The sequence below is a fragment of the Paenarthrobacter sp. AMU7 genome (assembly GCF_041200195.1).
GTDB lineage: Bacteria > Actinomycetota > Actinomycetes > Actinomycetales > Micrococcaceae > Arthrobacter.
In genome coordinates this window covers 3,552,245-4,463,793 of sequence record NZ_CP165735.1, presented here as the reverse complement: position 1 = coordinate 4,463,793, position 911,549 = coordinate 3,552,245, and the positions used below count along the sequence as shown (strand labels likewise).

Sequence of the window (911,549 nt, the reverse complement as noted above, 5' to 3'; positions counted from 1 at the left end):
CTGAACTGGGGGAGGACCGCGCTCTTTCCCCTTACACGGGGTGGAACCGGCAACACCTAGCGGTACTCGCCGATGAACTGCTCATGGCAGTGCGGCCGTACGCCAACGCCACGCACTCCCACATACTGATACCTGCCCGGGATGGGCGGAAGATCAGTCCCATCGACGGCCTGGAAGGATTTGCCAGGAGCTTCATGCTGGCAGCTTTCCGCCTGACGGGGGAGAAGGGCAACGATCCTCTGGGCCTCATCCCGTGGTATTCCCAGGGCCTGGTTGCGGGCGTTGATCCCGGCAACCCGGACCGTTGGCCGCTGCCGGACGAGCAGCCGCAGGCAAAGGTGGAGGCCGCGGCTTTGGTTGTCGGCCTGCACCTGACGCGGAAGTGGCTATGGGACCACCTCGACGACGGCGACCAGCGCAACGTGGTGGACTATCTCGCCCGTGTGATCGGTACCGTTGGGCCCAATACCAACTGGGTGTGGTTCCGTCTTGTGGTGGAGCAGTTCCTCGCCAGCGTTGGCGGTCCCTATGACGACGGCGAAATCACCGCTGATCTCCAGGCTCACGAATCATTCGTCAGGGAAGGAGGTTGGTACGCCGATGGAGTTACACGCGCCTTCGACTACTACAACTCCTGGGCATTGCAGCTGTATCCGTTCCTTTGGTTGGACATGCTCGATGCAGACCACCCGGATCGAAGCCGGTTCACGGCGTACAAGGACCGGTTTGACGCGTTCCTTAGCGACGCCGCCCGCTTGGTGGGAGGCGACGGTGCGCCCCTTGCCCAGGGGCGGAGCCTCATCTACCGTTTCGCCGCCGCAGCCCCCTTCTGGACCGGAGCCCTGGTGGAAACAGACGTCATGTCCCTGGGGGAACTACGGCGCGCCGCAATGGGAACGGTGAAGCACTTCGTTGATCGGGGAGCTCCTGACGAGCGCGGGCTGTTGACGTTGGGTTGGTTCGACGAGTGGCCGGACCTGGCCCAGGACTACTCGGGAACCGGCTCACCGTACTGGGCCGCGAAAGGCCTGCTAGGCCTGGTCTTTCCGGAAGAGCATCCCCTCTGGGCAGCAACCGAGGAACCCTTGCCGATCGAACGGCTTGGGGGAGTGGACTGGTTGCAGGCACCGGGTTGGTTGCTCAGTTCAACAACGCAGGATGGCATTGTGCGCATCTACAACCACGGTACGGACCATGCACTTCCCGGAAACGAACTCTCGGACGTTGATGTCTACGCGCATTTGGCCTATTCCACCGCTACGTTCCCCCTGATCACCAAAGCGGGCGATCCGCTGCCTGATTCGTCAGTGGTTGTAGTGGACCGCAATGGCCACTCGAGTCAGCGGTCGGGGTTTGAACTCCTCAGCGGTGGAACGGACCACGAAACTGCCTTCGCGTTTTCGCGGTGGCGTGCCCGTTGGATGGACATTGCCGAGGGCCAGAGAGACTACGGCAACGGCTTTCTTGGGACCAACACGTACGGTCCCACGCTGATTGTTGGATCGATCATTCGCCGGGAGTGGGAAGTTCGTCTTACCCTGGTTGAGCCGAGCGCCGATGCCTCTGTGCCTGTCAGCGTGGTGGTGACCGGCTGGCCCGTGACGGGCCAGGTGGAGATCGATGCCGAGCAAGCAACCGCAGCCAGTGGCGTTCTCCGAAGCAGGATAGTGGGGCTCGCTGGTCTACCGGAGACCGGCGTTCAACGCAGCCATGATTCCACTCCGCTGCCAGGCGAAACAGGTACGCCCTGGGTGGCTGTTGATGCCGCGGAGGCGGGCCGATGGCTCATTGCCGCCAGCGAGCTAAGCGGGGTCGCTCCAACAATTCCGCCATCGGTGCGCATCATGGGCGATCGCGTCACGATCGAATGGCCCGATGGATGTGTCAGCACAACCAGCCTGCCGGAACCAACGGGGCTCTAGGAGTGGCGTCATGAGCAGCGTCGGGCCGGCGGCTCCTCGAGCCGGCAGAAGCGGTACATTTACTCCATGGTGACTTTGCAGACCGTGGCCGAGCGCGCGGGGGTCTCAGCTGCCGTGGTTTCGGCAGCCGTATCCGGTAGTAAATCCGTCCGGATGAGCCCCAGCACGCGCAAACGGGTAGAGGAAGCGATCCGTGAATTGGGGTATGTCACCAATCACGCAGCCAAGGCCCTGAAAACGTCCCGGACCGGGCTGGTGGCAACCATTACGCCCAATCTTTCGAACCCGGTGTTCGACGAGGCGTTGCGCGGTGTGCAGGATGCTGCTGACGCCAATCGGGGAGCCATCCTCCTCTCTGATTCGGACAGGGTTTCCCCCGGCAGCAACCTCTTGAGCCGGCTGGTGGGTACCGGCATGGTGGACGGCTTCCTGGTCCGTTTCCTTACGGCAGCGGAAGAGAACATCAGTATCTTTCAGCAACGAAACGTTCCGTGCGTCGTTCTGAACGGTCCCACCGACGGCGTCAACGTATGCGTGTGGGTGGACGACTACCGCGGAATCTTCGTTGGGACCACTCATCTCCTGAAACTTGGGCATCGGCGCATAGCGATGCTGGGAGGACCCCCCACGCCTTTCACTGAAGATACCCGAGGCGCCGGGTTCCGTGACGCGTTCTCGGCCCGGGATCTTACGCCGCCCCCTGCCGACGCAGTTGTCCGTGGCTACGACCCCACGGCCATACGCTCCACGGTTTCGCAGCTCATGCAGTCCTCAGAGCCTCCCACTGCCATCATCATCGACAACATCGTGGCCGCCCGCGGGCTGATCGCAGCGGTGGCGGATTTGGGCCTGCGCCTGCCGGATGATCTTTCCGTTGTCGCGTACCACGACATCCCGCAAGCGGATTACTATCGGCCGGCGCTGACCACCATAAAGATGCCGCTGTATGAGGCTGGAGTGAAGGGTTATGAGGTTCTCCAGCGCATGATTGCGGGCGAAAAGGTCAAGAGCCACATCGTTCGGCGACCAGCTCCGAAGATCATCGATCGCGGTTCCACGGCAGCGATCTAGCCGTCCCTGTTACGCCTCCCGCCGGTGAGTGGGATCACAATAATTCCCCCCAGTTTTGGATTTCCTATTGATTTTGCGATTAATCAATGCGAGAGTTGCTCTGCCGGATGTTTCGGCACCTTAAGCCCTAGCAAACAACGGAGTTTTTGATGGATGCCAACCTTGCGTCTCCTCCACGCCGCTGCCGAGTGCTTCTTGCCTCAACGCGGCGAACATTCAACCTCGGAGGTGTCGCCTCTATACCTGGCATCGACCAGAAGATCACCGGCGTCGCTTCCAGTGCATTCCTTGCCACAAGGTCAGGAGTGCAATCATGACGGTGATTGCGCGTAAAGCTGCGGACTCCGCGGCCCCGGAAAAGAAGGACCCAACTCCTACGGCACCCAAAGCGAGCCTGGGGTCGCGGTTCAAGAAGGACAAAGTTCTTCTGCTCCTGGCGGTGCCGGGAATTCTGGCTCTGTTGGTTTTCCAGTACATTCCGCTCCTGATGAACGTCATCGCGTTTCAGGACTTCCAGCCGTTCCTGGGAATTACGTCCAGCCCGTTTGTTGGCTTCGACAACTTCCGGGTCATCTTCAACGGCGATCCAGCCTTCCTGTCAGCCTTGAGTAACACCCTGATCTTGACCCTGATTCAGGTTGTCTTTGTCTTCCCGCTCCCTATCGCCCTGGCGCTGTTGCTCAACAGCTTCATGAGCGAGAAGTGGAAGCAGACCATCCAGTCGATTCTGTACCTGCCCCACTTTCTGTCGTGGGTGATTGTGGTTGCGCTGTTCCAGCAGATGCTGGGTAACGCCGGACTGGTGAACACGTGGCTGCGGCAGGCGGATATGTCCACCTTCCAGATCATCGGTGTACCAGAGCTCTTTCACGCGCTCCTGACATCCCAGATCATCTGGAAGGATACCGGCTGGTCAACCATCATCTTCCTTGCCGCGATTTCCAAGGTGGACGCGTCCCTCTATGAGGCCGCTGCCATCGACAGGGCGCCGGCTTGGCGGAGGATGTGGCACATAACCCTGCCGGCCATCCGTCCCGTCATTGTCCTTCTCCTGATCCTCCGCCTCGGTGACTCGCTCACCGTAGGGTTCGAGCAGATCATCCTTCAACAGGTGGCGGTGGGAACACAGGTCAGTGAAGTGCTTGATACCTATGTGTACAACAACGGCATCCTGGGCGGGAACTGGGGCGTCGCCGCCGCCGTCGGACTCGTCAAGGGCATTGTCAGCGTGGCTCTGGTACTGGGAGCGAACAAAATAGCCCACCTCTTCGGTGAAAGGGGAGTGTACTCCAAATGAGCCTTCTTGAAAGCAAAACCGAGTATCGGGCGAGGAAGGCCCAGAGAGCCAACAAGGCGAAGGCCAATCCCCGGCCCGCGTGGATGGGCAAGCCCAGCCCCCTCTTCCTGATCTTCCGGGCAGTGGTACTGGTAATTGCCTGCTCCGCCGTCCTGGTGCCCTTCGTTGCGGTGTTCATGACGAGCCTGGCCGGACAAGACGAGATCACGGCCAGTGGCGGGTTCGTCCTGTGGACGTCGTCGCCGTCGTTCGAGGCGTACCAGGCTGTGCTGGCCGGTGGTGTGGTTACCCGCGCCATGTTCGTCAGCATCGGCGTTACCGTGATCGGCACCCTCCTGAGCTTGCTGACCACCATAGCCCTGGCCTACGGGTTGTCCCGCCCGGGTTCACTCGCACACAAGCCTCTGCTGCTGGTGACGTTGTTCACGCTGCTCTTCAGCCCCGGCATCATCCCCATGTACCTGATCGTGCAGCAGCTGGGCCTGATCGATAACCTCGCCGCACTGGTGCTGCCGGTTCTGATCAACGCCTTCAACGTGATCATCATGCGGGCGTTCTTCCTGGACATCCCGGCAGAACTCATTGAAAGCGCCAGGATCGACGGCGCAGGTGACTTCAGAATCCTTGTCTCCATCGTCTTGCCGATGTCCAAAGCCGCCATTGCCGTCGTCGGACTCTTCTATGCAGTCAGCTACTGGAATGCCTTCTTCTCCGCACTGCTCTACCTGAACTCCCCGGATCTTTGGCCCATGCAATTGGTGCTTCGCACCTTCGTGGTCAACCAAACGCCCATGGGAACCGAAGACCTCAGTGCAGGAGCCGGTGCCCTTCCTCCGCAGCTCTCCATCCAGATGGCAATCCTGGTGCTGTCCATGATCCCCATCCTCGTGCTCTACCCGTTCATCCAGAAACATTTCGCCAAGGGCCTCATGGTCGGTGCAGTCAAGGGCTAAGACCCCGGGCTACACCACCACTCGGTTCACATTTACGTCGTAAGGAAGCCGTCATGTCCATGACATTTTCACGCCGCAATCTCCTCAAGGCCAGCAGCCTGGCCGTTGCTGTAGGTTTTGTCGGCAGCTCAATCAGCGCCTGCAGCACAGGCCCCACAGGAAGCACCTCCGGCGGAAACACCGTCAAACTTCCCACGTTCAAAGACTTCTCCGCCGTCAAGCCGGATCTGGTCAGTGCCAAGGAAGGCATGCCGGGCTTCCTGAAGTACCCGGCCAAGCCGGTAGCGTCAGTCAGCAAGACTCCGTTGTCAGGGGGAAGCGTCACCGCGTTGACATACAGCTTCGATCCCGTGGCCCCGGGCCTTGACTCCAACCCGCTCTGGCAGGCTGTCAACGAGAGCCTCGGTGGAAAGCTCGACATCGTCTACACGCCCTACGCGGACTATGGCCAAAAGTTTGCCACGACCATTGCCGGCGGGTCCCTTCCCGACCTCGTTGCAGTACGGCAGCCTGTCCAGCAACTGCCCGCCCTGCTTCAGTCCAAGTTCGTAGATCTGACCGATCACCTTTCCGGCGACGCCGTACTGGAATACCCCAACCTTGCAGGGCTTCCCACGGTTTCCTGGGCCGAATCAGTAGTCAACAACCGCATCTGGGGCGTCCCGATGCCCCGCCCCGCCATCGGTGCCGCAGTCATCGTCCGACAGGACCTTTTCGACAAATACTCGGTGACCACAGCCCCGAAGGACTTCAAGGAATTCAAAGAAGTTCTTGTCGGCTTGACCAACGACAGGGAAGGCCGATGGGCTCTGGGCGACTTTGTAGGCGCCTTCGACTTCCTCCGCAGCACCCACGGCATTCCTGGTCCGTGGATCGAGAAGGACGGAAAGCTCACTTCCGAGTACGAGCTCCCCGAGTACGAGCAGTCCCTGGCCCAGACCCGTGAACTTGTGGAACTGGGAGTCATGCACCCCAACATGGTGGGTTCCTCCAATACCCAGCGCAACGACTGGTTCCTCAACGGAGCAGCTCCGATCGCCGCCATCGGGTTCACCGGCTGGTCCAAGTACACGCAGTGGGGCAAAGCTGTCCCGGGCTTCAAGTTCACCGGCATGCTCCCGTTCAGCAACGACGGTACGGTCAAGCCTGCCCACATGGGTGCCGCAGTCGCGCCGCACTTCACTGCCATCACCAAGGCGGATGAGCCTCGGGTCAAGGAACTCCTCCGGGTTCTTGACTGGCTGGCAGCTCCCTTCGGCAGCGCCGAGTACACCCTGCGGAACTTCGGCGTCGAAGGCAAGACCTTCGCGCTCGAAGGAACCAACCCCGTAGTCAACAGCGCAGGCCAGAACCAAAAGCTTGTTCCGTTCAAATACGTCACCGATTCATCGCAGGTGATTTTCCAGCCTCTGGACGAAGGCGATGCCAAGCGCCAGTTCGAGTACCAGGAGCAGGCACTGGCCCTGGTGACGCCTGATCCCCTCGCCGGTCTCTACTCTGAAACCGAGGCGGCCAAGTCCTCACAGCTCGCGTCCAAGGCGGCAGAAGTTCGTGCCGACATCATCCTCGGCCGGAAGCCGGTCAGCGCTTGGAAGGACTTCGTCACCACCTGGAAAGCCGACGGCGGCGACAAGATCCGGGACGAGTTCCAGAAGGGACTCGAAGAGAAGAAGGTCTAGCCCTTCCTTTTGCACAGATGCCCCTGCCGCCAGCGCGGCAGGGGCATCTGTGAAGTACCCATTTTGCCGGACTTCCCTGGCGTCCGGATGCGGCAACAACCGCGCCCCAGAGTTAGAAGCAGTGCTCCCTCAGAGAGATAGGAAGACATGACTCACGTAAACATTTTCCCAGCAAATTCAGAAAACCCCTTCAGTGCTCCCGCCCGGCGGGATGTGTTGCGGTTGATGGGGGTCGGCGCCGTGGTGGGTGCTGTTGGTTTTGGTGTGGGGGAAGGTGTTCTGGGGGCGGGGTCCGCGGTGGCTTCGTCCGGGCGGAAGCTTTACGTCAGGGCCGACGCCGGTACAGGACCCGACCATGACGGCAGCTCCCCGGAGCGGGCGTTCAACACCTTGCAGGCGGCCTCGAACGTGACCGAACCCGGAGACACGGTCCTGATCATGAACGGCACGTACATCGATGACGGCACCCCGGGCAACCAGGGCACACTGAACATCACCCGCTCAGGCACGGCCGGGCAACCGATCACCTACACCGCGTTCCCGGGCCACCGACCGGTGATCACGGTGACCCGGAACTCCTGGACCGGAATCAGGATCACCAGTGCCAGCTACATCACCATCGAGAACCTGACCCTGAGCGGACTGGCAGCGACACTGAACTACGAGGACGCTTACGCGGTGCGCCTCAAAGCAACTCCCACGTACTGCGCCAACGGCATCTTCGTCGGGCCGCCTCCCGGCTCGGCTCCCTACGCCGGAGCGCACCACATCACCGTGCGCAACAACCTCGTCCACCACTGGCCCGGCGGCGGGATCGGGGCAACCAAGGCGGACTACTTCACCGTTGACCACAACACGGTGCACTCCAACGCCTGGTACTCGATCTTCGCCAACAGCGGCATCACCACGCTCACGCCGATCAATGCCGATGATGGCACCGGGTACAAGCACTTCTTCACCAACAACCTGGTCTACAACAACCAGTCCTTCATCCCCTGGCGGCAGTACGGGAAACTCTCCGACGGCAACGGCATCATCGTCGACTCCACCCTGGGAACCGAAGCCGGCGGAACCCGGTACAAGGGCCGGACACTGGTAGCGAACAACATCGTGATCAACAACGGCGGATCCGGGATCCACTCCTACAAAGCCAACGGCGTGGACATCATCAACAACACCGCCTACCTTAACGCCGCCAGCCCCGCCCTGGACTACGGAAGCATCGGCGCCTGGGTCAGCGAGGACTGCAACGTCCTGAACAACATCTCCTACGTCCGGGCCGGGAAGTCCACCAACTCCACCTACAAAAACATCAACGTCCTCTACGACTACAACATCTACTACAACGGCACGGCCCCCGCAGTCGCAGGACCGCACGACCTCATTGCCGACCCCCTGTTCGTTAGCCCGGCCCTAACCCCAGCCGACGCAGACTTCAGGCTGCAAGCCGGCTCCCCCGCCATCGCCAGCGGCACCAAGAACCTGGCTCCAAAAGACGACTTCACCGGCAAAACCCGCCCACCAGGACTCACCCCCGACCGCGGCGCCTACAAATACCGCAACCCCCACAAGGGCTACTAACACCTCACCGGAACCCCGGTGAAACACCCTGCCACCGCGCCGTTTCCCCTGAAGACGGCGCGGTGGTTCCGGCGTCGGACTTTCTACGTGGCTATTCTGCAACCCTGACGAGCGTTTCGATGCCCCTGACTTTGAGGTAGTCGTGGTTCAGGGCGTTGCCTTCGAGCACGATCGCGGGCTTCTTGCCGTCATCGATAAGGGCGAAGAAGGTATCCGCGAAGTCCAATCCCGGCGTTTGTCCCTCTGGAAGCACTATGGCTACGGTGCGCTCGGCGGGGCCGGAAAGCCGGCCCTGTTTGAAGGCTTCGATGACGCTCTTCAAGCGTTGACCAGTGGGTTTGAGCTGGTTGTCTGTGGTGAAGAGACCGAGGTCGTATTCCAGCTCCACGAACGCCCCCAGCTTGCGGTCGATGTCATGCGAACACCACCAGGTGATGCCCCACAAGCCATCCACGGAAAGGGCTGAGAGCGCCGCTTTTTCTGCGAAGTCGTCGTGCTCAAGGTCCTTTGCCCACTGATTAGCAATGCCGAATTCCTGCAACCAGACCTGTCGGGTGGGCTCCGGGGAATAGGCCTTGGCCAGTTCCAGCATGTATTCGGTGAGATGAAGCGTTCCGGTCCCGAATTCCCCGTAACGTTCCAAGGCGCCGGTGAAGAAGATCCATGCATGGAGCGGGGTGGCGGAGCCCGTTTCGGCCAGGACGTCCCGGCTAAAGGCGTGCTCGCTAAGCCAGGGGACATGGTCCATGCCGATGGTGTGGAACTTTCCAGGAGCCACCTCCTCACAGTGGGACAGGATGTCCCTGGCCCAGGCGTCCGCTTCCGTCCGGCTGGTGACGTTCTTTGTCTCCGAGATGAGTACCGAAGGTTCGTTTGCGACGTCGAAACCGAGGAAGCGGGGGTGGGCGCCGACCCGTTCGGCAATGGCAGTGAAGAGCAGCTTTTCTGCGGCAACCACTTCCTGGTCGCCAAAGATGCTTGCCTTTTCCGGGATCCAGGCGGGGCGGAAATCGAACCCGCTCAACCAGCCGTTGAGCACGGTCACGATGACATCAAGGCCCACGTTCTCTGCAATGTCGAGGAGTTGCTCCAGCCGGGTGAGCATTGTCCGGCTGACGGCGCGGGGATCGGGTTGAAACAGGGTCCAGAGGCAATGGATTCGCACATGGTCACAACCCAGATCGGCGATGGCCTGCAGATCTTCGGTGATCTCCGCTTCGTTCCATTCCACCCATGAGTGCCACCAGTTCTTGCTCGGTACGTAGTTAACTCCGAAGCGGGTCATGATCTTCTTTCGTGGGGTTGATGGCCCGGATTGTTCCGGGATGCAGGGGATTTGCGGTGCCAACAATGATGCTAGCCCTTGATTTTGCGTTAAATCAATGCCAATCTAGAACTTACTCACCCCTTGCCGTTGAATATTGGAGAACCATGCCGGCCCACAGTTCGTCATTTCCAAACACGTTGGAAGCAGCCCTTGATGCGGACGGAACGCAGTCGCAGCACAGCGCTTCCACCCCGGGGCGCCACCTGATCCTGAGGTCCGGGTGGCAAATCGAAAACATCGGCGATGTCGCCCACACCCCCGGCGCATTGGCTTTGCTGGAACAATATCTGCCCGAGGTCGAGGTTACTTTCTGGCCCTTCTATTCGGTCTTGCCCCAGTTCGAAATCGACATGTTGATGAAGCGTTTCCCGCGCTTAAACATTGTCCAAGGTTCCTTGGATGAGCGAGGCGTCGCCTCCACTCCCGAGCTGGAAGCGGCCATCGCGTCTGCAGACTTCATGCTGCACAATTCCGGCCCGTTCGGACTTGCCTGGAAAGACCTGGTTGCCTTCCGGGAGCGGACCGGCAATCCCTTCGGGTTCTACGGCATCACTTATGGACACTGGGTCTTTGGCAATGCAGAAAGGGAGGCCCTCAGTAACGCGGAGTTCGTGTACTTCAGGGATTCCGTGTCCCTTGAAAGGGCGCTCCAGGACGGCGTCAGCGCCCCGGTCATGGAATATTCCCCGGACGTAGTGTTTGCACTGGATATTGCCGACGACGAGGCTGCCGAGCGCCTGATGAAAAAGTATGGCCTGGTGGAGGGGAACTTCATGTGCTGTTTTCCGAAGCAACGCTTCACGCCCACCTGGCTTCATAAAGCGAAGAACCGCCCGTTTGATTCCCGCCTTCATCAGCGCAACGAAGAGATGAAGGAACACGACCACATCCCGTTGCGGGAGGCGATTACCGCCGTCGTGCGTGAAACAGGCATGAAAGTCCTGATCTGCAATGAGGACGAGACGGAATTGCCCATCGGCAAGACCTGGGTTCTGGACCATCTCCCCGAGGACGTGAAAGAAAATGTCGCTTGGCTTGATCGCACGTGGTTGCTGGAAGAAGCAGTAGGAGTCTACAAGCGGTCGGCGGGGCTGTTCAGCAACGAGATGCACAGTCCCATCATGGCGATCGCCAATGGTGTGCCGGCGATCGTGAATCGCTGGGTTGAGCAGAGCAGCAAGGGCCGGATGTGGGAAGACATCGGCCTGGATGACTGGCTGTTCAACTTCGATGACGACAAGGACGTTGCACGCTTCCCCGGGGTAGTCCTTGAAATGGCTAAGGAACCGGAGAAGGCTCGGCTGAAGGCCGTTGCCGCCAGGGATGTGGCTCGACGCCGGCTTGAGGAGACAATCGCTGTGGTCAGCGAACGCAGTGGGCTGAAGTCATAGTTCGGCTCTTGCCGAAGGCAAAGTCCGGCGGTTGCCGGCCCTGCTGGGCCAATAAGGCCTCAGGGACGGCAACCGCCGTCACGACGCTTCCTCAGCGCTCCTCATCAGGAGAGACCTCATGACAGCGAAGGCCTCGTCAGGCGCCCGCCGCTGCACCGCCGCTGCCGCATCGGCGTGCAGCTGCAGCGCGATGGGGTGAGGATGCCCGGGACCTAGTCCGCGGGCATGCCAACCTTCCAGGAATTCGCTGATGATGGCTTCGAGCTGGGCAAACATAGGGTTGCCTGACGCGGCGAGGATCAGTGCGTGGAACTGGAGATCGAGCTCGTGGAAGGCGTTGTGGTTGTTCTCCTCGCTCGCTGCCCACATCCTGCCGGCTATTCCCACCAACTCGGCGGCCTGGCTGGCGGACGCCTGCAGGGCTGCCAGTCGTGCAGCTTCAGGCTCAATAGCGAGACGGAGGCCGATCAGGGCATCCAGCTGCGCCTGACGCTCGGGGGACTGCATGCGCCACCGGATGACCCTGGGTTCGAACTGGTTCCATTGGCTGGACTCGAGCACCATGATGCCAACCCTGCGTTTGGAAACGAGGAGTTGCATGGACTCCAGGACGCGGACGGTTTCCCTGACGACTGATCGCGAGACGCCATGGGTGCGTTCGAGTTCTTCCAGGGTCAACGTGCTCCCCGGTGCCCGTTCTCCGGAGCAGATCTCCATTCCGAGCCGGTCGAGCAGTTGATTGTGCAGTCCCGGCGCCGTGCGCGGGTGTTGATTCATGCGATGCTCGACGGCGTAACTTGGGTTGCGCTGGTGTTCTCGGCCCCCGCAGCGGTTGCCATAGCTTCGTAGGCCTTCGCTGGAATTTGGGTAGCCAGCTTGCCGCCACTGACATCAATCAATGTTCCGGTGATGTAGCGGGAAGCGTCGCTGGCCAGGAACAGGAGGAGATCGGCTACTTCCGCGGCTTCTCCCCATTTCCGTAGTGTCAGCGTGCCGAGCAGACGGTCTTGTGCCTCTTTCGGCATCTCCGCAAAGCCGTTCATGCCGGTGGGGATCATTCCCGGAGCATAGGCGTTGACCGTCACGTTCCAGGGCCCAAGTTCTCCTGCGAGTACCTTGGTGAACTGCACGACGGCGGCCTTGGAAGCCGCGTAGGCGGCGCTGCCTATGCTGGGAACGATTGCGGCGAATGATGCCGCGTTGATTACCCGGCCATGGTTGCTTTCCTTGACGTAGGGAATAGCTGCTTTGCATACGCGGACGACGCCAGTGACGTTGACATCGAAGCAGCGCTGCCAGGCGGAATCTTCGAGTTCTTCGACCGTTCCTTCCACATTGATGCCTGCGTTGTTAATGAGGACGTCGATGCCTCCGAAATGATCCGCGACCGCCGTAACTGCCGCGCGCACAGACTCTTGGTTGGTGACATCGCAGGAAAGCCCGATCGCTTCGGCGCCGCCCGCCCGGAGTTCTTCCGCCAGATTTTCGACGCCGTCGTGAAAGACATCCAGGGCTGCCACCTTGGCGCCATGACGGGCAAACGTCTCTGCGATGACGCGGCCGATCCCGCTTGCCGCACCGGTCACGATCACCACGCGGCCCCGGAGGCCCCACTGTACTGCCTGGTCAATAGTCATACGATTAGATTACACTCAGATTAAAGATCATACTATTGATGCGGAGTAAGTTATGGGCGCGCGCAAGGTCCTTTGGGTCATCGGAGGCGGCAGCGGCATGGGCCGCGCTGCTGCGAAGGTGGCGGCGGAAGCCGGCTGGCACGTAGCAGTAACCGGCCGTCGCCCGGACGCCCTAGCAGAGACAGTAGGTCATATCGTCAAAGCCGGCGGTGACGGCCTCGAAGTGCCGGCGGACGCAAACGAAGCGGGTTCCCTGGAGGAGGCCCACTCAAGGATCGTGACGCAATGGGGTCCCGTGACCGCCGTCGTTCTTGCTGCCGGCCTGAACACTCCGGACCGAACCTGGGCCGATCAGAACATTGAAGAATTCGCATCGATCGTAGAGACCAATCTGACCAGCGTCGCCCGGGCAATCCATCTGGTCCTTCCAGGGATGAGACGCGCGGGCGAAGGCAACATTGTGGTCGTTTCTTCCCGCGCTGCCTGGCGGTTCTCGCCTGGTTCGGGGGTGGCCTACATGACGAGCAAGACCGGCCTGTCGGCGCTGGTGGCGTCCCTCAATGACCAAGAGGGAGTCAATGGCGTCAAGGCCTGCCATCTCTGCCCCGGCGACGTCGACACTGACTTCCTGTCCATGAGACCGGAGGTGCCGGACGAGAATCAGCGTGCCAGAATGCTCAGCGCCGAGGATATTGCCCGCTCCGTTCAATTCATCCTTGATAGCCCACGCCACGTCCGGATCGACGAGTTGGCCATAAGTCCCATAGGTCAGAAGTAAGCAGAAGAAGCCCGTCGCGCTTGCAAGGCCGGCACCCACCATAGGGCGCCGGCCTTGCAATTGACTACGGGCTCATTGACTACTTGGTCAAGGGAGCCAGTGAGGGATTGGCTGCATAGGCCTCTGCCGCGTCCTCCTTTGTTACGATGACGGGCTCCAGAAGATAAGACTCGAGTACCTTGGCACCATTGTTGTAGGACTTGGTGTCATTGAGCTCCGGGGCCTCGCCCTTCTGCAGGGACTGGGTCATTTTGATGACCTGGGCCACCAAGAGGCGTGTGTCCTTGTATATGGTGGAGTACTGCTCTCCGGCCATGATGGACTTCACGGATTCAGCCTCGGAGTCTTGTCCTGTAACCACCGGAATCGGCTTGCCTGCGGCCTTGACTGAGGTAAGGATGGCACGCGCCAGCGTGTCATTGGGGGACAGGACGCCGTCGAGCTCTTTTGAACCGTAGGTGCCGGTGAGCAGCGAGTCCATGCGGCTTTGGGCGTTCTCGGCCTTCCAGCCCGCCGTTGAGGTCTGCTTGATGTCTTTCTGACCGGACCCGACGATGATCGTCCCGTCTGCGATGAGCGGTGTCAGAACGCTCATCGCGCCGTCAAAGAAGACGGCGGAGTTGGCGTCGTCGGGAGAACCCGAGAACAACTCGATGGTGTACGGGCCTGAGGGCTTCTTGGCCTTCAACGCCTCCATCAGTGACTCGGCCTGAAGCTGGCCGACCTTCTTGGCGTCGAAGCCAACGTAGTAGTCCACGTCCGGGGTGTTGGTAATGATGCGGTCATAGGCGATGACCTTGGCGCCGGCGTCGCGGGCCGCCTTGAGTTGGGTGGCGAGCTGACCGGCGTCGGCGGCTCCGACAACAATAACCTTGGCACCTTTGGTGACCATGGCATTGATTTGGTCCTGTTGGTCTTTGACGGTGGTGCTGGCCCCGGCGTACTGGACATCACCTTTGAACCCTGCGTCTTTAAGCCCGTTAGAGAACAGGTCACCGGCCAGGACCCAGTTCTCCGAGGTCTTCGAGGGCAATGCCACACCAATGGTGGAATCGGCTGCAAAGCCGGATGCCGCTGAAGCGTTACCTGCCTCGGTTCGGCTGCTGCTGCCTCCGCAACCGGTGAGGGCCAGAACAGAAGCCGCAGCCAGTGCGGTGGTCGCGAGAAGAGCTTTTCTTATCGTCATTGATTCATTTCTTTCTCTGGGGATATCTAAGGCGTATGCCTCGTTGTGGGGATATTCGTTGGGGTGGTCCGGGGAAAGGGGGTCGGGTGAGTCAGCGGTTCTGTTCGCCGGCCGGAACCGGCCGCGGCACTTCTTCCGTGATGGTTGGCTCGGGTGCCGGAACCGTGTTTGGGGAGTGCAGGTCCTGAGGCGGCTTGCGCTTCTTCGTGAAGAAGCCGATAACTGACGGGCGGCCCTGGGTCTTGTTCCAGACGTCCAGTCCCACGGCCACCAGAAGCACGATTCCCTTGATGACCTGCACACGGTCCGCGCCGACACCGAGCAACTGGAGTCCGTTGTTCAGGACGGCCATGATGAGGCCTCCGATGATCGAACCAGCGACGGTTCCGATGCCACCGGCCACTGCCGCTCCGCCGATGAATACTGCGGCGATGGCGTCCAGTTCCCAGCCGAGGCCGTCCTGGGGTCCGGAGGCTGCCGACCTGGCCACGAAAATCATGCCGGCGAGTCCGGCAAGAATGGACATGTTCATCATGACCAGGAAGTCGATGCGGCGGGATTTGACGCCGGAGAGCTCGGCAGCGTGCTTGTTCCCGCCCACTGCGTAGATGTGGCGGCCGGTGATGGTGTCTGTGGCGATGAACGAGTAGAACAGGACCAGCACGCCCAAAATGACGCCGGAGATGGGGAAGCTGGTGCCTACACGACCGCCGGCGAACAGGATGGTGGCGTAGAGAACCACGCCGGCCAGGACGATCACCTTCACGGCACTGACCCACAGTGGAGCTTCAGCTGAGCCCATGGCCGCCTGCTTCTTGCGGGTCCGCCATTCGGCCACGACCACTGCGACTGCCAGTACAGCACCCAACAGCAGCGTGAGATTGTTGTAGCCGGTATCCGGGCCGATTTCCGGGAAGTACCCTGCCCCGATGAACGTGAATTCACCAGGCACAGGAACGGTGTTCGCATTACCGATCATTTGGTTGCCGCCGCGGAAAATCAACATGCCTGCCAAGGTCACGATGAAGGCCGGCACTCCCACATAAGCCACCCACCAGCCCTGCCAGGCACCGATAAGTGCTGCAACTACAAGTCCCAGGATGAAAGCCAGCGGCCAAGGAAGGCTCCACTGCTGCATTGCGGTGGCGACGACGATCCCGGTGAAAGCAGCGACAGAGCCGACCGAAAGATCGATGTGTCCAGCGATGATGACCAGAACCATGCCGATGGCGAGGATCAGGATGTAGGAGTACTGGCTGACCAGGTTGATCAGGTTCCCCGACGACAGAGTCAGACCGTCCGTGAGGACCTGGAACAGGACAACAATGGCGATGAGGCTGAAAAGGATGCCGAATTGGCGGACGTTGGATTGTCCGGATCCGAAAACCTTGGTGATGTCCTTTAAGGAGTTGCGTGATCTTGGGGCGCTGGTTTGTGTGCTCATTACGTCGTGACTTTCTTCCTCATTGAAGTCATGCTCTTCATTAGGGTTTCCGGGTTGGCTTCGGCCGCCGGGATGCAGTTGGTGATGGAACCTTCAAACAGGGTGTAGATCCTGTCCGAGACACCCAGGAGTTCAGGCAGTTCGGAGGAGATCATGATGACGCCCTTGCCCTGGTTGGCGAGGTTGCGGATGATCGTGTAGATCTCTGCCTTGGCGCCGACGTCGATGCCGCGTGTTGGTTCGTCAAGAATCAGCAGATCGGGGTCACTGAACATCCACTTGGCCAGGACAACCTTTTGTTGATTCCCTCCGGAAAGTTTCCCGACGCCTTCGTGGACCGTGGGTGCCTTGATGCGCAGGGTCTGGCGGTATTCCTCGGCGATCTTGAATTCATCCACGTCATTGACCACCTGGCCCCGTGAGATCTTGCCCAGTTTGGCTGAGACGACCGAGCGTTTGATGTCATCGAGCAGGTTAAGCCCCAGGGCTTTGCGGTCTTCGCTGACGTACGCAAGTCCGTGGCTGATGGCTTCACTAACTGTTCGCAGCTGGATTTCCTTGCCGTCCTTGATCACCTGCCCGGAAATGAAGTTCCCGTAAGACCGGCCAAAGAGGCTCATCGCGAGCTCGGTGCGGCCAGCACCCATGAGCCCGGCGAATCCCACCACCTCGCCGCGCCTCACAGTGAAGCTGGAACCCTTCACTACCAGTCGTTCCGGCACTTGGGGGTGCTGCACCGTCCAATTCCGCACCTCGAAAAGCACCTTGCCAATCTTGGGGTGCCGGTCCGGGAAACGGTTCTCGAGTGTCCGCCCCACCATGCCCCGGATGATGCGGTCCTCATTGACCCCGTCAGCCTTCACATCCAGGGTCTCGATCGCCTTGCCGTCCCGGATGATGGTGATGGAGTCGGCGATCTGTTCGATTTCATTGAGCTTGTGGGAAATGATGATGGAGCTGACGCCCTTGCTTTTCAGGCCCAGGATGAGGTCAAGAAGGTGTTGGGAGTCCGTTTCATTCAAGGCGGCTGTGGGCTCGTCCAAAATGAGGAGCTTGACCGACTTGTTCAAGGCTTTGGCGATCTCCACGAGCTGTTGCTTACCTACGCCGAGGTGCTTGACCTGGGTATCGGGGTTGTCCGAGAGGCCCACGCGGGCGAGGAGTTCAACGGAGCGCTTTCTGGCCTCGATCCAGTCGATCCGCCGTCCTCTCAAGGGCTCGTTGCCGAGGAAAATGTTCTCGGTGATTGACATTTCCGGGATGAGCGCCAACTCCTGGTGAATGATGACGATCCCGGCATGCTCGCTGGAACGGATGTCCTTGAAACGGCATTCCTCGTTCCGGAACACTATCTCGCCCGTGTAAGACCCGTAGGGATAAACGCCCGACAACACCTTCATCAAGGTGGACTTGCCGGCACCGTTCTCTCCGCAAATTGCGTGAATCTCATCGGCGCCCACTGTGAGGGAAACGCCGTCGAGAGCCTTAACCCCGGGGAATTCTTTGGTGATGGAGCGCATCTCAAGGATGGCCGGGTGAGCCGATGTCATGCTTGCCACCCCGGCGACGAGACACAGGGGTAGTCAGTGCCGGAAATGAATGAATACATGTGGCGACTTCCTTGTCGTTTGGAGGAGGACGGCGAATTCTTTGGGGCGATGTCCTCGCTGTTGTTGGCGAATCAGGCTGTTGTACCTTTCACCATGAAAGGTATGTACCTTAGAAAGTAAATGTATAGGGTGCTTGAGCGATGTTGTCTACTATAGGCTGGAGTGCATGGAAGTACAACCCTCTGTCAGGAGCTCCCGGATGAGTGATCGGAATGACTGATCAGGCCGTTCAAGCCTTGTATATGGAGATCGAGCAGTGGCTCCGCGCCAAGGTCATGGCGGGTCGGGAGGGTGATCCCTTGCCGTCCGAAGCCGAGCTTGCCACCCAGTTTGGAGTGAGCCGGATGACCTCCAGGCAAGCCATGCAGAACCTGGCGGCGGAAGGTCTGGTTCGGCGAAAGCGCGGATCAGGAACATACATCGCTCCGCGGCCGATGCACCGCCATGCGGGTCCACTCATGAACTTCACCTCGGACATGCACCGCCGAGGACTGACGGCGTCGTCGCAATTGATGTCAGCGGAACTCCGCGAGGCAACGGCTGCCGAGCTGGATGCCTTGCGCCAGGAACCAAAAAGTCGCGTGGTGGCCATTCACCGGCTCCGCCTCGCGGATGGAACTCCGATGGCGATTGAGACCACCAGCCTCACGCCCGACTGTGCTTCGGTTCTGGCTGAGGATCTTGAAACCGGCTCCTTGCATGATGCTTTGCGGAGTCTTGGGCGTCAGCCGACCACCGCCTTGTCCTGGATCAGCGCCCGTACCGCGTCTCCTGCGGAAGCGAACCTGCTCAATCTTCCGCCTAAGTCACCGGTACTTGTTGAACGCCGGATTATTTCTGACCAAAACGAGAAACCGCTTGAATTCACCACGACGATTTACCACCCTGAGCGTTACGTCATTGATGCGGTGTTCACGCTCGCACCCGCGCCGGAGGCGGACGAGGCTAAGTAGGGCCCGTCCGGCCCTCCGGCGCACGCCGGATCAAAGCTGGGTGCCGGCTCCCATAAGGGCGGCCCCGATGGCTCCGGCGTGCCTGCCGAGGGATGCGGGAACCACGTGAATGTCCGTGCCCGGTGCCACGCGGATGCGGCGGCGGATCTCTGCTTCCAGGGGGGCTATAAGCTGTTTTCCCGCCCCGGCGACGCCACCGCCGATAACAAAAGTGTCCGGTGCCAATGTGATGAAGACGTTCGCCAGGCCTGCGCCAAGGGCTTTGATGGCCCGGTCTATGGCAACCTGTGCTCGGGTGTCACCAGTGGCGGCTGCAGCGAAGACGGCCTGCACGGACTCTTGTCCGCCGGCCGTCGAGATCGCTGCGGAACTCGCAAAGGACTCAACGCATCCATTGTTGCCGCATCCACAGGGCGGTCCATCCAGTTCAACCGTGAGGTGGCCGAGCTCGCCCGCGGAGCCGAGCCCCTTCCATACTTTGCCGCGATGTACAACGCCGCCGCCGACGCCGGTACCCAGCACCACGCATACGACGGTTTCCAGGCCGGCTGCAGAGCCCACTACGGATTCGGCCAGGCTGAATGCCTTGGCGTCATTGACCAAGGCAATTTTCTGGCCCAAGTTGCCTTCCACTTCCTGCCGAAAGGGGAAGCCCTTCCAGGAGATCGGGAAGTTGGGTAGCAGCGTAGGGGTTCCTGCGGCCTCGTCAAACATGCCCGGAATGCCCACACCCACGGAAGCGATCGGTCCGTATTGGGTCCGCAGTTGAGTGGTGATCCTGGCGAGTTCCCCCACCACTAAGCCCGGTTCCCGTGACTGGTCCAGGTGGAAGAGATCGGTATTCACGGTCTCCGGAGGGGCTGAACCGTCAATACGCAGCAATGCTGTCTTTACGGAGCTGCCACCTATGTCCAACCCCAACGCCAAATGCCCAACAGAAGTACTCACTGAGATCTTGCCACCGCCTTCTTCAACGCTTCCCAACGTACAGGGATCTCGTGCGGCGGGGCTCCAGTCAACCAGCCCCCTACCCCGGCGGCTACTGCACCGGCGTCGATAAAACCACGCACGTTCTCAGCAGTCATACCGCCCGTAGGCATCAACGGAATATGTCCCAGAGGGCCGCGCAATTCCCGAATGAGCTGTGGTCCTGCCACTGAGGCGGGAAAAACCTTCACTGCGGCCGCCCCCGCATTCCACGCCCTGACTATTTCGGTGGGAGTCAGCGCGCCGGGGGAGACCGGTATGCCTTGGGCGGACGCCCATCCCACCAGGTCTTCGTCAAGGTAGGGCGACACCAGAAATTCCGCGCCGGCATCAAGGGCGGCGGCCGCTTGCTCCTTGTCCAGGACAGTGCCGGCTCCGACTGTGGCTCCGGCGTTGCGGAGCTTGGTGATGTCTGCCACGGCGGTTTCCGAGTCCATGGTGATTTCAAAGACGACATCCCGGGGGGTCTGCGACAAGGACATCAGGGATTGGAGTGTCTGGTTGCCAAGGCGACGGGCCACAATGACGAGTCTGGACTCTGTGACTGCTCGGGGAAGAGTAGGCCGGCTCATGAGGTGGAAGTCACCGCCCAACCACCATCGACGGCAAGGACCTGGCCGGTGACCCCATCAGCGTCGACGAACCAGCACAATGCTTTGGCGATCTGCCCGGCGGTCAACATCCCCGGGGCTACGGGCTGCTTGCGTTCGGCGAAGCTGACGATCGCGGGGTCTTCTGCTGCCCTGGCGGCCATGGGAGTTCGTACGAGTCCGGGGGCAACACAGTTCACGCGCACCTTGTCCTTGGCGTAGGCCGCGGCGAGAGGAACCGTCCAGCCTGTGATGGAGGCTTTGGCCGCGGCGTACCCGTGGGTGGTGAAGTTGTCCGGTTGGGGCGAGGTGGCCAGGACACTTGAGGTCATGACCAGGGAACCGCCGTTGCCTTGCATGTGGCGGATGGCTTCGCGTGCTGTCAGGAACATGGTGGTGAGATTCAAGCTGATCGAGGCGTTCCACGCATCCAGGGTCATTTCGTGCAGCCAGCCGTCACCGAATCGACGTGCACTGCCGCCGGCAACGGCGACGACGGCATCAATGCCGCCCATTTTTTGCGCCGCTGCCGCGAAGGCGGCCACTGTGGCCTCTTCATCCCGCAGGTCCGCCGCGTACCATCCGGCGCTCCCCGCACCGAGGCTGTTCGCCAAGGCGGCACACGACTTGGGGTCGCGGGAAATGACAAAAACTGCATCTCCCGCCTCCGCTAGTTGCCGGGCTGCCGCGGCGGCTATGCCCGAGGCTCCCGTAATGACTACGGATCGGCCGGTTCCATCCATTTCGCATCTCCTCAAATTTGACAGTGCACGTGCTGGAAAATGCTTATCAATCAACCTAGGCATTGGCCAACAACCAGTGTCATAGTAGTATATACAAATACCAACAAGTTCGTAACTACTTGAGGAGACATGTGGCAACCCCCGCAACCGCTTGGTCCGCCGCCGTTCCGTCCATCGGCCACTTCGGCGTCGTCGTGGTCGGCTCCGGTTCGGCTGGCTCCACCGCAGCCATCGCTGCATCCCGTCAGGGAGCCCGCGTGCTGCTCATCGAAAAGCTTCCCTTCCTGGGAGGCAACAGCACCGCCGTGCTGGATACCTTCTACGGCTTTTACTCACCGGGCTCGCGCCCGTTCCGGGTGGTGGACTCCATTCCCGGCGAGGTCGTCGAGAAGCTGCGTACGCTCGGCCCGGTCATTGAACGGCCCAACACCTACGGCGCCGGAACAGGCGTCACCTACAATGCAGACCACTTGAAGGTGGCCTGGGAGGATCTGGTCACGAGTGCCGGAACGCGGGTCCTCCTGCACAGCTTTGTGCAGGAGGTTAAGGTCAGCGACGGTCGGGTCACGGACCTGTTGCTCGCGACCAAGGCCGGTTTGCGGCAAGTCTCCGCAACGACGTTCGTTGACGCCTCCGGCGATGGGGACCTTAGCCACTTCGCCGGTTTCGGGTACGAGGTTGCCGGTGAGATCGCTCCGGCTCAGACCCTGACCACAACGTTCCGGATGATCAACGTCGATCACGCCGCCCGCAAAAAGCTGACGAAGGAAGACCTGCGGGAGCTCATGCTGGCTGCCTCAGCTGAAGGCTACCTCCTTCCCAGGACTGACGGCAGCGACCACATCACACCCATCGAGGGCATGACGGCAACAGTTATGACCCGCCTCGATTCGGCCACCCGCGACGCCGATGGGACGCTGCAGACCGTGTTGGACCCGGAGAACCTCACCAAGGCCGAGATGGCAGGTCGGCGCCAGGTTCTGGAGTACGCCCGCTTCCTGACCGACAAGGTAGCCGGGTATGAAAATTCGTCCCTGGTGGGTCTCAGCACCCAGATCGGCCTGCGCGAAACCCGCCGGATCTATGGTGACTACCGCGTCACCCGCGAGGACGTTCTGGGTGCCAACCAGTTCGACGATCAAATCGCCCTGTGCGCGGCACCCATCGAGGATCACCACTCGGGAGATGGAACCGCGTGGGCGTACCTCCCGGAGGGAAGTGCCGCGGGTATTCCCCTGCGGTCCCTGATCGTCAGGGACGCGCAAAACGTCATGGTCGCCGGACGATGCTTCTCGGCAACTCATGATGCCCAAGCCAGCATCCGTTCCATGGCCCAGACGATGGCCATGGGCCAGGCCGCCGGAACAGCGGCTGCCATGGCCGCGGCCGCCGCAGGGGGACTCGTCCGCGACGTGCCCGCCACCGCGATTCGTGAAACGTTGCGGGCTGCCGGCGCCATCCTCGAAGTGCAGCTCCAACCACAATCGGCGCGCTGACCATGATGCAACCACATAAAGCAGGATTCATCCGCACCGTTCTGGGGGACCGGGAAGAACTACCAGCGGGTTCGGTCTTCGGACATGAACACCTGATCATCGACTCCCCTCTGATCCATGACAGGTTTCCCCATATTCACCTTTACGACGTCGACACGGCAGTTGATGAGGTGAGCGCATGCCGCGATGCCGGCGCAGCCCTCATGGTCGACGCCATGCCGGTCGCCGCAGGAAGGGACGCGATCAGGCTGGCTGAGATCTCCCGGCGAACCGGGGTGGACATCATTTCCGCCACCGGGCTGCACCACGACCGCTACTACGGGCCCCTTCACTGGAGCAACCGGGTGGATATGGACGACCTGGTCAAATTGTTCGTTGCCGACCTCGTGGAAGGAATCGACGAATTCGACTACACGGGACCTGTAGTCCGACGCAGTGCCTACAAGGCGGGCATCGTGAAGGTAGCCACCAGTGGGCAGACGCCGGATCAGCGGGACCTCCGCAATCTGGAAGCGGCAGCCCACGCGAGCAACCTCACTGGGGCGCCGATCCTCACGCATTGCGAGGGTGGGCTGGGAGGGCTCGCCCAGGTGGAGTTCCTCCTTGCCATGGGCGTCCGGCCCGGCTCGATCATTCTCAGCCACGTGGATAAGAGCCACGCTCTGAACTACCTGAAGGAGTTGGCGTCCAGTGGCGTCATCCTGGAGTTGGACCAGGGACTGCGGCAGCGGGAGCGCGGACTGTCCTCCGTCACCGTCTGCGCGGTCTACTCCCTGGTGGAGGAGGGCTTCGGGCATCAAATCATCGTGGGCACCGACGGCGCACGGCGGGACCTTTGGGCATCACTGGGCGGAGCGCCTGGCCTTTCCTGGCTGGCAAGCGAGTTTCCGGTCCTCCTGAAGTCCGCTGGCCTCACCGACAATGCGATCCAGGACATCATGCGCAATAACGCGATCAGTGCTTTGTCTTGGAGGCCACCTGCCTCGGAGCGTGCAGGCGACTTCGCGGAAGAACTGACCCGTTGACCATCGGCTGCGGGATGCTTCCCGCGGCCCCACTACTACCTCAGCTGTATCGGAACCGCTGGTATGGCTAATGACAAATGTGAAAGGACCAATCTCATGAGTTGGATCGCGGAAGCCCGCAACGTCCTCGACCGCATCGAGGCGACGCAAACCGAGGCCCTCGAGACCGCTGCGGCCATTGCAGCGGAGGCCATTGGTGGCGGCGGAGTCGTCCACACTTTCGGCACGGGACACTCTCGTATTCCTGTCGAGGAAATGTTTCCCCGCTACGGTTCATACCCCGGCTGGCACCCGATTGCAGAGCTGTCGATGACATTCCACACTGAAATCGCAGGGGCCAACGGGCAGCGGCAGGCCATGTTCATTGAACGTGTTCCGGGGCTGGCAGAAGTGATCTTCTCCAACTTCAAGCTCCGTCCCACCGATGCCATCCTGATCTTCAGCGCGACGGGCCGCAACGCGGTCCCGGTCGAGACTGCCATGATCGCCAAAAAGGCCGGCCTGAAAGTCATTGCCGTCACCTCCATCAGTGAGGCGCGATCGGTTCCCCCGACGCACGCCTCAGGCACCATCCTGGCCGACCATGCCGACGTCGTCATCGATATTTGCACGCCCCTGGGCGACGCAGCCGTCACCATCGATGGCTGGGCCAACAAGGTAGGCCCGGTCAGCAGCATCTCCAACATTGCGATCGTCAACACCCTCAAGGTCCTTACTGCGCAAAAGCTCGCGGATCAGGGAATCGAGCTGCCCGTCCTCACGGGTGCCCAGATCGTCGGCGCCGAACAATCCCACCACTTGTTCGAAAGCGCCTACTTGGAACACGCCCGTCGCAAAGCCGACGTGCTCCGCGTCAGTGAGGAATTGGTTGCCACTGCCGACCAGAGCTGACCACCAGATGCGCCGCGGGGGCCAGGACAAGCTGTTCCGGTCCCCGGGCTGCGGGCCATCCCGGAACGGATAAAGGGCATGATCACCACAACAATTCCTGCCGTACAAGCGGTTCTTTTCGACATGGACGGTACCCTGATCGACTCCACCGCCAACAGCCATCATTGTTGGTCCCGGTGGGCTGACCGGCGAGGTATTGCGGACCGGTCCTTCCAGGAGTGGTACGAAGGCATCCCCGCACGCCAAATAGTGGAAGCACTTGTCCCGGCGGTGGAAGTGGACGCCGCACTGGCGGAAATCGTTCGGATTGAGGCGACGGAAACCCACGGCATCACTGCGTTTCCCGGCGTGCCCGGACTCCTGGCCAGCATCCCTGATACCCGGAAAGCAATCGTCACCTCCAGTGTCAGGACCGTCGCCGCCGCCCGGCTGGACGCCGCGGGCATCATCGCGCCTACCGTGCTGGTCACTGCCGGCGAAACGAGCCGCGGGAAGCCGGACCCGGCACCTTTTCTCCTGGGGGCCCAAAGATTGAAAGTGGACCCGAGGAAGGTTGTTGTTTTTGAAGATGCCCCCGCGGGAATCGCCGCTGCACGTGCAGCAGGATCATTCGTCGTTGCCATCGAAGGAACACGGCGCGCGCCGCTGACCTCGCCGAAGCGGATCTGGTCATCAGCGGGCTCGACGCCGTTCGGGTGGAGGTCATCGACGGCGGCCTTCAGTTCTACGTCCGAGCAGCCTGAAAGGCGCCGATGCAGATCCGTATAGGCAATGATCAGCTCAGTGCAGTCATCGACAGCACCGGTTCAGAGCTCATTTCCCTTCAAAGTCGAGAGCAGGAACTGCTCTGGGAGGCAGGGCCCGAATGGGCTCGCCACGCCCCTATTCTCTGCCCGGTCATCGGCCGGGTTGCAGAGGATGTCATCCGGCACAACGGCCTACGCTACCCAGTGACCCAGCACGGCTTCGTCCGGGACAGCGGCTTCACAGTGGTCCGGTCCGCTCCGGACTCCACCCACCTGCGCCTGGACCACCATCCGGAGGACGCTACAGGGTTTCCGTTTCCCTTCGCGCTGGAAACACAGTGGCATGTTGCGGCCAGGCAACTGACCGTGACGTTCATCCTCACGAATTCCGGCCATTCCCCCCTGCCGGCCTCGCTGGGCTGGCACCCCGCATTTGGCTGGAAAAGGGATGAGGATTTGGACTTGGTTTTTGAACGTCCCGAAACGGGCTCTACCCGGAGGGTCAACAGCGAAGTGCACCTCACGCATGAACGCTATGACTCTCCGCTCAAAGGCAATTCCCTGAGGTTGACGGAGGAACTGCTGAGCGAAGGGGCATTGATCTTCGAGTCACTGAACAGCCGCACCGTCAGGCTGGTCTCCTCCGATGGTCCGGTACTCAGCATGGCTTTCCGGGGATTTCCCCATTTGGCGGTATGGAAAAAGCCCGGGGCGGATTTCGTTTGCCTGGAACCGTGGTCGGACCTGCCGCATGAAGAGGGAGAACGGCGCGAACTCTCTTCGGTCCCGACTGAACTGCTGATGCCGGGAGCAAGCAAAGAGCATTCGTGCCGTTTACGCATCCACGGCAAGTAGCAGTTTAGCCGGCACCACCCCGATACGACTTCTCAGCGAAGATGCCGCCCTGCCAGTCGGCGCCGGGCTCGGCGTCGTCGTCGGGTATCTCATGGCGATGGTGTCCCGGGACCCTTCCCGGCAGGGACCGCGAACCACATGACTCTCTCCGCCGGAGTGGCTTCCCAAGCTCCTCATGCGGCCCCGGCCATGACGCTCGTCAAGTACCTCGCGTCCCGAACCGCCCTTCGCGCCTACCAAGGGGTAGGCCTTGAAGCTGTGGGAACGGGTAGCGGGTAAATCATCGGTGCAGCTTGCCAGATTTCCAAGGACGCGCGACGCCCCTTGGACTCGACCTCCCTGCACACGGTGGGCTAGTGGCCGGCGCCCGGGAGCGGGTCAGAGTGCAAGGCGGTGCGGGCACTTGTCTCCCGCACCCGCACCGCCGTCGGCCTTCACCGTTATTGCTTGGCTGATGAACGTCGGGTCATCAGCCGAACCCGGGCGCGGTGCAGCTGTGGCATGAGGCCGTAGATCACGATCGGCACCGCAATGGTGGCGAGGATGAAAGTACGGAGGACGGGAGTCAGCGTCCCAAGCCATTCGCCGAGCACCAGGTTGATGACCACCAGGGTCGGAAACACGGCAAGCCAGATCATGATGGCGAGTTGGTGCTTGGTGGGAGGCGGGACTTTTGCGGAGGTGGTGGGGTTGGTCATGAGTACTCCTGGGTTGTGTGGTGATGAGGGGGCGGTAGAGGGTCAGTGGCCAAGGGCGAAGGCGTCCACGGCGATCCGAATGTCCTCGGCAACGAGGTCGGCGTTGATGGCGATGGCCGAGGCGGAGCCTTCACCCGCGGCGGTAATGACTTGGGCTCGTGGGTTGGCCACGTTTCCGGCCACCCAAACTCCTGGAACGGACGTCAGCCCTTGGGAATCCTTGACGGGCCAACCGTCGCCGTCTGTTTCGCAGCCGAGGCGAAGCAGCAGATGGTTGTTGGGTACAAACCGTGGGGGCACGAACAAGGCGGTACGGGGGATGACGCGCCCGTCTTCCATGCGAACTCCGCTGAGGTGGTTCTCCACCAGGACACGTTCCGGCGTGCCTTCCACGATGCCGATGGACCTGGCGACGAGTTGGGATCGCTGATCAATCGAAAGACTATCAGTCGGCGTGAACAGCACAACGTCGTCGCTCCACTGACGAACGATCTGCGCATAACGGACTGCGTCCGGCGATCCGCCTATAACGCCCAAGGCTTGGTCGCGAACCTCGTATCCATGGCAGTAGGGGCAGTGCAGAACATCACGGGCCCACCGATCCTGAAGCCCCGGTATGTCCGGCAGTTCATCGATGAGACCCGTCGCGATCAGCAGCCTCCGGGCGGTCATCCGCCGGCCGTCGGCGAGCAGGACCGAGAAGGATGACTTTCCGCACTGCACGAGGTCGCTCACCGTGGCGTTGAGGATTTCGCCCCCATACGCCTCCACCTCGTTCCGACCGGTGGCCAGCAGTTCGCCCGGTGGCATGCCGTCTCGGGACAGGAAGCCATGCAGATGCGCGGCCGGGGCGTTGCGCGGTTCCCCGGTATCCATGACCAGGACACGTCGGCGTGCCCGGGATAGGACCAGCGCCGCGGCCAGGCCGGCGGGTCCTCCGCCGACAATAATGACCTCGTAGTTGCTCATGCCTTCAAGGCTGTCCGGGCTTCCCGGTTTCGACAACAAACGTTGCTGTTTCCGGGAATCCCGCGTTGGATTGGGCTATGGACCCTACTGCAGCAGTGATCGCGTCAGCCTTGGATCAGGTGGGTCCCAGGCTGAAACGGTTGCGTAACCAGCGACAGGTAACTCTGACCAGCCTTGCAGCTGCGACCGGCATCTCCAAAAGCACCTTGTCCCGCCTGGAGACCGGTCAACGCCGCCCCAGCCTGGAACTGCTCCTTCCGCTGGCGCAGGCCTACAACGTCCCTTTGGATGATCTAGTGGGTGCTCCGGAAGTCGGCGATCCCCGGACTCGTCTTAAACCACGGGTGGCGAACGGGCGGACAGTTGTTCCGCTGACCAGGCACCCCGGAGGCGTCCAGGCGTGGAAGATCGTGATCCCCGCTTCCAAGAAGGAGCCCGAACTCAAGACCCATGAGGGCTATGAGTGGCTTTATGTCCTGTCCGGGCGTATGCGCCTTGTCCTTGGAGACAATGACCTGACGCTTGGGCCGGGCGAGGTGGCTGAGTTCGACACCCGCGTCCCGCACTGGTTCGGCAGTACGGGAGGGCATGGGGCTGAAGTTCTGAGCCTCTTCGGGCAGCAGGGGGAGCGGCTGCATGTCAGGGCCAAGTCCAGTAAGGAGTACAAGCACTAGCCTGCGGCGGGTTGCCCTTCCATGGCTTCGGCCAGACGGTCCCGGGCACGGCCCAGATGCTCATCCAGCAGCCCAGCAGCGGCGTCGGGCTCCCCGGCTTCAATCAACTCAAGGATTTTCTGGTGTTCTGCGTGAATCAAGGAAGTATCCAAGAGGTTCAGGGTCTGTACCCGGACCATGCATAGCCGGACCTCGCCCACCAGGGAACGGTACATCCGGCTGATACGTTCGTTTCCCACTGCGTCAATCAAACTCGTATGGAAGCGCATGTCGGGCTCCACCACGTCCAAAGGGGTGCCGCTCTGCAGCGCGGCGATGTCGCGGTTGGCCTGGACGGCAGCCTCGGGCACTTTTTTCCGGAGGGCAAGTTTTTCCGGAGGGCAAGCCGCCGCTTGCAGGATTGCTGCGCGCCAGTGCAGCCCGGGGCGTGTCGCTGACATTCAGGTCCGGAGGAATCAAGCCACCCAATACAGCGGCGCGGGCTGTCCTGGGGGCCAGATGCTGTACCCCTGTACTCCACGGAGCTTCCAGACGGAGGTTCACCGCGGAAACGCCCTGCTCCTTCGGGGCATGTTGATGCCGTCTATTTCCCTTCCTGCGTCAACACCATGTTCGGTCCGGCAGGGGCATTACCTGAAGCCGGCGGACGCGGCGTGCAGTGCAGCTTTGAACAACTGTCTGCCCGGGCAGGGCTAACGCTCCTGGTTCCACAAGGTATTGACGGCCTGTGCTGCGGGACGCCATGGTCCTCCAAAGGGATGGCTGACGGCCAGGAAACCATGGAAGCGAAAACAGTTGCAGCGCTCCGGCACGCCACCCGTGACGGCGAGTTGCCCATCGTCTGCGACGCCTCGTCCTGCACGGAGGGCCTCCGCCATGCCGTGGAATCCGACGTCCCCGCCGAGGGTCAGCTTCCCCTGCGCATCGTTGACGCCGTGGACTTCGCCGCAGAACGGATACTGCCCCTGCTGCCCGAGCACGGAAAACTTCAAACACTGGTGCTGCATCCCACCTGCTCATCAACGCGGATGGGACTCAATGATGCGCTGGGCGTGGTTGCCGGTGCAGTGGCGGAACGCGTGGACATTCCCGGGAACTGGGGTTGTTGTGCGTTTGCCGGTGACAGGGGCATGTTGCATCCGGAACTGACGGCGTCGGCAACAGCGCGTCAGGCCGCGGACGTAGCGGACCTGAACGCTGCTGCCCACGCCTCCTGCAACAGAACCTGTGAGCTCGGCATGACACGGGCAACAGGTTCCCGAAACCGGCACGTACTGGAGCTCCTTAAAGAGGTCACCCGTTAAGGGGCTTGGTGCTGGCAAGCCACGCCGGCGGAAACCTCAATTTGCGTGACGAGCATCGACGGTGGCCGGGTCAACCGGCACATGCGTGCGGGCCGAATGCAGGGCAGCAAAGCAGAGCCGCAAGCCGGCAAGGGAAGTCTCCGCAGAGTTTCGAGCGGAACGGCCCGTCTCCACAGCGTCCATCAGTTCGGCCATGGTGCCGCGCATTCCGTTGCTCCACCAGTCTCCCTGGAGATCAATGGCTGAGGAGCCGTCTTGGCGCGTCAAGGTCACCACCTCGCCGCCAAGGCTGTGCCCCTCATGTGCAACGGTGCCCTCCGTGCCTTCGATACGGTACATGCCCTTTTCCGCCAGCGGGGCCGAAGCCCGGAAGGAGATAGTGGCGCGCGCCGCCGCGTACTCAATAACGACGTCGGCATCTGTTGCTACCGGAACCTTCGCACCGCGGCGATGGCCAACACTGGCATAAACGCGCTGGGCGTCGCCTGCTTTGCTCATCAGCTGGGCCACAACATCGAACCAGTGGATCCCGAAGTCATAGAGGATCAAATCCTCCATGGTGGAAAAGTGGGGATCATGTTCGAAAGCCTGATCATGCGGCCAATAAACAGTGAAGTCAGCCGACGTCGGTTCGCCCACAGCACCATCGGACACCAAAGCCAGGGCGGCGGCGAAATGCGGCGCCCACCGGCCATTATGGTTGACCGCGAGGGTCCTGCCGGTCGTCCGCGCTTCCTCGACAAGGCGCTCGCCGTCGGCGATGCTGCTGACGAACGGCTTTTGGCTCAGCACGTGCTTGCCGGCCCGCAGCGCCCGGCGGATGAGTTCCGGGCGGCCGGGAACGTGGGTGGCGATGTCCACAATGTCCACGGCCGGATCCGAAAGGACGTTTTCGACGTCGGTGGTCACCCGGGACTGCGGGGCATACGCTTCTCGCCGGGCTTCTGCCTTGGCGAGGGTGCGGTCACACAGGACCACGACGTCGAACCCCGCCTCTTGGTATGCGGCCAGTTGCGCTTCGCTGATGAAGCCGCAGCCTATCAGCCCAACTCCGTGCCCCGCGGTCCGGGGAACAGGGGGGAGGTACCGGGCTGCCGAGGTGAAGGCTTCCGCGCTGTTGGTGGTTGCAGTGCTGTTGGTGGTCACAGTGTGTCCAATCGAACCGGCGTCTGATCAGCCGCGCTTTGAGCAGCTGCTTCGACAATCAGGTGGCCCGCCATGCTGACTTCCAGCGACACCGGGCCCTCCAGAGGCAGCCCGTGATCCAATGCGTGGATCAGGTTGGGCACTCCGCCGGTATCACCCGGTGCAAGCTCGTCCACCGGAATGGCCTGTCCCTCAGGATGCGCGTTGTCCTGAACCTGGACGGCTTCGGCGTAGTCGAAACTGGCGATGGTTCCGGCGCTGCCGACGATCACGAAGCCGCAGCGTGGATAGGGCTGGTGGGTCCACGGGTCGGTGAAAGTGCCCCAACGGGTCTGGAAGGTGGACAAGCCTGAGCGATAGGAAGCAATCACCACCGACTGTTCGTCCACCTCATCCCCGGGGCTGATGTGGGTGCGGGCCGTAACATCCGTGGGAAGTTCGCCGTCACGGAACCAGGTAGCAAGAGTAGCGCCGTAGCCGAGGTAATCACGCAGGGAACCACCGCCTTCAGCGGCCGAGTACCACCACGTTGAAGCTTTCGCATTGGCGACCTCTGCGTCGTCCACCTCATGCTTGCCATGGGTGTGGAACAAAGGGCCCCTGTTGCCGTCGTAGTAATGCACTTCGAGAACGGAACCGATCACGCCTTCGCTGATAAGGCGCCGCGCTGTTCTGTGGACGGGGTACCACGCCAGCGGCCAATTGACCCCCACCAGGACGCCCGGAGCCGAGGCTGCCGCACCCACGATTGCCCTGGCGTCGTTCACGGTGGACGCCAAGGGCTTCTCGAGGAGCACGTGGATCCCCCGCTCCACAAAGTAGTCCACGTACCGGCGATGGTCCGCCGTTGTGGAGCAGACCACGGCGATCTGCGGAGCTGTCTCTGCGATGAGGGCGTCCAGGTCACCGTATTGAAGGTGGGGCGGGACCTCGAGTTCCGCGCACACCTGCTGCATTCGGTCCGGGTTGCTGTCCCAGGCTCCCACCAACAGGGCGCGGGGATGGTCTTTGATAACGCTGATCTGATCGCCGGCGTGCATATGGTCGAATCCGACCACGGCGATGCGCCAGGGATCGATCTGCTTAGAACTGGGGGATGCGGCGTCCATCCATGACTTCCTTTTGAATTGTTTCCAAGGTTGCGGGGTCGAAGAGCCCCGTGATGATTCCGCCCACAGCCGCATCATGGCTGCCCCAGATGATCGAAGCCCTATCGAGGGCTTCATTGTCCGAGGTGGGCGGGTGTTGCAAGGCGTGGATCCGGATGCCGGCGGCCACCAGCAGCGGGCTGGAATTTGATTGATGCCAGACTGCGGCGTCAAAGTTTCCGTTGACTACTGATTCGGGAATGAAGGCATAGGGAGTATCAACCATCTCAGCGTTGGGAAACTCACGCTGCGTGAGGGTCACATGGTCAGTGGAGTTTCGGTCCACGGGAACCCGGGCAGGGATCCCCACCTCCTGGCCCGTGCGGGTGATCACCACCACGGACTGTTTACGGTAGAAGGTGTGGGGGCCCAAGGTAAGGCTGGTGGTCTGCTCGCCGATGGAATGGGCGACGGCGGCCGACGCCACTGTGAAATCCACCCGCTTGCTTTCCAGGAAGCGAAGACGCACCGCGCTGCCTTGCCGGAAGAGAAGCTGAAGAGGTATGCCTGCGCGCTCGGCCGCCTCGCTCAATCCGGTGGCAAGGCCGGTGAACTCGCGGGTGTCGGGCAGCGGCAGGACTCCGGTCAGGATGCCGCGGCCACTTGCAGCCCAAAGGTCAGGAAGAACCTTGGCCGTCAGGCGCCTCCCCGAGCTCCCGTGTGAGGAGGTCTGGATGGCGCCTGACAGTTCAAGGGTTCGCAGCGCTGCCTGTACAGTTCCCGCCCCGGTGCCGGCCATGCGGGCCAGCTCCGCAGTGGTCGGAACCTGTGCGCCCAGCGGCAGCGAGAGCGCCGCGTTGGCCAGGACGCTGACAGCGTCAATCGATTTCCCCATTGTTCTCCTGGTTCCTGCCTGGTTCAGCTAGTCCAAGCGAGAACCCGGCGCTTGCTCTCAATGACCTCCGGAGTGGGGTCGTAGGTGTCGGGCTCGTGCTCGATGCTAACCGGGCCGTTGTAGCCCATGGCGGCCATTTCCTTCAAGCAACCCTCAATGGGAACCACTCCGTCGCCCAGTGCGCACGACTCGTGAGCGCCCTCGGCCTTGATGTCCTTGAGATGGACGTGCTTCACCGTAGCACCCAGTTCGCGGATGGCGTCGGCAGCGCTGTAGCCCTGGGTACCCCACCAGCCGGTGTCCACTGCCGTGCCCAGCACATCCTGGTCATCGCCGATTTTCTCAAGAACTTCTGCGGGAGTTTTCTCCGGGTGGTTCTCTATGGCAAGAATGCGGCCGGAGCCGCGCAGGATCTCCAGCGTGGCATGGCGGTCCGTGGTCAAAGCCTCGCACATTCCACCAAGGATGGTGGTTTCCAAGGCCACGGCAACGCGGCAAGCGCGCTGGAAGTCATCGGGTGTTTTTCCAAAGGTTCCAGCGTAGCTGGCGACCCCAACGCCCCGAGCGTCCAGCACGCGGCGGGCAGCGGCGAGATGGGCTTCAGTGGCCCAGGTCCAGTTCAGCTGGCCCGTCCACACATCGATGGTCTTGAAGCCCGCATCAACCGCGACGTCGACGAAGGCCTCAAAGCGCTCTTCGAACGTTTCGATCGGCCGGTAGTAGGCGTTGGCGGCGTCGTCGCCCTGCATCCAGCCTTCGGTCATGTTCCAGCCAAGCTGTTGGGCAACGAGGTTGGCGCCCATGTAGGACAGCTCGTATGTTTGTGTGCTTGCCATGTGGTCAGAGTCCTTTCAGTTATCCGCGAAAGCGGGTGTGTTGGAGGGGTCGCCGGTGTCCAGTGGCGAAACGAAGGTGGAAGCAACGGCAACACGGGTGCCGGCCTGAGCGGAAGACTTGATGGCTTCCAGGACCTCCACTACGTGTGCAGCATGCTCGGCTGTGACGAGGTGGTGGCGGTCTTCCCGGATGGATGCGGCAAGGTCAGCCAGCCCAAGGCACCAGTCAACATCCGCAGTGCCTTCGCCGGGGACAAGCTCGGCAAATTTCCTGGCGTACTCTGCCCGCTGAATCCCTGCATCCGCCCGCAACCAATCATCCAGTCGCAGCGAACCGTCCACGCCATGAAATTCCACGGCCCGGGGGATGGTCGCGGAGTCAACAAAGAACGTACATGTCAAGCGCAGGATGGCGCCGTTGCCAAAACGTGCAACCACTACCCAGCCGTCAGGGGTGGGTACCGCGAGCGTTTCCCCGGACAGGGTAGTGCGCTCCGGGAGCATACTCACCGAAGTGGCAGTGACCTCGACGATGGGACCCAAAACCGCGGTGGCATGTGGCCGATGCCTGGACGGCCCTGTTGCCGCTGCGTCAAGTGTTCACTGCAGAACGAGCCGCGTACATCAATATCACCAATGGCCTGACGGGCCCGGACATTGCCAATTACCGCAATCCCTACCGTGAATGGATCGGCGCCCAAATCCGTGGTGATGTGTATGGCTATGTTTTCCCCGGAGACCCGTGGAAGGCGGCCGAGCTGGCCTTCCGGGATGCGTCACTGTCACATGTGGCAAATGGGGTCTACGGCGAGATGTGGGCTGCTGCCCTCATCTCTGCCGCCTTCACTTCCAACGATGCCACCGACGCCATCAAGGTATCGCTGTCGGTGGTTCCGCCCGGATCCCGGCTTGCCGAGGCCATCCACGCCGTGCTGCAACTGCACAAGGATGGCCTTGATTGGGACCAGGCCCTGAAGCAAATCCAGTCACTGTATGGGCACTACTCCTGGGTGCACACGGTCAATAACGCGGCCCTGGTGGTCGCCGGACTCCTGTGGGGCGAGGGTGACTACACCCGATCGGTGGGACTGACTGTGATGGGCGGTTGGGATACCGATTCCAACGGCGCCACCGTCGGCTCCGTAGCCGGAATCCTCGCGGGAACGGCGAAGCTGCCCTCACACCTTATCGATCCCCTGCAGGACAGGGTCCGGTCCGCGCTGTTCGGCTTCGACAACGCACGGATCTCCGACCTCGCAGAGCGCACGTTCAGCCTCGCCGTGAACGGCCTTAAGTGACCGAACTTTCCCTGATCAGCGCAGCGGGCATCATCATGATCGCACCGATGTTAATCCTGTTCCCGATACTTCAGCGTCGCTTCATCGACGGACTTGCCTCGTCGGGATTAGGAGGTTCATAGCGTGAGCAGCAACAGCACCGTGCTGGTGGTGGGATCGGCGAACATGGATTACATCGTCAAGGTCGTGGTTCCACCAGCACCCGGTGAAACCGTCCTGGCCAAAGCACTGGTCAAGCACGCAGGAGGAAAAGGCGCCAATCAGGCCGTGGCCGCTGCCCGCATGGGCGCCAAGGTCCGGTTCGTCGGATGTGTCGGGGACGACAGAGACGGCGAAAACCTGTTGCGTGCCTTACGCCAGGAAGGCGTCGATACGGGAGCCGTGGAAATAGCGGCACACGAGCAAACCGGGCTGGCCCTGGTTTCCGTGTTCCAGAGCGGCGAAAATTCCATCACAGTAGTCCCCGGCGCGAACTACGCCTTGCATGCGAACAGGGTCCGCCGGGCGTTTGGGTCAGACACCCTGCCACCCGTGGTGGTCCTGCAGGCGGAGATCAGGCCGGAGGTCATCCACGCGGCCATCGATGCGGCGGCGGAGGCGCACAGTCGTATTGTCCTTAACCTGGCTCCCTATCAGGCGATGCCGGAGGCGACCCTCTCCTTCTGCGATCCACTCATCGTCAACGAATCCGAAGCCGCCGCTATGGTTGGCTTTCCCGTGAGCGATCTTGACTCGGCACAGCGTGCCCTGAAAGTCCTGCGTGATTCAGTGCGCTCGGCTGTGATCACCATGGGTGCCCAAGGAGCCTGCTGGTCCGACAGCTCCGGGGAAGGACTCGTTGGAGCCCCCACCGTGGACGCCGTGGTGGATACCACCGGCGCCGGCGACGCTTTCGTGGGGGCTTTGGCTGCGGAACTGTCAGCCGGCGCAAGCCTCGAGCAAGCAACTACCGTGGGCGTTGAAGCAGGAAGCTTCGCTGTGGGCCGGTTCGGCGCGCAGTCTTCCTACCCGATGCGTGATGAACTGGGGTCGGTGACAGCTGGTCATTCTTAGAAGAACTGGGTCAAAAAGGAGCAGGACATGGTGACGCGAGCAGACGTTGCGTCACTGGCGAATGTTTCGCCGGCAGTCGTCAGCTACGTCATCAATGGTGGCCCCAGGCCGGTATCCCGGGAAGCCCGGGCACGGGTCAACGCAGCCATCGAAGCACTGGACTACCGGCCGAACGCAGTGGCATCCGCTCTCCGGGGAGGATCCACTAAGAACGTGGGCCTCCTTATCCCCAGCCCGGTCAACCCCTACTTCGCGGAGCTGGCCGAGGTCATTGAGCACGAGCTTCTGCAAGCCGGCTATCTGCTTTCCATCGGGATCACCCACGAGGATGCCAAGCTGCAAAGAACCCATGTCCGCTCCTTGATTGACCGAAGGGTGGACGGACTGCTCCTGATCTCTTCGGACGCTCTGGCGAAGATCCGTGAACACAAGGAACAGCTGCCGCCAATTGTGGTGGTTGACCGCGTAGACGACACAGATTCCACCTCTTGTGTCCACGTGGACAATATCCAGGGTGCGGCCACCGCCGTCGAACATCTTCAAAGCTGGGGCCACAGGCGTATCGCCTGTATCAGCGGACCTTGGCCCCTGAGAACCAGCAAGGACCGGGTGCAAGGGTGGCGGGAACAGCAACGGCGGGCCTCGGCGCCCCATTCACCGGATCTGGTGGCCCAAGGGGCGTTTACTCCTCAAGGCGGCGCGGAGGCAGCCACCAGCCTCCTGAGTCCGGAGCATCGGATGCCTGGATACGACGTTCCCACTGCCGTTTTTGTCAGTTCCGACGCGCAGGCCCACGGGGTCCTGCACGCCTGCAGCAGTCTGGGACTGCGCGTCCCCGAAGACATTTCCATTGTCTCGTTCGACGGAACCCAGTCCGCGCGCTTCACGCAACCGCCGCTGACCACCCTGCGGCAACCCCTCAAAGACATCGGAGCCAGCGCAGTGCGGCTGTTGCTGGCGAGGATCGCATCACCCAAGGAGCCAAAGGAAACCCTTGTTTTCCAAGGAAATTTGGTGGTAGGCGGTAGTTGCGCCCCGCCTAAGGGGTGTCCAGGAACCGTTCCCTAAGTCCAGTCGGTGTTGATGGGGTGTTGGGGATCAATGAACGTTCCGGCGATGAGCTCGGTTTTAGGGTCCTTGGGGTCATCCTTGGGAGAAGAAGCCATGCTCTGGAGGTGGTCTTCGGCGTCGTCCTGCGGGAAGAACCCGATTGCTTCTCCGGGTCCCAAGGGTACGGTCCCTTTGCTGTTCCGTGAGCTTCCCCAGACGATGTGGAAGCCCGGTTCTGCCAGTTGTATGGCTGCTTCTACAAGGCGTGCTGCGTCGTCGTGGGAAAACCAGGTGAGCCGTTGCCGTTGCCCGGACGGATGTTCACCGAATTCCATGATCCGTGCTGCTACCACACGCATGCTGAAGCGGTCGGCGTAGAGGCTGCCGATTGCTTCTCCTGCCGCTTTCGTCACGCCGTAGAGGGTGTCAGGTCGTGGCGGAGCAACCGGGCTTTGGCTTGCGGATTCGAACGTGTTGTAGCCGACGCAGTGCAGTGAGCTGGCGAAGAACACGTTGGGGACGCCGGCTGCGCGCGCACTTTCAAAGGCCGTGTATGTTCCGGTGATGTTCGTGTCCACAAGCTCGGCCCAAGGCCGTTCCGAGGGGTCCCCGCCCAGGTGCACCAGGGCCCGGGCTCCCAAGCATGCCCTGGTGGTGCCGTCGAGGTCGGTGACCGGAATATGGTGGAATTCCTCGTTGACGTCCAGCGGTCCCTCCGGTGCGGTCACATCCAGAAGCCGGATGGTCCGGCCGGGTTTCCTCAACCGTGGGCGCAGCGCGGTAGCGATGCGCCCAGCACCGCCAGTGATGACGATCGTTTCCGGTGGCATTGTTCCTCCTTCTGCGGGACCTGCTGAGGTCTCGATGCCGGGACTTGAGCTTCTTCAGGGCAGCATGCCATTAAACTATGGCGGTGATCCCGCGGCTGGCCAGGTAGCGGTCATCGTTGGCTTTACTTCTGAGGATGATCGCCGGGGACTCGCCGGAGTCGATGACGGCGAAGAAGCGGTCCGCGAAGGTCAGGTCCGGCGTCTGGTCGTCGTCAAGGATAAGTGCCGTATTGCGTGGTTGGGGTTCGGCCACGCTTCCCGCTTTGACTTCGGCGATGATGCTCGCGAAACGGGCGCCGGTGGGTTTGACGTGGTTGTCCCCGGTGAGGAGGCCGAGGTCGTATTCGAGTTCGACGAAGCCTGTGAGCTCTCTGTTGATGTCGTGAGAACACCACCAGGTAATGCCCCATAGATTTGCGACGCTGAGCGCGGATCGGGTTGCTTTGTCGACGTATGTTTCGCGTTCTTGAGCTGTCATCCAGTCGTTTGCGACGCCGTATTCCTGAAGCCAGACGGGCCGGGTGGGGTCGTCCTGGAATGCTTTGGCGAGTTCGAGCATGAATTCGGCCAGATGGAGTGTGCCGGTACCGAGCGGGCCGTACTGCTCGAGTGCACCGGTGAAGTAGCTCCAGGCGTGGATGGGCGTGAGCCCACCGGTGTTGGCCAGCGTGGGCCGACCAAAGGGAACGTCGGCTGCCAGCCACGGTGCGTGATCCATGCCAACGGAATGCAATTTTCCAGGGGCAAGCTGCTGGCAATGGTCCAGGAGGGTCCGGACCCACGCGTCCCCTTGCGGCTGGGTTGTGACATTTTTTGTTGAAGTGGCCAGGACGCAGGGTTCGTTGGCGACATCGAAGCCCAGGAAACGCGGGTGGGTACCTACCCGCTTCGCCAGCGAATCGAGGAGCGACAGCTGAGCGGTTATGGCGGCCTCGTCGGTGAAGATGTTGACGTTGTCGTGCAGCCACGAGGGGCGGAAATCGAATCCGCTAAGCCAGCCATTGAAAACCGTCACGATGACGTCCATGCCGTTGGCCTCGGCCAGATCCAGAAGGCGGACAAGGCGATCAAGCATGGTGTTGCTCACCATCCCCGGGTTCGGTTGCAGCAGCGGCCAAAGGCAGTGCACGCGTACGTGGTCGCATCCGAGCTGGGCTATGGCCTGGAAATCGTCCTGGAAATCTTGGTCGTTCCAGTCACTCCACGAGTACCACCAGCCTTTGCTGGGTACGTAGTTGACCCCGAAACGGGTTGCCTGCGTCATGTCGATCTCTTTCGCGGTGTCTAGGTTCCCGGAGTGGGATTAGGAAGTGCCCGGTCCGGCGGTGGGGCTACCTGCCGGACCGGGCATCGGCGCCGGTAAGGTCAGGACCCGTAGCCGTTTGCCCTGTAGGCGCCTCGGTCGATTCCACGTCCTGGCGGACGCGTCTTGCCCGTGAAATCGTCTTTTGGAGCCAGGTTCTTGGTGCCGCTGCCGATCGCGGGGGAACCGTCTTGCAGCCTGAAGTCTGCGTCGGCTGGGGTTAGGGCCGGGGTAACTAACAGGGGGTCCGCAATGAGGTCGTTGGGACCAACGACCTCCGGGGCCCGGCCGTTGAAGTAGATGTTGTGGTCGTAGAGGACGTTGATGTTTTTGTAGGCGGAGTTGGTGGATTTACCGGTCCGGACGTAGGAGATGTTGTTCAGGACGTTGCAGTCCTCGCTGACCCAGGCGCCGATGTTTCCGTAGTCCAGGGCCGGGCTCGCAGAATTGAAATAGCCGGTGTTGTTGATGATGTCCACGCCGTTGGCTTTGTAGGCGTGGATGCCCGAGCCGCCGTTGTTGACCACGATGTTGTTCGCCACCAATGTCCGGCCTTTGTACCGGGTGCCGCCGGCTTCGGTGCCCAGGGTGGAGTCGACGATGATGCCGTTGCCGTCGGAGATCTTTCCCTGCTGCCGCCACGGAATGAAGGACTGGTTGTCATAGACGAGGTTGTTGGTGAAGATGTGTTTGTACCCGGTGCTGGAGTCGAAGTTTGACGGGACCAGGGTGGAGATGCCGCTGTTGGCGAAGATCGAATACCAGGCGTTGGAGTGCACCGTGTTCCCGTGCACGGTGAGGTAGTCCGCCTTTGTTGCTGCGATGCCGCCGCCTGGCCAGTGGTGCACGAGGTTGTTGCGCACCGTGATGTGGTGGGAGCCGGCTCCGCCGGCGTTCCCGGCGGCCGGTTGGATGGCGATGCCGTTCGCGTTGTAGGTGGGGGTGGCTTTGAGGCGCAGTTCGTAGGCGTCTTCGTATTTCAGTCCGGCGCTGAGTCCGCTCAGGGTCAGGTTTTCGATGGTGATGTAGCTGGCGCTGGTGATCCTGATGCCGGTCCAGGAGTTCCGGGTCACTGTGATCACGGGTGTGTGGTTCGGGAACGCGGTGTAGGTGATCGGTTGCCCGGCCGTGCCCGAGCGGGTGATGATCAGTGTGCCTTGGTTCCCCGGGGCACCGTCGTCGATGTAGGTGCCATTCATGATCAGGACAGTATCCCCGGGCTCGGTCACGTTCGAGGCTGCCTGCAAAGTGTTGAACGCCCGCTCCGGGGAGCTGCCGTCATGGTCAGGGCCTGTACCGGCGTCAGCACGGACGTAGATCTTACGTCCAGCGGAGGCCATGGCCGCTTTGGTCAGCAGCGCACCTTCCTCAATGGTGAAGCCCACCGCTCCCACGGCTGCACCAATGCCCATCAACCGCAAAACATCCCTCCGTCCGGGACTCATCTTCGTTGACGTGTCGTTCGAGATCTTTTCCATGCGTAGTCCTTTCGGGCAGCCACAAGTGACTGCACTTATTCATTGATTCAAGGAGCAGTTCGGAATGTTTGGTTGGTTGGAAGGGGTTACTTGCCGGATTTCGCCGGCGTTTCCTTGAGGAGCCGCGTCAAGGGAAGCAGAACCTTTGTATGGTCCGGCAGTCCCAGTTCTATGCTGCCGTCGGCCTGGGCGTAGGCGTGCCAGTTCTGAATCTGTGAGTCGTGGTCCATGATGATGATGTACACGGCCCGGTGACGGGTGCCGGCAGTGGCCGTGGAGAAGGTGTGCACGTGGCCGCTGCCTTCCTTGCCTTGCCCCGGGGCATTCGGGTGGGGGTCATAGACGTCATGCAATGCCGAGAGCTCTGTTTCCACGGGGGCCGCAGACGCCAGCCCATCAGTTTCGCCGCTGAGCTGGAAGAACTTCACTGCAGCATCCCCGCGCCGGAAGACCAGCCGGGTATCAGTGGCGCGATTGGTCCGTAGTTTGTTGTCCCGGTTGTTCAGGACGAACTGGGAGTTGACCACCATGGGCCTTGCGGTCTCGATGTCGTCAACGATCACCGCCACATGAGGCAGCCAGGTTACCCACGTCCGTTGTGCACGCGTCACCGGCTTTCCGTAAGCGTCCGCGATGTCGGCGCCGAACACTGAAGCTGGGCCGGGAAAGACGTTCTCCACAGTTTCCGGCGCACGGCGAAGGCCCAGGGCATCAATACCGAGGCTCTGTTTCTGGTGCATGGTTTGTCCGGATGCCGGGTCCGAGAAGGACCAGGTGCTGTGGGCGCTACTATCTTTGGCGTCTTGGTAGGCGCGCAGCCGGTAGCAGCAGTGACCGGGATCAGTGAAGAACACTTCGCCGCCATGACCAGCGATAAAGCTGCCCTGATCGCGCTGGCGATGTGACGCCGTCGGCAGTTTGTCGTGGCCGTTGCGGACCGCAACGACAGTTCGGGTGTCCGTCCAGTTGTCCCGCGCAATCACCGTTCCTTCTGCGAAGCTCTGAACCTCAGGCAGGCCTGCTGCCACCGGCGACACGGCATCCGCCGCATCCGCCAGATGAGACAAGCTGATCCAGCTGATCTGATTGAAGAACCCGAACGAGGCAAGATCGGTAGGAGCCAACTCAAGATCGGCGTAACCCTGTTCGAACAGCCAACGGGCCAGGCCAGCTGCTTGCGGGTCCTCAAGATGGTGTGCCATGCAGAGTAGTGAGTCTGCCGGAGGCCGGCCGGTCATGGCCGAGTCACCGAAGTTGAGCAAGGTCAGGTGCTTGCCTTCACCCCAAAGGCCTTCCTGGGTGGAGAACATGACCGAATGGGCCACCCAAGGTAGGCTGCGGGCTGCTGGAACCAGTAGCCCAGGATCGGTTCCTGGAAGCCCGGCTGCGCTCATCAACTCGTAAAGGTGGGTCAGATGAAGAGTCGCGTAGCCCCAATACTGCAGGGATTCCGGGTAGCTGTCCCTTTGGTACAAGGTTGCAGTCTTCTTGAAGCGATCCGGAAGCGTCGCGATGTCCTGGTCCGAACCGACGGCGAGGGCCATGGCTGCGTAGCCATCCAGCAGCACCATGTACCAGTTGTTCAGTTCCCGGCCGGGTTCAGCCCCGAGGACCGGAAGCCGATCCTGCGCTTCGAGCCAGCGTCGGCTGGGTTCCAAGCCCTTGGTGATCACAGCCTCTTCAATGGTTTGACGCTCAGCCGGGCTGAAGATTTCCGGGCAGAGCTCCAAAGCGATGGCAACAGCCAGCCCTACGTGCGCGGTCTCGAGGTAGGCAATGGTGGGGCGTGTTTTAGCCCGGAAGGACGGGCCCACCCATTCATCGGGGCTCAGGGCGCAGATTCGCAGCACTTCGCCCCGAAGCCAACCTTCAAGAACGGGATCGGGCCGGTACGCGTGGGCAAAAGCCACGTCACTGATCCGTTCCCAGCAGACATGCCACCACTCGGCCAGCTCGCCCGGGTCACTAACTGTCTCTTGGGATGACCATTTGGTGGCACGGGCAAGGAGAACGTCCACCATCCGGGCGGCGCGGGGGCTCGAAGCGCACGAGGCGGCGATCTTTTCCACATCGAGTCGACCGGTCAGGCGAAAGGTAGGGGCGGGATCGATTACAAATGACATTCTGCCAAGGTCCTATACAGGTTGATGGGGTAGCTGGCCGGAGCTGGCTGATACAGATCGGGGGGTGTTCCGCCCTCTTGCTAGGCGTCTTTCTGGTCGGCGTACGCTTTGGCCAGTTCTTCCCGGATCTTTTTTCCACTTCCGCTGTTGTAGACCTCGATTGCCGAGTCCCAAGCGGAGATGTCCGAGCGTCCCGTGACGACCGCATTGCTGACGTCCGAAAGTTTGCGCAGGATGTCAGACTCTTCGCGCTCCATGGTTTCGGAGTCCAGGCCGAGCGCAGGATTCGCGGTTCCGTTGGAAACGATCTTTTCGTAAACCTCGAAGGCACGTTTGGTGGCTTCAGGCTTATTGGGGACCTGGATGAATTCCTGGGCTTTGGCAATGTAGGAAACAGGGGTGGTGTTCGCGTTTTCGGTGGACGCCAGTTTGGTCATTTCCAGGCCATCAGGGGTGCGCTTGAAGTGCTGGCCCTCAACACCCTTCTGAACCAGTTCCCATTCCACGGTGCCGTACGGGGCGGCCATGTAGTCACAGAGGCGCAGAAGCATCTTGATACGCTCCGGATCGGCCTTCTTGAACACGGTGTAACCGAAGATTCCAGATCCAAGCCAGCTCTGCATCTCCGTACCGAAAGGAACTGCGATGTCGGTCCGGAAGTTGCCCCCGACCCGGTCGAAGAAGGTACCGTTGCCGTAGTTCATGAAGTTGCCCGGCACTGCTGCGACATTCTTCGCATAGTACTGATTCATCATGTCGTTCTGGGACGCCGTGTTGGAGCTGGGGTGGTACAGCCCCTCCTTATAGAGATCGCGTGCCAACTCAATGCCGGACCTGAACTCTGCTGTCTGGCGGGTGGCCGTGAACTCTCCGTTCTCTTCCTTCCACTGGTTCGGTGCTCCGAAGGGACCGGCCATCGTGTCCAGGGAGAAGTCCCAGCCGGCAAAGGCACCAAGGCCGTAGGTGGAGCCCTTGGTGATGTCACGCAGGGACTGGGTGAACTGTTCCTTGGTCCACGGTTCAGGAGCACCGGCTGCGTCGAACAGGTCCCGGTTGACGTGCAGGACCCCTCCGGCCCTCGCGCGCGGGTTGGGGATACCGTAGATGCCGCCGTCAATGCGTCCCATGGCTTCCCAGGCGTAGCGGGGAAGTGCTGCCAGGTTGGGGTACTCCAGGATGTTGTCACCGCTCAGGTATTCGGTGAGGTCCTGGCATTTGGCCTTCACAAACTGCTTGGCCCGCGGCATGGGCGGTGAGGCAGGAATCAACATGGTGTCCGGCAGGTCATTGGACGCCGTGATGGTGGATAGTTTCTGGGTGTACTCGGAGGCCGGAACGATGTTGAGCTGAATGTCTGTGTTCGTGGCTTTGTTAATGGCCGCCCAACGGATGTTCTGGGGAGCGGGGTTGGGCGGCGGGCTGTAGCTAAGGATCAGCGATGAAACCTTGCTGCCGTCACCCACTGTTTTTGTCACTGACTGGGCCAAGTCCGTTGGGTACTTGAAAAAACCATCAATGCCGTTGGGGCCCAAGGTGCTGGGAAGGTCAGGTTTAGGTCCAACCGCCTTGGCGAACGTAGGCCATGGGGCCACGTTGGAACTGCTGGCAGTTGACCCGCCACCGGTGGAGCAGCTAACCAGTGCGGGGCCAAAGGCTGCACCCAGGGCGCCGGCGCCGAGGAACTGCAGAACGCTTCTACGGGAGGGCTGATTCATCGAAATCTCCTTTGATGTGATTCATCCGAGTACGTGGAGAGGGCAAGTTAAGCTCTCAACGCGAGGTTGTGAGTGAAGTGGAATGTGGGTCAGGACTTGATGGCGCCGGTCAGGACGCCTTGGGTGAAGTGACGCTGCACGAAGGGGAAGACGCACAGGATGGGGATCATGGCCAGAACCACGACGGCCATTTGGATGGATGTGGGGGAGCTCAGCATTGCCTCGGCGCTGGACACGTTGCCGGCAAGGGGTGAGCCTTCCAGCACGTACTGGCGCAACACCACTTGGAGCGGCCATCGGGTTGAGTCGTTGAGGTACAGGATGGCGCTGAAGAACGAGTTCCAGTACCCGACGGCGTAGAAGAGTCCCACCACAGCGATGGCGGCCTTGGACAAAGGGAGGGCGACGTTCCACAGCGTACGAAGTTCGCCTGCGCCGTCGATGCGCGCAGCCTCGTACAGTTCCTCCGGGATGCCTTGGAAAAAGCCGCGCAACACAATGAGGTTGAAGGCATTGACCAGCACGGGAAGAATCAGGGAAGCGTAGTTATCGATCAGTCCGAGGCTTTGGACCACCAGATACGTCGGGATAAGGCCGGGCGTAAACAGGAAGGTCAGGAGCACCATCAGCAGGATCGGTTTTCCGGCGAAAAGGTGGGGGCGGGCCAGTGCGTAGCCCATGCCGATCGTCGCGAGCAAGGACAACGCTGTTCCTATAACCGTGATCCCCAAGCTGACCATGGTGGCCCGGGAGACGACGCCGCCGGACAAGATGGTTGTATAGGCTTCGAAGCTGATGGACTGCGGCCAAACAACCCAGCCGCCGCTGGAGATCACTTCTTCCTTGCTGGCAAGGCTGGTTGAGACCACCACCAGGAAGGGGAAGATGATCAGCGCTGCGATGATCAGCAGCGATATTCCCTTGAGCGCCACGATGGCGGGATGCGGCTTTTTCATCCACGCGGGTCGCTCGCTTCTTGCAAGGATCGTCCGGCTCAGCAAGGCTTTCATCGGTACAGCCCCTGTTCTCCTAGTTTGTGGGCGGCCTTGTTGGCCAGGTAAACGAGCACTGCGGCGATGATGCCCTTCAGCAGTCCTACCGCCGTGGCATAGCCCCAGTTGCCGTCAATGACGCCGGAGAAGTACACAAAGGTGTCCAGGACTTCGGCAGCTTCGGGGCCAACGGCGTTGCGTTGGAGGAAGATCTGCTCGAATCCGACAGTGAGGATGTCCCCGAGTTTCAGGATGAAGAGCAGGACGATGATGGGGCGCATGGACGGGAGGGTGACGTGCCATAGTCGCCGCCACCAGCCGGCTCCGTCGATCGCGGCAGCTTCATACAGCTGCTCATCCACGCGGTAGAGGGCGGCGAGGAAGATGATCATGCCCCATCCGCAGTCTTTCCAGATCAACTGTGCGACCATCAGCGGCTGGAATGCCGAGGGGTTGCCGATGACGTCGATGGTTGAAAGGCCTGCGTCGGACAGCCATCCGTTGACAACGCCTACAGGTCCCAGAACCTGCTGGAAGAGCGCCACCACGATCACCCAGGAGATGAAGTGCGGAAGGTAGACGATGCTCTGGACAATTTTCCGCGCCCAGTCGAATTGAACGCTGTGGAGGAAGATCGCCAGTGCGATCGGTGCCGGGAAGAAGAAGATCAGCTGCAGTGCCGAGATCTGCAGCGTGTTCCTGACTGCCTGCCAGACGGCCGGGTCGCCGAAGAACGCCTGGAAGTTCTCCAGGCCCACCCAATCGGAGCCTTCAATTCCAAGGAACGGGACGTAGTCCTGGAATGCGATGACGTATCCACCGAGCGCCCAGTACTGGAAGATGAGGAAGAACAGCAGGCCGGGTGTGAGCAGCAGGAGTAGCGTCAGGTCCCGCCGCAGCCTTTTACGAACAGAAATTTTCGGCTGCTGGGTGTTCTTTGCTGAGGGCCCGGGGCGCCTGGTTTTAGTCTTGTCTACTGGCGGGAGTTCTTCTTTGGCCATGGTGGAGGCTGTTTTCTGGAGGCTCATGACGTCATCGCCGGAAGGTAGGCGGTGCTTTGCGGAGTGGCTCTCAGCTGAAGATCTTCAACGCCCACAACCGGGGCAACGGATAAGGCCAGGATCAGTGCGGAGAAACTGTGGTGCTCATCCTGGTGGGGTACGGGCAGCTCCACGTAGGCCTGGACGGTTCCCTTGCTGTCCCCGGTGCCGGGACACAGGGTTCCTGGACAGCTGTTTTCGGTGGAATAGTCCTGGTTGATGCACCATTCGCTCAGGCCGTTGAGGCCGCGGACCACGGCGTCGGCCCACGTCGTGCCAGTAAGAATCCCTTGTTCGATGCCTACGCCGAAGCTGTAGAGGATGAGTCCGGTTCCGGAGGCTTCCTCCCAGGCGCTCTGAAGCGGAATCTCTTGACGCCACAAACCACGAAGGGTCTGGTGGGGGAGGAGAGCGGTGCATAGGGCAACGAAGCGGCTCTCAACCTCAGAGCGGCGGGGGGCATCGACGGGAAGCCCGCGGAGCAGTTCCGCAAGGGCGAAGATGCCCCACCCGTTGCCGCGTCCCCAGTGATCCTGGGAAAGCACTCCCGGGGCAACGAAGCTCCGGCACTGATGCAGGAGGCCGTTGTCCTTGTTGAGGAAGGCATCGTACATCTTGACGGACTGGGTGATGGCTTCGTCAACGTACCGGGGTTCATCAAGTGCCAGGCCCGCATACAGGAGGAACGGCGAGGAAGCCATGGCGGCGTCGATCCAGATTGAATCATCTGTACCGGGGAGCTTGATGATCCCTTCAGCGTTCCGCGGTGCTGTCATGAGTTCTTCTGCGAAGTCACGCAGCAGCACCGCGCGGTCCGGTGTCCGGCCGATGGAGCTCAGAAAAGCCTGGGCGATTCCGCCGATGCTGTAGCTGGGAAAGTTGTAGTGAGGATGGGACACTTCGTCGGGGAAGCGCCGGACGATCTCTTCAACCCTGTCCAGCAGGGCCTCGTCAGTGGCTGCAACTGCCGCACGGGCCAGGCCGTAGATCGCCAATACACCGTAGTAGGCCTTGATTTCCTCAATGTCGTTGTAGTGGTTGTAAAGTCCGACGGCGATCTGGTGCGGTGTCTTGGACGCGGCGTCAAAGCTCGTTAACCGCTCGGTTGGGAGTTTAGAAGTAACCTCCACGCTCCACCACCTCCCTCGGAGCAATGCCGTCGGTGATCATCTTCTTGAGGCTGATTTCGTCGAACTGGATCCGTTCCGCTTCAACCAGCGTTTCCTCGGCGAGGGCGCGAGGGACGATGATCACTCCATCGATGTCGCCCACAGTGATGTCGCCTGGATGGATGGTGACTTGTCCGATGCGGACCGGCACCTGCCAGGCCGACATTCGGAAACGGCCGAGCATGCCGTTGGATGTGCGGTAGCGGCAGAAAACGGGGAAGTCCAGTTCCAGGATCTTGTCGGTGTCGCGCACTCCGCCGTCTACAATGGCGCCTCGGCATCCCTGCCGTTGCGCCGCCATGGTCATGACTTCGCCCCACTGGGCCGATTCGTCGTCGTTGGACGTATCCCAGACACAGACAGCGTCCTGCGGAATGGCCTCGAGCATTGCAGCCCGCTCTTCCATCTCATTTGCCAGCTGAAGGTTCTTTGACCCTTTGATGGTGAAGGCAATGCCGGCCACGCGCATGCTGGGTTCAAGCCCCTCAACGCTGGGCGGAAGGACCTGCTGGATGAGGCCCTTGCTGCGAAGCACATCGTTGATGGCTGCAGTAGGGATGACTTCAAAACGATCGCAAAGTTCGCGGTCCGACAGTGCGGTCGTGGCGGCCGGCTTGGCGGAGCCCGATCGTTCCGAGTCCGTCCGTTCCATGACGTGTACTGGGTCGGTGCCCAAGGTGTTCGGGGACATGCTTGTCCGCCTTTCGTCGTTGATTGCGGTAGCCGAATGTGGATTCACTCACCCCGCCGGGGCGTGCTCCTTGGGTATCAACTCTAGGAAGTCGGGGTGGGTTTTCCCATTCCTCCCGTGCCGTAAATTTGCACTATTCGACGACGCTCCAGCTTCTGCGGGCAGCATGCTAATGTACAGGCCAGTCGCCCACATGAGGGTTGGAACAAAGCCATTAGAGACGAGCGTATGGAAGAGCTTCAGGAAGGTCCTGTCAGTGGCATCGCCATGTCCTACGACTGCGCAGTTACCGGCGTGGACTACGTGATCAATCGCACCCCCAACCCTGCTTGGGGAATCAAGGATTTCGTCAATTCCCGCTCGCACATTCTTGCCTACTGCGTGTCCGGTAAGGCCTATTACCGGGTGAATGGCACCTCTCACCGTGTAGTCTCCGGGACCCTGATTTTCCTGCCCGCAGGCATGCCGCACACGGGCCGCAGCGACCGTGATGACCCGTGGCACTTTGTGTCTGCTGCCTTCCAGCTGGCAGCCTTGGATGAGGAGTCGGCCAATCTGCTGAAGGACCTTCCCCCCATCACGCATAACGTGCCGGCCGAGGTGGGAAGTTTGTTCTATCAGATGAGAGTGGCCTGGGAGGCAAAACAGCCGGGGCATCAGCTTCAGATCCGGGGCCTCCTCTCACTTGTTCTCTCGAGGGCCGTTGAAGAGTACACGCGTCCTGCACTGTCGGCGCCGCATGCCCGTCGCGTAGCTACAGTCACCGCCCACTTGCTGGAGAATTACCACAGCGTCTATTCCGTCGAGGAACTGGCACAAATGAGCGGACTGAGCCCCTCGCATTTCCGGGTGGTTTTCAAGAAAGTGACGGGCATGACGGCGACCAACTACCAGCAGCACATAAGGATCACCAAGGCCACGGAGTTCCTAAGCAGCGGCGAACACAATGTCACGGAAACTGCCCGGCTGTTGGGGTTCCGGGATGTCTACTATTTCAGTCGCCTCTACAAGCGGGTCACAGGAATCAACCCCTCGCGCTTGGCGAAGGGCTGACATCGCTTTCCGATCAGTTGCCATCGGACTTTATTTTGCACATTCCGCTGATGCCTCTGGCAACAGTGGCCTGAGTGGCGCAACCTAGGAAACGACGCCGTCGCCCACCGCCGGGGCAAATCCTCACCTCCTTCGGGTTGGGACTTGCGCTCCCCCGCGACGGCTCGTCCCAACACTCCTGTACCCCCAAGGACACAACGTCATGTCAAAACAAGCTGCGCCCAAATGCCGCACGATTTCTGAAGAGCAGTTACGACTCTTGCCTGGCCACCCACGAATCTTGGCTGATGCGGCGCGATTTGCCACCCTGAAGACCCAGGACGACGACGTCTCCCGCGCGATCAAAGCGCTCATCTTTCAGATAGCCGAAAAGGTCCTGATCGCGAGTCCAGTGGAGTATGAATCCGTCCCGATCCTGTTGTATCCCGTGCGTGAAGTTCAGGGCCGCGTCCTTGCTTTGGCCATGGCTTACCGTCTCAGTGACGATGCCCGGTACCTGGCACGGGCGCGGGACGAGCTTCGCAGGTTAAGCGCTTTGAAGAACTGGGGGACCGGCCACTTCTTGAGTGTTGGGGAAGCTGCGGTGGCCGCGGGCATCGGCTTGGACTGGCTTTACGACGAGATCCCGGAGGAGGAAAGGGATCACATAGCCTCCGCGATCAGGACGAATGCCCTGGAACCTTCGCTGGATGCGGTGGAGGGGACTAACGGTTGGGTTGATGGAGACTACAACTGGAACCAGGTCTGCAACGCCGGCCTGAGCGTGGGCGCCTTGGCTGTGGCGGAACGTGATCCTGACCTCGCCGCAAGGATCGTAAACCGGGCTATCAGGAACGTGCCGATCGCTGGAAAGGTTTACGCTCCGGATGGGTCTTACCCGGAGGGTGTCAGTTACTGGGCTTACGGGACTTCGTTCCACGTCATTCTGATCGAGGCCCTGCGTTCTGTAACAGGAGACAGCCGGGGCTTGGAACAACTGCCGGGATTCCTTGAAACCGCCGACTTCAAACTCCACATGTCCGGACCGACGGGTCTCGATTTCACTTACGCCGATTACCACCTTGAGAACCAGAACGAGCCTATTATGCTGTGGTTTGCCAGCGAACTGGGTCGCTTGGATCTGGCGGTCGACGAGCTGGCGGTGATTCAACGTCTGTCCCGGTCGTCAGAGGACGAGATAGCACTCCGCCCCAACCGACTTCTGCCATGTGAACTTCTATGGTGGAAACCAGAGCTGACCGGCCCGGGAAAGACGCGCTCGCATCATTGGACAGCCGGTGGAGTCTTGCCAGTAGCGGTGATGCGGTCAAGCTGGACCGATCCACGGGCCACCTTCGTTGCGGTCAAGGGTGGTTCCCCTGACCATTCTCATGCTCACATGGACGTGGGGAGCTTCGTTTTAGATGCAGACGGAGTTCGCTGGGCAGTGGATCCGGGAACGGAGAGCTATGACAGGATGCGGGCTGCCGGGATCACCCTTTGGGACTATTCGCAAGGCAGTACCCGCTGGGATACCTTCCGCGAGGGCCCTGAAGGGCACAATATCCTCCGGTTCAATGGTGCGGCCCAGGATGTTGCCGGCAAAGGTGAAATTGCTGAGATGGCCACTCAGTCAGGAGCACCGGCAAACGTGGTGGACCTGACGTCTCTCTACACCGGGCAGGTCGCTCGGGTTGAACGGACGGTATTGCTGGATACTGACAACTCGGTCCTTATCAGTGATGAGTGGACGACCGGCCCCCAGCCCGTCCAGGCAGCCTGGCAATGGCTCACCGAGGCCGAAGTGAGTGTGACCCCACAAGGACTGCTGCTCAGACAAGACGGCGAGTCGTTGGCGCTGACGGTAGAACCTTTGGCGAATACTACGGTTGCGGTGGAGGACGTTTCCGGAGCCCGTGAGCTCCAGGATTCGTCCAATCCAGGACTGAGCCGCATCGTCATCCGCTTATCAACGCCCGCCGGCACAACCGCCAAGCTACGGGTCCGGGCTATTCCTGGCAGCGCGGAACATCGAACCAATCAAGGGTTTGCGTTGCCCCGCCACCAGCAGTAGACGCTGTAAGAACTACCCGACGTAATGAATCACCCCCTCACGGCTTGCGAGGGGGTGATTCATTACGGTTGGTTCTTTGCAGTTAGTGCGGAAGGCCGGTGGATTCGAAGCTGAGTTCACGCACGACGACGTGTGGCGGGGTGCCGAGGACGAACAGTATTGCCGAGACCACGTCAGCGGCAGACATCAGCGCTTCGCGCTTGACAGGCCGGTCACCCCAGAAAGGTGTATCTGCTCCTCCAGGGGAAAGATTACTCACCCTGAGGTTTCGGTCCTTGATCTGCAACCCCAACGCATCACTGAACATGGAGACGGCGGCTTTCGCTGTGCAATACCCTGGCGCCGTAGCATTGGGGCGTGAGCCAGCCAACGAGCTGACGTTAATGACAAGGCCTTTGTTATCGGTAAGTAGCGGGATGGCGTACTTGCAGGCCAGGAACGTGCCGAGCACGTTGACTTCCAGCATTTTCATGAAGTCGGCAGCCGGCATTTCCTCTACCTTGCCTGGTATTGATGCCCCGGCGAGGTTGATGACGGCATCGACGCCGCCCCAACGTGACCGGATCTCCTTGAAGAAGCCTTCCACGTCAGCCTCGGACGTGATGTCTGCCGCATGCGTGAATAAGCCGTCCTGGCTGCTGCCCAACTCGGCCAGTCGCTCTTCCGAGGTACCTGTGGCGGCCACCACGGCGCCGAGTTCCACTAGGGCGGAAACCAGCTCTCTTCCGATGCCGCCGGTTGCTCCGGTGACGGCCACGCGAATTCCCTTGAACTGATCCGAGCGCACTGATAACTCCTGTTTAGTGTGAATAGTCCCGTCCAGTCTCCCCTTGGGAACAGGCATGGAACCATTGCCCGCGGCACTTTCTTTTGCACAATCCGACGATGCATCTAGTTGACGAGCGCGTTTTCCGGCGCACCCTCAGCCGTTGATTGCTGCAAGCGGATGAACTGAATGACGGCGCCTAAGGCAGCAAATGCCAAGAGGGTCACTGCATAGGCCTGGAGTGTAGGAACCAGTCCCCACACGGGAACCAGCAGGCCGGCAATGACGACCGGGACGCTGAACGCGAGGTATGCGGCTGTATAGATGCTGGCGAATACCCCCGCTTGTTGCTGCGGTTCAATCAAGGGTGCAATCAGGCGAAGTTGGCCGCCAAAAGATCCACCGAAGCCGATGCCTCCCAGCACCGCACCAATCCAGATGGCAGGCAACCATGGTGCGCTGAGTCCTATCAGGACCACAACGATTCCGGCGAGGATCAGGGACGCTCCCGCCAGGGTGCTGTGACGGGCGGGATGCCGGGCGAAATAAAAGCTTGCCACCGCTGCGGAGAACGGCCCCAGAAAAGCCGTGAAACCTGCGATGAGTCCGCCTTCCAGTCCGAATTGAAGCCGGAGCAAAGCGGGCGAGAGCCCCAGGAACAGTGCGGGAAACATCCAGCCGGCGATGTGGACGGGCAGGCCGGCTCCGAATTCGCGACGAATCGACGCAGGCAGACCAAGCCGCGGGGCGAGTGACCGCAGGGCGCCCGGCCTGGTGATGGCGGTTTCCGCCGTAAGGCTCACGTAAACCACTGCGATGATCATGACCACAGCAAGGATGGCGAAGATCAGCGTGTTGGCGTCCGGCGTGAATTGAACCGCAGCTCCTGTGACCAGGGCCCCGATGCCCAGGCCGCCGGCTACGGATGCACCCGTAAGCCCTCCGGCCAGCTTCTTGCGGTGAGGAGGTGCGTGTTCGGCGATGGCGGCATTGAAGGCGCTGGTTGCCAGCCCCGTGGCCACACCCTGCAGTGCCCGGGCCGCGATCACCCAGGCGATGTTGGGGGCAAAGATGAAGGCGGCCATGGAAAGCAGTTCGCCGTAAAGGGCCATGAGCATGACAGGACGGCGTCCCAAATGGTCGGATAATGACCCGCCGATGAGGAGCGCTGCCAACAAGCCGATCGCGTAGATGGAGAAGGCGATGCTCAGCGCGGCGGCCGAAAAGCCCCACTCCTGTTGGCGAAGGGAGAGTAGGGGTGTGGGCGCTCCTGCTGCAAAAAAGAACGCTGCGAACACCAGGGCCAGCCCGATGAATGTCGACTTTGAGGAGGCGGAACGAGTCAAGAGAAGGCTCCTTGAGTGGTGTTGTCTGGAATCTTTAGTTAGACAGGTCTGTTCAATAAAGTCAAGATAATTTAGACAGACCTGTCTGATATGCTGTTTCCATGGCTACCTCTAAGGTTCCCGCCCGTCAGCGACTTCTCGAGGCTGCGGACCGGTTGTTCTACTCCGAGGGCGTCCACACTGTGGGAATTGACCGGGTTATCGAAGAAGCGGGAGTCGCTAAAGGCTCGCTGTTCTATAACTTTTCCGGCAAAGACGATCTCATCGCCGCCTACTTGGCGGGCCGTGACCAGCGGCGCCGCGATCGAATCGCCTCATTCCAGCAAGGCTTGGACAACCCCGTCCACAAGCTGCTGGCCATCTTTGAGGCCCTTGGCGAAGCCGTAGCGGAGCCGGGCTACAAAGGCTGCCCGTTCGCCAACGCAAATGCCGAAGCCCGCCCCGGCAGCGTCGAGTCCGCTGCGCTGCGCACATTCCGCGACTGGCTGGCCGACGCCATGCTGTCCCTTTGCCGGGAGGCCGGCTATGTCCACCCGGCTGACGTGTCAGCCCGCCTGTGCCTCCTGTACGACGGAGCGGTCGCCAGCTCAAACCTCGATGCACAGCCTAGCGCCGTTGGTCTGGCCAAGGAGTTGGCATCAATGGTGCTGGAGACTGCACCGCGCGCCGATGAGCCTATGCCGACCGTCCCTCAACCCCTATCCGTGTGACCTGGGCATTTGGGGAGCATTTTCCTTGCCGGGCTCCCCTTCACCGGGCGGCGTAATGACGCCACCACCTGCCTCCCCACCAGGCTCCGATCGGACGTGCCAGCGTTGACCCGTTGCTCGATGCGACGTTGACAGGACGCTGGGAATCAGGCCTCGACGTCGGCGGTGACGCGCTCGCCGTTGAAGTACTCCAGCTGCCAGCCGTCGGTCACGTGGTGATGGGCCAGATTCAGCACCGCGTTCTGGACGCTGTCCAAGGTGCGGCCGATGGCGCGGCTGAGGGTCAGCCGGATCAACGTGCCGTGCGCGACCACGAGGACGCGCTTGCCGGCGAATTCTTGAGCCAATTCTTCCAACGCTGCGATTCCTCGATCGGCTGCGGCTTCATCGCTTTCGCCGCCGCGGAAACCGCCCGGGATGCGCAGGGCCTCCAGTTCCGGGCCGGCCTGTAATCCTTCGGCGGGTCCAAAGCTGCGCTCGGTGAGCTCAGGAACCAGCCGGGCAACCTTCAAGCCAAGCCCTTCGGCGATGATCTCCGCAGTTTCGGCGGCACGGCCCAACGGCGAGGACACCACGGCGTCCCACGGCTGGTCCGACAGGAAGGCGACGGCTTCGCGCGCCTGGCCGCGACCGACGTCGTTCAGCGGAATATCGGTGGACCCTTGCAACCGGCGCTCCGCGTTCCAGTCGGTCTGGCCATGGCGGACGAGGGCGAAAGTTGTGAGGGTCATGCCTTCCATTGTGCCCTGCGTACCTGCGGGACCGCAGTTCCGTACGTCACGTAAGGAAGCGCACGACGGCGGGAGGTCGCCGTCGGGCGTTCAGCGGTGCCGCAGTTCGTCCAGCAGTTCCCTGACTAGGGTGGGTTGCTCGGCAATCGCGAAGTGGCCGCAGTTCGGCACTGTCATGGTCCTGACATGCGGCCCAATGGAGGCCAGCTGATCAAGATCGGATGGGGGAGTGAACGCATCGCTGTCCCCGCGGATTGCAAGGATGGGACACCTGATGCCGTTCCACTGGGCAAAGTCGTACTGCGCCACGGCCCGCGTTGCTGCGCAGAAGGCCCGTGGGCGGGCGTTGTGTCCCAACCCGCGGATGACGTCCGCCGGAATGGCCGCAGGGTCCGCGAAGAGGGGCGACAACAGCAGCCGCATCAGTGGAGTGGCGCCGACACCCCGGATCAGGGCCAGGCCCCAGGCGCCCGGGGCTGCCATGGCACGCATGAGCAGGAGCATCCCGACAAACCACGGCAGCGTCGCGAGCCCGCGCCACGGATGCCGGACAGAGTGGGCAACGCCGAAGGCCGTGGGCGATATAGCCGCAACGCTGCGTGTTTGTTCAGGCCACGCCGCAGCAAGATGCAAGGCAATGACGCCACCCATGGAGTGGCCCACCAGGTTCCACGTGCGGTAACCGAGGCTGTCCAGAACCTCGACCACGGCACCCGCCATGGCCTCGACGGTAGCGGACTCCAGCCGCGCACTTACGGTGGAGTCACCCCAGCCGGGCAGGTCCAGGAGGATTTGGTCGCGTTCAGGGGAGCCGGGGAGCAGTGGTTGGAAGGTCGTCCACGATCCCGCGGCGCCGTGGAGGTAGACGTCGGCGATGTGGTCACGCCTCCTCGGGGCTTCCTGAACGCGTACAGCGCACGGACCCAGTTGGGTGGGAATCACCTCCCGCCTAAAAACTGCGCTGCCCGGTAGGGACGCTTCCTGTTGAACTTCCGTGGTCACCCGCTGCTCCTGGTCTTTGCCAGTGATTCGGAGCAGCGGGCGTTCTGGATCGGCGCGGTGGTTTCAGGCGGGTGATGGGTCCTGTTCGTAAACCGTGCGCCCGCCCACCACTGTCCGCAGGACCTTTGCGTCCAGGAGCGCACGCGGGGCTTCTGCAGTGAAAACGTCGGTGTCCAGGACCACGAAGTCCGCGTACAACCCAGCCGCCAGGCGGCCGATGTTGTGTTCCGCCCCGCACGTCCAGGCCGAATCACGGGTGGCGTGTTCGATCGATTCGGCCAGTGGCAGCGCGAAGTCCGGGACGTTGGTTCCGACCGTGGCATCCAAGGCTGAGGCCCGCGTGGTGGCCACGTACATGTTGGGCAGCGGCGCGTGCGGGGAGGTGGGCGAGTCCGTGCCAAAAGCCAGCCGGGAGCCGGCAGCGGTGATCCAAGGCCATGGGAAGCCGCGTTCCACGCGGTTATCGCCCAGCTTGGCGCACCAGTTTTCGCTGATGGCGGGATCAGCATGGACCGGTTGCATGCTCGCGGTAATACCCAGTGCGGCGAGGCGATCGACGTCGGCCCTGTCCACCAACTCCAGATGCTCAATGCGGTGACGGCGTTCGCGGGGGCCGTTCTCCGCCACTGCGTGTTCCACGGCGCCGATGGCGATCCGCACGGATTCATCGCCGATCGCGTGCATGGCAACTTTCAAACCGGCAGCGTCTGCCGCGGCAACCACAGGCGCGAGTTCTGCAAGGCTCCAGATCGGTTCCGCATTCGAACCATCGGCGTAGGGCATCCCGAGGGTGGCAGTGCAGCCATCGATGGTGCCGTCGATGATCACCTTGATGCCCACCACGCTCAGGAAAGGAGATTCATGCTCGACGGCGAGCGCGGCCGCCCGCTGGACCTGGGCGATGTTCTCCTCGGCCGATCCCGCGTTGTTCACCCTCCAGTAGGCGATGAGCCGGCTGGTCAGGGTGCCGTCTTTGTCCGCACGCTTAAAGGCCTCAAGGTCGGTCTCGTTGAAGCCCATGTCGCAGGCGGTAGTCACGCCTGTTTCGCGGTAGGCCTGCTGGACTGCGGCGATGCTGGCCTCGTGTTCGTTTTCGCTGACCTGGGCATCGAGGTAGGGGAGCACGATGTCGTAGAAGGCGTTCTCGTCGATGTAGCCGGTGGCGTTCCCGCGGGAATCGCGCTTGATGGTGCCGCCGTGCGGGTTCTCGGTGTGGTGGTCGATGCCGAGTTCAGCCAGCGCCGCAGTGTTGACCCACACGGAGTGGAAGTCGTAGGCGAAGGCGTACACGGGCTTGTCTCGAACTACGGCGTCCAGCATCGCCGCGTCCGGCACGCCGCCCGGAATGGCGCCGTGCAGCCAGCCGGTGGCCAGGATCCGGTCAGCGTCCGGGCGTTCTGTGGCCCTTGCCTTGATGCGTTGCTGGATGTCCTCCACGGATTTGGCTCCCCACAGGCTGACCTGTCCCAGGGCTTCTCCAGTACCTACGACGTGCGCGTGACCGTCCACGAATCCGGGGACCACCAGGCGGCCTCCAAGGTCCACCAGTTCGGCGTCCGGGCAAAGGCGTTCGGCGGTATCGGTGTCGCCGACGTACAGGATGCGCCCGCCCTGGACGAGGATGGCCTCGGCCCAGCGGCGGGTGTCGGAGGTGAAGATGCGGGCGTTGGTGTAGAGCTGGGTGGTCACGCTGCGTTGTCCTTGCTTTCGGGTGCTGTTTCGGCTGCTGCTTCGTCCGTGGCGGCTGCTTCTGCCGCAATCCGGCTGTCCAGGGAATGGCTCACGTCCAGGAGCAACTCGTTTTGGAGTTGGTGGAGGTGCTCGCTTTCGGGCTCAGGCCAGGTGGACATCTTCACGATCACGGTATCGGTGGCGGGGTCTATCCAGAGGTACTGACCGTATATGCCGATGCCGGTGACGTTGCCTCTCCCGTTGCCCGTGCACCACCACTGACGGGTGTAGGAGCCCTGCGGGTGGATGGCTGTGAAAGAGGAGTCTGCCATGGCTTCACGGTCCCCGCCGTTGAGGATGCTCCCCACCCATTCCGGGGAAACCACCCTGCCAAGGGGACCTTTGCCGTCGTCGAGCATTAACTGCCCCACCCGGGCGAGGTCCCGGGCGGTGCAGGAGACCCCACCGTTCGCGAAGCCGAAGCCGGCGGAATCCACGGTGATGGTGGCATCCCGGTCGGCGTCGAGTTTGGACCACAGATACGTGGACAGCGCCTCGGAGTAGCGCAGCCCTGTGACGCGTTCGATGATCCAGGCAAGAACATCGGTGTTGGCCGAGCAGTACTGGAATTCGGACACTGTGCCGTTGCCGGTGAGCGTGGTCAGGAACGCGTAGGTGTCCTGGGGATCCTCGGGACGACGGGTGCGCCACCCTGCGGAGCGGTCATGGGTTTGAACCTCGGACGCTGGGTCCACATAGTCCTCGCTGTAATTGAGGTGAATGGCCATATCCAGCACGTGCTGGATGGTGGGCCCGTCGTAGGCGGAGCCGGCCAGCTCTGGAACGTAGTCCACCACGCGGGCGGACGGGACAATCTCTCCCGAATCGATCAGGGCCCCTACCACCAGGCCACACATGGACTTGGATACGCTCATCACCAGGTGCAGGTCATCCGGTGCGAAGCCGGGGCGGTAGTACTCTCCGATGACCTGGTTGTGATGCAGGACCAGAAAGGCATCGGTATAGGTCTCTTCGAGCCGGCGCTTCAGGCCCGGGAGCCCCAGGCCGTCCAGGCTGTCAGCAGCCGCAACGCGGTTGTCCCGACGGCGGCGGGCAACTACCGCCGTCGGGACTATCTCGCCAAGGTGCGCGAACGTCCAACGGTTGTGCGGTCCTTCCTGCCAGGTGTCCAGCGTCGGCTGGCCGGTGGCGCCGGGATAGCGGTCAGGGTGGTGGCCGGTGGGGGCGGTCATGAGTGCGCTCCTTGGATGACGGATGGTGTGGTGGTACTGCGGCGCAGGGAAGGGGTCAAGGCGACGTACGCGCCGGCGGTGACGATCATGGAAACGGGTACGGAGAGATCCAGGAAGCCCATGGCTGCCGAGACGGGTCCGGTCCATACGGCGTTGGTGAGGAAGAGCGAGGCCACGGTGGCGCCGAGGACCACCGCGAGCAAGCCGGGGATATGCCAGCCACGGCTGTACCAGAACGGGCCGCCCGGTTTCTCGTTGAAAAGGTCTTCACCTTTGTATCGATTGCGGCGAAGGATGACGTCCACGGCGAAGATGGCCATGGTGGGGCCGGAGATCAGGACCAGCAGTTGCAGCATCAGGTTGACGGCGTCCAGGAGGCTGGTGGACATGACGAGGTAGATGGTCAGTGCTGTGCCGATGGCCCCCACCACGATGGCCGAAGGGATGCGCCTGATCGGGACGCCGATGGACTGGAACGCCATGCTGGCGGTGTAGGTGGTCATGCCGTTGAGCGAGATCGTGTTGATGATGACCCCCACCACGAAGATTGGTCCCAACCAGGCAGGGAGCAGGGCCAGGAGTGCCGACTCGATGCCGAGGTCCATGGCTGCTGGGCTGATGCCGGTGGCCAGCAAAGCTCCCACGGCCGTGAAGAACATGCAGGGCAACGCGCCGCCAAAGGCCGTGGCCGCGATGATGTGGGAGCGTTTGGTGGCCTCCGGGAGGTAGCGGGCCAGATCCGGGCTGTTGGTGTAGGAAAGCGGGGTGGAGGCCAGAATGGCGATCCCAATGGTCACGGCAGACCACAGCGGTGCTCCTTCCAATGGTGCCGGAGCCGCATATCCCCACTGCACGTGGGGCAGGACGAACACTGTGACCAGCAGGAAGATGGCCAGCAGCACCGAGGCCACTACGGGGTAGCTGCGGAGGATCAGGCTGTGGCCGAAAACAGCTACCAGCACGGTAACCGCGGCAACAACGATGGTGACGATCACCGGGCCGGCTACGGGATCCGTGAAGCCAAGCTGTGCCAGGAGTTCAGCGCCCATGAAGGAAGAGGCGAGCCAGTTCAGGGCCAGGAAGACGGCGGAAATGAACCAGCCGAAGAAGGCGACGACAACCCTGTTGCCGCGGATTCCGTAAATGGCGCGGGTGATGACGGAGCCGGATGTTCCTGCGGCCGGGCCGCTGGTGGCCACGATCCCGGTGAGGATCCATGGGAGGCTGCCGGCAACAATGACCAGAAGGGCCTGCCACAGTTCCAGGCCGAGCAGGATCAGCGAGGCACCCACGGTGAAATTCAGGACGCTGACGTTGGGGGCCGCCCACACGGGGAAGAGGTCGCGGGCGCGGCCGTGCCGTTCGGAGGCTTCGATGAGTTCGATGCCGCGGGTTTCGGGATGGGCAAGGGGTTCCGGGTAGCTGACCGGATCGGTGACATGGGGCTGGGACAACGCTGTTCCTCTCGGGCAAGGTCCGGCTCACGACGATGGGATACCGGGCCATTGATGCTATTGGTCATGCGACCAACGTGCTATTGGTCACTAATCCAATAGACTGAGGAGCATGGTGTCAAGCCCCACATCCCAACGAGTTCGAAAATTACCCGGCGAGCGCCGTGCCGAAATCCTCGCCGAGGCCGCGTCGATTGCCCTGAGTGAGGGGCTCGAGCGGATAACCCTCCGTGCTGTCGCGGACCGATTGGGTGTGCGACCCGGCCTGATCAGCCACTACTACCCCGCTGCCGAGGATCTGGTGGTCGCAGCCTTTGTTCTGGCGGTATCGGAAGAGCGGGAAGAGTTGTTTCCCGACGGCGGAACGCCGCTCGCCCGGATGGCCCACCTGATTTCCCGCATTGAGGGCGGCGGCGCCTTGGAGCTCACCCGGCTTTGGCTCAATGCGAGGCACCTCTGCCGCTTCACGCCAGCGTTGGCGGATGCCATGCTGGCCCAGGAATATCTGGACCGGACACGGCTTACAACCCTCATTGAGCATGGCGTGACGTCCGGTGACTTCGTCGTGGATGACCCCTTCGCGGCCTGCATCCGGATCTGGGTGGCGATCGACGGTGTCGGCTCCTACGTCAACAACCCCGGAACCTTCGACTATGAAGCGTTCACTCGGTTCGTCGCCGATGTTGCCGAATGGTCCCTTGGCGTGCCCGCGGGAACGCTGCGGGCGGCGGTGGATCAGGTGCGCGAGGCCTGATTCCCGCCGTAACGCAGCACTCCGCATTGTCCTTCCAGCTCCCTAATCAGTATCCTGATGACTTATCTGGTGAAACCGGATGATGCTGTTCGGGCTCCTTGCCTGGGCCGCACGTGGCTGAAGCAGTCGGCCGCGCGGCCATCGTGAAAGTTTGATTGACGGCATTGCTTGGTGACGCAAGGACAGCGTTTGGGTCCGGGGCTCCAGGTTTGCCTGAAGGACGTGACATTCGTGGGCACCATTGACGAGGCTGTGGACTCCCCCGTCCCTGATTCCATCGACGACACACTTGACGGCCGCTACCAGCTGGGGCCCGTCCTTGGCCGTGGCGCCATGTCGGCTGTCTACCGTGCGACAGATCTGCTGCTGGGCCGCGAGGTGGCCATCAAGATCTTCCTGCCCGGCTCAGGCGACGAGTCATTCCGGGCCCGCCAGGAAAACGAGATGCGGCTCCTCGCCGCCTTTGACCATCCAGGGCTCGTGGCCGCATTCGATGCCGGCGTGGACACCAGGAACGATGAAGAGCGCGCCTATCTGGTCATGGAACTGGCGGAAGGCCGGGACCTGCGGGCCGTGCTGTCGGATGGACCGCTCACCGTTCCTGAGACCGCCCGCATAGGGATCCGGCTGGCCGGGGCGCTGTCCCAGGTTCACAAGCAGGGCGTCATCCACCGTGACATCAAGCCTGCCAACATTCTGGTATCCGACGACGACGCGCTGGGGGAGTCGGTGAAGTTGGCGGACTTCGGCGTGGCGCTGGTTATGAACGACAACCGCCTGACCGCCACCGGATTCACCGTGGGCACGGCACAGTACCTGAGTCCCGAACAAGCCCAGGGTTTGCATCTGACCCCGGCGAGCGACATCTACTCTCTGGGCCTGGTGCTCCTTGAATGCCTCACCGGCAAGGCAGAATATCCGGGGACGCCCATTGAAACGGCGTCAGCGCGCCTGCATCGAGCGCCACAGGTCCCCATGGAATTGCCCGCCCCGCTGAGGGAGCTCCTGGAAGCCATGACGGACATGGATCCCGACAAGCGTCCCAGCGCCCACCATGTGGAACAGTCACTGGCCAAAGAAGGCATCCAGTCCGGCCGCAGGACTGCGTTGCTGCCGACCGTGCTGCCGACCGTGCTTCCGAAGCGTCCGCTGCGTTCGTCGACCCGGAAGCAGGCGACGGTTACCAGCATCCTTGACTTCGGCAGGCGCCGGCCCAAGACGGTCAGGGGTGTGGCAGCAGCCGCCGTCACCATCCCGCTGGCGCTGCTGATTTTCTCGCAGGGCATCAATCCGTCCGGCAACAACACTGCCGATCCGTCACAGCCCGCTGATCCCGGCGTATCGCAGGCCGAGCCGCAGCCAAGCAGTCCTGCCGCCCCGGCCGCGCCCGTGGATCCGGTAATCGCGGATCCGGTCCCTGCGGAGACTGCGCCAGGTGGGAGCGCGCAGGCGGAAGTGGTGGACCTCTCGGAGGCAACCCGCCCGGAGCAGGTTCCAGCGCCCGCCAACCCGCCCGCCGTTGAGCAGGCGCCCCTCACGGGCAAGGACCTCGCAGGCCAGAAAAGCGAGGGCAAGAACGACAAAAAGTCCGAGAACAGCAAGGGCAACGGGAAGTAGTCCAAGCGCTGGTGGCCAACGCACGACGGCGACCTGCCGCCGTCGTGCATCAACTTCCGGAGGGAAAGCTCACTGCCACGGTGGTTCCGCCGCCCGGGGTTTCCGCGAGGGTGAGGTCGCCTCCGTGGGCTTTGGCGATGCTGCTGCAGGTGGCAAGTCCCAGGCCGGAACCCGGGCCATCGCCCTGCCTCCGCAGGCGTACCAACGGTTCCAGGACCTTGGCGCGGTCCTCGGGGGCGATGCCCTTGCCGTTGTCAGCAACGTAGATGGTGGCCCCATGGTAGTTGGAAACGCCGCTGATCCGGATGCGGAGGTCGCGGTCCGGGCTGCGGTAGTTCATGGCGTTGGACAGGAGGTTCTGCAGCAGGGTGCGGAGCTGGCCGCGGTCCGCGTGGAGCCTGAGCTCCTGGACCTCCACGATGCCATCGTTTTCGATGCCAAGGTCCCGGGCAACCTCCTGGGTGACCTCGTGCAGGGAGACGTGGGTGGGCTGGATGCCACCGCCCACGCGGGAGTAGCTCAGGACATCTTCGAGCATCCCGAGCATCCGGCGGCCGCTGGCACCGATGCGGTCCAGGTACCGCGCAGCAGTGCTGTCGGGTTCCACGTCCGGATCATCCTCCACCAATTCCACGTAGCCGAGGATGGTGGTCAACGGGATGCGGAGATCGTGGCTGACGCGGCCCGCAAATCCGGCGAGTTTGGCGTTGCTGTCCCTCAACTCGGTGTAGGTGCGGTCCAACTGGACGGTGCGGTGCTGCAGCTCGAGCAACTCCACTACTTGCTTGGCCAGGACCTCCAGCATGCTGACCTGTTCGGGGCGGAGCTCCTGGGTCTTATCAGAGAAAACACACAGGGTCCCGGGGACGAACCCGGACTCTGTTTGCAAGGGAACCGAGGCATAGAAGCGGACTTTGCCGATTTCCCCCGTGACAAAGGGATTGTCCGCGAAGCGCGGATCCTTGGATGCGTCCGCCACCACCGTCCTCTCGCGGGAGAGGAAAACCTTGGCACACATGGAGTCTTCGCGGGAGCAAACCCCCGGGTCCACGCCCCAGGCCCCTATCTGGTGCTGGTACTCGGCGCTGATGATGTTGACCACGCCAAACGGCGCCCCGCACAGCTCCGTGGCCAGCCTCACGAGGTTCTGCAAGGCGCTCATGACGGCGGCATTGGGCAGGAGCGTCGAATCCATGGCGGGGTCGAGCCCGTATTCCTGGAGTTCCAAGTCCCTGCCGGCGTCCTTGGTGAAGGACAGCTGCCCCTGAATTTCCGTCATAAAAACAATCCCCCCAGCGTCTCGTGAATTCCCTGCCGATACTACCGGGAGGTTGGACCCGGTGGTTTACTGGAACGCATGACCGAGCAGGAACCGGCCACCGCCGCGTCTACTGACAACATCGATCTCTCCCTACGGACCCCGGCACAAAGATCCCGCACGTTCACCGGGATCCTGGTCAATACAGCCATGGCCAACATCACCACGAGCTATCTCTGGTTCGCGTTGACCTTTTGGGTGTACCTGGAGACCCGCAACGTCATTGCCACGGGGGTAATCGGCGGCGCCTACATGCTGTTGATTGCCCTCTCCAGCATCAGCTTCGGAACCTTCGTGGACCGTTACAGGAAATTGGCAGTGATGCGGTTCGCCGCCGCGTTCACCCTTGTGATGTTCGTGCTGTCCGGGGTCATGTTCCTCCTGACACCGGAGGAAGCCCTGCTTGACCTGACACAGCCCTGGTTCTGGATCTTCACCATGATCATCCTGATCGGCGCGGTGGTGGAGAACATGCGCAACATCGCGCTGTCCACCACGGTCACCATCCTGATAGAGCCTGACCGCCGGGCCAACGCCAACGGGCTGGTGGGTATGGTGCAGGGGCTCATGTTCATTGTTACCTCGGTGCTGTCCGGGTTGTCCGTGGGGCTGCTGGGCATGGGGTGGACCGTGGTTGTCGCCCTGGTGCTTACGGCGTTGGCCTTCGGGCACCTGCTGACGCTGCGCCTGCCGGAAGAAGTACGGGCAGCCGCCTCCGACGCCGAAGGTGGATTCGACCTGCGCGGCTCTTGGGCTGCCGTTATGGCAATTTCCGGACTGTTCGCACTTATTCTCTTCTCCACGTTCAACAACTTCATCGGCGGCGTCTACATGGCGCTGATGGACCCCTACGGCCTGGAAATGTTCTCCGTGGAGATGTGGGGAACCGTCTTCGCGATAGGAGCCACCGGGTTCGTGGTGGGCGGCGCGCTGATCGGCAAGTTTGGCCTGGGACCCAACCCCTTGCGGACCATGCTCATCGCGGTGGGGCTGATGGGCCTCATCGGTGCCGTGTTTACGCTGCGGGAATGGGCCTGGCTCTACATTGTGGGGATCTGGCTGTACATGGCGTTGGTTCCGGTAGTGGAAGCAGCCGAGCAGACAGTTATCCAGAAGGTGGTTCCGCTGCCCCGCCAAGGAAGGGTGTTCGGCTTCGCCATGGCATTCGAGTCGGCGGCCGCACCCATCACCGCCTTCCTCATTGCCCCGATCGCCCAGTTCTGGATCATCCCCTACGCCCGTTCGTCCGAGGGGGCAGCACAACTGGAACCGCTGCTGGGTGAGGGCATTTCCCGTGGTATCGCCTTGGTATTCCTGGTGGCCGGCCTCATCATGATTGCCGTGGCGCTGCTTGCCTTCCTGACCCCGGTCTACCGGCGTGTCTCGGCCTCGTATGCGCAGACAGCATCGGAGGAACCCGAGAACGCGGACTCTTCAGCGGCAGGTTGAGGTGTTGATTCCGCCTGACTGACCCGAAACCAGGGCAGACGAGCACCCAAAGATCACTCTTTTCGGATGAGAGGGCATGATTGTCCCTGGGTGCAGGGTTGAGTCAGACCGTGGCGCCGGGGGCAGCGCCACAGAGAGGGAGGTACTTCCATGGAGGAGAAGGATCCCTGCGACTACGTCATTGGCTTTGAACCGGACGACGTGATGTTTTTGGTGTGGAATTCCGGGGTCCGCATCGAAGCTGCCAACGCGCGGGCCGCCGTCGAGGCTGTGAACGACCTCGCCGCAGGCAGCAGGTACCCCCTCTTGGTGACCATGGCCGAGACCGCGCATCTTAGCCGCGCAGCCCGCGACGTCTTTGTTGAACCCTGTGCTGCCTCGAGGATTGCTTTGCTGGGGAACAATCCCGTGGACCGCATGCTCGCCGACTACCAATTGGCCGTCCAAGAACCGCCCTGCCCCACGCGCTTTTTCACCTCCCACACGGAAGCTCTCTCCTGGCTCCGGGAAACCTCCGAGGGGTCTTAAAGCGCCCAACGCCTAGCCAAGAATGACGCGCGCTGAGCCGGCCACCAGCAAAAGCGGCAAACGCACGACGGCGGGAGGCCGCCGTCGTGCGCTGTTTCGGTTGCGCTGTGGTGCGGTCAGGCTGTGAACGCCAGGTCTTCCAGCCTCACCGGGAACCGCAGCGTTTCCCCGCGGGACAACCCCAGGGCCTCGTTCACGGCGCTCGCCGCCATGCGCTCCAGCTCATTGCCCAGCGACCCCGCCACATGCGGGGTGAGCAGCACGTTGGGATGCGTGTAGAAGCGGGATTCGGCGGGCAGCACCCACGGGGTGGTCACGTCCAGGACCGCGTAGAGGTCGCCGCGTTCTATCCGTGCGAGCAGTGCATCCTGGTCCACCAGTTCGCCGCGGGAGGTGTTGATGAACGTGGTGCCCCGCTGCATCCGCTCGATCAACCCCGCGTCCATGAGGTTCCTGGTGGAGGGCAACGACGGCGCATGGAGGCTGACCACATCGCTGCCTGACACCAGCTCCTCCAAACTGACGAGCCCGACGCCGAGGACGGCCGCTTCCTCGGGGGATAGGTAAGGGTCGGCCACCACTACCTCCAGCTCGTACGGAGCCAGCAGCCTGATCACGTGCCGGCCGATCTTCGAGGCCCCAATGATGCCGACCCGCTTCCGGTAGTTGCCCATGTCCGGGAAGAGTTGCTCAGCCAGGACGTCGGTCCGGGTGGTGTGCAGGGCGCGGGCGATCTGGAGGACGCGCTTGTTGGCGAGGATGATCATGGCCACGGTGTACTCGGCCACCGGGATGGCGTTGGCGTCCGCGGCGGAGCTGACCTGGATTCCCCGTTCCCAGCAGGCGTCACCGATGTGGTGTTTGACGCTGCCCGCGGCATGCAGGACATAGCGCAGCCGGGGTGCGGCATCCAGGACGGTGTGGTCGATCATCGGACACCCCCAACCGGTGATGAGGATATCGGCCTCCGCCAATACGGCGCGGCCTTCCGCAGTGGTGAAGTCCTGAATGGGGTCACGGCTCAGCAGCGTCAGTGCTGGCTCCAAGGGATCCAGGCTCCTGGGCGGGAACACCGCCCGTGCTGTGTGGGACGGCATGGCCAAGGCAACGTTCAAGGTCACTTGACGCTCCCTGCTGTGAGGCCGGACTTCCAGAACCGCTGCAACATGACGAACGCGAGCAGCAGCGGGATGATCGAGAGCAAGGAACCGGTAATGACCATGGGTGTGAATTCGGGCTGGGGGATGGAATAGCCCTGCCAGATGGAGATGCCCACACTGACGGGCAACAGCTTCTGGTCCTGGAGCATCACCAGCGGGAGCATGAAGTTGTTCCAGACGCCCACAAACTGGAACAGGGCGATGGTGATGTACCCGGGCATCATCATGGGAAGGCCCAAGGAGAAAAAGGACCGGATGGGCCCGGCTCCGTCAACGCGGGCTGCCTCCAGGGTCTCGGCAGGAACGTAGGCCGCCGAATACACCCTGGCCAGGTACACCCCGAACGGGTTGCAGAGCACCGGGATGAGGATGGCCCAGATGGTGTTGGTGATGCCGAAAACGGAGGCCAAGAGATACATGGGCAGAACCGTGGCCGTGTTGGGAATCAGCACGCCCACCAAGACGATCCCGAAGAACGAATCCTTGCCGCGGAACTGGAATTTGTCGAATGCGTAACCGGCCATGACGGAGATGAGGCCGCCAAGAATTGCTCCGAAGGCGGCGTAGAACATGGAGTTGGCCATCCAGCGGAGGAACATCCCGCCGTCCTGGTTCACGACCGCCAGGACGTTCTCGAAGAAGGCCGGTTCACCAAAAGCGTAGGCGGCTGTTCCGTAGAGATCCGCAGTGTTTTTGGTGGAGGCGAAGAACAGCCACACCACGGGAAGCACCATGTAGGCGCAGCCCAGGATGAGCAGGGCATTCACGGTGAACGTGCTCGCGAAGCCGCCGTTGCGGGCGTGCCGGCGCCTGCCCTGTGACGGCGCGGGGGCTTCGGCTGGGGTGCGGGACATCGTGGCGGTGCTCATGCTGTGTTCCTTGAACTGAAGCGGGTCACGGCCCAGGACAGGACTGCGGCCATGAGCGCGATGATGATGGAGGCAGCCGCGGCCTGGTTGAGGTTGTGGCGGTTGAACGCGGCGTCGTAGGCCCACATGTTGGGGACCCACGTGCTGGTTACTGATGCCGTGGCCTTGGAGATGATGTTCGGCTCGGTAAAGAGCTGCAGCGTGCCGATCACGGTGAAGAGCATGATCACGCTCAGCGCCGGGAGAATCAGGGGCAGCTTGATGCTCATGGCTGCACGGATCTCTCCTGCGCCGTCCACACGGGCAGCCTCCAGGATTTCCCGGGGCACTGCCTGCAGGGCAGTGAAGAGCACAATGACGTTGTAGCCTGTCCACTCCCACACGGCGATGTTCACGATGGACGGCAGGATCAGCTGGTTGTCCAGGAAGTTCAGTGAGATTCCGCCGGTTTCCAGGACTGAGACGATCGGGCTGACGCCGGGTGTGTAGAGGTAGGCCCAGATCAATGCGGCGATGACGCCGGGCACTGCGTGGGGGAGGAAGACGAGCAGTTGGAACAGTTTCCTGGCCCGCGCGACGGCCGAATCCAGCAGCAGCGCAAATGCCAGGGCGCCGCCCATCATCAAGGGGATGTAGAGCAGGCAGTACAGGACAAGGCGTCCGATGCCGCCAACGAAGCTCTCGGACTGCAGGACCTGGACGTAGTTTTCGAAGCCCACAAACGCGGTCTTGGCCTCACCGAAGCCGAGTCCGGACTTCTGCTGGGCGAAGAAGCTGAGCACCATCGCGTAGATCACTGGCGCAACCATGGCGAGGGCGAAAATGGTGAAGAACGGCGTCAGGAACAGTGCAGCCGTCCGGCCCCCGGTTCCGGACATTGCACGGGGTTTCTTCGGTTTTCGAGGCTCGACGGCGTTGGCTGCCTTGGGCGGTGTGAGTGAAGTGGTTGCTATGGACGGTGTGGCACGGTCGGCCATGATGATTCTCCTCGCTGGCAGGGCGGCTCCGTAAGTGCGGAGCCTCCCTGCCGTGCGGGCCTACTCCTTGACGGAGAGGCCGTTCTGCTTGAGCCCGGCCACTGTGGCGTCCTGGGCGGTATCGACGGCGTCCAGGACCTTGCCGCCGCTGGTCAGTGTGCCGTAGGCGTCCTTGAGCGCGGTGTTGGTGATGTCCCAGTTGGGACCCCACTGCCAGCCCGGCGTGATGGTGGAATATGCCTTGTCGAAGACCTCGTAGATGTCGTTGCCGAAGTAGCTGGCATCGAAGGCCTTCTGCGCCACGGGGGTCAGGCCCGGGTAGGCAAGGAACGCAGAGCCGGTGTTGCCGCGGGCAGAGATGGCCTCTTTGCTGGTGGCAAGGAACTCGATGAATTTCGCCGCGGCGGCCGGATTCTTGCTGCTCTTGGTGATATTGAAGCTGGAGCCGCCGTAGAACGCGTCCGCCGGAGTGCCCCAGTTGGGCACCTCGGCAGCGATCCACTGACCCTTTTGGCCGCTGGCCTCCGTCCGCTTCTGGATACCGGTGGCACTCCAGTTGGCACCCAGGACTCCGACGACGGCGCCGCTCGCCAGGTCTGCGGACCATTCGTCACTGAAGGACTGCTGGACTTTGACGATCTTCTGGTCGATCAGCTTCTGCCAGTACGTGGCGACTTTCCGGGTGGCTTCGTCGTTAACACCCACCTTCCAGCTGTCGCCTTCGGTGCCGAACCACTTGCCGCCCGCCTGCCAGGACAGCGCAGCAGTCAGCGCAGCCTCGTTCGGGTTGAAGCTGGCCAAATGCGCTTCGGGGGCAACGGCCTTGAGCTTCTTACCGGCCTCCTCGAACTCCTGCCAGGTCTTGGGTGTGGAGACTCCGGCCTTGTCCAGCATGTCCTTGCGGTACCACATGATCATCGGCGCGGCATCGTAGGGGAGTGCGTAGGTCTGCTCGCCAAACTGCACCAGGGCCTTGGTTTCATCCGTGAGTTTGTCCACGGTTTCAGCCTTGTTGATGTAGCCGTCAAGAGGCTGTAGCTGGCCGTTGCTGACAAATTGGGGCAACTGCGGATATTCGATGGTGGCGACGTCCGGGCCGTTGCCTGCAGTGATGGCAGTGGAGAGCTTGGCATAACCGCCGGCTCCGCCGTTGGGGATGGTTTCAAACGTGACTTTGATCTTGTCCTGGCTGGCGTTGAACGCTTCCGCAACCTTGTCCATACCGGCCATGGAGGACCAGAACGTGATGTTACCGCTGGGGTCTTCCACCGGGGTTGGGGCTGGCGTGGCGGCGGGGGTGCTGCCACAGCCGGTGACGAGTGCAGCGCTGGCCATGAGGCTGGCTGCTCCAAGCAGAAGCTGGCGACGCTTCATTCTGTTCTCCTTTGAAGTTCACGATGCGAAAGTCGTGGTGCTCTGGGGGCACTTTCGGACTAGGCACCATGAAATCCACAAAAGTGAACATCATCAACAAAATGAACAGAAGTAAACAGTCGAATCGCAGGTATGGGCAGGCTACACCTGCGTGGAGCCGCGCACCTCCAGCGCCGGGGACAGGTTCACCCGTTGCAGCGCGGACGTGCTTCCGCGCCGCGCCCCGATGCGGCTCAGGCACATCACCAAAGCCTGGTGGCCGACGTCGTATTTTGGCGGTGCCACAGCGGTAAGCGGGACGGCGCCGAGGGCGGCGATCTCGTCGTCGTAGGAAACGATAGCGAAGTCCTCCGGCACGCGGATCTGCCGTTCCAGGCAGGCACTGACGAACTGGAGCGCGTCCTCGTCGGTGTGGACAACAGCGGCCGTCACCTCCGCCGATCCGCACCAATCCAGGATCCGGTCCACCAGTTCGCGGTGGGCTTGGGGATCGTTTTGGGCGCGGGACATGGCACGCACCATCGAGTCGTCGCGGGCATGTCCGGCACGATGCATGGCCAGGTGGAAGCCATCGATGAGTTGTGGGGCGGTGGGGCTGTTTTCACGGAGGCAAATGGCGATTTTCCGGTGGCCCAGGCCCAACAAGTGGTTCACGGCGATTTCCGAGCCGCGGACATGGTCGCTCCGCACGGCTTCGAGCCGGCCGTGGTCCAAGGCGTCGTCGATGGACCGTTCCACCACTACCACCGGCACCTCTGCCTCGGCCAGCAGGTCCAGTGTTTCGGTACCTGCCAACGATTGCCCGCTGGGCGTAATGAGGATTCCATCCACGCCGTGTTCGTAGAGCCGCCGCAGCTGCCGCCGCTCTTCTGCGTCTGAATAGTTGGTGACGCCCAGCACCAAGCGGACGCCTGCTTCCTGCGCGGCGGCTTCGGCGCCGCGAATGACACCCGGGAAATAGTACGACGCCGACGGCACGATCATCCCGATGGTGGCCAAAGGCCGCCTCCCGCCAGGACGCCAGGACGTGGAGGGCTGTGTAGCGGGTCCTGCCGACGGCTTGCCGCCCACCGGGATGGCGCCGCCGTGGACCCGTTCGAGCAGGCCCTGTTCAGCGAGCACTGCGAGGTCCCGCCGCACGGTCATCCCCGAGGTGCCCAGTTTCGCCGCGAATTCGCTGGCATTGAGGGAACCGTTCAGGGCGAGTTCCCTCAGGATGAGCTGTTGACGATCCTCGGTCAGCATGCAGGTGTCCGCCTATCAAGTTCACTTGTGTTCAGTTTGTTCATTATGAACCAGAACCCGGCTGCGTGGACCCTGTCGGCTAACTGCCCAGCTTCACCACGGATATCTCGACGACGGCGGCCCGGGGGAGAAGGTGCCTGCGGATCGCGGAGGCTGCTTCGCGCGTCACAGCCGGAGCAGGACGGGAAGCATCCACGCCAATCCTGACTTTCACTGCCAGTGTGTCGGCGGTCCCGACCAGGCCGATCAGGGGAAGTGTCTCTCCGGTGACCGCGGCCATGGCGGCGCCGGCTATGGACTGCCACAACGGCTGCGCGGGATAGACCGAGTGGACCCCTTCTACCGCCTGGACGAGCACGAGCAGTTCCTCAGCCAGGGTGGTTGACGCGGCTGCCGACCCGCCTGAAGGGGAAGTGTTCGCGGCTTCCAAAAACTCCGTCATGGCTGGTCCTCCGTGCTCAGCGGTCCGGTGGTGGTGGGTGTATCTGTGGGCTGGGCCGGCGGTGCCGGCGGCTCAAGGACGTCCGTCACGGTGATATTGATGGCTTGGATGTTCAGTTCTGTCTGGGCTGCCAGGGTCCTTGCCAGCTCGTCGCGGAGGGTGGCTGCGCGTTCTTCCATGGGGTGTCCGTACACCACGGCCACTTCCACCTCCACGGTGATGGGGGCTCCCATGGTGGTCACCTCTCCCTGCAGCCGGCATTTGCCGGCGGCTGTTCCAGGGAGTGCGTCGGCCACAGACCGGATCAGGGCGGAGATGGCTCCTTCGGATTCCCAGAGCGTGTCATCCGGGTGTTCCGCCTGCAAGGGAATGCTCCGTCCGGGCCGCAGTTCCAGGCGCAGGTTGTCCAGGATGGACTGCATCCAGTCGTCATTGCCTGAGCCCGCGTCTGCTACATCGGACCGGAGCAACTCTCCGCCGAGTTGGGAGAGATGGCGCAAGGAGGCCAACGCGGCCTGGCATTCGGGGCACCTCTCCAGGTGGGCGGGATCATCAATCTGTCCCGTGTCCAGGTAGGCACTGAGATCCGCAAGGCTGTGCCCGCATTCGAGGGTGTCGCTGGGGGTGTTCATCGCCATTCCTCCATGGTGCGTGCGAGCGTGATCCGTGCCCGGGCCAACCGGCCGCGGACACTGGCTGGGCTGATGTTCAACGTCAGCGCAATCTCTTCGTAGCTCTGGTCATTGAACTCCTTGAGTACCCAACAGCGTCGTTGTTCCTCGGGGAGTGCGGCCAGTGCGGCCTTAAGGGCTTCCACCCGGGAGGCATTGACTGCGTTGTTTTCCGGATCTTGGGTTCTCGTCCGGGGGCTGTCATCGCGCTGGTTTTCCACGTCGTCCAGATCCATGTGGTGGCGTCGTTTCCTGAGGTGGTCGATGCTGCGGCTGCCAAGGATCCTCAACAGCCAGCCTTTGACGGCGGCAGGCTCCCGGAGGGTGTCCAGCTGTTTCCAGGCCTGCACCAGTGTTTCCTGGACCACGTCATCGGCGTCCGCCAGGCTGCCGGTCAACCGGCGGGCGGTGGCCCGCATCAGAGGGCCGTGGCGACGGGCAAGCGCTTCGAAAGCTGCCGTGTCACCGTCTGCTGCCCGGCCGGCCAGCAAGGCATCCGGAACGAGGTCCAGTTGGTGCTGCGCCACGGGTGAACCAGTCACGTTCTGCCTTCCCAGTGGGGTCGAGGTTAGTGGTGGAAAGGGGCCGGCCCCCCATCGGTAAGGGGCCGGCCCGGGAGGGGCCTACTTCCCGGTGAAACCCTCTTTGAGTTTCCGGGCCGCATCTTTGATGTTGTCTCCGATGTCGGCGGCAGCGTCCTTGACCTTCTCGCCTGCCTGCTGGAGTTTTGCCTGGGCTTGATCGTGCTGGCCTTCGCGCTCCAGTGACTGGTCGCCGGTCAGTTTTCCGGCACCTTCCTTGGCAGCGCCGAGGTGTTCGGTGGCAGCGTTGCTGATCTTGTCGTTGATTCCCATGGTGTTCCCTTTTCTTTCAGTGCGCGTGCTCTGTGGTGCCGCGCATGGTTTGAGTGGAGAGAAGTGCGTTCCAGCGGTTAACGTGCACGTCGGGATCCTGACACCTGGGTTCGGGCGCCGCTGGTAATTCGGATCAGGACGGGGATGGGATGTCCCAGCAGGGCATCTATTTCGCGGATGAGTTCTTCGGCGGTGTCGGCAAGTTCGCGTGGCGAGCTTCCCTTGCGGGCTTCCACGCGGAGCCGGAGGGCGGTTCCCCGCCGTGACTCCCACGCCGAAACGGACGTGGCAAGGACGTCGCGGTTCCCGCCTAGGGCTTCCCGGAGGGCTCTGGAGACCAGGCTGACATCCACCACTGTCCGGCCCCGGGCCCCGCCTGTCCCCGGGGGGCCGTTGCCTGCGACCGTCCCGTCCAGTTGCTCGGCGAGGCGAGGAGTGCGTCCTCCGCCTTGGGAGGCGAGCCAGGCTGCGTTGAGGGCGATCCCCACAAGCAACACGGCGATTCCTGCCACCAGCCACCAACTCCGGACGGGGTCCGGTAGAGGTGCGGCGCCCACGAGGTTCCTGGCGGATTCGCGGACGGACGATGCCACTGCTGTCCAGGTATCCGCTGCTCCCGGCATGGTGCCAGCTGCAATGACTGCGCCACCGGCTCCCAGCAGTGCAAGGCCCAGGAGCGCAAGCAGGATACGGTTCAGTGCACGGTTTGTTTGCCTCATTGCCCCACTGCTCCTTGGTTCAATACCTGGACATCAGATGAGGTCCGGCGGTCCAGCGCAAAGGCGGCCAGTTCGCCGTCGACCACTGTTGTCACGGACTCAAGGTCCAACGGAACGCCCGACGTCGGACGCACCCGGACGCGTACGGACCGTCCACCGACGGTGGTGGTCACCTGCCCGGGGCCAGGCCGGCGGCGAGCCGGGTGGTGTTGGAGAGAGCTGCGGCGATCACGTCGTCGTCCACCACCACGGCGGCGCGCCGGCTCGCCAGGGAGCGTCGGGCCTTCCGTCCCCTGCCCACGGCAAGTCCCAGCAACAGCAGGCCCAGAATTCCAAGGCCCGCTCCCGCAGTTGCCATTCCCACCGGGAGTGTGGTGACCGGAAGGTCCACGAGCCACTGGAGCATCTGTGCGGGGCTTGCCAGCAACGCCTGGTCCTTAAGGATCCACAGCACGGCTTCCACTGCGAGCCAGAGGAAGACGACCATGAGGATGCAGGCGGAAAGGATGGACGGAAGAGCCCGCGAAGAGTGCGTTTCCCGACGGATCATCCGCCGTTGGGTTCGGTCCTGGTTCACAGCACCCTCCTTTCCTTGAGTCGTTCCGTGGAGTGTTCCTTGGTACGGGGCTGCTCCTTGGCTCCGGCGAGGCGGATATCCACCCGGCCGATCTCGAGCCCGGTCAGCTCCAGGCCGCGGGACACCAGTTGTGTTCGTGCTGTTTGAGCCTGCTGAAAGACGGTGGCTGTGGTTTTCCGCGGGCCCGGAAGCGGCGCGAGCGACAGCTTGACGGAGAGGCTTACTCCGAGCTTGCCGGCATCGTCCTCCAGCTCGGCTGCCACGTTTCTTGCTCCCACCCGGAACGCCTGGGCGGTGACGGCTTCCAGGGTTTTCCGGAGGGCGTGCTGGGTGATGCGGGTATGTCCGGCGCGGTTCGTTCCGGCGCGGTTCATGATGAGGAGCGCTTGCCCCGCAGTGCATCCAGCACGCCACGCAGGTCAAGCTTTCCCTCGGCGGAACGGCCCAGCACAGCCCCGGCACCCATGAACAGTGCCGTCAGCAGGAGGCCCCAGAAACCAAAGGCCAACCCTGCCAGGGCCAGGACAGCTCCGATGGCTATGCCGGCGATGGTGGGGTTCATGCGACCCTCGGCTCGCGCCCGGCGTCGTCTGCGTCTTCATCCTCGGAAGGAACGTGGATGTCGGTGATGGTGATGTTGACCTCGGTCACTTCCATGCCCACCAGGTCCTCGATGGCGGTGTAGACGGCGTCGCGGGCGTTGTCCGCTACTTCCTGGAGCGGGTGCGGGTACTCAACAACCAGGGTGACATCGACGGCCACCTGGGTTTGGCCCACTTCAACGCTGACGCCCTGGGTGAGGTCCTTCTGGCCCACCTTCTCGCGCAGGTTGCCGATGGCGCGGGCAGCACCGCCGCCGAGGGCGTGGACGCCCGGGATTTCCTGGATGGCGATGCCGGCGATTTTGGCAACGACGCCGTCGGCAACCGTGGTGGCCCCGCGGCCATCCTTGCCCTTATTCAGTGCAGGAGTGGTGGTGTCATGGGCCGCTGTGGGGTTGTCGCCCCCCGTGGTGTTCCTGGCCGGGACATCTGCGGGGGTGTGCGTCTGGATCGTCATGGCGATTGCTCCTGTCCGTTGGTTGCAGCGCTTGTTGTGCGCCGTCATGAATAAGACGTGCAGATGCAGGGATTCCTCACGCTCGAGTTTTAGTGATGTGCATCACCCCCACCGCAACTCGCCAATTTAGCTAGATTCACATATAACTAGTTTGTCGAGACACATTCTTACACGGGAAGGCACCAAGTGACTGCAGTAGTTGTGAGGGAATCGCAAGGTGGGGCTTCCCTCGAAGTAACGCCCCCAGTACTGATCACCGAGGCCGCTACGGCCCGAAGAACCGGAGTGTTGGACGAAGTGTGGACAGCTGCCGCCCGGGTGGAGGGGTTGCAGTGGGAAATGGACCAGGCTGAGGATTGCCTGGTACGGGCCATGCGAAACGCGACGGCGGCGGGAGCGGGCCTTCCGGACCTTGCGATTGCCTCGGGCCTGGGCTTTGCCGACATCGAGCGCCTCATGCAGTAGGCCTGGCGTCGGGTTCACTATTGTTCAACTCGCGTCATGCGAAGGATGGAACTCCTACTGTGGTGGGGCTACTACTACGTGCCCCTGCAGGAGAATCATGGCAACCGCAATCACCATGCCCGCCCCGGATTTTAACCTCAGCCCCATCACGGGCTGGACCCGGGAACACTGGGTAGCCTTCGCTGATCAGCAGTTACTCGCGGTGCGCCCCCACTTCTCCCCGCTGAAGGCGGCCATCCGGCTGGGTGGCCGCCCGTCGTCGTCGGGAGCTGTGTCCGATGGCCTGGAGGGCTTCGCGCGGACGTTCCTGCTGGCGGCCTTCCGGGTGGCGGGGGAGCAGGGCAGCGACCCCTTCGGGCATCTGGACTTTTACCGTGAGGGCCTGCTTCACGGCACGCAGAACAACGGGCCTGAAGCGTGGCTGCCCATCACCGACCGCTCCCAACCCATGGTGGAAGCCGCCTCCGTGGTCCTGGGGCTCCAGCTCACCAAGCCCCGGTTGTGGGACACGCTGTCCGCTGCGCAACAGGATCGGGTGGCTGCCTGGCTGCGGGGTTCCTCGCGCAGCACCTGTGTGGACAACAACTGGGTGCTCTTCCAAGTGATGATCGCCGAATTCCTGGCCGGTGCGGGCTTTGAGTACAACGCAGCCCAGATAGGGCATGGCCTGGACAGGCTGGACGACTGGTATGCGGGCGGAGGTTGGTACCGGGACGGAGACAACGACGGCACCGGCGACTTCTTCGACTACTACTGCGGTTGGGCCATGCACTTGTACCCCATCCTGTGGGCCGAGTTTGCTGCCGGCCGGCATCCACAAGCCGATCACCGGCTTGAAATCTCCCGCCGCCGCCTCGCCACCTTCCTGGAGGACCATGTCAGGTTCTTCGGCGCCAACGGTGCCCCGATGTTCCAAGGCCGCTCCCTGATCTACCGTTACGCCGCCGTCGCGCCCCTCTTCATGGGAGAGGCGATCGGCGCAACGCCGCTCGCCCCCGGCCAGACCCGCAGGATCGCCAGCGGTGCAGCAAAGTACTTCCTCGACAACGGAGCCTACGACGACGGCCTGCCGTCACTGGGATGGCTCGGCGCTTTTGAACCGATGACCCAGGAATACTCCGGGCCGGCCTCGCCGTACTGGACCTCCAAGGCATTCGTCGGGCTGCTCCTTCCCGCCGACCACCCGGTGTGGACCGCCGTTGAGGAGCCTTCGCCCCTGGAAGCCGCAGACGGCCTAAAGCATGCCGAAGCCCCCAACTACCTGCTCCACTCCACTGCTGCGGACGGCATCGCCCGCCTCCTCAACCATGGCAGCGACAAGTACTATGCGCCCGGCCCGGATGATCCCCTCTACCGCCGCCTCGCCTATTCAAGCCATACGGCGCCGCTGTTCACGGAGCACCCCGTCGACAACCACTTCGCCCTCCTCAACGATGCTGGGACGCCAAGTCGGCGCTCGCGGATCCACCGGCTGCCTGCGGGGCCGGGGCAAGCAGCCAGTTGGCACGCCCCGGTGTGGAACGATGCCGAGGATCCCGCTGATTCGGACTGGCGCGCCGCGACGGGGACCGCCGCTGCAGGCGGATACGAACTACGGGTGCACGCAGTGGAGGCGCCGGACAGCTCCATCCTCGCGGTCCGGGACGGCGGATATGCGCTCGCGGGTGATCAGCCGATGCCAAGCAGCGGCGTCCTTGCTGACGGCCGGCTGCACACAGCCATCTGGCCGCTCCACGGCTACACGGACAGCGGCACGTATCAGGCCCAGGGGGTGTCCCCTTTTGGCGCCTTTGCCAGCTGCCGCTATCTGGAGGGCAGGCTGTCCGGGGAGCGCAGCTGTTTCGCCTCCCTGGTGTACCTCGGCGGCGAGCCGCCTGCCTGGGTTCCTCCCGCCGTCGGGCCTCCTCCCGCTTTTGAGCTGTTCGACGACGGCGCCAGCGTCAGCGCCCGCCTCGCCTTGGGCCCGGACCAAGTGCTGGAAGTGGAGTTCGCCCTTGAAGTGCCGGCCCGGAATCTTGAGCGAATCTTGAGATGACCCGGCGCCCTTCTTGAGGGCTCCGTCCGATGGTTGAAACATCAGCCAACCGCTGACGGAGCTTCCAGGAAGGACCACCCAAATGACTGACCAGATCTCCACCCAGTCCCAGAACGCCAGCGTCGTTCATGACGCCCTGTCAGGCACCGCAGAGGCCGTCCGGCATGCCGGCGAGGTTCTCGGCCAGACGCGTGTGGCCGTCCGTGAGCAGTTCAACCCGCTGGGCGTAGGACTGCGCAGCATCTGGCCGCAGTCGGTGGTCGGTTTCTAAAAGGGTCGTACTGACCCAGAAACCTGGAGCTTTAAAGCGGGCAGGCACCTCCCCCATCCGGGAGGTACCCTGCCCGGCTTCCTTTAAGGGACGATGGATGCAGCTCGATAAATAAGGAGGCTTGTCATCAAGGAAGAGATGAAGAAGGCCGCCGAAGTGGCTGAGGAAGCGTCGAATTCGCAGGCCTTTGCCGCTGTTGCACGCGGCGGGTATGTGGTCAGCGGAATCCTGCACGTGCTCATTGGCGTCATTGCCCTCCAACTGGCGTTCGGAAGCAGCGGCGAAGCCGATGTCAGCGGGGCCGTGACGTCCCTCGCCAGCCAGCCCTATGGGCCGCTGCTGCTCTGGGCGTGCTTCGCTGCCTGCGCCGCGCTGGCACTGTGGCAACTGGGAAACGCCATCCTTGGCCACCGGAACGGCTCGGACAAGATCACCAAGAAGCTGTCCGCCATAGGGCAGGCGATCGTCTTCGCCGCCCTCGCCACCACCATCGTCTCCTTCATTGCCGGCAAGGGCCAGAACAGCCGGGAGTCCAGCAGCGACTTCACCGTCACGCTCCTCAAGGCCCCGTTTGGGGTGTTCCTGCTGGTCGCCGTTGGTGCCGGCATCGCCATCACGGGAATCGTTTTCGCCGTGCGGGGATTCCGCCGGAAATTCACCAAGGACCTGACGTTGTCCTCCAACAGTTCGGTGAAGAAGTTCCAAATGGGGGTAGGCGTGGTGGGGTACATCGCCAAGGGGATCGCCCTCTTCCTGGTGGGCCTGCTGGTGGTCATCGCGTCGGTGCGGGCCCAACCCGAACAGTCAACCGGGCTCGACGGCGGTTTGAAGGCGCTCAGGGAGCAGCCCTACGGGGTGTACCTGCTGGCTGCCGTGGCAGTGGGGCTGATCGCGTACGGCCTGTTCCTGATGGTCAAGGCGCGGACCCTGCGGACCTAGTTTTTCCGGACTGTTATGGCGGGAAGGGCGGATACGGATTCAGCGGTAAGTGCGAGAAGCGGTCAGCGCGGTTAGGCGGCGCCGAATACGGGTAAGGAACAATCATGACTCATCATGATCCGGACAACTCCGGCCAGCCACAGAACCGTCTCACCTCTCCGCCGGCGGACCCCCGTCGCGGATACCACTCCGGCGAGTTCCCACAACAGGAGCAGGAACAACCGGGCCTGACCCGGCCCTTGGATCCGCAGCCGGACCACGGCGAGAAGAGTTACGTGGGACACGGTCGGCTGCAAGGCAAAACCGCGCTCATCACGGGCGGAGACTCCGGGATCGGCGCCGCTGTGGCTATCGCCTACGCCCGCGAGGGCGCGAAGGTAGCCATCAGTTACCTGCCGGAGGAAGAAGAAGACGCAAGGTCGACGGCGGAATGGATCCGCGAGTGCGGCTCGCAGGTGCTCCTCTTGCCCGGTGATGCGCGGGACGAGGCGTTCGCGGCCGAGATCGTGGAGCGGACCGTGCAGGAACTCGGCGGTCTCAACGTGGTGGTGTTGAACGCCGCTTACCAAAAGAACCGTGAAGGCCTGGAAACCATCCCCACGGAGGAGTTCGACCGCGTCTTCAAGACCAACCTGTACTCACTCATCTGGACTGCGCAGGCGGCCATTCCCCACCTGAGGCCAGGAGCATCGATCATTGTCACGGCCTCTATCCAGGCCTTCAACCCCTCCGCCCAGTTGGTGGACTACGCCATGACCAAGGCTGCCCAGGTGGCCTTCACCAAGGCCATGGCCGAAGAACTGGGGCCCAAGGGAATCCGGGTCAACGCCGTGGCCCCGGGACCCATCTGGACTCCGCTGATTCCCGCTACGGAATGGCCGGACAAGCTTCCCACGTTCGGGCAGGACACGCCGCTGGGCAGGGCTGGGCAGCCTGCTGAGCTGGCCCCGGCCTACGTGTTGCTTGCCTCGGATGAAGGCTCCTACATTTCCGGGGCCGTGCTTCCTGTGACGGGAGGCAAGGGATTGTGAACCGCTTGGCCGGAGGGCGCCCATGATTGCAGTGCTGGTCATCGACATGCAGAACGCTTACTTCGAGGACCCCGCATTGAAGGCGCGCCAGGAAGAAGTTGTTGCTGCCTGCAACTCCCTGACCAGCGCAGCGCGTGAAGCGGGCGCATACGTGCTCTTGGTGGGAACCGTGCATGAACGGGACAAATCCACGTGGAGCCTGAATATGCTGGACGACGATCAAGGTTTCATCTTCCGGGGCAGTGGGCAGGCAGAGTTCGTACCCGGCCTGCTCACTGCCGACCTTCCCCGGCTCTTCAAGACCCGGGACAGCGCCTTCTTCGGGACAGACCTCGCCATGCGGCTCCGGAACTGGGAGGTGGACACTGTGATCCTGGCCGGAATCTCCGCCCATAACTGCATCGCGCAGACTGCGGCCGACGCCTTCGCCCACAACATCAGGGTGATCTATGCTGCAGAGGCCACCGGCACGGAGAACGCCGAGGCCGCCGAGTCGGTGTTGCGGGTCTTCACCCGCGAATACCGGCAAGCCGTGCTGCCGCTGGAGGAGATCCTGCGGTTCCTCGAAGCCGGGCCCCCAGCCTGGTCCTAGCGATCGCCTGGTTCTTCCCGCTCCACCGGAATCCAGAGCTGTCCGCGGCCGCGGTTGCCCCCTTCCTCCGCCTGGACGCTGAGCAATTCCGGCCCCGGTGCCCACCTGTACGGGTTGGCCGGAAACCACTCAGTAGCAGCGTCCGCCCACATGCTTTGCAGGACCTCCGGGAAACTCCCCTCGGTTTCGAAAACCACCCACAGGCCCGCTGGAATGTCCAGGACGTCAAACCCCTCCGGTGCCGGCTGGCTGGACGCCACGGCATGCCAGTAGTCCAGCCCGCTTCCCTCGCTCCGCTGCTCATCGATGTTGTCAGTGACGGACAGCGGGCCCGCCGGCTCCATGTCTGACAGCCCCAGCAGGCGGTGGGTGACAGCGGGATCCAGGCCCCGTTGAAATTCGATGATGGCCTGGTTGGGTCCTTCGTGGACCAGGGGGACGCGGGCTTTCAGGCCAATGAGGCGGAAAGCGGATTTGTCTTCTATACGGTGTTTCATGTCGGTATTCCCTTCGACTCGCAGGTGGAACCTCAGCTGAGGTTGGGAATGAAGCACGGCGCCGGCCTGCCTCGCTTCAGACGGCGTGAGGCCGTGCATGGCCTTGAACGCACGGGTGAACGCCTCAGCAGAGGCATAGCCGTAGCGGACAGCAACGGCCAGGACTGTGCCGCCGTCGATGATCTCCGCCGTGGCCGCTGTCAGGCGGCGCCTCCGGATGTACTCCGAAACCGGCAACCCGGCCAAGGAGGAGAACATCCGCCGGAAGTGATACTCGGACGTCAAGGCGATCCTGGCCAAAGTCGCCACGTCAATGTCTGCCGTGAGGTCCTGCTCGATTGCCTCTATTGCCCGGTTCCACTCCTGCATGCTGACCTGTTCCTCGCCTTGTTTCCCTACCGTGTCTTCATTCCTGCCCTTGACACTACGGAGGGCTTGGGACCGATGCCCCACCTATCCTTGCCCGAAAATATCAGCCCGCTTCGATGGCCCGTTGCGATCAGAGCCGATCGGACGGCACGCCGCGCAGCGAAGCCCCGAAACGGGGCCACCTCCGCTGCCGGAATCCGATGCAACGCAAGGACCCGGAGGCTGCGGCTGCAGCACTCCGGGTCCTTGGTGTTATTCAGTTACTGCCGGTTAGGTGACAACCGGTTCATTCTTACGGGCGACTGGAGCCAGATGCTTCTTCATCCGGTTCGGATGAGAAGGGCCGGTCCTCAGGGATGTCTTCCGTGTTGTGCTCGTCCAGCTCTGCGTCGGCCGAGGGTACCGTCTTCTCGGCGTAGTCCCCTGCGGTGTAGTCGCCTCCGGCGTCTTCTTTCAGGGTTTCCGGGGATACCCCGGAATCGCCGTAGTCGCCCTCGGAGTACTGGCCTTCGAGGTCGTCGCCGTTGGCGTCGCGGTTCTGGTTGTTAGCCATGGTGGGTCCTGCGGCTGGTGACCAGGCCGTAGATCAGCAGCACGATGATGGAGCCGCCGATAGCCAGGAGCCAAGTGGTCAAGGAGAAGAATTCCTGCAGGCCCGTACCGAAGATCAGGCCACCGATCCAGCCGCCCAGAAGAGCGCCGACGACGCCCAACAGGAGGGTGATCAGCCAGCCGCCACCCTGGCGGCCCGGAAGGATAAGTTTAGCGATAGCGCCGGCCAGAAGACCGAGCAGAAGAAAACCAAAGAAACCCATTTTTGGTCCTACTTTCTTGTTGATGGAAATTCCATGAACGTGATGAAGCGAGTAAGTTCACCGGGTGCCTGTTCCGAGGTATAGGCACCGTAATGGGGCCCCTGGAGGCCCTATGGAATGTGGGGATTGGAACTGTTTATGCAACCCCGATGAATTTATGAAAAGCAGCCAATAAAGCACTCCTGCCGATTGGGTCGGTCTCGGTACTACACCAGTAACGCTAGCGGCTCCCGGGGCTAGTAGCAAGTAACCTGACTATTAGCTCAGCCTTGCTTGCGGGCCCGGAATGCCGGGGATCCGCGCCCCAGTGGCCCTCGGGGGAGTCCACTACGCCCTTAATGGCAGCCTCGATTTTCCCACCCGACTGCTGGAGGTCTGCCTGAGATGGCCCGCCGCGCCCCGGCCTGGAGGCCGCCGTCACCGGTGTTGCTTCCCGGGGTTACCCGCTGGCTGGCTTTGCGGTTATTCCAAATGTTCTATTTCGGCAAATTACTATTGAGCATGCCGTAATCAATGGGCAGGTGACAGGTCATGCCCGCCGGGACTAGTGTCGAAGAATACCGCCTCGAAAGGAGTGATTCCTGTGAAAGGGAAAGCATTGTTCGCCGTTGGAGTGGCCGTTGGCTACGTCTGGGGATCCAAGTCCTGGCCGGAGGTGTATCGGCGCCTCCGCGGAGGCACTGAAAAGGTCTGGAAGAATCCGGAAGTCCAGGAGAACGTCCACCATGCAACTGAAGCTGTCCAGGAGTCGGTTCCGGACATCTTGGACAACCTCTATGAGGCCGGCAAAAAGCTGATGGAGAAGGCCGAAAGCATGTTCCCCGGCATTACCTCGCCGAAGGCGGACCAGCGGTCTGGTCCCTCACATACCAGCAACTCTTCCACTGGCCCTACTGTCACCACCGTCCCCACGGTCACGTCCGACGTCGTGTCGGACCCAGCCCGTGATGACACCACCGGAAGTGACTGGGCGGATGAGGGTGGCGCAGTGCCGGAGGGGCCCGCCACGAACACGCCGCCCAAGGCCTAAATCCCTCGAGCGTAGTACCCCTCACGTTGGACGGCCCCGGTCCCTGGGCTTCGGTGTCAGGGGAGGGCCGGCGTCGGGGGCTGCTTGGCGTGCTCCGCAGCGGTCAGGATCGCCTCTCCCAGTTCCTTCGGCTTGGTGAATTGCGGCCAGTGGCCCGTGGGAAGGTCGATGTAGTCCACGTCCCGGATCCGTGCGAGTTCGGCGGTGAATGGGTGCCCGGCGTCCATCCATTCCTTGAGGAGCGACGACGGGAACTGGCACGCGATGATCGTGGCCGGAACGTCGTACCTGCGGACGTCGCTCAGGTGCTGTTGGTCGAGTGCCACTCCCTTGGGCTCGGGGATGGCGCGGGCGCGGAAAGTTTCCTTCAGGTCATCGGTGAGGTCAACCAGGTCTTCGTCTTCGAACGCTTCCCATGGCGGCAGCGGGATGTCGTCGCCGTCGTCGGGCAGCTCATCATTGATGACCCCACCCTCGCCAAGTGGTCCGCTGTCCACATAGATGGCGCGGGCCACACGGTCCGGGCGGGCGTCGACTGCGCCGTGGATGATGGCGCCGCCGCCTGAGTGGCCCACCAGGATAACGTTGCCCTCCAGCGAGTCCACTTTCGCCACCACCGCCTCGATGTGCGTCCGAAGACCGATGCCGGCGCGTGGAGCATCGGCAGATTCCAAGCCGGGCAAGGTCAGTGGGTGAACTGTATGGCCGGCGGCAACCAGCGGGGGAGTCACCTCCTCCCACGACGATGCGTCCAACCAGAAACCGGGTACGAGGATGATGTCCATGCCGGTACCCTACGGGAGGCCTCCGACAGGATGTAAGGGTGGTCGGCTAAGCGGCCTCCCACTGCCCCCACCAAGGACCAGCATTCCCACCCGCTTGGGCGCGGAAAGGGGGGTTGACGCGGGTCACATATCGGGTTCATAGTTATCGTATACGATTTCGTACCTGATGCAGCTCGAGGAAGAGGAGGCGCCGTGACAGTGGAGTTCCGGACCCAGGAAGTCAGCCAGGACATGCTGGCCCGGACGCGCAAAGTCATTGCCGTCCACATCAACTACCCCAGCCGCGCGGCCCAGCGCGGGCGCACTCCCGATCAGCCGTCGTACTTCCTGAAACCGCCGTCGTCGTTGGCGCTCGGCGCCGCCGACGCCCCGGGCACTGTTGAGCGTCCCGCAGGTTGCGAACTGCTTGGCTATGAGGGCGAGATAGCGCTGGTGATTGGCAAGTCCGCCCGTCGCGTGGGTCTCGAGGATGCATGGAGCCACGTCGAGTGGGTCACGGCGTCCAACGACCTTGGTGTGTACGATCTCCGCTATGCGGACAAGGGCTCCAACGTCCGGTCCAAGGGCGGCGATGGTTTCACCCCCGTTGGCCCGGCGCTGATTCCGGCCGACGCCGTTGATCCCGCTGCTCTAAGGATCCGCACCTGGCACAACGGCCACCTCGTCCAGGATGACACCACCGAGGACCTGCTCTTCCCTTTCGCGCAGCTCGTTGCGGACCTTTCGCAGCTGCTCACGCTCGAGGAGGGCGACATCATCCTCACCGGAACACCGGCAGGCGCCTCGGTGGCCAAGCCGGGTGACGTCGTCGAAATTGAGGTCACCGGCGGTGACTTCAGCAGTGGCCGCCTGGCCACCAAAGTCACGCAAGGCACGACGCCGTTCGCGGACTTTGGTGCCCGCCCCAAGACTGATGATACTCAGCGTGAGGAGGCCTACGGATCGCGGGAAGCGGCCGGTCTGGAGGCTTCGGGACCGGCAGCTGCCGAGAGTGTCCTGACGCCGGAGTTGAAGGCGAAATTGGAGTCCGTCGCCACCGCCACCCTGTCCTCCCAGCTCCGCAAGCGAGGGCTGAACAATGTGAGCATCGACGGCCTGCAGGCCACCCGGCCCGACCGCAAGGTAGTAGGGCTGGCCCGCACCCTGCGCTATGTGCCCAACCGTGAAGACCTCTTCGCAACCCACGGCGGCGGATTCAACGCCCAGAAGCGGGCCATCGACTCCGTGAACGACGGCGAAATCCTGGTCATGGAAGCCCGCGGCGAGAAAGGCACCGGCACCGTGGGTGACATCCTGGCGCTGCGTGCCCAGGTCCGTGGAGCGGCGGCGATCATTACCGACGGCGGCGTCCGCGACTACTCCGCTGTGGCCGATTTGGAGATGCCCACCTACTTCGCCAATCCGCACCCGGCAGTCCTCGGACGCCGGCACATCCCGTGGGACACGGACATCACCATCGCCTGCGGTGGTGCAACTGTCCAGCCCGGCGACATCATCGTGGCCGACTCCGACGGCATCCTGGTGATTCCCCCGGCCATCGCCGAGGAACTGGTGGACGACTGCATCCAGCAGGAAAAGGAAGAGACCTTCATTTTCCAGATGGTCCAGGAAGGCAACAGCGTGGACGGGCTGTACCCGATGAACAAGGACTGGCAGGCACGCTTCCAGGAGTGGCAGAGCCGGCAAGGAGCCCACAGTGACTGAAACCGCCGTCGGAAGCACCGCCGTCGAAAACGCCGGAGCCCAAAGTAAGTCCCAACAGGCCTATGCCGCTGTAAAGGCGCGCATCGTGGAGGGCGCCTACACACCGGGTTACCGGTTGGTGCTCGCCAAGATCGCCGAGGACCTGGGCTTCAGCGTGGTCCCGGTGCGGGAAGCGATCCGCCGCCTTGAAGCCGAAGGGCTGGTGAAGTTCGAGCGGAACGTGGGCGCCACGGTGTCCGGGATCGATCCCACCGAGTACCTGTACACCATGCAAACGTTGAGCATCGTGGAAGGTGCGGCGACGGCGTTGTCCGCACCGCTGATCGATCCGGTTTCCATTGCCCGGGCGCGTGCGGTGAACGAGGAGATGCGCGAGTGCCTGGAGCACTTTGATCCCGTCCGTTTCACCGCGCTCAATCAGGACTTCCACAGCGTCCTGTTTGAACACTGCCCCAACCCGCACATTCTTGACCTGGTCCACCGGGGCTGGAACCGGCTGGCCTCCATCCGGTCCTCGACCTTCCGGTTCGTCCCCGGCCGCGCGCAGGAATCGGTACGCGAACACGAAGCTTTGCTGCAGCTCATCGAGAGCGGTGCAGACGCCGACACCATCGAAAAGGCCGCCCGCCAGCACCGCGCTTCCACCCTGGACGCCTACCTGGCCCAAGCCAAGCAATAACTACCAACCACTGATCGCTAGTTAGGACTTCAACGATGACGACCTCAGTAGAGACCGCCAAGCACTACATCCCAGAGAACCTGCCGTCCCACATCCAGCACTTCATCAACGGCGAGTTCGTTGATTCGGTATCCGGCAAGACCTTCGATGTCCTGGACCCGGTATCGAACGGCAACTACGCCACCGCTGCCGCCGGCCAGAAGGAAGATATCGACCTCGCCGTCGCCGCGGCACGTGAGGCATTCGTCAATGGCCCGTGGCCGAAGATGAAGCCGCGCGAACGCGCCCGGGTGCTGAACAAGATCGCCGATGCCGTCGAGGCACAGGAAGCCCGCCTCGCCGAGCTGGAGACGTTCGATACCGGTCTGCCAATCACCCAGGCCAAGGGCCAGGCACTCCGGGCTGCCGAAAACTTCCGCTTCTTTGCTGATCTGATCGTGGCGCAGTTCGACGACGCCATGAAGGTCCCCGGCTCGCAGATCAACTACGTGAACCGGAAGCCGATTGGCGTCGCAGGCCTGATCACGCCGTGGAACACCCCGTTCATGCTTGAGTCCTGGAAGCTCGCCCCGGCGCTGGCCACCGGCAACACTGTGGTGCTGAAGCCTGCCGAGTTCACGCCTTTGTCCGCCTCGCTCTGGGCGCAGATCTTCAAGGATGCGGGCCTGCCCGACGGCGTGTTCAACCTGGTCAACGGCCTGGGCGAAGAAGCCGGCGATGCCCTCGTGAAGCACCCGGACGTGCCGCTGATCTCCTTCACCGGCGAGACCACCACGGGCCAGACCATCTTCCGCAACGCCGCCGCCAACCTCAAAGGCCTGTCCATGGAGCTCGGTGGCAAGTCCCCGTGCGTCGTGTTCGCCGATGCCGATCTGGACGCCGCAATCGATTCGGCGCTGTTCGGGGTGTTCTCCCTCAACGGCGAACGCTGCACCGCCGGCTCACGCATCCTCGTGGAACGTGCCATCTACGACGAGTTCTGCGAAAAGTACGCCGCCCGGGCCAAGAACATCGTGGTGGGCGATCCCCACGACCCCAAGACCCAGGTGGGTGCCTTGGTTCACCCGGAGCACTACAACAAGGTGGCGTCCTACGTGGAGATCGGCAAGTCCGAAGGTCGGCTCCTCGCCGGCGGCGGCAGGCCCGACCACTTGCCCGAAGGCAACTACATCGCACCGACGGTGTTCGCCGACGTCGCGCCTGACGCGCGGATCTTCCAGGAGGAAATCTTCGGTCCCGTCGTGGCCATCACGCCGTTCGAGAACGACGACGAAGCCCTCGCCTTGGCCAACAACACCAAGTACGGCCTGGCGGCCTACATCTGGACCCAAAACCTGACCCGGGCCCACAACTTCTCCCAGAACGTGGAAGCCGGCATGGTGTGGCTCAACAGCCATAACGTCCGTGATCTCCGCACCCCGTTCGGCGGCGTGAAAGCCTCCGGACTGGGCCATGAGGGCGGCTACCGCTCCATCGATTTCTACACCGACCAGCAGGCCGTGCACATCACCCTCGGAGCTGTTCACACTCCCAAATTCGGCGCCTAGCGCTTCCCACCAGACCTTTCAACGAAGAGAGAATCCCATGAGCAACTTCACCGGCCCCATCCCCACCCCCACAGTCCCGGCACCGGACATCGTCCGCTGCGCCTACCTGGAACTGGTGGTCACGGACCTGGCCAAGTCCCGCGCGTTCTACGTGGACCTCCTCGGCCTGCACGTCACCGAAGAGGACGAGAACACCATCTACCTGCGCTCCTTCGAGGAGTTCATCCACCACAACCTGGTCCTCCGCAAGGGACCCGTTGCCGCAGCCGCTGCCTTCGCCTACCGCGTAAAGTCCCCGGCGGAGGTGGACGCCGCCGAGGCGTACTACCGCGAACTGGGCTGCCGGGTGGAGCGCCGCAAGGAAGGCTTCACCAAGGGCGTGGGCGACTCCGTCCGCGTGGAGGACCCGCTGGGCTTCCCATACGAGTTCTTCTACGACGTGGAGCACGTCGAACGCCTCACCCAGCGCTACGACCTCTACTCCGCCGGTGAGCTGGTCCGCCTGGACCACTTCAACCAGGTCACCCCGGACGTCCCACGCGGCCGCAAGTACCTGGAGGACCTGGGCTTCCGCGTCTCGGAAGACATCAAGGATTCCGACGGCGTCACGTACGCCGCGTGGATGCACCGCAAGCAGACCGTGCACGACACCGCCCTGACCGGTGGCAACGGACCCCGCCTGCACCACATCGCCTTCTCCACGCATGAGAAGCACAACATCATCCAGATCTGCGACAAGATGGGTGCCCTGCGCATCTCCGACAGGATCGAACGCGGACCCGGACGCCACGGTGTGTCCAACGCGTTCTACCTCTACATCCTGGACCCGGACGGCCACCGCGTGGAGATCTACACCCAGGACTACTACACCGGCGACCCGGACAACCCCACCGTCACCTGGGATGTCCACGACAACCAGCGCCGCGACTGGTGGGGCAACCCCGTCGTCCCGTCCTGGTACACCGAGGCCTCCTTGGTCCTGGACCTCGACGGCAACCCGCAGCCCATCATCGAGCGGACTGATGCTTCTGAGATGGCTGTCACCGTCGGCGCCGACGGCTTCTCCTACACCCGGCCCGAGGGCGCTTCAGATACGGCGGAGGGCTTCAAGCTGGGAGCCCAGGTCTAAACCATGCTGGACGCGAAGACGATCGAAGCCATTGCCGACGAGCTCCTCGAAGCCGGCCGGAACCGTAAACCGGTCCCGCGCCTGACCGCGCGCTACCCCGACATGACGGTGGAGGACTCCTACGCCGTGCAGCAGCTGTGGATGCGGCGGAACGAGGAAGCGGGGCGCACGTTGGTGGGGCGCAAGATCGGCCTCACGTCCAAGGCCATGCAGGCCGCCACGGGCATCACCGAGCCGGATTATGGTGCCATTTTCGATGACATGGTCCTGGAAACCGGCTGTTCCGTGGAGTGGGACAAGTACACCCACCCCCGGGTTGAGGTGGAACTGGCCTTTGTGTTGAAGTCCGGCCTTAAAGGGCCCGGCTGCACGATTTTCGATGTCCTTAACGCCACCGACTACGTGGTTCCGGCCCTCGAGATCCTGGACTCCAGGATCGAAATGGAGGGCCGGACCATCGTGGACACCATCTCGGACAATGCCGCGATGGGCGCCATGGTGGTGGGTGGCCGCCCGGTTCGGCCCGACGCGGTCGACCTCCGTTGGGTGTCCGCCATCCTGTACAAAAACCAGACCGTGGAGGAGACCGGAGTCGCCGCCGGGGTGCTGGATCATCCGGCCAACGGCGTGCACTGGCTGGCCAACAAGATCGCCGCGCACGGGGATTCCATGAAGGCCGGAGATATCATCCTGGCGGGCTCGTTTACGCGCCCACTCTGGGTGTACAAAGGTGATACCGTGCACGCTGACTACGGACCGTTGGGAGTTGTGACATGTCACTTCAGCTGAGCCCCACCTTCTATTCGGCCCTCTCCGAGGCTGGCCGTCCGTTGGCCGGCATGTGGGTTTGTTCCGGTAGTCCCTTGGTTGCGGAAATTTGCGCCGGTTCCGGCCTGGACTGGGTCCTGATCGACGCCGAGCACAGCCCCAACGGACTGGAATCCATCCTTGCCCAGCTTCATGCCGTGAGCGGATACCCAGTGCAGGCCATGGTCCGGCCACCCGTCAATGACACCGTGGTCATCAAGCAATACCTTGACCTCGGCGTGCAAAACCTCCTCATTCCCATGGTGAACTCGGCTTTCGAGGCCGCGTCCGCCGTCGCCGCTGTCCGCTATCCGCCGCATGGTGTCCGCGGTGTTGGCTCGGCACTCGCCCGGGCTTCGCGCTGGAACCGGGTCCCCGACTATTTGGCGTCGGCGTCGGAATCCATCAGCCTCACGGTCCAAATCGAATCCGAGGCTGCGGCGTCGGCTGTGGAGGAGATCCTGGCCGTCGACGGTGTCGACGGCATTTTCCTCGGGCCCTCGGACCTCGCCGCTTCCATGGGCCTGCTGGGACAGCAGGAGAATCCCTTGGTGAGGGCCGTCGTCGAGCATTGCCTGGCAGCCGCCAAAGCGGCCGGAAAGCCGGCGGGCGTGAACGCCTTCAACGAGACAACCGCGCGGGCGTATCTCGACGCCGGTGCCTCCTTCGTGCTGGTCGGCGCGGATGTTGCTGTGCTGGCCCGCGCGTCGGAAGCGTTCGCGTCCACGTTCATTCCTGTGTCCGAAACGGCTGACCGCGAAAGCTACTGACGTACCACTGTCCGGGGAAGACCATGGGCTAGGCTCGATGGAACGAGAGCCTGAGGGGGCAGAGCCGTGAATCGTCGTGGGTTTGCTGTAGTTGCCGTAGTTGCTGTGCTCGGACTGGCCGGTTGTTCGTCACCGACCGGCCCGGATGTCCTGGCACGGGAAGCGACGGCGGAGGACGAGCTTCCGGAGACCGTGAGCCTTATCAGTGCGGGTGCGGACATCAAAGCGGGGTCGGCCCGGTTGCTGACAACGTACGACGATGTGGAGTACTTCGCGGCCAAGAGTTCCACCGGCGGGACCGCCTGCCTGATTTCGGTGCCTGTAGGACTCCCGGGGCGGTGGCGGGCAGGTTGCGCAGCGGTAGCGACAGGCGAGGAAATCATCACTCTGACTGGCTTTGACGATTCACAAGCGACGCTCATCAACGATGGTGTGGATGCCGGCCAGCCGAAGTACGACGGCTGGACCCAGATCCACCCCAACGTCCTGTACAAATCCCGCTAGCTATGTGCGGGCCATGTACCACTCCGTGAATTCGCGGGCGCGGCCGTCTTCAGCGAATCGGATGACCCACAGGTTGTCGTAGGTGGGGTCACCGTTCAGGTACGTGGTCAGGCCTTGGACGAACGCTGTGTCACCGTCCTTGCCCAGGAGCGTCCATTCGAAGGTCCAGTCCTCCGGCTTGTCACCGGCGTCGGCCCACGCCTTGACGATTTCCTCGTGGCCGTTCCATGGTTTCGCCGTGTTGGGGCGGTCGTTGTAGACGGCGTCCTCGGTGAAAAGTGCCCTGATTTCTGCAGGGTCATTCGAGGTCCACGCGCGTTCGTACTGGTCCATCCAAGAGTTCACGTCGCTCATTCCTCCGTTCTACCCTGCTGCTGGGCCGGGTTCAACGGGTGGGCACCCAGCGGGTCCTGGTCTGCCCGCGGATGCCCTGCGCTGCGCGGCGGATGTAGTCCGGGATGAGGCCGGTCGGGTCAGTCCTCGTCCAGGGTTTCAGTCAGGTGATGCGTGGGGATGCGGTCCCGGTCGTAGGTGATTTCCGTGTAGCCGTGCGGCTGCGGCCGTCCGTCGGTGCCCAGGTTCACGAAGACTATTTCCTCGATGGTCAGGATGGCCTGGCGGGTGATCATGTTGCGCACTTCGGCGCGCATGGTCAGGGAGGTGCGGCCGAAGCGCTTGGCCGTCAGCCCCATCTCGATCAGGTCGCCCTGCACAGCCGAGCTCACAAAGTTGATCTCGGAGATGTACTTGGTCACGGCCCGGCCGTTGCCAAGCTGGAGGATGGCGTAGATCGCTGCCTCTTCATCGATCCACTTCAGCAGGCTGCCACCAAAGAGTGTGCCGTTGGCGTTCGGGTCCTCGGGCCGCACCCATTTGCGGGTGCGAAAGGTGATGTCTGCTTTTTCCATAATCCGAGATTATCGAACTGCGGCGGCGGCCGCTTGATGTTGCGCCACCGAACAGCCGCCGGCTCCGACGCTGCCGTGTTCACAACGCCCAGTGGGGGCGTCCCGGCGCGGAATTCGCAACCCCGTACACCCCCGCTCCAGCCACGCCGGCCTTGCTACGCCATGGCGGTATGCGAAGCGCTGTGGGAGTCGATCCTCTTGGAGTAGCAATACGATTCGGTGACGCCAACATATGGGCCAAAATTCGGTACCGCTGCAAAACCGGCGCTCTCGTAGAAGCTTCGACCGTCAGACTGGGCCGAACCCGCCTCCGCTGCGATGACGCTGAACCCGTGGGAATGCGCCTGGGCTTCCAGCGCGGCAAGGATGGAGCTCGCGACTCCCGAACCACGGGCATAGGGAACCACGTACAGCCTCTTGATCTCCGCAGTCTTCTCGTCGAGCATCCTGAGTCCGCCGCACCCCAGCGGTTGACCTGAGCATTTCTCGTACGCCACAACAAATACGGCGGTATCTGCTTCCGACGGCGGAGGCCCCGGCTCATGGTCCGTGCTGCCGAACCGGGCATCGAGTTCAGCCTGCTGTGCGGCCCGGAGGTCAGCACCCACGGGGTTGGCCCATGTGACCTGCCGGATGTTGAGCCGTGGGTTGGTCTGCATCTTGCCTCTTTTCGCCGGTTTTCGGGGAGGTGTCTATGCCTCTCAAGCCTAGGGAGCTGTGGTTACCGCGGTGTTTCCTGCGCGTAAGCGTCCGGAGAATTGCCGGCCTTTCCCGCGTTGTGGGGCCCGCTCTGCGCGCTCCGGAGGCGTTATGGGGTGCAGAGCAGGCCTCACAACGCCAAGAATCAGAATTCGCCCGCAGCGGACTCGCGCCGATCAGGGCTGACGGGCCTCGCCCGTGGGATCCTCCGCGGTTCGGTCGGCCAAGGCCATTCCGCCCACGGGGACCTGGTCCCAGTGCAGCACTTTCCAGCCATTCCGGGGGTCGCCTTCGAGAGCCACGATTCCGGTATTCGGGAGTTGATGGGTTTGAGCGAAAACAGTGTCGATGTCCGTCGCCCGGCGTCCCGCCCAGCAGCGGATCGCGGCACCATGGCTGACGATCGCGGCCGTGGAGTGTCCAGCGGCCGCAACTTCCTCCACGGACGCATCGAACCGGGCGAAGAAGTCATGTCCAGTGAAAGCGCCCGGCATCCGGACGTCCAAGTCGCCGTCCGTCCAGGCAAAGACTGTGCTCATGTAGCGGAGGTGCGACTCATGGTCTGTTTTCTTCTCCAAGGCGCCCGCCTCAATCTCGTGGACCCCCTCCAGAATGGCTGGCTTCAAGCCTGTGGCCTTCGCCAAAGGAGCGACAGTCCGTTGGGTGCGCAGCAGCGTGGAGGTGTAGAGCACCTCGATGGCATCGTCCGCCAGCGCATCCGGGAGGGCCGCTGCTTGGCGCTCACCGAGTTCTGTCAGTCCCGGTCCTGGAAAAGCTGTGTCCAGTTGGCCGGCAACATTTCCGGGCGTTTGTCCGTGCCTGATCAACAGGAGCTTCATGAGTGCTCCGCTCCTTACGTCGTCACTGATCCTTTTCCAGAGAGGGTCGCGCGGTCACATGAACCGCCGCACTGGCTGCGCCGGCTGTGCTGGTTTCCACTGGCTGCACCGCGAGTTTCCTCCAGTCTTCCCAGCCAATCAGCCACTCAAGCACCGGAGGGACCCGACACGCCGTGGCCCGGAATTCCGCGCTCGATCCCGGGAGGGAAGCTGGGAGAAAGCACGATTAACGCCGACGGCGGGCCGAGGCACCAAGCCCCGGCCCGCCGTCGTCGTACTTCTGTTCTTATTGCAGGTGGTCCACCAACTTGTCGGCGATGCCCGTGTACTTGCCCGGGGTCAGGGCGAGCAGGCGGGCCTCGGCGTCGGCGGAGAGGCCAAGTCCCTGCACGAATTCCTGCATTCGGGCACCGTCCACTCGCTGGCCGCGGGTGAGGTCCTTCAGCCGTTCGTACGGGTTTTCCATGCCTTCGACGCCGGCAATGGCCTCTGCGCGCATGACCATCTGGATGGCTTCACCCAGGACTTCCCAGTTGGCGTCGAGGTCGCCTGCGAGGACTTCCTCGGCGACGTCGAGGGCTTTGAGGCCCTTGGCGACGTTGGAGATGGCCAGCAGCGAGTGGCCGAAGGCAACACCGATGTTGCGCTGCGATGAGGAATCCGTCAGGTCGCGCTGCCAGCGGGAGGTCACCAGCGTGGCACCCAAGGTGTCCAGGAGACCGTTGGAGATTTCAAGGTTGGCTTCCGCGTTCTCGAAACGGATCGGGTTGACCTTGTGCGGCATCGTGGAGGAACCGGTGGCGCCGGCAACCGGGATCTGGCGGAAGTAGCCGATTGAGATGTAGCTCCAAATGTCCGTGCAAACGTTGTGCAGGATGCGGTTGAAGCGGGCGATGTCGGCGTAGAGCTCGGCCTGCCAGTCGTGGCTTTCGATCTGGGTGGTGAGTGGGTTCCAGGTGAGGCCCAGGCCTTCAACGAACGTCTTGGCGACGGCTTCCCAGTCAGCATTCGGGACCGACGCGACGTGTGCGGCGTAGGTGCCGGTGGCGCCGTTGATCTTGCCCAGGAACTCGGTCTTGGCTATGCGTGCAAGCTGGCGGTTCAGGCGGTGGGCGATGACCGCCAGTTCCTTGCCGAGTGTGGTGGGGGTGGCGGGCTGGCCATGAGTGCGGGACAGCATGGGCACAGCGCGGTTCTCTTCCGCCATGGCCTCGATCTGCTGGACGAGGGCGGCGGCGTTCGGGAGCCACACGTTCTCCACTGCGCCCTTGATGCCGACGGCATAGGAGAGGTTGTTGATGTCTTCCGAGGTGCAGCCAAAGTGCACCATGGCGGTGAGGTTCTCGATGCCAATGGCGGGCAGGCGGCGGCCGATGTAGTACTCCACGGCCTTGACGTCGTGGACAGTGACAGCCTCGATCTCGGCGAGTTCGTTGACCGATTCGGCATTGAAATCGGTAACGATGGCACGCAATTGCGCGATCTGCTCGTCGGAGAGAGGACCGGCACCTGGCAGTACTGACTGGCTGGTCAGGTGGATGAGCCACTCGACCTCGACGTGAACGCGATCGCGGTTAAGTGCAGCCTCGGACAAATAATCCACGAGGGGCGCGACGGCGGCACGGTAGCGGCCGTCAAGGGCGCCAAGGGCGAGGGGTTCGGAAGCGAGGGACACGCGAGGGGATTCAGCCATGGTCCCTATTCTTTCATGTTCCGCAATGGTGCCCGAGTCGGTGACGACGCTATGTGGACGACCCCCGGGTTATCCACATACGCAACGTCGGCGCTTTCGTCGGGCTCTGGCACTCCGTAGCGTCGAACCTACCGATCAGCAGAACAATCAATGGAGTATACGGACATGAGCGTCGGCTTGATGCCTGCAGCCAACTCGCCCACTTTTGACCCCCTGGAGTGTGCGTCCAGAAGCCACGAAGTCCAACGGCTCGCTTGGCGCCTCAAGACGTGCGTGGACCAAGTGGATGCTGTTCTGACGTCCTTGCGAAGAACCCAAATGGATGACTGGCAGTCTCCCGCCGGACGCGCCTACCGGACAACCGTTGCCCTGCATGCTTCAGCGCTGATGCGTGCCCGTGAGGCCATGGACGCCGCAGCTGCCTTGGTGTTGCGTCATTCCCGGAACGTTTCAGTTTCCGGTGAGAGGGGCCGGTAATGGCCGATTCAGCTCCAGTGGGAGCCGGGGAAGCGCCACGACCCTTACCACCGGCGCCGGACGGAATTCTCACCATACGGGGCGGGGTGGGAGGGATGTCTTTCCAGTTGGAGGAACTTCTGCGGGGCGCAACCCAACTCGATGACGTGGTCCAACAGCTCCTTGGTATCGAAGACGAGGCACGTCGGGTCCAAGACGATCTGGAACCGTATCTATACGAGTCCCTCGACTCGGGCCGCAGTGCCGCCGACGCCATTGCCGGGAGCAGGAGGGACGTGGCGCAAGTGCGTCAGGAGTTGATTGAGGTCAGCGCGGGTGTTCGGGCCAGCCACCGGGATTACGAGGTAATGGAAGCAGGCAACGGCTTCCGGCAGCAACTGCGTCTCGATGAGCTAAGGGTCTCCGGAACAGGCTGGTTCCCTGGCCGCGACATGACGCACAACGTCCTCAGGGGTGTCGTGGTTCCACCTTGGACGAACACGAGGGATACCCTTCACGGAATTCTGGAGTCGCCGCTCCTGGAAGTCCTTCAACCCAGAGACGTCAGGGTCGGAAAAGTTGAGCAAGCAGTAGAACATGTGGAGCCTTCAATGGCAGAAAGCCTTCGCCGGCTCGAGAGGCTTCACGCCCGGAATGACGGCGAGATCGAGGTCATCCAGTTCGAACAGGACGGCACGTCGTCCTGGATGGTGCTGATACCTGGAACCCAACCCAACTCTCCCAATACGAACCCGCTCGATATTCAAGGAATCGGCGAGGCTGTTGCCTACGATTCGGAGGAAGTGATCCCGGCTGTTGGCCAGGCCCTCCGCGAAGCCGGAGCAGAAGCCGGAGACCACGTCGTAGCGGTGGGGCACAGCCAAGGCGGTATACACGCCATGAACCTCAGTCGGAACCAGGCCTTTCTCAGCGAGTTCGACCTCAAATACGTGTTGACAGCCGGAGCCCCTGTCGGCGGCATTACCCCCGAGCCAGGCATTACCTCACTCCACCTGGAGCATGTGCAGGACTGGGTCCCGGGAATAGACGGCCAAGTAAACGCCGATACGAAAGACAGGGTGACGGTGTCGCTGACAGACGAGGTCAGGACGCCCGAAGGCCAGGACTCTGGCCTTGGCCCGGGACACGATCAGGAGAATTACGCGGCAGGTGCAGAGTTGGTTGCCGCGAGCCACGACGAGTCACTGGTCGCTTCGACCGCCGTATTCGCGGGGGTTGTGGGGGCCGGTGGGGTAGCAAGAGTGACGCGGTTCAAGATGGAAAGGGCGCCGATGCCGGTCTCGCGGTTGGCAGTTTTGCCGTTGGCGGTGAAGCCGGATTCGCCGCCGACAGTCCAGGACACGAGGAAGGGGGCCGGAACGCGGTAGGTGCGCTGCTCCTACCGCTTGCGGGCTCCAGGTATCAGGCCCGCCACCATCGAAATGATGCTGATGATGAGCGAGGCCAGAATGGCTGTCCAGAAGAACGAGTCGAGGGTGAGGTGCACCGGCGTGAAAGAGCTCAGCCAGGCAGTGAGGTACAGCATCGCCGCGTTGATCACGATGGTGAACAGACCAAGCGTGAGGATAGTTACCGGAAGGGACAGCAGCCTGACCAGAGGGCGGACGACTGCGTTCACTACACCAAAAATCAGTCCTATGAACAAGTACGCCAGGATGATGCCGGCGGTGTCTGCGCCCTGGGTGAGTCCTGCATTGGTGGCGGCTGTCTCGGTGGCACTTGTGGTGATATCCATGCCTTGCAGGAGCCAGGTGGCCACCCACAGGGCAAGCCCATTAATGAGGACGCGAATGATGAATGAACCCATGGGCCCATGCTTTCACACGGAGCTGTTAATCAGCTCAGCATTAGCCATAAGCAGCCAAGTAGGCTTGAAGCCATGACTACTACTGACAACGCACCGGAGGGCGTACTCCCTCGACCGGTCGTGGACAGGCTACCGAAGTACGCGGCAGGTAAACCCCCCGCTGCGATTGAGGGCCTCACCAGCTACAAATTGTCGTCCAACGAAAACCCGCTGCCTCCGATTCCTGCAGTGTTGCAGGCAATTGCTGACCAGTCCGATATCAACCGTTACCCGGATCCACTCGCTACCAAGTTGCGAACCGCGCTTGCCGGCTTCCTTGATGTCCCCGCCGACGATGTCGTCACTGGTGCGGGCAGCCTTGGGGCGCTGAACCAGATTCTCGCAACGTTTGCCGGGCAGAACGACGACGGCAAGCAGGACGAGGTCATCTACGCCTGGCGTTCTTTCGAGGCATACCCCATCTGTGTCGGCCTTGCAGGTGCCGCCAGTGTCCAGATCCCATTGCTGGCCGACGGACGGCACGACCTCGAGACCATGGCCTCGGCCGTCACTGTCCGCACCAAGGTGATCCTCCTGTGCACCCCGAACAACCCCACAGGGCCCATCCTCACGGCAGAAGAAACTGAGCGCTTCATCCAGTCTGTACCCCCACACGTGGTGGTGGTCATCGATGAGGCGTATCAGGAGTTCGTTCGGGATGCAGACGCGGTGGACGGCATCAAGTTGTACCGCGATTATCCCAATGTGGTGGTACTGAGGACCTTCTCCAAGGCACACGGACTGGCCGGATTGAGGGTTGGATACAGTGTCTCGGGCCCCGCGCTCACGCAGCACCTCCGCGTCACCGCCACTCCTTTTGCAGTTTCCCAAATCGCAGAACGCGCCGCCGTTACCTCCCTCGAGAATTTCGATCAGGTTGTGGAAAGGGTACAAAGCCTGGTGGACGAGCGGGACCGTGTCACAGCCGGTCTGCGGGACCTTGGGTGGTTTGTTCCTGAAGCCCAGGGCAACTTCATTTGGCTGAATCTTGGTGAGCACAGTGGCGAGTTTGCGGCCTTGGCGGCAGAGCAAGCATTGTCCGTGCGGGCCTTCGCCAATGAGGGTGTTCGGGTGAGCATCGGTGAGGTCGAGGCCAACACCCGATTCCTGGAACTCTGTGCAGGTTATACAAAGGCGCCGCTGGGTTCCTAGCGGTTAACAAATGCGCCAACCCAACTTACTGCCGATAAAGTAAGGGACGAAAGCCAATAATATGCCCGTTCCGGAATACATTCCGGAACGGGCATATATCCCAGCGACAGACATTGCCCGGCACCCGCCATGGCAAGCAAGGAGACGGAATGGGCTCGACACAACTGCCCCCCGGGACGGAAGACACTCTCGCGGCAACCTCCGCGGCAGCAGCCGCGCCAGGCGAACCGGTGGAAATGGTTCAGTTGCTAGGCCCTGACGGAAAACTGGGTTCAGATCCAGTGTTCTCGGATTACGCCAAGCGCATCGATCCGGAGAAGTTGCGTGTTTTCTACACAGATATGGCGAGGATCCGTCGTTTTGACCAGGAAGCCACCGCCTTGCAGCGCCAAGGTGAGTTGGCGCTGTGGGTGCCGCTGACAGGCCAGGAAGCTGCGCAGATCGGTTCCGGCCATGCAAGCCAGCCCCAGGACTACATCTTCCCCACCTACCGCGAACACGGTGTCGCGCTCGTCCGCAACGTGGACCTTGCCGAACTGCTCAAGCAGTTCCGCGGCGTGTCCAACGGCGGCTGGGATCCCCGTGAGAACAACTTCCACCTGTACACGCTGGTTCTTGCAGCCCAGACGCTGCACGCAGTTGGCTATGCGATGGGTATCCAGAGGGACCAGAAGCTCGCCGCAGCAACTGACTCCACAGACCCCAAAGCCGCAGTCATCGCTTACTTCGGTGACGGAGCCAGCTCAGAAGGCGACGTCCACGAGTCCATGGTCTTTGCAGCGTCCTACGACGCGCCGGTCGTGTTCTTCTGCCAGAACAATCACTGGGCCATTTCCGTGCCCACCGAAGTCCAGACCAAAGTGCCGCTGGCCAATCGAGCCAAGGGCTACGGCTTCCCGGGAATCCGTGTGGACGGCAATGACGTCATCGCAGTTCACGCCGTCACCGAGTGGGCCTTGGAGCATGCCCGTGAGGGCCGCGGCCCGGTGCTGATCGAGGCGTACACCTACCGGGTGGGTGCGCACACCACCGCTGATGACCCCACCAAATACCGCGAATCCGCCGAGGAAGCTGCCTGGCGCGAGAAGGATCCCCTGGACCGCCTGGAGACCTACCTGCGCGCCGAAGGGCTTGCGGACGAAGCTTTCTTTGACCAGGTCAAAGCCGACGGCGATGAGCTGGCCAAGTATGTCCGCAGCACCACGCATGGCCTTGAAGTTCCGGACATCCGGGATGCGTTCGCCAGCGTCTACGCCGAACAACACCCTCTGATTGCGGAGGAACTGGCCTGGTTCGAGGAGTACTCGGCCGGATTCGAAAGCGATGAGGAGACAGCTAACTGATGGTAACCATGACCATTGCGAAGGCCATCAACGAGGGTCTGCGCGCATCGCTGACGGATAATCCCAAGTCCCTGCTCATGGGTGAGGACATCGGCCACCTTGGCGGCGTCTACCGCGTCACCGATGGCCTCATCAAGGAATTCGGCGACGAACGCGTCCTGGACACGCCGTTGGCCGAATCGGGCATTGTAGGTACGGCAATCGGCTTGGCCCTGCGTGGGTATTCACCGGTGTGCGAGATCCAGTTTGATGGCTTTGTCTACCCGGCCTTCAACCAGATCACCACGCAGCTTGCCAAGATCCATGCCCGCAGCCTCGGCAAACTCACCGTGCCTGTTGTCATCCGCATTCCGTACGGCGGCGGCATCGGCTCGATCGAGCACCACTCCGAGTCTCCGGAAGCGCTGTTCGCACACACTGCCGGCCTGCGCATCATCTCGCCGTCCAACGCCCACGATGCTTACTGGATGATCCAGAAAGCCATTGAGTGCCAGGACCCTGTCATCTTCTTCGAACCCAAGCGCCGGTATTGGCTCAAGGGTGAAGTGGACGTCGAGAATGCCGGCCTCTCGGAGAATCCCTTCAAGGCGCACGTTGTGCGCGAGGGGACCGATGCCACCATCGTGGCTTACGGACCGCTGGTGCCTGTGGCCTTGGCAGCCGCCAACGCTGCCACCGAGGACGGACGGAGCATCGAGGTGATCGACCTCCGTTCCATCTCGCCCCTGGACTTCGACACCGTGGAAGCCTCGGTCAAGAAAACCGGCCGGCTGATCGTCGCCCATGAGGCCCCCACCTTCGGCGGCATCGGAGGTGAGATCGCGGCACGTATCAGCGAGCGGGCGTTCCTGCACCTTGAAGCTCCTGTGATCCGTGTGGGCGGATTCCACATGCCCTATCCCGTTGCCAAGGTGGAAGAGGACTACTTGCCGGACATCGACAAGATCCTCGAAGCGCTCGACCGCTCCCTGGCCTACTAAAGCCCAGAGGCCTACCAGCGCCCACTGGCCTACCAAACCGCCCTGATCCTGCCCGGCTTCGCTGCCAGGTAACCGGAAACCGAGGACCACTGTGACTGTAAAGAAATTCAACCTGCCGGACGTAGGCGAGGGCCTGACCGAGGCCGAGGTAGTGGCTTGGAAGGTCAAGCCCGGCGACGTTGTGGCGATCAACGATGTCCTGTGCGAGATCGAGACCGCCAAGTCCCTCGTCGAGCTGCCGTCGCCCTTCGCGGGCACAGTTACCGAGTTGCTGGTGGAAGAGGGCATCACAGTGGAGGTCGGCACGGCAATCATCGCTGTTGCCGAAGGCGTGGAAGGCACAGAGGGTACAGGCGATGTCGCGCCGGCAGCTCCCGCTATCGAGATGCCGCTGTACGGCAAACTGCCCGCCGATGACGACCACGATGACAACCGTCCGGCCGGTGGACCGCTGGTCGGTTCGGGACCGAAGGCCGACGCCGTCAAGCGCCGCGTGCGTAAGCGGCCGGCAGGTTCGGTAGAGGCAGCCACGGTCGCCGAGAATGCCGAAGGTACCGTTCAGGACCACCAGGCAGTTCTTGAAGCCAAGGCGGCCGAAGCGCCGGCTTCCCACCGCACGACGCCGGCACGCACCGTCGTCGCGCCTGTCTCCGAAGCGCCTGTCGCCGAAGCGCCTGTCGCCCAGGCGCCGGTTATCCAGGCGCCGTCCGCACCAGCAACCCAGCCCGCGGGCACGCCGACGGCCGCTTCCCGGGGCGCAGCCATCAGCGGCACCATCAGTGGCCTGGTGAACAAGGTCCTTGCCAAGCCTCCTGTTCGCAAGTTCGCCCGGGATTTGGGCATCGATCTCGCCGACGTCGTGGCCACGGGCCAGCGCGGCGAGGTGACCCGTGAGGACCTGGTCAGCTACCAGGCGCAACGCGATGCCGAACACGATCAGGCTGACTCGTTCTGGGGCGCGTCCAAGAAGCCGCAGGACCAGCGCGTTGAGCGTCTACCCGTCAAGGGTGTGCGCAAGGCGACCGCCAAGGCCATGGTGGAGTCAGCGTTCTCAGCTCCCCACGTCAGCATTTTTGTGGACGTGGATGCCAGCCGCACCATGGAGTTCGTCAAGCGGCTCAAGGTCTCGCGCGACTTCGAAGGCATCAAAGTTTCGCCGCTGCTCATCCTGGCCAAAGCGGTTATCTGGGCCGCTGCCCGCAACCCCAGCGTCAACGCCACTTGGGTGGACAATGCTGACGGGAACGGAAACGCCGAGATCCAGGTGAAGCACTACATGAACCTGGGCATTGCAGCCGCCACCCCGCGCGGCCTCATGGTCCCCAACATCAAGGACGCCCAGGACCTCTCGCTCAAGGAATTGGCCTTGGCGCTCAACGAGCTGGCCACCAAGGCGCGTGCAGGCAAGACCCAGCCGGCGGAGATGCAGGGCGGAAGCCTGACCATCACCAACATCGGTGCACTGGGCATTGATACCGGAACGCCAATCATCAACCCGGGCGAGGTTGCCATCATCGCGTTCGGAACCATCAAGCAGAAGCCCTGGGTCCTGGACGGCGAAGTCATTCCCCGCTGGATCACCACGCTGGGCGGTTCGTTCGACCACCGCGTGGTGGACGGCGACCTGTCGGCGCGCTTCATGGCCGATGTTGCAGCCATTCTCGAAGAACCGGCGCTGCTGCTTGACTGACAGGCACGCCTCACCGCGTCCGGACGCCGCGCCCTACCCGGACGCCGCGCCCTACCCCGACGCCGCGCCCTACCCCGACGCCGCGCCTGTTGCTGAGGTGGCCGCCAACGTCCCAGGGCACGTGCCCCCTCAACTGGTGTCGGGGCCGTGGCGCACGGTTGCCCGTGTCCTGACGGAGGTGTTCCAGCCGCCGGTTGTGGTGTTTGGGCTGTTATTGATCAGCCCCGCGATCGAGCCCGGATTTCCTGGAACCATGTGGTTCGGCCTCCTGGCCGCGTTGTTCGTTTGTGTCCTCCCGCTGGCCTATGTGCTGGTGATGGTCAAATTGGGCAGGATCACGGACCACCATGTCAGCGACCGGCGCCAACGGCCGGCCCTGCTGCTGATGGCCCTGGTGTCGGTGGTGGTTGGCCTGGTGGTGCTGCACCTGATGAATGGTCCGGTCAGCGTCTTGGTAATGATCATCGCGCTCATCGGTGGTATCGGGATACTGGCGGTGGTCAGCGCCTTCTGGAAGATGAGCGGGCATGCGTCTGCCCTTGCCGCGGCGGCCGTCATTGTGGTCGCCATGTTTGGGCCCGCATGGCTGCCTGTACTTCTCCTGGTGCCAGCAGTGGGCTGGTCACGACTGGTCCTGCGTGCCCACACCTTGGGCCAGGTCATCGTCGGCTCGCTGTTTGGTGGCGTGGTGATCGCCGGCCTGTGGTGGTTGTTGCAGGACATGATGCTCTAGCACTGCTGGCTTGCCGCCTAGATCACCACTTGTTGCCCATCCCGGATAACCCTCAGCGGTGATGGCCGGTCGACCACCAATTCGGGGATTGAGTTTGCTGCGAATTCGAGACGGTCACCTGATTCCGCACCGGAGAAATCGCTAACAGCCGCCGATCCCACAAGCTCTGCGCCTGCAACCGTAGCGATCCTGAAGCAACGTTCCAGTTCAGCATCGGTGGAAGCACCAGTGCGGTATCCGAGCAGATGCGCGCGGTCCATCATGCTCCCCGTACCAAAGGGTGACCACGCGTCCCGGACTCCGTCGGAGCCGAGCGCAACTTTGACCCCGTGTCTTTCCATGACGTCCAGAACAGGGACCGGATCGGCACCCAGGGCACACGTCGCCATCCACATTCCGGCCTCGGCCATGGCATCAAGGGTGGCTTCGAGCCCGGGTTGCGCAGGGTCACAAAGAGCAAAAGCATGTCCGATGGTGACGCGGCCCTGCATGCCTTCAGCCCGCGTGCGCTGTGCGATGTCCCGCAATTGTGCCAGTCCGTCCGGTCCGGCGTCGTGGAGGTGGATGTCCACGTCCCTGCCATGCTTGTTCGCCAGTCCGAAGACCGCCTTCAGATGGCCATCCAGATCGCCGTCCAGCGAAGCAGGGTCAAGGCCGCCCACCAGGTCTGCCCCCTCAGCCAATGACGCTTCCATGAGGTTGAGCGTCCCCGGATTACTGAGGAGGCCGAACTGCGGGAAAGCGACGATTTGGACGTCGAGGAAGGGTGCAAGGCGTTCCGCGGCCGCCCTGACGCCGTGAATGTTCCTGAGCCCGATCTGGGTACCGACGTCAACGTGCGCCCGCATCGCCATGGTCCCCTGGAGGACAGCTTGCCTCATCAACGCGAAGGAACGTTCCTCCACGCTGTCCTGGAACGAGAGCTGTGCACGGAGATCGTTTTCGATGAGGTCGGCCAGCGTGGGGGCGGATCGGCGGGGCAACCATCCAGAACCCACTGTGGTCTTATCCGGGTGAATGTGTGCGTCCACTAAGCCCCGCGTCGTGAGGAGAGACGGGCCGCCGGACCAACGGCTTTGGCCTACTTCGCGGGTTGGTGAATGTGTTGTCATAAGGCCTCCCAAGTAATGTCTCCACGGTATACCAAAGCGCCACCACGATGGAGTTTTGCAGGAAAAACGCCTGAAAACCAGCTTACAAAAGAACGAGAAGCGCTTTTTGGAATACCAAATCTATACAGAACTCGGTCGAGCGCCTACTCTAATGATCACCATTCATTTATGTGATGTGAATCGCATCGAGGAGAAGCCCATGGACACTACCCCAGCAAGTGCTACCCAAATCCCGCCCTCTGGGCCAACGCTCAAGAGGGTCCTTGGCTTGCCGTCATTGGTCGCCTTCGGGTTAACGTCCATGGGTATCTTGTCCGTGGTGGCGGTCTACGGACCCGGTACGGAGATCAGTGATGGACATCTTCCAGCAGCCTACATAGCTGCCCTGGTAGCCATGCTCTTTACAGCTCATAGCTACGGACAAATGGCACGCAATGTTCCTGTCACCGGTGGCGCGTACGCCTACGCGTCAAGGGCTTTTGGCAAGCCTGTGGGCTTCATGGTGGGTTGGGCCATGATGCTGGACTACCTGTTCCTGCCCATGGTCAACTTCCTGCTCTTCGGCCTCTATCTCAACAGCCTGCTGCCTGCCATACCATCACAGCTCGCAGTCCTGGCTTGTCTGCTGGTGGTGGGCCTCTTCAGTGTGATCGGTGTTGCGTGGATCAAGAAGATGAACTTTGTAGTGGTGGCGGCGTCCGTCGTCGTCATTCTTGTCTTCCTCGTGCTGGCGGTCCTCAACGCTCCGGACCTGACTGTGGAGAACCTCATCCGGCCCCTCACTCTTGGGGAGGGTGGGCTGGCGCCGGTCATGGCCGCCGCTGCAATGGTGTCCTTTGCGTTCCTGGGGTTCGACGGCGTCTCCACGCTGTCCGAGGAAGCGCGCAACCCGAAGAGGGACGTGCCGCGGGGCATTATCTTGTCCACGCTGTTCGCAGGTGTTGGTTACGCGCTGTTTTCCGTAGCCGGCAGCCTCATCGCTCCCGAGTGGAGGGCCATTGAGAACCTTGATGCAGCAGGAACGGAGCTCATGCAACGTGCCGGCGGCGATGTCCTGATGGTGGTCTTCGTGGTGGTTAACCTCGGCGGACTTGTTCTCTGCGGCACGGCGGCCCAGATGAGTGTCAGCCGGGTCATCTATGCCATGGGGCGGGACAACATCCTGCCCGGGGCCTTCTCCACGCTGAACCTGCGCTTTCGCACGCCGCATGTGGCGGCGCTGCTGGTATCCGCAGTCTCACTGGTTGCTTTGTTCATCACCTTGGAACAGGCGGTCTACATGATCAACTTCGGGGCTTTGATTGCCTTCGCCGCGGTCAACCTGGCCACCATCAAGGTGCTGTTCTTTGACTTGCGTAAGCGCGGTCCCCAAAACGCGCTGCGGAACCTGATCATGCCGCTGCTGGGATTCGCCTTCATCGCGTGGCTGTGGACGTCACTCGCCTGGTTCACGTATCTGCTGGGAGCAGCGTGGCTTGCGGTGGGTGCAACCATCTACGTGGTGAGCCGCAGGAGGGCCGGAGGCAATATCGCCCTGGATTTCGACGACGCGACCCCTCTTGAGGAGCCGCATCCCGTCTCAGCTAAAACGCCGGGTAGCTGACCAGCAGCGCCTGGAGTTCGGTGGTGGACATGTGGTTGGCCATCTCGACGCTGATGCCCATGGCAACAGCGGCGACGGTGAGCATGGCAACGCATGCCACGGACAGGAAGCGCCAGTCCTTACGGAACACGCTGCCGAAAGTCTCCGGCATATCAAGTCCCGGAGTGATCATGTTGGGGGCGCTGTCCCAGGAGCCGTCGTCGAGCATCGCGATGATGCGATCGTTACTGCGGTCGTAGCGCATGGTGCTGATGTTGTTGCCGTGGCGGGCAAGCAGAATGTCGTGTCCCACGCGCTGGCGCGGCTGCAAAGTAAGCAAGAAAATGATCCCCTGAAGTCGGATGGTGGAGGCGGCACGCGCCATTGGGGGCATCTCGATTTTATAACGATGACTTCAGGGGAATGGCTCGAAAGACGCCAAACGCCGGGTGAGGCTCCCCACCCGGCGGCGTGATTCAGCTCGCTTTACGGCTGGTCGGTCTTGGCGATGTAGACATCGCAGGGTGCCGTGTGGGCCACGGTGTTTGCCACACTGCCCAGAACCCTGCCCAGGCCCTGCATGCGCCGGTTGCCCACCACGATCAGCCGGGCATCCTGCATTTCGGCTTCCTTCACCAAGGCTTCGCCGGGCTTGCCACGCGCCGCGGAGTAGGTGATGTCCAGGCCCTCATGGGTCAGTCGCTCCGCCACGGTACGGGCTACGGTCTCCGCTTCGGCGGCGTCTGACACGATCCACTTGTCGGTGCCGATCTCAACCACCTCAGTACGGTTGCTGTCGAAAGCGCTGACAACGCGCAGGCTGGCTCCGAGTCCGATGGCCAGCTGCTGGGCGGCCTGTGCTGCCCTCATCGCCGTCTCGCTGCCGTCTACTCCGACAATCACAACTCCGGTCATTGTGCTGCTCCTTCATTGGTGGCTGTGATGGCTTCTGCCAAAACTGGGGCCAGGCGGCGGACGCCTTCGGCAATCGTATCGGGCGGCACTGCGCTGAAGGCCAGGCGGAGCTTGTTGGAGGGGCCGTCGGCGGGGGAGAAGGCTGCGCCGGGGATGAAGACGACGCCGGCGTCGATGGCCTTGGCGAGCAAGGGGTACGTGTCCACGCCTTGGGGGAGGGTGACCCAGACGAAGAAGCCGCCGTCGGGGCGGGTCCATGTAAGCCCGGCGGGCATGTACTCATCCAACGCGGAGAGCAGGGCCTCGCACCGCTCCGCGTACAGCGTGCGGTACGTATCGATCTGGCTTTTCCAGTCATAGTCGCGGAGATATGCCGAGACGATCATCTGGTTCAGTGGCGGCGGGCAGAGCGTCACGGCTTCGGAGGCCAGGTAGAAGCGGCGCTGCAGGTGCGCGGGAACCAGTGCCCAGCCGATCCGGAGGCCGGGAGCGAAGATCTTGGAGAAGGAGCCGAGGTAGATGACATCGTCCGGGTTGGCCGCGCGCATCGGGGCGATGGGATGGCCATCGAAACGCAGGAGTCCGTAGGGGTTGTCCTCCAGGACAATGATGTTCGCGTCCCGGCAAATATCGACGATCCGTTGCCTGCGTTCGGCGGCCAGGGTGATCCCGGAGGGGTTGTTGAAGTTGGGGATCGTGTAGAGGAATTTGATGTTCTTTCCCTCTGACTGGAGCGCCGCGATCCTGGCCTCAAGAAGCTCAGGTACCAGGCCGTCGTCGTCCATGTCGATCGGTGTCACCTCGACTTGGAATGCCTCGAACGTGTTCAAGGCCCCCACGTAGGTGGGGTTTTCCACCAGGACCACATCGCCGGGGTTGCAGAAGACCTTGGTGGCCACATCCTGCGCCGACTGTGAGCCGGCGGTGATGACCACATTGCCGGGATCAGCGTCGGTGATGCCCTCTGCCGCCATGATGTCGCAGATCTGGGCACGGAGCTCTTCGGTGCCCTGGCCGCCGCCGTACTGCAGGGCCGTCATGCCTTCCTCGGCGATGATGCGGGCTGCGGTCTGGCCGAGCTTATCCAACGGCAGCGACTGCAGGTAGGGGTTGCCCCCGGCGAGTGAGACAAGGCCGGGCCGCATCGAGATGTCGAAGACATCGCGAACGGCGGATTGCTTGATGTTGGCGGCCCGCGCGGAGAACAGTTCCTCGTGCGGGTGGGCGGCCGTGGCGGCCCGCTCAATGGCGTCGATGGCTTCAGCGGGCAGCGTTGCGCCGGCATCCAATGTTTCGTGGGTCACAGTGACAGGATACTCCTCGATGTTGCTAATGAGGCAACAGTTGTTTTCAGATCTCTCCCAGTTTGGCACTCCCCGCTTTACGTCGCGATCGGGAAGGGCTGGAATGTAGCTATGACAGCGCACCGGGGATCCGTGACCAAGGCCGAACAGTTCCACAAACTCCATGATGCAGGGCCTGTGCCGCTGGTGCTGGTGAACGTGTGGGACGCCGCTTCCGCCCGCGTTGTCCAGGAAGCAGGGGCGACGGCGATTGCCACTTCAAGCTCGGCCGTCTCCTGGAGCCTGGGCTTCCGGGACGGGGACCATGTGCCGTGGGGGCTGGCCATGGCCGCGTTGGGTCGCGTTGTTGGCGCCACCACCCTGCCGGTGACCGCGGACATCGAGACGGGCTACGGACGCACCGATGATGAACTGCGGGCAACCGTCCACGCCGTCCTGGACGAGGGTGCTGTGGGCATCAACATCGAGGACTCCGCGGCCGAACCGCTCACCGACATCGCCGAGCAATCGCGTCGCATAGCCCTCATCCGCGCCGTGGCCGATGACCGCAGGATCCCACTGTTCATCAATGCCCGCACGGACACTTATCTGTCCGGACGGTTTCCGGAGGAGGCTTTCGACGAGACGCTGCGGCGTGCCGAGGCCTACCTCACTGCCGGTGCCGATGGCGTCTTCGTGCCCGGCGTCCTGGATCTGCATGTCCTCCATGAACTATCCAGCCGCATACCGGCGCCGCTGAACGCGCTGGCGGGCGTAGGGGCGCCGTCGCCGCTGGAACTGCACGACGCCGGCGTCCGTCGCGTCAGTATCGGCGGCAACACCGCGAAGGCTGCCTACGCCAAGGTGGCCCGGGTTGCGAAGGAGATCCTGGGCGACGGCAACTGGGCCGGCCTCGCCGGCACGCGCAGCCACGACGAGATGGATGCACTCTTTGCGGAGGGGCCCAAGTACAGCTTGTGAACTGATGCAACGCACGACGGCGGAGCCCGCCTTTAATGTCGGACCTCACCGATAGCTTGGGATCTGTAGCAAAGGCCACCACGGCAGGGGAGTACGGATGGCACGACGCAGTGTGCAGTTTTGGCGGATCGAACAGCTGAACGGTGATGAGCTCAGCCGTCCCTTTCCGGCGCGCCGGGTAGTGGAGGTCCTAAAGAAAGCCCAGGATTCCGCGACGGACCGGCATTTCACCAGTGTGGACGGGACTGTGTTGCTCGCGCAGGCGGTGGCATCCTCGCCTCATCCTGTGCTGTTGCTGGACCGTGTCCGGGATACCAACCTACCGAGTGTCGGCGACGCCCTTGGCCGGCGTAAACCACTCCCGCTGGCTCCCGGCGACCACCTCCTGGAGACCACCTATTTCGCTTTCCTAAAAAGGAACGTCATCGCCGTGCTCACCAGCGGTAACGGGCCCCGGGCATCCCGGATGGGGGAGTACCTCGGAGGGATGCTGGGACTGGAACCCGCCCTGGTTCCTGTGGTGAGGGAGGACATCGAGGAAATCCTCACCCGGCTTGAAGTAAGCCGTTTCGAGTTTGCGCTTCCCGCGGAGCGCCTTTCAGGGAAGCTGATGGAAGGTGAATGGGCCGACGTCCTGGAGAGCGCCTCGCGCCTCATGAACGAAGGAACGTTCCGCATTTCCCTGAGCGTGGGCCGTTCCGGGAGGGCGGAGGATAAGCAGCGGATCCGGGATCGTATTCAGCAACTCATCGACCTCTTCCGCCGGGCTGGGTCCGTGGAGCACTTTGACTACGTGGTGGCGGAGGGCAAGGACTCGCTGACAGGTGACCGGGAGGTGGTGGATCTCCTGAAGGAACGGTTCGTTTCACACATCGAGGTTGACCCGGACGTGTTCAACGATCCTCAGAAGTCAGTGGCCGAGGCCATTGCCATCCTCAACAAACAAGCCCGGGACAACGAGGCCTTCTTTGCCAGGACCCTGCCGGACGTCAAGGGCCCTGCTGACTCGAGCCTGGTGCCGGACATCGTTGCGGGCGGAATGACTGCTGTGCGCGATGCTCTCGCCGCCGCGGCACTCGCTGATGAAGCCGCGGCAGGCGGTGCCGGCCATGAGCTTGTACGAGGTTGATATCGAACGCTCCGGAAGGCGACGGACCCTGTGGCGGTGGTTCCTGCTGCATCCCACTGCCGACTACCTGTGGGCGGTTCTTGCCGTCCTGATCTGGTGGGGCATTACATTGCTGGCGCGTCAGCCGTTGTTGCTGGAAGGGGTTGATGCCGGAACCCGGCGAACCCTCTTCCAAACGCTCGCCACCTTGGCCGGCGCCACGGCCGGGCTGACACTCACCAGTGTTTCCATGCTTATCAACGTGCTGGGCAAGAAAGCCGCGCCGGGCCAGCGGGAACTTCCCCTGGAGAAATTATCGGCAACCCATCGCCGCCAGATCGGTGAGGTGTTCCTGTTCGCCATCCCCGGGCTTGGCCTGTTGCTGATCGCTGCGCTGGTCACCATGGTGCTGGAAGGAGGCGCGCCCACTGGCTTGTGGATTCCTGAGGGTGTGGTGTTCGTGCTGGCGTTCGCTTCTGCCTTGGCTTTGTTGCGGGTGGCCTGGGCCCTCCGGAGGGTGCTGGCGATCGCGACTGCGTGATGAAGGTGGCTGATTCTTCGAGGACCGGTCCGGCTCCTTACCACCGCGACCACTTCCACGGGTTCCAGCACCCTGAAACTGAAGAAATGTGCGGTAACCAGCACCCGATCACCACGAGACACGGGATTCGGTGAATCGACGGAGAATCCGCTTGCGGTCTTCACTCCCCACCGCAGCACCTGTTCGTCAGGACATGTCATCAAGCGTTTTCCCCCAAAGAGTTGCTCTCCAAAGACTCTGCTCACCGTACCGCTGCTCACCGTACGCTGAGGGCCTCCGTCAACGTCCTGCCGTTCACATAGATCTCGGCCCGCGACGCACCGCTGGCCGCCACGATGGTCTGCGTCAGTTGCGCCTGGATGCGTGGAATGTCGCATACACCCCCGGGCCGCAGCGACCCGCTGAGGTTCACCACCACGGTGGCCCCGCTCATGTAGCCGGACAGGTAGCGCAGGGAGGAACCGGCCAGGGCATCGTAGAGGGCTGCATCGCTGTCCACCGGCATTCCTGCCTCCAGCAGCCGGCCCAGCGCCACGGTCAGCGGATCCCCGGGAACGGCCATGCCGCGGACGGGAACAAGGCTGTCGTTGCAGCCGAACCGCACGCCGCGGGCGCCGCCGTCGTCGATTGCCACGTAGTACACCGCCGGACCGGAGGCATCCACGGTCTTTACCGTGCCGGTTTCTGCAGGCTCCGGAGCGCTGGTGCCCGGTTCGGGTGAAGGCTCGACGGCGGCACGCGGCTGGGTAGGCGCGGCTGCGGAAACGTCCGGGGTGCCCGGGGGAGCGGATGAAAGTGCCGGCGGTGTTGGTGTTGCCGGCGAGGGCGGCGCGGCGGATACGGAAACGGACGGCGTGCCGGGGACTACGGGGGCAGAAGCCGAGGCAACAGGGCGCGACGCAGAAGGCGTTGCACTCTGTGAGGGTGCCGTCGGCGTCACGGAGACGGTCGGCAAAGGGGCTGCGCCTTCGGGGACAGCAGGATCTGCGGGGACAGTGGTGCAGCCAGCCACTCCCAGGCTGAAGAAGAGGCAGGCAGCCGTGATCGCCGTCGTACTTTTTAGTCCCCGTCCGGCATACATGACAGCCCCGCGCTCCTGTCCACCTGTATCTCCAACGTTAGGCCGGGTGGACGGAACACAACATGCCGCTACGGTGACGGTTCGGACAAGAGTTGGTCACGTTGGGGCTGTCCGGCAGGCCAACAGTCGGCAGGAACGCGAAGGCCCCCGCCCCGCACAAAAGCGGAACGGGGGCGTTGAAGGCGAAAGACTAGGCTGCTGCTTCTTCGTCCTGGGCGGCCGTCAGCGGCTCGAAGATGCCCTTGATCTGCTCTACGACCTCGGCGTCGTCCTTCGGGTGCAGTTCGGCGAAGCGGATCATCGAACCCGGGACGGCCAGCTTGACGTCTTCCAGGACCTTGGCACCTGCGATGCCGGCTGCTTTGCGGGCCTCGTCCTGGGCCCACACGCCACCGAACTGGCCAAAAGCGGTTCCGACGACGGCGGTCGGCTTGCCGGAGAGGGCGCCGGCGCCGAACGGGCGGGACAGCCAGTCAATGGCGTTCTTCAGCGAGGCGGGCATGGTGCCGTTGTGCTCGGGGGTGACCAGCAGGATGGTGTCGGCGTCGGCTGCTGCGGCGCGGAGTGCGGCGGCTTCGGCGGGGACCTGACCTTCGACGTCGATGTCCTCGTTGTAGAACGGGATGTTGCCCAGCGAGCCGTGGATCTGCACATCAACATTCTCAGGCGCGTTCAGCTGGATGGCTTCGGCGAGCTTCTTGTTGTGGGAATCGGCGCGGAGGCTGCCGACGAGGGTAAGAACGGTGCTCTTGGACATGGTGTCTCCTTGTGTCTGGCCGGGTACCTTGCGGAACCCGACCTGCGGTATCTGGGCTTTGGAGCCTTCATCGATACTAAACGGACTATGGTCCGCTTTCTATTCCCGGGGTCTAGAATATTTCTGTGAGCTCCATCCCTCTTCGGCCGGACGTGCCCCTGGGCGCGCCCCACGAGCGCAGCGATGCCGCCCGAAATCGTGAGCGCCTTCTCAACGCTGCCCGGGACCTGGTGGCCGAGTTCGGCGCGGAAGCACTCACTATGGACGCGCTCGCCTGTAAGGCCCATGTAGGCAAGGGCACTGTCTTCCGCCGGTTCGGCAGCAGGGCGGGGCTCATGATGACTCTGTTGAGCGATTCTGAATCCGAGTTCCAACACGGCTTCATGTTCGGGCCACCACCGCTGGGTCCAGGCGCCGCCGCAAAGGAACGACTGATTGCGTTCGGCGAAGGGCGGATCTTCTTCGTCCTGGAAAACGGCGAACTCCTGAAGGCGGCGGGTGCTGCCACCCGCAACAGGTTCGATGTCCCCGCAACCAAGCTCTCCCACCGCCACATGGAGATCTTGCTCCGCGAGGCCGGGATTGCTGATCCCTGGGTGATGGCCATGTCCCTGACCTATGCCCTGGACCCTGAGCGCATTGTGGATGACGTCCGAGTGCGCGGCATTTCACCCACGCGCCTCACGGACTCCTGGCGCGAACTGATCACGCGGCTGCTGCCCGCCACCTGACTGCCCGCGGGTGGGCCGCGCTCCGCTGCTGCCGGCCGCGCAACCCGCCGCCCCGCCTGTTAGCGCCCCCATTGCCGCTACTTCAGGCGCATAAGTGCCATTGGCGTCGGTAACGTGACGCAGTCTGCACATAACAATCTGGCTGCAGGCGGGAAACTGGACGCGAGGAAGCAAAACGTGAAGCAGTTATTGTGGTAGTTTCCTCTTGAATGTGACGCATGCCATACAGGGCTGGTGGTCACTGAAGGGGTGTGGGGGACCCAAGAACCCGCTGCATCAATTCGTAGCTGACGCCGGCCACAGCCGGGAACCGCGGAAGGACGAGCATTGAGTTTTGCCACGATTCGGGGCAGCCGCCCGACATGCTGAAATATCTGATGAAGCGGTCGGGCATCTACCTGATCATGATCTTCCTGACCACCAGCGCCGGGTATTTCCTGGCAGTCTCCTCGCTCAAGCCGGCGGTTCTGGAGCAAGAGAAAATTCCGCGGCCAACCCCGGAACAGGTAGCAGCGTCATTCCGTGGACTGGGACTTGACCCGGAGTTAAACCCCTGGGAACGGTACATTCAGTGGCTTGGCGGCATCGTCACCCGCTGGGACTGGGGACGCAGCCCGAACGGCGCGTTCGTCAACGCCGAGTTCGCGGACCGCGTGATGGTCTCCACCCGGCTGTTCATCGCCTCCATCATCCTGACCCTGGTCATCGGCGTCGCACTCGGTGTCTATTCCGCCGCACGCCAGTACAAGTTCCAAGACCGTGTCATCACGTCCTACAGCTACCTGGTCCACATCCTCCCAGCGCCCATCGCCTACTTCCTGGTGCAGCTCGGCGCCATCAGCATCAACGAGGCCGTTGGGGAGCGCATCTTCTTCGTGACGGGAATTTCGACGCCGGGAATCGACCCTGGCTGGCCGGCTTTCGTGGACCTGGTTGCCCACTACGCCGTGCCCACCTTCGCGATGACCATCTTTGGTTGGGCCGGTTACCAGATAGCCCAGCGGCAGTATCTCCTGGACAACGTCAATGCCGACTTTGTCCGCACAGCACGGGCCAAGGGGCTCACCCGCAACCAGGCCATCCGAAAGCACGCCCTGCGCGTCTCCTTCATCCCGGTCGCCCAGAGCATCGCGTTCACCATCCCGGCGATCTTCACCGGCGGCTTCTTCGCCGAGGCCATCTTCGCGTGGCCGGGCATCGGCCTCTGGAGCATCCAGGCCATCAGCCTGCAGGATGTCAACGTCGCCACCGCCACGCTGGCCTACGGCTCCGTGATCTTCGCGATCGGGGCCATCCTTGCCGACTTCGCCACCACGCTGGTCGATCCACGAGTGAGGGTCCAGTCATGACCAACATCATCGATCCCATTGCGGAAATCGACGAATCCCGGGTCGGCGACCAGGATGTCGTCATCGGCAAGTCCCGCATCATCTTCCGTCGCTTCATGCGGAACCGTACCGCCGTCGCCGGGTTGTTCATCTTCCTCGCATTGTTCCTCTTCTCGATTTTCGGCGGGTTCCTGACGTCGTGGGACAAAGACACGCTTGATCCGTTGAACATTGGTATGCCGCCCTCGCCGGACCACCTGCTGGGCACCACGCAGGCCGGCATCGACCTCATGGCGCTCATTGTGGACGGCACACGGACTTCCATCCTCATCGGCTTGATCGTGGGCGGCATTTCCGTGTTGATTTCCGCGGTGTATGGCTGCACCATGGCCTTCTTCGGCGGCAAGGTGGACGCCACCATGCTGTTCATCCTCGAAGCACTCATCATGATGCCCGCCATCCTGGTGGTGGCCGTTGCAACCAGCGGCAGCGGTGGTCTGAAGGACCTCCCCAGCTGGCTCCTGCTCGTCGTCGTCCTGCTGTTCTTCAGCTGGATGGGAACTGCCCGCCTGGTGCGTTCGCTGTCGTTGTCGCTCATGCAGCGCGATTACGTCAAAGCCGCCAAGTACATGGGCGTCCCGTCCCGCCGCATCGTGTGGCGCCACCTGGTTCCGAACATTGGCTCATTGCTGGTGCTCGATTTCACCCGCGGCATCACCGGCGCAATCCTGGCCGAAGTTGCGTTCTCCTTCATCGGCATCGGCATCAAACTTCCAGACGTCAGCCTGGGTGTCCTGATTGGCCAAGCCACGGGCCAGGTGTCCTCCTTCCCGTGGATGTTCTGGGTACCGCTGACTGTCATGTTCCTGCTGACCGGTTCGCTGGCCATGATGAACGACGGCCTCCGCGACGCCTTCGACCCCAGCTCCAGCTCCATCGGCCGGGCGAAGACCAAGACCGCAAAGAAGGTCAACAAATGAGCACCAACATCTCCCACACGCCGGCCGAACGCCTCCGCGACGCTGGACTTTACGCTCCCGGCGACGCCGTCCTCAGCGTTCGCGACCTCAACGTCCGCTTCAACTCCGAAAACGGTGTGGTCCACGCTGTCCGCGGAGTGGATTTCGATCTCATGCCCGGGAAGACCCTGGGCATCGTGGGTGAGTCCGGCTCCGGCAAGTCCGTGACGTCCATGGCCGTCATGGGGCTGCTCCCCGAAACCGCGGACATCACCGGCTCCGTGCGCTTCAAGGGCAAGGAGCTCCTTGGCCTGTCTGACAAAGCCATGTGCAAGCACCGCGGCAGTGACATTGCCATGGTGTTCCAGGATCCGCTGTCCTCGCTGACGCCCGTCTACACGGTGGGCAACCAGATCATTGAGGCGCTGACGGTCCACAACCCCACCATGAGCAAGCAGGCCAAAGAAGCCCGCGCCGTCGACCTTCTACGCATGGTGGGCATCCCGAGCCCTAAGGACAGGCTGAAGGCCTTCCCGCATGAGTTTTCCGGTGGCATGCGCCAGCGCGTCATGATCGCCATCGCGATTGCCAACGATCCTCGGGTGCTCATCGCTGATGAACCCACGACGGCGTTGGACGTCACCATCCAGGCGCAGGTGCTGGAAGTCCTGCACACGGCGCAGGAGGAGACCGGCGCCGCCGTCGTCATGATCACCCATGACCTCGGTGTCGTAGCGGGCATGGCCGACGACATCATGGTGATGTACGCGGGCAAGCCGGTGGAGACCGGCACTGTGGAGGACATCTACTACAACCCCCGGATGCCATATACCTTGGGCCTGCTCGGGGCCGTGCCGCGTGTGGATACCTCGGGCAAGCAGTCGCTGGTGCCCATCGAAGGGACCCCGCCCAACCTGGCGTTGCCCGTCACTGGATGCTCCTTCGCCGCTCGGTGCCCGATGGTGAGCGATGCCTGCCTTCAGGGCGAACCGGAACTGTTCCCGGTGCCCGGAGTTGAAGGTCAGACTTTGGGTCACAAGGCAGCCTGCATTAAGGCAGACCAGCTCAGCGGCGACGCTGACGCCCACAAGATTTTCCACGCGCCGCCCAAGCCGGTGTCAAAGTTCGACGGCGTTGCCCGCGTCGAGCGCGACAAGGTCCTGGAACTCAAGGATGTAAAAAAGCACTTCCCGCTGCTCAAGGGTGCCCTGATCAAGCGGCGGATCGGCACGGTCAAGGCCGTGGACGGGCTGAGCTTCGACATCCGCGAGGGCGAGTGCGTCTCCATCGTGGGCGAGTCCGGTTGCGGTAAGACCACCACGCTCCTGGAGATCATGGAATTCCACCCGGATCAGATGGGCGAAGTCATCATCGGGGGCGTCAGCAACAAAGTGGCTACCGACCACAAGACCAAGATGGCCATGCGCAAGGAAATGCAGATGGTTTTCCAGGACCCCACCGGCGCCCTGGATCCACGCTTCACCGTGTATGAAGTCCTGGCTGAGCCCTTGGAAAACCTCGGGATGCCCAAGGCCGCCATCAAGAAACGCATCATGGAACTCATGAAGCTGGTGGGCCTGCAGCCTGACCACGTGAACCGCTTCCCCAACCAGTTCTCCGGCGGTCAGCGCCAGCGTATCGGCATAGCCCGGGCTCTGGCGGTCAATCCCAAGCTCGTGGTCCTGGACGAGCCGGTTTCTGCCTTGGACGTCTCCGTCCAAGCCGGAGTCATCAACCTGTTGGACAAGCTCCGGGCCGAGTTGGGGCTGAGCTACCTGATGGTGGCCCACGACCTCTCCGTGGTCCGCCACATTTCAGACCGGGTTGCCGTGATGTATCTGGGCAAGATCGTGGAGACCGGCGACGTAGACGATGTCTTCGACAATCCGCGCCACCCTTACACCCGGGCGCTTTTGTCCGCCATCCCGGTGCCCGACCCGAACCTGGAACGTACCCGCGAACGCATAATCCTGCAGGGTGACCTTCCCAGCCCGCTTGATGCTCCCAAGGGATGCAATTTCGCCACCCGTTGTCCCGTGTTCGCCGCACTACCTGCCGCAAAGCAGGAGAAGTGCCTTACTCTGGAGCCGCCATTGGCTTCTGAGAAGGAAGGCGCGCAGGACTTCGCCTGCTTCTTCCCGGACGGAGAGCTGGATGCCGACATGCTGGTGGTGCATGCCTGACGACATATGAAGCATTGAATACATCCCTGGTCTCAACTCGCAAAGATATTTCAGTCGTAAACACGAAGGGCAAACCATGAAGAAGTACACGACGATTGGCGGCGTAGCGCTCGTAGCAACGCTCATGCTGACCGCTTGCGGCGGGGGAACGCCGTCGGGTCCGGCCTCGCAGAAGGCAGAAGAAAGTGGCGGCGACATCAGCAAGCTGATCAGCGTCAACGCCAAGGAAGCAAAAGATCTTGAGCAGGGCGGCACTGTCACCCTGGGCGTGGGCAGCATTGGACCGGACTTCAATGGTTTCTCCAATGTCGGCAACAGCGCGGATACTTCTGCACTGCTGACACCGGTCAACCCGGCTGCCATCAGCAGCGGCGGCATCGGTGGCTGCTGGAAACTGGACTTCAGTGGCAAGGCAGAGCCCAACAAGGACTTCTGTGAAGAGGTCAAGAGCGAAGTCAAGGATGGCAAGCAGACCATCACCATCAAGGTCAACGAGAAGGCCACCTGGAACGATGGCACACCGATCGACGTCAAGACGTTCCAGAACACTTGGAACATGTTGAAGGGTGAAGACAAGGCCATCGACATTGTCACGGCAGGCAACTACGCCTTCGTTGATTCGGTCGAGGCCGGCGCCAACGACAAGGAAGTCGTTGTTACCACCACCCAGCCTGTCTACCCGCTGGACTCACTCTTCTTCGGATTGATCCACCCGGCCAATAACTCCGCGGAGACCTTCAACACCGGTTTCGCGGGCAACATGCACCCCGAGTGGATGGCCGGCCCGTTCAAGGTTGAAAACTACGACACTACCGCCAAGACGGTCACCATGGTTCCGAACGAGAAGTGGTGGGGCCAGAAGCCGGTCCTCGAGAAGGTCATCTGGCGCCAGATGGAGCCGAGTGCAACCATCGCCGCTTTCAAGAACGGCGAAATCGACGCAGCCAACGGCCGCACCCTGGGGCGCTACAAGCAGCTCGAAGGGACCACCGACTCCGAGATCCGTCGTGGCCAGCGCCTGTTCGCAGGTGGCTTGAACCTGAACGCCAAGCGCCCTGCCCTCACCGACGTTGCCGTGCGTAAGGCGATCTTCACCGCCGTCGACCGCAAGGCCATCCGCGATGTCCGCTTCAACGGCCTGAACTGGTCCGAAGAGAGCTCAGGTTCCATGATGCTCATGCCGTTCTCCGAGTACTACCAGGACAACTACCCCGTGAAGGACACCGGAGCAGATGCAGCCAAGAAGGTCTTGACCGACGCTGGCTACACGGCCAACGACAAGGGCATCATGGCGAAGGATGGCGTCCCGGTCGCCTTCAAGATCACCAACTTCGGTGACGACCCCACTACCGCTGCCACCTCCCAGACCCTGCAGAAGCAGCTCCAGGCCGCCGGCATGGATGTTTCCATCGACCAGCGCGGCGACGCTGACTTCGGCAAGGTTGTTGGCTCACGCGAGTTCGATGTCACCATCTCCGGGTACACCGTTGGCCCGGACGCTACCGACGCTGTGAAGCAGTACTACGACTCCGAGACCAACGAAAATGGCTTGGGCGACGCTGAACTTGATGCCGAGATCAAGCGACTTTCGAGCATCGCGGATGACGCCGAGCGCAACAAGGCCGCCATGGAGGTAGAGAAGAAGCACATGGAGAAGTACTTCTCCATGGGCGTCGTGATGAACGGCCCGGAGATCCAGTTCGTGCGCAAGGGTCTGGCCAACTACGGCCCGTCCCTGTTCCAGAGCCTCTCCAACGTTCCGGACTGGACCACCCTCGGCTGGGAAAAGGGCGCCAAGAAGTAGCCTCCCCGCTGTAGTTGTCCAAGATGTAGTTTCCAGAAGGCCGGGAACATCCCCAACCTGTTCATCGGGTCGGGGAGGTTCCCGGCCTTCGCCGTCCCCACGCTCTCTCACGTCCCGCGTGCTTGGGTCGGACGCTCTCTCACCCGGTGATAGAGGGTTGGCGTGAAAGGGCTGTTATGTGAGAGAGGGTCGGTAGCCTAGGGTCATGACTTCCCAGCCGATCCGTACCGCCGTGGCAGGTTTTGGCCTGTCGGGCAGCGTCTTTCACGCGCCCTTCATTGCCAGCAACCCTGCATATGAGCTTGCCGTCATCTCCACCTCGGACGAGTCGCGCCAAGCCAAGGCCAAGGACCGCTACCCGCAGGCCACCATTGTCAGCACGCCGGAGGACATCCTGGCGCTGGCTGACCAGCTGGACCTCATCGTCCTGGGCACACCGCCCGCAACCCATTTCCCGCTCGCGAAAGCCGCGCTGGAAGCCGGGCTCGACGTCGTCGTGGACAAACCGTTCACGGTCCGCAGCGCCGAGGGCGAGGAACTGATCCGACTGGCGGCGAAATTGGGCCGGGTCCTCACCGTGTACCAAAACCGGCGCTGGGACGGCGACTCGCTCACCGTCAGGAAATTGCTCGACGCCGGAACGCTGGGGACAGTGACCAGGTTCGAGGTGGGAATGGAGCGTTGGGCGCCGGAGATTGCCAAAGCCTGGAAGGCCAGTGCTACTGCGGAAGACGGCGGCGGTGTCCTGTTCGACCTCGGCACCCACGTTCTGGACCTGTGCCTGCAGTTCTTTGGTCCAGCCACCGTCACCTACGCGGAAATCCAGGCGCGCCGTCCCCAGGAAAGCGTCGATGACGATGTCTTCCTGGCACTCCGGCACCAGTCCGGCGTGGTCAGCCATGTCACCATCAACCTGACCAGCCACCTGCACGGCCCGCGCTTCCGCGTCCTCGGCACCGAGGGTGGCTTCGTGAAGTTCGGCACCGACCCCCAGGAGCCCTACGTGCTGGGAGGCGGGCTCCCTACGGACGCGCGGTACGGCGTCGAACCCGCAGAAAACCATGGCACGCTGGAACTGAACGGGCAGCGCATCCAGGTCCCCACAGAGCGTGGCGCCTACCCCGAGTTCTACCGGATTCTGGCGGAAAAGCTCGACGACGGCGGCACAGCCTCGGCGCTTCCCTTGCCTGTTGATCCGGACGGCTCCGTTGCGGTGCTGAAGCTGATTGAGCAGGCTAGGACGCTGGCGTAACGTCCGCGCTGGCAACCAGCGAGTAGATGGCCTTGAGGTCGTCGTTGCCTTCAGTGGGCTGGCAACTGCCCGTCAGCTGGACAATATCCGCTGCGGTCTCGTGGTGAACTACCGTGACGGCGGTGAACTGGGCCAGCGAGCCGGCCTGCGGATGCGTGTAGCGTGCTTCGCGTACGTGCCAATCCCGACCATTGATCACCACCGGCTCCGTGCCCAGCAGAACTGCATCCGGCAAGGCGTCCAGGAACGAGTCCACGGACGCGGCGATGTCCTGGAGCTGATAGCCGGGCAAGCGGCGCGACACGGATATCACCACATTCGCCGTGTAGCGTCCTTCCGCAGCGGGTGCCATCAGGGCGCCCACCGCATCGGGGACAACTTGCTGGGACCATCCCGCGGGCGCGTTGAGTTTGATGGAGGGGTAGGCGGGGAACTCGGCGGATGGGAAAACCTGGTGCGATGTCATGGGAGCCCTTTCGGAGCGCTGTCAGTGCAGGAAGCTATTTGCTGAGGAAGTCGACGAACCCGGTCACTGAATCAACGAACCCGGACGGGCTGATGGTGATCTGGCCACCTGCTCCCAGTCCCAGCTCCGCAGTGATCTTGGCACCCGCGCCGAGGGTCAGTCCGTCTTCGTCCATGGAAGCCGTAAAGAAGTGACCCTCCCCGGCTCCTGCGGCAACTGTTGCGTTGAGGGTCAGCGTCTGGCCCAAAACTTCGACGTACCGGCTTCCGGTCAGTTCCGCTCCGGCACCTGCGCTGAAGGCTGTACCAGTTGTCTCGCTGCCCTTGACGCTCAGCTCGCCTTCGCCGGCGCTTGCCCAGGCACCGGCGCGCAGTTCTCCGCCTTGCCCCAGGGAGAACAGCCCTCCGGCGAAGTCGGTCTTGTTATCCATGGTGACCTTCTGACCGGCAAAACCCTCACCGCCCGCAGAAAACAGGAATGGGCTGGTCGCTTCGGCGTGTGCGCTGGCCTCTACTCCGGTCATCATTCGCGTGGTAGAGGTGTTGGTGACCCAGCCATCGAAGAAGTCGGACCGCACGGTGGTGGTGTTCTCGGCCCCTGCAAAAGCTTCGCCGGTGGCGCTGGCATGGGGGAGTCGCAGCCCGGAGGGCACACTTGCATCGAACTCGCCGTTGGCACGCGCTCCGATGAATGTTTCGTTGGTGACAGTGGTGTCCACCGGCCCGTATCCGGATTCCGCTGTCCACGTCATCTCACCGCCAGTGGACGCATCACCGGAGCCACCAATCGCGATTCCGCCCGGCCCCATGGATCCGTGCGTTTCGCCCGATGCCTGACTGTCGAATCCGCCATTGCCTTCCACAGTGACAGGACCGAAGGTGGTGGGATCAAAAGTGAATCCCAGCGGCCCTGAGGGGCCTCTGCCCTTTCCGTCGCCAAGCCCCCGTCCCGCCCCGCCCAGCGAGGCTTGCTCCTGCTGGTCGGCATTGAGTTTCAGGGCGCGGGCGTTGTCCTTGAGGCAAACCGCTGCCGCACCGAGCCGTCCGTACAGCTGGCTGTGCCAGTTGCTGCGGAATTGCTCGGCATCGTTTCCCCGCCAATAGTGGCCATTCTGGATGAGCACATTGAGCTGCTGTTGAAGTGTGGTGATCTTCTCAGCTTCGGAGTCCATCACTGCCGAGAGTCGGCGGAGATCACCGACGTCGGCGCCTACCAGTCCCTGCCCCATTATGTACTCAGCCCCATCACGCATCCCCTGAACGTAGCGACATTGGTAAAAACCTGCGGACCAGTCGTGGCACCAGGCGTCTCCCGAGCATAACTACTGCGGAACAGGGCTGCCATGGGGAGAACTACCGGGGTGGATAACGTTGCGGGTTAAACCGCGACGGCGGGGTGCGGCTTCGTGTGGAAGCCGCACCCCGCCGTCGTGTTTGTTAGGCCTTGGAACTACGCGGAGACCAGGGTGTGCCAGTCGTTGACGAGGGGCAGGTTGTGCGCCTCGGAAACGGAGTGGTGTGCCACGTGGCCGGCGGCGATATTGAGGCCGGCAGCCAGCGCGGGGTCGCGGTCGAAGGCAGCCTTGACGCCCAGGTTGGCCAGTGCCACGGCGTAGCGCAGGGTGACGTTCGTCAGTGCGTACGTGGAGGTGTTGGGAACAGCGCCAGGCATGTTGGCAACGCAGTAGAAGATCGAGTTGTGGACCTTGTACGTCGGTTCCTGGTGGGTGGTGGGGTGCGTGTCCTCGAAGCAGCCGCCCTGGTCAACAGCGATGTCCACCAGGACCGAGCCCGGCTTCATGCGGGCAACGAGCTCGTTGGTGACCAGTTTGGGAGCCTTGGCGCCCGGGATCAGGACGGAACCGATGACGAGATCTGCATCGATGACTGACTTCTCGATCTCGTAAGCGTTGGAGGCAACGGTCTTCAGGCGGCCCTGGTAGAGGGCGTCAAGTTCACGCAGCCGGTTGATGTTGATGTCCATGATGGTGACATCAGCACCAAGGCCCAGCGCCATGGCAGCGGCGTTGGTTCCTGCAACGCCGGCGCCGAGGACAACAACCTTGGCCGGGCGGACACCCGGTACGCCGCCCAGGAGGACGCCCTTGCCACCGGCGGGAGCCATCAGCGAGGAAGCGCCCACCACGACGGACAGGCGGCCTGCTACCTCGGACATCGGAGCGAGCAGCGGAAGGGTGCGGCCTTCCTGCACGGTTTCGTAAGCGATGGCCGTGACGCCGGAGTTGATGAGCTCGGCGGTGAGCTCGGGTTCTGCGGCGAGGTGCAGGTAGGTGAAGAGGATGAGGCCCTTGCGGAAGCGGTGGTACTCGGCCGCGATGGGCTCCTTGACCTTCATGACCATGTCCGCACGGCCCCAGACGTCGTCAGCTTCGTTGACGATTTCGGCGCCGGCGATCGAGTATTCCTCGTCGGTGATGCCCGAGCCGAGGCCTGCGCCACGCTCAACCAGAACGGTGTGTCCATGGGTGCGGAATTCGTGGACACCTGCGGCCGTGATGGCTACGCGGAACTCGTTGTTCTTGATTTCTTTGGGGACGCCGATGATCATCTGTGGGCTCCATCGTTAGCGGCCTTTTCGGCCGAAAATGTGTTGCGGGCTGTGATTCCAGAATAAATCCGGCTGTGAGGCAGGCGACATGGGTTTTGCCGCGCACAGGCGGAGGCGCCCCGGAAACTCAAGGATCTTCACCTCTGCATCTCGACATTTGTCGAGCCCTGGAGCGTCAGGTGTCGCCTGCTGTTGGTACGCTTTCCTGATGCAGCAGGACGTGGAACAGATCGTTGAACGCGTGGCGTTGAAGCTGGGCCGCGGCCTGTCCCTCGAAGACCTCGACGGCGTCCTCCTCGCGTACAGCTCCAACCAGTCGCACGCCGACCGCGTCCGCGTGAACTTCCTCCTCAGCAAGCGTGTCCCCAGCGACGTCAGCGCGTGGCAACTGTCCCACGGCATCGCCACGGCGGTGCGTCCCGTCGTCGTTCCCGCCAACGAGGAACTCGGAATGCTGGGCCGCGTCTGCGTGCCGCTCCTGGTGCGCGGCTTCCGCGTGGGCTACTTGTGGGTCCAGCTGGACGTTGAAGAACAAAGTCCGACGGCGATACTCGCCGAGTTGCCCGGCGTGCGTGATGAGTTGGACCTGTTGGCGGGTTTGCTCCTCGATTCAAACACTGCAGAGTCGGAATTCCGGCGCAGGCGCGAGCAGGAGTTCCTCTCGGCCTGCAGTGGCGAATCGAATGCCGTGGCGGCCGTGGCCGGGTGGAAGGAGATCCAAGGCCGCGGTCCATGGCAACTGGTGACCATCCTGGACGCGGACGGCGCGAGGTCCGACGTCGATCCCCTCGCCGCAACCCTTACGCACCGAACAGCTGCACTGCAGTCCACCATCGGCGTCAACGCTGCGTTGTTCAGCGCCGGAACGGAGACGCATTCCGTGGTCCTGTTTCGAGAGTCCGGTGGTCGGGCGGACCACGCCCAGGTGCTGGTCCACTATCAACTGGAACTCGCCAAGCGCTCCGGCAGGGCGGTGGACCGGGTGATCCTGGGCATCAGCGAGCCGTTCCAGGTGATCCGGCAGCTCGCAGGAGCGTACCGGCAGTCCAAGGTTGCAGCGCAGGCTGCCGTCGTCGATCAACCCCTCGGCGAGCTCGTGGACAGCCGGTCCGTAGGCGTCTATCAGCTCTTCGACCGCTTGCTGGCACCCGGAGGTTGGGACGACACAGGTTCCGTGCACTTCCGAACGCTGGAGGACCAGGACAAGAACGGCGAACTCCTGCCCGTCCTGGAACTCCTCTATGACAGTGATGGTTCAGTGCAGGACGTCGCGGCCAAACTCCATCTCCACAGGAGCAGCATCTACAACAGGCTCGGCCGGATCCGGCAGCTCATCGGCGCTGACCCGTTGAGCGGAGCGATCCGCGTCGAATTGCACGCTGCCTTGAAAGCTCGCCGCTGGGCCGGCCGGCCGCGGATCTGAGGTTGTCAAGAACAATGAGCAGGCGCCCGGTGCGGGCGCCTGCTCATTGGCACGGTCTTGCTTTACGGCCGCCTCAGGCGCTGGCAGCTCCAGCGGCCCAATCGACGCCGGAACGTGGCCGTCCGGCTGCTGCTGCAGTACCGGCTGTGCCATCCCACATGCGTGGTGGTGCGTGGCAAGCGGGTGCTCATTTGAGGGTGTCCTTTGCCGCGTCAAGGATTTCTTCAAGTGCCGTCCCGGAGGGCTGCGGCGCGGTGGCCGCACTGGGCTTGCCCGAGGGCTTGGGTTTGGTGGTCTGCGTGGGAGTCCCCGTCGGCGTGGGGGTAGGAGCCGGCGTGGGTGTGACCGTCGGTGTGGTTGTGGGCGTCGGAGTCGTGGGTGGCGTGGTGATCGTGTCCGACGGCGCCTCGCTGGGTGCCGGCGCCGGCTGGGTGGGGATCGGGCTGGCGGTGGCCGGGTCCGCGGCGATGGTTGACGGCACTGCGGACGGGACCCATACGGGGTCGGCCAAGGAAACTTTCGGGGTGGGAACCGACGACGGCGACCCTGGTGCGGGTGCCTCCGGAACCGTGGCCGGTTGGCCGCCTGCCGACGTCGCAGCAGCTGACGCGGAGGGCGATGATGCCCTTGAGTAGGAGGCGCTGGGCGCGGGAGTCGCCGAGCCTGAATTCCGGTCGGCGCCGCTGGCTTCCTGGGAGGGGGTCTCCTGGCCGAAGAATGGCAGCTCGAGGGCCTGCCCCAGGGTACCGGCTGTCAGGAGCAACCCGAGAGCGCCGGCCACCACGGCCATGCGCTGGCTCATGTGTTTGACGGATGCAGCTTTCCGCAGGACCGTATGGGGTTCCCGGCCTGGCGAAGAGCCACCAAAGCCCGGCTTGGCGGCCGTGGGCGCAGCTGCAGGTTTGCGGAGATCCTTGCGGCTCGCCAGTGCTGCCGAGGCCGTTGCGGCCGCCGCGACCTGGGCAGGGGACTTGCCCCGCGGTGGCTCAGTGCGGGCGGACTCGGCCACCACCGGAATGGCGGCAGTTACGGGCTCCGGGGTGTCGGGTTCCTGAGAACCGTGGTTCGGGGCGGCCTGCTGCACGATGGGAATGGCCGCGGTAGGAGGCCCTGGCGTAGTGGAGGCCGGAGCTGCAGCCTGTGCTGCCTCCACGACGGGAATCGCCGCAGTTGCGGGTTCCTCCTGTGCGGCCGTTTCCGGGGCCGGCTGCGAGGCCGATGCTTCAGGCGCGATCACGGCCCGTGCCGCACGCTCCCGCTCGGCCGCGCGCGCGGCTGCACGCGTGGTATGTGTTGCGACGGCGGGGATAGCCGCAGTGGCGGCCTCCGGCGTCGTGCTTGTCGTTCCGGGTGCGGCCACAGTGTCTGGCTGCGCGCTGAGGGGGGATCCGCTGGGGTGGGCCCGACGGCGTCCGGTTGGCTTGGTGCGCCCGCGTTCAGTCTCGGCGCGGCGCGGCTGATCCATGGTTGGGGACATGGTGGTTGCCTCTCAACGCCTTCGAGGTTAGCTGTCGGGTTCGGACGAGGCCGTCCGGCCGCCGTAGCGGCTTCACCCCAAGGACTTGGGAAAGTCCGGGAACTTTTGGGTCCCCCGCCTCTGCCGCGGGTCTGGCGGATTCCGGAATGCGGCAGAGCTCGGCGTCATTCCGGAAGCGGCCCAGCGGAGATACGGGTCGCCCTACGACGGTACATGAGCCGGAAAGTAAAGTCACATTAATATAACGGACGGTAGGCCTCCCCGGATGAGAGGGTCCTGGCACTTAGGCTTCGGGGCCGGCGCTGGGAGCTCCCGGTGCGGCAGCCACCACGGCCAAGATATCCATCGCCTGGGACTAGCTTCCGCGTGCACCGGCAGGTAGACATTGTCTATGGACCTGCCTGTGATGCCACCCGTCTCGCCCATGCTCGCCAAATCCGTTCCGGCCATCCCCGATGTTGGGCACTACGAGCCCAAGTGGGACGGCTTCCGGACCATAGTCTTCAAGGACGGCGATGAGATCATTCTGGGCAGTCGCAACGAGAAACCCATGACCCGCTACTTTCCCGAACTGGTGGAGGCGCTGCGGAAGAACCTTCCGGACAAATGCGTGATCGACGGCGAGATTGTCCTGATCGAGGGCAACCGGCTGGAGTTCGAGGTGCTGCAGCAGCGGATCCACCCCGCGGACAGCCGGGTCCGGATGCTCGCCGAGAAGACTCCGGCGTCCATGATCGCGTTCGATATCCTTGCCCTCGGCGATGACGACCTGATGGGCACTCCCTTTTCGGAGCGTCGGGCCATCCTGGAACATGCGCTCGCCAAGGCGGAGCCGCCCGTTTACGTCACCCCTGCAGTCACGGACCTTGAGCGTGCAAAGGAATGGTTCGTGCAGTTGGAAGGCGCAGGCCTGGACGGTGTGCTGTCCAAGCCCTTGGATGGGACGTACTTGCCCAACAAGCGCGTGATGTTCAAGACCAAGCACGAGCGCACTGCGGACTGCGTGGTGGCCGGCTTCCGCTGGCACAAGACCGCGAAAGTTGTGGGGTCCATGCTGTTGGGTCTTTATAACGACGCCGGCCGGCTCCAGCATGTGGGGGTGGTGGCCTCCTTCCCCATGGCCCGCAGGGAAAGCCTGGTAGCTGAGCTCGAGCCGTATCAGGTTGAACTGGGCGAGCATCCCTGGGGTGAGTGGGCCAGCCAGGGCGACGGAGCCGGCGGTTCCAGGATGCCCGGTGCCCAAAGCCGGTGGAGCGCGGGCAAGGATTTCTCGTTTGTGCCCCTGCGTCCCGAGCTGGTCATCGAGGTGGCCTACGACTACATGGAGGGCGAGCGGTTCCGGCACACCACGCAGTTCAGGCGGTGGCGGCCGGACCGAACGCCGGAGAGCTGCACTTACTCCCAGTTGGAAGAGCCGGCGGATTACGATCTTGGGGAGCTCCTGGGGCTGCCGTAGCTTGGCGCCCGCAGTTGCTTACTCCTCGTGTCCTTGGTCGCTGCTCATGCTGCCCTCGGCCGGCGGGGTTTCTCCCGGGGGCACTCCTCCGCCTGGTTCCAAGCCCGTGACGTTCCCGTCGAGGGGATCGGGGTTGGAGGATGCGGCGGGGTCCTCGTCTTCGTCCTGGCGCAATTCGGGGTCGGCGTTGACGTCATTCTTGGTGGTGGCCGGGGGCGTTGCGGCACCGTAGGGGCCAGTGGCGCCGGTTGCGCCGAAGCCTTGCTCGTCCTTGTTATCTCCAGTGGTCACGATCAGCCCTTTCATAAGCAAACTTACTAATGCGATGGCTTCGCCAGCCTAGCCGGGACGCGTGGACTCATCAAGGCGCCTGGCCGTGAAGCGCTGTCGCTGCAACGAAACTCCGGATGGCGTCCGCCACAGCCTGGGGCCGCATGTGTTGCGCTACATGCCCGACGCCGGGGATCTCCACCAAGCGCCCCTGGTCAACGGCCCTCGAAAGCCGAAGCGACCAGTCCGGGCCGGCCACGTTGTCGCGGCTTCCCCTTAGGACCAGCACAGGGACCTTGATACCAGCCAAGCGTTTCTCGGTGGGGTACGTCATCATCACCGGCAGTTCAGTAAGGTACCAGCGCGGACCGCAGCGGAGATAGTCCGACGTGACGATCAAATTGGAGGAGGGGCTTTCGCGGAGCATCCCGTCAAGGAGAAGAGCCACGGACTGGCGCCTCACGTTTTTGTGCCGCGAATCAACCACTGGCCCCATCAGCACCACCTGGCGGACCCGATCCGGTGAATGCAAAGCCGCCTCGATAACAAACTGCGCACCCATCGAATGGCCCACCAAAACGTACGAACCGATGCCGCGGGAAGCGAGGGCCTCCGCAATGAAGGCGCCGTAGTCCTCCACCGAAAGCTGTCGATCAGGCTTTGGAGTCCCTCCAAACCCCGGGAGGTCCAAGGAGTAGGTGGGTGCGCTCGCTGCAAGGACTGTGTGCAGCCGGGCCAAATAGCGGTGTGAGACTCCGATGCCGTGAACCAGGACATAGACGGGCCCGGTGGGATCGGCCTCAGAGCCGGCAGCGGGGACAGCGGCAGGCTCAGGCGTGCCCCCAGCCCACAGGATCCGCCCCTTCAATCCCAGAACTTCTACGTCTGCAGACAGCATTGCTGCCGGCCTGCTCCGCGCCCTCATGATGGTGTCCGCCGCAAGAACACCGGAGCCCCGGGGCCACTCAGCTCGTCCTCTGCTATTGGTCGGCCGGACACCGCCAGCAGCAGGGCAATGGCCGGCCCTTCCACAGCAGGGCCATCCCCGTGATCGAAGGATGCATCGGTGGCCACCAGGCGCCAGCCTCCTGCCACCTCCTTGCCTCCGCCCATCTTGGTGCTGGTCCGCACCTGATAGTGCAGGGCAGTGGCCACGTGCGCGGCGGGGTAGTCGCGGCGCATCCCCAGCGGACGGCGGATGTCCTCGCCGTGGACGAACGCCTCCACCAACCGGGTCCCCAGGCCTGCAGGCGGCCCGGATGTCCGGGAGAGCACGGCTTTCAACTGACTCAGGGTCGTAGCCGGGTCAGGGGTCCTTTCGCGCTCAACACCTACGGCGTTGTCGCGGTCAAAGTTCAGCCGGGAGGCAATCATCCGGCGAATGAAATTAAGGCGCGTGGTTTTGGCGCTGTCGATCACGTGCGCCAGGACATCATGGACGTCCCAGCCAGGGCACAGTGACGGGGTCCTCCATTGGGAGGGCTGAAGTGGTTCAAGGTCCCGGATCAGGGCGCGACGTTCCTCATGCACCACGGGCCACACAACGGAGGGGGAAGTCGAAGCCATACCGCTATTGAACCCCATGCCTACTCCCTTGTGGCGTCGTCGGACCTTGTGGCGTCATCGGATTCGTTGGGGTCGCCTGCCGGGCGTGCCGATTCGGCGGCGGCGGACGCCTCAGCCGCGTCCCGGCGTCGTGCAATTTTTGATTCCGTCCACATCGCAACGGCCACGAACACTGTGCACGCGAACATGAAGGTTGCCACAAAGTTCAATCCCATGGCAGAGCCCAAGGGTGCGGCAAGGGCCATTGCGGCCAACCCGGCCACGATATGCCACCCTTTGAAATTGCCCACCGATCAAGCGTAACCCCGGCTTTAAGGGGTGCCCGCCTGTTGGCTGGGATCGTTGCTTGATCCTTATCACTGTCGACCCTATGAGTCGGCGTCGGCGTCACTTTCGCCGGCTTGGTCCTCCGCCGCGGCAGCCTGTTTCTTCTTCTGGGATTCCAGCCAAGCGATGATGGCAGCTTGCCGGATCCGACGATGTGTTCCGCGGTATTCCACGGGGATTTCGCCGCGGTCGGTCATATTGCGCAGATAGGTGTGCGAGATCCCGGCGAGCTCGGCGGCCTGCGAGGTGGTGAGCATTTCCTCAACGCTGCTGACCGTCACCGTTTCGCCCCGGCTCAGCCGCGCGAGGAGGTCGACGACGGCATCCCTCGCCTCATCAGGCAGGCGGTGGACTGTGCCGTCCACGAACACGGTGATGTCGTCGCTGTCCTGGAGGGAGCGCGCCAGATTCCGGGCGTCGTCGGCGGGGAGTCCTGCGGTGACGCGGGGAGCTATCAATGCCATGGCAGAAGCCTAGCGTGAGCCGTGCGTTTGAAAGCGCTACCCATTTCGATGGTTCGCTGCGCGTTGGGCGACTCCTGCCGTCCAACACGCAGCAAACCATCTAACCGGGACAGCCCAGCTAAAACTACTCCGCGTCCAGGTCCGTCTCCAGCAGCTTCACCAGTGCGTCCAGCGCAGCGTCGGCACCGTCACCCTCCGCCCGAAGCACCACGACGTCGCCCTTCGCGGCGCCGAGCGTCATGAGCGAAAGGATGCTGGCGGCGTCGAGCGCGTCATCGGCAGGGTCACCCTGCATGGCGATGGTGACCTCAACCGGCTGCTCGCCTGCGGCCTCGGCGAACAGCGCGGCGGGGCGGGCGTGGAGGCCGGAGCGGCTGGCGATGGTGGCTGTGCGTTCGGGCATGGTTTCTCCTAAGGTCGGAAGTGAAAATTAGAGGCCGAGCTCTTCGAGCACGGGGAGCTTGGCGCGGACCCAGTCGCGGGCCTCGGTGGCGCTGGGCGCGGAAAGGGCCAGGCGGGCGAGTTCCTTCGCCTGCTCCAGGGTCACGGTCTTCAGGACAGTCCCGACGGCGGCCAGCGACCGGGCGGTCATGGACAGCGTCGTGACACCCAGCCCGGTAAGAACGACGGCGAGGGCCGGGTCGGCAGCTGCTTCACCACAAACACCCACGGGTTTGGCGTCACCTTCACGGCCCGAGCTTTCCTGCGCCGCGCCTTCCACGGTGAGCTGCACGAGCCGCAGTACGGCGGGCTGCCAAGGGGTATTGAGTTCGGCGAGGGGGCCGAGCTGGCGGTCGGCGGCCATGGCGTACTGGGTGAGGTCGTTGGTGCCCAGGGAAGCAAACCCCACCTCGCGCAGCACGGTGGCGGCGGTCAGGGCGGCAGAGGGAACTTCCACCATCACGCCGGGCGTCCGGATTCCGGCAGCTGCACACAGTGAAGCGAAGCGTCCGGCTTCAGCAGCCGTGGAGATCATGGGTGCCATGACCCAGACATCAGCGTCGGAATCGGAGGCAGCCCGGGCGATGGCTTCAAGCTGGCGCTCCAGGACCCCCGGCGTGGTGAAGTCGGTGCGGTAGCCGCGGACACCCAGCGCAGGGTTGGGTTCGGTGGCGTCCGTGAGGAACGGCAGGGGCTTGTCGGCGCCGGCGTCCAGCGTGCGGAGGACAACTTTCTTGCCCGGGAACGCGTCAAACACGGCCTTGTACGCTGCGGCTTGCTCGTCCACGGAGGGCTCGGTGTCACGTTCCAGGAAGCAGAACTCGGTACGGAACAGGCCAACGCCCTGGGCGCCCAAAGCGGCGGCCGCCACGGCATCCTTGGCTCCACCAACGTTGGCGAGGAGCGGCACCAAGTGCCCGTCCGCCGTCGTGCCGTTTCCGTCGAATTCGGCGAGGGTGGCTGACGTTTCGGCCCATGCGATGGCAGAAGCCCGGTGCTCGTCAGAGGGCGAAGCCGCCACGAAGCCGGCCGCACCATCGACGTAGATCTCGGTTCCGTCGGCGATGTCGTCAACGCCGTGAGCCGCGACCACTGCAGGCAGGCCGAGCGAGCGCGCGATGATGGCCGTGTGGGACTGCGGTCCTCCACCGGAAGTCACCAGCGCCTGCACCACCGCGGGATTCAGTGTTGCGGTGTCTGCCGGCGCGAGGTCCTCTGCCACCAGGATGAAGGGCGTGTCCGAAGCGGGAATGCCGGGTGCGGGCACGCCGCGGAGTTCAGCCACGATGCGGGCGCGCACATCCAGGACGTCAGTTGCGCGTTCGGCCATGTAGCCGCCCAGGTTGTGCAGCATCTCGGAGACGGACGCGCCGGCTTCCCAGATGGCACGCTCAGCAGAGGAGCCGGCGTTGATCAGCTTCGCCGCCGACTTCAGGAGCATGGTGTCCTTGGCCATGAGGGCGGTGGCTTCGAGCACGGCCTTGCCGTCGCCCGAAGCGCTCTCCGCACGTCCCTTGAGCTCGTCATGGACGGACTGCGCGGCAGCCTTCAAGCCTGCGACGGCGTCTTCCGGGGCAACGTCCGCAGCCAACCGTTCTCCCGACGGCGGTTCGCTCACCGGCTTGGGCATCTGGCGGACGGAACCAATGATGCGGCCAGGGCTTACCCCTACTCCTTGGAAATTCTGCACTGAATCCTCTGTTCCTGCTTGTTGGTTCAGACCCGCCGGCGACGGCACCGGGAGCCTCGAAAACTAGCCTACAAAAATCCTTTGTGAGCCACTTCATATAGCAACGCTATAGGTGCTAGGGTAGCGGTTATGAGTTTCGATGACCAGCTTCCGCCTAAAATTCGGTTGCTTCGCGCAGCTGCCGAGTTGCTGGCGAATTCGGAGGGGTCAGCGGTCTCAACGCGCCAGATCACCAAGCTGGCCGGGGTCACCGCACCAACGCTTTACCACCACTTTGGCGACAAAGAAGGCTTGTTCGACGCCGTCGTTTCAGCCGGATTTGAAGAGTATGTGGCGGGGGAGCGGGATTTTGCGCCGTCCGGGGAGCCTTTGGAAGACGTCCGGCGGATGTGGGATAACCATGTCCAGTTCGGGCTGAGCCAGCCGCATCTGTACCTGGTGATGTTCGGCAACATCAGGCCGGAAAGCCGCCCTGCAATCGTGGCCGATGCTGAAGCGCTTCTGGAGGAAATGCTGAACAAGGCCGCAATTTCCGGTCAGATCAACGTGCCGCCCCGCGAAGCGGCCCGTAGCATCCTGGCGGCCAACGTGGGCGTCACGCTCATGCTGATCGCAGAACCGGTGGAAGAAAGGAACCTCGAGCTCTCAACGATGACCCGGGATTCCATGATTTTTGCCGTCTCCACGGACACCGCCCGTGGCGCCGCAGCGGACGACTCCGGTAAATCGTCCGTGGTTGTTGCGGCAATCGCCCTGAATGCGGCACTGCAGGCCTCACATTCGGACCAACTTTCCAGCTCTGAATTGAAGCTTTTCCTTGAATGGCTTCACCGCATTTCCAGCAGCTCCTAAGGCTGCGTTCTCTCGATCTTTATCGACTGACCCCGCGCCGCCGCGGGACACACGTTAGGAATTCACATGGCAACAGAGACAGTTGCGAAGCCCCGCACCAGCGTGCGCGTTGGTGTTCAGAAGTTCGGAACATTCCTGTCCGGCATGATCATGCCCAACATCGGCGCCTTCATCGCCTGGGGCCTCATCACAGCCCTCTTTATCGAGAAGGGCTGGATTCCAGTCGCTGAACTGGGTGGGTTCGGTACCAATGCCGAGGGCGATCCCAACGTCGGCATCGTTGGCCCTATGGTCACGTACCTCCTGCCAATCCTGATTGCCTACACGGGCGGCCGCATGGTCTATGACGTCCGCGGCGGCGTGGTCGGCGCCATCGCAACCATGGGCGTCATCGCAGGTACGGACGCGCCAATGTTCATCGGGGCCATGATCATGGGCCCGCTGGGTGCTTGGACCATGAAGAAGATCGACGCCCTGTGGGACGGCAAGATCCGCCCCGGTTTCGAAATGCTGGTCAACAACTTCTCCGCGGGTATCTGGGGTGCGCTGTTGGCTTTGGGTGGTTTCTACGGCCTTTCCTGGGTGGTCCAGCGCTTCACTGACGGCGCCGGGGCCGTGGTCGGGTTCCTGGTCAACAACGGCCTGCTGCCTCTGACCAGCATCTTCATTGAGCCGGCCAAGGTCCTCTTCCTCAACAACGCCATCAACCACGGCGTGCTGACTCCGCTGGGTATTCAGCAGTCCCTGGAACAGGGCAAGTCCATCCTGTTCCTGCTGGAAGCCAACCCGGGCCCGGGTATGGGCATCCTGCTGGCGTACATGTTCTTCGGGCGCGGCGCGGCCAGGGCTTCGGCCCCCGGTGCAGCGATCATCCACTTCCTCGGTGGCATCCACGAGATCTACTTCCCGTACGTCCTGATGAAGCCCATCCTCATCCTGGCTGCCATCGGTGGCGGCATGACCGGCATCGCTACCCTGGCCATCACCAACTCCGGCCTCGTTGCTCCGGCCGCGCCAGGATCCATCATCGCCGTGCTGGCACAGACTGCCCGCGACAGCTACCTTGGCGTCATCCTGGCGGTTGTCTTGGCCACTGCCGTTTCCTTCCTGATTGCCGCGGTCATCCTGCGCACGTCCAAGAACAAGGGCGAGGATGATCTCTCGGCAGCGACATCCCGCATGGAAGCCATGAAGGGCAAGAAGAGCTCCGTCTCCTCCGCGCTTGTTGGTGACCGCGCCGGCGAACCGGCAGGCTCCCAGCCCGGTACCGTGCTCACCCGCCCGGTCCAGAACATCGTGTTCGCCTGCGACGCAGGCATGGGTTCCAGCGCCATGGGTGCCTCGGTCCTCCGCAACAAGATCAAGGCCGCCGGCTTCCCGGACGTCAAGGTCACCAACTCGGCCATCGCCAACCTCAACGACAACTACGATGTGGTGGTCACGCACCAGGACCTCACAGAACGCGCCCAGCCGCGCACGTCCAGCGCAGTGCACTACTCGGTGGACAACTTCATGAACAGTCCCAAGTACGAAGAGATCGTTGAACTGGTGCGGAGCAGCAACAGCACTACCCCCGCAGCCAGCGCACAGCCCGCGGCCGCAGCAGCCGCCACCCACGGTGCGCATGCCGCTGAACCGGCCCCCGCCGTCGATGGTCAGGCAGCCGGGGGCAAAGGTGTCCTCCTCCGCGAAAGTGTGGTCCTGAACGGCACGGCCACTGACCGTGACGCGGCGATCGACGAGGCCGGAAAGCTCCTGCTGGACCGCGGCGCCGTGGATGTCAGCTACGTCCACGCGATGCACGAGCGCGAGGAATCCGTATCCACCTACATGGGCAGCTTCCTGGCCATCCCGCACGGCACCAACGATGCCAAGGAACACATCAACCACTCGGCCGTGTCCATCATCCGCTACCCAGAGGGCATCGACTGGGGCGGCAAGCAAGTGAAGTTCGTGGTCGGTGTCGCCGGCGTCAACAATGAGCACCTCCACATCCTGTCTTCCATTGCCAAGATCTTCACCAACAAGGCACAAGTTGCCCAGTTGGAGGAGGCCACCACGGTTGACGAGGTCCTGGAGCTGTTCAGAAAGGTTAATGCATAGTGAAGGCAGTCCATTTTGGGGCAGGAAACATCGGGCGCGGCTTCGTGGGGCTGCTGCTTCATGAAGCCGGCTATGAGGTGGTGTTCGCGGATGTCGCGGACGCGCTGATCAGCCAGCTCGCGGTGGCCGGCAGCTACGACGTCCACGAGGTTGGTGAGAATCCAGCGGTCAAGACCGTCACTGGTTTCCGAGCTTTCAACTCCGCGTCGCAGGAAGCCGCTGTTGTGAAGGAAATCTCGACGGCGGATGTGGTCACCACGGCGGTGGGGCCGCACATCCTGAAGTTCGTGGCACCGGTGATCGCCCGTGGGCTGGCGGCCCGTCCCACAGACCTGCCGCCTCTCCACGTGATGGCCTGCGAGAACGCCATCAACGCCACGGACCTCCTGCACACGGCGATCCTGTCGGCTTGGGACAATTCCGCAGGTGATTTGGACGCCATCGCGGTTTTTGCCAACACGGCTGTGGACCGCATTGTCCCCAACCAGGCTCCGGGCCAGGGCCTTGACGTCACGGTGGAGACCTTCTACGAGTGGGTCATTGACCGCACGCCGTTCGGTGACAAGGTGCCCACGATCCCCGGCGCCACGTTCGTAGACGAACTGGGCCCGTACATTGAGCGCAAGCTGTTCACGGTCAATACCGGGCATGCGTCGGCAGCGTATTTTGGTTACCAAGCCGGGCTGGAGAAGATCTCCGATGCCATGGCCGATCCGTCCGTGGCCGCGAAGGTCCGGGCGGTTCTGGAGGAAACCAAGGAACTGTTGGTGGCCAAGCACGGCTTTGTCGAGGCCGAGCAGGAAGCGTACGTGCAGAAGATCCTGTCCCGCTTTACCAACCCGCACCTGCCGGACACGGTGGTCCGCGTCGGCCGTGCCCCGCTGCGGAAACTGGGCCGGCATGAGCGGTTCGTTGGTCCTGCCGCGGAGCTCGCTGAGCGCGGTGTCACCCCAGTGGCACTCCTTGAGGCGATGTCCGCAGCGCTGCGTTTCGACGACGGCAACGATGACGAAGCCGTGGAACTTGCCACGCTGCTGTCCGAACTGGACGCGGCTGCCGCCGTCGAACGCATCACGGAACTGACGCCGTCGCACCCGCTCTTCCCGGCGGTCCAAAAGCTCGTGGAGGATCGGCAGGCCGAGGCGTAAGCGCCACCAGAAAGTAACAAAGGCTCTCCAGCGGGAGAAAAAAGGGTGACTTCTGTCACAAAATCCCACTGGAGGGCCTTTCGGTTTTGAAGTTAGCCTCACCTTACTAATAGAGTCAAAAAGCAATTAGGCAACACATCTATGACTTATTAGTGAGTGGAGTACTGGCGTGAAAAAGAGGCTGTCGAGCTACATTGGGGCATTGGCTGCAGGCGCTGCTTTGCTGGCCGTTACGGCCTGTGGAGGCGGGGCAACGGCGTCTTCGCAACCCGAGGAGGCCAGCACCATCACCATCGAGCACGCCCAAGGTTCAACCACCAACGTTCCCGTGAATCCGGCCAAGGTTGTCACCTTCGATCTCGGCGTCCTGGACACCATGAACGCGCTCGGCGTCGAGCCCACCGGTGTTCCCGAGGCCAGCTACCCGGAGGCCCTCAAGAAGTTCTCCGAGGCCAAGTACGCCAAGGTGGGTTCGCTTAAGGAACCCGACTTCGAAGCCGTCAGCTCCGCAGCCCCGGACCTCATCATCGTCTCCGGCCGAACTGCCGGCGCCTATGGGGAACTGAGCAAGATCGCCCCCACCATCGACCTCTCCGTTGATGCGGCCAAGCCCATGGAAAGCTTCAAGGCACAGACCGAGAAGCTCGGCAAGATCTTCAAGAAGGAAGACGAGGTCGCGTCCAAGCTCGCAGAAGTGGACAAGACCGTTGCCGACACCAAGACCAAAGCCGCTTCGGCCGGCAAGGGCCTGATCGTTTTGACCTCCGGTGGCGAAGTCACCGCATACGGCGCGGGCTCACGCTTCGGCATCATCCACGATGTCCTGGGCGTTCCGACGGCCGCTGACGTCAAGTCCGAGGGATCCCACGGCGAGGCTGTCTCCTTCGAATACATCAAGGAAACCAACCCGGACATCCTCTACGTCATCAACCGCGACACCGCGATCGGCACCGCAGGCTCCACCGCCAACCCCATCCTGGACAACGAGCTCGTGAAGTCCACCAACGCCGCCAAGAACAACAAGATCATCAACCTGGATCCCGCAGGCTGGTACATCGTGGGCTACGGCCTGAACAACGTCCAGGCCATGGTCACCGCAGTGGCCGACTCGGTCGCCTGACAACCGCTCCACCTGAAATCCTGACGTGACAACTACCGCCGTGCGCCCCACGGTGCCAGCAAGCCGCAACCGGACTGGCGAAACTGCCCGCCTGGTTGTTGCCGCTGCCGTTGTGGTGGTGATCGCCGTGGCCAGCATTTTTGTGGGTGTCAGCGATGTTTCACTGCCCGCTCTGTTGGCGAACGACGCCGGTGCCTGGGAAATCTTCTGGGTCTCGCGGGTGCCGCGCACCGTGGCCGTGGTCCTGGCCGGCATGGCCGTCGCCGTTGCCGGGTTGATCATGCAGCTCATGGCCCGGAACCGATTTGTTGAGCCGTCCACTGTGGGCACCGTGGAGTCGGCGACACTCGGGATCCTGGTGGTCACCGTGCTGGCTCCCGACTCTCCGATTCCCACCAAGATGCTGGTGGCTTCTGTGTTCGCCGTTCTGGGCACAGCCCTCTTCCTGGCGATCCTGCGGCGCCTTCCTGCCCGTAACACCCTGCTGATTCCGCTGGTAGGCATCATGCTGGGTGGCATCATCGCAGCCGTCACCACATTCTTCGCTTACCGCTTCGATCTCCTCCAGACCCTGAGTAACTGGATGATCGGAGACTTCTCCGGCGTGCTCCGCGGGCGGTATGAACTGCTGTGGATCGTGGCTGTCCTGGTGTTGGTGGGCCTCTTTGCTGCCGACCGCTTCACCGTGGCCGGCATGGGGCAGGACTTCACCACCAACCTTGGTCTGAACTACGCGCGCACCATGCGGTTGGGGCTGATGATCGTTTCGTTGATCTCGGCCGTTGTGGTTACCACGGTGGGTGCCGTGCCGTTCCTCGGCTTGGTAGTGCCCAACATTGTGTCCCTGCTCTTCGGGGACAACCTCCGCCGGGCTGTTCCCTGGACGGCGTTGTTCGGAGCAGCGTTCGTGCTGGTCTGCGACATCATCGGCCGGACCATCCGGTTCCCCTACGAAGTGCCGGTGGGCATGGTCATGTCGGTCCTGGGAGCCATCCTGTTCCTCTTCCTGCTGTTGAGGAAACGCAATGCCTGAAACACTCCTGACCGCACCCCGCCTGTCCGCCCGCACCCGTTGGCGCGACGCCATCCGAAGCACCCCGCCGGGACGGGTGATCGCCGTGTTGGCGATTGCCGCCGTCGTGCTTGTTGCCGTTTTCCTGACCATCGACCTCAAGGGCAACATCGCCTACGTCCTGCCGCGGCGGGTTATCAAGGTTTCGGCAATGCTCTTGGTGGCCGCGGCGGTGGGTGTTTCCACGCTGCTGTTCCAGACCGTCACGGCCAACCGGATCCTGACGCCGTCCATTATGGGCTTCGATTCGCTGTACATCCTGGTGCAGACGGCGCTGGCGTTCGTGGCGGGTGCTGCGACGCTGGCCACGGCTCCGTCCACGCTCAAGTTCGGGCTGGAAATCGTACTGATGGTGGGGTTCAGCGTGCTCCTTTACCGGTGGATGTTCACTGGGGCCACGCGATCACTGCATTTGCTGTTGCTGGTGGGCATCGTCCTGGGGACGCTGTTCCGTGGCTTCTCCTCCCTGCTGCAGCGGCTCATGGAGCCCAGCGAATTCATCATCCTCCAGGATCTGTTCTTCGCCAGTTTCAACAACGTAGACCCGGGACTCCTGGGTGTTTCTGCGGTGCTGATCGCCTTGGTGTGCGTTGGGGTGTGGCGGATGCGGCACACGCTGGACGTGCTGGCGCTGGGCCGGGAAGTGGCCATCAACGTGGGCGTCGACCACAAGCGCGTGGTGATGCGGGTGCTGCTCGCGTGCTCGCTGCTGGTGGCGGTTTCCACCGCCCTGGTGGGGCCGGTGACGTTCTTCGGGCTGCTGGTGGTCAGCCTCGGTTACCAGCTCTGCCGCGGTTTCCGGCACGCTTGGCTGCTCCCCATGGTGGTCCTGATTGGCGCCATCGCCTTGGTAGGTGGCCAGTTGCTGCTGGAACGCGTGTTCGGGTTCGCCACTGCCCTCAGCGTGATCATCGAGTTCACCGGCGGCATCCTCTTCCTTTACCTGTTGCTGAAAGGCTCACTGAAATGATTGGGAAGTGCCCATGATTACCGTCCGGAACGTGACCAAGCGCTACGGCGGCACCACCGTGCTGGACGACGTCACCTACGAGATCCCCCGCGGCGGCATCACGTCCATCATTGGACCCAACGGTGCGGGCAAGTCCACTCTGCTCTCCCTGATCAGCCGCCTCCAGCCCATGGACGGCGGGGGAGTGTCGGTGGCTGGCTTGGATGTCACAGCGACGCCCAGCGAGGAACTGGCCAAGACCATGGCCATCCTGCGGCAGGAAAACCACCTGACCATGCGGCTCACGGTCCGCGACCTCGTGGCTTTCGGCCGCTTCCCGCACAGCGGCGGCCGGCCCACGGTGGAGGATCTTGAGCACGTGGACGAGGCCATCCGGCAGTTGGATCTGACGTCCATGGCTGACAAGTTCGTGGATGAGCTGTCCGGCGGGCAGCGCCAGCGCGCGTACATCGCAATGGTCCTGGCGCAGGACACCGAATACTTGCTGCTCGATGAACCGCTCAACAATCTGGACATGAAGCACTCCGTGGAAATGATGCGGCTGCTGCGCCGGCTGGCCGACGAGCTCGGAAAGACGATTGTCCTGGTGGTCCATGACATCAACTTCGCGTCCTGCTACTCGGACACCATCCTGGCCATGAAGGACGGCCGGCTCATCCATCAAGGCACGCCCTCGGAGATCATGCGCGCCGGGATGCTGCACGACGTTTACGACATCGACATCCGCATTGAGGAAATCGACGGGAACCGGATCGGCGTGTACTTCGCCTGACCCTCGCTCACCTTTCGCGGGGTGGGGCCGGACGCTCTCTCGCTTGCATCAAGAAAGCCCGACGTCGGCACCCAGGGTGGGTGCCGACGTCGGGCTTTACTTTTGAAGCGTTAGCGCGCTTCCGCGGTTTCGGCCTCTGACATGGCCTTCCATTCGGCCACGCGGGCCTGGTGGAGCGGGGACTTGCGGACCACGGCGTAGGCGATACCGAGAATCGCGAACCAGATGGGCGTCACCATAAGCGCGGTGAGTGTGTCCGGCTGCGTGGTGAGCGCCCAGACGAGGAACGCGAAGAACGCGAAGACAACCCACACCATCGGGATGCCGCCGGGCATCTTGAACGGCGAGGCCGCGTGCTGCCCGGGCCGGCGCTTGCGGTACACGAGGTAGCTGGCCAGGATGATGGACCAGACGAACATGAAGCAGACGGCGGATACGGTGGTCACCATGTCGAACGCCACGCCAACGTCCTTGCCCGCGTAGAGAAGCGCGACGCCGGCCAGCAGCAGGACGCAGGAGAGGAACAGTGCGTTCTGGGGTACTTTGCGGGTGGACAAGCGGCCGAAGAGCTTGGGTGCGTCGCCGTCGTTGGCCAGGCCGTAGACCATGCGGGACGTCGAGTAGATGCCCGAGTTGGCCGATGACATGGCCGAGGTGAGCACTACGAGGTTCACCACGGTGGCTGCCATGCCCAAACCGGCCAAGGAGAACATGGCAATGAACGGGCTCTGGCCTGCCTTGAATTCGGTCCACGGCGTGACGGACATGAGGATGATGAGTGCGCCTACGTAGAAGAGCATCACGCGCAAGGGGATGGCGTTGATGGCGCGGGGCAGGTTGTGCTCCGGGTTCTTGGTTTCGGCTGCTGCGGTGCCAACAAGCTCGATGCCCACGAACGCGAACACGGCAATCTGGAAGCCGGCCACGAAGCCCATGAATTCCTTGGGGAAGAATCCGCCATGACTCCACAGGTTGGTGAAGCCGGCCGTGGCTGCGTTGGACTGGAAACCAGTGAAGATCATCACCAGGCCCACAACGATCAGCGCCACGATGGCGATGATCTTGATGAGGGCGAACCAGAATTCGGTCTCGCCGAACGCCTTAACGGTGGGCAGGTTCAGGAGGAGCAGGATGATGATGGTGGCGATGCCCGGGATCCAGAGTTGGATTCCCGGCCAGAGTTCGTTGGCGTAGCCCGCGATCGCGATGACGTCTGCCACGCCGGTGACTACCCAGCAGAACCAGTAGGTCCAGCCCGTGAAGAAGCCGGCCCAGGGGCCAAGGAGGTCGCCTGCGAAGTCGCTGAAGGACTTGTAGTTCAGGTTGGAAAGCAGCAACTGTCCCATGGCCCGCATGACGAAGAAGAGCATGAAGCCGATGATCATGTACACGAAGATCACAGAGGGCCCGGCGACGGAAATGGTTTTGCCGGAGCCCATGAAGAGGCCGGTTCCGATGGCGCCGCCGATGGCCAGGAGTTGGATGTGGCGGTTGCTGAGCGAGCGTGACAGGTGGGGCTCGCTGTCCCTGCTGGAGGCGCGGAGCTGCCCCTGTGTTGTCTGGTCGGACATTAGTTCAAGAACCCTTCGAAGGATCCGCCATAATAGTGACGGCCGTTACAAATCTGTTCGATAAAGCTATAGCTAATGCCTGACGAATGGCGAATCGGTCTGAATGGCGAAAGCTCCCGCCCTGATGAAGGGGGAGCTTAGGCCTTTGTTGGGCGCTGGTCCTTATGCTGCGGTGACTAGGCGATCTGGCGCTTGTAGGCGGCAGTGGCAAAGGCGTAGGAGACAACCAGGATCCCCAAGCACCATGCGAGGGCTACCCAGATGTCGCCGCCCACCGGACGCTGCGCGAAGAGATCCTGGATGGTGTTCACAATGGAGGTGACCGGTTGGTTCTCTGCGAACCAGCGGACCGGGCCCGGCATGGTCTCCGTCGGGACGAAGGCCGAGCTGATGAATGGCAGGAAGATCAGCGGGTAGGAGAACCCGCCGGCGCCATCCACGGACTTTGCCGAAAGCCCCGCGATAATGGCAATCCATGTCAGTGCCAGGGTGAACAACGCCAGAATTCCCGCGATGGCCAGCCAATCAAGTATGTTGGCTGACGTCCGGAACCCCATGAGGAGCGCCACCAGCACAATGATCACCAGCGAAAGTCCGTTGGCCACCAAGGACGTCAGCACATGTGCCCACAGAACCGAGGAGCGTGCAATCGGCATGGACTGGAACCGCTCAAAGATGCCACTCTGCATATCCGTGAACAACCGGACTGCCGTGTAGGCGATGCCCGAAGCGATGGCGATCAGCATGATGCCGGGCAGTAGGTAGTTCACGTAGTTTTCAGTGCCGGTCTTGATGGCGCCGCCGAAAACGTAGACGAACAGCAGCATGAGCGCGATCGGTGTGATGGCCGTGGTGATGATGGTGTCCACGCTGCGGAAGATGTGCCGCATGGAACGGCCCAGCAGCACGGACGTGTCTGCGAAGAAATGGGTATTCATGACTTGTCCTTTACTGACTCGTTACCAGCCTTTTGGGAGCCGGTGCCGGTGCCAACCAATGTCAGGAAAATGTCCTCCAGGCTCGGTTGTTTCTCGACGTATTCGATCTTGGCCGGCGGCAGGAGTTGCTTCAGCTCGGCCAGCGTGCCGTTGGCGATGATGCGGCCCTCATGAAGGATGGCGATCCGGTCTGCCAGTTGCTCGGCCTCATCGAGGTACTGCGTCGTCAGCAGGACCGTGGTCCCCTGATGGGCGAGGTTCTTGACGATCTGCCACACCTCAAGCCGCGCCTCCGGATCGAGGCCCGTGGTCGGCTCGTCCAGGAAGATCACCTTGGGGTTGCCGATCAGGCTCATGGCGATGTCCAGCCGGCGACGCATGCCGCCTGAGTAGGTTGCTACCTTGCGTGCCCCGGCGTCGGTGAGGCTGAACTGGGCCAACAGCTCGTCCGCGATCTGTGCCGGGTCCTTGAGATGGCGCAGCTTCGCCACCAGGATCAGGTTCTCCTTCCCGGACAGGACCTCATCCACTGCGGCGAACTGTCCGGTCAGACTGATGGACTGCCTCACCTGGAGCGACTCGGTGGCAACATCAAAGCCCTCGACGGCGGCATGCCCGCCATCCGCTGTGAGCAGCGTGGAGAGGATCTTCACCATGGTGGTCTTGCCGGCGCCATTCGAGCCGAGAAGGGCAAAAATGCTGCCCGACGCCACCTCGAAGTCAACGCCACGCAGGACGTGGAGATCCTTGTAGGACTTCTCAATGCCCTCCACCCTGATTGCTGCAGCGGTCATGATTCCGCCTCCTTCGCTGTGTTGATGGCCTTGTTAAGGCGATCGCGTTCCTTGTCGATCCAGCGCTTTCCGCCGTAGGCCTGGGCAAAGCTTTCAGCGAATTCGATGGGGTCTTCGCCCACGATTTCGCTGACGGGCGTGCCGTCGATTGCGGCGCGTTCCCAAAGGTCTGCGAGGTCCGTGAACATCTGAACCATGGTGTCGCCCTCGGTGACGCCGCCGTAGTACATCAAGTACCGGTTGAAGGCGGCGGCCACGGTCAGGTAGGGCTCGGGCAAGGAATCCAACCGCGCCTTGGCTTGCTTGTACTGCTTCTTCTGTTCGAGTGATCCGGTGACCAGTTCGATCCATTTTGCTGCCATGTTAATTTCCTTCCTTGCGGAGCTGTTCAAGCCGTTCGGACAAGAAGCTCCAGGTGTTCCAGAATTCATTCAGTTCTTTTTGGCCCTGGGGGTTGAGCGTGTACACCTTGCGGGGTGGTCCTTTTTCGGAAGGCCGCTTTTCAACGTCCACCAACCCCTTTTGTTCGATCCTGACCAGCAGCGCGTAAACGGTGCCCTCAGCAATCTCGGTGAAGCCCTGCTCCCGGAGCAACGTGGTGATCTCGTATCCATACGCTGCCTTTCCGGTCAGGAGGGCCAGCACAATGCCCTCCAGTGTGCCTTTGAGCATCTCCGTCATCTGCTTGCCCATTGGACACCTCCTTTAGTACTCAGTATTACTAGCTACCACTACATAGTAGAACTAAGTACCGGTACTTAGCAATACTGAGTTCTGGTCTAAATGGCATGCTGGGGTGGTGACTGCAGAATCTGGTACCTCGCCCACGTTGATGACCGCCGACGTCGGGCTTGGTGCCTTCAGCCTTCGACGCGCCACCAAAGCCGACCTGCCGCGGATCCTCGCGCTGCTCGCAGATGATCAGCTGGGTGCCACCCGCGAAGATGCCGCCGATTTAGTGCCCTACCAGAAGGCTTTTGACGCGATCGACGCCGACCCGGCCCACCTCCTGGTGGTGGGCGAGCTCGCGGGCGAAGTGGTGGCCACGTTCCAGCTCAGCTACCTGCCCGGCTTGTCCCGTAAGGGTTCCTGGCGTGCCCAGATCGAGGCGGTTCGGGTGTCCGACGTGCTGCGTGGCCAAGGCGTCGGGGCGCTGATGATCGAGTGGGCACTTGAGCAGGCCCGGGAGCGGGGTTGCTCCCTGGTGCAGCTCACCACCGACAAATCCCGTACGGCAGCGCACCGTTTCTACGAGCGGCTCGGCTTTGTAGCCAGCCATGAGGGCATGAAGCTGACGCTCTGAGGGGGACGCGCGCCTGCGGTAGTTTGCTGGACCCGGGATGCGGTTGTTTTCCACATAGGGAGATTTCGGCCTTATGGCGCCCGTAGCCCGCTGGAAAAGTTGGGCCATGGAGAAGATTCGGGAGCGGCCAGCGATTGATTCGGACGCACATGCCCTGCTGTTGGGGTTTCGCTCTGACGGCTCCGTGCCCAGTGTCTCCGCCCTCACGGGGCTGCTGAAGGCTCTTTGCCTCGGGTCGAGCAGCGGTGAGCTGATTGACCAACTGCGTGGTTTGGAGGATATGAAGTCCGCTATCGCAAGTGTCCAGGCCAGGGCGGCCGTAGCCTTCGACCTCGCGCAGCGCCGCGAGCAAGCGTCGGCCGGCATTCCCATCTCCGAGCAAGGGCAGGACGCAGGGGCGCAGGTTGCGTTGGCTCGTCGCGAATCACCAAGCCGGGGCTCACGTCTCCTTGGGTTGGCGAAAGCGTTGGTGACGGAGATGCCGCGCACCATGGCTGCGTTGGAATCCGGACAGCTCAATGAATGGCGCGCCACTTTGCTCGTGAAAGAGACGGCCTGCCTCTCCTTGGAAGATCGGCGCGCCGTGGACGAGGAACTCGCACCTGACGCAGGCACCTTCGACGGTGTCGGCGACAAAACCCTCATCGCCGCAGCGAAAGCCGCCGCTTATCGGCGCGATCCCCGAACTGTTGCCCAGCGCGCCAGCCAGGCTGCCACGGAGCGGAACGTCAGCCTGCGCCCCGCGCCGGATGCCATGACGTACCTGACCGCCCTGCTTCCGGTCGCCCATGGGGTTGCCGTCTATGCTGCGCTCACCCGGAAAGCAGATTCTGTGCGTTCCGCTGGTGAATTACGGAACAGGGGCCAAGTCATGGCAGATACCCTCGTCGAACGCATTACCGGCAGGCGCGGCGGAATCAGTGGAGTCGACCTCGAGATCATCATGACGGACCGCACGCTTTTGCAGGGGGACAGTGAGCCAGCCCGTCTCAAGGGCTACGGAATCGTCCCGGCGGCATGGGCGAGAGCCTTGGTTGGCGCCGGAACAGCCGCGTCGGACGAGTCCCGTGGGGGGTGCCCGTCTGCAACGGGCGATAGTCCGCCGCCAACGAAGGATCCGGAGTTCACTGTCTGGCTTCGCCGCCTCTACACGGTGCCGTCCACAGGGGAGCTCATCACCATGGACTCCAAGGCGCGGCTCTTTCCCCCTAGGTTGAGGCGTTTCATCGAAGTCCGGGACGATACCTGCCGCACGCCCTATTGCGACGCGCCCATTAGGCATATCGATCACATCGTCCCTTGGCAATCCGGTGGTACTACCACCGTGACCAACAGTGCGGGACTCTGCGAAGCCTGCAACCACACCAAGGAAAACCCTGGCTGGGCGGCGAAGCAGTTGCCTGGCGACGTCCACACGTTGGAAATCAGCACGCCAACAGGCCATAGCTACCGATCAACAGCGCCGCCCCTCCCAGGGCACAGCCGATCAGTGAAGTTGCCGGACTTCGAATCCGGGGCTGGGCGGGAGAATTTGGCTCAAGCAGACCACTGTATTGACTCTTAGGGTACCTAACTATTAGGATACCTAAATATGAGTTCTTTTGATCCCCCGTTACTTGATCTCGCACAGGAATTTCGCGAGTCACTACGACTCGGCGTCTACATGTTCCGCCGCCTCGATCCTGAAGGCGACCTTACCGCCGCGCAGCTCAGCCTGCTGTCCATGATCTCCGACGGTGGCCTCCGAGTGGGCGACGTCGCCAAGAACCTGGGCATCAAGGTCCCCAGCGCCACCGAGCAAATCATCAAGCTTGAGCGAACCGGCCTGGTCACCCGCCAGCAGGATCCGGACGATTCGCGAGCAGTCCAGGTGGTCATAACCGAAGCCGGGGCGTCCGCCGTCGAGTCTGCCAATCAGCGGCGCAACGCCATGGTGGCCGAACTGCTTCAGGACCTCAGCAGTGAGGAAATCGAGCGTCTCGCCTCGGCATTGCCCGTGATCGCCAAGCTCAACAGCTCGTTCCAGAACTAAGAAAATCCAGCACCACCAGAAAACCAGCACCGACAAGGAGCCATTGAATGTCACGCCAGTTGGCTGACGCTTCAGCAAGCGCCGAAACAACCCTCGAAACCACGCTGGAGGCTGAAAAAGCCTCCTTCCTCAAGCAGCCAAAGGCCGTGTGGGCCACCGCGCTCGCCGCCGTTTTTGCCTTCATGGGCATCGGCCTGGTGGACCCCATCCTGCCGGCAATTGCCAAAAACCTTGAGGCGTCCACCAGTGAAGTGTCGCTGCTGTTCACCAGCTACTTCCTGGTGACGGCCATCGCCATGTTGATCAGTGGTTTCGTGTCGTCAAGGATCGGTGGCAAGAAAACGCTGCTGATCGGCCTGGCTATCATCGTGGTGTTCGCATCGTTGTCCGGCTTTTCCGGCAGCGTTGAACAATTGGTCGGGTTCCGTGCCGGCTGGGGTCTCGGTAATGCCCTGTTCGTTGCGACAGCCCTTGCCGTGATCGTCGGTGTGGCCAGCGGTGGAACCGGTACGGCCATCATCCTTTACGAAGCAGCCCTGGGCCTGGGTATCTCGCTCGGCCCACTGTTGGGCGCAGTCCTGGGCGGGTGGCAGTGGCGCGCCCCGTTCTTTGGTACTGCGGTCCTCATGGCGGCAGCCTTCGTGGCACTTCTGGCCCTCCTGCCAAAGACGCCCGCCCCGGCAAAGAAGTCCCGCTTGCGTGACCCGCTACTGGCATTGGGCCACAAAGGACTCCGCACCACAGCAGCCAGTGCGCTCTTCTACAACTACGGGTTCTTCACCATTCTTGCCTTCACACCCTTCATCCTGGGCATGGACGCTTACGGAATTGGGGGAGTGTTCTTCGGATGGGGTGTCGCAGTCGCCGTATTCTCGGTATTCGTTGCTCCCGTTCTGCAGAAGCGCTTTGGCGCCGTGAAGGTCCTGACCGGCACGCTGGCTGTCCTCATGCTTGACCTGATCGGGCTGGGACTTGCTGCGGGGCAGTCGGTGACTACCGTCGTCGTGCTTGTCATCGTGGCGGGTGCCCTGCTGGGCATCAACAATACGGTCTACACGGAACTGGCCATGGGCGTTTCTGATTCGCCACGTCCGGTTGCTTCCGCGGGCTACAACTTTGTGCGCTGGATGGGCGGTGCACTGGCTCCCTTCGCGGCTGCGCAGCTCGGTGAGCACTTCGGAACGCAGGTTCCGTTCTTTGCCGGCGCGCTGGCCATGGTGATCGCGATCGTCATCTCCGTCAGTGGTCGCGGGTACCTGACATCGCACGAGCCACACCTGGTGTAGTGGCCTGCGCTTCAACGAAAATCCCAGACACGGAAAGGCCCGGCGGAATCAATCCGCCGGGCCTTTTGTGCGTCTATTGGGGTTCGTCGGAAGCGACAGGCAACGGCGCCACTGGCGCGCCTTTGGGAACGAACAACGTTTCGGCCTGCTCCAGCGACATGCCGTTCGTCTCAGGGACCTTGAACATTACAAAGAAGAACGACGCCGCAGCGAACGCAGCGTACATGGCGTACGTCAGGGGGAGTGAACCTGCTGCCATGATGGGGAAGCTGAGCGTAATGGCGAAGTTCGCGATCCACTGAGCGGCGGCAGCAAGGCCGAGGGCGCGGGCGCGGATGCGGGATGGGAAGATCTCACCCAACAGCACCCACACGAGCGGACCCCACGAGGCGCCGAAGCTGATCACGAACACGTTGGCGGCAACCAGGGCAACAGGGCCCCAAGCGCCGGGAAGAGTAGTCTCCGAGCCGGAACCGGTTGCCGAAGAGAAGGCCAGCGCCATGACGCCCAAGGAAGCAGCCATGCCGATGGAGCCGGTGAGCAGGATGGGTCGTCGTCCAATGCGGTCCACCAAAGCGATAGCCACGAGGGTCACCAGGATGTTGGTCACGGATGTGGCGACGGAGATCGTGAGGGAGTCCTTTTCCTGGAACCCGACAGCCTTCCACAGCGTAGTGGAGTAGTAGAAGATGACGTTGATGCCGACGAACTGCTGCAGCACGGACAGGATGATGCCGATCCACACGACTGGCAGCAGGCCGAACCTGTTGCCGCGCAGGGAGCCCTTCTTGGTGGACAGCTTTTCCTGCTGGATGGATTCGCGGATCTCGCGGATGTGCCGCTCGATGTCGTCGCCGGGGATCAGCTTGTTGAAGATGGTACGGGCCTGGTCTTCCTTGCCGTTGAGCACCAGGAAGTGAGGGGACTCGGGCAAACGGTAAGCGATCCAGCCGTAGACGGCCGCCGGAAGGGCGCAGGCGATAAACATCCAACGCCACGCCTCGATACCAAACCACAGTGTGCCGCCGGCGCCGCCTGCCGAGTTGGCAAGAACTGCGTCAGAGAGCAGCGCAGCGAAGATGCCTGTGGTGATGGCGAGCTGCTGGAGCGAAGCCAGACGCCCGCGCACGTGGCGGGGCGAAATCTCGGAGATGTAGGCGGGAGCAATGACCGAGGCAAGGCCGATGCCCAGACCGCCGACGAGCCGCCAGAAAATCAGGTCCCATACGCTGAAGGCGAGGCCCGTGCCGACGGCGCTCACCAGGAAGAGCAGGGCGCCGATCTTCATGGCCGGGATGCGTCCGTAGCGGTCGGCGATCTTGCCGGCAAAATAGGCGCCGGCGGCGCACCCCAGCAATGCAACAGCAACGGCGAAGCCGGTTAGTGCCTCGCTCATGACGAACTCGTCCGCCATCGCGTCCACGGCGCCGTTGACCACGGAGGAATCGAAGCCGAAGAGGAAACCGCCCACCGCGCCGGCGACGGCCAGGCCGATCACTTTCCGCGAAACGGGGGGCGCGCCTTCGGTGCTGGAACTGGACATGGGTCTCCCTTGGGGAATGGTGTTGTGGGAGCGAGGTGCGGGACGTCGTCGGCTGTTCCGACGGGGACGCCGGTGCACTCGCGCTACACAGTGTGGCACGTCATATCGCTCCAGTTCCAGTCAAGTGACCGACGTGACATGCATTCAGGTAATTAACGTATGTGCGCCTGTTTGGTGGCTGTGTGTTTGCTGGGCGGCTCCTCCGAGTGCCCTTTGGTCCGAAAAAGGGCGCTATTGGCGGAACTACTTGAACGCAATGCGCGACGACGGGCCGTCCCCTTATGGGGCTAATGACGCCCCGCCGTCGCCACCTTCCGGACGTACCGGCGGCGTTAGGAGAACTCCTTAAGTGCTTCAGTCAGGAGGGCCCCTGGAGCCCCAAGGCGTGTGTGCACCCCGGTCGAGGCGATCAGTTCGCCACCGATGACTACCTGCGTGACATCACTCGCCGTCGCACTGAAAGCCAGTTGCATGGGCCGGGATCCCGCGGTCCGGGTGGAGGCGGGATTGATGACCATGATGTCGCATACCCCACCCACTTGAAGGGCCTGCGGGGCTACGGGGGTGGCCATGGAACGAGTGGCTCCTTCAGTGGCCGCGCCCAGCAGTTCCCCGGGCGAAAACCTTCCGCGCTGCCCGCTGCCCAGCCGTTCCCCATGTTCCAAGGTGCGCATTTCAATCCAGGGGTCGATCACTGCATGCTGACCAGTGCCCAGGGCGATGGTGGCTCCGGCGTCGCAGAGTTCCCGGGCAGGGCCGATCCCATCTGCGAGATCGGCTTCCGTGCTCGGACACATCACCACGGTGGTGGATGCTCCGCCGAGCAAGGCTATGTCTTCCTGGGTCAAGTGCGTGGAATGGACAGCTGAAAGTCTGGAAGACAAGAGGCCGTGGCGTTCCAAGAGTCCGGTCGGAGTGGTGCCATAGGCCGCCATGCATGCGTCATTTTCAGCGGGTTGTTCGCTCAGGTGGATGTGAAGCGGAATGTCCCTGGGCAGATGCTTGGCAACGATCCTCAGGGCCTCTTCCGGCACCGCCCGGACGGAATGCAGGGCAGCGCCGACGCCCACCACGTCGGGCGGAAACTCCTCTGCCATCGCAGTCCGAAGGGAAGCCAGCCGGTCCAGCCAGGCCTGTGCATCCGCGTCCCCGAACCTGGCTTGGTCGGGACTCAGGGGGGTGCCAATTCCGCCCGTCAGATACAGCGTGTCCAGAAGGGTCAGGCGGATCCCGGCAGACACGGCCGCCCGGGCAAGGGCCAGCTCCATGGCATGAGGCTCCGCATAGGGCGTGCCTCCGGGTTGGTGATGAACGTAGTGGAATTCGGCCACGCTGCTGAATCCGCTGACCACCATTTCGGCGAAGACGGCAGTGGCAAGCTTCTGGTACTTCACCGGAGTCAGCTCGGACGCGCTCCGGTACATTTGCTCCCGCCACACCCAGAAATCTCCATGTCCATCATGGGTTCTTCCGCGAAGGATCCTGTGGAAGGCGTGGGAATGCGCATTGGCTGCTGCGGGAAAGGCGACGCCCGCCAGAGTTGTGTCACCGGGCAGGGGCTCAACGCCGGTGTGGATGGCAGAGATGCGGCCATTGCTGGTTTCGACACGTACGCCGGTGGCAACCTCTGGAAGTCTACGGCCGCCGTCGCTGTTGCCGTCGTCGCTTGTGGTGATGGCGGTCTCGCACCAGAAGGCGTTCACAGGAGTCCCTCCAAAACATCAGCGAGCGCGACGGCACCGGCTGAGGCGTCCTCATCGGCCACGTATTCCTCAGGTGAATGCGAAATGCCGCTGGGATTGCGGACAAAAACCATGGCGGAGGGAACGTAGCCGGCCAGCACACCTGCGTCGTGCCCCGCGCCGGTTGCCAGGACGGGTGCGCCTGGCAGTAACTCGGTGATGCGACGGCTTAGGCCGGCGTCAAAGTGCACAGTGTCGCTGTACGACTCTTCCGTCAGGGTTACGGTGCAACCTTCCGCGGCTGCGACATCCTGGGCTGCACGGTAGATTCCCTCGATGAGTTGAGCAGTCACGGCGTCGTCGGGATGACGGGCGTCCAGCCAAAGATCCACGCGCGAAGCAATGACGTTGGTTCCGCCCGGAACCGGCGTCAAGCGGCCTACGGTGGCTCGGGCGTCCGGCTGCCTGGCTGCCGTTTCGCGAATGGCGAGGACGATCTGCGCGGCCGCGACCATCGGGTCGGCGCGGTCCGTCATAAGCGTGGTCCCGGCATGGTTTCCTTGACCGCTGACACTGATTTTCCAGCGACCGTGCCCCAGGATGGAACTCCCTACAGCGATGGCGGGGCCATCCTGCCCCAGCCCCTTTCCCTGTTCGACGTGGAGTTCGACGAAGTCGCCGATGCGCGCCATGGCGTCCGGATCCGGGCCCATGTGACGGGGATCCAAGCCGTTGGCGCTGGCGACGTCGGCAAAGGTGTCACCGTTGACGTCCCGCAGGTTCAGGGCCTTGTCAGTATCTATCGCACCCGTGAGGAGTCGCGATCCCAGGCAGGCAACGCCAAAGCGTGATCCTTCTTCTTCAGGAAAAACGGTGACTGCCAGCGACCTTGGGGGCTGGAACCCCCGGGATTTGAGGATATCGATGGCGGCCAATGCTGAGGCGACGCCGAGAGGTCCGTCGAATGCTCCGCCGCCGGGTACTGAATCGAGGTGGCTTCCAGTGACAAGTGCGCCCTCTTGGGGTTGGCCCCACCAGGCCCACAGTATCCCGTTGCGGTCCGTCTCGACGTCGAGGCCGCGGTGTTGCGCTTGTTCGACGAACCACTGCCTGAGGTCCAGTTCAGGCGTCGTGAAGACGGCCCTTGAGTATCCTCCGCGCACCGCGTCGCGGCCCACATCCTGGATTGAGGACAAGAGTTGATTGACGGTTTCCACGTTTTCCTCCGATTGAAGACTGCCACCAAGTAAAAACCAGATGCCAACCCATGGCAAGGGCTCGCGCGAGTATTTACACCGCGGAAACATGCCCCGCCCTCCTGCGGGGCATTCGGCGTCATGTAACCGGCCCTGTCTCTCATTTTTCAAAAAACTCTTGCCATTTGATGAAAATTGATTTTTACTAAGTGGCAAGACATGGTGATGTAGACCACTTGAAAGCAGGTCAGGCAGTGGCAGCGGATTCTTCCACCCGAACAGTCGAGAGGGCATTGGCCCTCCTCAGTGCAGTCTGCACTGACGGCTCCATCAGCCTGAGTGACGCAGCGCGAGTGGTTGATCTGTCAGCCAGTACCGCGCTCCGCCTCCTCCGAACCCTCGAAGGCAGCGGATTCGTGACGCGGGATCCCGGGGGCAATTTCCGCCCGGGAGCAAGTGTCATTCAGTTGGGAGCGCTGGCTTTGGGGCAGGAGTCCCTGGTGTCGCTCTGCACGCCGCACATGAAGCGGCTTGTGGCTGAAACGGGCGAATCCTGCTACTTGAGCATTCCCGGTGCTGGGGACACCGGAATCTACATCGCCATCGTAGAAGGTACCCGCTCTGTCCGGCACACCAGCTGGGTCGGCAGGAGCATCCCGCTGGAGGGCTCCGCCGCCGGCAAGGTGCTGACCGGCGGGCAGAACGGCCGCGGCTACGCGATTGTGCGGAGCGGCGTTGAAGACGACATCACGGCCGTCGCCGCACCCATTGTGATCGGCGGCCGAACAGTGGCAGCCCTCAGCATCGTGGTGCCCAGCTACCGCTTGGACGAGGCGAAGGCGCAGACATTTGGCGAGGAACTGGTGAAGGTTGCCGACAACATCCTCGTGGAACCCGACGGAAACCATGAAGTGCCCCAGGAAAGCATGGAAAAGAAATGATCAAATTTGAAAATGTCACCAAGGCGTACCCTGACGGTACGGTGGCAGTCGACGGCCTCAACCTGGAGGCTCCCACCGGAAAGTTGACCATTCTTGTTGGCCCTTCCGGATGCGGCAAGACCACTTCCCTGAGGATGATCAACCGCCTCATCGAACCCACCAGCGGCACCATCTACCTCGATGATCAGCCGACTTCCGGCATGGACGCAGCGTTGCTCCGCCGCAGGATCGGTTACGTCATCCAGCACGCCGGACTCTTCCCGCACAAGACCATCGTTGACAATGTGTCCACCATGCCGCTCCTTCTAGGGGAAAGCCGCCAAAAGGCCCGCACCAAGGCGCTCGAATTGATGGAGCGCGTTGGATTGCCCGCCAGCTTCGCCAAGCGTTATCCCTGGCAGCTCTCCGGCGGACAGCAGCAGCGCGTTGGTGTTGCCCGGGCGCTCGCCTCGGACCCTGCGTTCATGCTGATGGATGAGCCCTTCAGCGCAGTTGACCCTGTAGTCCGCGCCCAGCTCCAGGAGGAGTTCCTTCGCCTGCAGCGCGAGATCGGCAAGACCATCATCATGGTCACCCACGACATCGACGAGGCCCTCAAGCTCGGGGATCAGGTTGCCGTCATGCGCGTGGGCGGCAAGCTGGCGCAAATGGCGTCCCCCTCCGAACTGCTGACCGCCCCCGCTGATGAGTTCGTGGCCGACTTCGTAGGCCGTGACCGTGGCTACCGATCGCTCGGATTTACGAAAACAGCAGGCACGGTGACCATTGGCGAGGAAGCTGTAGTTCAGCTCGGTGCTTCCGCGGATGAAGCCCGCGCCAAGGCGCTGGGTGCTTGGGTGTTGGTAGTCGACGGCGACCGGAAGCCTCTCGGTTGGGCTCAGCCGCAGCTTCTCAACGGTGAGGTGAAGCGGGAGAACCTGAATCTCAGCGGGATCCCGGCAGCAGCATCGGGCACCATGCGCCAGCTGCTGGATGCCGCCCTTTCCTCCCCGAGCCGCCGCGGTGTGGTTGTCAACGAGCATGGCGAACTGGTTGGGACCGTTTCTGCAACAGACGTGGTCAAAGCCATCGAGGCCGAGCCCCACCTGGAGACGATCTGATGAACTTCGAGTGGCTGGGCCGCCAGTTCGACAACATCGTTTTCCTGCTCGGCTGGCATGTCCTGCTGGCCGTCACCCCGCTGATCCTGGGGCTTCTCATCGCGCTGCCCCTTGGCTGGTGGGCGCACCGAAGCCGGCGTATCTACCCACTCTTGGTGGGTGTCGCCGGTCTGCTGTACACCGTTCCTTCCCTTGCGCTGTTTGTACTGCTCCCGCTGGTCCTGGGTACCAAAATCCTGGACCCGCTCAACATTGTGGCTGCACTGACCATCTACACTGTGGCACTGCTGGTTCGCGTAGTCGCCGATGCCTTGGATTCCGTTCCTGAAGACACCGTCCAGGCAGCCAAAGCCATGGGCTACCGGGGCTATCAAAGCCTCCTGAAGGTTGAACTTCCCGTCGGTGTCCCGGTGATTTGCGCAGGATTGCGTGTCGCCGCCGTCTCCAACGTCAGTCTCGTCTCCGTGGCTGCGCTGCTGGGCATTCCGCAGCTTGGTTCGCTCTTCACGCAGGGCTTCCAGCTCCGTTTCTACACCCCGATCATCGCCGGCATCGTGCTGTGCGTGGTCCTGGCCATGATCCTGGACGGACTGATCATCCTCATCAACCGGTGGCTGACACCGTGGACCCCCAAGGTGGTGGCATCGTGAACTACTTGTTCGACCCCGCGCACTGGAGCGGCGCAGACGGCATCCCAACGTTGATCGCTGAGCATCTCCTGTACTCGCTTATTGCCTTGGCCATTGCGGCCATCATCGCGGTGCCCTTGGGTATCTACATTGGAGTGACAGGCAAGGGTGTGTTCATGATCGCCGGCCTTGCCAACGCCCTCCGGGCACTTCCAAGTGTGGGTCTGCTGATCCTGTTGGTCCTGCTCATTTCGCCCGCCTTCCCTTCCCGCATGGGCTACGTCCTTCCCAGTCTCATCGTGCTGGTCTTGCTGGCAGTTCCGCCCATCCTGACCAACACCTATGCCGGCGTCCGCGCAGTGGATGCTGCCGCCGTCGACGCCGCAAAGGGCATGGGCTTCCGCACCATGAAAATCCTGACGGATGTCCAGTTGCCGTGTTCCCTTCCGCTGGTTTTGTCCGGTGTCCGCAGCGCGCTGTTGCAGATCATCTCAACGGCAACCATCGCCGCGTACATTTCGCTTGGCGGCCTGGGTCGCCTCCTGATCGACGGCAAGGCCCAGAACGATTACGGCCAAATGGTGGCCGGGGCCGTCCTTGTCGCCCTGCTGGCATTGTTTTTCGACCAGCTTCTCGCTTTCATCACCCGCCGCGTTGTCTCACCCGGATTGACCCGGCGCACCATTAAGTCGGCCGCTGTGGCCGAATCCGTGAAGACCCCCGTCACGGTCTAATCAACACCCGCGCGCGTGGTTCCGCGCGGATTCACCTCCACCCCACCCCATCTGGCCGCTGCATGCCTTGCAGCACCCATCCCAGGAGAGTTGACATGAAGAAGTACCTCACCGGATTCACCCTGGCAGCCGTTGCTGCCATCACCCTGAGCGCCTGTGGCGGCGGGGACCCCATGAGCTCGTCAAATACCGCCGCAGCGGGTGCTTCGGGGGACAGCATTATCGTCGGTTCCGCGGACTTCCCGGAAAGCCAGCTGATCGCCAAGATCTACGCCGAAGCACTTAAGGCCAAAGGCGTCGAGGTCACCGAGAAGCCGAGCATCGGCAGCCGCGAGGTGACCATCCCCGCACTGAAGGACGGTTCCATCGACCTCATGCCGGAATACGGCGGCGCACTCCTGCAGTACCTCGACTCCGCCACCAAGGCCGTTTCATCCGAGGATGTCGCCAAGGAACTGACCACCAAGATCCCGGCCGGCCTGACAGTACTGACTCCTTCCGAAGCGGAGGACAAGGATGTCCTCACGGTTAAGAAGGAAATCGCCGAACAGTACAAGCTGAAGACCATCGAAGACCTCCAGCCCGTTGCCAAGGAACTCGTTTTGGGCGGCCCGCCGGAGTGGAAGACCCGCCTCAACGGCGTTGCTGGCCTTAAGTCTGTCTACAACCTGGAGTTCAAGGAATTTTCAGCGCTCGACGCCGGTGGTCCGCTCACGCTGAACGCTCTCCTTTCCGGTCAGGTACAGGTAGCCGACCTCTTCAGCACCGATCCTGCACTGGCGGAAAACAACCTCGTGGCGCTTGAAGACAACAAGAACCTCTTCCTCTCTGAAAACATCGTGCCGGTCATCAACGAGAAGAAGTCCACGGACACCATCAAGGAAACGCTGGATAAGGTCTCCGCTGCGTTGACCACCGAGGATCTCATCAAGATGAACGGCCGTGTGGCCAAGTTCGAGGACATCGGCGAAATCGCCAAGGAATGGCTCAAGACAAAGAACCTGGGCTAATCCAGCTGTTCGCTTTTGCCGGTTGCTTTTAGAGGAGTAAAGAATGACTGCCGATTTCACTACTGGAGCCCGCCCGGTCAAGGCTGCCCGGGGTACGGAGTTGACTGCCAAGTCCTGGCAGACCGAGGCGCCGCTGCGCATGTTGATGAACAATCTGGATCCTGAGGTCGCTGAGCGTCCTGATGATTTGGTGGTTTACGGTGGCACGGGCCGTGCAGCGCGTTCCTGGGCTGCGTTTGATGCGATTACCCGGACGCTGGAGACCATGGAGAAGGACGAGACGCTGCTGGTGCAGTCGGGGAAGCCGGTGGGTGTTTTCCGCACGAATGAGTGGGCGCCGCGGGTGTTGTTGGCGAACTCGAACCTGGTGGGGGATTGGGCGACGTGGCCTGAGTTCCGCCGGCTCGAGGCTGAGGGTTTGATGATGTATGGGCAGATGACTGCTGGGTCATGGATTTACATCGGCACCCAGGGCATCCTGCAGGGCACGTACGAAACGTTCGCTGCTGTCGGAAATAAGCTCGCCGCGGAGGGCCGCCACCCGGCACCGGCGGCGGAAGGTTCCACGGAAGGGCCGCTGGCAGGGACCCTGACGTTGACTGGTGGTTGTGGTGGCATGGGCGGGGCGCAGCCGTTGGCGGTGACGCTCAATGATGGTGCGTGCTTGATTGTTGATGTGGACGAGTCCCGCCTGCGTCGGCGTGTGGGTAAGCGGTACCTGGACGAGGTCGAAACCGATTTGGATGCTGCGATCGCCAAAGTCCAGACCGCAAAGGACGAGCGCCGCGGCTGGTCCGTCGGTTACGTGGGCAACGCCGCGGAAGTCTTCCCCGAATTGCTGCGCCGCCACAAGGCCGGCGAAGTCACGTTCGATGTGGTCACGGACCAGACCTCCGCTCATGACCCGTTGTCCTACCTGCCGGAGGGCATCACGGTGGCCGAGTGGCACACCGAGGCTGAGGCTGATCCGGAAGGGTTCACCAAGAAGGCCCAGGCGTCGATGGCCCGCCAGGTCCAGGCGATGGTGGAGTTCCAGGACGCCGGAGCTGAGGTCTTTGATTACGGCAACTCGATCCGTGACGAGGCCCGCAAGGGTGGGTATGACCGTGCGTTTGAATTCCCTGGCTTCGTCCCGGCGTACATTCGTCCGTTGTTCTGCGAGGGCTTGGGCCCGTTCCGCTGGGTTGCGCTCTCGGGCGATCCGGAAGACATTGCGGTGACGGACAAGGCCATCAAGGAGTTGTTCCCGGAGAACAAGCACCTCCACAAGTGGATTGACGCTGCGGCCGAACGGGTTGAATTCGAAGGCCTGCCGGCCCGTATTTGCTGGCTTGGGTACGGTGAACGCCATAAGGCTGGTCTGCTCTTCAACCAGCTCGTCGCCGAGGGCAAGGTCAAGGCTCCGATCGTGATCGGCCGTGACCACCTGGATTCGGGTTCCGTGGCGTCCCCTTACCGGGAAACCGAGTCGATGAAGGATGGCTCGGACGCGGTCGCGGACTGGCCGTTGCTGAACGCACTGACTGCTGCATCCTCGGGCGCTACCTGGGTGTCCATCCACCACGGTGGTGGGGTTGGTATTGGCCGGTCCATCCACACTGGCCAGGTTTCCGTCGCTGACGGCACGGAACTGGCAGCCCAGAAACTGGAACGGCTCCTGACCAACGACCCCGGTATGGGCGTCATCCGCCACGTCGACGCCGGCTACGACCGCGCCATCGACGTCGCCAACGAACGCGGCGTCCGCATCCCCATGAACGAGGCTGTTGGCACGCGCTAGCGGATCTCGCAGGAATCCCAGGGCGGCTATGCACAGCATTTTGCGTGGCCGCCCTGGGACAAACCGCAAGCATCAGCTTGTATGCAAAGTCCAAACACACTTTCTGAGAGCGAGGAGACGCACCATGGACAGGCAAAGCCCGGCGGTGTGGGCATCAGCCGCTATCGGAGCACCGGTGACCATGACAAAACAGGGCCACCATCCGTTTCGGGGGATTGTCGCTGACAGGACCGCCGATGGAACCATTCTTTGGGTCCTTTCCAGTACTGGGATTCGGAAGCTTTTCCACGCAGGGGATGGGTTTCATCTGACCCCTGGTGGACGATGACAGCACAACTTTCGCCTCTGGCCCTCCAGCCTGATGCCGGGATTCATGTTCGGGATCGGGAGGAATACCCGCACCGAGCCAATACAGGCGTAGGACAAACCCAGTTATCTTGTCCGGAGGACTGCTTCTACTGCACTGCGCCGGAAACTGATTAGTGCACGAGGCTGATGAGCCCACGCAACTGAAGAGAAAGGATCGGTTCATGATCGTGATCGATGGCTTGACACTGGACTTGGCTGACGTCGCCGCAGTAGCCGACGGCGAGAACGTCACCTTGGCTCCGGAAGCCATGGTCCGAATGGATGAATCGCGGAAGTCTGCGGAAGCTACGGCGCTGCAGCGTCCCGTCTATGGCCGCTCCACCGGCGTCGGAGCGAACCGCGCGGTTTCCCTGATGGAAGCCGACGGCGGGGACACTCACGGACTGAAGCTTCTGCGCAGCCACGCTGTAGACGCCGGCAAGCCTCTTGCCCGCAGGACCGTCCGGGCGATGTTGGTGGTCAGGCTCAGCCAGCTGGCGGCCGGTGGATCTGGAATCAACCCCGTCATTGCCGAAGCCTTGGTGGAACTCATCAACTCCGACGTGGTTCCTGAAATCCGGGAGTTCGGTGGAATCGGAACTGCGGACCTGCAGGCACTAGCCGGAACGGCGCTGACGATGCTGGGCGAACGTCCCCCCTTGGGCAGGGGTGAGGTTCCGGTTCGCCTTAAGGGGTGGGCCACGGCTGATGCCCTGCCCTTCATCAGTTCCAGTGCGCTGACCATTGCTCAAGGGGTCCTGGCGCAACAAAAACTGTCGACGCTTTTGGACAACGCAGCGTCGGTGGCCGCACTCTCGTTCATTGCGATGTCCGGCAATTCCGAAGCTCTGAGTCCGGCCGTGGCAGCAGCGGCCGACACGTCCGCCGTAGCCGATGCCGCACACACTCTTCATTCAATGGTCCAAGGCAGCGGCCAGCCAGCCCGGATCCAAGATCCCTATTGCTTGAGGACGCTGCCGCAGGTCTTCGGGTCCCAAACAGAGGAACTCAAGTCCTTGGGTGCTCTGCTGAGTCGCCTTGTCACAGCAGGACATGAGAATCCGCTCGTACACGGCTCGCCGTCCGACGGCAGCAATGATGTGGCCCACCACGGGCTCTTCCAAATGACCAACCTCGCCCGCCGGGTGGACGCGTTGCAACTGGCTATCGGCGCGGCGTGTGCAACCCACTTGCGGAGGATCGACCTCCTGTGCGACCCCAAATACACGGGCCTGCACCCGTTCCTGGCTGAGGACGGTTCAGGTCAGTCAGGGCTGATGATGCTCGAATATGTGGCCGCGGCCGCCGTCGGCCGGATTCGTGCCGACGCCCAACCGGTTAGCCTGCAGACCGTGGTGCTCTCGCTAGGCGCTGAGGAGGATGCCAGCTTTGCAAGCGTCGCCACAGCGCGGTTGGAGTCGACGGCGGACGCACTCGCCACTGTCGCCGCCAGCGAGCTTGTGTGCGCTTCACGGGCTCTTCGCCTGCAGGGGCGGCGGCCCGAAGAGTTTGCCAGCGGCCGCCTGCGCGCCATGATGCGGGCGGGTTTCACCCTGCCCTCCGAGGTGGAGGACCGCGACCTCCGCGGGGATCTGGAGCAGGCCATCGAGATCATGAGGGCTTCGCACTAGAAGCAATCGACCGGAGTAGACGAATCCGGTAGCTCAAGGAAAACGGCAGGCAGTCCGAGGACTGCCTGCCGTTCTTCGCGGACCAACTCGTGACCGACCAACTCGTGACCGACCAACTCGTGATGAGCCGGCAATTAGTGTGCGGGCACCGATTCCTTGGCTGCAGCCTTCGGGTCGGTGAGTTTCTTGTTGGGCAGCGCGAAGCTGATCAGGAACGCGATGAGCATGAGTCCGGCTGCCGTGAGCATGACGATATCGATCGCCTGGGCAAAGCCCTCGGTGATGGGCCTGGTCAGCGTGCTGTTGGCAGTGTGGAGCCAACTGGTGTCGTTCAAGGACTCGTTGTTGGCGCCGTTCTTGAAGAAGTCGAACAGCTTGGCGTTGGCGGGGTCGGATGCCACGGCCGGGTCCTTCATGACCGCTTGGTAGTCCGGGCTGGAAGCAGCGGTCTTCATACCGTCGGCGATCTTGTCGGCCGCGACGCTGAACAACATGGAGATGAATACGGCAGTGCCTACTGCGCCACCCATCGAACGGAAGAAGGCGGCCGTGGACGTGCCTACGCCCATGTCCTTGGGCGGAACGGACACCTGCATGGCGAGGGTGAGCGGCTGCATGCAGAATCCCAGTCCCACGCCGAAGAACACGGCGATCAGGCCCGGTACCCATAAACCGGTATCGACGCCGAGCACCAAGCCCATGACGGTGGCAGCGCCTGCCAGGATGGCTGTGCCCATGATCGGGAAGACCCTGTAGATGCCGGACGACGAGATGGTGCGGCCGGCCGAAATGGAACCGAACAGGATGCCCACGGTAAACGTGATCATCATCAGGCCGGCCTCGGTGGGTGTGAGGCCCTTTACCAACTGCAAGTACATTGGCAGCATGGCGATGGCACCGAACATGCCAATGCCGATAATGAAGTTCAGCAGCGATGACAGACCGAACGTCATGTTCTTGAAGAGACGCAGCGGAATGAGCGCGTAGTCACCTGCCCGCTTCTCTGCGAGCAGGAACGCCACGATGCCGATGACGCCGAGGCCGTAGCAGAGCCAGGACGCAGCCGACGCCCAACCCCACACGCGGCCCTGTTCTGCTACCAGCAGCAGCGGCACAATGGCCAGCGTGATAGCGGCAGCACCCCAATAATCGATCTTCTGCTTTACGTGCCTCGCAGGCAGATGCAGATACATGAAGACCACCACAAGAGCGGCCAGCCCAATGGGCAAGTTGATGAAGAAGACCCAGCGCCAGCCGTCGAAGCCCAGAATGTTGGACGTGCCGGCGAAGGCTCCACCGATCACAGGGCCCAGTACGGAGGAAATGCCAAAGACGGACATGAAATAGCCCTGATATTTGGCTCTGTCCTTCAACGCCACGATGTCGCCGATGATGGTCAGCGCCAAAGCCAGCAAGCCACCGGCTCCCAGGCCTTGGATGCCACGGGCGATGGCAAGCTCCGTCATGGAGTGGACGGATCCCGCGTACAAAGACCCCACCAGGAAGATCACGATGGCCACGAGGTAGAGCGGGCGGCGACCGAAGATATCGCTGAGCTTGCCATACAGGGGCGTGCTCACCGTTGAGGTGATGAGGTATGCGGTAGTGGCCCAGGCCTGAAGCGAGAGGCCGTCGAGATCGTTCGCAATGGTGTAGATGGACGTGGACACGATGGTCTGGTCCAACGAGGACAGGAACATGCCGAGCATGAGTCCCACCATGACGGTGAGTGTCTGACGGTGGGTCAGAACCTCGCCGGCGGCCCGGACGGGCGTGGTTTTGGACATATCTTCTCCAGAGGTGGCAGAAAAGTGGATTAAGCAGGATAGTTGCTTTCAGTAACTATCTTACGACCAAGTTGATTCCCGCCGGGAGAATATTTCTTCCACTTTTGCTCTAAGTCGGGCCCCACCGAAGAGTCAGCGCTCGATCAGGATGCCGTCCGGGTCACAGTAGATCATCACGCCGGGTTGGATGCGGACGCGATCGATCACCAGCTCTACGTCCACTTCGCCAACTCCCGTCTTGGCGCTCTTCTTCGGGTTGCTCCCAAGTGCCTTGACGCCAAGGGGCAGGCGGGCGATGGCCTCCCGGTCCCTGATGGCACCATTGATCACCACACCGGACCAGCCGTTGGCCACAGCGCTCGCGGCAATGAGGTCTCCCATGAGTGCCGTCCGCAGAGATGCCTGGCCATCAATGACCAGCACGGCACCCTCACCGGGTGTGTTGAGGACCGTTTTCACCAGCGCATTATCCTCAAAGCACCGGATAGTGCGGACCGGCCCACTGAAATGGGTTTGGCCTCCCAGATTGAGGAACTGAACGGCTATGGACTCCAGTTCCTCGCCGCGCTCGTCGTAGAGATCGGCCGTATTTATTTGCTTGCTCACAGTGCTTCTCCTCGATTGCTGTGAGGCCACACTAGCGCTCGCGAGGGGGCTAAAGCAGCGCTGGCAGCGGCCTATGTGGATAAAGGGCATAACGGCGGTTCAGTGTCGCTTCGCCGCGCTAGGCTGAATCCAAACATTCAATGAGGGGGAACCTGCCATGAGCTTGTCTGACCTGCCGGGTCCTGTGCCGGATCCTGCAATCGTCCGCGGTGGAAACACCACGGCGCTTGCCGAACCTGTTGCCAGGGTAAGGCCGATCTGGGTTACCGGCGTTGTGCTGGTCAACCTCGGCATCAACGCAGCGTTCTTTGGCCCCCTCCAAGTGCTCCTGGGCCTGCAGGCAGCCCACTTTGATGAAGGCCAGAAAGAAGCGATCCTTGCCTTGGTCACTGGCTGTGGAGCGGCCGTTTCCATGGTGGCAAACCCACTTTTCGGGGCGTTCAGCGACCGCACGACGTCCCGGTTTGGTCGCCGTGTTCCTTGGGTCCTGATGGGCGCCATCCTGGGAGCTGTTGCGCTCGTTGCTTTGGCCGGTGCTCCCAACGTTGCAGCAATGACTTTGCTTTGGTGCCTTGTGCAGGCCGGAGCCAACGCCATGTACGCCGCTATTACGGCCGCCGTACCTGACCGCGTCCCGGTGCCACAGCGCGGAACTGTAGGCGGACTCGCCGCCATGGGACAGACAGTAGGCATTTTGATCGGCGCGGTGATCGCAGCGGTCGTCGTTGGGAACTTTGCGGCCGGGTACTGGCTGTGCGCTGCGGCGTTGCTGGCCGGCGTCGTGCTTTACCTTTTCAAGAATGACGATCAGCAGCTTCCACCAACTGAGCGCCCGCCCTTCAATCTGGCAGACTTCCTCAAGGGCTTCTGGGTCTCGCCCAAACGGTATCCGGATTTCGCGTGGGCTTGGCTGACCCGTCTGCTGGTAAGTACAGGCAACCACATGGTCACGTTGTACTTGTTGTTTTTCCTGAGTGATGCTGTGCGGCTCAAGGAAACTGAGGGAATCGATCCCTCCTTTGGTGTCCTCATTCTTACGGGGCTGTACGCGGTCTCGGTCATCATTACCAGCGTGCTTGGTGGCCGGCTAAGCGACAAGATGGGCAAACGGAAACCACTGGTGATCGCGTCGTCGGTCATCATTGCGCTGGCCTCGCTGATCCTCGCCTTCGCACCAACGTGGATCGGCGGGCTTGCCGGTGCAGTGGTGTTGGGGATCGGGTTTGGAGCCTACCTCGCCGTCGACTTCGCCCTCATCACGCAGGTCCTTCCCACGGGAATGGACCGCGGCCGGGACTTGGGCGTTATCAATATTGCCAACTCTTTACCGCAGGTGATCGCCCCGTTGATCGCCTCTCCGTTTGTCCTTTACTGGGGCGGCTACGTCTCGCTGTACGTCGCCGCCGCGGTCATTGGGCTCCTGGGAGCGGTGTTTGTGGTGAAGATCAAGAGCGTTGACTAGGCCTAGAAGACGGCAGTAAAGCCACCCCAGCCCCACCCGACGGTGGATTGTCCGTACCATCGGATGTCCGGGCGGCCGCTGTTCAGGTACTCTGCGCCCTTGTTGTAATACATCGTCAGCCGTCCTGCGGTGTCAACGCTGAAGATGTCCACCGTGCCATCGCCATTAAAGTCACCCGCTGAACCCACGAACGGGAAGTCATTGAACCCCCATCCGATATCGGTACGGCTGCCATCCAGACGGCCGCTCCGGCTGGCTTCATAAAGCCGGAGATAGCCGTAGTTTCGGCTGACAATTCCCAGGTTGTTCGTCCCGCCGAAGTGGCCCACTGTGAAGATCGGATCGCCGTTGACCCAATAGGTGTCAACGCCGTAGGGCTGAAGGAAGCCACCCCTGCCGTTGCCGGGGTAGAGGATGGCTTGGTACCAGCGGTCCACAACAATGAGGTCGTTGCTTCCATCGCCGTTGAAATCACCCGCCGAGGACACGGTCCGGAAATCCTGCCAGCCTTGGCCGATCTGGAAGGCACTCTTCCAGCCGCCGGTTCCGTTGCCCTGGTAGAGGAACAACCGTCCCTGTCCATCGCGGCCAATGACGTCCACTGTGCCGTCACCGTCAAAGTCGCCCGGAGAGAACAGGGTGTTGAAGACATTCCATCCTGTTCCGAGTACTTGGGCTGCACGCCAGTTGCCCAGGCCGTCAGTGGGGTAGAGGAGCAGGCGGCCTGCGGCATCGCGGGCAAAGATGTCCAGGGTGTCGTCGCCGTTGAATCCGCGTGCCCGGGGTTTGGCGGCGATCCTCAGCGGGTAGTCCGCCTGCAGGGTGAGCCGTGACTCGGCGTCGTAGGAGACCGTGACGAAGACGGCGACTACCCTGCCGCGGTCCCCTGGGGTGGCCCGGTAGGTCGAGCCTGTGGCGCCTGGTATGGCTTGACCGTCCCGGGTCCACTTGTAGGTGAACGAAGGCGTGCCACCCTCGGGGATGACGAACGGAGCGTATCCGCCAAGTTCCGCTTTGAGGAGGCCCCCTACGGTGGGGTCGCCAGTCAGTTTTGGCTGCCCCATGTAGACAGTTCGGGCAGCAGCTGGCTGCACCATGAGTTCCTGGCCGGAGTTCTGAAGGTCCGGCGCTGCATCGGCAGGAGCCGCCAGCAGCGCACTGCTCAGGGCGCCCACCAGCAGGGAAGCGGTCAGCAGCCGCCGCGCAGGGTTGGGCGCGGTCCACCGCAGGGCAGTAAGAAGGTCCAAGGATTCCCCCAAGAAGTGACTGGCCGGAGGGCCAGCAGAGATCAATTGAGATGACACTACATTTTCGGCTTTGCCCGGTAAATGGTTCCGTGAAATCGAAGTCATTGTGAAGGAGGGCCTCCCCGAAGAAACCCGGAGGAGGCCCTCAATCAAAAGCCGTGAGGAGGGCCTAGAAGACCGCGTTGAACCCGCCCCAACCCCATCCAACAACTCCGGAGCTCTTCCAGCCTCCGGAGCCGTTGCCGTAGTACATGCGCATCTGGCCTGAGGTGTCGATGCCCCAGACATCGTTGGCGCCGTCGCCGTCGAAGTCCCCGGCGCCGCCCAGTTTGGTGATGGCGTTCCACCCCTGGCCGATCGTGCCGCTGGTGGTCCATCCTCCGGAGCCGTTACCGCCGTAGAAGTGCAAGTTGCCTGCCCCGTCGCGGGCCAGGACATCGGGCTTGTGATCGCCGTTGAAATCGCCGGGGGAGAAGACGGACGTCATGCCGCTCCAACCCCAACCAATGGTTGTCGCCCCCAGGAAGCTGCCGGACCCGTTGCCCGGATACAGGACGAGTTCGCCGGAAGGCTTGCGTGCGAGGAGGTCGTTGTTGCCGTCGCCGCTGAAATCGCCGGCAGCAAAAACGGACGTGAAGATACCCCAGCCCCAGCCGATTTGCTGGCGGGGATACCAGCCGCCCTGCCCGTCCGCGGGGTAGAGGAAGAGCGACCCCGCGCCGTCACGGGCAATGACGTCGTTCTCTCCGTCATTGTTGAAGTCTCCGGCCGAGAACATCAGATTGAAGATGTTCCACCCGGAACCAACTTCGTAGGCCTGCTTCCACGTCCCATTTCCACCCGTGGGGAAGAGCCCCAGGCGTCCCCAGGAATCACGAATGAAGAGGCTCATGGTGTACGGATCCCAGTACTCGGCGCGGTAGGAACCGGAAGTATGGGGCCGGTCCAGGTCCACCGGAGTGATGTAGTTGAAGTCCAACGCATTCAGCGCAACAGCGGCAGTGCCGGAGTCTGGCAGGTTGCCTGGATTGTGGATCAGCGAACCGTCGCGCCAGTATCCGAACTCCTGGCCTGCGGTGGTCTGGATCTGCAGGTATTGGGCCAGGTAGGTTCCCGGCGGAGTGCCCTGGGCAAAGAAGATCTCGAACGTGTAGGTCGAATCAGCCGCGCTGTAGGAACCCTGGGTCATCTGTGTGTGCAGCTTTCCAGTGGCCGTGTTCCTGAATAGGACATAGACGTCGCTGATGGGGCCGGAGGCTTGGAGGGTAACCCTGGAGGAGGCCTGTCCTCCGGCAGCGATCGAATGGGGCGTCGTGGAGACCGCTACCGGAACCGGTGCAAAAGTGTCGTCAGCCTGCACGGCAGGAGCCAGTCCCAGGCCAACAACCACAACGATGCAGCTAGTCAGTGCGGCGAGCCAGGTGCGCACGCGGCGCATAGGAGTGATCCCCATTGTTCCCCCAAATCAAGCCGGTCCCGGATGGCCGGCGGGTATAAGTGTCTTGAGGGTACAACGCGGGAACGACAGTCTGGGAATTTGCTGGCAAATGTTCAACGAAAAGACAAGTCAAACCCTGAAATCAACCGAAATCAGCTTAGAAAACGGCAGTGAGGTAACCCCATCCCGTCCCCGCCTGGCTGGTCTGGCGATAGTAGCTGTTCCAGTCGCTGCCCATTGCCTCGGTGGTGAACACGCCTTGGTCAGAGACGCTGAAGAAGTAGTTGTAGCGGTCGGAATGATTAAATCCGCCCAATCCACCCAGGTAGATGCTGGATGAGTAGTTTCCTGTCAGCGTCCTCGACGACAACCATCCACCCTTACCGTTGGGGTAGTAGGCGCTGAGCTTCCCGTCTGTCCCGCGGGCGAGGAAATCGGAGACTCCGTCGCCACTGAAATCGCCGGGAGTGAAGACCTTGTTGAAGGACTGCCACCCCTGTCCAACCTGCGTTGGGGTAAGCCATCCGCCCCTCCCGTTGCCGGGGTAGAGGAAGAGGCGCCCCTGAGGGTCACGCGCCAGGACATCGCTGGTCCCGTCACCGTTGAAATCGCTGGCCGGAATGATCTCGCTGAAACCTGCCCAGCCGGTCCCGATGACAGAAGAGCCGCGCCAGCCGCCGGATCCATTTCCGCGGTAAAGCCACAGCTGACCGGACTTATCGCGGGCCATCACATCCATTGCGCCGTCGCCATCGAAGTCACCGGGAGACATCAGCGCAGTGAAGCCGGCCCATCCCCAGCCGATGTCCTTGGTGGCGCTTTTGAACTGGCCATAGATGTCCCCTCGGAAAAGGGTCAGTGTGCCGTTGGGTTTTCTGGTGATGACATCCGGTTTGGCGTCGCCGTCGAAGTCCCGGAGGAGTGACTGATGCTTGACCATCACATCAGCGCTGCGGAAGAGGCCTACGACGCTGCCGTCGTAGCTGACAACGGCCGTCACCCCGAGTTTCTTGCCGGCATCTGAGGGCTTGGGGCTGTAGCTTGCCCCTGTGGCCGAAGGGATGGGATCGGCAATGTTCAGGAGCCATTGGTAGCTGACAGTTGGTTTCGCTCCCGCGGGGAGTCCCTTGATGGTGGAGGGATCAAACACTGCCTTCACGGACCCCCGCACCCCTGGATAACCGGCGATCACAGGGTCCGCGGCGGCCGCCAGGTAGAAGGGTTTGGTCTCGACGGTCTCGGGAAGGTGCCCGGCTGCCAGGGCGGTGAGTTTAAGCGTGAGCCCGGACCCGGTTCCGGCGTACTTGCCCGAAACATCGAACCAGTTGCTGCCGGAGGACTTGAAGACGCCGTCGCGGAACCATTCGTACGTATAGGACGACGGCGGCGCGGACCACGTTCCGTGGTTGACGTCGAAGGCAGGATAGGAGTAGCCCGCTTCTTTCCGGATCCCGAGAGCCGGCAGGGTGATGTTGTCGTTGGGAACAAGGACGTTGGCGGGATTGCTGACCGTGAAGTCCAGGGTTTCCCAGGCAACAGGGAGCACCTCTTCGTAGGTGGAGCCACGGTTGTAGGTGAGCATTCGTTGGCCGTAGGTGATGATCACACTCTGCAGCGTGTGGGTGCCGTTGAAGTAGGTATCGGCTGCCACGGCGGCCGAGGCGGTCGCTGTCAGTGGCCCGGCTGCGGGTGTCCCCGACCAAATGACGCGGTGTTCGGTGACATGGGATTCGTCGGTGTAGCGGAACTCGACGCGTTGGGCCCGCTGCGCCAGGGTAAAGGCGATCTTCACGGTGGCCCCCACAGCAACCGTGGGGGTGGATACCCGTTGGGCGGCAACGATTTTTGGTACAGGGTCTTCAGCCGCTTCCGCAGGCTGGAGCGAGGCCGGCGCCAACAGCATCGCAGCCAGGAGGACTCCCAGCAAGGCAGCAAGAGGGCGGAGTTTGGTGGGGCTTAGCCCTGCAACGGTGCGAGTGGTCATGACGTCTTCCCCCGAATGGTGTGAAGTGGTTGTGGGCATGGCTAGAAGACGGAGTTAAAGGAGTTCCAGCCCCAGCCGATGGTCGCTTGGCGCTTGAGGGCGATATGGCCCAGCCCGTAGAACATGGTGAGCCGTCCATCGGGGTGGATCCCGTACACCTCAGGGACCCCGTCACTGTCAAAATCTCCGGGTGCGCCGATCCTGCTGAAACCTTCCCAGCCATAGCCCGCATAAGCGCCGAAGACGTTGGGCGTCCATGCGTTTTCGTGGAAGTATCCATTTCCGGAGCCGCTATAGGACCGGAGGTTGCCTGAGTTGTCACGGGCGAAGATGGAACGCGACGACGGAGAGATGAAGGCATTAAAATCGCCCCACCCGCCACTGAGTGTGTAAGGGGTCAGGAAGCCGCCACGTCCATTTCCGGGATACATCACCATGGTGTTCGAAGCATCCCGGGCAATAAGGTCTGCGGTGCCGTCACCGTTGAAGTCGCCCGGTGCCACGATGTCCTTGACCGACCCCCAGCCTTGACCGATCTGGAAAGATCGAAGCCAGCCGCCCTGGCCATTGCCCTGGTAGAGGAAGAGTCGTCCGGCACCATCGCGGGCCATGACGTCAACGTTTCCGTCGCCGTCGAAGTCGCCAGGGGAGAAGAGCGAGTTGAACCCGTTCCAGCCTTGGCCGATTTTTTGGGAGGGCAACCAGCCGCCGCTGCCGTTGCTGGGGTACAGCCACAGGTTACCGCCGGTATCCCGGGCGAAAATGTCCCCCGTGCCGTCTGCGTTGAAGCCCTTGCCGCGGGTCTTGTTTGCCAACGGTCCCACAAGGTCAACAACCTCGGTAATGGCCGAGCCTGCATCGAAGCGGGCTGTTACCCCTGCAGTGATGATGTTTCCCTTGTCCGCCAGGGTGGTCCGGTAGTCCCGGGAGGTGGCGCCTGGAATAGGAGTGCCGTTGCGTTTCCAGACGTAGGTGTAGCTGGCCTGGCCGCCCTCGGGGTCGACGCCGGCGGCACCATGCTCCAAATGGAGGACGCCGCCCACTGACGCGTCACCGGTGATGCGCAGGTTGCTGACCCAGACCCGGCGGGGCATCGGCCCGAATGCCAACGTTGAGACGCTGGTGGGGAGGTATCCGGCAGCCCGCGCGGTCATCTTGACCCAGATCATGTTTGCGGGATCGTCGTACATGTTGGACTGGTAGGTGTCCTTGGTGGCGTAGTCGATGGGAGTGCCGTTCCGGTACCACTGGATTTCCGAGAATGACGGTTCTACGGGCCACGTTCCTGGCTGGATGGTCAGGATCGTATTGGGAACCAGGTCCCCCGCGACACGTGGCGCCACCGAGGGACTCAGTTTCTGCAGCACCTTGGCCGGGTTGCTCACCGTGATGTCACCTGTTGCCAGTCCTGCCCGAACGGCCGTGCCCAACGGCACCGGTGAGGTCCGCTCCATCGTCCCATCCCGAAGGTAGGAGTCCTTGGCCAGACCGTCAAAGTAGGAGATTTCCACACGCTCCAGGGTGTACTTTCCCGAAGCCTGCGCTGCCGTGATGGCCCCGGTGGCCGTGATGGTCTGGGGGCCAGGCGCTGGGTTACCCGCCCACGTCAGCTCGAAGGGGGTGACCTCTGAAGCATCCCGGTAGACCATCCGGACCGCCTGGGCAAGTTGGGAGAGCTTGACCTGCACCCCTGCGGTCTGTCCTGGCGCGAACGTGGCTTTGGCCGGCAGGAACGATGTAGGAACGGGCGCTGCGTAGGGCAACGAAGGGTTCCTGACTTTGAAGTCCTGTGCGGCGGGGTCACCAAAAGGCGCGGCGCCGGTGCCCGGTGGATAGACGCCGCCACCGCGGTAATACACCTGCGAAGCACCCGCCGTGGTGACGACCTGGACGTAACTGACCTCGATCGCGCCGTTGGGCCAGGACGACGGGGAGGCGACGCCTGCAACAGTCCCGGCGCTCGCGCCAGCAGCCGCGGCACCGCCGGCACCAGCTGTCCACGCCAACGTATGCTTCCCGGCAACACTGTGCAGCCCCACCTCAACACGCTTGACCGCGACGGAAGTCGTGAAGTTGAAACTGACAGGAGCCCCGACGTCGACCGTTGCAGCGGAGGTCTGCACGAACGTGGCGAGGACCGGTGTGGCGGCTACGGCGGGTGAAACGGGCGTCACCACCACCGCTGCAAGAACGAAGGCCAGCGTCAGCAGGAGCGCCCGGACAGCGGTGGACGCAGCACGAAAGCGCAGAGCAGGATGAGACCCCAAGATTCCCCCAAATGGTGCAGACCAGAGCGGCCTGTGGAGGCCAATTGAAATGACAATACAGCCCCGTGATCCCGGTAACACTTATTGGGTTTGGAATATCGTTATTTGCAGGAATGTGTCGCACGTCAAACCCAAAACTCAACCAAAATCGGCTTAGAAAACCGCAGTGAATCCGCCCCAGCCCCAACCAACAACGCCAGCGCCCTTCCAGCCGCTGCTGCCACTGCCGTAGTACATGTTCAGCTGGCCCGAGGCGTCGATGGCCCAGACATCGTTTAAGCCATCGCCGTTGAAGTCTCCCGCGCCGCCGGTGCGCGACATGACGTTCCAGCCGGTGCCGATGGACCGTGCAGTGGTCCAGCCGCCGCTGCCGTTGCCGCCGTAGAGACGGAGGTTCCCGGCATTGTCGCGGCCCATGACGTCGGGGTTGCCGTCACCGTCGAAATCGCCGGGGGAGAAGACCTGGCTGAGGGCATCCCAACCTTGGCCGACTGCGCCCGGGGAGCGGAAACCGCCCACGCCGTTCCCGGGGTAGAGGACCAGAGCTCCTGAAGGGGTGCGGGCCAGGAGGTCGTTGGCGCCGTCCCCTGAGAAGTCGCCGGCTGCGATGACGGAGTCAAAGATGTCCCAGCCCCATCCGACTTCCTTGCGCGGCAGCCAGCCGCCGGTCCCGTTGCCCGGATAGAGGAACAGGGTGCCGGCATCATCCCGGGCCAGTACGTCGTTGAAGCCGTCGCCGTTGAAGTCGCCGGCGTTGAACACGAGGTCGAAAACATCCCAGCCATACCCGATGGTCTTCGCCGCTTGCCATCGTCCGGCGCCGTCCGTCGGGTAGAGCAGAAGGTTCGCCGCGGCGTTCCGGGCGAACAGGTCCAAGGAGGCACCGGCGTCGAAACCTGCTGTGTGGGCTTTGTTCCGCACCACAGTGCGGCTGTAGACCGTGAACGGGCGAGTGGCCGTGGCCGGATTGCCGGCCTGGACCACTGCGCGGAAGCCGACGACGGCGCCACGGTCGGCAGCGGTCAGCGTGTAGGTTTTGGCGGTGGCCCCGTTGATCGGGGTACCGTTCCGCACCCATTCGTACCGCACGCTGACGGCGCCGCCGGCCGTCCCGGTGGAGACGCTGCCCTCGCTGAAAGCACCCGTGAGTTTTTCTCCCACGGTCAGCTTGCCTTGGAGCGCCGGGGCAGTTGCGGTAATGGGGGAGGTGGGGGTGAGCGGCAGGGAGGATGCCGACACAGCCCGGTACCCTGCCCGGGTGGCCGTGACGCGGACGGACAGGGTCTGGTCCAGGTCGGCTTCGGCTACCCGGTAGCTGTTGACGGTAGCGCCGGGGATGGGTTGGCCGTTCCGCAGCCACTGGTAGGCGAAGCCAGTGGGCGGGTAGGTCCAGGTGCCGTTGTCAGTGGTCAGTACTTGGTCGTAGCGGGCCACTCCGGACACCACTGGTGTTTTGGTATTGGGGTTGTCGATGAGCGGGAAATTGGGGTTGTTGACGGAGAAGTCGACGCCGTCCAGGGTGCCGGGCCGTTGCGTTGGCGCGTCGAGGCCTTGGCTCAGGAAGAGGATGTTGCCGTCACGGCCGTAGCGCACGGATCCCTGCCCCGCAGGAAGCACAATGTTGACGCTGAGGAGTTTGTACCGGCCCGTGCGTTTGAACGCGCTTCCGTTGACCGGCACCTTGGCCTGCGCACTGTATGGTCCCGGAGCCGCGCTGGTGGGTCCATAGAGAATTGCCTGCTCCAGCGTGTCCTCGTTGACGAACGCGAATCCCACTTCCCGGGCCGGCCCGCTCAGGGTGAAGGAGAGGGAGATGGTATTGCCGGGGACCACGGTGGCGGGTGAAGTCCGCGTCACCACGGTAGGCAGCGGCGCCGGTCCTGCTGCGTTGGCACCCGGCGGCGGAACCGCGATGGCGAGGGCGGCGCACAGGAGAATGGCCAGAAGGAGGTGGAAACCCAGCCGCAGCGGACGTCCGGAAGCCAAGGCGGAAGAATGAAATGTCATAAGATCCCCCAAGTCTTAGAAGACTGCGTTGAAACCGCCCCAGCCCCAACCGATGGCACCGGCGCCGTTCCAGCCGCCGTCGCCGTCGCCGTAGTAGGCGAGCAGTTGGCCGGAGCCGTCCACCGCGTAGACGTCCACGTTGCCGTTGCCGTCAATATCGCCGGCCGCGCCGATGGTAGCCATGCCGCCCCACCCTTGGCCGACCACCGTCATACCGGCCCAGCCTCCCGCGCCGTTGCCCTTATACAGGCGCAAGGCTCCAGCTGCGTCGCGTGCCAGGATGTCCACGTTGTGGTCGCCGTTGAAGTCGCCGGGGGTGATGATCCTGTTGACCACGTTCCATCCGCTGCCCACCACGGAGCGGGTAAGCCAGCCGCCGTTTCCGTTGCCCGGGTAGAGGTAGAGGAGGCCGCCGGCGTCGCGGGCCAGGAGGTCATTGGTGCCGTCGCCGTTGAAGTCGCCGGGGGAAACGATCGAGTTGAAGGCGTTCCAGCCGCTGCCTACCTGGCGCCCGGCGAGGAAACCGCCGTTGCCTGTTCCCGCGTAAAGGAAGAGATTGCCGGCCGAATCCTTGGCCAGGATGTCGTTGGCACCGTCGCCGTTGAAGTCGCCGGGGGACACCACAGCTCCGAAGCCGTTCCAGCCCGGCCCCACTGTCCTGGCGGATTCCCAGGCGTTGTTGACGCGCGGATACATCATGAGGGTGCCGTCGGTGCGGCGGGCGAGTATCTCAAAAGCACCGCGCCCGGTGAAGCCGTTCGCCCTGTTGGAAGCGGAGATCGGGGCGGTCTCTTCGCTGGAGACTTCCAGCGGCTCGCACCCATTCTGGCTGGCCACGACATGGGCTGCGATGGTCTTGCCACGATCTGACTCATCGAGCGTATAGGTCCACCACGCCCAGTGGTCCTGGGCTCGAACGCCGTCGCGGGTCCAGTAAATGCCGTAGTCCGGGCCGGCAGCGGCGCCGCAGCCACGGTAGGAAGCAGGATCGATTTCAAGCGTGAGTGTTGAGCCAACAAAGGGCGCACCGTGAACCACGGGATTCGAGGGATCCATGGTTGCCATGGCGGGTGCCGGCGCGAAGGCGAGTGAGGCGACGACCGCCGCTGCAATGCCAGCCACCACCCGGCGCACACCTGACGTAGGGCGCGTTGGTGCGTTCATGATGTCCTCCCCAGACTTTATGGGGCTAATTCTACCGCGCAGGGGTTTTCTCTAGAAGATCGCTGTGAATCCGTTCCAACCATGACCGGCGATCTCAGACCCGCGCCATCCGGTGCGCCCGTTGCCGTAGTAGATCACCAATCGACCCTGCTGATCGACGCCATAAACATCGTTGAAACCGTCATTGTCGAAGTCCCCGGCGGCACCCGCTGCTTTCAGCGCGTTCCAGCCGACCCCGATCAACCATGACCTCGTCCATCCGCCGGCACCGTTGCCGCCGTAGAAGTAGAGATATCCGCTGCGGTCCCGGGCCAGTACGTCCACGTTGCCGTCGCCGTTGAAGTCCCCCGGCGTCAGCAGCGCATCCATCATCTGCCAGCCCTGCCCGACGGCGGTCCTCGCCAACCAGCCCCCCGAACCATTGCCCGGGTACAGGTAAAGAGCGCCGCCGGGTTCGCGGGCCAGGACGTCGTTGTGGCCATCGCCGTTGAAGTCTCCGGGGCTCAGGATCGTGTCGAAGACGTTCCAGCCCTTACCAATGGTCTGTGCCGGTTTCCATCCACCGGTTCCGTCGCCGGCATAGAGATACAGGGTTCCTGCAGAGTCCTTGGCGATCACATCGCCCTTGCCGTCGCCGTTGAAGTCGCCCGGCGAGAAGGTCAGGTTGAAGATGTTCCAACCCCAGCCCACCGTCCGTGCCGCTTCCCATGCGCTTCCCTTGCGGCCGTAGAGTTGCAAGGCGCCGTCGGTGCCGCGGGCCAGCAACTCGTAGCTCCTGCCCGTGAACCCGGCCGCCCGGTTGGCGGCGCCCACGGGTTTGGTTTCGTCGCTGTGCAGGGAATCGCCGCTGCAGGCCGTCTTGCTGGCGGTGACATGGGCGGCCATCCGGGCCCCGGTGTCGTCGGGCTGCAGCGCGTAAGTCCGGGCTGTCTCGCCAGCCACCAGGAATCCGTCCCTGGTCCAGTAGATGGTGAAGTCCGTTCCCTTGCCGCCGCCGCAGCCGTAGAACGTGTACGGGCCGATGTCTACGGTGAGCTTGCCGCCGACGAACGCCTCTCCACTGAGGACGGGATCGGGTCCGCTGCTTTGGGCGGCCGACGCCGGGAGCGGACTCAGTGCCATGGCCGCCACAGCTGCGGTCAGCAGCGCTGCTGCCATCCGGCGTCGAAATGTCCCCATATGCGTTCCTCCCGTGATCCAGACCTGCCTGCAGTGTATGTGCGCGGAGCGCCAATGGCAGGGAGCGGCATGCGCGCTTTCTTGGCTGGAGAGCTCTCAGGAAACGGTCATATAGCTCCCGTATCATTGATGCGATCGGCCAGCCGAGGGTCTATGACCCCAGCCGGCCGCTTCCTTGTCAGCCTGCCAAGAGATCGCCGGAAATGCCCGCCTCAAACTCACTGGAACCGTATTCCCTTGACCTGACCACGGGGTTGCCCCGTATGGCTGCCGCGCCCACCACCCCGCGGCAGCAGCTGCGTTATGCCCGCATCCTGAAGACTGCTGCGGGTTTTGCCCAAAGGCAGTTCGATACGCTGAGCCTTTCCGACGTCGCGGCCAGGGCTGATATCCCGCTCGGCACGCTGTACCGCTACTTTCCCTCCACAGCCCACCTGATGCTGGCCGTGTACAGGCAGCAGCTGCGGGAGCTCCGGGATGGCGTCCGTCGCCGCGAAGGTAAAGGTCACGCGCTCGCGGGTTTGATGATGGAAATCTTCCATCTGAGGGTCATGCAGCCGGGGGTGGAGCACTGTTTGATCCGTCCTGCAGGCAAGGACGACGACACCGCACAGTTGCTGCGCGAGATCGATGCCTTGTCCGAGGAGGTGGTGGGTTCGCTCAGCAAGGACACCGGCCAGGATTCCGTGCGTGCCAGGATCCTGCTCCACCTCGTTAGTGGACTTGTCCAAGCCGTTCGATGCCGACGGTTGTCGCTCTTTGAAGCCGAAAAAGATCTGAAGAAAGCCTGCTCGCTGCTGACCGGAGAATGACGGAATGTGGACTCTGGTCTAGACCAGCAGGGCTTCTGAACACGGTTTTTCGCATGACGTGGATCACAATTGGAGCTGGTTGAACGTTTTACTCTCGAATCGTCTCTCTTGGTATTGAATCTTGTACCTCCTCAGGCTCCCTAGGCTGGAAACACCGAAGCGGCTAGCAGCCCCCTACCTGCAGAAGCAACGCCGGACCAGCCATCCTTGGTCCGCTACAGCAGTTCTGTTCCTGCCCGAACCATGCCGTGGGTCCACGGCTAGCCTGAGGAGACAAAGACGTGTCCATTGAGACAATTGCTACAGACAACGACGCCCTGGTACTGACCGAAGAAGAGATCTTCGCAGCCCACGAAGGCGGCAAGCTGACCATTTCCAGCACCGTGCCGCTGAACAACAAGCGCGACCTTTCCATCGCCTACACCCCCGGAGTCGCGCAGGTCAGCCGCGCAATCCACGCCAACCCCGAGCTTGCCCGCACCCACACCTGGGCCGAGCGCCTGGTTGTTGTAGTCAGCGACGGCACCGCGGTCCTTGGCCTCGGCAACATCGGCCCCAGCGCCTCCCTGCCGGTCATGGAAGGCAAGTCTGCCCTGTTCAAGTCCTTCGGGGACCTCGACTCCATCCCGCTGGTCCTCAACACCACCAACGTGGACGAGATCATTGAGACCCTGGTCCGCTTGCGCCCCAGCTTCGGCGCCGTGAACCTTGAAGACATCTCCGCTCCCCGCTGCTTCGAACTCGAAGAGCGCCTCATCGAAGCCCTCGACTGCCCGGTCATGCACGATGACCAGCACGGCACCGCCGTCGTGGTTCTTGCAGCCCTGACCAACGCCGCCAAGGTGACCCAGCGCGAACTGGCCGGGCTCAAGGTTGTTGTTTCCGGTGCGGGCGCCGCCGGCATCGCCATTGCCGAAATTCTTCTTGCTGTTGGCATCAAGGACGTCATCCTGCTCGACTCCAAGGGCGTGGTCAACGCTGACCGTGCCGATCTTGCGGCAGACCCCGGCAGCGTCAAGGCCCGCATGGCCCAGCGCACCAACCCCCGTGGCATCACCGGCGGCCCGGGCGAGGGACTGACGGGCGCAGACGTCTTTGTGGGCGTCTCCTCCTCCAAGTTGGACGAAGAGCACTTGAAGCTCATGAACGATCAGTCGATTGTGTTCGCGCTGTCCAACCCGGACCCGGAAGTTCTCCCCGAGGTTGCCCAGAAGTACGCGGCCGTTGTTGCCACCGGTCGCAGTGACTTCCCGAACCAGATCAACAACGTTCTGGCCTTCCCCGGAATCTTCCGTGGTGCACTCGATGCCAAGGCCCGCCGCATCACGCCCGCCATGAAGATCGCCGCAGCCAACGCCATCGCTGAGCTGGCCGCTGAAGACCTTTCCGCGGACTACATCGTGCCGAGCCCTCTGGATGCCCGCGTGGCACCGGCCGTCACCGCGGCAGTTGCTGCCGCCGTGGCTGAATAGGGGTTACCCGGTAGCGGTTTCCACCGCAAGACCGACGACGGCGACGCCTCCCGTGCTGGGGAGCGTCGCCGTCGTTTGTGGTTAAGGGCAACGCGGGGTCACTTACGTGCCGCCATGACGCGCTCAAGGGGCCATAAGTGACCCCGCGTTGCTGTGCATAGACTGAGGGGCATGAACGCCGAACTGATCGTGACCATCCTGTGCGGCCTGGCCATTGCGGTAGGTGTCGCCGGGACCATCATTCCTGTACTCCCGGGCAGCATCCTCATCGGTGCGAGCCTGCTGGCCTGGGCCATCTGGGGAGGCGCCGGTCCACTCGGCTGGGTGATCTTCGCCATCGGCATGGTGTTTGTGGTGGCCGGTATGGCCGCCAGTGCCGTGCTCACGGGACGGAAGCTCAAGCAACACGGCATCCCCAACCGGTCGGTGCTCATCGGCGTGGTGCTGGGCGTGGTGGGCATGTTCGTCATTCCCGTAGTGGGGCTCTTTGTGGGGTTTGCCGTAGGGCTGCTGCTCAGCGAAGTCCAACGGACGCGGGACTTCCGTACAGCCGTCCGATCCAGTGGTGCCGCGCTCAAGGCAACGGGCATCGGGATCCTCGTGGAGTTCGGGTTGGCGTGTGCCGCGGCGAGCACGTGGATTATCGGCGTTTGGATCAACGCGGTGAACGGCTAAGCCCTTAAACGCCAATTCGACGGCCCGCTGCGGGTTGGATGGTTGGAACCATCTATCACGCAGCAAGCCGTCGAATCGGGTATGCAAGCCCTATTTCAACACGATTGTCCTGTTCCCATTCAGGATGATCCGCCCCTCGCAGTGCCAGCGAACGGCGTTGCTGAGGGCTTTGCATTCGGTGTCCCGGCCGGCGGCTACGAGATCGTCCGGCCCGAACGTGTGGTCCACCTCCACTACCTGCTGGGCGATGATGGGACCTTCATCCAACTCACCATTCACGTAGTGGGCGGTGGCACCCACAGTTTTCACACCACGCGCGTATGCCTGGTGATAGGGCTTGGCACCCTTGAAGCTGGGCAGGAACGAGTGGTGGATGTTGATCGCGCGGCCATCCAGTTTGCGGGCCAGATCATCACTGAGCACCTGCATGTAGCGGGCCAGGACAATGAGTTCAACGTCCAGTTCATCGATGATCTCCAGAAGGCGCCCCTCGGCGTCCGGCTTGGTAGCCGCGGTGACCGGAACGTGGAAGAACGGGATCCCGTGCCACTCCGCCAACCCCTGGTGGTCGGTGTGGTTGGACACAACGCCCACCACGTCGATGGGCAGCTCGCCGATCCGTGCGCGGAACAGGAGGTCGTTCAGGCAGTGCCCAAACTTGGAGACCATGATCAGCACACGTCGCTTGTACCCTTGGGGCTGCAGCTGCCAGTTCATGCTGTACTTATCACCTACCGGGGCGAAGTCCTCCCGCAAGGTATCAACCGTGGAGGCATCGCCGTCGGACGCGAAATGCACGCGCATGAAGAAGTGGCCCTCGGCACGATCGCCGAACTGCTTGTTGTCGATGATGTCGCAGCCGTGGTCCAGCAGGAAGCCGGACACAGCGTGCACGATGCCCGGACCTTCGGGGCAGTCGAGGGTGAGAACGTGTTCAACAGTCGTCTCCGGGGAGGCGGCGGCAGCAGTTTCAGTTTGGATGGCAGTCATGGCTAGCACTCCACTACGTTGACGGCGAGGCCTCCACGGGAGGTCTCCTTGTACTTGGATTTCATGTCGGCGCCGGTCTCGCGCATGGTCTTGATGGCCTTGTCGAGGGACACCTTGTGGCTGCCGTCGCCGTGCAGGGCAAGGCGGGCGGCATTGATGGCTTTGACGCTGGCGATCGCGTTGCGTTCGATGCAGGGGATCTGCACCAGCCCGCCCACGGGATCGCAGGTGAGCCCCAGGTTGTGTTCGATGCCCACTTCGGCGGCATTTTCCACTTGCCCAGGCGTTCCGCCCAGGACTTCGCAGAGGCCGGCGGCAGCCATGGAGCAGGCGGAGCCAACCTCACCCTGGCAGCCGACCTCGGCACCGGAAATGGACGCGTTGATTTTGAACAGGATTCCGACGGCGGCCGCCGCCAGCAGGAACCGCACGACACCGTCGTCGTTGGCTCCCGGAACAAACTTGGTGTAATAGTGCAGCACGGCCGGGACAATTCCGGCAGCACCATTGGTGGGTGCGGTGACAATCCGGCCGCCCGCGGCGTTTTCCTCGTTCACGGCCAGGGCGAACAGGTTGACCCATTCCATGGCGAGCAGCGGGTCCGAAGGATTGGAGGCAGCGCCGTCGGCCTTGTTGGCGGCGTCAGTGGCGGCAAGCGTTTTGAACAGCGACGGCGCCCGTCGCCTGACCTTCAGTCCTCCCGGCAGGATTCCCTCGGCAGAGCAGCCGTTGTCCACGCACTCCTGCATGACGGCCCAAATCCCCAGCAACCGTTCGCGGAGTTCTTCCTCGGAACGCCATACGAGTTCGTTGGCCAGCATGATGTCCGAGATGGACTTGCCTTCGCGTAGGCAGATGGCCAGCAGTTCATCTGCCGTGGTGAAGGGGTAGGGCAGGACGGTGTCATCGGCTACCACTTTGTCGGCTCCGGAGACGTCACCGTCCACTACGAAGCCGCCCCCGATGGAGTAGAAGCTGCGTTCCCGGAGTACGGTGCCCGTGTGGTCCAGCGCCCGGAAGGTCATCCCGTTGGGGTGGGCGGGCAACGACTTGCGGCGGTGCAGGACCACGTCCTCGTCCCAGTTGAAGTCCACCCGGTGGTTGCCGGCCAGGTGCAATTCCGCGTCGAGTGCCGCGGCCGCAACCTGGTCATCGGCTGTGTGGGTATTAACGGTTTCAGGGGAGTGGCCCTGCAGCCCCAGCACCACGGCCTTGTCTGAGCCGTGGCCCCGGCCGGTGGCGCCCAGGGAGCCGAAAAGCTCTGCCTGGACGCGCACCGTAGCCGGAAGCTGGCCGGACGATTCAAGACCGTCCGTGAACTGCTTTGCCGCGCGCATGGGGCCTACCGTGTGTGAAGACGACGGTCCGATGCCAACAGAAAACAGATCAAGCACACTCAGTGCCATCAGGGGACCTCAGGCGAGGCGTACTCCCGCATGGCGTCGAGGAGCCAGCGTCCCAGGAAATCGGCAAACGAGGCCCGGGGAAAGATCCGGTACGACTCATCCGAGGTCTTCCAGAGCATCACCGGGATGTGCGCGAGCTCAGTGGAGACAGCCGTGCCGGCCTTGAAGACCCGTGGATGCAGGTCCAAGGCGCAGGTCTTCTCCAGCACTGCGCGGGCGTGGCTGCCGGAGAGCTCAAACGTGGTGCGGTTGGCGGACAGGTCCACCACCTGGCCGGCGTCGCCACCCAGCGCCGAGGTCAGATCGCTGACCAGGGAGCCACCCAACGAATCGTGGGCTTCCTCCGGAGCTACCACCAGGAACTCGGTGGGGCCGAGCCACAGGGTGTTGACGGAACCCTTATCTGAAACCGCACCGCCCGTCACTGCACCGCAGGTGGCAGGCAAGCCGCCGGTCACGGACGCAACGCGGGCACCGGCGTCGGACGCTGGGTGAACCCGGATGCCCACCATGGCCTGGTAAGGGATTTCGGTGAGCGTCACCGTGCCCGGCACGGAGCCGGAGGTGAAGGCCTCAGCCAAGTGTTCGGCCGGGCTGCGGCGGGCGCCCCGGACGCGGTCGACGTGTGCGGTTTCTGCTGGTGTTGCTGTTTCAGCCATCTTTGCGGGTCCCTTCAGCATCGAAAAGTACGGTTTCGCCAACAACCACGTCCACCAATTGGTCTCCCAGCGAGGCCACCAGGGTCTCGCCGATGCGGTTGCGGCCGTTGTGAATGAGTGCCAGGGCGAAGGAACGGCCCAGCGCGGCGCTGTGGTAGCTGGAGGTCACGAAACCCTCCATGGGGACGGGTCCGGAGGCCGGGTTGAGCGGGATGCCCTTTTCCACCAGCTGCGTACCTTCCGGCAACCTCAGCGAGTGGTCCACGGGAAGGACGCTCACCAGGTGCTTGCGGTCCTCACGGCTGGCGTCCTGCCGAAGGTAGGAGCGCTTGCCGATGAAGTCCTTCGCTTTGGAGACGATCCAGTCCATGCCGGCGTCCTGCGGGGTGACCGTGCCGTCGGTGTCCTGCCCAACGATCGGGTAGCCCTTCTCGGCGCGGAGCACGTGCATGGTTTCGGTGCCGTACGGGGTGATGTTGAACTCCGCACCTGCGGCAGCAACAGCTTCCCAGGTGTTGAGTCCGTACCAGGACGGGATATTGATTTCGTAGGCCAGTTCGCCGGAGAAGGAGATGCGGCAAACGCGTGCCTGCACTCCGGAGGCCAGAGTGGTCTCGCGGAACGTCATGAACGGGAAGGCTTCAGCGTCCAGGCCACCGTTTTCGGCGAGCTGGGGAGCAACCTTGGCGATCACTGCGCGGGACTTCGGGCCAACCACGGCGATGGTGCTCCACTGCTCCGTTACGGACGTGCAGACCACATCGAGCTCCGGCCACTCCGTCTGGTGCCACTCTTCCAGCCAGTCCAGCACCTTGGCTGCGCCTCCGGTGGTGGTGGTCATGAAGTAGCGGTCCTCGTCCAAGCGGAGGGTTACGCCGTCGTCGAAGATCATGCCGTCCAAGGTGCACATGACACCGTAGCGGGCGGATCCCGGGGCGAGCTTTTTGAACGCATTGGTGTACACGCGGTTCAGGAATTCGCCGGCGTCCTTGCCACGGATCTCGATCTTGCCCAGAGTGGTGGCGTCCATGAAGCCCACGGAGTCGCGGACCGCTGCGCACTCACGCAGGACTGCCGTGTCCATGTCTTCCCCGGCCTGCGGGTAGTACCAGGGGCGCTTCCACTGTCCAACATCTTCGAACAGTGCGCCCTGGGCAACGTGCCACGGGTGGATGGAGGTGACGCGGGCGGGGTCGAACAGTTCGCCACGCTGGCGGCCTGCCAACGCTGCGAAGGCCACCGGCGTGAACGGCGCACGGTAAGCGGTGGTGCCAATTTCGCCGACCCCCGGAATGTTCTCAGCTCCGCCGAACTTCAGCGCCGCGGCGATGACGCCGATTGCGTTGACGCCGGAGGTCTTGCCCTGGTCATTGGCCGTGCTGATGGAGGTGTACCGTTTGACGTGCTCCACGGAGCGCATGCCGGCCCCGGTGGAGCGGAGGACATCGGCCACGGACTGGTCGCGCTGGAAGTCGACGAAGTGGTGGTGCCATTCGCCGGGCTCACCGGTTTGGCCGGGGACCAGCCAGAGCTGGCGGCTTGGAGCGCTGGCCACAGGTGCCTGCAGTTCCACCGGGGTGGTGGCGGATTCGAAGCCAGCGGCGATGGACGCTGCCGCTCCCGCCGAGATGCCTTCTGCCAGGCAGTCCTGCAGTTCAAAGCTGCCACGGCCGGCGCCAACCACCTGCTGGTCACGGACCGGCTTGGTGGGAATGAAGGCAGCGAGCTCATCATCCCAACGCAGCTTGCCCTGGCGCTGGCTGTGAAGGTGGACCACCGGGCTCCAACCACCGGAAACGGCGAGCAAATCGGCAGCGAGCTGTTCGACGCCTGAGGTGAGGTCGCCGTCGTCGTTAATGCTGCGGACGGTGACGCCATTCAGGCGGCCATTCTCGTCCGCCGACGTGTCAGCCACGGCGCTGCCGATCAGGACCCGGATACCGGACTCGACGGCGGCGGCTGCCTTTGCGCTGATCTGCGGACGGGCATCGACGACGGCGGCAACCGCCACGCCTGCTGCCTTCAGGTCTGCGGCAAGTGCGTAAGCGGAATCGTTGGTGGTGGTGATGACCACGCGTGAACCGGCCGCCACGGCGTAACGGTTCAGGTAGGTGCGGGCAGCCGAGGCGAGCATGATGCCGGGGCGGTCGTTGTTCTCGAACACCAACGGACGCTCGTGGGCGCCCGGAGCCAGGACAACCTGCTTGGCACGGATGTGCCAAATACGCTGGCGCGAGACACCCGATGCTGCCGGGACGCTGAGGTGGTCCGTGCGGTTCTGGGCTGCGATGAAGTAGTTGGAGTCGTAGGAACCGAAGGCAGTGGTGCGGTTCAGCACCGTGCATTCGCCGGCGGAAACCAGTTCGGCTTCGACGTCAGCAACCCATTCCAGGGCCGGCTTGCCTTCGATCTGTTCGGCCAGCTCCGGGGCGGTGGAACCGGAGAGCAGGGAGCCTCCGAGCTCGGGCTGGTCGTCGATCAGGATGACGCGGGCCCCGGTGCGGACAGCTTCGCGGGCGGCTGCCAAGCCGGCGATGCCACCGCCGACGACCAAGACATCCGTGTGGACATACTTCTTGTCGTACTCAGCCTTGTCCTCGTTGGGATCAAGCTTGCCAAGGCCGGACAGGAGCTCAATGTTCATGCCGTCCACCAAGGACACTGCGGTGGCGGGAAGCATGGACTCGGCAACGTGTCCGCGGAAGCGGGGCGCGATCTTGACCAAGGCATTGGACTCTTCCACGCCGGCGGCCATGATGCCGCGGGGGCGGTCCTCGTAGAGGGAGTTGCCGGCGTTGATGTGGCCGTTGGCGAGCAGCGCCGAAGCGATGGTGTCGCCAGGGTGGCCGGTGAATTCCTGGCCGTCCACGGTGAAGCGCCAAGAGATGCTGCGATCGATGCGTCCGCCGGTGGCGAGGCGTGCGTTCTTGTTGGTCACTTCTAGACTCCTTCCGAGGAGATGGGGGTGGTTGCCGTGGGGGCGGTGGCTCCGGCGGCGAGCCCGGGTTCGCCGGCCTGCCCGAAGTCCCCGGACTGGGTGAACTCCCCTGGTTTGTCCGGTTCGCTCTTCGGGCTGTTCACTGTGAGGTCCGGGCGGGGCTGGCCCATCCCGTAAATGGAGTGGATTTCGTAGCTCACGGTGTCGCGGAGCATGTTGAACCACTGGCGGCAGCCAGTGCTGTGGACCCAGCGCTCGGCGAAGGTGCCCTTGGTGTTCTCGCGGTAGAACAGGTATTCAGCCCATTCGCGGTCCGTGAGGTCGTTCGGGTTCTCCGGGTAGGCGATGTGTGCTTGGCCGCCGTAGTGGAATTCGGTTTCGTCGCGTGGCCCGCAGTTGGGGCATGAAATGAGGAGCATGTCTTTTCAGTCCTGTCCTGGCTAGTGGGCTACGGCTGCGGCGCCGTGTTCGTCGATCAAGGCGCCGGTTTCGAAGCGTTCCAGCGCGAACGGCTTGTTCAGCTTGTGCGGTGCGCCCGTAGCAATGGTGTGCGCGAAGGTCAGGCCTGCCGCCGGAGTGCCCTTGAAGCCGCCGGTTCCCCAACCGCAGTTGACGAACATGTTCTCCACGGGGCTCAGCCCCACGATCGGCGAGGCGTCCAGTGTGGTGTCCACAATGCCGCCCCAGGTCCGGAGCACGTGGGCCCGGGCGAAGATCGGGAAGAGCTCAACAGCTGCTGCCATCTGCTCCTCAATCACGTGGAACGAGCCGCGCTGGCCGTAGCCGTTGTAGGAGTCCACGCCGGCGCCCATTACCAGTTCGCCCTTGTGGGCCTGGGACACGTACACGTGCACGTGGTTGGACATGACAACTGTGGGGTGGACCGGCTCGTGCAGTTCGGAGACCAAGGCCTGGAGCGGGTGCGACTGGATCGGCAGGCGGAAGCCGGCCATTTCTGCCAGGACTGAGCTGTGGCCGGCGGCGCAGAGGCCCACCTTTTCGGTGTTGATGGTGCCGCGGGTGGTCTGGACTCCAGTGACGCGGTTGCCGTCCTTGATGAAGCCGGTGACTTCGCAGTTCTGGATGATGTCCACGCCCAGTTCGTCGCACTTGCGTGCAAAGGCCCACGCCACGTGATCGTGCTTGGCAATGCCTGCGCGTGGCTGGTACGTGGCGCCCATGACGGGGTAGCGGATGTTGTCGCTGATGTTCAGGATGGGGCAGAGTTCTTTGACCTGCTGAGGGTCCAGCCACTCAGCATCCACGCCGTTGAGCCGGTTGGCACCCACGCGGCGAACGCTTTCGCGGACATCGCCCAGGGTGTGGGCCAGGTTCATGACGCCGCGCTGGCTGAACAGGAAGTCGTACTCCAGCTCTTCCGGGAGGATTTCCCAGAGCTTGAGGGCGTGCTCGTAGATGGCGGCGCTCTCGTCCCAAAGGTAGTTGGAACGGATGATGGTGGTGTTGCGGGCCATGTTTCCACCGGCCAGCCAGCCCTTTTCCAGGATGGCGATGTTGGTCATGCCGTGGTTCTTCGCCAGGAAGTACGCGGTGGCCAGGCCGTGCCCGCCGCCGCCCACAATTACGGCGTCGTAGCTTTTCTTCGGGTCCGGGTTGCGCCAGAGGAAGTCCGGGTGTTCGGGGAGGTGGTCTGCACTCACTGGGCTGCTCCAATCAGTTCTGCTTCGGTTGCGGCGCCATTGCCGTTGTTGTTCAGGTGCGGGTAAAGCGGGAACTTGTCTGCCAGCGCGGTCACGCGGCGGCGAAGTTCGACGGCGGTGGCCTCGTCCAGGGTGACGTCACCTTCGGTGCCTGTCTCTGAGCCTGTGGCCTTGGTGCCGCTGTTCGCTGCGGCGATCAACGCCGTCGCAATGATGTCCGAGACTTCGGTGAAGTCCTCAGCTTTGAAACCGCGGGCGGCGAGGGCGGGAGTGCCGATGCGCAGGCCCGAGGAAACCATCGGCGGGCGGGGGTCGAAGGGAACGGCGTTGCGGTTGACCGTGATGCCGATGCGGTGCAGCGTGTCTTCTGCCTGCTGGCCGTTGAGCACTGAATGGCGGAGATCGGCAAGGACCAGGTGGACGTCGGTGCCGCCGCTGACAACGGAGATGCCGGCTGCAGCTACGTCGTCCTGGAGGAGACGCTGGGCCAGGATCTTGGAGCCTTCAAGAACGCGGACCTGCCGTTCCTGGAACTCCGGCTCAGCGGCCATCTTGAAGGCCACGGCCTTGGCGGCGATCACGTGCTCCAGCGGACCACCCTGCTGGCCGGGGAAGACTGCCGAGTTGACCTTCTTGGCGATGTCGGCATCGTTGGTCAGGATCACGCCACCGCGGGGACCGCCGAGGGTCTTGTGCGTGGTACTGGTGACGATGTGGGCGTGGGGCACCGGGCTGGGGTGCAGACCCGCGGCTACGAGACCCGCGAAGTGGGCCATGTCCACCATGAGGTAGGCACCCACCAGGTCGGCGATGCGGCGGAACTCGGCGAAGTCCAACTGGCGGGAGTAAGCAGACCAGCCGGCGACGATCAATTGCGGCTTGCTCTCAAGAGCCAGGCGCTCGACCTCAGCCATGTCTACAGTGTGGGTGTCCTCGCGGACGCCGTAGGGGACAACCTTGTAGAGCTTGCCGGAGAAGTTGATGCGCATGCCGTGGGTCAGGTGGCCACCGTGTGCCAGGTTCAGGCCCATGATGGTGTCGCCGGGGGTGATCAGCGCGTGCATGGCCGAGGCGTTGGCCTGGGCTCCGGAGTGGGGCTGGACGTTGGCGAACTCTGCACCAAACAAGGACTTCAGACGGTCGATGGCCAGCTGTTCGATCACGTCTACGTGCTCACAGCCGCCGTAGTACCGCTTGCCCGGGTAGCCCTCGGCGTACTTGTTGGTCAGCACCGATCCCTGGGCCTCCATGACGGCCGTGGGGGCGAAGTTCTCAGAGGCGATCATTTCCAGCGTGGACTGCTGGCGGATGAGTTCCTGGGCGATCGCCTGATCGACCTCCGGGTCCGCCTGGGCGAGCGGGCGGATCAGCGGTTCAACCATGGTGTTCTCCTTCAAAGCTTGTCTAGTGGCCGACTGTTAGGCAACTGATATATTAGAATTATTGCCATAGTATGTTGGAGATCACATAGTCGTCAACAGGTCAGCGGTAACTCATCCAGCAGACTATGTATGCGACTAACGGGAGAGACTAATGAGCGCAGCACTGGAAGCACTGGAATCAGTTCCGCAGGGCACGTCCCTGGCGGAGAACGCCTACTTGCTGCTGCGCGACCGGCTTATCATGCTGGACATTAAGCCCGGCGACCCCATTAATGACGGCCAGATTGCTGCAGAACTGGGAATCGGGCGCACCCCCGTCCGCGAAGCCATCAAACGCCTTGAAAGCGACCATCTCGTGGTGTCGTACCCGCGGCGCGGCACCTTCGCCACCGGCGTGGACATCACCCAGCTCGCCGAAGTCTCCGAAATCCGCGAGCTCCTGGAACCGCTTGCCTCCAGGAAGGCTGCCCGCATGGCCAGCCCCGCCATGCGTTCCGAGCTTCGCGGCGTCGCAGCGGCCATCCGTGATCTTGAAGGCCAGGACAATTCCTCCCAGGAACTCATGCGCTATGACATCCAGGTGCACCGGCTCATCTACAAAGCCTCCGCCAATGCGCACCTCGAAGACGTTCTGATCCGATACGACAACCTCGCCACCCGCATCTGGTGCCACATGCTCGAGAAGATGCCCTCCGTGTCCGGTCACATCTCCGAACACGCCGACCTCCTCACGGCCATCGCCGACGGCGACGAAGACCGCGCCGCCGAGCTCGCCCTGCACCACGTGGTCAGCTTCGAAGAGACCATCCGCAAGGTCCTCTGACCCTCTCTCACGTCCCTCGTCTTTGGGTGCGTCCCTCTCTCACGTCCCTCGTGCTTGGGTGGGTCCCTCTCTCACATCACTCGTGCTTGGGGGCGCTGCCGTGGCCGCCCCTGGCTGCGGCATTGGCACTTGTTGGGTTGCCTAACGGTGGGCGGCCTTCTTCAGCCAAGTGAGAGAGCGTGCGGGTGATGGGCTAGGGATATGAGAGGGGGACGAAAATGGCCTGGATGTGTAAAGAAAAACGGCGGCCGTCCCCTCAGGGGGAGCGGTCGCCGTCGTTTGTTCACAACGCGTGCGGGAAGGTTTACATCTTCCGTCGGGCCGTTGTTGTTTCGTCCATGGCATCCCTGCCCAGCCAGGCGCCCAAGCCGATCATGGCAACGCCGAGGATCAGGTGCAGCCAGTTGTCAGCCGTGTTGAACGGGACAAAGTTGGCAGCTGTTTCCTGGTTGATGACCAGGCCGTAGATCCAAAGAACGATGTACACGGCGCCGCCGCCCAGGAGGAACAGGCGGGCCATGCGTGCGTTCCTTGCCATGGCCAAGCCGGCCACGCCAAACAGCAGGTGAACGATGTTGTGGAGTATGGACACTTGGAAGATTCCAAGCAGCATGGCGCCTGACTCATGTCCAGCAAAGGTCATGGCGCCGAAATTGGTGGTGATTCCCGGGATGAACCCCAGGACGCCTACCAGCAGAAATACAATGCCAACGCCCATGGCGGTGTTGCGAAGCGTCAACCCCATCATGTGGTGGTGTTCGGCGGGGTGCGAAGCGGTGGTCATCAGTCCTCCCTTTCACGCGGTTACCCGGCTCTTCTCATGGAGAGCCGACCTGCGGCAAGGGGTGTGGCAAAACCTTGCCGACGCCGCCATAATACTCCTGAAATGCCTCCGATAGCAGGGGATGTGCCCAGTTCAGCGGCGGTTAGCATGGATTTATGAGCCAAGCTCCGAACGGACGTGTGCACACGATCTTCCACGACACCCGCGATCTCACGCCCTTCCGCGAGGGCTGCGTCCGCACCCCGGTCCGTGGCCTGGCCGACGGTGTGAATGACGTGCTGTCCGGCGTGCTGAGCGGACGTGACCACGCGAGGTTGTCCGTGGTGGGCAACGTACCGCGGTTGAAGATGCTTTCCTCCAAGACGGCCAAGGCGATGCACGAAGCCGTGTTCACCTCCACGGAGCCGGATGGGCTTCTCGCTTTTGGCCGCATGAATCCGGGGTGGGCCGGCTTATGCCACGTTATGGCAGGCCTGCTCGCATACAAGCATGGCGGGTTCCTGCGGGCTTCGGAGCTGCTGCAGCGCGGTTTAACAACAAGGATCGACGACGACGCCAGCCAGTTCTCGGCTTCGTACCTGGGGCAGGTGGTCACCAAAGTCGAGGTAGCCGAACGCATCGAGGTTCCGGTTCTGTTCAGTGAGGAATCCGTGTTCCTGGCGCTGGCCCATTGCCTGCGGGAGATGGGGATGACCGAGTCGGCATTGGAAGCAGTGGTCGGCTTGCCGCCGTCGTTGCCTTCTGCCCTGGCGCGCTGCACGGCGGCGTATTCGCTGGAGCGGCACCGGGACGTGGTGCTGTGGACCGAAGGTTTGCTGAACACCGACGACCTATCGGCTGCCTTGTTGCTGATCCGTGCGCGTTCCCAGCGGGCCCGGGGTGACATCGAATCCGCGCAGCTGGCCTTGAAGGAAGTCCTCCGGCGGCGGAAGACCAACCTGGCGTTGAAGAACGATGCACTGACAGACAGGGCACTCCTCGCGCTTGACCAAGGCCGCCGAACCCTGACTCCGCGGTCCAGGCGTCCTGCCCCTCCGGCTGAGCTGGAGACGCTGGAGGTCATCCGGAAAGACGCTGAAATGCGGCGCCTTTGGGAGAACGACTTCAGGCAGCTGGGCGGCGAATAAAAAACCATTGCGTCCTCGGGGGAGGAAGCGTATTCTCTTAATCAACCAAACAGTTGATCAATGAATTGATTGAATTAGGTTTGGTTGAGGACGAAGGGTTGAAGCGGCGATGGAACACGATGCCCCGGGGTCGGACACCCTGGACAGGGCTTTTATGGCGTTGGCGGATCCGGTGCGGCGGGCCATGGTGGCCCGGCTGTCCCGGGGAGATGCCACTGTCAATGAGCTCGCGGAACCATTCGCCATCACCAAGCAGGCGGTTTCCAAGCACATTCAGGTCCTGGAGCATGCGGGCCTGGTGACCCGATCCCGGGATGCCCAGCGCAGGCCGGTTCATTTGGATGCAGCAGCTTTGGAGAGGTTGACGGCTTGGATTGACCAGTACCGGCTGATCGCCGAATCCCGCTTCCGGCAGTTGGACGAACTGCTGGGTGCGGGCATCTCCCACCAAGAACACGAGAACACAACAGCAAAGAAGAAAGAGGAACTGAAATGAGCAATCCAACAACAATCACCGCTGACAGCGGCGTCCCGTTCGTTGATACAGTCCGCGAATTCGATGCTCCCGTCAGTGCGGTCTTCAAGGCCCATGTTGACCCGGACCTCTTGGCCAAATGGCTGGGCCCGCGCAGCACGGTCACCAAAATTACCGAGTACAACGCCACCACCGGCGGCAGCTGGCGCTACGAAAGCGGTGACGACAACGGAATGTATGGCTTCCGCGGCGTCTTCCACACCGTTGAAGCCGACGCACTGATCATCCAGACAGTGGAGTTCGAGGGCGCACCCAACCAGGTAGTCATCAGCACCACCACCTTCGAGGAAATCGACGGCAGGACCCGGATGGTCGCCCACGAGGTCTACCCCTCCGTGGAAGCCCGCGACATGGCCCTTGCAACGGGAATGGACTACGGCGTGATCGAAGGATACGAGCGGCTGGACGAACTGCTTGCTGCCTAAGCGCCCGCCGGCTGCAACTGCAGCAGCAGCGGGAGGAGTTGCTCGGACAACAGCACTGTTCCCAGTCCGATCATGATGATCCCGCTGGTCAGCGTCACAACCCGCGCGGCACCCGGCCGGGAAGCCAGCAACTTCCGGGACGTCAGGGCCACGCCGGTGTAGACCGCCCCTGCCAGGATCACGAAGGTTAGGCCCAGCAAACCTGACTGGATCGGAACGGGCAGTGCTGCCTCGGGGCTGACGAACTGCGGTACCAGCGCGATAAAAAAGAGCAGGCCCTTGGGGTTGATGCCGCTGGTACCCATGCCTTGAAGGAAGGTGCGGAGCTGGTTTCCGGACTGCACGACGCCGGCTTCCGCGCTGAAGCTCGCACCTCGCCACGAGCGGATGGTCGAGCCGCCGAGCCACAACAAGTAGGCCGCACCGGCGATGGTCAGCCATCCCAGGAGTCCCGGGACTCCTGCCAGCAGAGCGGCCAAGCCGGCCACCATCAGCAATGTGTGGATGACATACCCGCTGCACAGGCCCGCCACTGCGGGAACGAAGCTGCGTTGGCGTAGGCCGGCCGAGATTGAATACGCCCAGTCGACGCCGGGGGTGCACGCCAAGCTGACGGCCACCAGCATGAAGGCGAGGAACAGCTGCGGATTCACGATCTCTCCAGAGGTAGTTGGTAGGAAAACTCTAGGAAAAATCCGCCCATAAGTGTTCCCGGATTTAGCCCTTAATCCGGCATTTTGGGTAAGATTCTTGCGTGATTGACGGAATCGATAGAAGTATTTTGCGCCACCTTAAAGAGGATGGCCGAATGACGTCGACAGCCTTGGCCTCCAAGGTGGGTTTGACCGTGGCTCCATGCCATCGGCGGCTGAAGGACTTGGAGTCGTCAGGGGTGATCCGCGGCTATCGTGCCGACATCGATCCTGCTGCCGTGGGGCTGGGTTTCGAAGCGATAGTATTTGTCACCCTCAAGCAGGTGGAGCGCACCATCATGGCCGAATTCGAGGAGCGCGTGACAGCCAGTCCCAACATCGTGGAGGCGCAGCGGCTGTTTGGCTCCCCCGACTATCTGTTGAAGGTCATTGCCGCAGACTTGCCTGCCTATCAGCGCTTCTACGACGACGAACTCGCGGCTCTTCCAGCCGTGGAACGACTGACGTCAACCCTGGTGATGAAGAACTTGAAAACCAACATCGGCCCGCCCGTATAGTCCCGGCCTACTCGGCAAGCAACCCAGTTGTCCGGTAGGGAATCACTTCGCGGAGGAACATGCTGGTGGACGTGCGCACGATTCCGGGGCATAGGCGGATTTCCTCGGACACGCGGTAAAGATCGTCCGGGCTCTTGGCTACCACCCTGATGATGAGGTCGGTATCGCCGGCGGGTGCGTGGCACTCGAGGACTTCGGGGATGTCCCGGAGTGCGGCGATGGCTTCATTCAAGTGGCTTTGGTCCAGTTCGGCGCTGACCGCAGCCGCGACGCCACGCCCCAAGGCCGCCGGCAGGACGCGGCTGCTGTTCGGTCGCAGGGCTCCGGCGGCCGTCATCCGTTCCAAGCGGGACTGCACAGTTCCCCGCGCGAGATGGAGCTTCTGGGCCAGCACCATGATGGGCACACGGGGATCGTTGTCGAGGGCGGCCAGGATTCGCCGGTCCGTCGCGTCGAGTTCCTGCAAAGTGACCACTTCCTGTCCAAGTTTTCCGAGCAGACTGGTCAGATCGACCATTCTTTTTTGTGTCCGTTGCACCAACTGTATGTCTCCTGCTCAAATGGTGACAACGAAGCAGGGCAAGGCTACCGCCGGACCCCGCAGGCACCAGGCATCCGGAACACCACCCGGATCCCTGCACAGGTTTCCCGCAAGGAAGCAGCCGCTGATTGACTCTTGTTCACAGCATTGTCATTCTGCACTCGCCCGTATCGTGCGGGCAGCACAGTAAGAGCCCCTGAGCCACCGGATCGTTGCGGTAGCTGAGGGGCTCTTGCATTGCCCCGTCCCGGCGGACGCCGCGGAGCACGGCCACATAGGCTTGGAGCATGACTTCAGCTGGCCGTTTCGCCCCGAGCCCTTCCGGCCAACTACACGTCGGCAATCTCCGTACGGCCATCCTGGCCTGGCTCTTCGCGAAGTCCAGCGGAAGGGACTTCCTGCTGCGCGTCGAGGACCTGGACCGTGCCCGGTCCGGCGCCGAAGCGGAGCAGCTCCGCGATTTGGAGGCCGTCGGCGTCAGGTGGGACGCCGGCGTCGTGCGCCAGACTGAACGCGCGGCGTTCTACGACGAAGCGATTGCGCGCCTCACTGCTGAGGGCCGCACCTACGAATGCTTCTGTACCCGCCGGGAAATCCAGGAAGCAGCGTCGGCGCCGCATGCGCCGCAGGGCGCGTATCCGGGGACCTGCCGGCGGTTGTCCCACGCTGAACGGGAGATCCGGCGCGCGTCACGCCCGGCGTCGATACGCCTCCAGGCGGACGTTGTTGAGTGGGCTGTTGAGGACCAGTTGTGCGGCATCTATAGGGGCATGGTGGACGACTTTGTGCTGCGTCGAAATGACGGAGTGACCGCCTACAATCTGGCAGTTGTGGTGGACGACGCCGCCCAGGGAATCGACCAGGTGGTGCGCGGCGACGACCTCCTCCCTTCCACCCCGCGGCAGGCCTACCTGGCGACGCTGCTGGGCCTGCCCGTTCCCGAATATGCCCACGTGCCACTGGTGGTAAACCACGACGGCGCCAGGCTGGCAAAGCGCGACGGTGCGGTCACGCTGGGCGACCTCGCCGCCGTCGGAATTCCTGCCGGAAGAGTCCGTGACCTGATCCTTGAATCGGTGGGCCTGCCTGCCGGAACCCTGGAGGAGGCGTTGCCGCACTTCCGCCCCCGGAGCCTCCCCAAGGAGCCGTGGGTGTGGAAAACCCCCCGGCCCTGAAACGCCCACCACGTAGGCTGTCTGGATGCATGCAAAGGTGATCGCCCCAGGTTTCGAACCCGTCGCCGAGCTCTTCGGCAGTTTCCTCGATCAGGATCCGGAGTATTCGGCGCAAGTCGCGGCCTACCATCGCGGCGTCAAAGTGCTGGACCTCAGCGGCGGACCGCATATCCGCCCGGATTCGGTTACGGGCGTCTTCTCCTGCTCCAAAGGCATGGCGGGCCTGGTCATGGCGTTGCTGGTTCAGGACGGCACCTTGGACCTTGATGCCGAGGTGACCAAGTATTGGCCGGAGTTTGGTGCCGAGGGGAAAGCTTCGATCATCGTTGCCCAGCTTCTTTCGCATCAGGCCGGGCTCCTTGGAGTGGAAGGCGGCCTCACCCTCCACGAGGTCAACAACTCCGGGCTCGCAGCCGCCAAGCTCGCCAAACTGCCGCCGCTATGGAAACCCGGCACTGCTTTCGGCTACCACGCACTGACCATCGGTATCTTCATGGAGGAGCTGTGCCGCCGCATCACCGGTTCCACCCTCCAGGACGTCTTTGAACAGCGGATCCGGGCCGCAACCGGAGCACACTTCTACCTTGGCCTGCCTGACGCCGAAGAGGCCCGCTTCGCTCCCTTCCGCTGGGCGGCCGATCCGGCGTGGCCGTGGGTGGATCCTGCCAGCCACGCCGGACTGGCGGCCAACTCTGCCGTGGGCGACATCCTGGACTTGCCCAACATCCGGGAGGTGCGGGCCGCGGGGTTGAGCTCGGCTGCTGGAGTGGCGAGTGCGGATGGGATGGCAAGAATCTACGCTGCAGTGCTGACAGGGTTGGAAGGCGAACCCGCCGTTCCCCCTCTCCTGACGGAGGAGACCATTCGTGCGGTAACCCGCGAGCAGGTTTTCGGGATCGACCGCGTCTTTGGAGAGACCGGCTGCTTTGCCACGGTGTTCATGAAGTCCCACACTCGGATGCCGTTCGGCAGCTACCGCGCATTCGGGCACGACGGCGCCAGCGCATCTCTGGGATTCGCGGACCCTGTGTATGAACTCGGCTTTGGGTACGTGCCGCAGCAGGCGGAGCCCGGGGGAGTGGGCTGTCGCAACTTCCAGCTGAGCGCGGCGGTGCGGGAAGTGATCGCTGGGCTCCCGGCTTAGCTGGGCTGGGCAGCCGGGACTCCGGCCGCCATGCCTGCCCATAGGGTGTCGGTGGCAGCGGTAACTACGTCATCCACTGAAGTGCCGTCCAAGTGTCCGCCGGCCGCAAGGAGGGCAGTCCCATGAAGGCTGACGAAGCACACCATGGCCAGTGTCCCGGGGTCGCCTTCGGCCAGGACGCCGGCTTCCTGGGCCTCGGCGATCATGGCTTGGGCAACATGTATTCCCTGGGCGCCAGTGTTCCGCAGTTCCTCGCTGGAATCGGGGTGGTGTTTGGTGGAGTACATCACCGTCAGCAGGGCGGGGTGCTCAACGGCAAAATCGACGTATGCCTTGCCGACGCGGACGAAACGGCCATGGAGGTCATCGCTGGACTGGGTGGCATCCCGGATCAGGCGGTTCATCGACTCAAAGCCAGCCAGCGCCACGGCGTCGATCAGGGCTTGCTTGTCACGGAAGTGCTTAGCCGGAGCGCCGTGGCTGACGTTGACATCACGGGCCAGCTGCCGCAGGGAAAGTCCTTCCACGCCGGCTTCCTCGATGGTCTCCATGGCGCGCTCCAGGAGCGCCTCCCGGAGTTTGCCGTGGTGGTAGGGCTGGTCAGTCATGACTCAAGTCTAAGCCAATGTAGTCATTGACAACAAAGTAGACACTGCCTACCATGTAGACAGCGACTACATCAGTCTCTTACTCAACCGATGGGATTCCGCCATGACCATGACCTACGCAGGTACCACTGCACTCATTACAGGTGCCAGCTCCGGCCTCGGCGCTGAGTTCGCCGGACAATTTGCTGCCCGGGGCTCCAACCTCGTCCTGGTGGCCAGGCGCGCAGACCGTCTGGAGAAGTTGGCCCAGGACTTGCGCTCCCGCCACGGGGTCACCGTGACCGTGCTCCCCATGGACCTGGGCTGTGCAGGGGTGGGGCGCGAGCTCTTCGATTCACTGGCCGGCCGCGGGATCACCGTGGACACGTTGATCAACAACGCGGGCTTCGGCACCCATGGGCCTTTGGTTGAGGAAGATCCGGACACTATTGCGTCTGAGATTTCCTTGAACGTGACCGCCTTGGTGGACATCACCCGGGCTTTTCTGCCGCAACTGCTCGACTCCGGAAAAGGTGCCCTGGTGAACGTGGCCAGTACTGCCGCTTTCCAGCCCATTCCCGGCATGGCCGTTTACGGTGCCACCAAGGCCTTCGTCCTGAGCTTCACTGAAGCCGTGGCCCACGAAACCAAGAACTCCGGACTTAACGTCCTGGCCCTTTGTCCCGGCGCCACTCGCACTGAGTTCTTCGACGTCCTCGGTGGCGAGTCCGCCGCGGTGGGCAAGATGCAGACCTCCGAACAGGTTGTTGGAACAGCGATCAAAGCCCTGGGTCGCAAGGACACGCCCGGCAGCGTTGTCTCCGGGTGGGTCAACCGGGTGACGGCTGGGTTTGCGCAGCGCTTGCCCAGGGCAGTCACCGTCGCCATCGCCGCACGCGCCGTACAGGACTGGTAGATCCCCCCACGCGCTTGCCGTCCCGGAACAACCGATAGCCTGAACATGGGATCGATCGCCGTTGATCCCATGTTCAACCCGGAGGCCAGCATGACCGAACCACACTTCACTGTAGAAACAGCCCAGGTCCTGGCGGAGGTGGCCCACAACCGGCAGAAGGACAAGCTCAAGCGCCCCTACCGCGAGCACGTCCTGGCAGTGGGCGATGCTCTGGCCGACTTTGATGAGGACATCCAGATCGCCGGCTACCTTCATGACATCGCCGAGGACACTCCCATCACCCGGCAGGCACTGCTGGAAATGGGCGTGTCCGAGCGTGCGGTAGACATTATCGAGCGTGTCACCCGCCGCTTCCACGACGACCCGGATGACTACGACGCCGGCATCCGTTTTGTTGCGGAGGATCACGACGCCACGTTGGTGAAGATCGCGGACAACGCCCACAACTCGCTCCCGGAACGGGTTCAGGCCCTCGCGGAGAAGTGGCCGGACAAGCCGCCGGTCACCCGCTACGCCGATGCCCGACCTGTGCTGTACACGGCCGTTCCCCGCGACGAGGTCAGGATGATCTTGGAACGGATCAACCCATACCTGCTCCAGGAACTGGACGAGATCGTTCCCGAGTAACCCCTCCGCGCCCGTTGTGGGGCCTGCTCTGCGTGCCTCGGGGACGAAAAGGCGCGCAAAGCGGGCCCCGCAGCGACGGGATTTGGCGCAAAAGCCCCAGCAATGCCCTGTAACGCGAGCTCCTAGCCCGCGGCGTTTTCCAGCCTTCGGAGCGCGGCGGCCCGACCCTTGTGGCCGCGTCGTTCGTCGTAGGCGATCGACAGGCCCAGAACAAGCATCATCTCCAGCATGCACACCGGGACTGATGCTCCGGCGGCAGCCAGGGCTATGCTTCCAGCCAAGCCCAAAACCACCAAAGCTGAGCTCACGAGGTGTTCGCGTTCCAGCCCGAGCATGATGCTGTACAGCGTTGTGAGCGAGATCTTGAACAAGATAATCGGCAGGGCAATCGAGGCAACAGCGGCAGCCGCGGGAATGTGTGCTTCATGATCAATGAAGTACGCGGCAACGTGCAGGCCCGCACCTGTGGCGGCAATGGCGGCAAAGACCGGCATGTGCCCATAGCCAAACACCCACGAACGATGCCGCTGGACGTGCAATGCCGGGCCGGAGGGCAGGATGAAGTAGATCCACCACATGGCGAAGGCCAACCCGGTGCCACTCAGCCCGACCAGTGCTGCATCCACGGACCACTGATGGGTAGCAACAATGGCACGCAAGGTTTCAATGGCGCCAATCAAGCATTCGCCCAAGGCGATGATGGCCAGGAGCCCGTACCTTTCCGCGATGTGATGGGCGTGCCACGGGGTACGGATCTCCCGTTCCGCGAAGTAGGGTGCCGCCATCTCCATGATGAACAGCGGAGTTGCCACAAGGAATGTGGTGAGGACACTCGCGTCCACCAACAGCACAACAACCCAGCCGATCTGGACGATCGCCACGTACTTTGCATAGCGCAAACAGGTATCCCGGCGTTCGGGATCCTGGCGGGCAGCGCGAAGCCATTGGAAGATCAGGGCCACCCGCATGATGATGTAGCCCAGCACGATGGTGACATTGTCCACGTGCCTGCCCTCGATGATCGAGTGGAACATCGGCTCGATGCCCATGGCCAGGATGAGCACGCCCACCATCTGGACCATGGTGACCACACGGAACACCCAGTCATCGGTGTCGTAGGCGCTGGCGAACCACGTGAAGTTGATCCAGGCCCAGATCACCGCGAACATGGCGAACGAGAAGGCCAGCAGCCCAGGCCAGAAGTGCGCCTCCGCCACCGCATGGGCGAACTGGCTGCCAGCAACACCGAAGGCAATGACAAAGGTCAGGTCAAAGAATAGCTCCAGCGGGGTTGCTGTGCGGTGCTTTTCATGGGGATCGCGGCCGCCCATGCGGGACAGCGCATGGCGAAGGGGATTCGAGGACATGGCTCAAAGATTACCGCTGCCCCTGCCTTCACGCCGAGACCGCCGCAACGCGTCGAGACCGCCCGGAAAGTTCCGGCGAACCCGCAGCGTTCCGGCGATCTCGCGGGAAGGAGTTACACCCGCCCCAGCACGTCGATGTCCTCGAGGAAGTCCTGGTGCACTTCGGGACTCACGGTGGTGCGCGTGTCACCAATCGCGTCGAGGTAGTCCTGCGTCACGGGTCCCTTGCGCCCGTTGGACCCGGCCCCGGACGAAGCGCCGGCTGAACCGCCCAAAGCAGCGCCGTCGTCGTACACTGCTTTTTCCAGGGCACGCTGGGAGGCGCTGCGGGCCGCGAACTCGATGTCGGCGGGCGAGAAGCCTTCCGTCCGTTCCACCAGCTGGGCGATGTCCACGGAGTCCACCACTGTGGCGGGGATGAAACGCTGCCACATGGCTTCGCGGGCGTGGACGTCCGGGAGGCCGATGGGGATGACGTAGTCGAACCGGCCATGGCGGAGGAATGCGGTGTCCAGGGCGCGGATGAAGTTGGTGGCGCACACCAGGAGGCGGCCCGGTTGTTCGCGGAAGGCCGGGATGATCTTGAGGAGTTCGTTGGTGACGCCCTGCAGCGGCGACGGCGGATCCCCGGCACGCTGCGACGCGATTTCCTCCACCTCGTCGATGAACACCACGGCGTGCTCCAGTTCGGCGATTTCCAGGAACGTCTCGCGCAGCGCACCGGCCAGGCCCTTGGGGTCAGCGGCCAAGCGCGACGGGAAGACCTCTACGAACGGCCACTCCAGCCGCGACGCAATGGCCTTGGCGAACGTGGTCTTTCCAGTACCTGGCGGGCCGAACAGCACAACAGCCCGGGGCGGCACCACGCCGTATTCGTCGGCGAGGTCCGCCTCGGCCAGGGGAAGCACCAGGCGGCGTTCCAACAGTTCCTTCTCGCGGCGCATGCCAGCCACGTTCTCCCACAGATCCCGTGCAAGGATGCGGCCACCGAGCAGGCTCAATGGCTCCAATTCCTGCCGCTGCACAGGGATGGTGCGCTCGAAATAGCGCAGGTTCTTCTTGACCACAAAGCCTCGCCCCAGGAAGGCTTCCACCCGGGTTTCAGTTTCAGGCATGAGTGCAGACAGCTTGTTGAGGCCGTGCGGGGCCATGCGGTTCTCGACGGCGGACAGCAGCGAGGTGCCGATTCCGCGGCCGCGGAACTCCGTCAGCGTGGCCAGGAACACGATCCAGCCTTGGTCGTGTGCGGCGCGTCCGACGGCGGCGCCCACCACTTGGTCGCCCTGCACCGCCACCACGGCGTGGTCCTTTTCGCACGATGCCAGGACCTCGGACAACGCGTACACCGGCTCCACGCCGTCGGCTTTGAGTGACTCCCAGAGGTGGAGGATGCCATCGAGGTCGGATGAGTGGAAGTCCCTGATGCGCCAGTTGCTCATGGGTAATGCTCCTGAGTTTGCTAAGTGAGTCGCCATTGATTCCTTGAGGTTGAGCATAGGCGAACCACCGGTGCCGGACGTTGCAGGCCCGTAGCGTTACGAAACTCCTACTGAACCGGACGCAACCGCAAACCCTGCATGCCGCCGTCGACCGCCAACGAGGTTCCCGTCGTGGAGCCTGACAGCGGGCTCGCAAGGTACGCGACGGCGCCGGCCACCTCAGCGGCGTCAACCAGCCGGCCGTGGGGCTGCCGGGCGTTGAGGGCGGCGCGCTCGCTGGCGGGGTCGGCAGCGGAATCCAACAGACGTCCCACCCAGGGAGTGTCTGCGGTGCCGGGATTGACGCAGTTGACGCGGATCCCCTCACGGACGTGGTCTGCTGCCATGGCGAGCGTCAGGGACAACACTGCACCTTTCGACGCCGAGTACAGCGCACGTTGCGGCAGTCCCCCGGTCGCTGCGATGGAGCAGGTGTTGACGATCGCTGCTGCCGGTGACTCACGGAGGTAGGGCAGAGCTGCGCGGCTGACGCGGGCGATGCCCACCACGTTGACGTTGAGGACGCGCAGCCACTCGTCGTCGTCGTTAGCGGCAATGTCGCCTTGGGCGCCGATTCCGGCGTTGTTGATCACGATGTCCAGCCGGCCAAATTGCTCCACAACGGCGTCGACGGCGGCACGCACCGATGCATCATCGGCCACATCGCACTGGACACCAAAGTACGGGCTGGCTTCCGGGGCGAGGTCCAGGACGGCGACCTGCGCGCCTCCGGCAGCGAGGCGGTCCGCGATGGCCGCCCCGATGCCGGACGCGCCGCCGGTGATGAGGGCCGTGAGGCCCTCAAAGTCGTTGCCCACCGAGGGCGCTGCGGCTGCCATCAGGCGTTGACGTGGGCGGGAGCGGCTGCGCCGGCCTGACCGCCTGTCGCGGAACCGGCCTGCGCCCTGAAGTACTCCTGGCGCTGGCGTCCCAGTCCCTCGATGTCCAACTCCACGACGTCGCCGGGCTGGATGAAGGGGAAGCGGCCGGACAGTGCAACGCCCTCGGGGGTCCCGGTGATGATCACATCTCCGGGCTCCAAAACCATGTATTGGCTCAGGTGGTGCACGATGGTGGCCGGGTCGAAGATCATGTCCGACGTGCTTGAATCCTGGCGGGCTTCACCATTGACCAAGGTCTGGAGGCGCAGGTTGCTTGCGTCGATCTCGGAGGCCGGGACCAGCCACGGGCCCAGGGGAGTGGAGCCGGGCAGGGATTTGCCTTTGGTCCACTGTCCCGCAGCACCGGGAATTTGGTAGTCGCGCTCGGAGAGGTCGTTCGCCACGGCGTAACCGGCGATGCAGGCTTCGGCCTCCGGGACAGATGAAAGGTATGACGCTTCCCGGCCGATCACGATGGCCAGTTCCACTTCCCAGTCGTACTTTTCCGACGACGGCGGGATGGGAGCGGCGTCGAACGGTCCGGCGATGGTGTTGGTGGGCTTGAGGAAGACAACGGGAACCTCGGGCGGTGTGGCACCGGACTCGGCAGCATGGGCGGTGTAGTTGAGGCCGATGGCCACTACTGCACCCGGGCGGGCAACCGGCGCACCGATGCGCAGGCCCGCAGGGGAAATTTCGGGAAGATCCCCGCTGTTCAGGGCTTCCCGGGTGCGCTCGATGCCATCCGAGGCGAGGAATCCGCCGTCGATATCCTGGGTCAAGGGCGTGAGGCTGAAGTATTTCTCGGTGCCGTCGGCGTCCTGGGCGATGACGGCCGGTTGTTCGTTTCCGGCCGTACCCAGCCTGGCGAATTTCAAGGTCATGGCTTCCTCCGTGTTCGGGACTAACATCCGAGCTCTAGTGTGGTGTTTCACCCCATAATACGGAAATGTGACCCATTGACAAGGGATACATCGGATGTTTAGGCTCGGTGGAGAATCGTAACGGACTTCAGGAGCCGCATGAGCGCCATCACTGCAATGGATACGTTCGATATCCGCTTTCCAACATCCCTTGAGCTGGATGGCTCTGACGCCATGAATCCGGACCCGGACTACTCTGCGGCATACCTGATCATCCGCACTGACGCCGGGGACGGACACGAGGGCCACGGCTTTGTGTTCACCATCGGCCGGGGGAACGAGGTGGAAACGGCGGCGATCAACGCGCTCCGCGATCACCTCCTCGGCGCTGATGTGGAGACGCTGCTGGCCGACATGGGGGCCACGTGGAAGCTGCTGGCCCACGATTCCCAACTCCGCTGGCTGGGTCCCGAAAAGGGCGTCATGCACATGGCCATCGGAGCCGTGGTCAATGCGCTGTGGGATTTGAAGGCCAAACGTGCCGGGCTGCCACTCTGGGAACTGTTGGCAGGAATGACGCCCGAAGAGCTCGTGGCCCTGGTGGACTTCCGCTACCTCACGGACGCCCTTACTCCCGCGGAAGCGCTGGGCATTCTTCGGGCGGCCGAACCTGGCAGGGAAGCCCGGAAGGCGGCACTTCGCGCCGAGGGTTACCCCGCATACACCACGACGCCGGGCTGGCTGGGGTACAGCGACGGGAAACTGGCGCGGCTGGCCAAGGAAGCCGTTGCAGATGGTTTCACCCAGATCAAGTTGAAGGTGGGGGCCTCCCTGGAGGACGACATCCGCCGTGTACGGACTGCCCGTGAAGCAGTGGGTCCCGACATCAGGATTGCCCTGGATGCCAACCAGCGCTGGGATGTCCAGGAAGCCATCGAATGGATGGCCCACCTTGCCCCGTATGACATTGCCTGGATTGAGGAGCCCACCAGCCCGGACGACATCCTGGGCCACGCCGCCATCGCCCGCGGGGTAGCCCCGATTCCCGTGGCCACCGGCGAACACGTGCAGAACCGGGTGGTGTTCAAACAGATGCTGAAGGCCGGATCACTGCAGGTCCTGCAGATCGATGCCGCCCGGGTAGCAGGGGTGAACGAGAACATCGCCATCCTCCTGCTCGCCGCGAAGTTCGGCGTCAGGGTGTGCCCGCATGCCGGTGGCGTTGGCCTGTGTGAGGCCGTTCAGCACCTGTCCATGCTGGACTTCGTTGCCGTGTCCGGCACCAAGGAAGGCAGGACCATCGAGTTCGTGGATCATCTCCATGAACACTTCACCACTCCCGTGGACGTCCACAGCGGCGCCTACTGGCCGCCGTCGAACCCTGGCGCCGGAAACGAAATGCTCCGTGAAACACTGGCCGCGTACAGCTTTCCGAACGGCCCCGTATGGAAGGAATCCCGTTGATCCAGCAGGCACCTTGGTTCGAGGAAGCACGCTTTGGCATGTTCGTGCATTGGGGCCTCTACGCCCTTCCAGCACGCCACGAGTGGGTGATGAACCAAGAGGAAACAACGGCGGAGGAGTACTCCAAGTACTTCCGGCGCTTCGATCCGGACCTTTACGACCCCCGCGAGTGGGCCCGGGCCGCCCGCAACGCCGGGATGAAGTACGTGGTCCTCACCACCAAGCACCACGACGGCTTCTGCCTGTGGGATTCCGCCCTGACGGACTACAAAGCCACCAACACTCCCGCCGGCCGCGACTTGATCAGCCCCTTTGTTGAAGCGCTCCGGGCCGAGGGATTGAAGGTCGGTTTCTACCACTCACTCATCGACTGGCACCACCCCGACTTCACTGTGGACGGGGTCCATCCCCAACGCAACGCGGCCGACGTCGAAAGCTTGAATGCCGGACGCGACATGGACCGATACCGCCAGTACCTGCATGGCCAGGTGCGTGAGCTCCTCACTAATTACGGCACTGTCGACTACCTCTTCTTCGACTTCTCCTATACAGGCGGACACCAAGAGGAATATTGGGGCGGCAAAGGCCGGAAAGACTGGGACTCGGAAGCCTTGCTCGCCATGGTGCGGGAGCTGCAACCAGCCATTGTGGTCAACGACCGGCTGGAAATCCCGGGAGACCTGGTCACCCCTGAGCAGTACCAGCCAGCCGGTCCCATGATGGTCGACGGCGAACCGGTCACCTGGGAGGCCTGCCAGACGTTGAATGGCAGCTGGGGCTATGACCGGGATAACCTGAATTACAAGCCCGTTGACTTGTTGATCCGCATGCTGGTGGATGGCGTGTCCAAGGGCGGCAACCTGTTGCTCAACGTGGGCCCCACAGGAAGGGGCAGCCTGGATCCGCGGGCGCTGGGTTCGCTGGAGGGCATTGGCGAATGGATGAAGCTGCACTCGCGCGCCATCTACGGGGCCGGAGCTTCGTCCTATCCCGCACCGACGGATACCCGCTACACGCAGCGTGGTGACAAGCTGTACGTCCATCTCTTTGCGTGGCCCTTCGAATACGTCCACCTGCCGGATCTCGCCGGCAAGGTGGAATACGCCCAGTTGCTGAACGACGCCTCGGAGGTGTTCCTGCGGGAACTGGATCCCGCCCAGCAGGCCATGAACATGACCCCGGGCGGCCAGCCACCCGGAACGCTCACCATCAAGCTGCCCGTTCAAAAACCCGACGTGGCGGTGCCAGTGCTGGAACTTTTCCTGAAACCGTCAGCCCTCCGGCAAGAGTCCGCCCATGGCTGAGAGCATCGCCCTTCACACCAAGCTCAAGCCGGGAACCGCGGACGAATACGCCGACGCCCACGCACACATCCCGCCCGAACTGGTGGCAGCCCTTAAAGAGGCCGGGGTTAAGAACTGGCGAATCTGGCGAAGCGGTCTCGATCTCTTCCATGTGGTGGACGTCGAAAACTACCAAGCCATGCGGCACGCGCTCGCCGACCACCCCGCAAACGTTCCGTGGCAGGCACGGATGGCTGAACTTTTAGCGGTCCAGGATGATTACTCGGGGGAGGATGCGGGTATCCAGAAGGTATGGGAACTGCCATGAACTCACTTGAGCTGGGCAAGCTTGGCTTCGGCGGTGCGGGCATTGGGAACCTGTACCGGGCCATTCCGGACGGTGAAGCGCTCGCCACCGTTCTGGCCGCTTGGGACGCCGGCATCCGCTACTTCGATACCGCCCCGCACTACGGGCTTGGCCTCTCCGAACAGCGGCTGGGCGCGGTCCTTCGGGACAAACCTCGGAATGAATTTGTCATCTCCACCAAGGTAGGCCGGCTGTTGGAACCGAGCTCCGGCGGCGGGCAGGACCCTGAGGGGTTCGATGTTCCCGCTGCTGCACGTCGAGTGTGGGACTTCTCCGAGAAGGGGATCCGGCGCAGCATCGAGGACTCACTGGAACGGCTTGGCCTGGACCACGTGGACGTCGCCTACCTTCACGATCCTGATGTCCACGATCTCCAAGCCGGCATCTCCGAAGCGTTGCCCGTGTTGGAAAAGCTGCGCTCGGAGGGACTGGTCAAGGCCATTGGCGTGGGTATCAATTCAGCCGAGGCTGCCCTGGAATGCGTCGACGCAGCTGACCTGGATCTGGTGATGTTGGCTGGCCGATACACCTTGCTTGAGCAGCCCGGCGTTCCGCTGCTTGACCGCTGTGTGGAGCGCCGCACCGGCGTCGTCAGCGTGGGTGCCTATAACTCGGGCCTCCTGGCCCGGCCCGATGTCGCCGAGGACGCGCACTACAACTACCAGCAGGCACCGCCGGATGTGCTGGAGCGTGCGCGTCGCCTTGCGGCGGTCTGCCGCGACTTTGGCGTGGAACTTCCGACGGCGGCCCTCCAGTTCCCGCTGCGGCATCCCGCGGTGGTGAACGTGACCGCCGGGGCCACTTCTCCTGAACAGGTGGCCACGAACGCATCGCGGATGGAAGCGCCTGTGCCGGAGGAGCTCTGGGACGCGTTGGAGGCAGCCGGCCATGATTGATTCGCATCTGCACCTCTGGACGGTGGATTCCTTCGTCACTGGCGGAGTGCGTCCCTATGGATGGCTCGGCCCGCAGCACGGTGCGCTCTACCGGAGTTTCGGCGGAGATGAAGCCCGCGAGACGCTGGAGGCCGCCGGTGTTCGGGGAGCGGTGCTGGTCCAGGCCGACGATACCCTTGCCGACACCGAAGCCATGCTGGCGGTAGCTGCGCAGAATCCTTGGGTGCTGGGTGTGGTGGGCTGGGTCCGGTTGGATGCACCCGATGAAGCAGCAGAGCAGCTGCACCGCTTCACAGCCCAGCCCGTCTTCAGGGGAGTGCGGCACCTGGTGCACGACGACCCCCGGTCCGACTTCCTGGACCTCCCCGCAGTTCGCGAGTCCTTGATGATGGTGGCAGAGCGCGGGCTCACCTTTGATGTTCCGGATGCCTTCCCGCGGCATCTGGGATCTGCGGTCCGACTTGCCCGTGAGATGCCGGAACTGACAGTGGTGCTGGATCACTTGGGAAAACCACCGCTGGCTGACCCTCAGCTCGTGGACTCGTGGCGCGCCGACTTCAGCGCGCTTGGGCGGGAACCGAACTCGGTGGCCAAGCTTTCCGGGCTGCATCTGCCAGGCACTGAATACACCGCGGATGCGTTGCGGCCGCTGTTCGAAGCCGCGTTGGAGGCTTTCGGGCCAGAGCGCTTGATGATCGGCGGCGACTGGCCGGTCAGTACACTCGGGGCTCCTTATGGCAGGACGCTGGATGTGTTGTTGGAATTGGTGTCGTCCCTGAGCCCGTCAGAGCAGGACGCCGTGCTCGAAGAGACCGCGATCCGGACCTACGGCCTGGCAGTCACCCCTCTGGCCGAGGGTTAGAGCGCCTGCCGCAGCCAGTTCTCCACGCCACTGATGTGCACTGTCACCAGCGCGCGCACCAGTTCGGCATCGCCCCGCTCCAGCGCGTCGGCGATTGCGTGGTGCTCCGCCAAGGTGTGGGCCACTGCTTTTTCCTGTGTCAGTCCGCGCCAGATCCGTGCCCGGACAGTGCTGCTGGACAGGGCCTCCAAGAGACTACCGAGGTAGTCGTTTCCCGCGGCTTCGGTGATGATGCTGTGGAATTCGAGGTCATGGGCCACAAGTTCCTCGACGTCCGTGTTCTCGTCGATGCCGTCCATGGTGCTCCGGAGGGCCAGTATTTGCTCAGGCGTCATTTTGCCCGCTGCCAAGTGTGCGGTGGCCGGTTCCAGTATTCGTCGGACCTCGAAGAGTTCCAGAATGGACCTGTCCTGGTGCAGGTCCACAACGAAGGCCACGGCTTCGTTAAGCAGCTTGGCGTCGAGGCTGGTCACATAGGTTCCGTCACCGCGGCGGACGTCCAGCACACGGATCAGTTCGAGGGCTTTGACCGCTTCGCGCAGGGAACTTCTGGAGAGGCCAAGCCGCTCGCTCAGTTCCTTTTCCGGCGGAAGTCGATCGCCGGCCTTGAGTTCCCCGCGGATCAGCATGCCTTTGATCTTGCTGATCGCCTCGTCTGTGACAGCCATGGACCAATAGTAGCCACGAATGATCCGATGTCTGCCTCCGCCCCGCCCCCACCCAACTGAGTAACAGCACATGTTCTACTGAGCAGTCATTGGGACGTTTGCTGTTACTCAGTTGGGGGCGTTAACCGACGACGGCGGCACCCTGGGTCCGATTGTTACGGAACCCGGGTGCCGCCGTCGTGATTCAGCGGCTGTTGCTTGTTACTTGTCGCCGCCGGGCAGCGGGCGGTTGGCGATCACGGGCGCGCTGCCGGTGTAGCCGTCGCGGGTGGCAGCAAGCTCGTGGATTTGCTTGCGGCACAGGAACCAGCCCCAGACCATGAGTCCGCAGGCAATCGCGGTGACCAGCATGGTCAACGGGGACTCGATGAACACCATGATCAGCACGGCCGCCAGGAAGATCAGGGACAACCAGCCAGTGTAGGGGGCGCCGAACATCCGGAAGGACGGGCGCTTGAGCCACCCCTTGTCGGCCCAGCGTTTGAGTTGCATCTGGCACAGGACGATGGTGGCCCAGGTGACGATGATGCCCACGGAAGCGACGTTCAGCACGATCTCGAAAGCGTCGGCCGGGACCAGGTAGTTCAGCGGAACACCGAGGAGGGACACGCCGGCCGTGATGGCGATGCCACCGTAGGGGACGCCTGCCTTGTTCATGCGCTGGGCGAACTTCGGGGCAGAGCCGGCCACCGACATGGAGCGGAGGATGCGGCCCGTGGAGTAGAGCCCGGCGTTCAGCGAAGACAGTGCTGCGGTGAGAACCACAAGGTTCATGATGACGTCCACGCCCTCCACGCCGATGGAACCGAAGAACGTCACGAACGGGCTGACGCCCTTCTCGTAAGAGGTGTACGGCAGCAGCAGAGCCAGCAGGATCACGGAGCCAACGTAGAAGAGGGCGATGCGGATGACCACGGAATTGATGGCCTTGGGCATGATCTTTTCCGGGTTGGCAGTTTCGCCGGCTGCAGTGCCGATGAGTTCAATCGATGCGTAAGCGAAGAGCACACCCTGCATGAGGATGATCATGGGAAGCACGCCGTTGGGGAAGACCCCGCCGTTGTCTGCGATGAGGCTGAAGCCGACTTCCTGGCCCTCCACCGGGGTGCCGAAGATGACGAAGTAGGTGCCCACCAGGAGGAAGGCCACCAGTGCTGCCACCTTGATCAGCGCGAACCAGAACTCCATTTCACCGAAGACCTTCACGGAGACCAAGTTGAGGCCGAGCACCACAACCAATGCAATGAGCGCCCACGCCCACTGCGGAACGGCGCCTATCCATGCGACATATTTGCCGAAGAACTCCATGTAAAGCGCTGCCGCGGTGATGTCCACGATGGTGGTGGTGGCCCAGTTGATCCAGTAGAACCAGCCCGAAACGAAGGCTGCCTTTTCGCCGTAGAACTCGCGGGCGTAGGAAACGAAGGAACCCGACGACGGGCGGTGCAGAACCAGTTCACCGAGGGCGCGGAGGATCAGGAAGGCGAAGAAGCCGCAGATTGCGTACGCGATAACGAGGGAGGGGCCAGCTGCGTTGAGCCGGCCGCCGGCGCCCAGGAACAGTCCGGTACCGATTGCGCCGCCGATCGCGATCATCTGGATCTGGCGGGGCTTGAGGTCCTTGTGGTAGCCGGAGTCCTCCTTGTGGAGGGCTTTCTCGCTGGCGTGCGCTTGGGCCGGGACCGTGTGGTCCGTGATGGGGTTGGTCATTGGAATCCTTAGGGGTGTCCTGTTGGGGGTGTCCTGGGCCCGTCCGGTTGGAAGTCCGGGCACGCAGAACAAAGCCTCGTGGGGGTATGCCTCATGGGGCGGGACGGCTGGTTGGAGGATTTACAGGCCAGTGTCGGCCTATTTGCTGAGATTTGCCAGACGCTCGGGGCTCAGCAGTTCCTCCAGCTGGGTGGCGGTCAGAAGACCGTGCTCCAGCACGAGTTCCGCAACGCCCTTGCCCGTTGCCAGCGCTTCCTGCGCGATAGCGGTGGCGGAGGCGTAACCGATATGGGGGTTCAATGCCGTGACGAGACCGATCGACTGCTCCACGGTAAGCCGTAGCCGTTCGGTGTTTGCAGTGATGCCCCGGACGCAGCGCGCCGTAAGGGTGCGGCACGCTGCTTCCAGGTGGGAGATGCTCTTGTGCAGGCTGTGCACAATGATCGGTTCGAAGGCGTTCAGCTGAAGCTGGCCGGCCTCCGCGGCCATGGTGACGGTGACATCGTTGCCGATGACTTCGTATGCCACCTGGCTGACCACTTCCGGGATCACCGGATTGATCTTGCCGGGCATGATCGACGAACCGGACTGCACGGCCGGAAGGTTGATCTCGCCCAAACCCGCACGCGGTCCGGAAGACAGCAGGCGGAGGTCGTTACAAATCTTGGAGAGTTTCACTGCCACGCGCTTCAGCACGCCGGACAGGTGAACAAACGCGCCCACATCCTGAGTTGCCTCAATGAGGTCAGCGGCTGTGAGGAGGGGAAGGCCGGTGATTTCGCCCAGATGGCGGCAGGCAGCCTCGGCGTAGCCCGCCGGGGCATTCAACCCTGTGCCGATGGCTGTGGCGCCAAGGTTGATCTCGTGGATCAGCATGTGGGACTCGTCCAGCCGCGCCCGGTCCTCACCGATGGTCACGGCGTAGCCGCCGAATTCCTGTCCGAGGGTCATGGGAACAGCGTCCTGCAGCTGGGTGCGGCCCATCTTGACGACAGTCCGGAACTCGCGGCCCTTCTCAGCGAAGGCCAGCTCGAGTTCTTCGAGGGCTTCCAGGAGTTCCTTGACTGAGAAGATCGTGGCCAGATTAACCGCCGTCGGGTAGACGTCGTTGGTGGACTGGCTCAGGTTCACATGGTCGTTCGGGTGCAGCTTGGAGTAGTCGCCCTTGGGGTGGCCCAGGATTTCCAGTGCACGGTTGGCGATGACCTCGTTGGCGTTCATGTTGGAGCTGGTGCCGGCGCCGCCCTGGATTACGTCCACCATGAACTGCTCGTGGAGCATGCCATCCATGATGTCCTGGCAGGCCTGCACAATGGCGTCCGCCTTCTCAGCATCCAGGAGTCCGAGTTCCTGGTTGGTGCGGGCCGCGGCCTGCTTCACTGCGGCCAGTCCACGGACCAAGTGCTTGTTGGTGGAGAGGGGTTGCCCTGTGATGGGGAAGTTTTCGATTGCGCGGAGGGTATGGACGCCCCAGTAGGCATCCGCGGGGACATTACGGTCGCCCAAGAGGTCGTGTTCGGAACGGAGGGGGATCGCCTGATCGACGGTGGTCATAGCTGTCCTTGGTTTAGTTGCTGAAAATTTGGGCTGCCCGGAGCTCGCCGACCGGAAGGCCGCCGCCCAGCACGGGTGGGCTCTGAAGTGTGTCCAGGCTGCCGCCGTCGACGCCCAACCGGCGAAGAACCTCAACGGTGACAGGCATGCGGGCACGATCGCCGCCGTCGGAAATCTTGACGGCCACACCGGTGCCGTTCGGGAGGCCCACCAGCTGTAGGCCCTCAAAACCGTCCTTCGCCAGAAGCCCGGGTACGGCCCGCATGAGGGCGGTGACGTCGCGGCCTTCGCCGGCCACCATCTCTGGGAAGCGGCGCATGGCGTGGGCGACTTTGCCCTCGTTGGTGCTTTCGTCGGCGGCGGCGAGGCGGCCATAAGCGCGGGCCATGCCGTGCAAGGAGTGCGCAAAGAGCGGGGTCCCGCAGCCGTCGGTGCTGACCGCTGCTGCATCCTCGCCGGTGAGGTCCGTGATGGTGTCGCGGACCAGGACCTGCAAGGGGTGCCCGGGGTGCAAGTACCCCTCCACAGGCCAGCCGTTGATGACGCAAACTGCGGCCATGGAAGCGTGCTTGCCGGAACAGTTCTGTGCAATCTGGGTGGGACCGTTACCGGCACGGAGCCATTCTTCGCGCTCCTGAACGCCGTACGGCAGGTCCGTGCTGTTGGCCAGTGCGGCCTCGGTCAGGCCGTGCAGCTTCAGGATTTCAGTGGCGCCGTCGCGGTGCATCTGTGCGCCCGAGTGGCTGGCAGCGGTGAGTGCCAGAAGGTTTTGGGGGATGTCCAAACCGGCCTTGAGCAGCGCTACAGCCTGCAGCGGCTTCAGGCTTGAACGCGGGTACATCGGCGCGTCCGGTTCGCCGGCTTCCACGGCGGTGGTGCCGTCTTCTGTGAGGGCAATCAGCGAGCCGTAGTGGATGCTCTCCACCAGGCCGTCGCGGGTTACCTCGACGAGGGGGACGTGGTGCGGCGCTTTGAGGTTTTGTGCCGCGGTTTGGTGGGCCGGTGCTGCGGGGGCGGGCATGGTGTCCTTTGGAATATTCATTTGCTGAGGATCGTGTCCAGTGCCACGCTGACGGCCTGCAGGTGGGCGGCCATCGCTTTGCTTGCGGCTTCAGAGTCTCCGGCTTCGATCGCATTGAGCACGGCGACGTGTTCCTCGTCCGAACGGTGTTGCCGGTCAGCGACCAGGTTGAGGGTCTCGGACTGGTGGGCCAAAGCCTCACGGATGTCCGAGACGACGCTGGCGAACACCCGGTTTCCGCTGGCGCGGGCCACGGCGGAGTGGAAGCTCGCGTCCAGGTTCACCCAGGCCTCGGGGTCGTTCTCGCTGAGCATTTCCTGGACGATCTCCTTGAGGTGCTCAAGTTCCTCGTCCGTCCTTCGTTGCGCGGCGAGCCCGGCTGCCGGGATCTCGATGTGCGGGCGGGCTTCGTTGAGATCACGCGCACTGTACTGACCCAAGGTAAGGTCATTAGCGACCTTGTTGGCCACAATGAACGTGCCCTTGCCCGTTTTGGTCACGGTGAGGCCCAGGGTGTTGCAGGATCGCAACGCTTCCCGGATAACGGAGCGGCTGACGCCGTACTGGCCCGCCAAGGTCGCCTCCGAGCTCAGCTTGGTGCCGATATCGAACTGGCCGCCCTCGATCGCACGCCTCAGCGCCGCGAAGACCGCTTCAGCTGCGGAGATGCGGGAAATGGGCATATGCCCGCCCTGGGGCTCTTGCTGTCCGGCTGTCCGGCTGTCTGACAGGTTCACGCTTTGAATATGGCACGGGTCACAAGGGGCTGTCAACGCTGAAACAACCGCTTCACGGTTTGGGGGTCGACGGCGGCACTGCCAGCTCCATGTTCAGCCCACCTTCGCGTGGTTCTCTATGGAGCGGAGGATGCTGATCAACTGCCCGATCTTGTCATCGCCGAACAGCACATCCGGGCCGGACGGAGCCAGCTCGTTATATGGGGACTTGAACAAGGCTTTTGGGCTGACCTTTCCATTTTCCATCAGGTGATTGGTCAGAACTTTGAGGAAGTTGAGCTGCTGGGCAGTGAGCGTAGTACCAGCCACAAACTCTGACAACGCTTCCTCGACGGCTTCGCGGTCCAAACCAATCAAGGAACGGACAAAGAGACCGAGCCCATCATTGGCGGCACGATTCAAATCTTCCAGCGAACCCAGCCCGCTTTCGAGGAGGATACGTTCAAGCTCGGCGAGGTCCAAGGCCGTGAGTTGCTTGTTACGCCGGAGCCGTTGGATGGTTGCGTGCTCCTCATATTGCGCCAAGTACGAACGCATTTTCTCTTTGTAACGAGGGAGGTCCACGAAGCCATTTGTTGCCCCCGCGAGTTCGATTTCTTCAAGCACGCCGAGCTCGTCCTGGAAGTTCGTGTAGACCACCTTGCGTTTCCGCTTCTCGATGAGATGGACCAATGCCCGGAGTCGGCGTCGGATTTCTTCCAGCCATTCCAATGAAACGGATTCCCATTCGTCGTCGTGGAGGATGGTGTCCAGCAACGGCAATTGAGCGGCGATGGCCGGGATGCTCTGTTGGTCCTGCAGGGCGGAGGCGATTGTCTGGATCTTTATCCGGAACGGCCCGATCGCCGATCCTTGCAGCGACGCCAACTCTGTTTGGAGCATGAGGTAGTCGAAGCGCTTGGCCTCTTCCGTGTCAGCTGGCGCACCGATGGACGCGAGCTTGGCGATCTCGGTTTGCAAAGCTTGGAAGTCCTCGGCCGCCAAGGTTGTCCACGCTGCTTCGTCAGTAAACCTGTCCACCCATTTGCGAGCCGGCTTGACGAGGAAGTTGTCGAGCGGAAGCCGGTCAACTGTGTGCTTCAGCGTTTTCCGAAGGTCGGCAATGACAGGCGCTTGAGGATCCCATTGAAGATCGGTGAAAGTCTGGAGGAGCTGCACGCGCGCCGCAAAAGTGGTCTCTGCGAGTGACCTACCCAAGGACCCTTCATTGCTGGGCATACCTGCATTGAAAAACTCGGCATTGCGGCAGAGGTCGAAGATGAAGAAGTCCTTCTTGTCCTCGCCCGGCCCGTACAGTTCCGGGCGGAGACGGGTACCGCGTCCCACCATCTGCCAGAACTTGGTCTTGGACCTGACCATTTTGAAGAAGACCAGATTAACCACGTCCGGCACGTCCACGCCGGTGTCCAGCATGTCTACTGAGATGGCGATGTGTGGGTCGCTCTCGGTGTTCGAAAACTGGTCGATGAGATTCTGGGCGTAGTTCACCTGGTAGGTGATGACGCGGGCAAACTGGCTCTTGTATGCCGGGTAGTTCTTGTCGAAGCGTTCGGCAATGTACTCGGCATGCCGGTTGTTCTTTGCGAAGATGATGGTCTTGCCCAAGCGATCCCCGCCTGCAACTTTGTGGCCGCGGGTCATGAGGACTTCCAAGGCCTTGTCCACTGTGTCTGCGTTGAAGAGCCACGTATTGATCGCGGTGGCGTCCACGGAATCCGGGATTTCGCCGTCTTCATCCCACTCGAGCTCGTCCCACTCTTCTTTGGCAGCTTCAGACAGGTCCTCGTATGAGATGCCCTGGTCAGGAAACTTCAGCGGAACCGGCACGACTCGTGGCGGCACGAGGTATCCGGCCTCGATGGCCTCGCTGAGCTCATAGGCGAACGTGGGAACGTTGTCTTCGATGCCGAAAAGGCTGTAGGTGTTGCGGTCCACTTCTGACTGTGGCGTGGCTGTCAGCCCGATCAGGAATGAATCAAAGTACTGGAAGATAGCCCTGTACTTCTGGTAGACCGACCTGTGGGCTTCGTCGACGATGATGAGGTCATAGTGGCCAATGCCAAAGGTGCGCTGGCCCAGCTTTCCCTCAGTCCTGTTGATGAGGTTCATCATGGTCGGATAAGTAGCCACGTGGATGCGGCTGTCCGCCTCCTCACCCGAGCCGAGGATGACAGGGCTCGAGCCCGGCAGGTGGGCCTTGAACGCATTGGCCGCTTGCTTGACCAAGGCAACGCGGTCCGCCAGGAACAGAACGCGCTTGGCCCAGTTGGCTTCCTGCAGGAGCTTGGCGAGGGCGACGACGGTGCGCGTCTTGCCCGTGCCGGTCGCCATGACTACAAGCGCCTTGCGTTCGAAGTCCTTCTCGTAGGCTTCCGTGACGGCCCGAATGGCATTGTGCTGGTAGGGACGTTCGACGATTGAGTTGTCGATTGCCTGTTCAGCCAACGGCTTTCGGCTTTGCCTGCGGTTGACGAGCAGTTGCAGTTGATCCCGCGTGTGGAAACCCTGCACCGCACGCTCCGGGTACATGGTGTCGTCCCAAATCCACGTCTCGTAACCGGAGGTGTAGTAGATGATGGGGCGGCGGCCGTATCGACGTTCCAGGCAGTCGGCGTAGAGCTTGGCTTGTTGCTTCCCTACATGGGGATCCTTGGTGGTCCGCTTCGCTTCGACCACCCCGAGAGGCAGTCCGTCAGCGCCCCACAACACGTAGTCCACGTAGCCGACGCCGCTCAGCGTGCCGCTTGCCGTGGGCATGGTGTCGACCTTGAACTCACGGTCTTCTGTGTTGCTGAGCGGCCAGCCGGCCTCGTTTAGCTCAAGATCGATGAGGTGCCTGCGGGTCAGGGCCTCGTCATAGTCGTGGTGGTCGGGGACGGTCTGATTCTGTTTTTTGGCCTCGGCGACTTCGGCTTGCAGAATCTCCAGCTGGGCCTTGAGGTCCGCCGAGTCGGCAGCTGCCTGTGCAAGGGCCTCGTTTTTGGCTTTGAGTTGACTCTCGAGGGCCTGGAGCTCTTCCGGCGATTGCTGCTGGACCGGGGCCTTCGTCTTCGGGGTCAGGGCCGCGGCATCAAAAGCCAGCGACGGCGGCAGCTGGCTACCTGTTTTGGCGTAGTTCCTCGCGAGCCAATAGCAGACGTGGTGCAGCTCGCGGAGCACGAGTTCAGCGCCTTGAACGGTGGGGCCAACGGAATTGTGGACCGCATTGTTGCCGGCTTTGCGAATGATCGTGAGCTTGTTGGCAATAGGACCACCCACAAGATTCTTGAAGGTGGGCTCGTTCAGGAGGGCGTTGAGGTCTTCCTTGTAGGGGGTCACCAACCCTGGCTCCACTTGGTAAAGCCATTCAACAATACGTTCGATGGTGTAGCGGGCGTAGAACACGGAAGCTCGGGGATCGACCCGGGCAAATTGTTCGGCCCGACGAGCTTGCTGGGCCAGTTCTGGCCACTCGCCCAGCATGAACCCAAAGTTGCTGGTAACTGCCCCCATGCAGCCGTCTCCGATCTGTTGATGTCCTGAAGGTAGTCAATCATGGGACTGCGACGGTTTAGGCCTTATTTCGGGCTGGTGACCTCGACCAGTGGCAGCAATCGTATTTTCGCAATGGTGTCGTCGGCGATTTTCGGGAGGGATCCCAGCTGGGATTTCAGCTCTTCACTGGCAGCTTCAAATGCTTCTACGATGCCCCCACAATAGTGTTCAACTATTTCTCTGGCAGCTTCTGCATCAACGCCAAATTGCGTGCTTGTGGAGATCAACATCTGCTTACTGATTTTCTGAAGTCTGTACTCGCCTTTCACACTCATGGCCAAGTCGATGCTTGAGTTCTCATCCCAATAGGGGGCATAGGTGGCGAGGTCATAAAGCGGAGACAGCTGGGCCCTGTTGCCGTTGAGGAGTACGGAGTAGTTTTTTGCGTGCGCGTCGGTGCAGCCTGCCACGGTGTTGAAAACGAAGGCCCTGTACAGTCCATCTCCTGCTTCCCGACGGTCTGCTTCAAAAGGAAATGACCGAACAAGGGCGGCCATATCGCTCGCTCCCGGCCCGCCATCACGGTGCTGGTACTTCTTGGCTGGAGAAACGCTCAACGCCTGGCAGAAGTCTTCTTGATGGATGCGGCGCCACGTTCCATCCACTTTTTGGCGGTCATAGCGACGTGTCACAAATACGTCCCAGTCACCGATGCGGGCGAGTTCGGACGTGGCCACTTCGAGCCCCAGAAAAGCTGCTGCCCTCATGGTCAGCTGTTCCACCACATCCAGACGACTGAAGCTGCCTGCTGCCGGTTTAAGGATGTGCGTAGTGGGAGTGGCGTCTTCGGGTACGGCCCACTCGCCGTTCGGAAGTTGATGCAGGGCAATTTTCGGCTGTGCCCCAGCAAGGCTAAAACGTCCTGCTGAGTCATCGTAGGGCGTGCCGTCCTTGTATTCCGTCACCACATGATCCAGCATTTCCGCCACGTCGGCGTCCGAGACCGGCTGCGCAGCTGTTCTGGAGAGGGTGCTATCTGAGGAAACGCTGCCGGGTGTCATGAATTGCAGCGCGCCCGCGACATCGGCCCCGATATGTTCGAGGATTGCGAAGGGGTTCGAGGGGGACACTCGGAACCGTCGGGCGATCGTCTGGAGGGCCCCTTCACTGTCTGGCAGGAGTCCTTGCAGAAAGGGGAGCACACTGCGCTTCTTGTGCAGAGTGGCTGCCAGCGGCATGGACAGCGAAAGCGGCGTCGCGTTCTGGACGGCTTGGTATCCGGGATCGTAGCGGAATGTCAGATTTCCGGAGGGCGACTGTTCAACGCGACCGCAGAGCGTCCCGTCCATAAAGACATCAAGAGCGCGGGTATTCACCAACGTACCGCGCCCGTTTCGCTGTCGCGTATGGCGATCTCGAAACCGAGGGCCTGGAAAACGTCCATGAATTTCGACGTCTCCACCGAGGCTTTACCGGATTCAAGATCGATGACAAAGGTGCGCGAGACGCTGGCTCGTCGGGCCAACTCTGCTTGGGACCACGCTCGCCCTTCCCTGAGTTCCCGGACCAAGGGCCCTGCCTCTCGGACTGTACGCATGAGCTGCTCCTGTCGCCGTACGCCAACTTTCCCTAATGTCGCCGTACGCCGACTTTAGCATGTGTTGCCGTACGGCGACAGGACTAGGTGCGCGCCGGGTTACTGCTCAGAGCTCTCCCTTGAATGCACGGCTTTGGAGGGACGCGAAGAGGGCGTCTAGTTCGGCTAAGTGCTTGCGGTGCGTTTCCTTCAAGCGCTCGACGGCGGCAACCCGGGTCGCGAAGGCCTGCTGTAGTTCGAGCGGGGGGAGGGCTATGTCAAGATTTCCAACTATCTTTGTGTTCAAGTTCAGCATAGTTGCGCCCTGCGCGACCTCCTCAAGTCTGCGACGCGTCGACTTGCTGGAGAGGATTGCACTTAAATACGTAGGCGAAACACTTTGACGAGACGGGCGCACTATCAGCGACCCTGTCCCACAAAGTAGCGGGCCATCGGATTCAAGTACTTCTGCGCACCTTCCTAGTTCGCCGCGTCTGCCCAAGACTATGTCGCCCGGTAGAAGTCTGTAATTTTTGAGTTCACTGAACTTGCTTTCGGTAACTGAGAAAGAGGTGTCGGCCGCCACTTTCCCATCTCTAATGTGCATGGGGTTTACCAGTGGGATGCCGCCGTCGATGTAGTCTTCCTTGTGCAAAAGAGAGCCAAAGGGGCCGGTCTGAATCTGAGAGCAAACGTTTGAAAGCTTGGTTCTTGCCGATTTGTTTGCCAGTGACTCCGCAACATGGAAGATCGACTGGGTGAGTGCGTCCAGGTGGGCGATGGCTTGGCGGCGCTTGGCGCGGAGCTCATCGGCCTTGTCCAAAATCGCCGCAATCCGCCGCTGCTCCTCAATCGCTGGGAGCGGTACTAGAACCTCTGCGAGTACTGATTTCCTGATTGATGGCACGGTGGTGGAGGAAGCTAATGCGTAGAACCTTTGCGTCTGTAGAAATCTATATAAGTACTCGGCATCAACTTCAGAACGAGGACAGGCCGCCATGGCGTTGTTGTCGATGAGCATAGGACGAGCGGAGATAACTCGGTGTTCATGACGAATTGCCTCGCCAATTTTGGCAAAGAGTGTGCTTCCCGGGGGTACAAGGGTGCCTTTTAGGGCGGGAAGGGCATCCTCGTTTACGTAGTGATCAGCAGCTCCAAGATACTTGCTTCCCGAACGGCCAGCTCGGGAGATGTCGCCAACTTTGGCAAAAGGGTAAGTGCCAGTTTTGTTGCCTTGAAACTTTAAGGGAAAGCCGATACCAGCTTTTAGTTCAGTTATGTCTCCGAGTCGAGCGCGCTTCACTTCAGCAACTCCCGCAGCTCGCTCATGCTCTCGGTGATCTCAGCCTCAAGCCCCTCGAGCGCAGCCAGGATTTCCTCAGGGGCAGCATGGGCGACCTCTTCGTACTCGATTTCCTTGTACCTGTTGAGGGATAGGTCGTAGTCGTTCGCCACGATCTCGGAAAGCGGAACACAGAAGGACTGTTCCGTGCGCGCCCGCTCGAGTTCCGCCGTCGTGCGTTCATTCCAACGCGAGAGAACGTCCTCAAGGTCGGAAGAGCCGAGCGGCGTGCGTTTGTCGTCAAGGCTGAAGCCGTCGGACTTTACGTCGTAGAACCAGACGCTGTCCGTGCCGCCGGAGTTGGTTTTCGTGAAGAAGAGGATAGCGGTGGAGACACCGGCGTAGGGCTTGAAGACGCCGGACGGGAGTTTGACGACGGCGTCGAGCTTGTGCCCTTCGACCAGTGTCTTTCGGAGTGACTTGTGTGCGCCGGTGGAGCCGAAGAGGACGCCGTCGGGAACGATGACGGCAGCCCGGCCGCCTGGCTTGAGCAGCTTGATGAACAGCGCCAGGAAGAGGAGTTCCGTCTTCTTCGTTTTGACGACGTTCAGCAGCTCCTTCGACACATTCTCGTAGTCCAAGCTGCCGGCGAATGGCGGATTGGCGAGGATGACGTTGTACTTTTCTTCCTCGATGGAGTGCAGGTCGGCAAGTGAATCGCGGTAGGAGACGTCCGGGTTCTCGACCCCATGGAGGAGCATGTTCATGGAACCGATGCGAAGCATGGTGGAGTCGAAGTCGAAGCCGTGGAACTGCTCGTGGTGGAAGAACTTGCTCGTCTCGTCATTGGTGAGGAGATTGCTGTTGTTCTTACGGAGGTATTCGCCGGCCTGAACCAGGAAGCCGCAGGTGCCAGCGGCCGGATCGCAGATGGCTTCGAGTGGCTGGGGTGCTGTCATCGCGACCATGAGGTCGATGATGTGCCGCGGGGTTCGGAACTGTCCGTTGGTACCCGCCGATGCCAGTTTCGAGAGCATGTACTCGTAGAGATCGCCCTTGGTGTCGCGACCCTCCATGTTGATGGAGTCGATGACATCCACCACCTGCTTCAAGACACCCGCGTTCGGGATCTTGAACTGCGCATCCTTCATGTGGTGGCTGTAGGTGGAATCTTCACCGTTGGACTGCTTGGTCAGTTCAGTGCGGAGGAACGGGAAGATGCTCTGCTGGAAGACCGTAAACATCTCTGTTTGGCCGAAGTCCCTGAACTTCGACCAGCGGAGGTCCGAGTAGGGGCGGCCCTGAGGATCAACGCCTTGGGGAAACACCGCGTTCTCAATCGGCTCGCCCAAGAGGTTGGCCTGTGCCTCTGCCCGTGTGTGGTTCTCGTCGAGGCGCTTGAGGAACAGGAGGTAGGTGATCTGTTCGATGACTTCCAGAGGATTGGAGATACCGCCGCTCCAGAACGTATTCCAGACTTTGTCTACTTGGGACTTGATTTCACCTGTGATCACTCATGCGAGTTTAGTGCGTTGCCACGAGTGCCCGGCCCAATGACAAGAAAGCCTGGTATCCCCATCGCGGGGATACCAGGCATTCACGCGAGCCGCTTGTCAGCAGGGACGCCAGGACTTGCCGCCGGGAGCATAGCAGCGGGGACCCGTATACCCGGGGTAGGGGTTCGACTGGGCAGGTGGGGCCACATTTTGTGGGGCCGGCGGAACGTACTGCTGGGCCGGCGGCACATAGGGTGCCGGCACAGGGAGGTTCCGAATCCGTTCAGCCTCGGCGGCCGCCGCGGCTGCTCGAGCCTGCTCTGCTGCTGCGGCCTCGTCTGCAGCCTTCTTTGCAGCTGCCGCGGCTTCCTCGGCAGCCTTCTTTTCAGCCTCTGCACGCGCAGCAGCAGCCACTCGTTCCTCCTCCGCCTTCTTCTCCGCTGCGGCCAATGCTTTCTCTTGGTCCTTGAGCTGGCTGTGGGCAGATTCGGCCGTGGATATCACTGCTGTTAAGGCAGACAACTTGGCTGCTGATTCGGTGGCTGAGTACGCCGCCCAAAGAATCGAGTGCTCGGTGTCCCTGGCAGCGGACAGAAGGTCTTTGGCTGTCTTCGCAGAAGCGATGGCAGTCGCAAGCCCAGTGGCCGATGCTCCCGCACCCGTCGACGTCGTGGCTGGCGCCGCGCTTTGGGCTGCCGTTATTGCTTCCGTGGCAGCTGTCAGTTGTGCGGGGAGTGTGCATTCGATGTCTTCTGCGAACAGGCCCGCCTTCGCCGTACGCGCTTCCTCGAAGGCTTCCTCAACAGGCGGAAGGAACTTGCGGTTCGGCTCCACCACCATGGGAACCCCGAGGCCTCGTCGTGCGATTTCTGCGTTCACCAATTGATTGCTGGCGTTGAAGACTCCAGCCAGTGTTCTGCCGTATTTGTCGTGGCGTTCAATGTCGAACTCCAAACGAACCTTGCTCCCCACGGGAAGCACGTCCTTCAGATGGTCCGCGGCCTCCGGGCCAAGACATTCGGTGGGTTTGTTTGGGTCTTTGGTTTCAGGAGTGTTGATGTTCAACAGGCGGATCGTCTGGTCGTTGTTGTTGATCGATACAACCACGGTGTCGCCGTCGATGACCCTGACGACTGTTCCAGAGTCAGCGTTGGCAGCCGTGGCGACTGCCCAAGTGGTTGCGGCCAGCACTACGGATGTGGCCGCAGCGATTGCTAGCTTCCGCACGTGAGCGAACCTCCCGGGACAGAGAAATTGAGTGGACAAAAGCTGTGGGGCAGCTTGATGTGGGCGCGCAAATAGTCCCCCTATGACGCGAATGGAGTGATGAGTCGGCTGTTGGGCAGCCGAGAACACTTTAAGCTACAAGTCAAAATTCATGTGCCTACCCCGCGGCACGGGGATTTTGTGACTTCCCCTTGACACAATGGACCATGCTCTTCACCAAAAAGTCCCTCACGCAGGACGGTTTCACCGGATTCCGGCCGCTCGACGAACTCGATCCCATGCGGATTCCACAAGGCCCCGGCGTCTTCGCCATCCTGTGCCCCGCTGATTTCGACCCCGTATTCCTCAGCAAGAGCACTGCCGGCACGTTCAAGAAGAAGGACCCTTCGCTCAAGCGGGAAGCCTTGGAGGCCGAGTGGATTGCGGATGCTTCCGTGCTGTACGTAGGCAAAGCAAGCGCCGGCAGCCAGGGTAACCGAGGGCTTCGCAAGCAGATCCAGGAATTCCTGGACTACGGCCGCGGACGGCCCACCGTTGTCTGGGATGCACGGCTCATCTGGCAACTACGGGATGCTTTGGACCTCATTGTTGCCTGGAAAGAGTTTCCTCCGTCCGAACTGAATGCGGCCGAAGCCGGCTATCAAGCGGCCTTCGTTGCAGCTCACGGGAGGCTTCCGTTCGCCAACCTGGTCCAGGCCCGCCCCAAGAAGTAGGGAGCAGGGCACGACGGCGTTAGGCGAGTACCGCCGTCGGCCTCCCGCCGGCTGGGCGTTCGGCGCATAATGGCAACCATGACGGCCGGCAAACCAGTTGGAAGCAAACCGGATGGGCCTCGCGTCACAGTTGAGGTGCCCGTTCTGCGTGTTGGCGACGGAGCCTCCGACTATGACGGCCTGGCCCGGTTCGTTGATGCCCTCCGTAAACCTTCGGGGTTGCACCTGACACTGCTTCACGTCGGGATCCTCGACGACTTGGCCCAGGACATCGTGGCGTGGACCAAAGGTTTGTCATCTCCTGAAAAGACACTTCCGGAGATCGCCAGCTGGTTGACCGAGCTGCCGGTGTTGCAGGGCTTTCTGGGCAAGTCGGAAAAGTTGATCCCGTTGGGCGGTGGCCGCCTGACGGGGCTCGAGGTGGATGTGCCGCAGGAAGTGCACGACTATCAGGCACTTTTGGTGCAAGGGCTTCACACACTTCTGGACAATCTGGGCCTGGACAACATTGACGACTTCATCCTGAGCTCACCCGCACTGGGTTACAGGTCACCCCGCTGGTTGCCTCACATCGCCGTCGGCAAAGCCCGGACCCGTCATGAACCTGAGATGGAGATCGCGCCCGTTGCCATCGAGTTTGGCGATTCCCGCATCCGGAACCGGCAGGCACTGCCCTCGGCAAAGTGAATTGTTGCTGGGAGGTGACGCACGGGAAGTTCTACAGCCGGTAAAATACGACGTGTCTCCCGTTTCCTACCTGAGGACTTCCATGCAGCCCCGCACTTTGTTCCGCACCGTTGCTTTTGCCGAGGCCGTGACTTGGACGCTGCTGCTGATCGGGTTGTTCCTTAAGTACGTCACACGCACAACCGACGTTGGCGTGAGCATCGCGGGCGGCATTCACGGCTTCGTCTTCCTTTGCTACGCAGCGACGGCCGCCTTCACCTGGATCAACCAGAAGTGGTCAACGCGTACAGGTCTTCTCGCCATCGGTTCAGCAGTAATCCCCTACGCCACCATCCCGATGGAGAAGTCGCTGGACCGCCGGGGCCTCCTCGCCGGCGGTTGGCGTTTGGCAGCCGGGGGAGAATCGCCGCGAGGTGGATTCGAGAAAGTCCAGGCTTGGGTCCTGCGGAACCCGATCCTTGCCGTTGTCGTCACGTTGGTGGCCGTGGGCGCAGTGTTCAGCTTCCTCTTGTTCATGGGCCCTCCGGGGACCTGGTTCTCCTAACCCCCACCTGCGCTCACGCGCTTAGCGCACTCACCTCATTAGTCGGTCTTCGCGCCTGGGCAGCCCCAGGAGTTGGGGTTTTCCTGGCAGGTGTCGGCGACGAGTGCTCTTTCTGTTTTCCAGACGTGGATGGTTTTGGCCGGTGTGGTGATGTGGAGGGTTCCGTTGATGGGTAGGGGCGGGCCGTTGTTGACGGAGTAGGTGCCGGTGAAGCTGGTGGTGAGGGTGGCCTGGTAGTTGCCGGTTTCGGTGTAGGTGTGGCTGGTGCGGGTCTCGTTGTTGAGCCAGTCGGTTTCGGGGATGGAGTAGCCGGCCACCGGGGTGGGTCCTAGTGTGCTGCCGTCGCCGTAGGTGTAGGTGTAGTTGGCTGGTGTTGCGGTGATGTGGACTGCTTGGCCGAGGATGGTGATGTCGAAGCCTTGTTCTGCGGTGGTGGTGTAGAAGTTGGTGGGTCCGCCTTTGAGGGTGTGCGGGAAGGGTTGGGCTTCGAGGGTTCCTGGGTTGACGGGCAGTTGTTGGAAGTCGGTCAGGATGCGGGCTGCGATGTTGGCCAGGACGTTCTGTGGTTGGGGGTCGTAGAGGCAGGTGGGTCCGCTGACGGCTGGGTAGTCTGTCCATGTCGGGTTCGTGATGGACTTCGGTGCCTGTCTCCAGATGACGGGTGTGCCTTCTTCTCCGTCGGGTGTCTTGGCCGGGCATTCCATCGTGAGGCAGCCCTTGTCCGGTGTGTCAGTTCCGCCGGACCGGCAATGAACATCGGCCATGTACTGATTTGGATCCTCCGTGGCCGGGGAAGTACCCGCTGTTGACTCAGATTTACCGGTCTCTGGGTTGAATACGAATGTGGCCCCAACTTCTATCTGCCGGTCATGCCTGTCAGCGCTGACTCTTGTGTCATCGGCTTTCGCAGCCGCGGAGGCGAGGACGAGTTGCGACAAAACAAGAAGCAGAATGCCGAAGCGGAAGTTGAATGCCCGCATGACTAACCCACAATCGTTCCGTAGTTCGTGACCTTCCACGCTCCACTCATATAAGTAGTGAAGAGCGCGTCGGCAGTATTAGTGCCTACAGAGTCACTTTGGCCCTTAGTACCGTCAGCATCGAAGTACTGGATTGCTTCCTGAATCACCTGGACCTTTGCTGATGAGACGCCGCTCCCAGATTCATTCCAGACGACGTCTATCACTGGGGTCTCAAGGGTGCCGCCGGCCATCCATCTGCCGTCCGTGTAGTTGAGATACACCGACTCTTCGTGGGCGACGGCAACGGGGATCGTTGTGTCGGTGACCTTCTTCCATGCCGCTAGATCACCTGTTTCGATCGCATAGGAGTACGTCGCGTACCAATACCCAATAAACGCCTCCAACCCAGCCTTCGAGTTCTCCTTCGCCAACTCCGGCATCACGGGAACAGGCACATTCTCGGCCTTCCCCTTGGCGTCCGCGGGTTTGTACACGGCGGATGTCGGCGGACTTTCCGGAGTAGCCGAAGCCGCCGGAACCGAAGCGCTGGTGGTGGGCGACGCCGTCGTCGAACTCGGTTCGGAGGGTGGCGCGCTGGGTGTGGTGCCGCCCTGGCAACCCGTGAGGAGCAGCGCCAGTCCAACTGCTATAGCTCCCGTCCGGGCCAGGACTAACGGAAAAGTGGCAGACGAAAGGCGTGGCATGACAGGCTCCCCAGCAGCTGTTTTGGCGGTGTGCCGGTCAGTCTAAGCAGCGGGCTGGGAAAGTTTCATGTCAGAAAGAGCGACCTGTGGATAAGTGCCAGCTGCGGCCCGCGAGAGTCATCTACCCGCGCAGTTTCTCCATATCCCTACGGTCCTTCTTGGTGGGCCGACCGGCGCCGCGGTCGCGCTGGGGAAGGCCGAGTTTGGGAGCGACTGGGCGCGGGGGAGTGTGGTCGGTGAAGCAGTGTGAGGCGGCTTCGGCTCCGACGCGCTTGGCGATGAGGCGCCGGACTTCGAGGATCCGTTCCCAGCCTGATTCCCGGACCCGGATGGTGTCGCCAATGATCACGCTTTGCGACGCTTTGACAGGGTTCCCATTGATGCGGATATGTCCGGCACGGCAGGCGGCCGTGGCGGCGGAGCGGGTTTTGTAGGCGCGGATCGCCCACAACCAGGCGTCGACGCGGACGTTCGCTGGGGAGGAAGACGGGATACTCATGATTGGAACGAGTCTAACCGGGGTCCGCCTGCCCCGCGAGAACACACGAAAGCGGCGAGATCGTAGGGAAAGTTCCGGCGATTACGCAGCGTTCCAGCGTTCTCGGCGCGCCGGAGCTCGGAGCGCTCGGAGCGGGCCCACGAGGAACAACTACCGAACCGTCACCTCAACCCGTTGTGCCATGTTGTTCCCGATGCCCTGGTAATTCCACACTTGGTCGGTGGGCTGCAGCGCGCCGGACGTATCCATAGCCCGGCAGCGCAGCACGTGCTCGCCCGGACTCGCGACCCACACCATGGACCACGACCTCCACGCGAAATCACCCACGGGCGGGTCCACATGGGCGGGCATCCACTCGCCGTCGATCCCTACCTCCACCCGTTCCACCTCGCCATGGCCTGACCAGGCGCGGCCGTGCAGCATGACCGGACCGGAGTCGACAATGCGGCGCCGGGTGAAGAAATCAGGAATCCCGGGAGGCACCATCAGCGATCGAACCCGGATGTGTGTGACGGGCAGCCCAGGCCCATCGGGCCCTTGCAGATAGTGGTAAGCAACCGCCTGCTGGAAACCCATGAACCGCGACGTCACAGCCTCGATCGACGTCAACCACTTCACACTGGCCATGCCATACCACCCGGGCACCAGCAGCCTGAGCGGGAAACCGTGCTGGATTGGCAGGGGACTTCCGTTCATGGCGTAGACAAGCATGACCTCGGGATGCATTGCCTCTGCGATCGAAAGACTGCGTGCGTACGGCTCTTCGACGCCGCCCTGGACACCGACGTCGGCGCCGGTAAAGACCAGCTCGACGGCGTCACTCGCCAAACCTGCCTCCTCCAGCAGGGGTGCCAAGGGAGTTCCTGTCCACTCCGCGGTGCCCACAGCGCCGAGGACCCACGGCTGACTCAACGGCCGCGGTTCCAAGAGGGACCGGCCGTTCCCTGCACATTCCATGGTCACTGGCATGGTGACGGCGGGCCTGGCCTTGATGTCCTCAAGGCTCAGTTCGAGGTTGTGATCCACAGCCCCGCCCAGCCTTAACCGCCACGAGTCGGCGGGAACGTGCGGGATGTCGAAATGGATCAGCAGGTAGTGCAGCCCGGCCGGCGTGATGTCGTCGTGCAGGGCCTCCAACGGCATGGAATGGTTCCGGCCGGAGAGTTGCAGTTCTTCGTGGGTCAGGGGACCTTCGGTCGGCTGCCCTGGAGTGGCGGCTTTCGCTGCACTTTGCTTGAGATGGTGCTTGGACATGGGACGGCGGCGTTCTACTGGAAGCTAGACGCTGCGGAGTGCCGCAGCACTTAGGACAAGGATCACGCCGCGGCCGAACCCCGTCAAGAGTCTGTTGCGAGGCCCGCTCTGCGCACAAAAGGAAGCCCAAAGCATGCAGAGCGGGCCTCACAACTGAAAGAGGCTACCGGCGTCGTAGTTCCGGGTACTCAAGGTGCGGGGCAACTGTGCCGGCGTCGCGTTCAAGGAAGTTCACGGCCGGTGCGACGATGTCGTCGATTTCATCCAGAACGGCCTCGCTCAGGACCACGTCTGCGGCCTTCAAATAGTCCGTCAGATGTTCTTCGGTGCGCGGCCCGATTACGACGCTGGTGACGGCCGGGTGATTCAGGGCGAAAGCCACAGCGAGCTGGATCAAGGTCAGCCCATGCCGGGACGCGAGCTGCGCGAGGGCGTCGGCCGCGTGCAGCTTGCCCTGGTTGAACGGCGCATTCACGTCGAACCGGCCGGGAAGAGCGGAGAACCGCGAACTTTCAGGCTGGCCCGCACCCACGCGGTAGCCGCCAGCCAGCCAGCCGCCGTCGAGCGGTCCATAACTCAGAACCCCGACGCCGTACTGCTGGGTGATGGGGAAAACGTCACGTTCGTTGGCACGCACCAGAAGCGAATAGGGCACCTGGTCAACTACGGGCGGCGTGAGGTGGTTGGTGTTGGCGATCCACTGGGCCTCAACAAGTTGGGCGGGGCTGAATACGGACGTGCCGTAGTACAGGATCTTTCCCTGCCGGATGAGGTCGTTCAGCGCAGTGATGGTTTCCAGGAGATCGGTGTTGTAGTCCGGACGGTGCGCTTGGTAGAGGTCGATCCTGTCGGTGTTCAGCCGCCGCAAGCTGTCCTCAACAGCCCGGACAATCCAACGGCGCGAGTTGCCTGCATGCGCCGGGTTGGAACCCATCTGACCGTGGAACTTGGTGGCGAGGAAAACGTCGTCGCGCCGGCTGTGAATGGCCTGGCCAACCACTGTTTCGGCCTCGCCCTGGGAATAGATGTCCGCGGTGTCGACGCTGGTGATGCCGGCGTCCAGCGCCGCTTTGATTATGCGGATGCTCTCGGCGGGACCCGTTGGTGCGGCGCCGGTGCCGAAGTTGAGGGTGCCCAGCGTGAGCGGGCTGATCAGGGCGCCAGTGCGTCCAAGCGTTCGTAGCTCGTTGAGGCTCATGTCGGCTTCCTGTGGTGGGACGGTGCTGATGGGCGGTGCTGGTGTCCAGGCGTGAGTCGGTGGCCACGGACGGGATGTTCAATCGAGGCTACACACGGCCGTCTGCGGCATAAATGCAAGCGGTAGAACTTCTTCGTTTTTCGTCTTGCGGAGTAACGGAAGAGGCCTTACTTCGCGACATTTCTTGACACGCGGCAACACAAATGTCTTTCAAATCAACAAATATTGCTGTTCCCGGAAGCAGGTGAATTATGGGAAAGGAACTCAAGCAACGCACGAATAGGGGACAGCGGAATGACACAGACCACAGTGGAAGAAACGGCGGCCATCAAGGCTGCATTTGCGCAGTTCCCGTCCGGAGTTGCTGCCTTCAGCGCGATGGTGGACTTCACGCCGGAAGCCTTGGTGGCCTCGTCCTTCACCGTGGGTGTCTCGTTGGAACCGCCGCTGGTGATGTTTGCCGTGCAGAACTCCTCCACAACCTGGCCGAAGCTCCGCCAGGCCCAACGATTGGGTGTCTCGGTCCTTGCCGAGGGGCAGGAAGGCGCCGCACTCCAGCTGGCGTCGAAGACCCGCGACCGTTTTGCCGGGCTGGACACCAGCGTCAGCGACTCAGGAGCAGTGCTGATCGACGGCGCCGTGCTGGGCTTCGAATGCGAAGTTGTCTCGGAGACGCCCGCAGGGGACCACGCGATCGTGGTTCTGGAGGTCAAGGCGACCACCATCAACCCGGAGTCCAAGCCGCTGATTTACCACGGCGCGTCTTTCCGGCAGTTGGCCGCGTAGCCGTAACTAGGAGTTGCGGCTGGCGCTGCTGAGCGAACCTTTTCGGATCGGGCTCGGAGACTTCCCATTCTTGGAAGTGTTCGGGCCCGATTTCTTTGCGCCGTTGCCGGTGCCACCTCCGGTGGAGCCGCCACCGTCGTTACTGGAGCCGTTTTTGTCGCTGCCACCGCCAGCCGGTTTTGCCGAAGCATCCGGCGTGTTGGGGTCTGGCGTTTTCCCACTGGACGGCGACGGCGTGGGCTCGCCGACGTCGCGGACAGTCACCTTGATGGCGGGAGGCTGCTGAGCCTGCGCGCGGGCGGCTGCACGGCGGTCGGCCTCGGCCACGGCATCAGCCCAGTCTTTCGCCAAAACCGGCGGTTCCTTGGTGGCTGCCACGAGAATCGGATGGTGGGCGGCCTGGTTTTCGACCACCGACTTGACCTCCGCCGGCTTGGGAAGGTTGCGGGGGTCTACCTTGGCCTTCCACGCGCCGTCCTTGACAGCGGTTGACGCACCCGAGAGCCGCCGTCGAACATCTCCCAGGAGGTCGCGCTTTGGGGCGGCGGGCTGGGCAGGAGCGGAAGGTGCGGCAGGGGTGGCGGCCTCGGCGGGCTTCGCCGCTGGCGGAGCTGCCGGCGCAGAGGCAGCAGGCTTTGCCGTAGCGACCGCCGTGGGAGCCTGCGCCGCGGTGGATCCAGTTTCAAGATAGGCGAGGTCATCCAGAGGCGATGCAACAGCTGCTGGAGACTCGACGCCGGTCACAGGATCAGGGACGCGCGCCGGGCGTGGGGGCAACTGGACGATGGGAGTGGTTTCCTTCTTGGGGAAGATCCCCACCATGGCCAGGAGCACAATCGACAGCAGTCGCCCAACTCCGGCTATTACCAGAGTGATGATGATGATCAACCCGAGACCCAGGAACATGAGGACAGCGAGTCCCAATGTTCCCAAATACGTCAGGTTGATGGCGAGTGTTGTCGGATCCTCCACGTAGCCTCCCCTGGCTGTCGTTTTGTGATGCGCGCATTGCCCACCCAGCTTGCGTATCCAGCCTAAGGTCCAGCACCGACGGAATCACGCGCCGCCCCCTACTCTGGCGGGGTTGTTTCAAAGCTGTTATATGGCGTGGGAAAATATGTTGCCCAGCTCTCATTTACAGCCCCAGATTGGGACCTCGTGACCCCTGACCTTGCCAGACTCCACAACAGCGCCTGCCCCTGCCTCTCCGGGGATCAATACGTCGATTGCTGCGCCCGGTTCCACCGCCGTGACGCCGATGCGCCCACCGCCGAACAACTCATGCGTTCGCGCTATTCGGCCTTCGTTGTCATGGACCCCGATTACATCCTGAGTACCTGGCACGCCTCTACCCGGCCGGAATCCATCGACCTCGATGCGGACATGCTGTGGCGCAGGCTGGACATCGTCTCGACGTCGGAGGGCGGCCCCTTGGACACCACGGGCACCGTAGAGTTCGCTGCGCACTACAGGCTCGACGGCGAACGCGGCGTCCAGCGCGAAGTCAGCCGCTTTGTCCGGGAAGGCAAACGATGGTTCTACGTGGACGGGGACGTCCGCTAACGCGTCACCGATAGTTGCGGTGCAGGTTCTCCTTGGTTGAGGCCCCGGGCGACGCATCGCCGATCCACGGTCCGGTACCTTCGGACTGGTCCATGACTCCGGCCTCCAGCCAGGCGTAGTCACCGGCGAGGACTTTGCGCGAGAGACCGTGATCGCCGTCGTCAGTATTCCTCCACAGTTGGTCGAAGTATTCGTCCACCCGCACACGGGCCTGCTCACAGAAGGCCTCGGCCAGTTCGAATGCGGTGGCACCTTGTTCCGGGTGCTTGCGGAGCAGCATTTCAGCCCGCGAGCAGCACGCGGCCATAGCGAACAACTCGGCGCCGATGTCCACGATCCTGCCCAGGAACGCCTGCTTGTGCTCGAGCTTCGCCTGCCACCTGCCCATGCCGTAGAAGGTTTGCCGTGCAAGCCGCCGCGAGGACCTCTCGACGAAACGCAGCTGTTTGGCCAAGCGTCCGAATTCCGCATAGGACCGGGGATCCATGCCGGCGCCCGCCACGAGTTTCGGCAGCCATTTCGCGTAGAAGCCAGAGGCCCCGACGGCGGCCCTCGCCTTGTCCTGCAGGCTCGCATCCGCTGAGGCGAGGTCGCCCGCGGCGGCAAGGTGTGCGTCCACGGCTTCGCGGGCGATCAGGAGTTTCATGATCTCGCTGGAACCCTCGAAAATCCGGTTGATGCGGAGGTCCCGGAGCTGTTGCTCAGCGGCAACAGCACGCTCGCCCCGGGCCTCAAGGGAGTCCGCGGTTTCGAAGCCCCGGCCGCCACGGATCTGGACAAGGTCATCGGCGATCCGGCAGCTCAATTCCGTGGACCACAGCTTGGCCAGCGCTGCCTCGATGCGCACATCCTTCTGGCCGGCGTCGGCCATCTCGGCGGACAATTCGAACACCGCTTCCAGTGCAAAAGTGGTGGCGGCGATGAACGCGATCTTTTTGCCCACTGCCTCGTGTTGGCCAACTGGACGCCCCCACTGGGTCCGGGCGTTGGACCATTCGCGGGAAATCTTCAGGCTCCACTTTCCGGCAGCAACACACAGGCCAGGGATGGAGAGCCGTCCCGTATTGAGAGTGGTGAGAGCAATTTTGAGTCCTTGGCCTTCGCGGCCGAGCCGGTTGGCCGCGGGGACCCGGACCTGGTGGAAACGGGTCACGCCGTTTTCGATTCCACGCAGCCCCATGAAAGCGTTGCGGTTCTCCACCGTGATGCCGGGGGAGTCCATTTCCACAACGAACGCAGAGATCCCGCCCTTGTGCTCGGTCCCGTCAGTATCGGTATGTGCCGGGACACGGGCCATGACCACCACCAGTTCGGCGATCACACCGTTGGTGGTCCACAGTTTGACGCCGTCCAAAAGGTAAGAACCGCCGTCGTCGGACAACACGGCTGTGGCGCCCATACGGGCGGGGTCACTGCCGACGTCGGGCTCTGTGAGGAGGAAAGCGGTAATGGCGCCGGCGGCGCAGCGGGGCAGGTATTCCTGTTTCTGTTCCGGTGTGCCGAATTCCTTCACAGGCTCAGGGACGCCGATGGACTGGTGTGCAGAAATGAGGGCGCCGAGGCTTGGATGTACCGATCCCAGCAGGGCGAGGGCGCGGCCGTAATAGACAAGGGACAAACCCAAGCCACCGTATTCGCGCGGAATTTTCATACCGAAAGCGCCCAGATCGGCGAGCCCCCGGAGGTACTCGTCGGGAATTTTGGCGTCGCGTTCAATCACGCGTCCGGACATGGTCTTGGCGAACGTGAGGAGCCGGCCCATGAATTCCTCGCCCCGCTCCACATCGTCTGCCCGTGCTTGAGGCCACGGGTGGATCAGGCTGAGGTCGAAGCTGCCCAGGTAAAGCCCCTTGGCGAAGCTGGGCCGGTTCCATTCGGTTTCCCGCGCGGCCTCGGCGACGGCGCGGGCTTCTTCTGCGGTGGCGTTGACGCTTGCGGCGGCGAGACTGTTGTCAGTGGCGGACGTCATGGAATAACTCCTCTAGCCGGTTGTACCGGATGGAGCCAGGGTCCGCCGTGGGTGGGAACCCTTCAGCTGTCCCTCAATGCTACCCGCGGGTAGCTACCCGTGCCAGAGGAAATCTGGGGCTGGAATTCGGCCGGAATTTCCACTTGTCCTGCGTGGTGGACCAGACGGTCCCACGCGAAATTAATGCCATGGACAAGGCCACCCAGAATGCCTTTGACGGCATACCAGACCATACCCATGGTGCCAACGAGAATGATGGTGGCCATTGCTGCTGCTGCGATGAATGCCACCAACAGTGCAGCAAAGACCAGCGTTCCAATAACTACGTAGGTGCCTGTTTCCAGCGCAGTGAAATCGAAATCCATGGTTCCCCCCGGAGCGACGGTGCGTGGGTCGGCGCGGCGTGGCTGCGTCGATGTTCTGACACTAGGGGTGGGCGGGCTTTCCGGCCAGAGGCGAAACGCCTCCCGAAGCCGTTGATACGGGATCGAAACCATACCGCACGGTAGGTTACGAAATGGTTGCGGTGGGGAGGCTCTGACGCTCTGCGTTAACCTTGTACGGGGCAGTTTCCGCTGCCAGCCAGGTTTCGCAGCAGCTGAAGGAGAGTAGTTGTCCCGTTCAGCCATGTCCTCCGCCGACGCCATCAGCGCGAGGCTACGTGACCTCGAACAGCTGACCAAAGGCCCTGCGTGGGCTTTGACCCGATCGGCGCCGTGGGTGATCGCCGTGCTGCAGGCATCCTTTACCCGCACCCGGCCGCAGCTTCCGCTCGAAGAGTTCCATGCCGACGTCGACGCTTTCCTTGAGCAGCTTCGGCGCCAGGACCCGGCCTTGGGCGGTCAGCAGAACGGCAAGCTGTTCGGCGACGAATGGACGCGCAAGCAGTTCCTGACCCGACGCAACCAGTCCGGCCAGATCGTCTACGAAGTCACAGAACCCGCCGCCCGCGTGCTGGCGTTCCTGGACAGCCTTTCCAGCGAGCGTTCCACGCTGAATGGATCGCGGCTCGGCACGCTTCTGGGAGATGTGGAGAAGCTGGCCAACGAAACCAATCCGGACCAGAGCGCGCGGCTGGAAGCCCTGGAGGAGGAAATCCGGGAGCGGCAGCAGTTGGTGGAGGACATCAGCTCGGGCGAATTCGATGGCCTTCTGGACGACGAAGATGCTGTGGAAGCTGCCGGCAACATCCTGGACCTCGCCGCCAGCCTGCCCGCGGATTACAAGAAAATGCGTGACCGCATCGAGGAATTGGTCGGCGAGCTCCGCAACCAGATCATTGAGGAGTCCCTGAGCAAGGGTGCCACCATGGCCCAGGTTTTGGAGGCCGACAAGCGGCTGCGCCAAAGCCCCGAGGGCCGCACCTTCCGGTCGTTCACGGCCTTCCTGGAAGACCCGCAGCAACAATTGCGCTTCCGCTCGGCGATCGGCGAAGTGCTGAGCAGGCAATTCGCCGACGACCTCTCCCACGAAGACCGCGAGACGCTCAAGAACCTGGTGGCTGAACTGCGAACGCAGCACAGCCAGATCCAACGTATCTACGGCAAGCTTTCCGAGAGCCTGAATACGTACATCCAGAGCGACGATGTCCGGCAATCCGTCAGCCTCCGCAAGGTGCTGGCCGAAGCCGAGCAAGCCATCCGCTCCATGCCGTACGAACGGGACCGACCCGGCCTGATCCCAGGGCCAGTCCTGTTCAACGCCGGGTTCGAGTCGCTGGCAATGGTCAAACTGTTCGACCCCGACGAATTCGCCACACCCCCGCGCCTGGCCGACCCCATCGCGTTCAGCGACTCCGACCGCGTGCGGTCTGCGCGCACCGGCAAGGCCAAGCCTGCCGTTATCCGTGCAGCCATGGCCGGCGCGGCCACCCTGGGCGACGCCTGGGAAAACCTGCCCGCCGAGGAACGGCACATCAACACAGTACGCACACTGCTGTCCATGGCATTACAGGGCGGCGCCGCCTTCGACCGGGCCGCCTGGGAACACATCGACTTCGAACAAATCGACGGCAGCATCCGCACGGCATACCTGCCCGTCGTCACGCTGAATGAGGATTCTGATGACTGAGGAAATCACAACAGAGGAAATCACGACGGCGGATGGCGCCGAAGCGGACGAGGTCACCGAGGAGGTGGCTGAGGTTGGTGTTGAGACGGCTGAGCCTTTGACCGGGCCGGCAGAGTCCGCTGAACCGGCGGCCGAAATAAGCCATGCGGATCCGTTCCGGGTAACACCGCGGGACTCCTTCGTTGACGGTGCAGCGCTGTTCCCCGGCGACACCGGCGTGCTCCCCATGAAGGTGCGGCATGCACTGGTGAAGCTTCTCAAGGGCCCGTACATCGACGGCGGTCGCGACGAGAAATTGTGGACCACCCTCTTGGACAACCAGCTGATCCTCCGCAGTCGCCTGTCCGAACTGTTCCTCACCCTCCAGCTTGATCACGACCGCAAAATTGCGGTCCTCCGTCCCGTCGATCCCGACATCATCGGTGCAAGCTCCCGGTCGAGCATCCTCCGGCAGCAGCGTGCCCTGAGCCGCGTGGAGACCATCGTCCTGCTCCGGCTTCGCCTGCTGCTGGATCGCCACGTCACTGCCCAGACGGACCCGACGATTACGCGTGAAGAAATCTCGGACCTGGTGGCCAACTACACCCCGGCCGGCCAACAAGACGCCCTCCGAGACTCCGACGTGGTCACCCGCACCATCACCAAACTCCTGGCCCGACAACTCCTCCTTCCCACGCCGCTGGACGACAGCTACACCATCAGCAACGCCCTGCCACTGGCCCTCCCATTCGAGAACATCGGCGACATCCCAGCCCAAATCGAGGCCCTGATAGCAGTAGCCGCCGACGAGTCCGGAACAGAACCCCTCCTGGACCTGGACTCCGACTCCGACTCCAGCGACGACGACTCTGGGAACGACGCCGAGGCAGGGGACCGCACAAGCGGCGACGCCGGAGACATGCGGCAGCATGCGTCTAAGGGAGGAACGACCGAGCATGCCGAGCATGTGTCTGGTACCGCCGCGGACGCAACAACTGAAGGACAAGCCAAGTGACCATCGCAAGCATGCTCCCGCTCGGTGAGCTCACAAACCCGGGCCAAATGCGTTTGGCACTTGTGCAGGTGGTCAACTGGGGCACCTTCCACGGGGCCCACACTATGCATGTGGACCGCAAAGGTACCCTCCTGACGGGTAACTCGGGCGTAGGTAAGTCGACGCTCTTTGATGCGATGCTTCGCGTGTTTGACGCCCGTCCGCGCTCGAATGAGGCTGCTGCCCAGCGCTCCGGCGGTGCTGTGGAGGACAAGAGGACCACGTTCACTTACATGCGCGGCAAGGTGGGTGATAAGGCGGTGGGCGACAGCTCGGCCAGTGCCTTCCAGCGCCCGGGTGCCACGTGGTCCGCCGTCGCACTGACGTTTGATAACGCGGCCGGCACGAAGGTGACGGTGTCGGCGCTGTTCGATCTTCCCAAGAACGGCACGGAGTCGAGCGTCGGGCGCTTCTATGTGATCGACAGCAAGCCGTTGGACCTTGAAGCCATTGAAGGGATCGCGCAGAAGCGGTTCACCAAGGGCGCGCTGGAATCGATCTTCCCGGATGGCCAGGTTTTCGACGTCCACAAGGCGTTCGCCGAGCGTTTCCGGAGGCTCCTGGGTATCAACTCGGACCAGGCGCTGCCACTGCTTCGCGTGATCCAGGCCGGTAAGGGTTTGGGCGGCAGCGTGAATACGTTCTTCCGCGATCAGGTGCTTGATGCTCCGGCCACGTTGGCTGCCGCTGATGATGTGGTGGAGGAATTCAGCAACCTGATGTCCATCCGGCAGCGGTTGGAGGATGTGCGGCAGCAGCGCGACCAGTTGGCACCCGTTCCGGGGCTGAACAAGGAGTATGCACAAGCTCTGCTGGACGCGAATCGTCTCCGGGAGTTGGCCGGCGAGGAGTTCGAGGCCTACAAGCAGCAGCTCGCGGTTACTGTTCATGCCAAGACGCTGGCGCGGTTCAAGGAGCTGGCCCAGTCCAAAGCGCAGGAACTCGCTGCCGAACGCACGGTGCGTGACGCCCTGGCCAAGGACCTCCGTGATCTTGAACTGGATTACAACAACCGTGGCGGCAACGCGATTTCGGCCATTGAGCAGTCGTTGGAGAACGCCAGGGTTGGGCTGAAGCTCCGTCAGCAGGTGGAGGATTCGGCCCGGAAGGCGCTGGCCGATGCCGGGTTGAACCTGGAGTGGTCCAGCGAAGGGTGGGACCAGGCACACGAGCAGGCAGCTGCCCGATCGGCAGAGCTGAAGGACGATTCGGAGGCCCTTAAGGAGCTTCGTTTTGAGGCGTTCGACGGGCACGCCACCAAAAAGCGTGAACTCGCAGCGGCCCAGCAGGAACTCCTGTCGTTGCGGTCGCGCAAGTCCCTGTTGCCGCCGTCGAGTATTGAAAACCGCGCTGCCATCGCGGCCGCAACCGGCGTCCCGGAAGAGCGGATGCCGTTTGGCGGCGAGTTGATCGACCTTGCGGAGGGTCAGGACCAATGGCGTCCGGCCGCCGAGCGAGCCCTCCGTAACCTTGCCACCACGTTGCTGGTTCCGGGTGAGCATTTCGCCGCAGTCACTCGGTACCTGAACGACAACGCCGTCCGTGGCGCCCTCCGCGCCGTTGATGTGTCCAAGCCGCTGGCCGGCGGCGCGTTGGCTGTGGAGGACGTGTCCGACGGCGACCTCTTGACGAAGTTGAGCATCCTCACCTCGGGGGTCAACGCCGACGCCGGGGAATGGATCCGTGAGCGGATCGCCCTGGATTTCGCGTACCCGTGCGTGGAGGATCCCGACCAGCTTGCGTCGATGGACAAGGGCCTGAGCCTTGGTGGCGTAGTTAAGCGCAACCGTCACACCGTTGAGAAAGACGACCGTTTCACGAGCCGGCAGGATTACGTCCTGGGCTTCGACAACGCTTCCAAATTGGAGCTTGTGGCAGCCCGCGTGGGCGAATTGGAGAACGAGCTCGCGAAAGCTGCGGAACTTGCGCAGAGCCGTGAGGATTCGCACCAGGGTATGGCCCGGCAGCTCGAGGCGCTCCGCCGTGTGGCTGAGGATGAGCGGACGTGGGAGCAAGTTTCCGCAGCGGTCGCAGCGGACGAACTTGCCAGGATTGAACAGCGCCTGACGGATGCTTTGGCCGCGCAGGCGGACCTTGAGCCTTTGCGTGCCAACATCGAAGCCGTGCGGGAGAAGCACCAGTCCTCCACAGGTACGGCCGCCGTCCTGCAGAGCGAATACAAAGCACTCGACCACAAGATGACCACGGCTGACGGCCTGCTCGACGCGGCGAGGCTGAAGCTCGAGCAAGCACCGCCGTCGGCCTCTACCGTCACCGCGCTGGAACCGTACTTTGAGGGTGTCGGTGAGGTCTCTGAACTGTACGAGCTCGACAACCTGGCCAACAGTGTCCGCAACAAACTGCTCGACGAACTGCATTCCGCGGAATCGCGCGGACAGGCGACGGCCGAGCGGTTGACCCGCTTGTTTGAAGCCTTCGTGCGGGACTGGGGAAGTGCCATCAGCGCCGACCACGGTACGTCGATCGGTGCTGCCGGAGACTTCGAATCCCGGTATCACGCGATTGTGAGCGATGGCTTGCCCTCGCAGGAGGCCGAGTTCCGGCTGTTCTTCAACCAGCGCACCCACGAGTCGTTCAGCACGCTCCTGCACTTGTTGGACGAGGAACGCCGCAGTATCACCAGTCGTATCCTGCCCCTCAACGGCATTCTGTCGCAGGTCAATTTCCACGAGGGCAGCTTCCTGGAACTCGACATCAAACAGACGCTCCCGGCCACCGCCAAACAGTTCAAGGATGCGATTCAAAACGCCTTGAAGGCGAAGCACGCTCGCCCCTCGCGTGGCGCTGCTTCAGCCACAGAAATGGACGACGACGCCGAACTCACCGCGCGTTACAAGTCGTTGGAAACGCTGGTGAAGCGGCTTGGATCGCAGACGCCTGAGGATCGCCGTTGGCGTGCCGAAGTGCTGGACGTCCGAGGGCACCTGTTCATCCAGTGCAAGGAGCACCGTGAAGTTGCTTCGAAATCGGGCAAAGCCGGCACCGGCAAGGCAGCCAAGCGGAAGACCGAAGTCTTCATGCATGCCGATACCGGCTCCATGTCCGGCGGTGAGCGCCAGCGTTTCACGGCGTTCATCATGGCCGCGGCCTTGAGTTACCAGTTGGGCATCGCCGAGCAGGGCTTCACGACGTACGGCACGGTGATGATGGACGAAGCCTTCGTATTGGCTTCCGAGGAATTCGCGGGTGCAGGCATCAAGGCGCTTCACGAATTCGGGTTCCAGTTGTTGCTTGCTGCCCCCGAAAACGTGATTGACCTGTCCCGACACCTTGGATCCGTCACGGAAATCCTCCGCGACAAGCGCACCAACCGTTCCGGCGTGCTGACGGCTCCGGTGATCGCCGGACCGGCCGAGCCTGGTGCATGGCGGTCCGAAGCCAACCCGGTGGACATCGTCCTGCGCTAGGCGCGCTATGCGACGACGCCAGCCCAACTGACTGGCAGTAGTGGTTGGTATGAGCTCACATAGCAACCACTACTGCCAGCTGGATCGAGTTACTTAGCCCGGACGCGGTCCAGGAACTGTTCGGTCCTGGACTCCAGCCCGGCGATCTGCCGAACAACGACGGCGGCCGGGTCCGGGTTGATCTCGTTGACGGGCGGTTCTTTGCGTACATTGGTGCTGCAGCCGAACTCGGCGCAGATCAATGTCCCCACGGTGTTGCCGTCCTTGCCGGATTGTCCGGCCTTCTTGGCAACCCACAGGTAGACGTCGTCTTTGGAGAAAACGTCACGGCATAGTTCGCAGAGGACAACGCGCCTCTTGCCGGAACCACCTTCAGGAGCCCGGAGCAGGATCCCCGTGAGCTTGCCCCGATGTGGAACCACGAGGTAGCCGCGTTGGGGCATCTTTTCGTCCCGCCACCCCAGGAACTCCAGGTTGTCCCAGTCGAGGATTTCGAAGTCGCGGGGGAGCTTGACCTTGGCAGCCTCTGAGCGACTGGCGTTGATGAACGACGAACGGATTTGTTGGGCAGTGATTTTCTGCATGGCAAAGCTTCTTTCGGAAATGGTCGACGTCCGCGCGCTACTGGAGGCGCGCGGGAATGGGCAGAAGACGTCGGTCATCGGAGAAAGAGGGCACTGCAAAGAGACCCCAAAATGAGGGCTGGGTTAGTGCCTAAAAAGATGCCGACGTGTGGGGGAGTGCCAAGCAGGCCAATGCGGCCACCTCGCCAACCATGGCTGCAGCAACTGAAACAGTGCGCACGCTCATCCCCTCGTTCATATCCGTAAGAAGCGGTAGTCCGCTGTCGCCCATACTTTCAAAATTTTCGGGCAGCTGTCCACTGCGAGAGCGTTCGGTTGAAGGACGCGGGATGTGAGAGAGCGTTCGGTTGAAAGACGCGGGATGTGAGAGAGCGTGTGATCTGCGTCCCAATTCAGAAGGATGCCGGATTAGGTGACGCAAACGTTTCTTAATTATCGACAGGCTAGGCTAGCCTTACTTAGGTTCGCATCACTTACTTAAGGAGTCCCGTGGCTTCCCTTCTCCCACGCCGCGCCCTGCTGAAAACAGCAGGAACCGCGACGGCCGCTTTGGCCGCCGTCGCTCTTACCCTCACCGGCTGCTCCACTGGTCCGGCAACGTCCGCTCCGGCTTCTGAGCAGGCAGCGTCTTCGGCGTTCCCCGTGACCATCAAGAACGTCTTTGGTGAGACCACCATCAAAGAGCAGCCCAAGCGTGTAGTCACTGTCTCGTGGGTCAATGACGATATCGCGATCGCCCTGGGCGTTGTTCCCGTAGGTGTCCCGAAGAACGAATGGGGCAACAACGAGCAAGGCTCCACCCCGTGGAAGGACGCAGCGCTGGAGAAGCTCGGCGCCGGCTTTGGCACCGACAAGGCTCCGGTCCAGTTCTCCGAAGCTGACGGCATCAACTTCACCGAGATCGCCAAGCTCAATCCGGACGTTATCCTGGCTGCATACTCGGGCCTTGAAGAAGCTGACTACAAGAAGCTCAGCGAAATCGCCCCCGTCGTGGCACAGCCGGAGCTCGCCTACGGCACCCCCTGGCAGGAAAGCACCACCTTGATCGGGAAGGCACTGGGCAAGGAAGCCGAAGCCAAGAAGCTGATCGAAGACACTGAGACCACCGTCAAGGACAAGGTCTCCAAGTTCCCGCAGATCAAGGACAAGACCTTCATCTACGGCAACCTCGAGCCCGCCAAGGGCGACGGCGCCAACGTTTACACGGCTATCGACAACCGCCCCCGCTTCCTCTCCGAAATCGGCATGAAGCTGGCTCCCGTGGTTGAACAGAACACCAAGTCGACTACTGAGTTCTTCATCCCGTGGTCCGCTGAGAAGGCCAACGAGCTCGAGTCCGACATCTTCGTCACCTGGGTTCCGGACGCCACCACGGCAGATGCCATCAAGGCTGATCCGCTGCTCGGACAGATCCCGGCCATCAAGAAGGGCGCCCTGGTTGCCGATTCGGACAACACTCTGACGCTCTCCATCTCCGCCTCATCGCCGCTGAGCTTGCCGTGGGCACTGGATACGTTCCTGCCGCAGCTGGGTAAAGCAGCAGACGCAGCGGGCAAGTAACTGCAATGAAACTGAGTACGACGACGGCAGTCCAGGGGCGGGGCAACGACACTTCGGTGCCGGGCCCGGGAGGCATCGCCCCTGAAACTGCTGGAACCGGTTCCCGCAGCACCGCAGGCAAGCGCACCGCTTGGCTGTTGGCGGCCGTCGTCGTACTCGCCGCTGTCTGCGCCGCATCCTTGGCGATCGGCGCCCGCGGGCTTCCGCTCACCACTGTTTGGGAAGCACTCACCGACTTCAATCCGGCAGACGGCAACCACGCCGTGGTCATTGCCCGGATTCCCCGCACCGTCCTGGGCCTGCTTGCCGGAGCGGCACTTGGCCTTGCCGGCGCAGCCATGCAGGGCGTGGCCCGCAACCCGCTTGCCGATCCCGGGATCCTGGGACTTAATGCCGGCGCTGCCTTGGCCGTGGTCGTGGGGATCTACGTTTTCGGTATCGGGTCGCTGTCCGGCTACATCTGGTTCGCCTTCATCGGCGCCGCGGTGGCCGCCGTCGTGGTTTACGCCGTTGCTTCCCTGGGACGTGATGGTGCGACGCCGCTCAAACTCGCCCTCGCGGGTGCGGCCCTGAGCGCAGGCCTGTTCTCCCTGATGAACGTCATCCTGGTTTCGAGCCAGGACACGTTCGATCGTTTCCGCTTCTGGCAGGTGGGTACCATCGGCGGACGTGACTGGTCCGTCCTCCTTCCCGCGCTGCCGTTCCTCGCCACCGGGGCCCTGATCATCCTGGCCGGCGGTCGCATTTTGAACAGCCTGGCACTGGGCGACGACATTGCCCGTGGCCTCGGCCAGAACGTTGCTTTGGCCCGTGGCATCACCGGGCTGGGCATCGTCCTGCTTTGTGGATCCGCCACTGCCGTGGCCGGACCGATCGCCTTCCTGGGCCTCGTCATTCCGCACGCCGTCCGCTCGCTGACCGGGCCGGACTACCGGTGGATCCTGCCGTTCTCCGCCGTTGTGGCCCCCATCCTGCTGATCAGCGCCGACATCATTGGCCGCGTGATCCTTCTCCCCGGCGAAGTCCCCGCAGGAATCATGACGGCCATCATCGGGGCCCCTGTGTTCGTGTGGCTCATCCGCCGCGGCAAGGGGGCCGGGCTGTGACAACTGTTCATAAATTACCCACCGAGCTGGCACTTAATGCCAATAATGCCGGCAAACATAACCATCAATTGTCACTTCGGCGGGTGCTGGGCCCCACCTTTGTGCTCGGGCTCGCTGTAGTGGTCATGTTCGCGGTCTACGTGCTTCTGGGCAGCTACACCGTGACCATTCCGGACTTCTTTAAGATCGTCATCAACCACCTGACCGGTGGGGAGAAGATCCCCGGTGCAAGCTTCATCGTCATGGAGCACAAACTGCCCCGCGCTGTAGTGGGAACCATGATCGGCATTGCCTTCGGCTTGGCAGGTGCGCTCTTCCAGACCATGCTGCGGAACCCGCTGGCCAGCCCGGACATCATCGGCATCAGCTACGGTGCCAGCGCGGCAGCCGTGACGGCCATCGTCATCTTCGGCGCTTCCGGGGCCGTCGTTTCGGGGGCTGCGCTCGGCGGTGCGCTGGGGGTCGCAGCCATCATCTACGCAATCTCGCGCGGTGGTTCGGGCGCCGGTGGAGGCAGCCGCGGCAATGCCGCCGGCAACCGTCTCATCCTGGCAGGCGTCGGCATCGCCGCAGCCCTGCACGCAGTGGTCAACTTCCTCATGACCCGCGCTGACATCCGTACCGCAGCCGATGCCCTCATCTGGCTCAACGGATCTTTGAACTCCGCAACCTGGGACAGGGCAGGTGTCCTGGCGGTCTCCTTGCTGGTCCTGATTCCCGCCGTCATTGCCCTGGCAGGCCCATTGCGCATCCTCGAGCTTGGCGACGACGCCGCTGCGGGCCTTGGGATCAAGGTCAATGCCGCCCGGCTGGGACTGGTGTTGACCGCCGTCGGACTTGCCGCCGTCGCAACCGCCGCCGCCGGTCCCGTTGCATTCGTCGCGTTCCTTGCAGGTCCGATCGCCCGCCGGCTCGTCCGCAAACCGAGCCTCCCGGCGTCGGCCCTTACCGGTGCGCTGATCGTGCTTCTGGCCGACTTCTTCGCCTCCAACATCGCTCCCGTCATCCTCGACGGAACCGTCCTCCCGGTCGGCGTCATCACCGGCGCCCTCGGTGCTCCCTTCCTGCTGTGGCTGCTGGTCACGTCGAACCGAAAGGAGGCCTGACATGGCCATCCTTAATGCCCAGGACCTGACGCTCCAATACGAGGCACGCAAAGTGGTGGAGGGACTCTGCACCGAGATTCCCGAGGGCAAAGTGACCATGATCGTGGGAGCCAACGCCTGCGGAAAGTCCACCCTCCTGCGCGGACTGTCCCGCCTGCTCAAGCCCGCCGGCGGCGCCGTGACCCTCGACGGCAAGGACATCCACACCCGCCCCGCCCGCGAACTCGCCCGCACGCTCGGCCTGCTCCCGCAACACCCCACCGCTCCTGACGGCATCACCGTGCGCGACCTCGTGGGCCGCGGCCGGTACCCCCACCAAGGCTTCTTCCGCAGCTGGAGCGCAGCCGACGACGCCGCCGTGCAGCGCGCGCTCGACGCCACCTCCACGCTGGAACTCGCTGACCGCAGCATCGATGAACTATCCGGCGGACAGCGTCAACGCGTATGGATCGCCATGGCCCTGGCGCAGGAAACGGAAGTCTTGCTGCTGGACGAGCCCACCACCTACCTGGACCTCGCGCACCAAGTGGAGGTCCTGGACTTGATCACGGACCTCAACCGCAGCCGGGGAACCACCGTGGCAATCGTGCTCCACGACCTCAACCTCGCAGCACGGTACGCGGACCACGTCATCGCCATGAAGGGCGGGTGCATCGTGGCCGAAGGGCCGGCGCCCGTCGTTGTCACCGAAGAACTCGTCTACAACGTGTTCGGACTGGAATCCCGCGTGGTTCCGGACCCCATTTCAGGCACACCGCTGATCGTCCCCATCGGACGCCACCACGCACGCCCCGCTTCAACCAACGAACTGGAGATCGCCTCATGAGTGCACAACCGACCCAGGCAAAAGCAAGCGCCGCCGTGGAGCCCATGACCCTCGCCTTCGACGTCACCGTGACGGCAGTGCAGGAATTGAGCCCGAACTTCCGCCGCATCACCTTCGGCGGTTACTCACTGCGCGGCTTCGGCGTTGCCGGAGACACGCTGGATCTCCGCGTGAAGCTGATGATCCCGTCCTTTGACGCGTCCGGAAACGTCATTCCGCTGCCTCCCTTCAAAATGGAAGAAGCCGGCTGGTACCAGGAATGGCTCGCCATGGACCCCTCCGTCCGCGGTGACATGCGCACCTACACCGTGCGTTCCGAGCGCCTCGACGCCGTGTACCCGGAGATCGACATCGACTTCGTCATGCACTTCGACGACGCCGGCCACGGCGGACCAGCCGCCAATTGGGCTCTCGCCGCAAAACCGGGAGACGCCCTCACCATCATCGGCCCCAACAACCGCGCGGCCCAGTGCACCACAGCCGGTGCATATGGTGGCATCGAATGGCGTCCGGGCATGGCCCAGCGCGTGCTCCTGGCCGGCGACGAAACCGCGGTCCCGGCCATCAGCGCCATCCTCGAGAGCCTCCCCGCGGACATGACCGGCCACGCCTTCCTCGAAGTACCAGAAGCCGGCGACTTCCAGGACATCAACACCGCAGCCGACATCGAAATCACCTGGCTTGCACGCGGTGCGGCCATCGGACGCGCACGTCCTCACGGAGAACTCCTCAAGGAAGCCGTCGCCAAGGCCGTTCCCGTGCCGGGCTGGGTAGGCATCAAGGGTGCCGGGACCGCAGCCGGACCCGAGCCCGAAGACGTCAACGTGGACCAGGACATCCTCTGGGAAACGCCGCAGCGCATGGACGCTGCAGCCATCGAAGCAACCAAGAACCCCACCCTTCCCGCTGGTGCACTGCCGTTCTATGCCTGGATCGCCGGTGAAGCGTTTGTCATCAAGGAAATGCGGCGCTACCTGGTGCGGGACGTTGGCATCGATCGTAAGCAGGTGGCTTTCATGGGCTACTGGCGCCGGGGCAAAGCGGAGGGCTAAGGCCGGCTTGATCGCTTAGTCCGCCACTGGGTGGCCGATGGCCGGCCATCCTCGGCGTGCTGCTCCTTCGTCGCTCTCTCACATCCCTCGGGTTTGGGGGGTGATCCTCTCTCACATCCCTCGGGCTTGTTCATTTGGGGTTGGTTCTGGTGTAACCGGGAGCGGGTAGCTTCGGTGGGGTGCGGGAGGAATTCGGGGACGGAGTTAAGGCTCGACGGCGGTTTGTCGCCATCGGGGATTCCTTCACCGAGGGCGTAGGGGACCCGAGCAAGGTCCTGCCCAACGGGGTCCGCGGATGGGCGGACAGGGTGGCCGAGAAGTTGGCGAAAGCAGAGCCGGGCTGGGAGTACGCCAACCTGGCAGTGCGCAGCAAAAGACTCCGCCACATCATTGACGAACAACTCGAGCCTGCGGTGGCCATGGAGCCGACGCTCATCACGCTCTACGCGGGCGGCAACGACATTCTGGACTTTGGTACGGACATGGAGGCGCTCCTCAACGACTATGAGCTGCTGGTGGCCCGGCTGAGTGAAACCGGGGCAACGCTGGTGCTGTTCACTGGGTTTGACGTGAAAGTCTCAGCGGTTTTGGAGCCTTTCAAAAAGCGCAACACCCTCTACAACCAAAGGGTCCGTGAGGTCGCCGCCAAGTACGGCGCAGTCCTGGTTGATTACTGGTGCTTTGACGCTTACAAAGACCAGCGGATGTGGGCCCCGGATCGCCTCCACATGTCCAAAGCGGGCCACAAGTACCTGGCCGCGCAGGTGTTGGACCATCTCAACGTCCCCCACAAATTCTCGCCCAAGGATTGGGACCCGCCCACGCGTTTGTCCATACGCGAATGGGAACGCCGGCAGCGTCGCTGGGTCAATGACTGGGTGGTCCCGCTCTTCGGACGGAAACTGCGGGGCGTCACGCTGGGCGACGCGCTCAGCCCACGCTGGCCCCAACCTGTGAAGGTCCCGCGCAAGGGTGGCTTGAAGAAGCTCATGGAAAAGGCCACCCAGTGAAGGAACAAACCAGATTCGTGGCGCTCGGCGATTCCTTTACTGAGGGTGTTGGTGACAACGACCTCAGGCTTCCCAACCATTGCCGGGGCTGGGCAGACCGGGTGGCAGAAGAACTGGCACGGCACGACGAAACAGTGCGGTACGCCAATCTGGCCATCCGCGGCAGGCGCCTCCAAAGGATCGCCGACGAACAAATCCAGCCCGCCCTCGCCATGAATCCCACGTTGGTCAGTTTCTACGCCGGCGGCAATGACCTTCTGATGGCCCGGCCCAACATGGCCAAACTGATCAAGGACTATGAAGATGCCGTCCGACGGATCACAGCCAGTGGGGCCACGGTGCTGCTGTTCACGGGTTACAACGTTCCCTTGTCACCCCTGCTGGAGCCGCTCAAAGTCCGCACGGCAATCTACAACCGCAATATTCGGCGCATCGCCGCGAAATACCAGGCGCTTCTGGTGGACTACTGGTGCTTCGAGAAATTCCAGGACCCGCGGATGTGGGCACCCGATCGCCTGCATATGTCCACGCGCGGCCACAGCTACATGGCCAAAAAGGTCCTCGAAGTGCTCGGAGCGCGGCACTCACTCCAGTCGCCCAGGCTCGCGGCTCCCCGTCCGCGGACCCGCACCGAAAGCATCGCCGACGACGTCGCCTGGCTGAGGCGCGACGTCGGACCTTGGCTTTCGCGTCGGCTTCGCGGCGTATCCAGCGGCGACCACGTGGAAGCGCGCTGGCCGGAACTCATGCCGGTGGTGCTGCCCGAACGACTGGGTACTGCGAAGGCGCAGGCGCCTCAGCTGTCCAGCAGGTTTTCGTAACCCTCAGCAACGCTGGTTGCCGTGAATTCGATGATCTCGAACTCGGCCACACCATTGCTGTAGAACGGGTCCTTGGCCAACGATGCATCCAACGTGGCCCGGTCCACCTTGGACAGCAGCACGCCGCCCGTGGCTGGGACGCGGCGTCCGGACGCAAGGAAGATGCCGCCGTCGAAAGCGTCCTTAAGCCAGGCCATGTGGCCCGGACGGTGGAAGTCGACAATTTCGTCGGGAACTTTGTAGGTCAACGAGACTACGAACATGCCGCCAGCCTATCGGTTGGGCCGCTGCCCGGACCTAAGGAGGCTGTGAATTCTCCTAAGATGGGTTCATGACTCAACCCCGCTGGCTGAACGCCGACGAACGCCGTGCCTGGCTGGCCCTGCTGAGCATCAACACCCTGCTTCCCTCGGCGTTGGACACCCAGCTTCAGTCGGTCGGCAAACTGTCTCTTTTCGACTACAACGTTTTGGCGATGCTCTCCGAAACCGAAGGCCGATACCTTCCCATGAGCGAGCTTGCTGCGCGAACGAGTGCCTCCTTGTCGCGCCTGTCGCATGTGGTGACCAAGCTGCAGAAGCGTGGCTGGGTAGAGCGGCAGGCGCACCCCGGCGACGCCCGTGTGACCGTTGCGCACCTCACCGAGGCCGGCATGTCCACCATTGTTTCCCTTGCCCCGGGACACGTGGAATCCGTGCGTACGCTGATGCTTGATTCGCTGACCCCGGACGACGTCGCAGACCTCGCCCGGATCGGTGAGAAAATTGTGGCCCGCCTGGACAACAACCACTGGATCCTTCGGGACTCGTGAGGGTGCTTTGTGGCCTCGGGCGTTGAGGTGGCAGACTGACGGCATGGATTTTTCTGCCCGTTACGTTGCCCTGGGCGACTCCTTCACTGAGGGCGTCGGCGACGACGATCCCCACCGCCCCAATGGCGTTCGAGGGTGGGCCGACGTCGTAGCCGGGCAGTTGGCAAGCAGCAACGAGGACTTCGGCTACGCGAATCTCGCGATCCGCGGCCGGAAGCTCCGCCAGATCATGGCAGAACAGGTGGACGCCGCCATCGCCATGAATCCAACGTTGGTGACCCTGTACGCAGGGGCGAACGACATCCTGCGGCCCAAGATCGATATTGACTCGCTTCTTGAGGAGTACGACGCCGGTATCGCCAAGTTAAGCGCGGCGGGCGCCACCGTTGTCCTCTTCACCGGCTTTGACGCAAAGGGCTCCAAAGTCTTCAGCGCCATGCGCGGCCGAACCGCGATCTACAACGAACTGGTGCGCGAAATAGCCGAGAACCACGGCGCCTTGCTGGTGGACTATTGGCGCTTTGACGAATACGACGATTGGCGGCTTTGGGGCGAGGACCGGATGCACATGTCCACCGCCGGCCACATCAACATGGCGAAGCGGGTGCTTGATGTCCTTGAGCACGAGCACGTCATCGAGGTCCCCGAACTGGCGCCGGCGCGTCTGATGAACCGGGTTGAAGCACTCAAGGCCAATGCACGCTGGTTCCGGGAATCCGCGGCGCCGTGGGTGGCCCGCCGCGTCCGAGGCGTCTCCTCCGGCGACGGTTTGAGCCCTAAGTATCCCGAATTGATCAGGCCGCTCTAGCCCGGTCTTGCGGGCGACCCGCCAGTGTTGGCGCGGTGGTCCGGGCGGTGGGCGCGGAGGGCTTATGATGCCGGATTGGTCTTAATTTGGCCTGGCCCGTAGAATAGTTAGGCGCTAGGTAGTGCGGTTCGTGTGCAATTGCTCCGGTTGGTGGTGACTGTCGGTTTTTCCGACATCCCGGTGGCCGGTAGTTAGGGGCTCAAGTTGCGTGCATTCCTGTATTCGCCCGGTATCCCAGGACCTGTTCCAGTGTTCGTCACTGCCCGGTCCTGAGGCCAACCTTCTTCGCCGCACTTGCTGCGGAAACTACCGAAATGGTTTGGAATCGGATGCGGACGCTGCCTGTCGCACGGTAACGCAGGAACATCTGCACGCCGTTACATTCAATCTTTGGAGGAGAGTCATGGCAGCACACTGCCAAGTGACCGGAGCCGAGCCGGGCTTTGGACACAGCATTTCGCACTCGCACCGTCGCAACAAGCGTCGGTTCGACCCGAACATTCAGAAGAAGCGCTACTGGGTTCCGTCCCTGCGCCGTAATGTCACGCTGACCCTGTCAGCCCGTGGCATCAAGACAATCGACGTCCGCGGCATCGACTCAGTCGTCGCCGACATCCTGGCACGAGGAGTAAAGCTCTAATGGCAAAGGACAAGGACGTACGTCCCATCATCAAGCTGAAGTCCACCGCGGGCACGGGTTACACCTACGTAACCCGCAAGAACCGTCGTAACGACCCGGACCGTCTGGTCCTGAAGAAGTACGACCCCAAGATCCGCCAGCACGTCGAATTCCGAGAGGAGCGCTAAACACATGGCAAAGAAGTCAAAGATTGCTCGCAACGAGCAGCGCAAGGTCATTGTTGAGCGTTACGCTGCCAAGCGTCTCGAACTGAAGAAGACCCTGGTTGACCCCAACGCGACTGACGAAGCACGCGAAGCTGCACGCCTCGGCCTGCAGAAGCTGCCCCGCAACGCCTCCCCGATCCGTCTGCGTAACCGCGACCAGATCGACGGCCGTCCCCGCGGCACGCTCCAGAAGTTCGGTATCTCCCGTGTTCGCTTCCGCGACATGGCTCACCGCGGTGAGCTCCCGGGCATCACCAAGTCTTCCTGGTAATCACGAAGCTCTGAAAAGGCCGGCAACCGTCATGGTTGCTGGCCTTTTCTGCGTTTAAGCCTGCTTCCTGGCGTGTGGCGAAGACTGCATGGCTGGGTGCGGGCGTTGGCTGGGGTGGACGCTCGCTCACTTCCCTCGGGTTTGGGGTGGACGCTCGCTCACTTCCCTCGGGTTTCACGCTGTCGCTCTCTCACTTCCCTCGGGGTTCACGCTGTCGCTCTCTCACTTCCCTCGGGGTTCACGCTGTCGCTCTCTCACTTCCCTCGGGTTCGGTCGAATGTTCGACGGCGGTTGTCGGCTTTGTGTCGGGGCGGAGGCCTTGGCGGATCTTGATGGTGTGACGGGCTTCACTCGGGTTGTTTCCGGCGGATTTTGGTTGGTTTGAGGCCTCGATGGGGCCTTTTGGCCCGTGTGGGCGGGGTTTTGGCTGGTACCGATGGTGATTTGTGCCGGGGCCGGTGGGCGTGTAATGTCTTCTGAGTCGCCGCGGGTGAGACAGCCTGGAGCTGAGAGCCGCGGAGGCCGAACCCCTTTGATAACAGCCTGAAAAATGGTTCGCTTTCGAGCGTTCCTGTGCAGGGTGGGGCCGAAGATTGGATCGGGAATCGCGGGAACGATGATTTGCCAAGATCTGGTTGTTCGGGTAAGTTTGAAAAGTTGCTCCGGAGCGATCCTGGACCCTTGTGGGTGTGGGTGGTGCCGGTAGTGTCTGTTGTTTGAGAACTCAATAGTGTGCCAAGTTTGTTGATACCGATTGTTTTATTGATTGGTTGAAATTATGGCTGGATCATTGCGCACCCCCGTGTGTGGTGGTCTGGTTTTCAGCTGGTTTCGAATTTTGTGCAGCCGTGCCGGCCGTTATTTCCGGTGGGTGTGGTTGTGTCTGTTTGATTTGTTTTACTTCAACGGAGAGTTTGATCCTGGCTCAGGATGAACGCTGGCGGCGTGCTTAACACATGCAAGTCGAACGATGATCCCAGCTTGCTGGGGGATTAGTGGCGAACGGGTGAGTAACACGTGAGTAACCTGCCCTTGACTCTGGGATAAGCCTGGGAAACTGGGTCTAATACCGGATATGACCGTCTGACGCATGTCAGGTGGTGGAAAGCTTTTGTGGTTTTGGATGGACTCGCGGCCTATCAGCTTGTTGGTGGGGTAATGGCCTACCAAGGCGACGACGGGTAGCCGGCCTGAGAGGGTGACCGGCCACACTGGGACTGAGACACGGCCCAGACTCCTACGGGAGGCAGCAGTGGGGAATATTGCACAATGGGCGCAAGCCTGATGCAGCGACGCCGCGTGAGGGATGACGGCCTTCGGGTTGTAAACCTCTTTCAGTAGGGAAGAAGCGAAAGTGACGGTACCTGCAGAAGAAGCGCCGGCTAACTACGTGCCAGCAGCCGCGGTAATACGTAGGGCGCAAGCGTTATCCGGAATTATTGGGCGTAAAGAGCTCGTAGGCGGTTTGTCGCGTCTGCTGTGAAAGACCGGGGCTCAACTCCGGTTCTGCAGTGGGTACGGGCAGACTAGAGTGCAGTAGGGGAGACTGGAATTCCTGGTGTAGCGGTGAAATGCGCAGATATCAGGAGGAACACCGATGGCGAAGGCAGGTCTCTGGGCTGTAACTGACGCTGAGGAGCGAAAGCATGGGGAGCGAACAGGATTAGATACCCTGGTAGTCCATGCCGTAAACGTTGGGCACTAGGTGTGGGGGACATTCCACGTTTTCCGCGCCGTAGCTAACGCATTAAGTGCCCCGCCTGGGGAGTACGGCCGCAAGGCTAAAACTCAAAGGAATTGACGGGGGCCCGCACAAGCGGCGGAGCATGCGGATTAATTCGATGCAACGCGAAGAACCTTACCAAGGCTTGACATGAACCGGTAATACCTGGAAACAGGTGCCCCGCTTGCGGTCGGTTTACAGGTGGTGCATGGTTGTCGTCAGCTCGTGTCGTGAGATGTTGGGTTAAGTCCCGCAACGAGCGCAACCCTCGTTCTATGTTGCCAGCGCGTTATGGCGGGGACTCATAGGAGACTGCCGGGGTCAACTCGGAGGAAGGTGGGGACGACGTCAAATCATCATGCCCCTTATGTCTTGGGCTTCACGCATGCTACAATGGCCGGTACAAAGGGTTGCGATACTGTGAGGTGGAGCTAATCCCAAAAAGCCGGTCTCAGTTCGGATTGGGGTCTGCAACTCGACCCCATGAAGTCGGAGTCGCTAGTAATCGCAGATCAGCAACGCTGCGGTGAATACGTTCCCGGGCCTTGTACACACCGCCCGTCAAGTCACGAAAGTTGGTAACACCCGAAGCCGGTGGCCTAACCCTTGTGGGGGGAGCCGTCGAAGGTGGGACCGGCGATTGGGACTAAGTCGTAACAAGGTAGCCGTACCGGAAGGTGCGGCTGGATCACCTCCTTTCTAAGGAGCTGCTAGCAGCTGTTCCGTGTTCTGTGTATGCAGTTCGTGGTGGTTGTCAGTGTTGCCCATTGCGCAGGCGTCTGTTCTGCGGTGGGTGCTCATGGGTGGAATATCAACGAATCAAACTTGTTTGGCATGGCCTTTACCGGTTGTGTCCTGGTGCCAGTACGGCAGCATGTGTCTCTGCTTTTTGTGGGGGTGGGTGTTGTTGGGAACGCTGCCGGGGTGCATGGTTTGTGGGGGTTGTGTTTGGCGCACTGTTGGGTCCTGAGGCAACAGGACCTTTTTGCAGCAATGCAGAGGGCATCGTTCTGGTGTTTCTTTTGTTCCTGCTTCCGGTTCTGCCGCGTGTCCCTGTGTGGGGTGGTGGTGGTCTGGTTGATGGGGTTGTTGTTTGAGAACTACATAGTGGACGCGAGCATCTGAGACATGCATGGCTGGCCTTTCGGGGTTGGTGTGTGTGTTTCTACAGCAATTTCTTATGAATGAACCTGGCCCTTGTGGTCGTGGTTCTCTCGAGTAAGTTTTTGATCTTTGTGTGGTCAAGTTTTTAAGGGCACACGGTGGATGCCTTGGCATTAGGAGCCGAAGAAGGACGTAGGAATCTGCGATAAGCCTGGGGGAGTTGATAACCGAGCGTTGATCCCAGGATGTCCGAATGGGGAAACCCCGCACAACGCTGCAAGGTGATTGTGTGACCCGCATCTGAACACATAGGGTGCGTGGGGGGAACGCGGGGAAGTGAAACATCTCAGTACCCGCAGGAAGAGAAAACAATAGTGATTCCGTTAGTAGTGGCGAGCGAACGCGGATCAGGCTAAACCGTTCCATGTGTGATAGCCGGCGGGCGTTGCATGGGCGGGGTTGTGGGACTTTCCGTGATGGTTCTGCCGGACCGTTGGGGTGATGTGCAGGCATAGGTGAACGGTCTTGAAAGGCCGGCCAGAGAGGGTGGGAGCCCCGTAACCGTAATGTTGTGTGCAGCCTGGAGAGTATCCCAAGTAGCACGGGGCCCGAGAAATCCCGTGCGAATCTGTCAGGACCACCTGATAAGCCTAAATACTTCCTAATGACCGATAGCGGACCAGTACCGTGAGGGAAAGGTGAAAAGTACCCCGGGAGGGGAGTGAAACAGTACCTGAAACCGTGTGCTTACAATCCGTCGGAGCAACCGCGAGTGATCGCATAGTAGTTGTGACGGCGTGCCTTTTGAAGAATGAGCCTGCGAGTTAGTGTTACGTCGCGAGGTTAACCCGTGTGGGGTAGCCGTAGCGAAAGCGAGTCTGAACAGGGCGAGTGTAGTGGCGTGATCTAGACCCGAAGCGGAGTGATCTACCCATGGCCAGGTTGAAGCGACGGTAAGACGTCGTGGAGGACCGAACCCACTTCAGTTGAAAATGGAGGGGATGAGCTGTGGGTAGGGGTGAAAGGCCAATCAAACTCCGTGATAGCTGGTTCTCCCCGAAATGCATTTAGGTGCAGCGTTGCGTGTTTCTTGCCGGAGGTAGAGCTACTGGATGGCCGATGGGCCCTACAAGGTTACTGACGTCAGCCAAACTCCGAATGCCGGTAAGTGAGAGCGCAGCAGTGAGACTGTGGGGGATAAGCTTCATAGTCGAGAGGGAAACAGCCCAGACCACCAACTAAGGCCCCTAAGCGTGTGCTAAGTGGGAAAGGATGTGGAGTTGCGAAGACAACCAGGAGGTTGGCTTAGAAGCAGCCATCCTTGAAAGAGTGCGTAATAGCTCACTGGTCAAGTGATTCCGCGCCGACAATGTAGCGGGGCTCAAGTACACCGCCGAAGTTGTGGATTTCACACATTGCCCTAGCCTTCGTGGTTCAGGGGTGTGGAGTGGTAGGGGAGCGTCGTGTGGGCAGTGAAGTCGCGGTGGAAACCAGCGGTGGAGCCTACACGAGTGAGAATGCAGGCATGAGTAGCGAAAGACGGGTGAGAAACCCGTCCGCCGAATGATCAAGGGTTCCAGGGTCAAGCTAATCTGCCCTGGGTAAGTCGGGACCTAAGGCGAGGCCGACAGGCGTAGTCGATGGACAACGGGTTGATATTCCCGTACCGGCGAAAAACCGCCCATGCCAAGCGGGGGATACTAACCGCCCGGAGCCTGCCCGCTCACCCTTGTGGTGTTGTGGGTTTTGGCCGAGCGCGGGACCTGATCCCGGGAGGTAAGCGTATTAACAGGTGTGACGCAGGAAGGTAGCCGGGCCGGGCGATGGTTGCCCCGGTCTAAGGATGTAGGGTCAGGGATAGGCAAATCCGTTCCTGTGTGCTTCGAGCACGTTCCTGAGATCTGATGGGACTCCCGTATGGGGGGATCCGGTGATCCTATGCTGCCTAGAAAAGCATCGACGCGAGGTTTTAGCCGCCCGTACCCCAAACCGACACAGGTGATCAGGTAGAGAATACCAAGGCGATCGAGAGAATTATGGTTAAGGAACTCGGCAAAATGCCCCCGTAACTTCGGGAGAAGGGGGGCCTGCCCCGTGATGGAGACTTGCTCTCCGTGAGCGGGTGTGGGCCGCAGAGACCAGGGGGAAGCGACTGTTTACTAAAAACACAGGTCCGTGCGAAGTCGCAAGACGATGTATACGGACTGACTCCTGCCCGGTGCTGGAAGGTTAAGAGGACCGGTTAGCCACCTTGTGTGGCGAAGCTGAGAATTTAAGCCCCAGTAAACGGCGGTGGTAACTATAACCATCCTAAGGTAGCGAAATTCCTTGTCGGGTAAGTTCCGACCTGCACGAATGGAGTAACGACTTCCCCGCTGTCTCAACCATAAACTCGGCGAAATTGCAGTACGAGTAAAGATGCTCGTTACGCGCAGCAGGACGGAAAGACCCCGAGACCTTTACTATAGTTTGGTATTGGTGTTCGGAGTGGCTTGTGTAGGATAGGTGGGAGACGTTGAAACCCGGACGCCAGTTCGGGTGGAGTCATCGTTGAAATACCACTCTGGTCACTTTGGACATCTAACTTCGGCCCGTGATCCGGGTCAGGGACAGTGCCTGATGGGTAGTTTAACTGGGGCGGTTGCCTCCTAAAAAGTAACGGAGGCGCCCAAAGGTTCCCTCAGCCTGGTTGGCAATCAGGTGTCGAGTGTAAGTGCACAAGGGAGCTTGACTGTGAGAGAGACATCTCAAGCAGGGACGAAAGTCGGGACTAGTGATCCGGCGGTACATTGTGGAATGGCCGTCGCTCAACGGATAAAAGGTACCTCGGGGATAACAGGCTGATCTTGCCCAAGAGTCCATATCGACGGCATGGTTTGGCACCTCGATGTCGGCTCGTCGCATCCTGGGGCTGGAGTAGGTCCCAAGGGTTGGGCTGTTCGCCCATTAAAGCGGTACGCGAGCTGGGTTTAGAACGTCGTGAGACAGTTCGGTCCCTATCCGCTGCGCGCGCAGGAAATTTGAGAAGGGCTGTCCTTAGTACGAGAGGACCGGGACGGACGAACCTCTGGTGTGTCAGTTGTACTGCCAAGTGCATCGCTGATTAGCTACGTTCGGATGGGATAACCGCTGAAAGCATCTAAGCGGGAAGCTCGCTTCAAGATGAGATTTCCATACACATTTATGTGTGAGAGGCCCCCAGCCAGACCACTGGGTTGATAGGCCGGATGTGGAAGCGAGGACTAAAGACTCGTGAAGCTGACCGGTACTAATAGGCCAACAACTTACACCACACAACACACTGCACGCGTCCACTATGTGGTTCCCGAACAACAACCCGCACCAAGGGTTGCCGGAACCAACAACTAAATAACAACACCACAGTTGTAACCACAAGTCTTCCCACCCACCCCCACCAAAAAGGGGCCGGGACGGGTAACAGAGTTACGGCGGTCATAGCGTGGGGGAAACGCCCGGTCCCATTCCGAACCCGGAAGCTAAGACCCACAGCGCCGATGGTACTGCACCCGGGAGGGTGTGGGAGAGTAGGACACCGCCGGACAACCATTAAGGCAAGAGCCCCGACCACAGGTCGGGGCTCTTCCCCTTTAACCACCACCCACACACCCCACACACCCCACCAGGGCCTACCCCGGGCCAGCCCCTGCAGCCCGGAGCATTCCCAGATAGTGGTCAACGCTGCCGGCATCAACCACACCACTCCCGGCTGCTCGTTCTCCGCTGGCTGGCGTTAGTGCCGTAAGGGCCCGGCCGATCATGGATGGTTCACGCAGTTCGCAGGCAGTCTGGGCCATCACACACCAAGTTGCCTCCAACAAGAGGTCCCGGGGCGGATCCGATAGCTGCCGAAGTGCGGTTGCTGCCATGGTTTGGTGACCGGAGCGCAGCAACAGAAGGGGACGCACCCATGGTTCGTAGGGGCCGAAGTCCCCGTCAACCAGTTCCTCCCCGTTGCGTAGTTGTCGGGTGAACGACGCAAACGCAAGGATTCCCTCGCTGAAGCCTGGCATTTCCTCAGGTACAGGAGGCGTCGCACCGCCGTCGAGGAACGTCCAGCGGAACCATTGGGTGAAGACCGCTGCCAAGGGGCGCTCGTGCCGCACGGCCAGTTGATCCACTGCATTGGCTTCACGAAGGGCGGAATCAACGTCGGACAAAGCGCACAGGGCCTGCATCCGAATCAGGCGCCCGTTAATCTCAAAGGTGGGTGAATCGGCGTCGAACGCTGTTGCTATCAGCTGCCGGCCGATGTCATCGCGGTGCTTTGCCAGGCCTGCGTAGGCGAATGCCTGCATGAAGTGGGCGCTCAGGGCAAAGCAAAGAAGGTGGCTGTCGCCTACATTTCGGGCTAACGCAACGGCCTCGGCCGCTTCGGCCTGTCTGCTCGCCGTTCCGCGGGACTCCATGGCGATCGTCGCGAGAAGGCGGGCCCGGCTGCGGTCGCTGAGGTGGGCGGGTGGAGCCAACGCAGCCTCAGCTGCGGCGACCACAGCGGCAGCAGCCGCGGGATCGTCTGTTCGAGTCCATATCCCGGGGACGTCGTAACCTCCGATGATTCTCGCGGCGAGTTCGGGATCGTTGAGGCCGGCGGCCGCCTTGATGGCAGCAAGACGTTGCTGACGGGCTGTCTGGAGATCGCCGGCGACCGCAAGGCTGCCCAACACCGCATTCGAAGCCTCCAGTTGGGCCCGCACGCCGCCACTGGAATAGGCGCTGGCAATCGGGGCCAAATTGGCTGGCTCTGGCCGATCCAATTGTGGGTCCCGGCGGAGAATCCGGGTCTCCAGATCTGCGAGGGCGGGGCTGAGGTCCAGCCCGAGTTCGTCGGACAGCTGACGTCGTGCCTTGCGAAGCACGGCAAGAGCGTCGCCTTGGCGGCGGCTCCGGTACAGAGCCAGAGCCAGCAATCGCCATCCTTCCTCGCGCCACGGGTTGGCCGTGACATGCGTTTCCAGGATGGCCGCAGCCTCGTTTGGCCGGGCGTCTGCGAGGCGGGCTTCGGCACAGCGTTCGACGGCGGTCTGCCGCAGCCCGCTCAGCCGCGTCGCCTCAGGTACCGCCCAGGGACGCTCGGAAAATTCCTGGTATGGGCTTCCGTTCCACTCCGCGAGGGCAGCAGACAAACGTGAATCAGCGTCGGCGGGATCGGCCCCAACTGCCCTGGCTACGGTCGTTTCAAAGCGCCAGGCGTCCACCGCGTCGGCGTCGAGCCGCAACGCGTAGCCGTCAGCAACCGTGACCAGGACGGAGGCCAAGGTTCGGGGCTTCCGGTGTGGTTCAAGGATTCGCCGCAGCTCGCCAACGAAGCTTCGGATGGCTCCCACTGCTCCGTTCGGTGGCATGCCATCCCATAGTTCTTCGGCAAGGTCCGCGGTGGGAATGGCCCGGCCCCGCAGCGCGACCAGGATCGCGATGATCTCCCGATGCCTGCGCTTGGACAGTTCCAACCGGACCCCGTCAACACTCACCTCGATGGGGCCGAGGACTCGGATCTGCGGCGTACTCACGGGTCAATCGTAGTCACGGGCCCCGACAAGCAACCGGCAGAGTCGGCTGATTCGCCGCTGATTCGGTGGCGGGATAGTAGGGGAACACATCCGGAGAAGGAGACCCCCATGACGTTGAAATTGCTGCCTGAAGCTACCTACCATCGCGTCCCTGCAGCACCCCATGTGGAACTGAACGTTGCCGTCGCGGGGAGTGGACCCGCCGTCGTACTTTTGCATGGCTTCCCGCAGACGCATCTGATGTGGCGTCACGTCGCCGCCGACCTGGTGGCGGATTACACAGTCATCTGCCCGGACCTTCGAGGATACGGTGCGAGTGATAAGCCCCTGGAGGACGGAGAAGAGACCTACTCCAAACGCACCATGGCGGCTGACGTCGTTGCAGCAGCACGGGCCCTGGGCCATCAGCGTTTTGCCCTCGCCGGTCATGATCGCGGTGCGCTGGTTGCCATTCGCGCTGGGCTGGATCACGTTGACGCAGTGACCCATCTTTTGTCACTGGACGTGCTGCCAACCTTGGACATGTGGGACATTCTCCGGGGTGCCGATGCCAAGGTGGCGTGGCACCTGTACCTCATGGCCCAGCCTGCCGGAATCCCGGAGTCCATGATTGAAGCTACGGCCGATGCGTTTTTCGCCTCATTCCTGGATGGGTGGACCGCTGACCCTGACGCGATTCCGGAGTCTTATCGGGAGGAGTATCTGAGGGCATCACGTGGGGCTGTGGCATCGATCGTTGCGGACTACCGCGCTTCTGCCGGCATCGATGTAACGCATGATCGGGCCGACCGTGAGTCCGGACGCACTCTGGAGATGCCCGTCACCGTGATGCAGCAGGATTGGGGAGCTGTGCTGGGCTATGACGCTGCCGCTCTCTGGGGCGCCTGGGCGCCTGACCTCCGTCACATGACCTTTGACGGCGGCCACTTCATGGCCGAGGAAAATCCCGGTGCCGTCAGCGCTGCGTTGCGGGAGCTGATGACGCGTTAGGAGCCAGCGCCCGACGGCGGTTTGGTGGGGTTTTGGGGGTGGGTTTGGTGTGGGTGGGGTGGGGTGTGGGGGTGGATTTGCTTTGGGGGTTGGGGGCGTGTATTGTTTTCTGAGTCGCCGGGTGCGAAACGGAAAGCCGGAAGGTGTGTACGGTTCGGTAGGCGGCCAAAAATAACTCTTCTTTTCCAATGGCCCTGTTGGGTGCGCTGCTTTGTGTGGTGTGCTGTGGGTGATGTTTTGGGGGGTCTGTTGTTTGAGAACTCAATAGTGTGCCAAGTTTGTTGATACCGATTGTTTTATTGATTGGTTGAAATTATGGCTGGATCATTGCGCACCCCCGTGTGTGGTGGTCTGGTTTTCAGCTGGTTTCGAATTTTGTGCAGCCGTGCCGGCCGTTATTTCCGGTGGGTGTGGTTGTGTCTGTTTGATTTGTTTTACTTCAACGGAGAGTTTGATCCTGGCTCAGGATGAACGCTGGCGGCGTGCTTAACACATGCAAGTCGAACGATGATCCCAGCTTGCTGGGGGATTAGTGGCGAACGGGTGAGTAACACGTGAGTAACCTGCCCTTGACTCTGGGATAAGCCTGGGAAACTGGGTCTAATACCGGATATGACCGTCTGACGCATGTCAGGTGGTGGAAAGCTTTTGTGGTTTTGGATGGACTCGCGGCCTATCAGCTTGTTGGTGGGGTAATGGCCTACCAAGGCGACGACGGGTAGCCGGCCTGAGAGGGTGACCGGCCACACTGGGACTGAGACACGGCCCAGACTCCTACGGGAGGCAGCAGTGGGGAATATTGCACAATGGGCGCAAGCCTGATGCAGCGACGCCGCGTGAGGGATGACGGCCTTCGGGTTGTAAACCTCTTTCAGTAGGGAAGAAGCGAAAGTGACGGTACCTGCAGAAGAAGCGCCGGCTAACTACGTGCCAGCAGCCGCGGTAATACGTAGGGCGCAAGCGTTATCCGGAATTATTGGGCGTAAAGAGCTCGTAGGCGGTTTGTCGCGTCTGCTGTGAAAGACCGGGGCTCAACTCCGGTTCTGCAGTGGGTACGGGCAGACTAGAGTGCAGTAGGGGAGACTGGAATTCCTGGTGTAGCGGTGAAATGCGCAGATATCAGGAGGAACACCGATGGCGAAGGCAGGTCTCTGGGCTGTAACTGACGCTGAGGAGCGAAAGCATGGGGAGCGAACAGGATTAGATACCCTGGTAGTCCATGCCGTAAACGTTGGGCACTAGGTGTGGGGGACATTCCACGTTTTCCGCGCCGTAGCTAACGCATTAAGTGCCCCGCCTGGGGAGTACGGCCGCAAGGCTAAAACTCAAAGGAATTGACGGGGGCCCGCACAAGCGGCGGAGCATGCGGATTAATTCGATGCAACGCGAAGAACCTTACCAAGGCTTGACATGAACCGGTAATACCTGGAAACAGGTGCCCCGCTTGCGGTCGGTTTACAGGTGGTGCATGGTTGTCGTCAGCTCGTGTCGTGAGATGTTGGGTTAAGTCCCGCAACGAGCGCAACCCTCGTTCTATGTTGCCAGCGCGTTATGGCGGGGACTCATAGGAGACTGCCGGGGTCAACTCGGAGGAAGGTGGGGACGACGTCAAATCATCATGCCCCTTATGTCTTGGGCTTCACGCATGCTACAATGGCCGGTACAAAGGGTTGCGATACTGTGAGGTGGAGCTAATCCCAAAAAGCCGGTCTCAGTTCGGATTGGGGTCTGCAACTCGACCCCATGAAGTCGGAGTCGCTAGTAATCGCAGATCAGCAACGCTGCGGTGAATACGTTCCCGGGCCTTGTACACACCGCCCGTCAAGTCACGAAAGTTGGTAACACCCGAAGCCGGTGGCCTAACCCTTGTGGGGGGAGCCGTCGAAGGTGGGACCGGCGATTGGGACTAAGTCGTAACAAGGTAGCCGTACCGGAAGGTGCGGCTGGATCACCTCCTTTCTAAGGAGCTGCTAGCAGCTGTTCCGTGTTCTGTGTATGCAGTTCGTGGTGGTTGTCAGTGTTGCCCATTGCGCAGGCGTCTGTTCTGCGGTGGGTGCTCATGGGTGGAATATCAACGAATCAAACTTGTTTGGCATGGCCTTTACCGGTTGTGTCCTGGTGCCAGTACGGCAGCATGTGTCTCTGCTTTTTGTGGGGGTGGGTGTTGTTGGGAACGCTGCCGGGGTGCGTGGTTTGTGGGGGTTGTGTTTGGCGCACTGTTGGGTCCTGAGGCAACAGGACCTTTTTGCAGCAATGCAGAGGGCATCGTTCTGGTGTTTCTTTTGTTCCTGCTTCCGGTTCTGCCGCGTGTCCCTGTGTGGGGTGGTGGTGGTCTGGTTGATGGGGTTGTTGTTTGAGAACTACATAGTGGACGCGAGCATCTGAGACATGCATGGCTGGCCTTTCGGGGTTGGTGTGTGTGTTTCTACAGCAATTTCTTATGAATGAACCTGGCCCTTGTGGTCGTGGTTCTCTCGAGTAAGTTTTTGATCTTTGTGTGGTCAAGTTTTTAAGGGCACACGGTGGATGCCTTGGCATTAGGAGCCGAAGAAGGACGTAGGAATCTGCGATAAGCCTGGGGGAGTTGATAACCGAGCGTTGATCCCAGGATGTCCGAATGGGGAAACCCCGCACAACGCTGCAAGGTGATTGTGTGACCCGCATCTGAACACATAGGGTGCGTGGGGGGAACGCGGGGAAGTGAAACATCTCAGTACCCGCAGGAAGAGAAAACAATAGTGATTCCGTTAGTAGTGGCGAGCGAACGCGGATCAGGCTAAACCGTTCCATGTGTGATAGCCGGCGGGCGTTGCATGGGCGGGGTTGTGGGACTTTCCGTGATGGTTCTGCCGGACCGTTGGGGTGATGTGCAGGCATAGGTGAACGGTCTTGAAAGGCCGGCCAGAGAGGGTGGGAGCCCCGTAACCGTAATGTTGTGTGCAGCCTGGAGAGTATCCCAAGTAGCACGGGGCCCGAGAAATCCCGTGCGAATCTGTCAGGACCACCTGATAAGCCTAAATACTTCCTAATGACCGATAGCGGACCAGTACCGTGAGGGAAAGGTGAAAAGTACCCCGGGAGGGGAGTGAAACAGTACCTGAAACCGTGTGCTTACAATCCGTCGGAGCAACCGCGAGTGATCGCATAGTAGTTGTGACGGCGTGCCTTTTGAAGAATGAGCCTGCGAGTTAGTGTTACGTCGCGAGGTTAACCCGTGTGGGGTAGCCGTAGCGAAAGCGAGTCTGAACAGGGCGAGTGTAGTGGCGTGATCTAGACCCGAAGCGGAGTGATCTACCCATGGCCAGGTTGAAGCGACGGTAAGACGTCGTGGAGGACCGAACCCACTTCAGTTGAAAATGGAGGGGATGAGCTGTGGGTAGGGGTGAAAGGCCAATCAAACTCCGTGATAGCTGGTTCTCCCCGAAATGCATTTAGGTGCAGCGTTGCGTGTTTCTTGCCGGAGGTAGAGCTACTGGATGGCCGATGGGCCCTACAAGGTTACTGACGTCAGCCAAACTCCGAATGCCGGTAAGTGAGAGCGCAGCAGTGAGACTGTGGGGGATAAGCTTCATAGTCGAGAGGGAAACAGCCCAGACCACCAACTAAGGCCCCTAAGCGTGTGCTAAGTGGGAAAGGATGTGGAGTTGCGAAGACAACCAGGAGGTTGGCTTAGAAGCAGCCATCCTTGAAAGAGTGCGTAATAGCTCACTGGTCAAGTGATTCCGCGCCGACAATGTAGCGGGGCTCAAGTACACCGCCGAAGTTGTGGATTTCACACATTGCCCTAGCCTTCGTGGTTCAGGGGTGTGGAGTGGTAGGGGAGCGTCGTGTGGGCAGTGAAGTCGCGGTGGAAACCAGCGGTGGAGCCTACACGAGTGAGAATGCAGGCATGAGTAGCGAAAGACGGGTGAGAAACCCGTCCGCCGAATGATCAAGGGTTCCAGGGTCAAGCTAATCTGCCCTGGGTAAGTCGGGACCTAAGGCGAGGCCGACAGGCGTAGTCGATGGACAACGGGTTGATATTCCCGTACCGGCGAAAAACCGCCCATGCCAAGCGGGGGATACTAACCGCCCGGAGCCTGCCCGCTCACCCTTGTGGTGTTGTGGGTTTTGGCCGAGCGCGGGACCTGATCCCGGGAGGTAAGCGTATTAACAGGTGTGACGCAGGAAGGTAGCCGGGCCGGGCGATGGTTGCCCCGGTCTAAGGATGTAGGGTCAGGGATAGGCAAATCCGTTCCTGTGTGCTTCGAGCACGTTCCTGAGATCTGATGGGACTCCCGTATGGGGGGATCCGGTGATCCTATGCTGCCTAGAAAAGCATCGACGCGAGGTTTTAGCCGCCCGTACCCCAAACCGACACAGGTGATCAGGTAGAGAATACCAAGGCGATCGAGAGAATTATGGTTAAGGAACTCGGCAAAATGCCCCCGTAACTTCGGGAGAAGGGGGGCCTGCCCCGTGATGGAGACTTGCTCTCCGTGAGCGGGTGTGGGCCGCAGAGACCAGGGGGAAGCGACTGTTTACTAAAAACACAGGTCCGTGCGAAGTCGCAAGACGATGTATACGGACTGACTCCTGCCCGGTGCTGGAAGGTTAAGAGGACCGGTTAGCCACCTTGTGTGGCGAAGCTGAGAATTTAAGCCCCAGTAAACGGCGGTGGTAACTATAACCATCCTAAGGTAGCGAAATTCCTTGTCGGGTAAGTTCCGACCTGCACGAATGGAGTAACGACTTCCCCGCTGTCTCAACCATAAACTCGGCGAAATTGCAGTACGAGTAAAGATGCTCGTTACGCGCAGCAGGACGGAAAGACCCCGAGACCTTTACTATAGTTTGGTATTGGTGTTCGGAGTGGCTTGTGTAGGATAGGTGGGAGACGTTGAAACCCGGACGCCAGTTCGGGTGGAGTCATCGTTGAAATACCACTCTGGTCACTTTGGACATCTAACTTCGGCCCGTGATCCGGGTCAGGGACAGTGCCTGATGGGTAGTTTAACTGGGGCGGTTGCCTCCTAAAAAGTAACGGAGGCGCCCAAAGGTTCCCTCAGCCTGGTTGGCAATCAGGTGTCGAGTGTAAGTGCACAAGGGAGCTTGACTGTGAGAGAGACATCTCAAGCAGGGACGAAAGTCGGGACTAGTGATCCGGCGGTACATTGTGGAATGGCCGTCGCTCAACGGATAAAAGGTACCTCGGGGATAACAGGCTGATCTTGCCCAAGAGTCCATATCGACGGCATGGTTTGGCACCTCGATGTCGGCTCGTCGCATCCTGGGGCTGGAGTAGGTCCCAAGGGTTGGGCTGTTCGCCCATTAAAGCGGTACGCGAGCTGGGTTTAGAACGTCGTGAGACAGTTCGGTCCCTATCCGCTGCGCGCGCAGGAAATTTGAGAAGGGCTGTCCTTAGTACGAGAGGACCGGGACGGACGAACCTCTGGTGTGTCAGTTGTACTGCCAAGTGCATCGCTGATTAGCTACGTTCGGATGGGATAACCGCTGAAAGCATCTAAGCGGGAAGCTCGCTTCAAGATGAGATTTCCATACACAGTTATGTGTGAGAGGCCCCCAGCCAGACCACTGGGTTGATAGGCCGGATGTGGAAGCGAGGACTAAAGACTCGTGAAGCTGACCGGTACTAATAGGCCAACAACTTACACCACACAACACACTGCACGCGTCCACTATGTGGTTCCCGAACAACAACCCGCACCAAGGGTTGCCGGAACCAACAACTAAATAACAACACCACAGTTGTAACCAAAAGTCTTCCCACCCACCCCCACCAAAAAGGGGGCCGGGACGGGTAACAGAGTTACGGCGGTCATAGCGTGGGGGAAACGCCCGGTCCCATTCCGAACCCGGAAGCTAAGACCCACAGCGCCGATGGTACTGCACCCGGGAGGGTGTGGGAGAGTAGGACACCGCCGGACAACCATTAAGGCAAGAGCCCCGACCACAGGTCGGGGCTCTTCCCCTTTAACCACCACCCCTAAACCAAGACCCCTGCAAAGCATCCATCAACCGGGAAGATCCGGTGAGCTCCAGAAATCGGCCACATGGGGCGCCAGCGCTTTGCCTTGCTGAAATCCTGCTCGGGCCGCTGACGGACGCAAGGACAAATCCATCGCCCTGACGCCGAACATGTACTGGGATTCGTTGTGAGGAAAGATTGTTTCAACCTGGCTGCCGTTGGCATGCAGCGCGTCCACCTGCCCAGCGAGGTGCATGCCCCACTCCAACGGAGTCCGCGTACGGCCGCCGAAAGGGGCCAACACCAGCACCCGTGAGTACCCAGTTGCCAGATCTGCGTTCTCGGCGTTGGCGCGGTATCCGCCGTCGATGTACTGGTTGCTGCCGATGCTGTAGGCGAAGCCGCTGGCGCAGCTGGCGGCAACTGCGTCTACCAGATCCACTCCGCTGTGGCGGTGGAATACCACCGGATCACCCGTCCGGGCATCCACCGCGGTCAGGAGGATTGTCCGTTCCGGCCACTGCGCTTGGGGCAAGCGGGTTGCCACTGTGTCACGCCATCGTGCGCTGCAGCCTTCCAGGGCTTCGGCCATGTCAATGGCTGCTGCCCCCAATCGCCGGCGCATATCGGCCATGTCCGTGGAAGCACTCATGATGTTGCCGGTCCGTTCCATCTGGTCCGCTACTGGCCTGGCGCCAGACCCAACCACGCCAAACCCGGCCACGCCAGCCCCAACCCGGCCAGCCCGTACATTCTTCGCCGGTTCCGGCGGGGATGCGGCAACGATGGCATCGAACAGCTCGGTTGGGGTGGCGCCGGCGAGTTGGGCTGCGGCGGTGGACCCTGCTGAGGTGCCAATGGTCAGGTCTGCCGTGGTGACGTCCAGCCCAGCGTCGAACAGGCCGGCGATAATTCCGATCAGCCACGCGTTGCCGGTTGAGCCGCCGCCACCGAGGACCAAGGCCCGTCGGGGCGTTGCCGGTCCCGTGACGGCCGAATCGGCGTCGACATGTGGCTGGGACTGGACGGGCGCCGGTAACCCGGGCGCCGTCGTCGGGCCGGCGTTAAGTGATGAAGTAGTTGATGTGTCCATGGGAGTCGCCTTTCGCGAAGTGCGTGACGGACGCTCCCACTCGCGACCAGCTCAGTCGCGGGATCGTGGACTGCAGGGAGCGCCCACTATGGATACTGCGTTCATGGGTCTCACCTCCTGTCGAAAGTTCACGATCACGCGAAAAGTTATCACTCTGTAGGCACCTGCGCAATTGTTGGGCAGGCGCCGGTAGAGTCTGGGGATGAATCTCACACGATACGTCTCCCCAGGCGCGGGCAGAGCGGGCGGCGAACGGGTGAACCTGCGCCCTGTTGAGCTTTCAGACGCGAAAGACCTGGCTGCTGCTTATCTGCGTAATCGAAGGCATTTGGAGCAATGGGAGCCCACCCGTGGAGATGACTTCTTCACCGTGGGAGGCCAGGAGGCTTCGATACAGGCCAAGCTCGGCCTCTATGCCGCTGGCAGCGAAGTGCCATGGGTCGTCACCGGCAGCCGGGGCATTCAAGGAATGATCACACTGACCGGCATTGTCCGCGGTCCTTTCCAGAACGCCAATCTGGGCTATTGGATTGATGCGGAATGCACCGGCAGGGGTTTGGCGTCGTGCGCGGTTGCCGCCGTCGTGAATATGGCAACAGAGGAGCTCGGCCTCCATCGGGTCCAGGCCGCGACACTGCTCCACAACACAGCGTCCCAAGCTGTCCTCAACCGATCCGGCTTCGAACGGATCGGCGTTGCGCCCGCCTACCTGCACATCGCGGGGGAATGGCAGGACCACCTTTTGTTCCAGCGCGTCCTGTTCTGATGGGGCACAGCGGGAGGTCTGATGGGCAGCATGGGGGGCACGGGCCAATGCCGTAGGGTACGCCAAGGGCGTAAAGCACCCCTAAAAACCCCGAAAATCCGGTGATTTTGGTCAAAAAGGCGCGGAAACACGCGGAATTTGCTGGCCATGCCAGCCCAAGCTGGTAAGTTTTCGAACAGTGGCTTGCTCGCATTCCGCTTGAAAGCTCAAAAACGTATGAGTCCAGGAGGACGTAAATGGCTAAGAACCGTAGTGAACTCGTTGCAGAGGTAGCAGGCAAGGCTGGCACCAGCCAGGCAGCAGTCAACTCCGTGCTCGATGCACTGTTCGAAGTTTTCGAGACTTCTGTCGCCGCCGGCGAGAAGATCACCATCCCGGGCTGGCTCGCAGTTGAGCGCACCGACCGTGCAGCCCGCACCGGCCGCAACCCGCAGACCGGCGAGACCATCCAGATCGCAGCCGGCCACAGCGTCAAGCTGACCGCTGGCTCCAAGCTGAAGGCTGCTGTCGCAAAGAAGAAGTAATTACTCTTCGGCGAACGCCTGGAAGGGACGGCAACCTGACGGTTGCCGTCCCTTCTGCTTTTTACATATCCACATAGCACCCGTGATGCACATAGCACCCTCCCGATTCGCAGCCTTGCGACAGGTAGCGGACAATGGATGAGTGCCATCAGCAAGAAATTCCGCAACTGCCCCTTCGCCTGTTCCCACGCCGGGAGCGCGGGGAGGCACTACAGTCGCGGGGATTTCCGTACCGTGGCAATTGGCCGGTCTGGCGGCGCTGTTCCTGACGCTCGCCGCGGCACTCATCTTCTCAGGTGCTTCCGCAGCACGGCAGGTCTCGGACCCCGGCGAGTTGGTCCGGTGGGGCCTTCCGGTCGCAAAGGCCATCCACAACGTCTCCGTGGCAACTGTGGTGGGCGGTTTGATTTTTGCAGTCGGCATCTTGCCCAAGAACCTCGGTGGCTCGCGGTCCCGCGACAAGAATGTTGAAGCACCCGAACACCCCGCTTTTGCCCGGGCCCTCGCCGTCGCTGCAGCCGCGGGAGCAGCATGGACATTGTCCGCAGTGGCAGTCCTCGTCCTGACCTACGCAGACGTAGCGGGCCAAGGGCTCTCCGGCGACGCCGAGTTCACCCGTTCGCTGGTGTACTTCATGACGGACATCGAGACGGGCAAGGCCTGGCTCGCCGTCACCATCATCGCCGCAGTGGTCACTACCGCGCTGTTCGGGGTGCGCTCCTTGACCGGGCTGGCGTTCACTCTGCTGCTGGCCCTGATCGGGCTCATTCCCACCGCATTGATCGGACACTCGTCGAGTTCCAGTGACCACGAAGGCGCCATCAACTCACTGGGACTTCACCTCGTAGGGGTCTCTACGTGGGTGGGCGGAATCATCATGCTCGCTGTCCTTTCCACGATCCTCACGGGTTCCCGGAGCAAGGGAACGCCGGACATCACCGAACAAACCCTCCGGCGGTTCTCGGCACTGGCCGGCTTCGCCTTTGTGCTGGTGTTCGCCTCCGGCGTCATCAATGCTGCCATCCGCGTGACAAACCCCGCGGACCTGTTCGGCTCACCGTACGGCCAACTCATTGTCGCGAAGTCCTTGGCCACGCTCGTGCTGGGTGGCATCGGGTTCATGCACCGCCAGTGGGTCATTCCCCAGCTCGGCAAGAACGGTTCCATGTCTGCCCGCCGCGTGCTATGGCAACTGGTTCTGGTTGAGCTGCTGGTCATGGGCGCGACGTCGGGACTTGCCGTTGCGCTGGGCCGATCGGCTCCGCCGCAGCCCACCACCTATGCGCCTGATGCATCGCCGTCGTTCATCCTCTCCGGCTACGAGCTCCCACCGGAGCTCACTCCGGAACGCTGGTTGACGGAATGGCGATTCGACTGGCTGTGGGTGGGAGTGGCGCTGTTTGGTGCGGTCACCTACATCATGGGCATCATCAAGGTCCGCAGGCGCGGAGACAAATGGTCCTGGTTCCGATCGGTGAACTGGCTGATCGGCCTCGTGGTGCTGACGTACATCACCTCCGGCCCGCCTGCCGTTTATGGCCGCGTGCTGTTCTCTGCGCACATGGTGGACCACATGGCCCTGACCATGGTTGCCCCGATCTTCCTCGTTTTGGGCGCACCCGTCACGCTTGCCCTGCGGGCACTGCCTTCCAGGGGAGAGGGAGCCCACGGCTCACGGGGACTTCGCGAATGGCTGCTGGTGTTTGTGCATTCCAGGTTCTCGCAGATCGTGACACACCCGTTGTTCGCCGCAGCCAACTTCGCAGGTTCCATCGTCCTGTTCTACTACTCGGACCTTTTCGGCCTCGCGATGCGAGAGCACGTGGGCCACGAGCTCATGAACGTGCACTTCCTCCTGACCGGCTACATCTTTGTGCTGAGCATGATCGGCAGCGATCCTCTGCCCCGCCGCGCGCCCTACCCGATGCGCCTGCTTCTCCTGCTGGCCACCATGGGCTTCCACGCGTTCTTCGGCGTGGCCATCATGGGTGGCACCGGGCTGCTGGCAGCCGACTACTTTGGAAACCTGGGCCGCGCCTGGGGTCCGTCGGCCATTGGAGACCAGCAACTGGGTGGCGCAGTTGCGTGGGGAATCGGCGAAGTACCCACATTGCTGGTGGCGATCGGAGTGGCCGTGATGTGGTCACGCTCGGATGAACGGGAGACCCGTCGCGTTGATCGTGCCGCGGACAGGAATAACGACGCCGACCTGAGCGCTTACAACGATATGTTTGCCCGGCTCGCTGACCGCGATGCCAAAATGGCAGGCCGCACTGCCCAGCCTTCCAGGACGGTCGAACCATCCCGGACCGCCCAGGCCGAACGTGGCGACGCCGAGAGCAGCAATGCCGAACGCGGCGACGCCGAACGCAACAATGTCGAACGCCCAGACTCTGCAGTGCAGACTGAACCGAACACCAAGCTGGAAGGACGCTGATGAGCGAAACCGTACGCACCCAACTCCGGGTCCGGGCCTCCGAACTGGAGGGCCGCGGCTGGCTCAACACGGGCGGCAAATCCTTGGACTTGGAGTCCTTGCGCGGCAAGATCGTGCTGCTGGACTTCTGGACCTTCTGCTGCATCAACTGCCTGCACGTTCTTGACGAACTGCGCCCCCTCGAGGAGAAGTACTCCGACGTCCTGGTGACGGTGGGCGTACATTCGCCCAAGTTCGAGCACGAAGCGGATCCCGTAGCGCTGGCATCGGCCGTTGAGCGCTACGAGATCCACCACCCGGTCCTGGACGACCCGGAACTAGCCACGTGGAAGGCCTACACGGCCCGTGCCTGGCCCACGCTGGTGGTCGTCGATCCCGAGGGGTACATCGTGGCCCACCTTTCCGGCGAAGGCCATGCCGACGGCCTGGCTGTCCTGCTGGAAGAACTCGTCGCCGAGCATGAAGCCAAGGGAACCCTCCATCGCGGCAACGGCCCCTACGTGGCTCCCGTGCCGACGTCGGGCACTTTGCGTTTCCCGGGCAAAGCCACGCAGCTGCCGAACGGCAACTACCTCGTAGTCGACTCCGGCCACCACCGTCTGGTGGAGCTTCGACCGGACCTGGAAACCGTAGAGCGCGTCATCGGCTCCGGCACCAAGGGGTACCTGGACGGCCAAGCGGAGATCGCACAGTTCAATGAGCCCCAGGGCGTCGCGCTGCTCCCGTCGGAGCTTGCATGGAAACTGGGCTACGACGCCGTGGTGGCCGATACCGTCAACCACCGCCTCCGTGGAGTGACACTCAGCTCCGGTTACGTGCAGACGGTCGCCGGGAACGGTGTGCAGCGGTTGCTCGACGCCGGACCCGCCCGAGTGACGGACACGGGCGCCGGTACTTGGTCTGAACATCACGACGCCGGCCCTGCTGACTTCGCGGCCGACGCCATCGATGTGGGGGCGCTGGGTCTGGGCACCGAGGTTTCCCTGTCCTCACCGTGGGACGTGGTGTGGAGCGATAAGCTGCAGCGTGTTGTTATCGCCATGGCCGGCACACACCAGATCTTCGCCTTCGACCCCCTGGGCAACGAGGTTTCCATCCTGGCCGGCTCCGGTCTGGAGGGCCTGCTGGACGGCAAGGCTGAAGAGGCCTGGTTCGCCCAGTCCTCCGGCCTGGCGATCGACGCCGATGGCAACATCTGGGTTGCGGACTCGGAAACGTCGTCCCTTCGCCGGTTGGTGCTGAGCGACTCGGGCGTCACCGTGGAAACCGCGGTGGGCAAAGGGTTGTTCGATTTCGGCTTCCGCGATGGCGAGGCCGCTGAGGCCCGGTTGCAGCACCCCTTGGGTGTCACCGTCTTGCCGGACGGTTCTGTAGCCATCGCAGATACTTACAACGGCGCCGTCCGCCGCTACGACCCCGCTACCAAGTCGGTGTCCACGTTGGCGAGGGGCCTCGCTGAGCCTAGTGATGTCGTGGTGGTCCAGGTGGAAGGCAGTGAGCCGCTGCTTGTCGTGGTGGAGTCCAACAAGCACCAACTGGTCCTGGTTCCGATCCCCAAGGAAGCCCAGCAAGTGGACGAAGGCGCTTCCCAGACGCACCGTCCCAAGAGCCCGGTGACCCCCGGCCCGTTGGAACTGGCCGTCCGTTTCACTGCGCCGACAGGCCAGAAGCTGGACGACCGATGGGGCGATCCCACGCAGATGAAGATCTCTTCCACGCCGCCGGAACTCCTGGTCTCCGGAGGTGGAACATCGGTGGGCTTGCTGCGCACCCTGGAACTCTCCGCCGACGTTCCCGAAGGCATCCTTCACATCACCGCCCGTGCGGCTGCTTGTGATGGACCTGAAACTGAGGACGGCGAAATCCCGGACCACGCCGCCTGCCACCTCTACCAGCAGGATTGGGGCATTCCGGTAGTCCTGCAGGCCGACGGTGAGTCCGAGTTGGTGTTGGACCTGCGCGGCATGGACTAACCCACTGACTGAAATGGCCCGGGCCCACTTTTCAATAGGTTGGCCCGGGCCTTTTTCATGCCCTGGAACTGCTCGAAGGCGAGTGAATGCGGCGGGCCGGTGCAGCAGGTGAGTGCGGCCGACGTGCCAATGGCAGGCCTGTGCGGCGAGCCGGGGAAGCTTAGAAGGTCAGCATCGGGGTGACTGTCACAGTGTCGGCGTTGACATCCAGTTGGGTGGTGAAGCTGAAATCGTGCTCAACGCTGAGGTCGTTGACGTACCCGGTGAACAGGTTGATTTCCCGGGCGGTCAGGGTGGCCTTGCCGTTCAGGGGAGCCACCACCCATTTGCCGCCGAAAGGTTCGATAGTGATCTTGGGGTATTCCGTGATGGCCCACTTGATGGTTCCGTCCACCACACGGGCGTTGCTGGCGTGGTAGAAGGGGCAATCGGGCTGGAGCCGTTGCTGTTCGGTGGCCTGCGCCGCGCAGCTGTCCAGGAATTCGCGGACCTTCCCGGCGACTGCCTCGTTCATGGACTTGGTGGAACGCGTCTGCAGGTTCAGGGGAGCCTGGCCGCCGTCGCGGGTTGAGACGAGGGCCGAGGTGGGCGGCGCCTCGAAGAAGGTCCCGTTGAGGCTGGCCTCGTACTTACCGGGGAAGAAGACAGCGAAGGTGTTGCGGCCATTGGGCATATTGACGGGCACACCGTTGAGGGTGGCTTCGCTGGCATTGACCACCGTGACCTCAATGGTGGGCAGCGTGGTGGGCACGAACGCCCACTTGGCGAAGAACAGCCACTGCGTCCCGGTCCGTTCCATCAGGAACTCGGTGTGGAGTTTGCTGCCGTCCAGGGTGTAGTCGACGGGGACTGCCACGCGGTTGCTGCCCCGCGATTCAGGGTTCCCCACTGTGACGTCGGACATCTTGGAAGCGGCTGTTTGCAGGGCGGTGCCATCCAGCATGGCGGCGTTCGAGCTGGGCACTTTGGCCCGCAGGAGGCCCAGCGCTTCTTCGCCCTCGCCCTTCTGCAGCGCCGCCAGGTACTCCTTGACGGGCTGTTGTGGGCTGGCCACCGACGAGCTCACCAAATTGATGCAGACGATGGCCCCGGCGGCAGCAAGCATCAGACCGAGCAGCCATCCGGCTGCGGTCTTGACGAACGCTTGACTCAACTGCACGCCCTTTACGTTACCTGCCGCGGCAGCGATCACTGTGCAGGAAGGCGCCGATATGACGTATGTCCACCGATTGGAGAAGGCTCGACGGCGGGCGGCAACAAGCGTTGTTGCCACCCGGCGTCGTACTGGTGCCCGTCAGGCGGGACTAGCGGCGGCGCCGTGAGGAGGTGCCGAAGACGCCGCGCATGAGGTCACGGCCCAGCTGCGTGCCCATGGACCGGACCATGCTTTTCAGCCCGCCGCCCAGCGCACCACCGAGGGCGCCGGCGATGTCTCCGAACATGCCATCCTGCTGGGCCGGAGCCTGCTGCGGAACTGGAGCAGGCGCGGGAACCGGGTAGGGCTCAGGTGATGAGGACCGCGAGCTGGGGCGGCCGAGGATCTCTTCCTCGATCCGGCGCGCTTCGGCGTCGATGTCGGACTGGGAAACCCCGGAACCCCCGGATGATGCGGAAGGCACCGGTGGCAGTCCCGGAGCAGCATCGCCGGTGGATACGGCGGCCTGGCCACTCAACTTCTCGTACGCGGAGAGGTTGTCCACGGCGGTGCCGTACTTCACCAACAAGGAGGACCCTGCCACGGTGCTCTTGATGAGGTCGTCCGCGCTGGGACCCATGACGGACTCCGGGGCGCGGAGCCGGGTCAACGCAACCGGTGTGGGCGCACCCTTCTCATTCATGACGGTGATGACGGCCTCGCCGATGCCCGCGGACGTGAGCGTTTCTTCGAGGTCGTAGTCACTGACGGGGAACGTGGAGACGGTGGCCTTCAACGCTTTGGCATCCTCGGGGGTGAAGGCGCGCAAGGCGTGCTGGATGCGGTTGGCGAGCTGGCCCAGGACGTCAGCAGGAACATCCTTGGGTGTCTGCGTGACGAAGAAGATGCCCACCCCTTTGGAGCGGATGAGCCGGACGGTGGTGGTGATGGCGTCGAGGAAGGCCTTGGAGGCGCCGTTGAACAGCAGATGGGCTTCGTCCAGGAAGAAGACGAGCTTGGGCTTGTCCAGGTCGCCGGCTTCGGGGAGGTCCTCGAAAAGATCAGCCAGGAGCCACATGAGGAACGTGGAGAACAACAGGGGCTTGGTCTGCAGCGTTGGCAATTCAAGGCAGCTGATCACGCCCCGGCCATCCGGCGCTGTGCGGAGCAGTTCGGCGGTATCGAACTCGGGCTCGCCGAAGAACTTCTCCATCCCCTGGGCCTCAAGGGTGACCAGTTCGCGGAGGATCACGCCGGCTGTGGCTTTGGAAAGCCCGCCAAGGTTTGCCAGTTCGGTCTTGCCCTCGTCCGAGGTCAGGAACTGGATGACCGCACGGAGGTCCTTGAGGTCGATCAGCTCCAGGTTGTTCTTGTCCGCGAAGTGGAAAATCAGTTGGAGGCTGGATTCCTGCGTGTCGTTCAAATCCATGATGCGCGAGAGCAGGATTGGCCCGAACGAGGTGATGGTGGCACGGACGGGAATACCGTGGCCATCCCCACCGAGCGAGAGGAACTCAACGGGAAAATTCTTCGCAGACCACTCCTGCCCCAGCGCCGAGGTGCGTGCGGTCAGCTTCTCACTGCCGGTGGCGGGCGTGGCCAGTCCTGAAAGATCACCCTTGATGTCCGCGAGGAAAACCGGGACACCCGCCGTACACAGTTGTTCGGCCATCATGTGCAGCGTGACCGTCTTGCCGGTGCCCGTGGCGCCGGCCACCAGTCCGTGCCGGTTCATCATGGCGAGCGGGAGCCGGACCTGGGCCTCTTTGTGGATCTCACCGTCCACGATCGCGGCGCCCAGCTCGATGGTGGCACCTTCCAGGGTGTACCCCTGCTGGATGGTGGCGAGTTTCTCGGCAGTTGTTGCAGTGGGTTTCTTGGCCATGCGCATAGCTTAGCTGTGCACGGCAAGATCCTTGCTGAACGCCAAATGCTTGATGTCCTCGGGGTCTGCGGCGAGGTCGAACAGCGCCTTGTAGCCCGTGGCAAGGTAGAGGTTTTTCGCCTCCGGCTGGCGCGGGCCGGTGGTGAGGTAGAGCTTCCGGTAGCCGCGTCGTCGCGCCTCATTTTCCAGTTCCGTCAGGACCAGGCGTGCCAAGCCGCGACGTCGGTGGGCCGAGTGCGTCCAGATCCGCTTGAGTTCGGCAGTGTGGTCGTCATAGCGCCGGAACGCGCCGCCGGCCACTGACTCGCCATTCTCCTGGATGATGATCAACGCGCCGTGCGGGGCAGCGAACTCTTCGGCAGGGTACCGGTTCAGTTCCTCCGCGGCCCCTTCGCTGCTGAACAGGTCGCCATAGCGGGTGTTGTATTCGACGGCGAGCTCGTCCAGGAGGGGGCGAACGCGGGGATCGCGCATGGGCAGGCTGAGGACGGTCAGGCCCGACGTCGGCAGGGTTGGCGTTGTTGTCATGTCAGGCCTTTCGTAGGTGGAATCCAAGTAGGTAGCAGTTAATGCCGTTTTGAGGGCTCATAACGGCGTTAGCTGCGACTCAGTTGGGCGGGCGGCAGCAACAGTGGACAGGATCCTCCGCGCCAGGGCGTCGTTCTCCCGGAAGGGTGCTGCGTTGGTGTTGGGCCGTGCAAAAGCCCCGGCACCCCACCCGGACGTCCACGGGCCCACCGCGAACAAACCCCTCTGAGGAGTACCAACAGGGGACAGGACCTCGTGATTCCCGGAGACCAGCAGCTTTCCTGTGGAGTGGGCACCGTCGGAGGTGAGGAGCCGTTGTTCGGTGCCCCATCCGGCGTCGTGCAGGTCAAACAACGCGGGGTTGGCGGAACGTTCCACCGAAGCGGCAGGCAGTCGCGCCTCAATGTACGCGGCGGCGTCCACCACAACGGGCGATTGGAACGAGCCGGCAACGAACCTGCCCATGGAATCGTCGGCACGGACCCACATGCCCGGACCCAGGAACTTCAGGAACCCGGCCCGGTGAAGTGCCAGCATCTCGCGGAGGCGGTGGGAGGGCGGACCGGAGTCGACGAAGCTGAAGAAGCCGTGCCACCACCCGTGAATGGCCTGCTGGGAGCGGGCATTGAGCCGTTCCTGCGGGACCAGGCGGCCGAGGTCCATGTAGACAAACAGCAAGGCGGTGAAAAGGGCCAGGGTCTCGGAATGGTCAGGGCTGGTGCGGAGATCAAGGTCGCGCTGGATATACGCGGCCACCGAGCGTTGCACTGAGTCATGGTCGGCGAACGCGCATCCGCTCAGGGGATGGTCCAGCTTCTCGAGGTCCAGGCGCAGCGCCGGATCCGGCACGGAGAAGTTGACCAGTTCTTCGCGGGCAGCGCTGTACCAATCGAGGGCCTCGAAACGTGACTCAAAACTGGTCCACGTCCCCAGTACCCGCTCCGGGTAGCCGGTGAAGAGCTCGCGGTAGTAGGCGTACCCGGCGTCCTTGGCGATCAGCGGCCACAGGTGCTTGCGGAAATCGAGTTCCTGATGCTCGGCGAGGAGCGCATCAATGGCCTCTGCGGTGAAGTATCGCGGGCGGGCGATTGGCTCGCCGCGCATCGTGGAGGAGATCTTGGAGTGGAAAGGTACACCGCGCCGGGACCCCGCCCAGACCCGCGGTTCGGCGCCGGAGGCTACGTAGTCCAGGTGGCCGTCGGGCGTTTCTTCGAAGCGGCCACCACGTCCCTCGAACAACAACACCAGCAGGTCCACGAACGCCAGGCCCATCCCGGAAACGATCACGTCCTGGCCGGGTTCAATCGCGGAGTAGTCCACGTCCGTGGTGTACGACGGCGGCGCATGGAACCCGCCGTGCCGGGCAGCGAACTCGCTGAGGCGGGCGGACTCGGGGTCGGGAACGGAATCTGTGTGCCCCAGCGCATACACCACGACGTCGGCAAGTACCTCCGCACCGGAAGCCAGCCGCACGCGGTGAGGACCGTCGTCGAGCCCGCCGTGAGACCCAGCGGAGGCGCCGTCCGCAACCGAACGCTCGACGGCGGTGGCCGTGTCCCGATGCACGGTGACCGTCGCGTCGGAGCCCAAAGCGCTGACGGCCCGGCCGAAGAACCATTCAAGGTACTTGCTCTGAAGTTGACGGGTGGGAAACGACCCCGGAGTCAGCGAGCGAAGCTGTTCGAGCAGGTGCGGCTCCAGCGAAGGAACATCCCGGATGCTGCCGTCCAGCACGCCCGACGCCCACGTGGACAATCCCGGCCCCTCCACCGACGGGCCGTCGCAGGCTACGGAGGCGTCCGTGAACATGGTGACGTCCGCAGCCGTGGAGTTCAGCAGCAGCCCGGGATCCTGGTCATAGCGCCAGATCCTCCCGGAACCGGGTTCATGGGGTTCGATGACGTGGATGTGCAGGGGACCGAGGAACAGCGCAGGACGGTTGGCGGCAAGTCGTTCCAGGACGCCGGCGGTGCGCGGGCCGCCGCCAATGAAGGCGATGGCTGGAACTCGTGACGGCATGGGATCTCCTGAAGAGCAGTGGTGTTGTGATGCCCAATCTAGGGACGAACCGGGCCGCTGGTCGAGGCGGTGGTCACGGCCGTTCACCACGCGTCACGTCACGTTAAGGCGCGCAAAGAAGGGACGCATATGGCGCCTGATGACATCGATTATGACGTTGTACGAACCCTTGCGAAGCCGCGCGAAGTCCAGTGAAGAAGTGCAAATTCCCGCCTTGCTGCGGGGTTTCGCACGCCCATAGATTGGCAGCCATCCGATAGACAACAACCGATCTGAAATGAGGTGGCGCATGAGTGCAATCGCACCGCCTGCCACGGCGGACACTGCACCGCCCACCCCGGATTACTCCGAGTACAAGCTGGTCCCTGCCCGTCACCCGTGGCGGTGGGTGGGCACCGTGCTGGTGGCTGCCGGCGTGGCCGCCATCGCGTGGTCGCTGGTCACCAACCCGCGCTGGGAGTGGGGCGTCGTGGCCGAGTGGTTCACCGCCCAGTCGGTAGTCAACGGACTCATCGAGACCCTCAAACTCACGGCCATCTCCGGTGTCCTTGGCTTCGTCCTCGGTTTCATCCTGGCCCTCATGCGCCTGTCGGCCTCGCCGCTGCTGGTCTCGGTGTCCTGGACGTTCTCCTGGATCTTCCGCTCCACGCCGCTGCTGGTCCAGCTCCTCCTTTGGTACAACCTGGGGTACCTGTACGAGAAGATCAGCCTGGGCATCCCGTTCACGGACGTCCGCTTCTTTGAAGCCCAGACCACCACGCTCATCAGCCAGTTCGCCGCAGCGGTCCTGGGCCTCACCTTGAACCAGGCGGCCTACTCCGCCGAAATCATCCGCGGCGGCATTCTCTCCGTCGACCAAGGCCAGCTTGAAGCCGCCTCGGCCTTGGGCATCCCGGCGTGGAAGCGTTCCACCAGGATCGTGCTTCCCCAGGCGATGCGGGCCATCCTGCCCAACGCGTTCAACGAGATCATCGGCCTGGTCAAGGGCACCTCGATCGTTTACGTCCTGGCCTACTCGGAGCTCTTCTACACGGTCCAGGTCATCTACAACCGGACCCAGCAGGTGCTGCCACTGCTCCTCGTGGCGACGCTCTGGTACGTGGTGATCACCTCCGTGCTGAGCGTCTTCCAGTACTACATCGAACGCCACTTCTCCAAGGGCGCCCTGCGGACCCTGCCGCTCACCCCGTTGCAGAAGGCCCGCAAGTTTTTCACCGCACACGTTGCTGTCTCTCCCACCAAGGACGCCCGATGAGCATCATTGCTTCACGCAAGGAAAACACGACGACCGCGGCACAGCCTGACGCTGAAGCTCCGGCCCGCGATTCGGCCGGCACAGTCCCGGCCGGCAAAGCTCCGGCCGGCGCAGCCAAGGCCGCCACCCGCGGCCAGGTGGACATCACCAACGTCCGGAAGTCCTTCGGCGCCACAGAGGTGCTCAAGGGTGTTTCCTTGTCCGTCCCACCGGGCGGTGTCGCGGTGATCGTGGGGCCGTCGGGCTCGGGCAAGTCCACTCTGCTGCGCACCATCAACCACCTGGAAAAAGTCGACGGCGGCTACATCACCATCGATGGCGAACTGGTGGGCTACGAAGTCCGCGGCAACAAGCTCCACGAACTGCGCGAGAAGGACATTCTCAAGCAGCGCACCCACATTGGCATGGTGTTCCAAAGCTTCAACCTGTTCCCGCACCTCACTGCCCTGGAGAACGTTATCGAGGCGCCCATCGTGGCCCAGAAGCGTTCCAAGGCCGAAGCCCGGAAGCGAGGATTGGAACTCCTGGATCGGGTGGGCCTGAAGGACCGTGCAGACGCCTACCCGCGCCAGCTGTCCGGAGGCCAGCAGCAACGCGTGGCAATAGCCAGGGCGCTGGCGCTTGATCCCAAGATCCTCCTTTTCGACGAGCCCACCTCAGCACTGGACCCCGAACTCGTCAACGAAGTCCTGGACGTCATCCGCGAACTCGCCAAGTCCGGTACCACGCTGATTGTGGTCACCCACGAGATGGGCTTTGCCCGGGACGTCGCAGACACCGTGGTCTTCATGGACCAGGGCCAGATCGTCGAATCCGGCACCCCGCAGGATATCTTCGCGAACCCCCGCGAGGAACGTACCCGCAGCTTCTTCTCCAAAGTCATCGAACCAGCTTTCAACATCTAGGACACTCCATGCTTCGCAAGACCCGCACCTTTGCCACGAATAAGAGCAAGCTCCTGGCGCTCGCAGTACTTCCCGCCGTCGTGCTTCCTGTGCTGGCCGGGTGCTCCGATCCCGGGGCGTCGGCAGCCAAGCCGGAGTCCGAAGCTGCCAAGAACGGCGTTGTCTACAACACCTCCGTTGACCAGAACCGTATCCGCGGCGAGAAGGACACAGCTGCCGCAGCGGCCGTCCCCGCAGCGATCGCCAAGGACGGCAAACTGACGGTGGCTACCACCGCCGGTTCCATTCCGCTGTCCTTCCACGCCACGGATGACAAGACGCCGATCGGTGTGGAGGTGGACATTGCCCAGCTCGTTGCTGACAAGCTCGGCTTGGAGCTGGACCTTCAAGTGACGTCGTGGGAGAACTGGCCGCTCAAGACCCAGTCCGGTGACTTCGAAGCCGTCTTCTCCAACGTGGGCATCAACGCAGCCCGCGTGAAGCTGTTCGACTTCTCCACCTACCGCGCCGCGTACATGGGCTTCGAAGCGAAGAAGAGCTCCACATACGACATCAAGGGTTCAGACGACATTTCCGGGCTGAAGATCTCCGTGGGCTCCGGCACCAACCAGGAGAAGATCCTGCTGGCCTGGAACAAGGAACTCGAGGACAAGGGCAAGGCGCCGGCCACCCTGCAGTATTACTCTTCTGATGCCGACACCATTCTGGCGCTCTCTTCGGGCCGCACGGACTTGAACCTGGCACCGTTCCCGTCCGTCACGTACCGCGAAAACACCCGCGACGACCTCAAGGTAGTGGGCAAGGTCAACGCCGGATGGCCGGCCGAAACGCTGGTAGCCGCCACGACGCTCAAGGGCAACGGATTGGCTCCGGCCATCACCGACGCACTGAACTCCACCATCAAGGACGGCTCCTACGGCAAGGTCCTGGAACGCTGGGGCCTCTCCGAGGAAGCCCTGCCGGAGTCCAAGACCGTCACCGAAGCGACGTTTGGGACCCCGGCCGGGACCACCAAATGAAGTTCCAGGTCCTTGACATCATTCCGCACCTGAAGAATCCGGTGACCGGAGAGATCGTCTCCACCGCCGACCGGCTGAACCAAGTGGTGGAAACGGCCCGCCGGGCCGAGGAGCTCGGTTTTGACAGCTTCTCCGTGGGGGAGCGTCACGCCGGCGAGTTCGTCTCGTCGTCCCCGACGACGGTTCTCGCCGCGATTGCCGCCGTCACCAGCCGCATCCGCCTGCAGACCGGCGTCACCGTGCTCTCCGTCCTGGACCCGGTACGGGTGGCGGAGGACTACGCCACCATCGACCAGCTGAGCCGAGGCCGCCTGGAGCTCGTGATCGGCAAAGGCAACGAAGTCCTGCAGTATCCGCTCTTTGGCCTGTCATTGGATGACCAATGGGACCTGCTCGCCGAGAAATACGCGCTGCTGCGCACGCTCTGGCGCAAGGAAAGTGTCACGTGGTCGGGTCGCTTCAGGCCCGCGCTCACCGAACCAACCACGACGACGCCCCGCCCCTTTGCGGGGTCGCCCCGGTTTTGGCACGGCTCGGCTACAACCCTGACGTCCGCTGCGCTCGCCGCCAAGTGGGGCGACCCGCTGTTCACGGCCAACGCCATCCAGCCACGGGAGAACTACAAGGTCCTGATCGACCACTACCGCGAAGAGTACGAGCGCCACGGGCACGATCCGCGGCACCAGTACCTCGGCTCGGGCAGCGGCGCCGGCGGAGTGTTCATCGCGGACACCACACAGGAAGCCATCCGCCAGTACGGACCGGTGTACGAGGGGCTGACCGCGGGGCGCAACGTCCCCGGCAACAACTCACCGTTCCGGGATATCCAGCACGCCGTGGCCGAGGGACCGGCACTGGTTGGCAGTCCGGAGCAGGTCATCGACAAGATCCTCAGCTACCACTCGCTGTACAACCACGATCTTCAGTCAGTCTCCTTGCCTACTACGCTGCCGTTCGACCAGCAGCTGGAGATTCTGGAACGCTTCGCCCTCGAAGTCATCCCGGCCGTTCGCGCTTCCGCACCCAGCACCCTCTGGGAAACCGGGGATCCCTTTGCGGGCCGACCCGAATTTGCCGGGGCCACCGAGCCGGACGCCGCAGCAACCGTGACAGCAGACCATGCCTTCAACAGGAGTGATACCGCACATGTCTACGCACACTGAAACAGCACTCGAAGCCTTCGACGAGGAGTGGCAGGAGTGGCACGAGGCCCATGAGCGTCACCGTGCCCACCCGCACGGCTTCCTCGCAGTGACCCACCTGCACTGGCTCGGCAGCGAAGCGACCCGGCTGGAAGGTGCGCCGGGCACGTGGAGTGTGGACGCCGACGTCGTACGTGTAGTCCTGGAGCCGGGCGAAAGCCTGCAGCAGGATGGGGTGGAATTGAACACCGGCTCGGGCAAAACGCTGGAGCTGGGCCCCATCGAGGAACGCGGCGGGATCAACCTGGTCTCCGGCGACACCGTGATCGAGGTGGCCAAACGTGGCGGCGAGTACATCGTTCGGCCTCGAAATCCGCAGAATCAGCTGTTACAGGAGTACCAGGGAACACCTGCATACACCCCGAACGCTGCGTTCGCCGTGGCAGGTACCTTTGTTCCCTTCGATGCTCCGCGCCCCACCACGGTGGGTGCCGCCGTCGAGGGTATCCAGCATGTTTATGAAGCACCGGGTGAGATCCGCTTCAAGCTGGCCGGTGAAGAACTTGCACTGACCGCGTTCAACGGCCACGCACCCGGCTCACTGTCCGTGCTGTTCACAGACCAGACCTCCGGCAAGACCACGTACGCGGCCAACCGCTCGCTCTCCGTGGTTCCCGCAGCTGATGGCTCTGTGCAGCTCGACTTCAATCGTGCCGTGAACCTGCCGTGCGCCTACACCGACCTCGCAACCTGCCCGTTGCCGCCTGCCGAGAACCGGCTTCCGGTGGCCATTGAAGCCGGCGAAAAGATCCCCTACGAACGTCAGGACCAGAAGTGAGCTCCTCCGAAGAAAAGAAGGCCGGATTCCTGGCCATTGAACTCGATGGCGCCGGCTATGAGAACCTTGCAACCGCCGTCCTCGCCGCCGAGTCCGCCGGCTTCCACGCGGCAACCTTCACGGACGAACGGGTTCCCGGCCGCGCCAACGCCCTGCAGCGTGCCGCGTTCGCCGGTCCCGTCACCCGGAACATTGCCGTGGTCCCTGAGGTGGACACCGTCTACACGGAGCCCTTCCATATCTCCACGCAGCTCGCGAGCCTGGACTACGTGTCCGGCGGCCGTGCCGGGTGGATTGTCACAGCCGCTGAGTCGCCCGAGGCCGCTGCCGCCGTCGGACGTTCGTCGGTGGAAGGCGCCGCGCTGGCACACGAGGCCGCAGCGTCCATCGAGGTAGGCCGCCGACTGTGGGACTCCTGGGAGGACGACGCCGTGATCCGGGACGTCGCCACCGGCCGCTACATCGATGTGGACAAGCTGCACTATGTGGACTTTGAAACACCCTCCGATTTCCCGGGTCCGGGCTATTCCGTGAAGGGTCCCTCCATCATTCCGAGGCCGCTGCAGGGCCAGCTGCCGGTGCTGGCCGCGGCATCGCTGGTGGGCGATGGCTTGGTGCCTGCTGATGCCGTTGATGCTGTGCTCGTCTCTGCCCCTACTCCGGAGCTGCTCGCTGGGGAGGTTCGCGACGTGCGGGCCCGCCTGGGTGCGTCCGTGGCGATTGTCGTCGAGCTCGACGTCGTCCTGGACGCGCGCGGCGAAGCTGCGGCTTCGCGCTCCGGGTCCGCTGAGGAAACCGGACGGGCGCGGTTTATCGGCTCTGCCGCGGCTCTCACCGATCTTCTCGACTCGCTCCTCCAGGAATCCGACGGCGTCCGTCTCCACCCTGCCGTCCTGGACGTGGAGCTGGATGAACTTTCACGGGCAGTCCTTCCGGAACTTCGTCGCCGCGGTTCCCTGCGGGCGCCCATCCAGGACGGCACGTTCCGGGACCTGCTGGGCCTGGGGCCGGCGGAGAACCGTTATGCAACCACCGCTACCGGCGCAGGAAAGTAAAGGAACACCATGACACGCGACATTTTCCAGCCGAGCGGCCAGATCCAGTTCGGTATCTTCTTCCAGGGCGTCAATTCCGGCACCATTTGGAAGGCCCCGGAATCCGGTTCGCAGACGGACTTCGAGTCGTTCCGCCGGCTCGTCCAGACCGCAGAGCGCGGCAAGTTCGCTGCTTTCTTCCTGGGCGAAGGGCTGCGACTTCGCGAGCACTTGGGCCGCCCGCACGCACTGGATGTGGTGGGCCGTCCGGACGCGCAGACCATGCTGGCCGCGCTTGCTGCAGTAACCACGAACATCGGTTTGGTGGCCACCCAGAACGCCACGTACAACGATCCCGCGGACCTCGCGCACCGTTTGTCCTCCCTGGACCTCATCTCCGGTGGCCGCGCTGCGTGGAACATCGTCACCACGGACAACGCCTGGACCGGTGCGAACTTCCGCCGCGGTGGATACCTGGACCACGCCGACCGCTACCGGCACGCAGAAGCCTTTGTTGAGACCGCCAAGAGGATCTGGGATTCGTGGGAAACGCCGAGCGGTCCAGCGCGGAGGGTCCTTCACGAAGGCCAGCACTACACCGTGGACGTCACCCCGTTGTTGCCCCGAAGCGCCCAGTACCGCCCTGTCCTCTTCCAGGCCGGGGACTCACCTGAAGGGCGCGACTTCGCGGCCCGCCAGGCCGACGTGATCTTCTCCGCACATCCGAAGTTCGACAACGCCGTGGAATTCCGCCGCGACATTGTTGCCCGCTCGGTTGCCGCCGGGCGTGGGGCCAACGCCGTCCAGATCATGCCGGCCAGCGAATTTATCCTCGCTGCCACTGACCAGGAGGCCCAGGACAAGAAGGACTGGGTCCGCAGCCTCCAGATCGGCCCGCAGCAAGCCATTGCTTACTTGGAGCAGTTCTGGGGCCGCGAGCTCTCCTCGTACGACCCCGATGGGCCCCTTCCGGAGATCGATCCCGTGGTGGAAGAAACCTCGGAGACCCGCGGCAGCGGATTCCACGGCGCCAAGGCCCGGCAGCTCGCTGATCAGTGGAGGGCCGAGGCCAAGGACAAGGGCCTTTCCATCCGCCAGTTCGTCACGTCGAAGACGGCACGCGTCGACGCCACTTTCACCGGCTCCTACACCGCAGTGGCGGACCACCTGGCGGAATACGCCCGGGTTGGTGCCGTGGACGGCTTCAACATCTCGCCGTGGCTGGTCCCCACCGGCCTGGATGACATCGTGAACCATCTGGTGCCCGAACTCCAGGAACGCGGCGTCTACCCCACGGAATACCGAGGCACCACACTTCGCGAAAACCTTGGGCTGGAGACGCCGGTGCGCTCGGAAGAACCGGCGCGGGTCCGATGAGCATGGGCCGACTGTTGCAGCTCTGCCGGCGCTGGTTTGGTTTCACACCGGACCAGCACGGCAGAGCGCCCGACGGCGGCGGGCCGGATGCCGCCGTCGTCGACGGTTCGCGCGGGACCGTCAGCCTGCAGTTGACGGTGTTGGGGCAGCCGCTTTAGAGCAGTTCCTTGAAGACGTTCCAACCCTGGCCGATGGGACCATACGGGCCATACAGCCCTGTGCTTGATGCGCCGGTAAGGTAACTGAGAAGGTTGCCGTTGGCGTCTACGGCAGAGAGCTCGTTGTATTTCGAGTGGCCGGAACTGCCGAGTCCGGCCACTTGGGAGAACGACTCCCACCCGACGCCAACCTGCGCAGGTTCCTCCCAGCCGCCATGGCCGTCGGAGGGGTACTGGTGCAGCTGGCCATACTGGTCGCGACCGAAAATATCCACGGCACCATCGGCGTTCATATCGCCACCGGTGATGATCTTGTTCATGACCTGCCAGCCCCACCCCACCTGCTCGGGGTTGAGCCAGCCGCCGTCTCCATCGCCGGGGTAAAGGAAAAGGCCACCTGCTGCATCGCGTGCCAGCACATCGTTGGTGCCGTCGCCATTGAAGTCGCCCGGGCCCACGATGGCATTGAAGACGTTCCAGCCCTGGCCTACCTGCTCGCGATCAAGCCAACCACCCTCACCATCGCCGGGGTAGAGGAAGAGTTTGCCTGCGGCGTCCCGGCCGAGGAGGTCGTTGAAGCCGTCGCCGTCAAAATCGCCGGGGGAGAAGACGATGTCAAAGACGTTCCATCCTTGCCCTACCTGCCGGGGTTCGTCCCATGAACCCCAATACGCAGGGCAAGGGCCCTCGCACATGCCTTTGTAGTACGTGTAGGTCCGTGGGTAAAGGATGAGCCTGCCGTCGTTGGTCCGGGCGAGGGGCTCAAAGTTGCCCCTGCCGGTCCACCCCATGGCCCGGCTGGAGGCTTTCACGGGCAGGGATTCCGCGCTCAGTTGCGTGCCGGTGGGGCAGCCTTGGTTCCCGGGTGTCAAGGGATGTACCCGCATCGAAATGCGGCTTCCTTGGTCCTCTGGGAGGATCCGCAAGGTTTCCCCTTGCCGTTCCTCCGGAAGCGTCTCGCCGTCGCGCAACCACTCCAAAGTAATGGCGTCGCCCCCACCGTCCGGATTCCTGCAGCCCCAATAGCTGTAGTCGTACTGTCGGCGCAGCTCGGCACCCACGTACGGGGCGCCGTCGATGATTGGCGTCGGTTGGTTGTCCGCAGTGGCAGGCGGTGCCCCCGCGACCAAAAGTCCAGCTGCCAAAGCTATCGCTGAAAGCGTTGAAAGCCGTGTGGTGCGTGCTCGAACGTTCCCCATGATGTTCCCCCCGGAAGCCTGCATTGACGTTTGTGCTGAGGCTACCGCATGGGCGGCCGGCGGTCAGGAGGCGTGGGGATTCGGGGCCACCATGAAGACGTCGATCGGATCCTCGGATTCCAGCATGAAACCATGCCGCTCATACAAGTGGCGGGCGGCGCTGCCCTGAAGCACGTTCAAACGGAACGGGCGTTCGTCAACGGAGGCAGCCATGACGTGACGCAGCACGGCACCGCCCAGGCCCCTGCCTTGATGGGTGGGAGCAACATAGAAATGCTCGATCCACCTCGCGTCGGGCTCCGGACGAACGGCAATGACACCGGCATCCACGCCGTCGGTATGGATGATGTAGGTGTACTCCGGCTGGAAACCGTTCAGGAACCGCTCGCGCACACGGACGGGATCGAAACGGTCCAAGCGTTCAAGGTCCGGGCGCATCACCACAGCGCGCAGTTCCGCTATCCAGGCAGCATCCGAGGCAACGGCAGGACGGAGGGCAAAATCGGCAGGCATGGAACAAGCCTATTCCGCCGGACCCAGCACACCCGCGCAAACCATAGGATGAAACGGACGGAAAGGTGCAGCCACGATGGTCACACGCGAAGAAGTAGAAGCAGCGTACTCACGGACAGCGGGCTGGGTCCGCCACACGCCCCTCGCCGAGAGCGGCGACCAAGAGCCGTACCACCTGTGGTTCAAATGCGAATACATGCAGCACACGGGCTCGTTCAAAGCACGGGGTGCCTTCAACCGGCTCCTCACAGCGAAGGAGAACGGCGAGCTGGACCCGACAGCCGGCGTCGTGGTGGCGTCCGGCGGCAACGCAGGCCTGGCCAACGCGTACGCGGCAGCCAAACTCGGAGTCCCGGCAACGGTGTTCGTCCCGGAGTCCGCGCCGGCGAACAAAGTCCACAAGCTCTATGCCATTGGCGCCACCGTGGTCCAGGGCGGGGCTGAGTACGCCGAAGCCTATGCGGCTGCCGTGCGCTTCGCCGAGGAGAAGGGTGCGGTCTACTGCCACGCCTACGACCAGCCGGAGATCGTGGCCGGCGCCGGTGGAGTGGGGCTTGAACTGCTGGATGAACTGCCCGACGTCGACACCATCCTCGTTGCTGTTGGCGGCGGCGGATTGATGGGCGGCATTGCGGCCGCGGCAGAGGGCAGGGCGCACGTTGTGGGGGTCGAACCTGAAACTGTTCCAACTTTGCACACGGCGTTGGCCAAGGGTGAGCCCGTGGATGTGGCTGTCTCCGGGATCGCCGCGGACTCCTTGGGAGCCCGGCGGATTGGTGGGATCGGCTTTGGAGTTGCCCGCCGCACGGGTGTCGAGAGCGTCCTGGTCACGGACGAGGACATCATCCAGGCGCGTCGTGCGCTTTGGGAGAAGCACAGAATAGTGGTGGAACACGGCGCTGCCGCAGCCTACGCTGCGTTGCTGTCCGGCGCCTACACCCCTCGGGCGGGCGAAACCGTGGCAGTGATCCTGTGCGGCGCCAACACGGACCCCGCCCACTTCTAACGGCACCCAACTGGGTCACAGCAAACGCTCCACTGAGCGGTCATTGCGACATGTGCTGTCACCTACTTGGGTCAGAGGCGCAAAGAATCCCCGCCGGTGATGTCCGGCGGGGATTCGGCGTCGGCAGGTCTGCCCTGCCATAGCGGTTCCTACTTTTTGGGCAGGCCTGCCGGGTTCAGTTCGGACGCGGGAATGGCCTCCGAAGAGAGACCCCAGCGGTCCAGGATCTTGCCGTAGTTGCCGTCCTTGATGAGGGTGTTAAGCGCGGCCTGGGCAGCCACGGCCAAGCCGTTGCCCTTCTGGGTAGTGAAGGCGATTTCGGCCTTCAGCGGCCAACCACCTTCGAGGGTGCCCACTTCCTTGGTCTTGCCATCCTTGGCTGCCTTGTAAGCTGCCGAAGCGTTGGGCCCGAACGTGAGATCCGCACGGCCTGACTGGAGGGCGAGCTGGGAGGCGGAGTCGTCGTCGTAATACTGGAACTCAACGGGCTTCAAGCCGTTCTTCTTGTTCTCCTCATCCCAGCGGACCAGGATGGCTTCCTGGTTGGTGCCCGAGCCGACGATGATGCGCTTGCCGGCTACGTCCTTGGGTTCCTTGATGGGAGAGATGTCGGCGTCGGACTTGGCATAGAAGCCCAAGAGGTCGTTGCGGTAGGTGGCAAAGTCGAACTTCTCCTTGCGGGCCTCGGTGACGGTCACGTTGGAAAGCACAGCCTCGTACTTGCCTGACTCGACGCCCAGCGGCCAGTCAGCCCAGGCCACGGGAAGAACCTCAACCTGCAGCCCCAAACTCTCACCCACGGCATAAGCGATGTCCACTTCGCTGCCGATCAGGGTCTTGTTGTCTGTGGCGAAGGTGCTCAACGGGGGAGTGCCGCCGGTGGTCACCACGGTCAGCTTGCCGTCGGCCTTGATGGCGTCCGGAACCAAGGCAGCCGCGGCGGAGTCCACCGTCACCTTGATGCGGTCCTGCTGCGGGGTCAGGTTGAACTCTTTGGTGCTTGAGGAGGCGTTCGACGCCGGAGCGGACGCCCCTGTCGCCGCCGTCGCACCCGGGTCCGAGCAGGCCGCGAGCCCGAGCAAAGCGGTGGCGGCCAGCGCCGCGGTGACGCCGGTCTTGGCTGCAAAACGTGCCATTGGTTCTCCTTGGTATGCCCTCTTTGGGAAGTCTGATGCGTACTTGTGGCTGCAACTATCCGGCAGCCCACTGATACAGGTCAAAGTGCTCTGAAACGCTGGGATACAGGGGTTCATGGCGGTTAATCGGGCGTCGAACGGGGTCACAAAAGCCTCCCGACAGCGGGTGGAAACCAGCGCGCGACGCAACTCACAGAAATAAGCCGGGTGCCGCCGTCGTTGTCGCTTAAGTGCCAGGCAACCAAAGCAGGCACCGCCAACAAACCGAAAGGCCTTCCCGTGACTGTTCCTCTTTCCATCCTCGACCTGGCAACCATCGGCAAGGGCCAGACGGTGGCGGAAAGCCTCGCGGGCAGCGTGGCCATGGCGCAGAAGGCCGAAGAGCTGGGCTACCGGCGGGTCTGGTATGCCGAGCACCACAACATGTCCGCGATCGCTTCCTCGGCCACGAGCGTTTTGATCGCCCACGTCGCCGCCCACACCAACACCATTCGCCTGGGGGCGGGCGGCGTCATGCTGCCCAACCATTCACCGCTGACCATCGCAGAGCAGTTCGGCACGCTGGAGACGCTGCACCCGGGGCGGATCGACCTCGGACTGGGCCGCGCACCGGGCAGCGACCAGAACACCATGCGGGCACTGCGCCGCGACCACACATCCTCTGACAGGTTCCCGCAGGACGTCCTGGAACTTCAGGGCTACCTCACCGGACCCACCCGTATCCAAGGTGTCGAAGCGACGCCGGGCAAGGGCACCAACGTGCCGCTCTACATCCTGGGTTCATCGCTGTTCGGCGCCCAGTTGGCCGCTCAGTTGGGCCTTCCCTATGCGTTTGCTTCACACTTTGCGCCGGCTGCCCTGCAGGATGCAGTTGCCCTCTACCGGCGCGAGTTCACGCCCTCAGAGCAGTTGTCGGAGCCCCATGTCATCGCGGGCGTCAACGCTACTGCAGCGGATTCCAACGCCGAGGCCCAGGCCATCCACCTTGCTGTGAAGCGTGCCCGCGTTTCATTGTTCTTTGGTGGTGGCCGCGAGTTCACGGACGACGAAGCGGACATGGTGCTCGACTCCCCGCAGGGCCAGCACATCGCCCAGATGATGAAGTTCTCAGCTGTGGGAACCAAGGACGTGGTGCGCGATTACCTGGACGAGTTTGCGGCGTTCGCTGATGCCGACGAGCTGATCGTGGCGCACCAGAGCGTCGGCACCGAAGAGCGCTTGCGGTCCGTGGAACTGGTGGCCGAGGTCGCGGGCCTGGTTCCCGCATAAATCCAAGGAAAAGCTTTACGCGTTTGCAATCTACTAGGTAGTCAAGCGAAACCGTCCGGGCAGACACTGTAGGTATCCGCCCCGGAAGGATCTGCCATGCCCACGCACTTGAATCAATCAGTTGCCGATTCCGCGCTGCTGATGAAATCGCTCCCGCTTGGCCTGCTCCGGACTGTGCTCCAATCCGACGCGGAGAACGGCATCAGCCCGCAGTTATTCGCGGAGCTGAGGGTCCTTGCCCGGGTTCCTGGTTTGCTGGTGGCCTGCAACTACGGCGGCACCCTCTGCTCGGCGGAGGGCGTATCCACGGAGACCTTGCCCCTGGACAGCGCAGCCGTGGCGCTCCGCGCGCTGGCTGCGCTGCCGAACACCCACACGGCCATCATTTCCGGCCGGTCCCTCAGGGATCTGGCCGCAGTGTCCCGGCTGCCGGCGGAGGTCCACCTGGTGGGGTCGCACGGGGTGGAGTTCGACATGGGCTATGCCTACACGCTCTCCCTCGCCACGGAACAGTTGCTTCAGCAGGTGGCCACCGCGCTGACGGAAGCCGTCGGTTTCGAAAAGGGCATCAGCGTTGTCCGCAAGCCGGTGGGTGTCGCGGTGCACACCCGGCCGGCGACACCCGAAGTGGTGGACAGGGTGGTCTTCGCTTCGCAGAAGATCGCCATCGAGTTCGGGCTCTACTTCATCATTGACGGAACGGTGCTGGACCTGACCGTCGAAGAACCGGCCAAGGGCCAAGCCCTGGAACAGCTCCGTGCGAGGCTTGGCGTCAGCGCCGCTCTGTACGCAGGTGACGCCGAGAGCGATGAAAAGGCGCTCGCCACCCTGCGTGGACCGGACCTTGGCCTGCACGTCGGACCGGGGGATACGACGGCGGGACACACCATTCCGGACCCGGAAGCCTTTGCACACGTGCTGGCTTTGTTGTTCGAACTGCGCCGGGCGTGGCTCTTTGGCGAAGACGCGGTAGGCCTGGAACGGCATTCGATGATCGGCAACGGAAGTTCCACAGCGCTGCTCACCCCGGATGCAAAGGTCTGTTGGATGAGCCACCCCCTACCGGATTCCGGCTCGCTTTTTGCCCACATCCTGGGCGGTGATCCCGCCGGCCACTTCAGCATTGAGCCCGTAAAGCCATCGCCGGTACTGGCCCAGCGTTACGTGGAAAACACCATGATCGTGGAAACCCGCTGGGCCGATGTCACGGTGACTGACTATCTGGAGCCCGCACCCGAGGGCATCACCAGCCTGGTCCGTGTCCTGTCCGGGACGGGTAACGCGCGTGTAGTGTTCGCGCCAAGGCCTGACTACGCCAATGCGCCGTTCAACATGGAGATCCGCGGCGATGAGGTCCACATCATCGGGACATCGGATCCCATCATCCTCTCGGCGCCGGGCGTTGTTTTCACCATCACCAGCGACGCCAAGTACGCCACGGCAACGGCAGAGGTCGCATTGGGTGATGGTCCCGTAGTGCTGAATATGCGCTGCGGTGACACTGAGCCGCCACCCGCAGACCCGGCCGGCGAACCTCACCGGCGTGCCGCCGTCGGGCTGGCAGCACGTGAGTGGGTCAAGGCGCTGCAGGTGCCCACCATCAAGACCTCGCTGGTGCGGCGCTCCGCGCTGGTGCTGAAGTCGCTGGTCCACGAGCCCACCGGTGCCGTCCTCGCCGCGCCCACCACGTCCCTGCCTGAAGGCATCGGCGGCACGCGTAACTGGGATTACCGGTATTGCTGGCTGCGGGACGGGTCCATGACGGTGAATTCGCTGGTGTCGTTGGGATCCACGGAAGAAGCCGACGGTTTCCTGGGGTGGCTGGGCCGGATTCTGGAGAACGCGCCGGGACCGGAATGGCTGCACCCCCTCTATTCGGTGACGGGCGCGCCGCTGTCCACGGAGGCCATTGTGGAGAGCCTTCCCGGGTATGCGGGATCGCGGCCGGTGCGGATCGGCAACGCCGCGGACCACCAGGTGCAATTGGACGTGTTCGGGCCCATCGCCGAGCTGATCCACGATCTTGCCGAGCGGCGCGGATTCCTCCCGGACCAGCACTGGTTCCTCATGGAGCAGATGGCGCATGCCGTGCTGGCCCGCTGGCACGAGCCCGACCACGGGATTTGGGAAGCCCGCCGGCCTCCGCGGCACCACGTGTACACCAAGGTCATGTGCTGGATGACGCTGGATCGGGCGCTCCGGGCTGCCGCTTTGCATGGCCGGGTTCCTCATGCGGACTGGTCACCTACCGCGGACACCATCCGCACGGAAGTCCTGCACGAAGGGTGGGATGAGTCCGCCGCTTCCTACACCGTGGCCTACGACAGTCCGGACCTCGATGCCGCCGTCCTGCACATCGGATTGTCCGGCCTGCTGGACGCCCAAGACCAGCGTTTCCTGGATACCGTGACTGCCGTTGAACGCGAACTTCGCGTGGGGCCCACCGTTTTCCGTTACAGGTACGACGACGGCTTGCCGGGTTTGGAGGGCGGCTTCCACATCTGCACTACCTGGCTGATCGAGGCGTATCTGGCAGTGGGACGCCTGGACGATGCGCTGGAGTTGTTTAACCAATTGGTGGCGCTGTTTGGCCCCACGGGCCTGCTGCCCGAAGAGTACGATCCCGGCACCGAAACACACTTGGGCAACCATCCCCAGGCGTACTCGCACCTGGGCTTTATTCGCTGTGCGCAGCTCCTGGACCACTATCTGGCCAGCGCGGACGTGGAGTAACCCAAGTAGGGTGCAGGTGCGGTTAGGCGAGCAGCAGCGCCACCGCGATCATGGCCGGCACGGCCACGATGGTGGTGATGAGGACGGTGTCCTTGGCTACGGTGATACCGGCCTGGTAGCGGTTGGCCGCGACAAATACATTCTGGGCCGTGGGCAATGCGGATGTCACCACCACAGCGAACAGCGCGTGCCCGTCCATCCCCAGGGCGAAGCGGGCGAACAGGTACGCGATCAACGGGTGCACAATCAGTTTGAAGCCACTGGCCAACAAGGTGTCCAGTCTCCGCCCGGCGTCCTTCTGCAGGGGTTTGGAGCCATTGAGGCTCATGCCGAACGCCATCAGCATGGCCGGAATCGCTGCTCCGCCGATCAGGTGGATGGGCTCCAGGATCAGCGTCGGCACTTGGAATCCGGTCCCGGCCACAAGCAGGCCGAGCGCCGAGCCCACGATCATGGGGTTCCTCACGATCATCAGCAGGAAGCGCAGGGGAGTGGTGCGATGCGAACTGGTACTGGCGTCCAGGGCCATCAAGTACATCGGAGTAAAGAACGCCAGTTGGAAGATCAACAACGGCGCCACGTAGCTCGCATCGCCCAGGACAAACACAGCGATGGGGATGCCCAGGTTGGCGGAGTTGGCCAGCGATGCGCTCATGGAGGACATCAGGGCTTCCGGCATGGCCCGTTTGAGCCAAAACTTTACGATCAGGAAGAACAACAAACCGGTGAGGATGGCACCCACGGCGGTGACCAGGAGCGGGGCGGCAAAGACGTCATGGAGCTTGGCCTTGCTCAAGGTTTCGAACAGCAGGGCAGGACTTGCCACGAAGAACGTCAGTGAACTCAGGACCGACCGGGCGTTTTCGCCCAGGATGTTGCGCCGTCCAACAAACATGCCCACCAGGATGATGGCCCACACTACGAAGAACCCCTGCAGTACGCCGATCACGAGGCTGCGCCGAAGGGGAATCGTTGGATCACGAACAACAGCCTAGCCAATGCCTCGCCGCGAGTAAGCGTTTTCTCGCGAGAGTTCCGTCATGCGGACACTGGAGCTGTTGAAGAACAGGCGACCTTCTGGCGCGTTGTTGTGGAACCTTAGCTGAGGTGCGCCGCGTTGCTCAGGGCGTGCGGCGGGCGCATCAGCCCGGGAGTGTGCCCCTCTGCGGGGTCGTTGCCGAGCTGCAGGATCGTGTTGTCCTTGCCCACGTGGACCACCCGGGGCTCGTAAGTCCTGGCTTCCTCCGTGGTCATTTCGGCGTAGGTGATCAGGATGACGGTGTCGCCAACATGGACCATGTGGGCCGCCGCGCCATTGATGCCGATTACGCCGGAACCGCGCTCGCCGGCAATCGTGTACGTCTCCAGCCTGGCGCCGTTGGTGACGTCCACAATGGAGACGAGTTCGCCGGGGAGGATGTCGGCCGCGTCCAGGAGGTCCAGGTCGACAGTGACCGAACCGACGTAGTGGAGGTCGGCGTGGGTCACCGTTGCGCGGTGGATCTTGGACTTGAACATTGTGCGGATCATAATGCGATCAGTTTAGCGCGGCACCCTCATCCTGCGCTGTGACGTACCAGACGTTCAGCCGGCTCGTAGCGTTCCAGGCTCGTGCCTGCCACCACCAGCTGCCGCAGCCCGGCCAGCCCGCCGGCCACCACTCGGGCAGCGCGCGCTTGGACCAGGACATTGCCCTGAGCTGTCGCCTCAACGGGTCCTGCAATTACGGGCTTTCCCGTGGCGTCCGCGGTCAGTTGGCACAGGAGCCGGTTTTGCGAACCCCCGCCCACAATGTGCACCACGCTGGTGCTGCGGCCCGTAAGGCGCTCGGCGTCGGCCAGCGTTCGGGCGTACCCGGCGGCGAGGCTGTCCATGATGCACCGCACGACGGCGGCAGGTCGGTCCGGGAGCACCGCGCCGGTGTTGCGCACGGCTGCGCGGATACGGTCCGGCATGTTGTCCGGGGCAGTGAACGCAGGATCATCGGCATTGATCTGCGGACCACCGGCGGGAAGTGCGGCCGCCGAGTCCAGCAGCGCCGGGAGTGCCTGAGTGTAGCCTTCCGCTGCCCACGAACGCTGGCATTCACTGAGGAGCCACAGACCACCCACGTTGCGGAGGTACCGGATGGAGCCGTCCACGCCGCGTTCGTTGGTGAAGTTTGCTTGGCGGCTGGATTCTGTGAGGACGGGTTTGTCCAGTTCCACGCCTACGAGGGACCACGTCCCCGAGGAGACGTAGGCAAAGTCTTCATGCTCAGCTGGTACCGCTGCCACGGCCGAGGCGGTGTCGTGCGAACCCACGGCAACAACTGTGGTGTCCGCTGGGAGCCCCGTCTGCTCAAGGATCCCGGGCAACAGTGTGCCCACGGTTTCCCCCGGCTGGATGAGCTCAGGGAAGATGTTCCGGGGCAGCCCCAAAGCGTCCAGGAACTCGGTTGCACACTCGCCGCCCACGGCATCGAACAGGCCGGTGGTGGAAGCATTGGTGGATTCCGTCCGGCGCTCACCTGTCAGCAGGAAAGCGATCAGGTCCGGAATCAGCAGGGCCTGCACACCGTCAAGGTTCGGCTCCGCTGCGAGCTGGTACAGGGTGTTGAACTGCAGGAACTGCAGGCCCGTGGTGGCGTACAAAGTTTCAGGAGAAATTGTTGAGTGCACCCGCTGCACGGTGGCCCGGCTGCGCTCGTCCCGGTAGCTGAACGGCACCGAAGTGAGGTCGCCGGCGTCGTTCACCAAGCCGTAGTCCACCGCCCACGTGTCGATGCCGATGCTCACGATGCGCTCGCCGTTCCCACGCGCCACCGCAGCGGCAGCCGCCAAGCCCTTGAGTACCTCCGCGAACAGGGCGTCGAAATCCCAGTGGAGGCCGCCGTCGAGCTCTATGACGCCGTTGGGGAAGCGGTGGATCGTCTCGAGGGACACCCCGGCTTCAGGTGAGACGCGGCCCAGCATGACACGGCCGGAGGACGCTCCGATGTCGATGGCGGCGAACGCTGCGTTGGGGCCGGACACCGCCCCGGCGCGTGCCGGGACGGTGCCTGCGGTGGTTCCGTTGTTCACTGTCAGTCCTAGCGGAGGAATGCTGCCGCGACGCCGGCGTCCACGGGGATGTGGAGGCCGGTGGTGTGCGAGAGTTCGTTGCTGGTCAGCACGGACGCCGCGTTGGCCACATGCTCCGGGAGGACTTCGCGCTTGAGGAGCGTGCGCTGGGCGTAGTACTTGCCCAGTTCCTGCTCGTCCACGCCGTACACGGCTGCGCGCTTGGCGCCCCATCCGCCGGCGAAGATGCCGGAGCCGCGGACCACGCCGTCGGGGTTGATGCCGTTGACGCGGACACCGTACTCGCCCAGTTCAGCGGCGAGGAGGCGGACCTGATGCGCCTGGTCCGCCTTGGTGGCGGAGTACGCGATGTTGTTCGGGCCGGCGAAGACCGAATTCTTGGAGGAGATGTAGATGATGTCTCCGCCCAAACCCTGATCGATCATGACCTTGGCCGCGGCCTTGGAGACCAGGAACGAGCCCTTGGCCATGACGTTGTGCTGCAGGTCCCAGTCCTTTTCCGTGGTTTCCAACAACGGCTTGGAGATGGACAAGCCGGCATTGTTGACCACCAGGTCCAGGCCGCCGAACGCGAGCACGGCTTCCTGGATGGCAGCGGCGATCTGGGCTTCGTCGGTGACGTCAGCCTGGACGCCGATGGCGACGTCGGTACCGCCCAGTTCCTCGGCGACCTTTTGTGCGTTCTCAAGGTTCAGGTCGGCAATCACTACGCACGCGCCGTCGGACGCCAAACGCGTGGCGATCGCCTTGCCAATGCCCGACGCCGCACCGGTCACCAGTGCGATGCGGGTGGCGTGCGACTTCGGCTTCGGCATGCGGGCGAGCTTGGCTTCTTCCAGCGCCCAGTACTCGATGCGGAATTTCTCGGATTCTTCGATCGGGGCGTAGGTGGAGATGGCTTCGGCGCCGCGCATGACGTTGATGGCATTGAGGTAGAACTCGCCGGCCACGCGGGCGGTCTGCTTGTCCTTGCCGAAGGAGAACATGCCCACGCCCGGGACCAGCACGATGGCCGGGTCAGCGCCGCGCAATGCCGGGCTGTTCTCGTCGGCGTGGCGGTCGTAGTAGGCCTGGTAATCCTCGCGGTAGGCCGCGTGCAGTTCCTTCAAGCGGTTGACTGCCTGTTCCAGCGGGGCGTCGGCCGGCAGGTCCAGGACCAGCGGCTTGACCTTGGTGCGCAGGAAGTGGTCCGGGCAGGACGTACCCAAAGCGCCGAGGCGCGGGTGCTCTTCCGAAGCAAGGAATTCAAGGACGACGGCGTCATCGCTGAAGTGCCCCAGCTGCGGTTTGTCCGTGGAGGCCAGGCCGCGGATCACGGGAGCCAGGGCGGCTGCCTTGGCTTTACGCTCAGCCTCCGGGAGGGCGCTGTAGCCGGGGAGCGCGGCGCCGAAGGGCTCGGCCTTGCCGTTGTCCCTGATGTACGCCTCGGCCTGGTCAATGATCCAGAGCGAGTTCCTTTCGGCTTCTTCGCTGGTGGCGCCCCACGCCGTGATGCCGTGGCCACCCAGGATGGTGCCGATGGCCTGCGGGTTGGCTTCCTTGATCGCCGCGATGTCCAAGCCGAGCTGGAAACCGGGACGGCGCCAGGGAACCCAGACCACTCTGTCGCCGAAGACCTTGGAGGTCAGCGCTTCGCCGTCCACCGCGGTAGCTATGGCGATGCCCGAGTCCGGGTGCAGGTGGTCAACGTGCGCAGCATCGACGAGGCCGTGCATGGCGGTATCGATGGATGGCGCAGCGCCGCCCTTGCCGTGCAGGCAGTAGTCGAACGCGGCCACCATCTCGTCTTCACGCTCGACGCCGGGGTAAACGGACTTGAGCGCCTGCAGCCGGTCCAGCCGGAGTACTGCGAGGTTCTCCGCCTTCAGGGTGCCGAGGTCGCCGCCGGAGCCCTTGACCCAAAGAAGCTCTACGTCCTGACCCGTCACCGGATCCTTCTCAGTGCCCTTGGCGGAGGTGTTGCCGCCGGCGAAGTTGGTGTTCCGCTTATCCGCACCGAGGCGGTTGGAGCGGGAGATCAGTTCTTCAACAGTTGCGTTGGTCTCTGGCATGGTCATGCTTATGCGCCCCATCCGGCTTGCTGGCCGCCTGCGCGGTCCTCGTTGATCTTCTTCTGGTATCCGCTGGCCTTGTAGGCGGCCATCGGGTCGGCGGGCAGGCCGCGGGACTCGCGCCACTCGGCCAAGGCCGGGCGGACATCCGTGTAGAAGGCATCGTTGAAGATGCCGTTGGCGGCCAGGACATCGCCGGCACGCTGGGCTTCGGAGAGCGCTGCGGTATCTACGAGCAACGCGCGGGCCGTCATTTCCTGGACGTTGAGCACCGAGCGGATCTGGCCCGGGATCTTCTCTTCAAGGTTGTGGCACTGGTCCAGCATCAGGGCGACACCGGAATCCTTGCCGAAACCGCCGCCACGGATGACCTCGTGCATGATGCGGAACAGCTGGAACGGATCAGCCGCGCCCACGATCAGGTCATCGTCGGCGTAGAAGCGGGAGTTGAAGTCGAACGAACCCAGCTTGCCCAGCCGCAGGAGCTGCATCACGATGAACTCGATGTTGGTGCCCGGGGCGTGGTGGCCGGTATCCAGGCAAACGAACGCCTTCTCACCCAGGGCGAGGGTCTGCGCGTACGAGGTACCCCAGTCCGGAACATCGGTGTGGTAAAAAGCGGGCTCGAAGAACTTGTACTCCAGAACCAGGCGCTGCTCGTCGCCGAGGCCTGCGTAGATCTCCTGGAGGGACTCCGCCAGTCGGTCCTGACGGCCACGGATATCGTCCTGGCCCGGGTAGTTGGTGCCGTCGGCCAGCCAGATCTTCAGATCCTGGGAACCGGTGGCGTGCATAATCTCAATGCATTCCAGGTGGTGATCGATGGCGCGGCGACGGACGGACTCGTTGGAGGAGGTCAGGGAGCCGAACTTGTACTCGTCATCCTGGAAAGTGTTGGAGTTGATAGTGCCCAGTCCAACGCCCAGCCCCGCAGCGTACTCACGCAGTGCTGCGTAGTCATCCACTTTGTCCCACGGAATGTGCAGGGCCACAGTGGGGGCCAGCCCGGTGAGCTCGTGGACCTTGGCGGCGTCGGCGATCTTTTCCTGGACGGTGCGTGGAGTACCCGGGGTGCCGAAGACCTTGAACCGGGTCCCGGAATTTCCGTAGGCCCAGGACGGCACTTCAATGGCCAGTTCTCCCAGACGGCCCAGGGCCGATTCTGTGGTGTTCATGCTTGTTCCTTTTGCTTGGCTGGGTCTTTGTCTATGTGTGTGGCACCGGGCGTATCTGTGACGATGCCCACGGCCGCAAGCTGGTCTTCGAGGTTGAAAACTTCTTCGACGATTTCAAAACCCTGGTCCGGCGGGACGTCGCTGTTCGCGAAGAGGGTTGCCATTTCCGCCTGCCAGCGGGCGTTGACCTTGGTGAGTGCCATGCGGGCCTGGGCTGCCTCGTAGTCTTCGCATTCCAAATAGCCGATGAGTTGGCCGTCCGGAGCGAGGAACAGCGAGTAGTTGTTCCACCCTGCTTCTTTCAGTGCGGACAGCATCTCCGGCCATACGGCGGCGTGGCGCTGCTTGTACTCGGTCATCAGTTCCGGCTGGACTGAAGAGCGGAAACAAACCCTCATGTGCGGTTCTCCAGGGTCACTCGTCTTTGAATCGTTTCATTTGTTACGATTCAAATTACCCTCGGAAACGGGAGGGTGTCAAGGCGTTTCCAGCACATTGACGTCAGCCAACGGAGATCGGAAAGCATGTCCCAGACAGCCAGCATCAAAGACGTTGCAACCCACGCCCAGGTAGCAGTGGGAACTGTTTCCAATGTGCTCAACTATCCGGATCGTGTGTCGCAACGAACCAAGGAACGTGTCCTCAAGTCCATCGCGGAACTGGGCTTTGTGCGCAATGACGCCGCCCGCCAGCTCCGCGCCGGGCAGAGCAGGACCATCGGCCTGATTGTGCTGGACGTGGGAAACCCCTTCTTCTCCTCGGTGGCCCGTGCCGCGGAAGATGCAGCTACGGCGCTTGGGAGTGTGGTGCTGGTGGGTGACAGCGGGCAGGACTCCTCCCGCGAAGCGCATTACATGGACCTTTTCCAGGAGCAGCGCGTCCAGGGCCTGCTCATCTCCCCCGTGGGTGATGTGCGGGAGCGCATCGACACCCTGCGCGAACGCGGCGTCCCCACTGTGTTGGTGGACGAACTTGCAGACACCGATCGTTGCAGCTCAGTGTCCGTGGATGACCAGGAAGGCGGGTATCTGGCCGCCAAGCACCTGTTGGAGCTGGGCCGTCGTCGTCTGGCTTTTGTTGGCACGCCCTCCATCCGCCAGGTGGCGAGCCGGCTCAAGGGCGCACAGCGTGCCGTGGCCGAGGTGCCGGGGGCCAGCGTTGAGGTGCTGGACTCCGCCGGGCAGACCGTCCTTGCAGGCCGACAGGTGGGTAACGGCCTGGTGGAACGCGCCCCGGAGCTTCGGCCTGAGGCGGTTTTCTGCTCCAACGACCTTCTGGCGCTCGGCGTCATGCAGTCGCTGACCATGTTGCGCACGGTGAAAATTCCCGAGGACATCGCGCTCATTGGTTACGACGACATCGACTTCGCCATCTCCGCAGTGGTGCCGCTGTCTTCCATCCGGCAGCCCACCGAGGCGCTGGGCCGGACGGCGATCGAGTTGCTCGCCGAGGAGCAGGACAACGGCGGGACCAAGCACCGGGCAGTGGTGTTCACTCCGGAATTGGTGGTTCGCCAAAGCACGGCCGGTTCACCCAACTGAGTCGCATTTAAGCGCATTCTGACCGCTCAAAAAGCGCCTAACTGCGACTTAGTTGGGGTAGCTACAGGGCGTACATGCTCCAGGACGCCTTGTGGGACGCGCCAGGTTCCAGTCGGATCAGGTCCGTGCCGCTGTTGAAGGCATCCGGAGGACAGGTCATGGGTTCCACGGCAAGGCCGATCCGGCCCGGGATCGGGTCCGGCTTGTCAGCCGTGTGGATCTGCAGCCACGGGCAGCTTTCGTCCCACGACATTCCGACGCCGGTGCCCGCCGGGTCCCGCACGGAAAGCCGCGCCAGCCCGCCGTCGAACGTTATTCCGGTGAAGGCGTGGTCGATTTCGGTGCTGCCGATGGCGCGCGCTGAACGGAAGTCGAAAGCGTGGCCGTCAACTGGCAGGACGCCAATGGGCAGGAGCCTGTCCGGGGTGACATCCAGGAAAGAGTCGGCTGAAAACTCGAGAAGCCACTCATCCAGCGGTGAGGAACCTGCCACCAAGTAAGGGTGCGGGCACACGCCGTAGGGAGCAGCGACGTCGGCGGCGTTGCGGGCTGTGACCGAGGTGTGAAGCCCGGCGTCGTCCAGCGTGTACTGCGCCCCAAGTTCCAGCACGAAGGGGTAGCCCGCCGTTGGCCCCACCGTGCACGTCAAGGTGAGCGAACCGGCGTCGGACTCTTTCAACGTCCAGTCGAGCGGGAAGGCGAGGCCGTGCAGCGCTGTTTCCCGCTCAGGTTCGTTGACCGGCAAGTGATGCTCGACGCCGTCGAAGCTGTACTTGCCGTCAGCAATCCTGTTGGGCCACGGCGCGGCTATGATGCCGCGGTAATCCGGGATGGGGCCGCCCTCAGGAAACGGGACCACGAGGTCCCGGCCTTCAAACTGCAGGATGCGCAGCGCGGCCGCGCGGGCGGTGACAACTGCCGTGTAACCGCCCGCGCTCAGCGTGAATTCAGTGCTCACAGGCCGCCGGCCAGCTTGTAGTATGCGGCGTTCCAATTGAGCTCTTTCTTGAACTGTTTAATGGTGGTGCTTTCGTCGATGGTGAGGAGTTCGGTCTTGGCAATTTCGGCGAAGTCCTCGAACACGTCCAGGCCCACCTGGGTGGACAATACCGTGTGGTGCGCCGCTCCGGCGGTGAGCCACGCGGCGGCCGAGGTGGAGAAGTTGGGTTTCGGCTTCCACAGCGCACGGGCCACCGGCAGGTTGGGCAGCGGCTGGTCGAGGTCGACAACGTCCACCACGTTGGCCACCAGGCGGAACCGATCACGCATGTCGGAGAGCGCAACCACGATGCCGGGACCGGCGTCGGTGTCGAACACCATGCGGACGGGGTCTTCCTTGCCGCCGATTCCCAGCGGGTGGATCTCAACGCGCGGCTTTGAGGCGGTCAGCGAAGGGCAGACCTCCAGCATGTGGGCGCCCAGGATCTTCTCGCTGCCCGGTTCCAGGTGGTATGTGTAGTCCTCCATGAGCGACGCGCCTCCGGGCAGGTCGCCACCCATGACCTTGGCGGCGCGTACCAGGATGGCGGTCTTCCAGTCGCCCTCGGCGCCGAAGCCGTAACCGTCGGCCATGAGGCGCTGGACGGCCATGCCGGGGAGTTGGCGCAGTTCGCCCAGGTCTTCGAAGGACGTGGTGAACGCTGCAGAACCGTTGGCTTCCAGGAAGCTGCGGAGGCCCAGTTCGATCTTGGCGCTGTACCGCAGCGACTCGTGGCGGTCGCCGCCGGTCTTCAGCTCGTCAGCCACCTCATAAAGGCGCTCGTACTCGGCAACCAAGGCGTCGACGTCGGACTCTGCGGCGCCGTGGACAGCCTCGGCGAGCTCGTTCACGGACCAGGTGTTCACCGAGACGCCGAAGCGCAGCTCGGCTTCGGTCTTGTCGCCCTCGGTGACCGCGACGTTGCGCATGTTGTCGCCGAATCGGGTCAGCTTCAGCGTGCGGACGGCGGCCCAGCCGGCCGAAGCGCGCTGCCAGGCCCCCACTTGGCGGGCAACCTCAGGATTGGAAACATGCCCGACGACGGTCTTCCGCGGCACGCCGAGGCGTGACTGGATGTATCCGAATTCCCGGTCGCCATGTGCTGCCTGGTTCAGGTTCATGAAGTCGAAATCGATGTCAGCCCAGGGGAGGTCCCTGTTGGCCTGCGTGTGCAGGTGCAGCAACGGCTTGCGGAGCGCGTCAAGGCCTTGGATCCACATCTTGGCCGGGCTGAACGTATGCATCCAGGCGGTCACACCGATCACGGAGTCGTTTGAGTTGGCTTCCAGGGCGGTGCGTCGTATGGAATCGGAATCGGTGAGGACCGGCTTCCAGACGAGCTTGACCGGGACATCGCTGCTGGCGTTCAGGGCGTTGGCAATCTCCTGCGACTGCGCTGCCACCTGCTTGAGGACATCCTCGCCGTAGAGGTGCTGGCTGCCGGTGAGGAACCAGACCTCGTACTGACCCAGGGACGTGGTGTTGGCGGATGTGGTGTTGGCGCTGGGCATTGTGGTGGCTCCTGGGTGCTCTTGGGTTTTCGAGGTGGCTTCTGGTTGACCGCGTCAGCGGCCGTAAACGTTCTGGTATCGGTCGTAAAGGGACTCGATCTTGGCCTGGTCGATGGGCAGTGGCTCACCGAGTTGACGCGAGATATGGACTGTCCGGGCCACTTCCTCACACATCACCGCTGCCTTAACGGCCTCGCGGGCGGTCTTGCCGATGGTGAACGGCCCATGGTTCTGCATCAGGACCGCGGGGGAGTTGGAGTTCTTGAGGGTTTCCACGATGCCTTGGCCGATGGAGTCGTCTCCGATCAACGCGAACGGCCCCACGGGAATGGATCCGCCGAATTCGTCGCCCATCATGGTCAGTACGCAGGGGATTTCTTCGCCGCGCGCAGCCCAGGCCGTGGCGTAGGTGGAGTGTGTGTGGACAACGCCGCCTACCTCTGGCATGTGCCTGTAGACGTAGGCGTGGGCAGCGGTGTCGGAGGACGGCGAGAGGTCCGGGTTGCCCCAGTCCACGGTTCCGGCACTTCCGGTGTTCATGCCCCGGACCGGGGTGCCATGGAGGTCCGTGACCACCATAAGCTCTGGCGTGAGGTCATCGTAGGAAACGCCCGATGGCTTGATGACCATGAGGTCGTGCCCGGGGATCCGGCCCGAGACATTGCCGGCCGTCCAGACCACCAGTTCGTAGCGGGTCAGTTCTGCATGCAGCTCGCAGACCTCCCTGCGAACTCGCGCAATGGATTCCAGGAGGGTGCTCATGCGGAGGCTCCTTCCAAAGTGCTGGCCTGGGCCGCTGGGCCATCGTGTGAGGAGCCCTGGATCGCGGCGCGTTGGATGGCTTTGAGGCGGTGCATGACGTTGTTGGTGCCGCGGCCGAAGTAGTCGTGCAGGGTTTTGTATTCCTGGAAGAGGACCTCGTAGGCCGCCACGTTTTCAGGGATGGGTGTGTAGACCGCGCCGGGAGCTGCTGCCATGGAGGCTGCAGCTTCGCGGATGTCTTTGTATTTCCCGGCTGCGACAGCTGCGTGGATCGCCGAGCCCAGCGCGGGACCTTGCTCGGAACCGATGGTGGAGAGCTGCAGGCCAGTGATGTCGGCGTAGACCTGCATCAGGAATGTGTTCTTCAAAAGCCCGCCGGCCACGATGAATTCCTTGACCGGAACACCCGAATCGCGGAACGCGTCCACGATGGTGCGGGTGCCAAAAGCGGTGGCTTCCAGCAACGCCCTGTAGGTGTCCTCAGGCTTGGTAGCCAAGGTCTGGCCCACCACCACGCCGGAGAGCTCGTGGTCCACCAGCACTGAGCGGTTGCCCGAATGCCAGTCCAACGCGATCAGGCCGTGCTCGCCGATCGCCTGCTTCTCCGCGAGTTCGGTCAGGTACTCGTGGATACCCAGCCCCTTGTCTGTGGCGGCCTGGTGGTACTCCGGCGGGACGCCGTTCTTGGTGAACCAACCGAAGATGTCGCCAACTCCGGACTGGCCTGCTTCGTAACCCCAGAGGCCGTCCACGATGCCGCCATCCACGACTCCGCACATGCCGGGGACTTCGCGCAACACGTCGCCGTTCATGACGTGGCACGTGGACGTTCCCATGATGGCTACGAGCTGTCCTGGTTCCACGGCGTTCGCGGCCGGGGCGCTGACGTGGGCGTCAACATTTCCCACGGCCACTGCGATCCCGGCCGGAAGCCCGGTCCAGCCGGCCGCTTCCTCGGTCAGATAACCTGCAGCGTCGCCCAAACGGCCGATGGTGTGTTCCAGCTTTTCGGACACGAACCCCTTGAACCCGGGGTTCAACGCTGCCAGGAAGTCTTCGGACGGGTACTTTCCATCCTGGTAGATGCCCTTGTAGCCGGCGGTGCAGGCGTTGCGGACATAGCTGCCGCAGAGCTGCCAGACGATCCAGTCCGCTGCCTCAACCCAGTGGTCCATGGCGCCGTAGACTTCGGGATCCTCTTCAAGGAGCTGCAGCCCCTTGGCAAACTCCCACTCCGAGGAGATCAGGCCGCCGTAGCGGGGAAGCCAGGACTCGCCGCGTTCTTCAGCGAGCTTGTTGATGCGGTCAGCCTGCGGCTGGGCTGCGTGGTGGCGCCACAGCTTCACGAAAGCGTGCGGCCGGTCAGCGAAGCGGTCCAGTTCGTTCAGCGGCGTGCCGTCCGCCGTCGTCGGAACCATGGTGCAGGCGGTGAAGTCGGTGGCGATGCCCACCACCTTGGCCGGATTGATTCCGGCGTCGGCGACGGCGGCCGGGACAGCATTGCGCAGGACGTCGCGGTAGTCGTTGGGGACCTGAAGCGCCCAATCGGCGGGGAGTCGTTGGCTGCTGCCGGGGAGGGTTTCCGTCACGACGGCGTGCGGATATTCGAACACGCCGCTGCCAAGTTCTGCCCCGTCCGATACACGGACGACGACGGCGCGCCCGGACAAAGTGCCATAGTCCACGCCAATGACGAACTGCTCGTCCAGCGGGAGGAATTCAGAGGTATTCATGGGGTCTCCATCCGGCTGGCCAGGGCCTCATTGCCGGGGGTCGGGGTGGAAAAGTGAAGAAGGTCTGATGTAATTGTTAGCGCTCACAACTTTGATGTCAAGAGCTGTCCCGTGGTTGGGTTCAGTAGCGGGACTCGTTCGTTAGCCGGCGAGCGGCGCCGTGGTGGCGCGGATGACCAGACGCGGTGTCACGGTGGCGGCTGAAACGGTGTCGCCGTTCTCCAAGCGGTCCAGCAGCAGGCCGATGCACCTCTGGCCCAGTTCCTCAAAGTCCTGAGCCACTGTTGTCAGCGGCGGGATGAAGTAGGCGGACTCGGGTTGGTCATCGAAGCCCACAACGCTGATGTCGCCGGGTACCTGTACGCCGGTCTCGTTGAAGGCGCGAAGGACGCCGAGGGCCATTTGGTCGTTGGCCACGAACAGTGCCGTCAGGGAACGGTCGGCGGCGATTTTCAGTCCTTCGCGGTAACCGCACTCAGCGCTCCAGTCGCCTTCGATCAAGGATCCCGGTTCACGTCCGGCCTCATTCAGTGCCTCGTGCCAGCCGTCGATACGGGCAGCGGCGTCAATCCAGTCGGCCGGCCCGGAAAGATGGCCGATCCTCTGGTGGCCTAGCTCAAGGAGGTGCTCGACGGCGAGCTTGGCGCCCTGCCGCTGGTCGACGGTGGCGCCGCTCAAGTGTTCGTCGCCGACTGAGCCTACGGCCACCAAGGGCACTGGAACGGTGATGTCCCTCAGGACATCGAAGGTGCCGGGGTGGGGCACGGTCACCACAATGCCGTCAACGCCCTGATCCATGAAGTGGGCGACGGCGTCCTTGATGGTCTCGGGCGTCACTTCGCGCAGGGCTGCGACACTGACGAAATAGCCCGCATCCCGTGCCGCCTGCTGGACGCCGAGGAGCGTGTGGGATGGACCGTATTGGGCCATCTCGCTGCCGAGGACTCCAATGGTTTGGGAGCGTCGGGTCACCAGGCTGCGTGCTGCCGTGTTTCGGCGATAACCCAGCTCCGTGATGGCTTGCTCAACGCGCTCGCGGGTCTTGGCACTCACGTTGGGGTGGTTGTTCAGCACCCGGGAAACGGTCTGGTGGGAAACCCCCGCCACGCGGGCAACGTCCTCCATGACAGGCGGACGGGCTGGTGCAGATTGATCTGAGCTCACCCTGTCACGATAGAGCACCGACAGCCACGATTACCTCATGGCCGCCGTGGCAGCGTACTGGCGATACCTGGTCAGGAAGGGGGCCGTCCCGCCGATTTCCCGGGGTTTCACGTCCACGCCATCCAATGGCCATTCAGGGAGCTGGCCCGTGAGGACGCCTGCCGCTTGGCGGGCAGCGCCGTCGGCGACATACTCGCCGGGCCGGGGTACGAATACCGGCAGTCCAAAGGCCGAAGCAGCCACCTGTTGGACGGCCTCTGACTGAGCGCCTCCACCCACCAGGATGATGCGCTGAGCGGAGACGCCCTGTGCCTGCAGCGCAGCCAACCCGTCCGCCAGTGAACACAGCACACCCTCCACGGCGGCCCGGGCCAGATTGGCCGGCGTGTAGTTGGAGACCGTGATGCCGTGGAGTGAGCCCGTTGCATTAGGCAGGTTGGGTGTCCGTTCACCTTCGAAGTACGGCACCAAAGTAAGCCCATCGGCGCCCTCGGGAGCGGAGAGGGCCAGGGTTCCCAGTTCCGCGAGAGACACCCCCAGGAGAGCAGCTGTGGCATCAAAGACCCGTGTTGCGTTGAGCGTGCAGGCGAGGGGAAGGAAGTTGCCCGTGGCGTCGGCGAAACCGGCAACCAGTCCACTGACGTCCTGCGCCGGAACGTCCGACACCGCGAACACGGTCCCGGAAGTTCCAATGGAGATAACAACGTCCCCGACGGCGGCGCTGACGCCCAGGCCTGCTGCGGCGTTGTCACCGGCTCCGGGTCCGATCAAAGCGCCGCCAGGCGTCTTGCCCGCAACGTCCAAAGGTCCGACCACTACAGGCAGGATGGGGACATGGCCGAGCGTGCTTTCGAGTACGTCGGGAAGATACTCGCCGTTGCTGGCCGAGAAGTAGCCCGTACCTGAAGCGTCGGACCGGTCGGTGCGCAGGAGTTCCAGCGATGCGGGTCCGTCTCCGGGACCGTGGCCGGCCAGCCGCCAGGACAGCCAATCGTGCGGCAGGCACGCCGCGGCAGCGCGCCGGGCGTTCTCTGGTTCGTTCCGGGCCAGCCAGCGGAGCTTGGTGGCGGTCAACGATGCCACCGGCACGGTTCCGGTGCTGGATGCCCAGTATTCTGCACCGGCAGTGGCGTCGCCATAACCGGCTTCGAGGACCAACTCCTCGGCGTCGGGCGCGGACCGGGTGTCGTTCCATAGGAGAGCTGGACGTACAACGTTTCCGGAATCGTCCAGGCACACCATCCCGTGCTGCTGGCCGCCCACGGAAACGGCGTCCACGTCGTCCAGTCCGCCTGCCTCCCTGATGGCTTCCTGGAGGGCTGTCCACCAATGATCGGGGTGGACTTCCGTGCCCTCTGGATGGGGCGCCCGGCCTTGGCGAACCAAGGCGCCGGTGGCAGAGTCCCGGATCACCACTTTGCACGACTGGGTGGAGCTGTCGATCCCGGCTACGAGAGGCATGCGTTTGTTCCTTCGGCGACCCGGCGCCGGGCCCTGCAAGGAGACCTTGCGGAGCCCGGCGACGGGACTGTGGTGGGTGGGGGGATTTAGCGCGCGCCGAGCAAGTGCTCGATGGCCAGCTGGTTGAGGCGGACGAAGGCGAACGAGCGCTCGGCGGCGTGATCGGCGTCGAACGTTTCGAAAGCACTGGCGTCAGCCAGCAGGTCAGCGGTGGTTTCTCCGGCGTTCAAGGTGGGCTGGCCCAACTCGAAGACACCAGAGGTGGCGAGGGCTTCCTGGACTTCCGGATCTGCACGGAAAGCGAGGGCGCGTTCCTTCAGCAGGAGGTACATGGACATGTTGGACTTGGCTGATTCCCAGACGCCGTCGTAACCGTCGGTGCGGGAAGGCTTGTAATCGAAGTGGCGGGGGCCGTCGTACCTGGGTCCGCCGTTGGGGAAGCCGTTCTCCAGCAGGTCCACCGTGAAGAAAGCGCTGGTGAGGTCGCCGTGGCCGAAAACCAGATCTTGGTCGTACTTAATGCCGCGCTGGCCGTTCAGGTCGATGTGGAAGAGTTTGCCTGCCCACAGGGCCTGGGCGATGCCGTGGGTGAAGTTCAGCCCCGCCATCTGCTCATGGCCGGTCTCGGGGTTGAGGCCCACAATGTCGCCGTGTTCCAGCTGGGCAATGAATGCCAGGCCGTGTCCAACGGTGGGGAGGAAGATGTCGCCGCGGGGTTCGTTCGGCTTCGGTTCCAGCGCAATCCGGAGCTCGTAGCCCTTTTCCTTGATGTAGCCGGCGGCGGTGTCCACGCCTTCCTTCATGCGGTCCAGTGCTGCCGACAGGTCCTTGGAACCGTCATATTCGCTGCCTTCGCGGCCGCCCCACATCACGAACGTTTCGGCGCCAAGCTCGGCGGCGAGGTCGATGTTGCGCAGGATCTTGCTCAGGGCGAAGCGGCGGATCGAACGATCGTTCGAGGTGAAGCCGCCATCCTTGAAGACGGGGTGGCTGAACAGGTTGGTGGTGACCATCGGCGTCTTCAAGCCGGTCTCAGCCAAAGCGGCCTTGAAGTTCTTGAGGATGAGGTCGCGCTCGGATGCGCTGGCATCAAAAGGAATCAGGTCATTGTCGTGGAAAGTGATGCCATATGCACCAAGTTCGCTGAGCTTGTGCACTGCTTCCACCGGGTCCAGGGCTGGGCGCGTGGCAACACCGAAGGGGTCGGCACCGGTCCAACCGACAGTCCAGAGGCCAAAGGTGAAGCGGTCCTGCGGGGTGGGCTGCGGGGTCATTTTGCTCCTTTGCAAAGCACTGGGGGAGGAGACGAAGAAAGGCGCTCCAATTAGTTTTCAATCTGAACTATATGGGGGATGATGGATCATGGTCAATGGAAGCCAGCAACAATTTTTCAGATCCGCAGGGAGTCCCACGCCAGTGAACGAGTCAGCAGCGCCCGGCCGCGTCGGCGATGTCCGCCGTCGAAATCTTTCGCTGGTCCTGGACTCCATTGCGCGGACCGGCGATGCGAAGCCCAGCCGCGCGCAGCTCGCGGCCGGCACGGGGCTCACCAAGGCGGCGGTCTCCAGCCTGGTGGCGGATCTGGTGGAATCGGGACTTGTATCTGAAGTGGGCCTGTACCGCGATGGCGAGCGGGGAAGGCCCGGCCAAGGGCTGGAACTCAGCTCACGCCGTGGCGTGGTGGGGATGGAAATCAACGTTGACTACCTGGCCGTGGGGCTGGTGGACCTGCGTGGCAATCTCCGCTTCCACACCACCGTTGAGTCACGGAACCGGGGGATGGCACCCCGGGAAGTCATGGAACGCCTGCGGGATCTGGTGTCCGAAGCAGTTGACACAGCGGCGGCCGAAAAGGTCGCCATCCTGGGTGGCGGACTGGCCGTCCCTGGCCTGGTGGATGAGCGGCGGAACATCGTTCTTTCCGCCCCGAATCTGCATTGGGAGAACGAGCACTTGGACCCGGGCTCGTTGCTCAAGGGCGCGCCGCTTGGCGTCCGGCTGTCCAATGAGGCCAACAGCGCCGCTCTTGGCGAGCTGTGGTACGGCAACGGCCCTGCCGACTTTCTCTATGTCTCCGGTGAAGTGGGTGTAGGTGGCGGTGTCATCATCGGCTCGGACCTGTACCTGGGGCCCGGAGGATCGGCGGGCGAACTGGGCCACATTGTGGTCCACCCGGAGGGGCCTGCGTGTTCCTGCGGTGGGGCGGGATGCCTTGAAACGTTCGCCGGCCAGGAGGCCATCTTCGAGGCGGCCGCCATTCCCGAAGGCTCCCTGGCCGAACGCACGGAACAGCTTCTCGCCGCTTTGGCCGCCCAGGATCCGAACGCACTGAAGGCAGTTCACGACGCCGGGCGGTACTTGGGGGTCGCGCTCGCCTCCTCAGCCCGTTTGATGGATATTGACGCCATAGTCCTCGGTGGGCACTTTGCGTTGCTGGGGGAGTGGCTGAGGCCGGCGTTGCTGGCCAGTTTGGATCGCTACGCGCCTGGGCTGCTGGACCCGAAAAACCTGACCGTGTCCGGCCTTGAACATTCCGGCACGCTCCTGGGCGCTGCCGGCCAAGTGATCCGGTCTGTGATTGAGTCGCCGTTCGAGTTCCTTTTGGCGAGCAAGCTGGCGTAGTCATGTCCGGGTTTGCCGGCGGTAATTCGGCGTGGGTTCTTCCGCATGATTCATCAGCATGCTTACTATTGATGGGTCAGTTGTTCGCGAAAACCCAACCCCACGGACGAGTGCCCCATGACTACACAAGACTCAGCTCACACCAGCACAGCCAAGGCTCACACCGCACCTTCCCCCGAAGACTCGCGCAAGCCTGACAGTCCCAATGACCTGGCCAAACCCACGTGGATGTACATCGCCAAGCGGACGCTCCGCGAGTTCAGCAAAGACCAGTGTCCGGACGCTGCAGCGGGCCTGACGTATTACGCAGTCCTTTCCCTGTTTCCAGCCCTTTTGGCGCTGGTTTCCCTGATCGGCATCTTCGGAGATGCCGGCAAGACGACGTCGTCATTGCTGGATATAGTCCAACAGTTCGCGCCGGGGCCCGGCGTTGACGCCATGCGCCAGCCGATCGAGGAACTGACGCAGTCCAACACGGCCGGGCTCGCGTTGGTTTTCGGTATTTTGGTGGCGCTCTGGTCCGCCTCGGGCTACACCACGGCGTTCAGCCGGGCCATGAACCGGGTCTATGAAGTGGACGAGGGTCGCGGCTTCATCAAGCTGCGGGGCACTATGCTCGCCGTTACCATCGTTGCGGTAGTTGGTGCGGCACTCGCAGCGGCCATGCTGGTCTTGAGCGGCCCCGTTGCAGAAGCCATAGGCGGAGCCATCGGTTTGTCGGAGACCTTCCTGACCGTCTGGAACATTGCCAAATGGCCGGTCCTCATTCTGGTAGTCATCGTCATTATTGCGGTGTTGTACTACTTCACTCCCAACGTCAAGCAGCCCAAGTTCCGGTGGATGAGCATGGGCTCCCTGATCGCCTTGGTGATCTTCGCCCTCGCGTCGCTGGGCTTCGGCTTCTACGTTGCCAACTTCAGCAACTACAACAAGACCTACGGCGCCTTGGCCGGCGTCATCATCATGCTGCTGTGGCTCTGGATCCTGAACATGTCCCTGTTGTTCGGTGCGGAGTTCGATGCCGAGATGGAACGCGGACGCCAGTTGCAAGGAGGCATTGAAGCTGAAGAAAGCATCCAGTTGCCGCCGCGCGATACCAAGAAGAGCGACAAGATGCAGGAGAAGGAAGACCAGGTCATCCGGGATGGCGAAGAAATCCGTGAAACCCACGGCGACGAACCGCAGAAGAAATAGCGCATTGGAGAATCAACGGTGAACGCTGACGGCAGGAACAAGAAGCTCAAAGCCATCCGGCATGGGGACAGCGTCCGGATCAGCGGTGAGGTTTTCCGGGTGGGCTCCGTGCAACCCCTCGAAGGATCGCGGAACATCAGCCTTGAACTGCAAGGGCCCGACGGCGGTTCGGTCACCTTCATCGGCCTGCCGGGGGCCAAGGTTCAGCTCGCTGCGCGGGCTTCCTGACCTGACAGCTCAGGCTTCCGCAGGGAAGCCTTGGTCGGCGTCGTCCCACCAGCCTTCCCAGGCGCTGGAGGTCAGGCGCTCGGTGGCGAAAACGGGGTAGTGCTCGGGGCTGGAATCGCCGGTGGGGCCGCTGTGGGTGCCGCTGGCATCGAGGAAAAAGTTAAGGGTCTTCAAGAGCATCATGGTGGTGTCCTTTCAGTGGCTTGGTGAACGCCTTTGTTCAGGTAAAACCAGCGTAGGTGCCCATTGTTTCCTCCCATCGACGCAATGTTTCAGCTGTGTACCTTCTATCTCACCGGCTCCTTCCGCGACTCACAGCCGACACAAAACGGAGGGCGCGGTAGCAGCAAAAAGCGGGCCCCTGCCGTGACCGTGGCAGGAACCCGCTGGTTTTGGAGTGATCCTCCCGCGGAGCTTAGGGCATCCGCGGGAGGACCACGGTGTTACGCGAACGGGAGAACGAGCTCCGCGTAGCGCTGCTTCATGGTCTCCAGGACGGTGTCGCCGTCGGCGTCCCAGATCTCCTGGTTGAAGATTTCAACCTCGATATCGCCCGTGTACCTGGCGTCCCTGACCCAAGTGCCGATGGTGGCGAAGTCGATGACGCCGTCGCCCATCATGCCGCGGGACAGCAGCGCGTCAGCGGCGATCGGCAGGTTGAAGTCGCACACCTGGTAGGAGGCGATGCGGTTTTCGCGCCCGGCGCGGTCAATCTGCGCCTTCAGCTCGGGGTCCCACCACACGTGGAAAGTGTCGACGGCGACGCCAACAGCCTTTGCGTCGTACGGCGCGGCAAGATCGAGTGCCTGGCCGAGGGTGGAGATGAGTGCGCGGTCAGCGGCGTACATCGGGTGCAGTGGTTCCAGCACCAGGCGGACGCCGTTCTCGGAAGCGAAGGGCACGAGTTCCTCGAGTCGGTCGGCGACGCGCTGGCGGGCAGCCACCACGTCCTTCTCGCCGGGAGCGAGCCCGCCGACCACCAGGAAAAGTTCCTGGGTGTCCAGCGCAACGGCTTCACGGACGGCCTCGAAGTTGTCGGCCAGGGCAGCAGCCTGTCCCTCAGCGTCGGCTGCGGTCAGGAATCCACCGCGGCAGAGCGAGGAAACCCGGAGACCCGCGTCCTTGATGAGCTTGGCTGCCTTGTCCAATCCGGCCTCGGCCACGCGGTCACGCCACGGTCCGATTGCGGGGATGCCGGCTCGGGCACAACCATCCACGGCCTCGGACAAGGTCCATTTCTTGGTGGTGGCGCTGTTCAGTGACAGCCGGGAAAAGTCGCTCATGCACCCACCCCGTTGATCCGCAGGAAGTCAGACATCCGGAACGCGGCCAGCGATGGGTCCTTCAGCAAGCCGGCCTGATCTGCCAGTTCAAAGGTCTTGGCCAGGTGCAGGACCGAGCGGCCCGAGTGCAGGCCGCCCACCATCTGGAAACCGGGCTGCTTACCGTTGAGCCAGGACATGAAGGCAATGCCGGTCTTGTAATAGAACGTGGGTGCGCTGAAGATGTGCTTTCCCAGCTCACGGGTGGAGTCCAGGATGGCGCGCCCTTCAGCACCTTGGCCGGCGTCGTACTTCTGCAACGCGGCCGAAGCGGCCGGGTAGATGGCAGCGAAGATGCCCAACAGGGCGTCCGAGTGGTGCGTCTCGTCGCCGTCGATCAGTTCCGGGTAGTTGAAGTCGTCACCGGTGTAGAGGCGGACGCCTTCCGGGAGGTCGGCGCGGAGGGCGACCTCATGGGAAGCATCCAGCAGCGAGACCTTGACGCCGTCAACCTTGTCCGAGTGCTCGCGGATGAGGCTGAGGAAAGTTTCGGTGGCGACAGAGACGTCGTCGGAACCCCAGTATCCTGCCAGCGCGGGGTCGAACATGGTGCCCAGCCAGTGCAGGATGACCGGCTGGTCAACTTCCTGAAGGAGCGTCGAGTAGACGTGCAGGTAGTCGTCGGCCCCGTTGGCAACCTTGGCCAGCGCCCGGGAGGCCATGAGGATGACCTTGGGTCCGGCTTCACTGACGACGGCGATCTGCTCGCGGTAGGCGTCGATGACAGCCTGGATACCTGCAGCCCCCGCAGGGAGTGCAGCGATGTCCAGCTGGTCGGTGCCGGCGCCGCAGGAAACAAGGTCGCGGACCGACTTGCCCGTAATGGCGGCGTTGCCCGCGGCCACCACGGAGGCGGCTTCCGCGCCCGTGCGCTTGATGAGCTGCTGGGTGGCTGGCCAGTCAAGGCCCATTCCGCGCTGCGCGGTGTCCATGGCGTCGGCAACGCCCAGGCCGTAGGACCACAGCTCGTGCCGGTACGCCAGGGTGGCGTCCCAGTCGAGCTGGGCGGGGGCGCCGGGGGTGTTGTCGGCTGCAACCTCGGGGATGACGTGTGCTGCGGCGTAGGCGCGGCGGGCCGTCAGCGGAGCGGTCGGCTTGACCCAGGAGGTGGCGGGCTGAAGGCGGTACTCGCGGGTGCCGCCGTCGTCGGTGGGAAGAATCAGTGACGTCATTAGAGGGTGATCTCCGGGATGTCGATGGTGCGGCGCTCTGCCGAGGACTGGAGGCCGAGTTCGGCAAGCTGCACGCCCCGGGCTGCGGAGAGCAGGCCGAAGCGGTGCTCACGGCCTGCGACGACGTCGCGCAGGAATTCTTCCCACTGCAGCTTGAAGCCGTTGTCCAGTTCAGCGTTGGCGGGGACTTCCTGCCACTGGCTGCGGAAGGATTCGGTGACCGGCAGGTCCGGGTTCCAGACGGGCTTGGGGGTGTGGGCGCGCTGCTGCGCAACGCACTTGTTCAGACCGGCGACGGCGGAACCGTGCGTGCCGTCGACCTGGAACTCCACCAGTTCGTCGCGGTAGACACGGACGGCCCAGGAGGAGTTGATCTGGCCGATGACGTCATCGCCGCCCGGGGTTTCGAGCTCGAAGATGCCGTAGGAGGCGTCGTCTGCGGTGGCCTTGTATTCCTTGCCGGCCTCATCCCAGCGTGCGGGGATGTGCGTGGCGGTCTTGGCGTTGACGCTCTTGACCTTGCCGATGATGCCTTCAAGGACGTAGTTCCAGTGGCAGAACATGTCCGTGGTCATTCCACCGCCGTCTTCCTTGCGGTAGTTCCACGACGGACGCTGGGCAGCCTGGACGTCGCCTTCGAAGACCCAGTAGCCGAATTCGCCGCGGATGGAGAGGATGCGGCCGAAGAAGCCTTCGTCCACAAGACGGCGGAGCTTCACCAGGCCGGGGAGGTACAGCTTGTCGTGCACCACGCCCGCGGTGACGCCGGCGTCCTTGCCGATCTGTGCCAGTTCGATGGCCTCTTCCAAGGTCTCGGCCGTCGGCTTCTCTGTGAAGATGTGCTTGCCGGCGCGCATGGCCTTTTTCAGGGTGGCGGCGCGGAGGCTGGTCATGGAAGCGTCAAAGATGATGTCAACGGTGGGATCGGCGATGACGGCGTCCAAGTCGGTGGTCCATTCAGAGACCTTGTGGAGTTCGGCGAGTTCGCGGATCTTCGCTTCGTTGCGGCCAACGAGGATCGGCTCCACCTGAACCTTGGTGCCGTCTTCCAGGGTGAAACCGCCGGCGTCGCGGATGGGGAGGATGGACCGCAGCAGGTGCTGGCGGTAGCCCATACGGCCGGTGATGCCGTTCATGGCGATGCGGATCGTCTTTGTTTCGTAGCCCATGTTTTCTCCAGTGCCTTGTGTGCCGGTCGCGGTGCGGAAGCCGGTGCTTGCAGTTCGTGTGGGAAAGCGCATTCCCGTTGTCATCGATCATGCACCATGACTCGCCGGATTGGCAAGCGCTTTCCCATAACTCGCGGAAGACTGACATAATTTCCCTAGCGCCAGTCCCGACGCTTGCAGACAAGGAGGGCCCCGTGGCCGCCAGCACACTGAGTGAAGTTGCCCGTTTGGCCGGGGTTTCCCTGGCCACCGCATCCAGGGTCCTCAACGGCTCGTCCCGTAAGCCCGCCGAGGACATTGCCGAACGCGTCCGCGAGGCCGCCGACAAGCTCGGCTACGTGCCCAACGCACAGGCGCAGGCGTTGGCCAAGTCGAGTTCGGGCCTGATCGGACTGGTTGTCCATGACATCGCCGATCCCTATTTCTCTGCGATCGCCCGCGGAGTCCAGGAAGCTGCCCGCCAGCAGAACCGCATGGTGCTCCTGGCCACCACCTCCGGGGCTCCTTCGGATGAAAAGGAAGCCGTCGCAGCCTTCGCTGCGCGCCGCGCCGACTCGATTGTCATTGCCGGTTCGCGTTCCGTGCGGGCTGAGGACAAGCAAGGAAATGCCGAGCTGGCCGCCGAGCTGGACCGTTATTGCCGCAATGGCGGTCATGTGGGAGTTGTCGGCCATCCGGTGGTGGGCGCGTCCACGAGCGAGGGCTACCATGTGGTGAAAGTCCCCAACGAGGAACTGGCTGCCGGCCTCGCTGCGGAATTGGCCGCCACTCATGATGGTGCTTTCCTGATCATTGCCGGACCCGAGGGTCTCTACACATCGGACGACCGTGTCCGCGGTTTCCAGCGCGGGCTCGCGGACGCTGGGAGGCCCGCCGCCGAGGTGATCCGCACTGGATTCAACCGGGCCGGCGGGTATGAAGCCGGTCAGGCGCTTGCCGAACGGATCAAGTCCTCCGCGGAACGCCTCTGCATCTTTGCCGTCAATGACGTCATGGCCATCGGCGTTACCGCCGCCCTTCGGCCGGAGGGCGTGTGGATTCCCCGCGACGCCACCATCGCCGGTTTCGACGACATCGAAACCCTGCGCGACTTCCGGCCCGCACTGTCCACCGTGCACCTGCCGCTCGAAGATATTGGCCGGCTCGCTGCGGGAGATCCGGATACTCCTCCCGTCAGTGGCGCGGTCAAGCTCCGCCGCAGCACCGAAACTCCGGTGGAATCACAGGTATGACGACGGCGGGGCCACCAGCGCAGGCGCCCCGGGCGCTGACGGTGATTCCCGCCGTCGAGCGTTCCACTCAAGCTGCGCCAGCCATCCTGGTGCTTCCCGGCGGGGCATACGCCAAGCAGGCAGACCACGAGGCCGAGCCCGTGGGTGAATGGCTGGCTTCATTGGGAATCCACGCATTCGTGCTGCGGTATCGGGTGGCGCCGGATCAGCACCCGGCCCCGTTGGTGGATGCCAAGCAGGCGATGCTGTGGATCCGCAACGGCGATCACGGACTTAAAGTGGATGCGTCGAGGGTTGGCGTCCTGGGATTTTCAGCCGGCGGACATCTCGCGTCCACGTTGTCCGTGGAGGTAGCCACCGGTGATCCTTCGCTGGATACCGTGGAGGCTGTGCCGGACCTCAGCATTCTCTGCTATCCGGTCATTTCGTTCGTGAATTCGGTCCATCAGGCGTCTGTGGACAACCTCGCTGGAGCGGGTGCCGCCCCTGGGGTCCTGCGGGAGCTCTCAACGGATCTTCACGTCACGCCGAGAACGCCGCCCGCTTTCCTCTGGCATACGGCCGACGACCAATCCGTCACCGTCAGCCACAGCCTTGCTTATGCCGGCGCGCTCAGCCGGGCCGGCGTCCCGGTGGAACTGCACCTCTTCCCGCACGGCGTCCACGGTATTGGCCTGGCTTCGGGAACGGCCGGGGCTGATCAGTGGCCGGCGCTCTGCGCATCATGGCTCGGCCGGTGGGGCTGGGCTGCGTAACCGCGTTACGTAGTTGGCCTCAGTCCTCGCCCAAGGTGATGGTGTGGAGGAACGAGGCATCGTTGATGACGTTGTCCGGAAGGTCGTCCTCGACGAACTCCAGCATGATGTCCAGGTCCTTGCCGTTTCCGCGCAGAACGTCAGTGACGGTCTGCCACAGCAACTTCCGGTTCCGCAGCGGGAAGCGTTCGGCAACCGGCCCCCAGGAGAAGCAGTGCACCCCCACCACGTGGGGGAGGACTTCGTGGAGGGACTCCAGCGCCTGCTGGTCTGAGAGTCCGACGGCGGGCTGCCAGTAAGTGCCGACGTTGGCATGGTTCACCCTGTTCAGTAACTCCAAGGTGGTGGCGGGGGAGTCGGTGAGGGTGTTGCCGTGATACTCAAACGCGATGGCGACACCCCGGGCGGCCGCGAGATCCGCAATCCGCTGAGTGTCCTTCACCACCGCGTCCCAGTGTTCCTGGCCGGCGCCGGCCGAACCCTGTTCGCCGGCCCACACCCGGATTCGTGGGGCGCCGAGCGCCGTGGCGAGGTCCAGGACACGATCGAAATCCCCGAAGGCGCCGCAGCGGTAGTACGAGCCGAGCGAGAGAACCAAGAGTCCCGCTGCTTCAGTTGCTCCCTTTGCGTGCGCCGCGGACTCCGCATCGCTGACGTGCACATCAGTGCCCCACTCGATGCCGGCCAGGCCCGCATTCGATGAAATGCGGACCACCTCGTCAATCCCGTGGGAGCGGAGAGTCACGGAACAGATGCCAGGCGTGAGGTCAGCCAGAGTGGTGAGGTCGATCATGCTACACAGGATACCGGGAATGCGCTTACCCAGTAAGGGTGTATCGCCAGCTGAACAGAATGAACGCTGGGCTAGAGCGTGATCCAATAACGCCGGATCGCTTCGGTGACTCCGAGGTCCGCAGCGAAACTCTCCGGAGGCCGGACGCTTTCAAGAACGCCGCCGCACGCCTCGATGGTGCGGGCGGACGCCACGTTCGGCTGCTTGCACGTCACCAGCACGCGATCCATGCCGAGGGAGCGACCCTCCTGGAGGGCGCCTTTCAATGCAAGCTTGGCGAGCCCCCGCCCCCGCGCGCTGGGCCGGATGCCGTAGCCAATGTTGCCTCCTACCTCAGTGAGATAGTCATTGGCCAACGAGTGCCTGAGGCTGGCTGCCCCCAGGTATGCGTTGTCATCGACAACCCAGATGGTGCTCTGGTTGGCCAAGCCTTCAGGGGGTTGGAAGCCCTTCTTGGGCAACTCGTGCAGAAGGTGAACCCACTCCGCGAAGTCGCTGTTGTCGCGGAGATCCAGGTCGTATCTCGCAGCCACAAAAGCCGCTGAGCCATCCTGGTTAAGGGTGCCCCACTCGTCGTAGCTTTCCAGCCAGGACTCATGGAACTTTGCGGACGGCTGGACGAGCTTGGCGTGAGTCATGGGGTGAGCGTACTACGGCTGCTTCCGGGGCCCGGTGGCTAGTTCGACTTACTCAGCGTCCGGCCCATGATGGCCTGTGTCAGGGCGTCGATGACCTCGGCGTTGGCGAGTGGATTCCGGATCAAGGTGAAGTCCACGTCGCCCACCGGCGGCAGGCCGAATCGCTGGGTGATGACCTTCAGGTCCTCGGGCACCAGCGATGCCGGCATTACGGCGACTCCAATCCCGGCCCGGACGGCCGCGAGCACCCCGCTGATCTGTTTGGTGCTGCAGGTGATCCGCCATGTCCGGCCTTCCGCTTCCAGGGCATCGATGGCAAGCTTCCGGCTCAAACTCGGTGCCGGGTACGCAATCAGCGGCACGGGGGCGCCCGGTTCCAGCACTGTCTGCTCCACGCCGACCCACGCGAAGTTATCGTGCCGGACCACCGTGCCTTCCTTGGCCCCGGCCACCCATTTCACGAACACCAGGTCCAGTTGCCCGGCGTTGAGCCGCTTGTACAGCTGATCACTTTGGCTGACAGTGAGCTCGAGGTTGATCTGTGGGTAGAGCTGCCGGAACTCCCGGAGAATCCGGGGGAGGCCGGTGATGGCGAGGTCGTCGGCTGTCCCGAAGCGGAGGCGTCCCCGCATGGCCGAGCCGGAAAAGTAGCGGGCCGCGGAATCGTGGGCAGCAAGGATGTTGCGGGCAAAACCAGCCATGGCATCACCGTTGTCAGTAAGCCTGACTTCACGGGTATCCCGGGCCACGAGTACGCGCTTGGCGGCGGCCTCGAGCTTGCGGACATGCTGGCTGACCGTGGGCTGTGCGAGGCCCAGCCGCTCGGCTGCCTTGGTGAAACTCAGCGTTTCCGCGACGGCCAAAAAGGAACGGAGCTGGACAGGTTCAAACACGGAACTCCTCTAAGCGCGGGTCAACGCCGGGCCGGAGTACTGCGCCGTTTCCCCTCGTGCTGCAAGCAGCTCATTGCATTCCGCAATGCTAGTTATAGGCGCAATACGCTTCCATAATTGCTGCTGGCAACCATAGCGTTAAACGCATCCCACCGAAACTCTCGATCCGAGGACTACTTTTGGCACCCCCACCGCCTTCAGCGGCAAACGTCAGCCAGCCCGTCATCGATTCCCTGTCCGCTCGCCCGCTGCCGGATACAGACAAGCCGAACACCAACCAGCCGGACACCGTCACCCAGCCACTCGCCGTCGTGAGTGAAAAGCTGCCCTGGCGTCATACTTTCATCTCCCTGAAGGTCCCCAACTTCAGGATTTTCGCGATCGGCCACTTCATTGCCGTCATCGCCATCTGGATGCAGCGCATCGCCCAGGACTGGATGGTGCTGCAGCTGTCCGGTTCCGTCACCGCAGTCGGCATTACGGTGGCGTTGCAGTTCATGCCGTCACTGTTCCTGGGACCATGGGGCGGCATGATCGCCGACCGCTTTGCCAAGCGCAAGATCCTCATCATCTGCCAATCGGCGGCGGCCGTGCTGGCTGCAGTGTTGGCGGTTCTGTCCCTGAGCCAGCGCGTTGAAGTCTGGCACGTGTACGTCATTGCCTTGGCCCTGGGCTTCGTGACGGTCCTGGACCAGCCGGCCCGGCAGGTGTTCGTCAATGAACTCGTCGGCCCCAAGTACCTCCGGAATGCCATCAGCGTCAACTCCACCACCTTCCAGCTGGGCGGCTTGATCGGGCCTGCCTTGGCGGGTGTGCTGCTCACCGCTGTCGGCGCAGGCTGGGCCTTCGCTGCCAACGCTGTGGCCTGCTGTACCACTGTGGCCATGCTGCTGATCCTTCGCAAGGACCAGCTGCACCTCAGCCAGCCGACGCCCCGCAAAAAGGGGATGCTGCGTGAAGGCCTTAACTATGCGCTTAGCAAGCCCACCATTTACTGGCCGTGGTTGATGGCCGGGTTCGTGGCCGTTTTCGCCATGAGCTTGCCTGTGTTGCTGGCCGCCTTTGCGGACCACGTGTACGACGCCGGTGCCGGAGGCTACGGCCTGCTGAACGCCATGGTTGCGCTCGGTGCACTGATGGGAGCGGTGGCGTCCACCCGGCGTCGACAGCTGCGGTTGCGATCGGTGGTGGCGTCGGCTGGTTTGTACGGGCTCATGCTCTGTGTCTCATCGCTGATGCCGTCCATGGTGTGGTTCAGCGTCACCATGGTCCTTGCCGGATTCTGGTGCCTCATGTTCCTCACTGCGGCCAACCAAATGGTGCAGACCAGCTCCAACATGAGCATCCGCGGCCGTGTCATGAGCCTCTACCTGGTGGTGCTGATCGGCGGACAGGCCATTGGCGGCCCCATGATGGGCTGGCTGGCCGAGCACTTTGGTCCGCACCTTGCTGTCCTGATTTCGGGTGGCGTGCCGGCCATCGCCGCTGCGGTGGTCGCCGTCGTCCTTGCCCGGAAGTCTTCGCTGCACCTGAAGGTGGACCTGCGTGACCGGCGCCGGGTGCTGCGGATCGTGCAGGAGACCCAACCGGCATAGCCGCAGTCCCCGACGGATTAACAGGTGAAGCGCCCGCGGCAGGACCGCGGGCGCTTCCTGGTGGGCGTCTTTATGCCGTTGGCAAGTGCGGGTACTCCGCTGAGCGTCCTTGGAATTCCAGGACATCCGGGTTGCGGATGACGCCGTCGCGGATTTCGATGGCACGCGAGATGGTCTCGTTGGCATCCCATCCCGCCGGGCCGGCCGCAACAGCGTCCAGGAAAGGAAGCAAGGCTTCGCTGATTTCCCAGCTGGCTGAGTTCCAGAGATACGACGGACTGTGGTCCACGGCGTAGTAGTTGACGTGCCCGCCCACACGGAACATGGGTTCGTCGAAGGTGGTGGTGCGTGCCCAGCTGAACCCCATTCCTTCGTCGCAGGAAACGTCCACAATCAGGCTGTCAGCCCGGAATTCCGTCAAATCCTCCGTGCGAAGGTACGTCAGCGGGGCGTTGGGGTCCTGAAGAGTGCAATTGACCACGATGTCCGCGGCGGCCAGGAACGGCGCCAAGGGCTTGCGCCCCTTGTCCGTGATGACTTCGCTGAGGAAAGGTGCGTTGCTGTCATGATCGAACTGCACAATCCGCACCGAGTGAATGGGTGACCCGACGGCGGCGACGCCACGGTTGGTCAGGACCTGGACGTCGTGGACGCCGTGGGCATTCAGTGCAGTGACGGCGCCACGCGCAGTGGCCCCGAAGCCAATGACCACGGCGCTCAGCCGGCGGCCGTAGTCGCCCGTGGAACCCGTGAGTGCCAAGGCGTGAAGCACAGAGCAGTACCCGGCGAGCTCGTTGTTCTTGTGGAAAACATGCAGGCCGAAGCCACCGTCGCCTGCCCAGTGATTCATGGCCTCAAACGCGATGAGCGTGAGCTTCTTGTCGATGGCCAGTTGCGTGATGGCCCGGTCCTGGACACAGTGCGGCCAGCCCCACAGCGTTTGGCCGTCGCGGAGTTCGGCCAAGTCCTGGGCCTGCGGCTTGGGCAGGAGGATGACGTCGCTGCCGGCGATCAATTCCTGCCGTGTACCGAGCCCACCCACCAGCGATTCCAGCGTGCTGTCAGAGACGCCGAACCGCTCGCCATAGCCGAATTCAAACCTGAGCTGTTGGCGCACTTCCGGATCGATGCGCTCCAGATGCTGGGGATGGATGGGGAGGCGGCGCTCATTGGGCTTCAGCGAGGAAGCGAGGACGCCTATGCTCAGCTGGGCGGTTGGCGCGGTCACTTCTTGTTGCCGGTAGAGGGCTTTGCGGCCTCGGTGGCGGAGGACTCGGAAGCCCTCTTATCCGCACGTTTTTCCTTGATGGATTTACTGGATTTCTTTGATGCGGTTTGGCGCGGTGATTTGTCGCCCATGATTGCTCCCTAGAGCGGAACCGAAATGGCTCCTGACTCCTGACGATACACCTCGCACGGAAAAGCAGTGGCCGCGGTCACTGCCCTTGGGTCACTGCGCCGGCTCGGCCGCCGGACGGCCATGGGTGACGCGGTGGGTCACACGATCGGCGGTATCGTCCAGTGCTGCCGTCTTTTCCACCGGCTCCAAATAGAAACGCGCGCTGCTGATGATGCCCTCGTCCACGCCGAAGATGATGACGCCCGTCATTTCGTGCGGCGTACCATCGCGCCACGCACCCTTCAGGTGCAGCTCGGTCCAGATGGAGCTGCCGTTGACGCTGTGCGAGAGGAGATGAGCCTTGATGTCAGGGACACCCGTGAAAAGTTGCTCCCAATTGCTGCGGATGGTGTCCCGCCCAGTGAAGCCCCTGGTGGGATGCGCCGGCGTTTCGTTGACGTAGCCCGGCGCAAAGCAGGCCGCCAGGCCTTCCAGGTCGTGCTTGTTCGTGGCTTCCAGCAGGCGGTTGATGACGGCGAGCGGGCCCGCCTCACCAGCGTCGGTGAGAGTCATTGGAGGACCTCCCGGATAGGTGGATGTACGTATGAGTTTAGGCTCGTGAGACCCTCCGGTCGACGGGTGCGCGGCCCTGTTTGGTGAGTACCGCCGTCGGGCATTTGGGTCCCTGGACGCAAAGAAACCCCGGATCGTGGGATCCGGGGTTTTCCTTGAGCGGGCGACGGGAATCGAACCCGCGTATCGAGCTTGGGAAGCTAGCGCTCTACCATTGAGCTACGCCCGCGCTGCCCGGGAATTTTCGCCCCGAGCGAGTCCTAGCTTAGCGCAGTTGTGGGGCTGCTCATGACAGGCGCGTCGGCCGCCTACTTGAACAGTTTCAGGCCGTTCCATCCGGAACCCACCTGACGGTACGTTGTCCACTGTCCCCGGCCCAGGCCGTAGTTGTACAGGTTGCCGTCGGCGGTCTGTGCAGTGATGCCGCGGGTGCCCGCGCCAGTCAGCCCAAAGCTGGGGGCCAAGACGCGGATGTACTGCCAGCCGGTGCCCACGGTGGTGGCCGGTCCGTAGAAGCCTGCCCACCCGTCACCGCGGTAATTAATCAGGGCACCGGAACCTGTCCTGGCCAGGATGTCGTTGGCGCCGTCGCCTTCCCAGTCGGCGATGGTCAGTTCCATGCCGTTCCAGCCCCTGCCAATGATTTGCGGTGCGCTCAGCGCACCACCAAAGGTGTTGGGGTAGTAGCGCAGCACACCGTCCGGGAAGTATCCGACGACGCCGGGCCGGCCATGCTTGTGCGTCCACTTACCCACGGTGATGGTCATACGCTCCCAGCCGCCGTTGCCCACCACAACCTGGTTGGCGAATCCACCGTCCGGAAGACCTCGATAGACCCCCAGGACGCCGTTGTTCCACTGCGCCAGGATGTCGTAGACGCCGTCGATGTCCCAGTCCACCACGAAAGCCTGCTTCAAGCCGGTCCAGCCCGAACCGATCTGGACTGCACCCGCGTAGCCGCCGGCCGCCGTCGCGGGGTAGCGCAAAAGACGGCCCGACGAGTCGGCAGCCACCAGGTCGGCGCCGGACTTGATGCTTGCTGCGGCGGCGGTGTTGCCCGCAAAGTAGTGCTCCAGCGTCGGGAACCCGCGCCGGTTCATGTCGGTGGCCAAGGCTACGCCCACGTAGCGCAAGTGCCACGGTTCGTAGCTGTAGCCTGTGGTGCCCGTGTAACCGTTGGGGTAGCGGACTATGAAACCGTATTTATGGGCATTCGCAGCTACCCACTTGCCGGCCGCGGTATCGCCGAAGCAGGTGCTCAGGCCACAGCTGCCGGCTGCGTTGCCGATGTCCATGGCGAGCCCTGTCTGGTGCTCGCTGTATCCGGGGCGGGCCGAAATAGTGTCCGCGTAGGCCTGGCCGTAAGCATTGACATAGCCCCAATACACCTGGTTTTGGGTTGCGTAGGACCGGTAGCCGCTTACGATCGACAAGCCGCCCGTGCCTGCGTCTGCCGCCCCCTGGAACAAGCCGTTGAGCCACGCCGCAGCTTCCGCACGCATGTACTGGCCCGAGCCACGTGCGTTGACAAGGTCCGACGGCGCGTAGCTCGCCGGATTCAGCGGCCGCGATTTATTGACCAGGACCGAAATGTTGGCAGGGTCACCGATGGGGTCAACGCTCGGCAACGGGTTCGCTGTGGCGGGGACCTTTGTGGTTGCTGCTGTTTTTGCTGCAGAAATTACCGTCGGTCCTGCCGCCGTGGCGGGAACCGCCGTGACAACTCCGCCAGCCACTGCCACGGCGAGGAAAACCGCGCACGCAGCCACCCGTCGTCGTGCCTTCACTGCAAAAGCTTGATGTCCCAGAACCCGCATAACGCCCCCAAATCGGTTTTAGCCAGCCTCGGGAACTCTACCCCGAGGTGCCATGCTCTGTCAGTCGTAACTTTGTGAAGGGCCAGATAACCATTCGGTCAAGGCTCGCCGCTTATATGCCCCAGTGCCGTGCGTGCTGACTATTCTGAAGGTGTTAGCTGCAGCGTATGGGGAACCGGGCTAAGACATATCGAACCGTACGCCGAAAGAGGTTTCCGTGGCATTTGCAGACTACGAAGTGGTGATCAGCCGGGACGCCATGACCGTGTACGGATTCCTCATGGACGGGATGAACAACTCCCTGTGGCGGTCCGGGATCCGCAGCATCTCACTGCGATCAGGTCTCCGCGGCCACAAAGGTGCGCTCTACCAGCAGACCATCAATGGTCCGGGCGGCCGCCCCATCGCTGCCGATTTCCAGATCACCGAAGCCCGGCCAGGAGCGGAAGTGCGCTTCGCCGTCGTTGCGGGACCCGCACGTCCTACCGGCGGCTACTACCTCAGCACCGAAGGCCAAACCACCCGGCTCAGGTTCGCCCTTGAATACCACCCCAAGGGACTGCAGAAACTGATGAACGGCATGATCCAGAAAACAATGGAAAGCGAAGTTGCCCAGTTGGAGCAGCTGAAGACCGTGATGGAGTCACGCTCGGTGGTGTGAGCGCGACTGTTTCTGCTCTTTTGTCTGGTCGGCTATTGGGCGAGCTTGTAGCCGGTCCAGCCGCCACCCACCGCTATGGGCGTCGTCAGCCTTCCTGAGGTGAGGTCCCAGTACTCCAGGACTCCGTTGGTACCCAGGCCCGCAACGCCGGTGGTGTTGGCCCCCGTGACGCCCCGCAAGGAACGCAGTCCGGAGTAATCCGTCCACGCAGCGCCCACAATGGGCCGGGCTTCCTGCTTGGGCGTAGCCAGACCGCTGCCCCGGTACAGGCGCAAGGAACCATTGGGCTCAACGGTAAGCAGATCCTGGAAACCATCCGCGTTGTAATCCACCATACTGAGCCGGACGGCCTTGTTTCCCGTGCCGATCGCGGCCTGCGACCGGATGTACGTCATCCCTGCGTTTTTGTAGAGCCACACCCCGCCGGATGCGTCCATCGCGACAATCTGGGGCAGCCGGTTGTTGGCGCACCAGTTTCCCACAGCAATGTTCAAAGACTGCCAGCCGTGGCCGAGCACTCCCGGCGAACCGAAGCCACCCGACGGCCTCCCCGGATACACCAGGAGTGCCCCGTCGGTGCGCTGTGAAATGAGGTCGAAGACCCCGTCGCGGTCCCAATCGCTGACGAACAGTTCCTTGAGCCCCGTGAAACCGATGCCGATCTTGCGGGCTGCGCCGTACTTCGCGTTCCCCAAGGAAGCGTAGGAATACACCGTTCCGTCCGCCGCGATGGAGACGAGATCTGCGGCACTCCTGATGGAGGCGGAGCTGAGATTGACCGTGGGCGGCTGGTATTTGTCGCCCGGCTGGCATGCTCCGATGGGATCCGTGGGAGGGGTGACGGTTCCGCCGGGTGCATTTGTGGTTCCGGCCGGCAGCGAGGTGTAACCAAAGAAATTCACCACACCCCACAGCGTGTAGCGGTTGGGCGTGGTCTGCCAGTTGCCGTCCGTGTAGGTGATGCCGATGCCCATGACGTTGAACCGGGGATCACGCAGCAGCGCATCATGCCCTGGGGAACCCTTCCACCACTCCACCAACTGCGCGGCGTCACGGTCCCAGCGAACAGCAATGACCTCACCTGCGCCGTTGTTCGGATTCAGCGCACGCGGATCGGTCCAGAAATTGGCGCGGTGTTGGATCACTTCCCGGGTCGCGATGTTGTTCGACCAATCCTGGGCAAGGCTCGCTACTGTCGCGTGGTACTTCACAGGGGCCAGGCCCAGGGATGCGCGGTAGCTGTTGATCGCGTTGAACACCGTCAGGATTGCGGCGGTGTTGCTGTCCGGGAGGAGGGCAAGTGCGCCGTTGTCCGGATCTGCCTCACCGCTGGGGGCTTTGCCTGGGAAGGGGGTGCTTGGTGTGGGGGACGGGGTTGGCGCCGTGGGTGCGGCGGAGGCCGTCTGGGGTGGTACTCGTGTCGGCGTGACAGTGGGTGATGCGGACGCTGTCGGGGCCGCGGTGGCTGTTGGGGACGGCGGCGCCGTGGGGACAGCCGTCTGGGTTGGGGTCACCGACGGCGTCGGGGTGGCTGTAGGCGATGCCGACGGCGTTGGGCTGGCTGGCTGCGAGGGCGTACCTGAGGGGAACGGGCCCATGGCAGGTGCTGACGGGGACGGAGCCGCCGACGATGAGGACTGCGGGGGCGTCGGCTCCACGGGATCGGGAACGGTGGGTTCCGTGGCGCCCGGATTTTCCGGGTTTTCCGGGGTCGTGCCTTCCGTGGACGGGCCATCCGGACCCCAGGAAGGCCCGATGTTCGGTACCGGAGGCGGTGTCTCGATCACCGGATCTACCGCGATGGGTCTGCCCGGCATCGGGCTTTCTGTTTCAGTGTCCGGGGTTGGCACTGTCGTGGGGTCCACGACGTCGCCAACCGCGGGGGTATCCGCGGAAGGTGCGGCGTCCGGCGTCGTGCTTGACTCAGGTGCCGTCAGACCGGACTCGACGCTGGAGGAGGGGGTGGTGCTGCCGCTTGGACCCGCGTCCGTGGCCGGCAGGATCTGGCTGGAGGCGGCGACGCAAAGGGCCAGCGCCCCGGCCAGCACAATGGAAGCCGGCACTGCCAGTTTTTTCACAATTACCCCGCGAATACTCGTTGCCCCCAGGTACGGGCGCGGTTCTACATGTCCGGGAACTATAGTCCCACGGGGCCGCCCCGACAATGCATGGGGACTTGGACGCATGGGGTATTTTTGATGCTGTGCTGATCTCTGACCGCGACATACGTGCCGAAATAGACTCCCAACGGATTGTTCTTGAGCCGTACGACCCCGCGATGGTGCAGCCGTCTTCCGTGGACGTCCGGATTGACCGGTTCTTCCGGTTGTTCGACAACCACAAATATGCCCACATCGACCCCGCAGAGGAACAGCCCGAGCTGACCCGGTTGGTGGAGGTGGAAGGCGACGAGCCCTTCATCCTGCACCCGGGCGAGTTCGTCCTGGGCTCCACGTACGAAACAGTCAGCCTCGCCGACGACATTGCTGCCCGCCTCGAAGGCAAATCGTCCTTGGGCCGGCTCGGATTGCTGACGCACTCCACCGCCGGCTTCATCGACCCCGGATTCTCGGGGCACGTGACGTTGGAACTCTCCAATGTTGCCACCCTGCCCATCAAGCTCTGGCCCGGGATGAAGATCGGCCAGCTGTGCTTCTTCCGGCTGACGTCCTCGGCCGAGCACCCCTACGGTTCCGGTGAATACGGAAACCGCTACCAGGGCCAGCGCGGACCCACCGCCAGCCGCAGCCACCAGAACTTCCACCGGACGTCCATCTAGCTTCGGCTGCCCCCTCTGTCCGCGCCGAGGGGTGAGCTCTCGCCTCTTTCCCTTGCGTCGAGGGGTTAGCTCTCGCCTCTTTGGGTGGCTTTTTCGGTCGAGACGTCGCCCCTCGATGAGGCCTTCTCAGCTCCACTAGTCCTCCACACTGTGGGTAACCTCTCAGCGCACCTTCAACCATGCCAACAATGGCTGATGAGGATTTCCCCACCGCTCCCGGTCGAGATCCGGGGCCGTTCATTCACGCTCGCCGAGCAGCGGGCGGCCGGCATCCCGGATCATCGTGCCTGGAATAACGATCTTCGCGTTGCCAGCAGGGGAGTCCGGGTTCCTTGGGGCGAGCAACAGGACCCTGCGCACACTGCCCGCCTCCTTACCGGCATAACTGAGGGAGCCATCTGTTGTCGGGAGACAGCTGCGATGCTGTGGGGATGCCCTTTGCCGTGGGACGCCCAGCAGGATTTCCTGGTTCATCTGACGAGGTCCGACGGCGCCTTTCGGCCTCAACGCCGGGGAGTCAAGGGACATCGAATGGTGCTCTCTGTGTCGGACATCAGTTCTGTGGGCGGGATTCCCGTGACCGGCCCCGCCCGCACGTGGCTGGACCTAGCTGCGGTGCTGGCCTTCGAGGACTTGGTCGCTGCCGCCGACTACTTCATCTGCAGTCAAACCCGAAGCTTCGGTCATAACAGGGTTCCCCTCTGCTCTGCTGAGGATCTCAAAGCACAAGTCGATCGACATGCCGGCATGCGTGGCATTCGGAAGGCACGTGCAGCGCTGGAGTTGACCCGCGTGGGCGCCGACTCTGTCCCCGAGACGAGGCTGCGACTGGCCATGGGTCGCGACTTCCTGCCGGAACCTGTCCTGAGCTACGTGGTGCGTGATCCTTCGGGCCGCGAAGTGGCGTGGCCGGATCTCGCCTACCCCGACTTCAAAGTGGCGATCAATTACGACGGCGGCCATCACCTAAATGCCGTTCAGAAGGAGTCCGACATCCGACGCGAGGCGGCGCTCGCAGCAAACGGCTGGATCTCTGTCGTTGTTACCGCCGAGCATGTAAGGGAACGCGGCTACGACGGCGTTGTCCGCCGCATCCGCGAGGCGCTGGTACGGGGTGGATGGCCATCGACGGGTTAGGTCTCGACCCTTTGGGTGGGCCTTTTCGGGCGAGATGTCGCCCCTCGGCGCAGGGGTGGATGGCCATCGAGGGGTTAGGTCTCGACCCTTTGGGTGGGCCTTTTCGGGCGAGACGTCGCCCCTCGGCGCAGGGGAGGGTGGAAGTTGGGGGCGTTGCTAGGCTGGGGCGCGCTCCGGGGTCCGGGGCGGGGCGCCAGGGGTTCGCCGGAGGGCCTTGACCACTGGTTCCACGAAGCGGGCGGCCAGCGGACCCAGGATGGCCATGATGAGGACGTAGGCCGTGGCGAGTGCGGCGAGTTCGTCGGGAACTGCCCCCGAAGCGACGGCCAAACCCGCGATGACGATGGAGAACTCGCCGCGGGCGATCAAGGCGGCCCCTGCACGGAAGCGGCCGGGCACAGCAATTCCGGCGCGTTTGGCGGCCCAAAAACCCGTGAGCATTTTGGTTGCTGCCGTGACGACGGCCAGAACAAGCGCCCAGCCGAGGACAGGCGGAATCGACGTGGGATCGGTGTTGAGTCCGAACGCCACGAAGAAAATTGCCGCGAAAAGGTCCCGCAGTGGCTCAAGGATTCGAGTGGCATTGTGGGCCGTTGCGCCGGAGATGGCGATGCCCAACATAAACGCGCCAACGGCCGCGGAGACCTGAAGTGCAGAAGCGATGCCGGCTACCAGAAGCGCCAGCCCCAGAACGTTCAGCAGGAACACCTCGGAGTTCTCGCTATGAACTGCCTGCGAGACGCGGTGGCCGTGCCTGAGTGCGATGACCAACACCACGGTGACAACGGCAAGGGCAATGCCTACGGTCTGCAGTCCGCCCAGGAAACCAACCCCGGCAAGGATGGCGGTGAGGATGGGGAGGTAGATGGCCATGGCCAGGTCTTCGAAAACGAGGATGGAGAGAACCACAGGCGTTTCGCGGTTACCAATCCGGCCCAGGTCGGTGATGACCTTGGCCGCGATGCCTGACGAGGAGATATAGGTGACGCCACCCATGACGATGGCGCCTACCAATCCCCAACCCAGAAGGACGGCCAATCCCGCCCCCGGCAGGAAGTTGAAGACAAAATCCATGACACCGGCTTGCCATGATCGCCGGAGCCCCGTAACCAGCTCGGAGGCCGTATATTCCAATCCGAGCATCAGCAGCAGGAGAATGACGCCAATTTCGCCGGAAAGATGGGCGAACTCGTGCATGCCGTCCAGCTTGACGAACCCGCCGGCGCCGAAGGCCAGTCCACCCACGAGGTAGAGAGGGATGGGGGACATGCCGATTCGGCCCGCTAGTCGAGCCAAGAGGCCGAGGCAGAAGACGACGGCCCCCAGTTCAACGAGGGCTAATGCGAGCGGGTCCATCCCGCTCAGCCGTTGCGAAGGATGTCGGCTGCCGAGTCAAGCCCTTCCTGGGTGCCGACCGCTACGAGCAAATCGCCGGTGTGAAGTACGACGTCGGGTGCGGGCGAGGCGACAACCTCGCCTTCGCGCATGATTGCGACGATGGAGACACCACTGCGGGTGCGGATCTGCGCCTTGCCCATGGGCTGGTTGACGAAGGGCGAATCAGGAGTGATGGAGAACTGGCGGGTGACAATGCCGGGTATCTCGCGATGCTCTTCTGCCAAGCGCATGGCAATGTGCTGGCCGCCCAAGAGGTTCCCCAACGTTGACGCTTCGTCGGCAGTCAAGGGAATGGACGCCTGGCACGTGTCAGGATCGTCCCACGTCGAGACGAAAAGCTCTGTTTCGCCTTCCCGCAGCTCTACTACACCGATGCGGCGGCCCGAAGCCGTGACGAAATCCTTGCGGACCCCAAGGCCCGGGAGTTCGGTCTCATCCACGTTCATAGCTCCACCCTAAACTGTCCTGAACCGGTCCGGTACGGCCCTCGCACTTCAGCCGGTACTTAGTAGTTAACGCTCAGGGACCACAGCTATTTCCACTTTCGCCGGCGGCTTGACCGGCAGGATCACCAGGAGGCCGGCCAGCAGGACCACCATGATTCCGAGGATGCCCCAACGTTGGGCTTCGCCCTCGGCAACCAAGGGAGAGGCGATGGCGATGCACAGGGTGAAGAGGGTGGGGGCCAGGAAGCTGACCGCCCGCCCGGTGGTGGCGTACAAACCGAAGAGTTCGCCGGCCTCGCCTTCCGGTGCAAGCCTGGCCAGGTAGGCCCGCGAGGACGATTGCGCAGGGCCTACGAACAGGCAAAGCAGCAGGCCGAAGACCCAGAAGGTGTTGCTCCCTGGCCATTCGTTACCGAGGAAGACGTAGTCGCCGTTGCCCAGCACCAGGATGAAGGTGCCGGCGATGAGGAGGCCGACCAAAGACAGGACGATCACGGTTTTGGGTCCGATCCTGTCATCCAGGAAGCCGCCGATGATGGCCCCGACGGCAGCGACCACGTTGCCGAAGATGGCGAAGAAGATGACTTCCTTGAGTTCGAAACCGAACGTCCCTGCAGCAATGACACCGCCGAAGGTAAACACAGCAGCGAGGCCATCGCGGAAGATTGCGCTGGAAAGCAGGAAGTAGATGGTGTGGGGGCTGGTTCGGTAGATGGCGCCGATACGGCGGATCAGTAACTTGTAGGAGGCCAGGAACCCCAAAGAAGCGGTGGCCTTCCTCGCCGGAACTTCAGGGACGGCGAACATCACTGGCAGGGCAAAGATGAAGAACCACAGCGCAGAGAAGACCGCCACGAGCCTGATGTTGAGGGAGTCCTGTGTTGAGGCACCAAACCAGTCGAAGGACGGCTGGACGAACAGTTGCAGAACCAGCAGAAGGGCTACGATTCCGCCAAGGTATCCCATGGCCCAGCCAAAGCCGCTGACCTTGCCGATGTTCTTGGGTGTGGAGATCTGGGCCAGCATGGCGTTGTAGTTGACGCCGGCGAACTCAAAGAAAACGTTGCCCAGTGCGATGAGGCAAACGCCCAGCAACAGGAACTCGGGCTGGGGAAAGACAAAGAAGCAGAGCGCAGTGAGCACGGCGGTGGCGGCTGTGTTGACCCCGAGCCACAGCTTACGACGGCCGCCGGCGTCCGAACGCTGCCCGGTGACCGGAGCGAGCAGGGCAATGGCCAGGCCCGCTATGGCCAGGGCAGCACCCAGCGCCGCCGAGGCAGCGTCCTCCCCGCCGAAAGCATTGGACGTGAGGTACACCGTGAAAACGAACGTGGTCATGACCGCATTGAATGCAGCCGAGCCCCAGTCCCAGGAAGCCCACGCAAGGATCTGGCCCTTCTTGGAGGCGACAGGTCCTGAGGCGAGCTCGGAGGTCGGTTGGGAGGCTTCGGGAACTGCGGCCGCGTTCATAGCTCGATGCTATAGCGGAGGGGAGAACGGCGGGCGGATGACAGACCGCTATGTGGAGAACAGGGATTGAAACGTAACCTGCAGCCCGCTTCTTTGGCGAAAAACGGTCCGTCCCCCTTGATAAACTGGCTCAACCGAACCCAACGTATGACCGCCTGCTCCAACTTTGACAATTCGTTCCTGACTTTGCGGAGAAAACAGTGATCACAGTTCTCGCCATCACCTTTGCAGCGGCAACTGTGGCGCCATTGATCTTCAGCAAACTCGGCAGGAACGCCTTCTACGTCCTGGCAGCGGTACCGGCGGCGGCCTTCATTTGGCTGGTCTTCCAGTACGGCCCTGTATATTCCGGTGGCGGCATAGAAGAAATCCTTCCGTGGATACCCAGTTTGAAACTGGAGCTGGCCTTCCGCATGGATCCGTTGGCGTGGATCATGTCCCTCCTGATCCTCGGAGTCGGTTCCCTGGTACTGGTCTATTGCGCCCGGTACTTCAAGAACAAGGACGCGGACCTCGGCGGCTTCGGCGCCCAATTGCTGGCCTTCGCCGGAGCCATGTTCGGCTTGGTGACCTCCGATGACCTCCTCATGCTGTTCATCTTCTGGGAGCTCACCACCATCCTGTCCTACCTGCTGATCGGCTACGCACGTACCCGTTTGGCAGCACGCCGCTCCGCACTGCAGGCACTGATGGTCACCACCGCTGGTGGCCTCGCTATGCTCGTTGGCCTCATCATCATGGGCCAGGCAGCGGGAACCTACCGCATCTCGGCTATTTTGGACCAAGCCCCAGCCCTCATGACCGGGCCCATGCAGGGTGCGGTGACGGCCGCCGTCGTACTTATCCTGACCGGTGCGGTGACAAAATCGGCGCTGGTTCCGTTCCACTTCTGGCTGCCGGGCGCCATGGCAGCCCCCACTCCCGTCAGTGCGTACCTGCACGCAGCGGCGATGGTGAAGGCCGGCATCTACATCGTGGCGCGCCTGGCGCCGGGCTTTTCCGAGTCGGAATTCTGGCTGCCGCTTGTCCTGGGGCTCGGGTTGGCCACCATGCTTGTGGGTGGGTACCGGGCCCTCCGGCAGACTGATATCAAGCTCATCCTGGCCTATGGCACCGTCAGCCAACTCGGCTTCCTCACCATGGTGGTGGGGCTCGGACGCCCGGATGCGGCGCTGGCCGGACTCGGGCTGCTCCTTGCCCACGGCTTGTTCAAGGCCGCGCTGTTCCTGGTGGTTGGCATCATTGACCACCAGTCAGGAACGCGCGATATCCGCAAGCTTTCCGGCGTCTTCCGCTCATCCCGCGCCCTTGGAGTAGTGGCAGCGATCGCCGCAGCGTCCATGGCCGGAGTGCCTCCTTTGGCTGGCTTCGTTGCCAAGGAATCAGTCTTTGAAGCATTCGTTCACTACGGCACGGGCAATGACGCACCTGCCTGGGGCGTCTGGATTCTGGTGGGCCTGGTGATCGGGTCCATCCTGACGTTCGCCTACAGCGCCCGGTTCATGTGGGGCGCGTTCGCCAGCAAACCGGGCGTTGACCCTACGCCGTTCAAACCCATTAAGCCCGCGTTCCTGGCCGCGCCTGCCATCTTGAGCCTGCTCACCATTGCCTACGGAGTGTGGCCGGCCCCTGTGGACACCTGGATCCAGCCTTATGCGGCGCTGTTCGCCGATGGGTCGGACGCGGTCGACGCCGGGCACCTGGCTTTGTGGCACGGCCTCACCCCCGCACTGGGGCTGACAGCGGTGACGTTCGCGGCAGGCGCTGCGATGTTCTACGGACGCAACATCGTCTCCCGGGCGCAAAGCCTGGTTCCGGACTGGATTGATGGCGACCGGGCATACCAGCACACCATCGGCGCGCTGGACGACATCGCTGTCTGGGTCACTGGCCGTACGCAGCGTGGTTCGCTCTACTTCTACTTGACGGTCATCCTCACCGTCGCCTTCGCTGTACCGCTGGCCGCCTTGATTGCGGCCAACAAGCCCCTCCCGGAAGGCATCTACTTCATCGACCCCAACTCTCCGCTGCAAATGGTTGCCGGAGCGGGAATCGTGGTGGGTGCGTTGGCCGCTGTCCGGGCCAACAAGCGTTTCCTTGCGGTCCTCATGGTGTCCGTGACGGGCTACGGCATTGCCCTCATGTTCGCTTTGCAGGGCGCTCCGGACCTGGCACTGACACAGATGCTGGTGGAGACCATCGTCCTGGTGGCGTTCGTGCTCGCCATGCGCAGCCTGCCGGCAGAGCTCCGGGACAGGACCGGTGGCAGGCTTCGGGTGATCCGCGTGATCATCGGTGCGGCATTCGGCATCACCATGATCTTCGTAGCGATTTACGCCATGGGCGCCCGCGTGGCCACCCCTGTTTCCTTGGACTTCCCCCGGCTGGCGTACGAGGGCGGTGGCGGGCTGAACGTCGTCAACGTGACCTTGGTGGACATTCGCGCCTGGGACACGTTCGGCGAAATTTCAGTCCTCGCCATCGCGGCCACGGGCGTGGCCAGCCTGATCTTCGTCCGCAGCCGCGGCGATCGGATCAAGACCTCGGAGGCCGTGCCGGAAGGCAGCGTGGGGCGCCGCACCGGCGTCGACCGTGACTCCCGGGACGGTGCCACGCTGGCCGTGGCCAAAAAGTTCACTGACGTCAGCCGCGACGCGTGGCTGGTGGCGGGCCGCACCTTGGCTCCGGAACGCCGCTCGATCATCTTCGAAGTGGTGACCAGGCTGATTTTCCACTCGATGATCGTCTTCTCCATCTACCTCCTCCTTGCCGGCCATAACCTTCCGGGCGGCGGTTTCGCCGGTGGCCTCACCGCGGGCCTCGCCCTGACCATCCGGTACCTTGCGGGCGGCCGGTTCGAGTTGAGCGAGGCTGCGACAGTCAGCGCCGGAACTCTCTTGGGGACGGGACTCGCGACGGCGGCAGCCTCGGGCCTGGTACCGCTCTTCCTCGGCGGACAGGTGTTCCAGAGCGCGATCATCGAGTTCTGGCTGCCGGTCTTCGGAGACGTCAAGTTTGTCACCTCCACCATCTTCGACATCGGCGTGTACATCGTGGTGGTGGGCCTGGCACTCGACGTTCTCCGCAGCCTCGGTGCCGAAATCGATGAACACTTTGAGGGCCAGGGCGCGCCCCTGGCAGAGGAAGACGCCGCCGACCTTGCAGGCGAAGCCGCTGAATCCGCCGCATCCGGGAAAGGTACCGCATGAGCATCAACCTGACCCTGCTGATCGTCATGGGCGTTTTGTACGCCTGCGGCATCTACTTGCTCCTGGAGCGGAGCCTGACGCGCGTGCTGTTGGGCTTGATGTTGCTGGCCAATGCCACCAACATCCTGATCCTGACCACCGGCGGATACGCCGGATTGGCACCCTTGTTCACCAAGGAAACCAGCCCGGACGCCTATAGCGATCCTTTGCCCCAAGCTCTGATCCTCACCTCGATCGTCATTTCCTTCGCCGTGACGGCCTTCATGCTGGGCATCATCTACCGCACGTGGGTCCTGGCACGGCAGGACGAAATCCAGGATGACCTTGAGGACCGTCGCGTAGCCAAGACGCCCAGCTTCGATGCCGAGGACGACGCCATTGTGCCCTTGGAAACCTCGGAGTTCGCCGTCACCCCTGCCACCACCTCGGACCACACCCACCCCGAAGCAACCGAAACCCCGAGCAAGGCACCGAACCAGGAAGGAGGCAGCGCGTGAATCTCGCAAACCTGTCGCCGCTAGCTGTCCTCCTGCCGATTCTGGGTGCCGCTCTTGCGTTCCTGCTGATCCGGCACCACACCGCGCAGCGTGTGGTGAGCATCGGCATCCTGAGTGCGACGCTGTTGCTCGAGTGCCTCCTGTTGATTTCCGTATGGGACGGCGGGACGACGTCGGTCACTTTGGGCGGATGGCTGCCGCCGTGGGGCGTGGTCCTGGTAGTGGACCAGTTCTCCTCGCTCATGTTGGTTGTCTCCACCGTGGTGAGCCTTGCGGTGTTGATCTACGCCACCGGACAAGGCATGGCCGACGGCGACCAGGAAGCACCCGTCTCGATCTTCCACCCCACGTACCTGATCCTGGTGGCGGGCGTGTCCAACGCGTTCCTCACCGGTGATCTCTTCAACCTCTACGTAGGGTTCGAGATCCTGCTGACGGCGAGCTACGTGCTCATGACGTTGGGCGGCACGGGGCCGCGCATCCGGGCGGGCGTCACCTATGTGGTGGTGTCAGTGGTGTCATCCGTGTTGTTCCTCATCGCCATCGCCATGATCTACGGGGCCACGGGGACCATCACCATGGCGGACCTTGCCATCAAATTGGCGGAACTGGACCAAGGCACCCAAAACCTCCTCCACGTCATGCTGTTGGTGGCCTTCGGCATCAAGGCCGCCGTGTTCCCGCTGTCCTTCTGGCTCCCTGACTCCTACCCGACGGCACCGGCGCCGGTTACGGCCGTGTTCGCGGGCTTGCTGACCAAAGTAGGTGTCTACGCCATGGTCCGTACGGAAACGCTCTTGTTCCCCGGCGACACACTGAATGTTCCACTCATGGTGGTGGCATTACTCACCATGGTGGTGGGCATCTTAGGTGCCCTGGCCCAAAGCGATATCAAGCGTCTGTTGTCGTTCACCCTGGTCAGCCACATCGGGTACATGGTGTTTGGCCTGGCCATGAGTTCCGTGGCAGGGTTGGGCGCCGCCGTCTTCTACGTGGCGCACCACATCACCGTGCAGACAAGCCTGTTCCTGGTCACAGGTCTCATAGAACGCAGGGGCGGCAGCTCGTCCATGGACCGGTTGGGTGGTTTGGCCAAGCTTTCCCCGTTACTGGCCTTGCTGTTCTTCGTCCCGGCCATGAACCTCGCAGGTATTCCGCCGTTCTCTGGCTTCCTGGGAAAGTTGGGCCTCCTGCAGGCCGGCGTGGACTTGGGAACACCCTTGGCCATCACGCTGGTGGTGGGTGGCGTGGTCACCAGCCTCCTGACCCTGCTGGCCATCGCCCGCGTGTGGAACAGGGCCTTCTGGCGCAAGCCCGAAGACGCTGAGTATCCGGACCCAGCTCTCCTGAATCCCCGGAACGTGGGCGTCCTGCCGCGGACCATGGTTGGTTCGACGGCGGGACTGGTAGTTTTCGGTGTCGCGCTGACGGTCTTCGCCGGTCCGCTCTTCCAGGTGGCTGACGGTTCCGCAGGAATCATGCTGGATCGTTCGGCCTATATCCACTCGGTCCTGGGCGACTCGGTCGAGGTGCCACCGCTTGGGCCGTCCGGGGAAACACAGACGGGTGATGCCAAATGAGCCGTAAGCCCATTTCGTTCCGCACCGAACTCCCGCTGCTCATTTGGTTGGTCATTGTCTGGGGCGCATTGTGGCGGGACTTCAGTCCCGGAAACCTGCTGTTCGGTGCGCTGATAGCCGTGCTGGTAGCCAAGCTGTTCTACCTTCCACCAGTGGAACTGAGCGGCAGGTTCAACATCCTGCGCGCCATTCCCTTCGCCCTGATGTTCCTCGCCAAAGTGGTGGCAGCGAGCTTCCTGGTGTTGTTCCTGGCCGTGGTCAAGGGACCCAAGGTGCGCAGCGCCGTCGTCGCCGTTCCCTTGCGCAGCCACTCTGACCTGATGGTGACGGCCACGGGGCACGTCATCTCGCTGATTCCGGGCTCGCTGGTGGTGGAGGTGGACCGGTCGACGTCCACGCTTTACCTGCACGCGCTCAATATCTACGAAGAAGCGGACATCGACAAAATTCGCGAGGAAGTCCAGATCATTGAAGCGCGGCTGATCCGGATCATGGGCACGCGCGAAGAAGTAGAAGCCCTCAACGCTGAAGTACGTCCGGGAATGGAAGGGGCAGCACGATGAAGGAGATCATCCTTGTGGTCACGGCGGTGATCCTCAGCCTGGCTGCCGCGGGCGCGATTGTCCGCATCGCGATCGGCCCTTCCCTGCTGGACCGCGTCCTGGCATCGGATGTCTTGCTGGCCATCCTGGGTGCTGCACTGGCGATCGACATGGCGATGAACAGGCACCTCAACAACCTGATGCTGCTGGTAGCCCTCGCGGTGATCGGATTCATCGGATCAGTGACCGTTGCACGTTTCGTGGCTGAACGGAGGGAACAGAACAATGAGTCCTGATGCCACCGGCGTGGATGTCGTGATCGATGCTGTCACCGCAGTTTTCCTGGTGGTGGGAGCCTTGATGTCCTTGGGTGCCGCCATCGGTTTGCTGCGATTCCCGGATCTCATGAGCCGCATGCACGCAGCCACCAAGCCCCAAGTGCTGGGACTGTTCCTCATGCTTGCTGCTATTGGCCTGCAGATGCGAACGTGGTGGGTTTGGCCGGTTCTGCTGGTGGCATGGATTTTCCAGTTGTTGACGGCACCTGTGTCCGCCCATATGGTGGGTCGCTCCGCCTACCGCACCAAACATGGCCACCGCGAGATGCTCACCAAGGACGAACTCGAGGCTGTTGTGCAACGGGCGGCTGCGGGGCAAGAACCCCGCAACGACCGCTAAAAGTCCCGGTCACACAAACGCGGAGTCGCCTTGCGTCCAATGGTTCATTCCATCAGGTGGAGGCAAAAGCGACCCCGCGTTGCTGTCTGTGGTTGCGGGCTAGACGATGTCGTGCGACTTAGCGAAACGTGCAATGGCACGCTGTGTGCCACGGCTGGCCAACACCTGAATCAAGGTGCTGACGAAGGCTGAGATCAGCGCAAAAGTCAGTGCTGAACGCAAGCTCGTTTCCATGTCGTCGTTGCCGAGGGGTGGTTTGTTGCCAGTTGCCTTTTCCCACCCTTTGTTGACGAGTTTGGTGCCTACGAAGCCCGCTCCGAGGCTTACTCCGGCACCGATCAGCTTGAAGAAGAGGTTCATGCCCCCAGCCTAGCCGTCCGTGGGCCGACTCCAGAGTCAGCGCCGGCTTTCGCGCTCTTTCAGGAACGCTGCCAAGGACCCAACAGGGGCCAGCACGGGAACAACGGGGTGCTCTGCCGACCAGGCAGCATCCACGGAATCAAACTCAGCGATTTCCTTGAGCAGGTAATAGGTGGGCGGCATCAGCTTCAGGGTCCCGGCCGCTTCCGCTTCCAGGATTCCGTCTACTGGCATCCACAACGATTGCCAGGCCTCCGTGGTTTGATGCTGCGGCTCGGCTCCCGGGGAAGGCCTGGCAACGTAGAAGTAGGTGTCAAAGCGCTTCGGCATGTCCGTAGGCGTGATCCAGTTGGCCCAAGGGCGGAGATCCGCGGCACTGATGCTGAGCCCGGACTCCTCCTGGACTTCGCGGATTGCGGCGGTGAGGACCGTCCCTGCGTTGGTTTCGGCCTGCGTTGAGGTGGCGCCGGTGGCGATGGAACTCGAACGCCAGGCGGCAGTGTGGCGTTGAAGCAGGTCCGCTGGGTAGTCCCAGCCTGACTCGTCCGCAGCATCCACCCGGCCGCCCGGGAAGACCACCATTCCGGCGGCGAAGTCCATGGTGCTGACCCGGTGCTGGACGAACGCCTCTATCCCGCCCGGGGCATCACGGAGCAGGATGACACTGGCAGCAAGCCGGGGCTCGGATATGGTGCCCTCGCCGGCAGGGTGATCCTGAATGGGTAGGTCCGTCATGAAAGTGCCCCTTTGCCGCGGTCGAGTCTGCTGGATCATTCTCTCAGGTCTCGTTGTGGGGCCGGGTGTACAGGCCAAAACCGGCGCGAGGGGTGCAGAGCGGGCCCCGCAACGCACGCAACCCCACGCACGGGCCCCCCGATCGCCCGATTGTGACCACCGGCCGGCATCGGACAGTCGCCCACAACACGGGCAGGTGTAAACTGAACCAGCCCATCAGGGCAGATTTGATAACGACAGGGGAGCGCCGCCGTCGGACCTTGCAGAGATGCAGGAGACGCGAGGGCGCTGAGAGTGCGGACAGCCGCAGACCCTCGAACCTGATCCGGTTAGTACCGGCGCAAGGGAGTCGAGCTTCTCAGAGTGTCCGGATCCAGGCGGCGCAGGCCGATGGGAAATCCGGGGAGCACTTTCCCCTCCTGTAACCTCAGGAGGCAGAAAATGACCACGGTAAACGTGAAGAAGACCAGTTATAACTGGCGTGTTGTAGACATCGTTGTGGCGGCATTGATCGCCATCGCAGGCGGCGTGATCTTCTGGGCCTGGTCCCAGGGCGCCGCGCTGGTATCCATCCCCATGAACGCGACGTATCCGCCGCTCACCGGCCTGATCGCCGGCGGCTGGATGATCCCCGCAGTCCTGGGAATGCTCATTATCCGCAAACCGGGCGCAGCGTTGTTCTGCGAAGCTGTCGCGGCCACCGGTGAGCTGATTATGGGTTCCCAATACGGCACCACCGTCCTGATTTCCGGTGTCCTGCAGGGTCTGGGCGCAGAGCTCATCTTCGCCGCTTTCCGGTACAAGAAGTTCAACCTGCCCACGGCCCTCCTAGCCGGCGCCGGTGCGGGCCTCTTCTGCGGCCTGAACGACTCCTTCCTCCCGTGGGGCTGGAACATCGCCTACGAGGCAGTGGACAAACTGGCGTACATCACTTTCACCACCATCTCGGGTGCCATCATCGCCGGCGCCCTGTCCTGGGTTGCCACCCGCGGCTTGGCTAAAACCGGCGTCCTGAGCTCCTTCGCATCGCGCAAGGCCGCGTCGGAGCCCGTCTTCAGCTGATGCCCGCCACGCAGAGCGGCAACAAGAACAGCAGCCCGGTGAGGCCTGCCGCCATCTCCGCCGAGGGCTGGGGTTGGCGGCATGCCGGCAGGTCCGCTCCCGCCATACATGGGCTTGACCTCCGGATTGAACCGGGCGAGCGGGTGTTGCTGCTGGGGCCTTCAGGCGCCGGCAAGTCCACACTGCTGCACGCCCTCGCGGGGGTGCTGGGTGACGAGGAAGACGACTCGGACGAGTCAGGTTCCCTGCTGATCGACGGCGTTGCTCCGCGGGAACAGCGGGGCCGCGCCGGTCTCATGCAGCAAGACCCCGAGACGCAGGTGGTCCTGTCGCGGGTTGGTGACGACGTCGCTTTCGGTGCGGAGAACCTTGCCGTGCCGCGAGAGGAGATCTGGGCCCGCGTCCATGAAGCGCTCGACGACGTCGGGTTGCGTACCGCCGCGGGCGGCGGATTGGCATTGGACCACCCGACGGCGGCGCTCTCCGGGGGGCAGAAGCAGCGCCTTGCGCTGGCGGGGATTCTCGCGATGCGTCCCGGCTTGATCCTCTTGGACGAACCCACGGCCAACCTGGATCCGGCCGGAGTGCTGGAGGTTCGGGATGCTGTTCGGCGTTGCCTGGACAAGACCGGCGCAACGCTGGTGGTGGTGGAGCACCGTGTGTCGGTGTGGAAGGACTTGGTGGACAGGATCGTGGTCCTGCAGCCGGGCGCCCTGGCGGCGGCGGGAACAGGCCAGGCAACGGGCGGGGTCCTTTTGGACGGCCCACCGGACAAGGTCCTGTCCGAGGCCCGCACCCTGTTGATGGCTGCCGGCGTTTGGGTGCCGGGGTACGTACCGGCCACCCGCCAACGACGCAGCCAACCCCACACCGCCCCACTGCTCCTCGCGGCCCAGGACCTCGCAGTTTCCCGGGAAAAGCCGCGGCGCAAGGGCTTCAAGACCATCCCGCCCGTCCCGGTTCAAACGGGAATCACCGCGCAGGTCAGGGCCGGCCAAGCACTGACCATCACTGGAGCCAACGGAGCTGGAAAGTCCACGTTCGCGCTTACGTTGGCCGGCCTTTTAGCGCCGGTGGACGGTACAGTGAGTGCCGCCGTCGAGCTTTCCAAAGGGGCAGGTATTGACCCGTTCAAGTGGAAAGCAGACCAGCTGATTTCACGGATCGGGACGGTGTTCCAGGAGCCGGAGCACCAGTTCGTCACGGGCAAGGTCCTGGACGAGCTCATGTTTGGGCCCAGGCATTTAGGCCACGGCGAAGAACGGGTGGACGAACTGTTGGAGCGGCTGCGGCTGACGCATTTGGTGGACGCCAACCCCTACACCCTTTCCGGCGGTGAGAAGCGGCGGCTCTCGGTGGCCACCGTGCTTGCCGCGCACCCCGAAGTCCTGGTGCTCGATGAACCTACGTTCGGCCAGGACGCCAACACGTGGGCGGAGTTGGCGTCGTTCCTTTCAGAGTTGCTGGACGCCGGAACGGCTGTGGTCTCCGTGACCCACGACCAGGAATTCAGCGCAGTGCTCGGCGGAACGGAGCTGCGGCTCGGCCCGGTACAGCACGGTGAAGCCACGCATCAGGAAGCTGGTGCAGCATGAGGGATGCACTGAACCTCCGCGGGAATCGTGCCCTGCTGACCCGAGCCAACCCCTTGGCAAAGTTCGTGTCCGTTTTTCTGATTTCCCTGGTGCTGGCCCTGTCCATCGACTGGGTATCGGCGTCCACGGCGTTGGTTGCGGAGCTGGCGTTGTTTCCGTTGGCCGGGCTTACGTTCAGGCTTCTGTGGCAGCGCGCCTGGCCGCTGATCATCGCCGCTGCGATCGGCGGCTGGAGTACCGCGATTGTGGCGGCGGACAGCGGCGCTTTACTGCTCGACGTCGGACTCTGGTCCATCAGCGAAGGTTCCCTTGAGCTGGGGCTGGGTTTCATGCTGCGCGGTTTGGCGATCGCGTTACCGGCAATCCTGCTGATGACCTGCACGGATCCCACTGATTTGGCAGATGCGCTGGCCCAGAAGGCCAAGTTGCCGCACCGCTTTGTCCTAGGATCCTTGGCTGCCATGAGGTTGGTTGGGCTCATGGCAGAGGAGTGGCAGACCATCGGCATGGCCCGCCGTGCCCGCGGAGTCGGTTCCCAGGGCAGTCCGTTCCAACGGCTGAAGGCCACGCTGGGCCAGAGCTTTGGGCTCTTGGTCCAAGCCGTGAGGAGGGCTTCGCGGCTGGCAGTCACCATGGAAGCGCGCGGCTTCGGCGGCGGTCAACGGACCTGGGCGCGCGAATCCACGTATTCGCTTCTGGACGCCTGGGTGGTCCTTGGCGGTGTGGTCATCGCTGCGGGTGCAGTCCTGACGGCACTCGGCGCTGGAACGTGGAGCTTCGTCTGGCGTTAGGGAGCCTGCTGTTCCTGGATCTCGTCGAAGCCTGCCCGGGTCAGGAATCCGAGTTGGGCTTCCTTCTCGGCAAGCTGGATGATGGGTCCCAACTCGAAGCATGTCGCCTCCAAACGGCGCAGGGCCTTGGCGTTGCGTGAGTCCGGCTCCACCACGATCCGGTCCTTGCCGGGCAGGCTGAACATGTACTTGATCAGTGCTGTGCCGAGCCTCGGCGTGAAATGCGGGATGGGCCGGGTGGCCGGGGCCAACAGCAAATGCATGCCAATGTCAGCCTCGCGTGCGGGGTAGGCCTCGCCCACGGGGTCGTGCAGTGGTTCGTACGTCTGGAAAAGGGCCAGCGGTTCGCCATCAAGGACGGCCAGGAACGCGTGGTGGGTCTCAAGGGAATCAAGGAATTCGTAGATCCCCTGGACTTCTTCGCGGGAATTCTCCATCATTCCCCAAAACCTGGCGCGGGGCTGGGTGACCCATTCGAAGATGAGGTCGATGTCCTCGGCGGGAACAAGCGGCACAAGCCGCAGCGCGCCCCATCCTTCGAGGTCTTCGGAGTAGACGGTGGTACGGACAGAGAAGTCCTGGGTGGCGGTGGTCATGGCTTCCTTCGGGGCTGATGCGTGACTGATGGGATGCGGGAGCAGGATGAGTCAGGGATTGTCTTTGATCAATTCAGGCCAGTCAGTGACTACCGGGGCGAGTTCCCCTGCAGTCCAGAGCGGGAGTTGGTCGGCAAAGTGCTGGTGGCCGGGCGTACCGGAGGCACCGAAGGGCACGATCCAGCGGCTGTTGCGCCGCTCGGACAAGTCCCAGATGTAGCGGGCCACTGGACCACGGAAGCTTCGGTCGTCAACACCGGGGAGGCTCTCGGTGCAGAGCACACAGCCCGTATCTCCGCTGAGGGCCACCGTGGGTGCCGCTGACGCGAGTGGGCCGGGGAGGACGTGGACGGCCAACAATGTGTGCCGGTCGCCCCAGGAGCGCAGCCCGGACTGCTCCAACGCAGCGTCCTCAAGCGCTGTGGCGGCTTCTGTATCGACGCTGATGCCGAGTTCTGAGCCGCGTACCAGCAGGGTCTCAAGCGCAAAGCCGATCCGGGATCCCACTGACAACCACGGTCCGAACAAGGGCGAGTAGCCCGTTGGCTCGTTCAAAGGGACAAATGCGGGATGGTTTGCCAGGCGCTGGACCAATGAGCCCCGCCACTCCGCAAACACTGCGGCATGATGGCTCCCGGCATCCATGTGGCCGTCCCACTCCAGCAGCAGCGAACGCAGTCCCGCGGCTTCCCGGGACAATTCATCAGCGTCCAGGCCTGACAGCACCGACCGGAACAACGGCCACGGACCCAGGAGCGTGTCCGTATGGATAGCCTGCATGTCATCCACGGACAACGGCCCCGGAGCCGACTCGAGCAACCCACGGATGCGCAACGCCCGATGCGCGGGGGCGAACTCCATGGCCACGGCGTCGCCACCTCCCGCCGCGCGGTCGTTCGCGCTCACGGCGTACTGCTCCACCTCCGTGCGGGGCAGGATGACGTACTGACCGTCCCACTCATGACGGGCTGAAAAGGCCGGGGCAGGCAACCTCCTGTTGGCGGGATTGCGCTGCGGAACAAGCCCGGCAACAAAGTGCCGCACTGCTCCGGAAGTGTCCCCGGCCACCACGCTGTTGACGGGCTCCACCCAGGCGTCGAACGCCGTCTCCACCTCGGAGACGCTCCGGCTCCGAAGCAGCGGCAGGAGGGCCTCAAAACCAAGCCGCCCCTCAACGCGGGCAGGGAAGCGCAAACTCAGCGCCTCGCCGTCGGGCGCTTCAGAGATCACGGAACCTCGCGGGGTCTCGATGACCTCCACGGTGACCGGCTCACCGTCGCGAACGGTGATGGTTTGGGCACTCACGACGGCGGTTTCCCAACCTGCCGCTCCGCGCGCCTCGACGCGTTCCCCTGTGGCGTCCGTGACCCGGCGCAGTTCTTCCTCGAAGAGGTCCTGGTAGTCGGCCATGGCGTTGGTGATGGCCCAAGCGGTATGCCCGGTGTGGGCGAAATGCGGGAGGCCGGGGACACCCGGGAACGCGAAACCGATGGCGTCGAAGTCCGGGCAGGCAAGCCGTATCTGCTGGTACACGCCGGGGAGTTCCATGAGGCGGTGGGGGTCGCCGGCGATCAGCGGGAGGCCGCTCGCCGTCGTCGAGCCGTGCGCGGCCCAGGCGTTGCTTCCTGACCAGACGGGAGCCTCGATGCTGAACAGGCTCACGGCGTCGTCGCCCAATGTCCGCGCGATGTGGGCCCTGAACAGTTTGTTGGGGAACGTGGAAAAGAGGATGTGATGGACCAGGAAGACGCCCAGCGGCGTCCACGGACTCCATGGCTCCGGCGTGCAGGCGGACTCGTCGAATTCGGGGCCGCCGCGGAGTCCGTCTGCCAGCGCTTGGTTGATGCCGGCCACGTACTGTCCGCACCAACGCTGAGTCTCGGCGTCGAGGTTCTCGAAGCAGCGGCGCGCGGTGTCATCCAGCCGGGCCTGCCGTGCGAACCGGTCCCAGACCACAACGTCGGCACCCAGGACCTCAGCTGTGCGGCCCTCGGAGCGCCACCGTTCCAGCTCGATCTGCCAGGAGCGGTCAGTGGCTGCGTTCATGCCTTGGAGGAAGGCGAGATCGTCGGAGGAATCCGCCCACAAATGGGGGATTCCCCACTGATCACGGTAGGTTCCGGGGCCGCCTGCCGGGGCGGAAAGGTGCGTCGGGGCAGGCGTCATAATCTCTGGCCGCTTTCGAGCTTAGGTTAGGCTTACTTAAGCTCAAGATAAATGGCTTTGGCCCCGTTCACAAATCGTGGCCGTTCGTGAAGGAGTGTTGCTTGAAGCGCAATTGGGAAGGCGTCGTGCTCAAAGTCATGGGCGCCAAGGATTTCACGCTGGAAGTCACGGGGAAGGAAGAAATCACCCCGGACTTCCTCCGCGTGCACGTGCGCGACGGTGGACTGCTGGAGCGAAGCGGGCTGCATCCCACCATGTGGATCCGGCTGTGGTTCGATGATTCCGGAAAGGCCCACCAGCGTGCCTACACCCTGGTCAACGCTTCCCCTGCGGACGGCACATTCAGCATGGACTTCGCGATGCACCACGGGGTTGCCGCCGACTGGGCCCGCTCCGTCCAGGCCGGCGACACCATCGACGCCACCGTGCAGGGCAGTTCCTTCACGTTCCCGCAGCCCGCTCCGCGCCGGATGTGGGTAGTGGGCGATCCCGCCTCCATCCCGGCCATCAACTCGCTGCTGGACGAGCGGGAAGTTACGGCCGCGGGCTCGGCTGTGGTGACCGCCTGGCTTGAATACCAGCACGACGCCGACCCCTCGATTGAGGTGCGGACGTCAGGGTCCGACGTCGTCAGCTGGGTTCCGCGCAAACGCGACGGTGCCGCATTGGTTGACGAAGTGTGCGATGCGCTCACTGCGGAGACTGTGTCCGTGGATCACGACTTCTTCTGGATCGCCTGCGAAGCCTCCAGCACCCGCGCAATCGTGAAACACCTGCGGAAGACGCTGGGCGTGGACAAGCACCGGATCGATGCCCTGGGATACTGGCGCGTCTAGAACAGCGCGGCGTTCGTGTCGCGGTGCCTGGCGCTACTCGCGCCAGTTGAGGAAGCCCTTTTTTCCCTCCGGCGGGGTGAGGACTACGTCCCGGCCATACTTCTTTTGTGCGTCAGCGCCGAAGAAGGCATCCGGGACGATGCGGATTGCCTTGGCTACTTTCCCGTCCTTAAGGAAGACGAACAACGCGGGGGACGCCGTGTAGCGGTTCTCCTTGGTCAGAGGCTCGCCGAAGGCTGCTTCGATGTCCTTGGCCGGCGTTCCCTCCGTTACGAAACCCGCCTGGTCCCACTCGAAGTCCGTGGCATCAGCCAGTTTCAAGGCCGTCCCGTTCTTCGCGGACTCGAGCACCTGGCTGTTGAGCTTCTCATTCGATTCGGGCATGACGGATCCTCCTAGTGAACAGGCGGCCAGGGCGCAGGCCAGGATGGCAGTGAGCAAGCCTGCGACGGCGGCGCGGCCAGCAAGGGTGGCGCGGCCAGCGACGGTGATGCGGCCAGCGGAAGTCCGCGGCCGTCGTCGGGTGTTTGATTGGCGTTGGAACCTCACGACGTAGTCCTCGACTCGTCATTGAACTCCGGATCCTCGCCCGGGGCGGGCTCGGCATTGTTGGCGTCGCCGGTCTGGTCCATGGGGACCTCGTTGGAAGGGTGGGGCAGCAGGTCCTGTCCCACCACCACAGTGTCGCCGTTGTTCACGGCTTCTTCGATCAAGTCCGCAAGCTCCTCAGCGCTGGCATCCGGGTTGGCTATGGCCACGTTGCGGCCCACCTCATTGTTGTACAGATCCATGGCTTCGCGGGGCGCGGGGTTGCCGGGGAGTTGCTCGTGCGCCGTGGCGTAGTCCTCCGCCCAGTCCGCGCCGAACTCCTTGACCATGAGTGCGTTCCAATATGCGTGACGGAAGGCATCGTTCTGGTCATCGTTGCGGTCGGCGCTGGGGAAGCGGTCGTCGGCAGTGCTGAAGGCGTCATCATGAATGTCTTTGAAGGCGTTCATCTCGAAAGGACCCAGCCCGTTGAGGAGTTCCGCTTCCTTCTCGGTGACCTCCCTTTGGTCAACCACGAAGCGCAGGGGGTCCCAGTCCCCGGGCCACATGGTGGTCTCGGCGTCGCTGACCTGGTATTCGTCCAGGATTTCCTGCGGTGTTGGCTGGTCGGGGTTCGGGTTGGCCGAGGTTTTGGTGGTGGCGTCGTTCCCGGGGTTGGTGGAATTGGCGGAGCTGCTGCCGGAACCGCCCGAGCTGCTGTCTGAACTGCCTGAATCAGCACTCCCCTCCGTGGACGCGGAGGACTGCTGGTTGGCATTGGTGAGCGCGGACTGTGATGCCTCTTCCAGGCCTCGCGTAGTCCTCTCCAGCAGCGGCCGCAGGCGGCCGTGCCAATCTGCGGCAAAACGCTTGGCATCCTGGCCCTGCCAGCCGCCGCCTTGGCCGGTCATGCCATGGCCGATCAAGGAGTCGAGTTCCCGGGCCCGGCTGGTCAGCAATGACGCACCGTTGGCCAAGGCCTTGGAGAGTGCTTTGAGTTGGTCGACGTCGGCGCCGTAGAAAGGCATGTTTCCCCCTGAGCTTTCCCTCCATGGTTTGGTATTGTCCCCCGGGCCGCAATGGGGACTTCTGCCCGGTGGCGCCTGAGGGAAAGCGTTCGCCTGCGGCGACCGGTCGCCGTCGTGCCCTATATCTCACGGATCGGGTATGGTGTGACGTTTACCGCTCAAACGGCGTTTTGTGTGGGACTTCTAGCTCACCTGTGATATTTCTTGGATATGACGCAACCTACCGCTGAACACGTAGGCCTTCTGCTCCGCAACGCCCGTGGCGAAAAAGGATGGACGCAGGGGCAGTTGGCTACCGCGCTGGGAACCAGCCAGAGCGCGATCGCCCGGATGGAGCAAGGTAAACAGAATCTCAGCCTCCGGATGATCGAACGGCTTGAGGCAATATTCGGCCGATCAATCGTCAAAGTGGGCAAGCCACAGATGACCCACCTCCGGGTGGAGGGCGGCAGGACCCTGTCCGGCGAAGTGGATGTCAACAGCAGCAAGAATGCCGGCGTGGCGCTTTTGTGCGCCAGCCTCATCAACCGCGGAACCACCACGTTGCGCCGCTTGGCCCGCATCGAAGAAGTCAACAGGATTGTTGAAGTACTGACCTCCATTGGCGTCGAATGTACCTGGCTCAACGGAAGCGACCTCCGCATCCGCAGGCCCGAAGTTTTGGACCTTGGGTCCATGGACGTGGACGCCGCCCGCCGTACCCGCAGCGTCATCATGCTGCTGGGGCCGCTCCTGGACGAGACCAGTGAGTATTTGCTGCCCTACGCTGGTGGCTGCGACCTCGGAACGCGCACAGTGGAGCCGCATATGCAGGCCCTGCGCCAGTTCGGGCTTGAGGTCGAAGCGAAGTCCGGGTTCTACTCCGTAGCTGCGCCCCCGGCCGATGACCACCACCGTTCCTTCGTCCTCACCGAACGTGGCGACACCGTTACTGAGAACGCCATCATGGCCGCCGCGCACCGCGAGGGCACCACCGTGATCCGCAACGCCAGCCCCAACTACATGGTCCAGGACCTCTGCTTCTACTTGCAGGGCCTGGGCGTTGAAATCGAGGGCGTCGGCACCACCACCCTGAAGATCACTGGCCGTTCCGCCATTGATGTGGAGATCGAGTACTTCCCGTCCGAGGACCCCATCGAGGCCATGAGCCTGATCACCGCGGGCATCGTGACCAACTCCGAGGTCACCATCCGCCGGGTTCCCATCGAATTCATGGAGATCGAGCTGGCTACGTTGGAGCAGATGGGCCAGAACCTCGAAATCTCCGGCGAATACATGGCACGCAATGGCCGGACCCGTTTGGTGGACGTCACCACCAAGCCTTCCGAGCTCCGCGCGCCGCAGGACAAGATCCACCCCATGCCGTTCCCGGGCCTGAACATCGACAACCTGCCGTTCTTCGCTGTGATCGCGGGCAACGCCGAGGGCCAGACCATGATCCACGACTGGGTCTACGAGAACCGTGCCATTTACTTGACGGAACTCAACAAGCTGGGCGCCCAGGTGCAACTGCTGGATCCGCACCGGATTTACGTCAACGGACCCACTAAGTGGCGCGCTGCCGAAATCGGCTGCCCGCCTGCCCTGCGCCCTGCCGCCTGCTTGCTCCTGGCAATGCTCGCTGCCCGGGGCACGTCCGAGCTCCGCAACATCTACGTCATCGAGCGTGGCTACGAGGACCTGGCCGAGCGGTTGAACACCATCGGCGCCAAGATTGAGTACTTCCAGGACTAGGCTCCACGCTTAGCCCGCGCGCCCGTTCCCGCCATCCGCCCCAGTTCGCTCTGGTGCGGATGGCGGGAAGGTGCGGCCCTCGCTGCCCTTCCAGCCACTGTCCTCCACCGGCCTCCTGACGCAGAATGGAGCATGCGGACTTTCGGGGTCGAGGAAGAGCTGCTCATCGTCCATCCTGTGACGGGAGAGCCCCTTGCCCTCGCGGATGCGCTGCTTGCGGGCCGCCACCAACCCGCATCCGCAACGAGTCTCAGCCACGAACTCAAGCTGGAGCAGATCGAAACCCAGACCCGCCCCTGCCACAGCTACGGTGACCTTCTGCATCAGATCCGCCGCGGCCGGGCTATGGCCAACGAAGCAGCCCGGCAGCACGGAGCGCGGGTTGCTGCAATTGCTACCTCTCCGCTGGATTCGAACACCCACACCACCCCGGATCCCCGCTATGTGGCGATGCTGGATCGCTTCGGAATCATCGCTACGGAACAATTGACGTGCGGATTCCACGTGCACACCTCTGTCGAATCCCCTGAGGAAGGCGTGGTGGTGCTGGACCATATCCGGGACAAACTTGCCGTGCTCACCGCCCTCACCGCCAACTCACCCTATTGGCGCGGCCTTCCCACCGGGTTCGACAGCTACCGCACCCAGGCATGGAACCGCTGGCCCACTTCTGGACCGTCCGGCGTGTTCGGATCACTCACTGCCTACCGACGCATCGTGAATCGGCTGTTGGAAACAGGCGTGATCCTGGATGAGGGCATGATTTACTTCGACGCCCGCATCTCCCGGAACCACCCCACCGTGGAGGTCCGCGTAGCCGACGTCTGCCTGCGCGCCGAGGACGCCGCGTTGATTGCGGTACTGGTGCGGGCTTTGGTGGAGACCGCTTCCTTGGAAATGCTCGACGGCGTTGAGCCCACCGCGGTGCCCACGGCACTCCTGCGGATGGCGAGTTGGCAGGCCAGCAATGCGGGGTTGCGTGGAGATCTCCTGGACTTCGGTGATTTCCGGCCCCAGCCGGCGGCGGACGTCGTCTGGGCGCTGGTGGATTATGTGAGCCCAGTGCTGGATGACCAAGGCGAATTGGAGCTGGTCAAAGCGGGGATCTCAGACCTGTTGGAGCGGGGGAACGGCGCGGACGAGCAACGGGAAGCGGCGGTGCGTTACAACAACAGGCAGCGCGGCAGCCAGAACCAGCCGGGCAGTCCACCCACCAGCGCAGCCCTGGCCGCCGTCGTCGGGCATGCAGCGAAGGTGACGGTTCGCGGAACCTCCGCCGACGCGCACAAGGAGCCCGCGCCGATGCTGACCCGGGTCAGGAGGCCTTAGGATTGGCCGGCCGGTTCTTCCCACGCCATTAAGTAGGCGCCAGTGAGACCCTCCACCAAGTAGAAGCAGAACGGCGGGATGTCCTTTTTGGCTACCAGAATGGCGCCGTAGATAGGCGCGCTGACCGAAGCTGTGACGCCGATCCAGCGTTTTGTGGGTAAGGAAAGAAGACTCCCACCCAAGGCGGCCAACGCCACCACGTGCAACCCGGAATACGCCAGGAAGGGCGCGTTGGATCCCCGGCGATAGGCAAAACCTTCGAGGTCTGAAGCCCGCCGGGCGAGGCTGGAGACGAAGAATGGGGCGCCGGCGAGCAACGCGGCGGCGGCAGCGTAAGCCCACTTCTTCGCTTTCCCACGCGTTGCGCCGGTGTCCGGGACGGAGTGCGTACCCGGTACGGCGTCCTTTCCCGGAACGGCGCGGGCAAAGGCAGCGAATCCAACCGGCACGGCGACGGTCCCCACTGCGGTTAGGTGCTGGCCCACGATCCAGCCGCGCCGTCCGGAGGTCAGCATGCGCAGGCGTTCGGCATCGTCCGGTGTGATGTAGACGCGTGAGACCGGCGAGATTCCCACGAACCACACCACCGTGCCGGCAACGATGACCGCTCCGGCACGGCGATAGGGATGAATCCCGCTCATGGCAGCAAGGTTAGACCTGTTTGAGGGCCTTCTCCAGATCCAGGATGAGATCGTCCACGTCTTCCAGTCCTACCGACAAGCGGACCACACCGTCGGTGAGTCCGATCGCGGCCCGGCCCTCAGGCCCCATGGCCCGGTGGGTGGTGGTGGCGGGGTGGGTGATGAGGGATTTGGAATCGCCCAGGTTGTTGGAGATGTCAATGACGCGGAGGCCATCGAGCAAGGCGAAGGCGGCCTCTTTGGCTGAGCGCCCGGCCGAAGGAGACAGCTCGAAGGTCAGCACAGTGCCGCCGGCCTTCATCTGCTTCGCGGCAAGCTCGTACTGCGGGTGGGACGTGAGCAGCGGGTACTTGACCCAGCTGATGGCAGGCTGCTGCTCGAGCCACTCCGCGATCTTCAAAGCGGATGCCGAGCTGTGGTTCACCCGCAGTCCGATGGTCTCCAAACCCTTGGTCAGCACCCAGGCGTTGAACGCGGAAAGGGAAGGGCCGGTATGGCGCATGAGTTGCTTGACGGGACCATCGATGAACTCTTTGGTGCCCAGGATCGCGCCGCCGAGGACACGGCCTTGGCCATCAATGTGCTTGGTGCCGGAGTACACGATGACGTCCGCGCCCAGATCACCGCAGCGCTGCAGGAGGGGAGTGGCGAAGACATTGTCCACCACGACAGTCGCCCCGGCAGCATGCGCCAGTTCGCTGACGGCGGCGATGTCCACGATCTCCTGCATCGGGTTGGAGGGCGACTCAAAGAACACGGCGGTGGTCGGTTCCGAGAGGGCTTCGCGCCACTGCTCCAGATCCGGGCCGTCAACGAACACCGTCTCCACACCCCAGCGGGGCAGGATCTCGTTGAGGATCACGAAGCAGGAGCCGAACAGCGAGCGCGCGGCCACCACGCGGTCGCCGGCAGCCAGCAAGGCACCCAAAGCGGTGAAGACCGCGGACATGCCGGAGGCTGTCGCAAAGCACGCCTCGGTTCCTTCGAGCAGCCGCAGCCGCTCCTGGAACGTGGCGACGGACGGGTTGCCGTAGCGGGAGTAAACGAAGCGTTCGTCCTCGCCGGTAAAGGCACGTTCGGCAGCGGCAGCCGATTCGTAGACAAAGCCGGAGTTCAGGAAAACGGGCTCGGACGTTTCCTGGAAATTGGTGCGGTCAAGGCCACCGCGAACGGCCTGGGTGTCAGGGCTCCAGCCGGCGGCGTCGGGATTGAAAGTCACTTACTCGGTCCCCAGATTCGTAGGCAGGCCACGGTTCTTCCAGCCGTTTACGGTGCGCTCACCGTAGCGGTCCGGTTCGCCTTCGAAGCCCTCAAGGACGTTGTACGCCGTGAAGCCGGCCTGTGTTGCGGCAATGGCAGCGGAGATGGAGCGCTGGCCGGAACGGCAGATGAACACGAGCTCCACGGCGTCATCCTCGGGTGCCTGCTGCTGCAGGTCCTCGATAAAGCGGGAGTTCGGGATACCGCCAGCCAGGTTCCACTGGATGAACAGGGGATCGTTCTCGGTGGCTTTGGTGTCCGGGATGCCGATGTGGGCCCACTCGGCCTCGGTGCGCACATCCACCAGGATCGCGCCTTCTTCGAGCTTGGCCCACGCGTCCTGTGGGGTCAGGTCACCTGCGTAGCTCATGCGTGGCCCTCGAACGCTTCTTCATCGTCGTAATTCTCAAGTTGGTCCACTGCGTTGGCGACGGCGGCATCAGCATTGGCGATCGCCGCAGGCAGCACAATGGCTTGGGCCACGATGACGTCCGTGCCGTTGAAGGTGGCTGCCGGGCTGCCATGGAGCACATAGCCTTCGGCGAGGGAGTTGTGGATACGCTCGCAGAAATCGCGGTTATCCGGGCCTGTAATCAGGCGGTAGGAGAGTTTTTCTTCAGTGGGTTCAGGCATTGCTGGTGCTCCTCAGTCACGCTTGCAGTTCGAGTTGTCGATACGCCGAGTAGTCACCTGAGGCACCCCGCCGGAGAGAGGGTTGCCGACCAGCAAGTCAGGGCTTTGCGCTGGTACTCATTACTCAAGAAAAACGTAACATCCACGGGCGTCGGGCTGCACTTGCGGGCGGCTGCACCGTCGTCATGTTGCGTAATCGGAGGCTGATCCACTATCGGTCCTTGAGCTCCCGCACTGCCGCGCCGACAGTGGGGTAGAAGTGGTCCGGCGTAAAACGGGCCGCCGTGCCGAGGCGGATCAACTTGTCCTTCACGGGCCCTTTGAGCTCGGCAAACACCAGATCCACTCCTTTTCTGGCCAACCATTCGTCCAGGGTTACCAAGTCATCCAAAGCTGTGGTGTCGATCCCGGTGATCGGTTCGGCGGCAAGGATGATGTGGGTGACGGGCTCCGCGGACTCGTCCGGGGCCTCGTCGAGTTGCTCCCTCACGAAGCTCGCCAGGACCTGTCCGTTGCCGAAGAACAGGGGTGCATCAAACCGGAGGATCAAGAGCCCGGGGATGCGCTTGCCCTCGGGGTGGCGTTCAAGGTCGTGATACCCGGGAAGGCCTTCCTCTGCGCCGAGTTCGGTTCTGTACGGATCCCATGCCCTGCGGACAAAGTCCAGGAGTGCCAAGGCGATGGCCACCACGATTCCCTGGAGGACACCCACCGTCAGCACTCCCAGGAACGCAGCCAGCATCACCACGGACTCGCTGCGGCTCAGCCCCAGGAGCCGCCTGACGCCGGCAGGATCTGCGAGGGCAATGGCCGCGGCGATGACGACGGCGGCCAGGGTTGCCGACGGCAGGTACTCGGTTACTCCCGGAGCCAGCAGCATAAAGGCCAGTACCAGCACGGAGCCCACCACGCCTGTCATCTGGGATTTTGCGCCTGCATCCACGGCTACCGGTGTCCTGGAGGTACTGCCTGAAATGGGGAACCCACCCAAGAGGCCTGTAGCGGCATTGGCTGCTCCAAGCGCTGCCATCTCCCTGTTTCCGGAGACCTTCTTCCCTTCCTTGGCTGCCAATGTTTGAGACAACACGCCAGTGTCAGCGAAAGCCATGAGCGCGATGCCCGCGGCGGCGGGGAGCAGCATCAGGGCGTCGGCCCAGCCAATACCCCCGAGTGCGGGCATGGGCAGGCCCTGCGGCAGGACCCCGGTGACCTTCACGTCGTCGTTGAGCCCGAAGACCGCCGTCGCCACGCACGAGCCAACCACCGCCAACAGGACGCCGGGTACCTTCCACTTCAGGAGCCGGGGGATCCAGATGAGCGCCAGCGACCCCACTCCCAACAACAGCGCGGTGATGTTGACCTCGCCGCCAAGTAACCCGGTAGTGACCTTCGCGAGCTTTTGCCAGACGTCGCCGTCGGCCTCAATACCCAGAAACGCCGGGAGTTGCGAAAGGGCCACCAACAGTGCGATTCCGTTGAGGTACCCGAGCCGGATGGGTTTGGACAGCAGGCCCGTGATGGCTCCCAGTTTCAGTGCCGAGCCCGCAAGCATGAGCGCCCCGATCAACACGGCCAGCAAGCCGGCCAGCGCCACGGATTTTTCGCTGCTTCCCGCTGCCAGCGGCACAATGGCCGCGGCGATCATAGGGGCCAGGGCAGAGTCGGGTCCCAGGACCAGAATGCGGGAGGGCCCCACCACCGCATAAACCAGCAGCGGGACCACTGTTGCGTAAAGCCCGGTGACCGGGGGAAGCCCTGCTGCCTGTGCATAGGCCATCCCGGCGGGCACCAGCAAAGCAAACAGCGCAGCGCCCGCAACGAGATCGTGCCGCAGCCATTCACGCTTGTAGCCCTTGAGGGCCCAGGCGCTGGACAGCCGCTCCTTGGCGGAGGGGCGGGAGGTTGCTGCACTCATACAGCGATCATTCCCGACCCCTACTGATTGTGGAACACGACATACGCCTTATGTGGAAAATACGGACCGTCTCCGGCCGCGTTCAAATGTGACGCCCCGGGAGCATAATTGACCCAGTACGTCCTCCTGTAACTTCGCATGAAATCAGGTCGCGGTGAACGGACAGAGCAGTTCTACACTCAAGCCCATGCTGCATTTTGGATGGTTTGTGGGCCATGGATTCGGTGTCCAGGGGTGGGGGACGCCCGGCTACGGCCTGGGTTACGACTGGAAGAAGCCAGCCCTGTACCAGGACGCAGTCCGGGCGTTCGAACAATCCGGGTTGGACCTCTTCATCATCGAGGATTCCCTCACCGTGCCGGACACGTATGGCGGATCGGCCGAAGTGTCCCTGGCTCATGCCTCCTTTGCGCCGAAACACGATCCGCTGGCGCTGGTCCCTTACCTGCTCTCCGCCACCGAGCACCTGGGAATCGTGCCGACCGTCAGCGCCTCGTTCTACCCGCCCTTCACGGCCGCCCGGCTTTTGGCAACGTTGCAGCACTTCTCAGAGGGCCAGTTGGGCTGGAACGTCGTCACGTCCGGCAGCGACCTCGCCGCCCAGAACTACGGGTTGGATCAACAGATTGAACACGACCTTAGGTATGAAAAAGCGGAGGAATTCGTCGACGTCGTCAGGCGGCTCTGGCGGAGCTGGGAACCGGGCGCGGTCCTTGAGGACGTGTCCGCAGGGGTGTTTGCCGACCACAAAAAGGTGCACCCGATCAATCACCAGGGTGACTTCTTCAAGGTCCGCGGTCCACTGAACACGGCGCCGTTGCCGGAGGAACCCGTGCTGGTCCAGGCTGGTGCGTCTCCCCGGGGCAAGGCGTTCGCCGGTGGTCATGCTGATGTGGCCATTGCGTTGGCCCGTGGTGTTGACGGAATGAAGTCCTACCGTGACTCGATTCGCGCGGAGGCCGCCAAAGCCGGCAGGAACCCCGACGACGTCAAGGTGCTTTTTGTCCTGAAGCCCACAGTGGTTGGTTCTGCTGCCGAAGCCGAGGAGTTGCGTGCCCAGCGTCGTGAGCTCACCCAGCGCGATATCGACAGCCAGCTCAACTCCATCTCCTACCTCTCGGTGATCGACTTCAAGCAGTTCGACCTGGACGCACCCCTCCCGGAGCTGAGCACCAACAGCAACCAGGGGACGTTGGAACACTTCGCCAAGGCGGCGCCTCCCGGGTCCACGCTGCGCGAGATCCTGCAGGCCAGGAGCGGTGGGGCGGGGGATTCGATCATCGGCACGGTGGGGGAGATTGCCGACTATCTTGAGTCGACCGGCTCCGAGGTGGGTGGTGACGGGTTCCTCTTCTCCGGCTTCGTGGACCCGGTGACAGTGCACGGTGTCCTGGATAAGCTCACCCCTGAACTGCGGCGGCGGGGCCTGTTGAGGAAGAGTTACGGCAACGGCGGGTTCCGGCAGAATCTCCTGGACTTCTGATGGTGTCTTCCGAACCGCCGACCTTGGTTATTGGAACGGCTCCGGTGCGTGCTGCCGACGTAGCACTGGCCGCCTCCAACCCTGCGTTTCACGTGGAACTCAACCACGATGCGTTGTCTTTGATCGGTCGCTCCCGCGACGTACTGGAACGCACTGCCGCCTCCGGGCAGCGGGTTTACGGACTCAATACGTTGCTCGGGTCCGGTCGGGACACCGCTGTGGAAGAGAAGTCGCTCCTGGCCTATCAGGTCCAGGTGGTCAGGTATCACAACAGCGGAGTGGGCTCGTATCTGGACCGTCCCGCTGCCCGCGCAGTGATCCTGGCCCGACTTGTCGGTTTCAGCCGCGGCGGTTCCGGTGTGCGGCCCGAAACAGCAAACTTCTATGCAGGACTCCTCAACCGCGGCGTCCTGCCCGCCATCCCGCGCGAAGGGTCGGTGGGATCGTCGGACCTCACCCAGCTGGCCGCCGTCGCCGCCGTCGCCATCGGTGAGGGCGAAGCCTTCAACGCCGACGGCACCTTGGTTCCAGGAGCCAAAGCGCTCGCCGATGCCGGCCTTCAACCCCTCGTCCTCGCGCCCGGCGAGGCGCTTGCCTTGGTGAGCGCCAACGCGTATTCCGTCGGCGCCGGGACCCTGGCGTTGCTGCAATTGCAGCAGCTGGCCCGGCTGGCCGACGTCGCGCTTTCCCTCTCGCTGGAGACCATCGCAAGGTACGACGGCGGCGGGAACCTCAGCCCGTTTTCGCCGGCCATCCAGGCGGCCAAGGCTGTAAACGGCCAGGGTGATTCGGCGGCAGCTGTGCGTCACCTGCTCAGTGGTGGCTGGTTGGAGGATGTGCGGCCCGAGGTGTCGGTGCAGGATGCATTGTCCTTCCGGGCCGCACCGCAGACGCACGGGGCGTTTCGATCCCTGGTGGCGCAGTTGAGTGCTGCGCTGGAGGTGGAACTGAATGGTCGCGGCGACAATCCGTTGGTTGATGTCGAATCCGGGCTCATGCTGTCCGGCGGGAACTTCCAGCCGATGCAGCTGGCTCTCGCATTCGAAGGTCTGAGGGTTGCGTTGGCGCACATGGGGATTTCCAGTGAGCGGCGCATCGCCAAGTTGTATCCGCCGCAACGGGCCATCCGGGCCAAGCACTTGCAAGCAGCATCGACCCAAGCCTCGGCTGAGCAGTCCGGGGCCGGAGCGGAATTCAACCCGGCCTCCGCGCTTGCCCAAGAGGAACTGCCCGGGCTGTTGTGGTACTCCGCGGCCGGGCTGTTGGCCGAACTCAAGTTCCTGGCTGCCCCGGCCACCCTTGGCGCCCCAACCTTGTCCGCCGACGTCGAGGACCATTCAACACTGGCCCCCTTGGCCCTCCAGCAACTCGAAAGGTCGGTGGAGGTGCTGGAAAAGCTGTTGACGATCGAGGCCCTGACGGCGTCCTATCTGCTGCTCGAAGCTGGAGCTGCACAACCGCTCGGGAAGGGAACAGGCGTCGTCGTGGGTCGACTCGCTGATGTACTGGCCGACAGGCCATCGGCGCCGGATCTTGTGGAACGGGCGCGGACTGAACTGCGCGGCGCCGTGGATCAGGTTCTACTGGAGGCTGAGGAATGGGGTGGGGCGTGGTGAGTACGGCGATTCGTCGGCAAGGAGCTCACGCAGCGGCCCGGCTGCCGGACGGGTTGGATGCCTCGGTCCTGGACAAAGTGGGCAACACCCCGCTGGTGAAGCTGGATTCGCTGGGCCGTGGACTGGGCAGCGCCATCCATATCAAGCTTGAGTCCGAAAATCCCGGCGGTTCCATCAAGGACCGCACCGCACTCAGCATGGTCCGGGCGGCTGAGAGGTCCGGGGAGCTGAAGCCGGGAGCCACTATCGTGGAGAGCACTTCGGGCAACACCGGGATCGGCCTGGCGCTCATCGGCCACCTGACCGGACATCCCGTGGTGGTGGTGACAGGCGACACGATCTCCGAGGAGAAGCTCGCTGCGCTGCACAACTACGGCGCCCGCGTGATCCTGACCGATTGGAATGCCCCGTCGGAATCGCCGGAGAACGCCCGGGCTGTTGCAGCGCGGATTACGGCCGAGACGCCCGGTGCGTGGCGGCCCATGCAGTTCGACAACCCCGCCAATCCCTTGGCGCACTATGAAACCACCGGACCCGAAATCTGGGAGCAGACGGGTGGCCTGGTCACGCACTTCGTCGCGGGCATCGGAACGGGCGGGACCATCAGCGGGAACGGGCGGTTCTTGAAGGAACAGGCAGCTGCCCTGCGCCCGGGCGGCCACCTGGAAGTCGTTGGCGCCGACCCCTACGGCTCTGCCTACAGCGGCGGCCATCCCGGCGAGATCCTGGTGGACGGAGTTGGTAACTCCTGGCCGGAACCCGAGTGGCCCAAAGCTTTCGACCGTTCCATCGTGGACCGATTCCTCCGCATCCCCAACGACGAGGTTTACACCACCGTTCACCGGCTCCTCGAGGAGGAGGGGCTCGCGCTCGGCCCGTCCTCAGGGCTCGCTGTCGCCGCCGCCATTCGGGTGGCGCGCGCCGCGCCTCACGGCTCGGTGGTGGTTGCCATAGCGCCCGACGCCGGAACGAACTATATGAGCAAGGCCTTCAACCCGGTGTGGCTGGCAGAGCACGGCATCCGGCTCGCCGCCGACACTCCCGCGGCCCGCGAGTAGGACCCTCTCTCACGTCCCTCGGGTTTGGGGCGGACCCTCTCTCACGTCCCTCGGGTTTGGGGCGGACCCTCTCTCACCGTCGGGTGCCCAGTCCCTTTTGCGTTAAGCTCCAACCATGCCCGAACAGGAATCAAAACCACGTCTGGCCGGCTATCTGGACAAGCAGCAGCCGGACCTCTATGCGACTCTAAGCCACTACTCCCAGCAGCTCGTAGACGAAGCTGACCGGCTGGGTATTTCACGCCGGACCCTTGAACTCATCAACTATCGCTGCTCGCAAATCAATGGGTGCGCCTTCTGTCTGGACCTTCACCATCGTCGGGCCCTGAAGTATGGCGAAACGGAGCAGCGTCTGTCATTGGTGGCTGTTTACAAGGAAGTGCAGCTCTTCGAGCCCGCGGAAGTGGTCGCGATGGAAATTGCAGAGCAGATCACCCGGATGAGTTCATCGCGGCCCAGCCCCGAGCTCTTCGAACAGGCCCGGCAGCACTACAACGACCAGCAGATCAGTGTGCTCTGCATGGCGGCCATCGGAATCAATGCTTTCAACCGCCTGTCCATTTTGAGCGAGCACCCGGTCCGCGCAGCCAAGAAGTAGGCCCGGAAAATACAGGCCCACTGAACAGAGGGGCGTGCCTCCACCACCAACTTTGGGTAGCCGGGCCTGTTCAACACCCTCCTTGCACGGCGTGTCTGGGCTCCCGGGTTTCAAATTGGGTGGTGGCGGGCGCGGAGTGTTGCGTCCCGACCCTCTTTGAGACGGAATCAACCCCTGGTCAACCACTAAAGGTTGTCCAGGGGCTGATCTGCTCCTAAACCAAGTCAGGACGCCACGGAACAAGGAGGCCTAGGCGTCCACTGCCTTCTTGAGCGACCGTCGTCGGCCGTACTTGAAGTAGAAAACGGCGTAGCAGGCCCCCACGAACGGAATACCGAACAGCAGCGCCGCTACCTGGTTGGGGTCGAAGGCGATACCGATCAGGGACACCACGCATAGAGCGAAGGCCAGGATCGGGACCAACGGGAACAGGGGCGCCTTGTAGGGAAGCGTGCTGAGGTCGCCACCGTTCTTGATGAAGGTCCGGCGGTAGATGAAGTGCGAGGCCACAATGGACATCCAGACGCCCACGGTGGCAAAGCCGGCCACCGAGACGAGCACAAGGTAGACGGTGGCAGGTGCCACAACGCTGCTGATCAGGGAGGCCAGGCCGCCAAGCATGCTCACGCAAAGCGCCACCATGGGGATGCCGCGCTTCGTGAGTTTCTTGAAGACCTGCGGTGCGTGGCCTTCGTCAGCCAACGAGAAGAGCATGCGGGCGCAGGAGAAGAGGCCGCAGTTGCCTGCGGAGAGCAGCGCCGTGATGATCACGAAGTTCATGATGTCCGCGGCGTATGGGATGCCGAGCATGGAGAAAACGGTGACGAACGGGCTTTCGTCCACGCTGACTTGTTCGTACGGAATGGTGGCTGCGATGACCACGATCGCGCCGACGAAGAAGATCATGAGCCGGATGACCGTGGTGCGCATGGCTTTGGGGATGTTCGCGCCGGGGTTGGCCGTTTCGCCCGCGGCAACGCCGATCAGTTCCGAGCCGGAGAAGGCATAGAAGACGGCCAGGCAGGTCACGAACACGCCGGTGAAACCGTTAGGGAACAGACCCTCCGGTGTGCTGAAGTTCTCGCCAAAGGAGGGGTACCCGCCCGCGGCGAGAGGGTGGAAGCCCGCCAGGGCGGCGCCACCAAGGATGATCAGGCCGACGACGGCGGCGACCTTGATGAGCGCGAACCAGAACTCCGATTCGCCAAAGACACGCGATGAAATGGCGTTGAGTGTGAACAGGACGGTGGCGAAGATGAAGCACCAGATCCAGACGTCGACGCCCGGGAACCAGCGCTGCATGAGGAGGCCGGCCGCAGTAAATTCCGAGCCCAAGGCTACGGCCCAACAAAGCCAGTAGAGCCAGGCAGTGGCGAATCCCGTGGCGGGGCCGATGGTCCTGGCGGCATAAATGTGGAAGGCACCGGAGACGGGGAACGCTACAGCGAGCTCCCCGAGGCAAGCCATCACCAGGTAGACCACCACGGCGCCGATGAGGAACGCCAGGACGGCGCCCAGCGGGCCGGCAGTGGCGATCGTGTATCCCGAACTGACGAACAGGCCTGAACCGATAACGCCGCCCATGGCGATCATGACCAGGTGCCGGGCCTCCATGGACCGGCGCAATCCTGTCTGTGAGGCCTCAGTGCGGGACTGTGCCTCGGTTGCCGATGCTTCGGCTTCTGTGGGGGAGCTGAGTCCCATATTCCCTCCGGGAAGTTAGCCAGCAAAGTCTGAAGTAGTACCAGCCGGACGTGATCCAACTAACACGAGTACAAGATTCATCACATGACGAATGACCATTTCAAGGAGGATAAGGAGCGTGATTGAACACGCCAGCGGCTCTTGGCTGAGGCTAAGAGTTCCTAATCATTAAGTCACGCGAGCGATTACTCTGCTTGTTATCTGTTAGGTTCCATGCGGAGCTCCATAAGGCGGGTCCGCAGAAATGCGACTTACTCGATTCCCGCAAACAGGTGGTTCAGCTCAGCAGTGAGCTGTTTGCGCACCTCGGGCGTGCCCACCTCTTGGCCGTTGATGTGGTTAACGGGGGCGATCAGCCGGATGCTGGAGATCAGCCAGACGGCATCGGCATCGAACAAGTCCTGCGGCTCCAAGGGGCCATAACCAAGTTCCCAGCCAGCGGCCTTCGCGGCGGCGAACAATGCGCCCTGCGAGGTGCCCGGGAGGATGCCGCTGTCAAGCTGGGGAGTGATGAGGCGACGAACCGTCCTGACGGAACCGTCGCCGTCGTCGACCGTTTCAAGGTGCGCCAGCAACACGGTGGATGTCGGGCCTTCCAGGACCCGGCCGTCAGTGGAGGTGAAGATGGCGTCATCAGCACCCTGCTTGTGGGCGTAGCGAAGTGCGGCCATGTTCACGGCATAAGACAGCGTCTTCGCGCCCAGGAGCAGCCATGGCGCGCGCTCGCCGGCTTCAGTGTCGAAGCCACGGTCCAAAAGTACGACGTCGATGCCCGTCTGCCGCTGACGGCGGCTGCCTGCAGGTGAGGGCGAAGCCTGTACCCAGCACGTCGGGCTGGCGGCGCCTTCAACGCCACGGGTCACAATCAGCTTGATCACTACCTCGTCCTCTTCAGGCGTGGGGGCAGGGTGAACATCGCGGAATTCGTTGATGGCTGTCTCGATGGCGCGGCGCCAGACATCCTGCCCAGGAAGCGCAAGGTCCAAGGCTGCCGCAGAACTGCCCAATCGGTTCAGGTGAGCCTGAACTTTGCGGGGTCGGCCTTGCACAGCGAGGAGTGACTCGAAGACGCCGTCGCCGCGGGTGGCACCCAGATCCGTTGCCATGAGTTGCGGTTGGCTGGAGTCGGCAATGCGACCATTTTCGAAGGCGGGGTCCAGGAAAACGAGGACCGTGGGGGCAGGTGAAGTCATGGTCCCAGCTTAGTGCGGACGCACTGGAGGGGACTTTGCCGGATAGGCTGTGGTCACTGTTGTTCATGAACTGTGGGGGTTTGTCGGGTGTTCTTTCCTTTTCCGTTTGGCCAGGAGTGGACCTGGTTGCTGGGTGCTTGGGTCATTGCGGAAGTCATCATGCGCATTGTGCTGCTGGGAGTCATTCCCGGCAACCGGCGTCCCACCACCGCCATGGCTTGGCTTTTGGCTGTGTTCCTCATCCCATCTGTTGGGTTCGTCCTGTTCCTGCTCTTCGGCAACTTCAAACTGTCGCGGCGCCGGCGGGAGCAGCAGGAGGAGGTAAACCGCCGGGTTCGTGCGGTGACCTCCGATCTGGCTGATCCTGTCAGCGTCTATTCCGGGCCGGAATGGGTGAAGTCGGCGGGCGAGCTGAACCATCGGCTTGGATCGTTGCCCATGGTCGACGGCAACAAGGTGGAGCTGATCCCCGGCTACGAAGAGTCCATCAAAGCCATGGCTGAAGCAGTCAAGGGCGCCAAGAGCTACGTCAACGCCGAGTTCTACATCATGAGCAGTGATTCCGTGACGAATGAACTGCTCACTGAACTGGAGAACGCGGCTGAACGGGGTGTGACCGTCAGGCTGCTCTTCGACCACATCGGAACGTTGCGCGTCAAGGGCTACCGCCGGCTGATCCGCCGGCTGAAGGCGGGCAAGATCCAGTGGAAGCGAATGCTGCCGCTGCTGCCTATCCACGGTCAATGGCGGCGCCCCGACCTCAGGAACCACCGCAAGATCATGGTGATCGACGGCGAGATTGCGTTCACCGGCTCGCAGAACTTGATTGAGCCTTCCTACAACAACCCCAAGCACCACAAGGTGGGCCGCAAATGGGTGGAGCTCATGTCCCGGTTGGAAGGCCCGATCGTGGCGACGCTCAACGTGGTGTTCGCCACGGACTGGCTCAGCGAAACCGACGAATCGCTGGAAGACCAGCTGCGCCTGCCTACCCAGCCGGCGCCGGGCCAGGTCACCGCCCAGGTAGTGCCGAGTGGCCCCGGGTTCGCCACCGAAAACAACCTGCGCCTGTTCAACACGCTGATTTACTCGGCGCAGCACCGGATCTCCATCTGCAGCCCGTATTTTGTCCCGGACGATTCCCTGCTGTACGCCATCACCACAGCTGCGCAGCGAGGTGTTGACGTGGAACTCTTCGTCTCCGAGAAGGGCGATCAGTTCCTGGTCCACCACGCCCAACGCTCCTACTATGAAGCCCTATTGGGAGCCGGTGTCCGAATTTACCTGTACCGGGCACCGTACGTCCTCCACGCCAAGCACTTCACCATCGATGACGAGGTAGCCGTTCTCGGTTCCAGCAACATGGACATGCGCTCCTTCTCCCTGAACATGGAGGTCTCGGTGATGCTCCTTGGCGCCGAGACCGTGAACCTCATGCGGGCTGTAGAGTCCACGTATCGCGAGGTGTCACGTGAGCTTATGCTGGACGATTGGATGGATAGGCCCCCGCTGGCCAAGTATGTGGATAACGTGGCCAGACTGACCGCGACACTCCAGTAGTTTCAGTACAGCTGACGCCTTTAGAGGCGGTCTTAGGGGCATTGGCTGTACAAAACTCAGCCCGGGAAGTCGGCGCCCAACGTGGACAGCACGCCGTACGCTTTGGTTCGGATCTCCTCGTACTCGTCGTCGGCTACGGAGTCCGCGGTGATGGCCCCACCCACGCCAAGGGAGAGCGTGCTGCCGCCGTTGGCGTCAGGGTTGACCACCAAGGTACGGATCACCACGGCGAGGTCCGTGGCCGCATTCAGGGAAAAGTAGCCAATGGCGCCCGAATAAATGCCCCTCGGTCCCGACTCGAGCTGGTCCAGGATGTCCATGGTGCTGATCTTTGGCGCTCCCGTCATGGAACCGGCGGGGAAAGCCGCAGCCAAGGCTTCCGCGCGGGGTGCGCCCGGCTTCAGGTGGGCGTCAATGGTGCTGACCATTTGGTGGACGGTGGCGTAGCTTTCGATCGCGCACAAGCGGCTGACCGTCACGGAACCAGGGATGGCAAAGTGGCTGAGGTCGTTGCGCAGCAGGTCCACGATCATGATGTTCTCGGCGCGGTCCTTCAGCGACGTCTCAAGGTCGTGCCGCAAAGCTGCGTCCTCGGAGGCGTCGGATGAGCGGCCCCGGGTGCCCTTGATCGGCTCGGCGCGCATGCCGCCATCGGACAGAATCCGGAGGAAGCGTTCAGGCGACGTGCTCGCCACCACCAGTTCGCCGAACCGGAGGTAACTGGCGAACGGTGCCGGGTTCCGGCGTCGAAGGTTCAGGTAGCTGCGCCACGGGTCCAGATCCCCGGCGGGGGCTTCAAGAGTGGTGGTCAGGCAGATCTCGTACGAGTTTCCCTCGCTGATTTCGTGCTGGGAGTCCGCGATCTTGCGCTTATAGTCCGTTGCGGAGTCCCGGCTCACGAATGACGGGACGGCACCTGATGCGGCGGCGCCGGAATATTCGGCAGCAGGAGCGGAACCACCCACAGCAGCCCCGACGGCGGTGCGGGCCGCGCGCAACCACTCGTCGGCGTCGGGCGCTTCCAGGGCAAGCAGCCAGACGGTCCGTTCCCGATGGTCCAGAACCACAGCCCGTCCGGCGAAGAGCAGAGCCGCGTCCGGGGTGTGGGAGGCGACGTCATTGCCGCCGGTTTCGCGCTTGAGTTCGTAGCCGAGGTAGCCGAGCCAGCCGAGTGTGAATTGGCCGTCGTAGCCGCGGGGCGCGCGGACCGCCTTGCGGCCCCAGACAGTATCCAGCCATCGGAAGAACGGCCCGGAGATGGTGACCGTGGCTGTGCCCGCGGTGATGTGCGTGGTCCCCGACACGTGGCGTACCGACTGTCCGTACATGCCGCTGTCGTCCGCCAGGATGCTGAAGCGGCTGCGTGCGGCGGCCTGGGACCTGCCGGCGACGGCCGAGGCGTTGGAGGAATCGAGCCAGACGGCGTTGCCGGAACGGGCATAGAGGGATTCGAAGAGCACTGCAGCGTCAGGGACAGCTTCCAGGCGCTCGGACCGTAGTTGAAGGCCACGCCGTGCACTGAGCTCGGGTGACAAAATCGAAGCAACTGAGGGCAGGTACATGAGAGCTTGCAGAACATCTTCCGGGGCATTGCCGTCGGCAAGGTTTTGCACGCGAACATCGGCGGCCCCGATGACCTGATCAGAGGAGAGCCACTCGTCCTCTTGGGCTGCCCAGCTGTCCCAGTATGGTTCGTAGGTGCTTCCGTCCCGCGCCAACGCACGACGACGGCGATCGTCACCGGGCGCTTCCACCCACACCACGGCGTCCAGCATGGGCCGGGCAGCGTCCGCCGCAGCGCCAACGCCCTCAACAATCACGATCTCGGCGGGCAGCGTGACGTTCAGTCCGCCGTCGTAATGCCGTTCCCAGTCCCAGCTGGTCCACTCCGCGGCCTGGCCGGAGCTGAGCGGCGTCAGGACTGTGCCGACGTAGCGCTCAATGCCGGGCATAAGACCGTTCCAGCCGGGGTAGATGTCCTCCAAGTGGAACAGCGACACCTTGTGGTGCTGCCGCAAACGTGCCGCCAGTTCAACGGCCAGTGTGGTTTTTCCTGCACCGGACCTGCCGTCAACAGCGATGATCACGGGTGCAGGGGTCATGTCATAGAGGTTACCTGCTGGTGGTCGTTGTCAGCGGCGGCCTCCGCGGAGGCGATCGCTGCTTTGACGTACTCCACGATTCCGGGGATGGCGGCTTTGATGAGCGTCCAGGTGTTGTCGAAGTCGGTGTGGCCGCCATACCAGGGGTCTTCGATGCCCAGGTCCAGGGAGCTGCGCCCTTCCATGCGGGGATCGAAGCTGCGGAACATTCGCACCTTTTCGAGTGAAGCCCGGTCCGGCGCTCCTTCTTGGAGCCAGCCGAAATGGTCAACGTCCAGCGCGAGGATCAGGTCCCGTTCCGCGAACCATTCATGCCGCCATTTACGGGCTACATGGTCCTCGGAAGCGATGTGCTGGGCTGTGAGGACGCGGGCGGCGCGGGGGTCGATCGGATGCCCCACCTCGTACCCTGTGGTGCCCGCGGAGTCCACCGCTACGAGCTGGCCGAGCCCTTCCGCGTCGAAGGCTTCGGTGAGCATGAGGGCTGCCATGGGCGAGCGGCAGATGTTTCCCGTGCAGACCGTGATGATGCGGTATGGGCTCGTCGTTGAGTACATTCTGCAAGCATGATTGATGGCACCCCTTCTTGGCTAGGGGCCACTTCACAACTAAGTCACTTTTTGTGTCAAAGCTGTCACAGAGTCCGCGGAACGTGCCTGGGTGATGAGGGCCGGATCAGCGTTGGAGGCTTCGGCAGCCAGCGCTGCAGCGGCCAGGTAAACGGTGCGTACGACGGCGGCGCGTCGCCTTTGCGCGCGGCCGGGGTCATTGCCGGCCATCAGTCCATCGAGTGCCGGCAGTACGGGTGCGGCGTCGCAGAGGCTCACGATGGTGATGAGCAGGTCTCCGGCGTCTTCCCTGGAGATGCCGGGGAGGGCGGCGATGGTGCTGTTGACCTTCGATGCGCAGTTGGCCATCCGCTTCGGCAGCCCAACAACCTCCGCGCCGCGTTCCAGACCTTCCCAGAACAGGAGGCGTGGTGCCGTTGCGTCTTTCTGGTGGTGGTCGAAGAGTCGGCCGGCGTAGTCTGCCATGGCCTCTGGCCCGTTGCCTTCGATGGGTACTTCATCCATGAGGGAGCTCAGGGCGGTGACGATCACGGCGTCGAAAAGCGCATTCTTATTGCCGAAGTACTGGTATATCCGCTCTTTGTTGACCCCGGCTTCTGCGGCAATACGGTCGATACGGGCTCCTGCAAGTCCGCGCGCGCAAAACTCGGACGTGGCTGCTTGGAGCAGCAGTCCCTTGGTTCGCTCTGTGTCCCACGCCATAGGGTCATATTACCAGTTTCCAACTGAATGGTTGTAATTGTGGGCGAGTGGGGATAGTGTGATCCCAAGCCAAAAGCAACCGTTTAGTTGGAGAATGCCATGACCACCCAAACAACCTCCCAAACCGCCGTAGAACCCACAGCGTCGACGGCCCGCCCGCAGGGACCCTCCGTTCACATGCGGGCGCTTATTACCTGGCTCGCCATCTTCCCGCTGGTGTCCATCGGCATGCTGCTCCTCGGCCCCATCATGGAGCCACTGCACCCGGTCCTTCGCGCGCTGCTGCTCACGGCACTCGTGGTTCCCGCTGCTGTTTACGTCGTGGTTCCCCGGCTGATGGCCGGCCATGGCGCACTGTCCCGCAAGGCAGTGGAGCGCTCAGCACAACGGGCAGCCCGCAAGTCCGCCTAGATCAAGTAGGTAACAGCACATGTTCCACTGAGGGCTCAGTGGAACATGTGCTGTTACTCAGTTGGGTACGACGCTGGGGCTAAGCGTCCCGCAGTTGCTCGACGTCGGCGATCCCCGGGTACGCGGCCTGCGTGCCCTTCCTGGTTGCAGCCAACGCGGCGGCAACCGAGGCGAAGGATGCGGCATCGGCGAGGGTTTCCCCGGCCGCCAGACGCGCGGCGACAGCGCCCGTGAAGGCGTCTCCGGCACCCGTGGTGTCAATCGCTGAAACACGTGTCGGGGCAATGCGGGTGATCTGGTCTTCAGTTCCACCCGCCAACGAATCCAGCACCACGGAGCCATGTGCGCCGAGGGTCACCAGGACCCGCTGCAGACCGCGGTCCGCGAACTGGCTCCGGACCGGCTCCCACGCTTCGGGTTCTGCCGCGGCGTCCGGAATGTCCGCTTCGGCGCCAAGGAACAACGACGCCTCGTGGGCATTGACCAACAACACGTCGCTCAAGCCAGCCAGGACTTCCGGTACCTCCGCGTAAGGCGAGAGGTTGAGCAGAACGGTTGCGCCGGCGTCGTGCCCTGCTTGGGCTGCGGCGGTCACCGTATCGATTCCCACTTCCAGGCAGAGGCACACAACAGCCGCATCCTGGAAGGCGTCCGGCGTGACGTCGGAGGGCCTGAGGGTGCCGTTGGCGCCGGCCGAGATGATGATGCTGTTCTCACCGCTCGCGTCCACCGAAATGACGGCTACGCCGGTGGCGACGTCGGAGCGTCGGACGCGTGACACGTCCACTCCGGCGCTGGCTGTCGAATCCAGGAGCATGGTGCCGTTGGGGTCCTCGCCTACTGCGCCGATCAGGCTGACCTGTCCGCCGAGCTTGCTGGCAGCCACCGCCTGGTTGGCACTCTTGCCGCCCGGATTCACCGCGAAACCATTGCCGTGAACTGTCTCGCCGGGTTGGGGGAGACGGTCGCAGTAGATGGTGAGGTCTGCGTTCAGGGAGCCGACGACGACGATTCCCGCCTTGGGTGCGCTGGTCATGCGGTCACCTTCTGGTCCTCGGTCACTTCTGCGTCCACGGGCTTGGGGATCAACAGTGAGGCGGCGAAGGCAGCGAGGGTGATGGCCAGGCCCACCACCACAACGGTCAGGTACGAAGCCTTGGGATCGTTGAGCGATGCCGTGGCCACCAGGACCGCCGGGAGGACAAGGAAGCTCAGCCCGGCGCCGAGGTTAAAGGCGCCCGCGTTCATGCCCGGCAGGAAGCCCGGGTTGCCCTGCGGCGAGAGGACCACGCCCAATCCGTTCAGCATGATGTTGACCGTACCGGCGTACATGATGCCCAGCAAGGCTGTGCCCACGATCATCATGGGAAGGTTGTTCAGGCCGAAGAACGCGATGATGGCCAACGCCACCAGGCTGCCCAGCAGGCCGATGCGCAAGACCTTGGTGTAGCCGAGGACGGGCGCCAGGCGGCCGCTGATCGGGCCGAACAGCCAACCCAGCAGGGCGTACGGGGTGAGGATGATCAGCGACATCTCGGTGGGACCCACGCCGAAGCCTGGATCTGCAGCCTGAACGTAGGCGGGGACGATGCCGTTGATGACTGCGAAAATGCCCGTCATCGTCAAGGTGGTAGTCAACAGCGGTGCCCAGGTGGAGCGGTGGCGCAGGTGCACGGTTTCCACCATGGGCTGCTTGGCGCGCTTCTCCACAGTCCAGAAGGCGAAGAACGCGACGGCGGCGATCACCGTGAGCACGATCGCGAGAGTCAGCGTCCCGGCGTCGAATGCTGTGGCCAGCTTGGCGCCCTCGTTCAGAGCCGTCAGCAGTGCACCCACGGCGATGACGATGAAGAACACGCCCAGCCAGTCCATGGTGGTGCCGGCGGCAGGCTTGCTTTCACCGGCAAGGACGGCGATCAGGACGGTAGCCACCAAGGCCAGTGCAACCATGAGCCAAAAGATGCTGCGGAAGCCGAAGTTCTCGGCGAAGTAGCCGCCCACGAACGAGTCGACGCCGGCCACGCCGCCGTTGACTGCTGTGATGAGGCCCATGAGCGTGCCGTACTTGCGGGGGTTGCTGACTGCTGAGCGGAGCATGATCAGGCACAGCGGAACCGTGGGGCCGCTGACGCCCTGAATGATGCGGCCCACGAAGAGCCACGTGACGTCCGGGGCCATCGCTGCGATGACCGAACCAACAGCCATCAGGAGCATCATGCCGACCAGGATCTTCTTGCGGCCCACGATGTCGCTCAGGCGCGGGAGGAACAGCGAGAAGAGCGCTGCGGCCGTGAAGAACCACGTCTGGGACAGGCCGATGGTGGCCTGGTCCGTGTTTAGTTCGTTGCCCATGGTGACCAGGGCAGGGCTAAGCATGGAGGCGTTGAGCTGGAAAGCCACGCAGGCCGCCAGCAACGCGACCATGAGGGCTGTGACGTTGCCGCGGGTGGACTTGGCTTCGATTGCGAGGGAGGACATTACTTTGCCTCTCCTGCCAGGATGGCCTCTGCGGTGGCGTTTACGTCAGCGGTGGCGGCAGCGACGGCGTCGTGCGTTGGTTCTCCGATCCGTTCAATCGCATCGGTGACCAGGTCCCAGAACTTCTTGTGGTCGAGGTCGACGGCGACCGACGTGTGGCAGTCCTCGGGGGCCGGTGCGCGGAAGTCGGCAACGGTCATGCCAAGAGTGAGCTTGCCCTGGAGCTCTATGTCCACGGGGACCTTGCGGGTGGTCATGACGGTGGGGTCGATGACGTAGGCCACGGCGCAGGGGTCGTGGACCGGTGGGAAATCGAAGCCCTGGGCGTCCTTGTAGGTCTTCTGGAAGAAGTCCATGAGCTCCATGACGAACTTGGCCGGCTTGGTGCCGATCTTAGCTATACGGTTCACCACCTTGTCCGTGGCCAGCGCCTGGTGGGTGAGATCGAGGCCGACCATCACTACGGGCCACTTTTCGTTGAAAACGATGTGTGCGGCTTCGGGGTCGATGATGATGTTGAATTCCGCCACGGCGCTCCAGTTGCCCACGTGGTAGCCGCCGCCCATGAGGACAACTTCCTTCACGCGCTCCACGATGCGCGGTTCCTTGCGGGCGGCCATCGCAATGTTGGTAAGGCCCGCGGTGGGGACCAACGTGACAGTGCCCGGCTCGTGTGCCATGACAGTTTCAATGATGAGGTCGACGGCGTGGCGCGGGTCCAGCTCGATGATGGACTCGGGCTGCTCCGGGCCGTCCATACCGGAATCGCCGTGGATGCTGGGGGCCGTTTCGATGGTGCGGACCAACGGGCGGTCGCAGCCGGCGGCGAAAGGGACGCCGGTGATGCCGGCAATGGTGGCTACCGAGAGGGCGTTCCGGGTGACCTTTTCCAGGGTCTGATTGCCCACCACCGTCGTTACGGCCAGCAGTTCGATGTCCGGATTGCCGTGCGCCAGCAGCAACGCCACGGCGTCGTCATGGCCAGGGTCGCAGTCAAGAATGATCTTCTTGCGTGCTGGTGTCATGGTGTTGGGATCCACGTTTCTCTCCACGTCATTGGGGCCTGCCTGGAACTTGCCCGGGGCAGGGCGCTAAGCATTCAGGGGAATTCTGGCACTGCTTTGTGGGCTACGTCAAACGCTTAACGTTGTGCCGGGGTTCGCTGCTGTCCTCGCAACGTCAAGCGCTTGATGCCTTCTCGCAGGTCAACGCGGTATGGGACCGATACGATCGATGCATGGAATCCCTGGATCGGCGCCAAGGCAGCGCGCCCCGCTCACCTCGCGTGACGGCTGCGATGGTAGCCGCCCGTGCAGGCGTTTCGACGGCGACCGTCTCCCTGGTGGCGAACGGAAAAACCCAGGGGCGCGTCTCTGAGGACAACATCTCCAGGGTCCGCTTGGCCATTTCCGAACTCGGCTACGTGGTGGACAGCATCGGCAGTTCCCTGGCCCGCGGGGTCAGTTCGATTGTCATATTGGTGACTCCGGACGTTTCCAACCCCTTCTTCGCCAACGTGATCGCCGGGGTGCGGGAATCCTTGGGGTCCCAGTACCAGTTGCTGCTTTCCGTGACCGACGCTGGTGAGTCGCCCCAGGCTGACGATGTCCGCAAACTTCTGGCACTGCGCCCTGCCGGTTTGCTGGTGGGGGCGCCCAGTGCAGAGTTCCTGGAAGATCTGTCCGCGGCCGGCCCGTTGGTCCTGTTGGATGCACCCGGCCTTGAGTCCTACGCGCCATCCGTGAACCTTGACGTTGCCCAGGGCGCGCGGGAACTTGCCCGGCATTTGGCGTCTTCCGGTCATACCCGCGCCGCCTATGTGGATGGCGTGACGGGAACAACCACGTTCCAGTTGCGCCGCGAAGCCTTTCTCGCGGAGGCTGCTTCGTGCGGACTTTCCGTGGCCCCTGGCCATGTCATCAGCACCCCGATCGACGTCGGTGCTGCCGCCGCCGCGTTCGCCGACGTCTGGCCGGAGTGGCAGCGCGAGGGGGTCACCGCCGTCGTCTGCGGGACGGACACGCACGCTTATGGCGTTCTGCAGGAAGCTCGGGTGGAAGGTGTCCGGATCCCCGAGCAGCTGGCTGTGGCAGGGTTTGATGACTTGCCCTATTCGGCCACCAGCAACCCCAGCCTCACCAGCGTGCACCTGCCGGCAACGCCCTTGGGCCGTAAAGCGGGGGAGCAGCTGCGGGGCCTGATGGAAGGCCTGCCGCTGGGCGAAACCCACGTGACGCTCGAGAGCTCGCTGGTGGTTCGGGGATCTACGTCTTAGCCAGGGGAGAGCGGGCGAAGCTGTGCTTCCGAGACGGGGTTCGACACGGTGAAGTAGATCTGTGGAGCGGTCATATCGCCCCAATCTTCCTTTTTCACTCGCACCAGGGACGGAGTGACTTCCGCTATCCGGACGCGCAGCCAGTCGCCGTCGTCGAGCAGCAACTCGTGCGGATCGGCGAGGTAGCGGAGGCCGAGGTCATCGAGTGTTTCTTCGGCAGTGAACCAATCCACAACGTCCGTGCGCGGGCGTCCCAGCAGGTCAATTGCTACGAATCCGTCGTCAACGGGCTTCATCCATCCCACGTGCTCGCCATCGTCTGTGCGTCGGTGTTCGATCCAGTCCGGCTCCATGGCCTCGACGGTAGCACCAAGCGTTGTCGCCGTGGCTAGTGGATGACTGCCAGCAAGATGCCGACGAGGACGAACAGGCAGCCAAAGATGCGGTTCAGAATTGTTTGGCCGCGTTGGTCGTGGGTGAACCGCTGGAAGGAACGCGCAGCCAGGGCGAAGAAGAACCACATCACCAGAATGTCGATAACCAGGACCGTGGCGGTCAGCACGGCATATTGCTGGAGCAACGGCTGGTCCGGCCTGATGAACTGCGGCATGAACGCCAGGAAAAAGACGATTGCCTTGGGGTTCAGCAGGTTCACCCAAATGCCTCGCTGGAACATGGACAAGGCCGACTCGTTCTTTTGGCTGTCCACCTTCTCTTTGTCCAGGTCAGGCTTGTGCAGGAACTGCCGGATGCCGAGGTACACAAGGTACGCGGCGCCCGCGTAACGAATGACGTTGAAGATGACGGGAGAGTTGGAAACCAGCACGCCGACGCCCAAGGCAACAATGACGATGTGGATGACCAGAGCCACCTGTTGTCCGAGAATGCCCCAGATGGAACGACGGAAGCCGGAATTGAGCGAGTTGCTCATGGTGAAGATGGCTCCGGCGCCGGGAGTGAAACTGATCAGGGTGCCGGCACCAATCAGGGCCAGCCAAAGAGAAAATTGCACACCTCAGCTTATGCCGGTGAGGTGGGCTCTTCCGACGCGTTGCTTCCTGACCTCTTTTGGCGGCTGACAAGGCCTAATGCACCCGGAATGGGTTGTTTTCCGAGCTCCCGCGGATCAAAGAGGGTCAGGAAGCAACGCCGTAGGGCAAACTGGTGCCGTGAGCGGAATCCCGTGGGTGCTGCACGTCGATCTGGACCAGTTCATTGCCGCTGTCGAGATACTCCGGCGGCCCGAGCTCGCGGGCAAACCGATCATCGTCGGTGGCCGGGGTGACCCCACGGAACGGGCTGTGGTGTCCACCGCATCTTACGAAGCCAGGGCGTTCGGCGTCGGCTCGGGGATGCCGCTCAGGATTGCTGCCCGGAAAGTGCCCGACGCCATCATCCTGCCGGTAGATCAAGAGGCATATCTGGCGGCCTCGGACGTAGTGATGACCACGCTGCGCGCCCAGCCGGGAGCCACGGTTCAAGTGCTCGGCTGGGATGAGGCTTTTGTCGGCGTCGAAACTGACGACCCGGACGCATATGCCCGGCAGATCCAGGCCGCCGTCCTCGAGCAAACCCAGCTGCATTGCAGTGTGGGCATCGGTGACACGTTGGTCCGCGCCAAGAATGCCACGGATTTTGGCAAGCCCGCAGGAATTTTCAGGCTGACCAAGGAGAACTGGCTCGACGTCATGGGTGAAATGCCCACCAAGGAATTGTGGGGCGTCGGGAGCAAGGTGTCACAACGGCTGGCGAAGCACGGAATCACCACGGTGGCAGAGCTCGCCGCAACCGACCCCCAGGCCCTGGTCCCGGAGTTTGGCCCCAAAATGGGCCCTTGGTACGCGCAGTTGGGTCGGGGTGAGGGCTCCAGCGAAGTGGATGACACTCCGTGGGTCGCCCGCGCCCATGGCCGCGAGACCACCTTCCAGCAGGACCTCACAGAGCCCACCCAGATCAGCGACGCCATCAAGGAACTGACCGCCCGCGTCCTGGAAGACGTCGCAGCGGAGGGGCGCCCCGTAATTGGGCTGACGTTGAAAGTCCGCTACGCACCGTTCTTCACCAAGACCTACGCCAGGAAGATTCCTGAGACGTTCGACAGGGAAGAAGTCCTAGCGCAGGCCTTGGACCTCACCGGAAAAATGGAGCCGGACCGTCCCATCCGGCTCCTCGGACTGCGTGCAGAAATGTCCATGCCCGAGGAAGCCCGTAAGGGACACACACCGACGCGCAGCGGCTGGTAGCAGCCAGCGCCCGACGGCGGCCCAGCAACTACCAGCGCGGGTGGATCGCTTCGCGGAAGTACCGGTCGTAGATGTCCAGGACACCGTCCGTGAGCCCGGCCCCCACAGCCTGCAAACCACCGGCTTCGGCATTTGCCGCTGCCTGCGAAGCGGAGCGCGCACCGGGAATGACCGATGTGACGCCATCCTGGGCGATGACCCAGGCGAGGGCCGCCTGGGCGGTGCTGACGCCGTCGGGCACTAATCCGCTGAACTCCTGCGCCGCCTTGACGCCCGTTGCGAAATCGACGCCGGAGAAGGTCTCGCCGACGTCGAAGGAAGAGCCGTCGCGATTGTAATTGCGGTGGTCGTTCTCAGGGAACTCGGTGTCCGGCGTGTACTTCCCGGACAGCAGACCGGAGGCCAGCGGCACCCTGGCAATAATGCCAACGCCCCCTTCCTTGGCTGCGGGCAGCACCTCATCCAGCGGTTTCAAGCGGAAGGCATTGAGGATGATCTGCACGGAAGCGGTGTTCCCGCGCCTGATGGCTTCGAGTGCCTCATCCGTGCGCTCGACGCTGACGCCGTAGTTGCGGATGGCGCCCTCGCTGACCAAGGTGTCCAGTGCATCGTAGACTTCGTCGCTGCTGTACACGGACGTGGGAGGGCAGTGCAATTGAACGAGGTCCAGGGTGTCCTGCTGCAGGTTGCGCCGAGAGCGGTCGGTCCAGGCCCGGAAGTTCTCCAGAGTGTAATTCCCGTGGACTTGATCCACCCGACGGCCCATCTTGGTGGCGACCGTGATGTCCAGGTTCGGATTGGCGCGAAGGAAGCGGCCAATGAACTGCTCACTGCGGCCGTCACCGTAGACGTCTGCCGTGTCGAAGAAGTTGACGCCGCCTTGTACGGAGGCTTCCAGGACGGCAAAGGCGTCTTCTTCGGTGACTGAACCCCAGTCGGCTCCGAGTTGCCAGGTTCCCAGTCCCACGGTGGAGACGGATCGGCCGGTCTTGCCAAGTATGCGCTGTTCCATGGGTTCGACTATATGGGCTTAATGCTCGTCCATCCGCGCTGCTTTCCCCATTAAGTACTTTCGTTCCTGCAGGCTTCCGGTCTTCTTGGCGGCCGAGAGGTAGGCCGCGCGGGCCTCACTGTACGAGCCGGCCATCTCCAGGAAGTGGCCCCGCACGGCGTCCAAGCGGTGCGTCCGACCCAGCGCCGTATCCAGTCCGACCAACAATTCCAGGCCAGCGACCGGCCCATGCACCCTGGCCACAGCTACAGCGCGATTCAGTGTGACCACGGGACTGGGTGCGACGGCGTCAAGGACTGTGTAGAGGGCTAGAATCTGTGGCCAGTCAGTCTCTTCGTCGGAGGCGGCCTCTGCGTGAACGGCAGCGATGGCCGCCTGAAGTTGATACGGCCCGGCCGCCCCACGCCCCAGCACGGAGGACAACAGCGCGATGCCCTCCTCCATCTGTTCCCGATTCCAAAGGCTTCGGTCCTGCTCGGCCAGTGGCACCGGTGTTCCGTCCGGCAGAGCACGCGCCGCCCGCCGGGAATCCGTGAGCAGCATCAGCGCCAGCAGGCCGCTCGCCTCAAGCTCATGTGGTGCGGCGCCCACCAGCAGGCGTGTCACCCGGATCGCTTCCGTGGTGAGGTCCTCGCGCCGGAGGGATGGACCGGAACTTGCCGCGTAACCTTCGTTGAAGATCAGGTACAGGACATGAAGTACGACGCCGAGCCTCGCCTTCCGCTCGGAGGCCGGCGGCATGCTGAACGTGGCTCCCGCCTTTTGAATCCCCTGTTTCGCGCGGCTGATGCGCTGTCCCATGGTCGCTTCCGGGACCAGGAAGGCCGAGGCGATTTCCGCCGTCGTGAGTCCTCCAACTGCGCGAAGCGTCAAGGCGAGTTGCGATGGTGCGGACAGGGCTGGATGGCAGCACAGGAACATGAGGGTAAGGGTGTCGTCTGCCTCCGGGACTGGACCTGCTTGGAAATCGATGGCTGTGGCGCGTTCCTCCCGGACGCGCCGGGCGCTTTCGCTCCGCCAGATGTCCACTAAACGGCGGCTTGCGACGGCGATCAACCAGGCCCGCGGGTTGTCCGGCAAGGCCGTTGGCCACTGCAGGGAGGCTTCAAGGAGTGCTTCCTGGACGGCGTCCTCGCACACATCGAACTGGCCGTGAGTCCTCGCCAGCACGCCGAGGACCTGCGGAGCCAAGGTGCGCAGCAGGTCCTCGATTCGTGCTTCCGATGAAGGTTCGGTCAAACGCTAGACCTCCGGCGGTCCGTTCGGGATGGCGCGAAGCTCAACTACCTGCGCGTACTTCACAATGCTTGAACAGATTTCCACCGCGCGCTCCTCGCTCGCGACATCAACCACCCAGTAGCCCACCAGTGATTCCTTGGACTCGGCGTAGGGGCCGTCAGTGGTGATGACGCCGTCCGGGGTCTGCTTGACGAGTTTCGCGGTGCTGCCGTCGGCCAGCCCGGCGTTGAAAACGAGCTCACCGGACTCGGTCAGGTCCTTATCGATCTGGATCATGAACCCGATCATTTCCTTGATCCACTCCGGATCGGCAGTCGCCATCATGCCCTCGGCAGACCCGAACATCATGATCATGTATTTCATCTCAAACTCCTTGTGAGGGGCGCCCATTGTGGGTGCCTTCACTCATGGGTCGGAACTGCAGTGGACTTTTCTACATGGCTCGGGAAATTCTTTTCAAAAGTTTCAGGCCCGCGCAATGACCTCGCCGTTGGGGATGAGGAAGTACCCGTCGTCGGTGGCTCCCCAGCGGTGCCAGCCCGCGGCGATCCGGGCGAGGTCTGCTTCGTTGGCGAAACCGTACTCCAACGCCTGCTCGGCAAATGCGGAATGCAGCACCCGCTCGCTCCAGACCCGGGACTGCCAGGCGCGCTGCTGCGCCGTGGCGTAGAGCCAGTTGCTGCTGGTGGGAGCCACCTGGGTGAATCCAGCCTGCTGGGCCCACGAAACCAGACGTCGGCCGGCGTCGGGTTCTGCTCCGTTGCGGCGGGCGATTTTCTGGTAGAGCTCCATCCAGTCGTCGAGCTCCGGAACTTCCGGGTACCAGCTCATGCCGTGGAAATCAGCGTCGCGCACAGCCACGATCGCACCGGGCTTGGCCACCCGCCGCATCTCGCGCAAGGCGGCCACGGGATCGGTGAGGTGCTGGAGGACTTGGTGGGCATGGACGAGGTCGAAGGACTCGTCCTCGAAGTCGAGATCGTAGATGTTGCCGGTCCGGAAGGTCACGTTGTCAACGCCACGCTCAGTGGCCAGCTCTGTGGCCTGGGCGACGATATCCGGCGAACGGTCCAAACCGATCACTTGCCCTGGCGCAACGAGCCCGGCGAAATCGCAGGTGATGCTCCCCGGTCCGCACCCGACGTCGAGTACTGAAGTCCCGGCGGTGAGATGGGGAATCACAAACGCGGCCGAATTCTCGACCGTCCGTGAGGCGTGGGCCCGGACAACCGACTCGTGGTGTCCGTGGGTATAGACATCTTCAGGCTGCTGCGCGTTCATAGGGAAACGCTACAACTTGGAAGGTGGATTTAGGTGGAGCGCGGCGCCTCGGGTTGGGATGCTTCCTCGCGCGCGGCGAGGGTTGCTTCCACCATGTCCGTCATGAAGCGGGTGACAAGCTCCAGTTCCTCGGAGCTGTAGGCAGCCATGGCCTTGCCCATGCGGATGGCCAGTGGCATGAACATGGCGCTTCCGTCCCGATACGCCTTGGGTGTCATCTGCAGCTGGACCTGCCGGCGGTCCGTGCCGAGCCGTTCGCGCACCACGTGCCCGGAGGCATGCAGGCGATCAACCAATGCCGTGGTGGCGGGGGAGCTGAGCCGGAGTTCGGCGCGGAGAACACCCGGCGTGACCACTTTGCCGGCCGCGGAGTGGCGCATGATGACGGCGAGTGCGTTGAGGTCCGTACGGTGCATGTCGTTCCTGCCACCTGCTGCGTCAACGTAGTGGTTGGCTTCGAGGGTGAAGTCCTGGAGGAGCCGCACCAGTTCCTGGGGGGCTGCGTTCTCGGGGCGCGTGGCTGGTGTGTCCGACATATCCGCCCTCCTGCCAGCGTTTGTCTGGTGATTACTGCCTTCCGGATATTACTCCCAGCAGTGAAGGATTTTGGCATCCGATGGAGCCAACCCTTGGAATAGTTCCATCATAGAGATAATCTGTGATGGAATAAAGGCAACAAGCATCCCCACAGAAGAAGGACTCATGAACTCGCGGAAAGTACCTTTCTGGCTGCGCTGGCTGATCCCCGTGGTGCTGGTCATCACGTGGCTCGGCATCGCCGGCATTGGCGGCCCTACCTTCGGGCGGCTGGAAGAGGTTTCCTCCAACGACCAGGCCTCGTTCCTCCCCGCAGGCGCCGAAGCCACGGAAGCGGGCGACTGGCAGGCCAAGTTCCGGGACTCTGAAGAGATCCCCGCCGTGGTCATCGTTGAGAGCGATGCTGCGTTCACCCCGGCCCAACTGGGCGAAGCAGCCCAGCTGAAAGCCGACATTGAGGCACTCAAACTGGGGAGTGCCGTCGTCGGGCCCATTCCTTCGGAAGACGGCAAAGCCGTCCAGTTCATCGTTCCGATGGCGTCCTCTGATGAACTCCGCGAAAAAGTCCAGGAACTGCGCGACGTCGTCCAGCCCGGAGCGCCCGACGGTATGAAGGCCTTTGTTACAGGACCCGCGGGCCTGACCGCCGATCTCGTCAACGCTTTCGGCGGGATCGACGGCATCCTGCTCCTGGTTGCCTTGGGAGCCGTGTTCGTGATCCTGCTGCTGGTGTACCGCTCGGTGGTGCTGCCACTGGCGGTGCTGTTCACCTCGGTCTTTGCGCTGTGTGCCGCTATTTTGCTGGTGTTCGGCATGGCCAAGGCTGGCTGGATCCAGCTCAACGGCCAAAGCCAAGGCATTCTGTCCATCCTGGTGATCGGTGCGGCTACCGACTACGCGCTGTTGTACGTGGCCCGGTTCCGGGAGGCGCTGACCCATACCGCCAACCGCACGCACGCCGTGATCACGGCGTGGAAGGCATCGTTTGAGCCGATCCTCGCTTCCGGGGCCACCGTGATCATCGCGCTGCTCTGCCTGCTGTTCTCCGATCTGAATTCGAACAAGGCGCTGGGCCCGGTGGCCGCCGCCGGCATCCTTTGCTCTTTGTTCGCTGCGCTCACGCTCCTGCCCGCGCTGATGGCATTGCTTGGCCGTGCAGCCTTCTGGCCCTTCCGGCCCAAGCTGCTGCCCGACGACGAACGCGAACCTGAGATTGTCACTGGACTTGAAGGGCAAAAGGGACTGTGGCGCGCCACGGGTCGTCTGGTCTCCAAGCGGCCGCGCGTTGTGTGGGTGGCTTCAGTGCTCCTGCTCCTTGCGGCCTCCACCGGCCTGATGCAGTTGAAGGCCAACGGTGTTCCTCAAACGGACGTCATTCTCTCCGCTTCCGACGCAGTGGACGGACAGGAAGCATTGGCCCGCCACTTCGACGCCGGCAGCGGCAGCCCCGCCGTCGTGGTCGCCTCGGAAGGTTCCGCCCAGCAGGTGCTGGACAAGGTCAAAGCCGCCGACGGCGTGGGCGACGCCTACCTGCTGGCCGACGGAAACGTGCCCATCACCGGCGCTCCCGGTGCTCCTGCTGACCCGGCCGTGCGCGAGGGCAGGGTCCTGATCAATGCGACGCTGAACTCGGCCGCGGACTCCATTGAAGCGGAAGAGGCGGTGAAGTCGCTGCGGGTGGCCGTCAAGGAAGTTGACGCCGACGCGTTGGTAGGTGGAGTCACGGCCACCGCCCTGGACACGAACACCACGGCGCAGCGCGACCTTGTGGTCATCATCCCGATTGTGCTGGTCGTCATCCTGTTCATCCTGATGCTCCTGCTGCGATCCGTAGTGGCGCCGGTGTTGCTGGTGCTGTCCGTGGTGCTTTCCTACGGCGCCGCCATGGGTGTCTCGGCGTGGGTGTTCAACGGGGTCTTCGGATTCTCGGGTGCCGATGCCACGGTGCCGTTGTTCGGCTTCGTGTTCCTGGTGGCACTGGGCGTGGACTACAACATCTTCCTGATGAGCCGTGTTCGCGAAGAGTCGTTGAAGCATGGGACCCGCCCGGGAATCCTGCGGGGGCTGGCTGTTACTGGTGGTGTCATCACGTCCGCCGGCGTGGTCTTGGCCGCTACCTTCGCGGCCCTTGGGGTCATCCCCATCATGTTCCTGGTGCAGCTCGCCTTTATCGTGGCGTTCGGTGTGTTGCTGGATACCGTGTTGGTCCGGTCTCTGCTGGTACCTGCCCTCGCGTACGACATCGGCAGCAAGATCTGGTGGCCGAGCAAGCTGGGGCGTTCGGCTTCGGCGGCCCCGGTTGAGCTTCGCGAGGAAGAGGCACCGGTGGGTCGCTAGGTGTTAGCCGTCCACCGGCGAGCGGCGCTCCAGCAGCAGGGTGTCGCGCCATTGTCCGGCGGCGGGTTCGGTGCTCATGCGAGCAATACGGTTCCCGCCGCCCGACGATGGCAAAAAAGGTGGCCTGATGGTCAACGGCGCCCCGCGGGCACCTTGTTCTGTTTCTGTTTGTCCCGCGACCGGCGTACCTTTTTGCGCTTACGACGCCGTTTCTCCTGGCTGCTGAACGGTGGCCGGGGTGTGCCCCGAAGCGGGCCGCTCCAATAATGCCCTCCCAAGAGGACACCAGCCAGGGCACCGTACGTCCACACGAACGGAAGAGCCATCTGGCTGGTATTACTTCCCAGGAATGCCAGCAAAAAGAACTCCACCGGGATGATCAAAAGGAGTGCGTTCCTGGTCGCGGCCGATGGTGGAAACCGGAACAACGCCCAGCCGCAGATCAAGGCGCCTGCCAAAACGGCGCCGACTGCCGCCGTCGGGCTCTGGAAGATGAAGTGGGCAAGGCCGGCCCCCATCAAGACGGCCGCGCAGGATCCATTAATTAGCGCCTGACGCCGGCCTCCAACGGATTCCTTGCCGGCTTCGATGCTTCCACTGGGTTTCTTCCCCGCCGGACTCCTTCTTCCTGACCACGGGTATCCACTTGCAATTCCCCCGGCGATGACACCCAAGAACCACGATGCGGCGGCAGGAATCCCTAGACCGTCTTCAAACGAAAGCGCTGAATAGGATGCCAAGGGCAATGCACAGAGCATCAGCATGGAAGCGCGCGATGACTGGGGCAGTACCCGAAATAGGAGAAAGGTGTAAGTCGCCCCTGGGGCGAAGAACAAGGATGCCCCAAGCAAGGTGCTGTGGGCCATCCACACAAAGGTGGCCAAAATGACCGCGATCATTCCGCCGTAGAGGATCCGTGGATCCCACTGTTTTGACTTCTTCTTCACGTCAGCATTTCCCCCGGTATCAAGGGTAGATCAGACGGTGACGGTGTTCCGTTCCCGGTAACCGTCCGCGGCGTAAACACCCAGAACGCGGACCTCGGTAGTGAAGAACTCCAGTTCTTCCAAGGCCCGGCGGAGACGGGCGTCTTCGGGGTGGCCTTCGACGTCGGAGAGGAACATGGTGGCAGCGAACTCGTCGCCCACCATGTAGCTTTCCAGCCGTGTCATGTTGAGGCCATTGGTCGCAAAGCCACCAAGTGCTTTGTACAGGGCCGAGGGAACGTTGCGGACCCGGAAGACGAAACTGGTGATCGCAGGGCCGGGCAGCTCTTCCTTGGTAGGGAGCTCGCGTTCCCGGGCCAGGACAACAAAGCGGGTGGTGTTGGTGGGATCGTCCTCGACGCCGGAAGCCAGGACTTCGAGACCGTACAGGCCAGCGGCGAGAGGCGGAGCCAGGGACAGCTTGTGGGGATCATTCCAGTCCCGGACCTCACGGGCTGATCCTGCAGTATCGCCGGCGATGACGGGCTTCAGGCCCGCTTCCCGGATGATCCTGCGGCACTGCCCCAGAGCGTGGATGTGGCTGTGAACTTCGGTAGCTCCCTCGATGGTGCTGCCCGGAATGCCCAAAAGGTCGAAGCGGATCGGCAGGAAGTACTCGCCAACGATCTGCAGCTTGGACTGCGGGAGCAGGACATGGATATCGGCCACACGCCCGGCGATGGAGTTCTCAATGGGAATCATGGCCAGATCGACTTCCCCGGTGGACACCAGCTCGAAGGCGTCCTCAAAACTGGCGCAAGGCACGCTCTCGAGTTCAGGGAACATTTCCTTGCACGCGAGATCCGAGTTAGCTCCGGGCTCGCCTTGGTACGCAATCTTCTGGGCCATGATGCTCATGGTTACACGCTGAGCGCCCGGCCTCCCAACCGCGTCCACCCTGTGACTGGACAAGTGGGTGCCACCGACCCTAGGTTCGCAACAAGGATTGGGGGCGGCCGATGACGACTGCGACAGCGTTCAGAAGTAGCGCAACAAACACTGTCAACGAACAGCGGGTTGCAAGGTTTGCGGGCACGACGATCGGCCTGTTCACGCTCTTTTGGGCCATCCTGCTGGCAGGACCACCGGGACAGAACGTGCTGGCATCAGAGCCGTGGCAGCTCGCGTCCCATGGGTTGAGCCTTCTTTCAGCGCTCGCCGTCTACCTCTGCTGTCGGAGGCTGGCTCACCGGACCAGCGCCTCCGGGCTGCTCTGTTTCGCAGCCGTAGCGTTCTTCGTCGCAGACGTCGCCTTGGGCTTCCTATACAGCCCGTTCTTCGGGATCGCGCTCATCGCATGGGCTGCCAGCGCCCGCCGCCCGTTCCTGGCCGGATCGGGAGTGCTGGCCTTGGGAGCAGCTGTATTTGCCAGACTAGAACCGGGGCTCGACGCCGTTGTCATAGCCGCATCCGGCGTCCTTATCCTAGCGATCGCAGCCTGGCCAGCGCGGAGCACTGGGAAAGCAAAAGTAGGTGACAGATAACGTCACTATGAGGGCTCATTGCGACGTTATCTGTCACCTACTTGGGTAAGCGCAGCGGGGTTAGCCGTTGATGACCTGCGGAACGCCGAGTGCTTTGAGGCCCTCGGCACCGAACTCCAAGCCGTAGCCGGACTGCTTCGCACCGCCGAACGGGACGCGGGGATCCACGGCTCCGTGCTTGTTGATCCACACGGTGCCGGCCTGGATGCGGGATGCTACTTCGCGTGCAGCGTTCAGGTCTGAGGACCAGACCGAGGCACCGAGTCCGACGTCGAGCGCGTTCGCCTTGGCGACTGCCTCATCAACGGTGCTGTATTTGATGATCGGCAGTGCCGGACCGAACTGTTCCTCGGCGACGAGCGGGTTGTCGTTGTCGATGTCCGCCACGAGAGTGGTCGGGTAGAAGTTGCCCGGCTGGTCGGCGTCGGGGTTGCCGCCGATCAGCACCCGGGCACCGGAATCGCGAGCGGCTTCCACCAGGCGGGCCACGATGTCGTATTGCTGCCGGTTCTGCAGTGGGCCCAGAACGTTGTTCTCATCCAGGCCGTTACCCATGGGCATAGCCTGAGCCACGGCGACAAGTTCGGAGCACACGGCCTCGTACTGCGACTCGTGGACGTACAGGCGCTTCAGGGCCGCGCAGGTTTGGCCGGTGTTGATGAACGCACCCCAGAACAGGCCCTCAGCAATCGCCTTGGGGTCGGAGTCCGGAAGGACGATGCCGGCGTCGTTGCCACCGAGTTCCAGCGTGAGCCTCTTGACCGTGTCGGCCGACGATCGAATGATCGCCTTGCCCGTGGCGGTGGAGCCGGTGAACATGACCTTGCCGATCGCGTCGTGCGAGGCCAGCGCTTCACCGACGTCGCGGCCACCGGAGACCACGGACAGCAGGCCCTCGGGCAGCTCCTCGTTGATGATCGAGGTCAGTGCCAGCACGGACAGCGGGGTGTATTCGGACGGTTTGACCACCACGGCGTTGCCCATGCGCAGGGCCGGTGCGATCTGCCAGACGGTGATCATCATGGGCCAGTTCCACGGCCCAATGGCACCCACGACGCCGATGGGCCGGTAATGCAGTTCAGCGTGGGTCTCGCCGTCGTCCACCACTGTTTCAGGGTCGAGCGGGGTAGCGGCGGTGGCACGAAGCCAAGCTGCGCACGCGCCGACTTCGAAGCGGGCGTTCGGCCCGTTCAGCGGCTTGCCTTGCTCGCGGGAGAGCAGTTGGGCGAGTTCTTCCGCGGAGCGTTCGACGGCGTCGGCTGCTTTCATGAGCGCAGCTGACCTGGCGTCGTGGCCCAGGGCAGCCCAGGCAGGTTGCGCTGCCGTGGCGGCGGTGATGGCTGCTTCAAGATCCTGGACGGTGTGCACGGGGGCTTCGCCAACGGCTTCACCCGTAGCAGGGTCAAGGATGGTGCGGCTGTTCTGGCCGTTGGCCGGGGTGATCGAGGCCAGCAGGGCGTCGTAAGTCTCCATTGGTACTCCGCTCGGGTAGTAAGTCTTGGCGGCCGGTGAGGCGCGCGCCGGTGTTTCCAGTGTGGTCGGCGTCACGCAGTTGGGCCTTGTCTATGCACGAACAGCCATTGACGGGAAGCGAACGCTTTCCGTGCGTGCCGCCGTGCCTGATAATCGAGCTTGTGACTCTTGCTTCCCTTGCGGCCTTCGCCGGTCTCTGCCTCGTCCTGTCCGTCACTCCCGGTCCGGACACATTCCTTGTGCTGCGGATCGCGCTGAACCGGCCCAGCGCTGGTATCGCTGCGGCTGCAGGGTCTGCCGTTGGTGCGATTGCCTGGGCTGCGTTGGTGGGCGTCGGTCTGGCCGCCATCCTGGAGCAGTCCGCGGAATTGTTCCGTTGGGTCAAGATCGCCGGCGGCCTGTACTTGCTGTATTTGGGCGTCTCTTCATTCATCAAATCCCGGAAAGCGGCAAAAGCAGGTGCCGACGGTTCTGCACCTGAGGCGGCCCTCCCGTACAGCAGGCTTTCCGCGCTGGGGGCAGGGGCACTGTCTACGCTCCTCAACCCCAAGGTCGGCTTGTTCTGCCTGGCCGTGGTCCCGCAGTTCATCCCGCACGGCGGCGACACCATGGGTACCTCGCTTATTCTGGGCGTCGTCGTTGCAGTGATCGCCTTCGCGTACCTCTCGATGATCGCCGTCGTCGCATTCAAGGCGATGCGGTGGCTCAAACGACCCAAGGTGAGCACCGTCGTCGAGCGTGTCAGCAGCGGTGTCATCGCCGGTCTTGGCGTCGGCGTGGTGGCCTCGGGCGCCACCAGCTAGCTGGCAAGCAGCGCGAGGTAGTTATCCAGCTGCCCCGCAAGATCCTGCGAGAAATGTTCAGCAGGGGACAACGCCACAACAATTTGCGCGCCGAGCATCATGTTCAGCATGTGGTCAGCGACGGCGGCGTCCCCGATGGGGGCTTTGATCTCACCGGCCGCGCGGGCTGCTGCGGTGTGCGCGGTGATGGTGGTGTGCCACTGGCTCATGGACTCGCTGTGGAGCGCAGCCATGTCAGCGTCGTTGAGCGCCTTCTGCCAGAACGGAATCACAATCCGGGCCTCGTTGACGCGTTCCTCGTCCAGGGGCAGGACTTCAGCGCAGAACGCGCGAAGCGCAGCGACGCCTGACAGCCCCTCGGTCATGGTGGCGATGCGCTGGTTGGTGCGGTTGAAGACGTGCCCGAAAGCGGATGTCAGCAGCAGGTCCTTGGTGGGGAAGTAGGGCTTGAGGGCGCCGTTGGCGAAGCCTGCTTCCTCGGCAATCTCCCGCATGGTGGCACCTTCCATGCCGAGCCTTGCGATGATCCGCCACGTTGCGTCAACCAGTTCGAGGCGTCGTTGATCGTGGTCCACAATCTTTGGCACTGAGTGGGCTCCCGGAAAAAAATATTTGGCAGAAAGGTCTTGTGACCCATCTTACGTTTTGGTTATTCTCTACACCTATAGAAAATAAATCCTGACCCATCATAGGTCCCGGAACACTAGGCAGCCATGACGCCCACAGCAACTGAGACAGTAAACCAGTACGGCCTGGCAACAGGGGCCGAAATCTCCCAAGTGCAGGGGATTCTCCAAGCCGCCGGCCTCCTTGGTGACGGACACCGGATCGCCTACCTTGGGCTGGTGGACCCTTCCCGCGGTGCCAGTGAGGAGGACCGCCGATTCCGCGTCTTCATCCACGACATCTCGGGCGGAGCTCCCACGGACGTCCTTGTTTCGGTGACCCGCGGCGAGCTGGTGTCCGCCAAGGAACTGGACACCAAGGTTTCCGGCGAACTGCCCGTGCTCGAAGAAGAATTCGAGGTTGTCGAGACGCTCCTCGCTACTGATGAGCGCTGGCTGACCGCGCTGGCAGCCCGGGACCTGGACGTTGAAAAGGTCCGCGTGGCTCCGCTGTCCGCGGGCGTCTTTGAGTACGCCGAAGAGAAAGGCCGCCGCATCCTCCGCGGTCTTGCGTTTGTGCAGGACTTCCCGGAGGACAGCGCCTGGGCCCACCCCGTGGACGGCCTGGTGGCTTACGTGGATGTGGTCAACAAGGAAGTCACCCAGGTCATCGATCTTGGGGTGATGCCCATCCCCGCGGAGCACGGGAATTACACGGATCCCGAACTGACGGGCCCGCTTCGCACCACGCAGAAGCCCATCAGCATCACCCAGCCTGAGGGTCCGAGCTTCACGGTCACGGATGGGAACCACGTGGAGTGGGAGAAGTGGAGCGTGGACGTCGGCTTCGATGTCCGGGAAGGAGTTGTCCTCCACAACCTGTCGTTCAAGGATGGCGACAAGAAGCGCCCCATCATCAACCGTGCCTCGATCGCCGAGATGGTGGTTCCCTACGGCGATCCCTCTCCCATCCGGTCCTGGCAGAACTACTTCGACACCGGCGAGTACCTGGTGGGCCAGTACGCCAACTCCCTGGAACTCGGTTGCGATTGCCTGGGTGACATCACCTACCTCAGTCCAGTCATCAGCGACGCTTTCGGTAACCCCCGTGAAATCCGCAACGGCATCTGCATGCACGAGGAAGACTGGGGCATCCTCTCCAAGCACTCCGACCTCTGGACTGGCATCAACTACACCCGCCGCAACCGCCGCTTGGTGATCTCCTTCTTCACCACCATCGGCAACTACGATTACGGCTTCTACTGGTACCTCTACCTGGACGGCACCATCGAATTCGAAGCCAAGGCCACCGGCGTCGTGTTTACCAGCGCCTTCCCGGAGGGCGGTTCGGACAACATCTCCCAGCTCGCTCCCGGCCTCGGTGCCCCTTTCCATCAGCACCTCTTCAGCGCCCGGCTGGATATGGCCATTGATGGCTTCACCAACCGTGTGGAGGAAGAAGACGTGGTCCGGCAGGCCATGGGCGAGGGCAACGAGCGCGGCAAGGCGTTCTCCCGCAAACGCACCGTCCTCACCAAAGAGTCCGAGGGCGTTCGGGAAGCCGATGCACGCGCGGGCCGCACCTGGATCATTTCCAACCCGGAATCGAAGAACCGGCTGGGCGAACCCGTCGGCTACAAACTCCACGCCGAGAACCAGCCCACGCTGCTGGCCGACCCCGGTTCCTCCATAGCGAAGCGCGCGGCCTTCGCCACCAAGGACGTATGGGTCACCCGCTACGCCGACGAGGAGCGCTACCCCACGGGCGACTTCGTGAACCAACACTCCGGCGGTGCCGGTTTGCCGGCCTACGTTGCCCAGGATCGCGACATCGACGGCCAGGACATCGTCCTATGGCACACGTTCGGCCTCACGCACTTCCCCCGCGTGGAGGACTGGCCGATCATGCCCGTGGACACCGTCGGCTTCAAACTGCGCCCCGAAGGGTTCTTTGACCGCAGCCCGGTCCTGGACGTCCCGGCCAACGCTTCGGGTTCGAGCTGCCACACCGAGGCCGCCGCTTCCACCGAAGAACACGGCGAGCCCGCCGGGCACTGCCACTAAAGCGCATCGGGACACCCATAATGGCAATCGTCGCGGGACAGGTCCGGGCGTCCGGGCCTGTCCTGCACCCCCGGATGTGCGCGGCCCTCACGGCTGTCTCTTGCCTGGTGCACCTGTGGCTCGCCGCCTCGGGACACCACGACCCTTGGGTGGGCATCCTCATGATCGGGTTGGCGGCAGTCTGCGTCCCGTGCACGGTCCACATTTGGCGGCACAGCCGGGTTGGTGCCCTGCATCAAGTGACCATGTCGGCCGTGGCCATGGTGGGACTTCACGCTGTCCTGCTCTTCGGAGCAGGCGGTGCCGGCCACGCCCACGGCGGCAGGCCGTCGTCGAACGTTGGTGACACGTCCGGCACAGTTGTTTCCTCCGGCACTGCCGGGTTGTTGCTGGTCATCGGACTGGAAATCACGACGGCGTTACTCGCCGCCACGCTGGTAGCACGCCTGCGGCGCCGGGCAGCTGTGGCGTCCTGACCCTGTTTGCCGGAGTGGCCGCGGGAACTCAACCAGAGCAGGTTGAGAACACTCAACACGGAATCCAAAGAAGGTCAGGAAGCAACGCCTGAGCTACCCGTCCAGCGAGACCCGCGTCAGCTTGTCCGGGTTGGACACCTGACGCAGCTCACGGATGCTGCCATCCGGGGCGGTGTCGATCACCAGGATGTCGGAGCGGCCATGATGCCTGAGCACCAGGGCCGCATCGCTGTTGACCTCGATGACCCAAGCACGTACCGGCTGCGCAGGATCGAAAACCGCCGCCTTGCCGAGGATGCCAGCAAAAAACCGCGCAATCCTGGCCGCCCCGAACAGCGGGTTCATGGCGCTCTTGACCTTGCCGCCGCCGTCGGCCCAGAGGACGGCGTCCCGATCCAGCATGGCGACAACCGTGTCGATTTCACCCTGCTCGATGGCATGAACCAGCTTCTCCAAGGCCGCGCGATCCTTGGGCCGGGGAGCGGGGGCTTCAGGATCGATCTCCAGGCGACGTTCGGCCCGTGAAATCATCTGGCGGATGGCGGCAGGGGATTTTTCCAGGATGTCCGCAATTTCCGGGGCGGACATTGCGAAGGCCCGGTGCAACACGAGCGCCGCCCTGGCCTCAGGCGCCAATTGTTCGGCCAGATGCAGCAGGGTCAAGGACAGGAGCTCGCGGTTGGCTATGGTTTCTTCCGGAAGTTTGGACACATCCACTGGTTCGGGCAGCCAAGGCCCGGTGTACTCCTCGCGCACTGCGGCGAGTTGCCGTACCCGATCAACAGAGCGCCGCACACACACCGTTGTCAGCCACGCCGGCCAGGAATCCACGCCGGCCGCTTCGGATTTGCGTTCCCGCTGCACGGCGTCGATCGCCACCTCGGAAACCACGTCCTCCGCATGCCCGAAGTCGCCCAGCATTCGGTAAGCGATTCCGAGGAGGCGATTCCGTTCACTCTGCCACGCCGACGTGGCTGACACCGCAAGAGTCATGCTGCCAACGCTACCTTTCAGACGATCGGGTTCTTCTCATCTACCGGCGGTTCCATCTGCGTGCTGACGGCAATCCTGTTCCACACATTGATGGTGGAGATGGCGAGAATCAGGCCGCCCATCTGGCTGTCGTCGAAGTGGGTGGCAGCAGCGTTCCAAATCTCGTCCGTGACTGTCTCCGGGCCCAGCTGGGTTACGGCATCCGTCAGGGCAAGTACGGCCTGTTCGCGGGCGTCGAAGAACACTTTCGAATGCTGCCACGCCGCCACGGCATGCAGCTTCCTCTCCGGAATTCCGCGCTTCCGGCCGTCCGTGGCGTGCATGTCCACACAGAAGCCGCAGCCGTTGAGTATTGAGGCGCGGAGCTTGATCAGTTCATACAGATCTGGATCGACTGACTTGCGGGCATAGCCTTCCAGCCCGATGACGGCGGCGTAGCCGAGTTTGTTGCTGCGGCCGATATTGATGCGGGTCATGCTGACGTCCCTTCAGAGATGGTGCCTTACATCAGGGATGTCGGATGCTGGACCGAAAGTGTGACAGCTGCGGCACATTGTTAGAGTCGATCGATGCGCGCCGTAGTTTTTGATGAGGTCCGGACCCAGCCCGACGTCAGGGAAGTAGCCAAGCCCCAGGCTCCCGTTGGAGGCGTGGTGGTGAAAGTGCTGGCGACAGGCATGTGCCGCAGCGACTGGCACGCTTGGGCCGGCCACGATGACATCGCAATGCCCCACGTGCCGGGTCACGAGCTCGCAGGTGTCATCGACGCGGTCGGGGAAGGCGTCCAGCATTGGAAGGTGGGCGACCGCGTCACCGTGCCCTTCGTCTGCGGATGTGGCACGTGCGAATGGTGCTTGGCCGGCGATGCCCAGGTTTGCCCGGACCAGCAGCAGCCCGGTTTCACCCATTGGGGTTCCTTCGCCGAATTTGTGGCACTGCACGCCGCCGACAGCAACCTGGTTGCCATTCCTGACAGCATTGAATATACGACGGCGGCAAGCCTCGGTTGCCGCTTCGCCACGGCATACCGAGCGTTGGCAGCCCGTGCGCAGGTGAAAGCCGGTGAATGGGTCACTGTGGTTGGCGCGGGCGGTGTGGGGCTGAGCGCTGTGATGATCGCCAAGGCCATGGGCGCACGGGTGATTGCCGTGGACCGGAACCCCGAGGCTCTGACCGTCGCTGCACGCTTGGGCGCCGAACATACTGTCCTCGCTGATGGTACGGATATTCCGGCCGCAATCAATGCCCTTTCCGGCGGAGGCAGCCACGTGGCGGTGGACGCCGTCGGAAGTGAACAGACCTGCGCCGACGCGATCCTCAGCCTCCGCAGACGAGGCCGGCATGTGCAGATCGGCTTGTTGCCGTCCATCGACGGCAACCCGCAAGTGCCCATGGCCCGTGTGATCGGTTGGGAACTGGACCTCTTGGGTAGTCACGGCATGGCTGCGGTGGATTATCCGGGCATGATGTCGCTCATTGAACAGGGTGCCCTCCAGCCGCAGATGCTCATCGAACGCACCATTGGCTTGGAAGAAGCTGCTGCACTGCTGCCGGGCTTCGACAAGGCCAACCCTGCCGGCATGACCATGGTGGACCCTGCCCGGTAAGGGGCGCGGGCGCCCAAGGAAGTAGCAGCAGAGCGCGTTTTGAGCGATCAGAACGCGCTTAATTGCGACTTATTTGGGAGCGTCCGCAGGGCGGTTCCGGTAGGCGGAGAGGAAATGGTCGATCCGGCGCACTGCTTCCTCGATGTCCTCCACGGCGGGCAGGATCACGAAGCGGAAATGGTCCGGCGTGGGCCAGTTGAAGGCGGTGCCGTGTGAGACCAGGATCTTCTGCTCCTGCAGGAGTTGGAGGACAAACTTCTCGTCGCTCTCAATGGGGTAGATCTCCGGATCCAGCTTCGGGAAAAGGTACATGGCGCCGGCTGCCGGAACGCAGCTGACGCCCGGGATCGCGGTGAGGAGTTTCCATGCCAGATCCCGCTGATCGCGGAGCCGGCCGCCGGGACGAATGAGCGCTTCGATGCTTTGGTATCCACCCAGGCAGGTTTGGATGGCGTGCTGGGCTGGGACATTGGCGCACAATCGCAGCGAGGCCAGCAGCTCCAAGGATTCCCGATAGGCCGCGGTGGCCGTCAACGGGCCGGTGACGGCAACCCAACCTGCCCGGTAGCCGGGCATGCGGTACGCCTTGGACAACCCGCTGAACGTCAAAACGCAGACGTCGTCAGCGACAGCCGCCGTATGAATATGGGGTGCGTCCACGTACCGGATCTTCTCGTAGATCTCGTCCGAAAACAGGACGAGGTCATGCTTCCTGGCAAGCGCGGCGAACTGCTCCAGAATGTGGCGCGGATAGACGGCGCCGGTGGGGTTGTTCGGGTTGATGATGACGATGCCCTTGGTACGGGGGGTGATCTTGGCTTCGACGTCGGACATGTCCGGCCACCAGTTCTCATCCTCATCGCACAGGTAGTGCACGGGGTTGCCGCCGGTGAGCGTCACGGCCGCGGTCCACAAAGGGTAGTCCGGGGCAGGGATGAGGATCTCGTCGCCGTTCTCCATGAAGGCCTGCAGGGTCATGGAGATGAGCTCGCTGACGCCGTTGCCAATGAAAACATCCTCGACGCCGATGGTCATCAGTCCGCGGGTCTGGTAGTACTGCGAGATGGCGGTGCGGGCGGAAAAAATGCCTTTGGAGTCGCTGTACCCCTGGGCTCCGCGGAGGTGGTGGATCATGTCCACTACAACGGACTCCGGCGCCTCCAACCCAAACGGCGCCGTGTCCCCAAGGTTCATCTTGAGGATACGATGCCCCTCGGCCTCCATGGCCTTGGCCGCTTGGAGGATGGGTCCACGGAGTTCGTAGCGGACATTCTGGAGTTTGCTGGAGTGCTGCATCGGACGCATGGTTGATCATTTCATGGCACCGGCCCGGGCGGGCAAATGGTTTCAGACAACCCAGCGAATGATGACAGGAAGTATCTTTGTGCTGGCCGAAACTTCCCGCTCGGTGCCGTCCACCGCAACAGCGAAGTGTTGAACCTCCTCAGCGGACGCCAAAACCTCAAAGTGCCCTGTCGCATCGCTGACGGCGGCCGTAGCCGATGAATGGGCATGGATATAGGCGTCGGGGATGCCCTTGTTGTGTGAGTCCACCAGCCGTCCCCGGATCCGGCGGCCAGCAGCTGGTTTGCCCGGGGCAGGTTGGGCGGGAGGGTCGGAAGGTTCTTCGAACCGGAGGGATACCGGGATGCGTACCAGGAACCCCAGACCCTGCTGGATGGCCCCGGAGTATTCCTCGGGCCGGAATTCGCCGTTGGACACTACGGAGTACTGGCTGTGGAGTTCCACGGCCAGCAGCAATTGCTCCATGTTGTCCAGCTGTTCCGGACCGTGGCATTCCACCGCCACCCTCAGCTCAAGGTCCAGGACAGGCCCTTCGCGCCGGGACCTGCCCACGCGGTTGAGCGTGACGGCCCGGACGGTGACCGGAGCGTCAGGTGGGGGAACGACGGCGGTGGGGGAGCCGTCGTCGAACCTTACATGCTGAGGGGCGACGGCGTCGGAAAGTACCCCCAGGAGGTCGGACAGCGACGAACGCACATGGCCCACGGCAGAACCCCAGCCGGACAGAGATCCACTACTTCAACTGGAACTAGGCTACTCCCGCAATTCCCCGTAGTCACTGGGATTCAGGGGTAACTCCAATCGATCGACCGTGGCCCCGCCTGTTCCGGAAGAGGCGCTGCCGCCAAGAAGGGATGCGGCTGCTCTTGGATGCTTCTCCTCAACGAACGTTCGCGCCGCCGCCCGGATGCTCTGCCGATCCAGCAGGTCAGATTCTTTCGCCGCATGTATTTCCATGACGCCAGTGTTCCAGATCCCGGAAAGTGGGAATCCTCAATTCTGGACGGGCCTGGTTTTCAGCTAAGCGTATTTCGAGCATGCGCCCAGGTGGTTCTGACTGCCTGCACGGCGAGGACCACGGTGAACGATAGCGTCATCAGGACTGCAGCTGAAAAGACGAGGAGCACTACCCCGATGCTGTGAACCAGCAGGACGGCAGAGATCACTACAGTGTGCGTGTCGAAAAGTTCCATGGTTCATTTCCCGGGATGTAGGTTGCTGCTGGTTCTACGAAAGGGGCCGGCAGAGCTGTTCGGGCCTGCAGCGGCCCAGTATGGCGGTGCTTGTTGGAGCGTCCTTACCGAGGGGTGTTGTTACGGGGTGCCGGACCAGGTTGGTGCCGTCGGTCCGGCACCGACCAGCTGGGTCCGCAACCGAACTGGAATGCCCTTATCCGCGAACTCCTTGTCCATGCCCTGCTGCACGGTAGCGAACTGGCCGTTCTGGACGGCGTAGCCAAGGGATTCCCAGTTGTAAATGCTGGCCCACAGTTGCCCGAATTCGGTCAGGTATCGGCCGTTGGCCTGCAGCTTGCCCACGTTGTACCAGGCGTTGCCGCCGTCGAGGCCGATGGCCCGGATGCCGTCGTCGGAAATGGAGTACGCGACCCAGCCCTCAGCGCAGCCGAGCACTGTGTAGTACTGCTCATGCTCAGCCGGGATGGGCTTGATGGCCCGAACCTGGTCGTTCCGCTGAATGTCAATATTGGCTACGGTGCACGAGCCTGCCGCCGGTCCTGCGCCGACCAGCTGGGTCCGCAACCGAACTGGAATGCCCTTATCCGCGAACTCCTTGTCCATGCCCTGCTGCACGGTAGCGAACTGGCCGTTCTGGACGGCGTAGCCAAGGGATTCCCAGTTGTAAATGCTGGCCCACAGTTTCCCAAAGTCGGTCAGGTATCGGCCGTTGGCCTGCAGCTTGCCCACGTTGTACCAAGCGTTGCCGCCGTCGAGGCCGATGGCCCGGATGCCGTCGTCGGAAATGGAGTAAGCGACCCAGCCCTCAGCGCAGCCGAGCACTGTGTAGTACTGCTCATGCTCAGCCGGGATGGGCTTGATGGCCCGAACCTGGTCGTTCCGCTGAATGTCAATGTTGGCCACGGTGCAGGAGCCTGGCGCGGGCGCGTTAGCCACTGTGCTGGTTGGTGCCGGAACGGTTGCCGGGACGGAATGACGGGATTCGGGAGGCTCTCCTGGGGAGCGGTGACTGCGGGTTCGGCAGGAGCGGGTGGTTCTGCCGTCGTGGAAACGGGTGCCTGCCTTACAGGAGCGGCAAGGACCGGGGCCATGACAGCCGGTACAGGAACAGTGACCTCGGCCGGTTCCCCATCCTGGGAGGGAGCGCTGACTTCAGGGGAGGGGAACCCAAGCCCCAAAGGCGCGGCAGGTGGTTGCGCGGGAATCGAGACTTCCGCTGAAGCTGCGGGTGTGAACGAAGTACTCGCCTCCGGGCCGACAGGTGTGCAGGCGACGAGAGTGAGCGCCAGAGCAATCGATGCGAGAGTCGCATACTTGGCATAATCGGATCGACGGTACTTCATGGTTGGGTTCCTTCCCCCTAGGACTGATAAAGCAGATCGCCTGCTCATACATGTTGTTTCCAGCAAGGGACGAATGATTACACGCGAAGCCAAAGCCTTTAAGCGGCGCTCCCACGCGCGTCCCGGCCCGGACAGCGGCCTCAAGGAAGCCGAACACATCGTGAAAGAGGTGGTAGAGAACACCCAGCGCCGCCGGCTGGCGCAACCGGACGAATTGGACACTTATCATCACCACCCGGTTCGTACCGACTGCGCGGGCAGAGGAGGACCTCAGCTCCAAGGAAGTGGAACGGACAATAGTCCAGCGTTAGGGGGTGCCGCACGCTTGAGGAAGCGGTTATTCTTGGCTTCAGTGGCGAGGGGGAGCTATGAAACCAATCACTGTGGACGGCGGCAAGGGTACGCTGGAACTCGATTCCGAGGGAGTTCTCCACCTTGTGTGGAAGCCGGCCACTGTTCTCGAGGCCGATGATGTCCATGCAGCGATGGCACGGGTCAATGAAGTAGCCGACGGTGCCGAGTATCCGATGTTGATCGACATATCCAACACCAGTGCGGTGACCCGCCAGGCCAAGTCCGTTTTCAGCACTAAGTGTGCCGCTTCCCGGATAGCCCTGCTTGGTTCCAATCCCGTAAATCGGGTTATCGCAAACTTCGCTATGGCACGGCGGACACTCCCTTGTCCCACCCGGTTCTTCACCTCACGCGACGAGGCCATGACCTGGCTTCGTGGTAATCCGCTTCCCTAATTCGGTAGTGGTCAGAGCGTCCAACCTTGCCGTGGCCACGACCATGGAAATGGAACACCCGTCGAGATGCTCGGAATGGGGCCATTGCCCATGAGTCAGAACCCATCGGATGCCGATCCGCGGCCGGTAGGTCGGGAGCGAAATACCGGGCAGAAATCTGCCCCGTTGGTCCACCACAACCCCGTCGCTCAGCAGATGCTGATCGTGGGCAGGCGGCGTGAGGACGCTGAAGCCAAGCTTGCGCAGCTGCGCCGCGGTAGAACCGAGACCTAACTTCTTCAGTGCCGGAAGTTACTGCCCGGACAGGTCCCGGGTGAAGACCCTGGCCAGGGGACAAAGCCCCTGCACGAGTGACCTGAGTTGTGATGGGCGGAAAGGCTTGGCCAAGTAGGCAGTTGCGCCGGCAGCCATGCTGTCGAGTTCATCGCCTGGTTCGACGAAGGCTGTGATCATCAGTATCGGAGCCTTCGAGATTGCACGCAGTCTGCGGGCGACTTCTCGGCCGTCCATGTCAGGGAGCCCCATATCAAGTGTGATCAGGGCCAGCTCCAAACCTGCTGCGGAGAGCAGACCGTCCGCTCCGGTCTCTTCAACACGGACCTCGAAGCCCATGGCTGTCAGTATCACCTCGAGCAGGCCTCCGATGTCCGGGTCATCTTCGATAACGAGACAGATTCCACGTGTGCTCATGGGCTTCTCTGATCGTCCTTGATGGAACCGCCGCTTGCGGAGCAGTTCGACTCAACATTGTGGATTGTCGGCCTTCCGGGTTTCCGCCCATCGTTGGAACTGTTGCAGCCCGGGCAGGGTTCAAATTCGCCCATCTGGAACCAGACCCACCCGTCCTCGCACGCATCTTGGGAGCAGCATTTCGTTTGCATTGTCACCTTGTTCTGGACGTCAGCCCGTTTTGCCGTCAATGGTTTGGTTGTTGTTGCTCAGACGCGCAAGAGCATTTCTTGTGTGGCATAGGAAAGCGGCGCCCTGCACGTCCTTATGGGACTTGCTGGACGCCGCTTCCTTGGCCAGTTCAGCGGAAGGGCGCCGCCGTTCTGGCCGGAGGATGCATTGCCCGGTCTGGGGGAGTCCCTCCCGGGCAATGCATCCTGGCTCTACTTGCTGCTTAGGCTATGCCCTACGCCGACGGGTGATCAGCGCCAGGGTGAGACCTGCGAGCAGCAGGGCTCCGCCGATGCCCGCGGCCAAGAGTGACACGCCACCGGTGATTGCCAGCGGAGTTTCATCCTCCTTGTCGACCTGGGTTTCGGTGTCGTCCTTCGGGGAGAACACTGCCCCTTCGGGACCGTTGGCCTTGGCGCTTGCCACGTTACGGATGGGAGCACCCGACTCGATGTCCGAGGCCTTGACCGTGTAGGTGGCTGTGCAGGTTACTGATTCGCCCGGTGCCAGCGTCGCGGTGGAGCATTCGACGTTGACACCTGCTTCGCTGAGCATGGGGTCATCGATCTGAAGGCCATCGATAGTTACGGTACCGGTGTTGGTTGCCGTGAACGTGTACTCGATGGCTTCGCCTGCATCGGCTGCGTTGTCGCCGTCCTTGTCGGCAAGGACATTGTCCTTGACCAGCTTCAGGGACTGGATGACCTTGGTTGGAACCGAAACGCTGCCCGGATCAGAACTGACAAGGTCCAGGCCGACGGGCGGGGTGCCCGAAGCTGTTGCCACGTTATCGACGCTTCCGGCGTCAACCTCAGCCTGCGTCACCGTGTACAGCTCTTCGGCTTCGCAGGTAACGGACTGGCCAGGAGCCAAAACCGTCTCCGGGCAGATGACCGCTCCGATCTTCGGGTCGTTGACCTTCACATCGGAAATGGTCACGTTGCCGGTGTTCGTCACGGTGAACGAATACTTGATGGTTTCGTTCGCATCAGCCAATTTGTTGTCGTTGGCATCCCACAGATGAGCTGATTTCTCGATCTTCAGGCTTCCAGCACGGGCGATGTCCGTTGTCGTAGAGTCCTCGTTGGACGTCGTGGACTCGTTATCCGGGTCGGTCCCTGTTGCGGTAGCAACATTGAGGACCTTGCCGGTATCAACGTCAGCCTGGGTCAGGACGTACGGCTCCGATGCAGAGCAGTTCATCGATTCCCCGGCAGCAAGCTCGGTGCCATCGCAGTTCACGACGCCGACGAGCGGATCATTGATCTTGATGTCGCGGACCGGCACGTTGCCATCATTTGTGATCTTGAACGTGTAGGCGATGGTGTCCCCGGCATCGGTGACTCCGTTGCCGTTGGCGTCCTTCGGAGCACCTGCGGTCTTCTCCAGCGTCAGAGCAGGAGACTGCTCTGTGACCGGAGTGTTGGTTGAATCAGGATCAGAGTCAACCTCGCCGGCATCCGGATCCACACCCGTAGCGTGCGCGGTGTTCCGGACAACCTGAGCCTTCTCGTCCTCAGCCGTAATCGTGTACACCGCTGCCGCAGCGCAAGTGGCCTTGGCCCCCGGCGCCAACTCCGTCACATCGCATGCAACGGTCCCCACCAACGGGTCAACCACAGCAACAGACTTCACAGGCACGTTGCCGTTGTTGGTCACGGTGAAGGTGTAGGCGATGGTGTCGCCGGCGTCGGTGATACCGGAGTTATTGGTATCGACCGGTGCGCCTGCGGTCTTCTCAATTACCAACGACGGAACCGGAACGATGACCTCCGTGGTAGTAGTGTCCGGCACCGAAGTAACCGGATCACCATCAGGGTCAACCGCAGAAGACGTGGCCGAGTTATCCACCGAACCATGCAACTCATCCGCTTCGGTCACCACGTAGGGTGCGTCGGCGGCGCAGTCGATGGTTTCTCCGACGGCCAGGGTGGTGGCCTTGCAGGTCACTGCCCCGATCTTCGGGTCGTTGACCTTCACGTCGTGCAGCGGCACGTTGCCGTTGTTGGTCACGGTGAAGGTGTAGGCGATGGTGTCGCCTGCGTCGGTGATACCGGAGTTATTGGTATCGACCGGTGCGCCTGCGGTCTTCTCGATGGTCAGTGCCGGTGCCGGTGCGGTGACCGGGGTTTCGGTGCTGTCCTCGTTGGAGGTGACCCCGCCGTTGTCCGGGTCAGTGCCGGTCGCGGTTGCGGTGTTCACTACCTTGCCAGCGGCTTCGTCTTCCTCGGTCACCACGTAGGGTGCCTCGGCGGCGCAGTCGATGGTTTCTCCGACGGCCAGGGTGGTGGCCTTGCAGGTCACTGCCCCGATCTTCGGGTCGTTGACCTTCACGTCGTGCAGCGGCACGTTGCCGTTGTTGGTCACGGTGAAGGTGTAGGCGATGGTGTCGCCTGCGTCGGTGATACCGGAGTTATTGGTATCGACCGGTGCGCCTGCGGTCTTCTCGATGGTCAGTGCCGGTGCCGGTGCGGTGACCGGGGTTTCGGTGCTGTCCTCGTTGGAGGTGACCCCGCCGTTGTCCGGGTCAGTGCCGGTCGCGGTTGCGGTGTTCACTCCCTTGCCAGCGGCTTCGTCTTCCTCGGTCACCACATACGGTGCCTCAGTTGAGCAAGTAACAGACTGGCCAGGAGCCAATACCGTCTCCGGGCAAACAACCGTTCCAACCTTGGGGTCATTGACCTTCACATCGGAAATGGTCACGTTGCCGTTGTTGGTCACCACGAACGTGTAGGCGATCGTGTCGCCGGCGTCGGTGATACCCGAACCGTTGACGTCCACCGGAGCACCGGCGATCTTGTCAATGCCCAGCTCAGCGGTACGGACGATCTCCGTAGTCGTTGAATCCTCTTCCGAGGTCTTCGGGTCATTGTCAGGATCGGTACCCGTTGCGGTAGCAACGTTACGAACGTTCCCGCCATCAACTTCACCCTGAGTGATCACATACGGTGCATCGGCGGCGCAGTCGATGGTTTCTCCGACGGCCAGGGTGGTGGCCTTGCAGGTCACTGCCCCGATCTTCGGGTCGTTGACCTTCACGTCGTGCAGCGGCACGTTGCCGTTGTTGGTCACGGTGAAGGTGTAGGCGATGGTGTCGCCTGCGTCGGTGATACCGGAGTTATTGGTATCGACCGGTGCGCCTGCGGTCTTCTCGATGGTCAGTGCCGGTGCCGGTGCGGTGACCGGGGTTTCGGTGCTGTCCTCGTTGGAGGTGACCCCGCCGTTGTCCGGGTCAGTGCCGGTCGCGGTTGCGGTGTTCACTACCTTGCCAGCGGCTTCGTCTTCCTCGGTCACCACGTAGGGTGCGTCGGCGGCGCAGTCGATGGTTTCTCCGACGGCCAGGGTGGTGGCCTTGCAGGTCACTGCCCCGATCTTCGGGTCGTTGACCTTCACGTCGTGCAGCGGCACGTTGCCGTTGTTGGTCACGGTGAAGGTGTAGGCGATGGTGTCGCCTGCGTCGGTGATACCGGAGTTATTGGTATCGACCGGTGCGCCTGCGGTCTTCTCGATGGTCAGTGCCGGTGCCGGTGCGGTGACCGGGGTTTCGGTGCTGTCCTCGTTGGAGGTGACCCCGCCGTTGTCCGGGTCAGTGCCGGTCGCGGTTGCGGTGTTCACTACCTTGCCAGCGGCTTCGTCTTCCTCGGTCACCACGTAGGGTGCCTCGGCGGCGCAGTCGATGGTTTCTCCGACGGCCAGGGTGGTGGCCTTGCAGGTCACTGCCCCGATCTTCGGGTCGTTGACCTTCACGTCGTGCAGCGGCACGTTGCCGTTGTTGGTCACGGTGAAGGTGTAGGCGATGGTGTCGCCTGCGTCGGTGATACCGGAGTTATTGGTATCGACCGGTGCGCCTGCGGTCTTCTCGATGGTCAGTGCCGGTGCCGGTGCGGTGACCGGGGTTTCGGTGCTGTCCTCGTTGGAGGTGACCCCGCCGTTGTCCGGGTCAGTGCCGGTCGCGGTTGCGGTGTTCACTACCTTGCCAGCGGCTTCGTCTTCCTCGGTCACCACGTAGGGTGCCTCGGCGGCGCAGTCGATGGTTTCTCCGACGGCCAGGGTGGTGGCCTTGCAGGTCACTGCCCCGATCTTCGGGTCGTTGACCTTCACGTCGTGCAGCGGCACGTTGCCGTTGTTGGTCACGGTGAAGGTGTAGGCGATGGTGTCGCCTGCGTCGGTGATACCGGAGTTATTGGTATCGACCGGTGCGCCTGCGGTCTTCTCGATGGTCAGTGCCGGTGCCGGTGCGGTGACCGGGGTTTCGGTGCTGTCCTCGTTGGAGGTGACCCCGCCGTTGTCCGGGTCAGTGCCGGTCGCGGTTGCGGTGTTCACTCCCTTGCCAGCGGCTTCGTCTTCCTCGGTCACCACATACGGTGCCTCAGTTGAGCAAGTAACAGACTGGCCAGGAGCCAATACCGTCTCCGGGCAAACAACCGTTCCAACCTTGGGGTCATTGACCTTCACATCGGAAATGGTCACGTTGCCGTTGTTGGTCACCACGAACGTGTAGGCGATCGTGTCGCCGGCGTCGGTGATACCCGAACCGTTGACGTCCACCGGAGCACCGGCGATCTTGTCAATGCCCAGCTCAGCGGTACGGACGATCTCCGTAGTCGTTGAATCCTCTTCCGAGGTCTTCGGGTCATTGTCAGGATCGGTACCCGTTGCGGTAGCAACGTTACGAACGTTCCCGCCATCAACTTCACCCTGAGTGATCACATACGGTGCATCGGCGGCGCAGTCGATGGTTTCTCCGACGGCCAGGGTGGTGGCCTTGCAGGTCACTGCCCCGATCTTCGGGTCGTTGACCTTCACGTCGTGCAGCGGCACGTTGCCGTTGTTGGTCACGGTGAAGGTGTAGGCGATGGTGTCGCCTGCGTCGGTGATACCGGAGTTATTGGTATCGACCGGTGCGCCTGCGGTCTTTTCGATGGTCAGTGCCGGTGCCGGTGCGGTGACCGGGGTTTCGGTGCTGTCCTCGTTGGAGGTGACCCCGCCGTTGTCCGGGTCAGTGCCGGTCGCGGTTGCGGTGTTCACTACCTTGCCAGCGGCTTCGTCTTCCTCGGTCACCACGTAGGGTGCGTCGGCGGCGCAGTCGATGGTTTCTCCGACGGCCAGGGTGGTGGCCTTGCAGGTCACTGCCCCGATCTTCGGGTCGTTGACCTTCACGTCGTGCAGCGGCACGTTGCCGTTGTTGGTCACGGTGAAGGTGTAGGCGATGGTGTCGCCTGCGTCGGTGATACCGGAGTTATTGGTATCGACCGGTGCGCCTGCGGTCTTTTCGATGGTCAGTGCCGGTGCCGGTGCGGTGACCGGGGTTTCGGTGCTGTCCTCGTTGGAGGTGACCCCGCCGTTGTCCGGGTCAGTGCCGGTCGCGGTTGCGGTGTTCACTACCTTGCCAGCGGCTTCGTCTTCCTCGGTCACCACGTAGGGTGCGTCGGCGGCGCAGTCGATGGTTTCTCCGACGGCCAGGGTGGTGGCCTTGCAGGTCACTGCCCCGATCTTCGGGTCGTTGACCTTCACGTCGTGCAGCGGCACGTTGCCGTTGTTGGTCACGGTGAAGGTGTAGGCGATGGTGTCGCCTGCGTCGGTGATACCGGAGTTATTGGTATCGACCGGTGCGCCTGCGGTCTTCTCGATGGTCAGTGCCGGTGCCGGTGCGGTGACCGGGGTTTCGGTGCTGTCCTCGTTGGAGGTGACCCCGCCGTTGTCCGGGTCAGTGCCGGTCGCGGTTGCGGTGTTCACTACCTTGCCAGCGGCTTCGTCTTCCTCGGTCACCACGTAGGGTGCCTCGGCGGCGCAGTCGATGGTTTCTCCGACGGCCAGGGTGGTGGCCTTGCAGGTCACTGCCCCGATCTTCGGGTCGTTGACCTTCACGTCGTGCAGCGGCACGTTGCCGTTGTTGGTCACGGTGAAGGTGTAGGCGATGGTGTCGCCTGCGTCGGTGATACCGGAGTTATTGGTATCGACCGGTGCGCCTGCGGTCTTCTCGATGGTCAGTGCCGGTGCCGGTGCGGTGACCGGGGTTTCGGTGCTGTCCTCGTTGGAGGTGACCCCGCCGTTGTCCGGGTCAGTGCCGGTCGCGGTTGCGGTGTTCACTACCTTGCCAGCGGCTTCGTCTTCCTCGGTCACCACGTAGGGTGCCTCGGCGGCGCAGTCGATGGTTTCTCCGACGGCCAGGGTGGTGGCCTTGCAGGTCACTGCCCCGATCTTCGGGTCGTTGACCTTCACGTCGTGCAGCGGCACGTTGCCGTTGTTGGTCACGGTGAAGGTGTAGGCGATGGTGTCGCCTGCGTCGGTGATACCGGAGTTATTGGTATCGACCGGTGCGCCTGCGGTCTTCTCGATGGTCAGTGCCGGTGCCGGTGCGGTGACCGGGGTTTCGGTGCTGTCCTCGTTGGAGGTGACCCCGCCGTTGTCCGGGTCAGTGCCGGTCGCGGTTGCGGTGTTCACTACCTTGCCAGCGGCTTCGTCAGCTTCCGTGATGGTGTACGGCTTTTCAGCTGCGCAGTTAGTGGATTCACCAGGGGCCAAGGTGTTCGCTTCACAGATCACGGCAATACCGGGATCCTGGCCGCTAAGAAGGTCATCGGTGATGCCGACGGTGTTGATCGGGAGGTTTCCGCTGTTCGTCACGACGAACGTGTAAGCGATCGTATCGCCGGCATCGGTCAGACCCGAGCCGTTGGCATCCACGGGGGCGCCGGCGGTCTTCTCCAGGGTCAGTGCCGGTGCGGCGGCGATGATGGTGCTGGTGGAGTCATCATCGGTAGCGTCGGGTAGGCCCGCGACCGTGCCGGTGGCTGTGGCGTTGTTGATCACTTCACCGGAGTTCACATCAGCTTGAGTGAGCGTGTACGGCGGTGCAGTACAGGTAACCGTGGCGCCGACGGGCAAAGGACCTGCGGGGCAGGTCACGGCGCCGACCAAAGGGTCGCTTACGCTGATGGTTTCCAACGGGACATTGCCGGTGTTGGTCACATCGAAGGTGTAAGGCACCGTTGAACCGGCCGTGTTGCCGCTGGGGGCACCCGCCTTCTTGTCCAAAGTCAGGCCGGTGATCCGAGCGGCGTTGGTGAACGTACAGAGCACTGCAACACCATCGGATCCGGCGGCCGGCATGGTGAAACTGCCGGTGGTTCCGGTGCCGCTGGCGATGGGGGCGCCGTTGTTGTCGTTGATGCACGCCCAGTTCGTCGCGTAACCGCCGGCTGTGCCGGAGCCGGTCTCGGAAATGTTGTAAGTGGTGCCAACGCGGCCGAAGATCGGGCCGACAACTTCGCCGGGCTGGCTCTGCACGCCGTTCTCGGTGCCTGCGGTCGTGGCCTGGATGCCGGCGTCGGGAAGACCGCCGCCGGTGAGGGTCAACGTGGCCTGGTCCGCCGGAGCAATACGCCCGTTGGGGAAGTCCTTTTGGACGGTGATGGTGTTCGGTGTCGCGCAGGAGGCGAGGTCAACCGAGCCTGACTGGGAGAAGGGCTTCGTGCTGGTGATTGCGCCGGTGACCGGGTCTACCTGGCGGAGGGTGTCGGAGCTGCCGAGGTACAGCAGCCCGTCGCCGCCGAATGCGATGCCGTTGACTGGCTGCGGGGTAGCAACCGAGACCATTTCGCTGGCAGTCAGCGCTATCGGTGCACCGGCGGTGGTGGGCAGTTGCTGCTGGATGACGGACAGGATGCTTTGGGAGGTTCCACCGCCGACAACGTACAGGCGGCCCTGACGGTCGAAGGCCCAGTCGCCGTTGGCTCCGGCGTTGGGGATGTCGCCGCTTGCTACCAAGCCGATGGAGGTGTTGGTGGCGGTGTTGAATCCGTAGATACGGACGTTGTTGCCGCTGAACCCGCCGTAGTAGTAGAACCCGGTGTCGGGGTTGATGGCTCCGTGGGTCACAGGGGTGCCGGCTTCACCGGCTCCCAAGACCGAGGTCGTATTCGAGGCCCGGTCGTGGCGGTAAATGGTGCGGCCGGTGTCGTTGCTGTTGGGCAAAACGCCGATGGCGGCGCTGCCGTCGCCTGCGATACCGAGACCGTTGAGGTTCTGTGTGGAACCGGCGATGGTGAAACTGCCGACGCTGGTTTGGACACCGGTGTTGGTGTCCACTTGCCACAAGTTGCGTGTGCCGGTGCCTTGGATGGAGTAAACCGATGCGCAGCTGAGCGCATCAGCGGCCAGGGCCGGTGCCGCGGTTACCACCGCACCGCCGGTGGAGAACATTCCAGCGATCAGAGCACCGCTGGCCACGAGTCCCAGTCCCTGCCGGGCCGCGTGAAGCGGCCTGGACGGGGCTTTGAGCTGCTTTTTGGTCGGCAGCGAGGCTGCCGTGGCAGCCCTCTTACCCGGTCTTTTCCTGAAATGTGCACTGAAGGCGGAATGTAATATCCCGCCGCTGAGCCGGTTTTGGCCTTCAGTCAATTGCTGCACCCCTTACAAGGTGTCGGTGGGACCGGAGATGTCCGTTCCCAGAGCTTCGGGACGCATCTTCGCCAGTACAGACTGCACGTAGTGCCACCCCCCATTGTTCGGCCGCGGGGCAGCGGTCGAACGTGTTCATTGCTACGTTTGGTGCGCCGCTGGCGCACCGGTCACTCTCTGCCTGTACTGCCTCCCCACTACGGTTCGATGCGCCTACTGGGCGCAGCTGTGCTGATGCCGTTTCACGGGAATGGCATTGCATGGACTGTCGGGAGGCATAGCCCCCCCCGTTGTATATACGGGCATCGACAGGTATCGTGACGCCCGTACCGGAAACTTTTTTAGAGTCCGCGGGAAGGAGCCGGAACCGGAGCCGTTGGAGTGGGGCTCAGAGTGGGTGCAGGGCTGCTCGCTGGAGGGGAAGCCGGGCCCGATGGAGCCGATGGTTTGGGGGTTGCAGGTGTTGGGGGCGGAAACACTATCCACGAACCGGTCGGGGGAGCTGACGGCACAATAGCTGGGGGTGTCGGGGTGATTGCCCCTGTGGGGCTTTTCGGCGGGACCGTGACCAGGATCGGACGGGAAGGCTCAACAGGTAAATACGACTCCGGTTCCGGTCCCGTTTCCGGAAGCTCGGGAAGGACAGGAAGCAGGGGAAGCGCGATGTCGGGATCATCTGCCGGCTCCGACGGTGCGGCCTGGCTGGGGGTCCCTGCCGGGGGAAGATCAGGTGCCGTAGCAGGCCGCTTTTCCTCGGCGCCGGCTGGGAGCGCCGTTGGTTGTCCTGGCACCATGCTCAATGCGACAGCAGCTGCAGCAAGAGCCGCCACGAACGCGATCAAGACGCCGACAACCCATCTCTTCGAGCCCGCTTCCGGATCTTTCGATTGTTCCGCGTTGTGAGGTTGGGCAGTCTCCGGGCCGACCATTTCCAGGACGGGAGAGCCGGCCGCTATCCCGAGAAGCCAAGGTGCGACGGCCCGTCGCATGGTTGACCGGGCATCCGCCAGCGAGAGAATGGCGGAGGAGCAGGCGGGGCAGCCCTTCAGATGATTTTGCAGGCGCAGGTCTTCGGCGGGTGAGAGTCCTTCGAGTACGGACTTGGCCAGCAGGGGAAGATACGGCTTGCACTTCTCATCCAGAGACGACGCGATATACGCCTCCAGGTACGCCTGTCGCAAGCCTTTGCGCGCCCGGGCTGCAACCGCGGATACGGCGTTGGGTTCAAGACCCAGCAGCGGACCGACGTTTCGGGGCGGCTCGCCCTCAACGTCGACGTGCCACAGCACCGTTTGCCATCGGGGCGGCAGCGATGCGAACGCTGTACTGGCCAGCTTCCTGTCCGCCTCGTTCAGCACATGATCGTAGCCGGTTTCCTCTTCCGGAGTTTCCGCCGTGTCTTCGACCAGATCATGGCGTGAAAGAGCGTTCCAGTGATCCGCTGCGCTGGTCCTGACCGCCCGGAGCAAGTATGGGCGGAACGGTCCAGTCGGACCATTGCCGCGCTGGATCGCACTGACGGCTTTAAGAAACGCTTCGGAAGTGATGTCGTCACTGTCGAAATCGTTGCCGACCAGCCGTTTGGCAAAGGCCCGCGCAGCGGGAACATGCCGCCGGTACAGATTTTCAATGGCAGCTGCGTCATTGCCCTCCACGCTACGAATGAGGTCCTCATCCGAAGGTTCACCGACCTCCTCCTGGGCCGGAGCCGCGGGCTCTCTCACTGAGCCGCTCGATGTGGTCGTCCGCACGTAGCTGTTTGCGGGCAGGTCCCTGCCCCGTGCCGGTAGTTCAATTCGTTGTGTCCCCCCATGCGTTCCCCATGCAGCGTGTAAACCGGAAAAGGAAGCATTCCGTTTCCAGGCCTTCCGGCGAACTCTCAGAATGGAGAGCTTCAGCACTGCTCAGGGTTCCACCTTGGACTTTGCCCAGATGGAAGCTCTCCAAGGGAGTGGTGAGGACAGGGAAGGAACGCCGTCAACGAGCATTCTATAGGACAACATAAGTACGCTTATTAACCGAGAGTTGGCTGCCAAAACCGAACGGCCGGTCCATCATGATCGGGGAGAAAGCGGCGGAGCTGATCCTCGGCACATAAACCCTCTTTGAGGGACACTCAGGCGAGTCCCGGCACTCCGTCGTTGATGGTGAAGGACTTCTTGGTACTGGCCGGGGCGCCCGGCGTGGTGACGTAGTCCAGCACGCGGAAGTCCGCGGTCATGGCGTCCTTGGTAATGCGCGTGTTCACATAGCCGCGGTTGTCGTTGTAGAACTTCAGATGCGGGTTCCAGGCCATGGTGGGGTCGGTGGTGGATCCCGTGCCATTGCCCGTAGAGGTGATGGATGAGCACACCAGTTCCGAGCCCACCACAGCTGCCGCCGGGTCCTTGTAATCCACCTTGAGGTCGGTGGCCCAGTGGCGGTGAACGTCGCCGGTCAGTACGACGGCGTTGCGGACCTTTGCGTCCACCCAGCCTTGGGTGATGCGGCGGCGGGAAGCGGCGTAACCGTCCCAGCCATCCATGGAGACGTCGTCGATTTCCGGCGCCTTGTCACGGTCCCGCTCGGCGAAGAAGACCTGCTGGCCCAGAATGTCCCACCGCTGCGTGGAGTTCTTGAAGCCGTCCAGCAGCCACTTCTCCTGCTCGGCGCCGGTGATGGTGCGGTTCTCGTCCAGGCGTTCGGCCACGTTCTTCCGCCAGCCATCGCCCGCCAGCTGGTCGTCGCGGTACTGGCGCGTGTCCATCATGTGGAAGTTGGCCAGCTGGCCCCATTGGATAGTGCGGTAGATCTTCATGTCGAACCCGGCGGGGACTGATGACCGGCGCAGCGGCATGTTCTCGTAGTAAGCCTGGAACGCTGCCGAGCGACGCTGCCGGAAATGTTCCGTGGTGTCGTTGAGCTGGCTCGCGTCGTTGTTCTCGGGGATCTCATCCGCCCAGTTGTTGTCCACTTCGTGGTCATCCCACACCACCAGCCACGGTGCGATCGCGTGCGCTGCCTGCAGATCGGCGTCGGACTTGTACTGGGCATGCCGCTGGCGGTAGCCCGCCAGGGTGCTGGTCTCGGGTCCTTCATGATCGCGCGGGTTGCCGCCGCCGATCACGTAGCTGCCCTTCTTGTATTCGTAGAGGTAGTCGCCAAGGTGCAGCACCAGGTCCGGGTGGTCCTCGGCCAGCCGCTTGTACGCCGTGAAATAGCCGTGCTCGTACTGGGCGCAGCTGGCGAACGCCATGGCCAGCGCCGCGGGGGTCTCGCCGGGCGCCGGACTGGTCAGAGTGCGGCCAACCTCGCTCACGTGCCGCCCCGTGCGGAAACGATAGAAGTACTCCCGTCCCGGCCGGAGGCCCCTGAGTTCTGCGTGCACCGAGTGGGCGGTTTCGATCCTGGCATGTTCGACGCCGCGGGCTACTACCCGGCGCATCGCCGGGTCTTCCGCGACTTCCCAGGCGACGGCGACGGAGCGGGAAGGCATGCTGCCCAGCCCGTCCTCGGCCACGGGGTTCACCGCCAGGCGGGTCCAGATGACAAAGCCGTCGGGCCACGGTTCGCCCGACGCGATGCCAAGCGTGAACGGATCGGTGCGGAGACCGGCGTCGTCCGCTGTTGAAACCGCGACGGCGGCCTGCGGCAGGGCGGCTGACACACCGGCGGCGAGTCCGGCACCCAAGCCGGCTGAGATGAGGGACCTGCGGGAGATTTTTTCCATAAGACCGACCCTAGGAAACCGGGGTTGACTGGACCCAAGGACGGCGTGAATGCGTGGTTAATTGTGTGACAAGAGGTGTCACCCCACCCCGGGGCGGTGTCTGCACGCAGGGAGGCTCGTCTATGCTCAGTTCATGATCAAGGGGGAGCGCCCTCAGCGGCCGGGTGTGGTGACATTCTCGGTGGTGCTGATGTACATCGGTGGCATTGCCCAGATCCTTCTCGGGATCCTGACGATTTTCCTGCGGTACACCCCGGAAGCCCAGTCCGGCGGCATCGCCTTGCCCATCACCTTGCTGGGTGCCGGAATGATCCTGTTCGGGCTGCTTGTCATTGGGCTTGCCTCCGGCGTGGCGCGGGGAAGCAACGCGGCACGCCGTGGGGCAACGGCGGTCATGCTGCTAGGGCTGGTCTTTGCCGTGCTGGACCTCATCATTGCCGGGGATGGAGACTGGTCGGCAGTCATCTCCCAGTCCATTGCCACGGTCGCCGTGCTGGTGCCGCTGTGGGTCGGACGCGGACGCCGCTACTTCGAGACCCGCTGATGCAGTGCCTCCTGGGCATCCCGGTAGGCAACGCGGCGATGAACGAAGCGGACGATCTCAATCAGCGCGATGCAGGCCACGGACGTTCCCAGGATCAGGAGTGCCGTGGGAAGCGTTGGGTCGGTGAATTGCAGGAAGTCCCGGGCGATCGGAACGGAATAGACCAGGACCAGCCCGATCATCATGGCGCCGATGACCAGCCCCTTGAAGCGTGTGACAGGGCGTGAGAGCACCACAAGGATCCAGATGCCGATGATCGTCAGGATGAGGGTTGACCCGGTCCTTATTTCGGCTTCCGGAATCTGCAGATTGGCGGCGAGGCGGGCGTAGGAGGCAAGGCCCAGGGTCACGGAGACACCCGCCGGTACGGCGAAGGTCAAGGATCGCCGGAGGAAACCCGGAATATAACGCTGGGCGTTGGGCAGCAAGGCCAGGAAGAACGCCGGAATGCCGATGGTCAAACCATCAGTGACTGAGAGCTGCCGGGGAAGGAACGGGAAAGGCAGCAGGAGAATGCCGAACGCGATGGCCAGGAACGTGGCGTAGGCGGTTTTCGTCAAGAACAGCATGGAGACGCGCTCGATGTTGGCGATGACCTGCCGGCCTTCAGCCACCACGCTGGGCAGGTGCGAGAATTTTCCGTCGAGGAGCACCAACCGGGCCACCGCCTTGGTAGCTGCCGCACCGGAGTTCATGGCGACACCGATGTCGGCCTCCTTGATGGCCAAGGCATCGTTCACCCCGTCTCCGGTCATGGCCACCGTACGGCCGGCCGCCTTCAATGCCACCACGATCCGCTTCTTCTGGTCCGGGGTCACCCGGCCGAAAACCACGTTGTTGTTGATGACGTCCAGGAATTCCTGGTCATTGTCCGGCAACTCGCGGGCGTCAAAGCCGTGCGGCGCATCGAGCCCGACCTCCCGGGCTATGGCTGCTACTGTCTGCGGGTTGTCACCCGAAATGATGCGGACATCCACGTCCTGTGCCGCGAAGTAGGTGAGCGTCTCCGCAGCATCAGGGCGGATGTTCTCCTTGAAAGTCAGGAGCGCAACCGGGACGGCGTCCGATGGTACGGTCTCGTCATCGGTGGGCGTTCCGTGGGCCAGGACCAGTGTGCGGCGACCGGTGGTGGCCAACTCTGCGGCTTGAGTGGCCAGCTGCAGCCGCTCCGGATTGGTGGAATTGTCCCCGGGGAACACCATTTCGGGGCCGCCCAGGATCCACATGCCGTCGTCGAAAATCACCGCGCTCCATTTGCGCGCTGACGAGAAGGGAACCCGGTCGATTGGCGCGTCCGGGGGCGGAGTCGTGAAGTGCCCTGCAAGGCTGCGGGCCGTGGCGTTGGCATCGTTCTGCACCCGGTACCAGGAGAGCACGGCCTCCCAACCGGGGCGTTTGGTCAGGGGATGCGCGGTGTCGAAAATGATGTCACCTTGGGTGAGCGTCCCGGTCTTGTCGAGGCAGATGATGTCTACGCGCGCCAGGCCCTCGACGGCGGGTAGCTCCTGCACCAGGACCTGTTGCCGGGCGAGCTTCACCGCGCCTACGGCGAAGGTAATGCTGGTCATCAGCACCAGCCCCAATGGGACCATGGCGACGACGGCGGCAATGGTCGCCGTCGCCGCGTCACGCCAAGGGCCACTCGCCGAAGCCTCAGCCCACCCGCCTTGGGCAATCATCTGGGCGTTCAGAACCAACAACGCCACGGGACCCACGAACCACGTGACCCATTTCAGGACGCGGTCTATGGAGGACCGAAGTTCCGAGGCCACCAGGGAGAAGCGCTTGGCTTCGGCCGCGAGGGAATTCGCAAAGGAATCCGCGCCCACCCGGTCCACCACCGCTGTGCCTTCCCCCGCCACCACCACGGACCCGGACAGGACGCGATCGCCGTCGGCCTTTTCCACGGCGTCCGACTCCCCGGTCAGCATGGACTCGTCCACTTGGAGGCCCCGTGATCCGGCCACCAGTCCATCGGCGGGCACTTGGTCCCCGGCCCGGAGGACCAGGGTGTCATCCAGCACTACGTCGTCCAGATCGATTTCGGCCTCGGAGCCGTTGCGCATCACCTTGGCGTGCGGGGCGTTCAGGAGGGCGAGGCGGTCCAGGGCACGTTTGGCCCGATACTCCTGGACGCTGCCGATCACCGCGTTGGCAATGGCACTGAACCCGAACAGGGCATCCTGCCAGCGGCCGATCGCGAACAGGACAATGAAGCAGGCCAGGATGATGCCGTTGAACAGGGTCAGCACGTTGGCGCGGACAATGCTCCACACGCTGCGGCTGGTGTCCTGGACGAACGCGTTGGTTTGTCCGGCGGCGGCCCGCTCGGCGACCTCGGCAGTGCTGAGCCCTTGCGCTGCAGGTGCTTGTTGGACGGCAGCCCCGGCTTGGTCCTTCTCGTTTGGCACTCAGGCCCCCGTCGTTGAGTCGGTTCAGGGATGGGTGGTGCGATGGGATTGAGTATGCCAGCCGCGGCGGGGTATGTCGCCGTCGTGATGGTGGTGTTGATTACCGCCCTGGTTCGTGCTGGGACGGCGGTACGCACCCGCCGTCGAACGCTTCCGTTTTGCCTGCCCTAAAGTGCCGCCGGCTCCGCGAGCGGCGCGCGCTGCGCCCGTCCCCGCACAACGATCAGTGCGATGACAGCGATCAGTATGTAGACCATATTGGCCGGGCCGGCCAGCAACACCAGCGGGCTCTGGGGTCCCGAAGCCGCCTGGTCAATACCGCCCGTGGACAGGAAGAGTGTGGGGTCGTAGAGGGCGTGCACGATTATGGGCCAGATGAGGTTGCCCGTGACCCGCAGGGTCAAGAACATGCCGCTACCAGCGTCTCAGCGAACCCATCGATTGGCGCTGGCAGGAGCACTGGAATGACGACGACGGACTCTAGCCCGCCGCGGCTCCTGGACTGCTGCTACGTTGCCAACCGCTCGGCACCCTTCCACCACGCCACTGTTGCCGCTGCAGCTTCCGGCAGGGGAGTCGGGTGTATCCCCAGAAGTCTCTGGCTTTCCGAGGAGTCCATCACGAACGGGCCCTCGAACTGGTACAGGAGTTCGGCCAGCTCGCGCATGTCCGTGGAGAAGATGCCCGCCACTCGCAGTACCCAACCCGGTATGGCACCCACCTTGGGTGCAGCAACACCAGCGGCGTTAGCGTGCGCGGTTGCCATTTCCCGTTGGGTCACAGCCGGGCCGGTGGGGGCATGCAGCACGCTGTTCCAGAGTTCGGGCTTCCGGGCAGCTGCAATCATGGCCGCTGCGAGGTCCGGGACGTACGTGAAGGAGTGGGGCTGGTCCGTAGCTCCGATGAACTGCACGGCCTTGCCCGCCAGAATCGGCGTGACCATGCGCTCGCCGGCATGAGCTGTCTTCACGCGTGGCCCTAAGAAGTCGCCGGCCACCACGCTGATCGTGTTGGTTGCGTGGGCCTGCCGCGCCTTCAGCAACGCAGTCCGAATGCCGCGTTTGCCTCCGGTTGCTTCCCGCGGGCTCGATTCCGTCATGATCCGGTCCGGCTCGCTGTACGAGTAGAGACTTTCGGGGAAGACGACGACGGCGCCCGCGGCCGCCGCTGCGTCCATCACCACTTGCTCGGCGTGGGGGAGTTCGGCGGCCCACGCTGCTGCCCTGTAGGCGGATCCGTGGATGCAGTGGAAGACGGCGCTCGCACCTTCCACTGCTTGATTCAACTGCGCAGGGTCCGAGACGTCCGCCCGGACCCGCTCAATAAGGGGATGCTCCGGACCGCTGCCCGAGCGCGTCAGAACGCGTACCTGATGCCCTTGGTCTGCCAGTTGCTCCGCGACGGTGTAGCCAACGGGGCCTGCTCCTGCGACGACGTACATGGGGTCCTCTTCCGGGGTTGATGTCGCAAAGATCAAAAGCGAGAGCACTGCTCTCTCAATCAGAATGAGCGTTCATCGTCGGAATGTCAAGAGCACTGCTCTCATTTGTTGACAGCGCTCTCGATTGTGGCAAGCTGTGGTCATGACTTCTGCTGAACCCGCCGCCGCCAAAGGTAAGGGCAAGCCCCTCACGCCCCGCGAACGTGCCCGCACGCAGACGATCGCCGACATCATCCGGCTCGGACGCGAACACCTTGCTGTTCATGGTGCGGCCGCCCTTTCACTCCGCGCAGTGGCGAGGGATCTCGGCGTCGTGTCCTCTGCCGTGTACCGCTACGTGGAGAATCGGGATGAACTCCTCACGCTCCTGCTGATCGACGCCTACAACCAGCTTGGCGACGCCGTCGATGAAGCAGTGAATGCCGAAGCGCACGATGACTTCACAGCGCAGTTCAGGGCGCTGGCCCGGGCGGTGCGTACGTGGGCCATCCGCGAACCGGCCAGCTATTCCCTCCTTTTCGGCAGTCCCGTGCCGGGATATCAAGCCCCGGGTGAGCGCACTACCGTCCCGGGAACCCGGGTCATTGTTCGGCTCGTCGGTATCCTCGATGCCGCCTACCGGGCAGGCGCGCTCAACGCCGCGGTGAGTCCCGCCGTCGTGGTTCCTGAAGGGTTGGCCGCGGACCTGGCAGCCATTCGCGGCGAGATGAATCTCGCCGCGCCCGACGCCACCTTGGCGCGGGGCGTCCTGGTGTGGACGTCCGTGTTTGGGGCCATTAGTTTTGAGGTTTTCGGGCAGTACGGGCGCGATACCTTCGCCGCCCGCGATGAGCTCTTCGACCACCAGCTGAGCGTCCTCCAGGGTGTGGTGGGGCTCCAAGGCTAGGGCGCTACAGTATTCAGATGGTTCGAGGGCTGGCAGACATCGGTGCGGAGGGCGTCCTGCTCGCCGGTGCCGGACGCGCCATTCTCCTGCAAATCGCCGACCCCAAAGTAGGGCACGGCGTAGCTGAGCACAGCAATTTCGCTGAGCGTCCCATGGACCGGCTGCGCGCCACCATGACGTACGTCTACGCGGTGGTCTACGGGTCAGAGGAGCAACTCAAAACCGTTCGTCGCGCCGTCAACCGCGCCCACGCGCCGGTTCGCCGGGAACCCGATGGCGCCACCAAGGGATACAACGCTTTCGACGCCGAGTCCCAGCTGTGGGTGGTCGCCACCCTCTACGAGACCGCTGTCACCGTTTACGAGCAGATCCACGGAAAGCTCGACGACGACACCGCCGACCGCATTTACCGCGAGTACGCGCGGATCGGGACAGCCCTGCAGCTTCCGGCGGACAGGTGGCCGGCCGACCGTGCTGCGTTCGCTGCCTACTGGGACGATCAGGTGCGCGGACTCCACCCCGACGATAAAGCGCTGAGGGTTGCCCGGGACCTGCTCTATCCTGCCGGTGGACCGCTGTTCCTGCGGCTGGTGATGCCGCTGGCACGTTTCCTGACCGCTGGCCTGTTGCCGGACCATCTGCGTGAAGGCTTCGGTTTTGAGTGGAGTGCCGGCCAAGCCCGCCGGTTCGAGCGGACCATGCGGATGATGGGCCGTGTTTATCCGCGGCTGCCGGAGAGGATCCGGCACTGGCCCCGCGACTACTATCTGGGCCGGCTTGTTGTGGAAGCCGAGGTCCCGCATGCGTAGTTCCACCTCGGTGGAAGAGTCCATCGACGCCCTTGCCCACCGCTACTTGGACCGGTTCCGGGGAGGCCGCCTGCAGGCCGGGCTCACCGAGTTCGTGGTCTTTGGACTTAAGCAGGCCTGGGCGTGCGTGTTCGGCGCTGCGTTGCTCGCCGTGATCATCGGGGCCCGTCTCTGGTATCCCTCGGATGCAGGGCTGGCCAGGAACGATTTCCTGACCCTTGCCGCGGTCGTCATTCAAGTCCTGATGATCGCTTTCAAGCTGGAGACCCTGCGGGAACTGCGGGTGATCCTGCTGTTCCATGTGGTGGGCACGGTGATGGAGTTGTTCAAGACGGACGTCGGATCCTGGGCCTATGAGGCGGAGGGTGTCCTGCGGATCGGCGCCGTGCCCTTGTTCAGCGGGTTCATGTACGCCGCCGTTGGGTCCTACATGGTGCGGGTTTTCCGGCTGTTCGACCTCCGCTTCGATCGATACCCGCGCCGGTGGATCACGGCCCTCGTTGCTGCCGCGATCTACGTGAACTTCTTCTCGCACCACTACATCTTCGACGCGCGATGGGTGCTGCTGGCCGCCGTCGTGCTTGTGTATGGGCGGTGCGTGATGCACTTCAGGGTGTTCCGCCGTCGCTTCCGTATGCCCATTCTGGTGTCCTTCCTGCTGGTGGCGCTGTTCATTTGGTTCGCCGAGAATATCGGCACGTGGTCCCGTGCGTGGCTGTACCCGAACCAGCTGGAGGGCTGGCAGGCGGTCTCCATCGACAAGCTTTTGGCTTGGTTCCTGCTCATGATCATTTCCGTGGTGCTGGTGGCGTGGGTGTACAAGCCGGAGCCGCTCGACGCTCCTGCTGACGCGGAGACTCCTAGGCTTCGCCGCGTAGCGCCTTGAGTGCGGCACGCCGGGCCTGAAGCAAGGGCTCGACGTCGGACACCCGGGTTAGGCGGACGGCTTTCGGTGGGTTCGGGGTGCCTTGGGCATCAATCACGACGCCGAATCCGCCCACGGAGCCGGCCGCCAGCCACGAGGTGGTTCCCGGCCAGAGGGTGAAATCGGCGGGGATGCCTTCAACGGTGATGGTGAATCGCTCGGCCACGAGGGCTTTGAAGGTTGAACAGCGGGAGAAGGTGCACGCCGTCGCGGACCTCTTGGTCTAGCCGGTCGTTCATCGCCCAGAACTCGTCCGGAGGCACGTATTCAGTGATCTCCATCGCGCCAGTCTGGCAGTTCACCGTCGGCGAAACCAGCCCTTGCGCCCCGTGATACCGGGGAATTTCCCAGCCAAATATTCAAAGTTGAGTGCACTTCGCTCAAGTTTCGATTGACTTAACTCTGAGGCTGAGTACAGTTGAGTGCAGAACGCTCAACTAGCCGATTGTTGAGCAGGCTTCCGGCAGGTAAGCGCACAGCGGACCACTGCCAGGTGCAATCTCCAACATCGGCCATTGAAAGGAAACAAGATATGTCACGTGCAGTAGGTATCGACCTCGGAACCACCAACTCCGTGGTCTCTGTTCTCGAAGGTGGCGAGCCCACCGTTATCGCCAACGCAGAAGGCGGCCGCACCACGCCGTCCGTCGTTGCGTTCTCCAAGTCCGGCGAAGTCCTGGTTGGTGAAATCGCCAAGCGCCAGGCTGTCAACAACATCGACCGCACCATCGCGTCCGTCAAGCGCCACATGGGCACTGACTGGAATGTCGCCGTCGATGACAAGAAGTACACGCCGCAGGAAATTTCCGCGCGTATCCTCATGAAGCTTAAGAACGACGCCGAGAGCTACTTGGGCGAAAAGGTCACCGACGCTGTGATCACCGTTCCGGCCTACTTCAATGACGCCGAGCGCCAGTCCACCAAGGAAGCCGGCGAAATCGCAGGCCTCAACGTCCTCCGCATTGTCAACGAGCCCACCGCGGCTGCACTGGCCTACGGCCTGGACAAGGGCAAGGAAGACGAACTCATCCTGGTCTTCGACCTCGGTGGCGGAACCTTCGACGTCTCCCTCCTCGAGGTTGGCAAGGACGAAGACAACTTCTCCACCATCCAGGTTCGCGCAACCGCCGGTGACAACCGCCTCGGTGGCGACGACTGGGACAACCGCGTCGTCGAGTGGCTCCTGAGCCAGCTCAAGGTCAAGGGCATCGACCTCTCCAAGGACAAGATCGCCCTCCAGCGTCTCCGTGAAGCTGCAGAGCAGGCCAAGAAGGAACTGTCCTCCTCCACCAGCACCAACATCTCCCTCCAGTACCTGTCCGTCACCCCCGACGGCCCGGTTCACTTGGACGAGCAGCTGACCCGCGCCAAGTTCCAGGACCTCACCAAGGACCTGCTGGACCGCACCAAGAAGCCGTTCCAGGACGTCATCGCAGAAGCCGGCATCAAGGTTTCCGACATCGACCACATCGTGCTCGTCGGTGGCTCCACCCGTATGCCTGCTGTCTCCGAGCTCGTCAAGGAACTCGCCGGCGGCAAGGAGCCGAACAAGGGCGTCAACCCGGACGAGGTTGTGGCCGTTGGTGCCGCTCTGCAGGCCGGTGTCCTGAAGGGCGAGCGCAAGGACGTCCTCCTCATCGACGTCACCCCGCTGTCCCTCGGCATCGAAACCAAGGGTGGCGTGATGACGCACCTTATCGAGCGCAACACCGCTATCCCCACCAAGCGTTCCGAGACCTTCACCACCGCTGACGACAACCAGCCGTCCGTGGCCATCCAGGTCTTCCAGGGCGAGCGTGAATTCACCCGCGACAACAAGCCGCTGGGCACGTTCGAACTGACGGGCATCGCTCCGGCACCGCGTGGTGTTCCGCAGGTCGAGGTCACCTTCGACATCGACGCCAACGGCATCGTCCACGTGTCCGCCAAGGACAAGGGCACCGGCAAGGAACAGTCCATGACCATCACCGGTGGCACGGCACTGTCCAAGGACGACATTGACCGCATGGTTCGTGAGGCCGAAGAGCACGCCGCTGAGGACAAGGCCCGCCGCGAAGCTACGGACACCCGTAACTCCGCAGAGCAGCTCGCCTACTCGGTGGACAAGCTGATCGCCGACAACGACGACAAGCTGCCCGAAGAGGTCAAGACCGAGGTCAAGGCCGACGTCGACGCCCTCAAGTCCGCGCTGGAAGGCACCGACGACGCAGCCGTAAAGACTGCGTTCGAGAAGCTCCAGGCCTCGCAGACCAAGCTCGGCGAAGCCATCTACTCGCAGGCCGCCGCAGCTGATGCTCCGGGTGCCGGTGCTGAAGGTGCTCCTGCCGGTGAAAAGGCTGCTGACGACGAAGACATCGTTGATGCCGAAATCATCGACGAAGACGAAGCGAAGAAGTAGCCATGCCTCACCACGGCAACGAAGCAGAGCACTCTGAAGGCAACGAGCCGCGCAAGCCAGTCATTCGGGACAACCGCAAGGTTGACCCGGAGACCGGCGAGGCACGTCAGCCTGACAGCGAAGCTACGGCTCCCACCGACGGCAACGCCGCTCCCACGGACGGTGACGCCCTCTCCCAGGCTGAGGAAATCCTCAACGGGGTAGAGGTGCCGGCCGAGGAATCGGTAGCCTCCGGTGCCGCGGCTGAAGCCCAGGCAGCGGAGCTCCGTAACGACCTCCTCCGCCTTCAGGCTGAGTACGTCAACTACCGCAAGCGCGTCGAACGCGACCGCGCCGTAGCAGGAGAGATGGCCGTCATCGGCGTCTTGAACTCCCTGCTCCCGGTGCTGGACGACGTCGACGCCGCACGCCAGCACGGTGACCTCGAAGACGGCCCCTTCGCCGCCATCGCCACGAAGCTGGAGAATGCGCTGAAGACGTACGGACTGGAACGCATCGCGGACACAGGAGTCGAATTCGACCCCACCATCCACGAGGCACTCATCCAGCAGCCCGGCGAGGACATCGAGGTTGACACGGTCAGCCAGGTACTGCGCTCCGGATACCGCTCAGGCGAGCGAGTCCTGCGTGCGGCCCAGGTCATCGTGGCTGTCCCGGCGTAAGTTCCACCTTGTCGCTACACCGGATATGGGGCGGTGCCCCCCACACCGCCGCCCCATATCCGGTTTCGCGCCCGCTGTAAGCTCGCCTGAGGTGAGTTGAATGGGCCGTACTCATTATTGATTTGAAAGGAAACGCTCTTGGCCAGCCAGGACTGGGTTGAAAAGGATTTTTACGCGATCCTTGGTATTGCCAAGGACGCGTCCGACGCGGATATCAAGAAGGCTTACCGCAAGCTTGCCCGGCAGTACCACCCGGATACGAATTCGGGGGATGCTGCTGCGGAGAAGAAGTTCAAGGACATTTCCGAGGCTTACTCGGTGTTGTCGAGTCCTGAGGACCGGCAGCAGTATGACGCCATCCGTGCCATGGGCGGTGCACGGTTTGCTCCGGGTGCCGGTGCCGGCCGCGGTGGTGCGGGAGCCAACGGTGGGTTCGAGGACTTGTTCGGTGGTTTGTTTGGTGGTGGGCCCGGTGCCCGTCAGCCTGCGGGCGGCGGTATCCCGCCCGAGTTTGCCGACCTGTTCGGTGGCGGCTTCGGTGGCGCCGGCCAGACCGGATTCCAGCGGGCTCCGCAGAAGGGATCGGACCGTACGGCGACCACGTCCATCTCGTTTGCCGGCTCCATCAAGGGCACCACAGTGAGCTTGCGCGAAAGCAACGGCAACGTGATCGACGTCAAGATCCCGGCCGGAATCAAGGACGGGCAGAAGGTCCGTCAGCGCGGCAAGGGCAACGTTGGCCCGGCCGGCAATGGCGATCTCATCATCACGGTGAGCGTGAAGCCGCATGACTTCTTCCACCGCGACGGCGACAACATTCGCATCCACGTGCCCGTCACGTTCGCGGAGGCGGCGCTTGGCGCCACCATCGAGGTTCCAACGCTCGACGGCGACACCGTCAAGGTACGCGTTCCGGCCGGAACACCGTCGGGCCGTACCCTCCGGGTCAAGGGCCGTGGCGTGAAAACGTCCAAGGCCACCGGAGACCTGCTGGTGACCATCGACGTCGCGGTCCCCCAGAACCTGAACAAGGAAGCGGAGGAAGCCGTGAAGGCGTTCGCTGCCGCCACCACCGACGCCGACCCGCGTCACGACCTGGCCGCAAAGGCCCGGTTGTAAGGAGGCGGTCATGGCTATCGACGTCAACCAGCCGATATTTGTCATCTCCGTCGCTGCGGAGCTTGCCGATATGCATCCGCAGACGTTGCGCCAGTACGACCGTTTGGGCATCGTTTCGCCCAGCCGTGCGCCCGGAAAGTCCCGCCGCTACTCGCAGAACGACGTCAATAAACTGCGGGAGGTCCAGCGCCTCTCGCAGTCCGGCGTCTCGCTTGAAGGCATCAAACGCATCCTCGACCTAGAAAACCAGGTAGCTGCGCTGCAGTACCGGGTGGCCGAGCTGACAGAAGAATTGTCCCGCCGTCGCTCACCCGTGGACGCGCGCATCTTCGCGGCAGGCGCGGCGGGCGACGTCGTCAGCCTGGCCCGTGGGCAGAGGCCGCGGGCGCGATCGCAGGCCGTTGTGGTGTGGCGGCCGCGGGTCGGGGAGTAGCCAGCTACGCGCGGCTGCGGTCCCAGCTCACCACTACCCGGGCTGCACCCTCTTCAGTCCGTTCCACGTTGGTGACGATCTGCGATTCTTTGGCACCCATGGCACGGATCTGCCGCCGGTAATCCTCAAGATGCTCCTGCAGCGACGCTTCAGTCCATTCGCCGGGCCGCATTCTGGTGGAAATCTCCACCGGTTCTTCGCGGACCAGGATCTCGTCGGGCTGTTCGGGCTGTTCGGGCTGCGAAGGTTCGGGGTTTGGAGTTTGCGGAGCCAGCATCCGGACGGCGAAGGCTCCGCCGGCGATTCCGGCAACGAGGCCTGCTGCGATGAGCCAGAGGGTGCGGCCGGGACCGCGCCGTTTGGAACCCGTTCCGCTGAGGTTTGCCTTGGTGGAGTCTCTTCGTGCCATGGGGAGTTCAACTTTCCGTCGGCGATAGGTAGTCCGTGCATGAGCAGGCCGTAACCCGCCACACCATCGTAAGCATGCTGAGTTGGACCTGTGGCTTGATCGCCAAAACGGGCAGATTATGTAGGCATGGCACGGCAAGCAGCGCGCGTGCTGATGGCTCGATCATCGTGAGGGTGATGACGGTGTCGTTGTCCGATGAAGAACGCAGGAGCTTGGAAGAGCTGGAGCGGGAACTCGCTTCGACCGATCCGGATCTCGCATCCGAGCTGACATCGGGCCGGCCCCGGGGACAGGCTGCCCGCACCATCCTCGGGAGTCTGGCCGTTTTAGGTGGCTTTGCGATGGTGATCGCCGGGATCATCACCCAGCTTGTTGTTTTGGGCGTGCTGGGATTCCTTCTGGCCAGCGGCGGGGCGTATTGGTTGCTGTCCGGGACCTCGCTTAGGAGAAAGTCTGGAAGGCACGACGGCGAACCCGTACCTTAGCCCTCAGGCCCGCCGGACGCGGGCACTCGACTCGGGCACTCAGCGATAGTGATGCTGGTGCGGGGACGTCCCCTAGGGAACCGGCGGCACGGGCGGCTGGACCGGAACCTCAGGCTGCTTCACGGGCTCAGGTTCGCCCGGGGGAACCATCATGCGCCACGCCAGGACAGCGCCCGCGCCGGCAACAGCCCCGATGAGCAGGCCGATCATCCACCCGGACAGGCGCGGAGCGCGCTGCCGGCTGTTCCGCTTCAGGGCCTGCGTTGTCCTTGTCACAGCTTTGGCCGCCGCGCGCTGGGCTTCCTTGGCGGCCTTCTTGTTGCCCGTCAGCGTAAGCATGACGCCGTGAACCACGGACGGAACATCGGCATGATTGATGCGGGTCAAGGCCCACTTCACCACCGCATCGGCCTGGGACGACGTGCCGTCCGCCGCGTGTGATACCCACTCCCGGGCCAGATCCTGCGCGGCGGGAATGATGTTCTGTGCTTTGTACATAGTGCACCCCTCCAAGCGTAGATGTCCCCGTTAGCCAGCCTACGCCGGAGCCCCTGTGTCCAACAGATGCCACCGGCGCAGTCGGGTCAGTCGCGGACTACGGCAGCCAACTCCACCGGGCTCTCCAGCCCAGCCCACTGACCGCTGAGGGTCAGCTCGCTGTGCAGTTCCGGAGCCGCGGCCGAGTTGGCGGAAGCGTCCGCTGCCACGTCAACCACCCGGGTTACTTTCAACCGCAACTCGCCGGCATCAATGATGGTCACGCCGCTGCCCGAGACCGGTGCCGAGGCACTCAGGGCGGGGACGCCGCCGTCGAGCTTTCCGCTGCCTTTGACCGTCACTGAGCTGGGGCGGGGCTCCGGCTCGCCGTCAACGATCAGTTGGGCCTCTTCCTGGCCCGTCAAAATGGCGGTGGCGAGAGCCTTGACGTAAATGGGGTCGGCGCAGGCGTCGTACACCCACCTCTTGCCCAGGACCGAGTGATCCATGGTGCCGATGAGCCACTCCTCAGCGCCGGCCAGCTCGTAGCCCCGATAGCTGAGGGGAACCTGGTAGATGCGATCGCCCGCGGCGACCACGTGTGTCTCGATCCCGACCTCGCCGGCGGGATCGTCAAAACGGTAGGCGCCAATAAGCTCCGGCGTGCCATCCTGGATGAACCAGGGCTGCTTCGGCAGGTAGCCGGCGATGAGTTCGAGCTTGGACGGGGAAAGGTTTGCCTTGTGAATGATCGCCATGGTCTCCAGCCTAGGGCAGGGTGTGGCGGCTCCCGAAGACCAGCGGGCTGACCGGCTTCCCTAAGCGCCGGGTTTCGAAGCCAGGGAGCCGGGGGCAGCGCCCACCATCCCCTCCACCGCGCGGGCCAGGTGTGTGCCGCGATCGTTGACGCCATCCCAGCGGACCAAGGCCTGCGCATTCAGGCCGTCCACCATGCCGAGGATCTGCCAGGCGACGGCGGCGGCATCGGAAACGTTGAACGCTCCGCTCGCGTTTCCGTCCTCCACTACTCCTTGGAAGACCTCCTGCCAGGCATCCATTTGCTCGCGGACTGAGGCGGCCAGCGTCTCGTTGCGCCGTCCCAGCGTCCAGGCTTCCACCCAGATTGCCGTGACGTCGAGCCTGCTGTTGTCCAGGAGGGTGTCCACCAGCAGTCCGAGCCGTTCCGAGGGGCCTGGACGCTGGCTCAGCAGGCCTGCAACTTCCTGGGTTTCCGCGGCCACGATGCTGGCGAATGTGCTGGAGACCAGCGCATCCATATTGGGCTGATAGTGCGCCACCAGGCCGGAAGCGACGCCCACGCGTGCGGCAACATTGCGCAGGGTGAGTGAGGTGAGACCCGCCTCGAGGGCGAGCTCGCGGGCGGCTTCGGTGATTTCTGCGGCGCGTTCTGCCGGTGACTTCCGGAGTGCGCGCTTCTGTGGAGTGCTTGACATCAAGGACCAGTCTAGATTACCTTTTCAGCATTGTTGATCGTATGATCAACAAGAGAATTGCACTGAAGACGAAGGAGTCACCCATGGCTTGGAGAATGCCGGCCGAAACCGCACCGCATGAGCGCACCTGGATGGCGTTCCCCCGCACCGGCCTGACCCTTGGCGACGACGCCGCCTCGGCCGAAGAGGCGTATAAGGCCTGGACCGCCGTCGCCCACGCAGTGGCGGAATTCGAACCGGTCACCATGGTGGTGGACCCGAGCGAGCGCGAACGCGCCGCCCGGATGCTGGGCGGCGGGATCGAACAGATTGAGGCGCCGCTGGATGAGTTCTGGATGCGCGACGTCGGACCCACCTTTGTGCTGGACGATGAACGTCCCGGCGTGCTTGGTGCTGTGGACTGGATCTTCAACGGCTGGGGTGCGCCGGCGTGGTCCGAGTGGCAGAAGAGTGCCGGCATGGGCCGTTTCGTCGCGGAACAGTCCGGTGCCGAACTGGTCAGCTCACTGCTGGTCAACGAGGGCGGCGCCATCCACGTGGACGGCGAAGGAACCGTGCTGATCACCGAAACCGTGCAGCTGGATCCGGGTCGGAACCCCTTCGCCGACAAGGCCGCAGTTGAGGCTGAGCTGGCCCGCACCATCGGCGCCACAAAAGTCATTTGGGTACCCCGCGGACTGACCCGCGACTACGAGGACTTGGGCACACGCGGCCACATCGACATGGTGGCCACCCTGCCCACCCCTGGCCGTATCCTGCTGCACTCCCAGACCAACCCGGAGCACCCGGATTACGAAGTCAGCCGCACGCTCCAGGCATTCCTGGAAACCCAGACGGATGCATCGGACAAACCGTTCGAGATTGTGCCGCTGCCTGCGCCGGAAACTTTGCGCGACGAAGACGGCTTTGTGGACTGGAGCTACGTCAACCACCTGGTGGTCAATGGTGGCGTCATCGCCTGTGGCTACGGTGAAGAACGTGCCGATTCCCTCGCGGCCGAGATCCTGGCCGAGGCCTACCCCGGCCGCCGCGTGGTCACCGTTGACGCCCGACCGATCCTGGCCCGCGGTGGCGGCATCCACTGCATCACCCAGCAGCAGCCGCGCCTCAGCAGGGCGCAATCCGCCGGGGATGAGGCGTAATGGCCAACTTCGACGTCGTAGAAGCCTCCCTCGCGCAACTGCGCGAGGCCTTGGAGGCAGGCGAGGTGACCAGCGAACAGCTCACCAAGGCCTACCTCGAGCGCATCGAGGCCTATGACCGCAATGGCATCAAGCTCAACGCAATGGTTGTCATGAACCCCGAGGCCTTGGCGGACGCCAGGGCTTCGGATGAACGCCGGGCGCAGGGGATTGTGCGCGGCCCTCTGGACGGTATTCCTTACACAGCCAAGGACAGCTATCTGGCCAAGGGTCTCACTGCCGCGGCCGGCTCGCCGGCCTTTGAGAATCTGGTGGCGCAACGGGATGCGTTCACCATCGAGCGCCTTCGGGATGCCGGTGCGGTGTTGATCGGCCTCACCAACATGCCGCCCATGGCCAACGGCGGCATGCAGCGTGGCGTCTATGGCCGCGCCGAAAGCCCGTACAACGCTGAGTACCTGACGGCCGCCTTCGGCTCCGGTTCCTCCAACGGTTCCGGAACCGCGACGGCGGCCAGCTTCGCGGCCTTCGGCCTGGGTGAGGAGACCTGGTCAAGTGGCCGCGCACCGGCGTCGAACAATGCCTTGTGCGCCTACACGCCCTCGCGCGGCGTCATCTCGGTGCGCGGCAACTGGCCATTGGTACCCACCATGGACGTCGTAGTCCCGCACACGCGCACCATGGCCGACATGCTCGAGCTGCTGGACGTCATTGTGGCCGACGACGCCGAGTCCCGCGGTGATTTTTGGCGCGCCCAGCCGTGGATTTCGCTTCCGAAGTCCTCCGAAGTCCGGCCGGAGTCTTACGTTGCGCTCGCTTCGGAAACGCTCGACGCCGGACGGCTGGCGTTGCGGGGCAAGCGCTTCGGAGTGCCGCGCATGTACATCAACGCAGACCCGGCCGCCGGGACCAGCGAGCAGCCGGGCATCGGTGGCCCCACCGGGCAGCGAATCGAAACGCGGGCTTCCGTGATTGACCTGTGGGAAGCAGCGAAGCGCGACCTCGAGGCCGCGGGAGCCGAGGTCGTCCTGGTGGACTTCCCCGTGGTCTCAAATTACGAATGCGACCGGCCGGGAGCGCCTACCATCGCCACCCGCGGCCTGGTCAGTTCCGCGTACCTCAAGCGTGAAATCGAGGACCTCTCGGCCTGGGCGTGGGACGATTTCCTTCGCGCCAACGGTGATCCTGCCCTCAACAGGCTTGCCGATGTTGACGGCGCTGCGATCTTCCCGCACCCGAAGGGCGCCCTGGCAGACCGCTACACCGGATTCGAGGACCACATCTCCGAATATCCCCGGCATGTCCGCGAATACGGCGTATCCCAATTCACTGAGATCCCCGAGCTGGAAGACGGAGTGCGCGGACTGGAAGAGACCCGGCGGGTTGACCTGGAGGACTGGATGGACGGGCTCGGACTGGACGCAGTCCTGTTCCCTGCCGCGGCCGACGTCGGACCAGCCGACATGGACGTCAACCCTGCCTCCGCGGACCTCGGCTGGCGAAATGGGGTCTGGGTGTCCAACGGCAACCTCGTCCCACGCCACCTCGGCATCCCCACTGTCACGGTGCCGATGGGAACCATGGCAGATATTGGCATGCCCGTAGGCCTCACCTTTGCTGGCCGCGCCTACGACGACACGGCACTGCTGACGTTGGCTGCCGCTTTCGAAGCGACGGGCTCCCGGCGCACGACTCCGCCCCGGACGCCGGCGCTGTAGCGGAGATTCGCCTCCGTGTGGTGGCCGATGCGTGGCCGGGCCCCGGCTCTGATTACAATCAAAGGGACGTCGACCACTGAGGGAATCATGAAGAAACTCACCACTGTCCTGATCGCTGCCGGGCTCATCGCCTCGGCATCCGCCTGTTCCGCCCAGCAGCAGCTGACCACAGCGGAAACCTGCGACCGCGTTAACGTCGTGGTACCCAGCTTCCCGCAGAGCCCGAGCCAGACTGCAGCGAACCGTGCTGCCAATGCGGTCCGGCCCATCGAGTCCGTGGCTTCCAACGACATGAAGCCGGTTGTCACGGCAATCCTGGGATACCTGGATGCTCTGGCCGAGAAGGAGCCGACCGACGATGGCAAGAAGGCGGAGCACCAGGCAAAGCTGGACGAGGCCAACTCGGCCTTCCAGGAAGCCGGCACCAAGTACGGCGAGCTCTGCCGCGGCTAATGACGCCCGCGCGCTGAACACGCAGTCGCTCAACATACAGGGCTGAACATACAGAAGGGACCGGTTGATCGACCGGTCCCTTCTGTATGCCGCAAACGCTCTTTCATATCCCGTCACCTTGGAAGGAAGCCTCTCTCACTCTCCTGGAGAAAGTGAGAGAGGGCGGACGGGAAGGGCTTGGGATGTGAGAGAGGGCTACTTTTCGTCGGGGCCCAGGTCAGGCCCGACGGCGAAACCCACCTCGCGCGTCGCGCTTCCGTGGAGTTCCAGGATGGCGAGCTCGTTGGCGCCTTCGCGGATCAGCGGACCAGGAACGTACAGCGTGCGCTGCGGTCCGCGGCTCCAGTAACGGCCAAGGTTGAATCCGTTCACAAAAACAACACCCTTTGTCCAGCCATCGAGGCGGAGGAATCGGTCTCCCGGGCCATCGGCGTCAAAGGTCGCAAAGGAAACGGACGGACCAGCCACGCCGGCCGCAGCATCGCCGGGTGGCAGCGGCACTGCGGCCGACCGGAATGCCTCCAGCGAGCCCAGGTCCACGGCACCGACTTCCCAGTCCACAACTTCCACGCCGTTCAGCAGCGCCGGTCCGATCAAACCCTTGGCTTCGCCGATTCTCTGCCCGTAATTCACCCGGCCTTGGTCCTCAAGGAGAACCTGCAGGCGGCCACCACCGGGGATGACAACCGAGCGCTCGCCCAATTCCCGGCTCAGCACCCCCACGGGCACGCCGTCCAGGAAGAACTGAGCCCTATCCCGGACCTCGGTGAATGACAGGACTCCGCCACCCGGAAGTGAGGCCTCGTACAAGTAGAAGCCGCGGTACTGCCCAGTCACCTCGACGGGCGGAACGGTTCCTGGTACCAAAGACGTAGCTAAGGCGTCGGAGGGCACAGGCGCCGTCGAAGAAACCGCCACCACTGAAGCAGGGACGGGCGCCCGGAGGGCCGGCACCTCGGCCGGAACCGGGAAATGCTTGGCAATGACGTCCCGGAAGGCGAAGTACTTGGCCGTCGGATGCCCGTCCTCGGAGAGGGGCGCGTCGTAGTCGTACGAGGTGATGGTGGGCTCGTAGATGCCTTTGTCGTTCGCCCCATTGTTGAAGCTGAAGTTGGTGCCGCCGTGGAACATGTAGATATTCACTGAAGCCCCGGCGGTGAGCAGAGCATCGAGTTCGGCGGCGGAAGCCGCGGCGTCGGTGGTGTGGTGGTGTGTTCCCCAGTTGTCGAACCAGCCGTTCCAGAACTCTGCGCACATCAGCGGCCCCGAGGGCTGCCTCTCTCGCAAGAAGCCGAGCCGCTCCTCAACACGCGAACCAAACGTTCCCGTCTTGTGCAGTTCGGGCAATGATCCGTCCTCGATCATGGTCCCGAACGGCTGGTCGCAGGTGAACAGCGGAACATCAACACCCGAGCGCTTGGACAGGTCCACCAGATGCTGCAGGTACTCCTTGTCGTTCCCGTAGGCGCCGTACTCGTTCTCAATCTGGAGCATGATCACTGGACCGCCCTGAGTGATCTGTCGAGGCACCACCAAAGCCAGCACAGACTCCATATAGGAAGAGACAGCCGCCAAGTAGCCCGGTTCGCTGCTGCGGACACCCACGGTGGGGTCGGTGAACAGCCAGGCGGGCAGCCCTCCGTTGTCCCATTCGGCGCAGATGTAGGGGCCGGGTCGGACAATGGCGTGCATCCCGGAAGCGGCAACCAGGTCCAGGAAGCGACCCAGGTCCAGCCCGCCGTCGGCAACAAACGAACCAGGCTCGGGCGAGTGCTCATTCCAGGGCACATACGTTTCGATGGTGTTCAAACCCATCAACCGGGCCTTATGGATCCGGTCGGCCCACAGATCGGGGTGAACCCGGAAGTAGTGGATGGCTCCGGAGAGGATGCGGAACGGCTGATCGTCCAGGAGGAAGTCCTGATCGCCGATGGCGAAGATGCTCAAGAAAGGTCCTAACAGGGTCTACGCGGAACGCAGCACGGCGTGGAAAGCGTACGCGGCGTTGCTCCAGATCACGAACAGCAGCGGTGCCGGCGCCAACGCGATACCCAGGACCGGCTGCATCACGGAGGCGGACACGATGATCCCCAGCAGGATCAGCATGGCCACGCTGAGGTACCAGCGCTGCGCCACCAGATAAAGCGAAGCCTTCAGGATGCTTTTCAGCTTCGCTTCAGGCAGAAGTACGACGCCGGCAATCGCCGTGACGGCAAGGCTCACCGTCACGGCGGCTGCTACGACGATCACCGGCACCAGCAGCGCAGCGCCAGGAAGGCTCTGGACGTTGTTCTGGACGACGGCCAGGTCCACACCGAGGAACATCAACAGGGCCACAGCGCCCACACCCAGCACCGCGGCCTTCGCGAAACTGCGCTTGTATCCCCGAAGGAAAGCGGCAACCGGCTTGACCGCGCCGCCGTCGTCGTTCAACGCCTTGAAGGCACCGAAGATACCGGCGAGCGACGGCGCAATGGTGACGGAGAGCGCCAGGAAGAACGGCCACGCAGCGGCGGGGTCGGCCACCAGCGAAAGGCTGAAGACCAGCGGGGCGTTGGCCACGGCGAGCAGGGCGTTGCCGGCCAGGAACGTGTAGATGAACCCGAAGATGTTCCCGAAGGTTTCGAATCCCGGCCCGGCCCACCGCCGCGGTTTAGCGCTCACACTACTCATCCTTTCATCCCGCTGGTCGCGATGCCTTGGATGAAGTAGCGCTGGCCGATCAGGAAGATGATGAGTATCGGGATCACGGAGATCACGGAGCCGGTCATGATCATGGCGTACTCAGCGTCGAACTGGCCTACGAAGGACCGCAAGCCCAGCTGGACGGTCCAGAGGCGGTTGGACGTGAGGTAGATGAACGGACCCATGTAGTCGTTCCACGTGTTCACGAACGTGAGCAGGGCAAGGCTGGCCAGGGCCGGTTTGGACAGGGGCAGGATGACGCGGGCCCAGATGCCGTATTCGCTCAGGCCATCGATGCGGGCCGCTTCGCAGAGCTCGTCCGGGATGGTCATGTAGTACTGGCGCATCAGGAACACGCCGAACGCGCCGAACGCCTGCAAGAGAATGAGGGCGTTGAAGCTGTTGGTCAGGCCAAGGTTCTGCATCATGATGTACTGCGGCACCATGTAGGCCTGCCACGGAACGGCGATAGTACCGATGTACGCGAGGAACAGCACGTCGCGGCCCGGGAAGCGGACCTTGGAGAAACCGTAGGCAGCCAGCGAGCCCGTGAGGACCTGCAGGCAGGTGATGATCACGGCGAGGTACAGCGAGTTCTGCAGGTAGCCCATCATGGGGATACGGGTCCAGATGTCCGTGTAGTTGCTCCACACGAACTCCTGCGGAATCCACTGGATGGGAACCGTGAGGACCTGGTTGTTCTCCTTCAACGACGAGGAAAGCATCCAGATGAACGGCACCATCAGCGCCGCCACCAGGACCACCAGGACACCGTAGATCACGATGTTCGCGGTCCGCTTCTTCTGCTCGCGCGGGGAGCGTTTGCGGTCGGTACGACGGCGATCTTCCGCAGTAGGTGCGCCGTTTGGGAGCGGTGCCGCGTCCGTCACATGAGTGGCTTTGAGGTCTTCGGCCATGTTGGTCATCAGCGTTCCCTCCGCTGTTGGATCTTGAACTGCAGGACGGTAACCGTCAGCACGATGACGAACAGGACCAGCGAAATGGCAGAGGAGTACCCGAACTTCCCTTCGCCGATGCCCTCCTGGTAGATCAGCTGGGACAGCACCGTGGTGGAGCGGCCGGGGCCACCGTTGGTCATGACCACAATGAGGTCGAACACCTTGAAGCTGGAAACCGTCAGCATGACCACCACAAAGAACGTGGTGGGACGCAGGGACGGGATGGTGACGTTCCAGAAGCGCTGCCAAGCACTGGCGCCGTCTACTTCGGCGGCTTCATACAGTTCGGTGGGGATCGCCTGCAGGCCGGCTAAGTAGAGGACCATGTAGTAGCCCATGTCGCGCCACACACTGGTGATGATGACGGCGGGCATGGCCCAATCGGAACTGGAGGTCCAGCCCGGCGGGTTGGCGATGCCGATGGCGCCGAGGAACTGGTTGATGGGGCCGCTGTCCGGGCTGAACAGCATGTTCCAGACGACGGCGACGGCCACCAGCGAGGTGATATACGGAAAGAATATGGCAACGCGGAAGAAGCCGATGCCCTTGAGCTTGCGGTTCAGCAGCATGGCCAGGATAAGGGCCAAGGCCATGGTGAGCGGGACGTGGCCCAAAGCGTAGACAAGGGTGTTCCGCAGCGCGATCCAGAAGGAGTCGGATGCGAACATGCGCTCGAAGTTGGCCAGGCCAACCCATTTGGGAGCGCTGAATGAGGTCCATTCCATGAAGGAGAGCGCGAAAGCGGCCACGACTGGAATGAGGGTGAAGGCCAGGAAGCCCAGGAAGTTCGGAAGGATGAACGTCCAGCCGATCAGCGTGTTGCGCCTGGCTTGCTTCCTGTTGCCGCGGCTGTGCACGGGGGCAGGTGCCTGGGTGATTGTTTCTGTAGTCATGATGACCGCTCCCGGCGTCGGGGGCGTTCCTCCATTTCAGGATCCGGAGAATTCAGGTCCGGGTCCGGTGCCGCGTCCAGGGACGCAGCACCGGAACCAGTGGCTTGCCTGGCCTTACTTGCCCAGGACTTCGCTGGTGACGCGCTTGCCCATCTCGGCGAGGCCATCACTGACGGAGCGCTCGCCGACCATGATGAGGTCGTGCTCCTGGTTGAGGATCTTGTCCGTAGCGGCAGACTTGTCGCTGACGGGCATTTCCAGTGCGATCTCATCCGGCGTGAAGGCCTTCTTGGAGAGTTCGTCGGTGGGCATGCCGTCCAGTTTGAAGTACTCAGTGGTGATGGAGTCGTTCTGGAGTGCGGGGACAACGCCGATCTTCGAGATGGCCTTGGCTCCTTCTTCGCCGGCGGCCCATTCAATGAACTTCTTGGCCTCGTCCGAGTGTGTTGCGTTCTTGTTCACGGCGAAGGCCGTGGGCGAACCGAACGTGGTGACCTTGCCGTCGTCGTTCTTCTGCGGCATCGGAGCCAGACCCCAGTTGACGTTGGTCTTGCCGTCCTTCTTGGCCTGAAGGATGCCCGCCGTGTACCAGGTGCCCATGGGCATCATGGCAGCCTGGCCGGTCTCGAACATGGTGCGGTAGCTGGTCTTCTGGCTCTTGGCGGTGCCGAAGTCCAGGGTGGTGCCGGACTTCTGGAGATCCAGGGCGGTGTTGTACTGGTCCTCCATGAAGCCGTAGTCGCCGCTGTTCTGGTCAGCGTCGTTCTGGGCCGCTGCGATGGCCTGGACCACGGAACGCCAGATGTGGTGGTAGGTGCCGTACGTCTTCTTTCCGCCGACCTCGGTGGTGAGCTTCTTGGCGATCTCCGTGTACTTCTCCCAGGTCAGGTCCTTCGGCTCCTCGATGCCGGCAGCCTTGAACAGGTCCTTGTTGTAGTACAGGAGCCAGAAGTCCTGGCGGTAGGGAGCAGCGAAGTACTTGCCGTCGATGTCGAACGCGTCCAGTCCGGCGAGGTTGTCCTTGCCCACCTTGTCCACCACGCTGTTGATCTCCTGCAGCTGGCCGTTGCTGGCATAGCGGGAGTAGTCGATCACGTTCTTCATGGTGAGCACGTCAGTGGTGTCGCCACCGGCCAGCATGGTGGTGACCTTCTGGGGGTAGTCATCAGCAAGGATGTCCACGGGTTCGATGTCCACCGTGGGGTTGGCGGCCTCGTAGCCGTCAAAGAGGGCCTTGAACTCCGGGGTGCCCTCGTAGTTCCAGACCGAGACGGTCAGCCGGGTCTTGCCTTCGGCCGCCTGCGGTTCGGCGGGACCGGCAGCGCCGGCGCAGCCGGTGAGTCCGAGCCCTGCAGTCACCGCAAGGGCGATTGCGGCGAGGGTTGTGCGCTTCATTGCGTTCTCCTTTAGTACTGGGTTACAAGTTTGCCGCAGCTGCGGCTTCATGGTGCTTGGGTTCAGGCGCTGAGGCCGAGGTCCTCATGGACTACCTGTGCCAGGAGGTCCTTGCCGGCGAGGTATCGTTCAAGGTCATCGAGTGCGGCATCGGACATCCGCCGGGTTTCAGTCCCGAGCGAACCTGCGATGTGCGGGGTGATGATGACGTTGGGGAGGTCGTACAGGGTGGACTCAGCCGGCAACGGTTCAGGTTCCGTGACGTCCAGCAGTGCCGTGATTCGACCGGTGGCGCACTCCTTTTCGAGGGCTTCCGTGTCAACGAGCGAACCGCGGGCGGTGTTGATGAGCGTCGCGTGGTCCTTCATGGCGCCGAGCTGGGCCGTGCTGATCATGTTGCGGGTTTCGGGGAGTGCGGGTGCGTGGATGGTGACCACATCAGATACGGGCAGGAGTTCTTCGAGGGTGACCAGTTTGCCGCCGGCCGCCGCCACGTCCAATGGATCGGCGTACGGGTCGCTGACCAGGCAGGTGACGTCCTGGAGTTGTTGGACCAATTGGACCACCCGGCGGCCAATGCGGGAGAACCCGACGACGCCTACCACCCGGCCGATGTTGCCCAGTTCGCCGCGATCACCGATGTAGCTCCAGTCTTCCCGGTGCGTCCGGGCGTCGTTGGCCAGCACATGCGCCTTCTTGCCCGCCAGGACGATCGAAGCGAAGGTGAACTCGGCCACCGGGATCGCGTTGGCGTCGGCGCCGTTGGTGACGGTGATGCCGCGATCCCACAGTTCTTCACTGACGAAGCTGCGCACTGTTCCTGCACAGTGGAACACTGCCCGGAGCTTGGGCATGCGTTCCAAACGATCAGCGTTGAGGTGCGGCACTCCCCAACTGGTGAGGAGGATTTCCACCTCTTCCAAACGGCCCAGCAATCCGGGTTCGTCCAGGGAATCCGTCCACGGCTGATCGCCGAGATCCACCATTTTGGACAGCCGCTCCAGTCGCGTGGAATCGAACTGGTCAGCAAAGGTTCCGCTATTCATGACCAGCAGTGCCTGGGGCTTGAGCGACATTGAGGGATCCTCCCTTCTAAGTTTTCGGCGGCCTGTTCGACCGTGATTTATGTGTTGCATCACATCTAATAATCAGTACATACTCATAAACAAGACAGTTCATTCAACTCAATCGAACTTGATCTAAAACATTCAAGATCGAACAAATGAGAGAAGAATTTATATGGCAACCGGCATCCCCGCCGTTGACGCGCCACCACTGAGGCCCCTGTTAAGCGTCTGGGGTACGTCTGCAGGCCCACCGGCTCTGATGGAGTCGCTCCGCGGCGCCCGGGACCGCCTCGCCGTCCGTCCAGCGTCCGACGCCGGATGGCAGCGCGCTGCTGGCAGCCCCCTCGCGGAACTGCGCGCCCAAGCAGCGGAGGAAAAGGGGAGTCACTGGCCCCAACCGCTCGTGTCCCATTACGCGCGCTACTTCCGCGACGGCAACCGCACGGCATACGAGGGGCTGGTGGCGGGGCGGCAGCAGCGACTGACGCGCGCCGTCATGATGGCTGCTGTGGCTGGTCCTGCCTCCGACGACGGTTGGCTTGACGAGGTGATTGACGGCGCCTTCCTCCTGTGCGAGCAGAGTTCGTGGAGCTGGGCCGCGCACGACGACGTGTTCACCCGCAGTGGCGATGTGGTCCCTGAGCGTTCCCGGCCGTACCTCGATCTCGGCGCAGGGGAGGTGGTGGCGCAGCTCGCGTGGCTGGACCATGTGCTCGGTTCACAGCTCGATGAACGTGCCCCCGGTCTGCGTCGACGCATCCGTCTGGAGACACAGGAACGGGTCATCCGGCCGTTCCTGGACAGGCTCGACTGGCATTGGCTGGGGTTGGACGGCGACGTTCATAATTGGAATCCGTGGATCCACTCGAACATCATCGCCGCGGCATTGCTGCTGGTGGATGACCCTGGGTTGCAGGCGGCGGTTATTGCACGCTGCATCGAGGGCCTGGACCGCTTCCTCGCCTCCATTCCCGCCGACGGTGCCATCGACGAAGGCTTCGCCTATTGGTGGAACGGGGCCGGCCGCGCGCTCGAAGGCCTTGCCCTGCTGGAGGAGGCAAGCGGCGGCGTGCTCGATCCGGACCTGCCCGTCATCCGCGCACTGGTGGCATTCCCGCACCGCATGCACTTGGGGCATGGATGGTTCCTCAACGTTGCCGACGGCCCGGCCCGCGCCCACCACGGACTCCCGTGGGACATGCTGCAACGCTGGGCTGTCCGGCTGGGGGACTCTGAGGCCGCCGCGCACGCGGCCGCCTTTGCCGCCGTCGAACCCGAACCCAACGCCGCCGCCGGCCTGGGCCGCGTCCTCACCCAACTGAGTGACAGCAAACGTCGCAATGAGCGTCCATTGGGACATGTGCTGTTACCTAGTTGGGGGACGTACCTGCCGTCGGTCCAGATCATGGTGGCGCGGCAGACTCCGGGCTCATTCGTCGGGCTCACCCTCGCGGCCAAGGGCGGACACAACGGCGAGCACCACAACCACCGCGACGTCGGTTCAGCGGTGGTCGCCGTGGATGGTGTGCCCCTCTTGGTCGACGCCGGCCAGCCCACGTACACCGCGCAAACGTTCGGACCAGATCGGTACCGGATTCGGGCCATGCAGAGTGCGTGGCACAGCGTCCCCGCACCGTTCGGACTGGAGCAGGGGACCGGGTCTTCGTTCGCGGCGACCGTACTCCAGGAGCCGACCCTTGAGGAACCCACCCTCGCGCTTGGACTGGGAGCGGCCTACGGTTTGGACCACGCTGAGCAATGGATCCGCACCTCGCTCATGAACCGGGAGCTGGGGACCGTGGTGATTGACGACCGCTGGAACCTGCCCGAACCCGCGCCGGAGGGCACGCGTCCGCCTGAGGGAACGCCCGACGTCGACATCACCTATCTGGTTGCCGGCACCGTCAGCGTCGGTACAGACGCGACCGCGATCGTCGCGCCCGACGGGATTCCGGCTGCGGAAACCGGCAGGGGCCTGCACCTGCGCTGGAAGCCGGCCACCGCCGTCGTACTCGTGGACGAATGGCACCTCGACGATCCTCTCCTCGGCGACATCTGGGGCGAAAAATTGACCCGGATCCGTTTCCGTATGCCCACCGAAAACCGCGCTTCGGGCGCGTTTACCCTCACAGTGGAGGCAACATCTTGAGTTCTGAACAGACCCCGGAAGCGGGCGGCAAGTCCCTCTTTTCCCTGCAGCGCCGTGAACGGCTCATGGAGGAGCTCCGGGCGCATGGAGCCATCACCGTGCGCGATATTGCCGCGAAGTTGGGCGTCAGTGAACTGACTATCCGGCGTGATGTGAACACCCTCGCCGACGAAGGACTCGTGTCCCGCGTCCATGGCGGCGCCACGCTGCCCAGCCCGTTGGACCGTTCGGTGGCTGTGGGGCGGCCGTCGGCGCACAGCTACTCCATTGGCATGGTGGTTCCGTCGTTGGACTATTACTGGCCGCAGGTGATTTCCGGTGCGCGTGGCGAGGCCGAGGCGCAGAACCTCCGCATCCTGGTCCGTGGCTCCGCCTACGACGCTGCCGACAACCGCCGCCAGGTCCAGGCGTTGCTGGATACCCAGAACATCGACGGGCTGATCGTGGCCCCCGATATGGGCGGTGAGCACGGGAAGGAATTGCTGAGGTGGCTCAATGCCCTGCCCATTCCGGTGATCCTCGCCGAACGGCGGGCGCCGTCGGAAATCCCCGCGCATCGCCTGGAGTGGGTCGCAACCGATCATTCCTTTGGCGCCGGGATGGCCGTGCGCCATCTGTGGCAGGAGGGGCACCGGATGATCGGATGCCTCACGGATTCCACCAGTCCCACCAGCCCGCATGTGGTCCGCGGTTGGAAACAGGCCCTTGCCGCGCTCAAGATTCCGCTGGAAAAGTCCATCCACGAGGACTCAGCCAAGCTGGACAACGGCGATCGTGCCAAGCACTTCGATCACGTCCTGGATCTGTGCCGTTCCACCGGAACTACGGCAATGCTGGTGCACTCGGACACCCAGGCCGTGGCGTTCGTGCAGCACTGCGTGGACCGGGGCGTGGATGTTCCAGGCAGCATGGCGATTGTGGGGTACGACGACGAAGTGGCCTACCTTGCCGAGCCCGCCATCTCCGCGGTGAGGCCACCCAAAAGCTACGTCGGCAAGGTGGCGGTGCAGCTCATGGCTGCGCGCCTGGCCGAAGGAAGGATGCGCCCTGTGCATCGCATTGACCTGAACCCCGAGCTGATTGTGCGGGAATCCTCCGTTGGCGCACCGCGAGGGTTGGCTGGAGTCGTCCTGGAGGATTCGCTCTGATGCTTCTGCCGCCCCTGGATTACCAGCTCTCACCCTTCACCGGCCTGACCCGCGAGCACTGGTGTGCGTACGCGGATCACCTCCTGCGTTCGGCGCATCAGTTCGGCACGGACGATCACGCCAACATCCACCTGCCTGGAGCCAACAGCCGCTATGGCCCGCGAAGTGATTCTCTGGAAGCCTTCGCCCGGACTTTCCTGCTGGCCTCGTTCCGGATGACGGGCGACCCTGCCAGCACGGGCTGGATCGCCGAGTGGTACGCCGCCGGACTGGCCGCCGGAACCAATCCCGCCAATCCGGACCGGTGGCCGACGCCTGGTGAGCTGGGGCAGGCGAAGGTGGAGGCGGCGTCGTTGGCTGTTGGCTTGGCACTGACCCGCGACGTCCTGTGGGACAAACTGCCGGAGCGCGTGCAGGAGCAGCTCATCGCATGGTTCGAGACCGTGATCGGTGAGGAGTACCCGCCCATCAACTGGGTCTGGTTCCAAATTGTGGTGGAGACATTCCTGGCATCCGTGGGCGGCCGGTACTCCGATGAGGACATCGACGCCGGACTCGCCATCCATGACTCCCTGTACCGGGGCGGTGGCTGGTTCGCGGACGGTCCCGAGCGTGCCTACGACCACTACGTGGGCTGGGCATTTCAGGTGTATCCGCAGCTCTGGGCGTTGATGGCGCCTTCTGACCCCCGGGTTACTGCTCGCAAAACGCTCGACGGCGACCGGCTGGCTGATTTCCTGGACGACGCCGCGTATTTGGTGGGCGCGAACGGTGCCCCGCTCATTCAAGGCCGGAGTCTGATCTACCGGTTCGCGGCCGCCGCGCCGTTCTGGGTGGGGGAGTTGTCCGGGCACACGCGCTTGGCCCCAGGTCTTTCCCGGCGTGCTTCCTCCGGGATGCTGGACTACTTTGCCCGGCACGGCTCCATCACGGAGGACGGGTTGCTGTCCATCGGGTGGCACGGCGAGTTCGCGGGCATGAAGCAGGCCTACTCCGGCGCTGGGTCACCCTATTGGGCGGCGAAGGGGATGCTCGGGCTCGCGCTGCCCGCCGATCACCGGGTGTGGACTGCGGTGGAGGCACCTTTGCCCGTTGAGGTTGCCGACACGCAGCGGCTGATCGCGGCGCCGGGCTGGCAGGTGGATGGGACCCGAACCGACGGCGTGGTCCGGATCCGGAACCACGCCACGGACCACGCGGTTGTGGGTGCTGTGGTGGCGGACTCGCCGCTGTATGCGCGGATCGGGTACTCCACCCACACGTTCCCGGACCTGACACCCGAGTCCGTGGACAATGCGGTGGCGTTCGTTGATTCCGATGGCCGGCTCACGCATCGGACGGGGTTTGAGTATCTCGGTTCGTTCTCCGAGGGCGGTGTTCAGCTGGGAGCGTCCCGGTTCACAGCCCACTGGATTGAACCTGACCCCGACGCCGGTCCCGATCACGGCAGCGGGGTGGCCGGCGTTGCGACTCCCGGGCCCTCGGTCACCGTGGTTTCGGCGACGCGTGGGGCAGTAGAGCTCCGGCTGGTGCGTGTTTCCGGGGCTTCCGGCTCTTCCTCGGGGAGTGCCTTGCGGATCGGCGGCTGGCCGGTGGATGCTGCGTCGTCGGTGGTGGGCTCTGTGATGCCAGTTCCAGGATTCGGCATGTCGTTGGATTCGTCCGGGACGTTCGTCCGCTCTGGCGCCCACCCCATGGGTTCGGAGCTCACCATTCCGTGGGTGGGAACCTCGGGTACCGCGCACGACGGTGACTACGCCGCCGTCGTCGTCCTCGCCGGTGACGGAGGTACTTCGACGGATGCGGGTGTCACGTATGTTGCCGGGGAAGGGGAGGTCGAGGGGGATGGTCGGTTCGTGTTCTCGGACGGCGCCTTCGTGAGCATCTCGCAGCTTGCCCGTTTCGATGCGTAGCTGCGGGTTAGACGACTCCTACCGTCTAGTGTGCAGCGGGCCGTCGAATCGGGCGAGCCCACCCTGCAGTAGGCTCGCGGGATGAGCCAAACCGATGATCGAGCACGCTTCCTCGCGGCATATGACCAGGACCTCCGCACCGACGCCGAGACCCCGAGTGCCCTCAAAGTGACCCAGCACGGCCCTGTGCGTTTGGTGACCTTCATGAAGGGCCGGGGCTTCGTCACGTACCAGGATCTCGGTGACGCGGATTCGCAGACCATCAAACGGCTCGTAGCCGAGGCCATCGCTTATTTCCGCGCTGAACCTGACATCACCAGGGTCGAATGGAAATCCCGCGGGCATGACCACGCACCGGGGTTGCACGAAGCGTTGATCGAAAACGGCTTCACCCAGGATGATCCCGAGTCGATCATGATCGGTGAAGCCCAGGCATTAAGCACAGCTGTGCCACTTCCCGACGGCGTGACCCTGCGGCAGGTCACGGAGGAACCGGACGTGCGCGCCATGAGCGCCATGCAGGACGAAGTGTTCGGCGAACCCGTGTCAGATGAGATGGCTGATGCCCTGCTGCGCCGTCTCTCCCTCGATGACGGGATGCAGTTGTGGGTGGCCGAAGCTGAAGGGCAGATCGTCAGCGCCGGACGTTTGGAACCGGTTCCAGGCACAACCTTCGCCGGTATCTGGGGCGGCGCCACCAGGGAAGAGTGGCGCGGTCGGGGGATTTACCGGGCATTGACGGCCCGCCGTGCGCAGGCCGCACTCGAGCTGGGAAAGACCCTCATCCACAGTGATTCCACCGAATTCTCGAGGCCAATCCTGGAGCGCTCAGGGCTGCTCAAGGTCTCCACCACCACCCCGTACCGCTGGGTGCGTGACTGAAGGCTCAGATGGCTTTGGCGGCCAACCGCCTGTTCAGTCGATCTACCTCATCCAAGACTTCCATTGCTGCCCAGGCGCGATTCCGCTGCGATTGCGAGACGAGGGACAGTACGCCGGCTTCGGTCATTCGGTTCAGGGTTTTGTATATGGACGTTTCCTCAACACCAGCGATGTATGCTGCCCGGTGCGCTTCGAAAACGGGCTGTTCCAGCAGCCAAGGGATGAGCTTTGCTTCCGCAGAGTTTTTCCTGGGGCGGAGTAAGTCGGTCCACAATGCCGGGAGCTCATCGAGAGCCGCGACCGATTCACTGGCGGCTTGGGAAGCACGCATCGCAGACTTTGCCAGATAGAGGACGAATGGATCCACGTCACCGTTGCGGTAATTGTTGAGTAAGGAAAAGTAGGTCTCCACGTCCGCTACCATCGCAGAGGCTATGGGAGTGACCGTGTTCTTGGTCAGTCCTCTACGCCGTGAAATGGAACCGATCAGAGCACGTCCTATGCGGCCATTACCGTCGGTAAAAGGGTGGATGGACTCGAAGTGGGCATGGGCAATGGCCGCCTGCGCCACGATGGGGATGTCCTTTCGGGCACAGAATGCCATGAGGTCGTCCATGAGTTCGGGTACCAGCGCCGGGGGAGGGGGAACGTGGATGGCTCCTCGAGGTGAATAGTCACTTCCGCCGATCCAATTTTGCACATCCCGGAATGAACCAGCGTTGTGCCCGTCCATTGGGTCATCTTTCATCAGGGCTTTGTGGGCCTTAAGCAGAGCCTCCACACGGACCTCGCCAGTGTCCCCCGCATCGCTAATCATGCTCTGCACGGCTTCCGCCGCTGCCACCATGGATCTCGCTTGATCGGTGGCCTTTAGCCCGATCATGGCGCGGGCGTAGTCGTTTCGATTGGCGTCGACGTGTTCGATCTTTGAAGAGGAGACCGCTTCGCTTCGCAGCAGAAAGCCGCTGATGGCAGCCATGCGAGAACCCGCCGACACGTCCAACGATGCGACGGCAACAGCGGCCTCTTCGAGTGCCACGATCGTTTCCCGGCTGGGTTCGAACCAAAGCCCCGCAATTTTGGGGGGAAGTGAAACTTCGACTTCGGTGAATAAGCGGTCCTCCCGTGGGGGACGACCTGAGGATTTCCAGGGCATGACCTTGTTTCCATGCGCTGGCCAAGCTGGCAAGAGGTGCTCCAAAGCCTAGTAGGGTGTCCTTTACTGTTATTTTAGCCTTTAAATAACAGTAAAGGGCACGTAGCTGTTCATTTGCACGTACTCATCACAGTTGTGTCAAGGCGCAGCAAGGCCCCTCAGGATCAGAATCCCGAGGGGCCTCACTAGCTCAAAGTGCCAGGACTACTTTCCGGCCGCGAAGCTGCTCACGCACTGCCCCTGGTTCTTGAACACGGGGTGTGGGCTGGTGGTCCACCCACCGTCCTTGCACGCGTCCTTGCCGGTAGAAACAGTCACGCGATACTCCTTCGTGGTGCCGTCCGGCGCCGTCACGGTGATCTCCGCCGTCGGGTTCTCAACGGTGGAATGCTGAACTGTCACCTTTGCGTTGGTGTCCAGCGGGTAGCCGACGACGGCGGGAGTCGCCGACGTCGATAACACCCGGTAGTCGGTGGTCGCCGGGTCGAATCCGACGACGGACGCTTGGTTGACAAGGAGACGCCCGAGGTTTGCGAGTCCGGCGTCAGCCAAACGTGAACCCGCGATGGCTACTTCGGCGACCTTGGTGTACGACGCCGTGGTCACGAACGAAACCCTGATCCCACGGGTGGTGACGGGGTCGAAACGTACGGTGGTGGGGGTGGTGATGGACAGGCCGGTGATGGTTCCGGCCGAGGTGTCCTTCCATGTTCCGGAGGCGTCCTGGTACTGGACTTTAAGGCTCGCCGCAGCCTTTTCCGCAGACGTGACGGTCACGGAGGAAACGGTGTAGTCGCGGCTGAAGGTGTAGCTCAGGCTGTCACCGGCACGGCCGCCGCTCACCCAGTTGGACCATCGCGTGGAGGCGTTGGCATCGCAGGTGTTCTTCGCGATGTAGGAGCCCTCGGTGTAGCTTGCGGTGGCCGTGGTGGTGGGGTCGTCCTTGCAGATATTGGCTACTGGAACGCGGTCCACCACAATAATGGTCAGCGTGGCCGGGAGGCCGTTGGCGGTTCCGGGCACCGTGACGGTTCCCGGGTTTTGCAGAGCTGACTCTGCCACTGCGGACCAGTCCCACGTGACGGCCAGCGGGTTCCGGGCGGGACCATCGGCGATCTGTCCAGGAACGCTGGCCGGGGCCAAGGCCTGTATGGAAGCCACCGATGATCCGGTTCCAACGGTCACGGAAACAGGGTCCGTGGCGATGTAGGAGCCCACCGTGACCGTGAGAACGGCTTCGAAGGTTTGACCGTACGGGTCAACCCCTGAACCGTAGACCGTTACTTTGCCGGCCTTCTGCCACGAGGAAGGATCCACCGGTGCCCAGGTGACGGCCAACTGCTTGCCGGGGCCTGCCTCGTAAACGGGCGTGACCGTGGCTGGCAGGACCGGCGCCGTCCCTACGGGCGTGCTCAGCTCAACAGGGGAAACTCCCAAGAGCTTGAGGTCTGCAATGTCGGTGAAGGCCCACGCCTGGTGTGGGTTGGCCAGGGCTGTTGCTGTGGTTCCGGTTGAGGATGCCAAGGCCACGGACGTACCTGCCGCTGTCTGGTTGCCCGAAACCTGCAGGGCAATCGCGGCACCTGCGTTCACCAAGGACCACTGTTTGCCGTTCTCCGTGGTCACTATCCACTGTGCAGAAGGAGTGGCCTTGGCCTGTTCCAACGTCAGTGTAGACAGTGAAGCCGCACCGCTCTGGCTGCCGTTCAGCACTCCACCGTTGCCTGTGAGCACTCGGCCGTCCTTGTTTGTAAGAACCCAGCGACGATCGTTCGCAAACTCATCTTCCGTAGACACGGCGTTGAACGTCCACATCTGCGGAGCCACACCGGCAGCATCCGTGCCCATTTCTTCAATTGAGGCAGAACCATTGGAGCGGCCCGTCAGGTATTTGCCGCTCGCCTCACCACTGAGGTGATAGCTGTGGCCGTCCTGCACAGGCGCGGCATCGTCCGAAACTCCACTGACGCCGTCGACGACGAACGTCACCACGGATGCGGCGGGAACGTCAAGCGTCGCGGACTTGGAAACGGTGTCGACGGCGACTGGCGCGCCCTTGACGAGTGCATTCTTCTCAGTGTCATCCAGCGGCGACTTGGTGGTGACCACGGGCGTGACCTTGGCGCCGGGCGCGATGCTGCCGAAGCGGCTGAGATCAATGGTGACTTTTTCCGCCGTCGGGGTGTCATTGAAGTGGACCAGGGTGGCGCCGTTGCCGTCAGCGCGGAGGGCACTAGCAGTTTTGGCGTTGTCGTTCTGGATGAGGAAGTCGCCGGGCCGGATGTAGTGCGTGAAGTTCCTGGTGGTGTTGTATTTCTGGTTGGTCAGGACTTTGCACTTGGCCTGTTCCAGGGATGCGCCATCGTTGATGCGGCGGTTGGAGAAGCCTTCGCGGCCTTCGTAATTGCAGTCGAAGTCGATGTAGATGGAGCCCCAGCCCTTGTCTGCCTTTTCCTGCTTGTACGTGTCCTCCACAGGCTGCCAGAAGACCCACGCATTGGGGTCGAGCTCACGGAGATCGTTGACCATGCGGCCGGCGATGCCCAAGCCGTTGGTGATGTTGGAACGGTCCCATCCGCTGGTCGAGTCGCCGAGCGCAGGGTTGCCCGTCCAGAAGCCGCCCACTTCGCTCATCCACAGCGGCTTGTCGGTGGAACCGGCGAGGTCGCGGACCCGACGGCGGTCGTTGGTGCCGTAGGTGTGGACGTTGAGCTGCGCTACAGCGTCTTTGGCTTCCTGGCTGTAGCCGTTCCAGTTGGTCATGAACTTGCTGGGATCCGTCTCGTCCATCGCGGAGATGACGGCGTCCGTGGTGCCCTTTTTGAGCTCGGCGGCCAGCAGCTTGGTCACGCGGTCCTGGGCGGCGGGATAGATCAGCGCACCCTCCTGCTTTTGGGTGTACGTGGTGGGCGGCTTGCCGGTGGCGGCGTTGATGTCCGTGCCCCAGTAGCCCGAGTTCGGCTCGTTGAACGGATCGATGGTGTCCACTGCGATGCCGCTGCCCTTTTCGAGGAGCTCGACGGCGTTCCTCATGTAGGCCGCGAACTTGGCTTCCGCTTCGGGCAGGAGGTTTTCACCCTTGGCGGTGTTCACTTGGCCGGATACGTACCCGCTCTTGGTCATGAACCACGGCGGGGAATTGCTGAACGCCTCCCAGTGGGTGATCTGCTGGTCTGCGGCGAGGCGTTCCACCCACCACCGCTGGTTCTTGTCGGCGTCGGGGTTGTAGGACGCGGGGTCGTCCGGGTTCCAGGCGTTCAGGAACGCGAGCTTGTTGGCCTGCGTTTTGTCCACGGTTCCGTCCGGGTTGTAAAGGTTCGACGCCGGCTGGCCGGGTTGCGCTTCAGCCACCGGCTTCCACCATCCCTCCACAGCGCTGCCATCGTTGAGGTAGTTGGCTACGTCTGAAGCATTTCCGCCGCCCACGTTGTAGCGGGCGATGTTGAGGTTGAGTCCATCCTCCCCGAAAACCTTCTGGTACAGCTCCTCCCGCAGCTCGGGGGAGTAGCCCGCCGTCGCATTCGCGAACCACACCAGGCTGGTTCCCCACCCTTCGAATGCTTCGCCGCGGGTGGCGGGGTTCGGGGTGATGGTGACAGCTGTTGCGTCGTTGGCTTGTGCTTGTGGTGTGGTTGCGGGCAAAAGTGCCAGGCTCGCGGCTGCTGTAACGGCTGCCGCCAGGACTGCCACTGGCCGTCGGATTCTTCGCGCGGAAAACGCCATGGGTGGACCTCATCGTCGGGGTTTCATCGGGTGCTGCCCGGTTTCCGGGAAGGCCGGGCAAAGCCGAGACTATGAGGCTCTTGGGGGCGCAACAAGGCACTCGAACAGGCTCGTTCGTGGTCAGTCAGAAGTGGTCACAGGTGTAACAACTTTGCCCTGCGCTGACCCATGGTTGTATAGATGTATACAAGTACACTTCTCTTGAGGCGGCACGCATGGCAGAACAACCACGAAACACGGGGGCGCACCTTGTCTACGGCGAGTTGAAGCGCCGGATCCTTAGCCTCGAGCTGAAACCGGGTGAGCGTATCTACGAACCCGCCATGGCCACTGCCCTGCAAGTCAGCCGCACGCCCCTTCGGGAAGCCATCCGCCGGTTGGTTTCAGAGAGCTTGCTGGAGCAGCAGCCCACCGGGGGAGTGCTGGTTCCCGCGCTCGATGAGAAGGTCATTTCCGAGCTGTACGATGTTCGCGCAGCGTTGGAGTCCCTGATGGCACGGGAGGCCTGCGCCAAGGCCACCGCCGCGGACCTTGAAGAACTCCGCGGGATACTGGCACGCAATGCTGCCATGGTGGAGTTCGCCGACGAGGCCATGAAGTACGGGGTTGCCCTGCATGCTGCGATCGCCAGGATCGCCGGGAACTCCTGGGCCCAGCGGTTCCATGAGCAGATTGCCAGCCAGGTTGAGCGTTACCGATACTTCACCAACAATGCCCCCGAACGCCGCGATGAAGCACTCTCCAATCACAGGCTCTTGGTCGAAGCGATAGCTTCAAAGGATGCGGAGAAGGCAGCCAAGGTCGCCTTCGATCATGTCATCGGCGCAAGGGATGAGACCTTGCGGGTTATCTCCAGTTCCGGCCTCGTGGTCGAATGATCGGCGAACTTGGAAGGCGTTCGTCCACGGCCCTCCTGATCCACTCGACGCTCATCCAGGCCGTCACGTTCCTGGTCCGCCCGGCCACCACGTACCGCGCACTCGAATTGGATGTTCCCGGGTTCGCCCTTGGCCTTCTCGCCGCCAGCTACGCTGTGTTTCCCCTGTTGCTCGCCCTGCCCATCGGCGGACTGGTGGACCGCCTCGGTGAGCGTCGGCTCATGGCGATCGGGGCCGCCGTCGTACTGGGCTGTTCTGCTTTTCTGCTGTTCTGGGGAACGTCAGTTCCTGCGCTTGTAACCGGGACGGCACTTCTTGGTGCCGGTCAGCTGGCCTGTGTTGTGGGGCAGCAAGCGGTGGTCGCGAACAACGCGGCGTCGTCGCGCTTGGACTCTGCTTTCGGGTACCTGACCTTCGCCGCGTCTCTGGGCCAGGCCTTGGGACCGTTGGCCATTTCCGTGGTTGGCGGTGCTTCAGTTCGCCCGAACACACAGGCGATCTTCCTTCTCGCGACTGCCATGAGCTTGGTGATGTTCCTGACCACGTTCGTGATCTCTGCGAAGGTCAGTCGAGGCCGGCGCACGCCGAAGGGCACTGGCACCAAGGGCAATTCGTTGGCACTTCTCAGGACGCCCGGCGTGATCCGCGCGTTGGCAACCAGCGCCACCGTCCTGGCAGTAGTGGACCTGACAGTGGTCTACCTTCCGGCACTCGGCGCCGAACGCGGCCTCACGGCGGCCACCGTGGGCCTGATGCTGACCGTCCGGGCGGTGTTTTCCATGGTTTCCCGGCTGGGACTCGGCAGCGTGTCCCGAAAGCTTGGGCGTATGAAACTGCTGATCCTGAGCCTGGCCATCTCCACAGGGGCCCTGGCTGTGGCCGCCGTCCCGATGCCCGAGTGGCTGCTGTTTGTCGTCCTGGCGTTCCTCGGCCTCGGGCTGGGAATTGGCCAACCACTGACAATGTCCTGGCTCTCGGCCCAAGCGCCGGAAGGCCAACGCGGGCGGGCGCTGGCCTTGAGGCTTGCCGGAAACAGGGTGGGCCAAGTGGTCCTGCCCAGCGTCATCGGCGTGGTGGCGGTAGGCCTTGGGGCGGCGGGCGTGTTCCTGGCGTCCGCGGTAGCCGTCGGCGGAACAATGCTGTTACTGCGCGGTGTGCGGCTGGACGACTGACCGGGAGATCACTCCGCGAACAGCGCCGCCAGGTCGTCCGCCGTCAACGAGCCACCGGCCAAGGCGTCACCTTCCATCACATCTGCGAACAGCTGCGATTTCTTGGCCTTCAGCGCCATGACCTTCTCTTCGATGGTGTCCTTCGCGACCAGTCGGTAGACCATGACGTTCCGGGCCTGCCCAATACGGTGCGTGCGGTCAACCGCCTGGGCTTCGGACGCCGGGTTCCACCACGGATCCAGCAGGAACACGTAGTCGGCCTCGGTCAGGTTGAGCCCGAAGCCACCGGCCTTCAGCGAGATCAGGAACACCGGGGCGGCACCGTTCTTGAACTCGCTGACCACGTCGCCGCGGTTCCGGGTGCTGCCGTCGAGGTAGCAGTACTCCACGCCCTCTTCGTCCAGGCGCTCGCGGACCTTCCCCAGGAACCCGGTGAACTGGCTGAAGATCAGCGTCCGGTGGCCCTCGGAAATGACGTCCTCCAGCTGCTCGAACAACACATCCAGCTTGGAGGACCGAACCCCGGACAATGACGAATCCACCAACGACGCATCCAAACTCAGCTGCCGCAGCAACGTCAACGACTGGAAGATGGTGAAGCGGTTCTTGTTCACGTCATCAATCAGACCCAGGATCTTCTGTCGCTCACGCTGCAGGTGCGTCTGGTAAACCTTCTGGTGCCGCGGGTTCAGCACGACCTCCAGGATCTGCTCCTGCTTGGGTGGCAGATCCTTGATGACCTGCTCTTTGGTGCGGCGCATCATCAGCGGACGCACACGACGCCGGAGCTTGCCCAGCTGCGCCGAGTCGCCGTTCTTTTCCACCGGCTTTTGATAGTTCTCGGCGAACCGTTTGGGGCTCGGGAACAGGCCCGGCGCAACAATCGACGTCAGCGCCCAGAACTCCATCAGGTTGTTCTCCAGCGGCGTGCCGGTGATGGCCAACTTGAACCTGGCCGGCAGCTTCCGGGCGCACTGGTACGCCTTGGACTGGTGGTTCTTCACGAACTGCGCCTCGTCCAGCATCAGTCCGGCCCACTGGAACGATGCATAGGCGTCGTAATCAATGCGGAAGAGGGCATAAGAGGTAATAACGACGTCGGCACCCGCCAACGCTTCGACAGGGGACAGGCCGCTCTTGGCGAAAGTTTCACCGACGGTGCGCACCACGAGCCCGGGAGCGAACCGCTGCGCTTCCAGGGCCCAGTTGCTCACGACACTCGTAGGGGCAACCACCAGGAAGGGAGCTCGCGGAGTCACCTCAGCAGAGTCACCCTGGGCGGCCGCAGCAGTCTCCGCAGCCAAGTCCTTCGCCGCGCAGATCAGCGCAATGGCCTGCACGGTCTTACCCAGGCCCATGTCGTCCGCAAGCACACCCCCGAGGCTGTGCTTGTACAGGAAGCTGAGCCAGTTGAACCCTTCGAGCTGATACGGACGCAGCTCAGCGTTAAGGCCGGCCGGCAGCGGCAGCCCGGTCACGCCGTCGTCGAGCAATCCGCCCACAGCCTCACGCCACGCGGCGGCTTGGTCGTCCACAATTCCAAGCTGGGCGAGCTCGTCCCAGAGCCCGGCCTGGAAGCGGCTGATCTGCAGCGTGCCGTCCTTGTTGTCCGGGTTGTCCTGCAGGGACCGGGCTTCGTCGATCAGCGCGCGCAGCTGGTGCAACTCGGGCAGGTCCAGCGAGAAGTAGGCTCCGCTGGGCAGCAGCATGCGGCTCATCCCGGCCGCGAGGGCCGAGAACACTGCGGCAAAGGAGACGGGTTCGCCCTCAAGCGTGATCACGATGCCGAGGTCGAACCAGTCGCCGCTGGCCGTTTCCTTGGTGGAGATGGACACCACGGGAGCTTCGGCAGCTTCACGGTAATCCGCGATGTCACCGGACGTTTCCACTACGACGTCGGGCAGTTCCCGCAGCGCCGGAAGTACCTCTTCGGTGAACGCCAGGGTGTCCAGGCCACCCAATTCAACGCTTGCTGCGAGACGCGGAGCGCCCCAGCCACCGGTGGCGGACTCGGCCAACGCCGAAACCACATCCCACGGCCGGCCAAGCGACTCAAGGATGCGGGCTTCTTCGGGGTCGTCCCTGTAGCCACGGTCCTCTGGATGCCGCCATAAGGGTTGGGCGGTGACCAGGGTGCCGGACTTGTAATGCCACTCCCAGTGCAACCGGACCTTGTGATCGTTTCCGTAATTGGCCAGCAGGGACAGTGTGGGGACAGCCAGGGTGGGCAGCTCCACCGATTCGTCCGCGGCCTGCACCGGCGTGGATTGTCGCAATTTGGGGTAGAACGAGGTCAGGAACCGGCTCTCATCCTCGGCCGGAATCTGAAGCGTTTGGCCGTCCATGACGAATTCAAGGAGCTCGTCCGTGATGCCGCCCTCGATCGGGGCAAGGGTGATCAGGTTCTTTTGCTGCGACACTCCGGGCAGGACGTCCCCGGAATGCGTGAAGAAGATTCCGTTGGCCGGCTTGCCCAAGAAGCCCACCGAGGCAGCGTCAACCGGCTCCCCGGCCACGGTGACTGACGGCGCTAGTTGCAGGCCGCCGTCGTGCGCTTCTGTTGTGGCGTCCGGGGCTGCGTCCAATCGCGCCAAACTCAGTCCGACGACCGCGGGTTGCGCCTCCACGCGGACGGGCTCGCTCCCGGCGGAGTGGATGAGGGGGATGCCGGCTTTGGTGGCGTCGGCGAGGAGGGTCCAGAGGTTCTTGGCAGCGAAGTCGTTCAGGCTCAGCCACATGGCCCCCGACGGTTGCTGTCGGCCATTACTTGAACCGTGGGCGGCGAGGAATGTCTGAAGCCATTCGACGTGGACCTCGTTGAATTCCCGCCGGAAGCTGACATAGCTGAGGTTGTTCCAGGAGACGTCGCCGCGGATCCATTTGCCCTTGGCGCCCATCATGACGGGACGCGCCTTGAGCTGGCGGACGCTGCGCATGGGGTCCCGGCGGCCTGTGTAGGAGAAGTGCGCGGCCGGCTCTTCCACCTCGAACTGGAGCGCGAGTTGGATGCCTGCCGCGCTCGGAGCAGTGCCTGGCTTCGTGATCAGCCTGTTGAGCGCTTGTTCCCACGCCGGACGGGCAGTGCCGCCCTGCTGGCCCGAGCCGACCCTGGAGGTTTGAATTCCAGGAGCCTGGGAAAGGAGCTGCGCCCGGATGGTGGGGTGGTCCTCCGCAGTGAAGAGCAGCGCGGCAACGTGCTTGCAGTCCTTGCGGACCGGGCAACTGCAGATTCCTACCGTGCAGCTCCAGCCGCTGGGCTTCCGAACCAGTTTTGCCGACGTCGAATAAGGCTGCGGACCGGCCCCGCGGACCTTGCCCATCAGAAGGCCCGTGGCTGCGTCGAAAGTAATCCCGCTGACGCGGCTGCCCATGGCATAGGCCAGTCCGGCCGCCAGGGAGCGGTCGTTAATGGCAGGAGTCTGTATGGCCAGTTCCCAGGTTTCGTCTGTGTGGGACGGCATGCGTCGGGCTACTTTCGGCAGGAGGTTATCTGCTCAATCTTAGTCAGCAGAAAACGGCTCCCAAACTTCGCCCTCCGTTAACCTCTTCCTCGATTGCCGCGCCGCTCCCACGCGTACGTTGAAAGTGTCCGGAGCACCATCAGCTTTCAGCAGTGAGGATTTCCCATGACTACCAACGAGTACCCCGTCGTCCTGAACAAGACCAGCTTCGAAGCCGGCAATGCGGATGTAGTGGATTCCAACGTCAACGTCGTGAACCAGATGTACCAGGAGCTCCTCAACAGCGACGAAATCGCACCCGCTGCGCTCAACAGCTTCTTTGTGGACTTTTACCTGACCCAGGCACTCTCCGGCGGCTTCGCCCAGTACGTCTTCACCGCACCGGAACGTGAGGAAGTGGATGCTTACGTCCGCGCGGGCCTCGAAGGCATGGGCGCCACCCGCCACCTGGACCTCTTCAACCGCACGGCGGCCACGTTCGATGCACTCACCGAGGACGAAGCAGAGGCTTACCTCGACGGCGAACTGGACGAGTCCGAAACGCCGCCGGCTTCCGTTGTGACCTTGGACGAGCTCGACGGCGAGTTCGAAGCCCTGCTTGAGGAAGAGGACATCATCGATCTCAACGCGGCTTACCTCCGCGACCAGTCCGAACTGCTGGTCCTGACCGACGAAGAAATCGAAGCTCACATCGCCGAGCGTGTCGCACAGATTCCGGACCTCGCCGAGCGCCAGGCCGAAGCTGACGAAGAAGCCCTCGCCAACGCCCCGGAGTTCGAGGTCATCATCCGCGAACTCTGCGATGTGGCCGGTTACGCCCTGGAAAAGATCACCATGGGCGATCCCAACTACGAGCACGACGGCGTCAAGACCCTCGCCTGGCACTTCTCCACCGACCACGGCGACTACCTCATGATCGAGGACGACGACGAGGCCTTCATGATCCACCCGGAGACCAAGGAAATCATCGCTGCCGTGGAGTTCGAAGAGTCCGAGGAATTCGCCGACGCGTAAGTCCTTTTCCGCCGAGGTCGCTGGAACGCTGTGGGTTCGCCGGTTAGCTCCGGCGACCTCGCAGTGCTTCCGGCGAATTCGGTGCTCTAGCTTGCTCTCGCCTGCCGGAACTTGAGGAAGCCCCACACGATGGATGCCTGCCAGCAGGCCAACAGGCCCACCCAGATCCAGTCCAGGCCACGCTCAGTGGAATTGATGATCATGGCTACGAGCCCCAAAGTCCACGCGAGTTCCTGCACCCCCAGGAACGTCAAGGTCGGCGTCTTTTTGCTGCTGATGTCCTGTGTCATTTTCTCTCCCCAGTGAGTAGCCTGCAGTCTAGCGGACCCATGCATCGGCCTGGCTTGGGGTTCGGGCCCCCGAATCCGCCCCAAAGCTGCGGCGGCGTGTGCAAAACTCCGGCGAATTCACAGCATTCCCCGGTTCCCGGCAATGCACTGTCCACATAGCCGGATGTGCCCGTTCCGGCCCGTGGTCCATGGCGGCCAAGCTGAACCGGTGAACACACAGTCAACGCACAAAAACAGCACAGCGGCACCAGCACTCCCTTTGCATGGGTACATGTGGAGGACCGATGAGTTGCTCCGGTTGGGTTTTAACAGTCGGCGGGTCAAAGCTCTGGTGGACTCCGGTGAACTGCTCCGCATAAGGTACGGGTGCTACATCAGGGCCAGTAAGTGGCAGTCACTTAGCCTCGGCGGGCAGGCCAGGGAACGGATCATGGCCCATGCCCACGGAACACTGACCACGTCGACGGGCGGTTTCATTTACAGCCATTTGTCTGCGGCACGGCTCCACGGCCTGTTCGTATGGGGCGTGGACGACAAGGTTCATGTCCTGCACTGTGCCAGGCCATCCTCGGACCGATGGGGCAAGGATGTTCGGGGACACTCGGAAAGCTTCACTGAGGATGATGTTGAGCCGGTTCAGGGTTTGCGTGCGACTACGCTGGACCGCACCATATTCGACTGCGCCAGAATGCTGAGCTATCCGAAAGCGCTGGTGATCATGGACCACGGATTACGCGTAGGCGCCGACATCAACGCACTTGAAGACCTGGCAGCAGCCTCTTCCGGAAAACGGGGTGTCCGCACGCTCCGCAAGGCCCTGGCCAACGCGGATCCGCGGTCCGAGTCTGCTGGCGAGACACTGACCCGTGAGCTGATGCAGAGGTTGCGGATCAAGCCTCCGCAGCCACAATTCGAGGTGCAGTCCCGTATGGGTTTTCATCGCATGGACTTCGCTTGGGAAGAGGAAAAACTGGCGCTGGAGTTCGATGGTCGAACCAAATATTTCGACTTCAGTCCGACAGACGAGGTCATCTTTCAAGAACGACGGCGGGAAAAGGCACTCGTCGAGGAGGGCTGGCGGTTTCTCCGGATCGAATGGAAGGACCTTTTTCAGGAGCGTGCCTTCAAGGAGCGCGTCCTTCGTGCGCTCGGGTGATGCGGCCGGCTCGCGAGTTCGCGGGAACCCTGCCTGTTCGCACGCAACCTTTCGGCGAGATCGCAGGCTTCCCGCGATCTCGGTGCAACACCCCAGTAGCTGGAGGAAGAATGGTTCACGAGGCTGAACCATTTACCTGTGCGCGTCGTCGTATAGGCGAAGGGGCGGAGGACAACAGTGAGGGAGGTGGCTATGCCGTTGGACGAAGACGTGGTGGCGGCGATCTACCGCGATCACGGCACGGCTCTGAAGCGTTTCGTGCTGAGCTGCACCTCCGACGCCCACCAAGCAGACGACGTCGTGCAGGAAACCATCCTCAAGGTGTGGCAACATGCCCCCCAGATCACAGGAAGCCTGCGCAGCTACCTCTTCCGGACGGCCCGCAACGTCATTATCGACAACTACCGAAGGCACAGCGTCGCCCTGCTGAAGCCGGTGAACAGGACCTCCCGGACCACGCGGCCACCGAACGCGTGGACGAGCTCCTGAACAGGGTGCTCATGGAGGAAGCGTTGCTCCGGCTCAGCCACGAACACCGGCAGGTATTGGTGGCCCTCCACTACCAAAGGTTCACCGTCAGCGAGGCAGCATTGCAGCTGAACATTCCGGCGGGAACCGTGAAGTCCAGGGCTTTCTACGCTGTGAAAGCCCTCCGAACAATCCTTGATGAAATGGGGGTGGAACGATGAACGGCAACTCCGTCCACCAGTTATTGGGCGCCTACCTTTTGGGTGGGCTGGAGCCCGACGAAGCCCGTACGTTTGAGGACCACCTCGCCACCTGCGTTGAGTGTCGTCATGAGCTGGAAGAGCTTGTAAGCCTGCCGGCATTGCTCGACGCCGTTCCCCGGGCTGATGCTGTCGCGCTCACGGTCGCTGGCGGTACGGACACGCTCTCACCGTTGGAACCCGAGGCGCTTCCTGAAAAAGTCCTGGTGGACTTGTCGGTCCGCAGGCGGACATCACGACGGCGGTGGGCGGCTTTGGTGGGTGCGGTTGCCGCTGCTTGCCTGGCTGTTGGCTTCCTCGCCGGGCCCCTGCTGAACCAGCCTCCGAAACCGGACGCAAGCTACTCGGTGCAGTCGGACAACGGTTTGCAATTGACAGTGGGCATGGTGAAGAAGAACTGGGGCACTGAGCTCGCTGTGGAAGGGCGCTCGATGCCACTGGAAGGCACCCTGTATCTGTGGGTAAAGGGCCGGGACGGCGCCGAAGAACGCACCTGCGGATGGACGGCCACTCAGAGCGGCCGGATCAAGATCACCGGGGCCACTCCGGTGCAGTTGGCTGGCATCGCTGGAGTTGAGCTTCGCGACGAAGCCGAGAAAACGGTGGCCTCGATTTCGGTGCCGTAAACCTTAGGTGTCCCCAACCCCTGTGCCCTTGGCGCGTAGTTCGGCCACCAGCGCAGGGTTCTCGCAGGCCTTGGCGAATGCCTCGATCCGGCGTTCGATCTCCCGGCCAAGGAGCCAGCCGCCAATTTTCTCGGCCAACGGCTTCACCAGAGCCGGCCGGCACGAAAAGGTGTATTTCCAGACTGCCCGGGTGCCGCCGTCGTCCGGGGTGAACCGCCAACCACCGCCGAAGTTTTCAAAGAACCACGGCCCGGACACCATGGTCATGCCCACGTTTCGGGGTGGGGTGTAAGAGACGTATTCGCTGACCATCTTCAGGCCCATGCGGGAAACGGTCCGTGTCCTGACACCTTTGCCTGCGGCCGTGGCTCCGTCCAGGAAAGCCTGGGCGGAAATGAACGGGTCCCATGTGAGCCGGAATGCACCAGTGGTCTGGGAGAGGGCGAAAGCGGTCTCCGGATCCAACCGGATGAATCGTTCGGCGCGCACCTGCGGCATTAGAACCCCTGCCCTGAACCGAGCACCAGAAACACCATGAAAACAATGCCAAAGATGTTGATCGCCATGATGGCCAAACCGATGATGCCCGTGATGCGTCCGGCGTTCATCCGGCCGGCCCGGAAGACGGCGATCAGCCCGCTCACCACTGCAACGATCGCCAGCACCACCGCAGTCCCCGCCAGGACAAGCGCACCAAACCACCATGCATCGTTGCCCTCGTTGTAACGGCTCATGGCGGATGCGACGGCTGCGATGCCCAAGGGGATGCTGACCACGGCTGCGACGGGCGAGAGCACGGCCGCGATGATGCTGGTGATTCCGGCACCCAAGCCACGGTTACCTGTCCGTTGGGGTTGCTGGTAGTAGTCCACCGGTGGCTGATAGCTCATGGTTCCCCCAAAGGTCCTTCGGCTAGATCTTGCGGTAAGTGAGGTCGAAGATCATGCGCCCGGCCTCGTGGGCTTTGTTCTCAAAGCTGGTCCTGATGCGGCCGTCGAACCGGGGAGCCCAACCCCCTTCTTCATCCACGCCCTCGTTCGGACCAGTGTGTTCGGTGCTGACCGGCGCGCGGCCTTCCCTCACCGGTGCGCCGCCCACAACGGATTCGACGCCGGACTGCCACACTTGCGTCAGTGGGCTCTCCTCGCCGCTGCGCTCGCCTTCGTGCATGTTCTCGAATTCCGTGGAATCTGCCAGCACTTCGCGGACGTGCACTGCGTAGTTGGACCAGTCCGTAGCGATGCGCCAGTAGCCACCCTTTTCGAGGGCTTTTGCGGCGACCGAAGCGAACGCGGGCTGGATGAGCCGGCGTTTGTGGTGCCGGGCTTTATGCCACGGGTCCGGGAAGAACACCCAAAGCTCGCTGACCGAACCCTCGGGAAGCATCGACTCGAGGACCTCGGGGGCGTTGGCTTCCACCACGCGCACATTGGTCAGGCCGCGGCTGTTGATCTTGATGATGGTGTTCGCCAAACCGGGCGTGTAGACCTCGACGGCCAAAAAGTCCTTGTCCGGGTTCTGCTCAGCGGCATGTACGACGGCGTCACCCAGGCCTGAACCGATCTCCACAATCAGCGGTGCCTTACGCCCGAAAACGGCCTCGGCATCGAACGTGTAATCGGGGTGCACGGAGGTGTTGGCGACGTGGCGTGGGACCTGGATAGCCCAGCGCTCGGCGTGCTCTTCCCAGGCGGCCTGCCTGCGACCCTGCAGGCGGGTTCCGCGGCGCACGAAGCTGACCGGACGGCCACCGTAGGTTCCGAAGGAGGCTTGGCTGCCGGGCGTGACGGGTCGCGGGGAATCTGGGGTTTCACTCATCGCTTCCAGAATACTTTGGTTGGGGCTGTGGGTTCTCCCGCCGAGAGCCAGGGGTCCGGGTGGCCCGCTTGCCTGAACGTGACGTGCCTTTGCTCCTTCTCAGGAGGGGAGACGTTTCGTTGATGCAATTGGCCGGCAACGGGAGAATAGGGGAATGGTTGCAAGCGAGGACACACTTGAAGAGGTCTTTACGTCCTTGGCAGATGCCACCGCAGGGCGCACCCCGTTCACTCTGGGTTTCCTTGGGAGCCTTGGGCTGGACGGAGGACCGAGGATCCGTGCCGTCATTCTCCGTGCCTTCGACCGCGCGACGGGACAGATCATGGTTGCCACCAACGCTTTCTCCGAGAAGGTCGCTGAGATTGAACGGGTACCCTCTGTTGCCCTGACGATGTACGACGACAACCGTGGGGTGCAATTGCGCATCAGGGGCACTGCGTCCTTTATTGATGACGCTGACGAGCGAAGCCGTGCCTGGGACCGGGTAAGCCCGGGCGGCCGTCATCTCTATGCCTCGGGCCGTGTTCCGGGCACGCCCCTCCCGGGTTCCCCGGAGTCCGATGGGGAGCCGGTTGTGGGTGAAAAGGCATTTGACCGTTTTGCCTGGATGGCAATTGAGATGGCAGACGTGGATTGGCTCGACCTTTCAGGGACTACGCACAGGCGCTGGAAGTTCACCCCCAAAGCCGGCGTGTGGAGCGGTCAGGAGATCGTTCCCTGACGGCAAGGGAAACCACGGTCAAAGCCGGTCACATCCCGCCCACCAAGCACCTGGTTCAACCCGGCTGACAGAATAGGACGTGTGACCTCCTCGACGACGCCCGGCTACCCAGAGAAATCAGTCCTGTCCGACCTCGCAGTGGACGCCGAGATCGGCGAGGAACCACCAGCGGATCCCACGCAACTGAGTGCAAAGCGGGGCCTCGTGTACCTGGCCATCTGCCTGGTGCTGATTGGCCTCAACCTACGCACGGTCTTCTCCAGCTTCTCCGCGGTCCTGCCGGAAATAACGTCCGACGCCGGTTTGCCCGGCTGGTCGCTCGTGGTCCTCACCACGGTGCCAGTCACTTTGCTGGGCGTGTTCGCGCCGCTTGCCCCCATCCTGGCCCGCAGGTTCGGAGCAGAACGGGTGCTCCTGGGCGCCATGGCCGTCCTCACCGCAGGTCTGCTGCTGCGGCCCCTGGAGATCCCCGGAGCAGGACACCTTCCCACGCTTCTCGCTGGCACCGCGGCCTGCGGAGCGGCCATTGCCCTGTGCAACGTCCTCCTTCCCGGCGTCGTCAAAAGGGACTTCCCGCACCGCATGGGCCTGATGGGCGGCCTCTACACCACAGCGATATGCGCATCGGCGGCCCTTGGCGCGGGCTTCACGTATCCGGTCTTTGCGGCAACCGGCCACTGGACCTCGGCGCTGTGGTTCTGGGCGGTGCCTGCCGCCGTCGTACTTCTGCTGTTCCTGCCGGTGGCAATCCGCCAGCCGGCGGTAAAGCACCAGGCAGTCCACGGTGGCGTGAACGTGTGGCGCTCAGCCGTAGCCTGGCAGGTCACGATGTTCATGGTGCTGCAGGCGATGATGTCGTTCAGTGTGTTCGCATGGATGGCGCCCATCCTGCGCGATCGGGGGATAGACGGCAGCACGGCGGGTCTGATCGTCTCGGTGTCGATCGTGCTGCAGATGCTGGGCTCACTGTTTGCCCCGGCGTTGGCCACACGTTTCAAGGACCAGCGGATCATCAACATGGTGGTGGCTTTGATGACGGGCGGTGGGTTCGCGCTCACGATCTTCGGCCCCACCGAACTCATCTGGGTCTGGACGGGGTTGAACGGGCTGGGCCAAGGATCGCTCACCGCGGTGGCCCTCACCATGATCATGGTCCGCACCCGTGACGCCCATACGGCCGCGCACCTGTCCGGGATGATGCAGGGAGTTGGCTATGGCGTGGGCTCGGTCGGCACCCTCTTGGTCGGACAGCTGCACCAAGCCACGGGTGGGTTCGCAGCAGCCGGAATCCTGTTCCTGGTGGTCGGGTCCTTGGCCGCGTTCTTCGGTTACCGGGCAGGCAGGGACCGCTTCGTTTAACCCAAGTAGGTGACAGCACACGTCGCAATGAGGGCTCATTGGAACATGTGCTGTCACCCAGTTGGGAAGACTTAGACGGTCAGGTCCTTGCCCTTCGTCTCCGGGATGGAGAAGGCGAACGCGATGCCGACCAGCAGCAGGATCACCGCGTACACATTGAACAGGTAGCCCTGCCCGATGCTGCCGAGCCAGGTCTGCAGGTACGGGGCCGTGCCACCGAAGGCCGCGACACAGATGGAATACGGAACGCCGACTCCGATGGTGCGGATGTGCGTCGGGAACAGTTCGGCGTAGACGGCCGGGACAATTGCAGCGCTGCCGGCGATGAAGAACAGCATCACGGACATGGACACGGCCAGCTGCCACGGCGAATCCTTGAGCAGCCACGTCATGGGGAAGTGCAGGAGGGCGGCGCCGGCGGCTGAAACGATGATGACAGGCTTGCGGCCGATGCGGTCCGAGAGTTTGCCCCAGAACGGCAGGGCGGCGATGAACACCACATTGGCAATAACACCTGCCCACAACGCTTCACCGCGGTCCATCTTCAAGGAGGTGGCTGCATAGCTCGGCGCCACGACTCCCCAGATGTAGTAGACAACCGTCAGGCCCACAGTCAGGCCAATGACCTGGAACGCCTGCTTGCGGTACTTAATGATCTGCGGCAGGATCGGCAGGCGCTTCTCGGTGGGAGCCTCTGCCTCGAATGCTTCGGTTTCCTTCATCTTGGCCCGCATGAACAAGGCGTAGATACCCAGGACTCCACCGATCAGGAAGGGGATCCGCCAACCCCAAGCGCTCATGTCTTCCTTGCTCAGGACGTTGGTCAGGATGGCCCCCAGCAGCGTTCCGGCCAGGATTCCGGCGGTCCCCGAGGTGTAGATGAGGGTTGCCCAGAAGCCGCGATGTTCCTTGGGTGCCATCTCGGACAAGTACGTTTGCGACGACGGCAACTCACCACCGTGCGCAAGGCCCTGGATGAGCCGGGCCACCAGCAGCATCACCGATGCGAAGGCACCGACGGCGGCGAACGTCGGCGCGATGCCGATGAGGAGGCTCCCCACCGCGCCCAGCGCGACGGCAACGGTCATGGACGTCTTCCGGCCGATCCGGTCGCCAATCCAGCCGAACACGAAGCCGCCAAACGGCCGCGCGACAAACCCGACGGCGAAGATCGCCAGAGTGGACAGCACGGCTGACGTGGGGTCGGCCTGGCTGAACAAGGCGCTGGCGATGAATGGTGAGAACGTCGCGTAGATTGCCCAGTCGTACCATTCAACGGCGTTGCCGATGCCGGTTCCAATGAGCGTCCGCGCGTGGGATTTGTGGACCGTGACGTCGGGGGACGTTCCTGCGGTGGTGGTCATGAGATTCTCCAAGGTGGGGCGGGCTGGGAGGTGGGGCTTAGTTGCCGGCGAGGGCGGCGATGCGGGATACCGCGAGTTCGGCATACAGCGCTGCACCATCGGTGAGGACGCCGTCGTCGAACATTGCGTAAGGCGAGTGGTTGAACGGCGACGTCGTGTGGTCGGCGCCGGGGGCAACAGCACTGAGTCCCACGAAGGTGCCGGGGACTTCGGCGAGGACGCGGGAGAAGTCCTCGGAACCGCTCAGCGGCGTGGCCATGCGGGTATGCCGGGACTCACCGAACATTCCGGCGATGACCTTCTCCGCCGTGGTGGTCTCATCCTCATCGTTGATGGTGAGGGGGTACTCCTCCTGGTAGTGCACGTCCGCCTCCAAACCGTGGGCTGCAGCGATGCCATGCAGAAGCCTGGGTACTGCTTCCATCATCTTCCGCCGGGACTCCTCTGAGAAGGTCCGGATGGTGGCTTCGATGCGGGCGGTCTCGGGGATCACGTTGCGCTTGGTTCCTGCGTGGAGCACACCGACTGTCAGGACTACGGGATCGAACATGTTGAACTGCCGGGTCACCATGACCTGCAGGGCGGTGACCATTTCGGCGGCGGCCGTGACGGGATCCTTTGCCGAATAGGGTGCAGAGCCGTGGCCACCGGCGCCCAGCACAGTGACAACAAGGCCGTCGGAGGAACTGAGCATGACGCCGGGCTTGGTGACGAATTGGCCGTGGGGTTCCAGCGAGGAGAACACGTGCATCCCATAGGCGGTGTCGGCTCGGCGGCCAGCGGCATCCAGGACGCCTTCCTTGATCATGTAGCTGGCACCGTCGAAGCCTTCCTCGCCCGGCTGGAACATGAGGATGACGTCACCGGCCAGCTGGTCGCGGCGTTCGGCAAGCAGGGTGGCAGCGCCGGCCAGCATGGAGGTGTGGAGGTCGTGGCCGCAGGCGTGCATCGCGCCATCGATACGGGAGGTGTAGTCCACGCCGGTGGTCTCCTGGACAGGGAGTCCATCCATGTCGGCCCGCAGCAACACCACGGGCTTCCCGGCCGAAGCGTGAGCCGCACCGCCGCGCAGAACCGCTGTGACCGACGTCGTTTCCTTGCCAAGGGTGATCTCGTACGGGAGCCCGTCCAGCGCCTTGAGAACCTTTTCCTGGGTCCGGGGGAGCTGCAGTCCGATTTCGGGTTCACGGTGGAGGTCGTGCCGGAGGCGGACGATGTCGTCCTTCAACTCGCGGGCGTCGGCAGCGATGGTCATGGGTTCTCCTGGTCTTTCCGGGAATGGGTTCCTCATGCCATTCTGGGGTGATGTGATTCACATGTCGGGAAACATCTGGAAATATGCACATAAGTCATGGATTTGGCAGAAAAAATGCAGGCTTCTGGGAGAATTGGCTCATGGAGCTCAGTGAAGAAGATCTGCGACTGATCAACGCCCTGCAGATTTCGCCCCGGATCAGCTGGTCAGAGGCCGGTGAAGTCCTGGGCGTCCACGCCACCACGCTGGCGTCACGATGGGAGCGGTTGAAGTCCGCAGGGGCAGCCTGGACCACGGCGCACCTGATGGGCGATCCCAAGGACATGTGCCTGGCCATGGTGGATATCGACTGCGAAATGCATCTGAGGCCGGATGTCACGTCGGCCGTGGCTCAGCTCCCCGAAGTCATCACCGTTGAAGAGGCCGCCAGCAACCGCGACCTCACCCTGACGGTCATCACCCAGGACCTGGAGCAGTTCAGCACCCAGTTGTTACCCCGGCTGAAAGAGATCCGCGGACTCACCAAATACCACACGGCACTGTGCACACGGATCCACACCAGTGGCTACGCGTGGCGGCTCAACGTCCTCACCAGGGCAGAGCAGCAGGCACTCCGGGCGCTCGCCGGACCCGAATCGGCCAACCCGTCAGCGCCGGACGCCATCGTGGTCCCGCTCCCTGAGAGCCATTTGGCGCTCATCCCGTTCCTCGCGCGCGACGGTCGGGCAACGGCAGCAGACATCGCCCGCGCTCTGGGCCGCAATCCCGCCACGGTCCAACGCCAACTGGGGCGGGTCCTGAACAGCCGTATGCTGTCCTTCCGTTGCGAAATAGCCCAGCAGTTCTCCGGCTTCCCCATCACTGTCCAATGGTTCGCGAACGTTCCGGCAGGCGAACACGAAGCCGCCGCGACAGAACTCCGGGCCATTCGGAACATCCGCTTCTCCGCATCCACCACTGGCCGCACCAACTTCACCATGATCATGTGGCTGCGCTCGCTCGCCGAGGTCATGGAAATGGAACTCACCATCCAGCAGCGGATTCCCGGCATTGAACTGGTGGAGAGCGTGGTCATGCTGAACACGGCGAAGCGGGTCGGGTGGATGCTGAACCCGGACTCGACTGCCACGGGCAAGGTGGTTCCGCCCTATGGGGAGCTGCTGCCTGACGGTATCTAAGCGTGCTTGGTAGCCCTCAAGACGGTGTCCAAGGTGCTGCCGGACTCGCCGTTGGGGCCGGAGACCTTGCGCTCGCGGTCCGTCAGGACATTCACGAACCACGGCTCGCGGTCCAGCCTCAGGGCGCCCGCCAGCTGTTCAGGAGTGAAGAACATGCCGGAGTCGTGGTGGTGGCTCCACGACGGGAGACCGTGCGGGTGATGACCCACGATTAACAACGTGCCACCCGGCGCGACTGCCGCTGCCGCCAATGCCACGGAATCCCGCCACGGCAGGAGGGGTGAGTGCAGGAATTGCGCCGAGACCAGATCGAAGACCGGCTCCGGCTCCCATTCGGTAAGGTCCTGTTGCTGCCAGATGATGCGTTCATCCTGGCCGGCTTCCGCTGCATGCGCAGCTGCCCGTTCAAGCGCGACGGCGGATACGTCCAACGCGGTGACGGTCCAGCCTTGCTGGGCCAACCAAATAGCGTCACCGCCTTCCCCGGAGCCCAGGTCCACAGCCCTTCCCGGCTCCAGCCCAGTGACCTCAGCGACCAGTTGCGGGTTGGGATTCCCGCTCCAGACCTTGGTCCGCTCCCGGTACATGCCATCCCACATGTCCACGGCGTTGTCCGCGTCCTCATGGAGGTTGAGGCCGCGCTGCTGCGCTCCTTCATGCTGGTGCCCGTGCTGGTGAGCGCCTGCACTGGTGGGGTGTTCGCTCAGGGGAGTACCGCCGTCGTGCGTCATTTCAGTCATATGCCAAGCGTGCCGCTACGGGCGGACAGAAGGCAATGCCTGTTGCTGGTTCGGCAAAGTCCAGCGTTGGGCACCGGCGCCGGAGGCACCGAGCTCGTCCGACGGGTTCTGCAGCGTGCACGATTTCAGGCTCAAGCAGCCACAGCCGATGCACCCGTCAAGGTCGTTACGCAGATGCTCCAGTGCGGCGATCCGCTGGTCCAACTCCTCGCGCCACCGCAGCGACAGTTTGGCCCAATCGCGCTTGGTGGGGGTCCGGCCGTCCGGCAGGGAATCCAACGCCTCGCGGATGTCCTTCAACGGCAGGCCCACCCGTTGCGAGGTCTTGATGAACGCGACCCGCCGCAGCATGTCGCGCCGGTACCGCCGCTGGTTGCCGGCAGTGCGTTCGGCTTCGATGAGCCCGTTGCGTTCGTAGAAATGAAGGGCCGACGGCGACACTCCACTGCGCTCGGACAGCTCGCCAATGGTGAGTGGCCGGTGGGTTGGGGCTTGCGACATGGGATTGCTTCCGGTGGAGGGCGGTGGATTGACCTCAACATTAGTTGAGGTTCTAGGGTAACCACCATGACCTCTGACACCTCAACGGCCGGGATTCTGAGCCGCCCCTACTTGCTGGCCACCGTGGGTGCCTGCGCGCTGGTATTCCTCAGCGCGTTCGAGTCCCTCGCAGTAACCACCATCATGCCGCTGGTGAGCCGCGACCTCGACGGAGCCAGCCTGTACGCACTGGCCTTTGCCGGGCCGCTGGCAACAGGCGTGATGGGCATGGTGGCCGCGGGTAACTGGTCCGATCGCCGTGGTCCGGCGGCGCCCCTGTATTCCTCGGTGGCGTTGTTCGTGGCGGGTCTGCTGATCGCCGGCATGGCAGGCACCATGGAAATCCTGGTCCTGGGACGGCTGGTGCAGGGGCTCGGTGGAGGGGCAATGACTGTTGCCCTCTACGTGTTGGTGGCCCGCGTCTACCCGCCCGCACTGCACCCCAAGATCTTTGCGGCCTTCGCCGCATCCTGGGTGGTTCCGTCCTTGGTGGGCCCCTTCGCCGCAGGTGTCGTGGCCCAATTGAGCAGCTGGCACTGGGTGTTCCTCGGGGTGGTTGGCCTGGTGGTGCCGGCGCTGCTGATGGTGGTTCCGGCTGTCCGGGGGATGAAAGCCGAACCCCCTACTGTTGCCGTCCCGTGGGCTTTTGGCCGCATGGGCTGGGCGGCGCTCGCCGCCGTCGCTGTCCTGGGGCTGAACCTGTCCGCGGAGGTTCCGGGCGTGGGCGGGGCGATTGCCGTCGTCGCGCTTGTCCTTGCACTGATGGCGGTCCGCCCACTGGTGCCCCGCGGAACGTTGACCGCACGCAGAGGGTTGCCCAGCGTGATTTTGGTGCGCGGGCTCGCATCTGCGGCGTTCTTTGGGGCCGAGGTGTACCTGCCGTACCTGTTGACTGAGCGTTACGCGTTCACGCCGACATTTGCCGGGCTCACGCTGACGGGCGCCGCTCTGGCCTGGGCTGGGGCTTCTGCCGTTCAGGGGCGTCTTGGTGCTCGGCTGGCGGATGATCTGGCCGTGAAAATCGGGGCCGCGCTGGTGCTGGTTGCCGTGATCTCCACGCTGGTGACGGCCGCGTTTGCCCTGCCCGCGGCCGTGGCGATCGGCGGCTGGATCCTCGCGGGCGGTGGGATGGGCCTGATGTACCCGCGGTTGTCCGTCATGACGTTGGCACTGTCCACCCCCGAAAACCAGGGTTTCAACAGCGCGGCCATGTCCATCTCCGATTCCATCGGGGGAGCCCTTGCCCTCGCTGCTACGGGACTCGTGTTTGCTGCCGTGACCGCTAACTCCTTCGCGGGGGTCTTCGCGCTGGCCGGAGTGATCGCCGTAGCTGGAGTGCTGATTGCGCCGCGGGTCGCCGCCGGTGCAGCCACCCCGGATGCTGGGAAGGGTGCTCCGGAAGCACAGCCCGAGCTGACGCACCACTCCTGACCCGTTGCGGGGCCCGCTCTGCGCGCAATGTGGGCCCTGAGCCGTGCAAAGCAGGCCCCGCAACCCGGGGTAGGTGAGTTGTGAGGCCCGCTCTGCACGTTATTCGAGCCGGGATGCGTGTAAAGCAGGCCTCGCAAGGCAGGGTGGGTGAGTTGTGAGGCCTGCTCTGCACGTTATTCGAGCCCGGATGCGTGTAAAGCGGGCCTCGCAACGGGAGCCTGACCTGCCCCGATGCAAGGCTTCGCGCCGATCACTGCTAAGCTGGGAACACTTGATGTGCGGTGACGCCCTAAAGCAGGTGGCCTGAAAGGCTGCGCGGCGGGGCATTTTTCATGTGAGAGGCACATCCTGCGTCGATGAACGCGTTCTATTTGGTCCCGGCCACCGCTGTTGAAGCGAATCGGTAGACCACCTGACTTTTCCTCGGCGAACCCCTGGCCCAACCGGCGTCGGGGGCCGATGTCCGCAACTGGACACCGCCCGAAAGACATGAAGTTTATGACTACTTTTGCTGCCCTTGGCACGCCCAAGCCCATTGCTGAGTCTCTTGCCGCAGATGGCATCGAAGAGGCATTCCCCATCCAGGTGAAGACCCTCCCGGATACGCTCGCAGGCCGCGACGTTCTGGGCCGGGGCCGCACCGGTTCCGGCAAGACCATCGCTTTCGCGATCCCGCTCGTGGCCCGCTTGGCCGAGCGCGAAGCAAAGCACTTCCGCAAGCCGGGCCGCCCCATGGGCCTCGTCCTTGCACCGACGCGTGAACTGGCAACCCAGATCAACGCCACCATTGAGCCGCTGGCCAAGGCCATGGGCCTGAACACCACGGTGATCTACGGCGGCATCTCCCAGGCACGCCAGGAAAAGGCACTGCGCGCCGGCGTCGACATCGTCATCGCCTGCCCGGGCCGCCTCGAAGACCTGATCCGCCAGCGCATCCTGACCCTCGAAGCCGTTGAGGTCACCGTGCTGGACGAGGCCGACCACATGGCCGACCTCGGCTTCCTCCCGGTCGTCAAGAAGCTCATGGACATGACCCCCACCCAGGGTCAGCGCCTGCTCTTCTCCGCGACGTTGGATAACGGTGTTGACAAACTGGTCAACCGTTACCTTTCCAACCCGCTGACGCACTCCGTGGACGATCCCCAGGCCGCTGTCACCACCATGGAACACCACGTCCTGGTGGTCAACGACCAGACCGTCAAGAAGCAGCTCATCGTTGAACTGGCCTCCGGTGCCGGTCGCCGCGTCCTCTTCATGCGGACCAAGCACCACGCCCGTAAGCTTGCCAAGACCCTCACCGACGCCGGCATCCCCGCCGTCGACCTTCACGGCAACCTGTCGCAGAACGCCCGCGACCGCAACCTTGCCGAGTTCTCCAACGGTGACGTCCGCGTCCTGGTGGCCACCGACGTCGCAGCCCGCGGCGTGCACGTTGACGACGTCGAACTCGTCATCCACGTGGACCCGCCCACAGAGCACAAGGCTTACCTGCACCGCTCTGGCCGTACGGCCCGCGCAGGTTCCGATGGCACTGTGGTTACGCTGACCCTCCCCGAGCAGCAGAGCGACGTCAAGAAGCTCATGAAGGCTGCCGGCGTTGACGTCAACTTCGAGCGCGTCACGGCCAACTCCCCGTTGGTTGCCGAGCTCGTGGGCGACATCGCTGACAAGGTTGATCCCCGCACCCGTGCAGCCCTCCTCGCGGCGAAAGCCCCGCAGGGTGGAGGCACGTCCACCGGCGCCAACGCCCAGCGCAAGCGCGCACGCCGTTCTACGCAGGCTGCTCCCACCGCTGGTGGCCGTGGCGGCCGCAACGGACGCGGCAAGGTCGCGGCTGAGCCGGTTCGTACGGACGTCAACCGCGCTGAGCGTCGGGCAGCAATGAACGACGACGTCGCCCGCAGCTCACGCGGTCGCGGCAAGGCAGCTTCCACTCACCGCAACGACGTTCCCGGCTCGCAGGGCCAGAGCGGCAGGAGCGGTCGTCCGGCTACGGGTCAGCGCTCAGCTTCGGCTCCGCGCACGGCGTCCACCACCTCCACGCGTACCGGTGGGAACAAGGCCGTATGGTCCTCTGCTACGGGCGCTGCGTCCGGTGGATCCTACGGTTCGGGTGCCTCCGGCAACTCCGGCCGCGGTGGCTCCGGCGCAGGTCGTCCGGCACGCAGCGGCCCGCGTCGTGCTTCGGCTCCCGCGTCCAACGAGCGTCGCGGCCGCTAACCTCCCGTTGTGAGGCCCGCTCTGCACGCTTTCCGGGAGGAATAGTGCGCAGAGCAGGCCCCGCAACTCCAGGGCTCAACGTTGTGAGGCCCACTCTGCGCGCTTTCCAGGAGGAATAGTGCGCAGAGCAGGCCTCGCAAGTTACCAGCCTCGGGCGCGCCACTCCGCAAGGTGTGGCCGCTCGGCTCCGAGGGTCGTGGGTAATCCATGGCCCGGGTGCACCAGGGTATCGTCCGGATAGGCGTCGAACAGTCGTTCCGACACGTCGTTCAACAGTGAAGTGAAGCGTGCAGGATCTTTCTGCGTGTTGCCGACGCCTCCCGGAAACAACGAGTCCCCACTGAAAATGTGGGCCGGCCCGTCCGGATCCTGGTACACGAAGGCGATCGAGCCAGGGGTGTGTCCACGCAGGTGGATTGCCGTGATCTCGATGTCGTCAAACCGCTCAACGTCGCCGTGACCAAGCCGGACATCCACCGGAACAGGCAACGCATCGGCGTCGTCCGCTCCTGCGGAAGTGCTGGCACCGGTAAAGGCGACCAACTCCGGCAGCGCCCGGACGTGGTCCCAGTGCTGGTGGGTGGTGGAAATCCGGAGCAGTTTCGGCTTCGTGGCCGTGTCCGCGGCGCTGTCCTCGAGCAGTTGCTGAATGGCCGGAAGGTCGTCGGCGGCGTCGATCAACAACTGCGCACCCGTGGACTTCGAGGTCAACAGGTACACGTTGTTGTTCATCTCGCTGACGGAGATGCTGCGAATGGTGACGTCACGCAATGAGTGAATAAGCGAATCCATCGTGTCAGTCTATGCAGTTGCCGGGTTGGCTTCGCGGCCCTGTGACACCCAGTTGGGGTCGGCCGATCGTGAACCCACGACGGCGGCCGCGGCCTGGTCGAGCACCTCAAGTTGTGCTGTTCCCAGTTGCAGGGACAGTGCCCCCAGGTTCTCGTCGATCCGGTGCGTTTTGCGCGTGCCGGGGATGGGAACCACGGAAATCCCAAGGCGCTGACCTTGGGCGAACAGCCAAGCCAGGGCTACCTGGGCCGGAGTTGCATCCAGCCCGCTGGCTACCTCGCGAACCGCGGCCACCACGGCCTGGTTCGCATCAAGTGCCTCGCCACCAAAACGGGGGATCTTGTGGCGGAAATCGTTCTCGCCCAGATCGCCCGCGCTGACGGTTCCTGTAAGGAAACCACGGCCCAGCGGCGAATACGGCACGAACCCCACGCCAAGTTCCTTGGCTGCAGGAACAACGTTGAGTTCAACATCCCTGCTCCAGATTGACCACTCACTCTGGACCGCGGCAATGGGATGGACTGCGTTGGCTTGCCTGAGTTCCTCGGCTGTCACTTCCGACAGCCCGAGGTGCCGGACCTTGCCCTCACGGACCAGCTCCGCCATAGCCTCCACGGTTTCCACTATCGGAACGCGGAGGTCTCGGCGGTGCAGGTAATAGAGGTCAATCACGTCAGTGTCCAGGCGGCGGAGGCTCGCTTCCGCCGCTTGCCTGATGTAGGGCGCATCCCCGCGGACTCCCGTGTACCCGTCCGCGGGGTTGCCCTCAATTCCAAACTTCGTGGCCACCTGGATTTCGTCGCGCCGCTCCTTCAGGAGCCTGCCCACGAGTTCCTCGTTGCTGCCGGCACCGTAAACATCTGCGGTGTCGATAAACGTGATACCTGCGTCCACCGCATGCCTCAGTGTTTGCAGGCCGTCTTCAGGATCGATTCCGCCGTAGACCGGGGTCAGGGCCATCCCGCCGAAGCCGAGGGGGCTGACCTTGAGGCCGTCGCCGAGTTGAACTGCAGTCATGAATTTCTCCTATGCGCGTAGGTGTTCCAGAGGGCCCTTTGTTGGCGTGAACTCCGTGGACGCGGTGGGTATTCCTGCTGGGTTCCCTGACATGGACCTTGGCCGTGTTCGCGGTGAAGCCCGATTCGGGGGCTTGCTGTGCATTCGATGGTAGGAGACGTCTAATGCGCAGCAAGCCATCGAAATGGGCCAGCGCCCACCGCGGAGTGTTGGCTACTCGGCTTTGGCTGCAGGCTTATCGGCAGGCAAAGCCTTCAGGCCGGCAGCACAGCCCACAATTCCCGCGATGAAGAGCAGCTTCAGCGGGCTCGCAGACTCCACGCCCGTGATCATGGCCCAGCCGACAGTGAGTGCTGCACCGATGCCCACCCACACCGCGTAGGCGGTGCCGAGGGGGATTCGCTTTACCGCGATGCCCAGCCCCAGCATGCTCAACACCGCAGTAATGATGAACACCACGGTTGGCGTGAGCTGCGTGAAGCCGTTGGACAGGCCCAAAGCGGTGGCCCAGACGGCTTCGAGCAGCGCTGAAGCCAGGAGGATGATCCAGAAGATTCCGTTGCCGGTGTTCTTGGTGTTGGCCGTGTTCGCAGTCATGGCTATGCCACTACCTTCAGGCCGACCACACATGCGCCGATGCCGGCAAGCAGGAGCAGCCGGGCCGTCGTCGCACGTTCAACGTTGGTGGCCATTGCGTACGTTGCGGTCAATACGACGCCGACGCCAACCCACACCGCATAAGCCGTGCCTGTGGGGATGGACTGCATCGCGATGGCGAGTCCGGCCATGCTGGCGATGACGGACACCAGGAAGACGACGGTCGGAACGGGTTTACGGAAGCCCTTGGAGCGGTGGAGCGCTGCGGCCCAGACGGCCTCGAGTGCTCCGGAAAGAATGAGAATTATCCACGACATGACATTTCCTTTGGCCAGTCTTGTCGCATTCCGGGTACTGAACCGTCGTCCGGAGGTTCCAGAGCGGAACCTTCATTTCAGGCTAGCAACTCACGTGCGGGGTGGCCACTTCTGGTGGTTAACGTCACCACCTCAGGCGTGGGCCTCCACATGGTCGATCGAAATCACGGCGATGAAACCGCGGCCCGAGATTTCCGGGCTTCGGGTATCGGAGCCGACCACGGCGTCGTACCGTGACAGCTCAACAGGTTCGACCGCACTGGTTGCCGGGGAGTCGCCGTCGGACTCTTCCTCCACAGCGGGTTCCTCCACAGCCGCGCCGGGCGCAACGGTCGCTTTACCCTCCAACAGGACGGCAAGCTGGCCCTCGAAGACCGGGTGCGCACGCTTCTTGGAGATCTCCACGATGGACGTGTAGCCCTTGAAGGCTCCCACCCGGGCAATGACATTCAGATCCCGGATGTTCCCGGTCGGAAGGGTGGCCCCCGACGCAGCCTCGCCCGAGAAACGGAACGGACGGTACTTCTCGAGCGGGTGTTCGGATCCGTCCACCGTGAGCAGCAGCAGTTCGCCCTCGATGATGGTGATCACGCGCTCCATGCCCGGGAAGACGGAGAAATCGCCGGCTACGGAGACGTCGGCGATGCTGACGCGCCAATCCCATGCGCCGTCCTGGGCTGAGGCCGCTTTCGGATGGCTGGCGAGTTCACGCGTCACCCCGCCCCCGTTGCGCCACGGTTCAGGATGGATGTCGGCAAAGCGGATGATCTCCATCCAACCAGCCTAGTGGTGGACACCGCTTCTGCGTTGGCAATGCGGCTTGCTAACGTCATATGTGGAAAACGTTGCGAGTTTGGCTGGAGGCACGGGAATGTTCGTCAAAGTGTGCGGATTGAGCACGCCTGAATCCGTCCGTGAAGCAGTCGACGCCGGTGCTGACGCCGTGGGGTTCGTGCTCACGGCCAGCCCGCGAGAAGTCAGCCCGGATCAAGTGCGCATTTTGCTCCCGTTGGTTCCGGAGGGTGTTCGTGCAGTGGGCGTGTTCCGGCAGGAATCCGCGGCTGATGCAGTTGCCACGGCCCGTGCGGCTGGGCTCGAGTGGGTTCAGCTCCACGGTCACCGGACTGCGGACGACGTAAAAACAGTGCACGACGCCGGGATGCGGCTCATCCGCGCCGTCACCATGGGTGCCTCCCAGGACGAGTTCGCAAACCTGGGCGAGGATGTGTTCTTGGTTGACGCCGCGGTTCCGGGGTCGGGAGAGGCTTGGGACTACGCATCGGTCCGTGCCAAAGGGCTCGACGGCCGCGAGTGGCTGCTCGCCGGTGGCCTCGAATCGGGCAACGTAGCCTTCGCAGCAACTGCGGCCGGCGCGTGGGGTGTGGATGTGTCCTCCGGTGTCGAGTCATCCCGCGGTGTGAAGGACCTGGCCAAGATCCGCGCGTTCGTCGAAGCCGCGAAAGCCTGACCCTCTCTCACATCCCGCGTGCTTGAACGGATCGCTCTCTCACTTCCCGAGACGTTTCCGGTGGCACCCTCTAGACTCGCTCCCAAGAGAACGAATCACACGGATACCAGGAGTCAAGCAATGAGCACGGAACACTTCACCCTGACCATGAGCCGCGAGTTTGATTCCCCTCGTGAGAAGGTTTTCGACGCCTGGATGGAGCCGGACAAGCTTGCGCAGTGGTTCGGTCCCGCGGAAGTGGAAGCTCCCCGGGAGAAAATCATCGTTGAGCCGCGGGTGGGAGGCATCTGGCAGGTGGTCATGGTGTGGTCGGACGAGGACGGCGAGCAGGAAGCCCCCATCGAAGCCGTGATTACGGAGTTGGAAACCCCGGCTCTTCTGGTCGCGAAAGCCAAAGCTGCTCCGGATGCCGATCACGAATTCGAGGAGATGCGACTGGAATTCGAGGACCTCAACGGCCGTACCCGCATGAACGTCACCCAGGGACCCTTCGAATCCCAGGAGTGGGTGGACATGACCCGCGATGGCTGGAGCACCTCGTTCGACAAGCTGGACGAACTGCTGGCCTGAGCCGCACAGAAACACATCCACAGGTCAGGGAAGAATCAGGGCAGACCCCTAGGCTTTTTGTCAGGCCCACAGGGGAGAATGGGAACTATGAAAACGCTCCTTAACATCATCTGGCTCGTCTTTGGTGGGTTCTGGCTGGCCTTGGGTTACTTCGCGGCGGGCATCATTTGCTGCGTACTCATCGTGACCATCCCGTGGGGCATCGCTTCGTTCCGGATCGGTGCTTACTGCCTGTGGCCCTTTGGCCAAATGGTGGTGGAGAAGCCGGGAGGAGCCGGGGTGTTCGCGCTCCTCGGCAACGTGATCTGGCTGCTCGTCGCGGGCATCTGGATCGCGATCGGCCACGTGGTCACCGCGTTTGCCATGGCCATCACCATCATTGGCATCCCGCTGGCCATCGCCAACCTGAAGCTCATCCCGGTGTCCCTGATGCCGCTGGGCAAGCAGATCGTGCCCACCAACCAGCCGTTCGTCAGCACCTACCGCTAAGGTGCGCCGCCGCTAGGAAGCCACCACGGCGCCGGTGCGCAGGTCGAAACGGAACGCCCGCTCCAAACGCGCCGTTCCGCCGTCGGCTTCTGCTGTGAACACGAGTTCCAAGGTGCTGCGCTCCAGGTCCGCCTCGGTGACGGTGTATGTGGGCGTGAAATAGAGGGCGTGTTCGCCGGGCAGCAGGTCCGCAGGCGGGAACCCACCGGCGTTGTGGTGCGGTCCGAGAAGTACGACGCCGGCAGCCGGCTTAGTGCCTGAGTTACGGACGCGTCCGGTGAAGGCGAGGATGTCCCCGGCTTTGTAGCCTGGGATGATGGGGCCGTAGTTGAGGTCCTGCGCCTCCCGCGTGCCAAGAACCTGGTCCCCGGCGTAGCCTTGGCCGATTTCCTTCCAGGTCTGCACATCCCATTCGCCGTCGCTGTTGGAGGGGATCAGGTGGAAGTCGCCGGCGTTCTGCCACACGGCGGGCGTGCCTGGGGTGATGCACCGGAGCTCCATGTCGAACGCCAAGCCAGTGGATTCCGAGGCATCCGAAACTGGATGCGGAGTAGCGGACAGCTGCTCCGTCAGCTGCTCGGCAGGGATCGACGCGAACACGATCTCCCGGTACCCCTGCCGTTCATAGAGAACCCCGATGTTCCCGTCAGGGAGCCGCGTCACCGTCGAATACGCCGAACTGCCTCCGCACAGCAACAGCTTGGCGGGCCAGGTGGCGCCGTTGTCGGGGGAGAGGCTCAGGACAGTGTTGCGACGCAGATGGGGGTCGTGGTTGTTGCTCGCGAGCAGCCAGGATGAGGTCTCCGGCCTTGCAAAAGCAGCCACACAGGGCAGACCGTCGAAGCGCGCCAAGGAACCGTTGTCGCTGGGGTCCGGCAACTCTGAAACAGCCTGCAACGGACTCCACGAAAGCCCGCCGTCCTCGGATACAGCGGACAATCGGCACGGCGTTGCCCGTGAATGCAGGAGCAGCCGGCCATCGTTTAGGCACACAACTTTGTTTTCATTGGGCCCGATCCCGGAGGGACCCGGACCAATCAGCCCACCCAAGGCCCACGTTTCGCCGTGGTCGTCGCTGAACGCAGATGCGGCCATGATGGAACCGTCCACCAACACCACGTACTGCTGCACCAACCTGCCCGCAAAAGGCCCGGCGTGCATCTGGATTCCTTGTCCTGCCGCAGCGAAAAGGCCTGTCACCCCGCGCCCCTTGAGCTGGCCGGTAAGCCGCCGGTGCTGCCAGCTGTCGCCGTCGTCGTCTGAGAAGCTGACGTCCGCATGCTGCACGTCGTCATCCGGCTCCAAACCCGCCACGGCCTCGAAGAAGCCCGCGTGCGTCCCGGCGGCGTGGAACATGAAGATGCGGCCGGTTTCGGCGTCCACCAGCAGGCTCGGATCACCAAAACCGTGCAACCCGGAACCCGTGCGGACAAGCTGCTGCGGCTCCCACGTGACCCCGTTGTCATAGCTGCGACGCAGGAGTAGATCGATGGGATTGGGCAGGTCGTCCAGATTAGGGCGGCCGTCGTAGGCGGCCAACACCGTGCCCCGCGCGCTGATGGCAAGCGCCGGGATGCGGTACTGACGGTAGCCACCCGCGCCGCGGACGGCCAGGACATGTTCAACATCGGGACGGGCCAGAGGCATTTCGGCACGGGCGGAACTCAGGAGGTAGGAGGTCACACCTCTATGCTAGCTCGGGCCATGTGCGCGCCGATACCCTGGCGAGTGACCATCAACGCCTACCCAGCCTGAAAAGCCCCGTCCCGAAGCAGGGCCACCACGGAACTGCCGTCCAACTCCGCCGCGATGCTGACATCGTCCGCAAAACCGGCGTCGATCAGTTCGCGTCCACTGGAACAGCCCCGAAGAATGGCGGCCAGCCGGGGCTCGGCGGCGTCGAAGGCCGCCGCAGCAGCAGCCGCCTCCGGGGAGAGACTTCGTCGCCCGGTCGCTGCCAACCCGGCGATGAACGCACCGGCTCCGAGCTGATCCTCCAACGCCGGCCGCAACGCCCCGTCCGTCCACTTTTCGCCCGCTGCTATCACGGCGATCACGGCCTCTGGGGGCAAGGTGGCGTGGACCCAGTCGGCCGTCGCTGCGGCATTCCTGAGCGAGACCGCCACCACTTGGCGAGCCGATGAAGCAAGTTCGTGGCTGATGGTCGACCCGTTGGGAGAGGGGAGAACCACGCGATCCAGCACGCGGGCCCGGCGGAGGCTGGACGGCGACAAGCTCAGGCCTTCAGAACCCCGGGGTCCCGCGAGCAGGGCATCATGACGGACCGCGAACTCGCTCGCCGCCGCATCCCGCAACGGGTAGGGAAACACTATGGCCCCGCGGTCCACCGCGACACTCACGCACGTGGTGAAAGAGAGAACGTCAACCACCACCGCAAGGTCGGCTCCGGGCACTACCGCGCGGGCGCCGTCGAGCCCCCACTCAAACCGGACTGCGTACGGAAGCTGCCGCTGCGGTGCGCCAGGTTCGCTGATGGAACCACTCACGCGAGTTCGCCGGCGAGGTTGCGGCGCGCGGCGTCGAGCCAGAGCGCCTTGGCGCGTTCGCCATGGAACAACGGATCAAGTCCCAGAAGATGACGCACGACGGCGGCGCGGCCCTTCGCGAAGTCGGCGTCGCTGACGTGCGCGTAGTCTTCGCGGACGGCCGCCAGATACCGGGCGTAGGCTTGCTCGTCGCCACCGAGGACGGAGAGATCGGCGTCGCAGAGCAGGGCGCCGGCATGGTCACCGGGCTCGGGGGAGTGCGAGGACGTGAGCCGGACCAGCCGCGCCACTTCGGCCACGTCGACGGCGGAGAGCCCGGCGGCGGTCAGCCGGTCCTCGGCCAACAGGGCTGATTCTTCCTCATCCTGGCCGGCCACGCCTTCATAAACGGCGTCGTGAAACCACGCCGCCAAGGAAACGGTCCGTGCAGGCAAGGCTGGTTCGGTGAGAACGTCCAAGGCCTCAAGAACAGCCAGGAGGTGGGTGCGGCTGTGATACTTCCGGCCGTCCTCGCCCCACCGTTCCAGGAGTTCCAGGCCCAACTCCTCGTAGCCGGGAAAGATGCTGTTCCATCGCTCCATCAGAGGGACCGTCAAGGCTTTGCTCCGTTCCCGCGCAGGAATCCGCAGCCCGCTGGCGATGAGTTTACGGACCAGGATCCGAGCCTCAACGGGGATGGCGCCAGCAAGGACCAGGTCGTCGTACCGCCGTTCGGGAACGTCGTAATGGTCTCCGTCGAAGGCCCTCTCCGGAACCCCGGCAGCGGTTGCGAAAGCATGAAGCTCATCCAGCGATGAATCCGATACCAGATGCGAAAAAAAGGTCCCGTGCGCTGGCCACAAGGGCGGATCGATGTAGACGGCCATTGCCAAAGTGTAGTCCCAAGCGATCCTTCCCAGTTGCCGGCCGTCGGGACGTCTACCGCCGTGCTGCCGCCCCGGAAATTCGGGCTTCACTGCCCGTACTGTTCACGGCAACTGGGAAGGAGCCTAGGGAAATGTCAGCGCTCGGCGGGCAGGATGTTCTGGTTGCCGCGGAACACGTTGTCCGGATCGAACTGAGCTTTCACCTTGGACAGCCGCCGGTAGTTCTGTTCGCCGTAAGCAGCCATGATGCGGTCCTGGCCTTCGTCGCCGATGAAGTTCAGCCACACTCCTCCCGTGGTGTGGGGAGCGATGTCTTGCCTGAATTGCTTCACCCACGCTTTGGCCTCTTGACCGCCCTCCCTTGTTTCGGACAGGCCGAACGGATGGCTGACCCATGCTGCGCCGCGGTGTTGCAGCGGTGTGTTCGCCGCAGCGGGCCCAGCCACTGCTCCGCCCCAACGTGCCACCAACTGCTGGGAATTCGGTCCTGGAAGGCGTTGGGCAGAGTCCACCAGCACGTCCAGGGCATCGTCAGAGAGTTCGTTGTGATAGTCCGCGCTCCAGTAGTTGTAGTGGTCCGGGGGGTCATCGATCATGCACTGGAAGTCGGCGTAACCCATGGGTGACACCAGATCAACACTCGGACCGAGTTCCTTGAACGGTTTGGCGTGTTCCTCGCCCGCCTCAACATCACCGGCATGGATGTAGGCCATGCCGACGGCGAGCTTGCCCACCATGTCCTCCGGGACGAACTCTTCCGGTGGAGCAGTGAGGTACACGAGTGCAGTCCCTACGGCGTCGGGCGCGTCAAGGGCGAGTTGGCGGTAGGCGCGGGACAAATCCGTGGCATCCTCACCAGGAAACAGCATCAGGCCGGCCATCACGGTGGGGCCGACGTCGTGCAGTTTGAAGGTCAGGGACGTTGCCACTCCGAAGTTCCCGCCTCCGCCGTGGAGTGCCCAAAACAACTCGGGATTTTCGCCCGGGCTGGCAGTCACCCGATCTCCGGACGCTGTGACCAGGTCCACCGAAAGCAGGTTGTCGCACGCAAAGCCGTAGGACCGCTCCAGCCACCCCGAACCCCCACCCAAGGTGAAGCCGGAGACACCCGTGGTGGACGCTCGCCCGCCGGTCACTGCCAAGCCGTACTGCTGGGTTGCGCGGTCGAACTCGCCCCACGTGAGCCCGGCACCCGCTGTAGCGGTTTTCGCCTCTGTGTTGACGCTGATGGTCTTCATCGGGCGAACATCGACCACCAGCCCGCCATCATTGGTGGACATGCCCGCCACCGAATGGCCGCCTGAACGAACCGCGACATCCAGATTGTGGTTGTGCGCGTATCTGAGTGCCTCAGCGACCTCGCCGGGATCAGAACATTTGGCGATCACCGCCGGCCTGCGGTCGATCATCGCGTTGAAGAGTTTCCGGGCCTCGTCATAGGTGGGGCTGTCCGGACGAATCCATTCCATGGGACGCTCCTTCGCGCCTAAGACTCTCTCCCTAGAACAGGGTACGGCTGCGGGTCCTTTGGTGCTAGAGCACAACGGCGAACGACGACGGCGGCGCACCACTTCGCGCCCCGCGCGCCAGTGCTTACGGTTGCGTCGCGCGGGAAAGGGGGCGCCGTGGCCCTGGGGAGGTCACATTTCGTTTGCGGTGAAATGCTGATGCAGAATCCGCAAATGCGGAACTAGACTCTTTCCATGCCGCAAATACGAATCTCGGAGGCCGCTCGCTTCCTGGGTGTCAGCGACGACACCGTAAGGCGCTGGACGGAAAACGGAACGCTGACCGCCCAGAAAGACCCGGCCGGACGCCTCGCAGTGGACGGACTTGAACTCGCAACGCTTGCCCGCGGGCAATCACACCTTCCCAACGATCCCTCGCGGACAGGAAGCTCGGCCCGGAACCGGTTCGTTGGCCTGGTCACGGGCATCACCGCCGACAAGGTCATGGCGCAAGTGGAGCTTCAATGCGGGCCTTTCCGCGTGGTGTCACTCATGAGCAGTGAAGCCGTCACTGAGCTCGGCCTGGAACTTGGTTCGGTGGCCACCGCCGTGGTCAAGGCCACCACGGTCATCATCGAAACTCCCCAGGGAAAGAGCATCGTATGAGTCTCACCCATAAGCCGCTCAGCGCGCTGCTGCTTGCAGGAGTCCTTTCTGCCAGTCTGTCGGGCTGCGCTTCAGGGACCGCGGGTCCGGCCTCCAGCGGCGCTGCAACCTCGGGGCAGCCCTCCGGGGAGATCACCGTCTTCGCCGCAGCATCACTGAAAATGACCTTCACCCAATTGGCCGATGACTTCGAAGCCAAGAACCCGGGCACCAAGGTGAATCTGAGTTTCGCCGGCTCCTCCGACCTGGTCACGCAGATCACCCAAGGCGCCCCCGCCGACGTGTTCGCTTCAGCCGATACCAAGAACATGACCAAGCTTGCCGAGGCCAAACTCGTGGATGGTACGGCGACCGACTTCGCCACCAACGTCCTGGAGATTGCCGTCCCACCCAGCAATCCGGCGTCGATCTCTTCCTTTGCCGACTTGGCCAAACCCGGAGTCAAGGTGGTCACCTGCGCGAGCCAGGTGCCATGCGGGGCAGCCACGGACGCCGTTGAGAAAGCGAGCGGAACCACCTTGAGTCCGGTCAGCGAGGAATCGTCCGTCACGGATGTCCTCGGCAAGGTCACCTCGGGCGAAGCCGATGCAGGCCTGGTCTACGTCACGGACGTCAAGGGGGCCGGGGGCAAGGTCAAGGGCATCCCCTTCCCGGAATCAGACCAAGCCGTCAACACTTACCCCATAGCCACAGTGGGCACCAGCAAGAACAAGGCGTTGGCAGCGGCATTTATTGCCATGGTCACCGGCGACGCCGGCAAGAAGATTTTGGGCGACGCCGGCTTCGGCACGCCGTAGTGGTCCGGGAACGCTGATGAAACGAGACGCCTCCGGGTACAACGGCATCCCGCGGTGGATCTATGCCGTGGCCGCTCTCGGAGGATTACTGGTGGTCCTGCCATTGGTGGCAATGCTGGCCAAGGTCAACTGGCCGCAGTTCATCCCACTCATCACGTCCGAGTCCTCGCTCGCAGCACTGAGCCTGAGCCTGCGAACCTCGGCCGCAAGCACGGTGCTCTGCATCGGGCTGGGTGTTCCTTTGGCGTTGGTGCTGGCGCGTGGCGACTTTCCAGGTCAGCGTCTGCTGAGGGCGTTTGTCCTCTTACCGCTGGTGCTGCCGCCCGTCGTCGGGGGCATCGCGCTGCTGTACACGTTTGGGCGGCAGGGCCTGCTGGGGAAGTCCTTGGAGGTGGCGGGAATCCAGATTGCATTTTCCACTACCGCGGTGGTCCTGGCCCAGACTTTTGTGGCCCTGCCGTTCCTGGTGGTCAGCCTGGAGGGGGCTCTGCGGTCAGCCGGAAACAAGTACGAAGCCGTCGCTGCGACACTCGGTGCCCGGCCAACCACGGTTCTCCGCCGGGTCACGCTCCCGTTGGTCCTGCCGGGGCTCGCGTCCGGTGCGGTGTTGTCCTTCGCACGCAGCTTGGGTGAATTCGGAGCCACCCTGACCTTCGCGGGAAGCCTGGAAGGGGTCACCCGCACGTTGCCGTTGGAGATCTATCTGCAGCGGGAGACCGACGCCGATGCCGCCGTCGCACTGTCCTTGGTGCTGGTGGCGGTGGCGGTTGCCGTGGTGGGGCTCAGCTACGGCCGCAGGCAGGGCAGTAAGCGCGTGGAGGTCCAATCGTGAGTTTTCAAGTGCAGGCCAGCCTCGGCGCCAGGAATTTCGAGATGTCCCTCAGGCTCAACGACGGCGAGACCGTTGCCATTCTTGGTCCCAACGGGGCCGGGAAGTCGACGCTGTTGGGTGTGATCGCCGGCCTGCTGCGGCCGGATTCCGGCGCGGCCACGATGGGCACAACGAAAAACGGCGAACGGGCGTTGTTCAACCTCGACGGCGACACTCGCTTGTGGAGCCCACCGCATCTCAGGGGGACCGCCCTACTGGCCCAGGAAGCCCTCCTGTTTCCCCACCTGAACGCGTTGGACAACGTGGCGTTCGGGCCGCGCAGTGCGGGGGCTTCGAAGGCGGACGCGCGGGAAACTGCCCGGCACTGGCTGGCGGAGGTTGATGCCTCGCCGCTGGCCGACAGGAAGCCCTCCCAATTGTCCGGAGGGCAGGCCCAACGGGTTGCGGTGGCCCGCGCTTTGGCAGCCGACCCGGAACTCCTCCTCCTTGACGAGCCCATGGCCGCGCTGGATATCCATGCTGCCCCCTTGCTGCGCCGCGTGCTCAAGCGGGTTCTTGAGGGCCGCAAAGCCATCATTGTTACGCACGACGTCCTGGATGCCTACATGCTTGCCGATCGCGTCATCGTGGTGGAAAACGGAAGGATCGCCGAGCAAGGCCCTACTCGCCAGGTCCTTGAAAGACCCAGAAGCCATTTCGCAGCCGGCTTGGCAGGGCTTAACCTCGTTGCCGGCACCCTCAGCGAGGACAGGATTACGACGCCGGATGGCCGGGTTTTCGCCGGCCAGCACGATCCCGGCTGGTCACCCCAGTCCGGCCAGGCAGGCGTGGCAGCGTTCCCGCCGTCGAGCGTTTCCGTTTTTCCCGGTGAGGTGCACGGCAGCCCGCGCAATTCCTTTCCCGTGGTCATCACGGACCTTGAACCACACGGCGACCAGATCAGGGTGCGCGCAAGTCCGGGGCAATCTGCGCAGGTCCTTTCCGCCGACATCACCCCGGCCGCCTCTGCCGATCTGGGCCTGGTGCCTGGCATGGAGGTGAGGTTCGTGGTCAAGTCCGCGCTGGTCTCGCTGTACCCGGCGTGAAATTCAGTCCCGGTACATCCGCTCGGCGTAGGAGGGTCCGTAGTAGGACTCCAGCTCTTCCAGCGGTGTCTCCGGTTGGGTGTAGGCCTTGGACAGGACCGCGATGCTGGGCAGCCCTTCCGGTTCCCAGGTTTCAGGCTGCCACAAGCCGCTGCGCATGAAGGCCTTGCCGCAATGCGTGAAGACTTCGTCAACCGTTACCACAATGGCAGCTCGGGGTCGATGTCCCTTGACCACCATGTGATCGAAGAAATCGGCATCCCGGACAATCTGCGCCTTACCGTTGATCCGCAAGGTGTCCGTCCGGCCGGGGACTACGGACAGAATGCCGACGTTGGGGTTCTCCAGGATGTTGTGGAAACCGAAGGCCAGCTTGTTGCCGGGCCGCTCGGGGATGGCAATGGTCTGGTGGTCCAGGACGTGGATGAATCCTGCGGGATCCCCCTTGGGAGAAGCGTCAACGCGACCCTGGGCGTCCGTGGTGGACACCACGCAAAAGGGGCTCGCGGCCAACCATTGGCGGTCAAAATCGCTGAGCGACGTACGCACTTTTTTCCGCGTGCGTTCAAGGGGCAGGCCTATGAGTTCTTCGAGTTCATCCGCGCTTGAAATGGTGTCCATGGCCCCAGCCTACGGGTGCGGAAGCTGCCTGTTATTCACATAGTCACGGTTTTGTCTGGACACGGGTTTCGCCGTGGGCAAACATGGAACCCAGTGGTCTGAAAATTAAAGTTGAGCGTAGTAGACTCAACTTTGAAAGCATCGGATCCACTCCAGAAAGGGAGCACTCTTTGGACGTCAAATTCACCACCAAAAGCCAGGAGGCCCTTTCTGCGGCCGCCATGAATGCCTCGACTGCCGGCAACCCGCAGCTTGAGCCCGCGCATCTGTTGAAGGCGCTGATGGACCAGCGTGAAGGCGTTGCAGTGGCCCTGCTGCGAGCCACCGGTGCCGACCCTGATGCCGTGAGCGTGCAGGCCAGCTCGGCTATCAAAGCGCTGCCGTCGTCCTCAGGCAGTTCTGTCCAGCAGGCACAATTGTCGCGCCAATCCATGCAGGCCATCCAGGCTGCCCAGAATGAGGCCGACAAACTTGGCGACTCCTTCGTCTCCACTGAACATCTTCTGTTGGGCCTCTCGGCAGGAAGTGACGCCGTCGGAAAGCTGATGCGCGACGCCGGTGCCTCCCATGAGGCGCTGCTCGCCGCCCTGCCGGGTGTCCGAGGGGACAGGAACGTCAACTCGCCGGACCCGGAAAACACCTTCCAAGCGCTGGAGAAATTCGGTACCGACCTTACTGCCGTGGCGCGCTCCGGCAAACTGGACCCCGTCATCGGCCGTGACAGCGAGATCCGCCGCGTCGTTCAGGTCCTGAGCCGCCGCACCAAGAACAACCCCGTGCTGATCGGTGAACCCGGCGTGGGCAAGACAGCCGTGGTTGAAGGACTCGCCCAGCGCATGGTGGCCGGTGACGTCCCGGAGAGCCTGCGCGGCAAGACGCTCATCGCGCTGGACCTGGCCTCCATGGTTGCCGGCGCAAAGTACCGCGGCGAGTTCGAAGAACGACTGAAGGCCGTGCTTGAGGAGATCAAGAACTCCAACGGCCAGATCGTCACGTTCATCGACGAAATCCACACAGTGGTAGGTGCAGGTGCAACGGGTGAAAGCGCCATGGATGCGGGCAACATGCTCAAGCCCATGCTGGCCCGGGGCGAGCTTCGCCTCATCGGTGCCACCACTTTGGATGAGTACCGCGAGAACATTGAAAAGGACCCGGCCCTGGAACGTCGTTTCCAGCAGGTCTACGTGGGCGAGCCCAGCGTCGAGGACACCATCGGTATTCTCCGCGGCCTGAAGGAACGTTACGAGGCTCACCACAAGGTAGCCATCGCCGACTCTGCTTTGGTGGCCGCGGCAACGCTGTCCAACCGCTACATCTCGGGCCGGCAGCTCCCTGATAAGGCCATCGACCTCGTGGATGAGGCCGCGTCCCGGCTCCGCATGGAGATCGATTCCGCGCCGGAAGAGATCGACCAGCTCCGCCGCGCCGTCGATCGTTTGACCATGGAAGAGCTGGCCCTGCAAGGCGAGACCGATCCTGCATCGGTGGAACGCCTGGCCGCGCTCCGCGCGGACAAAGCCGACAAGAACGAGGAACTCAGTGCCCTGAATGCGCGCTGGGAAGCCGAGAAGGCCGGACTCAACCGGGTGGGCGAGCTCAAGGCAAGGATCGACGAATTGCGTTCCGCCGCGGACAAGTCCCAGCGCGAGGGCGACCTCGAATCGGCGTCGCGGATCCTTTACGGCGAGCTGCCCGCTCTGGAACGCGAGTTGAGTGCCGCTGCTGAGGAGGAGTCGGCCCGGAGCGAGTCAAAGCCCGAGTTGATGGTCGCCGAAGACGTGACTGCTGACGACATCGCCGAGGTGATCTCTGCCTGGACGGGGATCCCTGCCGGCCGCATGCTGCAAGGTGAGTCGCAGAAGCTGCTCCACATGGAAGAGGAGCTTGGCAAGCGCCTGATCGGGCAGAGCAAGGCTGTACAGGCTGTGTCCGATGCTGTGCGCCGTGCCCGCGCAGGCATCAGCGATCCCAATCGCCCCACGGGTTCGTTCCTGTTCCTTGGCCCCACCGGCGTAGGTAAGACGGAGCTGGCCAAGGCTTTGGCAGACTTCCTCTTTGACGACGAACGCGCCATGATCCGGATCGACATGTCCGAGTACAGCGAGAAGCATTCGGTGGCCCGCCTGGTGGGTGCCCCTCCCGGATACGTGGGCTATGAGGAGGGCGGCCAGCTGACCGAGGCTGTGCGGCGCAGGCCGTATTCCGTGGTGCTGCTGGACGAGGTGGAGAAGGCCCACCCGGAGGTCTTCGACATCCTCCTGCAGGTTCTCGACGACGGCCGGCTCACCGACGGTCAGGGCCGAACCGTGGACTTCCGCAACACCATCCTGGTGCTGACGTCCAACTCCGGAAGCCAGTTCCTGGTGGACCCCACCATGGACGCCAAGGCCAAGCGCGAGGCTGTCATGGCTGTGGTGCAGGCATCCTTCAAGCCGGAGTTCCTGAACCGCCTGGACGAGATCGTGCTCTTTGATCCGCTGTCTGTGGAGGAACTGGCCCGGATCGTGGAACTCCACGTGGCCGAGCTCAGCAACCGACTCCGGGATCGCCGCTTGAGTCTGGAAGTTTCGGACGGGGCGCGTGCATGGCTGGCCATGTCCGGGTTCGATCCCGCTTACGGTGCCCGACCCCTTCGCCGGCTCGTCCAGCGGGAGATTGGCGACCGTCTGGCCAAGGAGATCCTTGCCGGCGAAATCAGCGACGGAGACACCGTGCTGGTGGACACCGCAGCCGACCTGGACGAGCTCACCGTTGAGGGCCTCGAGGCACTGACCGGCCCCGACGGCGGCGCTCCCGTAGGAACGGGCCTTACGGTCCGCAGGAAGTAAAGTCCGCTTGAAGCAGCCCGCCGGATGCAAGCGCACCCGGCGGGCTACTTCTGCAGGAGGTCTTCCTTGATGGTGTTGCCCGAGTCCACCACGATGAAGCAATCGACGCGGCGGTCGCCCCGATCCCAACTGGTGGTGCTCGGGTAGACGTTTTGCTGAAGCAAGACGTAGTTATCGGCGGCCTCGGTGAGCTTGGCCACCGCGGTCTTGCACACCTCCCGACCCTTGTCCCGGAGGGCGTTGGTTCCAGGGAATGAATCGTCGCCCGGGTACACGTGCACCCCAATGAGCTGGGCCGAGTGTTCGGTATCGCAGGCCACGGCGCGTGCCTCGCTGGCGTTGGGATCAAAGTCGGCGAAGCAGTCGCCCACCTGGAAGTCCTTGGAGTTGGCGTCACGGGGGAGTGGACCCGGGGTAGCCGTGGCGCTCGGGGTGGTGACAGCGGCTTCGGGCCGGGTTCCCAACAGATTCAGCAGTACCCAGATCACCACACCAATGAGTACGAGTACGCCCACTACGATCCCGCCGATGACCAATCTTTGCCTCTTGACTGGATCACCGTGGGGTTCTGGAGGCGACTCTTGACCTGGATAGGGTTGTTGACCCGGATCGGGCTGTTGCCCCGGATAAGGCTGCTGCCCCGGATACGGCATCTCGTAAGAAGGTGCTTGCCCGTCGCTGGGCGGCATGGCGGGATCCGGCTGCGAACCTGGGTCGGGCACGAAATCAGGGTCGAGCTCGGGTGCAGGATCCGGCTGAAGTCCCGACGGCGGCGTCAACGGGGTTGTGGGTGGCTGCTCACCCGCCGCGGGTGGCTGATCGCCAGGGACCCGGGGTGGCTGCTCACCAGCTGCATGCGGTGGGTTTTTGGGCGCGGGCGGCACCCCATCCTTGTCCCCTTCGCGTGGTGAACCATCGCGCGGTGGAGTGTTGTCCTGGCTCATTTCCGGAGTGTGCCTTCCTGCTGTGACGCCGCATTGAGGCAGACTCTACCCAATTTTTGGCCTCCGGGGAGGTGTTTGGCCGTGGTTTTGGCCTGAGTGAACCATCGCGCGGGCCTGTGGTGGCGCGCAGGCACTCCTGAAAGCATGTAATCTAGACATACGACAAATTGACCAAACATTCCGGGGCCTCACCGATAGCCAAGGTGACCACCTCCGGTCCAAGTACAAAAGGGGGTCACGCCATGGGGCGCGGCCGTCAAAAGGCAAAAGCTACCAAGCAGGCTCGGGATATTAAGTACTACTCCCCGAACACTGACTATTCGGCACTTGAGCGGGAGCTCACGGGTCCGTCCAGTCGTGTCAAGAGCCACTTCCCCGACGATCCCCCGGAGCCGGACTATTCGGCTTATGAGGATAAGTACGCGGAAGACGACGACGACGAGGTTGACACCCGCCGGATCGGATAGCTGTCGCAACCAACAGGTGCCGTAGGCACTGAGTAGCGCACCGCCGTCGTACTTCAAGGTCAACGCGCATTTTAGGATGCCGTATATCTTTTGAAAAGGGCCCTCAGGGCACGCCAATCATTGGCGTACCCTGAGGGCCCTTTTTTGCGTAGGCTGGAGGTTCGAGTGCATCGAAAGGAACGCCATGCCGGAGGCTGACAGCTACAAGCAGGGGACACCATGTTGGGTGGACCTTTCCTCCAACGATATTGACGTTTCCAGGAAGTTCTACAGCGACCTCTTCGGATGGGAGCTGGATGCCATGGACGCCGGGAACGGTATGACCTATTACATGGCAAAGCTCAAAGGCCGCTACGTCGCGGGCATGATGCAGCAGATGCCCGATGCTCCGGAAGGGATGCCGTCCTACTGGGCAAATTACCTGGCGGTGGACTCGGCAGATGAAGCGGCGCAGCGCGTGGAAGCGGCTGGAGGAACCCTGCTTTCCCCTCCCGACTCCGTCCCGAACGGTTCAGGGCGTATGTTCTTCGCCACAGATCCCACCGGAGCCCAGATCGGGTTCTGGGAAGCAGGCAATCACCCGGGATCAGGCCTGGTCAATGAACCGGGCACCATGATTTGGAATGAGCTGCAAACACATGACGTCCCCAAAGCTGTAGCGTTCTACGAGGCTGTGACAGGGTGCGCCAGCGAAACTGAACCTGCCGGTGACCTGCAGGAGTACACCAGCCTGCTGGTGGAGGGACGACGGGTTGCAGGTGCCCTGAAGCTGCCTATTGAGGGGTTGTCGCCGTTCTGGATGACCTACTTCAACGTGGTGGACATTGATGCCACCGTGGAGCAGGCCGTTGAGTTGGGCAGCCACGTCATAGCCCCGGCCTTCGACGTGCCGGGAGTAGGTCGCATGGCAGTCCTCATGGATCCTGCCGGGGCAGCATTCAGCATCATGACGGGGCTTGAATCATGACGGCACGGAAACGTTACGCCAGCGGTGAGCCGTGCTGGGCCGACCTTCAGACCAGGGACGTGGCCGCGGCCAAGGATTTCTATCACCAGGTCTTCGGGTGGAGCTTCAAGGACCTTCCCACTCCTGATGGCCGAAGCTACGCGCAAGCCTTCGTCAAGGATCAACTGGTGGCCGTGATCGCACCGCAGAACCCCATGCAGGAGGCGGCCGGAACCCATGGCCAGTGGAACATCTATATCGCTGCCACGGACACTGAAGAAATTGCCGACGACGCCGTTCACGCAGGTGGCAAGCTCCAGTTTGGTCCCGAGGCTGTCGCGGACACGGGGGTCCTGGCGTTCATCGAACCTCCCGGCGGCGGAACCACTGGCGTTTGGCAGGCTGGAACGCACGTGGGAAGTCATGTGTTCAACGAGCCCGGCGCATTGGCGTGGGCTGAACTGTTGACGCCCGAGCCGCAGTCCGCCGTCGCGTTTTTCCAGCAGCTTTTCGGTCATGAGGTCACCGAATACCCCCAGGACGACGGCGGCAGCTACAGCACCCTGATGGTCAAGGGCGACGAAGTAGCCGGAATCGTTCCTGCCGATGAAGGCGACGAGGCTGGTTGGCAGATCTACTTCGGTGTAGCGGACCTGCGCAAAGCCGTGGAAGCGGCAGTCGTAGCCGGGGGAGAGCTCCTCGTTGAGCCGGAGGACAAACCGGAGGCGGGATCGCTGGCCACCATCCAGGATCCGCAGGGCGGAATCCTGAGCCTGATCCAGGTCTAGGAAGAGCAAGAGAGCGGCCGGGTAGTCCAAGACTGCCCGGCCGCTCTCTCTAAGAGGCGATATATCGCTTAGGCGTACGCGTTCACCAAACGGACAGCGCCGCCGTCGACGCCCTTGGCGCCCTGGACGTAGTCCGGGCCGGTCTTGTCGATCGAGTCGCTGTCAGCCGAGACGGTGCCCATGACCCAGGACGGAAGGCCGCGGTCATTGAGGCGGGCCACTGCAGCGTCTGCTGCTTCGGCGGAAACAATGGCAACCATGCCCACGCCGAGGTTCAGCGTGCGCTCCAGGTCGGCCAACGGCACGTTGCCGAGCTCGGAGACCAGCTTGAAGATGGCCGGGAGTTCCCAGGTGTTGCGGTCAACCGTGGCCACGAGGCCCTGCGGGAGGACGCGGGCCAGGTTGGCGGCCAGGCCACCACCGGTGACGTGGCTGAAGCCGTGGACTGCCGCGCCGCCCGTAACGGGGAAGGTGCGGGCAAGGTCGAGGCAGTCAGCTGCGTAAACGCGGGTCGGCTCCAGGAGTTCTTCGCCCAGGGTGCGCCCGAGCTCGGAAACCTGGCGGTCCAGGGCCCAACCGGCGTGGTTGATGACGCGGCGGACCAGTGAGTAGCCGTTGGAGTGCAGGCCCGAGGAGGCCATACCGATCACGACGTCGCCGGCGCGGACACGGTCCGGGCCGAGGAGGGCGTCGGCCTCGACGATGCCGGTTGCGGCACCTGCGACGTCGTACTCGTGCTCACCCAGGAGGCCCGGGTGCTCAGCGGTTTCGCCACCCACCAGGGCGGTGCCGGCAACGGAGCAGGCAGCAGCAATACCGCGGACAATGTCTGCGATCCGCTCCGGAACAACCTTGCCGCACGCGATGTAGTCGGTCATGTAGAGCGGCTCAGCACCTACAACGACGATGTCGTCCACCACCATGCCCACCAGGTCGAAACCGATGGTGTCGTGGATGTCCATGGCCTGCGCGATGGCTACCTTGGTGCCAACACCGTCAGTGGACGTGGCCAGCAGCGGCTTCTTGTAGGTGAGCAGTTTGGAGACGTCGTACAGGCCAGCGAAACCGCCGACGCCGCCAATCACCGAAGAGTTGTGTGTCGCCTTGATGGCGCCCTTCATGAGTTCGACTGCGCGGTCGCCCGCTTCAACGTCGACACCAGCAGAAGCGTAGGTGATGCCTGTTGTGTTCGGGGTGCTTCCAGCGGCGGGGGTTGCGGAGCTCATACAGACTCTTTCTTGTCGGCGTCGGTCAAACGATCAGCGTCGGTCAGCAGGTTCTCGAATTCGGCGTCGGGTCCGGGATCGCAACCCGTGGCGCCCGGCTTGTCGGCCGGATCCTCGGAATCGTCCACAGACTCGGACTGGGCAGCTGGTTCCAGGCCGCCCAGGTCGGTGCGTTCCAGCAGGTTCTTGCCCAGCTTGTCCGCGTGCGGCAGCTCGATGGGGTACTTGCCGGTGAAACAGGCCGTGCAGAGGCGTTCGCGCGGCTGCTGGGTAGCGCCGATCATGCCGTCCTCGGAGATGTAGGCCAGCGAGTCAGCGCCGATGGCCTGGGAGATCTCCTCTATGGTGGCGCCGTTGGCGATCAGTTCCGCACGGGACGCGAAGTCGATGCCGTAGAAGCAGGGCCACTGGACAGGAGGGGAAGAAATCTTGACGTGCACCGCGGCGGCACCGGCTTCCCGGAGCATCCGGACGATGGCGCGCTGGGTGTTGCCGCGAACGATGGAATCGTCCACCACCACAATGCGCTTTCCGCGGATCACGGATTCCAGGGCATTGAGCTTGAGCCGGATACCCAGCTGGCGCAGGGTCTGCGACGGCTGGATGAACGTGCGGCCCACGTAGGCGTTCTTGACGAAGCCATGGGCAAAGGGGATTCCGGATTGTTCGGCGTACCCAACAGCTGCGGGGGTACCGGACTCGGGAACGGGAATGACGAGGTCGGCCTCGTGCGTGTTTTCGCGGGCCAACTGGCGGCCCATCTCAACGCGTGCCTCGTACACGGAGCGGCCGGCGATGGCAGCGTCCGGACGGGCGAGGTAGACGTACTCGAAGACGCAGCCGGCAGGGGTTGCCTCGGCGAAGCGCTGCGAACGGACGCCGTCCTCGTCGATGGCAATGAACTCGCCCGGCTCGATCTCGCGGATAAAGCTCGCACCAACAGTGGCCAGGCCTGCCTGCTCAGAAGCGACAACCCAGCCGCGGTCCAGGCGGCCGAGACACAGCGGACGGATGCCGTAGGTATCGCGGGCTGCGTAGAGGGTTCCTTCGTCCATGAAGACGAAGCAGAAGCCGCCTTTGATCTTGGGCAGCAGCTCCAGCGCAGTCTGCTCCAGGGTCTTGCCCTCTTCGCCCTCAAGGAGCGCGGTCACCAGCGCGGTGTCCGAGGTGTTGCCCTGCTTCATTTCACCGGTCAGCTGGCCGTCGTTGCGCTCAAGGATCATTTCCCGGAGCTCAGCGGTGTTGGTCAGGTTGCCATTGTGGGCCAAGGCAACCGTGCCGGTTGCTGTCGCACCGAGGGTTGGCTGCGCGTTGGCCCAGTGGCTTGCACCGGTGGTGGAGTACCGGCAGTGGCCAACAGCCAAGTGCCCGGTAAGGGTGTTCAGGGTTGTCTCATCGAAGACCTGGGACACAAGGCCCATGTCCTTATAGACATTAATGCGCTTGCCGTCACTGGTAGCTATACCAGCCGATTCTTGTCCGCGGTGCTGCAGCGCATACAGCCCGTAATAGGTGAGTTTTGCTACTTCTTCACCGGGAGCCCAAACCCCAAAGACGCCACAAGCGTCCTGAGGGCCTTTTTCGCCGGGGAGAAGATCATGAGAAAGTTTTCCGTCGCCACGTGCCACTGGTCGATTGTCTCATGTTGTGGCCGTGGTACGTTCCCCCGCAGCCTATGTGACCCTTTGATTGGGCGCAGAACAGGGGTGTTCCGTCGAAAATGCGGTGTGTCTCACATTTGGCTCCCCTCCGAAGAGGCGGGCCGGGCGCCCGACTTAGCGGACGTCGTCGTTCTCTGGTCCTTCGTCCGGAACCGAATCCGGAACGGGCTCAACCACGGCTCGCTGTGAGCGCTTGACGCTGATGCGGTCCAGGATCAGGGCAAGGATGGAGAAGAGGATGACGCCGCCGCCCGCGCAAACGATGAGGAAGAAGCCGAACACTGTGCCGGCGTCGAAAGCGGGGTCGGCTTGGCGGCCGTACGCGATGATGGCGGCCACGATTGCACCAACCACTGCTCCCAAAATCATGAAGGGTACAAACTTGGGTGCCCGGCGGACCGTGATCTCGCGGCGGGCGGAGTTGGGGGTAGTGTCCTCTGAAGCCATGCCTTCAAGCGTACCGTTCCCTGCCGATTCGACAGTTAATGCCAATGTCCTTGAAGAACATTGGCATTAACTGGAACTCGGCGGGAATGGGTCAGCTGCCGCGGTACGTCGAGAATGCGAACGGGCTCAGCAGGAGCGGCACGTGATAGTGCTCGCCGGCGTCGGAAACTGTGAAGTTCAGGTCCACTTCAGGGAAGAACGTCTCAGTGCCGAGGCGCTCGTAGTAGGCGCCGGTGGCGAAATTCAGCCGGTAAGCGCCGCCCGGAATCCGCTCCGGTCCGAGGGTCTTGATGCGCCCGTCGGCGTCGGTTTCACCCTTCGCCACCAGGGTCCAGTTGTCACCTTCACGGACATAAAGTACGACGGCGACACCCGCCGCCGGGCGGCCGGAACCTGTGTCCAGGATGTGGGTGGTTACTTGTGAAACGCTCATGCGTTGACTCCTTCGCTGACCAAGCCGGAGAGGCGCAACAATGCGATCTCCCGCAGCTGTCCAGCCACAATTGTGTCTTCTTCTTCGGGGGTGTGGGTGATGCGTTCCTGAAGGGTGCTGAGGATCTCCTGGGCGCTGCGGCCGGCGGCACGGATCAGGAAGACCCGGCCGAACTTTTCCTCGTAGGCGCGGTTGCCCTCAGCCAGGGCGGTAGTGGTGTGACTGTCTCCAGGATCCACTCCGGCCTGTTCCGAACGCGACATTGCGGCCTCGGTGGTCTGGGCCTTGGGGCGTTCGCCGATGCGGGGGTGGTGTGCCATGGCTGACTCCACCTCGGCGGTGGTGAACGGTTCGGCGGCGCGCTGGGCGTGGCCCAGCAGTTCGTCGACGGTGGCGAAGGGCCGCGCGTCAGCGATGGCCTCCACCCAGCGGCTGATATCCAGGCAGGGGGTCAGGATCCTGATGGCCTCGTCCCGGTCAACACTGTTGAATTCTGCAAGCTCCATGCTTGTGACATCCTCGTGCAAATGCTGGCATCCATGGTGTGGGCTATGCGGAACTCCTGCTGGTGCAAGAGGAAGCCTTTGCTTCAAGCTTCCGCATCATGGAACTGTTATTTCAGCATACGTAATTCAGTTAAGCCGAGTGATCGGCCCGGTGTCAAGAGACTACCGTCCTGTGGCGCCGTGTCCGCACTGTCAGGTACAGGCGATGGGCGGTGATTACCAAGGCCAACCATGCCACGCCGATAGCCCAGGCTGCCAGCACATCTGTCAGCCAGTGGTGGCCAAGGTAGACGCGGCTAAGGCCCATGGTGAAGGCAAAGACCCCGGCCACAAGTATGGTGACGACCCGTGCCCGCAAGGTCTTGAGCCGCAGGATGATCAGGTAGGCCACGATGCCGGCAATCACGATGGAGTTCAGTGAATGGCCGCTGGGGAAGGATGCGGAATGCTCGTAGGGAGGAATGGCGTCCGCGATGTCGGGGCGGGCGCGGCCGAAGATCGGCTTGCCCAAGATGGTGATGACCAGTGAGCCCAGCCCGGCAGCAAGCATCAGGATGACCGGTGTCCATGATCGCCGCTTGGTGGCCAGGAAGATCATGATGCCAACGGCAAGAATGGGCATGCCCACGGTGCCGCCAATATTCGTATAGGCGGTGGCGGCTGAGTCCAAGGCGGGAGAGCGGATGCTCTTTGCTGCGGCCAGGACGGGATCGTCCAACCCTGCAACACCGTCGGCTTCCGTCACGGACTCGTAGACTTCGCCGAAGACCAGGGCCAGCGAGAGGGCTGCAGCGAGCCCCACTATTAAGGTGATGATGAGCGCGGCGTAGGGCCCCAGCAGTGACGTGGCCTTTTCGGCGCCTCGGGCAAGTGTCCGGCCCGCGGGGGATTTCCAGTTGGTCAGGTCCTGCCCGGCGATGAACCTGTCCTGGCTTACTTCGCCGCGGACGCCTTGCTCCGGCGCCTCTTTTCCTTCAGTCGTCACTCATGTCCCCTATCCGTGGCGGCCTCAGTATTGGTGAGCAACCTTAGCAGTTGCTGCCCGGAGGTTCCTGGGAGTGCCGTGCGGACAGGGTTACGCTACGTCGCGTTTACGTCGCGTTGTGAGGAAGCGGTTGGCCCACTTTGACCAGCAGCGTCTGCTCCGGGCCAAGCATTTTGCCGCCCTCACTGGTTGGCCGCAGCTCCGGGACGGGCTGACCCGAGACGGGATCGATGAGGACCGAATGTTCCTCTCCCTGGGTGAAGGCGTTGCGCTCGCCCCATTGCCGGAGGCTGAGGACCAGGGTGAACAGATCGCGCCCCGCATCCGTCAGCTCGTATTCGCTTCGGGTGCCTCGTTCGTTGGGAATCCTGGTCAGGATGCCTCTCTCCACCAAGAGGCGGAGCCGGTCCGAAAGGATGTTCTTAGCCACGCCCAGTGATCTCTCGAATTCGGTGAAGCGCCGTTTTCCGTCCAGCGAGTCACGAATGATGAGCAGGGTCCATTTGTCGCCCACCAGGTCCACGGCTCTGGCGATGGGGCATTCAGGGTCCGTCCATCCACCTTCACTTGGTTGCAACATGAAACCATTCTGCCATAAGGTCACATGGTTGCATTATGAAACCAACTGCGGAGGCGCTGTGAGCACACACCTGAAGGATTCCAACCGAGGACTTGGCCGTCGCTTGTTGTTCCTGCTCGCTGTGGCGGCCGGATTCATGGTGTCCAACATCTATTACGGGCAGCCCCTGCTCGAGCGCATCGGGACGGACCTGGGGATTCCAACGTCCGCGGTGGGCTGGATTGTGGCCGCATCCCAGGCCGGATACCTTCTGGGGCTGGTTCTCTTGGTGCCTTTGGGAGATGTCATGAACCGCCGGGTGCTCATTACCCTTCACATCGCGGCGACGGCACTTGGCGGATCCGTGGTGGCCCTGGCAGATTCACAGGCGGCCCTCCTGGGCGGCTTCCTGCTCCTTGGATTGGCCTCGTCGGTGGTTCAGACCATCGTGGCGTACACCGCAGCCTCCAGCACCCCCGACCAAAGGGGCGGAAACATCGGCACCGTCACGGCCGGCGTCGTGAGTGGCATCATCCTTGCCCGGACGCTGGCGGGAGGCCTGACGGACCTGTGGGGATGGCGGTCGGTCTACGTTCTCGCTGCGGTGGCAGGTGCGGTCCTCGCCGTCGCGGTTTTTCGCGCTCTGCCCCAAGACCGGGCCGAGAGGGGAGAAGTGGGGTACTGGCGGGCTGTCTCATCGGTGGTGGTCCTGACGCGACGTGATCGCATATTCCGTACGCGGGCGCTGATCACCATGCTGCTGTTCGCGTCCTTCGGGGTGCTGTGGAGCGGTATGTCCCTGATGCTCAGCAGTCCCGCGTGGCATCTGCCGCCGAGCGTGATCGGACTGTTTGGGTTGGCCGGCCTGATCGGCGTGGTGGCCGCATCCCGGGCAGGCGCCGCGGCTGACCGTGGGTGGGCGCAGCGGGTCACGGCGTGGAGCCTCGTTGCGCTCCTGGGTTCCTGGGTGGCTTTGTCCCTCGGCGGTTGGTCGCTGTTGTGGTTCGTTGCCGGCATCATCGTTCTCGACGCTGCAGTGCAGGCCGTTCATGTCAGCAGCCAGACCTTGATCGTGGCAGGAGCTGAGGAGTCGGCCAGCAGCATTATCGGCAGCTACATGGTGTTCTATTCCGTGGGAAGCGCAGCGGGCGCGGCAGCTGTTGCGCCGGTCTACGATGCCTGGGGTTGGGCCGGGGCCAGCGTACTGGGCGCGGTTTTTGCTGCGCTCGCGTTGGCGCTCTGGGGCACGGACCGGCTCATACCGTACAAATCGAGCGGTCAGGCGCGGTTGGCTCGCTCCGCACAGCACGCTGGGGCAGAATGACCTCAACCAGCTGAAGGAGTTCGCACATGCCCGACATTCTGACGTCCAGGTTCCTGTTCGGTCCCGGCCCGGGCAATTGCTACCCAGAAGCAATGGCCGCCCTGGCCTATCCCGTGCTGGGGCACCTTGATCCGGTGTTCATCGAACGGCTTGACCACACTTGCGAGGGCCTCCGTACTGTTTGGGGAACCTCCAATGCGCGGACACTCCCGTTGAGTGCCACAGGTTCCGGCGGGATGGAAGCGGCTTTCGTGAACACCGTGTCCGACGGCGACGTGGCAGTTATCGCTGTGAACGGACTGTTTGGGGCGCGGATGTGCGAGGTCGCACGGCGCTGCGGGGCCACGGTGGTCCGGGTCGACCACGAATGGGGCCAGCCCGTAGATGCCGACCGTGTCCTCTCGGCGCATCCTCATCCGAAAGTCATCGCCGCCGTCCATGCTGAGACATCCGTCGGTGTAGTTTCCGACATCGCCGCGCTGGGCGCAGGAAAGGGCGATGCCCTGCTGATCACCGACGCCGTCACCTCCATCGGCGGATTGGAACTGTTGGCGGACGACTGGGGGATCGACGTCGGATACGCCGGAACCCAGAAATGCCTGGGCGTTCCGCCGGGACTGTCGCCGTTCACTCTGTCCGACCGCGCTTTCGAACGCCGGGTCAAGGATCCGCGCTCCTGGTACCTCGACATCGGGTTGCTTGGTGGTTACGTCGGAGCGGCCAGTGGAGCCCGGACGTATCACCACACAGCGCCCGTCACCATGATCGCCGGGCTCGAAGCTGCCCTGGACCGGATCCTCGCCGAGGGGTTGGACGTGGTGCAGGCCCGGCACCGTGCCGCCGGCGCCGCTCTTCAGAACGGGCTGCAGGAGATGGGGCTGGAACTGTTCGCCGCCGAGGGCTCCCGGTTGCCGAGCCTCACCACGGTCAAAGTGCCCGACGGCGTCAACTCGGCTGCCGTCCGCGCTTACCTTCTGGAGAACTTCAGTATGGAAATCGGCTCGGGTGTGGGGGAATTCGCGGACACTGTGTGGCGCATCGGCATGATGGGACCGAACGCGAACAGCGCCTCGGTCACCCTGGTGCTGGGGGCGCTGAAGGAAGCGATCGCGAAAGCCTAGCCCGACGCTCTCTCACGTCCCGCGTGGTTGGGTGGGACGCTCTCTCACGTCCCGCGTGGTTGGGTGGGACGCTCTCTCACGTCCCGCGTGGTTGGGTGGGACGCTCTCTCACGTCCCGCGTGGTTGGGTGGGACGCTCTCTCACGTCCCGCGTGGTTGGGTGGGACGCTCTCTCACGTCCCGCGTGGTTGGGTGGGACGCTCTCTCACGTCCCGCGTGGTTGGGTGGGACGCTCTCTCACGTCCCGCGCCCGACCCTTCAATCGGTGACGTGACCGGCGTCGTACGTTAACGTCGCGGAGGCGGCGGTGCTGCCGTCGGCGGGCTGAATCGAGGTGATGGTCAACAAGCCCGCGCCCGGCAGCGTGACCGATTGCCCTTCGCGGAAGGCCTGCTTGCGCTGTTGTTCGGCGGTGCGGATCCAGAACTGGATAGCGGGGGCGCCGTCGGCGATTCCGATTTTGACCACGCCCACTTTGACGCCGTCGAAGGTTGGCTGCATGCCTTGTTTGACTGTTACGAGCTGTTCCATGGCCATCCTTACTTCACGTCCACGGAGTACACGGAGTCGAAGTTTTCCTTGTACTCATCTTCGGTCAGTTCCAGCGTGCCGGACTTGTGGTCGTCGTCGTCCTCCAAGTAGCCGCCGGACGGACCCCACGGGTTGGCCAGGACGATGACTTTCTCGCCGTCGTCGTTGGTTTTCACATCAACCACAACGTAGGCATGGTTGGGCACGACGTCGGTGCGGTTGACTTCGTCAGACTCCCAGACCCAGTCGAAGTCGTCGTCCTTGACGTCTTCGGTGCCCACGGAAATGGCCTGGCCGTCGGCGAACTTGTCCTCGATGTCATCAAAGTTCAGTTCGCCGTCCTTATCGGCGGACTGCCCGGTCATCAGCTCCATGGCTTCGTTGCTGAATCCGCCGTCGATGTCGTCGTATGATCCGCCGCGGTGCTCAGCTGCTGCGCGCTCGTAGATGGACAGCCAGTTGGGTTCGCCGTCAGCGCCGCGGACACCGCCTTCGGTTGACTTGGCCTCCACAGTGACTTCCACGGGCTCGCCATCTTCGTAGAGGGTGACCACCCAGTGCGTCGGGGGATCACCGACGGGGCGCATGTGCTCCTCAAGGAACTCGTCCAGCTTGCCTTCGCGCTCCAGCACCTGGGCCACGGAGCCAATGCCTGCCAACAGCCAGCAGTCGCCGATCTGTCCCTGGTTGATGTCGCTGGGGTCGCCGGCGTCGGGGTCGTTGCGGACGTCGCCGGGCACATCGACGTCGGGCATGTCAGGGTCCAGCGGGCCGGGGTCGCCGGGCGGGTTCGAATCTCCCCGCCCGGAATGATCGGAGCCGGAGGACCCCGACGCTCCCGAGCTGGACTTGTCCTGCTCATCCGCGTTGCGGATCAGCTCCTTGGCCTGGGCCTGCAGTTCACTGGAGATCTTCTTCAGCATGGGGCGGTGTTGGGAGTCCCACGAAGACCGGAACATCGCAGCGTCCCGGCCATCCCACCGCGCATTGCTGATGAGGTGACCCAGCTCCGTGGACAGGGAGGTCATCCGTTCCGAGTGCCGCGACATCGTCTTTGCCAGTGCCCGCAATTGTTCAATGTCAGCACCGTAAAATTCCGGCATCACTTGTCCCCCTCGGGTATTTCGTTGGTATCGCAGTTCTCGGATTTCACCGGAACAGTGACGTCCAGGTAGGCCGGGAACTTCGATCGGATGGTCACCGTGGCACCCGCAGCGTCAGTGCTGCGCGTGACCACCCAGCCGCCCGGCACGGGGTCAATGCCGTCGAAGGAAGGGAAGCCGTGCTCTTTCAGGACCGGATCCGCCACAGCAAAGACGTCCTCGAAACTCCTTGATGGTTCCACGATGTCCGCGCTGCTCTTCATGCTCCGTGGGGCGAGCATGCACCTGCCGTCGTCGATGCGGCTCAGGCGTGCAGGGTCATCCACGGACCACGTGATGTCCGGCATCCTTGCCTCCAAGGCCGCAACAAGGTCGGCGGTCAGGGCATTGTACTTAGCGACGCTTTCTGCCACGGGAGCAGGTTCGGCGGTAACTGGCGGCGCGCTGCTGGGTTCGCGGGTGGGTCCGTCGGGGGTGCCGCTGCATCCCGCAGCAAGAGTCGCCACCGTAAGGGCAGCAGCCAGCGCCCAAGGCTTGCGGTGCACGCGGCGGTTCATTTTCGTCCCCAGTTTCAGTTAGCGTTCGACGGCGGATCTCACCGAATGTTTTCACGTTGCGTTGCTCTGGGCGATGGGCAGAACAACCCGTACAGGTGAGAGAGGGTTCGGCTCAAGCACGCGGGAGGTGAGAGAGGGTCCGGCTCAAGCACGCGGGAGGTGAGAGAGGGTCCGGCTCAAGCACGCGGGAGGTGAGAGAGGGTCCGGCTCAAGCACGCGGGAGGTGAGAGAGGGTCAGGTGTTGCGGGTGAGGACCCAGGTGTTGGTGCCGTCCTGGCGTTCGAACGTCACCGTGGTTACCAGGGCTTCGATGAGTGCCAACCCGCGGCCGGATTCGGCTTCGGAGTCTGGCATGGACGCCTGCATGTCGCTCGCGAAGGGCTCACGGGCGTTGTACGCGCTGACCCTCGCGACCAGCCGGGCGGGCCGGACGCTGATGTCCACGTCGATCTCCACGGGCTTCTCTGCGACAGGAACCGCGTGCTGCACGATGTTCGCCGCTGCCTCGATGACTGCGGTGGCAAAGGTCATCCGATCCATATCGGGTACAAAGGAGGCATCGTCCCAGAGAGCGTCCAGCTCATTGTGGATCGCCTCGATCGCGTCCTCATTGGATGGCCCATGGAACCCTCGGTGGGCGATCACCTCAGTCATCGCCGAACGCCTCCTCGGCTGAGGGGTACGCCGTGAGCACCCGGTCCATGTTGGTCAGTTCCAGGACCATCTTCACCTGCGGCTGCACACCGGCAATGCGGAGGTCGCCACCTGCCTGGCGCGCGGCTTTGAGGCAACCGATGAGCGCTCCGAGGCCTGATGAGTCCATGAAGTCCGTCTCTGCCAGGTTGACCACAACCCGGCTCGAGCCGCTGGCAACAACCTCGTTCACTACTTCGCGGAGCTTGGGTGCCGCCACCATGTTCAAGCGACCCACGCTCTTCACTTCCGCGTAGGAGTCCTTGACCTCATAGCTGAACTGCATCTGCATTCCTTTCCTCGGGGCTCTCCGGCCCAACATCTTCAGGGACAAAACCCTTGTACAAAACTGCCTTGACCAGCACGCTCAGGACCACCAGGTCGAATGCCACCCAGGCGACATTCACCAGCGTGCCGAGGGGCTCCGAAAGACCAGTCAAAAGGCGGGCGATCCCGACCACCAGCGCAATAGCCAACAACACCGCCACGATGATCTGCGGACGGATCAGGCTCCAGCTCGGGCCGCCGCTCTGGCGCGCCTTGGGGGTGACGGCAAACCCAAGGGGGCGACCGAACCAAACGTTCCGGGCCGCCGTCGTACATGCCTTGATCCAGGTGGGGAACAACGCAAGGCTGTACTGCTGTCCGCGCCAGGTGGGGATGCCGTGCCCGGCCACCACAAACAGCAGCTGGTTGACCACCATGAACGGGATGAACCGGATGAAGAAGTCGAAGCTGAGGCTGCTCACCGGGAGGATGCCGAGCGTCAGGTAAATGATGGGCGCCGCGAAGTACACCACGGCCGCGAAGCCGCTGAGGTAGCTCCACATGGTGGAGAAGTACATAAGCCGCTGGCCCCACGAGAGCCTGGGCTGGACCAACGGGTTCTCGCGAAGGAGGACCTGCATGGTGCCCTGTGCCCAGCGGAGCCGTTGGGTGAGCATGGTCTTGAGATCCTCGGGCGCCAATCCGTTGGCCAGGATTTCGTGGTGGTAGACGCTCTTCCAGCCCAGCGAGTGGATGCGCATTGCCGTGGCCATGTCCTCGGTGACTGAGATGGTGGCCAGTGGCATGATCGGCTGCGCTTCGTCGGTGCGTTCCACGGAGATGGCGTCCAGGACGGCGTGGACCGACTCGAGCGCACCCAACGGTGACCAGTCGCGGCCGGACATACGGTCGACGGCGTCACTCGCCACAGTGGTCACACCGGACTCGCCGACGTGGGCGAGTTCCATCGCGGCGATCTCTTCGAGGTCGGCCTGCAGCGCGGAGAAGTCGGCAGCCACGAGGGTGCGCACGGCCTCGTCCACTTTGCGCCGCACCCGGTACGTGATCTCGCTGAGGGACACGCGTGCTTCGAGTTCCTGCTGGGCAGTATTGGTTGCTGCCTCCACCTCGTTGAGCATCTGCTCCACCAAGGGGTTGCGGGCCTCGTCGGAGCGCCGTGCCTTCTTGATGGCCGAACGGGAGGCAGCAAGGGCGCGACGGACACTCTTCTCCGTGGCTTTGACGTAGCCCACCAGGCCGAGCTGCATGAGGGCTTCACGGCGGAGGATCGCGTTTGAGCCGCAGAAGAACGCCGCGTTCCAGCCGTCCTTGCCCTGCTGGATGGGACCGTAGAACAGCGGCGCCTGGCTGCCCAGGGGATCGTCGGCGGGGACGTTGATGAAGTATTGGGGGGTCTGGACCAACGCCACGCGGTCATCGTTGAAGTAGCCCAGCGTCTTGTCCAGGATGTCAGGCTCGGGGATCTGGTCGGCGTCGAGAATCAGCAGGTATTCGCCCGAGGTGACCATCAGCGCGTTGTTCAGGTTGCCGGCTTTGGCGTGCCGCGGCATGTCCGGTGTCCAGTCCGCGCCACGCGTCACATAGCCAATCCCGTTCGATTCGGCGAGTTGGCGCATCTCGGGGCGATCGCCGTCGTCGAGTATCCAGGTACTGTGCGGCCAGCGGATGTCCTTGGCGGCCAGTGCCGTGGTCATCACCAGGTCCAGCGGCTCGTTGTAGGTGGTGATGAAAACGTCCACGGTGGCGTCGGCCGGGGCAGGGGGTGGGGGCTTGCGGATCTTCAGGTTCCACACCGTCAGTCCGAAGAGCATCACGTCGATGAGGCTGTACGTCTCAGCGATCACCAACGGAACGGCGATCCACCATGCGTCCCAGTTCAGCGACGCCATCCAACGCCAGGCCACATAGTTGACGCCCAAGATGACTGTCAGAACAACCAACAGCCGGGTCCAGAAACGTGTCACAATCCCCCCTTTTTGTGGTCTTTAGTGCTGGACGTCAGGTTTTCTACGAACGACGACGGCGGTCACGTCGTCTTCCGCTGTTTCGACCGGGGCCAACCCCAGCAAGGCCGCGCACACATCGTCCGACGTTTCCTCGCTCCGCGCTGCCTTCTCGACGTTCCGGATGAAGTCTTCGAGGGATGCGTGGGCGTCCAGTACGCCGTCGCTGACGATTACCAGCGTGTCGCCTGGTTCCAGCAGGAGCTCAGCGGCGGGCCAGTGCTGACCGTCGAGGATGCCCACCGGGGGCCCGGCGGATACAAGCCTCTGCGCTGCCCCCTCCGCCGGAATGTGCAGGGCAAGTCCGTGGCCAGCGTCGATGTAGCTGAACCTTCCGGAGGGAGCGTCCAGCCGCGCGTGGAACATCGTGGCGAAGGAGCCGGACTGGTCCAGGTCCGAGGTGATGGTGGCGCTGGCTGAGGCGAAAGCGGCGTCGATGGCCGGAGTGTCGGCCACTGAACGCATCACCGCACGGACGGTGGCTGCGATCAAGGCCGCGCCCATGCCCTTGCCCATGGCGTCCGCGAACGTCAGGTGCATGCCGTCGCGGGTCTGGTACCAGTCGTAGAAGTCCCCACCTACGCTGCGGGTGGGGCGGAAGGCGCCAGCGACGTCGTATCCTTCGAGGCGGACTGTTTCGCGCGGGAGGAGGCTCTTCTGCACCACTGCTGCGCGCTCGAGTTCGTCCGTTTGGCCGCTGTCCTCGGCCGGCGCGGCGGGCGTGCGGGCCCGGCGGAACAGCGCGCGGATACGGGCTTGAAGTTCCTTGGGACTGAAGGGCTTGTTGATGTAGTCGTCGGCGCCGATGTCCAGGCCGTTGAGCCTGTCAATCTCGTCTGCGCGTGCCGTGAGCATGAGGATGTAGGCGTCCGAGAATTCGCGGAGCCGGCGGCAGACTTCCATGCCGTCAATGTCCGGGAGATTCACGTCGAGGGTCACAAGTTCCGCGTTGGTATTGCGGACAGCCTCGACGCCGGACAGACCGTCAGGTGCTTCGGTCACCACAAAGTCGAGCTGCTCGAGGACCAGGACGAGGAGTCCGCGGATGTCGGCATCATCTTCGACGACTACTGCGTGGCGCACGGGTGGGGAAGAGACCATGGCTCCATTAACTAATGCTGCTGGGTATTTGTCACGTTTAGTCACGACACATGAAACGCCCGCTCACAAAAGTGGGCGGGCGTTACATCTTTTGTTCAGTTATATGAGAGAGGGTTGCCCTCAAACACGCGGGAGGTGAGAGAGCGTCGCGCTCAAACACGCGGGAGGTGAGAGAGGGTTAGACGCCCAGCTCTTCCTTAAGCGCCTGGACGTGGCCCTGCGCAGAAACCTGGTACTGGGTGAGCTTCACGGTGCCTTCGCCGTCGAGGACAACGGTGGAGCGGACCAGGCCTTCGACGATTTCGCCGTCAACCAGCTTCTCGCCCCAAGCGCCGTAAGCGAGGGCCACTTTGTGGTCTTCGTCGGAGAGCAGCGGGAAGGTCAGGGCGAATTCACCGGTGAACTTCGCGAGGTCCTCTGGGCCGTCCGGGGAGATCCCGATGACGTCGTAGCCCTTGCCCTGGAGGCTGGCGAGGTTGTCGCGGAAGTCGCAAGCCTCGGTGGTGCAGCCGGGGGTGGCTGCCTTCGGGTAGAAGTACACAATGACGTTGCGTCCGCGGTAGTCGGACAGCGAGACCTTGGTGCCGTCGGCGTCGAGAAGCGCGAAATCAGGTGCTTGCGTTCCGACGAGGAGTTTCTGGGTCATGGCGATCCTTTACATTCAACCGGTGTGCACCGGCGGTCATTTCAAACAACAGCGATCATTCAAAGAACGAAGTCAATGAAGTAGAACAGCGAAATCAGATGCTGTATTCCGCGGGTCCGCGCACTGTGGCATAAGGGCCTGGCACGAACTGGTAGCCGCCACCACGGACGGTGGCGACGGTGTGGCGGGCGGAGCCGAGCTTCCGTCGCACCCTTCCAACATAAACGTCGATCGACCGAAATGCCGCGCCGGGGAGGTCAAATGACTCCAGGAAGCGTTGCAATTCTTCACGACTGATGGCCCGTGAGCAGTTCACCACGAGGTAGCGGAGCAGCTTGTATTCCATGCCAGTAAAGGCCACGGGCTCGCCGTCCAGCAGCACTACTTCAGCGGCGAGGTCCACCGCAAGTTGGCTGCGGCGGCTCGCCAACGTTACGGGCTCGACGGCGGTGCTGCCGCCCGCTTCGGTGCGGTCGCCGCCGTCGGAAGCGGCATCCGAACGGGTGACCGAACGCGCCTCCGCGAGGGCATCGGCGAGCGAGAGAGAACCGTTGGTACCGGCGTCGGCGGCTTCCTGCGGAGTGCCGCCCCAGGAAGTGTCGCCGACGCCGGAGTGCTGTGCCCCGGTGGCGGGCCAGATGCGGACTTCCGCCTCCGGGGCAAGTTTCATGGCGCGGGCCAGCACAAGCCGTGCTGCCCGCTCCCAGACTTCAGGATCGATCTCGTCGCCCTCGGCCGGGTTGACCCAGAGCGCCAGGCCGTGTGCGGTCATGCCGTTCCGGCGCGCGGCAGTTCCCCGCGACGGCGGCGGCCCGTAGGCATTGACTGCCATGACGGTTGACCTAAACGTTGCCGCGGCGGAGCAGCTTGCCGCCGGGGTTCTGGCCGTCGATCGGGGTGCCGCGCAGGTAGGTCTTGCGGACGACGCCGGCGAGCGGACGGCCGTCGTACGGCGTGATCGGGTTCTTGTGCTTGAGCTTGGTGACGTCCACAACGAAGGCCTCGTCCGGGGCGAAGATGGAGAAGTCGGCGTCGTAGCCCAGGGCGAGCTGGCCCTTGTTGTGCAGGCGGGCCAGGGCAGCGGGCTTCTCGGCCATCCAGGAGACGACCTGTTCCAGCGGGATGCCACGGTGGCGGGCTTCGGTCCAGATCAGGGACAGGCCCAGCTGGAGCGAGGAAACGCCGCCCCATGCCACTGCGAAGTCGCCGTTTTCCAGGTCCTTGAGGTCCAGTGTGGAGGGGGAGTGGTCCGAAACGATGCAGTCGATGGTGCCGTCCTGCAGGCCCTTCCATAGGAGCTCCCGGTTGGAGGCCTCGCGGATGGGCGGGCAGCACTTGTAGGCCGTGGCGCCGTCGGGGATTTCTTCGGCCATGAGCGTCAGGTAGTGCGGGCAGGTCTCAACGGTGAGGTTGACGCCGTCGCGCTTTGCCGAGGCGATCATGGGCAGTGCGTCAGAGGAGGAGAGGTGCAGGATGTGGGCGCGGGCGCCGGTCCAGCGGGCGCGTTCGATGACCTCGGCGATGGCCTTGTTCTCGGCGCCGCGGGGGCGGGATGCCAGGAAGGTCTCGTAGTGGTCGCCGCCCGGGTGCGGGGCGCGGTCGATGGCGTGGGAGTCCTCGGCGTGGACGATCATGAGGGAATCGAAGGACTTGAGTTCCTTCATGTCCTCTTCCATCTCGTCCGCGTCCAGGTGCGGGAACTCGTCCACGCCGGAGTGCAGGAGGAAGCACTTGAAGCCGAAGACGCCTTCGTCGTGCAGCGGGCGGAGGTCGCTCTTGTTGCCCGGGATGGCACCGCCCCAGAATCCGACGTCCACGAAAGCCTGGTCCTTGGCGACCACGCGCTTCTGCTCCAGGCCGTCCACGGTGGTGGTGGGCGGGATGCTGTTCAGCGGCATGTCGATGATGGTGGTCACACCACCGGCAGCTGCGGCACGGGTGGCGGAGGCGAAGCCTTCCCACTCGGTGCGGCCGGGCTCGTTAACGTGGACGTGGGTGTCCACCAGGCCGGGGATCAGGGTTTCGTCGTCTGCGAGTTCGATGACCTCGTTGCCCGTCAGGCCGTTGCCCAGGGGTTCGATGGCGACGATGACGCCGTCGCGGATGCCAACTTCGCGGGCTGCGAGGCCGGCGGTGGTCAGGATGCGCTGGCCCCGGATAACGAGGTCATAGGCGCCGATTGCTTCAGACATTGAGGTACTCCTTGTTTTCGGTCCGTTCCGCCAGGTACACGCCTATGTGCTTACCTAATTGTTCAAGCAACGGACCTGCTTCAGCGATACATTTTTGGACATCTTTTTCCAGATCGGTCAGTGCATGGACCGTGTGGAAGCCGGCATCCGTGAGTTGTTCCCGGCTCAGGGTACTCCGGCCGCAGACTGCGATCACGGGAACCCCGTTCCTTTGTGCCGCCCGCGAGACTCCCATGGGGGTCTTGCCGAGCAGGCTTTGCTCGTCCAGGCTGCCTTCTCCAGTGATCACCAGGTCGGCGCCTTTGAGCCTGCGCTCGAGTTCAGTGAATTCAAGCACGACGTCGATACCCGGTCGCCGCGCAGCCTTCAGTGCCGCGATGGCAATGTAGCCAACGCCGCCTGCTGCTCCAGCGCCTTCTGCCTTGGCTGCGTACTTGGCATGTTGCCCTGTTGTGGCTGCGAGGACGTCGACGAAGTGGCTTGCTGCAGCATCCAGTTCCGTAACGTCGTCCGGTGTCGCGCCCTTTTGCGGACCGAAGATGGCTGGGGCTCCGCTGGCCCCCAAAAGGGGATTGTCGACGTCGGACGCCAACACGAACTCCGTTGCCTCGACGCGGACGTCGAAGTTGGAGAAGTCGATGCTGTCGATGTCCGCGAGTGCGGCACCGCCGCCGGGGAGCTCGTTGCCGTTCTCGTCCAGGAAGACAGCGCCGAGGCCTTGGAGGACTCCGGCGCCGGCGTCGGTGTTGGCGCTTCCGCCGACACCCAGGATGATCTTGCGGCAGCCGAGGTCTAGCGCGGCACGGATGAGTTCGCCCGTGCCGATGCTGGTGGCTGTCTTGGCCGTCTCGGACGTGGGGCCGTCCGGGAGGAGGGCGAGCCCGGAAGCTGCCGCCATCTCGATGACAGCTTCCTGGTCGCGCACCGCGAAGTCGGCTTTCACTGGCTCGCCGAGCGGGCCGGTGACGGTGGTGGTCCGGCGGGTGAAGCCGGAGCCGATGGCGGCGTCGATGGTTCCTTCGCCGCCGTCGGCCACCGGAATGCGTGTTGCTTCAATGCCTTGGCCGAACCCCGCCTGCAGGCCTGTTGCCAGGTGCTTGGCGACGTCGGGCGCGGACAGCGAGCCCTTGAATTTGTCCGGGGCGATGACAACACGCATTCCGGTGCCTCCCTTCTTTTACTGTTACTTACGCTTTGGTCAGGATCGCGGTGGGTGCGTCCGCCGCGGTTTCTGCCAGCTCTTCGAACTCGTTCACGCCGTTGATCTCAACGCCCATGGAGATGTTGGTGATCTTTTCCAGGATCACTTCAACCACCACGGGAACCTTGAACTCGCCCATCAGTGCCTTGGCCTTGTCGAAAGCGGCAGGCAGATCGTTGGGGTCCTCAACGCGGATGGCCTTGACGCCCAAGCCCTCGGCAACCTTGATGTGGTCCACGCCGTAGCCGTTGGTCTCCGGGGAGTTGATGTTCTCGAAGGCCAGGGAAACGTTCTGCTCCATGTTGAAGCCGCGCTGGCTCTGACGGATCAGGCCCAGGTAGCTGTTGTTCACCACAACATGGATGTACGGGAGGTTGAACTGTGCGCCAACGGCCAGTTCCTCGATCATGAACTGGAAGTCGTAGTCACCGGAGAGGGCAACAACGGTGGCGTCCGGGGTTCCACGAACAACGCCCAGAGCGGCCGGAGCGGTCCAACCCAGCGGGCCGGCCTGGCCTGCGTTGATCCACTTGCGGGCACCGAACACGTGCAGCATCTGCGCGCCGGCGATCTGCGACAGGCCAATGGTGGACACGTAGGTGGTGTCGCGGCCGAAGGCCTTGTTCATCTCCTGGTACACACGCTGCGGCTTGATGGGCACGTTGTCGAAGTTGGTCTTGCGGTGCAGGGAGCCCTTGCGCTCCTGGCACTCGGCAACCCAACCCGAGTAGTCCGGCAGGGTCTTGGCTGCCTGGCGCTCGCGGGCCAGCTCCAACAGACCGTCCAGCGCCGCACCGGCGTCGGACGCAATGCCCAAGTCCGGCGAGAAAACGCGACCGATCTGCGTCGGCTCGATGTCGATGTGCACGAACTTACGGCCAGCCGTGTAGGTGTCCAGGCCGCCGGTGTGGCGGTTGGCCCAACGGTTGCCGATGCCGATCACGAAGTCGCTCTGCAGGAACGTCTCGTTGCCGTAGCGGTGCGAGGTCTGCAGGCCAACCATGCCGGCCATCAGCTGGTGGTCGTCCGGGATGGCGCCCCAGCCCATCAGGGTGGGGATCACAGGAACGTTCAGGATCTCGGCCAGCTCAACCAGCTGGGCCGAAGCGCCGGCGTTGATGATGCCGCCACCGGCAACGATCAGCGGGTGCTGGGATGCGGTCAGCAGGTCCAAAGCCTTTTCCAGCTGCTTGCGGGAAGCCTTGGGCTTCTCGATGGGCAGGGGCTCGTAGGCATCGATGTCGAACTCGATCTCGGCCATCTGAACGTCGATGGGCAGGTCCAACAGAACCGGGCCCGGACGACCCGAACGCATCAGCTGGAAGGCCTTCTGGAAGGCGCCGGGAACCTGGCCCGGCTCCAGGATGGTCATGGCGAACTTGGTCAACGGCTTGGCGATGGACTCGATGTCCACAGCCTGGAAGTCTTCCTTGTGCAGCTTGGCAACGGGTGCCTGGCCGGTGATGCAGAGCATGGGGATGGAATCAGCCTGGGCTGCGTACAGTCCGGTGATCATGTCCGTGCCCGCGGGGCCCGACGTGCCGATGCAGATGCCGATGTTGCCATCAGCTGCGCGGCTGTAGCCGTCAGCCATGTGGCTGGCGCCTTCAACGTGGCGGGCCAGCGTGTGGCGGATGCCGCCGTGGGCACGCATTGCTGAGTAGAAGGGGTTGATCGCTGCGCCGGGCAGACCGAAAGCTTCGGTTGCGCCTTCCTTTTCCAGGATGGCTACGGCCGCATCAACGGTGCGCATCTTTGCCATGGTGTACTCCTTGTTTTTTGCCCTGACGGGCGAAGTCTGTGGTGTTTTTGGGTGTGGTGAGGGAGCCGCCGTCGTTTATGTACGACGGCGGGTTCCCTGCTGTTTGTTGCTTGGTGCCCTTGGGCGGCTGGTTAGTTGCGGCCGCTGAGCTGGAGGACCTGCTTGAAGAGGCCCGAGTGGTCGAGGCCGCCGTCGCCCTGGTTGACGGTTGCGGCGACGAGCTGGGCGACGACTGCGCCGAGCGGGACAGCGACGTTGGCTTCGCGGGCTGCGGAGGTGACGATGCCGAGGTCCTTGTGGTGGAGGGCCAGGCGGAAGCCGGGGTCGAAGTTGCGGTCGAGCATCTTCTGACCCTTCTGGTCGAGGACCTTGGAGCCGGCCAAGCCGCCGCCAAGGACCTTCAGTGCTGCGTCGGTGTCTACGCCGTAAGCCTCGAGGAAGGCGATGGCCTCGCCGAGAACCTGGATGTTGACTGCCACGATCAGCTGGTTGGCTGCCTTGACGGTCTGGCCGGAGCCGGACGGGCCGACGTGGACGATGGTCTTGCCCACTGCGTTGAGGACATCCTGTGCTGCCTCGAAGTCAGCTGCTTCGCCGCCGACCATGATGGACAGGACGGCGTCGATGGCGCCCTGTTCGCCACCGGATACGGGAGCGTCGAGCGGGCGGATGCCTGCTGCTACGGCGTCTTCTGAGAGGCGCTTGGCGACGTCCGGGCGGATGCTGGATGCGTCGATCCAGATGGTGCCCTTCTTCGCGTTGGCGAAGACGCCGTCCTTGCCGCTGACAACACCCTCAACATCGGGGGAGTCCGGGACCATGGTGATGACGACGTCGGCGTCCTTGACTGCGTCCGCGATGCTGGTGGCACCCTGGCCGCCTTCGGAGACGAGCTTGTCGATCTTGTCCTGGCTGCGGTTGAAACCGGTGACCGTGTGGCCGGCCTTGACGAGGTTGATGGCCATAGGGAGGCCCATGATTCCGAGTCCGATGACTGCAACGTTGCTCATTGTGGTTCTCTTTCTGAAAGTCTTTTTAGCTCAGGTGTGCTGAATGCTTAGTTGGCGTTGGCGCGCTGGCGGATGGCCCAGCTGAAAGCCGATTCCTGCGGTTCCTTGTACTCGAGGCCGATGTAGCCGTCGTAGCCGAGTTCGCGGCTGCGGGCGATCCATTCGCCGAGGGGGAGCGTGCCGGTTCCGGGAGCGCCACGGCCGGGGTTGTCGGCGATCTGGATGTGGCCGAAGTCCTTGGCGTGGTTCTCGATGACGGATTCGACGTCGTCGCCGTTGACTGCCAGGTGGTAGAAGTCGGCGAGAAGCTTGATGTTCTGTGCGCCGGATTCTGCCTTGACGCGGGCGATGACCTTGAGTGCGTCTTCGGCGGTGAGGAGCGGGTACTTGGGTGCGCCGCTGACTGGTTCGAGGAGGACGGTGCCGCCGATGCGGGCGACGCCTTCTGCTGCTGCGGCGAGGTTCTTGGCGGCGAGTTCGTCCTGCTCTTCAGGGGTGAACTCGTCCTGGCGGTTGCCGTAGAGAGCGTTGAAGGCCTTGCAGCCCAGGCGCTCACCGATGCCGGCCACGACGTCGATGTTGTCCTTGAACTCGGAGCAACGTCCCTTCCAGGAAACCAGGCCACGGTCGCCGCCAGGCATGTTGCCAGCGTTGAAGTTCAGGCCCGTGAGCTGAACGCCGGCGTCCTTGATGGCTGTTTCAAACTCGCTTACTTGGGCGTCGGTGGGGACGGAGGTCTCGAAGGGCCACCAGAACTCGACGGCGTCAAAACCGGCTGCCTTCGCGGCGGCGGGGCGCTCGAGCAAGGGCAGCTCCGTCAGGAGGATGGAGCAGTTCACTGTGTACGTCATCGTAGGTCCTTCCGAGGAGGGGCTTGGATCTATCTTCCGGGTGCTTGGCTGCTGCCTTGGTGCTTGGCCTCAGTTTCCGCTTTGTGGAATTTAGATTCTGCTTTATGAAAAGTCTAGGGAAGGTGGGGGTGCGAGTCAAGGGGTGGGTACGGAGAGATGGCTCTGGGATACCAAAGCGTGCCGGGCTAGACCGGCCGGGCTTGACTGGAGGATGAACCCGGTATCGAGGAACGACGGTGGGACGCGCACGCTCTCACCGCCGATCTTTGCGTGAACCTCGGTTCTCCTGCTGGCGAGGCACGTGTTTCGGCTTAGGAGGGCATCTCGTTGAGGTCCGAAGGTGGGTCTCAGATAGCGTTGAGCAGCGCTCGTCAGGGAGCCTCAGCAGACCAGGATTCCCCATGTCAGCCGCCTTGACGCGTGCGGGTGATCATTGGCGCTCTGACTCGCGACTCTCAAATTTTCGTTACCGTCACCACAACCACTTCTGAAGGTATTCTTCGAAAGCTGCTTCATGCATGGGTCCATGCCGTTGCCCTGACCAGGGCACGTGGGCGGCATGATGGCCACTACGAGGGGGCCGTGGCCGCGAAGCGGTCTGGCGGCGTCTCGCGGACACGATGGGTGAGGCATTCGCGTGATTATTAGGTCGATACATCAAGAATGCTCACAGCCGGAGAGCTCGAAAGTGGCATCGCCGCCGGACAGTTCGGACAATATCAACAGGAATACCCTGCATCTGATGCATCCGCCGGACGCGACAAGCAAAAACCGGCCCCGCAAAATGGGCCCAGCACAGCACCTGGCGGCTAAATAACGAATAGCGGGACGGGCGGATGTAGAGCTTGCGACCAGTGTGATGTCCAGCTCTGAGGCCTTACCCTTCTAAGGGTGCTTGTGCCGGTAGGATGTGTCGGGTGGAACGTTCAAGGGGTGTCGCCGGTGCTAAGTGACCATTTGATGAGGGCACTCAAAGCCAAAAAGGTTCTGCCATTCATTGGCGCTGGGTTTTCGACAGCTGCTGGCTTGCCCGGGTGGTTGGGATTACTTGAAGACATCTATTCACGAATGGATGATCCCAAACTGGAATTTGATGATGTTAAGTCGTCCTGCAACGGTGACCCCCTCCGCATAGCCGAGTACATGTTCCTCTTGGCCGGTGAGCAGATTGGGCCATTGCGGCACAGAATGGCTACGTCGTTGGCTCCGCCTCAAAATTTTCTGTCTTCAGCCCACATAGAGCTTTCCAATCTGGATCTTCCAGTAGTTTATACAACAAATTTTGATGAGCTAATTGAGGAAACGTACCGTCAGCTCGGCATCCCATATGCAAGAATGGCAACCACTCGCGATCTCGCCCTGGACCGAGCTGGACGGCGCCGCGTTATGAAATTTCACGGCGATATGCAGCATGATTCTTCACTTGTCTTGACCGAAAAAAGCTTTTTTGACCGTCTAGAGTTTAGCAACCCCCTCGATATTCGCCTACGAAGCGATCTCCTTGGTAAGAGCATACTTTTCCTTGGCTACGGATTCGGTGACGTAAACATACGCGTACTGTGGCACAGACTGGGTCAGCTTATGTCCGATGTGCCAACTGAGGAACGGCCTCACTCCTTCATTGTTCGCTTGGATGCGGACCCTGTATTGGAGAGACTTGACCGCTCCGTGGGGTTAACTACAATTGTGCTTGATCCTGAAGCCAATAAAAAAACTCCTGAGGAGAAGACCGTTCTTCTCGAGCGTTTCATGCTTCAACTCACTTTGGAGAGCCACGCTGAAGAACAGGCTGGTCCGGACCCAGTGTGCTCTCCTCGAATCCTTCAAGATGCCGCTGAAATCCTACGTCGCACGGAAGTTCAGCCATTGTCTCCCCCTGAGGCGCAACTCTTGGAAGCGGCCTCATCGCGATCTCTTCCTGAGCGGGTTCGCCAATATGCTGAAGATCTTCTCGATGCATATTCAAAGGCCACACTTTATGGTGATGCTGCCGAATTCCGAAAACGCTATGTATTGAACTTCGATTTAAGTTTCTCTCCTGAGGAGGAGTAGACAATGGTACGTGAATTAGATCCAAGTGGTTTTGTGGCTTTAGCCAGAGCTTCAGCGGCTGAATCCAAGCGCGTGGACGATGAAGTTCATCGGATCGTTGCTATGATGAGAACCGTCTGGGGTGATTCGGCTCCTCCAGTAAAGCTCCTTGAAACGCAGGCTGAGATCGAGCGTCTTGCAAACCAGTTGAGCGCTAGGTTGCTTGATTTTTCAACTTTAGCCTCGAGCATTTCTCGGACGTTGTCCTCCGCTGATGAAAGAATCATTAGGGGTTTATCCTCAGACTCATCAGATGCAATTGCCGAGAATGAAAGGCTGTATAAATCGGGCGATGTCGCGGTGACTGCTCGTGCTGCATTCAACCTTGGCCGAATCTATCAGGGTCTGGGTTCGGCTCTTCAAGCCAAAGTGTGGTATCTCCGCGCTGTTGATTCGCCCGATCCGAAGGTATCGGCGCAAGCGGCTCTTGCTGCGGGCTCTCTTGCGGAAAAGCAGGATGACTTTGAGGGTGCGCGTGATGCTTATAGTCGGGCTTTGGGTAGTGCTGAGCCAAGAATGGCGGGTCAGGCTGCTATTGCCCTCGGTTCCCTTGCCGAAAAACAGAGGTTTTTTGATGTTGCCCGCGAGTCATATGAGAGGGCTATGCATATTTCGGACTCGAAAACGTCAGGGCAAGCTGCCATGGCTCTCGGGTCGTTAGCCGAAAGGGAGGGTGATTTTGCTGGGGCTCGAAAAGCATACATTTGGGCGATCAATTCGTCTGACCCACGTCTGGAGGCGCAGGGAGCGATGGCTCTTGGGGCGCTAGCTGAGAGAGAAGGGGACTTCTCTGAGGCGCAGCGTGCCTACATGCATGCCATGGATACCTCGGACTCTCGCCAGGCTGGTGCTGCTGCCCTCGCTTGGGGCGCACTAGCCGAGAGACAAGGAAGCCTTGATGAGGCTCGCCGAGCTTATATGCGTGCTCTCGATGTGCCAGATGATCGGACCATGGGCCGGGCGGCCATAGCGCTGGGATCTCTGGCGGAACGTTCAGGTGACATTAGAGGGGCACGAAATGCTTACATGCGTGCAATGGAAGGTACTGACAGCCGAACGGCAGGACTGGCAGCAATCACATGGGGGAGCCTCGCGGAGAGCCGAGGACATTTTGATGAGGCGCGGCCGGCCTATAGGCGCGCGCTAAAGTCATCCGACAGCCGAATTGTCGGTAGAGCTCACCTTGCCTTGGGGCGCCAAGCGGAACGGGATGGTGATGTTGAGTCGGCGCGTCTCCATTATGAATCGGCTCATAGGGGAACTACCCGCGTTGCTGCCGAAGAAGGCCTCAAGCGGCTCGAAAACCGCACGGTTCTTTAGGTGTGGTTTGTGGGAGCTGAACTATCGATTCCTGCGTCCGATCCAACATGCCCGGCGAGAACAGGATCACCGCAATCGAAACCTCACCACGTCAACCGGTATGCTCCGGGCATGCAGCAGAAACTATAGAAAACGAGTCGAGACCGCTCCCCGGCGCATTGCCTGAACGCGTGCAGACGGACAAGGTCTACGTCGTTCCGATGAGAAAGGCGATGGAAGCCGACGAAGGTGCCACCCCAAGGTACACGGACTTTGTGCGGTATCTTCCGAAGGAGGCGCGGGCGGCTGGCATCCCGCTAGAGTTCGCAGCAGGTGAACGCAGGCGTAAGTACCTGCAAGAGTTCAGCGCCGGAACGGAAAAGTGGGCGCTCGGTCTTGCTCTCCTGACCATCACCATGCGCGCAACATGGGTTTTGAGGAAGTGTCGCTAGTCGCTCGCCGTCGCTATCGTCAGGCGCGCATAGTCGAGGGTTCGGTTGACTTGGGGCCAGCCCGGGACGACCCAAGAGTTCGCCGTGCGGCCCAGCACCATGATTTGAATTGCGATGGGTGCCTTGGGCCGTGTAAGGGCTTCAACGATATGCAGAACTGGCCAGATGTCCCGGCATCGGCGCCTGAGACGGAAACAGATCATGTGGATGACGTTGTCGAAATCGACGATCAATGCGGCATATAAAACGGAAGGGTTAATGAAGTCATCCGTTCACCCATGCTTGCATAATGCCTAGGCCTGTTTGGCGGCAGGATCGAGCGACGTCTGAATGAATTCCCCCACTGTGTTCTCCTGATCCTCTTCGCGTCCGATGATCTTGATACTCCGTCGGACCTGAGTTGGCTCACGGCCCGCGGCTACGCGGTAGGCCGAGGCACTGATATGCGGTGATGTTGGCGGAATGCTGCTTTTTCACGCACTAAGTGGTTTTGTTCTAGTGTCACCGCTGTGGTGTTCATCAGGAGGGTGCGGGCGGCCTCGGGCGACGGCAGTGCAGATTGCAAGGTCGGCTATTCCGATGAGCGCAGAGTCGCCCCCAGATCGTCGGCGACTGGATCATAGACCGGCGCGGTTTCCCGCTGGAGATCGGCTGCTTCGAAGGCAACAAGGCCGAGACCGAAACCATGCTCCTGATCATCAAGCAGTTCAAGTCCCGTCACAGCCTGGTCGACATGGTCGTCGTGGCCGACGCCGGAATGCTCTCGACGTCAATCCTTCGCGAACGGGACGAGGCGAACCTGCGCTTTATCGTCGGCTCGCGGATGATGTAGACCCCGGCCGGCCTGGCCTCGCACTTCCGTTGGCACGGCGACGCGTTCAGCGACGGCCAGCCGTTCGAAACCATCACACCCAGAAGCGGCTACACGAAGGAGAACAATCCTGACCTGCGCGCCGAGCCGTCTGGGACCCGGCCATCCGCTCCAGTTCGTGGCGGACCGTGTGGGCCTACTCCCGCAAGAGAGCGGAGCCCGGCGACAACCTCACGGCCCAGGAGAACCGGCCCGCGATGTCAGCTAGGGACAAAAGGCTGCTCGCGCCGCACGGCTCGTCAAGACAGCCAGCGGCAAACGCAACCTTCCTCCAAGTGCTGTTATGAGAGCCTGAGAATTCGCGGCTGCTGCTCGCTTTGTCAGGAATCGGCTCCCTGTTTACTGGGCTGGAGGAAGAATAGAGTTGCCAGCTTTAGCTGGTCGTGAGGTTCGCATACTGCACTCAGCACCAGCTCAGAGGTCAGTGTGCTTGTGTTCCTCGACATGTGAAGCGGCTAGTCGGATAATCCTAGCCGGATGTTCGGCGGATACCCTATGAACTTCCGAGCGGATCTCGGAGCTGTAATCGTTCCACTGGCCACTTGCCGCTGCCTTTTGTAAGCCGTGGAGAGTAAGTAGGGGCACTCTAATACCGCCTGCGCGCAAGGCCGTGAGAAGGGCTGCGGACACCAGAGGAGTGATGTTTGTAGAGATGCTTCCCACAACAGCCAAGCTGCGAGAGGCGTGCGATCGAACTGTAGCGTCGACATCACGAGACAACTGCAGAAGAAGTAGTTGACTCCATGCCCATTCAGCGTAAGCATTTGCAATGTCGGGGATCATCTGCGCCGCGGCGACCCGTTCATCGGGAGATAGACTTCCGGCAAGTTCAGTGGCTTCGGCGAGGGATTGGTCCTTCGGAATAATGTGCAGTACAGATCCAGCACGTATGGCTTCCGTAAATTTTGAGGATTCATCGGGTTCGCTGAAAATTCCACGCACCTCAGAACCCATTAGGTTCTCCCAGTTAGATTGCAAAATTGATGCCGCCTCTATCGGAATTCCATCTTTGCCATATTCTGCGAACCGAGTCAATGCACGAGCTTTTAATTCTCGAGGCACGCTGGAATCCGACAGATACGCCGCAACTGCCGTCCAAACCCGTTGCCTGCCGTAAATATGAGCAAATACGGTGGATAGTTCTGCCGAGTCTGTATCCCCGAAAGAGATCATACCCTGCTTGGCCGAGTCCCTTATCTTCTGAAGGTCACTGATGCAGGTATGTTCGGCGCGTGCAATCACGGCTGAATCTACATCGAAGAGTTCTTGGGAATTTGACACAAGGTAGAGGGCCAGGTCGGAATCGCTTGCCGAAAGGAGTTGGCGTGCGTGATCTGCCGGTAGATGCACATTCACGGCTCGACTTGGAATGGACGCGAGAGCTTCACGTCCAAGGTGGCTCTTTCCCCATGCTCGCCATTCGTCAATTGTTTCGCGGCTGACTATGCTCCAATTGATTGCCTCAATGAGTCTCACAAGATCGCTCTCAACCAGCTCAAGCGACACTTGGTCTGCGAAAGCGAGGAGCGCGCGGCGCGCGACAAGATCATCGAGATCCGTCTCTGGTAACAGCTTCACCATAGATGACCACAGGATACGTTCATCGACATGGACCGGCCGTGGGGCCTCTCGAAGTCGGTGGAGAAAGTCTGTAGTGGCCTTTAGCGATTTTGATAGGTCAGTAGTGCCCAAGTATGGCGCGGCAGCCGAAAGGACAAGCAGGTCGAACTCGGTAATGTCAGACGGAAAACTGGAACGTCCAAGAATTAGCTCTGCGTCTTTCGACAATGCGATGTCCGGTCCTCGCATGGAGATCCAGTCCAGGCTTCTCTTGAGGCTTTCCTTCGCACGGGCTTGACGGAGTAATCTGAGGCCGTCCTGGATCTCCCAAGCACTTGAAGACGAGGTATTCTCTGCTTCTCGGAGTATGCGTATTTGTGCTAGTGACTCTCTACCCTTCATAAATTCGTTAACATCGCCTCTTAGCTCTGCTGTTAAGAGTGCCTCAAGTGCTGGAGAGATTATTGGATCTTCATTTCTGAACGTGCGTCCGAGTTTACGAGACCCGATTCGAGTTTCGAATGCGTTTTCAACGTACTTTCTATCTCGAGAAGCAGACACGAAGCCTGCTCGCATGTCTGGCCAAGATGTACGGGATTTCACAACCTTAACCCAAGTTTCCCCACTGAAACCTTCGATTCGGGATCGTAGTTCTCGACTTTGGGAGGTTAACGATTCCCAGATATCTTGAGAAACGAGATCTGAGTTCCAACTAATCCCGTGTGAGACAGTAAATTGACTCCATTCACCTTCAACGGCCAGGAAAGTCTCAACGTAATTTAGTTCATCCAGTGAGCCTGCGTAATCGAGCATCTCAAATTTTCGTGCTGCTATCTGCTGGTGCAGTAGAGCGGCAGCTAGAGCAGAGGTTCGCGAGGAGCCGCTAGTAAACCGCTTTTTCAAGGGTTCCAACCGGAGGAGTGCGGTTGCGCGCTCATCAAGTTCGACTTCGGCGACGGTGGCAAACATCGCTGCGGCAACGGCTGCTTCAACGGGCATGGTTTCATTGCGTGTGAGCGTCCAGAGATCATCGGCACCCCTTCGAACGGAGCCCAATATTACAGAGCGCTTGGCTGCATCAATCAGCCTGACCGCCCAGTCAGCCTCTGAGAGGGGGAGTAGGTCCGAGTATCGCTGGAGGTCATCGGGGCGGCAGCGGGCTACAAGTGCAAGGAGCCCTGATGCCTCGACGTTGTCCTGTGAAAAATTCGGGTGAGGTGCCACGGCCCACGGAGCCGCTACTGCTGCTATCCATGCCCCGCCGTTCAGAATCTCCATGGCATCCTTACTTCATAGTCAAGTAGGTCAAAATCGTCTTGCCCGCTTGGGCCGACGTTGCCAGCGACGGTTTGTATGCCAAGCTGACGGACGGCTATTCGCATGTGCTTTTCGGCTTCCGTCTGCAGTTCGGCGGGCTCTTGGACTCTCGCAGCATACTTGCGGGAGATGTCTCCTAATTGGACCGAGGCGAGATCGTTCACTGCACTGTTCGCGAGCGGGGGGAAGACCGGCTGACACGCAACCAAAACTATACGGGTTCCGGAGTCGGGCTGGATCTTGGCCAGTTCATGTTCGATCTGGTCACCTGTAGTGATTTGGCCGTGGGCATTCGCAGGGTACGCAAGGAAATGCAGTAGGGCAGTTTCTTCTAACTGTGAGTCCAGGAAGACAGCAGCGGGGTCTGCCTGGACGGAGTCAACGGCGTCCTGCAAGGCGATCTCCCAATCGACCTCGATGACAACGAGGGGTCGATAGTGGATCACGAGTCTACTGAGAGTCACTAGCCACGGGCCGTCGTAATCAGGATTTTGGTTCTCTGGAGGTAAATTGTGAGGGACCCGCTCGGGCTAGGATGGCCGCAGACCTCTCTGGATACGCTAACCGGGATCAAAGCAGCCGTTCCGGCAAGATCACTTGCCGAAGCCGTTCCGTCGAAGTTGCCCTGAATATTTGGGCAGGTCGGGACAGCAAGTGACTCAAGGGGCTGAACGGAGATGGGAACGGGCGGCGTGGGGTAGATAGCAGCGATTGGACCCATTGCCATGAGGAGTAACAGAGCGGCGATGCCAAATCCGCTACCGAGTCGTGTCCGTAAAGTGATGGCGTCTACAACTGAAGTGGCGTTTCGCTCGGATGCGTCGACTAGGTCGCGAAGACTCGGCTTGGGGTCTTCGGCTTTTTCATCCGGTTTCTGATTCGGGAGCCTGTACATTGACCCGCTCAGAAAGAAACACACGCTGATCCCTAGCGCGAGGATCGCAGCGTAGCCTGCATACTTTGTCGCCTCCGGAAACCCCTGACCCACGGGGGAGAAGATTAGGCCAGCAGCAAGCGCCCCGGACAAGGTTGCAAGAAGGGTTGCTACCGACCGAGCGCGGTCTCTATATCTGTCTCCGTCTGCCCGGTACGAGGCGATCAAAGCGTAAGCCCGCTCCTGATTCTTTTCCTCGTTCACGAACCAATCCTATGCTATGGGCAGAAGGGTGAACGCAGGGTTCCGGTCACCGTGGCCTCCTTTGTCATGCATGGAATCGCCCCTTGGCTATACGAGCCCCTGAGCCTAGTCCTCTTCGCAGGCGGCTGCTCTGCAGTAACATCCCAAGGCCCGCTACGCCACCGGATGATTAACCAAGCCGACGGCCGGGTCTCCCGGAATCATTGCAATCCGATAGATGGTGCTTCGGCACCCCCTATCGTCAGCAGCTAAGCTGAGGAACGCCGGTGGCACTGCACTGACGTGGCGGCGAGGACCATCGTCACTGCTCGCGGAAGGACTACGAATGGCTCGGCCGACAGTTCAGGACGTCGCCAGGACTGCTGGTGTGTCCGTGGGGACGGTGTCGCGCGTCTTGAACGGGAGTTCGGCTGTCAGTGCGGCGGCCAAGGAGAAGGTCAACGTCGCCATAAAGGAGCTCAGCTACCGCCCGCTCGCCTCAGCAAGGGATCTCCGAAGAGACCGGACCATGCGTGTTTTGGCACTCGCCAAGAACCTGGACTCGCTCGTGATCAGTGAAGTGTTCCGAGGTGTCGGGGACGCTGCGGCGGATTCGGGTTACGTCAGCCTGATCGCGGCCACCGACGGCGACCTCGATCGCGAACAGCAACTAGTCGATATGCTGCGCAACGGATCCGTTGACGGTCTGGTGATCTTCTCGCCGACAATGCCGGACGATGACGTGAACACAGTCGCCGAGCAAATGAGCGTGGTCCAGGTCTGTGAAATCGTCGACGCCGAGGCAGCCTTCGGCGTATCCATTGATGACCGCCGGGCCGCTTACGACATCACCAAACATCTGATCGACACGGGCGCCAAGAAGCTGGCCATGCTCGCCCATAGGGGAGCCCGCTCGGGCAGGCTGCGCGAAGAAGGCTTTCGACAAGCACTCGCGGAAGCGGGCTTGGAAGAAGACAAGATCCTGCTCGGAGAAGGCAACTTCGGGTTTCACGCCGGCCGAAATCTTACGAAGAAACTCCTGGAAACAAAAGACCTTCCGGACGCAGTCTTCTGCGGAACCGACGTGGTCGCAGCCGGATGCGTCCGGGAACTCACTGACGCAGGCATAAAGGTTCCAGACGACATCGCCGTAGCCGGTTTCGATGACTCTGCCCAAGCAGAAATGTGCGTCCCGGAGCTGACCACAGTCCGCCAACCCGCCTATGAAATGGGCCGTGTAGCCTTCGCTGAACTACTGGAACGAATGACAGTCGAGGGCGCACACCGCAAGGGAAGAACCTTCCTCCCGCACGAACTCGTCATACGAGACTCCACGAAATAAAGAGGGTTGACAGCCCTCAGTGGTCCCTGTCACACTACTTTGGAATCGATTCCACGGCCGCAGGCCTATTCTTTTGAACACATTTGGAATCGATTCCACAGCTCAAAGGAACCACCGGCAAAGAAGCCACTCTCAGCACGCGGGACAGCCAAAACGCGCACTGAACGCACCCACCCACAGCCACCAAAGGAGCCACTTGTGGACTTGAACCGACCTGCTTTACCGCTCCAGAACAAAGCCACAACACGAAAAGCCCTCGCATCAGCCGCAATAGCCGCAGCCCTCCTCCTCAGCGCCTGCGGCGGGGGAGCCCCGCCCCAAGGTGCCGAGCAAGCGGCAGCTGCCGATCCGGCGTCGGGCGCTAATGCCAGCGGCGCGGTCAACATCTGCGGCGTCAAGGACGCGAGCGGCATCTACAAGGGCACGGCAGAGGCGTTCACCAAGGCGAACGGCAAGGTCACGGCCAAGTACACCGAGATCGGTGCCACCACGGATGAGGCGCGCACGCAAATCGTGCAGCGGCTCGAAGGCAAGTCCACTGAGTGCGACCTCTTCGTCACGGACGTCATCTGGACCTCCGAGTTCGCCTCCCAAGGCTGGCTGCTGGACCAAACCAAGCTGGTGGAGGCCAACAAGGACCGGCTCATTCCCTCCACTGTGGAAACCACCAAGTATGAGGACAAGTACTGGGGCTCGCCGTTCTTCACCAACGCCGGTTTGATCTACTACCAGAAGGACAAGGTGGCCAAGCCCGAGTCCTGGCAGCAGCTTTACGCGGAAGCCGCCAAGGCTCCCGGCAACGGCTACGTCTACCAGGGCAAGCAGTACGAGGGCCTCACGGTGAACTTCCTCGAAATGCTCTACAGCGCAGGCGGAGAAGTCCTCAACGACCAGGGCGACGTCAAGATCGACTCCAAGGAAACCCGCGACGTCCTTAACTTCATGAGCGACGGACTCAAGAACGGCTCAGCGGACCGCGCGGTCCTCACCTACAACGAGGACCCGGCCCGCCTCGCCTACGAGTCCGGCGACTTCGGATACCAGCGCAACTGGCCGCACGTGTACCGCCTGCTCAACGCGACACCGCTCGCGTCCAGCTTCGGCGTCGCGCCGCTGCCGGCATGGGAAGGCGGCAAGGCCTCCGGCGTGCTGGGCGGCTGGAACCTGGCAATCTCGGCCCACTCCACCAACCAGGCCGGAGCTGTCGCGTTCATCGACTTCGCCACCACCCCGGACTGGCAGAAGCACGTGGCCATGGACTACTCGCAGGCCCCCGTCAACGAAGCTGCCTACTCTGACCCGGCGGTACTCGAGAAGATGCCGTTCGCCACGGAACTCCTCGCCTCAGTGAAGGGTGCCAAGCCGCGCCCGATCTCGCCGGTCTACCCGCAGATCTCGCAGGCGATCTACAAGAACGTCTACGCCGTCCTCTCCGGCACCGCCTCCACCGAGGAAGCCGTGCAGAAGATGGCCGAGGAAATCACCGCCGCCAAGGCGAGCTTCTAGCTATGGCCACCAGAACAATCTCACCAAGCCGCGGCCCAGCGAAGACAAGCGGCCGCGACCGCGCCGAGCGGAAACTCGCGTTCCGCATGACCGCCCCATCGCTGGTCATCATGGCGCTGGTTGCGGCGGTCCCCATCGGCTACGCGATCTGGCTCTCGCTGAACCAGTACAGCGTCCGCACCGCCGGCCTGTCCCGCTTTGTCGGCCTGGAAAACTATATCAACGCCCTCGCAAGCCGGGAGTGGTGGGCTGCGTTCGGCCAGACGTTCCTCTTCGCGGGCCTGTCGGTCAGCCTAGAATTGGTTCTCGGTACGGCCATGGCGCTCCTGCTCAATCTCGCGTTCAAGGGTCGGGCCGTCCTGCGCACCGTGGTTCTGCTGCCGTACGCGATCATCACCGTGGTCAGCGCCATCACCTGGCAAACGATGTTCCAGCCCAACATGGGCCTGGTCACCAACGTCCTCTCCACGCTGGGGCTGCCGGGCGGCGACGTGGTGTGGCTCGGTGAGCACGGCTACGCGATGGCCGTGATCGTCATGGCCGACGTCTGGAAGACCACGCCCTTCGCGGCGCTCATCATCCTGGCCGGCCTGCAAGTCATCTCCGCTGAAACGTACGAGGCCGCGGAACTCGACGGCGCCAGCAAATGGCAGACCTTCGTCAACATCACCCTGCCGCTCCTGCGCCCGGCGATCGTCCTCGCCGCGATCTTCCGCACCATGGATGCCCTCCGCGTCTTCGACCTGCCGTTCGTCCTCACCCGCGGTGCGAACGGCACCGAATCCATGTCCATGCTCGCCTACACGCAACTGCGCGAAAACCGGTTGGTGGGCGAAGGCTCGGCGCTGTCCATCCTGACCTTCCTCACCGTCATGGCGGTCTCGGTCATCTACGTCCGCTTTGCCGGCGGCAACATCCGCGACGTCGCGAAGGAGGAACAATGAGCACACTGACTGCAGAACGCCCGACGGCGGAACTCGCCAAGCGCCCCAAGGCGCCGAAGCGTCGCTTGCGTGGGGAATCGAAACTGCACCCCTTGGTGTGGGTGTTCGTGGTGGCCGTCATGGCTTTCTCGCTCATCCCGTTCTACTGGCTGGTGAACACCTCCCTTAAGAAGGGCGCGAGCCTGTCCCAAGGCGAGCTCTTCCCGAGCCAGCCGACGCTTGAGAACTATCTGGTGGTCTTCCAGAACCCCGAGTTCCTCCTGGCCTTGCGCAACTCGGTGATTATCGCCGTCGTGACTACAACGGTGGCTTTGGTGTTCGCGTCCTTTGCCGCCTATGCGTTGGCCAGGCTGAAGATGCGCCGCAAGGCGATGATCCTGACGCTGATCCTCTCGGTCACCACGTTCCCGGCCATCGCCATCGCGGCCCCGATGTTCTCCATCTGGCGCGAGATCGGGCTGTACGACACTCTGCTGGGCCTCATCATTCCGAAGCTGACGTTTGCGTTGCCGCTGGCGATCTACACGCTGACGTCCTTCTTCAAGGAGATCCCGCGTGAACTCGAGGAATCCGCGTACATGGATGGTGCCACGCCGTTTGTCGCCTTCCGCAAAGTGATCCTGCCGCTGGCGGTCCCCGGCTTGGCGACGACGGCGATCCTGGTGTTCATCTCGGTCTGGAACGAATTCCTCCTGGCCGTCACTCTGACCACCTCGCCCGAAGCCCGTCCAGTGCCGGTGGCGATTGCGTTCTTCAGCGGCACCAGCGAGTTCGACCAACCCCTCGGCACCATCAGCGCCGCGTCCGTGATCATCACCGTCCCGCTCGTGATCCTGGTGCTCGTGTGCCAGAAGCGCATCGTTTCCGGCATGACGGCCGGAGCGGTCAAGGGCTAGGCCCCGTCACGAAGTCCCCAAACCCCTCACAGACTCTAAGAAACCCCAGAAAGAACAGGAATAACGTGAGCATTCAGCAGCAGGCCCCGTCCGCAACCCTCAAGGTGGGAGTTGTGGGCATCGGTTGGGCCGGCCAGCAGCACCTCAAGGCGTACAGCAATATCGACGGCGTCGAAATAGTCGCCGTCGCGGGGATGGAAGCTGACCTTCTTGCCCAGCTGAAGGAGGAGTACAGCATTCCCCACGCGTTCGCCCGGTGGGAGGACATGATCGAGCTTGAAGGTCTCGACGCCGTCAGCGTCGCCGTGCCGACGTTCCTGCACGCACCGATCGCCATTGCCTCGCTCGAGCGTGGACTGCATGTGCTGAGCGAAAAGCCGTTGGCGCGCAACGCCGTCGAGGGTCAACAGATGGTGGACGCCGCCCGTAAGGCAGGCCGTGTCCTGGACGTCGCGTTCAACCACCGCCGCCGTGGCGACATCCAGGCGCTCAAGGAAGTGATCGACGCCGGGACGCTGGGTCGCCCGTACTACGCCAAGGCATCCTGGCTGCGCAGGCAGGGGATTCCGATGCTGGGCAGCTGGTTCACCAACCCGGAACTCGCCGGCGGCGGACCGCTTGCTGACATCGGCGTGCACGTCCTGGACTACTCGCTGCACCTCCTCGGCGAGCCCAAGGTGCTGGCCGTTTCCGCGTCGACCCACTCCGAACTTGGCCCGCGCGGCCTCGGCGGCAACGCCCGCTACACAGCTTCGAACTCGAGTCATAAGTTTGAAGTGGAAGACTTCGCTTCGGCGTTCATCCGGCTGGAAGGGGGCGGTACTTTGATCTTGGAAGCGGGCTGGGCCACCTACCGCGACGAGCGGGACCTGATGGACTTCACCGTTTACGGGACCGACGGCGGCGCGGACTTGCGCTCGGTCGGCGCCTCCGAGAACCCGGTAGCGGACGTTCACGTCTTCACCGAGAAGGACGGCGAAAACGCCGACTTCGAAGTGGTGGCCGAGCCCGGGCGAGCCCACCAGGCCGTCGTCGACGATTTCATCGCCGCCGTGCGCGGTGGCGAAACTGTATGGGGAAGCCATGACGGCTCGCTCGCCCTCAGCCGTGCCCTGGTGCTCGATGCCTGCTACAAATCCGCCCTCGAACAACGTGAAGTGGTGCTCTGAAATGTCTGATTCGAAATTGAAGATTGTCGTATGGAACGAGGCCGTGCACGAGGCACGGAACGAGCCTGCGTCCATCGGCGAGATGTACCCCGACGGGATCCACGGCGCCATTGCTGCCGGACTGCGCGGCTTCTACCCGGACTCCGAAATCACGACGGCGACGCTGGCCGATCCCGAGCACGGACTCTCCGAAGAGGTGCTGGAGCAGACCGACGTGCTGCTGTGGTGGGGGCACATTGCGCATGGCGAAGTCGCTGATGAGGTGGTGGAGCGCGTGCAGCGCCACGTGCTCGGCGGCATGGGCTTGGTGGTGCTGCACTCGGGGCATTTCGCCAAGATCTTTACCCGGTTGCTGGGGACCACCTGCTCGCTGAAGTGGCGCAACGGGGGCGAACGTGAGCTCGTGTGGACGGTCAAGCCGTCTCACCCCATCGCGGCAGGTATCGAGAGCCCGATCGTGATTCCGCAGCAGGAAATGTACGGCGAACTGTTCGACATCCCCGAGCCCGATGACCTGATCTTCATCAGTTCGTTTACCGGGGGAGAGGTGTTCCGCTCCGGCGTGACGTTCTCGCGCGGCAAGGGCCGGATCTTCTACTTCAGCCCCGGCGACCAGGAATACCCGGTGTACCACCAGCCGCAGATCCAGAAAGTGATCGCGAACGGTGTTGGCTGGGTTGCGCAGCCTGGTGTCTTCCGTGAGGCGCCTGAGGTGTCCAATCCTGCGCGGGGCTGGTTCGAGGAAGGTTAGGCGCGGAGGGCTTCCATTCATCTCGCTGGCTGCCGTCGAAGAGCCAGCAAGGAACAGGAGCATGGTGACGGCGGTTCCGTCTTTCGATGGACGTGCCCAGACCCCGGGGGATCGAGCGTCGGTATAACTATTCCGTCCCGGGGCCGGACGGTGTTTCTGGTAGTTGAGGGTCGTCCCGCTCTTGTATGAGACCCGCGGCGCTGCGTCGGCGGTCCTCCTTCACCGATGCGTTGAGGCGTTTCAGGCCTCGGACGCCTCGTACTATAACGATGAATAATGCGGTAACGAAGAGGAACGCCATGAGTGCCATGGCCCAGTAGGTACTCGGGTCGTAGGCACTGGGTCGGAATATGAGGAGGACAAGGAACGCCAACAGCATAAGAGCATAGGCAGTGAATGAGCCGGCAAGTTGGGCGAAAGCGATATCCTCCGTGGCTCGGCTGGACCGGCTTTCTTTCATGCGAACACTTTTCCTATCCCTCGACTCCGAGCCAGTTTGGGCGCCCTGAAACCCATAATCCGACATCAACCAGTGGACGTACAGGACTTTGCCCTGGTGGACCGGTCAGAACTTGATATCTGTAGGAATCCTTTGGAGCCAGGAGTGTTCCTAAGATCGAAATCGCTGGCCGCTTCCGTCGAGGAACGCCCTGCTCCACACTGGTTGTAACCGGCTCCTCTGGCAGCCGGAAATGCTTGGGGCGGGCCGAAACGAGGAAGCCTATGCGGAAAGCGCGTGTAGCGGCCGTGCTGACGTGGATTTACGCTGCAGCATTCGGGGTCCCGGCTATTCCAGTCGGCATCTACCTCCTACAGAACGGGTACCTGCCGATGTTCATGGACCTGTTCCCGATGTACGCGGGTCCATGGGACGGCCTGCAAAGCTGGACCTTCGTGGCGCTGCTTATGGTGTTCCTTGGTGCAGTGCTGGTTGCGTCGTGGGCGGCTTGGCTGGCATGGAGGGGGCGCAGGTCCGGGCTGGCTCTTGGGCTAGCCCTCCTGCCTGTGGAAGCAGTGTTCTGGATAGGCTTCGACCTGCCTTTCCCTTGGTTGTTCGGCGTGGCCCGCGGCCTGTTGTACGCGCTCGCTTTAATGTCACTGCGACGACGTTCGGAGGGGCGGCTGGCTGGCGGCTAGTCGAGACCCGACCCGTCCGGCAGCACGAAGGGCTGATACGGACGCCGCGTCGTCAATCCCTGTGACCCGATAACCCAGCTGGTTGGCTAGGCGTTATGGAACAACGCTTTGTGCGCTACCAATCGAGTACACCTGATGCGAAAGGGCGACACCTTGGGATCTTCGCCCTGGCGAACCGATTGGCGAAGGAGGGCAGCCTCAGCACCGAAGATTGGGGCGGTTGGCGGAGTACCAACGAATTTTACGACGCGGCTTACGTAACGCCTGAGGCGTCGATCTACGCAGCCCCGGGCGCACAGGCTTGGTTCAAAGTGTCGGCCACTCACTTGTTGGAGAAAACGGATTTCTACATCGATCTTCTGCGCCGGCATGACGTCCCCTGCCGCGTGTTCTACTCAACCGATCCCGGCATCGTCATTTATGAAGACGACGTTCAAGTCGTCGTCGTCCCGTACGAAGTGGACAGCGAATCAAAAGGTCGTGATTCCGGGGAAGAGGAGCGAAAACCATGAAGCGGTATAGGGCGCCTACACCGCAGTCTTGCGGGCGGGTCTGACGGGAATTGCCAGTAGCTGGAACAGCGGGCTTGTGAGGGCGTGCAGCTGGATCTCTCATAGCGAGCGGTGGGGACCGGCTTGCGGGCGGTGCTCCGCTTGGTCCATGGCTGCGGATAGCTTATAGGCCTCCAGCTCAGTTCTGCCCTGCACGACTGCCGGTAGGCTGCACACAATGAGTAGCACACCAGAAGTGCCCCGGGAATCTTCCAACTACAGGCCCGGCGAGCCTCTCCGATCGTGGACTAGCGGCGAGCCGATCGCTCCGGTTGACGCAGAATTGATCATTCTTGCGTCAGAGTCACTTGCTTCCCTTCGCCGGCTCATCGACGGGGATCACCTTTCGGACGAAGACCTGATTGCATTCGGGAGGCTTAATTCCGATTGTGTATTGCGGTGGTACGAACCGATTGTGAGCCTCGTCCGGGAGCCCCAAATCGATCCTGAAGTGATCACACTTTTGAAGGCGTCGGTGCCTGGACTCGACTCCTAGAATCCTCGTCCCAGCGCAGCCCGGGATGTCCCGTTACTCGTCGAAGCGAGCGACGCTTGAGCATTTCGCATGCTCGGCCGAGTACCCGGTAGGGATCGGTTAACGGGCGCGTTCCGAGGGGAGACATTCGGTCGGCAAAGGAGAGTCCAAAATAGTGCTCCGTGGGGTTTTTCGCATACAACCGACGAACCTAAAGGGATCCTTCGACGAGGCGAAGAGGCAATTCCGCAAGGCTTTGGATGGTTCCCTCCCGCATCGAGCCTTCGCGGTTGAGATGTAAGGCTTGTAGCCCCGCGTTCCGGGCTCCTTCGACATCGACTCGGTAGTTGTCTCCGATATAAAGGGTCGCCGCCGGCGACACATTCATGCTTCTGCAGGGCTGTAAGAACGCCTCTTGTGCCGGTTTGGCGTGGTTTATATGTTCGGAGCTGAATACCCGGTCGAGGAGGGGTTCGAGCCCGATTCTGTTGACCTTGGACGTTTGCTGGTCGTGGTTCCCGTTGGTGATGATGCCCACCGGCATGCCGATGGCCCGGAGGTTCTTCAATGCCGGCGCCGCGTCTGGAAAGGCCATCCAGGCGTCCTCGTAGTTCTCGAGGTATTTGTTGAATAGCTCATCGATTCGGGCGCTCGTTTGGGGAACTGAAAGCCCGGCTAACGGGAGGAACTGGCGGAGTCGCTCACGGCGCTGTTCCTGGAATGTGAGTTCGTTCGCGAGGAACCGGTTGTAAATGACTTCCTCGATTTGAAACCAGCAACGTGTAAGTTCGTTGGAACCCTCCGTTCCAAGATGTTGAAGAAAAGCATCCACACCGGCACGGGCGGATGACGGATGATCGAACAGAGTGTTGTCTAGATCGAACAGGACGGCTCGAATTTGCACCCGCCAAGCGTAGCCCGCTGTTCCTCATATTGCCGACGGACCTGTTCTGCCGCGGGATGGTCGGCACCATGGGCCTCCAGTCATCACGTCCAGCCGGAGCGGCGGTGGCAGCCGGATACGGTGTTGCCGACCAGATCGCCGCGGCGTAGTCGAGCAACTCAATCGAAGTCCTGTCGGTCATTCACTGCTGCCCCACTAGTGAAGAAGAACGTAGAAAACAATCACCAGCGCGGGAAAGAGTGCCTGGCCGATGGCGCTGACCAGAAGGCGCTTCTCTGTGACCCACAGCCAGAAACCAAGGAAGACGTGGCACGAGCAGCAGAAGATAACTATGGCCGACCCGCTGGCGGGATTGCCTGAGAAGTTCACCAGCCACAGGCCCACTGCGATGCCCAAGCCGAAGGTGATGTTGTAGGCGCCAACATTCATCGCCCACATTCGCACTGCGCGCACGTCTTCCGGCCTAATCAGGAAGATCCGGTGGAACCGTTGATCGCCATGGAAGAAGATCTCCAGGATGCCAACGCTTATCAGCGCCAGGCTGGTGGATCCGGCGAGTATCTGGCTCAGCACATTCATGCCGCGCTCCTAGGCCGATCTTGCAATCTCCGCTTCTTGCGTGCAGGTTACGCTTCAGGCGTCAAGACCTTCAAGGGGTTCTGCAAACGCTCTCAATCAACCATGCCCACCCGCCTCCAGCCCCGCGCCCACAGCGGCCACAAAAGCGTCCGTCTCGGCTGACCGTCGGCTCTTCAACCACAGCGCCGATGTCCGCCAAGCCAACGGATCACCGACCAGCGGCCGCCACACAATCCCCGAAGGCAACGGCGTCCACGGCTCCTCGTTGAAGTGCACCCCGCGGCCGGCCATGATCAACCCGTGCGTGAAGTGTTGGTTCCGGGCATGAACAATCGCCGCAGGCAGGTACCCAGCGTCCCGGCACGTTTGAAGGAACGAGTCGTACAACGTTGGCGCCATGTGCCGCGGGAAGATGATCAACGGGCTCCCGGCAAGATCGCCAAGCCGCACAGACTCAAGCGCGGCCAGCGGGTGCGAAGCATTGAGCACCACACCTAGAGCCCGCGAATACAAAGCACCCGACTCGAAACCCACGCTGCTCAAAGGGTGACGCACCACGGCAACGTCCAGTTCGCCGTCGCGCAGTCGCTCAACCTGCTCAACGGTGGTGAGCTCGTGCAGGTTCAACAGAACATCAGGCGCAGACGGTGCAAACGTAGAAACCATCGTGGACAGGGCAACCGGGTTCGTATCAGGCGGCACGGCCACCTGCAGGATTCCCGAAGCGCCAGGCCGGATCCGACGCATGGACTCCTGCGCCATAGCCACGTGATCCAGCACCCCACGCGCGTGCTCCAACAGCAAGGCTCCTGCTTCGGAGAGCTCCACACCGGTGCGTCGGCGGTGGAACAGCAGCACTCCGAGCTCCTTCTCCAGGTCCTTGATCCGTTGCGACAGCGGCGGCTGGGCCATGTGCAAACGCTGCGCAGCACGGCCGAAATGAAGCTCTTCGGAGAGCACCACAAAGTACTTGAGATGGTGGAGGTCCATCGCCGCACCATATCAGTTTGATATCAAGGCGAGTAGATATTGATGTTAGACGGGTCACATTCGCCGATGGTCAGATGGGATTCAAGAAGCCCCAACGAACCAAAGGAAACTCCCTAATGTCCCAGGATGTCCTCTTCGAACAGACCGGCCCCACCGCCATCATCACCCTCAACCGCCCGGACAAGCTCAACGCCTGGACCGAGGCCATGCGCAACGAACTCATCGACTACCTGGAAAGCCTCAAAGGCAACGACGAGGTCCGCACAGTCATCCTCACCGGCAGCGGCCGTGCGTTCTGCGCCGGGCAGGACCTCGCCGAGACCGCATCCATGAACCCCGAGGACCACGAGTCCGCCGAGGCCTGGATCGACGGCTTCGACCGCCTCTACCGCGCCGTGCGCAACCTCGACCAGATCACCATCGCCGCGGTCAACGGCGTCGCCGCCGGCTCCGGTTTCCAGTACTCGCTCCTCGCGGACCTGCGCGTCGGCGACTCCAAAGTCCGCATGGGCCAGCCCGAAGTCCTCTCCGGCATCCCCAGCATCACCGGCATCTGGGCCATGTGGAGCATCCTCGGCAAGTCCAAGACCTCCCAATTCGTCCTCACCGGCGAGCTGGTGGATGCTGCCGAGGCTCAGCGGCTCGGCCTCCTCAACTACTTGGCGGACGACGGCGGCGTGCTGGCTTACGCGAAGGACCTCGCCGCCCGCTTGAGCCTGCTTCCTCCGGGCGCGGTCCGCTTGACCAAGAACCGCCTGCGCAGCCTGGAAGACGACGACCTCAGCGACGCGATGGCAGAAGCCAAGCGTGTTCACCGCGAGGCATACGGCACCGGCGAACCGCAGCGCGAGATGGCCCGCTTCCTCGCCGGCCGCCGCTGAAGGGACGGGACACCAAAGTGAAAACAGCCACCCAAGACCGCTACATCGAACTACGGAACAGCCACCGCTGGGAGATTCCGGAGCTCTACAACATGGCCGTCGACGTCGCCGACCACCACCCAAGGGACAAGCGGGCACTCATCCTGGAGTCCGCCGTCGAAGGTCAACGAGAGGTGAGGTGGGGCGAAATCCAGGACCGTTCCCGCCAGATCGCGGCCACGCTGCAAAAGGCCGGCATCAAGAAAGGTGACCGCGTCGCCGTCTTGTTGCCCCAGCGCTCCGACACCCCGGCCGCGTACCTCGGTGTGCTGCGGACCGGTGCCATCCTGGTCACCATGTCCCTGCTCTGGGCCGCGGAGCCCATCCGCTTCCGGCTGGAAGACAGCGGCGCGTCGGTGATCATCGCCGAGGAGTCAGCGAAGCACCTGTTCGAGGACTACGAGGGCACGTTCATCGACATCGACAGCCCGGCCATCAAAGAGGGACCCACAGAGTTCCAGGACGTCGAAACCGCAGCCGACGACCCCGCACTCATCTTCTACACTTCGGGCACCACCGGCCGGGCCAAAGGAATCGTCCACGCGCACCGAACCCTGCTGGGCCACAACGAGTTCCAGTACTGCCACCAGATCGGTGACGGCGACGTGTTTTACGGCGCGGGGGACTGGGCGTGGTCGCTCGCCAAGCTCATGGGCCCGCTGCGACTCGGTGCCACGCATTTGGTCTTCCGGCCCAGCGGCGGCTTCAACCCCGCAGCCCTCCTGGACAGCATGAGCCGCCACCGCGTCACCAGCGCCCTCGTCAATCCGACGTTCCTGCGCAAGATGCGCGAAGAGGTGCCCGACGCCGGTACTCGTTTCCCGCTGTCCCTGCGGACGGTTTGCTCGTCCAACGAGCCGCTGACGCCGGACCTGATCACCTGGTTCGAGTCGCAGTACGGGGTGACGCTGCTGGACTATTACGGTTCCACCGAGTCCTACCCGCTGCTGGGCAACTACCCCGATGTGCCAGTGAAGCCGGGGTCCATGGGCCGTCCACTTCCTGGATGGGACGTCCGGTTGCTGGACGAAAACGAGCAGGAAGTCCCGGTCGGCGAGACCGGCGAGATCTGCCTCCGTGCGCGCTCCAACCCGCAATTTCCCTTGGGATACTGGAACATGCCGGAGGCGTCCGCCACTGCATTCGGGGGCGGTTGGTACCACACCAAGGACCAGGCCTACACGGACGATGACGGCTATTTCTGGTTCCTGGGGAGGACCGACGACGTCATCAAAACGTCCGGATACCGCGTTGGACCCTATGAGCTGGAGGCAGTCATTCGCGAGCTCGATCCCGTCAGGGACGTGTCTGTGACAGGTGTGCCTGACGAGCTACGCGGCCAGTCCATCAAGGCATGGATCGAACTAATGCCCGGTCACGCTGGGGGAGCGGAACTGAGCGAAACCGTCGTGGCGCATGTGAAGGAGAACTTCTCCCGCTTCGCCTACCCACGATTCATTGAATACGTCACCGCGCTGCCGAAGTCTGCCACCGGCAAAGTCCAGCGCGCCCAGCTCCGCGAACTCCCACACGTTGTAGCCTCTCCCCGCCCCGAAGGACAACAATCATGAATACGATGACCCAGAAAGTCGCTGACACCGAGTCCTCCCCCCGGCGCAGCCTGAAGCGCGTCGCCGCAGCGGCCGCCGTCGGAAATTTCGTCGAATGGTTCGACTCCGCGGCCTATGCGGTCATGTCCGTCACCATCGCGAAGCTCTTCTTCCCTGATTACTCCACGACGGCGTCACTTCTGGCCGTGTGGGCGATCTTCGCCGGCGGCTTCATCGCCAGGCCGCTGGGGGCGGCTTTCTTTGGACGCTACGGCGACCGGATTGGCCGTAACAAGATGCTCGGCCTGTGTGTGCTGATCATGAGTGCGGCGACGTTCTGCATCGGTATCCTGCCGACGTTCGCGGTGATCGGCGTGTGGGCTCCGATCCTGCTGTTCCTGTTCCGTGCGGTGCAGGGCTTCACAACGGGCGGCGAATACACGGGTTCCTCGGCCTTCATTGTTGAGTACGCCCCGGAAGGAAAGCGGGCAACGTACGCCAGCATCATCCCGGCCACCGTTGGGCTGGCCTCGGTTGCCGGCGCGTTGCTGGGTGCCGCCATTACTGCCACCTTGAGCACGGAAGACCTTCAGTCCTGGGGCTGGCGGATTCCGTTCCTGCTCGCGGCACCTCTTGGTTTGATTGGCCTGTATATCCGCTCCAAGGTGGACGACACTCCCGTGTTCCGCGGTTTGGAAAAGACTGGCGAAGTGGCAAAGCGGCCCCTGGGTGATGCCATCCGAATGTGCTCCCGCCAGATCTTCACGCTCTTCGGATACAGCATCACCAACGCCATCGCTTACTACCTGATGAGCAGCTACATGATCGCGTACATGACCTCAAGCCTTGGCTACTCCTCTGCCGAATCGATGATCACCAGCGTGATCACCATGCTGGTGTACACGGCAGTTTGTCCTCTGGCTGCGCGTGGGAGCGACCGCTTTGGTCGTAAGAAGATGCTGCTGGTGGCGTGCGTTGGCTTCGTGGTGATGACCATCCCCGCGTTCTCCATCATGCCGCTGGGTCTCGGCTTCGCGATCCTTGGAACGAGCGTCCTGGGTGCGTTGGTAGCCGTGATCGGAACCTCCAACGTTCCGGCGCTGGTGGAGATGTTCCCTTCCTCGGTCCGGGCCTCCGGCTCAGCTATTGGCTACACCCTGGCCTACGTGCTGTTCGGTGGAACTGCGCCCTTCGTGGCCACCGGCCTGGTGGCCGGCTTCGGAACCCCGCTGGCTCCGGCCTTCTACCTGATGGGCATGGCACTGGTATCCGGCGTGGTGGTGGTCTTGTTCTTCCGCGAGACGAAGGACCTGTCGCTGACTCGGACCACGGTTCTGTAGAGGCGTTCAGCTTGAAACTGGGTTGGGCTGGGCGCTCGTCAGCGCCCAGCCCAACCTCTTTTATTCCCGCTGAATATTGGCGTTTAGGCCAGCCCGAGGGCAAACTCCTCAACCCGTGTGAACACTTCAGCTTGGGCTTGTTGGGAGGCGCGCCAATCTCCAGGGATCTGCAAAGAGTGGTCGGCTCCGGGCACCTCAAAGAACGTTCCTGCACTCTCTGATTTACGACCGCCGTCCCACAGTTTGTCCTGCGAACCTCCGATGAACAGGTCGTCCTTTGACGATGCACCGATGGTGCTTCTGACCCGCTCATCGGTGAGCAGTGGTGTCAGCCAGATGCCGGGGATGCGAGCTTCCTCGGCCCACGGGATACACAAAGTGCTAAATGATTTGGCGACAATCAATCGCTGATCGGCGTCGGGGGCGGCAGCAAAAGCCTGCGTGGCAGCAGCGGCCGCGAATTCGTGAGGGGCAGCACTGGGCGAATCATCAGGAGTCCACCGGGCAGCCTGAACATGCCAGCCCAGGGCTCCCAGCATTTCACCAATCCAGAAGAGGACCGGGCCCTCCACTGGATATCCGGAACCGGGAAGCAGAACGGCGACCTTGGTTTTCTCGGGGTGATCAGTGGAGGCTTTTGCCCAGGTGAAAGATTCCATAAGGCATGGTACTGCGCGACTGGTTGGTGACAACCTAAAATCGATGGATGAATTAACTGGTCCGAACAGTGGCAGTCCCGTAGGGTCCTTGGATGGGGAAAAAATTATCCAAAACACTTCTGTCTTGTTTGATCCCGGCAGCCATCCTGGGGACCACCAGCTGTGCGATTCCGGGAGGGGTGAGCACGGCGCCGACTGATGCTCCGACCCCAAGCACGCCCCCGCAAGTGTGTCGCTCTGTGGAGGGAATCCCGGTGGTGACGGAGGACTGTGTGGTGGTGGATCCTGAAGCGGCCATGGCGGCGAACGAGCTGTACCGCCAGCGAAGAGTCCTGACGCCGGACATGCGGGAACATCTCAATTCCTATCTTGAACCCGCTCGAAAGGCACTTGAATCACTCAGCGAGCCCACCACCGCAACTGCCGTAGTGGAAGCGTTCGGCTCTGTTGGACTTACGGACGCGGTGCAGACGGATGACAACGGAAATGGTGTGCGGTTTGGGGCAGCGTCGCCGCAAGGCGGATGCCTCTTCGGATACGTGGCTTTCGACGGCAAGGTCGACATTTCTACCGGCGGCAGCATTATGGACGGCGGCTGCCTGGAGATGCCCGGGCACTGAGCCCCATCTCTTGGGATCCGGCCCTGTTTCTTCCACCACCTAGGCCACCCCCAACCACCACCTAGACGCCCCCAAATAACCCCTAATTTCGGCCGATTCACCACCTAGTTTCCGCTTTCCGCCCTGTGGCCCTTCGGCCCGCCCATAGTGTCCTTCTCATAACGAGCACCCGGAAATGATGCCGGGACTGCTCCGGAGAAGAGTGCACAACTATTGGGGGTTGGGTCATTGAAGCTGAGTCAGCAACAGAGCATTGCCGCCGCTGTGGATCAGTGGATCACCGGCATTCCGGGGCGTATCCCGGGCCACGTCATTTTTGTCGAGAATCCTGACCACACCGGCTACGCGAAGACGCTGGCCGGCGAGGACTCCACCATCCTGGTCCTCAACGGGGACAACACGGACCCGGGCATTGTGCCCGTCACGGGATCCTTCGATGTCGCAGGAGAAGAACTCCTGGTGGACGGCACGCTGAGCCTGGAAATCCAGGACTATGTGGCCATCCCGTTCGTGAACCTTGTGGGTGTGACGGTAGTCAGGATCACCACCAAAGAGGACTGGCAGGCCTTCTTCGACGACGCCGAGGAAGCCTGCAGAACAGGCCACTTCGTCCAGCAACTTACCGAGGTCAATGCGGTGCTGGCTGAGCGGGGACTGCTGAGCGGGGCGCCAAAGGACAATCTCCTTCTGGCCAGGCTCCACATCACGTGGGGTGGATCCGTTCTCAGCGGACCCTACGGAACCAAGATCGGCACGGTTGGGGACGCTCTCGCTGACCTGCGGATCAGGTCCATCGCCCTCAGGCCGGAGTCCGCCGTTGCCGCGGCCTACTACCCCTGGGACATCTACGAGTCGCTGGCCGCCAAACCGTGGATTGCCCGCTACCTGGCCGCGTTGGACGCCTGGAAGTTCGTAGCCCGCGAGGACCGTGCCGCCACCAGGCTGGTGGGATTCGGAGCCAGCCTCTACGGCGCAGCGCTGAGGGACGGTCTGCCGTCAGCGCATGCTCCCTTCATCCTGAAGCGGGGGAATGACCATACCCTTCTGGACGCCCAGACCGGGCGTCTCTTCAAGATCGGTCCGGACGCCGCAGCCATTATCGAAGCCGTTTCCAACCTTCGCGACGTCAGGGTGGCTGCCATCGCAGCGGCGCCGGCCATCAAAGTTTCAGCTGCGCTCGCCGAGGAAGCCGCCCATGCTGTCCTGGACCGGTTTGGGCAACTCGGTATCGACATTGTTGGTGCACGCTGATGACCGTTGTGCCGATCCTTCCCACTCCCAGGACTCAACTTCCACTCTGGGTACCACTCGTCCCCCAGCACGACTTCGCAGGGGAAAGCCATACAGCGGTCAGTGCCAACGGAGTCCATGTCACCTTCGACGACGGACGGCAACGCCTCTGCGCCAAGAGCGGGCTCTGGAACACCAACCTGGGCTACGGAAACGGGAACATCGCCGGGGCCGTAGCCAAGGAACTCCACAAGGCGTCCTACCTTCCGCTCTTTCGCACGGCTCACCGCGCGGCCATTGAAGCTTCCAAAGCCTTGGTGAACCTGCCGTCCCACAGCTTCCACCGCGTCCTCTTCTCTACCTCCGGAGGCGCTGCCAACGATGCCGTGATGAAGCTGGCACGCCAGTACTTCGTCCTGGACGGGCAGCCTGAACGGAAACTTGTCGTCGGGCTGAAGGGCAGTTATCACGGGCTGACGTATGGAAGCCAGGCCCTGAGCGGCGATGAACTGGGACAAGCCGTGTACGGAGTGGACCGGCGGAGTATCCGGCACATCAGCTTTGACGACGACGGTGTGGAACTGGCGCAGCTCATGCGCAGGGAAGGCTCCAGGATTGCAGCGGTCATCATGGAGCCCGTCCTTGGATCAGGCGCGGAAGCGGTCCCTGACGCTTTCATCGAAGCGGTCATCAAATACCGGGACCAGCACGGCTTTCTCGTGGTGGCCGACGAGGTAGCCACCGGCTTCGGGAGAGTAGATGGCTGGTTCGCCTCCGACGCGTGGCCTCAGCAACCAGACGTCATCGTTACGTCCAAGGGACTGACCAACGGCACCAGCGCCTGCGCCGCCCTCCTGATCGCACAGCGGGTGACAGAAGCTTTCGATAAGAACGAATCCGTCTTCGTTCACGGGGAAACACAGGCAGGCACACCGGCAACGTGCGCGGCGATCATCAGCACCATCGCCGAGATGAAAAGACTGGACCACAACACCCTGACCAAGCAGGTGGCCTCTGGCCTCAGCAACCTCATCGAGGACCTGCAAAACACGCGAGGCATAGGCAATTCCACGGGCCGCGGCTGCATGAGGGCCATCAAAATGCTGTCCCGCAACGGAACACCCCTGTCGCCAAACGGCGTCCTTGCCGTAGTACGGCGAATCCACGACGCCGGGGCAATCGTGCAAGCCGGGCCGGGACGAATCCAACTCCTGCCCGCACTCATCTATACGGAGGAGAACTTCGAGGAACTGCGCCAGGCCATCCGCACTGGCCTGGCCGCTGCCGAAAAAGATGGGGTCTTCGCATGATCGCGGACCACATGTGGCGGACCCGCTGTGTCATTCTCGACGACGGCACGGCCTCCAAGTACATCGGCGGCCTGACCCGCGGACGGACGGGATTGGTGGTGGACAGCCACCTGGGAGGACACCGGGACAAGCTGTTGGCCGGCCAACTCAACGGTGCACCGGTCCTGGACCTGCACGCGACGACAGTGACCGTGGAAACCGTCCGGACGGTGGGTAGCTTCATCCGCGAAAACGGACTTCAGACCGTTGCGGGGCTCGGCGGAGGCTCAGTCCTGGACGCGGTCAAGCTCGCCGCGCTGTTCACTGCGGATCCGAGCCTGGCCATCTTCGCCGAACGCCATGCCAAACGCTCAGGCCTCCTGGTCCTCCCGCCGGTGACCAACCCCAAGGAACGTCCCAAGACCATTCTGATGCCGTCCACCGTGGGGACCGGCGCCGAAGTCAGCGCCGTAGCGTGCCTGGACACCGCCGTCGGACGCCGTTTGATTGTCTCGCGGCACCTGACAGGTGACGCTGCACTGCTCGACGCCGGACACCTCGCCACCCTGCCCAAACGGCTGGTTTACGAGGGGCTGCTTGAAGCGTTCCTGCGCGTGGCCGGGACCATGATTGGCAGCCACCACAGCATCTTCGACGACGACGGCCATGCACTCATCCAACGGATAGTGCAGCTGGGGCAGCAACTGTCCTCCAAGGATGCTCCGGAGCTGAGGCTGGCCGCCGCCCGCCTGAGCATGGAAACGCACACCGGCTGGGCACTGATGGGGCGCAACCCTTACGGCGCCAAGCACTGGTACGTGGCGAACGAGCTCTCCTACGTCACGGGCGCGCGGAAAATGACGGCGACGGCCTCGGTGATTGGCCCCATCTGGAGGGAAATCGGTGAGGGCGCCGCAGGGTGGGGCGATTCCACACGGCTCAAGCACCTCTGGAACATGGTGACGGCAACGGTACCTTCACTGGATCCCGATCCTGGGCGGGGTATTGACGAGTTGATGTGGCAGTGGGGCGTCACGGGGCTCCCATCCATCACCGAGGAAATCCTGGTCCGCACCACAGACGCCTGCATCCGCAACTGGGGCGGCGGGCTTCCGATGCTTCGAGGCATCGACGCCGCACAGATCCAGCACGTCCTCAGCGCCGCTGCGGGAGGACCCCACATCTTGCCAGGCCCCACGGGCAATCTACGAGAGGCAGGGGAGAGGGGGTGAACACATGAACAGCACCAACACGCTCAAGAGCCTGGACCTCCACATCCAGGAGCTGGAGCCCATGGACGTTCCGGATGACTGGGACGAACGAATCAAGGGCATTTCAGCGGGACTGGCATTGGTAGGAATTGCCGTCGCCATCACCTGATCTCCCGCCTGTCCGCCACCACAGCAGCAGCGAAGGGAGGTGAACGCGAATGCAAAAACAGCTCAACATCTCCATCCAGGAGATCGAGTCGCTGGACACCCCCGACTTCCAGAACTGGTTCATCGGGGTCTCCCAGGGAGTCGCCATCGGCATCATCGCCGTCAGCATCACTTAGTGCCCGTCTGCAGCATTCACAACAACAAGGAAGGAGGAACCAATGATCGCAAACTCGACGCTCCAGCTGTCCATCGAAGAGCTGGAGAACCTCGACACCCCGGACGATACGCCGTGGTACATCCGGGTTGGTGACGTCATCATCATCGCCGGCATCGTCGTCGGAATCGCCGCCACATAGCCGGTGCACGCGGGTGGTGCCACGTTCCGTCCCACCCGCGTGCATCCCCGGACCACTCTCAACCTCCCGGAGAACACGAGCTGATGAACACCGCAAAAGATAAGACCGCCGACGCCGTTCTGCGGATCCTGGGCCATGTGGATCCGCCGGAGGATCTGTACAGCGTTTCAGGTTCCCGCCTCTATGACCTTGTCACCGCCAACGACCTGACGGAACTGCCCGAGATCCTTAACGCGGCGCGCAAAACCGCGGGGCCCATCCTTGAGTTGGCTGCCGGTTCTGGACGGATTACCCGTCCCCTCCTCACTTTGGGACGTCCGCTGACCGCGGTCGACTCTTCCCGGGAAATGCTGGCCCTGCTCAAGACCAAGGTGGAAATGCAGGCCTTCAACCCGCGCAGTGTGGCGGTGGACATGGTGGAGGCTGACATGTCCGGCTTTGAGCTCGGCGACGGATACGGCTGCGTGGTTCTCGGTGCCAGTTCCATCACCCTCCTTGACCCGGTTGGCAGGCGTGCGTTGTTCCGCAGGGTCCGCGCCTGTCTGGCGCCGGAGGGTCGTTTCCTTCTCACGGTCCTGAACGCGGACAGCCACCATGCGTCAGAAGACAACGACGGCGGCACAACAGTTTCGCCGTTGGGCAAGGACTCATTCCTCATCACCACGGAAAGCCGCGACCCAGCCAACGGTGCCCGCCACGTCACCATGATCCACGTCAGTTTCGGTGAGGGCGGCACGTACCGGTCTTCGGCGTACGCCAGCGACATCGCGTTCGTCAGCAACAGCCTCATCGAAGAGGAAATCACTGCTGAGGGCTTGACCATCCTGGAACGCAGGCCGGTCCGCATCGCCACACGCACCCCTGGCCTTGACGACATTGAGTTGTGGGTGTGCGGCGTATGAGCATCGATCCTGTACGGACCCTCGATCCGTCGCTGGGCCTGGTGTCCGAATCGGGGGTGTACGTGCCCAACGAGGTTGGGCTGTGGCGAACCGCCGGTGTGTTGGCACATGGGCGGGCATCGCAAGCAGGGTTCGCCTCCGCCGTCGGCGCTTTTGATGTGAGGAAACGCGACTCAATCACCCGGGGTGCGGGAGAAGCTGTGGAACGGTTTGCGCTGGCTCCCGCGCCCGCGGATTCCGAGCACCTTCTTGTCCGGACAGGGGGTGCGGACCCGCGGATCGACTTCATCTCGGCGGCGCTTGGGAGACCATCAGCGCTCGCCTACGAATTTCCTTGGTACCGGGCCACCAACCTGCTTACCGGAAAGGCCTCGCATGTTCCGGCGCCGGTAGTGGATTACTGCCCCGGACACATGGAGGCGAATCCGTGGGATCGCTTCTTCGATCCGTCTCCCAATGGTGCAGCATCGGGTCCATCGGAGGTCTTTGCGCAGATTGCGGGCATCGGGGAAGTGCTGGAACGGGATGCGTTCCTGGCCGCATGGCACCAGCGGACACCCTTGTTCAGCTTTGATGTGGCGTCCCTGCCCGACGCTGTGCGGTCCACCCGGGAGACCCGGAGCTTCCTGTTGCTCCTTGACGCGGCGAGGTCTGCCGGCGTCGAACCGTTGTTGGCTTTCACCCCTCAGCAGGGCAGCCCTCTGTTAACGGCGATGTGCGTGATTGCCGACGAGGCGCACTTTGGTGCGGTAGGGCTCAAAGCGGCCGCCCACCCTGTGTCCGCGTTGCGTGGAGCACTTCAGGAAGGCCTCCAAATCCGGGAGCTGTTCCAAACCCGTTCCCGTCCGCGGTCTCCCGAGGCGGTGACGGATGACGATTCCCGGGCCGACTTCTGGACGACGCCGGCCCCCATTGACGGGTTGCTTCGGTGGGCGCAGTCCTTCCAGCCGGTGGGTCTCCCCGACATCCAACCCACGCCGGACGTTGAAACCTTGGTGCGATACCTCGCGGGAAGGGACATCCAAACGCACTGGGTGAGCCTCACCCACAGGCTGCCCGCAGCGATCCAGGACATGGGTTGGGTGGCCGGAAAAGCGATCTGCCCCGGCACAGTCCCCCTCACCATGGACGAAACCAAACGACTGTTTCTGCCCGGCCATATCTCAACCCCGCACCCGCTGATATGAGCAGGTTCAAAGTGCGCGCAGACCGGGCGGTCGAGTGGCCCGTGCAGCTTTCCCCGTCGGGGTCCATCGATGCCCCGCTTGCGGCTGCCGGGCCCTGGATCGTGGCCATTAACGGTGTGCCGAAAGCCAGAGTCTCCGCCGACGTCGCGAACGTCCTCAAAGCTGTGGACGGGAAGAAGGACGCGGCCCAAGTGGCGCATCTTCTCGGATCTCCGTGGACAGCCCAGGATGTCGCGGGGATCGTCGGCCAGTTGGCGCACACAGGAATATTCGACGGCGGTGCGGTGCCCGTTGCGGTACGACGGGTCCAGTTCAGGCCGCCACTGACAGTGCAGTTCACCCTGTTCAATCCCGCGCCCTTGCTGCAGTTCTTCCGATCCATGGTGGCGGCCATGGCGCGGCCCGGCATGGCTGGGGTGGCCCTGCTTCTTCTTCTCGGCGGATTGGTGGGCGCTTTCATTGCGGGGCCCAGCATGTGGCGGGTCCTGGCTACACCACTGCCGGTGGAGGCCTATTTGTACGTCTTGGCGGCGATGTTCGTGTCCACGCTTCTGCACGAACTGGGCCACGGCATGGCACTCACGTACTTTGGCGGGACACCGCGTCGCCTTGGGATCATGCTGTTCTATCTTTCGCCTGCGTTCTTCTGCGATGTGACGGATGGGTGGCGGCTGAGCTCCAGAAAGCAACGCGTCCTGGTTGCCTTGGCAGGGCCTTTGGTCCACGTTGCTCTGGGAAGCATGGTTCTGGCCGGCCAAGCGCTGCTTCCTGAGTCATCGGTGAAGGATGCCGCTGTCCTTTATGGCGTCATTTGCTACGCCGTGGCCGTGCTCAACTTGTTCCCCTTCATCAAGCTGGACGGCTATGTGGCCCTGATGTCTGCGGTGGACATTCCACACCTCCGGAAAAAGTCCTTGGATGCCTTGGCCGATGTCGTCAGCTTCCGGGTCCTCGGATCCCGACGCGCACTGGGCCCCGGCGGCCTGCTTCCATGGTTTGGGCTCGCCAGTTTTGTTGCCGGAATAGCCTTCATGCTGATCGGTTACCAACGCTTGGTGCCGATTTTCCTTCAGCTGGGCTTTGTGGGCCACTTGGTGGTCCTCGCGGTCCTGTGCCTGCTGCTTGTCTTGGCACTCAGGGGTGTAATCCGGTTCTTCCAGGCTGCGGCCGTCAAGGGGAGTCCGAGTTGGCGTCGGCTCGTGGTGGTGACGCTGGGGCTGGCGACCATCGGCGTGCTCCTGGCGATCATCCCTGTCAGGGCGGTGACCATTGCTGGGTACACCTACCAAGGTGGTCAGCTGAAGATCGTAATGCCGGTCCAAGGCCCGTCCCAGGCACTATCCCCGGGAGACGCAGTCACGCTGCAATCGCAGGGAATGATCCTTCACGAAAACCTGGGACGGGCAACCATCGGTGACCAACCGCCGTCGAACTCCATGGCACCGCTGGACACCTTGGTCCCCGTAGCCCTCGCAGGCGACACCCTGCCGGTGATTGCCTTCTCCGGCCGCTTGGAATCAGGAACGAACCTTTCGTCCTCCGGGCGGGCCGAAGTAGCCAGCCACCACGAGACGAGCTTGGGGGAATGGCTCTGGGAGTCCATCACCAGTTCGCCCCTGTGGCCATGGCAAGCAGGACTAACTGCAGACTCCACGAAAGGGCAGCCATGACAATTCACGCCAGTTTTGAGCAGTTCAGCAAGAAGAGGGGCGGACGTTTCGCCGTCGAGGGGCTGACATTCGATGTTCCCGCGGGGAAGGTGGTGGGACTGATCGGCCCTAACGGAGCAGGGAAAAGTACCGCGCTCGCCGGCCTCACAGGTCTGGTGGAGGCGACGTCCGGCCGCGCAACTGTGTTCGGTGTGGACTACCGATCCCTGCGCAGGCCCGCCGGCAGGGTGGGTGTGAACTTGGACGGGATGGACGTTGAGCCTGGGCTGACGGGGCGTCGGCACCTGCAGATCTGCCAGCTCGCCGCCGGAGCAGACAGCGACAACGTGGAGCGGGCACTGGAGCAGGTGGATCTGGCGGTCGAAGCCAACAAAAAGGTCCGGGACTACTCGTTGGGCATGAAGCAACGCCTGGGGATTGCCTCCGCGTTGGTTGGTAATCCCCAGTTACTTGTCCTCGACGAGCCCGCCAACGGACTGGACCCCGGGGGCATTCAATGGCTGCGACGCTTCTTGCGCGAATTCGCCGCCGCTGGTGGCAGTGCGCTGGTTTCGAGCCACCAACTGATGGAATTGGAGCAAGTGGCGGACCAGGTTGTCATCCTCAAACAGAAGGTCCTTTTCAGCGGAACCCTCGGGGAAGCCAAAGCTCTTGGCGGGGGCAGCCTTGAAGCTGCGTACTTCAAGATCCTGGCAGGTGCCTAATGACCGGTGGCGCTGTAGCGGCAGTGACAAACGGGATCCGATCGGAGCTCCTCAGGTACGTCAGCGGATATTCCAGTCTGGGTATCGTGGCGTTCAGTGCGCTGGTGCCGTGGTTCGTGGCCAACTTCCTTGGATGGCCGGACAGCTCGGGTGGTCTGTCGGTTTCTGACAACATCAGGATCTTCTGGTCACTGGCCGCAAGTATTGCGCCGGTAGCCACGTTCGCAGGAAGCTATCTGGTCACCCGCGAAGCCTATTACGGGACGCTCCGCCGCTCCGTGGTGGCAGCCGGAATGACGAATGTGCTGGTGAGTAAATACGTTGCCGCGGTGATGGTGGGACTCGGCTCCGTCGTCACAGGCATCGTGGTGTGGGGCGGAACCGTAGTCTTCTCGCTGCCACCGGATGTTGCCTCGCAGCTCGTGGCCCCGGAATCGCTGGGACTGTTGCCGGGGGTGCTGGTGGCCTCGGCTCTCGCTGCTGTCTGGGGATGCTCGCTTGGGTGGATCTTTCAGCACTACTACGCGACGACGATCCTCACGTTGGTGATTCCACTCGCCGTCGAACTGCCGCTGCTCGCGACCGCCCCGGATGTGGCCCGTTGGCTTCCGTCCGGCGCTTTGGCAGGGCTCGCTTCTGTTCCCTTTGAGGGCCTGCTCGAACCCAGTGCGGCGTTTTGCGTATCTCTGGGATGGCTGCTGTTCGCAGGCTTTGGCGCCGTGTGGTCCCTTCGCCGGAAGGAGCTTTGACGTGGTGTCCGCTTTTCTCTCGGACCTGCGCCGTCCCTGGCTGTGGAAGGGGTCGGGTGTTGGCGCTGGGTTGGTGCTGGGCTTCATGGCCTTGGTTTCTGTTGCCGCAGCGCTTGGACCCGGTCCGTCCATGGAGGGCTTCGACGAGTCTTTGGTGGATGCAGGCCTGACGCTCACGCTCACTGCGGCCGCGGTGGTGGGCTCCTTCGCTTTCACCGCCGATTACCGCACTGGTTGTTTCAGCCGCCGGGTCCTGCTGTTTCAGCGGATCCCGGCGTTCCTGGGCCGGGCAGCCACTACATCATTGGGCGCGCTGATCAGCGGCGCAGTAGTTGGCCTGACCTTTGTCCTATCCGGGAAACTGGTGGATGAATCGTGGCACGTGAGCTTGACCGTTGTACCGGCCTTCGCGGGGCTTGCCGCCATGGGATCGGTGTGGGGGTTCGCTGCAGGTTCCCTCATCCGCAACCACCTGGTGAGCCTGTTCGCCGTACCCCTTTCCCTTCTGCTCCCGGAGATGCTGATAGGCCCGGATACCACTTTCTTCCCGGTCCTCGCCGCCGACTGGGCACACCAATCAGCTGTCAACATACCGGCTTGGGGCTCTTTTATGGGAGCAGCGGGCTGGCTTGTAGTTGTCACAGCACTAGCCTTCGGAGTTTTCCTGAAGCGCGACCTCGCCTGACTGTTCAACCCCTTCCCAAGGAGTACAACGATGAATCGCAAACCCTTGTTATGGCTGCTGCTGGCCTTGGTGCTCGCCGCCTATGCTGTCTCGATCTTCGTCTCCAACCCAGGGCAATCGCCGTGGTCCATGATCACCGGAATCATCATGTCGGCCGCATCGGTGGTCATGGTGTGGAGATACAGCTGGGAGATCAGGAACAACCGCCCGTCGTGACCGAGCCGGATGAAGCCCGCCTCGTCGGCGACCCAAGAGGGACGTCTCGGAGGCGGGCTTGCAGGCGACGGTTGGAGGCCTTCCAACTGGCTTCAAACAAAGGAGTTATCTGCCCGGTTTGACCGGTTTTACCACTAGCGCCGAACCACCACCGCGCCTGGTCGGCTCGGCAGCCGCGGTCATCTGTCCGTCCTTGCCAAATTCGATGGCCGTCGCTGCCCCGATCTCCGCCGCCGACGTAAAGGCATCACCCGCCGGAACCAGGTCATGGCCCAACGACTCCAGTGCAGGACCATAGGCGTCAATGAAGGCGGGCTCGGAACTGACAGTCGCTCCATTTCGAGGTGCAGCCCGTGGCGCAGCAAGGGCATCGGAGACTGTCATCCCCAGGTCGACGCGGTTCAGGATGGTCTGCAGCACCGTGGTGATAATGGTCGATCCACCGGGGGATCCCAGTGCCAGGAACGGCTTCTGGTCCTTCAAAATGATGGTGGGCGACATTGAGGAACGCGGCCTCTTGTTCGGTTCAATCCGATTGGGATCCTTCGGATCGTAGACCGTGCTGAAGTCAGTCAGCTCATTGTTCAGGAGGAAACCCCGGCCAGGAACAACAATTCCCGAACCACCGGTCTGCTCGATCGTCAGCGTGTACTCCACCACGTTGCCCCACTTGTCGGCGACCGTCAGGTTCGTCGTGGAGATGTTCTCCGTATCCGTCTCCTTGGCGAGGGGCGCCACGGCAGCCGGGCACGCGCCGTCGTACGTTTCTATATTGCCGGGGGCGACAGGCTTGGGAGCGGCCGCCGTCGGATCGATTTCGCAGGAGCGTTCCTTGGCGAACACATCGTTCAGCAAAGTACCGGTGGGGACATTCACGAAGGCGGGATCACCCACGTAGGCGCCGCGGTCCGCGAAGGCCAAGGAGCTGGCCTCGAAGTAGTGGTGCAGGGCATCGGCCGGTTTCATGCCCTTAAGGTCGTAGTTTTCCAGGATGTTCAGCGCCTCGCCCACCGTGGTGCCGCCGCTGCTGGAGGGCGCCATGCCATAGACGTCATAGCCGCGGTACTCCACTTTGGTGGCGTCCTGGTCCAGCGCCTTGTAGTTGGCAAGATCCTGGGTGGTCATGAACCCCACCGGGACGGGAAGCTTGGTTTCCGCGGTCTTCGGCGGCGCCTGCACGGTCTTGGCGATCTCCTCTGCGAGCGGACCTCCGTAGAAGGCGTCGGTGCCCTCCTTGGCGAGCAGCCGGTACGTCGCGGCGAGGTCATGGTTCTGGAAGACACTTCCGACGGCGGGAGCGTCACCGCCGGGAAGGAACAGGTCCCGGGTTGGAGTGAACGCATCGAAGCGGACCTTGTTGTCCAGGGTCTGCTGGCGGAATGTCTCATCCACGACAAAACCGCGGTTGGCCACCTTGATGGCGGGCTGCAAGGCTTCTCCCAAGTCCAGGGTTCCCCAGCGTTCCAGCGCGCGTTCCCAAGTGGCAGGAGTGCCGGGGACGCCGACGGAGACGCCGCTGGTGACCAGATCCGGCGTGAACTTGTACGGCTGCTTGGTGGCAGGGTCAATGAAAGCGTCGTTGGGCATGCCGGCCGGAGCGGTTTCACGGCCGTCGATGGTGCCCACTTGTTTGGTCTTCGCATCGTAGAACACGAAGTAGCCGCCGCCGCCAATGCCGGCGCTGTAGGGCTCGGTAACGCCGAGGGTGGCTGCAGCTGCGACCGCGGCATCTGCTGCGTTGCCGCCCCTCTTCAGTACTTCAATGGCGGCCGCGGATGCCTCGGGATCCACGGTGCTCACGGCACCTCCGTAGCCGGTGGCCGTTGCGTTCTTGTCGGTTGAGCGCGGATCGGCGAAGGCGGGACTGGCCATCGCCCCGCTCGTCGCCGTTAGGGCCAAGGCTGCCGTCACAGCAGCCAGTTGACGTCTCACATGTGTCATGGTTCCTCCCAGAGTTGTTCCAGACGGTGATGTGGGTGGACGGTCCGGTCACCCTACCCCGTGGCTCTGCAAGGGGACAACGGTTGTCATTCGGGTGGGTTTGGGGGTAAGGCGAGGCTCGAGGGAACCTATTCGTCGGCTCCCTTTACACGGAGATCACCGATGATGGCTGCGGGGGTTCGGAGAACGGGGCAGGCCCAAACGCCCTGGGCGCCCACCAGTTGAGCGGCCAAGGGGTGATTGTTGGGATGCCAAGGACACTGGGGCCAATTGCTGTTGGTGGGGCCGTTTTCTTCGATAACCCATTCCTGGACCTGGTCCGCTACTGATACCAACTGCTCGGCCCGTGGTAGGTCACGCCTGACCGACACACCTTGTCCCGATGAGTCGCGGACGCTGTAAATCATCGCCGAGAGTGCCTGCGGGTCGTCGTTCCAAGCAAGATCTTCGATGCGTGGTTCCTCAAGACCGCTGGACCTCACATCCTGCAGAACGTGCCTGATGATCTCTACAATCTTTGCTGTCATAGCAGCCTCTCTGGCTGGAACCACTACGTCGACCTGGAACCACTAAGTCGACGCAACGGTACACCGGGTAGCGAGACCCAATCTCGCTGGACTTGTAGGCTCGGTATTCAGTCTGGGTTGTAAGTGTCCTGGAAACGTCATGAGGGAAGTAGGTTGATGGCCGCCGCCCTTGAATTCGTCAGGTACCAATCAACGAAAGTGAATACGCGCGGAATCCACGTCGGGATCTTTGGCCTGGCTAACGGACTGGCGAAGGACGGAAAGCTAAGCGAAGAAGACCATCGTTGGTGGCAGACCGCGAATGCTTGGTACGACGCCGCCTACCCTGACCCGAATCTCATGGATCCCACAGTTTATGACCGCACCATCAATCTCCACGCCCAAGCGTGGTTCAAGACGAGTGCCGTGCATTTACTGGACAGGGTCCCCGGCTATCTGGCGTTGTTGGATCGCCACGGGGTGCAATGGGAAGAACTTCGTTCATCAACGCCAGGACGTGTCCTCTACGAAGACGACGTTCAGGTGGTGGTGTTACCGAATCGATGAGTAGGTACCGTAGAGCCATGGCAATCAACTTTGACGTGCGTCGTGCCGAGCCTGCGGATGCGCTCGACATTGCAAAAGTGCATGTGGATACGTGGCGCGAAACCTACCGGGGCTTGATGAGCGACTCGGAGCTGGACGATCCCGGTCTCCTGGAGTGGCGGGAGAAATTCTGGACCGCAGCGCTGACTGATCCCCGCTATGAAAAGAACAACGTCGCCGTCGCTTTGCATGACAACAGGTTGATCGGCATTGCCATGTCAGGCCCCTCATCTGATCTTCCTGAGGAGCCGCAGGAGTTGTACGTCCTTTACGCGTATGCATCGTCCCACGGCTCGGGCGTGGGAGCGGCGCTTCTCGACGCAGTGATCAGCCCTTCCGCACCTGCTGTGCTGTGGGTGGCCGACCCTAATCCGCGAGCCCAAGCCTTCTACCGGAAGAACGGATTCATTGCCGACGGAGCGGTGAAGGTCGAAGACGGCGTAAGGGACATCCGGATGGTCCGCACCTTTCAGGCAAACTAGCCCGCTGCCAAGGAGTTCCGACGAGCAATAACGAACCGGGCGCCAACACCCGTCAGGCCTATGACCAAGGCCAGCAGAATCGTGGGCAGCGCGGCTCCGTCGGGACCTAGGCCCCGCCCGAGTACATCGCGTCCCATCGAGAGCATCGCCGGGATGTCTCCTGCCAGTACACGTGTGCCGAGGACGGATTGGACGGCGGTGAAAAGCGCCGGGAGCAGCCACAGGAAGAGGATGTTGAGCATCCAGGCAACCGCTCGACGGGCGGGCCGGAGGCCGCACCACGCCAGCGCGCAACCCACCAGGACGGCAGGAACCCATCGGGCAACAGTAGGTACGGCGGTGGGAACGCTGAGGAAGCCCACCGTGCTCACCACCCACACCACGGCCCACGACGTGACCGGGATGGCCATAAGCCCGAATCCGATGGTGGCCTTTACGGTGGAAGACGAAGCGATAAGTAACAACGCGACCAGCGCTGCCAGTACGCAACCGATGACGCCGGCCAGAAGACCTCCGAAGTAGAGCCCGGGCAGGCTTCCGGGCAAGAGCCCTTCCCTGAGTACCACGAATGACTGGATGGTGGCGGCGACGTGAACCACGAGGACTCCGGATAGGGCGCACCACGTGACGAGTCGACGGCGGGCGGGTGACCAGATGCGAACTGCCAGCCCGGCAACAGCCCCACCAACTGTGAGGAGCGCCAGGATGGTGGTCGCCTCATATTGACTCAGAGGCAGGAGGGTTGTCGGCATCTGCGCTGGCATTACTTGCGTGGCCCACAGGTTTTGAAGAGGCAGCGTGGCTCCGGTGATCCACCAAGGGGCCAAGCCAAGAATGCCGCCGAGGAGTCCGATCAACAACCCCCACAGAGCGTCCCGGGCGGCCGTGTTCGATGGCGTCCCGGACGGGACAGAGTGCTGTGCAGTTTGCTCGGGGTGGCTCACGAGGCTCCTCGTTTGAGTCTGACTGGAGTGCCCGAGCCTATAGGCGGAGGGCCAACCGCCAATACTACACCGAGTGGACTAAATCCGAAGGTTCAAACAACCAGTCGCAGCGGCCTCTGCCCCAACTGCACCGTGATCTCCTGCCCCCACGACGCCGTCAGCCGGTCATCTTCCATGCCGTCGCCGAACACCACCAGCTGATCGGATGCCACGGTAATCCGCAGCACCTCGCCGGCTTCGAGTACGCCTTCGGTCAGTGACGCGCCCGTGACGGGGGAGGGCCATGCTTCGCGGACGAACCACGCGAGCCGCGGATCGGTGGGTGCCGGCAGTGCGCGTCCGCCACGATCCAGGGCGATCGACGCGCACCAGCCGGTGGCGCCGGTGCCCGTGGAAACAATAAGGCCCGACGACGATTGCCGCTCGGTTTGCCCGCCGGGCTGGGTGAAACTGGGCGCCGTCACGGTGTACTTTGCCGACTGGTGTGAGACGTGCCCGATGAAAACTTCGTTGAGCGCCGAAAGCTGCTGCCCGTCGTCGAGCGTTGCCGTCACTGTGGTGAGGTCCTGGCAGTGCAGCCGCCCAACGTCGCCAGTGGCCAGGAGTGCAGCGGCCGCGGCTGGTGTGTGGCGGACCAGGACTCCGGGGTTGGCACCGGGCTCCGGGTCGATGCCGATGACCGGCTGCCCGTTCAGGTACTTGGCAACATTTGCCACCAGGCCGTCCTGCCCCACCACGGCGATGATGTCTTCCGCCGTGAGCAAGAAGCGGCTGAGGTCTGCGCGTTCCACTTCGGCCTGCCGCCAGTCGGACGGCACGGCAGCGCGGACGGTGGCCAAGGCCGCGGTGAGGTGATCGTGCCGGTCCTGCACGTCCTGGATGCTGCGGCCTCGTGTGCTGAGGAAGAACTCGGCCTGGCCGCGGGTGGCGTGCCGGTCCAGGAGTTCCTGGAGTTCGGTCCGCCGGTGGACGATGACGATGCGCGGGGTGGGCATGACGATCCTTACTTGGTGAGCTCAGTTGTGGCCGGTTCCTTGAACAGCCCGGCAAGTGCTCCACTGAGCAGGTCCGGAGTGATGGTCAGGTTCCCGATGTTCGGCAGGCTTCCGGCAGCGTCCTTCAGGGCCAGAGCCAAAAGCGTGGCCTGTTCCATATTGCGGTAAACCTCCATAGTGGCGGCTTCGCGGGCGGCGGCTGCTTCGCCCACCAGGCGGATTTGGTTTGCCTCGGCTGCTGCGCCAATTCCTTGCCGTTCAGCAGAACCCTGCGCCTCAATCAATCCAGCGGCGGCCTTCTCTTCTGCGGCGCGGCGGGCGTTCGTGCCTTCTTGGGCCACCAGGTTCTCGCGGCGTACGGCGAGTTCGATCTGGCTGGCCATCTCGTTCTCGGAGATGGTGCGTTCGCGTTCGACGGCGACTGCCCGCCTCTCGTACACAGCGCGGTCCGCTTCGGCTTGAAGTTGCTCCCGGACCGGAGTCTGCAGGGCGCGTTCGACGTCGGCTTCGGGCCGGACGGCCAGCACCTGAACGCCGAGGATTTCGATGCCCGTGGATTGCAGTCTGGCATCTGCCCGCAGGGCCTCCGTGAGGACCAGTCGGAGTTGGCTGACGCCGCGTTCGAGCGCCTCGGCGAGGGTGGTGGTGGCGATCTGGTCGATCGCGTGGCTTTGGCACAGCTGGCCGATGATCGTCGAGACCTGCTCACGTCCGGTAGCCGGCGCCTTGCCCGCGGTTTGCAGTCCGAAGTCGAGCCGGGTGGAGACTGCCACGGGGTCGATGAAGCGGTAGGTCACGTTGGCCTGAACACTGACGTCCTGGTGGTCGCGGGTGATGGCGTGGAAAAGGGTGGGCAGTTCCTGGTCGTCCACGGGAACCTCGCTCAACACAGAGTTCGCGGGGCGGAAGAAGAAGGCCTGGCCCACTCCTTGGTGTTTGACGGCGCCCTTTTGCAGGTGGACGACGTAGCCGGTGGGGCTGCCGAGGAAGTGGCTGAGCCAGGGGTAGCGCTTGATGGTGGCCATGAGGTTCTCGCTTTCGCTATTTTCTCGTCAAGTTGACGATAACTACACACTAGGGCGTACTCAGCTTTATTGTCAACATGACGATAACTTCCTATGCTTGATACATGCCCGCATCCCATTTCGCGCCCGAGCGCTTCCCGGTGACGGTCGACGTCGTCGCCCTTACTGTGCGCAACGGTGAGCTGAATATCCTGCTCATTACCCGACTCATCGAGCCCTTCAAAGGAAAGCTGGCCCTCCCGGGTGGCTTCGTTCTGGCGGGCGAGGACCTGCTCGGAGCGGCGGGTCGGGAACTGGCGGAGGAGACCGGCGTCGAGCATCTTCCCGGGCACCTGGAGCAACTGGGCAGTTATGGCCCCAGGGGGCGCGACCCCCGCGGCGACGTCCTGACCGTCGCGCACCTGCTGCTCGCGCCCGACTTTCCGGTGTTGTCGGCGGGCAGCGACGCTGCACAGGCGGCTTGGTATCCGGTGCGGGAGGTCCTTGATGGGAGGCTCGAGCTGGCCTTTGACCATGCGCGCATCCTCGACGACGCTTTGGAGCGGGCCAAGTCGAAGCTGGAATACTCGCCGCTGGGTGCTGCCTTCTGTGGCGACGAATTCACCATCGCCCAGCTTCGCGCCGTTTACGAGGCCGTGTGGGGGACCCGCCTGGACCCGCGGAACTTCCACCGAAAAGCGACCGGAACACCCGGCTTCCTCGAGGACACCGGGCGAATGACGGCGGGCGACGCCGGTCGGCCGGCTGCGCTGTTTAGGCTCGCCCCCGCTGCGCGTCCGACGGCGGGCCAACCCACCCGCGCGGTGCTGAACCCGCCGCTGATGCGGCCGAGGGAGTAAAGCGGCTGGCACTGATCTGGGGCAGTTATCGCTCCAATGGCGGTTAGGGCTGCGGTTCCAGCCATCGTCGCAACAGCCGCGCGTCACTTCCGCAGGAGCGAAGGCTTCTCACTTATCCCTTGTCTGAGACTCCTTCGTGGTTCGCCGCAATCTGATAACGGCTAGCCCGATGACGCTGCCTGCTGCGGCCAGGAAGAACAACAGTGCCAGTAGTGGACCTGAAATCCCGGGAAAAAGCGGGTTCCGGCCGGTAAGGAAGATGGAAGCGATTAGGCCTACCATCGACACGCAAAACGCCAGCCCCAGGACTTTCTGCCTGCGACTCTGGCGAGTTATCGGCGATCTATTTGAAGTATCCATGAATAGATTCTATCGTGTTGATCAAGCCTAAATTGACAGATTTGTAAACAATATGGGGAGAAATGTATGAAAGCTAGAAAGATTGCTGGAATCCTGTCCGCGGGGCTTCTCGTTTCCGGTGGTATAGCCGGGGCCTCGCTAGTGGCACCGGAAGAGGCGAAGGCCTCGGTGTGTGGTTACTCACAAGAAGTCCGCTCCTACAATTCCATCCTTAGTCTGAGCCTGCTGGGTCAGACCCTAGACCCTTTTGGCGGCCAAAAAGTCGTGTCTATCTACGGTCACTGCGGTCCCACAAACGTAAAGATCGTCACTGAATCACCCAATGGCAATCGCTACGTATGCGTGCCTCCAGGTGACAGCTGGTTGGGATTTGTGAACCAGGGCGACAGGATCACTGGCGCCTACTACGTCGGTCTCTGCTAAAGGACAGATCACATGAGCAAGTTCAACGGTTTCAAGCGCATTGCCGCCGCAGTAACGACTGGGGCAGCGCTGGTACTCACCGGGCTGGTAGTCACCGCCGCGCCGGCATCTGCAGCCGTGTGTGGTTTTCAGGGTGTTGTCACTTCGAATATCGGCGGCAACGTAGCGCCCTGGGAACAAGCGATCTATAATCACTGCGGTCCAGGTAACGTCAAGATCAGAGTTCAGTACTACTATGCCGAACGCGACCTGTGCGTGACCCCTGGAGAGACACTCCTCTATGCGAACCCGAACTTGGGCGGCCTCAACTTTGCGTATTACATTGGCGCTTGTTGACCAGTAAAAACTAGCCGATTCTCTATAGAACGATTATTTAGCGTGCACTTTGAACGGTAGATATTTTTGGCCTACTTCTAAATGAAAACGGATGGGCTTAATTGTCCCAAGGCTACTCGCCGCTCGTGGGTTTGCTTTAGCGCTAGGGCATGAGTGTCCCACCTGTCCGCTATGCCGGTGGGGCACTCTCGCAGACCTCTTACTCATCGATTAGGCCTCGGCAGATCAATCACACGAAGTGCCGAGCCCTAAGTTTCATTGGCTCACGCTTTCAGGTACCCAAGCGGCTGTGTCATCCCAGTCAGGAGCGAGCTCGTTCAGCCCGTTGATGCGTTGCGGAAAGTGTTCCCGATGCCTCGGTTGGCGATGGGAAGCTACAAAGGCAGCAAACCACGCTCGGCACTGTCACAGGCGAGCCGATGCGGGGGCCGCTGATGGACCATCATCCACTGGGGCCAATTCATCCCTGCCATAGGCTCTGTGACGGACAGGGGTTTCTTGTGCCGATGAGGGGACATGAGGTGGCAAGGCGGAGTTAGGGACTGATGGCGTATTCCGTGAAGTGGCCACAGGGTTTAAACCCGAGACGGCGGTACACGGGTTCTCCGTCCTCGGAGGCCTGCAATACTGCGGTTTCGTATCCGGCTTCGCGCGCGGTGTCGAGTGCGGCCACGGTGATTGCGCCGCCGAAGCCTCGGCGGCGGTCGGAGGCAAGCGTGGCAATGTTGTAAATCCCGGCGACGCTCGAATGCAAGAACACTTCGGCCGAACAGACGGGGCGACCGTTTATGTACCCGACCAGGTAGCGAGCGGGACAATCGGTGGCGAGGGCCGAGTCTGCGGCCTCGGCAAAGAATTGCTGGACCGTGGCTGCTGGCGGGCTCCAGTTTGCAGCGAGGATCGCGGCGTAATCGGCGAGCTGTTCCGGGGTTGTCACCTGACGGATAGTCAGGTCTTCTACTCGCGTCTCAGGGAGATCGCCGTGCAGGCCCTTCCACATGCCTGTCTCTGTCTCTGACGCCTCGAGGCCGGCGTTCTCAAGGTATTCGGCAAGATTGCCAGGAGTAGAGGCCGGGCCTACCCACCAGGAGAACGGGCGGCTGGTGGATGCCAGGGTTCGGACCGTCTCCGCGGTGCGGGTTTGTGCTGTGTCCTGAGCGAATTGGGCTGCGGCGACGATGTTGAAGGTGTCGTCGGCCAGGCCGCTATCGGCGATCAGGAGATCGGCTGTTTTCGTAACGGAGGCACCGAGGCGGTTACGGTGCAAGTGACTGGCGTGCTCAGCTAGATTCTGTTCCATCGCGTGTTGCAGATCGGATTCAGAGCCAAGCGGAAAATTCGCGGCTTCCATGATGATCCATTCAAACATGCTTCCTCTAGGGTGCCGGGCGCTGACCCCACTCAACGCCTCCGACGCCTGCTGGTGGGCCGGGCCCAAAGGCCAGCGAAGTGTGACAGGGTCTGCCGATCAGACCCCCAGCTGGCTCGTCGAACGCTCGTAAGCCGATCCCCTACGGGCGCTGCTGTGGTGCGTAGCAACCAAAACGCCGCTACTAGCATTCGCCAACCACCACCCCCTAGTGAAAGAGAACGTAGAAGACGATTGCCAGCGCCGGGAAGAGCGCCTGGCCGATGGCGCTGACCAGAAGGCGCTTCTCTGTGACCCACAGCCAGAAACCAAGGAAGACGTGGCACGAGCAGCAGAAGATAACTATGGCCGACCCGCTGGCGGGATTGCCTGAGAAGTTCACCAGCCACAGGCCCACTGCGATGCCCAAGCCGAAGGTGATGTTGTAGGCGCCAACATTCATCGCCCACATTCGCACTGCGCGCACGTCTTCCGGCCTAATCAGGAAGATCCGGTGGAACCGTTGATCGCCATGGAAGAAGATCTCCAGGATGCCAACGCTTATCAGCGCCAGGCTGGTGGATCCGGCGAGTATCTGGCTCAGCACATTCATGCCGCGCTCCTAGGCCGATCTTGCAATCTCCGCTTCTTGCGTGCAGGTTACGCTTCAGGCGCGAAGACCTTCAAGGGGTTCTGCAAACGCTCTCAATCAACCGTGCCCACCCGCCTCCAGCCCGGCCGCAACAGCCCGGCTTGAACGCAACCGTCTCCGCTGACCTACGGCTCCTCAACCACAGCGCCGACGTCCGCCAAGCCAACGGATCGCTGACCAGCGGCCGCCACACGATCGGCTTACGGGCCTTTCCTGTCAAGGTGTCTTGACAGAGCGCCATCGTGGGGTCAGCATGACGTCATGGCAAGATATAGCGGCGGGCCTACCGTTCATAGGGCGATGAAAGGGCCTCGATTAACAGGTGTGTCCCGGTCGAGCCCACAGGGTTGGAAGGCAGAAGTTGCCACCACGCTGAGGGCCATACAAGAGGTTCGCCAGACGTGCGACAACACTGAACTGGCCACTGTGAAGCACGCACGCAAGGCCGGCCTGTCCTGGGCTGAGATCGCCACCGCTCTAGGCGTTTCCCGCCAAGCGGTGTGGGAGCGGTGGCATGAGATTGACGAGACCCTGCCCAAAAATGATCAGTGGGGACCCTCCGCGCTTAACGACACGGCGTCCGCTGGCTCAGCAGCGACGGATAGCTCATCCGCGTGAAGCAGATGAGGCTCCGGTATGCGGGGGTCTGTCGGCAGTGCAGGACCTCCATGGCGGCCGGGGCGGAAGCAATTTATGAATCCGAAACTAAGACCATCCGTTGCTTGGTCTGTGCCAACGAGGCTGCGGTAGCGCTGTCCTCAGGCTTGGAACCGGATCGCGAGGGCGTAGTGTCAGCTGCAGCCGGGACGGCGGGTTCCTCTGCTCGACGCGAGTATGAGCGCCGCAAGGCCAAAGACCAGGAAAAGTTGCGTGGGAAGTGGGGAAGTTTGGGCCCCCTGGCAGCCGCGTTCTCCGATGAGCGGCCGTCTACTAAGTCCTGGGACCGGGGCGCGACCGGTGAAGAACGGCTGGGTGCTCGGCTAAATGCCTTGGCGTCCGAGGACCTGGCTATCCTCCATGACAGACGCATCCCGGGTTCAAAGGCCAACATCGACCACATCGCCATCACTTCTGGTGGAATCTGGGTGATCGATGCCAAACGGTACAAGGGGCGACCTGAGCTGAAGATCGAGGGTGGCTTCCTTAGGCCACGCGCCGAAAAGCTTCTCATTGGCGGGCGTGAATCCACGAAATTGGTTGATGGCGTGCTCAAACAGCTCGATGTCGTAAAGGACCTGGTCGAGGATGTCCCGATCAATGGCGCGCTGTGCTTCATCGACGCCGACTGGCCACTATTCGGGGGAGCGTTCACGACACGCGGCGTTCAAATACTTTGGCCGAAACGGCTCACCGAAGTACTTGCAGCGCAGACATCCGGTGACGTCGATGTGGTGAGGATGAAGGAGTCATTGGCTTCGACGTTCAGGCCTGCGTAACGGCAGGCTCGCGGCGATCTCAGCGGTCGGTCGGTAGGCCGCTTGTACAGTCTGGCGGTCCCGCCCGAGGAATATCCCCAGGCGGACGCTGGGTAGCGTGACGGACTTCCAGTCAATTGGGATAGTTCCCCCGGCTGGTGGACTGAGGGAGGAACTTCCGTGGTGTCGCAGGATCAAAGACGAGAAGCGCTCTATGACCTCATACGGTTGCGTCGTCCGTTACGCGAGTCGTCGGCTCAATTGTTAATGTTTGAATGGTCCTCTCAGGAGGAGCTAGCCACTGCTTTTGCTCAGGATATCGGCCATGCCCTTGACGAATTCTGGGCAGGGAAAATTAGTGCCGATGATCTTTGCGCATGGGCGGAGGAGCTACAGGGCCGCGAAGATATTGCACTAGATCCCGAGGATCGCGATTTCTTGGCGGATGCACTCTTCCAGCTGTCGACGCCCGAGCTTTGTGGGCCCGCCGATGAGGTGGCCGTTGCCCTTAGGCTGCGGCTGACCTAACGCCCAGGCCCTCAGAGGAGAGCAACAGAGCGTTCGCTAGAGGATCCTCAACCGGGCGACCCTATCGCGTGATGCGTTCGAATCATCCGGTACGTATGTAAGGCTGATCAAATGAAGCTTCAACCGACCCCTGCCCAGGCCATGGCCCTGTTGACCTCCGGGCTGTTGGACGTCAGTGAATTTCCTGACATTGCCGCCCAGTGGTTGGCAGATGGCATGGATTCGGCGAACCTTCGCATGCTTGCCGGCGCCGACAACGAGGATCCAAACGACATCCGCGACTTATGGACGGCAACCCTGAAGGACCTAGAGATCCAGGCCATTCCGTTTGAAATGCGGTGGCCTCAGATCTGGACATACGAATTAGCCACATGGAAAGCTGACCAGCGAACCAGGGGGCAAGTCGTCCGAGACGCCGTTCAATACCTTCGAGCAGTGGACTATGCCGACCGAGACGCCGAGGAAGCGTATGCCCTATGGCAGCTTTGGGACGAGCTCACCAGCAACTACATCCCTCCAAGGACCGAAGCTGAAATCTGGGCGGACGTAGACAGGTACCTCCACAGCTTCGATTGACTTACTTGCGCAACCTCTGCGCTTCGAACAAAAGCCGTACAAGACAGCCGGTATGGAACGGTATGGCGCCCGGATAGGGATCCCTCACCGGGCACTTGCCTGCTCCTGAAAAGGCCGGCGTCTGTCCGGCGTGTAGTCTGAGATCTTCGATTTGGGGGAACATAATGCTTCGGACGTCCATAGCTCAGTCTTTACTTTTTGGAGCAATCCTCGGACTTGTTGGGTGGGTTCTGGCCGTTCCGCTTGGTGGACGCGCCGCTCACCAGGAGTATCGCAATGACGAAGACTTCTACACCCTGCTTACGCTGGCCGGGGGCTTCCTCATACTCCTAGGGTTTAGCCTCTTGCTCCTTGGGCTCGTCCTCATGAGCGTGAGCATTTTCAAGAGAATACGCAAGCAATTTGAGCGAACTCCGAGACCAGAGAAATCCATGGTTGCCCCGAAATGACTCGTCAGCGCGTAGGACGTCTCACGATGCTCGCTCTTGGGATCTTTCTGATCGCGTGGGTCGGCTCCATCCTCTGGACCGCCATAGATGAAGGGGCGGTTCCCTCAGACTCGGCTTTCCAGGTTATCCCTCTGCCAAGCGAAGCGGGGAAGATCTCCACGGGGTGTGGATCGGGCGGCTGTTGGCGGGAAATGTCTGTAGATGTCAGACCCCCTCATACATCACGGTCGCTGGCAGCCGAGATGGGGCTGGCAAAAGAGCGATGCGAGCCCACGAACCTCTGGACATTGCGAAAGACCTGCACCGGGATCTCTAGTGACGCTGGGGGCCTCAAGGTCTACGTGCGCTACTCCGGCATACTTTCCAAGTACTAAGAGTGCCGCTCGGGCAGCCCACTTACCCGTAAGCGAATCCTCTATCGGGCACAACTTCTCAGTGCAGACGACTTCTGACATTCAGTGCAGTCAGCTTCTGAAAACGACAACTCCTGAGCGATGGGGGAGTGTCCCACTAATGGTGTCCCACTTCCAAGGCAGTGGGACAGTGCTTCCTGGCACTCGTCGCACCTGGGTAATCAGCGAATGCCGCAAATCAGAGTTTGAGTCACGTATCCTGTGCTCCTCGGAAGACCTCACCGTCCAGTTGCGTTGGAGCGGACTACGGAACAAGCCTCCCTTCGCCTCGTCTGGCAACAGATCCACGAGCTACGACCCTGCACTGATACTCAGCTCAGGCCAAGCAGCTTCTCCGTGTCGGTCCAGAGCCGGGATTCCCATTCGGGGTCGCCGGCTGGGTGTGCGGGAGTGATTCGTTTGGTATTTCTGGCGGTGAAGTAGCCGCCGTTGGTACCGCTGAACGCGGGGTCGGTGGCTAGTTTGACGATGAGTCCGGCTCCACGGGATGGGTCACCGACGTGCAGGCGGGTGAGAAGTTTCTCCAAAGCGGACGCGAAGCCTAGTTCGCGTCCCAAGCCGGTGACATTGAAACCAGGATCTACACAGTTGGCGGTCACTCCTGTGCCCTCGATGCGGCGCGCCAGTTCCAGTGTGAACATGATGTCGAGGAGTTTGCTCTTCCCGTACAGCGGAGAGGACCCGCGTGCGGTGAAAGGGGCAGTGTCGGTGAGGTCGCCGGGCAGGGATAGGACGCCGTGCCGGCGGGAAGCTTCGGAAGCGACGTTGACGATCCTCGCACCTACCGTTCCGGTAAGCGTAGGCAGCAGTTCCCGGGTGAGAATCCACGGGGCCAGATAGTTCACCGCAACCATTTCCGGGAAGCCCTCCGGGGTGATGCGTTGTTCGAATGCGTGGATACCTGCGTTGTTGATAAGGACGTCGATGTGTTCATAGCGCTGAGCGATTTCCTTCCCTACGCGGGAGACATCGATCACTCGCGTGAGATCAACAAGGAAGACATCCACTTGAGCCCCGGGAGCGGCCTTTTGGATCTCGGCCAGGGTTTGTTCGGCGCGTTCTGCGTTCCGTGCTGTGATTGCCAGCCGTGCGCCTGTCTCCGCCATGTCGAGGGCGGCCAGGCGGCCCAGGCCGCTGGTAGCGCCGGTCAGAACGATAGTGGGTGTGGGATTCGGGCGGAGCATCTTTAGGTTCCGTTCGGTCGTGTGCTGGATTAGCCGGTGGTGAGCGCGTTTGCGCCTGCAGGTGTGACGTCACGGCTGGCGATTCGAGGGCGGACGAGAAGAGCAACGACGGCGCCGAGAACGCAGATACCGGTTGCGAGGAGCAAGGTGATGTTCATTCCCTCCAGGAACGAGTCGTTGGTGAGCTGTCCTATGAGCGCTCCAGTTTCGGGGGAGGATCCGGGCGGTATGGGTGCTATACCTCCGGCGACGGCGGTGCCCCCAAAATCCCTCAGGTTCGCCACCAGTTCTGCGGGGAGACCGGAACGGTCAAGGCGGGTAGAGAAGGACGCCGCCGTGGAAGCAGCCATGATCCCGCCCAGGACGGCGACCCCCAGGGCCGCTCCGAAACGGCTCGCGGTCTGCTGCACCCCCGCTGCTGCCCCTGCCAGTTCAACGGGCGCAATTCCAACGGTGACGTTCACGGTTGAGGTGACGAGAAGGCCAAGACCCAGACCGACCATGGCCAAGCCCAGTGCGACCTGCAGGTACCCGCCATGGACCTGCGCGAACGACATGCTCACCAAGCCGATGGCGAGGAGAAGTGAACCGACTACCAGCGAAAGGCGATCGCCGACTTGGGCGACGACCCGGCCCGATAAAACAGCCGACACCAACATGGCGCCGCCCAGGGGAAGGAGCCACACGCCAACCGTCGTTGCGGGGATGTCCTGAATTTGAAGCCAGAACAGCGAGACCAGGAACAAGCCACCGTTCAACGCGAAGAATGCGAGGACACTCAAGACGGAGCCCGCGCTGAATGAACGTTCGCTGAAAAGAGAAAGTGGGACAAGCGGATCAGCTGTTTTGCGCTCTACAAGGACAAAGACGACGAAGGCCACGATTGAAATCACACAGAGCACGATCGTACTCGGAGCTGTCCAGCCGTTTGCTGGCGCATCAATAAGGGCGTAGACCAAGGTCGTCAGTGCCGTAACCAGGAGAACGGTCCCCCAGTAGTCGAACCGCGCAGTCGTGCGGACCTTAACTTCGCGGAGCAGCAGCAGTCCCAGGACGAGGCAAAGGACGGCGATCGGAACGTTGATATACATTGTCCAGCGCCAACCGAGTGTTTGGACCAAGAGACCGCCTAAAATCGGTCCTGCTGCGACCGACAAGCCCTGGACGGAATTGAAAATACCGATCGCTGTCGGAAGGCGGCGCTCAGGAAAATTCGCACGCAACAACGAGAGGGCGTTAGTCGTCAGAAAACCACCAAAAATACCCTGCACGGCGCGCAGCACAATGATCACCACGACAGGCGAAACCAACCCAATGAATAGGGACGTTAGCCCGAAGCCGGCGATGCCGACAAGGAAAATCCGTCTCCGGCCAAATTTGTCGCCCAGCTTGCCAGCCAGCACGAGTGAACCGGTGAGGCCAAGAAGGTAGGCGGTGGTGATCCACTGCAAGTCGGCAAGACCGACCTGCAGATCCTTAGCGACATCACCGTTGGCAACGGCAAGAATCGTCGTGGAGAGCCCCGGCATCAGGGCCCCGAGCGTGACCGCTACAAGCGCAAACCACCCCGCCCGATCAGTCGGGGGAGACGATGAGACAACAGGCGATGGCATGGACACAAGGGCTCCTCGACGGTCAGATATAGTGGGTATTTGCCAAACATATCTAATATGATGGGGAAATGTCCACTATGTTGAATGAGGCCTCGCCGTCTGCCGATCCTGAGCGTCGGGAAATCCAGCTTGCGCTTGGCGTCGAAATCAACGCGCTGCTCAGCGCCTCCCGCGCCCTGACCGAAAGAACCGCCGCCGCGTTCCACCCCGACCTGCAACCGGCCGCATTCCATCTCGCCCGGTGGCTTTACGCTTACGGGCCCGCGAATCCAAGTACTCTCGCCGAAGCCGTCGCCATGGACCGGAGTTCAACGAGCAATCTCCTGAGGCGTATGAAGGCATTGGGCCTTATAGAAAGCGCACCAGACCCAACCGATCGGCGTGCCGTCAAAGTTTCACTTACCGGCGACGGCGAAAGTCGCGTAGTGGAAGCGCTCGATCTGCGTGGATCAACATTCTTTGATCGAACCAGTAACTGGACCACTGAAGATCTGCAAACCTTCACGGACCTACTGCGGGACTTCAACTCCCGGTAACGCCTATGGCATGTCACGGAAGTTGTCCCAACCGCCGTGTTCCATATTCAAGGAAGTGGGACGGCTGACCGTGTAGCGTTTAGGGCACCCTCACCCGTAGCGGTGCAACGGCGGGGGCGTCGATGCACGTCCGATGCGGCCGGAGATCGACCGGCTTACGGGCGCCGTTCCTTGCATCGGTAGGTTGGCGGATGGATCAAGAAGGCGCGCGGTAGCCAGTGACGACGGCACGGTCATTTCGTCGTGGAGTGAGACTAACCTCTGGTCAGCGGCAGAGGATCGATACAGCTAGACTCTCAGCCCATGGGGACCGGGGAAAAGTGCAGAGCTCGTTGAACATTCCGGTACTGCGCCGGCTGGAGACGGCGTGCCTGGCGCTTGCGGCCATGACGGCCGTGGCGCAACTTGGCGCGATGCTCTTGGTCATCGGCGGGACTGTACTGACCTTCTGGGCCGTCAGCGGCATGCTGCTGGTCGCTTCCGTGACGCTTCGTATGGTCTCCAGTCGGGCAGCTCGCGGCACTGACGTGCCACCGTTTGCAGCGCATGTCCGGCTATTGCGCAGCATCGTGGCCTCTGCGGTGTGCCTCATCTGCCTGGGCGGTGCGTTCAGCGACCTGGGCGCCAGCTACCGCGTTCTGGATCCTCCTGCGGCCAACGGTTGCCGCGCCGTCGCGCGCGAGTTTTCTTTCCTCTTCGCTGGCAGGGGTGACGCGTACGCGGTCAGGTTCGGCTGGATCGGATTGCGCGCGAGCTCGTGGACCACCGACGACGGGTATGAACCGGTCGCCCGCGGCTCGTACACCCTGGACTGGGATGGGAGCGATGGCGTCCTCAATCTCATCGGAGGCATTGACCCGGTATGGCCCGCGGCCCATGCCATCCCATGCAGCTAAAAGGGAAGTCAACACACGGCCCGCACGCTGGCGGGTCCGAGCATTACGCTGCGTACCTCATAAATTCTGATGGATTCGAGCTGGAGCTTGTAGCAACCACCTATGCAATCGTGGCGGACGCGTCCGGTAAGGGATCCCTAACCGGACGCGTGTCAGCAATTGCTCTCGGCTTAGCGAAGTCCCTGCTGAAGCGTCATTCACCGATTTCGATCCCGCTTATCCGCGTGCCAGGAGCGAGATTCATCGTAGCGAGACGGAGCTCGCCCATCAGTGACCAGTAGACTTCCATGTCGCTTACCTCAAGGTTGTGGACGTCGTCTTCGCCGCCTAGAAAAAGAGGTATTTTGTAGCCGACGCACTGATCGAAAGCCAAGTCTGCGGGGTTCTCAGACTTCCATTCGTTGAAGAAGCTCACACAGAGGCTTGGTTCCGGATCCCGTACCAACTCGTCGTCGTGATAGGTCGAGAATCTCCTTGGGACCTCTAGCGCCTCACCCGTTCCCGGTTCCAGGAGAAGGATCTCGGGATCAACGTCACCACTTCGCAGGTCAAGGACAAACTGTCGGCCCAACCAATCGAACCCGAAAGGAATTAGTGGAAAACCGAACTCCGGGTAGACCTCGGCCACCATTGTCGACGCCTTGCGAAATGATGCCGTTGAATGCACCCGGTACAGGCCGCCATTGAAGGTGCAGCCGCCATAGCGGCCGAATAAGTAGGCGACGTTGTTCCCCGCGCTCTCCGGAGACTCGGGGATTCCATCCGTGACGTCGAACCTGCTACCGAAGATCTCAAGCATGGCAACATCATGCCTCACAAATTAAGTGAACGGTCCAAGCCCGGGCCCCTAGCCGGTTGTGCCACTGCACTTAAGCCGATCCTCTACCGGGCGGCGCCCCTTCAACTCAGTAAGAACTGGTCCGTTGCAGTGGCGTAGCGAACGACTGGCGCGCCGCTCGAACCTTCGTCTCTAATCACAACATCTCGATGAAGCGTGCTTCCGAGCTTCCTGATCAGGTGGGCTACGCCGTCTACTCTTGCCTGGTTGACGAGTTCCCGGAGGTCGAAGTCAAATATCACAGCGTCCGGACCGGGAAAGAAGTTGACGCGTACTCCATCCACGGGCCACACGGCAAAGCTCTCGAATTCGGCAAGACCGTGACTGTTGGGCGGCAGAGGTGAATGGCCATCACTGGTTGTCACTCGCCAGCCGCTGCGGTGCAGCATCGCTAACACTTCATCCCAGTCGTGTTCGGCACTCCCGAGTACCTCGCCATCAGGGAGCACGCCGGGGTCGTCCCCGAAGGCCCTATGGAAGTGCGTCCAGTCAACATCCGATGTCATGGGCACAATCATCGCTCAGATCGTGTAGGCGTCGTGGAATTGCTCTGTTGGCCGACTCGAAGCGACGTCCGTAAGCCGATCCCCATGCGGCTCTTGGACGCTCGGTGGACCACCGCCTCACGGGCGGCCCGGAGCTATGTACGCCCACGAAAGGGCAGCGACGCGTTTACCGCGAGAAAAGTAAGGACGAAGCACCCGGCCGTGAGTAGGCCCGAATGGGGAGTGGTTACGTCAAAGGGAATTCCGTCGATTACGCCAACTTGGCGCTCCGGTACATTGAAGCCGGAAATCAGGAGCCCTGCTCCGGCTGCCGCAATGAGAATGTACACCCGCCAGTTTCCCAGCCACCACCGGCTCAGCCGGCGGTTCAGGCGAACAGGAAGGCCAAGCGCCACGCCTGCCCCCATCACGAAAATGGGTCCGATCATCAGGAAAATGACGGTGCCAAGGAACTCATATCCAGGGCTCGCGGCCATCATGCAGACGAACCACAGAACGGTAAGGAATGGATACGCGATGGCCAATTGACTGATCGGGGCGATATCAGGCATGTCTTGTGGTCGTACCCAAGCGCGCGGCGGCTCCGCTTGCGCTTCCACGTTCACTCGCGACCGTGGATCTGAGTCTGTTTGTTCCCCCATCCCGCCATTATGCCGGAGAAAAGTCCCCGTCGCTCAGCGCTGGTGTGGCCTTTAAGGATGGCAGATAGCGTCTCGACTCAAGGACAGCCGCCGCCCGTAAGAGGATCGGCGGATTCAGGCGGTTATTGCAACAGGAGTCCTTCGATCAGTTCGATCGGATTTCTGAACTCTAGTCTTTTGCGTGGCCGGTCGTTGAGTTCCTGTGCGACCCAGTCGAGGTCTTCGGCGCTGTGGATGCTCAGGTCGGTGCCTTTGGGGAAGTACTGGCGCAAGAGGCCATTGGTGTTTTCGTTGATGCCGCGTTGCCAGGGTGAGTGCGGGTCGCAGAAGTAGATGTCGATGCCGGTGTCTATTTTCACGGTCTTCCAGTCCTGCATTTCGATGCGCTGGTCCCAGGTCAGGGAATGCCGCAGCGCCTCGGGGAGCGTCTTGATCTTCGCTGCCAGGGCCTCTCGCATTTGTTCTGCTTTGTATCCATCGGGCAGATGAACGAGCATCGTGTAGTTGGTGGTTCTCTCCACGAGGGTCCCGATGGCGGATTGGTTGCCTTTGCCGATGATGAGGTCGCCCTCCCAATGCCCTGGCACAGCGCGGTCCTGAACCTCTGGGGGACGTTCGGAGATATTGATCATCCCGGGGATCCGGTTCTTCCGCTGGCCGGCCTTCCTGCAGGGCTGCCTGAGGGCACGTCCTGTGCGTAAACACGCGGCCAGATCACGGTTCAGTGCTCCGCGGGACTGAACGTAGAGGGACTGGTAAATGGTCTCAGGTGACACCCGCATCTGCGGCTCATCGGGAAACTCAACCCGCAGGCGACCTGCGATCTGCTCAGGCGAGTACTTCTTTTTCAGGTCCTCTCCCACCTTCGCACGCAACACCATGTTCGTGTGCAGTTTCGCCGGTTTCGGCCGCGAAGCCCGCTCATACGCCAGCGCGTGAGCCGACGTCGCCCGGTAGGGCAGCCCTGGTACTGAATTGCGCCGCAGCTCCCTGGACACGGTCGAGGCAGACCGGTCGATCACGGCCCCGATCCGGCGCAGCAAGTGTCCCTGGGCGCGCAGTACCGCGATCTCTTCACGCTGGGCGAAGGTCAGGCATCTGCCCTTCAAATCCCGGCCGCGCCGAGGCCTGACACCCCCGGCCTCGGCCAAGACCCGGCGCCCTGTCCGCCTGTTCGAATTGATCGGCACAACGGCGTCAGTGATGAAATCACCAGCCTGCATCCCGGCCCAAAACAGCTGCAGAAGATCCGGTCTTACATAAATTGAATACCTCGCCATGACAACACCCATCCGCTAAGTGTTGCAATCACCGCAAGAACCCAAGGATCGGCTTACGGGCGGTCGTGTCCAGTCGCCGGACTGACTGGCTGGAAAGCCTTGGGCGCTACAGTGTGCCCATGAATCCGACTAATACCTTGGCGCTTGGAATCAACCTGCATCTTTTTAAGAGCGGGGGCCGACAGAGTCCCCTTCCAAGCGGTCACTCTCCCGGAAGTCGGTTCATCTATCGGCCGAATTGGGGTCTTCCGGGTTGGGCAGACGGTGAGCAGACGGCTGCGCCGGTGCTCGGATTTTCCAGACAGAACATCAGCCCCGGGGAATCCAGCCGCGCCGTGATAGTTCCGCTTTTTCCCGAGGAAGCACCCGCCTGGTTCACAATACGAATAGGCGAGGAACTACGACTGTACGAGGGCCTTCGAGTCTGCGGGAGAGGCACCGTCATTTGGACAGAACCGACGACGTCGCCGCTACAGACTGAGGAAGAAGAACTGTTCGCTGCGTGGCTCACTGCCCCACCTAACGAAGACGGACACATCGTCGCTCGCCTGTAGTCTGGAAACCTTGCGGTCTAGCCGTCTCAACATGTTACTGAAGATTGAGGATTCGAAGATGGTCCATCCTGTCGCACATAGGACAGCAGGCAGTGTCCCCCAGGTTCTTCGAACATCAAGTTACCTCTGGCTGGCAAGCGCAATCCTGGCTTGCATTCAGCCCGTCATCTTTCTTGTCACGCGGGAAGCAAGCGTCATTGTTCTGCTCGTTGGCGGTCTGTTCCTGCTTCTATTTACGGTTATTCAGGTCCGGTCAGCATTGGGACTCCTGAGAGGTAAACGCTGGGCGAGGGTAGTTCTTTCAATCTTGGCTGTTTTGGCACTCGGAGGAGTTTTCAATCTCGTCCTGACGCCTCTCACAGTAGGGGTCCTGATCTTGTCGATTGCTGGTTCCGTGCTGATGTGGATGCCAGCATCCAGCGGATACATCCGACAGTGTGGCCCCTCCGGCGACGACGCCCCAGCTCGCGAGTCCCAGCTCTAGAACTCGTAGAGCGGTGTCTTCGTTCCTCCACTTGGCCTCAATGTCCGGTAAGGGATCCCTTACCGGGCACCTCGAAGGAGATTTGGAACAAAACATCTATGATCCCTCTATGACGGTTCCTGGCCTTTCTGCAGCTTATGAGTGAAATAGTCATCGGTCACAAGGGGACCCTCCACCTCCGCGTCGACGAGGAAGATCGAGGCCCTGACGGAACAGCCGCTTACCTCACGGTCACGGCAGATCTTGACTGCCTTCACGCCGAAAAAAAGATCTACGACGTCGACGGCTTCCGGCACCTTCTTTCCTACTTTGAAGAACTTGAAACCAACTGGCGCGGGTGGGATGACCTCAAAGAATTTAAGTCCTTGGAGCACGACTTCCGGCTCTCCGCTAAACACATCGGATACTTACGTGTCTTCATTGAGCTGGACGCCTTTGACCGGCTGGACCCGTGGGCCGCCAAAGGTGAGTTCGTTTTAGATCCCGGCGAGGAGCTGACTGCTGCCGTCGAAGCACTTAGAACCTTCCTGGGAGCGCGGTAGAGGATCCTTTACCGGACGATGGTTGAGCAGCCGAGGAAGCACGGAAGAAACGTGGCGCAGCTGTCATGCTCGGTTGGTAGACAGTCCTGAACTTTGGGCAGGGAGTCCACTCAGCCAGCCCGATCAATGCGGATGAACTCAGCAGGAACATCCTTGGCAAGCCACACCGAACCGCTTCCGCGGTAGAAAGCAATGTCCGAAGCTAGAGCGGCGACCGTATCGATGGTCAGAATCACTGGATGTTTACTTTTACGGTTTCCGACTCGCACTGCGGTTTCAGCGTCTGCCGACATGTGCACATACTGTCTGCTCATCGGCTGGAGGCCACCACTGAAGATCGACCCGATACTTTCAGGTGACGTGCCATGAAAAAGTTCTGCTGGAGGGGTAGCCGCAGCCAAGGTAATTGCGCCCTGCGTGCTGTGCCCATAGAAGGCGCGAATCCGGTCACCCTGTATCTCGTGTCGCGGCTTTGCCGCGGAGTCGATCATCATCTGCAGGTCAGTCAGAGTTAGGTCAGACCACTCCGGAACTTCCTTGCGCAGTGCCTCTAGCAAGTTGTCTGCGGAGGTCCAGCCGTGCTCGTCTAGTTCAAGTTCGAACAGCCACGGCTCGTGTCGAAGCGCCCGCGATACGGCTTTGCTCAATCTCGTAAGACCAATCGCACGGGCTCTGATCTCGTCTCTGGGACCCATATAGGTACAGTTCGCTAAAACTCGATCAGGTCATCGACCGCGGAGTGCAGCCACTTGTTGAAGTCTTGGAATTCGCCCCTGGCTTCCCACCCCGGCGACGCCCAGTCGTGTACCAAAGACACTTTGCCCGTATCCATGTCGAAGCAGACGCAGTCATCATTGTCTTGACGTTTTGCGAAGAGCACCAAATGCCGAGTTGGGTACCGACCGCGCATCCCTTCTTGAAGGGCGCGCAGATGATCGCCAGTGAGTATCCACCACGGCTCCAGTTCGAAGAGTTCCAATTCCACGAGCCGAAGAAGCCCGCGGGGATAGGTGAATCCCTCCGGCAGTTCTTCAGCTGTGAAAAGCAGCTCACTCATTGGTCCTCCGAACGCGACTTTGGCCTGCACAAACACTACCCCGTGGGCACCAGACAGCTTCAGCCACAAGGAGCGTACTTTCACCGAATCAACACCATCCATATCGAGGGGGCATTGCGCAGTCCTTATTGCAGGATTCATGATATGCGAGTTCGGAACTTCCCCGGTTTTTCTACTCTGCTACGTAGGGGAGGGTCTTCATCAGCCGGGCAAGCTCAGCCTGAACGCGGCGGACTTCTTGGGACTGAAACCCAACACGGGTGTGGAACTCCCATTCGTCGAGAGCTTCCAGGGTCTCCCGCAGAGACGACCAAAAAATTTCAAGCTCATCTACGTCAGCGTCAGCCTGACGTCCCCTACGGGTACCACCTCAGGATCAAATTCCAGCTGCATAGCTCACTTCCAAAAGCTTTCCCACACACATACCCCGTCGGCTTTGGAAGTCCGCGGTTGCTTGCCTGTAGCTTGGCCACCGTAGTTCATCCTTCACGAGTAGTTCTCGGGCATAAGGGCTAGAGGGATCCGAAGGGACTCAACTAGCACGTTGGGCCTCCCATTAAAGAGCAGGGAAAAGACCACCTCGTCGCCATCAACAGTGCGGGAGTGGGCCATGACTGTCAGCTGTGAACCATCGCGCAGGTCAACAATCCACAGCTCGGGTTCCATCGCAAGCTCCAGAGCATCGTGAACAACACGAACACCAGGTGACAAGTATTCGAAATTAGCTCCAGTTCCATTTGCCCCCTCAAGGCTGCGCACCTGGGAATCTGGTATGCCCGGTTCTTCGTCCCAGGCGAAGCTTCGAATGTGCCACTCGCCCCCGACTTCCAGACGATCGGCCAGAGCGCCCGGAGGCAACTTCGCCATCTCGGCAAGCGTCGGGTCAAGCCGCGTCAAGTGGTTGATGTGTGCAGCGACTGCTCCACCAGGGGTGTTTGGGTCATCAACTCCATCAGCAAAGCCCCATCCGTTGTCTGGATCATGAAGGACTTGAAGAACAGGTCGCTCGCCGGAAAGGACCGACTTCATGACCACAGCACCTAGGCCTTCGGGAAAGCGGTCATCCGGAAACGGCCAAGGCATCTCCCGGTGCATCTCAACATTGTGGGACATAGAGCCATTGTCCTCGATCACCAGGGGCACCTACGACACATCACGCCGCCCGTAAGCCGGTCCTCTACCGGCCGCTCGTCACTCCTGAGAAGCTCCAAGCCGAATCCCAGTAGCTCCAGGGGTTCCCGGATTCCCGTAAGACCCGCCCGCAAAATTGCCCGGTGAAGGGGCCCTAAACGCTACACGTCCACGTTGAATGTAGAGGTGCTCTTCGAGCTGGCCCTCTACCGTGTATGTTCATCGAAACTGTTGCCACGATGGTGGTAAACCACGTGCCGTTAGATGTCCTTCAGCTTGCCGGCGTGGGCGAGGACGGACGCGGCTGTGGACTCCGGGTCCGGCGTGGAGATCAGCCAGGTGCGGCCGGGGGTCTCCAAGACGATTGCCGGGCCGCCGACCAGCAGCCCCCACGTTCGCTGGCCCAAGTACCGGACGCCGAAGCCTTCGGTCATTGAACTGGACGGCGCCGGGGAGGCATCGACGACGTCCTCCAGCGGGATCGCCCTCGAATAGAACGGCCGGCATCTGACGGTCAGGCTCTGCTCCGTGGCTTCAACGGTCACCCTGATGCGGAGTACCGAAACTGTCAGGAGCGCAATGACCGCCACCAGCCCTCCGCTGATCAGCAGTACACCGCTGGGAATGGAGGTCACAATGATGAAGACGCACAGCATGCCCACCACACTTGCGATGACCTTCTGGAAGCCGCGACTGATCCGGGCCTCTGAAATCAGCGTTGATTTCCCGTTCACAGGTCACGCACCAGTGCCCGCGCGCGGGATAGAAAGTGCTCGCGCACTTCAGGATCCGGGGCAACGGTGTCGAAGACTCCCGCGAGCATCACCGCAGCGTCAAGAGTGTAGATGGGCCAGGACGGGCTTCCGACGTCGATGCTCCCGCCACCTTTGGAGTAGCCGCTCAGGAAGGCCGTATAGTCGATGCCATTTTCCCTGATGACGGAGTACTCACTGATCCGTGCGATTTCCAGTTCTGGAGGTGCTGCGAGGGCGTTGCTCCAGTCGAAGATCGCAAGCGGCTGACCGTTGTGGACCCTGACATTTTGGCGCCGAAGATCCATATGGGTGAGGCAAGGCTTGCTGGAGTTACGTTCGAGTGTTGCCTGCAGAGTTGCTGAGGGAGGCAGGCTTGGGAGCGAATGGCGGATCCGAAGACGCGTGTATCGTTCCTCCAGCCGGTCAACGAGCCGGGCATCCCAAGGCTTTCCTGCTTGGGCAACCAAAGGAAGGCCTGGAACTGGCAGACGGTGCATAGAGGCGATAACCGATCCAAGTGCCGTGCCATCCAGATCGGAACCGTCGTCGTCTACGACTTCCAGAATTAGTACGGGGAAGCCGTCCTGCATCACAAGATCAATGGCGGCGGCGCTGGGGATGCCGCTGTCCGAAGCCCAGCGGGCCAAGGCCATTTCCTGACGTTGTAGGGTCTCGGCCGAGACACCCTTGTTGTTCGCCGTGTTGAATTCACGCGAACGGGGAATCCGATAGCCCTCACGAACTAAGCCACCGGCGGCTTCATAAAAGAGGAACTCGGTCCCGGCTCCTCCCCACGACACCGAACCGGCACCCCGGCGGGCGGCGACTGCAAAGGCGATGTCCGTCGTCGTGCGTTCAGCGGACTGACTCAAGAGCGGCCCTGGCCCGCTTCGGCGGCGTTATCGGGTGACTGAGTCACAGGGGTTCCCCGCCGCGTCCGAATCCACCGGTCAAGAAAAACGGCGAGGGCGGCCACAACACCACCCAATGCCAAGGATGGCAGTGGCCCCAGCGTCGACAAAAAAACAAGGTACGTTCCGAATCCGAACACGAAGATCAGCAGGCTACGTCTGGTTTTAACGCTCATCAATTCCCCCCAAGGAACGCCGTAGTTGGCTTGGGGCGAGCCTATCCGTCGTGAGCCGGGGAGCAAGTCAAGCCGTGGCTTGGTGGGGTCGGGGGACCGCAGCTTCCCCGCCGGCGGCGATCACCCGGTTCAGCTGGGCAAACACCTGCTCCGGATTCCCGCCTGCGTCCACCACCTCAAAGTCGTCAAACTCGGGCAGCGAACGGTATGCGGCGCGGAAAGCCTCAAGGTCAGCCAGTGTTTCGTTGTCAGTCCCGCGTGCCGTGACCCGTTGGTGGGCGAGACGGGGGTCGACGTCGAAATGGACTGAGAGGTCCGGCGCTGGGAGCTTTCCCAGCAGCCACGGAAGCAGCCGGCCGCGGACTAAACCATTGGCCTGACGCAGTGCGAGCTGGCAGTGCAGGTGACGGTCCATCACCACCAGGCCGTCGAACTTGTGGGCGCGCGCATGGTTGAGAAGCACGTTGAACAACCTGACGCCGGTTTCAATGACGTCGGCTGGCCGCGGTGGCAATTTCCAGCCAAACCGCTCGGACACCAGCGACATACGGCGCCGGGCGGCGTGGTTGCTGAGCAGCAGCGCATTCCGCCCCTCGGCGCGGGCAGAATCGACCAAGGCGCGGGCCGCCGTCGTTTTTCCCGAACCGTCAATTCCAGTCAGAACAATGAGCATGAGGCCTCCCCTCGTCTCCTTACCAACGAAGGGAGGTGCCGTCTTGTGCCGTGATGCGGCGTGAGTCAGCCCACAGGCCGCCACGTGAACCGGGGCTGCTCGCGGTCCAGGAACGCTTTGATGCCGATCTCCATGTCCGGGCTGTCCGGCATCGCCGCCCATGCCTCCGCCCACTCCTGGTCAATGACCGCCAGGCCGGAACCGGCGTCAGTCAAGTCCATCAGCCGCTTCATCGAATGCATGGAGAACTGCGAACGGCTCCGGAGCGTATTGATCAGTGCTGCGCACTTCTCCTCAAAGAACTCGGAAGGCACGACGTCGGCCACCAGGCCGAGCGCGCGGGCTTCAGTGGCGCTGAACGTCTGTCCGGTGAGGAGGATGTACTTGGCGTTGGCGTGACCCACCAGGCGGACAAGCCTTTCGATGCCCGGTCGCGGGTAGATGATACCGATCTTGGCCGGCGTCAGTCCGATGACTGCCCGTTCGTTGGCGATGATGAAGTCGCAGGCGGAAGCGATCTGCCAGCCGCCACCCATGCAGGCGCCATCGACCAGCGCCACCGCGGGCTTGGCGAGGGAAGCGATGGCAGAGTCTGCGGCGCTGAGGTGATCTACCGTGGAACCGTCCTCTTGCAGATCGATCAGGACGGAAGCGAGTTCGCTGATGGCGGCCCCGGCACAGAACGTGTTCCCAGCGCCGCGCAGCACCACCACGGCAACGTCAGGATCGGCGTCCAACTGCGGCATCAGTTCCTGGATCTCCAGGCACATGGCCCGGGTCAGGGCATTCCGCTGGGCAAGGTTGCAGATTTCCACCGTTGCCACGCCGTCAGATATCGCGACGGCGATGCCGCCGGCACGGGAAACCTCGGGACGGGCAGTGTCTGCCGGGGATACTACGGTCATCGCTGCGCTCCCATAGTTTCCGGAACCAGGACGGAAGCCGGCACGCAGAGGAGGCGACCCTCGCGCTCAAGCCGGGTGACGTCGTCGTGCGTCATTCCACGTTCCATGAGTATTTGGGCGGTGTGCTCGCCGAGCAGCGGCGGGGGAGCCAGGATTTCGCTGGCCTCGCCGTCCAGGCTGAGCGGGCCGCGGAGCAGGGGGAGTTCGGACCCATCACGACGCCTGCTGTGCTGGACGAGTCCCAGGGCGGCGACCTGGTCCGAGGCCAGTGCCTGGGTGTAGTTGTAGATGGGGCCGCACGGGATCCCGGCCGCGCTGATCAGCGGAACCCATTCGGCTGCCGGCTTCGCGGATAGGGCAGCTTCAATGAGCTCCGTCAACTGATCCCTGTTGGCCGAGCGGTCCGCGCCGGTGACGAAACGGGGATCCTCCACGGCGGTGGGCATCCCGAGCAGTCCACAGAACGCGCGCCATTGTTTGTCGCTGCCCACGGCGATGTTGATGGATTCCGTGGCCGTGGCGAACATGCCGTAGGGGGCGATGACTGGGTGGTTGTTGCCCTGCGGTGTGGGTGCTTCACCGAGACTGAGCGCCTTCTGCCCCTGGAATGCGGACAGATTCAGGGCCGTCTCCAGCAGGGAGGTGGACACGCGGCCGGGGCGCTCGCCATTTCGGGATCCCAGGAGCGCTGACACTATCCCGAAGGCGCAGACCATCCCGGAAGTGATGTCCACGATTGGTATGCCGACCCGGTAGGCCTCGCCGGGGCCGGGACCTGGGCCAGGCCCCGTGACGGACATCAGCCCTGACATTCCCTGGACGACCTGGTCCAGTCCGGCGTCGTCCTTGAGCGGGCCGGTGTTGCCGAAGCCAGTGACGGATCCAACCACGAGCCCCGGGTTCAGCTCTTCAAGCCGGGATGCTGTGAAGCCCATTTTTTCCAAAGTGCCGGGCTTGAAGTTTTCCACCAGGACATCCGCATCGGCAATCAAACCGGAGAGAATTTCACGACCTTCCACTGAATAGAAGTCCAAGCACACGGAGGCTTTGTTGCGGTTGACGGAGTCGAAATAGAGGCTGTGACCATCCTGGAACGGCGGCCATTGGCGGGCTGTGTCGCCACCATTGACGCTTTCGACTTTGATGATCCGGGCGCCCATGTCGGCAAGGAGTGCGGTGCAATAGGGGCCGGCGAGGGCCCGGCTGAGGTCGATCACGGTGATTCCGCGGAGTGGTTTGAGCATGATTGCTGTCCTAACTTTGAGACGGTTTTAGAGGCTGGATGGCAGCACCAGGGCGCCAACCAGCAAGAGCGGCCCGGCCACCACCATGGACAAGCCCCAACGGGTGAGGAACCTGGTGATGCGGGGGCGTTCATCGGCGTCGACGGTGGCCACGAACGTGGCGCCGACGGTAGAGAACGGAGAGACGTCAACAATGGACGAACACACGGCAAGGGCGGCGATAACCGCCCATCCGGCGACGTCCCCGGAGGCCACCAGCGGAAGCGCCAGCGGAACCAGCGCAGCGAGCATCCCGGTGGTGGAGGCGAAGGCGGAAATGAGGGCGCCGATAGCGCAGATCACCAGCGCGGCCAGCAAGGGAGTCCCGACGGCGCCGGCTGCTTCGCCGAGCAACGCGACGGCTCCCATGGTCTGAAGCACTCCGACGAACGTGATGATCCCGCCTACCAGCAGGACGGTGGACCAGTCGATTTTGGCTACGGCCGATTTCCCGGACTGTGGGTCGCACAGCGTGAGGACCGAGGCGAACGCGAAGCACAGGACACCAATGTCCGGGCTGGCGCCGAGGACGGACATCAGGATGACGGTGGCAACCAATCCGGCCATGCAGAGCACGGTGATGATCTGGTTGCGGTCCAGCCGCGAAGGCTGCGGCGCGGGGGCCCGTTCGTCGAGGACCTGAACGGCCTGTTCGGCGGCCTTCTTGCCCCGCGCAATGGTGCCATCGCGTTCAAAAGGGTGCGACGGCGTCGGGCGGCTTGCGCTGAAGCGCGGCATGTTGGTGCCGAAACCGTCAGCCGTGCGGGTGTTGAGCAGCTTGAAACCGCCGAAGAGCACGTAGGCGGCCCCCAGCAGCAGGATGTTGGTGCCCAGGGCCACACCAAAAAGGACCAGGGGATCCAGATCGATTCCGGCTGCCCTCGCGGTGCCGTAGGTGACGATGCCGAACAGGCTGGTGGGTGCGAATCCGCCCGCGCTGAGCCCCGATCCGATGGCCAACCCCATGAGCATGCGGTCGATGCCGTACCGCTTGGCCAGGGGCATTCCGATGGGTGCCATGACCAGTCCGGCCAGGGGTGAGCCCATGGCAGAGATGCCGATGGTGAGGGCGAAGAAAGCCAAGGGAAGGAAGAAGGCGCGGTCACCCACTTTGGTGATGGCCATTTCGATGATGCGGTCGATGGTCCCGTTGGCCTGCGCGATCGCAAAGAAATAGGTCACGCCAACCAGCAGGACGAGGATTCCGATGGGAAAGCCCGCCACCACCTTCTCGATGGTCATCCCGGCCATCCACACACCCACGCCGGCGGCCGCTGCGAACATGAGCACTCCAATGTGCACTTTGCGCAGGGTGGCCAGGACGAAGACGCCTACAAAGATGGCGAGGGCCAATATCTGTAATTCCATAAGCCCGTTCTCCAATCAAACTACGTCGGTTCACTGGATGAACCATCGGTTCATTTTGGGAAGTCGCCTGTAATGTAGGGCACTGGAGTTAGTCGGTCAAGCGGGAGGGTTGCATGAGCACGCAAAGCGTCGTCACGGCCATCAGGGTGCTGGAAGCAGTCTCGGACAACCAGCCCGCAGGCTTGTCCGAGCTCAGCCGCGAGGTGGACGTGCCCAAGGCCACCGTGCTCCGTATGCTCAGGACGTTGGCCGAACTGGGCTGGGTGGCGCAGTCCGAGGTCCAAGCCGGCAAGTGGGTTTTGACCAACCATGCCTTCGCTGTGGCAAGCCGTGGCAGCAGCGGATCAGTGATCCGTGACGCGGCAATGGGCCCCTTGAACGCGCTGCAGCTGGACACGACGGAAACGGTTCACTTGGCGGTCCCGGACCGCGGCTACATGCTCATCATCGAGCGACTCGACACCCCGCACGTCCTGAGGGCTTTCCTGCCGCTGGGTTCGCGCCTGCCGATGCACGCCTCCTCTACAGGAATGGCCTACTTATCGGCTGCTGACGAGGCCTTCGTTGACGATTACCTGGCTGGCCCGCTGGAAGCGCTGACGCCGCAGACCGTGGTGGAACCCACGCGGCTTCGCGAGATGATCGCGGACACACGTGCCCGTGGGTACTCCATCAACGAACAAGGCCTCAGTACGGGGATCACTTCCATCGGCGTGCCGCTGCTGGGGCCGGGCGGTGTCGCTGCCGGATCCATCTCCATCTCGGGGCCCTCCAGCAGGATAGTCCCCGCCAAATACCAGGAATATGGTGAGGCAGCCACCGGCACCGCGCGTGAGATCAGCAGGGCTTTGGGGGCGTTCTCCGCCAAGGGCTACTAAGTTTCCTGTCAAAATACTTCGCCGCAACTCAAAGCGCGCCTATCATGATGCTGTGGACGTGCTTCTTTGGAGTATTGGTTTCGTTTGAACCCGATTCCGGAGGGTACTAAAGCGATATGGAGAACTATTTCTTCGATCGGTGCCCGTTGGCATGGGTGGCGCCCCTTATCGGGGTACCAGCGGACGCCTTCCTGAATAGACAAAATTTATTGAAGGGATGCGTAGCTCAATGAACACACTTTTAATAATCGCCGGCGTAATCGCGATCATCCTGCTCCTCGTGGGCGGATTCAACCAAGCCCTCAGCTTCCTGCTGTGGGTTGGAATCATCCTCTTGGTGCTGGCCCTTCTGGGCTGGGTTCTTGGCCGTGGCCGGTCGCGCGTATGACAACTGATCCAAGCGAAGTTGCCGGTTTTGCCCAGGTCCGCGATGGAACCACCACCCCCGGCCATCCCATTCCCAGGGATCCGGGGATGCCTGAATCCAGCGGGCAGGTACCTGTAGGTGACGCCTCGTCGGAAAGTCCGGACGACGCCGTCGATGCTGGCCCCAGCGAGTCAGCCAACCCACCAGGGCCGGCAGAAGAGAAGGACGAAGGAACCACGGACAACCGTGGTCTGACCACCGAAACCAATCCTACGGATTGATCGGAGCAGCGCGGCCGCGGGCGGGGAGGTTTCCTGTCCGCGGCCGCGTTCTTGGTGACCCCTTGCGGGTGTTGCCACTAATTCCTGAAAAGTCGTCAGTTTAGCGATTGGCGGAAGAAAATGCGCATCGGTTCAATCATCGGGCTGATCGTTGTAGTTTGGCTCGTCATCGGCGCAATTGCGGCCGGCCAACGGGGTTATTTCAGCGCCCCGCCTGCGCAGTGCTCGCAGTTTGCAACCATAGCTCTGAATATCGTCGCCGGCCCCCTGAATTACACGGGCCTGGACCCTCAGGGCGGGTGTGAGGTGCCGCAGCCGTCCTGACGTGACGCGAGGCCGCACCATACAACGTTTGTCAACAAATTGCTAAGATTACTGACTATTTTGGTCTCGACATGGACATGGCACTAAGTACCCTTATAGGTTCGAAGTGTTCCATCAACACGTTCCACCGCTCAGGGAAAGGACAGGTCATATGGACAAGCAGAATGCCACACCGGAAGAGGAAGTGGGAGGCTACGGCACTCCTACGGCAGAGCAGGAAGCCGGCGGAGGCCAGGCACAGCCCCGCGTGGAAGAGGACATCGAAGAGGCCGGCCTCGGAGAAGGTACCGGCGCGCCGAACCTCAGCCACCTGGATCCGGAGGATTCAGACAGTGCAGGCGAGCCCGGAGCCGGCCGCTTCGGAGGAACCGAAGAGCAGGCCCACGCCGAGCAGTCCACCGTGCCCGACGGCAACGATGACAGCCTGCCGGATGGCAGTGGCAACGACCTTCCCGAGGAAGAGTCGCCCAACGACGATGACGAAGAAAGTTTCGACGCCGGCTAAGAGCTTTGGCTGGCGCGCTTTAGACAGGCGCGCCACTGGTTAAGCAGCCAGCTGGCTGGCGCGCCACCAGCAGTACAGCACGAGCACCCGAGACGCGATCGAAGGAGCAACCTTATGGCTACGGTCAACAAGTCAATCGATGTAGATGTCCCCGTATCTGTCGCCTACAACCAGTGGACGCAGTTCGAGACCTTCCCGGAGTTCATGAACGGTGTGGAGTCGGTGCAACAGATCGATGACACAGCACTCCATTTCGCGACGAACGTGGGCGGCGTGAAGCGCGAGTACAACGCCCAAATCATTGAGCAGGTCCCGGACGCGCTTGTCAGCTGGGCAAGCGTCGATGGACCCCGCAATGCAGGCACGGTCAGCTTCGAACCGCTCGCAGAGGCCCGCACCCGAGTGACCGTGGCGATCGATTGGGAGCCCGAAAGCCTCGCGGAAAAGGCGGGATCGGCGCTGCACGTCGATGAACTGCGCGTGGGTGCCGACTTGGACAAGTTCAAGAAGTTCATTGAGGCGCAGGGGCATGAAACCGGGGCCTGGCGCGGCACGGTATCCGGCGGCGATGTGGATGATACGGGGCAGACGCCCGGAGTCCGTCCCTAGCGCGAAGCCCGGGACTGGCTCACACTGGATACAGCACCAATAGATAGCTCCAACGAGGGCCGGCCACCGTTACGGGCCGGCCCTCCGGCGTACGCAAGATCAACGGCAGAGGGAGTCCTGACAGCCATGGCAGTGTCCAGCACCGTGGAGTCCGAGCGGAAGTTCGATGCCGACGCATCGACTCCGCTGCCCGAACTGCACACTATCGACGGGGTGGGGGCAGTGGGTAAACCGGCAAGTTACAGCCTGGAGGCCATCTACTTCGATACCCGCCACCTCGCCCTGGCTGCCCGCGGAATAACGTTGCGGCGCCGCACCGGTGGACCCGACGCCGGCTGGCACCTCAAACTGCCCCTTAGTCCCGGGAAGCGGACGGAGATTCACGCACCGCTGGGCACCGCTGACACGGTCCCGGTGGAACTCATGGATCGCGTGCTCGCTTACACGCGGGGCCATGCAGTGGCCGCAGTGGCCACACTCACCACAGAACGCACCAGCTACGCGCTGTACGGACACGGCGGCGAACGTTTGGCCGACTTCGTTGACGACTATGTACGGGCCCAGGTTTCCCTTGGTGAGCCCCGCGGGTCGGAGTGGCGGGAGTGGGAAGTCGAGCTGACCGCGCAGGACGGCGCCGACGATGCGCTCCTGGAAAGCCTCGTGGGACAGCTCTCAGACGCAGGAGCGAAGCCCAGCAACCGAACCTCCAAGCTGGCTACTGCCGTGGGTGATTCATGGCCGGATCTCAAAGGAAACGGCCGCAACCAGGCCTATGACAAGGGCTCGGCAATGGCCCCGGTACTCACCTATCTCCAGGACCAAGAGGCCGACCTCCTGCTTCAGGATGCCCACGTGCGGTTGGGACGGGATGACTCAGTCCATCAAATGCGGTCAGTGATCCGCCGTGTCCGATCGGTTTTGCACTCATACCGCCAGCTCTTTGAGCCTGCCCCGGTGAAGGAACTTGAGCGCGAGCTGAAGTCGTTGGCCAAGACTTTGGGCCGGTACCGTGACACGGAGGTCCTGCACGCACGCTTGAGGACGCACCTTGACGAGCTGCCGTCGAACCTCGTACTGGGCCCGCTGCACGACGAACTGGACCAGCGCATGGCTGTCAGGGCGGACACCGCAATGGGAGCTGTCAAGAACCGCCTGAACAGCCCCCGGTATTTTAAGTTGTTGGACGCACTCGAGGCGTTCATCGAAGCCCCACCGGTAACGCCGCAAGGGGAGGCGAAGGCCCGGAAAACCACGGCGAAGCTCGTCAACAAAGCCGCCAAGCACCTCGGCAAACGCCATGACGCCGCGGTGGCTGCCGCCGTCGGGCCCCGGCGTGACACAGCGTTTCACGAAGTCCGGAAGGCCGCCAAGAAGCTGCGGTTTGCCGCCGCGGCCGTTGAAGGTGTCCACGGCAAGCGGGCCGTGAAGCTGGGGGATGCAGCCCACAAAATCCAAACCATCCTCGGTGACCACCAGGACAGCGTGGTGGCCCGCGCGGAGCTGCTGAAGCTGGGTTCTGCGCCCGGCATCAGCAGCGCTGCGTTTACTTATGGCCTCCTGCACGCCATGGAACGCAGTGCCGCCGACGCAACGGAAGAGCAATATCTTCGTCACAGCAAGAAGGCGCTGAAGCTCAGGCTCCAGAAATAGGAACCTACTTCTTGAGGAACGTCAGCAACGCGTCGTTGATTTCGGTGCCATGCGTCCAGAGCAGGCCGTGCGGTGCCCCCTCGATTTCCAGGTAGTCAGCGCTGGACAGTGCGTCCTTGAAACGCCGTCCGGTGACGTCGATGGGCAAGATGTTGTCAGCCGTGCCGTGGACGATTAGGGCCGGGACGTCGATTTTGGGGATGTCGGCCCGGAAATCCGTGAGCCATGTGGGCTGCGCGGCCACCGAGGCAAAGGCCCCGGACTTGCTGGCCAGATTCCAGCTGGCGTCCACGGCTTCCTGGCTGAGCCGGTCCGTGCCCAGGAACGTATCGGTGTTGTAAAAGTTCTTGAAGAAGTCGGTGAAGAACGCGTAGCGGTCTGCGGTGACGGCGGCGGCAAGGCCGTCGAACACGTCCTGCGGCACGCCGTCGGGGTTGTCATCGGTCTTCAAGAGGAAGGGTTCCAGCGAACCGAGGAAGACTGCCTTGGCAACACGGGCCGAGCCATACGTGCTGATGTAGCGCGCCACCTCGCCGGTGCCCATGGAGAAGCCCACCAGGACGGCGTCGTTCAGGTCCAAGGTGTCCAGGACGGTCTTGAGGTCTGCGGCAAAGGTGTCGTAGTCATAGCCTTCAGTGGGCTGGCTGGATTTTCCGAAACCCCGGCGATCGTACGTAATGACGCGATAACCGGCCTCGAGCAAGGCAGCGGTCTGCTTCTCCCAGGACGAACCATCCAACGGGTAGCCGTGGATCAAAACCACAGCCTGGCCGGTCCCATGGTCCTCGTAGTAAAGCTCAATCTCAGTGCTGTTTTCGTTTCCGACGGTGATGTAAGCCAAAACTCAAGTCCCTTCGATGCGGTTCAACACGAACGTTTCCAGCCTACTGTTCAGTTGGTGCGCCGGCACGGGCCCTGTCGTGGCGTTGACGCGCCGCCGCCACGGCGTCCATGTTGTCCTCCGCCCACTCCTTCATGTCGAAGATGATCGGGAGGAGGGAACGGCCGCGTGCAGTGAGCTCATAATCGGTTCGGACCGGAACCGACGCGGTGACCTCCCGGTCAATCAGGCCGTCACGCTCCAGGGAGCGGAGTGTGGAGGTCAGCATTTTCTGGCTCGCCCCCGGGATCAGTCGGCGCAGCTCACTGTGGCGTTGCGGCCCTTCTTCCAAGGCGAGCAGGACAAGTGTCACCCATTTGCTGCTGATCGCCTCCAGCAATTGGCGTGCCGGGCAGAGTTCCAAGGAAGCGTTGTAGTGGTGTTGCGCTTTCCGACGGTTCTGTTCAGCCGTGAGTGTCATGACCTCATCATTGCAGGAACGTGGAGGTGCCCTGGGCACAATAGAGTGCGTTCTTACGCTGCGTGACACCCCCGGGTGAGGATCGATGAGGGGCCAAAGGGTCCCCTGCCTGAAAGGAAAAGCATGCCCTCCATCCTCCACATCAACGCCTCACCCCGTTACGCCACCAGCGACTCGCTGCGGTTGGCCCGCCATTTCATTGACTCGGTTCAGGCTGCGGCTTCGGAGACGTTCGAGCTGGAAACCCTGAACCTGTTCGACGACGGCGCGTTGCCGGCTTTCGGACGGACAGCAGCGGCCGCAAAGATGGCTGTCTTCACCGGCCAGGACCAGACTCCGGATCAGGTTGCAGCCTGGGAGTCCGCCCGCGCCGTATTTGAGCAGTTCGCCTCGGCCGATGCGTACGTCTTCAACATTCCGTTGTGGAACTCCGGTGTGCCCTACGCCTTAAAGCAATGGATCGACATCGTCACCCAGCCCGGGTGGAGCTTCGGGTTCGATGCCGAAAAGGGCTACAGCGGGCTCATGGAGGGCAAGCATGCGCTGGCCATCCACACCAGCGGGGTCTATTCTCCCGGGGTTTCGCCGGCTTTCGGCTCCGATTTCGGCAGCACCTACTTTGCCGATTGGCTGAGCTTTGTGGGCATTGCGGATGCCACGCACGTTCGCTTCGCACCCACCGTCCTCAACGCAGACGTAGAGGGAACCCGCCGTGTTGCCGAGAATGAACTCACCGACGCCGCGCTCCTGTTCGCGGGCAAGCTCGGTGCTGCGGCAAAGCTGCAGCTGGCGAACGACTAGGAAACGACGACGACCCCGTCAGGCAGGTTACTTCCCGGAGTTCGCTGCGGCTGAAGCGGCCGCAGCGGCAGCCGCTTCAGCCGCAGCTGCTGCTTCCGAGGCCGCAGTATTGGCGGAGTCCACGGCACCCTCAGCTGCAGCGATGGCGTCGTTCATGATCTGCTGATCCACTTCAGTCGTATCGACAACCATTTTGATCGTCTTGGCGTCCGTCTCGGAGCCTGCTGAAGGGTCCGTCGATACGGCTGCTACTTGCGGACCCGGCTCGAGCGTGGTCCAAGGAGTTCCATCAGGTCCCACGATCGAGATGGTCAGCCCGGCCGATGCCAATGCAGCTTTGGCATCGGCGAATGGCTTCCCTGCGATGTCCGGAACGGTGGTGAGGTTCGTTGCAGGGCTGGAGGCCGCGGTTTCAGAGGGTTTGGCCTGCGTGGCTTCCGACGCACCGCCGGAGCATCCTGCCAGCGCTGCGCCGATCACCAATGCCAGCGCCAATGCTGCGGTCTTCTTCATATGTCATACCCCCAAAATAGTCCGCTGGCCGGCTCATGGTTTGCCAACCCCACGTAGTGCAATACCAGCGGTAACTTTAGCGCTATTTCTCTAGTTGCCCGCAGCAACCAGACGTAAACTGGCCTTCGGTTCACATCGCCTGGCTCGGAGATCCCATGCTGTGGAAGGTACTTGTTCGCTTCCTGCGGCCGCATCAGCGGTTGCTGATCGCCGTCGTCGTCTTCCAATTGGCCCAGTCCATCGCATCCCTGTACCTTCCGACGCTGAACGCCGACATCATCGACAACGGGGTCGCCACCGGGGATACCGACTACATCCTGCGCATGGGCGGGCTGATGCTGTTGATCACCCTCCTGCAGATCGCGTGTGCCGTGGTTGCGGTCTACTTCGGCGCGAAGGCTGCCATGGGGATGGGCCGTGACCTCCGCGACGCGGTTTTCAGCAGGGTGGGGGAGTTCTCTGAGCAGGAGGTCACCAGGTTCGGGGCGCCGTCGCTGATCACGCGGTCCACCAACGACGTCCAACAGGTGCAGCAATTGGTCTTGATGTCCTGCACGCTGATGGTCGCGGCACCCATGCTGAGCATTGGCGGAGTGATCATGGCCGTGCGCCAGGACGCCCAGCTGTCCTGGCTGATCGCAGTGAGCGTGCCGGTGCTGTTGCTGGCTGTTGGGTTGATTGTGACCCGGATGGTGCCGTTGCTCCGCAAGATGCAGGTCCGGATCGACGCCGTGAACCGTGTCCTCCGCGAGCAGCTCACCGGTATCCGTGTGGTGCGGGCGTTCGTCCGCGAAGACTTGGAAACCGCCAGATTCGGTAAAGCGAACGACGACGTCACTGACGTCGCGCTGCGGGCCGGGCGTTTGATGGCACTCATGTTCCCGGTGGTCATGTTGGTCATGAATGTTTCGTCCGTTGCAGTGATCTGGTTCGGGTCCTTCAGGATCGAGGACGGTTCCATGCAGGTGGGCACGCTGATTGCGTTCCTGAGCTACCTGATGCAGATTCTTATGTCGGTCATGATGGCCACGTTCATGGCTGTGATGATCCCGCGTGCGTCCGTCTCCGCCGACCGGATCGGCGAGGTGCTGGAGACCGACTCAAGTGTCCAGCCGCCGTCGAACCCCGTCACCGGCGGCATCCGCCGCGGCGAGTTGGAAATGCGCGACGTCGGATTCGCCTACCCGGGTGCCGAGCAGCCAGTGCTGGGCGGGGTCACGTTTACAGCCTTGGCCGGGCAGACAACAGCGATCATCGGCAGCACGGGTGCTGGGAAAACCACGCTGGTGAACCTGATGCCACGTCTCTTCGACGCCACCAGCGGGTCCGTTCTGATGGACGGCGTGGACGTCCGTGAACTCCATCCTGACCTGCTGTGGGGCCACATCGGGCTGGTACCGCAGCGGCCTTACCTGTTCTCCGGGACGGTCCGCAGCAACCTCCAGTACGGCAAGCCCGATGCCACCGAGGAGGAGCTGTGGCAGGCGCTCTCCGTTGCCCAGGCCCGGGACTTTGTGGAGGACATGGAAGGCGGCCTGGATGCTGCCATCTCTCAGGGTGGCACCAACGTCTCCGGCGGGCAGCGGCAGAGGCTCGCGATCGCCCGGGCCCTGGTGAAGCGGCCGGAGCTCTACATCTTTGACGATTCCTTCTCCTCCCTGGACACCGCCACCGATGCCCGGCTCCGGCAGGCCCTCAAGCGCCACACCAACGGCGCCACGCTGGTGATCGTCGCCCAGCGGGTCTCCAGCATCGCCGACGCGGACCAGATCCTGGTCCTCGACGACGGCAGGATCGTTGGGCGCGGAACGCACGAAGAATTATTGGAAACGTCCGAAACGTACAAGGAAATCGTGTCCTCCCAGCTCGCGGCGGAGGAGGCGGCATGAGCGCTGTATCAGCCGGGCCGCGCGGTCCCCAAAGGCCGGCAATGGGTCCTGGTCGAGGTGGGCCGTTCGCGGGGATGAACATCCCTGCTGAGAAGGCGTCCAACTTCTCTGGCTCAGCCCGGCGTTTGCTGGGGACGCTGAGGCCGGAGCGGTTCTGGCTGATCCTGGTGCTGGTGTTCGCCGTGGTCAGCGTTGCGCTGTCTGTGATCGGACCCAGGCTGCTCGGCGAAGGCACCAACCTGATCTTCGCCGGCGTCGTCTCCCAACAGTTGCCCGCAGGTGTTTCCAAAGCCGATGTCATCGCAGGGCTGCGCGCCTCAGGTGACGACAGCAAGGCGGACATGCTGGGCGCCATGACCCTCACTCCCGGCGTCGGAATCGACTTTGGCGCGCTGGCCTCGGTGCTGCTGTGGGCGCTGGCACTGTATGTCCTGGCCTCAGCGTTCGGGTGGATGCAGGCGTACGTTCTCAACGGCGTCGTGCAGCGGACCGTTTACCGACTCCGCGAGCGGATCGAAGCGAAAATCCACCGGCTGCCCCTGCGCTATTTCGACTCCATCCAACGCGGTGAGCTGCTGAGCAGGGTGACCAACGACGTCGACAATATCTCCCAAAGCCTCCAACAATCCATCAGCCAGGTGGTGTCCTCCCTCCTGACGGTGCTGGGTGTTTTAGTGATGATGTTCCTGCTCTCGCCGCTGCTTGCTTTGATTGCGCTGGTGACCATCCCGCTGACCCTCGGAACAACGCTCCTGATTGCCAAGCGCTCGCAGAAGCTGTTCGTGGCGCAGTGGAAGAACACCGGCGAACTCAACGGCCAGATCGAGGAAAGCTACACAGGGCATGCACTGGTGAAGGTGTTCGGACGGCAGAACGAGGTGCAGGAGAAGTTCCGCGCGAAGAACAGCGAGCTGTACCAGGCGAGCTTCGGGGCGCAGTTCGTGAGCGGGCTGATCATGCCGGCCATGACGTTCATCGGCAACCTGGTCTACGTGGGGATTGCCGTGGTGGGCGGCCTGCAGGTGTCCTCCGGTTCCATGCAGTTGGGCGACGTCCAAGCCTTCATCCAGTACTCGCGGCAGTTCACCATGCCGTTGGCGCAGCTCGGATCCATGGCCAACATGCTGCAATCCGGTGTTGCCTCCGCGGAGCGCGTTTTCGATCTGCTCGATGAGGAGGAAGAGTCAGCCGAACCTGATCCTGTTCCACAGTCCGGTCCGGCGCGCGGACGGCTGGTGTTCGAGAACGTATCCTTCCGCTACTCGGCCGACAAGCCCCTGATCACGGACCTCAGTTTGGTGGCTGAGCCGGGGCAGAGCATCGCGATTGTAGGGCCTACGGGCGCGGGCAAAACCACCTTGGTGAACTTGATGATGCGCTTCTACGAGTTGGACTCAGGACGGATAACGCTCGACGGCGTGGATGTCGCCTCGATCCCGCGGCACGAGTTGCGCTCGCGGATGGGCATGGTCCTCCAGGACACGTGGCTTTTTGGTGGGACCATCCGCGACAACATTGCCTATGGACGGCCTTCTGCTTCCGAGGACGAGATTATTGAAGCCGCGCAGGCAACGTATGTGGACCGGTTCGTGCGGTCCCTGCCCGAAGGCTACGACACCTTGTTGGACGACGAAGGCGGCAACGTTTCGGCTGGTGAGAAGCAACTGCTGACCATCGCCCGGGCGTTCCTGTCCCATCCGTCCGTACTGATTCTGGACGAGGCCACCAGCTCCGTGGATACCCGGACCGAGGTATTGGTGCAGAAAGCCATGAACGCCCTGCGCTCGGACCGGACCAGCTTTGTGATCGCCCATCGGCTCTCCACCATCCGCGACGCCGACCTCATTCTGGTGATGGAAGCCGGGCAGATCGTGGAGCAGGGGACCCACTCGGAGCTGCTGGCTGCGGGTGGGGCTTACTCCCGGCTGTACGAGGCGCAGTTCGCGGCTCCGGCTGCTGAGTTCTAGCTAGGTCGTGGGAATGTGCAAAGGCAGACGAGATGAACCTGAATCTTAGCTCTGTGCCCTCTACTCGAGAGCAACCACCTTACGAAGCGATCATGCTGGAGTTAGCCCGAACCCATTGACGGATCCACCGCCGATCCTTAGGGTCCTCAACGACGTCGTTGATGGCGTCGAGGACCGCTTTCATCCCTGCATCGTCGGCAGGTGCCTGCCTGCTCCGAGCTTCAGCCGCACTTCTTTGATCAAAGATCTGAGGGAGGAGCGCATTCTCAAAGCTAAGCTCTTCAACCTCTTCACAAACCGCTGCTGCGCCTGAATATTCATACGAAATGAATGCATACCAATAAAGCAAAGTTCTTGAAGGTCTTTCCATAAAGGTGTAGCCACCTGTGTCAAGTGCTTGGTGAATGCGCCGCGCCAGCCGCGCCGAAACCTTTCGAGACCGATTAAGAGCTTCCTCGAAGCGCTCCTGCAGGACCTGCCATGCAACGGGAGATCGTGGGTGGATAGCAGGGGAAAAGATTGAATCCGTAAATAGCCCTGGCGCCCCGATTCCGAAAGCATGAAGGGCCACAAGTGATTCGTAGGGAATGGATTCGGAAGAGATATCGCAATCTAGATTATGGCGCAGGATGTAGGTCATCACTTCCCCGGAACTCCATGGCTCATGTTGATGGCCGAGATCAACGAGCTCGTTGATGGACTCGCGCCATCCTTCATCCGCAAGGGCTGTCATTCCCGCCGCGTCAAACCACGACCAGCGTTCAACCATGCCTTCTAGGAATGTGAGATTCGTTAGGCCCCTAGGCGAGGATTTATCTGGGCGTGCCTGATACCACTCCTTGGCGCGCAAGACGATTCTCGCGCGAGCGTCGCGATTCAGTGAGAACAAGGCAAATGAGGAGTCTTGTGTGCTCAAGGGGGACAACGCTGCCCAAGTGTTCCGCACTGAATCAACCAATACATCCATAACATGGCTAGGCAAAGCTATGGCATCCGCCAGGCGAAGACATAAGGAAAGCCTTGATTCTGCGGCTTGCTCGGTTTCATTGTCAGGATATCTCAGTAATTCAAGAAGAATATCTGCACCACCGTCATACTTTGAACTGTCATAGTATTGAACTATCAAATCACAAAGTACGGACCCGGGATCTTCCGAAAAAGCGCGTCGGATGGCGGCAACTATAGTTGCAAGATCGCCAGACCTCTTCACAATGGCTTGGGCGGCATAGTATTCAAGAAATGTTCGATGTGTGAAGCTGAAGATGCGCTCATCATACTCATTTCGGTATTGTGATGAAAGAAGCCAGGCGCGATCTGCGCAGAACTCTAAAAATCGACGGGCACGTGGAGTGGCGTCACTTACATCCACACTGGCATTCCGTCGGAAGAATTCAGCTAGAAGTCGCACTAATTGTCGTTCTTCCACACCTGATCGAGCATTCTGACTTGAATGGAATAACCATGCAAGTTCTTCAAAGAGCCTCGCACCATAACGAAGGTGGTCAGGTGGGGACTCAATTTCACGCATGGAATCCCAACGTGTAAACAGTAACTCCGCACAGTTGCCGTAAACCTCAAACCTGTTTCGGGGGAGGTAGCCGCGAGCGCGGTAAACATCGCATAATAGCGACAGCATCAACGGATTGGCTCGAATATCCCTAATAGATTCTGAGTTCATAAGGAAACGTGGTGTTACTTCGGATGCGTTCCGCTTTGAAAACCAGAGACGCGCGTACTCGGCCACCTGAGCATCGCTAAACTCCTGCAATCCGAAAACTGAAAAATTCTCCTTTAGAGCTATGCGTTCATAGCCCACCCTACGAGCAGTGGCTAATACCGGGCATAAGGGGTATCTTCGGACAAAGCCTTCGATCTCGGAGACGAGTCGGCTGCGTCGACCAGCGTCGATTACTTCGTCTAAGCCATCAAATAAAACAACGGCTTGTCCTGTGGCCAAGAGGTCTTTGACAACTTGTCCCTCAATGTTCAAGCTGCGAACAATGCGGAAATCGCGTGAAACCCAGCGATCCATTTCAAAAGCCGAGTCGGGGTTGAAGTTTCGGCATGTTACTAGAATAGGTACCATTTGAGCTTCGCCATCTGCAGCGATCTCAGCCACAATATGATTAATCAGCGTTGTCTTTCCAACTCCAGGATCACCAAGTACTACAACGCGTCCAACGCCGTCCTTCCCGATAGGTAGGCTTGATGTCTCAATGGCGGCGGCAGGAACCCCTCGTTCAGTCAGCGTACGATGTATGAAGACGTCCTTCTTATCAACCCGAAAATCACCTTCGAGTAGATGATCCATGTTCAACATGCCGAATGAGCTCACAATTTCATTGCGTATGTCGTGTGCAGCATTACGGGCTATGGCAATGCGATCAACGCTCGCGATTGCTTCAATGAGCTGTCTAACATAAAGTGGTAAGGGCGACGAATTTTGGAGGATATCAGCTGCACCATCTGCGGATCGTCTCGCGGTTAGAAGCCCTTTGACGTTCGATGAGAGTGAATCCGAGCCTATGTGGGAGACAAACTTATCAATATGTGGCCACACGCAAGTAGCTATTTCCTCGGCCACTATAACTTGTTCCTTGAATTCGAGTTCTAGGAGCCTTTGAAAAGCGGCAACGAATTCCGGTCCGGCGTCTGATAGATCCTTTGGGTCGAGGGTCATTTTCGACAGAACATAGGACTGAATCAAGCGTCCAAACTCAGTGGAACGCAGCGTCGTCAGGACCAGCTGTTCCTGAGCGCTCGTCAGGAGCAGTGAATCTTCATCTTGACTCAAGTCGCCGACTTGAACATACTCATCGAGAACCAGCTTCTCGACCATACGATGTTGTGGATCCAGCAACGAGTCAGAAGCCCTTTTGAATACGGTTCCGAGTGCTGCGCTGATAACTGGTGTTAGCAAGTCCATGGCCTATTTCCGGTGTGTCTATGCTCCGGCGCAGATTGTGCCAGATCTCCCTACTTTACATATAGGCTTAGCCAGCCGCGACTAGTTTGGGTTTGTGTCTTAGGCAACGGATGACGCGGGCATAGGAGTCCAATAAGGCTTCGGAGTCGCGGTTTGACAATCGGCCCAAAGCGGGCCTAATGCGTGCTAGTCAGGATTTCTAGCAGAGGCCCTTCCTATAAAACGGTAGCTACTCATCAGTTCACGCGAATTGCGACGGTGCATTCTGGGATGGCTTAATATCGTCGACGGGCCACAGCATAGGAAGGTTCGCGCAGCCGCCGCGTCCAGCCGTACGTTCCGGCGGTAGGAATCGGGTTCAAGACGGGATCAAATCTTTCGGTGGTATCCTCGGCATTATCAGTGAGACGGAGCGTCAACGTTCCAAACCTGGTCCAGACGCCAAGCGGGCTGGCATGGTGAAGTTCCAGCGTCCACGAGTCATCACCAAGGAGCGAACGGAAAGCGCCGGGTTCCATAGGTAGCTTGGCTGGCCCGTCGATGGTTCGTGCTGCTATCAGAACAGGGCCTGTCTTTGACTTGTACGGCATCATGCTCGAAAAAACGGCCAATGCGGCGTCCCGTCGAAGCCGGAGAATGAAACGGCCAACGCCGGTCGGTCCAGTCGTGGCGAGGAGCATGTCCGCCAGTTTGTCCTGCTCTGTAAAGCGCACTGCAAGCCCGATGATGTCAGGGAGGGCATACGGGAGCCCGATTGATCGCGAGAGCCGGGCCTCCACCTCGCTGGTGCCGGCGGTGTCCAACCATGGGATGCCGGACGGCAGGCGAGCACCGGTGTCCCTTTCCAAGGTTCCGACCAAGCGGATGCCCTGTGGATGGATCGGCCGGTGCGGTCGCGCTGCTTTGATCGCCCGGAACACCTCAGCAAACGCGAACCCTGCAATGGCTTGGATCTTGCTGCTCAATGTCTCCACATGATCACCCTATGTGGGTGCTACGGCGAATGACAGGCTCCTGCCTTTAATGGGCACGGCAAGCTACGAGCATCACGGCAATCTGGAGGGCCTCAGCACGTTGGCGTCCCCTGCCTTGTTGGGGTCCAAGAGCACCGGACTGACCAAGACAGCCGGCCCTCGATGCAGCAAGCCGCCGGCAATCACCTGGCATCGGACGCCGCCGCGCCCCCGCATCGCTTTGTGGGCCCCTGGAGCGAGCATTTCGTCCATCCAAGCACACGGGTGGGCTGGGCGGCCGGCCTTCAACCGCACCACATCTCCACCGGACTCAAGGGTGAACTCATGGCCAAGCAGTGGAGCCAGCTCGACTCCCCGCACCATCACGTTCCGTCGGGTCAGCAGGGGATCGAGTGGACCGGCTCCGAGTTCTGCGGCGATCGATTCAAGAGCCTCCACGGCAAAAACCGTCACAGCAGCGTCCATGTGCGCTGCCTTGCCAAAGAACCTGTCGCCAACAATTCCTTTGCCAGTCACCAGTTCCGCTTGGTCGGCGTCAGTGGTGATGACATCGGCGGCGCCCTCCCGGGCACGGCCAAAGTAGGCGTGCGCCGGCGACACTAAAAGGTGAAGCACCTCGACGTCGTACCTGTACTCGGTGGTCATCCCTCAACGCTAATCCCCAGACGGAAGTATTGCCTCTAAAAGTAAAGGGTGCTTTACTTCCCTCATGAGTAAAGCTTCCTTTACATCAAGGCGGGCGCCGGTCCATCACTACGTCCTTGCTGTCATCCTCGGCGCTATCCTGACCATTGCGGTCGCACTGTTGGTGGGAGCGTCAAACCCGGGCGACTTTTGGCCTGCGGCAGGGATCGGCGCCCTGTGTGCCGCCTACCCAGCCATGTCTCTCGGAACCAGGGTCTTCGTTTCACGCCACACCGTCACCCGTGATCAGCATGGCGAGCAGAGTGTGGAGCTCCAGTGGATGCGGCAGGCCGGTGCCGGAGCGTTCCTCGACGTGCTGGTTGCCACCATCGTTGCTGCCGTGGTCCTGGCGGTTGGCCGGTTTCAGATCGAAGCACTCCCGGTCTTGCTCGGGCTTGTGGCGCTGAGCGCCTTGGATGCCGGCCTGCGCTACCTTGCCGTTCGGCACCGTGCGCTGAAGTGAAGAACAACATCGCGGAGCGCCGGGCCGGGCGACGATGGACACAAGCTGACCTCGCTGCTGCCCTGGGGGTGTCCAGGCAGACGGTCATTTCCATCGAGCGGGAAAAGTTTGACCCCTCGCTGCCCTTGGCGTTCCTGATAGCCAGGACGTTCGACTGCGCCATCGAGGACATTTTCACTACCGATTAAAGCGCTGTGGCCCACGCCGCAGCGCTTTGGCCGCCTCCCGGATACTGTGGCACGGTGAACTTTGCTGAGGCTGCCGACGGCACCGAACTCGCCTGGGCGTCAAAAGGCGAAGGCGAGCCAATGCTGTTGATCGCCGGACAGGCAACCTCCATGGATGGCTGGGGCCCGACGGCGGAGCTTCTGTCCCGCTCTTACCGTGTCATCCGCTTCGATCACCGCGGGATTGGGCGGAGCGGGAAGGGCGACGCTGAGCGCTACACCACGAGGCTGCTTGCCGAAGATGCTGCTGTGGTCCTCAAAGCCGCCGGCGCGGATTCAGCACATGTGTACGGCCACTCGATGGGCGGGCGTATTGGCCAATGGCTGGCCATTGATCACCCGCAGAAAGTTCGTACGCTGATCCTCGCAGCCACGAGCGGTGGCATTTGGCCGGATGCCGGCGCCCAGCCGAAAAAGGCTGCCCTGGAAGCCTTGGTCAGCGGGGACATGTCCCGATTGGAAGAGCTCTTCTTCGACGCTGAGTGGGTCCGCGCACATCCCGAAGCGACCCACACATTCTTCAATTCCCGCGCATCGGCGTGGGCTAAAGCCCGGCACTTCAGGGCCAGCCGTGAGCATGATGCCTGGAGCAGTCTCAACGCCATCCAAGCCCCCACCCTGATCCTTCACGGCACCAGGGATGCGTTGACTCCCTTGCCCAATGCACTCCTGCTTCGCGAGCACATTCGCGGCTCGGTACTGGTGCGTGTACCCGGAGCGGGACACGGCCTTCATCTGGATCACCCGGAGACGGTTGACTGGATCCGGCAATTCATCGCCCGAAAGGCCAGCTAACGCGCAGGAACCCTCAACACCTCGAGCGCTGCCACAAGGTACGGGATCGGATCCGGATCTGACCCCGCCGCCCATTGCATCCATGCCTCAAAGGTGGTGGCAAGGTACGCGGCGCTCAAGTAGCGTGCCGCGGAGTCGGAAAGACCGTTCTCCACAAGGAAGGCGAGCGTCCTTTCGCGCTGTGGTGCCAGGGACTCGTAGCTGCGGCTGGTCAGTTCGGCATGCTCGGCGATCAACCGGAGCCGTCCGCGGGTCACGGCCAGATCGGGAATGACCCCGACCCCGGCGGCCGCCGCCTCACGCAGCCCGGCCAGCACATCGCCGTCGGGCTTTCCGTGCTGGTGGAACGATCCGAAGGCGAGCGTTGACGCTTCGACCACGGGTTCGGTGCCACCCCAGACCAGGTCCGCCTTGCTGGCGAAGTAACGGTAGAGGCTCTTGCGGCCGATACCGGCAGCGCGGGCGATGTCTTCCATGGAGGTGTTCTCATACCCGTGCTCGGCGAACAGGTCCAAGGCGAGTCCGGCCACGGCGTCGGCGTCGATGGTGGCGGGGCGACCGCTGGCGCGTGCCGGTTTGGCATCTTCCGAAATCATCCCTCCAGTATTCACTCTTACATAATGACACAGAGTGTCATAAGCTGGGGTGGACCACTCTGCAACCATCGGAAGGACATTATGGGCAACGACGCTTCATGGCAGGAGGCCATCACCTCTGGCCGTTTCGCCGGTAAGACCATCATTGTCACGGGAGCGGCCTCGGGTATTGGCCAAGCCACCGCTTTGCGCATCGCCAAAGAAGGCGGCAAGGTCATTGCGGCCGACATCAGCAAGGACCGCCTGGAGGCCCTGGCGGAGGAAAACAGCGGTCTGGACCTGGTGCCCGTAGCTGGCGACATCTCCACGGAAGAGACCGTGGCCGCGGTTCTGGCAGCCGCCGGCGGGCGGGTGGATGCTTTGGCCAATGTCGCCGGCATCATGGACAACTTCGCCCCCATCCATGAGGTGGACGATGATCTCTGGGAACGGGTCTTCCGCATCAACGTCACCTCTCTCATGCGCCTGACCCGTGCAGTGGTGCCACTCATGCTGGAGGCCGGAACCGGATCGGTAGTGAATGTCGCGTCCGAGGCAGGACTGCGTGGTTCTGCTGCCGGTGCGGCCTACACAGCATCCAAGCACGCCGTGGTTGGCCTTACCAAGAACTCGGCAGTGATGTACGGACCCAAGGGATTGCGCTTTAACGCCGTGGCTCCTGGCCCCACCATCACGAACATTGTGGCCAACTGGGGATCGCAGCTCGCTGCCGAACGGCTTGGCCCTTTGATGCAGGCGACGATTCCAACCCCCGCCACGGCAGCCCAACTGGCTGCGTCCATCACGTTCCTCCTGAGTGACGACGGCACCAATATCAACGGCGCCATTTTGGCGTCCGACGGCGGGTGGTCGGCTCTATAGGGTTTTAGCGCCAAGGTGCCGGACCAGCGCGTCCACAATAGGCAGTTGCCCTTTGACGAGTTTGGTCCGGGCCTCGGATTCTTCGAACCAGCGGGCGTCGTCGATCTCCGGGAAATCCTTCATGACACCCGACCCCTTGGGCCACTCCATGAGAAAGGTGTTGCTGATGATCTGCTCCGGCTGGAAGTCATTGGCTTCTGCCGTGAAGGCAGTGATGAGCTTTCCTGAGGGCTGCCGGAAAACGCCCAACAGCTCGTAGCCAGCGGCCGGCGGGGGTGAGCCTATTTCCTCTGCGAATTCGCGTTTCGCAGCTGCCAAAGGGTCTTCATCTTCAGGGAATTCGCCTTTGGGAATGGACCAGGCGTGGTGATCCTTTCGCGCCCAAAAAGGACCGCCCATGTGGGCGATCCACAGCTGCAATTCGCCGCTGCTCACGGTTCGGTAGAGAAGAATTCCGGCACTGCGGATAGGCATGTGTCTTCCTGAAGGACGTGCTGCGTAACGGGCTGTCTTATGAGGTAAGGATCTGTCCAGAGTACTGCGGGGCTTTACCCCCGTTATCCAATTGATGTTGAAACAGTCATATTCAATGCCTAATTCGCTTCCGGCAGCGTCCCTGCTCATTGATAATCGAGGAGTTGCACGTTCCTCGGGGGTGGAACGTGACTGCGGCTTTCGGCAATTGCCGAAGGCGTTTCTGGGCGCATCAGCAGGAGGACACAGCTATGGCATCGTCAATGAGGCTCCTTCCTACCGGGGGAAGAAAAGTAATGGGTTTGGCCGTCGTCATGGCGGTAGGTTTATCACTGTTCACGGGTATCAGCCCCTCACACGCCGCGGACACCACGCCCATGGCTGAGGACCCTGGACCGGTGGGCAGCTTTGCTTGGAAAGGGTTCAACTGGCAGAAGCGTTTTTGGGGTGGGGCGCCCATGTACAACGCAAGCTGGGATGCCAACAACGTCAGCAATCCTGATGCTGATGGGTACGTGAAACTCTCCATCTCCAACCCCACCGGGTCCGCTCCGAAGGGCGCGGAATTCCAGTCCACACGCGAAGGCTTCGGCTACGGCACGTACAGCACCACGGTGGAGAAGGACGTCAGCGCGCTGCAGAAGGAAGTGGTGTGGGGCTGTCTCTTCACCTACGATCCCGCAGCGGAACCGGGATACACGGAGATCGACCTCTGTGAGGCATCGGCCTGGGGTGGCGGGGCTGCCTACGGTGAAGACTGGCCTGTCACCCAAGGTCACGGGTACTGGTTCGATGCAACGAAGCCTCCAGGCCAGGGCAACAACACCGTCACCTTCGACGTCACGAACGCTCCTATCCTCACCCATCGAATGGTCTGGGAACCAGGCAAGCTGACCTTTGAGACCTTCGCTGGGGAAGGCTACAGCGGAACGCTGCTGAAAAAGACCATCCTGCAAGGATCCACGGTTCCGCTTCCGGCCAAAGAACAAATCCACTTCAACCTGTGGGTGACCGGGGGCGGAGGCGGCGATGCTGCCCATGTCGGTCCTGAAACGGTCACTATCCGTGATTTCTCCTTCGTGCCGGGGATTCCGTTGACGGCTCCTGCGCCAACAGTGTCCGGCACGGCAGCTGTGGGCTCCACGCTGACAGCCAACCCAGGAAGCTGGACCACGGGAACCGCCCTGGCGTATCAGTGGTACAGGAACGGTGCGGCGATCTCCGGTGCGACGACTGCCACCCGTGTTCTTGCGGCTGCCGACCAAGGTACCAAACTGACAGTGAGGGTCACAGGAACCAAGTCCGGGTACGCAACGACCACCATGGAATCAGCGCCCACAGCCACAGTGGTTGCGGGGACTCTGGTGGCACCCACACCAATCATCACCGGGACGCTGAGCGTGGGCTCCACACTGACAGCAAACCCAGGAACCTGGACGTCCGGAACCACGCTGACGTACCAGTGGTACCGCTCGGGTATTGCGATCACCGGTGCCACCGCCAAGACCTACACCCTGGTAAGCGCTGACCAGGCGGACACCATGAGGGTCAGGGTCACCGGCACCAAGGCCGGCTACACCACGGTGGCCAAGTTCTCGGCGGTTTCGGCTCCGGTCACCTCATCTCCGAGCTACACAATCAGGGGCGATTTAAATGACAAACCCGCAGTTGTGTCGCGCTGGGGGGTAAGCGACACAACTGCGGGACTGCCAGGCCTGGTTAGTTCTTCTGCGCCTTGACGGGGACGATCCTCTTGACGGCGAGGCCGAGTGCCAGCATGGCGAAAGCAGCCAGTGCGAACCAGAAGAGATCGCCCGCTCCGGTCACTGCGAGTGCTCCTGAGCCCATTCCGGCTGCGGTGGCTCCTGCGAGGGGGGCTGCTGGATTGTTGTACATGAGTCGATTACCAAACTTTCTTTCTGTTGAGTGCTGCATCCAGGTACGCCTTGGCGTGAACGGCCTGGAGGAACATATCTATGACGGTTTCGTACATGGTTGCGGCCAGCAACATGTACCTCCAGCCCCGGAAACGCAGGGTTACGATGCGCTCCAGGACGAAGATTGCGGTAACAGCTATCCAGAAGGGGTGGAGGTTCAGGCCCGCTCCGGTGATGAAGGCGAAGATGATGGAGCTGAAGTAGGCCAGTGTCACCATCACACCGATCATGGACAGGAATTGGCGTCCCCAGTACGGCCTGGTGATTTTGGTCCACCCGTACTGCACACAGTTCTCAACTGCGCCGCGCTTCCAGCGAAGCCGCTGTGCCCAGAGTTCACGCCATGTGGGCATGACCTCGGTGACCAGAGTGCAGTTGGAAGGAGATGCGATGCGGTAGCCGAGGGTCAACAGTGCAAAGGAGAGTTCGTTGTCCTCGGTCAGAACCGAGGTGTCATAGACGCCGCCCTTGCCGTTGCCCGGAGGAAGTGTGCCTTCCAGCCGGGCTGAGACCACGTCGCGCAGCGTCTTGACCCGGAACAGGGCTGCCGTTCCGGTAACCACCAGGCACTTGCCGTGGAGGCGCTTCACGTCGCGGGCATAGCGGGCGTACTCGTTGCGCTGCAGGTGTCCGACGAAACCGCCGCCGGGACCGCCGCTGAACACTCCGCCCACTGCGCCAAGCAGTTCGTCGGCCAACAGGTTCTTGGTGGCGTTTTCAATGAAGTCGAGGGCGAGCTGGGAGTCCGCATCCTGAACCAGGATCAAGTCCTCGGGGTCGGCCTCGGGAAGAAGCTCGCTGAGGGCGAAGTTCAGGGCTCCGGCCTTCTTGTCCTTGTTGCCGACGGTCCGCAGCACCTCGACGCCCTGGGCAAGCGCGAGAGCCTCGGTGTCGTCGGTGCAGTTGTCCGCCACCACAATGATGCGGTCCGGGCGGAGGGACTGGTTGTTCAACGAGGTGAGGGTCTCGGTGATGCCGGCGGATTCGTTGTGTGCCGGCACCAGGACGGTGACCACACCACCGGCCGCGCGGTGGGACCCGCGGGGTGCGGCGGCCGTTGCCGGTGAGTCTGCGTCGGCCGTGTAGTCCGTGATTTCCGTGAGCATTGTGATCCCTCCGTTCGTGCGTTGAAGCGTTGACTCACTTAGAGTTCCAACGCCAACGCAAGAAATGCGCAGGGAAAGCGTCAAGGAAATATCAAGGTTTGCTCAGGAGTTCAGGAACGCCGTCACGAAGCGGATTCGAGGACCACTTGTACGTTTTTGGATGCTTCCGGAGGGGCCCTTAAACGCAAGAGGACGACGCCGGCAAGTACCGGCGTCGTCCTCTTGCTTTTGCTGTGAGCTGCTTAGCGGCTCAGGCTCACGGTGAAGGTTTTGGGTCCGCTCAGGGTGACTGCGATTCCGCAGTTTTCTGCAGCTGCCCGGTGTGAGAGGGACTGGACGGCGGCATCGATGGTGTGGTCGATGGCCGACTTGTCCCAGATTTTCAGCGTGATGGAGTCAGTATGTGTCGTCATTGTCAGTACTTTCACTCAGGCCGGTATCAGCCCCAAGCCTCTTCGCCCGGGGCCGCATCCTCGTCGGTGAGGATTGCTGATTCAGCTTGTATGGGAACGAATTCCCTCATTCATGGTTCATGTTGCCCACCACGGTTGACAAGCGAATCCGACCAAGTGTGACCGATTACACGTTTTTGATTACCCTGTGTAACCGGCGTTGACAGTGAGCTCCCACCAGCGGTCCAACCCGCTGCCGCCCTGGTCAGCCGTTGACGTAGCCCATGTGCTGGGCGTTGTACCGATCACCGTGGACGCCGATGCTCCGGACGATCGCGTCGAGGTCGGCGCGCTCATCGGCGGAAAGCGCGACCTGCGTTGCGGCCACGTTTTCCTGGATGCGCTCGGTGCGGCGGGTGCCCGGGATCGGCACGATCCACGGCTGCTGCATCAGCAGCCAGGCCAGGGCAATCTGCCCGGGCGTCGCCCCCTTCGCCGCTGCGAGCGTCTTCACGTGGTCAACGAGTGCCTGGTTGGCCGCGAGATTCCCTGCCTCGAAACGCGGGACCCGGGAGCGGATGTCCCCCTCGGTGAAGCTGGTGGAGGTGTCCACGGTGCCGGTGAGGAACCCCTTGCCCAGCGGGCTGAACGGTACGAACCCGATGCCGAGCTCGGCAAGGACAGGCAGCACCTCGGCCTCGGGGTCGCGCGTCCAGAGCGAATATTCGCTCTGGACAGCAGTGACTGGGTGCACGGCGTGAGCACGACGGATGGTGTCCGCGGAGGCCTCCGAGAGGCCGAAGTGCTTGACCTTGCCCTCGGCGATGAGTTCGCTGATCGTGCCGGCGACGTCCTCGATCGGCACGGCGGGGTCAACCCGGTGCTGGTAGAACAGGTCGATCACATCGGTACGCAGCCGCTTTAGAGATTCCTCTGCGACGCGGCGAATCTGGTCTGGCCGGCTGTCGAGGCCGACGCTCTTGCCGTCGCGAATGTCCCAACCGAACTTGGTGGCGATGACGACTTGGTCGCGGATCGGCTCCAGAGCCTCACCAACCAGTTCCTCGTTGACGTAGGGCCCGTAGGCCTCTGCGGTGTCGAAGAAGGTGACCCCTTCGTCGACGGCCGAGCGCAGCACGGCGACCATCGCGTCCCTGCTGCCGGGGTTGGGACCGTAGCTCTGGGACATGCCCATGGCCCCTAGTCCCAGTGCGGAGACCTTCAGGCCCTGGCCGAGTGTTCTGGTGTGCATGATCAGTCCTTCGTGGTGGAGGTGTCCTTGAGTGGCGGAAGCCCGCCAAGCGACGGTGCCCTGGGACCGCCAGTCCGGGACAGCAGGAACTGGCGTGCAGCGTCCCTGGTCATACAGACAACGCTATTCCGGCCACCGCCGCAGAGGGAGTCCCCACTGGTACCCCCTTCACTGGAGACTCCACTGATCCCTTAGGCCGGCGGCAAATCCAGGGTGTAGACCACCAGCTGCACCTTCGGCGCAGGCCGCTCCTTCTCGCGTTCCGGCCGGCGGACGTAGCCCAGGCGCCGGTAGAGGCGCTGAGACGTCTCATTGTCGACGGCGGTGTCCAGCACCACGCGCCCGGCACCACGGGATGCGGCGAGGCGGGCGGATTCGTCGAGGAGTTTTTGGCCAAGACCCGTACGGCGGGCCTCAGGGAGCACAGCCAGCAACCTGAGTTCCACCTCGCCTTCTTCTGCCTGCCGGCTGAGGTATGAGCCAAAGGTCAGGAGGCTGGCAGTACCCACCAGGCGCCCGGTTTCTTCGTCTGCCGCAACCAGCAGCACACCTTCGCGGGCCCTGGCCGCAGCATCCAGCAAAAGGCCGAGGCGCTCTTCGTCGGGCTGATGCGCGCCTGGGAGATGATGACCGAACCCTTCGTACGTCAGCCGCCCCACGGCGTCGTACTCTTCCGGAAGCGCCTCGCGGATCACATACGTGTCGGCGGCGACGGTCTGCGTGGTGGTCATGATTGTCCTTTCGGCTGTGGATCGAGTCCGAGGTGCGATTTCAGCGTGGTCCCCGTGTATTCAGTGCGGGCCAGTCCGCGCTCCTGCAGCAACGGGATGACGCCGGAGGTGAAGCGCTCCAAGTCCTGGGGGAGGAGGGAGAACATCAGGTTGAACCCGTCGGCGGCGCCTTCGGCGTGCCAGCGCTCCAAGGAATCGGCCACGTGCTGCGGGGTGCCGATGAAGTCGTGGTTTCGTTTGTCGCCGGTGAGTATTGAGTAGAGGTCCTTGAGCGTGACCTCGTCCTCACGTCCATGGATCTGTTCCCCGGCGGAGCGGAAATCGGTCCGCGGCCGCGCGATGGTGGGAATGCCGGACTGGGCTACCGTGGCGTCCGCTCCCAGCCCGGTGAAGTCGAGTTGACCCGCGAAGTATTCCTGCAGGAAGTCCAGGACGTGCTGATCGGTGATGAGGCTGTCCAGCTCGCGGATGTGTTCCACGGCTTCCTCGCGGGTCTCCGCAACAACGGGCGAGATGGCTTGGTAGACGTAGAGTTCGTCTGGATTCCGTCCGAATGCCTCTGCCTGGGCACGGACCGAGTCCCTGTATTTTCTCGCCTGGGGAATGTCCGCGTGGCTGGCAAACAAGGCGTTGGCGAATCGTGCCCCCAACTGCTGCCCCGGAACCGAGGTGCCCGCCTGCGCCAACAAGGGGGAGTGCTGTGGGGAGGGCCCGATGTTGAGCGGACCGGCAACTGTGAAGAACTCGCCCTTGTAGTCCAGCCGGCTGAGTTTGTGGCGGTCGAAGAACCTGCCGGCCTCCTTGTCGTAAAGGAAAGCGTCCTGGTCCCAGGAATTCCACAGGCCCTGGGTGACCTCGACGAACTCTTCGGCGCGGCGGTACCGCAGGCTGTGGTCGAAGTGCTCATCGGCGCTGAAATTACCTGCCGTGCTGTTGGTCAGGTCCCGGGTGGTGACGATGTTCCAACCGACGCGGCCACCACTGATGTGGTCCGCGGTGAGAGCTGCTCGGGCAAAGTTGTAGGGCTCGTCATAAGACGTGGAGGACGTGGCGATGAGGCCGATCCTGTTGGTGACCGCGCCAAGGGCCGTGACCAGGCCGATGGGGTCGAACCTGTTGAGGATACCCGGGTTGGACGTCTCGTCGATCGCCAGGGAGTCGCCCAGGAAGATCGCATCGAACTTGGCGTCCTCAGCGACCCTTGCCAGCCGCACCTGGTGTTCAAAGTCAATGCTGGCCTTCGGGAACGCTGTTTCGTGGCGCCATGAAGCCAAGTGGATGCCGGTGCCCACCAGGTAGGCGAAGAAGTGGATCTGCTGGCGTTCACGGGTGAGTATCTGGTTCATGGGCCTGTTCAGTGCTGTTCGGAGTCAGGAAATGGTTGAGGGACGGCGGCGCTCTGTGACGCAGGGCCGCCGCCCCTCGCGTGCTACTTGGTCTTCTTGATGGCCTCTTCTTCAGCGGTCAGGACTTCCTGCAGCTTGGCCGCTGTCCAGTCAGCCTTGAACTGAAGGTTGCCGTCGTTGAGCTTGGTCACCGAAGCCTCAACTTCGGGCGTGTGATAGGCGTCGACGATCTTCTTCCACGTGGGATCGTCCTTGCGGTCAGCCTTCACCACGAAGCCGTTGATGTAAGGCGCCAGGGATTCCGAATTCAGGTCTTCCTTGAAGATGATCTTCTCGTCGCCCAGTCCGCCTTTCTGGGCCTGCGTGTTGTTGACGACTGCGGCATCCGTGGTTCCCTTGAGCGCGTTCACCGTCTGGTTGCTGTCCACCGGGACAACCTTGATCTTGCTCGAGGTGATCTCTGCGGGTGTGGACAGCGAGTTGCCGCCATCCTTGAGCTGGAGAAGTCCTGCGGTCTGCAGGTTCAGCAGGGCGCGCGCCTGGTTGGTGGGGTTGTTGGGGATGGCAACCTCGGCATCGGCCGGCAGTTCCTCCACGGATTTGAACTTCTCCGAGTACAACGCCAGCGGGTACACGGCCGTCGCGCCAACAGGAACCAGGGTGCCGTTGCTGTTGACGTTGAACTGGGACAGGTACTTCAGGTGCTGGAACAGGTTGATGTCCACCTGACCCTGCTGGGTGGCGGTGTTGATCTGGGCACCATCGGTGAAGTTCTTGACCTCAAGGTCGATGCCCTGATCCTTCAGCTTGTTCTTCAGGAGGGTCCAGTGCTCCTCGGCACCGTCGTCCACACCGATGACCACCTTGGTGTTGGCGCTGGTTGACGAACCACTTGACGCACCCCCGCAAGCCGATAGCGATAGGGCGGCAACCAGGCCGACGGCGGCAACTAACAAGCGGTTCTTCATGATGCTTCTCCGTACAAAGGGTCTTGATGCGAATGGAAGGTACGGGGTGTTCCCCCTGCCTCACGCTAGGCAGTTGGCCCCGTGGGAATCGAACGCCTTCGCAACACTCCGACGCGCATCGTCAAGGAAAGAAACCGCAGGTCACAGGGGGTCATTGGGTTCGATGCGAGCGCTGTGGCGCTGTTGGAATGGGGACCCAAACAACCCCAAAAGGAGGCTCCGGTGAGCGCGATCGTTTCGCTGCGCGGCGTCAGCAAACTGTTCCCGGTCCAAGGAAGCAACCGCGGCCAGCGCACGGAACCAGTGCGCGCCGTCGACAACGTCAGCCTGGACATCGAAGAAGGAACCGTGGTTGGAATTGTTGGCTACTCCGGTGCCGGAAAATCCACGTTGGTGCGCCTGCTCAACGGCCTGGAGCGACCCACTGAAGGTCAGGTGTTCGTCAAGGGCCAGGACATTTCCTCGCTTCCCGAAGGCCAGCTGCGCAAGGTCCGCGCCGGCATCGGCATGATCTTCCAGCAGTTCAACCTCCTGAAGTCCCGCACTGTCTCCGGAAACGTGGCCTACCCGCTCAAAGTGGCTGGTTGGCCCAAAGAGAAGATCAAGCCGCGCGTGGACGAACTCTTGGAGTTCGTGGGCATCGCAGATAAAGCCGGTTCCTACCCGCGGCGACTCTCCGGCGGGCAGCAGCAGCGCGTGGGCATCGCCCGTGCGCTGGCGAACGCCCCGGACATTTTGCTCGCCGATGAAGCCACCAGCGCCCTGGACCCGGAGACCACCCGCGACGTCCTGCGCCTGCTCCGGCGCATCAACAAGGAACTCGGAACCACCGTTGTGGTGATCACTCACGAAATGCACGTCGTGCGCGAAATCTGCGACACCGTGGTGATGATGGAATCTGGCCGCGTGGTGGAAGCCGGGCCGACGTACTCCGTGTTCGCCGATCCCCAGAGCGACTCCACCCAGCGCTTCGTCTCCACGGCTGTGCACGGCACACCGGAACCAGATACGGTCACCCGGCTTGCTGCCGCGCATCCGGGCCGGCTCGTCTCCATCGGCATCTCCGAGGCTGCGCCCACACCTTTGGTGGCGTCCACCTTCGAACGGCACGGTGTCGGCTCCAGCGTCGTCTTCGGCGGAGTCACCGAAATCCAGAACAAGATCCTCGGGACACTGACGTACGAACTCACCGGAAGCGACGCATCGATTGACGCCGCGCTCGCCGACTTAGGCGAGATCACCGCCGTCGAACGCCAAACGGCCGCCGTCGAGCAAAAGACGGCCTCCGCAGACAGTGCCGTACCGCACCTGCCTGTCCCCGTGAACGCCGGAGAATAGCCATGACCGACTGGACAACCCTCCTGCCCGTCCTGGGCGAATCCTTCCAACAGACCATCTACATGGTGGTCATCACCGTGCTGCTCAGCGGCATTGCCGGGCTCGCTCTGGGTGTCACGCTCTACGCCACCAGGCCGGGAAACCTGTTCGCCAACAAGGCGGTGTTCTCGGTCCTGAACTTCCTGGTCAACATCATCCGGCCCATCCCGTTCATCATCTTCATCACGGCCATCGCCCCGCTGACGCTGATCGTCATGGGAACGACCATCGGCACAACGGCGGCAATCCTGCCCATGGCGCTGATGGCCGGTGTGGTGATCGGACGTGTGGTGGAGCAGAACCTGGTGGCCTCCGATCCCGGTGTTGTGGAAGCTGCCCGGGCCATTGGTGACAGCCGCTTGCACATCCTGTGGTCCGTGGTGATTCCCGAGTCGCTGGCGCCGCTGATCCTGGGCTACACGTTCATGATCATCGCCATCGTGGATATGTCCGCCATGGCCGGGTACATCGGCGGCGGTGGCTTGGGCAACTTCGCCATCATGTACGGCTACCAGCAGTTCAACTGGGAGGTCACGCTCGTGACTGTCCTGATCATCATCGTCATGGTCCAGGCCGCGCAGTTACTGGGCAATTTCCTCGCCCAGCGCATCCTCCGCCGCTGACTCTTCCCCCAGGAGAACAACAATGCCTATCGAATTTCTCGGCATGGGTGCCGGCAACGACTCCACGGAGACGTCGCCTGCCACCACGCCGTTCTTCGACCCCCAGTACGCGGCCCGGATCGCCAGGATCCACGAGGACAACAATTGGGACCACGTCCTGTTCGCGTACAACTCCACCACGCAGGATCCCTCAGTCCACGCGGCATGGGTTGCAGCGAATACTGAACGGATCCAGCTTCGTTTGGCGCACCGCCCCAACGTTTCCCACCCGACGTTCGCAGCGCGATCCTTCCTGACATTGGACCACATTGCGCAAGGCCGGTTGACCGTGCACTTCATCACCGGCGGCAGCCAGGCGGATCAGGCCCGCGAAGGCGACTTCCTTGCCAAGGATGCGCGCTATGGCCGAACGCAGGAGTACATCCAGATTGTGCGCCGGGCGTGGTCGGGAGATTCGTTCAGCTGGGACAGCGAGCATTACCGATTTGAAAACTTTGCCTCTGGCTTGGGGCCCTTTGCCGGCAAGCGTCCAGGCATTTCCTTCGGTGGGTCCTCCGAGGCGGCGTGGGAGGTGGGCGCTGCAGAGGCTGACATCTACGCACTGTTCGGCGAACCCCTTGCCGATGCCGCATCGCAACAGGAGCAGATCCTTGCGCGGGCCGCTGCCTTGGGACGGGTTGAACCATTGCGCTGGCAAATTGCCTTCCGACCCATCGTGGCGGCAACGGACGAGTTGGCGTGGGAGAAGGCGCACGCCATCCTGAGTACCTTCGAGGCGCGGCGGTCGGCCGGCGAGGTGATTGATCCTGTCCGGCATTACAACCAGAAGCCCGAGGCCGCCGGCACCCAGCGACTCCTCGCCGCGGCCGAGCGCGGGGACCTCCACGACCGCGCGCTGTGGACGGCCCTCGCCAAAGCGGCAGGTGGCGGGGGAGGAAGCGCGACGGCGTTGGTTGGCTCCTACGACACTGTCACCCAGGCGATCCTGGACTACCACGACCTCGGATTCGAGATCTTCGGCCTCCGCGGTTATGACTTCGTTCCTGATGCCCTTGAGTTCGGGCAGCACGTCATTCCACAGCTGAAGCAGGAAGTGGCGCATCGGGAGCAGGGCCGCACCGCTGAGGAAATCCGGGCAAGCCATGCCGCCGCCCGGGCACGCGTCGTGGGCGTACCTTCCTGACCCACTTTCAGCGCCACAACCAGCAATATCAAACCTTTTTGGTTGTTTCTCAGCATCCAAGGCGGCAAAGCAGGTCAGGAAGGAACGCTATGAGAAGCCACGGAAACCACGCTAAACGTTCCGCCCTGTGGCTTTGCCTGGGCGCAGGGTTCATCACGCTGTTGGACCAGTCAATGTTCGTGCTGGCGGTACCGGCTATGTCTGCGTCCCTCCACGCCGGTTCAGGTTCGGTGCAGTGGATCCTGGCTAGCTACTCCCTGGCGTTCGGCGTCGCGCTGGTTCCCGCGGGCAGACTGGGCGACATCGTGGGACGGCGCACGCTCTTCATTGCGGGTATCGCTGTTTTCGGGGCCTCCAGCCTGGTGGGTGGCCTGGCCACGGACCCATCGCTGGTCATCATCGCCAGGCTCCTCCAAGGACTCGGCGCCGGCACCCTGAACCCGCAGGTCCTTGGACTCCTGCAGGACATCTATTCCGGACACGACCGCGCGAAGGCCTTGGGCGCCTACGCCGCCGCGGGTGGTTCCGCTGCAGTGTGCGGACCACTGATCGGGGGGCTCGTCCTCTCACTGGGCGACCCCGCGATCGGATGGCGGATCCTGTTCCTGGCGAACGTTCCCTTGGTGCTGATCCTGGTGCCACTTGCTTTCCGGCTCCTCCCGCGGCCGGCAGGCAAACACCCCGGAAACGCCAAGCCGTCCATCGACATCTTGGGCGCGCTGCTGCTAGGCGGAGTGGTGGTGGCATCACTCATTCCCACCATCTACGGCGCGGGCACCATTGCTGTGACATCGCTGGCTGTCGGTGCCGGCGCGCTCCTCGCCTTCGCCGGCTGGGAGATCCTGTACCACCGGCGTGGCCGAACCCCGTTGCTCAGTGCCTCGCTGGCGAAATCCAAGGGTTATGCACTGGGCACAGTGGTGGCACTCTGCCAGTTTGGCGTCGGTGCCGGAATGGCGGCCGTGACCGCCTTCTACTTCCTCTCCGGCGCGGGGATGGCGCCGTTGGCGGCCGCAGCGATCCTCGCGCCGCAAGCAGCAGGAATGCTGTTGGCGTCCAGCTTCAGTTGGCGCTTCCTTTCCCGATACGGTCGCGCCGGGATCGTCTACGCACTGGTGGGCAGCCTGGCCTGCCTGATTGCCAAGGACCTCTTCGTGCAAGGGCTCGACGGCGGTACAGCGGCTCTGGCGGTGGCCGCCGTCGGACTTATACAAGGTGTGGCAACAGGCCTTGTGGTGGCGCCAAACCAGACACTCACCCTCGCCCATGCGCCCGCAGGTGCCGCAGGGGTGGCTGCAGGCTTCTACCAACTCAGCCAACGTTTCGCGGCGGCCCTGTGCTCAGCTGCGGCCGCAGGCATGTTCCTTCAGGCGCACGGAGCGGCCACCGGCCAAGCCTCCAAGGACGCCTTCCACCAGGGCATCGTGATGTGCTGCGTTTTGCTGGGGCTCGCGCTGCTCGCCGGCGGACTCGACTGGCAGCGCGAGGCACGGAACCGCAGAAACGCATGTGCCGTCGTCGTGACCTCCGGAAAGGAAGCCGCGACGACGGCGGGAGTGCAACCGCCGGAACGTCCGACGGCGGGAGGTACTCAGCGTTCGGAGGCCACCGAATCGGTGGATGCCTGAGCCGATCCGACGGGCGGCGCCGATTCGACGGGCGGGGCGGTCGGCCCGGTGGTGGGGACGCCGGCGTCGCGCAGGGCCGGAAAGCCGCCGTCCACGTGGACGGCGTTGGCGTAGCCGAGGACCTGGAGCTTCTGCGCGACGGGACGTGAACCGTTGACGGAGCCGCAGAACACCACGATCTTCCGGTCCGTACCGCTGAGCTGGGCCAGGCGATGGGCGGACTCCGGGCTGAAGTCCTCCTCCACATGCTCGCGGTTGACCACCACGGCACCGGGGACGGCTCCGGTGCTGGCGCGGCCGCCTTCGCTGCGGACATCGATCAGCAGCGCGCCTTCTTCGATGAGTTTGGCCGCTTCCTGGGCGGTGATCAGCTGGGTATCCTGCACGTCGTTTTCCGGTACGGCGGTTTCGATGGACATGGTGCTCCCTTTGTTGGTGGTGGGTGGAAAATCGGAAAGCTAGAGACCCCAGGCCTCGGCGAGCAACTGGTACGAGCTCTGCCGATCGGCGGGGTCATGGGCAATGGTGGTGATGAGCAGTTCCTGGGCGCCTGTGGTCCGCTGCAGCGTGCGCAGCTTGTCCCTGACCTGGTGCGGGTCGCCCACCAGCCGGGTGTCCACACGGTCTTTGACAAGGTCATTGGCGTCAGCATCCAAGGGCAGATCCAAGGCATCCTCCGGGGAGGGGTAGGGGAGGGCACCCTGTCCGCTGCGAATACCGTGTACCCACTGGGCATAGCCGCGGGCGAGGCGCTGTGCTTGGTGTTCGTCCGGGGCCACCAGCACGTCCGCCGAGACGATCACCTGTGGTTCCTGCAGGGAAGCAGACGGTTCAAAGTGGGCCCGGTATTCGGCAATGGAGTCCAGGACGCCGGCCGGGGCTACGTGATAATTCGCGCCGAAGGGAAGGCCCAACTTGCCGGCGAGGCGGGCGCTGGGACCCGCTGTTGAACCGTGGATCCAGAACTGTGGCGACTGCCCGAGGGCCGGCGTCGCGGTGACTTCCTCGCCATGCCTGGTGCGGTACCCGCCGGTGAAGAACCCGATGATGTCCTGGACGTCGTTCTCGAAGTTGTCGGTATCTCCCGGGAAGCGGCCCAGCAGTTCACCTTGCAAACGGAACTTCCTGGGGAGGACGGCACCGAAGATGGGCCGCGGCGCTGGGATCAGCAGACCGTCAACCACGCGATCGTCTGGTGTGTCAGTCGGGGGCACTACTCCGGGAGCCGGATCGCTGGGCGACTTCGGCGGCCCGGAACGCCCAAAGCCAAGGTCCACACGGTCTGGGAACACCGCAGCAAGAGTGCCGATGCTCTCCGCAATCTGGAGCGGCCTGTAATTTCCCAACAAGGTGGCTGCCGTGCCGACACGGATGGTTTTGGTGGCCGACGCAACCAACCCGGCGAGGATGTGCGGGGCAGAACCAGCAACGCCTGTGTTGAGGTGGTGCTCGGCCAGCCAGTACCGCGAGTACCCTGCAGCCTCAGCGACGCCGGCGAGGGCGAGTGTGCTGCGCAGGGCGTCGCCGGGGGTCTGCCCGGCGGAAACCGGAGTCAGGTCAAGAACGGACAGGGGAGTGACGGAATGCTTCGGCATGGGACGACACTACGGACGCACCGGCACAGGCCAAAGCCCAACAGTCACCCCGCTCAACGGGGCTAAATCCTACGAAATCCTGCGAAACGGACCGTCACAAGCGAGCCGCGAAAGACGTATCAGGAGGGCGCCGCGGACAGGCAAGGGCAGGGACATTTCCAAACAAATAGCACCAAACACTCACAGTCATTTCCTGTCAAACCCTTGACCGAACGGTTGAAGCGCTGGTAAACCTTGTTGGCGGAAAGCGTTTTCTCGCAGACTTCAGCCTCTTGTCCACCAAGCAGGGCGGTGTTGTCTCCGTATGTGAAACGTTCCAATATCGGCTCGCAGACCCCCTGCTGCCCAGCATCAAAGGAGATGTTCTTTGGCTTACCCCTCGAAATGTTCCTACAGCTCCTCCCGTGGCCTTGCATGGAAAGCAGTCCCCATCGCCGCCACCGCTTCCCTTGCTGCCGCCGCCATCGCGCTGACTGGAGTCCCGATCGCGCAAGCAGCCCCGGCCCAGGTCCAGCAGGCAGCGCAAGCCAACCTTCCCGGCGTCGTGCCTGCCGCGAAGGACGCAGCATCGCTGAAGCGCCAAGTGGAAAACCTGGACCGTGCGCCGGTGGCCGTCCTGACGGACCAAGGAGTCACACTGAGCTGGCGCATGTTGGGCCTGGACAAGGACAGCATCGGTTTCCAGGTCCTGCGTGACGGCGTCAACATCACCCCGGAGCCCCTCCGCAATGCCACCATGTTCGTGGACGCTGGCGGCACTGCGGAGTCGAGCTACGTCATCAAGGCCGTTGGCAACGGACAGGGCCAGGACAAGCTGACTGAAGCCGTGAAGCCGCTGGCCCAGAATTATCTGGCCATCAAGCTGGACAAGCCTGCCGACGGTGTTACGCCGGACGGCAAGACTTACACGTACTCGGCCAACGACGCCACCGTCGCGGACCTCGACGGCGACGGCAAGTACGAGGTCATCCAGACCTGGTCACCGTCCAACGCCAAGGACAACTCCCAGTCCGGCTACACAGGCAATGTCTACGTCGACGCCTACAAGCTGGATGGCACCAAGCTGTGGCGGATTGACCTTGGCCGCAACATCAGGGCAGGCGCGCACTACACGCAGGTCCTGGCCTACGACTTCGACGGCGACGGCAAGGCTGAGGTTTCCCTCAAGACAGCGGACGGCACCCGCGATGCGGCAGGGACAGTGATCGGGAACGCCGACGCCGATTTCCGCAACGCCGCTGGATATGTCCTGACCGGTCCGGAATTCCTTACCGTCTTCAAGGGTGAGACCGGCACCATCCTGGACACGGTGACCTACGAGCCCGAGCGCGGTGCTGTGACCGGCTGGGGCGACAACTACGGCAACCGCGTGGATCGTTTCCTGGCAGGCGTGGCCTACCTTGATGGCGAGCACCCCTCCATGATGTTCAGCCGCGGCTACTACACCCGGACGGTCCTGGTCACCTACGACCTCGTCAACGGCAAGCTCGTGAAGCGCTGGACCTTTGATTCCAACCTGGCCGGCGATCAGTACAAGGGGCAGGGTAACCACAACCTGTCCGTCGCCGACGTCGATCAGGATGGCAAGGACGAGTTCATCTTCGGTTCCATGACCATTGATGACAACGGCCAGCCGCTCTACAACACCAAGCTCGGCCACGGCGATGCCATTCACACCAGTGACCTCGATCCGTCCAGGCCAGGGCTGGAAACGTTCGCCGTCCACGAAAGCATGAGCCAGAGCGGCAACCGCGGAGCAACCTTCCGTGATGCCGCAACCGGTGAGGTCCTGTGGAGCATCCCGGCCATCAAAGACACCGGACGTGGGGCGGCAGGCGACATCGATCCCCGCTATGCAGGCGCCGAAGGGTGGGCCATCGGCGGTTCTGCTGCCTGGGATTCACCCGTTGGCCAGCTCATGTCCGCCAAGGGTGAGTTGATTGCGGAAAAGATCCCGGCCGCCAACTTCCTGGCTTGGTGGGATGGTGACCTGCTCCGCGAAATCGTGGACCATGACTACGACGCCACAGTGTCCCGCGGCGTTCCCACGATCTCCAAGTGGAACTGGGAAGCGGAAACCAGTGACCGGCTCCTGACCGCCGACGGTGCCCGCAGCAACAACACCACCAAGGGCAACCCGTCCATCCAGGCTGACATCCTTGGCGACTGGCGGGAAGAGATCGCGTGGCCGTCCACTGACAGTACCGAGCTGCGGATCTACACCACCACGGCTCCTACCGAGGTGCGGCTGCGGACCCTGATGCACGACACCGTGTATCGGACAGCTGTAGCCCGCGAGAATGTTGCCTATAACCAGCCGCCGCACCCGGGCTTCTTCATTGGCGAGGGCATGCAGGCTCCGGCGATTCCCGCCGTTGTCTACACCGGCACCAAGAACTAGCCGCAGTTGTCAATGAAAAGTGCCGCCTGGGTCGCGTTGACCCGGGCGGCACTGATTCTTTTGCTGTGTGGACACTACCGCTGTCCTGGCAGGCCGCCCATCGGCGGAATGAAGCCCGGGCCTTGACCTTCGCCTTCCGTCCGTTCCGCAGCGCTGCGGGTGTCGCTCTCGGCGGTCTCGTCCGAGTCCCCATCAACGTCTGCAAGACCGTTGGTCTGGTCGAACGGGTGGGTGACAGGATCGACGATTGGCGTTGACGCTGCCGCTGTTCCTGACGCGGCCGCTGTTCCTGACGCGGCCGCAGGTGCCGCGGTGGTTCCTGCAGTCGTGCCCGTCTCCGGGGTCTGCTTTTCGATGTACTCCTTGAACTTCTTCAAGTCTGACTCAGCCTGCCTTTCAACGATATGCAGCTTGTCCCCCAGGAACTCCAGAACGCCATGCGGTTCGTACTCCAGGGACAAGTGCAGTGACGTCTGGCTGGGACCAGCTTCCTTGAACTCAACCCAGCCGGCGTTTTTGGCACCCTCCACGGCGGCCCAGGCCACGGCCCGGTTATGGTCCTGTTGAACGATTTTGGCTTCCCAGCGACGATGGACGCCGGCGATTTCGGCCACCCATTCGAGGCGGTCCTCACTGAGCCGCGTCACGCGTTCTACTCCGCCCATGAAATGCGGAAATTCCTCAAACTGCGTCCACTGCCAGTAAGCCGTACTGATCGGAACGTTGACCATGATTGTCTTGTTTACTTTCGTGGTCATGATGTACGTCTCCTCCTCAGGTCGATATTGATCAGCATACTTACAGTATCGGGCCTTTTGAAGCGATAATACAGAGCTTGAAGGAGGGGAGTCAGTGGATGATCCGGCCATTCTGGACGAGGTAGTCCAGGTGCTCGGAGATGTCGGCCAGCACAACCTGGGCACGCCCATTGTTTCCATCACGGACAGCGCGGGTTCGCCTGTAGCGGTGCATGCCGATCACCGGATTGTGGTGCCCACTGAAGGCGCAGGCTTTTTCCCATCCCTGACAGGTGCCGTGGCTGCGGTCCAGGCGATCGCCGTCGAGCTTGCCTCCCTGGACCGCGAGCGTTCCAACCAGAACATCGCCGCTTCGGAGCGGACCTGGGACCAGATGCGGATCATGCATCCGCGCACCAGTTCCTGATGGCTGTGGCTTCCTGACCTTCTTCGGGCCGACTCGAGTGCGGAATCAACCCTCTGGGGTTGCTGGCCACCCATATCAGCGGCAAAGAAGGTCAGGAAGCAGCAGGAATTACGACGCCGGGACCTCCTGAGGTGCATCGGCCGCCGCCGGCAGCTGGTGACCGATCAGGGCCAGGTTCTGGATGACGGCCAAGCCGAACTGGGCGGTGTCGTTGGTGGAGACGGTGGGAGCCTCATCGACCGGCAGAAGCACGAACGGGGGCAGGATCTTCTTCAATGTGAAGGCCTCGGCATGGTTGAGGTTCTCCCCGCCCTCGGCAAAGCTCTCCCACGCCAACTCCGCGAGTTCCGGGGACCCCAGCCGGGCCGCGGCGTAGGCCGTGAGCCGGCTGTGTGCCTGGGTGAGGTAGATGCCGGCCAAGGGTTGCCCTACCTCCGCGACCTGCTCTTCCGGAGTGGCCAGGAACAGTCGGCAATACTGCATCCAGGCTTCCTCGAAGTCCTTGTCCGGAACCAGGCTGATCAGTTCGCTGCAGATTTCCACCAAACCGAACACGGCACTCAGGTGCGAGACGCTGATGACTTCCCGGCCGGCGTCGAACCTCCCGGCATCAAGGTCATACAGCGCTTCGCCTGTGAGGAATCCGTACTTCAGGGCGCCGATGTCTGCCATGGTTCCGAGGAGTCGATCCCGTGAGCGCGGGTTGCCGGTACGCTCCCAATCGGTCAGCCAGGTGGCGGCGAGTGAGCCCCAGTCCGTACCCAACCCCACGCCCAGGGCGCCGCGGTCCGGGCGGTACGTATCGGCGTCGGGCCTGACTTTGCGGACGGGATCCAAGCCGAGGAAGTTCTGGTCGCTGTCCACCAGTTCGGTGAGGAGATCGCCGGTTCGTTCATCGGCGGTCAGGTAGTAGTAGAAGCGCCGGTAGGCCGGAGTACTGATGCGCAGCTGCTTGGCGCTGCAGCCCCAGTGCTGGACGTTGTGCCGCGAACCCAATCCGCGCCACGGACCGAGGTGGTAGACATCCACCTCACCGGTGTGGCGGGTCATGGCCTCTGCGTAGCGGAAGACGTCCGCGCGGCCCGTCCGGAGGTACATGTACCAAAGCCAAAGGTCGGGCGACAGCTCGGAGTTGTCCCACGCGTAGCCACCCACGTCGTAGCGCCACACATGCCGATCGGTGTCGTAGGTGTGCATGACGTCGCCGTAGTTCCAGAATCCGTACCAGCGGCGCTGTTCGGTCTGGCCTTGATAGAAGTCGAACAGGAAGTCCAGCTTGTCTTCCAGTTCCGCCCGGGCCGGGGTGCTGCGATCCACCGGTGACCAATCCCCGAAGACCCCTGCCGCGTGCAGGTACTCAGGTGAGGGCTGCAACAGCGGGGGAGTGGACGCTGCCTTGGCATCGGCGGCGAGGCTTTCCGTGCTGGGGGTCGAGTCGTAGGCGAACAGCGTCAGCTCGTGGGTGCGTGCAATTCCTGTGGGTTTGCCGAAGCCGGGTTCGTAGTCCTCATACGTGATTTCGAGCCCCTCAAGCTGGTCCTCGAACGTGTCTTGGCCCAGGCCGTCGTGATAGAAACGGAGGTCCATCGGCTGGGCTTCGGGGGAGTAAAGCCAGGCGGTGACTTTCGCTTCCGCGGTGGCTGCCCCCCGGATGTCCAGCTGCCCCGGGTGCGACTGCCAGAAGTCCCGGATGCCAACACCGAAGCCACCATGGACATCGCTCAGCGAGCAGAACCCGGCCGCCCTGGTGCCGCCCGAGATACCCACCCAGCCGTGGCCGGGAGCAGTCCTTTTGCGAAGGTCAAAGCCGTCGGCTGTCAGTTGCGTCAGGGTGTAGTCGTTCCAGCCCGGGATGAGGTGGAGTCGTTCGGAGACCAGTGGGCTCCACTCGCTCAGGGGCGGGGTGGGCCGGCCGGCGATCTGCGCGGCGCGTACTTCGTCGCCCGGATCCCGTCGCAGTCCAGTCAACCCGCGCACGGCCTCCACCAGGAATCCCCCGTCGGCGCCGGCGATCCTGACGTGCCTGTCATGCAGTTCGCTGTCCAGCGGCACGGTGAACGCGATGCCCAAGCCGGCGAGGAAATCCTGCTCAGCGTCGCCGTCCCAGACGAACGAGTGAATCATTCTGACGCTGCGGGCGCCCGCATAGAAGTAGAAGCGGACGGTGAACGGGAGCCATTCTTGGGCGCCGTCTTCTTCGCGGTGCAGGCCTTCCACCTTGACCACCGCGCGGACAGGACCAGCCTGCTCCACGGTGACACTGGTGGTGTGGCCGGTGAAACCAGTCCGGGTGGTGGTGCCCATTCCCTCTGCCGGTCCTGACTGCAGCAAGCTCACGAGGCGACCGTCTTTGGCCACCACTTCATTGTTGCGGCGAAGCTCGCTGAACAGGGTGTTGCCGCTCCGGTGCAGGACCATGTCCAGTGTGCCTGTGGATACAGTGATGGTGTTGTCGTCTTCGGCGACCGTCACTCCGTGTGAGCGTTCGACGACGGCTGCCGCGCCGCCGTCGTGCGTTTCGGTTGAGTGGGTGACCCGGTAAGCGGCCGCTGGCTGATCCGTGGCGCCGAGGGCGATGCCGGCCCACTTCAGGGAGCCATCGGGCCAGGTGGCCAGGGGCCAGGTTTGGGCGTTGACGGTGCTGCCGCTGGAGTCGAGGACCCCCAGGACGGCTGCGTCCTGCACGGTGCCGCGTTGGAACGGCATTCCCCACGTCGTGCCGCCGCTGAGTCCGGCGGGCGGTTCGCCATCGATCCACGTGATCGGGGCGTGCTGAGTCATGGTCAATTCCACCTAAGTGTTCGGGAAAACGCTTTCTTTGAGACGTTTCAACAACTTACCCGGGCGATGCGTAGGGCCGCAAGGGGTGGCCGTGTTTTGGCCATCACATCCGTTGACATCGGGCCCTTCCGGGCGTATCGTACAACCAAATGGTTGTAGATCAGCTCAGCAAAAAACCCTCCGGCGACGTAGAACTCGACCGCCTGTTCCAGGCCCTCGCCGACGCAACCCGCCGGGACATCGTGGCCCGGGTGACGGCGGGGGAGTACTCGGTTTCCGGATTGGCTGCGCTGTACGCCATGAGTTTCGCGGCCGTGCAAAAGCATGTTGCGGTCTTGGAACGGGCCTCCCTGGTGACCAAGGAGAAGCGTGGGAGGGAGCAAATTGTGCGGGGAAACCATGAGGGACTGCAGAAAGCCCGGCACCTGTTGGACCACTTCGAAATGATCTGGCGGCAACGTGCCAGCCGGATTGCGGACATACTCGCTGAAGATGACGAAAGGGAACTGCCATGACTGTTGTCAGCGTAAACAAGGATGTTGAGGCCCTGAGCTTCACCATCGTGGCCGAGTTCGATGCCGACGTGAAGCGCGTGTGGAGGATCTGGGAAGACCCCCGGCAGCTCGAACGCTGGTGGGGTCCGCCCACGTGGCCGGCCACTTTTGAGACCCACGAGTTCACCGCCGGGGGCAAGGCCGCCTATTACATGACTGGCCCGGACGGCACCAAAGCCCGCGGTTGGTGGAAGTTCACCGCCATTAACGCCCCGGATCATCTGGAATTTGACGACGGTTTCGCCGACGAGCACGGTGAGCCCGTAGACGACCTGGGCATCACCCACGCCACAGTGAAGCTTGAACCCGTGGACAACCGCACCCGAATGACCATCACCTCCAGCTTCGAATCCGAAGAGCAGATGCAGAAGATGGCCGAGATGGGCATGGAAGAAGGAATGCGGGAGGCGATCGAACAGATCGATGGCGTGCTTGCCGACGCCTGAGAACTGAACCCATCCTAAAAGAAGCCGACGACGACGGGTGCCTCCCGCCGTCGTCGGCGTATTGTTTAAGTCCCGGCCGCCTTTCGAACGGACCAGTTACATGGCGCGATTGATCATCATGGGCCCTCCCGGTTCCGGCAAAGGCACGCAGGCGGAGCACCTTGCGCGGCATTTCGGGATACCCGCCATTTCCACGGGTGATCTTTTCCGCGCCCATGTCCGGGACAAGACGGATCTCGGCCTTGAAGCCGGTGAGTTCATGGACCGGGGTGAGTTTGTGCCGGACCACGTCACCACGGACATGCTCAAGCAGCGGATGGAAGAAGCCGATGCTGCCGATGGGTTTCTGTTGGACGGCTACCCGCGAACGGTGATCCAGATCGGAGCTTTGGACGAGATGCTCGCGGGTCGGGGACAGCCCTTGCAAGTTGTTCTGGCGCTCACGGCCTCGGACAGCGAGTTGCTGGCCCGGATGCTCCGCCGTGCTCAAGAGCAAGGTCGCAGCGATGACACCGAAGCCGTGATCCAGCGTCGGCTGGAGCTGTACCGGGACGAGACCCAGCCGGTTCTGACGGCTTACTCGAAGCGCGGGATTTTGGTGACCGTTGATGGATCCGGCGATCGGGAAGCGATCACGGCATCTGCCATAGCGGCGGTGGAGGGCGCTCTGGCAGGTTAGCCGCTGGCGGGGGCCGGAAGCTCAGCGCCGAGAGCCCGGAGGTAGGAACCGAATCCTTCGGGGGCGCGGGCGTGTGTCCTGCCTGAGGTGACCACACGGATGGTGTCCGTAGATGTCACCGTGAAACCTTGCCGACGAAGCCGCTCCACCAAACCCCGGTCTTCGTGGGAACGCAGCAAGGGAAAGCCGCCCGCCGCGAGGTAGGCCGAGGCCCTGATGCCTAAATTGGCTCCGTAGATATGCGGGTGGTCCTCGCGGAAGGGGTGCAACTCCAGCCAGCGCCCCAGAACTACAGGGTCCACATCGTTGGGGTCCGGCTCCACCGAGCCGAGGACGGCATCGGCCCCGGCGTTTGCCAGATCGACCTGCCGCACCAGCCAGTGCCCGGGGACGGTGGAATCGGCGTCGGTGTTGGCGAGCCATACGGTTGCATCCGCGTGTTCATCCTGCTGGAGTTGCAGGCGGTTCAGGGCTTCCCTGGCACCATGATCGCGGCTGGCACCTGTGCTGTGGAGCTTCACGGTGAGATCGTGAAAGCGGGCATCTTTGGCTCCAAACGCAGCGGAAATCGCCTCCGAACCGTCCGTGCAGTTATCCAGGACCACGGTGACTGAGGCGCCCACTCCGGGGCGTTCGCGTCCAAGGGTATCCAGTGCGGCGCGCAGTCCGGTCAGCGCCCGGCCAAGGCGCTGTTCCTCGTTGTGGGCAGGTATTACTACCGCCACGTTTCTGATTCCTGGCTGCTGTGAATGGGTCATGGTGAGCTATCCGGTGCCACCAGGACTTCCAGCATGAAGTCCTTCTCCTGGTAGAGCCCGTGCGTGGGCCAGCCGAGGTGGGTGCGTGTCATGGTGTGCACAGACTCCGCGTCCAATTCCCAGCCCGAAATCGGATGCCGCCAATGGCACAGAAGCAGTGTTCCGCCAGGCGTAGTTGAGGCCTTTATTCTTGTTAGCAGTTCGGTGAGTTCTTTCCGCGAAAGGTAATAGCCCGTTTCGGACAGCACCACCAGGTCGAACATGCCCTCAGGCCACTCATGCGGCATGGTGAGGTGCCTGACCTCCGCTGATGGGTAGCTCGCGAGACGCTCCGCTGCCTGGGCCAAGGCTGCGCTGCTGGCGTCCACTCCCAGGAATGTCCGGCAACGCCGGGCCAGCTCCTCGCTGAGTGTGCCGATGGAACAGCCCAGTTCCAACCCGGACTCATAGCTTTCCTCGGGCAGGGCCGCGAGGGTCAGCGCCCTCTTGCGGCGTTCATACCAGCTGGTGGTGTAGCTCCACGGATCCTCTTCCCTTGAATGGACTTCGTCGAAGATGCGTTCCGCATCTGCTGCGCTGTTGCTCCCAGTTGTGGAGGGATGCCAGGCGAACGTTTCCCAAGGCCGCTCGAAGTGCTCCAGAAATGTCCCGGAAAGCAAAGTCTCGTCGCCCGGTTGTCCGGACAGTGGCTCTGTTTGCGAGGCGTGGGCGTGCATTGCTTTGGCCTTGGCCTGTTGTTCTTCCTGGCTCAGGGGCACGCGGACCCAACCATTCCAGGTGGTGTCCTTAGTTCCTGCCCACAACCAGTACCAAATGGGGTATTCCAGGAGCCCGTAGTCGTTTTGTGTGGCGAGGTCCGCGGCGACCGTGCCAAGGGTGTCGTGGTCCGTATGGCCGTCGGCACGGTAGGGAGCCACGATCACTACTTCCTCCGCCGCTCGCCCCGCGATGCTCTCGCTGATTGCCGCAGCAATACGGTCAGCGTTGGCAGCCAACTGTCCGTCGGGCAGTTCCAGGAACCGCCACGTCGCGCTGGGCGCCAGCCCTGACAAAGCAGTGTCGAACTCCGTGAGCCTGACAGCGGCAAGCTGTTCCGGCGTCGTGGTTGGCGAGTCTGGATGCGATGCCTCGCCCGCGGTGCACAGGATCATGTCGACTGCCGCGCCGGCTGCGTGCAGTCTGGCCAGGAAGCCGCCGGCGCCGAGTGATTCGTCGTCCGGGTGCGCGGCCAGGACAACGAACTTCCTGGCCGCAAGTTCTGCTGTATCCAGCGGCAGTTCGGGGAGGGCGGCCACTCCCGACGCTGCCCATTCCTGCTCCGACGTTCCGGTGTCAGTGTGGGAAAAGGTCACCACTGGCATTCTCCCTTCAGGGTCAGCGCGCCCAGCTGGGCGTCGTCCCGCATGGCGTGGTGCTGCCGGATGTACAGCGAGAGATCGGCCATGCGCTTTCCATACGCTTCATTGAACGCCAGCGGCGCGGGACCGAGGTTCTGCGTCACCACTGTTTGGACGCGCTCGACGGCGGCGGCAACAGTTCCGCGGATACGCAGGGCTTCGCTCCAGGCGCTGGGGCCGTTTGTGTCTGTGGGGTCTTCGCCGCGCTCGTCCAGTTCACCGGCGTCGATTTGCTCTGCGGCTTGGGCCAGGTACCCGGTGACGGACGTGATGATCCTGTCCACCTCACCCAAGGAGGCGAGGGCGATCTGGTCCGGCTCCCTGCCATTTTCCGCGCCCTTGGCCAGTGCGCTCCTGAAATCCCTGGCCACGGCAACTGCTCCGCCGAGCCAGCACGCGGCAACGCCCATGCCGCCCCAGGCGAAACCGGGTCGGGTGAAGTACCACCTTTCGCCTCCGACCGGGGTTGCGGGGACTTGGTCGAAGTGGACGGTGCCGCTGGGAATTTCCCGGAGACCCCGGCTGGTCCACTGGGGTGTTTCGCAGGACACTCCGGGGTGCTTCAGGTTCACAGCGAATGCGGCCCGGCTGTTGTCTTCGGTGTGGGCCGTGATCACTGCACCATTCAGTTGGGCCGCGAGCGAGCACCAGGGTTTGGACCCGTTGAGGACGTAGTTCCCGGCATTATCCCGCTTGGCCTCGAGCTTCAGGCCGGGGCCTTCCGCGGCGAAGACTCCCCATGCACCATCCGGTGTAGCGGGTACGTCTGCTTGGGCGAGGATAGCCACGGCATCCAGATGTGGTTCGAGCACCCTCCCGGCCGCCACATCCACGGCTGTGACCGATGCCAGCAGTTCCCAGAGCTTGGCGGTATTTCCTTCGCCGGGCTGGGGGGCCGTCATCCCGATCTCCGTAGCGATGGCAAGCAGAGCAGGGACATCGCCCACGGATTCCCGCACCTTTTCCAGCATCGGCTCGAGGGCTTGGAGCTGGACGGGCTCGGAACTGATGCGTACAGGCTGGGCTTCGGAGTCGCTCATGATCCCAAGCCTATTCTAAGGAGCCTTAGGTTATGCGTGTGGAGGGCAAGAGAACGACGGCGGGTGGTTGCCGCCGTCGTTCTTGGTGATTTGCGTGTTGTGGTTCTGGACTCTAGATGATGGTGTTCATGACGTTCCAACCGGAGCCGACCTGGACCCGGGGGAGCCAGCCCTGCTTGCCGTTACCGGGGTAGAGCCAGAGTGTCCCGGCTGAGTCGCGGGCCAGGAGATCCACGTTGCCGTCGCCGTTGAAGTCGCCTGGAGTGGCTATGGCAGTCATGGCATTCCAGCCCCAACCGATTTGATCGCCCCAGCCAAAGGAAGTCCCCGGATAGCCTCTGAAACTCCATAGCGCCCCGTTGGCATCCCGGGTCACCAAATCCTCGGTCCCGTCCTTCGCGATATCTCCTATGCCGGAGATGAAGTTCATGCCATTCAGGTCTCTGCCAACCAACTCCTGGGTTAGCCAGCCGCCCCGGCCGTTGCCGCGATACTGCCACAGCTGTCCGGAGCTGTCGCGGGCAGCAACGTCGGCATTTCCATCCAGGTCAAGATCACCAATTCCCGTGATGGCGGTCATGGCGTTCCAGCCTTGGCCTACTTGCAGCCTGGCTTGCCAGCCACCCTTGCCGTTACCTGGATATAGCCATAAGACTCCGCTGGTGTCACGGGCCAGTACATCGGCTTTGCCGTCACCCGTGAAATCCCCGGGAGAGACGAGAGCTGTCATGACGTTCCAACCTTGGCCGACCTTGGATGGCGACTGCCAGCCGTCGCTGCCGTTGCCAGGATAAAGCCACAAGTCTCCACTGTTGGTACGGGCCAGGACGTCCGGTCTTTTGTCGTCGGTAAAGTCGTGCCTGATATCAGCCGGCTTGATGGTGATCGTGATGGTTGGGGTCAGTGCATCCTCGCCGTAACCGTTGCTGGCAGATATGCGGAAACTGAAGGTTCCAGGGATGCTGGGCACGCCGGATAGGAGTCCATTTGGATTCTGTGACACCAGAGTCAGGCCTGGGGGCAGTGCACCGCTGGCAACTTTGAACTGCGGTGTCAGGGAGCCGCTCGCCGTCATCTCATGGTGGTATCGAGCCCCCACAGAACCGCTGCTGGGAGGGAGGGCCGATGTGAATGAGGGGGCGACGTTTCTTCCATCGATGGTCCGGACCCGACTTCCACCGCGATCGGCTACGTAGATCTTGTTGGTCTTTTGGTTAATTGCCAGAGTCTCGGGATTATCGAAACCCTGTACGTGCCCGAGGACGTTTGCCTTGGTGTCGAAGACGGTTACCCGGTGCCGGTAATAGTCTGAGGCGTAGACCTTATTGGTGACCTCGTTGACGGCAATGCTGAGGTAATGGGTGCGCTCAGTCGGCGTATTGACCAGAGTCCTTGCTGTCGCGTCGAGGGCTGTCAGATATTGGTTGCCTTCGTCGGCTGCATAAACCGTGTTGGTTTGGCGGTTGATTGCCATCACTCCAGGGCGGGCGTTCGACCCGTTGGGAATCATGGATATTTGGTTGGTTTGTCCGCTGAGTACGGCAAATCCCTTGGCGTCCGGGCAGCTGAAGTAGACCATATTCGTAATGGGGTTCAGGACCACGGACTGTGCCGGGGTGCCGAGGTCAAGCTGGGTGACTTTTTTACTGACCCCATCCAGGATGGCCACTTTGCTGCTCTCCCACGCGGTGGCATAGAGCTTGTTGCTTATCTCATTGATGGCGAGACTTCTGATGTCCCCATAAATTGGAATTTGGGTGACGGCCAAGCTGGCTCCGTTGATGACATAGATGCCGCCTGTTGATTCCCCGTTGGCGACGTAGAGCTCATTGGTGGTCTGATTCACCACCATTTTTTCCGGTTGGCCAACTGTTGAAATTCTTTTCGTTGCTTCCGATGCCCCGTCAATGACGGTAATGGTATAGCTGGCTGAATGAGAGACGTATATCTTGTTGGTCTTCTCATTGATGGCTACGCTCTCGGGGTAGTCTGCCACGGCGATCGACGTTGACGCCGAAGTGGCACCGTCGATGACTGTCACGGATTTCCCATACTGGTTGGCGACGTACGTCCTGTTGGTCGTGACGTTGACGGCTACGTCGTTGGGGTTGCTGCTGTTAACGATGTGATCCATGAGGGTATCGGCTTTAGCCTGTTGGCCCCCCGGTACCATCAGGAACGTCAGCGCAGTGATCACTGCCAGAAGTGCAGCGGCAACAACCCGGCCGACGCCGCTGCTGAAAGACAAAGATCTACCCAGAGCAGCCAACGGCCCAACCCCCAAAAAATCCAATGCGCGACTATCGCGTCAACCAGCGAATCCTACAGCCCGCAGAGGCCGAATTGTGATCCGCGCCGCATTGTTGCGTGCCGAGGTCTCTTACCCGCGAACGCCCCAACGATCCCCACCCCCGCGAAAGTTCCCGTGGGTCCCAACATGAAGCGCATCTTCACAGCTTTTGTCACGCTTGTCACATCTTGTTGTCATTAACGGTGACAAGTTCCGTAGCTTGGAAGGGTCAGCATTCCCAAACTCAAGGAACCCCATGCCGCAGCCCAACGAACACGCCACCGTGCCCGCCGACTCACACAGTCCGCCGGGAAAGAACCCGGGCAAAGGTACAGCCAAGCCAAGCTTCCTCAGCAACCTTGGCGCGGACCTTCCCGCGTCCCTCGTAGTCTTCCTCGTCGCACTCCCACTTTCGCTGGGTATCGCCGCCGCCTCCGGAGCTCCTGTCATGGCCGGCCTCATCGCCGCAGCCGTGGGCGGCATCGTCGCAGGCAGCCTGGGTGGCTCCCCACTGCAGGTGAGCGGCCCCGCTGCCGGCCTGACCGTCGTCGTCGCCGGTCTTGTGGACGAATTCGGCTGGGCGGTGACGTGTGCCATTACAGTCGGTGCCGGCGTCGTGCAGTTACTCATGGGTGTCAGCCGCATTGGCCGGGCCGCGCTGGCAGTGTCGCCCGTGGTGGTCAAGGCGATGCTCGCGGGCATTGGCATCACCATCATCCTGCAGCAACTCCACGTGCTGCTCGGCGGCCAAGCTGCCGGGTCCGCCGTCGAAAACCTCACGGCATTGCCGGCGGCCATCACCAACGTGGAGCTGCACTCGGCGTTGCTGGGTCTTGCTGTTGTCGCGATCCTGATGGCCTGGAAGTTCCTCCCGGCGTCGGTGCGAAAGATCCCCGGACCGCTCGCCGCCGTCGTCGCCGTCACCGCCCTGTCCGTCGCGGTGGCGCCAGGCGTTGAGCGCATCAGCTTCAGCGGCTCCATCTTCGACGCCGTCGCGTTGCCAAGCCTGCCCGACGGCACCTGGCGGGCAGCGTCCATGGCCGTCATCACGGTGGCTCTGATCGCGAGCATCGAGTCGCTCCTGTCCGCCGTCGCCGTCGACAAAATGCACGGCGGTTCGCGCACCAACCTCAACCGCGAACTGGTGGGCCAAGGCTCCGCGAACGTTGTCTCCGGCATGCTCGGCGGACTTCCGGTGACCGGCGTGATTGTCCGCAGCGCCACCAATGTTGAAGCCGGCGCGAAAAGCCGCACCTCCGCCATCCTGCACGGCGTCTGGGTCCTCGTCTTCTCCGCACTGTTCGCCGGGCTGATCCAACTGATTCCGCTGTCGGTGCTGGCTGGCCTGCTGCTGGTCATCGGCGCGAAGCTCATCAAGGTTGCCGACATCCGCACCAGCCTCCGTACCGGCGAGCTCCTGGTCTACAGCGTCACGCTGGTGTGCGTCGTGGTGCTCAACCTCCTCGAAGGCGTGATCATCGGCCTGGCCCTCGCCGCCCTCTGCGTGCTGTGGAGGGTTCTCCGGGCGCAGATCAATGCCCATGCGCCCGCCGGTGCTGCCCTTCCGTGGCGCGTTGTCATCGCCGGATCGTGCAGCTTCTTCGCGCTGCCCCGGCTCAACCGCGTCCTCCACTCAGTGCCCGAAGGCCAGGACGCCGTGGTGGAGCTCAACGCAGACTACCTGGACCACGCCTTTCGCGAAGCGTTGGTCGCCTGGCAGAAGCAGCACCGGAGCACGGGCGCCTCGGTAATCCTTGAGGAACACGGCACCACCGCCTTCACCGATGCCGAGGACAACACCCCGCAGCGGCAGGACCCGCGCGAATTCCCGCTGCCGCCGCGCACGTCCTGGCTGCCGCCCGGTGACGGTCCAACAGCGGACGACGACGGCGGGCAGCCGCCGCTGCGGTCCATCCTCCTGGGCATCGACAAATACCATCGCCGGCACGCTGACAAGGTCCGCCCCCTGGTTCAGGACCTCACCGAAAGCCAGAACCCGGACACCCTCTTCGTGGCGTGCGTCGACTCCCGGGTCAACCCGAACCTGATTACCAGCAGCGGACCGGGTGACCTTCTCACGCTCCGCAACATTGGCAACGTGGTGTGCAGCGATGGCCGTGATGCCTCCATTGATTCAACGCTGTCATTTGCGGTCAAGGCGCTGTCCGTGGATTCGATCGTTATTTGCGGGCACTCCAACTGCGGCGCAATGAAGGCCGTCATTGCTGATGCAGAGGGTTCTGCCCCTGCCCTGGGTACGGGCTTTGATACCTGGCTGGAGCACGCACGGCCCAGCTACTCGGCGTTGCTCGCCGGCCATCCTGTTGCCCGCGCGGCCGAGGCCGAGGGCTACAGCCGGCTGGACCAGCTGAGCATGGTGAACATTGCCGTGCAGCTCCGGAAGCTGGAGGACCACCCCGTCACTGGGCCAGCCCTTGCCTCGGGCAGCGTGCAAGCCACGGGGTTGTTCTACGACATTTGCACCGCCCGGGTTGTGCTGGTGACGCCTGAGGGTATCGAACAGTTGGATCCGGGCATGGCTGTTCGTTCCTAGTTTTTTCGCCGGACCACCACCACCCATTTCGGGCACCGAACGGCCCCTGACACGCCTGTTGGCGGCGTGTCGGGGGTCGTTGCGGTTTCAAAGCAGGTGGTGGGGGTACGTGCCCCAACCACGGCAACGTGCGGAATACTGGAATCACGATGTCCGGCAGGCGAGGGCTGCCGTGCGAGGAGGTGGCAGGACGTGAACGCCGAGAATAACGTCTTCAGGCGCAGACTTGAGCGCGGCGCCGAACTGCGGGCAGTCCGGTCATGGGGCGGCAACGCGGAAGAAGACGCAGAGCTTGAGGCCGCCGACGCCGAGGAACGCGAGAAACGCCGCAAAGTGGACGACGCGGCAAGGGTCGAGTACCTCATCCGGGACGCCATGAACCAAGGCAAGTTCGATAACCTGAAATACGCCGGAAAACCAATCCCCGGGCTGGGGGAGCACTACGATCCCGACTGGTGGGTCAAAGGCCTCATCCAACGCGAACGCCTCAGCGGGATCGGTCCGCCGGCCATTCTGCTCCGGATCGAGGACTCCGAGCTCGACGCCAAGCTGGACCAGCAGTACACGGACAAACAGGTCCGGGACATTCTTGAGGACTTCAACAAACGAGTGATCGAGGCCAGGCGGCAACTTCAGGGCGGGCCTCCGGTGATCACCAGGCTCCGCGACGTGGACGCTGAACTGGAAAAGTGGCGGGAACGCAGGTCAGCCGCAGCTCCGCCGGAGCCGGAACCCGAGCAGCCGGGCAAGCGGACGTGGTGGCAGCGGATCTGGAACGGCTCCGGCTAGCCCAACTAGGTAACAGCAAACGTCCCAATCAGCCCTCAGTGGTGCGTTTGCTGTCACTTACTTGGGTGGGCGGGCGCTGTTTGGTGAGGGTGCCGTTAGGCGAAGCTGTCTTCCTTGGCCTCTTCGGGCTTCCGCCTGATCAAAGCAGACAGGTGCGCCTGCTGCTGACGGAAGTGGCCGTGAGCGGTGAGGCCGAACTCGTAGGCGGACTCGGCGTGCTGGGTGAGGTCAACACCGGTGATTTCGTGCTCGTGGGCAACACGGAAGCCGATGGTCCTGTGGATGGCCCGGCCGATGACCAGGGTGCCCAGGCCCGAGAGCGCCATGGTGACCAAGACGGCCACGGTCTGCGCGATCAACTGCTGGGGGCCGCCGCCGTAGAAGAGGCCGCCGGCCGTCCCCTCGGTGGGGAAGGCGATGAAGCCGAGGGAGATCGTGCCGATGACGCCGGCCCCGAAGTGCACGCCCACAACGTCGAGGGAGTCGTCGAAGCCAAACTTGTACTTCAGGTCAACGAACACTGCGCAGGCAGCGCCGGCCACCAAGCCAAGGCCGAGAGCTGCGAGCGGGGTGATGTTCGCGCAGGACGGGGTGATGGCTACAAGGCCGGCCACCACGCCGGACGCTGCGCCCAAGGACGTGGGGTGACCGTGACGGATCTTCTCCACCACCAGCCAGCTCAGCATGGCCGCGGCCGGGGTGACCAGGGTGTTGACCCAGATGAGGCCTGCCTGCTCCACCGTGGCGGCGGCTCCGCCGTTGAATCCGAACCAGCCGAACCAGAGGATGGCTGCGCCGATCATGATGAACGGCACGTTATGTGGGCGGTGGTTGGGGTCCTTGGCGAATCCGTGACGCTTTCCCACGATCAGTGCGAGGACGAAAGCGGCGGTTCCGGAGCTGACCTCAACCACTGCGCCACCAGCGAAGTCGATGACCTGGCCGAAGATCTGGGTGAGGGCGCCGCCTGCACTCATGAGGCCACCGCCCCAGATCATGTAAGCAAGCGGGCAGTAAACCACCGTCACCCAGATCGGTACGAACAAAGCCCAAGCGCCGAATTTGGCACGGTCGGCGATGGCACCGCTGATGAGGGCCACGGTAATGATGGCGAACGTAGCAGCGAAGCCTGCCTTGATGAGGTCCGGCGAACCCATCAGGTCCTGGAGCCCGAAGTGTGCGAAGGGGTTGCCGAACAGGCCGAGGAAGCCGTCGCCGGTGGTCATCGAGTAGCCCCACAGGACCCAGACAACACCAACGATGCCGGCCGAGATGAAGCTCATCATGATCATGTTCAGAGCTGCCTTGGCGCGGGTCATGCCGCCGTAGAACAGGCCGAGGCCCGGGGTCATGAATAGCACCATCGCCGATGACAACATCAGCCAGACGTGTTGCGCAGAGATCTCCACCTGCGTTCCCTTCAAGCTTGTCCGAAACGGGGCCGTTGTTGCACGGCCCACACCAACCCCCCGATCAATGTTCGGTGAGCTATGTTTCCGACTCAGAAGAGCTAAGTTGCAGGTAAGTTACAGAAATCCACTGTTCGTGAAGATCACGTCACCGGTGTGTTTCGGGAATGTTAACGGCGCTTCTCGCGACCCCCGGCAGGGTAGCCGCCGCGACGGCTGGCAATGATGATCACCAGCGCAACCGCAGTGGGAACCGCGGCGGCCAAGGGCACCAGGTGCGCACCGACGGTGGTGAGGGCGAAGGCTCCGTACACAGCACCGATGGCGATCCCCAGTTGGATGGTTACCACAGTCAGCCCGTTGGCAGCATCCTTGTGCTCACCGCCCGCACGGAGAATCGCCGCCTGGTTGTAGATGCCCACCGCTCCGAACGCGATGCCCCAGAGCGTCATCAGTCCAAACGCGCCCACCCAGGTGCCGCCCAGCGCGGGCAGCAGGGCGAAAGCAAGGGTCAAGAGTCCGACGGCGGCAATCACCGAGGTGCGCGGGCGGGAGTCCGCTGTCATGCCGGCAATCCAGATACCCACCAGGCTGGCGATGCCCACCACGGAAAGGGACAGGCTCGTAGCGGATTCCGGCAGTCCGGAGGCGAGGAGGAACGGGGCAACGTAGGTGAAGAGTGTGAAGTGGGCCAGCAGCAGGAGCGGCCATGCGATGGCGATGGCAATGACGCCGGGCAGTTTCATGGCTGCCCGTAGGGATGGGGTCTTCTGGCTGGCTTGGTCATGGGCGCCGGGGAGCAGCCAAAAAGCCAAGACAGCCAGCAACACACCAACTCCGGCCAGGACCAGGAACGAGGCGCGCCAGGTCATGAGCGATCCCATCAAGGTTCCGATGGGAGCACCGACGGCCAACGCGATGCTGTTGCCGCTGAAGACCACAGCCATGGCCTTGCCCACGGAATGTGCGGGGACGATGCGGGCCACATACGGCGCCATGCTGGACCACAACATGCCGTGGGCGATGCCGCCAAGGAGCCTCGCTCCGATCGCCCAACCCAAGGAGGGGCTGAAAGCGAGGAGCACGTTGCTCAGGGCAAAGGCCAGCACGGTGGCAATGAGCAGGGTCTTCCGGGGAAGCCGCCCGGCCAGGAACCGGGACAACGGGAGGGCCGTGAAAACGATGATGGCCGCATAGACCGCGGTCAGCGAACCCACCGCCGACTCGTCCACTCCGAGGTCGCGGCTGATTTGGGGAAGCAGGCCTGAGGGAAGGAGTTCTGTGGTCACAGCCGTGAACCCTGCCGCCGCCAGAACCAGAAGGCCACCCCACGGGATCTTCTTGGGGAGTTGCGGTGCAGCAACTGACGCCTTGGGCGATTGCGTGCCGACGACCAAAGGGTCCTGCTTCAAAGATTGCTCCTCAGAAATGAGTCATAGGTGTGTCATAGGGGTCCCTACCAACGTTATGCAGCCACGGCGATGCAAGGGAGTCTCTGTCAGAAACCCCCTTCGGGCCAACACACTTTGTTCGTCAGGCATTCCTCGCGCAGACTGGGCCTGTGAAGCCCTTCCTTTTGCTGGCCACCCGCGCCGAAGACGCAGCAGCCGATGACGAATACCAGGCCTACCTCCGCTACTGCGGCCTGAAACCGGAAGAATTGGTCCGTATCCGGCTGGAATCCGGGCCTTTGCCGGCGCTTGAACTGTCGGACTATTCCGGGGTGATTGTTGGCGGCAGCCCCTATACGTCCAGCGATCCTGTGGAGGAGAAGAGCTCCGACCAGATCCGGGTTGAGACGGAACTCTCATCCCTTCTGGACCGGATAGTGGCCGAGGACTTCCCGTTCCTTGGTGCCTGCTACGGCGTCGGGACCCTGGGTGTTCACCAAGGGGCCACGATTGACCGCCGCTTTGGCGAGCCTGTGGGGCCCACGGAGATCACGCTCACCGCCGACGGGGAACGTGACCCCATGCTTCGGGGCGTCCCACGCACCTTCGACGCCTTTGTGGGTCACAAGGAAGCGTGCAGCGAACTACCCGGACATGCGGTGCTGTTGGCCAGCTCAGCTGCCTGCCCGGTGCACATGTTCCGCATCAAAAACAACCTCTACGCCACACAATTCCACCCGGAACTGGATGCTGACGGGATCATCACGCGCATCAACATCTACAAGAACGCAGGCTATTTCCCGCCCCACGAGGCCGATGAACTCATCGCCGCCGCCCTTGAATCATCCGTGACGGAGCCCATGCGGGTTCTCAGGAACTTCACGGAGCTCTACGCCCGCTAGCCCATCCGTTGTGGGGCCTGCTCTGCAGGGTTTGGCGTGGGTATTGGGTGTAGAGCGGGCCTGGCAACGCAAACGCCCGACGGCGGTAGTCGCCGTCGGGCGTTTCCGTCCCCCCAAGGGTCGGCTACTTCAGCCGGGCCGCGAGATCTTCCCCGACAGCGAAGGCACGGGTGATCGCGGAACCAAGGGTGGCACCGCCACCGGGGTAGTTGTTGCGGAAGACCCCGGCCGACACGTTGCCCGCCGCATGAAGTCCCGGGATGGGCTGCTGCCGATGGTCCAGGACGCGACCACTGAAGTCCGTAGCCAATCCGCCCGACGTGCCGAGTACGCCTGCCCGGATGGGAACCGCATAAAACGGAGCCACCAGTAAGGGCGCCAGGCAAGGATTGGGGGTGTTCCCGGCATCGCCCAGGAATCGGTCCTGGGGAGTGGCGCCCCTGCCGAATTCCGTGTCCACGCCGAGGACCGCGTCGGCGTTGAACCGGGAAACTGTGGCGTTGAGACCGGCTGGGTTGATGCCCACCTCCTTGGCCAGGAGTTCCAGGCTGGGCGCGGACACCATCCACTCTGCGGGTTCGCCCGGCGAGGAGCCCGCCACCGGGTATTTGGCCACATAGGCGGAATCAAAAACCAACCACGCCGGGTTGTTCTGTTGCCTGCCCGTATGCGGGTTGATCGAGGCGAAGACCCTGCTGGCGTCGTGATAGTTGAGCGCCTCGTTGACGAAACGCTTGCCGTCGCTGTTCACGGTGATGGATCCCGGCAACGTCATCTCCACGTTTCCCATACGCCCCGACTGCTGACCGTCGTACTGATGGGCCGCCGTCGAAATCACCGGAACGCCCCACACTGCCGTCATGTCCTCCACAGCCGCTCCGGCCTTCAGCCCGAGTTCCAAGCCGTCGCCCTCGTTGGACGGGGCGCTGATGGGCGTCACCGGATACGGCAGGAACGCGCTGCGAAGCCGCGGATTCCATTCGAACCCACCAGAGGCAAGCACGACGGCGGTCGCGGCCACGGTCGCGTCGGCAGAAACGCCGCCGAGACTCACCATCCACCCGGCACCTGACGGTGACAATTCCTCCACCGGACTGGACACCACAAGGTGCACGCCCCGGTCCACAGCGCTCGCGATCAGGCTCCCGACCAAGGCGCCGCCCATGGTCCGGATCCCGGTGGACGCCCGGCGTTCCAGCAGCAACGGATCAGCGGCGCGGCCGTTGAGTTCATCGCGTTCGGTCATGGTGAGCAGAGGGAAGTACGACGACGGCCGGATCAGCTCCGAAAGGCCGGGGTAGTCCTGGGGATCAAAAGCGTTGTTGTCCAGGCCGCGGCCACCGTTCGCGGACCCTTTCCAGTCCATGTGGTAGTCCGGGCGGGCAATGGGAACCATGGACACTTTGGTGTTCCGGTTCAGGAAGTCCACAGCCCGCGGCGCAGTGGCCACGTACCACTCAATTTCCTGGGCCGTCATCACGTGGCCGGCTGCCTCCGTGAGGTAAGCGACGCCGTCGGCATGGCTGTCCTCGTACCCGGCAGCCTTGGCGAGGTGGTTGTTCGGTGCCCACATCACGCCACCACCGGCAGCCGTGGTGCCGCCCAGCAGCGGCGCCTTCTCCACCACCAGGACGCTCAGTCCGGCATCGGCAGCACGGACGGCGGCCACCAGTCCGGCGGCGCCACTGCCCATGATCACGACGTCGTAGCTTGCCTTGAGTTGTTCGGGCGCGGTGACGATTGAGGTGCTCATGCGACGCTTCCCGCAGGCATCTCGATGACGATTTTGCCGATCTCCCCGGTTCGTCCCTGCATCAATCGGTACGCCTTCTGCACCTCCGCAAATGCGAAGCGGTGGGTCATGAGGGCACGTGCCTGTTCGGGGTGGCGGGACAGCAGGGCGAGCCCGTCGGGGATGAGGTTGAGGCTCATCCGGCTGCCCATGAGATCCAGTTCCTTGTAGGGGATGTCCTTCATGGAGACGTTGGCTTGCCGCGGCGAGATGCCCACTTGGACAATCCTGCCGGCGCTGGCAACCAGCCTGATGGCATTCTCCAAGGAGGAAGGAACCCCGGTGGCTTCGATGACCAGTTGCGGGCCGTACCCGTCGGTCATGGAGTGAAGGCGTTGTGCTTGGTGTTCATCCGGGAAGTCGCTTCCCGGCCTGACCAGCAGGGTGTCCGCGGCGCCGAACCCGACCGCAAGATCCAGCCGGTGCTGCTCGGTATCGGCGCAGATCACCGTGACTCCAAGCTCCGTCAGGTACAGCGTGGCCAGCAATCCGATGGGGCCGCTTCCCAATACCAGCGCGATGTCGCCGGGCTCGGGCCGACCGCGGTTGACGGCCTGCATGGCGATGGATGCGGGTTCGCCCATGGCGGCGATGTCCAGCGGGAGATCGTCGGGAACGGGGCACAGCTTCTCCACCGGGACGCTGATCAGTTCTGTCAGTGCCCCATCCGAGTAGCAGCCCAGGCAGCCCACGTCCTGGCAGACGTTGTACCGGCCGGTGAGGCACGGGCGGCACTCGCCGCAGTAGATGATGGGGTTGACGGCAACGCGGTCGCCGATGCTGATCTCCTGGACTGTGTCCCTTCCGGAGCCCCCGGTGCCGGTCTTCGCAGGCGCGAGGGCCTCCACGATGCCGGAGAACTCATGGCCTTGGACCAGGGGGAGCTCCGTGGGATAGTCGTCCTCCCAGATATGGAGGTCGGTGCCGCAGAGGGTGACGTTGTGGACCCGGACGAGGGCGTGGCCCGGTTCAAGGACGGGCTCAGGAGAATCCCGAAAAGCAATGGTCTCTTTGGAGACGGTGATCGCGGACAGCACTGGGGGACCTCAGTTCTGCGCGGCGGTCTGCGCGGCTGCCGGCTGCGCAGCATCAGCGCCGAAGAAGATGTTCCACTGCCGCACGGTCCGTTCCTCAATGAGCCCTGCTTGATGGAACGGGTCCTGGTCCATAAGGGCTTCGACGTCGGCTTTGGTGTCACCGTCGATGATCAGCAGCGCGCCTGGTGATTCCTCCGGACCGAAAGGGCCGCTCTTGAGGAGGCGACCGCCGTCGAACTGGGCTTTGAGGAACTCCACGTGAGCGGGCCGGACTGTATCCCGGCCGGCAGACGTCGAGTCGGAGTAGGCGTATGTAACGGCAAACGTGGCCATGAGGGTGTCCTCTTCATTGAGTGAGTGGGGCTTTTCTCAATGCTGGGCAACGCATTAGCTCTTGTCCAATACTTAGTTGGTCTCTCACCATGTGCAGAAAACACATAGTGGGCTAGTCCCCAGGTGTTGGCAGCACCTCCTCAGCCAGTTGGATTGCCGCCCGAACGGCCGGAGACATGGAGCCAGGGTTCCAGGCGAGTCCGGAAAACAGGAGGACGTCGTCGCCTTGAAGCGGCAGGAAGACGATGCCCGCAGGCATGATCCCTTCAATGGACCCGGGCATCAGGCTGATGCCCACGCCACCGGCCACCAAGGACAGTGCCGTGTAGGGGTCGGAGACCTCCTGGGCGATCCTGGGGCGGAAACCGGCGGCAGCACACGCCGCGAAGGTGACCTCACGCAGCGTGGACCCTTGGGCGGCAGGCATGGTGATGAACGGATCATTGGCCAGCTCGGCCATTTCCACGGAGGCCTGTCCGGCAAGGGGGTGGTCTGCCGGCAGGGTAACCCCCAGGCGCTCAATGGCAATACAGCGGGTGGCCAGCGACGGAGCGTCGATGGGTAGGCCGATAAAGGCCAGGTCCAGTGCACCGTTGCCCAGTTGGTGAAGTGCTTCCTGGGTCAGCAAGCCTCCCCGCAGCGTCACGTCGAGTTGCGGGTAGCGCTGGCGCAGGGCCCGTGTCAGTGGGGGAAGCGTGGCATGGTTCAGTGCACCCGAGAAGCCGATGGCGATTTTGCCATAGACGGTCCCCGTTCCGGCGCTGACAGCCCTGCGTGCCAGGTCCACTTCGTCCAGGATCCGGCGTGCGTGCGGCAACAGGGAATGCCCGGCCGGGGTCAGCGTGACGGACCGGGTGTTGCGGACAAAGAGCGGTGCGCCCAAGCCCTTTTCGAGCTTCTTGATGGTTTGGCTCAACGGCGACTGTGCCATGCGGAGCCGTTCTGCCGCCCTGCCGAAGTGCAATTCCTCTGCTACTGCCAGGAAGGCCTCAATTTGCCGCAGTTCCACGTTGCCTCCCGGATTCTCGCGCTTCAGTGCAAGGCTATATTGGGTTTGCGGTCCGCGATGCAGCCGACCGGAAAAGCACTACGGAGGCATCATGGCCAACTCGGCGTCGGGGGAGTCCGTGATCGAACGCGTCGTGAAGATCATGGACGCGTTTTCCAAAGGCCAGCCGTGGCTTCCCCTGAAGGACATGGTCCGGATTACCGGCATGTCCCGCAGCACAGTGCATCGCCTGGCCATGGACCTGGCAGCCAACGGACTCCTGGAGCGCAACGCTGCCGGCGAGTTCGGCGTCGGAATGAAGATGTGGGAACTGGCCTCCCGCAGTAATCCCCTGGAGGAATTCCGACGTCGCGGTTTGCCGTTCCTGGAAGGTGTGCACGCGGCGGTGCGGGAACACGTTGCCCTGTCCATTCCGGATGTGGAAACCAACAGTGTTCTTTACCTCGAACGCCTGGACCGGCATGGAACGGTCATGAACCTGGCGGAGGTTGCCGGCCGTCTGGACATCCACACGACGTCGTCGGGAATGGCCATGATGGCGCACATGCCGGGCTGGGTTCAGGACCGGTTCCTGGCAGGAAAGCTGGAGAAGACCACGCAGGCAACGGAGGTGGACCCTGCCAGGATCAGGAGCCACCTCGCCCAGATCCGTGAGCGTGGCTATGCCCGTTTGGTGGGTGTCCTGGTGGAGGAAAACACGGCCTATTCCGTGCCGGTGTTTGGCCAGGGCCAAGCCGTCATAGGTGCCATTTCCGTCGTCGTGCCCTCTGTGGACGAAGACGCCGGGCTGATACTCCCGGTCCTGGTGGCCGCAGGCCGCGGCTTGTCCCGGACCATGGGTGCTGAACGCCGGCCTTATGGCTCCCGTCCGTGGTTGTCCCACCTGGAGCCCTGACGGGTCAGATAAGAGACGTATCCCGTTCAACGGGAAGTTGTGCCGCTGCGTGTGACCTGGGTCCTACAGTCGATTCCAGAGGAACAATCGCCTGTGATCTGGAGCACAGCTACGGGAGTCGTTATCAACGGCTACCGGGCGGGCTGCACAACAAAGCAGCAGCCGGCGGTTTGTATCTCGTCCAATTCTTTGCCGGGCAAGGCACCATGGCGGTGCCACTTCCCGCGGCACTCAATGAGGAGACAGTATGGGACACGTGCAGCAGCACTCGCCCTCGGACGCCAACAATGCGGCCTCGCCGCTTGGAACAGAACCGGTTGGAACAGAGCCGGTTGAACACGTCAAAATGCCCAAGAAGGCGGCACTCGCCTCCTTCCTCGGATCCACCTTGGAGTACTACGACTTCTTCATCTACGGCACTGCCGCCGCCCTGATCTTCCCCAAGATCTTCTTCCCCGGCGGCGACCCCGTAGTGGCATTGCTCGGAGCGATGGCGACGTTCGGCGTGGGCTACCTTGCCCGGCCACTCGGCGGATTGGTGATGAGCCACTACGGTGACAAGATCGGCCGCAAGCAGGCACTGATGGTCACGCTGGTGATCATGGGCGTTGCCTCCATCGGCATCGGATTCCTGCCCACATATGGACAAATCGGCTACTGGGCAACGGCGTTGTTGCTGCTGGGCCGTCTGGCCCAGGGCTTCTCTGCCGGCGCTCAAGCCGCAGGTGCCTCGACCCTCACCATGGAACACTCACCCGAAGGCCGTCGCGCGTTCTTCACCAGCTTCGTGATGACCGGATATGCCTCTGGAATGGTGCTGTCCACGGTGGTCTTTATCCCCTTGGCAGCCCTGCCCGAAGAGCATCTGCTCAGCTGGGGCTGGCGCGTGCCGTTCTGGCTCTCGGTAGTAGTGCTTGCGGTGGCCTACTGGATCCGGACCCGCTTGGATGAGCCCCCGGTGTTCGAGGAAATCGTGGAGCATGACAAGCCCAAGGCCATTCCCGCCGTCGCGGTCATGAAAACCCAGTGGCGCGACGTCCTGCGCGTTGGCGTGGTGATGCTGTTCTCCGTCATGCAGACCACCTTCACCGTGTACGCCTTGGCCTATGCCACCGGCCCTGCCGTGGGGATCGACCGCACCCTCATGCTCACCGTGAACGCCGTGACCATCGGCCTGTCCATGGTGACCATCCCCATCTCGGCCATGATCTCGGACCGCGTTGGCCGCAAGAAGGTCCTTCTGGTGGGTGCCCTTGGCTGCGCTTTGACCACCATCGGCTATTTCTGGGCCATCAGCGAGCAGAACATCGCCCTGATCTTCCTGTTCGGTTTCCTGAACATGACGGTCTTCTACTCCTGCTGGAACGGCGTGTGGACGGTGTTCTTCCCTGAGATGTTCCCCGCAGCAGTCCGCTACTCCGGCATGGCGATCGGCAGCCAGATCGGCTTGATCCTGGCTGGCTTCGCACCGGCCATCGCAACCCTCTTGGCCCAGCCCGGACCGAACGGGTGGTGGCCGGTAGCGGGCTTCACCATCCTGTGCCTGGTGGCTTCGGGCATCGCCATCATGACGGCCCGGGAAACGTACAACGTCCCGCTCGAAGACCTTGGCAAACCGCGCACTTCCCTCAAGTAGCAAACAGCACGCACGACGCCGGGCGGCAGCTTCCGCCGCCCGGCGCGGTCCCTTCCACGTCAGAACCACAGCAAACGACTCATTTGCCCCGAAAGTTGGATTACCCGATGACTTCGTCAGCAACCGCACCCCGCATCTTCCGCGTTGGAATCGCGGGTTGCGGCGCCATTTCCCGCAACCACCTGGAAGCTTTCCTTGCATTGGACAACGTCCGGGTGGTGGGCGTCTGCGATGTGGATCCGGACCGGGCCTCAGCAACAGCCAAGACCTGGGGAGTCCCGAACGCGGTCACCAGCGTGGACGAGCTCCTCGCCCTGGACCTGGACATCGTTTCCGTCTGTACGCCGCATCCCACCCACGAGGACGTGGTGCTGAGGGCAGCCGCAGCCGGAATCAACGTTCTCTGCGAGAAACCCATAGCTACCAGACTGGAGTCCGCTGAGCGCATGGTGTCAGCCTGTGAAGACGCCGGAGTCCAGCTGGGGGTCCTTTTCCAGCGCCGCTTCTGGCCGGCGTCGCAGAAGATCCGCACCGCGATTGACGATGGCACGCTGGGCAAGGCGATCATGGCCCAGTGCTCGGTCATGCTGCACCGCGACCCGGACTACTACAACCGCGACACCTGGCGTGGCACGTGGGAGAACGACGGCGGCGGGGTGCTGATGTCCCAGGCCGTGCACCAGATCGACCTCCTCCAGTGGTACCTGGGGGACGTGGCCGAGGTTTACGGAAAGGTCAACACCTACCGCCACGGCGATTACATAGAGGTAGAAGATTCCGCAACGGCGGTGATCACCTTCACCTCCGGAGCCATGGCAACGCTGGAGGCCTCCACCGCGGTATCGCCCAACCTTGGAATCCAGCTCCGCATTACCGGCGAAACGGGCGCCTCGGCTTCCCTGACGGAGTTCCCGGAAGGCAGCGATGGTCGACTCGACCTGTGGGCGGTGGGTGAGCGAATCGTCGTCGAGCCTGTCCATCCTGAAGGCGTTGAACCGAACGTCGACCTGTCCGTCATCAACGGCCAGCTGATCCCGTTCCACAAACTGCAGGTGAAGGACTTCGTGCAGGCGCTGGAAACCGGCACCGAACCGGCCATCACGGGCAAAGACGCGCTGAAATCCTTGCGGATCCTGCTGGCAATCTACGAGTCCTCACGCACCGGCCAACCTGTCCGCTTCGCCGCAGTACAGCCTACCCACGCAGCCATTCCAGAGCTGCGCGGACGTGAAAAGGTGGCTCGTTGACCATGGTTTCCACCACGCCCTCAGCGGGAATGCCGCTGACCCTGGGCCGCAACGGCCGCACCCCCAAGACACTCCGCAACCGCCTCGCGTCGGCCCCCATGGAACGCAATTACGGCACCACGGATGGGCACATCACCGAGCAATACATTGACTACCTTGTGACCCGCGCCAAGGCCGGCCTTGGCATGGTGACCACCGAAGCGACGTTTGTCCGCGCCGACGGCAAGGGCCGCACGCACCAACTCGGCCTGCACACGGACCACATGATCCCCGGGCTCCGCCGCCTCACCGACGCCCTGCACGCCGAAGGTGCGCTGGCCGCCGTCGAACTTAATCACGGTGGCCGCACCGCGCAGTCCGCCGTTTCCGGGTTCAAGAACCTCGCGCCGTCGCCGGTTCCCTGCCCGACGGCGGGTGGCGAGGTTCCGCGGGAACTCACCGCTGCCGAGTGTTATGAACTCGTGGCTGCCTATGCTGCTGCGGCGAAGCGCGCGGTGGCCGCTGGTTTCGACGTCATCAACCTCCACGGCGCGCACGGGTACCTGATCCACCAATTCATGTCGCCCATTTCCAATCACCGTAAGGACGAGTTCGCGGCCCCGGAGTTCTTCATGAACCTGGTCATTGATGCCGTTCGCGAAGCAGTGCCGGACACGATCGTGGGCATGCGCGTTTCCGTGCTGGAAGGTCCAGCCGATGGCATCAACGCAGAACAGCAAGTGGCCATCATCGGGAAAGCCCATCTTGACAAGCTCGACTTCCTGGACCTTTCCGCAGGCAGCTACGACGCCGGCGAATGGATCGTCCAATCGGGGGAGTGGAAGCCCGGAATCTTGTCCGACCACGCCCAGGCCTACCGCCAGTTCGGTCTCCCTTTGGGCATGGCCGGACGACTCAACAGCCCGGAAATCATTGAAGAAGTCCTCGCACGCGGCACCTGCGATTTCGTGAGCCTGGCGCGCGCCATCCACGCGGATCCTGCTTTTGTGGGCGGCGTGCTGCGCGGCGAACGCTACCGGCCGTGCATCGCCTGCAACGTCTGCATCGATAACCTGGGGCTCGGCCAAGTCACCTGCACGGTCAATCCTGCCGTGGGTCGTTCCCGTGTTCCCGTTTCAACCCCGGCCGTCCGCTCCGCCTCGCGAGTGCTGGTGGTGGGTGCCGGTCCTGCCGGGCTTACCGCTGCCCGCGAACTCGCCGAAGCGGGCGCCCTTGTGACCTTGGTGGACGACGGCGCACGGCCCGGCGGGCAGTTCGCGCTCGCCGAGCGTATGAGGTCCACGCCGGACTTCCACCGTTTCGCCGACTGGTCAGCCTCGGAGAACGAGCGCCTCGGCGTAGAGGTCCGCTTGGGTACCCATGCTGACACGTCCGACGTCGGTGGGTTGGTCCGCGATTTCGGCGCCGACGCAGTTGTCATCGCTACTGGTGGTCGTCGGCCTGAGGCAGGGTTTGTTGGCGGCGACTCGCCTCTCGTCTCCGATATCCGTGACTGGCTCGCTGCCCACCCGGAGATCCTGGACGGTTCTGCGGAGGTCTTTCCGGAAGCCGTGACCATCTGGGGCGCTGATTCCGTGGCCATGAGCGTGGCCGACACCCTGGCGGCCCTCGGAACTTCGGTGCTGGTGGTCGGACCGCAGGAAGCGCTGGCCCCGGAATCCGGACGTCGCGCCAAGATCCTGGCCGTGCCGCGCCTTGAAGCCAACCCGAAAGTGCGGATCTTCCTGGCCAGCACCATCGAGGAGTTTGACGGCAGCCGCGTACGGATCAGCCGGGCGGGTGTTCAGGACGAGTGGATTGAAGCCCCGGGGGAGCTGCTGGTCTCGCGTTCGGTCCTGCCCTTGGACGGTCCCCTCACTCTGGAGCAACGGGAAGCTGGGCTCAGCCTGTCCGCTTCCGTTCCCGTCGCAGTGGCCGGAACGGTCGTCGATAAGACGCCAGCCATCGTGTCCAACGCGGTCAAGAGCGGCTACGACGCAGCCCAACGAATTGCCGCTGCCCTGACTGCGAGTGATGACACTGATGGTGCCGAGCTCGCTGGAAACGTGCCGGATCGCCGTAGCTTTTCGGCGATCTCGCAGCTGACCGGCGATCCCGCTTCTCCCGGTGCCTCTGCCCCCGTCGCCAATCTACCCCTCGGCACGCCAGTGCGTCGGCTCGGACTTGCACAGCTCTCCCTTGTGGGAACCGCACCCCCGGACCTGGTAAGCATCGCCGCTGAGGCCGGGTTCGACTTCATCGGTGCACGCGTACGTCCCGTGACACCCACGGAGCGCCCGTACAACCTCCAGCCCGGCTCGCCCATGCTTCGCGAAACCTTGGTTCGAATGGCCGACACGGGAATCACCGTTGAAGACATCGAGTTCCTGCTTCTGGACGGAACCGGCCTGCAGAATGGCGCCGATCAACGCGAAGCCTGGCTGCGGATGATGGAGGCGGGTCAAGCTCTGGGAGCGTCCACGCTGACAGTTGCGTGTGCGGATCCGGACCTGGACCGTTTCGGGGATCATCTGGCGCAGATGACCCAGGACGGCAAAGCCTACGGAATCGTCCCCACGTTGGAACCCATCGCATATCAGACCGTCCGTTCGATCCCGCAGGCCGTTGAACTCGCGGACCGGGCAGGCTGCAAGATCGTGGTGGATGCACTCCACGTCAACCGCTTCGGCGGCACATGGGCCCAACTCGAAGACGCCGCGGGCCTGGTCCCCATGATCCAGCTCTGCGACGGTCCGTCCATCCCGCCGCCCGGCAGGGAAGGACTGATCCTTGAGTCACGCTCGGAACGGGGTGTGCCGGGTGAAGGCCAATTCGACCTTCCAGCCATGCTCGCGTCGTTCCCCGCCGACACCCCCGTCAGCGTCGAAACCCCTTCCGGAAGCAGAGTGGCCGTCATGGGCGAACTCGCATGGGCCAAACAGCTGAAGGCAGCAGCCAACTCAGTCCTCACCACCCCCGTATTTACCTGGAGCACCACGTGAACAACACCCCATCCCTCCCCACCCTTGACTGCGATGTCCTCGTCATCGGCTCAGGAGCCGGAGGCCTCGCTGCGGCAGTGACAGCGGCCTACCACGGGCTGAAAGTCATCGTCGTGGAAAAGTCCGGAGTCTGCGGCGGCGCAACCTCGTGGTCCGGCGGCTGGGCGTGGGCTCCCGGTAACCCACTGGCGAAAGCCGGGGGCGTCAACGAAGACAAGGAGACATTCCGGGCTTATCTCCGTGCCGTCCTCGGCGACGACTATCGGGAGCAGAACGTAGAGGCCTTCCTCGAGGCTGCCCCACACATGGTGGGCTTCTTCCAGGAAAAGACGTCACTGCAATTCGTTCCGGGCAGCAAGATCAACGACATCTACGGCAAGCTCCCAGGCGCCGGCAAAGGCAACCGCTCTGTAGGGCCCAAACCCCTTAATGCCCGGACCATCAAGCCGGCCCTTCGTCACAAGATGCGCCATCAGCTGTACGAGACGTCCTTCCTCGGCATGGGCATCATGGCAGGGCCGGACCTCAGCAAGTTCCTCTCAGCGTCACAGGGCAACCTCAAAGGGATCTTCCACGCGGGGTGGCGTTTCGGCTTCCACCTCCTGGACCTGCTGACCCACCGCCGCAACATGCAGTTGGTCAACGGCACAGCGCTCACCGGCAGGCTTATGAAGTCCGCGGATGACCTGGGCGTCGACATCCGCGTCTCTACCCCTGCCACAGCGTTGCTCAGCGACGACGACGGCAAGGTGACCGGCGCCGTCGTGCGTTCTCCGGAAGGCGCGCTGCAGATCAACGCTGGCCGCGGCGTCGTGCTGGCCACCGGCGGTTTCCCCAACGATGTCCAGCGTCGCAAGGAGCTGTTTCCCAAGACTCCCACCGGATGGGAGCACTGGACACTTTCACCGCGGGAGACGGCCGGCGACGGCATCAACCTGGCCCAATCCGTCGGTGCGCGCTTCAAGACGGACGTGAAGTCGCCGGCCGCATGGTGCCCGGTGTCGCTGGTGCCATACCGCAACGGCCGGACCGGGGTGTTCCCGCACATCATGGACCGAGCCAAGCCCGGCAGCATCGGTGTCCGTTCGGATGGGAAGCGGTTCGTGAACGAGGCCAACGGCTACTACGACTACGTTGACGCACTCATCGCAGCGACCCCGGAAGGGGAGGCCGTGGAGTCGTGGCAGATCGCGGACAGTCGGTTTGTGCGTAAATTCCCGCTCGGAATGGCCAAACCGCTGCCCGTGCCGTTGTTTCCCTATCTGCGTTCCGGATACCTCCTCAAGGGCCGGACGCTGGAAGAACTTGCCACGAAATGCGGCATCGACCCCGCAGAGTTGCGCCGCACTGTGGCGAGGTTCAACGCCAACGCCCGTGACGGCGTCGATCCCGACTTCGGACGCGGCGAGACGGCTTTCAACCGCTACGGCGGCGATCCCACCAACCAGCCGAACCCGTCATTGGGGCCCATCGAGAAGGGGCCGTTCTACGCGGTGCGTGTGGTGCCGGGCAGCTTCGGCACGTTTGCGGGGGTCTACACGGATGGCCGGTCCAGGGCCCTCAATGACGACGGCGTCCCCATCGAGGGCCTGTACGTCGCCGGCAACGACCAAGCCAACGTCATGGGCGGGCATTACCCGGCGGGCGGCATCAACCTGGGCCCGGCGCTGACGTTCGGGTACATCGCGGGCCGTCACCTCGCCGGCGTGGACAGCTACGAGGACGACGGCACGCGCGCTGACGCGGAGATCTCTCACTAGCCCGGAACTGCCGGCAACGCAGGGCTCCAGCTACCGTCCCGTCAACCGCGGAACCGCGGGCACCGTGGTGACGGGTGCCGGAGCCGGTGGGGGAGCAGGTGCTGCGAAGGGTCCGCTGGGGTAAAGGGCAGTGGCTTCCACCATGTAGTTGGCCCACTGGGGTCCAGCGATCATGTAGCCGTCCAGGGATTTGTAGAACTTTCCGTTGATGGTGACGTTCTGCCCGGCCCGCTGCTGTCCCGCCGTCGTATCGCCGAAGAACGACGCCGTGGAAAGAGAGGTGGTGTAACCGGCCACCCACGTGGCCCCGTTGTTGTTGGACGTGCCGGTCTTGGCAGCCACGGGAACCTTGGTGTGGACCTTGGGCTCGATCCACACACCGGAGCCCATCTTGAGTACATCCTGCAGGACGGCATTAACGCCACGGGCCACCGCCGGTTTCACCGCCTCCCGGCACTGGGGTGTTTGGGCTTCGAACTGGCGGCCCTGGGCATCGCTGATCTCAGTAATCGCTATGGGTGCGCAGTACGTGCCGTCATTGGCGAAGGTTGCGTAGGCGCTCGCCAGGACCAGTGGTGCAACGCCGATGGAGCCCAGCAGATTGCCGATCTGGTGCATGTTCACCGGAGCGTTGTCGAGCCCGCTGTGCAGGCCCACCGTATCCACCATTTTCTGGATGCCGCAGAAGTCCAACTGGGCTGCGGTAGCGAAAGTGGCCGTGTTGATGGAGTTGTAGAGGCCGTAGTTGATAGGCATGGCGCGGTAATAGCCCGGATCGTTGTTTTGCAGGTCGTCGTCGGCCCCCAGGTTCTGTGCCTTCTGGGCGGAGCTGTAGCCGCCCAACACCCTTCCGCAGCTGGAACGCCACGGGAACCCCACGGGGTAGACCCTGCGTGAGGCGTCAACCACGGCAGTGGGGTGCTTGCCTTGGTTGAGCCACTCGGCGTAAATGAACGGTTTCATGGTGGACCCCGGCTGGAACCCGCCGGCGCCGTTGAGGTCGTATCCGTTCTCGTCCTTGGCGTCCACGTTGAAGTTCAGCTGGGTATCGTATTTTCCTTCCTGCGGCACGAAGACCGTGTTTTGGGCCATCGACAGGATCTTTCCGGTGCCGGGCTGCACTGTGGTCATGGCCGCGCCCCACTTGTCCGGGTTGTCCCCGGCGGAGGCGTCCACTTGGGCCTGGGCAACTGCTTGGAGCCTGCTGTCCAAGGTGGTGGTGATAGTGAGGCCGCCCCGGTAGAGCAGGCGTTCGCGCTCGTTAACGGTGGAACCATAGGTCTCGTCGTTGAGGATCAGGTGGGAGACGTAGTCACAGAAGTAGGTGGCTATAGCTGCCCCCGCGCACCCCTGCCGGGAAGGCGTGATGTTCAGCTCTATGGGTGTTGCCACTGCCACGCCGTGGTCTACTGCCGTGATCATGCCCTGTTCCAGCATCCGGTCCAGGACGAGGTTGCGCCGGCTCAACGCTGCATCCGGGTCCACGGTGGGGTCGTAAATGCTGGGCCCATTGACCAGGCCGGCAAGGAGCGCGGCCTGTGGAAGGGTCAGGTCCTTCGCGGAGGTGCTGAAGAAGTATCGCGATGCGGCTTCAATGCCGTAGGCGTCCCGGTTGAAGAACACGATGTTCAGGTAACCCTCAAGGATCTGTTCCTTGTTGAACCGCTTCTCCAGCTCGAGGGCGAGTTTGACCTCACGGAGTTTGTCTCCCATGGTTTTCTGGCCGCTGAGCACCACGTCTTCAGGACGCCCCTCGGACAGCCGCGACTCGTTGAGCACGTTGGTGACGTATTGCTGGGTCAGCGTGGATGCCCCTTGCCGTGTCCCTTTTGTCAGGTTGGAACTCAACGCCCGGATGATGCCTTGCGCGTCTACGCCGGCGTGATCGTAAAAGCGGCTGTCTTCGATGGCCACGATGGCTTCCCGGATGAACGGCGACATCTCCTCCAAGGGAACCTTGACCCGGTTTTCTGCGTAGAACGTGGCGATGTGTTGGCCGTCTGCGGAGACCATGGTGCTGGAAAGGGAGGGGGAATCGACGTTCAGCTCGCTCGGCAGGTCCTCATAGAAGCCGATCGACCCGCCCACGGTGGTGCTGGTGAAGGCCACCACGGGGACCACCAGCCCGGAGATCAACACTCCGCAGAGGATACTCACCAGGAAGTAACCGAAGACCCTCAGGAGGACCTTGCCGAGACCGATCTTTGGACCCTTGTTGCGCGCCATTTTCGTGCCATTCCGTCGGGATGTCAGGCTGAAAAGTAGCTACAGAATACGTCCGGCAATGCGGTGGGGAAATGGCTGGGAGCCCAAATAAGGTCGCAAATCGGACTCAATCCAGCGGCAGCGTGACCCTGACGCTGGTGCCCCGCCCGAGTGCGGAGTCGATGTCTACTGTCCCGCCGGCGTCGTGCACTGCGATGGACATCAGCAGCAAGCCAAAACCGTGCCGCCGGCCGCTGGGCGAGGCGTGGATTTCAAAACCGGCGCCGTCGTCCGTGATGGTCAGCTGGATGCCGTGATAGACGGCGTTGAGTCGGACGGTGAGCTCGCTGGCGCCGGCGTAATTGAGGGTGTTGCTGAAGGTTTCCTGCGCCACGTGATAAAGGAGGGCGGCGGCTTTCGATGAGATCTCGATGCCATGATGCGGGGTGTGCCAGTGCACGGTGACGCCGGTGCGTCGGAGCGGCGCGGCGAGTCGGTCGATGCATCCAGCGACGCCCAGCGCGTAAAAATCCACGGGGTGTTGATCCTGGATGATGCCCTTCACGGCAACTACCTCACTGAGTGCTGATGACTGCTCCATTGCGTCCCCCACATCGATGTCTTTCATACTTGAGATTCGTTGCCGAAACCCCTCGGTATTGGTGTTCCGACTGATTCCAGCGTGGCGCCGCTATATCAAGGAACCTTTTCGTTTGGCTCAAGTTCGCATCAAGTTTGTGGGGGAGGCTTGCAGGAGTCATGCCTCGTTTCTACGGAGCGAGGCTACGCCGGAGGTTTGCCCAACATATGCAGTGGCTGTGAAGGTTCACCAGTGCCGGCGGTCTGCCTCCCGGGCTGCTTCTTCGATGCGGTACCGGTGGGCTGCCCATTCCTCGGAGTTACGGCCGGGGATGTTGGGATCGCCCGGCCTCTGCCCCGCGGAGCCATCGATGAGCTCGCGGATGATGTCTGCGTGCCCCGCGTGCCTGGCGGTTTCCACGCACATGTGAACCAGTATCTGGTGGAGCGTGACGTTCTTCTTCTCGTCCGACCACCACGGCACCACGCCCGGTGCGTCCAAAGGGAGGGTCTCGATGGTTTCATCGCTGTGCTTCGCGGAAAAGTGGTGCAACTCCAGGATTTCTTCCCGGCTCTCGGTGGCAGGGACCCACATATCGGAATCCGGTTCGGCGTCCTCCGCCAGCCACGGCATCTCCCTGCCGCTGGGCCGCCCGAATGTCACCCCGAAATAGTCGAGCTCCACGCTGGCCACGTGCTTCACGAGGCCCAGCAGATTGGTTCCTGTGGGAGTCATGGGCCTGCGGGCGTCATACTCGCTGAGGTTCTCCACCTTGCCGAGCAGGTCCGCCCTCCGGAGCCGCAGATACCCGAGCAACATCGCTTTGTCATCCATGGGGAGCACTTTACAGAAAGGCGGGACCCGCGACTTCGCTGGAACACTGTGGCTTCGCCGGAAAGTTCCAGCGGTCTCGCACGTTTCCAGCGACGGGGACGTGACCAGGTACTGCTTTATTCCTCTCTTCGGCATCGCGTTGACTTCAACCCAAGCCAGTGGCGGACCCGGCGAAAGACGCCGGACCCTGTCCAGCCACGAGTGTTAGGAGCAACTCCTTGTCACTTCAATTCCCCCGCAGAACGCTTCTTCAGGGCGCCGGTGCCCTGTCCCTGGCAGCAATGGTCAGCTCGATGTTCGCCCGGAACGCGTGGGCTGAAACCGAACCGGATGCGGCGGAGTTCGCAGCGTTGCGAAACCGCTGGGTAGACCAGATCACGGGCCGGAATGTCATCCAAGCGGGCGATCCGGACTTCGCCAAAGCGGTCGCTGCCGTGAACACCAAAGCCGCCGACTCCTTGGCAAAACTCAACCGGGCGTCCGGGCGGACATCGGTCTTCACGGATCTGTCCTTCGCCAAGGATGCGGAGATGGTCACCACGTATACGCGCCTTTCCCAGCTCGCCACTGCCTGGGCGACACCCACGGCGGCAGTGTTTGGGGATGCCTCAGTGCTGGCAGATATCAAAGCCGGGCTTGCTGATGCCAACACCCTTTGCTACAACGACGCCAAGGAAGAGGTTGGCAACTGGTGGTCGTGGGAGATCGGCGTTCCCCGTGCGCTCGCGGACGCCATGGTCCTGCTGCACGCCGAGCTGTCCGCCGTCGAAATCCAGGCCTACTCAGCGGCGATTGACCACTTTGTGCCCGACCCCTGGCTGCAGTTCCCACCCAAACGCGGAAAGATCACGTCCGTGGGGGCCAACAGGGTGGACCTGTGCCAGGGAATCATCATCCGGTCCCTGGCTGGCGAAGATCCGGCCAAACTCAAACATGCAGTCGCCGGACTCAGCCAAGTGTGGCAGTTCGTCACCAGCGGGGATGGAATCTTCCGCGATGGTTCGTTCATCCAACACAGCACCACCCCTTACACGGGCTCCTACGGTGTAGTCCTCCTCACCGGTTTGTCCAAGCTGTTCTCGGTGCTGGGAGGCTCGGCATTCGAGGTTTCCGACCCGTCGCGCAGCATCTTCTTCGACGCCGTGGAGGGTTCGTTTGCTCCCGTGATGATCAACGGAGCCATGGCCGATTCTGTTCGCGGCAGAAGCATCAGCAGGGAGGCCAACACCGGCTACGACCTCGGGGCATCGGCCATCGAGGCCATCCTGCTCCTGGCCCGGGCCATGGATCCGGCCACTGCCGCCCGGTGGAGGGGATTATGCGCTGGCTGGATTACCCGCAATACCTACCGCCCAATCCTTGGCAGTGCAAGCGTGCCCAGGACGGCACTGGTGAAGGAACTCCAAGCCACAGGCGTTGCTCCCGTAGCAGAACCGGCAGGCCACAGGCTCTTCCCGGCGATGGACCGCACCATGCACCGGGGACCCGGATGGGCATTGTCGCTCTCCATGTCCAGCAATCGCATTGCCTGGTACGAATGCGGCAATGGAGAGAACAACCGCGGCTATCACACGGGTTCCGGCATGACCTACTTCTACACGTCCGACCTCGCCCAGTATGATGACGCGTTCTGGGCCACGGCCAACTACAACCGCCTCCCCGGCACCACCGTGGACACCAGGCCCTTGCCGGACAAGGTGGAGGGTGAATGGGGCGCTGCGGTCCCCGCCAATGAGTGGAGCGGCGCCACAGCGCTGGGCGAGGTTGCCGCCGTCGGGCAGCATCTGGTGGGGCCGGGCCGCACGGGCTTGTCTGCAAGAAAGTCCTGGTTTGTCAGCGGCGATGTCACCGTATGCCTCGGCGCGGACATCAGCACTGGGTCCGGCGCCCGCGTGGAAACCATCGTTGACCACCGCAACCTCCACCAAGGCAGCAATGCACTCACGACGACGGCAGGCACCATCGCCGGATCGGCTGGCAGCGCTGAGGTACTGAGCGATGGGCGCTGGGTCCATTTGGAGGGTTTCGGAGGCTACGCCATGCTGGACGATTCTCCACTTCACGTGCTTCGGGAAACCCGGTCAGGCAGTTGGGCTGGGGTCAACGTCAACGGCAGTACCACGGTCCACCAGCGTAACTTCGCCACGCTCTACATAGACCACGGCGCCGGATCTGCCCCGGCCAGCTATGCGTATGTGGTGGCGCCAGGAGCCTCGCCGAACCTGACCCAAGAACTGGTGCAGGGAAACAAATACAGGGTGATCCGCAATGATTCCACAGCGCAATCCGTGGAATTCAAAGCCGCGAAGACCACGGCAGCCACGTTCTGGAAGCCCGGGACAGCAGGGGACTTGGGAGCGTCCGGAGCTGCCTGTGTGGTGTTCTCGAGGCACGGCAACGTCCTCAATCTGGCTTTCAGCGAGCCAACGCAAGAGGCTGCCAGCCTCACACTGACCCTGCCCGAGGGCACGTGGTCCAGCGTGGTGGAGGGTGCCGGCACACTGGGGACAAATGCTGCGGGACAAACCACCCTGACGTTGGACACCGCCGGGCTCAGCGGCCAGACAAAGCTCATCAAGCTCAGCCGCTAGACCTTCGTTGTGAGGCCCGTTCTGCACCCCATTTCGCCCTGAACGGCTGCTAAGCGGGCCTCACAACGCGCGCGAAACCTGGGGAACCCCGCTCTTCCTGGCCCCACACGAATCACGGACAACAATGCGTGGCCGCAACCGGATTTGGTACAACGGACATGCGTCGCCTTCGGTCAGTCGACGCAACAGGACATCGGCGGCCATGACGCCCAGTCTGTGCTTGGCCGGCGAGACCGCCGTGAGTGGTATTCGGGCGAGGTCGGCCATTTCGTCGTCGTAAGAAACCAGGGCGAGGTCCTCCGGCACCCGAACCCCGTGCCTGGACGCCGCTCCTTCCAGCAAAGCCGCTTCCCGGTCGCCGAAGACCAAGGCCGCTGTGGCGCCACTTTCTGCCAGCAGCTCGAACATGTGCTCCGCCTGATCGGCTTCCCACTCCGGCTTCGTTGCGCTGAATGCCATGCGCGTGTCGGTCTCCAACCCCAACGCCGCGATGGCAGCCGTATACCCTGCGATGACCGCAGCCTGCGTGGGATTGCTGCTGCGAGCGGCCTCGTTCGCCCGCGTGAGCAGCCCAATCTTTCGGTGACCCAAGCGGTGGAGGTGCATGACGGCGTCGTACGCTCCGCCTTGGTGATCAGAGCAGACGTGTTCTGTGAGGTCGCCTGGCCCCAAGTCGTCCAGGCTCCGCTCCAGGAGGACAACCGGCACGGGCAAGGCCATGAGCTCGGCAACGCGCTGCTGGGGGTTGGCCAAGCCGGTCAGCGTTGGCACCAGGATGAGGCCATCCACTCCGGCGTCCAGGAGGAACTGGATGCTGGCGTTCTCCCGGGTGAAGTCGTAATGGTATGTGGACAACTGCAGGCTTGCACCGCGGGCGGAGAGATGTTCCTCGATCCCTTGGAGGACGCGCGGGTAATAGAGCTGCGTGTCCGGGAGCAGTACGCCGATGACAAAACGGGAGCGCTTCTGCGCACGCTGGGGTGCGGCGACGAAACTGCCTGCACCCTGCCGCCGGACCACGAGCCCTTTGCCCACAAGGTCCTCGAAGGCCCGCCGCACCGTGGTCAGGGAGAGTCCGGTCTCTGCTGCCAGTTGCTGCTCTGTGGGGAGCTTCGTCCCCACCGCCCACGTACCGGCGATGATGTCCCTGCGGAGGTCGTCACTCAGGTCCTGGAACTTCAAATTGGCCTTGGCCGTGTCTCGAAGTGCTGTGGTACCGGAGTCCGCTTGCGGTTCCTGTTTCCTCTTTGGCATGATCCATCTCCACCTGTGGACAGACAATTTCTCTTATCATGCCTCACAATTTAGAGAGTATTCAGGGAGTAATTTCCTCCCCTCGTGAGTATTTTTATGCTATTCGGGAATGCTCATTGATTCCTTGCCTTCGCCTTCCGTAGCAATGGAGGGTGTCCAACAAGAAGCCAAATATTCTCTTCATCCTCAGCGACGACCAAGGTGCGTGGGCCCTGGGCTGCGCGGGCAACACCGAGATCCACACCCCACATCTGGATGCCCTCGCTGCCCGTGGGACGCGCTTGGAGAACTTCTTCTGCGTCTCTCCCGTGTGCTCACCAGCGCGCGCCAGCCTGATGACCGGGGAGATCCCCTCACGGCACGGCGTCCACGACTACTTGGCCGGCGTTGAAACGGGACCTGAAGCAGTGGACTACCTCCAAGGGCAAGCACTGTTCACGGATGCCCTGGCCGATGCCGGCTACCGCCTGGGCCTCTCCGGCAAATGGCATCTGGGGGCCAATGACGTTCCGAGGAAAGGCTTCAGCCACTGGTTTGCGCTGGAGGGTGGCGGCAGTCCCTATGACAGCTCGGTGATGTACAGGTTCGACGGCGGCACCAGCCACCGGGAACTGGTCACCGAATACTTGACGGACGCGATTACCCGCGACGCAGTGGGCTTCGTCGATGAGGCTTCGCAGGAATCCGAACCCTTCTTCCTTGCCGTGAACTACACGGCTCCCCACAAGCCGTGGAAGGGCCAGCACCCGCCCGGGTTCGAGGAACTCTACAGCGACTGCGAGTTCGTCAGTTGCCCGCAGGAGGCAATGCACCCATGGACTCCAACCGTGGAGGGTGTCCCAGTCGGCGGCGAGGCGGACGTGCGGGCCGCGTTGGTGGGGTACTTTGCCGCGGTGAGCGCCATGGACGCCGGGATTGGCCAGATCCTGCGCCGCCTGGAGGAACTGGGGATCCGGGACAACACCCTTGTGGTCTTCAGCAGTGATAACGGCTTCAACTGCGGCCACCACGGTATTTGGGGCAAGGGCAACGGGACGTTCCCGCAGAACGTCTACGATTCCTCCGTCAAGGTCCCCGCGATCTTCGCGCTCCCGGGCAGGGTCCAGCAGGGGCTGGTGCTGACGGAGCTGTTGTCCGCTTATGACGTAGCTGCCACCGTGCTGGAGCTCGCGGGCCTGGACTCCCGTCCCTTCGAGCGCGGGCCTGGGCAGTCCTTCGCGGAGCTGTTGCGCGCGCTGCCGGACCCAGCAGGGGACGCTGGCGGTAGGAACCCCGACGGCGGCGGCCCGCCCGCCGCTGCCGGGGACCGCGCCGTCGTGGTCTTTGACGAATACGGACCGGTCCGGATGATTCGCAGCACGGACTGGAAGTATGTGCACCGCTTTCCTCATGGTCCCCACGAACTTTACGACCTCGTGGCTGATCCGGGTGAACGCCTCAATCTGGTGGATCTGCCGGCGCATTCAACGCTGGTGGCCGGCATGCGGGCCCAACTGCAGGAATGGTTCCAGCGCCACGCTGCCCCCGGGCTCGATGGCAGCTGGCTTCCGGTAGCCGGCGCAGGCCAGACTGCGTCCGTGCTGGACGATCCCCTGGGGGCGTTCATTCCACCCAACTGGGATGGCACAGCCGCAGCCGGCCACGCTCTCTAGGGGACTTCGCTCAGGATGCGAGCGGTATTCGTGGCATCGCGGGACGCGTTGAGAACCACGGGGTTGCCTGATGTGGCTGCCTCGTAGGACGCCAGGACTACCTCGACGATGTGGCGGGCGTGGTCGACGCTGACTTTCGGTGTTCCGCCGTCGAGTACTGTGACGAAGTCCTGCAACTGCAGGAAGAAGCCTTGCTGGATATCCTCCGGCTGTGGCTCCCACACGGTGCGGGTGGCACCATTGCTGCGGACCAACGTTCCGTTGTGTGGGCTGCAGGAAATGGTGCCGTGTTCGCACACGACAAGGACCTCGTCCACGCGTTGGGCAGCATCGGACACCACCGAGATGCTGACGTGGACTCCGTTTCTGAGCGTCAGCGCGATGGCACCGTCGGTTTCTACGGGAACACCGAAGCGATTGAGGGTGGAGGCGTTCAACGATCCAACTGCGGCGCCACCAAACCAGATGGAGCGGTCAAGGCAGTGGCCGCCGATGTTCATGAGTGCGCCACCACCAGCCATGGCCTCGCTGAAGAACCAGTCCGGACGGCTCCCGGGACGGTAGTCGGTAGTCCTGTAATCGCGGATCATCAGGACACGGCCGAGTTCTCCGCTGGCCAGCACCTCCTCCGCCGCCAGCTTCTCCGGAAGGAAATGCTGAATCTGGCCGATCACCAAGGCCACTCCGGCCTCATCACAGGCACGGATCATGCGATCACAGTCGGCGATCGTGGTGGCCATGGGCTTTTCCACCAGCACGTGTAACCCGTGGTCCGCTGCGGCCACCACCATCTCGAGGTGCAGTGCGTGCGGAGTATTGATGATGACCGCGTGCAGGCCAGCCTCACGGAACATGGCCCGATAGTCCCCATAGACGGAAGCCCCCCATGGCGATGCGACCCTCTGTGCGGCTTCATCCCGCAGGTCGCAGACGGCGGCCAACTCCACGTTGCTGATCCGCGCTGCGGATGCTGCATGGAAGTGTGCCACGGCGCCCGCGCCAATGATCCCAAGTCGTATCAATTTCCCTCTTTAGCTCGGAGCCGGAGCGCGGGCCCGTTTGATCGGAACACCGCGCAGGTCTCCTCGATTGTTGGGCAGCCTGAAAAGAGGAATAAATGCCTAATTGGGCCGGACTCACCTGGGGTACGCCGGGGATGCCAAACCATCATCGAAACTTTCCAAAATACTCATTGAATCCTGCTTTCGGGGGCTGTGAGAGTCGTCTCACTGAACCGCATCCGGCTGGTTCCCCCTCACTCGAAAGGTGATTCCCATGGGCAAAACAGCCCGTCATCTTCGCCCGCTGGCCGCCCTGTTGGGTGCAGCGCTTGCCTTGTCCACCACTGCTTGCGGCGGAGCCACCGATGCCTCCCCGGCCGCCGAAGCCGTGGATATTTCCGGGTCCATTTCCGGCCAGACCATCAACTATTGGTCGATGTGGAAGGACGGCGAACCTCAGCAAAAGGTCATCGCCACTGCCATCGCGGACTTCGAAAAAGAAACCGGAGCCAAAGTCAGCGTCCAATGGCAGGGACGAAGCAACACCGAAAAGCTCGTCCCCGCGCTGAACACCAACAACGTCCCGGACCTGGTGGACGGAACGCTCGCCAAGCTCGCTCCGGTGATCGGCGAAACCGGGCAGGCCAGCCCCCTGACGTCCGTCTACTCGTACGAGCTGGATGGGAAGACCGTCAGCTCAGTGATCCCGGAGAAGTTCACCAGCAACGGCGTCTTCAAGGGAGAAGACGGACAGCCCTGGATGGTTCCCTACAGCATCAGCTCCGACGGCATCTGGTTCGACGCCGCCAAACACCCGGAGCTCAAAGCCACGCCGCCCGCCACCTGGGATGAATTTATTGAGGTCCTGGACAAGCTGAAGGCCGGTGGAACAGCACCCATTGCCGCGGACGGTGACATCGCCGGCTACAACTCCACATGGTTCGTCACCGCGCTGCTCCGGCTCAAAGGCGCAGGCAGCTTCAAGGCCCTCGCCGAAGACAAGTCCGGTGAAGGGTGGGACGATCCCGCTGTCCTTGAAGCAGCCCAAAAGGTGGAAACCCTGGTTAAGGGCGGATACCTCAACAGTGGCTACAACGCCAGCAAGTTCCCGGCGCAACAACAGCTCTGGGCGAACGGCGATGCGGCACTGATCCTCAACGGCTCATGGACGCCCACGGAAACCGGCTCATATGCCGCACCCGGCTTCGAATATTCCTCCTTCCAGTTCCCGGCCATCGGCGGCAAGCCAGCCAGTGCCCGCGTGGACTTCATTGGTTTCGCTGTTCCAGCAAAATCCAAGAACCAGGTTCCTGCCCAGCGACTTGCGGCGTACCTGCTGGGCGCCAAGTACCAGAACGCCCTCGGAACGGACGCCAAGGTGCTGCCGGTGAGGCAGGACGCACCGGTGGACCCCGCCGTCGCAAGCGTCAAAGCCGCCATCGACGCCGCTCCGGCCACGCACCTGCAGAACGACGGCGTGACGTTCCCCGGTTACACCGAGAAAGTCTTCTTCCCCAGGGACGATGAACTGTTCCTTGGAAAGACCACAGCCGCAGAGTTCGTGGCCAAGATGAAGGAAGCCCAGATCCAGTACTGGAAGGACAACGGCTGATGTCCGTGGGTCTGAAGGAGCCACGCGCCAGGAAAGCGGCACTGCAGAATCCGGCTTCCCGCAATCCGGTGGCCACAAGGGCATCAGCTCAAGGCCGCCGGCCGGGAAGTTCCATTGACGTGCAGCGCAAGAAACTGCTGATTCCCTTCGTGGGTCCGGCATTCGTCTTGTACACCGTCCTCTTCATCGTCCCCGCCCTGGGCGCAGTCTGGATCAGCCTCCACAAGTGGGCAGGTTCCGGACCCATGAAATTCGTGGGCCTGGACAATTACGGCCGGATTTTCCGGGACCCGCTGTTCCTGTCATCGTTCGGCAACACCCTGCTTCTGCTGTTCGTGGTGGGAGCCGCGATCTTCATTCTCGCTTTTGCCATGACGCTCGTCCTCCGGGACATGGCAGGGAAGAAAGTGGTCCGTAACGTCATCTTCTTCCCGCACCTCATCAACGCGCTCGTGTTCGGCGTCCTGGCAGGCTTCATCTTCAACCCCGGCGGCATGGTGAACAGCATCCTGGCACCTCTTGGTGTGACGGATCCGCCAAAGTGGCTGGCGCAGGACAACATCTTCCCGCTCATCATGGTCACGCTGGTCTGCACTACCACCGGCTACTTCACCACCATCCTGATGGCCGGCGTCGACCGTATTCCGCCTTACTACTACGAGGACTGTGCACTGGCAGGGGCCACCGCGTTCCAGAGGCTGCGGTATGTCATCCTCCCGCTGACCTGGGACGTCTTCGGCACCTGTGCCGTGCTGTGGACCATCTCGTCGGTGAAGATCTTCGAGATCGTCTGGGTCTTCGGTGGAAGTTCCGGGGCCGGGGTGCCGCCAACCCAGAGCTGGACGGCCGCCGTCTACACCTACGTCAACGCTTTCTCCGGACAGTCAACGCCGGCCTATGGAGCCGCAACGGCCTCTGCCGTGTTGTCCCTGGCGCTGATCTCCATCCTGGTTGTCCTGCTGCGCCGCGCAATGCGTCGCGACGCCGTCGAGTTCTAAAGGAAATGTCATGAGCGAATACAAACTGCTGGGACCCATGGCTACCACCCGCAGGCGGGGACGCCGGGGCGTCAGTCCCGCGTTGCGCGGCGAGCGCAGCGTGGTCCGTGGGATCGGGGTGGGTCTGCTGTGGTTGGTGGTCGCGATCAGCATCGCGGCACTGGTGTGGATGGTGGCACAGGCATTTCGGGATACCCGTGCCATTCTTGATGACCCTTGGGGGGTGCCGTCGTCCCTGGACTTCGGCAACTTCGTGCGGGCCTGGACGGTGGGAGACTTCGCGGTGGCCACATGGAACAGCCTGCTGACCACGGTGGTGTCCTCGGTCCTGACGGTCGCCATCGCCGCGCCGTGTGCCTACTACCTGAGCCGTGTGGACAACAGGCTGACCCGCGGTCTGAGCCTCTACTTCATCCTGGGCCTGGGTATTCCGGCACAGGTCATTCTGATTCCACTCTTCGTCATGCTGAACAAGGTGTATCTCACGGACAGCATCATCGGATTGAACCTCGTCTACATTGGGGTTTCCATGCCCTTCACGGTCTTCCTGCTGACCGCCTTCTTCCGTTCCCTCCCCCTGGAGATGGAAGAAGCCGCAGCCCTGGACGGGACCACGGCCTTCGGAACGTTTTGGCGCATCACCCTGCCCTTGGCCAAGGGAGGCATCCTCACAGCCTTCATCCTCCAGGTCATCTCGCACTGGAACGAAACCCTTCTGGCCTTGACCCTGCTGCAATCCACTGAGAAATACACGCTCCCGGTAGCGCTGATTTCGTTCGTGCAGCAGCAGACTTACTCGGGCGCTGACTGGGGCGGGCTGTTTGCCGGCCTTGTGATGGTTGTGCTGCCCATGCTGGTTATCTACGTGTGGCTGGGCAGACGCCTCACCGAGGGACTGACGCTGGGGATGGGCAAATAGACCCCCGACGCCGGGGCTACCGCGGACTTTTGTCGATCACGCAGAAGCGGTTGCCGTCCGGGTCAGCGAGGACCACGAAGTCCGGATCCTCGGGGTACAGGTCCCAGTCAACTCGTTGGGCGCCGAGCCCGATGAGCCGCTCCACCTCGGCAACCTGGTCATCCGCGTAGAGGTCAAGGTGAGTGCGGGGGTGATCCTGTACCGGTGTTTCACTGAGCATGAGGGCCAGTTGGGGTCCGGTGCCTGACGCCGGTACCAGGATCACCCACGTGTCATCGCCCGGTTCCCGTGGGACGTATCCAAGGGCTTGGTGCCAGAACCGGGTGGCGCGGGCCATGTCATTGACGCCCAGGACTGTGCTGCCGATAGTCAACATGGGGCCAGCGTAGCGGCGGTGCCCTGGCATGTCTTGTCCATTGCGCAGCACCAGTGCCACAGTGAACCATGGCCACAGAAGACGATATCCGGCGCATCTGCCTGGGCATGCCCGGTGTAAGTGAGCGTCCCAGTTGGGGACAGCCCGCCTGGTTCGCAAAGACCCTCATGGCCCGCATCTGGGAAGAAGGCGTGGGCACCGTCAAAACCGATGAACGCGAAGCGCTCGCAGCCATGAATCCGGATACCTTCTTCTGGACCCCACATCACGACCAATCCCCGCAACTCATGCTGATCAGGCTCGAGCGAATCGGCACGGACGAGTTGGATGAGCTGCTGCAGGAGTCGTACCGAATCGCCGGCGGCCCAGGCAAACCCAACTGAGTAACAGCAAACGTCCCATTGAGCGCTCAGTAGAACATGTGCTGTTACCCAGTTGGGTGCGGGCGGTCGGGCTAGACTCGGCCGCATGGGGGATCACAACACACTTGGGGAACACAACACACCGCAGCCTGCCCGCAAACTGGCAGCCGCCGTCGTGCCTTTGCTGGGGTTAATCGCCGTGGTTGTGGGCGTGATCGTGGCGTGGAACGGCATGAGTGACCAGATTGGCTGGTTTGCCTACGCGCCACTGAGCGACAGTGTGTTCGTGGGGGACAACGGCTCCTTCGTGAGTAAAGGGACCCAGCTCGGCTTGGCCGTGGCGGGGGTTGGCCTGTTGGTCCTCGCGTTCTGGGCGGGACTCGCCGTCGGCCGTCGCGGAAGCCACCCAGAGCGCTGAGTTCGCCGCAGAAACGCGAAATCGCCGGAAAGCTCCAGGCGAACTGGCAGCGTTCCGGCGATCTCGGCGCAAGCAAGCAACAGACTAGGTGAGCTTCACCTGGCGGTTCATGTCCTTGTAGAGCAGGTAACGGAACTCGCCCGGACCGCCGGCGTAGCAAGCCTGGGGGCAGAACGCGCGCAGCCACATGAAGTCGCCGGCCTCCACCTCAACCCAGTCGTTGTTGAGCAGGTACATGGCCTTGCCCTCAAGCACGTACAGGCCGTGCTCCATGACGTGGGTCTCCGGGAAGGGGATCACACCGCCGGGCTGGAAGGTGACGATGTTGACCTGCATGTCGTGCGCGAGGTCGCTGGAGTCCGTGAAGCGCGTGGTCTTCCAGACGTCGTCGGTGTCCGGCATGGAGGTGGGCTCCACGTCCTTCTCGTTGGTGACGAAGGACTTGGCTTCGAACCCTTCGAGCCGCTCGTAGGCCTTACGGATCCAGTGGAAGGACACGATGTCGTCGGAAACGTTCTCCAAGCCCCACTCTGCACCGGCAGCGAGGTAGGCGTAGCCACCCTCTTCGAGGTGGTGCAGTTCGCCGTCGAGGGTCAGGTTCACCTGGCCCTTGGTGACGAAGATGACGCCTTCAACGCCCGCCTCGAACTCGGCCTTGGGAGCCCCGCCGCCCGGCGCGATCTCCACGATCAGCTGCGAGAACGTGGTGGCGAAACCGGAGATCGGCCGCGCGATGATCCATGACCGCGTGTTGGAGAAACCCGGCAGGTTGCTGGTGACGATGTCCGTCATCACGCCCTTGGGGATCACCGTGTACGCCTCGGTGACGATCGCCCGTTCCGTGGTCAGCTGCGTCTGCGGCGGCAGACCGCCCTGCGGGTAGTAATACTTGCCCATGCGAATTGCTCCTATCAGTGCGAAGTTGGTTGTGCGAGCCGCGGGTGCGCCAGTGCGGTCAGCTGTGAAAGTTCGACGCCGGCAAGCGCCTTGACCTCGTCGGTCCCCACTGCGCCGCACTGGACGCCGCGGAGGACGAAGCCGGCAAGCGCGCGGGCGGTGGCGGGCTCATCCATGACGCCGCCTTCGGTGCGTTCGACGTAGTTGCGGAGGCGGAGCGCCGCGGCGGGCAGGCCTTCGCGGTAGAAAGCGTACGACGCCGAGAAGCGGCTGGGCAGTTGGGCGGCGTGGAGGTCCCACCCCTGGTAGTAGCCGTTTTCCAGGGAACGTCGGACCAGTCGGCCGTGCAGTTTCCACGCATCTTCCACGGCATCGCCCACGGGGATGATGTTGGTGGAACCGTCGGAGAGGCGGATGCCCGTGCCCGCAACAGCGAGCTGCATGACTTCCTTGGCGAAGTCGGCCACCGGGTGCTCCATGGACTGGTATTCCGCGGAGATTCCCAATGATGCGCTGTAGTCGTAGGTCCCGTAGTGCAGGGCGCTGATGCGCCCCGGAACAACGTGGGGGAGCTGGGCGACAGGTGAGGATCCGTCTGCGCCGATGATGAGCTGCGGTGTTTCCACCTGGACCTCAAAACGTAGCCGTCCGGCGGGAAGCCCGTGGACTTCCTCCAGGCGGGACACTGCGAAGTCCATGGCCTGGACCTGTGCCACAGTGGTGACCTTGGGCAGGGTAAGGACCAGGCCGGCGGGGAGCTCGCCGGACTCAGCCAAAGTAGAGACGAACAGGTCCAGGGTCTTCAGGCCGCGGGCCCGGGTGGGGGCTTCGAAGCACTTGAAACGGATGCCGATGAACGGCGGAGCTGTTCCGGCCGCAACTGCGGCTGCAACAGCCTTGGCGGCAGCAACGGCGTCGGCGTCTTCTGCCTCATCCCCGCGGTCGCCGTAGCCGTCTTCGAAGTCCAAACGCAGGTCCTCGATCGGCTCAGCCGAAAGCTTTGCAGCAACCCGTTCGGCAACAGCAGCAGCCAAGTGAGGCTCCTGGCCCAACAGCTGACCCAGCTTTTCCAGGCCGCCGTGGGCTTCCGCCGTCGCGAGGGCCTGGGCGCCCCACTCAGCTGCGAGAGCTGGTGTGAAGCGGTCAGCCGGGATGTAGACGGTGTGGATGGGCTGTCGTGAGCCGTCGTCGCCAGGGTAGTTCCGGTCGAGCAGCTGGTCCGTCGCGGCAAGCTGCGACTCGATGTGGGCCAGATCGGATGCAGAGAATGAGCCCATCTCAGCCCACCAGCTCATACGCCGGCGTGGTGAGGAAGTCGGTGTAATCGTCGGACAAACAGATGTCCTCGATCAGCTTCGACGCCGGCTCGTAGTACTTGGTGAAGTTCTCGTCGCCGAATTCGATGCGCAGGCGCTCGGTCTCTTCGCCCAGGATCCGGGTGACGAGTTCGCGGGTCACGGTGTTGCCCGTGTCCGCGAGCACTGACTTGTTACGGATCTGCTGCCAGACCTGCGAGCGGGAGATCTCCGCGGTTGCGGCATCTTCCATCAGGTTGTGGATGGCCACGGCACCGCTGCCGGAGATCCACACGCCTGTGTAAGCGACGGCGACGTACAGGTTCAGCCGCAGGCCGGCTTCGGTGACGTGGCCTTCGGCGGAGGCGACGTCGATCAGCTGCTCAGCCGTGACGCTCACCTCGGGGCGCTGCTTGTCCAGCTGGTTGGGACGGTCGCCCAGCACGGAATCGAACACTTCGCGGCACGTGGGAACCAGGTCCGGGTGGGCCACCCAGGAACCGTCAAAGCCATCGTTTGCTTCGCGGGTCTTGTCGGCGCGGACCTTGTCGAAGGCTGCGGCGGTGACGTCGGGCTGCTTGCGGTTGGGGATGACGGCGGCCATGCCACCCATGGCGAAGGCGCCGCGCTTGTGGCAGGTTTTGACCAGGAGTTCGGTGTAGGCCCGCATGAACGGTGCCGTCATGGCAACGGTGGCGCGGTCCGGGAGGACGAACTCTTCGCCGGCATCACGGAAGTACTTGATGATGCTGAAGAGGTAGTCCCAACGGCCGGCGTTCAGGCCCGAGGCGTGATCGCGCAGTTCGTAGAGGATCTCGTCCATCTCGAACGCCGCCGGGATGGTTTCGATGAGCACCGTGGCGCGGACGCTGCCCTGCGGGATGCCGAGGAAATCCTGGGCGAAAACGAAGACGTCGTTCCAGAGGCGTGCCTCCAGGTGGCTCTCCATCTTGGGCAGGTAGTAGTACGGGCCGTGGCCGTTGAGGAGCAGCTGCTTGGCGATGTGGAAGAAGTGCAGGCCGAAGTCCACCAACGCACCCACGGCGGGTTCGCCGTCGATCAGCAGGTGGCGTTCTTCCATGTGCCAGCCGCGGGGGCGGGCGACAACGACAGCCAGGGGAGCGTCCGTGCGAAGTCGGTATTCCTTGCCTTCCGGCGAGGTGTAGCTCAGGGTTCCCTGGGCGGCGTCGCGAAGGTTGAGGATGGCGTCGATGACGTTGGGCCACGTGGGCGTGCTGGCATCTTCGAGGTCCGCCAGCCACACCTTGGCGCCGGAGTTCAGGGCGTTGATGGCCATCTTGGCCGGGGTTGCCGGGCCGGTCATTTCGACCCGGCGGTCCTGCAAGGCTGCCGGTGCCTCGGCGACCTTCCAGTCGCCGTCGCGGATGTCCTGGGTCTCCGGGAGGAAGTCCAGGCGGGACGTGTCGGCAACCTTCTGGCGCTTGACTTTACGGGCTTCAAGGAGGTCGTTGCGGGTGCCGGCGAAGCGCCTGTGCAGTTCCTCGACGAAGGCCAGTGCCTTGGGAGTGAGGATTTCCTCGGCGCGATCGATCGGCCGGGGATCGGTGACTGTGATAGCCATGTGAGCGGATTCCTTTTTTCTAGAGTGCGCTGGCGGCGTTGGCATGCGCAGCTGCTGCTACGGCACTGGCCACATCGGCGGCAACATGGGGATCGAAGACGCTGGGGATAATGTAACTCGCGTTCAGCTCATCGTCAGCTACACGGTTGGCAATGGCCTCGGCTGCGGCCACCAGCATGTTCGGCGTAATGTCCGATGCACCGGCGTCCAACAGGCCCCGGAAGAAGCCCGGGAAGGCCAGCACGTTGTTGATCTGGTTCGGGAAGTCGCTGCGGCCGGTGGCGACCACGGCTGCGTGCTTGGACGCAACAACGGGGTCGATTTCCGGCGTCGGGTTGGCCATGGCGAACACGATTGCATCCTCGGCCATGGAGGCCACCTGCTCTTCGCCGATCACGTGCGGGGCACTGACGCCGATGAAGACGTCCGCTCCCTTGAGGGCGTCGTGCAGGGTTCCGGAGAAGCCTTCTTCATTGGTGTTCGCGGCAATCCAGCTGCGGTGCTCGTCGCCATATTCCTCGCCGGAGTGGATGGCGCCGGAGCGGCCGGCGGCGATGATGTGCTGCGCGCCCTGGGCCTTGAGGAGCTGGATGATGGCCGAGCCGGCAGCGCCGACGCCCGAAACCACGATCTTGACCTCGGAGAGCTTCTTGTCCACCACGCGGAGGGCGTTGACAAGGGCAGCCAGCGTGACGATCGCTGTGCCGTGCTGGTCATCGTGGAAGACGGGGATGTCGAGTTCTTCGCGGAGGCGGTTCTCGATCTCGAAGCAGCGCGGTGCGGCGATGTCTTCGAGATTGATGCCGCCGTAGACGGGGGCCATGGCCTTGGCGATCATGATGATTTCTTCGGTGTCCTGGGTGTCCAGGCAGACCGGCCAGGCGTCAACGTTGGCGAACTGCTTGAAGAGTGCTGCCTTGCCTTCCATCACGGGAAGTGCGGCGGCGGGGCCGATGTTGCCCAGGCCCAGCACGGCCGAGCCGTCGGTGAGGACGGCGATGGTGTTGCGCTTGACGGTCAGGTTGCGGGCTGCGCCCGGGTCTTCGGCAATGGCCATGCAGACACGTGCGACGCCGGGAGTGTAGGCGCGTGAAAGATCGTCACGGTTGCGCAGGGCTACCTTGGGGACGACTTCGAGCTTGCCGCCGAGGTGCATGAGGAAGGTGCGGTCCGAGACGTGCTGGACGGTGACGCCGTCGAGGGCGTTCAGGGCGTCCTTCACGCGGGCTGCATGGTTGTCGTCGGTGGTGTTGCAGGTGACGTCAACAACGATCGTCTCGTGGTGGGATTCCGTGACGTCCAGGGCGGTGATTGCTGCACCGGCTGCGCCGACGGCTGCTGCCAGTTCGCTGGTAGCGGTAAAGCTCGACGGTGCGGCGACGCGCAGGGTGATCGAGTTTCCGGGGCTCGGATTCGCCATTGAAATTCCTCCTGTAAGGCCCGTTCCCGGGCCGCCGTTCCAAACTGAATGTTTTCGTATTATGGATATTATTATCTACAAAGTGGAAACACAACCCCTTGCTTGGTCATGTTCGGTGTCATCGCGCAGGTGCGCGCTGTGCTGTATGTTGGGTGTTCTAAGCAATTCTTTTCACGATGCGGATAAGAGTTGTCGGAATCTGAGTCATGGGAGACAAGGGAATGGCTGAAAAAGCCTCCGGAGGCGTGCAGTCCGTTGAGCGCGTCTTTGAACTGCTGGAACTGATCACGGACGCGGGCGGCGACGTCACGCTCAGCGAACTCTCGTCGTCCACCGACCTGCCCTTGCCCACCATCCACCGCCTGCTCCGCACGCTGGTGTCCCTGGGCTACATCCGCCAGCTGCCCAACCGCCGCTACGCCTTGGGCCCGCGCCTGATCCGGCTCGGTGAAGGCGCCAGCAAGCAACTCGGCGCTGTGGCCCGTCCGCAGCTCAAGACACTGGTGGAACGCCTCGGCGAGACCTCCAACATGGCCGTCCTTGATTCGGACATGGTCATCTACGTGGCCCAGGTCCCGTCCATGCACTCCATGCGCATGTTCACCGAGGTCGGCCGCCGCGCCCACACGCACGATACCGGCGTGGGCAAAGCCATCCTCGCCCAGTTGGACGACGAGGTTGTCCGCGGCATCGTGGCCCGCACCGGCATGCCCACTCCCACGGCCAAGAGCATCGGCGACATCGACTCCCTGCTTGCTGACCTCAAGCTCATCCGCGAACGTGGCTACTCCATTGACGAGGAAGAGCAGGAGCTCGGCGTCCGTTGCTTCGCCATGGCCGTGCCCAACGCGCCCACGCCCACCGCGATCTCCGTGTCCGGACCGATCACCCGCGTTGACCAGAGCTTCGCTGACCGCGCCGTGCCCATGCTGCGTGAAGCTGCCATGGCGATCTCCGCGGAGCTGAACCAGAACTAGGCTTACCGCCCTCACCCGCCGAGGTGTCATTCGATGGCAATGTTTCCCAAAGCATTGCCATCTTTTGTTACCTCGGCGTTGGTTGTGGGCGGGTGGCTTTCTTCAACATGGAGTTCACCACAATCGGGTGCACCGGCCGCACGAGGCTGAAGTACAGCTTCCCCCGCCACCCCTTAAGTACGACGGCGGTGGTCACCCTGATCAGTCGGCCCACCGGATCGACGCCGACGGCGGCCGCGAAGTCCAGGTGTTTGTCCCGGACAAAAATCAGGGCTTCTTCCCCGGACTGCTCCGTCACACTGAACGTGTCCAGCGGGGCCTTGGGTACGCCGATCAAAGGGACCAGTGCCTGCCGCAAACCCATGGCTCCGGCAACCCAGCGGGGCATGGACTCCACGGCGAACAGCCGCTCTGCCCATTCCGTGGGGTCCGTGCCGGCCCCTTGGGGAAGGACGGCCAAGCAGACGTCCGCGTAGTCCGGCGTCGGGATCTTGCGGAAGGCCAACGAGTGGAAGCAAGGAGCCTGTTCGGTCATGGGCTGATCCTACGGCGCGCCGCGTGGGAAGCGAGTGCCTGCGGTGGCGAGGGCGCCACGTGGGCGGGTTCCGGCGTCGTACATTCTGTTCCTGTCCGCTTTCCGCGCGAGGCGACAAAAGGCGGCAGTGTCCCCCAAGGAAACACTGCCGCCTGCTGTTGTTTGCGCGGTTGAAAGCTAGTGCTCCGACGCGCTGGAGGTCTTGAGCGGGACTTCCTTGCCGTCGGCGTCGATGAGCTTGCCGTTTTCGAAGCGGTCGCCTTCGCTCAGGCACTTGATGTCCTCTTCGCTGACAACCCGGTCAGTACCGGCGACGAACACCGACTGGTTGTCTGAATTGCCGGCTTTGAAGTGGTTGAAGAGGATGTTCAGCAGGATGGCCATGACGGCTGCCGAGCTGATGCCGGAGTGGAAGATCGTGGAGAACCAGGACGGGAACGCGTCGTAGAAGGACGGTGCGGCGATGGGGATCATGCCGAAGCCGATGGATGCCGCGACGATGATCAGGTTCATGTTGTTCTTGTACTCCACCTTGGCCAAGGTGCGGATACCGCTGGCGGCCACCGTACCGAACAGCACCACACCGGCACCGCCCAAAACGGGCGTCGGAACCGCTGCTACAACGCGGCCCAGGATCGGCAGGAGGCCGAGGATCACCAGGATAAGGCCGCCGGCGCTGACCACGAAGCGGCTCTTGATGCCCGTGATGGCCACCAGTCCCACGTTCTGGGCGAAGGCGCTCTGCGTGAAGGAGTTGAACAGCGGGGAGATGGCGCTGGAGAGCATATCTGCGCGGAGGCCGTCGCCGATGCGGCGGGAGTCCACCTTGGTGTCCACGATCTCGCCCACTGCGATGATGTCGGCCGAGGTCTCTGTCAGGGTGACCAGGATGACGATGAGCATGGAGATGATGGCGGCGACTTCAAAGGTCGGCGCGCCGAAAGCGAACGGTGTGGGGAACGCGACGATGTCGCCTTGGCCAACCTTGGAGAAGTCGGCCATGCCTGCAATGAGGGCGATGATGGTGCCGATGACCATGGCCAGCAGGATGGAGAGCCGGGAGATGGCGGCGTTGCCAACCTTGCTCAGGAGAAGGACGACGCCCATGGTTGCCGCTGCGAGCCCAATGTTGGCCATGCTGCCGTAGTTGTCGGACTTGGCGTTGCCGCCCATGGCCCAGTTTGCCGCCACCGGCATCAGCGTCAGGCCGATGGTGGTGATGACTGTGCCCGTGACCACTGGTGGGAAGAATTTGATGATCTTGGAGAACAGGGGGGTGATCGCCAAGCCAATCAGCGATGCCACGATGACCGAGCCGAACACTGCCTGTATCCCGCCGCCGCCTTGGACGATCGCCACCATGGTGGAAACACCGGCGAAGGACACGCCCTGGACCAGCGGCAACTGCGAGCCGAAGAACGGAATACCAACCGTCTGCAGGATGGTGGCCAGGCCGCCAACAAACAAACAGGCGGCGATGAGGAGGCCGATGTCCTGCGAGTTCATGCCGGCAGCTGCACCGATGATGAGCGGCGGGGCAATGATTCCGCCGTACATGGTGAGGACGTGCTGGAAGCCGTAAGCGAAGGTGCTGCCAATTGACAGGCGCTTGTCCTCGGGGCGTTCCGGCTGATGCTTCCGCGAAGAGGTGGTATTCGCAGGGCGGGACTTCTTTTTGATGTTCATGGCAGACTTTCTGGGTTCATGGCAGACGTCTTCGTCTGGCTAACTGTGTCTGGCTAACAAAATCTTTGGGTTTTGGGGTTGGGTTTGTGTGCAGGTCCATTGCGGGGCGCATGTGGTGGGACCTGCACACAAACCCTTGGATGGTGCGGTTTAGTGCGGTTTAGGTGCTGGCTTAGCAGAAGCCGGCGATGCCGCTCCAGGCAACCGGGGCAGCGGCGATGTTCTCGCGCTGGACGGTTGCTTCGATGAGGCCGTACGGGCGATCCGCGGCGAAGAAGACCTCGTTGGGGTTGTCCAGGCCGAATGGGCTCAGGTCAACCAGGAAGTGGTGCTTGTTGGGCATGGAGAACTTGATCTCGTCCACTTCGCTGTGTGCTTCCAGGACCTTCTTGCCCATGTCGAACAGCGTCTGCTGCAGGGCGTGGGAGTAGTTCTCGGTGAAGCCTTCCAGCAGGAGTGCCTTGATGTCCTCGTAGCTCTTGTTGAAGTCCGTGCCGGCGAAGTCCAGGTTGGTGTTGTAGCGCCAGCGGGCGGATACATCGGTGGCCAGGATGCGGTCGGTGGTCTCCGGCAGGGTGGTGTACTTGTCGCGCGGGTAGCCGACAAAGCCGGACTGCGTGGTCTTCAGGACGGTCAGGTCCTTGAGGCCGGAAATAAGATGCGTGGTTGCGCCATCACGGACGACGACGGCGGTACGCACCTCTTGTCCGTTGCGGACGAAGCTGTGGTCGTGTCCCTCGCCATGGGCCTGGATGCGATCCCAGCTGTAGGCCTCGGCTTCCCAGCGGCCGCCGGTGACCCAGTCGAACCCACCTGTGAAGTGGTCTGCAAGACGCAGGAGGAAGGACTCGGGGGAGCCGATGCCTTCACGGGCGAACGCATAGACGGTGTTCTTCTGGGTGTCGGTGGCAACGACGTGGCCGTTGTCGCCTTCGAGGTGCGCGGCCTGGAAGTCGCCGCGCAGCTGCGAGGTGACGTTCAGGTCTTCGATGTGGTGGCGGTCCGTATCCCGAGTGACTTTGACGACGCGGACTTCTGCTTTGCCGTACTGGTTTTCGCCGAGGACGATGTTGTTGCTCATGGTCATATCCCAACTTCTGTGAGGTGGAACCTACGTTCCATCAATGAAATTAAGCGCGTGTTTCCACCGCGTTTCTGGTGGAGCCGACCCAACAAAAAAGAGCCGACATCCATTGATGCCAGCTCATTACGACCCTGCCTGCTGCTCTCAGGTTACGTGACCTACGCCACGAACTCATTCGAGAGTAGCGCATGATTTCGAGTTGTGTATATGGATTCCGAAGGATCGTTATGAACCATCCAAATGTGACCGGGGCAACTCGGTTTGGCTTTTCGGGGGTCTTGACGCTTGCTTTGCCGCCTGCCTACACTTTCCACATAACAATAAAAGTTTTCCGAAGAGCGGAAACTGCATGCATGAGAAAGAGGAGGAACAGATGGACTCGAAGGATACGAACAACGTCGTGGAATTCCCGGCGCCCGGTCAGGAGCTGTACCTGCCCTTCGGTGCAACAGATCCGGACTTCTACATTCCGGCCGACTGTGACCGCAAGGCTGGCGGGTTCTCCCGTTGGCTGCGCGCACTCCCGGTGTTCGGCCGGCAGCGCCCCTGAGACCCTGCATCTTCGGGGCGTGGACTCTGCGCAACAGAGCCAACGAGGCGGGCGATACCTGGGGAGGTGTCGCCCGCTTTTGTGTGCCTTCTGTGCGCTCCGCCCCCGATTCGAGTGCTGTGGCCCCCGTTTCGATGCCTCGCTGCAGATTAGACGGTAGGAGTCATCTAGCCCGCAGCAAGCCATCGAATCGGGCTGGGTTAGCCTCGCGACGCATTCTGGTTCGGTGGAGATCCCGGTCTGTCCGGAACTCGGGAATGACTCCAGGCAGATGCTTCGCTGCAGATTAGACGGTAGGAGTCATCCAGCCCGCAGCAAGCCATCGAATCGGACTTTTCCACATGGGACGGTGCACGCCTTTCCCGGGCTCGCGGGCGTGGCGAAGCTTGGCTCATGACTAATTCCGCTCCCAGGGAGCTTCCGTCCGGCATGGACTTGTGGCGGACCAGCCAGCTCAATGAGGCGGGATTTAATGCCCGTGCCATAGCAGCCCTAGTGCGAGGGGGAGTTCTGGTGAGGCTCCGCCGAGGCTGCTACATTCGTGGGCGGACCTGGGCGGCGCAAAAACCTTGGGTCCGAAGCCGGCAACTGATCGCCGCGCACGCCCACGGGACACTCACGACGTCGGGCGGTGGCTTGGTCTACAGCCACACCTTCGCTGCCCGCCTCCACCGCCTGTTCCTGTGGGATGTTGACGACCGCGTGCACATTACGCAGAAGAAGACGCCGTCGCCGATTTCGCATGGCCGCGATGTAGCGGCCCATTCCAGAGTGCTTGGGGAGGGCGAGGTGGTCCTCGTGGACGGGCTGCCGTGTACTTCGCTGGAGCGGACAGTGGTGGACTGTTGCCTGATGTTGGACTACCGGCAGAGCCTTGTCTTGATGGACCAGGCCCTCCGAATTGGTGCTGATGTCGCGAGGTTGACGCAGATGTGCGAATTCCTGTCCGGCAGAAACGGAGTGCTTTCGCTGCGACGGGCTTTGGAAAATGCCGATCCCCGCTCTGAGTCCCCGGGTGAGACCCTAAGTCGGGAACTTCTGGTGCGACTCCGCATTGAGCCACCGGAACTTCAGGTGGAAGTCCGCACGGTTGAGGGCCGGCACCGTTTGGACTTAGCCTGGCGCGACAAGAAGGTGGCCTTGGAGTTCGACGGCAGGATCAAGTACTTCGACTACGCGCCAACGGATGAGGTTGTCTTCCAAGAACGTCAGCGCGAAAAGGCCCTGACTGAGCTCGGCTGGAGGTTCATTCGCATCAAATGGCGGGATCTGTTCCAGGAGCGCGACTTCAAGATGCGCGTGCTGCGAACTCTCCGCGCGGCCGAATAGACGAATCCCTGCGCACTCGACGGCTCCTGCCGTCTTATGCGCAGCGAAGCATCGAAATGGTGGAATGTGATCTGCGTAACAATCGGCGGGGCGCTGGGGGCTTCACGTAAGCTGGGCTGACGGCCACCCCCTTGGGTCTTGAAGGCCGTGGCGACCCTGACTGAGGGGTTGCGTTTGCTCGCTCGATGGCGCCGGCCTTACGTCCGCACGCGTCGCACCGCAGCATGTCGAGTAATACCGACGCTCGTCATCGAGCCGTGCCGGGTCACGATCCCCGGCCGAAAATCCCTGCCTCGGCAGGTGACAACGAGAGCCGGGTGTGGGGATTCCGGCAACGCAGCAGCCTGCTTGTGGCTGCTACCCCAAAGGAACACTGTCATGAAACTCAAGGTCTCAATGCTTGGGGCGGTGATCGCGTTGGCTCTGGCAGGGTGCACGACGCCGACACCGACACCGACTATAACCGCCACGGAAGCATCGCCGAGTCCGACTACCGTAAGCCCGACCCCGACCCCGACGCCGACGCCTTCGCCGACGGAGACGAGCGAAAGCCCGTCCCCGACGCCTTCGCCGAGTGCGACGACGGTTAGCCCGACGCCCACCCCAACCCCCACCCCGACGCCCACCCCAACCCCCACAACTCCAACCACCGGCACCCTCGCCAATCTGGCTCGGGTTCCCTGGGATGGCGGCCCTGCGTACTGGGCAAAGTTCCCCGGCGCAGCGAAGCTTAACAACCCTAATCTGTTCCCCGTCAGCGTCTATTACGGAAAACCTGAGCACGCCACCCAATTGAAGGACATTGGCGTGAACGTTTACCAGAACGCCGAGCATGACGGTTCCACCATGGCGTCCATCACGAACACGGGAATGCTGGTCATCGCCGGAACAGAATGGTCCCGGACTGAAGTGGGCAGCAACCCGAACGTGGTTGGCTGGGACACCTATGACGAGTGCGACATGCTGGGGCTCGGCTGCAACGGTTCAACATATGAGCAGAACCTTCAGCAGATGAAGAACAAGGTGGCCCAGATCCGTGGCTTCAACGACGGCAGGTTTGCGTTCGCCAACTATTCCAAGGGCATCCTGGGAACCTATTGGGCGCCGGGGCTCATGGATGACTTCATGTCTGCTGTTGACGCGGCATCCGTGGATAACTACATGTACACGCGGGCGGATCTACAGGACGAGTTGAACCGGACGCCGGCATGGCCGGAGGGTGCGAACACTGCTACCTCGGCGGCCTACGGCTGGCAGATTGACCAGATGCGCAAGTTCCAGTCGGTGCCGGGTATCCATCCGAACTGGATATTTGTTGAGTCGGCACGCCCGTTCCTGAATGCCTCCAATGACCGCACCATCACACCGGAGCAGATGGAAGGCGCTATGTGGTCCGGCATCATCCATGAGGCACGCGGGATCAGTATCTTCCAGCACAACAACAATGGCCAGGCAGGCTTCGGGACGTACTCACTGGTTCAGGCGCCGGCTGACAGGAAGGCGAAGATCAAGGCTGCCCTAGCCGGTATCCAGTCCTTGGCACCTGTACTCAACACGCAGAGTTATGTGTGGGACGCAGACGCCGCGGGCACGGACACGATGCTTAAGGCGAAGGATGGAAGTGCCTACCTCTTCGCAGGCATCGGCTTGAACGGCGGTACAGGTTCCAAGACGTTCACCCTCCCGGCCGGGATCACCGGTACGCAGGTGGAGGTTGTGGGCGAGAACCGCACCATCTCTGTCCAGAACGGAAAGTTCACAGACTCGTTCGCCAACGAGTACACACATCACATCTACAAGATCACGATCTGATACAACTGGCGGTCGGCAGCGAGATCGCCGGAATAGTGCGAAATCGCCGGAACGTTCCCTGTGAAATGGACGCGTTCCGGCGATTTCGCGCAAGCGAAACCGAAACTACCCCGCAACCAACTTCCGTGCCGCCGCCGAGTGCTCAGCGATCAGACCGGCGACGTCCAGCCCCGGAATCGCACCGTCAACCACCCGCCAAGCACCCCCCACCATCACCCGGTCAGCACGGTCCGCACCGCAGAGCAGCAACGCGGCAACGGGGTCGTGGCTGCCCGAGAATCGCAAGGAGTCGGGTTTGAACAGGGCCAAGTCCGCCTGCAAACCCGGAGCCAGTTGCCCAATGTCGGAGCGCCCAAGAACCGCGGCGGATCCACGGGTGGCCCAGCCAAGGGCCCGCTCCACAGGAACTGAAGCGCCGTAGCGGAGCCGCTGCAAATACAGTGCCTGCCGGGCTTCGAGGATCATGTTGGAAGCATCGTTCGACGCCGATCCGTCCACTCCCAGCCCTACGGGAACACCAGCAGCCTCGAGTTCCAGGACCCTCGCGGTTCCGGAGGCCAGGCGCATGTTGGAGGTGGGGCAATGCGCGACGGCGGTGCCTGCGGCTCCCAGCCTGGCGATCTCCTCGTCGTTGAAGTGGATGCCGTGTCCCAGCCAGGTCCGGTTGCCCAGCCAACCCACGGACTCCAGGTAATCCACGGTCCGCAGTCCAAACATGGACCGGCAGAAGTCTTCTTCATCAATGGTCTCGGCTAAATGCGTGTGCAACCGGACATCGAATCGTTCGGCCATGGCGGCACTCTCGGCCATGATTTCCTTGGTCACGGAGAAGGGCGAGCAGGGGGCCAGTGCGATCTGCACAACGGCTCCGTCACCGGTCTCGTGATACTGGCGAATGAGCCGTTCGCTGTCCGCAAGGATCGCCTCAGGTGACTGGACCGTGGTCCTGGGCGGCAGCCCGCCGTCGTCCTCTCCCAAGGTCATGGACCCGCGGGTCAAGGTAGCGCGCATGCCCATGGAACGTACGGCTGCAACCTCAATGTCAATCGCGTCTTCCATACCGTCGGGGAAGAGGTAGTGGTGGTCGGCAGCGGTGGTGCAGCCGGAAAGCAGCAGCTCAGCCAGCGCAACCTGTACGGCAAGCTCAAGGCTCCGGGGCGTCAGCCGCGCCCACACCGGGTACAGGTTCTGGAGCCATGGGAACAGGGGAGCGTTGGCCACGGGACCCCACGCGCGGGTGAGCGTTTGGTAGAAGTGGTGGTGCGTGTTGATCAGGCCGGGCAGGACCACATGGGAGGAGGCATCAAAGACGTCGGCGGGAGATGAAGGCTGCCCGCCCGAAGGCACCAGCTCTACGATTTTCCCGTCGGAAACCACCAGGCCGCCACCGGCGTCGAGGTCGTTAGCGGTGAAAATGCCCAACGGATTCTTGATCCAAAGTGGGGTCATGACAGGTTCCTTGTCTGGTCGGCGTGTACGCGTTCCAGCTCAGTTAGGCCCTGTCTGCTGATCCAGGTGCCGGACCGTCAGAATGCGGCCCAGTCCGAAAAGCGTAGAATGCCCGACGGCGGCGGTCAACGTCCGTGGGGCGCTCCCGGTCACATTCGGCCACCAGAACCGTGGAATAAGTAATTTCGCATGACGAAATTAAGTTTTCAAAAAACTATGGCGCGGCTCACAAAGCTGGTGCTACGCTCTAACTGCCAAAGGCGGGCACCCGGACCTCGGGAAGCTATCTACCAGGCGCAACTTAACCTTCATCGCACATGCTGAAGCCTGGTAACCAAGCTAACTGGAGCTCTTCTCTGTAGCGCCCCCACATAGGTCACCTGGCTTCCTCAGCACTAAGGAAGTCGCAACATGAGTACAACCGTCACGGCCGAGCAATTCCTGGCCACATCCATTGAGCTGGCTACAGCCAATGTCCTCAACAGTGGGGGCCCGTTCGGCGCCGTCATTGTCACCGCGGACGGACGAGCCTTCGAAGGCGTCAACCGCGTCACCGCCACGAACGATCCCACCGCCCACGCAGAAGTCACGGCCATCCGCAACGCCTGCCGCGAACTGGGAACCTTCGATCTCAGCGGAGCAACCCTCTACACCAGCTGCGAGCCATGCCCCATGTGCCTGGCCTCCGCACTCTGGGCACGCGTTGACCGCGTGTTCTTTGCCGCAGACCGTCACGACGCCGCATCCGTCGGCTTCGATGACGCTGTCTTCTACGAGTACTTCGAGAATGACAACCGGGACGCGCTGATGCCGGTAGCCAAGCTGGAACTGGGCGACCCCCAGGCTCCGGCGGCCCTCCAGCCGTTTAACACATGGAACACGCTTGATTCCAGGATTGACTACTAGGGCCCGGTGGCTGACATGACAATCCTGGATAATTCCGCTGAAAAGCAGACAGCAGCTGAAAAGCAGGCTGCGCTCTTTCCCCAGGGAGACAGCGCAGAGCCCACAGCGGCAAAGCACACGGCAACCGGCCTGGCAGGTGGCAACAAGAAGCCCCCGGTGTCGAACTCCTTCCTGGACAAGTTCTTCCAGATCTCCAAGCGTGGATCCACGCTGGCCCGCGAATTCCGCGGCGGCCTGGTCACGTTCTTCACCATGGCGTACATCGTCATCCTGAACCCGCTGATCCTTGGCGGCTTCTCGGCAGAAAACGCTCCCACCGACGTCGCCGGCGGCTGGCTTTCGGCTGCACAGGTTGGAGCCGTCACCGGCCTGACCGCCGGCGTCATGACCATTGTTTTCGGTCTCATCGCCAACCTGCCCTTCGGCCTCGCGGCCGGGCTGGGCATTAACTCCTTCCTGGCCGTCGCGGTGATCCAGGAAGTCACGTGGCCTGAAGCCATGGGACTTGTGGTCATCAACGGCATCCTGATTGTCATCTTCGGTGCCACCGGCGCCCGGACGGCGATCTTCAAGGCAGTTCCCAAGGAGCTCAAGGCAGCCATCACCGTTGGCATCGGCTTGTTCATCGCCTTCATCGGCTTTGTGGACTCCGGCTTTGTCCGCGCCACCACGGGCGGCCCACCGGTTCAGCTCGGCGACAACGGCTCCATCACCTCCATCCCCACCCTTGTCTTCATCATCGGACTGCTGACCATGGGCATCCTCGTGGCACGCAAAATCCAAGGCGGCCTGCTGATCGGCATCGTCGCCACCACTGTCCTCGCCGCTGTTGCCGAGGCCGTGTTCCGCATTGGTCCAGGCAGCGCCGACAACCCCGGCGGCTGGCACCTCAACGTACCCATCCTGTCCAGCCAGCTGGTGTCCGTCCCGGACCTTAGCCTGGTGGGCCAGTTCGATCTCTTCGGCTCCTTCGCCAGGATCGGTGGATTGGCGGCCACCATGTTGGTCTTCACCCTGGTGTTCACCAATTTCTTCGACGCCATGGGCACCATGACTGGCCTGGCCAAGAGCGCAGGCGTGGCACACAAGGACGGTACCTTCCCCAAGCTGAAGTCGGCTTTCATTGTTGAAGGCATGGGCGCAGTGGTGGGTGGCGCAACGTCCGGTTCATCCAACACCGTCTACATCGACTCCGCTGCCGGCATCGGCGAAGGTGCCCGTACCGGCTTGGCCTCCGTGGTCACCGGCCTGTTGTTCCTGGGTTCGATGTTCTTCACGCCGCTCACCTCGGTGGTGCCGCTGGAAGTTGCAGCAGCAGCCCTGGTGGTGGTGGGTGCAATGATGATGGCGCAGATCCGCGAGATCAAGTTCACCAAGTTCTCCATCGCGCTCCCTGCGTTCCTGACCATCGTGACCATGCCGCTGACCTACTCGATCGCCAACGGCATCGGCGTCGGATTTATCTCCTTCGCCGTGATCAGCGCAGCGTCGGGTAAGGCCAAGAAAGTTCACCCGCTCATGTGGGTGGTCACGGCAGGCTTCATCATCTACTTCGCCCGCGGCCCCATCAACGCCCTGATGGGCGTCTGACCCGGAGCCGCACCCCGCGCCGGCGGTCATTCCGGCACTCTGATCGGCGGTCCGTCGGTACCCACCGCACGAATAGGCGTCCGCCGTCGTCGTCCTCCTAATACAGGCACGACGGCGGGCGGCGGTTGGGCGGTCGACGCTCCGTCAAGGAACGGGGGCAGGGAGATGAAGCCCTTGCCCCCGTTCCTATGAACTCTGACTGACTGAACTCTTACTGACTTAGCCGCGACTTCCCCTCAACAACCTCTGGAAATGAGAATATGAGGCAAGATCGCGCACTGCTCCGGCCGGGCCACCCGGCCGGGACACCTGGAAAAAGGACGTGTTGCCATGCTGGATCTGATGCCTTCACTGGGCAGCTGGCGGCCTGCGGTCTCCGGCCAGCGATGTGCTGTGGCCACGATCGTAGGGACCGGCGGCTCCGTGCCGCGGCCCATGGGGACCTCCATGATGGTCTCCGAACATGGCGAAATACTGGGCAGCCTGTCCGGAGGCTGCGTGGAAGGTGCCGTGGTGGAAGCGGCCCTGGAAGCAATGCGCGACGGCGGCCCCCGCCTTGAGTCGTTCGGCTACAGTTCCGAGGACGCCTTCGCTGCAGGGCTCACCTGTGGAGGAGAACTGGAAGTCCACATCCAGCCGCTCGGAGCAGGCTCTCCGGAACTTTCCGTTTTCACTGAACTTTCGGTTTTCTCCGGACTGTCATCCTTAAAAGGCCAGTCCACCACGGCACACCCTTCCGAAGCCCAGCTTTCCGTGGCCCCTCCTGCCGTGGCGCTGATCCGCAGGCTGGATGCGGCGGGCGGTGTCGTCGTCGTGCATGATCCTGTGAGGTTCCGCGCGATGGAATCGGAGGAACTGGCCAAGCTGGTGGGAGACCATCCCTCCACACTCTTCGCGGCCGCCGCGCAGGTGGAGCCGCTGCTCCAGGGCGGACGTGCCGGCTTGGTCCGGCTCGCCCCGCCGGAGGGCTGCATCGATGGCTGGGTCACCACGGACAGGTGGGCAGCTGAGCACCAGGAAGAGGAAACCCAGCCCGAGCCCATCACACTATTCGTCGAAAGCCGCTTGCCGGCCGCGCGGATGCTGATCTTTGGTGCCAACGACTTTGGCGCCGCGTTGCTCCCCGCCGGACAACTGCTCGGCTACAACGTCACCCTCTGCGATGCCCGGCCTGCCTTCGCCCGGCAAAGCCGCTTCGCGGGGGCAGACCAAGTTGTCACTGATTGGCCGCACCGCTATCTGGAAGCCGAAGCAGCGGCCCGCCGCATCGATAACCGGACTGTGGTGTGCGTCCTGACTCACGACCCAAAGTTTGATATTCCCTTGCTGGAGACGGCACTCCGGTTCAACCTGGCCTACGTCGGGGCGATGGGATCACGTAGAAGCCATCGCCAGCGCGTCGACGCTTTGCTCGAGGCCGGCACGACGCCGGAGTCCTTGGAACGGCTGCATTCACCTATCGGACTGGACCTTGGCGCCGTGACCCCCGCGGAAGTAGCGGTATCCATTACGGCGGAAATCGTGGCGGAACGCGGGGCGGCCGCCCAGGAGCGAGGGGGCAGTGCGGCCGGAAAGACCCCGGGCTTCCCTTCACTCAAGGACAGCATTGGCCCGATTCACCCGGCTCCGATCCACCCAGCACCTCAACACCTCACTCAGGAGGACCCATGGACATGAACACCATCGAGGCCGTGGTCCCCACCACGGACCCCGCACAATGGCGCGACGGCGATGCCTGGCTCGCCGGTGGCACGGTCCTTTTCTCCTACGGAAGCACCGTCCTCAAACGGCTTCTTGACCTTGGCCAGGCCGGCTGGCCCGCCGTGACCGTGACGGACAAGGGCATCGAACTCGCCGCCACCTGCACCGTTGCGCAGCTGTACGCCTTGCCGCAAACTGCCGAAGCAGCCAGCCGTGAATGGCCTGGCTTGGCCTTGATCCGCCCTTGCTGCGACTCGTTCGTGGCTTCGTTCAAGATCTGGAACATGTCCACGGTGGGCGGCAATATTTGCACCGGCCTCCCGGCAGGGCCCATGACGTCGTTGTGCGCCGGACTGGACGGCATCGCCACCATCCTCAGTGCGGATGGCACCAGCCGGGAAGTTCCGGTGGCCGACGTCGTTACAGGGGATATGCAGACTGACCTGGCGCCGGGAGAGCTGCTGCGCAGTATCCATCTCCCCGCCGGCGCCCTTTCCGCGAGGGTTGCCTTCCGGCGTTTGTCCCTCAGCAACCTCGGGCGCTCAGGCGTGCTGCTGATCGGACGGCTCGACCCCGACGGCGCCTTGGTCATCACTGTGACTGCCTCGACCAAAAGGCCGGTACAACTGAGGTTCCCTGCCGGGCAGGTTCCCGACGCCGGGACGTTGGCTGACGCCGTCGGCGATTCGATTTCCTGGCCGCTGTACCACGACGATGTCCACGGGCTCCCCGCTTGGCGCCGCGACATGACGTTCAAGCTGGCCGAAGAAATCCGGGCGGAACTGCTGGGCGAGTCCATGACCGTGTCCGGCGATTTCTGGCCGCCACACAACACCTCGCCCCAGCCGTCCACGCAGCCCGCACCATCCACCACCCAGCAGAAGGAGGCCCCGAATGGCAATTGAGATCAACGGAACTGCCTCGCAGGCCACACCCCGCCCCGGCCAGTGCCTCCGCACGTTCCTCCGCGAAGAGGGCAACTTTGGCGTCAAGAAGGGCTGCGACGGCGGCGACTGCGGAGCCTGCACCGTCCATGTTGACGGAACACCCGTCCACAGCTGCATCTACCCGGCTGTCCGTGCCGAGGGCAAAGCAGTCACCACCATCGAGGGCCTGGGCAGCGCAGAAGGCCTGCATCCAGTGCAGGAGCAGTTCCTGGAAGCCCAGGGTTTCCAGTGCGGGTTCTGTACTGCCGGAATGATGATGACCGCGGCCACCTTCGACGACGAGCAACGCGCCAACCTGCCGCGCAACCTCAAAGGCAACCTATGCCGCTGCACCGGTTACCGCTCCATCGCGGACGCGGTCTGCGGCCACGGCGGCGATCACCAGCACGACGCCGGAGTTGACGTTTCGGGGGCGCAGTCGCCAGCTGCCGTTCCCACCGCGGTTGTGCCCGCCACTCCCGGTCAGCTCGGCGACAACGTTCCCGCACCCGCCGGTCAGGCTGTGGTCACCGGAACCGCCCGCTACACCCTTGATGTCCCGGCCGGGCAACTTCCGGGCCTGCTGCACATGAAGCTCCTTCGTTCGCCGCACCCGCATGCCCGGATTGTGTCCATCAACAAGGCCCCGGCGCTGGCGGTTCCCGGGGTCGTGGCGGTGTTCACGCATGAGGACGCACCGCAGCTGCTGTTCTCCACGGCCCAACACGAGAATTACACCGACGATCCCGATGACACCCGTGTGTTGGATAACGTGGTGCGGTTCATCGGCCAGCGGGTTGCGGCCGTCGTCGCCGAGTCCGTTGGGGCGGCAGAGGCCGGCGCCCGCGCCTTGGCTGTTGAGTACGAACTGCTGGAACCGGTCTTCACTCCGCAGGAAGCCATCCTTCCCGGAGCCCCGGCGATTCACGGAGAAAAGGACGGAGTCTTCTCCCGCATTTCCCGCCCGCTCCAGAATGTGGTGGCAGAGGTCCATGCCGAACTTGGGAGTGTTGCTGATGGGTTCGCGGCTGCGGACTTCATCCACGAGCACACGTACCAAACCCAACGGGTGCAGCACGTGGCCATGGAAACGCATGCTTCCATTGCCTGGCTGGATGAGGAGGGTCGCTTGATGATCCGTTCCTCCACGCAGGTTCCCTTCTTGGTAAAACGGACGCTGAGCCGGGTGTTCAACCTTGCGCCGGAGACCATCCGGGTGGTGGCCGGCCGGGTTGGCGGCGGATTCGGTGGCAAGCAGGAAATCCTCACCGAGGACCTGGTGGCGCTTGCCGCTTTGGCTCTTCGCAGGCCCGTCCAGCTGGAGTTCACCCGTACCGAGCAGTTCACGGCAACCACTACGCGCCACCCCTTCACCATTCACCTCAAAGCGGGTGCCAGCCGTGACGGTGCCCTCACCGCGCTTCAACTGAACGTCCTCACCAACACCGGTGCCTACGGAAACCATGCGCCGGGAGTGATGTTCCACGGTTGTGGCGAATCCTTGGCCGTCTACAAGTGCGTGAACAAGAAAGTGGACGCGCACGCGGTCTACACCAACACCGTCCCCGCCGGTGCCTTCCGCGGGTATGGGCTGAGCCAGATGATCTTCGCGATCGAGTCGGCCATCGATGAGCTGGCTGTCGGCATCGGCATGGATCCGCTCGAATTCCGGCTCAAGAATATGGTCCGCCCCGGTGATCACATGCTGTCCACCACCCCCGAGCCGGAAGAAGACGTGCACTACGGAAGCTACGGCCTGGACCAGTGTGTTGCTTTGGTGCGGGACGCCCTGGACCGGGGCAAGGAACGATACCGCGCCGCCGGACTGGACGACCTCGGACCGGACTGGGTGGTGGGGGAGGGCTCGGCCCTGTCCATGATCGACACCGTCCCGCCGCGCGGCCATTTCGCCCACACCCGGGTGAGCCTGGAAGCGGACGGAAGGTTCGCCGTCGACGTCGGTACTGCCGAATTTGGGAACGGCACCACAACTGTTCACGCGCAGCTGGCCGCCACGGCGCTTGCGACCACGGCGTCCAAGGTGACGGTCCGCCAGTCCGATACCGACCTCGTGGAGCACGACACCGGGGCTTTTGGCTCGGCCGGAACCGTGGTGGCCGGCAAGGCGACACTCGGTGCCGCGTTGGAACTCGCCACCCGGATCCAGACGGTGGCCGCTTCGCTGACCGGAGCGGCCCTGGCGGATTGCCGGCTGGTGGATGGCGCCGTCGAGTGTGGCGACCGCACGGTGACGCTGGCGGAAATCGTCGACGCCGCCCGGCTGCAGGGCGTTCGGCTCGCCACCGACGGCAACTGGGGTGGGACGCCGCGATCTGTCGCGTTCAACGTCCATGGCTTCCGGGTTGCCGTTAATACGGGAACCGGTGAGCTGAGGATCCTGCAGAGTGTCCAGGCCGCCGACGCCGGTGTTGTGGTGAATCCGCGGCAATGCCGTGGACAGATCGAGGGCGGCATTGCGCAGGCCCTCGGCGCGGTGCTGTATGAGGAAGTGAAAGTGGACGACGCCGGACGGGTCACCACGGACATCCTGCGGCAGTACCACATCCCGTCGTTCGCTGACGTGCCCCGGAGCGAGGTGTACTTCGCCGCTACCAATGACTCCACTGGCCCCCTTGGCGCGAAGTCCATGAGCGAGAGCCCGTTCAACCCCGTGGCTCCCGCCCTGGCCAACGCGATCCGCAACGCAACGGGGATCCGCTTCGGCGAGCTGCCCATTGCGCGGGACAAGATCTACCTGGCCCTCCGCGACCGCACCACTGCGCCCGTGTAGCCCAACTGAGTAACAGCAAACGTCGGTATGAGCCCTCAGTGCGACGTTTGCTGTTACTCACTTGGGTGAGACGGCGAGCTCCATGAACACACTGTTCGGGTCCAGGGTGTAGTCCCCGAATGGGGGGCATTCGGTGAAACCGTGCCGGGCATACAACCGGCGGGCCGGAGCGAAATAATCCTCGGTTCCCGTTTCCAGGCTCAGGCGCTCGAACCCTCGCACGCGGGCTTCGGCCACGATGTGCCCCAGCATCAAGGTGGCCACTCCGCGTCCCCGCGCGCTGGCCGCAGTGCGCATGGACTTGATCTCGGCCTGCCCGGCGGAGAGCGTCTTCAACGCACCGCATCCCAGCAACACACCATCCTCGCGTGCCGTCCAGAACGTGATGGATTCGTGTGACAACGCCGAGTGGTCCAGCGCGTGCACGCTCTCAGCGGGCGACGTGGCGAACATGTCGGCCAGGTGCTCGCTGAGGAGTTGGTGGACATCGGGGCGTGCGGGATCGTCAAGATCAATGCGGATCATGCGTCCAAAGTTACCCGGGCCTTTGACCCAGGTACCAATACTTACATCTCCAGCAAGTGCAGCTGGTCCTTCGTGTCCAGGTCCTCGCCGGAGCAAAGGTCGCTGCAGTCCACCAGGTCCACCAGGCCGGGATGGGCCTTCAGGAACGAGCGCGCTCCCGTGTCGCCATGAGCCGCGGCAGCGGCTTCGGCGCGGAGTCCGACGTCGAAAATCACCGGGTGCCTGCGCTTCAGGTGGCCCGACTCATCAGGGTACGCGGCCGCGGTAACCCGGCCGGGACGGTGGCTGCCCAGCAGCCTGCTCACCGCCGTCGGAGTTAATCCGGGCTGGTCCACCAGCGCCACCATGATGCTGTTGCCAGGGGTGGCGGCGTCGATTCCGGCGCGGAAAGAGCCCGCCATGCCTTTACCCCACTGCTCGTTCTCCACCACCACGTAGGGGCCCAGATCCGTGACGCTTCTGACGCGGTCGGCTTCGGCGCCGAGTACCACCACAACCTCGCGGCAGCCGCCGTCGAACAGGGTGTTGGCCAGAACCTCTACCAACGTCCGGCCGCGGAATGGGAGCAGCGCCTTCGGGCCGCGCCCCAAGCGGGTGCCGGCCCCTGCAGCGAGGAGCACGCCCGTGGTGGGGGCCATGCCGGAGTCAGTCATATCCTCACGATACGCGCGGGGGTGCATGCGGTCTCTAGCTCCTGGCTTGCTTTCTGGTACATCTACCTAATTCGGTTGCAGATTACCCGCGGGTAGGCCTTTTGATCGGCGTAAATGGCCATTATTGTCGATGGGGGAGTTGTGCAGTCAGCTCGTAGACGCAACGACGCGTGAAGGAACAGAAAATATGGCTGGCACTTTCGAAATTCTCAAAGCAGGATCCAACTCATTCCGGTTCAGGCTCACCGCCGAGGACGGCACGGTTGTGGCAGTGTCGCCACAATTTCCGAACCTCAAGGCCGTGGTGGCCGGCATCAACGCCGTCCGCGAAAATGCGGCAACGGGCTTTGTGGTGGACCGAAGGAACCTGGGTACCTAGGTCCGGTCCAAAGAACCCAGCGAAAAAAAGTTGGCGGCAGTGTTCCATACGAACACAGCCGCCAACTTTTTTGTGCGGGTTGTCAGGCGTCGCCGCCTGCGCCGCCGGTGGTGCCGGCGTTCACGTCCAGCAGTTTGTAACGGTCAATGGCGTACGACGGCGCGCCCTCCTCGACTTCGCCCCTCGCCGCCAGCAACTGCAGGGTTTTGGCGACGATGGAGTGGGTGTCGTTTTTGAAGTAGCGGCGTGCGGCTTGGCGGGTGTCGGAGAAGCCGAAGCCGTCTGCTCCGAGGGAGGCGAAGTCGTTGGGGATGAATTGGCGGATTTGGTCGGGGACGGCTTTCATGTAGTCGGTGACGGCGATGACGGGTCCGGTGTGGCCGGCGAGTTGTTCGGTGATGAACGGGGTGCGGGCGGGTTGGCCGGGGTTGAGGAAGGCGTGTTCTTCGGCGGCGAGTCCGTCGCGTCGGAGTTCGTTCCAGGAGGTCACGGACCAGACTTCGGCGGCGACGTTCCAGTCTTCGGCGAGGATCCGTTGGGCTTCGAGGGCCCAGGGCACGGACACGCCGGAGGCGAGGATGTTCGCGGTGGGGCGGTTCGCTGTGTTGGTGCTGTCCGCGGTGGGGGCGTCTGCGAGTTTGTAGATGCCTTTGAGGAGTCCGTTGATGTCCAGGTTTTCGGGTTCCGCGGGTTGGGTGATGGGCTCGTTGTAGACGGTGAGGTAGTACATCACGTTGTGGTCCTCGGAGGCCTCGCCGTACATTTCTTCGAGGCCGTGGCGGATGATGTGGCCGATTTCGTAGCCGTAGGCGGGGTCGTAGGTTTTCACGGCGGGGTTGGTGGAGGCCAGGAGGGGGGAGTGTCCGTCGGCGTGTTGGAGTCCTTCGCCGGTGAGGGTGGTCCGTCCTGCGGTGGCGCCGATGATGAAGCCGCGGGTCATTTGGTCGGCTGCGGCCCAGAAGGAGTCGCCGGTGCGTTGGAAGCCGAACATGGAGTAGAACACGTAGATCGGGACCAGGGGTTCGCCGTGGGTGGCGTAGGCGGTGCCGGCGGCGGTGAAGGCTGCGACGGCGCCGGCTTCGTTGATGCCGGGGTGGATCAGTTGTCCGGCGGGGGATTCTTTGTAGGCCAGGACGAGGTCGCGGTCCACGGAGAGGTAGTTCTGGCCTTTGGGGTTGTAGATTTTCGCGGTCGGGAAGAACGCGTCCATCCCGAAGGTGCGGGATTCGTCGGGGACGACGGGCACGAACCGGGCGCCGAAGTTCTTGTCCCGCATCAGGTCCTTGAGCAAACGGACGAAGGCCATGGTGGTGGCGGCTTGTTGTTTCCCGGATCCGCGTTTGGCTACGTCGTAGGACTTCGCGTCGGGCAAGGTGACCTCGGTGTGTTTGCGGCGGCGTTCGGGGACGAACCCGCCGAGCTCGGCCCGGCGTTCCATGAGGTACTTGATTTCGGGGGCGTCCATGCCGGGGTGGTAGTACGGGGGCCGGTAGAGGTCAGCGTCGAGTTGGTCATCGCTGATGGGGATGCGGAGGTGGTCACGGAAGGCTTTGAGGTCTTCCATGGTCAGTTTCTTCATCTGGTGGGTGGCGTTGCGGCCTTCGAAGTGCGGGCCCAGTCCGTAGCCCTTGACCGTTTTGGCCAGGATCACGGTGGGTTTGCCCTTGAACTCGGTCGCGGCCTTGTACGCGGCGTAGACCTTGCGGTAGTCGTGGCCGCCGCGTTTGAGGCCCCAGATCTGTTCGTCGTCCAAATCCGCGACCATGTCCTTGGTCTGCGGGGATTTGCCGAAGAAGTGTTCCCTCACGAACCCGCCGGACTCGGCTTTGTAGGTTTGGTAGTCACCATCGGGGGTTTCGTTCATGATTTTCACCAACGCCCCGTCCTGGTCTGCTTCCAGCAGGGAATCCCATTCCCGGCCCCACACGACCTTGATCACGTTCCAGCCCGCACCGCGGAAGAACGCTTCGAGTTCCTGCATGATTTTGCCGTTGCCGCGGACCGGTCCGTCCAGGCGCTGGAGGTTGCAGTTGATCACGAAGTTCAGGTTGTCCAGGTTCTCGTTCGCGGCGAGCTGGAGCAAACCACGGGACTCGGGCTCGTCCATTTCCCCGTCACCGAGGAACGCCCAGACCTGCTGGTCCGAGGTGTCTTTGATGCCACGGTTCTGCAGGTACCGGTTGGACTGGGCCTGGTAGATCGCGTTCATCGGGCCGATACCCATCGACACGGTCGGGAACTCCCAGAAATCCGGCATCAGGCGCGGGTGCGGGTACGAAGACAACGCATGGCCGGCCTTGGACTTCTCCTGACGGAACCCGTCCAAATCCTCCTCGGTCAGACGGCCTTCCATGAACGCCCGGGCGTACATGCCAGGGGAAGCATGGCCCTGGAAGAACACCTGGTCCCCGCCGGAGGGGTGGTCCTTGCCGCGGAAGAAGTGGTTGAACCCCACCTCATACAACGTCGCGGCCCCGGCATAGGTGGAAATATGCCCGCCCACACCAATATCGGAACGCTGCGCACGGTGGACCATGACCGCGGCATTCCACCGCATGTACGCACGATACCGGCGCTCGAACTCCTCGTTCCCCGGGAACGGCGCTTCCTGGTCCACCGGGATCGTGTTCACATAATCAGTGGTCGTCACCATCGGCACACCCACCGACCTCGCGCCGGCACGCTGAAGCAACGAACGCATAATGTACTGGGCACGCTCGGTACCCTGCTCCGCGATCAACGCATCAAGGGACTCAATCCACTCCGCGGTCTCTTCCGGATCACGATCAGGCAGCTGGGCAGTCAACCCGCTGAGGATGTGTGAGGTCTCTTCTCCTGCAGCCACGTCCAACCTCTCTTCATTGAATGTCTGGGCGCTTGCTCTGTGGGGGCGCTCAAGGAATTTCGTATTGTGAGAATAAAATTCTGCAATTCGAGATTACGTCTGCTGATGGGCAGCGTCAACACGGATTGCGTATCCGAATCAGTCAACTGGGAAAGCTTTGCCCAAGCAACCGAATGTGACCCTGCATACACCCGCAACCCTTGACGTTACGTGACCTGAGTCATAGAGTGCTTTCACTATTCAATAACTAGATTCCGCATTGTGGAATCAGTACGAAGTGGAGATCCACGATGCAGACGACTTCATCAGTCGGCGTCACTGAGACTCCGGGAGACAAAGACGCAGGTGGCCCCAACCATCCGGTCGTAGGCAACACTGACCTCTGCGCCATTGCTTCCGAAGTATCAGGCCGTACCATCAGCCCCAGTCTTTACAACATCGACCTCGCTCCCACCAAGGCCGAAGGCCGCAAGTGGACCAGCTACAGCATCTTTACCCTCTGGGCCAATGACGTCCACAGCCTGGGTAACTACGCCTTCGCCATCGGCCTGTTCTCCCTTGGTCTGGGCGGCTGGCAGATTCTGGTGGCCCTCGGAATCGGCGCCATCCTCCTTTTCGCCCTCCTGAACTTCTCGGGGTTCATGGGCGAGAAGACCGGGGTTCCCTTCCCGGTCATGAGCCGGATCAGCTTTGGCATCCGCGGAGCACAAATTGCCAGCCTGGTCCGCGGCGCCGTTGCCGTGGCATGGTTCGGCATCCAGACCTACCTGGCTTCGGTGGTCCTCCGCGTCATGCTGGTGGCCATGGCCCCCGGCCTGAAGGACCTGGACAGCAACTCCATCCTTGGCCTCTCCACGTTGGGCTGGTTTTCCTTCGTGGCACTGTGGATTGTGCAGTTGGTGATCGTCAGCTTCGGCATGGAAATGATCCGAAAGTACGAGGCCTTCGCCGGGCCCATCATCCTGGTGACCATGGCTGCGATCGCGGTATGGGTCTTCATCGAAGCAGGCGGAGCCATCCAGTGGAGCGGCATCAAGGGCCTGGAAGGTACCGAAATGTGGCTCACCATTTTTGCCGGTGGTGCACTGTGGGTTTCCATCTACGGAACTTTCGTCCTGAACTTTTGCGACTTCACGCGCTCTTCGGCTTCCAAGAAGTCGATCGTCAAGGGCAACTTCTGGGGCATCCCCATCAACATGCTGCTCTTCGGCGCCATCGTTGTGGTGATGGCCGGTGGTCAGTACAAGATCAACGGCACTGTCATTGAGAGTCCCTCGGACATTGTGGAGAGCATTCCCAATACCCTCCTGCTGGTCCTGGCTTGCCTCGCCCTCCTGATCCTCACCATCGCGGTGAACCTGATGGCCAACTTCGTGGCTCCGGTCTACGCACTGACCAACCTGTTCCCGCGGCACCTGAACTTCCGCAAGGCTGCGTGGGTCAGCGGCACCATTGGCCTGGTCATCCTTCCGTGGAACCTCTACAACAATCCGATTGTCATCGTGTACTTCCTGGGTGGCCTCGGTGCGCTGCTTGGCCCGCTGTTCGGCGTCGTCATGGCCGACTACTGGCTGGTCCGCCGCGGCAAGGTCAACGTCCCCGAGCTTTACACCGAGGATCCCAAGGGTGCCTACTTCTACAAGCGCGGCGTGAACCCGAAAGCGATCATTGCCATGCTTCCGGCAGCCGGCATTGCCATTGCCATCGCTTTCATTCCCGGGCTGGCAGCAGCTGCACCGTTCGCCTGGTTCATCGGAGCCGGCGTCGCCGCTTTGACGTACTTCGCTGTCGCGGACAAGAAGCAGGTCCACGAGGACGTCTCCGGCGAGCCGATCGCCGTCGCCAGCACCCACTGACACACCGAACGTCACGGCGTCGCCCGTCCTCCCGGATCCCACTGGCACAACGAGTTCCAGCAAGCGGATCCAAGCCAGTCGGCAGGGGACGGGCGCTGCCGTTGAGAGGAACTCCATGCGCATCCTTGTCGCAAACGTCAACACCACCCAGTCCATGACGGACTCCATCGCAGCCCAGGCCCGTGCCGCAGCTGCCCCCGGCACCGAGATCATCGGCATCACCCCGCGTTTCGGCGCCGACTCCTGCGAGGGAAACTTTGAGAGCTACCTCGCCGCGATCGCTGTCATGGACGCCGTGGTCAACTACCCCGGGCCTTTCGATGCCGTCGTCCAGGCCGGCTATGGCGAGCACGGCCGCGAGGGCCTCCAGGAACTCCTGGATGTCCCGGTGGTCGATATCACCGAGGCCGCAGCCAGCACCGCGATGTTCCTGGGCCACAAGTATTCGGTGGTCACCACGCTGGACCGTGCGGTTCCGCTCATCGAGGACCGCCTCAAGCTCGCCGGCCTGGAGGCGCGCTGTGCTTCTGTGAGGGCCAGCGGCATGGCTGTCCTGGAACTCGAGGAGTATCCGGAGCGTGCTGTGGAGGCGATCGTGGGCCAGGCCGAGCAGGCAGTCCATGAAGACAAAGCCGAAGTGATAGTCCTTGGCTGTGGCGGTATGGCCGGACTCGATGAGGAGATCCGTCAGCGCACCGGCGTCCCCGTAGTGGACGGCGTGGCGGCGGCGGTCACCATTGCCGAGTCCTTGGTCCGCCTCGGCCTGTCCACGTCCAAGGTCAGGACTTATGCCACGCCGCGTCCGAAGACTGTCATAGGCTGGCCGATAACCTCAGCCCCAGCAACGCCACCCCAGCCAGCCGCAAGCCAAGCCGCGGGCTGACACTGCCACCCTCATTTCCCCGAAAGGCAACCACATGACCGACTCCAGTCCGCCCACCAACCCGAGGGTCGCCGTCGTCACCGGGGCAGGTTCGGGGATCGGGCGGGCCGTTGCCCGGCTGATGCTCGCCGAGGGTTACCGCGTTGCGCTGGCCGGGCGCCGTGAGGCGCAACTGCTGGAGACCGCCGGCGACCATCCGGAGGCGCTTGCGGTTCCGTGCGACGTGACAGCGCCCGACGACGTCGCGCATCTTTTCGCGGAGGTCCGCCGGCGCTGGGGCCGGGTTGATGTGCTGTTCAACAACGCCGGGATCTTTGGGCCGGCCGGAGACGTCGGCGAGATCAGTGTGGACGAGTGGGAAGCGACGCTGCGGGTCAACGTGACCGGCTCCATGCTGTGTGCGGCCGAGGCTGTGCGGACGATGAAGGCCCAAGAGCCCCAGGGTGGCCGCATCATCAACAACGGCTCCATTTCGGCGCATTCGCCCAGGCCCAGGTCTGTGGCGTATACGGTGACCAAGCATGCGATGACGGGGTTGACCAAGAGCATAGAGCTGGATGGCCGGGAGTTTGGCATCACCTGCGGGCAGATCGACATCGGCAATACCCGCACCGAAATCATGGACACCATCGGCGTCGGCTCCGGCGCGCTGCAGGCAGACGGGAGCCGCAAAGTGGAACCCATGTTCCCCGTGGACGACGCCGCCCGGGCTGTGCTGATGATGGCCAACATGCCGGCGTCAGCCAGTGTGGGTTCCCTGGTGGTGACGGCTGCCGGCATGCCCTTCGTAGGCCGCGGCTAACCCAAGAGCCTGCCCCGACCGCCAGGCCGCTTACCGCCACCACCCACTTTGAAAGCCGTATGCCCGCGACACGCCTCACAGGGGGTGTGTCGCGGGCATTTTCGTGCTCAAAGAAGGTGGTGGAGGTGCAGGCGCGGACCTTCTAAACCAAATGTGACTTCCATAATATGGAAACTCATTTCCCCCTTGCGGAATGATGTGAGCAGGATTACATTGAAAATATCCCCCGAAAATGTGGGGCTGTTCCCAAACTGATTGGTTCAGATCAATGAAGATCCCAGACCCCGCGGCGCTGAAGGCGAGTTCGGCCCCGCAGAAGAAAAAGCGGCTGTACCAGTCGCTCTTTTTTCAAATCCTGATCGCCGTCGTCGCAGGTGTACTCATCGGCCATTTTTGGCCGACCATCGGGTCCGCCCTCCGGCCACTGGGTGATGGATTCATTCAACTCATCAAAATGATCATTGCCCCGCTGATTTTCCTCGTGATCGTCACAGGCATCTCGGCAGTGGGCGACGTCAAGGCGGTCGGAAGGGTCGGGGTCAAGGCGCTCCTGTACTTCACCGGCGCCACCCTCTTTGCCCTGGTTTTCGGCCTCATCGTGGGAAACATCGTTCAGCCCGGCGCCGGGCTGAACATCGACCCCTCCACGCTGTCCCAGGACGCCCTCAACGCCAAGACCGGAAACGCGCCTCCCAAGGACGCAGCAGCATTCATCCTGGATGTTATTCCCGTCAGCGTGATTGGCGCCTTCGCCAACAACAGCCTGCTCCAGGTCCTGTTCTTTTCGGTCTTCTTCGGTGCGGCCATCGTGGTTATCGGGCGCGAACGCTGCATGCCGGTCATCAGCCTCATGGAGACCGTCCTGGAGCTGATCTTCAAGATCATGTCCTGGATCATGAAGGTGGCCCCCATCGGCGCGTTCGGTGCCATGGCGTTCATCATCGGCCAGTACGGGCTGGGCACGCTCAGTACATACGCCCTCCTGATAGCTGCCTGCTACGGTGCGGCGATTGTCTTCATCGCGTTGCTGTTCCTGGTGGCATGGGGCTTCGCCCGTGTACCACTCTGGTCCTTCCTCAAATACACCCGTGAAGAGTTCCTGCTGGCGCTCGGTACGGCTTCCACCGAAGCGGTCATGCCGCGCATCATGACCAAGCTGACCAATGCCGGCTGCTCGCGTGCCACCACGGGTCTGGTAGTTCCCACGGGCTACTCCTTCAACCTCGACGGCGCCGCGATCTACCTCTCCATCTCGCTGCTGTTCCTGGCCCAGGCGTTCGGCCATAATCTTGACCTCGGCCAGCAGTTGGCTGCCCTCGGCGTGCTGCTCCTGACCTCCAAGGGCATGGCGGGCGTGCCGGGCTCCTCCTTCCTGGCGCTTTCCGCCACGGCAGCAGCGTTGGGCATCTTCCCTGTAGCCGGTGTTGCACTCCTCCTCGGAGCCGACCGCCTCATGGACTCCATGCGCGTGGTGGTGAACCTGCTGGGCAACTGCGTGGCAACGTTCGTGGTGGCCAAATGGGAAGGCCAGTTTGACCGCAGCGTCATGCTGCGCGCCTTCAACGGCGAAATCACCAACCATGACTCCGCCATCATGCTCGGCAAGGAAGAGGTGTTTGAGGAGCAAGAACTCGAACGCATCAGCGGTGGCCAGGAACCGTCCCCGAAGTTCCGCGGTGGCCCCGCGGCGGAGGACATCCCGCAATTCGAAATGAGCAAGCGGAGTGGCCAGGCGTCCACCCCGGACTAACTCCAGAGTTTTATACAGCCAACGCCCTTAAGACACGGTCTTAGGGGCATTGGCTGTAGAAAAACTCCCTAGAGGGGGAGGAGCCCGGAGAGGTCCGCGCGCAGGCCGGACGCGGTCACCCGGTGGGTTGAAACCGCGTCCGCCCACGAAAGGCTGCCGGTCACCAACGAAAGCCACGTGGCGGCGTCGCACTCGATCACGTTCGGTGGAGTTCCGCGCGTGTGGCGGGGACCCTCCACGCATTGGGTGACGCCGAACGGCGGCACGCGGACCTCCACCGAATTGCCGGGAGCGCGGGCGGTGACTTCCTCCAGGGAGTAGCGGACCGCCGTCGCAATTAACGAGCGCGACGGCGGGTTCCCGGCAACGGTGCCCGGCGAACCAACGGTGCCGGAAGATTCGACGGCGGCCCGCCAGGCTCCCAGCGCGGCGCGGCCTTCCTCAATGTTGACGCGGCGTCGTGCAACGGCCATGGGTTTTCTCCTCTGAAGTACTAGTCGAGCAGGGCCGAGACGGCGTGGCCCAGCCGGATTTTGCCCACGGTGCGTCCGCCTCCGAGGACGGGCTCCACTACTCGTTCCAGGACGTTGGAGACGGCCGGAATGTCCACGGCTCCGCTCACGGCCAAGAGGGTGAGTCCCACCAAGGACGTGGCGCGGAGGTTCCCGTCCAGCATCTTCACGGCCACCGTTGCGCCGGTGGACGTGGCCAGGACCAGAATGCCCTCGGCGCCGATTTTCGCCAGGACCTCAAGTTCTTCCATGACGATGGTGTTGGACTCGCCCGTTCCTTGGACGGCCCAGGGGTAGTCCAGCATGGAGGTGGCGATGGTGGCAGCCCGGGCGTTGGAGGATTTATCCCCCGGGGACTTGGCCAACCGGGAATAGGCGCGGGCAATGCCGGTCAACGAGATGGCGGCAACAGGGGCACCGCACCCGTCGATCCCCAGGTGGGAGATGGGTTCGCCGCTGTATTCCTCAATGACGGACCGGACCCTCTGTTGGAGCGGGTGGTTCGGCTCAAGGTAGCTGCGCAGGTCCCAGCCGTTTTCGGTGCAGGCCCAGAGGAAAGCGGCGTGCTTGCCGGAGCAGTTGAAGGCCAGCTTGGACTGGCCCCGCTCCGACCGGACCAGCCAGTTTCGGGCAGTCTCGTCCTGCGGCCAGGCGGTGGGGCACTGGAGGTTCTCTTCTTTCACTCCAGCCGCTTTGAGCATTCCCTCCACAACGTCCATGTGATCCAGGGACCCGGTGTGGCTGCCGCAGGCAACAGCAACCTGTGCGCCACGCAGGGGCACGCCGGACTGCATGGAGGCCAGGGCCTGGAAGGGCTTGAGAGTGGAGCGGGCGAGGATGGGGGCATCGATGTCACCGAGACGGGTGACCACCGAGCCGTCGCCGGCGAGAACAACGGCCGCGCCGATGTGCCGGGACTCTATAAAGCCACTTCGTTCGATCACTGCCAGTTCCACCGCGGACTCAACGCTGAACGTTTCATGCGAACTCATGGGCATAAGCCAAGTCTAGGGCGCAGCAAGGTCCGGTGAATGACACAGCTTAGGCCGCGCGCCCTTCACAAAGTACCCTTGAGGACTGTGAAGGTACTCGTCATTGGCCCAGGCGGCCGCGAACACGCCATTGTCCGCTCTCTGCTTGAAGATCCCAACGTTTCCGAGGTCCACGCGGCCCCGGGCAACGCGGGCATCAGCAAACTCGTTCCCACCCATGCGGTTGATGGGAACAACCCGGAAGCCGTGTCTGCCCTCGCCACCAAGCTCGGCGTGGACCTGGTTGTGGTAGGACCCGAGGCGCCGCTGGCTGCCGGTGTGTCCGACGCCGTCCGCGAAGCCGGCATTCCGGTGTTCGGTCCCAGCAAGGAAGCTGCCCAGTTGGAGGCTTCCAAGGCTTTCGCCAAGCAGATCATGGCCGAAGCCAACGTCCCCACGGCCATGGCCCGCGTGGCCACCAACGCCGAGGAAGCTGCTGACGCCCTGGACACGTTCGGCGCGCCGCACGTCGTCAAGGACGACGGCCTTGCCGCAGGTAAGGGCGTCGTGGTCACCAAGGACCGCGCGGAGGCTTTGGCCCACGCGCAGGCTTGCTTCGACGCCGGTGGAACCGTGGTGATCGAGGAATTCCTTGACGGCCCCGAGGTTTCCTTGTTCGTCCTCTGCGACGGCCGCACCACTGTCCCGCTGTCCCCGGCGCAGGATTTCAAGCGCATCTTCGACAACGACGAAGGCCCCAACACCGGCGGCATGGGTGCGTACACCCCGCTTGAGTGGGCTCCCGAAGGCCTGGTCCAGGAAGTCATCGACCGCGTGGCCCAGCCCACCGTGGACGAGATGGCCCGCCGCGGCACCCCCTTCGTCGGCGTGCTCTACTGCGGCCTGGCCCTGACCTCCCGCGGAACCCGAGTCATCGAGTTCAACGTCCGCTTCGGCGATCCCGAGACGCAGGCTGTCCTGGCCCGCCTCAAGACGCCGCTCGGCGCGCTGCTGCTGGCAGCTGCCAAGGGCGAACTGGACACCGCCGAGGAGCTGCGCTGGTCCAAGGACACAGCAGTCGCCGTCGTCGTAGCCGCCGAAAACTACCCGGACGCACCCCGGACGGGTGACCGCATCCGCGGGCTGAAGAAGGTTGATGAGCTGGACGGCGTGCACGTGGTCCACGCCGGCACCAAGCTGGATGATGAAGGCAAGGTGGTCTCCGCAGGCGGCCGCGTCCTTGCGGTTGTCGCGCTTGGTTCCGATCTGGTGGAAGCGCGCGAAAAAGCGTACGACGGCGTGGAGCTGGTTCAGCTTGAAGGCTCACAGTTCCGCACGGACATCGGTGGCAAGGCCGCCCGCGGTGAAATCCGCGTACCGCACACGGCCACCGGAACCATCCCGAAAGTGCAGGCCTAGGCATGACTGAAGGACTCCCCACCGGCGGGTTCGAAACGGAGACCCTGGAGCTTCCGGGCTGGACGCACGTCTACTCCGGCAAGGTCCGCGACCTCTATATCCCGGCCGATGAAGCCATCACGGAGAAGATCGGCCAAGAGTGCGTCCTGGTAGTGGCCAGCGACCGTATCAGCGCCTACGACCATGTTCTGAGCAGCGAAATTCCGGACAAGGGCCGCGTCCTGACGCAGCTGAGCCTGTGGTGGTTCGACCAGTTGGACGTGGAGCACCATGTGCTGGCGTCCACGGTTGACGGTGGCGTTCCTGCCGCCGTCGAGGGCCGGGCCATGATCTGCAAGAAGCTGGACATGTTCCCGGTGGAGTGCATTGCCCGCGGCTACCTCACTGGCTCCGGCCTGGTGGAGTATAAGGAATCCGGCACGGTCTGCGAGATTCCGTTGCCCGAAGGCCTCGTGGACGGCTCCCGCTTGGACAAGGCGCTGTTCACGCCGTCGGCGAAGGCCGAGGTGGGCGAACACGACGTCAACATCACCTACGACGACGTTGTGGCCATGGTGGGCGATGATATCGCCGCACGCCTCAGCGAGCTGACGTTGAAGATCTACACCCGCGCCGAGGAGATCGCCCGCGAACGGGGCATCATCCTGGCCGACACCAAGGTGGAGTTCGGCATTGATGCGGCCACTGGCATCATCACGCTGGGCGACGAAGTCCTCACCCCGGATTCTTCGCGCTTCTGGGACGCGTCCACGTACGCGCCGGGCAAGTCGCAGCCCTCCTATGACAAGCAGTACGTCCGCGACTGGCTGACGTCCGCCGAGTCCGGCTGGGACAAGTCCTCCGACACGCCGCCGCCGGCCCTGCCCGCCGAGGTTGTAGAGCGCACCCGCGCCCGCTATGTGGAGGCTTACGAGAAACTCACCGGCCGTACGTTCGCCTAAGCGTTAACGCAAACTGCCCCGGACCGTCTGGTCCGGGGCAGTTATGCTTTGAAGCGGGCTACGCTTCCGAGTGCTCCTTCGCCGCACGGCGCTCAGCCAGTCGGATCTCCAGCACGGCGTCCATTGCCTGCTGGACCCTGTCTGAAGCTCCTGCCGCGCTGAAGTCGTGCTGGGCCTCTTCCAGGAACTGGAGGGCCTCAGAGGCTTCGCCGGCGGCTTTCAGTGACTTCCCGAGCAACAGCGAGACTTCGCCGGCAGTGTGGCGGGCCAGGACCTTGCGGTCTGCATGGATTTCGCGGAGCTTTTCGACGGCGGCCGGAATGTCGCCGGTCAGGTACAGCCAGCGGGCGCGAATGAAGGCAACCTCCAGCTGATCCGTCTTGTTTCCGCCCACAATGGACAGCGCGAGTTCCGCACGTTCAATGGCGGAAAGGGTTTCAGGCTCCACGATCCCCGAGGATAGGCGGACCGCTGCGGAGGCTTTGTTGAAGCGGGCCCACAGTTCGATGTCGTTGGCGGGGGAGAGGAGCTTGGCCGCGCGCTCGTGGTGCTTGATGCCCTCCACATAGTCGTGGCGCATGAAGGCCACGTTGCCTACCACCCATGCCACCTCGCCGGCGAGCTGGGACATGGAGTGCTCGTCCATGTGCTCGATCATGGCCAGGCAATACTCCCAGGCCTCATCAAGCTTGCCGCTCTCGGCAAGTGCACCAATCAGCGCGCGGTGCGCGCCGATGATGAGAGTGGAACCCTTGGGCAGCTGTTCGCTGAGTTTGACGGCTTGCTTGGCATGCTCGACGGCGGTGGCCAGCTGACCTTGTCCGTGACACACCGCGGCAAGCATCTGCCAGGCGCGCACTCCCAAGCCGGCGGATTCGGTGGCCATAGGGTGCTCCAGGAGGTGCTCAACGATTTGCTGGCATTCCTTCAGCTGCCCTTGTTTCATGACGCATTCGGCCTGCATGTACGTCATGTTCCACCAGGCGCTGTTGTTCTTGGCCTCAAGGGCGATCTGCGCGGCGGTGGCGGCGTGGCTGGCAGCGAGTTGGTAGTCGCGGAGGTCCCAGGCTTGTCGGGCGTAGAGTCCGGCGAGGACGTACTCTGCGTCGCTCACGGAAACGGGTTGGCTCCACGCTTCCAAGGCTTTGGGCGCGAGTTCGAGCCGGCGCGCCAGTTCTTCGATGACCTCAGCCGTTGGTTCGCGACGGCCTGTTTCCAGCAGCGAAATGTAGCTGGGCGAATACAGGTTTTTGCCGAGCTCTGCCTGCGTCAACCCACGTTCGAGCCGTTCGGCACGTAGCTTCTCGCCGAATCCGTTTCCCACGGGTGCCTCCTACAGGTGTCTTTTGACCAAAACCTTGACAGTCTCTGTGGAAAACATTTTACAATGTATGTCAACAGGGACCGTGCAATTTCCGTAACGAATCCGACTCGCATTGGGGTACTACATCATGTTCAAGAAAATCATCGCTTCAGTGGCCGTGGCGGGCGCACTGACTTTCGCAGTCGCGGCTCCCGGTGTGGTCTCTGCTGCTCCCGCAGCCGATTCCAGCACCGTCAGTGCTATTGGCAACTGGCCCGATCCTATGCGCGTAGCGGCGCCGACCAAGTCAACGGACACCACGTACACGCCGATGTCCATCGGCAACTGGCCGGACCCCATGTAAATCAATTGTAGTAAAAGAAACCCCGGAGCGTGACGAGCGATGCTCCGGGGTTTTCTTTTGCCCATCGGTAAAGGCAGGGGAAACACAAAAGAGGGTCTTCCAGATGGAAGACCCTCTTTGTTTGGTCGGGATGACAGGATTTGAACCTGCGACCTCTTCGTCCCGAACGAAGCGCGCTACCAAGCTGCGCTACATCCCGATCCGCTGCGAAAGCAACTGTTCAAGAATAGCCGAAACGTCCCGTGATGCGAAATCGGAGGGTAGGTGTCGCTCCTCACAGCGGCCGGCCAAGGGGAGCTACACCAACGAGTCCCGCCAGGCCCCGTGCAGCTGGGCAAACCGCCCGCCTCCGCTGATCAATTCTGCTGGCGTCCCATCCTCCACGATGCGTCCGTCATGGACCACCAAAACCCTGTCGGCCGTCTCTACCGTGGAGAGCCGGTGGGCGATGATGATCGCGGTGCGGGCGGAGTTCCCGCCGGCCACGCCTTCCAAGAGCTGGGCGAGTCCCTGCTGAACCATCCGCTCTGACGGAATGTCCAGCGAGGACGTTGCTTCGTCAAGGATCAGCACGGCCGGCGCGGCAAGGAAGGCCCGGGCGAAACCAATGAGCTGGCGCTGGCCTGAGGACACGCGCCCACCGCGCTTATTGACGTCCGTGTCGTAGCCCTCAGGGAGGCTCACGATAAACTCGTGGGCTCCCACAGCGGCTGCAGCAGCCTCGATCTCGGCCCGTGAAGCCTCAGGCCGGCCCAACGCGATGTTGTCCGCCACGGAACCGCTGAAGAGGAATGCTTCCTGGGTCACCATTACTACCGCTCGGCGGAGGTCGGTGGTGGACAAGTCCCTGAGATCCACCCCATCCAGATTGATCGAACCGGACGTGACGTCGTAGAAACGCGCCACGAGCTTGGCCAACGTGGACTTGCCGGCCCCTGTCTGTCCCACCAGCGCAATGGTCTGTCCGGCCGGGATATGCAGATCCATCCTGGGAACAACCAGGTTGCCGTCGCCGTAGCCGAACTCCACGCCCTTGAAATCGATCTCGCCCCGGGAACTCTTCAGCGGCACCGGGTTCTTGGGTGGGCGGACCGTGGGAACTTCTTCGAGGAGCCCGGATACCTTCTCCAGTGCGGCCTGGGCGCTCTGGAAGGAGTTGTAGAACATGGCCATCTGGTCCACGGGCTGGAAGAAGCGTTTGGTGGAGAGGATCAATGCGAGCAACACACCGACCGCGAGGTCACCGCTGAGCACCCGGAATCCACCGAACAGCAGGACCACGGCCACGCAAACATTGCCGATCAGCACCAGGCCCGGCTGGAAAATGCCGTTCAGGTTGATGGAGCGGACGGTGTTTTTGCGGTAATCCTCAGCCAACTCGCCGTAACGCTCAGCGTTCTCAGGCTCCTTGCGGAAGGCCTTCACAGCGCGGATGCCGGTCATGGTCTCCACGAAGTGCACAATCAAGCGGGCGGACACCACCCGGGATTCACGGAACGCGATCTGCGAGTGCTTCTGGTACCAGCGGGCCAGGAAGAACATGGGGACGCCGGCGCCGAGGACGATCAGTCCACTGCGCCAGTCGAGCGCAAAGATCGTAAAAGCGGTGAACACCATGAACAGCATGCCGGACGCCAGGGAACTGACACCGGAATCGAGGAGTTCGCGGAGTGCTTCAAGGTCCGAGGTCTGCCGGGCAATGATGCGCCCGGACGTGTATTTCTCGTGGAATTCCAAGCTCAGCCGCTGGGTGTGCCGGAAGACGCGGAGCCGGAGATCCAGGAGCATGGCTTGGCTGAGCCTAGCCGTGGAGGTCACGTACAGCGCAGTCATGCCGGCGGTAGCGATCGCAGCGGCCAAATACAGGGCACCCGCAAGTACCAGCGGCCCGTTGTCACCCGCCTGCAACGCCGGGAGGGCGTTGTCGATGCCAAAGGCGATCAGCGCCGGACCGGCAACCCGGGTGAGCTGCGAGACCACCACCATCACGATCGTCAGCCAGAAACGCAACCGCACAGGGCGGATGAGCGAGGCAAGCAAGGTGAGCGACCGGCGTCGTACGGCTTTGCTGTCTGCTTTGGTGAGGAGCGTGTTGTCCTCGTTGGCGGTTCCAAACGTTGTGGCACTCACCGGCGGGCCTCCTCAGCTTCTTCGAGCTCGTCCAGTTCGGTGTCCAGGTCTTTGGGACCGGTGTCCAGGCTGGCAATGACGTAGCGGTAATGGTCGTTTTCGGCCAACAGTTCCGTGTGGGTCCCGACGGCGGTGATGGTGCCGTTTTCGAGCAACGCCACCCGGTCCGCCAACGCCACAGTGGATGGGCGATGCGCGACGATCAAAGTGGTGGTCTCGCGGAGAACCTCCCGTAGACGGGCTTCCACTCGTTCCTCGGTGTTCACGTCCAACGCGGACAGGGGATCATCAAGTACCAGGACCTTCGGCTTGGCCGCGATGGCCCGCGCCAAGGCAATACGCTGGCGCTGGCCGCCGGATAAACTCAATCCCTCTTCACCGATCAGCGTGTCCACGCCATCGGGCAACGAGTAGGCGAACTGGGCCTGCGCCACATCCAAGGCCTCGTCCAAAGCGGCATCGCTGGGATCGGGAGCTCCCAGGAGGACGTTGTCGCGCACTGAGCTGGAGAACAGCGTGGTGTCCTCGAAGGCCACGGCGACGATCCTGCGAAGCTCGTCAATGTCGTAGTCGCGGACATCCACGCCGTCGATCGTCACAGCGCCCTCGGTCACGTCGTAGAGGCGGGGGACCAGCTGGAGCATGGCGCTCTTGCCGCTGCCAGTGATACCCACCAGGGCCATGGTCTCGCCGGGACGGATATCCAGGGTGAGATCGTGGAGGAGCGAACCGCCGTCCTCGAACCCGAAGCCAGCGTGCTCAAAGCGCAAGGCGCCCTGCACGGTCTCCGGTACCTTCGCGTGAACCGGCGAGGTGATGGTGTTTTCGGTGTCCATGACTTCGAAGTGACGGTCCAGTGCGGTCTTCGCGGTCAGAGCCATGGCCAGCAGCATGCCCGAGAATTCCACGGGAGTGGCTACTACCGCGGCTGTGGCAAAGAAGGCGACCAACGAGCCAATGCTCAGCTGGCCACTGGCAGCGAGCATGATGCCCACCACCAGCCCGACGCCCAGGGCAAGTTCCGGGAGCAGCGTGACCACCAGCGTGAAGCCGGCCTGCTGCTTGGCTTTCGCGATCTCGGTCTGACGGAGTTCCTCGGCCTGGCCGTTGAAATTTTCCAGTGCTTCACGGCTCCTGCCAAAAGCCTTCAGCACGCGAATGCCGTGGACGGATTCCTCCACGGTGGTGGCGAGGTCGCCGGCTTGGTCCTGGCTGAGGCGGGTGACCAGGCTGAAGCGGCGGCGGAAACGGAAGGAGTTGATCATGATCGGAACGGCCGCTGCCAGGAAGATCAGCGCCAACTGCCAGCTCATGGAGAACATCACGCCGACGCCGATGATGACCGTCAGCGTCGTGACCACCAGCATGATGGCGCCGAACGCCATCCAACGGCGCAGGAAGCTCAGGTCCGTCATGGCGCGGGAGAGCAGTTGGCCCGAGCCCCAGCGATCGTGGAACGCCACGGTGAGCTCTTGCAGGTGGCCGTACAGGGTCACGCGCATCCTGGTCTCAACCGTGGTGGCCGGGTTGATAACGAACTGCCGGCGCAATGCCACCAGACCCGCTTCAGCCACGCCCAACGCAAGGATCACGACGGCGGCAATCCAGACTGCGTCCGTGGAACCGCCCGGCTGCAAGGAGTTGTTGACGAGGACACGCAGTACCTGCGGAATCGTCAGCGCAACAATGCTCGCGAGCAAGGCGCAGATCAGGCCCATGAACAGGCGGGGGAGGATGGGCCGCACATGAGGGTACAGCCGGCCGACGGAGGTGAAAAATGACGTTTGCTTGGACATGCCCGCTTCTCAACAGCTGGATCTTCAGATGGTGCGGAGGTAGTTTCCCGTAGCAACTACCCTATGCCATGGCGTGATTCGTTTCACAGGACCACGCAAAGTCGGTGAAATGTTTGACCCAGTTATTAGGGATCGTAATGATCTCTCGGCGTTTAGCTGCGTGCCGTGAGGGTGAGCAGCACTGCTTCAGGGCGGCAGGCGATCCGGACTGGCGCGAAACGCGAGGTGCCGATGCCACCGGAGACGTTCACCGGCGTCGTGAATTCCTTGCTTTCCCAGTCGTGGAGGCCTTTGGCGCGCCACGTGGGGAGGTCGCAGTTGGAGACCAAAGCGCCGTAGCCGGGGATGCAAATCTGGCCGCCGTGCGTGTGGCCGGCGAGGATGAGGTCTGCTCCGGCCTCGGTGAAGTGGTCCAGCACGCGCTGGTACGGAGCGTGGATCACAGCGACTTTCAGGTGGCGGCGCGCATCCTGGTTCACGGTTCCGCGGGGCCAACCGGCGTACCGTTCGCGTTTGAGGTGGGGATCGTCCACTCCGGAGAAATCGAAGCGGAGTCCATTCAGGACCACCGACTGGGCGCGGTTGGTCAGATCGATCCAACCACCCATCCCGAACGCGGAGCGGAGCTTTGGCCAATCGAGCTTGATGGGGTCCTTCTTGTGCCTCGACGGTCCGCGGAAGTAGCCGGCAGGATTCTTGATCCGCGGGGCGTAGTAGTCGTTGGACCCTGGAACGAACACGCCGGGGAACTCCAAGAGCGGACGCAGAGCCTGGATCAGGGGATCGATGGCTTTCGCGTGGCTCAGGTTGTCGCCTGTATTGACCACGAGGTCGGGCTTCAGCTCAGCCAACGACTCAAGCCACAGGGCTTTCTTGTCCTGGCCCGGCACGAAGTGGATGTCACTGAGGTGCAGGATCCGGAACGGTGCTGAACCTTCGGGGAGGACTGGCAGGGTTTCCTGGCGGACCTCAAATTGGTCCTTCTCCCACCAGCCATAAGCGGCGGCTGCTGCGCCGGCGGTTGCACCGAGAGCTGTAGTGACGGCGAAACCGCGCCCGACGGTGCGGACGCGGTTTGCCAGTGAATCACGGAAGGACACGCTTAGTCCTTATCGTTGTTGCCGTTGCCGTTATTGCCATTGTTTCCGTTGCCGCCGTTTCCGTTATTGGAAGGCGGGGCGGGGTTCGGATTGGACGGCGCAGGCGTGGTGTTGCGCTGCGGGGCCGCCGTGCCCAGCAGGTTGGACGGCGGCGCAGGGAAGGGGTTGGTGCCGTAGGCAGGAGCCACCGACAACATGTAGTTGGTGAACTGCGGACCGGCGATCATGTAACCGTCGATGGCCGGGTAGAACTTGCCGTTGACGGTCAGATTGCGGCCCGGGCGCAGCTGGTTATCCAGCGGATCACCGAACCAAGAGGCTGTGGCCAAGCCGGTGGTGTAACCCACCACCCAGGTGGAGCCGTTGGAGTCGTTGGTACCCGTCTTGGCCGCAACCGGGAAGTTGCCCTTCGTAGAAAGCGATGGGCGGATCAGCGAACCCGATCCTGCGTTGAGCACTTCCTGCATGGCGTAGGCCACGCCACGGGCAACCTCGGGCTTCACGGCGTCCTTGCAGTTGGAGGACTGCGCCGGCAGTTCAGCGCCTGACTGGTCCTTCACCGAGGTGATGGCGATCGGTTCGCAGTACTTGCCGTCAGCGGCAAAGGTCGCAAAAGCAGCCGCCATGGTCAGCGGCGCAGTCTGGGTGGCGCCGATCAGGTTGGACAGTGTGGTCATCGGGACCTTGGGGTTCGGGTCGGTGACCTTGCCTGTGTCATCGCGCGTCGGCAGTCCGCCGTGGATGCCGGTGGCGTCCACGATGCCCTGGATGCCGCAGAGGTCCACCTGGGCGGCGGAGGCAAACGTGGCCGTGTTGATGGAGTTCATGAGGCCGTACAGGACGGTCATGTTCCGGTAGTAACCGAGGTCCGAGTTCTGAAGGTCGAAGCTTCCTGAGACGTTGGCGTCGTAGAAACCGTTGACTGGCGTGGGACAGGTGTTACGCCACGGAAAGTTGACTCCGTACTTTCGCACGCTCGCGTTGACGTTCTGGTTCATCGACTTGCCCTCGTTCAGCCACTGGGCGAACGTGAAGGGTTTCATGGTTGAACCGGGCTGGAAGCCACCGATGCCGTTGAGGTCATTTCCGTTGGCGTCCAGGACGTCAACGTTGAAGTTCTGGGTCTGATCGAACTTGCCTTCTTGAGGCAGCCAGACGGTGTTCTGGGCCATGCTGACGATCTGGCCCGTGCCCGGCTGGACGGAGGTGATGGACGCGCCCCACTTATCCGGGTTGGCGCCGGCCGTGGCATCAACCTGCTGCTGGGCCACGGTCTGGGCTGTCGGATCAAGGGTGGTCTGGATGGTGAGGCCGCCACGCTGGACGCGCTTGACACGCTCTTCGGTGGTGTCGCCATACGCCGGGTTGTTGAACAGAAGGTGCAGGACGTAGTCACAGAAGTAAGGCGCCATGGTGGCGTAAGCGCAACCCTGACGGGCCGGGGTGACCTTGGTGGTGACCGGGGTGGCGACGGCTTCGTCGTACTCGGCCTGCGTGATCTTGCCCTGATTCACCATGGCAGCGAGCACCAGGTCGCGGCGCTTCTGCGCGTTGTCCGGGTTCGCGATGGGATCGAAGGCCGAGGGGCTGTTCACGAGGCCGGCCAACAGGGCGGCCTGCGGAAGCGTCAGGTCCTTCGCAGTGGTGCTGAAGAAGAACTTGGAGGCGGCTTCAATGCCGTAGGCGTCACGGTTGAAGAAGACGATGTTGAGGTAGCCCTCAAGGATCTGCTCTTTGGAGAACTTCTTCTCCAACGCGATGGCGAGCTTCATTTCGCGGAGCTTGTCGCCCACGCCCTTGCCGCCACCGTTGAGCTTGACGTCTTCTTCACGGTCGGACGCCACCAGGGACTCGTTGATGACGTTGTTCACGTACTGCTGCGTGATGGTGGACGCGCCCTGCTTGTTGCCGCGGGCGGTGCTGACGATGGCTCGCATGATGCCCGTGGTGTCGATGCCGCCGTGCTCATAGAAACGGCTGTCCTCGATCGCGATGACAGCGTCCTTGATGAACGGGCTCATCGAATCCAAGGGAACCTTGGTCCGGTTCTCCGCGTAGATCGAAGCGATCGGCGTACCGTCCTTCGCCAGGATCGTGGTGTTCTGGCTGGGCGGATCCACCTGCAGTTCCGCCGGCAGAGTGTCAAAGAACTGTATTGAACCACTGGCAGCACTGCCCGAAACGGCGGCTGCGGGGACCAAAAGGCCCGCCACCAGGACGCCACAAATCGCGCTCACACCGAGGAAACCTAGAATCTTTCCGAGGGTGGTGGCAGTGTCGAATAGTGGGTTCTTGCGAGTCACCATGTTTTCCACTTTACCGTCAAGGGCTAGGCTTTCTGTCATGACCAAATGGGAGTACGCCACGATTCCGCTCATTATTCACGCCACGAAGCAGATCCTGGACCAGTGGGGCGAAGACGGCTGGGAGCTTGTCCAGGTCGTCGGTGGCCCCGATGGCAAAGGCCTTGTTGCATACCTGAAGAGGGAGAAGCAGTAACCATGACCACCCCCGCAGAAACCACGTCTCCCGCGGAATCCGGCGCACCCACGTCGGCTGTCGAGCAGCGCCTGGCCGAGCTCGGTTTGACCCTCCCCGAGGTCGCCGCACCCGTTGCGGACTACGTCCCGGCCATCGTCTCCGGCAACTACGTTTACACGTCCGGACAGCTGCCCTTTATTAACGGCAAACTCGAAGCTACGGGCAAGGTCTCCCTCGGCGAGTTGGGCACATCCGACGAACCCACCGTTGATCCCGAAGACGCCAAGCGCTACGCCGCCGTCTGCGCCATTAACGCCCTGGCGGCAGTCAAGAGCGTCATCGGCGACCTCGACCGCATCACCCGCATCGTCAAGGTCGTCGGCTTCGTCTCCTCCGAACCGACGTTCACCGGCCAGCCCGGCGTCATCAACGGCGCGTCCGAACTCCTCGGCCAGGTCCTTGGCGACGCGGGCAAGCACGCACGCTCCGCCGTCGGCGTTTCTGTCCTGCCGCTCGACTCTCCTGTTGAAGTCGAGCTCATCGCTGAATTCAGCTAAGGAACCGGTTCACCCAATTGCCGCAGCTTGCCCGTCGCCTGTTTGTACTGCCTCCCGAACTGGAAGGGGCAGCACGAAACTGGCTTGAGCTCGGCGAGCGGACCCCCAGGGCCGCCCGCTACGCATCGTCCGTTGTGCTCTTGCGCGACTCGCCCACCGGTTTGGAGACCTGGCTTGGTTACAGGCCGGGATCCTCGCCGTTGGGTGTTGTCGCGTTCCCGGGCGGCTCCCTGGACGCGTCCGACGACGATCCCGTCGGGTGGGTAGGCCCCACGCCGCAGCAGTGGGCTGAGCACATGGGAACGGACGACGTCGGACTCGCCCGCCGTCACGTGGTGGGCGCCATCCGCGAACTCTTCGAAGAAACCGGCGTGCTGCTCGCCGGACCGGATGCTTCCTCCACTGTTGAGGCCAACTCGACGGTCGATTGGATGCGGGCCCGTGAAGCCGTGGCGGCCCAGGAAAAGTCCTTCACGGAGATGCTCTCCAAGCGCGGGCTCTCCCTCCGGACGGATCTGTTGAAGCCCTTGGTGAATTGGCTCAGCCCGGATTTTGCCCATACCCGCTTCAACACGCGTTACTTTGCCGCAACGGTCCCCGTGAACCAGCAACCCAGCATCCTGGGAAGCAAAGGCGTATGGGGGCGCTGGGTTACGGCCGCCGAAGCGATTGCCCTCAGGGACACCCCGGCGCTCGGTGATGAGATTGGCCAGCCGAATACTGTGGGCCTCACCCTGGGTCAGCTTTTGGTTCCCGGGTCCGAAATCATGCTCGAGAAAATGGCCGCCTCCAATGGGTGCATCGCCTACCTGAGCTACAAACGCAAAGCGCATGTGTACCAGGCGAAGCTCGTGGATGAAGGCGGAATCCTGATGCTCGAGGTCGAAGCCGCCCGTACCGTCGCCGGAGAGCCCCAGCGCGAACGCTAGCCCCCCTCGATCCTCTCTCACATCCCTCGGGCTTGAGCGGGTTCCTCTCTCACGTCCCGCGGGCTTGAGCCGGCCCCTCTCTCACGTCCCTCGAGTTTGAGCCGGACCCTCTCTCACTTTCAACCAAAAAAGCCGCCCCGGTTACGACCGGGGCGGCTTTTGAGCTGAGGCGTTTAGCGTGAACGCTGACGGAGTCGCTGCATGTCCAGGATCACGACGGCGCGGGCTTCCAGACGGAGCCAGCCGCGCTGAACGAACTCGGCCAGTGCCTTGTTGACGGTTTCGCGGGAAGCGCCAACCAACTGGGCCAGTTCTTCCTGCGTGAGCTCGTGAGCCACCAGAACGCCGTCGGTCGCCGGACGGCCGAAGCGGTCGGCCAGGTCCAGCAGGGCCTTGGCAACCCGGCCCGGAACGTCCGAGAAGACGAGGTCGGACAGGGAGTCGTTGGTGCGGCGGAGGCGGCGGGCCAGAGCCTGCAGCAGCTGCGCGGAAACCTCGGGACGCGTGCGGAGCAGTGCGTTAAGGCTCTCGTTCTTGAGGCCGGCCAGGCGGGTCTCCGAAACGGCGGTCGCCGTGGCGGTACGCGGGCTGGGGTCGAACAACGCCATTTCGCCGAAGAGCTCGCCCGGGCCGAGGATGGCCAGCAGGGACTCGCGGCCATCGGGGGAGGTGCGGCCGAGCTTCACCTTGCCGGAAACGATGAAGTAGAGCTGGTCACCCTGGTCGCCTTCGCGGAACACCGAAGCCCCACGTGAAAGGTCCACCTCGGTGAGTTCGTCCGTCAGCAAGCGGAATGCGTCGTCGTCAAGGGTGGCGAAGAGGGGTGCGCGGCGCAATACCTCGATGTCCATGAAATCTCCTGAATATAAGTTTCGGTCGTGGCGCTCAGGCCATTGTTTCAGAATTTTTAGGCTTCTGTGACGTACTTGGCACGTGAAACGCTGAAACGACGCGGATTTCGGCCACGGAACACCGCAAATGGCTGCCCCGAACCGGCTTTTGGTGGCTGCTGCGGGTGATGTGACTAACGGTTGGTTGTCAGGGTCCACAACTACAATTGGCGCTACCCGGCTATGAGGAGCATTGGTGTTTGGCTTGACGATATTGGATTTGGCATTGATCTTGATGCTGCTGTCCTACCTGATCTATGGCCTGCGCAACGGCTTTATGGTCACGCTGGGTGGAATTGCAGGATTTGTGGTCGGCGCCATCGCTGCGTTCGTTGCCGTGCCGCTCGTGAGTGGCTGGGTGACGGACAGCGGCTGGAGGCTGACCGCCACGGTGGGTGCCGCCGTCGTGCTTATTGCTTTGGGTCATGGGCTGGGAACCATGATCGGGCGCAAAATCCGCCACGCCGTGCGGATCAAGCCGCTGCACGCCGTTGACAGGTTGATCGGTGGCGTGGTGAGCGTGGTGGTGGCGGCGCTGGTCATGTCCATGCTGGCGTTCAGCATCAGTTCGCTGGGTGTGCCCTTTGTTTCGCAGCAACTGGCTGGCTCGCGCGTGATCCGCTACATCGACACCATCACTCCAACGCCCGTCAAGAGCACCATGGCGCAGTTGCGGTCCACGGTGATCGGCGACGGCATCCCCAAGCTCATCGAGGGCATCGGCCCCGTGACTCCGGTCCCCGTCCCCAATGCCTCAACGGACACTCCTGCCCTTAACCAGGCTGCAGAGTCCGTCCTCAAGATCGCGGGTACAGCGTTTGAATGTGGCCAGAACCAGACCGGTTCCGGATTCGTCGTCTCGCCCGGGCGCGTCGTGACCAACGCGCACGTTGTGGCGGGCGTGTCGCAGCCGGTGGTGGAAGTTCCCGACGGCGGTGCGTTGCCGGGCCGGGTGGTGTACTTCGACCCCCAGCGGGACATCGCAGTCCTGGCCGTGGACGGCCTGCAGTCCAGCCCACTGCCGATGAGTGTTGACCTGCCCGAAGGCAGCCCTGCGGCCTTTGCCGGGTACCCGCACGGCGGTCCTTTCCAATCGAAGCCCGCAACCGTCCAAGGAATTTCGACCATCATTGTCCCGGACATCTACGGCGACAATCCCTCTCCGGAGCTCGTCTACAAGCTGGCCGGTGACGTCCAGCCGGGCAACTCCGGCGGTCCGCTGCTGACCATGCAGGGCGAGGTGGCCGGGCTGATCTTCGCCAAGACCACCACCGATGCCGCCCTCGGCTTTGCCCTCACCATGGCAGACCTGTCACCTGTGGCAGCGCAGGCCCCGGGACTCAACAGCCCCGTATCGCCAGGTCAATGCACGCGTAAGTAGGGGCCCTCCCGCATCGTGGGTGTTTTCGGGCTGCCACCGCTCATGGAGCGGGCATATTTACCCTGCGTTCCCGGGCCGCTATAGATTGGGAGCCATGACTGAAGCCACCCCCGCCACCGAAGCCGGTCGCGGCACCATCCTTGTCATCAATGGACCCAACCTCAACCTTCTTGGCACCCGCGAGCCAGAGAAGTACGGAACGTCAACACTTGCGGACGTCGAGCAACTCGCCATGTCGGCGGCTGCCGCCCATGGCTTCACTGTTGACTGTGTGCAGTCGAACCACGAAGGCGACCTGCTCGACGCCATCCACGCGGCGCGCGGCACCGCTGTCGGGATAGTGATCAACGCCGGCGCCTACACGCATACATCAGTCGCACTTCGTGACGCCCTGGCCGCAGTGCAGCTACCCGCCGTCGAAGTCCACATCACCAACGTCCACCAGCGCGAAGAGTTCCGTCACCACTCGTACCTGTCTGGTGTTTGCAGCGCAATCATCGTGGGCGCAGGAGTCCTTGGCTACAAGCTGGCTATCGACTACTTGGCGGACGCCGTCTAAACCACGCTTTTGGTGAGCGAGGGTTCCCGGGAAGCCCTTGGGATGTGGAAGAGCGTTCGGCTCAAGCCCGCGTTAGGTGAGAGAGGGTTCCCGGGAAGCCCGTGGGATGTGAGAGAGGGTCAGAGGGCCGTGAACCGCAGCAGGATGGCATGCTCAGGGTTCAAGACAGGCATGGGGAGGCCCACTTCGCCCAGGAAGAGCCCCGTGGCTTCGGCCCCGGAGTACAGCCAGGGCGCCGGCTTGGCCTCAATGAACGTGTGCCCGTAGTCGGCGTCCCCTGGGGAGGGGAAGACGGCCTCTACACGGTATGAACGCGAAGGGTCCAACCCAGGAATGGCAACCCGTCCGGGCTGCTCGGCCAACCCCGTCCGGGTCTTGACTACGGCGAACAGCGCGGCCGTGGCACCTGCCGCAATCCCGGCGTCGAGCCCTTCAGCGTCCGCAACAACGCCGTGGAGCATGAGCGATTCGTCCGGCAAGTCGGCACGGACCATTCGTCCACTGTGGATGAGGCCGCGGTGCTCCTTGTAGAGGCCGATGAAACGCTTGAGCTCCGAACGCTCCGCCCCGGTGACGGAGCGGACGTCCCACTCCATGCCGAAGTGCCCAAACAATGCGGTGATGGCACGGAAGGAGAGGTCGTGCGTCCGCCCCGTGGTGTGCGATGTCGTAGGACCAATGTGCCCACCCACCAGCTCCGGCGGAACCACCATGCCGGTCCAGCGTTGGATGGTTTGGCGTTCCAGGGCGTCGTTGCAGTCCGAAGCCCAGATGCGGTCCGTACGCTCAAGGATCCCGAGGTCAACCCGCGCGCCACCGGAGGAGCAACTCTCGATCTCCACCCCCGGGTGGGCCGCACGGAGCGCGTCGAAGAGCCGGTACGCAGCCAAGGTCTGTTCGTGAACGGAGGCCCGGCCTGCATGCCCGTGCTCCACGAGGTCCCGGTTCTGGTCCCACTTGAGATAGCTGATGTCATTCTCGCGCAGCAAAGTGTCCATGCGCTCGAAAATGTACTGCCACGCGTCCGGATTCACGAGGTCGATCACGTGCTGCTGCCGCCACTCCAGAGGCAGCCTGCCGCCGTCCTTGTGGGAAGCGGCAGAGGGTCCTACGAGCCATTCCGGATGCGCCCGGGCGATGTCGGAGTCGAGGTTGATCATTTCCGGTTCCACCCAGAGGCCAAACTCCATGCCGCGCGAGGTCACGGCGTCAATCAACGGCGTCAGCCCGTGGGGCCACACAGTCTCGTCCACGTACCAGTCGCCCAGCCCGGCGTGGTCGTCGCGGCGCCCGCGGAACCAGCCGTCGTCGAGCACGAAGCGCTCCACGCCAAGGTCGGCAGCGGACTCGGCCAGCTCCATCAGGGTGTCCAGGTTGTGGTCGAAGTAGACCGCTTCCCAGGTGTTGAGGACTACCGGGCGGGGCTTGCCCGAAAGCGCGCCCACATGGTGCGGCCGCGAGCGGAACCAGCTGTAGAACGCCTCGCTGATGCCATCCAGGCCGCGGTCTGAGTACGCCGCGAACAGGGCAGGGGTGGTGTAACTTTCACCGGGTTGCAGGACCACTTCAGCCGGTCCCAGCAGCTCGGAGCCACCTATTACGGTCCGCCCATCAGCAACGTTGTCCGCGAATTCCTCGTGGTTGCCGCTCCATGCCAAATGCGTGGCCCACACCTTGCCGTGCCTGTTGCCGAAGCCGGATGTTCCGGCAGCCAGCAGGAGTGAAGAGTCGTGTCCTGTGCGGCCGTGCCGCCCGGTGCGGACCCATGTTCCCTGCTGGATGGACCTGCGCTGCGGGTGACGTTCACGGCACCAGCGGCCGGTCAAATCCAAAAGTTCGACGGCGTCCGGCGCCACCGGGAGCATCGTCGCCAACTCGTCCACCTGGTAAGGCGAGGTGCCGTCGTTCCTCACAGTGTGCTTCAGTTCGAGCAGTCCGCCCGGGTGCAGGGTGAGGTTGGACGTGACGGTGATTCCGGCGTCGGGATCTGACTGAACCACGACGGCGGTGGACCCGCCCGCGGTGCTGCCGTCCGTCGTCGCGCTCACCACGCGCAGGCGAACGGAGAAATCAAAGCCGGGGACGCCGTCGGTGATGCGGTGGCCACGGAGTCCGGGCCTGCCCTGCCACGCCGAGGAAGCCTGGGGGAGGAGGCCGGCGGAGACGTTGGCGTCGATCGAGGACGGTGGGATGGGCTCGTTGAGGATGGCCAGGTCCGGAAGGGTGTCGCCCAAATCTGCTCCCCAGTGGGATATCTCGGCCTCTCCACGGTGGGTGCTGATCACCAGGCTGATACCTGCGGAACGGAGGTGGAGCGGTTGCATAAAGGTGGGTCACTTTCAGTTTCGGGTTCGGGAGGGGTGTTGCGGGGCCCGCTCTACACGCTTCGCGAGGGAAATAGCGTGCAGAGCGGGCCACACAACGGGTGGGGTTACAACGGGTGTGGGATTGGAACGGGGTGGGGCTATTTGAAGAGGTTGTTGACCTGGTTGTTCGCTTCGGTCAATGAGGACGCGGGTTTCTTACCGGACAGCACTGCATCCATGGCCGGCTTCATGATGCCGTCAACCTTGGCCGCCTTGTCTGCGATGGGAAAGAGGAACGTGGTGCCGTCCTTGACATGGGTGGTGAAGGCTGAGACGTCGGTGCCCTTGTCAGAGAAGGCCTTGGCGGCAATCTCGGAGGAGCTGGTAAGGGCCGGGAAAACCACAGCCTTGCTGGCCACTACGTCTTGGCAAGCGGAGGAGCCAAGGTACTCGACCCACTTGATGCTGGCGCCCGGGTTCTTGGTGCCGGCCCAAATGGAGTCGGCCAAGCCGTTGAACATGGAAGCGCGCTCGCCGTTGGGGCCCTTGGGGGTGGGGGCGAAGGCAGTCTCGATGCCCTTGTAGGTCTGGTACTGGCCGATCAACCAGTCACCGTTGGTGTTGATCGCGGACTTTCCAGCGCCGAAGCTGTCCGGCATGCTGGCACCCACCGTGGTCTCCAGCTTGGGCATGTACCCCTTGTCCACCAAGCCGGCCCACCAAGCGATGGTCTCCTGGAAGCGGGGGTCGTCGTAGTTGAACTTGCTGCCCCACGGGTTCTTGTCCGTTGCGGTCCAGCCTGTGGTGGCGGTCAGGAAGCTCCACTCGGTTTGGCCCTGGCCAGACCCGCTGCCCGTCAGGCCCAGTCCGTAGGTGGCCACGTTGTTCTTGTCGAAGCCTGCCTCATCCCCGCGCTTGCCGTTCTTGTCCACGGTGAGGTGCGCAATGGTCTTCTCGTAGCTGCCGCCATCCTTCGGGTTCCAATCAAGCGAAGCCATTTGCTCCGCAGTGATTCCGGCGGCGTCAGTCATGGCCTTGTTGTAGAACAGGCCCACGGTGTCCCAGTCCTTCGGAAGGCCGTAGCGCTTGCCATCCTGGCCTACCCAAAGCTCCGGGAGTCCCTTGGTGTACGCGTCCAGCTTGATGCCGTCCTTCTCCACAGCCTCATCCAGGGAGAGCAACTGCTTCTTGGCTGCGTACTCGGGGTATTTGGAGAGGTGGTTGGTAAAGACGTCAGGTGCTGTTCCGGCCACGAAGCCATTGGTCAGGGTGGTCCAGTAGTCGTCCCACCCGCGCTGGGTGATCTTGACCTTGATGTCCGGGTTGGCCTTGGTGAAATCGTCCGCGCATTGCTGGTACGCCGGGAGTTGGTTGGCGTCCCAGAGCCAATAGTTGATCTCACCCTTGGCATCGGTGGAAGCAGGGGAGGAACCGCCACAGGCGGACAGGGTCAGGGCGATGGCGGCGGCAGCAGCGGCGACGCCGAGAGTTTTCTTCATAGCGAACCTTTCAGGGGTTTTACAGAGGGGTTACTTGATTCCGGAGAATCCGATGGAGTTGACTACCTTCTTGCCGAAGGCGATGAACAGCAGGAAGATCGGCAGCGCAGCCACGAGGGTCCCGGCCATGAGCCCGGACCAGTCCAAGGCGCCTTGCGGTGACTGTGACTTGAAGACGCTCAGCCCCACCGTGAGCACGCGGACGTTCTCGTCCTGGCCCACCAGCAGCGGCCAGAAGTATTCGTTCCATTGACCGATGAAGGTCAGCAGCGCCAGGGTGGCGATGGGGGCGGCGGCGTTGGGAAGCACAATCTGGAAGAAAATGCGCAGGTGCTTGGCGCCGTCGAGCATTGCCGCTTCCTCCACCTCGCGGGACATGCTCAGGAAGAACTGCCGCAGGAAGAAGATGGCGAAGGGCGTCATGAACAGGAACGGCAGGGACATTCCGGCCATGGTGTTCAGCAGCCCGAGGTTCTTGATCATCAGGAAGTTGGGCAGGGCAGTGAAGATCGGGGGAACCATCATGGTGGTCAGGAAAATGGCGAACACTTTGTTCCGGCCTGGCCAACGCAACCGTGCGAAGGCGTAGGCGGCCATCGCGCTGAAGAACACCTGGCCGGCCGTGGTGATGGTGGCGAAGATGATGGAGTTGCGCAGGTAAAGCCAGAAGTTGATGGCCGCACCGGAGCCGCCGTCGGCTATCGCTTCTTCGGTGGTTTGCAGGCCAAGTACGCGTTTGAACGCGCCCCAGCTGAAATCGGCCGGCAGGAGGTTTCCGGCGTTGGAGGCCAGCGCGCTGTTGCTCGACAATGCCGTCCGCAGCATCCACAGGAACGGTGCGATGGTGATGGCGAGGGCGACGGCGACCAGCACCCACGCGCCGATCCGGCGCCAGTCGAGGGGCTTCTTACGCGAAATGGTTGAGGTAGTCATGGCGGTTTCCTTAGTCCACATCCGGCTTAGTCCAGGTCCGATTCATTGCCCTTGAGGAACTTCATTTGCACGAAGGCCACCAGGGCGAGAATGACGAAGAGGATCACGGACAGGGCGGAGGCGTAGCCGAAGTCGGACTCGCCGAAGGCTTTTTGGTAGATGTACATCTGGATCACGCGGGAGGCGTTGACGGGGCCACCGTTGGTGGTGACGGCCACAGTGTCGAACACCTGGAAGGAACCGATCACGGTGACTACCAACACCAACACCAACACGGGGCGGAGCAGCGGCATGGTGACGCTCCAGAATGTCCTGGTGGGGGACGCGCCGTCGAGGTTTGCAACCTCATAGAGGTGGTTGGGGATGGATTGCAGCCCGGCGAAAATCAGAAGCGCGGTGTAGCCCATGTGCCGCCACACGTTCACGAACGCGATGGTGGGGATGGCCCATTGTTCGCTGCCGAAGAAGGCGACGCGGGGAAGCCCCACCCAGCTCATGACTTCATTGACGATGCCCAGCTGGTAGTCAAGCATCCAGAACCAAAGGAGGGCGACGATGACGTTGGCCACCAAGAAGGGGAGCAACAGTGCCCCGCGGACGAACGTGGATTTGGCAACCCGGTGCATCAGCAAGGCCAGACCCAAGGCAATGACGGTCTGGAATCCGATGTTGAGGCCGACGTACTGGAGGGTGACCCCCATGGCGTTCCAGAACAGTTCATCGGCGAAGATCGCGGTGTAGTTCTTGATCCCGATCCAGGTGGGTTCACCCAGGATGCTGTATTCCGTGAAGCTGAGGTAAATGCCGCGGATGGTGGGGACCAGGAAGAAAGCTACGAAGCCGATCACGGCCGGGAAGATGAAGAAGAGAGCGATTTTCAGGTCGCCGAGGCGGCTGGTCATGCTGCGTTTGGCAGGTTGGAGCTTGCGCCCGTGGCTGTCTCCGGAACGCCCCGAAGCCTTCCCGGGTTGCTTGGTTAGCGTGGTCATCGTCGACCCTTTCCTGACTGTGATGTGGGTAACAACTGGAGGCGAATCTACACGAGTAGATTTGGCAAGCGCAAGACATGACTGCAAATTTTGGTGAAAATTGTTCGAATCTGTTTCTTTTGTTGACTCGTGTAGATCGCGGTGGAAGACTCATGTGGAACCCAAAAAGGGACGCTTCGCAAGCTGCGCCTGCAGCTTCAGGAAAGGCAAACAATGACGTTTTCGATCGGTGTTGTGGGTGTCGGGCAGTTCGGCAGCCAGTTCGCGAACTTGTTCAAGCTCCACCCGGGCGTCAGTGCGGTTTACGCAGTGGATGAACTCCCCGAACGTGCAGCTGCAGCCCAGGAACGCTGGGGCCTGGACGGCGTCAAGGGCAGCTTTGAGGAGTTGTTGGAGTCCGACGTCGATGCTGTTGCCATCTTCACGCAGCGGTGGACCCACGGGCCCTTGGTCGAGCGTGCCCTGCGCGCTGGAAAGCACGTCTATTCAGCCGTGCCGATGGCCATTTCCGAAGAAGAAATCGCCCGGATCATCGAAGCCGTACGGGAGACCAAGCTTGTGTATGCGATGGGGGAGACCAGCTATTACAACCCCGCCACCGTGTTCGCCCGCCAGCAGCACGCCGCCGGCAAATTCGGCAGGATCTTCTACACTGAGGGCGACTACGTCCACGACATGGACCTGGGATTCTACGAGGCCTACCAGTACAGCGGCGGAGAGCATTGGAAGGAAACTGCCAGCTACCCGCCCATGCTCTACCCGACCCACGCAATCGGCGGTGTCCTTGGCGCTGTTCCCGGACACGCAGTCAGTGTCAGCTGCATCGGAGTGAAGGACCAGCGCGGCGACGGTGTCTTCGACAAGGAAGTCAGCATGTTCGCCAACGACTTTTCCAACGCCACGGCGCTGTTCGAAATGAACGACGGCGGCGCGATGCGCACCAATGAGATGCGCCGCGTCGGCTACCCCTCGCACATCCGGGAATCACGCTTCCGTTTCTTTGGCACGGAGGCCAGCTTTGAACAACTCGCCACCACCACCGTGTGGCAGGACAAGTCTTCCGTGCAGGACGTATCCGAGCAGGTGGAAACCAAACCGACCATGTCCGCCGATGATCCCTCCCTGGCAGACGTGGCGCCGGAACTGCGCGACGCCTTCATCTCAGGCCTTGCGCCGGTTCACGATCAGTCCCGTTTGCCCGACGAGTTCCTGGGTGCACCCAACGGGCACGAAGGCAGCCACCAATTCCTGGTGGACGACTTTGTGACGGCGGTGAACAACCGGACGCTTCCACCGGTCAACGCCTGGGTGGCGGCCCGCTTCACCCTCCCCGGGATCGTCGCCCACGAATCCGCACTTCGTGCTGGGGAACGGCTCCCCATCCGCGACTTCGGTGATGCTCCTGTGGAGTAGCTAGCATTTACCTCATGACAACAACAGCAGTACAAACCCCGCGCGGCCCGGTTACACGCAAAGACGTGGCCCGGTACGCCGGGGTGAGTACCGCCGTCGTGAGTTATGTGGTGAACGGTGGGCCCAAGAACGTTGCCCCCGCCACGGAAGCCAAAGTGCGTGATGCCATCCGTGTGCTGGGGTACCGGCCCAACGCTGCGGCGCGGGCACTGAAGCTCGGTTCCAGCGAGACAATCGGCGTTGTGGTGCCGGACAACACCAACCCGTTCTTCACGCATCTGGCCCATGCCGTGGAAGAAGCGGCATCGGACTTGGGCTACGGCATGGTTCTCACCAACTCGGATGGCAGCCTGACCCGCGAGCGGAAGAATATCCGTACCCTGGCCGCACGCCAGGTGGACGGCGTGTTTCTGGCCAGCTGTGTGTTCGACCCCGACGTCACGGAGTTGGAGGCCTCGGAAATCCCGTCAGTCCTCTTGAACAACGCAGGATCCCCGCCGGGTTTCGCCAGCGTTGGCGTGGACTTGGAAGCTGGCGGCCGTGCCGCTGTCCAGCACCTGATAGGCCATGGACACACGAACATCGGCCTGGCCATCGGCACCAACACCGGCAATCAACTGGACGGACGCGAAGTTGGCTGGCTGGCCACGCTGCGTGAAGCGGGCCTGCCGGATGGCCCTATGCTGCACAGTCCGTTCACCCGGCCCGGCGGCTACGAAGTGGGCAAGCGATTCCTGTCCATGGCCAACCGGCCCACTGCGATCTTTGCCAGTAACGACATGCAGGCCATCGGCATCCTCCGGGCCTTCCACGAGGCCGGAGTCCGGGTGCCCGAGGACATGGCGCTGGTGTCCTTCGATGGGTCGTTGGACTCCGAATACAGTTGGCCCGCACTGACTACGGTGGCGCAGCCGGTCCAACTGATGGCCGAAGCCGCCGTTCGTGCGTTGGTAGGCAAGGGCCGCGCCGAGGAACCACAGCACCACATCCTGCCCACCGAGCTGATCATCCGACAGTCCTGCGGCTGCAAATAGCCCGCGGGAGGTTGCGACGGCGGACGGTCGGGTCAGGAGTCTATGCTCGCGTAACGCTCCGGGCGAGCCAGCACCTGGCTGATCTGCGCTGTCCCGGCAGCGACGGCCAGACGGACCAGCAGGAAACCGGCGGCGAACACTCCGCCGATGGTCAGGAACACCACGGGCTGGGTCAACAACACCATGCCCGTCAGCGGCAGGACCAGCGCGGCCGCAGCAGCCGCAGAAATGCCGGCCACCAGGAACAGCGGGGACATGACGGCTTTGACCCGCGCAGCCACCATGAGTTTGCGCGGCATGCCCACCCGGTCCAGGGCCACCAAGGTGGACGCCCGGTCAAGAACTGCTGCCGCCTGGTTCACGCCGGCTGAGCAGGCCACCATCAGGAATGAACCCAACAGGGTGATCATTACCCCGGTGTTGATGTCCCGGACCAACAACGCCGTCTCATCCGTGGCGCTGCCGCCCATGGTGTCGGCCACAGCCATGCCGACGCCCACGAACACCCCCACAAAGCTGGTCATCGCGACGCCCCCAACTTGCCGCCACGATTCCTTGGGGCTCTCCAGAACTGTCCGGGCGGCCAGCAGCTGCTCGGGTCGCTTGGCCCGCTTGAGCTGCGAGGACGCGCGCAACCGCAGGATCCAAGGACCCATGAGGTTCAAGGCGAGCAGTGCCAAGCCAAAGCAGCCGCCCATCACCGCGATGATGACGATGAACGCACCAAAGCTGCTGAGCATCCCCATCGCGATGACTCCGACCACCACCACGACAGCGGCGATGAGTCCGCGAACCCAATGCGCGCCGTCGGCCGTTTGCCTGGTCCTGACGCCCAACGGGGTGACCACGACTTTCCGCAGTCCAAGGGCGGCGCTCGCCGCGGCCAGCACGCAGACGGCCAGGATGCAGCCGAGGATGGAAGGCACAGACAGCCACGCGTGGCCGCCTATGGCTTGGCCGCGGAACTGGATCAGGCCGAGGAACGGTGCAACGCACGCGTATAGTCCCGCGCCCGCCAGCGCTCCCACCGCCGCGAGCACTGTGGACTCGATGACGGTCATCCACACCACGGTGGCGCTGTTGGCGCCCAGCAGGCGCAAGGAAGCCAAGCGGTCATCACGACGGCGGGCGGCCAGTCGCGCGGCCGAGGCGCCCAGCGTCAGGAGCGGGATGATGAGCAAGACCATGGCGACGACGGCGAGCGCTTGGTAAGTGCCTGCGATGTCGTCGGACCAGGACCAGAAAACCTGCGAGCCGCCGGCAACAGTGAGCAGTAGGGCCGTGACGGTTCCGAAAGCGAGGACCGGCAGGCCGGCGTCGCGGAGGCCTGTTTCGCGGAGGCTGCTGCCGTTGCTCCGAGCAAGGTACGGGGTGAGCCTGAGGGCCATGGAGAGGCTAGACATTGAAGGCACCCTTGAAGCTGTTGGTGGACGGTGCCGCGGGGGCAACCGGCCTGCCGCTGTCCGCCACGATCCTGCCGTCGCGCAACTCCACCACGCGCTGGCATCGGGCTGCCACGTTGGGATCGTGGGTGACCACCAGCAACGTGCGCCCGTTGGCTGCGACCGAGCGAAGCAGGACGTCCAGGACTTCATTGGAGGTGGTCGAGTCCAAGGCACCGGTGGGCTCATCCGCAAAGACAACCCGGGCGCCCGTGACCTGTGCCCGTGCGATGGCTACACGCTGGACCTGTCCGCCGGACAGCTCGCCCAAGCGGCGCTGCTCCATGCCGGCCAGGCCCAATGCTGCAAGCCATTCGGCGGCACGGGACTCGGAGGTTGCGCGGTCTGTGCCGTTGAGCATCAGCGCCAGGGCAACGTTCTCCACGGCGGTCAGTTCCGGCAGGAGCATGCCCTGCTGGAACACGAAGCCGAACTCTTCCCTGCGCAGGCGGGACAACGCTGCGTCGCCCAGAGTATCCAGGCGCAAAGGTGCCGTTGGCATGTTTAAGGTGATCGAACCGGCGTCGGGCCTCAAAATCCCGGCGAGGCAGTGCAGCAGGGTGGTCTTGCCCGAACCGGAGGGTCCGATGATCGCGATGGATTCGCCGGCGTTCGCGGTGAAGTCGACGTGGTCCAGCGCAATGCTGCCGGGGTAATGCTTGGTGAGTTGCTGGGCGTGGAGGATGGCGTTCATAAATCCAGCTTCCCCGAAGGGTGCCTCAGCCGGCGTCAGTCCCGCGGCTGAACTCTGCGGCCACGCCTCCACCCGGGGTATGAGACGCAGGTGGCTGGGTTAGACTCCGGCTATCCTCAACTTGGCCACATTCTCGGCCAGCACGCGTCGGGCGTCCTCGCCCAGCAGCGAATCGGTGATCAGCTCGTCGGCCTCTTCCAACTGGGCGATCGAAGCGATGCCCACCACGCCCCACTTGCTGTGGTCGGCCAACACAACGGTGCTCCGTGCGGACGTCATGAAGGCCCGGTCAGTTTCTGCTTCCAGCAGGTTCGGGGTGGTGAAGCCGGCCTGGGCATCCATGCCGTGGACTCCCAGGAACAGGACGTCCAGGTGAAGTTGCTTGAGCGAAGAGGTGGCAATGGGACCCACCAGCGCGTCCGACGGTGTGCGCTCGCCGCCGATCAGGATCACTGTGGAGCCGAACCGGGCGGGCCCTGATGAGGACCCGTGATGAAAGAGGTCGGCGATCCTGATGGAGTTGGTGACCACAGTAATGCGGGGGCCGTGGACCAGTTCCTGGGCAAGGGCCCACGTGGTGGTTCCGGCGCTGAGTCCGATCGCCATGCCTTCTTGGACCATCGAGGCAGCCTCGACGGCAATGGCATGCTTCTCCGCGGTAAGCTGCGTGGACTTCAGCTCAAAGCCCGGTTCATGGGTGCTTGCATCACCGGGCAGCTTGGCTCCGCCATGGATACGTTCCACGCGGCCGGATTCCTCCAGTGCTTCGATGTCCCGCCGGACGGTCATGGGGGAGACACCCAACAATTGCGCGAGGTCAGAGACCCGGACCACGCGCTCACGCTGGACGGCGTCGATGATGGCGGAGTGGCGTGCTGCCTGAAGCATCAGGGCCTTTCTGGAACTTCGTAAAACAGGGGGCTGAGTCTGGCTCCAGTCTAGGACGCGGCCCGTCCGCCCGGCGGCTCATCGGGTCGCGGCGTCCTCACTCACGCGTCACGCACCTGCATTAACGCACGACGGCGCCGCTCACCCCGGAGGCGAGCGGCGCCGTCGTCCACTACTTACTTGCGGAGCGAATCAGCGATCTGGGTCATGATTCCGGGGTCTGCCAGGGTGGTGGCGTCACCGGTGTCGCGACCTTCTGCGATGTCCTTCAGGAGGCGTCGGACGATCTTGCCGGAGCGGGTCTTGGGAAGTTCCGGGACGATCAGCAGCTGCTTGGGCTTGGCGATCGGGCCGATTTCCTTGCCCACGTGGTTGCGCAGTTCCAGGACGGTTTCGTCGCCGTTGTTCACGGCGTCACCGCGAAGGATGACGAACGCCACCACGGCCTGTCCGGTGGTCTCGTCAGCGGCACCCACCACGGCTGCTTCAGCCACGGACGGGTGGCTGACCAGTGCGGACTCGATCTCCGTAGTGGACAGGCGGTGGCCGGAGACGTTCATGACGTCGTCCACGCGGCCCAGGAGCCAGACGTCGCCGTCCTCGTCCTTCTTGGCACCGTCGCCGGCGAAGTACATGGCCTCGAAGCGGGACCAGTAGGTGTCCTTGAACCGCTCAGGGTCGCCCCAGATGCCGCGCAGCATGGAGGGCCACGGTTCGCGGACCACCAAGTAGCCGCCTTCACCGTTGGCTACTGGCTGGCCGGCTTCGTCCACTACGTCTACGGCGATGCCGGGCAGTGGGACCTGGGCCGAGCCGGGTTTGGTGGCTGTGACGCCGGGAAGCGGGGCGATCATCTGTGCGCCGGTTTCGGTCTGCCACCAGGTGTCCACGATCGGTGCCGGGTGTTCCTTCTTTTCGCCGTTCTTGCCGGCGTTGGCACCGATGACGTCGCGGTACCACATCCACGCTTCGGGGTTGATGGATTCGCCCACGGAGCCCAGGACGCGGATGGAGGAGAGATCGTACTTGTCCGGGATGTCCCGGCCCCATTTCATGAACGTCCGGATTGCGGTGGGCGCGGTGTAGAGGATGGAGACCTTGTACTTCTCCACGATTTCCCACCAACGGCCCTGGTGAGGGGAATCGGGGGTGCCTTCGTACATGACCTGGGTGGCGCCGTTGATCAGCGGGGCGTAGGTGACGTAGGAGTGGCCGGTAACCCATCCGACGTCTGCGGTGCACCAGTACACATCCGTTTCCGGGTGGAGGTCGAATACAGCCTTGTGGGTGTAGGCGCCCTGGGTGAGGTAGCCGCCGGTGGTGTGCAGGATGCCCTTGGGCTTTCCGGTGGTACCGGAGGTGTAGAGGATGAACAGCGGGTGCTCGGAGTCATGCCCGACGGCGGTGTGCTCGGTGTCGGCTTTATCAACCGTATCGGACCACCAGAGGTCGCGGCCCTCCACCCAGTTGACGTCCTCGCCGTTGCGCTTGACCACCACAACGTTCTGGACAGTGTGACCTTCTTTGGAGAGGGCCTCGTCCACTGCGGGCTTCAGGGCGCTGGGCTTGCCTCGGCGGTAGGTGCCATCGGCCGTGATGACGAGCTTGGCCTCGGCGTCCTCGATGCGGGAGCGCAACGCGTCAGCGGAGAAGCCACCGAAGACCACGGAGTGCACGGCCCCGATCCTGGCGCAGGCGAGGAGCGTGATGACGGCCTCGGGGATCATGGGCAGGTAGACGGCCACGCGGTCGCCCTTGGCCACGCCGAGGGACTCAAAGGCGTTGGCGGCCTTCTTCACCTCTTCGGTCAGCTGTGCATAGGTGTAGGTCCGGGTGTCCCCGGGTTCGCCTTCGAAGTAAATGGCGACACGGTCGCCCAAGCCGTTCTCCACATGGCGGTCCAGCGCGTTGTACGCTGCGTTGATCTCGCCGCCGACAAACCACTTGGCGAACGGCGGGTTGGACCAATCCAAGGCCTCAGTGAAGTCCTTGTCCCAAGTCAACAGCTCACGGGCCTGCTTGGCCCAGAACGCGGGACGGTCCGCTTCTGCCTCTTTATAGGCGTCCGCGTTTGTCACGCTGTTCGCGGCGAAGTCTGCGGAAGGCGCGAACTTGCGGTTCTCGTGGAGGAGATTTTCAAGCGCCTCGACGTGTGCCCCGTTCTGAGCAGTTGAAGCTGCAGCGGTGGCCGTGGATCCGGTGGTGTCCTGGGACATGGTGAACCTCATCATTCATCGATCTTTGCTGCGCGGAACCTGCCGCGAGGTTCCCGCCCGGGCCGTCGTCGGCGTCGAACGTCTCCCCGAAAGGTCCGCAGAGTGCTGTCCGCCATCAACACTATCGCTTTGAAAGGTCCTACGTGTGCGTCGTCACAAACGCGCCAGTGAGCGGCGCAAATTTAGCGACGAATGGCGGCACCGGCGGCCGGGAACCGTTTACATGACGCACGACGGCGGCCCCCCTCCCGCCGCAGTATGCGCTGCCGAAGCCGGTCACTATCTGTAAGGGACCTTGGAGTTTGCTGTGGGCGAAGCCGGATGGCCGTTTTCAGCTAGAACCCTGTCAGTGGGGTGGCATAGGCTGAAGAAGTCTTGGGACGCACCTCGAGCGTGGCCGGTTTTCCGCGGAATCCTGCGGGGGTCACCTGTCCGGACTGCCCAAGACGCCGCCGTACGAAGGAGAAACAGATGAACCAGCTGAGCCCAGGCCCGCACGACTCACCCCGGACGGGACCGGACACCACGGCTGGAACGGCCACCACACCAGGTGGCAACGCTGCTGGGAACCCTGACGCCGCCAAGAACGACGCTGCCAAGAACGGCGCCACCAAGTACGACGCCGTCGCAGGGCCGTTCACCATCCGTGACCTGACGGTCTTCGGCTCCACGCTGCTGATGTTCGTCGCGTCCCTGCTGCCCATGTTCGGAGAGCGTTACAACCTCTGGAACCTTGGAAACCTGTTCTTCCTGCTGCTGGGCATCATTCTGCCGTTGGTTGTGGTGGCACTTTTCGTTGCCCGCAGATTGCAGCCGGGAACCATCGTTCGCGTAGGTTCGCTGTCTGTTGACCAGTTCGCTTCCGTCACTGCGTCATTCGCTTTCCCGCTCTTCTTCCTGACCATCGCCAACTCCTTCAACGGCGGCGTCCTGCTGGGCCTGATCGGCTCCGTGGGCCTCCTGGCCGCGACGGTCCTTGCTCCGCACCTTCCGTGGCTGTCGGCTGATTTTAAGGGCCGCACCGAAACGCCGGCCCATGTTGTTGCCCGCGAAGCCGCTGTGCCGAGCCGCAAGCCCGCAGCACCCAAAGCGCCCAAGGAACCCGCAGCCTCCACGGCGGCTGCAGGAGGTCCTGGTGCCGCTGGTTCCAGCCCGTTCGCTCCGCCATCCAGCTACGGAGCCGCACCGTCGGCCGCGAAGGAGGCTCCCGCCGTCGTGCATTCAGCGGACGTGGCCTCAACAGGCAGCACTCCGGTAGGCCAGTCTTCCGCCGGCCGTCCTTCAACTGAAAGTAAGCCAGACGTGGGCAGCCCCTCAGCAGCTGGTTCGGCAACGAGCCCAGCATCGGACGGGGCCGGCGCTCCGTCTTCCGCGCCCACTCCGGCGCAGGAGGTTGAGAAGGGTGCTGAGGCAGGGACGGAAGCTGGTGAGTCCCCGGCGGCCACTGAGCCTGCCACTACCCAGCACGGCACGCAACCAGCAGCGCAGCAGCCTGCCGCCCAGCAGCCGTGGGCTGCCACCATGGCCACTCCCATCGTTTCCGGCGACACCCGGAGAGTCAGCGACTCGATCGGTGCCACCGTGGACCCGGCCAGCCGTCCGGAAGAATCCGATTCCCCCCACTATGAGGCATTCTGGTTTGCTGTGGCCCAGCCCAGGACCGCGTACGACGAACGCTCGGGGGCTCCTGCCTTCACCATCGAACCCGGTGGCTGGGTACTCGCACTGGAGGACAGGGGCCATGAATTCCTGGTGCAGGACACCGACGGCAAGGTTGGGGTTCTTCGGGAGCTCAGCAACATCGAACGCGGCTAAGCAGGGATCCCGTGGCCATCGCTGAAGCTGGTTCGCTGCTCGCACTCAAACGCCGGGCCCGCAAGATCAACCGGGTCCTGGCGGAAAAGTATCCGTACGCGCATGCGGAGCTGGATTTCCGCAACCCGTTTGAACTGGTGGTGGCCACGGTCCTGTCAGCCCAGACCACCGATGTGCTGGTCAACCAGGTCACCAAGATCCTGTTTGCCCGGTACCCGGATGCGCGGGCCATGGCGGAGGCTGATCCCGTGGAACTGGAGACCATCCTTCAGCCCACCGGCTTCTTCCGGGCCAAGGCGCGTAACGTCCTGGCGCTCAGCAACCGGCTGGTCGATGAGTTCGACGGCGAGGTCCCCGGCAGGCTGGAGGATCTGGTGACCTTGCCGGGGGTCGGTCGGAAGACGGCCAACGTGGTCCTCGGAAATGCCTTTGGAGTCCCCGGGATCACCGTGGACACGCACTTCGGACGACTGGCACGGCGCTTCGGATGGACGGCCTCGGATGATCCCGTGAAGATTGAGTTCGACGTCGCGGAACTGTTCGAACCCAAGGATTGGACCATATTGTCGCATCGGGTGGTCTTCCACGGCCGCAGGGTGTGCCATTCCAGGAAGCCTGCGTGCGGTGCCTGTCCGGTGGCCAGTCTGTGTCCCAGTTACGGCGACGGCGAGACTGACCCGGTCAAAGCAGCCAAGCTCCTGAAGTACGAGCTCGCCCCGGGCAATGAGGCACTGCTGGAGCAGCTTTTGGCGGAGACCCACCGCGCCGCGGAAATCCGTATGGAATCGCAAAGGAGGCCCGGGTGACCGCGCTAGAGGAATTGTCGGCGCTGGTGACCCGCTTCGAAGCAGGCGAACAGCAGCACTCTGCCCTGTGGGAGAGGCTTCCCGTCATCCCGGAGACCAACCGGCCCGCTGCTGTACTCATGCTTTTTGGCGTGTTGGATGACGTGCCGGCTGAGTCCGGGCGCCCCATAGCCCCGGCCGACCTCGACGTCCTGTTGCTGGAGCGGGCACACACCCTCGACGACCATCCAGGGCAGGTAGCCTTCCCCGGCGGCATGGTGGACCCGGAGGATGAGTCGGTGGTGGCTGCGGCGTTGCGGGAAGCCGTGGAAGAAACCGGGCTGGACGCCAGCGGTGTCCGCGTTCTCGGCACCATCCCAGAGCTTGGACTGATCCGCAGTAATTTCCGTGTGACACCGGTGCTGGGCTGGTGGGACGCGCCGTCGCCGGTCCGGGTAGTCGACTACGCCGAATCCGCGCAGGTATTCAGGGTACCGGTGCGCGACCTCCTGGATCCCGTCAACCGGGTCACGGCCACCATTTCCCGTTTCGGACGCACTTACACCAGCCCCGGCTTCACCGTGAACGGCGTACTGGTCTGGGGCTTTACAGGCATGGTCCTGAGCGGGCTCTTTGATGAACTCGGCTGGACTGTTCCCTGGGACACGGAAAAACTCCGCGAAGTCGATCTCTGACAGCAGGGGCCTCCCCGCAGCGTGACGGTTCTGAACAGCTGTCATTTTCAGAAGCTGACTGCACTGAATGTCAGAAGTGGGTTGCACTTCGACTTTGTGCACCATGGGGGATCCCTTACCGGACGCTTGAAGCGTCCGGTAAGACCTCGGCTTATGGGCGCATAATTTGATGAACGGTCCCGGCTGCGCCACCAAGTTGTCCAAAGGAACCACTACTAATCCGAGAGGTCCTCTCCTTCGGCTTCATATTGGTGCCCGAGGGTCTCGCCGTGCGGCGTTAGACGCAGCCAAAAGCCCTCACCCATTGGTCGCCACTCCAGAGCGTCAAGTGCCATCTCTGACCGAATCACCCATATTTCTGACGGCCGCGCCCAATCCTCAAAACCCGTCTCCCCGAGCTCTCCAGGCACCATGAGCCCCTCCGAATAAACGGAGTGAAGGACGTCGAGAACTACCTGCTTCGTAAGTTGGGTAATTGTGCCTCTAGTGCCCCACCACACGACGCTATGCAATGAAACCCAGTCGGCCAGGCCAGATACGAGCAACTTACGGATGACTTCGTCTTTGCTTACCACGGCACGCCTCCCGCCAGTCACGTCCGGCCTGATCCCATTGCAGGGAAGATACCGATGGGTATTCCACGGGTCCCGGCATTAAGACTCTCACGGAAGTCCCGCTGCATCATGCGAGTGATAATCACGGAGCGTTCCGCCGGCTAACTCCTCGTCTGGGAGATGGCAAGCCTTACTAGTCAGGGCTGATTGACTGCCGCTATGTCCGCAGAAGCGTGTCATGTACCGTCACGTGCTCGCCGACCTGAACGGTCAATAGCCCGCCCAGTCCCTCACAGCGGGACCACACTCAGAACTCTATGCGTCCAGACTCCTCACGCACGGAGATCTTCGATGCGGTCTCCCGCTCAAGAGCAAGCCTCAGTTCGTCACAGTTAACCCAACGGATGCTTGCTGACCCAGCTATCTCGTCCCAGGCCAGCTCGACCGCACTCCCGTCGTTCGCCCAAGCCATCTGGTCTCCAGCTGACCTGGACCCGATAGTGCGTCCGGTGAGGGATCCCTCACCGGACGGCGAACCGGAAGGGAGCTTGAGCCGCGTCATTAGCTTTCAGGGGTTCAACAACGTCTCGTCGAACCAGACATCTTCGTAGCCGGGTGCTAAGAGGAATCGCCACCCCGGAGGCAAAGCGAGATAGGGAAGGACTTCTGGGCACCAGGGCGTCAGGTGCTCGACGTGCAAGGGAACGAAGAAGTCGGGCACGGTTCCGAGCTCTTCGCCGCGCCAAATGAACCAGCCACTGGTGCCAGTTGCGGCGGGATGCCTTAGACCATTGAGGGGAAGAAGATGCGACGACCGTATGCTTTCGGAAACTCCTACTTTCATTCCTTTCAAGGGTGGTGCCGGAACAGCCCCGAACCTGGTGGCCATCTGCATTTGGGCGGAAAGGATCGAATCGTGCATACAAGGAATCTTCGCCTATAAACGCAAACTACCTGCCCTTAAGCCGATCCTTCACCGGACGCTTAGTACCGATTTCGTGGGCAACCAAGCTCCCCGCGGCGCTTGCCTGACAGTCAGCTAAGTTGGTCCCGGGCTACAGGTGGGGGAAGTTGAAGTGACAGACAAAGGCGCTCAAATCCGGCGATCGGTCGTCGGTTGGATACTAGGGCTCACTATTGGGTTTGTCTTTGCCCTCCTCGTCTATGGGTTCAACTTCGGCAAGGCGTTCTTTACGCTGCTATGGGCGCTACCTGGGCTGTTGATCGTCGCTTTCCTAGCCCGGAGGGTAACTTCGAAGAACGATGGATAGAGATGCTCGCCAACAGACTCCATGGGCACCGCACGTAAGCCGATCCTTTACCGGACGCCCGAACCGTTCGGAGAGCCATCCTCGAGCGTGCATTGATTCCCATGCCCGTGAGGGGACGTAAGAGCCCTTTGGCTGTTTGTCAGCTCCAAGCGTCCACACCTGGCAGGGGCGCAAAAGAGTTGGGCAGGTCAGTTGATCGGTAGAAGCGCTCGATTTCACTTTTCTTGTATTTGCTCACACGAATTGATTCCAGAGACTGACAGTTCTCCAGAACGTTTAGTTTGCCGTCCTCGGGAAGCACACCAAAGAGCTCGAGGTGAGCGAGGTCCGGCAACGCAGTCAGAGGGACCAGCGAATGCACAATCGTCTTCTTCCCAGATGAGTCCCAACTGGGGAGTGTGCTGAGCCTGATTGTCTTCAGCTTGTGCAGCTGACCGAGAGGGTCTAGATCGGAGACCTTTGGCATGTGCATGACGCTCAGATACTCGAGCTGGCTGAGACTGTTCAGAGGAGTCAGGTCAGTGTCTGGATAAGTTGCAACGACAAGCGTTTTGAGATTGGTAAAAGTTGCAAGGCTTTCCAGCGACTTGTATTTGCAATGCCACACGCGCAGGGCAGTCACTTCAGCTGGAGTAGGGTGCGCCGGCATGGACCGAGCTTCGTCTCTCAAGAAATCAGCGATCATTATGTAAATGTAGAGGAAATCGAGCACCTCAGTGCCGAGGCTAAGGCGGCCTTCAAGGTCCCCGGAGCCAAGTATTAGGACTTGGCAGTCTGCGCACTCCTCCAGCCGTCCGGTAGAGGATCCTTCACCCGGGCGATAGAAAGGTCTGGAATTGTTGTCCGCTGAATCCTCGGATGTCTACTGTGCGAGTGAATCATGGTCAGAGCATGGAGGGTTGGTGATGAGATGGCAACTATGAGACTTTCCTACGCGAGCTTAGACTCTGACAATACCGGGGGGACGAGCCAAGCTGATTACTTGGTCGGTCTTGATGCCGATCTCACTGTCTCGGTTGGGCCTGCGCTGCTCTATCGAGGGCCAGCCTTTCCCGTAGTCGAACTCGCTCGCAGCTTGTTTCTCTGGCTCAACGAGGCGAACCGAGGTGACTTCATGTTTGACTCGATGTCCTTTGAAGAGGTGGGGGCGTTTTCACTGACACGTGGGTCGTCCGGCTGGGTGGTGGGGTCAGTATTCAGCCCCGATGTGGTCAGCAATCCACTCGATTGGGCGGAGGTTGAGCGCGGCTGCAGAGATTTTCTCAGTCAAATCGAATTCGACGTCTTATCGCTGGGGCTCGACCCTGGTGAGGTGATTCATCGTTGAGTCAGCTTCTTCTCCGGACTCGAGGGCATGCCCGTTGCGGGATCGCTCACTGGGCGAACTGTCGTCATGTTCCTTCGATGAGGTTCTGAGACGTCATACAGCCGTAGCCACACTCAAAGAATGCGATATTTGAGAAATGTGTATCCATATGACGTCTCCCCTGAATCAGCCCGAAATAGGGGTCTAGCTCGTGATGATCCCTGCGCGTGTGACGATGACTGTGATCTGGAACGCGGAAGACGGCCAGGAAGAAGAGCGAGGATTTGTCGTTTATGGGCTCGTCGATCCCGGGCGCTGGCTTGGAAGCTCCTTCCCGCTCGACAGGTGGCCTACCGGAACTGAAGTGGCAGAGACTCGTTTATACGGCGAGTCTTGGGAAGTGATGCTGTGGGATGTAAAAATTTCCGAGTTTCCGCATGAGCCAGAGTGGACTGAAGCCGTTCACGCGACGCTGAAGACGGTTATCGACGCTGGCTGCAGACTGGCTTGGATAAGCAGCGCGGGTTATCCATTCGTAGACCCTCCGTATCTGTTTCTGGCCGAGGACATGTCGGGAAGTGTTTTCGCCGCCCTAACTTCAACAGGCGAATTTTTCTGTCCGCTGGACCCAGACAAGCCGATTCGCGCAATCACAGATGATCGCTTAGCTCTTTTGCGTGAACATGGGCGGGGCCTCGCAGATGCCGCCTCATAGCGCGCCCGGTAAAGGATCCTTGAGTTCTTGCGGTGATTGCAACACTTAGCGGATGGGTGTTGTCATGGCAGGGTATTCAATTCATGTGAGGCCTGATCTTTTGCAGGTTTTTTGGGCCGGGATGCAGGCTGGTGATTTCATCACTGATGCCGTTGTTCCGATCGATACGAGCCGGCGTACTGGGCGCAGGGTCTTGCTTGAGGCTGGTGGTGTCAGGCCTCGGCGGGGCCGTGATCTGAAGGGTCGGTGCCTGACTTTCGCCCAGCGTGAAGAGATCGCCATACTGCGCGCCCAGGGACAATCGTTGCGGCAGATCGGAACGGCGGTCAGTAGAGCGGCCTCCACGATTTCGAGGGAGTTACGGCGTAACTCGGTGGCAGGGCTGCCCTACCGGGCAACCTCAGCGCACGCACTGGCCTATGAGCGAGCCTCGCGCCCGAAACCAGCGAAACTGCACACGAACACGGTGCTGCGTGCGAAGGTTGAAGAAGACCTGAACAAGAGGTACTCACCCGAGCAGATCGCAGGACGACTCCGGGTTGAGTTCCCTGATGAGCCGGAGATGAGGGTGTCACCCGAGACGATTTACCAATCCCTTTACGTCCAGTCCCGCGGGGCGCTGAAGCGTGATCTGACCGTGTGTCTGCGCACCGGGCGGGCTATCAGGCAGCCCTGCCGTAAGGCTGGCCAGCGCAAGAACCGGATCCCTGGAATGATCAATATTTCCGAACGTCCCGCTGAGGTTCAGGACCGAGCCGTGCCAGGGCATTGGGAGGGCGATCTCATCATCGGGAAAGGGAATCAGTCCGCGATTGGGACGCTGGTCGAGCGGAGCACCAATTACACGATGCTGGTGTACCTGCCGGACGGATACAAGGCCGAGCAGATGCGTGATGCACTGACGGCGAAGATCAAGACGCTCCCCGAGTCGCTGCGGCATTCCCTGACCTGGGACCAGGGCATCGAGATGCAGGACTGGAAAACCGTGAAGATCGACACCGGCGTCGAGATCTACTTCTGTGACCCTCACTCGCCCTGGCAGCGCGGCATCAACGAAAACACCAATGGCCTGCTGCGCCAGTATTTTCCCAAGGGCACCGATCTGAGCATCCATAGCGCCGCAGACCTCGACTGGGTCGCCCAGGAACTCAACGACCGACCACGCAAAAGACTAGAGTTCAAGAAACCGATCGAACTGATCGAAAATCTCCTGTTGCAATGACCGCTGGAATCCGCCGATCCCTCACCGGACACCGGGTCATCCAGCGTACGGTGAGGGATGTGGAGCCATCGGGTTGGTGTGACGGCTAGTGGTCACTCCCTACTTAAGGGCGGTGGACTCTCGCGTCTCGTAGCTGAGGGTACTGAACTCTTCGTCCAACTCGTTAACCTGGATAAGGTATCCGTCGGGGTCCTCGACGGTGAAGTATCGGCCAAAGGTCTCATCCATGATGTCAGATGGTGGGTACCCGGCATCTCGGAGCCGATTCACGGTGAGCTCGAGCTTTTCATCGCTCGTGAATTGCAACGCCACGGCTCCACCGTCTGCCTGAGTCGTCGCAGTTTCAGCAATGTGAAGTCCCAACTGGCCCCCGGTCCCACGCATGTCCGCCCAAGTTCCACTTGTCGCAGTGGCATTTTCGAGCAATCCGAGTGCGGAATAGAACCTATTGGCGAGCTCGATGTCCCGCACGAAACGAATGGGAGTGACTTTCATTTACTTGAGCCTTCCTTGTTTAGAGCCGCGGTCAGCGCCTCTTCCACGAACGATGACAGCGACAACCCCCGCTCGATAGCGGCGTGCTTTACCTGCCGGACCAGCTGTGGCGGCAGGTAGACGTTAAATTGAGCTTTATCGGCCATGGCTAGGATGCTAGCAATCTAGCAAAAGGGTGACAAGGGTTTTCTCGAACCTTTTGGGAGGAGCCGTCGCACGCACGCCCGGAAGCCGGTCGATCTCCGTGCCTGGGAATCCCGCCGTCATGTTCCGCGCGCTTGCTAGCCAAGGCCATGTACGTATGACCCGCACGATGAAATGCACGATGAAATGCACGGTGACAGGGGGACTACTGCAACCACGTTCTATGACGCGAATGAAGATCGGCTATGCCCGGGTCTCGACGAACGAGCAGGACCTGACCGCCCAACGAAACCCCCTCCTTACCCTGGCGTTGAGGAAAGCAGATCTTCGTCGATCACGGACTGACGGGAACGAACAGGGTGCGCCTGGGCCTCCGCGAAGCAATGGCAGCCTGCCGGCCGGCGATACGCTCGTGAATGACCAAGCTCGACCGGATAGCACGCTCTCTATCTGATGCCAGGGACATTGCCGATGCCTGACTGCCAGGGGACCCCTGACATTCTCATGTCACACTCATCTGCACTGCCGCCGGAAATCCGCGGGATCGAGTGCGGACGACTCTTGAAAATGACAGCGCTGGTTCGCTGTCAGGCGGCCTTGCGGGCCGTTGCCGAACGGTCCACTACCAGTCCGGTCGCAGCATTTTCGCGGACAGCGTTGATGCCTGCAATGACGCCCTCGAGGTGTCTGAACGTCGGTGATTCGGCCACGACGGTTCCGTCGGCCGCGGTCAGGCGGAACCGGTATGTTTCGTCGTTGTCCTTCAGAATTTCAAACCTGCCAGCCATTGATGCTCCCCCTTATGCTTCCTTGCACACATACGTGGACCAGCGATGTATCCACATAGTGAAAGTAGCCAGAACCGAGGGAGAACAAAAGTTACTTGGCGGTACCGGTCATTGGGCCTCATATGACTGGATAGTCCACGAGGTTGTGGGTACTGTGCGGCTACTTCGCCTTGTCGTAGGATTCGACGACGGCGACACTCACCGGGAATTCGACCGGAATACGTCCGAACATGAGCTCCTTGGCCGCGGCGGCTGCCTCTTCGATGGCTTGGATACAGGCTTCCACCGCGTCGTCCGGGGCGTGAACCATCACTTCGTCGTGCAGGAAGAAGACCAGCTCCCCGGAAGGTGAGCCTTCGGCACGCATGGCCCGCAGCCGCCGTCGTAATTCAGCGAGCCAGCATGCCGCCCATTCAGCAGCCGAGCCCTGGACTACGAAGTTGCGGGTGAACCGGCCACGGGAGCGGGCCAGGTTATCCGCGCGGCGCTGTTCTTCCGCAGTGGTGGATTGCTGGCTTCGCAGCCAGCCTGCCGACGGCGGTGGACTGCTTCGGCCGAGCCGTGTTGTCACCGTTCTGCCGCCTTCGCCCTCGCGGGCCGCCTGCTCCACGAACCCGACGGCACGCGGATAGGTGCGCGTCAGCTGGGGCATAAGCCTGCCCGATTCACCGGTGGTGGCACCGTAGATAGCACCCAGCAGTGCGATCTTGGCCTTCGCCCGGTCACCGCCGAAACCCTGCGCGGCGATGCCGGCGTAGAGATCCTTGTCGCGGGCGGCCTCGGCCATTTTCGTGTCCTGGGCCAATGCAACCAAGACGCGGGGTTCCAGTTGCGAAGCATCCGCGACGATGAGCTTGTGGCCGGGATTGGCATGGACCGCGCCGCGGATATTGCGCGGGATCTGCAAGGCTCCGCCGCCCCGCGAGGCCCAGCGGCCGGACACCACGCCGCCCACGACGTATTCGGGGTGGAACCGTCCATCCCGCACCCACGCATCCAGCCATGCCCAGCCGTTGGCCGTGTGGAGGCGGGAGAGTTTCTTGTAGGCAAGCAAGGGCTGGATGGCCGGGTGCTTCGATTCCTGGAGTTCCCATTGGCGCGTGCTCTTCACCTCGATCCCGTTCCGGTGCAGGGTGCGCATGAGGTCCTGCGGCGAGTCCGGATTCAAGGTGGGGGAGTTGAGAATGTGCCGGAGTTCTGCGCAGAGTGCTTCAAGGGCCGGAGGCCGGTGTCCCATGGGCGGCCTGGGCCCCAGAACATCGGCGAGGATCTGTTGATGCAGCTCTTCGCGCCACGGGACACCGGCGTGTTGCATCTCAACAGCGATGATGGCGCAGGCTGATTCGGCGGCGAGCAGAAGTTGGAGGCGTTGCTTTCGCTGCTCGTCCGTGGTGACCTGGGCGACAGCATGCTGTTGGGCTGAGAACTCCTCCCTGAGTTCGGCCAGCCCTGCTTTGGGGTTGGACGGCGACAGGTCCTCGAACAGGGCGCCTTGGTCCGCTGGAGGCGGCGGGGGCTGGAGGGCGCGTGGCGGCCCGGTGTCATCATCCTGGGTGAGCTTGACCGCGTGCCGCGCGTAGTCCGTGTGTGCCGTGAACTCCGAGTGTGCCAGGATTGCCCCGCTCAGCGCCAGGTCGTGGCATCGCTCCAGCTCCACGCCGTGCGCCAGCAGTTCCGGATACCAGTCCGTGGCGCGATGCCACACCCAGCGCGGCCGCTGGGCTTCGAATTCACGCACGACGCCGGGAAGCTCACCGCGGGTGACGACGCGTGCGTCAGCCGTGGCTTTTCCGGTGGGAGAGATCCTTTGTATGGCTGCGCCTTCCGGGTGGGCGGCAAGCAGCAAATACATGGTCTCCATTCTGCCCTGTGTGCGGTGATGCCGTGGCACTGTTCCTCCACAGTCGGTGTCAGGCCAGGTGGTTCCATTGCACGTTGTGCACATACGGGCTTCAGCCCCTTATGGTGTTCCGCCAGGTCCACCATGGTGGATCCATGAGCAAGCGAGATCGCCGGCATAGGCAACCCAACAACAACCAGCAACTTGATCCGGATATGGACGGAACCTGGGTCCCCCACGAGACTGCCGGCATATTGCTCGTCTCCGCAGACCCCTACCTGCAGGAAGAAGCCAAACGGATTGTTGCAGCCGCTGGTGGAAGCCTCGCGACAGCCACCGATGTGACCGAAGGTGTTCAGGGTTGGGACAGTGCCGATGTTGTATTGGTGGGCAGCGATGTCCGGGAGTTGCCCCCTCGGCGTCGCTCGCCCACAGTGTTGCTTGGCAGGGCTTCCGACGGGGACGGACTTTGGGAGCTGGCCGCTGCCCTGGGGGCCGAACGGGTTGCCGTTCTTCCCGAGGCTGCGGCTTGGCTGGCTGAACACCTCAGCATGTCCGGGTCACCCGACCCCGGGGGCATGGTCATGGGTATCATCGGCGGCAGTGGTGGCGCGGGGGCAACCACTACGGCCATCTGGCTGGCCCAAGCGGCCGCCGATCACGGAGTAAGCACTATGCTCATCGACGGCGATCCTTGGGGCGGCGGCCTTGAACTGGCTGTTACAGCCGAGGACATCCCCGGACTCCGGTGGCCCGACTTCTCCGAAACCCGCGGCAGCATAGATCCCGCGCAGTTCCGGGATTCCTTGCCCTTCGCGGGAGGTTTCGCTTACTTGTCGTGGCCCGGGACACGGGACGCGATCCACAGCCCGGACACGCGTGCAGTAGCCGCGGTGATGGACGCCGCACGCCGCAGCTTTGAACTCATCCTTGTGGACATAGGGCGGAGCGGAGAAGGAGTGCGGAACCTTGCGTGGGACTGCGACAGAATGGTCCTGCTCGCCAAGGCCCACCTCAAATCCGCAGTAGCGGCAGGGCGCATCTTGAACGAGCTCCCGCCCATCGACGCAGGGTTGGTGGTCCGTGGCAGCAGTGCTTCCTCCGTGGATGCCGGCCTCATGGCCGAGTCACTGGGACTGCCACTGTTGGGCGTCCTCCCCGAGGTGAGGGGCGTGGCAGCCGGTACCGAAGTGGGACGCATCCTTGAATTCGGTCGACGCAGGCCGGTCAACCGTTTCGCCTTGTCTGTCCTGGGATTCGACGGTGGTATCCAGTGAACCCGTTCGAGGGAACGCGACGCAGGCAGGGCCGGAAACTTGATTCCCTGCTCCTTGAAACCGTGCGGGAGTCTGTGCTGGCCGGCAACGGACCAGTCACGCCGTCCACAGTGGCAGCGGCGGTTCAGGCAAGTGGCAGGCTGCTCGGCACTGCCGGCGCCTTGGAAGCCGCCGAGTCCATCAACGCCGAGCTGAACGGGCTGGGCCCACTCCAACAGTTGGCCCAGGATCCGGCGGTGACAGACATTTTTGTCAACGGCCCCAACTCCGTCTGGCTGGACCGTGGACAGGGGCTGGAAAGGTCATCGGTGCACTTCGACACCGAGCAACAGATCAGGTCCCTGGCCTCCCGCCTGGTTTCGGCCGGTGGCCGTCGGTTGGATGATGGGTCGCCCTGTGTAGACGTGCGCCTGAACGGCGGCTATCGGGTGCACGCGGTCCTCTCGCCGATATCCACTACCGGAACCCTTCTGTCCATCCGCATACGCCGTGAGAAAGTGTTCACCCTGCCGGAGTTGAGGGAAGGCGGCATGTTTTCCGAGCAAGGTGAATGGGTTCTGAGGGCAATCATGAGCCAAAGACTGAGTTTCCTGATCAGCGGCGCTACTGGCTCGGGAAAGACCACCCTGCTGTCCGCCCTGCTCGGCTTGAGCCACCCGACAGAGCGGTTGGTCCTGATCGAGGATGCCGCCGAACTCAACCCCGTCCATCCCCACGTAGTGACGCTTGAATCCCGGCACGGAAACCTCGAGGGCGGTGGTGCGCTGGATCTGGGCGAACTGGTCCGCCAGGCACTGCGCATGCGGCCGGACCGGCTGATCGTCGGAGAATGCCGCGGGGCTGAAGTCCGTGAACTGCTGACGGCCCTCAACACCGGGCATACAGGCGGCGGCGGGACCATCCACGCCAACGCGGCAGAGGCCGTGCCTGCGCGGCTGGTGGCCCTCGGTGCGCTGGCGGGGTTGAACGCTGAGGCCGTTCGGCTGCAGGTTTCCAGTGCCTTGGACGTCGTCATTCACGTGGACCGGACCTCCACTGGACGGAAGGTGGCTTCCATAGGGGTGCTGACTGACACTTCCGAAGGCCAGAAGGTGGTCTCCGCCCTCCGCTGGCATCCGACAGGAATGACGTGTGGGCCCGCGTGGCCTGCCCTTGCCCGACGGCTCGGTCCGGCGTTGCCCGCCGGTTTCGACTGGTCCGGCTTTGGTGGGGCGCCGGGTACATCAGCTGAGACACGGTCAGTGGACGCACTATGATCGGCGCGTTCGTCCTGGTTGCAGGACTCGCGGCCTGGCAGCACTTCCGGGGCCGTTGTGTTGATGGCCGACGTGTACGGAAAAGTTTGGGAGAGCCTGGAGGAGGGACTGGTGCCGCCCTCCGTGCCCGTTCGGGTGTGAGCTTTCGTCACCGCTGGCGGCGAAAGCGAACTGAGCCCTTGCCGCTTGTGGTGCTGGTACAACAGTTGGCGGCCTTGCTGCGTGGTGGGCGGGGAACGTCCCGGCTGTGGGAGGAACTCTGGATGGTCCATGGCTCACGGTTGATCAAAGATGGCGGCCCGGACACAGAGACAGAACCGGCGACTGCCGCACTCAGCCAGGAGTCGCTGCTGGTTGTGGCCGCAGCCAGGGCAGCATCCAGCTTGGGAAATTCTGCGGCTGAAGCCATCCGGGATACTGCCGCCCGGATATATCCCCGGCGTGGAAGCTCTGAACGACGTGTCTGGATGGAACTGGCGGCGTGCTTGGAGGTGGCAGAAACCAGCGGTTGCCCGCTTGCTGACCTCCTTACCCGTTTTGCCGCCCAGTTGGAAGCCGAAGAAGACGCAGAGGCCGCACGGCAAACCGCGCTCGCCGGACCAAAAGCCACAGTCAAGCTGTTGTCCTGGCTTCCGGTGTTCGGGCTGGTGCTGGGGATGGCGTTGGGCGTGGAGCCGTTGGGAATCCTGCTGGACAACGTCATGGGAGTTGCCACATTCGCAACCGGTCTCCTCCTAACGGTGGCCGGCCGCGTGTGGTCCTCACGGCTGGTGGCCTCCGCAGCCGGGAGTGTGTGATGCCCGGGGCGCTGGTGCTGGTGATCATCGTCGTCCTGGGTTTGGCGGCTTTCGTGTGGTTCACCGGGCCGACGCGAGCCAGGACGCGCGTGTTGATCCGGAATGCCGACGCCACGTCACTGACGCGCTCCTCCCGCCGTGGTCCGGCCGGTACTCTGGACCTCCGAACGCGGAATGCTGCCGGGGAAGGGCCAGCCCCAACGGATCCTCCTGATCCGAAAGGTCCGTCCGACGGTCTCCGAGACACCGCGATGATGCTGGAACTGGTGGCGTCAATGCTCGACGCCGGAGCTGGAATCGGGAGGGCACTGGAACTCATCTCCGCGTGTGCATCACCACCCATCAAGCGGTCGCTCAGGCCAGTTGTGGCCGCGCTGGCCATCGGCGCGGATTGGGAGACGGCGTGGCGGACCCACACCCAGCACGCGCCCGAGGTGGTCCGTCTCAAGGATGCACTGGCTTTCGCAGCCCTAACCGGCGCCCCCTCGGCATCGATCCTCTACGCACAAGCGGCCAGGGAACGGCGCGAACAGTTCCGGGCTGCGGAGAAGCGAGCCGCTGCCTTGGGCGTGAAACTGGTAGTACCTCTGGGCCTTTGCTCACTGCCGGCCTTCATCTGCCTGGGGATCGTGCCTGTCTTGATCGCCATGCTTCCCGTCGGATGACCTGTCCACGAAGGTCGGCACAGACATGATGATCGGCACAGAGTGGGCTGCGAATAGCGCCCACTTTCCCTCCACATCCTGCTGATCGTGAGGGGTTATCCACTTGGAGGATTCCCCTTCTTACGGGCAGCACCGAGCCACGGAAGAGTCGAATCAGTCGGCGGACCCGCTGGCTTTTCTTGAAAGGAACCCACAGTGAGAACACTCTTCAGGGCCGAATCCGGCCGCCGCCAGGGCCGCCGTGCTGCTGGCCAGGATCGAGCCTCGATGGATCGAGCCGCCGTTAGCGGGAAGCAAGGAATGAGGACCTTTGGAATCGAGCAGTTTGAACTCGAAGAATTCACGGATTCCGGCTTCGGAGACGCGGGCTTCCGGGCCACTGGTGCGGACCTTCAGCTCACCACGTCACACGGTGCGCTGGCCCTGCGGGACCCAGGGGAAATCCGGGATCAGGGCACACTGCGGAGGCGACCAGGGCGGCATCATCGGAGGAGCCTGTGGAGGAGCCATGAACGTTTCCGGACACGGGAAATGCTTCCTGGCTCGGAGAGCGGTATGGCCACGGCCGAGTATGCCATCGCTACCCTCGCCGCAGTGGGGCTCGCAGGGCTATTGGTGGTCCTCCTCCGGAGCGAAGAAGTCCGCGGCTTCCTGCTCAACTTGATTCGCACGGCCCTGTCCTTGCCATGACGCACGTACTGCCTGCCGGCGGGAGGTCATCTGCCGCCTGTGCCGGACCAAGGTCCGGCCAGAAGGCCGGACCATCATCCAGCCGGAAGGAGGGAGGGGAGGAGTCGGGCGCCGTGACTGCGGAGTTCGCCGTTGCCTTGCCGGCCGTGGTCTTGCTCTTGGCCTTCCTGCTGGCAGGCGGTGCTGCGGGGATCACACAACTGCGGCTGGAGGAAGCTGCTACGGCAGGAGCCCGGGCCTCCGCGCGGGGCGAGACAGGTGGTGCCGTGGAAGGAATTGTGAGGCGGCTTGCCGGTGACGCCGTCAGTTCCTCTGTCACCGAGGACTCCGGGTGGCTCACGGTGACAGCCTCGGCCCGGGTAGGCGGAGCCGTGGGATCGCTGATCCCCTGGACGTTGACAGCGTCGGCCTCCGCCCGCGCAGAGTCAACGGGTTCGGGGGCTGGTGCCGAACCAGCTGGTTCAGGGGCAGGCATCCCATGAACCCGCTTTCACTACCTGTTGTCCCTCCTGAGCGCGGGGCGGGAACAGTTCTCGCGCTGACACTGGGTGCAGTGGTGATGGCCTTGCTCGTGGGCGTCCTGGTCTTGGCCCAGGCAGGGGTGATGGCGTCCAGGGCTGCGTCCGCTGCGGACCTGTCTGCGCTCGCCGCCGCCGATGCTGCCAGGGGCCTCACTTCAGGTGAACCGTGCGCGGTGGCCTCCGAAGTAGCGGCGCGGCACGATGCAACAGTCACATCCTGCACCGTAACCGGAGGGAACGTAGCTGACGTGGCTACCGAGTTGGCTCATCCTTTCGACTGGGGAGTCGCTAGGGGACGGGCGCGGGCAGGGCCACCTCCGTAGGCGTCCGTGGTCGCAGGGTCAACCTATGGTGGGCCTAGATGGCGTCCTTCAGCAACACACCCAGCAGCGTGATGGCGGCTGCCTTGTCCAGCGGGTTGTTCTTGTTGCCGCATTTGGGGGACTGGACGCAGGACGGGCAGCCGCTGTCACACTCACAGGCCTGGATGGCTTCTTTGGTTGCAGTCAACCAGATCTTGGCCTTTTCAAAGCCCCGCTCAGCGAACCCGGCGCCACCTGGATGTCCGTCGTAGACGAAAATCGTGGGCACACCGGTGTCGGCATGGAGGGCAGTGGAGACGCCGCCAATGTCCCATCGGTCACTGGAGGCAACCAAGGGAAGGAGCCCAATGGCAGCGTGTTCTGCCGCATGAAGTGCCCCCGGGAACTCTGCTTCCACCAGACCTGCCCCATGAAGAGAGCGGTTATCCACTACAAACCAGACGGCCTTGGTAAACAGGTCACGGGCGCCCAATTCCAAGGGTTCTTCACCGAGGATCTCGTTGGAAATCAAGGCCTTGCGTTGGAAGGAGACAACTTGTGTAGTCACTTTGACGTCGCCAAAATGCACGGTGATGTCGCCCCACTGGACAGAGCGCGACGTTTCGAGGACCTCAATCTGGGTCACGTCGCGCGCCGTGGTGTAGAAGTCGGGGTTGACCCGGCGCACCATCACGCAATGGTCGGCCTCGTTGAGGTCCTCCACCAGGTAGCTCTCACCTTGGTGGACGTAGATCGCACCCGTGTGGGCCTGATAGTGGGTTTGCGGCGAATCCATGGTCCCCAGGAGCGATCCTGTTTCGGCATCAACGATACTCACCGGACCGCCTCCGTCCGCCCGGAGATTCACCATTCCGGCAGCACTCTCCGGATGGGTCCAGAACCAACCAGCAGGCCGTTTGCGGAGGTATCCCTGGACCACAAGACGGTCCAGCAGCCCCTCGGAGGTGGGGCCAAACAGATCGAGCTCGCCCGGCCCGATCGGCAACTCAGCGGCCGCGGCACACAAATGGGGACCAAGCACGTACGGATTGCCGGGATCAAAGACGGTGGCTTCCACACAGACGTCAAAGATGGCCTCGGGATGGTTCACCAGGTATGTGTCCAAGGGGTCGTCGCTGGCCACGAAAGCGGCGATGGCATCCTGTCCTGCCCGCCCGGCCCTGCCAATCTGTTGGAAAAGCGAAGCCCGGGTGCCCGGCCATCCAGCCACCAGCACCGCATCCAGCCCCGAAATATCGATGCCCAGTTCCAAGGCCGAGGTACTGGAAACGCCCAGCAACTGACCGGACCTCAGGGCTTGCTCCAAGGCCCGGCGCTCTTCGGGCAGGTACCCGGATCTATAGGCAGCGACCCGCCCCGGCAGGCTGGGGTCCACCTCGTCGAGGAGTCTTTTGGTGATGGAGGCAATGGACTCGGCTCCGCGGCGCGACTTGATGAATGCGATGGTGCGCACGCGCGAGGACACGAGGTTTGCCAGAATGTCTGCTGTTTCGGCTACGGCGGTCCGCCGCTGTTTGGCCCCGTTCTCACCCTTGACGTCCGTGAGCGCCGGCTCCCAAAAGGCAACTGTGGTGGAACCGTGGGGCGAGCAGTCCTCGGAAACCTCCCTGACAGGGGCGCCGATGAGCCGGCCAAAAGAAACGCCGGGGTCGGAGGCAGTGGCAGACGCGGCAATGAACACCGGCTCGGGGAACGTGTTTCCTGCACCGTAGTAGGCGCAGATCCGCCGGAGGCGCCGCATCAGGTTGGCCACATGGGAGCCGAAGACACCGCGGTAGCTGTGGGCCTCGTCCACAATCACGTAGCGCAGCCGACGGAAGAACTTTGCCCACCAGGTGTGGTTGGGCAGGATTCCGAAGTGCAGCATGTCCGGGTTGGCCAGGATGAAGTTCGCGTGATCACGGATCCAACGGCGCGACGCAACGTCGGTGTCACCGTCGTAGGTCTCTGGCCTTACAGTGGGCAGCTTCAGCGAGCGGATCGCCGCGAGCTGGTCGGCCGCCAGTGCCTTGGTGGGGGACAAGTACAGGGTGACGGCACCGTCGTCGTGGATCTTCCCGGGGTCGGCCAGGACTCGCAACTCGGAACGGTGTATCGCGTCCAAAGCCGGCAGTTGGTAGGCGAGCGACTTTCCGGATGCCGTTCCAGTGGCGATGACCACGTGCTGTCCGGAGTGGGCGAGGTCGGCGGCCTGGACCTGGTGCCGGTACGGTTCGCGGATCCCCAAGGCCTCGTATGCCCCCACGACGTCGGGGTGGACCCAGCCCGGCCATGGCTCGTTGACGGCCTTCCTGGCGGGAATGGTATGGACATGGCGCAACTGCTCAGGGTCCGGCGTCCGGCCCAGCAGGGAGATCAATGAATGAGGTGCAGCCACCGAATCATTCTGTCACTGTGCGGGCACGCCGACGGCGGCACCCGAGGGCGTCGCCGTCGAACTTGGCTCAACCAGCCGTCGGAAGCAGAAGCTACGCTCCTGAAAGGTCCGATCCTTCGGTGCCGCTGGCGGACATCATGAGAACGTGGCACACCACGTCCCAGCCAAGATGGGAGTAGAGCTTCTGGCCGTCTAGGGATGCCAGCAAAAGCCCGTTCTCCACATCATGCGAGAACGCCTGGGCGGCGAGGGCCTTCATGATAAAGCTTCCCAGCCCACGGCGCTGGAAGTCCGGTTCGGTGACGATTTTGTCGAAGACTGCAGTACCGTCCACTACGAAGACCCGTCCGCTGGCGGCCACCTGCTCGCCGGAATGGACCACGGCGTAGTGGACTCCGTTGGATTCGGAGGTAGCGAGTTCAAGGTCGTCGTCGGGCAGCCACGGATCCTCGGAATCCTGGGTTTCCATGTCCACGATCATCATGGTTTGCGATGCGGACGTCACGGTCAGCCCGTGCTGTTCAGCCAGGTACTTGTACCGTTGGACGTCGTTGGTGAGGACCGTCAGGATCCGGGTGGGGGCTTCTGCGGTCTTGGCCGCAAGGGCGGTGAACTCTTCGTCCGAGGGATCGTGGGCAAAATACTCCCAGTCACCGGTCTTGTCGGCGCGAAGCGCAGCAGGGAAGCGGCCTTCTTGGCGTGACTCATAGCCGCGGCAGCCGGACCAGCCGGCTACCCAGACTTCCAAAAGGTGCGCAATGTCTTCAACCAAGGCGTCTGGACTCATGTAGAGAGAGTATGCCAGCGCATCATGAAGCAACAGAGCCGGATCAGCCCCGGAATGCTTGCTTATGGAATTGTGACTTCTCCTATCGGCCGGCGCGGTGCCGGACGGGCCTGAAGCGTGGCCGGTCGGCGATTTTACTGCACCAAGTACCCTTGAATAGTGGCTTTGAACCGAATCGTCCTCTTCTATGGCTTTACCCCGATCGCCGACCCCGACGCCGTGCGTCTGTGGCAGCGTGCCCTCTGCGAAAAACTGGGCCTCACCGGTCGGATCCTCATATCGAAGGACGGCATCAATGCCACGGTGGGCGGCGAGCTGAACAACATGAAGCAGTACGTGAAGACCACGCGTGAATATAAGGGCTTCCATGGGATCGACTTCAAATGGTCGGAGGGAAGTGCCGCAGATTTCCCGCGCCTCAGCGTCAAGGTCCGCGATGAAATCGTGTCGTTCGGTGCTCCCGGGGAACTCAAAGTTGATGACAACGGCGTGGTGGGCGGCGGCAAGCACCTCCAGCCGGAGGAACTCCACGCGCTGGTGGAGGCAAGGAAGTCCAGTGGCGAGGACGTGGTGTTCTTTGACGGCCGCAACGCGTTCGAGGCACAGATCGGCAAGTTCAAGGATGCGATCGTTCCGGACGTGGACACCACGCACGACTTCATCAAGGAACTGGATTCGGGCAAGTACGACGACCTAAAGGACAAACCGGTCGTCACCTATTGCACCGGTGGAATCCGCTGCGAAGTCCTATCCAGCCTGATGGTCAACAGGGGCTTCAAAGAGGTCTACCAGTTGGATGGCGGGATTGTCCGCTACGGAGAAACGTTCAAGGACAAAGGGCTCTGGGAAGGTTCCCTTTATGTCTTCGACAAGCGCATGCATGTCGAGTTCAGCGAGGACGCCAAAACCATCGGCGAATGCGTCCGCTGCGCTGCCCCCACCAACAAGTTCGAGAATTGCTCCAACCTCAGTTGCCGCACTCTGACCCTGTACTGTGCCGAATGCGCCTCAAGCCCGGAAACGCTGCGCTGCCCCGGAGGCTGCGAAGCCGCTTAGCACGGTCTCAAAGCCTGCTCACACGGTAGGCGAAATTGGCATCGGACCTGGACCCGACGGTGATGGACAGGATGGCGTCCTTGTCCAGTTGGACAACGCTGACCCGCGCGTTGGCGCACCCCAACGTCAGGTCCACCAGAGCCACATCGTTCAGCGTCACGGCGAACGTGACCCGGCGGGTGCCACGGCATGCCAGCGTCACGGCGTATGTTCCTCCGGGCAGCTGCACTGTTTGCTCGGACTTGGACTCACCGGGGTTCAGATAGCCGCTGCTGGAGTAGAACGACTGACCTTGCGACTCAGGCAGCGCAGCCTTTGCCCATTCTTCCAGGGCATCGCCGCTGACGGTGTCTTCCAGCGCCGGATCGGGTGGAAGGGCGACGTTTCCTGCAGTGGAGGTGGCGGTGGCCTCCGGCCTGCCGCCGTCCTCATAGGTGTATTCGCAACCGGCTACGCCCCCGCTCAGGACAACGAGAAGCACGACGGCGGCCCTCGCCAGCCGCTGAGACATCACCGAGCAAGCTGCCTTGCTGCCCATGCACTGACTTTACGCCCGGGCGGCCGCTGTCTGAAGGCTTGTTGGAGGAAGAATCCGGGGGCTTCTAGCCTGCCGTCGGAGCCAGGTGATAAGCGTAGATCAGTGGGGCATCGACGCTGCTGGTCGAGATGTTGAGGGGGCCGGCAGCAGGCACTTTGATTTTCACCACATCGAGGCTGCCGTTGCATGCTGCAGCCGCATCGGCGATTTTGTTTCCGCTCAAGGAGACGGCGAAGTAGGCCTTGCCGCCGCCGTCGCACGCCATGGTGAGCGTATAGGTCCCGGCGGACACGCTGGGCGATTCCTTGACCAAGGGGTCCCGGTTGAGGATCTTGCCGGAGTCCTCCAAGACCGCGCCGCTTGCTGCCGGGAGGACCTTTTCCTTCCAAGCGGGAACGTCTGCATCTGCGATGTTGACCGGCGCCTGGCAGGCGGCGACCCCCAGCAGGACGCCAGCGGCCAGGGCACCAAGGCCCGCGCGGCGCCTTGTGGAGGAGAAGTTGAGCATGATTCCACGCTACCGGGTTCCAGCGGCGTCCTTTGTCCACATAGCCCGGTAGGGGACCACCCGGCCCGGGAGGCCGCCCCTACACTTGCAGGGTGACTGACACTGCATTCTTGTTTACCGCCGGCAACACTGACGATGCTCCCCGAAGCGACCAACCCGCACTGCTCCAGGTGCTTGCCCGGGACCTTCGCGCCCTCTCCTACACCGTGGATGGCGTGGCTGCCCTGCTGGGGGAGTCGGCGTCAGCAGCCCTTGGCAGGGACCAAGTGGTTCCTGCGCTCCTGGCCACCGAGCGGTTGAAAGACTCGCACGATCCCGCGGTCCGGTCGCTGGCTGTGATTGTCCGTCTCTGGCTTCTGGCCGTCCCACAGTCCGTGGCCGACGTTGACTCCGCCCTGCCCGGAATCCGTACCCAAGGACTCGTGGAGCTCGGCTTGGCCGCCGTGGATGGCGAGGTCGTCCGGGTCACGGTAGACCTGCGACCGTACGGTTGGGATGCGAATGCAGACGGCAGCGGTGGCGCCGAACTCTGGGTCGCCAGTGACCTCGCAGCCCACCAACAGGCGGGAGTCCTGCGTCATGACCATGTCCTGGGCATTGGCCGCGCCTCCACAACGCTGGTCCAAACCACTTTCAGGCAACACACCAAACGCGCCCTGGACCTGGGGACTGGCTGCGGGATCCAGACTTTCCACCTGCTGCACCATTGCGAGCACGTTACAGCTACGGACATCTCCCCAAGGGCACTGGCATTTACCCGGTTCAATCTGCTGCTGAACGCGGCGGAGCTTGACCTGGATCCCCAGAACTTGGAGAGCCGCGTAAGCCTTCGCCTGGGATCGCTCCTGGACCCTGTGGAGGGTGAACAGTTCGGCTTGGTGGTGTCCAACCCTCCCTTCGTGATCACACCCAGGACGGGCGGGGAATTGTCGTCGGACCAGTTCACCTACCGCGACGGCGGACTTCCGGGTGACGGGATCGTGGCTTCGTTGGTGCAATCACTCGCCAGCGTCCTGGAACCCGGCGGCACCGCACAAATGCTGGGCAACTGGGAGGTTACCGAGGGGTCGGACTGGAAGGACCGTCCCAATGCATGGCTCAAGGACTCGGGTCTTGACGTGTGGTTCATCCAGCGCGAGCAAGTGGATCCGGAACAGTACGCCGAGACCTGGCTGCAGGATGCCTCCCAGAACCGTGACCGTGAGCAGTACAAGGAGTCGTACGCCGCATACCTGGACGACTTCGCCTCCAGGAACGTGGAAGGGGTGGGCTTCGGCATGATCTGGCTGCGCCGCCCTGTGCCAGGACACCGGTCCACCATCAGCCGCTTCGAAGAGATCACCTATCCCATCGAACAACCCATCGGGCCGCATCTGGGCGCGGCCGTGGAACGGGCCGATTGGGTAGCCGCCACCCCGGTGGCCGACGCGCATCTGGTAGTCGCGGAGGACGTAACCGAAGAACGCCACCAGCGACCCGGAGCTGCCCATCCTGGTGTCATTCTCCTGAGGCAGGGTGCAGGCCTCCGCAGGACCAACCTGCTCAGCACGGAGCTTGCAGGGTTCGCCTCTGCCTGCGACGGAGAGTTGTCGGTCCGCCAGATCGTGGCGGCCCTGGTCTCGTTGTTGGGAGGCGACGAGGACTTTGACGAGGATGCTTTCACGGAGGGCCTGTACAGGGATGTCACCAACCTCGTCCTTGAAGGTTTCCTGCTTCCGGACCCGACGCAGACCAGCGAATGAGCAACGACGCGACGCCGCCGGCGATGAACTCCGATGGTCCCGCAAGTGACCCTGACTACACTGATCAAGTGATTGCGAACAACGAGACATCCCAAACGTCAGGCGACGTTCCGCGGCGGAAGCGGGCCGAGAAGACGGTTGAGATCACCGATCCCAAGGCTATCCGCGCCTTGGCGCACGCTGCCCGCATCGAGGTCATCTCTGAGCTTTACGCCACCCAGGTGAGCCACACAGCAACCGAACTCGCTGCCCGGACCGGCCTGACCCCCAGCGCCATGAGCTACCATCTCCGCGCCCTCCAGAAATGGGGAATCGTGGCACCGGCCGAAAATGCCGGTGATGCACGCGAGCGGCGTTGGAAGGCTGCCGGAACAGACTTCACCATCTCGGGAGGCAGTGTCGCCAGCCCAGAGATTGCCGTGGTTGACCTGGAGCTCGATGCGTTCCGTCGACGCGCTTCTGCCTTCGCCAAAGCCCGGGGGGAGCGCCGCCAGCGTGGTGAAGGGGGAGACGAGCCGGTATCGGTGGTCCTCTCCAGCAACCTGCTTTATCTCACCAACCCGCAACGGAAGGAACTGGCGGACAGAATCCGCGAGGTCGTGAGGGAGTACGAACTCGAGGATCCCACGCAGATTCCGGAAGGTGCCGAACGTGTGGCAACCTTGTGGTCAATGATCCCGGATGACCGCGTGGCGCCCGGGCAATAACCCTCCGGCCTGGTCACCGAATGACCGCCCTGGTTTCCGTACCAAAACGCAGGATTCTGCAAACTATGGTGAACTAGGCCAATATGGGCACCAGCCCAATTACACATTTTTTCTGTAGGAGCACCGTGCCCAGCAAGGCAAAAACCGGCAAGAAACTCGTGATCGTGGAGTCTCCCGCCAAGAGTAAGACCATCGCCAAGTACCTTGGCGAAGGCTTCATCGTCGAGGCTTCCATCGGCCACATCCGGGACCTCCCGCAGCCGTCTGATCTCCCTGCAGAACTGAAGAAGACCTCGCTGGGCAAGTTCGCCGTCGACATCGAAAACGACTTCAAGCCGTACTACGTTGTCTCCCCGGACAAGAAGAAAAAGGTTGCCGAGCTCAAGGCCCAGCTGAAAGACGCTGATGCTCTCTACCTCGCAACCGATGGGGACCGCGAAGGCGAGGCCATCGCGTGGCACCTCCTGGAGGTCCTGAAGCCCAAAGTTCCCGTCTATCGCATGACCTTTGGCGAAATCACCAAGGAAGCCATCCACCGCGCCATGGACAACCTGCGCGATGTGGACACCGCTTTGGTGGATGCCCAGGAAACCCGCCGCATCCTCGACCGCCTGTATGGCTACGAGATCTCTCCTGTCCTGTGGCGCAAGGTTGCCCGCGGGCTTTCGGCCGGCCGTGTGCAGTCCGTGGTGACCCGCATGGTGGTGGACCGCGAACGTGAACGCATGGCCTTCCGGGCAGCCTCCTACTGGGACCTCACCGGCCAGTTCGGTGCTGACTCCGGTTCCTTCAAGGCCAAGCTTGCTGCTGTGGACGGTTCCAAGGTTGCCAGTGGCCGTGACTTCAATGACAACGGCCAGCTCACCTCCTCCACAGTGGTGCACCTCAACGAGGAACTGGCCACGTCCTTGGCCGCGGGCCTGGAAAACGCCGAATTCCGCGTACGCTCCGTAGATACCAAGCCGTACACCCGCCGTCCGGCCGCACCGTTCACCACGTCGACGCTCCAGCAGGAAGCCGGCCGCAAGCTGCGCTTCTCCTCCAAGAGCACCATGCAGGTAGCCCAACGCCTGTATGAAAACGGCTACATCACGTATATGCGTACCGACTCGTCGGCGTTGAGCGATGAAGCCCTCACGGCATCCCGCCGCCAGGCCGCCGAGCTCTACGGCCCTGAGTACGTGCCCCAGAGCCCCCGCGTGTACGCCAACAAGGCAGCCAACGCCCAGGAAGCGCACGAGGCCATCCGTCCCGCAGGAGACTCTTTCCGCACCCCGGCACAGGTTGCCAAGCAGCTGAGCGGCGATGAGTTCCGGTTGTACGAGCTCATCTGGAAACGCACCGTCGCCTCGCAGATGGCCGACGCCAAGGGCTCCACCGCCACCATCCGCCTCGGTGCGGTGGCGGCAGACGGACGCGACGCCGAATTCTCGGCTTCCGGTACCGTCATCACCTTCCCCGGCTTCCTGGCCGCCTATGAAGAAGGCAAGGACGAGAGCCGGGGCGACGACGAGTCGGACGAAGCCCGTCGCTTGCCCAATGTTGCCAAGGGCGACTCCCTTAAAGCATCGGAAATCCAGGCTGTGGGACACGAAACGTCGCCACCGCCGCGGTACACAGAAGCATCGCTGACTGCTGAACTGGAAAAGCGGGGCATCGGCCGTCCGTCCACTTATGCCTCCACGATTTCCACCATCCAGGACCGCGGTTATGTCCGGAAACAGGGTTCCGCCCTGGTTCCGAGCTGGATCGCTTTCTCGGTGATCCGTTTGCTGGAACAGCACTTCACGGACTACGTGGACTACGAGTTCACCGCGGACATGGAAGGCGACCTGGACAAGATCGCCAATGGCCAGGCCGCAGGCGCTGCCTGGCTCAAGCACTTCTACTACGGTGAAGACGCCGATCCGGGCCTGCTGAGCATCGTCAACAACCTCGGCGAAATCGACGCCCGCGAGATCAACTCCGTGCCCATCGCTGACGGCATCACACTCCGCGTAGGCAAGTTCGGGCCCTACCTGGAAAGCTCGATCCCCACCATCGACCAGAAGACCGGCGAGGTAGTTGAGTCCTCCCGGGCCAACGTCCCCGAGGAACTTGCCCCGGATGAACTCACGGCAGCCAAAGCCATTGAGTTGATGGAGACTGCCGCCCCGGAGGAACGCGTCCTGGGCACTGATCCCCACACCGGGCACACTGTGGTGGCCAAGAACGGCCGTTACGGGGCATACGTCACCGAGATCATCCCGGAAATGACCGAGGAACAGCTGGCAAACCAGCCGGTTGAGTACTACAAGAACGGCAAGCCGAAGCCGCCCAAGAAGCCAGTCAAGGCCAAGCCGCGTACAGGATCGCTGTTCAAGTCCATGACCGTGGACACGGTTACCCTTGACGAGGCGCTGCAGCTCATGAGCCTTCCGCGGGTACTCGGTGAGGATGCTGACGGCAATCCCATCACGGTGCAGAACGGCCGCTTTGGTCCGTACCTGAAGAAGGGCACGGATTCCCGCTCCATCGGTTCGGAAGAGGAAATCTTCACGATTACTTTGGAACAGGCACTGGAGATCTATTCACAGCCCAAGCAGCGGGGAGCCCGTGCGGCTGTACCGCCGCTTGCCGAGTTCGGCCCGGACCCTGTTTCGGAAAAGAACATCGTGGTGAAGGAAGGCCGGTTCGGCCCGTACATCACAGACGGCATCACCAACATCACGGTCCCGCGCACCACCTCGCTGGAGGAACTGACCCGGGAACGCGCCGTCGAACTTTTGGCTGAAAAAAGGGCCAAGGGCCCGGTCAAGCGGACCACCACCCGCAAAGCGCCCGCCAGGAAGACCGCAGCCAAGAAGTAGCTTCAGCGAAGGCCGGGACAGCATGCGCGAATTGCGTCCCGGCCGGCATCGTGGTCGAGTAGAACCATGACTGAACAGACTGTTTCACCGGACAACGAACCCTTGAACGACCTCGAGGCGAAGCTCGCCTCGGCCGAGCAGCCGGACGCCAACCCGGTGGATGTCATCCTCGCTTTCCTCAACAACGAGGTTTACCTGGTCAGCTCCGAAGCCGTGGACGGCCCGGACTCGTCGGTGGAGCCGCTGGTGCTCTCCAACGCCGACGGCCAGCCCGTCCTGGCAGTCTTCAGCCACCCGAGCCGCGTCGATGAGCGCTTCCTCGAAGCAGCCCCGCACGTCCTGGGCACCATGGGCTCGGCGATCCTCGGCAACATCGGTGATGAACTGGGCATGGTCATCAACCCGGGCAGCGAGTTCGGCTTCGAAATTGATCCCGAAGGCATCGCCAACATCCGCCGCGACTTCAAGCGCGCTGACGAAGCAGGGGAGCCCACGGAATAGGGCGGACCAACCATCCGGCCACTCTTCCGTCGACGAAACGTCGTCGCCAAGTTGCTTCACGGGCTTCGAATCGGTGAATAATGGCAGAATGCGTCTTGGCGTTCTAGACATCGGTTCCAACACCGTCCATCTGCTGCTTGTGGATGCTCATCCGGGCGCGCGTCCGGTGGCTTTCGCATCCCATAAACGTCCTCTGTCCTTGGTGCAATACCTTGACGGTGACGGCAACATCAATGACGCCGGCCAGCATGAGCTCATCGAGTTTGTGCTGGAAGCCTGGGAGTTCGCGGCCAGCCACAAAGCGGAGGACCTCCTGGCGTTCTGTACGTCCGCCATCCGTGAGGCCACCAACGGCCCGGAGGTCCTGGCCAGGGTGAAACACGAAACCACGGTGACCCTCCAGGAACTCACGGGCAGTGAAGAAGCCTCCATGACCTTCTTCGCTGTACGCCGTTGGTATGGTTGGGGCGCAGGGCCCATCCTGGACCTGGACATCGGGGGCGGCTCGTTTGAGATGGCCTACGGAACGGACGAACTCCCTGAGTTCGCCACCTCCGTTCCCCTGGGTGCCAGCCGCCTGACGCGGGACTGGCTCCACGATGATCCGCCAACAGCCAAGAGCGTCAAGGAACTGCGTCGCTACATCCGTTCCACCCTGAAGCCTGTGGTCCGCAATTTCCACGAGCTGGGACGCGCGAACCTGGTCGCGGGCACCTCCAAGACCTTCCGCTCGCTGGCCCGCATCGCCGGTGCCGCTCCCAGTGCAGCTGGACCATACGTGAAGCGCGAACTCCACGCAGCGGACCTCGGCCTTTGGGCCCAGCGCATTTCCGCCATGACGGTGGAGGACAGGCTGTACCTCCCGGGTGTCTCGGATGCCCGTGCCCGTCAACTGTTGGCAGGCGCACTGGTGGCCGAGGCTGCGCTGGAGCTCTTTGAGTTCCCCACCATGGAAATTTGTCCATGGGCGCTGCGGGAGGGCCTGATCCTGCGGCGACTGGACCAGTTGGTGTTCGAAGAGGCCCTCGACCCGGCTCCACATGTGGGCAAGCGGAAGAAGGACAAGTCCAAAAAGAAAGCAGCCAAGGACGGTGCCAAAACGGTGGAAAAGAACGAGCCCCACCCCGGAATCAAGGAATTTCCTGTCCCCGTAAACACCCCGTCCCCTGCACCAATCCCAGCCCCCGTGGCAGGCGGGCTGGCCTCCTGAGATGAGCAACGACGTCGAACCTGAAGTGAATGACCGCCAGATCCCCGTAGCGCTGTCCAGCGCGTCCGTCTACCCCTTGAGCGTCCACGACGCTTTTGCCGTGGCGCAGGACCTGGGGTACGAGGGCGTGGAGGTGATGGTCACCAACAACGCGGTGAGCCAGAACCCGGACGCCCTTATCCAGTTGAGCCACCGTTACCACCAGGAGATCGTCTCCATTCACGCGCCCACCTTGCTGCTGACGCAACAGGTGTGGGGCACTGCGTGGAACAAGATCGAGAAGTCGTGCCAGATGGCCGCGGACGTTGGTTGCGACACCGTAGTAGTCCACCCGCCGTTCCGCTGGCAGTCCAACTACGCAGAGAATTTCGTGGAAGGCGTCCGGGAGATCGCGGCCATGTACCAGGTGCATATCGCCGTGGAGAACATGTACCCGTGGCGTGTCCGCGGACGGGAAGCGGTGGCGTACCTGCCGCACTGGGATCCACTCGGCCAGGATTACGACGACGTCACGTGGGACTTCTCGCACGCGGCCACTGCCGGGGCCAACAGTTTGGAAGCTATCAAGGCACTGGGCAGCAAGCTCCGGCACGTGCACCTTACTGACGGCTCGGGTTCGGGCAAGGATGAGCACCTGGTGCCCGGGACCGGTACGCAGCAGTGCGCGGACGCCCTCCAGCATTTGGCATCCACGGGTTTCGACGGCGTGGTGGTGGCAGAGATTTCCACCCGCAAGGCGAAGGTAGCGGGGGAGCGTGAGGAAATGCTGGCGGAAACCCTGCGCTTCGCGCGGCAGCACCTGAGCGTTCCGCTGCTGCGCAGCGTAGACAACTAACGGCGTCGAGCGCTGATCCTTAGTCTGTCCGCCTGACGCGCCCTCCAAGGGTGTGTCAGGCGGATGGCTGCGGGACGACCGCAGCCGTATCAGCGGTTAAAAGCGAAAGCACCGGCGGCCGAATCGGGAAATGGGGGAAAACCCGCCCGGCCACCGGTGCTTGTGGCGGACATCCCCATGCCCGCCTCATCACTCGCACCCTCAATGAGGTAACTACTAAGTTACGGACCAACCATGAGTGCTGCCTGCAATAACCTTGTGAGCAAGCTGGGAATCTGGAATCCGTTAGACCCCGTCCAAGGCCAACTGCCATGATGGAGCCATGAGCAACCGAATCGCATTCCTTGGCTGTGGATCCATGAACGAAGCAATCCTGGGAGGCCTGCTCGCCGCAGGGACGGACCCGTCAGACATTGTCGCCACCGTCCGCCGGGCTGAGCGGGCCGATGAACTCGCCCAGCGCCATGGCGTCATGGCCATCGCGGGCGAAGAGGAGCCGGACAACAACAAGCTGGCCACCAAGGGCTCCGGCATGGTCATCCTGGGCGTCAAGCCGGTGGGCATCCTGGACCTGGCTCGCGAGATCAGCCCGGCCCTGGCGAAGGACACGATTGTTGTCAGCGTCGCCGCAGCGGTTTCCATCGCCCAGCTCGAAGCAGCGCTGCCTGACGGCCAGCCGGTGATCCGGACCATGCCCAACACGCCTTCAAGGCTGGGCCGCGGTGTCATCTCTGTCTCGCCGGGAACCCATTGCACGCCTGAGCAGCTCGAAAAAGCCAAGACGGCGCTGGCCGGTGCCGGCACTGTGGTGGAGATTCCCGAAGAACAGGTGGACGCGCTGTCCGCCATCAGCGGTTCCGGCCCGGCCTACGCGTTCTATCTGGCCGAGGCCATGGCTGCGGCCGGCGTCGAGCTCGGACTGGACCAGGAGCTGTCCGTCATGCTGGCCCGCGAAACCGTGGCAGGCGCCGGGTTCATGCTGGCCGAACCGGGAGCGGATCCCACCGCACTTCGCGTCGCCGTCACCAGCCCGAAGGGAACCACCGAGCGGGCCATCATGGCCTTCGACGACGGCGGCATGCCCAGGATCATCGCCGACGGCGCCCGCGCCGCTGCCGCCCGCGCAGCAGAAATCACCAAGCAGCTGGGCTGAATACTACGGGCGGGCTGCGAAGCGCTCCAGCAGGTCCACGTGTCCGGACACGATCAACATATCGTGGCCGGACACTTTGGTTTCCGGCCGGGCGTAGGTGAAGTCCTCGCCCGGGGTTTTCACGCCGACAATGGTCACTCCGTACTTGGAACGGACCTTGGATTCCTCCAGGGTGAAGCCCACGGTTTCCTTGGGCGGGTACATCTTGACGATCGCGTAGTCGTCGTCGAACTCGATGAAGTCCAGCATGCGTCCGGACACCAGGTGCGCTGCACGGACCCCGGCGTCGGCCTCGGGGTAGATCACGTGGTTGGCGCCGATGCGGGTGAGGATCTTGCCGTGCGAGGGCGTGATGGCTTTGACCCACAGATGCTGGATGCCGAGGTCCACCAGGTTCACGGTGATGAGCACCGAGGACTCGATGGACGTGCCTACGCCTACTACGGCTGAGCTGAATTCCTGGGCGCCGAGCTGGCGCAGGGCGTCGATGTTGGTGGCGTCGGCCTCCACCACGTGCGTGAGCACGGGCGCCCACTTTTGGACCAGGGTGCGATCTCGCTCGATGGCCAGGACTTCACGGCCCTGCTTGACCAGCTGCTCAGCGGTGGCGGATCCGAACCGGCCGAGGCCAATGACCAGCACTGGTGCGTTGTGTGCGGGGCGGTTGGCAGCCCCCGTGGTACTAGCCAATGATTGGCCTCTCTTCCGGATAGTGGTAAAGCTGGCTGCGCTGGCGCAGGGCCAGACCGGCGGCAAGGGTTACGGTGCCGACGCGGCCGGCAAACATCAAAGCGGTGAGGACATAAACGCCCGACGGCGGCAGCTCGGCGCTGAGGTTGGTGCTCAGTCCCACGGTGGCGAAGGCGGAAATGGATTCGAAGAGTACCCGGTCCAACGACGCTCCGCTGATGGAGAGCAGCAGGAACGCGGCCACTGATACCAGGGTGGCGCCGGCAACGATCACCGAGATGGCCACGCGCATGGTGCCTTGGGGGATGGTGCGGCCATAGACTTTCACGTCGGCGTCGCCGCGGGCTTCGGCCATGATGGCCAGGAACATGACGGCGATGGTGGTCACCTTGATGCCGCCGGCCGTGGACGCCGAGCCGCCGCCAGCGAACATCAGGGCGTCGGTGAGGAGCATGGTGGTGGATTCCATGTGGTTCTGGTCCACCAGGTTGAAGCCGCCCGACCGCGTCATCACGGACGCGAACAGCGAATGGGTGATCTTGTCGCCAAGGTCCATGGTGCCGATGGTCCGCACGTTGTCCCACTCCATCAGGCCCCACAGGACCGTGCCCGCGGCCAGCAGGATGAACGAGACCTGGATGGTGAGCTTGGTGTGGAGGTTCCACTTTTTCCAATTGAGCCCGTTCTGCTGGAGCACCATCACCACAGGGAAGCCCAGGCTGCCCAGGAACACTCCCAACATCAGCGGGATGAGGATCCACAAATCGGTCTCGTACGGGACGATGCCATCGGAGTGCGGCGTGAATCCGGCGTTGTTGAACGCGGAAATCGAATAAAAGACGCCGTGCCACACGGATTGCCAGAAGCTCTCACCGAGCACCATGAAGCGGGGAATCAGGACGATGGCCAAGGCGGCCTCGATCACCACTGAGGTCACGATGACGATCCGGAGCAGGGTACCCACTTCACCGAGCCGGCCTGCGTTGTTCATGGCTTCCTGGGCGATCAGCTTGCCGCGCACGCCCAGCCGCTTGCTGACCATGAGAGCCAACAGCGAGGCCAGGGTCAAGGTGCCCAGACCACCTACGAAAATACCGATCAGGATCACCAACTGGCCGAAGAAGGTCCAGTGCGTGGCCGTGGAAACCACTGTCAACCCGGTGACGCAGACGGCGGAGACCGCCGTGAACATGGACTGGTGCAGGGGCGTGACAGTGCCTGCCGCAGAAGCAGCGGGCAAGGACAGCAGGCCGGTGAAGACCAGGATCACTACAGCGAAGACGGTCAACGCCAAGCGGGCCGGTGACGTGTTGGCAATGTTGTCGATGAAGTCGCGCACGCGGGTAAAGATCCAGAGACCTTCCCGCTCCTGCTGGTTGGTTTGCCAGTTGGCCGGGCTCGTGGACCGCGACTGGCTTTGAGACATGGCGCTCTTTCTCGGTTGAACAAGCTTTCCTGAGTAGTAAACCACTATTCCCGCGGCGTAACCGGGCAGTAGGGCCCGTCAGGCTCAGGTAGCCTGTTCTGGATGAACTCCAGGCTTGGGACAACGGCTTCCAGCATTACGCGCTCCGCACTGCCAACGACGGTGGTGTGGGACCCAGCCATGACTGCCTACAATTTTGGCCCCGGCCACCCCATGGCACCGCAGCGGCTGGAACTGACAGCGCGGCTGGCCGAGTCCCTGGGCCTGTTCGGACACCAGCATGTGGCCGTCGAGGCACCCGCTGTGGCATCCGACGTCGAACTCTTAACGGTCCACAGTGCCGGCTACGTTGAGGCCGTTCGACGCGTCAGCGAGGATCCGTCCACTCCGGAGGAGGGCCGTGGACTGGGCACGGAGGACGATCCCGCGTTCGCCGGGATGCATGAGGCCAGTGCCCGCCTTGCCGGTGGGTCGCTGCTGGCCGCTGACACCATCCTGTCGGGTCGGGCCGTCCGCGCCGTGAACTTCAGCGGCGGGATGCACCATGCTGCACGCGAGCGGGCCAGCGGTTTTTGCGTCTACAACGACGTCGCGCTGGCCATCCAAAGGCTGCTCGACGGCGGGGTGCAAAGGATCGTCTGCATCGACGTCGATGCGCACCACGGCGATGGGACCCAGAGTATCTTCTGGAACGATCCCCGCGTCATGACCATCAGCCTCCATGAAACAGGCCTTTCGCTCTTCCCCGGCACCGGCTTTGCCAACGAAACCGGTGGCCCGGACGCCCCTGGGACCGCGGTCAATGTAGCGCTGCCCACTTTCACGGGGGACGCGGCCTGGTTGCGGGCCTTCCATGCCGTGGTCCCGCAGCTCGTGGGTGCCTTCCAGCCCGAGGTGATCGTGAGCCAACACGGCTGCGATTCCCATCGGGACGATCCCCTGACCCACCTGACCCTCAGCATCGACGGACAGCGTGAGGCGGCGTCCGCCGTCGCAAGCCTTGCCGCCCGCTATTGCGACAACCGTTGGATCGCTACGGGCGGTGGCGGCTACGACGTCACCGGTGTTGTGCCGCGCGCATGGAGCCACCTGATCGGGATGGTGACGCAACGCCCAGTGCCGCTCAGCACTCCGGTGCCCGAAGCTTGGCGGACCTATGTGCGCGAAACCTACGGCGTGTGGGCTCCGGAGTCCATGGGCGACGACGTGGACGTGTGGTGGCGATCCTGGGAGGTGGGCTACGACCCCGCGGACGAGGTGGACCGGACCATCATTGCCACACGCAAGGAAATCTTCCCCCTGTACGGCCTGGACCCCTGGTTCGACTGACGTTTGGCTCCAGAAAGCTACAGCCCGGTCCTCTCCGTCTGGAAAACCACCCCGGCGGCCCCTACCAGCCACCCGAGCAGCGAGAGCGCGAACGCGCCAATGAGGTCCGTGGAGGCCTGCCCCTTGAAGAGCCACAGCACCAGGACCAGCATGCCCATGGTCATGTAAACCATGATCGCGAAGATCACCCGCCCGGAAAGCCTCGTGGCCACGTCGGCCGGGCTGACCAACGGGCTGGGAGCTCCGGCGTCGGCATTGTCACGTTTGACCTCGGAAATGGTGAAGCCAAGGGCCGACGCCGTGAGTGAACTCAGCGACGTTGCCAGGACTCCCGCGGCGGTCACCAAGGCGCCGTTCAACTCCGGAGATTCGGCCGTTCCGGTGGGCACCCATGTCCCCACCCGCACCAGGACAGTGGTCCATACGAGGACAAACAAGGCGAGGAACACGCCGGCAATGATGTCAAAGATGCGACGCCGGAAGAATTCAGTCATGGCCATGCACCCCGTGCTTGTGGCGGCCGGGGCCTGGGAGCCCGGACGGACCGTGTCTCCGTTGTAGCATCGGCCCACCAATGGGTCAACGACTTGGTACCCGTCGCGGCAGGAAACAGGGATGCCAATTGGCGTATATGTCGCTAGGGTGGGAGGCATGGTGACTGACGACGTATTTGCCGTCATAGCTGAGGCAACCAGACGCGACATCCTGGTCTCCCTCCGCTCTGGGGATAAAGCAGTAGGCGAACTGGTGGAAGAACTGGCTGCAAGCCAGCCCACGATCTCCAAGCATCTGAAGGTGCTCCGCGAGGCTGATCTGGTCAGCATGCGCGCGCAAGGCCAGAAGCGCTTCTATGCCCTGAATCCCAAGCCGCTTGCCGGCGTCGCGAGCTGGCTTGTAACGTTCGACGTCGGAACCCCGGCTCCCGCCGTCGTCGTGCCTGCTGAGGCGACTTCAGCGGCTGCCGCCACGGACGTGCCCGCCGCTGTGGCTCCCGCCGAAGCCGCCGTCGCGTCAGTCCCCAACCGCGCCGACGCCATTGGCCAGGCCGTCAAGGTCCACGCGAGTGGAACGCCCGTCTCCCTTGACCCCGCCTCCGACGACACCGTTCCCCAGCAAATCGGCCGCACCGTAGGCCGCGCTGCCACTAAGGCTGCTGACCTCCTGGCCAACCTTCCGAACCTGCCCAACCTTCCCAAGTTCGGGCGTAAGCGGTAGCGCAGCCCTACTTAACGTGATCCTCGTCACATTGTGAGTTTTTGTTTACCTTGCGTTTCCTTGTGTTTTCAACGATTTTCTACAGTTGTGTTAACTCAGCGGTGAGGGTCACATTGGCTCCGGATGGAGATCCCATCTCCCTCGATGCAACCATGAGCGGGACTGATCGTCTCGCCGCGGGTCGGCGCACTGAGGATAGGAACACGCATGGATTCAAGGCTCGAAGCTGTCCGCGACACCGTGTTGGCACGGAACCCGGGGGAGAAGGAATTCCACCAGGCCGTCACTGAGGTCTTCGAAAGCCTCGGCCCCGTGCACGATCGCCATCCTGAATTCCTTGAGGGCGCCGTCCTGGAGCGTCTTTGCGAGCCGGAGCGCCAGATCATCTTCCGCGTCCCGTGGACCGACGACGCCGGCCGCGTCCACGTGAACCGCGGCTTCCGGGTGGAGTTCAACTCCGCGCTCGGTCCCTACAAGGGCGGGCTCCGCTTCCACCCCTCGGTGTACCTGGGAATCGTGAAGTTCCTCGGCTTTGAGCAGATCTTCAAGAATGCACTCACCGGCATGCCCATTGGTGGCGGCAAGGGCGGCTCGGACTTCGACCCGCGTGGACGTTCCGATGCCGAAATCATGCGCTTCTGCCAGTCCTTCATGACCGAGCTGTACCGGCATATCGGTGAATACACCGACGTTCCCGCCGGCGACATCGGTGTGGGCGGTCGCGAGATCGGCTACCTCTTCGGCCAGTACAAGCGGATCACCAACCGCTACGAATCCGGCGTCCTGACGGGTAAGGGCATCTCTTGGGGCGGTTCCCTCGTTCGCCCCGAGGCCACCGGTTACGGAACGGTGATCTTCGCCCAGGAGATGCTCAAGACCCGCGGCCAGTCCTTCGACGGTCAGCGCGTAGTGGTCTCCGGTTCCGGCAATGTGGCCATCCATGCGATCGCCAAGGCCCAGTCCCTCGGCGCCACCGTAGTGGCCTGTTCGGATTCGGCCGGTTACATCGTGGACGAGGCGGGGATCGACGTCGCGCTTCTGAGCCGGATCAAGGAAGTGGAGCGCGGCCGCCTCACGGAGTACGCCGCGCGCCGTAATGGGGCCAGCCATGTTGTCGGCGGTTCGGTGTGGGACGTCAACGGCACCGTAGCGTTGCCGTGCGCCACCCAGAACGAGCTCGACGGCGATGCTGCCGCCAAGCTGGTCAGCAACGGTCTGATCGCGGTTGCCGAAGGTGCCAACATGCCCTCCACGCGGTCCGCGGTATCCGTGTTCCAGGAAGCCGGGATCCTCTTCGGGCCGGGCAAGGCCGCCAATGCCGGTGGTGTGGCGACGTCAGCCTTGGAGATGCAGCAGAATGCCAGCCGCGATTCATGGTCCTTCGAGCACACCGAGCAGCGCCTCACCGAGATCATGGTGGGCATCCACGACCGTTGCGCTGCCACCGCTGATGAATACGGTGCGCCCGGGAACTACGTGGTGGGCGCCAACATCGGCGGCTTCGTCAAGGTGGCCGACGCAATGCTGGCCCAGGGCCTGATCTAGCCCCCTTACCCAACTGAGTAACAGCAACTGTCGCAATGAACGCTCATTGCGACAGTTGCTGTTACTTACATGGGTGCGGTCAGCGCTGGAGCAGCCGCACGTGGTCCGGGTTCAGGTCCGCTACCTTGCTGACGCCCAGCAGCGCCATGGTCCGGGTCATGTCCTTCTCCAGGATCTGGATGGTGCGGTCCACGCCTTCGCGTCCACCGGCCATGAGACCGTAAAGGTATGCGCGGCCGATCAGGGCAAAGTCCGCGCCCAGGGCGAGGGCTGCCACGATGTCCGCGCCGCTCATGATGCCTGTGTCCAGCATGACTGCGGCCTTGCTGTTGTCAGCCTTCAATGCCGTGGTGACCTCCGGCAGCAGGTGGAACGGGATGGGTGCGCGGTCCAATTGGCGGCCGCCGTGGTTGGACAGGATGATGCCATCCGCGCCGTGGTCCACTACCTTGCGGGCGTCTTCCACGGTCTGGATGCCCTTGACCACCAGCTTGCCCTTCCAGGTTTCGCGGAGCCAGTCCAGGTCCTCATAGGTCAGGGTGGGGTCGAACATCGAATTGATGAGGTCTGCCACGGTGCCGGTGTAACGCGAAAGCGAAGCGAAGGTCAGGGGCTCGTGCGTGAGGAAGTTGAACCACCAGGCCGGGCGGTAGGACGCATCCAGGACGGTTTTGATGGTCAGCGCCGGCGGGATGGTCATGCCGTTGCGGACATCGCGAAGGCGGGCGCCGGCAACCGCAGTGTCCACGGTGACCATGAGGGTGTCGTTGCCGGCTTTCGCTGCGCGTTCGATCAGTTCCAGGGAGCGGTCGCGGTCCGTCCACAAGTACAGCTGGAACCAGTTGCGGCCGTTCGGTGCAGCCGTGGCAACGTCTTCGATGGACGCAGTGCCCATGGTGGACAGGGTGTAGGGAATACCTGCGGCTTCAGCGGCCTGCGAGCCGGCGTACTCGCCCTCGGACTGCATCATGCGCGTGAATCCTGTGGGAGCGATGCCGAACGGCAGGCGTGATTCCTTGCCCAGGATGTCGGTGCGGAGATCGATCCTGGAGACATCGCGCAGTATGCCGGGACGGAACTCGATGTCCTGGAAGGCCTGGCGGGCGCGGCGGAGGGTGATCTCTTCTTCGGCGGCACCGTCGGTGTAGTCGAAGGGCGCCTGCGGGGTGCGGCGCTTGGCGATGTCCCGCAGTTCCCAAATGGTGCTGGCGCGCTTGAGTCGGGCAGTCTTGCTGAATTCGGGCTTCTTGAACTGCATGAGCGGAGCCAGGTCGGAAACCTTGGGGACGCGGCGCTTCAGTGCCGGCGGAAGCACGACGGCGGAACGCGGCTGGGGCGGACGTGTCACGTTTTCGTCGCTCCCGGCGTTGGCGGGCGCGGCCGTGATTTTGGGATCGAGGGTGTCGGTCATGCGGTTCTCCCTTGAATTCTGTGGTCTTACCACTGTGGTCTAACCACACTGTAATCCATGTGGTTGGACCACATCAACTAGTATTCCGTTATGCGTACCCACGAGTTGGTCCTGCAATGGATCGAGAAGCAGCTGTCCGATGGAGACCTTGCCCTCGGCGGCAGGCTTCCGGGTGAACGCGCCATGGCCGAGCAATTGAAGGTTTCCCGGACCTCCGTGCGCGAGGCAGTCCGCATCCTCGAGGCGATGGGCGTGGTCCGTGCCGGCGTGGGGTCCGGAAAGGATGCCGGGACCGTGGTCATCGCCGAGCCGGGCTCCGCGCTGGGTTCCACCCTCCGGCTGCACGTGGCCACGCGCCATCTTCCCGTGGCGGACATCGTGGAGACCCGCGTCCTGCTGGAATCGTGGGCGGCTGAACGGGCTCAGGTGGGGGTGCCGGAGCTGGAGGAGGCCGCGGAGCTGCTGGACCAGATGGACGCTGCCCCGGACATCGATACATTCCTTGCCTTGGACGCCCGCTTCCATGTGGCGCTCGCGCAGGCTGCCGGCAATGCCGTGGTCAGCGCCATGATGGCCTCGCTCCGGGGCGCGATCGAGAACTATGCAGGTGAGCTGACCGGCAACCTTCCCGACTGGAACGCGACGTCCGCAAGGCTCCGGGCCGAGCACCGCGCCATCCTTAACGCTGTGAACAATCACGACGGCGGCAAGGCGGCCGAGCTGGTGGCCGCCCACATCCAGGGTTTCTACAAAGAAGCCGGAGTGGGCGCAAATTCCTCATCCAGGTGACACTCAAGGCCAATGTCCGCGCGTGACATGGGCACTAAGTGTCAGCTTGCGGGCTTGAGTGCGGGCGCTGCGGTGCTCTTGCGGATTTCCACCCTGGGCGAGAACTCGTCCTGTGCCTGGGTGGTGGCTTCGCCGGCTTGCTGGATCTGTTCGCGCATTCTCCGCCAAGCGAGGCTTCCGAGCTCGTTGATGGGCACGGCAGCAGTGGTCAGCGGGGGAGTGGTGTATTTGGCGAAGGGGATGTCATCGAAGCCTGTCACGGAGATGTCCTCCGGAACCCGCACCCCGCGCTCATGCAGGCCGCTGAGCAGCCCCATGGCGACGAGGTCGTTGAATGCCAGGATTCCGGTGGCACCACTGGCAATGATGGCCTCCGTGGACTCATGGCCGGAATCGAAGTTGGATCCACCGTGGAGCATCTGCAGTTCGATCTCCGGATGCTCGGCGCGGAACTGGTCCAGGCCCACCAGGCGTTGGCGGTTGGAAGCGCTGTGCTCGGGGCCGGACAGGAACACGAGGCGGCGGTGTCCCAGGGAGACCAGATGCTGCGCCAGTTCCTGGATGCCCTGCCCGTAGTCAACGCTCAGGCTCGGAGTGTTGGTGGCGATGGTGGTGCGGTTGATGAGCACCAGTGGGTGCAGGGTGGGCGCCAGCTCTTCAAGTTCGGCGTCGGCCATGCGGGGTGCGCAAAGGACCACGCCATCGCAGCGGCGCCGGGCTTCGCCGGCCAGGATGGCTTCCTCGCTGGTGACTTCGGAGGAGTCGGCAATCAGGACGCGGTAACCATCCTGTGCGGCGGCGATACTGAGTCCGCGGAGGATGGCCTGGAAGGTGGGGTTGGCCAGATCCGGAACCACGATGCCGATGGTGTCCGTCTTTCCCAGTGCAAGGCTGCGCCCCACCGGGTTGGGCTGGTACTTCAATTCCGCTGCGGCTGTCCGAACCCGCGCCGCGATTCCGGGATCCACTGCGGCGTTACCGTTCATGACGCGTGAAACGGTGGCGTGAGAGACGCCGGCCTTCTCCGCGACATCAGCTATCCCGACGCGCCTGTTGGTGTTCCTGCGTGCCATGTGGCCCCTTCCCATTGGTCGTCTCCCGAATGCGCCGTCGTTGGAGCAGTGGTTGACGTGACCACCAGAGTCTTGATACAAAGCTTATAACGCTCTGAGAAAACGCTTTCTCATGATTCTTCCCATACGAAGCCGGGCCGTCAAGCGGTTCACTCCTGCCTTTTGAAAGGGGCATCCCTCATGGCAAACATGGTCACCGTCGACTCAGCCGAGACCCAGACCGAAACGGCCGCACCCACTGCCCGGACTGAAGGCCACCACCGGACACGCATCGCCCTCATCGGCACCGGTGGCCGCTCGGAAATGTATATCCGGGCCATCTATGGGCAGCACTCGGACGTTGCGGAACTTATTGCGCTCTCCGACGTCAACCCGGGCCGGGTGGACTTCTACCAGGAGCTCATCAAGGAGCTTGGCGGAACAGAACCCGTTGCATCCTTTGAGCCGGGCCAGCTCACCAGCTTCATCCAGTCCAACGACATCGAGCGCGTCATCGTCACGACGCCCGACTACACCCACGCGGACTACATCGTTGAGGCGCTCGAGGCGGGTGCCGACGTCGTGGTTGAAAAGCCGCTGACGATTGACGTTGACGGATGCCGCCGTATTACGGAAGCGGTGGCGAAGACCGGCAAGAACGTGGTGGTGACGTTCAACTACCGCTACTCGCCGCGCAACACGGCACTGAAGGAAGTCATCAAGAACGGCGTGATCGGCAAGGTCACCTCCATCGACTTCAGCTGGGTCCTGGACACCGTTCACGGCGCGGACTACTTCCGCCGCTGGCACCGTGAAAAGAAAAACTCCGGCGGCCTGCTCATCCACAAGGCCTCCCACCACTTCGACCTTGTTAACTGGTGGATCAACGATGTTCCGGAGCGCGTTTTTGCCTCCGGTGGCCTGCGCTTTTACGGCGACAAAAACGCAGCAGAGCGCGGCTTGGGAGCACGTCCGGAGCGCGGCACCGTAGATGGCCTTGAGCACGATCCCTTCCGCCTGGACATGCGCGACGACGAGCGCCTGAAGGCCCTGTACTACGACAACGAAAAGTTCGACGGCTACATCCGTGACCAGGACGTCTTCACCGAGGGCATCACCATCGAGGACAACCTGGCCCTCGTGGTGGACTACCAGGGCGGCCCGACGCTGAGCTACTCGCTTAACGCCCACAGCCCGTGGGAAGGCTACCGCGTCACCGTCAACGGCACCGAAGGCCGGGCTGAACTCGAAGTGGTGGAACGCGCCGCCGTCGAGTCCAGCACCGACAAGAAGACCGTGGTGGACCCGAGCGCCACTCCCATCGAGGAAGAGGATGCCGTACGCCGCAACGGTGAGCGCCTGGTGGTCCAGCGCCACTGGGAAGCTGCCTACGAAGTTCCGATCGTCAACGGTGAGGGCGGCCACGGCGGCGGCGACAACCTGCTGCTCTCGGACCTTTTCAATGGTCCCGGCATTGATCCACTGGGCCGTCCGTCCGGCTACATCGACGGACTCCGTTCCGTGTCGGTGGGCATTGCCGGCAACCAGTCCCTGGACACCGGCCAGCCCGTTCGTATCAGCGAACTGGGACTCGGCGCCGACCTCAGCCGCAGCCAGGCCTGACCGGTTCACTACCAATCAAGGACAAGACCATGAGCAGGATTTTCGTTACCGGAGGTTCCGGCCGCCTGGGACGCAGCGTTGTGGCTGGACTGGCAGACGCCGGCCACAAGGTGATCTCGGTGGACCGGGACGCCATCCCCGCGGAGCAACTGCCCGCCGGAGCCGAGCAGTACACCGCTGATCTTTTGGCACCGGGGGAAGCGGAGCGGCTCATCCGCGAAACAGCGCCCGACGCCGTCATCCACCTCGCTGCTATTGCCGTACCTTTCAGCGCACCCGAGGACGTCATTTTCAGCACGAACACCCGTCTCGCCTACGCGGTGGTCAGTGCCGCTACCGAAGCGGGCGTCCCGAAGATCGTGACGGCGTCCAGCCCCACCGCCCTGGGTTATGGCTCACCGGCAGGGTGGCTGCCGCCGTCGTTCCCTCTGGACGAGCAGACACCGCCCAAGCCGTGGAACGCCTACGCGTTGTCCAAGCTGATCGCCGAGCAGACCGTGCAGATGTTCGCCGCAGCACAGGGCGACAAGATCCGGTACGCGGCATTCCGCCCGTGCTACGTCCTGTCCCCGGAGGAATGGGAAGGCGCCCTGACGCAACAGGGGCACACCATCCGGCAGCGCCTGGACGATCCCGCATTGTCCGCACCGGCCTTGTTCAACTATGTGGACGCACGGGATGTGGCTGACTTCCTGGACGTGCTTTTGCAGAAGATGGACAGCATCCCCAACGGCCAGGTCTTCTTTGTTGGCGCCAAGGATGCCTTGGCTACCGCGCCCCTGGCGGAATTGTTCCCGCGATTCCTGCCTGGCAGCGGACCGCTCACTGAACACCTGACCGGCACCAGCCCGGCGTTCTCCATCGACAAAGCCCGCGAGCTCCTCGGCTGGGAACCCAAGCGTTCGTGGCGCACCGAACTCACCCCGCCGTACGAAGGCGCGGACACTGCGTCTGACCACCAGAACGCCGCAGCACTCAACCCCGCAGCACTCAATGACGAGAACCACGCCGGACTGGTCCCGGCGGGAGCAACCAAGGAGACCCCATGAAATTCGACGGCGTACTGTTCTTCCCCGTCACTCCCTTTGCTGAAGACGGCACCGTAGATGTGGCGTTGCTGAAGGAGCACATCACCTCCCGCCTGCCGTTCGGTCCCGGCGGTGTCTTCCCCGCCTGCGGCACTGGCGAATTCCATGCCCTGTCCATCGATGAGATCCGCACCGTGGTGACCGCCGCCGTCGAGGCTGTTGCTGGAGCAGTTCCCGTGGTCTCCGGTGCCGGTGGACCGTTGGGTCACGCCATCGCGGCAGCCAAAGTGGCCGAGGAAGCCGGCGCGGATGCCCTCCTGGTGCTCCCGCCCTACCTCGTCACAGGTCCCACGGACGGTGTAGTGGCCTACGTCGAGGCGATCGCCGCCGCGAGCAGCCTGCCCGTGATCGTGTACCACCGCGGTACGGCCAAGTTCACCGCCGAGGCCATCACGCACCTCACCGCCAACCCGAAGGTTGTTGGCTTCAAGGACGGAATCGGCGACGTCGGCCTGGCCCAGGAAATCGTCTCCGCGATCAACGCCAGCGGCCGCACCGACTTCGCCCTGTTCAACGGCCTGCTGACCGCAGAGCTGACCCAGGGTGCCTACCGTGGCCTCGGCATTCCGCTCTACTCCTCGGCAGCGTTCGCGATGGCCCCCGAAATCGCCAAGGCCTACTACGACGCCTACGTCTCCGGTGATGAAGAGCGCCGCCATGCTCTGCTCGAAGGCTTCTACGCCCCGCTGGTCCGGCTCCGCGACCAGACCCCGGGCTTTGGCGTTTCCCTCATCAAAGCAGGCCTGCGCCTGGCCGGGCTGCCTGTTGGCCCGGTCCGTCCTCCGCTGGTGGACCCCAGGGAAGAGCAATTGCTGGAGCTCAAGTCCATCCTGGCCAAGGGCCACGAGCTGGCCGGCAGCTGATGACGGCCCGCATCACGGGCCTCACCACCCGGCTGATCACGGTTCCGCTGCTGCGCAGCTGGGGCGCCGAGGCACCCGAGAACCATGTGATCGTTACAGAGCTGACCACGGACGACGGCGGCAGGGGCCACGGTTTCTCATGGACACCCACCATTGGTCCCCAGGCGGTCAAAGCCCTCTTGGATTACGACATTGCAGCGTTCATCCTTGGCCTCGAAGCCAACCCGGAGATGGTGTGGGACCAACTCTGGCAGCGGCTGCATGAGGCCGGTGGGGGAGGCCTCACCACCATCGCGATGGCCGGCGTGGACCTGGCCCTGTGGGACCTGAAAGCACGGCAGGCGGGCACCTCGGTCACAGGACTGTTGGGCCAACGCCGGGAATCGGTGGAGGTTTATGGCTCCGGAGTGAACCTCCATTACACCCTGGAGCAGCTCGTGGAGCAGGCGCAGCGATGGGTCGCTGCCGGGCATCACGCCGTGAAGATCAAGGTGGGCAAGCCCGAACTCCGTGAAGATGCTGAACGCGTTGCCGCTGTCCGGCAGGTCATCGGCCCGGACCGGTTGCTCATGATTGACGCCAACCAGCGTTGGGACCTGGCCCATACCTTCCGTGCTTTGGACGTCTTGGGGGAGTACGGACTGGAATGGCTGGAAGAACCGATCCGGGCCGACGATCTCTGGGCTTACCGGCGTTTGCGCAAGCACTCTCCGGTACCCATTGCCTTGGGGGAAAACGTCCACACCATCTACCGTTTCCGCGACTTCATCCAAGCCGAAGCCGTGGACATCATCCAGCCCAACATCGTCCGGGTGGGCGGCATTACGCCGTTCCGCAGGATCGTTGAGCTGGCCCGGGCCAACAGCATCAGGGTGGCGCCGCACCTGCTTCCGGAGCTCTCCGGGCAGCTGGCGCTCACCCTTGCCGAAACCGTAAGCGTGGAGGACGTGGAAGACGCGTCCTTCGAACAACTCGGAATACTGGCCGGGCCTTCGCCGGTACGGATCAACAACAGCAAGGGCCAGAGCACACTGAGCAGCACAGGCCGCCCCGGACTGGGCTTTGACTTCGCCGGAGCGCCCGCACCGCCGCTGCCCGCATCTGAGAGCGCCGCATCTGAGACCGCCGCCCCTGAGAGTAAAGGAAACCGCATTGAGTACAGCAACTCTTGACCTGACAGCCATCACCGCCGCAGCCACGGCAGCAGCAAAGGTGACCGCAGCAGCAACCGATGCCGAGCGCGCGGCCTGGCTGACCGCCGTCGCCGACGCCCTGGACGCCAACGTCACCGAACTGGTGGCCATCGCCGATTCCGAGACGAGCCTGGGCACCGTCCGGCTCACCGGGGAGGTGGCCAGGACCAGTGGCCAGCTGAGGCTGTTTGCCAAGGTCATCACCGAGGGGTCCTACCTCGAAGCCGTGATCGACCACGCCGACCCGGCCTCCACACCGCCGAAGCCCGACCTGCGCCGCATCCTGCGTCCGATCGGTCCGGTAGCTGTGTTCTCGGCGTCGAACTTCCCGTTCGCTTTCTCCGTGGCCGGTGGAGACACCGCGTCGGCACTGGCAGTGGGTTGCCCGGTGGTCGTCAAGGCGCACTCGGGCCACATCCGTCTCTCCGAGCGGACCGCCGAGATCGTCACCGATGCCCTGGCCAAGGCCGGCGCGCCGGAAGGCATCTTCGCCCTGGTCAGTGGCCGCGAGGCGGGCACCGCCTTGGTCCAGGACCCCGCCATCAAAGCCGTTGGCTTCACCGGCTCCATTCCCGGCGGGCGCGCACTGTTTGATCTCGCGGCCTCCCGTCCGGAGCCGATCCCGTTCTACGGTGAGCTCGGCAGCCTGAACCCCGTGGTCATCACTGCGGAGGCCTTGGCCGAGCGTGGCCGGCAGCTCGCCGCAGGCCTTGCCGGTTCATTCACGATGGGCGCGGGCCAGTTCTGCACCAAGCCGGGACTCGTGTTCATCCCGGCCGGTACTGACTTCGCCTCGCACCTGGCCGAGGCCAGCAAGGACAAGCCCACCGCTGCCATGCTCACCGAGCGCATCGCCGAGGCCTACCCGGACGGACTCCGTAACGTCGCAGACCAGCCGGGTGTCGCCGTGGTCAGTGGCACCGTGCAGCAGGACAGCCTGGCCGACGGCGCCGCACCAGTGGTGTTCTCCACCAGTGCAGCCAACGTGCTGGAGCGCCCCGACGAGCTTTTGGAGGAGTGCTTCGGCCCCACCACGCTGCTTATCGAGTACGCCAACCAGGAGGAACTGTCCGCGGCCCTGGCCAAGGTTCCGGGCAGCCTCACGGGCACGGTGCACGCGGAACCGGGTGAAGACGTCTCCGCACTTGTGGAGCAGCTCAGCGGTTTGGCTGGCAGGGTCCTGTTCGACGGCTGGCCCACAGGTGTTGCCGTGAACTGGGCCCAGCAGCACGGCGGCCCGTACCCGGCCACCACATCGCTGTTCACTTCCGTAGGGGCTACCGCTGTACGCCGCTTCCAGCGTCCGGTGGCATACCAGGATGCTCCGGAGACCGTCCTGCACCCGGCCCTGCGCGACGCCAACCCCCTGGGCATCCCCCGGCGTGTGGACGGCGTGCTGACGCTCAGCTAAACCACCACTTGGGTCACGGGAGACGAAAGGGGCGGGATCACCACACCGGTGATCCCGCCCCTTTCGTGTGAGGTGTCAGGCGTTACGGGCGCAGCGTCAGCGGACGACGGCGGCCGTCCACGTCGGTGGTCGGCCACCGGTCGTCGGTGGTCAGGACGCGCACGCCGGAATCTGTGAGCAGGACAGTGTCCTCGATCTTTACGCCGGGCCCGGACGGGTTCCACGTGAAGGGTTGGTTGAGCACCACCGTATCCGTGGCCTCTGCAGTGACCCGGGGATCGCGGCCTGCATAACCGGCCGGCCCGCCCTGGTGATGCAGCGTCCACTGATCTTCGCCGAAGCCATGCCGCGCGTAAGCCAGCTTGATCTCGGCGAAGATCCCATTGAGCCGGGCTCCGGGGACCGTGGCACGGAAGATGTCGGCCTCCACGGCGGCAATCCGGGCCTCGGCGTCGAGCTCCTGGGGCGTACCGGCGTCGAACGCTACCCACCGGGTCACGTTGGCAACCAAGCCATTCCGGCGGGCGCACACCACCGCCATGGCGCGCCGTCCAATGGGGGAGTGCGTAGCCAGCGGATGGCGGAAGTCGCTGCGGGAAGCACCGTTGCAGAGCAGGACCAACGGTTCGGCGCCCGCCGCCACAATCCGCGCGGCCAGGTCCGAGACGAGCTGGAACTCCGTAGTCTCCGGGGTTGCCGCGGTGAGGACGTCCGTCATGGCAGCGGCGGCATCAGCGGACAGCCCGGCATAGCGGGCAGCCTCGGCCGGGAGCAGTTCCTGGCGGGCCGCACGCAGTTCTGCGGTGACGGCTGCTTCCACCAAAGGGTCACCATCAACGGCAAGGCCAGCCGCCGCCGCATGCAGTTGACCGTGCCACGGCACGGTGTGAAGGCTGACGCCGTCGGGCAATTCCTCGGCAGCGATGCGCCCGGCCTCGTTGTTGAACGTCACCAGGTGGTCGCCGTCGCGGTCCACCAGGAGGGCTGCGATGGGGTCGCCGGCCAGGCTGATGTGGACACGGCTCCCATCCAGGTACCAGGTGAGCGCTGTGTTGGTCGTCAGAAGGAGCGAGTCGCGGCCTGCGGCGTCCAGGATATCCAGCACACGCCGGCGCTTCACTGCGCGGTCTGCGGCGTTGCCGGGTGCCGTGCGGGCTATGGCGCCCGCCGGCGTCGATGCCGGTGTTGGTGCCTGGCCGGTGAACGGCGGCGTGGATTGAGTGGGCGTGGTCATGCCGGTTCCCCCAAAGGTGAGATGAGTTGTTCAATGTCTTGTGTTGCCAGGAAGCCGTCCGTGACGAGCACGGTGACCGTCCGGTGGACCGGGTTGCCGGGCGCGGTGGTCACCGGGGCGTCCCAGGCCAAGGAAAGTCCGACGCCGGGATAGCCCGAGTGCCGCACGAACCACGGGTCCGGTGCCTGCGGTGAGGCAAGGAACACCAGCGTTGCCGGGTGCCCCAGTCCAGGGTCGCCGGTGACGCGCGCGGCGCTGGCCGTTCCGGCGTCGAAGGTTCCCGACCATGCCAACCACGGCGCCGTGGTGCCGTGAACAGCGTCCTCGCCGCGCGAATCGGGGGTCCAGATGGTGGCATCGCTGACTTTCGGCAGCCGCCAGAAGAAGCCTCCATAACCACCCTGTGGCCGCCCGTTGGAACCCGGGCTGCCCAGCTGCACCGGACGTCCCGTGGCGGGTTCCAGCGTGAAGTCGAGCGTCAGTTTCCACGCTGAAAGCCCGAAGGCGGCCCAGCGCCATTCGCGCTGTTCGCGGAGTATTGGTGATCCGTCTGGACCGAGCCAGCTCAACTGTTCGCGCCGATGTCCTTCAGCGTGGTCCGCGGAGTCTGTGACGATACGGCCGTGGTCGTTCAGCCAGACGTAGGCGCCGGCGTCCCTGGTGTAGGTGCGCCCGCCCCAGAAGTTGATGCCGTCCACGTCCTGGATGGCGACGCCCGCGCCCAGATGCCACACGTGGTCTTCCGGGACGTGATCCGTCACCACGGTCCCCGCAAGTGTTCGAACGGGGTGCAGGTAAGGACGGGGTGACGACGTGGGGCGGATGCTGTTTCCGTCCTGGAGCATTGCGACGGGCGTGTCATTGACGCGGAATTCGGCCAGGTTTGACGGGACGGCCCCAGAGCCGGCAGCGGATTCCGTCCACGGCGCTCCGAGCTCAGCAAAGGTGGCTTGCCCCAACGCTGCCCGGCGAATCAACGATTCGATGCCGCGCACCACGGGGTGGGCGTCGTCGCCCTCGCCTTCCCACGTGACGTAGTCCGGGTGGATCAGCCGGGGAGCCTCTGCCGTGCGGATCGCCTCGAGCACCGACACATACGCGCCGACGCTACTGAGGGGGCTGAGGAGATCCTCCTCGCTGCTGGCGGACAGCAGGTTCTCCAGCAGGTCGGTCCGTCCGAAGGTCTCGCTCCGGACACCATGGGGTGTGGTGATCTCAACCCGGTCCTCTGTATAGAAGAGCGTCAGCTGCCCCAACGTGCCGTAGATGGTGACTGCGGGCGCCGACTGCACCGGTGCGCACAACGTCAGGGCACACGTCAGCACAGGGCCTCGCATCAGTACGGGTCCTCCCGGCAATCCAGGGCGGCTGGTGGTTCGGACCCTCACCACTGAAGTGTCGTCGCTCTCGGTGTCATTGGCCCGGTAGAGGTCCGTCTCCACAGAGGCAACGTCGGAGACCGTTCGTGCCCCGGCAAGCCGCAGCCCCGTCGCCACAGCGTGTGCCAGGGCGTTGGTGACCACGCCGTCCACCACGTCTGTCCCGTTCAGGCTGCGCTTGCCGGCCCAGCGGGAACGCTTGAAGTAGGACTGGGTCCTCAGCCACAAACCTGTTGCGCTGAGGCCCCGGACCTCACCAATTTCCCCCGCCGCCACCAGTTCTTCAATGGCGGGAAGGGCTTCGGAGCCAAGGCTTTGGAACCCCACCTGCACCAAGCGGCCGGCGCTCGCGGCCGCTGCCATGACTTCTTGGTACTGCTCCCTGGAAGCCACCGGGGGCTTTTCCAGGTACACGTCGGCGCCGGCCTCGAGTGCAGCCATGGCCAGGGGCGCATGCGTTTGGATCGGCGTGGAAATGATCACGACATCCGGCTCGACTCCCGCCGCCAACAGCGCATCGAGGGAAGGGAAGACCTCAACTCGGGGGCCAAGTTTTCCGTCGGCGGGAGGACGCGGATCGGCGACGGCCACCAGGTCCAATGCACCGGCAGCAGCCAGCCGATCCAGGTTGTCGAGGTGCCGTTCGCCGAAACCGTGGACACCCACCAGTGCGACACGGGGGAGCCGGGAGTGAACCTCCGCAGCGGAGACTGTCAGGGGCTGGGTCATGAGGCTGTCCTAGTGGGGTCAGGTGCGGGGGAACTGCCGGAGGGGGTCGGTTTCAGGGCGGCGGCAAGGAAGGCCGCGGCCTCGTCCTGCATGGCCTGGGTGAAGACATGGGGTTCCTGCCAAAGACTGCCGGTGTACCGGGAGGGAAGGTTCTCCACCAGGTGTTGGTGGGCATCGCGCATTCCTTGTTCAGGGAAAAGCTGGTCAGCCATGCCGTATTGGACCAGGATCTTGGCGGTGGAGCGCGTGGCCAGGTCCGGCCAGTCACCCAGCCTGGCTAGACCGGGGGAGTGCAGCAACCACGAGTGGGCATCCAGGTACGCCGGCAGCAGCGAGCCAAAGGTGGTCATCATGCACGTCACCACATAGCTGCGGATCAGGGGACTCAAGGCAGCGAGCACCATGGCACGCCCGCCTCCGCCGGAGAATCCGAGGCAGCCGAGTCGTCCGGGATCCACCCCTGGGAGCGCCGCGAGGATGCCCAGCGCGGCAAGGTCGTCATGCGCCACGGTTCCGACGATACTGCTGCCGAGCAGCGTTGCGGCTTTGGACACGGTTTCCTCGTGGGCGGCTGCGGCTGCGTTGTATTGTTCCGCTGCGGAAGGTTCGACGCCGGACTCCCGCCAGAGTGCCCGCTGCCCGTTAACGGCGGTGGCGGTCCGCCAAGGCAGGGTGTCAAGGCCAAAGCCCCGGCTTCCCCACATGAAAGTGTCGTGGGCCAGCACTGCGAAGCCCTGCTGCGCCATCCAGGTGGCGAGAGCACGGCCATCATAGAGTTTCGTTCGCACCTCGGCCGGGAGGGAGTTATCCGGAAGGGCCACGAGCCGTTCCGCGCCGTAGGCCTTGACTCCGCCATGGCAGTGCAGGGCGAGTACGCCGGGCAGGGGGCCGGTTTCCCCGGCGGGCCGGACGAACCAAGCCGCTGTCCTCGGCCCAAAGCCCAACTGCCATGACAAGTGGGAGGTGGTGACGTCGTCGTGCACTGTCTCGGAGTGCACCGTGTACTCAAGGTCCGGTGTTACGGAAGGGACGCCAAGTGTGTCGGCCAGTTCCTGGGCGGCCGGAGAAGCCGCGTTGAAGCGATGGCGGACGGCGTAGTCCGGCCAGTCTTCGTAGCGCGTCAATGCGCTGGGGCGGACGGGCGTATCTTCCATGTCAGCCGCGCTCATGGCAGTGGCAGTCGGTGGGGAACAATGATGTCCTGCCTTTTCGATGCATCAAGGTGTGCGGGGGCGCACGCCGGACCTCTTCAGCGTGGGGGAAATCGGATGGGGCGGCTTCGTCAGAAAACGCTTTCTCAAAAATTAGCAAAAGGCTGTACATGGGTCAAGAAAACGTTTACTTTGGTACGGAGCCGCTGAAGCCCGGGAGTTGCACCCCGGTCCTTCAAGGGGAAGGGCCGGAGCGTCGGCGTCCCGGAAGGCAAGCACCAACCAGACTCGAAGTCCGTGGATGGCCACGATGACCAAAGGAGACCACATGGCCGCTGTACTGCACACGGGGACGCCGCAAGGCGTTCGCGGGCCGGCGAGGGGGAAGCGATGAGCGCCATAGGCGAACTCTCAACGATGACCCGCCGCAAGGGCCCCATGACCAAGGAGGAGAAGAAGGCGAACGGCCGCGACAACAAGGCCGCGTACATCTTCCTTTCGCCGTGGTTGGTGGGTTTGGTGGCCATCACTGTTGGCCCCATGTTGATGTCGTTGTACCTGTCCTTCACGGACTACAACCTTCTGCAGCCGCCTGAATGGGTGGGCCTGGATAACTTCGTCCGCATGTTCGGCGATGCCCGGCTTCACAACTCGCTGGGTGTGACCTTTACGTACGTGCTGGTGGGTGTTCCGCTGCAGTTGGCGGTGGCGCTGATCATTGCACTGGTCCTGGACAAAGGTCTCCGCGGGCTTCCGTTCTACCGGTCCATCTTCTACTTGCCCTCCCTGCTGGGCGGCTCCGTTGCCGTTGCCATCCTGTGGAAGCAGATCTTCGGCACCACCGGCCTGGTCAACCAGGTCCTGGCGATGGCAGGCATCCAAGGCCCCGGTTGGATCTCCGACCCCAACACCGCCCTCGGCTCCATCATCCTGCTGCACGTCTGGACCTTCGGCAGCCCCATGATCATCTTCCTGGCCGGCCTGCGACAGATCCCCGTGATGTATTACGAGGCGGCCGAAGTTGATGGTGCCACCACGTTGCAGAAGTTCTGGCGGATCACCCTGCCGATGCTGAGCCCCATCATCTTCTTCAACCTGGTGCTGCAGATCATCGGTTCGTTCCAGTCGTTCACCCAGGCGTTCATCGTCTCCGGCGGCAACGGCGGCCCGTCCGACTCCACCATGTTCTTCACCCTTTACCTGTACCAAAAGGGCTTCGGCCAGTTCGATATGGGTTACGCCTCAGCGATGGCCTGGTTCTTGCTGGTCATCATCGGTGTCTTTACTGCCATCAACTTCATCGCTTCAAAGTATTGGGTGTTCTACGATGACTAAACTCCAGACCCTCCCCGCAGCTTCATCCGACGACGCCAAAGCCGGCAAGCCCGGAAAAAGCCCGCGCCGCCGCGAATCCCGTGGCAGCCTCGCCTTCAGCCGCAGCGCCCGCATCAAAGGCCTGATCAAGCACGCCATCCTGATCGTCGTGGGTGGTGTGATGATCTACCCGCTGCTGTGGATGGTGGTCTCCTCCTTGCGGCCCAACGATCTGATTTTCCGCGAACCCGGCCTCTGGCTGGAAAACCTGGAAATGAGCAACTACACCGATGGCTGGTCCGCGCTGACGCACCCGTTCGGGCACTACATGGTCAACTCGGCAATCGTGGTCCTGGGTTCCATCCTGGGCAACCTGATCTCCTGCTCCATGGCGGCGTACGCTTTCGCCCGGCTGCAGTTCAGCGGCAAGAAGATCTTCTTCGGCATCATGCTGCTGACCATCATGCTCCCGTTCCACGTGGTGATTGTGCCCCAGTACATCCTCTTCTCGCAGATCGGCTGGGTGAACACCTTCTGGCCGCTGATCGTGCCCAAGCTCCTGGCTACGGACGCGTTCTTCGTGTTCCTTATGGTCCAGTTCATCCGCGGTATTCCGAAGGACCTCGACGAAGCAGCGCGCATCGACGGCGCCGGCCACCCCAGGATCTTCCTCCGCGTGATCCTGCCACTGATGGTCCCGGCCCTGGCCACCACCACCATCTTTACGTTCATCTGGACGTGGAACGACTTCTTCGGAGCCCTCATCTACCTGACGGACCCGGACATGTTTACCGTACCTGTGGCCCTCAGGGCTTTCGTTGACTCGCAGTCGGCCACCAGTTGGGGATCGCTCTTCGCGATGTCCATAGTGTCCCTGCTCCCCGTGTTCCTCGTCTTCCTGTTCGGCCAGCGGTTCCTCATCAAGGGCATCGCCACCACCGGCATCAAATAGGCCGGGAGCAGCGCCTGGAGGGGGCGGCGGTTGCCGCCCCCTTGTGGTGGGTGCCGCCCGGGTCAGGGGTCTACAGCGGTGCGTACCGCCGTCGCGCCCTTCAACAACTAAGACAAGTTTGCATCTTGTAATACAAGATTGTGACTTGTATCATAATTCTCAGCAAGAAAACGCTTTCCCAATCGCATCAGGATCAATGAAGATCGGAGACAACAGTGCCGGTACATCCCAAAGGTGAGGCAGTCGCCCCCGGAGCAGGGGCAACACCTTCGGCTCCCACAGCCCAGGCCCCCACGGCCCAGCGCAGGAAGCGCAGAGTTCGCGCCTCAGCGCTGGTCGCAGCCACCGCAGCAGCCGTCCTCGCCCTCACCGCTTGCGGCGGCGGCGGAGGATCGGACGCCAAGAGCGCCGACGGCAAGGTGGAGCTGCGCTTCGCTTGGTGGGGCGGTGACAAGCGGGCCCAGGTAACCCAGGCGGCCATCGCAGCCTTCGAAGCGGAGAACCCCAACATCAAGATCAAGCCCGAGTACGGCGACTGGAGCGGCTACTGGGACAAGCTGGCCACCCAGGTGGCAGCCAACGATGCTCCCGACATCATCCAGATGGACGAGAAGTACATCACCGAGTACTCCACCCGCGGTGCCCTGTTGGACCTCTCCAAGTACCAGATCGATACCTCCAAGCTCGATGAAGCCGCGCTGGAAGCCGGCAAGGGCGAGAAGGGCCTGACCGGCATCGCTGCAGGCATCAACGCCGCGACTATCCTGGCCAACCCGGCAGTCTTCCAGGCAGCGGGCGTCGCCATTCCGGACGACAAGACCTGGACCTGGGAGGACTTCGAGCGCGTTGCCGCCGAGGTCACCGCAAAGTCGCCCAAGGGCACCTACGGCGCCGCCGCTTACGGCACGGATGAAGCTTCCCTCGGAGTATGGCTCCGCCAGAACGGCAAGTCCCTCTACACGGAGGACGGCAAGCTGGGTTTTGAGCCTTCGGCCATCGCCGAATGGTGGGGCTTCCTGAAGGAACTCAGCGAGAAGAAGGCAGTTCCGTCGGCATCTGAGGTTGTTGAAGCCGAAGCCGCTCCGCTGGACCAGAGTGGCCTGGCTACCGGCAAAAACGGCCTGGCTTTCTGGTGGTCCAACCAGCTCCCCGCACTCGAGAAGGCTGCCGGCGGCGAACTCCAGATCCTGCGTTTCCCGTCCAAAACGGGCAAGGCGGAAGACGCCAAGCTCTGGTACAAGGCTTCCCAGTTCTGGTCCGCATCATCGCGCACCAAGCACCCGGAAGAGACTGCCAAGTTCATCGACTTCCTGACCAACAACGTCAAGGCCGGCGAGGCACTGCTGGCAGACCGCGGCGTGTACCCGAACTCCGAGGTCCGTGAGGCCATCGCCCCCAAGCTGGCCAAGGCCGACGTCAAGGTTGTCAGCTTCATCGACGGGATCAAGGGGGAACTTGGCGACGCCCCGGCAGCACCGCCGAAGGGTGCAGGCGCCATCCAGGAAATCATCAAACGCTACACCTCGGAGGTCCTGTTCAACAGGCTCTCCACTGAAGAGGCCGGCAAGAAGGCTGTGGATGAAATGAAGTCCGCCATCAGCTAGCTTTCCTCAGAAAACAACCGCGCCCCGGACGGATCATTCGTGATCCGGCCGGGGCGCGGTTTTTTCGTGCGCGCCACCTGCTTTTGGGTCAGTTTTCCGCGATGACGGCCACGGCTCCGGCGGGGACGACGCCGGCGAAGCGCAATCCGCTGAGCAGTTCGGCGCCGTCGGCCTTGACCGTGACGTCTTCCCGGCTGTGGTTGATGGCGAACAGGAAGCTGCGGCCGTCGTCGGCGCGCCGGCGGGAAAGTTCGACGCCGGCAGTCGCCTCGGCCGCGGCCGTCACCCCCGCTTCGTCCACCAGGCGAGCGGTCAGGGCATCGATGCCGGCGGCATCCGGGAGTGTGGCGAGGTACCAGGCCGAACCGGTTCCGACGGATCGGCGCGTCAGTGCCGGGACGCCGTCGAGCGGGTAGTCGGTGAAGGTCGCCAGGACCTCCGCCGAAGCGCCGGCGGACCCGGCAACGTGTACGTGCTCGCTCCACACAGAGCCAGCAGTTCCATCGTTCAACGTGACCGTGGTGCCGGGGAACAGCGGGTGGAATTCCTCGCTGCGGATGCCCAGCAAGTCACGGAAAGCGCCGGGGTAGCCGCCCAAACGGACGTGGTCGCGCTCATCGACGATGCCGCTGAAGTAACTGATGAGGACCGTGGCGCCACGTTCCGCGGCGGAGGAAATCGAGGCAGCGGCCTGGTCCGTCACGGAGTACAAGGTGCAGACGAGGATGAGGTCGTAGCCTGCGAGGTCCGCTGAAGGGTGGACGAAGTCCGCAGTGATTCCGCGGAGGAACAGGGAGCGGTGGAACGCCCGCATCGTATCGAGGTATTTCAGGGAATTGTTGGGGTGCGAGTCCAGCTCCGACGCCCACCAGGCCTCGTAATCGAACACGATCGCCACTCGGGATTCCACCCGCGAACCTTTGACGGGTTCCAGCTTGGCCAGTGCCTCGCCAAGGTCCACCACGTTGCGCCACACCTGGGTGTCGCGGCCACCGTGGGGGACCATGGCCGAGTGGAATTTCTCCGAGCCGGCCTTGCTTTGCCGCCACTGGAAGAACATCACGGCATCGGCACCTCGCGCCACGTGCGCGAGTGAGTTGCGGAGCATTTCGCCGGGCATCTTGGGCTGGTTGTGCGGCTGCCAGTTCACCGCCGACGTCGAGTGTTCCATGAGGATCCATGGCTGGCCGCCTGCTACGCCACGGGTGAGGTCTGCGCTGAACGCAAGCTCGATTTCGCGCTCCGGGTCCGCGGCCACCAGGTAATGGTCGTTGGCAATTACGTCCATGTCCTTGGACCAGTCAAAGTAGTCCAGGGTTTTGGTGGCGCTGGAAACCATGAAGTTGGTGGTGGCCGGGATGGCCGGGGTGACCTGGCGGAGCACGGCCAGCAGTTCGCGGTAGTAGTCCATGAACACCCACGAGTTGAAGCGGGCAAAGTCCAGTTGCTGGCCCGGGTTGAGCGTTGTGGGTGCTGCGCCCGGCGGGATGATGTCCTCGAAGGAAGCGTAGTGCTGGGACCAGAACGCTGTTCCCCACGCCTCGTTCAGGGCCTCGATGGAGCCGTAGCGGCGTTCCAGCCAAGCCCGGAAAGCAGCGGCGTCTTCTTCGCCGTGGAACTCGCCAACGTGGCAGCCTAGTTCGTTGTCCACGTGCCACAGCGCCAGGGCGGGGTGGTCCTTATACCGCTCAGCGATAACCCGCGTGATGGCGGTGGCGTACTTGCGGTAGACAGCCGACGACGGCGTGTAGTGGCGTCGGGAGCCACGTTCCAGCCGCACTCCTTCCGAGGTGACAGGCAGGATCTCGGGGTACTTGCGGGCAAGCCAGGCCGGGGGAGAAGCGGTGGCGGTGGCGAGCGCCACCTTGATCCCGGCTCCATGGAGGTTGTCCAGGACATCGTCCAGCCAGCCGAAATCGTAGTTGCCTTCGGTAGGTTCCAGAAGGCCCCAGGAGAAGATGGCGACGCTCAGGAAGTTCACGTCGGCTTCCTTCATCAGCTCGACGTCTTCAAGCCGGATGTCCATGGGCCACTGCTCAGGGTTGTAGTCGCCACCGTAGGCGAGGCCGTTGATGCTGTTCCAGACAGATGGACTGCCGGTGTTTTCGGGGGAGGTCAAGGGGACTCCTTCGTCATGGTGGCGGTTTGGGTCTCTGCTGTCGCTGGTGCGTATAAGAGCAGCGTACCGATGAAATCACCGGCAAACAGGTTCTTTGGAAAACGCTTGCCCAGATTCGCAATTAGGGATATTGTATCGATTCAGAACGAGTGTAAGCGAGATCACTGCCACGTTGTAGAGAACTCGACAAGCTTGCACCAACTGAGCAAGGAGGCTCTCATGATCGATAGAAGGAAATTCCTGGGTACGGTGGCTCTCGGCACTGCATCTGCCGCGTTCCTGGCCGCGTGCGGCCAGTCCTCATCGCCGGCCCAGACTGGCTCGGCGGAGAACCCCGTGACCATCACGTACACGTGGTGGGGCAACGATGACCGTGCAGAACGTACCCGCAAGGCCATTGCCCTGTTCGAGTCCAAGAACCCGGACGTCAAGGTCAACGGCAATTTCTCCGACTTCGCCGGCTACTGGCAGAAGCGCGCAACCGAAGCTGCCGGCGGCGGCTTGCCCGACGTGATGCAGTGGGACCTGTCCTACCTGCGTGATTACGGCCAGCGGAACCAGCTCCTTGACTTGGGCACGGTAAAGATCAACACGGACGCATTCGACAAGTCCCTCCTTCCCTCGGGCCAGATCCGCGGCAAGACCTACGGCATCCCCACCAGCACCAACGCTTTCGCGGTCTACTACGATCCCGCCAAGCTCGCTTCCCTGGGCATCGCGGAGCCGGATGGATCCTGGAACTACAAAGAGTTCAACGCCTTCCTGGCCGAGGTCGGCGCCAAGGGCAACGGCACCCTGTTTGGCGGCACCGACTACACCGGAATTTGGTGGAACTTCAACATCTGGTTGCGCCAGAACAACATCCAGGCGTTCACCGAGGACGGCAAGCTCGGCTTCTCCAAGGATGATCTGAAGAAGTGGTGGAACCTGACCGGTGACCTGCGCGGCACCGCGGCGATTGTGGGCGAGGACAAGGCAACCCAGTTGCTGCCCAAGTCCCCGTTCGGCTCCAACGTCACGGCAACGGAAGTCACGTGGGACAACTTCATGGCCGGCTACCTCGCGGACAGTGGCGCGAAGGAACTCAAGCTCGTTCCTGTTCCGTCGGACGACCCCGACAACCTGGGCCTGTTCCTCAAGCCCTCCATGTTGATGGTGGCCAGCGCGAAAACCAAGAACAAGGACGCCGCTGCCCGCTTCATCGACTTCATGGTCAACGATCCGGAGGTGGGCCAGATCTTCAAGACCTCCCGCGGTGTCCCGGCGTCGAAGACCCAGCGCGATGGCACCACGTTCGAAGGCACGGACAAGCTGGTGGTGGACTACGAGAAGTCCATCGAGAAGTACCTCAAGGATGCCCCGGAGCCGCCCATTGTTGGTTTCGGCACCCTTGAGTCCACGTTCAAGCGGGTCACGCAGGACCTGAACTACGGCAAGTTGACCGTGGACGGCGCAGCTGATGCGTGGTTCAAGGAAGCCGAAGACCTTATCAAGCAGAACGCCTAAGCAGACCTTCTGTGTCTGATCCGGCCTTCACAACTGACGGACTATTCTCGTGACGCAAAGCCCAACCCTGAGCAGGCGTGCCGGCTCCGCTCCCACGCCGCCACGCAAATCGCGGCGGCGTGGGGCGGACACCCGCGCCGGTTACACCTTCCTGTTGCCCTGGCTGCTGGGATTCATCGCCCTGACCGTGGGTCCGATGATTTCCTCGCTGTACCTGTCCTTCACCAACTACAACCTCTTCGATGCCCCCAAGTGGATCGGTTTCGATAACTACGTCACCCTCTTCCAGGACGAACGGTTCCTGCAGTCGGTGGGCGTGACCATGCAATATGTGGTCTTCGGAACCCCACTCAAGCTCGCGGCGGCGTTGGCGATCGCGATGCTGCTCAACAGCAAACGCAAGGGCCAGAGTTTCTACCGGTCCGCGTTCTATGCGCCGTCACTGATCGGTGCTTCGGTATCCATCGCGATCGTCTGGAAGGCCATGTTCGGCGATTCCGGCCCAGTGGACCAGGGCTTGTCCTTTTTCGGGATCAACCTCGGCGGTTGGGTGGGTAACCCCAACATGACCATGGGCATGATGATCCTGCTGACCGTCTGGCAGTTTGGCGCCCCCATGGTGATCTTCCTGGCCGGCCTGAAGCAAATCCCCACGGACCTGTATGAGGCAGCGTCGATGGACGGTGCCGGCCCGGTACGGAAGTTCATGAACATCACCTGGCCCATGCTTTCCCCGGTGATCTTCTTCAACCTGCTCATGGAAACCATCCACGCGTTCCAGATCTTCGCCTCGGCCTACATCATCTCCAACGGTGAAGGCGGCCCGGCAGGCTCCACCCTCTTCTACACCCTCTACCTGTACTTGCGCGGTTTCTCCGATTTCCGGATGGGCTACGCCTCGGCCATGGCCTGGCTCCTGGTGATCGTGGTCGGCATCATCACGCTGATCTTCTTCAAGACCTCCAAGTCCTGGGTCCACTACAGCGGTGATGCAAAGTGACAACCATGGCAACCCCCACCCAGCCCGCACCCACGAAGCCCTCAACGGCACCGGTCTACAACCCGAAGTCCGAGTCCACCACGGTCAAGCGGATCAAGAGCACCATCTTCCACGTCGTTGCCTTGGCCTTGGTGGCGATGGTCCTCTACCCGGCACTGTGGATGATCTCCGCGTCCTTCAAGCCGAACTCCGAGATCGGCGGCGCCAACAACGCGTTGTGGTCAGCCAACTTCAGCTTCGATAACTTCGTCACGGCCATGGAAGGCATAGGTGGGGTCTCCACCCTGACGTTCTTCACCAATTCCCTGATCCTGGCCGTTGGCGCAGTGGTGGGTACCGTGCTCTCGGCGTCCATCTCCGCCTACGCGTTCGCCCGGATCAACTTCCCCGGCCGCGGACTGTTCTTCGGCATGATGATCGCTACCTTGCTGCTGCCCTTCCACGTGGTGATCATCCCGCAGTACATCGTGTTCCAGCAGCTTGGCCTGGTGGACACCTACGTGCCGCTGCTGATCGGCAAGTTCCTCGCCGCCGACGCGTTCTTCGTCTTCCTCATGGTCCAGTTCATGCGCGGGCTCCCGGCCGAACTGGATGAGGCGGCACGCATCGACGGCGCCGGACACGTCCGCATCTTCGGATCCATCATGCTTCCGCTGATGAAACCGGCCCTGATCTCCACCTCTATCTTCTCCTTCATCTGGAGCTGGAACGACTTCCTGGGCCCGCTGCTCTACCTGAACACCCCCGAAAAATACCCGCTGCCGCTGGCGCTGCGGCTCTTTGTGGACCAGACCCAGTCCTCGGACTACGGGGCCATGATCGCCATGTCCGTCCTGGCGCTCCTCCCGGTCCTGGTCTTCTTCCTCGTCTTCCAGCGCTACATCGTAGAAGGCGTATCAACACAAGGCCTTAAAGGCTGACGGACACGGAAGAGAATACTGAAGAATGAGCACTATGAATGCCACTGGCACGTCATCGGGGAAGCCGGGAATTCCGGTCAACCGCTTTGCCCTCTTCGCCGAGACCATCCTGGCGGGGGTCATCGTGCTCCTCTTGTCCGTCCCCTTGGTGACGGCGCCGGCTGCTTACGCGGCCGGCGTCGCGCACCTGGAAAGGCACCTCAGCGGCAGGGACGATTCCCTCCGCAGCTTGTGGGGCAATTTCCGTCGCGCGCTTCCCGGCAGTTGGAAGTTTGGCATCACGACGGCGGCAGCCGCCGTCGTGATTGTCCTGAACCTGTTGCTCGCCCTGGTGGGTCAACTTCCTGGCCGCGCCGTTATTCTTCCGGCCACGCTGATACTGGCCGCGGCCGGGGCGGTTCTCCTGCTCCGCACCGCGGCCAACTGGAGCGGTGGCGTGAACTGGGACGGCGATGCAGGCCTGCAGCCTGCTGAAGTACCGGGCCGGCAACGCTGGGCCGCTGCCTACTCCAGCGCCAAAGATGACTCGGTGCGTGACTGGAGCGGTTCCTTGCTGTTGCTCGCCGCCCTCTTCATGACGGTCGTCTTTGTCTGGATGTTGCAGGCGTTGTTCGTGATCGTTCCCGGGACCCTGGTCCTGGCAGCAGCAGCCATCAAGATCCGCTCACACCGAAGTTAACCACCCAACCCGCTGAATCGAGCAGTCCACCCCGTGTCGCCGCGCCCGTTCCCACTGCGCCCCAAATCCACCACGACAAACGAAGCATCCGCCCCACGGACACGCTCCACAGAGACCTGGCACTACCCGCTGCGCCACCACAATTACAGGATCTTCGTGGCACTCTCCCTGGTGGGAAGCGGCGGAGTGTGGATGCAAAGGCTGGCGCAGGACTGGCTGGTTCTCCAGCTCACGGGGAGCCCGGCGGCGGTGGGCCTGGCCGTGGCGTTGCAGTTCCTTCCCATGCTGGTGGTGGGGCCCATCAGTGGTGTGCTGGTGGATCTCTTCCCCAAACGACGCATCCTCCTTGCCTGCCAGTCCGTCGCCGTCTTGCTGGCTGCCGGGCTGGCCGTCTGGAACGCCACCGGTGGTACCGACGTCTGGGTGGTCTACGCCTCCTGCATCGCCTTGGGCATCACCAGTGCCATCGACGGACCAGCGCGGCAGGTGTTCGTCAACGAGGTGGTGGGCGATACCGGACTCCCCGCAGCCATCGGCCTGAACAGCGCCGTTAGCCAACTGGGTGCCATGGTTGGACCCGCACTTGCCGGCGTGGTCATTGCCCAGGCAGGTCCGGCCGCGGCGTTCGCTGCCAATGCCGGCTTGGGAATGGCCGTCCTGGTGATGATCGTGTCCATCCGGCCAGGCGAGCTCCACCACTCACCCGAGATCGGTGGGCACGAGCCGCGGCGGGGCCGGATCCTGGCAGGTTTCCGCTTTGTCCGGGAGCGTCCGCCGTTACTCCTGACCATGCTGCTGGCAGGTTTGCTGGGCGCTTTCGGCATGAACGGACCCGTGGTCCTGGCGGCCTTCGCGGACCAGGTGTGGCACAGCGGTCCTGCTGGTTTCGGCCTCTTCAACACAGTCAGCGCCCTGGGGGCCTTGGCGGGTGCGTTGGTGGCCACCCGGATCAAGCGCTTTGGCCGCAAGGGCATTGTGGCCAGTGCCGGGCTGTTCGGCCTGACGCAACTGCTGGCCGCCGTGATGCCTACACAGGAATCGTTTGTGGTGATGCTCATTGTGGTGGGCTTCATGACGCTGCTGTTCCTCACAAGCGCAGCTACCGCCGTCCAGTTGGAGGCTGGCGCCAGCGTTCGTGGCAGGGTCCTGGCCCTCTACTTCCCGTTGCTTCTGGGTGGGCACGCGCTGGGTGGATTGCTGGCGGGGTGGCTGACGGAGGATTTTGGCGTCCGTACCGGATTGGTAGTGACCGGTGCGTTGGGTATGGCCTCGGCCGCTGTGATTGGTTTCGTGCTGTGGAGCTGCTCACGACGCCGGCGATGAGCCCGTTCCCCGCGATGAGCGGATTTGTGAACGTTTGAGATCAACACACAAAAGTTCCTTGACGGGTGACGTAGAGCACACCTAGGCTGAGAAAGCGTTTTCTCCGACGTGCATCTGCAAGATTCCCCTGCCAAGACAAGGACCCCAGATGTCGATCCGTGCAACAAAGAAGTTCGCGCTCAAAGCTGCAGCAGCCACGGCCGTTATAGCCATCACCATGACAGGCTGCGGGAGCTCGCCGCAGTCCGCCCCCGATGGCACAGTCACCCTGCGCTTCAGCTGGTGGGGCTCGGACGTCCGCCACAAGATGACCCAAAAACTTATTGACGCTTTCGAGGCCCGGAATCCCACCATCAAGGTCAAGGGCGAATACGGCGACTGGTCCGGCTACTGGGACAAGCTCGCTACGCAGGTTGCCTCGCAGGACGCCCCGGACATCATTCAAATGGATGCCGCTTACCTGGGCGAGTACGCCGAGCGCGGCGCCCTCCTGGAACTGCAGGACGTAGACCTGGGCAAGTTCGATGCTGCCGTTGCAGACGCAGGCAAGGTTGAAGGCAAGCAGTATGCCGTCACTGCCGGCGTGAACGCCCAGGTAGTTCTGGCCAACCCATCGCTCCTGTCGGCCAGCGGTGTCACGTTGCCCGATGACAAGACCTGGACCTGGGACGAATACAACAAGACGGCGGCCGCCATCACCGAAGGCAGCAAGAGCGGCGTCTATGGTTCCGGAGCCGTCAGCGGCGACGCTCCCATGAATCTCTGGTTCCGTCAGCACGGCAAGTCGCTCTTTACCTCTGACGGCAAGTTCGGCTTTGACGAGGGCGACCTGACGGGCTGGTACGAATACCAGGCCGAACTCCGCGATTCCAAGGCCGTGCCGCCCGCCTCGGTGATGACCGAGGACGCCACCGCTTCCGTGGACCAGCAGGGCCTGGCTACCAACAGGTTCGGGCTTGCCTGGTACTGGTCCAACCAGCTGAGCGCCCTGACCAAAGCGTCCGGCCAGCCCTTGGATATCCACCGTCCACCGAGCACGGACGGCAGCGCCGCGAGTGCCAAGCAGTTCTACAAGTCCTCGCAGTTCTGGTCGGCGAGTTCCCGCACCAAGCACCCGGCCGAGGTGCAGAAGTTCATCGATTTCCTGGCCAACAATGTGGAGGCCGGCGAAGTTGCCCTCGCTGACCGCGGTATCCCGGGCAACTCGGAAGTCCGCGCCGCAGTCCTGCCCAAGCTGACACCGGAAGACGCAGCCACGGCAAAGTTCATTGACGAGATCTCCTCCGAGTTGGGAGACGCAGTGCCGGTACCTCCGGCAGGTTCCAGTTCCGCCGTCGAGGCTTTTGGCCGTTACGGACTGGAAGTGCACTTCAACCGGATGTCACCCGCAGAAGCTGCCAAGAAGGCCATGGACGAAGCCAAGAGCGCGCTGGGTTAGCCCACGTCAGACCCCGTCTCGTGGGCCAAAGGTCCACGTGCCGGGCCCGGCCGAAACTGTACGGTCGGGAAGGACCACCTGGGCCGTTACGCCTGCGGGAATGCTGCACTCCAGTTCCATGCCGTCGGCCGTCCGTTGCCAGGAAACGGCAACCGCTCCGCGCTGCGTGGGCACGCTGCCCGCGGCACCTTCCAGACGGCACACCGGCGGTTGGATCACGACGGCGGACGCTCCCGGCGCTGTCACCCGGACACCGAGGAGGTACTCCAGGATCTCCCGGATTACGGAGGCAGACCAAGCGTGGGACTGGCTGTAGTCGCTGCCCTCGTCGAGTTCCCAGGCCTCCCAGGTGAAGGACCCGCCGGCTTCCAGCAATCGTGCCCAGCCGGGCCGGCCTGGCTCCGTCAGGAGATCCAGGACAGCGTCCACGCGCCCCTGCGAAAGCAACGCCCGGAACAGCCGGTGCACCGTCATGGGGCCTTGCCGCATGCCCATTCCGGCGATGCGTTCGGCGTCCTTGGCCGCGTGTACGGTCGGGGTTATGCCCAGCGATAAAGGGTACGACGTCGCATGCTGTGAGGCATTCAGGCTCGGCCGGCCGTCGGCGTACAAACCATCCACCATCACGCCGTCCAAGCGAAGCCGGGTGTTGATGTGCCCGGCCAACCCATCCGCAGCTTTCCTGTACCGGGCGGCCTCGGGTGTAAGGCCTGCAGACCCGCAGAGCCGGCTGACGGCGTCGAGCACTGACCAGGCTTGGGCGTTCACCGTGGTGCGCGCCGCGCAGTCCATGTCGTAGCCGAAGCGGCCCGGTGCCGGCCAGTCCACGATGCCGTGGAGGTACGGACCCGCGCCGCCGCCAAGCTCGGTGACCAACCCGGCGGTGGGACCACTGGCGGGGATGTGCCGGAGCACGTAACCGGCCGTGTCCTGGAGGCAGGGGAGGAGTTCCTGGACCAGGGCGTCATCCCCACTGAGCCGGTGGTAGTCCTCCACCCATTCGGGCATCATGAGCGAGAAGTCGGGGATGTCGCGCTTGCCGTCGCCGTTGGGATACACCGCGTTGTAGCGGCCCCGCTGATCGGGCGAATCCCAGTAGCGCCTGGCAGATCCCGCGAATTCGCGAAGAGCTTTGGCCGTGAAATGACGCTCACCGAACAACGCCATGGTGGCGTAGGAGATGTTCACGGCGTCGCCCAGGAATTGGCCCTTTTCGCGGGTGGGCGTGTCCACGAACTGTTCCTGCACACCCAGCAACGCAGAGTCGCGAAGGAGCGTGAAGACCCGGTTCAGCGTGGCGTCGGAGCTGTGGAAGCTGCCTTCGGCCGGGTGTTCGGCATGGATGACCGTCGCGCCCACCGCACCGAGGTCCTCGATGCCCACACCGGGAAATTCGAGGTAGCGGAACCCTAGATGCACCGCTGCCTCGTAGCGCTGCGGGCCGTCCTTTTGTGTGTAAGGGAACGCCATGTCCGTGTTTTGGCTGGGAGTCTTTCCCGGGTCCACACGGCCATCGGACTGCAGGTTGTACCCGGCACGGAGCATCACGGTCCGCCCGTGCCGGCCCCGGAGGAACTCCACAACCGGGCGCCCGGGGATCACTGCGCCGAAGTCCGCCACCGGTGTGCCGTCCGCGGCCGTGAAAATGGCGACGGCAGGGGCATGGTTCCGAGCGACGCTTGCGTGGTTGGGGCTGAGGGCCGGGAAATCGGGGACTGGGTGGACCCCGAGCGAGAGCGCCGGGTGCCAGCCTTCCGGGGCCGGCCACGCAGTCGCATCGAAGTGCTCAACCGGGTCGCCTTCATCGTTGCGGTACCCGCTCTGGCGGTAGGGCCCCTCGGCGACCAGCCACCCCGGCCCTGATCCGAACACGTCGCGCGTGCCGTCGTCGTACTCCACCGTCAGTTGGGCCAGCACACCCGGGCGGCCGGCCGCCCGGCCCTGGCCCGGACCGTACCAATGCGCGACGGCGGTCAGGGTGGCGCTGCCGCTCGACTGCAGTGTGTCCGTGACGTCGGCGGCGTTGTAGAAGTGTTCGCCCGGGTAGCCGAAGTTGGTGGTCTCCAGGCAAGGAGTGCCGTTGAGGGTGAACGCGGCATGGTGGCTCGCTGCAGCATAGAGGCGGGCACGGACCACAGGACGCTTGAGGTTGCAGGTTGCCTTGGCAAGGGTCCATTCGTCGGGCTGGCGGAGGGGACTGGTGGTGGTCCAGCCTGCCAGGGAGCCAGGGGCGGTGAAGTCGCTGCTGAGGAGGGTCTTCCCGTCACTCCGGACATCAAGGGAGAGGTATTCGGCCTGGCTCCGTGGTCCTTGGTGGAAGGCGATGCCCGTGCCCCCGGTGTTTTCAACGTCCGAGTCCAAGGCCGTGGCGCCGTCAATGGTGACGGTGATGCGCTGCCCGTCGTCGGTGACCACCAGGTCCTGCCAGCCGTCGTGGGGAGTGGCACCCGCCCGTGAAACAGCGGTTGCCCCAAAGTCCGGGGTTTCAGCCAGTGCCTCCGTGGCGGGCGCAGCCATGGCGCCGATCTCCCAGGCGGGAGCCTGCCGGAGGACGGCTGTACTGTTGGGTTTCATTTCCAGCAGCAGCCCGGTTCCGGGTCCTTCGCTGCGGAGGAGAATCCCGGCAGTACCAAGACGCAAGCGGAAGCGGGCGGTGATCACCGTGCTGCCGCTGGCTGATACAGGCCAGGGAAGATGTGGCGAGCCGCTCACACGCAGCAACCCTTCCACCATTTCCAGTGGCGCGCGGCCTCCTGGGGCACGATGGATCCACTCGGCGTTCCAACCGCTGGTTCCCGATTCGGCGAGCCCTGTGCTGAAACATGCCGGAGCGCCCGGCTCACCCACAGCACCGGTGGAGTCCGTGACCTGGACGGTCCACTGGTAGTCACTGTCAGGGCTGAGGTTGGGGCTGTTTTCGGGGCTTGTGGAGGACTGGTGGTGCTGCTGGTCTGTGACCACAGTGCCCGAATCCCACACCTTTGTTCCGCCGCGGTCCATCACCCGGATTCGGTACGCGGCTTGGAACGATTGCCGTGTGTCTGCGGAAGGACCGGCATCCAGCAGCCAGGCGAACCTGGGCCGTGCCGGGGCCATCAGGCAATGCGTCCGGCCCTCCACCGTGAGGCTCGTCGCGAGGAGTGGTGATGCCGGGGCGTTGGACATCATCGAGCCGACACCAAGTCCTCGATGTCAGGGGTGCCGAGTATTCCGTCACTGATCCACACCGCGATGGAACGGGTCAGTGCTTCGCCCGCAGCCAACTCCACGGCGGAGTCCCACGCCAGCGCCGAACCCACGGCCGGGTAGCCGCTGCATCGCACGAACCATGGGTCCGGGGACTCGGAAGGTGCGCCAAACACCAGAGTGGCAGGGCCGCCGTCGAACTCTCCGGTCCACGCCAGCCACGGCGTCACTGCACCATGTACGGCGGGTTCGCCCTCGGCTGTGGAGGAGAACACACGCGGAGAGGCATTGGCAGGAAGCCTCCAGAAGAAGCCGCCGTAGCCACTTCCCGCGGCACCGTGCGAGCCAGGACTACCCAGCAAGGCATCCACGACGGCGGTGAGTTCCGTTGTGATGTCCAGCCGCCACGTTCGTGGGGTGATGAGCGAACGACGGAACGAGCGACGTTCCTCCAGGAGCAAGCCGCCGTCGGCGGCCAGCCAGTGGAGGTCCGCTGTGGAGTGCTCCGGGCCCTGGGTGATTGCGGCGACCTCGATTCTGCCGTGGTCGTTCAGATCCACGTATTTTCCTGCGGACCGGCGATAACTGCGTCCACCCCAGAAGTTGCTGCCGTTGACGTCCTGCAGCGCGAATCCGGCGCCGAGATGCCACACGTGGTCCGAAGCAAGGTGGTCTGTCACCACGATGCCGCCGCGGGTGGTCACCGGATGAAGGTAAGGCCGCGGCGACAACGCCGTGTTGAGCCCGCTTCCATTGCGGAAGATGGCAGTAGGAGCTTCTTCCTTGGGATCTCCATCACCGGCACCCTCAGAATCCGCAGCGGGGGCGAAGAGAGCCTCGGAGCCCGCCGCGGCTGGTCGCGCCCACGGCAGGCCGAGTTCGGAGAACGTTGCATGGGACAAGGTGGCCCGTTCCAGGATGTCCTCAATGCGGGGGATCACTGCATGGGCTTGATCGCCGGATCCCACCCAGGTCAGGAATTCCTGGGGAATCACGGCAGGAGCCGCGGCTGTCCGGATGGCTTCCAGGACGCGCATGAAAGCGCCACTGTGATCCAAGGGGCTGAGCAAGGCGGTGCCCTGGCTCAGGTGCTGGAGCAGGTTCTCGGTCAGATCGTCCCGCCCGAAGACATGGGTGGTTTCAGCTGCTTCGGTGCGGACCGTGACACGGTCTTCGGTGTAATGGAACACCGCTGTTCCCTCGGTGCCGTGAAGCGTGACGTACGGTTCCACGGATTCGGTGGCGCACAACGTGAGGGCGCAGGTGATGGGCAGTCCGTTGACGGTCTTCATGCGGATCACGGAGGTATCGTCCGCTTCAATGTCGTTGGCGCGATAGAGGTCCGTGTCCACCGATGCCAGGTCTTCTGCCTGGCGGGCTCCGGCGATGCGGAGGGCAGTGGCAATCGCGTGGGCCAATGGGTTGGTGGCGACGCCGTCCACCACGTCCACTCCGTCGAGGCTGCGTTTGCCCGCCCAGCGCGAGCGCTTGTAGTAGGCGCGGTCGCGGACCCAGCGGCCGGTAGCGGAGATGCCCTTGAGCGTGCCGATGCCGGGAAGTTCCTTCGTGGCTTCGCCGTTGGCCAGCTGCTCCAAAGCGGCCAATGCATGGGAACCCAGGCTCTGGAAACCGATCTGTACGCTGCGTCCGGCTGCGGTTGCGGCCTCCTTGAGCCGGCGGAAGTCCGTCATGGAGGCTACCGGGGGCTTTTCCAGGTAGAGGTGGGAATGGGATGCGAGGACGGACAAAGCCAACGGGGCGTGGGTCTGGATCGGAGTAGCCACGATGATCACCTCCGGGTGGTGATCGCCGGCCAGCAGGTCATCGAGGGTGGCATGGACAGCAGTTGTCCCGGGCAACGCGCCGGCGGACGGGGGATTGGGGTCCGCCACGGCAACGAGTTCCACCGCTCCCTGCGCGCTCAGCCTATGAAGGTTGTGGAGGTGGTGTGCTCCGAAGCCGTGGACTCCTACCAGGGCAATCCTGGCGGGAGCGGTACGGGGTGCGGGTACCGGCGCGGGCGACGGTGCGGCCCCGCGCGGGCTGGTGATGGACTCGATGGAAGGGGTGTCCATGGCTCTCCTCGGCTGGCGCTGCAACGAAGGCGGTGACGCCGTCGTCAGGGTGTTCATGTAAGTATCCGGCGGGTTCAGGCTATACCCAGCAAGCGCTTTCCCAATTCCGACTCCCGCCCAGTGTAGCGCGGTTTCACAGCTAATGTAACGATTCAAGAATGATCTTGACTCCACCCTTGCCCAGCGTCTAAGTTGACGGGAAAGCGTTTGCTTAGTGATGCGGCCCACATGGGCCGACCCCAACTGACCGGCTGCAGCGGCTGCTATGAGACTCCTCAGCAATCGCCATCCATGGTCACGCGGGCCTGTTCTGCAACGATGGAGAAAGGGGGAGCGCCATGGCCTCGGGTGGATTTGGATTCCGTGCGTACACGCTCTTCGACACACTCGTCTGGATAGCTTGCCTGAATGTGTTGTGGATTGCCTTCACTGTCCTCGGTGGAGTTGTCCTGGGAATCGGCCCCAGCACCGCTGCGGCCCACGTCCTGGTCCGCAACAAGGTACGGGGAGATGCCGCGCCGTTGATGCGGCGCTTCGCGAAGGAGTACTTCAGCAACTTCGGCAAGGGCAACGCCTTGGGCTTGCCCCTGATTGCGGTGGGCATTGCCCTGACCCTGAACTGGGGCTACTTCTCTGCAGGCTGGGACTTTGGCTCGCAGATCGCTTCCGCTGGAATCCTCATGGCGGCCCTGTTTGCCGCCGGCACAGTCTGCTACCTGTTCCCCATGTTCGCCCGCTACGAGCTTTCCATTCCGCAGTACTTCCTGATGTCCTCACGCTTTGCGATGCGCCATCTGGCGGGAACTGTGATTCTCTTGTTCGTCACAGCGGCCGCCCTGTTCGTATGCCGGTCGGTTCCGGGGCTGATTCCGTTCTTCGGCGTTGGCGCATGGCTTTATGTCACGGGGTGGCTCTGTGACCGCTTCTTCACGGCCAACGATGAGGCGATGTCAGCCACTGGCGGCGGCCCTGTTTCCACCACGACCCACAGTACGGAGGCCAGCCTTGTCTGAACCCACCCGCGCCCGCCCCGCATTGAGCGGGCCCCCGGTCCTTCACCGTTCCCTCGATGTCCAAGGAAGCAGCGAACTCGTCCCGAATGTCTCCGGCGCGAGTACTAATGAAACGTATCAAGATGCACGTGGCCAGCACATGTGGACCCTCAAAAGATTCCCGGGTGTGCCGTCATACCAAGAGTCGAAAGACACCAACCCCGATGAAGTGGAGCAGGTAAGAAAATGATCCGTAGAAAACACACGCTGGCCGCCGCCGTCGTCGTTTCCGCAGCCCTGGCGCTGACCGCCTGTGGTGGCGAAGCGCCGGCGTCGGACCTTTCCTCCGTCAAGATCATGGCGCCGTTCCTGGAGGCGCAGCCGCCAACAGCCGATGGCGCCGTACAGAAGAAGCTTGAGGAACTCACGGGCAAGGACGTCAACATCACGTGGACGCCCAACGCGTCCTACGAAGACAAGATGAACATCACGCTGGCATCTTCGGAGATTCCGCATGTCCTGGTGGTGCAGGGCAAAACGCCGGGCTTCGTGAAGAACGCCGAAGCGGGCGCCTTCTGGGACCTCACGGACAAGCTCAACGACTATCCGAACCTGAAGACCACCTTCCCGGAGGTCCAGCAGAATGCCAGCGTCAACGGCAAGGTCTACGGCGTTTACCGCGGCCGCAACCCGATCCGTGCAGCGGTCATGTTCCGTCAGGATTGGCTGGACAAGCTGGGTCTGAAGGCGCCCGAGACCACCGAAGACCTCTACAAAGTAGCCAAGGCGTTCACCGAACAGGATCCGGACGGCAATGGCCAGAACGACACCTACGGGATCACCATCCCCAAATGGGGCGCGCTGGGAACCAACAGCCCCTATGACCTGATCGAGACCTGGTACGGCGCCGGAAACCGCTGGACCGAGCGGGACGGCAAGCTGGTCCCCAGCTTCGAAACCGACGAATTCCTCGAAGCCAACCGCTTCATCAAGAAGATGGTGGACGAGAAACTCATCAACCCCGATTTCGCCACGTTCGACGGCACCAAGTGGAACGAACCGTTCTTCAACGGCAAGGGCGGCATCATCGTGGACGTTGACTCCCGCGTCAGCGTGCTGATTAACCTCTTCAAGCAGGCCAACCCGAACGACTTTGAAAACAAAGTGGGCTTCGTGGGCAGCCTCAAGGGACCGGACGGCGAACTGCACGCCCACCCCACCGACGGTTACTCCGGCTTCCTGGCCATTCCCAAGTCCAGCGTCAAGACCGAGGCTGACCTGAAGAACGTCCTCAGCTTCCTGGACAAGTTGAACAGCAAGGACGTTGCCGTTCTCATGAACAATGGCATCGAGGGCGTGAACTTCACCCTCGAAGAGGGCCTGGCTGCCACCATCAAGCCTGAAACCCCTGAGGGCAAGGTGGTCAACACTGACATCAAGAGCTTCGCCCAGCTTGGCACCAACGTCACGGGTAACAATTTCTACCCGGTCAAGCAGGCCTCCGAGTACGAGCAGAAGGTCTTCGATGACCGCGTCGCCGTCATGGCAGAGGACCTCAAGAGCGCCGTGTACAACCCGGCAGCTGCCTTCGTCTCGCCCACCTACGTTGCCAAGGGCGCGCAGTTGGACAACATCGTGGCGGACGCCCGTATCAAGTACCTCGCCGGGCAGACCGACGAGCAGGGCCTGAAGGACGCCATCAAGCTGTGGAACACCAGCGGCGGTGACAAGGTCAAGGAAGAAATTAATAAACTCTGGCAGGAAAACAAGAAGTGACAACCCCGGTTATGGAAGCCAAGGCCTCGGAGCGGGCGGCCACCAAGCCGCCCGCCCCGGTGCGGCGGCGCGGGTTCGCCGTCCACTTCGCGCACTACAAGTGGCTGTATCTGCTGTTGCTGCCTGGAGTCCTGTACTTCGCGATCTTCAGGTACGGGCCCATGTACGGCGTGTCCATCGCTTTCAAGGACTACGTTCCGTTCCTTGGCGTCAATGGCAGCCCTTGGGTGGGTGTCACCCACTTCACGGACTTCTTCTCGAACCCGGACTTTCCACGGCTGCTGGGCAATACGCTGATCCTGGCGTTCCTGAACCTGGGCATCGCGTTCCCGCTCACCATCATCCTGGCGTTGCTCCTCAACGAGGTCCGTCTATCGGTGCTCAAACGCACCGTCCAGACGCTCGTCTACATCCCGCATTTCCTGTCCTGGACCATCGTGGCGTCGCTGAGCTTCCTGCTCTTCGCCTTGGACATCGGACCGTTGTTCCAGTTCGTGAACGGTTTGTTCGGGACCAACGTGGACATCCTGTCCGATCCCCACTGGTTCCGGCCCTTGATCGTTCTCCAGGAAATCTGGAAGAACACCGGCTGGGGCACCATCATCTTCCTCGCCGCGCTGGCCACGGTGGACCAGGACCAGTATGAGGCAGCAATTATCGACGGCGCCGGCAGGTTCCGTCGCGTCTGGCACATCACATTGCCGGGCATCCGCTCCACCATCATTGTGATGCTCATCCTGGCCATCGGGCAGATGCTCAACACCGGCTTTGAGCAGATCTACCTCATGACCAACGCACTTAACCGCAGCGTGGCCGACGTCTTCGATACCTACGTCTACTTCGTGGGCATCACCCAAGGCGCCTACAGCTACAGCACCGCCGTCGGGCTGTTCAAGTCCCTCGTGGGAATCGTGCTGATCTTTGGCACCAACTGGCTGTCCAAGCGGTTCAACCAGAGCGGACTGTTCTAATGAAGATCCACAACACCCGCGGCGGACGGGTTTTTGATGCCGCAAACTACGTCTTCCTGAGCCTGGTAGGCATCATCACCCTGCTGCCGTTCGTCTACGTGATCGCCGGGTCCTTCGCCAACGAGGCCGAGATCACCCGGCGGGCCTTCTTCGTCTGGCCCGAGCAATTCACGCTGGGCGCCTACGAATACATCTTCTCCACACCCGCCTTCACACGGGCTCTCATCACCACCGTCCTGGTGACGCTGGTCGGCACCTTGATCCAGCTCATCCTGACTGTCACCATGGCATACCCCTTGGCGAAGAAAAACCTGCGGGGCCGGAAGCTGATCATGTCCCTGGTGGTCTTCGCCATGGTGTTCTCCGGCGGCATGATTCCCACGTTCCTGCTGGTCAAGGACCTGGGCTTGCTGAACAGCTACTGGGCGCTGATCCTGCCCGCGGCCATCAACCCGTTCAGTCTGATCATCATCAAGAACTTCTTCCAGGAACTCCCCCAGGAGCTGGAAGAATCCGCCAAAATGGACGGTGCCACGGAAATTGGCATCCTCTGGCGGATCCTGCTGCCGTTGTCCAAGCCGGTGTTGGCTACGTTCGCGCTGTTCTACGCGGTGGGAATCTGGAACGACTTCATGTCACCCTTGCTCTACCTGAGCGATAACAACATGTGGACCCTGCAGATGTATCTGCGCCAGGTCACGGCAGCCTCGGACCTCCTGGGTACCGGCAATGTGGATCCCTCCTATATTCCGCCGGAACAGGGCATCAAGTTCGCGGTGATAGTGGTGGCCACCCTGCCCATCCTGATCTTCTACCCCTTCCTGCAGAAGCATTTTGCCAAGGGCATGCTGATCGGTTCGGTCAAGGGCTAGGCGCCGCTGCAGCAAGGCGGCCGCGTATTGCCGCTGCATCATCTGAAAGGACATCCATGAAAATCCTCCTCGCGGGCGACTCCACCGTCGCCGCCTGCCCCAGCTTCGAGTACCCCATGAGTGGCTGGGGCGCCCATCTTGCGCCCGAGACGTACTGGTGGGCTGCCGTTCACAACTACGCCAAGGGCGGTGCCACCACGGAGTCGTTCCGCGAGGAAGGCCTCTGGTACCAGCTCATCAACCAGACCGTCCAGGGCGACCTGGTCCTCATCCAGTTCGGGCACAACGACCAGAAACGTGAACACCTGGCCGCGCGCACGGGCTATGCGGACAACCTCAAGCGCATGGTGGCCGAGGTCCGCAGCAAGGGTGGCATTCCCATCCTGTGCACCTCGGTGGAACGCAGGCATTTTTTGGACGGACAGCTGGAGGTCACTCTGGGGGACTACCCCGTGGTGGTCCGGGAGCTTGGCCTCGAGCTCGGCCTGGACGTCATCGACCTCAACCAGTGGACGCGTTCCCTCTACCAGGAGTTGGGAGAGGAAGGTTCCAAGGAGCTCTTCTTCCACTTTGCTCCGGGCGAGCACGCACACTGGGCGGGCGGCCTTGAGGACAACACTCACTTCCATGAGAAGGGCGCCCGGCGGATCGCTTCCTTCGTGGCGGAGCAGCTGGAATCCCTCGGCTACGGCCTGTCGGCAACCCTCAACGCGGGCGCACGTGCATGATTCACTCCAACCCGCTGCGCGGTCCTGCGGATGTGGCTGATTGGGTGGCGGAGGGGCCGGTTCAGTTCGGAACGCAGGAGGTGGCGCACGACGACGGCCCGGGCTCGGGCGGCGACGGCACCAGCGCTCTGGTTCTGTCGGGCTCCCTCGATGCGGAGGAGTACGGAGACCACGCTCATTGGACGCTCTGGTGCCCGGAGAAACTTCCTGATCACGTGAGGATCTCGTGGGAGTTCCTCCCGTTGGAGGAGCCAGGCCTCGCCATGGTGTTCTTCGCAGCCGCCGGCCACAGAGGCGAAGATCTGTTCTCTCCCGCTTTGGCTCCCCGCACAGGCTTCTATCCGCAATACCATTCGGGAGACATGGACGCCCTCCACGTCTCCTACTTCCGGCACAAGCACGCTTCCGAGCGCGCGTTCCGAACCTGCAATCTGCGCAAGAGCGCGGGCTTCGAGCTCGTGGCGCAGGGAGCCGACCCGCTTCCACCTGCCGCGGATGCCGATGGGTTTTATCGCATGGAAGTGATCAAGGACGGCCCCCGGGTAGCCTTCTCCATCAACCAGCTGTTGCTCTTTGAATGGACCGATCCCACGGGCGCACCCCTCAGGGGCGGGTACTTCGGAATTCGCCAGATGGCACCCCTGAGAGCCGCCTACCGGAACCTCTCCATTACCCAGTTGCAGCCCTGGCGCCCTGTGACAGCGCACACGAAACCATGACGTAGGATGTCCACATGCCCCTCTTTGACCTTTCCCTTGAGCAGCTCCGCGACTACACCTCAAGCGTGGTCCCGCCAGCCGATTTCGATGCCTTTTGGGACCGCACCATCACCGAGGCCAGGGCTTTGCCTCTTGACGCTGTGTTCGAACCCGTGGACAACTACCTCGCAGTGATTGACACCTTCGACGTGTCCTATGCCGGCTTCGGGGGAGACCGCATCAAAGGCTGGCTGCACCTGCCGTCACACCGCCAGCCGGGCCAGCAACTTCCCGTGGTGGTGGAGTACATCGGCTACTCCGGTGGCCGCGGACTGGTCAACCAGAACACCAAGTGGGCCCAAGCAGGCTACGCACACTTCATCATGGACACCCGCGGGCAGGGCTACGGCGGCGTCTCGGGCGACACCCCGGATCCGCATCCGTCCGCTGGCGGAAACAACTATGCCGGGCTCATGACCAGGGGCGCCGACCACCAGGACAACTACTACTTCCGGCGGGTGTACGTGGACGCGTTCCGTGCGGTAGAAGCGGCGCAGAGCCATCCCGCCGTCGACCCCTCCAAGGTAGTCCTGACAGGCGTCAGCCAGGGTGGCGGCATTACTGTTGCTGCCGCTGGGCTGACGGCTGGAAGGCTCGACGGCGTCATCGCCGCGCTGCCCGACGTCCCGTTCCTGCAGGACTTCCCCCGCGCCATTGACATCACCCCCCGCGGGCCCTATCCGGAGATCGCGGGATTCCTGGGCCGGCACCGCGAAAAGTATGAGCCAACGCTGGCCGTCCTGAACTATTTCGACGGCGTCCACCTAGGCCGTGCCGCCACCGTTCCTGCACTGTTCTCCGCTGCGCAGATGGACGACATCTGCCCTCCGTCCACCGTTTTCGCGAGCTACAACAGCTACGGCACCGGCTCCTCGGCTGCGCCCGGCGGTGCGCCCGAGGGTGTGCCCGTAAAGGACATCGAGGTCTACCGCTTCAACAACCATGAGGGCGGGCAGGAACACCACTGGATCAAGCAGTTGCAGTTCCTGCGCAAACATTTGTCATGATGGCGGACGCGATTTGCCCGGTGTGAAGAACCGCGGTTATGGTGTGGCTATGACAAACCGTTGGTATGCGTATTTTTCGTTGGCTCTGGAGGGGCCCGCGTCTAACTGACACGCATCCAACTTTCCTTCAGAGCCAACAGGGCAGAGATCATTCTCTGCCCTTCGCCATATCCGGCGGGTTCTGAAAAGGGGCCCGCTCCGCATCCCGGAACAGGATCCAGACATGACAAGCATCGCTGCAGAACCCACCGAATCGCTCGACTCCCCTGATGCCGCGCATCCTTCCACGTCCAACCTGCGGGTCGCCCGCTTCGAGCCGCTGCCGGCACCCCAGGACCTCATCGCAGAGCTGCCGCTGGACGCCCGCTCAGCTGCCGTCGTCGACCGTGGCCGTGACCAGGTCCGCGCCATCATGGACGGCGTGGACGACCGGCTGCTGGTGATCGTCGGGCCGTGCTCCATCCACGATCCCAAGGCCGGCCTCGAATACGCCCGCCGTTTGGTGAGCCAGGCGGAGAAGCACAAGGAAGACCTGCTGATCGTCATGCGGACCTACTTCGAAAAGCCGCGCACCACCGTTGGCTGGAAGGGCCTCATCAACGATCCCCACCTGGACGGCAGCCACGACATCGCCGCCGGACTGCGCGCGGCCCGTGGGTTCCTGAAGCAGGTCACCGCCCTCGGCCTGCCCACGGCCACCGAGTTCCTCGAACCGATCAGCCCGCAATACATGGCTGACCTCGTTTCCTGGGGCGCGATCGGTGCCCGCACCACCGAAAGCCAGATCCACCGCCAACTCGCCTCCGGACTGTCCATGCCCATCGGCTTCAAGAACGGCACCGACGGCGACCTCCAGGTGGCCATCGACGCTTGCGGCGCTTCTGCCGCCGAGCAGGCCTTCCTGGGAATCGACGACGACGGTCGGGCGGCTCTCGTAGCCACCTCAGGCAACCCTGACACCCACGTGATCCTGCGCGGCGGACGCAAGGGACCCAACTACTCCCAGGATGATGTCGCGGCTGCTTCCTCCAAGCTCGCTGCCAAGGGCCTGAACCCGCGCCTGATCGTGGACGCCAGCCACGCCAACAGCGGCAAGAGCCACCACCGCCAGGCTGAGGTTGCCTTGGAAATCGGTGCGCAGCTCGAAGCCGGGGAGACCTCGCCGATCGCCGGCGTCATGCTGGAGAGCTTCCTGGTGGGCGGAGCCCAGAACCTGGACACCGCCAAGCAGCTTGCGGGGGAGCAGGAACTCGTTTACGGCCAGAGCGTCACCGATGCCTGCATGGAATGGGACGTTACGGCTTCCGTGCTGGAGCAGCTCGCTGCCTCGGCCCGGAAACGCCGCGCGGTGGTTGCGGAGTAGATTCGTTTCGTGGCTTCGCTGCGCATCATGCCGTAAGTTCGGCATGCCCGCAGCGAGTCCCCGTTATGGTCTTGCTCGGCCGGGGGAGCGGCATCCCACTTACGGGAAAGGCTTTCACATTGGCCCCATCAGCCTCTAGAGTATCTAGCACATGGTTGTTGGATGGCTCAGCATCGGCACACCGTTCTACTGGGGGTGTCCTAACCGGCTGAGAGCAAAGGAATATGGGAAATGTCCGCAGAGACTAACTTCTCGAATGCGCGTTTCATGACGGTGGCCGAAGTGGCCGACGTCCTGCGTGTTTCCAAAATGACCGTGTATCGCCTGGTCCACTCAGGGGAAATGCCCGCCGTACGGTTCGGGCGTTCCTTCCGGGTTCCTGAAGAGGCCGTTGCCCAGTACCTCAAGGGTGCCGTGGTGGACGGACAATCCGAGACCGCCTGAGGCTGCCGGGGTCCGTCCCGCGGACCGTGGTCACAGGGTGCCCCTTTGAAGCGGTACTCTGTTAAGGAACGTTTTACGTCAATGTAAGAATCTGTCAGTTGTACTTGTCTGCTTCCGCGGATCTGTTCCAACAGACAGGAACTTCTAGTTTGTAAGGAACTTTCGTGGGTTCAGTTATTAAGAAGCGCCGCAAGCGTATGGCCAAGAAGAAGCACCGCAAGCTGCTTCGCAAGACTCGCCACCAGCGCCGCAATAAGAAGTAGAGATACTTCACCAAGCGTGAATGCCCGTTGCCTCTCGAGGTGGCGGGCATTTTTGCGTCCCCGACGCTCTCTCACATCCCTCGGGTTTGGTGGGGTTCCTCTCTCACATCCCTCGGGTTTGGGGGGGTTCCTCTCTCACATCACTCGGGTTTGGTGGGGTTCCTCTCTCAGGTCCCTCGGGAGAAACCCGAACTGACCGCGGGGTCCCGCCATGCTGATCCAAGAGCGCTCTTGATCTTCTGCGTTGCTGACGAAAAGTTGTCCGCCAAGTCATCCTTTCCGAATTTCAGGACCGTCCAGCCTGCTGCTTCGAACGCCTTGTCGCGTCGCCGATCGCTAAATATCTGTTCGCGCCCAAGGTGATGGCCGCCGTCGTACTGTATTGCTACCCGCCGGCCACGGAAGCCCAAGTCCGCGGACGGCGAAAACGGATCGTTCGGGCGGAGTAGCACCTGCAACTCCGGTTCGGGGATACCGGCGTCCATCATTGCCAAGCGGAGCAGTGACTCGGGCGCGGAGTCGGAGCCAATACGCATGAGCTCCATTGCTTCTCGTGCCCTGACGACGCCCTGTAGATTGCGGTGCCTGCCCACCAGCCCGCGAAGTGCCTCCAGCGTGGTGAACGGTTTATCGCGTGCTTCGAAGTCCGGCCTGGGTCTGCGAATGAGCTCGTCACCCATGCAGACCAGGTCGGCGAGCGGAAGGCGTCTTGCAAGATCCAACCAGGTACGCGACCGAGTGCTGATCCGGATGCCCTGGACATTCTCGATCTCGTCGGCGGAGGCCACTACCGTGTGTCCGATTACGCCTTTGCGGCGGACGGACGGGAGATGCCTCGGCTTGCTGAGATGCAATTCATTGGAATCAGACAGCCACGGTGGAAGGCACACGCCATGTAGCCTCGCAGCCGTTACATGGGATATCCAGGCCCCTGGACTTGCGGCTGACAGTGACCTTGCAGCCGCCGATAGCTCAAAATCCCAATCCGATGGACGGTAAAGGCCCCGGCTGACCCCATCTATTCCTACACGATTCCAGAGGTGCGATTGCTTCAGGCCTGCGGCCTCGGCCTCGTCAATGGTGAATGGTGCGTTGGTCAGTCGGGGCGGAAGGGGCCTGGCGTTCTGCATATCTGGCATTCTCGCCCAGAAACGCTTGAGTCATCGTAAGTTATCCACAGGCTCGTTGAGGCCATCGTGGGATGTGAGAGAGGGTTCGGGTCAAGCCCGAGGGATGTGAGAGAGGGTTCGGGTCAAGCCCGAGGGATGTGAGAGAGGGTTCGGGTCAAGCCCGAGGGATGTGAGAGAGGGTCAGAGGCGGGGGCCGCGGAACCTTGAGAAACCCCGCCACAGGCCGTAGACCGCTCCGCCAACCGTGGCGGCCTTGAGCCCAAGCGTTGCTGCGCGGCGACCGGAACGGAAGTCGTACACCGGCCAGTTGTTCTCGCGGGCGTGCCGGCGCAACCTGGCGTCCGGGTTGATCACCACGGGATGACCCACCATGGTGAGCAAAGGTATGTCGTTGGCGGAATCGCTGTACGCCCAGCAATGATCCAGATCCAGGCCCTCACGATCGGCGACGAGCTGAACTGCGACTGCCTTCGCCGGTCCGTGCAGGATGTCGCCCACAAGTTTCCCTGTGTACATGCCACCTTCCACTTCACCCACGGTGCCAAGGGCGCCGGTGAGTCCGAGCCTGGTGGAAATGACCGTGGCCACCTCGATGGGTGTAGCCGTGACGAGCCAGACCTTTCGTCCAACCCTGAGATGCTGTTCCGCGAGGGCCTTGGTCCCCGGCCAGATCCGCGACTCGATCATTTCGTCGTAGACCTCTTCACCCAGGGCCTTGATGTCATCCACAGTGATGCCGGCAGCAAGGGTAAGCGCGGAGTCGCGGACCGAGTGGACGTCTTCCATGTTCTCGCCGCGCATGACGAATTTGAACTGCTTCCAGGCGAATCCGGCCGCTTGCGACAATGTGAAGGCCTTGCGTTCGTACATCTTGCGGGCCACATGGAAGAGGCTGGCGCCCTTCATCAAGGTGTTGTCGACGTCGAAGAAGGCGGCCTCGCCCGTGCGCTTCTGCACGTTGTCCTTCTGCACTATGGGCTTCTGCACCAAGGCATCTGCGACCACGGCGGCGTTCTTCTCCTCGGGCATGCCTTGAGTCTAGTCAATCGCCGCGGTCCGCGTTCGAGGGCGCACGGTGGCGTCACAGAAGGGCTCGGGATGTGAGAGAGGGTTGGCCGGTAGGGCTCGGGATGTGAGAGAGGGTTGGCCGGTAGGGCGTGGGATGTGAGAGAGGGTTGGCCGGTACCTTTGAGATATGGCTATTCCCGACGTCGTTCTCCTCACCAAAGCTGACTGCCACCTGTGCACCGCGGCGCGTGCCGCCGTCGAGCGTGTCACTAAAAGTCTTGGCGTGCAGTGGAAGGAGCAGCTGATCGACGACGACCCCCAACTGCAGGAGCGCTTCGCGGAAGAGATTCCCGTGGTGCTGGTGGACGGCGTCCAGCGCGATTTTTGGAAGATTGACGAGGAACGTCTCACCCGCACCCTGAAGAAGGTCCTGGAGGGCTGAGGGGTTACCCGTTGGTAATGGCTTTTGTTGAGTCCGCCCGGGGGTCATAGAGTGGAACAACAAAGCGACGCAATGGAGAATACCGTGACTGCGCTGGAACCGTCCCCGGAGGCTGCAACCGGGGACAACGAACCTGCCACAAAGCAGATCCCGCCCGCGGCCGTGGCCCGGATGACGCTCTATTTGCGCGCGCTCAACTCCCTGTTGGCTGAAGGCGTGGAGCGGGTTTCGTCCGAAGCATTGGCGGAAGCCTCAGGTGTCAGCTCGTCCACCCTGCGCAAGGATCTTTCCTATGTGGGCTCGTATGGGACGCGCGGTGTCGGCTATGAAGTCCAGTACTTGAGCCGCCACATTGCCGCCGCCCTGGGTCTGACCCATGACTGGAAAGTTGCCATTGTGGGCGCCGGTAACCTCGGCAAGGCCCTGGCCCGGTATGGCGGCTTTGAGTCCCGCGGTTTCGACGTTGTAGCCATCTTCGACGCCGACCCCATGGTGATCGGCAACGAAGTAGGGTGGCTTCGCGTCAGCGACTCCGCGGAGCTTGAGCGGGTCCTTGAACGGACCCACACCAACATGGTGGTGCTGGCCCTGCCCGCCACCGTAGCGCAGGCTGTATGCGACCGCGTGATTGCCGCCGGGATCCGGAGCATCCTCAGCTTCGCGCCGGTGCTGTTGCAGGTTCCTCCGCACGTGAACCTCCGCAAGGTGGACATGGCCACGGAACTCCAGATTTTGGCGTACCACGCACAACGGGCGCAGACACCGGGCCAGGCTGTTTAGCCTTCGCCGGGTCCGCGCCCGCGTTTGAAGCGTCTGGAACTCTGGGTGTTTAGCGGCCGTACGGGTTCTGGTACGGGTTGCCGAAGGGCTGCGCCTTGCGGAAGTACGGGGCCGACGCCGGCAGGTACAGCATGACGATCGCCGCGACTCCCAGCAGGATCACGATGAGCTGCAGGATGCCGTAGGTGGCACCGAACTGGAACAGGCCGGTGAGGCCCAGGACGGAGATGGCGGCGAAGACGGTGCCCAGGATCCGTGCCCAGTTCTTGCCCTTGCGGACGGGGAAAGCGACCAAGGCGTAGAGACCGAGGGCCAGAACAGCGCCTACGACGGCGCTGACGCCGATCACACCGCGCATGCCTTCCATGGACCCTTCGGGGAGGTCCGTACCCTGCTGGCTTGCCTGCTGGTTCATGGCGCTGATGAAGGCATCAGCACCAGTGGTGGCCAACAGAAGCGAGCTGATAGCGGAAAGAATGCCGGCGGCAACGATCATCCAGAAGGCGTAGTTAACCATGGGCGGCACAGCGGTGGGACCGGGCTGCTGGCTGGGCCAGTTGGTGTCCTGTCCGTACTGCGGAGCGCCGGGAGCCTGGCCGTACGGGGATGACTGCTGGCCGTACTGCGGCGCGGCGGGGCTCTGCTGGCCATACTGCGGAGCGGCGGGGCTTTGCTGGCCGTACTGCGGAGCGGCGGGGCTTTGCTGGCCGTACTGCGGAGCGGCGGGCTGGGTGCCCGGCTGCTCGGGCTGGTTGGCATCGCCCGGGTTTGACGGCGGGTAGGGAGGGTTGCTCATGGCATTCCTTTGCTTGTTCGACTGCTGGTGCGGCCGCCGGGATCAGCAAAATGACCCTGCCCCCAGCGTGGTTCTGCTTCCACCGTACCTCCCGGGTCTGACCCTGCAGGTGATCCCACGCAGGTATTTCCGGCTCACGGCAAAAATCATCATGTTGGCTTACGCCTTCATGATGAAAGCCGCGGCAATCCGACAGGATTTACCGCGGCCTTCAGCCTGTATTGGCGCCGATAAGGCACGACGACGGCAGTTGCGTCAGCGCTAAGCGTGGCCCTTGACTGCCTTGAACCAAAGTTGGGAATTCGGAAGCCACATCAGGACTACGGCTACGGCGCTGACGAGGAAGCCGAACCAGTTGCTGCCAAGGCCCGTGCTGGAGCCGCCGGCACTGGCCGCACTGAAAATGGTGAGGAGCAAGGAGATGCCGGCCACGATGGTGAGGGCGAGGCGGGCCCACTCTTTGCCTTCCTTCATCTTCATCGCAAGGACTACCTGTGCCGCTGCCACCGCCAGGGTGAGGATGAGGATGATCAGCAGGATGGCTGCAACGCCAGGGGCGAAAGCGAAGAGGGCAATGATCGCGAAGAATCCGATCAGCCCGAACAGCAGGCCAAGGAGTCCGGAGATCACCCAGATGAAGTATGAAACCTTCAGCTCGGTGGGGAGGCCCTGGGTCTTGAACATTCCCGAGAATCCGCCCTGGGGCATGACGTCGTTGAAGTTGCGGGGCCCGTCAGTGGGCATTTCGAAGTGGAAACCAGGCTGCCCCTGGGCTGGCTGTCCAGGGCCAGGCTGCGGTGGGCCGGGCTGCGGTGGGCCGGGCTGTGAATATTGTCCCGGTTGCGACGGCGGCTGGTAACCCTGGGGTGGCTGGTAGCCCTGCGGAGGCTGGTAACCCGCAGGAGGAACATTGCCGGGCTGCGGAGGCTGGGAGCCGGGCTGCTGTGGCTGTGGTGCTTCGTCTGGGGTACTCATGGCATCACTGTAGACCGCAGGTTGAAGGTTGCATAGGAACTTCGGAGCCAACTCGCAGGTAAATACAGGCTGTTTGCCGAACAATTGCGGGGTGACTTCAGGATATGCGAAACGGCGCCCCCACACAGCCGGGGACTGTGGGTGGCGCCGTTGGGGTGAATCCGCGTCTGGAGAGAGGGCCTATGCGGCGGCCGGTGCGATGAAAGCGAGTTCCAGGTTGATGACAACCTTGTCGCTGACCAACACGCCACCGGCTTCGAGAACGGCATTCCAGGTGAGGCCGAAGTCCTTGCGGCTGATGGTGGTTTCGCCGGAAACGCCGGCGCGGGTGTTGCCGAAGGGATCCACTGCGACACCGTTGAATTCTGTTTCGATGGATACTTCCTTGGTCACGCCCTTGATTGTGAGATCGCCCACGAGGTCGAAGCTGTTGCCGTTGGCCTTGACGTGACGGGACACGAACGTGATCTCCGGGAACTTCTCCACGTCGAAGAAGTCTTCGCCCTTGACGTGGCCATCGCGGTTGACGTCGCCGGAGTCGAAGCTGGCGGTCTGGATGGTGGCGGTGACCTTGGAGTCGGCCAGGGTTTCGCCAACTTCGAGGGTGGCTGAAGCGTCCTTGAACTGGCCGCGTACCTTGCTGATGCCTGCGTGGCGGACAGTGAAGCCGATCTCGCTGTGGGAAGCGTCGAGGGTCCAGGTGCCGGTGGTGACGGAAGCGGGGAGAGTCATCATGGTGTTGCTCCTATATCGATTGGTTGTTACTGCGTGCTTGCCGGGTCGAGCTCATTGCTTGAAGCGTCAACCGAGCTTCGTGTCCAGTATAAACATGCATATGCATCTTTTATTCCAACTCCGGGGAACATTTCGGAAAAACTTTGAGTTCTACTAGCGGTAGAAGATTTCGGATCGCCCCGCTTCTTTGAGAAACTGGTAAACATGCCCCAAGCAACTGTCCACCTGCTTCGCCATGGCGAGGTCCATAATCCCGACGGCGTCCTGTATGGTCGCCTGCCGGAATTCCACCTCTCCGAGCGTGGCCGGGAGATGGCCCGTATGCTGGCCGACCACTTTGTGGCACGTGTCGGCCAGGGGGCCAAGATCGTCCACTTGGTCGCCTCACCGCTGACCCGCGCCCAGGAAACGGCCATGCCCACTGCAGAGGCCCTGAACCTGGAAATCACCACCGAGCCCCGGATTATCGAGGCCGAGAACCACTTTGAGGGGCTCCACCCCACCAAGAGTGAATTCCTGAAGCCCAAGCACTGGCTGTACTTCCGCAATCCGCTGCGGCCATCCTGGGGCGAGCCGTACAAAGAGCAGGCGGCCCGGGTTCTGGCCGCCGTTGAAGACGCCCGTGCCAAGGCGGTTGAGTTGGGTGGCGACGGTGCCGAAGCCATCCTCGTGAGCCATCAGCTCCCCATCTGGTCAACCCGTTTGACGGCTGAAGGACGGCGGCTGGCACACGATCCCCGCAAGCGCGAATGCACGCTCACTTCCCTGACGTCCCTGACATTGGACGCGAACGGCAAGATCGTGCGCGTTGAGTACACCGAACCTGCTGCCGTCCTGCTCCCCGGCGCGGCGAGCACCCCGGGGGCATAGAAGCATGGACAACAACCTCTCACGTCGCGGTGTACTGACTGCCGGTGGCGTCCTCCTCGCGGGACTGACCATGGGCCTGTCCGCGTGTGCCCAGGAAGATTCCCTCGCCAAGCAAGCCAAGGCAGGCGACAACAAGAACTACGTAGCCGGCGATGGTTCGGTGACAGAGTTCGCGAAGGCGGACCGTGCCGCCCCAGTGGCGCTCAAGGGCACCCTCTTTAACGGGGAGACGGTAAAGCCCGAGGACCTCAAGGGCAAAGTCACGGTCTTGAACTTCTGGTTTGCTGCCTGCGCACCTTGCCGCATCGAGGCGCCCCAGCTTGAAGCCCTGCACCAGGACTTCAAGGACCAGGGCGTCCAGTTCTTCGGCGTCAACCTGCGCGACGAGCAAGCCACCGCTGAGGCCTTCGACAAAACCTTCAACATCACCTACCCGAGCTTCAACGACAAGGACGGGGCTGTTCTCCTGTCCGTGTCCGGCATCGTTCCGCCGGGTGCGGTGCCCACAACATTGGTCCTGGACAAGGATGGCAAGGTTGCCTCCCGCGTGCTCGGCGAGATCGAGAAGAGCACCCTGAAGGCCCTCATCACCTCCGCAGTGGCGGAGTAGCACCCATGAACAGTCCCTTCGCCGAGACGATCCTCAGTGGATCGCTGCTGCTGGCTGTGCCGGTGGCGTTGCTGGCTGGGCTGGTCTCCTTCCTCTCGCCGTGCGTGCTGCCACTGGTCCCCGGTTACCTTGGCTACGTCACGGGACTGACCGGCGTCGATCTCCAAAAGCAGCGGCGTGGCCGCATGCTGGCCGGAATCGGCCTGTTCGTCCTGGGCTTCTCGGTGATCTTTGTTCTTTTGGGCGGCGCCTTCGGGCAGTTGGGCACGTTGCTGACCGGCCCGCAGAACGCCTGGATTACGCAGTTGCTGGGCATCCTGGTGATCATCATGGGCGTGGTGTTCATGGGTGGCTTCGGCTGGTTGCAGCGCGACGCGAAGATCCATGCCAAACCGCCCGCCGGCCTCTGGGGAGCACCGCTCCTGGGATTGACCTTTGGCCTGGGCTGGGCGCCCTGTATTGGTCCGACGTACTCCGCGGTACAGTTGCTGAGCCTGTCCGGTGGTTCCTCGGCAGCCAAGGGCGCGCTCCTGGCGTTCGTCTATAGCCTTGGGCTGGGTATCCCGTTCCTCCTGATTGCGCTGGCTGTCCGCCGGGGCATGGGAGTCATGTCCTTTTTCCGCAAGCACCGTCTGGCCATCCAGCGGATTGGCGGAGGCATCCTGATTTTGCTCGGCATCCTGATGGCCACCGGTGTGTGGGGAACCTGGGTGACCGAGTTGCAGTACTGGTTCCAAAACGATGTGAAGTTGCCAATCTGATGAGCGAGTCCGTGAAAGCCACAAAGAAGTCACCGTCCGCTGAAACCACCAGCGCAGCGGAAGGAAAACTCCAGCAGGCCAAGTCCGAGGCCGCACTTCCTGCCCTCGGTTTCAAGGGCATGCTCCGGTGGGCTTGGACCCAGCTGACCAGCATGCGCACAGCGTTGTTCCTGCTGCTCCTTCTCGCCGTCGGAGCGGTGCCTGGTTCCCTGTTCCCGCAGCGGCCGGCGAACCCTTCGGTGGTCACGCAGTACATCAAGGACAACCCGTCCTACGGTGAGATCCTGGACGCCATTCAGATGTTCGACGTCTACTCCTCGGCCTGGTTCTCGGCCATCTACATCCTGCTCTTTATCTCGCTGATCGGCTGCGTCACCCCCCGCGCCATTGCCCATTACAAGGCCATGAAGTCCCAGCCGCCCCGCACTCCCAAGCGCCTTTCGCGCCTGCCCGAGTACGGTACTTTGGCGGTACCCGCCAACGCCGGGATCCCGGCGTCGAAGGCCATCAACGATGCCGCCGGGCTGCTGAAGAAGCGCGGCTACCGCGTGGAGGTCAGGGACGTCGACGGCGCCCTGCCGTCCTTGGGTGCCGAGCGCGGCTTCCTGAAGGAAGTGGGCAACCTGGTCTTCCACACCTCGCTGATCGGCGTCCTGGTGTCCGTGGCCATCGGCGGCCTGTACGGGTACAGCGGCCAGCGCATCCTGGTGGAGGGTGACACGTTCGTCAACACCCTGGTGGGCTACGATCAGTTCACTCCGGGCACCAACTTCCAGAGCAGCGCGCTGCAGCCGTATTCGGTCCAATTGGACAAGTTCGAAGCCAAGTTCGACCGTGAATCCCCGGGCAAAGCAGGCCAGCCGATCGATTACACGGCCGTGGTATCCACCAAGGAAGGACCGGATTCACCGGTCAAGAAGGAAACCCTCAAGGTCAACGACCCCGTTTCCCTCGGTGGTACCAGCCTCTACCTGACCGGCAACGGCTACGCGCCCCTGGTCACCGTCCGGGACGGCGAAGGCAATGTTTCCTTCCAGGGTCCCGTCACGGCCAAGGTCCAGGGAGACAACTACTACTCGTCGGTGGTCATCAAGGTCCCCGACGCGAAGCCGGAACAGCTTGGCTTTGTGGGCTTCTTCCTTCCCACGGCGTTCGTCACCGAAGACGGCACCTCGTTCAGCGCTTCCCCGGAACTCTTCAACCCCCAGTTGAGCCTGAATTCCTTCTACGGAGACCTCGGCCTGGACAAGGGCGTGCCCCAGAACGTGTTCGAACTGGACGTCAAGGACTTGAAACCGCTCAATGCCCGCGACCTCGCGGCGGGCGGCATCACCCTGACCCCGGGCGCAACCGTCAACCTGCCCGAAGGCAAGGGCAGCATCACGTTCGACGGCGTGAAGAAGTACATCGGCGTGGACATCTACCACAACCCCGGACAGCTCTACGCACTGATCTTCGGCTTCCTCGCAGTCGGTGGCCTGGTCATGTCCCTCTATATCAACCGGCGCCGTGTCTGGGTCCGCACCGGAACCCACGCCGACGGCCGCACCATGGTGGAGTACGGCCTGCTGGCCCGCGGTGAAGATCACCGCCTGGCCGGCGAAGCCGCGGCACTCCGCGAGATCTTTGCCCGGGAATGGAACATCCCACAGACGCAGGACACCGCAACAACTACAGCAGGATCTTCCTCAACCTCGAAGGACCAGTAATGCCCGTCATCAACGAAACCCTGGGCCAGTACAGCGAGCTGTTCATGCTGTTGGCCGCCGGCACGTACACCGTGGCGTTCATCGCCTTTGCCTGGGACCTGGCCAAGAGCAGCAAGATGCTCCGGGCCGTGGACCTGAAGGCTGCGGCCAGCACTGCCGGCGAGAAGGTCACGGTTGCTGCCGGCCGCGTCGCGGGAGGCTTGGGAGGTCCCGACGCCGGTGGGCCGGCAGGCCGCGCTGAGCGTCCGACGTCGGGCCTCACCTTTGAGGGCGGCACCGCCGCCGGCGACATGAAATACGCCGGCGAACGCCGCGCACCTGCCCGTGTGGCCGTGGCCCTGACGGTATTGGGTGTCCTCATCCACGGCGCGGGTGTAGTGACCCGAGCCTTCGGTGCGGGCCGTGTGCCGTGGGGCAACATGTACGAGTTCCTCACCACCGGCGCCTTCGTTGCGGTAGCTGTCTTCCTGATCGTCCTCATCCGCCGGGATCTGCGCTTCCTGGGCACCTTTGTGATCGGGCTGGCTATCATCATGCTGGTGGCCGCATCTGCTGCTTTCTGGACCCCGGTGGGTCACCTGGTTCCGGCACTGCAGAGCTATTGGCTGATCATCCACGTCTCCATCGCAGTGCTCTCTTCAGCGTTGTTCACGCTGACGTTCGCCATGTCCGTGCTGCAGTTGCTGCAGTCGTACCGCCAGAAGAGCCTTGCTGCGGGCCGTCCGGACAAGCTGGGCTTCATGCGCCTGGTCCCCAACGCGCTGAGCTTGGAGAATCTCTCCTACCGCATCAATGCCATCGCCTTCATCGGCTGGACGTTTACCCTCATGTTCGGCGCCATCTGGGCCGAAAAGGCCTGGGGGCGCTTCTGGGGCTGGGACCCCAAGGAAGTGTGGACCTTTGTGATCTGGGTGGTCTATGCCGGCTACCTGCACGCTCGGGCCACCCGTGGCTGGACGGGAACACGCGCAGCCTGGTTGTCGATTGTTGGCTACGCCTGCGTCATCATCAACTTCACGCTGGTGAACACGGTCTTCAACGGCCTGCATTCCTACTCCGGGCTCTAAAATCGGGGCCTCGGCGCCAATGCGGGCCTGAGCAGGGGCGTTGTCCCTGGCTCGGGCCCGTCCCTCAAGAAACAACAAAACGGTGCACTAAACAAGCCTTTTGCCTGTCCAAAGCAGGTGCTACCTTGTTCAGAACCCGCTTGTGATGCAGCCCGCTAGCGACGCGCCGTGTTCTTTTGAGGTAGCTATGAACTATGTTCTCGCCATTGACGTCGGGACGAGTTTTACCGCAGCAGCCCTGGTTAAGCCTGACCAAGGTCCAACCCCTACACCGGAAATCCTCCCGTTGGGATTACATGGCAACGCCGTGCCATCGGTGTTGTTCTATACCGACGACGGCCGAGTGCTGGTAGGCGAAGCCGCCGAACGCCGGGGCCTGGACGATCCCCACCATATGGTGCGTGAGTTCAAGCGTCGGATCGGGGATTCCGTTCCCCTCGCTGTCGGCGAGGGCTGGCTGGCCCCGGAGGATGTGTACGCCACAATGGCTCGGTGGGTGGTGGACAGGGCCGGGGAGCGGGAGGGGACGGCGCCGTCGTCGATCATCATGACGCACCCCGCTGCCTGGGGCCAGCACCGGACCTCGGTGGTTCTCGCAGCGCTCAACGCGGCGGGCCTCCATGACATCACCCTGATCAGTGAGCCGGAAGCAGCGGCCCTGCACTACGCCTCCCAAACGCGGGTGGAAGATGGCAGCATCATCGCTGTGTACGACCTCGGCGGAGGTACGTTCGACACTGCCATCCTGCGCAAAGCCGGAGCCGGGGACTTTGAGTTGCTGGGACGTCCCGACGGTATTGAAACCCTTGGCGGCGCAGACTTCGACGCCGCCGTCCTGCGGCACGTGATGGGCCACGTCAAGGCATCCGGGGACGTGGATCCGGAGGCGCCGGACACCCTCGCAGCCCTTTCGAGGCTGCGGAGGGAATGCCGTGAGGCCAAGGAAGCGCTGTCCCTGGACAGCGAATCCAGTGTGGCAGTTTCCCTGCCGGGAACACAGCAGTCTGTGCGGTTGGTCCGCGCCGAATTCGAAGCGCTCATCGAGGAGCCCCTCCGGGAAACCGTGGAAGCACTGGAACGAAGCTTGCAGAGCGTCAACGTGGACTCTCAGGATCTGAGCGCCGTGCTGCTCATCGGTGGGTCATCGCGCATTCCCCTCGTGGCCCAGATGATTTCGGTGGAACTTGGCCGGCCCATCGCCGTCGACGCCGATCCCAAGTCATCCATCTGCCTGGGGGCAGCGGTGGCTGGTTTGCGCTCAAGGGCCGAAGAGGCCGTGGACGCGGCGGCTGCGGCCGCTGTCGGGGCAGCGGCTGACGACGTGGTGGCGATCGGCGCGCTGGGGCGCCCGCATACCGCCAGCCGGCCCCCAGCCCTGGGCGTCCGCACAGCAGCGTCCGCAAAGCAGGGCGGGCAGGCTCCCCGGCCGCGTGTCCGGATGGCTGCGGCCGCGGCTGCAGCGGCGGCCGCCTTGACCATCGCGACGGCGACGGCGGCCCAGAGTCCCGAAGGCAGTGGATTGCTGGCAACCGTGTTGGGGAACCAGGCCGCTGATGTCATGCGCGACAGCGGTCCTCAGGTTTCCGGGGGCCAAGGCAGTGTTGCCGGTGGCGGGAAGAACGGGGAAACCCCGACGGTGGGCAAGCCGGCGGGTGGACTTGAAGCCAGCGCCAGGGCCGGGGTTACCAAGGCAGGGAATGGGATGGGGAAGAGCCCGGCCCGGACCGGAACAACGAATGCCGGAACTGGATCTGGGGCCGCTGCGGGACCCGGTGCAGGACCTGCCACCGGCACGTCCCCGGGCACCTCATCCGGTGGAACCGCCACCGCCACTCCTGCGGCGCCGGGCACGGGAACCGCCGCTGCTCCAGGCACCACCCCGGCTCCCAGCACACCCACACCGGCGCCTTCTGGTGGCGCCGCCGGTGGGCCTACACCGCCCCCTGCAACACCCCCCACCACGCCGCCACCGGTCATCGAACCCACAACTCCACCTACAACCCCGGCTGATCCTGTCACGCCACCGCCACCTCCACCGTCGCCCGAGCCAACAGTGCCGCAGCCTGAACCGACGCTCACGCAAGACCCCCCACCGCCGTCACCCGAGCCAACGCCGGAACCGGTACCCCCGCCTGTCACGGCTGATCCCTTACCCGAGCCCTCGGAAACGGGCACCATTCCGGATCCAGCGAAGCTTCCGGCGGTGTAGCCCATGACGGGACATGACCCTAAGCCCGGGCACCTTCCACCCGGGCCGGACGATCACCCGTTCAAGGAACCTGCCGCCCTTCAGGAGGCAGCGCCACACCCTGTCCCGGAGCTTTCCGGAGATTCCGCGAAAGTCCGCGAGCTGCTCCTCGCCCTATCCGTGGGGTTCACGCTGCCTTCACCCCTGCCGCGTGGCCTTGAAGGCCATGATGGCCTGGACTCCATCATCACTGCAGCCATGGATGCGGGCTTGCTGCTGGCCGACGGGTCCGTAGTGGGGACGGTCCAGCATGCCTTGCTGCATGGAACCCCGCCCTCCCACATCCGGGCGCTGCAGCGTGAGCTCGTGGACAAGGTCCTGGCCGAAGGCCGTCCCTTTGGAGACCTGGCCCGCGACCTCGCCAGAAGTGGGATGCAGGATGCCCGCGTTGCCGCAGAACTCGAAGTGGTGGCAAACAGCGTCCTGGACTCGGATCCGCGTCTGGCCGTGGATCTCTATGCCGAAGCGCTTCTTGCCGGGAACAAGGAGCTCCACATTGCCGCGAAGCGTGCCCAGGCCTTGGCCGCCACCGGGGATCTGGACGAAGCTGGCAGGATCGTTGACAGGCTGCTCGCTTTGCCCGAACCTCCCCACCTTCGCCTGGGGGTGGACGTGGCCGCCGCCGTGTGGGCACAGCGGGGAATGTTGTCCCGGAGTGCTGACACGTACAGCTGGCTGGGGCCGGACAGGTTGCAGGGGTCTGCCCCGCTGGCCGCAGTGGCTATGATCGGCGCCGGAAATGCCGTGCTGGCTGAAGAGATCATGGCTGCCGCCGTGCCGTCCGGTTCGCCAACGCTGCTGGCGGTGGCTTTGACGCTCACCCAGGAGGGCCTGCGGCAGACCCTTGGCCCCAACCCTCAATTGGCCCTGCCGGAGCTCATCAGGGCCTCGGACATGATGAACGCCTCTGGCGCAGCGATTCCATTGCCGGAGACCCCGGGGGCCCTGGCGGCCCTCTGCGCACTCCACAGTGGGGAACCGGTTGTAGCAGACACTGTGCTCAGGGCGGCGTTGGCCGCGGGCCAGGGCGGGGATGCTGCCCGACCCCGGTTGTTCCTCCTGCAGGCCTGGACTGCCATGCAGCAGGACAACTCTGACGAGGCCCGATTGGCCATCAACGAGGCAGTCAAGGCAAACCATTGGTCCTTGGCACCCCGCGACGAGCTGCTGCTGTCAGCGCTGGAGGTGGGGCTCGCACGGCGTGGCAGCGACGTGCACGCGCTGGTGTTGGCGTGGGACCGGGCCCGGGAAGCCATGATGCACGTAGCTGTGGATCTCTACAGTCTCCTGCCCTGGGGTGAGCTGATGGTTTCTGCTGCACGGCTGCGCGAGACACGTCGGGTCTCGCACTATGTGGACGGCGCCTGGGAGCTCTTACAAAGGTTGGGGAACCCGCCACTGTGGTCAGTGCCGCTGCACTGGGCGGCAGTGCAGGCCGCACTGCTGAGCGAAAGCCCCGCTGAGCTTGCGCCGCACGCTGCCGCGCTGGTTCGGGCTTCGGAACACAGCCACCTGGCGTCCGTTCTTGCCGTGGGTGGCAAAGCCTGGGTTTCGGTGTTGGCCGGCCGGTTTGAAGCGTCGGACGTCGAAGCGGCGGCCCGCGGGTTGGCCGCCGTCGGGATGCCTTGGGAAGGGGCGCGATTGGCGGGCCATGCCGCCGCGCACGCGGAGGAACGGCGCGACCTGGTGCGCCTGCTGGCCTGCGCCAGGGACATCCATCCCCAGGGCGCTCCGGCCGGGGCGGGCCACGATCGGGTGGAGGTGCCGCACCATGGTGGTGCGGGTACCCCTGCACCGGACGGCACCAGCCCGGGTGCGGGGGATCCGTCCGGGCTGAGCGCCAGGGAACGCGAAGTGGCTCGGCTTCTTCTTGAAGGCAAGACGTACCGGGAGATCGGTGAAGCCATCTACATCTCGCCACGCACTGCCGAACACCACGTGGCACGCATGCGCAGGCGCTTGGGGGCCGACAACCGATCGGACCTCCTGGTCCGCCTGCGCCTTGCCTTGGGGGAGGGGTACCCGCCTCCGTGAGCGGCAACCCCCTCCACCCCCTAACGGAAAACCCCGCTACCCCCTAACGCTGGGGCAAGCGGTAGGGGGACCACCCCCGATGCCCGGTCCCTCACCACGGCCATACGTTGAAGGGGAGCCCGGCAAAGGCGCCGGGCCATTTACCACCCACCACAGAATTTGAGGGAGCATTCCAATGCCTACACTCGCACAACAGCTCGTGCAGTTCCTGATGAGCCTGTTCAACGATCCCGATGCAGCCGAGGACTTTGTCCGCGACCCCGAGGCTGCCCTGGCCGCAGCCGGCCTCCGTGACGTTTCCTCGGCCGACGTCGATGCTGTTCGCCCGGTGGTCCTGGACTACGCACCGATCAACGCCCGTTCGTCGTTCGACCGCGAATACAACACCGGCGGCAACCATGCCTCCACTGGCGGCGGCGCCGGCTGGGGTGGCCATGATGACGACGACGATCACGGCCACGGCGGTGGCGGTGGCGGCGGTGGCTGGGGTGGCCATGATGACGACGACGATCACGGCCACGGCGGTGGCGGTGGCGGCGGTGGCTGGGGTGGCCATGATGACGACGACGATCACGGCCACGGCGGTGGCGGCGGTGGCGGTGGCTGGGGTGGCCATGATGACGACGACGATCACGGCCACGGCGGTGGCGGTGGCGGCTGGGGCGGACACGACGACCACGATGACCACGCCCACGCCGTTCAACAACTGGTCCACGTGGTGAACAACTACTCCTACACCACCACTATCGATGACCGCGATACGATCACCGATCAGTCGGTGAACCAAAACATCTGGGCTGACGGCGATGTCACGCAGCTCTTCAACCAGGACGCTGTCATCGCCTCGGGCGACGGTGCCATTGCCGCCGGCGACGACGTGAAGGACTCCGGCAACACCACCTCCACCGATGACCACTCAACAGATAATTCGCTGACCATCAATGAGTCGGGCCCTGGCGACGTCGAGGTGGGCAACACGGACATCGAGGTCAAGGATTCGTTCAACGACAATTCGGACAACTCGGTGACCAAGGACTCCTACAACACCGACGTTGATGTCGACGTGGACATCGAGGACTCCTTCAATGAGGACAACTCCTCCCACACCGACAACTCCCACACCAACATCCACAACACGGATTCGTTCAACAAGGACTCCTACAACACGGAGAACGAGTTGGAAGTCGGCGACGTGGACGTGGAGTACACGAACATCGAGAACTCCACCATCATCAAGGACAACGAGGTGGAGCTGGAATACACCAACGATCACTCCACCAACGTGGAACTGGAGGACGTCCAGGTCAACTACGATTCCACGGTGATCCAGGACAACGAGTTGGAGATCGACAACTCCAAGGAAATCGACGTGGAGGACGTCCAGGTCAACTACGACTCCACGGTGATCCAGGACAACGAGCTCGAAGTTGATAAGTCGAGCTACACCAACATCGAGGACAACGAAGTTGACGTCGAATACAACGACATTGACCATTCGAACGTCATCGCCAAGAACGACGTTGAGATCGACTAGCGGCAAAGAGGTCCACACGGCGTAGCGGAAGCTGCGGCGCAGAGCACCCCCAGCAGTGCCCGGCAGGCGGATGGACGCCTGTCGGGCACTTCGTGGCCCCTCCGGACAGCAGCACCGGAACAGGCAGAACAAAGGACACACCATGGCGGAAACAGTACGGATGACCACATTGGTGGAGCAGGGCATGGCGCTGGTGGGGGAGCGGAACGACCTTCGGCGACGCCTGGAAAACACCCACAACCGCCTTCAGGATCCCAGCGTTCGCGTGATCGTGGTGGGCGAGTTCAAGCAAGGCAAGAGCCAACTGATCAATGCTTTGGTGAATGCGCCCGTCTGCCCTGTGGATGACGACATTGCCACCACTGTGCCGACGGTGGTCCGGCAGGGGGAACCGGCGTCGGCCGTTGTCCTGGTTCCCGCTGCGGAGGGTGGCACGCTGGAAGGCACTCGTACGGAGCTCGACAGCGACGGCCACGAACGAACGCTGGAACGCCAGCCCGTGCAGTTGGACCACCTGGCTGACTACGTCTCCGAAAAAGGCAATCCCGGCAACGCGAAGAACATCGTGGCGGCTGAGGTTGTCTTGCCGAGGAAACTGCTGGCGGGTGGACTGACAATAGTGGATTCGCCCGGGGTGGGTGGGCTGGGGTCAACGCACACGCTGACCACACTGACGGCCCTTCCGTCAGCGCATGCCATGGTGTTTGTCTCCGATGCGTCCCAGGAATACACCGAACCGGAAATGCGGTTCCTGCGCCAAGCCATGCGCATCAGCCCCAACGTGGTGTGCGTACTGTCCAAGACCGACCTCTATCCGAGCTGGCGGCAAATCGAGGACCTCGACCGGAAACACCTTGCCGAGGTGGGGCCGGACATACCCCTGTTCCCGGTCTCTTCGGAGCTTCGTCTCCAGGCGGCGCGTCTGCAGGACACGGAACTGAACGCCGAATCAGGGTTTCCTGAGCTGATCCACCACCTGAGGCACAACATTGTGGGGGAGGCCGCCAGAATTCAACGTCGATCCGTTGGCCATGATCTCTTGTCCGTGACGGAAAACCTGAGGCTCGCCCTGCAATCGGAGCTTGGTGCCCTGGAGAATCCCGAGGGCACGCCGCAGATGATCGCCGGCCTCAATGCGGCCAAGGAGGACGCGGACTCGCTGCGCAAACGGTCGGCGCGCTGGCAGATCACCCTCAACGATGGCATCGGGGACCTCATCGCAGACATGGAGTACGACCTGAAGGACAGGTTGCGCCGGATCCAGCGCGAAGCGGAAACCGCCATTGACCAGGGGGACCCCGGCCCCGCCTGGGAGCAGTTCACCCAGTGGCTGGAGCAGAGCACCGCTGCTGCGGTCTCGGATACCTTCGTCTGGACCAGCGAACGGGCCCAGTGGCTGGCCACCCAGGTGGCGGACCACTTTTCCGAGGACGAGGTAGCCCTGCCGGCGTTGAAGGTGGCCGATACGGGCGGCGTGCTGGACCCCGTTGCTGACATCCAGGAGATGGACAACGGGCGTCTCGGACCCCTGCAAAAAGTGCTGATCGGAATGCGTGGATCCTATGGCGGCGTGCTGATGTTCGGCCTCCTCACTGGCATCTTTGGGATGGCCCTCATCAACCCGCTCTCCGTCGGCGCCGGCCTCCTGCTGGGACGGAAAGCCTTCCGGGAAGACAAAGAGGCCCGGCTCAAGCAGCGGCAAGCCGAAGCCAAGATCCTGGTAAGGAAACACGTGGACGATGTTGTGTTCCAAGTCGGAAAACAGCTGAGGGACAGGCTGCGGCTGGTCCAACGGGCCACACGGGACCACTTCACGGAGATCGCCGAGGAGCACCACCGCTCCCTGGCTGAATCCGTGGCGGCTGCCCAAAAAGCTGCCGCAACCTACGCAGTGGAACGGGACCTGCGGATCAAGGAAATCCGGGGCCATCTCAAAGCAGTGGACACGATGGCCAGGGAAGCGCAGCAGCTGCTTGAAGCTCCCTCCATGGAAAACCAACCCAAACCCTCAACCGTCCCGGCCGGCTAATGGAACCGGGAATGGCCGGAGCCGCGGACCTGCTCCGGCACGCACGGGAAGTCTTCCGCGATGACGCCGCTGCGCTCACGGTGGTGGACGAATTGGACAGCCGGCTGGAAGGGCCGTTGCGCATCGCGGTGGCCGGGATGGTCAAGGCCGGGAAATCAACACTCCTCAACGCGATCATTGGCGAGGAAATCGCGCCCACCGACGCCGGTGAATGCACCCGTGTGGTCACGTGGTACCAGTACGGACACACTCCGAAAATCACGGTTTACCCGTTCCGGGGCGGACCTCAAAACCTCCCCGTGACCCGCGAAGACGGCCGATTGGTCTTGTCCTTGGGCGATATCCCGGCCGGGGATGTGGAGCGTCTGGTGGTGGACTGGCCATCAGCCGGCCTGCGCAATCTCACGTTGATCGATACTCCCGGCATCGCCTCGATGTCCGAGGATATTTCCGGGAGATCGGCGGCTTTCCTGCTGCCGGAAGACGAACCTACGGCAGCGGACGCCGTCATCTATCTCCTGCGGCACCTGCATGCCTCCGATGTCCGGTTCCTCGAATCCTTCAAGGACACCGCCGCCGGACGATCCGGTACTGTCAATGCCTTGGCTGTCTTGTCCCGGGCCGACGAGATCGGCGCCGGAAGGATTGACTCCCTGATTTCGGCAGCGGTCATCGCCGACAGATACAGCCGGGACCAGAACCTTAGACCCTTGGCCTTGGGTGTGGTGCCCGTGGCCGGGCTGCTGGCACAAAGTTCACGGACCATGCGCCAGGCGGACTATGAGGCCATGGCAATGCTGGCGCACATGGACCGGAGCCAGCGGGAACGAATGATGCTGTCCGCAGACCGTTTTGTCCGTTTCGAGGCTCCGCAAGGCCTCCGCCCGGCCACCAAAGCATCGCTCGTGCAAAGGTTTGGCCTGTTTGGGATTCGGCTGGGTGTTGCCCTGATCCGGGGCGGGACTGCTGATCCCACCGAACTGGCCCATGAACTGGCACGTCGAAGCGGGCTGGGCACTTTGCTGGACGCCATCAGCTATCTCTTCCAGAACCGTGCCGACGCACTCAAGGCGCGTGCCGTCGTCGTGGGTTTGGAATCATTGGTCCGCGGGGTTCCCAGGGAGCGGACGGCGCCGCTGGAAGCGGCGTTGGAACGGCTCCAGGCTGGCGCTCATGAGTTCCGGGAGCTCAAGCTCCTCGCCGCGTTGCGGACCGGTGGCGTGGGACTGGATGAGGAGCAGGAAGCTGAAGCGGAACGGCTGGTGGGTGGCCGCGGCAGCACTGCCTCGTTGAGGTTGGGCGTGAACCCGGAGGCGGATCCCAGGCAGATCAGCGAGGCTGCCCGGAGATGTTTGAGCCGTTGGCGGCTGATCGCGGAAAATCCGTTGACCGAGCCGTCGGCACTGGAGGCGTGCCGTGTGGTCATGCGGAGTTGCGAAGGGATGTTGGCCTCTATGCCGGCCGTTCGCTGAGTCGTTCGCTGAATTTTTCGCTCAGGAGCCAGACAGTAGTTGAGGGGAAAAACAGCAGGATCAGCCCCGCCGCGGCAAGGATGAACTGGGACGCCAGTAAAACCGTGGGCAAGACGCCGTCCGCGCCGGGAGCCACCACGAAGTCTGCGGTGATCACTGTGACCACCGCGTGCAGGAGGACCAAGGGCGCCAAGGTCCACCGTGCCCAGACACGGCGTTTGAAAAGCACCATCAGCAGGACGGCTTCCATGGCCACCACCAGCGCGATCATGGCGAGGCTGCCCAGGAACACGACGGCGGTGGATCCCTCGACAGCTTGGGCGTCACCGTCGGGAACCATGCCTCCGATGACGCCTTTCAGACGCTCAAAGTGGGCGTCACGGCCGAGGAAACCGAAAACGACGACGGCGATTCCCGCCACAAAGCTGGCAATCCAGAGGGAGCGGGAGAGCCGTGCGGTGCCCGGTGGCACGATGGCCGAGGCAATGGGAGGCGGCACTGACAGGGACATGCCCGGACGGGGTGGTGGTGCGGGGCGCGCTGTTGGCCCAATGACTGATGGTGTGGTGGAAGGTAACTGCCGTGAACCATCAGCTTGCTGGGCCATGTTTGCCTACTTCAGCTCGTCGGTGTCATGGGGGTCCGGCTCCGTGCGCTTGGTATCGCCGGGTTTGAAGCCGTTGCCTGTTGCCTCACCGGAACCGTCGGAGGGTTTGTCGCCAAGCTCGCGTTCCTTGGCTTCAAGGTCCGCCTTGAGCTTCTTCAGGCGGTCATCCTCGGCCTGGTTGCGACGGCGGGTTTCCAGATTACGGAGGAATTCGGGGTCATCGTCCGGAGCAGTGGGATAGCGGCGGACCGGCTTTGCCGTGGGCTTGCCATAGGGCCGGCCGAAGATGAACCAGAGGATGGCACCCAGGAGCGGCAGGACAATCATCACGATGATCCACGCGGGTTTGGAAATACCGCGTGTCTGGTGGCTGTCCGTGCGGATGACGTCCACCAGGGCATAGACGAAGATGACCAGAACAATGACGACGCCTACAACCCGGAGCATGCACCAAGTCTAGTCGCCGGAAGCCCATCACTGGACGTCCTCTACCGGCTGTGATCAGAGTGCAACCATCCGGCCCGCTAAACTTGGATGGTGGCTTTCCTGAAGTATTCCCTCATTCGCCTGGCGCTGTTCGTGCCGTTGTTCGTCCTCTTCGCCTTTTTGGGGGTTGGCTGGATCCTGGCGGTCATCTTCGCCGGGCTGATCGCGTTCGCCATCAGCTACCTCTTCTTCCAGAAACAGCGCGACGCCGCCACTGCAGCCATGCGCGAACGTTTCTCCGGGCGGGCCAAGCCCATCCGCACTGCCGGCGAAGTTGAGGACGCCACGGTCGAAGACCGCTTGGTAGAGAAAAACCCGGATATCGCTGTCAACAACGACAAACGCCCGGGCTCCTTGTAAAAAGTCTTTGTACAGCCAACGCCCCCAGGAAGGATTCCTGGGGGCGTTGGCTGTATCTGAACTTAGAAGCCGCGGCTCAGGATCAAGCCCAGCGAGAACAGCAGGCTGTACCCGAGGTTGATCATGCCGGTCTGCTTGAGCACGGGAATGAGGCTCTTGCGCTTTTTCCCATTGACCATCAGCCAGGCCGGCATCAAGCACGCGGGGATCAGCAGCAGGACGATCAGCATCCACGGCTTGGTGGGCGCCAGCACGATGACCAGCAGGATGGCGACGGCCAGCATCAACACGTAGCTTTCACGGGCGTGCCGGTCGCCAAGACGCACTGCCAGGGTCCGCTTTCCGGCGGCCGTATCAGTGGGAATGTCCCTGACATTGTTTGCCATCAACAGGGCGCAGGCGATGAGGCCTGTACCAATCGCACCGATCACGGCGGCCAGGCTGACTTGTCCGGCCTGGGTGTAGGTGGTGCCGAGCGTGGCCACGAGCCCGAAGAACACGAACACGAAGACATCGCCCAAGCCCATGTAGCCGTAGGGATTCTTACCGCCCGTATAGCCCCAGGCTGCCAGGACGCAGCCGATACCCACCAGGATCAGCCACCACGTTTGGGTGATGATCACCAGGATCAGGCCGCAAATCATCGCGGCGCCGAACAGCCCGAACGCGGCCCACTTCACTTGCTCCGGCAGCGCAGCACCGGAGCCGACAAGACGCAGGGGACCTACCCGGTCCTCGTCGGTGCCGCGGATGCCATCGGAGTAATCATTGGCGTAGTTCACGCCGATTTGGAGTAGGAGCGCCACGAGCGCAGCCAGGATCGCGTTCGGCAGCCGGAATGCCTGGAGCTCGTACGCCGCTGCCGAACCAATCAGGACGGGCGCGATGGCCGCGGGCAGTGTGCGGAGCCGGGCTCCTTGGATCCATTGTGCAGCTGTCGCCACGTGTAGTACCTCGTGTATTTCGCGGTTGATCTTGAGTCAGTTTCGGGAGGAAGAACGTGTCTATTGTCCCTGATGCAGTTCGGAAAGCCGTTCAATCATGGCCAGTCGGTCCGGTTTCCCGTTGGGCAGCATGGGCAGTTCCTTGTCAGCGAACACTGTTTTCGGAGCCAGGACTCCCAGCGCAGCCTCGCGCCGGGACGTGAAGCCCTTGATGCCTTCGGGGCTGGGATCGGTCACTGCTACGAAAGCTGCCACGGCTTGGCCCCACTCGCGCGACGGGACACCGGTGACGAAAGCCGCAGTGACGCCGTCGAGCTTTTCCAGCTCGCCCTGAATGTAGGCGGCGGAGGCTTTGACGCCGCCGGTGATGATGACATCGTCCGCCCGGCCCAGGACGGTGAGCTTGCCGTCGTCGTCCAATTCGCCGAGATCGCCAGTGACGTACCAGCGAACGCCGTCCTCCTCAAAGAAGGCAGCCTTCGACGCGCGGGCGGCGTCAAGGTAGCCGGCGGCCACGGTGTCGCCACCGAGCAGGATGCGGCCTTCCAGCCCGCCCTCGCCAATGCGGACCTCGACGCCGTCCAGCGGCTGGCCGTCGTACACGCACCCGCCGCAGGTCTCGGCGGAGCCGTAGGTGGTGACCACCTTGAGCCCCTCCGCATGGGCGGAGGCAAGGAGATCCGGTGACGCAGGAGCGCCACCCAGCAGGATCGCGTTGAAGCGGCGCAGCACGGCCAGGGTTTCGGGCGCGGGGGAGTCCAGGAGCCGCTGCAGCTGCGTGGGAACCAGTGAGGTGAAGCGGATCTTGTCCGTGAGTTCCTCGGCCGCCGCGGTGAAGGCCTCGGGCGTGAAGCCGTCAGACAAGTCCATGACCCACGGCCGAGTGCCTGCGTACAGCGACCGGACCAAAACCTGCACTCCGGCCACATACTGCAGCGGGAGCGCGAGCAACCACTGGCCCTCACCGCGCAGGGCCATGGCAGTGGACACGGACGAGGCCGCGAGGGCGTCGATGGTCAGGATTGTTGCCTTGGGCGTGCCCGTGGAACCGGAAGTGCGGACCACCACCGCGGCATCCTCGACGCCGGTCTCCACCGGGATCGCCTGCGGCTCGCCGTGGTCGCCAGTGATGATTTCGACGGCGGGGCCCTCGCCATGGAGGGCAGCCATCAGTGCTTTGAGAACGGGATCGATGTCCACAGGGTGAGTCCTAGAAGTAGTAGGGGAAGCTGGACCAGTCGGGGTCGCGTTTCTGGAGGAACGCTTCCTTCCCCTCCACGGCCTCGTCCGTCATGTAGGCGAGGCGGGTGGCTTCGCCGGCGAAAACCTGCTGTCCTGCCAGGCCGTCATCGGCCAGGTTGAACGCAAATTTGAGCATGCGGATGGCCTGCGGGGACTGGCGGGCGATGTCCGCGGCGTACTCCAGGGCTACTTCCTCCAGGCGGGCGTGGTCCACCGCCTCATTGACCGCACCCATGCGAACCATGTCGTCGGCCGAATATTCGCGGGCAAGGAAGAAGATCTCGCGCGCCGCTTTCTGCCCGATTTGGCGGGCCAGCAGCGCAGAGCCGTATCCGGCGTCGAAACTTCCCACTGTGGCGTCCGTCTGCTTGAACTTGCCGTGCTCGCGGGAAGCGATGGTGAGGTCGCTGACCACGTGCAGTGAGTGGCCGCCGCCCGCCGCCCATCCATTCACGACGGCGATGACCACCTTGGGCATGGTCCGCATGAGTCGCTGTACTTCCAGAATGTGGAGCCGGCCGGCACGGGCGGGGTCGATAAATTCAGCGGAATCACCCGCAGCGCCTTCTACCTGGTATCTGTAACCGTCCCGCCCACGGATCCTTTGGTCCCCACCCGAGCAGAACGAGTGCCCGCCGTCCTTTTCCGATGGACCGTTGCCAGTGAGCAGCACCGTGGCCACGTCAGGGGTCATGCGCGCGTGATCCATGGCGCGGTAAAGCTCGTCCACCGTTCCCGGCCGGAAGGCGTTGCGGACTTCGGGGCGGTTGAACGCGATCCGGACCGTGGGAAGGTCCTTGACTGTGCCGTCCGCGGAACGCTCCACCTGCCGGTGGTAGGTCATGTCCTTGAAGTGATCAAAGCCGGAAACAGTGCGCCAGCGTGAGGGGTCAAAGACGTCGGAAACCTTGGCAGGGAGTTGGTTGTTCACAGTCCGAGTCTAGTAATGGCCTTAGCTGATGCAGAACTCGTTGCCCTCGGGGTCGGCCATGGTGTGCCACTCGTGGGGTCCCTGGCTGGCGGTCCAGAGGTGTTTTGCTCCGCGGGCCTCCAATTGTTTCCGCACCTCATCCTTGTCCCGGCCGTCCAGGCGGACATCCCAGTGCACGCGGTTCTTGACGGTCTTTTGGGTGGCATCGGTCTGGAACAGGATGCGCCGGCCGGCCTTGGGGTCCGTGTCCTCGGCAGGCACGATCGCGCAGCCTTCGGCCCAGACCAGCTTGCCGTTGTGCGTGATGGTCTGGTCCTCGGTGGCGTAGCCCTGCTCGATCATCGATCGGATGAACGCCTCGTCCTGTGGTTCCACGCTCCACTCGAGGGTCTCGGCCCACCAGTCGGCGAGGTCATGCGGCTTCTGGCAATCGACTACTACCTGGATGTTCAATGTCATGGCCTCCACGCTATTCCCGACGCCGGGTAGCTGGTAGGCCTTTGCGGTCATGTTTGGTCCGGGTTCCAAAAGGTCGGCAAGTCACGGCCTTGTGGTCTTCTCCAACGTTGGAGATGTGCATACGTTTTCTTGACATATTGTCATGACATAGATCACAGTGGGTGCAGGAAAGGCTTTTCCTACCAAGGCAGCGTGGCCCCCGCGCCACGTCCTACTTCCGCAGCCAGGCCTCCGTGGACTGGCAGCCCCGTGAGAAAAGGACAGAAGCATTGTCAGAGCAGACACGCATCTCCAGCATCAGCCGCCGGCAATTCGGAATGACGGCATTTGGCCTCTCCGCCCTTGCCGTCGGACTTTCTGCCTGTAGTGGTGGCGGCACCTCCGCTGAGGGTGGCGCCAAGACCCTCCAGTTGGTCCTTTCCGGGGACACCAACCAGGGCGGCGCTTTCGCCGCGGCCGCCGCGAAATACAAGGAAGCCACCGGCATCACCATCGAGGTAGTGGACGTCCCCACCGCGGACATCACTACCAAGCTCAAGAATGCGGCAACGGCCAATGATCTTCCGGCGCTGGCGCGGGTGACGGGCCTGGACCCCCTTTGGGTCAACCAACTCCAGGATCTCAGCGACATCGCCAAGGCGCGGAACATCGATGGGAAGTTCCTGCAGACGGCCCCTGACGGAACGCTCCCGGCCATCCCGTCAGACCTCACCGCAGTGGGCTTGTTTGTGAACAAGAGCCTCTTCGACAAAGCCGGAGTGGCCTACCCCACCGCTATCGGAAACAGCTGGACCTGGGACGAGTTCGTAGCAGCCGTGAACCAGGTCCGCGAGAAGGCCGGTGCCAAGTACGGCATGGTGATGGACCGTTCAGGCCACCGCCTGCGCGCCATGATGTACGAGTTCGGCAGCGACGCCTTTGCGAAGAACGGCGATAAGTACGCCGCGGATGACAAGGCCGTAGAGACCTTGGAGTACTTCCAAAAAATTAACGATGACGCCACGATGCCCAAATCAGTGTGGCTCAGCGGCGAAGACGGCAACGCCATGTTCAAGAGCGGGCAGGTAGCTGCCTACTACTCCGGCAGCTGGCAGGTGGCCGACTTCAATAAGAACATCAAGGACTTTGAGTGGCTGTCCGTGCCGCTGCCCAAGAAGGAAGTCAACGCCACCAACCTCGGTGGCGGTTTCATGGTGGCCTTCAAGGACACGGGCGCGGACGAAGAAGCCAAAAAGTTCATCGACTGGTTCTACGACGACGCCAACTACACCGAGTTCGCCAAGCTCGGCGGCTACCTGCCGGTCAAGGAAAGCCTCAAGGTGGAGTATCCGTACCAGCAGGCCTCCTTTGAGCTCTACCAGCAGCAGATTGCCGGGAACCAGGCCAAGGGCGATAACGCCATCAAACGTGTCGTGGCCGAGGCCTATGCCGAGACCCCCTTCTCCGGGGACCCCTTGAGGGAGGAAACCGTGAAGATGTTGGGCGGCAGCCAGGATGCCAAGACCACGGTGGAGAACATCGTGAAGCTCTACAACGGCGCCTAGGCCATGGCCAATTCAACGCTCAGCCCGGCGGTGCGGCCGGAACAGCCCGGCTCACCGGCCGTGCGCAGCAAGTCCCAGCAACGGCGGCGCAACCGCTATGTCATCGCGCCACTGATCCTCATCGGCGTCAACGTGGCGTTGTTCCTGGTGTTCTTTGTGTGGCCAGGCGCCCTGGGGCTGATCTATTCGTTCACGGATTACCGCGGTGTGGGCAAGCTGAACTTCATCGGCCTGGCGAACTTCCAAAAGCTCTTCGCTGATAGCACCTTCTACGCGGCGCTGACCCGGACGTTCCTGTACACGGTTCTTTCGGTGCCGTTGGTATACGTCTCATCCCTGGGTATCGCCTCGCTGCTGGTCAGCAAAGCCACGCGGGGGAGGACAGCGGCCAAGGTGATCATTTTCCTGCCGTGGCTGATCTCGCCGATCGTGGTGGGCGTCATCTGGAAATGGATGTTCGGCCAGGACTTCGGCTTCGTCAACTTCGTCATCACCACGTTGGGTGGCGGCCCGGTGCCGTGGTCCAGCAACGGCAACCTTGCGTTGATGGTGGTCATTTTCGCCTCGGCCTGGGGCGGTACGGCCTTCAACATGCTGCTGTTCATCGCGGCGCTGAAGAACATCCCTGAGGCACTCCTGGAGGCGGCCGAACTGGATGGCGCCAACGCCTGGCAACGGTTCCGGCATGTGATCCTGCCCGGCATCGCGCCGACGTCGTTCATGGTCATCCTGCTCTCCACCATCCATGCGATGAAGGAGTTCGCCATGATCCAGGCGCTCACCAACGGCGGACCGGGAACAGAGAACACGTTGATCGTCCAGTACATCTACAAGACCGGCTTCGAACAATCCAAGGTGGGCTACGCGAGCGCCGCCTCCATGGTGCTGATGGTGGTCCTGTTGGCTATAGCGCTCATCCAGCTGCGCTTCAACAAGAAGAAGGGCTGAACCATGGCAACAGCTACCAAACTGCCTCCTGCTGCAGGGGCCAAACCCGCGGACAAGACCCGTGAGGCCCGTGCCAGGCGGAAGAACCTGTCCGCTCCGCTGACGGCCGTGCTCTGGGTCATCGTGGCCATCTACGCGCTGCCGTTGCTGTGGTTCCTCCTGAGCTCGTTCAAGCCCGGGAGTGAACTTTTCAGCTATCCGCTGTCCATGATTCCGCGGGAGTGGACGTTCCAGGGGTTTGTGGATGCCTGGGAGCGGGTGGATTTTGCGCAGTACTTCCTGAACACGGCCACGGTTTCGCTGGTCACCACAGTCCTCACGGTGTTCTTCAGCGCGTGCACTGGTTATGCGCTGGCCAAGTACAACAACAAGGGAACACGATTGTTCTTCGTGTGCATCCTGGCTACCACCATGCTGCCCACCGAAGTGATCCTGAACCCCACGTTCTCGGTGATCCGTGACCTCGGCCTGTATAACTCCCTGGCGGGCATCATTGTGCCCTCCGTGCTGACAGCCACAGGTGTGTTTATGTTCCGTCAGTTCTTCCTGACGGTCCCGGACGACCTCCTGCATTCGGCCAGGATCGATGGCGCCAGCGAACTGGCCATCTTCTTCCGGATCATGCTCCCGCTGTCCAAGCCCATCCTGTTCACGCTGGCCATTTTCTCTTTCCAGTGGCGTTGGAACGACTACATCTGGCCACTGATCGTGCTGAACGACCCCAAGTGGTACACCCTGCAGGTGGCACTTCGCAGCATTGTGGGCGCGGAAAACATCGACTGGCCCGTGCTGCTGGGCGCTTCCGTGATCTCCATCCTCCCGCTGGTGTTGGTGTTCGCGGTCTTCCAGAAATACGTACTCAACGCTGACGTCAGCGCAGGACTGAAGGACTAGGGGCCCGGAGTGAATCACCAAACAGCGTCAGTTGCGGTGGATACAGCGTTCCTCGACAAACTGATCGAGGCGGCCGACCGCCAAGTGGACACGCTCCTGGAAGAGTCCGACGGCGGCGTGGCGGCTTTGGCGCACCGCCCCGCCATGGGCAGGTTGCTGGCTTTGGCCACCGTCTACACCCAACCCGGATCCGTTCACGTCGGTTCGTCCAGGCTGCCCGGGCTCATGGCGGACTGTGTGGCCAGGCTGGAGTACCTGCAAGGGCCGACCGGTTTGTTCGACGGCACCAACCTCAGTTCGCCGCCGGACTCTGCCTTCACCATTAATGACGCCTGCATGGCCTTGGACATCCTGGGATCCCCGAAAGATGGCTTGGCCGGGACCGTCAGCCGGCTTCGCGCCGTCGTCGGGCGTATCACTGACGCCCTGGTCAGCGGCGGCGTTCACACCCCCAACCACCGTTGGGAGCTGTGTGCCGCGCTGGCCCGTCTTCACGCACTGCACGAAACGGAGGGCAATCCGCGTCCGGACATCCAGCAGCGCATCGGTCAGTGGCTTGCCGAGGGGATCGACCAACTGCCGGATGGAATGTACTCCGAAAGGAGCCCCCTCTATGCCACCGCAGTGACCAATCCGTCCCTGCTGGCGATCGCCGACCATGCCGGCCGGCCCGAACTCCTTGACCATGTCCGGGCCAACCTGACGGCGTTCCTCCCGTGGTTCGGCAGCGATGGCAGTGCCGAGTCCCTGTTCTCGCGCAGGCAGGACCAATGGAACAGGTTCGACGGCGAAGCTTTCCAGCTGCTGTACCGCCGGTTGGCCAATCAGGACCGGAACGGCGACTTCGCAGCTGCTGCGGCCTGGTTAGAGCAATTCCAGCTGCTGGAACCGGCCAAGGCCCTGGCCAGGGTTCGGCTGGATGCGTGGTTGGCCGCCAAGCTTCCGGCCGTGGAGGCGTGGGAAAGCCTGCCGGCAGCGATGGCTCCCGGGCATGCCGGCTTGGTCAGCTGTGGAATCCATCGATTCCGCGGTGGCCGGAGCGTGGCCACGGTCTTTGGCGGGTGTGACGACGTCTCGTCCGGCATCAGCTCCGGACTTGCCACCAATCCCACCTTCCTGCGCTTCAGTCACGGCGAGGCGGTCCTGACGGATGTGCGGCTCTCGCGGAGCTTCTTCGACCTGGGGCCGTTCCGCAGCCGGAGCGCCGCCGTTGATGGTCCCGCGGTCCGCCTCCACGATGAGCTGAGCGCCAACTTCTACCTTCCGCTGCCGGTGGATGTGCAGCGTTCCGACGGCATCTATCCTTTGGTCCACGAAGGACGCTTCAGCGCCTCCATGGACTTCGACAACCGGCCCATCGTGGAGCACCGCTTGGCAACGTCCATCACGGTCACACCGAATCCTGCGGACGGAACGGTGGAACTGGAGCTGGACTTCGACGGTGCCGAAACCTCGTACGCCCTGGAGCTGACCTTCCGCGCGGGTGGGCAGCTCAGCGGGGTGGAGGAGGCTGGTACTGGGTCCGGGACCTTCCAACTGACCTCCGGGACGGGTGCCTACCGCGTGGGGAATGACGTGATCGAATTTGGCCCCGGCAACGCAGCAGACCCGGACAGCCCGCCTGTGTACAACCCGGGGGAGGCTTACCGATATCCAGGAGGCTCGAACGCCAGCTACGGCGTGAAGGTCTACATCACAGGACGGACCTCAGGCAGCCACCGGGTGGTGCTGACGGGGAAGAGCGTGTCGTAGCTGGGGCAGGCCCGTTTTTTTGCTGGGCGGGCCAGCTTCTAGCTTGGAAGAAGCTCGGACGGGATGGCGTAGATCAGGACAACGGCCATGAGGTTCTTGGCGGCGTGGACAAAATAGGAGAACATCAGGTTCTTTCCCGTCCAGACATAAACCGCTACGAGGACCACGGCCATGCCCAGATACGGTGCCAACGCGGACAGCACCAGTCCTTCGCGGCCCACTACGTGGATGGAGGCAAAGACCACCACGGAGATCACGCAGCAGATCCAGATGTTCAGGTACCGCGACAATTTGCCGATCAGCAAATGCCGGAACAGATACTCTTCAACAAAGGGGCCCAGCAGCACCAGCAGGGGCACCATGAGCCATGCGGGCACCTGCTGCAGGAGACCTTGGATGCCCAGTTGGTTCTCTGAGCTTTGTGCTGTGCCGAAGGCCGCCACCAGCAGTGCCGTGAGAATGAGCATCACCACGATCGCCAAGGGGACCATGCCCAGGGTGAACCATGGGCGGGTGCCAAGGATCTTGAGGTCCCTGCCTATCACCCGCCAGGCTGAGGCCACCGCGAATATTCCGACACCGGCATAGAAGAGCGCATTAACGGCGTAGGATGCGGTGGCTGGCTCGGGAAAGAGCTGCAGCATCAGCCGTTCCACGGATTCACCCGCGAACGTGAAGTAGGCGGTAAAGGTGAGGTAGGCGGCCACTGCGGCGGCGTCAAGGGCAGAGAATCTGTACAAAGATGCCTTGGTGGAAAGAGTGCCCATGTGACCAGCCTAGCTTTGCCGGGTGGCCCTTGCTTGGCTACACTTTTCGGTATGCCTAACTTTTCGTTTCGGCGCGCCAAAGATGTCCGCCGTTTCGCTGCTGCCCTGACCGTCATCGCCCTCGCCTTGGGGATCTCCGCCTGTGGCGGGAATTCCTCCGCGGGAGGTGATGACAAACCCGTGGTGCTGACAACATTCACTGTATTGGCCGACGTCGCCAAGAACGTGGCCGGGGATAAACTCCGGGTCGAGTCCATCACCAAAGCCGGGGCCGAAATCCACGGCTACGAGCCCACGCCCGGCGACATCCGCAAAGCAGCCCAAGCGGACCTGATCCTGGACAACGGGCTCAACCTCGAAGCCTGGTTTGCCCAGTTCGTGGAAGACCTGGACGTGCCGCACGCTGTGGTGAGCGACGGCGTCGAGGTCATGCCCATCGCCGAGGACTCCTATCAGGGCAAACCCAACCCGCACGCCTGGATGTCGCCCAAGAACGTACAGATCTACGCCAACAACATGGCCAAGGCCTTTGCGAAGCTGGATCCATCCCATGCTTCAGAGTTCGAAGCCAACGCCAAGGCCTACAACGCCCAGTTGCAGAGCGTGCAGGACGAGATGGTGTCCAAGCTTTCCGTTCTCTCGGAGAAGCAGAGGGCCTTGGTCACCTGCGAAGGCGCCTTCTCCTACCTGGCCCGCGACGCCGGCCTCAAAGAGGTCTATATCTGGGCAGTCAACGCAGAGCAGCAGGCCACACCGCAGCAGATCACCCGGGCCATCGAGTTCGTGAAGCAAAACCAGGTACCTGCCGTTTTCTGTGAATCCACGGTGTCGGACGCCCCCATGCAGCAGGTGGTGGGTGCCACTGACGCCGAGTTCGGTGGGACCTTGTATGTGGATTCCCTGTCCGAAGCTGACGGACCGGTTCCTACCTACCTTGACCTCATCCGCCACGACGCCAAAGTCATCACCACGGCACTCATAGGAGGAACGTCATGAGCACCCCCGCAATCGCTGTAGAGAACGTCACGGTCCACTATGGTGAGGTCCTGGCCCTGGACTCTGCGTCCCTGACCCTGGAGCATTCCCGGATCTGCGGCTTGGTAGGGATGAATGGCTCGGGCAAATCCACCCTGTTCAAAGTCATCATGGGCATGGTGAAACCCGATTCCGGCCGGGTACTCATCAACGGAGAGCCACCCGCGAAGATGCGTAAGGACGCCGGGATCGGCTACGTCCCCCAAAGCGAAGACGTGGACTGGGCCTTTCCCCTGTCCGTCCGGGACGTGGTGATGATGGGCCGCTACGGGCACTTGGGATTCACGCGCCGGCCCCGCAAAGCCGACCGGGACGCCGTCGAGCACGCCTTGGAACGGGTGGAGCTGAGCGAGTTCGCCGACAGGCAGATCGGTCAGCTGTCCGGAGGACAGAAGAAGAGGGCCTTCGTGGCCCGTGGCATCGCGCAGGGCGCCACCATGATGCTGCTGGATGAGCCATTCGCGGGCGTGGACAAACGGTCCGAGGCCACCATCACCCGGCTCCTCCGTGAGTTGGCGGAAGACGGCGCCACCATCCTGATTTCCACCCACGACCTCCACGCCTTGCCCCAGCTCTGCGACGAAGCCGTGCTGCTGATGCGCAAGGTGCTCATGCACGGAAGTCCGGACACCGTGCTCCAGCCCGAGAACCTGGCCATGGCCTTCGGCCTCGACGTCATGAACAGGGGCTGAACCGTGGAATTCCTCCTGGAACCCCTGAGCTACGACTTCATGGTTCGGGCGCTCGCAACCACGGCCATCGCTGCGGTGGTCTGTGCGGTGCTGAGTTGCTGGCTCGTCCTGATCGGCTGGTCCCTCATGGGCGACGCCGTCTCCCACGCGGTGCTTCCCGGCGTCGTCCTCGCGTACATCGTGGGTGCGCCGTTCGCGGTGGGTGCGTTGGTGTTCGCGCTGATCGCGGTGACATTGATCGGGGTGGTCCGCAACACGAGCCGGGTAAAGGAAGACGCTGCGATCGGCATCGTCTTCACATCGCTGTTTGCCCTGGGCCTGGTCCTGATCTCGGTGACTCCAAGCCAAACCGACCTGAACCACATCATCTTCGGCAACCTGCTGGGCGTCAGTATCCCCGACCTCATCCAGGTGGTGGTGCTGGGCGTGGTGGCCTTCGCCATCCTGATCCTCAAACGCCGCGATCTCACGCTGTACGCCTTCGACCCCACGCATGCGCACGCGATCGGCCTCTCGCCCCGCAGGCTTGGCGCGCTGTTGTTGGGTTTGCTGGCACTGACCTCGGTTGTAGCCCTGCAGACGGTGGGCGTGGTGTTGGTGGTCGCCATGCTGATCATCCCGGGCGCCACCGCCTACCTGCTGACGGACCGGTTCTCGCGGATGCTGGTTATTGCACCGGTGATCTCCGTGGTGTGTTCCGTGGCCGGCATCTACCTCAGCTATTACCTGGACACAGCATCGGGGGCCATGGTGGTGCTCACCCAAGGCGTGGTGTTCGCGTTCGTGTATCTTTTCAGTCCGCGGCAGGGGCTGATAGGGACTCGTCTGGCGAAAGTTCGTCGGAAGCGGGCTGTCGCTACGGTGTAGGTCAGGCGTGCGTTCTTGCGGGTGAACGCGTTACTGTGATGTCGCCATAGGCGTTGCGGGCACGGATCTCCACTGTGTCCGTGGATTGGCCAGGTCCATGGGTGACGTCGAGTGCGTTGCGTACCCGTCCATATTTGGTCTTGAGGTCAAGCCAGGCCGCAGTGCCCTCCCGCACGCCGATGGACAGCGCACCCGCTGCCGTCTGCACCGTGAGGGCGCCCGCGGCCACTTCCCCTACCGTGATGTCACCGTTGGACGTTTTGACTGTGGTGGAGAGGCCTGCCCGTTCCAAGGAGACGTCGCCGTTGGCGGCGCTGATGCTGAGCTCGCCGGAAACGTGCGAGATGTAGGTGTTGCCGTTGCCGTTCTTGACGGTGGCAGCCCCGTCGATGTGACGGACGCGGATTTTGCCCGAGCCGGTCTTGATCCTGGACCGTCCTGCCGCGCGTTCCACGGTGACGTCACCCATGTCGGTGTGGGCTCGGAGCTCGCCGCAATGGTCGATGCGGATGTGGCCCAAGTCGGTCTTCAGGTCGGCGGTGCTGAATTCGCCCTCACAGCGGAGGTCTCCCATGGCGGTCTTCAACTCCAGGCTGCTGCCCAGGGGAACCTCCACGGCGATCTCCACTGCACCCCCGTCGCTGAACCAGCTGTGGCGGAATGCGGGGTGAAGCCTGACCTGCAAGCGGCCGTCCGAGTAGTCCACGGTGGTTTGCTCAGCCATCCTGACGTCCAGGCTTCGTTGTGCCTTGCGGGGCTGGACCGTCACCTCGGTTTCGGGGTGGTCGCGGGCCATGACCCGAATATCGCCGCGGACGGAGACGTCCACCACGACGGCGATCGGCCGGGGAGTCTGGAAGGTCGCCATCAGCGCGCCCATCCCGTGAAGTTCTGTTCGCCGGTTTCGCGGCGCCTGCCTTTGTTGGCCGAGCGGCTGCCGTGAAGCGCCTCGGCGACGGCCCGGACCAGCCACGAGTTCACGGACACGCCATCCCTGACTGCGGCCTCCTCAACGTGTTGCTTGAGCTGATCCGGAAGCCGGAGCGTGGTGCGCGAGATGCTGGTGCCGTCGAAGTCCTCCGGGGCCATGGTTCCCAGGATTGATTGCTCGATCATTGCCTCGAAGTCCCCGCTGGGCGGATTGTTGACCACGAATTCCGGGTCGCGGCCGCGGAGCCTCACCTCCACCGAGCCGGGGGCAAGCTCCAGGGTGATCTCGCGCGCGGCGTCGGAGAGAGCTTCGAGAAGGACCAACCGAACCGTGGCCTCCACTGCGGCGGTGAGTCGCTCGCTGAGGGCCCGTGCTTCTGGGCCTCCGGCCTCGGCGGCGGCGTCCAGTTGGTGCTGGACCGCAGTGACGTATGGGTTAAGCTGCATGACACCATTATGACGTCATTGTGGTGTCATGCCAAGGGTTTTCCGTCCCCTCATGGCGTCACCCGAAGTGCCCCGGCTTGACGGCGCCACGTTCGCCGGGCAGGCTGGAGCGATGAAGTCTTGAGCGCAGCCCCCTAGCTGCGGCTGCATCCCCAGTACCCACACGGCTTTAGCCACCCACTGCGGACTTGCGAGGATTCCTCTTGACTGACCACCTTTACCTTTCCGGCGTTTCCCACGGCTATGGGGATCGCGAACTTCTCAACAACGTTGACCTCGTCATCCACCACGGCGAGCATGTGGCGATCGTCGGGGAAAACGGCGCGGGGAAGTCCACGCTGCTACGGCTGCTGTCCGGTGTGGAAACGCCCGACGACGGCGCGGCCGGCCTGGGCGGCAACCCCGGCTACCGCGTGGGCTACCTCGCCCAGACCCATGGATTCTCTGAATCGGTGACCGTAGGAGATGCCATCGACTCTTCCTTGGCGTCGCTGCGTTCCCTTGAAACCCACATCCTGGACCTCGAATCAGGCCTGGCCGACGCAGACACCGAGGAACTTGAACTCTACGGAAGCCTGCAAACGGAGTATCAACTCCGCGAGGGCTACGCTGCCGAATCCCGGGTGGAAGCAGCGCTGGACAAGCTGGGGCTGGGAGGCCTGGACCGCCGTCGAACGCTTGGTTCCTTGTCCGGCGGCGAGCAGGAGCGGGTGGCGCTGGCATGCTTGCTGGCCGATCCTGCCGAAGCGTTGCTCCTGGACGAGCCCACCAACCACTTGGACGCGAATGGTACCGCCTGGCTTGAGTCCCGGTTGACTGCGCATCGCGGCACGGTAGTGGTGGTCTCGCACGACCGTGTCCTGCTGCGTAAAGTCGCCACCACCATCATCGAAGTGGACGCCGACCGCAGGTCCGTTAACCGCTATGGGAACGGCTACGAAGGCTACCTCCGCGAGAAAGCCGCCGAACGTGCCCGTTGGGTCCAGGAGTACGATCAATGGCTGGACGCCATGGCTGCCGAACGGCTCCAAGCTGCCACAGTGGCCGACCGTATGGGCTACGGACGCAAGCGCGACAACGACAAGATGGGTTTCGATTTCAAAGCCGGAACCTGGCAGAGCGCGGTCACCAGCAAGGTACGCAACGCCCAGGAACGGCTCCGCCGGCTCGAAGAGAATCCGGTGGACCGCCCACCGGTGCCGCTGACACTGGCAGCTCCGCTGGGTTCTGTGACCGACGTGATGTCCGAACCTGCGCTGGAAGCCCACGGCGTCAGCGTCCCCGGGAGGCTTCAACCCACCGATCTTAGGGTTGAAACCGGCCAGAAGGTACTCATCACCGGGCCCAACGGAGCCGGTAAATCCACGTTGCTGTCCGTGTTGACGGGGAACCTGGAACCGGCCACGGGGTCGGTGGGCGTCCGCGGCAAGGTGGGCTACCTGCAGCAGGAGCTCGACGTTCCCACACGGCCGGGGCTGCGCTTGCTTCCAGCATTCGCCGCTGGGCTGGGTGGCAACATCGATGAACACGCGGAAGGCTTGCTTCGCCTGGGTCTCTTCCGGCCCGCCGAGTTCCACGTGCCCGTGGGTGGCCTGTCCGCGGGGCAGCAACGCCGCCTCGCCCTGGCCCGGCTGCTCCTGGGCGGCTACCAAATCATGATTGTGGATGAGCCAACCAACCATTTGGCACCAGTATTGGTGGAACAACTGGAGGCAGCGTTGGCCTCATTCGCCGGGACCCTGGTGATCGTGAGCCACGACCGCGCCTTGGGCGAGTGGTTCGATCACTGCGCCCGCGTTGACGGCTCCGGGCGGAGCGCATCGGCAGGATCGTGGGTCCGGTACGGGATGCAGGGCGGCGAATTGCTCTAGTCCACGTTGCGGTGGTCGTCACGCGGTTTCCACTGCGGTGAGTTGTTGGCAAAGGGATCGTTACCCCCTGTCCTGCAGGTGGAAACACGGCATCGAGCGTCCCGAAACAACGGCGGAGCACCATGGGAAGGGAACCGGCCGAAAGGACTTTTCCCGTGATCATCCAGAATCTCTTCCTGCAGGGCATCTACCACTTTGAAGGAACCGGGCTGGATAAACCGGTTCCCATCCACGCCGAACTCTCGCACTTTGTTCCGGATGGCGTGGTCAACCAGACGCTGTACTTCCGTGGCGGCAATTCCAGCCCTGAACTGATCACCGTGGTGTTGATGCGGGACCGCATTCCCCTCCGCTATTTCCCCATCGGGGCCAAGGGCGATGTCCACATCCCGCTCAGGGTGGTGGAAGACACCGAAGGCGGGTCCGTGATCGAACTGTTCATCGTGGCCCCTGCCGGGGTGCGGGGAACCGTGGTGGTGGATCTGGGCATGGTGGAGCACTGATGAAAAAGCGGCTGGTAGTGATCGGAAACGGCATGGCCGGCGGCCGGGCTGTGGAGGAAATCCTGGCCAGGGGTGGTGCGGATCTGTTTGAGATCACCATGTTCGGCGACGAGCCGTACGGGAATTACAACCGGATCATGCTCAGCCACGTCCTGTCCGGTGAGGAAAGCGATGCGGACATCTTCCTCAATGACCTGCCTTGGTACCAGGACAACAACATCACCCTCCACGCCGGGGTCCGTGTGGATCGGATCGATAAGTTCAGCCGGCATGTCTTCGCCGCCGATGGCCGCGTGGTCCAGTACGACTACTTGATCATTGCCACGGGCAGCCGTTCCTTCCTGCCACCCATGGACGGCATCTACACGCCCAGCGGAACGGTGCGGCATGGAGTCTTCACCTTCCGGACCATGGACGACACCCGAAGGATGATCCAGTGTGCCCAACACGGGCTCCAGCACGATCAGCAAGGCAAGGTGGTGGTGATCGGCGGCGGATTGCTGGGGCTGGAGGCAGCGCGGGGGTTGCAGGCCCATGGCCTGGACGTCGCCGTGGTCCACTCGGGTAGTCATCTGATGAGCGCCCAGATGGGGCCCGACGGCGGTGCAATACTGCGGAGAAGCGTTGAGGCGCTGGGCATCGCGGTGCACACCGGAAGCCGGACCACGGCGATCCTGGGCTCGGACCGCATCACCGGGGTGGCCCTGCGCGATCAGCCCAACCTCGACTGCGACATGGTGGTGGTCACCGCAGGCATCAGACCCAACGTGGATGTCGCCGTCGTCAGTGGTTTGGCAGTGGAGCGCGGAATTGTGGTGGATGACCACCTGCGGGTGATGGACGAAGAGGAGATTTTTGCCGTGGGGGAGTGCGTCCAGCACCGCGGCGAGGTGTACGGGCTGGTGGCGCCTTTGTGGGAACAGGCCGCCGTGCTGGCCGACCATGTCACGGGCGTGGACCGCTCCTCGATATATCTGGGGTCCAGGACCGCCACCAAGCTGAAGGTGGCCGGCGTCGACGTCGCTTCCATGGGACTTCATGGCCCGGAACGGGACAGCGACGAGCACATTGTGTTCTCGGAACCCAGCCGTGGTGTGTACAAGTCGATCGTGATCCGGGACAACAAGATGGTGGGCGCCACCCTGCTGGGTGACAGCCGCAAGGTGGCCTACCTGACCCAGGCTTTTGATCAAGGCCTGCCCCTTCCTCAGGAGCGGCTCTCGCTGATGTTCGACCTCGGGTCACCGGGGGAGGAAGAGAGCGTTGCCGAGCTGGCGGACAGCGCCTAGGTCTGCAATTGCAACGGCGTTTCCAAGGGGGCGTTGGTGTCCGCGGTCCACGGTGGGTGCACATCGGTGTCCGCTGCCATCGACGCTACCCGGGCCGGGAAGGGCTGCGGCTCGTGCAAGCTCATGGTGACCCAAGTGGTGGAGTGGGCCGCCGGCGGTGCTGTGGAGGAAGACCTGGCAGCCACCTACTACGTTCCCGGAATTCCGTTGGACAAGGCTTCCCTGATGGCGGAGATCCGGGGCCGCGGGCTCCGCTCAGTGTCAGAGGTCTTTGCCGCTTTGGCTCCGGGCAGTGCTGAGGATGCCAAATCCAAGATGGGGCTGGCGTCGTTGATGAAAATTATGCTGGCCGGGGACTACGTGGACGAACGCGACGCCCGGTTCATCAACGACCGGGTCCACGCCAACATCCAGCGCGACGGCACATTCTCCGTGATCCCGCAGATGAAAGGCGGGGTGACTTCGGTGCAGCAGCTCCGGCGGATCGCGGACGTCGCCGAGAAGCACAAGATTCCCCTGATCAAGCTGACCGGCGGGCAAAGGATCGACCTCCTGGGGGTGCCCAAGGAAGAGCTTCCACAGGTTTGGGCCGATCTGGACATGCCCTCCGGGTACGCCTACGGCAAGAGCTTCCGCACGGTCAAGACGTGTGTTGGGAAGGACTATTGCCGGTTCGGAACAGGGGACTCCACGGGATTGGGGATCGGGCTGGAGTCCAGGTTCCAGGGAATTGAAGCGCCGGCCAAGCTGAAACTCGCCGTCTCCGGCTGCCCCCGCAACTGTGCGGAGTCCCTGGTCAAGGATGTGGGAGTAGTGGCCGTGGAAGGTGGCCGCTGGGAAATTTACATCGGCGGAGCCGCGGGCGCCCATATCCGCAAGGGCGATCTCCTCGCGACAGTGGACACTTCGGAAGAGGTGACCCTCCTGACAGGCCGGTTCATGCAGTACTACAGGGAGAACGCCAACTGGCTGGAGCGGACGTATGCGTTTGTGCCGCGCGTAGGGATCGAGCACATCCGCAGCGTCATCCTGGACGATTCCGAGGGGATCGCGGCCCGTTTGGATGCTTCCATGCAAACATCGGTGGACAGTTATGTGGATCCTTGGAGCGAACGCGATGATCCGCTGACGCCCGGCCAGTTCCGGACCTCCCTGCCCTTGACAGTCCTGCCGCAGGTGCCGGTCCGATGAGCGCGCAGCCAGTGAGTGCCGGGTCAGTATCTGCCGCTGGATCGAAGGCCCATCGCGTCCTTGGTCCTGTTGACCAAATTCCGTTCGGTGAAGGCCGGGCGTTTGGAATCGACGGGGAGCAGGTGGCGGTGTTCCGCCTGCGGGATGGAAACCTGCGGGCCGTCTCGGGTGTCTGCCCGCACAAAGGCGGCCCGATCGCGGACGGCACCATCGACCAGCAGGTGGTGGTGTGCCCCCTTCATCAACACGCTTTCGAACTCCAAACAGGGTGCTCCACGACGGGCGCCAACCCCCTGCGCGCCTACAGGGTTTTCGCAGATGAGGCCGGAAATGTGGTGCTGGAACTGGGCTGAACAGCAGCCATTTCCAAGCGGGTTTTGGCCCTTGTCCATGGCTCCTTGTTGCCTGCGTCACGGGCATTCGGGTTAATCCCGTAAGATAGACGGGTTGCGCGAAGCTTCGGCGTTCTGCGTTCTTTGTCACACTTCGGGTCCTCCAAAGAGGAAAAGCTCGAATTTTGTGTGCCAAAGACGCCTATGTTCCGGCATGGGCGTGACACCTACAGCAACACCCCAACCCACAAGGAACAGCTGTGCCGCAAAGTACTCCCACAGATCTCCAGAGCTCCAAGGCCTCATCTTCAGCCTCGGACTCCAACCTCAGCGCCGAGGGATACCAGAAGACCCTGAGCCGCCGCCACGTCACCATGATCGCCATGGGTGGCGCTATCGGCGTCGGCCTCTTCATGGGTGCCGGTGGCCGCCTGGCCTCCACCGGCCCGGCCCTGATCTTCTCCTACGCCATTGCCGGCGTCATCGCTTACCTGCTGATGCGCGCCCTCGGCGAACTCATCATGTACCGCCAGACGTCCGGCTCCTTCGTGAGCTACGCCGGCGAAATGTTCGGCAAGAAGGGCGCCTTCCTCTCCGGTTGGATGTACTTCATCAACTGGGCCATGACAGGCATTGCCGAGCTGATCGCGATCGGCCTGTACTTCCAGTTCTTCTTCCCGAACGTGCCCATTGAACTGTCCGCCATCGCCGCGCTGGTGCTGCTGGTGGCCGTGAACCTGTTCAGCGTCAAGGCGTTCGGCGAGTTCGAATTCTGGGCTTCCTGCCTCAAGGTCGCCGCTATCGTGATCTTCCTGGCCGTTGGCACTTTCATGGTTGTCACCAACGCCAAGGTGGGCGACGGCAACGCGTCCGTCGCCAACCTCTTCCACGAAGACGGCGGCATGTTCCCCAAGGGCGGGCTGGTGATGATCCTGGTCCTCAACGCCGTGATCTTCGCTTACAACGCCATCGAGCTCGTTGGTATCACCGCAGGTGAGATGGAAAACCCGGAACGCGAAGTTCCCAAGGCGATCCGCGCCGTCGTGGTCCGTATTGTGGTCTTCTACGTTGGTTCGGTGACGCTGCTCGCAATGCTGCTGCCGTCCGACCAGTACGTGGCCGGCACCTCGCCGTTCGTTACTGTGTTCGGCCAGATGGGCCTCGGCTGGATGGGCGATGTCATGAACATGATCGTCATCACCGCCGCGTTGTCCTCCTGCAACTCGGGCCTGTACTCGATCGGGCGTATCTTCCGCACCATGGCCAACAACGGCCACGCCCCGCAGTGGCTCACCAAGATGTCCACCCGCCACGTGCCGTACGCAGCTATTCTGGCGATCGGCGGCGTCTACCTTGCGGGCATCCTGCTCAACATTTGGCTGGGCGGCTCGCACGCGTTCGACCTCGCGCTGAACACCGCGTCCATTGGTGTGATCTTCACATGGGGCTCCATCTTCGCTAGCCAGATTGCCTTGCGGAAGAAGCGCGGCAACGTCTCCAGCCTGCCGATGCCCGGTTCGCCGTGGACCAGCTGGGTGGGGCTCATTGCCCTGCTGGCGATCACCGTGCTGATCGGTTTCGATTCCATGACCGACAAAGAAACCGGCGAGGTGTTCCTACTGGGCCTGTGGACCCTAGCGACCATCCCGTTCTTCGCCCTGGTCCTGTGGCTCGGCTGGCAGAAGGTCAAGAACAACGAACCCAAGAGCGAGCTCTTCAGCTAAGACTCGTCTGGTTTCCTGCGTTTCAAACGTACGACGGCGCGTGCCTCCTTCCGGGGGCACGCGCCGTTTTCGCGTTGCGAGGCCCGCTTTGCGCCTTATTCCTGGCGCAAAGGGTGCAGAGCAGGCCCCACAACGGGAGGGTTTCGTGTTGTGGGGCCTGCTCTGCGGACTAGCCGAGCTTGGGGATTAACACCGGTGTGCTCTTCTTGTAGGCCTCGTACCCGGCTTCGCCGCCCCAGGTCTTGTCGGCCTTCTTCTCCAGAAGGGGAATGCCACTGACCTTGGTGAGCAGGAGGGTGACGAAGATCGGGGAGATCAGCGCAACCCACTGCCAGCCTTGGAGCACCGGAATCGCGATAATGGCTACCCCGGTCCACAGCAGGATCTCGCCGAAGTAATTGGGGTGCCTGGACTTGGACCACAGCCCGGTGGAGATGAACTTTCCCTTGTTGGCAGGGTTGGCCTTGAACCGGCTCTTCTGCAGGTCCGCCACGATCTCGATGACGAATCCCGCCGCCCACACCACGAATCCAAGGATGGCCAGCCAGTCCAAAGCCACCCGGTTGGTGCTGGTGATAGCCACCCATGCCGCCGCCGCGGTGAAGACCACCCAGAGTCCCTGCATGGTCCAGACGTTCAGGAAGCGGATGAACGAGGGCTTGAGCTCGTCGAAGCGATCGTCCTTGCCGGCTTTGTGGATGCGCCGCGACAGGAAGGTGCCCAGGCGAAGGGCCCACGCGGTAACCATGGCCGCGAGGAGCAGCGAGCGTGCATCGATTCCGGGGGTGGCCAGCACCAGGAGCACCGTGATCACCACGTAGGTCAGTGAGCCGGTGAGGTCGAAGAACCTTTCCGTCTGGGCTTTAAAGGACGGGATGAAGACGATCCATTGAATGATGAAGGCCGCGGCGACTGCTGCCGTAAAGAGGGGAATGCCGGCGAGGCCTTGCCCATGGTGGCTTCCGGCCCAAGCGACGAGCGCCCCCAGCAGCACTACTACGGGAAGGGCAATCAGGCCCTTCCTGTCTGAATCCTTCACGGCGCGGTTCCTTTCGCAGTGGTTCCCCGTAACGTCTCATCGAGGTTTACCTAGCCTGTTTGATGTTCAATCTAATTTGATTACTATATAACCATGCAAAACCATCAGAAGGCTACCGGAGGGCTGGGCCGCCCGGCTTCCCGGACCCTTCAAGGTCTCTTCAGCCTCGCGAATGAGACCGAACGTGAGGTTGCCCGAACGCTGGGCCTCAACCTCACTGACTACAGGGCGCTGACCGTCCTGGCGGACTCCGGACCCGTCACTGTCGGAGCTCTTGCCGCGGAACTGGGCGCGACGGCGGCCACCACCACTGCGCTGGTCAGCCGCTTGGAATCACACGGTTATGTTGAACGCATGCGCAGTACCGAAGACCGGCGCCAAGTGCGCGTCAACGTCACCAGCGCAGCAGCCGGCAAGGTCAAGGACCTGATGCTGCCATTGCTGTCCGCCGCCAGCCAGCAGCTGGACGCACTGCCCCCCGAACGCCAGGCCTTCGTCACGGACTTCCTCGACGCCGTCCTGAACCTCATGCAGGACCACCTGCAGTCGATATCAACAGAGGGTGCCCGTTGAGAGAATTCACCTCCCCGCCGCTGGTTGACGCCGCCAACCACCGCAATGCCACCGAATTGCTCATGGAACGCGTGCGGACAAGCCCAGGGCATATCGCTTTCGAAGTCCGCTCGGCCGGTGCTGCCATCACCGATCCGTGGCGGCAGGTCACCACGGAACAATTCGTCGAAGAAGTCCGGGCCCTGGCCAAAGGCTTCATCGCCGCAGGCATCCAGCCAGGTGAATCCCTGGCCATCATGTCCCCCACACGGTACGAATGGGCACTGGCCGATATGGCCGCCTGGTTCGCCGGCGCCGTCGTGGTTCCTGTCTATGAAACCTCGGCGGCACCGCAGGTGACGGCGATTCTGGCTGACGCCGATGTCAGGCTTGCTGTGGGCGGCACGGCAGAGCACGCCGCTTTGCTGCAACAAGGCTTCAACGATGCTGGAATCGAGGCTTTGGGGATCTGGACCATCGATGCCAGGCCCGGAGCGGACCTGGCAGACCTGGTGGAGGGCGGCGCCGGAATCCCGGATCACGCCGTGGAGGAGCGTCGCCTGCTGGCAGACCTCAATACCGTGGCCACCATTGTCTATACGTCGGGCACCACGGCCGCGCCTAAGGGTGCACTGATCACCCACGGCAACTTCGTGGGGCAGGTCCTGAACGTTGCAGGAGCCTACACCGAGGTGGTCCGTGAGGGCGGGAACACCATCATCTTCCTGCCTATGGCCCATGTCCTGGCGCGCGGGCTCCAGCTGATCTGCCTGGCCAACGGCATGCGGATCGCCCACCTTTCCGATCCCCGCGACGTGGTGCCCGCGCTGGGTGCGTTGAAGCCCACGTTTTTGGTGGTGGTCCCGCGGGTCCTCCAGAAGATCCAGGCATCGGCCGCGGCCGCCGCAACACAAAAACGGCTGGGGCGCGTGTGGGCTTCGGCGCAAAGTACGGCAGTGGAGTGGGGCCGGTTTGCCGAAGCGCACGACGCCGACCCTACTGTCCGTGCCTCTGCAGGCCTCCGCATTCGCCGGGCTCTGTTCGACCGCCTTTTTTACGGCCGGCTGCGGAAACTGGTGGGCGGGCGGCTCGATTACCTGCTCTCCGGCGCCGGCGCGCTGGATGCGGAACTGTCCCTCTTCTTCCGCGGCCTCGGGCTGCCCGTGATCGAAGGTTACGGGCTGACGGAAACCACAGCCCCCCTGACGGGGAACCTGCCGGGCGCCATCAACTCGGGGTCGGTGGGCGTCCCCATGCCCGGTACCACCGTGCGTCTCTCAGACCAAGGTGAAGTGCTGGCCCGCGGTGTGGGCGTCTTCGCCGGCTACCGTCGGCAGGCGGACAACGCAGACGCGTTCGTCGACGGCTACTTCCGGACCGGGGACCTCGGCGAGCTGGACCATCTGGGCCGGCTCACGTTGAAGGGCCGGATCAAGGACGTTATTGTCACCGCCGGCGGGAAAACGATCTCCCCGGCCATTTGGGAAGGCTACGTTGAAGGCGACCCGCTGGTGGCCCATGCCGTGATGGTGGGGGAGGGGAAACCCTATCTCGGCGGGCTGGTGCTCCTGGACCCCGAATCCTTGGCCGCATGGGCTGAGCGCGAAGGGATATCCGATCTGAAGGGCCTCCGGATCCCCGACGACGGCGGCGCAGTCCAAATCGACGACGTCCGGCTTCTCGCCGTGATTGGCCAGGCCGTCAGTGCCGCCAATGCGAAAATCGCCCGCTCAGAGCAAGTTCGCCGGTTCGCCTTGCTGCTGACTGACCTCACCGAAGCCAACGGGATCGTGACACCCACCATGAAACTCAAGCGCGGAGCCTTCACCGAGCGAGCCCGCCATATCGTTGACAGCCTCTACACAGACACCCGGCGGCAGGGATGAGCCACACCATGAAAAGGTGGCTCCTGTCTTACGCCCTGGCCGCGGTGATCTTTGCCGTGATCGACGTCGTATGGATCGTCACCGTGGCGCAGCGGCAGTATCAGAGCCAGATGGGGCATCTCCTGGCGGCCAGCCCGCAACCCGTCGCAGCTGTGCTGTTCTACCTCGTCTTCGTTGCCGGGATCGTGCACTACGGGGTACGGCCGGCGAAGGCGGACATTGCGTTGCGCGGGCGGATTCTCGGTGGCGCGCTGTTTGGGTTCTTCACGTACGCAACCTGGGCTCTGACGGCGCTCGCTGTCCTCAAGGACTTCCCGGCACTGGTGGCCGTGACGGACATCGCCTGGGGTGTTGGTGTATGCGCTATGGTCACGTGGCTCACGGTGGTGCTGCTCCGAAACGTGCTGAAGGGGCGCCCGGCGTCGTAGGCCTTTTCGGTTGGGACTGTCAGGGGTCGGGTCTAGGCTCGATGTATGGAACACACCACCACCCTGACGCAGCACATTAAGGCAGGTCCGGAGAAAGTCTGGGCCGTTATCTCGGACATCCCGGGCTCGGCCGGCACACTCTCCGGCATCGACTCCGTCCAGTTGCTCAGCGAAGGTCCGTACGGCGAAGGCACGCGCTGGAAGGAAACCAGGACCATGATGGGCAAGCAGGAAACCGTCGAAATGTGGGTTTCCCAGGCTGACCCGCCGCGCAGCACTACCGTGAAGGCGCATCAGGGCGGCGCTGACTACACCTCGCGCTTCACCCTGTCCGAGCGCGACGGCGGTACGGACCTTACGCTGACGTTCGGCGCCGAGGTCCTCAAGCCGTCGTTCCTCAGCAAGGTAGGTATGGCGCTCTTCGGGAAAATCGGCATGAGCATGACGCGCAAGGCCCTCGCCAAGGACCTGACGGAGATCGCAGCAAAGGCGGAATCCCTCTGATGGCGGCTGCGAAGGTTGCGGCCCCTAAGATTTCACCGCTCCGTTTGGAAGAATTGCGCGACGACGACGCTCCGGACTTCCAGCGTGGCGAACGGTATGACGGCGTCAGGTGGACCAAGGTTTCTGCCGACGGAGAGGAACTGAGTGGCTCCGACTTCATTGAATGCGAATTGAATGGTGTCTCCTTCAATGAGGCGCAGTTGCGGGGTGCAACGTTCCGCGAGTGCATTCTGGCCGAGCCGTACGCGCCGGTCTTCACCGCCGCGCGGAGCTCCTGGCAGGACGTGGAAATCAGCAACCCTCGATGGGGCTCAGCTGAACTGTATGAGGGGAACTGGCGCTCGGTCCGGATCGACGGCGGCAAGCTGGACTATGTGAACCTGCGCGGCTCCAAGCTCATGGACCTTCAGATCTCGGACTGCATCATCAACGAGTTGGATCTCGGTGGCTGCGCAGGCACCAGGATCGCCCTGAAGAATTGCACTATCGGCACCTTGGACGTTACCGGGGCAAAGCTCAAGGATGTTGATCTGCGGACCTCGGAGTTCCGTGGCATCAACGGATTGGCCGGGCTGGCGGGGGTTGTTATCGATGACTACCAACTCAGCCTCATGGCACCCCTTCTGGCTGGTCACCTTGGGATCCGGGTGGTGTGATCCCGGGCTTCCGGTACTGCGTCGGTTCCTGTGCGGGCCGGTCAACAAATGACGTCAGCTGTTGACCGTCCCGTCGGGCCGTGTAATCTTTATAGAACGAACGGTCGGTATATTATTCCAGGCCGGTCCCTTTCACTTTCGCGAAGGATGTTCTCATGGTCGAGGCTTTTCTTGTTGGCGGCGCACGTACGCCTGTAGGTCGCTACGGTGGGGCACTGTCCTCCGTTCGCCCGGACGATCTCGCAGCACTGGTGGTCCGGGAAGCAGTGGCGCGTGCCGGCGTCGATCCTGACTCCATTGACGAGGTGATCCTCGGCAACGCCAACGGCGCAGGCGAGGAAAACCGGAACGTGGCCCGTATGGCCACCATTCTTGCCGGACTTCCCCTCCACATTCCCGGCATCACCGTGAACCGCCTGTGTGCCTCCGGCCTGAGCGCCATCATCATGGCCAGCCACATGATCAAATCCGGTGCCGCGGACATCGTGGTGGCCGGCGGCGTCGAATCCATGAGCCGCGCCCCGTGGGTTCAGGAGAAGCCCACCACGGCGTTCGCCAAGCCCGGACAGATCTTCGACACCTCCATCGGCTGGCGCTTCGCCAACCCGCTCTTCACCAAGGGCGAGCTCTCACGCGACGGCAAAATGACCTATTCCATGCCGGAAACGGCTGAGGAAGTAGGCCGTGTGGACAAGATTTCACGTGAGGATGCTGACGCCTTTGCCGTCCGTTCACACCAGCGCGCACTGGCAGCCATTGCGGGCGGTCGCTTCAAGGAAGAGATTGTTCCCGTGACGGTCAAGACCCGGAAGTCCGAGACCGTGGTGGACACCGACGAAGGACCCCGCGAAGGCACCACCATGGACGTCCTGGCGGGGTTGCGACCCGTTGTGCCCGGCGGATCCGTGGTCACGGCCGGCAACTCGTCCACGCTCAACGACGGCGCCTCGGCCATCATTGTCGCGTCGGAAGCTGCCATCAAGAAGTTCGGATTGGTGCCCCGCGCCCGTATCGTCGACGGTGCTTCAGCGGGTTGCGAGCCCGAGATCATGGGCATCGGTCCCGTCCCGGCCACGCAAAAGATCCTGGCACGCACTGGGCTCACCGTGGACCAGTTGGGCGCGGTGGAACTCAACGAAGCTTTCGCCACGCAGTCGCTGGCCAGCATGCGCCGTCTCGGCCTGGATCCCGAAATTGTGAACAACGACGGCGGCGCCATCAGTTTGGGGCACCCTCTCGGTTCCAGCGGCTCACGGATCGCGATCACGCTGCTGGGCCGCATGGAGCGTGAACTCGCCTCGGTTTCCGGACCGAAGCTGGGGTTGGCCACGATGTGCATCGGCGTTGGACAGGGCACCGCAATGCTGCTGGAAGGCGTGTAATGGCACTGAACCCGGAAGACTTCACCACCCTCCTGCTTGAGGAACGCGAGGACCGCCTCACTGTCCTGCTGAACCGTCCCGAGGTCCGCAACGCGATCGACCAGACCATGGTGGACGAGCTTCACCAGGTGTGTGCTGAACTGGAGCGGAACCCCAAAGTACTGATCATCGCCGGGACGGACGGGGTGTTCGCTTCCGGCGCCGACATTGGGCAGTTGCGCGAACGACGCCGTGACGACGCCCTGCAGGGGATCAACTCCACCATCTTTGTCCGGATCGCCAAGCTGCCCATGCCCGTCATCGCGGCCTTGGACGGGTACTGCCTGGGCGGGGGCGCTGAACTCGCCTATGCGGCGGACTTCCGCATCGGGACTCCGAGCGTCAGGATTGGTAACCCGGAAACCGGCCTGGGAATCCTCGCCGCGGCAGGTGCCAGCTGGCGGCTCAAGGAACTCGTGGGTGAACCAAAGGCCAAGGAAATCCTTCTGGCTGGTGCCGTGCTTCGCGCCGAGGAAGCCTTGCGGATCAGCCTCATCACCGAAATCCACGAAGCCCCCGAGCTCATGGACGCTGCGCACAAACTGGCCGATCGGATCGGCCGCCAGGATCCCTTGGCGGTGCGCATCACCAAATCCGTGTTCCACGCTCCGGCCGAAGCCCACCCGCTGATCGATACGCTGGCCCAGGGAATCCTTTTTGAGTCCCAAGCCAAGTTTGACCGGATGCAGGCTTTCCTGGACAAAAAATCGGCGAAGGCTACGCAAGACACGGACGCATCCGCCACCTCCGCTCCGACTTCCGGCAACAACGACAGGACCCAGAAATGACCGAAGCTCCCGCCATCCCGCACGTCGTAGGAGTATTGGGCGGAGGCCGGATGGGTGCCGGCATCGCCCATGCCTTCCTCGTCAAAGGAGCCACTGTGATTGTGGTGGAACGCGATCACGAGGCAGCGGCCGGAGCGCAAGGCCGCGTTGCTGAGGCCGTGGCCAAGTCTGCTGCCCGCGGGACCCTGAACGAAACCCCCGACCAGGCGATGTCCCGTTTCAGCACCTCCACGGACTACGAATCCTTCATCCACTGCGGCCTCGTGGTGGAGGCCGTGCCTGAGGACTACGACCTCAAAGTGTCGGCGCTGAAAGCTGTGGAGGAGCACTTGTCCGCTGATGCTTTCCTGGCATCGAACACGTCCTCGCTCTCCGTCACCGGCCTCGCCAACGAACTCCGCCGCCCGGGGAACTTTGTGGGGCTGCACTTCTTCAACCCAGTCCCGGCCTCCACCCTCATCGAGGTGGTGCTGGCCAAGGAGACGTCTCCCGAACTCGCTGTTGCGGCGAAAATCTGGACTGAGGCACTCGGCAAGACCGCCGTCGTCGTGAATGACGCGCCCGGGTTCGCTTCCTCGCGCCTGGGTGTGGCGATTGCCCTCGAAGCGATGCGCATGGTGGAGGAAGGCGTGGCATCGGCTGAAGACATCGATGCCGCCATGGTCCTTGGCTACAAACACCCCACGGGCCCCCTGAAAACTACCGACATTGTGGGCCTGGACGTCCGGCTGGGCATCGCCGAATACCTGCATTCCACGTTGGGTGACCGTTTCGCTCCGCCACAGATCCTCCGCGACAAAGTGGCTCGGGGTGAACTCGGGCGTAAGACGGGCAAGGGTTTCTTCGACTGGAAAGACTGACGACAGCGGACGGTTAGGCTAACCGGGTGACTTCAATCGAACCCATCACCCTGACCGGAAAATTCGTGACGCTGGAACCGTTGAGCCAGGAACACCATGACGGGCTGGTGGATGCAGCCCGCGACGGTGACCTCTGGAAGCTTTGGTACACCTCGGTCCCGTCCCCGGAAGGCATGGCGGGTGAAATCGATCGCCGCTTGGATTTGTTGGCGAAAGGCTCCATGGTGCCTTTCGCCACGCGCTCCAACGCCACCGGCAAGCTCATCGGCATGACGACGTACATGAATATCGACGCCGCGACCCCTCGCGTGGAGATCGGTTCGACGTGGAACGCTGCGTCTGCACACGGCACGGGAACCAACCCGGATTCCAAGCTGCTGCTCCTGCGGCACGCCTTTGAGACACTGGGCTGCCCGGCCGTGGAGTTCCGGACGCATTGGCTGAACCACCAGTCCCGTGAAGCCATTTCCCGGCTCGGCGCCAAGCAGGACGGCGTCCTCCGGAACCACTCGCGCAGCGCCGACGGAGCGCTGCGCGACACCGTGGCCTTTTCCATCCTCGAGCACGAATGGCCCGCCGTGCGCAACGGCCTGGAGTTCCGGTTGTCAAAGCAGCGCTGACTGTTCCGGAAAGGTCTTTTCCCCCTTGCCCGGCAGGCGTAATCTAGCCAACACATTGCCCCGGTACGCGGCCGACTGGTGGGCGAGCCGCGACTTCCGCGAATGCGGAACCGGAGCCCCATCGAGCGGTTAAAAAAGGGGATTCACCATGGCAACTCATCACTTACGACGGCGGCACACGGCCCTTGCGGGCGGGCTCGCCATTTTGGCACTTTGTTTAGGCTTCACGGTCAGTCCGGCCAGCGCCGCACCGCCGACTCCGGTTGATTACGTAGCCCTCGGGGACTCGTACACGGCCGGGACCGGAGCGGGCGATCTTGCCGGACCTTTCCCAGCCGTTCCCTGCTGGCAAAGCGCCGGCGGATACGTGGATATCGTCGACGCTTCCACCCGGGTAACCCTTATTGATAATGCTGCTTGCCATGGTGCGTTTCTTGGGCCGGTGGGAACTTCCACACCCGTCGCACAGCAAATCGCGGAACTGAGTGGAACCGCCCTCAACAGCGAGACAGATTTGGTGAGCATCACAGCCGGTGCCCTGGATGCTGGAAGCGGGCTCGCGTTGCAGGCCTGCTCCACTCCCGACACACAGACATGCGCGGTCATCGTTGCCGGGATCATCCAGAACCTCGGCACTGTCGAAGCGGCCCTGGAAGCCACGTACCAGTCAATCCAGTTGGCTGCGCCGAACGCCACCGTTGTTGTCCTGGGGTACCCCCGGCTTTTTGATCCAGCGAAGGGCGACATCGTGGTGGGGGGAGTCACCGTGGTCCCGGTAGCCAACCAGATACTCGTCAACCAGGCAGTGGACGCTCTCAACGCCACTATTGCCAAGGCTGTAGCTGAAAGCGGCACCTCTGCGGTGTTCGTTGACGTCACCAAACGGTTCACGGGCCATGCGGTGAACTCGGACAACCCCTGGATCGTGCTGGACCTCACCCAGCCGTTGTTGGACGCGAACTTCCACCCCAACGACGCCGGACATCAAGCCTACGCATCAGTCATGCTTTCTTCCGTGCAGCTGAATAAGCTCGTCAAGCGATAGGGCAGCCTCGCCGAGGGGTGGGCTTTCGGCAGTAACCGTGATTGCCAACCTCGAGAGCCAATCCCTCGGCGGTACCCTCACGCACTTATCCTCAATGTGCTTAGCTGGCTCCTATGGAAGGAACCACGTCAGCTCACCAAGCCGTTCGCTGGGACGGTGCAGTCAACGCCTGGAAAATTGCCGGGGACGTCTACCGGATGGGCCGGCACGAATGGGTCACCGAGACGGGTTGGCAGCAGATGTACGACGACGGCGTCCGCACCGTGATCGATCTCCGCGCCTCCCGGGAGCGTCGACAACGCGACACCGATCCCGAGGTGCCGGATGACGTGAAGGCGCGTATCGACGTCGTCCATTGCCCCACTGAGGATCCGGACCACAGCGACTTCAATGAGTTGTTCGGCCCGTATCTGAAGGACCCGGCGCAGTACGGTGACTATTTGCACCTTTTCGGGGAGAAGATCGCGGCGGTTTTCAAAGCAATAGCTTCTTCGCCGGGGAAGGTGGTGGTTCATTGTTCGGCGGGCAGGGACCGCAGCGGGGTGATCGCGCTGATGCTGCAGCGGCTGGCGGGTATGGGTGACGAGGACATCGTTCGTGGCTACGAGCTCGCCGCCCGTGGGATCAACGAGCGGCATCGAACGCATGGCGCCCCGCACGCCCATGATCCGTACCTGTCTGACGACGAGCTTGAGGCCATGTTGGCGCAGCGGCGGGCGGGCCTGCGGGACTTCCTTGGTTCGATCGACGCGGTGGCTTTCCTGGCGGCCAATGGCGTCTCTGAGCTGGAGATCGCGGCGGTTCGGGCGAAGCTGGTCCCTGCGCTTCCGCGCGCTGCTAACATGCAGGATTGATCACACTTGCCGAACGGAACGGACCTGCCATGAATGCTGGTGCCCGCGTCACCATCGTGACCCGAACCAAGAACCGCCCGCTTTTCCTGGCCCGGGCCTTGGACGACATTTTCGCCCAGACGTTCCAGGACTTCGAGTTGGTGATTGTGAACGACGGCGGCAACCCGGCCGACGTCGATCGCCTCACGTCCCAGCGGGCCGACGGCGAGCGGGAGCGGATCACCACGCTCCACCATCCCGAGTCCGTGGGGATGGAAGCGGCGTCGAACGCGGGTATCAAAGCCGGATCCGGTGAGTTCATTGTGATCCATGATGACGATGACTTCTGGGCCCCGAACTTCCTGGAGAGCACCGTGGCTTACCTGGATGAGCCTGCGCATGGAGCCGAAAGTGGCGTCATGGTCCGGACCGAGATCGTCATCGAGGAACTGGTGGGGGACCGGATTGAGCCGATCCGCCGTGAGCTCTTCTGGGCGGGTATGCAGCAGATCACCCTTGCGGACATGCTGAAGATCAACCGGGCCGTTCCCATTTCCTTCCTGTACCGCCGGAGCCTGCACGATGCTGTGGGCTACTACAACGAGGACCTCCCCGTGGTGGGCGACTGGGAGTTCCACTTGCGCACCCTCAGCCACTCGCGCGTGGGGTTTATCGACGGCGAACCGCTCGCGTTTTGGTCTCAACGGCCGGAGTCCGAGGGACATGATGGCAACAGCATTTTCGCAAAGGCCGCCGAACATGCCCGCTACGATGCCTTGGTCCGCGATGAGCATCTTCGCGATGGCGTCGCCCAGGGAGGGCTTGGCGGGATGCTGTACCTGACCCGCGTCCTGGCTGAGCAGGAAGAGCTCATCCGCGCGCAGGAGCGTCGCCTCGACGAGGCAGGTGCCAAGCTGGACCATGTTCTGGAGCGGCTGGATGCCCTGAACCAGACGGTCATTGCCCGGACCAGTGTGGGGGAGTTCCTCAAGAAGCCGCTGTTGTTGGCGAAGAAGTTGGGCGGCAAGGGCTAAGCCTCCCCGCAGGGACGTCCCGGATAGGGGCGTCCCGCAAAATAACTGCTGTACTCCTCCGGGCATTCATGTACCCTGTATATATTACCGAACGGCCGGTCAGTAATGTTGGCTCCAGCCAGCAATGACCGTGCCGATTTCACGTGCCTTGGAAGGACCCGTCGACGATGACCACTACCGCAGTCGCCCCGGAAACCACAGCCGTTGCAACCGTCCCCAGCTACGTTCAGGATGCCTGGTGGACCCCGGCACCCGACGCCAGGAAGGTCCCGGTCCGCGATGCCAGCACCGGTGAAGTCCTGGCCAACGTGAGCACCGACGGACTGGACCTTGCCGCCGTCGTGAATTTCGCCCGCACCACAGGCCAAACTGAACTCGGGAAGCTGACGTTCCACCAGCGTGCGCTCAAGCTCAAGGAGCTTGCCCAGTACCTTAACGGCCGCCGTGAGGAGCTGTACGAGTCCTCGTCGCAGAGCGGCGCCACCAAGATCGACAACATGATCGACATCGACGGCGGCATTGGCGTGCTCTTCACCTTCGGTTCCAAAGGCCGCCGTGAACTGCCCAACTCGCAGGTCGTGGTGGACGGTCCCATGGAAGTGCTGTCCAAGGATGGCTCGTTCGCGGGCGAGCACATCTACACCCGCATCCCTGGCGTCGCAGTGCAGATCAATGCGTTCAACTTCCCTGTGTGGGGGATGCTGGAGAAGTTCGCTCCGGCCTTCCTCGCCGGCGTTCCCACCATCGTGAAGCCGGCGACGCCTACGGGATACGTCGCCGCCGCTGCGGTCAAGGCCATCGTCGAATCGGGCATTTTGCCGGCTGGTGCCCTTCAGTTGATCTCCGGTTCGGCCCGGACCATCCTGGATGAACTCGACTACCGCGACCTCGTGTCCTTCACGGGTTCGGCGTCTACTGCCAACTCGCTCAAGGGCCACAAGAACGTGGTCCAGGGCGGCGTCCGTTTCACGTCTGAAACCGACTCCCTCAACGCTGCCATCCTTGGCCCGGACGCTGTGCCCGGTACCCCGGAGTTCGACGCCTTCGTCAAAGCCGTCGTCACCGAAATGACCGTCAAGGCCGGCCAGAAGTGTACGGCCATCCGCCGCATCATCGTTCCCCAGTCGCTCACGGCTGATGTTGCTGCAGCCATCGGCACCCGTATCAACGAACGCGTCGTCGTCGGCGATCCCCGCGCCGAGGGCGTCACCATGGGTGCGCTGGCGTCGCTGGAACAGCTCGCCGATGTCCGCGCGGCAGTTCAGTCAATGCTCGACGCCGGCGGCGAGCTTGCGTACGGATCCCTCGATACGCCGTCGGTCACCTCAGTGGGCGGCGCCGTGGGCGTGGTGGAGGATGGCGCGTTCATGTCGCCCGTTCTCCTGAGCTGGGCGGACGCCGAAACCGAGGAAGTCCACTCGCTCGAGGCCTTCGGCCCGGTTTCCTCAGTGCTCGGTTACTCGGATCTGGCCGACGCGGTCCGCTTGGCCGCCCGCGGCTCGGGTTCGCTGGTAGCTTCGGTGTGCACCAACGATCCTTCCGTGGCGCAGGAGTTGGTGCTTGGCATCGCAGCCCACCACGGCCGCGTCCACATGCTCAACCGTGAAGACGCCCGCTCCTCCACCGGTCACGGATCCCCGGTTCCGCACCTGGTTCACGGCGGTCCGGGCCGCGCCGGTGGTGGCGAGGAACTCGGTGGCATTCGTTCCGTCCTGCACCACATGCAGCGCACCGCCATCCAGGGCTCCCCGAACATGCTGACCGCCGTCACGGGCCAGTGGCACACGGGCGCCGACCGCAACTTCACGGTGGAAACCGAGGGCGAGCACCCGTTCCGCAAGCACCTCTCCACCCTCCGGATCGGCGACGCTGTTCGCTCGGAACTCCGGGAGGTCACGCTCGAGGACATTACTGCGTTTGCCAACTCCACGGGCGACACGTTCTACGCCCACACCAACCAGGAAGCAGCCGAAGCCAACCCGTTCTTCCCCGGCATCGTGGCCCACGGCTACCTGCTCCTGAGCTGGGCTGCCGGCCTCTTCGTGGAGCCTGCTCCGGGTCCCGTCCTGGCCAACTATGGGCTCGAGAACCTGCGCTTCATCACCCCAGTGGCGGCGGGAGATTCGATCCGGGTCACGCTGACAGCCAAGAAGATCACTCCGCGTGAGACGGACGAATACGGCGAAGTTGCTTGGGACGCTGTCCTGACCAACCAGAACGACGAAATCGTGGCCACCTACGACGTCCTCACCCTCGTGGAGAAGTAAACCCTCTCTCACATCCCGCGGGTTTGGGTGGGTCCCTCTCTCACATCCCGCGGGCTTGGGTGGGTCGCTCTCTCATGTCCCGCAGGCTCAAATGGAAACTGATGTGCCGGCGACCGATCGAACGCCTTCCCACATGACGGGGAAGGCGTTCGACGTTTCGGTTGTGGGCGGACACGAGACCGTCCGACGAAGCTGCCTGTCGACTGTGACCTGTCGCCAAACCCATTTTTCGTGACCTGGTCTGACTCCTCAAACCGTTTTCGATGCTTCCAAGCCCAGTGAGAATGGCAACCCGTTTCGGGACCACTTTTTCGATGAAATCGGTCACCGCCGAGGTGAGTTGTCATGCCGGATATGCCGGGCAGAGACAGCACCAATAGTGTTGAACGCTTCGATATGGCCTTCCAAGAAAGCCTCCTGCGCGCAGGTCGGATATATCCCATGAACGGACTTTCCAGAGTTGCTAAGCCGGAAAGCGTACATGTAACAACGAGTCTGCACGCCGTCCAGATCCACCCACACATCGCCGAAGTCCACCTCCGCCTCCGCACCCGGAGCGTGTTCCTGCGGCACGAACGGTTCCACCGGCGCATTGCCCGACTCAACCGCGATGATGGCCCGGCGTGCTTTGACGTGTTGACGAACCGATGAATACGAAATGACCGCCTGGTGTTCATCAACCAGACGGTCAAACCCTTTGCGCGGTATGGCGCTGCGTTGGTGGAGCATCCAGATCAGCGAGCAGCATCGCATCAAGGGCAGCCTTCAAGGGACCCAGCTTCGTCGCCCGCCGCGCCGGGGCTTTCCGGTCAGGCGGTACCGCAGCTGCCAATGCCTAACGGACCGTCCTCCTCGATACCCGGTGCACCCGAGCAAGGGCCCGGAACTGGGCCCGATTCAAACTGCAGAACCGGTCTCCACTCAAACTGCCATAATCAGCCCTTGGGAGGTGAGAGAGGGTTCGGCTAAAGCCCTTGGGAGGTGAGAGAGGGTTCGGCTCAAGCCCTTGGGAGGTGAGAGAGGGTTCGGCTCAAGCCCTTGGGAGGTGAGAGAGGGTTCGGCTCAAGCCCTTGGGAGGTGAGAGAGGGTTCGGCTCAAGCCCTTGGGAGGTGAGAGAGGGTTCGGCTCAAGCCCTTGGGATGTGAGAGAGGGTTCGGCTCAAGCCCTTGGGATGTGAGAGAGGGTCAGGCGGCCGTGTGGAGGCCGTCGAAGGCCATGGTGATGACGTCGTCCGCGAGCTTCTCGGGGGACAGCGAGCCGCCCGGCTTGTACCATTCCACGATCGAGTTGATAGTGCCGAACAGCAGGCGCGTCACGGTGCGGGGATCGATGTCCTGCCGCAGGGAGCCGTCCTCGCGGGCGGCGGAGATGAGTTCGGCTACCTTGTGGTCGAACGCGCGGCGGCGTTCCAAGGCGTCGCGCTCAATCTCCGTGTTGCCTCGGAGTCGCAGGAGAAGCGTGACGAAGGGCAACCGGTCCACCAGCACCGCAATGGTCTGCCGCAGCACGAACTCCAGCCGCGCATCGGCGGGCCCGGACGTAGCAGCAGGCTCCTCGAGGATGGCCTCAAGGCCGCCCAACGCGTGGTCCAGGGCGAGCTTCAGCAGATCGCCCTTGGACGGCACGTGATGGTAGATAGCCGACTTCGAGATCCCGAGGTTCTCGGCCAGGATGCCCATGGACGTAGCATCGTACCCGTGGCGGTTGAAGACGTCGACGGCGATGCGGAGCACCGACTGCTGGTCATAACCGGGCCGTCCGCGCTTTGTGGTGGTCTCAGTAGGCATGCTGGCATTTTCTCACGATCTCAAGCAAGGTCAGCCCTTGGGGCGCATGTCGTAGATCCGGCGAAGCTTGCCGTTGGACCGCTCAAGGGAACCGGGCTCTACTACGTCCACTACGCAAGATGACCCGATGTGGATCTTGATCTGCTCTCGCAAGGTGTGCGCCGCCGTCGTGCCTGCATCGGTGGAAACGTTCTCGCGGCGCTCGATCTTAATGGTGAGCGAATCCATGCGCTTGCCTTCGGGACGGGTGATTTCGAGTTGGAAATGCGGGCTGAGTTCCGGGATGCGGAGTGCGATTTCCTCGATCTGGGATGGGAACAGGTTCACGCCGCGGAGGATGATCATGTCGTCGCTGCGGCCGGTGATGCGGCCCATGCGGCGGTGCGCAGGGCGGGCGGTGCCGGGGAGCAGGCGGGTGAGGTCCTTGGTGCGGTACCGGATGATCGGGAGCGCTTCCTTGGTCAGGGAAGTAAAGACGAGTTCGCCGGGTTCGCCGTCGCCCAGGACCGTGGAGTGATCGAACGGGTCGATGATTTCGGGGCGGAAGTGATCCTCCCAGATGTGGCAGCCGTCCTGGGTCTCAACGGCTTCACCGGCCACGCCAGGGCCCATGACTTCGGAGAGCCCGTAGATGTCCGAGGCCTTGATGTTCATGGTGGTTTCGAGCTCGTGGCGCATTTCTTCGGTCCACGGCTCGGCACCTAGGACGGCGTACTTGAGTGACGTGGAGGTGGGGTCGATGCCTTGGTGCGCCATGGCGTCGGCGATGGTCAGCAAGTAGGTGGGCGTGGCAAGGATGGCGTCCGGTTTGAAGTCCTGGATGAGCTGGATCTGGCGTTCGGTCTGGCCGCCGGACATGGGGATGACGGTGCAGCCGAGCGCTTCAGCACCGGCGTGTGCGCCGAGGCCGCCAGTAAAGAGGCCGTATCCGTAGGCGTTGTGGACCTTCATGCCGGGCCGGACTCCGGAGGCGCGGAAGGAGCGGGCCACCAAGGTTGCCCAGTTGGCGAGGTCCTGCTTGGTGTAGCCAACCACGGTGGGGCGGCCGGTGGTGCCGGAGCTCGCGTGGATGCGTGCCACTTGGTCCTGGGGGACGGCGAACATGCCGAACGGGTATTCCAGGCGGAGGTCTTCCTTGGTGGTGTAGGGGAACTTCCCCAGGTCGCTCAGCTCGCGGAGGTCCGAGGGGTGCACGCCGGCTTCGTCGAACTTGCGCTTGTACAGAGGCACGCGATCGTAGGCGTACGCCACGGTGTGTTTCAGGCGGGTGAGCTGCAGGGCCTCGAGTTCGTCGCGGGAGATGGTTTCTTCACGGTCCAGCACGGGGGCAGTTGCTTTTGAGGAGGAAACTGCGGGTGCGGCCACGGTGTTCTGCGTCATGGGGTTCCTACTTCTTGGAGATGGTGCGGCTGCGGCCACGGAACTCGGCAATGAGTTCACCATGCCCGGCGTCGGGGGCTGAATCGGCGTCGGGCGCAGCTGCGTAGATCTGGATGTCGTACAGGCCGCTTCGGCCGGTGCTCGCGCGGCGGTTTGCGACGGCGGTGATCACCTGGCCTTGGAACGCTGGCTTGATGAAGTTGATGTCGACGCCGGACGCCACCGTGATGTTGGCGGCTTGCTTGGGCGTGGGGTTGGCTGGGTTGCAGGCCAGCGCGAAGGCGGTGTCCCCGAAGGCGAAGATCATTCCGCCGTGGGCCATGCCGAATCCGTTGAGCATCTCCTGGCGGAGGTGCATGCGGATGGTGGCGTGCCCGTCGTCGAGCTTGAGGACCTCGATGCCCATCCATTCTGACGCGTAGTCGTTCGTCAGGATGTGGTGCGATGCACCGGAGAGGGTTGTTTCAACCATGCGTCATTGCCTCCAGCTTTATTTACCGAATGTTCATTAGGTAATCCCAGATCGCGCCACGTGTCAAGACTGGACCAGTATTCGCCTGCACCTAGTAGCCTCGGAGACATGCCCGAAATTGAGCTCCCCATCACCACAGACCGACTCATTCTGCGCCGCTTCGAAGCCGAGGACCTCGATCGCTTCCACGGATACCAGTCGCTTCCCGAAACTGCCCGGTTCCTTCTGCGCAATGAGCTGACCAGGACCAAATCCATGGAAGTCCTGGGCCGGTACGCCAACTTCGAGTTCAACCAGGAGGGAGATTGGATTTGCCTGGCCATCGAGAGGAAGGACCACCCGGGCCTCATGGGCGAAGTGGTGTTGAAATGGCTTGAGGGGACAGGGCAGGCAGAGGTGGGCTGGATTCTCCATCCTGATGCCCAGGGCCACGGCATTGCTACCGAAGCCGCGGAAGCCGTGCTGAGGCTTGCGTTCGAGACACTCTCATTCCACCGCGTTGACGCCAAGTTGGATGCCCTCAATGAAGGATCGGCCGGCATCGCCAAGCGCCTGGGCATGCGCCTGGAAGCGACGCTGGTGGACAACTGGCACTACAAGGGCCAGTGGGCCACGGAGAACATCTACGCGATTCTCGACTCCGAGTGGCGGACCCGCCACCATCCATGGACGCGGACCATCAACTGACGGGCCACGTCTTGTGGTGCTTCAACTGCTCGGTCAGCTGCTCTTCAGGCAGCGGCCTGCTGAAGTAGTACCCTTGGCCGCTGGTGCACCCGATGCTGAGGAGATACTCGGCTTGGTCGGCACTTTCGACGCCCTCCCACACCGCAGCCAAACCGCAAGCCCGGATCAACTGCAGCACGGCGGCCAGCAGCGCGGGTTGCGAGGGGTCGCTGCCCAGTGCTGAGAGCAGGGTCCGGTCCACTTTGACGGTGTCCACTGGAAGCTGGCGGAGGTAACTGATGGAGGAGTAGCCGGTGCCAAAGTCGTCGATTTCCAGTCCCACACCCAGTCGGCGCAGGCTGTTGAGCGTGTAGCGGTCCAAGTCATTACCTTGAATGACTGCGCTCTCTGTCAGTTCCAGGACCAGGAGCGACGGGTCCAGCCCGGCTGACGCCAAAGCCTCGCGGACGTCTTCAATGAACTCCAGCCGCTGCAGATCCGCCGCCGAAACGTTGATGCGCATGCTGAAGTTGTGGCCCGACGTGAGGGGATCGGTGCGCCATTGCTTCAACTGCCCGACGGCGGTGCGGAGCACCCAGCCGCCCAGATCGGAAATCATTCCGGTTTCCTCTGCAATGGGAATGAACTCGTCCGGCATGACGAGACCGCGGGTGGGGTGGTTCCAACGGACCAACGCCTCCACACCCTCGATTTCGCGGGTATCCAACCGGATGATCGGCTGATAGTAGAGCACCAGCTGGGAGCCGGATATCGCTTCCTTGAGTTCGCCCACCAGTTGGTTCCGCATTTGCCTGGCGTGCAGCATAGCGGGTTCGAAGACTTTGAGCTTGCCACGTCCGTCGGCCTTGGATTCGTACATGGCGATGTCTGCTTCCATCATCAGTTCCTCCGCGCGGTGGCCGGGATCGGCCATCCGGAGGCCCATGCTGGCACCGCAACGCAGGTGATGGCCCTCAACTTCCATAACGCCCACCACTGCGGCAAGGATACGGTTGCCGATGGAGGCGGCGATAGCGGGAGTCACGTCGGGGATCAGCACCGCGAATTCGTCTCCGCCCATGCGGGCCACCATGTCCTGATCCCGGACGGCGCCGGTGATCCGATTGGCCACCGTCTCCAGGACCTTGTCCCCGATAGTGTGCCCCAGGGAGTCGTTGATCGCTTTGAACCCGTCCATGTCCAGGAGGAGGATGGCTGCCTTTCGGCCGCTCTGCGCCCCACTGGACTGGGCTTCGCTGAGTGCCGTGGCAAATGCTGAGCGGTTGTTCAGGCCTGTGAGGGGATCGGTCAGGGCCATGTGCTGCATCGCCAGATGGGCTTCATTGAGCTGCTGGGTACGGGCCCGCACCCGTTGCTCCAGCTCTTCATAAACGATCTGGAGATCCTCGGCCAGGAGGTTGGTGCCCATGATCACGGCATCGATTTCGTCACGCGCCTCGGAGACGTCGATTCTGGTGTTGAGATCCCCGGCCGCCAACCTGACGATTCCGTCCAGGAGCAGCCCTAGGCGAGGGTCTTCGCCGGAGTACATTTTCCCTTCGGACATGCTCACCCCCCGTGTGGCTCGCCTCGTTGTTCATCGCTATTTCGAAGGTACTCCCGAACGGCTGCGCTGCGTTCGGGCAATGCAGCCTGTTCGAACAGCATGGCAGCTTTTTCGAACGTCACCAGTGCATCCTGCCGTCGATCGGATTCAAGCAAGGTCCTGGCCAAGAGGAAATGTGCTTCCGCCGAGGTTTGCGTGGCCAGAATGGAGGAGCGGGCGCACAGGGGTTCAAGGATAGCGGTGGCTTGTTGCATATCGCCGCTGAGAAAATACCAGTGGGCGCGGACCAGCGACATTTCCAAGTGGTCCCGTTCAGAGCCGCCCACAATATCCGTGGCGAGCTCTGCCCTTTCAATGCAGCGGAGGGTTGCGGCATCACTGAGTTTTGCCTGAAGGCGCATTTCCGCTGATGCCCTGTTGAAGCGTGCCCACAAATCAACGTCCTTGGACGGTGAAAGCCGTTCGGCCGCCAGATCGTGGTAAAGGCCGCCGTCGGCAACACGATTGGCAAGGAAGGCAACGTTGCCAATCACCCAATAGCCTTTGCCGGCAGTGTCTTCGTCGACGTCGTCGGTCAGCAGGGTTTCCAGGACGAGGCATTCGCGCCAGGCATCGTTCAGGAGCCGGCTCTCCGCCAATGCCGCGATCAGGGCGCGCTGGGCGAGAATCTGAACATACAGCAACTCGGCGTCCCCGGCCGCAAGTTTGGCCGCCTCTGCAGCCATGGTGGCAGCCTCGGGGAGCCTGCCCAGGCCTTGGAATGCCACGGCAACCATGGTTCCTGCTTTGGCCCCGAGTTCGGGCGAGGACGCGGTCAGGCTGTGGTTGTTGAGCTCCATGGCGACGTTGAGGTATTCCTCAATGCGGCCTTGGTCCCGGAGGCATTCCGCTTGCAGGTACCGCATGTTCCACCAGGACTCGTCATCTCCGGCCGCGGTGGACAGTCCGGCAGCCTCTCCGGCCAGGCGGTAGGCCTCGCCGAAATCCCGCTCCTTCCACTTGGCGCGTGCCGTGAGACCGGCAACGAAGTGGGAGGCGAGGTGCGGACTTTGCATGTGCCCATTATCCATGTCATTGCGGAAGAAAAGCTCGTATAGTTTGCACCGTGACTTTATTCAAGTCACAGACAACAAATTCGCATCAGTACGAAAGGGCATAGCGGATGAAAAAATTTGCGGCAACCCTGCTCATGGCGGCGGTTCTGGCAGTAACGGGTTTCGCTGCCCCGGCTAATGCCGAGCCCACGCAGGACAGCACGGCAATCGGTTGGTGGCCTAACAGCTTCACCACTACTAAGACGAACACCACCAGCATCGGTTGGTGGCCGAACTAAACATTGGGGGAGCGCCTCTCAAGGCCATATAACGTCAATTGATGCCCCGGGCTGCGGCCCGGGGCATCAATTTTGTTTCGCAGTATGTCGAGCATTAGTGACCGTAGAGCACTGGTACGGACCTCACGTTGACACGCCTGTCACGCCGGGCAGGGGCTTGCCTATGGCCCGCCCACCGGCAACTCCACGGATACCGTGGTGCCTGACCCCAAGGTGGAATCCAGCAGGAGGCGGCCCATGTGGCGGCTGATGATGTCGTGCGCTATCGCCAGTCCGAGCCCACTGCCGGGGACCGCGGCGGATGTTGCGTTGGAGGCCCGGTAGAAGCGGGTGAAGATGTGGGGGAGATCGTGCTCGGGAATGCCCAGGCCGTTGTCTGCGATCTCTACCAGCGCCAGCCCGCCGCCCTCCGAGTCCGAGACTGAACTGGTGATGCCCACCCTTCCGCCCTCGGGCGTGAACTTGATGGCGTTGGCCACGATGTTGGTGAACACCTGCTCCAGCTTCGCTTCGTCGGCCGTAACCTCGATGTCGTCAGTCCCATCGGTAAAAGACAACGAAACGTGGCGGGACTCTGCCAGCGGCCGAAGCGTGGCCACCACCACCTGGAGGAGCTTGGCAATATCCACCGGTTTGAGGTCCAGGTTGCTGCCGTCCTGCATGGACACGGTAAGCATGTCCTCGATGAGCCTGCGGAGGCGGTTGGAGTTCCGGGCGATGACATCGAGCATCTTCCTGATGCCGTCGGGAACCGGCCCGCCGGATCCGTCCTGGATCATGTCCAGGTAAGCGGTGATGGAGGTCAGCGGTGTCCGGAGTTCATGGTTGACGGTGGCCAGGAAGTCGGTCTTGGCCTTGTCCAGTTGCCTCAACTGGTGCAGGACCCGCTGTTGGGCGCTGATGAGGTGGCCTTGGATGAGTCCGTGGGCCACGTTCCCGGCCACGTGTTGCATCAGCGCGATCTCGGGGCGGGTCCAATCGTGCCGTTCCCGGACGGTGGAGAGCAGGATGATGCCCAACGCCGTCGCTCCCTCACCCACGGGGAGAAGGACGGTGGACACAGGGTCGAGCTCGCCTGACCACTCCCGCAGTGCCGTGGCGATCCTGGAGTCGGGGTCTTCGCGGTGGTCCGCGACCGCCAGGACGTCCGCATCCGCCCACAGCCTGTTGGCGGCCTCGATAATGGCGTTTTCGCTCTCACCCAGCCTCGCGGGAAGCAGCGGAAGGCCAGGACGGTTCCACTGTGCACGAATGGTGGGAACACGTTCGTCGCGGAAGGTAGCAAACCATACGTGGTCCACGTCCAGCGCCTCACCGAAGCCACGCACCACGTGGTCTGAGATCAATTGGGGATCATTGGTCTCCCGGATCGCCGAGGAGACATTGCGGAGGCTTTCGCGCAGTGCTTCGATTTCGCCGCGTGAACGGGCGCGCTCGGCGGCCCGGCCGATAAGGGTTTCAACCCGGTGGACCAGTTCCCCGGATTGCACGGGGCTGATGACGTAGTCCGCTACGCGCCAGGATTCCACTTCCCGGAGGTCAAGGGATTCCTGGGAGGCAAGGACCAGGAGCATGGGAACCCCGGGGCTGCGCAGTCCGTGTGCCAGGGAACTCTCAGCCACCGCAACCGAGGGGCGCTGGTGCTGTAGATGGGCGGCCAGGGCGGCGGCATCCACGGCAGGGAACACGCTGAATCCCGCGGCGGCAAGGGCGGCCGTCGTCGCGGCCAAACGGTCCTTGTCTGAATCCGCCACTACGGCGGAGCGGGCATGCTGTACGCCGGCAACGGTCTCGCCCACTGAGCCCCTTCCGTTCCAACGGTTCATTCACGGTGTTTTCATGATGTGGCAACACCCTATCAGCGGCACTGCGGCCAAAGGTGACCACGCGGCAAATGGGTTGGATGAGTCCTGGGACACACCTTTACTTTGCCCTGTGGATTCGACAGCCTTGAGGGTGTCAGCAGAGGTAACCCGCTGCAGCAGCACCAACCGCGCAAGGAGCACTGTGGACCACCCAGCAACACCGCAGGACCACCAACAGGTGACGTTCGAGCTGGAGCTCGAAGAACCAGGCATTCTTCGCCTGACGTGGCCGCGCGGGGCAAGGATCAAGGAACCTGACGCCCAGCGGGCCATGGACCGGGTGAACGAGCTCTGCGGCGAGGAACGCCATCCCATGATCGTTGACATGGCCACCACGGACGATGTCACCCGGGGTGCCCGTTCCGTGTTTGCCAAACCGTGCCAGGCCAACCGCATCGCGCTCTGGGGCTCATCTCCGGTGGACAGGGTCATTGCCAACTTTTTTCTGGGCATCATGAAGCCTCCGTGCCCCACCAAGTTCTTCACTTCTGAAACAGAGGCGTTGGAGTGGCTGGTGGAGGCGTAGGGCCACCTATATTTGGAGAATGTTCTCCGCTTTCAGGAAGTACCTGCTGATTCCCCGCCTCATCAGGCTCTCTTCCGCTGCGCCCAAGGATCCCCGCACTGCCTGGGACCGGTTTTGGGGCGATATCCGCTCAACCGGTGCCACTGGCGACGTCCTGTGGGACTCGGGCAGCGACCATGAACTCAACGGCTACCTCCCCCAAATGGCTCAGTTGGACCCGTCTTTGCCCGTGGTGGACGTCGGATGCGGCAACGGCAGTTTCACGCGCCTGCTGGCCAAACACTTCCCGCACGCATTAGGGCTGGACTACTCTGCAAACGCGGTTGAGCGGGCACGGCAGGAGTCAGCAGGAACCACGACGGCGTCATATGCGGTCTGCGACATGACGGCACCGGACGCAGCGCAGACTGTCGCTACGGCCCTCGAAGCGGCAGGCTGGACGGGGGATGCGAACATCTTCATCCGTGGTGTCCTGCACGTTCTGGACCGAAGCGGCCGCGCCGCGTTGGCTGCGAACCTGCTGCCCGTCGTCGGGACCCGCGGAGGCGTGTTCCTGACTGAAACCAACTTTCCTGGCACGCCGGTGGACTACGTCAGCCATCTGGGTGCCACCCGCAGTTCCATTCCCGCCCCGTTGGAGTGGGCCATCCGCGGGCTGCCGATGCCCGGCCGGTTCGGGGCGGCACAACGGGCCAAGGCCTTCGCGGCGGCGGACTGGAACCTTATCGTTGAAGGCTCGGCGAGCATCGAGACGCGCCCGCTGAGCAACCCGTCAACCCCGGACCTGATCCCTGGATACTTCGCACTCCTCCGGGCCCGCCAGCGCTAAAAAACTCCTACTTCAGGCCGGCTCCAGGCAGGAGTTCAGTGGCTCCAAGGGAGTCGGCGACGAACGCGTAGTCCCAGGCCCGCTCACGCCACTGGACGTACCGGCCCGAGGCTCCGCCGTGTCCGCCGTCCATTTCGATCTTCATGACGATCGGCTCGGAACCCGTGGACACGGAGCGCAGTGCCTGAACCCATTTGGCAGGCTCTACATACAGCACCCGGGTGTCGTTGAAGGATGTCACCGCAGCGATCTTGGGGTAGGCAACGGCCCCCACATTCTCGTACGGAGTGTAGGACTTCATGTAGGCGTAGGCCTCGGGGTCCGTGATCGGGTTTCCCCATTCCTCCCATTCCAGGGCGGAGAGCGGAAGCTCGGGATCCAGGATGGTGGTCAGCGCATCCACGAACGGCACCTGTGCCACCACGGCAGCGTATTTTTCCGGGGCCATGTTGGCGACTGCTCCCATGAGCAATCCTCCCGCCGATCCACCCATCGCCGCGATGCGGGACGGGTCAACCCACCCCGATCCAGCCAGCCAATCGGTGGCCGCGATGAAGTCCGTGAAGGTGTTCTTCTTGGTGAGCTTCTTGCCGTCCTCGTACCATTGGCGGCCCAATTCGCCGCCGCCCCGGATGTGGGCGATCACCATGACGATGCCGCGGTCCAGGAGGGACAAGCGGGCTACGCCGAAGCCTGGATCCATGCTCATCTCGTACGAGCCATAGCCGTAAACCAGCCCTGCGCCCGTGCCGTCCTGCTGTACCGACGCGTGACGCAGCACTGACAGCGGGACCCGGGTGCCGTCGTCGGCCGTTGCCCATTCGCGGGTAGCCACGTAGTCCTGCGCCGTGTAGCCGCCCAGGACGGGGCTTTCCTTGCGGAGGAGCAGCTGGCCGGATGGCAGTCCGGCGGTGGGGAGGACGAAGTCGTAGACGCGCGACGGCGTGAAGTAGGACGTGTAGCCCATGCGGATGACGGGAGCCTCGTAGTCCGAACCTGCAACCCCGGCGGTGTAGAGCTCTTCGTCAAAGGCCGGCTCCACCGGCGCACCCTGGGCCTCGGTGCCGAGGCCGGCCAAGGGCAGCACCTGGACCCGTTCGATGGTGTCCTTACGAACGGAGAGCACCAAGTGCGTGGATGTCACGCCGGCGCCGTTGACCCGGACGTCGTTGGAATGTTCGACGACGGTACGCCAGTCCTGCTCTGCCAGCGGCTTGGTCAGCTCAGCGGGGTCCACCAGGCTGACCATCGAGTTGATGGCGTCCTTGTTGTGGGTCAGGAGGAGTGTTTCCCTGCCGTCCAGGAGGAAGGGCTCAGCCTCGTACAGAATATGGTGGTCGCGGGAGATCACAGTGCTGAGGCCGGCGTCGTAGTCGTCGAAGCGGAGCAGTTGCGTCTCGCTGAACTCCGAGCAGCCGATGCTGAGCACCAAGTGCCGTCTGTCCGCGGAGAGATCGAACCCCAGCCACATGGCGACGTCGTCCTCCTGGTAGAGAACCTGATCATCGGCCACCGGCGTACCCAGGACGTGGGCCTTCACCTGGTAGGGGCGCCACGAATCATCCACCACCGTGTAGAAGAGGCGCGTGCCGTCGGGGGAGAAGGCTACTCCGTAGAAAATACCCTCGATGATGTCCGGGAGGAGCTCCCCGGTGCGCAGGTCCTTGATCCTGAGGGTGAACCGTTCGTCGCCTGAGTTGTCCACGGCATAGGCGTAAAGGTTGCCGTCAACTGTCACCGCGGCACCGCCCACGCTGAAGAACGGCTGGCCCTCGGCTTCGATGTTGCCGTCCAGGAGGATCTGTTCGCCGTCGATTTTCACGCCGGGCTCCACGGACGGGGGCGTCCAGTCCGCTACGGGGTCCCCGGTGTTGTGGGCCAGGACGCGGCACTGGATGCTGTACTCCTTCCCTTCCACCGAACGGCTGTAGTACCACCAGCCGTCCTTGCGGCTGGGCACGGACAGATCCGTTTCCTGGGTGCGGCCCTTGATCTCTTGGAACATGGCTTCCCGCAATGGTTCCTGGTGCGCTGTGACGGCTTCCTGGTAGGCGTTCTCGGCCTTCAGGAGGTCCACCACCTCAACGGATTCCTTGTCCCTGAGCCACTCGTAGTTGTCCACAAAAACGTCGCCGTGGTGTTCACGGCGTGTGGGGACCCGCTTGGCGACAGGAGGCACCGCTGTTGGTTCCGGAGCAGCGGCAGGGACGGAAGATGTGTGGCTCATGTGGCCACTCTATAGACGGGGTCAGACAAGGAACCAGCAATTTCGCTCAGAGCGCCCGGCACCGCTCCCGGTATTGAGAGTGGTCCATGACTTGGAGCACTACGGCTGGATTGGCGTCATGACTTCCGGGGTGCCCCCACTCCTTATATTGCGAGCACGTTTTTGTGCCGTACCCGGATATATGGAGGTTCAGATGGTCCTTCTTCAACAGCACAGTGTGCACATAGGCAAGAGAGGGAGCCTGCAGGCGCGCCGACATTCAGACTCGCTGCGCCGCTCCCGCGTGGATCTGGAGGTGGTCATTCCCGCCTACAACGAGGCCGCGAGAATCCCCGACACCTTGAAACAGACGGTCGATTTCCTGGCCAACCAGCCGTGGTCTTCGCGGATTGTTGTGGTGGACAACGGAAGCGTTGATGAGACCGCCGCAGTGGTCCGCAGGATCTCCCGGGAAGAGGGGGACGCAGTTCCCATTTCCGTGGTGGGGTGCTCACGGAAGGGGAAGGGAGCGGCAGTCCGTCGCGGCCTCCTCAGCGGCACGTCCAGGTTCACGGGCTTTTTCGACGCCGACCTCGCCACGCCGCTGGAAACCCTCACCGAGGCCATGGCTCATCTCTCAGACGGTGCAGCAGCGGTGATCGCTTCCCGCCACGCACCCGGCTCAACCCTGGTCCGGCCCCAACACCTCGGACGAAGGGTGGGCGGCACGGCCTTCCGGGCGCTGACCAAATCAAAGGTCAAGGGCATACAGGACACCCAGTGCGGCTTCAAATTCTTCGAACGCGATGCCCTCACAGCAGCCATGGTTCAGTGCCGCAGCACTGGTTTCGCCTTCGACGTTGAGCTTCTGCTGCGCCTGCAGGACAACAACGCCAGCATCATCGAACTTCCCGTGGCATGGACCGATGGAGCCGCATCAACGTTCCGCCCCTTCCAGGATGGGGTGGCCAGCTTTGCCTCGGTGATCCAACTCCAGAGGGCAACACCATGATGTCCGGCCTTCCTGACATCAACTCTCCAACCCTTCTCGCCGGAAAGCACGTGCTGGTCCTCAACTGGCGCGACGTCCAGCACTCACAAGCCGGCGGCGCCGAGCAGTACATGCACGAGATTTCCAAGAGGTGGGTGCAGAACGGCGTCCACGTCACCTGGTTTACAGGGCGCGACGTCGGCCAGTCACCTGAGGATGTCATTGACGGCATCCGCATCCTGCGCGGAGGCGGAGCCCTGTCCATTTATGGACATGCCGCGCTCCGGCTTGTGCGGACCGGCGGGCTTTTGCAGAGCGGGGGCGAATTTGATGCCGTGGTGGACTGCCAGAACGGGATACCGTTCTTTTCGCCCTTGTTCCTGCCACGGAACCTGCCGATCATCCAGGTGATCCACCACGTCCACCAGGAACAGTTCCGCACCAGGTTCTCTCCGCCTTTGGCCGCCGTGGGCCGGTTCCTGGAAAGTTCGGGAGCCAAGACGGTGTACGGCCAGCGTTCCATTGTGGCGGTCTCGCCCTCCACACGGCTGGAACTGAGGAAACTCGGGTTCTCCGGTCCTGTCCACGTGGTGCCGAACGGAACCATCGACATTCCGGAGGAGGTTGCCGCCCGCGCGCCCCATCCGACCATCGCCGTCGTCAGCCGCTTGGTGCCGCATAAGAGGCTGGACCTGCTGATGGGCCAGTTTGCCGTGGCAGTGCGCAGCATTCCAAAGCTGCGGATGGACATTGTGGGGGACGGCCCGGAGCGGGCCCGGTTGCAGCAGTTGGCCATGGACCTCGGCCTGGACCACGCAGTAACGTTCCACGGCTACCAGCCCAATGAGGTCCGTGACAGGTTGCTGAGCCGGGCTTGGCTGACTGCTTCCACCTCGGCGTCAGAAGGTTGGGGCTGCTCGGTGATCGAAGCCGCCGCGTGGGGCGTGCCCTGCCTGGCCCTGCGTGTTCCAGGCATCCGGGACTCCGTAGTGGACGGCAGAACCGGTTGGCTGGTGGATACTCCCCAGGAGCTTGGGACCGCAATGGTTGAGGCCCTCACCGCCTTGAGTGAGCCGGACTCGGAAGCGGTGGTCTCAGCGGAGTGCCGGGAATGGGCCCGCTGCTTCACCTGGGACCGCAGCACCAGACTGCTCACTGGAGCCGTATTGGAAGAGGAGAAGATACGGCGCGACGGCGGGGATCCTCGTTCGTTCCACTCTGACCTTTCCACCCTGGTCCGGTTCGTGTTGCCTGAAGATGCCGATCTTCAGTCCATCCTGCACCGGACGGATGAGGTTGCCGTTGCGGATGATGGACATGTCGCTGTGCTGATGAAGGGACGTGACGAGTTCGAGGCCTTCGCGGCAATGCAGAAGATCGGCGTGACGTCTGCGGAACTCCGTTCGGCCGGACGCACCACTCTGCTGGCCGGCCCCGGGAGCGCCTTCACTCCCGCCGATGCCCTTGATGGCCAGTAACGGACGTTCATCCATGGATTCATCCCAGAAAACAATGACTCTTGCTGTGCGGGAAAGACCCCGGTCACACCGCAGGGCTTCGGAAAAAGACCCGGGAATTGCCGCGAGCAGCGGCTTCCTTGCCGTGTCCGCAGGGGTTGTAGGCGTGATGAGCTACGCCTGCACGCTTCTCATGGCCACCATGCTGGATACCGCGGACTACACGATGTTTGCCGCCGCGGCGATGATCCTGGGGGTGGTGGGGATCGTGGCCAATGCCTTGGTCCCGCTTCCCTTGTCGCACGTTGTTGCCGTTCACCCGGCAGGCTCCGAGGAACGGCGTAATGGCGTGGCCTTCTCGGTCTTTGTGTCCTGCCTGGCGGGCGTTGCCGCTGCAGTGATCTCAGGCAGCGTGACGCTCGCGCTCGCCGACTCCGTCCTGGCCGCAGTGGTGGCGTTGGCGGCCTTTGTCATCTTCGTGGCGAATGCACCCGCGGGCTGGTTGCAGGGTGAGCTCCGTTTCACCTGGTACGCGCTGTCCACTGTGGGCGAGGTTCTCCTGAGGCTTATCTTCAGCGTGGTGGTGATCGCCATGGCATGGGGTGCCGGGGGAGCGGTCCTAGGTTTCGTAGTGGGGTGCCTGGCGCCGTTAATAGTGCCGTGGTCCTTCTACCGGGACTTGCGGTGGCGCCCGCGGGTTGTGCTGGAGAAGTGGAGATGGGCCGAGACCAGTGACATCGCCTCCGTTCTCGGCGTTGTCTCCGTGCTGGTGGGTGTCGATGTCGTGGTGGTCGGCTTCCTGGACAGCGGATCGGCCGATGCAGCAGGTTTCCAGGCGCTTGCCACCATCGCCAAAGGGCCTGTCTACGTGGCAGCCGGAACCGCTTTGGTGGCCTTCCCGTTGCTTCGCACGCCGGGTGCCAACGCGGGTCAGGTTCTTGGTGCTGCCTTCGCGTCGTTCGGGCAACTTGCCGTGGTGGCTTTCGCCATCATCGCCACAGCTCCACCACTGATGGCCGGATGCATCGTGCCGCAGAAGTACCACGGCTCCCTGGGGCTCCTGCCGTGGCTGGCTGCTTCCGGTCTTGGTTACGCGGTCCTCATGGTGCTTTCCACGGTTCTCCTAGCTCTGCGGGCCTACCGCCGATGCCAGATCGGCCTCGCTTGTGCGTGTCTCCTGGTGGTGGGTGGGCTCTGGGTTGGCTGGCAGGTGAACGCCGTCACGGGCATGGCTGTGGGTTCCGCCGTGGGTGCCGTCATGGCCGGTGGTGTGCTGGCTCTCCTGGCACGTCCGGTACTCATTGCGGCACACCCCGGCCGGGGAGCCGGCCCGTTCCTGGTTCTGGCCGGCGCCTTGATAGTGGCGCTCGCTGTGGCCGCCCGGGTCCAGCCCTTGGTGTGGCTGGCCCTGGCCACTGTCAGCGGCCTCATGGTTCTCGCTCATCAACGGGGGCTGCTGCCGCACAGAAACGACGTCAAAATTCGACGACGACGCCAGGCTGGCACAAACGGCCAAACTATCGGCCGCCGGGTCAAGCCTCAAGCACCTGCAACGAGCCCCCTGCCCAATTGGGTCGCTGGGGCGCTTTCGGGCAACTTGACCGCATTCATCGTGGTGGTTGCCGGCGCCTTCGGCGTCCGCGCGCTTGGTCTTGAGCGGGGCTTCGAACTGTGGGTGGACGAGATGTTGTATGTCCGGCTCGGTGAATCCGTCAGCGCCGGGGAATTCCCAACCTTGCCTGACGGGCCGTTCTTCCTCCACCCGCCCGGGTACTTCTTGCTGGAGGCTGGGGTCATTAAGATTTTCGGAATCACCGGCGAAATCATCGAGGTGACGCTCCAACTACGCTGGCTCAACGGCGTGATGGGTGCCCTGACCGTTGGACTTGGTTTCCTCCTGGTGCGCAAGCTGTCCGCTCCCACCGCCGCCTGGCTCGCTGCCGTGCTCTTGGCCTTCGAACCATTCATCCTGAGAAACAACAGCCATGCGTTCCTGGAGACCTCGGCCATGGTGCCGGGGCTGGCAGGATTGCTGCTTCTGGTGGACCACCGGCAGCCAAAGAGCAAAATGCTTTCGTTTCTGCGGCTGGCAACAGCCGGCCTACTGCTTGGCTACTCCATCCTGTGCAAGGACTTCTTCTTCATCAGCACAGTTGCCCCGGTGCTTGCGGCCATGGTGTGGAAGAAAACAATCCCCTGGCGTCAGGGACTCGTGGTAGCAGGCTTCGGTTTCGTGCCCTACGTGATCTACCTGATTGTCGTGGCCGCCCATGGACACTTCCCCAGCTGGGTGTGGGCCAAGAGCAACGGGCTGCTGCGCATGTCCGGTGTAGAGAAGACCACTGGCTTCACGTCCGAAGGATCACCAAGCATCGTTTCCCGGCTTATCGAGCAGAGCGGATACTTCGGTACCAGCTATATCCTGCTGGGCTTATGCCCGGTGGTGGGCTTACTGCTGTGTTTCAGCCATCATGCCGAGCGGCGTCTAGTAGGGCTGGGAGGCCTGGCGCTGGGTGCTGCCGGTGCTTACAGCGCCGTGTTCGGCACGTTTGAGGAACAGTACGGATACGGCGTCATGGTGTTCGGAGCAATTTGTTCGGTCCTGGTGGTGGTGGAACTTCGGGAAAGGTACCCCAAGGGCCGCAAAGCACTTGCTGTCGTCAGTGTGATCTACGTGGTGTTGACCGTGGTGCTGGGAATCCGCACCGCCCTGACCCTGGACAACGGCTTTGTCCGGGCCAACGACTGGGTGCAGGCCAATCTGCCTGCCGATGCGCGGATCAGCGTCACCAACAGCACGGGTCACTTCGCCTATATGCATGATCCCCGGTTTGGTATTTGGCCGTCGGCGCCGCTGATGAAAGAGCAAGGGGCGACTTACATCCTTACCCAATCGAAGCCCACCCGGCAGGGCTATGGATACGCCAACCCCACCATGCTGGCGTGGTTAGAGGGCCATGCATCTCCCATGGTCACAACATTTGGCCCCACTAACGGCGAAACCACCATTTGGTACGTGGATCCGTCTGCTCTCGAGTCAGCGGCTGCGGCCAACGTTGGGGTGCCCCACAAGGACTACGGGACGGAACGGTAACAATGAGAGTTCTACATTTAGGTTTTGAAGATCCACGCATGCCCGGAGCGGGCGGGGGTTCAGTGAGGACCCATGAGATCAACAGCCGGTTGGCCGCAAAAGGCTTCCGTGTGACGGTACTGACTGCACGGTATCCGGGCTGGCAGGAACGGGTGGAGGACGGCGTGCACTATGTACCCATCGGCTTCGGCAAGGGCGGCAACCGTTTGGCCAGGTTGCTGGCGTACATTGCCTGGCTGCCTGTGGAAGTACGTAAGCGCCGGTCAACTGTTGAGTTGGTGGTCGAGGATTTCTTCGCTCCGTTTTCCACCATGGCCGCCCCTCTGTGGACCAAGCGACCCACCATCGGAGTTGTGCAGTGGCTTCATGCCAGGGAGAAGGCGCGGCAGTACAAACTCCCGTTGCATTGGATTGAGCGGCTGGGCGTCCGAAAGCACCGAAGGCTCATTGCGGTTTCGCAGGGGATCGGAGACCGCCTGAAGGAGCTCAACGCGGACCTGCATGTGGACGTGATCGGCAATGGTGTGGATCCCGCGGTCTGGAATATCGAACCCCGTTTGGGGAAGGACGTCCTCTTCATAGGGCGCCTGGAATACGGGCACAAGGGCTTGGATCTCCTCTTGGGAGCCTGGGCGCACGCCTGTAAGAGGGTCGACGCAAACCTGCTGATCGCCGGCACTGGTCCGGATGAGGAGCGGATGCGCGAAGCCATCCGGGATGCCGGTCTTTCCGGGCGCGTGCAGATGCTCGGGTGGCTGTCCGGGGACAAGAAGTTCCAGGCGCTCAGCGATGCCCGGCTTCTGGTAGTGCCGTCCCGGCACGAGACGTTCGGCTTGGTGGCCATTGACGCACTGGCAGCGGGTACTCCAGTTATTGCGTTCGATATCCCTTGCCTGAGGGAGATTATTCCGCCCGGTACAGGATGGGTGGTTGACGCCTTCGACGTTCAGGCGCTGGGAGACGAGATCGCCCGCCGGTACCCGCAGGCCGGTCTGGAGGAAGTGGCCACGCAAGGACGGAAGTTCGCCGCCGGTTACAACTGGGATGCGCTCGCTGACATGCAAGCACGGGCCTACCACACCGCACTCACAGAACTAGGGAATCCTCCAACCCGGCGGACGAACGCCCGCCACGCTGAAAGGGCTTGAATGCCGCTGCAATCCAGAATTGAACGTTCCATGGCAGGGGATGCGCCTTGGCTGTTCCTCTCACCCCACTTGGACGACGCAGTGCTGTCCTGCGGCGCCCTCATGGAAGCCGAAGCACAGGGACGCGAGATCGTCGTCGCTACTCTTTTCACAGAGTCAGGGCCGGAACCGCACACGCGGGCCACACGGTCCTTTCTGCGCCAATGTGCCGTGCCCGACGCGGCGAAGCTCTACCAAGCCAGGCAGTCGGAAGACCGCGCCGTACTGGCTGGCATGGGAGTTCAATCCATTCATCTTGGCGAAGTTGATGCGCTGTTTCGACGCCGCCGCAAGCCACCGTTGCTGGGAAGCAGTGCTTGGGACCGGCTTCTGCCGGAACTCAACCACCGCTACGCCACCTACCGGTTCGACATCGCCTTGGGCAGGATCGCCAGGGACGATCAAGCGCTCATCCGCCAACTCCGGGGCGATGTTGCCGGGCTCATGGCGCAAACCCAAGCCGAGCTGCTCTTCTGCCCCGCAGGAGTGGGAAGACACGTGGACCATCTGATCACCCGCGAAGTGGGTAAGGGGCACCCGGACAACGTGGTGATGTATTCAGACTTTCCCTATGACTTGACGGCAACTCCGGATCAACCGCATTTGTCGAAAATGGGGTTTGTTCCGTGGACCTGGGATACGGGACTGGATGCCAAACCCCGACGGATCAGACAGTACGCAACGCAGGCGGACGCCCTTTTCCCTGACGGAGAGATTCCACAGAAACCGGAAACTTACTTTGTCCCTGGACATACTAGCGACACCGCATGATGACATCGCGGAACGGTGCGGGACGGAGTGTCTTGGCACTTTTTTGGGGGGATTGCAGTGAGAACGGTTGACGTTGATTCGGGACTGTCGATACGCCGCATTTTGGCGCAGTTACGACGGCGGTGGTCAGCTTTGGTGGTTGCAGCCGCAGCCGCTTTACTCACATTGGGTGGGGTCTCCGCTGCTCCCGCTGAGAACACGCCGCCAGCCACCCCCAGCCAGGTACCTTCAGCTTCAGGAACGTCCACAGCCACCAGTGCGGTAGCGGTATGCACGAAGAGCGGAGCGACGGGTAGCAACGCAACCGCGGCCTACAATGTCACCACCACCGTCAATGACGTGGGGGACGATACGAGCGCCATACAGAACCGCATCAACGCAGCAGGGGCAGCTGGCGGCGGTGTGGTCAAACTCGTAGCCGGGACATACATCATCAACGGCAAACTCCGGATGGCGAACAACGTCAAACTTCAGGGCGAGGGCCCCGGCACGGTTCTCAAGGCTGGACCAAAGTTCCTGTCCACAAAGGGGCCGTCAGGTGGCTATCCCATCGTCACCACCAACAGGGCGACGAACACCACGATCACGAACCTCACAGCGGACCATTCAGGAAATACCCTCCCAGCGAGTGTCAACATGAGCGGGCGTCTGGACGAGTATGTCGTTGATATCCGGGGCGGCTCCAACAACCTCGTGGATGGGGTGCACGTCAGGAACCCCTTCACGTACTCTATCGTCGCTGTCGGGACCACCAAGTTCTGTGTGAAGAACAGCACCACGATCGTCGCAACGAGCGGCAAATACAACCAACTCGACGGCATCCATGTCCTGGACTCATCGTTCGGCGATGTCATCAGGAACATCATCGACCAACGCGTTGGAACCGACGGCGACGACGGCCTCGTCGCGCATACCATCAACGGAACCACCCACGACATTGACTACATTGGGAACAAAGTCCGGGGCGGACACCGGGGCAGCAGCATGCAACTGGCCGTCGGTAACCATTCCATCTACAACGTGAAAATCGCCGATAACGAGTTTTATGGGGCGCCGTACGGTATCCGCACCGGCTACTACGACGACGGGACCGGCGCGGTCAACGGGGTGACCCTGAGCGGTAACTACATCCACGACCTCGAAGTCGGTCACATTTTCTTCGACGACGGCAGCTACGACGCTATCCATATCGGCGACTTTGACGGCCACGGCCCGATCACGAACGTCGTAGCCACGAACAACAGGGCGTGTGCAGCCGGGAATATTTACATCGCACCCGGAACCGGCAACATCAACCAGAACAACACCATTCAGACAGGAACATGCTGACTATTGACGAGGACCACGCCTTATGGCCATCGTCACCCAGCTACCATCCTGTCTGATCATCCCGCGAGGGCATCGGCCAGAGTCACCCGGTTTCGGCCGGAGGCCTTTGCCGCGTAGAGGGCGAGGTCTGCTTCCCGGAGGAGTTGCTCGCTGCCTGCCCGGTGCCCGTCCGTGAAGGCCGAGACTCCGGCGCTGATGGTAAGGACACCGTCCGGATCTCCGGAGTGCGCGATCCGCAGGTCATGGACCGCGGACCGGACACGTTCCATGACGGAAGCGGCGGTGGCAGGGGACTGGTCTTGCAGGACCAAGAGGAACTCTTCGCCACCAAAGCGGTAGACGGCGTCGGCTTTCCGGACTTCGCGGGCAAGGGTTGTTGCGATCGCCACCAGCGCGGCATCACCGGCCTGGTGCCCGTAGATGTCGTTATAGCTCTTGAAGTTGTCCACGTCCACCATCGCAAGGCAGTAATCGTGATCGTCGAGGCTGTGCAGGAGGCCCAGGTCCTCCGTGAGTTTCAGACGGTTGTGCAGCTTGGTGAGAGGGTCAGTGCGCGCCTGCTCGGTCAGTGCCGATCGGTAGCGGGCAAGGTCTGCGTGCAAGGAAGTGATCCGCTGGGCAGCCAGGAGCCTGATGTGAAGGCTGAAGGGGTCCAAGGGCTTGGTGACGTAGTCGTCCGCACCGGCCTCCATGCCTGCCAGCACATCCTTTCGGGAACCGTGCGAGGTCACCAGGATGATGTACGTGTAGCTGTCCTCCTCGGACGCACGGATGGCGCGGCAGAGGTCCAGCCCGTTGAGGCCGGGCATCATGAGGTCCGTGACTACGGCTTCGGGGCTGTGCTCCTGGTAAAGCTGCCAGGCCGAGTCGCCGTCCTCCGCCACGATGCACTCATGGCCGGACTGCTCGACGGCGGCCTTGGTGATCATCCGGGAGATCTGGTCGTCGTCGGCGATCAGGACTTTCATGAAGCTCCTTGGAGAGTGCGTTCGAGGGCAACGTCCACCTGCTCGAGTTCTGCCTGCAATTGCGTGAGCACCGGCATGCCTATTGAACCCAGGTCCGGTCCCGCCTCGCGGCCGAGCCGCTCCAGATCCTTGCACAGGACAGCGGCGCCGGCTGCTCCGATGTTGGAAGCCGCGCCGGCGAGTTTGTGCGCGGCCGCTTCTACGGCAGCGGCACTCCCCGCGCCCAGCGCGGTACGCAGTGCTTCCAGGGTGGTTTGGGCGTCCTGCCGGAAAGCCCGGATAGCGTCGGGCAAGAGCCCCAGGCCGTCTGCCGGCCCAAGTTCGCGGAGGATCTGCAGCCGGTCAGCGTCAAGAACCACAGCGTCGGGAGCAGCAGCCTCTTCACCACCAGCGTTCGACGCCGATGCTGCCGCCGGCATACGTTCGACGCCCGCCGGCGCCTGCGCGACGCCCACCGCAGCGTCGGGCACAGAGCCGCCCACCGCCGTCGACGTTTGCTCTTGTTCCGGAACCCAGCGCGTCAGTACAGCGGCGAGCTTGGCGAGGTCCACGGGTTTGCTGAGGTAGTCGTCCATGCCGGCGGCGAAGCAGCGCTCGCGGTCCTCGTCCAGTGCCCCTGCAGTCATGGCGATGATGGGAATGCGGGCTGCGTGGCCATTCCGGGCGCGGATGGCCCGGGTGGCGTCGAAGCCGTCCATCACGGGCATGTGGCAGTCCATGAGTACGGCCGCGTACATTCCGGACAGGGCTGCGGTCACTGCTTTGGCGCCGTCGTCCACAATGTCTACGTCGTAACCCAGCCTGTTGGCCATCCCGCGGGCTACCAACTGGTTGACCTCGTTGTCCTCGGCCACCAGGAGTTTGCCCAGCTGCGGCACCGGTGCCGCCAACGCAGCTGCATCCAACTGCACGGGCTTCGCCGGTGATCCTACGGTCCGGGTGGCCATCAGGCGTAGGAGGCGGTTGTAGAACTCTGAGCTTCGCACGGGTTTTGTGAGGTATTCGCGGATTCCTGCGCTGACAAGATCCACCCTTTCCACCTGCATGGTGGAAGTCAGCAGGATGATCGCAGGCGACCCGGAGCCATGACTCTCGCCCTTGATCTGGCGTGCCAGTTCCAAGCCGTCGGTTTCGGGCATGCACATGTCCACCACGGCGATGTCATAGGGGTGTTGTGTTAACACGGCTGTGCGGTACTCCTCCATGGCGGAGGTGGCGTCAGCAACGGCCACCGGCTGCATGCCCCAACTGGCCAATTGCTTTTCCAGCACCAGGCGGTTGGTGGCATTGTCGTCCACCACCAGGACCCTGCGGCCGACGAGCGTAGCCGGCAAGGTCCCTGTGTCGGAAGCGTCCGGGCCAATGGGAAGGTCCAGGACGAACCAGAATTTGCTGCCCGTTCCCGGCTCGCTTTCCAGTCCGATCCTCCCACCCATGACTTCGGTGAGGCGCCGGGAGATGGCCAGGCCCAGCCCCGTGCCTCCGTACCGACGGGTAGTGGAAGCGTCGGCTTGGGCAAAAGATTCGAACAAGCGGTGATGGTCCTCGGCGCTGATTCCAATGCCGGTATCCCTGACTTCGAACCGCAGGGAGGCGTTGTCTGCATCCCGGCTTATCATGGAAATCTGGATCTCGACTTCGCCGGCGGGGGTGAACTTGACCGCGTTGGAGGACAGGTTCAGCAGGATCTGCCGGATGCGTCCGGCGTCGCCCATCAGGCGTGCCGGTACGTCGGGGTGGCAGTAAGAGATGAGTTCCAGATTCTTGCCCTGGGCCGCCTCCGCAACCAACCCGGCCACCTCGTCCACCAAAGACCGGGGGTCGAAGGCGTTGACGTCCAGGTCCACTTTCCCTGCCTCCAGTTTGGAGAAGTCCAGGATGTCGTTGATCAGGGTCAGCAAAACCTCGCCGGCGCCTTTGACGCCCTGCGCGTACTGCCTCTGGCCCTCGCTGAGCGGCGTGTCCATCATCAGTGAGGTCAGCCCGATCACAGCATTGAGGGGAGTGCGGATCTCGTGGCTCATGGTGGCCAGGAACTCGGACTTGAGCCTGCTCGCTTCCAGCGCCGCCTCACGTGCCGCGAGCAGTTCCACTTCGGCAGCCTTGCGCTCGGTGATGTCGCGGGAGATGGTGGCGACGCCGCTGATGCCGCCCTCGCCGCGGACGGGGGACAGGGTTACCGAGACGGGGATGGTGGCGCCGTCGCCGCGTGTGCGTTCAGTTTCATAGTTCTGCACTTCACCGCTCCGGGCGGTCGATTCCAAAACTTGCCGTTCCTTCTCCAGCAGGTGGGCTGGGACAAAGAAATCGCCTTTCCTGCCGATGGCTTCCGACGCCGGGTAGCCGAAGATTCGCTCCGCCCCGGGGTTCCAGCTGGTGATAACGCCCTCGGGTGTTTCGCCGATGATGGCATCGCCGGAGGAATTGACGATAGCCCCCAGTCCTTCAAGCTGGGCCGTCCGTTCGGCCACCTTCGATTCAAGGTCCCGTGTCAGTGTCACATTCTCGACGACGATCAGCACCTGCCGCACGATCACGAAGACCACCACCACCAGCCCGGTGACCAGCAGGATGGGATCCGCCCCAATCGGTCGGCTGCGGGAGAAGAACACTGCACTGAACACGGGCACGTAGGGGAGCAGTTCAAGGGCTGCGGCATAGGCCCGCCCGTCCTTGCGGGTACTTCCGGCTTCCGGAAGCAGGGGGCTGAGTCCCACCAAAAGGAAGGCGAGCACCCATCCCAGGGCCAACGGAGATCCTGTGACACCTGTGATGCCTTGGAGGGTGAAACTCATATACGTCAGGTCGGTGATGGCGAGGATCCAGAAACCAAGACCCATGCTCAGCCACGGCAATCTGCGTCCGCGGGCTGCGCGCATGGTCAGCACAATGACCACCGAGACCATAAAAACGTCCGCGATGGGGTAGGCCATCTGCGTGATCTGCGCGAAAGCGTCCTGGTTCGTGGCTCCAGCCAAGGGACCCAGTACAGAGCTCCACGCAATGAAGAACGTGGAGCTCGCCACTACTCCGGCGTCCAGGATGGTGCGGCGAAGAGGAAGACGCAGCCCCTGGCCCCTCAGCAGCAGGATCAGGCCAATGGAGGTGGGCAGTGCGTACCAAACAAAGCCAATGTCCGCGAAGGACGGGAAGGGGTACTGGTGGTTCAGGGTGATGCCGTTGAAGGTCCACACAATTTGCCCGGCGCTCCACACGGCCAGGCCTGCCACGATGAACCAGCGGCCCGCGGAGTTGTCTTTCCGTCGTCGGGCTGCCAGAGCATGGGTGGCCAGTGCGGTGAGCGACGCTAGGAGGATCGCCAAGTCGCCGGCAAGTTGCGCTGTGGGCGTTCCTGTCCCGCTTGCCAGTCCGACGGCCAGCAGCACCAAACACAACGCCACGGGCACTAGAAAAAGCGGCCAACCGTGCCGTGCTGACGAGCGCATCGGAAGAACCCCGTGCTTCACTCCTGCCACTGAACCCCTGCCTTCGAAAGTGGCCCCACCAAAAGCGAACAACGCGCCTTGCCTGCGCTGAGGAGAGCATACGCCGAAAACACGCCCAAAGAGCAGAGCAGGCCGCTAGGAATCCTGACAAATCAAGGGCAGAGGCGGCTCGCCCCTATAGTTGATGGCTGCAGGCACGCACACGCTGGAGGAGGTTGCTGGTGGTTTACCCTAAGGTCGCCCGTCGTTGGATCCAGGTCATGTTCGGCGCATATCTGGTGGCGTTGGCCTTGGTGGTCTTCCTGCCGGCGCGTGAAGCCAGCACCGTCACTGGGTTTGTGGGGGTCATCGCCGGGTGGCTTTCGATGCTCGGCCTGCCGATCGGCGCCGCCGCAGTGGGCGTGGAGTTCGCTGCCAACATTGTCCTGTTCATCCCGTTCGGGGCGTTTCTCCGCCTCCTCCGGCCCGCGCTGTGGAACTGGTGGGCGGCGGGGCTGCTCGCCGTCGGATCGTCGGCATTGATCGAAACGGTGCAGCTGGTGGTTCCGGGGCGGGTCACAGCGTTGTCGGATGTTGTGGCGAACACCCTGGGCGCCTTGCTGGGCCTCGCGGTGATGAAGAGGCTTGCGACGGCTATTGCTTAGAGGTGCTTCCGCAGGATGTCGGCGACGTCCTTGCAGTGCCCGGCTATGCGCTGGGCAACGTCGCGGTGCACGGCCTCGCTGGCGTTGATGGGGTCCGGGATATCGTCCTCGTCGCGGAGTTCGGCGGTGGACCGGATGGCTGCCGTTCGGCTGACCAGACCGGCCAAGGGGGTGTTCGTCACTGCGCCTGTTACCGATGCCCAGCTGGCGGCGGCCGGAGCTGCCATGCCTTCGCCGGCAGGTACCTTAGCTGCTGCGCGGGCGAACTCGGCCATGGTGAACGCGCGCTGCGCGGCACCCGGATACTTCTTCACCAATTCGTCGCGCTGCTTGCGGGTCATGGTCAGCACCAGGCCGGCCGCCTCGACAACCCCGGCCGAGATCTGCCGGCCCACCGAGCCGTTCGGGTTGCCGCCGTACTCCCTGGACAGGGCAGCGGGAAGAGGCTCCATGGGCGCCCCTTCCGCAGCATGCAGGCCTGCACTCACCACCTGAAGGCTGCTGAGGCCGTTGTCATGGAGCTGGGCGCGGATCAGTTGCTCGGCCAGCGGCGACCGGCAGATGTTGCCGGTGCAGACGGTCAGAATGGACGACGGCGGATGGGCACCTTGGTTGGTCAGGGTCACAGGGCGTTGGTACTTTCGCGGCGGCGGCCACGGCGCTGGTCGGTCAGCTGGACCTGCTCTGTCGCGGCCACGGGAGTCGATTCCGTGGCGGGAACGTGGTTGGCCTTGGCCGCTTCCTCACCGGTGTCCTTGCGGTTGTAGTACGTGTAGTACTGGTAGCCGTAGTCCTCGCCCTTGGAGGATTTGCGGGAAACGCCGTTGATGATCAGACCCAGGGGCCTGCCCTTGACGCGTTCGAGGTTCTGCAGGGCACGCTTCAATTGGTCGTAGGTGGTCTTGCCTGCGCGGCTGACTACCAGGGCTCCGTCGGTGCGGGCGGTGAGGATCGCTGCGTCGGTGACGGGCAACAGCGGTGGGGCGTCCACCAGGACGATCGCGTGCTTGGCAATGTCCTCAAGTAGGGCCCGCATGACGTTGGACCCCAGAAGTTCGCTGGGGTTGGGAGGTACAGAGCCGGCGCCGAGCACAAAGAGGTCGCCGCTTTCGCCCCAGGGCTGCAGGACGTCGTTGAGGGTGGCCCTGCCGATGAGGACATCTGTGAGCCCTACATTGGTCAGCAGCCCGAACGTCTTGGCCACGGTGGGGCGGCGGAGGTCGCCGTCCACCACAACAACACGCTGCCCGGAGGCGGCGATGGTTTGGGCAAGGTTGGCCACCACGGTGGTCTTTCCTTCACCCGGGAGGGCAGAGGTGACAACGATGATGCGGGGAGGCTCGTCCACGTCCATGAACTGGAGGTTGGTCCGCAGTTCGCGGATGGCCTCGGCGACGGCGTAGTCCTGGTGGTTCTTGTTCTCAAGATCGTTGCCGCCGCGGGACAACACGAGGCGGTTGACGCCGTCGAAATTGTTGTGGAACGGAATGGTTCCGATGACGGCGACGCCGGTCTCAGCCTCGAGCTGGACTGCCGAACGGACGCGACGGTCGAAGATGTTCCTCAGCAGCGCATACCCGATGGCCAGCAGCAGGCCGGCGACGACGCCAATCATCAGCGCGAGCCTGGTATTGGGGGATGTCGGAGTGGTGGGGAGCTGTGCGGCGTCCAGCGAGCGGAAACTGACGATGGACGTCTCACTGCTGTTGCTGCCCTTTTCAAGCTCGGCAACCTGCTCCCCGACGGCCCGGACCCAGGCCTCGGCCAGGTCGCGGGCATCCTCCGGGCTGCTGGCCTGTGCGGAGAATTTGAGGGTGGCGGTGTCCTGCGGGTTCTGGGCCGAAATACGGCTGATCAGTTGCTCAGGAGTGGTGCCTTGGAGCTTGAGGTCCTGGATGACGGTTTCCGCCACGGACCGGGATTTCGCGACGTCCAAGTAGGACTTTGCGCGGGACTTGGAGTAGCTCTCGCCGGCCATGGCCGTACCAAGATCTTTATTGACGCCTACCGAAATGATGCCGCTGGCATCGGCGCTGAAGACCTTGGTCTGGGTCAAAGTCCAGCCGAATGCGACTATTCCACCCAACACGGTAATGGCAATCACTGAAATCCAGTGTGCCCGCAGGACCTTCCAATAGTCCGTGAGCTCCATGAAATTGGTCCCCCTGATGCTGTGTGGCGTCGACACGTCGACACAAAAAGAACGCAGTTCTTGCACTGCGTTGTAAGTATCGTAACGTGCTGACCTAAAGGGGATACCCACCTCGCGGTGGGATGGGGGGTTTATGACAAATGCAGGATACTGACTTTCTCCAAATGGGAGCGGTGTACTTCGCGCAGGATCAACACGGTCTTCAGAGGCATGCCGAATGCGTTTTTGGTGAGCTGACCATTAGCTCACTTTCGGGCGATTTCACTGCCCCCGATGCCACGGGACATGACGACACCGTGGACATTTATTTCGTCGCGTCCGGCCTTATCCGGGATCCCCACTCAGGGACGCACCTCCCGGGCGGCGAATCGGTTGTTGTTGTCCCTGGCGGCAGGGGCCTGCCCTCGCCATTCGTCGGGGACGCGGACGCTAAACGGATCCGGATCCAGAGAAGCGCGGCGGAGACTTTCGTCCCCCATGCACTGGACAGCGTAACCGTCACCCCCGTCCGCTCCCGGCTCGATGCTGCTGCTGAGGCCTTCATCGGGGCCATCCTGAATCAGCCTGCCCGGCACGGTTCTGCCATTGAGCTGTACGCCACCGAGCAGATCCTGCTTGAACTGACGGGCAGCCTCCTGCTGGATCACTGTGGAGTTTCCTGGGATTCCACGTCCTTGACGTCGGTGCTTAGGGACCAGGCCATGGCGGTAATTGCCCAGCGATGCGCTGACCGGGAGCTTAATCCCGAGGCCGTGGCCAAGGCTGTCCAGTCGTCATTGCGGCGGGTGCAGGCCGCGTTCGCGGAGGTGGGAAACTCCATTGCCGCGGAGATTCGCAGGCAGCGTGGCAGGTTGGCACGAACGCTGCTCACGGATGCCCGCTATGACGTCCTCAGCGTCCAACAAATTGCCGAGCAGACCGGATTCGGTACAACGGCCGCCCTGCGCAGGGCGTTGGATGAGCTGTATGGTTGCGGGCCGCGGGATCTCAGGGAACGCCGGGGCGTTGACGCTTCCCAGCCGTGAAGATTCACGTTTGTGGCGGGCACAGAGGACGTTCCGCGCAGACCTTGAACCGTTGAGCGACAAAACTTCGGGCGAGGGCCAGATCTGGACTTTCCGGCAAAAACACGTGGGTAATGTCTATCCCTGATGGGGGAACTCGGCATGTGCTGGATTCCAACCGATGGTTTTCATTCCGAGTTGAGAGAAGAACAATGAGCGACGAAGTCACCGTTTCCAAGCCGCACTCCCGCCGCGCCGTAGTCAAGGGTGCCGCCTGGTCCGTGCCGGTCATTGCTGCCGCTGTTGCTGCCCCGGCTGCCGTAGCGTCCGTGAACACTTTGAGCCTTGCCTTTACGGCCTCCTCGACTTCGCTCCTTTCCCTCGCCCTGCTGGACGGCGGCGGAACGCTCACGGCCACGGCCCTGGTCACCGTTCCCACCACCCTGACCTTCACCAACGGTCCGGGTGCCGTGACGGAGACTGCCGCGGTGACAGTGTCTGTTGCCCGCCCTGCCGGCATCAACATCAGCGTTGGCCGGGCTCGCGGCTTTGGCGTGTACTCCTTCGACGGCACCCTCACTACCGCCGGACAGCGCACTGCCGTCTACCAGTCGGCCCCCATTATTGGACAGTACGGCTTCCCGGCTACGACGTGGACCAACAACGTTCCCGTCACCGTCCCCAGCAATGGCACGCTGAACCTTCCCATCGTCTTCGGCCTTGCGGGTGTCAGCACTGGAATTGGTATCAGCGCTTTGGCAACATTCCCCGTCACGGTCACCGTGGTTATTGGTGGCCGCACCCTTACTGCCACGAGCGAAATCTCCGTTCCCGTCGGTGCGGGTCTCCTCTAGGGCCTTTTCGAAGAACATTTCAGGCGAATGCGCGTCAGTCAGAAGGGCTGGCGCGTTTTCGTGCGTTCCGGGAATGCGGATTAGGGTATTTGAAGGCCTCCAACGGTAATCCCTTTTCGGTTGGTATGGCCGGCTGATCTTAGGTGGAGGAAATGCAGACTGATGAGATCCTGGTCAATGCGCTGGGCGGTTTAGTCAGGATTCGATTCGATTTTTCGAGACAACAGTTTGATGAAGTGCGCTTCGAAAAACTCCACGGGCCTTGGTCCGATGCCATGCCTGAAAAGGAAGCGATCCCGGTTGTTAAGGATATTGTCGCCGAGCTTCTCTGGGCTTTCCCGGACGACGACGGGCTCCCAGGTTCCGTAGCGGAGCTTTCCACCCACACCACATTGGCAGCTATCGAGGCGCAACGCGGCCGCCTGTTGATGCTGCACGCCGCCGGAATCGCGCACCCCTCCGGTCAGGTGCTGGCGTTCATTGGTCCGTCCGGGAGGGGCAAGACCACCTTGGCCCGGCACCTCGGTGCCAAATATGGCTACGTCACCGATGAAACCGTAGGCATCGAGGCCGACGGTACAGTGCATCCCTACCGGAAACCTCTGTCCGTCATCCAGCCCGGCGAGGCGTACAAAAAGCAACTGGCCCCTTCTGTCCTGGGTCTTGGTGAGCTGCCCGCTGCGTCCCTTGCCCTTGCCGGGCTGGTGCTGGTTTCCCGGCGCGATGGTTATTCCGGTGCGCCCCGGATTGAGACGTTGGGGTTATGCGAAGCCCTGGTCGAGATCGTCCCGGAGATCAGCTATCTGGCCGACATGGACAAACCGCTCCAAACCATTGCATCGCACGTCGATCGTTGCGGCGCGCTTCGGCGGGTCACCTACAGTGAGGCCTTTGAGGTCCTGCCCCTCATCCCTGAGCTGATGGCGTGGGAGCCGCCTGAGGCGTGGGAGGCCGTCCTGCCCACAGGGGAAACCACGGGCGTGGTGAGTCCCCTGGCGCCGGAGTCATATCTACCTGCCCCGGTGCTGGACGCCGTGGAAGCCGGTGGGCTGACCGCCGTCCTGGACGCCAACCGAACTGTCCACGTCCTTGATGGAGTGGGGCCGCTGGTCTGGAAGTCGCTCTGTGAGGGCCGTGATTTTGCTTCGCTTGCACGGGAGGTGGAGCGCCAGTTTGGTGCTCCACCTGAGCAGAAGCTCGAACAAGCAGTGGTGGGGATTCTTTCAACTCTCGCGGATGCCGGCCTGCTCGTTCGCTCCCCGGCCCCATAACAATGGGTCCCGATACTGCGAAAGCTGCCAGCCGGCGTCGTCGATTGCTTCGTTCGCCGTGGAGCCATGCGCTGCTGGCCTTGATCCTCGTGGCACTCGTCCAAGGCTTCCTGGTGAAGATCCATCACGTGCCCACCGGCTCCATGGAGCAGACCCTCAACGTCGGCGACCGCGTGCTGGTAAACCGGACTGCGTACTTCGCTTCAGTGCCTGAACGCGGGGACGTGGTTGTCTTCCGCAAACCGCCGGGCTGGGGGCCCGCGCCTGACCGCAGCTTCCTGCGCACCAGCGTGGGCTGGTTTGGTGAACTGACCGGCATTGGCCCTGGCAACACCGAGTACTTGGTCAAGCGGATCATCGGGGTGCCCGGTGACACCGTTGAATGCTGTGATGCCGCTGGTGCGGTCAAGGTCAACGGGGTTGCCATCAGTGAACCGTACATTCATCAGGATTTCCCCCTCCACGCGGGATCTCTTGACTGCTCGACGGCGGTAGAGTCACCGCGCTGCTTTGCGCCACTTATCCTCAGTGAGGGGCAGTATTTGCTGCTGGGGGATCACCGCTCTGTTTCGGAAGATTCCGTCTCAGCATGCAGAAACCCCGCGGCCCCTCCCGACTGCGTCAGAACTGTTCACCGGGGGGACATTACGGGCCGTGTGGATTGGCTCGTCTTCCCCTTCGATAAGTGGGGAGCCTTGGATTCCTGACCCTACGTCTGCCAACCGGACCGACGTGTCAGGCCTGCTGCAGCGCCTTGGAGACCGAACGGTATCTCGCGTACAGCAATACACCTGTCACCGATTCCACAATGGTGAGTCCCAGGAAAAGCACCGCCAGTGAATCGCTCCAGAGGATCAAGGCCACGCTGACTGCGAGATACAACAACGACGACACAATCCTGATCCAGAAAACCTGGCCCACCATCCCTGCGCGACGCAGGTAGGTGAAGGGAAGGGTGCCGGGGATGCTGACCAGTTTCCAAAGACACGCCAGTGACAGAGCACCGAGAGTCACCACGTTCCAGGCAGAGCCGAACAGGGCCTGGAACACGCCAAGAACCTCCAGGACCAGGATGAGCGCAATGGCCAGGACGCTGAGGGCGGACATGCCCAGCGTCAGGCTTCTCGATTCCGCTCCGAGCAGCCGCGTCCGCATGTACCCGAGGATGGGCTGGAGTGCTCCGAGGACCGTGATGGTCGCCTTGAGGGCAACAGCTTCCTCATCCCGTTGAAGCAGGTACACCGTGGCCACAATGCCCAACGGGACCAGGGCCACCATGGCAGTTTCAAGGGTGATCCAGGCGGTTGGGGCCAAACGTGGGCGCCCCGACGCTTTATAGGGGGTCCTCAGGGCCCTGATCACGATGGCCGCTGCCATGGATGCGGCTAAAACAGAGACCGCCCACGGTGAATTTTGTTGTGCAAGGACCAAGGAAGTGCCCGCACCCAGGACCAACGCGGCAGCAGTCAAGGCCTCCATCTTCCACCCAGCCGTATAGGCAGCATGCATTCGCCCTATCTGGAGGGCCACCATGGCGCAGGGCAGGCCAAACGCCAGGACCGCAATTGAGCTGGGGAAAATGACCATTGCCAGTGTTCCCGCAACGCCCAACGCTGTGGCCCAGGCCGGGATGTACGTCTTGTCGGCCAAACGGGAATCGGCCATTCGTGGCTCGAGCAGACCCGCGGCGATCACACCGGCGCAAAAGGCGCCGATGCTTAGGACAAGTGCTATCTGGGCCTGGCCTTCAAGGGCGAAAAGCCGGGCTGCAACGGCCTGGAATGCCGCTGGGACGATGGCCGTAACAGCTCCTGAGGCCACCATGACCAGCGGTTGGAGCACGTTGCTCCGGGTGACCGTAGCAGTGGTCATGCCGTGACGCCCAAGACCGCGTCCCGAAGGCTTGCCCCCAGTGCCTCGTAGGCCTCGTCCGTTCTTGCGGCAGAACGGTTGACCGCAGCGTCGTATTCTTCGCGGGCCGTCTCACTGTTCAGGAGACGGTCAATGTGGGCGTGAACCGTCTCCGGATCAAAACTGAACGCGTTGTGGACGTACTCTTTGAGGCCCAGATCCTCGAACGCAGCAAAGCCTTTTCGCTCGTACGACAGATGAATAACATAGTGGCCCGCCTGCAAGGCCATGAGGGCAGCGTGCAAGCGCACGGCAACCACCACCCGTTTGGCGGAAGCGCCATTCAGGAAATCCCCGCGGCTGAGGATCCGCCGCGGGTTGAGGCTCTGCATGGGGGAGAGGTCCTGATTTCCACCGGTTTGACTCTGTACTTAACCGTCGAAGGACCCCACCAAGCCCGCCAGCTCGATGATGGGAGCAGGGAGGCCACCACGAAGGTTTCGTACCGAGTACACAGGAGTGGCTTCCACTGGCTGTGTGGTCCGGGCCGGAACGCGGAGGACTGCCATGTCCGGCACGCGTCGGACGACAGACGTCAGCCCAAGCTCCTGGACCGTGCGGTCATCGCGGGCCCAGACCCGGCTGAGCCGGCCCAGGTGCCGCCTGAACCGAGGGGCACTGCCCAGCCTCAGGGGACCGATGCTTTGGGGAAGATAGACAACTTTTGCTCCATGCCGGCTGGCTGCCCGCAACTGGACACCATGGACCAGAAGCGCTTTGGCCAGCTCAACGCAGTTTCCGCCGCGCAGGTACCCACCGCCAACGCCCACAATGAGGTCGAAGCTGTCGAGATTCCGCAGGGTCGCGAGGTAGTCACGGTCATAGCCGCGGAGGGACGGCTTGCTTCGACGCAGTGAGACGCCAGGGAGATCAAAACTCCCAGGATCGGAAGCGAACAGTGTGAGATCGATGGCCTCGGCCGGGAAGGTCGCGGTGAGGAGTTCGATTGCTTCGGTGACCAGCATGCCGTCGCCGATGTTGTCAGCACTGTAGCCATGGAGAATGAGGACTTTCATCGCTGCAACACCTGCTCGTAGACCTCGGTATGCGCGTCCACGCTGGCATCCCAACTGAAGCGTTTCGCCCAAGCGAAGCCGGCATCCCGTGAGTGCCCGGTTCCTGCGGAACTGCCGAGAGCCCCTGCAATGCCACGGGCGATTGAGTCGGCATCGGTGTCTTCGAACAGGAAGGCCGGACCTGCCACCTCCTTGAGGGAGCCGCGGTCCGAACAAATGACGGGAGTTCCGGAGGCCATGGCTTCGAGAACGGGAAATCCGAAGCCCTCGTAAAGGCTGGGGAAGGCGAAGAGGGCTGCATGCTGCATGAGTGCCACCCGCTCGTCGTCATCAACGAAACCCAGATGCTCGATTCCAGCAGACTCAATCGCGGTCATGGTCTCAGCCGCGTTCCACGCGGGTTTTCCCGCGATCACCAATTTTGCGCCAAGATCCTTAAGTTGGGGCAGCGAGAACGCACGTACAAGTTCAATCAGGTTTTTCCGGGGTTCAATGTTTCCGAGGTAAAGCACGTAGGGAGTGGAGCGAAGGTGCTGAAGCCGGTCGCTAAGAGCCCGTGGCTGCGCAAAGTATTCAGTGTCGATGCCGTGGGGAATCGTCGTAATAAGGGCCGGGTCCATGCCGAACACCTCGGAAACATCGTCTGCACTGGACTTGGAGACAGTGATGACCGCATCCGTTGATTGAATGGCCCGCTGGACCCGGGTTCGCCAGATCATTTCCTGCCGGGCCGATCTCGCCGTGGTGATCCAGCGGCTCGCAACACCGTGCACGGTCACCACCGAGGGAGCGCGGGTGGGCAGCAGCGGGCCAGTGTCAGCGCTGTAGTGCAATACAAAGCCAGGTTTCGCGGGCACCGTAAGACCTTGCCATGTCTCCATGAGGGCGGTGAGTGCCGCACGTTTCGATGAGCGAAGTTGGCTGATCTCGACGCCCCTCAGCTCAAGGCCTTTGGCGATCTCCCGTGCATAGGTGGTGTTTCCGCCAACGTGGCGGGAGAGAATCCGGGACGGGAACGACACTTGCTTGAGTCGGTTCAACGATCAGGCCCTTTCAGGTCATAGAGGTCACGAAGAGCAGTGTGCAGGGTCGAACGATTCATGCGGGCCAGCAGGGAACGGTTCGCCGCCAGCGCAAGCTCTCTTGTCCCGGCATCGCTGAGGATGGCGGCGACAAGACCGGCCACTCCGTCGGCATCATCTGCTTGCAGCAAGCCGGAGTCTCCGAGGGCGCTGATGCTGCGGGCAGCAATGGGAACGCCCTGGGCAGCGGCATCGAGGATGCTGAGGGGGAAGCCTTCATACGCGGCGGAATGAACGTAGACGCTGCTGGAAGCGAGGGATTCGGCCACTCCGTGGTTGTCGAGCCAGCCGGTGACTTGGATTCCGGCCTGTTCAAGGCCTCTTCGCAGTTCCGGATCGCCATCCCCAATCCACTGAAAGCGCACGGCTGGCACCTTGCTCCGCAGAGCAGCGGCAACATCGCTGAAGAACACAGGGTCCTTCTGCCGGGCGATTCTTCCCACCATGGAGATCACCGGTACGGCCTGACTGGTCAGGGGCCCATGCCCGGCTGAGCGGGAGGCGACTGTGGGCAGGTTTGGGATGGGGACGCAGGTAGCTGACGGGCTAAGCGCACGCACCAGGTTCTCTTCGTGGGAAGACAGTGTCCCGAATTTCCAGGTCCTTGGTGCGAGGAATCTCTCGGCACCTCGAAAGAGTGCCCGCTTCACTGGAGAAGTGTTTGGGTCGTCATGCTTGAAGCAGTGAGGTTCGTAGACCACCGGTGCCGCTATGCGCCGCGCGCGGGTGTAGAGGCCGGGGAAGCTGGAGTGCGCGTGGACCACCTGGGGCATCAGCAGGTCGACGGTGGTACCAACCGTGGCAATGCGTTTGAAGAGCCCTGGCCCCAGATCGTGGTGCTCAACGGCCAAGCCCTGCCACACAGGGGCGGGCTGCCCTTTCTGAAAAGGCGACAAAACCAGGTGGATGAACTCCTTGGGGCTGTTTTCAATGTAGCTCCGGACAGCTTTTGGCACCCCGCCATCGATGCGGTCAACCACATGAAGAATCCGACTGGAATCAGCGGCTACCAACCGGCACCTGCTTGCGTGAACGCCGAGTCGATTTGTCCATTGCACGGCTGGTAATAAAGCCCATGCCAAAATTCCAAGATTGCCACGCTCCCCCATTCATCGGCGCATCAGATGTAGACTCCCGGCCCGTGGCAGTGCCTCACCCTAAATCTGATGTGAGGGAGGTACCAACAACGGAGCCCGTCTGGTGTTCGACCAAAGTCAAGGATAACCGATGCCCGGGCATATTCGGGTTTGTGCGGATTGTTTACTGTAAGCGTCCTGATTAATCCGGCAGTTTTAATTGCGGTAGATTTATCAGGACTGAAAATTACAGATGCGTGCGGGAATCTCGAGCTGTTCCACGCCGTTCACACGGTCCCAGGGGAGGGCGGCGAATGACGAGCTGGGTAGCAATCGCCTATGGCGCACTGGACCTCCGTGGCTGGCACGAGAATCAGACGGACGTTGAACTGATGCTTTTGCCAACAATGCCGTCGGAACCCATAGGTTTGGCCGACGTGCCGGCCGTCCTCTGGCGGAAGCTTATGGATGGTCCGGTGCCTGACACTGGCCTCGATGATGCTGAGCAGGCCTTGGTCCGGGAGTTCGCGGCGGCGGGCATCGCATCCGAGGACCCGTCACATCCGGCACGGATACTCGAACTCAGGGTGCCGTGGATGTCCTCGCCCGTCCATGAGATGGTCTACGCGTTGGTTGCCAGCGTGGCCCGCGACCATGGAGTTGACGCCATATCCATTAAGGGGCCAATGCTCCACCGCCAAGGTTTGCGGGAAAGGGAGCATTCCGGTGACGTGGATGTTTGGGCCGATCCCGCACATCTTGAGGTTCTTTGCTCCGCACTCGAAGCATGGGGTTGGAACGGAAGGACGGACCAGTGGTCCGGGCTCTCCTTCAACCATTCGGTGGCCCTTGAACCTGGGTCGTGGGGCTGTGAGCTGGACGTGCATCGCCACATTCCTGGATGCGCGGAAGACGATGCTGCCGTTTTCGGCAGGGTGAGGGAAAGCTCTCAAGCCACGCTGTTCGCGGGGGTACCGATGCTGACGCCCGACCTCCCGGCACACGCAGTCATCTTCGCCCTCCACGATCTCCGGCCGGAAGCAAGGCATGGGAAAACGGCGGTGGGAGCTGGAGAGCACGCTGAAACGCTGAGGCTCGGGGGAGAAAAGGTGCTGCAGTTTGCCAACAGCGTGAAGGCTTCAGCCGTCCTCGAGCCCGCCCTGCGGCTTGCCTTCCCAACGGCCCATCTTCGGGTTGATCACGAAGTTCCCCTGAACTGGAAATGGCGGGAAAGCAAAGGCTGGTGGCGGGCCTACTGGATGATCTTCCGCTCCCTTCCAGCCGAAGAACGCCTGCTTTTCATCAGGCGTGCGGTATGGCCCCAGGCTGAGGTCCTGGCAGCTTCCGACGGCCGGGCGGGACGTTCCACACCAAGTCTCGTCGGCGCCAGGTTCCGGCGGATTGCGAAGCTCTTCCGCTGGTAGGAGAGGGTGTTGAACGAGTGAAGTTTGCGGGAATGCAGGGCGAATGATCGGTCATGGGGGCCGAAGGAATTCAGGGGCGATTGTATGCGGAATCAGATCAGTTACGGTGCGGGCGCTGTGAGCACGAACATCGCGGCGAAGGGCACGGACGCCTCACCGGAAAAGCCACCAGTGCTGAGGTCCAAGCCGGAGACTCTTGGGGAGATACCGACCACAGGGCCGTGGTTCCAGCGCTTCATGCTGCTCAGCGTTGTCTTCATGCCGTTCCAGTATGCGCTGACCGTGCCGGTGGGTTTCCCCCTCAAGATCAGTGAAATTTTCGGGATCATGGGCATCGCCACGTATGTGCTTGGCCGGAGATCCATGAGGAGAAAACGGGACCTCGCCAGTGTGGCCGTGGCTGTCCTTGCCATTGCGACCGTCTTCTCTGCCTTGGTCAATTTCACCCCCGGCAGCGGTGGCCTCAGATCGGTTGGCTATGACAGGGGCTACGAAACCGATCTCCTTCTGTACAGCGGATACGCTCTTCTGGCGCTGTGCTACTGGTCTGTCCTCCGGCGTGTGGATCGACAAAGGACTGTGCGGGCAATCGTCGCATCGATCTGGCTCTGCGGATCGGCAGTCCTGATGCAGTGGGCCTCAGCCCTGTCCGGAAACACCCAACTGATCGGCACCCTTGGCTTCCGGACACTGGGCGTCGATGACACGGTGGAGACTCTTCGTTCAGGACCCTTCCTGGAGGGGCAACACCTGGGCTTCTTCGCCGGGGCAGCAATTTTGGTGGCCCTGTACAACAGAAGCTACCTGGCTGCGGTGGTTGCGGCCCTGTCAATTCTGTATTCGCAATCGACCACGGCTTATGCAGGACTTGCTGTTGGAATTGCGATGATAGTCATCCTCAAGTTTTCCAAGGTGCTGGTTCCCTTGATCGCGACGGCACTGGTTGGGGTTTTGGCGCTGCTTTTTTCTGACAGCCTGAGGACCACCCTTGGCAGGCAGTTGGCAAAGATCGGTTTTACCGAATTTGCTCCGGACTACCAATACGCCACAACGTCATTGAACCTGCGCGGAGTGAAATCCCAGATTTCCTTTGATATGAGTTCCGACAATCCCATTTTTGGAGTGGGTCCTGGACGCTATGGCGCCTATTTCGATCAATATGTCAGCGGCCGTCAGTTGCCGTGGATTTACTCCACGGACCAGACGCGTCCCATTGCGGAGAATGCCTACGCCCACGTAGCGGCTGAACTTGGCTACGTCGCTCTTATCGCCTTTGGACTCCTTATTCTGGTCCTTCTGTGGCGAAACTTCAGGAATGCATCCTTGCTGGGCATGCTGGCTGTCTTCACAGCCCTTGGTGTCTCCACACAGTCGTCATGGACGTTCTTGCCGATCTGGACATTCTTCGCCCTTCTGGCGGCTGACGACGTCGAGTCGAAGCAACCGTTGATGGAAACACGGGGTCAGTAGGCTCCGTCTTTCCCAACCACGGCCTTGGCCGTCCGGAAGAGGATGACGATGTCCTGGGCCAAGGACCAGTTTTCAACGTAGTAAAGATCCAGGCGGATGGACTCTTCCAGTGAAAGATCGTTGCGGCCGCTCACCTGCCACAGTCCGGTCATGCCCGGCTTGACCAAGAGTCGCCTGACGGAGGCGAAGTCATACATTTCCACCTCGCGGGCCACCTGTGGGCGCGGGCCAACAAGGCTCATGGTTCCGTTGAGCACGTTGAGGAGTTGTGGCAGCTCGTCGATGGAGTATCGCCGAATCCATGCACCCAAACGGGTGACCCGGGGATCGTCTTTCATCTTGAAGAAGATGACGCTGTCCTGGCTTTGGGCTTGGAAAGCCTCCAGCAAGGTCTCAGCATTGTTGCGCATCGAGCGGAACTTGATCATTTTGAAGGACTGGCCGCCTTTGCCGATCCGCTCTTGGAAGAAGAAGGCAGACCCGGGGCTGTCCAGTTTGACCAGGATGGCTATCACCAGCATCGGCACGGAGAGCAGCAGGAGCAACAAGGAGGAAAGGCAAACGTCCAAAGCCCGTTTTGCGAACGCCTTCATGCCACTGAGCTTCGGTGTTGTGACATGGATCAGTGGTAGCCCCGCTACCGGCTGCATGTGGATCCTGGGACCAGAGATGTCAGTGAGTGCAGGGGCTACGATCATGCCGATGTCGCGGGCGGAGAGTGCCCACCCCAGCTGCCGCAGGAAGGCAGGGTCCAAGTGTGCCCCGCCGCAGACCGCCACTGTGTCTGCTCCGGACTCACCGATGGAGTCGAGGACCATGTCCACGCTGGGAGAGGAGCCAAGGACGGGCAAATTTGTTCTGGCCGTCGACCCTGGTTCGGTGAGGAGGGCTGCAACGGGTTTGTACCCGGACACTATGTGCTGATTCAGCTTGTCTGACAAGTGATTGACGTTGTTGGACGCACCGATCAGGAGCACTTTGTGAAGATTCCGGCCCTCAAGCCGGCTTCGGTGCAGGGTCCGCCGTTGGGCGAACCGGACCAAAAGGAGCAGCACGACGCCAAGGGGGAGAGCCACTGAAACGTATCCCCGTGCCGTCTGGAGTTGGAAGACGTAGGAGACGACTGCCAGGCATCCGAAGAGCCACAGTGATGATACGGCGACCCGCTTATACTCGTCAGTTCCGGTGCCGAGGACTTTGCGGTCCCTCGTGCCGCCGAACTCCAACGCGGCAGTCCACGTGAGAATGAGGACAACGGAGAGCGTCGAGTACGACAGCTCCGCGTCTCCGCCGGCAACGGTCACATCTTCGGTGCCGAACCGCAGCAGATGGGCTCCACCTACAGCTATGACAACGCAGGCAAGATCAAGGAATCGCATCTTGATGCTTTGGGTGCGCAACCATGTAGAGCCCGCAGCGAAAGCGACGTCGCGGGAGGCAGAAACAAAGGCAGTCATTGCGGTCAGCTCAAGAACAGAGTGGCAGCGCGGAGTTTCCTTGTGGTGATCCGTGATACCCCGCACCACAACACAACAGTTTTATTCACGAACCAGCCCCCATAGCCATGCCCCCAACGCCCCCTGCGGAGCGAACAAAGTTGAATGCGTCGTAACACCAGGCGGTGTGACTTGACGTTTCAAAGTAATCGTAAAGGGACTTTAGATGCATCTCAAATTGCGGCAGATGCCCACTGCGTGATTTACCTCAAGCCATGAATTGCAAGGTTGCTGGGAAGGTCTATTGCGCGCAGAAAATAATAATAATCGCGCATTCAAAGGCTGCTGATAAAGTCCATATTGCGCAATCAATGGTACTTTTTGCGTCGATGGCGGTGAATCCCGACTGGTCAGTTGCCCTTTTCGAGGCCGTGCGCCGTCACGTACTGGCCCAACTGGTCCTTGGCCAGCGCTGATGCGATGTCAGAGATTGCGGTGGTGTCCGCTACAACAATGGATTGACCATCGGCAGAGGTGCCCGTTCCCAGCGTCGGGAGGGTGAACATCACGGTGTCGGAGGCCCGGATGTCTTTCATTCCCAGGGCAAGGCTTCCGATTGCGGCCGCATCCAGGCTCTTGTCCACGCTGATGAAGGGTGACACTGAGGAGACCATGTTGTTGATCGTGATCGGGTTGGTCAGGGTCTCCCTGGCTATGGTCTTGCTGATGATCGCTTTGAGGTAGGCCTGCTGGTTCCGCACCCGCTGGTAGTCCCCGTCGCTGAAGGACTTCCGTTCGCGGACAAAGGCGAGTGCTTCATCGCCATTGAATGTCTGTGGGCCGGCTTCATAGACATGGCCCTTCATGGGGCCGGAGTTGGGTGAGAAGGGAATCTTGACGTCGATTTCCACTCCGCCGAGGGCGTCTGTGAGGCCCTTGAAGCCTTCGAAGTCCACCATGGCCACGTGGTCGATGCGTTGCTGAAAGAGGGATTCCACTGTCTGAACCATCAGTGGGACGCCGCCGTAGGCAAGGGCCGCGTTGATTTTGGATTCGCCCTTCCCTGGAATATCAACCCAAAGATCCCGCATCAGGGACACGGCGTAGACGTTCTTTCGATCAGCAGGGATGTGCACCAGCATCAAGGTGTCAGCGCGTTGATCGGTGGAAGCGTCGGTTTCCACGTCTACCTCGGAGGAGCCCCGGGTGTCGCTGCCCATGACGAGGATATTCATCGCAGCTGTACCGTTAATGGGTTCGGATTTTTGGGGTCGGGTGGACTCGTCCGGAAATGCGACATCGATCTTGGTGGTCCCGGAATTGAAGGTCTGGGCCAGATTGAATATGTAAGCTCCGGCCACCAGGCCGACCACCAGTACCGCGGCGGCGAAGCCGAGGAGTACGTTTCGTCCGGTTTTCTTGCCACTCTTTCGACGTCCGGAAGGGGAGGCTTCAGGTGAATTGTCGGTATCTGTTGGGAGTGTCATGTGTTCCTCGGTGTCGGCATCAGCAACGTTGATTCTATCAACCGGAAAACAAGCGGCTTGAGCTCAAAAAGTTTTGGCACAGTTAAGCCCGCTGCTGGCTCTCATCCAATTGCGGTATTGGATGAGCATAATGCGAGGTGAGCCCCGGTCACGGGAAATTCGACCGGGGCTCCGCCAAGGAAGATTCCCTGCTCAGCGCTCCGGAGTAAGTGCCTTTGAATACAGAACCGCACCGTTGGCGTTACGGAGGCTCACAGTAAACAAGCCGTCGGCCGCCAGGTCCACATGGCCGAAGTACTGGTTCTCGCCATTGCGCGGTGACTCGCCCGGGAAGCGCCCTGCCTTGGCGAACAACACCTCGGGCCCGAAGGTCCCGTCCATTTCGCTCGGGCCGAATGAGCCTGCGTTGATCGGCCCGGCCACGAACTCCCAGAACGGGTCGAAGTCCGTAAAGGAGGCCCGCTCCGGGGAGTAGTGGTGCGCCGCGCAGTAGTGCACGTCAGCGGTCAGCCATACCGTGTTCTTGACCCCGTACTTCTTGAACGCTGAAAGCACGCCGGCGATCTCCAGTTCGCGGCCCAGGGGAGCGCCGTGATCCCGGTTGGCCAGGCTTTCCTGGTTCACGGCGCCGTCGGGCACGATGATGCCCAGTGGCAGGTCTGCGGCGATCACTTTCCAGGTCGCCTTGGATTTCCGGACTTCTTTGATCAGCCAGTCCACTTGCTCCTGGCCCAGGATGTTGGTGGCGTAGGGTTCCTTGCCGTCGGTGTTGGGCGATTTGAAGGTCCGCATGTCCAGGCAGAAGATGTCCAGTTGCGGTCCGCGCGAAATCTTCCGGTAGATGCGCGCCGGCTGGTACTGCCCGGCATCGTCGACCTTTCCTGGGCGCCAAAGCGCCGCTGCATCGGCGATCGGCATGTTCTCCTGCCAAGCCTGGCGGCCCCTGGCGGCGAGGACATTGACGTTCCGTTCGGTGTAGCGGGGGTCGTCCAGGATTTCACCGGGGTACCAGTTGTTGGTGGTTTCGTGATCGTCCCACTGTGCAATCACGGGGACGTCGGCGAACATGGCGCGCATGTTGGCATCAAGGGAGTTGTACCGGTGGCGGCCGCGGTACTCATTGAGGGTCTCGGCTACCTTGGCGACTTCCTCGGTGACGATGTTCCGCCACACTTGGCCGTCCTTTTCCGTGACCGTGGCGGCGATGGGGCCATCGGCGTAGATGGTGTCCCCCGAGTGGATGAAAAAGTCCGGGCCGGTGGCATGCATGGCCTTGTAGCCGCGCATCCCGCCGAGGTCCTCGTTGATGCCCCAGCCTTGGCCGGCGGTATCGCCTGTCCAGACGAAGGACTGCGAGGACGACGACGGCCTGCCGCCTCCGCGCTCGTCTTTCGCGCCGTCGTCGTGCTTTCCGGGCGCTGTGCTGAACGTGCCGCGCACTGCTTCGCCGGCTCCGTTCTCGTTCTCGAAGTTCAGCTCCAGCGCGAATCGGGTGCCGGCGGGGAGCCCTGTGGCGTGGATTTTGGCCGTGAAGTCGCTGGCTTCGGTGGCGAGGGGGCCGCGGATGGTGCGGCTGAAACCGTAGCGGCCGCGCAGGATTTCGCCGGACTTGTCCACTGCCTGCAGCAGGGCCGTCAGCCGGCCCGGGCCTGATGCGCGGGACCAGAGGACGGCGGAATCGGTGGTGACGTCGCCCGTTGCAATGCCGGTAGGGAGCGTCAGCCGCTTGCGGACCAGCGGTACAGCGGATGGTGCGGCGGTGGCGGGAGCCGCGTTGGTGGAAAGGCCGGCCAGGGCGATGCCGGTGAGGGATGTCTTGACGAGGGTGCGGCGTGTGAGGTGAGTCATGCAGTCCACTCTTGTCAGCACCCGTGAACGGAAAGTGAGGTGGAGGTAAAGGAACCCGGACCTTGACTGAAAACGCCCGCTCCGCATATTCTGAACGAACGGTCGGTAATTTATTAGGAGCAACCATGGCATCGCAGAATCTGCAGTCAGTGCCCGCTGAGCTGTCCCCGGAAGAGCAGGAGCGGGAGGCAGCCGGACAGGCGTATTTTGATCGCATCATTTCGGAGGACTCGCGCATTGAACCTCGCGACTGGATGCCGGCGGCTTACCGCAAGACTTTGCTGCGCCAGATTTCGCAGCACGCACACTCGGAAATCATCGGCATGCAGCCGGAAGCCAACTGGATCACCAGGGCACCAAGCCTGAAGCGCAAGTCCATCCTCATGGCCAAGGTCCAGGACGAGGCCGGCCACGGCCTGTACCTGTACTCGGCCGCCGAGACCCTGGGCCAGTCCCGGGACCAGATGATGGAAGACCTGATTGCCGGCAAGGCACGGTACTCGTCCATCTTTAACTACCCCACGATTTCCTGGGCGGACATGGGAGCCATCGGATGGCTTGTTGATGGTGCTGCCATCTGCAACCAGGTTCCTCTGTGCCGCGCCTCCTACGGTCCTTACGGTCGCGCAATGGTGCGCATCTGCAAGGAAGAATCGTTCCACCAGCGCCAGGGTTTCGAGATCCTGCTGGAGCTTGCCAACGGTACGCCTGCGCAGAAGCAGATGGCCCAGGACGCAGTGAACCGCTGGTACGCGCCGTCGCTGATGATGTTCGGCCCACCGGATGACGATTCACCCAACTCGAAGCAGTCCATGGCGTGGAACATCAAGCGCTTCAGCAATGACGAGTTGCGCAGCCGGTTTGTCGGCATGATGGTGGAGCAGGTCCGGGTCCTGGGCCTGACCTTGCCCGACAAGGACATCCGTTTCAACGAAGAAACCAAGAAGTGGGAGCACGGACCTTTGGACTGGAACGAGTTCAAGGAAGTCCTTGCCGGCCGCGGTCCCTGCAACTCGCAGCGCGTCGAGCGCCGTCGAGAGGCCCACGAAAACGGTGCCTGGGTTCGCGAAGCCGCGGTGGCCTACGCCCGTAAGCAAGCACAGAAGGAACACGCAGCATGAGCCCCCACGGTAACCCGGAAGCACCGGCCAGCGCCGCCAGCGAAATCGCCCGCGAGGCCCCCAAGGTTGCGGCCACCAACGCTGAAAGCACGACGCCGGCACCCGCCTCAGGCCCGGCCGTCACCCCGCGTGGCGCCGCAGAAGAAACGCCGTGGTCACTGTGGGAGGTTTTCGTGCGGTCCAGCCGCGGCCTGTCCCACGTGCATGCCGGTTCCCTGCACGCACCGGATGCGGCCATGGCGCTCCGGAACGCCCGCGATCTCTATACCCGCCGCAACGAAGGCGTCTCCATCTGGGTTGTTCCGGCCGAGGCGATTTCCTCCAGCGACCCTGACTCCAAGGGCTCGTTCTTCGAGTCCCCGCAGGGCAAGGATTACCGCCACGCAACGTATTACACCAAGAGCGAAGGCGTGAAGCACCTGTGAATACAAAAGACACTGACTTCGCCATCGACGGCCACGGCGACATTTCCGTCGGCGTCCACGGTGCCGGTGCCTCCGGCGACGGTTCGGCCAGCGCCACCCGCATCACGCCGGGCAACGCACTGCGCCCGGAGGACATCGCGCTCGAGATCAGCCGGGGACAGGTCAAGCCCACCGAGGATGTGGCAGAGTTCGCTCTGCGCATCGGCGACGACGGCCTGATCCTCGCCCAGCGTCTGGGCCACTGGATTTCCCGTGCCCCTGAGCTCGAGGAAGACATTGCGCTGGGCAATATTGCGCTTGACCAGTTGGGCCACGCACGCTCTTTCCTGACCTATGCCGGCGCCGCGTGGGGCAAGTCCGAGGACGATCTGGCGTACTTCCGCCGCGAGCACGAGTTCCGTTCCGCGCACCTCTTTGAGCAGCCCAACGGCGACTTCGCAGTCACCATCGCCCGGCAGTTCATTGTGAGCTACTACCAGTACGAGCTCTACACGGCGCTTGCGGCATCTAGCGATCCCACCCTCGCAGCCATCTCCGCGAAGGCCGTGAAGGAAGTGGATTACCACCGCGATCACAGCGCGCAGTGGGTGCTTCGCCTTGCCGGCGGCACAGATGAGTCCCGCGCACGCATCATCCAGGGCTTCAAGCTTGTGTGGCCTTACGTGGACGAACTCTTCGAAGACGACGAGCTGACCACCCGACTGGCCGAGGCCGGCGTTACCGTTCAGCCCTCCACCCTCCGTGCTGGGTTCGATCGCCTCACTGGCGGGATCATGGCCGAAGCGGAGCTGGACATTCCCGGCGTCCCGCAGGCCCTGGGCGGCGGTCGCCGTGGCAAGCACTCCGAGTTCCTGGGCTACATCCTCGCTGAAATGCAGGTCCTGGCCCGCGAACACCCGGGCGCGAGTTGGTGACCGGCATGACCGCCCTGTCAGGGACGCAGTCAAAAACCGCTGAACAGCGGGCCTGGGACATAGCATCCACGGTCTGCGATCCGGAGATCCCTGTCCTCACCATTGAGGACTTGGGGATCCTGCGCGGCGTCCGGGTTGTCCAGGCGGCCGAAACAACAGACCAGCACGACGGCGGCACGTCGGGTAGCGCCGTCGAGGTCACCATCACGCCCACGTACTCGGGCTGCCCGGCGATGGACGCCATTGGCGACGACCTGCGGACAGCCTTCGAGAAGGAGGGCTACGCGAGCGTGCGCATCAACCTGGTGTTGTCCCCGGCGTGGACCACTGACTGGATGACAGATTCCGGCAAGGCCAAGCTGGAGGAATACGGGATTGCCCCGCCCAGCGGTATGGCTGCCGCGGGTGGCCATTCCGGTCCTGTCCGCCTGAGCCTGGCCGTGAAATGCCCGCAGTGTTCGTCGTTGAACACCAAGGAACTCACCCGCTTTGGTTCCACATCCTGTAAGGCGCTGTTTGTCTGCCAGGACTGCAAGGAACCGTTCGACTACTTCAAAGTCCTCTAAGGAACTCCATGACCACCGAAACCCAGACAGCCAGCCGCCGTCGTGCGTCTTTCCATAACCTGACCGTCTCGGAAGTCCGGCGCCTCACGGACGATGCCATTGAAGTCTCGTTCGGTGTGCCCGCCGAGCTGGCCGGGCAATACGACTACCTTCCCGGTCAGTACGTGGCCTTGCGCACCTCACTGCCGGATGAGAACGGTGAGCCGCACGAGGTCCGCCGCAGCTACTCGATTTGCGCAGAGCCGCGCAGCTTCGAGGACGGCAGCAGCGAGATCCGCGTAGCCATCAAGAAAGACCTCGGCGGCGTCTTCTCCACGTGGGCCAATGCCGAGCTGAAGGCCGGTGACGTCCTGGACGTCATGAGCCCGCAGGGGGCTTTCATTTCGCGGCACGGCAAGGACGGCTCGGCCGTTCAGCACAACGTCATGAACTCCATGAACCACCCGGAGGAGCTGGCAGGGGAGCCGGGCAACTTCGTGGCGATCGCCGCTGGCTCCGGGATTACCCCGGTCATCGCGATTGCGCGCACGCTGCTTGCGGCCAATCCTGAAACAACGTTTGACCTGGTTTACGCCAATAAGGCTGCCATGGACGTCATGTTCCTGGAGGAGCTGGCAGACCTGAAGGACAAGTACCCATCACGCCTGGCGCTGCACCACGTGCTGTCGCGCGAGCAACGCATTGCGCCGCTGATGACCGGACGCATTGATTCCGAGAAGCTGCAGGCGCTGCTCAGCAGTGCCATCCGCGCCGAGGATGTGGACGAGTGGTTCCTGTGCGGGCCGTTCGAGCTCGTTCAGCTGTGCCGCGACACCTTGGCTGCCCGTGGCGTCGAGCCCGAGCACGTTCGCTTCGAGCTGTTCACCACTGGCCGTCCGGACCGCCCCGAGGGCAACGCCGGCCGCCCCGTTGTGGAGGACGAGTCGCAGGATACGTACAAAATCACCTTCACCCTGGATGGTCTGACCGGCGACGTCGCCAGTCCCACCCATGCCCGCGAATCCATCCTCAACGCCGCTTTGCGTGTTCGCCCGGACGTTCCGTTCGCATGCGCCGGTGGTGTCTGCGGCACCTGCCGCGCCAAGCTGATCACCGGTACGGTGACCATGGATGAGAACTACGCCCTTGAACAGGACGAGCTGGATAGGGGCTACGTCCTCACCTGCCAGTCCCACCCCACCAGCGAAGAAGTTACCGTCGACTTCGACGTCTAAGGAGTCCCATGATCGAGCTCTCCATTGCCAACGGCATTGCCGAAATTGTCCTCAATGCCCCCGAAAAGCTGAACTCGCTTAACGAGGACGCGCTGGCCGGCCTGGATAAGGCGTACGACGACGCTGCTGCCGCTGCCTCACGTGGTGAGGTGCGGGCCCTGCTCCTTCGCGGCGAGGGCCGTGCCTTCTGCGCCGGCCGTGACATTGCTGCCGTTACGCCCGAAACCGATGACGCACAGGCTTACCTCGGCGGCCTCGTGGAACCGCTGTTGAAGAAGATGGCGGCCTTCCCGGCACCCACGTTTGCAGCCGCACATGGTGCTTGCCTGGGCGTTGGGTTGGGGCTGTTGCTGGCCACTGACGTCGTGTACGTGGCGGAGAATGCCAAGTTCGGCTCACCCTTTGCCAAGCTGGGGGCCACGTTGGACTCGGGCGGGCACTGGTACTTCACCGAGCGCCTGGGCATGCACCGCACGCTGGACCTGATCTACACGGCCGATCTCATCTCCGGGGCCGAAGCCGTGGCGCAGGGGATGTTCAGCCGTGCCATGCCAGCCGATGTTTTGCTGGACGAGACGCGGGAGATTGTTGCGCGGGTGGCCGTCGGCGCCACTGAAGCTTTCAATGCGTCGAAGGAACTCGTGGCCCACATCCGCGATCAGCGCCTGGGCCTCTGGGCTTCAATGACCGAGGAAAACGCCGAGCAGGCACGGCTGTGCAAGACCGACGACTACGCGGAGGGCTTCCGGGCGTTCCAGGAGAAGCGGGCGCCGGTTTTCAAGGGGTAGCCGCAGGTTCTTCCAAGGTAGTTCGGCCTAGCATTGGTCACATGATGGCTCCTCAACAAGTGCGCTCAGCGGCCGTGGTGATTAATGCGGCATCACGTCGCGGGGCTGCAGCGAGCCAACTGGCCGTGGACGCAATGAAGAAGTCCGGCGTGCCAGTCCGTTCCGTGCATCCGGTGACCTCGGGCGCGGGATTGTTCGATGCCCTGCGCCAAGTGATTTCAGAAGGACATGACCTGGTGGTTGTGGGTGGTGGTGACGGCACCGTGACCTCTGCTGCCGGACTCCTTGCCGGGACGGACGTCATACTCGGTGTCCTTCCATTGGGTACGGCCAATGATCTGGCCCGAACGCTTGAGATACCGAGTGGGCTTGCTGAGGCCTGCGCCGTTATCGCGGATGGAAAGGTGGTGGACATTGACCTTGGACGGGCCAATGGCGAACCGTTCCTCAACGTAGCGTCGGTGGGGCTGTCGGTGGGTGTCACGGAAGCTCTTAGTCCTCGCCTGAAGCGGCACATGGGGCCTTTGGCTTACGGCATCGCGACCATCCGGGCTTACACACGGCACCGACCTTTCCGGGCTCGCCTGGAATTCCCGGACGGCGATCACGAGCCGATGGACCTCGACCACGTGCTTCAGGTGGCAGTGGGCAACGGCAAGCACTACGGCGGCGGGAACATGGTTGCTCCGATGGCGGGGATCGACGATCACACTCTGGATGTCTACGCGATCCTGGCGGCACCGCTTAAAGAGCACGTCAAGATTGCACGGTTACTCAAGGATGGCAGCTTTATTGATCACGATCGGGTCCACCACCTGGCGACCCGAAAGGTCCGTTTGGTCACGGAGCCGCCCATGTCCGTGAACCTCGACGGCGAAATCGCAGCGGTAACTCCCACCGAATTCAGTGTTCAGCGGAACGCGGTGCATGTCATGGTGCCGCAGGGCAGCAACAGCGCTTCGTTCGATGGACCGATGCGGGGCTGACCCACAACGAGTACTGCCGCCGCAGGCATCAGCGGCTTAAACTTTGAGGACACGCACTGAATGCGCAGTGCAGTCCGAGCGTGCTTCGAACGGAGATGGCCATGCTCCAGAAGATGATGTGCAAACTGAACCTCCACCACCACTGGCATGTGGAGTCAGCAGAGGATGGCAGCGGGCGTTACAGGCGCTGCACCAGGTGCGGTAAATATGATCGCGACTGGGACGGCAGCGGTTTCATGCACTGACGTTGCCCGCGTCAGGTTGCCGCGCGTTTCCGGACCTCCAGGCCCAGATGAGCAGGAGGGCCGAGCCAACCGGGGCGAGGAAAGCGGACATCGCTACCAGTGGGATGCCGACTGTGGAAGCGGCCAGCCCCATCAAGGTGACCACGGCGATGCGGGTAAAACGGCCGCCAATGACCAAGCGTCCCAGCGGGAGCGCAATGGCGAAACCCATGAGCAATGCTGCAACCAGAGTGGCGGGCCACTGCGATGGGTGCCCCGCCCCAAGGAGTTGCGCGAACCCCTCAACGGCCATGGCTGCAGAAGAGAGAAGGGCAGCCCACGGCGTAGTGGGACCGAGACGCGGAGCAAGCACGCCACCGGCAAGAACCAGCAAGGGGATAGCGGCGAAAGCGCCGTAGGCCAAGCCGAGGTTCATGGCATGGGTGGAGTTGGTGACCCCGTGCGCCCAAGTACTTCCCGTGACAGCGAAGACGGCGCACGCCAAACCCATCACGAGCAACGCCAGCGCCGCTGCGCCCACACCGCGGCGGTTAGGTGCGACCACGGTGAGGGGGATCGATGGTGAAGGTGTCGTGGCCGGCGGAGGTACGGGCCGCCCCTGCCGCACGCTGCAATGAGAAGCACCGCCGCGCCCAAAACACCCAGCATCGGGGGCATCATCGTGAGGGCTCCGAGTATGAGCGCGGCTGGTGCAGCCAGCAGAACGGCTTGCATTATGCGGATGGGAAGCGAACGTCGGCTTGCCAGCAGGGCGGTCAACGGAACCGCAAGGCACACTGTCCCGGCAACCCAGCCCAGGATCAT

At 62.8% G+C, this 911,549-nt stretch carries 830 protein-coding genes, 2 tRNA genes, 6 rRNA genes, 6 pseudogenes and 4 riboswitches (1 of these 848 cut by a window edge); of the genes and pseudogenes, 433 read left to right on the top strand and 411 right to left on the bottom strand.

Annotation, left to right across the window (positions count from 1 at the left end):
* From ABQM86_RS20535 to ABQM86_RS20510, 6 genes are all read left to right on the top strand, one after another.
* Positions 1-1,922 carry the 3' portion of a DUF2264 domain-containing protein gene (locus ABQM86_RS20535; protein ID WP_369745447.1) on the top strand. The gene continues 43 nt to the left of window position 1, outside the view, so 1,922 of the gene's 1,965 nt are visible here — the last part of the coding sequence; the start codon falls outside the window, past its left edge; it ends in the stop codon at positions 1,920-1,922.
* Positions 1,923-1,988: 66 nt separating this feature from the next.
* Positions 1,989-2,993 (top strand): LacI family DNA-binding transcriptional regulator, encoded by a 1,005-nt coding sequence (locus ABQM86_RS20530; protein WP_280624638.1) that lies wholly within the window; start codon positions 1,989-1,991, stop codon positions 2,991-2,993.
* Positions 2,994-3,306: 313 nt separating this feature from the next.
* On the top strand, positions 3,307-4,290 hold the full coding sequence (locus tag ABQM86_RS20525) for a sugar ABC transporter permease (RefSeq protein ID WP_280624636.1): 984 nt from the start codon (positions 3,307-3,309) through the stop codon (positions 4,288-4,290).
* Positions 4,287-5,243 carry a carbohydrate ABC transporter permease gene (locus tag ABQM86_RS20520; RefSeq protein ID WP_280624634.1) on the top strand — a complete coding sequence of 319 codons (957 nt, stop codon included), beginning with the start codon at positions 4,287-4,289 and terminating at the stop codon, positions 5,241-5,243. Before ABQM86_RS20525 ends, ABQM86_RS20520 begins: the two co-directional genes overlap by 4 nt.
* 53 nt (positions 5,244-5,296) lie before the next feature.
* The gene (locus ABQM86_RS20515) at positions 5,297-6,922 is read left to right on the top strand and encodes an extracellular solute-binding protein (RefSeq protein ID WP_369745446.1); all 1,626 of its coding nucleotides are present in this window, start codon (positions 5,297-5,299) and stop codon (positions 6,920-6,922) included.
* A 147-nt stretch (positions 6,923-7,069) separates the two neighbouring features.
* Positions 7,070-8,503: a choice-of-anchor Q domain-containing protein gene (locus tag ABQM86_RS20510; protein WP_369745445.1), complete on the top strand. Its 1,434-nt coding sequence runs from the start codon at positions 7,070-7,072 to the stop codon at positions 8,501-8,503.
* A gap of 91 nt (positions 8,504-8,594) precedes the next feature.
* Here the strand turns inward: ABQM86_RS20510 and ABQM86_RS20505 are convergent, their stop codons facing one another.
* On the bottom strand, positions 8,595-9,788 hold the full coding sequence (locus tag ABQM86_RS20505; protein ID WP_369745444.1) for a cellulase family glycosylhydrolase: 1,194 nt from the start codon (positions 9,786-9,788) through the stop codon (positions 8,595-8,597).
* Positions 9,789-9,808: 20 nt separating this feature from the next.
* Between ABQM86_RS20505 and ABQM86_RS20500 the strand changes: the two genes are divergently transcribed.
* On the top strand, positions 9,809-11,221 hold the full coding sequence (locus ABQM86_RS20500; protein ID WP_369745443.1) for a polysaccharide pyruvyl transferase family protein: 1,413 nt from the start codon (positions 9,809-9,811) through the stop codon (positions 11,219-11,221).
* Positions 11,222-11,299: 78 nt separating this feature from the next.
* Here the strand turns inward: ABQM86_RS20500 and ABQM86_RS20495 are convergent, their stop codons facing one another.
* Positions 11,300-11,998 carry a FadR/GntR family transcriptional regulator gene (locus ABQM86_RS20495; protein ID WP_369745442.1) on the bottom strand — a complete coding sequence of 233 codons (699 nt, stop codon included), beginning with the start codon at positions 11,996-11,998 and terminating at the stop codon, positions 11,300-11,302.
* The gene (locus tag ABQM86_RS20490) at positions 11,995-12,858 is read right to left on the bottom strand and encodes an SDR family NAD(P)-dependent oxidoreductase (RefSeq protein ID WP_369745441.1); all 864 of its coding nucleotides are present in this window, start codon (positions 12,856-12,858) and stop codon (positions 11,995-11,997) included. Before ABQM86_RS20490 ends, ABQM86_RS20495 begins: the two co-directional genes overlap by 4 nt.
* A gap of 52 nt (positions 12,859-12,910) precedes the next feature.
* Between ABQM86_RS20490 and ABQM86_RS20485 the strand changes: the two genes are divergently transcribed.
* Entirely contained in the window at positions 12,911-13,636 is a 726-nt protein-coding gene (locus ABQM86_RS20485; protein ID WP_369745440.1) for an SDR family oxidoreductase, read from the top strand.
* Positions 13,637-13,715: 79 nt separating this feature from the next.
* On the opposite strand, the gene ABQM86_RS20480 is transcribed toward ABQM86_RS20485, so the two are convergent.
* The 3 genes from ABQM86_RS20480 to mmsA form a co-directional block, all read right to left on the bottom strand.
* Positions 13,716-14,822, bottom strand: a complete 1,107-nt coding sequence (locus ABQM86_RS20480) for a substrate-binding domain-containing protein (protein WP_369745439.1) — start codon at positions 14,820-14,822, stop codon at positions 13,716-13,718.
* A gap of 91 nt (positions 14,823-14,913) precedes the next feature.
* A complete protein-coding gene (mmsB, locus tag ABQM86_RS20475) occupies positions 14,914-16,266 on the bottom strand; it encodes a multiple monosaccharide ABC transporter permease (RefSeq protein ID WP_369745438.1) in 1,353 nt (450 codons plus the stop codon).
* Entirely contained in the window at positions 16,266-17,816 is a 1,551-nt protein-coding gene (mmsA, locus tag ABQM86_RS20470; protein ID WP_280624610.1) for a multiple monosaccharide ABC transporter ATP-binding protein, read from the bottom strand. Before mmsA ends, mmsB begins: the two co-directional genes overlap by 1 nt.
* Before the next feature lie 272 nt (positions 17,817-18,088).
* Between mmsA and ABQM86_RS20465 the strand changes: the two genes are divergently transcribed.
* Positions 18,089-18,829, top strand: coding sequence for a GntR family transcriptional regulator (locus ABQM86_RS20465; RefSeq protein WP_280624608.1), 741 nt, complete (start codon positions 18,089-18,091; stop codon positions 18,827-18,829).
* Between the two features lie 30 nt (positions 18,830-18,859).
* Here ABQM86_RS20465 and ABQM86_RS20460 read toward each other — a convergent pair whose 3' ends face one another.
* The 3 genes from ABQM86_RS20460 to ABQM86_RS20450 are packed head-to-tail and all read right to left on the bottom strand — an operon-like array spanning position 18,860 to position 21,149.
* Positions 18,860-19,777 (bottom strand): ROK family protein, encoded by a 918-nt coding sequence (locus ABQM86_RS20460; protein WP_369745437.1) that lies wholly within the window; start codon positions 19,775-19,777, stop codon positions 18,860-18,862.
* Positions 19,774-20,337 (bottom strand): bifunctional 4-hydroxy-2-oxoglutarate aldolase/2-dehydro-3-deoxy-phosphogluconate aldolase, encoded by a 564-nt coding sequence (locus tag ABQM86_RS20455; protein WP_280624602.1) that lies wholly within the window; start codon positions 20,335-20,337, stop codon positions 19,774-19,776. The genes ABQM86_RS20460 and ABQM86_RS20455 overlap by 4 nt, the downstream gene beginning before the upstream one ends.
* 47 nt (positions 20,338-20,384) lie before the next feature.
* Positions 20,385-21,149, bottom strand: a complete 765-nt coding sequence (locus ABQM86_RS20450) for an SDR family NAD(P)-dependent oxidoreductase (RefSeq protein ID WP_280624601.1) — start codon at positions 21,147-21,149, stop codon at positions 20,385-20,387.
* Between the two features lie 131 nt (positions 21,150-21,280).
* Here ABQM86_RS20450 and ABQM86_RS20445 point away from each other — a divergent pair, with 131 nt between their 5' ends.
* The 6 genes from ABQM86_RS20445 to ABQM86_RS20420 all read left to right on the top strand — a co-directional run bounded on the left by ABQM86_RS20445 (position 21,281) and on the right by ABQM86_RS20420 (position 26,441).
* On the top strand, positions 21,281-22,645 hold the full coding sequence (locus tag ABQM86_RS20445; protein ID WP_369745436.1) for an FAD-dependent oxidoreductase: 1,365 nt from the start codon (positions 21,281-21,283) through the stop codon (positions 22,643-22,645).
* A gap of 2 nt (positions 22,646-22,647) precedes the next feature.
* Positions 22,648-23,670 (top strand): hypothetical protein, encoded by a 1,023-nt coding sequence (locus ABQM86_RS20440; protein ID WP_280624598.1) that lies wholly within the window; start codon positions 22,648-22,650, stop codon positions 23,668-23,670.
* Positions 23,671-23,766: 96 nt separating this feature from the next.
* Positions 23,767-24,561, top strand: coding sequence for a sugar isomerase domain-containing protein (locus ABQM86_RS20435; protein WP_157731945.1), 795 nt, complete (start codon positions 23,767-23,769; stop codon positions 24,559-24,561).
* Positions 24,562-24,639: 78 nt separating this feature from the next.
* Positions 24,640-25,329 carry an HAD-IA family hydrolase gene (locus tag ABQM86_RS20430; RefSeq protein ID WP_369745435.1) on the top strand — a complete coding sequence of 230 codons (690 nt, stop codon included), beginning with the start codon at positions 24,640-24,642 and terminating at the stop codon, positions 25,327-25,329.
* Complete coding sequence (locus tag ABQM86_RS20425; RefSeq protein WP_369745434.1) at positions 25,314-26,162, top strand: hypothetical protein; 849 nt, start codon at positions 25,314-25,316, stop codon at positions 26,160-26,162. Before ABQM86_RS20430 ends, ABQM86_RS20425 begins: the two co-directional genes overlap by 16 nt.
* Before the next feature lie 138 nt (positions 26,163-26,300).
* The gene (locus ABQM86_RS20420; protein ID WP_280624589.1) at positions 26,301-26,441 is read left to right on the top strand and encodes a hypothetical protein; all 141 of its coding nucleotides are present in this window, start codon (positions 26,301-26,303) and stop codon (positions 26,439-26,441) included.
* 161 nt (positions 26,442-26,602) lie between these two features.
* Here ABQM86_RS20420 and ABQM86_RS20415 read toward each other — a convergent pair whose 3' ends face one another.
* On the bottom strand, positions 26,603-26,860 hold the full coding sequence (locus tag ABQM86_RS20415; RefSeq protein WP_280624587.1) for a hypothetical protein: 258 nt from the start codon (positions 26,858-26,860) through the stop codon (positions 26,603-26,605).
* Between the two features lie 42 nt (positions 26,861-26,902).
* Positions 26,903-27,829, bottom strand: a complete 927-nt coding sequence (locus ABQM86_RS20410; protein ID WP_369745433.1) for an NAD(P)/FAD-dependent oxidoreductase — start codon at positions 27,827-27,829, stop codon at positions 26,903-26,905.
* A gap of 77 nt (positions 27,830-27,906) precedes the next feature.
* On the opposite strand from ABQM86_RS20410, the gene ABQM86_RS20405 reads away from it, so the two are divergent.
* Positions 27,907-28,503 (top strand): helix-turn-helix domain-containing protein, encoded by a 597-nt coding sequence (locus tag ABQM86_RS20405; RefSeq protein ID WP_369745432.1) that lies wholly within the window; start codon positions 27,907-27,909, stop codon positions 28,501-28,503.
* Here the strand turns inward: ABQM86_RS20405 and ABQM86_RS20400 are convergent.
* Positions 28,500-28,943: an FCD domain-containing protein gene (locus tag ABQM86_RS20400; RefSeq protein WP_369745431.1), complete on the bottom strand. Its 444-nt coding sequence runs from the start codon at positions 28,941-28,943 to the stop codon at positions 28,500-28,502. The genes ABQM86_RS20405 and ABQM86_RS20400 overlap by 4 nt on opposite strands.
* Here ABQM86_RS20400 and ABQM86_RS20395 point away from each other — a divergent pair.
* A pseudogene (locus ABQM86_RS20395) lies at positions 28,913-29,807 on the top strand (heterodisulfide reductase-related iron-sulfur binding cluster); the annotation flags it as partial. The gene ABQM86_RS20400 and the pseudogene ABQM86_RS20395 sit on opposite strands and share 31 nt — an antisense overlap.
* 36 nt (positions 29,808-29,843) lie before the next feature.
* Here ABQM86_RS20395 and ABQM86_RS20390 read toward each other — a convergent pair.
* The 5 genes from ABQM86_RS20390 to ABQM86_RS20370 are packed head-to-tail and all read right to left on the bottom strand — an operon-like array spanning position 29,844 to position 34,315.
* A complete protein-coding gene (locus ABQM86_RS20390; protein WP_369745430.1) occupies positions 29,844-30,953 on the bottom strand; it encodes a Gfo/Idh/MocA family protein in 1,110 nt (369 codons plus the stop codon).
* Positions 30,950-32,062, bottom strand: a complete 1,113-nt coding sequence (locus ABQM86_RS20385) for a Gfo/Idh/MocA family protein (RefSeq protein ID WP_369745429.1) — start codon at positions 32,060-32,062, stop codon at positions 30,950-30,952. Before ABQM86_RS20385 ends, ABQM86_RS20390 begins: the two co-directional genes overlap by 4 nt.
* Positions 32,037-32,936, bottom strand: a complete 900-nt coding sequence (locus ABQM86_RS20380; protein WP_089596711.1) for a YhfZ family protein — start codon at positions 32,934-32,936, stop codon at positions 32,037-32,039. Before ABQM86_RS20380 ends, ABQM86_RS20385 begins: the two co-directional genes overlap by 26 nt.
* Before the next feature lie 23 nt (positions 32,937-32,959).
* The gene (locus tag ABQM86_RS20375) at positions 32,960-33,772 is read right to left on the bottom strand and encodes a sugar phosphate isomerase/epimerase family protein (protein WP_369745428.1); all 813 of its coding nucleotides are present in this window, start codon (positions 33,770-33,772) and stop codon (positions 32,960-32,962) included.
* A 15-nt stretch (positions 33,773-33,787) separates the two neighbouring features.
* On the bottom strand, positions 33,788-34,315 hold the full coding sequence (locus tag ABQM86_RS20370; RefSeq protein WP_369745427.1) for a Gfo/Idh/MocA family oxidoreductase: 528 nt from the start codon (positions 34,313-34,315) through the stop codon (positions 33,788-33,790).
* Between the two features lie 14 nt (positions 34,316-34,329).
* Between ABQM86_RS20370 and ABQM86_RS20365 the strand changes: the two genes are divergently transcribed.
* From ABQM86_RS20365 to ABQM86_RS20355, 3 genes are all read left to right on the top strand, one after another.
* The gene (locus tag ABQM86_RS20365; RefSeq protein WP_369745426.1) at positions 34,330-35,070 is read left to right on the top strand and encodes an ADP-ribosylglycohydrolase family protein; all 741 of its coding nucleotides are present in this window, start codon (positions 34,330-34,332) and stop codon (positions 35,068-35,070) included.
* Positions 35,071-35,193: 123 nt separating this feature from the next.
* Positions 35,194-36,123, top strand: a complete 930-nt coding sequence (locus tag ABQM86_RS20360) for a ribokinase (protein ID WP_369745425.1) — start codon at positions 35,194-35,196, stop codon at positions 36,121-36,123.
* A 27-nt stretch (positions 36,124-36,150) separates the two neighbouring features.
* Complete coding sequence (locus ABQM86_RS20355) at positions 36,151-37,191, top strand: LacI family DNA-binding transcriptional regulator (RefSeq protein WP_369745424.1); 1,041 nt, start codon at positions 36,151-36,153, stop codon at positions 37,189-37,191.
* On the opposite strand, the gene ABQM86_RS20350 is transcribed toward ABQM86_RS20355, so the two are convergent.
* From ABQM86_RS20350 to ABQM86_RS20310, 9 genes are all read right to left on the bottom strand, one after another.
* Positions 37,188-38,003: an NAD-dependent epimerase/dehydratase family protein gene (locus ABQM86_RS20350; RefSeq protein ID WP_369745423.1), complete on the bottom strand. Its 816-nt coding sequence runs from the start codon at positions 38,001-38,003 to the stop codon at positions 37,188-37,190. The two genes, ABQM86_RS20355 and ABQM86_RS20350, sit on opposite strands and share 4 nt — an antisense overlap.
* Positions 38,004-38,073: 70 nt before the next feature.
* Complete coding sequence (locus ABQM86_RS20345; protein WP_369745422.1) at positions 38,074-39,267, bottom strand: cellulase family glycosylhydrolase; 1,194 nt, start codon at positions 39,265-39,267, stop codon at positions 38,074-38,076.
* 101 nt (positions 39,268-39,368) lie between these two features.
* The gene (locus ABQM86_RS20340) at positions 39,369-40,784 is read right to left on the bottom strand and encodes a right-handed parallel beta-helix repeat-containing protein (protein ID WP_369745421.1); all 1,416 of its coding nucleotides are present in this window, start codon (positions 40,782-40,784) and stop codon (positions 39,369-39,371) included.
* 86 nt (positions 40,785-40,870) lie between these two features.
* Positions 40,871-42,907, bottom strand: coding sequence for a heparinase II/III family protein (locus ABQM86_RS20335; RefSeq protein WP_369745420.1), 2,037 nt, complete (start codon positions 42,905-42,907; stop codon positions 40,871-40,873).
* 80 nt (positions 42,908-42,987) lie between these two features.
* Positions 42,988-44,622 (bottom strand): extracellular solute-binding protein, encoded by a 1,635-nt coding sequence (locus ABQM86_RS20330; protein ID WP_280624536.1) that lies wholly within the window; start codon positions 44,620-44,622, stop codon positions 42,988-42,990.
* An 89-nt stretch (positions 44,623-44,711) separates the two neighbouring features.
* A complete protein-coding gene (locus ABQM86_RS20325; RefSeq protein WP_369745419.1) occupies positions 44,712-45,578 on the bottom strand; it encodes a carbohydrate ABC transporter permease in 867 nt (288 codons plus the stop codon).
* 50 nt (positions 45,579-45,628) lie between these two features.
* Entirely contained in the window at positions 45,629-46,642 is a 1,014-nt protein-coding gene (locus tag ABQM86_RS20320; RefSeq protein WP_369745418.1) for an ABC transporter permease, read from the bottom strand.
* Positions 46,639-47,784 carry a glycoside hydrolase family 88 protein gene (locus ABQM86_RS20315; protein ID WP_369745417.1) on the bottom strand — a complete coding sequence of 382 codons (1,146 nt, stop codon included), beginning with the start codon at positions 47,782-47,784 and terminating at the stop codon, positions 46,639-46,641. The genes ABQM86_RS20320 and ABQM86_RS20315 overlap by 4 nt, the downstream gene beginning before the upstream one ends.
* A complete protein-coding gene (locus ABQM86_RS20310; protein WP_280624531.1) occupies positions 47,768-48,514 on the bottom strand; it encodes an RraA family protein in 747 nt (248 codons plus the stop codon). The genes ABQM86_RS20315 and ABQM86_RS20310 overlap by 17 nt, the downstream gene beginning before the upstream one ends.
* Before the next feature lie 228 nt (positions 48,515-48,742).
* Here ABQM86_RS20310 and ABQM86_RS20305 point away from each other — a divergent pair, with 228 nt between their 5' ends.
* Positions 48,743-49,567, top strand: a complete 825-nt coding sequence (locus tag ABQM86_RS20305; protein WP_280624529.1) for an AraC family transcriptional regulator — start codon at positions 48,743-48,745, stop codon at positions 49,565-49,567.
* A gap of 280 nt (positions 49,568-49,847) precedes the next feature.
* Complete coding sequence (locus ABQM86_RS20300; RefSeq protein WP_369745416.1) at positions 49,848-51,620, top strand: heparinase II/III family protein; 1,773 nt, start codon at positions 49,848-49,850, stop codon at positions 51,618-51,620.
* 82 nt (positions 51,621-51,702) lie between these two features.
* Here the strand turns inward: ABQM86_RS20300 and ABQM86_RS20295 are convergent, their stop codons facing one another.
* Both ABQM86_RS20295 and ABQM86_RS20290 read right to left on the bottom strand, forming a co-directional pair.
* On the bottom strand, positions 51,703-52,407 hold the full coding sequence (locus ABQM86_RS20295) for an SDR family oxidoreductase (protein WP_369745415.1): 705 nt from the start codon (positions 52,405-52,407) through the stop codon (positions 51,703-51,705).
* A 104-nt stretch (positions 52,408-52,511) separates the two neighbouring features.
* Complete coding sequence (locus tag ABQM86_RS20290; protein ID WP_280624523.1) at positions 52,512-53,732, bottom strand: MFS transporter; 1,221 nt, start codon at positions 53,730-53,732, stop codon at positions 52,512-52,514.
* A gap of 101 nt (positions 53,733-53,833) precedes the next feature.
* On the opposite strand from ABQM86_RS20290, the gene ABQM86_RS20285 reads away from it, so the two are divergent.
* Positions 53,834-54,442 carry a TetR/AcrR family transcriptional regulator gene (locus ABQM86_RS20285; protein ID WP_280624521.1) on the top strand — a complete coding sequence of 203 codons (609 nt, stop codon included), beginning with the start codon at positions 53,834-53,836 and terminating at the stop codon, positions 54,440-54,442.
* Between the two features lie 146 nt (positions 54,443-54,588).
* Here the strand turns inward: ABQM86_RS20285 and ABQM86_RS20280 are convergent, their stop codons facing one another.
* From ABQM86_RS20280 to ABQM86_RS20260, 5 genes are all read right to left on the bottom strand, one after another.
* On the bottom strand, positions 54,589-55,182 hold the full coding sequence (locus ABQM86_RS20280) for a histidine phosphatase family protein (protein WP_280624519.1): 594 nt from the start codon (positions 55,180-55,182) through the stop codon (positions 54,589-54,591).
* Positions 55,183-55,263: 81 nt separating this feature from the next.
* A complete protein-coding gene (locus ABQM86_RS20275; RefSeq protein WP_280624517.1) occupies positions 55,264-56,115 on the bottom strand; it encodes an alpha/beta hydrolase in 852 nt (283 codons plus the stop codon).
* Positions 56,116-56,238: 123 nt separating this feature from the next.
* Positions 56,239-57,864, bottom strand: coding sequence for an amidohydrolase (locus ABQM86_RS20270; protein ID WP_369745414.1), 1,626 nt, complete (start codon positions 57,862-57,864; stop codon positions 56,239-56,241).
* The gene (locus ABQM86_RS20265) at positions 57,861-59,099 is read right to left on the bottom strand and encodes a serine hydrolase (RefSeq protein WP_280624513.1); all 1,239 of its coding nucleotides are present in this window, start codon (positions 59,097-59,099) and stop codon (positions 57,861-57,863) included. The genes ABQM86_RS20270 and ABQM86_RS20265 overlap by 4 nt, the downstream gene beginning before the upstream one ends.
* Positions 59,096-60,553: a cytosine permease gene (locus ABQM86_RS20260; protein WP_369745413.1), complete on the bottom strand. Its 1,458-nt coding sequence runs from the start codon at positions 60,551-60,553 to the stop codon at positions 59,096-59,098. The genes ABQM86_RS20265 and ABQM86_RS20260 overlap by 4 nt, the downstream gene beginning before the upstream one ends.
* Positions 60,554-60,665: 112 nt before the next feature.
* On the opposite strand from ABQM86_RS20260, the gene ABQM86_RS20255 reads away from it, so the two are divergent.
* Positions 60,666-61,307, top strand: a complete 642-nt coding sequence (locus tag ABQM86_RS20255; protein ID WP_207595403.1) for a TetR/AcrR family transcriptional regulator — start codon at positions 60,666-60,668, stop codon at positions 61,305-61,307.
* 231 nt (positions 61,308-61,538) lie between these two features.
* The gene (locus ABQM86_RS20250) at positions 61,539-62,924 is read left to right on the top strand and encodes a serine/threonine-protein kinase (RefSeq protein WP_369745412.1); all 1,386 of its coding nucleotides are present in this window, start codon (positions 61,539-61,541) and stop codon (positions 62,922-62,924) included.
* Positions 62,925-62,973: 49 nt separating this feature from the next.
* Here the strand turns inward: ABQM86_RS20250 and ABQM86_RS20245 are convergent, their stop codons facing one another.
* Positions 62,974-64,203, bottom strand: coding sequence for an ATP-binding protein (locus ABQM86_RS20245; protein ID WP_369745411.1), 1,230 nt, complete (start codon positions 64,201-64,203; stop codon positions 62,974-62,976).
* A gap of 78 nt (positions 64,204-64,281) precedes the next feature.
* Between ABQM86_RS20245 and ABQM86_RS20240 the strand changes: the two genes are divergently transcribed.
* Both ABQM86_RS20240 and ABQM86_RS20235 read left to right on the top strand, forming a co-directional pair.
* The gene (locus ABQM86_RS20240; protein WP_280624502.1) at positions 64,282-65,691 is read left to right on the top strand and encodes an MFS transporter; all 1,410 of its coding nucleotides are present in this window, start codon (positions 64,282-64,284) and stop codon (positions 65,689-65,691) included.
* 150 nt (positions 65,692-65,841) lie between these two features.
* Positions 65,842-66,219, top strand: coding sequence for an STAS/SEC14 domain-containing protein (locus tag ABQM86_RS20235; protein WP_207595399.1), 378 nt, complete (start codon positions 65,842-65,844; stop codon positions 66,217-66,219).
* A 116-nt stretch (positions 66,220-66,335) separates the two neighbouring features.
* Here the strand turns inward: ABQM86_RS20235 and ABQM86_RS20230 are convergent, their stop codons facing one another.
* The 15 genes from ABQM86_RS20230 to ABQM86_RS20160 all read right to left on the bottom strand — a co-directional run bounded on the left by ABQM86_RS20230 (position 66,336) and on the right by ABQM86_RS20160 (position 76,166).
* Positions 66,336-67,340, bottom strand: a complete 1,005-nt coding sequence (locus tag ABQM86_RS20230; RefSeq protein ID WP_369745410.1) for a hydroxyacid dehydrogenase — start codon at positions 67,338-67,340, stop codon at positions 66,336-66,338.
* Entirely contained in the window at positions 67,337-68,248 is a 912-nt protein-coding gene (locus ABQM86_RS20225) for a carbohydrate ABC transporter permease (protein WP_369745409.1), read from the bottom strand. The genes ABQM86_RS20230 and ABQM86_RS20225 overlap by 4 nt, the downstream gene beginning before the upstream one ends.
* The gene (locus ABQM86_RS20220; RefSeq protein ID WP_369745408.1) at positions 68,245-69,225 is read right to left on the bottom strand and encodes a carbohydrate ABC transporter permease; all 981 of its coding nucleotides are present in this window, start codon (positions 69,223-69,225) and stop codon (positions 68,245-68,247) included. Before ABQM86_RS20220 ends, ABQM86_RS20225 begins: the two co-directional genes overlap by 4 nt.
* Before the next feature lie 60 nt (positions 69,226-69,285).
* Complete coding sequence (locus ABQM86_RS20215) at positions 69,286-70,599, bottom strand: sugar ABC transporter substrate-binding protein (RefSeq protein ID WP_280624491.1); 1,314 nt, start codon at positions 70,597-70,599, stop codon at positions 69,286-69,288.
* Between the two features lie 141 nt (positions 70,600-70,740).
* Complete coding sequence (locus tag ABQM86_RS20210) at positions 70,741-71,844, bottom strand: substrate-binding domain-containing protein (RefSeq protein ID WP_207595395.1); 1,104 nt, start codon at positions 71,842-71,844, stop codon at positions 70,741-70,743.
* 79 nt (positions 71,845-71,923) lie between these two features.
* Positions 71,924-72,286: a hypothetical protein gene (locus tag ABQM86_RS20205; RefSeq protein ID WP_369745407.1), complete on the bottom strand. Its 363-nt coding sequence runs from the start codon at positions 72,284-72,286 to the stop codon at positions 71,924-71,926.
* The gene (locus tag ABQM86_RS20200) at positions 72,283-72,918 is read right to left on the bottom strand and encodes an Asp23/Gls24 family envelope stress response protein (RefSeq protein WP_369745406.1); all 636 of its coding nucleotides are present in this window, start codon (positions 72,916-72,918) and stop codon (positions 72,283-72,285) included. The genes ABQM86_RS20205 and ABQM86_RS20200 overlap by 4 nt, the downstream gene beginning before the upstream one ends.
* Complete coding sequence (locus ABQM86_RS20195; protein ID WP_207595392.1) at positions 72,915-73,499, bottom strand: RNA polymerase sigma factor; 585 nt, start codon at positions 73,497-73,499, stop codon at positions 72,915-72,917. The genes ABQM86_RS20200 and ABQM86_RS20195 overlap by 4 nt, the downstream gene beginning before the upstream one ends.
* 81 nt (positions 73,500-73,580) lie before the next feature.
* Positions 73,581-73,811 (bottom strand): CsbD family protein, encoded by a 231-nt coding sequence (locus tag ABQM86_RS20190; protein ID WP_207595391.1) that lies wholly within the window; start codon positions 73,809-73,811, stop codon positions 73,581-73,583.
* Positions 73,812-73,888: 77 nt separating this feature from the next.
* Positions 73,889-74,530 (bottom strand): hypothetical protein, encoded by a 642-nt coding sequence (locus ABQM86_RS20185; protein ID WP_207595390.1) that lies wholly within the window; start codon positions 74,528-74,530, stop codon positions 73,889-73,891.
* On the bottom strand, positions 74,527-74,703 hold the full coding sequence (locus tag ABQM86_RS20180; RefSeq protein WP_369745405.1) for a hypothetical protein: 177 nt from the start codon (positions 74,701-74,703) through the stop codon (positions 74,527-74,529). The genes ABQM86_RS20185 and ABQM86_RS20180 overlap by 4 nt, the downstream gene beginning before the upstream one ends.
* Positions 74,700-75,107 carry a hypothetical protein gene (locus ABQM86_RS20175; RefSeq protein WP_369745404.1) on the bottom strand — a complete coding sequence of 136 codons (408 nt, stop codon included), beginning with the start codon at positions 75,105-75,107 and terminating at the stop codon, positions 74,700-74,702. Before ABQM86_RS20175 ends, ABQM86_RS20180 begins: the two co-directional genes overlap by 4 nt.
* Positions 75,104-75,481, bottom strand: coding sequence for a hypothetical protein (locus tag ABQM86_RS20170; protein ID WP_369745403.1), 378 nt, complete (start codon positions 75,479-75,481; stop codon positions 75,104-75,106). The genes ABQM86_RS20175 and ABQM86_RS20170 overlap by 4 nt, the downstream gene beginning before the upstream one ends.
* Positions 75,478-75,669, bottom strand: coding sequence for a DUF2273 domain-containing protein (locus ABQM86_RS20165; RefSeq protein WP_207595387.1), 192 nt, complete (start codon positions 75,667-75,669; stop codon positions 75,478-75,480). Before ABQM86_RS20165 ends, ABQM86_RS20170 begins: the two co-directional genes overlap by 4 nt.
* Positions 75,666-76,166 carry an Asp23/Gls24 family envelope stress response protein gene (locus ABQM86_RS20160; protein ID WP_337341147.1) on the bottom strand — a complete coding sequence of 167 codons (501 nt, stop codon included), beginning with the start codon at positions 76,164-76,166 and terminating at the stop codon, positions 75,666-75,668. Before ABQM86_RS20160 ends, ABQM86_RS20165 begins: the two co-directional genes overlap by 4 nt.
* A gap of 186 nt (positions 76,167-76,352) precedes the next feature.
* On the opposite strand from ABQM86_RS20160, the gene ABQM86_RS20155 reads away from it, so the two are divergent.
* The 6 genes from ABQM86_RS20155 (at position 76,353) to ABQM86_RS20130 (ending at position 81,499) form a co-directional block, all read left to right on the top strand.
* Positions 76,353-76,631 (top strand): hypothetical protein, encoded by a 279-nt coding sequence (locus ABQM86_RS20155; RefSeq protein ID WP_207595385.1) that lies wholly within the window; start codon positions 76,353-76,355, stop codon positions 76,629-76,631.
* A gap of 97 nt (positions 76,632-76,728) precedes the next feature.
* Positions 76,729-78,666, top strand: coding sequence for a DUF2264 domain-containing protein (locus ABQM86_RS20150; RefSeq protein ID WP_369745402.1), 1,938 nt, complete (start codon positions 76,729-76,731; stop codon positions 78,664-78,666).
* An 82-nt stretch (positions 78,667-78,748) separates the two neighbouring features.
* Entirely contained in the window at positions 78,749-78,937 is a 189-nt protein-coding gene (locus tag ABQM86_RS20145; protein WP_207595383.1) for a hypothetical protein, read from the top strand.
* 138 nt (positions 78,938-79,075) lie between these two features.
* Positions 79,076-79,876: a DUF1206 domain-containing protein gene (locus tag ABQM86_RS20140; RefSeq protein ID WP_337341144.1), complete on the top strand. Its 801-nt coding sequence runs from the start codon at positions 79,076-79,078 to the stop codon at positions 79,874-79,876.
* 104 nt (positions 79,877-79,980) lie between these two features.
* Positions 79,981-80,907 (top strand): SDR family oxidoreductase, encoded by a 927-nt coding sequence (locus ABQM86_RS20135; RefSeq protein ID WP_089596635.1) that lies wholly within the window; start codon positions 79,981-79,983, stop codon positions 80,905-80,907.
* 22 nt (positions 80,908-80,929) lie between these two features.
* Positions 80,930-81,499 carry an isochorismatase family cysteine hydrolase gene (locus tag ABQM86_RS20130; protein WP_337341142.1) on the top strand — a complete coding sequence of 190 codons (570 nt, stop codon included), beginning with the start codon at positions 80,930-80,932 and terminating at the stop codon, positions 81,497-81,499.
* Here ABQM86_RS20130 and ABQM86_RS20125 read toward each other — a convergent pair.
* The 3 genes from ABQM86_RS20125 to ABQM86_RS20115 all read right to left on the bottom strand — a co-directional run bounded on the left by ABQM86_RS20125 (position 81,496) and on the right by ABQM86_RS20115 (position 83,180).
* Positions 81,496-82,365 (bottom strand): helix-turn-helix domain-containing protein, encoded by an 870-nt coding sequence (locus ABQM86_RS20125; RefSeq protein ID WP_369745401.1) that lies wholly within the window; start codon positions 82,363-82,365, stop codon positions 81,496-81,498. The two genes, ABQM86_RS20130 and ABQM86_RS20125, sit on opposite strands and share 4 nt — an antisense overlap.
* Before the next feature lie 292 nt (positions 82,366-82,657).
* Positions 82,658-82,918, bottom strand: coding sequence for a hypothetical protein (locus tag ABQM86_RS20120; RefSeq protein WP_207595379.1), 261 nt, complete (start codon positions 82,916-82,918; stop codon positions 82,658-82,660).
* Positions 82,911-83,180, bottom strand: a complete 270-nt coding sequence (locus ABQM86_RS20115; protein ID WP_089596629.1) for a GlsB/YeaQ/YmgE family stress response membrane protein — start codon at positions 83,178-83,180, stop codon at positions 82,911-82,913. The genes ABQM86_RS20120 and ABQM86_RS20115 overlap by 8 nt, the downstream gene beginning before the upstream one ends.
* Before the next feature lie 583 nt (positions 83,181-83,763).
* On the opposite strand from ABQM86_RS20115, the gene ABQM86_RS20110 reads away from it, so the two are divergent.
* On the top strand, positions 83,764-84,210 hold the full coding sequence (locus ABQM86_RS20110) for a hypothetical protein (protein WP_207595378.1): 447 nt from the start codon (positions 83,764-83,766) through the stop codon (positions 84,208-84,210).
* Between the two features lie 56 nt (positions 84,211-84,266).
* On the opposite strand, the gene ABQM86_RS20105 is transcribed toward ABQM86_RS20110, so the two are convergent.
* Complete coding sequence (locus ABQM86_RS20105; RefSeq protein ID WP_207595377.1) at positions 84,267-84,995, bottom strand: alpha/beta fold hydrolase; 729 nt, start codon at positions 84,993-84,995, stop codon at positions 84,267-84,269.
* A 192-nt stretch (positions 84,996-85,187) separates the two neighbouring features.
* On the opposite strand from ABQM86_RS20105, the gene ABQM86_RS20100 reads away from it, so the two are divergent.
* The 7 genes from ABQM86_RS20100 (at position 85,188) to ABQM86_RS20070 (ending at position 92,135) form a co-directional block, all read left to right on the top strand.
* Positions 85,188-86,699, top strand: coding sequence for a fumarylacetoacetate hydrolase family protein (locus ABQM86_RS20100; RefSeq protein WP_369745400.1), 1,512 nt, complete (start codon positions 85,188-85,190; stop codon positions 86,697-86,699).
* On the top strand, positions 86,692-87,378 hold the full coding sequence (locus ABQM86_RS20095; RefSeq protein ID WP_369745399.1) for a GntR family transcriptional regulator: 687 nt from the start codon (positions 86,692-86,694) through the stop codon (positions 87,376-87,378). Before ABQM86_RS20100 ends, ABQM86_RS20095 begins: the two co-directional genes overlap by 8 nt.
* Before the next feature lie 35 nt (positions 87,379-87,413).
* Positions 87,414-88,925: a 5-carboxymethyl-2-hydroxymuconate semialdehyde dehydrogenase gene (gene hpaE / locus ABQM86_RS20090; protein ID WP_207595374.1), complete on the top strand. Its 1,512-nt coding sequence runs from the start codon at positions 87,414-87,416 to the stop codon at positions 88,923-88,925.
* 37 nt (positions 88,926-88,962) lie between these two features.
* Positions 88,963-90,054 (top strand): 3,4-dihydroxyphenylacetate 2,3-dioxygenase, encoded by a 1,092-nt coding sequence (hpaD, locus tag ABQM86_RS20085; protein WP_207595373.1) that lies wholly within the window; start codon positions 88,963-88,965, stop codon positions 90,052-90,054.
* Between the two features lie 3 nt (positions 90,055-90,057).
* The gene (gene hpaH, locus ABQM86_RS20080) at positions 90,058-90,843 is read left to right on the top strand and encodes a 2-oxo-hept-4-ene-1,7-dioate hydratase (RefSeq protein ID WP_018779811.1); all 786 of its coding nucleotides are present in this window, start codon (positions 90,058-90,060) and stop codon (positions 90,841-90,843) included.
* Entirely contained in the window at positions 90,828-91,631 is an 804-nt protein-coding gene (locus tag ABQM86_RS20075) for an HpcH/HpaI aldolase/citrate lyase family protein (protein WP_337341138.1), read from the top strand. Before hpaH ends, ABQM86_RS20075 begins: the two co-directional genes overlap by 16 nt.
* A gap of 66 nt (positions 91,632-91,697) precedes the next feature.
* Complete coding sequence (locus tag ABQM86_RS20070) at positions 91,698-92,135, top strand: hypothetical protein (RefSeq protein WP_369745398.1); 438 nt, start codon at positions 91,698-91,700, stop codon at positions 92,133-92,135.
* Here ABQM86_RS20070 and ABQM86_RS20065 read toward each other — a convergent pair whose 3' ends face one another.
* From ABQM86_RS20065 to purB, 5 genes are all read right to left on the bottom strand, one after another.
* A complete protein-coding gene (locus ABQM86_RS20065; protein WP_089596609.1) occupies positions 92,136-92,489 on the bottom strand; it encodes a nuclear transport factor 2 family protein in 354 nt (117 codons plus the stop codon).
* Positions 92,490-92,608: 119 nt separating this feature from the next.
* On the bottom strand, positions 92,609-93,043 hold the full coding sequence (locus tag ABQM86_RS20060; protein WP_369745397.1) for an acyl-CoA thioesterase: 435 nt from the start codon (positions 93,041-93,043) through the stop codon (positions 92,609-92,611).
* Between the two features lie 155 nt (positions 93,044-93,198).
* Entirely contained in the window at positions 93,199-93,702 is a 504-nt protein-coding gene (locus ABQM86_RS20055; protein ID WP_089596605.1) for a GNAT family N-acetyltransferase, read from the bottom strand.
* A gap of 216 nt (positions 93,703-93,918) precedes the next feature.
* Entirely contained in the window at positions 93,919-94,581 is a 663-nt protein-coding gene (locus ABQM86_RS20050; RefSeq protein ID WP_369745396.1) for a histidine phosphatase family protein, read from the bottom strand.
* Between the two features lie 286 nt (positions 94,582-94,867).
* The gene (purB, locus tag ABQM86_RS20045; protein WP_207595356.1) at positions 94,868-96,274 is read right to left on the bottom strand and encodes an adenylosuccinate lyase; all 1,407 of its coding nucleotides are present in this window, start codon (positions 96,272-96,274) and stop codon (positions 94,868-94,870) included.
* Positions 96,275-96,439: 165 nt separating this feature from the next.
* Between purB and ABQM86_RS20040 the strand changes: the two genes are divergently transcribed.
* Together ABQM86_RS20040 and ABQM86_RS20035 are read left to right on the top strand one after the other, a co-directional pair.
* Positions 96,440-96,751, top strand: a complete 312-nt coding sequence (locus ABQM86_RS20040) for a hypothetical protein (RefSeq protein WP_369745395.1) — start codon at positions 96,440-96,442, stop codon at positions 96,749-96,751.
* Between the two features lie 95 nt (positions 96,752-96,846).
* Positions 96,847-98,118: a hypothetical protein gene (locus ABQM86_RS20035; RefSeq protein WP_369745394.1), complete on the top strand. Its 1,272-nt coding sequence runs from the start codon at positions 96,847-96,849 to the stop codon at positions 98,116-98,118.
* 11 nt (positions 98,119-98,129) lie between these two features.
* Here ABQM86_RS20035 and ABQM86_RS20030 read toward each other — a convergent pair whose 3' ends face one another.
* A complete protein-coding gene (locus ABQM86_RS20030; RefSeq protein ID WP_207595353.1) occupies positions 98,130-98,558 on the bottom strand; it encodes a phage holin family protein in 429 nt (142 codons plus the stop codon).
* 72 nt (positions 98,559-98,630) lie between these two features.
* Here ABQM86_RS20030 and ABQM86_RS20025 point away from each other — a divergent pair, with 72 nt between their 5' ends.
* The 5 genes from ABQM86_RS20025 to ABQM86_RS20005 all read left to right on the top strand — a co-directional run bounded on the left by ABQM86_RS20025 (position 98,631) and on the right by ABQM86_RS20005 (position 104,495).
* Positions 98,631-99,749, top strand: a complete 1,119-nt coding sequence (locus ABQM86_RS20025) for a histidinol-phosphate transaminase (RefSeq protein ID WP_207595352.1) — start codon at positions 98,631-98,633, stop codon at positions 99,747-99,749.
* A 149-nt stretch (positions 99,750-99,898) separates the two neighbouring features.
* Complete coding sequence (gene pdhA / locus ABQM86_RS20020; protein WP_207595351.1) at positions 99,899-101,092, top strand: pyruvate dehydrogenase (acetyl-transferring) E1 component subunit alpha; 1,194 nt, start codon at positions 99,899-99,901, stop codon at positions 101,090-101,092.
* Positions 101,092-102,072 carry an alpha-ketoacid dehydrogenase subunit beta gene (locus ABQM86_RS20015; RefSeq protein ID WP_369745393.1) on the top strand — a complete coding sequence of 327 codons (981 nt, stop codon included), beginning with the start codon at positions 101,092-101,094 and terminating at the stop codon, positions 102,070-102,072. Before pdhA ends, ABQM86_RS20015 begins: the two co-directional genes overlap by 1 nt.
* 91 nt (positions 102,073-102,163) lie before the next feature.
* The gene (locus tag ABQM86_RS20010) at positions 102,164-103,762 is read left to right on the top strand and encodes a 2-oxo acid dehydrogenase subunit E2 (RefSeq protein ID WP_369745392.1); all 1,599 of its coding nucleotides are present in this window, start codon (positions 102,164-102,166) and stop codon (positions 103,760-103,762) included.
* A 136-nt stretch (positions 103,763-103,898) separates the two neighbouring features.
* Positions 103,899-104,495, top strand: a complete 597-nt coding sequence (locus ABQM86_RS20005) for a phosphatidic acid phosphatase (RefSeq protein ID WP_337341126.1) — start codon at positions 103,899-103,901, stop codon at positions 104,493-104,495.
* A 17-nt stretch (positions 104,496-104,512) separates the two neighbouring features.
* Here ABQM86_RS20005 and ABQM86_RS20000 read toward each other — a convergent pair whose 3' ends face one another.
* A complete protein-coding gene (locus ABQM86_RS20000) occupies positions 104,513-105,607 on the bottom strand; it encodes an amidohydrolase family protein (protein WP_369745391.1) in 1,095 nt (364 codons plus the stop codon).
* A gap of 199 nt (positions 105,608-105,806) precedes the next feature.
* Between ABQM86_RS20000 and ABQM86_RS19995 the strand changes: the two genes are divergently transcribed.
* Entirely contained in the window at positions 105,807-107,210 is a 1,404-nt protein-coding gene (locus ABQM86_RS19995) for an APC family permease (protein WP_369745390.1), read from the top strand.
* Here the strand turns inward: ABQM86_RS19995 and ABQM86_RS19990 are convergent.
* From ABQM86_RS19990 to ABQM86_RS19980, 3 genes are all read right to left on the bottom strand, one after another.
* Positions 107,191-107,502, bottom strand: coding sequence for a hypothetical protein (locus ABQM86_RS19990; protein WP_207597674.1), 312 nt, complete (start codon positions 107,500-107,502; stop codon positions 107,191-107,193). The two genes, ABQM86_RS19995 and ABQM86_RS19990, sit on opposite strands and share 20 nt — an antisense overlap.
* Before the next feature lie 173 nt (positions 107,503-107,675).
* Entirely contained in the window at positions 107,676-108,104 is a 429-nt protein-coding gene (locus tag ABQM86_RS19985; RefSeq protein WP_207595346.1) for a universal stress protein, read from the bottom strand.
* Positions 108,101-109,408 carry a PLP-dependent aminotransferase family protein gene (locus ABQM86_RS19980; protein WP_369745389.1) on the bottom strand — a complete coding sequence of 436 codons (1,308 nt, stop codon included), beginning with the start codon at positions 109,406-109,408 and terminating at the stop codon, positions 108,101-108,103. Before ABQM86_RS19980 ends, ABQM86_RS19985 begins: the two co-directional genes overlap by 4 nt.
* Before the next feature lie 111 nt (positions 109,409-109,519).
* Between ABQM86_RS19980 and ABQM86_RS19975 the strand changes: the two genes are divergently transcribed.
* The 3 genes from ABQM86_RS19975 to ABQM86_RS19965 all read left to right on the top strand — a co-directional run bounded on the left by ABQM86_RS19975 (position 109,520) and on the right by ABQM86_RS19965 (position 112,017).
* Entirely contained in the window at positions 109,520-110,368 is an 849-nt protein-coding gene (locus tag ABQM86_RS19975; protein WP_369745388.1) for an isocitrate lyase/phosphoenolpyruvate mutase family protein, read from the top strand.
* Positions 110,369-110,465: 97 nt separating this feature from the next.
* Complete coding sequence (locus tag ABQM86_RS19970; RefSeq protein WP_337341104.1) at positions 110,466-111,497, top strand: hypothetical protein; 1,032 nt, start codon at positions 110,466-110,468, stop codon at positions 111,495-111,497.
* Positions 111,478-112,017 (top strand): hypothetical protein, encoded by a 540-nt coding sequence (locus tag ABQM86_RS19965; RefSeq protein ID WP_280624409.1) that lies wholly within the window; start codon positions 111,478-111,480, stop codon positions 112,015-112,017. The genes ABQM86_RS19970 and ABQM86_RS19965 overlap by 20 nt, the downstream gene beginning before the upstream one ends.
* A gap of 256 nt (positions 112,018-112,273) precedes the next feature.
* Here the strand turns inward: ABQM86_RS19965 and ABQM86_RS19960 are convergent, their stop codons facing one another.
* Together ABQM86_RS19960 and ABQM86_RS19955 are read right to left on the bottom strand one after the other, a co-directional pair.
* On the bottom strand, positions 112,274-113,098 hold the full coding sequence (locus ABQM86_RS19960; protein WP_369745387.1) for a hypothetical protein: 825 nt from the start codon (positions 113,096-113,098) through the stop codon (positions 112,274-112,276).
* Positions 113,099-113,288: 190 nt separating this feature from the next.
* Complete coding sequence (locus ABQM86_RS19955; RefSeq protein ID WP_207595339.1) at positions 113,289-113,855, bottom strand: NAD(P)H-dependent oxidoreductase; 567 nt, start codon at positions 113,853-113,855, stop codon at positions 113,289-113,291.
* Positions 113,856-113,980: 125 nt separating this feature from the next.
* Between ABQM86_RS19955 and ABQM86_RS19950 the strand changes: the two genes are divergently transcribed.
* The 6 genes from ABQM86_RS19950 to ABQM86_RS19925 all read left to right on the top strand — a co-directional run bounded on the left by ABQM86_RS19950 (position 113,981) and on the right by ABQM86_RS19925 (position 122,112).
* Entirely contained in the window at positions 113,981-114,586 is a 606-nt protein-coding gene (locus tag ABQM86_RS19950; protein WP_207595338.1) for a TetR/AcrR family transcriptional regulator, read from the top strand.
* Positions 114,587-114,948: 362 nt separating this feature from the next.
* Complete coding sequence (locus ABQM86_RS19945; RefSeq protein WP_369745386.1) at positions 114,949-115,935, top strand: ABC transporter permease; 987 nt, start codon at positions 114,949-114,951, stop codon at positions 115,933-115,935.
* A complete protein-coding gene (locus ABQM86_RS19940; RefSeq protein WP_207595336.1) occupies positions 115,932-116,894 on the top strand; it encodes an ABC transporter permease in 963 nt (320 codons plus the stop codon). Before ABQM86_RS19945 ends, ABQM86_RS19940 begins: the two co-directional genes overlap by 4 nt.
* The gene (locus ABQM86_RS19935; RefSeq protein ID WP_280624400.1) at positions 116,891-119,056 is read left to right on the top strand and encodes an ABC transporter ATP-binding protein; all 2,166 of its coding nucleotides are present in this window, start codon (positions 116,891-116,893) and stop codon (positions 119,054-119,056) included. The genes ABQM86_RS19940 and ABQM86_RS19935 overlap by 4 nt, the downstream gene beginning before the upstream one ends.
* A gap of 76 nt (positions 119,057-119,132) precedes the next feature.
* Positions 119,133-120,860: an ABC transporter family substrate-binding protein gene (locus ABQM86_RS19930; protein ID WP_207595334.1), complete on the top strand. Its 1,728-nt coding sequence runs from the start codon at positions 119,133-119,135 to the stop codon at positions 120,858-120,860.
* A 205-nt stretch (positions 120,861-121,065) separates the two neighbouring features.
* Complete coding sequence (locus tag ABQM86_RS19925; RefSeq protein ID WP_207595333.1) at positions 121,066-122,112, top strand: Gfo/Idh/MocA family oxidoreductase; 1,047 nt, start codon at positions 121,066-121,068, stop codon at positions 122,110-122,112.
* Here the strand turns inward: ABQM86_RS19925 and ABQM86_RS19920 are convergent.
* The 3 genes from ABQM86_RS19920 to ald form a co-directional block, all read right to left on the bottom strand.
* Positions 122,096-122,578 carry a hypothetical protein gene (locus ABQM86_RS19920; RefSeq protein WP_089596573.1) on the bottom strand — a complete coding sequence of 161 codons (483 nt, stop codon included), beginning with the start codon at positions 122,576-122,578 and terminating at the stop codon, positions 122,096-122,098. The two genes, ABQM86_RS19925 and ABQM86_RS19920, sit on opposite strands and share 17 nt — an antisense overlap.
* Positions 122,579-122,612: 34 nt before the next feature.
* Positions 122,613-123,830, bottom strand: coding sequence for a hypothetical protein (locus ABQM86_RS19915; RefSeq protein ID WP_369745385.1), 1,218 nt, complete (start codon positions 123,828-123,830; stop codon positions 122,613-122,615).
* 197 nt (positions 123,831-124,027) lie between these two features.
* Positions 124,028-125,146, bottom strand: a complete 1,119-nt coding sequence (ald, locus tag ABQM86_RS19910) for an alanine dehydrogenase (protein ID WP_091463716.1) — start codon at positions 125,144-125,146, stop codon at positions 124,028-124,030.
* A gap of 205 nt (positions 125,147-125,351) precedes the next feature.
* On the opposite strand from ald, the gene ABQM86_RS19905 reads away from it, so the two are divergent.
* Positions 125,352-126,569, top strand: coding sequence for a PucR family transcriptional regulator (locus ABQM86_RS19905; protein ID WP_369746695.1), 1,218 nt, complete (start codon positions 125,352-125,354; stop codon positions 126,567-126,569).
* Positions 126,570-126,756: 187 nt separating this feature from the next.
* Here the strand turns inward: ABQM86_RS19905 and ABQM86_RS19900 are convergent, their stop codons facing one another.
* Positions 126,757-128,046: a hypothetical protein gene (locus ABQM86_RS19900; RefSeq protein ID WP_369745384.1), complete on the bottom strand. Its 1,290-nt coding sequence runs from the start codon at positions 128,044-128,046 to the stop codon at positions 126,757-126,759.
* A gap of 2 nt (positions 128,047-128,048) precedes the next feature.
* A riboswitch (cyclic di-AMP (ydaO/yuaA leader) is annotated at positions 128,049-128,193 on the bottom strand.
* 244 nt (positions 128,194-128,437) lie between these two features.
* Between ABQM86_RS19900 and ABQM86_RS19895 the strand changes: the two genes are divergently transcribed.
* Positions 128,438-129,502, top strand: a complete 1,065-nt coding sequence (locus ABQM86_RS19895; RefSeq protein WP_207595329.1) for an ATP-dependent DNA ligase — start codon at positions 128,438-128,440, stop codon at positions 129,500-129,502.
* An 18-nt stretch (positions 129,503-129,520) separates the two neighbouring features.
* Here the strand turns inward: ABQM86_RS19895 and ABQM86_RS19890 are convergent, their stop codons facing one another.
* The 7 genes from ABQM86_RS19890 to ptsP form a co-directional block, all read right to left on the bottom strand.
* Complete coding sequence (locus ABQM86_RS19890) at positions 129,521-129,793, bottom strand: DUF6480 family protein (RefSeq protein WP_369745383.1); 273 nt, start codon at positions 129,791-129,793, stop codon at positions 129,521-129,523.
* A 70-nt stretch (positions 129,794-129,863) separates the two neighbouring features.
* Complete coding sequence (locus ABQM86_RS19885) at positions 129,864-130,670, bottom strand: alpha/beta fold hydrolase (RefSeq protein WP_369745382.1); 807 nt, start codon at positions 130,668-130,670, stop codon at positions 129,864-129,866.
* 23 nt (positions 130,671-130,693) lie between these two features.
* Positions 130,694-131,356 carry a maleylpyruvate isomerase family mycothiol-dependent enzyme gene (locus ABQM86_RS19880; RefSeq protein ID WP_369745381.1) on the bottom strand — a complete coding sequence of 221 codons (663 nt, stop codon included), beginning with the start codon at positions 131,354-131,356 and terminating at the stop codon, positions 130,694-130,696.
* Positions 131,357-131,358: 2 nt separating this feature from the next.
* Entirely contained in the window at positions 131,359-131,628 is a 270-nt protein-coding gene (locus ABQM86_RS19875) for a hypothetical protein (protein WP_207595325.1), read from the bottom strand.
* 78 nt (positions 131,629-131,706) lie between these two features.
* On the bottom strand, positions 131,707-132,129 hold the full coding sequence (locus ABQM86_RS19870; RefSeq protein WP_369745380.1) for a helix-turn-helix domain-containing protein: 423 nt from the start codon (positions 132,127-132,129) through the stop codon (positions 131,707-131,709).
* Positions 132,130-132,253: 124 nt separating this feature from the next.
* Positions 132,254-132,532, bottom strand: a complete 279-nt coding sequence (locus tag ABQM86_RS19865; RefSeq protein WP_011776464.1) for an HPr family phosphocarrier protein — start codon at positions 132,530-132,532, stop codon at positions 132,254-132,256.
* A gap of 27 nt (positions 132,533-132,559) precedes the next feature.
* Positions 132,560-134,260, bottom strand: a complete 1,701-nt coding sequence (gene ptsP, locus ABQM86_RS19860) for a phosphoenolpyruvate--protein phosphotransferase (protein ID WP_369745379.1) — start codon at positions 134,258-134,260, stop codon at positions 132,560-132,562.
* A gap of 129 nt (positions 134,261-134,389) precedes the next feature.
* Between ptsP and ABQM86_RS19855 the strand changes: the two genes are divergently transcribed.
* From ABQM86_RS19855 to ABQM86_RS19825, 7 genes are all read left to right on the top strand, one after another.
* Positions 134,390-135,112, top strand: a complete 723-nt coding sequence (locus tag ABQM86_RS19855; RefSeq protein WP_014923084.1) for a TetR/AcrR family transcriptional regulator — start codon at positions 134,390-134,392, stop codon at positions 135,110-135,112.
* 66 nt (positions 135,113-135,178) lie between these two features.
* Positions 135,179-137,215, top strand: a complete 2,037-nt coding sequence (locus tag ABQM86_RS19850) for a PTS mannitol transporter subunit IICBA (protein ID WP_280624370.1) — start codon at positions 135,179-135,181, stop codon at positions 137,213-137,215.
* The gene (locus tag ABQM86_RS19845) at positions 137,215-138,363 is read left to right on the top strand and encodes a mannitol-1-phosphate 5-dehydrogenase (RefSeq protein WP_369745378.1); all 1,149 of its coding nucleotides are present in this window, start codon (positions 137,215-137,217) and stop codon (positions 138,361-138,363) included. The genes ABQM86_RS19850 and ABQM86_RS19845 overlap by 1 nt, the downstream gene beginning before the upstream one ends.
* A 169-nt stretch (positions 138,364-138,532) precedes the next feature.
* Positions 138,533-139,483: a siderophore ABC transporter substrate-binding protein gene (locus ABQM86_RS19840; protein ID WP_369745377.1), complete on the top strand. Its 951-nt coding sequence runs from the start codon at positions 138,533-138,535 to the stop codon at positions 139,481-139,483.
* A gap of 25 nt (positions 139,484-139,508) precedes the next feature.
* Positions 139,509-140,516 (top strand): ABC transporter permease, encoded by a 1,008-nt coding sequence (locus ABQM86_RS19835; RefSeq protein ID WP_369745376.1) that lies wholly within the window; start codon positions 139,509-139,511, stop codon positions 140,514-140,516.
* The gene (locus ABQM86_RS19830) at positions 140,509-141,525 is read left to right on the top strand and encodes an iron chelate uptake ABC transporter family permease subunit (protein WP_280624356.1); all 1,017 of its coding nucleotides are present in this window, start codon (positions 140,509-140,511) and stop codon (positions 141,523-141,525) included. Before ABQM86_RS19835 ends, ABQM86_RS19830 begins: the two co-directional genes overlap by 8 nt.
* 13 nt (positions 141,526-141,538) lie before the next feature.
* Entirely contained in the window at positions 141,539-142,297 is a 759-nt protein-coding gene (locus ABQM86_RS19825; RefSeq protein WP_369745375.1) for an ABC transporter ATP-binding protein, read from the top strand.
* A gap of 110 nt (positions 142,298-142,407) precedes the next feature.
* Here ABQM86_RS19825 and ABQM86_RS19820 read toward each other — a convergent pair whose 3' ends face one another.
* The 5 genes from ABQM86_RS19820 to ABQM86_RS19800 form a co-directional block, all read right to left on the bottom strand.
* A complete protein-coding gene (locus tag ABQM86_RS19820; protein ID WP_369745374.1) occupies positions 142,408-143,868 on the bottom strand; it encodes an amino acid permease in 1,461 nt (486 codons plus the stop codon).
* A 176-nt stretch (positions 143,869-144,044) separates the two neighbouring features.
* Positions 144,045-144,806, bottom strand: a complete 762-nt coding sequence (locus tag ABQM86_RS19815; protein WP_280624354.1) for an ABC transporter permease — start codon at positions 144,804-144,806, stop codon at positions 144,045-144,047.
* A complete protein-coding gene (locus ABQM86_RS19810) occupies positions 144,803-145,600 on the bottom strand; it encodes an ABC transporter ATP-binding protein (RefSeq protein ID WP_207595315.1) in 798 nt (265 codons plus the stop codon). Before ABQM86_RS19810 ends, ABQM86_RS19815 begins: the two co-directional genes overlap by 4 nt.
* The gene (locus ABQM86_RS19805; RefSeq protein WP_207595314.1) at positions 145,597-145,962 is read right to left on the bottom strand and encodes a DUF1048 domain-containing protein; all 366 of its coding nucleotides are present in this window, start codon (positions 145,960-145,962) and stop codon (positions 145,597-145,599) included. Before ABQM86_RS19805 ends, ABQM86_RS19810 begins: the two co-directional genes overlap by 4 nt.
* A 1-nt stretch (position 145,963) precedes the next feature.
* Complete coding sequence (locus tag ABQM86_RS19800) at positions 145,964-146,293, bottom strand: PadR family transcriptional regulator (RefSeq protein WP_089596554.1); 330 nt, start codon at positions 146,291-146,293, stop codon at positions 145,964-145,966.
* 139 nt (positions 146,294-146,432) lie between these two features.
* Between ABQM86_RS19800 and ABQM86_RS19795 the strand changes: the two genes are divergently transcribed.
* The 4 genes from ABQM86_RS19795 to ABQM86_RS19780 all read left to right on the top strand — a co-directional run bounded on the left by ABQM86_RS19795 (position 146,433) and on the right by ABQM86_RS19780 (position 150,221).
* Positions 146,433-146,903, top strand: coding sequence for a GNAT family N-acetyltransferase (locus ABQM86_RS19795; protein WP_280628051.1), 471 nt, complete (start codon positions 146,433-146,435; stop codon positions 146,901-146,903).
* 106 nt (positions 146,904-147,009) lie between these two features.
* A complete protein-coding gene (locus ABQM86_RS19790) occupies positions 147,010-148,467 on the top strand; it encodes a DUF222 domain-containing protein (RefSeq protein ID WP_369745373.1) in 1,458 nt (485 codons plus the stop codon).
* Between the two features lie 27 nt (positions 148,468-148,494).
* Positions 148,495-148,935: a MarR family winged helix-turn-helix transcriptional regulator gene (locus ABQM86_RS19785; RefSeq protein ID WP_369745372.1), complete on the top strand. Its 441-nt coding sequence runs from the start codon at positions 148,495-148,497 to the stop codon at positions 148,933-148,935.
* Between the two features lie 47 nt (positions 148,936-148,982).
* On the top strand, positions 148,983-150,221 hold the full coding sequence (locus ABQM86_RS19780; protein WP_369745371.1) for an MFS transporter: 1,239 nt from the start codon (positions 148,983-148,985) through the stop codon (positions 150,219-150,221).
* 73 nt (positions 150,222-150,294) lie between these two features.
* Here the strand turns inward: ABQM86_RS19780 and ABQM86_RS19775 are convergent, their stop codons facing one another.
* The 3 genes from ABQM86_RS19775 to ABQM86_RS19765 all read right to left on the bottom strand — a co-directional run bounded on the left by ABQM86_RS19775 (position 150,295) and on the right by ABQM86_RS19765 (position 154,663).
* Positions 150,295-151,764: a sugar porter family MFS transporter gene (locus ABQM86_RS19775; protein WP_369745370.1), complete on the bottom strand. Its 1,470-nt coding sequence runs from the start codon at positions 151,762-151,764 to the stop codon at positions 150,295-150,297.
* Between the two features lie 332 nt (positions 151,765-152,096).
* Positions 152,097-153,467, bottom strand: a complete 1,371-nt coding sequence (locus ABQM86_RS19770; protein WP_369745369.1) for a formimidoylglutamate deiminase — start codon at positions 153,465-153,467, stop codon at positions 152,097-152,099.
* On the bottom strand, positions 153,464-154,663 hold the full coding sequence (locus tag ABQM86_RS19765) for an allantoate amidohydrolase (RefSeq protein WP_369745368.1): 1,200 nt from the start codon (positions 154,661-154,663) through the stop codon (positions 153,464-153,466). Before ABQM86_RS19765 ends, ABQM86_RS19770 begins: the two co-directional genes overlap by 4 nt.
* A 188-nt stretch (positions 154,664-154,851) precedes the next feature.
* Between ABQM86_RS19765 and ABQM86_RS19760 the strand changes: the two genes are divergently transcribed.
* From ABQM86_RS19760 to ABQM86_RS19730, 7 genes are all read left to right on the top strand, one after another.
* A complete protein-coding gene (locus tag ABQM86_RS19760) occupies positions 154,852-155,583 on the top strand; it encodes an IclR family transcriptional regulator (RefSeq protein ID WP_207595306.1) in 732 nt (243 codons plus the stop codon).
* Complete coding sequence (locus tag ABQM86_RS19755) at positions 155,580-156,683, top strand: ATP-binding cassette domain-containing protein (RefSeq protein ID WP_337341125.1); 1,104 nt, start codon at positions 155,580-155,582, stop codon at positions 156,681-156,683. The genes ABQM86_RS19760 and ABQM86_RS19755 overlap by 4 nt, the downstream gene beginning before the upstream one ends.
* Positions 156,683-157,333 carry an ABC transporter permease gene (locus ABQM86_RS19750; protein ID WP_014923069.1) on the top strand — a complete coding sequence of 217 codons (651 nt, stop codon included), beginning with the start codon at positions 156,683-156,685 and terminating at the stop codon, positions 157,331-157,333. The genes ABQM86_RS19755 and ABQM86_RS19750 overlap by 1 nt, the downstream gene beginning before the upstream one ends.
* Positions 157,294-158,046, top strand: coding sequence for an ABC transporter permease (locus ABQM86_RS19745; RefSeq protein WP_369745367.1), 753 nt, complete (start codon positions 157,294-157,296; stop codon positions 158,044-158,046). The genes ABQM86_RS19750 and ABQM86_RS19745 overlap by 40 nt, the downstream gene beginning before the upstream one ends.
* 95 nt (positions 158,047-158,141) lie before the next feature.
* Positions 158,142-159,056 carry an ABC transporter substrate-binding protein gene (locus tag ABQM86_RS19740; protein WP_369745365.1) on the top strand — a complete coding sequence of 305 codons (915 nt, stop codon included), beginning with the start codon at positions 158,142-158,144 and terminating at the stop codon, positions 159,054-159,056.
* 43 nt (positions 159,057-159,099) lie between these two features.
* Positions 159,100-160,836 (top strand): urocanate hydratase, encoded by a 1,737-nt coding sequence (locus ABQM86_RS19735; protein ID WP_369745364.1) that lies wholly within the window; start codon positions 159,100-159,102, stop codon positions 160,834-160,836.
* Positions 160,837-161,366: 530 nt separating this feature from the next.
* Complete coding sequence (locus tag ABQM86_RS19730) at positions 161,367-162,815, top strand: aromatic amino acid lyase (protein WP_369745362.1); 1,449 nt, start codon at positions 161,367-161,369, stop codon at positions 162,813-162,815.
* Between the two features lie 134 nt (positions 162,816-162,949).
* On the opposite strand, the gene ABQM86_RS19725 is transcribed toward ABQM86_RS19730, so the two are convergent.
* Positions 162,950-164,602, bottom strand: coding sequence for an MDR family MFS transporter (locus ABQM86_RS19725; RefSeq protein WP_207595301.1), 1,653 nt, complete (start codon positions 164,600-164,602; stop codon positions 162,950-162,952).
* A gap of 132 nt (positions 164,603-164,734) precedes the next feature.
* Positions 164,735-165,208 (bottom strand): ribonuclease E activity regulator RraA, encoded by a 474-nt coding sequence (rraA, locus tag ABQM86_RS19720; protein WP_207595300.1) that lies wholly within the window; start codon positions 165,206-165,208, stop codon positions 164,735-164,737.
* A gap of 157 nt (positions 165,209-165,365) precedes the next feature.
* On the opposite strand from rraA, the gene ABQM86_RS19715 reads away from it, so the two are divergent.
* Positions 165,366-166,670 (top strand): MFS transporter, encoded by a 1,305-nt coding sequence (locus ABQM86_RS19715; RefSeq protein WP_207595299.1) that lies wholly within the window; start codon positions 165,366-165,368, stop codon positions 166,668-166,670.
* A gap of 2 nt (positions 166,671-166,672) precedes the next feature.
* On the opposite strand, the gene ABQM86_RS19710 is transcribed toward ABQM86_RS19715, so the two are convergent.
* The 7 genes from ABQM86_RS19710 to ABQM86_RS19680 all read right to left on the bottom strand — a co-directional run bounded on the left by ABQM86_RS19710 (position 166,673) and on the right by ABQM86_RS19680 (position 177,956).
* Positions 166,673-167,917, bottom strand: coding sequence for an FG-GAP-like repeat-containing protein (locus ABQM86_RS19710; RefSeq protein ID WP_369745361.1), 1,245 nt, complete (start codon positions 167,915-167,917; stop codon positions 166,673-166,675).
* A 169-nt stretch (positions 167,918-168,086) separates the two neighbouring features.
* Positions 168,087-169,370 carry a VCBS repeat-containing protein gene (locus tag ABQM86_RS19705; protein WP_207595297.1) on the bottom strand — a complete coding sequence of 428 codons (1,284 nt, stop codon included), beginning with the start codon at positions 169,368-169,370 and terminating at the stop codon, positions 168,087-168,089.
* Between the two features lie 142 nt (positions 169,371-169,512).
* The gene (locus ABQM86_RS19700) at positions 169,513-171,339 is read right to left on the bottom strand and encodes an FG-GAP repeat domain-containing protein (protein WP_369745359.1); all 1,827 of its coding nucleotides are present in this window, start codon (positions 171,337-171,339) and stop codon (positions 169,513-169,515) included.
* 41 nt (positions 171,340-171,380) lie between these two features.
* Entirely contained in the window at positions 171,381-173,606 is a 2,226-nt protein-coding gene (locus ABQM86_RS19695; protein ID WP_369745358.1) for an FG-GAP-like repeat-containing protein, read from the bottom strand.
* Positions 173,607-173,759: 153 nt separating this feature from the next.
* Positions 173,760-175,613 carry an FG-GAP-like repeat-containing protein gene (locus ABQM86_RS19690; protein ID WP_369745356.1) on the bottom strand — a complete coding sequence of 618 codons (1,854 nt, stop codon included), beginning with the start codon at positions 175,611-175,613 and terminating at the stop codon, positions 173,760-173,762.
* 15 nt (positions 175,614-175,628) lie between these two features.
* A complete protein-coding gene (locus ABQM86_RS19685) occupies positions 175,629-176,777 on the bottom strand; it encodes an FG-GAP repeat domain-containing protein (RefSeq protein WP_369745355.1) in 1,149 nt (382 codons plus the stop codon).
* Positions 176,778-176,828: 51 nt separating this feature from the next.
* Positions 176,829-177,956, bottom strand: a complete 1,128-nt coding sequence (locus ABQM86_RS19680; RefSeq protein WP_369745354.1) for an FG-GAP repeat domain-containing protein — start codon at positions 177,954-177,956, stop codon at positions 176,829-176,831.
* 203 nt (positions 177,957-178,159) lie between these two features.
* Between ABQM86_RS19680 and ABQM86_RS19675 the strand changes: the two genes are divergently transcribed.
* The 3 genes from ABQM86_RS19675 to ABQM86_RS19665 all read left to right on the top strand — a co-directional run bounded on the left by ABQM86_RS19675 (position 178,160) and on the right by ABQM86_RS19665 (position 180,915).
* Complete coding sequence (locus ABQM86_RS19675; RefSeq protein ID WP_207595291.1) at positions 178,160-178,768, top strand: TetR/AcrR family transcriptional regulator; 609 nt, start codon at positions 178,160-178,162, stop codon at positions 178,766-178,768.
* Between the two features lie 281 nt (positions 178,769-179,049).
* On the top strand, positions 179,050-180,240 hold the full coding sequence (locus tag ABQM86_RS19670) for an NADP-dependent malic enzyme (RefSeq protein ID WP_207595290.1): 1,191 nt from the start codon (positions 179,050-179,052) through the stop codon (positions 180,238-180,240).
* 171 nt (positions 180,241-180,411) lie between these two features.
* Positions 180,412-180,915 (top strand): DUF456 domain-containing protein, encoded by a 504-nt coding sequence (locus tag ABQM86_RS19665; RefSeq protein WP_280624304.1) that lies wholly within the window; start codon positions 180,412-180,414, stop codon positions 180,913-180,915.
* A 90-nt stretch (positions 180,916-181,005) separates the two neighbouring features.
* On the opposite strand, the gene purU is transcribed toward ABQM86_RS19665, so the two are convergent.
* Genes purU through glyA form a run of 7 tightly spaced genes read right to left on the bottom strand, consistent with a single transcriptional unit; the run spans position 181,006 to position 189,951 of the window.
* Entirely contained in the window at positions 181,006-181,905 is a 900-nt protein-coding gene (purU, locus tag ABQM86_RS19660; protein ID WP_337341072.1) for a formyltetrahydrofolate deformylase, read from the bottom strand.
* A gap of 2 nt (positions 181,906-181,907) precedes the next feature.
* On the bottom strand, positions 181,908-183,311 hold the full coding sequence (locus ABQM86_RS19655; RefSeq protein ID WP_280624300.1) for an L-serine ammonia-lyase: 1,404 nt from the start codon (positions 183,309-183,311) through the stop codon (positions 181,908-181,910).
* A complete protein-coding gene (locus ABQM86_RS19650) occupies positions 183,311-183,970 on the bottom strand; it encodes a sarcosine oxidase subunit gamma (RefSeq protein WP_207595286.1) in 660 nt (219 codons plus the stop codon). Before ABQM86_RS19650 ends, ABQM86_RS19655 begins: the two co-directional genes overlap by 1 nt.
* Positions 183,963-186,908, bottom strand: a complete 2,946-nt coding sequence (locus tag ABQM86_RS19645; RefSeq protein ID WP_369745353.1) for a sarcosine oxidase subunit alpha family protein — start codon at positions 186,906-186,908, stop codon at positions 183,963-183,965. The genes ABQM86_RS19650 and ABQM86_RS19645 overlap by 8 nt, the downstream gene beginning before the upstream one ends.
* A gap of 2 nt (positions 186,909-186,910) precedes the next feature.
* Positions 186,911-187,327: a sarcosine oxidase subunit delta gene (locus tag ABQM86_RS19640; RefSeq protein WP_369745351.1), complete on the bottom strand. Its 417-nt coding sequence runs from the start codon at positions 187,325-187,327 to the stop codon at positions 186,911-186,913.
* 21 nt (positions 187,328-187,348) lie between these two features.
* Positions 187,349-188,569 carry a sarcosine oxidase subunit beta family protein gene (locus tag ABQM86_RS19635; protein ID WP_011776430.1) on the bottom strand — a complete coding sequence of 407 codons (1,221 nt, stop codon included), beginning with the start codon at positions 188,567-188,569 and terminating at the stop codon, positions 187,349-187,351.
* Positions 188,566-189,951 carry a serine hydroxymethyltransferase gene (glyA, locus tag ABQM86_RS19630; RefSeq protein WP_242703429.1) on the bottom strand — a complete coding sequence of 462 codons (1,386 nt, stop codon included), beginning with the start codon at positions 189,949-189,951 and terminating at the stop codon, positions 188,566-188,568. Before glyA ends, ABQM86_RS19635 begins: the two co-directional genes overlap by 4 nt.
* Positions 189,952-190,102: 151 nt before the next feature.
* Here glyA and ABQM86_RS19625 point away from each other — a divergent pair, with 151 nt between their 5' ends.
* A complete protein-coding gene (locus ABQM86_RS19625) occupies positions 190,103-190,774 on the top strand; it encodes a GntR family transcriptional regulator (RefSeq protein ID WP_089596525.1) in 672 nt (223 codons plus the stop codon).
* Between the two features lie 304 nt (positions 190,775-191,078).
* On the opposite strand, the gene ABQM86_RS19620 is transcribed toward ABQM86_RS19625, so the two are convergent.
* A complete protein-coding gene (locus ABQM86_RS19620; protein WP_207595280.1) occupies positions 191,079-191,558 on the bottom strand; it encodes a DUF4383 domain-containing protein in 480 nt (159 codons plus the stop codon).
* A 155-nt stretch (positions 191,559-191,713) separates the two neighbouring features.
* On the opposite strand from ABQM86_RS19620, the gene ABQM86_RS19615 reads away from it, so the two are divergent.
* From ABQM86_RS19615 to ABQM86_RS19605, 3 genes are all read left to right on the top strand, one after another.
* Positions 191,714-192,685: a hypothetical protein gene (locus tag ABQM86_RS19615; RefSeq protein ID WP_369745350.1), complete on the top strand. Its 972-nt coding sequence runs from the start codon at positions 191,714-191,716 to the stop codon at positions 192,683-192,685.
* A gap of 109 nt (positions 192,686-192,794) precedes the next feature.
* Entirely contained in the window at positions 192,795-193,181 is a 387-nt protein-coding gene (locus tag ABQM86_RS19610) for a metalloregulator ArsR/SmtB family transcription factor (RefSeq protein WP_280624286.1), read from the top strand.
* Positions 193,178-193,645: an SRPBCC family protein gene (locus ABQM86_RS19605; RefSeq protein ID WP_207595277.1), complete on the top strand. Its 468-nt coding sequence runs from the start codon at positions 193,178-193,180 to the stop codon at positions 193,643-193,645. Before ABQM86_RS19610 ends, ABQM86_RS19605 begins: the two co-directional genes overlap by 4 nt.
* Here the strand turns inward: ABQM86_RS19605 and ABQM86_RS19600 are convergent.
* The gene (locus tag ABQM86_RS19600; RefSeq protein WP_369745349.1) at positions 193,642-194,298 is read right to left on the bottom strand and encodes a LysE family translocator; all 657 of its coding nucleotides are present in this window, start codon (positions 194,296-194,298) and stop codon (positions 193,642-193,644) included. The genes ABQM86_RS19605 and ABQM86_RS19600 overlap by 4 nt on opposite strands.
* A gap of 101 nt (positions 194,299-194,399) precedes the next feature.
* On the opposite strand from ABQM86_RS19600, the gene ABQM86_RS19595 reads away from it, so the two are divergent.
* The gene (locus ABQM86_RS19595; protein WP_280624280.1) at positions 194,400-194,855 is read left to right on the top strand and encodes an Lrp/AsnC family transcriptional regulator; all 456 of its coding nucleotides are present in this window, start codon (positions 194,400-194,402) and stop codon (positions 194,853-194,855) included.
* 7 nt (positions 194,856-194,862) lie between these two features.
* On the opposite strand, the gene ABQM86_RS19590 is transcribed toward ABQM86_RS19595, so the two are convergent.
* Positions 194,863-195,372: an Lrp/AsnC family transcriptional regulator gene (locus tag ABQM86_RS19590; RefSeq protein ID WP_369745348.1), complete on the bottom strand. Its 510-nt coding sequence runs from the start codon at positions 195,370-195,372 to the stop codon at positions 194,863-194,865.
* A gap of 311 nt (positions 195,373-195,683) precedes the next feature.
* On the opposite strand from ABQM86_RS19590, the gene gluQRS reads away from it, so the two are divergent.
* Positions 195,684-196,571, top strand: a complete 888-nt coding sequence (gene gluQRS, locus ABQM86_RS19585; RefSeq protein WP_369745347.1) for a tRNA glutamyl-Q(34) synthetase GluQRS — start codon at positions 195,684-195,686, stop codon at positions 196,569-196,571.
* Between the two features lie 25 nt (positions 196,572-196,596).
* Positions 196,597-197,715, top strand: coding sequence for a serine hydrolase domain-containing protein (locus ABQM86_RS19580; RefSeq protein WP_369745346.1), 1,119 nt, complete (start codon positions 196,597-196,599; stop codon positions 197,713-197,715).
* Here ABQM86_RS19580 and ABQM86_RS19575 read toward each other — a convergent pair.
* Complete coding sequence (locus tag ABQM86_RS19575; RefSeq protein ID WP_207595272.1) at positions 197,712-198,323, bottom strand: TetR/AcrR family transcriptional regulator; 612 nt, start codon at positions 198,321-198,323, stop codon at positions 197,712-197,714. The genes ABQM86_RS19580 and ABQM86_RS19575 overlap by 4 nt on opposite strands.
* 103 nt (positions 198,324-198,426) lie before the next feature.
* Between ABQM86_RS19575 and ABQM86_RS19570 the strand changes: the two genes are divergently transcribed.
* Together ABQM86_RS19570 and ABQM86_RS19565 are read left to right on the top strand one after the other, a co-directional pair.
* Complete coding sequence (locus tag ABQM86_RS19570; protein WP_369745345.1) at positions 198,427-199,218, top strand: SDR family NAD(P)-dependent oxidoreductase; 792 nt, start codon at positions 198,427-198,429, stop codon at positions 199,216-199,218.
* 45 nt (positions 199,219-199,263) lie between these two features.
* Entirely contained in the window at positions 199,264-199,845 is a 582-nt protein-coding gene (locus ABQM86_RS19565) for an HD domain-containing protein (protein WP_242703428.1), read from the top strand.
* A 122-nt stretch (positions 199,846-199,967) separates the two neighbouring features.
* Here the strand turns inward: ABQM86_RS19565 and ABQM86_RS19560 are convergent, their stop codons facing one another.
* From ABQM86_RS19560 to ABQM86_RS19545, 4 genes are all read right to left on the bottom strand, one after another.
* Positions 199,968-201,212 (bottom strand): low temperature requirement protein A, encoded by a 1,245-nt coding sequence (locus tag ABQM86_RS19560; RefSeq protein WP_369745344.1) that lies wholly within the window; start codon positions 201,210-201,212, stop codon positions 199,968-199,970.
* 113 nt (positions 201,213-201,325) lie between these two features.
* Positions 201,326-202,651 carry an ATP-binding protein gene (locus ABQM86_RS19555; RefSeq protein ID WP_369745343.1) on the bottom strand — a complete coding sequence of 442 codons (1,326 nt, stop codon included), beginning with the start codon at positions 202,649-202,651 and terminating at the stop codon, positions 201,326-201,328.
* 107 nt (positions 202,652-202,758) lie between these two features.
* Positions 202,759-203,529, bottom strand: a complete 771-nt coding sequence (locus tag ABQM86_RS19550; protein WP_369745342.1) for an SDR family NAD(P)-dependent oxidoreductase — start codon at positions 203,527-203,529, stop codon at positions 202,759-202,761.
* Positions 203,529-204,455, bottom strand: a complete 927-nt coding sequence (locus ABQM86_RS19545; protein WP_369745341.1) for a fumarylacetoacetate hydrolase family protein — start codon at positions 204,453-204,455, stop codon at positions 203,529-203,531. The genes ABQM86_RS19550 and ABQM86_RS19545 overlap by 1 nt, the downstream gene beginning before the upstream one ends.
* Before the next feature lie 138 nt (positions 204,456-204,593).
* Here ABQM86_RS19545 and ABQM86_RS19540 point away from each other — a divergent pair, with 138 nt between their 5' ends.
* Genes ABQM86_RS19540 through ABQM86_RS19520 form a run of 5 tightly spaced genes read left to right on the top strand, consistent with a single transcriptional unit; the run spans position 204,594 to position 209,306 of the window.
* Positions 204,594-205,898 (top strand): L-fuconate dehydratase, encoded by a 1,305-nt coding sequence (locus tag ABQM86_RS19540; RefSeq protein ID WP_369745340.1) that lies wholly within the window; start codon positions 204,594-204,596, stop codon positions 205,896-205,898.
* Complete coding sequence (locus tag ABQM86_RS19535; protein WP_369745339.1) at positions 205,895-207,202, top strand: alpha-L-fucosidase; 1,308 nt, start codon at positions 205,895-205,897, stop codon at positions 207,200-207,202. The genes ABQM86_RS19540 and ABQM86_RS19535 overlap by 4 nt, the downstream gene beginning before the upstream one ends.
* A complete protein-coding gene (locus tag ABQM86_RS19530) occupies positions 207,195-207,509 on the top strand; it encodes an L-rhamnose mutarotase (protein ID WP_280624261.1) in 315 nt (104 codons plus the stop codon). The genes ABQM86_RS19535 and ABQM86_RS19530 overlap by 8 nt, the downstream gene beginning before the upstream one ends.
* Positions 207,506-208,444 (top strand): aldo/keto reductase, encoded by a 939-nt coding sequence (locus ABQM86_RS19525; RefSeq protein ID WP_369745338.1) that lies wholly within the window; start codon positions 207,506-207,508, stop codon positions 208,442-208,444. Before ABQM86_RS19530 ends, ABQM86_RS19525 begins: the two co-directional genes overlap by 4 nt.
* Complete coding sequence (locus ABQM86_RS19520; RefSeq protein WP_369745337.1) at positions 208,437-209,306, top strand: amidohydrolase; 870 nt, start codon at positions 208,437-208,439, stop codon at positions 209,304-209,306. The genes ABQM86_RS19525 and ABQM86_RS19520 overlap by 8 nt, the downstream gene beginning before the upstream one ends.
* On the opposite strand, the gene ABQM86_RS19515 is transcribed toward ABQM86_RS19520, so the two are convergent.
* The 11 genes from ABQM86_RS19515 to ABQM86_RS19465 form a co-directional block, all read right to left on the bottom strand.
* On the bottom strand, positions 209,303-209,974 hold the full coding sequence (locus ABQM86_RS19515; RefSeq protein ID WP_207595262.1) for a FadR/GntR family transcriptional regulator: 672 nt from the start codon (positions 209,972-209,974) through the stop codon (positions 209,303-209,305). The two genes, ABQM86_RS19520 and ABQM86_RS19515, sit on opposite strands and share 4 nt — an antisense overlap.
* Positions 209,975-210,175: 201 nt before the next feature.
* Positions 210,176-211,684: an amino acid permease gene (locus ABQM86_RS19510; protein WP_207595261.1), complete on the bottom strand. Its 1,509-nt coding sequence runs from the start codon at positions 211,682-211,684 to the stop codon at positions 210,176-210,178.
* Between the two features lie 138 nt (positions 211,685-211,822).
* Positions 211,823-213,238 (bottom strand): aspartate ammonia-lyase, encoded by a 1,416-nt coding sequence (gene aspA / locus ABQM86_RS19505; protein WP_207595260.1) that lies wholly within the window; start codon positions 213,236-213,238, stop codon positions 211,823-211,825.
* A 13-nt stretch (positions 213,239-213,251) separates the two neighbouring features.
* Positions 213,252-214,259 carry an asparaginase gene (locus tag ABQM86_RS19500; RefSeq protein WP_369746694.1) on the bottom strand — a complete coding sequence of 336 codons (1,008 nt, stop codon included), beginning with the start codon at positions 214,257-214,259 and terminating at the stop codon, positions 213,252-213,254.
* Between the two features lie 17 nt (positions 214,260-214,276).
* Positions 214,277-214,996, bottom strand: coding sequence for a FadR/GntR family transcriptional regulator (locus ABQM86_RS19495; RefSeq protein ID WP_280624253.1), 720 nt, complete (start codon positions 214,994-214,996; stop codon positions 214,277-214,279).
* A gap of 93 nt (positions 214,997-215,089) precedes the next feature.
* Complete coding sequence (locus ABQM86_RS19490; protein WP_369745336.1) at positions 215,090-218,488, bottom strand: DEAD/DEAH box helicase family protein; 3,399 nt, start codon at positions 218,486-218,488, stop codon at positions 215,090-215,092.
* 65 nt (positions 218,489-218,553) lie between these two features.
* Positions 218,554-219,846, bottom strand: coding sequence for a HipA domain-containing protein (locus ABQM86_RS19485; protein WP_369745335.1), 1,293 nt, complete (start codon positions 219,844-219,846; stop codon positions 218,554-218,556).
* Positions 219,843-220,067 carry a helix-turn-helix domain-containing protein gene (locus ABQM86_RS19480; RefSeq protein WP_369745334.1) on the bottom strand — a complete coding sequence of 75 codons (225 nt, stop codon included), beginning with the start codon at positions 220,065-220,067 and terminating at the stop codon, positions 219,843-219,845. Before ABQM86_RS19480 ends, ABQM86_RS19485 begins: the two co-directional genes overlap by 4 nt.
* Before the next feature lie 106 nt (positions 220,068-220,173).
* Positions 220,174-221,349 (bottom strand): restriction endonuclease subunit S, encoded by a 1,176-nt coding sequence (locus ABQM86_RS19475; protein ID WP_369745333.1) that lies wholly within the window; start codon positions 221,347-221,349, stop codon positions 220,174-220,176.
* Complete coding sequence (locus ABQM86_RS19470) at positions 221,346-222,842, bottom strand: N-6 DNA methylase (RefSeq protein WP_369745332.1); 1,497 nt, start codon at positions 222,840-222,842, stop codon at positions 221,346-221,348. The genes ABQM86_RS19475 and ABQM86_RS19470 overlap by 4 nt, the downstream gene beginning before the upstream one ends.
* 99 nt (positions 222,843-222,941) lie before the next feature.
* Positions 222,942-224,051, bottom strand: coding sequence for a thermonuclease family protein (locus ABQM86_RS19465; protein ID WP_369745331.1), 1,110 nt, complete (start codon positions 224,049-224,051; stop codon positions 222,942-222,944).
* A gap of 206 nt (positions 224,052-224,257) precedes the next feature.
* Here ABQM86_RS19465 and ABQM86_RS19460 point away from each other — a divergent pair, with 206 nt between their 5' ends.
* The 3 genes from ABQM86_RS19460 (at position 224,258) to ABQM86_RS19450 (ending at position 225,995) form a co-directional block, all read left to right on the top strand.
* Positions 224,258-224,764: a hypothetical protein gene (locus ABQM86_RS19460; protein ID WP_369745330.1), complete on the top strand. Its 507-nt coding sequence runs from the start codon at positions 224,258-224,260 to the stop codon at positions 224,762-224,764.
* 78 nt (positions 224,765-224,842) lie between these two features.
* On the top strand, positions 224,843-225,451 hold the full coding sequence (locus tag ABQM86_RS19455) for a hypothetical protein (RefSeq protein ID WP_369745329.1): 609 nt from the start codon (positions 224,843-224,845) through the stop codon (positions 225,449-225,451).
* An 82-nt stretch (positions 225,452-225,533) separates the two neighbouring features.
* A complete protein-coding gene (locus tag ABQM86_RS19450) occupies positions 225,534-225,995 on the top strand; it encodes a DUF3817 domain-containing protein (protein WP_369745328.1) in 462 nt (153 codons plus the stop codon).
* A gap of 38 nt (positions 225,996-226,033) precedes the next feature.
* Here ABQM86_RS19450 and ABQM86_RS19445 read toward each other — a convergent pair whose 3' ends face one another.
* From ABQM86_RS19445 to ABQM86_RS19425, 5 genes are all read right to left on the bottom strand, one after another.
* Positions 226,034-226,759 carry a hypothetical protein gene (locus tag ABQM86_RS19445; RefSeq protein ID WP_369745327.1) on the bottom strand — a complete coding sequence of 242 codons (726 nt, stop codon included), beginning with the start codon at positions 226,757-226,759 and terminating at the stop codon, positions 226,034-226,036.
* Positions 226,760-226,977: 218 nt separating this feature from the next.
* Positions 226,978-227,451 carry a DUF6318 family protein gene (locus ABQM86_RS19440; protein ID WP_369745326.1) on the bottom strand — a complete coding sequence of 158 codons (474 nt, stop codon included), beginning with the start codon at positions 227,449-227,451 and terminating at the stop codon, positions 226,978-226,980.
* 331 nt (positions 227,452-227,782) lie between these two features.
* Entirely contained in the window at positions 227,783-228,160 is a 378-nt protein-coding gene (locus ABQM86_RS19435) for an RNA-binding S4 domain-containing protein (protein WP_018779945.1), read from the bottom strand.
* A gap of 150 nt (positions 228,161-228,310) precedes the next feature.
* Positions 228,311-229,414, bottom strand: a complete 1,104-nt coding sequence (locus ABQM86_RS19430) for a sulfite oxidase (protein WP_207595248.1) — start codon at positions 229,412-229,414, stop codon at positions 228,311-228,313.
* Positions 229,415-229,577: 163 nt separating this feature from the next.
* Positions 229,578-230,612 carry an aldo/keto reductase gene (locus tag ABQM86_RS19425; RefSeq protein WP_207595247.1) on the bottom strand — a complete coding sequence of 345 codons (1,035 nt, stop codon included), beginning with the start codon at positions 230,610-230,612 and terminating at the stop codon, positions 229,578-229,580.
* 294 nt (positions 230,613-230,906) lie between these two features.
* Here ABQM86_RS19425 and ABQM86_RS19420 point away from each other — a divergent pair, with 294 nt between their 5' ends.
* The gene (locus tag ABQM86_RS19420; protein ID WP_280624231.1) at positions 230,907-231,398 is read left to right on the top strand and encodes a flavin reductase family protein; all 492 of its coding nucleotides are present in this window, start codon (positions 230,907-230,909) and stop codon (positions 231,396-231,398) included.
* Between the two features lie 6 nt (positions 231,399-231,404).
* On the opposite strand, the gene ABQM86_RS19415 is transcribed toward ABQM86_RS19420, so the two are convergent.
* Positions 231,405-232,370 (bottom strand): hypothetical protein, encoded by a 966-nt coding sequence (locus ABQM86_RS19415; RefSeq protein WP_369745325.1) that lies wholly within the window; start codon positions 232,368-232,370, stop codon positions 231,405-231,407.
* A 135-nt stretch (positions 232,371-232,505) separates the two neighbouring features.
* Here ABQM86_RS19415 and ABQM86_RS19410 point away from each other — a divergent pair, with 135 nt between their 5' ends.
* Complete coding sequence (locus ABQM86_RS19410) at positions 232,506-232,961, top strand: YchJ family protein (protein WP_369745324.1); 456 nt, start codon at positions 232,506-232,508, stop codon at positions 232,959-232,961.
* A 4-nt stretch (positions 232,962-232,965) separates the two neighbouring features.
* Here the strand turns inward: ABQM86_RS19410 and ABQM86_RS19405 are convergent, their stop codons facing one another.
* A complete protein-coding gene (locus ABQM86_RS19405) occupies positions 232,966-234,930 on the bottom strand; it encodes an acyl-CoA dehydrogenase family protein (protein WP_369745323.1) in 1,965 nt (654 codons plus the stop codon).
* Positions 234,931-234,992: 62 nt separating this feature from the next.
* The gene (locus tag ABQM86_RS19400; protein WP_207595242.1) at positions 234,993-235,295 is read right to left on the bottom strand and encodes a hypothetical protein; all 303 of its coding nucleotides are present in this window, start codon (positions 235,293-235,295) and stop codon (positions 234,993-234,995) included.
* Between the two features lie 247 nt (positions 235,296-235,542).
* Here ABQM86_RS19400 and ABQM86_RS19395 point away from each other — a divergent pair, with 247 nt between their 5' ends.
* From ABQM86_RS19395 to ABQM86_RS19385, 3 genes are read left to right on the top strand one after another with little or no spacing between them, the layout of a single operon-like run.
* Positions 235,543-237,000 (top strand): DUF3375 family protein, encoded by a 1,458-nt coding sequence (locus ABQM86_RS19395; protein ID WP_369745322.1) that lies wholly within the window; start codon positions 235,543-235,545, stop codon positions 236,998-237,000.
* A complete protein-coding gene (locus tag ABQM86_RS19390; RefSeq protein WP_337341049.1) occupies positions 236,993-237,994 on the top strand; it encodes a DUF4194 domain-containing protein in 1,002 nt (333 codons plus the stop codon). The genes ABQM86_RS19395 and ABQM86_RS19390 overlap by 8 nt, the downstream gene beginning before the upstream one ends.
* Entirely contained in the window at positions 237,991-241,461 is a 3,471-nt protein-coding gene (locus ABQM86_RS19385; RefSeq protein WP_369745321.1) for an ATP-binding protein, read from the top strand. Before ABQM86_RS19390 ends, ABQM86_RS19385 begins: the two co-directional genes overlap by 4 nt.
* Before the next feature lie 89 nt (positions 241,462-241,550).
* Here the strand turns inward: ABQM86_RS19385 and ABQM86_RS19380 are convergent, their stop codons facing one another.
* Positions 241,551-242,045, bottom strand: coding sequence for an FBP domain-containing protein (locus ABQM86_RS19380; protein ID WP_369745320.1), 495 nt, complete (start codon positions 242,043-242,045; stop codon positions 241,551-241,553).
* A 489-nt stretch (positions 242,046-242,534) separates the two neighbouring features.
* On the opposite strand from ABQM86_RS19380, the gene ABQM86_RS19375 reads away from it, so the two are divergent.
* The 7 genes from ABQM86_RS19375 (at position 242,535) to ABQM86_RS19345 (ending at position 249,526) form a co-directional block, all read left to right on the top strand.
* Positions 242,535-243,605, top strand: a complete 1,071-nt coding sequence (locus ABQM86_RS19375; RefSeq protein WP_207595239.1) for an iron-siderophore ABC transporter substrate-binding protein — start codon at positions 242,535-242,537, stop codon at positions 243,603-243,605.
* A gap of 5 nt (positions 243,606-243,610) precedes the next feature.
* Positions 243,611-244,711, top strand: coding sequence for a FecCD family ABC transporter permease (locus tag ABQM86_RS19370; RefSeq protein ID WP_369745319.1), 1,101 nt, complete (start codon positions 243,611-243,613; stop codon positions 244,709-244,711).
* Positions 244,708-245,817 (top strand): FecCD family ABC transporter permease, encoded by a 1,110-nt coding sequence (locus ABQM86_RS19365; RefSeq protein ID WP_369745318.1) that lies wholly within the window; start codon positions 244,708-244,710, stop codon positions 245,815-245,817. Before ABQM86_RS19370 ends, ABQM86_RS19365 begins: the two co-directional genes overlap by 4 nt.
* 1 nt (position 245,818) lies before the next feature.
* A complete protein-coding gene (locus ABQM86_RS19360) occupies positions 245,819-246,643 on the top strand; it encodes an ABC transporter ATP-binding protein (RefSeq protein ID WP_207595236.1) in 825 nt (274 codons plus the stop codon).
* A complete protein-coding gene (locus tag ABQM86_RS19355; protein WP_207595235.1) occupies positions 246,640-247,695 on the top strand; it encodes a siderophore-interacting protein in 1,056 nt (351 codons plus the stop codon). The genes ABQM86_RS19360 and ABQM86_RS19355 overlap by 4 nt, the downstream gene beginning before the upstream one ends.
* Positions 247,696-247,874: 179 nt before the next feature.
* Positions 247,875-248,705, top strand: a complete 831-nt coding sequence (locus tag ABQM86_RS19350; protein ID WP_207595234.1) for an SGNH/GDSL hydrolase family protein — start codon at positions 247,875-247,877, stop codon at positions 248,703-248,705.
* Complete coding sequence (locus ABQM86_RS19345) at positions 248,702-249,526, top strand: SGNH/GDSL hydrolase family protein (protein WP_369745317.1); 825 nt, start codon at positions 248,702-248,704, stop codon at positions 249,524-249,526. The genes ABQM86_RS19350 and ABQM86_RS19345 overlap by 4 nt, the downstream gene beginning before the upstream one ends.
* Here the strand turns inward: ABQM86_RS19345 and ABQM86_RS19340 are convergent.
* The gene (locus ABQM86_RS19340; RefSeq protein WP_011776364.1) at positions 249,502-249,789 is read right to left on the bottom strand and encodes a YciI family protein; all 288 of its coding nucleotides are present in this window, start codon (positions 249,787-249,789) and stop codon (positions 249,502-249,504) included. The two genes, ABQM86_RS19345 and ABQM86_RS19340, sit on opposite strands and share 25 nt — an antisense overlap.
* A gap of 68 nt (positions 249,790-249,857) precedes the next feature.
* Here ABQM86_RS19340 and ABQM86_RS19335 point away from each other — a divergent pair, with 68 nt between their 5' ends.
* The 8 genes from ABQM86_RS19335 (at position 249,858) to rrf (ABQM86_RS19300) (ending at position 258,651) form a co-directional block, all read left to right on the top strand.
* Positions 249,858-250,337 carry a MarR family winged helix-turn-helix transcriptional regulator gene (locus ABQM86_RS19335; protein ID WP_089596480.1) on the top strand — a complete coding sequence of 160 codons (480 nt, stop codon included), beginning with the start codon at positions 249,858-249,860 and terminating at the stop codon, positions 250,335-250,337.
* Positions 250,338-250,380: 43 nt separating this feature from the next.
* On the top strand, positions 250,381-251,145 hold the full coding sequence (locus tag ABQM86_RS19330) for an SGNH/GDSL hydrolase family protein (RefSeq protein ID WP_207595232.1): 765 nt from the start codon (positions 250,381-250,383) through the stop codon (positions 251,143-251,145).
* A 403-nt stretch (positions 251,146-251,548) separates the two neighbouring features.
* The gene (rpmB, locus tag ABQM86_RS19325; protein ID WP_011776361.1) at positions 251,549-251,785 is read left to right on the top strand and encodes a 50S ribosomal protein L28; all 237 of its coding nucleotides are present in this window, start codon (positions 251,549-251,551) and stop codon (positions 251,783-251,785) included.
* Positions 251,785-251,952 carry a 50S ribosomal protein L33 gene (gene rpmG / locus ABQM86_RS19320; protein ID WP_003798558.1) on the top strand — a complete coding sequence of 56 codons (168 nt, stop codon included), beginning with the start codon at positions 251,785-251,787 and terminating at the stop codon, positions 251,950-251,952. Before rpmB ends, rpmG begins: the two co-directional genes overlap by 1 nt.
* Positions 251,953-251,956: 4 nt before the next feature.
* Complete coding sequence (rpsN, locus tag ABQM86_RS19315) at positions 251,957-252,262, top strand: 30S ribosomal protein S14 (protein WP_011776360.1); 306 nt, start codon at positions 251,957-251,959, stop codon at positions 252,260-252,262.
* Positions 252,263-253,164: 902 nt separating this feature from the next.
* A 16S ribosomal RNA gene (locus ABQM86_RS19310) occupies positions 253,165-254,684 on the top strand.
* 540 nt (positions 254,685-255,224) lie between these two features.
* A 23S ribosomal RNA gene (locus ABQM86_RS19305) occupies positions 255,225-258,382 on the top strand.
* 152 nt (positions 258,383-258,534) lie between these two features.
* Positions 258,535-258,651: ribosomal RNA gene (gene rrf / locus ABQM86_RS19300) — 5S ribosomal RNA — on the top strand.
* The 16S, 23S and 5S rRNA genes sit together here, the layout of an rRNA operon.
* 85 nt (positions 258,652-258,736) lie before the next feature.
* On the opposite strand, the gene ABQM86_RS19295 is transcribed toward rrf (ABQM86_RS19300), so the two are convergent.
* Positions 258,737-260,617: a BTAD domain-containing putative transcriptional regulator gene (locus ABQM86_RS19295; protein ID WP_280624173.1), complete on the bottom strand. Its 1,881-nt coding sequence runs from the start codon at positions 260,615-260,617 to the stop codon at positions 258,737-258,739.
* A 108-nt stretch (positions 260,618-260,725) separates the two neighbouring features.
* On the opposite strand from ABQM86_RS19295, the gene ABQM86_RS19290 reads away from it, so the two are divergent.
* The 4 genes from ABQM86_RS19290 to rrf (ABQM86_RS19275) all read left to right on the top strand — a co-directional run bounded on the left by ABQM86_RS19290 (position 260,726) and on the right by rrf (ABQM86_RS19275) (position 267,534).
* On the top strand, positions 260,726-261,607 hold the full coding sequence (locus ABQM86_RS19290) for an alpha/beta fold hydrolase (protein WP_280624171.1): 882 nt from the start codon (positions 260,726-260,728) through the stop codon (positions 261,605-261,607).
* 439 nt (positions 261,608-262,046) lie between these two features.
* Positions 262,047-263,566: ribosomal RNA gene (locus ABQM86_RS19285) — 16S ribosomal RNA — on the top strand.
* 540 nt (positions 263,567-264,106) lie between these two features.
* Positions 264,107-267,264 (top strand): 23S ribosomal RNA (locus ABQM86_RS19280).
* A gap of 153 nt (positions 267,265-267,417) precedes the next feature.
* Positions 267,418-267,534: ribosomal RNA gene (gene rrf, locus ABQM86_RS19275) — 5S ribosomal RNA — on the top strand.
* An 87-nt stretch (positions 267,535-267,621) separates the two neighbouring features.
* On the opposite strand, the gene ABQM86_RS19270 is transcribed toward rrf (ABQM86_RS19275), so the two are convergent.
* Positions 267,622-268,668, bottom strand: coding sequence for a patatin-like phospholipase family protein (locus ABQM86_RS19270; RefSeq protein ID WP_369745316.1), 1,047 nt, complete (start codon positions 268,666-268,668; stop codon positions 267,622-267,624).
* A gap of 202 nt (positions 268,669-268,870) precedes the next feature.
* On the opposite strand from ABQM86_RS19270, the gene ABQM86_RS19265 reads away from it, so the two are divergent.
* From ABQM86_RS19265 to ABQM86_RS19250, 4 genes are all read left to right on the top strand, one after another.
* Positions 268,871-269,434, top strand: coding sequence for a GNAT family N-acetyltransferase (locus tag ABQM86_RS19265; protein WP_369745315.1), 564 nt, complete (start codon positions 268,871-268,873; stop codon positions 269,432-269,434).
* Between the two features lie 236 nt (positions 269,435-269,670).
* Positions 269,671-269,958, top strand: coding sequence for an HU family DNA-binding protein (locus tag ABQM86_RS19260; RefSeq protein WP_011776355.1), 288 nt, complete (start codon positions 269,671-269,673; stop codon positions 269,956-269,958).
* A gap of 142 nt (positions 269,959-270,100) precedes the next feature.
* Positions 270,101-272,395 carry a cytochrome c oxidase assembly protein gene (locus ABQM86_RS19255; RefSeq protein ID WP_369745314.1) on the top strand — a complete coding sequence of 765 codons (2,295 nt, stop codon included), beginning with the start codon at positions 270,101-270,103 and terminating at the stop codon, positions 272,393-272,395.
* Positions 272,395-274,368 carry an NHL domain-containing thioredoxin family protein gene (locus tag ABQM86_RS19250; RefSeq protein ID WP_369745313.1) on the top strand — a complete coding sequence of 658 codons (1,974 nt, stop codon included), beginning with the start codon at positions 272,395-272,397 and terminating at the stop codon, positions 274,366-274,368. The genes ABQM86_RS19255 and ABQM86_RS19250 overlap by 1 nt, the downstream gene beginning before the upstream one ends.
* Positions 274,369-274,528: 160 nt before the next feature.
* Here ABQM86_RS19250 and ABQM86_RS19245 read toward each other — a convergent pair whose 3' ends face one another.
* The 4 genes from ABQM86_RS19245 to ABQM86_RS19230 all read right to left on the bottom strand — a co-directional run bounded on the left by ABQM86_RS19245 (position 274,529) and on the right by ABQM86_RS19230 (position 279,935).
* Positions 274,529-275,557, bottom strand: coding sequence for a hypothetical protein (locus ABQM86_RS19245; RefSeq protein ID WP_207597663.1), 1,029 nt, complete (start codon positions 275,555-275,557; stop codon positions 274,529-274,531).
* A 115-nt stretch (positions 275,558-275,672) separates the two neighbouring features.
* On the bottom strand, positions 275,673-277,394 hold the full coding sequence (locus tag ABQM86_RS19240; protein WP_207595226.1) for a helicase HerA-like domain-containing protein: 1,722 nt from the start codon (positions 277,392-277,394) through the stop codon (positions 275,673-275,675).
* Between the two features lie 3 nt (positions 277,395-277,397).
* Positions 277,398-277,916 (bottom strand): GNAT family N-acetyltransferase, encoded by a 519-nt coding sequence (locus ABQM86_RS19235; protein ID WP_207595225.1) that lies wholly within the window; start codon positions 277,914-277,916, stop codon positions 277,398-277,400.
* Positions 277,917-277,973: 57 nt separating this feature from the next.
* Positions 277,974-279,935 carry an FAD/NAD(P)-binding protein gene (locus ABQM86_RS19230; protein ID WP_369745312.1) on the bottom strand — a complete coding sequence of 654 codons (1,962 nt, stop codon included), beginning with the start codon at positions 279,933-279,935 and terminating at the stop codon, positions 277,974-277,976.
* Between the two features lie 289 nt (positions 279,936-280,224).
* On the opposite strand from ABQM86_RS19230, the gene ABQM86_RS19225 reads away from it, so the two are divergent.
* Genes ABQM86_RS19225 through ABQM86_RS19190 form a run of 8 tightly spaced genes read left to right on the top strand, consistent with a single transcriptional unit; the run spans position 280,225 to position 287,663 of the window.
* Positions 280,225-281,190: an amino acid ABC transporter permease gene (locus tag ABQM86_RS19225; protein ID WP_369745311.1), complete on the top strand. Its 966-nt coding sequence runs from the start codon at positions 280,225-280,227 to the stop codon at positions 281,188-281,190.
* On the top strand, positions 281,187-282,095 hold the full coding sequence (locus tag ABQM86_RS19220; RefSeq protein ID WP_242703421.1) for an amino acid ABC transporter ATP-binding protein: 909 nt from the start codon (positions 281,187-281,189) through the stop codon (positions 282,093-282,095). The genes ABQM86_RS19225 and ABQM86_RS19220 overlap by 4 nt, the downstream gene beginning before the upstream one ends.
* Positions 282,096-282,103: 8 nt before the next feature.
* Entirely contained in the window at positions 282,104-283,114 is a 1,011-nt protein-coding gene (locus ABQM86_RS19215) for an ABC transporter substrate-binding protein (protein ID WP_369745310.1), read from the top strand.
* Entirely contained in the window at positions 283,111-284,277 is a 1,167-nt protein-coding gene (locus ABQM86_RS19210; RefSeq protein ID WP_369745309.1) for an LLM class flavin-dependent oxidoreductase, read from the top strand. Before ABQM86_RS19215 ends, ABQM86_RS19210 begins: the two co-directional genes overlap by 4 nt.
* On the top strand, positions 284,261-285,094 hold the full coding sequence (locus tag ABQM86_RS19205; protein ID WP_369745308.1) for a DUF1684 domain-containing protein: 834 nt from the start codon (positions 284,261-284,263) through the stop codon (positions 285,092-285,094). Before ABQM86_RS19210 ends, ABQM86_RS19205 begins: the two co-directional genes overlap by 17 nt.
* Positions 285,091-286,149 carry an LLM class flavin-dependent oxidoreductase gene (locus tag ABQM86_RS19200; protein WP_369745307.1) on the top strand — a complete coding sequence of 353 codons (1,059 nt, stop codon included), beginning with the start codon at positions 285,091-285,093 and terminating at the stop codon, positions 286,147-286,149. Before ABQM86_RS19205 ends, ABQM86_RS19200 begins: the two co-directional genes overlap by 4 nt.
* A 9-nt stretch (positions 286,150-286,158) precedes the next feature.
* A complete protein-coding gene (locus tag ABQM86_RS19195; protein ID WP_207595218.1) occupies positions 286,159-287,505 on the top strand; it encodes an NtaA/DmoA family FMN-dependent monooxygenase in 1,347 nt (448 codons plus the stop codon).
* 2 nt (positions 287,506-287,507) lie between these two features.
* Positions 287,508-287,663: a hypothetical protein gene (locus tag ABQM86_RS19190; RefSeq protein WP_280624112.1), complete on the top strand. Its 156-nt coding sequence runs from the start codon at positions 287,508-287,510 to the stop codon at positions 287,661-287,663.
* On the opposite strand, the gene ABQM86_RS19185 is transcribed toward ABQM86_RS19190, so the two are convergent.
* Together ABQM86_RS19185 and ABQM86_RS19180 are read right to left on the bottom strand one after the other, a co-directional pair.
* Positions 287,660-288,862 (bottom strand): FG-GAP repeat domain-containing protein, encoded by a 1,203-nt coding sequence (locus tag ABQM86_RS19185; RefSeq protein ID WP_369745306.1) that lies wholly within the window; start codon positions 288,860-288,862, stop codon positions 287,660-287,662. The two genes, ABQM86_RS19190 and ABQM86_RS19185, sit on opposite strands and share 4 nt — an antisense overlap.
* A 63-nt stretch (positions 288,863-288,925) precedes the next feature.
* Entirely contained in the window at positions 288,926-289,375 is a 450-nt protein-coding gene (locus tag ABQM86_RS19180; RefSeq protein ID WP_369745305.1) for a GNAT family N-acetyltransferase, read from the bottom strand.
* Between the two features lie 76 nt (positions 289,376-289,451).
* Between ABQM86_RS19180 and ABQM86_RS19175 the strand changes: the two genes are divergently transcribed.
* Positions 289,452-290,381: a threonine/serine dehydratase gene (locus ABQM86_RS19175; protein ID WP_207595214.1), complete on the top strand. Its 930-nt coding sequence runs from the start codon at positions 289,452-289,454 to the stop codon at positions 290,379-290,381.
* Positions 290,382-290,530: 149 nt separating this feature from the next.
* Here the strand turns inward: ABQM86_RS19175 and ABQM86_RS19170 are convergent, their stop codons facing one another.
* On the bottom strand, positions 290,531-291,517 hold the full coding sequence (locus tag ABQM86_RS19170) for an ABC transporter substrate-binding protein (protein WP_207595213.1): 987 nt from the start codon (positions 291,515-291,517) through the stop codon (positions 290,531-290,533).
* 279 nt (positions 291,518-291,796) lie between these two features.
* Here ABQM86_RS19170 and ABQM86_RS19165 point away from each other — a divergent pair, with 279 nt between their 5' ends.
* Positions 291,797-292,786, top strand: coding sequence for an LLM class flavin-dependent oxidoreductase (locus tag ABQM86_RS19165; RefSeq protein WP_207595212.1), 990 nt, complete (start codon positions 291,797-291,799; stop codon positions 292,784-292,786).
* 96 nt (positions 292,787-292,882) lie between these two features.
* On the top strand, positions 292,883-295,519 hold the full coding sequence (locus tag ABQM86_RS19160; RefSeq protein ID WP_369745304.1) for a trehalase-like domain-containing protein: 2,637 nt from the start codon (positions 292,883-292,885) through the stop codon (positions 295,517-295,519).
* A gap of 22 nt (positions 295,520-295,541) precedes the next feature.
* Here ABQM86_RS19160 and ABQM86_RS19155 read toward each other — a convergent pair whose 3' ends face one another.
* The 6 genes from ABQM86_RS19155 to ABQM86_RS19130 all read right to left on the bottom strand — a co-directional run bounded on the left by ABQM86_RS19155 (position 295,542) and on the right by ABQM86_RS19130 (position 302,205).
* Complete coding sequence (locus ABQM86_RS19155) at positions 295,542-296,468, bottom strand: AEC family transporter (RefSeq protein WP_369745303.1); 927 nt, start codon at positions 296,466-296,468, stop codon at positions 295,542-295,544.
* Positions 296,469-296,617: 149 nt separating this feature from the next.
* Complete coding sequence (gene panD, locus ABQM86_RS19150) at positions 296,618-297,049, bottom strand: aspartate 1-decarboxylase (protein ID WP_207595209.1); 432 nt, start codon at positions 297,047-297,049, stop codon at positions 296,618-296,620.
* A 26-nt stretch (positions 297,050-297,075) separates the two neighbouring features.
* A complete protein-coding gene (locus ABQM86_RS19145) occupies positions 297,076-298,581 on the bottom strand; it encodes a rhamnulokinase family protein (RefSeq protein WP_369745302.1) in 1,506 nt (501 codons plus the stop codon).
* 8 nt (positions 298,582-298,589) lie between these two features.
* Positions 298,590-300,632, bottom strand: a complete 2,043-nt coding sequence (locus ABQM86_RS19140; RefSeq protein ID WP_369746693.1) for a bifunctional aldolase/short-chain dehydrogenase — start codon at positions 300,630-300,632, stop codon at positions 298,590-298,592.
* Between the two features lie 8 nt (positions 300,633-300,640).
* Entirely contained in the window at positions 300,641-301,807 is a 1,167-nt protein-coding gene (gene rhaI / locus ABQM86_RS19135) for an L-rhamnose isomerase (protein ID WP_207595206.1), read from the bottom strand.
* Positions 301,804-302,205, bottom strand: a complete 402-nt coding sequence (locus ABQM86_RS19130) for an L-rhamnose mutarotase (protein ID WP_207595205.1) — start codon at positions 302,203-302,205, stop codon at positions 301,804-301,806. Before ABQM86_RS19130 ends, rhaI begins: the two co-directional genes overlap by 4 nt.
* 126 nt (positions 302,206-302,331) lie before the next feature.
* Here ABQM86_RS19130 and ABQM86_RS19125 point away from each other — a divergent pair, with 126 nt between their 5' ends.
* A complete protein-coding gene (locus ABQM86_RS19125) occupies positions 302,332-303,348 on the top strand; it encodes a LacI family DNA-binding transcriptional regulator (protein ID WP_207595204.1) in 1,017 nt (338 codons plus the stop codon).
* 61 nt (positions 303,349-303,409) lie between these two features.
* Here the strand turns inward: ABQM86_RS19125 and ABQM86_RS19120 are convergent, their stop codons facing one another.
* The 7 genes from ABQM86_RS19120 to xylA all read right to left on the bottom strand — a co-directional run bounded on the left by ABQM86_RS19120 (position 303,410) and on the right by xylA (position 312,232).
* Positions 303,410-304,306: an aldose 1-epimerase family protein gene (locus ABQM86_RS19120; RefSeq protein WP_369745301.1), complete on the bottom strand. Its 897-nt coding sequence runs from the start codon at positions 304,304-304,306 to the stop codon at positions 303,410-303,412.
* Positions 304,303-305,838, bottom strand: coding sequence for an L-arabinose isomerase (gene araA, locus ABQM86_RS19115; protein WP_369745299.1), 1,536 nt, complete (start codon positions 305,836-305,838; stop codon positions 304,303-304,305). The genes ABQM86_RS19120 and araA overlap by 4 nt, the downstream gene beginning before the upstream one ends.
* Before the next feature lie 54 nt (positions 305,839-305,892).
* Positions 305,893-306,600 carry an L-ribulose-5-phosphate 4-epimerase gene (locus tag ABQM86_RS19110; protein WP_207595201.1) on the bottom strand — a complete coding sequence of 236 codons (708 nt, stop codon included), beginning with the start codon at positions 306,598-306,600 and terminating at the stop codon, positions 305,893-305,895.
* On the bottom strand, positions 306,597-308,333 hold the full coding sequence (araB, locus tag ABQM86_RS19105) for a ribulokinase (RefSeq protein WP_369745298.1): 1,737 nt from the start codon (positions 308,331-308,333) through the stop codon (positions 306,597-306,599). The genes ABQM86_RS19110 and araB overlap by 4 nt, the downstream gene beginning before the upstream one ends.
* A 141-nt stretch (positions 308,334-308,474) precedes the next feature.
* Positions 308,475-309,458, bottom strand: a complete 984-nt coding sequence (locus tag ABQM86_RS19100; RefSeq protein ID WP_207597662.1) for a LacI family DNA-binding transcriptional regulator — start codon at positions 309,456-309,458, stop codon at positions 308,475-308,477.
* 69 nt (positions 309,459-309,527) lie between these two features.
* Positions 309,528-310,958, bottom strand: a complete 1,431-nt coding sequence (locus tag ABQM86_RS19095; protein WP_369745297.1) for a xylulokinase — start codon at positions 310,956-310,958, stop codon at positions 309,528-309,530.
* An 86-nt stretch (positions 310,959-311,044) separates the two neighbouring features.
* The gene (gene xylA, locus ABQM86_RS19090; RefSeq protein WP_280624077.1) at positions 311,045-312,232 is read right to left on the bottom strand and encodes a xylose isomerase; all 1,188 of its coding nucleotides are present in this window, start codon (positions 312,230-312,232) and stop codon (positions 311,045-311,047) included.
* A 142-nt stretch (positions 312,233-312,374) separates the two neighbouring features.
* Here xylA and ABQM86_RS19085 point away from each other — a divergent pair, with 142 nt between their 5' ends.
* From ABQM86_RS19085 to ABQM86_RS19075, 3 genes are all read left to right on the top strand, one after another.
* Positions 312,375-313,580 (top strand): ROK family protein, encoded by a 1,206-nt coding sequence (locus tag ABQM86_RS19085; RefSeq protein ID WP_369745296.1) that lies wholly within the window; start codon positions 312,375-312,377, stop codon positions 313,578-313,580.
* Positions 313,581-313,697: 117 nt separating this feature from the next.
* Entirely contained in the window at positions 313,698-314,774 is a 1,077-nt protein-coding gene (locus tag ABQM86_RS19080; protein WP_207595197.1) for a YihY/virulence factor BrkB family protein, read from the top strand.
* Between the two features lie 18 nt (positions 314,775-314,792).
* Positions 314,793-315,002 carry a hypothetical protein gene (locus ABQM86_RS19075; RefSeq protein WP_089596442.1) on the top strand — a complete coding sequence of 70 codons (210 nt, stop codon included), beginning with the start codon at positions 314,793-314,795 and terminating at the stop codon, positions 315,000-315,002.
* 9 nt (positions 315,003-315,011) lie between these two features.
* On the opposite strand, the gene ABQM86_RS19070 is transcribed toward ABQM86_RS19075, so the two are convergent.
* The 4 genes from ABQM86_RS19070 to ABQM86_RS19055 form a co-directional block, all read right to left on the bottom strand.
* Complete coding sequence (locus tag ABQM86_RS19070) at positions 315,012-315,185, bottom strand: hypothetical protein (protein ID WP_207595196.1); 174 nt, start codon at positions 315,183-315,185, stop codon at positions 315,012-315,014.
* Between the two features lie 260 nt (positions 315,186-315,445).
* Complete coding sequence (locus tag ABQM86_RS19065) at positions 315,446-316,285, bottom strand: sugar phosphate isomerase/epimerase family protein (RefSeq protein WP_369745295.1); 840 nt, start codon at positions 316,283-316,285, stop codon at positions 315,446-315,448.
* On the bottom strand, positions 316,282-317,496 hold the full coding sequence (locus ABQM86_RS19060) for a dihydrodipicolinate synthase family protein (protein WP_369745294.1): 1,215 nt from the start codon (positions 317,494-317,496) through the stop codon (positions 316,282-316,284). Before ABQM86_RS19060 ends, ABQM86_RS19065 begins: the two co-directional genes overlap by 4 nt.
* A complete protein-coding gene (locus ABQM86_RS19055; protein WP_207595193.1) occupies positions 317,496-318,665 on the bottom strand; it encodes a Gfo/Idh/MocA family protein in 1,170 nt (389 codons plus the stop codon). The genes ABQM86_RS19060 and ABQM86_RS19055 overlap by 1 nt, the downstream gene beginning before the upstream one ends.
* A 194-nt stretch (positions 318,666-318,859) precedes the next feature.
* On the opposite strand from ABQM86_RS19055, the gene ABQM86_RS19050 reads away from it, so the two are divergent.
* Both ABQM86_RS19050 and ABQM86_RS19045 read left to right on the top strand, forming a co-directional pair.
* Positions 318,860-319,897, top strand: coding sequence for a LacI family DNA-binding transcriptional regulator (locus ABQM86_RS19050; protein WP_369745293.1), 1,038 nt, complete (start codon positions 318,860-318,862; stop codon positions 319,895-319,897).
* Positions 319,894-320,652 (top strand): alpha/beta hydrolase, encoded by a 759-nt coding sequence (locus ABQM86_RS19045; protein ID WP_369745292.1) that lies wholly within the window; start codon positions 319,894-319,896, stop codon positions 320,650-320,652. Before ABQM86_RS19050 ends, ABQM86_RS19045 begins: the two co-directional genes overlap by 4 nt.
* A gap of 19 nt (positions 320,653-320,671) precedes the next feature.
* On the opposite strand, the gene ABQM86_RS19040 is transcribed toward ABQM86_RS19045, so the two are convergent.
* The 3 genes from ABQM86_RS19040 to ABQM86_RS19030 form a co-directional block, all read right to left on the bottom strand.
* Positions 320,672-321,445, bottom strand: a complete 774-nt coding sequence (locus tag ABQM86_RS19040) for a sugar phosphate isomerase/epimerase family protein (RefSeq protein ID WP_369745291.1) — start codon at positions 321,443-321,445, stop codon at positions 320,672-320,674.
* A gap of 71 nt (positions 321,446-321,516) precedes the next feature.
* The gene (locus ABQM86_RS19035; RefSeq protein WP_369745290.1) at positions 321,517-322,083 is read right to left on the bottom strand and encodes a GNAT family N-acetyltransferase; all 567 of its coding nucleotides are present in this window, start codon (positions 322,081-322,083) and stop codon (positions 321,517-321,519) included.
* 38 nt (positions 322,084-322,121) lie between these two features.
* Positions 322,122-322,976, bottom strand: coding sequence for a LysR substrate-binding domain-containing protein (locus ABQM86_RS19030; protein WP_026543322.1), 855 nt, complete (start codon positions 322,974-322,976; stop codon positions 322,122-322,124).
* A gap of 179 nt (positions 322,977-323,155) precedes the next feature.
* On the opposite strand from ABQM86_RS19030, the gene ABQM86_RS19025 reads away from it, so the two are divergent.
* Positions 323,156-324,571: an MFS transporter gene (locus tag ABQM86_RS19025; protein ID WP_369745289.1), complete on the top strand. Its 1,416-nt coding sequence runs from the start codon at positions 323,156-323,158 to the stop codon at positions 324,569-324,571.
* A gap of 70 nt (positions 324,572-324,641) precedes the next feature.
* Here the strand turns inward: ABQM86_RS19025 and ABQM86_RS19020 are convergent, their stop codons facing one another.
* The 5 genes from ABQM86_RS19020 to ABQM86_RS19000 form a co-directional block, all read right to left on the bottom strand.
* Entirely contained in the window at positions 324,642-325,799 is a 1,158-nt protein-coding gene (locus tag ABQM86_RS19020; RefSeq protein ID WP_369745288.1) for a N(5)-(carboxyethyl)ornithine synthase, read from the bottom strand.
* A complete protein-coding gene (locus tag ABQM86_RS19015; protein WP_011776304.1) occupies positions 325,796-325,930 on the bottom strand; it encodes a hypothetical protein in 135 nt (44 codons plus the stop codon). Before ABQM86_RS19015 ends, ABQM86_RS19020 begins: the two co-directional genes overlap by 4 nt.
* A 91-nt stretch (positions 325,931-326,021) precedes the next feature.
* Positions 326,022-326,483, bottom strand: coding sequence for a nuclear transport factor 2 family protein (locus tag ABQM86_RS19010; RefSeq protein WP_207595185.1), 462 nt, complete (start codon positions 326,481-326,483; stop codon positions 326,022-326,024).
* A 158-nt stretch (positions 326,484-326,641) separates the two neighbouring features.
* Positions 326,642-326,712 (bottom strand) — tRNA-Gly (locus ABQM86_RS19005).
* Between the two features lie 79 nt (positions 326,713-326,791).
* Positions 326,792-328,270, bottom strand: a complete 1,479-nt coding sequence (locus ABQM86_RS19000; RefSeq protein WP_369745287.1) for a D-alanyl-D-alanine carboxypeptidase family protein — start codon at positions 328,268-328,270, stop codon at positions 326,792-326,794.
* A 247-nt stretch (positions 328,271-328,517) separates the two neighbouring features.
* Between ABQM86_RS19000 and ABQM86_RS18995 the strand changes: the two genes are divergently transcribed.
* Positions 328,518-328,961: a hypothetical protein gene (locus ABQM86_RS18995; RefSeq protein ID WP_089596431.1), complete on the top strand. Its 444-nt coding sequence runs from the start codon at positions 328,518-328,520 to the stop codon at positions 328,959-328,961.
* Positions 328,962-328,993: 32 nt separating this feature from the next.
* Here ABQM86_RS18995 and ABQM86_RS18990 read toward each other — a convergent pair whose 3' ends face one another.
* A complete protein-coding gene (locus ABQM86_RS18990; protein WP_369745286.1) occupies positions 328,994-331,024 on the bottom strand; it encodes a CAP domain-containing protein in 2,031 nt (676 codons plus the stop codon).
* Between the two features lie 140 nt (positions 331,025-331,164).
* Between ABQM86_RS18990 and dcd the strand changes: the two genes are divergently transcribed.
* Positions 331,165-331,740: a dCTP deaminase gene (dcd, locus tag ABQM86_RS18985; RefSeq protein ID WP_011776299.1), complete on the top strand. Its 576-nt coding sequence runs from the start codon at positions 331,165-331,167 to the stop codon at positions 331,738-331,740.
* Between the two features lie 195 nt (positions 331,741-331,935).
* Positions 331,936-332,877: an endonuclease domain-containing protein gene (locus tag ABQM86_RS18980; RefSeq protein WP_369745285.1), complete on the top strand. Its 942-nt coding sequence runs from the start codon at positions 331,936-331,938 to the stop codon at positions 332,875-332,877.
* 156 nt (positions 332,878-333,033) lie between these two features.
* Here ABQM86_RS18980 and ABQM86_RS18975 read toward each other — a convergent pair whose 3' ends face one another.
* The 3 genes from ABQM86_RS18975 to ABQM86_RS18965 form a co-directional block, all read right to left on the bottom strand.
* Positions 333,034-334,233, bottom strand: a complete 1,200-nt coding sequence (locus ABQM86_RS18975; RefSeq protein WP_207595182.1) for a cation:proton antiporter — start codon at positions 334,231-334,233, stop codon at positions 333,034-333,036.
* A 5-nt stretch (positions 334,234-334,238) separates the two neighbouring features.
* The gene (locus ABQM86_RS18970; RefSeq protein ID WP_207595181.1) at positions 334,239-334,721 is read right to left on the bottom strand and encodes a cation:proton antiporter regulatory subunit; all 483 of its coding nucleotides are present in this window, start codon (positions 334,719-334,721) and stop codon (positions 334,239-334,241) included.
* Positions 334,722-334,787: 66 nt separating this feature from the next.
* Positions 334,788-336,191 (bottom strand): MFS transporter, encoded by a 1,404-nt coding sequence (locus tag ABQM86_RS18965; RefSeq protein ID WP_207595180.1) that lies wholly within the window; start codon positions 336,189-336,191, stop codon positions 334,788-334,790.
* 200 nt (positions 336,192-336,391) lie between these two features.
* Here ABQM86_RS18965 and ABQM86_RS18960 point away from each other — a divergent pair, with 200 nt between their 5' ends.
* Genes ABQM86_RS18960 through mnhG form a run of 6 tightly spaced genes read left to right on the top strand, consistent with a single transcriptional unit; the run spans position 336,392 to position 342,697 of the window.
* On the top strand, positions 336,392-339,400 hold the full coding sequence (locus tag ABQM86_RS18960; protein WP_369745284.1) for a Na+/H+ antiporter subunit A: 3,009 nt from the start codon (positions 336,392-336,394) through the stop codon (positions 339,398-339,400).
* Positions 339,397-339,897 (top strand): Na(+)/H(+) antiporter subunit C, encoded by a 501-nt coding sequence (locus tag ABQM86_RS18955; RefSeq protein WP_207595178.1) that lies wholly within the window; start codon positions 339,397-339,399, stop codon positions 339,895-339,897. The genes ABQM86_RS18960 and ABQM86_RS18955 overlap by 4 nt, the downstream gene beginning before the upstream one ends.
* The gene (locus tag ABQM86_RS18950) at positions 339,894-341,477 is read left to right on the top strand and encodes a Na+/H+ antiporter subunit D (RefSeq protein WP_369745283.1); all 1,584 of its coding nucleotides are present in this window, start codon (positions 339,894-339,896) and stop codon (positions 341,475-341,477) included. Before ABQM86_RS18955 ends, ABQM86_RS18950 begins: the two co-directional genes overlap by 4 nt.
* Complete coding sequence (locus ABQM86_RS18945) at positions 341,474-342,040, top strand: Na+/H+ antiporter subunit E (RefSeq protein ID WP_089596424.1); 567 nt, start codon at positions 341,474-341,476, stop codon at positions 342,038-342,040. The genes ABQM86_RS18950 and ABQM86_RS18945 overlap by 4 nt, the downstream gene beginning before the upstream one ends.
* Positions 342,037-342,315, top strand: a complete 279-nt coding sequence (locus ABQM86_RS18940; protein WP_089596423.1) for a monovalent cation/H+ antiporter complex subunit F — start codon at positions 342,037-342,039, stop codon at positions 342,313-342,315. Before ABQM86_RS18945 ends, ABQM86_RS18940 begins: the two co-directional genes overlap by 4 nt.
* Positions 342,305-342,697, top strand: a complete 393-nt coding sequence (gene mnhG, locus ABQM86_RS18935; protein ID WP_089596422.1) for a monovalent cation/H(+) antiporter subunit G — start codon at positions 342,305-342,307, stop codon at positions 342,695-342,697. The genes ABQM86_RS18940 and mnhG overlap by 11 nt, the downstream gene beginning before the upstream one ends.
* Positions 342,698-342,796: 99 nt before the next feature.
* On the opposite strand, the gene ABQM86_RS18930 is transcribed toward mnhG, so the two are convergent.
* Both ABQM86_RS18930 and ABQM86_RS18925 read right to left on the bottom strand, forming a co-directional pair.
* Positions 342,797-343,057 carry a DUF4235 domain-containing protein gene (locus ABQM86_RS18930; RefSeq protein WP_089596421.1) on the bottom strand — a complete coding sequence of 87 codons (261 nt, stop codon included), beginning with the start codon at positions 343,055-343,057 and terminating at the stop codon, positions 342,797-342,799.
* 36 nt (positions 343,058-343,093) lie between these two features.
* Positions 343,094-343,792 (bottom strand): NUDIX domain-containing protein, encoded by a 699-nt coding sequence (locus ABQM86_RS18925; RefSeq protein ID WP_369745282.1) that lies wholly within the window; start codon positions 343,790-343,792, stop codon positions 343,094-343,096.
* A 228-nt stretch (positions 343,793-344,020) separates the two neighbouring features.
* Positions 344,021-344,157, top strand: a riboswitch (TPP riboswitch).
* Positions 344,158-344,233: 76 nt separating this feature from the next.
* On the opposite strand from ABQM86_RS18925, the gene ABQM86_RS18920 reads away from it, so the two are divergent.
* Genes ABQM86_RS18920 through ABQM86_RS18910 form a run of 3 tightly spaced genes read left to right on the top strand, consistent with a single transcriptional unit; the run spans position 344,234 to position 347,240 of the window.
* Complete coding sequence (locus tag ABQM86_RS18920; protein WP_207595175.1) at positions 344,234-344,854, top strand: ECF transporter S component; 621 nt, start codon at positions 344,234-344,236, stop codon at positions 344,852-344,854.
* Complete coding sequence (locus ABQM86_RS18915) at positions 344,854-346,449, top strand: ABC transporter ATP-binding protein (RefSeq protein WP_369745281.1); 1,596 nt, start codon at positions 344,854-344,856, stop codon at positions 346,447-346,449. Before ABQM86_RS18920 ends, ABQM86_RS18915 begins: the two co-directional genes overlap by 1 nt.
* On the top strand, positions 346,446-347,240 hold the full coding sequence (locus ABQM86_RS18910; RefSeq protein WP_369745280.1) for an energy-coupling factor transporter transmembrane protein EcfT: 795 nt from the start codon (positions 346,446-346,448) through the stop codon (positions 347,238-347,240). Before ABQM86_RS18915 ends, ABQM86_RS18910 begins: the two co-directional genes overlap by 4 nt.
* On the opposite strand, the gene ABQM86_RS18905 is transcribed toward ABQM86_RS18910, so the two are convergent.
* Both ABQM86_RS18905 and ABQM86_RS18900 read right to left on the bottom strand, forming a co-directional pair.
* Entirely contained in the window at positions 347,237-347,836 is a 600-nt protein-coding gene (locus ABQM86_RS18905; protein ID WP_207595172.1) for a GNAT family N-acetyltransferase, read from the bottom strand. The genes ABQM86_RS18910 and ABQM86_RS18905 overlap by 4 nt on opposite strands.
* A gap of 51 nt (positions 347,837-347,887) precedes the next feature.
* Positions 347,888-350,002, bottom strand: a complete 2,115-nt coding sequence (locus tag ABQM86_RS18900) for a penicillin acylase family protein (RefSeq protein ID WP_369745279.1) — start codon at positions 350,000-350,002, stop codon at positions 347,888-347,890.
* Positions 350,003-350,103: 101 nt separating this feature from the next.
* On the opposite strand from ABQM86_RS18900, the gene ABQM86_RS18895 reads away from it, so the two are divergent.
* The gene (locus ABQM86_RS18895) at positions 350,104-350,838 is read left to right on the top strand and encodes a siderophore-interacting protein (protein WP_369745278.1); all 735 of its coding nucleotides are present in this window, start codon (positions 350,104-350,106) and stop codon (positions 350,836-350,838) included.
* 33 nt (positions 350,839-350,871) lie between these two features.
* Here the strand turns inward: ABQM86_RS18895 and ABQM86_RS18890 are convergent, their stop codons facing one another.
* Together ABQM86_RS18890 and ABQM86_RS18885 are read right to left on the bottom strand one after the other, a co-directional pair.
* The gene (locus ABQM86_RS18890; protein ID WP_157731925.1) at positions 350,872-351,222 is read right to left on the bottom strand and encodes a hypothetical protein; all 351 of its coding nucleotides are present in this window, start codon (positions 351,220-351,222) and stop codon (positions 350,872-350,874) included.
* 161 nt (positions 351,223-351,383) lie between these two features.
* Complete coding sequence (locus ABQM86_RS18885) at positions 351,384-352,394, bottom strand: hypothetical protein (RefSeq protein ID WP_369745277.1); 1,011 nt, start codon at positions 352,392-352,394, stop codon at positions 351,384-351,386.
* Between the two features lie 210 nt (positions 352,395-352,604).
* Between ABQM86_RS18885 and ABQM86_RS18880 the strand changes: the two genes are divergently transcribed.
* Both ABQM86_RS18880 and ABQM86_RS18875 read left to right on the top strand, forming a co-directional pair.
* Positions 352,605-354,128, top strand: a complete 1,524-nt coding sequence (locus ABQM86_RS18880) for a UDP-N-acetylglucosamine 1-carboxyvinyltransferase (protein ID WP_207595168.1) — start codon at positions 352,605-352,607, stop codon at positions 354,126-354,128.
* A gap of 132 nt (positions 354,129-354,260) precedes the next feature.
* Entirely contained in the window at positions 354,261-355,457 is a 1,197-nt protein-coding gene (locus ABQM86_RS18875) for a glutamate--cysteine ligase (RefSeq protein WP_369745276.1), read from the top strand.
* Here the strand turns inward: ABQM86_RS18875 and ABQM86_RS18870 are convergent.
* The 5 genes from ABQM86_RS18870 to ABQM86_RS18850 form a co-directional block, all read right to left on the bottom strand.
* Positions 355,454-356,098, bottom strand: coding sequence for a hypothetical protein (locus ABQM86_RS18870; RefSeq protein WP_369745275.1), 645 nt, complete (start codon positions 356,096-356,098; stop codon positions 355,454-355,456). The genes ABQM86_RS18875 and ABQM86_RS18870 overlap by 4 nt on opposite strands.
* A 10-nt stretch (positions 356,099-356,108) precedes the next feature.
* Positions 356,109-357,317, bottom strand: coding sequence for an O-succinylhomoserine sulfhydrylase (locus tag ABQM86_RS18865; protein WP_369745274.1), 1,209 nt, complete (start codon positions 357,315-357,317; stop codon positions 356,109-356,111).
* Positions 357,318-357,728: a rhodanese-like domain-containing protein gene (locus ABQM86_RS18860; protein WP_207595164.1), complete on the bottom strand. Its 411-nt coding sequence runs from the start codon at positions 357,726-357,728 to the stop codon at positions 357,318-357,320.
* Complete coding sequence (locus ABQM86_RS18855; protein WP_144649207.1) at positions 357,725-357,991, bottom strand: DUF1737 domain-containing protein; 267 nt, start codon at positions 357,989-357,991, stop codon at positions 357,725-357,727. Before ABQM86_RS18855 ends, ABQM86_RS18860 begins: the two co-directional genes overlap by 4 nt.
* 13 nt (positions 357,992-358,004) lie before the next feature.
* Positions 358,005-358,116, bottom strand: a riboswitch (SAM riboswitch).
* An 86-nt stretch (positions 358,117-358,202) separates the two neighbouring features.
* Positions 358,203-359,906: a SulP family inorganic anion transporter gene (locus ABQM86_RS18850; protein ID WP_337339852.1), complete on the bottom strand. Its 1,704-nt coding sequence runs from the start codon at positions 359,904-359,906 to the stop codon at positions 358,203-358,205.
* Between the two features lie 154 nt (positions 359,907-360,060).
* Between ABQM86_RS18850 and ABQM86_RS18845 the strand changes: the two genes are divergently transcribed.
* The 4 genes from ABQM86_RS18845 (at position 360,061) to ABQM86_RS18830 (ending at position 364,661) form a co-directional block, all read left to right on the top strand.
* Entirely contained in the window at positions 360,061-361,389 is a 1,329-nt protein-coding gene (locus ABQM86_RS18845) for an NtaA/DmoA family FMN-dependent monooxygenase (protein ID WP_369745273.1), read from the top strand.
* A complete protein-coding gene (locus tag ABQM86_RS18840) occupies positions 361,389-363,005 on the top strand; it encodes an aromatic amino acid ammonia-lyase (RefSeq protein WP_369745272.1) in 1,617 nt (538 codons plus the stop codon). Before ABQM86_RS18845 ends, ABQM86_RS18840 begins: the two co-directional genes overlap by 1 nt.
* A complete protein-coding gene (locus tag ABQM86_RS18835) occupies positions 362,999-364,063 on the top strand; it encodes a PLP-dependent cysteine synthase family protein (RefSeq protein ID WP_207595160.1) in 1,065 nt (354 codons plus the stop codon). Before ABQM86_RS18840 ends, ABQM86_RS18835 begins: the two co-directional genes overlap by 7 nt.
* A 115-nt stretch (positions 364,064-364,178) precedes the next feature.
* Positions 364,179-364,661 (top strand): carboxymuconolactone decarboxylase family protein, encoded by a 483-nt coding sequence (locus ABQM86_RS18830; RefSeq protein WP_369745271.1) that lies wholly within the window; start codon positions 364,179-364,181, stop codon positions 364,659-364,661.
* 249 nt (positions 364,662-364,910) lie between these two features.
* Here the strand turns inward: ABQM86_RS18830 and ABQM86_RS18825 are convergent, their stop codons facing one another.
* Positions 364,911-366,365, bottom strand: a complete 1,455-nt coding sequence (locus tag ABQM86_RS18825) for an amino acid permease (RefSeq protein ID WP_207595158.1) — start codon at positions 366,363-366,365, stop codon at positions 364,911-364,913.
* Positions 366,366-366,616: 251 nt separating this feature from the next.
* Entirely contained in the window at positions 366,617-367,558 is a 942-nt protein-coding gene (locus tag ABQM86_RS18820) for an aminodeoxychorismate lyase (protein WP_369745270.1), read from the bottom strand.
* An 87-nt stretch (positions 367,559-367,645) separates the two neighbouring features.
* Between ABQM86_RS18820 and cls the strand changes: the two genes are divergently transcribed.
* Positions 367,646-369,118, top strand: coding sequence for a cardiolipin synthase (gene cls / locus ABQM86_RS18815; protein ID WP_369745269.1), 1,473 nt, complete (start codon positions 367,646-367,648; stop codon positions 369,116-369,118).
* Between the two features lie 56 nt (positions 369,119-369,174).
* Here cls and pabB read toward each other — a convergent pair whose 3' ends face one another.
* From pabB to ABQM86_RS18800, 3 genes are read right to left on the bottom strand one after another with little or no spacing between them, the layout of a single operon-like run.
* Positions 369,175-371,220, bottom strand: a complete 2,046-nt coding sequence (pabB, locus tag ABQM86_RS18810; RefSeq protein ID WP_369745268.1) for an aminodeoxychorismate synthase component I — start codon at positions 371,218-371,220, stop codon at positions 369,175-369,177.
* Positions 371,217-371,777, bottom strand: coding sequence for a low molecular weight protein-tyrosine-phosphatase (locus tag ABQM86_RS18805; RefSeq protein WP_369745267.1), 561 nt, complete (start codon positions 371,775-371,777; stop codon positions 371,217-371,219). The genes pabB and ABQM86_RS18805 overlap by 4 nt, the downstream gene beginning before the upstream one ends.
* A 51-nt stretch (positions 371,778-371,828) precedes the next feature.
* Positions 371,829-372,491 carry a TetR/AcrR family transcriptional regulator gene (locus tag ABQM86_RS18800; protein ID WP_207595153.1) on the bottom strand — a complete coding sequence of 221 codons (663 nt, stop codon included), beginning with the start codon at positions 372,489-372,491 and terminating at the stop codon, positions 371,829-371,831.
* A gap of 99 nt (positions 372,492-372,590) precedes the next feature.
* Between ABQM86_RS18800 and ABQM86_RS18795 the strand changes: the two genes are divergently transcribed.
* The gene (locus ABQM86_RS18795) at positions 372,591-372,902 is read left to right on the top strand and encodes a hypothetical protein (protein ID WP_280623971.1); all 312 of its coding nucleotides are present in this window, start codon (positions 372,591-372,593) and stop codon (positions 372,900-372,902) included.
* Between the two features lie 79 nt (positions 372,903-372,981).
* Here the strand turns inward: ABQM86_RS18795 and ABQM86_RS18790 are convergent, their stop codons facing one another.
* From ABQM86_RS18790 to ABQM86_RS18780, 3 genes are read right to left on the bottom strand one after another with little or no spacing between them, the layout of a single operon-like run.
* The gene (locus ABQM86_RS18790; RefSeq protein ID WP_369745266.1) at positions 372,982-373,938 is read right to left on the bottom strand and encodes a ribokinase; all 957 of its coding nucleotides are present in this window, start codon (positions 373,936-373,938) and stop codon (positions 372,982-372,984) included.
* On the bottom strand, positions 373,935-375,380 hold the full coding sequence (locus ABQM86_RS18785) for an MFS transporter (protein WP_207595150.1): 1,446 nt from the start codon (positions 375,378-375,380) through the stop codon (positions 373,935-373,937). Before ABQM86_RS18785 ends, ABQM86_RS18790 begins: the two co-directional genes overlap by 4 nt.
* Positions 375,380-376,405 carry a nucleoside hydrolase gene (locus tag ABQM86_RS18780; RefSeq protein ID WP_369746692.1) on the bottom strand — a complete coding sequence of 342 codons (1,026 nt, stop codon included), beginning with the start codon at positions 376,403-376,405 and terminating at the stop codon, positions 375,380-375,382. The genes ABQM86_RS18785 and ABQM86_RS18780 overlap by 1 nt, the downstream gene beginning before the upstream one ends.
* 212 nt (positions 376,406-376,617) lie before the next feature.
* On the opposite strand from ABQM86_RS18780, the gene ABQM86_RS18775 reads away from it, so the two are divergent.
* Positions 376,618-377,655: a LacI family DNA-binding transcriptional regulator gene (locus ABQM86_RS18775; protein WP_369745265.1), complete on the top strand. Its 1,038-nt coding sequence runs from the start codon at positions 376,618-376,620 to the stop codon at positions 377,653-377,655.
* On the opposite strand, the gene ABQM86_RS18770 is transcribed toward ABQM86_RS18775, so the two are convergent.
* Complete coding sequence (locus ABQM86_RS18770; protein WP_207595146.1) at positions 377,652-378,008, bottom strand: hypothetical protein; 357 nt, start codon at positions 378,006-378,008, stop codon at positions 377,652-377,654. The genes ABQM86_RS18775 and ABQM86_RS18770 overlap by 4 nt on opposite strands.
* Positions 378,009-378,043: 35 nt before the next feature.
* Positions 378,044-378,667: a LysE family transporter gene (locus ABQM86_RS18765; RefSeq protein WP_369745264.1), complete on the bottom strand. Its 624-nt coding sequence runs from the start codon at positions 378,665-378,667 to the stop codon at positions 378,044-378,046.
* A 175-nt stretch (positions 378,668-378,842) separates the two neighbouring features.
* Between ABQM86_RS18765 and ABQM86_RS18760 the strand changes: the two genes are divergently transcribed.
* Positions 378,843-379,898 (top strand): DNA polymerase IV, encoded by a 1,056-nt coding sequence (locus tag ABQM86_RS18760; protein WP_369746691.1) that lies wholly within the window; start codon positions 378,843-378,845, stop codon positions 379,896-379,898.
* Positions 379,899-379,926: 28 nt separating this feature from the next.
* Here the strand turns inward: ABQM86_RS18760 and ABQM86_RS18755 are convergent, their stop codons facing one another.
* From ABQM86_RS18755 to ABQM86_RS18735, 5 genes are all read right to left on the bottom strand, one after another.
* Entirely contained in the window at positions 379,927-380,910 is a 984-nt protein-coding gene (locus tag ABQM86_RS18755) for an aldo/keto reductase (RefSeq protein ID WP_369745263.1), read from the bottom strand.
* Between the two features lie 18 nt (positions 380,911-380,928).
* Positions 380,929-382,149 carry an RNA polymerase sigma factor gene (locus ABQM86_RS18750; protein WP_369745262.1) on the bottom strand — a complete coding sequence of 407 codons (1,221 nt, stop codon included), beginning with the start codon at positions 382,147-382,149 and terminating at the stop codon, positions 380,929-380,931.
* A gap of 3 nt (positions 382,150-382,152) precedes the next feature.
* Positions 382,153-382,512: a YciI family protein gene (locus ABQM86_RS18745; protein WP_207595142.1), complete on the bottom strand. Its 360-nt coding sequence runs from the start codon at positions 382,510-382,512 to the stop codon at positions 382,153-382,155.
* 102 nt (positions 382,513-382,614) lie between these two features.
* Positions 382,615-383,430, bottom strand: a complete 816-nt coding sequence (locus ABQM86_RS18740; RefSeq protein WP_207595141.1) for a methyltransferase domain-containing protein — start codon at positions 383,428-383,430, stop codon at positions 382,615-382,617.
* A gap of 29 nt (positions 383,431-383,459) precedes the next feature.
* The gene (locus ABQM86_RS18735; protein WP_207595140.1) at positions 383,460-383,966 is read right to left on the bottom strand and encodes a MarR family winged helix-turn-helix transcriptional regulator; all 507 of its coding nucleotides are present in this window, start codon (positions 383,964-383,966) and stop codon (positions 383,460-383,462) included.
* A gap of 166 nt (positions 383,967-384,132) precedes the next feature.
* Between ABQM86_RS18735 and ABQM86_RS18730 the strand changes: the two genes are divergently transcribed.
* Positions 384,133-386,304, top strand: coding sequence for an MMPL family transporter (locus tag ABQM86_RS18730; RefSeq protein ID WP_369745261.1), 2,172 nt, complete (start codon positions 384,133-384,135; stop codon positions 386,302-386,304).
* Positions 386,305-387,281: 977 nt separating this feature from the next.
* Here the strand turns inward: ABQM86_RS18730 and ABQM86_RS18725 are convergent.
* Positions 387,282-388,139, bottom strand: a complete 858-nt coding sequence (locus tag ABQM86_RS18725; protein ID WP_280628044.1) for a prephenate dehydratase — start codon at positions 388,137-388,139, stop codon at positions 387,282-387,284.
* Positions 388,140-388,249: 110 nt separating this feature from the next.
* Between ABQM86_RS18725 and ABQM86_RS18720 the strand changes: the two genes are divergently transcribed.
* A complete protein-coding gene (locus ABQM86_RS18720) occupies positions 388,250-388,774 on the top strand; it encodes a hypothetical protein (protein ID WP_369745260.1) in 525 nt (174 codons plus the stop codon).
* A gap of 60 nt (positions 388,775-388,834) precedes the next feature.
* Here the strand turns inward: ABQM86_RS18720 and ABQM86_RS18715 are convergent, their stop codons facing one another.
* Complete coding sequence (locus tag ABQM86_RS18715) at positions 388,835-390,247, bottom strand: aldehyde dehydrogenase family protein (protein WP_369746690.1); 1,413 nt, start codon at positions 390,245-390,247, stop codon at positions 388,835-388,837.
* Between the two features lie 161 nt (positions 390,248-390,408).
* Between ABQM86_RS18715 and ABQM86_RS18710 the strand changes: the two genes are divergently transcribed.
* Positions 390,409-391,050 carry a LysE family translocator gene (locus ABQM86_RS18710; RefSeq protein ID WP_369745259.1) on the top strand — a complete coding sequence of 214 codons (642 nt, stop codon included), beginning with the start codon at positions 390,409-390,411 and terminating at the stop codon, positions 391,048-391,050.
* On the opposite strand, the gene ABQM86_RS18705 is transcribed toward ABQM86_RS18710, so the two are convergent.
* Complete coding sequence (locus ABQM86_RS18705; protein ID WP_369745258.1) at positions 391,047-391,637, bottom strand: TetR/AcrR family transcriptional regulator; 591 nt, start codon at positions 391,635-391,637, stop codon at positions 391,047-391,049. The genes ABQM86_RS18710 and ABQM86_RS18705 overlap by 4 nt on opposite strands.
* Before the next feature lie 126 nt (positions 391,638-391,763).
* Here ABQM86_RS18705 and ABQM86_RS18700 point away from each other — a divergent pair, with 126 nt between their 5' ends.
* Both ABQM86_RS18700 and ABQM86_RS18695 read left to right on the top strand, forming a co-directional pair.
* The gene (locus tag ABQM86_RS18700; protein WP_369745257.1) at positions 391,764-393,719 is read left to right on the top strand and encodes a primary-amine oxidase; all 1,956 of its coding nucleotides are present in this window, start codon (positions 391,764-391,766) and stop codon (positions 393,717-393,719) included.
* A gap of 20 nt (positions 393,720-393,739) precedes the next feature.
* The gene (locus ABQM86_RS18695; RefSeq protein ID WP_369745256.1) at positions 393,740-394,195 is read left to right on the top strand and encodes a hypothetical protein; all 456 of its coding nucleotides are present in this window, start codon (positions 393,740-393,742) and stop codon (positions 394,193-394,195) included.
* Positions 394,196-394,288: 93 nt separating this feature from the next.
* On the opposite strand, the gene ABQM86_RS18690 is transcribed toward ABQM86_RS18695, so the two are convergent.
* Positions 394,289-395,188: a sigma-70 family RNA polymerase sigma factor gene (locus ABQM86_RS18690; RefSeq protein WP_369745255.1), complete on the bottom strand. Its 900-nt coding sequence runs from the start codon at positions 395,186-395,188 to the stop codon at positions 394,289-394,291.
* A 17-nt stretch (positions 395,189-395,205) separates the two neighbouring features.
* Entirely contained in the window at positions 395,206-395,664 is a 459-nt protein-coding gene (locus tag ABQM86_RS18685) for a carboxymuconolactone decarboxylase family protein (RefSeq protein WP_207595126.1), read from the bottom strand.
* A 93-nt stretch (positions 395,665-395,757) separates the two neighbouring features.
* On the opposite strand from ABQM86_RS18685, the gene ABQM86_RS18680 reads away from it, so the two are divergent.
* Positions 395,758-396,795 (top strand): zinc-dependent alcohol dehydrogenase family protein, encoded by a 1,038-nt coding sequence (locus ABQM86_RS18680; RefSeq protein WP_207595124.1) that lies wholly within the window; start codon positions 395,758-395,760, stop codon positions 396,793-396,795.
* A gap of 69 nt (positions 396,796-396,864) precedes the next feature.
* On the opposite strand, the gene ABQM86_RS18675 is transcribed toward ABQM86_RS18680, so the two are convergent.
* From ABQM86_RS18675 to ABQM86_RS18660, 4 genes are all read right to left on the bottom strand, one after another.
* Positions 396,865-398,100, bottom strand: a complete 1,236-nt coding sequence (locus ABQM86_RS18675; protein ID WP_369745254.1) for a pyridoxal phosphate-dependent aminotransferase — start codon at positions 398,098-398,100, stop codon at positions 396,865-396,867.
* Positions 398,101-398,142: 42 nt separating this feature from the next.
* Complete coding sequence (locus tag ABQM86_RS18670) at positions 398,143-398,805, bottom strand: hypothetical protein (RefSeq protein WP_369745253.1); 663 nt, start codon at positions 398,803-398,805, stop codon at positions 398,143-398,145.
* A 311-nt stretch (positions 398,806-399,116) separates the two neighbouring features.
* On the bottom strand, positions 399,117-399,293 hold the full coding sequence (locus tag ABQM86_RS18665; RefSeq protein ID WP_280623949.1) for a hypothetical protein: 177 nt from the start codon (positions 399,291-399,293) through the stop codon (positions 399,117-399,119).
* Positions 399,294-399,413: 120 nt separating this feature from the next.
* Positions 399,414-400,199 carry a hypothetical protein gene (locus ABQM86_RS18660; RefSeq protein WP_369745251.1) on the bottom strand — a complete coding sequence of 262 codons (786 nt, stop codon included), beginning with the start codon at positions 400,197-400,199 and terminating at the stop codon, positions 399,414-399,416.
* Positions 400,200-401,007: 808 nt separating this feature from the next.
* Here ABQM86_RS18660 and ABQM86_RS18655 point away from each other — a divergent pair.
* Both ABQM86_RS18655 and ABQM86_RS18650 read left to right on the top strand, forming a co-directional pair.
* Positions 401,008-401,388, top strand: coding sequence for an STAS/SEC14 domain-containing protein (locus ABQM86_RS18655; RefSeq protein ID WP_280623945.1), 381 nt, complete (start codon positions 401,008-401,010; stop codon positions 401,386-401,388).
* Positions 401,389-401,478: 90 nt separating this feature from the next.
* Complete coding sequence (locus tag ABQM86_RS18650; RefSeq protein WP_280623944.1) at positions 401,479-401,661, top strand: hypothetical protein; 183 nt, start codon at positions 401,479-401,481, stop codon at positions 401,659-401,661.
* 18 nt (positions 401,662-401,679) lie between these two features.
* Here the strand turns inward: ABQM86_RS18650 and ABQM86_RS18645 are convergent, their stop codons facing one another.
* The 4 genes from ABQM86_RS18645 to ABQM86_RS18630 all read right to left on the bottom strand — a co-directional run bounded on the left by ABQM86_RS18645 (position 401,680) and on the right by ABQM86_RS18630 (position 414,400).
* Complete coding sequence (locus tag ABQM86_RS18645) at positions 401,680-402,078, bottom strand: response regulator transcription factor (protein WP_280623943.1); 399 nt, start codon at positions 402,076-402,078, stop codon at positions 401,680-401,682.
* A gap of 438 nt (positions 402,079-402,516) precedes the next feature.
* Complete coding sequence (locus tag ABQM86_RS18640; RefSeq protein ID WP_369745250.1) at positions 402,517-410,520, bottom strand: hypothetical protein; 8,004 nt, start codon at positions 410,518-410,520, stop codon at positions 402,517-402,519.
* 512 nt (positions 410,521-411,032) lie between these two features.
* Positions 411,033-412,415: a sigma-70 family RNA polymerase sigma factor gene (locus tag ABQM86_RS18635; protein WP_369745249.1), complete on the bottom strand. Its 1,383-nt coding sequence runs from the start codon at positions 412,413-412,415 to the stop codon at positions 411,033-411,035.
* Between the two features lie 392 nt (positions 412,416-412,807).
* Positions 412,808-414,400, bottom strand: a complete 1,593-nt coding sequence (locus tag ABQM86_RS18630; protein WP_369745248.1) for an alkaline phosphatase — start codon at positions 414,398-414,400, stop codon at positions 412,808-412,810.
* A gap of 133 nt (positions 414,401-414,533) precedes the next feature.
* Between ABQM86_RS18630 and ABQM86_RS18625 the strand changes: the two genes are divergently transcribed.
* On the top strand, positions 414,534-414,944 hold the full coding sequence (locus tag ABQM86_RS18625) for a hypothetical protein (RefSeq protein ID WP_369745247.1): 411 nt from the start codon (positions 414,534-414,536) through the stop codon (positions 414,942-414,944).
* On the opposite strand, the gene ABQM86_RS18620 is transcribed toward ABQM86_RS18625, so the two are convergent.
* From ABQM86_RS18620 to ABQM86_RS18610, 3 genes are all read right to left on the bottom strand, one after another.
* Positions 414,926-417,355, bottom strand: a complete 2,430-nt coding sequence (locus ABQM86_RS18620) for an HAD-IC family P-type ATPase (protein WP_369745246.1) — start codon at positions 417,353-417,355, stop codon at positions 414,926-414,928. The genes ABQM86_RS18625 and ABQM86_RS18620 overlap by 19 nt on opposite strands.
* Before the next feature lie 167 nt (positions 417,356-417,522).
* On the bottom strand, positions 417,523-417,765 hold the full coding sequence (locus tag ABQM86_RS18615; RefSeq protein WP_369745245.1) for a hypothetical protein: 243 nt from the start codon (positions 417,763-417,765) through the stop codon (positions 417,523-417,525).
* 98 nt (positions 417,766-417,863) lie between these two features.
* Positions 417,864-418,796 carry an NAD-dependent epimerase/dehydratase family protein gene (locus tag ABQM86_RS18610; protein WP_369746689.1) on the bottom strand — a complete coding sequence of 311 codons (933 nt, stop codon included), beginning with the start codon at positions 418,794-418,796 and terminating at the stop codon, positions 417,864-417,866.
* Between the two features lie 142 nt (positions 418,797-418,938).
* Here ABQM86_RS18610 and ABQM86_RS18605 point away from each other — a divergent pair, with 142 nt between their 5' ends.
* From ABQM86_RS18605 to ABQM86_RS18595, 3 genes are read left to right on the top strand one after another with little or no spacing between them, the layout of a single operon-like run.
* The gene (locus ABQM86_RS18605) at positions 418,939-419,682 is read left to right on the top strand and encodes a TetR/AcrR family transcriptional regulator (protein ID WP_207595112.1); all 744 of its coding nucleotides are present in this window, start codon (positions 418,939-418,941) and stop codon (positions 419,680-419,682) included.
* Between the two features lie 17 nt (positions 419,683-419,699).
* Positions 419,700-420,491 carry an oxygenase MpaB family protein gene (locus ABQM86_RS18600; protein WP_280623928.1) on the top strand — a complete coding sequence of 264 codons (792 nt, stop codon included), beginning with the start codon at positions 419,700-419,702 and terminating at the stop codon, positions 420,489-420,491.
* Positions 420,484-421,377, top strand: coding sequence for a DUF817 domain-containing protein (locus tag ABQM86_RS18595; protein WP_207595108.1), 894 nt, complete (start codon positions 420,484-420,486; stop codon positions 421,375-421,377). The genes ABQM86_RS18600 and ABQM86_RS18595 overlap by 8 nt, the downstream gene beginning before the upstream one ends.
* Here ABQM86_RS18595 and ABQM86_RS18590 read toward each other — a convergent pair.
* The gene (locus ABQM86_RS18590; protein ID WP_369745244.1) at positions 421,352-421,582 is read right to left on the bottom strand and encodes a hypothetical protein; all 231 of its coding nucleotides are present in this window, start codon (positions 421,580-421,582) and stop codon (positions 421,352-421,354) included. The genes ABQM86_RS18595 and ABQM86_RS18590 overlap by 26 nt on opposite strands.
* A 366-nt stretch (positions 421,583-421,948) precedes the next feature.
* Between ABQM86_RS18590 and dnaK the strand changes: the two genes are divergently transcribed.
* From dnaK to ABQM86_RS18570, 4 genes are all read left to right on the top strand, one after another.
* The gene (dnaK, locus tag ABQM86_RS18585; RefSeq protein ID WP_207595104.1) at positions 421,949-423,814 is read left to right on the top strand and encodes a molecular chaperone DnaK; all 1,866 of its coding nucleotides are present in this window, start codon (positions 421,949-421,951) and stop codon (positions 423,812-423,814) included.
* 2 nt (positions 423,815-423,816) lie between these two features.
* Positions 423,817-424,476: a nucleotide exchange factor GrpE gene (locus ABQM86_RS18580; RefSeq protein WP_369745243.1), complete on the top strand. Its 660-nt coding sequence runs from the start codon at positions 423,817-423,819 to the stop codon at positions 424,474-424,476.
* A gap of 138 nt (positions 424,477-424,614) precedes the next feature.
* Entirely contained in the window at positions 424,615-425,595 is a 981-nt protein-coding gene (locus ABQM86_RS18575) for a DnaJ C-terminal domain-containing protein (RefSeq protein ID WP_207595100.1), read from the top strand.
* A gap of 10 nt (positions 425,596-425,605) precedes the next feature.
* Positions 425,606-426,028, top strand: a complete 423-nt coding sequence (locus tag ABQM86_RS18570) for a heat shock protein transcriptional repressor HspR (RefSeq protein ID WP_207595098.1) — start codon at positions 425,606-425,608, stop codon at positions 426,026-426,028.
* Between the two features lie 4 nt (positions 426,029-426,032).
* On the opposite strand, the gene ABQM86_RS18565 is transcribed toward ABQM86_RS18570, so the two are convergent.
* Positions 426,033-426,437: a hypothetical protein gene (locus ABQM86_RS18565; RefSeq protein ID WP_337339880.1), complete on the bottom strand. Its 405-nt coding sequence runs from the start codon at positions 426,435-426,437 to the stop codon at positions 426,033-426,035.
* Positions 426,438-426,511: 74 nt separating this feature from the next.
* Between ABQM86_RS18565 and ABQM86_RS18560 the strand changes: the two genes are divergently transcribed.
* Entirely contained in the window at positions 426,512-426,922 is a 411-nt protein-coding gene (locus ABQM86_RS18560) for a DUF3040 domain-containing protein (RefSeq protein ID WP_369745242.1), read from the top strand.
* A 72-nt stretch (positions 426,923-426,994) separates the two neighbouring features.
* On the opposite strand, the gene ABQM86_RS18555 is transcribed toward ABQM86_RS18560, so the two are convergent.
* The 3 genes from ABQM86_RS18555 to ABQM86_RS18545 all read right to left on the bottom strand — a co-directional run bounded on the left by ABQM86_RS18555 (position 426,995) and on the right by ABQM86_RS18545 (position 428,853).
* Positions 426,995-427,420: a hypothetical protein gene (locus ABQM86_RS18555; RefSeq protein WP_369745241.1), complete on the bottom strand. Its 426-nt coding sequence runs from the start codon at positions 427,418-427,420 to the stop codon at positions 426,995-426,997.
* An 86-nt stretch (positions 427,421-427,506) separates the two neighbouring features.
* Positions 427,507-428,157, bottom strand: coding sequence for a hypothetical protein (locus ABQM86_RS18550; RefSeq protein ID WP_207595094.1), 651 nt, complete (start codon positions 428,155-428,157; stop codon positions 427,507-427,509).
* A 60-nt stretch (positions 428,158-428,217) separates the two neighbouring features.
* On the bottom strand, positions 428,218-428,853 hold the full coding sequence (locus ABQM86_RS18545) for a TetR family transcriptional regulator C-terminal domain-containing protein (RefSeq protein WP_337339881.1): 636 nt from the start codon (positions 428,851-428,853) through the stop codon (positions 428,218-428,220).
* An 83-nt stretch (positions 428,854-428,936) separates the two neighbouring features.
* Here ABQM86_RS18545 and ABQM86_RS18540 point away from each other — a divergent pair, with 83 nt between their 5' ends.
* The 3 genes from ABQM86_RS18540 to ABQM86_RS18530 all read left to right on the top strand — a co-directional run bounded on the left by ABQM86_RS18540 (position 428,937) and on the right by ABQM86_RS18530 (position 432,166).
* Positions 428,937-429,995 (top strand): agmatine/peptidylarginine deiminase, encoded by a 1,059-nt coding sequence (locus ABQM86_RS18540; protein ID WP_369745240.1) that lies wholly within the window; start codon positions 428,937-428,939, stop codon positions 429,993-429,995.
* Positions 429,995-431,713 (top strand): amidase, encoded by a 1,719-nt coding sequence (locus ABQM86_RS18535; RefSeq protein WP_369745239.1) that lies wholly within the window; start codon positions 429,995-429,997, stop codon positions 431,711-431,713. Before ABQM86_RS18540 ends, ABQM86_RS18535 begins: the two co-directional genes overlap by 1 nt.
* Before the next feature lie 87 nt (positions 431,714-431,800).
* Positions 431,801-432,166, top strand: coding sequence for a hypothetical protein (locus tag ABQM86_RS18530; protein WP_207595086.1), 366 nt, complete (start codon positions 431,801-431,803; stop codon positions 432,164-432,166).
* Positions 432,167-432,361: 195 nt separating this feature from the next.
* On the opposite strand, the gene ABQM86_RS18525 is transcribed toward ABQM86_RS18530, so the two are convergent.
* The 6 genes from ABQM86_RS18525 to ABQM86_RS18500 form a co-directional block, all read right to left on the bottom strand.
* Positions 432,362-434,113: a beta-galactosidase family protein gene (locus ABQM86_RS18525; RefSeq protein WP_369745238.1), complete on the bottom strand. Its 1,752-nt coding sequence runs from the start codon at positions 434,111-434,113 to the stop codon at positions 432,362-432,364.
* 18 nt (positions 434,114-434,131) lie between these two features.
* Positions 434,132-434,830 carry a hypothetical protein gene (locus ABQM86_RS18520; RefSeq protein WP_369745237.1) on the bottom strand — a complete coding sequence of 233 codons (699 nt, stop codon included), beginning with the start codon at positions 434,828-434,830 and terminating at the stop codon, positions 434,132-434,134.
* A gap of 5 nt (positions 434,831-434,835) precedes the next feature.
* Positions 434,836-435,777 carry a carbohydrate ABC transporter permease gene (locus ABQM86_RS18515; protein WP_091552267.1) on the bottom strand — a complete coding sequence of 314 codons (942 nt, stop codon included), beginning with the start codon at positions 435,775-435,777 and terminating at the stop codon, positions 434,836-434,838.
* The gene (locus ABQM86_RS18510; protein ID WP_280623898.1) at positions 435,777-436,703 is read right to left on the bottom strand and encodes a sugar ABC transporter permease; all 927 of its coding nucleotides are present in this window, start codon (positions 436,701-436,703) and stop codon (positions 435,777-435,779) included. The genes ABQM86_RS18515 and ABQM86_RS18510 overlap by 1 nt, the downstream gene beginning before the upstream one ends.
* A gap of 114 nt (positions 436,704-436,817) precedes the next feature.
* A complete protein-coding gene (locus ABQM86_RS18505; protein ID WP_369745236.1) occupies positions 436,818-438,098 on the bottom strand; it encodes an ABC transporter substrate-binding protein in 1,281 nt (426 codons plus the stop codon).
* Between the two features lie 62 nt (positions 438,099-438,160).
* A complete protein-coding gene (locus ABQM86_RS18500; protein WP_369745235.1) occupies positions 438,161-439,174 on the bottom strand; it encodes a hydroxyacid dehydrogenase in 1,014 nt (337 codons plus the stop codon).
* A gap of 163 nt (positions 439,175-439,337) precedes the next feature.
* On the opposite strand from ABQM86_RS18500, the gene ABQM86_RS18495 reads away from it, so the two are divergent.
* From ABQM86_RS18495 to ABQM86_RS18480, 4 genes are all read left to right on the top strand, one after another.
* Positions 439,338-441,314, top strand: a complete 1,977-nt coding sequence (locus ABQM86_RS18495) for a heparinase II/III family protein (protein WP_369745234.1) — start codon at positions 439,338-439,340, stop codon at positions 441,312-441,314.
* Positions 441,311-442,462 carry a LacI family DNA-binding transcriptional regulator gene (locus ABQM86_RS18490; RefSeq protein WP_089596335.1) on the top strand — a complete coding sequence of 384 codons (1,152 nt, stop codon included), beginning with the start codon at positions 441,311-441,313 and terminating at the stop codon, positions 442,460-442,462. Before ABQM86_RS18495 ends, ABQM86_RS18490 begins: the two co-directional genes overlap by 4 nt.
* Positions 442,462-444,375 (top strand): DUF2264 domain-containing protein, encoded by a 1,914-nt coding sequence (locus tag ABQM86_RS18485; RefSeq protein WP_369745233.1) that lies wholly within the window; start codon positions 442,462-442,464, stop codon positions 444,373-444,375. The genes ABQM86_RS18490 and ABQM86_RS18485 overlap by 1 nt, the downstream gene beginning before the upstream one ends.
* An 81-nt stretch (positions 444,376-444,456) precedes the next feature.
* Positions 444,457-445,257, top strand: coding sequence for a GNAT family N-acetyltransferase (locus tag ABQM86_RS18480; RefSeq protein WP_337339891.1), 801 nt, complete (start codon positions 444,457-444,459; stop codon positions 445,255-445,257).
* A gap of 4 nt (positions 445,258-445,261) precedes the next feature.
* On the opposite strand, the gene ABQM86_RS18475 is transcribed toward ABQM86_RS18480, so the two are convergent.
* Together ABQM86_RS18475 and ABQM86_RS18470 are read right to left on the bottom strand one after the other, a co-directional pair.
* The gene (locus tag ABQM86_RS18475; protein WP_369745232.1) at positions 445,262-446,296 is read right to left on the bottom strand and encodes a Fic family protein; all 1,035 of its coding nucleotides are present in this window, start codon (positions 446,294-446,296) and stop codon (positions 445,262-445,264) included.
* A 321-nt stretch (positions 446,297-446,617) separates the two neighbouring features.
* Complete coding sequence (locus ABQM86_RS18470) at positions 446,618-450,136, bottom strand: Ig-like domain-containing protein (protein ID WP_369745231.1); 3,519 nt, start codon at positions 450,134-450,136, stop codon at positions 446,618-446,620.
* Positions 450,137-450,351: 215 nt separating this feature from the next.
* Between ABQM86_RS18470 and ABQM86_RS18465 the strand changes: the two genes are divergently transcribed.
* Positions 450,352-451,014, top strand: a complete 663-nt coding sequence (locus ABQM86_RS18465; protein WP_369745230.1) for a GntR family transcriptional regulator — start codon at positions 450,352-450,354, stop codon at positions 451,012-451,014.
* On the top strand, positions 451,011-452,186 hold the full coding sequence (locus tag ABQM86_RS18460; RefSeq protein WP_369745229.1) for an MFS transporter: 1,176 nt from the start codon (positions 451,011-451,013) through the stop codon (positions 452,184-452,186). The genes ABQM86_RS18465 and ABQM86_RS18460 overlap by 4 nt, the downstream gene beginning before the upstream one ends.
* 8 nt (positions 452,187-452,194) lie before the next feature.
* On the opposite strand, the gene ABQM86_RS18455 is transcribed toward ABQM86_RS18460, so the two are convergent.
* Positions 452,195-455,647, bottom strand: a complete 3,453-nt coding sequence (locus ABQM86_RS18455) for an SNF2-related protein (RefSeq protein ID WP_369745228.1) — start codon at positions 455,645-455,647, stop codon at positions 452,195-452,197.
* 165 nt (positions 455,648-455,812) lie between these two features.
* Between ABQM86_RS18455 and ABQM86_RS18450 the strand changes: the two genes are divergently transcribed.
* Complete coding sequence (locus ABQM86_RS18450; protein WP_207595059.1) at positions 455,813-456,661, top strand: hypothetical protein; 849 nt, start codon at positions 455,813-455,815, stop codon at positions 456,659-456,661.
* A gap of 86 nt (positions 456,662-456,747) precedes the next feature.
* Here ABQM86_RS18450 and ABQM86_RS18445 read toward each other — a convergent pair whose 3' ends face one another.
* Positions 456,748-456,951 (bottom strand): hypothetical protein, encoded by a 204-nt coding sequence (locus ABQM86_RS18445; protein ID WP_280623873.1) that lies wholly within the window; start codon positions 456,949-456,951, stop codon positions 456,748-456,750.
* Positions 456,952-457,222: 271 nt separating this feature from the next.
* Between ABQM86_RS18445 and ABQM86_RS18440 the strand changes: the two genes are divergently transcribed.
* From ABQM86_RS18440 to ABQM86_RS18430, 3 genes and pseudogenes are all read left to right on the top strand, one after another.
* Complete coding sequence (locus ABQM86_RS18440; RefSeq protein WP_369745227.1) at positions 457,223-458,107, top strand: hypothetical protein; 885 nt, start codon at positions 457,223-457,225, stop codon at positions 458,105-458,107.
* A gap of 192 nt (positions 458,108-458,299) precedes the next feature.
* A pseudogene (locus ABQM86_RS18435) lies at positions 458,300-458,796 on the top strand (sigma-70 family RNA polymerase sigma factor).
* On the top strand, positions 458,793-459,461 hold the full coding sequence (locus tag ABQM86_RS18430; RefSeq protein WP_280623871.1) for an anti-sigma factor: 669 nt from the start codon (positions 458,793-458,795) through the stop codon (positions 459,459-459,461). The pseudogene ABQM86_RS18435 and the gene ABQM86_RS18430 overlap by 4 nt, the downstream one beginning before the upstream one ends.
* Positions 459,462-459,464: 3 nt before the next feature.
* Here ABQM86_RS18430 and ABQM86_RS18425 read toward each other — a convergent pair whose 3' ends face one another.
* Genes ABQM86_RS18425 through trmB form a run of 3 tightly spaced genes read right to left on the bottom strand, consistent with a single transcriptional unit; the run spans position 459,465 to position 461,279 of the window.
* Positions 459,465-459,959 carry a type II toxin-antitoxin system RatA family toxin gene (locus ABQM86_RS18425; RefSeq protein ID WP_207595050.1) on the bottom strand — a complete coding sequence of 165 codons (495 nt, stop codon included), beginning with the start codon at positions 459,957-459,959 and terminating at the stop codon, positions 459,465-459,467.
* Positions 459,959-460,351, bottom strand: a complete 393-nt coding sequence (locus ABQM86_RS18420; RefSeq protein ID WP_280623868.1) for a hypothetical protein — start codon at positions 460,349-460,351, stop codon at positions 459,959-459,961. Before ABQM86_RS18420 ends, ABQM86_RS18425 begins: the two co-directional genes overlap by 1 nt.
* Before the next feature lie 22 nt (positions 460,352-460,373).
* Positions 460,374-461,279 carry a tRNA (guanosine(46)-N7)-methyltransferase TrmB gene (trmB, locus tag ABQM86_RS18415; protein WP_207595046.1) on the bottom strand — a complete coding sequence of 302 codons (906 nt, stop codon included), beginning with the start codon at positions 461,277-461,279 and terminating at the stop codon, positions 460,374-460,376.
* Positions 461,280-461,433: 154 nt separating this feature from the next.
* Here trmB and ABQM86_RS18410 point away from each other — a divergent pair, with 154 nt between their 5' ends.
* Together ABQM86_RS18410 and ABQM86_RS18405 are read left to right on the top strand one after the other, a co-directional pair.
* Positions 461,434-462,000: a pyridoxamine 5'-phosphate oxidase family protein gene (locus tag ABQM86_RS18410; RefSeq protein WP_369745226.1), complete on the top strand. Its 567-nt coding sequence runs from the start codon at positions 461,434-461,436 to the stop codon at positions 461,998-462,000.
* Between the two features lie 81 nt (positions 462,001-462,081).
* Positions 462,082-463,359 (top strand): CynX/NimT family MFS transporter, encoded by a 1,278-nt coding sequence (locus ABQM86_RS18405; protein WP_280623861.1) that lies wholly within the window; start codon positions 462,082-462,084, stop codon positions 463,357-463,359.
* A 71-nt stretch (positions 463,360-463,430) separates the two neighbouring features.
* On the opposite strand, the gene ABQM86_RS18400 is transcribed toward ABQM86_RS18405, so the two are convergent.
* Complete coding sequence (locus tag ABQM86_RS18400) at positions 463,431-464,723, bottom strand: MFS transporter (RefSeq protein WP_207595040.1); 1,293 nt, start codon at positions 464,721-464,723, stop codon at positions 463,431-463,433.
* A gap of 37 nt (positions 464,724-464,760) precedes the next feature.
* A complete protein-coding gene (locus ABQM86_RS18395) occupies positions 464,761-465,978 on the bottom strand; it encodes a M20 family metallopeptidase (RefSeq protein WP_207595038.1) in 1,218 nt (405 codons plus the stop codon).
* A gap of 140 nt (positions 465,979-466,118) precedes the next feature.
* Between ABQM86_RS18395 and ABQM86_RS18390 the strand changes: the two genes are divergently transcribed.
* Positions 466,119-467,156 (top strand): Lrp/AsnC family transcriptional regulator, encoded by a 1,038-nt coding sequence (locus tag ABQM86_RS18390; RefSeq protein ID WP_280623858.1) that lies wholly within the window; start codon positions 466,119-466,121, stop codon positions 467,154-467,156.
* On the opposite strand, the gene ABQM86_RS18385 is transcribed toward ABQM86_RS18390, so the two are convergent.
* Positions 467,153-467,896, bottom strand: a complete 744-nt coding sequence (locus ABQM86_RS18385) for a cyclopropane-fatty-acyl-phospholipid synthase family protein (protein ID WP_369745225.1) — start codon at positions 467,894-467,896, stop codon at positions 467,153-467,155. The two genes, ABQM86_RS18390 and ABQM86_RS18385, sit on opposite strands and share 4 nt — an antisense overlap.
* 15 nt (positions 467,897-467,911) lie before the next feature.
* Positions 467,912-468,397, bottom strand: a complete 486-nt coding sequence (gene soxR, locus ABQM86_RS18380) for a redox-sensitive transcriptional activator SoxR (RefSeq protein WP_369745224.1) — start codon at positions 468,395-468,397, stop codon at positions 467,912-467,914.
* A 66-nt stretch (positions 468,398-468,463) separates the two neighbouring features.
* Here soxR and ABQM86_RS18375 point away from each other — a divergent pair, with 66 nt between their 5' ends.
* Positions 468,464-469,867, top strand: a complete 1,404-nt coding sequence (locus tag ABQM86_RS18375) for an MFS transporter (protein ID WP_369745223.1) — start codon at positions 468,464-468,466, stop codon at positions 469,865-469,867.
* Between the two features lie 498 nt (positions 469,868-470,365).
* Positions 470,366-472,087, top strand: a complete 1,722-nt coding sequence (locus tag ABQM86_RS18370; RefSeq protein ID WP_207595029.1) for a DEAD/DEAH box helicase — start codon at positions 470,366-470,368, stop codon at positions 472,085-472,087.
* A gap of 141 nt (positions 472,088-472,228) precedes the next feature.
* Here the strand turns inward: ABQM86_RS18370 and ABQM86_RS18365 are convergent, their stop codons facing one another.
* The 5 genes from ABQM86_RS18365 to ABQM86_RS18345 form a co-directional block, all read right to left on the bottom strand.
* Positions 472,229-472,879, bottom strand: a complete 651-nt coding sequence (locus tag ABQM86_RS18365) for an MBL fold metallo-hydrolase (protein WP_369745222.1) — start codon at positions 472,877-472,879, stop codon at positions 472,229-472,231.
* 9 nt (positions 472,880-472,888) lie between these two features.
* Complete coding sequence (locus tag ABQM86_RS18360; RefSeq protein WP_207595025.1) at positions 472,889-473,896, bottom strand: aldo/keto reductase; 1,008 nt, start codon at positions 473,894-473,896, stop codon at positions 472,889-472,891.
* Between the two features lie 213 nt (positions 473,897-474,109).
* Complete coding sequence (locus ABQM86_RS18355; RefSeq protein WP_369745221.1) at positions 474,110-474,493, bottom strand: multidrug efflux SMR transporter; 384 nt, start codon at positions 474,491-474,493, stop codon at positions 474,110-474,112.
* Positions 474,494-474,495: 2 nt separating this feature from the next.
* Positions 474,496-474,810, bottom strand: a complete 315-nt coding sequence (locus tag ABQM86_RS18350; RefSeq protein ID WP_369745220.1) for a multidrug efflux SMR transporter — start codon at positions 474,808-474,810, stop codon at positions 474,496-474,498.
* A gap of 9 nt (positions 474,811-474,819) precedes the next feature.
* Positions 474,820-474,885: riboswitch (guanidine-III (ykkC-III) riboswitch) on the bottom strand.
* A gap of 57 nt (positions 474,886-474,942) precedes the next feature.
* The gene (locus ABQM86_RS18345) at positions 474,943-475,584 is read right to left on the bottom strand and encodes a HutD family protein (RefSeq protein ID WP_369745219.1); all 642 of its coding nucleotides are present in this window, start codon (positions 475,582-475,584) and stop codon (positions 474,943-474,945) included.
* A 97-nt stretch (positions 475,585-475,681) separates the two neighbouring features.
* Here ABQM86_RS18345 and ABQM86_RS18340 point away from each other — a divergent pair, with 97 nt between their 5' ends.
* The 3 genes from ABQM86_RS18340 to ABQM86_RS18330 all read left to right on the top strand — a co-directional run bounded on the left by ABQM86_RS18340 (position 475,682) and on the right by ABQM86_RS18330 (position 477,337).
* Positions 475,682-476,278, top strand: a complete 597-nt coding sequence (locus ABQM86_RS18340; RefSeq protein WP_369745218.1) for a phosphoribosylanthranilate isomerase — start codon at positions 475,682-475,684, stop codon at positions 476,276-476,278.
* Positions 476,279-476,398: 120 nt separating this feature from the next.
* The gene (locus ABQM86_RS18335) at positions 476,399-476,848 is read left to right on the top strand and encodes an SRPBCC domain-containing protein (protein WP_207595017.1); all 450 of its coding nucleotides are present in this window, start codon (positions 476,399-476,401) and stop codon (positions 476,846-476,848) included.
* Positions 476,849-476,935: 87 nt separating this feature from the next.
* Positions 476,936-477,337, top strand: a complete 402-nt coding sequence (locus tag ABQM86_RS18330; RefSeq protein ID WP_011776159.1) for a YccF domain-containing protein — start codon at positions 476,936-476,938, stop codon at positions 477,335-477,337.
* A 12-nt stretch (positions 477,338-477,349) separates the two neighbouring features.
* On the opposite strand, the gene ABQM86_RS18325 is transcribed toward ABQM86_RS18330, so the two are convergent.
* The 4 genes from ABQM86_RS18325 to ABQM86_RS18310 all read right to left on the bottom strand — a co-directional run bounded on the left by ABQM86_RS18325 (position 477,350) and on the right by ABQM86_RS18310 (position 482,179).
* Positions 477,350-479,020, bottom strand: coding sequence for an exo-alpha-sialidase (locus ABQM86_RS18325; protein WP_369745217.1), 1,671 nt, complete (start codon positions 479,018-479,020; stop codon positions 477,350-477,352).
* A gap of 59 nt (positions 479,021-479,079) precedes the next feature.
* Entirely contained in the window at positions 479,080-479,844 is a 765-nt protein-coding gene (locus tag ABQM86_RS18320; protein WP_207595013.1) for a 2-phosphosulfolactate phosphatase, read from the bottom strand.
* Entirely contained in the window at positions 479,841-480,710 is an 870-nt protein-coding gene (locus ABQM86_RS18315; RefSeq protein WP_369745216.1) for a DUF4031 domain-containing protein, read from the bottom strand. The genes ABQM86_RS18320 and ABQM86_RS18315 overlap by 4 nt, the downstream gene beginning before the upstream one ends.
* A 134-nt stretch (positions 480,711-480,844) precedes the next feature.
* A complete protein-coding gene (locus tag ABQM86_RS18310) occupies positions 480,845-482,179 on the bottom strand; it encodes an FAD-binding oxidoreductase (RefSeq protein WP_369745215.1) in 1,335 nt (444 codons plus the stop codon).
* Positions 482,180-482,413: 234 nt separating this feature from the next.
* Here ABQM86_RS18310 and ABQM86_RS18305 point away from each other — a divergent pair, with 234 nt between their 5' ends.
* Genes ABQM86_RS18305 through ABQM86_RS18290 form a run of 4 tightly spaced genes read left to right on the top strand, consistent with a single transcriptional unit; the run spans position 482,414 to position 485,538 of the window.
* On the top strand, positions 482,414-482,824 hold the full coding sequence (locus ABQM86_RS18305) for a molybdopterin-binding protein (RefSeq protein ID WP_280623829.1): 411 nt from the start codon (positions 482,414-482,416) through the stop codon (positions 482,822-482,824).
* Positions 482,821-483,621: a molybdate ABC transporter substrate-binding protein gene (modA, locus tag ABQM86_RS18300; RefSeq protein WP_369745214.1), complete on the top strand. Its 801-nt coding sequence runs from the start codon at positions 482,821-482,823 to the stop codon at positions 483,619-483,621. Before ABQM86_RS18305 ends, modA begins: the two co-directional genes overlap by 4 nt.
* A gap of 16 nt (positions 483,622-483,637) precedes the next feature.
* A complete protein-coding gene (locus ABQM86_RS18295) occupies positions 483,638-484,453 on the top strand; it encodes an ABC transporter permease (RefSeq protein ID WP_369745213.1) in 816 nt (271 codons plus the stop codon).
* Positions 484,450-485,538, top strand: a complete 1,089-nt coding sequence (locus ABQM86_RS18290) for a sulfate/molybdate ABC transporter ATP-binding protein (RefSeq protein WP_369745212.1) — start codon at positions 484,450-484,452, stop codon at positions 485,536-485,538. The genes ABQM86_RS18295 and ABQM86_RS18290 overlap by 4 nt, the downstream gene beginning before the upstream one ends.
* Before the next feature lie 3 nt (positions 485,539-485,541).
* Here the strand turns inward: ABQM86_RS18290 and ABQM86_RS18285 are convergent, their stop codons facing one another.
* Entirely contained in the window at positions 485,542-486,159 is a 618-nt protein-coding gene (locus ABQM86_RS18285) for a pyridoxamine 5'-phosphate oxidase family protein (RefSeq protein WP_337339920.1), read from the bottom strand.
* A gap of 170 nt (positions 486,160-486,329) precedes the next feature.
* Between ABQM86_RS18285 and clpB the strand changes: the two genes are divergently transcribed.
* A complete protein-coding gene (gene clpB / locus ABQM86_RS18280; RefSeq protein ID WP_207594994.1) occupies positions 486,330-488,987 on the top strand; it encodes an ATP-dependent chaperone ClpB in 2,658 nt (885 codons plus the stop codon).
* 44 nt (positions 488,988-489,031) lie between these two features.
* Here clpB and ABQM86_RS18275 read toward each other — a convergent pair whose 3' ends face one another.
* The gene (locus ABQM86_RS18275; RefSeq protein ID WP_337339921.1) at positions 489,032-489,502 is read right to left on the bottom strand and encodes a septum formation family protein; all 471 of its coding nucleotides are present in this window, start codon (positions 489,500-489,502) and stop codon (positions 489,032-489,034) included.
* Positions 489,503-490,173: 671 nt separating this feature from the next.
* Between ABQM86_RS18275 and ABQM86_RS18270 the strand changes: the two genes are divergently transcribed.
* From ABQM86_RS18270 to ABQM86_RS18260, 3 genes are all read left to right on the top strand, one after another.
* Positions 490,174-490,398, top strand: a complete 225-nt coding sequence (locus tag ABQM86_RS18270; protein ID WP_011776148.1) for a DUF3073 domain-containing protein — start codon at positions 490,174-490,176, stop codon at positions 490,396-490,398.
* 184 nt (positions 490,399-490,582) lie between these two features.
* Positions 490,583-491,365: a VOC family protein gene (locus ABQM86_RS18265; RefSeq protein WP_369745211.1), complete on the top strand. Its 783-nt coding sequence runs from the start codon at positions 490,583-490,585 to the stop codon at positions 491,363-491,365.
* Positions 491,362-492,132, top strand: coding sequence for a VOC family protein (locus ABQM86_RS18260; RefSeq protein ID WP_369745210.1), 771 nt, complete (start codon positions 491,362-491,364; stop codon positions 492,130-492,132). The genes ABQM86_RS18265 and ABQM86_RS18260 overlap by 4 nt, the downstream gene beginning before the upstream one ends.
* A gap of 68 nt (positions 492,133-492,200) precedes the next feature.
* On the opposite strand, the gene purM is transcribed toward ABQM86_RS18260, so the two are convergent.
* The 7 genes from purM to ABQM86_RS18225 form a co-directional block, all read right to left on the bottom strand.
* A complete protein-coding gene (gene purM, locus ABQM86_RS18255) occupies positions 492,201-493,358 on the bottom strand; it encodes a phosphoribosylformylglycinamidine cyclo-ligase (protein ID WP_089596294.1) in 1,158 nt (385 codons plus the stop codon).
* Complete coding sequence (gene purF, locus ABQM86_RS18250; RefSeq protein ID WP_207594986.1) at positions 493,355-494,986, bottom strand: amidophosphoribosyltransferase; 1,632 nt, start codon at positions 494,984-494,986, stop codon at positions 493,355-493,357. The genes purM and purF overlap by 4 nt, the downstream gene beginning before the upstream one ends.
* A 147-nt stretch (positions 494,987-495,133) precedes the next feature.
* Complete coding sequence (locus ABQM86_RS18245) at positions 495,134-495,466, bottom strand: hypothetical protein (protein WP_207594984.1); 333 nt, start codon at positions 495,464-495,466, stop codon at positions 495,134-495,136.
* A gap of 91 nt (positions 495,467-495,557) precedes the next feature.
* Positions 495,558-495,899, bottom strand: coding sequence for a hydroxyisourate hydrolase (gene uraH / locus ABQM86_RS18240; protein ID WP_369745209.1), 342 nt, complete (start codon positions 495,897-495,899; stop codon positions 495,558-495,560).
* Positions 495,896-496,405: a 2-oxo-4-hydroxy-4-carboxy-5-ureidoimidazoline decarboxylase gene (gene uraD / locus ABQM86_RS18235; protein WP_280623806.1), complete on the bottom strand. Its 510-nt coding sequence runs from the start codon at positions 496,403-496,405 to the stop codon at positions 495,896-495,898. The genes uraH and uraD overlap by 4 nt, the downstream gene beginning before the upstream one ends.
* Before the next feature lie 154 nt (positions 496,406-496,559).
* Positions 496,560-497,390 (bottom strand): phosphatase PAP2 family protein, encoded by an 831-nt coding sequence (locus ABQM86_RS18230; RefSeq protein ID WP_337339926.1) that lies wholly within the window; start codon positions 497,388-497,390, stop codon positions 496,560-496,562.
* 106 nt (positions 497,391-497,496) lie between these two features.
* Positions 497,497-497,970 (bottom strand): helix-turn-helix domain-containing protein, encoded by a 474-nt coding sequence (locus tag ABQM86_RS18225; RefSeq protein ID WP_207594976.1) that lies wholly within the window; start codon positions 497,968-497,970, stop codon positions 497,497-497,499.
* 58 nt (positions 497,971-498,028) lie between these two features.
* On the opposite strand from ABQM86_RS18225, the gene ABQM86_RS18220 reads away from it, so the two are divergent.
* Positions 498,029-499,273: an MFS transporter gene (locus ABQM86_RS18220; RefSeq protein WP_369745208.1), complete on the top strand. Its 1,245-nt coding sequence runs from the start codon at positions 498,029-498,031 to the stop codon at positions 499,271-499,273.
* A gap of 26 nt (positions 499,274-499,299) precedes the next feature.
* The gene (locus ABQM86_RS18215; protein ID WP_369745207.1) at positions 499,300-500,394 is read left to right on the top strand and encodes an alanine--glyoxylate aminotransferase family protein; all 1,095 of its coding nucleotides are present in this window, start codon (positions 499,300-499,302) and stop codon (positions 500,392-500,394) included.
* 257 nt (positions 500,395-500,651) lie between these two features.
* On the opposite strand, the gene ABQM86_RS18210 is transcribed toward ABQM86_RS18215, so the two are convergent.
* From ABQM86_RS18210 to ABQM86_RS18145, 14 genes and pseudogenes are all read right to left on the bottom strand, one after another.
* The gene (locus ABQM86_RS18210; protein ID WP_207594970.1) at positions 500,652-500,924 is read right to left on the bottom strand and encodes a hypothetical protein; all 273 of its coding nucleotides are present in this window, start codon (positions 500,922-500,924) and stop codon (positions 500,652-500,654) included.
* An 8-nt stretch (positions 500,925-500,932) separates the two neighbouring features.
* Positions 500,933-502,027, bottom strand: coding sequence for a C2 family cysteine protease (locus tag ABQM86_RS18205; protein ID WP_369746688.1), 1,095 nt, complete (start codon positions 502,025-502,027; stop codon positions 500,933-500,935).
* On the bottom strand, positions 502,027-502,584 hold the full coding sequence (locus ABQM86_RS18200) for a hypothetical protein (protein WP_369745206.1): 558 nt from the start codon (positions 502,582-502,584) through the stop codon (positions 502,027-502,029). The genes ABQM86_RS18205 and ABQM86_RS18200 overlap by 1 nt, the downstream gene beginning before the upstream one ends.
* Positions 502,585-502,818: 234 nt before the next feature.
* Positions 502,819-503,238: an ATP-binding protein gene (locus tag ABQM86_RS18195; RefSeq protein ID WP_207594964.1), complete on the bottom strand. Its 420-nt coding sequence runs from the start codon at positions 503,236-503,238 to the stop codon at positions 502,819-502,821.
* On the bottom strand, positions 503,231-503,563 hold the full coding sequence (locus ABQM86_RS18190; RefSeq protein ID WP_089596282.1) for an STAS domain-containing protein: 333 nt from the start codon (positions 503,561-503,563) through the stop codon (positions 503,231-503,233). Before ABQM86_RS18190 ends, ABQM86_RS18195 begins: the two co-directional genes overlap by 8 nt.
* A complete protein-coding gene (locus tag ABQM86_RS18185) occupies positions 503,547-505,529 on the bottom strand; it encodes a glycosyltransferase family 2 protein (protein WP_369745205.1) in 1,983 nt (660 codons plus the stop codon). The genes ABQM86_RS18190 and ABQM86_RS18185 overlap by 17 nt, the downstream gene beginning before the upstream one ends.
* A gap of 21 nt (positions 505,530-505,550) precedes the next feature.
* Positions 505,551-506,669 (bottom strand): SpoIIE family protein phosphatase, encoded by a 1,119-nt coding sequence (locus ABQM86_RS18180; protein WP_337339933.1) that lies wholly within the window; start codon positions 506,667-506,669, stop codon positions 505,551-505,553.
* Between the two features lie 178 nt (positions 506,670-506,847).
* Complete coding sequence (gene bcp / locus ABQM86_RS18175; RefSeq protein WP_089596279.1) at positions 506,848-507,315, bottom strand: thioredoxin-dependent thiol peroxidase; 468 nt, start codon at positions 507,313-507,315, stop codon at positions 506,848-506,850.
* A 94-nt stretch (positions 507,316-507,409) separates the two neighbouring features.
* Complete coding sequence (locus ABQM86_RS18170; protein ID WP_280623785.1) at positions 507,410-508,147, bottom strand: winged helix-turn-helix domain-containing protein; 738 nt, start codon at positions 508,145-508,147, stop codon at positions 507,410-507,412.
* 10 nt (positions 508,148-508,157) lie between these two features.
* The gene (gene allB, locus ABQM86_RS18165; RefSeq protein ID WP_091324862.1) at positions 508,158-509,507 is read right to left on the bottom strand and encodes an allantoinase AllB; all 1,350 of its coding nucleotides are present in this window, start codon (positions 509,505-509,507) and stop codon (positions 508,158-508,160) included.
* Positions 509,500-510,666: a glycerate kinase gene (locus ABQM86_RS18160; protein ID WP_369745204.1), complete on the bottom strand. Its 1,167-nt coding sequence runs from the start codon at positions 510,664-510,666 to the stop codon at positions 509,500-509,502. Before ABQM86_RS18160 ends, allB begins: the two co-directional genes overlap by 8 nt.
* Before the next feature lie 28 nt (positions 510,667-510,694).
* Positions 510,695-512,470 carry a glyoxylate carboligase gene (gene gcl / locus ABQM86_RS18155; protein WP_369745203.1) on the bottom strand — a complete coding sequence of 592 codons (1,776 nt, stop codon included), beginning with the start codon at positions 512,468-512,470 and terminating at the stop codon, positions 510,695-510,697.
* Between the two features lie 131 nt (positions 512,471-512,601).
* Positions 512,602-513,498 (bottom strand): annotated as a pseudogene (locus tag ABQM86_RS18150) (2-hydroxy-3-oxopropionate reductase); the annotation flags it as partial.
* A gap of 29 nt (positions 513,499-513,527) precedes the next feature.
* Positions 513,528-514,331, bottom strand: coding sequence for a hydroxypyruvate isomerase family protein (locus ABQM86_RS18145; RefSeq protein WP_369745202.1), 804 nt, complete (start codon positions 514,329-514,331; stop codon positions 513,528-513,530).
* A gap of 960 nt (positions 514,332-515,291) precedes the next feature.
* Here ABQM86_RS18145 and ABQM86_RS18140 point away from each other — a divergent pair.
* The 4 genes from ABQM86_RS18140 to ABQM86_RS18125 all read left to right on the top strand — a co-directional run bounded on the left by ABQM86_RS18140 (position 515,292) and on the right by ABQM86_RS18125 (position 519,005).
* Complete coding sequence (locus tag ABQM86_RS18140; protein WP_369745201.1) at positions 515,292-516,383, top strand: SIR2 family protein; 1,092 nt, start codon at positions 515,292-515,294, stop codon at positions 516,381-516,383.
* Between the two features lie 3 nt (positions 516,384-516,386).
* Positions 516,387-517,742, top strand: a complete 1,356-nt coding sequence (locus ABQM86_RS18135) for a tetratricopeptide repeat protein (RefSeq protein ID WP_369745200.1) — start codon at positions 516,387-516,389, stop codon at positions 517,740-517,742.
* A gap of 170 nt (positions 517,743-517,912) precedes the next feature.
* Complete coding sequence (locus ABQM86_RS18130) at positions 517,913-518,173, top strand: hypothetical protein (protein ID WP_369745199.1); 261 nt, start codon at positions 517,913-517,915, stop codon at positions 518,171-518,173.
* Positions 518,174-518,774: 601 nt separating this feature from the next.
* On the top strand, positions 518,775-519,005 hold the full coding sequence (locus tag ABQM86_RS18125) for a transposase (RefSeq protein WP_369746687.1): 231 nt from the start codon (positions 518,775-518,777) through the stop codon (positions 519,003-519,005).
* A 453-nt stretch (positions 519,006-519,458) separates the two neighbouring features.
* Here ABQM86_RS18125 and ABQM86_RS18120 read toward each other — a convergent pair whose 3' ends face one another.
* The gene (locus ABQM86_RS18120) at positions 519,459-521,882 is read right to left on the bottom strand and encodes a hypothetical protein (RefSeq protein ID WP_369745197.1); all 2,424 of its coding nucleotides are present in this window, start codon (positions 521,880-521,882) and stop codon (positions 519,459-519,461) included.
* Between the two features lie 502 nt (positions 521,883-522,384).
* The gene (locus ABQM86_RS18115; protein ID WP_369745196.1) at positions 522,385-523,059 is read right to left on the bottom strand and encodes a hypothetical protein; all 675 of its coding nucleotides are present in this window, start codon (positions 523,057-523,059) and stop codon (positions 522,385-522,387) included.
* Between the two features lie 325 nt (positions 523,060-523,384).
* Between ABQM86_RS18115 and ABQM86_RS18110 the strand changes: the two genes are divergently transcribed.
* The 9 genes from ABQM86_RS18110 to ABQM86_RS18070 all read left to right on the top strand — a co-directional run bounded on the left by ABQM86_RS18110 (position 523,385) and on the right by ABQM86_RS18070 (position 531,830).
* A complete protein-coding gene (locus ABQM86_RS18110) occupies positions 523,385-524,380 on the top strand; it encodes a LacI family DNA-binding transcriptional regulator (protein WP_369745195.1) in 996 nt (331 codons plus the stop codon).
* Between the two features lie 198 nt (positions 524,381-524,578).
* Positions 524,579-525,886 carry an ABC transporter substrate-binding protein gene (locus ABQM86_RS18105; protein WP_369745194.1) on the top strand — a complete coding sequence of 436 codons (1,308 nt, stop codon included), beginning with the start codon at positions 524,579-524,581 and terminating at the stop codon, positions 525,884-525,886.
* A gap of 2 nt (positions 525,887-525,888) precedes the next feature.
* The gene (locus ABQM86_RS18100; RefSeq protein WP_369745193.1) at positions 525,889-526,830 is read left to right on the top strand and encodes a carbohydrate ABC transporter permease; all 942 of its coding nucleotides are present in this window, start codon (positions 525,889-525,891) and stop codon (positions 526,828-526,830) included.
* Positions 526,827-527,726, top strand: coding sequence for a carbohydrate ABC transporter permease (locus tag ABQM86_RS18095; RefSeq protein ID WP_369745192.1), 900 nt, complete (start codon positions 526,827-526,829; stop codon positions 527,724-527,726). The genes ABQM86_RS18100 and ABQM86_RS18095 overlap by 4 nt, the downstream gene beginning before the upstream one ends.
* Before the next feature lie 65 nt (positions 527,727-527,791).
* Complete coding sequence (locus tag ABQM86_RS18090) at positions 527,792-528,895, top strand: Gfo/Idh/MocA family protein (RefSeq protein ID WP_039242955.1); 1,104 nt, start codon at positions 527,792-527,794, stop codon at positions 528,893-528,895.
* 1 nt (position 528,896) lies between these two features.
* The gene (locus ABQM86_RS18085) at positions 528,897-529,646 is read left to right on the top strand and encodes a ThuA domain-containing protein (RefSeq protein ID WP_369745191.1); all 750 of its coding nucleotides are present in this window, start codon (positions 528,897-528,899) and stop codon (positions 529,644-529,646) included.
* Positions 529,647-530,369: 723 nt separating this feature from the next.
* Positions 530,370-530,783, top strand: coding sequence for a hypothetical protein (locus ABQM86_RS18080; RefSeq protein WP_369745190.1), 414 nt, complete (start codon positions 530,370-530,372; stop codon positions 530,781-530,783).
* 95 nt (positions 530,784-530,878) lie between these two features.
* Positions 530,879-531,295, top strand: coding sequence for a hypothetical protein (locus tag ABQM86_RS18075; RefSeq protein WP_369745189.1), 417 nt, complete (start codon positions 530,879-530,881; stop codon positions 531,293-531,295).
* Positions 531,296-531,512: 217 nt separating this feature from the next.
* The gene (locus ABQM86_RS18070) at positions 531,513-531,830 is read left to right on the top strand and encodes a hypothetical protein (RefSeq protein ID WP_369745188.1); all 318 of its coding nucleotides are present in this window, start codon (positions 531,513-531,515) and stop codon (positions 531,828-531,830) included.
* A 190-nt stretch (positions 531,831-532,020) separates the two neighbouring features.
* Here ABQM86_RS18070 and ABQM86_RS18065 read toward each other — a convergent pair whose 3' ends face one another.
* The 3 genes from ABQM86_RS18065 to ABQM86_RS18055 form a co-directional block, all read right to left on the bottom strand.
* Entirely contained in the window at positions 532,021-532,713 is a 693-nt protein-coding gene (locus tag ABQM86_RS18065) for an HAD family hydrolase (RefSeq protein WP_207594926.1), read from the bottom strand.
* A gap of 195 nt (positions 532,714-532,908) precedes the next feature.
* Positions 532,909-533,292, bottom strand: coding sequence for a DUF1304 family protein (locus ABQM86_RS18060; RefSeq protein ID WP_369745187.1), 384 nt, complete (start codon positions 533,290-533,292; stop codon positions 532,909-532,911).
* Between the two features lie 96 nt (positions 533,293-533,388).
* Positions 533,389-534,282: a LysR substrate-binding domain-containing protein gene (locus tag ABQM86_RS18055; protein ID WP_369745186.1), complete on the bottom strand. Its 894-nt coding sequence runs from the start codon at positions 534,280-534,282 to the stop codon at positions 533,389-533,391.
* A 116-nt stretch (positions 534,283-534,398) separates the two neighbouring features.
* Between ABQM86_RS18055 and ABQM86_RS18050 the strand changes: the two genes are divergently transcribed.
* Genes ABQM86_RS18050 through ABQM86_RS18040 form a run of 3 tightly spaced genes read left to right on the top strand, consistent with a single transcriptional unit; the run spans position 534,399 to position 538,092 of the window.
* Positions 534,399-535,163 (top strand): enoyl-CoA hydratase/isomerase family protein, encoded by a 765-nt coding sequence (locus ABQM86_RS18050; protein WP_280623738.1) that lies wholly within the window; start codon positions 534,399-534,401, stop codon positions 535,161-535,163.
* Between the two features lie 17 nt (positions 535,164-535,180).
* A complete protein-coding gene (locus ABQM86_RS18045; protein ID WP_369745185.1) occupies positions 535,181-536,773 on the top strand; it encodes an acyl-CoA synthetase in 1,593 nt (530 codons plus the stop codon).
* On the top strand, positions 536,770-538,092 hold the full coding sequence (locus tag ABQM86_RS18040) for an MFS transporter (RefSeq protein ID WP_369745184.1): 1,323 nt from the start codon (positions 536,770-536,772) through the stop codon (positions 538,090-538,092). Before ABQM86_RS18045 ends, ABQM86_RS18040 begins: the two co-directional genes overlap by 4 nt.
* Before the next feature lie 83 nt (positions 538,093-538,175).
* Here the strand turns inward: ABQM86_RS18040 and ABQM86_RS18035 are convergent, their stop codons facing one another.
* The gene (locus ABQM86_RS18035; protein WP_242703404.1) at positions 538,176-538,751 is read right to left on the bottom strand and encodes a hypothetical protein; all 576 of its coding nucleotides are present in this window, start codon (positions 538,749-538,751) and stop codon (positions 538,176-538,178) included.
* A gap of 239 nt (positions 538,752-538,990) precedes the next feature.
* On the opposite strand from ABQM86_RS18035, the gene ABQM86_RS18030 reads away from it, so the two are divergent.
* From ABQM86_RS18030 to ABQM86_RS17965, 14 genes are all read left to right on the top strand, one after another.
* Positions 538,991-539,371 (top strand): hypothetical protein, encoded by a 381-nt coding sequence (locus ABQM86_RS18030; RefSeq protein WP_207594915.1) that lies wholly within the window; start codon positions 538,991-538,993, stop codon positions 539,369-539,371.
* A gap of 228 nt (positions 539,372-539,599) precedes the next feature.
* Positions 539,600-540,622, top strand: a complete 1,023-nt coding sequence (gene mpaB / locus ABQM86_RS18025) for a daptide biosynthesis RiPP recognition protein (protein WP_369745183.1) — start codon at positions 539,600-539,602, stop codon at positions 540,620-540,622.
* The gene (gene mpaD, locus ABQM86_RS18020; protein ID WP_369745182.1) at positions 540,622-541,911 is read left to right on the top strand and encodes a daptide-type RiPP biosynthesis aminotransferase; all 1,290 of its coding nucleotides are present in this window, start codon (positions 540,622-540,624) and stop codon (positions 541,909-541,911) included. Before mpaB ends, mpaD begins: the two co-directional genes overlap by 1 nt.
* Complete coding sequence (gene mpaC / locus ABQM86_RS18015; protein WP_369745181.1) at positions 541,908-543,122, top strand: daptide-type RiPP biosynthesis dehydogenase; 1,215 nt, start codon at positions 541,908-541,910, stop codon at positions 543,120-543,122. Before mpaD ends, mpaC begins: the two co-directional genes overlap by 4 nt.
* Before the next feature lie 4 nt (positions 543,123-543,126).
* Entirely contained in the window at positions 543,127-543,270 is a 144-nt protein-coding gene (locus ABQM86_RS18010) for a daptide-type RiPP (RefSeq protein ID WP_280623723.1), read from the top strand.
* Positions 543,271-543,319: 49 nt separating this feature from the next.
* On the top strand, positions 543,320-543,445 hold the full coding sequence (locus ABQM86_RS18005) for a daptide-type RiPP (protein WP_256378406.1): 126 nt from the start codon (positions 543,320-543,322) through the stop codon (positions 543,443-543,445).
* A gap of 42 nt (positions 543,446-543,487) precedes the next feature.
* The gene (locus tag ABQM86_RS18000) at positions 543,488-543,625 is read left to right on the top strand and encodes a daptide-type RiPP (RefSeq protein ID WP_157731903.1); all 138 of its coding nucleotides are present in this window, start codon (positions 543,488-543,490) and stop codon (positions 543,623-543,625) included.
* Between the two features lie 83 nt (positions 543,626-543,708).
* Positions 543,709-544,527 carry a daptide-type RiPP biosynthesis methyltransferase gene (mpaM, locus tag ABQM86_RS17995; protein ID WP_369745180.1) on the top strand — a complete coding sequence of 273 codons (819 nt, stop codon included), beginning with the start codon at positions 543,709-543,711 and terminating at the stop codon, positions 544,525-544,527.
* A complete protein-coding gene (locus ABQM86_RS17990; RefSeq protein ID WP_369745179.1) occupies positions 544,524-545,714 on the top strand; it encodes a YcaO-like family protein in 1,191 nt (396 codons plus the stop codon). Before mpaM ends, ABQM86_RS17990 begins: the two co-directional genes overlap by 4 nt.
* Positions 545,711-547,384 carry a daptide biosynthesis intramembrane metalloprotease gene (mpaP, locus tag ABQM86_RS17985; RefSeq protein WP_369745178.1) on the top strand — a complete coding sequence of 558 codons (1,674 nt, stop codon included), beginning with the start codon at positions 545,711-545,713 and terminating at the stop codon, positions 547,382-547,384. Before ABQM86_RS17990 ends, mpaP begins: the two co-directional genes overlap by 4 nt.
* Positions 547,381-548,088: an ABC transporter ATP-binding protein gene (locus tag ABQM86_RS17980; RefSeq protein WP_369745177.1), complete on the top strand. Its 708-nt coding sequence runs from the start codon at positions 547,381-547,383 to the stop codon at positions 548,086-548,088. Before mpaP ends, ABQM86_RS17980 begins: the two co-directional genes overlap by 4 nt.
* Positions 548,088-548,837, top strand: coding sequence for a hypothetical protein (locus tag ABQM86_RS17975; RefSeq protein WP_369745176.1), 750 nt, complete (start codon positions 548,088-548,090; stop codon positions 548,835-548,837). The genes ABQM86_RS17980 and ABQM86_RS17975 overlap by 1 nt, the downstream gene beginning before the upstream one ends.
* A 1-nt stretch (position 548,838) precedes the next feature.
* On the top strand, positions 548,839-549,522 hold the full coding sequence (locus tag ABQM86_RS17970; RefSeq protein WP_369745175.1) for a hypothetical protein: 684 nt from the start codon (positions 548,839-548,841) through the stop codon (positions 549,520-549,522).
* A 30-nt stretch (positions 549,523-549,552) separates the two neighbouring features.
* Positions 549,553-549,738, top strand: a complete 186-nt coding sequence (locus ABQM86_RS17965; RefSeq protein ID WP_207594894.1) for a hypothetical protein — start codon at positions 549,553-549,555, stop codon at positions 549,736-549,738.
* 105 nt (positions 549,739-549,843) lie between these two features.
* Here ABQM86_RS17965 and ggt read toward each other — a convergent pair whose 3' ends face one another.
* Both ggt and ABQM86_RS17955 read right to left on the bottom strand, forming a co-directional pair.
* Positions 549,844-551,679, bottom strand: coding sequence for a gamma-glutamyltransferase (gene ggt / locus ABQM86_RS17960; protein ID WP_369745174.1), 1,836 nt, complete (start codon positions 551,677-551,679; stop codon positions 549,844-549,846).
* 128 nt (positions 551,680-551,807) lie between these two features.
* On the bottom strand, positions 551,808-552,206 hold the full coding sequence (locus tag ABQM86_RS17955; RefSeq protein ID WP_369745173.1) for a hypothetical protein: 399 nt from the start codon (positions 552,204-552,206) through the stop codon (positions 551,808-551,810).
* A gap of 156 nt (positions 552,207-552,362) precedes the next feature.
* On the opposite strand from ABQM86_RS17955, the gene ABQM86_RS17950 reads away from it, so the two are divergent.
* Together ABQM86_RS17950 and ABQM86_RS17945 are read left to right on the top strand one after the other, a co-directional pair.
* A complete protein-coding gene (locus ABQM86_RS17950; RefSeq protein WP_369745172.1) occupies positions 552,363-552,752 on the top strand; it encodes a hypothetical protein in 390 nt (129 codons plus the stop codon).
* A gap of 17 nt (positions 552,753-552,769) precedes the next feature.
* Positions 552,770-553,273, top strand: coding sequence for an N-acetyltransferase family protein (locus tag ABQM86_RS17945; RefSeq protein ID WP_369745171.1), 504 nt, complete (start codon positions 552,770-552,772; stop codon positions 553,271-553,273).
* Here the strand turns inward: ABQM86_RS17945 and ABQM86_RS17940 are convergent.
* From ABQM86_RS17940 to ABQM86_RS17930, 3 genes are all read right to left on the bottom strand, one after another.
* Positions 553,270-554,217, bottom strand: coding sequence for a hypothetical protein (locus ABQM86_RS17940; RefSeq protein WP_369745170.1), 948 nt, complete (start codon positions 554,215-554,217; stop codon positions 553,270-553,272). The genes ABQM86_RS17945 and ABQM86_RS17940 overlap by 4 nt on opposite strands.
* A gap of 92 nt (positions 554,218-554,309) precedes the next feature.
* The gene (locus ABQM86_RS17935) at positions 554,310-555,212 is read right to left on the bottom strand and encodes a hypothetical protein (RefSeq protein ID WP_369745169.1); all 903 of its coding nucleotides are present in this window, start codon (positions 555,210-555,212) and stop codon (positions 554,310-554,312) included.
* Between the two features lie 8 nt (positions 555,213-555,220).
* Positions 555,221-556,237 carry an SPFH domain-containing protein gene (locus tag ABQM86_RS17930; protein WP_337339971.1) on the bottom strand — a complete coding sequence of 339 codons (1,017 nt, stop codon included), beginning with the start codon at positions 556,235-556,237 and terminating at the stop codon, positions 555,221-555,223.
* Between the two features lie 104 nt (positions 556,238-556,341).
* On the opposite strand from ABQM86_RS17930, the gene ABQM86_RS17925 reads away from it, so the two are divergent.
* The 3 genes from ABQM86_RS17925 (at position 556,342) to ABQM86_RS17915 (ending at position 558,195) form a co-directional block, all read left to right on the top strand.
* A complete protein-coding gene (locus ABQM86_RS17925) occupies positions 556,342-557,076 on the top strand; it encodes an NUDIX domain-containing protein (RefSeq protein ID WP_369745168.1) in 735 nt (244 codons plus the stop codon).
* 426 nt (positions 557,077-557,502) lie between these two features.
* Positions 557,503-557,859 carry a DUF6355 family natural product biosynthesis protein gene (locus ABQM86_RS17920; protein ID WP_369745167.1) on the top strand — a complete coding sequence of 119 codons (357 nt, stop codon included), beginning with the start codon at positions 557,503-557,505 and terminating at the stop codon, positions 557,857-557,859.
* Positions 557,860-557,871: 12 nt separating this feature from the next.
* A complete protein-coding gene (locus ABQM86_RS17915) occupies positions 557,872-558,195 on the top strand; it encodes a DUF6355 family natural product biosynthesis protein (RefSeq protein ID WP_369745166.1) in 324 nt (107 codons plus the stop codon).
* A 535-nt stretch (positions 558,196-558,730) separates the two neighbouring features.
* Here the strand turns inward: ABQM86_RS17915 and ABQM86_RS17910 are convergent.
* Positions 558,731-559,564: a GNAT family N-acetyltransferase gene (locus ABQM86_RS17910; protein WP_369745165.1), complete on the bottom strand. Its 834-nt coding sequence runs from the start codon at positions 559,562-559,564 to the stop codon at positions 558,731-558,733.
* A gap of 208 nt (positions 559,565-559,772) precedes the next feature.
* Positions 559,773-560,156 (bottom strand): DUF1304 family protein, encoded by a 384-nt coding sequence (locus ABQM86_RS17905; RefSeq protein ID WP_089596237.1) that lies wholly within the window; start codon positions 560,154-560,156, stop codon positions 559,773-559,775.
* 363 nt (positions 560,157-560,519) lie between these two features.
* On the opposite strand from ABQM86_RS17905, the gene ABQM86_RS17900 reads away from it, so the two are divergent.
* From ABQM86_RS17900 to ABQM86_RS17885, 4 genes are all read left to right on the top strand, one after another.
* Positions 560,520-560,813 (top strand): AsnC family protein, encoded by a 294-nt coding sequence (locus ABQM86_RS17900; protein WP_369745164.1) that lies wholly within the window; start codon positions 560,520-560,522, stop codon positions 560,811-560,813.
* Between the two features lie 50 nt (positions 560,814-560,863).
* On the top strand, positions 560,864-561,631 hold the full coding sequence (locus ABQM86_RS17895) for a nuclease-related domain-containing protein (RefSeq protein ID WP_369745163.1): 768 nt from the start codon (positions 560,864-560,866) through the stop codon (positions 561,629-561,631).
* A 159-nt stretch (positions 561,632-561,790) separates the two neighbouring features.
* Positions 561,791-562,138 carry a hypothetical protein gene (locus ABQM86_RS17890; RefSeq protein WP_369745162.1) on the top strand — a complete coding sequence of 116 codons (348 nt, stop codon included), beginning with the start codon at positions 561,791-561,793 and terminating at the stop codon, positions 562,136-562,138.
* Positions 562,139-562,249: 111 nt separating this feature from the next.
* A complete protein-coding gene (locus ABQM86_RS17885; RefSeq protein ID WP_369745161.1) occupies positions 562,250-562,714 on the top strand; it encodes a hypothetical protein in 465 nt (154 codons plus the stop codon).
* A 1,173-nt stretch (positions 562,715-563,887) separates the two neighbouring features.
* Here ABQM86_RS17885 and ABQM86_RS17880 read toward each other — a convergent pair.
* Together ABQM86_RS17880 and ABQM86_RS17875 are read right to left on the bottom strand one after the other, a co-directional pair.
* Positions 563,888-564,760: an SDR family NAD(P)-dependent oxidoreductase gene (locus ABQM86_RS17880; protein WP_369745160.1), complete on the bottom strand. Its 873-nt coding sequence runs from the start codon at positions 564,758-564,760 to the stop codon at positions 563,888-563,890.
* Positions 564,761-564,789: 29 nt separating this feature from the next.
* Complete coding sequence (locus tag ABQM86_RS17875; RefSeq protein WP_369745159.1) at positions 564,790-566,373, bottom strand: DHA2 family efflux MFS transporter permease subunit; 1,584 nt, start codon at positions 566,371-566,373, stop codon at positions 564,790-564,792.
* Between the two features lie 68 nt (positions 566,374-566,441).
* On the opposite strand from ABQM86_RS17875, the gene ABQM86_RS17870 reads away from it, so the two are divergent.
* The gene (locus ABQM86_RS17870; protein WP_369745158.1) at positions 566,442-566,909 is read left to right on the top strand and encodes a MarR family winged helix-turn-helix transcriptional regulator; all 468 of its coding nucleotides are present in this window, start codon (positions 566,442-566,444) and stop codon (positions 566,907-566,909) included.
* Between the two features lie 320 nt (positions 566,910-567,229).
* On the top strand, positions 567,230-567,805 hold the full coding sequence (locus ABQM86_RS17865; RefSeq protein ID WP_369745157.1) for a hypothetical protein: 576 nt from the start codon (positions 567,230-567,232) through the stop codon (positions 567,803-567,805).
* A 193-nt stretch (positions 567,806-567,998) separates the two neighbouring features.
* Here the strand turns inward: ABQM86_RS17865 and ABQM86_RS17860 are convergent, their stop codons facing one another.
* From ABQM86_RS17860 to ABQM86_RS17845, 4 genes are all read right to left on the bottom strand, one after another.
* Positions 567,999-568,604, bottom strand: a complete 606-nt coding sequence (locus ABQM86_RS17860) for a T6SS immunity protein Tdi1 domain-containing protein (RefSeq protein WP_369745156.1) — start codon at positions 568,602-568,604, stop codon at positions 567,999-568,001.
* A gap of 101 nt (positions 568,605-568,705) precedes the next feature.
* Positions 568,706-569,149: a hypothetical protein gene (locus ABQM86_RS17855; protein ID WP_369745155.1), complete on the bottom strand. Its 444-nt coding sequence runs from the start codon at positions 569,147-569,149 to the stop codon at positions 568,706-568,708.
* Between the two features lie 134 nt (positions 569,150-569,283).
* Positions 569,284-569,700: a hypothetical protein gene (locus ABQM86_RS17850; protein ID WP_369745154.1), complete on the bottom strand. Its 417-nt coding sequence runs from the start codon at positions 569,698-569,700 to the stop codon at positions 569,284-569,286.
* Positions 569,701-569,912: 212 nt separating this feature from the next.
* On the bottom strand, positions 569,913-571,070 hold the full coding sequence (locus ABQM86_RS17845) for an IS30 family transposase (RefSeq protein ID WP_369745153.1): 1,158 nt from the start codon (positions 571,068-571,070) through the stop codon (positions 569,913-569,915).
* Positions 571,071-572,245: 1,175 nt separating this feature from the next.
* On the opposite strand from ABQM86_RS17845, the gene ABQM86_RS17840 reads away from it, so the two are divergent.
* Positions 572,246-572,650, top strand: a complete 405-nt coding sequence (locus ABQM86_RS17840; protein WP_369745152.1) for a DUF6228 family protein — start codon at positions 572,246-572,248, stop codon at positions 572,648-572,650.
* Between the two features lie 110 nt (positions 572,651-572,760).
* Here the strand turns inward: ABQM86_RS17840 and ABQM86_RS17835 are convergent, their stop codons facing one another.
* The 9 genes from ABQM86_RS17835 to ABQM86_RS17795 all read right to left on the bottom strand — a co-directional run bounded on the left by ABQM86_RS17835 (position 572,761) and on the right by ABQM86_RS17795 (position 580,909).
* Positions 572,761-573,297: an RNA 2'-phosphotransferase gene (locus ABQM86_RS17835; RefSeq protein WP_369745151.1), complete on the bottom strand. Its 537-nt coding sequence runs from the start codon at positions 573,295-573,297 to the stop codon at positions 572,761-572,763.
* A gap of 62 nt (positions 573,298-573,359) precedes the next feature.
* A complete protein-coding gene (locus tag ABQM86_RS17830; protein WP_369745150.1) occupies positions 573,360-573,707 on the bottom strand; it encodes a hypothetical protein in 348 nt (115 codons plus the stop codon).
* 486 nt (positions 573,708-574,193) lie between these two features.
* Positions 574,194-574,841: a hypothetical protein gene (locus ABQM86_RS17825; protein WP_369745149.1), complete on the bottom strand. Its 648-nt coding sequence runs from the start codon at positions 574,839-574,841 to the stop codon at positions 574,194-574,196.
* Between the two features lie 257 nt (positions 574,842-575,098).
* Positions 575,099-575,572 (bottom strand): hypothetical protein, encoded by a 474-nt coding sequence (locus ABQM86_RS17820; RefSeq protein WP_369745148.1) that lies wholly within the window; start codon positions 575,570-575,572, stop codon positions 575,099-575,101.
* Positions 575,569-576,465 carry a phosphotransferase family protein gene (locus ABQM86_RS17815; RefSeq protein ID WP_369745147.1) on the bottom strand — a complete coding sequence of 299 codons (897 nt, stop codon included), beginning with the start codon at positions 576,463-576,465 and terminating at the stop codon, positions 575,569-575,571. The genes ABQM86_RS17820 and ABQM86_RS17815 overlap by 4 nt, the downstream gene beginning before the upstream one ends.
* A 282-nt stretch (positions 576,466-576,747) precedes the next feature.
* Positions 576,748-577,353 (bottom strand): thymidylate kinase, encoded by a 606-nt coding sequence (locus tag ABQM86_RS17810; protein WP_369745146.1) that lies wholly within the window; start codon positions 577,351-577,353, stop codon positions 576,748-576,750.
* Positions 577,354-577,418: 65 nt separating this feature from the next.
* The gene (locus ABQM86_RS17805) at positions 577,419-578,258 is read right to left on the bottom strand and encodes an enoyl-CoA hydratase/isomerase family protein (RefSeq protein ID WP_369745145.1); all 840 of its coding nucleotides are present in this window, start codon (positions 578,256-578,258) and stop codon (positions 577,419-577,421) included.
* Positions 578,255-579,502 carry a CaiB/BaiF CoA transferase family protein gene (locus tag ABQM86_RS17800; protein WP_369745144.1) on the bottom strand — a complete coding sequence of 416 codons (1,248 nt, stop codon included), beginning with the start codon at positions 579,500-579,502 and terminating at the stop codon, positions 578,255-578,257. Before ABQM86_RS17800 ends, ABQM86_RS17805 begins: the two co-directional genes overlap by 4 nt.
* 27 nt (positions 579,503-579,529) lie before the next feature.
* Positions 579,530-580,909, bottom strand: coding sequence for an SLC13 family permease (locus tag ABQM86_RS17795; protein ID WP_369745143.1), 1,380 nt, complete (start codon positions 580,907-580,909; stop codon positions 579,530-579,532).
* A gap of 113 nt (positions 580,910-581,022) precedes the next feature.
* Here ABQM86_RS17795 and ABQM86_RS17790 point away from each other — a divergent pair, with 113 nt between their 5' ends.
* From ABQM86_RS17790 to ABQM86_RS17765, 6 genes are all read left to right on the top strand, one after another.
* Complete coding sequence (locus tag ABQM86_RS17790) at positions 581,023-581,787, top strand: IclR family transcriptional regulator (RefSeq protein WP_369745142.1); 765 nt, start codon at positions 581,023-581,025, stop codon at positions 581,785-581,787.
* A gap of 229 nt (positions 581,788-582,016) precedes the next feature.
* Complete coding sequence (locus ABQM86_RS17785) at positions 582,017-582,175, top strand: hypothetical protein (RefSeq protein WP_198318272.1); 159 nt, start codon at positions 582,017-582,019, stop codon at positions 582,173-582,175.
* The gene (locus ABQM86_RS17780) at positions 582,172-582,435 is read left to right on the top strand and encodes a hypothetical protein (RefSeq protein ID WP_207594844.1); all 264 of its coding nucleotides are present in this window, start codon (positions 582,172-582,174) and stop codon (positions 582,433-582,435) included. The genes ABQM86_RS17785 and ABQM86_RS17780 overlap by 4 nt, the downstream gene beginning before the upstream one ends.
* 475 nt (positions 582,436-582,910) lie before the next feature.
* Positions 582,911-583,264: a hypothetical protein gene (locus ABQM86_RS17775; protein WP_198318271.1), complete on the top strand. Its 354-nt coding sequence runs from the start codon at positions 582,911-582,913 to the stop codon at positions 583,262-583,264.
* Between the two features lie 114 nt (positions 583,265-583,378).
* Positions 583,379-583,873 (top strand): SRPBCC family protein, encoded by a 495-nt coding sequence (locus ABQM86_RS17770; protein WP_207594842.1) that lies wholly within the window; start codon positions 583,379-583,381, stop codon positions 583,871-583,873.
* A 126-nt stretch (positions 583,874-583,999) separates the two neighbouring features.
* Positions 584,000-585,523 carry a CHAD domain-containing protein gene (locus ABQM86_RS17765; RefSeq protein ID WP_369745141.1) on the top strand — a complete coding sequence of 508 codons (1,524 nt, stop codon included), beginning with the start codon at positions 584,000-584,002 and terminating at the stop codon, positions 585,521-585,523.
* A 4-nt stretch (positions 585,524-585,527) separates the two neighbouring features.
* On the opposite strand, the gene ABQM86_RS17760 is transcribed toward ABQM86_RS17765, so the two are convergent.
* Together ABQM86_RS17760 and ABQM86_RS17755 are read right to left on the bottom strand one after the other, a co-directional pair.
* A complete protein-coding gene (locus ABQM86_RS17760) occupies positions 585,528-586,364 on the bottom strand; it encodes an alpha/beta fold hydrolase (RefSeq protein WP_369745140.1) in 837 nt (278 codons plus the stop codon).
* A gap of 43 nt (positions 586,365-586,407) precedes the next feature.
* Complete coding sequence (locus ABQM86_RS17755) at positions 586,408-586,824, bottom strand: winged helix-turn-helix transcriptional regulator (protein ID WP_369745139.1); 417 nt, start codon at positions 586,822-586,824, stop codon at positions 586,408-586,410.
* Between the two features lie 123 nt (positions 586,825-586,947).
* Here ABQM86_RS17755 and ABQM86_RS17750 point away from each other — a divergent pair, with 123 nt between their 5' ends.
* Positions 586,948-587,625, top strand: coding sequence for an FMN-dependent NADH-azoreductase (locus ABQM86_RS17750; RefSeq protein WP_369745138.1), 678 nt, complete (start codon positions 586,948-586,950; stop codon positions 587,623-587,625).
* A 27-nt stretch (positions 587,626-587,652) separates the two neighbouring features.
* Here ABQM86_RS17750 and ABQM86_RS17745 read toward each other — a convergent pair whose 3' ends face one another.
* Positions 587,653-588,138 carry a PASTA domain-containing protein gene (locus ABQM86_RS17745; protein WP_369745137.1) on the bottom strand — a complete coding sequence of 162 codons (486 nt, stop codon included), beginning with the start codon at positions 588,136-588,138 and terminating at the stop codon, positions 587,653-587,655.
* Between the two features lie 155 nt (positions 588,139-588,293).
* Here ABQM86_RS17745 and ABQM86_RS17740 point away from each other — a divergent pair, with 155 nt between their 5' ends.
* Entirely contained in the window at positions 588,294-590,027 is a 1,734-nt protein-coding gene (locus ABQM86_RS17740) for an ABC transporter ATP-binding protein (protein WP_369745136.1), read from the top strand.
* Positions 590,024-591,994 carry an ABC transporter ATP-binding protein gene (locus ABQM86_RS17735; protein WP_369745135.1) on the top strand — a complete coding sequence of 657 codons (1,971 nt, stop codon included), beginning with the start codon at positions 590,024-590,026 and terminating at the stop codon, positions 591,992-591,994. The genes ABQM86_RS17740 and ABQM86_RS17735 overlap by 4 nt, the downstream gene beginning before the upstream one ends.
* 79 nt (positions 591,995-592,073) lie before the next feature.
* On the opposite strand, the gene ABQM86_RS17730 is transcribed toward ABQM86_RS17735, so the two are convergent.
* The 3 genes from ABQM86_RS17730 to ABQM86_RS17720 all read right to left on the bottom strand — a co-directional run bounded on the left by ABQM86_RS17730 (position 592,074) and on the right by ABQM86_RS17720 (position 596,539).
* Positions 592,074-594,920: an NACHT domain-containing NTPase gene (locus ABQM86_RS17730; protein ID WP_369745134.1), complete on the bottom strand. Its 2,847-nt coding sequence runs from the start codon at positions 594,918-594,920 to the stop codon at positions 592,074-592,076.
* A 275-nt stretch (positions 594,921-595,195) separates the two neighbouring features.
* Positions 595,196-595,894, bottom strand: coding sequence for a hypothetical protein (locus ABQM86_RS17725; protein ID WP_369745133.1), 699 nt, complete (start codon positions 595,892-595,894; stop codon positions 595,196-595,198).
* A 72-nt stretch (positions 595,895-595,966) separates the two neighbouring features.
* Positions 595,967-596,539 (bottom strand): MOSC domain-containing protein, encoded by a 573-nt coding sequence (locus tag ABQM86_RS17720; RefSeq protein WP_369745132.1) that lies wholly within the window; start codon positions 596,537-596,539, stop codon positions 595,967-595,969.
* 64 nt (positions 596,540-596,603) lie between these two features.
* Between ABQM86_RS17720 and ABQM86_RS17715 the strand changes: the two genes are divergently transcribed.
* From ABQM86_RS17715 to ABQM86_RS17705, 3 genes are read left to right on the top strand one after another with little or no spacing between them, the layout of a single operon-like run.
* The gene (locus tag ABQM86_RS17715; protein ID WP_369745131.1) at positions 596,604-597,041 is read left to right on the top strand and encodes a hypothetical protein; all 438 of its coding nucleotides are present in this window, start codon (positions 596,604-596,606) and stop codon (positions 597,039-597,041) included.
* Positions 597,038-597,229, top strand: a complete 192-nt coding sequence (locus ABQM86_RS17710; protein ID WP_207594822.1) for a helix-turn-helix transcriptional regulator — start codon at positions 597,038-597,040, stop codon at positions 597,227-597,229. Before ABQM86_RS17715 ends, ABQM86_RS17710 begins: the two co-directional genes overlap by 4 nt.
* A gap of 54 nt (positions 597,230-597,283) precedes the next feature.
* The gene (locus ABQM86_RS17705) at positions 597,284-598,063 is read left to right on the top strand and encodes an alpha/beta fold hydrolase (RefSeq protein WP_369745130.1); all 780 of its coding nucleotides are present in this window, start codon (positions 597,284-597,286) and stop codon (positions 598,061-598,063) included.
* Here the strand turns inward: ABQM86_RS17705 and ABQM86_RS17700 are convergent.
* Entirely contained in the window at positions 598,060-598,659 is a 600-nt protein-coding gene (locus tag ABQM86_RS17700) for a TetR family transcriptional regulator (RefSeq protein WP_207594818.1), read from the bottom strand. The genes ABQM86_RS17705 and ABQM86_RS17700 overlap by 4 nt on opposite strands.
* An 81-nt stretch (positions 598,660-598,740) precedes the next feature.
* On the opposite strand from ABQM86_RS17700, the gene ABQM86_RS17695 reads away from it, so the two are divergent.
* Positions 598,741-599,520 (top strand): SDR family NAD(P)-dependent oxidoreductase, encoded by a 780-nt coding sequence (locus ABQM86_RS17695; protein ID WP_280628038.1) that lies wholly within the window; start codon positions 598,741-598,743, stop codon positions 599,518-599,520.
* On the opposite strand, the gene ABQM86_RS17690 is transcribed toward ABQM86_RS17695, so the two are convergent.
* Positions 599,515-599,994, bottom strand: coding sequence for an NUDIX domain-containing protein (locus ABQM86_RS17690; RefSeq protein ID WP_369745129.1), 480 nt, complete (start codon positions 599,992-599,994; stop codon positions 599,515-599,517). The genes ABQM86_RS17695 and ABQM86_RS17690 overlap by 6 nt on opposite strands.
* A 251-nt stretch (positions 599,995-600,245) precedes the next feature.
* Here ABQM86_RS17690 and ABQM86_RS17685 point away from each other — a divergent pair, with 251 nt between their 5' ends.
* The gene (locus tag ABQM86_RS17685) at positions 600,246-601,733 is read left to right on the top strand and encodes a hypothetical protein (protein WP_369745128.1); all 1,488 of its coding nucleotides are present in this window, start codon (positions 600,246-600,248) and stop codon (positions 601,731-601,733) included.
* Here ABQM86_RS17685 and ABQM86_RS17680 read toward each other — a convergent pair.
* The 7 genes from ABQM86_RS17680 to ABQM86_RS17650 form a co-directional block, all read right to left on the bottom strand.
* Positions 601,714-601,890, bottom strand: coding sequence for a hypothetical protein (locus ABQM86_RS17680; RefSeq protein WP_207594812.1), 177 nt, complete (start codon positions 601,888-601,890; stop codon positions 601,714-601,716). The two genes, ABQM86_RS17685 and ABQM86_RS17680, sit on opposite strands and share 20 nt — an antisense overlap.
* A gap of 7 nt (positions 601,891-601,897) precedes the next feature.
* Positions 601,898-603,037, bottom strand: coding sequence for a glycosyltransferase family 2 protein (locus ABQM86_RS17675; RefSeq protein ID WP_207594810.1), 1,140 nt, complete (start codon positions 603,035-603,037; stop codon positions 601,898-601,900).
* 242 nt (positions 603,038-603,279) lie between these two features.
* The gene (locus ABQM86_RS17670) at positions 603,280-603,450 is read right to left on the bottom strand and encodes a hypothetical protein (RefSeq protein ID WP_198318270.1); all 171 of its coding nucleotides are present in this window, start codon (positions 603,448-603,450) and stop codon (positions 603,280-603,282) included.
* Between the two features lie 244 nt (positions 603,451-603,694).
* Positions 603,695-604,681, bottom strand: coding sequence for an aldo/keto reductase (locus ABQM86_RS17665; protein ID WP_280623606.1), 987 nt, complete (start codon positions 604,679-604,681; stop codon positions 603,695-603,697).
* Between the two features lie 191 nt (positions 604,682-604,872).
* Complete coding sequence (locus tag ABQM86_RS17660) at positions 604,873-605,412, bottom strand: GNAT family N-acetyltransferase (protein WP_369745127.1); 540 nt, start codon at positions 605,410-605,412, stop codon at positions 604,873-604,875.
* A complete protein-coding gene (locus ABQM86_RS17655; RefSeq protein ID WP_369745126.1) occupies positions 605,409-606,758 on the bottom strand; it encodes an LLM class flavin-dependent oxidoreductase in 1,350 nt (449 codons plus the stop codon). The genes ABQM86_RS17660 and ABQM86_RS17655 overlap by 4 nt, the downstream gene beginning before the upstream one ends.
* 83 nt (positions 606,759-606,841) lie before the next feature.
* Positions 606,842-607,726 carry a MetQ/NlpA family ABC transporter substrate-binding protein gene (locus ABQM86_RS17650; RefSeq protein WP_369745125.1) on the bottom strand — a complete coding sequence of 295 codons (885 nt, stop codon included), beginning with the start codon at positions 607,724-607,726 and terminating at the stop codon, positions 606,842-606,844.
* Positions 607,727-607,948: 222 nt separating this feature from the next.
* Between ABQM86_RS17650 and ABQM86_RS17645 the strand changes: the two genes are divergently transcribed.
* From ABQM86_RS17645 to ABQM86_RS17630, 4 genes are all read left to right on the top strand, one after another.
* On the top strand, positions 607,949-609,064 hold the full coding sequence (locus tag ABQM86_RS17645; RefSeq protein WP_369745124.1) for a methionine ABC transporter ATP-binding protein: 1,116 nt from the start codon (positions 607,949-607,951) through the stop codon (positions 609,062-609,064).
* A 2-nt stretch (positions 609,065-609,066) separates the two neighbouring features.
* Positions 609,067-609,726, top strand: coding sequence for a methionine ABC transporter permease (locus ABQM86_RS17640; RefSeq protein ID WP_369745123.1), 660 nt, complete (start codon positions 609,067-609,069; stop codon positions 609,724-609,726).
* Between the two features lie 22 nt (positions 609,727-609,748).
* Positions 609,749-610,909 carry an LLM class flavin-dependent oxidoreductase gene (locus ABQM86_RS17635; protein ID WP_369745122.1) on the top strand — a complete coding sequence of 387 codons (1,161 nt, stop codon included), beginning with the start codon at positions 609,749-609,751 and terminating at the stop codon, positions 610,907-610,909.
* A gap of 89 nt (positions 610,910-610,998) precedes the next feature.
* Positions 610,999-612,537, top strand: coding sequence for an MFS transporter (locus ABQM86_RS17630; RefSeq protein ID WP_369745121.1), 1,539 nt, complete (start codon positions 610,999-611,001; stop codon positions 612,535-612,537).
* Here the strand turns inward: ABQM86_RS17630 and ABQM86_RS17625 are convergent.
* Together ABQM86_RS17625 and ABQM86_RS17620 are read right to left on the bottom strand one after the other, a co-directional pair.
* A complete protein-coding gene (locus ABQM86_RS17625) occupies positions 612,501-612,956 on the bottom strand; it encodes a rhodanese-like domain-containing protein (protein WP_369745120.1) in 456 nt (151 codons plus the stop codon). The two genes, ABQM86_RS17630 and ABQM86_RS17625, sit on opposite strands and share 37 nt — an antisense overlap.
* Positions 612,957-612,995: 39 nt before the next feature.
* Positions 612,996-614,132, bottom strand: a complete 1,137-nt coding sequence (locus ABQM86_RS17620) for an LLM class flavin-dependent oxidoreductase (RefSeq protein ID WP_369745119.1) — start codon at positions 614,130-614,132, stop codon at positions 612,996-612,998.
* Positions 614,133-614,499: 367 nt separating this feature from the next.
* Between ABQM86_RS17620 and ABQM86_RS17615 the strand changes: the two genes are divergently transcribed.
* On the top strand, positions 614,500-616,533 hold the full coding sequence (locus ABQM86_RS17615) for a rhamnogalacturonan lyase (RefSeq protein ID WP_369745118.1): 2,034 nt from the start codon (positions 614,500-614,502) through the stop codon (positions 616,531-616,533).
* A gap of 74 nt (positions 616,534-616,607) precedes the next feature.
* On the opposite strand, the gene ABQM86_RS17610 is transcribed toward ABQM86_RS17615, so the two are convergent.
* Positions 616,608-617,291 carry an SRPBCC family protein gene (locus ABQM86_RS17610; protein ID WP_369745117.1) on the bottom strand — a complete coding sequence of 228 codons (684 nt, stop codon included), beginning with the start codon at positions 617,289-617,291 and terminating at the stop codon, positions 616,608-616,610.
* A 94-nt stretch (positions 617,292-617,385) separates the two neighbouring features.
* Here ABQM86_RS17610 and ABQM86_RS17605 point away from each other — a divergent pair, with 94 nt between their 5' ends.
* On the top strand, positions 617,386-617,697 hold the full coding sequence (locus ABQM86_RS17605; RefSeq protein ID WP_369745116.1) for a hypothetical protein: 312 nt from the start codon (positions 617,386-617,388) through the stop codon (positions 617,695-617,697).
* 108 nt (positions 617,698-617,805) lie between these two features.
* On the opposite strand, the gene ABQM86_RS17600 is transcribed toward ABQM86_RS17605, so the two are convergent.
* Positions 617,806-620,478 (bottom strand): Tat pathway signal sequence domain protein, encoded by a 2,673-nt coding sequence (locus tag ABQM86_RS17600; protein ID WP_369745115.1) that lies wholly within the window; start codon positions 620,476-620,478, stop codon positions 617,806-617,808.
* A gap of 149 nt (positions 620,479-620,627) precedes the next feature.
* Between ABQM86_RS17600 and ABQM86_RS17595 the strand changes: the two genes are divergently transcribed.
* The 3 genes from ABQM86_RS17595 to ABQM86_RS17585 all read left to right on the top strand — a co-directional run bounded on the left by ABQM86_RS17595 (position 620,628) and on the right by ABQM86_RS17585 (position 622,157).
* Positions 620,628-620,993, top strand: coding sequence for an ArsR/SmtB family transcription factor (locus tag ABQM86_RS17595; RefSeq protein WP_369745114.1), 366 nt, complete (start codon positions 620,628-620,630; stop codon positions 620,991-620,993).
* Positions 620,990-621,478 (top strand): SRPBCC domain-containing protein, encoded by a 489-nt coding sequence (locus ABQM86_RS17590; RefSeq protein WP_337340002.1) that lies wholly within the window; start codon positions 620,990-620,992, stop codon positions 621,476-621,478. The genes ABQM86_RS17595 and ABQM86_RS17590 overlap by 4 nt, the downstream gene beginning before the upstream one ends.
* 100 nt (positions 621,479-621,578) lie before the next feature.
* Positions 621,579-622,157, top strand: a complete 579-nt coding sequence (locus ABQM86_RS17585; RefSeq protein ID WP_207594774.1) for an adenylate kinase — start codon at positions 621,579-621,581, stop codon at positions 622,155-622,157.
* On the opposite strand, the gene ABQM86_RS17580 is transcribed toward ABQM86_RS17585, so the two are convergent.
* The 4 genes from ABQM86_RS17580 to ABQM86_RS17565 all read right to left on the bottom strand — a co-directional run bounded on the left by ABQM86_RS17580 (position 622,154) and on the right by ABQM86_RS17565 (position 627,600).
* The gene (locus ABQM86_RS17580; RefSeq protein ID WP_369745113.1) at positions 622,154-622,882 is read right to left on the bottom strand and encodes a glycosyltransferase family 2 protein; all 729 of its coding nucleotides are present in this window, start codon (positions 622,880-622,882) and stop codon (positions 622,154-622,156) included. The two genes, ABQM86_RS17585 and ABQM86_RS17580, sit on opposite strands and share 4 nt — an antisense overlap.
* A 29-nt stretch (positions 622,883-622,911) precedes the next feature.
* Positions 622,912-624,270, bottom strand: coding sequence for a PIG-L family deacetylase (locus ABQM86_RS17575; RefSeq protein WP_369745112.1), 1,359 nt, complete (start codon positions 624,268-624,270; stop codon positions 622,912-622,914).
* Positions 624,264-625,352 (bottom strand): acyl-CoA dehydrogenase family protein, encoded by a 1,089-nt coding sequence (locus ABQM86_RS17570; protein WP_369745111.1) that lies wholly within the window; start codon positions 625,350-625,352, stop codon positions 624,264-624,266. The genes ABQM86_RS17575 and ABQM86_RS17570 overlap by 7 nt, the downstream gene beginning before the upstream one ends.
* A gap of 112 nt (positions 625,353-625,464) precedes the next feature.
* The gene (locus ABQM86_RS17565; protein ID WP_369745110.1) at positions 625,465-627,600 is read right to left on the bottom strand and encodes an FG-GAP-like repeat-containing protein; all 2,136 of its coding nucleotides are present in this window, start codon (positions 627,598-627,600) and stop codon (positions 625,465-625,467) included.
* Between the two features lie 298 nt (positions 627,601-627,898).
* Here ABQM86_RS17565 and ABQM86_RS17560 point away from each other — a divergent pair, with 298 nt between their 5' ends.
* A complete protein-coding gene (locus ABQM86_RS17560; RefSeq protein WP_369745109.1) occupies positions 627,899-630,196 on the top strand; it encodes a SulP family inorganic anion transporter in 2,298 nt (765 codons plus the stop codon).
* A gap of 192 nt (positions 630,197-630,388) precedes the next feature.
* Positions 630,389-630,985: a DUF1992 domain-containing protein gene (locus tag ABQM86_RS17555; protein WP_280623563.1), complete on the top strand. Its 597-nt coding sequence runs from the start codon at positions 630,389-630,391 to the stop codon at positions 630,983-630,985.
* A gap of 95 nt (positions 630,986-631,080) precedes the next feature.
* Here the strand turns inward: ABQM86_RS17555 and ABQM86_RS17550 are convergent, their stop codons facing one another.
* Both ABQM86_RS17550 and ABQM86_RS17545 read right to left on the bottom strand, forming a co-directional pair.
* Positions 631,081-632,394, bottom strand: coding sequence for an ammonium transporter (locus tag ABQM86_RS17550; RefSeq protein ID WP_207594760.1), 1,314 nt, complete (start codon positions 632,392-632,394; stop codon positions 631,081-631,083).
* Positions 632,395-632,564: 170 nt separating this feature from the next.
* Complete coding sequence (locus ABQM86_RS17545) at positions 632,565-633,791, bottom strand: MFS transporter (protein ID WP_207597646.1); 1,227 nt, start codon at positions 633,789-633,791, stop codon at positions 632,565-632,567.
* Between the two features lie 164 nt (positions 633,792-633,955).
* Between ABQM86_RS17545 and ABQM86_RS17540 the strand changes: the two genes are divergently transcribed.
* Positions 633,956-634,687, top strand: coding sequence for a glutamine amidotransferase (locus ABQM86_RS17540; protein ID WP_207594758.1), 732 nt, complete (start codon positions 633,956-633,958; stop codon positions 634,685-634,687).
* 124 nt (positions 634,688-634,811) lie between these two features.
* Here the strand turns inward: ABQM86_RS17540 and ABQM86_RS17535 are convergent, their stop codons facing one another.
* From ABQM86_RS17535 to ABQM86_RS17520, 4 genes are all read right to left on the bottom strand, one after another.
* Positions 634,812-636,440, bottom strand: coding sequence for an FAD-dependent oxidoreductase (locus ABQM86_RS17535; protein WP_369745108.1), 1,629 nt, complete (start codon positions 636,438-636,440; stop codon positions 634,812-634,814).
* On the bottom strand, positions 636,437-637,516 hold the full coding sequence (locus tag ABQM86_RS17530) for an alcohol dehydrogenase catalytic domain-containing protein (RefSeq protein WP_369745107.1): 1,080 nt from the start codon (positions 637,514-637,516) through the stop codon (positions 636,437-636,439). Before ABQM86_RS17530 ends, ABQM86_RS17535 begins: the two co-directional genes overlap by 4 nt.
* Before the next feature lie 9 nt (positions 637,517-637,525).
* Positions 637,526-637,849: a YciI family protein gene (locus ABQM86_RS17525; protein ID WP_280623550.1), complete on the bottom strand. Its 324-nt coding sequence runs from the start codon at positions 637,847-637,849 to the stop codon at positions 637,526-637,528.
* 112 nt (positions 637,850-637,961) lie between these two features.
* Complete coding sequence (locus ABQM86_RS17520) at positions 637,962-638,858, bottom strand: LysR family transcriptional regulator (RefSeq protein ID WP_369745106.1); 897 nt, start codon at positions 638,856-638,858, stop codon at positions 637,962-637,964.
* A gap of 91 nt (positions 638,859-638,949) precedes the next feature.
* Between ABQM86_RS17520 and ABQM86_RS17515 the strand changes: the two genes are divergently transcribed.
* The 5 genes from ABQM86_RS17515 (at position 638,950) to ABQM86_RS17495 (ending at position 647,377) form a co-directional block, all read left to right on the top strand.
* A complete protein-coding gene (locus ABQM86_RS17515) occupies positions 638,950-639,753 on the top strand; it encodes an IclR family transcriptional regulator (RefSeq protein ID WP_207594747.1) in 804 nt (267 codons plus the stop codon).
* Between the two features lie 247 nt (positions 639,754-640,000).
* Positions 640,001-641,389 (top strand): MFS transporter, encoded by a 1,389-nt coding sequence (locus ABQM86_RS17510; protein WP_369745105.1) that lies wholly within the window; start codon positions 640,001-640,003, stop codon positions 641,387-641,389.
* Between the two features lie 107 nt (positions 641,390-641,496).
* On the top strand, positions 641,497-642,636 hold the full coding sequence (locus ABQM86_RS17505) for a Gfo/Idh/MocA family protein (protein ID WP_369745104.1): 1,140 nt from the start codon (positions 641,497-641,499) through the stop codon (positions 642,634-642,636).
* 2 nt (positions 642,637-642,638) lie between these two features.
* Positions 642,639-645,617, top strand: a complete 2,979-nt coding sequence (locus tag ABQM86_RS17500; protein ID WP_369745103.1) for an FAD-dependent oxidoreductase — start codon at positions 642,639-642,641, stop codon at positions 645,615-645,617.
* Complete coding sequence (locus ABQM86_RS17495) at positions 645,614-647,377, top strand: FAD-dependent oxidoreductase (RefSeq protein WP_369745102.1); 1,764 nt, start codon at positions 645,614-645,616, stop codon at positions 647,375-647,377. The genes ABQM86_RS17500 and ABQM86_RS17495 overlap by 4 nt, the downstream gene beginning before the upstream one ends.
* 30 nt (positions 647,378-647,407) lie before the next feature.
* Here the strand turns inward: ABQM86_RS17495 and ABQM86_RS17490 are convergent, their stop codons facing one another.
* The 3 genes from ABQM86_RS17490 to ABQM86_RS17480 all read right to left on the bottom strand — a co-directional run bounded on the left by ABQM86_RS17490 (position 647,408) and on the right by ABQM86_RS17480 (position 650,996).
* The gene (locus tag ABQM86_RS17490; protein ID WP_280623535.1) at positions 647,408-649,603 is read right to left on the bottom strand and encodes a transglycosylase domain-containing protein; all 2,196 of its coding nucleotides are present in this window, start codon (positions 649,601-649,603) and stop codon (positions 647,408-647,410) included.
* Between the two features lie 106 nt (positions 649,604-649,709).
* On the bottom strand, positions 649,710-650,210 hold the full coding sequence (locus ABQM86_RS17485; RefSeq protein ID WP_242703397.1) for a sensor histidine kinase: 501 nt from the start codon (positions 650,208-650,210) through the stop codon (positions 649,710-649,712).
* A gap of 198 nt (positions 650,211-650,408) precedes the next feature.
* Positions 650,409-650,996: a DinB family protein gene (locus ABQM86_RS17480; protein ID WP_369745101.1), complete on the bottom strand. Its 588-nt coding sequence runs from the start codon at positions 650,994-650,996 to the stop codon at positions 650,409-650,411.
* Positions 650,997-651,214: 218 nt separating this feature from the next.
* On the opposite strand from ABQM86_RS17480, the gene ABQM86_RS17475 reads away from it, so the two are divergent.
* Positions 651,215-653,587, top strand: a complete 2,373-nt coding sequence (locus tag ABQM86_RS17475; protein ID WP_369745100.1) for a polysaccharide lyase 8 family protein — start codon at positions 651,215-651,217, stop codon at positions 653,585-653,587.
* Between the two features lie 60 nt (positions 653,588-653,647).
* Here ABQM86_RS17475 and ABQM86_RS17470 read toward each other — a convergent pair whose 3' ends face one another.
* Positions 653,648-654,841, bottom strand: coding sequence for a substrate-binding domain-containing protein (locus ABQM86_RS17470; protein ID WP_280623528.1), 1,194 nt, complete (start codon positions 654,839-654,841; stop codon positions 653,648-653,650).
* A gap of 152 nt (positions 654,842-654,993) precedes the next feature.
* Between ABQM86_RS17470 and ABQM86_RS17465 the strand changes: the two genes are divergently transcribed.
* Positions 654,994-656,493, top strand: coding sequence for a sulfatase-like hydrolase/transferase (locus ABQM86_RS17465; protein WP_369745099.1), 1,500 nt, complete (start codon positions 654,994-654,996; stop codon positions 656,491-656,493).
* Here the strand turns inward: ABQM86_RS17465 and ABQM86_RS17460 are convergent.
* The gene (locus tag ABQM86_RS17460) at positions 656,490-657,515 is read right to left on the bottom strand and encodes a Gfo/Idh/MocA family protein (RefSeq protein WP_369745098.1); all 1,026 of its coding nucleotides are present in this window, start codon (positions 657,513-657,515) and stop codon (positions 656,490-656,492) included. The genes ABQM86_RS17465 and ABQM86_RS17460 overlap by 4 nt on opposite strands.
* Positions 657,516-657,768: 253 nt before the next feature.
* On the opposite strand from ABQM86_RS17460, the gene ABQM86_RS17455 reads away from it, so the two are divergent.
* From ABQM86_RS17455 to ABQM86_RS17445, 3 genes are read left to right on the top strand one after another with little or no spacing between them, the layout of a single operon-like run.
* On the top strand, positions 657,769-659,106 hold the full coding sequence (locus ABQM86_RS17455) for an extracellular solute-binding protein (RefSeq protein ID WP_337340019.1): 1,338 nt from the start codon (positions 657,769-657,771) through the stop codon (positions 659,104-659,106).
* On the top strand, positions 659,106-660,104 hold the full coding sequence (locus ABQM86_RS17450; RefSeq protein WP_207594715.1) for a carbohydrate ABC transporter permease: 999 nt from the start codon (positions 659,106-659,108) through the stop codon (positions 660,102-660,104). Before ABQM86_RS17455 ends, ABQM86_RS17450 begins: the two co-directional genes overlap by 1 nt.
* 10 nt (positions 660,105-660,114) lie before the next feature.
* On the top strand, positions 660,115-661,023 hold the full coding sequence (locus tag ABQM86_RS17445) for a carbohydrate ABC transporter permease (protein ID WP_207594714.1): 909 nt from the start codon (positions 660,115-660,117) through the stop codon (positions 661,021-661,023).
* A 16-nt stretch (positions 661,024-661,039) separates the two neighbouring features.
* On the opposite strand, the gene ABQM86_RS17440 is transcribed toward ABQM86_RS17445, so the two are convergent.
* Positions 661,040-661,399 carry a VOC family protein gene (locus ABQM86_RS17440; RefSeq protein ID WP_369745097.1) on the bottom strand — a complete coding sequence of 120 codons (360 nt, stop codon included), beginning with the start codon at positions 661,397-661,399 and terminating at the stop codon, positions 661,040-661,042.
* 68 nt (positions 661,400-661,467) lie between these two features.
* Between ABQM86_RS17440 and ABQM86_RS17435 the strand changes: the two genes are divergently transcribed.
* Both ABQM86_RS17435 and ABQM86_RS17430 read left to right on the top strand, forming a co-directional pair.
* The gene (locus ABQM86_RS17435; RefSeq protein ID WP_207594712.1) at positions 661,468-661,782 is read left to right on the top strand and encodes an MmcQ/YjbR family DNA-binding protein; all 315 of its coding nucleotides are present in this window, start codon (positions 661,468-661,470) and stop codon (positions 661,780-661,782) included.
* 85 nt (positions 661,783-661,867) lie between these two features.
* Positions 661,868-662,179: a hypothetical protein gene (locus tag ABQM86_RS17430; RefSeq protein ID WP_369745096.1), complete on the top strand. Its 312-nt coding sequence runs from the start codon at positions 661,868-661,870 to the stop codon at positions 662,177-662,179.
* A gap of 84 nt (positions 662,180-662,263) precedes the next feature.
* Here ABQM86_RS17430 and ABQM86_RS17425 read toward each other — a convergent pair whose 3' ends face one another.
* From ABQM86_RS17425 to ABQM86_RS17410, 4 genes are read right to left on the bottom strand one after another with little or no spacing between them, the layout of a single operon-like run.
* Positions 662,264-663,076, bottom strand: coding sequence for a bifunctional allantoicase/(S)-ureidoglycine aminohydrolase (locus ABQM86_RS17425; protein WP_011776030.1), 813 nt, complete (start codon positions 663,074-663,076; stop codon positions 662,264-662,266).
* A 14-nt stretch (positions 663,077-663,090) separates the two neighbouring features.
* The gene (locus ABQM86_RS17420; protein ID WP_369745095.1) at positions 663,091-664,353 is read right to left on the bottom strand and encodes an aldolase; all 1,263 of its coding nucleotides are present in this window, start codon (positions 664,351-664,353) and stop codon (positions 663,091-663,093) included.
* Position 664,354: 1 nt separating this feature from the next.
* Entirely contained in the window at positions 664,355-665,953 is a 1,599-nt protein-coding gene (gene aceB, locus ABQM86_RS17415; protein ID WP_207594704.1) for a malate synthase A, read from the bottom strand.
* Positions 665,954-665,972: 19 nt separating this feature from the next.
* Positions 665,973-667,373, bottom strand: coding sequence for an NAD-dependent malic enzyme (locus tag ABQM86_RS17410; RefSeq protein ID WP_369745094.1), 1,401 nt, complete (start codon positions 667,371-667,373; stop codon positions 665,973-665,975).
* A gap of 221 nt (positions 667,374-667,594) precedes the next feature.
* Between ABQM86_RS17410 and ABQM86_RS17405 the strand changes: the two genes are divergently transcribed.
* Positions 667,595-668,350 (top strand): IclR family transcriptional regulator, encoded by a 756-nt coding sequence (locus ABQM86_RS17405; protein WP_011776026.1) that lies wholly within the window; start codon positions 667,595-667,597, stop codon positions 668,348-668,350.
* Between the two features lie 67 nt (positions 668,351-668,417).
* Here the strand turns inward: ABQM86_RS17405 and ABQM86_RS17400 are convergent, their stop codons facing one another.
* The 3 genes from ABQM86_RS17400 to pucL all read right to left on the bottom strand — a co-directional run bounded on the left by ABQM86_RS17400 (position 668,418) and on the right by pucL (position 671,658).
* The gene (locus ABQM86_RS17400) at positions 668,418-668,885 is read right to left on the bottom strand and encodes a DUF2867 domain-containing protein (protein ID WP_369745093.1); all 468 of its coding nucleotides are present in this window, start codon (positions 668,883-668,885) and stop codon (positions 668,418-668,420) included.
* A gap of 177 nt (positions 668,886-669,062) precedes the next feature.
* Positions 669,063-670,571: a nucleobase:cation symporter-2 family protein gene (locus ABQM86_RS17395; protein ID WP_369745092.1), complete on the bottom strand. Its 1,509-nt coding sequence runs from the start codon at positions 670,569-670,571 to the stop codon at positions 669,063-669,065.
* Between the two features lie 172 nt (positions 670,572-670,743).
* Entirely contained in the window at positions 670,744-671,658 is a 915-nt protein-coding gene (pucL, locus tag ABQM86_RS17390; protein ID WP_207594695.1) for a factor-independent urate hydroxylase, read from the bottom strand.
* A 370-nt stretch (positions 671,659-672,028) separates the two neighbouring features.
* On the opposite strand from pucL, the gene ABQM86_RS17385 reads away from it, so the two are divergent.
* The 4 genes from ABQM86_RS17385 (at position 672,029) to ABQM86_RS17370 (ending at position 675,346) form a co-directional block, all read left to right on the top strand.
* Positions 672,029-672,205, top strand: a complete 177-nt coding sequence (locus ABQM86_RS17385) for a hypothetical protein (protein ID WP_014922716.1) — start codon at positions 672,029-672,031, stop codon at positions 672,203-672,205.
* A gap of 393 nt (positions 672,206-672,598) precedes the next feature.
* The gene (locus ABQM86_RS17380) at positions 672,599-673,534 is read left to right on the top strand and encodes a hypothetical protein (RefSeq protein WP_369745091.1); all 936 of its coding nucleotides are present in this window, start codon (positions 672,599-672,601) and stop codon (positions 673,532-673,534) included.
* 350 nt (positions 673,535-673,884) lie between these two features.
* The gene (locus tag ABQM86_RS17375) at positions 673,885-674,124 is read left to right on the top strand and encodes a hypothetical protein (protein ID WP_369745090.1); all 240 of its coding nucleotides are present in this window, start codon (positions 673,885-673,887) and stop codon (positions 674,122-674,124) included.
* Positions 674,125-674,341: 217 nt separating this feature from the next.
* A complete protein-coding gene (locus ABQM86_RS17370; RefSeq protein WP_369745089.1) occupies positions 674,342-675,346 on the top strand; it encodes a hypothetical protein in 1,005 nt (334 codons plus the stop codon).
* A 105-nt stretch (positions 675,347-675,451) separates the two neighbouring features.
* Here the strand turns inward: ABQM86_RS17370 and ABQM86_RS17365 are convergent, their stop codons facing one another.
* Complete coding sequence (locus tag ABQM86_RS17365; protein ID WP_207594693.1) at positions 675,452-676,795, bottom strand: 8-oxoguanine deaminase; 1,344 nt, start codon at positions 676,793-676,795, stop codon at positions 675,452-675,454.
* Between the two features lie 411 nt (positions 676,796-677,206).
* On the opposite strand from ABQM86_RS17365, the gene ABQM86_RS17360 reads away from it, so the two are divergent.
* The 5 genes from ABQM86_RS17360 (at position 677,207) to ABQM86_RS17340 (ending at position 684,709) form a co-directional block, all read left to right on the top strand.
* Positions 677,207-677,701 carry a nucleoside deaminase gene (locus ABQM86_RS17360; protein WP_017200639.1) on the top strand — a complete coding sequence of 165 codons (495 nt, stop codon included), beginning with the start codon at positions 677,207-677,209 and terminating at the stop codon, positions 677,699-677,701.
* A gap of 6 nt (positions 677,702-677,707) precedes the next feature.
* On the top strand, positions 677,708-679,291 hold the full coding sequence (locus ABQM86_RS17355; protein WP_207594691.1) for an NCS2 family permease: 1,584 nt from the start codon (positions 677,708-677,710) through the stop codon (positions 679,289-679,291).
* 330 nt (positions 679,292-679,621) lie between these two features.
* The gene (locus ABQM86_RS17350; protein WP_280623512.1) at positions 679,622-680,968 is read left to right on the top strand and encodes an XdhC family protein; all 1,347 of its coding nucleotides are present in this window, start codon (positions 679,622-679,624) and stop codon (positions 680,966-680,968) included.
* Entirely contained in the window at positions 680,959-681,897 is a 939-nt protein-coding gene (locus ABQM86_RS17345; protein ID WP_369745088.1) for an FAD binding domain-containing protein, read from the top strand. Before ABQM86_RS17350 ends, ABQM86_RS17345 begins: the two co-directional genes overlap by 10 nt.
* Positions 681,887-684,709, top strand: coding sequence for a molybdopterin-dependent oxidoreductase (locus tag ABQM86_RS17340; protein ID WP_369745087.1), 2,823 nt, complete (start codon positions 681,887-681,889; stop codon positions 684,707-684,709). Before ABQM86_RS17345 ends, ABQM86_RS17340 begins: the two co-directional genes overlap by 11 nt.
* A gap of 57 nt (positions 684,710-684,766) precedes the next feature.
* Here the strand turns inward: ABQM86_RS17340 and ABQM86_RS17335 are convergent, their stop codons facing one another.
* Positions 684,767-685,234: a GNAT family N-acetyltransferase gene (locus ABQM86_RS17335; protein WP_207594683.1), complete on the bottom strand. Its 468-nt coding sequence runs from the start codon at positions 685,232-685,234 to the stop codon at positions 684,767-684,769.
* A gap of 41 nt (positions 685,235-685,275) precedes the next feature.
* Positions 685,276-685,914 (bottom strand): nicotine blue oxidoreductase, encoded by a 639-nt coding sequence (nboR, locus tag ABQM86_RS17330; protein WP_207594681.1) that lies wholly within the window; start codon positions 685,912-685,914, stop codon positions 685,276-685,278.
* Positions 685,915-686,074: 160 nt separating this feature from the next.
* Between nboR and ABQM86_RS17325 the strand changes: the two genes are divergently transcribed.
* Positions 686,075-686,266 carry a DUF1508 domain-containing protein gene (locus tag ABQM86_RS17325; RefSeq protein WP_207594679.1) on the top strand — a complete coding sequence of 64 codons (192 nt, stop codon included), beginning with the start codon at positions 686,075-686,077 and terminating at the stop codon, positions 686,264-686,266.
* Positions 686,267-686,348: 82 nt separating this feature from the next.
* Here ABQM86_RS17325 and aceE read toward each other — a convergent pair whose 3' ends face one another.
* The gene (aceE, locus tag ABQM86_RS17320; protein ID WP_280623508.1) at positions 686,349-689,111 is read right to left on the bottom strand and encodes a pyruvate dehydrogenase (acetyl-transferring), homodimeric type; all 2,763 of its coding nucleotides are present in this window, start codon (positions 689,109-689,111) and stop codon (positions 686,349-686,351) included.
* A gap of 290 nt (positions 689,112-689,401) precedes the next feature.
* Here aceE and ABQM86_RS17315 point away from each other — a divergent pair, with 290 nt between their 5' ends.
* The 4 genes from ABQM86_RS17315 to ABQM86_RS17300 all read left to right on the top strand — a co-directional run bounded on the left by ABQM86_RS17315 (position 689,402) and on the right by ABQM86_RS17300 (position 694,402).
* A complete protein-coding gene (locus tag ABQM86_RS17315; protein WP_369745086.1) occupies positions 689,402-690,967 on the top strand; it encodes an NCS1 family nucleobase:cation symporter-1 in 1,566 nt (521 codons plus the stop codon).
* A 115-nt stretch (positions 690,968-691,082) separates the two neighbouring features.
* The gene (locus tag ABQM86_RS17310; protein ID WP_369745085.1) at positions 691,083-691,850 is read left to right on the top strand and encodes an aspartate/glutamate racemase family protein; all 768 of its coding nucleotides are present in this window, start codon (positions 691,083-691,085) and stop codon (positions 691,848-691,850) included.
* A 34-nt stretch (positions 691,851-691,884) separates the two neighbouring features.
* Positions 691,885-692,652 (top strand): SDR family oxidoreductase, encoded by a 768-nt coding sequence (locus ABQM86_RS17305; protein WP_280623505.1) that lies wholly within the window; start codon positions 691,885-691,887, stop codon positions 692,650-692,652.
* A gap of 268 nt (positions 692,653-692,920) precedes the next feature.
* On the top strand, positions 692,921-694,402 hold the full coding sequence (locus tag ABQM86_RS17300; RefSeq protein ID WP_207594669.1) for a cation:dicarboxylate symporter family transporter: 1,482 nt from the start codon (positions 692,921-692,923) through the stop codon (positions 694,400-694,402).
* 68 nt (positions 694,403-694,470) lie between these two features.
* Here ABQM86_RS17300 and ABQM86_RS17295 read toward each other — a convergent pair whose 3' ends face one another.
* The gene (locus ABQM86_RS17295) at positions 694,471-694,875 is read right to left on the bottom strand and encodes a sterol carrier family protein (protein ID WP_207594667.1); all 405 of its coding nucleotides are present in this window, start codon (positions 694,873-694,875) and stop codon (positions 694,471-694,473) included.
* A 20-nt stretch (positions 694,876-694,895) separates the two neighbouring features.
* A complete protein-coding gene (locus ABQM86_RS17290) occupies positions 694,896-695,912 on the bottom strand; it encodes an asparaginase (RefSeq protein WP_207594666.1) in 1,017 nt (338 codons plus the stop codon).
* A 33-nt stretch (positions 695,913-695,945) separates the two neighbouring features.
* On the opposite strand from ABQM86_RS17290, the gene purD reads away from it, so the two are divergent.
* Positions 695,946-697,304: a phosphoribosylamine--glycine ligase gene (purD, locus tag ABQM86_RS17285; RefSeq protein ID WP_369745084.1), complete on the top strand. Its 1,359-nt coding sequence runs from the start codon at positions 695,946-695,948 to the stop codon at positions 697,302-697,304.
* A 2-nt stretch (positions 697,305-697,306) separates the two neighbouring features.
* A complete protein-coding gene (locus ABQM86_RS17280) occupies positions 697,307-698,245 on the top strand; it encodes a phosphoribosylaminoimidazolesuccinocarboxamide synthase (protein WP_280623503.1) in 939 nt (312 codons plus the stop codon).
* Positions 698,246-698,303: 58 nt separating this feature from the next.
* Here ABQM86_RS17280 and ABQM86_RS17275 read toward each other — a convergent pair whose 3' ends face one another.
* Positions 698,304-699,569 carry a helix-turn-helix domain-containing protein gene (locus ABQM86_RS17275; RefSeq protein WP_369745083.1) on the bottom strand — a complete coding sequence of 422 codons (1,266 nt, stop codon included), beginning with the start codon at positions 699,567-699,569 and terminating at the stop codon, positions 698,304-698,306.
* A 127-nt stretch (positions 699,570-699,696) separates the two neighbouring features.
* Between ABQM86_RS17275 and ABQM86_RS17270 the strand changes: the two genes are divergently transcribed.
* Positions 699,697-699,912 (top strand): hypothetical protein, encoded by a 216-nt coding sequence (locus tag ABQM86_RS17270; protein ID WP_026546560.1) that lies wholly within the window; start codon positions 699,697-699,699, stop codon positions 699,910-699,912.
* 122 nt (positions 699,913-700,034) lie between these two features.
* Here the strand turns inward: ABQM86_RS17270 and ABQM86_RS17265 are convergent.
* From ABQM86_RS17265 to ABQM86_RS17245, 5 genes are all read right to left on the bottom strand, one after another.
* Positions 700,035-700,111: transfer RNA gene (locus ABQM86_RS17265), tRNA-Pro, on the bottom strand.
* A gap of 98 nt (positions 700,112-700,209) precedes the next feature.
* Positions 700,210-702,042: an ABC transporter ATP-binding protein gene (locus ABQM86_RS17260; RefSeq protein WP_369745082.1), complete on the bottom strand. Its 1,833-nt coding sequence runs from the start codon at positions 702,040-702,042 to the stop codon at positions 700,210-700,212.
* Positions 702,039-703,838, bottom strand: coding sequence for an ABC transporter ATP-binding protein (locus tag ABQM86_RS17255; protein ID WP_207594597.1), 1,800 nt, complete (start codon positions 703,836-703,838; stop codon positions 702,039-702,041). Before ABQM86_RS17255 ends, ABQM86_RS17260 begins: the two co-directional genes overlap by 4 nt.
* Before the next feature lie 152 nt (positions 703,839-703,990).
* A complete protein-coding gene (locus ABQM86_RS17250; RefSeq protein ID WP_280623500.1) occupies positions 703,991-704,938 on the bottom strand; it encodes a metallophosphoesterase in 948 nt (315 codons plus the stop codon).
* Positions 704,939-704,940: 2 nt separating this feature from the next.
* Complete coding sequence (locus ABQM86_RS17245; RefSeq protein ID WP_280623499.1) at positions 704,941-707,244, bottom strand: transglycosylase domain-containing protein; 2,304 nt, start codon at positions 707,242-707,244, stop codon at positions 704,941-704,943.
* Between the two features lie 37 nt (positions 707,245-707,281).
* Between ABQM86_RS17245 and ABQM86_RS17240 the strand changes: the two genes are divergently transcribed.
* The 3 genes from ABQM86_RS17240 to ABQM86_RS17230 are packed head-to-tail and all read left to right on the top strand — an operon-like array spanning position 707,282 to position 708,905.
* Complete coding sequence (locus ABQM86_RS17240; protein ID WP_011775990.1) at positions 707,282-707,437, top strand: DUF4177 domain-containing protein; 156 nt, start codon at positions 707,282-707,284, stop codon at positions 707,435-707,437.
* 2 nt (positions 707,438-707,439) lie between these two features.
* Entirely contained in the window at positions 707,440-707,976 is a 537-nt protein-coding gene (locus ABQM86_RS17235) for a RidA family protein (protein ID WP_207594591.1), read from the top strand.
* A gap of 17 nt (positions 707,977-707,993) precedes the next feature.
* Positions 707,994-708,905 (top strand): NUDIX hydrolase, encoded by a 912-nt coding sequence (locus ABQM86_RS17230; RefSeq protein ID WP_280623498.1) that lies wholly within the window; start codon positions 707,994-707,996, stop codon positions 708,903-708,905.
* Between the two features lie 173 nt (positions 708,906-709,078).
* Here ABQM86_RS17230 and ABQM86_RS17225 read toward each other — a convergent pair whose 3' ends face one another.
* Positions 709,079-709,756 carry a Crp/Fnr family transcriptional regulator gene (locus tag ABQM86_RS17225; RefSeq protein WP_011775987.1) on the bottom strand — a complete coding sequence of 226 codons (678 nt, stop codon included), beginning with the start codon at positions 709,754-709,756 and terminating at the stop codon, positions 709,079-709,081.
* A gap of 235 nt (positions 709,757-709,991) precedes the next feature.
* Between ABQM86_RS17225 and ABQM86_RS17220 the strand changes: the two genes are divergently transcribed.
* Positions 709,992-711,176, top strand: a complete 1,185-nt coding sequence (locus tag ABQM86_RS17220) for a MarP family serine protease (RefSeq protein WP_207594587.1) — start codon at positions 709,992-709,994, stop codon at positions 711,174-711,176.
* Between the two features lie 94 nt (positions 711,177-711,270).
* Positions 711,271-711,735, top strand: coding sequence for a type II 3-dehydroquinate dehydratase (gene aroQ / locus ABQM86_RS17215; RefSeq protein WP_369745081.1), 465 nt, complete (start codon positions 711,271-711,273; stop codon positions 711,733-711,735).
* A 119-nt stretch (positions 711,736-711,854) separates the two neighbouring features.
* Here the strand turns inward: aroQ and ABQM86_RS17210 are convergent, their stop codons facing one another.
* The 4 genes from ABQM86_RS17210 to ABQM86_RS17195 form a co-directional block, all read right to left on the bottom strand.
* Entirely contained in the window at positions 711,855-714,059 is a 2,205-nt protein-coding gene (locus tag ABQM86_RS17210; RefSeq protein WP_369745080.1) for an alpha-galactosidase, read from the bottom strand.
* 140 nt (positions 714,060-714,199) lie between these two features.
* Positions 714,200-715,540, bottom strand: coding sequence for a sugar ABC transporter substrate-binding protein (locus ABQM86_RS17205; RefSeq protein WP_369745079.1), 1,341 nt, complete (start codon positions 715,538-715,540; stop codon positions 714,200-714,202).
* Between the two features lie 30 nt (positions 715,541-715,570).
* The gene (locus ABQM86_RS17200; RefSeq protein ID WP_369745078.1) at positions 715,571-716,473 is read right to left on the bottom strand and encodes a carbohydrate ABC transporter permease; all 903 of its coding nucleotides are present in this window, start codon (positions 716,471-716,473) and stop codon (positions 715,571-715,573) included.
* Between the two features lie 26 nt (positions 716,474-716,499).
* Complete coding sequence (locus ABQM86_RS17195) at positions 716,500-717,462, bottom strand: carbohydrate ABC transporter permease (RefSeq protein ID WP_369745077.1); 963 nt, start codon at positions 717,460-717,462, stop codon at positions 716,500-716,502.
* A gap of 213 nt (positions 717,463-717,675) precedes the next feature.
* On the opposite strand from ABQM86_RS17195, the gene ABQM86_RS17190 reads away from it, so the two are divergent.
* Together ABQM86_RS17190 and ABQM86_RS17185 are read left to right on the top strand one after the other, a co-directional pair.
* Positions 717,676-718,875, top strand: coding sequence for a Gfo/Idh/MocA family protein (locus tag ABQM86_RS17190; RefSeq protein WP_369745076.1), 1,200 nt, complete (start codon positions 717,676-717,678; stop codon positions 718,873-718,875).
* Between the two features lie 14 nt (positions 718,876-718,889).
* A complete protein-coding gene (locus ABQM86_RS17185) occupies positions 718,890-719,909 on the top strand; it encodes a LacI family DNA-binding transcriptional regulator (RefSeq protein WP_207594574.1) in 1,020 nt (339 codons plus the stop codon).
* Positions 719,910-719,941: 32 nt separating this feature from the next.
* On the opposite strand, the gene ABQM86_RS17180 is transcribed toward ABQM86_RS17185, so the two are convergent.
* The 4 genes from ABQM86_RS17180 to acs all read right to left on the bottom strand — a co-directional run bounded on the left by ABQM86_RS17180 (position 719,942) and on the right by acs (position 725,149).
* On the bottom strand, positions 719,942-721,312 hold the full coding sequence (locus ABQM86_RS17180) for an FtsX-like permease family protein (protein ID WP_369745075.1): 1,371 nt from the start codon (positions 721,310-721,312) through the stop codon (positions 719,942-719,944).
* A complete protein-coding gene (locus tag ABQM86_RS17175) occupies positions 721,305-722,045 on the bottom strand; it encodes an ABC transporter ATP-binding protein (protein WP_369745074.1) in 741 nt (246 codons plus the stop codon). Before ABQM86_RS17175 ends, ABQM86_RS17180 begins: the two co-directional genes overlap by 8 nt.
* Positions 722,046-722,144: 99 nt before the next feature.
* The gene (locus ABQM86_RS17170) at positions 722,145-722,933 is read right to left on the bottom strand and encodes a DeoR/GlpR family DNA-binding transcription regulator (protein WP_280623491.1); all 789 of its coding nucleotides are present in this window, start codon (positions 722,931-722,933) and stop codon (positions 722,145-722,147) included.
* A gap of 176 nt (positions 722,934-723,109) precedes the next feature.
* A complete protein-coding gene (acs, locus tag ABQM86_RS17165; protein WP_369746686.1) occupies positions 723,110-725,149 on the bottom strand; it encodes an acetate--CoA ligase in 2,040 nt (679 codons plus the stop codon).
* 471 nt (positions 725,150-725,620) lie between these two features.
* Between acs and ABQM86_RS17160 the strand changes: the two genes are divergently transcribed.
* Genes ABQM86_RS17160 through ABQM86_RS17150 form a run of 3 tightly spaced genes read left to right on the top strand, consistent with a single transcriptional unit; the run spans position 725,621 to position 728,444 of the window.
* Positions 725,621-726,964, top strand: coding sequence for a hypothetical protein (locus tag ABQM86_RS17160; protein WP_369745073.1), 1,344 nt, complete (start codon positions 725,621-725,623; stop codon positions 726,962-726,964).
* Positions 726,965-726,975: 11 nt separating this feature from the next.
* Positions 726,976-727,770, top strand: a complete 795-nt coding sequence (gene nth, locus ABQM86_RS17155) for an endonuclease III (protein WP_369745072.1) — start codon at positions 726,976-726,978, stop codon at positions 727,768-727,770.
* Entirely contained in the window at positions 727,767-728,444 is a 678-nt protein-coding gene (locus tag ABQM86_RS17150; protein ID WP_369745071.1) for a CoA pyrophosphatase, read from the top strand. The genes nth and ABQM86_RS17150 overlap by 4 nt, the downstream gene beginning before the upstream one ends.
* A gap of 1,122 nt (positions 728,445-729,566) precedes the next feature.
* Here the strand turns inward: ABQM86_RS17150 and ABQM86_RS17145 are convergent.
* A complete protein-coding gene (locus tag ABQM86_RS17145; RefSeq protein WP_369745070.1) occupies positions 729,567-729,920 on the bottom strand; it encodes a hypothetical protein in 354 nt (117 codons plus the stop codon).
* A 488-nt stretch (positions 729,921-730,408) separates the two neighbouring features.
* The gene (locus ABQM86_RS17140) at positions 730,409-730,954 is read right to left on the bottom strand and encodes a hypothetical protein (protein WP_369745068.1); all 546 of its coding nucleotides are present in this window, start codon (positions 730,952-730,954) and stop codon (positions 730,409-730,411) included.
* A gap of 297 nt (positions 730,955-731,251) precedes the next feature.
* Here ABQM86_RS17140 and ABQM86_RS17135 point away from each other — a divergent pair, with 297 nt between their 5' ends.
* From ABQM86_RS17135 to ABQM86_RS17125, 3 genes are all read left to right on the top strand, one after another.
* Positions 731,252-731,596, top strand: a complete 345-nt coding sequence (locus ABQM86_RS17135; RefSeq protein WP_369745067.1) for a hypothetical protein — start codon at positions 731,252-731,254, stop codon at positions 731,594-731,596.
* Between the two features lie 190 nt (positions 731,597-731,786).
* Positions 731,787-732,290: a hypothetical protein gene (locus tag ABQM86_RS17130; protein ID WP_369745065.1), complete on the top strand. Its 504-nt coding sequence runs from the start codon at positions 731,787-731,789 to the stop codon at positions 732,288-732,290.
* Positions 732,291-732,342: 52 nt separating this feature from the next.
* The gene (locus tag ABQM86_RS17125; protein WP_369745064.1) at positions 732,343-733,512 is read left to right on the top strand and encodes an IS30 family transposase; all 1,170 of its coding nucleotides are present in this window, start codon (positions 732,343-732,345) and stop codon (positions 733,510-733,512) included.
* A 99-nt stretch (positions 733,513-733,611) separates the two neighbouring features.
* Here the strand turns inward: ABQM86_RS17125 and ABQM86_RS17120 are convergent, their stop codons facing one another.
* On the bottom strand, positions 733,612-734,007 hold the full coding sequence (locus tag ABQM86_RS17120) for a VOC family protein (protein ID WP_369745063.1): 396 nt from the start codon (positions 734,005-734,007) through the stop codon (positions 733,612-733,614).
* Positions 734,004-734,153: a ribbon-helix-helix protein, CopG family gene (locus ABQM86_RS17115; RefSeq protein ID WP_369745061.1), complete on the bottom strand. Its 150-nt coding sequence runs from the start codon at positions 734,151-734,153 to the stop codon at positions 734,004-734,006. Before ABQM86_RS17115 ends, ABQM86_RS17120 begins: the two co-directional genes overlap by 4 nt.
* 221 nt (positions 734,154-734,374) lie before the next feature.
* Here ABQM86_RS17115 and ABQM86_RS17110 point away from each other — a divergent pair.
* Positions 734,375-734,624: pseudogene (locus tag ABQM86_RS17110) on the top strand (recombinase family protein); the annotation flags it as partial.
* 114 nt (positions 734,625-734,738) lie between these two features.
* Here ABQM86_RS17110 and ABQM86_RS17105 read toward each other — a convergent pair.
* Both ABQM86_RS17105 and ABQM86_RS17100 read right to left on the bottom strand, forming a co-directional pair.
* Entirely contained in the window at positions 734,739-734,939 is a 201-nt protein-coding gene (locus tag ABQM86_RS17105) for a YegP family protein (protein ID WP_369745060.1), read from the bottom strand.
* A 160-nt stretch (positions 734,940-735,099) separates the two neighbouring features.
* Complete coding sequence (locus ABQM86_RS17100; RefSeq protein WP_369745059.1) at positions 735,100-736,791, bottom strand: bifunctional 3'-5' exonuclease/DNA polymerase; 1,692 nt, start codon at positions 736,789-736,791, stop codon at positions 735,100-735,102.
* A 143-nt stretch (positions 736,792-736,934) separates the two neighbouring features.
* On the opposite strand from ABQM86_RS17100, the gene ssd reads away from it, so the two are divergent.
* From ssd to ABQM86_RS17065, 7 genes are all read left to right on the top strand, one after another.
* Positions 736,935-738,056, top strand: a complete 1,122-nt coding sequence (gene ssd / locus ABQM86_RS17095) for a septum site-determining protein Ssd (RefSeq protein ID WP_369745058.1) — start codon at positions 736,935-736,937, stop codon at positions 738,054-738,056.
* A complete protein-coding gene (locus tag ABQM86_RS17090) occupies positions 738,053-739,312 on the top strand; it encodes a TadA family conjugal transfer-associated ATPase (RefSeq protein ID WP_369745057.1) in 1,260 nt (419 codons plus the stop codon). Before ssd ends, ABQM86_RS17090 begins: the two co-directional genes overlap by 4 nt.
* Positions 739,313-739,500: 188 nt before the next feature.
* Entirely contained in the window at positions 739,501-740,109 is a 609-nt protein-coding gene (locus ABQM86_RS17085) for a type II secretion system F family protein (protein ID WP_369746685.1), read from the top strand.
* Positions 740,109-740,774, top strand: a complete 666-nt coding sequence (locus ABQM86_RS17080) for a type II secretion system F family protein (RefSeq protein WP_280623486.1) — start codon at positions 740,109-740,111, stop codon at positions 740,772-740,774. Before ABQM86_RS17085 ends, ABQM86_RS17080 begins: the two co-directional genes overlap by 1 nt.
* A 300-nt stretch (positions 740,775-741,074) precedes the next feature.
* Positions 741,075-741,464 (top strand): DUF4244 domain-containing protein, encoded by a 390-nt coding sequence (locus ABQM86_RS17075; protein ID WP_369745056.1) that lies wholly within the window; start codon positions 741,075-741,077, stop codon positions 741,462-741,464.
* A 113-nt stretch (positions 741,465-741,577) separates the two neighbouring features.
* Complete coding sequence (locus ABQM86_RS17070) at positions 741,578-741,946, top strand: TadE family type IV pilus minor pilin (protein WP_369745054.1); 369 nt, start codon at positions 741,578-741,580, stop codon at positions 741,944-741,946.
* Positions 741,943-742,308: an Rv3654c family TadE-like protein gene (locus tag ABQM86_RS17065; RefSeq protein ID WP_369745052.1), complete on the top strand. Its 366-nt coding sequence runs from the start codon at positions 741,943-741,945 to the stop codon at positions 742,306-742,308. Before ABQM86_RS17070 ends, ABQM86_RS17065 begins: the two co-directional genes overlap by 4 nt.
* Before the next feature lie 34 nt (positions 742,309-742,342).
* On the opposite strand, the gene ABQM86_RS17060 is transcribed toward ABQM86_RS17065, so the two are convergent.
* Together ABQM86_RS17060 and ABQM86_RS17055 are read right to left on the bottom strand one after the other, a co-directional pair.
* Positions 742,343-744,685, bottom strand: coding sequence for a DEAD/DEAH box helicase (locus ABQM86_RS17060; protein WP_369745050.1), 2,343 nt, complete (start codon positions 744,683-744,685; stop codon positions 742,343-742,345).
* Between the two features lie 91 nt (positions 744,686-744,776).
* The gene (locus ABQM86_RS17055; protein ID WP_207594547.1) at positions 744,777-745,472 is read right to left on the bottom strand and encodes a GNAT family N-acetyltransferase; all 696 of its coding nucleotides are present in this window, start codon (positions 745,470-745,472) and stop codon (positions 744,777-744,779) included.
* Positions 745,473-745,631: 159 nt separating this feature from the next.
* Between ABQM86_RS17055 and ABQM86_RS17050 the strand changes: the two genes are divergently transcribed.
* Positions 745,632-746,528, top strand: coding sequence for a rhodanese-related sulfurtransferase (locus tag ABQM86_RS17050; protein WP_089596116.1), 897 nt, complete (start codon positions 745,632-745,634; stop codon positions 746,526-746,528).
* A 7-nt stretch (positions 746,529-746,535) separates the two neighbouring features.
* Here ABQM86_RS17050 and ABQM86_RS17045 read toward each other — a convergent pair whose 3' ends face one another.
* Positions 746,536-747,066: a hypothetical protein gene (locus ABQM86_RS17045; protein ID WP_207594545.1), complete on the bottom strand. Its 531-nt coding sequence runs from the start codon at positions 747,064-747,066 to the stop codon at positions 746,536-746,538.
* Between the two features lie 64 nt (positions 747,067-747,130).
* Entirely contained in the window at positions 747,131-747,574 is a 444-nt protein-coding gene (locus tag ABQM86_RS17040; RefSeq protein ID WP_207594543.1) for a hypothetical protein, read from the bottom strand.
* Between the two features lie 92 nt (positions 747,575-747,666).
* On the opposite strand from ABQM86_RS17040, the gene ABQM86_RS17035 reads away from it, so the two are divergent.
* The 7 genes from ABQM86_RS17035 to proC all read left to right on the top strand — a co-directional run bounded on the left by ABQM86_RS17035 (position 747,667) and on the right by proC (position 756,571).
* A complete protein-coding gene (locus ABQM86_RS17035; protein WP_369745047.1) occupies positions 747,667-749,316 on the top strand; it encodes a methyltransferase in 1,650 nt (549 codons plus the stop codon).
* A 23-nt stretch (positions 749,317-749,339) separates the two neighbouring features.
* Entirely contained in the window at positions 749,340-750,023 is a 684-nt protein-coding gene (locus tag ABQM86_RS17030; protein ID WP_369746684.1) for an ArsR/SmtB family transcription factor, read from the top strand.
* 125 nt (positions 750,024-750,148) lie between these two features.
* Positions 750,149-752,872, top strand: coding sequence for a type I DNA topoisomerase (gene topA / locus ABQM86_RS17025; RefSeq protein ID WP_337339156.1), 2,724 nt, complete (start codon positions 750,149-750,151; stop codon positions 752,870-752,872).
* Between the two features lie 66 nt (positions 752,873-752,938).
* Positions 752,939-753,373, top strand: coding sequence for an SseB family protein (locus ABQM86_RS17020; RefSeq protein ID WP_026541355.1), 435 nt, complete (start codon positions 752,939-752,941; stop codon positions 753,371-753,373).
* 88 nt (positions 753,374-753,461) lie between these two features.
* Positions 753,462-754,583, top strand: a complete 1,122-nt coding sequence (locus ABQM86_RS17015) for a Ppx/GppA phosphatase family protein (protein ID WP_369745045.1) — start codon at positions 753,462-753,464, stop codon at positions 754,581-754,583.
* Position 754,584: 1 nt separating this feature from the next.
* The gene (locus ABQM86_RS17010) at positions 754,585-755,418 is read left to right on the top strand and encodes a sugar phosphate isomerase/epimerase (RefSeq protein WP_207594530.1); all 834 of its coding nucleotides are present in this window, start codon (positions 754,585-754,587) and stop codon (positions 755,416-755,418) included.
* 322 nt (positions 755,419-755,740) lie between these two features.
* Positions 755,741-756,571, top strand: a complete 831-nt coding sequence (proC, locus tag ABQM86_RS17005; RefSeq protein WP_089596108.1) for a pyrroline-5-carboxylate reductase — start codon at positions 755,741-755,743, stop codon at positions 756,569-756,571.
* Positions 756,572-756,574: 3 nt separating this feature from the next.
* Here the strand turns inward: proC and ABQM86_RS17000 are convergent, their stop codons facing one another.
* Together ABQM86_RS17000 and ABQM86_RS16995 are read right to left on the bottom strand one after the other, a co-directional pair.
* The gene (locus ABQM86_RS17000) at positions 756,575-757,213 is read right to left on the bottom strand and encodes a TrkA family potassium uptake protein (protein WP_011775951.1); all 639 of its coding nucleotides are present in this window, start codon (positions 757,211-757,213) and stop codon (positions 756,575-756,577) included.
* A gap of 40 nt (positions 757,214-757,253) precedes the next feature.
* A complete protein-coding gene (locus ABQM86_RS16995) occupies positions 757,254-758,687 on the bottom strand; it encodes a TrkH family potassium uptake protein (protein ID WP_089596106.1) in 1,434 nt (477 codons plus the stop codon).
* A 102-nt stretch (positions 758,688-758,789) separates the two neighbouring features.
* On the opposite strand from ABQM86_RS16995, the gene ABQM86_RS16990 reads away from it, so the two are divergent.
* Positions 758,790-760,016: an acetoin utilization protein AcuC gene (locus tag ABQM86_RS16990; protein ID WP_207594528.1), complete on the top strand. Its 1,227-nt coding sequence runs from the start codon at positions 758,790-758,792 to the stop codon at positions 760,014-760,016.
* 17 nt (positions 760,017-760,033) lie between these two features.
* On the opposite strand, the gene ABQM86_RS16985 is transcribed toward ABQM86_RS16990, so the two are convergent.
* Entirely contained in the window at positions 760,034-760,510 is a 477-nt protein-coding gene (locus ABQM86_RS16985; protein ID WP_207594526.1) for a hypothetical protein, read from the bottom strand.
* Positions 760,511-760,667: 157 nt separating this feature from the next.
* On the opposite strand from ABQM86_RS16985, the gene ABQM86_RS16980 reads away from it, so the two are divergent.
* Both ABQM86_RS16980 and gdhA read left to right on the top strand, forming a co-directional pair.
* Positions 760,668-761,231, top strand: a complete 564-nt coding sequence (locus tag ABQM86_RS16980; RefSeq protein ID WP_369745042.1) for an ArsR/SmtB family transcription factor — start codon at positions 760,668-760,670, stop codon at positions 761,229-761,231.
* Between the two features lie 207 nt (positions 761,232-761,438).
* Positions 761,439-762,776 carry an NADP-specific glutamate dehydrogenase gene (gene gdhA / locus ABQM86_RS16975; RefSeq protein WP_207594522.1) on the top strand — a complete coding sequence of 446 codons (1,338 nt, stop codon included), beginning with the start codon at positions 761,439-761,441 and terminating at the stop codon, positions 762,774-762,776.
* A gap of 79 nt (positions 762,777-762,855) precedes the next feature.
* Here the strand turns inward: gdhA and ABQM86_RS16970 are convergent, their stop codons facing one another.
* A complete protein-coding gene (locus tag ABQM86_RS16970; RefSeq protein WP_280623474.1) occupies positions 762,856-764,187 on the bottom strand; it encodes an alpha-hydroxy acid oxidase in 1,332 nt (443 codons plus the stop codon).
* A gap of 90 nt (positions 764,188-764,277) precedes the next feature.
* On the opposite strand from ABQM86_RS16970, the gene ABQM86_RS16965 reads away from it, so the two are divergent.
* The gene (locus ABQM86_RS16965; RefSeq protein WP_280623473.1) at positions 764,278-764,976 is read left to right on the top strand and encodes a FadR/GntR family transcriptional regulator; all 699 of its coding nucleotides are present in this window, start codon (positions 764,278-764,280) and stop codon (positions 764,974-764,976) included.
* Positions 764,977-765,017: 41 nt separating this feature from the next.
* On the opposite strand, the gene ABQM86_RS16960 is transcribed toward ABQM86_RS16965, so the two are convergent.
* Entirely contained in the window at positions 765,018-766,049 is a 1,032-nt protein-coding gene (locus ABQM86_RS16960) for a LacI family DNA-binding transcriptional regulator (RefSeq protein ID WP_207594519.1), read from the bottom strand.
* Between the two features lie 189 nt (positions 766,050-766,238).
* Here ABQM86_RS16960 and ABQM86_RS16955 point away from each other — a divergent pair, with 189 nt between their 5' ends.
* Genes ABQM86_RS16955 through ABQM86_RS16935 form a run of 5 tightly spaced genes read left to right on the top strand, consistent with a single transcriptional unit; the run spans position 766,239 to position 772,206 of the window.
* The gene (locus tag ABQM86_RS16955; RefSeq protein WP_280628031.1) at positions 766,239-767,651 is read left to right on the top strand and encodes a Gfo/Idh/MocA family oxidoreductase; all 1,413 of its coding nucleotides are present in this window, start codon (positions 766,239-766,241) and stop codon (positions 767,649-767,651) included.
* Between the two features lie 29 nt (positions 767,652-767,680).
* Entirely contained in the window at positions 767,681-768,700 is a 1,020-nt protein-coding gene (locus ABQM86_RS16950) for an NAD(P)-dependent oxidoreductase (protein ID WP_280623472.1), read from the top strand.
* Complete coding sequence (locus ABQM86_RS16945) at positions 768,697-769,602, top strand: 5-dehydro-4-deoxyglucarate dehydratase (protein ID WP_369745040.1); 906 nt, start codon at positions 768,697-768,699, stop codon at positions 769,600-769,602. The genes ABQM86_RS16950 and ABQM86_RS16945 overlap by 4 nt, the downstream gene beginning before the upstream one ends.
* Positions 769,602-770,774, top strand: a complete 1,173-nt coding sequence (locus ABQM86_RS16940) for a mandelate racemase/muconate lactonizing enzyme family protein (RefSeq protein WP_369745039.1) — start codon at positions 769,602-769,604, stop codon at positions 770,772-770,774. Before ABQM86_RS16945 ends, ABQM86_RS16940 begins: the two co-directional genes overlap by 1 nt.
* Entirely contained in the window at positions 770,755-772,206 is a 1,452-nt protein-coding gene (locus ABQM86_RS16935; RefSeq protein ID WP_207594515.1) for an aldehyde dehydrogenase (NADP(+)), read from the top strand. Before ABQM86_RS16940 ends, ABQM86_RS16935 begins: the two co-directional genes overlap by 20 nt.
* 82 nt (positions 772,207-772,288) lie before the next feature.
* On the opposite strand, the gene ABQM86_RS16930 is transcribed toward ABQM86_RS16935, so the two are convergent.
* Genes ABQM86_RS16930 through ABQM86_RS16920 form a run of 3 tightly spaced genes read right to left on the bottom strand, consistent with a single transcriptional unit; the run spans position 772,289 to position 776,717 of the window.
* Positions 772,289-773,440, bottom strand: coding sequence for a M24 family metallopeptidase (locus tag ABQM86_RS16930; protein ID WP_369745037.1), 1,152 nt, complete (start codon positions 773,438-773,440; stop codon positions 772,289-772,291).
* Positions 773,437-775,548, bottom strand: coding sequence for a DUF6807 family protein (locus ABQM86_RS16925; RefSeq protein WP_369745035.1), 2,112 nt, complete (start codon positions 775,546-775,548; stop codon positions 773,437-773,439). Before ABQM86_RS16925 ends, ABQM86_RS16930 begins: the two co-directional genes overlap by 4 nt.
* On the bottom strand, positions 775,545-776,717 hold the full coding sequence (locus ABQM86_RS16920) for an acetylesterase (RefSeq protein WP_369745034.1): 1,173 nt from the start codon (positions 776,715-776,717) through the stop codon (positions 775,545-775,547). The genes ABQM86_RS16925 and ABQM86_RS16920 overlap by 4 nt, the downstream gene beginning before the upstream one ends.
* A 372-nt stretch (positions 776,718-777,089) precedes the next feature.
* On the opposite strand from ABQM86_RS16920, the gene ABQM86_RS16915 reads away from it, so the two are divergent.
* The 3 genes from ABQM86_RS16915 (at position 777,090) to ABQM86_RS16905 (ending at position 780,569) form a co-directional block, all read left to right on the top strand.
* Positions 777,090-778,034: a sugar ABC transporter permease gene (locus tag ABQM86_RS16915; RefSeq protein ID WP_280623466.1), complete on the top strand. Its 945-nt coding sequence runs from the start codon at positions 777,090-777,092 to the stop codon at positions 778,032-778,034.
* A complete protein-coding gene (locus ABQM86_RS16910) occupies positions 778,027-778,965 on the top strand; it encodes a carbohydrate ABC transporter permease (protein WP_207594512.1) in 939 nt (312 codons plus the stop codon). The genes ABQM86_RS16915 and ABQM86_RS16910 overlap by 8 nt, the downstream gene beginning before the upstream one ends.
* 215 nt (positions 778,966-779,180) lie before the next feature.
* Positions 779,181-780,569 (top strand): ABC transporter substrate-binding protein, encoded by a 1,389-nt coding sequence (locus ABQM86_RS16905; RefSeq protein WP_369745033.1) that lies wholly within the window; start codon positions 779,181-779,183, stop codon positions 780,567-780,569.
* Between the two features lie 88 nt (positions 780,570-780,657).
* On the opposite strand, the gene ABQM86_RS16900 is transcribed toward ABQM86_RS16905, so the two are convergent.
* Entirely contained in the window at positions 780,658-782,688 is a 2,031-nt protein-coding gene (locus tag ABQM86_RS16900) for a beta-galactosidase (RefSeq protein WP_369745031.1), read from the bottom strand.
* A gap of 219 nt (positions 782,689-782,907) precedes the next feature.
* Here ABQM86_RS16900 and ABQM86_RS16895 point away from each other — a divergent pair, with 219 nt between their 5' ends.
* The 6 genes from ABQM86_RS16895 (at position 782,908) to ABQM86_RS16870 (ending at position 789,554) form a co-directional block, all read left to right on the top strand.
* Complete coding sequence (locus ABQM86_RS16895) at positions 782,908-784,194, top strand: ABC transporter substrate-binding protein (RefSeq protein WP_207594509.1); 1,287 nt, start codon at positions 782,908-782,910, stop codon at positions 784,192-784,194.
* A gap of 49 nt (positions 784,195-784,243) precedes the next feature.
* A complete protein-coding gene (locus tag ABQM86_RS16890; protein ID WP_369745029.1) occupies positions 784,244-785,194 on the top strand; it encodes a carbohydrate ABC transporter permease in 951 nt (316 codons plus the stop codon).
* Complete coding sequence (locus ABQM86_RS16885; RefSeq protein ID WP_207594507.1) at positions 785,191-786,114, top strand: carbohydrate ABC transporter permease; 924 nt, start codon at positions 785,191-785,193, stop codon at positions 786,112-786,114. The genes ABQM86_RS16890 and ABQM86_RS16885 overlap by 4 nt, the downstream gene beginning before the upstream one ends.
* Positions 786,115-786,148: 34 nt before the next feature.
* Positions 786,149-786,793, top strand: coding sequence for a Poxvirus protein I5 (locus ABQM86_RS16880; RefSeq protein ID WP_207594506.1), 645 nt, complete (start codon positions 786,149-786,151; stop codon positions 786,791-786,793).
* Between the two features lie 33 nt (positions 786,794-786,826).
* Complete coding sequence (locus tag ABQM86_RS16875; protein ID WP_207594505.1) at positions 786,827-788,116, top strand: MFS transporter; 1,290 nt, start codon at positions 786,827-786,829, stop codon at positions 788,114-788,116.
* 148 nt (positions 788,117-788,264) lie between these two features.
* On the top strand, positions 788,265-789,554 hold the full coding sequence (locus tag ABQM86_RS16870) for an ABC transporter substrate-binding protein (RefSeq protein WP_369745028.1): 1,290 nt from the start codon (positions 788,265-788,267) through the stop codon (positions 789,552-789,554).
* Between the two features lie 6 nt (positions 789,555-789,560).
* Here ABQM86_RS16870 and ABQM86_RS16865 read toward each other — a convergent pair whose 3' ends face one another.
* Together ABQM86_RS16865 and ABQM86_RS16860 are read right to left on the bottom strand one after the other, a co-directional pair.
* Positions 789,561-792,722, bottom strand: coding sequence for a family 78 glycoside hydrolase catalytic domain (locus ABQM86_RS16865; protein ID WP_369745027.1), 3,162 nt, complete (start codon positions 792,720-792,722; stop codon positions 789,561-789,563).
* Positions 792,719-794,815, bottom strand: a complete 2,097-nt coding sequence (locus ABQM86_RS16860; RefSeq protein WP_369745026.1) for a DUF6807 family protein — start codon at positions 794,813-794,815, stop codon at positions 792,719-792,721. The genes ABQM86_RS16865 and ABQM86_RS16860 overlap by 4 nt, the downstream gene beginning before the upstream one ends.
* 338 nt (positions 794,816-795,153) lie before the next feature.
* On the opposite strand from ABQM86_RS16860, the gene ABQM86_RS16855 reads away from it, so the two are divergent.
* The 10 genes from ABQM86_RS16855 to ABQM86_RS16810 all read left to right on the top strand — a co-directional run bounded on the left by ABQM86_RS16855 (position 795,154) and on the right by ABQM86_RS16810 (position 803,989).
* Positions 795,154-795,828, top strand: a complete 675-nt coding sequence (locus tag ABQM86_RS16855; RefSeq protein ID WP_369745024.1) for a YesL family protein — start codon at positions 795,154-795,156, stop codon at positions 795,826-795,828.
* 225 nt (positions 795,829-796,053) lie between these two features.
* On the top strand, positions 796,054-797,583 hold the full coding sequence (locus tag ABQM86_RS16850; RefSeq protein ID WP_207594501.1) for an extracellular solute-binding protein: 1,530 nt from the start codon (positions 796,054-796,056) through the stop codon (positions 797,581-797,583).
* On the top strand, positions 797,580-798,554 hold the full coding sequence (locus tag ABQM86_RS16845) for a sugar ABC transporter permease (RefSeq protein ID WP_207594500.1): 975 nt from the start codon (positions 797,580-797,582) through the stop codon (positions 798,552-798,554). The genes ABQM86_RS16850 and ABQM86_RS16845 overlap by 4 nt, the downstream gene beginning before the upstream one ends.
* Entirely contained in the window at positions 798,554-799,426 is an 873-nt protein-coding gene (locus ABQM86_RS16840; protein ID WP_172325940.1) for a carbohydrate ABC transporter permease, read from the top strand. Before ABQM86_RS16845 ends, ABQM86_RS16840 begins: the two co-directional genes overlap by 1 nt.
* 56 nt (positions 799,427-799,482) lie before the next feature.
* Entirely contained in the window at positions 799,483-800,154 is a 672-nt protein-coding gene (locus ABQM86_RS16835) for a rhamnogalacturonan acetylesterase (RefSeq protein ID WP_337339176.1), read from the top strand.
* A complete protein-coding gene (locus tag ABQM86_RS16830) occupies positions 800,151-800,873 on the top strand; it encodes a DUF1961 family protein (protein ID WP_369745022.1) in 723 nt (240 codons plus the stop codon). Before ABQM86_RS16835 ends, ABQM86_RS16830 begins: the two co-directional genes overlap by 4 nt.
* 14 nt (positions 800,874-800,887) lie before the next feature.
* Entirely contained in the window at positions 800,888-801,919 is a 1,032-nt protein-coding gene (locus ABQM86_RS16825) for an acetylxylan esterase (RefSeq protein ID WP_369745021.1), read from the top strand.
* Positions 801,920-802,142: 223 nt separating this feature from the next.
* On the top strand, positions 802,143-803,282 hold the full coding sequence (locus tag ABQM86_RS16820; protein WP_207594496.1) for a 3-deoxy-7-phosphoheptulonate synthase: 1,140 nt from the start codon (positions 802,143-802,145) through the stop codon (positions 803,280-803,282).
* Positions 803,283-803,513: 231 nt separating this feature from the next.
* Positions 803,514-803,726: a helix-turn-helix domain-containing protein gene (locus ABQM86_RS16815; RefSeq protein ID WP_017199160.1), complete on the top strand. Its 213-nt coding sequence runs from the start codon at positions 803,514-803,516 to the stop codon at positions 803,724-803,726.
* Positions 803,727-803,890: 164 nt separating this feature from the next.
* Positions 803,891-803,989 (top strand): 30S ribosomal protein bS22, encoded by a 99-nt coding sequence (locus ABQM86_RS16810; protein WP_003792170.1) that lies wholly within the window; start codon positions 803,891-803,893, stop codon positions 803,987-803,989.
* 167 nt (positions 803,990-804,156) lie between these two features.
* Here the strand turns inward: ABQM86_RS16810 and ABQM86_RS16805 are convergent, their stop codons facing one another.
* Positions 804,157-804,777, bottom strand: a complete 621-nt coding sequence (locus tag ABQM86_RS16805) for an endonuclease domain-containing protein (RefSeq protein ID WP_369745017.1) — start codon at positions 804,775-804,777, stop codon at positions 804,157-804,159.
* Between the two features lie 522 nt (positions 804,778-805,299).
* Positions 805,300-806,148, bottom strand: a complete 849-nt coding sequence (locus tag ABQM86_RS16800; RefSeq protein WP_369745016.1) for an HAD family hydrolase — start codon at positions 806,146-806,148, stop codon at positions 805,300-805,302.
* A 166-nt stretch (positions 806,149-806,314) separates the two neighbouring features.
* On the opposite strand from ABQM86_RS16800, the gene ABQM86_RS16795 reads away from it, so the two are divergent.
* Both ABQM86_RS16795 and ABQM86_RS16790 read left to right on the top strand, forming a co-directional pair.
* The gene (locus tag ABQM86_RS16795) at positions 806,315-806,569 is read left to right on the top strand and encodes a glutaredoxin family protein (RefSeq protein ID WP_207594493.1); all 255 of its coding nucleotides are present in this window, start codon (positions 806,315-806,317) and stop codon (positions 806,567-806,569) included.
* A gap of 72 nt (positions 806,570-806,641) precedes the next feature.
* Positions 806,642-807,349: a redox-sensing transcriptional repressor Rex gene (locus ABQM86_RS16790; RefSeq protein WP_089596074.1), complete on the top strand. Its 708-nt coding sequence runs from the start codon at positions 806,642-806,644 to the stop codon at positions 807,347-807,349.
* 49 nt (positions 807,350-807,398) lie between these two features.
* Here the strand turns inward: ABQM86_RS16790 and ABQM86_RS16785 are convergent, their stop codons facing one another.
* From ABQM86_RS16785 to ABQM86_RS16775, 3 genes are all read right to left on the bottom strand, one after another.
* Positions 807,399-808,145: a hypothetical protein gene (locus tag ABQM86_RS16785; RefSeq protein ID WP_337339182.1), complete on the bottom strand. Its 747-nt coding sequence runs from the start codon at positions 808,143-808,145 to the stop codon at positions 807,399-807,401.
* Between the two features lie 261 nt (positions 808,146-808,406).
* Entirely contained in the window at positions 808,407-809,120 is a 714-nt protein-coding gene (locus tag ABQM86_RS16780) for a hypothetical protein (protein WP_369745014.1), read from the bottom strand.
* A 180-nt stretch (positions 809,121-809,300) separates the two neighbouring features.
* Positions 809,301-809,852, bottom strand: coding sequence for a YceI family protein (locus tag ABQM86_RS16775; protein ID WP_026541313.1), 552 nt, complete (start codon positions 809,850-809,852; stop codon positions 809,301-809,303).
* A 207-nt stretch (positions 809,853-810,059) separates the two neighbouring features.
* On the opposite strand from ABQM86_RS16775, the gene ABQM86_RS16770 reads away from it, so the two are divergent.
* The 10 genes from ABQM86_RS16770 to ABQM86_RS16725 all read left to right on the top strand — a co-directional run bounded on the left by ABQM86_RS16770 (position 810,060) and on the right by ABQM86_RS16725 (position 824,189).
* Positions 810,060-810,725, top strand: a complete 666-nt coding sequence (locus tag ABQM86_RS16770) for a histidine phosphatase family protein (protein ID WP_369745013.1) — start codon at positions 810,060-810,062, stop codon at positions 810,723-810,725.
* A 4-nt stretch (positions 810,726-810,729) separates the two neighbouring features.
* Positions 810,730-811,335, top strand: coding sequence for a TlpA disulfide reductase family protein (locus ABQM86_RS16765; RefSeq protein ID WP_280623452.1), 606 nt, complete (start codon positions 810,730-810,732; stop codon positions 811,333-811,335).
* 5 nt (positions 811,336-811,340) lie between these two features.
* On the top strand, positions 811,341-812,096 hold the full coding sequence (locus tag ABQM86_RS16760; RefSeq protein ID WP_369745011.1) for a cytochrome c biogenesis CcdA family protein: 756 nt from the start codon (positions 811,341-811,343) through the stop codon (positions 812,094-812,096).
* Entirely contained in the window at positions 812,096-813,805 is a 1,710-nt protein-coding gene (locus ABQM86_RS16755) for a cytochrome c biogenesis protein ResB (protein ID WP_369745010.1), read from the top strand. The genes ABQM86_RS16760 and ABQM86_RS16755 overlap by 1 nt, the downstream gene beginning before the upstream one ends.
* Complete coding sequence (ccsB, locus tag ABQM86_RS16750) at positions 813,805-814,872, top strand: c-type cytochrome biogenesis protein CcsB (protein ID WP_207594487.1); 1,068 nt, start codon at positions 813,805-813,807, stop codon at positions 814,870-814,872. The genes ABQM86_RS16755 and ccsB overlap by 1 nt, the downstream gene beginning before the upstream one ends.
* 187 nt (positions 814,873-815,059) lie before the next feature.
* Positions 815,060-817,081, top strand: a complete 2,022-nt coding sequence (locus ABQM86_RS16745; RefSeq protein WP_369745009.1) for an Hsp70 family protein — start codon at positions 815,060-815,062, stop codon at positions 817,079-817,081.
* Positions 817,082-817,084: 3 nt separating this feature from the next.
* On the top strand, positions 817,085-819,154 hold the full coding sequence (locus ABQM86_RS16740) for a LuxR C-terminal-related transcriptional regulator (RefSeq protein ID WP_369745007.1): 2,070 nt from the start codon (positions 817,085-817,087) through the stop codon (positions 819,152-819,154).
* Between the two features lie 175 nt (positions 819,155-819,329).
* Positions 819,330-820,688: an IniB N-terminal domain-containing protein gene (locus ABQM86_RS16735; protein ID WP_369745006.1), complete on the top strand. Its 1,359-nt coding sequence runs from the start codon at positions 819,330-819,332 to the stop codon at positions 820,686-820,688.
* Between the two features lie 142 nt (positions 820,689-820,830).
* On the top strand, positions 820,831-822,717 hold the full coding sequence (locus ABQM86_RS16730; protein WP_369745005.1) for a dynamin family protein: 1,887 nt from the start codon (positions 820,831-820,833) through the stop codon (positions 822,715-822,717).
* An 11-nt stretch (positions 822,718-822,728) separates the two neighbouring features.
* On the top strand, positions 822,729-824,189 hold the full coding sequence (locus tag ABQM86_RS16725) for a dynamin family protein (RefSeq protein WP_369745003.1): 1,461 nt from the start codon (positions 822,729-822,731) through the stop codon (positions 824,187-824,189).
* Here the strand turns inward: ABQM86_RS16725 and ABQM86_RS16720 are convergent.
* Positions 824,170-824,796 (bottom strand): hypothetical protein, encoded by a 627-nt coding sequence (locus tag ABQM86_RS16720; RefSeq protein WP_369745002.1) that lies wholly within the window; start codon positions 824,794-824,796, stop codon positions 824,170-824,172. The two genes, ABQM86_RS16725 and ABQM86_RS16720, sit on opposite strands and share 20 nt — an antisense overlap.
* A gap of 6 nt (positions 824,797-824,802) precedes the next feature.
* Positions 824,803-825,243, bottom strand: a complete 441-nt coding sequence (locus ABQM86_RS16715; protein ID WP_369745001.1) for a PLD nuclease N-terminal domain-containing protein — start codon at positions 825,241-825,243, stop codon at positions 824,803-824,805.
* Between the two features lie 87 nt (positions 825,244-825,330).
* Here ABQM86_RS16715 and ABQM86_RS16710 point away from each other — a divergent pair, with 87 nt between their 5' ends.
* Positions 825,331-825,642 (top strand): DUF4229 domain-containing protein, encoded by a 312-nt coding sequence (locus ABQM86_RS16710; protein ID WP_207594481.1) that lies wholly within the window; start codon positions 825,331-825,333, stop codon positions 825,640-825,642.
* A gap of 62 nt (positions 825,643-825,704) precedes the next feature.
* Here the strand turns inward: ABQM86_RS16710 and ABQM86_RS16705 are convergent, their stop codons facing one another.
* Genes ABQM86_RS16705 through ABQM86_RS16690 form a run of 4 tightly spaced genes read right to left on the bottom strand, consistent with a single transcriptional unit; the run spans position 825,705 to position 829,218 of the window.
* Positions 825,705-826,586: a 1,4-dihydroxy-2-naphthoate polyprenyltransferase gene (locus tag ABQM86_RS16705; RefSeq protein WP_207594480.1), complete on the bottom strand. Its 882-nt coding sequence runs from the start codon at positions 826,584-826,586 to the stop codon at positions 825,705-825,707.
* Between the two features lie 60 nt (positions 826,587-826,646).
* Positions 826,647-827,786 (bottom strand): AMP-binding protein, encoded by a 1,140-nt coding sequence (locus ABQM86_RS16700; RefSeq protein ID WP_369744999.1) that lies wholly within the window; start codon positions 827,784-827,786, stop codon positions 826,647-826,649.
* Between the two features lie 10 nt (positions 827,787-827,796).
* Complete coding sequence (locus ABQM86_RS16695) at positions 827,797-828,759, bottom strand: 1,4-dihydroxy-2-naphthoyl-CoA synthase (RefSeq protein ID WP_369744998.1); 963 nt, start codon at positions 828,757-828,759, stop codon at positions 827,797-827,799.
* Positions 828,760-828,780: 21 nt separating this feature from the next.
* On the bottom strand, positions 828,781-829,218 hold the full coding sequence (locus ABQM86_RS16690; protein ID WP_369744996.1) for a VOC family protein: 438 nt from the start codon (positions 829,216-829,218) through the stop codon (positions 828,781-828,783).
* 269 nt (positions 829,219-829,487) lie between these two features.
* On the opposite strand from ABQM86_RS16690, the gene ABQM86_RS16685 reads away from it, so the two are divergent.
* Genes ABQM86_RS16685 through ABQM86_RS16670 form a run of 4 tightly spaced genes read left to right on the top strand, consistent with a single transcriptional unit; the run spans position 829,488 to position 834,356 of the window.
* Entirely contained in the window at positions 829,488-830,762 is a 1,275-nt protein-coding gene (locus ABQM86_RS16685; protein ID WP_369744995.1) for an ABC transporter substrate-binding protein, read from the top strand.
* Positions 830,763-830,765: 3 nt separating this feature from the next.
* The gene (locus ABQM86_RS16680) at positions 830,766-831,710 is read left to right on the top strand and encodes a carbohydrate ABC transporter permease (RefSeq protein ID WP_369744993.1); all 945 of its coding nucleotides are present in this window, start codon (positions 830,766-830,768) and stop codon (positions 831,708-831,710) included.
* Between the two features lie 3 nt (positions 831,711-831,713).
* Positions 831,714-832,604: a carbohydrate ABC transporter permease gene (locus ABQM86_RS16675; RefSeq protein WP_207594476.1), complete on the top strand. Its 891-nt coding sequence runs from the start codon at positions 831,714-831,716 to the stop codon at positions 832,602-832,604.
* Positions 832,605-832,613: 9 nt separating this feature from the next.
* Positions 832,614-834,356, top strand: coding sequence for a hypothetical protein (locus tag ABQM86_RS16670; protein ID WP_369744992.1), 1,743 nt, complete (start codon positions 832,614-832,616; stop codon positions 834,354-834,356).
* A 38-nt stretch (positions 834,357-834,394) separates the two neighbouring features.
* On the opposite strand, the gene ABQM86_RS16665 is transcribed toward ABQM86_RS16670, so the two are convergent.
* A complete protein-coding gene (locus ABQM86_RS16665; protein WP_369744991.1) occupies positions 834,395-835,123 on the bottom strand; it encodes a lysostaphin resistance A-like protein in 729 nt (242 codons plus the stop codon).
* 51 nt (positions 835,124-835,174) lie between these two features.
* Here ABQM86_RS16665 and ABQM86_RS16660 point away from each other — a divergent pair, with 51 nt between their 5' ends.
* Genes ABQM86_RS16660 through ABQM86_RS16650 form a run of 3 tightly spaced genes read left to right on the top strand, consistent with a single transcriptional unit; the run spans position 835,175 to position 837,717 of the window.
* Positions 835,175-836,119, top strand: a complete 945-nt coding sequence (locus tag ABQM86_RS16660) for a metal ABC transporter substrate-binding protein (RefSeq protein ID WP_369744990.1) — start codon at positions 835,175-835,177, stop codon at positions 836,117-836,119.
* Complete coding sequence (locus tag ABQM86_RS16655; protein ID WP_207594472.1) at positions 836,116-836,850, top strand: metal ABC transporter ATP-binding protein; 735 nt, start codon at positions 836,116-836,118, stop codon at positions 836,848-836,850. Before ABQM86_RS16660 ends, ABQM86_RS16655 begins: the two co-directional genes overlap by 4 nt.
* A 3-nt stretch (positions 836,851-836,853) precedes the next feature.
* Positions 836,854-837,717, top strand: a complete 864-nt coding sequence (locus ABQM86_RS16650) for a metal ABC transporter permease (protein ID WP_369744988.1) — start codon at positions 836,854-836,856, stop codon at positions 837,715-837,717.
* Position 837,718: 1 nt separating this feature from the next.
* On the opposite strand, the gene ABQM86_RS16645 is transcribed toward ABQM86_RS16650, so the two are convergent.
* Entirely contained in the window at positions 837,719-838,585 is an 867-nt protein-coding gene (locus ABQM86_RS16645) for a DUF4097 domain-containing protein (RefSeq protein ID WP_369744987.1), read from the bottom strand.
* Positions 838,585-839,094 (bottom strand): histidine kinase, encoded by a 510-nt coding sequence (locus tag ABQM86_RS16640; RefSeq protein WP_369744985.1) that lies wholly within the window; start codon positions 839,092-839,094, stop codon positions 838,585-838,587. Before ABQM86_RS16640 ends, ABQM86_RS16645 begins: the two co-directional genes overlap by 1 nt.
* Positions 839,095-839,297: 203 nt before the next feature.
* Here ABQM86_RS16640 and ABQM86_RS16635 point away from each other — a divergent pair, with 203 nt between their 5' ends.
* The 5 genes and pseudogenes from ABQM86_RS16635 to ABQM86_RS16615 all read left to right on the top strand — a co-directional run bounded on the left by ABQM86_RS16635 (position 839,298) and on the right by ABQM86_RS16615 (position 846,004).
* Positions 839,298-840,965 (top strand): ABC-F family ATP-binding cassette domain-containing protein, encoded by a 1,668-nt coding sequence (locus ABQM86_RS16635; protein WP_369744984.1) that lies wholly within the window; start codon positions 839,298-839,300, stop codon positions 840,963-840,965.
* A 155-nt stretch (positions 840,966-841,120) separates the two neighbouring features.
* On the top strand, positions 841,121-841,468 hold the full coding sequence (locus ABQM86_RS16630; RefSeq protein ID WP_089596049.1) for a molybdopterin oxidoreductase: 348 nt from the start codon (positions 841,121-841,123) through the stop codon (positions 841,466-841,468).
* Positions 841,468-843,948, top strand: a pseudogene (gene nirB, locus ABQM86_RS16625) (nitrite reductase large subunit NirB). The gene ABQM86_RS16630 and the pseudogene nirB overlap by 1 nt, the downstream one beginning before the upstream one ends.
* The gene (locus ABQM86_RS16620) at positions 843,945-844,301 is read left to right on the top strand and encodes a Rieske (2Fe-2S) protein (protein ID WP_207594467.1); all 357 of its coding nucleotides are present in this window, start codon (positions 843,945-843,947) and stop codon (positions 844,299-844,301) included. The pseudogene nirB and the gene ABQM86_RS16620 overlap by 4 nt, the downstream one beginning before the upstream one ends.
* 239 nt (positions 844,302-844,540) lie before the next feature.
* Positions 844,541-846,004 carry an amino acid permease gene (locus ABQM86_RS16615; protein WP_280623434.1) on the top strand — a complete coding sequence of 488 codons (1,464 nt, stop codon included), beginning with the start codon at positions 844,541-844,543 and terminating at the stop codon, positions 846,002-846,004.
* 169 nt (positions 846,005-846,173) lie between these two features.
* Here ABQM86_RS16615 and ABQM86_RS16610 read toward each other — a convergent pair whose 3' ends face one another.
* The gene (locus ABQM86_RS16610; protein ID WP_369744983.1) at positions 846,174-847,043 is read right to left on the bottom strand and encodes a DUF1295 domain-containing protein; all 870 of its coding nucleotides are present in this window, start codon (positions 847,041-847,043) and stop codon (positions 846,174-846,176) included.
* A 93-nt stretch (positions 847,044-847,136) separates the two neighbouring features.
* On the opposite strand from ABQM86_RS16610, the gene ABQM86_RS16605 reads away from it, so the two are divergent.
* From ABQM86_RS16605 to paaZ, 13 genes are all read left to right on the top strand, one after another.
* Positions 847,137-847,616, top strand: a complete 480-nt coding sequence (locus tag ABQM86_RS16605; RefSeq protein ID WP_369744982.1) for a MarR family winged helix-turn-helix transcriptional regulator — start codon at positions 847,137-847,139, stop codon at positions 847,614-847,616.
* On the top strand, positions 847,613-849,481 hold the full coding sequence (locus tag ABQM86_RS16600; RefSeq protein ID WP_337339206.1) for an AMP-dependent synthetase/ligase: 1,869 nt from the start codon (positions 847,613-847,615) through the stop codon (positions 849,479-849,481). The genes ABQM86_RS16605 and ABQM86_RS16600 overlap by 4 nt, the downstream gene beginning before the upstream one ends.
* 8 nt (positions 849,482-849,489) lie before the next feature.
* The gene (locus tag ABQM86_RS16595) at positions 849,490-849,909 is read left to right on the top strand and encodes a DUF2177 family protein (RefSeq protein ID WP_369744980.1); all 420 of its coding nucleotides are present in this window, start codon (positions 849,490-849,492) and stop codon (positions 849,907-849,909) included.
* 45 nt (positions 849,910-849,954) lie between these two features.
* Positions 849,955-850,413 (top strand): SRPBCC family protein, encoded by a 459-nt coding sequence (locus tag ABQM86_RS16590; protein WP_280623430.1) that lies wholly within the window; start codon positions 849,955-849,957, stop codon positions 850,411-850,413.
* The gene (locus tag ABQM86_RS16585; RefSeq protein WP_207594460.1) at positions 850,413-851,069 is read left to right on the top strand and encodes a pentapeptide repeat-containing protein; all 657 of its coding nucleotides are present in this window, start codon (positions 850,413-850,415) and stop codon (positions 851,067-851,069) included. The genes ABQM86_RS16590 and ABQM86_RS16585 overlap by 1 nt, the downstream gene beginning before the upstream one ends.
* Before the next feature lie 155 nt (positions 851,070-851,224).
* Complete coding sequence (locus ABQM86_RS16580) at positions 851,225-852,451, top strand: acetyl-CoA C-acyltransferase (RefSeq protein ID WP_337339208.1); 1,227 nt, start codon at positions 851,225-851,227, stop codon at positions 852,449-852,451.
* The gene (locus ABQM86_RS16575) at positions 852,451-853,278 is read left to right on the top strand and encodes an enoyl-CoA hydratase/isomerase family protein (RefSeq protein WP_369744979.1); all 828 of its coding nucleotides are present in this window, start codon (positions 852,451-852,453) and stop codon (positions 853,276-853,278) included. Before ABQM86_RS16580 ends, ABQM86_RS16575 begins: the two co-directional genes overlap by 1 nt.
* Positions 853,275-854,138: a 3-hydroxyacyl-CoA dehydrogenase family protein gene (locus tag ABQM86_RS16570; protein WP_207594457.1), complete on the top strand. Its 864-nt coding sequence runs from the start codon at positions 853,275-853,277 to the stop codon at positions 854,136-854,138. The genes ABQM86_RS16575 and ABQM86_RS16570 overlap by 4 nt, the downstream gene beginning before the upstream one ends.
* A gap of 26 nt (positions 854,139-854,164) precedes the next feature.
* Positions 854,165-854,758 (top strand): GNAT family N-acetyltransferase, encoded by a 594-nt coding sequence (locus ABQM86_RS16565; RefSeq protein WP_369744977.1) that lies wholly within the window; start codon positions 854,165-854,167, stop codon positions 854,756-854,758.
* Positions 854,759-854,906: 148 nt separating this feature from the next.
* On the top strand, positions 854,907-855,803 hold the full coding sequence (locus ABQM86_RS16560) for an SGNH/GDSL hydrolase family protein (RefSeq protein ID WP_369744976.1): 897 nt from the start codon (positions 854,907-854,909) through the stop codon (positions 855,801-855,803).
* Between the two features lie 113 nt (positions 855,804-855,916).
* Positions 855,917-856,657: a tyrosine-protein phosphatase gene (locus ABQM86_RS16555; protein WP_369744975.1), complete on the top strand. Its 741-nt coding sequence runs from the start codon at positions 855,917-855,919 to the stop codon at positions 856,655-856,657.
* Positions 856,654-857,670 carry a glycosyltransferase family 2 protein gene (locus tag ABQM86_RS16550; protein WP_369744974.1) on the top strand — a complete coding sequence of 339 codons (1,017 nt, stop codon included), beginning with the start codon at positions 856,654-856,656 and terminating at the stop codon, positions 857,668-857,670. The genes ABQM86_RS16555 and ABQM86_RS16550 overlap by 4 nt, the downstream gene beginning before the upstream one ends.
* 167 nt (positions 857,671-857,837) lie before the next feature.
* Positions 857,838-859,937, top strand: coding sequence for a phenylacetic acid degradation bifunctional protein PaaZ (paaZ, locus tag ABQM86_RS16545; RefSeq protein ID WP_369744973.1), 2,100 nt, complete (start codon positions 857,838-857,840; stop codon positions 859,935-859,937).
* Between the two features lie 339 nt (positions 859,938-860,276).
* On the opposite strand, the pseudogene ABQM86_RS16540 reads toward paaZ, so the two are convergent.
* The 4 genes and pseudogenes from ABQM86_RS16540 to ABQM86_RS16525 all read right to left on the bottom strand — a co-directional run.
* Positions 860,277-860,862: pseudogene (locus ABQM86_RS16540) on the bottom strand (IS21 family transposase); the annotation flags it as partial.
* Positions 860,863-861,121: 259 nt separating this feature from the next.
* Positions 861,122-861,724, bottom strand: a complete 603-nt coding sequence (locus ABQM86_RS16535) for a TetR/AcrR family transcriptional regulator (protein ID WP_089596031.1) — start codon at positions 861,722-861,724, stop codon at positions 861,122-861,124.
* A 30-nt stretch (positions 861,725-861,754) separates the two neighbouring features.
* On the bottom strand, positions 861,755-863,104 hold the full coding sequence (paaK, locus tag ABQM86_RS16530; RefSeq protein WP_369744972.1) for a phenylacetate--CoA ligase PaaK: 1,350 nt from the start codon (positions 863,102-863,104) through the stop codon (positions 861,755-861,757).
* 7 nt (positions 863,105-863,111) lie between these two features.
* Positions 863,112-863,576, bottom strand: a complete 465-nt coding sequence (locus ABQM86_RS16525) for a hotdog fold thioesterase (RefSeq protein ID WP_207594445.1) — start codon at positions 863,574-863,576, stop codon at positions 863,112-863,114.
* Between the two features lie 108 nt (positions 863,577-863,684).
* Here ABQM86_RS16525 and ABQM86_RS16520 point away from each other — a divergent pair, with 108 nt between their 5' ends.
* A complete protein-coding gene (locus ABQM86_RS16520; protein ID WP_207594444.1) occupies positions 863,685-864,263 on the top strand; it encodes a GNAT family N-acetyltransferase in 579 nt (192 codons plus the stop codon).
* Here ABQM86_RS16520 and ABQM86_RS16515 read toward each other — a convergent pair.
* Both ABQM86_RS16515 and ABQM86_RS16510 read right to left on the bottom strand, forming a co-directional pair.
* A complete protein-coding gene (locus ABQM86_RS16515; RefSeq protein ID WP_280623422.1) occupies positions 864,256-865,809 on the bottom strand; it encodes a bifunctional diguanylate cyclase/phosphodiesterase in 1,554 nt (517 codons plus the stop codon). The two genes, ABQM86_RS16520 and ABQM86_RS16515, sit on opposite strands and share 8 nt — an antisense overlap.
* A gap of 2 nt (positions 865,810-865,811) precedes the next feature.
* Positions 865,812-866,864, bottom strand: coding sequence for a hypothetical protein (locus ABQM86_RS16510; RefSeq protein ID WP_207594442.1), 1,053 nt, complete (start codon positions 866,862-866,864; stop codon positions 865,812-865,814).
* 107 nt (positions 866,865-866,971) lie between these two features.
* Between ABQM86_RS16510 and ABQM86_RS16505 the strand changes: the two genes are divergently transcribed.
* A complete protein-coding gene (locus tag ABQM86_RS16505; protein ID WP_207594441.1) occupies positions 866,972-867,142 on the top strand; it encodes a hypothetical protein in 171 nt (56 codons plus the stop codon).
* Positions 867,143-867,303: 161 nt separating this feature from the next.
* On the opposite strand, the gene ABQM86_RS16500 is transcribed toward ABQM86_RS16505, so the two are convergent.
* Positions 867,304-868,968: an ATP-binding protein gene (locus ABQM86_RS16500; protein ID WP_369744971.1), complete on the bottom strand. Its 1,665-nt coding sequence runs from the start codon at positions 868,966-868,968 to the stop codon at positions 867,304-867,306.
* 181 nt (positions 868,969-869,149) lie between these two features.
* Between ABQM86_RS16500 and ABQM86_RS16495 the strand changes: the two genes are divergently transcribed.
* Together ABQM86_RS16495 and ABQM86_RS16490 are read left to right on the top strand one after the other, a co-directional pair.
* The gene (locus tag ABQM86_RS16495; RefSeq protein WP_089596025.1) at positions 869,150-869,533 is read left to right on the top strand and encodes an STAS/SEC14 domain-containing protein; all 384 of its coding nucleotides are present in this window, start codon (positions 869,150-869,152) and stop codon (positions 869,531-869,533) included.
* Positions 869,534-869,552: 19 nt separating this feature from the next.
* Positions 869,553-870,362, top strand: coding sequence for a class I SAM-dependent methyltransferase (locus ABQM86_RS16490; RefSeq protein WP_280623421.1), 810 nt, complete (start codon positions 869,553-869,555; stop codon positions 870,360-870,362).
* Between the two features lie 7 nt (positions 870,363-870,369).
* Here ABQM86_RS16490 and ABQM86_RS16485 read toward each other — a convergent pair whose 3' ends face one another.
* Entirely contained in the window at positions 870,370-872,589 is a 2,220-nt protein-coding gene (locus ABQM86_RS16485) for a S9 family peptidase (protein ID WP_369744969.1), read from the bottom strand.
* A 193-nt stretch (positions 872,590-872,782) separates the two neighbouring features.
* Between ABQM86_RS16485 and ABQM86_RS16480 the strand changes: the two genes are divergently transcribed.
* The 6 genes from ABQM86_RS16480 to ABQM86_RS16455 all read left to right on the top strand — a co-directional run bounded on the left by ABQM86_RS16480 (position 872,783) and on the right by ABQM86_RS16455 (position 881,397).
* Positions 872,783-873,580 (top strand): glycosyltransferase, encoded by a 798-nt coding sequence (locus tag ABQM86_RS16480; RefSeq protein WP_207594437.1) that lies wholly within the window; start codon positions 872,783-872,785, stop codon positions 873,578-873,580.
* Positions 873,577-875,037 carry a glycosyltransferase family 4 protein gene (locus ABQM86_RS16475; protein WP_369744968.1) on the top strand — a complete coding sequence of 487 codons (1,461 nt, stop codon included), beginning with the start codon at positions 873,577-873,579 and terminating at the stop codon, positions 875,035-875,037. Before ABQM86_RS16480 ends, ABQM86_RS16475 begins: the two co-directional genes overlap by 4 nt.
* Before the next feature lie 46 nt (positions 875,038-875,083).
* On the top strand, positions 875,084-878,110 hold the full coding sequence (locus ABQM86_RS16470; protein WP_369744966.1) for a hypothetical protein: 3,027 nt from the start codon (positions 875,084-875,086) through the stop codon (positions 878,108-878,110).
* Between the two features lie 2 nt (positions 878,111-878,112).
* Positions 878,113-879,258 (top strand): glycosyltransferase family 4 protein, encoded by a 1,146-nt coding sequence (locus ABQM86_RS16465; protein WP_280623417.1) that lies wholly within the window; start codon positions 878,113-878,115, stop codon positions 879,256-879,258.
* 30 nt (positions 879,259-879,288) lie between these two features.
* Entirely contained in the window at positions 879,289-880,068 is a 780-nt protein-coding gene (locus tag ABQM86_RS16460; RefSeq protein ID WP_280623416.1) for a PIG-L deacetylase family protein, read from the top strand.
* A 339-nt stretch (positions 880,069-880,407) separates the two neighbouring features.
* Positions 880,408-881,397, top strand: coding sequence for a glycosyl hydrolase family 28 protein (locus ABQM86_RS16455; protein ID WP_369744964.1), 990 nt, complete (start codon positions 880,408-880,410; stop codon positions 881,395-881,397).
* A gap of 56 nt (positions 881,398-881,453) precedes the next feature.
* On the opposite strand, the gene ABQM86_RS16450 is transcribed toward ABQM86_RS16455, so the two are convergent.
* Entirely contained in the window at positions 881,454-882,365 is a 912-nt protein-coding gene (locus tag ABQM86_RS16450; RefSeq protein ID WP_369744962.1) for a diguanylate cyclase, read from the bottom strand.
* Entirely contained in the window at positions 882,362-885,811 is a 3,450-nt protein-coding gene (locus tag ABQM86_RS16445) for a response regulator (protein ID WP_369744961.1), read from the bottom strand. The genes ABQM86_RS16450 and ABQM86_RS16445 overlap by 4 nt, the downstream gene beginning before the upstream one ends.
* 221 nt (positions 885,812-886,032) lie before the next feature.
* Between ABQM86_RS16445 and ABQM86_RS16440 the strand changes: the two genes are divergently transcribed.
* Positions 886,033-886,455, top strand: coding sequence for a VanZ family protein (locus ABQM86_RS16440; RefSeq protein WP_369744959.1), 423 nt, complete (start codon positions 886,033-886,035; stop codon positions 886,453-886,455).
* Here ABQM86_RS16440 and ABQM86_RS16435 read toward each other — a convergent pair.
* A complete protein-coding gene (locus ABQM86_RS16435) occupies positions 886,452-887,081 on the bottom strand; it encodes a hypothetical protein (protein WP_369744958.1) in 630 nt (209 codons plus the stop codon). The two genes, ABQM86_RS16440 and ABQM86_RS16435, sit on opposite strands and share 4 nt — an antisense overlap.
* A complete protein-coding gene (locus tag ABQM86_RS16430; protein WP_280623410.1) occupies positions 887,078-888,607 on the bottom strand; it encodes a polysaccharide biosynthesis tyrosine autokinase in 1,530 nt (509 codons plus the stop codon). The genes ABQM86_RS16435 and ABQM86_RS16430 overlap by 4 nt, the downstream gene beginning before the upstream one ends.
* 140 nt (positions 888,608-888,747) lie before the next feature.
* Between ABQM86_RS16430 and ABQM86_RS16425 the strand changes: the two genes are divergently transcribed.
* The 4 genes from ABQM86_RS16425 (at position 888,748) to lepB (ending at position 892,443) form a co-directional block, all read left to right on the top strand.
* Positions 888,748-889,632, top strand: a complete 885-nt coding sequence (locus ABQM86_RS16425) for a helix-turn-helix domain-containing protein (protein ID WP_369744957.1) — start codon at positions 888,748-888,750, stop codon at positions 889,630-889,632.
* Between the two features lie 191 nt (positions 889,633-889,823).
* Complete coding sequence (locus ABQM86_RS16420; protein ID WP_369744956.1) at positions 889,824-890,465, top strand: hypothetical protein; 642 nt, start codon at positions 889,824-889,826, stop codon at positions 890,463-890,465.
* Positions 890,466-890,617: 152 nt separating this feature from the next.
* Positions 890,618-891,736, top strand: a complete 1,119-nt coding sequence (locus ABQM86_RS16415; RefSeq protein ID WP_369744954.1) for a PqqD family peptide modification chaperone — start codon at positions 890,618-890,620, stop codon at positions 891,734-891,736.
* Positions 891,737-891,738: 2 nt separating this feature from the next.
* Complete coding sequence (lepB, locus tag ABQM86_RS16410) at positions 891,739-892,443, top strand: signal peptidase I (protein WP_369744953.1); 705 nt, start codon at positions 891,739-891,741, stop codon at positions 892,441-892,443.
* A 28-nt stretch (positions 892,444-892,471) separates the two neighbouring features.
* Here the strand turns inward: lepB and ABQM86_RS16405 are convergent, their stop codons facing one another.
* From ABQM86_RS16405 to ABQM86_RS16385, 5 genes are read right to left on the bottom strand one after another with little or no spacing between them, the layout of a single operon-like run.
* Positions 892,472-893,608 (bottom strand): hypothetical protein, encoded by a 1,137-nt coding sequence (locus ABQM86_RS16405; RefSeq protein ID WP_369744952.1) that lies wholly within the window; start codon positions 893,606-893,608, stop codon positions 892,472-892,474.
* Positions 893,605-893,979 carry a hypothetical protein gene (locus tag ABQM86_RS16400; RefSeq protein WP_369744950.1) on the bottom strand — a complete coding sequence of 125 codons (375 nt, stop codon included), beginning with the start codon at positions 893,977-893,979 and terminating at the stop codon, positions 893,605-893,607. The genes ABQM86_RS16405 and ABQM86_RS16400 overlap by 4 nt, the downstream gene beginning before the upstream one ends.
* A 39-nt stretch (positions 893,980-894,018) precedes the next feature.
* Entirely contained in the window at positions 894,019-894,663 is a 645-nt protein-coding gene (locus ABQM86_RS16395) for a polysaccharide pyruvyl transferase family protein (protein WP_369744949.1), read from the bottom strand.
* Positions 894,660-895,703 carry a glycosyltransferase family 1 protein gene (locus ABQM86_RS16390; protein WP_280623403.1) on the bottom strand — a complete coding sequence of 348 codons (1,044 nt, stop codon included), beginning with the start codon at positions 895,701-895,703 and terminating at the stop codon, positions 894,660-894,662. Before ABQM86_RS16390 ends, ABQM86_RS16395 begins: the two co-directional genes overlap by 4 nt.
* The gene (locus tag ABQM86_RS16385; RefSeq protein WP_369744948.1) at positions 895,700-896,725 is read right to left on the bottom strand and encodes a glycosyltransferase; all 1,026 of its coding nucleotides are present in this window, start codon (positions 896,723-896,725) and stop codon (positions 895,700-895,702) included. Before ABQM86_RS16385 ends, ABQM86_RS16390 begins: the two co-directional genes overlap by 4 nt.
* A 410-nt stretch (positions 896,726-897,135) precedes the next feature.
* Here ABQM86_RS16385 and ABQM86_RS16380 point away from each other — a divergent pair, with 410 nt between their 5' ends.
* A complete protein-coding gene (locus ABQM86_RS16380) occupies positions 897,136-898,245 on the top strand; it encodes a hypothetical protein (protein ID WP_280623401.1) in 1,110 nt (369 codons plus the stop codon).
* Between the two features lie 84 nt (positions 898,246-898,329).
* Positions 898,330-899,715 carry an O-antigen ligase family protein gene (locus tag ABQM86_RS16375; protein WP_369744947.1) on the top strand — a complete coding sequence of 462 codons (1,386 nt, stop codon included), beginning with the start codon at positions 898,330-898,332 and terminating at the stop codon, positions 899,713-899,715.
* Here ABQM86_RS16375 and ABQM86_RS16370 read toward each other — a convergent pair.
* The 3 genes from ABQM86_RS16370 to ABQM86_RS16360 all read right to left on the bottom strand — a co-directional run bounded on the left by ABQM86_RS16370 (position 899,709) and on the right by ABQM86_RS16360 (position 904,486).
* On the bottom strand, positions 899,709-901,172 hold the full coding sequence (locus ABQM86_RS16370) for a sugar transferase (protein WP_280623399.1): 1,464 nt from the start codon (positions 901,170-901,172) through the stop codon (positions 899,709-899,711). The two genes, ABQM86_RS16375 and ABQM86_RS16370, sit on opposite strands and share 7 nt — an antisense overlap.
* Positions 901,173-901,561: 389 nt before the next feature.
* Complete coding sequence (locus ABQM86_RS16365) at positions 901,562-902,638, bottom strand: LCP family protein (protein ID WP_207594430.1); 1,077 nt, start codon at positions 902,636-902,638, stop codon at positions 901,562-901,564.
* A 192-nt stretch (positions 902,639-902,830) separates the two neighbouring features.
* Entirely contained in the window at positions 902,831-904,486 is a 1,656-nt protein-coding gene (locus ABQM86_RS16360; protein WP_369744946.1) for an alkaline phosphatase, read from the bottom strand.
* 125 nt (positions 904,487-904,611) lie between these two features.
* Here ABQM86_RS16360 and paaA point away from each other — a divergent pair, with 125 nt between their 5' ends.
* From paaA to ABQM86_RS16325, 7 genes are read left to right on the top strand one after another with little or no spacing between them, the layout of a single operon-like run.
* Positions 904,612-905,607: a 1,2-phenylacetyl-CoA epoxidase subunit PaaA gene (gene paaA / locus ABQM86_RS16355; RefSeq protein ID WP_011775851.1), complete on the top strand. Its 996-nt coding sequence runs from the start codon at positions 904,612-904,614 to the stop codon at positions 905,605-905,607.
* Complete coding sequence (paaB, locus tag ABQM86_RS16350; protein WP_207594428.1) at positions 905,604-906,032, top strand: 1,2-phenylacetyl-CoA epoxidase subunit PaaB; 429 nt, start codon at positions 905,604-905,606, stop codon at positions 906,030-906,032. The genes paaA and paaB overlap by 4 nt, the downstream gene beginning before the upstream one ends.
* Positions 906,029-906,946, top strand: a complete 918-nt coding sequence (gene paaC / locus ABQM86_RS16345; protein ID WP_207594427.1) for a 1,2-phenylacetyl-CoA epoxidase subunit PaaC — start codon at positions 906,029-906,031, stop codon at positions 906,944-906,946. Before paaB ends, paaC begins: the two co-directional genes overlap by 4 nt.
* 5 nt (positions 906,947-906,951) lie before the next feature.
* Positions 906,952-907,512, top strand: a complete 561-nt coding sequence (gene paaD, locus ABQM86_RS16340) for a 1,2-phenylacetyl-CoA epoxidase subunit PaaD (RefSeq protein WP_337339240.1) — start codon at positions 906,952-906,954, stop codon at positions 907,510-907,512.
* 8 nt (positions 907,513-907,520) lie between these two features.
* Positions 907,521-908,726, top strand: a complete 1,206-nt coding sequence (gene paaE, locus ABQM86_RS16335; RefSeq protein WP_337339241.1) for a 1,2-phenylacetyl-CoA epoxidase subunit PaaE — start codon at positions 907,521-907,523, stop codon at positions 908,724-908,726.
* Positions 908,727-908,734: 8 nt separating this feature from the next.
* Positions 908,735-909,514, top strand: a complete 780-nt coding sequence (locus ABQM86_RS16330) for an enoyl-CoA hydratase/isomerase family protein (protein ID WP_207594424.1) — start codon at positions 908,735-908,737, stop codon at positions 909,512-909,514.
* Positions 909,515-909,555: 41 nt separating this feature from the next.
* A complete protein-coding gene (locus ABQM86_RS16325) occupies positions 909,556-910,500 on the top strand; it encodes a lipid kinase (protein WP_337339243.1) in 945 nt (314 codons plus the stop codon).
* A gap of 234 nt (positions 910,501-910,734) precedes the next feature.
* On the opposite strand, the gene ABQM86_RS16320 is transcribed toward ABQM86_RS16325, so the two are convergent.
* On the bottom strand, positions 910,735-911,289 hold the full coding sequence (locus ABQM86_RS16320; RefSeq protein WP_369744944.1) for a hypothetical protein: 555 nt from the start codon (positions 911,287-911,289) through the stop codon (positions 910,735-910,737).
* Positions 911,290-911,549: the final 260 nt, after the last annotated feature.

What these genes read in the sequence shown, in the direction of transcription:
- ABQM86_RS19625 (WP_089596525.1), top strand. Translation starts at nt 190,103, where the DNA reads ATGAGCGCAGCACTGGAAGCACTGGAATCAGTTCCGCAGGGCACGTCC.
- ABQM86_RS16660 (WP_369744990.1), top strand. Translation starts at nt 835,175, where the DNA reads ATGCCTAACTTTTCGTTTCGGCGCGCCAAAGATGTCCGCCGTTTCGCT.
- ABQM86_RS17980 (WP_369745177.1), top strand. Translation starts at nt 547,381, where the DNA reads ATGACAATTCACGCCAGTTTTGAGCAGTTCAGCAAGAAGAGGGGCGGA.
- ABQM86_RS17195 (WP_369745077.1), bottom strand. Translation starts at nt 717,462, where the DNA reads ATGACCACGCTAACCAAGCAACCCGGGAAGGCTTCGGGGCGTTCCGGA.
- ABQM86_RS18295 (WP_369745213.1), top strand. Translation starts at nt 483,638, where the DNA reads ATGAAACGAGACGCCTCCGGGTACAACGGCATCCCGCGGTGGATCTAT.
- ABQM86_RS19590 (WP_369745348.1), bottom strand. Translation starts at nt 195,372, where the DNA reads ATGGTCGATCTGACCAGTCTGCTCGGAAAACTTGGACAGGAAGTGGTC.
- ABQM86_RS18780 (WP_369746692.1), bottom strand. Translation starts at nt 376,405, where the DNA reads ATGACACCAGCACGCAAGAAGATCATTCTTGACTGCGACCCTGGCCAT.
- pabB (WP_369745268.1), bottom strand. Translation starts at nt 371,220, where the DNA reads ATGACCCCTGCACCCGTGATCATCGCTGTTGACGGCAGGTCCGGTGCA.
- ABQM86_RS16965 (WP_280623473.1), top strand. Translation starts at nt 764,278, where the DNA reads ATGCGTACCCACGAGTTGGTCCTGCAATGGATCGAGAAGCAGCTGTCC.
- ABQM86_RS16840 (WP_172325940.1), top strand. Translation starts at nt 798,554, where the DNA reads ATGAAGATCCACAACACCCGCGGCGGACGGGTTTTTGATGCCGCAAAC.
- ABQM86_RS16520 (WP_207594444.1), top strand. Translation starts at nt 863,685, where the DNA reads ATGCCCGAAATTGAGCTCCCCATCACCACAGACCGACTCATTCTGCGC.
- ABQM86_RS18365 (WP_369745222.1), bottom strand. Translation starts at nt 472,879, where the DNA reads ATGGATTCGCTTATTCACTCATTGCGTGACGTCACCATTCGCAGCATC.
- ABQM86_RS19060 (WP_369745294.1), bottom strand. Translation starts at nt 317,496, where the DNA reads ATGACGTCACTGATTCTTCCCACCGACGACGGCGGCACCCGCGAGTAC.
- ABQM86_RS19815 (WP_280624354.1), bottom strand. Translation starts at nt 144,806, where the DNA reads ATGAATACCCATTTCTTCGCAGACACGTCCGTGCTGCTGGGCCGTTCC.
- ABQM86_RS16865 (WP_369745027.1), bottom strand. Translation starts at nt 792,722, where the DNA reads ATGATGTCCAACGCCCCGGCATCACCACTCCTCGCGACGAGCCTCACG.
- ABQM86_RS18035 (WP_242703404.1), bottom strand. Translation starts at nt 538,751, where the DNA reads ATGGAATCTTTCACCTGGGCAAAAGCCTCCACTGATCACCCCGAGAAA.
- ABQM86_RS16950 (WP_280623472.1), top strand. Translation starts at nt 767,681, where the DNA reads ATGAGCAGGATTTTCGTTACCGGAGGTTCCGGCCGCCTGGGACGCAGC.
- ABQM86_RS16475 (WP_369744968.1), top strand. Translation starts at nt 873,577, where the DNA reads ATGATGTCCGGCCTTCCTGACATCAACTCTCCAACCCTTCTCGCCGGA.
- ABQM86_RS16500 (WP_369744971.1), bottom strand. Translation starts at nt 868,968, where the DNA reads ATGAACCGTTGGAACGGAAGGGGCTCAGTGGGCGAGACCGTTGCCGGC.
- ABQM86_RS18805 (WP_369745267.1), bottom strand. Translation starts at nt 371,777, where the DNA reads ATGTACTCAACGACGAGCCCATACCGCATCATCACGGTCTGCACGGGA.
- ABQM86_RS18605 (WP_207595112.1), top strand. Translation starts at nt 418,939, where the DNA reads ATGACTTCTGCTGAACCCGCCGCCGCCAAAGGTAAGGGCAAGCCCCTC.
- ABQM86_RS18915 (WP_369745281.1), top strand. Translation starts at nt 344,854, where the DNA reads ATGCCCGCCACGCAGAGCGGCAACAAGAACAGCAGCCCGGTGAGGCCT.
- ABQM86_RS18830 (WP_369745271.1), top strand. Translation starts at nt 364,179, where the DNA reads ATGCCCGAACAGGAATCAAAACCACGTCTGGCCGGCTATCTGGACAAG.
- ABQM86_RS17325 (WP_207594679.1), top strand. Translation starts at nt 686,075, where the DNA reads ATGGCTGGCACTTTCGAAATTCTCAAAGCAGGATCCAACTCATTCCGG.
- hpaE (WP_207595374.1), top strand. Translation starts at nt 87,414, where the DNA reads ATGACGACCTCAGTAGAGACCGCCAAGCACTACATCCCAGAGAACCTG.
- ABQM86_RS17795 (WP_369745143.1), bottom strand. Translation starts at nt 580,909, where the DNA reads ATGGAATTACAGATATTGGCCCTCGCCATCTTTGTAGGCGTCTTCGTC.
- ABQM86_RS17525 (WP_280623550.1), bottom strand. Translation starts at nt 637,849, where the DNA reads ATGGCCACGTTTGCCGTTACATACGCCTACTCCGACTCGACGTCTGCC.
- modA (WP_369745214.1), top strand. Translation starts at nt 482,821, where the DNA reads ATGAGTCTCACCCATAAGCCGCTCAGCGCGCTGCTGCTTGCAGGAGTC.
- ABQM86_RS17840 (WP_369745152.1), top strand. Translation starts at nt 572,246, where the DNA reads ATGAGTGAAATAGTCATCGGTCACAAGGGGACCCTCCACCTCCGCGTC.
- ABQM86_RS18375 (WP_369745223.1), top strand. Translation starts at nt 468,464, where the DNA reads ATGACCTCTGACACCTCAACGGCCGGGATTCTGAGCCGCCCCTACTTG.
- purU (WP_337341072.1), bottom strand. Translation starts at nt 181,905, where the DNA reads ATGACTGCCATCCAAACTGAAACTGCTGCCGCCGCCTCCCCGGAGACG.
- ABQM86_RS17055 (WP_207594547.1), bottom strand. Translation starts at nt 745,472, where the DNA reads ATGAGTCCAGACGCCTTGGTTGAAGACATTGCGCACCTTTTGGAAGTC.
- ABQM86_RS19425 (WP_207595247.1), bottom strand. Translation starts at nt 230,612, where the DNA reads ATGAGCCTCAACGAGCTACGAACGCTTGGACGCACTGGCGCCCTGATC.
- ABQM86_RS17435 (WP_207594712.1), top strand. Translation starts at nt 661,468, where the DNA reads ATGGCCACAGAAGACGATATCCGGCGCATCTGCCTGGGCATGCCCGGT.
- ABQM86_RS18345 (WP_369745219.1), bottom strand. Translation starts at nt 475,584, where the DNA reads ATGGAGATCATCCGCTTTGCCGACATCCATCCTGAACCGTGGCGCAAC.
- ABQM86_RS16990 (WP_207594528.1), top strand. Translation starts at nt 758,790, where the DNA reads ATGAACTCCAGGCTTGGGACAACGGCTTCCAGCATTACGCGCTCCGCA.
- ABQM86_RS16925 (WP_369745035.1), bottom strand. Translation starts at nt 775,548, where the DNA reads ATGACCCAGCCCCTGACAGTCTCCGCTGCGGAGGTTCACTCCCGGCTC.
- ABQM86_RS17205 (WP_369745079.1), bottom strand. Translation starts at nt 715,540, where the DNA reads ATGAAGAAAACTCTCGGCGTCGCCGCTGCTGCCGCCGCCATCGCCCTG.
- ABQM86_RS18145 (WP_369745202.1), bottom strand. Translation starts at nt 514,331, where the DNA reads ATGACGTACACAGTGAACTGCTCCATCCTCCTGACGGAGCTGCCCTTG.
- ABQM86_RS17160 (WP_369745073.1), top strand. Translation starts at nt 725,621, where the DNA reads ATGAACCAGCTGAGCCCAGGCCCGCACGACTCACCCCGGACGGGACCG.
- ABQM86_RS17950 (WP_369745172.1), top strand. Translation starts at nt 552,363, where the DNA reads ATGGCCGCCGCCCTTGAATTCGTCAGGTACCAATCAACGAAAGTGAAT.
- ABQM86_RS19825 (WP_369745375.1), top strand. Translation starts at nt 141,539, where the DNA reads ATGATTACCGTCCGGAACGTGACCAAGCGCTACGGCGGCACCACCGTG.
- ABQM86_RS17830 (WP_369745150.1), bottom strand. Translation starts at nt 573,707, where the DNA reads ATGAGTGAGCTGCTTTTCACAGCTGAAGAACTGCCGGAGGGATTCACC.
- ABQM86_RS16870 (WP_369745028.1), top strand. Translation starts at nt 788,265, where the DNA reads ATGTCGATCCGTGCAACAAAGAAGTTCGCGCTCAAAGCTGCAGCAGCC.
- ABQM86_RS19940 (WP_207595336.1), top strand. Translation starts at nt 115,932, where the DNA reads ATGACCAACATCATCGATCCCATTGCGGAAATCGACGAATCCCGGGTC.
- ABQM86_RS18775 (WP_369745265.1), top strand. Translation starts at nt 376,618, where the DNA reads ATGGAATCCCTGGATCGGCGCCAAGGCAGCGCGCCCCGCTCACCTCGC.
- ABQM86_RS20120 (WP_207595379.1), bottom strand. Translation starts at nt 82,918, where the DNA reads ATGGCTAACAACCAGAACCGCGACGCCAACGGCGACGACCTCGAAGGC.
- ABQM86_RS16325 (WP_337339243.1), top strand. Translation starts at nt 909,556, where the DNA reads ATGATGGCTCCTCAACAAGTGCGCTCAGCGGCCGTGGTGATTAATGCG.
- ABQM86_RS16730 (WP_369745005.1), top strand. Translation starts at nt 820,831, where the DNA reads ATGGCGGAAACAGTACGGATGACCACATTGGTGGAGCAGGGCATGGCG.
- ABQM86_RS20150 (WP_369745402.1), top strand. Translation starts at nt 76,729, where the DNA reads ATGGCAACCGCAATCACCATGCCCGCCCCGGATTTTAACCTCAGCCCC.
- ABQM86_RS20440 (WP_280624598.1), top strand. Translation starts at nt 22,648, where the DNA reads ATGATGCAACCACATAAAGCAGGATTCATCCGCACCGTTCTGGGGGAC.
- ABQM86_RS17225 (WP_011775987.1), bottom strand. Translation starts at nt 709,756, where the DNA reads ATGGACATCGAGGTATTGCGCCGCGCACCCCTCTTCGCCACCCTTGAC.
- ABQM86_RS19215 (WP_369745310.1), top strand. Translation starts at nt 282,104, where the DNA reads ATGCTTCGCAAGACCCGCACCTTTGCCACGAATAAGAGCAAGCTCCTG.
- ABQM86_RS16740 (WP_369745007.1), top strand. Translation starts at nt 817,085, where the DNA reads ATGACGGGACATGACCCTAAGCCCGGGCACCTTCCACCCGGGCCGGAC.
- ABQM86_RS19290 (WP_280624171.1), top strand. Translation starts at nt 260,726, where the DNA reads ATGACGTTGAAATTGCTGCCTGAAGCTACCTACCATCGCGTCCCTGCA.
- ABQM86_RS20145 (WP_207595383.1), top strand. Translation starts at nt 78,749, where the DNA reads ATGACTGACCAGATCTCCACCCAGTCCCAGAACGCCAGCGTCGTTCAT.
- ABQM86_RS19040 (WP_369745291.1), bottom strand. Translation starts at nt 321,445, where the DNA reads ATGATCGACCTCACCACTCTGGCTGACCTCACGCCTGGCATCTGTTCC.
- ABQM86_RS17625 (WP_369745120.1), bottom strand. Translation starts at nt 612,956, where the DNA reads ATGTCCATCGAAACCGCCGTACCGGAAAACGACGTGCAGGATACCCAG.
- ABQM86_RS20505 (WP_369745444.1), bottom strand. Translation starts at nt 9,788, where the DNA reads ATGACCCGCTTCGGAGTTAACTACGTACCGAGCAAGAACTGGTGGCAC.
- ABQM86_RS19930 (WP_207595334.1), top strand. Translation starts at nt 119,133, where the DNA reads ATGAAGAAGTACACGACGATTGGCGGCGTAGCGCTCGTAGCAACGCTC.
- ABQM86_RS19230 (WP_369745312.1), bottom strand. Translation starts at nt 279,935, where the DNA reads ATGCCGTCACGAGTTCCAGCCATCGCCTTCATTGGCGGCGGCCCGCGC.
- ABQM86_RS19175 (WP_207595214.1), top strand. Translation starts at nt 289,452, where the DNA reads ATGGTCACACGCGAAGAAGTAGAAGCAGCGTACTCACGGACAGCGGGC.
- ABQM86_RS17065 (WP_369745052.1), top strand. Translation starts at nt 741,943, where the DNA reads ATGAACCCGCTTTCACTACCTGTTGTCCCTCCTGAGCGCGGGGCGGGA.
- ABQM86_RS18665 (WP_280623949.1), bottom strand. Translation starts at nt 399,293, where the DNA reads ATGGAACTTTTCGACACGCACACTGTAGTGATCTCTGCCGTCCTGCTG.
- ABQM86_RS19525 (WP_369745338.1), top strand. Translation starts at nt 207,506, where the DNA reads ATGAACTCACTTGAGCTGGGCAAGCTTGGCTTCGGCGGTGCGGGCATT.
- ABQM86_RS20105 (WP_207595377.1), bottom strand. Translation starts at nt 84,995, where the DNA reads ATGGACATCATCCTCGTACCCGGTTTCTGGTTGGACGCATCGTCGTGG.
- ABQM86_RS19665 (WP_280624304.1), top strand. Translation starts at nt 180,412, where the DNA reads ATGAACGCCGAACTGATCGTGACCATCCTGTGCGGCCTGGCCATTGCG.
- ABQM86_RS20340 (WP_369745421.1), bottom strand. Translation starts at nt 40,784, where the DNA reads ATGGAAAAGATCTCGAACGACACGTCAACGAAGATGAGTCCCGGACGG.
- ABQM86_RS20520 (WP_280624634.1), top strand. Translation starts at nt 4,287, where the DNA reads ATGAGCCTTCTTGAAAGCAAAACCGAGTATCGGGCGAGGAAGGCCCAG.
- ABQM86_RS20050 (WP_369745396.1), bottom strand. Translation starts at nt 94,581, where the DNA reads ATGAAGCTCCTGTTGATCAGGCACGGACAAACGCCCGGAAATGTTGCC.
- ABQM86_RS17425 (WP_011776030.1), bottom strand. Translation starts at nt 663,076, where the DNA reads ATGGGCAAGTATTACTACCCGCAGGGCGGTCTGCCGCCGCAGACGCAG.
- ABQM86_RS19110 (WP_207595201.1), bottom strand. Translation starts at nt 306,600, where the DNA reads ATGAGCACCCTCCTGGAATCCATTGCGCGAGTTCGCAGGGAGGTCTGC.
- ABQM86_RS18715 (WP_369746690.1), bottom strand. Translation starts at nt 390,247, where the DNA reads ATGGAGACTTACGACGCCCTGCTGGCCTCGATCACCCCGGCCAACGGC.
- ABQM86_RS17910 (WP_369745165.1), bottom strand. Translation starts at nt 559,564, where the DNA reads ATGTTTGAATGGATCATCATGGAAGCCGCGAATTTTCCGCTTGGCTCT.
- ABQM86_RS16955 (WP_280628031.1), top strand. Translation starts at nt 766,239, where the DNA reads ATGGTCACCGTCGACTCAGCCGAGACCCAGACCGAAACGGCCGCACCC.
- ABQM86_RS18945 (WP_089596424.1), top strand. Translation starts at nt 341,474, where the DNA reads ATGAGCCGTAAGCCCATTTCGTTCCGCACCGAACTCCCGCTGCTCATT.
- ABQM86_RS18440 (WP_369745227.1), top strand. Translation starts at nt 457,223, where the DNA reads ATGTGGAGGACCGATGAGTTGCTCCGGTTGGGTTTTAACAGTCGGCGG.
- ABQM86_RS16575 (WP_369744979.1), top strand. Translation starts at nt 852,451, where the DNA reads ATGGCACTGAACCCGGAAGACTTCACCACCCTCCTGCTTGAGGAACGC.
- ABQM86_RS17895 (WP_369745163.1), top strand. Translation starts at nt 560,864, where the DNA reads ATGGCGGCCGGGGCGGAAGCAATTTATGAATCCGAAACTAAGACCATC.
- ABQM86_RS17770 (WP_207594842.1), top strand. Translation starts at nt 583,379, where the DNA reads ATGGCTACGGTCAACAAGTCAATCGATGTAGATGTCCCCGTATCTGTC.
- ABQM86_RS18180 (WP_337339933.1), bottom strand. Translation starts at nt 506,669, where the DNA reads ATGGTCTCTTCCCCACCCGTGCGCCACGCAGTAGTCGTCGAAGATGAT.
- ABQM86_RS19550 (WP_369745342.1), bottom strand. Translation starts at nt 203,529, where the DNA reads ATGGCAGCCGCAGCGCCCTCGGTGGGCAACGACTTTGAGGGCCTCACG.
- ABQM86_RS20190 (WP_207595391.1), bottom strand. Translation starts at nt 73,811, where the DNA reads ATGGGAATCAACGACAAGATCAGCAACGCTGCCACCGAACACCTCGGC.
- ABQM86_RS19370 (WP_369745319.1), top strand. Translation starts at nt 243,611, where the DNA reads ATGAAACTGAGTACGACGACGGCAGTCCAGGGGCGGGGCAACGACACT.
- ABQM86_RS17975 (WP_369745176.1), top strand. Translation starts at nt 548,088, where the DNA reads ATGACCGGTGGCGCTGTAGCGGCAGTGACAAACGGGATCCGATCGGAG.
- ABQM86_RS18210 (WP_207594970.1), bottom strand. Translation starts at nt 500,924, where the DNA reads ATGGAACAGCTCGTAACAGTCAAACAAGGCATGCAGCCAACCTTCGAC.
- purB (WP_207595356.1), bottom strand. Translation starts at nt 96,274, where the DNA reads ATGGCTGAATCCCCTCGCGTGTCCCTCGCTTCCGAACCCCTCGCCCTT.
- ABQM86_RS17590 (WP_337340002.1), top strand. Translation starts at nt 620,990, where the DNA reads ATGACTGTTGTCAGCGTAAACAAGGATGTTGAGGCCCTGAGCTTCACC.
- ABQM86_RS17485 (WP_242703397.1), bottom strand. Translation starts at nt 650,210, where the DNA reads ATGAAAGACATCGATGTGGGGGACGCAATGGAGCAGTCATCAGCACTC.
- panD (WP_207595209.1), bottom strand. Translation starts at nt 297,049, where the DNA reads ATGATCCGCACAATGTTCAAGTCCAAGATCCACCGCGCAACGGTGACC.
- purD (WP_369745084.1), top strand. Translation starts at nt 695,946, where the DNA reads ATGACACAGCTTAGGCCGCGCGCCCTTCACAAAGTACCCTTGAGGACT.
- ABQM86_RS16655 (WP_207594472.1), top strand. Translation starts at nt 836,116, where the DNA reads ATGAGCACCCCCGCAATCGCTGTAGAGAACGTCACGGTCCACTATGGT.
- mpaC (WP_369745181.1), top strand. Translation starts at nt 541,908, where the DNA reads ATGATCGCGGACCACATGTGGCGGACCCGCTGTGTCATTCTCGACGAC.
- ABQM86_RS20060 (WP_369745397.1), bottom strand. Translation starts at nt 93,043, where the DNA reads ATGGAAAAAGCAGACATCACCTTTCGCACCCGCAAATGGGTGCGGCCC.
- ABQM86_RS19130 (WP_207595205.1), bottom strand. Translation starts at nt 302,205, where the DNA reads ATGAGGGTTTGTTTCCGCTCTTCAGTCCAGCCGGAACTGATGACCGAG.
- ABQM86_RS19615 (WP_369745350.1), top strand. Translation starts at nt 191,714, where the DNA reads ATGAGCCAAGCTCCGAACGGACGTGTGCACACGATCTTCCACGACACC.
- ABQM86_RS17445 (WP_207594714.1), top strand. Translation starts at nt 660,115, where the DNA reads ATGAGCGAATACAAACTGCTGGGACCCATGGCTACCACCCGCAGGCGG.
- ABQM86_RS18205 (WP_369746688.1), bottom strand. Translation starts at nt 502,027, where the DNA reads ATGCCGGAATTTTACGGTGCTGACATTGAACAATTGCGGGCACTGGCA.
- ABQM86_RS16720 (WP_369745002.1), bottom strand. Translation starts at nt 824,796, where the DNA reads ATGGCCCAGCAAGCTGATGGTTCACGGCAGTTACCTTCCACCACACCA.
- ABQM86_RS17690 (WP_369745129.1), bottom strand. Translation starts at nt 599,994, where the DNA reads ATGCCTATCCGCAGTGCCGGAATTCTTCTCTACCGAACCGTGAGCAGC.
- ABQM86_RS17535 (WP_369745108.1), bottom strand. Translation starts at nt 636,440, where the DNA reads ATGAGCACCTCAATCGTCACCGCGCCCGAACAACTCAAGGCAAGCTAC.
- ABQM86_RS19865 (WP_011776464.1), bottom strand. Translation starts at nt 132,532, where the DNA reads ATGCCCGAACGCACAGCCACCATCGCCAGCCGCTCCGGCCTCCACGCC.
- ABQM86_RS19795 (WP_280628051.1), top strand. Translation starts at nt 146,433, where the DNA reads ATGACCGCCGACGTCGGGCTTGGTGCCTTCAGCCTTCGACGCGCCACC.
- ABQM86_RS20040 (WP_369745395.1), top strand. Translation starts at nt 96,440, where the DNA reads ATGAGCGTCGGCTTGATGCCTGCAGCCAACTCGCCCACTTTTGACCCC.
- ABQM86_RS18940 (WP_089596423.1), top strand. Translation starts at nt 342,037, where the DNA reads ATGAAGGAGATCATCCTTGTGGTCACGGCGGTGATCCTCAGCCTGGCT.
- ABQM86_RS18755 (WP_369745263.1), bottom strand. Translation starts at nt 380,910, where the DNA reads ATGGAACAGCGCATACTTGGCAAGACCGGCCGATCCGTCTCCACCGTG.
- ABQM86_RS17650 (WP_369745125.1), bottom strand. Translation starts at nt 607,726, where the DNA reads ATGAAGAACCGCTTGTTAGTTGCCGCCGTCGGCCTGGTTGCCGCCCTA.
- ABQM86_RS19715 (WP_207595299.1), top strand. Translation starts at nt 165,366, where the DNA reads ATGAGCTTGTCTGACCTGCCGGGTCCTGTGCCGGATCCTGCAATCGTC.
- acs (WP_369746686.1), bottom strand. Translation starts at nt 725,149, where the DNA reads ATGTCCCAGGACACCACCGGATCCACGGCCACCGCTGCAGCTTCAACT.
- ABQM86_RS16945 (WP_369745040.1), top strand. Translation starts at nt 768,697, where the DNA reads ATGAAATTCGACGGCGTACTGTTCTTCCCCGTCACTCCCTTTGCTGAA.
- ABQM86_RS18160 (WP_369745204.1), bottom strand. Translation starts at nt 510,666, where the DNA reads ATGCGTGTTGTCATCGCCCCGGACAAATTCAAGGGCTCGCTGTCCGCG.
- ABQM86_RS18930 (WP_089596421.1), bottom strand. Translation starts at nt 343,057, where the DNA reads ATGAACCTCTTCTTCAAGCTGATCGGTGCCGGAGTAAGCCTCGGAGCG.
- ABQM86_RS19560 (WP_369745344.1), bottom strand. Translation starts at nt 201,212, where the DNA reads ATGTCCTCGAATCCCCTTCGCCATGCGCTGTCCCGCATGGGCGGCCGC.
- ABQM86_RS17200 (WP_369745078.1), bottom strand. Translation starts at nt 716,473, where the DNA reads ATGACTACCTCAACCATTTCGCGTAAGAAGCCCCTCGACTGGCGCCGG.
- ABQM86_RS17395 (WP_369745092.1), bottom strand. Translation starts at nt 670,571, where the DNA reads ATGAACATCAAAAAGAAGTCCCGCCCTGCGAATACCACCTCTTCGCGG.
- ABQM86_RS18570 (WP_207595098.1), top strand. Translation starts at nt 425,606, where the DNA reads ATGGCTATCGACGTCAACCAGCCGATATTTGTCATCTCCGTCGCTGCG.
- ABQM86_RS18055 (WP_369745186.1), bottom strand. Translation starts at nt 534,282, where the DNA reads ATGGACCTCCACCATCTCAAGTACTTTGTGGTGCTCTCCGAAGAGCTT.
- ABQM86_RS19975 (WP_369745388.1), top strand. Translation starts at nt 109,520, where the DNA reads ATGACAGCGCACCGGGGATCCGTGACCAAGGCCGAACAGTTCCACAAA.
- ABQM86_RS18595 (WP_207595108.1), top strand. Translation starts at nt 420,484, where the DNA reads ATGCGTAGTTCCACCTCGGTGGAAGAGTCCATCGACGCCCTTGCCCAC.
- ABQM86_RS19655 (WP_280624300.1), bottom strand. Translation starts at nt 183,311, where the DNA reads ATGGCACTGAGTGTGCTTGATCTGTTTTCTGTTGGCATCGGACCGTCG.
- ABQM86_RS20030 (WP_207595353.1), bottom strand. Translation starts at nt 98,558, where the DNA reads ATGGGTTCATTCATCATTCGCGTCCTCATTAATGGGCTTGCCCTGTGG.
- ABQM86_RS18330 (WP_011776159.1), top strand. Translation starts at nt 476,936, where the DNA reads ATGAAAACGCTCCTTAACATCATCTGGCTCGTCTTTGGTGGGTTCTGG.
- ABQM86_RS19260 (WP_011776355.1), top strand. Translation starts at nt 269,671, where the DNA reads ATGGCTAAGAACCGTAGTGAACTCGTTGCAGAGGTAGCAGGCAAGGCT.
- ABQM86_RS17175 (WP_369745074.1), bottom strand. Translation starts at nt 722,045, where the DNA reads ATGAACGCCATCCTCCACGCCCAGCAACTCACCAAGCATTACCCCGGC.
- ABQM86_RS18790 (WP_369745266.1), bottom strand. Translation starts at nt 373,938, where the DNA reads ATGACCAGCGCACCCAAGGCGGGAATCGTCGTCGTCGGCTCCCTGAAC.
- ABQM86_RS18870 (WP_369745275.1), bottom strand. Translation starts at nt 356,098, where the DNA reads ATGAGCGGGATTCATCCCTATCGCCGTGCCGGAGCGGTCATCGTTGCC.
- ABQM86_RS19850 (WP_280624370.1), top strand. Translation starts at nt 135,179, where the DNA reads ATGGCAACAGAGACAGTTGCGAAGCCCCGCACCAGCGTGCGCGTTGGT.
- ABQM86_RS18360 (WP_207595025.1), bottom strand. Translation starts at nt 473,896, where the DNA reads ATGACTGCAGTTCAACTCGGCGACGGCCTCAAGGTCAGCCCCCTCGGC.
- ABQM86_RS19675 (WP_207595291.1), top strand. Translation starts at nt 178,160, where the DNA reads ATGCCCGCCTCAAACTCACTGGAACCGTATTCCCTTGACCTGACCACG.
- ABQM86_RS17885 (WP_369745161.1), top strand. Translation starts at nt 562,250, where the DNA reads ATGAAGCTTCAACCGACCCCTGCCCAGGCCATGGCCCTGTTGACCTCC.
- ABQM86_RS17470 (WP_280623528.1), bottom strand. Translation starts at nt 654,841, where the DNA reads ATGCCAAAGAGGAAACAGGAACCGCAAGCGGACTCCGGTACCACAGCA.
- ABQM86_RS18010 (WP_280623723.1), top strand. Translation starts at nt 543,127, where the DNA reads ATGAACAGCACCAACACGCTCAAGAGCCTGGACCTCCACATCCAGGAG.
- ABQM86_RS19900 (WP_369745384.1), bottom strand. Translation starts at nt 128,046, where the DNA reads ATGTCCCCAACCATGGATCAGCCGCGCCGCGCCGAGACTGAACGCGGG.
- ABQM86_RS20400 (WP_369745431.1), bottom strand. Translation starts at nt 28,943, where the DNA reads ATGTCAGCGACACGCCCCGGGCTGCACTGGCGCGCAGCAATCCTGCAA.
- ABQM86_RS17365 (WP_207594693.1), bottom strand. Translation starts at nt 676,795, where the DNA reads ATGACCCCACTTTGGATCAAGAATCCGTTGGGCATTTTCACCGCTAAC.
- ABQM86_RS16895 (WP_207594509.1), top strand. Translation starts at nt 782,908, where the DNA reads ATGATCGATAGAAGGAAATTCCTGGGTACGGTGGCTCTCGGCACTGCA.
- ABQM86_RS18505 (WP_369745236.1), bottom strand. Translation starts at nt 438,098, where the DNA reads ATGAAGCGCACAACCCTCGCCGCAATCGCCCTTGCGGTGACTGCAGGG.
- ABQM86_RS18925 (WP_369745282.1), bottom strand. Translation starts at nt 343,792, where the DNA reads ATGACGGACCTACCCATTCAGGATCACCCTGCCGGCGAGGGCACCATA.
- ABQM86_RS17790 (WP_369745142.1), top strand. Translation starts at nt 581,023, where the DNA reads ATGAGCACGCAAAGCGTCGTCACGGCCATCAGGGTGCTGGAAGCAGTC.
- ABQM86_RS16395 (WP_369744949.1), bottom strand. Translation starts at nt 894,663, where the DNA reads ATGAAAGTCCTCATTCTCCATGGCTACAGTGCTGACAACATCGGCGAC.
- ABQM86_RS16375 (WP_369744947.1), top strand. Translation starts at nt 898,330, where the DNA reads ATGCGGAATCAGATCAGTTACGGTGCGGGCGCTGTGAGCACGAACATC.
- ABQM86_RS19430 (WP_207595248.1), bottom strand. Translation starts at nt 229,414, where the DNA reads ATGTCCAAGCACCATCTCAAGCAAAGTGCAGCGAAAGCCGCCACTCCA.
- ABQM86_RS17750 (WP_369745138.1), top strand. Translation starts at nt 586,948, where the DNA reads ATGCCCTCCATCCTCCACATCAACGCCTCACCCCGTTACGCCACCAGC.
- ABQM86_RS18980 (WP_369745285.1), top strand. Translation starts at nt 331,936, where the DNA reads ATGAGGATTTCCCCACCGCTCCCGGTCGAGATCCGGGGCCGTTCATTC.
- ABQM86_RS17780 (WP_207594844.1), top strand. Translation starts at nt 582,172, where the DNA reads ATGACAACTGATCCAAGCGAAGTTGCCGGTTTTGCCCAGGTCCGCGAT.
- ABQM86_RS17640 (WP_369745123.1), top strand. Translation starts at nt 609,067, where the DNA reads ATGACCGACTGGACAACCCTCCTGCCCGTCCTGGGCGAATCCTTCCAA.
- rpsN (WP_011776360.1), top strand. Translation starts at nt 251,957, where the DNA reads ATGGCAAAGAAGTCAAAGATTGCTCGCAACGAGCAGCGCAAGGTCATT.
- ABQM86_RS20075 (WP_337341138.1), top strand. Translation starts at nt 90,828, where the DNA reads ATGTCACTTCAGCTGAGCCCCACCTTCTATTCGGCCCTCTCCGAGGCT.
- ABQM86_RS17100 (WP_369745059.1), bottom strand. Translation starts at nt 736,791, where the DNA reads ATGTATTTGCTGCTTGCCGCCCACCCGGAAGGCGCAGCCATACAAAGG.
- ABQM86_RS19640 (WP_369745351.1), bottom strand. Translation starts at nt 187,327, where the DNA reads ATGCTCCTCATTTCATGCCCCAACTGCGGGCCACGCGACGAAACCGAA.
- ABQM86_RS20205 (WP_369745407.1), bottom strand. Translation starts at nt 72,286, where the DNA reads ATGACGGAGTTTTTGGAAGCCGCGAACACTTCCCCTTCAGGCGGGTCG.
- ABQM86_RS18675 (WP_369745254.1), bottom strand. Translation starts at nt 398,100, where the DNA reads ATGCGTCCGATGCAGCACTCCAGCAAACTCCAGAATGTCCGCTACGAA.
- ABQM86_RS19545 (WP_369745341.1), bottom strand. Translation starts at nt 204,455, where the DNA reads ATGACCTTGAAATTCGCCAGGCTGGGTACGGCCGGAAACGAACAACCG.
- ABQM86_RS19885 (WP_369745382.1), bottom strand. Translation starts at nt 130,670, where the DNA reads ATGCTGTCTGCAGACGTAGAAGTTCTGGGATTGAAGGGGCGGATCCTG.
- ABQM86_RS20385 (WP_369745429.1), bottom strand. Translation starts at nt 32,062, where the DNA reads ATGGACGCCGCATCCCCCAGTTCTAAGCAGATCGATCCCTGGCGCATC.
- ABQM86_RS16725 (WP_369745003.1), top strand. Translation starts at nt 822,729, where the DNA reads ATGGCCGGAGCCGCGGACCTGCTCCGGCACGCACGGGAAGTCTTCCGC.
- ABQM86_RS19800 (WP_089596554.1), bottom strand. Translation starts at nt 146,293, where the DNA reads ATGGGCAAGCAGATGACGGAGATGCTCAAAGGCACACTGGAGGGCATT.
- ABQM86_RS19830 (WP_280624356.1), top strand. Translation starts at nt 140,509, where the DNA reads ATGCCTGAAACACTCCTGACCGCACCCCGCCTGTCCGCCCGCACCCGT.
- ABQM86_RS17240 (WP_011775990.1), top strand. Translation starts at nt 707,282, where the DNA reads ATGACCAAATGGGAGTACGCCACGATTCCGCTCATTATTCACGCCACG.
- ABQM86_RS20160 (WP_337341147.1), bottom strand. Translation starts at nt 76,166, where the DNA reads ATGACGATCCAGACGCACACCCCCGCAGATGTCCCGGCCAGGAACACC.
- ABQM86_RS17500 (WP_369745103.1), top strand. Translation starts at nt 642,639, where the DNA reads ATGGTTTCCACCACGCCCTCAGCGGGAATGCCGCTGACCCTGGGCCGC.
- ABQM86_RS18110 (WP_369745195.1), top strand. Translation starts at nt 523,385, where the DNA reads ATGGCTCGGCCGACAGTTCAGGACGTCGCCAGGACTGCTGGTGTGTCC.
- ABQM86_RS18730 (WP_369745261.1), top strand. Translation starts at nt 384,133, where the DNA reads ATGAACTCGCGGAAAGTACCTTTCTGGCTGCGCTGGCTGATCCCCGTG.
- ABQM86_RS19205 (WP_369745308.1), top strand. Translation starts at nt 284,261, where the DNA reads ATGTCTACGCACACTGAAACAGCACTCGAAGCCTTCGACGAGGAGTGG.
- ABQM86_RS20320 (WP_369745418.1), bottom strand. Translation starts at nt 46,642, where the DNA reads ATGAGCCTCCAGAAAACAGCCTCCACCATGGCCAAAGAAGAACTCCCG.
- ABQM86_RS16425 (WP_369744957.1), top strand. Translation starts at nt 888,748, where the DNA reads ATGCAGGATACTGACTTTCTCCAAATGGGAGCGGTGTACTTCGCGCAG.
- ABQM86_RS18005 (WP_256378406.1), top strand. Translation starts at nt 543,320, where the DNA reads ATGCAAAAACAGCTCAACATCTCCATCCAGGAGATCGAGTCGCTGGAC.
- ABQM86_RS17015 (WP_369745045.1), top strand. Translation starts at nt 753,462, where the DNA reads ATGCGTCTTGGCGTTCTAGACATCGGTTCCAACACCGTCCATCTGCTG.
- dnaK (WP_207595104.1), top strand. Translation starts at nt 421,949, where the DNA reads ATGTCACGTGCAGTAGGTATCGACCTCGGAACCACCAACTCCGTGGTC.
- paaA (WP_011775851.1), top strand. Translation starts at nt 904,612, where the DNA reads ATGGCATCGCAGAATCTGCAGTCAGTGCCCGCTGAGCTGTCCCCGGAA.
- ABQM86_RS17490 (WP_280623535.1), bottom strand. Translation starts at nt 649,603, where the DNA reads ATGGCGCGCAACAAGGGTCCAAAGATCGGTCTCGGCAAGGTCCTCCTG.
- ABQM86_RS18495 (WP_369745234.1), top strand. Translation starts at nt 439,338, where the DNA reads ATGGCAACCGGCATCCCCGCCGTTGACGCGCCACCACTGAGGCCCCTG.
- ABQM86_RS16365 (WP_207594430.1), bottom strand. Translation starts at nt 902,638, where the DNA reads ATGACACTCCCAACAGATACCGACAATTCACCTGAAGCCTCCCCTTCC.
- rpmB (WP_011776361.1), top strand. Translation starts at nt 251,549, where the DNA reads ATGGCAGCACACTGCCAAGTGACCGGAGCCGAGCCGGGCTTTGGACAC.
- ABQM86_RS16755 (WP_369745010.1), top strand. Translation starts at nt 812,096, where the DNA reads ATGAGCGAGTCCGTGAAAGCCACAAAGAAGTCACCGTCCGCTGAAACC.
- ABQM86_RS19515 (WP_207595262.1), bottom strand. Translation starts at nt 209,974, where the DNA reads ATGGCTGTCACAGACGAGGCGATCAGCAAGATCAAAGGCATGCTGATC.
- ggt (WP_369745174.1), bottom strand. Translation starts at nt 551,679, where the DNA reads ATGACACATGTGAGACGTCAACTGGCTGCTGTGACGGCAGCCTTGGCC.
- ABQM86_RS17745 (WP_369745137.1), bottom strand. Translation starts at nt 588,138, where the DNA reads ATGAAGAAGACCGCAGCATTGGCGCTGGCATTGGTGATCGGCGCAGCG.
- aspA (WP_207595260.1), bottom strand. Translation starts at nt 213,238, where the DNA reads ATGACCACCGTCGATCAGGCGATCCCCCTCCGTTCCGAACACGACCTC.
- ABQM86_RS19390 (WP_337341049.1), top strand. Translation starts at nt 236,993, where the DNA reads ATGACTGAGGAAATCACAACAGAGGAAATCACGACGGCGGATGGCGCC.
- ABQM86_RS19915 (WP_369745385.1), bottom strand. Translation starts at nt 123,830, where the DNA reads ATGCGTGATGGGGCTGAGTACATAATGGGGCAGGGACTGGTAGGCGCC.
- ABQM86_RS16765 (WP_280623452.1), top strand. Translation starts at nt 810,730, where the DNA reads ATGGACAACAACCTCTCACGTCGCGGTGTACTGACTGCCGGTGGCGTC.
- ABQM86_RS20285 (WP_280624521.1), top strand. Translation starts at nt 53,834, where the DNA reads ATGGCTACCTCTAAGGTTCCCGCCCGTCAGCGACTTCTCGAGGCTGCG.
- ABQM86_RS17185 (WP_207594574.1), top strand. Translation starts at nt 718,890, where the DNA reads ATGACAACAACAGCAGTACAAACCCCGCGCGGCCCGGTTACACGCAAA.
- ABQM86_RS19730 (WP_369745362.1), top strand. Translation starts at nt 161,367, where the DNA reads ATGATCGTGATCGATGGCTTGACACTGGACTTGGCTGACGTCGCCGCA.
- ABQM86_RS19265 (WP_369745315.1), top strand. Translation starts at nt 268,871, where the DNA reads ATGAATCTCACACGATACGTCTCCCCAGGCGCGGGCAGAGCGGGCGGC.
- ABQM86_RS18685 (WP_207595126.1), bottom strand. Translation starts at nt 395,664, where the DNA reads ATGACCCGCATCAATATCGGCCGCAGCAACAAACTCGGCTACGCCGCC.
- ABQM86_RS16710 (WP_207594481.1), top strand. Translation starts at nt 825,331, where the DNA reads ATGGTGGCTTTCCTGAAGTATTCCCTCATTCGCCTGGCGCTGTTCGTG.
- ABQM86_RS16980 (WP_369745042.1), top strand. Translation starts at nt 760,668, where the DNA reads ATGGTGACTGACGACGTATTTGCCGTCATAGCTGAGGCAACCAGACGC.
- ABQM86_RS19510 (WP_207595261.1), bottom strand. Translation starts at nt 211,684, where the DNA reads ATGACCAACCCCATCACGGACCACACGGTCCCGGCCCAAGCGCACGCC.
- ABQM86_RS19355 (WP_207595235.1), top strand. Translation starts at nt 246,640, where the DNA reads ATGAGTGCACAACCGACCCAGGCAAAAGCAAGCGCCGCCGTGGAGCCC.
- ABQM86_RS18285 (WP_337339920.1), bottom strand. Translation starts at nt 486,159, where the DNA reads ATGGACACCATTTCAAGCGCGGATGAACTCGAAGAACTCATAGGCCTG.
- ABQM86_RS16370 (WP_280623399.1), bottom strand. Translation starts at nt 901,172, where the DNA reads ATGACTGCCTTTGTTTCTGCCTCCCGCGACGTCGCTTTCGCTGCGGGC.
- ABQM86_RS18800 (WP_207595153.1), bottom strand. Translation starts at nt 372,491, where the DNA reads ATGGCGTGGGACACAGAGCGAACCAAGGGACTGCTGCTCCAAGCAGCC.
- ABQM86_RS18615 (WP_369745245.1), bottom strand. Translation starts at nt 417,765, where the DNA reads ATGTTCTTGACCCTGCGGGTCACGGGCAACCTCATCTGGCCCATAATC.
- ABQM86_RS17685 (WP_369745128.1), top strand. Translation starts at nt 600,246, where the DNA reads ATGGCATCGTCAATGAGGCTCCTTCCTACCGGGGGAAGAAAAGTAATG.
- ABQM86_RS17945 (WP_369745171.1), top strand. Translation starts at nt 552,770, where the DNA reads ATGGCAATCAACTTTGACGTGCGTCGTGCCGAGCCTGCGGATGCGCTC.
- ABQM86_RS17125 (WP_369745064.1), top strand. Translation starts at nt 732,343, where the DNA reads ATGGGTGTTGTCATGGCAGGGTATTCAATTCATGTGAGGCCTGATCTT.
- ABQM86_RS18905 (WP_207595172.1), bottom strand. Translation starts at nt 347,836, where the DNA reads ATGACCACCGCCACCCAGGACTTCTCTGTCCGTACCACCGTCTACTCC.
- ABQM86_RS18395 (WP_207595038.1), bottom strand. Translation starts at nt 465,978, where the DNA reads ATGACCATCGCTGCCGACGCCCGCGAGTTGAAGGACGACATCGTCCGC.
- ABQM86_RS18795 (WP_280623971.1), top strand. Translation starts at nt 372,591, where the DNA reads ATGACCACCCAAACAACCTCCCAAACCGCCGTAGAACCCACAGCGTCG.
- ABQM86_RS17930 (WP_337339971.1), bottom strand. Translation starts at nt 556,237, where the DNA reads ATGGCCACCATCAAGCGCTACCCCTGGCTCAGCCACTTCCTCGGCAGC.
- ABQM86_RS17405 (WP_011776026.1), top strand. Translation starts at nt 667,595, where the DNA reads ATGGCTGAAAAAGCCTCCGGAGGCGTGCAGTCCGTTGAGCGCGTCTTT.
- purM (WP_089596294.1), bottom strand. Translation starts at nt 493,358, where the DNA reads ATGAGCTCCGCAACCCCCGCCGCTGGAAGCACCCCGAACACAACAGGC.
- ABQM86_RS17990 (WP_369745179.1), top strand. Translation starts at nt 544,524, where the DNA reads ATGAGCATCGATCCTGTACGGACCCTCGATCCGTCGCTGGGCCTGGTG.
- ABQM86_RS16785 (WP_337339182.1), bottom strand. Translation starts at nt 808,145, where the DNA reads ATGAGCAACCCTCCCTACCCGCCGTCAAACCCGGGCGATGCCAACCAG.
- ABQM86_RS17410 (WP_369745094.1), bottom strand. Translation starts at nt 667,373, where the DNA reads ATGGCGAATCCGAGCCCCGGAAACTCGATCACCCTGCGCGTCGCCGCA.
- ABQM86_RS20140 (WP_337341144.1), top strand. Translation starts at nt 79,076, where the DNA reads ATGAAGAAGGCCGCCGAAGTGGCTGAGGAAGCGTCGAATTCGCAGGCC.
- ABQM86_RS18430 (WP_280623871.1), top strand. Translation starts at nt 458,793, where the DNA reads ATGAACGGCAACTCCGTCCACCAGTTATTGGGCGCCTACCTTTTGGGT.
- ABQM86_RS18260 (WP_369745210.1), top strand. Translation starts at nt 491,362, where the DNA reads ATGACGGCACGGAAACGTTACGCCAGCGGTGAGCCGTGCTGGGCCGAC.
- ABQM86_RS20500 (WP_369745443.1), top strand. Translation starts at nt 9,809, where the DNA reads ATGGCCCGGATTGTTCCGGGATGCAGGGGATTTGCGGTGCCAACAATG.
- ABQM86_RS20035 (WP_369745394.1), top strand. Translation starts at nt 96,847, where the DNA reads ATGTCTTTCCAGTTGGAGGAACTTCTGCGGGGCGCAACCCAACTCGAT.
- ABQM86_RS16360 (WP_369744946.1), bottom strand. Translation starts at nt 904,486, where the DNA reads ATGACTCACCTCACACGCCGCACCCTCGTCAAGACATCCCTCACCGGC.
- ABQM86_RS18420 (WP_280623868.1), bottom strand. Translation starts at nt 460,351, where the DNA reads ATGAGCTATCAGCCACCGGTGGACTACTACCAGCAACCCCAACGGACA.
- ABQM86_RS18840 (WP_369745272.1), top strand. Translation starts at nt 361,389, where the DNA reads ATGGTGTCTTCCGAACCGCCGACCTTGGTTATTGGAACGGCTCCGGTG.
- ABQM86_RS17880 (WP_369745160.1), bottom strand. Translation starts at nt 564,760, where the DNA reads ATGCTCCGCCCGAATCCCACACCCACTATCGTTCTGACCGGCGCTACC.
- ABQM86_RS17630 (WP_369745121.1), top strand. Translation starts at nt 610,999, where the DNA reads ATGAGAAGCCACGGAAACCACGCTAAACGTTCCGCCCTGTGGCTTTGC.
- ABQM86_RS17210 (WP_369745080.1), bottom strand. Translation starts at nt 714,059, where the DNA reads ATGCAACCGCTCCACCTCCGTTCCGCAGGTATCAGCCTGGTGATCAGC.
- ABQM86_RS17190 (WP_369745076.1), top strand. Translation starts at nt 717,676, where the DNA reads ATGACGTTTTCGATCGGTGTTGTGGGTGTCGGGCAGTTCGGCAGCCAG.
- ABQM86_RS17310 (WP_369745085.1), top strand. Translation starts at nt 691,083, where the DNA reads ATGCGCATCCTTGTCGCAAACGTCAACACCACCCAGTCCATGACGGAC.
- ABQM86_RS16775 (WP_026541313.1), bottom strand. Translation starts at nt 809,852, where the DNA reads ATGACTCTCCCCGCTTCCGTCACCACCGGCACCTGGACCCTCGACGCT.
- ABQM86_RS19340 (WP_011776364.1), bottom strand. Translation starts at nt 249,789, where the DNA reads ATGTTCGTAGTCTCGTTGACCTACAAAGTTCCCGACGAAATTGTCGAC.
- ABQM86_RS18200 (WP_369745206.1), bottom strand. Translation starts at nt 502,584, where the DNA reads ATGAACCGCCGCGTGCACCGCAAGCCTTGGGCGCTGGCTGCTGCCCTT.
- ABQM86_RS17140 (WP_369745068.1), bottom strand. Translation starts at nt 730,954, where the DNA reads ATGATCGCTGATTTCTTGAGAGACGAAGCTCGGTCCATGCCGGCGCAC.
- ABQM86_RS19225 (WP_369745311.1), top strand. Translation starts at nt 280,225, where the DNA reads ATGAGTGCAATCGCACCGCCTGCCACGGCGGACACTGCACCGCCCACC.
- allB (WP_091324862.1), bottom strand. Translation starts at nt 509,507, where the DNA reads ATGTCTGAAGCAATCGGCGCCTATGACCTCGTTATCCGGGGCCAGCGC.
- ABQM86_RS16485 (WP_369744969.1), bottom strand. Translation starts at nt 872,589, where the DNA reads ATGAGCCACACATCTTCCGTCCCTGCCGCTGCTCCGGAACCAACAGCG.
- ABQM86_RS17715 (WP_369745131.1), top strand. Translation starts at nt 596,604, where the DNA reads ATGAGTAAAGCTTCCTTTACATCAAGGCGGGCGCCGGTCCATCACTAC.
- ABQM86_RS19500 (WP_369746694.1), bottom strand. Translation starts at nt 214,259, where the DNA reads ATGCCCGCCCCCGCAGCACCGGCCCACCAAACCGCGGCACAAAACCTC.
- ABQM86_RS18050 (WP_280623738.1), top strand. Translation starts at nt 534,399, where the DNA reads ATGTCCCAGGATGTCCTCTTCGAACAGACCGGCCCCACCGCCATCATC.
- ABQM86_RS18900 (WP_369745279.1), bottom strand. Translation starts at nt 350,002, where the DNA reads ATGACGCCTGCCCCGACGCACCTTTCCGCCCCGGCAGGCGGCCCCGGA.
- ABQM86_RS17695 (WP_280628038.1), top strand. Translation starts at nt 598,741, where the DNA reads ATGGGCAACGACGCTTCATGGCAGGAGGCCATCACCTCTGGCCGTTTC.
- ABQM86_RS17030 (WP_369746684.1), top strand. Translation starts at nt 749,340, where the DNA reads ATGAACTCCGATGGTCCCGCAAGTGACCCTGACTACACTGATCAAGTG.
- ABQM86_RS18560 (WP_369745242.1), top strand. Translation starts at nt 426,512, where the DNA reads ATGCTGAGTTGGACCTGTGGCTTGATCGCCAAAACGGGCAGATTATGT.
- ABQM86_RS20055 (WP_089596605.1), bottom strand. Translation starts at nt 93,702, where the DNA reads ATGCAGACCAACCCACGGCTCAACATCCGGCAGGTCACATGGGCCAAC.
- ABQM86_RS18390 (WP_280623858.1), top strand. Translation starts at nt 466,119, where the DNA reads ATGGAGCTCAGTGAAGAAGATCTGCGACTGATCAACGCCCTGCAGATT.
- ABQM86_RS17850 (WP_369745154.1), bottom strand. Translation starts at nt 569,700, where the DNA reads ATGCCTGATATCGCCCCGATCAGTCAATTGGCCATCGCGTATCCATTC.
- ABQM86_RS19530 (WP_280624261.1), top strand. Translation starts at nt 207,195, where the DNA reads ATGGCTGAGAGCATCGCCCTTCACACCAAGCTCAAGCCGGGAACCGCG.
- ABQM86_RS19785 (WP_369745372.1), top strand. Translation starts at nt 148,495, where the DNA reads ATGAGTTCTTTTGATCCCCCGTTACTTGATCTCGCACAGGAATTTCGC.
- ABQM86_RS18445 (WP_280623873.1), bottom strand. Translation starts at nt 456,951, where the DNA reads ATGACACAGGACATCAGCAGCAAAAAGACGCCGACCTTGACGTTCCTG.
- ABQM86_RS17345 (WP_369745088.1), top strand. Translation starts at nt 680,959, where the DNA reads ATGGACATGAACACCATCGAGGCCGTGGTCCCCACCACGGACCCCGCA.
- ABQM86_RS16590 (WP_280623430.1), top strand. Translation starts at nt 849,955, where the DNA reads ATGGAACACACCACCACCCTGACGCAGCACATTAAGGCAGGTCCGGAG.
- ABQM86_RS18170 (WP_280623785.1), bottom strand. Translation starts at nt 508,147, where the DNA reads ATGGCAGTCAATGCCTACGGGCCGCCGCCGTCGCGGGGAACTGCCGCG.
- ABQM86_RS20245 (WP_369745411.1), bottom strand. Translation starts at nt 64,203, where the DNA reads ATGACGGAAATTCAGGGGCAGCTGTCCTTCACCAAGGACGCCGGCAGG.
- gdhA (WP_207594522.1), top strand. Translation starts at nt 761,439, where the DNA reads ATGGATTCAAGGCTCGAAGCTGTCCGCGACACCGTGTTGGCACGGAAC.
- ABQM86_RS19805 (WP_207595314.1), bottom strand. Translation starts at nt 145,962, where the DNA reads ATGGCAGCAAAATGGATCGAACTGGTCACCGGATCACTCGAACAGAAG.
- ABQM86_RS16665 (WP_369744991.1), bottom strand. Translation starts at nt 835,123, where the DNA reads ATGGGCACTCTTTCCACCAAGGCATCTTTGTACAGATTCTCTGCCCTT.
- ABQM86_RS19735 (WP_369745364.1), top strand. Translation starts at nt 159,100, where the DNA reads ATGACTGCCGATTTCACTACTGGAGCCCGCCCGGTCAAGGCTGCCCGG.
- ABQM86_RS18580 (WP_369745243.1), top strand. Translation starts at nt 423,817, where the DNA reads ATGCCTCACCACGGCAACGAAGCAGAGCACTCTGAAGGCAACGAGCCG.
- ABQM86_RS19190 (WP_280624112.1), top strand. Translation starts at nt 287,508, where the DNA reads ATGGGCCGACTGTTGCAGCTCTGCCGGCGCTGGTTTGGTTTCACACCG.
- ABQM86_RS17360 (WP_017200639.1), top strand. Translation starts at nt 677,207, where the DNA reads ATGAGTACAACCGTCACGGCCGAGCAATTCCTGGCCACATCCATTGAG.
- ABQM86_RS20405 (WP_369745432.1), top strand. Translation starts at nt 27,907, where the DNA reads ATGGACCCTACTGCAGCAGTGATCGCGTCAGCCTTGGATCAGGTGGGT.
- ABQM86_RS20495 (WP_369745442.1), bottom strand. Translation starts at nt 11,998, where the DNA reads ATGAATCAACACCCGCGCACGGCGCCGGGACTGCACAATCAACTGCTC.
- ABQM86_RS19650 (WP_207595286.1), bottom strand. Translation starts at nt 183,970, where the DNA reads ATGGCTGAAACAGCAACACCAGCAGAAACCGCACACGTCGACCGCGTC.
- ABQM86_RS19170 (WP_207595213.1), bottom strand. Translation starts at nt 291,517, where the DNA reads ATGGCACGTTTTGCAGCCAAGACCGGCGTCACCGCGGCGCTGGCCGCC.
- ABQM86_RS17860 (WP_369745156.1), bottom strand. Translation starts at nt 568,604, where the DNA reads ATGCTTGAGATCTTCGGTAGCAGGTTCGACGTCACGGATGGAATCCCC.
- ABQM86_RS17805 (WP_369745145.1), bottom strand. Translation starts at nt 578,258, where the DNA reads ATGACCGTAGTATCCCCGGCAGACACTGCCCGTCCCGAGGTTTCCCGT.
- ABQM86_RS20170 (WP_369745403.1), bottom strand. Translation starts at nt 75,481, where the DNA reads ATGAACCGCGCCGGAACGAACCGCGCCGGACATACCCGCATCACCCAG.
- ABQM86_RS20185 (WP_207595390.1), bottom strand. Translation starts at nt 74,530, where the DNA reads ATGAGGCAAACAAACCGTGCACTGAACCGTATCCTGCTTGCGCTCCTG.
- uraD (WP_280623806.1), bottom strand. Translation starts at nt 496,405, where the DNA reads ATGGAGCTTGCAGAATTCAACAGTGTTGACCGGGACGAGGCCATCAGG.
- gluQRS (WP_369745347.1), top strand. Translation starts at nt 195,684, where the DNA reads ATGACTTCAGCTGGCCGTTTCGCCCCGAGCCCTTCCGGCCAACTACAC.
- ABQM86_RS20305 (WP_280624529.1), top strand. Translation starts at nt 48,743, where the DNA reads ATGGAAGAGCTTCAGGAAGGTCCTGTCAGTGGCATCGCCATGTCCTAC.
- ABQM86_RS17610 (WP_369745117.1), bottom strand. Translation starts at nt 617,291, where the DNA reads ATGACCACGAAAGTAAACAAGACAATCATGGTCAACGTTCCGATCAGT.
- ABQM86_RS18485 (WP_369745233.1), top strand. Translation starts at nt 442,462, where the DNA reads ATGCTTCTGCCGCCCCTGGATTACCAGCTCTCACCCTTCACCGGCCTG.
- ABQM86_RS18270 (WP_011776148.1), top strand. Translation starts at nt 490,174, where the DNA reads ATGGGGCGCGGCCGTCAAAAGGCAAAAGCTACCAAGCAGGCTCGGGAT.
- ABQM86_RS17045 (WP_207594545.1), bottom strand. Translation starts at nt 747,066, where the DNA reads ATGGGCAGCAAGGCAGCTTGCTCGGTGATGTCTCAGCGGCTGGCGAGG.
- ABQM86_RS19240 (WP_207595226.1), bottom strand. Translation starts at nt 277,394, where the DNA reads ATGCGCATGGCCAAGAAACCCACTGCAACAACTGCCGAGAAACTCGCC.
- ABQM86_RS18695 (WP_369745256.1), top strand. Translation starts at nt 393,740, where the DNA reads ATGGCAATCGTCGCGGGACAGGTCCGGGCGTCCGGGCCTGTCCTGCAC.
- ABQM86_RS20350 (WP_369745423.1), bottom strand. Translation starts at nt 38,003, where the DNA reads ATGCCACCGGAAACGATCGTCATCACTGGCGGTGCTGGGCGCATCGCT.
- ABQM86_RS18910 (WP_369745280.1), top strand. Translation starts at nt 346,446, where the DNA reads ATGAGGGATGCACTGAACCTCCGCGGGAATCGTGCCCTGCTGACCCGA.
- ABQM86_RS18095 (WP_369745192.1), top strand. Translation starts at nt 526,827, where the DNA reads ATGAGCACACTGACTGCAGAACGCCCGACGGCGGAACTCGCCAAGCGC.
- ABQM86_RS19450 (WP_369745328.1), top strand. Translation starts at nt 225,534, where the DNA reads ATGCAGCCCCGCACTTTGTTCCGCACCGTTGCTTTTGCCGAGGCCGTG.
- ABQM86_RS19250 (WP_369745313.1), top strand. Translation starts at nt 272,395, where the DNA reads ATGAGCGAAACCGTACGCACCCAACTCCGGGTCCGGGCCTCCGAACTG.
- ABQM86_RS17295 (WP_207594667.1), bottom strand. Translation starts at nt 694,875, where the DNA reads ATGGCCGTTGCACGACGCCGCGTCAACATTGAGGAAGGCCGCGCCGCG.
- paaB (WP_207594428.1), top strand. Translation starts at nt 905,604, where the DNA reads ATGAGCCCCCACGGTAACCCGGAAGCACCGGCCAGCGCCGCCAGCGAA.
- ABQM86_RS19725 (WP_207595301.1), bottom strand. Translation starts at nt 164,602, where the DNA reads ATGTCCAAAACCACGCCCGTCCGGGCCGCCGGCGAGGTTCTGACCCAC.
- ABQM86_RS17595 (WP_369745114.1), top strand. Translation starts at nt 620,628, where the DNA reads ATGGTTGTAGATCAGCTCAGCAAAAAACCCTCCGGCGACGTAGAACTC.
- ABQM86_RS17480 (WP_369745101.1), bottom strand. Translation starts at nt 650,996, where the DNA reads ATGGATGACAAAGCGATGTTGCTCGGGTATCTGCGGCTCCGGAGGGCG.
- ABQM86_RS18565 (WP_337339880.1), bottom strand. Translation starts at nt 426,437, where the DNA reads ATGGCACGAAGAGACTCCACCAAGGCAAACCTCAGCGGAACGGGTTCC.
- ABQM86_RS20425 (WP_369745434.1), top strand. Translation starts at nt 25,314, where the DNA reads ATGCAGATCCGTATAGGCAATGATCAGCTCAGTGCAGTCATCGACAGC.
- ABQM86_RS19100 (WP_207597662.1), bottom strand. Translation starts at nt 309,458, where the DNA reads ATGGAGGACGTTGCCCGCGTGGCGGGGGTTTCCCACCAGACCGTTTCC.
- ABQM86_RS20025 (WP_207595352.1), top strand. Translation starts at nt 98,631, where the DNA reads ATGACTACTACTGACAACGCACCGGAGGGCGTACTCCCTCGACCGGTC.
- ABQM86_RS19055 (WP_207595193.1), bottom strand. Translation starts at nt 318,665, where the DNA reads ATGGGCTACGAAACAAAGACGATCCGCATCGCCATGAACGGCATCACC.
- ABQM86_RS16560 (WP_369744976.1), top strand. Translation starts at nt 854,907, where the DNA reads ATGGCAACTCATCACTTACGACGGCGGCACACGGCCCTTGCGGGCGGG.
- ABQM86_RS19620 (WP_207595280.1), bottom strand. Translation starts at nt 191,558, where the DNA reads ATGACCACCGCTTCGCACCCCGCCGAACACCACCACATGATGGGGTTG.
- ABQM86_RS20330 (WP_280624536.1), bottom strand. Translation starts at nt 44,622, where the DNA reads ATGAATCAGCCCTCCCGTAGAAGCGTTCTGCAGTTCCTCGGCGCCGGC.
- ABQM86_RS18340 (WP_369745218.1), top strand. Translation starts at nt 475,682, where the DNA reads ATGTTCGTCAAAGTGTGCGGATTGAGCACGCCTGAATCCGTCCGTGAA.
- ABQM86_RS17965 (WP_207594894.1), top strand. Translation starts at nt 549,553, where the DNA reads ATGAATCGCAAACCCTTGTTATGGCTGCTGCTGGCCTTGGTGCTCGCC.
- ABQM86_RS18135 (WP_369745200.1), top strand. Translation starts at nt 516,387, where the DNA reads ATGGTACGTGAATTAGATCCAAGTGGTTTTGTGGCTTTAGCCAGAGCT.
- ABQM86_RS18120 (WP_369745197.1), bottom strand. Translation starts at nt 521,882, where the DNA reads ATGGAGATTCTGAACGGCGGGGCATGGATAGCAGCAGTAGCGGCTCCG.
- ABQM86_RS19775 (WP_369745370.1), bottom strand. Translation starts at nt 151,764, where the DNA reads ATGTCCAGTTCCAGCACCGAAGGCGCGCCCCCCGTTTCGCGGAAAGTG.
- ABQM86_RS16830 (WP_369745022.1), top strand. Translation starts at nt 800,151, where the DNA reads ATGATTCACTCCAACCCGCTGCGCGGTCCTGCGGATGTGGCTGATTGG.
- ABQM86_RS18070 (WP_369745188.1), top strand. Translation starts at nt 531,513, where the DNA reads ATGAGTAGCACACCAGAAGTGCCCCGGGAATCTTCCAACTACAGGCCC.
- ABQM86_RS20225 (WP_369745409.1), bottom strand. Translation starts at nt 68,248, where the DNA reads ATGAGCACCGCCACGATGTCCCGCACCCCAGCCGAAGCCCCCGCGCCG.
- ABQM86_RS19985 (WP_207595346.1), bottom strand. Translation starts at nt 108,104, where the DNA reads ATGACCGGAGTTGTGATTGTCGGAGTAGACGGCAGCGAGACGGCGATG.
- ABQM86_RS18555 (WP_369745241.1), bottom strand. Translation starts at nt 427,420, where the DNA reads ATGTACAAAGCACAGAACATCATTCCCGCCGCGCAGGATCTGGCCCGG.
- ABQM86_RS17120 (WP_369745063.1), bottom strand. Translation starts at nt 734,007, where the DNA reads ATGAAAGTCACTCCCATTCGTTTCGTGCGGGACATCGAGCTCGCCAAT.
- ABQM86_RS16465 (WP_280623417.1), top strand. Translation starts at nt 878,113, where the DNA reads ATGAGAGTTCTACATTTAGGTTTTGAAGATCCACGCATGCCCGGAGCG.
- ABQM86_RS17620 (WP_369745119.1), bottom strand. Translation starts at nt 614,132, where the DNA reads ATGCCGAAGCATTCCGTCACTCCCCTGTCCGTTCTTGACCTGACTCCG.
- ABQM86_RS16995 (WP_089596106.1), bottom strand. Translation starts at nt 758,687, where the DNA reads ATGTCTCAAAGCCAGTCGCGGTCCACGAGCCCGGCCAACTGGCAAACC.
- ABQM86_RS18480 (WP_337339891.1), top strand. Translation starts at nt 444,457, where the DNA reads ATGAGCCAAACCGATGATCGAGCACGCTTCCTCGCGGCATATGACCAG.
- mmsB (WP_369745438.1), bottom strand. Translation starts at nt 16,266, where the DNA reads ATGAGCACACAAACCAGCGCCCCAAGATCACGCAACTCCTTAAAGGAC.
- ABQM86_RS16445 (WP_369744961.1), bottom strand. Translation starts at nt 885,811, where the DNA reads ATGCGCTCGTCAGCACGGCACGGTTGGCCGCTTTTTCTAGTGCCCGTG.
- ABQM86_RS19480 (WP_369745334.1), bottom strand. Translation starts at nt 220,067, where the DNA reads ATGCGTACAGTCCGAGAGGCAGGGCCCTTGGTCCGGGAACTCAGGGAA.
- ABQM86_RS16850 (WP_207594501.1), top strand. Translation starts at nt 796,054, where the DNA reads ATGATCCGTAGAAAACACACGCTGGCCGCCGCCGTCGTCGTTTCCGCA.
- ABQM86_RS19125 (WP_207595204.1), top strand. Translation starts at nt 302,332, where the DNA reads ATGTCCCAGACAGCCAGCATCAAAGACGTTGCAACCCACGCCCAGGTA.
- ABQM86_RS16940 (WP_369745039.1), top strand. Translation starts at nt 769,602, where the DNA reads ATGACGGCCCGCATCACGGGCCTCACCACCCGGCTGATCACGGTTCCG.
- ABQM86_RS17740 (WP_369745136.1), top strand. Translation starts at nt 588,294, where the DNA reads ATGCTGTGGAAGGTACTTGTTCGCTTCCTGCGGCCGCATCAGCGGTTG.
- ABQM86_RS20415 (WP_280624587.1), bottom strand. Translation starts at nt 26,860, where the DNA reads ATGACCAACCCCACCACCTCCGCAAAAGTCCCGCCTCCCACCAAGCAC.
- ABQM86_RS17400 (WP_369745093.1), bottom strand. Translation starts at nt 668,885, where the DNA reads ATGACCGAACAGGCTCCTTGCTTCCACTCGTTGGCCTTCCGCAAGATC.
- ABQM86_RS18875 (WP_369745276.1), top strand. Translation starts at nt 354,261, where the DNA reads ATGCGGACTTTCGGGGTCGAGGAAGAGCTGCTCATCGTCCATCCTGTG.
- ABQM86_RS16920 (WP_369745034.1), bottom strand. Translation starts at nt 776,717, where the DNA reads ATGAGCGCGGCTGACATGGAAGATACGCCCGTCCGCCCCAGCGCATTG.
- ABQM86_RS18785 (WP_207595150.1), bottom strand. Translation starts at nt 375,380, where the DNA reads ATGTCCTCCCTCGCAATCGAAGCCAAGTCCACCCGCGGCAACGTCACA.
- ABQM86_RS17875 (WP_369745159.1), bottom strand. Translation starts at nt 566,373, where the DNA reads ATGCCATCGCCTGTTGTCTCATCGTCTCCCCCGACTGATCGGGCGGGG.
- ABQM86_RS20235 (WP_207595399.1), top strand. Translation starts at nt 65,842, where the DNA reads ATGGAGGAGAAGGATCCCTGCGACTACGTCATTGGCTTTGAACCGGAC.
- ABQM86_RS18650 (WP_280623944.1), top strand. Translation starts at nt 401,479, where the DNA reads ATGAGTCAGAACCCATCGGATGCCGATCCGCGGCCGGTAGGTCGGGAG.
- ABQM86_RS16380 (WP_280623401.1), top strand. Translation starts at nt 897,136, where the DNA reads ATGACGAGCTGGGTAGCAATCGCCTATGGCGCACTGGACCTCCGTGGC.
- ABQM86_RS17905 (WP_089596237.1), bottom strand. Translation starts at nt 560,156, where the DNA reads ATGAATGTGCTGAGCCAGATACTCGCCGGATCCACCAGCCTGGCGCTG.
- ABQM86_RS16555 (WP_369744975.1), top strand. Translation starts at nt 855,917, where the DNA reads ATGGAAGGAACCACGTCAGCTCACCAAGCCGTTCGCTGGGACGGTGCA.
- aceB (WP_207594704.1), bottom strand. Translation starts at nt 665,953, where the DNA reads ATGGCTATCACAGTCACCGATCCCCGGCCGATCGATCGCGCCGAGGAA.
- ABQM86_RS19920 (WP_089596573.1), bottom strand. Translation starts at nt 122,578, where the DNA reads ATGACATCGCACCAGGTTTTCCCATCCGCCGAGTTCCCCGCCTACCCC.
- nboR (WP_207594681.1), bottom strand. Translation starts at nt 685,914, where the DNA reads ATGCACCCCCGCGCGTATCGTGAGGATATGACTGACTCCGGCATGGCC.
- ABQM86_RS17455 (WP_337340019.1), top strand. Translation starts at nt 657,769, where the DNA reads ATGGGCAAAACAGCCCGTCATCTTCGCCCGCTGGCCGCCCTGTTGGGT.
- ABQM86_RS16480 (WP_207594437.1), top strand. Translation starts at nt 872,783, where the DNA reads ATGGTCCTTCTTCAACAGCACAGTGTGCACATAGGCAAGAGAGGGAGC.
- soxR (WP_369745224.1), bottom strand. Translation starts at nt 468,397, where the DNA reads ATGTCGCAAGCCCCAACCCACCGGCCACTCACCATTGGCGAGCTGTCC.
- ABQM86_RS20450 (WP_280624601.1), bottom strand. Translation starts at nt 21,149, where the DNA reads ATGGATGGAACCGGCCGATCCGTAGTCATTACGGGAGCCTCGGGCATA.
- ABQM86_RS17270 (WP_026546560.1), top strand. Translation starts at nt 699,697, where the DNA reads ATGTTCAAGAAAATCATCGCTTCAGTGGCCGTGGCGGGCGCACTGACT.
- ABQM86_RS20485 (WP_369745440.1), top strand. Translation starts at nt 12,911, where the DNA reads ATGGGCGCGCGCAAGGTCCTTTGGGTCATCGGAGGCGGCAGCGGCATG.
- ABQM86_RS17635 (WP_369745122.1), top strand. Translation starts at nt 609,749, where the DNA reads ATGCCTATCGAATTTCTCGGCATGGGTGCCGGCAACGACTCCACGGAG.
- ABQM86_RS18850 (WP_337339852.1), bottom strand. Translation starts at nt 359,906, where the DNA reads ATGAGTGCAGCAACCTCCCGCCCCTCCGCCAAGGAGCGGCTGTCCAGC.
- ABQM86_RS18885 (WP_369745277.1), bottom strand. Translation starts at nt 352,394, where the DNA reads ATGCCTTTCTACGGCGCCGACGTCGACCAACTCAAAGCACTCTCCAAG.
- ABQM86_RS16715 (WP_369745001.1), bottom strand. Translation starts at nt 825,243, where the DNA reads ATGCTCCGGGTTGTAGGCGTCGTCATTGTTCTGGTCATCTTCGTCTAT.
- ABQM86_RS16675 (WP_207594476.1), top strand. Translation starts at nt 831,714, where the DNA reads ATGGCAACAGCTACCAAACTGCCTCCTGCTGCAGGGGCCAAACCCGCG.
- ABQM86_RS18060 (WP_369745187.1), bottom strand. Translation starts at nt 533,292, where the DNA reads ATGAATGTGCTGAGCCAGATACTCGCCGGATCCACCAGCCTGGCGCTG.
- araA (WP_369745299.1), bottom strand. Translation starts at nt 305,838, where the DNA reads ATGCCCAGCGCCAACACCACATCCGCCAACACCACGTCCCTGGGTCAG.
- ABQM86_RS17440 (WP_369745097.1), bottom strand. Translation starts at nt 661,399, where the DNA reads ATGTTGACTATCGGCAGCACAGTCCTGGGCGTCAATGACATGGCCCGC.
- ABQM86_RS17730 (WP_369745134.1), bottom strand. Translation starts at nt 594,920, where the DNA reads ATGGACTTGCTAACACCAGTTATCAGCGCAGCACTCGGAACCGTATTC.
- ABQM86_RS17180 (WP_369745075.1), bottom strand. Translation starts at nt 721,312, where the DNA reads ATGTCTAGCCTCTCCATGGCCCTCAGGCTCACCCCGTACCTTGCTCGG.
- ABQM86_RS17935 (WP_369745169.1), bottom strand. Translation starts at nt 555,212, where the DNA reads ATGCCCACCCCGCGCATCGTCATCGTCCACCGGCGGACCGAACTCCAG.
- ABQM86_RS17810 (WP_369745146.1), bottom strand. Translation starts at nt 577,353, where the DNA reads ATGCTCATTGTTCTGACTGGAATTGACGGTTCGGGAAAAACGACGGCG.
- ABQM86_RS19405 (WP_369745323.1), bottom strand. Translation starts at nt 234,930, where the DNA reads ATGACGTCCGCCACTGACAACAGTCTCGCCGCCGCAAGCGTCAACGCC.
- ABQM86_RS17515 (WP_207594747.1), top strand. Translation starts at nt 638,950, where the DNA reads ATGGCCAACTCGGCGTCGGGGGAGTCCGTGATCGAACGCGTCGTGAAG.
- ABQM86_RS16640 (WP_369744985.1), bottom strand. Translation starts at nt 839,094, where the DNA reads ATGCAGCTTAACCCATACGTCACTGCGGTCCAGCACCAACTGGACGCC.
- ABQM86_RS20000 (WP_369745391.1), bottom strand. Translation starts at nt 105,607, where the DNA reads ATGACAACACATTCACCAACCCGCGAAGTAGGCCAAAGCCGTTGGTCC.
- ABQM86_RS16510 (WP_207594442.1), bottom strand. Translation starts at nt 866,864, where the DNA reads ATGCAAAGTCCGCACCTCGCCTCCCACTTCGTTGCCGGTCTCACGGCA.
- ABQM86_RS17335 (WP_207594683.1), bottom strand. Translation starts at nt 685,234, where the DNA reads ATGATCCGCATTGATCTTGACGATCCCGCACGCCCCGATGTCCACCAA.
- ABQM86_RS18265 (WP_369745211.1), top strand. Translation starts at nt 490,583, where the DNA reads ATGCCGGAGGCTGACAGCTACAAGCAGGGGACACCATGTTGGGTGGAC.
- ABQM86_RS16605 (WP_369744982.1), top strand. Translation starts at nt 847,137, where the DNA reads ATGCAAAACCATCAGAAGGCTACCGGAGGGCTGGGCCGCCCGGCTTCC.
- ABQM86_RS20280 (WP_280624519.1), bottom strand. Translation starts at nt 55,182, where the DNA reads ATGGAAGGCATGACCCTCACAACTTTCGCCCTCGTCCGCCATGGCCAG.
- ABQM86_RS18965 (WP_207595180.1), bottom strand. Translation starts at nt 336,191, where the DNA reads ATGAACGCGGCCGCAGTTCCCGAAGCCTCCCAACCGACCTCCGAGCTC.
- ABQM86_RS18955 (WP_207595178.1), top strand. Translation starts at nt 339,397, where the DNA reads ATGAGCATCAACCTGACCCTGCTGATCGTCATGGGCGTTTTGTACGCC.
- ABQM86_RS19360 (WP_207595236.1), top strand. Translation starts at nt 245,819, where the DNA reads ATGGCCATCCTTAATGCCCAGGACCTGACGCTCCAATACGAGGCACGC.
- ABQM86_RS17870 (WP_369745158.1), top strand. Translation starts at nt 566,442, where the DNA reads ATGTCCACTATGTTGAATGAGGCCTCGCCGTCTGCCGATCCTGAGCGT.
- ABQM86_RS18305 (WP_280623829.1), top strand. Translation starts at nt 482,414, where the DNA reads ATGCCGCAAATACGAATCTCGGAGGCCGCTCGCTTCCTGGGTGTCAGC.
- ABQM86_RS18075 (WP_369745189.1), top strand. Translation starts at nt 530,879, where the DNA reads ATGGAACAACGCTTTGTGCGCTACCAATCGAGTACACCTGATGCGAAA.
- ABQM86_RS17040 (WP_207594543.1), bottom strand. Translation starts at nt 747,574, where the DNA reads ATGCTCAACTTCTCCTCCACAAGGCGCCGCGCGGGCCTTGGTGCCCTG.
- ABQM86_RS20355 (WP_369745424.1), top strand. Translation starts at nt 36,151, where the DNA reads ATGGTGACGCGAGCAGACGTTGCGTCACTGGCGAATGTTTCGCCGGCA.
- ABQM86_RS17680 (WP_207594812.1), bottom strand. Translation starts at nt 601,890, where the DNA reads ATGTACAACAATCCAGCAGCCCCCCTCGCAGGAGCCACCGCAGCCGGA.
- ABQM86_RS18735 (WP_207595140.1), bottom strand. Translation starts at nt 383,966, where the DNA reads ATGTCGGACACACCAGCCACGCGCCCCGAGAACGCAGCCCCCCAGGAA.
- ABQM86_RS18460 (WP_369745229.1), top strand. Translation starts at nt 451,011, where the DNA reads ATGATCGGCGAACTTGGAAGGCGTTCGTCCACGGCCCTCCTGATCCAC.
- ABQM86_RS18465 (WP_369745230.1), top strand. Translation starts at nt 450,352, where the DNA reads ATGGCAGAACAACCACGAAACACGGGGGCGCACCTTGTCTACGGCGAG.
- ABQM86_RS17845 (WP_369745153.1), bottom strand. Translation starts at nt 571,070, where the DNA reads ATGGCGAGGTATTCAATTTATGTAAGACCGGATCTTCTGCAGCTGTTT.
- ABQM86_RS19555 (WP_369745343.1), bottom strand. Translation starts at nt 202,651, where the DNA reads ATGAGCAACTGGCGCATCAGGGACTTCCACTCATCCGACCTCGATGGC.
- ABQM86_RS18245 (WP_207594984.1), bottom strand. Translation starts at nt 495,466, where the DNA reads ATGGCTTCAGAGGACACTACCCCCAACTCCGCCCGCCGCGAGATCACG.
- ABQM86_RS17420 (WP_369745095.1), bottom strand. Translation starts at nt 664,353, where the DNA reads ATGGGCTCATTCTCTGCATCCGATCTGGCCCACATCGAGTCGCAGCTT.
- ABQM86_RS18140 (WP_369745201.1), top strand. Translation starts at nt 515,292, where the DNA reads ATGAGGGCACTCAAAGCCAAAAAGGTTCTGCCATTCATTGGCGCTGGG.
- ABQM86_RS17145 (WP_369745070.1), bottom strand. Translation starts at nt 729,920, where the DNA reads ATGCACGATTCGATCCTTTCCGCCCAAATGCAGATGGCCACCAGGTTC.
- ABQM86_RS18500 (WP_369745235.1), bottom strand. Translation starts at nt 439,174, where the DNA reads ATGTCGCTCAAGCCCCAGGCACTGCTGGTCATGAATAGCGGAACCTTT.
- ABQM86_RS17305 (WP_280623505.1), top strand. Translation starts at nt 691,885, where the DNA reads ATGACCGACTCCAGTCCGCCCACCAACCCGAGGGTCGCCGTCGTCACC.
- ABQM86_RS16460 (WP_280623416.1), top strand. Translation starts at nt 879,289, where the DNA reads ATGGCAGGGGATGCGCCTTGGCTGTTCCTCTCACCCCACTTGGACGAC.
- ABQM86_RS17280 (WP_280623503.1), top strand. Translation starts at nt 697,307, where the DNA reads ATGACTGAAGGACTCCCCACCGGCGGGTTCGAAACGGAGACCCTGGAG.
- ABQM86_RS17510 (WP_369745105.1), top strand. Translation starts at nt 640,001, where the DNA reads ATGGGACACGTGCAGCAGCACTCGCCCTCGGACGCCAACAATGCGGCC.
- mnhG (WP_089596422.1), top strand. Translation starts at nt 342,305, where the DNA reads ATGAGTCCTGATGCCACCGGCGTGGATGTCGTGATCGATGCTGTCACC.
- ABQM86_RS17955 (WP_369745173.1), bottom strand. Translation starts at nt 552,206, where the DNA reads ATGACAGCAAAGATTGTAGAGATCATCAGGCACGTTCTGCAGGATGTG.
- ABQM86_RS17170 (WP_280623491.1), bottom strand. Translation starts at nt 722,933, where the DNA reads ATGCTTCAGGCAGCACGCCACTCCGCCATCATCGACGCCGTCCAGCGT.
- ABQM86_RS17765 (WP_369745141.1), top strand. Translation starts at nt 584,000, where the DNA reads ATGGCAGTGTCCAGCACCGTGGAGTCCGAGCGGAAGTTCGATGCCGAC.
- ABQM86_RS20325 (WP_369745419.1), bottom strand. Translation starts at nt 45,578, where the DNA reads ATGAAAAAGCCGCATCCCGCCATCGTGGCGCTCAAGGGAATATCGCTG.
- ABQM86_RS19520 (WP_369745337.1), top strand. Translation starts at nt 208,437, where the DNA reads ATGATTGATTCGCATCTGCACCTCTGGACGGTGGATTCCTTCGTCACT.
- ABQM86_RS18535 (WP_369745239.1), top strand. Translation starts at nt 429,995, where the DNA reads ATGGCCAACTTCGACGTCGTAGAAGCCTCCCTCGCGCAACTGCGCGAG.
- ABQM86_RS19780 (WP_369745371.1), top strand. Translation starts at nt 148,983, where the DNA reads ATGTCACGCCAGTTGGCTGACGCTTCAGCAAGCGCCGAAACAACCCTC.
- ABQM86_RS20215 (WP_280624491.1), bottom strand. Translation starts at nt 70,599, where the DNA reads ATGAAGCGTCGCCAGCTTCTGCTTGGAGCAGCCAGCCTCATGGCCAGC.
- ABQM86_RS19070 (WP_207595196.1), bottom strand. Translation starts at nt 315,185, where the DNA reads ATGATGCTCTTGAAGACCCTTAACTTTTTCCTCGATGCCAGCGGCACC.
- ABQM86_RS19750 (WP_014923069.1), top strand. Translation starts at nt 156,683, where the DNA reads ATGAACTTCGAGTGGCTGGGCCGCCAGTTCGACAACATCGTTTTCCTG.
- ABQM86_RS18530 (WP_207595086.1), top strand. Translation starts at nt 431,801, where the DNA reads ATGAAGAAACTCACCACTGTCCTGATCGCTGCCGGGCTCATCGCCTCG.
- ABQM86_RS19605 (WP_207595277.1), top strand. Translation starts at nt 193,178, where the DNA reads ATGAGCAATCCAACAACAATCACCGCTGACAGCGGCGTCCCGTTCGTT.
- ABQM86_RS17675 (WP_207594810.1), bottom strand. Translation starts at nt 603,037, where the DNA reads ATGCTCACGGAAATCACGGACTACACGGCCGACGCAGACTCACCGGCA.
- ABQM86_RS16570 (WP_207594457.1), top strand. Translation starts at nt 853,275, where the DNA reads ATGACCGAAGCTCCCGCCATCCCGCACGTCGTAGGAGTATTGGGCGGA.
- ABQM86_RS20510 (WP_369745445.1), top strand. Translation starts at nt 7,070, where the DNA reads ATGACTCACGTAAACATTTTCCCAGCAAATTCAGAAAACCCCTTCAGT.
- ABQM86_RS18540 (WP_369745240.1), top strand. Translation starts at nt 428,937, where the DNA reads ATGGCTTGGAGAATGCCGGCCGAAACCGCACCGCATGAGCGCACCTGG.
- ABQM86_RS18315 (WP_369745216.1), bottom strand. Translation starts at nt 480,710, where the DNA reads ATGGCCGTCTACATCGATCCGCCCTTGTGGCCAGCGCACGGGACCTTT.
- ABQM86_RS17235 (WP_207594591.1), top strand. Translation starts at nt 707,440, where the DNA reads ATGACCACCCCCGCAGAAACCACGTCTCCCGCGGAATCCGGCGCACCC.
- ABQM86_RS17755 (WP_369745139.1), bottom strand. Translation starts at nt 586,824, where the DNA reads ATGACACTCACGGCTGAACAGAACCGTCGGAAAGCGCAACACCACTAC.
- ABQM86_RS19400 (WP_207595242.1), bottom strand. Translation starts at nt 235,295, where the DNA reads ATGGATTTCGATTTCACTGCGCTGGAAACAGGCACCTACGTAGTTATT.
- ABQM86_RS18920 (WP_207595175.1), top strand. Translation starts at nt 344,234, where the DNA reads ATGACCACGGTAAACGTGAAGAAGACCAGTTATAACTGGCGTGTTGTA.
- ABQM86_RS18740 (WP_207595141.1), bottom strand. Translation starts at nt 383,430, where the DNA reads ATGAACGCGCAGCAGCCTGAAGATGTCTATACCCACGGACACCACGAG.
- ABQM86_RS18860 (WP_207595164.1), bottom strand. Translation starts at nt 357,728, where the DNA reads ATGAGCTACGCAGGTGACCTGACCCCACAGGACGCGTGGGCCAAGCTC.
- ABQM86_RS19565 (WP_242703428.1), top strand. Translation starts at nt 199,264, where the DNA reads ATGGGATCGATCGCCGTTGATCCCATGTTCAACCCGGAGGCCAGCATG.
- ABQM86_RS20420 (WP_280624589.1), top strand. Translation starts at nt 26,301, where the DNA reads ATGACTCTCTCCGCCGGAGTGGCTTCCCAAGCTCCTCATGCGGCCCCG.
- hpaD (WP_207595373.1), top strand. Translation starts at nt 88,963, where the DNA reads ATGAGCAACTTCACCGGCCCCATCCCCACCCCCACAGTCCCGGCACCG.
- ABQM86_RS19490 (WP_369745336.1), bottom strand. Translation starts at nt 218,488, where the DNA reads ATGGGGGCAGTTACCAGCAACTTTGGGTTCATGCTGGGCGAGTGGCCA.
- ABQM86_RS18630 (WP_369745248.1), bottom strand. Translation starts at nt 414,400, where the DNA reads ATGGAAAAAATCTCCCGCAGGTCCCTCATCTCAGCCGGCTTGGGTGCC.
- ABQM86_RS16960 (WP_207594519.1), bottom strand. Translation starts at nt 766,049, where the DNA reads ATGGCACGCAGGAACACCAACAGGCGCGTCGGGATAGCTGATGTCGCG.
- ABQM86_RS19380 (WP_369745320.1), bottom strand. Translation starts at nt 242,045, where the DNA reads ATGCAGAAAATCACTGCCCAACAAATCCGTTCGTCGTTCATCAACGCC.
- ABQM86_RS17105 (WP_369745060.1), bottom strand. Translation starts at nt 734,939, where the DNA reads ATGGCTGGCAGGTTTGAAATTCTGAAGGACAACGACGAAACATACCGG.
- ABQM86_RS17915 (WP_369745166.1), top strand. Translation starts at nt 557,872, where the DNA reads ATGAGCAAGTTCAACGGTTTCAAGCGCATTGCCGCCGCAGTAACGACT.
- ABQM86_RS17585 (WP_207594774.1), top strand. Translation starts at nt 621,579, where the DNA reads ATGGCGCGATTGATCATCATGGGCCCTCCCGGTTCCGGCAAAGGCACG.
- mmsA (WP_280624610.1), bottom strand. Translation starts at nt 17,816, where the DNA reads ATGACATCGGCTCACCCGGCCATCCTTGAGATGCGCTCCATCACCAAA.
- ABQM86_RS20380 (WP_089596711.1), bottom strand. Translation starts at nt 32,936, where the DNA reads ATGGGGAAATCGATTGACGCTGTCAGCGTCCTGGCCAACGCGGCGCTC.
- ABQM86_RS16430 (WP_280623410.1), bottom strand. Translation starts at nt 888,607, where the DNA reads ATGGAGCTCACGGACTATTGGAAGGTCCTGCGGGCACACTGGATTTCA.
- ABQM86_RS16790 (WP_089596074.1), top strand. Translation starts at nt 806,642, where the DNA reads ATGGAGAATACCGTGACTGCGCTGGAACCGTCCCCGGAGGCTGCAACC.
- ABQM86_RS18690 (WP_369745255.1), bottom strand. Translation starts at nt 395,188, where the DNA reads ATGACTCTTGCGGTGTCAGCCACGTCGGCGTGGCAGAGTGAACGGAAT.
- ABQM86_RS17785 (WP_198318272.1), top strand. Translation starts at nt 582,017, where the DNA reads ATGAACACACTTTTAATAATCGCCGGCGTAATCGCGATCATCCTGCTC.
- ABQM86_RS18550 (WP_207595094.1), bottom strand. Translation starts at nt 428,157, where the DNA reads ATGGCGATCATTCACAAGGCAAACCTTTCCCCGTCCAAGCTCGAACTC.
- ABQM86_RS19455 (WP_369745329.1), top strand. Translation starts at nt 224,843, where the DNA reads ATGACGGCCGGCAAACCAGTTGGAAGCAAACCGGATGGGCCTCGCGTC.
- ABQM86_RS18195 (WP_207594964.1), bottom strand. Translation starts at nt 503,238, where the DNA reads ATGACTGAGGTGATCGCCCACCGAGGGTTCCATGGGCCATCCAATGAG.
- ABQM86_RS17570 (WP_369745111.1), bottom strand. Translation starts at nt 625,352, where the DNA reads ATGAGCGACTCCGAAGCCCAGCCTGTACGCATCAGTTCCGAGCCCGTC.
- ABQM86_RS19690 (WP_369745356.1), bottom strand. Translation starts at nt 175,613, where the DNA reads ATGACATTTCATTCTTCCGCCTTGGCTTCCGGACGTCCGCTGCGGCTG.
- ABQM86_RS17655 (WP_369745126.1), bottom strand. Translation starts at nt 606,758, where the DNA reads ATGAACCAGATACTCACCCGTGAACGCCAGCAGATCCACTTCTTCGCC.
- ABQM86_RS20200 (WP_369745406.1), bottom strand. Translation starts at nt 72,918, where the DNA reads ATGAACACCCCCAGCGACACCCTCGAATGCGGGCACAGCCTTGCGGAT.
- paaK (WP_369744972.1), bottom strand. Translation starts at nt 863,104, where the DNA reads ATGACGCAGAACACCGTGGCCGCACCCGCAGTTTCCTCCTCAAAAGCA.
- ABQM86_RS18825 (WP_207595158.1), bottom strand. Translation starts at nt 366,365, where the DNA reads ATGGGACTCAGCTCCCCCACAGAAGCCGAAGCATCGGCAACCGAGGCA.
- ssd (WP_369745058.1), top strand. Translation starts at nt 736,935, where the DNA reads ATGAGCAAGCGAGATCGCCGGCATAGGCAACCCAACAACAACCAGCAA.
- ABQM86_RS19015 (WP_011776304.1), bottom strand. Translation starts at nt 325,930, where the DNA reads ATGGGCGACAAATCACCGCGCCAAACCGCATCAAAGAAATCCAGTAAA.
- ABQM86_RS18725 (WP_280628044.1), bottom strand. Translation starts at nt 388,139, where the DNA reads ATGGCCCAGAAGATTGCGTACCAAGGCGAGCCCGGAGCTAACTCGGAT.
- ABQM86_RS19210 (WP_369745309.1), top strand. Translation starts at nt 283,111, where the DNA reads ATGAAGTTCCAGGTCCTTGACATCATTCCGCACCTGAAGAATCCGGTG.
- ABQM86_RS18080 (WP_369745190.1), top strand. Translation starts at nt 530,370, where the DNA reads ATGCGGAAAGCGCGTGTAGCGGCCGTGCTGACGTGGATTTACGCTGCA.
- ABQM86_RS18975 (WP_207595182.1), bottom strand. Translation starts at nt 334,233, where the DNA reads ATGGACCCGCTCGCATTAGCCCTCGTTGAACTGGGGGCCGTCGTCTTC.
- ABQM86_RS19575 (WP_207595272.1), bottom strand. Translation starts at nt 198,323, where the DNA reads ATGACTGACCAGCCCTACCACCACGGCAAACTCCGGGAGGCGCTCCTG.
- ABQM86_RS18610 (WP_369746689.1), bottom strand. Translation starts at nt 418,796, where the DNA reads ATGTACGTCGTCGCAGGAGCAGGCCCCGTTGGCTACACCGTCGCGGAG.
- ABQM86_RS16860 (WP_369745026.1), bottom strand. Translation starts at nt 794,815, where the DNA reads ATGGACACCCCTTCCATCGAGTCCATCACCAGCCCGCGCGGGGCCGCA.
- ABQM86_RS19580 (WP_369745346.1), top strand. Translation starts at nt 196,597, where the DNA reads ATGCATGCAAAGGTGATCGCCCCAGGTTTCGAACCCGTCGCCGAGCTC.
- ABQM86_RS19820 (WP_369745374.1), bottom strand. Translation starts at nt 143,868, where the DNA reads ATGTCCGACCAGACAACACAGGGGCAGCTCCGCGCCTCCAGCAGGGAC.
- ABQM86_RS16820 (WP_207594496.1), top strand. Translation starts at nt 802,143, where the DNA reads ATGACAAGCATCGCTGCAGAACCCACCGAATCGCTCGACTCCCCTGAT.
- ABQM86_RS19080 (WP_207595197.1), top strand. Translation starts at nt 313,698, where the DNA reads ATGACTACACAAGACTCAGCTCACACCAGCACAGCCAAGGCTCACACC.
- ABQM86_RS17020 (WP_026541355.1), top strand. Translation starts at nt 752,939, where the DNA reads ATGACTGAACAGACTGTTTCACCGGACAACGAACCCTTGAACGACCTC.
- ABQM86_RS20115 (WP_089596629.1), bottom strand. Translation starts at nt 83,180, where the DNA reads ATGGGTTTCTTTGGTTTTCTTCTGCTCGGTCTTCTGGCCGGCGCTATC.
- xylA (WP_280624077.1), bottom strand. Translation starts at nt 312,232, where the DNA reads ATGACCCCGCAGCCCACCCCGCAGGACCGCTTCACCTTTGGCCTCTGG.
- ABQM86_RS20165 (WP_207595387.1), bottom strand. Translation starts at nt 75,669, where the DNA reads ATGAACCCCACCATCGCCGGCATAGCCATCGGAGCTGTCCTGGCCCTG.
- ABQM86_RS19035 (WP_369745290.1), bottom strand. Translation starts at nt 322,083, where the DNA reads ATGACTCACGCCAAGCTCGTCCAGCCGTCCGCAAAGTTCCATGAGTCC.
- ABQM86_RS19610 (WP_280624286.1), top strand. Translation starts at nt 192,795, where the DNA reads ATGGAACACGATGCCCCGGGGTCGGACACCCTGGACAGGGCTTTTATG.
- ABQM86_RS17255 (WP_207594597.1), bottom strand. Translation starts at nt 703,838, where the DNA reads ATGTCCAAGCAAACGTCATTTTTCACCTCCGTCGGCCGGCTGTACCCT.
- ABQM86_RS19095 (WP_369745297.1), bottom strand. Translation starts at nt 310,958, where the DNA reads ATGCCTCTCGTAGCCGGGATCGACAGCTCCACCCAGTCGTGCAAAGTG.
- ABQM86_RS20435 (WP_157731945.1), top strand. Translation starts at nt 23,767, where the DNA reads ATGAGTTGGATCGCGGAAGCCCGCAACGTCCTCGACCGCATCGAGGCG.
- ABQM86_RS17080 (WP_280623486.1), top strand. Translation starts at nt 740,109, where the DNA reads ATGCCCGGGGCGCTGGTGCTGGTGATCATCGTCGTCCTGGGTTTGGCG.
- ABQM86_RS18425 (WP_207595050.1), bottom strand. Translation starts at nt 459,959, where the DNA reads ATGCCGCAGGTGCGCGCCGAACGATTCATCCGGTTGGATCCGGAGACC.
- ABQM86_RS17735 (WP_369745135.1), top strand. Translation starts at nt 590,024, where the DNA reads ATGAGCGCTGTATCAGCCGGGCCGCGCGGTCCCCAAAGGCCGGCAATG.
- ABQM86_RS18700 (WP_369745257.1), top strand. Translation starts at nt 391,764, where the DNA reads ATGACGCCCACAGCAACTGAGACAGTAAACCAGTACGGCCTGGCAACA.
- ABQM86_RS16505 (WP_207594441.1), top strand. Translation starts at nt 866,972, where the DNA reads ATGAAAAAATTTGCGGCAACCCTGCTCATGGCGGCGGTTCTGGCAGTA.
- gcl (WP_369745203.1), bottom strand. Translation starts at nt 512,470, where the DNA reads ATGGCAAAGATGCGCACCGTTGATGCGGCCGTAGCCATCCTGGAAAAG.
- ABQM86_RS19755 (WP_337341125.1), top strand. Translation starts at nt 155,580, where the DNA reads ATGATCAAATTTGAAAATGTCACCAAGGCGTACCCTGACGGTACGGTG.
- ABQM86_RS19160 (WP_369745304.1), top strand. Translation starts at nt 292,883, where the DNA reads ATGCCCACGCACTTGAATCAATCAGTTGCCGATTCCGCGCTGCTGATG.
- ABQM86_RS17920 (WP_369745167.1), top strand. Translation starts at nt 557,503, where the DNA reads ATGAAAGCTAGAAAGATTGCTGGAATCCTGTCCGCGGGGCTTCTCGTT.
- ABQM86_RS17670 (WP_198318270.1), bottom strand. Translation starts at nt 603,450, where the DNA reads ATGACGACACATACTGACTCCATCACGCTGAAAATCTGGGACAAGTCG.
- ABQM86_RS19185 (WP_369745306.1), bottom strand. Translation starts at nt 288,862, where the DNA reads ATGGGGAACGTTCGAGCACGCACCACACGGCTTTCAACGCTTTCAGCG.
- ABQM86_RS18225 (WP_207594976.1), bottom strand. Translation starts at nt 497,970, where the DNA reads ATGTTGCAACCAAGTGAAGGTGGATGGACGGACCCTGAATGCCCCATC.
- ABQM86_RS18400 (WP_207595040.1), bottom strand. Translation starts at nt 464,723, where the DNA reads ATGACCACCACCGCAGGAACGTCCCCCGACGTCACGGTCCACAAATCC.
- mpaM (WP_369745180.1), top strand. Translation starts at nt 543,709, where the DNA reads ATGAACACCGCAAAAGATAAGACCGCCGACGCCGTTCTGCGGATCCTG.
- ABQM86_RS16795 (WP_207594493.1), top strand. Translation starts at nt 806,315, where the DNA reads ATGGCTATTCCCGACGTCGTTCTCCTCACCAAAGCTGACTGCCACCTG.
- paaD (WP_337339240.1), top strand. Translation starts at nt 906,952, where the DNA reads ATGACCGCCCTGTCAGGGACGCAGTCAAAAACCGCTGAACAGCGGGCC.
- ABQM86_RS19895 (WP_207595329.1), top strand. Translation starts at nt 128,438, where the DNA reads ATGGACCTGCCTGTGATGCCACCCGTCTCGCCCATGCTCGCCAAATCC.
- ABQM86_RS17430 (WP_369745096.1), top strand. Translation starts at nt 661,868, where the DNA reads ATGGGGGATCACAACACACTTGGGGAACACAACACACCGCAGCCTGCC.
- ABQM86_RS19330 (WP_207595232.1), top strand. Translation starts at nt 250,381, where the DNA reads ATGGATTTTTCTGCCCGTTACGTTGCCCTGGGCGACTCCTTCACTGAG.
- ABQM86_RS18720 (WP_369745260.1), top strand. Translation starts at nt 388,250, where the DNA reads ATGACGACTGCGACAGCGTTCAGAAGTAGCGCAACAAACACTGTCAAC.
- ABQM86_RS19420 (WP_280624231.1), top strand. Translation starts at nt 230,907, where the DNA reads ATGACACAGACCACAGTGGAAGAAACGGCGGCCATCAAGGCTGCATTT.
- ABQM86_RS16585 (WP_207594460.1), top strand. Translation starts at nt 850,413, where the DNA reads ATGGCGGCTGCGAAGGTTGCGGCCCCTAAGATTTCACCGCTCCGTTTG.
- ABQM86_RS16525 (WP_207594445.1), bottom strand. Translation starts at nt 863,576, where the DNA reads ATGGTTGAAACAACCCTCTCCGGTGCATCGCACCACATCCTGACGAAC.
- ABQM86_RS18970 (WP_207595181.1), bottom strand. Translation starts at nt 334,721, where the DNA reads ATGAACGTGGATGAGACCGAACTCCCGGGCCTTGGGGTCCGCAAGGAT.
- ABQM86_RS16880 (WP_207594506.1), top strand. Translation starts at nt 786,149, where the DNA reads ATGAATGCCACTGGCACGTCATCGGGGAAGCCGGGAATTCCGGTCAAC.
- ABQM86_RS20490 (WP_369745441.1), bottom strand. Translation starts at nt 12,858, where the DNA reads ATGACTATTGACCAGGCAGTACAGTGGGGCCTCCGGGGCCGCGTGGTG.
- ABQM86_RS16800 (WP_369745016.1), bottom strand. Translation starts at nt 806,148, where the DNA reads ATGCCCGAGGAGAAGAACGCCGCCGTGGTCGCAGATGCCTTGGTGCAG.
- trmB (WP_207595046.1), bottom strand. Translation starts at nt 461,279, where the DNA reads ATGAGTGAAACCCCAGATTCCCCGCGACCCGTCACGCCCGGCAGCCAA.
- ABQM86_RS19995 (WP_369745390.1), top strand. Translation starts at nt 105,807, where the DNA reads ATGGACACTACCCCAGCAAGTGCTACCCAAATCCCGCCCTCTGGGCCA.
- ABQM86_RS19965 (WP_280624409.1), top strand. Translation starts at nt 111,478, where the DNA reads ATGAGCTTGTACGAGGTTGATATCGAACGCTCCGGAAGGCGACGGACC.
- ABQM86_RS20345 (WP_369745422.1), bottom strand. Translation starts at nt 39,267, where the DNA reads ATGACGCAGGCAACCCGTTTCGGGGTCAACTACGTACCCAGCAAAGGC.
- ABQM86_RS16735 (WP_369745006.1), top strand. Translation starts at nt 819,330, where the DNA reads ATGCCTACACTCGCACAACAGCTCGTGCAGTTCCTGATGAGCCTGTTC.
- ABQM86_RS20240 (WP_280624502.1), top strand. Translation starts at nt 64,282, where the DNA reads ATGACCGAGCAGGAACCGGCCACCGCCGCGTCTACTGACAACATCGAT.
- ABQM86_RS18680 (WP_207595124.1), top strand. Translation starts at nt 395,758, where the DNA reads ATGCGCGCCGTAGTTTTTGATGAGGTCCGGACCCAGCCCGACGTCAGG.
- ald (WP_091463716.1), bottom strand. Translation starts at nt 125,146, where the DNA reads ATGATCATCGGCGTCCCCAAAGAAATCAAGAACAACGAGTTCCGCGTA.
- ABQM86_RS16760 (WP_369745011.1), top strand. Translation starts at nt 811,341, where the DNA reads ATGAACAGTCCCTTCGCCGAGACGATCCTCAGTGGATCGCTGCTGCTG.
- ABQM86_RS18085 (WP_369745191.1), top strand. Translation starts at nt 528,897, where the DNA reads ATGTCTGATTCGAAATTGAAGATTGTCGTATGGAACGAGGCCGTGCAC.
- ABQM86_RS18100 (WP_369745193.1), top strand. Translation starts at nt 525,889, where the DNA reads ATGGCCACCAGAACAATCTCACCAAGCCGCGGCCCAGCGAAGACAAGC.
- ABQM86_RS20430 (WP_369745435.1), top strand. Translation starts at nt 24,640, where the DNA reads ATGATCACCACAACAATTCCTGCCGTACAAGCGGTTCTTTTCGACATG.
- ABQM86_RS17115 (WP_369745061.1), bottom strand. Translation starts at nt 734,153, where the DNA reads ATGGCCGATAAAGCTCAATTTAACGTCTACCTGCCGCCACAGCTGGTC.
- ABQM86_RS18600 (WP_280623928.1), top strand. Translation starts at nt 419,700, where the DNA reads ATGGTTCGAGGGCTGGCAGACATCGGTGCGGAGGGCGTCCTGCTCGCC.
- ABQM86_RS16770 (WP_369745013.1), top strand. Translation starts at nt 810,060, where the DNA reads ATGCCCCAAGCAACTGTCCACCTGCTTCGCCATGGCGAGGTCCATAAT.
- ABQM86_RS17720 (WP_369745132.1), bottom strand. Translation starts at nt 596,539, where the DNA reads ATGACCACCGAGTACAGGTACGACGTCGAGGTGCTTCACCTTTTAGTG.
- ABQM86_RS19235 (WP_207595225.1), bottom strand. Translation starts at nt 277,916, where the DNA reads ATGACAACAACGCCAACCCTGCCGACGTCGGGCCTGACCGTCCTCAGC.
- ABQM86_RS19335 (WP_089596480.1), top strand. Translation starts at nt 249,858, where the DNA reads ATGACTCAACCCCGCTGGCTGAACGCCGACGAACGCCGTGCCTGGCTG.
- proC (WP_089596108.1), top strand. Translation starts at nt 755,741, where the DNA reads ATGAGCAACCGAATCGCATTCCTTGGCTGTGGATCCATGAACGAAGCA.
- ABQM86_RS16825 (WP_369745021.1), top strand. Translation starts at nt 800,888, where the DNA reads ATGCCCCTCTTTGACCTTTCCCTTGAGCAGCTCCGCGACTACACCTCA.
- ABQM86_RS19855 (WP_014923084.1), top strand. Translation starts at nt 134,390, where the DNA reads ATGAGTTTCGATGACCAGCTTCCGCCTAAAATTCGGTTGCTTCGCGCA.
- pdhA (WP_207595351.1), top strand. Translation starts at nt 99,899, where the DNA reads ATGGGCTCGACACAACTGCCCCCCGGGACGGAAGACACTCTCGCGGCA.
- ABQM86_RS19955 (WP_207595339.1), bottom strand. Translation starts at nt 113,855, where the DNA reads ATGTCCAAGAGCACCGTTCTTACCCTCGTCGGCAGCCTCCGCGCCGAT.
- ABQM86_RS16915 (WP_280623466.1), top strand. Translation starts at nt 777,090, where the DNA reads ATGAGCGCCATAGGCGAACTCTCAACGATGACCCGCCGCAAGGGCCCC.
- ABQM86_RS19685 (WP_369745355.1), bottom strand. Translation starts at nt 176,777, where the DNA reads ATGAACGCACCAACGCGCCCTACGTCAGGTGTGCGCCGGGTGGTGGCT.
- hpaH (WP_018779811.1), top strand. Translation starts at nt 90,058, where the DNA reads ATGCTGGACGCGAAGACGATCGAAGCCATTGCCGACGAGCTCCTCGAA.
- lepB (WP_369744953.1), top strand. Translation starts at nt 891,739, where the DNA reads ATGGGTCCCGATACTGCGAAAGCTGCCAGCCGGCGTCGTCGATTGCTT.
- ABQM86_RS18655 (WP_280623945.1), top strand. Translation starts at nt 401,008, where the DNA reads ATGAAACCAATCACTGTGGACGGCGGCAAGGGTACGCTGGAACTCGAT.
- ABQM86_RS17300 (WP_207594669.1), top strand. Translation starts at nt 692,921, where the DNA reads ATGAAGATCCCAGACCCCGCGGCGCTGAAGGCGAGTTCGGCCCCGCAG.
- ABQM86_RS19435 (WP_018779945.1), bottom strand. Translation starts at nt 228,160, where the DNA reads ATGAGTATCCCGTCTTCCTCCCCAGCGAACGTCCGCGTCGACGCCTGG.
- ABQM86_RS16855 (WP_369745024.1), top strand. Translation starts at nt 795,154, where the DNA reads ATGGCCTCGGGTGGATTTGGATTCCGTGCGTACACGCTCTTCGACACA.
- ABQM86_RS19790 (WP_369745373.1), top strand. Translation starts at nt 147,010, where the DNA reads ATGGAGAAGATTCGGGAGCGGCCAGCGATTGATTCGGACGCACATGCC.
- ABQM86_RS17290 (WP_207594666.1), bottom strand. Translation starts at nt 695,912, where the DNA reads ATGCCCATGAGTTCGCATGAAACGTTCAGCGTTGAGTCCGCGGTGGAA.
- ABQM86_RS19870 (WP_369745380.1), bottom strand. Translation starts at nt 132,129, where the DNA reads ATGGCATTGATAGCTCCCCGCGTCACCGCAGGACTCCCCGCCGACGAC.
- ABQM86_RS19460 (WP_369745330.1), top strand. Translation starts at nt 224,258, where the DNA reads ATGCTCTTCACCAAAAAGTCCCTCACGCAGGACGGTTTCACCGGATTC.
- ABQM86_RS17855 (WP_369745155.1), bottom strand. Translation starts at nt 569,149, where the DNA reads ATGACATCGGATGTTGACTGGACGCACTTCCATAGGGCCTTCGGGGAC.
- ABQM86_RS20130 (WP_337341142.1), top strand. Translation starts at nt 80,930, where the DNA reads ATGATTGCAGTGCTGGTCATCGACATGCAGAACGCTTACTTCGAGGAC.
- ABQM86_RS20375 (WP_369745428.1), bottom strand. Translation starts at nt 33,772, where the DNA reads ATGGCAAGCACACAAACATACGAGCTGTCCTACATGGGCGCCAACCTC.
- paaZ (WP_369744973.1), top strand. Translation starts at nt 857,838, where the DNA reads ATGACCACTACCGCAGTCGCCCCGGAAACCACAGCCGTTGCAACCGTC.
- ABQM86_RS20135 (WP_089596635.1), top strand. Translation starts at nt 79,981, where the DNA reads ATGACTCATCATGATCCGGACAACTCCGGCCAGCCACAGAACCGTCTC.
- ABQM86_RS18335 (WP_207595017.1), top strand. Translation starts at nt 476,399, where the DNA reads ATGAGCACGGAACACTTCACCCTGACCATGAGCCGCGAGTTTGATTCC.
- ABQM86_RS20255 (WP_207595403.1), top strand. Translation starts at nt 60,666, where the DNA reads ATGGTGTCAAGCCCCACATCCCAACGAGTTCGAAAATTACCCGGCGAG.
- ABQM86_RS18455 (WP_369745228.1), bottom strand. Translation starts at nt 455,647, where the DNA reads ATGCCGTCCCACACAGACGAAACCTGGGAACTGGCCATACAGACTCCT.
- ABQM86_RS19935 (WP_280624400.1), top strand. Translation starts at nt 116,891, where the DNA reads ATGAGCACCAACATCTCCCACACGCCGGCCGAACGCCTCCGCGACGCT.
- ABQM86_RS18820 (WP_369745270.1), bottom strand. Translation starts at nt 367,558, where the DNA reads ATGACTTCACCTGCCCCCACGGTCCTCGTTTTCCTGGACCCCGCCTTC.
- mpaD (WP_369745182.1), top strand. Translation starts at nt 540,622, where the DNA reads ATGACCGTTGTGCCGATCCTTCCCACTCCCAGGACTCAACTTCCACTC.
- ABQM86_RS16515 (WP_280623422.1), bottom strand. Translation starts at nt 865,809, where the DNA reads ATGTCCGAAGGGAAAATGTACTCCGGCGAAGACCCTCGCCTAGGGCTG.
- ABQM86_RS20515 (WP_369745446.1), top strand. Translation starts at nt 5,297, where the DNA reads ATGTCCATGACATTTTCACGCCGCAATCTCCTCAAGGCCAGCAGCCTG.
- ABQM86_RS19970 (WP_337341104.1), top strand. Translation starts at nt 110,466, where the DNA reads ATGGCACGACGCAGTGTGCAGTTTTGGCGGATCGAACAGCTGAACGGT.
- ABQM86_RS18470 (WP_369745231.1), bottom strand. Translation starts at nt 450,136, where the DNA reads ATGGCGTTTTCCGCGCGAAGAATCCGACGGCCAGTGGCAGTCCTGGCG.
- ABQM86_RS20210 (WP_207595395.1), bottom strand. Translation starts at nt 71,844, where the DNA reads ATGCTGACCGAGGATCGTCAACAGCTCATCCTGAGGGAACTCGCCCTG.
- ABQM86_RS19540 (WP_369745340.1), top strand. Translation starts at nt 204,594, where the DNA reads ATGAGCGCCATCACTGCAATGGATACGTTCGATATCCGCTTTCCAACA.
- ABQM86_RS19270 (WP_369745316.1), bottom strand. Translation starts at nt 268,668, where the DNA reads ATGGACACATCAACTACTTCATCACTTAACGCCGGCCCGACGACGGCG.
- ABQM86_RS16420 (WP_369744956.1), top strand. Translation starts at nt 889,824, where the DNA reads ATGAGCGACGAAGTCACCGTTTCCAAGCCGCACTCCCGCCGCGCCGTA.
- ABQM86_RS16690 (WP_369744996.1), bottom strand. Translation starts at nt 829,218, where the DNA reads ATGACATTGAACATCCAGGTAGTAGTCGATTGCCAGAAGCCGCATGAC.
- ABQM86_RS16745 (WP_369745009.1), top strand. Translation starts at nt 815,060, where the DNA reads ATGAACTATGTTCTCGCCATTGACGTCGGGACGAGTTTTACCGCAGCA.
- ABQM86_RS16330 (WP_207594424.1), top strand. Translation starts at nt 908,735, where the DNA reads ATGATCGAGCTCTCCATTGCCAACGGCATTGCCGAAATTGTCCTCAAT.
- ABQM86_RS19705 (WP_207595297.1), bottom strand. Translation starts at nt 169,370, where the DNA reads ATGGGGATCACTCCTATGCGCCGCGTGCGCACCTGGCTCGCCGCACTG.
- ABQM86_RS16580 (WP_337339208.1), top strand. Translation starts at nt 851,225, where the DNA reads ATGGTCGAGGCTTTTCTTGTTGGCGGCGCACGTACGCCTGTAGGTCGC.
- ABQM86_RS16780 (WP_369745014.1), bottom strand. Translation starts at nt 809,120, where the DNA reads ATGAGTACCCCAGACGAAGCACCACAGCCACAGCAGCCCGGCTCCCAG.
- ABQM86_RS17660 (WP_369745127.1), bottom strand. Translation starts at nt 605,412, where the DNA reads ATGACCACCACGCAGACCGTCGCCGCCGACACGTATGTGATCCGCGAG.
- ABQM86_RS17800 (WP_369745144.1), bottom strand. Translation starts at nt 579,502, where the DNA reads ATGCTCAAACCACTCCGCGGAATCACCGTGATCGACCTCAGCCGGGCC.
- ABQM86_RS18410 (WP_369745226.1), top strand. Translation starts at nt 461,434, where the DNA reads ATGGTTGCAAGCGAGGACACACTTGAAGAGGTCTTTACGTCCTTGGCA.
- ABQM86_RS18515 (WP_091552267.1), bottom strand. Translation starts at nt 435,777, where the DNA reads ATGACCAACATGGCCGAAGACCTCAAAGCCACTCATGTGACGGACGCG.
- ccsB (WP_207594487.1), top strand. Translation starts at nt 813,805, where the DNA reads ATGCCCGTCATCAACGAAACCCTGGGCCAGTACAGCGAGCTGTTCATG.
- ABQM86_RS17665 (WP_280623606.1), bottom strand. Translation starts at nt 604,681, where the DNA reads ATGCACACCAGAACACTCGGCCAGGGCCTGAAGGTCTCCGCACTGGGA.
- ABQM86_RS20015 (WP_369745393.1), top strand. Translation starts at nt 101,092, where the DNA reads ATGGTAACCATGACCATTGCGAAGGCCATCAACGAGGGTCTGCGCGCA.
- ABQM86_RS17075 (WP_369745056.1), top strand. Translation starts at nt 741,075, where the DNA reads ATGAGGACCTTTGGAATCGAGCAGTTTGAACTCGAAGAATTCACGGAT.
- ABQM86_RS17925 (WP_369745168.1), top strand. Translation starts at nt 556,342, where the DNA reads ATGCCCGCATCCCATTTCGCGCCCGAGCGCTTCCCGGTGACGGTCGAC.
- ABQM86_RS19180 (WP_369745305.1), bottom strand. Translation starts at nt 289,375, where the DNA reads ATGCCTGCCGATTTTGCCCTCCGTCCTGCCGTTGCCTCGGATGCTGCC.
- ABQM86_RS17350 (WP_280623512.1), top strand. Translation starts at nt 679,622, where the DNA reads ATGCTGGATCTGATGCCTTCACTGGGCAGCTGGCGGCCTGCGGTCTCC.
- ABQM86_RS19925 (WP_207595333.1), top strand. Translation starts at nt 121,066, where the DNA reads ATGACTTCCCAGCCGATCCGTACCGCCGTGGCAGGTTTTGGCCTGTCG.
- ABQM86_RS17600 (WP_369745115.1), bottom strand. Translation starts at nt 620,478, where the DNA reads ATGACTCAGCACGCCCCGATCACGTGGATCGATGGCGAACCGCCCGCC.
- ABQM86_RS17380 (WP_369745091.1), top strand. Translation starts at nt 672,599, where the DNA reads ATGACTAATTCCGCTCCCAGGGAGCTTCCGTCCGGCATGGACTTGTGG.
- ABQM86_RS18355 (WP_369745221.1), bottom strand. Translation starts at nt 474,493, where the DNA reads ATGACTGCGAACACGGCCAACACCAAGAACACCGGCAACGGAATCTTC.
- ABQM86_RS18370 (WP_207595029.1), top strand. Translation starts at nt 470,366, where the DNA reads ATGACTACTTTTGCTGCCCTTGGCACGCCCAAGCCCATTGCTGAGTCT.
- ABQM86_RS17340 (WP_369745087.1), top strand. Translation starts at nt 681,887, where the DNA reads ATGGCAATTGAGATCAACGGAACTGCCTCGCAGGCCACACCCCGCCCC.
- ABQM86_RS16835 (WP_337339176.1), top strand. Translation starts at nt 799,483, where the DNA reads ATGAAAATCCTCCTCGCGGGCGACTCCACCGTCGCCGCCTGCCCCAGC.
- pucL (WP_207594695.1), bottom strand. Translation starts at nt 671,658, where the DNA reads ATGACCATGAGCAACAACATCGTCCTCGGCGAAAACCAGTACGGCAAA.
- ABQM86_RS20125 (WP_369745401.1), bottom strand. Translation starts at nt 82,365, where the DNA reads ATGCAGGAGTGGAACCGGGCAATAGAGGCAATCGAGCAGGACCTCACG.
- ABQM86_RS18545 (WP_337339881.1), bottom strand. Translation starts at nt 428,853, where the DNA reads ATGTCAAGCACTCCACAGAAGCGCGCACTCCGGAAGTCACCGGCAGAA.
- ABQM86_RS19700 (WP_369745359.1), bottom strand. Translation starts at nt 171,339, where the DNA reads ATGACCACTCGCACCGTTGCAGGGCTAAGCCCCACCAAACTCCGCCCT.
- rpmG (WP_003798558.1), top strand. Translation starts at nt 251,785, where the DNA reads ATGGCAAAGGACAAGGACGTACGTCCCATCATCAAGCTGAAGTCCACC.
- ABQM86_RS18745 (WP_207595142.1), bottom strand. Translation starts at nt 382,512, where the DNA reads ATGAAATACATGATCATGATGTTCGGGTCTGCCGAGGGCATGATGGCG.
- glyA (WP_242703429.1), bottom strand. Translation starts at nt 189,951, where the DNA reads ATGGTTGAACCGCTGATCCGCCCGCTCGCCCAGGCGGACCCGGAGGTC.
- ABQM86_RS20220 (WP_369745408.1), bottom strand. Translation starts at nt 69,225, where the DNA reads ATGGCCGACCGTGCCACACCGTCCATAGCAACCACTTCACTCACACCG.
- ABQM86_RS19880 (WP_369745381.1), bottom strand. Translation starts at nt 131,356, where the DNA reads ATGGGGTTCAATAGCGGTATGGCTTCGACTTCCCCCTCCGTTGTGTGG.
- ABQM86_RS20530 (WP_280624638.1), top strand. Translation starts at nt 1,989, where the DNA reads ATGGTGACTTTGCAGACCGTGGCCGAGCGCGCGGGGGTCTCAGCTGCC.
- ABQM86_RS16985 (WP_207594526.1), bottom strand. Translation starts at nt 760,510, where the DNA reads ATGACTGAATTCTTCCGGCGTCGCATCTTTGACATCATTGCCGGCGTG.
- paaE (WP_337339241.1), top strand. Translation starts at nt 907,521, where the DNA reads ATGACCACCGAAACCCAGACAGCCAGCCGCCGTCGTGCGTCTTTCCAT.
- ABQM86_RS16815 (WP_017199160.1), top strand. Translation starts at nt 803,514, where the DNA reads ATGTCCGCAGAGACTAACTTCTCGAATGCGCGTTTCATGACGGTGGCC.
- ABQM86_RS18510 (WP_280623898.1), bottom strand. Translation starts at nt 436,703, where the DNA reads ATGACTACAGAAACAATCACCCAGGCACCTGCCCCCGTGCACAGCCGC.
- ABQM86_RS16595 (WP_369744980.1), top strand. Translation starts at nt 849,490, where the DNA reads ATGAAAAGGTGGCTCCTGTCTTACGCCCTGGCCGCGGTGATCTTTGCC.
- ABQM86_RS16620 (WP_207594467.1), top strand. Translation starts at nt 843,945, where the DNA reads ATGAGCGCGCAGCCAGTGAGTGCCGGGTCAGTATCTGCCGCTGGATCG.
- ABQM86_RS17245 (WP_280623499.1), bottom strand. Translation starts at nt 707,244, where the DNA reads ATGGTGACTCGCAAGAACCCACTATTCGACACTGCCACCACCCTCGGA.
- ABQM86_RS20335 (WP_369745420.1), bottom strand. Translation starts at nt 42,907, where the DNA reads ATGTCATTTGTAATCGATCCCGCCCCTACCTTTCGCCTGACCGGTCGA.
- ABQM86_RS19945 (WP_369745386.1), top strand. Translation starts at nt 114,949, where the DNA reads ATGCTGAAATATCTGATGAAGCGGTCGGGCATCTACCTGATCATGATC.
- ABQM86_RS19045 (WP_369745292.1), top strand. Translation starts at nt 319,894, where the DNA reads ATGACGACGGCGGGGCCACCAGCGCAGGCGCCCCGGGCGCTGACGGTG.
- ABQM86_RS16930 (WP_369745037.1), bottom strand. Translation starts at nt 773,440, where the DNA reads ATGACCACGCCCACTCAATCCACGCCGCCGTTCACCGGCCAGGCACCA.
- ABQM86_RS18645 (WP_280623943.1), bottom strand. Translation starts at nt 402,078, where the DNA reads ATGAGCACACGTGGAATCTGTCTCGTTATCGAAGATGACCCGGACATC.
- ABQM86_RS16405 (WP_369744952.1), bottom strand. Translation starts at nt 893,608, where the DNA reads ATGACCACTGCTACGGTCACCCGGAGCAACGTGCTCCAACCGCTGGTC.
- ABQM86_RS20465 (WP_280624608.1), top strand. Translation starts at nt 18,089, where the DNA reads ATGACTGATCAGGCCGTTCAAGCCTTGTATATGGAGATCGAGCAGTGG.
- ABQM86_RS18880 (WP_207595168.1), top strand. Translation starts at nt 352,605, where the DNA reads ATGACGCAACCTACCGCTGAACACGTAGGCCTTCTGCTCCGCAACGCC.
- ABQM86_RS18040 (WP_369745184.1), top strand. Translation starts at nt 536,770, where the DNA reads ATGAATACGATGACCCAGAAAGTCGCTGACACCGAGTCCTCCCCCCGG.
- ABQM86_RS18000 (WP_157731903.1), top strand. Translation starts at nt 543,488, where the DNA reads ATGATCGCAAACTCGACGCTCCAGCTGTCCATCGAAGAGCTGGAGAAC.
- ABQM86_RS17385 (WP_014922716.1), top strand. Translation starts at nt 672,029, where the DNA reads ATGGACTCGAAGGATACGAACAACGTCGTGGAATTCCCGGCGCCCGGT.
- ABQM86_RS16970 (WP_280623474.1), bottom strand. Translation starts at nt 764,187, where the DNA reads ATGACCGACACCCTCGATCCCAAAATCACGGCCGCGCCCGCCAACGCC.
- uraH (WP_369745209.1), bottom strand. Translation starts at nt 495,899, where the DNA reads ATGAGCGTTTCACAAGTAACCACCCACATCCTGGACACAGGTTCCGGC.
- ABQM86_RS19445 (WP_369745327.1), bottom strand. Translation starts at nt 226,759, where the DNA reads ATGGCCGATGTTCATTGCCGGTCCGGCGGAACTGACACACCGGACAAG.
- aroQ (WP_369745081.1), top strand. Translation starts at nt 711,271, where the DNA reads ATGACTGAAGCCACCCCCGCCACCGAAGCCGGTCGCGGCACCATCCTT.
- ABQM86_RS16535 (WP_089596031.1), bottom strand. Translation starts at nt 861,724, where the DNA reads ATGCCTACTGAGACCACCACAAAGCGCGGACGGCCCGGTTATGACCAG.
- ABQM86_RS18215 (WP_369745207.1), top strand. Translation starts at nt 499,300, where the DNA reads ATGCCCGACATTCTGACGTCCAGGTTCCTGTTCGGTCCCGGCCCGGGC.
- ABQM86_RS16490 (WP_280623421.1), top strand. Translation starts at nt 869,553, where the DNA reads ATGTTCTCCGCTTTCAGGAAGTACCTGCTGATTCCCCGCCTCATCAGG.
- ABQM86_RS17700 (WP_207594818.1), bottom strand. Translation starts at nt 598,659, where the DNA reads ATGATTTCGGAAGATGCCAAACCGGCACGCGCCAGCGGTCGCCCCGCC.
- ABQM86_RS20065 (WP_089596609.1), bottom strand. Translation starts at nt 92,489, where the DNA reads ATGAGCGACGTGAACTCTTGGATGGACCAGTACGAACGCGCGTGGACC.
- ABQM86_RS16415 (WP_369744954.1), top strand. Translation starts at nt 890,618, where the DNA reads ATGCAGACTGATGAGATCCTGGTCAATGCGCTGGGCGGTTTAGTCAGG.
- mpaP (WP_369745178.1), top strand. Translation starts at nt 545,711, where the DNA reads ATGAGCAGGTTCAAAGTGCGCGCAGACCGGGCGGTCGAGTGGCCCGTG.
- ABQM86_RS18385 (WP_369745225.1), bottom strand. Translation starts at nt 467,896, where the DNA reads ATGACTGAAATGACGCACGACGGCGGTACTCCCCTGAGCGAACACCCC.
- ABQM86_RS20525 (WP_280624636.1), top strand. Translation starts at nt 3,307, where the DNA reads ATGACGGTGATTGCGCGTAAAGCTGCGGACTCCGCGGCCCCGGAAAAG.
- araB (WP_369745298.1), bottom strand. Translation starts at nt 308,333, where the DNA reads ATGAATACCTCTGAATTCCTCCCGCTGGACGAGCAGTTCGTCATTGGC.
- ABQM86_RS18625 (WP_369745247.1), top strand. Translation starts at nt 414,534, where the DNA reads ATGATCAAGGGGGAGCGCCCTCAGCGGCCGGGTGTGGTGACATTCTCG.
- ABQM86_RS16680 (WP_369744993.1), top strand. Translation starts at nt 830,766, where the DNA reads ATGGCCAATTCAACGCTCAGCCCGGCGGTGCGGCCGGAACAGCCCGGC.
- ABQM86_RS17560 (WP_369745109.1), top strand. Translation starts at nt 627,899, where the DNA reads ATGCCGCAGCCCAACGAACACGCCACCGTGCCCGCCGACTCACACAGT.
- ABQM86_RS16645 (WP_369744987.1), bottom strand. Translation starts at nt 838,585, where the DNA reads ATGGCGACCTTCCAGACTCCCCGGCCGATCGCCGTCGTGGTGGACGTC.
- ABQM86_RS20310 (WP_280624531.1), bottom strand. Translation starts at nt 48,514, where the DNA reads ATGTCCCCGAACACCTTGGGCACCGACCCAGTACACGTCATGGAACGG.
- ABQM86_RS19220 (WP_242703421.1), top strand. Translation starts at nt 281,187, where the DNA reads ATGAGCATCATTGCTTCACGCAAGGAAAACACGACGACCGCGGCACAG.
- bcp (WP_089596279.1), bottom strand. Translation starts at nt 507,315, where the DNA reads ATGACCCAGAAACTCCTCGTCGGAACGCAAGCACCTGATTTCGCGCTT.
- ABQM86_RS18450 (WP_207595059.1), top strand. Translation starts at nt 455,813, where the DNA reads ATGACTACCAACGAGTACCCCGTCGTCCTGAACAAGACCAGCTTCGAA.
- ABQM86_RS20480 (WP_369745439.1), bottom strand. Translation starts at nt 14,822, where the DNA reads ATGACGATAAGAAAAGCTCTTCTCGCGACCACCGCACTGGCTGCGGCT.
- ABQM86_RS19140 (WP_369746693.1), bottom strand. Translation starts at nt 300,632, where the DNA reads ATGCCAGAGACCAACGCAACTGTTGAAGAACTGATCTCCCGCTCCAAC.
- ABQM86_RS20410 (WP_369745433.1), bottom strand. Translation starts at nt 27,829, where the DNA reads ATGAGCAACTACGAGGTCATTATTGTCGGCGGAGGACCCGCCGGCCTG.
- ABQM86_RS18310 (WP_369745215.1), bottom strand. Translation starts at nt 482,179, where the DNA reads ATGGAATGGATTCGTCCGGACAGCCCCACCTATGACGAGGCCCGGAAA.
- ABQM86_RS19195 (WP_207595218.1), top strand. Translation starts at nt 286,159, where the DNA reads ATGACACGCGACATTTTCCAGCCGAGCGGCCAGATCCAGTTCGGTATC.
- ABQM86_RS19810 (WP_207595315.1), bottom strand. Translation starts at nt 145,600, where the DNA reads ATGACCGCTGCAGCAATCAGGGTGGAGGGCATTGAGAAGTCCTACAAG.
- ABQM86_RS17315 (WP_369745086.1), top strand. Translation starts at nt 689,402, where the DNA reads ATGCAGACGACTTCATCAGTCGGCGTCACTGAGACTCCGGGAGACAAA.
- ABQM86_RS19960 (WP_369745387.1), bottom strand. Translation starts at nt 113,098, where the DNA reads ATGTATGCCGGACGGGGACTAAAAAGTACGACGGCGATCACGGCTGCC.
- ABQM86_RS16450 (WP_369744962.1), bottom strand. Translation starts at nt 882,365, where the DNA reads ATGAAAGTCCTGATCGCCGACGACGACCAGATCTCCCGGATGATCACC.
- ABQM86_RS17450 (WP_207594715.1), top strand. Translation starts at nt 659,106, where the DNA reads ATGTCCGTGGGTCTGAAGGAGCCACGCGCCAGGAAAGCGGCACTGCAG.
- rhaI (WP_207595206.1), bottom strand. Translation starts at nt 301,807, where the DNA reads ATGAACACCACAGAATCGGCCCTGGGCCGTCTGGGAGAACTGGCCATT.
- ABQM86_RS17775 (WP_198318271.1), top strand. Translation starts at nt 582,911, where the DNA reads ATGGACAAGCAGAATGCCACACCGGAAGAGGAAGTGGGAGGCTACGGC.
- ABQM86_RS19065 (WP_369745295.1), bottom strand. Translation starts at nt 316,285, where the DNA reads ATGAGCGACTTTTCCCGGCTGTCACTGAACAGCGCCACCACCAAGAAA.
- ABQM86_RS18890 (WP_157731925.1), bottom strand. Translation starts at nt 351,222, where the DNA reads ATGCCCGAATCGAATGAGAAGCTCAACAGCCAGGTGCTCGAGTCCGCG.
- ABQM86_RS19740 (WP_369745365.1), top strand. Translation starts at nt 158,142, where the DNA reads ATGAAGAAGTACCTCACCGGATTCACCCTGGCAGCCGTTGCTGCCATC.
- ABQM86_RS18350 (WP_369745220.1), bottom strand. Translation starts at nt 474,810, where the DNA reads ATGTCGTGGATAATTCTCATTCTTTCCGGAGCACTCGAGGCCGTCTGG.
- ABQM86_RS17505 (WP_369745104.1), top strand. Translation starts at nt 641,497, where the DNA reads ATGACTTCGTCAGCAACCGCACCCCGCATCTTCCGCGTTGGAATCGCG.
- ABQM86_RS17010 (WP_207594530.1), top strand. Translation starts at nt 754,585, where the DNA reads ATGAGCAACGACGTCGAACCTGAAGTGAATGACCGCCAGATCCCCGTA.
- ABQM86_RS19570 (WP_369745345.1), top strand. Translation starts at nt 198,427, where the DNA reads ATGACCATGACCTACGCAGGTACCACTGCACTCATTACAGGTGCCAGC.
- ABQM86_RS19010 (WP_207595185.1), bottom strand. Translation starts at nt 326,483, where the DNA reads ATGACTCTCACCGACGCTGGTGAGGCGGGCCCGCTCGCCGTCATCAAC.
- ABQM86_RS16910 (WP_207594512.1), top strand. Translation starts at nt 778,027, where the DNA reads ATGACTAAACTCCAGACCCTCCCCGCAGCTTCATCCGACGACGCCAAA.
- ABQM86_RS16400 (WP_369744950.1), bottom strand. Translation starts at nt 893,979, where the DNA reads ATGCAGAGCCTCAACCCGCGGCGGATCCTCAGCCGCGGGGATTTCCTG.
- ABQM86_RS18855 (WP_144649207.1), bottom strand. Translation starts at nt 357,991, where the DNA reads ATGCCTGAACCCACTGAAGAAAAACTCTCCTACCGCCTGATTACAGGC.
- ABQM86_RS18770 (WP_207595146.1), bottom strand. Translation starts at nt 378,008, where the DNA reads ATGGAGCCGGACTGGATCGAACACCGACGCACAGACGATGGCGAGCAC.
- ABQM86_RS18190 (WP_089596282.1), bottom strand. Translation starts at nt 503,563, where the DNA reads ATGCAGTTCAGCTATGAGGTCAAGGACTCCTACGCGGAAGTGAAGAGC.
- ABQM86_RS19680 (WP_369745354.1), bottom strand. Translation starts at nt 177,956, where the DNA reads ATGGGGACATTTCGACGCCGGATGGCAGCAGCGCTGCTGACCGCAGCT.
- ABQM86_RS20265 (WP_280624513.1), bottom strand. Translation starts at nt 59,099, where the DNA reads ATGACCGCCCCCACCGGCCACCACCCTGACCGCTATCCCGGCGCCACC.